Here is a 902,992-nt window from a genome sequence, read left to right as displayed (position 1 = left end):
CGTTGTCGATCGCGAAGTCCGCACACGACCCGGACGACCCGGTCTCGGTGGTCGGCCGGACGGCGCCCGACCTGGTGGCCGACCCGTTCGCGGTCTCGTACGGCACCACCCAGCCGGTCGCGGTGACGGCGAAGCGGGCGCTGAAGAACCTGCGGATGAACTACCGGGTCAACGGTGGCCGCACGGTGAGCGACAAGGTGGCGGAGTGGAAGGGCGGCGAGCGGTACGGCGGTACGCACGACGACTACTACGCCGAGTTCCGCGGGACCGTCCGCAGGACCAGACCGGGTGACTCCGTGGAGGTGTGGTTCAGCGGGGTCAAGCCGGGCAAGGGACCGGTCAGCAGCGAGCACTTCACGTACAAGGTCGCGACGGACATCGGCGGGGACGTGCTGATCCTGTCGGCCGAGGACGTCACCGGTGCCAGCCCGGCCCAGGGCGTGACGAGCTCCAAGTACGCCGCGAGCTACGCCGCCGCGTTGACGGCCGCGGGCCGGACGTCCGACGTGTACGACGTGGACACCAACAACCGGGTCGCACCGCACCACCTCGGCGTGCTGTCGCATTACAAGGCTGTCGTCTGGGAGCACGGCGACGACATCATCACGCGCGACGTCGGCCAGCCGGGCGGTACCGCCGCCGAGCTGGCGCTGGATCTCGAGTTGAGCGTCCGCGACTACCTGAACGAAGGCGGCAAGCTGCTCTACACGGGCAAGTACGCCGGCTTCGCCTCCGGTGCGGACGGCCTGTACTTCTACAACCCGTTCGAGGAGGAGCAGGGCGAGTGCACGGCTCAGCAGTACCCGTGTCTCCCGTTGCTGAACGACTTCCAGCAGTACTGGTTGGGGGCGTACAACTACGTCGACAACAGCGGTACCGATGCGGGCACCGGACAGCCGTACCCGCTGAGTGGCGCAAGCGGTGCGTTCAACGGGTTCAGCGGGACCCTCAACGGTGGCGACTCCGCGAACAACCAGGACCACACGGCGGCGTTCGTCCTCACGTCGAGCCTGCTGCCGCCACGGCAGTTCCCACAGTTCGCCAGCTCGGCCGCGCTCAAGTGGCAGCGCCCTGGTTCGGCACCGTTCGAGCCGGTCACCGGGACGCAGTACGTCTACAGCCAGCGGGCGGACGTCAGCTACAAGCGGCTGACCCGCACGGTGGACCTCACCGGCGGGACCAGCGGCTCGCTGTCGTTCAAGATGTCGTACAACACCGAGGCGGACTGGGACTACGTGTTCGTCGAGGCGCACACCGTTGGCCAGGACGACTGGACGACGCTGCCGGACACGAACGGCCACACGCAGCAGGACACGGGCCAGAGCTGCGCGTCCGGCTGGGTCCAGCTGCACCCACAGCTCGCTCACTACCAGGGGGCGGACTGCTCTCCGACCGGGACGACCGGGGCCTGGAATGCGGCGTCGGGAGCCAGTTCGGGCTGGCAGGACTGGAACATCGACCTCACGCCGTACGCCGGCAAGCAGGTCGAGGTCTCGATCACCTACGCGAGTGACTGGGGGACGCAGGGCCTCGGCACGTTCGTCGACGACACCACGGTGACCATCGACGGCACCGCCAGGGCGCAGACGTCGTTCGAGACCGACCTCGGCGGCTGGGTGGTGTCGGGCGCACCCACCGGTTCGGCGCCGAACCCGAACGACTGGATCCGGACGCCGACCGCCTTCGACGAGGGCGCCGGCGTGACGACGCGGGACACCGTGTTCGTCGGCTTCGGCGCGGAGGGCCTGACCACACAGGCGATGCGCACCGACCTGATCCGCCGCTCGATGAACCACCTGCTCGGCGCACCCCGGCCGTAGCCGATGCCTGGGGGTCCTGGTCGAATACATCCGGCCAGGACCCCCGGCTTTCTACCATCGAGCATGGCAATCGACTTGTTCGCAGGCATCCCGGTCACCGACTTCGCGAAGTCCCTGGCGTGGTACGAACGCCTCCTCGGCACCCCACCGAGCTTCTTCCCGAACGACATCGAAGCGGTCTGGGCGCTGGGCGATCACCGCTACGTCTACATCGTCGAGCTCCCCGACCACGCCGGCCACGCCCGCACCCTCGCCTTCGTCGAAGACCTCGACGCCCGACTGACGGACCTGGCCGACCAGGGCTTCGAACCGGCCCGCGAGGAACAGTTCGAAGGCGGCACCCGCAAAATCACCTACCAAGACCCTGACGGCAACGAATTCGCCTTCGGCGGCGCCCCGTCCTGATCCCCCGATCAGGTCCAGGGATCAGGTCCGGCGGACCACCAGGCCGTCGATCTGCACGCCCTTGCCGCTGGGTGAGCGGACCGTGAACGTGAGCGTCCCGTTGAACACCGCTGCCTGGACCGGCAGCGGCAACACCGCCTGTCGCTGGGTCGACGACGACGCCAGGTTCACCGCGCCGATGTACTTGCCGCCCGCGTACACCGCGACGAGCCCACAAGTCGGGCACTTCGTCGCCACCAGCGAGAACCGCTTGCCCGACACGGTCCTGGTCAGGGAGGCGCCGTAGGTCGAGGTCTGCGTCGCCGTCGCCAGATAGAACGCCGACCAGCTCACCCGGCTCCACCCAGCCGTCGGTGCACCCATCGCGCGGTCGTCCAGCGGCCGCGCGAAGCACCGCTCGGTACTCCACGCACCGACGTTGCCGAGCTTGTCCTTGGCCCGCACAGACACGCAGTACTCGTAGCCCGGGTCCACGGCCAGGTTCACCGAGGTCGCCGTGGTCGCGGTCCAGGGCTGGGCGTACGCGCCGAACCCGCTCAGGTACGACGCCTTGCGGTAGCGCACGTCGTACGAAGCCACCCCGGCACCGTCCGACGCGGAGTACTTGAGCCCAGCCGTGCCCGCTGTCGTCGCGTCGAACGTCGGGGCATCCACTCGCGCCACCGGTCCGGTCGCGTCCGCCGTGAAGGTACGGAAGGCCCTGGTCACGCGCCCGTCGGGTTCGGTCGCGATGACCTCGAGGGACTGCGGTCCGGACAACGTGACTCCAGCAGTCACCGGGGAGGGACACGGGGAGATCGACCTGCCCGTCAGGAGGCAGTTGAAGGTGGTGCCCGGCAGCAGCGCCGAGTGATCGTAGGCGACCGAGATCGTCGGACCGGTCGTGGCTGCCGACGGCTCGATCCGTACGCCGAGTCGCTGCCAGGTCACGTCGTAGGCGGGCTGTCCACCGGTCGGCCACAGCACGACGGGCGGTTCCAGCTTCAGACCGCCGTCGGAGCTGAACGCGATCTTGCTCAGCTGTCCGCGCGTCTCCAGGGCCAGCAGTTGGCCGCCGTCCGGGGACCAGCTGATCGCCTTGATCCCATCGCCGAGGCTCAGACTGACCACCGCGCCCGTCTGCGTCCCGAGGAACGTCACCCCGGTACCGAGGCCCACCGCCACGGTGCGGCCGTCCGGGGAAACGCGGGCCGGCGTCCCCTCGCTCGCGGTCAGGCCGTACGACCGCACGCGGTTCCCGCCGGCCTTCGCGTCGACCTGGGCGAGGACGGGCTGACCGTCGCCCCGATCGTCGAGCACGACAAGCGTCCGGGCATCGGGCATCCAGCTGGGGCTGCTGACGTCACAGGCGATCTCTTCGGGCGTACCACCGGCCGCCGCGACGACGTACACGCACGGCCGGTCCTTGTCGTTGTCGTTCGTTGCCTGGAACGCGATCCGGGCCCCGTCCGGCGACCACGACAGATGCGTGAGGCGGCGCTGACCGTCCGACCACATCTGCACCGGTGCGCCGATTCCGCCCGGCTCCACTCGCCGGGTCCACAGGTCGCCCTCCCCCGAGCCGGTGACATAGGCGAGCGACTTGCCGTCCGGTGAGGCGGTGACCGCAGCGGCCGGGGCGGTCAACTCGTCCGGGATCGCGACAGCCTGACCGTTCACGAGGTCCGCCGAGACCAGGTCGCGGCCGGCCGGATCGCCGCCGCTGAACGCGATCTGCTGGGTCGCACGCCCCGCCTTCTGCCGAGCGCCGGTCGGGCCCTCGCCGACCTGATTGACGACCGACAGGGCGTACTCGATCCCGACGGCCGGTCGAACGTCAGCGACTGTGTAGAAGCCGGTGGTCCGATCGGCGCCGTCCACCCAGTGCGTCTTCTCGACCCCGTCCACGTACTCGTGCAGGAAGTAGCCCTTCACGGTCGTTCCGCCGGAGGTCGGGAGAGCGGCCCAGCGGATCGCGTTGCCGGTGAAGGTCGGGGTCACCGTGAGGCCGTGGGCTCCGGGCAAGGACGCGCCCTGGCCGCTGAAGGACGCGGTGTGCCAGCCTCGCGCGGTCGAGTCGCTGATCACGAGCTTGGCCCGGGTGAACGCGACGAAGTCCGGCGCGAACTCCACCTTGACGGTGCAGGACGCCCCGATCGGCAGGATTGCGGGACAGGCGTTGGACTTGACCGGCCAGGCCCACGACGCCCCGGATTTGACCTCGAACTTCTCCAGCTCCACCGGCGCAGTACCGGTGTTCTTCACCGTGACCGGCAGCGGTCCCGAAGTCTGACCCTTGACGACCGTGCCGGCCTTGGTCTCGAACGGGTCGATCGACAGCGCCTGGTAGGTCTTCGTGCTGCTGACCCTGATGTCGACACTGAATCCGCCTTCGACCCCGGCACAGTTCCAGCCCTTGAACGAGCCGGCCATCGTCTCGATCGCGCGATCCGGGGTGTAGAGGACCTCGTCGACGGTGAACTCCCCGTCGGCCATGCAACTCCGGTCGCCCTGCGTCAGCCGTACCGCCTCGGTCGCCGGGTGCTTGCCCGGGCCCGGGAAGAAGGCCGGCAGGCTCAGCTTGATCGGGCCGGCCGAGAGGGTCCGCGTACCGTCAGCCGGCGCGGACACGGTCACTCCGGTGGCCGTCTCGTTGCGCAACCAGGTCGCCCCGTCACCCGGGTCCGCGTCCATCATCAGCAGGTCCACATCTCCGACGGCCGGAGCCTGCGTGGACCTGGTCGCTGCGACAGCAGTACTGGTGACCGTGTCGTCAGCCACCACGCGGTACTCAGCGGATGCGCCGGGAGTCAGCGTGGTGTCGATCCAGGACGTGGCGGACTCGGCCAGGGCACCGCTGGCGTCCTGCCAGTCAGCGCTGCCGAGCTTGCGTTCCACCTTGTAGGCCGAGGCATTCACCGTGTCCCAGGTGACGCCGACTCCGCTGCGCGTGGGGAACACCTGGGCGGTGGGTGCGGCCACGGTGTCGTCACCGAAAGCGGCGTGGGCGAGGAAGGGGACGGTGACAGCGGCGAGGGCAGCGGCCAGGGCGTAGCGAAGCGCGCGGGTGCGGCGCATCGGTCGAACCTCCAGGGGAGAGGGCGAATCCGGCGCACCCCGAGCGACACCGGCGAAGCGCTCATGAATACCGCGTTCGCGGTTCTCCCGGCAAGCAGATTGCAGCTAGCTGCAACGCGGCCGACTCCGATGGTCAGCCCACGACTGTATTGACCGTCAGTCCCACCAGAAGGACCACGAGTTCAAGCCGCGGATCGCGGCGGCGTACTCGCGCAGGCTGCCCGGGCCCTGGTCGATGTTGTCCGGGCAGAACGCCCAGTGCTCGGCCGCGACGTGGAGGGCGTGCTCCTCTGTCGTCGGCGGCGCCGCGATGCTCAGGTCGAGCGTGTCGAACCCGATCCGGACGACCCGCGCCCCGAACCGCTCCTCCCACGACCGCAGCATCGCCAGCAGCGGAGCCACGTCGGTGGAGTGGTTGACCGGCCCGTCCCACCCGGCCATGGCCGGCAGGTCGGCGCCGCGCTTCACCCTGGCCAGCATCAGCCGCGCGTCCGCGGCCGGCTCCAACTCCCCCACGTACCAGTCGGCGGCCGCCTCGGGCGACGCCATAGCTTCGCCCGGCTCCGCGAGCCCCGGGCAGGTCCTGCCGAACGGCTCCAGCTCCGCGAAGTCGTGGTCCTCCTCCTCGTGCTCCTGAGGAGTCACCCAGTCTGTCCAGAACCCCCGCATCACCGCGGCCGCGTCGTACCGATCGATGTCGGACACGGGCTGCGGCGACAACTCCCCGCTCTGCCAAGGCCGCAACGGATCCTGCGGATGCCCCTCCGCGATCACCGGCCACAACCCGGTCCGCCCGTGATCAGCCAGCAACCGCCGATGCACCCCGACCTCCGCCGGTCCGTCGCTCAACCAGAACAACGGCACCCCCTGCCCGTCCACAACCACACGCCCAGACGGCAGGTACTCCGGCAACTCCACGCCCATCCCTCTCCCAGTCATCACCCACATTCTGCCGACCACCGGAGCACCGGCGATCAGCAGTGCGACTGCAAGCATCCAGCACCGTACAGATTCGTCACCGAGCCCCACTCCAGGGGTCAAACTCGGTGTCCCGGCATGACCGAGATTCGTTGAGCATGGAGAACTTCAACAACCGCCCTCATGCTGACAGGTGTCCTACTGCCCTCGCTTCACGAACGCCTCGATCAGAGATACCGCAAGCCAGTGTCCACCGACCTGCGCCATATGAAGAGCAGAAGCCCCACCGCCGCCAGCAGGTGCCACAAGCGGATCAGCACCCCTCGCAAGCAAATACGCCGTGACATCAACATGCAACGGCTCCCCCGTCTGCGCGTGCCCGTCAAGTTCGACGTCGATCGCGTGCTGGAGCAGCGTCAGACCCCCATCGACCTCCTCCACATCGACTCCACCGTCAATCAATTCACGCAACCACGGCAGATCCTCGCCCTCGACAGCAAGGTGAGCAGGCGTCATTTCAACCCTCCCCGTTCAGGCGTCCTCCAGCCGACGCGACCGAAGCCGCTCACCCTCGGTCCGCGTGAGATCCGACGAACACTGCGCACCCTCGAGTCCCACCAACAATCCGATCCAGACGTGTCATGTCGACTTGGTAAGGCCCAACGTGCCATCTCGTCTACAGGTCGCCTCTCAGCGATCTACCGCACCTGCCGCGCTGCCGCTCGGAGTACCGACTCCGCCCGATCGGCAAGCTCCTCACCGCCGGATGCCACGTAATCGGCGCGATTGACGATCGCCGTCCAATCATCAGACCCTGGAGCTTTGAGCACATTCCTGAACTCGGCAGCCAGCATACGGTCTTCCACCGACGAACCACCCGCGACGATCTCCAGCGCGTGCCGTGCAACTTTTGGATAGTTCAGGATCTCGACAACATCACTCGGGAGTCGGACATCCGAGAATGCGTAGCCCCGGAACTCGACGTCCACGAAGGATGCTCCAGTGAAATCCACCGACGCCAAAGGCGCGGCGATCGTCTCACTTTGCAGCTTCCGCCCATCGAAGAGCACATTTTGCATCCTACCGGAAAAAACGCAGTCTACAATATTAACATTGTGAAACTTCGCCCCCGAAATACGGGTCCCGATGAATCGACAACCCTCCAGCCGACCGGCCGAGAACAATACCCCTCGCAGATCACCGCCAGCAAAATTGATATCTCGCCACGTATTCGATCGCCCGTCATGCCATGTCCCCAATGCGGCATCCCGCAGATCGGCGCCCTCGAATGACGACCCCTCCACCGCGCTGCCCCATAAACGCCAGTCACGACACGACGCACCCTCGAACACGCAGTCTTCGACCGAGGAGTTCATAAATCTCCAACTCGCCAGTCGCGCATAGCTCAGATCCAGGTGCTCCCAGTGCACATCGTCGAGCTGAGTGACCCCACCGAGCATCGACGCCTGAATCGAGGGTGTGGCCTCAATATTGCGCAAGACAGACGGATCCGGCGCCGCAAAACCCCGCAGATCCGCTCGACCGTCGAAGACAGCAAGGTCCGACGGCCGATCACCTCCCCCCAACCAGCCAAACACACGCCCAGCCAGGTCACGCCCACTGGAACTCACCCACCGCTTACGCAGAGCAGCAGCCGTAGTCATTCGGTAAAATAGCCCCTCGACGAATTCAATTTGACCATTCAGGCTCGAAATTCAACGTTCCTAAGCCATTGCCAGAAGGCGTCGGACTCCACGGCGTGGCCATCGATGACCCGGTGCCCATAGGTAGCCACGGCCCAGTCGATGTCCAGGTTGGTGTGGTATTTCGGGTTTTCGTTCCTGAACCCCATGATCACGTCGACCGCGCCGCACCCCTCTCCGACGTCAACGTCTCCACATCGGTATGCGGATTCAAACCGTAGAAACTCGTCTCGGTCGCACCACCGGCCAGCGGGGTCTTCGTCTGCGAGAGCCGCTCACCACCAGGACCGTAGGTGTACGACGCGACCGCCTTCGGCACACCACCCGAATCAGGCTGCTCCTCAGCGATCACCTGATCCGTCAACCCGACATAGCCAAACGTCGTCGTCTTCGGCACACCAGTACCAACCGTCGTCGACTCCGACACCGTCCGATCCAGCGGATCGAACACCGACGACTGCGCCGACTTCAACGCACCCGTCGCCGGGTCATACTTGCGGTGCGACACCGTCCGGTCGAAACCGTCATAGCCAAACCGCTCAACCGTCTTATCACCCGAAGCCACCGTGTCCAACCGACCAAACGGGTCATAGTTGTACACCGCCGGCGACCCCGAACACGGATCCGCCTGCACCAAACCAGCACACAACAACCGATTCCGGTCATACCTCAAAAACGTATTCGCCGACCCCAACTGCTGCCACGTCGTATTACCCGCAGCGTCGTACGAATACGCCTCGAACGCACCCGGATTCGCGCCAGTCTTGGTGATCCACCTCAACCGGCCATCAGCTGTGTAGACGATGTTCTGGGTCTGACTCAGATACGACGACGGCGAATCGGCATTCTGCACCTTCGACACATCCGAGGGACTGCCCCGAGTTCAGTTGACTCGTGGGGTGTGGTGGTTCAGGCCGCGAGTACGACCGGTTGAAGTGTCTCAAACTCGATGGGTGTGAGTTTGCCGAGGCCGCGTTGGCGGCGTCGGCGGTGGTAGGTGGTCTCGATCCAGGACACGATCGCCAGACGCAGTTCGTGTCTGGTGGTCCAGCGTCGTCGGTCCAGAACATTCTTCTGCAGCAGGGCGAAGAATGACTCCATCGCGGCGTTGTCGCCGCAAGCTCCGACGCGGCCCATTGATCCGCGCAGCTGGTAGGCCTTCAAGACCCGGACGAATTTCGTGGACCGGAACTGGCTGCCGCGATCCGAGTGCACGATCAGATTGGCAGTTGGTGCCCGCAAGGCGATCGCGTTCCGCAGCGCTGACACCGCCAGGGACGCCTTCATTCGTGACCCGATCGAGTAACCGACGATCCGGTTGGAGTAGACGTCCTTGATCGCGCAGAGGTAGAGCTTGCCCTCAGCTGTGGCGTGTTCGGTGATGTCGGTCAGCCAGATCAGGTTCGGTCCGGCCGCGCTGAACCCGCGTTTCACCAGGTCGTCGTGCACCGGTGGGCCGGCCTTGCGGGTCAGGCCGCGTTTCTTGGCGTGGATCGACCAGATCCGCTCCTGCGAGCACAACCTGGCGACCCGGTTCTCACCCGCGGCGACTCCGGCGTCGGCGAGCTCGTCGGCGATCAACCGGTACCCGAACGTCGGGTCATCGGCGTGAATGTCGATGGCGACGTTGATCAGGTGCGCATCGTCGAAATCTCTTTGCGTGACAGGATTCTTGCGCCACTTGTAGAAGGCTTGGGTGGTGAAGCCGAGTACCCGGCAGGTCACCGCGACAGGGATCGCGTCGGCGGCGAGGTCAAGGACCAGCGGGTACATCATTTTGGGTTGACGTCGCGGGCGAAGTAGGCCGCGGCGCGCCGCAAGATCTCGTTCTCCTGCTCCAACTGCCGGTTGCGCTTCTTCACCTCGCGCAGCTCAGCCGACTCCTCCCGAGTGGCGCCCGACTGGTGACCGTCCTCGATATCGGCCAGCTTCAGCCAGCGCTGCAGACACGACACGGAAATCCCGAAGTCCTTCGCGACCTGCGCGATCGGCGCCTCACCCTTGCGGGCAACCGCGACCACATCACGACGGAACTCCAACGGAAACGCTTTCGGCACGACAGACATCCTTCCAGCAAGGACCCAAGTCCTCACAGATCAGGAGTCAACCGAACCCGGGGCAGTCCCCGACGTACGCCGACCATCCAGGTCATAGCCCAGAGAATGCGAACTGATCGTGTTCGCCCCCTGCATCTCCACCTGCGAACGCAGCAGACCGTCCTCGATATAGCGATAAGTGACCTTGTTGTGGCACCGGCAAGAAAATCAGCAGATCTTTATCGTTAGAACACCACGTGTGGCAAGAGGTCTGCAGGTTGTTGCGGCGACGCGCCGGTTCAGCGCGCCATCGAGCAGCCTCCGTGTTCAGGCGTCACCACCTTCCGGTGTTGCTGGTCGCGTTGGGCGGAGGGTCAGGCGACGGAGCGGCCGGCCGAGGCGGTGAGGCGGGCGTGGAGGGCGAGCATGCGGTCGATACAGGTGGTCCAGTCGTACTGCTCCGCTCGACGCCGGGCAGCGGCACGGCGGTCCGGGACGTTAGCCAGGGCCAGTACGGCATCCGCCAGGTCGACGGGGTTCGGTGCCGCCCAGCGACCGCAGTACTGATCCACTAGCTCGCGGGCGCCTCCGGTGTCGGCGGTGACGACCGGTGTACCTGCGGACAGTGCTTCGAGGACTGCGAGGCCGAAGGTTTCGCCGGGGCAGACGGAGAGGGCTATGTCGGCTTGGGTGAGGTGGCGGGCCAGCTCTGTTCGGTCGCCGATATAGCCGCGGAAGTAGATGGGGGCGTCGCCGGCGATGGCGACCAGTTCGTCCAGGTGAGGCCCGGAGCCGTACACGTCCATGCGCAGCGGTACTCCCCGTCGGTGCAGCTCGACGGCAGTCGCCACCGCGAGATGCGGGCTCTTCTCGCGGGAGAGGCGGCCCGCGTGGACCAGCTTGAGGACGCCGTCGTCCACCGGTGCACCGAGCGACGGGTGGAACGTGTCCAGGTCGACGCCGAGCGGGATCCGGACCAGCGGCGTCGTGACCTCGTCGAACTCGGCGGCCGCGTACCTCGACGTGACCACGACCGCGTCGTACGTGCGGCTCAGCAGCTTGTACAGCGCGCCGACGCCGGCCGCGACGCCGAGTTGGCGGCCGGTTCGCAGGGAGAGCATCGCGTCCAGGCGTTCGTGGCTGAACAGGACGGAGCCGATGCCGTTGCGCCGGGCCCACCTTGCCACTGGCAACAACGTGGACTTGTCCGAGATCTCCACGGTCGTCGGCCGGAACCGCTCCAGCGCCTCGATCACCCGCCAGGGATCGGTGATCAGCCGGTACCCGCCTCCGACCTTCGGCGCCTTCATCCGGACGATCGTGCCGACTTCGGTGTGGGTGACGCTGTCCCGTTCGCCGGGCGTGATCAGGATGCGTTCGGCACCGGCCTCGCGGTACCCCTGGCCGAGGTGCTCGATCGCGGTCCGCATCCCACCCGACGTGGGACCGACGAAGTTCGCGAGCTGCGCGATCCGAAGTGTCATGCGGCCCGCCGGACCCGCGCGGTACGAGCGGGCGTAGGGCGTACGACGGTCGCCTCGTGCAGCACTTCGGCGTAGTGCCTGTCCACGAGATCGTCGACGACCGCGGGCCAGGTTCTCGTCTGGACGCGTTGGAGGCCACGGGCTGCCATCGAGGCGCGCGCGTCCGGGTTGTCGAGGAGGAAGGAGACCGCGCTCCGCAGCGAACCGGGTTGCCCTGGTTCGAAGAGCAATCCCGTCTCACCCGGCCGGATCAGGTCGAGCGGGCCACCCGCGGCCGGACCGACCGTGGCGACGCCTGAGGCCTGGGCTTCCTGGATGGTCTGGCAGAAGGTCTCGTGTTCGCCGGTGTGCACGAACACGTCCAGCCCGGCGAAGATCGACGCGAGCTCCGCACCCCGGCGCATTCCGAGGAACGTTGCATTGGGCAAGGAGTGTTCCAGGGACGCGCGGTCCGGGCCGTCGCCGATCACGACCACACGGCAGCCGAGATCGCTCAGCTCGGCGAGCCGGCGGACCTTCTTCTCCGCGGCCAGCCGGCCCACGTACCCGACGATCGGCTGCCCGTCCGGCGAGATCTCGTCCCGCCACTGCTGCGAGCGATGTGCGGGATCGAAGAGCTCGAGGTTGACCCCGCGGCCCCAGTGCTGGACCCGCGGGATCCCGGCCTGCATCAGCAACGCCATCGACGCCGACGAAGGCGCCAGCGTGCGATCGACGCGAGAGTGGTTGCGCCGCAGCAACGCCCAGACCGCGCGGTCCGTCTTGGCGAACAGCGGGTACTGCCGGGCGAACCCCGCGATGTCGGTCTGGAAGACGGCGACCGTCGGCAGCCCGAGCCGCCGCGCCGCGCGCAATCCGTACGCGCCCAGGAAGAACGGCGACGCGAGATGCACCAGGTCGGGCTTGAACTCGGTCATGCTCCGCTCGATCGCGGGATCGGGCAGCCCGACCGGAAACTCCTTGTACCCGGGAATCCCGAAGCTCCGGGCGCGAAGCACCCGGACTCCGTGGTAGGTGTCCGGCCCGGCGCCGGCGGCGATGATCAGCAACTCGTGTCCCCGGGCGAGCAGCCGGTCGGCGACGTGGCGAACCGTGTTCGCCACCCCATTGATCTGCGGCAGAAACGACTCAGCGACCATGACGATGCGCACGGTTGGAAGGTTCCCGGCCGACGGTGAACCTTGGGCCACCGTCGCGTGACACCTGCAAGATTCCCTGGCGGCGCCGAGAAGCACGCCAGGAGTCCACCGAGCACCCGCACGGTAACCAGCCAACCACGCCCCGGTGACAAGCCGTCGTCCGAGCCGGAGACCCGCGGCGTGGTTGCATGGGGTGATGCGGACCGTACTGATCGTGGCCGGCGTCGTCGTCGTCGGGCTGGTGGCCCTGGTCTGGTGGGCCTGGCGAGCGGTCGAGAACGACGACCGGAAACTCTTCGTCAGCTGGTGGGCCGGCCGCAACGGCTGGCGCTACTCCCAAGGCACCGACCAGCTCCTGCAGTACTTCCGCGGCACCCCGTTCCACCGAGGCTTCAGCCGCGACGTGCAGGACGTCGTCGCCGGTCAGATCCACGGGCAGCGGGCCCTCACCATCCAGTTCAGCTGGTACGTGAACCCCGACGCCGACCAACGCGAGAGCACCGGCAGCTCCGGCCTGAAGTCGGGCCGCGCGGTCGCAACCGTGATCGAACTACCGGGCCTGGTCCCCCCGGTGACGATCCGCCCCGAGGTCGCCGGCGACGCGCTCCGTGGAGCGGACACGTCACTCGAGAGCGGGCGGTTCAACGCGGTGTTCCGCGTCGAAGGCCCGGACGGACGGTTCAACCATGCCGTGGTGACACCACGTCTGATGGCGCTCCTGCTGGACACCGAGACGGAGTACGGCATCCGCCTGGACGGTCGCACGCTGACGGTGTGGTCCGAGGTGGAGTTCACCAAGGGATCGGAGTTCGGCCGGCTGATCACACACGCGGGCGCGGTGTACGAGCTGCTGGAGCCTTATCTGTTCACGACCGAGTGGGCGGCGGCGGTTCCCGAGCAGCCGCTCAGCGCGATCCCGGACGAGGCGTTGGGGACGTCACCGGTCGGGGCGATCCACCGGTTGGAGCGACGGACGTACCGCGGGCGGGATGTCGAGGCGTTCGAGACGAACCCGAAGCTGTGGGGGCGGGATCAGTCGTGGGTCGTGGTGGTGCGCGTGGTCGTACCCGGTGCGCCTTGGCCGAAGGTGGAGCTCATCCCGAAGGCGACAGCACCTGCGCGAGTGACGAATCCGACGACGCCGGATCGGGTGCTCACGGGGGACGAGCGGTTCGATGCGGAGTTCTTGGTGGCCTCACGGGACAAGGACTTCGTGAAGAAGGCGCTGAACACTGAGGTGATCGAGTGGCTGTTGAGTGACGAGCGCAGCCGGAAGATGCGGGTGATCTGGGACTACGAGGATCTGACGCCTGAGGAGGATGGTGTGCCGGAGGTTGTCAGCCGGTCGATTCTGAACGTGATGACGGTGGGGAGATTCAGCGCGGTGGAGCGGGTGGAGGCTGCGCTGGACTACCTGTTCGATGTGCAGGATCGGCTGCCTGCGGAGTTGCTGCGCGGTGAGGTGCGGGAGGGTTAGGGAGGCAGGGCGCCCTACCCCTCGCTCACCACGGCAGCTCGTGACTGACCAATCCACACCTCACACGTACTCAGCACCGCGACCAAGGAGCGGGTCCAAGCCGTCAGCGTCGGCGCTGCTCACGTCAAATGATCGAAGTCCCCCCGTACCCACGCCGCGTGCCGATCCGCCGACCGCCGAACCACCCCGCGCGCGTCCTCGGGAATCGACGCTCCGAAGTTCCCGTACAACCGGTCGTACGAAAAGACGTCCAGCGCCTTCGCCACCCGATCCACCACGGCACCCGACAGCGGGATGCGGTTCGGGTACGAGCGCATGAAGCTCACCGACGTCCGGTCCGGGTTGGCGAAGATGGTGTCGCCGGCAAGGATCACGCCCTTGCCCTCGGCCCCTTCCGCCCAGTGTGCGACCGCGCTCCCGGGGAAGTGCCCGCCCGGCTGGATCACCGTGATCCCCGGCAACGGCTCCAGCGTCCCCGACCAGGTACGGATCACCGCGTCCTGCCGCGCGACCCACTCGGCGTCCGCCTCCGACACGTACACCGGCACGTCGCCGAGCCGATGACTCCACTCCACCTGTACCCCGTACATGTGCGGGTGGCTCGCGATGATCGCCGCGACACCGCCCAGTTCACCGATCCGGCGTACGGCGGCGTCGTCGAGGTACCCGATCGGGTCCCAGAGCAGGTTGCCCTCACTCGTCGTGACGAGCATCGACTGCTGGCCGATTCCGGCGCCCGGTTCGGACGTCATCCCGACCAGCCCTGGTTCGACGTCCTTGAAGCGGACCTCGTACCCCCGCCCGGCCAGCTCGTCGAGCGTGGTCCAGCGCTGCCCGTCGGCCGGTACCCACTGCCGCTCGTCGGCGCAGATGGCGCACACCTCGACCTTGCCGGAGTGCTCGACGGCACACGTCGCACAGATCCAGAAACTCACCGTGATCCCCTCTCTTGTCCTGCCTCCCAACCTAGGCCCGGACGGCCTGTTCGGCACGGGCCACTTCATCCGGAATCACGGGAGCCACCAAGACGCCCGTCTTCCCACGGAACCAGCGGTTCCGTGACCTGGAACACCCTGGAGAGCGATGTCACACGAGACCGGGCGAGAAAGCGTTCAGCGCAGCGATAACATCAGGAACGGCCTGGTCCCCTTCCAGGCCGAGCCGCGCGCGGCCCCCTCAGCCATGCGGAACACCCAGTCTGGGCGCCCCGGAGTCGCCGCGTTTCCCGGCTCTGGTCTGTCGTCCGATCGGAGGATCGGTTTGCCCAGCAAGCCAGCTGGCACCTTGTACCGCGGCCGCGAGGGTATGTGGTCGTGGGTGGCGCACCGCATCACCGGGGTCGGGATCTTCTTCTTCCTCCTGGTCCACGTGCTCGACACCGCGCTGGTCCGGGTGTCGCCGGAGGCGTACAACGAGGTCATCGGCACCTACAAGAACCCGATCGTCGGCCTGCTCGAGGTCGGCCTGGTCGCCGCCATCCTGTTCCACGCCTTCAACGGCATCCGGCTGATCCTGGTGGACTTCTGGGCCAAGGGCCCGCGGTACCAGCGGCAGCTGATGATCGGTGTCGGTGTCGTCTGGTTCGTGCTGTTCGTGCCCTTCGTCATCCGGCACCTGACCCACGTGTTCGGAGGCTGAGATGACCGACATCGCCCAGCCGCGCTCGGCCGGCCGATCCCGCTCGCTCAAGGGCGGCGGCCGCAACCGGTCCGGCCAGACCAACTTCGAGCTGTACAGCTGGCTGTTCATGCGGCTGTCCGGGCTCGCCCTGGTCGTGCTGGTGCTCGGCCACCTGTTCACCAACCTGATGCTCGGCGGCGGGATCACCGCGCTCGACTTCGGTTTCGTGGCCGGCAAGTGGGCCAACCCGCTCTGGCAGGTCTGGGACCTGCTGATGCTGTGGCTGGCCATGCTGCACGGCACGAACGGGCTGCGCACGATCATCAACGACTACGCCGAGAAGGACCAGACCCGGTTCTGGCTGAAGTCCCTGCTGATCACCGCCTCGATCGTGATCGTCGTGCTCGGCACCCTGGTGATCTTCACCTTCGACCCCTGCCTCGACCCCAACTCCACGCTGTCGGTCTGCAGCAAGTAAGGAACGCCCGTAATGCAACGCCATCAGTACGACGTGGTGATCGTGGGCGCGGGCGGCGCCGGAATGCGCGCCGCGCTGGAGTCCAGCAAGCGCACTCGCACCGCGGTGCTCACCAAGCTGTACCCGACCCGGTCCCACACCGGCGCGGCCCAGGGCGGCATGTGTGCCGCGCTGGCCAACGTCGAGGAGGACAACTGGGAGTGGCACACCTTCGACACGGTCAAGGGTGGCGACTTCCTGGTCGACCAGGACGCGGCCGAGGTGATGTGCCGCGAGGCCGTCGACGCGGTCCTCGACCTGGAGAAGATGGGCCTGCCGTTCAACCGGACCGCCGAGGGCAAGATCGACCAGCGGTTCTTCGGCGGCCACACCCGCAACCACGGTGAGGCCGTGGTCCGCCGGTCCTGCTTCGCCGCGGACCGCACCGGCCACATGATCCTGCAGACGCTGTACCAGCAGTGCATCAAGCAGAACGTCGAGTTCTTCAACGAGTTCTACGTGCTCGACCTGCTGATGGTGGCCGGCAAGGCGACCGGCGTGGTCGCGTACGAGCTGGCCACCGGTGAGCTGCACATCTTCTCGGCGAAGTCGATCGTGTTCGCCTCGGGCGGGTTCGGCAAGGTCTTCCGGACCACGTCGAACGCGCACACCCTGACCGGCGACGGGATGGGCATCGTCTGGCGCAAGGGCCTGCCACTGGAGGACATGGAGTTCTTCCAGTTCCACCCGACCGGCCTGGCCGGACTCGGCGTCCTGCTGTCGGAGGCGGCCCGTGGTGAGGGCGGCATCCTGCGGAACAAGGACAACGAACGGTTCATGGAGCGGTACGCCCCGACCGTGAAGGACCTAGCCCCGCGCGACATGGTGGCCCGCGCGATGGCGAACGAGGTCCGCGAGGGACGTGGCTGCGGCCCCGAGGGCGCGTACGTGATGCTCGACCTGACCCACCTCGAGCCCGCGCACATCGACGCGAAGCTGCCGGACATCACCGAGTTCGCTCGCACCTACCTGGGTGTGGAGCCGTACACCGAGCAGATCCCGGTGTTCCCGACCGCGCACTACGCGATGGGCGGCATCCCGACCAACATCAAGGGCGAGGCGCTGGCCAACAACGACGACGTCATCCCCGGCCTGTACGCCGCGGGCGAGGTCGCTTGCGTGTCCGTGCACGGTGCGAACCGGCTCGGGACGAACTCGCTGCTCGACATCAACGTGTTCGGCCGGCGCGCCGGGATCGCGGCCGCGGAGTACGCGGAGACGGCGGAGTTCGAGGAGCTGCCGGAGCAGCCGGAGGACTTCGTGGTCGACCTGATCGAGGGTCTGCGCACGTCCACCGGCCAGGAGCGGGTGGCCGCGATCCGGTCCGACCTGCAGGCGACGATGGACCTGAACGCGCAGGTGTACCGGACCGAGGGCTCGCTGAAGCAGGCGCAGACCGATCTGGAGGCGCTGAAGAAGCGGTTCGCGGACGTCTCGGTGCAGGACAAGGGCAAGCGGTTCAACACCGACCTGCTCGAGGCGGTCGAGCTGGGCTTCCTGATCGACCTCGCAGAGGTCCTGGTGGAGTCCGCGCTGGCGCGTAAGGAGTCCCGCGGCGGGCACTTCCGCGAGGACTACGACAAACGCGACGACGTGAACTTCATGCGGCACACGATGGCGTACCGCGAGGTCGATGCCGACGGCAACGCCAGCATCCGGCTCGACTACAAACCGGTCGTCCAGACCCGCTACAAGCCGATGGAGCGCAAGTACTGATGGACGTCAAGGTCAAGATCCTCAGGTACAACCCGGAGGTCGTCGACGAGGCCGAGTGGAAGACGTACTCGGTCACGCTGCAGCCGACGGACCGGGTGCTGGACGCGCTGCACAAGGTCAAGTGGGAGCAGGACGGCACGCTCACGTTCCGCCGGTCCTGCGCGCACGGTGTCTGCGGTTCCGACGCGATGCGGATCAACGGCCGCAACCGGCTGGCCTGCAAGACGCTGATCAAGGACCTGAACCCGGACAAGGAGATCACCGTCGAGCCCATCAAGGGCCTGCCGGTGCTCAAGGACCTGGTCGTCGACATGGAGCCGTTCTTCGACGCGTACCGCTCGGTGATGCCGTTCCTGGTCACCAGCGGGCACGAGCCGACCCGGGAGCGGATCCAGTCGCAGGCGGACCGGGACCGGTTCGACGACACCACCAAGTGCATCCTGTGCGCCGCGTGCACCACGTCCTGCCCGGTGTTCTGGTCCGATGGCCAGTACTTCGGCCCGCAGGCGATCGTCGGCGCGCACCGGTTCATCTTCGACAGCCGTGACGAGGGCACCGAGCAGCGGCTGGAGATCCTGAACGACAAGGAGGGTGTCTGGCGCTGCCGGACCACCTTCAACTGCACCGACGCCTGCCCGCGCGGGATCGAGGTCACCAAGGCGATCCAGGAAGTCAAGCGGGCGTTGATCTTCCGCCGCGTCTGATCTTCGCATCACCCCGACAACGTCTCCGGATGCTCACTTCCGGGGGCGTTTTCGGCGTTTTATGACGACTGGGCAACGACTGTTTCGCGCCCGGATCTCAGCTGTTCTGCGAGCGGATTGCGACAGACGTTTGAGACCGTTCTGAAAGCCGGCGCGCTTTTGATGAAGGGGTTCCGCGAGATCAGCTGACAGAAGGAGTGACGATGTTCCGCAAGCGTGTAGCAGCAGCCGTGATGATCAGTGGCCTGGCCGTCGCGACGTTCGGCGCCATCAACCCCGCGTCTGCCTCGGAAAGCGCCCCGGCGGCCGGTTCGGTGCGGATGTGGGAGGACCCGAACTACACGGGCAGCCAGTACGTCGACGCGACGCCGGCCAACTGCCCGGACGGCTGCGACATCGACGGCTGGGACGGCGACAACGAGATTTCGTCCGTCCGCAACGAGACCACGTGCACCGTCCGGCTGTACGCGGACGACAACTTCGGCGGTCGGTCGGTGGACCTGGCCGCGGGCGAGTCCTACAGCAACCTGGAGCTGGTCGGCTTCGACAACGACGCGGAGAGCTTCCAGTTCGTCTGCTGACCGGTACCACCTTGCGCGGCCCCCGGGATCTCCATGATCTCCGGGGGCCGTTCGCGGTCACGGGTGCATGCGGGAGCCCTTGAGGATCTTGTCGACCGCGTTCTTGGGGCCGTGCAGCGCGAAGCCGACGAGGTCGAGCTCGTCCCGCCGGACCGCGCGAACGGCCGCGCGGTTGTCCCGATCGTTGCCAGTGGCAAACAGATCGGCCGTGAAGACGGAGTGCGGGATCTGCCGGCTCAGCGCACGGCCGTGCGCGACGCTCATGAACTCCTTCGACCCCTCGAACACGAGCACCGGCTGCCGGAACATCGGCAGGTACCGGGTCGCGTCGGCGTCCTCGTACGGCTCGCCGACCACCTCAGGCAGGGTCGCCGCGATCCCGCTGACCAGGAACGCGGTGACGTTCAGTCGTTGCCAGGTAGCCAGGTCGTCGCGGAGCAGGACGGCGATCTTGGTGTCGAAGCGCTGGGGCTGGTTCTCGTTGTCCACAGCTCCTGAATCTGCCGTAGCCGGACCGGTCGACGCTTGTACGTTTCAAACGTCTTCAGTGGTTCAGCAGTACGGCGGATTGGAGGTGACGGCGGTGGCGACACGCAGGAACAGGTTGAACAGCCGGTACAGGTCGATCATCGGCGCCTCGACGGTGACGGTGCGATCGTCCTGGCGCTTGACCCCGGGGATCGCGGTCAGGTGGGAGCCGACCGAGGCCGACTGCCAGCGCACGGCGAGCCGGCGGGGCGCGGCCCCATCGGCCCGCGGGCGCTCGGGGAGATTGCGCAGCGCGAGTTGCGCGGTGGCCTCGATCGTCGCGCGGGCATCGGGGACCGGGACGAGCTCCGCGGCGAAGCGGTCCTTGGCGAACTTCACCGGGACCGTCCGGACGGTGGCGTCCCAGTCCGTCATCTCGGCACAGGCCGCGTCGTCGCCGGTGAGCAGCGCCACCGGCACGCCGAGCGAGGAGGCGGCCGCATGAAGCATGCCGATCTCACCGACCGGCTGGTCGTCGAGCCACATGTCCTCGATCTCATGACCCATGTAGCTGTGGCTCAGGACGCCGAGCACCCCGGCGCGGGCGTGGAAGCCGACGCACAGCGCGGCGTCGTACTCCGCGGTGAGCCCCTCGATCATGCCCATCGGCTTCGGCCGGCCCTTGATCAGCACGGCCCGCGAGTCGAGCTGGTCGGGCAGCAGGTTCCGCATCGGACCGTGGGCGTCGTTCACCAGGACGGTGCTGGCGCCCGCGTCGTACGCGCCGCGGATCGCCGCGTTCACGTCCTCGGTCATCATCCCCCGGGAGCGCTCGTAGTCGCGGCCCGGTGGCTGGACGTCCTCGGCGTCGACCAGTCCGGTGATGCCTTCCATGTCCGCGCTGATGTAGACCCGCACGCGATCCCCTTCGCCGTCGGCTTGTGGACAGCAGCGTATGTCCTTGCGGGTGAAGCGTATGGTCGGGAACGTGAAGGCCGGTGCCGAGGTCAGTGCGTGGCGCCCCGCGGTGGACGGGATCGTCGAGGTCCTGCACGCGTACTTCCCCTCGCACGCGTACCCGAGCCACACGCACGATGCCTGGACGGTGCTCCTGGTGGACGAGGGCGTGGTCCGCTACGACCTGGATCATCGCGAGCACGGTCTGGCCCAGACACAGGTCTCCCTCTTACCGCCGAACGTCCCGCACGACGGCCGCTCGGTCCGTCCGGAGGGCTTCCGCAAACGCGTCCTCTACCTGGAGCCGGAGCGGCTGGGGTACGACGTGATCGGCGCGGCCGTGGATCAGCCGGAGCTGGTGGATCCGGTGCTGCGCCGGCGGATTCACCAGTTGCACGGAGTGCTCGCGGACGGCAGGGAGCCGCTCGAGGCGGAGAGCCGGCTGCTGCTGGTGGAGGAACGTCTTCGGCAGCACCTGCTCCGGGCCGTCAGCGCACCACCGGATCGCCGCGATCCGGGCGTGGCCCACAAGCTGCGCGAAGTGCTCGACGCGCACCTGCCGACGGGGATCACGCTCGACGAGGCGTCGCGGTTGGTGCACGCTCATCCGGCGCACCTGGTCCGCGCGTTCAGCCGGGAGTTCGGGATGCCGCCGCATCGGTATCTCACCGGCCGGCGGGTCGATCTGGCCCGGCGGTACCTGCTGGCCGGGCGGCCGGCGACCGAGGTGGCGCAACTGGCCGGGTTCTACGACCAGTCGCACCTGACCCGGCACTTCCGCCGGATGCTCGGCGTCACCCCGAGCCGGTTCGCCCGGGTCTGACCTCAGGCGTTCAGGTCGGCCTTCGGCGCCGGCTCGGAGCCCACGGCGCGGTTGGCCCGGTAGGCCTTGACGCCCCAGCTGCCGAGCACCCCGGCGATGCCCAGGTTGACGACGATCAGCACGGTGTGCGCGACGTAGTACCCGGTCGGCCGGCCCTCGGTGGCGGCCAGGTTCTTGATGAAGGTCGCGTAGGTGACCACGTTCCACACCGCGACGCCGATCAGGACCAGCGCGTGCTTGCGTTCGAGTTTCACCCCTCCAGTCTCGCAAACGCGATCCGGAGCGGGGCGGCCGCGCCTCACTCGGCCGCCCCGAGCGAGGGGCGAGCTCTCTCCGTGAGGACGAGGTTTCTCGATGTCGTCGCGACCGGCAAGAGGTTCGAAGCTACTGACGGGTCACCTCAAGGGTTTCCCTTTGCGCGAGGCCGCGTCCGGAGGGACTCAGCGGGAGGCGAGGTCGGGACCGTTGCGGTCGACCGTGCGGAGGAGCTGGGTGCGGTTGGCCACCCCGAACCGGCGGTACAGGCGGGTGAGCTGCGACTCGACCGCCTTGACGCTGAGGTAGAGGGCTGCGGCGATCTCGCGGTTGGTGGAGCCGTCCCGCACCATCGCGACGATCTGCTGCTCGTTGTCGGTCAGCTCCGACGGCTGCCGGGACCGGCTCGGCACGTCGAGCCGGGCGAGCTCGGTCTCGGCGACCTCCCGCCAGGCGGGGGCGCCGTACGACTCGAACTGCTCGATCGCGTCCAGGAAGGCGGTGCGCGCCACCGACCGGCGACGGGCCTGCCGGGCGACGCGTCCACGGGTGAGCTCGCACCGGGCCAGGTCCAGCGGGTACACCCGATCGCCGGCGCCGTCGAGCGTCTTCTCCAGCAGCTCCAGCGCCGCCGCCGGGTCGCCCTGCTTCGCGATCAGCAGTGCCTCGGCGCGGGCCAGCCCGACCTTGATCACCTCGCGGTCCAAGGTCTCGGCCCGCTCCCGGATCTCGGCGATCAGCGCGGCCGCGTCGTCCAGCCGCCCGGCCGCGACCAGGGCTTCGGCATAGTCCGCGTGCCACGGGATGATCGCCGGGTCGTACGGCATCGCCGCCTCCCCCGAGTCGGCGATCGCGTCGAACGCCTCGACCGCGCGCTGCGGGTCGCCGGTGAGCACACCGACGAGACCGACGCTCGCGAGGGCCGGTCCGGTCCACTCGTCGTTGCCGATGGTGCGGACCGCTTCGAGGGACGCGTCGGCGAGCTCGCGGGCCATGGTCGCCGTGCCACCGGCCCACTCGGCGCGCGAGGCGATGACCATGCCGACCTCGGGCTCGTCGCCAAGATCCTGCATCAGCTGCAGGCACTCGTGCCCGGCCGCGAGCGCGTCCGCGCCATGGCCACTGCGTTCGTAGATCGCTGTCGCGGAGATGAGGATGCCGGCCAGCCAACGGACAGCACCGACCGCGCGGACCTCGTCGACCAGTCCACTGATCCCCGTGATCGCGGCATCGGTCCGGCCACGGAAGAGCTCGCGCATCGCCGCCATCTGCCGGGCGTGGACGACGGTCTTGGTGAGCGGCAGCTCCAGCGCCAGCTCGGCCGCCTGCTCCAGCAGCCGATCCGCCGTCTGGCCACCGCCGACGGCGATCTCGACCGAGTTCGCCGCGCTCAGGGCGTCGACGAGGACCTCGGTGTCGTCGCACTTGCGGGCCAGCTCCTCGGCCGCGCGGGCATCCTCGCGGGCGTCGTCGAGCCGCCGGTCGAAGTACGCGCTGTGGCTCTGCACGACGCGGACCTTGGCCAGCAACTGGTCGTCGCCGAGCGCGGCCTCGAACGCCTCGTCGAGCAGCTCGATCCGCTGGTCGTGCTCGGGCCACGCGGCGTCGACGAGCAGCAGGAGCGCGGGCACCTTCACGTCGGGACGGGTCGCCGCCTGGACCGCGCGACGCGCCATCTCCGCGGACTCCACGAGGTGACCGGCGGCCGCCGCGTCGTCCGCGGCGCGGGTGAGCCGCCGAGCGCGGTCGTCCGGGTGGTCCGAGGGCGTCCGCTCGGCGGCCAGGCGCCAGAGGGTCGCCGCGGCACCCAACGCACCGCGGGCTCCGGCCGTCGCGGCCGCGTCCTCGATGGTGACCGCGAGCTCGGCGTTCGCTTCCTGGGTGGCCAGGGCGCGGTGGGTCGCGTTCTCCACCGGCTCCTCGACCACTGCGGCCAGCTGCGCGTGGGCTTGCCGACGTGCGGCCGACGTCGCCTCCGCGTAGACGAACTCACGCAGCAGTGGATGGCTGAAGCGCAGCCGGTCCGACGACACGTCGATCAGCCCAAGCCCCTCGGCTTCGGCGAGCTCGCGATCGACGGGGCGTCCCAGCGACCGGCACAGCTGACTGGTAGTCGGACGTGGGGACGAGGCGGCGTGCAGGAGAAGCTCGTAGGCCGCCGGGCTCAGAGCGGCCAGCCGGTCACCGAGCAGGGTCTTCAGCCGGCTCGACACCGGGAGCGGATCGTTCGGCGACACACCTTGCGGATGCCGGAGCACGGCCCGTCCCAGCTCCAACGCCATGAACGGGTTGCCCGCGCTGGCCGTGTAGATGCGCCGGGCCGTCCGGACCGGGAGGGGACTGGAGAGCCTGCTCCGCAGCAGGGCGAGGACGTCCGGCTCCGCGAGCGGCGGGACCTCGAGCTGCAGCACGGGCTCGGGACAGGCCTCGGCCATCACGGGGAGATCGCCGTCGGCGACCTGCTCGGTGGCGAGCATGTGGACGCCTTCGTTCAACCGGCGCGCGCAGAACGTCAGTACTTCGAGACTGGACGGGTCGACCCATTGGATGTCGTCCACGACCAGCAGCACCGGACCGGACGCCGCCAGCCGCCGCAGGACGTGCAACACGGCGAGCCGGACAGCCAGCTCGTCCCGCACGGTGTCGGGTGCGCTCGCCTTGAGCAGCGCGACCTCGAGCGGTTGGCGGAGATGGTCCGGCAGTACCTGCCAGGCGAGTTCGAGCTGGTTCGAGAGCAGATCGAGGAGCGTGACGTAGGGCAGACCGGCCTCGCTCTGCGACGGTGCGGCACTCAGCACCCGCCAGCCCGCCCGCGACCGCTCCGCCACGAGGGCGCGGCCGAGCGCGGACTTGCCGATCCCGGTCGGCCCGTAGAGCAGCACACTGCCGCTGGTCTCGAGCTGCGTCCGCGCACGCTCGACCAGCCCGGCGCGCCCGACCAGCTCGTCGTCAGTCATCGATCCACATTCTCCCCGAAGGATTACATTCGCCCGGCATCACAGTCGAGTGCCAATCGACACGGCGAGTGTCACACACGGAAACGTCACCGCCACCCCCTTGTCACCATCCTGTTGACACTCCCAGTTCCCCGATCCGGCGGCGCTTCGGGGCGTAGGGTGCGGCCAGCACCTCCGATTACCTGGTTCAGCCACCCAGAGCCGTCCCCTCGACTCGTTTTGATCCCGGGCGTGTCGTACCTGCGTCGGGTCCACTGACCCGGCTGTGCCCGTGCCGGCTCCCTGGTCGAGGATTTGAGCGGCTCCTGTGAGGAAGGCGCGCAAAGAGCGCCGGCGATCACGGCCGTCCTGTTCGTGGTCACGCTGGCATACTTCTGGTTCTACAGCCGGCATCACTTGGTGGCCTCCGCTCCCGAGGAAGAGTTCGCGGCCATCGAGCCAGCGGAATCGGAGTTGTCGTGAGCCTGCGTTCGGCGTTGTGGTTGCCCTTGTTCGACGAGCTGTCCGACCCGGCGACCGTGGTCCAGCTCGCGGTGGAGGCCGAGGACGCCGGCTGGGACGGGTTCTTCGTGTGGGACCACGTGAACTGGAACCCACCGATCCGCGCGGTCGCCGATCCCTGGGTGGTGCTCTCCGCGGTCGCCGCGAGGACCGAGCGGCTCCGGCTGGGTCCGATGGTCACCCCGCTGCCGCGACGAAGGCCCGTGAAGCTGGCGCGCGAGACGGCGACGCTGGATCAGTTGAGTGGCGGGCGCCTGGTCCTCGGGGTCGGGCTCGGGAGTGACCGGTTCGGGCGGGAGTTCTCGGCGACCGGCGACGAGGTGAACGATCGCGTCCGGGCTCAGCAGCTGGACGAATCGCTGGCGGTGCTGGCGGGAGCCTGGTCCGGCGAGGAAGTGCGGTTCGAGGGTGAGCACTATCGGGTGGACGGGTTGACGTTCGAGCCGACACCGGTACAGCGGCCGCGGGTACCGGTGTGGGTGGCCGGGTTCCCGGGGAAGCGGAAGCCGATGGAGCGAGCCGTGCGCTGGGACGGGTTCTTCCCGGTGAACCTGGACCATGCCGACCAGGTGGCGGAGATCCTCGCGGAGTTGAAGACGTTCGGCGCGGAGGAACCGTTCGACGTCGTGGTGGGGCTGGAGCCGGAGGTGGATCCCCGCCCGTACGAGGAAGCCGGCGCCACCTGGCGGCTGGTGGACTTCGATCCCGAGCACGTGACCGTGGCCGAGGTCCGCGCGGTCCTCCGAGCCGGGCCAGGCGCGTGACCGACGCGGGCCAGGCGCGTGACCGACGCGGCCAGGTGAGCGACGGAGGCGCAGTACTGCCGTGGCACTTCTAGGCCGGTCGATCGCTTTGCAGTTCCCGGGATCGCGCTGAAAATCGGCTGATTCGGCCGCACCGCCCAAGCGGCCCGATTCTGGAGGAGCGCGCCATGCGATCTTTCATCACCCGTCCTCGCGCCCTGGCCGTCCTGCTGGCCGGCACGGCGCTCGTGTTCAGCCCACTCAGTGGCCAGGCGACGGCCAAGGTGCCGGCCGAGCAGCTCGGCAATCCGTGTTTCACGCCGGAGAACGCCACCTCGGCCCGCGGCGGCCAGGAGGCCGACCACCGGGAGCTGAGCGCGGCCGAGCAGAAGGCGATCGACGCGCGGACCGCGGAGATCCTGAAGGCCAAGCAGGCGCGGGGTCTCGCGCCGAAGGCCGGGACGCTCGCCGCGGCGAGTGTGCCGGTCTACATCCACGTGATGCGGAGCAGCTCCGGCGCCGGTGACGTGACGAGCTCGCAGATCACCCAGCAGATCGCCGAGCTGAACCAGAACTTCGCCGGCGGCGAGTCCTCGCAGGCGGCGAACACCGGCTTCTCGTTCTACCTGGCCGGCACCTACCGGTACAACAACAGCACCTGGCACCGGGACGGCCAGAGCACCACGTACCGCGCGCAGACCCGCAAGGGTGGCAAGAACGCGCTGAACATCTGGCTGGTCAACTTCAGCTACCTCGGCATCGCCACGTTCCCGTGGGACTACGCGAGCAACCCGAGCATCGACGGGATCCGGGTGCAGTACAGCTCGTTGCCCGGTGGCTCGTCGACGAACTACAACCTCGGCAAGACGGCCACCCACGAGGCCGGGCACTGGTTCGGGCTCTACCACACGTTCCAGGGCGGGTGTACGAGCACGAACGACTCGGTGTCCGACACGCCCGCGCAGCGCAGTGCGACCAGCGGCTGCCCGACCGGACGGGACTCGTGTTCGCTGCCGGGGCTCGACCCGATCCGCAACTACATGGACTACTCCTACGACTCCTGCTACAACCAGTTCACGCCGGGCCAGAGCACCCGGATCAGCAACATGTGGACCGCGTACCGCGCCTGATCGGGCCCGGCAACGATTGACCGCGAAGCGGATCCCGGCGTGACTCCTGGACCGGATTTTGTCTAGAGTGCCGCCGATGCGTGCGCTTCTAGCGGCCTGCGCCACCACCGCGTTGGTGGTGGCGGGTCCGCTCACCGCGAGCGCCGCCGATCTGGGCCCCCAGAGCCCGGTCGGCGGCGCCCGGCTGACGTCGGCGCCGACGGTGGTCGCGGAGGGCGCGACACCGCCGGCCGTGCAGGCGTCCGCGTTCGTGCTCGCCGACCTGACCACCGGGTCCGTCCTCGCCGCGAAGGCGCCGCACGCCAAGCTGCGCCCGGCCAGTACGCTCAAGACGCTCACCGCGCTCGTCCTGCTGCCCCGGCTGAACAAGAGCGACGTGGTCGTCGGCACCGACAAGGACGCCGGCATCGAGGGCAGCAAGGTCGGCGTGTACCCGGGCCTGCGGTACAGCGTGGACCTGCTCTTCCAGGGCATGTTCCTCGCCTCGGGGAACGACGCGGTGCACGCGCTGGCCGTGCACGACCAGGGCGGTGTCCCGGGGACGATCCAGCGGATGAACAAGCTCGCCGCGGATCTCGGGGCGTCCGACACCCACGTCACGGACCCGACCGGGCTCGACGCGGACGGGCAGCTGTCCAGCGCGTACGACCTGGCGTTGTTCGCCCGAGCGGGACTGGCCCGGCCGGACTTCGCGAAGTACGCGTCGACGAAGTACACGAACTTCCCGCTGGCGCAGACCGGTACCTACCAGGTCGCGAACCAGAACAAGCTGCTGTTCAACTACGACGGCGCGCTCGGCGTGAAGACCGGGTACACGACGCTGGCCCGCAACACGTTCATCGGCGCCGCCCGGCGGGACGGGCACACCCTGGCCGTCACGCTGATGAACTCACCACACGGCATCACCCAGGACGCCACCAACCTGCTCGACTGGGGCTTCAAGAACTACAGCGCGCTCACGCCGGTCGGGACCCTGGTCAAGCCGGCCGCTCCCGTGCCCGCGACGGGGAAGAGCCGCACCACGTCGAAGAAGGCACCGATCGGTTCACCGATCCCCCAGCGCAGCCGGACCGTGCTCGCCTCCGGCCAGGCCGTCCAGGCGATCGTGTTCCGCGTCCCGGTCTGGGCATACGCCGCGCCGCCGATTCTGCTGCTGAGCCTTTTCCTCCGCCGCCCCCGCGCTCTCCGCGTCCACGCCCGCCGCCACCGCACCCGCAACGCCCGCCGCCACTGACAGCACCCGAGGCACAGCTCCGCCCGGCACCAGGTCAGCGCCTAGGTTTCAGCGGCGGAACGAGCGAGCAGCCCTCGCCAACTGCACGGTGATGGCCGTCGCCGTCATCCCGAGCAGCGCACCGGCCGCGACCGCGACCGTATCGGCCTTCTTCGCCGGAATCGGCACCACCTTGAACCGCTTCCCCGGCGGCCCAGGAAGCAGCCCTTCCTCGTCCGGCCCACCCGCCGGCACCGCGGTCGTCCCGACCGCGCCCGTCGGCCGCCGCCGTACGTTCCACGTCCCGACGGCATCCGAATCCGTCTCGAACGGCATCGCGGCGCGAGCGGCCTCCTCGGCCTCGCCCGTGTGCCAGCGATGGTCGAGCGTCGCTTCCTTGGTCCACGCAGCGATCAGCATGATCGCCCGCGTCATCAGGTAGATCCACACCAGCAATGCCAGCGGCAGCGCCAGCGCGCCGTACGCGGCGTTGTTGCCGATCACGTTGGAGACGTAGAAGTTGCCCAGCTTCTGCGCCGCGAAGAACAGCACCCCACCGGCCAGCGCGCCGATCAGCGCGACCTTGCGCGGCAGCACGATCCGCGGCAGCGCGCTGAGCATGTACACGAACAGCACGGCGCCGGACGCGATCCCGATGATCACGCTGACCGAGTCCAGCCCCCAGTTCGCCAGCCAGGTCCCCTCCAGGCCGGTCCAGCCGACGATCTGCTGCGACAGCCCGGTGAGGATCGACGACGCGGCCGTGGCGACCAGCCCGATCAGGCCGAGGCCGACCAGCGCACCGAGATCGGTGAGCTTCAGCTTCAGCGCGTTCCCGGGCTGGTCGTCCAGCTCGTGCATCGACCGGATCGAGGCGCGCAACGAGTCGATCCAGCCGAGACCGGTGAGCAGCAGTGAGACCGCCGAGATGAACCCGATGGTGCCGGCGTTGGCGATCAGGCCGTCGATGTTGATCTTGTCGCCGATGCCGGGCAGGTTCGTCTTCAGCGCTTCCTTGAGCTTGTCGACCGCCGAGTCGGGCAGCAACGCGCCGGTGACGGCCGCCGCCAGCACGATCAGCGGGAACATCGACAGGAAGCCGAAGAACGTGGTCGCGCCGGCCAGCCGGTTACCGCGCCGATTACCGTACCGCTGCCACGCCCGCCACACCTGCGACCGGCTGAACCGCTGCCAGACCGCCTTGCCCCGTTCCACCACGCCCATGGCTCTCCTGTACCCCGAGTGAGGAGAACTAGCCTGCCAGGGGGAAGTCGCGCTGCGGCCGCCACACGCCGTCCGCGCCGTGCTCGTACCGGCTGAACGCGTCCACGTCGAAGGCGCAGTCGTACGACGACAACGTGTCGTACGCGCGATCCAGGGACTCCTTGTTCAGGTCGTGCGCGACGGTCACGTGCGGGTGGTACGGGAACCGCAGCTCCACCTCGAGCGGACCGGAGCGGACCTGGGACTGCAGCACCTCACACGAGGAGATCCCCTCGGCCAGGGTCACGAACACCACCGGGGAGATCGGCCGGAAGGTCGCCGTCCCGCGCAGCCGGATCCGGAACTTCGGGAACCGCGCGGCCACCTGCAGCAGGTGCTCGTCGATCCCGGCCAGGTCCGCGTCGTCCACCTCGGTCGGCGGCAGCAGCGTGACGTGCGTCGGGATCGAGCTGGCCATCGGGTCGCCGAAGTCCGCCCGGTACTTCTGCAGCTCCGAGCCGTAGGGTTCCGCGATCGGGATCGCGACACCGATCGTCGCCATCCAGCCGCCCTACCGGCCGGATCCGGACGGGCCGGGCACGAAGCCGAGCCGGTCGTAGACCCGCTGCAGCACCGGCTCGGTGACCGCGCGGGCCCGCTCGGCGCCGGCGGCCAGGATCGCGTCCAGCTCGGCCTTGTCGTCCAGGTAGCCGAGCGTCTTCTCCCGGAACGGGGTGACGAACTCGACCACCTGCTCGGCCAGGTCCTTCTTGAAGTCGCCGTACCCGCGGCCGGCGTACTCGTCCTCGAGCTCGCTGATCTTGCGGCCGCTGAGCGCGGAGTAGATGGTCAGCAGGTTCGCCACGCCGGCCTTGTTCTCCGGGTCGAAGACGACGTCGCGGCCCGAGTCGGTGACCGCGGAGCGGATCTTCTTCGCGCTCGCCTTCGGCTCGTCGAGCAGGTCGATGATGCCGGCCGGCGAGGACGACGACTTGCTCATCTTCGCGGTGGGGTCCTGCAGGTCCGCGATCTTCGCGGTCTCCTTGACGATGTACGCCTCGGGCAGCCGGAAGGTCTTGCCGAACCGGTGGTTGAACCGCTGGGCCAGGTCGCGGGTCAGCTCCAGGTGCTGGCGCTGGTCCTCCCCGACCGGGACCCGGTCGGCCTGGTAGATCAGGATGTCGGCGGCCTGCAGGATCGGGTACGTGAACAGGCCGACGGTGGCGCGGTCGGCGCCGCCCTTCGCGGACTTGTCCTTGAACTGCGTCATCCGGCTGGCCTCGCCGAACCCGGTGATGCAGCCGAGCACCCAGCTCAGCTGCGCGTGCTCGGGGACGTGCGACTGGACGAACAGCGTGGACCGCTCCGGGTCGATCCCGGCCGCCAGCAGCTGCGCGACCGAGCGGCGGGTCCGCTCCCGCAGCACCTTCGGGTCGTACTCCACCGTGATCGCGTGCAGGTCCACCACGCAGTAGAACGCGTCGTGGTCGTCCTGCAGGGCCACCCACTGCCGCAACGCACCGAGGTAGTTGCCGAAGTGGAAGGAGTCCGCCGTCGGCTGGATCCCGGACAGCACGCGAGGGCGGCGCTGGGATCCGGCTGCGGAGGGGTCAGACGCAGCAACAGACATACCCCCGATTCTGCCAGCGTCCCTGGTCCACCCCACACCGGGGCGGGTCGCTGCGCTCATAGGGCCCGCGCTATGACCTCGGCCACCCCGATCAGGCCGTGGTGGCCGGGTCCCCGTCGACGGCGGCGGCGAGTTTCGGGACCAGCTGCTCGAGCACGATCGGCAGGCTGAGCACCGAGACGAAGCTGGTCGCGCCGTACAGCTCGTCGTCGTAGTTCTCCTCGACGAACACGTCCCGGCCCTGCTTGCGGACGTTCAGGTTCTTGTACAGCGGGTCGTTCTGCAGCTTCGTGGTGCCGCCCTTGGTCGGGAACCAGACCAGCGCCTGCTGGTCGAGCACGGAGATCCGCTCGGCGCTGATGTTGCCGCCGAACTTGTCGCCGATCACCTTGTCCAGCCCGGCCGGCAGGCTGAACCCGAAGTCGGTCAGCAGCCGCGACCGCGGATCCTGGGTGCCGTAGACGAAGTACCCCTCGTACGGCGTCGCCATCAATGCCGGCTTGTCCTTGAACTCGGGGTGGTCGGCGCGGACCTTGGCGAACCGCTGCTCGATCGCCTGCACCAGCTCGTCCGCCTGACCCGCTTTGCCGACCGCCTTGCCGACGGTGCGGGCCGCGTCCTGCCAGGCGACGCCGTAGTCCGGGACGCCGGCCGGCTGGGCGACGGTCGGCGCGATCGCGGTCAGCTTCTTGTAGTCGTCGGCGGTGATCCCGGAGTACAGGCCGATGATCAGGTCGGGCCGCAGCGCCGCGATCTTCTCGAACTGGATGCCGTCCTTGTCGCTCAGCACGGTCGGTACCGGCCCGTCGCCGAGCTTCTCCTTCGCCCACGGGAACAGCGCGCCGGGCTTCTCACCGAACCACTCGGTGGTCCCGACCGGGGTCACGCCGAGCGCGAGCAGCGCGTCCTGCTCGACCAGGCCGACCGAGACGACCCGCTGCGGCGCCGCCTTGATCTCGGCGGTACCGAACTTGTTCTGGATCGAGACCGGGAACGCTCCCGCCTCGGCCGACGGCGCGGTCTGCGCGGCGGTGTCCTCGGACTCACCGGAGCCGCACGCGGTCAGGGCCAGCAGGGGAAGAACCAGCAGCGCGAGCGGCCGCAGCGGGGAGCGCATCAGAACCTCACAGGATTGGTTAGGTTGCCCTAACCTTACCTGTGTCGCTCGTTGCCGCGTCAGTCACGGTGGTACTTGGTGACCGCCTTGTCCTGCTTGAGTTTGTCGGCCGCCGCCTGGACCCCGGCGGCCCACTCGTCCGGGCGGAACGCGCCGGTCAGGTACTGCGCGGTCAGCCGGCCGGCCGTGGTCGCGAACTCGGGGTACCAGCTGTCGAAGTACCAGCGGATCGCCTGGTCGCCGGCGGCGTTCAGCAGGTCCCGGGCCGAGCGCAACGCGGTGCTGATCTCCAGCCCGTCGGCGGCGCCGCGGACCACGGTCAGCTGGTTCGTCTCGCTGGTGACCTGGGCCGCGACCTCCTTGGACAGCATCGCCCGCAGGTACTCGAGCCCGCCGGCCTTGTTCTTCGCCTTCTCCGCGACCAGCAGCGGCGCGGTCGGCGCGATGTGGACCCCCCGCGGCAGCGCGGCCGATCCGTCCAGCGGCGGGAGCCCGATCATGGTCAGCCCGAAGTTCGGCGGGATGACGGCCTTCATCTCGTTCTCCAGCCAGTTCCCGCACGGCAGCAGGCCGGCCTTCGACGTGACCAGCCGGGTCTGCGAGCCGAGGTGGTCCAGCTGCTGGCTGCCCGGCGCGATCAGGCCGCGCTTGGTGAGCTCACCGAACGCGGTGATCGCGCGGATCACGTTCTTGTCCTTCCAGGCCCCGTCCTCGAGGTTGTCGATCCGCTTGACCACGTCGTGGCCGCCGGTCTTCACCGCGAGCGTGAGCACGGACTCCAGCACGTAGTACGGGTGCACTCCCGCGTACGTGAACGGCCCGACGCCCGCGGCCTTCATCTCGGCACCCAGCGCGAGCAACTCGGGCCACGTCCGCGGCACGTCCCAGCCGCGCTTCTGGAAGAGCTGGGCCGAGTACCACAGGCCGTACACGTCGACGACGTAGTTCAGCGAGCGCTGCGTGCCCTCGTACCGGCCGGCGTCGAGCAGGCCGGGCAGCATCGTGTCCTTGACCGGGACGTCCTTGTTCTCCCAGGAGGGCGCGTCCAGCAGCGGGCCGAGGTCGGCGAGGTGGTTGTCCGCGACCAGGCGGCTCACGGTGAGCGCCTTCGCGCCCGTGTTCAGGACGGCGTCCGGCGGGCTCCCCGCGGCGAACCGGGACTGCAACAGATCGCGCAACTGCTTCGTCGGCGTGACGGTGACGACCGCCTTCTCGTACCTGCGCCGGTACTGCGGGGCCGCGAACCCGCCGTACTCCTCGGAGACGACCACCTCGACCGGGGTCTCCCCGGCGACGCCGAACGGGTTCCCCGCGTCCGTGACCGGCCCCTCCTCGCCCGAAGCACAGCCGGCCAGCGCCACACCGGCCAGACCCCCTTGCAGCAAAGCCCGCCGAGTCAGCATGGTCGGCAGACTAGTGCGCCGCGGGGCACTAGTACCTGGTCGGTCCACGGCCGCGTCAGCGTCACGCGGGCAACCGGCCGGTGCGGTTCACCAGGTCGGCCACGACACTCAGCCGCTGGTTGGTGTCCTGGGAGTAGCGCTTCAGCACGGCGAACGCACGGACCGCGTCGAGGCCGTACCGCTCCATCAGCCGGCCGACCGCCTGGCCGACCTCCTTCCGGGCGTCCACGGCCAGCTTGAGCGACTCCTCCTGCCGGGCAGACGCGACCGCGATCGAAGCGTGCAACGCGAGCAACTGGGCGGCCTCCGCCTCGCCTTCGCCGAACCGGTAGGGCTCGGAGGACGCCGGGTTCAGCACGCCGCTGGTGGAGTGTGCCGTGTACAGCCGGAGCGCGAGCACACTGCGGATCCCGGCCTCCGCCGCCGTCGGGGACCACTTGGGCCACCGGGCGTCGCCGACGGTGTCCCTGACCAGGACGTTGTCGCGCCGGCTGATCGCGAGCAGGCTCGGTCCCTCGCCGAGATCGACCTGCAACTGGTCCGCGAGGGTGACCAGCGGGTCCGTCGCGGCGATCGTCTCGGCCCGCTTCCGGTTCATCAGCATCACCGACGCGTGGTCGTAATGCAGCGCCTCGACGGCGAATTGCAGCACGCCCTCCACGGTCGCGAGCACGCCGTCCTGATCGTGCAGGTGCATCGCGAGCTCGCCGAACTGCTCGGAACGGTCAGACATCGATTCTCCAGCCAGTGGGTAGCACAGAACGCCACCAGCGCCGGATTCTGGACGCTTACGGTTCGGCCGAACAGCCTACCCGGGCCCTGCTCCGATCACACCTCGAGCGGCCGCGCCCGCGTTTCGCCCGGGCAGGAAACGACCGACCGCCGTCGTTCCGGCCCGTGGGAGGCGGTACGACGGCGGTCGGGATCAGGGTGGGTCAGTCGGTGCCGAACTCCATCGCGGCCCGGTCGAGCAGGATCTCCTCCTCGGCGGTCTCGCCGCGGGACGCGATCGCCTCGGCGCCGCCTTGGTCCATCGCACCGATCAGGCCGGTCGAGGCGGCCTGGGCCGCGCCGATCAGGGCCGGGTGCGAGCTGCCGACCATGCCGAGGCCCGCGTACTGCTCCAGCTTGGCCCGGGAGTCGGCGATGTCGAGGTTGCGCATGGTCAGCTGGCCGATCCGGTCCAGCGGGCCGAACGCGGAGTCCTCGGTCCGCTCCATCGACAGCTTGTCCGGGTGGTAGCTGAAGGCCGGCCCGGTGGTGTCGAGGATCGAGTAGTCCTCGCCCCGCCGCAGCCGCAACGTCACCTCGCCGGTGACCGCGGTCCCGACCCACCGCTGCAGCGACTCCCGCAGCATCAGCGCCTGCGGGTCCAGCCAGCGGCCCTCGTACATCAGCCGGCCGAGCCGCCGGCCCTCGCTGTGGTACGTCGCGAGCGTGTCCTCGTTGTGGATCGCGTTCACCAGCCGCTCGTACCCCGCGTGCAGCAGCGCCATCCCGGGCGCCTCGTAGATACCCCGGCTCTTGGCCTCGATGATCCGGTTCTCGATCTGGTCCGACATGCCCAGCCCGTGCCGGCCGCCGATCGCGTTGGCCTCCAGCACCAGGTCGACCGCGGAGGCGAACTCCTTGCCGTTGATCGTCACCGGCCGGCCCTGCTCGAACCCGATTGTGACGTCCTCGGCCGGGATCTCCACCGTCGGGTCCCAGAACTTCACGCCCATGATCGGCTCGACGATCTCGAGTCCGGTGTCCAGGTGCTCCAGCGACTTGGCCTCGTGCGTCGCGCCCCAGATGTTCGCGTCGGTCGAGTACGCCTTCTCGGTGCTGTCCCGGTACGGCAGGTCGTGGGTGGCGAGCCACTCCGACATCTCCTTACGGCCGCCGAGCTCGGTGACGAAGTCCGCGTCCAGCCACGGCTTGTAGATCCGCAGCGACGGGTTCGCCAGCAGGCCGTACCGGTAGAACCGCTCGATGTCGTTGCCCTTGAAGGTGGAGCCGTCGCCCCAGATCTGCACGTCGTCCTCGAGCATCGCCCGGACCAGCAGCGTCCCGGTCACGGCCCGCCCGAGCGGCGTGGTGTTGAAGTAGCTGCGGCCGCCGGAGCGGATGTGGAACGCCCCACAGGCCAGCGCGGCCAGGCCCTCCTCCACCAGCGCGGCCCGGCAGTCGACCAGCCGCGCGACCTCCGCCCCGTACGCGGTGGCGCGGGCGGGGACCGAGGCGATGTCGGGCTCGTCGTACTGGCCGATGTCGGCGGTGTAGGTGCAGGGCACCGCACCCTTGTCGCGCATCCACGCCACCGCAACGGAGGTATCGAGACCGCCGGAGAAGGCGATCCCGACGCGTTCACCGACGGGGAGGGACGTAAGCACCTTGGACATGGCAATAATTATGCAGGCCACTGCATGATTATGCAAACCGGGGGCCGCACACAAGAAGTCGGGTCCGCGGACACGTTCTGACGTGTTCACGGACCCGACGAGGTGGTCACCGGCAGGCGAGCGCTACTTCACGCCTCCGGCAGTCACGGAGACCTGCAGCTGACGCTGGAAGATGATGTAGACGACCAGTACCGGCGCCACGGTGATCACTACGGCCGCGAACAAGGCCCCGAAGTCCACCGCATAGCCGGCCTGCGATGCGAACGAGGCCATCCCCTGCGAGAGCACATAGTTCTTCGAGTCGGTGTTCAGCGCGACCGGGAGCAGGAACTGGTTCCACAATCCCAGGAAGTTGAAGATCGCGACCGACGCCATGCCCGGCTTCGCCATCGGCAGCATCACCGAGAAGAACGTCCGCCACTCACCGGCACCGTCGATCTGCGCCGCCTCGTAGATCTCGCCCGGCAGCGCCTTGAAGAAGCTGTGCAGGAAGAAGACCGTGAACGGCAGCGCGAACGCGACGTACGTGATGATCAACCCGGGCAGGGTGTTCAGCAGCGCCAGGTTCTTCAGCACGAAGAACAGCGGCACGATCGCCAGGAAGACCGGGAACGTCAGACCGGCCAGCATCGAGTAGTAGATCAGCCGGTTGCCGGGGAACGTGAACCTGGCCAGCACGTACGCGCACATGGCACCGAGGATCATCACCAGCACCAGGGCGGAGCCGACGACGATCACCGTGTTCAGGAAGTAGCGGCCGATACCGGCCGTGGTCCAGGCGTTGGCGTAGTTCTCGAACCGCAGCGCGCTCGGCAGCGACAGCGGGTTCCCCAGGACCTCCTGCGACGTCTTGAACGAGGACAGCAGCGTCCACACCAGCGGCAGGATCACCAGCAGCGACCACAGGATCAGCGCGATGTGGGCGGTCGTGGCCACGCCCCTGCCCTCCCGGGCCCGCTGGCCGGGCGCGCGGGATCCGGCGACGGCGTCCGATCGGTCGGCGGCGGTGGTTGTCATCGGCGTCCCTTCACTTTCCGCTCACGTCCGCCGGTCAGCGCGTTCACCGTGAACACCAGGAGCGCGAACAGCATCGTCACCGCGGCGAGGATCACGCCCATCGCCGTCGAGTAGCCGAACTGGCCCTTGGTGAAGGCAGTGGTGAACAGCTGCTGAGGCATCACCAGGGTCGAGTTCTGCGGTCCGCCGCCGGGGTTCAGCGCCTGCATGTAGACGAAGGCGTCGAGCGCGGCGATCCCGAGGTAGATGTACGCCGTCTGCACGTTGTCGCGGATCAGCGGCACGGTGATCGACACCGCACTGCGGAACCGGCCGGCGCCGTCGATCCGGGCCGCCTCGAACACCTCGGGCTCGATGCCCCGGATGGCGGCGATGAACAGCACCATGTAGAAGCCGACGAAGCCCCAGATCATCACGAACATCGACGCCGGCATCGCGGTCCGCGCGTCGCCGAGCCAGGCGTAGTTCTCGAACTGCTCGAGCCCGATCTTCGTCAGCAGCGCGTCCAGGATGCCCGAGCCCGGGGTGAACACCTGGGCCCAGATCAGGCCGATCACGATCGCGGGGATCACGTACGGGAAGAACGAGACGATCCGGTAGAAGCCGGAGTTGCGCAGCCCGCGGACGGTCCCGGTGCCAGAGCCGCCGATCGTCACGAGCGTGGCGAGGGTCAGCGCCAGGACGATCGTCACGATCGGGACCACGATCGCGAGCAGGACGTTGTTGCGCACGGCCTTCAGGAAGATGTCGTCGTGGAACAGCCGCACGTAGTTGTCGAAGCCGACGAAGTTCTGCCCCGCGCTGAACCCGGACCAGTCGGTCAGCGAGTAGTACAGCGCCTGCACGAACGGCGAGACCACGAAGACCACGAAGATCACCAACGGCAGGCCGAGGAACACGACCATGAAGCTGGCCCGGTCGAAGGTCAGCGGCCGGCGGCGCCGGGTGACGGACCGCTTGGGTCCGCCTCCCGGCACAGCCTCGTGCGTCGTGGTCACTTGGTGACCGGGATCTTCTTGACGGAGCTGTCGTTGCGCACCTTGTCGGTGATCTGCTGCAGACCCTTCGTCAGGCCGGCCGCGTCCAGCTGGCCGGACAGGAAGGAGTTCCAGACCACCAGGTTGTCGGTGTTCATGCCGTACAGACCGACGAACTGGTAGTCGAAGACGTTGGTGCCGGCGGCGTCCAGCATCTGCGTCTGCGACTGCAGCGCGGTCGAACCGAAGCCGTCGGCGGGAATCAGGCCCTTGACGATCGTCGGCGCGAGCCGGGTCTTGGCGAAGTTGGTCGCCGCCTCCTTGGACAGCATCGCCCGCAGCAGCTCCTTGCCGCCGGCAACGTTCTTGCCCTTGGACGGGACGATGAACGGCTCACCGGCCGCGCTGCGCAGCGCCTCGTACGGCAGCTTCGGGCTGTCGGTGACGGTCGGCTCCGGGACGCCCTTCATGTCGAAGCCGGACTTGGTGGCCTTCTTCATCTCGTTCTCGATCCACGAGCCCGACGGGTAGAGGATCGCCTGCTGGTCGTTGCTCCACTTCGCCTGCGCGGCGGTGAACTGGGTGCCGGCGCCGCCCGGGACGAAGTAGCCGTTCTTGACCATGGTCTCCAGGGCCTTGAAGATGCTCTGGATCTGCGGCTTCGACCAGCAGTTCTCCTCGAGGTTCTCCAGCGCCAGCCGGACCTCGTCGCCACCCTCCTTGATCGCGCCGTCGACGGCCATCGTGTGGTAGTAGGTCGCGGCTTCCTTGCCCCAGACGAACAGGTACTTGCCCTTCGCCTTGGCCTTGGCGCCGAGGTCGAGCAGCCCGTCGTAGGTCTTCGGCACCTCCCAGCCGTTCTCCTTGAACAGGCTCTCGGAGTACCACAGGCCGTACAGCGTGAGCACGTAGTTCAGCGCGACGAACTTGCCGTCGAAGGTGCCGGGGTTCTTGGCGCCCGGGTACAGGGTGTCGGCGATCTTCGTGCCCTCGTAGTTGTTGGCCTCGAAGATGTCGTCCAGCGTCTCCAGCTGGTCCAGGATCGTGCCGAAGCCGATCTGGGCCTTGCCGGAGTTGTCGATCAGGTCCGGCGGGTTGCCGCCGACGAAGCGCGGCTGCAGCTGCTGGGCGATCTCGGTGGACGGAGAGACCTTGACCGTCGAACCCCCGAACTTCTGCTGCACGAGGTTGGCCGCGAACTGCACGTAGTCGTACCCGTAACCGCCGTTGAAGATGACCGCCTCGATGGCCGCCTTCTCCGCCATGCCGAACGGGTTGTCCGCAGACTTCTCGGCGCCACCACTGTCGGAACCGCTGTCGTCGCTGCCGCTGCCGGCGCAGGCGGCCAGCAACGTGCTGCCTCCCGTGGCCATCAGGGTGCCGACCGCCGCGCGCTGCAGGAACAGCCGCCGCGACATGTTGTGGGGAGTGCTCATGGGTCCCGCCTTCCGAGGAATGTGTTTCAGGCAGTACGACGGATCCGGCCGGCGTACTTTGCTTCAAGGGCGTGGTTGTGGTCGTCGCCGCCCGGGATGTTCGCGGACAGGTAGACCGGTGGGGTCTCGCCGGCCTCGGTGAGCCGGCGCAGGACCTCGGCGACCAGCAGCTGCGCGATCAGCGCGGCGGTGATGGACGACACGGCGCAGACCTTCCCCCCGTCGGGGAGGTCGAGCACAGAGTCGCCGTACGGCGCGTGGTTGTCCAGTACCACGTCGGCGAAGTCGATCAGCTTCTTGCCGGACGGGTGCCGTGACTCCACCCCGGCGGTGTGCTGCAGCGACGTGATCGCGATCAGCGGGTGACCCTTCTCCTTGACCACGGCGGCGAACTCGACGATCGAGCCGTTCACGCCCGAGTTGGAGGCGATCACGAACAGGTCGTTCGGCTGGGCCGCGGACAGGTCGTACAACTTGCGCGAGATCGACGGGTCGCGTTCCAGTTCGCCCCCGCGGAGCAGCTCGACCGGCTCGCCGCCGAGCAGGACCAGGTCGCGCAGCGCGATCCGGTTGGTGGCGATCAGCCCGCCGGCGCGGCCGGCGATCTCCATCGCGAGCGCCTCGGAGTGACCGGACCCGAAGGCCTGGATGACGCCGTCGGCGCGCAGCGAGGCCGTCACCAGGTCGGCGGCCTGCTGGATCGGGCCGTCGATCTGCTCGGTGACCGCGGCGAGAATCGGTGTCAGCGTGTGAACATACGATTGCGCGCTCACTCCACCGCTCGTCACCTGACGCGCGTGCGTGCTGCCGTCTGCCGTGCTGGCCATCAGCGGCCCAACCCCTCGTCTAATCTGTTCACCGCGACACACCTGGTGCCGACAAGTGCGCAAGTTTGCGGTTTGCTGGACAGAACTTTTCTCACCTGGCAGCTAAAGTCAAGGCTCATCTCACTCTTCCCTCCAGATCGGGACCGTTGCGTGACCTTGCTTTTCTGTGTTCGTTTCGGCCTCTTTTGAGCAGTTTGGAGCACCGCCTATGTCGCTCGAACGCCCCCTTCCGGAACCAGGGGACACAGTGGTCCTGATGCCAGCCAATGCACTGGTCCTGGGCGGCGACCTCGGCGGCACCTCCACCCGGATCGTGATCGCGGACCACGACGGCAAGGTAGTCGGTCGGGGCGCCGCCGCGGGCGGCAACCCCACCAGTCATCCGGCCAGCGCGGCGGCCAACTTCGGTCAGGCGATTCACCAGGCACTGGCCGGGCTCGGCGACGGCCCGCTCGATCCCACGATGGTGAAGGCGGCGGTGATCGGCGCGGCCGGCGGCTCGGCGCTGTCCAAGCCCGAGGTGCGGGCCCAGTTCGACGCGGCCTGGACCGGGGCCGGTCTGGTCTGCGCACCGGACTTCATCGGTGATCTGGAGGTCGCGTTCGCCTCCGGGACGCCGGCGTCCGACGGCGTCGTCCTGATCGCCGGGACCGGCGCCGCGGCCGGTCTGGTCCGCGACCACCGGCTGATCCGGACCGCGGACGGGCACGGCTGGCTGCTCGGCGACGACGGTTCCGGCTTCTGGCTCGGCCGGGAGGCTTTGCGCAGCCTGTTGCGCGCTCTCGATCTCGGCGAGCCGATCGGCGCACTCGGCGAGGCGGTCGTCGCGGCCGTGCTGCCCGACCGCGATCCGGACGCCGTCGCCCAGCGTGAGGGGTACGACGTGCTGCGTGACGACCTGATTCGCACCGTGAACTCGCGTCCCCCGGTCCTGCTGGCCGAGCTGGCCCGGACCGTGGTCAGCAGCTACGAGCAGGACGACCCGACGGCGCGGGCGCTGGTGAAACGCGCAGCGGACCTGCTCACAGAAACGGTGCGCCGGGTCCGGACAACGTCGGACAACGGCCCGCTGGTGCTGGCCGGAAGTGTCGCCGGGGACTCCTCGCCGGTCGGCCGGTTGCTCCGGCAGAACCTGCGCGACCACTTCCCCGGCGACGTCCTCACCGCCCGCGACGGGGTCGGCGGCGCCACCTGGCTCGCCCTCGGCGCCCTCGACCCCGCCCTGGCGACCCGCGCCAACCACACCCGCCTGGTCAGCTGAGGACCTGCACCACTCGCCAACCAGCCGATCCCGCCGTCACGCAGCGCTTCCACCGCCTGGCGACGACGCGACTCTGCCGGTGCCGCGAGGTTGGTGAGTGGTGGGGATCCGTTAGCAGACGACATTCCGGGAAATGTCGACCGGCCCGAGCCGGGTCCGACGTCCCGGCCGTCAGTACCGGAACGGACCTAAGGTGAGTGACGTGGTGGAAGAGACGGACCTGCGACTGCCCGACGGGCGCACCCTGCACGTGTACGACACGCATCCCGGTGACGACGCCCGGATGCCGGTGTTCTGGCATCACGGCACGCCCAACCTCGGCAGCCCTCCGGAGCCGTTGTTCGAGGTCGGCGACTGGCTCGGACTGCGCTGGATCGGGTTCGACCGGCCCGGGTACGGCGGGTCGACGGTGGCCCCGGGCCGGACGATGACCTCGGTCGCGCGGGACCTGGAGTTCGTCGCCGACTCGCTCGGGATCGGCGACCTCACCGTCGTCGGCCACTCCGGCGGCGGCTCGTACGCGCTCGGGACCGCGGCCACCCTCGGCGACCGGGTCCGCGCCGTCGTCGCGCTGGCCGCGATCGCGCCGTACGCCGTGGACGGGCTGGACTGGTTCGACGGGATGATCCCGTCCGGCGTGGCCACCTTGCGGGCCGCGGCCGCCGGCCGGGAGGTGAAGACCGAGTACGAGGCGTCCGGCGTGGAGTACGACCCGGAGTTCACCCCTGCCGACGTCGCGCTGTTCTCGACCAGTTGGGGCTGGCTCGGCACAGTGGTCGGGCCGGCGCTCGACGCGGGACCGTACGGGCAGATCGACGACGACGTGTCCTATGTCCTGCCGTGGGGCTGCGACCCGGCCGGGATCACGGCGCCCGTCATGCTCCTGCACGGCGCCCAGGACCGCATCATCCCGCCGGGCCATGCCGAGTGGCTCGCCGCCAACCTCGGTACCGCCAAGCTCGCGTTGCACCCTGACGAGGGCCACATCTCCATCCTCAGGCACGCGGAGGACTCGCTCGTCTGGCTGCGCGACCGGGCCGGCCGGGCCTGACCCGGCGCGTCCGGCGTCGTCGATTGGCCGAGGCACGGCCGGGGTACCTAGGGCCGGATGAGGCGATCCGGAGGTACCCCCGATGCTCGTTGCTGAGCGCTACCGGCTGTCCGCGCCGCTGGGCCGCGGAGGGATGGGCGAGGTGCATCGGGCCACCGACGAGGTGCTCGGACGCGAGGTGGCGGTGAAGTTGTTGCTGCCGTCCCGGCTGGACCCGGTGGCGACCGCGCGGTTCCAGCGCGAGGCCCGGGCGGCGGCGATGGTCGCGGACCAGAACGTGGTCGCGGCGTACGACTTCGGCCGGCACGACGACGGCTGGTTCCTGGTGATGGAACTGGTCGAGGGCCGGACGCTCGCGGAAGAGGTACGGCAGAGCGGGCCGCTGCCGTCCGAGCGTGCGATCGCAATCGTCCAGCAGGCCGCGGCCGGACTCGCGACGGCGCACCGGCACGACATCGTCCACCGCGACATCAAGCCGGGCAACCTGCTGCTGACCGCGGACGGCACGGTGAAACTGACCGACTTCGGCATCGCCCGCTTCCTCGAGGACACCACGACCACGCTGACCGCGACCGGCCAGGTCCTGGGGACCAGCTACTACCTGGCTCCCGAGCGGGCCCAGGGTCGTCCGGCCGGGAAGGCGTCCGACATGTACGCGCTCGGCTGCGTGCTCTATCACCTGCTCACCGGGCATCCGCCGTTCCAGGCCGACCAGCCCGCCAGCGTGATGTACCAGCACGTGGCGACTCCCCCGGTCCGGCCGAGCGTCCTGCGACCGGAACTCGGTGGACCGATCGAGGACCTGTTGCTCAGCATGCTGGCCAAGGACCCGGCCGCCCGGCCGACCGCTCACGAGGTCGCGACGGCCGAGTTGCCCGCCGCGGTCGAGGGGCTGCCCGGGCCGGACGACGAACCCACCATGGAATTCCGGCAGCCGCCCTCGATGCGCCGAAGGCTGATCGCGGTCGCCGCCGCGCTGACCGTGGTGGTCGGATCCTCGTCCGCCGTCCTCCTGGACTCGCGAGGAACGCGGGTACCGGAGACCGCGAACTTCGCGCCGCCGACCCAGCCAGCGCCGAAGCCGAGCACGACGATCCCGAAGCCGACGGGGATCTCGAAGCCGAAGCCGAAGCCGACGCCGACCCAGTCCGCTCGGGTCGTCGGGACCACGCAGCGCCGGACCGAGGCCAAGCCCTCGGTGCGGAAGCCGTCGAACCAGGGCAAGTCCGCCCAGCACCCGAGTACGTCGAACGGCAAGGCCAAGGGCAAGCACAAGAACCGCTGAGCCAGGTCCGCGTAGCCGTCCCGGGTCCGTCGCGGCCGACATTCCAAGCAAGGGCTTGACATCAGGCTGGACCGCGGCGCATATTCCAAGCATGTCCTTGGAATCAGACCCGCCCGAGTCCCGGCGGAAACGGCTGCTCGACGATCCGCTCGCCATCCGCGCCCTCGCGCACCCGGTCCGGCTCGACCTGCAGGCCCTGCTCGGCAAGCACGGTCCGCTGACCGCCGCCGACGCGGCGCGCCGGCTCGGGATCAGCCAGGCGCTGGCGTCCCATCACCTGCGGCAGCTGGCGAAGTACGACTTCGTCGAGCCGGCGCCGGGCCGGGACAACCGGGAGCGGCCGTGGCGGCTGGTCTCCACCTCGCAGTCCTGGCGGAGCGCGCACGCGACGCCGGAGGGTGCGGCGGCCGCCGACATCCTCGAGCAACTGATCGCCGAGCGGGCGCTGAACAACCTCGCCGACTGGCAGCAGCGCCGATCGAGCGAGGACGACGTCTGGATGGACAACGCGGGTATCGACCAGACCGGGATCTACCTCACCGGCGAGGAACTGGCCGAGCTGGAGGACCAGATCAGCGGCCTGCTCCGGCGGTACGTCGACGAGCGGCCGATCGACGACAAGTCCACCCGGCCGCCCGGCAGCCGCCGGGTCGACATCGTCCGGATCGTCACCGTCAGCCCCGCCGACGAGGACGACGACCCGGCCGAGGACGAGCAGTGAGGACGTTGTGGGACGTACTGCTGCGGCGGCGCGACTACCGGCTGGTGCTGGGAGCGGGGCTGGTCTCGCTCACCGGGGACTGGATCCTCAAGGTGGGCCTGGCGTTCCACGTGTACACGCTGACCGGCTCGACGCTGGCCTCCGGCGGATTGCTGCTGGCTTCGTTCGGTCCGCTGGTCGTGCTCGGCTCGGTCGCCGGGGTCTTCGCGGACCGCTGGGACCGGCGCCGGACGATGATCGTCACCAACGTCCTGCACGCGGTGGTCCTGCTGCCGCTGCTCGGCGTGCACGACGAGGGCACGCTCTGGCTGATCTACCTGGTCGTGCTGGTCCAGAGTTGCCTGCAGCAGTTCTTCCGGCCGGCCGAGCAGTCGCTCATCCCGGCGTTGGTGGATCCCGGCCAGCTCGTCACCGCGAACGCGTTGAACAGCCAGATCAGCGACGTCGCCCGGCTGGTCGGCGCCGCCCTCGGCGGTGGCCTGGCCGCGCTCGGCGGACTCCCGCTGCTCGCCGCGGCCGACGCGGCCACCTATGTACTGGCGACGGGGTTGCTGCTCGCGGTCCGGCATCGGTCCGAGCGGAAGCCCATCGACCGTACCGGCGGTGTCGCGCGCAAGCTCCGGGCCGACTGGGTCGAGGGACTGCGGATCTGCGTAGCCGGACCGGCGATGCGGCTGGTGTTCGTGTTCGGCCTGGTCACCGGGGTCGGCGAGGGCGCGATGAGTACGTTGTTCGCGCCGTTCGTCAGCACGGAGCTCGGCGGCGACGGTACGCAGTACGGGCTGATCCTGTCGTCGCAGGCGGTCGGCGGGATCGTCGGCGGACTGGTCGCGGCCGCGGTCGGCTCGCGGCTCCGGGCGACCTGGATGTGGGGCGTGGGTGCGGTGCTGTTCGGCCTGGTGGACCTGGTGCTGTTCCTGTCACCGCTGGTCTCGGACAGCCTGGTCCCGGCGTTCGTCTGCATGGTCGTGGTCGGCGTGCCCGGCGCGTTCCTGGTGGCCGGGTCGATGACGGTGATCCAGCGGCTGACCGACGACACCTCCCGCGGCCGCGTGTTCGGCGCGTTGTTCGCGGCGGAAGGCGTTGCCCTGCTGGCCGGGATCTTCGCGTCGGGCGTCCTCGGGGACGTCGTCGGCATCATCCCGGTCCTGGTCTTCCAGGGACTCGGGTTCTTGGTCGGCGGCCTGGTGGTACTGGGCCGGCGCCGGACGCTCGTCGCGGCCGGCGCCGACGACGTCAGTCCGCCGCTGGTTCGTCAGCCGGCCTGACCTGGTGCACCCGGACCCGGGCGACCCGGCGGCCGTCCATCGCGGTGACGGTCAGCCGGTGCTCGCCCACCTCGGCCTCGTCGGCGGTGGCGGGCACCCGGCCGAGCTGGGCGGCGAGGAATCCGCCGACCGTCTCGTACGGCCCGTCCGGCAGCTCGACACCGGTCTCGTCGGCGAAGTCGTCCAGGTTGAGCAGGCCGTCCACCTCGACGTCGCCGCTGCGCAGCCGGGTGGTCTCGCCCGCCTCTTCGTCGTACTCGTCCTTGATGTCGCCGATGAGTTCCTCGACCAGGTCCTCGAGCGTCACGATGCCGGCCGTACCACCGTACTCGTCCAGCACGATCGCCAGATGGGTACTGCGGCGGCGCATCTCGGTCAGCGTCGGCAGCAGCTTGGCGGTGTCGGGCAGCATCAGCACGTCCCGGGCCAGGTCGCCGACCCGGACCGAGCGGGACGCGACCGCGGGGTCGAAGAGGTCCCGGACGTGCACGAAGCCGGCGATGTCGTCGGCCGAGCCGTTCATCACCGGGTACCGCGAGTGCGGCCGCTCGGCGGCGAACTTCACCGCCTTGTACGCCGGCATCTCCGCGTCGACGAAGTCCACCTCGGTCCGCGGCAGCATCAGCTCGCGCAGCTGGCGGCCGCCGGCCTCGAAGACGTCGTCGACGATCCGGCGCTCCTCCTCGCCGAGCGACTCGTGCCCGGAGACCAGATCCCGGAGCTCCTCGTCGGTCATCACCTCGCGGTTCGCCGTCGGGTCGCCGCCGAGCGCGCGGACCACCAGGTCCGTCGACTTCGACAGCAGCCAGATCACCGGCCGGGCGATCGACGCGATCCGGTCCACCAGCGGGGCCAGGCCGAGCGCGAACGTCTCGGCCCGCTGCAGCGCGAGCCGCTTGGCCGCGAGCTCGCCGAGCACGATCGAGACGTACGAGATCAGCACTGTGATCAGGACCAGGGCGACCGTGTCCGCGACGGACGGCGGCAGGCCGAGGTCCTGCAGGTGGGGGGACAGGCCGTCCGCGAGGGTCGCGCCGCCGAACGCGGCGGACAGGAAGCCCATCAGGGTGACGCCGATCTGCACCGCGGACAGGAAGCGGTTCGGGTTGGCGGCGACCTTGGCCACCGTCTCACCGCGCTTGCCGCGCTGGGCGATCGACTTGAGCTGGCTCTCGCGCAGCGACACCAGGGCCATCTCGGCAGCGGCGAAGACGCCACCGATCAGGACGAAGACGAAGATCAGGAGAATGTTGAGCAGGGTGTCGTTCATCGGTGGGGTCTCGGCGCCCTCTCCTGGTCAAGACCCGGCGACCACGTGGGCCCGGGGCGGAGAGGACGCGACGCTAGGGCGACGTCCATCTGTCCAGAGTAGCGGGACCGGGTCTCACGATGCATGTTTGAATATGTTGGATTACGATGATTGCTGGCCGAGTGGGTCACAGCTCGGCCGCGATCCCCCGGAAAGGTCGGACGATGCAAACACCGCGCGGCGCGCGCCGGACGGACACCCAGTTGTCCGACGGCCGGGACCTCTTCTACTACGACCCGGCCGACGCCCCGGCCCGGGTGCCGCTCGAGGACACCCGCGGCCTGCCCGAGCCGAAGCCGCAGGTCGACCTGCGGACCGACCCGCTGACCGGTGACGTCATCACCTACGCCACCCACCGCAACACCCGGACGTACCTGCCGCCGGCGGACCAGTGCCCGCTGTGCGCGACCAAGCCGGGCAACCCGACCGAGATCCCGGACCACGACTACAACGTCGCCGTCTTCGCGAACAGGTTCCCCTCGTTCGCCGGGCCGGGCCGCACCGAGGTGGTCTGCTTCACCAGCGACCACGACAAGTCGTTCACCGACCTCTCCCAGGGCCAGGCCCGGCTCGTCGTCGAGGCCTGGGCGGACCGGACCGCGGAGCTGAGCGCCCGGCCGGACGTCGAGTACGTCTTCGCGTTCGAGAACCGGGGCCGCGAGATCGGCGTGACGCTGAACCACCCGCACGGCCAGATCTACGCGTACCCGTTCGTCCCGCCGCGGATGCGGACCCTGATGGCGCGGGCCCGCGAACACCAGGAAGTTGCCGGGAGCAACCTCTTCGCCGACGTCCTGGCCGCCGAACGCAAGGAGGGCACCCGCGTCGTCGCGGAGAACGGCACCTGGACCGCGTTCGTGCCGGAGGCGGCCCGCTGGCCGGTCGAGGTGCACCTGTACCCGCACCGCCAGGTGGCCGACATCGCCGAGCTCACGACCGAGGAGCGGGACGACTTCGCCGAGTTGTACCTCGACGTGCTGAGCCGGTTCGACGGGCTGTACGGCGACCGGCTGCCGTACATCGCGGCCTGGCACGCCGCGCCGGTGCGGGCGGACCGCGAGCTCGGGTACCTGCACCTGGAGCTGCTGTCCATCCGGCGGGCCGCGGACAAGATCAAGTACCTTGCCGGTTCGGAGTCCGGGATGGGCGCGTTCATCTCCGACACCCGGCCCGAGGATGTTGCCGAGACGCTGCGGAAGGTGGGTTCGTGAGTACGTTCGCCGAGGTGTTCGGAACCGAGCCGGACGGCGCCTGGCGCGCGCCCGGCCGGGTCAACCTGATCGGTGAGCACACCGACTACAACGACGGCCTGGTGCTGCCGATCGCGTTGCCGAACCGGATCGCGGTCAGCGCGTCCGCCCGCGAGGACGGCGTCGTCGCGGTCTCGTCGAACGGCCAGGAGGGCGTCGTCGAGTTCACCCTCGACTCGTTGCAGCCGGGATCCGTCCCGGACTGGGCGGCGTACCCGGCCGGCGCGGCCTGGGTCCTGCGCGAGGCCGGGTACGGGATCGGCGGCGCGAACCTGCTCTTCGACTCTGACCTGCCCTCCGGTGCCGGGCTCTCGTCTTCGGCCGCGTTGCTGTGCGCGAGCGCGGTCGCGTTGCTCGGTCTGCGCGGTATCGAGGTCGACCCGGCCGAGGTGGCCCGGCTGGCCCAGCGCGCGGAGAACCAGTACGTCGGAGCCCCGGTCGGGCTGATGGACCAGATGGCCTCGATGTGCTGCACCGAGGGCCACGCGCTGTACTTCGACATCCGGGCGATGACGACCGACCAGATCCCGTTCGCGCCGGCCGACGACGACCTGACCTTGCTCGTGATCGACGTGAAGGCGCCGCACCGGCACGTCGACGGGGAGTACGCAGCCCGCCGGAGGAGCTGCGAGCAGGCCGCGGCCGCGCTCGGGGTACCCGCGCTCCGGTCGATCGAGCTCGACCAGCTGGACGACGCGCTGGCCCGGCTGGACGACGACGTCGACCGCCGCCGGGTCCGGCACGTGGTGACCGAGATCCGCCGGGTCGAGGACGCCGTCGCGCTGATGCGGGCCGGCCGGCTGCGCGAGGTCGGGCCGCTGTTCACCGCGTCGCACGCGTCGCTGCGGGACGACTTCGAGATCACCGTGCCGGAGCTGGACGTCGCCGTCGACACCGCGCTCGCCGCCGGGGCTCTCGGGGCCCGGATGACCGGTGGCGGGTTCGGCGGCTGCATCATCGCCCTGGTCGAGGCGGCCGCGGCGGAGCAGGTGTTCGCGGCGATCGAGAAGGCGTTCGCCGAGCACGGCTTCCGCGCGCCGACGTCGCTCGCCGCCGACCCCTCGGCCGGAGCCTCGCGGGTGCGGTGACCGACAGCCTTGCCGCCGGCAAGGGTTTGTCCTGAGCAACAGCTGGTGTCCGACTCAGGACTGCAGAGTACGGCCGTTCGTCCGTCGGGGCGGGCGGCCGTCAGGACGCGACGACGAGCTCGCAGCCGGTGTCACGCATCGCCTTGCGGGCCGCGGCCGGCAGCCCGGTGTCGGTGACGACCACGTCCAGGTCGTCCCAGGTGGCGAAGGTGCTCAGGCCGACCGTGCCCCACTTGGTGTGGTCGGCGACCAGGACCACCTCGCGACTGGCCGCGATGAAGGCGCGGTTGGTCTCGGCCTCCATCAGGTTCGGCGTACTGAGGCCGTGCTCGGCGTCGACGCCGTGGGCGCCGAGGAACAGCATGTCCAGGTGCAGCGACTGCAGGGCCGCGGTGGCGATCGGGCCGACCAGCGCGTCGGACGGGGTACGGATCCCGCCGATCAGGACCACCGTGCGGTCGGAGCGGCCGTTGCCGTGGAACACATCGGCGATCCGGGCCGAATTCGTCACCACGGTGAGGTTCTCGACCCGCAACAGCTGCCGGGCCAGCGCGTACGTCGTGGTGCCGGCGCCGATACCGATCGCGCTGTCCGGCCGGACCCGGCGGGCTGCCTCGGCCGCGATCGCCTGCTTGGCGGTGGATTCCTGGGTCAGCTTCGCGTCGAAACCGGGCTCGTGCGCGCTGCGCAGCCCGACCGAGGTCGCGCCGCCGTGCACCTTGTGCAGCAGGCCGCTGGAGTCCAGCGCGTCCAGGTCGCGCCGGATCGTCATGTCCGACACCCCGAACCGCTCGACCAGCTCGGCCACCGTGACCGCGCCCCGGCTGTTGACCTCGGCAACGATGGTGGCCTGCCGCTGGGCAGCCAGCTGACCGCCCCGGCCGCGGGACGCTTCGGCGTTTCCGGCTGCGCTCACACCGACAGCCTAAGGTCTGCGTGCCGCCACCGCAGTCCGTTTGTGTTGGTTTGTGTGCCGCCGGCCGCCGAAAATCACGTTGCCGCCCGCCGCGTCCGCAGCCACGCTGGACAGATGCGATTCCCTGAGGACGTCCCGGTGCTGACCGACGGCGTGATCACCCTGCGGGCGCACACCCCCACCGACATCGACCCGGCGTACGAGGCCTGCCAGGACCCGGAGATGCAGCGCTGGACGACGATCCCGGTGCCGTACGAACGGCAGAACGCCGAGACGTACGTGACCGGCATCATCCCGACCGGTTGGCGGGAGGAGACCACGTACGCCTGGGCGATCGAGTACGAGGGTCGCTACGCCGGCACGGTGGATCTGCGGGACACCGAGGGCGGGACCGGGGAGATCGGGTTCGCGGTGTCGCCCTGGGCGCGCGGGCACGGGGTGATGACGCGGGCGGTCAGGCTGGCCGTGCGGCACGCGTTCGACGTACTCGGCTGGCGGCGGGTCAGCTGGCGCGCGTTCGTCGGCAACTGGGCCTCCCGCCGGGTCGCGTGGAAGGCGGGCTTCCGGCAACTGGTCAAGGTCCGGGACGGCGGGCTCGCCCGCGGGGTCCGGTACGACGAGTGGGTCGCGTCCGTGACGCCCGACGACGAGCTGGAGCCGAAGACGCCCTGGTGGGACGTGCCCGTGCTCGAGGGCGAGAAGGTCCGGTTGCGCCCGCTCCGCCCGGCCGACGCGGAACGGGTCGCCGAGGCCTGCAACGACGAGCGGACCCTGCACTGGCTGGCCGCGATGCCGTCGCCGTACAAGCTGGAGGACGCGCAGGCGTTCATCGAGAACCGGATCGAGGTGCAGGCGTCGGGCGAGTGCGTGTCGTGGGCGATCGCGGACCCGGTGACCGACGAGTTGCTCGGCAACATCAGCGTGTTCGACCTGCAGCACCGGGTCGACAACACGCTGGGCGAGGTCGGCTACTGGGCCCACCCGGACGCCCGCGGCCGCGGCGTGGTGACGGCGGCGGTCGCGCTGGCGATCCGGCACGCGTTCACGCCGATCGACGAGGGCGGCCTCGGACGACGCCGGCTGATCCTGCTGGCGGCCGCCGGCAACACGGCCTCGGAGCACGTTGCCGTGGCCAACGGGTTCACCCGGACCGGGACCGACCGGGCCACCAGCCCGCTCCGCGACGGCAGCTACAGCGACCTGATCCGGTTCGACCTGCTGGTCACCGATCCGGTCCGGACCAGCTCGGCCTGAGGCGGCCGTCGTCCACCCCCTGAGGTACTCCGTCCCGAGGTGTGGACCGGCCCGAACAAGGGTTTGATCACACCGCGAAACCGGGAAACTGCGGCGTGTCGGTGCCGGCCGACACCATTTCCCCTCGCCGGGACGCGTCCGGGCTGCTTGAATCGACGGGTGAAAGATCGTGAGGAACTCGTCCGCCGGTGGCAGACGGGATGGTCTGTTTCGCGCGGCTGGACCAAGGTCGAGGACGACCACGACGGGATACTGACCGTGCGCGCGGGTGAGGACAACCGCGCCATGGAGTACGTCGTGCTCGACGCGGACGACCAGCCCGACCGGGTCGACCGTGCCGCCGAACTGGCTCTGGCGGCCGGCGGCGGCCGCGGCGCCGGCTGGATCACCCTGGCCACCGATGACCGTGAGGCACGCGTCGACCAGCTGGAAGATCTCGGGCTGGAGGTGCAGCGGGAACAGGACTGGCTGATGACGATCCAGCTGTCCGAACAGCCCGCCCTCCAGCTGAACGACCGGTACGCCCTGCACACCGAACTCGAGTCGAGTCCGGCGGTCGCGGGACGGGCGTCCTCCGACCTGATCGTGACCAGGGCCACCCTGCACGGCGGCGTGGTGTCCAGTGGCCGGATGGCCGTCGTCGGTGAGGACGCGGTGGCGGACCGGATCGAGACCGACCCGGCGCACCGGCGGCGCGGGCTGGGCAGCGCGGTGATGGCCTCGCTGGTGGAGACCGCGGCGGCCCAGGGCGCCAAGCGCGGCATCCTGATCGCGTCGATCGACGGCCTGCGGCTGTACCGCAGCCTGGGCTGGAAGGTCATCGCCGACATCGTCATCGCCCGCTCGAACTGACCGGCGGGTACGTCAAGCCTTCGTCAATGCGTGGCCGTGGACGGCGACCAGGGGTCGTCGTCCACGGCCACATCCGCTACGGTCCCTCGGGTGCCGCGCGCGGCGCTACTGGGGATCACGGGGTTCGGCGGACGACCAGGAAGGCTTGCAGAAGTCCATGAACGGCCAGGATCCAGAGCAGCGGTACGACCACCCCGGTCCCAGGGCGAGGCGGGCGAAGCGACGCGGTGTCGCGGGCCCGATCCTGGCGGCACTCGCCGTCCTCGGCCTGCTCGCCGGCGGCGGCTGGTACGTCACCCGCGACGCCAAGGACACCCGGGCCACCGGCCAGGACGAACCACTGACCGAGACCACCGAGGTCAGCTCGCCGCCGGTCATCGAGGACACCCCGAGCCCGACACCGGCGACGACCCCGAGTACGACGCCGTCCGCCACCCCGACGCGGACCCCGTCCCGGACGCCGAGTGCCACGCCAACCCCGAAGCCTTCGCGATCGACCACGGCGCCGAGCCGGGGCGCGACCCGAACCCCCAAGCCGGACCCGTCGACGCCGAAGCCGAGCCACAGCAGTACGCCGAGCACGCGGCCGTCGACGACCAAGCCGGCGCCGCCGAGCACCGGGGCCAAGGAGGCCCAGGTCCTGGAGCTGACCAACGCCGAACGACAGAAGGCCGGCTGTGGTCCGCTGCGGACGAACAGCGCCCTCACCCGCGCGGCCGACCTGCACGCCGCCGACATGGTGATCAACCACTTCTTCGACCACGCGAGCCAGGACGGCCGCAGCCCGTTCGACCGGATGAAGGCGGCCGGGTTCACCGGGGGCGCGATGGCCGAGAACATCGCGGTCGGCTACAGCAGCGCGGCCGCGGTGGTGAAGGGCTGGATGAACAGCGAAGGCCACCGGCGCAACATCCTCAACTGCGACTACACGATGATCGGGATCGGCTACGACCCCGGCCAGGTGAAGTCCGACTGGGGACCGGGCAGCTGGGTGCAGGACTTCGGCGGCTGAGTCCACGATCCGGGCAGTCCCACGGCCGGCGGCGGCCGAATCTTCGGTGAATGTTAAGACGGGTGCGCGACCTGTAACGGTGACCTTGCGCATCCGTTAAGGTCCATGTTCGCAACCAGGGGGGACCTGGCAGACGGACGCGCGGGGAAACAAGGACTTTCCGGCACGATCGAACGAAGAGGACTCGCCCACCGATGACGGACTCGCCAACCCCTGGGCGGCACCGGAGCCGACGCGCCCGCCGGCGCCGCCGCCGGGGTCTGATCGGCCCGCTCGTCAGTTCGCTGTCGGTGCTGCTGGCCATCGGTCCGGTGGTCTGGCTGATGACCGCGCGGGACGGCTCGGCCGTCGCCGAGGACGCACCCACCGAGGTCATGAACGTCTCGGAGGACAGCGCCGGTCCCGGTACCGGCGAGGACTCCAGCGGACCGGCCGTCAGGACCGGCAAGCCGCAGGTCACCGTCACCGCGACCCTGCCGAACGGCACGACCACCACGGTCACCCCGTCCGGTACGCCGGTGCTCGGGCCGGCCGAGGCGACCACGAGTACGCCGGCGACCGGTGGACCGGCGACGGTCACCACCACCCCTGGCAGCCCGGTGAAGACGGTCACCGTCACGCCCGGCCCGCCGCGGGACAACGGCAGCACCAAGCCGCACCCGACCAAGCCGACGAAGCCGAGCAAGCCGACGGCGACGAAGACGGTCACCACCGAGCCGACGCCGGACGACTCCCCCGAGCCGCCGACGACCGGAGGCGGGACCAGCGAGATCGAGCGCGAGGTGCTCGACCTGTCCAACGCGGCCCGGCGCGAGCAGGGCTGCAAGCCGCTGCGGCTGGACGACAGCCTGGTCGAGGCAGCCGGCCGGCACGCCTCCGACATGGTCCGCCGGCACTACCTCGACCACGACAACCCGGACGGCCAGGACCCGGGCGACCGGATCCGGGCGGCCGGCTTCCAGGGGTCGAGCTGGGGTGAGAACATCGCCGCCGGGTACGACACGGCGCGGCGGGTGTTCTCCGCCTGGATGAAGAGCGACGGCCACCGGGCGAACATCCTGAACTGCAAGTTCAACCGGATCGGCATCGGCTACGACCCGGGCCAGGTCAAGTCCGACTGGGGACCGGGCAGTTGGGTGCAGGACTTCGGCCGGGTGAGCTGACCACTGTGGCCCGGGCACCGGGTTCCGCGCAGACGTTGTGGCCGGACGACAAACCACAGCGGGTTGACGACCGGCGACTGCGGGTAGATCCGACCTTGCTATGCCATCGAGCGCTCCTCGCGGCGCACGGTGAGACGAATGAGGCACGTCTTGGGGGCGACCGTGAAGGGAACGAGTAGGTAATGTCACAGCCTGGAGCAGGCGCCCGGCGCCGGCGCAGCAAGAGATCCGCCCCGCAACCGTCCCGGGTGCGGCGGCCGCTGGTCGCGCTGGCGTCCGTCATCCTGGTGATCACGCCGATCTCCTGGATCCTGCTGCACGAACCGCAGTCCGACCAGGCCGACGCCTCGGTCCCGTACGTGACCAGGGACGACGACACGTACATCACCGCGTCCAACGAGCCGGTCGCCAAGACGACGGACCCGCCGGCCAAGAAGACGCCGACCCCGACGCCGACCGCCGGTACGCCGAAGCCGTCCGCGACCCCGACCGCGGGCGAGACGGCCACGCCGACCGCCGACCCAACGGACCGTCCGACCCGGGTCCCGAGCTCGGCGCCGACCGAGGACGAGCCGACCAGCACGCCGTCGGACGCGCCCTCGACCCGGCCGACCGCGGGCCCGCGGCCGACCGAGGACGGCAGCGTCACGCCCACGGTCAAGCCAACCAGCCCCAAGCCGACCGAGCCGCCCGACGACGGCGACATGAACGGCGCCGAGGAGGAGCTGTTCACGCTGATCGACAACGAGCGCCAGTCCCGCGGCTGCGCACCGCTCGATCGCGACACCAGCCTGACCCACGGAGCCCGAGACGACGCCGAGAGCCGGGCGGCAAGTGGCTCGGTGAACTCCACCGGGAGCTCCAGCGCTTCGACAGGCGGCGACAGCATGAGTGCGAAGAGCGCCTTCTCCAAGCTCAAGTCGGAGAACTCCGTAGTGCTCTTCAAGTGCAGCTTCGACGAGCTCGGTGTCGGCCGCGGGGACGACGAGCGCAAGGAAGGCCTCTGCCCGATTCCGCTGCTCTGCACGACCAAGACCCGCGTCGCGTGGGTGGTCGACTTCAGCTGAACCGGGAGTGGTGGCGCGGCTACCAACGGAAGTGACGGACGGCGGCTCGGTGGGATCGGGCCGCCGTTCGTGGTTCCGGGTGCGACGATGGAGGCAGGTTCCATCGACCCGCGGGAGGCCGGATGTACGGGGAGCGCGACGATCTCGAACCGGCCCGGCCCGCGTTGTTCGGGATTCCGCCCGACGCGCTCGCGGACGAGCGGCCGGACCAGCGGCCCGAGGAGGCCCGCCGGATGGGCCTGAGCCGGCACACCGAGGAGGGCGCCGTGCTCGCCTTCGCGTCGTCGCTGGACAGCACCAAACCACGGCACAAGACGATGGCCTGGATCATGCTGGTGATGTTCTCGGCACCCGCGCTCTACTCACTCATCCTGCTGCTCTAGCTGGACCTCAGCTGATGCCGTGGTCCTTCCAGAACGCGGTCAGGTCCTTCGAGGTGGCCGCCTGCGCCGCCGCCTTGAACGCGGCCGGCGTGGAGACCCCGTACCAGTGCGCCTTCGCGTAGTCCTTCAGCATCTTCGCCATCGCCGGGCTGCCGAGGACGCGCTCGAGATCCGCGAGCATGCACGCGCCGTAGGAGTACACGTACGCGCTCCAGCCGGGACCGTGCTGCTTCCAGTACCCCATGTCGTTGCTGATCGCGTGCTCCAGCGGACCGTTCCAGCAGTCCTCCTGCGAGTCACCCCAGTGCAGGTAGGAGGAGTACACCGCGAGCGACTCGTCCAGCCACGGATCGGCGTACTCGTTGTTGCCGACGATCCCGTACCACCACTGGTGCGCCAGTTCGTGGACCACCGGGCCCTCCTCGTCCGGCGGGGCGACCAGCAACACGAACCCGGGGTACTCCATCCCGGAGAACGACTCCCAGTTGTCGTTCAGGACCAGGTCGACCTCACCGTACGGGTACTTCCCGAACCGCCGGCCGAAATCGTCGAGGGCGGCCGCACCCTTGGTCCGCGCGTCGGCGACGGCGGCCGGCTTCACCACGTCGGTCCACCAGGTCCGGACCGTGGTCCCGGCGGGCGTCTTCGTGGTCGACTGCTGGAACGGCCCGGCCGCCCACGCGAAGTCCCGGACCTGCTTGGCCACGCTCACCGTCGACGTACTGCCGTGCCGCGTCGCCACTCCGGTCGCCGGGACGGACAGCCCGGCCGGGTGGTCGAGCCGGACCACGAAGTCGGACGCGAGCGTGTAGTAGCTCTCGCCGATCCCGACGTCGGGCTCCAGGTGCCAGCCGGCCTGATCGCGCACCGCGAGGACCGGCAGGGCGTTCCCGAAGAACCGGTACTTGCCGGAGCGCCCGAAACGCTCGGCCCGGTCCGGTGCCGTCATCGTCACGTCGAAGGCGACCGTCGTCTTCTTGCCCGGGCGCAGCGGCTTCGTCAGCGTCACCTTCACCGCGGTGCAGTTCACCGTCGGAGTGGCCGCCTTCCCGCCGGCGAACCGGCTCACCTCGACCGGCGACGCGCACCCGTCCCAGGCGTTGCCCCACAACCGCAGCCACACCTCGGTCAGCGGGACGTCGGAAGTGTTGGCGAACGTGATCCGCTCCCGGCCGGTCCAGTTCGTGCCGGTCGCGTCGGCGCGCAACCGCACGTCGTACGCCGCGTCGCCGGGCGCGCGCGAAAGGTTGCCAACAGCAACCGCAGACGGCAACGGACCGGCCACGAGACCGGCCAGCACCAGCAGCACCACCAAAGTCCGACGCACGGCGCCTCCCCAGGAGATCGGTGCCGAGGAGCCTAACTCTCGCCTGGTCTATCCACGGGCAACTACCGGGTCGTCGGCGCCGGGTCGGGTCCGTCCGGAAGCCAGGCCAGTACCTCGAACTCGTCGCCGACCGTGATCGTCCCCGGCCGGAGCACGGCGGCCTTCATCCCGAAGGAGACGCCACCGCCGTAGTCGGGCTGGCGCCGGTACCGGGCCAGGGTCCGGGTCGGCTCGGGACCGTTCTTCTCACCAGTCGCCTGGTTCACGGTCGGGACGGCGCAGCGGATCGCGCGAGCCGCGTACCCGAGCTCGAGTCCGCCTGCTCTGGCCCGCAACACCTTGTCCTCGGTGTGCGGTTCGGTCCAGCCGGCGACGACCACGTTGGCCCGGAACCGGTTCATCGGGATCGCGTCGCCGCCGGTCTCGACGATCCGCGCGTTCAGCTCGTCGAGGGACGCGAGCGAGGTGATCAGCAGTGCGTGCGCGTCACCGAACCCGGTCTCGCCCGGGTTCACGCCCCAGCCCGGCCGCTCGTGCTCGGGCGTCACCCGGACCAGGCCCGCCGGTCGCCCGAGCCGCTCGGTGAACCACGCGTCCGCGGCCGGATCCTGGGCGACGCCCGCGCCGAACCACTTGCCGAACAGGCTCACGTCGCGCCGCTTCCCGTCGTACGCGACCGGGATCTCCAGGGAGCCGGAGCCGTCGGACAGCCGCAGCCCGTCGCCGTCGCCGAGCACCTCGGCCCGCAACGGCGCCATCGCGGGGACGACCCGCTGGCTCAGGAACGTGCCGTCCGGCTCGACCAGCATGAACGTCCGGTCGTGCCGCAGCCCGGCCGGACCGACCTCGGTCCGCTCGACGGACACCCCGGCCAGGCCCTTCACCGGGTAAGAGGTCAGCGTGGAGACTCTGGCGGCAGACACCTGGGCAACACTACGGGGGCCGGTGCCGTCGCGGCGTAGCCCGACCGGATAGCTGACGCCGATTTGTTCACTTCCGGAACGTCCCGGACGGCGCGGCCGGCGACGCGAATCCCTCCGCGTCCGTCAACGGCGCCGCCTTGCCCGCGAGCTCGGCCAGCGACAGCACGTCGTACGGCGGTTGCGCACGGCGGCCGGCGTCGGTCAGATCGGGAACCGCCTGCGCCGAAGCGACCACGACCACGTTGCCGAAAGCCTTGCCCCGCAGGACTTTGCGCTCCGCGAGCACCACGCCCTCGCCGAGCACCGCACGCACCGTGGCCGCGACCCGGCGGACGAACCCGAGCCCGGCCGAGCCGTCGATCAGGTTGTGCGCCAGGACGCCGGTGGGCCGCAGCACCCGGGCGCACTCGGCCACGAACTCGGTGGTGACCAGGTTCGCCGGGACGGCCTCACGGACGAACGCGTCGACGATGACCAGGTCGGCCGAGTCCTCGTACACGGCGCCGATCCCGGCCCGGCCGGACGTCCCGCGGACCTTGATCCCGGCCCGCTTCGGCAGTGGGAGCACCTCGCGGACGAACTCGGTCAGGTCCTCGTCCGGTTCCAGCACGATCTGCCGGGACCGGGGCCGGGTGGCCGCGACGTACCGCGGCAGGGTCAGGCCGGCGCCGCCGATGTGCAGCACCGAGATCGGTTGCCGCCGGGGCGCCAGCGCGTCGGCCACGTCGCCGATGCGGCGGACGTACTCGAAGCCGAGCCGGCTGGGATCCGCGAGGTCGACCTGGGACTGCAGCGAACCGTCCACGCGCAGCACGAACGTCCCGTCCGCCTCGGCCTCGACGGTGGCGGTCCCGGATCCGACCTTGCGCTCCACCCGGACATCCTGTCAGCGGCGAGCGGACGCCCCGCGATCGGGCGGTGAGTTGCAGCTTCCTGCAACTCCGCCGGGGCGATGCCGGGTCCAGACCCCAGCAGGGGCTATCGTCACTGTCCGTATCTGCCCTTTCTCGATGGAGGAACTTGCTGAGATGGGTTCGCACCTGAGGTTCCGGCGGGCCGGCGCGGTCGCGACGACAGCGCTGCTGACGTTCGCCCTGGTGGCGTGCGGCTCCGACTCGTCCGGCGGCGGTGACGACCAGAGCGGCTCCGGTGAGCCGTCGTCGACACCGAGCCCGACGCCGACCGGTATGACCGGACCGTGGAAGGCGGACCCGGGCCAGGCCGACCGGGTCCAGGAGAAGCTGACCGCGGCCGGGTACGAGTGCACCAGGTCCACCGATCCGGACCTCGACCTGCGGCTGTGCTCGATCGGCAAGACGATCAAGGTCGACGGCCAGGACCAGGTCTGGGAGGCGGCGATGCGGTTCGCCAGCGACGCCCAGGGCACCGTCATCCTGGCCAACCTCCGCACCGGTGGCTACGGCAAGGACCCGGACGCGCAGGAGAAGATCCTGGCCGCCGCCGTTCTGCCCGAGTCCGACGCGGCGATCTACGCGGCCGAGGGCGACACCCTGGAGTGGGGCAAGCGGATCAAGAACATCGACAAGGGCACCTACCTGGCGATCAAGGGCTGGGCGCCCTCGCAGTTCGCGATCGTCCCGAAGCTCGCGGGGCTGAAGACCACCAAGGAGAAGGCGCTGCCGGGCCTGCAGAAGGCCAAGCTGACCTGCCGGTTCTCCGACTCCAACGAGTGGGGCGGCAAGCGCAAGGGCCTGGAGTGCAACGACCCGACCTTCAAGGTGAAGGACGAGGACGGGTCGATCGCCGGCGCCCGGTCCCAGCTGGTGCTGGTCGACAACGGGAACGGGATCGAGTCCGTCATCATCGACGGCAGCCACGCGAAGGTCCCGGCCGAGAACGCCCGCGGCGTCAAGCAGCTGGTTCCCGCGATGACCTCGGTCGACCCGGCCCTGGCCGAGCTGGGCGCCTGGACCACCAAGAGCCTGAACGGCGCGCCGCACTCGGCGTACGTCGGGCAGTGGCTGGTGACCCTCAACGTCGTACCGCGCGGCGGGCTGGTCGGCTGGCCGTACGTCCGGATGACGGCCATCAACGAGCAGCTGAACTTCGACCTGAACCCCGAGGGCGTGAACTTCGAGGACCTGCCGAGCGAGTCGGTCTCGCCGAGCGACGGCATGTCGCCCGGTGGTGACAGCTCGCCGAGCGAGTCGGAGACGCCGGCCGGCTGACCGGCAGCAGTTCGTCCGTCACGGGGCGGAGCCGACCTGGTCGGCTCCGCCCCGTCGTCGGTGGTGGCACGGATCACCTGCCCCACCGTCGCCACCGGTCAGCCGACTTGCTAGCGTCCGAAGCAAGTCCGTACCGAGAATTCCCAGTGAGAACCCTCTGAGGAGCGTGTCGTGAGCCCTACCCCCGTGAAGGTCGCCGTCACCGGCGCTGCCGGCCAGATCGGCTACAGCCTGCTGTTCCGCATCGCGAGCGGTGCGCTGCTCGGACCGGACACCCCCGTCGAACTGCGGCTGCTGGAGATCACCCCGGCCCTGAAGGCGCTCGAGGGCGTCGTGATGGAGCTCGACGACAGCGCCTTCCCGACGCTGGCCGGCGTCGAGATCGGCGACGACCCGAACGTCATCTTCGACGGTGCGAACGTGGCCCTGCTGGTCGGCGCGCGGCCGCGGACCAAGGGGATGGAGCGCGGTGACCTGCTGGAGGCCAACGGCGCCATCTTCACCGGCCAGGGCAAGGCGCTGAACGACCACGCCGCCGACGACATCCGGATCACCGTCACCGGCAACCCGGCCAACACCAACGCGCTGATCGCGCAGAGCAACGCCCCGGACATCCCGGCCGAGCGGTTCTCCGCGCTGACCCGGCTGGACCACAACCGGGCGCTCGCGCAGCTGGCGAAGAAGACCGGCACGCACGTGACCGACCTGAAGAAGCTCACCATCTGGGGCAACCACTCGGCCACCCAGTACCCGGACATCTTCCACGCCGAGGTGGCCGGCAAGAACGCCGCCGAGATCGTGAACGACCAGGCCTGGCTGGAGAACGACTTCATCCCGACCGTGCAGAAGCGCGGCGCGGCGATCATCGAGGCCCGCGGCGCCTCCTCGGCCGCGTCCGCCGCGGCCGCCACGATCGACCACACCCGGGACTGGCTGCGCGGCTCGGCCGACGGCGACTGGCTGTCGATGGCGGTCGTCTCCGACGGCTCGTACGACGTGCCGGCCGGATTGATCTCGTCGTTCCCGGTGACGACGAAGGACGGCAACTGGGAGATCGTCCAGGGCCTGGAGGTCAACGACTTCTCCCGCGCCCGCATCGACGCCAGCACCAAGGAGCTCGGCGAGGAGCGCGACGCGGTCAAGGCCCTCGGCCTGATCGGCTGACCCACCCCGAACCACCAAGGACCCCTGGGGAGCACCCCGGGGGTCCTTGTCGTTTCCGGGCTCAGCCGTATGTTGCCCGCAGCAACTACCAGCGGTCGGCCGGCGGTCAGTTCGGGACGATGAGGCCGAGCAGGACGATGGCGGCGCCGACGCTGACCAGCAGGACGGTGTCGAAGGTGCGGCCGCGGACGCGGAGGAGGCCGGCCGCGTCGTCCTTGAGGACGGCGCGGAGCAGGGCGGCGAGGAGGACGCCGCCGGCGAAGATCAGGACGCCGTTGCGCCAGTCGGAGAACCAGAGCACGACCAGGCCGACCACGGCGACCGCGCCGGACAGTGCGAGCGGCCACTCGCTGCGCCGCCGCTCAGCCACGGTCGCCATCACCCGGCCGAGCCGGTACCGGCGGCGGCCGCCTCGGCGGCCTCGACGACGTTGGTGAGCAGCATCGCCCGGGTCATCGGGCCGATCCCGCCCGGCATCGGCGCGATCCAGCCGGCCACCTCGCGGGCGGCCGGGTCCACGTCGCCGACGATCTTGCCCTCGGGGCTGCGGCTGGTGCCGACGTCCAGGACGACGGCGCCGGGCTTGACCATGTCGGCGGTGATCAGCCCCGCCGAACCGGCCGCGGCGATCACGATGTCACCGGTCCGCACTACTCCGGCCAGATCCTTCGTCCCGGTGTGGCACTGGGTCACGGTCGCGTTCTCGCTCTTGCGGGTGAACAGCAGCCCCATCGGCCGGCCCGCGGTGACCCCGCGCCCGACCACGACCACGTGCGCGCCGGCGATCGGTACGTCGTAGCGGCGGAGGATCTCGACGCAGCCCTTCGGGGTGCAGGGCAACGGTCCGTCCTGGCCGAGCACCAGCTTGCCGAGGCTGACCGGGTGCAGGCCGTCGGCGTCCTTGGCCGGGTCGATCAGGCCGAGGATCTCGTTGGTGTCGACGTGCTTGGGCAGCGGCAGCTGGACGATGAAGCCGGTGCAGGCCGGGTTCTCGTTCAGCTCGCGGACCTTGGCCGCGATGTCGTCCTGGGTCGCCTCGGCCGGCAGCACGACCTCGATCGAGGCGATGCCCACCGCCGCGCAGTCCCGGTGCTTGCCCGCCACGTACGCCCGGCTGCCCGGGTCGTCGCCGACCAGGATGGTGCCGAGCCCCGGCACGATGCCCTGCTCCGCGAGCGTGGCCACCCGGCCCTTCAGCTCGTCCTTGATCGCCGCCGCGGTCGCCTTGCCGTCCAGAATCTCCGCCGTCACGAGGCACGAGTCTGCCACGCGGGTCCCCGGAGCTGGTGCGGCGGTGGTGAACTGGGCCACAGAACTGACCGATCGGTTGAAGACTGGCCGATCGGTCAGGATGATGGAACCCATGGTGACGACACCGGCCCGGGCGCGGACCCGGCGGGAGATCGAGCAGCAGGCGATGCGGTTGTTCGTCAGCCGCGGCTACAGCGCGACCTCGCTGCAGGACATCGCCTCGGCCGCCGGCTGCTCGAAGGCCACGGTGCTGTACCACTTCAACGGCAAGCCGGCCGTCCTCGCGGCCGTGCTGGAGCCGTCCCACCTCGCGCTGCGGCAGCTGGTCGCCGAGGTCGAACCGCTCTCGGTGGCCGACCGGCAGGAGCAGGCGATCAGCCGGTTCGTCGACCTCGCCGTCGAGTACCGCGGCCTGATCAACGTGCTGCAGGACGTGCTGCCGACGATCGAGGAGATGCCGGAGTTCGCCGAGCTGATCGCGGACGGCCTCCGGCTCACCGAGTTCCTGGCCGGCAGCAACGACCAGCTGGAGCAGGACGTCGCGAAGTTCGCCATCAACGGGTTGCTCGGCGAGTGCCGGCATCCCGGCGAGCGGACCGACGCCGAGCTCCGCGAGCTCTGCGACACCGCCCTGCGCCGGCTGCTCCGGCCACCGACCCGGCACTAGCCACGCCCGCCCGCGACCCCGCGGTACCGACGGCTCGACCGCCCGAACCACTCGAACGGACGCATCCTGATGGCCAATCTCCTGTACCGGCTCGGCCGGTTCTCGTACCAGCGGCGGCGGCTCGTGGCCGCGGTCTGGACCTTCCTGCTCGTCCTGCTCGGCGTCGGCGCGCTGACGCTCGGCGGCCAGACGGCGAACACGTTCTCCATCCCCGGCACCGAGTCGCAGCGCGCGCTCGACGCGCTGGCCAAGGACCTGCCGGCCGCGAGCGGGGCGTCGGCGAGTGTCGTCGTCCAGGCGCCGGAGGGCAAGACGCTGATGGACCCGGCCGTGAAGGCGGCCGTCGGGACCGCGGTTGCCAAGGTCGGCCAGGTACCGGACGTCGTCGCGGCGGTGGATCCCTTCACCAGCAAGGCGATCAGCCCGGACGGGCGGACCGGCCTGATCAGCGTCCAGTTCACCAAGTCGGCCGACGAGCTGCCGAAGGCGACCACCGACGCGTACGACGAGCTGGACGCGCTGAGTACCGGCGACCTGCGCGTGGTTCCCGGCGGCGGTGTGGTCGGAGCTCCGCCGGAGATCGGTAGTACCGAGATCATCGGTGTCGCGATCGCGGCCGTCGTCCTGATCGTCACGTTCGGCTCGCTGGTCGCGGCCGGGATGACCTTGTTCACCGCGTTGATCGGGGTCGCCGCCGGGATGGCCGGGCTGTTCCTGGTCACGTCCGTGGTCGAGGTGTCGTCGACCGCGCCGATCCTGGCGCTGATGCTCGGTCTCGCGGTCGGGATCGACTACGCGCTGTTCATCAGTTCGCGGCACCGATCCCAGCTGGCCGAGGGGATGGACCCGGAGGAGTCGGTCGCCCGGGCCACCGCGACCGCTGGTTCCGCGGTGACGTTCGCCGGGGCGACCGTGGTGATCGCGCTGGCCGGATTGAGCCTGGTCGGTGTCCCGTTCCTCACCGCGATGGGCTTCGCGGCCGCGGCGACCGTACTCACCGCGGTCCTGGTCGCCCTCACGCTGCTGCCGGCCATGCTCGGCTTCGTCGGCAAGCGGGTGCTGCCACGGCGTGCCCGCAAGGCGGCTCCCTCCGGCGAAGGCTTCGGCTTCCGCTGGGCGCGGCTGGTGACCCGGTTCCGCGTCCCGGTCGTTGCCCTGGGCATCATCGGGCTCGGGGTGCTGGCGATCCCGACGCAGGACCTGCGGCTGGCCCTTCCCGACGGCGCCTCGGCCGCTGCCGGGACGAACCAGCGGGTCGCGTACGACCTCGCCTCGGCCGCGTTCGGCCCGGGGTCGAACGGTCCGCTCGTGGTCGTGGTGAAGACCCCGAACGCGCAACAGTCCAACGCCCTGACCGAGCAGGTGCTCGGGACGGCGAAGGGCCTCAAGGATGTCGTCGCGGTCCAGCCCGGCCCCGGGAGCGAGGACGGCTCGACCCGGTTGGTGAGCGTGATCCCGGCCGGCGGTCCCGCGAGCGAGGAGACCTCCGACCTGGTGAAGAACCTGCGGGACGCGGTCCGCCCGATGGAGCAGAACGGCGCGACCATCTCCGTCACCGGGAACACGGCCGTCGGCGTGGACGTGTCGAACAAGCTCAGCGACGCGCTGCCGACGTACCTGATCGTCGTGATCGGGTTGTCGTTCCTGCTGTTGCTGCTGGCGTTCCGGTCGATCCTGGTGCCGTTGAAGGCGACGCTCGGCTTCCTGCTGACCGTCGGGGCGACGTTCGGGATCACGGTCGCGGTGTTCCAGAAGGGCTGGGGTGCCGAGCCGCTCGGCGTGGACTCCCCCGGTCCGCTGGTGAGCTTCCTGCCGATCATCATGCTGGGCGTGCTGTTCGGGCTGGCGATGGACTACGAGGTGTTCATCGTGTCCCGGGTCCGGGAGGAGTTCGTGCACGGGCTCCACGCGAACGACGCGACCGTCCAGGGCGTCGGTCACGGGGCCCGGGTGGTGACGGCCGCCGCGCTGATCATGGCGTCGGTGTTCGGCGGCTTCATCCTGGTGCACGACCCGATCATCAAGACGATCGGCTTCGGCCTGACCATCGGCGTCCTGATCGACGCGTTCGTGGTCCGGATGACGCTGGTACCGGCCGTGCTCAGCCTGCTCGGCGACCGGGCCTGGTGGTTCCCGAAGTGGCTGGACCGGATCACGCCGAACGTCGACATCGAGGGCGAGTCGCTGCGCGTCCGCGAGTCCGGCGAGGATCGCAAGGATCTCGTCGAGGTCTGACCCTCGGTAGCCGGAGGCCCCTCTTCCCGTCGTGGGAATGAGGGGCCTCTTGCCGTGGTTGCGACAGCTAGTTTATTCTTTAACTACCTGCGAGCCGAGGAGAGCACCATGCCAGCCGTGACCGTCAGCGACATCACCGTCCTGCCCCGGGTGCACCAGCCCGACCCCGCGGTCGCCCACGAGCGGGCGGTCCGCTCCGTGACGTCGGCGCCGAGCGGGTACGAGGGTGAGGGCTTCCCGGTTCGCCGCGCGTTCGCGGGCGTCGACCTGCGCGACCTGGACCCGTTCATCCACATGGACCAGATGGGCGAGGTCGAGTACGCGCCGGGCGAACCGAAGGGGACGCCGTGGCACCCGCACCGCGGCTTCGAGACCGTCACGTACATGCTCGACGGGATCATGGAGCACCAGGACTCGACCGGTGGCGGCGGCGTCATCTCCAACGGCGACACCCAGTGGATGACCGCGGGATCCGGGCTGCTGCACATCGAGGCGCCGCCGGAGCACCTGGTCGTCAGCGGCGGCCTCTTCCACGGCGTCCAGCTCTGGGTGAACCTGCCGAAGGCGCAGAAGTGGGCGGCCCCCCGGTACCAGGACATCCGCGGCGGCGACTCGGCCCTGCTGTCCACCGCGGACGGCGGCGCGCTGATCCGCGTCATCGCCGGCTCGGTCGACGGCCACGACGGCCCCGGTTCGACCCACACCCCGATCACCCTGGTCCACGCAACGGTCAGCCCGAGCGCGGAACTGGTCCTCCCGTGGCAGCCGGACTACAACGCACTCGTGTACGTCCTGGCCGGCCAGGGCACCGTCGGCGCGGAGCACCGCCCGATCCGCAAGGGCCAACTGGCCGTCTTCGGCCCGGGCGACACGATCCGCACCGCAGCGGCCGCCACCCAGCCGCAAGCCGAACCGAGCCTCGACGTCCTCGTCCTCGGCGGCCGCCCGATCCGCGAGCCCGTCGCGATGGCCGGCCCGTTCGTGATGAACACCCGCGCCGAAGTCATCCAAGCTTTCGAAGACTTCCAGGCCGGCAAACTGGGCACCATCCCCGCAGTCCACGGCGCCCCCACCGAACTCCGCGAATCCAACTAACTGTTCAAGGCCCAGCCGGCCTACGAGAACCGGCTGGGCCTACTTGTTGGATCCGACGGCCCGGATCATCACGGTCAGAAGAGGCGAAGCCGGAGACGGCTGGCTCTGCCCGATGTCCTCGTACCCCCAGGACCGGTAGAGCGAGTGGACCTTTCCGTCGCCCGCAGCCGAGTTGACCATGAGCGTGACGAACGGCTCGGAGCGGGTACCCAAGAGCGTGTCGTGGATACGCCGCGCAGTACCGGTCTTCCGCCAGGCCGCCCGAACGCCGATCTCCTTCAGCGCCACGGCCGGGCGTTCGGTGTACTTGTCGGCGGGCGCGGGAGTGGTGCGTTCCCAGTACCGATCGCCGTGCTCAATGGTGTTGGCGTACGCGTAACCCACCGGAAAACCATTGGCATAAGCAACAACAGCAACGAATCCCGGCTCCGCCCCATGCCTGTCGAGCCTCTCACCGAAGGCCGTCACTGCGTAGTTCGGCAAATGGAGAAGCTCCGCCCGCACGTCGGCGTACACGTCAACCAGATCTTCGCGAGCAGTCTCAACGGCGGCGAAGGTGCGTACGGTCATCCCTGAATCCTCGCATCTTCTGTGCTCTAGCCCTCGGGGTAGAAGAGGAAGAGTTTGCAGCCTTGTTCTGATTGGGGGATGTGGGACGACCCGGCTGGCGCGTGAAGGAAGGTGCCGGTCGGGTAGTCGCGGGTGCCGTCGTTGAAGGTTCCTTCGATGACGTAGACCTCTTCCGGACCTGGGTCGTGGACGTCGATCCCCTCCCACTTCGAGCCGGGGTCCATCTCGAGGACGTGGGCGTGGGCGCCGTTGTCGCCCTGCCAGAGGGTGCGCAGGCGGATGCCGGGGAACAGGTCGCGGGTCGGCGCGTCCGCTACCGAGCTCCAGGTGTAGGTCGTCATGGGACCAGCTTCGGCTCCGACGACCACTGAACCCAGTGTCTGGAAAGTCATCCTGCGGTACTTTTCTGACATGACCCCGCATCGCGTCGTCGCGCTGGTGAAGCCGCCGCAGTCGACCTTCGAGCTCGGCTGTGCGGCCGCCGTGTTCCGCGGTGAGCGGTACACGTTCTCCGTCTGTACCGAGGCGCCCGGCGAGATCGAGACGGTCAACGGGTTCACGATGCTGGTCCCGCGCGGACTGCGCAGCCTCGATCGCGCCGACACCGTCCTGGTCCCCGGCTGGCTGCCGATCGACGACGAGCCCTCGCCCGCGATCCTCCGCGCACTGCATCGGGCCCACCGACGCGGCGCACGGCTGGTCAGCATCTGCTCCGGCTCGTTCGCCCTCGCCGCGACCGGGCTCCTTGACGGGCGATCCGCGACCACCCACTGGGAGTACAGCGAAGCACTGCAACGCCGGTACCCCGCGGTCCGCGTGGATGCGGACGTGCTCTACATCGACCACGGTGACGTCGCCACCAGCGCTGGTTCGGGAACAGGGATCGACCTGTGCCTGCAACTCGTCCGGGCCGACCACGGCGCCGCGTACGCCGCTCGGGTCGCGAGGCGGATGGTGATGCCGCCGCATCGCGAGGGCGGCCAGGTCCAGTACCGCGCGGAGAAGCCTGTGTCCTCGACGGATTCGCTGTCCCCGTTGCTCGACTGGGCCACCGACAACCTCGCCGAGCCGCTCACCCTCGACGACCTGGCCGCCCGGCTCACCGTCTCCCCGCGGACCCTGACCCGCCGCTTCACCGAACAGCTCGGCACCACCCCCGGCCAGTGGCTCCTCGCCCAACGGGTTGCCCGCGCCCGGGTCCTGCTGGAGTCCACCGATCTCCCCGTCGAAACCATCGCGCACCGCGTCGGCCTCTCCACGGCCACCAACTTCCGCCGCCGCTTCCAGACCGCCGTCCGGACCACGCCCAGCGCATACCGCCGAGCCTTCCGCCAGGCGACCCCGTGACCCCGAGTTCAGGGGTACACATTCCGGAAGCTGTTCGTCCGGAATGTGGAGTAGACCTGATCCATGACCCTTCCAGCCGAGCTTGTCGCGCCCACAACGATCGAGGTCTCCCCGGGACACCGCCTGGCGGTGCGGCGTCGCGGCAACGGCGGCGTACCGCTGGTCCTGCTGCACGGTTTCCCGTGCACGAGCCGGATCTGGTCGCACAACCTCGCCCCGCTCGCCGAAGCGGGATTCGACGTCGTCGCGCCTGATCTGCGCGGCTACGGGGACTCCGACTTCGCGCCGGACGGCTTCTACGACCTCAACGCGTTCGCTTCCGACCTCGTCGGCCTGTTCGACCAGCTCGGATGGGACCGTGCGGTCGTCGCCGGACACGATCTGGGCGCGATGGTCGCCATCGACCTGGCCAATCGCCACCCCGGCCGAGTGGACCGCCTGGTGATCCTGGACGACTCCATGCCCGACCTGGCCGAGGCGTTCGCAGCCGCGGGGATCGCGCCGACCCGGCCCAAGCCTGCCGTCTACGACTATCACCGCCTCCAAGGCCTTCACGCCGACGCCCTGGTCGCCCAACTGGCCACGCCCGAGCAACGGCGGCGCTACATAGGAGAGTTCTACGGCCATCGCCTGTGGTGTCCGCCCGACGCCTTCGACGAGGACGACCTCGCCTTCCTGACCGAGCCGTACGGGGACGCGGCCCGGTTGCGCGCTTCCTTCGCCGACTATGAGGTCGTCATGGGCACCCGGCCCCTGTCGGCTCCGGAGATGCTCGACCGGCCGGTCCAGCAACCGGCCCTGGTCCTGATCGGCACCGACCAGGTCACGATCGGCGACAACGTCGAGCAGCGGTGTGCGGTCGCCTTTCCCGCGGCGGTCGGCCCGTTCTGGGTCAAGGGCGCCGGCCACTTCATGCCGTGGGAGCGACCGGAGATGATCAACCGCGCCATCCGCTCCTTCTGCGGCGACCTGCTGAAGACCTGAGCTGCGGCCCCTGCAGGGCCTGGCGGCGAGCAGGCCGCGTGAAAGCGAAGTGACAGCGACTCTCGATCTGATGGTGTCCTGCGGGCAGCTCGCTCGCAACCGACATGCCGATGAACAAGGAGTCCATGGATATGCGAGCCAGGTCAGCCGTCGTGGTGTTCGCAGCGATCGGAGCCGTCACCGCCGGCGCCCCGGCCGCGGCGAGCGCGTCAGCCGTCGCATCGTCCGAGAGCGTTACTGCGAGCTCGTGCCGCGATCTCAGTGTCGCGGGCACCTTGTACCAGTCCGTGGCTCTCAAACGCTGCGACGACGGATGGTTCGGCAGTCGACGCGGCATCGTGAAAAAGGGAGATCAGGTCTGGCTGGTCAGCGCTGCGGGCTCTATCACGGGCCTCAGGACGGCGAGATGGAACGGCGACTTGCTCACCACTCCCATGGTCGGAATTCGCGGCGGGCCCTGGAAGGCCTGCGCGCGCTTCGCCGGGAAGACGTGGTGCACTGCCCGCGGCTGAGTGCGTTCAAAGCTGGCGCTAGGCGTAGTCGCCCGTGTTGTCGAGGCGGATGTACTCCGCGATCCGCGGGTCGTCGGGATCGGCGCCGTAGGCCTCGGCGAAGTACCGAGCGGCGGGCGGCCCGCCGTACTGGGGATTCAGCGTGCCGGACAGGCTCTTCACCATCAGCGCGACGTCGACGTACGGATCACCGAGCCCGAGCCGGCTGACGTCGAGGAGCCCGCTGAACCGCAGCGTCTCCGGGTCGATGAAGACGTTCGGCGCGGCGTAGTCGCCATGGGTGACGACTGCTTGCTCGCCAGGAAACGGTGAGCCGAAAGGGCAATCGGTCAACGCATGCAGGACTTCGATGCCCTCGGCAATCGCCCGGAGGACGGCGGGCCGATCCGCGGCGGGCCAGGGCTGGGACGCGTCCCGCCCGGCCAGCTCGGTCGTCACCACCCAATCGTTGCCCTTGTCAACGATGCGTGGACACGGGATCGAGGTCTCCCGGAGCCAGGCGAGCCGCTCGGCTTCGAGATCCACACCGCGCCCGGCCTTGTAGTACAGGGTTTCGCCCCGCCGACGGAGCCGCACCACCGAGGCGCCGGACCGGCCGAGCTGGATCGGCTCGGCCTGGTCGGCGCGAAAGCGGTCCAGAAGGTCGTCGGGCGGACCTCCGTCACTCACCAACGTCTGCCGAACCCCACGACTTCACCGTGCGGACCCGTCCCACCCGCCGTCGGCGGCACCTTGATGAGTGCTGGCGGTCCGCATCAGTGGAAGAAGTGCCGGGTCCCGGTGAAGTACATCGTGATACCCGCCTTCTGCGCCGCCTCGATCGCCTGCTCGTCGCGGATCGACCCGCCGGGCTGGACGACAGCCTTCACGCCGGCTTCGATCAGCACCTCGAGCCCGTCGGGGAACGGGAAGAACGCGTCCGACGCCGCCACCGACCCGGCCGCCCGCTCACCCGCACGCGACACCGCGAGCCGGCACGAGTCGACGCGGTTCACCTGACCCATGCCGACGCCGACCGACGCACCCTGCGACGCGAGCAGGATCGCGTTGGACTTCACCGCGCGGCAGGCCTTCCACGCGAACGCCAGATCCGCGAGCACCTCGTCGGACGCCGCGTCGCCGGCCGCCAACTGCCAGGCAGACGGGTCGTCGCCCTCGGCCTGGAAGCGGTCGGTGTGCTGCAGCAACAGGCCGCCGCTGATCGCGCGCAGTTCGATCTTCTCCGCGTCGTCGCGCGGCGGGGCGACGAGCAGGCGGATGTTCTTCTTCGCCTGCAGGATCTCGGCCGCGCCGTCCTCGAACGCCGGGGCGACGAGCACCTCGGTGAAGATCTCCGCGACCTGCTTGGCCATCTCGACCGACACCGGCGCGTTCGTGGCGATCACGCCGCCGTACGCCGAGACCGGGTCGCACTCGTGCGCTCGCCGGTGCGCCTCCGCGATGTCGGCGCCGACCGCGATCCCGCACGGGTTCGCGTGCTTGATGATCGCGACCGCCGGGTCGGCGAAGTCGTACGCCGTCCGCCGGGCCGCGTCCGCGTCGACGTAGTTGTTGTACGACATCTCCTTGCCGTGCAGCTGCTCGGCGGACGCCAGCCCGGCGCGGCCGCTCGTGTACAGCGCGGCCGGCTGGTGCGGGTTCTCGCCGTAGCGGAGGACGGCCTGCTTGTCCCAGGCCGAGCCGACCCAGGCCGGGAAGCCCGAACCCTCACCGCTGTCGGTGAGCACGTTGCCCATCCAGGACGCCACGGCGAGGTCGTACTCCGCGGTGTGCACGAACGCGGCAGCGGCCAGCTTCTGCCGCTCCGCCAGCGAGAAGCCGCCGTCCTCGAGCACGGTGTACAGCTGGTCGTACTGGTCGGCCGACGTCACCACGGCGACGTTCGCGTGGTTCTTCGCCGCGCCGCGGACCATCGACGGGCCGCCGATGTCGATCTGCTCGATGCACTCGTCCACGCCGGCGCCCGAGGCGACCGTCTCGGTGAACGGGTACAGGTTGCTCACCAGCAGGTCGAACGGCTCCACCCGCATCTCGGCGAGCTGCTCGACGTGCTCGGGCTTGCGGACGTCGGCCAGCAGACCCGCGTGCACCATCGGGTGCAGCGTCTTGACCCGGCCGTCGAGGCACTCGGGGAACCCGGTCAGCTCCTCGACCTTGGTCACCGGGACCCCGGTCGCGGCGATCCGGGCCGCGGTGGAACCGGTCGACACCAGCTGGACCCCGGCGGCGTGCAGCGCCTGCGCGAGCTCCTCCAGACCGGTCTTGTCGTAGACGCTGATCAGCGCCCGGCGGATCGGCCTGCGGTCGGTGCTCACTTCGTTCTGACCTTTCGTCCGGTGATGGTCCAGCCGTCGCGGACCAGGCGGCCGACCCAGTCCACCAGCTGGCGGCGCTCGACCTCCTTGATCCGCTCCGACAGGGTGTCTTCGGTGTCGTCGTCCTCGACGGGCACGGTCACCTGGGCGATGATCGGCCCGGTGTCCACCCCGCCGTCGACGAAGAACAGGGTCGCGCCGGTCACCTTGACGCCGTACTCGAGCGCGTCCCGCGGTCCGTGGATGCCGGGGAAGCTCGGCAGCAGCGCGTTGTGGGTGTTGACGTAGCGGTCGCCGAACGCGTGCAGGAAGTCCTCGCCGACCAGCTTGAGAAACCCGGCCGAGACGACCAGGTCGGGCCGGTACTCCGCGACGGACGCGGTCAGGGCGCGATCCCAGACGATCCGCTCGGGATAGTCCTTGACCTTGTGGACGAAGCTCGGCACCCCGGCGGCGGCCGCGCGGTCCAGGCTCGCGATCCCGTCCCGGTCCGCGCCGACGGCGACCACCTGGGCGCCGTACGCCGGGTCCTGGCACGCGTCGAGCAGGGCCTGCAGGTTCGAGCCGGATCCGGACACGAGTACGACGAGTCGCGCGGGATCAGGGCTGGGCGCAACCGGGTCTGTCACGCGCAAACCTTATCGCTCGGGGTCGGTCCCCTCGTCAGCCGGGCGGCGGGCGGCCAGCACCCCGGCGGTGACCGCGGCCCCGATCGCCATCCCGGCGCCGAGCACTCCGGCGGCCGGCAGCGCGGCCGGGATCCCGATCTCGGCCATCCGGCCCGGCCCGGCCGAGCCCCCCGAGACGAGCATCAGCACGAGCAACCCGGCGGCGCCGAGCAACGCGGCCATCCCACCCCGCAGCGCGAACGCGTCCCACCCGAGCGCCTCCGCATCCGGCGCCGCCAGCCCACGTCGGGCCACGACCAGCCCGGCGATCACGCCCGCCAGCAGCGGTACCAGGGCAGTGAGCACCAGCAGGTACGTCGGGGTCGCGCCGTCCTCGGGTACCGCGGCCAGCAGCGGGAGCGCCGGCAGGTTGCCCACGTCCACCCCGGTCGGCGCGATCGTGGTCCCGACCCCGAGCTGGAACCCTGGTCCGGCCAGGAACGCCACCACGTACAGCACCACGTTCGGCAGCAGGACGAGGCAGATCGCGAACAGCACGACCGAGCCGACCACGCCCGCGTCGAGCAGTTCCAGCATCCCGGTCACCCGGGAGAAGTGGATCGCCAGCAGCACCCCGTACAGGACCGAGGCGGCACCGAGGATCGCCAGGATCGCGGCGGCCGCAGCCGGTACGGCGTCCCGCAGGCCGTCCGGGGTCGCGTCGGCGAGGTCCTCGGCGGCCCCGGACTCGACCAGGATCCCGGCGGTGCCGGCGACGATCGCGAGCGAGACGGCCCCGAGGAACGCGGACAGCGGGGACACCTTCACCGCGCCGTCGGAGGTGAGCAGCGCGATGATCAGCGCGCCGAGCCCGTACGCGACCGAGAACACCAGGGCCGCGGTGAGCAGGTCCTTCGTCCGGTCGGCCGCGCTGACCCGCGCGGTGAAGCGGCCGCCCCGGTACAGGCACCAGCCGAGGAAGAGCGTGAGCCCGAGCGGCGCGATCGTGATCGCGCCGCCGCCGAGCGTGGCCCCGGCCTTGTGCGCCACGAGCCAGACGGTGGCGCCGGCGCGGACCGCTCCGGAGGCGCCGCCGAAGGTCGCGGCGAGCCAGCCGACGACCGCGACCGCGGCGCAGGTCAGCAGCCCGGTGAGCAGGCAGGCGCCGGCGCCGACCACGGCGGCGACCAGGACCGGCTTGGTCGGGGCGGAGAGTTCGGAGCCGGGTCCGGGCGCCTGGTGAGATCCGCCGTCACGGGCGCCCGGACGGCTCAGCATGTCGGTCATCTGACTCCCATCGTCGCCCGCTGCCGGGGGACGACTCGTTCTGACACGCCGGATATGGAAGACTTCGGCGCGCTGGCTTGCCGCTGGATCACTCCGGGTCACCGGGTACCGTCGGTTGGAATCAGTCAGGAGGTCAACAGCTAGATATGGCCGGTTCCCACCGAGCGCCCCGCAGCGGCGGGCGTGCAGCGGCCCGCGAGGCACGCCGTCAGCAGTCCCGTCGCCGGAACCAGATCATCGGCGCCGGTGCTGCCGCCCTGCTCGTGCTCGGCGGGGGTGGAGTCGCCGCGGTGAACGCCTTCGGCGGCGGCGAGGCCCAGGAGAGCCCCAAGCCCGGTGCGGCCAAGGGCGGGGAGCAGAAGGACCAGAACCTGCTCGCCGACGCCAAGGTCCTGATCGACGGCACTGCCGCCAAACCGCTGACCACCACCGGCGCGTGGGCGGTCGCCGGGACCGCCGACGGCAGCAGCGCCCCGGACAAGTCGTTCGTCTGCCAGGCCCAGCGGTTCGCCGACCCGGCCGGAGTCCGGACCTGGGTCCGCACGTTCCGGAACGCGAGCACCAAGGACACCGCGGTGCAGTACGTCGAGGTCTCCAACGACCCGAGCGCCGCCGGCAAGGCGTACACCACGATCACCGGCTGGCTGAGCCAGTGCAACACCCCGCAGATCCGGCTGGTGGCCAGCTACGCCACCCAGGGACTCGGCGAGCGCGGCGTGATCGCCGTGTTCGGCACCCCGGCCGGCAAGAGCAACAAATACCGGATGGTCAGCGTGACCACGGCCGGCCAGGCGACGATGGTGCTGGAACACGACAGCGCCGCGGGGACCCCACCGAAGCCGGACGGTGTGCTCGCGACCGCCAGCGCCGGGCTGAAGCGGATCTGCGCCCAGACCGGCGCGGACTGCGGCTCCGGCACGCTGACCGCCAAGCCGAGCCTGCTGCCGACCGGGGAGCCGGCCGGGTTCATGGCCCCGATCGACCTGCCGGTGCTGCCGTCGGTGGACAAGCCGTGGGTCAGCGTGACCAGCGGCCTGCGGGCCGGGACCGGCTGCGAGAAGATCGACCTGAAGAAGTCCAAGCCGACCAAGTCCAAGGCCCAGACCTACGTGGTCCCGGAGGCCGACGTCCCGACCGAGTTCGGTCTGGACACCACGGTGTACCAGTTCGCCAGCCCGGCCACCGCCACGTCGTTCGTCAGCCTGATCCGCAAGAACGTCGACGGCTGCCAGAAGACCACCTCGAACGCGACCGTGAAGACCACCGGCTCGGTCACCCTGAGCACGGTCAAGGGCGAGGCGTGGAAGGCCAGCTACGACACCGGCGGCGGCAAGATCTTCACCTACCGGATCGGGATCGCCGCGACCGGCAGCCGGGCGATCTACGTCGTCTACCCGGTGCTGAAGGAACTCGACATCACCGACACCGCGTTCACCGAGATCCTGAGCCGCGCCGCCGAACGCTCCGCCACCTTCAAGTAGGTCCGGACGTACTACGGGCCCGCGGCTGAGGCGACTGCCTCGGCCACGGGCCCGTGGTACGAGCTGGGCTGACCTACTTGGTCAGGTTCTGCATGATCTCGCGCATCAGGTTGGCGGTCTCGGTCGGCGTCTTGCCGACCTTCACGCCGACGGCCTCGAGGGCCTCCTGCTTCGCGGCCGCGGTGCCGGACGAGCCGGACACGATCGCACCCGCGTGACCCATCGTCTTGCCCTCCGGCGCGGTGAAGCCCGCGACGTAGCCGACGACCGGCTTGGTGACGTTCTCCTTGATGAACGCCGCGGCCCGCTCCTCGGCGTCGCCGCCGATCTCGCCGATCATCACGATCGCGTCGGTGTCCGGGTCGTCCTGGAACGCCTGCAACGCGTCGATGTGGGTGGTGCCGATGATCGGGTCACCACCGATGCCGATCGCGGTGGAGAAGCCGAAGTCCCGCAGCTCGTACATCATCTGGTACGTCAGCGTGCCGGACTTCGAGACCAGGCCGATCCGGCCCTGGCCGGCGATGTCGGCCGGGATGATGCCCGCGTTCGACGCGCCCGGGGTGATGATGCCGGGGCAGTTCGGGCCGATGATCCGGGTCCTGCCGGACGCCTGCGCGGCGGCGAAGAACGCGGCGGTGTCGTGCACCGGCACGCCCTCGGTGATCACCACGACCAGCGGCACCTCGGCGTCGACCGCCTCGAGCACGGCGTCCTTGGTGAACTTCGGCGGCACGAAGATGACCGACACGTTCGCGCCGGTCTCCTTCACCGCGTCCGCGACGGTACCGAAGACCGGTACGGCCTTGCCGTCGAAGTCCTGGCTCTGGCCCGCCTTGCGCGGGTTCACGCCGCCGACGATGTTGGTGCCGGAGGCAAGCATCCGGGTGGTGTGCTTGGTGCCTTCGGAGCCGGTCATGCCCTGGACGATGACCTTGCTGTCCTTGGTCAGGAAGATAGACATGTCAGCTAATCCCTTACTTCGCAGCCAGCTCGGCGGCGCGCTTGGCGGCACCGTCCATCGTGTCGACCCGCTCCAGACCGGCCAGGCCGGCCTCGTCGAGGATCCGGCGGCCCTCCTCGGCGTTGTTGCCGTCCAGCCGGACGACCAGCGGCTTGTCGACCGCCTCGCCGCGGGACGCGAGCAGCTCGAACGCCTGCACGATGCCGTTCGCGACCGCGTCACAGGCGGTGATGCCGCCGAAGACGTTCACGAACACGCTCTTCACCTGCGGGTCGGAGATGATGATCTCCAGGCCGTTCGCCATCACCTCGGCGCTCGCGCCACCACCGATGTCGAGGAAGTTGGCCGGCTTCTGCCCGCCGAACTCCTCACCCGCGTACGCAACGACGTCCAAGGTCGACATGACCAGGCCGGCACCGTTGCCGATGATGCCGACGGTGCCGTCCAGCTTCACGTAGTTCAGGCCCTTGGCCTTGGCCGCGGCCTCCAGCGGGTCCTCCGCCGACGCGTCCGCGAACTCGGCGTGCTCCGGGTGCCGGAAGTCCGCGTTCTCGTCCAGCGTGACCTTGCCGTCGAGCGCCTCGACGTTGCCGTCGGCGAGCTTGACCAGCGGGTTCACCTCGACCAGCGAGGCGTCCTCGGCCAGGAAGACCTCGTACAACTTGGCGATCTCGGTCGCCGCGGCGTCCAGCACGTCGGCCGGGTAGCCCGCCTGTTCGGCGATCTCGCGCGCCTTCGCGGCGTCCACCCCGGTGGCCGGGTCGATCGAGATCTTGGCGACCGCGTCCGGGTTGGTGTGCGCGACCTCCTCGATCTCCATCCCGCCGGCGGCGGAGGCGATGCACAGGTAGTTGCGGTTGGCCCGGTCGATCAGGAAGGAGAAGTAGTACTCCTCGGCGATCGCCGCGGCCGGCACGATGTTGAGCGTCCGGACGATGTGGCCCTTGATGTCCAGACCGAGGATCTCGCGCGCCTTCTCCTCCGCCTCGTCGGGCGAGGAGGCGAGCTTCACGCCGCCGGCCTTGCCCCGGCCGCCGGTCTTCACCTGGGCCTTCACGACGACCTTGCCACCGATCTTCTCGGCGGCCGCCCGGGCCTCTTCCGGCGTGGTGACGACCTCACCGACGGTCGTCCGCACCCCGTGCTTGGCGAAGACGGTCTTCGCCTGGTACTCCATCAGATCCACGACTGTGGTCCCTCTCTGGCCAATTTTGCGGGTTTCCGCGGCAGGCTGCGGTGCGTAGAGAGGCACGGTCGCCGGCGCGTTCCGTCGGCCCGAGACTAGCCACCCCGGTGGCCGCCGCGATACCCGGGGTACGGGCTGAGACGACGGTCACAGGCCGGTTGGCCGGTCGTGACAGGCTGGTACCCATGACGGATGCAGCAACCAGACCAGTGGACGACTGGTGGCGAAGCGCGGTCGTGTACCAGGTGTACCCGCGCTCGTTCGCGGACGCGAACGGCGACGGGGTCGGCGACGTGGACGGGATCCGCGCCCGGCTGCCGTACCTCGCCGACCTCGGTGTCGACGCGATCTGGATCAGCCCCTGGTACCCCTCCCCGCTGCTCGACGGCGGCTACGACGTGTCCGACTATCGGGACATCAACCCGGACTTCGTCACGCTCGCGGACGCGGACGCGCTGATCGAGGAGGCGCACGCGCTCGGGATCCGGGTCCTGATCGACCTGGTGCCGAACCACTGCTCCTGGGAGCACCCGTGGTTCAAGGCCGCCCTGGAAGCGGGCAAGGGGTCGCCGGAACGGGCCCGGTTCTGGTTCCGCGACGGCGAGGACGGGCAGCCGCCGACGAACTGGCCGGCCGCGTTCGGCGGTGGCGCCTGGCAGCAGATCGACGACGGCCAGTGGTACCTGCACCTCTTCGACATCTCCCAGCCGGACTGGAACTGGGACCACCCGGACGTGATCGCCGAGTTCGACGCGATCCTGCGGTTCTGGTTCGACCGCGGCGTCGACGGGTTCCGGATCGACGTGGCCGATTCGATGGCCAAGGACCCGACGCTGCCGGACGTACCCCTCAAGGACGGGCAGCCGACCCGGGAGAAGTACGTCGGCAACCCGTTCTACGACCAGCCCGGGGTGCACACGATCCACCAGCGCTGGCGCGCGATCGCCGACGAGTACGCCGACACCCCGCAGGGTCCGCGGGTCTTCGTCGCCGAGGCGTGGCTGTCCCCGGCTGAGCGGCTGGCCCAGTACGTCCGCGCCGACGAGCTGCACTCGGCGTTCAACTTCGACGTCCTGCGGTGTTCCTGGGACGCCAAGGAACTGCGTGAGGTCATCGACCACACCACCGAGAACCTCTGGGCCGTCGGCGCCCCGGCGACCTGGGTGCTGAGCAACCACGACACGATCCGGCACCGCTCCCGGTACGGCCGGGACCAGCGGGACGCGCTGGAGGGCGCGGGCGTGGTCCCGACGAACCTCGAGCTCGGTCTTCGCCGGGCCCGCGCGGCCGCGCTGCTCGAGCTCGCGCTGCCGGGCGGGGCGTACATCTACCAGGGCGACGAGCTCGGTCTGCCCGAGGTGGAGGACCTGCCCGAGGAGTCCCTGGACGACCCGACCTGGGAGCGCTCCGGCCACACCGTCCGCGGTCGCGACGGCGCCCGCGTCCCGATCCCGTGGGGCGGCGCCGAACCGCCGTACGAGTTCGGGCCGAGCGACCTGCAGCCGTGGCTCCCACAGCCGGACAACTGGGCCGCGCTGACCGCCGAGGCCGAGGCGGGCGACCCGGACAGCCACCTCAACCTGTACAAGGCCGCCCTGCGGATCCGCCGCGAGCACCCGGGGTTGGGCGAGGGCCGGCTGGCCTGGGACGAGGACGCGCCGGCCGGTGTCCTGTCCTTCACCCGCGACCCCGGCTTCCGCTGCGTCGTCAACCTCAGCGAGCACCCGGCCGACCTGCCGCCGCACGCGAACATCCTGTTGGCCAGCGAGCCCCTCGCCGGCGACAAGGTCCCCGTCGACGCCGCGGTCTGGCTGCAGCTCTGACGTCCCGACCAACGAGAAGGGGCTGGAACCGAGTCGGTTCCAGCCCCTTCCGCTGTGTCGGCTACCGGTAACGATCCCGGTCGCGGCGGTCACGCTCGTCGCGCTCCCACCGGTCCCGGTCCTCCCGGTCCCGCCGCTCCTGGTCCTCGCGATCCCGCCGATCCCGGTCGTCCCGGTCCCGGCGGTCCCGCTCGGCCCGATCGCGGCCCCAACTCACTTCACACCACCGGCCGTCAGCCCGGCCACGATGCGCCGCTGGAACAGCAGCACCGCGATCACCAGCGGAATCGTGACGATGACACCCGCCGCCATCTGGCTGCCGAACGGCTGGTCCCGGCCGGACGTCCCGGTGAACTGCGAGATGATCACGTTCGCCGTCTGGCGCTCCTTGATCTGCACCATGCTGAGGGCGATCAGGAACTCGTTCCACGCCGCGATGAAGGTGATGATCGCGGTGGTGAACACACCGGGCGCGGCGAGCGGCAGGATGACCTTCCGGAACGCCTGGGCCGGCGTACAGCCGTCCACCATCGCGGCCTGCTCCAGCTCCCGCGGCATCTGCCGGAAGAACGCCGTCAGCGTCCAGACCGCCAGCGGCAGCGCGAACGAGAGGCTGGGCACGATCATCGCCTGGTACGTGTTGATCCAGCCGATGTCGATGAACAGCTTGAGCAGCGGAACGATCAGCGAGATCCCGGGGAACATCGAGGTCGTGATGATGATCGCGAGCACGAGGTTCTTGAACTTGAAGTCCAGCCGGGCCAGCGTGTAGGCCGCGACCAACCCGATCAGCAGCGTCAGGATGGTCACCGAACCGGCCACCAGCAGGCTGTTCAGCAGGCCCCGGCCGAAGCCGGTGCCGTCCTTGAACACGTCCTTGATGTTGTCCAGCGAGAACGGCCGCGGGATGAACGAGTTGTCGAACTGGTCGGTCGGCCGGCGCAGCGCCGAGACGAGCATCCAGTAGAACGGCGCCAGGCAGTAGATGACGATCAGCGCCACGCCGAGCAGCGGTGCCCACCGCTTGAGCCAGCTGCCCTCCGGCCGGATCTTGGTTGCGGTCGCGGTAGCCATCACGCACCTCCCCCGGACGCCAGACCGGCCTCCGGAACACCGGCGGGAGCCTTACGAACCCGCTTGCCCTTGTTGTTGTTCTTCTTCTTCTGCACCGCGTCGCCCAGTACGTCGGCGCCGAGCAGCTTGACGAACGCGAACGCCACCACCGCGACGTAGATGAACAGGATGGTCGCGTACGCCGCCGCCGGGCCGTACCTGGTGTTGAAGGCCTCGTCGTAGGCCAGCATGGACAGGGTCTCCACCGATTCCTTCCGGGGACCGACCAGGACGAACGGCAGGTCGAAGATCCGCAGCGTGTCGAGCATGCGGAACAGCACCGCCACCAGCAGCGCCGGCTTCACCAGCGGCAGCGTGATGCGGACGAACTGCTGCCAGGCACTGGCGCCGTCCACCTTGGCCGCCTCGTAGACGTCGGCCGGAATGGTCTGCAGGCCCGCGAGTACCAACAGACCGATGAACGGTGCCGTCTTCCAGGTGTCGGCGACGATCACCGACAACACCGATTGCCAACCTTCGGTCGACCACAGGATCTGCCGCCCGATGATGGCGTTCGCCGCGCCGTCGGCCTGGAAGATCCACTTCCACAGCAGGGCCGAGACGACGGTCGGGATGGCCCACGGAACCAGGATGCTGGCCCGCACGATGGCCCGGCCCTTGAACGCCTTGTGCATCACCAACGCCATCGCGACACCCAGGATCGTTTCGAGGATCACGCAGGTGACGGTGAAGAAGGTGGTGTTGTAGAAGGCGTTCCAGAACCGCTCCCCGGTGGGACCGGAGAAGATGTCGGCGTAGTTCTTCAGACCGACGAAAGTCGAACCCTCGTTGACGAAACCGGTCTCGGGGTCGACGCCGCCCGCCTGAAACAGCGACTCCCGCAGGGCCATCACGATGGGGAACAGGACGACGAGACCCAGGACGAGCATCGTCGGCGATAGCAGAATGGCCGCCAGTTTCCCGGTGCCTTCGTCGTGACGCCGCTGCTTACCGGACTTCGGGGCTTTGTTCACCGGTCGATCTGCGACCGGCGCGGATGCACTCACCGCTGCCTCCTTCTTGCCCTGGACCCACCAGGGCAGTCAAACGGCCGGGGTCGGCACGCAGCTGCTTTGCACTGTGCACCGACCCCGGTCCATCTCGATCAGTTGGTGATCAGGCTGCTCAACTTGGTCTGCAAGTCGGTGAGCGCCTGCTTCGGCGGCTTCTTGTTGGTGAGCGCGTCGTAGGCCGCTTCCTGGATGGCAGCGGTGACGTCGCCGTACTTGACCACGGTCGGCCGGGGCTGGGCCTTCTCGATCGACGCCTTCAGCGGAGTGAGGTACGGGAACTGCTTCTGCAGCGCCGCGTCGTCGTAGAGGCTGGCCCAGGTCGGCGCCTGCGACGTCTTCTCGACGTTCGCCCGCTGCCGCTCCTCGCTGGCCATGAACTTGATGAAGTCGGCCGCGGTCGCCTTGTTCTTGGCGAAGGCGCTGATGGCGTAGTTGTGGCCACCGAGGGTGGACACACCGGCGCCGTCCTTGCCCGGCAGCGGCGCGACCGCGAACTTGCCGGCGATCTTCGACGAACCGTCCGTCTTGCCCGCGAGCGCGTACACGTACGGCCAGTTGCGGTGGAAGATCAGGTTGCCTTCCTGGAAGGCACGGCGGCCTTCTTCTTCCTTGTAGGTGATCGCGGCCTTCGGGATCTCACCGGTGGAGAAACCGTTGGTCAGCGTCTCGAGGCCGGCCAGCGCCTCCGGGGTGTCGACGTTCGGCTTGCCGTCCTTGCCGACGACCACACCGCCCGCCGAGTTGACCGCCTCGGAGAAGTTCACCGTCAGGCCTTCGTACTTCTCGAACTGGCCCGCGTAGCAGTTCAGGCTCTTGCCCTCCGGCAGCGCCTTGACCTTCTGGCACGCGGCCTGCATCTCGGCCCAGGTGGTCGGCGCCTGGACGCCGGCCTTGTCCAGCAGATCCTTGCGGTAGTAGAGCAGACCGCCGTCGGAGGTGATCGGGACCGCGTACAGCTTGTCGCGGTACTTCGCCGTCTCGACCGTCGCCGGGATCGCGTTGCCGAGGCTCGGGAACTGGTCCTGCGGAAGCTCCACGACCCAGCGGTTCGCCGCGAACTCGGCCGTCCAGACGACGTCCAGGTTCAGCACGCTGAACGAGTCCTGCTTGTTCTGCGCGTTCTGCACCATCTGCTGACGCTGTGCGTCGGCGGACTCCGGCAGCTCGGAGACCGTGACCTTCTCGTCCGGGTGCTGCGAGTTCCACGCCGCTACCTGGTTCGTCAGGTTCCCGGAGGTGTCCTTGCCGGTGGCAAAGGTGATCGGACCGCGGCCCTCGAGTGCTCCCCCGGCCGAGCCCCCATCGCTACCGCTGTCGCCGCCGTCACCGCCACACGCGGACGCGAACAGCACCATGCTGCCGACAACGGCCGCGGCGGCCGCCCTGCGTGTGTGTGATCGTTCAAACCTCATCGTTTACCTGCCCTCTCCCGATGGGAATCACTTGGTCCTGCGTCGGCCGTTCGCAGCTCCCCACCACGCTGCGAGCCGCCTTGCCCGGACAGTACCGAGATCGGGGGCGATGTGTCCTGAGCCACACACCTGATCGATCCCCTGAACGGACGAACGCATGGCTGTATGCGACCGCGATTCGGTACCCCGCACAACCGGGTCTTTCTTAACGATTCGGTATTACCGATTAGTAACTTCTCTGAAACCCGGTGATCGGTTCAGAACGACTGCGCAACGTCGTCAGCACGCTCCGGAGCGGATCGGACGCTTGACTGACGGGTCAGGAATCACCCGGACGGACGGCGCCGGACGCGCGGGGTCAGGAGGCGGCGGAGGCGTCGCCGACGTTGGTCCGGACCCAGTCGACGATCTCGGCCGTCGGGGCGCCGGGGGTGAAGATGCGGCGGACGCCGAGTTCGGCGAGCGGCTGCAGGTCGGCCTCGGGGATGATCCCGCCACCGAAGACCACGATGTCGTCCGCGTCCTTGCTCTGCAGGAGTTCGCGGACCTTGCGGAACAAGGTCATGTGCGCGCCGGACAGCACCGACAGGCCGATCGCGTCCGCGTCCTCGGCGATGGCGGTCTCGACGATCTGCTCCGGGGTCTGGTGCAGGCCGGTGTAGATGACCTCCATGCCGGCGTCACGCAGCGCGCGGGCGACGATCTTCGCGCCCCGGTCGTGCCCGTCCAGGCCCGGCTTGGCGACGACGATCCGCAGGGTGCTCGTGGCAGGCATGGTGGTGGCCTTTCGATCCTCGGACGCCGCTTTGCGTCCAGAATCGCAGGCTAGCCGAGCGGCACCTCACGGATAAGACACGAGGCCGTGTGTTCCCCGCCACGCGGACAGGGAACCGGTTACCGTGGAAAGAGGTCGGACCACCGGGGGGTCTGAGCCGTGAGGAGGCGCCGATGAGCGCTGAAGCCGTCGAGCCACCCGAGCACGCGCCGAGCGACCTCATGACCGAATCCGCCGATCAGGACACCCGCAGCGGCTTGCGTGAAGCGCTCGACGGACTCAAGTACGGCGCCCGCTCCGCACTGTCCCCGCGAGTCCTGCAGGGCGCGGCCGTCGAGATCGGCTGGCTCACCACACATCTCGCGATGTACCCGCTCGGCCTGGTCCGCGGCGCCGGCGACCGCACCGACCGGCTCAACCTCAGCGGCCTCACCCCGGCCCAGCGCAGCCTGCTGGTCGGCGACGTGCAGGCGGCCGGTACGCCGATCCTGCTGGTGCACGGGATCATCGACAACCACACCGTGTTCGCCCTGATGCGCCGGCACCTGCTCCGGCGCGGATTCACCCGGATCGACACGTTCTCGTACTCGCCGCTGACCCTCGACGTCCGCGCGACCGCCGAGCGGCTCGGGGCGGAGATCGAGGCGCTCTGCGAGGAGTCCGGCTCGGACCGGGTCCACGTCGTCGGCCACAGCCTCGGCGGCCTGATCGCCCGGTACTACGCGCAGCGGCTGGGCGGGGACGAGCGGATCCACACCTGCGTCACGCTGGGTACGCCGCACCAGGGCACGATGGCGGCCAGGTTGCTGCCGTGGCCGCTGGTCAAGCAGGTCCGCCCGGACAGCGAGCTGATGGCCGAGCTGGCCGAGCCGGCGCCCGACTGCCGGACCAGGTTCGTCGCCTTCTACAGCGACGTCGACCAGTTGATCGTGCCGCAGCGAAGGGCCCGGATCCGTCACCCTGACCTCACTGCGCGTAATATCCGGATCCGCGGCGTGGGCCACCTGTCCCTGCCGTTCCACGGCGAGGTCGTACACCAGATCACCGGCGTACTCGCGCACCTCGACGAGCAGGTCGCCTGAGCATGTTCTGACCTGCACCGAAAACTGCCTGACCGGGCAGCTTTCTGCGGTCCTGAGCGGATGCACGTGCAGCGGCTCATGCAAAAGTTTCGTGAAGGAGCGCCCGAAATATGGGTGGCAGGGTTTGTCGCCTCGTGACCCATCCGTTATGGTGCTTGAGCCCGACGGCGGAATAAAACCTTCCGGCGGGCGGACAGTGCCCCTCCCCTGTGACCGAAAGGCCACGTTGTGTCCCAGCACCGTGCCGCGGGCGACCGCGTCACGCCAGGCAACGCTGCGCGCAAGACCGGCGCAGGACGTCACAGTGCCAAGCATCGCGTCGCCCGGCGTAACACCCCAGGTAGTACCCAGATCGTTGGTCTCACCGCTGCCCTCGCGGCCGCGGCGGGAGCTGTCGGCTTCAGCCACAGCTCGCTGGCCTCGCCCACCCAGGCGAACTCAGCGGTCAACGTCGCCGCTCTCACGATGGCGAACAGCGAGCTCTCCGAGGTCACCACGGCCCGGATCGAGCGTCGCCAGCTCGCCACCAGGGACGCGTCCAGGGTCAAGCTCGCCAGTACGGACGCGAACAAGAAGCAGGCGGCCGCCGACCGGATCTCCAAGGCCCGCGCCGCCAAGCTCGACGCGACCCGTGCCCTGACCGCGAAGCGGGCCTCCGCGCTCGCCGCCGCCAAGGCCGCCGCGGAAGCCGCCGCCGAGAAGGCACGCCAGTCCGCCAGCCGCTGCGAGATGATGATCTCCGGCTACCGCATCACCGCCACCTTCGGGCAGGGCGGCTCCCGCTGGGCCGCCAACCACACCGGCACCGACTTCGCCGCCCCGATCGGGACCCCGATCCGCTCGGTGATGAAGGGCGAGGTCGTCTTCGCCGACTGGGCCGGCCCGTACGGCCGTCAGGTGCAGGTGAAGCACGAGGACGGCACCGTCACCTGGTACAACCACATGTCGAAGTTCAGCGTCGACGTCGGTGAGACCGTCTACGCGGGCGACCAGGTCGGCGCGGTCGGCGTCACCGGCAACACCACCGGTCCGCACCTGCACTTCGAGGTCCACCCGGACGGTGGCTCGGCGATCAACCCGCTGCCGTGGCTGCGCAACCACTGCGGCCTCAACCCCTGATCCACCTGAAGCGGTACTCTCCCGGGCGTGCGACCTGCTCCCGGTGAAGTCCTGCATTTCTCCGAAGACCCGACGATCGAGGTCTTCCGGCCCCACGTCGCTCCGACGGCGCTCAAGGCCACGCCGTACGTTTGGGCTGTCGGCCATGACCGCGCCCCGGACTACTGGTTCCCCCGGCAGTGCCCCCGCGCGATGGCGTGGGTGGGCCCCCGGACCTCCCCCGAAGACCGAGCCCGCATCATCGGCAGCGGCTGCGGTACTCGCGTGCACGCCGTCGAGTACGGCTGGCTGACCGCGATGCGCGAGGTCGAGCTGTACGCCTACCGGTTGCCGGCCGAGCCGTTCGCCGAGCACGACGCCGCCGTCGTCGCGACCACCGAGGTCCGGCCGCTGGGACCGCCCGAGCGGGTCGGCGATCTCTTCGACCTGCACGCCGAGGCCGGGATCCAGCTCCGGGTGCTGCCGTCGTTGCACGCGTTCTGGGACGCGGTGATCGCGAGCTCGCTCGAGTTCAGCGGGATCCGGCTGAGGAACGCTTCGCCACGGTGACATGATGGCCCGATGACAGCGGAGACCTACCGCGAGTTGGCCGAGTCCGCCTGGCGCTGGGTGCTCACGCAGGTTCGCTGGGACGACGGTCCGTGGATCCCCGAGTCGATCACGGAGCCTGCGCCCACGGCCGACCGCAACGGCCTGTACGCCGGGGTCGGCGGCCTCGCCCACGTCCTCGCCGAGATCCGGCTGACCCGGCCGTGGACCGCCGAGGAGAAGGAGCTCGCCGACGCGATCACCGCGCAGGTCACGGCCGCGATCCCGGCCGAGCAGGGCGCGACGTTCTTCGACGGACTGGTCAGCTCCCTCGGCGTACTGACCGCCCTGGAAGCTCCTGGTGCGGACGCTGCGGTGTCGCGGCTGGAGGAGCTGGCGACGCCGACCGGGTGGCCGCAGGCGATCGTGGGACCGCCTCGGTACTTGCCGGAGGCGCGGATCAACGACCTGACTCTCGGCACTGCCGGGGTACTGCTCGGGGCACTGTGGGCGCGTCGTCACGGCGTCGAGGCCGCGACCGGGCTTGCGGAGCGCGCTGCCACGGTGTTGCTGGCCGAGGGCGATGACCTGCCGACGGGGACGAACTGGCTCTTCGTCTCGGCTCGCTACCGGACCGACGCGGGCACCCAGATGCCGAACCTCTCGCACGGCGTCGCCGGTATCGCGGCCACGCTCGCCCTGGCCGGTTCCGAACTGGGCCGGCCGGATCTCGTCGAGGCGAGCCGTCGTGGGGCCGAGCACCTGGTGTCGCTGGGGGTGCGGGGCGGGGACGGGTTCGTCGTACCGCGGTACATCCCGAGCGATGTCAACGACGAGGACGAGTTCACGTACACCTGGTGCCATGGGGCCTCCGGGACCTCGCTGCTGTTCCTCGCCCTGGATCACGCGGGGGTCGAGACGATCGCGGGTGAGTCGCCGCTGACCTGGCATCGGCGACTCCTGCACAGCGTGCGGAGCTCGGGTCTGCCGGAGCGGCGGTATCCAGGGTTCTGGGACAACGACGGACGGTGCTGCGGTACTGCCGGAGTCGGTGACATCTTCCTGGATTCATGGGACCGGGCGCGGGATCCGGTGGACCTGGAGTTCACCTTGCGGTTGGCGGACGCGTTGGTCGAGCGGGCGATGCGGGAGGACTCGTACGCGTACTGGCGGTTCGTGGAGCACCGTGCGGACGATCCGCTGTTGCCGCCGGGGATCGGGTGGATGCAGGGCGCCGCTGGGATCGCGGCCTACCTGTTCCGGATCGCGCGGGTGTGTGCGGCTCCTGCTGACGCTGTGTCGCTGCCGCGGATGGAGACGTGGTGGGCGGTCAGCGGCGCCAGACCTCAGCCGTCGTGAGGAAGGCGGACGACCCCGGCCGCTCCGGCGACCCGTCCACGTGGACGAATCCGGGCACCGCGGCCCCGCCGATCGACACCGTCGCCGACCGTACCGGCGCGATCACCAGACTCAGACTGTGGTTGCCCTCGGCAAGCTGAAAGTTGTCCGTCGCAAACAACCGCCGGTCCAGCACGCCGCCCATCTCGATCTGGATGTCGGCCGCCTTCGCACTCAGCCCGTCCGCGAGACTCATCGACACCTGGACCAGATCCCGCTCCACCGCAGGCTCGTGCCACGGCAACCCCTGCACCTCCAGGAAGGAGCGCACGAAGTACCGCTCCAGCCAGGAAGCCAGATCGACGTCCTCGGACACCACCCGGACGATCCCGTCGAACCACAGCACGACGGCCGTACCAGCGCCGCGCACCGACCAGTCGACCATCCAGATCGAGGCGTAAGCGGTGACCTTGCCCTCGGTGTCGAACAACCGCAACCCAGGATTGGCACCCGCCAGGATGATCCGGCGGTTACTGCTGTCTGACGCCTTGGGCATGGGCGGGACCTGTCGTCCGGGGAAGGCCGAGCCCCCAGAGTGACCCAGCAACACCCCTCACCGCAACGTGAACGTGTGAAAACTAACGAAACCGTCTGGAGTGGGAGTGGGGTTGGACGCGGACCTCCACCACTCACCAACCTTCCGCAGTCCGGCGACGCGGACCGGGCCGGCGCCTGGAATGCCGACGGGAACGCGGTTGGGCAGTGCTGGAGATCCGCGCCGGTAGCACGACCGAACTTCCGACGCGGGGCGCTAAGTGGCTGATTGCCACGGTGAGCGGATCAAGCAGCGGCAGCCGCGAGCCGATCCAGCAGCGGTAGCGGCGTCGACTCCAGCAGCGGTAGCCGCGTGTTGGGTGGGCGGGAGCCGTGTGGGGAAGTACACCCGCCACCCCACCGACCACGCCGCCGACTTCATCACCGGGACCTAGGACAGGCCCTGCCCAGCACCCGACAACCTGTTCGCGGTGGCGGCAACCCGTTCCACCCTCGCCGATCGGGTTGCTGGCGGGTGGAACGTCGGCGGGCACGACCAAGTACCTAGATCTTCTCCACCGGTGCGTACCTGAGCAGCAGCCGCTTCACGCCCTCGGACCCGAAGTCGATGTCCGCCTGGGTCTGCTGTCCCTCGCCCCGGGTCACGACAACCGTCCCCATCCCGAAGCTGTCATGCACCACCCGATCCCCAGGGCTGAGACTCAGAATCGGCTTGTCCGAGGCCGTCTTCCGCGGCGGCTCGTACCGACTGGAGATCCCACTGCCGCGAACCCCGGTCCCCGACCACCGCGTGATCGCCGACTCGTCCCGCCGCCAGTCCAGCAACTCCGCCGGAATCTCTTCGAGGAAGCGAGACGGCGGATTGTGCTGAGGTGCGCCGTACGCCGAGCGGACCGCGGCTCGCGAGATCGAGAGACGCTGCCGGGCCCGGGTGATCCCCACGTACGCGAGGCGCCGTTCCTCCTCCAGCTCCTTCAGGTCAGTCAGGGAACGGGAATGCGGGAACACCCCGTCCTCCATGCCGGTCAGGAAGACGACCGGGAACTCCAGGCCCTTCGCGGTGTGGAGCGTCATCAGCGTGACCACGCCGCCGTCCTCGGCCGCGTCGGGGATCTGGTCGGCGTCGGCGACCAGGGAGATGCGTTCGAGGAAGGCTTGCAGGTCGGCCGGTTCGCCGGCGGCGGTGCGTTCCTCGACGAACTCACGGGCGACGGAGACGAACTCGTCCAGGTTCTCCAGGCGGGTCTCGTCCTGGGGATCCGGGGACTTCTGCAGTTCCTCGTAGTACTCGGTGCGGTGCAGGGCGGCGTCCAGGATGTCGTCCGGCGGGGCACCCGAGTCGACCATCGCGATCAGGTCGTCGAGGATGTCGATGAATCCCTGGACCGCGTTGACCGAGCGGCTCGCCATCGCGGGCGCGTCCTGGGCCCGGCGGAGCGCCTGGGCGAAGGAGATCCGGTCCCGGGCGGCGAGGGCCTCGATCGCGGCTTCGGCCCGGTCACCGATGCCGCGTTTGGGGACGTTGAGGATGCGGCGCAGCGAGACGGTGTCCTCGGGATTCACCAGGATGCGCAGGTACGCGAGGGCGTCGCGGACCTCCTTGCGCTCGTAGAACCGGACGCCGCCGACCACCTTGTACGGGTGGCCGGTGCGGATGAACACTTCCTCGAACACCCGGGACTGCGCGTTGGTCCGGTAGAACACCGCGACGTCGGCCGGCTTGACCCCGTCCGAGTCGGTGAGCCGGTCGATCTCGTCCGCGACGTACTGCGCCTCGTCGTGCTCGTTGTCGGCGACGTACACCGCGATCTGCTCGCCCTGGCCCTGGTCGGACCACAGGTTCTTCGCCTTGCGGCCCTCGTTGCGGCTGATCACCGCGTTCGCCGCGGTGAGGATGGTCTGGGTGGAGCGGTAGTTCTGCTCCAGCAGGATCGTCTCGGCGCCGGTGAAGTCCTCCTCGAAGGCGAGGATGTTGCGGATCGTCGCCCCGCGGAACGCGTAGATCGACTGGTCTGAGTCGCCCACCACCATCAGCTCGGCCGGCGGCGCGGTCGGGCCGTTGAACCCGGGCTCGTCCTCGCCGCAGAGCTCGCGGATCAGCGTGTACTGGGCGTGGTTGGTGTCCTGGTACTCGTCGACCATCACGTGGCGGAACCGGCGCCGGTAGTACTCACGGACCTCCGGGAACGCCTGTAGCAGGTTGACCGTGGTCATGAGTAGGTCGTCGAAGTCGAGCGCGTTCGCCTGCGCCAGCCGCTCCTGGTAGATGCGGTAGCACTCCGCGTACGTCTCCTCCAGGTGGTTCGACGTCTGCGCGGCCGCGGTCTCGTGGTCGATCAGCTCGTTCTTCTGGGTGCTGATCCAGTTCAGCACGGCGCGCGGGTTGTACCGCTTGACGTCCAGGTCGAGCTCGCGGCAGACCAGTGTCATCAGCCGGCGCGAGTCGGTGTCGTCGTAGATCGAGAACGTCGAGTTGATCCCGAACCGCTTGATGTCGCGGCGCAGGATCCGCACACACGAGGAGTGGAAGGTCGACACCCACATCAGCTTCGCCCGCGGCCCGACCAGGTCGACGACGCGTTCCCGCATCTCCGCGGCCGCCTTGTTGGTGAACGTGATCGCCAGGATCGACCCGGGATGCGCGTCGCGCGCGGCCAGCAGGTACGCGATCCGGCGCGTCAGCACCCGTGTCTTCCCCGACCCGGCCCCGGCCACCACCAGCAGCGGCTTGCCCGCGTGCACGACAGCGGCCCGCTGCTGCGGGTTCAGTCCCTCGAGCAGCGATTCCGGATCGGCGCGATGGGGCTTGGACTCCTCCAGCGGCACCGGGAGCTCGTCAGGCGAGAACAGCGTAGTCATCACCCAACACCTTAGGCGCTCCCTCCGACACTTACCGAAAATCGGTTCGAACCGCGCGCCCCGCGACCGTCAGTCGCTCCCTGGTCCGGCGCGGAGTCCGGCGTACCACTCCCGCACGCCGGTTGCCAGGCGGTCCGCGAGCTCCGGCTCGGCCGCGGTCAGGTCGACGCTTTCGGACGGGTCCTCGGCGAGGTTCGCCAGGTGGACCTTGGTGTCCAGCTGGCGGTCGAAGTCGAGCCAGGGATTGAGGACCAGCTTCCAGTCGCCCTCGCGGACCGCGAGCTGGTCGGCGTGGGACCAGTACAACGGGCGGCTCGGAGCTTCACTCTCGCCGCGAAGCATCGCGGAGACGTCCTGGCCGTCCACGGTCGAAGCGGCGGGCAGGCCGGCCAGAGCGAGGACGGTCGGGACCACGTCGGACATCTGGGCGGGGCCGTCGCAGACCACGCCGGCCGGGAGCGCGGCCGGGTACGAGATCAGGAACGGCTCCCGGATCCCCCCTTCGAACAGGCTTCCCTTGTGTCCACGGAAGCCGCCGGCCGTCCCGCCGTAGTAGCGGTCCTCGGTGCCGTCGAGCCAGTTGCGGGTCTCGGTGGACGGGCCGTTGTCGCTGGAGAAGACGACGATCGTGTTCTCCCGCTGCCCGGTCCGATCGAGCGCCGCGAGGATCTCGCCGACGCCGTCGTCCATCGCCGCGATCATCGCCGCCATCGTCTGCCGGTCCGGGCTCAGGTGCGCGAACCGCTCCAGGTACTCGGGCGGCGCGTGCATCGGGTAGTGCGGCGCGTTGTAGGGGACGTAGCAGAAGAACGGCCGGTCCTGCTGCTGCTCGATGAACTCGACCGCGCGCTCGGTGATCAGGCTGGTCAGGTACTCACCGTTGTGCCAGACCTCCTCGTCGTCGTCCCAGAGGTCGTGCACCGGATTCGTCCCGCCCGCCTGGCCCCAGTAGAAGATGTGCGAGTAGTAGTCGACACAGCCGGCCAGGATCCCGAAGAACCGGTCGAACCCGTGCGCGCGAGGCCGGTACTCCGGCGCGACCCCGAGGTGCCACTTGCCGAACAACCCGGTCGCGTACCCGTGCTCGCGCAGCATCGAGGCCACCGTGGTCTGCTCCGTCGGCAGCCCGGTGGTACGCCGTGCGCCGCCGAGGATCTGCGTGACCCCGGTGTTCACGGGGTGCCGCCCGGTCAGCAGGGCCGCGCGGGACGGCGAACAGACCGGGGCATTCGAGTACCACGACGTCGCCCGCACCCCGCTCTCCGCTAGGGCGTCGAGATGCGGACTGACCCCGGCCTCACCGCCGTAACAGCCGAGATCGCCGTACCCCAGGTCGTCCGCGTAGACGACCACGATGTTCGGTGCCGTGCTCACTCTTCAGCCCTTTCGTCGGAATCTCACACCCTAGAGGGCGGTCCCGGGTCGTTCGGCTGTGAGCAGACCTGCCACCAGCAGAAACGCTGGGTTCGGCGCTCGGCCGCGGTCAGGGTTGACCGTATGGCTGATGAGAACAAGATGCCCCTGTTCACCGAACAGGCACGGTTGCAGTTGCTGCGACGGCGGGTCGTGGTGCTGGACGGGCAGCTGACCGACGACAACGGGACGCTGCTCGCCACCCAGATCATGACGCTCGCGGCCGAAGACCCCGACACCGACGTGGCGCTGTGGATCCACTCGATCGGCGGCTCCGTTCCGTCCATGCTGGCCATCCGCGACGTGATGCGGCTGGTCCCGTGCGACGTGGCGACCGTCGCGCTCGGGCTCGCCTGCAGCGCCGGCCAGTTCCTGTTGTCCGCGGGCACGCCCGGCAAGCGGTACGCCCTGCCGCACGCCCGGGTCCTGATGCACCAGGGGTCCGCGGGGATCGGCGGGTCCGCGGTCGAGATCGAGATCCAGGCGAACGACCTGCGGCACATCCGCGACACCGTGCTCGGGCTGACCGCGGCCGACACCGGTCAGCCGGTCGAGACCGTGCACGAGGACTCGCGGCACGACCACTGGTACACCGCGCGGGAGGCGCTCGAATACGGGTTCATCGATCATGTCGTGGACTCGTTCGACCAGGTGATGCCGGTCCAGTACCGCGGTCAGGAAGCGGAGGCGACCCGATGAGCAGCTACACGATCCCCAACGTCATCACCCAGCACCCGCGCGGCGAGCGGATCATGGACGTCTACTCGCACCTGTTGTCCGAGCGCATCATCTACCTCGGTACCGCCATCGACGCCGGCGTCGCGAACGCGCTGATCGCGCAGTTGCTGCACCTGGAGGCGGAGGATCCGGAGAAGGAGATCAACCTCTACATCAACTGCGAGGGCGGCGACATGACCGCGATGCTCGCGATCTACGACACCCTGCAGTTCATCCGGTCCCCCATCGCGACGTTCTGCGTGGGCCAGGCGATCGCGGCAGGCGCGGTGTTGCTCGCGGCCGGTGAGCCGGGGCGTCGCGCGATCCTGCCGCACGCCCGGGTGGTCCTGCACCAGCCCGCGGCGCGTAGTCAGGGGACGATCCCGGACCTGATCCTGCAGGCAGACGAGGTGGTCCGGGTTCGGAGTCAGGTGGAGTCGATCTTGTCCGCGCACACCGGGCAGACGATCGAGAAGCTGCGGCACGACACGGACCGCGATCACGTCCTGACGGCGGTGTCGGCGCAGGAGTACGGGCTGGTGGACGAGGTGATCCGGCACCGCTTCACGCCGGAGCTCCTGCGGGCTTCGGCTTCTGCTTGACCTGGTGTCAGTGCGGCCAGCCGCTGCGGACCGGGCGGTCGCTGGCGAGGGTGCCGGCGAAGTCGACCAGGGCGAGGGCGGCCGCGAGGGACAGGGCCACGACCAGGACCGACGGGAGTTCCAGCAGCGCGAAGATCACGACCGACACGACAGCCACGACGAACAAGGCCGCCGACAGCACCAGCCGCAGGTGGTGGCCGGGTTGACGTTCGAAAGGACCAGGGATGGTCATCGTGATCACGCTCGATTCGTACGGCGCCGGCGGTGAGGCAGGCGGGACCTGGGAAGCGGATCTCAGGTACCCGCCTGACCGGGGGTTGAATCGCCGACGTCCGGTATCCGCTCGCCCCATCACCCTTTAAGGTCGCTGCGTGACAGTGCCTGAGGCGAATCCGCGACCGGACCACGAGATCGAGCGCGTCCTGGCCGTGGTCGCGCATCCCGACGACATCGACTTCGGCGGCGCCGGGACGGTCGCGGCCTGGACGAAGGCCGGGATCGAGGTGCACTACTGCATCGTCACGGACGGTCAGGCCGGCGGGTTCGAGCCGGACCGGGACCGCGCCGAGATGCCGGCCGTCCGCCGGGCCGAGCAGACCGAGGCGGCCGGGCACGTCGGCGTCGACCACCTGCATTTCCTCGGCTACGTGGACGGGACCGTCGAGCCGACCCAGGACCTGGTCCGCGACATCGTCCGGGTGATCCGGCAGGTCCGGCCGCAGCGGTTGCTCAGCCAGTCGCCGGACCGGTTCTGGTCCCGCCTGCGGGTCTCGCACCCCGACCACCTGGCCGCTGGTGAGGCGACGGTGCGCGCCTTCTACCCGGCGGCGGGGAACCCGTTCGCCTTCCCCGAGCTGACCGAGGACGCCTGGGACATCGGCGAACTGTGGATGATGGAACACCCCGAACCGAACCACTACGTCGACATCACCGAGACCTTCGACCAGAAGATCGCGGCCGTCCTCTCCCACACGTCCCAGCACCCCGATCCCGAGGCGCTGCCGCGGATGATCGCTGGCTGGACTCAGCAGAACGCCGAGAAGGCGGGGTTCCCGGCTGGCCATCGCGCCGAGCCGTTCACGGTCATCCGGCTCTGATATCGGTTTGCGGAGAGGTGTCGCCTCGGTCAGGCTCCTCACCATGACGATCAGACATTGGGTAGCGGGCAACGGCCCCGCAGTACTGCTGGTACACGCCGGGGTCGCGGACTCGCGCATGTGGGCTCGCCAGGTCGCAGACCTCCAGGTGGACCACCAGGTGATCACCGTCGACCTGCGCGGGTACGGCGAAACGCCGCTCGAGGTGGGCGCGGAGTACTCGGATGCGGGTGATCTGTTGGAGTTGCTCGACTCGCTGGGGCTCGACCAGGTGGCCGTGGTCGGCGCGTCGTACGGGGGTCACGTGGTCCTTCAGGCGGCGAGCCGGAGTCCCGAGCGGTTCAGCCGAGTCGTCCTGCTCGCGCCTCCGGTGGACGGGGTGGAGCCGACCGAGGACATCCGTGCCTTCTGGTCCGCGGAGAACGAACTGTTCGAGACCGGTGATGTGGTGGGCGCGACCGCGTTGAACGTGCGGACCTGGCTCGGCCCGGAAGTCGACGACGAGGCTCGCGAGCTCCTGCGCGTCATGCAGCAACGCGCCTTCGAACTCCAACTGGCCGCAGGCGACGTGGACAACGAGGAGTACCCGGTCGACCCGTCCGTGATCACGATGCCGGTCAAGCTTTTCGTAGGAGCGCACGACTTCCGCTTCTTCGTGGATGGCGCGGCCGCCCTGGCCGAGGCGCTTCCCGACGTCGACCATGTGGTACTCCCCTGGGCCGGCCACCTCCCCACCCTCGAACGCCCCACCGAAGGCGTCACCCTCATCCGCCAAGCCCTCACCATCTGACGGGTTCGCGGTGAGCAACTCGGCGTACCACCCGATCGGCGGCGGCACCGACCTCGCGGAAGCCCTGGAAACGGTCGAGCGGCTCCTGGACTACGCGGGCGGCCGCCAGTACGTCGAGGTCGAACTCGTGGTCCGCACGGACTCGCGAGCCGCCCTGCGCTTCCTCGATCCAGCCGCGCCGGGTATCAGATCTGTGGAACTACACACAACCCGTCCGGCGATCGACGACCTGGCTCCCCACATCCCCAACGACCACCGCCGCACCCCCGACGGCCTCGGCGTAGACGACGGAAACGACGGGATTTGGCTCGCTCTCTCGCCAACAGACACTGCGGCCCTGGCGACTTTGGCCCAACTCCCTGCAGTACCAGCGGAGGTCACCGTCGATGAGGTACCCCTGGCCTCGTTCGACCCAACCGAAATCCCGCAGGTGGGCAGCAAAGAAGCCGCCATGGTCGAGTGGACCCTCGAACGCTGGCCCGCAGTCCCCTCCCTCGACCTGGTCCCAGACGCCAAACACGCCGCCATAGCCCTCTCCATCAACAGCACCGGCCTCTGGAACCTGACCCCCGCACCCCCGCGGTACAACCTCTACATCGTCACCCGAGCCTCCCCAACCCACACCCCCCACGCCACCCTCGCCGCCCAAGCCGTCAACCGCCAGGTAACCGGCCCACCCGAGGGCTACTGAGGCTGACCAAGCAACTGCTGCAACCGCGCCTCGACAGCACCTGAACCCGCCAACCCAGCCTCAGGAAGATCGGCAACTTCCCTGGGACTGGCCGGAATCTCCCTCGGCCGCGCATCGACATCCCCGGAATACATCACCCGAAAGCTCCTCCCTGACAACGCCGAAACCCGCCCGAAGTCCGCCCGGAACCTCGTCGAACCCCCGCCCCGAGAAATACCCGAGAACCAACCCCCGCCGACCAACGCGCGCCGCAATACCAACCCCAAACCCCACCCAAAAGCGGAACCGCGAAGAGCGCACCCTCATCCACGCTCCTGATCGTTCCAGTACCAGTTGAGCTGCTCGCAGGGTACCGGCTCATCTGTCCGCGAACCTCCTGAACAGATCACGGTCGCGCCAAGTGTCGGAGAAAGAATCCCAGATCGCCTCGGACAGTCGGATATGGCTGACGTCACCTCGGGGGCTCGTGAGTCTGTTCCCCACCGCCTCCTGAACCGCCTCCCAACGCAGCACATGCATCAGGAACGAAAGAAGCTCAACAACACCATCCTGGGGAGATTCGAGCAGCGCAATCAAGCGCCCCTCGGCCTGACCTCTCAACCCAGGATTCGCTTGCAGGATTGAGGGCGCACGCTCCAACCCCGGCTCGCGCGCCTCCACACCACAGGTCTCGTGAGCAGTAACCAGAACCTCCCGCACGACCCGCCCAAACTCTGCAACCGGCTCCGTAACTGAACCGTCCTGCCTCGAACCATCCGGAGCAAACCGCCTGACGCCGTTCACCCAACCCCACCATCCTCATCCAGTCGTACGAGATCCCCCTCAGGCCCGCCGTTCGCCAGGATGTCTTCCAGCACCTCACAGATGCTGTCGATTCCGGCCTCTCTCACCAGCAGAAGGTCGGGGCAGTGGAAGTATCTGCCGCTCAAGCACTCTCCGCTGACCTCCCATCGCTTCCAGATGGCCTCCAAGTCAGCCAAGGTGAGAACGGTCGCACTCCATCGCGACCCATCCGCCAGAGTCAGAAACAAATCCAGATTCGACGCCTCGTCCACCTCACCAGGCGCGATCATGAAGACGGCTCTGGCATCACCGATATCTCTCTGGATCAACGGTTCATCACCCATTCAATTATTCAAAAAGCTCAAACTGACAGATCTTGCCGCGCCTTGACATACGAGTTGGCCGGGAGGAGTTCAGACATCTTCCTGAAGAAGGACATCCCAGCCGATTTGATAGCCGTCAGGAAATCTACAGCCGAGACATTCGCCGTCTTCAATTCTTTGCCAACCTCTGCGGCCACCTCGACGCGAGACCCGGTGGCCCGAAAGGACAGCCTGATCGGCTGATCCGGGAAGTACGTCTCCGCGTATCCTGACGACTGCACCTCTTTCACCATCTCTGCGACATAGCACCAGAGCTGGTCAACATAGTCCCACTCGTCGACGCCGATGATCTCCAATCCGTCGAAGGAGAGCCGAACAGCGCCTTCGATGTAGTCAGGATCGGGTGGCGGCGTGCGGCAGTCTTCCACCGGCACGAACCCACCGTCCGCACCCTTCAGGAACGTCTCGATCTCAATCACGTCTTACCCCCTCGATGCCCGCACTCCGACGGCTGGACGACATCCACATACGAGTCCGCACCTACTTACACGATCGGGACAGCCCGCCTGGAGAAAGTCGCGCGCCACGGAAACAGACCAAACGTCCCCCGCCTCTGGTAATTCGACGTCTCCAGGCTCGGCCGCCACGACGTGGACGATTGCACCGGATCCCGCCGCGGCGAATCGACGTGGGCATCTCGCTCGCGATCCCGGATTCTGTCCAGAAGAATCCCTTCAGAAGTTGCTGATCTCTGAAGATCGTTGAAGTCTATGCGTGCCTCAAAGTCCCCGAACTCTTCGATCAATACAGCAGGAACAACTCCAAAGTCCTCGATCGTCAGTCTGCGAATCTGGAGGCTGAACTCCAAGCGTCGCCAGTCGTCGTCCCCTTTGAGGAAAGCGATCTCGATCAGCGCTAAGTCGCGGCGCGACCTCCCCTTGCGAACGTCGTCAACGTACTCATTGTCGAGCTTCTCTTCCCAGGCCTCAAGCCGAGCATCCAATCCGAGCCCTCGGACAGCCCCGGTCTGGAGAACTTCAACACAAAGATCGAGCGCACTCACCCGATTTTCTCCATGTCCATAGCCGAAAATTGATCTCCCCGGCGCGATCGGGACGCATCAGCAGCAGATGGCTCAGGCCAGACAAATCATCGGCAATCGGTTCCGACAACCAACCTTCCCCTGGTCTACTCTTCGATCAGGTAAGCAGTAAGGTGCTCCTTCTCGGCTGGGTAGTTCTCTCGCGCATCAACCAGCGTTCGTATGTTCTCGATCAGACGCTCCGAGCCCATCACCTTCGAGGCGTTCAGCAGCCTGTCGAAGTACGAGGAGCTGATGCACAGGTCGTCCTCGTAGATCCACGAGCAGATCGTGTCGAAGGCGAGCGCGAACTCACCGGCTACAACTAGTTCTCGTACGCTCTCGACGACCTCGGGATCGGTGAGCGGAGAGTCTGCCAACAGACTTTCGATTTCAGTTCTGTAGCGCATCGGCTCCACTCGTCTACCCACCCTTTGCCCTTACGCAAAACATAACGGTCATCATCAACGGGCGCCGCGAGAGCACTCTCCTCCACGATCCCAATTATGCGGTGGAAGGCGGCCACGGCGTACCCGGGATGTCGATCGCGAGGCTCGCGTGATCCGCCGGGCCCTTACCGTGGGCGGATGACGAGGCGGCAACTCGCAATACGTATCGCGCTCGGCGTGGCCCTGGCTGTTGTCGCGATCCTGCTGGGTGGTGTGCTCGGTGAGAACTGGCAGCGCGTACTCACGGCTCTCGGCGGGACGCTCGGCCTCGGCATCCTGGTCGTCGACTCGACCCTCACCCACCGCCGGCAACAGAAGCGCCGGCGCGAACTGACCGAAGAGGCCGAGGTGTACGAGAAGCACCGCCGCGGCCTCTGACGGCTCGCGGACGCAACGCAGCTACCTCACGTGCTTCGGTCCGCCAGGAATGCATCGAGTTGGGCGAGCAGTTCAGCCGAAGCAGCTGCGTCGAACTCATCGACCTTGGGAGAATGTTGCCAACTCTCGTCCAAACGGTGCGAGAGATAGGGCGAAGCCACGACAGCCGACCAGTGGAAGCTGGTCTGCACACCCAGGATGCGCGCGTGCACCCAGTCTCCGAAGCCCTCCAACAGCACGCCTTCCGTGGCGCTGTTGCATCCCTCCACGAAGGCCACATACGTGTTGTATCTCAGGTCAGGCAAGAACATCGTCGGCCTTGCGGCGAGATGCCTGAATAAATCCCTGAAGTCCATCAGCGCTACAACCCTTCTGGGAGTCGTCCGGGAAAGTCAACCGCGGAAGCACCGACTCCCAGCCCAGGTTCGCCCCACTTCCCAGCTGCACCACCAGTCATTCGTGGAAGTCAATCCAACCGCCATCAGCCCCGAACTGATGCCCACGAAGGAAAGCCGCGTACATATCGAACGAGCCATCCAAGCTGAACATCAAGGGCCGAAACCGCAAGTTGTCAATCAGGTCAAGTCTGTCCACGGTGCCCCCTGCTAGCGCTGGCCGACGAACGGGCCGAACCTGGAGGGTGTGTGGTGGTCGCCGTCGTCTTCGTGCCACGCCACCTTTGTTGCTTCACAAGGCCCTCGCCGCCGTTGATCAGGTAGGTGTTGCCCACCTTCCTTCGAGCCGGCGGCACCGCTTCTGCGTACTCTGTGCCGGCTCCGGCAGTCTCGATCTTCAGCGATTCGTAGCTCGGCTCCAAGCGCAGGTACTCGACGGAGACGAACAGGAGGTCGATCCTGCTCGGCCGCGGGCCCGAGTAGTCGACGCTTCTGAAGAGCACCAAGGAATAGCTCGCGGAGTACTGCCAAGTGGAAACCTCGTTCCCATGCTGCAATGAACATCAATCCCTACCTAGAGATTTCAGCTGCTTCAGCGCATTCTCACTCGTCAATCGATTCTCCCCATCCATCCCAGCCCTCCGACGAGGTTGGCCTCCGTGATCGTGGTACTAGATCGCGTCCTTGAGCACGGGCTAGTCGTTGACCGTCGGCTGTTGTGGTTGGTGCGTGCACAAAGAGGCGTCCGGGGCGGGGCAGGTGGGGAACGTGAAACGAGCCCCGGCCACTCGGCCGGGGCTCGTTTGGAGGAAGGGGGTCAGTCGGCGAGGGCGCCCATGGGGTCCCAGGCGGGGAGGACGATGGGGGCTTCTTCCAGGCGGGCTTGGAGGTCTGCGGGGAGGGCGGACTTGCGGACGGCGATTTCGAAGACGTGTTCGCCGTACCAGGAGTCGTTCATGGTCCAGAAGCCGTTGTCGGCCTTCTCGTCGCCCCAGCTGTTCTCGACTCGCCAGCGGCGCGGTTGGCCGTCGACCACGTCGACGCCGGTGAAGAGCATCGCGTGGGTCATCAGGGTTTCGTGGTGGAGCAGGCGCTCGGCCTTGTCCAGGGTGAACTCGGTGTCGTAGACGGCCTCGTAGTCGTACAGCTTCGCGTCCCAGAAGCCGAGGTCCGCGGACATCTGCTTGCCGACGTCGCAGCCGAACCAGACCGGCTCGCCGCCGACGATGGCGTCCTGGGTGAGCTGCTTCATCAGGTCGATCTCGACGTTCAGGTAGACCACCGGCGGGGCGTCGATCACGTTGCCCAGGTAGTCGACGGTGAACGTGCGGCCGGTCGGCGAGGATTCGCGCGGGTCGTGGACCAGGCAGACGTACTCGTCGACCGGGAGGGTGACGTACTCCGCGGCGAACTCGGCCGGCGTGGTCCAGCCGTCGCGGTGGAAGCCCTTGTCGCTGTCCTTCCACTGCCACAGGAACTTCTGCGGCGGGGTACCGAGGTGGATGCTCAGCACGCGGTGGATCGTGGTCAGCAGCTCACCCTTGCGGGCCCGGCGTGCTTCGACGCTGTCCAGGGCGCGCAGGTCACGGGCACCTTGGCGGAGCAGCTTGCGAAGGGTGTCGTTCATCTGCGCGGTCGCCGAGGAGCTCTCGGTCTCCGGCATCGCGGTCTTCGGCACCAGGCCGTGCTTGCGGACCAGCGCGACGAACATGTTCCACTGGCCGCCGTCGCCGATCGGGTCGGACAGCAGGTGCGCGACGGTCCGGTCGTCGACGTCGCGGTCCGCGGTCTCGGTGATCGCCTCGAGGAAGAAGTTGGCCCGCTCGAACTTGTCCCAGAACAGCAGGTAGTTCTGGGAGAACTCGAAGTCCTTCACGCCGAGCTTGTCCGCCGCACCGACCCGGAGCAGGTTGAGGCCGGCGAACAGCCAGCAGCGGCCGCTCTTCTTCTGGTTGGTGACCTTCCAGTCGTCCAGCAGGTTGGACACCGAATGGTCCATCGAGGTGACGACCTGACGGTCGACGGCGATCTTGGCGACCGGGGTCTCCGTGACGGCGTTCTGCATCACCCGGTACTGCGGGTTCGACGCGAACTCCTTCTCGAAGAGCGCGAGCTGTTCGGCAGTGAGATTCCGCTCCATAGGAGTCGACGGTATAACAGTCGCAAAGCGGCTCGCGCCCCTGTCGGGGTGGCGAATGTGTGACCTGTCCCGAACTCGCCACCGGCCGTCTCACCAGCCGGTACGCGGGTCAGCCCCAGAAGACCGCGATGCCCACGTTGAGCACGGTGAGACCGCCGATCGCCATCAGGATCCCTCGGCTCAGAACGCGCTTGCGGTTCACCAGCAGTAGCGCCGTGATCACCAGGACGACCAGGAGCTTCACCCCGATCTTGGTGTTGTCGACGGTGAAGTCGTCGTCCTTGATCCCGGAGGCCAGCCCGACCAGCAGGACGCCGGTGACCAGCTGGGTGAGCGCACCGTGCAGCATGCCCGAGTTCACGGCCGGGGCCTGGCCGCGGACCGCGATCAGGAAGCCGGCGAACAGGGACGCGAACCCGAGCAGGTGCAGGAACGTGAGCACGTTGTGCAGGAAGTCCATGCGCACACCCTATGGGTACGCGCCAACTCCCCAGGTAGTTGCTCCCGGCCCCTACGGGGGTCAGACCAGCCGGCGGTCGGTGGCCCAGCGGGTCAGCTCGTGCCGGTTGGACAGCTGGAGCTTGCGCAGGACCGAGGAGACGTGCGTCTCGACCGTCTTCACCGAGATGAACAGCTCGCGCGCCACCTCCTTGTACGCGTACCCGCGGGCGATCAGCCGGAGCACCTCGCGCTCCCGCTGGGACAGCCGGTCCAGGTCCTCGTCCACCGACGCGATGTCGATCGCGCCGGAGAACGCGTCCAGGACGAACCCGGCCAGCCGCGGCGAGAACACCGCGTCGCCGTCGGCCACCCGGCTGATCGCGTCGACCAGCTCGGTACCGCTGATGTTCTTGGTCACGTACCCGCGGGCGCCGGCCCGGATGACGCCGATCACGTCCTCGGCCGCGTCCGACACCGACAACGCGAGGAACTTCACCTCGGGGTGCCGCTGGTGGACCTGCTTCATCACCTCGGTGCCACCGCCGCCGGGCAGGTGGACGTCGAGCAGTACGACGTCCGGCTCGGTGGTCACGATCGCCTTCACCGCGGTGTCCACGTCGGATCCCTCGCCGACGATCTCCACCGCGGCGCCGATCTCGCTGCGCACGCCGGCCCGGAACATGTCGTGGTCGTCCACCACGACGACTCGCCTCTGCGTCATCTGTCCATCTCCAGTCGCACTTCGGTCCCTGACTCCGGGCTCGACCGCACCGTCGCGCGGCCGCCGTGCCGTTCCATCCTGCCCATCACACTGTGCCGCAGGCCGAGCCGGTCCTCCGGCACGCCGTCGGTGTCGAATCCCTTGCCACGGTCCCGGACGAACATCTCCGCCCGGTCGCCGTCCACCTCGACGAACACGTCGATCTTGTCCGCCCCGGAGTGCTTGGCCGCGTTCACCATCGACTCCCGGGCGGCCCGGACCATCGCCGACAGCGGCTCGGTCAGGTCACAGTCCCCGACCGTCACCACCTCGACCGGTACACCGTGCGAGTCCTCCACCTCGGCCGCGGCCCGCTTCGCCGCGCCGGACAGGGTCTGGTCCGCGTTGTCGTCCTCGTCGTACAACCAGGATCGCAGGTCACGCTCCTGGGACCGGGCCAGCCGGACCACGGCGCGCGGGTCGTTCGCCTGCTTCTGGATCAGCGCCAGCGTCTGCAGGACCGAGTCGTGCAGGTGCGCCGCCATGTCGGCGCGCTCCTGCGAACGGACCCGCTCGGAGCGCTCGGCGTTCAGGTCCCGGGTCAGGCGATGGACCCACGGGCCGGCGATCAGGCCGAGTCCGACGACGGCGAGCAGCAGGCCGATGAGGACGTCGCCGACCATCGACATCCGGTTGTTCTGGACCAGGAACACGGTCACCGCGGTGCCGATCAGGCCGAGCCCGATCAGGACCCGGATGATCGACTTGACGCCACCCTTGCCGAACAGCACGCCGAGCGTCGGTGCCTTGTTCGTCCAGGCGACCTTCTGGCTCTCGTCGGCCTGTCGCCAGATCAGCGCGAGGCCGGTCCCGGCGAACACCAGCGGCCAGAACATCTTCCCGGCGATCCCGAGACCGGCGAACTGAAGGACGAGCAGCAGCCCGACCCCGACCACGACGAGCGCAGTGACCTGGCCGCGGTTCTTCTCCCGGCGGCGGGCCTTGCTCTCGGTCATCGGCGGCGGCTGGTCGGTACGCAGGTTGTTCCGGGTCGCCGCGGCCAGTCCCGGCGCGACCGGCACCGTCGGCGCGGCCAGCGGCATCAGGAACCAGAGCGCGGCGTAGATCAGGACGCCGAACCCGCCGAACACGGTCGCGGCGATGAAGACCAGCCGGACGATGGTGTCGGACACCCCGAGGTGATCGGCGATCCCGCCGGCCACCCCCGCGACCACCCGCCCCTCGGCCCGCCGATAGGCCCGCCGCACCGGCGGCGCCTGCCCCGCCTGCCCGGGCGCACCGTACTGCCCGGGCCCGCTGTAGTGCCCCGGCCCGCCGTACTGACCCGGTCCGTTGTACTGCCCAGGTCCGCTGTACTGACCCGGTCCGCTGGGATGACCAGGCCCGCTGGGCTGCCCAGGTCCGCCGGGGACGTACCCGCCCGGCGCAGCGCCAGGGCGGCCCGGCCCGTGCGGCGGCGCGGGGGGAGCCCCGTGGGACGGGGTTCCGCCCGTGGGCGCGGCTGCGGCTGGGTTCGTCATCCCCACGATCGTCACACGCGGACAGGGCCGACACCAGCAGGCTTGTCCCCGGCCACCACCTCACCGGCGGGTCGGCGCGGTCAGGGTCGGCCCGGGGACAACCCCGATCCGGCGCCCCGCGGCGGCGGTACCGGCGTGGTGCCCCGGGGTCGACAAGGGGGAATCCCCGATGGTTTGTGCCGCGCCGACGGGACACCATCGATGACATGGAGCAGAACCAGCGCGGATTCGATCGCGACCAGTTGCGGGACGTGCAGAGCTGGCGCCGGAGCCGGTCCGACCGGATGGTGGCCGGCGTGTGCGGCGGGATCGGCCGTGCGCTGAACATCGACCCGGTGCTGGTCCGCGTGGTGATGGGCGTGCTCATCGTCAGCGGTCCGGGGCTGCTCTTCTACGCGGCCGCGTGGCTGCTGATGCCGGACGAGGGCAGCGACCGCTCCGCCGCCCAGGGCCTGCTCGGCGACCGGGTCCGCCCGGATCACCCGTGGCTGTGGCCGGGCGTGATCGGCGCCTGCGTGTTCCTGGCGATCGCGCTGATGTCGTCGTTCAACTTCGGCAAGCTGGTCCCCGGCCCGATCATCGTGCTCGGCCTGCTCTGGCTGTTCGTGTTCCGCCGCAAGGGCAAGGGGCCGAACTGGTCCCACGGAGGCCTGCACTGGACCGGCCGGAACGAGCAGCGCCCGCAGGACACCCCGCAGCAATGGACGCCCCCTGCCGCCGGCACGACTCCCACCGCGGCCGCGCAGAGCGCCGCGCCCCGTAGCGGCCCGTCAGCTCCCCTGGCGGGTCCGTCGTCCTCGGCCACACAGCGCCCCCAGGACCGCACCGTCGAACCGGTCCAGCCTGTGTGGACCGAGGACGACCCCCTCGGCCTGTACGTCGACGAGCCGCCCGCCGCACCGCCCACCGCCAAGCCGGCGGCGGCCAAGCCACCGGTCAAGGGGTACCGCGGGGTGAAGCCGGCGATCGTCGCGCTGACCGGACTCGCGCTCGGGATCGCCTGGCTGGCCCAGGCGTCGACAGCGATGATCCTGGCGATCGGCCTGGTCACCCTCGGCGCGGGCATGCTGATCGGCGGGTTCCTCGGCAAGACCCTCGGCCTGCTCCCGCTCGGCATCCTGCTCGCGGTCGGCGTGGCGGTGGCCACCGTCTTCCCGAAGATGCCGCGCGACTTCGAGGACACCAACTTCACCGCGCCCGCGACGCACCGGGTCACCGCGACCAACACGACGTACCAGTTCGACGCGGGCTCGGTGCAGCTCGACCTGACCCAGGCGACGTTCGACCCGGGCGCCAAGATCGCGATCAACGGCGGACTCGGCGAGGTCCGGATCAAACTGCCGGCGAACGTCGACGTCACCGGTACCGTGGCCGCGAACGCCGGTGAGGTGAACGGTTTCGGCCAGCACAAGGGCGGGCACGAGGCGACCATGGCCCTGTCCGACCTGGGCAAGGACGGCAAGCCGGGCCCGTCGGCGGTCGCCATCGACGTGGACATGGACCTCGGCAGCATCACAGTGGAGCGCGGATGAGGAAGACGAAAGCGGACGTCCCTGGCGTCATCGCCGGCACCGTCCTGACCGGCGCGGCCACCATCTGGATCCTCAACGACCAGGGGGTCGTGCAGACCGACGACCTGGGCCTCACCGGCGCGATCCTGCTGGTCGCCGCCGGCATCATCGGCCTCGGCGCCTCCCAACGCGGCTGACGCTCCTATTGGGTTGGACCGTTGTCCGGTCCATCTTCTAGGCTGCGGGCCATGTCCACGCCCGAGGCCGACAGAGCCTAGCCACCGGTCGTTCGGTGGCGTGCGTTTCTGCTCCGAATCACCGGTACCGGTGCTCGTGCCCCACGCCTGATCCGGCGTGTGCGGCTTCCTCCGGCGCGGCTGGGCCCCTCTCTGCGCTCCGCTGTGCCTCGGTGTGTGGAGATTCCTGTGCCTTTCGTGCTTTATCTGCTGGGGCTCGCCGTGTTCGCGCAGGCGACCTCGGAGTTCATGTTGTCCGGGCTCGGACCGGCCATCGCGGCCGACCTCGGCGTCTCGGTCCCGACAGCCGGCTGGCTGACCTCGGGGTTCGCGGTCGGGATGGTGATCGGCGCGCCCGTCCTGGCGTTGCTCGGCGATCGCTGGCCGAGGCGGCGGACCCTGCTCGTCACGTTGTCGGTCTTCCTCGTCGTCCACGTCGTCGGTGCGCTGACCGACAGCTTCGGCGTACTGCTCGCCACGCGGGTGGTGGCGGCGCTGGCCAACGCGGGATTCCTCGCCGTCGGCCTGGCGACCGCGACCAGCCTGGTGGCGGCCGATCTCAAGGGACGCGCCGCGACGATCCTGCTCGGCGGGACCACGCTGGCCTGCGTGGCCGGCGTTCCTGGTGGGGCGTTGCTGGGTCAGTACCTCGGTTGGCGGGCCGCGTTCTGGGCCGTCGCGCTGATCTCGCTGCCCGCCGTGATCGCCATCTTCGTGTCGGTCCCCGGCCGGACCACGGGACCGGCGGCGACCCGGCTGCGGTTCACCCCACGGCTCGGCGTACTGCTCCTGCTCGGTGCCCTGGTCAACGGGGCGACGTTCTGCTCGTTCACGTACCTCGCGCCCGTCTTCACCGACGTCGCCGGCCTGGCCGAGCGCTGGGTACCGTTGCTGCTGGCCCTTTTCGGGCTGGGCGCCTTCGCCGGGGTCCTGCTGGCCGGCCGGTACGCCGACCGCCGTCCACTGGCGTTGCTCGGGCCGGCCGGGATCGCGCTGCTGCTCGGCTGGACCACGTTCGCACTGACCGCCGCGGTACCGGCCACGGTCGCTCTCGTCTTCGTCCAGGGCACCCTGTCGTTCGCCGCCGGGTCGGCACTGATCACGCTCGCCCTGTACGCAGCAGCCGATTCGCCTGTCCTCGCGGGCGGCCTGGCCACGGCATCTCTCAACGTCGGAGCCGCCCTCGGACCCCTGCTCGGCGGCGTCACGATCACCGCCATCGGGTACGACGGACCCCTCTGGGCCAGCGCCGCCCTGGTCGGCGGAGCATTGGTGATCGCGGGGATCGCGATGACCGTTCAGCGCAGCCGGCGCTCGGCGCGGCGGGTGGTGTAGCGGCGCATCTTCTCGTTGAGGCCGCAGATCTCCATCGAGCACCAGCGGCGGCTGTTGTTCTTGGACTGGTCGAGGAACAACCACGGGCAGCCGGCGCAACGCTTGATGCGCCGGCGCTCGTCCCCGGTCAGCAGCTCGTACGCCGCATGCGCCACCGGCCACAACGGCGCGGCCAGCTCGGTGTACTCCCACCCCGGCCGCCCATCCTGGATGCGAGCCTGGCCGATCGCGTCGGTGACGAACGGCCGCAACTGCCGCCAGCCCTCGTCCGGCGGCACCCCGTCAACCAGCGCCCCGAAAGTCAGGTTGATTGCCGTACGCAACGATTCGGCCCGGCGTACGACGGTCGCGGCGCCGCGCCGGTTCGCTTCGGCGGAGCGGAGCAGCTCGCCACCCTCGGTGAGGACGCCGGTCCGTCGGGCCCAGACCAGCAGACCGCGATAGTCGGCCACGTGGTCGTGCCGGAGCGGACCGAGCGGGTCGTCCACCGTGTTCGCGAAGTCGAGCGCGAGGTCACCGGCGACGATCGGCAGCTCGCGGATGCCGTCCGGGAGGGCCGCAGCCTGCACTGTTTCCATCAAAACGCACTTTACCAGTTTGACAGCCCGGCGGCCCGGGCACCTGTTTCCAGCATGAGGCGCTTGACCGGAAACAGCTGGCTGTCGCTCACTGTCGTCTGCGTGGCTCAGTTCGTCGTCGTCCTCGACGCGACGATCGTCACCACCGCGCTGCCCGCGATCGGGCGGGACCTCGGGTTCGCGCCGGCCGCGCTGACCTGGGTGGTGACGGCGTACACGATCGTCCTGGCCGGCCTGCTGATCCTTGGTGGCCGGATCGCCGACCTGGCCGGCTCCCGGCGCTTGTTCCGGATCGGTCTGTTCGTTTTCACCACGGCATCGCTGGGCTGCGCGCTCGCCTGGTCGCCAGGTGCCTTGATCGGCGCCCGGTTGGTCCAGGGAGCCGGGGCTGCCCTGCTCTCCCCCGCTGCGCTCGCCGTCCTCACCGAGCTGATGCCGCCGCAGTCCCGGCGCAAGGCGCTCGGCTGGTGGACGGCGGCCGCCGCGGGTGGTGGCGCCAGCGGCTGGCTGCTCGGCGGCGTCGTCACCGAGCTGGCCGGCTGGCGTTGGGTCTTCGCCGTCAACGTGCCGATCGGCGTCGCCGGCTTGCTGGCCGCGTTCGCGGTGATGCCCGGCCGTGGCGCCGTACTGGCCCGACGCCCGCTTGACGTCCCCGGAGCCGCGGCGGCCACCACCGGCATCGCAGTACTCACGCTGGCTCTGGCCCAGCTGGCCGCAGCGCCGGCGCACTGGTCCGGATGGACCCTCCTGACAGCCTCGCTGATCGCGTTCACCTGGTTCGTCCGGGTCGAACGGCGGGCCGCCCGGCCCCTGATCCCTGGCCGGCTGATTCGTACACCGGGTGTCGTCGTGGGCAACGTGACCGCGGCTGCTCTGACCGGCTCCACCTCGCCCGCGACGATCACGGTCACCCTGTACGTCCAACAGACCCTGCACCTGTCTCCAGCGCGAGCGGCACTGCTCTATCCGGCGTTCAACCTCGCCGTCATCGGCGGATCCCTGCTGTCCGGGCGTGCGGCTGACGCGGTACGGCCGTTGTTGCTCGCCGGCTTCGGCGGGATCGTCGGTGGGATCGTCCTGCTGCTCGCGTTGCCCGCGGACGGCGTACCGGTGGCGCTGCTGCTGTCAGCGTTCGTGGCCATGGGCACCGGACTCGGGGTGGCGTCGGTGGCGTCCACGACCGCCGGGACGGCAGCGGTTCCCGAGGCCGACCGCGGGGTGGCCGCCGGGCTGCTCAACTCGACCGCACAGCTCGGTACCGCGCTCGGCCTGGCCGTCGCGACCCCGCTCGTCGCGTCGACCGCGCCGATGACGGGCTACCGCCTCGGCTTCGCGGTCGCGGGACTGGTCGCGCTGGCCGGGGCCGTCGGCGCCTGCTCCGGGCAGGTCAGGGCTCGGCTAGGCTTGTTGCCCGCTCGGTCAGCGACCGGGCAACCGGAGGGGTCCGAGTGAGCGGGCCCCGTCGTCAACGGGAGTTCCTGATGGTGCGCGGCACCGTGAAGTGGTTCAACGCGGACAAGGGCTACGGCTTCCTGACCGCCGACGGACAGGACGACGTCTTCGTCCACTGGTCCAAGATCGTGTCCGACGGCTACAAGACCCTGGAGGACGGCCAGCAGGTCGAGTTCGAGGTCGTCGACGGTCCGAAGGGCCGCGAGGCCGACGCCGTCCGCGCGCTCTGAGCTTCCCCGGCTCCGGCGGTGACCACACGGGTCGCCGCCGGACCCGGGAGACTTCTTTCCCGATCGGCACGCAGCGTCGGCACCCGGTAACCTGACGGGCACACCTTGGGAGGGGTCTGCCACGTGACCGAGCCGGTACCTGTGATCCGCAAACTCGAGCAGGCGTTGCTGGACGACGACTTCGCCTGGTCGCTGGTGCTGACCGGCGAGGACCAGACCGACAAGCTGGCCACACTGACCGGCGACCTGCGCGGACCGGTCTCCACCACCGGCGACGGCAAGCAGATCACCTCCGGCTTCTCCTACTGGGGGATCGGTCCGACGATCGCCTGGGCCAACGCGACCAACGACCCGTTCTACCTGGTGATGAAGGCCGGGACCGAGTCGTTCCTACGGCACTGGCGCAAGATGCGGCCGCACATCACCAAGGGCGGCTTCCACCTGGTCAGCCTCGGCATCGGGACCGGCGTCAAGGACCGGACGATCCTCGAGGACATGCTCCGCAGCAACCCGGACATGTACTACGTGCCGGTCGACATGAGCTCCGAGATGCTCCGGCTCGGCACGGGCGAGCCGGTCCGCACCGCCCGGTTCCCGCGGTCCCAGATGCTGCCGGTCCAGCTGGACTTCTCCATCGCCGACAACCTCGGCGAGCTCGGCCAGATGCTCGGCCGGCTGGTCGGCGAGGAGCCGCTGCTCTACACCCTGACCGGCAACACGCTGGCCAACTTCGACGACGACGAGGAACTGCTCCAGCTGATCACCGACGTGCTGCGCCCGCAGGACCGGCTGCTGCTGGAGGTGGCGAGCACGACGTCGCTGGACCAGGAGACCGCCGAGGCGGCCGCCGACGAGTACCACCAGACCCGGGCGTTCGCCGAGTTCGTCACCAGCACCCTGCGGTACAACACGGATCTGAAGATCGACAACGAGCGGGTCAAGTTCATCGGCGAGGTCGAGGACGAGGACGCGCTGCTGGTGAAGATCCTCTGGCAGAACGACACCGACGAGGAGATCCGGATGGGGCTGCCGGATCACACCGAGGTGGTGCTGCCGGTCGGCGACACGATCCGCCTGTACACGACCCGGAAGTACTCCTCGCAGCGGCTCGAGCGGCTCACCGGTGCGTGCAAGCTGGTCCCGGTCGAGGTGATCGAGTCCCAGTTCCGGCACACCCGCCGGCCGAGTCCGTTCGGCCTCGAACTGCTGCTGCTCAAGCCGGGCGCGCCCACCGCGGCGAGCGGCGGTTCCCTGGCCGACGACATCTGGTCGCAGTAGCCGGGGTGATCTGGTGACCGAGTCGGACACCGTGGTCCGGGACCGCGCGCTGGGGCGGACCCGCAAACGCGTCCTGGCCCGGTTGCGGGTGGTCGCCACCGCGGTCCGTGACTCCACCGGCAGCGCGACCTGGGCGGCGTACCGGCGGACCGTCGTCGCCACGATCAGCTACGGGTTGCTCGGCCTCGCGTTCGTGCTCGGCGTGATCTGGTTCTTCTGGCCGGAGAACTCCCGCTGGGAACCGGCGGTCAACTCGCTCACCCTGGTCGCCGGGCTCACGGGCATCTTCGTCGAACGCCACACCGCCGAGGCCGAACGCCGTACCGAGGTCCTCCGTGCGGTCGCCGACGAACTCCGGGAGAACGGCCGCCTCCTCGCCGACGAGCGGTTCTCCCCCGATCCGCCGGCCCACCGCCAGGTCTATCCCCGGCTGGTCGTCTCCGCCGTCGACCTCGCCCTGGTCTCCGGCGCCCTCGGCCGGCACCGCGACGCCGAGCTGGTCGGCCTGCTGCACCGCTGGCGGGACACGGTCCACCTGTTCAACCGACGGCTGGACCTGACCGAGATCAGTACCTTCTCCAGCACCATCACCGAGGCCGAGCTGGCCGGGTTCCACCGCGCGCTGAACCGCGAGAACAGCTACTTCACCACCACCCGCAAAATGCTCGACGACCTCCTCGGCCACCTCCCCGCGGAGTACTGAGGCCGCCGTCGGTCAGGGGTGAATGACCGTGACGCCCGCTGGAGTACCGGCCGTCAGCGCGTCCAGGGCGGCCGGGACCTCGTCGAGGGTGATCGTCCGGGTGATCAGCTCGGCCGGGCGCAACGTGCCGTCCGCGACCAGGTCGAGCATCTCCGGGTACGCGTGCGCGGCCATCCCGTGACTCCCGAGCCACTCCAGCTCCTGCCCGATCAGCCGCGACACGTCGAGCTGAACCCCGGACGGCAGCAACCCGACCTGCAGATGCCGCCCGCGCGGCCGCAAGGAGAGCAACGCCTGCTGGACCACGGAATTCGCCCCGAGCGCGTCCATCGTCACGTCCGCCCCGCCGTTGGTCAGGTCCTTGATCGCGGCCACCACGTCGGTACCCGCCTGCACCGTGTCGGTCGCGCCGTACGCCCTGGCCAGCGCGAGCGCCTCCGGATTGGTGTCAACGGCAACAACCCGGGCGCCGAGTGCGGCCGCGATCATGACGGCGGAGAGCCCGACGCCACCACACCCGAAGATCACCACGTTCTCGTCCGCCTGGACCCGGCCGACCTGGCGGATCGCCCGGAAGGACGTGGCGAACCTGCAGCCGAGCCCGGCCGCGGTGTCGAACGACAACCCGTCCGGCAACCGGATCAGGTTCACCTCGGCGAACGGCAACGCGACGTACTCCGCGAAGGAACCCCAGTAGTTGAACCCGGGCTGCAACTGGTCGGGACAGACCTGGTGATTCCCCGCCCGGCACTGCTCGCACGTCCCACAGGCACAGATGAACGGGGTCGTCACCCGCTCGCCGATCTCCCAACCGGTGACACCCTCCCCGACCGCCGCGATCGTCCCCGCCAGCTCATGCCCAGGAACATGCGGCAGCACGATGTCCGAGTCGTGCCCCTGCCACCCATGCCAATCACTCCGGCACAACCCGGTCGCCTCGACCCGCACCAGAACCCCACCAGCCGCAACCCGCGGTACCGCCACCTCCCGAACCGAAGGCAGCACCCCGAACCCCTCAACCACCACAGCACGCATCCCCGCATGGTAAAGCCACCGACCACCACCGCAACCAGCTCGGCAAACTCCCGTCCGAGCCCGCCCCTGACGGCCAACCCGACCACTGGCAAGCTGCGCGAACCCCTGGCAAGCCACCCGAACCCCGGCGAGCCACCCGACCACTGGCGGGCTATCCGACCGGTGGCGGGCTGTCCGACCGGTGGCGGGCTGTCCGACCGCTGGCGGGCTGTGCTGGCGTCTGGCGTGCTGCAACGCGTCAGGCGTGACGTACGGCGCTAGCCGGCGCGAGTCTCACGGACAGCGCGGGGTGCTACTCATGGTCAGGACCGCGGTCGCCCACCCGGGACCGCGGACACCTTGCCGGGACCACGGGCCGGCCAGTCGGGACTGTGGACATGTTGTGGCTTGTCCGCAGTCCCCAGGTCCTGTTCAAGGTGGCCGCGCCGGCTCAGCGCCAGCTTGTGCGGCGGAGGTACGGGGCGGGGCGGGCTGGGTTTGGTCAGCCGCCTGCGACGGCCGGGATGATGGAGACCTGGCCGCCGTCCTTGATGGCGGTCTGCAGGCCTTCGGCGAAGCGGACGTCGTCGTTGTCGACGTAGACGTTGACGAAGCGGCGCAGCTCGCCCGAGTCGTCCAGGACGCGGCCCTTGATGCCGGGGTACGACGTGTCGAGGGACTCCAGCACCTCGCTCAGGGTCGTACCTTCGACGGAGACCTCGGACGCACCCTGGGTGTAGGGGCGCAGGATGGTCGGGACCCGGACGCTGACGCTCACTGCAGACCTGCTTCCACGAAGGCGTCGTACGACGCGGGGATGGTCACCTTGGGGCCGACCCGGTCGGCCACGGCGTCGAGCGTCTTGAGCCCGTCGCCGGAGTTGATGATCACCGTCTCGGCCTCGGGGTCGAGCTGGCCGGTCGCGACCAGCTTCTTCAGCGTCGCGACGGTCACCCCGCCCGCGGTCTCGGTGAAGATGCCCTCGGTCCGGGCCAGCAACTGGATGCCCTCGACAACTTCCTCGTCGGTGACGTCGGCGATCACGCCACCGGTCCGGCGGGCGACGTCGAGGACGTACGGGCCGTCGGCGGGGTTGCCGATCGCCAGCGACTTGGCGATGGTGTCGGGGCGGACCGGCTTGACCACGTCGTGCCCGTCCCGGAACGCCTGCGCCACCGGGGAGCAGCCGGTCGCCTGGGCGCCGTACACCTTGTAGTCGGTCGCGTCGACGAGACCCAGCTTGCCGAGCTCGGTGAAGCCCTTGTCGATCTTGGTCAGCTGGGAGCCGGACGCGACCGGGACGACGATCTGCTGCGGCAGCCGCCAGCCGAGCTGCTCGGCGATCTCGAAGGCGAGCGTCTTGGAGCCCTCGGAGTAGTACGGCCGGACGTTGACGTTGACGAACGCCCAGCCCTCCTCCTCGCCGGCGATCTCGGAGGCGAGCTTGTTCACGTCGTCGTAGTTGCCGTCGACGGCGACCAGCGTGCCGCCGTACACCGCGGTGGTGATGACCTTGGGCCGCTCCAGGTCCTTCGGGATGAAGACGACCGAGCGGATCCCGGCCCGCGCGGCGGCCGCGGCGACGGCGTTGGCCAGGTTGCCGGTGGAGGGGCAGGCGAAGACCTTCATGCCGAGCTCGCGGGTGGCGCTCAGGGCGGAGGCGACGACCCGGTCCTTGAACGAGTGCGTCGGGTTGCCCGAGTCGTCCTTCACCCAGAGCTTCTTCAGCCCGAGCTCGCGGGCCAGGTTGCCGGCGTCGACGAGCCGGGTGTAGCCGGGTTCGGTGTTCGGGAAGCTGGCCACGTCGGTGGGGACGGGCAGCAGCGGCTGGTAGCGCCAGATGTTCTTGGGTCCGGCCTCGATCTGTTCGCGCGTGATCGCCGGGAACTCGTACCCGACCTCGAGCGGACCGAAGCACTCCATACAGGCGTAGAACGGACCGAGCGGCGACTTCGCCCCACAGGCGCGGCAGCTCAGGTGCGTACCGTTGCCGAAGGCACCTTCGCGGATGGTGTGGGTGGACCCGGTGGCGGTCAGGCTCATGTGAGAGGTTCCCTCCCTCATCTTCCCCGGTCGCCGGATCTCGGCGCGGGACGGATTTGGCACCGGTCCCTCGCGAGCGTCTCGGGAGAGACCTCCACGGGGAGGGTTGCCGGGACGTCAACGGGCCGTTTCCCTCAGTCCCTCTGGATGAGCACTGCCGAGGTTACCGAATCGAGTCCAGATCTTGTCCCTCGATCCCAGGATTCGAGACGGCGATCTCAGCCCGCCGCCCGCTCCCGGCCGGCCCGCGAGCCGCCTGGGCGTCAGCCCGCCAGCCGGGCCCGGAAGGTCCGCCGGTACGCCGAGGGCGAGGTCCGCAGCGCCTTGCCGAAGTGGTGCCGGAACGTCACCGGGGTCGCGAACCCGGCCGCCAGCGCGATCTCCTCGACCGGCGCGTCGCCGGTCTCCAGCATCGCCAGCGCCGCCTGGATCCGCTGGGCGATCAGCCACTTGGCCGGGGTCGCCCCGGTCGCCCGGACGAAGTGCCGCAGGTACGTCCGGGGTGACAGCCCGGCCACCTCGGCCAGGTCGGGTACGCCGATCGGCTCGGCCAGGTGGTCCAGGGCCCAGGCGATGCTCCGGGCGACCGGGGCGTCGTCGGGCTTCGGCGGCATCGGGGCCTCGATGTACTGCGCCTGGCCGCCGGTCCGGTACGGCTGGATCACCAGGCGGCGGGCGACCGCGTTCGCGACGGCGGCGCCGAGATCCTGGCGGACCAGGTGCAGCGACAGGTCGAGCCCGGCCGCGCAGCCCGCACTCGTGAACACGCCACCGTCGTCGACGTAGAGCGGCTCGGGGTCCACGTCGATCGCGGGATAGCGGTCCCGCAACTGCTCGGCGTACCGCCAGTGGGTGGTCGCGCGGCGGCCGTCCAGGATCCCGGCCGCGGCGAGCGCGAACGCGCCCGAGCAGATCGACACCATCCGGGCGCCCCGCGCGTGAGCGCTGCGCAGGGCGGCCACCAGTTCGGGCGAGATCTCGGCCTGCGGATCGCGGACGCTCGGCACCACCACCGTGTCGGCCGCGGCGAAGTCGTCCAGCCCGTGCGGCGTACTGAGCGTGGCGCCGCCGATGACGCGGACCGGCTCCGGCGTCTCGGTGCAGACCTTGAGCTCGTACCAGGGCTGGTCGATGTCGGGCCAGGTGAGGCCGAACACCTCGATCACGATGCCGGCCTCGAACGCCGTCATCCCGTCGTAGGCGAGCACGGACACGGTGGATCGGGTCATGTCGAAATCTTAGCGGTAGGCGTCCTTCGCGCCACTTCTGCGCGGCGCGCCAGGCTCGGACGATAGAGGCATGTTCGAAAAACTGAAGGACTTCTTCGCCGGAATCCACGCAGCCTCCGCCATCCGGCACGGCGTCGAACCGCCGATCCGGGCCCGGACGCGCCGACCGCGGAAACGGCCGGTCGACGCACCGAAGCCGGTTCCGTTCAGTGCCCGCGTCGGCGCTCCAGCATCCGCATCAGTGGAGTCGCCGCGACCCCATGCACGACCACGCTCAGTACGACTGTGAAACCGACGGTCGCCCACAACCAGGGCAGGTCCTCCGCGAAATCCTTCCCGGCGTAGGCGAGGTAGAAGATCGAGCCGACACCCCGGATCCCGAAGGCCGCGGTGACCCAGCGCTCCGAGCGGCGCATCGAGGTGCGCTGGAGACTCAGCCAGGCGGTCAGCGGACGGAGTACGAGGATCAGGGTGGCCCCGATCGCGACGCCGGTCAGGTCGAGGGGTTCGAGCAGGCCGCCGGTCACCGCGACGCCGAGCAGCAGGAGGATTCCCCAGGTCAGGATGTGTTCGAGCTGTTCGAGGAAGCCGTGCAGCTCCTCGTGGAAGTCGTGGCTGCGCTCCTCGGCCCGCAACGTCAGGGCGGCCACGAAGACGGCCAGGAAACCGTAGCCGTGCAGGACCTCGGCCAGGCCGTAGACGCCGAGCGTCATCGCGAGGGCCAGAACCGGTTCGCGGGAGTCGGCCAGGCGGAAGCTGGGCAGCGGGGCCGAGAACGCCATCCGGCCCAGCAACCAGCCTGCGCCGGCCCCGATCGCGACCCCGATCACGGTCTTGCCGAGCAGATCCCAGGCGATCCACTCGAGGACCCAGTGACCCAGCGCGCCCTTGGTCGCGGCGAACACGGCCAGGTAGACCAGTGGGAACGCGAGCCCGTCGTTCAGGCCCGCCTCCGAGGTCAGCGCGAACCGGACCTCGTCGTCCTCCTCCGGCTCCACGTCCACACCGGTCGTCGGCCCCTGGACCTGGACGTCGGACGCAAGCACGGGATCGGTCGGAGCGAGTACCCCGGCCACCAGGAGCGCCACCGCCGGCGCCAGCCCGAGCAACCACCCGAGCCCGGCGACGGCCGCGACACAGGCCGGCATCGCGACGAACAACAGCCGCCACGTCACCTTCCAGCGCCGCCACCCGATCGGCCGGTCGATCGCCAGCCCGACACCCATCAGCGCTATCAGGATCGTCAGCTCGGCCAGGTGCTCGGTCAGCCTCGGCTCGGCGATCGGGCTCAGCTGCCCCCGATCCACGAAGAATCCGAGCAGCATCCCGACCCCGAGAAACGCGATCGGCGCCGAGACGGCATACCGCCGCAACAGCCGAGGCAGTACCGCCCCGAGCAACAGGGCGGCCCCGGCGACCAGGTACAGCCCGTCCCCGTCGATCCGCATGATGACAACCCGGTGCCCACTCCCCGTATCCCGACCCCTCCACGCGGAGTGACACCGACCACCCGGACCCGGTCAGCGGAGGCGGTGCGTGGCTCCGGGGGTGTGAGTGGGCAGGGACATGCGTGGGCCGTACCGGGGGTGGCCGATGCCGGCCAGCTCGAGCAGGCGTTGGACGCGGAAACGGTGGCCGCGGTACGGCTCGATCAGCTCGGCGGTGCCCTCGTCGTCGAGCTCCTCGCCGGTCAGCGCGTACGAGACGTTGCGGGACACGTGGTAGTCGGCGAAGGAGAACGCGTCCGCATCGCCGTGTGCGCGCTGACGGACCTCGGCCGCCGTCCACACCCCGACCCCGGGCAGGGACCGCAGCCGGCGCTCGATCTCGGCCGAGTCGGTCAGCTCCAGGGTCCGCTCCAGCGCCTTCGCCCGGGTCGCCGCGGTGATCACGACACGAGACCGCCGTCCTTCGACGCCCGCGCGGAGCCACTGCCACGACGGGATCAGCCGCCACTCCTCGGGCGACGGCGGGACCATCAACTGCCGCCCGTCCGGGGAACCAGGACCAGGCGCCGGCTCGCCGTACTCGCGGAGCAGCAGCCGCCACGCCCGGAACGCCTCCTTGCCGGTGACGACCTGCTCGATCCCGGCCGCGGCCATCGCCTCGAAGACCGCGCGCGTCCGCGGCACCCGGAAATGCGGGAACCGCCGGGCCGCGTCGACCAACGGCTGGTGCTCCGGCAACGGCTCGAACCCGTCCCAGCTGTCCGAGTCACCCAGCAGCTCGGGGACGCCGTCCAGCGCCCACCGCGCTCCCGGGCCCCACGCCTCGGCCTCGACCTCGGCGCCGGCCGCGTACGGCGCGAGGCGGAGCAGCACCGGGCCATCCGGGGTGCGGGTCGCCCGCCAAACCGTGCGGCGTACGGGGTCGACCACGTACGCCGGGTCGCCCGGTCCCTTGCGCAGTCCACCGATCACGGTGTGGGGATCCACGGGGCGCCCGGGCCGCCAGCGCCGTACCACCGAACTCACGACACCCATCCTGACGCACGCCGCCGACAACGTCGGCCGTGCGGGCGGATACTGAGTCATGGACAGGTGGCAGACGGTCAAGCTGGTGCTGAACTTCGTCAACCTGTCCACGCCGGCCGGCTTCCTGGTCGGCGTCCTCGGCCGGGCCCGCTTCAGCCGCGGCCCACGGGGCCTGTACTACGCGACCGGGTACCGGCTCGGCTTCCCGATCGCGAACGCGTTCACCGTCGGGAACGTGGTGCTGACCAAGAACGACCGCGCGTACCTGGATGCCCGGCCGACCCTGGTGAAGCACGAGGAACGGCACTCCTGGCAGTACTTCTGGCTGCTCGGTCTCCCGATGCTCCCGCTGTACGTCGTGGCGGTGGTGTGGTCGTGGTTGCTCACCGGGTGCCCGGCTTCGCGGAATCCGTTCGAGCGGCTCGCGAGCCTGAAGGACGGCAACTACGTGGAGCACCCGATCCAGCCGTTCGGCCAGACCCTGCAGCAGACGTTCAGCCGCCGACCGCGATAGCGTCCGCGAGCGCGGTCAGGACGGTCACGACCCCGGCCGGGTCGTCGACCACGATGTCGGCCGCCTCGGTCAGCTCGGTCGCACCCGACGACCGGGCCGCGACCAGGACGGCGGCCAGCCCGTCACCGCGAAGCTCCGCCAGCGCCCGGAACGCGGCCAGGTCGCCCAGGTCGTCACCCGCGTACAGCACGGACCGCGCCCCGGTGGTCTCGACCAGCCGGCGCATTGCGACCCCCTTGTCGATGCCGGGCGGCCGCAGTTCGAGGACCAGGTTGCCCGGCTCGAGCCGCAATTCCACCGACTCGGCCAGCTCGGTCAACGGCGACCGCAGCGTCTCCAGGGCACCTTCGGGATCCGGGAGCCGCCGGGTGTGGACGGCGAGCGAACTCTCCTTGTCCTCGACGAACGCGTCCGGCAGGCCGGCGGATTCGAGGACGGCGGGCAGTTGCGCGCGGGCCGCCTCGACCCCGGCCGGGACCGGGTCACTCGTCACCGAACCGGTGGCCGCTTCCCAGCGCTCCAGCCCGTAGTGCCCGAGGACGACGAGCTTGCCGAGACCTGGATGACCGGTCACGCCGGACAGCTCGGTGGCGACCAGGGCCGGGCGGCCGGTGACGATCGCGACCTGGTTCACCGAGCGGGCCAGCCGGGCCATCGCGTCCAGGGCGCCGTCGGCCGCGCGCGACATCGCCGGGTCCTCGACCAGCGGGGACAGGGTGCCGTCGAAGTCGGACGAGATCACCGCGCCGGCCGGGTCGCGGACCATCGCCTCCCAGCCCGCCCGTCCGGCCGGGGTGGTCAGCACCGGCGTACTCATCCGGAGTAGTCCGAGGTCAGGATCACGGTCAGCCGGTCCTTCTTCATGTTGGACAGGGCTTCCTTGATCCGGTCGAGCCCGAGGTCCTGGGCCAGCTGCCCGGCCTCGGCCTGCATCCCGGCCGGGTAGTACACCGTGCTGCCGACGATCTTGCCGTGCCAGTTGTCGGCACCGGAGACGGTCCAGCCGGCCTGCCGGGCGCGGTTGCCGACGTCCTCGGCCAGGCCCTTGCGCTTCGTGTTGTTGTACACCTCGACCGCGGGCCGCTGCGACGGCGGCAGCGTCGACTTCTGCGTCGGTACGCCGGTCGGCTCGGTCGTCGCCGGGTCGGTGGGTGCCGAGGTCGGCTCCGTGGCCGGGACCGACGTCGGGGCGCCGGTCGGCTCGGTGCTGGGCTCCGTGGTCGGCGCCGAGGTGGGCGCGTCCGTCGGCGTGCTGGACGGCGTAGTCGCCGGGGGCTGGGTCGGCGCGGGCGTGGACGTCCGGGCCGCCGGTTCGGCCGCGCTGTCGTCACCGCGGGTGCCGAACAGCACGAGCAATCCGCCGACGATGGCGACGACGGCGAGCACGGCGACGAAGGACGAGAGGACCTGGCCCCGTTCGTCCGTCGAACGGTTCATGATCGCGACCTAGACCTCGATGCCGAGGCGGCGGGCTGAGCGGGCGCGCTGACGGGCGGCGCGGAGGCGGCGGAGGCGCTTGACCAGCAGCGGGTCGTGCGCGAGGGCCTCGGGCCGGTCGATCAGGGCGTTCAGCACCTGGTAGTAACGGGTGGCGGACATCTGGAACTGGTCCCGGATCGCCTGTTCCTTGGCGCCGGCGTACTTCCACCAGTGCCGCTCGAAGGCGATGATCGCGGAGTCCCGCTCGGACAACCCGGCCGCGACCGGCTGGGCTGCCTCGTCGGCGGGGCCGGTGGAGCTGGCGTTGGCGCTGTCCATCTGCAGGTGACTCCCCGTGCGGTCGGTGATCGTCCGTCCGCGCTCCACTGTACGGGTTGAACAACAGCGATGTCATTCACCGCGCAGCGATCCCAGGTGTGTCGTCGTGCGACATCTCACGCGGCACCGGACGGCGCGCCGGGTCGGTCCGACTCTGGCAGGATCGAGGCGTGAGCTCACCTCGACAGGGGACCGGTGACGTTCCACCGGTCCCGCGACCCGCCATGGCAACGGTCGAAGAGCTGCAGACCAGGATCGCCGAACTCGATCCGCTGATCAAGGCGGTCTGCACGCCGAATCCCGCTGCGCGGGCCGACGCTGCGCGCCTCGACGCGGAGCGCGGCGACGGTCGCGTCCGGGGTCCGCTGCACGGTGTCCCGGTGCTGGTGAAGGACAACGTGGACACCGCCGACCTGCCGACCACAGCCGGTTCGCTGGCACTCGCGGACCAGCCGCCGCCCCCGGCCGACGCTCCCCTGGTCCGCCGGTTGCGCGAGGCCGGCTGTGTGATCCTCGGCAAGTCCAACCTGTCCGAGTGGGCCAACTTCCGCGGCTCCTCCTCGTCTTCCGGCTGGAGCGCGTACGGCGGGCTCACCCGCAACCCGTACGCCCTGAACCGGTCCGCGGGCGGTTCGTCCAGCGGATCCGGTGCCGCCGTGGCCGCCGGGTTCGCGGATCTCGCGATCGGGACCGAGACGAACGGCTCGATCGTCTGCCCGGCCGCGCTGAACGGGGTCGTCGGGCTCAAACCGACGGTCGGCCTGGTCCCGCAGCAGGGCATCGTGCCCATCTCGCACTCCCAGGACACCGCCGGACCGATGACCCGCACGGTCCGCCAGACAGCCGCGCTGCTCACCGTCCTCACCGGCGGCGGCACGGACTACGCGGAGTACTGTCTCGGTGACGATCTGCACGACATCCGCATCGGCGTACCGCGGGGACCGCTGTGGGGGTACTCAGCGGGCCTCGACCAGGTGACCGAGCAGGCATTGGAGCTGCTGTCGCAGTGCGGCGCGGTCCTGGTGGACCGGTTGTCGCTGCCGACTCCGGGTGGGGACGAGGACCAACTCACCGTGCTCGCGCACGAACTCAAGGTGGACCTCGCCGCGTACCTGGCCACCCGCAAGGAGGGTGCGCCGCGGACGCTCGCGGACGTGATCGCGTTCAACCAGGCGCACGCCGACGAGGAACTGCGGTGGTTCGGCCAGGAGCTGTTCGAACGCGCCGAGGCCACTGACGGCCTGGACTCGCCGCTGTACGTGGCCGCGCGGCTGGCCGGGCTCAAGGCCGGCCGGGAGGGGATCGACAACCTGCTCCGCGAGCACCAGCTCGACGCACTGGTGATGCCCGCGTACTCCCCGGCCTGGTCGATCGACCTGGTCAACGGCGACCACGTCCTCGGCAGCTCGTCCTCGCACGCCGCGCTGGCCGGTTACCCGCTGCTGTCGGTTCCTTCCGGAACGGTGGCCGGACTGCCGGTCGGGATCACGCTCAGTGGCACCGCACGGAGTGACGCGACGCTCATTCGCTTGGCCCACGCCTTCGAAACGGCGAGAATCAAGGCACACGGCCCGTTCCCGACCCCGGAGTTCACACAGTGGGTATAGATCAGGTCCGCTGGGGTGTAGTTGCCACCGGCAACATCTCGACGTCCTTCACCAAGGACCTCGCGCTCCTCGACGACGCCGTGGTGACCGCTGTCGCGTCGCGGTCGCAGGACTCCGCGAACGCCTTCGCCGAGACGTTCGGGATCGAGCACCGGTTCGACGACTACCGGCGGCTGATCGACTCCGGCACCGTGGACGCCCTCTACATCGGGACCCCGCATCCGCAGCACTACGCGATCGCCCGTGCCGCTCTGCAGGCCGGGATCGCGGTGCTCTGCGAGAAGCCGGTGACGCTGACCGCGCGGCAGGCCGAGGACCTGGTCGCGGTCGCCCGGGAGACGAACACGCTGTTCGCCGAGGCGATGTGGATGCGGACGAACCCGGTCGTCCAGGCGATGTTCGCGGACCTGGAGAAGGGCGTGATCGGCGAGCCGATGGAGGCGCTGGCCGACTTCGGCTTCCACAAGCCCGTACTCCCGGCCCGGCTGCTCGACCCGGCCCTCGGCGGCGGCTCGCTGATGGACGGCGGCATCTACCCGATGACGTTCGTGCAGATGGCACTCGGCCGGCCGGACGAGGTCAAGGCGGTCGGCTCGCTGAACGCCGACGGCATCGACCTGAACGTGGCGATGGCCTGGCGGTACGACTCCGGTGCGGTCGCCGCGCTGACCTGCGGCCTGCGCTCGCAGAATCCGTGGACCGCCTCGGTCAGCGGCCCGGACGGCAGCCTGCTGCTCCCGCACCGCTTCCACCACCCGCCGTACTACGTGCGCAGCACCGCGGCGGGCGAGGAGCGGATCGACGTCGAGACGCATGGCCTCGGGTACCACTACGAGGCGGCGGAAGTGATGCGTGCACTGCGGGCCGGGCTGGTGGAGTGTCCCGTCCTCCCGCACGCCGCGACGATCGAGATTCTCGAGTTGCTCGACGAGACCCGTAGACAGATCGGGGTCCGGTACCCCGGCGACGACGAATACCTGGGTGGATAACAGCAGATGCCGAGTGGACGCAGTTCCTTCGTGGTAGTGGCCAACCGATTGCCGGTCGACCGCATCGAGATGCCCGACGGCAGTACTGCGTGGCGGCGCAGCCCCGGCGGACTGGTCACCGCCCTCGCCCCGGTGATGCAGCGCCACCGCGGCGCCTGGATCGGCTGGACCGGCGGCAAGGACGAGAAGGTCGACCCGTTCGACACCGACGGGATGCACCTGGTCCCGGTGACGCTGTCGGCCGAGGACGTCGAGCTGTACTACGAGGGTTTCTCCAACGCGACCCTGTGGCCGCTGTACCACGACGTGATCGTGCCGCCGGAGTTCCACCGGGAGTGGTGGGAGGCGTACGTCGCGGTGAACCGGCGGTTCGCGGAGGCCGCCGCGGACGCCGCCGACGACAACGCGGTGGTCTGGGTGCACGACTACCAGCTGCAGCTGGTGCCGGCGATGCTGCGCCGACTCCGGCCGGACGTTCGGATCGGCTTCTTCCTGCACATCCCGTTCCCGCCGACCGAGCTGTTCGCGCAGATGCCGTGGCGGCGGCAGATCCTGGACGGGCTGATGGGCTCGGACCTGGTCGGCTTCCAGCGTCCCGGCGCCGCCTCGAACTTCGCCCGGCTGGCCCGCAACCGGATGGGCTTGCGCACCCGCGGCGACAGGATCCACCTGCCCGACGACCGGATCGTCCGGGCCAAGGCGTTCCCGATCTCGATCGACGTCGGCGAGCTCGAGCAACTGGCCCGGCAGCCGGAGACCGAGGCGCGGGCGCAGGAGATCCGCGCGGAGGTCGGCAACCCGGCGCACATCCTGCTCGGCGTCGACCGGCTCGACTACACCAAGGGCATCCGGCAACGGATGCGCGCGTTCGGCGAGCTGCTCGACGAGGGCCGGGTCTCGGTCGACGACGCCGTCTTCGTCCAGGTCGCCACCCCGTCCCGGGAACGGGTCGAGCAGTACCGGGTGCTGCGGGACGAGATCGAGCTGCTGGTCGGCCGGATCAACGGCGAGCACGGCCGGATCGGCACGCCCGCGATCAACTACCTGCACACCTCGTACTCGCGGACCGAGATGGCCGCGTTGTTCCGGGCCGCCGACGTCGCCGTGGTGACGCCGCTGCGGGACGGGATGAACCTGGTCGCCAAGGAGTACGTGGCCTGCCGGCACGACGACACCGGCGCGCTGGTGCTGAGCGAGTTCGCCGGCGCGGCGGACGAGTTCCGGCAGGCGTTCCTGGTGAACCCGCACGACATCAACGGGATGAAGGACACCATCGTCGACGCGATGAACACCGACGACCGCCAGCTCGGCCGCCGGATGAAGGCGATGCGCAAGCACCTGGCCGCGCACGACGTGAACGTCTGGGCCGCCTCGTTCCTGCAGGCTCTGCATGCCGACGACTGACGGCCGGGTGCTGGCGCTCGACCTCGGGACGTCGTCGGCACGGGCGTTGGTGCTGTCCGCGGACGACGCCGCCCCGGTCCCGGGAGCGCTGGCGCGGCACAGGATCAGCCCCACGTACGGGGCCGGCGGCTCGGCGACGCTGGACCTGCACGCGTACGTCGAAGGCCTGCTCGGCTGCCTGGACGAGTTGCAGCAGAACGGCCACCTCGTCGACATCACCGCGATCGTGCTGTCCACCCAGTGGCACTCGATCGTTGCCCTCGGCACCAAGGGCGAACCGCTCACGCCGGTGATCACCTGGGCGGACACCCGGTCCGTCGATCCGGTGCTGGGCAAGGACTTCGACGAGCACGCGTACCACGCTCGCACCGGGGCCTGGCTGCACCGGTTGTACTGGCCGCGGCGGATCCCGTGGCTGCGGAAGGAGGTCGCGGCCACCGCGTTCGCCGGGCTGCCCGACCTCGTCCTGGAGCGGCTGACCGGCGAGCGGGTCACCTCGGTCTCGGTGGCCTCCGGCACCGGTTCGCTCGACCTGGCCACCGGCCGGTACGACGAGGAGGCGCTGGCGATCGCGGGCGCTTCGGCCGGTGAGTTGCCCGCGATCGTGCCGACCGGCTGGACGGCCGCGCTCTCCGCGGAGTACGCGCGTCGCTGGCCCGGGCTGGTCGGCGTACCGATCCACCCGCCCACCGGCGACGGCGCGGCGTCGAACGTCGGCACCGGTGGGTACGACGAGACGACCGCGGCGGTCACCGTCGGCACGTCGGCCGCGGTCCGCGTCGTGCATCCGATCGACAACGCGCCCGAGCTGCCGTGGGAGCTGTGGCGGTACCGCGTCGACGACGAGCGGGCCGTGACCGGGATGGCGTTCTCGGCCGCGGGGAACCTGCACGCCTGGCTGACCAGCGTGCTCAAGCTGGACAAGGACCAGCAGGAACCGACCGGGGTCGAGATCGGGTCGTCGCACGTGGTGGCGATCCCGTTCCACGCCGGGACCCGGCCGCCGGCCACGGTCCCGAGCGCGTCCGGTGTCTACTTCGGCCTGTCCTTCGACGACACCGGCGCCGATCTGCTCGCGGCGTCCCTGCAGGGTGCGTCGCTGGAGATCGATCGCGGGCTGCGGATGCTGGACTCGCTCTTCGGCCGCGAGCTCGAGGTGGTCCTGGGCGGCGGCGGGATCGACGCGTCCGCGTGGTGGCGGCGCTGTCTGACCGCGACCTTCGCCCGGCCGACGACGGTCTGCGCCGAGGCCGAGGTGGGCGCCCGGGGCGCCGCCGCGGTCGCGCTCGGCCTCTCCCCCGAGCCGGGTGGCGAGTCGCTCAAACCGGTCCCCGAGGAAGCCGCCCGGGTCGCCGAGCTGCGTCCCAGGTACGAGAAGCTCCGCGCGCTCGCCGTCGAGGCGTCGGCCATCTGAACCCTCTTGTGCTGGTGGTGAGCTCTTCCGTCATGGCGGGTTCGCCGGTAGGAAGGTGACAGGCCAGGGGGGCCTGATGACTGTCGGTGGGGGGGAACCACGGATGCGACTTCTTACTGCCGTCGCTGCGGCGACCGTTCTGCTCGGCTCGATGACCGTTCCGGCGGTCGCTTCGGCCCAACCGCCCGAGCTCCGGGTCAGCCGGACGAGCGGGCTGGCCGGTGGGGACCGGGTCGGGGTGACCGGCCGCGGGTTCGCGCCCGGGTCCGAGGTCCGGATCGTCCAGTGCGACGTCTTCGTCGACCAGGTGGACGGCGACTGCCCGGACCGCGCGGTCACGACGGCCGGGAGTACCGGCCGGATCGCGACCCGGGTGACGCTCGGCGATCCGGTCTTCCGCCGGATGGAGTTCGGCGAACCGGCGACCGTGTACTGCCGGGCCGACGTCTGTCACCTGTTCGTGGTCGGCGACGCCCCGGACGGTAGCCGCCTCGTCCTCGACTCCGGCGCGCTCCGGTTCAAGGGCTCACCGGCGACCATCACCGCGACCCCGTCCACCGGACTCGCCGCATCGCAGTGGGTCGCGGTCCGCGGCACGGCGTACGGGGCGGAGGGCCGGCAGGTGCGGATCGTCCAGCAGGCCTGCTACGAGATCATCCAGGACACCGGCTGCTACGGCGCACTGACGACGGTGACCACCCGGGTCCGCGCCGACGGCCGCTACGCGACGCCGTACCGGGTGCACCGCTTCCTGGCCGACGGGACGGACTGCACCGATCCGGACATGCTCGGTGGCTGCGTTCTGTCGGTCACCGTGCTTGACCGCTCCGGGCAACCGGACGACAGTTTCGGGTACTCCGCGAACGGCGACATGAAGACCCCGCTCGGCTTCCTGTCCGGTCCGTGATCACGGCCACTGACAGTGCTCGGCGCTGGCTGGATGATGTCCGGCATGTGGCGCGAGATGATGAAGTCCAAGGTGCACCGGGCGACGGTCACGCAGGCCGACCTGGACTACGTGGGGTCCTGCACGCTGGACGCGACCCTGATGGCGGCGGCGAACCTGCTGCCCGGCGAGAAGGTGGACATCGTCGACATCACCAACGGCCACCGGCTGTCGACGTACCTGATCGAGGGACCGCGGGACTCCGGCGTGGTCGGGATCAACGGCGCGGCCGCGCACCTGATCCACCCCGGTGACCTGGTCATCCTGATCGCGTACGGGATGTTCGAGGAGGCCGAGGCGAAGGTCTTCGCGCCGAGCGTAGTCTTCGTGGACGAGCGCAATGCGATCACCCGCATCGGCTCGGACCCCGCCGAGGCGCTGCCGGACAGCGGCACGCTGCGCGGGGACGAAGTCCACAGCCCCCGTTGACGAAGCAGAGATGAGGACTGGTCGACGATGACCGAGAGCACCGAACAGGCGCCGAAGACCGCGACGCACGACAACGAGCCGAAGGAGAAGCTGCGCCGGTTCATGAACTCGGGCTGGGCCGACACCGAGCGGCAGGACGTCACGCTCGCCGACGTCGGCACCTGGGCCGCCAAGCGCCGCGACGCGCTCTCCCAGGCGTACCCGGGCGAGCGGCTGGTGATCCCGGCCGGCACCTACAAGGTCCGCTCGAACGACACCGACTACGTGTTCCGCCCGCACACCGACTACACCTGGCTGGTCGGCGACCAGACCTCGGACGCGGTGCTGGTGCTGGAGCCGACCGGCGGCAGCGGCCACGACGCGGTGCTGTACTTCCGCCCGCGCTCGGACCGCAGCGAGGGCGAGGAGTTCTGGCGCGACCGGATGTACGGCGAGCTGTGGGCCGGTCGGCGTCCGTCGCTGACCGAGACGTCGAAGCAGTACGGCATCGAGACCCGGCACGTCGACCAGCTCGCGGACGCGCTGAAGAGTGACGTCCCGACCCGGGTCCGGCGCGGTGAGGACGCCTCGCTCGCGGCCCTGCTGAGCGGCGTGAAGACCGAGGCGGACCGCGACACCGAGTTCGCCGCCACGCTGTCGGAGCTGCGGCTGGTCAAGGACGCGTTCGAGATCGAGCAGCTCCGCGAGGCCTGCGCGATCACGCACCGCGGCTTCTCCGACGTGCTGGCCGAGATGGACCAGGTCCGCCGGTACGGCGAGCGCTGGATCGAGGGCACCTTCTGGCGCCGCGCCCGCGCCGAGGGCAACGAGGTCGGGTACTCCTCGATCGCCGCGGCCGGTTCGCACGCGACCACGCTGCACTGGATCGAGAACGACGGCCCCGTCGTCGACGGCACGATGATGCTGCTCGACATGGGCGTGGAGAACCGCAACCTGTACACCGCGGACATCACCCGCACGCTGCCGGTGAACGGCGAGTTCACGCCGCGGCAGCGCGAGCTCTACCAGCTCGTCCTGGACGCGCAGAACGCCGGCATCGCGGCGCTGAAGCCGGGTGTCCCGTTCGTCTCCGGGCACAAGGCCGCGATCGAGGTCCTGGTCCGCGGCCTGGACGCGATGGAGCTGCTGCCGGTCCCGGCCGACGAGGCGCTCGACCCCGACAGCGGGATCTACCAGCGGTACACCCTGCACGGTGTCAGCCACATGCTCGGCCTGGACGTGCACGACTGCGCCGCCGCCCGGAACGAGTTCTACCGCGGCGACGTGCAGACCGGGTACGTGCTGACCGTCGAGCCCGGCCTGTACTTCCAGGCCGAGGACCTCACCGTGCCCGAGGACCTGCGCGGGATCGGGATCCGGATCGAGGACGACATCCTGATCACCGACGACGGCACCGAGAACCTGTCCGCCGCGATGCCGCGCGAGGTCGACGCGCTGCAGCAGTGGATGGCCTCGCCACCACGCGACTGACCCGCGGCATCTGCTGGGTTAACCCGCTGCGTTGGGGGTTGGCCCCCCGAATTACGAGGGGCCAACCCCCAAGCTCCGGGGTTAACCCAGCAGACGGCGGGACAGGGGGTCACCAGATCCGGACGCGGGCCTCCTGGTCCAGCCACATGGTGTCGTCGGCGGTCACGTCGAACGCCTGGTGGAACGCGTCGATGTTGCGCACCACCGCGTTGCAGCGGAACTCCGGCGGCGAGTGCGGGTCGAGCGCGAGCCGGCGCAGCACCTCGGCCTCGCGGGTCTTCGTGGCCCAGGCGGTCGCCCAGGACAGGAAGAACCGCTGCGGCCCGGTCAGCCCGTCGAGCACCGGCGGCTCGGCCCCGTCCAGGGAGAGCTGGTACGCGGTGTACGCGATCGACAGGCCGCCCAGGTCGCCGATGTTCTCGCCCAGGGTCAGCGCGCCGTTCACCTTGTGTCCGGGCGCCTCGGCCGGTTCGAGCACGTTGTACTGCTCGACCAGCTGGTTCGCGCGCTCCTCGAACGCGGCCCGGTCGGCGTCGGTCCACCAGTCGTTGAGGTTGCCGTCGCCGTCGTACTTCGAGCCCTGGTCGTCGAACCCGTGCCCGATCTCGTGCCCGATCACGGCCCCGATCGCGCCGTAGTTCACCGCGTCGTCCGCGTCCAGGCCGAAGAACGGCGGCTGCAGGATGCCGGCCGGGAAGACGATCTCGTTCATCCGCGGGTTGTAGTACGCGTTCACGGTCTGCGGCGTCATCCGCCACTCGTCCCGGTCGACCGGCTGGCCCAGCTTGTCCAGGTCCCGCGCGGTCTCGACGGCGACCGACCGGCGGACGCTGCCGACCAGGTCACCCGCGACCACGTCGAGCTTGCTGTAGTCGCGCCACTTGTCCGGGTACCCGATCTTCGGCGTGAACCGGCCGAGCTTGTCCAGCGCCCGCTGCCGGGTCTGCGGGCTCATCCAGTCCAGCGCCTCGATCCGCTGCCGGTACGCCTCGACCAGGTTGCCGACCAGCTCGACCATCCGGGCCTTCGCGACCGGCGGGAAGTACTCCGCGACGTACAGCTGGCCGACCGCCTCGCCGAGGGCTCCCTCGACCACGCCGAGTCCGCGCTTCCACCGCTCGCGCAGCTCCGGCGCCCCGGTCAGGGTGCGACCGAAGAAGGCGAAGTTCTCGGCCACGAACGCGCTGCTCAGCAACGGGGCCGCGTTGTGTACGACGCGCCAGCTGAGCCAGTCCTTCCAGTCCGCCACGTCCACCTCGGCCAGCGCCTCGGCGGCCGCGGTGAGGAAGTCCGGCTCGCGGACGACGAGCTGGTCGAACGCCGTCGCCGGGACACCGGCGTTGGTCAGCCACGCCGCCCAGTCCAGGCCGGGGGTGAGCGCCTCGAGCGCGGCCCGGTCCAGCTTGTTGTAGGTCTTCGTGACGTCCCGGTCCTTCACCCGGTCCCAGTGGCTCGCGGCCAGCCGGGTCTCCAGCGCGAGGATCCGCTCGGCGGCTCCGGCCGGGTCGGCGATTCCGGACAGCTCGAGCATCTTGGCGACGTGCTCGACGAACGCGGTCCGGACGTCGGCGAAGGTGTCCTCGCGGTAGTACGACTCGTCCGGCAGGCTCAGGCCGCCCTGGGTGACGTACACGATGTTCTCGTCGGACTTCTTCGCGTCGGCGTCGACCCAGTAGTGGAACACGCCGCCGACGCCGTCCAGTTCGAGCTTGCCGAGCACGGCCGGCAGGTCGCCCGGCGCCGTGATCGTGGCGACCAGGGCGAGCTGGTCCTCGATCGGGCCCGCGCCGAGCCGCTCGATCGTCTCCTCGTCCAGGAAGCTGCGGTAGAGGTCACCGATCTTGCGGGCCTCGCTGCCCTCCGGGTGCTCCTCGCCGGCCGTCTTCTCGACGATCGCGCGGACGTTCTGTTCGGCGGTGTCCCAGAGTGCGTGGAAGGCGCCGTAGATCGCCTTGTCCGCGGGGATCTCGTGCTGCTCCATCCACGGCCCGTTCGCGTACCGGTACAGATCGTCCTGCGGACGTACCGTGGTGGACAGCCCCGCCCTGTCGATACCTGCCGTCATCGATCCCTGCTCCCTGTGGTCCCGGCCATCTCAACGTCTGCCGGTGACAGTACCCGCTGGCTGAACCGTTCTGCTTCCCGAACCGTTCGTCTACGGTTGAAAGCACAACCAGCCGCGACGTCGGCACTTCGGGGGCGTTCGAGCCGACTCGGGCCACACACCAGAGGAGCCCGCTCATGTCCCGCCAGCCGGTCCGACAGCCCGGTCCCACTCTCGCCGCCCGCCACCTGGGCCGGACACTCGCCGTCTCCGTCGGCCTGTCCGCTCTCCTGCTCACCAGCCTCACCACCGCCAGCGCGACCGCCGGCCCTGAAACCGTCACCGGTACCAGGGCTGCCGCAGGTACGCCGGTCAAGCACAGCGCCGACGACGGGTTGTGCGCGCCACGCCAGTTCGGCCGCAACGCCGCCACCGGGACGTCGGGCCGCGCGCCGGCCTTCCCGCAGCAGTTCGCCCTGCCGGCCGGGTTCCAGCCGGAGGGCATCGCGATCGCCGGGACCAAGGGGTACTTCGGGTCGCGGGTGGACGGCGACATCTGGGTCGCCGACCTGCGCACCGGGAACGGCCGGATCCTCAGCGAGGGACCGGGGACGGCGTCGCTCGGGATGAAGGTCGACGGCCAGGGCCGGTTGTTCGTGGCCGGTGCCGCGGGCGGGAACGGCCGGGTGATCGACACCCGGACCGGCAAGGTGCTCGCGAGCTACACCTTCACCACCGCGACCCCGACGTTCGTCAACGACGTGATCCTGACCAAGGACGCGGCCTGGTTCACCGATTCACGGCAGCCCGTGCTCTACAAGGTGCCGCTCGGCCGACACGGCAAGCTGCCGGCCCAGTCCGCGGTCACCTCGGTCCCGCTGTCCGGCGACTACGTGCACGATCCGGTGAACAACAACGGCAACGGCATCTCGCTGACCCCGGACGGCCGGGCGCTGATCATCGTCCAGTCCGCGACCGGCACGCTCTTCCGGGTCGACCCGGGCACCGGCGCGACGAAGGCGACCGACCTCGGCGGCGCGGTGATGACCAATGGCGACGGCCTGCTGCTGTCGAACGACACCCTCTACGTCGTCCAGAACCGGCTGAACAAGATCGCCGTCCTCGACCTCGACCGGCGTGGCACCAGCGGCCGCCTGGTCCGGGAAATCACCAGCCCGCACTTCGACGTCCCGACCACGGCCGCCTTCTTCGGGCAGCGGATCTACCTGCCGAACGCGCGCTTCACCACGCCGCCGACGCCGGAGACCGAGTATTCGGTGACCGCTGTGGGTAGGTAGCGATCCTCCACCACTCACAGTGAGGATGATGGGTGTGGTCCCCCGCGGTGGTCGTCCTGACTCAAGCACTCACTGACTTCGGGTCTTGAATTGGATATGTCGGTCGACCACTGCGGGGGTCACGTGCACTCACCGGACGAGGGGTCTGTGACCTCATAGGAGCCTGTGCCAGCAGGCACCCATCACTGTCTTGTCCGCTCGCCTCGGCTGGTGCGTGCCGCCCTCATCCCTAGCCAGTGGAAGGACGGCAGTACCCACCATGCCACGAGCAGAGGCCCGGTCCCAGGTCGAGATCACCGGTGGTGTCGACACCCACCGAGACACTCACACCGCGGCCGCGATCGATCAGACCGGCCGGATGCTCGGCCATGCCACGTTTCCCACCACCCGGGCCGGCTATGCCGCGCTGCTGGCCTGGCTGCGGTCGTTCGGGCGGCTGGTCCTGGCCGGAGTGGAGGGCACCGGCGCCTACGGGGCCGGTCTGACGACCTATCTGAGCGAGCAAGGCATCACGGTCGTCGAGATCGACCGGCCGAACCGTAAGACCCGCCGCCGGGCCGGGAAATCCGACCCGATCGATGCCGAAGCCGCCGCCCGCGCCGCCCTGGGCAAAGTCCGCACCGGCACCCCCAAAAACCGCGACAGCCAGGTCGAGGCGCTGCGGAACCTGCGGGTCGCCCGCACCAGCGCCGTCGACCAACGCGCCGGCTGCATGCGCCAGATCAAAGCCCTGATCGTGACCGCACCCCATGGTCTGCGCGACCAGCTACGAGGCCTCACCACCGCCCGCCTGATCCACACCTGCCGCAACCTGCGACCCGATACCACCCAGATCGGCGTCCCCGAACAAGCCGTCAAAACCGCGCTGCGTTCACTGGCACGCCGCTACGCCACCGCCCAACAAGAGATCGCCGAGCTCGACACCCTCATCACAGCCCTGATCGAAACGATCAACCCGGCCCTTCTCCAGCTCACCGGAGTCGGCCCCGACATCGCCGGGCAGCTCCTGGTCACCGCCGGCCCCAACCCCGAACGGATCCACTCCGAAGCCGCCTTCGCGATGCTCTGCGGCGCCGCCCCCATCCCCGCATCCTCAGGCCAAACACAACGCCACCGCCTCAACCGCGGCGGCGACCGCCAAGCCAACAAAGCCCTCTACCTCATCGTCATCAACCGACTCCGCTGGGACCCACGCACCCACACCTACCTCGCCAAACGCACCGCCGACGGCCTGTCCAAAAAAGACACCATCCGCTGCCTCAAACGACTCATCGCCCGCGAGATCTACTACACACTCCGCCAAACACAACCCACCACCAACAAGCAACCAGCCACTACTTGACATCCATAGGAGCATCCAACCTGCCCGGCGTGGTCCGGCCGGTCCGGCGCCGAGCGTGCGGTGGACCGGCCGCGGGCGGTTGGTGAGTGGTGCGGGTCCGCCGGTCAGGAGATCGTGCGCAGGTCACCGCGGGCGGCGGCCTTGAGCCGGCTGCCGCAGGACAAGCGGACGGAGTACGCGGCCGGGATCGCCAGCGGTTCGCCGGTCTGCGGGTTGCGGCCCGTCCGCGGCGCACGCATCACCCGCTCGATGCTGAGCAGGCCGGTCAGCGACACCTTGTCGCCCTTGTGCACGGCCTCGGTGACGACGTCGCCCAGCGCGTCGAGCACCTTCTCGGCCTGGTTCCGCGGAATGCCCGCCTTCGACGCCACCCCGGCCACCAGCTCGTTGCGATTCACGGCTCTCCTCCGACTCGGCCCGCCGGCCCGGCACCCCAAACGCCGTTCCGGTCGGACGCCAGCACCTTAACCGAAATGAATGTCGTTAGCGAGAAGAGTTCGCATTCCGGTCGCCGGGGGTGAGTCCGGCCCTACAACCCGTCCCGGTCGTGCCAGTGGCGCTGCCAGCGAGCGTCGATCGCCTGGTCGGCCGGCTGGTAGCGGATGTCGGTGGACAGCCGCATCAGGCCGGCCGGGTCCACGTTGTCGAGCGCGGCGTGCACGATGTGCGCGGTGTGGACCACGACGTCACCCGCGGCGTAGTCGGCGGTCAGCCAGCGGGCGTCGTACGAGTCGGCGAGGCCGGGCAGGTCCGCGGTGATGGACGCTGCCGGTCGCTTCAAGAGTCCGGCGGCCTCGTCGCGGAGAACGCGCTGGTGGCTGTTCTCCAGGTAGGTGAGGCCGCCGCGACTCACCGGGCAGTCGCCGAGCGGGATCCAGGCCGACAGCACCCGGTCGGTCCCTTCGCGCAGGTAGACGAGGTCGTAGTGGGCCTGGGTCGCCGTGCCGATCCCGTTCTCGCCGGGGGCGGTGTGGCGGATGATCTTGCGCCGGTGCAGGAACGTGTCGCCGGCGAAGAACCACGCGAACCAGTCCCGCAACGCCGGCTGGGTACAGAACGCCTCGTACTCCGGCCCCGGCACGACCTCGCTGAACAGCACCCGGCGAAGCTCAGCCCGGTCCACCTCACGCGGCCGGCCCACCTCGTCGGCGAGTCCGGTGGTCGCGAAGTAGTACGCCCGGAACGCGAGCACGTCGGCCGGATCGAGCAACCCGGGCAGGTACAGGTACCCGTCCCGCCGCAGCCTGGCCCGCAACGCGTCACGATCACACCGGACGTCGTCGGGAACCGGGACCAGCGAGCCGAGCCGGTGCGGTGCCCCGTCGAGGCGGTATCCGTTGGAAGTCAGCACCTCTGTATTGCAGCGAACCCGGGCCACTCCCGGAATGGACGCAGTACCGCGACTTCTTGGATTCTTGGCGGATGCCGAGTTGGTCGATCTACCTGACCCCCAACGAGGCCGAGCGCGAACTTGGACTCTTCTGCCTCGGCGTCGGTGAACAGGAGCACGGCCCCGGCCCGGCCCCCGAGCGCGCCCTGGGATGCTACGCCGCGGTCCTGGTCCGCCGGGGACGCGGCCAGCTCCTGCACGGTCCCGACCGGGTACTGCACCCCGTCGACGGTCCCGCGGTACTGCACCTCTTCCCCGGCGTCCTGCACGGGTATCGGCCGGCCACTCGGTGGGACCAGGCCTGGGTCCTCTTCGGCGGACCCGCGACCAAAGCCCTCACGGACCTCGGCCACCTGGATCGGGATCAGCCCGTCCACCGGTCCGCCGATCCGCGCACCGTGGAGAGGGCGTTCGCGCGGTTGCTCCGGCTCGCCCGTACCGGTGGATCCGCGGTGCAACTCGTGGCCGCGTTGTACGAGTTGCTCGGTCAGCAGGCGCCCGCTTCGGACGACGTACTCGACCGGCTCCGGGAACTGGCGACGCGGCCGTTGTCGATCCAGGGGTACGCGGCGGAGCTGGGGCTGAGCGTGGCGGAGTTGCGGGCCGCGGTCCGGAATGCGGCCGGTTCGACGCCGCAGGAGGTGATCCTCACCACGCGGCTCAACGTGGCCAAGGCCTTGCTGGCCGAGACCGATCTCGCGGTGGCGGCCGTCGCGGCGCGGGTCGGGTACGGGGACGCGGCGTATTTCAGCCGGTTGTTCGCCGCCCGGGTCGGGCAGTCGCCACGCTCGTTCCGGCGGGTTGGTTCGATCGCGGCGCCGATTTCGTCCTTTCGGCGGAGGCCGGACGGTACCGCGGTCTGAAAGTCTGGGCGCAAACCCTCCGGTGGGCCGACGCAGCGGACCTGTGGCTTCGCTACGGTCTTGGGCATGAGTCAACCGCAGCCCATCGACCCGCGCTATGTCAGCCGGTCGTCCGCTCGCCCGAAGAAGCGGCGCAACTGGTTCGGCCGGATCATCGGACTGGTCGTCCTGTTGTTCCTGCTCACGCTGGTCTGTGTCCCGCTGTACGCGTGGAGCCGGATCGACAAGGTCGACGCGATGCCGACCGGCGAGCGCCCGGCCGAGACGTCGGGAACGACGTACCTGATGGTCGGGTCGGACAGCCGTGACGGCCTGAGCCCCGAGGACGCGAAGAAGCTCGGCACCGGCGGTCGCGAGGTCGGTCAGCGGACCGACACGATCATGCTGCTGCACAAGCCCGAGTCCGGGCCGGCCGTGCTGGTCAGCATCCCGCGGGACAGCTACCTGCCGATCCCCGGCCACGGCCGGAACAAGGTGAACGCGGCGTACTCGTTCGGCAAGGGCAAGCCGCAGTTGCTGATCCAGACCCTGGAGAACGCGACCGGGCTGCGGATCGACCACTACGTCGAGGTCGGCTTCGGCGGCTTCGCCTCGGTCGTCGACAGCCTCGGCGGCATCGAGATGTGCTTGCCCAAGGCAATGAACGACAAGAAGGCACACATCAACCTGCCGGCCGGCTGTCAGGACCTCGACGGCCCGAAGGCGCTCGGCTACGTCCGGTCCCGCTACGTCGACGCCTCCGGCGACCTCGGCCGGGTCGAGCGGCAGCGCGAGATGATCGGCGCGATCGCGAACAAGGCGGTCTCGCCCGCGACCTTCTTCAACCCGGTCCGGTACTACCGGCTCGGCACCTCGAGCGCGGATGCGCTGACGGTCGACAACGACATGAGCCCGGTCGGCCTGTTCGGCTTCGCGACCGCGATGAAGTCGGTGTCCGGCGGCGACGGCGTCACCCTGACCGTGCCGATCGCGGACGCGAACTACTCCACCAAGAACGGCTCCGCGGTGAAGTGGGACACGGCCAAGGCCAAGGCGCTCTTCGCGGCCCTCAAGCAGGACAAGACCACCGGGCTGAAGAGCAGCTAGACCGTGATCACGCTGGTCCACCTGGTGGTGAGCCTGGGCATGCTCGTCGTCGTGCCGCTCGGGCTCGCCCTGGTGGAGCTTCCCCGCGGTACCGCGCTTCGCCGGTGGTGGCCGGCGATCGCGGTGCCCGGCGTCGTCGCGTTGTGGCTCCCGCGCGGCCCGGTTTCGGTCACCCTGGCCGCGATCTACTTCGCCGGAACCCTCGGCCTCGCGTCGCTCGCGGTGGTGGTACTTCGCGACCGGCTCGGCGCCGACCTCCCGGCCGAAACGGGCCGCAAGAACCCTCGCGGGCCCTCTCTCCGGCGGATCGCCCCGACCGATGTCGCCCTCCTCACCGCCCTCGTCACCCCGTCGATCGCCGCCCTCGCGTTGGTGGCCGAGCGGGCGTCGTACGAGCTGTTCGGGTTCAGCCTGACGGTGCTGTCGCTGACCGTCGCGCACTTCCACTTCGCCGGGTTCGCCGCGGCACTGGTCGCTTGCCTCGTCGCCGGCGCCACGCACGAGCGGTGGACCGACCTCGCCGCGCTCACCGTCCCGGCCGGCACGGTGGTCGTGTTGCTCGGCTTCTTCGTCGGCGACTGGCTCGAGCTGATCGGTGCCGCCGTGCTCACCACCGGGATGTGGCTCGTCGGCTACCAGCTCTGGCGCCGCGCCCGCTCCACGCCGGACCGCGCGACCGCGGTACTCCTCGGGGTCTCCGGGGCCGTCCTGGTCGCGACGATGCTGCTCGCGTTGAGCTGGGCGCTGGGGCACGTGGTGGCGACGCCGTACCTGCCGCTGGAATGGATGGTGGCGACACACGGCGTGGCCAACGCGGTTGGCTTCGCCCTGTGTGGGCTACTGGGATGGCGTCGTCTGGCAGGGAGGGTGAGATGAAGCTGACGGATCTGGAGCAGCTGCGGTTCAGCTACACCGCGGTCGGCTCGACCCGGTACGACGAGACGCCGTCCGGGTACCACCGGATGGAGCACCGGGCCCTGATCGGCCAGGGCGACCAGGTCTTCCGCCGCGCCGGCGAGGCGCTGATGAGCTGGAAGATGCACAGCGCCGCTGGGGTCCGGATCAAGGCCACCGACAGTCCCGCGGTGATCGGTACCAACTCCCTCGGCCGCCTCGGCGCGGGCCCGATCGGCGTACCGGTGCCGTGCCGCGTGGTCTGGACGGTGGACGAACCGGACCGCATCGGCTTCGCGTACGGCACCCTCCCGGGCCACCCCGAGACCGGCGAGGAGTCGTTCGTGGTCAGCCGCGAAGGCGACGACATCTACTTCGCCCTGCGCGCCTACAGCCGCCCGGCCACCTGGTACACCCGCCTCTCGGGTCCCCTCGGCCGAGCCGCCCAGAAGCTCTTCGCGCACCGCTACGCCAAGGCTCTCCAACGCCTCGCGAACTGACCCACACAAAGGCCCCGCAAGCTCATACCTTTGCGGGGCCGCGTCATTTGTACCAGCACCATCACCTCCTGCACATGGCCAACACGCCAACAACTTGGGTCGGCCGGGGACCCGGGTGCGGGGTCGGTGGGGGGACTGGGATGCTTGGGCGGGTGAGCCCGAAGACTTTGACTGACCTGATCGCGCCGGACTGGGCGGAGGCGCTGGCTCCGGTCCAGGAGACCGTGGGGCGGATGGGCGAGTTCCTCCGTGCCGAGATCGCTGCCGGACGCCCCTATCTGCCGGCCGGGGAGAACGTGTTGCGGGCGTTCCAGCGGCCGTTGGCGGACGTGAAGGTGCTCGTGGTCGGGCAGGACCCGTACCCGACACCGGGGCATCCGGTCGGGCTGAGCTTCTCGGTCGCGCCCGACGTCCGGCCGGTACCGCGCAGCCTCGCCAACATCTACCGCGAACTGATGGCCGACGTTGACGTGCCCGCGCCGAGCAACGGCGACCTGACGCCATGGGCGGACCAGGGCGTGCTGATGCTCAACAGGGTGCTCACCGTACAGCCCGGCAAGCCCGCGTCGCATCGGGGCAAGGGCTGGGAAGCCGTGACGGAGCAGGCGATCCACGCCCTGGTGAAGCGCGGTGGACCGCTCGTCGCGATCCTCTGGGGCCGGGACGCGCAGACCCTCAAGCCGATGCTCGGCGACGTCCCGACGGTCGAGAGCGCGCACCCCAGTCCAATGTCGGCCGACCGGGGCTTCTTCGGGTCGCGCCCGTTCAGCCGGGTCAACACACTCCTGGTCGAGCAGGGCGGTACCCCCGTCGACTGGCGCCTTCCCTAGAAGGTCTCGCCCTGGAGCGCCTTGGTCCCCGTCCAGCTGTGCCAGAGCTGGGCGTACCGGCCGCCGGACGCCACCAGGTCGGCATGCGTACCGGACTCGACGACGCGGCCGTGAGCCAGCACCACGATCCGGTCGGCCTGCTCCGCCTGCGTGAGCCGGTGCGCCACCACCAATGTCGTCCGCCCTTCGGTGGCGGCCGCGCTGGCTCGTTCTAGCTCGCGGGCTCCCGCTGATCCCGCTTCCGCCGTGGCCTCGTCCAGGACGGCGACCACCGGGTCCGCGAGCACCAGCCGGGCCAGTGCGACCTGCTGCGCCTGCGCACCCGTCAACTGCTGCCCGTTCTCGCCGACCACTGTGTCCAGCCCGTCCGGCAACGCGCGGACCCACGCGGATGCGCCCACTCGGTCCAGGGCCGCCTCCACTTCGGCCGGTGTCGTGTCCCCCTTCGCGAGGCGTACGTCGTCCACCAACGGCCCGGAGAACACGTGGACCTCCTGGCTGAGCAGGGCCACCTGCTGCCGGGTCCGTTGCTCACCGAGCTCGCGGATGTCCACGCCACCGAGTCGTACGGTCCCGCTGGTCGGGACGAGCACGCCGGCCGCGATCGCCGCGAGCGTGGTCTTCCCCGCGCCACTCGCGCCGACCAGGGCGACCCGCTCTCCCGGAGCCAGCGTCAGCGACACCCCGTCGACCACGCGCGGTCCGTCGTACGCGTGCCCGACCCCGGTCAGCTCCAGCTCCGCGTTCTGCGGCGTACGCCCGGCGGCCGGCTCCTCGGTCTCGGCCAGGTTGACCACTCCGGCCAACCGGGCCAGTCCCGCGGCCGCGGTCTGCACGGCGTCGAACTGCATCAGGAGCGCGCCGATCGGGTTGAACAACCGGTGGAAGTACAACGCGGCCGCGGTGACGGCACCGACGGACACGGCCCCGTCGGCGCGGACCAGGAAGAACCCGGTGACGAGGATCGAGGTCAGGCCGACGAACTCCGCGTGGTTGATCCGCGAGGAGAAGAAGCTGTACAGCCGGAAGACGTTCAGCGACAGGTCCCGCGCAACGGCCGAACGGTCCCCGATCCGCTCGAGCTGCCGGTCCTCCAACCGGTACGCACGGACCGTCGCACTCCCGCGCAGCGACGCGATGATCGCCTCCGACCGATCCCCGAGGGCCAGCCGCTCCTTGCGGTAGAACGGCTCCGAGCGCGGCAGGTACCAGCGCAGCGCCCACACGTACATCGGCAGCGCCAGCAACCCGGCCAGGCCGAGCCGCCAGTCCAGCGCGAACAACCCGGCCGCGGTCAGCACGATCGTCAAGGTCGCCGACAACAGCACCGGCCCGACCTCGGTCAACGCGGACGCCACCGCGGACACGTCGTCCCCGACCCGCGACAGCAGATCCCCGGTACGCACCTTGTCGAGCACGGGCGCCGGCAACTGCAGCACGCGATCGAGCACCTTCTCCCGCAGCCGCGCGAGCACGGTCTCGCCGACGCGGGCCACCAACGTCACCCCGACGGCGGTCAGTACGCCGGACAGGACCGCGGCGCCTCCGATCAGCAGGACGACCCGGACAACGGCCCCACTGTCGGCGCCCGCGGTCACGTCGTCGACGAGGACGCCCAGCGCCCACGGGGCCACCAACCCGGCCGCGCTCGCTCCGGTGATGACAACGGCCGCCACCAGCGACAACCCGGGCAACCTGCGGATCTCCCGCCACAGCACCGACCAGGTGGCCCGGGCATCGGCGATCGGGAGCAATTCGGGCGCGCTCATCGCAGTACCGCCTCGGCGTAGCCGGACTCGTGGTCGGCCAGGTCCGCGTGCAACCCCTCGGCGACCACGGCGCCGTCGGCGATCACGAGGACCCGGTCCATCTTGCCGAGCAACGCGGGGCTGCTCGTCAGGACCAACGTGCCCAGCTCGGGCACCCCGCGGACCTCGGCCAGTCCTTCGGCCAGCAACTCCTCGGTCACCGCGTCAACCGCCGTACTGGGGTCGTGCAGGACGAGCAGGGGTGGTTCGGCGAGCAACGCCCGGGCCAGGCCGAGTCGTTGCCTCTGACCGCCGGACAGGGTGCGGCCGCGATCGGCGAGGACGTGCTCCAGACCCTCCGGGTGCGCCTCGATCACGTCGGTCGCGGCCGCGGCCCGGACCACCTTTTCCAACTGAGCGTCGTCGGTGGACCCGGCCAGCAGGTTCGTTCGCAGGGTGCCTTCGAAGAGGTCGGTGTCGTGCTGCTCGACCAGGACCGACCGGCGGAGCAGGTCGATGTCCAGCTCCTCCACGTCGGTCCCGCCGACCAGGACGCGTCCTTCGTGATCCGGGACGCGCCCGCCGACGATCGCGAGCAGCGCGTCGGCGTCGCGGGGGTCGTAGCAGAGCACGCCGACGAGCTCGCCCCGCCGGACGGTCAGGTCGAGCGTGAGCGACCTGTGGCCGACGCCGACCAGCTCCAGCAGCGGCTTGGCCGGGTCCATCACGGTCGAGGAGCCGACGGGCACCAGGGGCGGCGAGCCGAGGACGGACGCGAGCCGCGCGGCCGACGCGCGAGCCATCGCCGCGACCTGGCTGCAGTACCCGAGGGTGCCGACCGGTTCCGCGACGAACTGCGCCAGTCCGACGACGGTGATGAGCTCGCCGATGGTGATCCGCTCGTTCAGCGCGAACCAGCCGGCCACGCCCGCGACGGCCGCGAGCAACAACCCGCTGGCCGCGGTCGTGACCCCGTCCTGCAGGCCGTTGGTCGACGCGGCCCGCAGTGTGGCTCGCAGGGTGTCCTGGCTGGACCGCCGGTACCGCTCGGCCGCGTTGTGCTGGGCGCCGATCCCCCGCAACGTCCGCAGTCCGCCGACCAGGTCCGTCGCGAGTGCCGTCGTCCCGGCGACCGCCTCCTGCTGGGTCGAGGTCCGTCGGGTCAGCAACGGGGACAGGGCCTGGATCCCCAGCACCAGCAGGGGTACGCCGACCAGGACGCCGAGGCCGAGCGGGACGTCCACCATCAGCAGCGCGATCGACGACACGATCAACGCGGCCGAGGCGGACGCGCCCATCGACAGCGCCCGCATGATCAGCCCGGCCTTCTCGGCGTCGGAGGTCGCGATGGACAGCAGCTCACCGGCGCGCAGTCCGGTCCGGTGGCCGCGCGGATCGAGGACACGGCGGGCGACCTCCAACCGGAGCAGGTGCGTCTCGTGTTCGATCGCGTGCACCACCAGGCGCGCGCCCGTCTTCCACGCGTTCGACAGCACGGCGAACAGCACGACCATCATCAGCACGCACCACAGCAGTGGCTCCCACGCGCCGGTACTGACCGCGCGGTCGACGAAGATGCCGATCGCGACGGGCACGGCGGCCTCGGTCGCCTGGTGCAGCGACAGCACCAGGATGCCCGCGGCGACCCGCCCGCGGTGCCGCCGGACCGAGCGGCGCAGCAACCGGCCGGCGGTGAGTTCTTCCCCCAGCTCGAACGTCACGGACAGGCCTTTCACGGGGCGGACGGGCGGACAAGTTAGCCAAGCCTAACTTCCACCCCGGAGCACCCGTCCGGCGGTTCCGGAACCGATCCGCCCGATCGATTGACAGCACCCGGCCCGCGTCGTACGGTCTCGACGCAATAGGAAACTTTCCTAACAGTTCGTCCGAGCAGCGATCCCGCGGCACGGCGAGCGCGCTCCGGAGCCCGGAGGGAGGCAGGGTTGGTCCATGGCCAGCACACCCGGCACTCCCCGCCTGCTCCGCGCGATGAACGATCGCGCCGCTCTCGAGCTGCTGCTCGCGCACGGCCCGTTGTCGCGGACCACGCTCGGCCACCTCACCGGCCTGTCCAAGCCGACCGCGTCCCAGCTGCTCGCCCGGCTGGAGACGGCCGGCCTGGTCCGGCCGAGCGGCACGAGCGCCGGCCGCCCCGGCCCGAACGCCCAGCTTTACGAGATCAACGGCGGCATCGCGTACGTCGCGGGCCTGGACGTCACGCCGACGCGGATCCGCGCGGCCGTCGCCGACCTGACCGGGCAGGTGGTCGGCCGGTACGAGCTGCCGACGCCGGGCCGCAGCGCCAAGGGCACGGTCGAGCGGGTCGTGAAGGCGATCGAGGGCGCGACCGGCGAGGCCGGGCTGACCAAGGAGCGGCTGCATCGGGTCTCGATCGGGACGCCGGGCGGCTTCGACCCGACCAGCGGCCGGCTGCGGTACGCGACCCACCTGCCCGGCTGGCACGCGCCGCACCTGCTGGAGGAGCTGGCCGGCGCGATCGCGGTCCCGCTCGAGGTCGAGAACGACGTCAACCTCGCCGCGATCGCCGAGCAGCGGGTCGGCCACGCCCAGGACAGCGACAACTTCGTCCTGCTCTGGGGCGAGGAGGGCATCGGCGCCGCGATCGTGATCAACGGCCGCCTGCATCGTGGCGCGACCGGTGGCGCCGGTGAGGTCGCGTTCCTCCCGCTTCCCGGTACTCCCCTGGTGCGCAACGTCGGTCGCAACAACGCCGGCGGCTTCCAGGAGCTCGCCGGCGGTGAACCGGTCCTCGCCCTGGCTCGCGAGCACGGCCTCCGGGCCCGAACTCCGGAAACCGCGATCACCGCGGCCCTGGAGACGCCGGGTGCCGGGGACGAGGTCCTCGCCGAGTTCGCGCATCGGCTGGCGGTCGGTCTGGCCGCGGTCGTCGCGGTCGTCGACCCCGAGCTGATCGTGCTCGCCGGCGGTGTGATCACGGCCGGCGGCGAACGCCTGCGTGGACTGGTCCAGGACGAGCTGGCCGAGCTAGCCGTCCCCCGCCCGCGGTTGCTGCTGACCGCCATCCCCACCGACCCGGTGCTGTCCGGGGCCCTGCAGTCGGCCCTCAGCACCACCCGCGACACGGTCTTCGACACAGCCGGCACGACGAGCGGCGGCAGCACCACCCGCTGACGGGTTGTTGGCTCGCCAACGGGTTGTTGGCGCGGCGGCGGGCTGTTTCTGCGGCGGCGGGTTGTTTGCTCAGTGGCGGGTTGTTGGCGCGGTGGCGGGTTGTTGGCGCGGTGGCGGGTTGTTGGCGCGGTGGCGGGTTGTTTGTTCGATGGCGTGCTGCAACCCGGCATCGGTCCAACAACCCGCCATGGAGCTAGCCCTCGCGGTCCCGGACCTCGCTTCATCCCCCGGTCAGGCTGGAGGTTGTTTGGGGTTGGTTTGCGATGTGATCATGATTACATGAGTACATCGGTGGAAGGTGAGCGGGTGCGGGGCTGGTTGGCGGGGCGGTTGCCGGCCGACTGGTTCGAAGGGGAGCCGGAGGTGACGATCGATCGGGACGAGATCCTGATCGTCGGCACGATCCCGGCACCTCAACTGGAGGGCGACGTCAGCGCGTCGACCCGGTCGGCGGCCGAGGACGGCCGGATCCGGCAGTTCCGGGAGGACACCCGCGAACGCCGCATCGAGATCGCCCAGGAACTGGAACACGGCGCACGGCGGAAGGTCGCCTGGGGAGTCCGCTGCGGCGAGACCCGCACGATCTTCACGTCCCTGTCAGCCCCGGTGATGACAAGACTCCGCCAGCCCGAACGCCAGGTCCTCGACACCCTGGTCGACGCCGGCGTGGCCCGCTCCCGCAGCGACGCCCTCGGCTGGTGCGTCAAACTCGTCGCCCAACACAGCGAAACCTGGCTCGCCGACCTCCGCGAAGCCATGGCCAAAGTCCAAGACGTCCGCCGAGCCGGCCCCGACGCCACCGAGAGCTGAGCAGCGACAGCCTCGGCCTCACAGCGAGCGGAGGACCTCTTCGAAGTCGCGGAGCCGGCCTTCTCCGGTGAAGCGGTGCCGGAGTTCCTCGTCGAGTTCGAGCGCGACCATGCGGAGGGACGGCCGGCTCTGTCGCGGTCCGCGCAGGCCGCGGAGGCCGAGGTCGACCGCCTGCTCCAAATCGCCGCGGCGGGATGCCACGACGGCCAGGGCGACCCGGCTTTCGCCGATGCGCATCGGGCTGAGTTCAGTACCGTCCGGGGCGAGGTTGTCGTTGACGACGACCGAGGCGTACTGCTCGGCCAGGTCGTCGTCGCCCGCCAGCCGGTGGACGTCCATGGCGTAGTAGTCCCACTTCGCCGGATCCACCTTGAAGTGGTTGTCGGGGCGATCCGGGTACGGCAGGCGCTCGAGCAGTTCCCGTCCCGACAGGAGCAACGTCTCGAGCCCGTCCTCACCGAGCCGGGCCCTGGCCTTCGCTTCCTGCGCGATGAGCTGGACGTGCACGCTACTTTCCCGCGCCACGGCTTGCCCCTGCTGGGCTGCGGCGACCACGTTGCGGTACCGACCCTGGGTGAGCGCGAACCAGGCGGACATCTCGTACGCCCAGCCCTGGATCTCCGGATGCCCGGCTTCGGCGCCGAGTTGCTGTGCCGCGGTACGTGTCGATTCCGCGGCCGTCCGCATGCCCAGGTCGTACTCGACGCATCCAGCGAGCAAGGCGAGCCAGCCGCCGGCCACGAGGAGTTCTTGATGGGCACGGAGGCCGGTCGGCTGTCGCAGCAAGCCGCCGATGTGCTGGAGCCAGCCGTGCGCCTCCCGGCGGAGGTCGAGCGCGTCGCGGTACGAGTACTGGCAGCACAGCTCTTCGATGGTTGCCTGCAGAGCCTCCAGGGTTTGTGGAGTGATGTCGCTGGCCTGCATCCTCTGGACCAGCTCGGCCGTCTGCCACGGAGTTCGGTCGAGCCGGCTGACCACGTCACCCCGGGCGGCTGCGATCAGCTCACCGTTGGCCCGCAACGCCTCGTCGCACAGCCGCGCGAGGTCGTCGGTGGGCGTCTTCCGGCCGTTCTCGATGTTCGAGAGGTACCCGCGGCTGTAGTGCGTAGCCCGCGCCAACTCCGCGAGCGACCACTCCCGGTGCTCCCGATACTTCCTGAGCCGCCTCCCAAACCCCACCGAACCAGTGTCACCTACCACTCCGCGTCTGGTACCAAGAGCGTGGAGTCGGGGCCAAGAGACAACCAGGCGGGTGCGGCCCGATCCGGCCGCGCCCGCCTGGTTTGGGGTCCGCCGGTGGTGACCCAGGGCCGGCGGACGTCTATTTTGTTAGCGCTGGCCGCCTTGCCAGTTGCCGTTGTCGCCCTGCCAGGCTCCGTTGGAGCCGGTGCCGTCCCAGTTGCCTTGCTGGGGGGCGCCATGGGTGGCGGGGTACTGCTGGGTCTGGTCGGCCTGGGGCTGGTCGGTCGCGTAGCCGTCCTGGCCGGTCTGGTAGCCGTTGTCCGGCTGGTACGCGGTGCCGTCCTGGCCCTGGTACGCGGTCTGCTCCTGGTAGCCGCCCTGGGCGTACTGCTGCTCCTGGTACTGCTGGGTGGTGCCGTTGGCGTTCGCGGCGGCCATCGACTGGCCGCGTTCGAACAGGGTGCGCAGCGCCTGGCCGGCCATCTCGCGGCCCCCGAGGCCGAAAGCGAGGCCGAGGGCCAGCGCGAAGCCGCCGAGGACGATCAGCAGCGTGTTACCGGTGAGCTGGACCGCGATCCCGAGCTGGGTGAGCGCGGCGAACACGGCGTACACGAGGATCGCGTACCGGCTGACCTTGGCGAGCGTCTCGTTCCCGGTGGCGCCGCGGACGATCGCGGCCAGGAAGTTCGCGAACAGGGCGGCCAGGCAGACGATCACGATCGCGGCGAAGATCCGCGGGATGTAGCCGAGCATGTCGCTCATGAAGTTCGAGATCTCCGGTACGCCGAGCGCGGAGGCGAACATCGTGAAGCTGATCAGGAAGACGAACCAGAACACGATCTTGCCGAGCATCAGCGACGCGGTCAGCCCGGTCCCCGATCTCTGCAGGACGCCGGAGACCCCGGCCCGGTCCATCCACTGGTCGAAGCCGACCTTGCCGAGCAACCTGCCGACCAGGTTGCCGAGCAGCTTGGCGACGAAGTACCCGACGACGAGGAGGACCAGGCCGCCGAGCAGGTTGGGGACGAATCCGAGAAGTTTGCCGAAGGCATCTTCGAACGGCTGGGTGAAGTCGACAGCCAATACGGACATCGGGACTTCCTCTCCGGACTGGCCCGCATCCGATGCCACGCAACCCGCCAGCGCGACCACGGTCACGGGCGGATGCAGTGGTGTCGATCCTCTCGTGCCCGGTGGACGGAACGGCAAACGGGCATCGGGCAACGAAAAGTGTTTGCATAAGGCAATCACCAAAGACCGTGAACACTCCTGACCCGGCGACCGAACCGGTTCAGGGAGCTGAGATGCTGCCCCCATGACCGATGTCGTGATCCGTACCGCCACCCGCGCCGATCTCCCCGGGATCGTCGCGATGATCGCCGACGACCAGCTCGGCGCGGCCCGGGAGAGCCTCGACGACCTGACCCCGTACGAGCGCGCCTTCGCCGAGATCGACGCCGACCCGAACAACCTGCTGGTAGTTGCCGATCGCAACGGTGAGCTGGTGGGGACGTTGCAGCTGACCATCATCCCCGGGCTGTCGCGCCAAGGTTCGTCGCGCGGCCTGATCGAGGCGGTCCGGGTCTCCGCGGCGGCCCGCGGTACCGGGCTCGGGACGACGCTGATCCGCTGGGCCATCGAGGAGTCGCGGTCCCGCGGCTGCAGCCTGGTCCAGTTGACCTCCGACAAGACCCGGACCGAGGCGCACCGCTTCTACGAGCGCCTCGGCTTCGTCAGCTCCCACGAAGGGTTCAAGCTGAAGCTCAGCTGACCTTGGCCGCCGGTGCGGTCCAGGTGTTGCACGACTTCGGATCACCCGAGGCGAAGGCGGCACCGGTCCAGGCCTCGTTGCTCTCCGGCGAGCCGTGGTCGAACGGCGGCTCCTCGTCGCCCTGCTCCTGGAGGATCGAGAAGTAGACCAGCCGCTCGCCGGTCAGGTTGAGAGTTCGCCTGTTCGCACCCTGGAAGACGGCGCCCAAGCAGGTCGCCTGGAGCTCCATCCGGCGGGTGTCCGGCCAGAGCGCCTTGCCCGACAGGCCGTCGGTCCGGCTGTCGAAGAACCCGAGGATTCCGGTGAGGTGCTGGACGTGGTGCCCGTACTCGTGGGCGAGCACGTCCAGGACCTCGATCCGGATGGGGGTCTGGTCCGGGTCTTCGTCGGCGTAGTACTCCCAGTCCAGGTAGATCGCCGAGTTCTCCGAGCAGTAGAAAGCGCTCGCGTCGTCGGCCTGACCGCACGGTGACACGTGGTCAGCCTCGACGATCTGCACGGTGGGTGGGGCGAAATAGTTGCCGGACCGCTCGATCGACGGGCGCCAGGCGCGATTCAGGCACGCCACCAGCACGGTCGAGTACCGGCTGATCGCAGTCTTCGTCGCCAGCCTCTTGGTGGGGAGGGTGCACGACGTCCTGGCCAGGCGTCCGGTCGAGTAGAGCCGGTTCCGGACCAGCGTTTCGTCGACCGAGGTGGACACCGTCGACGCCTTCGAGGACGGAGGCGGCGTGGTCGGGGTCGCCGAGGCAGTTGCGCTGGGCGAGCTGGAGGGGATCGCCTGCGTCGGCTCAGCGTTCGCTCCGCAGCCGGCCAACGTCAAGACAGCGGCGAGGAGCACCAGGAGGCGAGGCATCAGCTGACTTTGGCCGGTGGTGCGGTGAAGGTGTTGCAGGAGGCTGGGTTCTGGCTTGTGAAGGCCGGGCCGGCCCAGAGCCAGTGGTTCTTGCGGCTGCCGTGGTCCCTCTTCTTCTTCGGGTTGTACTCGTCGCCGCTGTGCTTGACCTGGTACTGCCAGAGGTCGAGTTTGCGGCCGGTGAGGCCGAGGGTGGTCTTGTTGGCGCCCAGGAAGACGGCGGCGAGGCAGCCGGCCTGGAGTTCGACGCGGCGGCGTTCCTCCAGCTTGGCGGCCTCGGTGGTGGCCCAGCCTTCCCGGGAGTTGGCCGAGATGAGGATGTTGGTGAGCAGCTGGACATGGTGGGCGTACTCGTGGGCGAGCGTGTCCAGCATGTCCACCCGGGCCCCTTCCCCGTTGATCCGGTAGTTCTTCAGGTCCTGGTCCGCGCGCATCGTGATCGTCTCGTCCTTGCCGCAGTAGAAGGCGAGGTCGGTCTCCCCCGGGCACGCGGTCTGGCCCTTCGCGTACAGCACCAGCTTCGGGGCGCGGAACGGGTACCCGGCTTTGCGGACCAGCGGCGCCCACGTCTTGTTCAGACAGGGCAGCAGCGCCCGGTAGTACCTCAGGATGGCGTCCTCGGAGAGCGGTTTGATCGCCGGTTCGACGCAGCGGACGGACCGGAGCTTGCCGACCGCGTAGAGCTTGTTCTGCTTGACGCGGACCGCATCCGGTACCGGCTTGACCGTGACCGTCACGGTGGGCTGCGGTGGCGCGGGCAACGGCGGCTCGGTCTGCTTCACCGACGGCCGGGCGAGCGGATTCGCCACCGTGTCGTCGTACGAGTCGATCAGCCGGACGCTGCCGTATCCCCCGGCGGCGACGGTGAGCAGGACCAGTACCGACAGGCCCGCGATCAACGGCTTCGAGAACCGCCGCGGCGGCTTCAGGTCGGGCGGTTGGGCGGAGAACTGCGGGGCGCCGCGGGTCGAGGCGGAGTGCCAGCCGACCGACTGGACGCCGCCGCGCTGAGTGGTCCGGGTAAGCGGCGTCGCCGATGCGCCCGGCATCGGCGCGGGCGGCGGCGTACCGAATCCGGTCTGCCCCGGCTCGGTCGGAAGCGGCGCGGCCTTGCGCAGCTTGGGATCCAGCGGTCGCCGGACGGGCTGCGCCTTGCCCAGGGCCAGGGGCTGACGGGTCGCCTGGCGGGGCGTTCCCGTGGTCCCGTCGGTCGACTCACCGGCGCCACCGGGGAGGAAGTGACCCGGACGGGGGGTCGCCGGGTCCGGCGTTGCGGGTGTCGGCTCGTCGGCCATCGCTCGTTCCCCAGTCCTCGTGTCTCAGCCGACCTGGCCGGCCGCTGCGACGAAAGTGTTGCAGGAACCCGGATCCGCCGCGCCGAAGCCTCGGCCCCGCCACAGCTCGACGCTCTTGCGGGACCCGTGGTCGCGCACCTTGTCCTTGCCGTCCTCGTCGCCGTAGTGCTTGCTGCGCCACTGGTACTCCGTGAGCAGCCGGCCGCGGATCGGGAACGTCCGCTGCTCCGCGCCGAGGAACACCGACGACAGACAGCTCGCCTGCAACGAGAGCCGGCGGAGCTGCTCGAGCCGGGCCGCCTCGGTGGGCGCGCTGTCGGCCAGGTTGTCGGACGCGGTGAAGATGCCGGTCAGGTTCTGCACGTGGACGCCGTAGACGTACCCGAGCGCGTCGGCCATGTCGACCCGGGTCAGCGCGTTGTTGCGCTCGTACTGGCCGGCCAGCTCCTGCCACGGCATCGCCACGCTGCCGCCGTCGGCCGGGCAGTACGAGGCGAGCTTCCGCTGCACGCCGCAGGCGGTCTCCTGGCCGTCGTCGAAGATGATCAGCCGTGGTGCCCGGAAATCGGCGCCGGCCTTGCGGACGGCCGGCTCCCACGCCTTGTTCAGGCAGGTCAGCAAGGTCTCGTAGTACGCGCGGACGTTGTCCTTCGAAGTCGGCCGGTACTGCGGCTCCTTGCAACCGACGGACGGCAACCGGCCCACGGCGTACAGCTTGTTCTGCCGGGTGAGCTCGGGATCCGAGACCGACTCGCCGGCCGCGTCGGTAGCCTGCGCGTCGGCGGGTACGTCGGTCGGCCGGAGGGACGGGGTCCCGAGCGGGTTGGCGACGAAGTCGTCGTAGGACGAAAGCAGCTGGGTCCCGAGCGCGACGCCGCCGCCGATCAGGACCAGGACGCCGGCCACGATCGCGGCGATGAGGGCCTTCGAGGTCTTCTTCGGCGCGAACGGCAGCGGATCGGGCGAGTACAGCGCCTTGAACGCGGCCGCGGCCTTGTCACCCGGTGGTGGCGGGCCGAGCCGGGACCCGCTGAGCAGCGGTGGTCCGTCGGGCGCGTTCGCCCCCAGCCGTGGCGTCGGCGCGGTCAGCGGAACCGTGCCAGGCCGCTGTTCGGGCTGCGCCGTCTCGGCCGGCACGGTAGTCGGTTCGGGCGCGTTGCCCGGCAGGAAATGACCGGGCTTCGGAGCCCCATCGGTTGCCATCAGTACTGCTTCTCCCCAGTTCGCGGCCGCACGGCCGGACCCACCCCAAAGAACGAACGCGGCCGCGCCACCCCCAGGCCGAACCGCCGGAGAATGGTACGCCCTCGGTGAGGTCCGGTAGTACTGGATTGCAGCTATCGACATCGGCGCCGGACAGAGCGGAGTACGGGATGAGCGTGCTGGACACCTTCGGACTACGGGATCGGCGAGCCCTCGTCACCGGTGGTAACCGCGGTCTCGGCCGAGCGTTCGCACTCGCGTTGGCCGAAGCGGGCGCCGACGTCGCGATCGCGGGCCGCGACGGCGACCGCAACGCGCAGGTCGCCGACGAGCTGACGGACCGCGGCCGCCGCGGGCTCGCGATCCAGGCGGACATCACCCGGCGGGACGAGGTCACCGCGATGGTTGCCGAGGTCACCGACGCGTTCGGCGGCGTCGACATCCTGGTGAACAACGCCGGACTGGCGATCCACCGACCGGCGCTCGAGGTCCCGGACGACGAGTGGCAGCAGGTGATCGACCTCAACCTGACGGCCCTGTGGAACACCAGTACCGCGGTCGCGCGCGGCATGATCGACGCCGGCGGCGGGGTGATCGTCAACGTGGGCAGCATGTCCGCACAGATCGTCAACCGGCCGCAGTGGCAGGCGTCGTACAACGCCTCCAAGGCCGCCGTCCACCACCTGACCCGCAGCCTGGCCGCAGAATGGGCCCCGCACAACATCCGCGTGAACGCGATCGCCCCGGGCTACGTGAAGACCGACATGGCCCCGGTCGACCGGCCCGAGTTCCGCCGGAACTGGATCCTCGACGCACCCCTCCAGCGCTACGCGACCCCCGAGGAGATCGCCCCCTCGGTCGTCTACCTGGCCAGCCCGGCCTCCGCCTTCATGACCGGCTCCGTCCTCCTCATCGACGGCGGCTACTCGGTGTACTGACCCCGGCCGCGCGTGATTGCCCACGGCAACCTGGACGCCGCTCCGAAAACCGGTTGCAGGCCGGACATCGGGACCGATTGGGTGCTGGGATGGACAGTTTCGCGCGGGCGGAGTACCCGTTGGCTTCGAAGTACGACTCCGAGTGGGTCCTTTCACTCGACATGGGGCCGCATCCGTTGTGGTTGCTGGAGGATCTGGCCCGGGACCTCGATCTGAAGCCGGGGATGCGGGTGCTCGATCTCGGCTCCGGGAAGGGGGCGACGAGTGTCTTCCTGGCCAAGGAGTTCGGCGTCCAGGTGTGGGCCGCGGATCTCTGGGTCGACCCGGGTGAGGCGGCGGCGAACTTCGCCGGGCTGGACATCTGCGCGGTGAAGGCGGAGGCGCACGCGCTGCCGTTCGCGCGCGGGTTCTTCGACGCGATCGTCTGTATCGACGCCTACGAGTACTTCGGCACCGCGGACGGGTACCTCGCGTACCTGACCGCCTTCCTCAAGCCCGGCGGCCAGCTCGGGGTGGCGACGCCGGCGCTTCGGCGGGAGGTCCGCGAGCTCGGCGAGATCCCGGCGCACATCAAGAAGGTCGTCGGCTGGGAGGCGATCGCCTGGCACACCGCGGACTGGTGGCGGTTCCAGTGGGAGATCACCGAGCTGGTCGACGTCACCGCGGCCCGGCTCCAGGAGACCGGCTGGCAGGACTGGTTGCTCTGGGCCCAGGCCACCTCCGCGTCCGGCGACACGCCCGATCCGGTGCTGGCGATGCTGGAGGAGGACCAGGGCGAGTACCTGACGTTCGCCCTGCTCAGCGCCCGCAAACGCGCCGCGTCCTGACCCCGTCGTCCGCCGGGCGAGTGGGGCGGGGTTGGTCCGGCGACGGCGCTGCGGAATGCTGGGGGCATGAGCTGGGCTATCTATGCGATGCGCGGGCCGGGTGGAGTGCGGCGGCTCGAGGAGATTCCCGAGGGCTACGAGCCGCCCTCCCTCGGGACCGCGGCGGACGTGGTCGAGGTGGTCCGCGAGGTGGTACCGACCGTGGACGCGAGCAAGCGGTCCTGGTTGCTGCTGCAGGGTGACGACCACGACTTCGAGATGTCCATCGGCAAGGGCGTCGAGATCCGCGACATCACCTTCTACCTGAACGACGGGCCGCGCTCGATCCCGCTGGTGATGGAGATCAGCCGCCGGCTCGGCGTGACACCGTACGACACCGAGTCCGGCGACTTCCTCACCGAGGAGTCCCGGCCGCCGGTCCCGCCGCCGCTGACTGAGGAAGAGATCAAGGCGAACAAGCCGAAGTGGTGGAAGTTCGGCCGCAAGTAGCCGAGTCGGTCAGGCCGGGCGGGTCGCGGTCAGGACGGCGATCTTGTTGATCCGGTGTTCGGGGTTGCCGAGGGCGTCCTTCCAGTAGTTGCCCTGGGCGTGGTCCTCGGGCGTCGCGCAGGTGGACAGGGTCAGCATCGCGCGGGTCGGCCGGATCCCGGGACGGCCCGGGACGGGTGCGTTCTGCGCGGCGATCTCGGCCGGGCGGCGGAACGAGATCGTCATCGTCCGCACGATCACGTAGTCGTACACCGTGCCGTCCGCGGTGACGAGGACGTGGTCGCCGGTACGGAGTTCCGGAAGACGGCCGAGCGGGCGGCCGTGGGTGGTGCGGTGACCGGTGACGATGAAGTTGCCGATCTCGCCCGGTCCGACGCCACCGCGGGGTCCGCGCGGTGAGGCGAGGACGCCGCGATCCTGGATGACGGTGCCGGGACGGTCGTCGGCGGTGCCGGTGTACGCGACGACGCGCATCCCGGCTCTGCGCAGCTTCGGGATGCTCACCCGGACAGCGGTCGCCGGCCGCCGTACCGAAGGCGTGACCGTCGGCGGCGAGGTCCTCCCGGGCGTCGATGGCGGCGGCGAGGTGGTCGGGCCGGTGGAGGGCGTGCTGGACCGCGTCGGCGGCGGAGTCCCGGCCGATGGTTGGTCCGCGACGTCGGAGCAGCCCACGGTGACGCTCGTGACGACGGCGGTCAGCGCGCACGCGCCGTACCAGCGCCTCAGCATGGATCGCACGCTAGGCCGCGGCGCCGAAAGCGGGGCGAAAGTCTCAGACCGGGGCGTGCTCCTTCAGAATCGCCATGAACTCGCGCATCCAGCCCGGGTGGTCGGGCCACGCGCGCCCGGACACCACGGTCCCGTCGACCACCGCGTCACCGTCGACCCACTCCCCACCGGCGACGTTGATGTCCGTCGCGAGCGCCGGGTACGCCGAGGTCTTCCGCCCGTCGAGCAGGCCGGCCGCGGCCGGGATCAGCGGGCCGTGACAGAGCTGCGCCACCGGTTTCGCCTCGCCGTAGAAGTGCTTCACGATCCGCTGGCAGTCCGGGTCGTTGCGGATGTACTCCGGCGCCCGCCCACCCGGGATCACCAGCGCCACGTAGTCCTCCGGGTCCACGTCCGCGAACGCCACGTCGGCCGGCCAGCTGTGCCCGGGTTTCTCGGTGTACGTGTCGAACCCGTCGACGAAGTCGTGCACCACGAACTGCAGCTTCTTCGCGGTCGGCGCCGCCACGTCGACCTCGTACCCTTCCTCCTGCAGCCGCTGGTACGGGTAGAACACCTCCAGCGTCTCCGCGGCGTCCCCGGTCAGCATCAGTACCTTCGGCATCACGCCCACCCCTTAGGAGTTAGCCCTTTTCGGCCAGCCTCCGCCGCCGTCCGACCCCGGTCAACCCCCTCGTTCCTCGATCAGGAGTGATGCGGGACCGAGTCGGAGGACGCCGTCGGTGAGCGGTTCGGTCCGGATGCCGCCGTGGCCGCGGAGGGCCTTGAACGCACCCTGGGCGACGGCGACGTCCATCCACGCGCAAGGGTTGGCCGGCCGATGCGCCTGGAACCGGACCGGGCCCGCACCGGAGTCCAGCGTGAACGCCTTCCCCGGGACGCGCTCGCCCGATGGCAGCCGGCGCACGGCGAGGGTGTCGACCGGGAAGCCGCGCACCACGACGTTGCGGCGGACGAGGTGCGGATCGGGGACGGCGGCCAGGCCGAGCTGGTCCGCCACGGTCGTGAGGGCGTCGGCGTCGAAGAACGTGACCGCGGCCCGGCGGTGGACGGGCTGGTTGAAGTAGCGGTCACCGACCAGCCCGAGGCCCGCGCGGACCGTCACCTCCTCGACGGCGCCGAGCCGGGGATCGGCCGCCGGACCGTCCTGCGGGCGGCCCTCGTAGGCGTGGACGGGCGACACGACCAGCGCGACGATCTCCACCTCCATCCCCTGGTTGTACCATCGGCGCGCCTCTGCGGACCGGGTTCGCCGGAGGGTGAAAGTGGAAGGTGATGATGAGCGTCGACCAGCTACCCGCCGAGCGGGACGAGTGCAAGCCGTGGTGCAGCCCGAAGCACTACCGGTTCTGCGGCGGGCCCTGCTGCCCTCATCTGCATCCCGAGGACGCGCAAGACAAAGACGCCAGGCGAGACCCGGCCCGCCCCTCTGGCCGCACTCGCACTGGCGTCTGAATCCACCTGAAGTGATGCACCCCGTCAGTGCCCAGGGGTACTCGGTCGCATGCGCCGGCAAGCTTGTGAACTGGATCACGCTCTACGGAACCGCTGGAGTCAGCGGCGGTTGGCGACCTCGAACGCGACCACGGCCGCGGCGACCGCGACGTTGAGCGACTCGACGCCGTTGGACAGCGGGATCCGCAGGTCGGTGTCGGTCCGGACCGAGATGCCGTGCGTCTCGCCGCCGAGCACGAAGACCGAGCGCGGCGCCAGGTCGGTCCGGAACAGCGACTGCCGGGACCGCGCGGACAGCCCGTAGACCTGGTATCCGGCCGAGCGCAGCGCGTCCACCGCGCCCTGGGCGGTCGGCGCGTTCACGATCGGCGCCTGGAACGCGATCCCGGCCGACGCCTTGATCACCAGCGGGCCCACGTGCGGCGTGCCGGCCCGCGGCAGGATCACGCCGTCGAACCCGGCACCGGTCGCGGTCCGCAGGATCATCCCGACGTTGCCGGGGTTCGTCACGCCGTCCAGCAGGAACACCTTGGTCGGCCGTTTGCCGCGAGCGCGGACGAAGTTCTGCAGCGGCGTCATCCGCGGCGCGTCCACGTCGGCGACGACGCCCTGGTCCTGCTTGCCGTTGCCGGCCAGCCACTTCACCCGGGTCGACGAGGCGCGCTCGACCGGCGTCCCGAGCCGCTTGGCCGTGGTCAGGATCTCGTCCAGCGAGTGGCCGCCGGCGTTGTCGGCGACGACCACCTTGGCGACCGACAGGGCCGGGTCGTTGAGCGCCTCGAGCACGGGTTTGCGGCCGTAGATGGTGATCCACTTGTCCCGCGGCGACAGCTCAGCCCGGTCCCCGCCCTCGTTCTTGCGCCGACTCACCGCGCCACCCTACCGCCGCCTCCCACCCACCTGACGCAAGTGATCGACGCGCGCCCGAGACGCCCGGGTACGTCGGGAGCCCGGACACGCACCACTCCACAACTTCTGCGGCCCGGCGACGGCTCACCGCGGGAGCCCGCGACGCGACGGCATAGCCGAGGTTAGTGAGTGCTGGCGGTCCGCCCGCTGAGACCGGGCGGTTTTCTGCCGTCCCGGCCAACCTCCGAGCCGGGAGCAGGCATCTGACTGTGCGTCACCACTCGCCGGGTGACACGACGCTTGGGGGACATGGGTGGGCTGGGACGACATGAGGTTCCACGTACTCGGACCGGTCGAGGTGGTCGCGTCCGGGCGCACCGTCGGTACGACGAGTCGCGGGCGGACCGTCCTCGCGGCCCTGTTGCTGCGCGCGAACGCCGCGGTGTCGCGGCACGAACTGGTGGACGCGGTCTGGGAGGACGAGCTGCCGGCCAACCCGGAGGCGGCCCTGCAGACCACAGTGTCGCGGCTCCGCTCCGCGTTGAACGGAGACCGCGACCTGATCCGTACCGAGCCGAACGGCTACCGGATCTGCGTCGGCGCCGAGCAGCTCGACCTGTTGCGGTTCCGGCAGTCGGTCGAGGAAGCGACCCGCCAGGGGGATCCGGCGACCCGGGTCCGGCAGCTGGTGGACGCGCTGGAGTTGTGGCGAGGCGATCCCCTCGGTGGGCTGCCCGCGTCGGCGCTGGTCCGGGACAACGCGCCCGCGCTGATCGAGGAACGCCTGCACGCGGTCGAGCTGCTGACGGCCGACCAGCTCGAGCTCGGCCGGCACGCGGAGATCATCGCGGAACTCACCTCGCTGGTCCGCCGGTACCCGGGCCGCGAGCGCCTGGTCGCGGCTCTGATGACAGCGCAGTACCGAGCCGGGCACCAGGCCGAGGCGCTCGCACTGTACGAGCAGGTGCGGATCCACCTGGCCGAGGAGTTCGGGGTCGATCCCTGTCCCGAGCTGCGCAGTCTCCACGAGACCCTGCTCCGTGGACCCAACCTCACGAACCTCCCGCTGCCCCCGGCCCTCCAAACGCTGCCCGGACAGACTCCCCTCGGCCAGGCACCACCGGCACGGGCAACATCGACGACCGACGATCTCCGGCCACGTCAGCTGCCGACCGACGTCGCCCGCTTCACCGGACGCGCATCCGCCCTCGCCGCCCTGGACGCGCTGCTCCCGAGCCCGGCCGCGCAGGACACGGGTACCGATGGTCCGCCGATCGTCATCGCGGCCGTCGACGGCACCGCGGGCATCGGCAAGACCGCGTTGGCCGTGCACTGGGCGCACCGCGTGCAGGCGTACTTCCCGGACGGCCAGCTCTACCTGAATCTGCGCGGCCACGGACCAGGTCTCCCGGTCGAGCCGTCGAACGCCGTGGAGACCATGCTGCGCTCCGTCGGTATCTCGGAGCAGCGGATCCCCTCGGACCTGGACGGCCGCTCCGCCTTGCTCCGGACCGTGCTGGCGGGCAAGCGGATGCTCGTCCTGCTCGACAACGCGCAGGACGCTGCCCAGGTCCGGCCGCTCCTTCCTGGGTCCGGCAGCCTCGTCCTGATCACCAGCCGGGTCCAGCTGCACGGGCTCGCGGTCCGCGAAGGCGCGCGCCGCTTGACCCTCGACCAGTTCCCGCGGACCGAGGGGATCGAGCTCCTCACCGGCATCATCGGCCCGCGGGCGCACCACGATCCCGCCGCCGTGGCAGAGCTCGCCGACTGCTGCAACGGCCTTCCGCTCGCCCTGGTGATCGCGGCCGAGCGCGCGACCCGGACACCGAACGCCCCACTCGGCGAACTCGTCGCCGAACTGTCCAGCGAGCGCCACCGGCTCGACGTCCTCGGCTGTGGCGACGACGCGACCGCGGATCTGCGCAGCGTCTTCTCCTGGTCGTACCGTGCCCTCTCCCCCGAACCGGCCGCGCTCCTTCGGCTGCTGGCGATCTTTCCCGGCGCCGATCTCGGCGTCCGCGGGGCGGCGGCGCTGGCCGGGGTACCGCGGGAGGAGGTGCAGCCGTTGCTCGATCAGCTGGTCGGTTCGAGTCAGCTGCACAACCGGCAACCTGGACGGTACGAGCTGCACGACCTGTTGCGGGCGTACGCGGCCGAGTTGGCGGATCAGCACGACTCGGCCCGGGTCCGTGAGACCGCGCTGCGCCGGGTGGTCGAGTGGTACCTGCACACCGCGGTGAACGCGCGGCCCTGGTTGCAGCCGAGCGAATCGCAGATCGCGGTGCCGAGGGCGACCGTCGTACCGCAGGGGTTCCCGGACGCGCGGGCCGCACTCGCCTGGCACGAGGCGGAGAGCCACAACTTCGTCGCGGTCGCGCGGCTGGCGTACGAGCTCGGGTACGACGCGCTGTGCTGGCGGATCGCCTACGCCACCTGGATCGGCCTGCACGTGTCGAACAGCTGGGAGGACCTGCTGACGCTGCACGAGATCGGGTTGTCGGCCGCCGAGCGCTGCGACGACGCGGTCGGCCGAGGACACATGCTGAGCGGACTGGGCAGCGCGAGTCGCGGACTCGGACAACTCGACGCGGCGATCGGCTACCAGCAGGAAGCGCTCCGCGTCTTCAAGGCAGCGGGCGACCTGGACGGCGAGGCCACGGCACTCAACAACCTGTGCGCGGCCTGCCGGGACGCCGGCCGGTACGACGAGTCCCTCATGTACGGGCGGTGCGCACAGGCGATCGACAAGGCGGCCGGCGAGGTCGGCAACACCGCGATCTCCACGTTCCAGATCGCCCGCACCCTGATCGCGGCCGGACGGTACGCCGAGGGCGTCGCTGTCGGCACCGAGGCACTGGAGCTCTTCCGCAAGGTCGCACACCGCCGGGGCGAGGCCCGCGCGCTGCACGAACTCGCGACCGCGTACGCCGGGCTCGGCCGCTACCGGACCGCCACGGAGTCCACACGCGACGCACTGCGCATCCTGGGTGAGCTGGGTGATCGCGCGCATCAGGCGTCGGCGCTGAACCAGCTCGGCGATCTCCTACTCGCGGACGGCCGCTCGGACGAAGCGGAAGCCGCATGGCAGGACGCGCTGACTCTCCTGCAGCTCATCGGCGACCCCACGGCGACCCGGGTCCGTACCAAGCTGCTCCGCGCGGCCGGCTGACTACAGCAGCGCGCCGGTGTCGTCGGAGCCGAAGTCCCAGAGCCCGGTGAGCGTCGGGTCCTGCCGGAGCTTGGCGAGGGCGCGGCTGGTCTGGCTCTTGACCGTGCCCACCGAGCAGCCGAGCGCGTCGGCGGTGGCGGCCTCGGTCAGGTCCTCGAAGTACCGCAGCACGACCATCGCCCGCATCCGGCGCGGCAGCCGGGCCAGCGCCGCGAGCAGGGCCGCACGCCGGTCGCTCGCCTCGTACTCCCCGGTGACCGGCCGCTCCGGCACCACCTCGGCCGTGAACTCGCGCTTGCCGCGTTTCACCCGCCAGCCGGCCCGGAACGTGTTGACCAGCACCCGGCGGACGTACGCGTCCGGGTCGTCGGCCTCGATCCGGTGCCAGGACCGCCAGGCCTTCGCCAGCGTGGTCTGGACCAGGTCCTCGGCCAGCCCGCGGTCCCGGGTGAGCAGGTACGCGGTGCCCAGCAGCTGCCGGTACCTGAGCGTGACGTAGTCGGTGAAGTCGACGGTGACCGTGGCCGGGCGGATCCCGACCCCGGCGAGGTGGGCGACGGTCTGGGCGCTCACAGTTACCTCCTGGAGTGAGCGGTGTGCTCATCCTGAGGATTCCGGCTGCCGCTTTCACCTCGCTGTCACTCGGCTCTCAACCGCGACAGAGCGGTCAGAACAGCCGGCCGACCTGGTCCGCGGCCGGCTCCTCCAGGCCCAGCAGCGCCTGCTTGCGCCGCAGCCCGCCGGCGTACCCGGTGAGCTTGCCGTCCTTCCCGACGACCCTGTGACAGGGCACGACCACGGACAGCGGATTGCGCCCGACCGCCTGGCCGACGCGCTGCGCGAGAGACCGATCACCGAGGCGCTGCGCGATCTCCCCGTACGTGGTGGTCGCGCCGTACGGGATCTCCGCGAGCAGCGCCCAGACCCCGCGCTCGAACTCGTCCCCCACCGCCCGCAGCGGCAAGTCGAACGACTCCCGCCCACCGTCCAGGTACTCCGCCAGTTGCCGCGCCGCCGTGGTCAGGACGGGGTCGGACTCGACCACGACCTCGTCGCCCAGGTGTGCCGGGTCGGGCTTGACCCAGTGGCCCGGGAAGTAGACCCCGGCGAGCGCGTCCCCGGACGCGACCAGGGTGACGTCGCCGAGCAGGGTGGTCGTGACGATCGCGTGCCGGTTCCGCATGGTGCACTCCTCGCATTCGCTGTGCTGTCTCCGGGAGTGGAACGCGCTCCGGGCCCACCGTGTGAGGCCGGCCAGTACCCGTACCGAGGGTCAGGTGCTGAGCTCTTCACAGAGGTCCCAGGCGGCCTGACGGAGCAAGGCCGCGGTGTCGGCGTCCACACCCTTCGCCACCACGTCGAGGCCGACCGGGTCCTCGCCGAGGAGGCTGACGAGGAAGACACACGCCGCGAGGTACGTCCCGGCGGGTGCGGGGTGGCTGTTGTCGGCGTCGTGCAGGAGCGGGTGGTCGTACCTGGCCAGGAACCGCTCCCAGACCATCCCGACCGGGACGACGGTCGCACCGACCTCGGCACCCACACTCGCGTACGCCGTGGTGATCGCCTGCTGGGCTTCGGGGGCGTTCCGGCGGGCCCAGGTCAGGTAGAGCGCCGTCGTCGCGCCGGCCGCCTCGATAGCGGTGTGGAAGTCGCGGACGCTGTCTTGCATCCGGGCCGCGTTCGTGACCGGCAGCGTGCTCTGCTCCTGCAGGACCACGGTGTCGTACTCGCCGTCCGCGATCGCCGCGAGCGCCGTCCCGGCGTTGAGGTGCTGGCGCAGCGACGCGCCGCCCGCGGAGATCAGCCGGTGCTCGATGGTCGTCCCGCGCTGCGCGGCCAACTTGGTCAGGAGTCCGGGCAGGTTGTTCCGCGAGGTGAAGCTGTTGCCGACGAACAGGATCCGCACCGCCCGACCGTACTACGCGAACCCGCCGCGTGACCCGGTCCGGCTACCGGACGTTGACAGGGCATGAACATTCACGGGGACATCACCACCGAGCCGCCCGCTCCGGATCCGGGACTGGCGGCCGCGACCCTGGCCGCCTTCGCCCACCGGCACGAGGTGGTCCACCTGCTGTACGCCGCCCAGAACGAGGCCGACGCGCTGCACCGGATCGCCGACCTGCTCCGGGTCGACCAGACCACCGTCCACCGCATCCTCGACCAGCCCCTGCGCAGCCTGCTCCCCGAGCACCGCGTCACCCTCGACCACCTGGCCGCCCAGCCCGGCTACCCCCAGGCACCTGCCGCGCCGGCCTTGACGCCCGCGGGCCAGCCCGCCGAGCCGGTCGTCCCGCCCGGCCGGCCCGCACACACGTCCACCGGTCAGCCCGTGCTCACGCCCAGTGGTCAGCCCGTGCTCACGCCTGGCGGTCAGCCCGTCGCGGGCCCGCCGGCCGCCGACTGAGATCAGTCCGGCGGGTTGCCCCGGTGGTCGACCTCGGCGACGAAATCCTCGGCCAGCCGCCGGAGCTTGACGTTGCGCTGCTGCGACAGCCGGGTCAGGAACGCGAACGCCCGCTGGTCGGTCAGCTGGTACCGCTCCATCAGGATCCCGATCGCCTGGCCGATCGTCCGCCGGGTGCGCAGCGCCTCCCGCAGGTTGTGGACCTCCAGCGCGTACGAGATCGCCAGCGCCGACTGGTGCCGGAACAGCTCTCCGATCGAGCCGAGATCGGCGAAGGCGCCGAGCGTGCGCGAGTACAGGTTCAGCGCACCCTGGGACTTCGGCGCGTCGAAGAGCCGCAGCCCGGCCTGGGCCTGGATCCCGTCGGCCACCGCGACCGCGGCGTACCGCGGGAACCGGTCGTCGGCGGCCAGATCCGGCGACACCACGTGCACCGTGTCGACGGCGGCCTGGTAGCACGGTCCCTCCTGGAGCTCGTACTGGGCCTTGTCCAGTTCCCACAGCAGGGCGGCGGTCGGACCGGCCGTCTCCAGCCGGCCGTCGGCGTGCTTGACGGTGATGCTGGCATAGTCCACCGAGGGCAGGACCTCGACCGCGGCCGCCGTGATCCGGCTCAGCGTGTGGTCCAGGTCGCCCGGGGTCAGTGACGAGGACAGCCGTTGCGCTGCCGACACCAGTCCCTCGTCGTCCATGGCCGCCGGGTACCCGGATCACGGCCGAGCTAACAGGTCAGCCCTTCACGCCGGTCAGGGTGACGCCTTCGACGAAGTACCGCTGGAGGACGAAGAAGATTCCGATGATCGGCAGGATCACCACCAGCGACGCGGCCATCAGGTACCCCCACTGGGCCGTGTAGGTGCTCTGGAATCCGGCCAGGCCGAGGGCGAGGGTGAACTTGCTGTCCGAGGTCAGGTAGAGCAGTGGGCCGAGGAAGTCGTTCCAGACCCCGATGAAGGTGAAGATCACCACCACCACGACGACCGGTTTCGACAACGGCATGATGACGCCCCAGAACACCTTCCACGGGGTCGCGCCGTCGATGTAGGCCGCCTCGTCCAGCTCGTACGGGATGCTCAGGAAGAACTGCCGGAACAGGAAGATGTTGAACACCCCGCCGCCGGCGCCCGCGAACCAGGCCGGCACGGTGAGCGGGACGAACGTGTCCAGCGCGCCGATCGACCCCCACATCACGAAGGTCGGGATCAGCGTGACGGCGTACGGCAGCATCACGCCGGTGAGCAGCAGCCCGAAGATCAGGTTCCGGCCGCGCCAGCGCAACCGGGAGAAGCTGAACGCCGCCAGCGCGCAGGTGATCACGGTCCCGGTCACGACGATCACCTCGATGATCATCGTGTTCAGGAAGTACCGGGCGAACGGCTGCGCGGTGAGCGCCTCGGCGAAGTTCGACCAGGCGAACGGCCGCGGGATCCACTCCGGCGGGGAGACGAAGATCTGGTTGTCGGTCATCAACGCGCTGCGGACCAGCCAGAGGAACGGCAGCAGCATCAGCAGGCCGCCGGCGGTCAGCACGATCCAGATCACCGACCGGCGGCCCACCTGTCCGAGCCCGACCGGCCGTGGTGCCTGCCGGCGGCGCGGCGCCCTGGTCCGCGGCGGCTCGGGCCCGGCGGACGCCGGGGCGGCCGGGGCTTCCACGGGGTTCATCGAGCGCCTCCGATCTCGTAGTACACCCAGCGGCGGGCGTTGCGGAACAGCAGCACGGTGATGACGAGCACGATCACGAACAACACCCACGCGAGCGCGCTGGCGTACCCGATCTCGCTGTCGGTGAACGCCTTCGTGTACAGGTAGTACAGGTAGAACTGGGTGGCGTTGTTCGGTCCGCCGCGGGTCATCACGTACGCCTGGTTGAACACCTGGAACGTGCCGATCACCCCGGTCACCAGGTTGTAGAAGATCACCGGCGTCAGGAACGGCAACGTCACGTGCCGGAACCGCGCCCACGTCCCGCCGCCGTCGATCGCGACCGCCTCGTACAGGTGCCGTGGTACACCCTGCAGCCCGGCCAGGAAGATCACCATCGCGTTGCCGAAACCCCAGGTGCTCATGATGATCAGCGACGGCACCGCGGTCCGTTCGCCGTAGATCCAGCTCGACGTCGGCAGGCCACCCTGGCGGAGCAGGCTGTTCAGCAGGCCGAAGTCGGGGTTGAAGATCCAGATCCACAGCACCGAGCTGGCCACGGCCGGCACCAGCGTCGGCAGGTAGTACACGGTCCGCCAGAACGACTTGCCGCGGATGCCCTGGTTGACCAGCAGCGCGACCACGAAGCCGATCAGCAACGTCAGCGGCACCACGCCGAGCGTGTAGTACGTGGTCACGTTCAGCGACTTCCAGAACAGCGGGTCGTTCGCCAGCCGGTCGTAGTTGCCGAGGCCGACGAACCGGGCGGGCGCCCCGATCCGCCAGTCGGTCAGGCTGAACACCAGCGAGGCCACCATCGGGCCGATCGTGAAGATCCCGAAGCCGAGGATCGCCGGCGCCGCCAGCAACAACCCCCAGCGCCGCTCGGACTGGGCCAGGTCGGGCGAACGCCGCCACCGCCGACCGGCCGGCGGCCCCGTGGCCACCGCCGGATCCGCGGTCGCCATCAGGTGCCGTCGGTCGGGTAGGCGCCGCGGAGCAGTCCGCCGTTGAGCTTGGCGGCCAGCGGCTTGAGCACCTCGGCCGCGGGCGTCCTGCCCTGCTGGATGACCTCGATCGCCGGCGTCAGCACCTTGTCGATCGCCTCGATGTTGCGCAGCTTCTGGTAGAAGTACGGCGCCGAGTTCTTCATCGTGTAGTCGATCGCCGCGGTCCGGTACTCCGGCGGGTGTGCGTCGTTCTTCGTCCACACGTCGATGTCGGCCTGGTCGGTGTAGTACCGCTTCTCCAGCGGCATCCACAGCCCCGAGGCGAACAGGTCCACCTTGGTCGGGTTGTCGTGGTACAGGTACAGCTCGACCGCTTCCTGCTCGTGCTTGGTGGAGGAGAAGATCGCGGTCGCGCCGCCGAGCGTGATCGTCATCGGCTTCTCGTACTTCGGCAGCACGCCCATCCCGAAGTCCAGGTCGCCCTGGCTCAGGTCGAGCAGCGTCCACTGGCCGTCGATCACCATCGCGACCCGGCGGGTCTTCAGCTGCACCGTGGTACTCGGCGCGTTGTTGCCCAGTTGCGCGGGGGTCGGCGCGACCCGGTGCTCGAACATCAGGTCCGCGAGGTCCTGGAACACCTTGATCGCCTCAGGGGTGTCCAGCATGCTCCTGGTCGCGGCCTCGTCGGTGAAGTTGATCCCGCGGCTCAGCAGCAGCGGCTGCCAGACGGTCGCGCCGAGCCCGGCCGAGGCGCCGTACTGGCGGATCCGCTTCGGGTCGAAACCGTCCTCGTCCGGGTGCTTGCCGTTCTGGTCGACGGTGAGCTTGTACGCGGTCTCGACGAACGTGTCCCAGCTCCACGCCTGCTCCGCCTCGGCCGGTGGCGGGCTCACCCCGGCGTCGGCGAAGGCGGCCTTGCTGTACCAGAGCGACATGATCTCGTTCGCGCTCTGGGTGCCGTAGGTCTTGCCCTTGTCCCACCAGAAGTAGGCGCCGGGCAGCCGGTTCGCCAGGTCCGGGTACTTGTCGAAGTACGGGTAGAGGTTGACCAGCTTGCCCTGCTCGGCCAGCCGGTACCCCATCGGCGACTGCATGTAGCACAGGTCGGGCTGGCGGTTGCTGGCCACCAGCGCGTTCAGCTTGGTGTCGTAGTCGGCCGGGGTGTAGACGGGTTTGACGGTGGTGCCGGACCTCTCCTTCTCGAAGTCCGCGAGCATCTTCGCGATCGCCTTCTGCTCGGCCGTCGAACCCCAGAACATGAACTGGAGTTGCTTGCCCTCGGCATCGGATCCGGAGCTGTCCAGGCCCTTGCCGCCGCAGCCGGCGAGGCCGGCGACGCCACCCAGGGCGGCGAGCTGGAGCAGCCGGCGGCGGCCGATCGGGGTCGGTGCTGACATGGTCCCTCCTCGGTGGTGTGGTTCAGCGGCCGAACTCGGCGACGTCGACGCGCGTCCAGCGCTCGAACGAGGCGATCGTGGCCTGGGCGATCTGCAGGGCGCGCCGGCCCGCGGCCGCGGGGACCGGGGGCGGGTCACCGGCCCGGAGCGCGGTCAGCACCGCCTCGACGTGCCGGTCGAAGGTGCCCTCGAACGACCGGGCCTCGTCGTTGAAGTAGCCCGGCTCCCAGACCCGGGTGGTCTCGTCGCCGGCCCGGGACAGCGTCAGCCGGCGGATCGTGTCGTGCACGGTGGCCCGGCCGGTCGTGCCGTTGACCTCGATCAACTGGCTGTCCGGATACGCGTACGACGAGTCGTAGCTGCCGAGAACGGTGCCGACAGCCCCTGATTCGAAGGACAGCGCGAGCGCGACCGTGCTGTACGCGCCGTAGGTCTTGTCGGTCAGCTGGGCCGCGACGGTCCGGATCGGGCCGCCGAGGTGTTCGAGCATGTCGAAGCCGTGGCACTGGGTCTCGATCAGGTTCGCGTGCGGCGACGGACCACGGTTCGCCTCGCCACCGAACCGCCAGGTCAGGAACACCAGGTCACCGAGCTCACCCGCGTCGATCGCCGCCTTCGCGCGGACCACCGGTTCGGCGTACCGGTGGTTGAAGTTGATCCCGAAGAAGAGGTCCCGTTCGGCGGCCAGTGCGAGCAGTTCGTCCGCCTCGGCCAGGTCGAACACCAGCGGCTTCTCCACCAGCAGGTCGACCCCGGTCTCGATCAGGGCGCGGGTCGGGGCGAAGTGCTCCTCGTTCGGCAGACAGACGGTGACCAGGTCGGGCCCGGTCTCTTTCACCATCGCGGCCAGATCGGTGTATCCCGCGGTGCCGTACTCCGCGGCCCGGCGAGCGGCCGACTCCGGTGTCCGGGCGGCGATCGCGACCAGCTCGCAGTCGGGCCGGCGGGAGAAGATCCGGGCGTGCTGGCGGCCCCAGCCACCGGCGCCGACGACGGCGATGCGCAGCTTGTCGGTCATGCGGCCGGCTCCTGGGTGACGACCACCTTGCCGGTCTCGCCCGCGAAGAACAGCCGGAACGCCTCGTCCACCTCGGTCGCGGGCACGCGGTGGGTGATCACCTGGCCGATGTAGTCCTGGTGGCGCCGCAGCAGGTCGAGGTTCTCCGGCAGCTCGTCGAAGCGGAAGTACTCGCTGCCGACGACCGCACGCTCGGGGGCGATCAGGTCGGCCGACACGTTCAGCGTGATCCCCTCGCCGTGGCCGACGCAGATCAGGCCGCCACGTTTGCTGCTGGCCGCGAGTGCGAGGGTCCGGGCGGCTTCCTTGCCGGACGAGTCGAAGCTCATGTCCGGCGCGGCTCCGGCGATCCCGGCCTGGTCGTCGGCCGCGAACGTGACCGCGCCGAGGTTCTCGGCGAACTTGCGCCGCCAGCCGCTGACGTCGGACAGGTACACCGGGAAGTCGGTGCCGTACCGGACCTTGGCCATCACCAGCAGCCCCAGTCCGATCGGACCGGCGCCGGCCACGAAGATGCTCTCGATGTCGGGCCGGAGCAGCGCCGCCCGGCCGAGTGCGTGCGAGCTGGTGCCCATCACGTCGAGCAGCATCGTGGCCAGGCCGAGGTCCAGGTCGTCGCCGATCGGGAAGAAGTTGGTCTCGTGCACCAGCGCGTACGGGCCGTACCCGCCGTCGGTCGACTGGCCGACGTCGGCGCGCTTGGCGAAACACTGGTTGGTCGCACCGACCAGGCAGCTGCGGCACTCGCCGCAGTAGTCCATCAGGTAGATGACCCCTCGGGTCCCGACCGGCACCGACGAGCCCGGGCCCGCCTCGGCGACGACGCCGGCGGCCTCGTGCCCGGGGACGATCGGGCTGCCGTCGTAGTACTCGTGCCGGTCGGTGCCGCAGATCGCATTCGCGGCGATCCGGATCCGGAGTTCTCCGGGGGCGGGGTCGCGGTAGGTGTGATCGGCCCACTCGATCACGGCGTTGCCGCGGAATCGGGGAACGAGAGCGGAAACGGGCACGCCAGACTCCTTCGCTCAGCAGCGCGGACAGGTCGCCGAAACATCCCGGCAACATGTTTCCTCACTGTAGGGACAGTGGCTGCGATGGTCAACACTCAAACGACCCAGCAGAACGGAAACGAGCCACCGGGCGGGTACAGTTGTTTCCGGAAACGAATCCGGGAGGTCGGTTGAAGGGCGAACGTCGGGCCACGGTCCGCGATGTCGCGGCACGGGCGGGGGTGTCCCCGGGCACCGTGTCGAAGGCGCTGAACGGGACCGGCCAGATCAGCGAGGCGACCCGGGAACGGATCCGCGCGGCGGCCGAGGAGATCGACTTCCGGCCGAACGCGCTGGCCCGGAGTGTGTTCGAGCGGCGCAGCTACACGGTCGGGATGATCACCACGGACAGCTTCGAGCGGTTCAGCGTGCCGGTGATGCTCGGCGCCGAGGACGCGCTCGGCGCCGGCCGGATCTCGGTGTTCCTCTGCGACAGCCGCGGCGACCCGATCCGGGAGCGGCACTACGTCGACGTCCTGCTCGGCCGCCGGGTCGACGGGTTCATCGTCACCGGCCGCAGCTCGAACCGGCGACCGCCGCTCGCGGGCGCCGGCGACGTCCCGGTGGTCTACGCGCTCACGCCGTCCGCGGACGAGGCGGACTGCTCGGTGGTCGTCGACGACACCACCTCGGGCAGCGTCGCGGCCGAGCACCTGCTCCGGATCGGCCGGACCAGGATCGCCCACGTCACCGGACCCGACCACTTCGACGCGACCAAACGCCGGTACGACGGGTTCGCGGCCACGCTCGCCGAAGCCGGGGTCGAGCCGACCGGGAACGCGATGTTCGGCGGCTGGACCGAGGCGTGGGGCCGGCAGGCGACGCATATCCTGCTGCGCGCGCATCCCGAGATCGACGCGATCCACTACGGCAGCGACCTGCTCGCCCGGGGCGGCGCGGACGCCCTGCGCGAGGTCGGCCGCCGGATCCCCGAGGACGTGGCGATCACCGGTACCGACAACTGGGAGCTGATCGCCGAGGGCGCGCGGCCACCGCTGACGTCGGTGGACCTGCGACTCGCCGACGTGGGCCGGGTGGCCGCCCAACGACTGCTCGACGCGATCGAAGGGCGGCCGCACTCGGGGCTCGAGCAGGTTCCCTGCCAGCTCGTGGTCCGCGCGTCCACCGACGAGACGGCTGGCTGACTCAGCCGAGCAGCGGAAGCCACACCTTCATCGGACCCACCTCGCGGTTCGCCCACTGGTAGTACGGCACCGCCCGCACCGGGACCGCGTCACCGAGCGGCGCGGGTTCCTCGGCGTACAGGCCGTCGGGCACCGTCTGCACGGCACCGGTCGCCTCGATCGCGGGCGGCCCGTCCGTCGTCGGCCGCTCGGTCAGCCGTGTGCCCGTGAGGACCAGGTCGTCGACGATCACCCCGTCCGGTTGGTCGACCTGCTCGACCGTGTACAGCAACGGGCCGCGGCAGATCGCCACCGAGCCCCGGATCCCCTCGACCCGGGGATGCCCGTGCACCAACCACGGCGCCATCGGCAGCGACACGACGAGGCGGTCCCCCGGCTGCCAGACCCGGCTCACCTTGGCGTACGACCCCGGTACGCCGGGCACGACGTCGTCCTGGACGGTCACCTCGGCACCGTGCGCCCAGGCCGGAATGCGAACCGCGATCCCCGCTTCCGCCGACGGCGCCTCTGTCACGGTGACCACGACGCGACCGCTCACCGGGTAGTCGGTCGCGATGTCGAGCTTCAGCCACCCGGACTCCAGCTCCACCTCGACCGAGCCCGCGGCGTACTGGTGGAGTTGCACGGCCGAGGTGGTCGAGGTGGCGACGTAGTGCTGGAGCGAGGCGAACGTACGCATCAGGTTGGTCGGGCAGCAGCTGGTCCCGAACCAGGGCTGCCGGCCGTTGCTCGGGGCCCGGTTGTCGGCGTCGTCGGAGTTCGCCCGGACCTGCAAGGCGTTCACGTAGAAGTACTTCGACCGATCGAGCGAAACCCCTGGCAGGACAGCGTTGTAGAGCTGCCACTCCATCAGCTCGGCGTACTGCGCCTTGCCGGTCGCGAGCAGCAACCGCCAACTCCACTGCAGCCCCGCGACGGCCGCGCACGTCTCGCCGTACGCCACGTCGGCGGGCAGCTCGTACGGATTGCCGAAGGCCTCGCCGTCCCACCGGCTGCCGAGTCCGCCGTTGACGTACATCTTGGTGCCGACCATGTTCCGCCACTGCGTCTCGAGCTTGCCGAGCAGGTCGGTGTCGCCCGTCTCGATCGCGACATCGGTCGCACCGGCGGCCAGGTACACGGCCCGGACCGCGTGGCCCTCCGGCGCCGTGGTCTCCCGGACCGGGATCCGGTCGGAGAGGTAGGCCGCGCGATGAGCGTTGCCCGGGGCAAGCAACGACCGGCCGTGCGCGTCCACGAAGTACGAGGCCAGGTCGAGGTACCGGCGCTCGCCCGTCGTCCGGTACAGCTCGACCAGCGCGAGCTCTGCGACCGGGTGCCCGCAGAACCCTTCCCGCCGGCCGGGCCCGAGGCCGAACTCACGGTCGAGGTGGTCGGCGGCCCGGCGGGCGACGTCGAGGAGCTCGGTCCGCCCGGTCGCCCGGTACTGCGCGACGGCGGACTGGATCATCGCGCCCATGTTGAAGATCTCGTGGTCGAAATCGAGCTGCCCGTACCGCTGGTCCCGCTTGCCCAGCTGCACGAACGTCCCGAGGTAACCGTCCTCGGCCTGCGCCGCGGCGATCACCTCGGTGTACGACTTCAGCCACTCGGCGAGCCGGTCGTCCTCGGTCCGCGCGGACTCCCAGGCGACGGCCTCCAGCCACTTGTACGCCTCGCCGTCCTCGTAGTTCGGCCCGTGGTACTCGGCCCCGACGGCGCCGCGCGCGACGTTGCGGTAGTTCTCCCAGGCCTGCTGCTCGTCGAGGTGCTCGGCGCCTTCGGGGATCGACACGGCCGCGTTGCTCGCCTGCACCTCCCCGAGGAAGCTCCCGGCCAGCCGCACCGCCCGCAGCGGGACCGGCCGGAGCACCGTCCCGGCCACCGGCGCGGCCGGCCCTTGCCCGACGGACCCGAGCCCAACAGCTTGCACAGACGACATCAGCACGCTCCTCACGAAGGGGGAAGATCACCGCAGCACCCCAGATCCTGACAAACCCGACCGGCGAAGGCAACATGTTGCCGCGTTTTTCCTGTCGCCGAGTTCTCACAGCTTTCTAACGCGTTCGGAGTCTTGATCGGCCCTGACCGGCGGGCAGAGTTGCCGCATGTCCAGCACTGACGAGCTCGCCGTTCCCGCCTGTGTCGACGGGCCCGGGAAGACGGCCGCCACCCCCTCGGGCCTGACCGGATGGTTGCTGCAGCACCGCGTGCAACCGGTCGGGCCGGAAGCCGACGAGGGGCACGCCACGCCGCAGTCCTGGTGGAAGGTGATGTGCCTGACCGGTGTCGACTACTTCTCGACGCTGTCGTACCTGCCCGGCATCGCGGCCCTCGCGGCCGGCGCCCTGTCCCCGCTGGCCACCCTGCTGATCGTCGCGCTGACGTTGCTCGGCATGCTGCCGATGTACCGGCGGGTGGCCCGGGAGAGCCCGCACGGCCAGGGTTCGATCGCGATGCTGGAGAACCTGCTGCCGTTCTGGCGCGGCAAGCTGTTCGTCCTGGTCCTGCTCGGTTTCGTGGCCACCTCGTGGATCATCACGATCACGCTCTCCTCGGCCGACGCGACCGTGCACCTGCTGGAGAACCCGTACGCCCCGGACGCGCTGCACGGTCACCAGGTGCTCGTCACCGTCGTCCTGCTGCTGGTCCTCGGCGGGGTGTTCCTGCTCGGCTTCAGCGAGGCGGTCGGCGTCGCGATCCCGCTGGTCGGCATCTTCCTGGCCCTGAACGCGGTGGTCGTCGCCGTCGGCCTGTACGACGTGCTGACCGAGCCGGCCGCGTTCTCCACCTGGGTGGACGCGCTGACCGAGGGCGGCGGCGGCTTCGGCGGGATCGTCGGCCCGGCGATCGTCGCGTTCCCGTTGCTCGTCCTCGGGCTGTCCGGGTTCGAGACCGGGGTGAGCATGATGCCGCTGGTCGCCGCCGACGGCGAGACCGCGGAGCGCCGGCTCGCGGACCGGATCCGCAACACCAAGAAGCTGCTCACCGCGGCCGCGCTGATCATGAGCGTCTACCTGCTCGCGACCAGCTTCATCACCACGGTGCTGATCCCCGCGGACGAGTTCGAGCCCGGTGGCGCCGCGAACGGCCGGGCGATGGCGTACCTCGCGCACGAGCACCTCGGCGAGGTGTTCGGCACGGCGTACGACCTGAGCAGCATCCTGATCCTCTGGTTCGCCGGCGCCTCCGCGATGGCCGGGCTGATCAACATCGTGCCGCGGTACCTGCCCGGGTACGGCATGGCGCCGGAGTGGGGCCGCGCGGTCCGGCCGGTGGTGCTCGTCTACACCGGGATCAGCATCGCGATCACGATCGCCTTCGGGGCCGACGTGGACGCGCAGGCCGGGGCGTACGCGACCGGGATCCTGGCGATGATGGTGTCCGGCGCGGTCGCCGTGACGATCTCGGCCGCCCACCGCCGGCAACGCCGCCAGACCCTCGCCTTCACGGTGCTCAGCCTGGTGCTGCTGTACGCGCTGGTGGAGAACATCATCGAGAAGCCGGACGGGATCGCGATCTCCGGGCTGTTCGTCGCCGGCATCGTCGTCGTCTCGCTGGTCTCCCGGGTGGCCCGGACCACCGAGCTGCGGGCCGACCGGATCGAGTTCGACGAGACCGCCCGGCGGTACCTGACCGAGTCGATCGCGACCGACGGCACGCTCAACCTGATCGCGAACCGGCGGCAGGCCGGCGATGCCGCCGAGTACGACGCGAAGGAGGCCGCGGTCCGCGAGACCGACCCGGTGCCCGGCCAGACCGACGTGCTGTTCCTGGAGATCGACGTCGCCGACCCGTCCACGTTCAGCGACGTACTGCGGGTGCACGGGGTCGAGGTGGCCGGTCACCGGATCCTGCGGGTGCAGAGCCCGGCCGCGCCGAACGCGATCGCGGCGATTCTGCTCACCCTCCGCGACACCACCGGGGTCCGGCCGCACTGCCACTTCGAGTGGTCCGAGGGGAACCCGCTGACGCACCTGTTCCGGTACCTGATCCTCGGCCACGGCGACACCGCCCCGGTGGTCCGCGAGATCATCCGCCAGCACGAGCCGGACCCGGCCGCGCGGCCCGCGATCCACGTCGGCTGAACCGCCGGGTGTCCAGGATCGGTCACCGCGGCGGACGACCCCGGCGAACGTGTCGTAGGTTGACTGGCCATGGCTATGTTCGATCTTTCCCTGGAGAAGCTGCGGGAGTACCGGCCGGACGTGACGGTGCCCGCGGACTTCGAGGAGTTCTGGCGGTTGTCGATCGAGAAGGCGCGGACCGAGGACCTGGCCGCGCGCTTCGAGAAGGTGGACAACAAGCTGGCCGTCATCGACACCTACGACGTCACCTACTCGGGGTTCGGCGGGACCCGGGTCAAGGGCTGGCTGCACGTCCCGGCCGGCGCGACCGGTCCGCTGCCGACCGTGGTGCAGTACCACGGGTACTCCGGCGGCCGGGGCTTCCCGCACGCGACCACGCTGTGGGCCCAGGCCGGGTACGCGCACTTCGTGATGGACACCCGCGGGCAGGGGTTCTCCTCCGGTGGCGGCAGCAGCACCCCGGACGACTCGCCGTACGCCGGGCTGAACCACACCCCCGGATTCATGACCGCGGGGATCACCGACCCGGAGACCTACTACTACCGTCGCGTGTACGTCGACGCCGTCCGCGCGCTCGAGGCGGTCCGGACGTCACCGCTGGTCGACCCGGCGAAGATCCTGGTCACCGGCGGCAGCCAGGGCGGCGGCATCTCGATCGCGGCGGCCGGGCTGGCTCCGCTGGCGGGGATCGACCTGGTCGGCTGCGCGCCGGACGTGCCGTTCCTGTGCAATTTCCAGCGTGCGCTGCGGATCACCGACAAGGACCCGTACCACGAGATCACCCGGTTCCTGCAGGGCTTCCGCGAGTTCGTCGAGCCGGCGTACCGGACGCTGGACTACTTCGACGGCGTGAACCTCGGCCGGCTGGCGAAGGTCCCGGCGCTGTTCTCGGTCGCGCTGATGGACCAGACCTGCCCGCCCTCGACCGTGTTCGCGGCGTTCAACTCCTTCGGTACCGCGGCCGGCGCCGAGGTCGCGAAGGACATCAACGTCTACAGCTACAACGGTCACGAAGGCGGCCAGGCGTACCAGCACGACGCGCAGCTGGACTGGTTCGCCGACGTCTTCGCCAAGGCCTGACCCGGCCGGGGCCCCGCCGCTCGCGCCGCGGGGCCCCGGTGGTCAGGTCGTCAGGGTCTCCTCGTTGAAGAGGGCGACCTTCAGCGCACCGGTCTCGGCCGGCCGGGCGAACGTGTCGTACGCGTCCTGCATCTCGGCCAGGCCGAACCGGTGCGTGATCAGCCCGGGCAGCGCCAGCCGGCCGGCCGCGAGCATGCCGAGCAGCCGCGGGGTCGACGAGGTGTCGACGAGTCCGGTGGTGATGGTGACGTCCCGGATCCACAACTTCTCCAGGTGCAGCGTCGCCGGCGCGCCGTGGACACCTACGTTCGCCACCCGGCCGCCCGGCCGGATCACCTCGGTACAGAGCTCGAACGTCTCGGGCACGCCGACCGCCTCGATCGCGACGTCGGCCCCGAGTCCGCCGGTCAGTTCGGCCACCGCCGCGGCCACGGTGTCGCCGGCTCCGAGCGCGACGTCCGCGCCGTGCTCCAGCGCCGCCTTCTGCCGCGACTCGGCCTGCTCGACGACGATCAGCTTCGCCGGGCTGTAGAGCCCGCAGGTCGCCAGCGCCGCCAGCCCGATCGGCCCGGCGCCGACGATGACCACCGTGTCGCCCGGTGTCACCTGGCCCGCGAGCGTCCCGACCTCGTACGCCGTCGGCAGGATGTCGGCGAGCAGCAGGGCGGACTCGGTCTCCACCTCGGCCGGCAGCCGGTGCACGGACCGGTCGGCGAACGGGACCCGGACCTGCTCGGCCTGGGTGCCGTCGATCAGGTGGCCGAGGATCCATCCACCCCCACCCAGGCACTGCCCGTACCGGCCGGCCCGGCAGTACGCACAGCGGCCGCACGCGGTGATGCAGGAGATGAGCACGCGGTCGCCGGGCGTGACGCCGCGAACCGAGTCGCCGACCTCGAGGACCGTGCCGACGGCCTCGTGGCCGAGCACCCGGCCGCGGTCGACGGTCGGGACATCACCCTTCAGGATGTGCAGGTCGGTCCCGCAGATCGTCACCGCGTCGACCCGGACGATCGCGTCCTCGGGATCCTCGATCACCGGATCGGAGACGTCCCGCCAGCTCCGCTGACCGGGCCCGTTGTACACCAGCGCCTTCATCGTCGACCTCCACCGCTCGCAGGACTCTCTCTCTCTCGGTTCGACCCTCTGACGCCCACCACCGGCCGGGCAGAGCAGAAACACACCACCGCGCCGGGACCTTCGTCGCCCCCGCGCGGGCCCTTGAGCCCTGCCCGGCGGCCACCACGCGGACTGGACTGGTGCCACCAGGTAGCGCCCGCGCCGCACAGGTTCCGGCGAGGCGTACCGAGGAGGTGCCATGGCCAGACCAACGCGTCCCCCGCCCCACCGCCCCGGTCGATCGGACGGGCCGTCCACCGGGGAGGCCGGCGGGGGAGGCCGGACCGGCGGCGTCGTGGTCGGGCTCGACGGCTCGGCGGACGGGCTGCTCGCACTCGCGTGGGCCACCGATCTGGCGAGGCGCCGGCACTGGACGGTCCACGGCGTGCACGTGGTCGGCACGGCGGCGGCCGCGGGGTTCGACGACGGTCAAGAGGTCCTCGAGGACGCGGCCGACGAGCTCGCCCGGCTCGGCTGCACGGACGCCGTCCTGGAGCTCCGTACCGGGCAACCGGCCGAGGTACTGCTCGACGTCTCCGCCACCGCCGACGCGCTGGTGATCGGCCGTCGCGGTGCCGGTGGATTCGCCGAGCTGCTGATGGGATCCACGTCGCAGGTCTGCGCCGCGCTCGCCCGGACCTCGCTGGTCGTCGTGCCGGACACCTGGAAGCGCGACGAGGGCGAACTGGGCCTCGTCGTGGTCGGCGTCGACGGCTCCCCGTCCTGCCGGCCCGCCGTCGGGTTCGCCTTCGAGACCGCGGCCGAGCGTGGAGCCGAACTCGTCCTCGTGCACGTCCCCGAGGACGCGCCGGAAACCGATGCCGACGGCACCGAACCGCGCTGGCAAAGGAACGCGCGCGCCCTCGTCACCGCGGCCCTGGACGACTGGCCGGACCGGTACCCGGACGTCGTCTTCCGGACCCATTACCGCCCCGGCCATCCGGTGCAGGTGCTCGCCCGGCACTCGGCGACGGCGGACCTGGTGGTCGTCGGCGGCCTGGGCCGGCCGACGTTCACGCCGCTGCGACTCGGCTCGGTCTCCCGCGGACTGCTGCTGCACAGTCACTGCCCGGTCGCCATCATCCACGCAGAGACCGCCCAAGCACTGATCGCCAAGGGGGTTCGATCATGACCGACTATCCGGTTCGGCTGCAGGCACAGCCGGATCCCGCTGTCAGCCGCTGGTTGTGGCTGGTCAAATGGCTGCTCGCCATCCCGCACTACATCCTGCTGTTCTTCCTCTGGATCGGCTTCTCGGTCCTGACCCTGGTGGCGTTCTTCGCGGTGCTCTTCACCGGCCGCTACCCGCGCGCGCTGTTCGACTTCAACGTCGGCGTCCTGCGCTGGACGTGGCGAGTCGGGTTCTACGCGTACAGCGCTTTGGGCACCGACCGGTATCCCCCGTTCACGCTCGACGACGTGCCCGACTACCCGGCCCGGCTGCAGGTCGAGTACCCGGAGCAGCTGTCGCACGGACTCGTGCTGGTGAAGTGGTTGCTGGCGATCCCGCACCTGCTGGTGATCGCGATCCTGCTCGGTGGCGGGCCGTACCTGACCACGCGGGTCAACGACACGGCCGCGATGATCCAGGGTGGCGGGCTGCTCGGGTTGCTGGTCCTGATCGCGGCGGTCGCGCTGCTCTTCACCACCCGGTATCCGCGGGACCTGTTCAACCTGATCGTCGGCTTCAACCGCTGGGTGTACCGGGTGGCCGGCTACTTCTTCCTGATGACCGACAAGTACCCGCCGTTCCGCCTCGACCAGGGTCCCGGCGACGAACCCGAGACCCCGGAAGCAGAATCCTTGCCGACGGCAACCACTGCGACGACGACGTACCCGGTGACCGCGGCCGCGTCGGAGCCACCCGTCGCCGAGCTGGAACCGCAGCGCCGGAGCTGGACGGCCGGGCGGGTCATCGGCGTGGTCGCCGGATCCTTGTTGCTGCTGCTCGGGATCGGGCTGGTCCCGGCCGGTGGCGTCGCGCTCTGGTACGACCAGACCGCGCGGGACTCGGGTGGGTTCGTCAACACCGACGCGCATCGCTTCAACACGGTCGGTTACGCGATCAGTTCCGAGCCGGGTGCGCTCACCTATGACGGCCCGGACTGGGTGATGGAGCGGGTGATCGGCGACGTCCGGGTCACCGCGACGAACGACAACGCCAAACCGGTGTTCCTCGGGATCGCCTCGACCAGCGACGCGGAGTCGTACCTGACCGGTGTCCAGCACTCCGTCGTGACGCAACTCGACAGCGCCCCGGTCCAGGCGTCGTACCGGATGCGGCTAGGGCTCGCGCCGCGGACGCAACCGGGCAGTGAGACGTTCTGGATCGAGCGGGCCGAGGGTCCCGGCCAGCAGGTGGTCACCTGGCAACCTCGCGCCGGGAACTGGAGTGTCGTGGTGATGAACGCCGACGGCAGCCGGGTCGTCGCGGCCGACCTCACCGTCGGCGCCACCCTGCCGTGGCTGGACGACCTGGCGTTCTGGCTGATCGGTCTCGGGCTGCTGACGCTGCTCGGCGGCGCGCTGCTGATCTCGCTCGCCGTCCGCCGGCCACAACGCAAACCGGAGCCGGTCCCGGTCTCGTAAGCCGGTCCCGGTCTCGTCAGGAAGGGCAACCCGCTGACCACGGCCTTCCGTGGTCAGCGGGTCTGTGGTCAGGAGAGGCTACGGCCGTACCAATCGCGCTCGGGGCTCGCGTCGGCCAGCCGAATCTTCGCGTCGACCGCGAACGCGCCGGACGGGGCGGCGACCAACGGGTTGAGGTCCAGCTCGGCGATCTCCGGCACCGTCTCGACCAACCAGGCCACGCGATGCAGTACGTCCACCACCGCCGCCTCGTCGGCCGCCTCGGCCCCGCGGTACCCAGCGAGCAGCGGTGCGCACCGCAACGAGCGGATCATCTCCGCGGCGTCCAGGTCGGTCAGCGGAAGTCCCCGCCACCGCCGATCGGCCAGCAGGTCGGTGAGGACGCCGCCGCTCCCGGCCATCAGGACCGGGCCGAAGCGCGGGTCCCGGACCATACCGACGACGAGCTCGACCCCGGGCGGCGCGGTCGCCTGGACGACCAGATGCGGGTCACCGATGCTGGTCTCCAGTTCGTGGCACGCGGTCCGCAGCTGGCGCCGGTTCGCCAGGCCGACGCGGACCCCGCCGACGTCGGTCTTGTGCACGATCCCCGGAGCCGCGGTCTTGAGCACCACCGGGTAACCGAGCGCCGACGCGGCGCGGGCGGCCTCGTGTTCCGACTCCGCCGGCAGCGTCCGGATCACGGCGATCCCCGCGGCCTGCAGGAACTGCTCGGCCGCCTTGGGCTCGACCCACCCGGGTTCGAGCCGCTTCGCCACCGCCCGGGCAGCCTCGGCGTCGACCCGGGCGAGTTCCGGTACGACGCCCTGCGGCCGCGCCCGCCATTCGGCGTACCGGACGGTGTGGGCGAGTGCGCGGACGGCGCTCTCCGGGAACGTGAACACAGGCAGCGGGGTGCCGTCCTCGAGGAGGACCTGCGGTGCGGCGTACGGGGCGCCGAGGCAGTTGACCAGCACCGGCAGGTCGGTCTTCGCCGCGGCCACGGAGATCGCGGAGTACGTCTCGCCGATGCTGCCGGCGCGAGTGGCGACGTAACAGACCAGCACCGCGTCGACCTCGCCGCTGTCCAGGACGACCCGCAGCGCGTGTTCGAGCAGTCGCGGTGAGGCGGCGGCGCCCAGGTCCACCGGGTTCTCCGCCGCCACCGCGTCGGTCGCCTCGGTCAGCTCCTGCTGGGTCGCGGCCGTCAGCTTCGGGACGTCGAGGCCGAGCCGCCCGGCAGCGTCGGCCGCGAGGACGCCCGCGCCCCCGGCGTTGCCGATCACGGCCAGCCGCCGTCCGCGCGGCAACGGCCGGCCGGCGAGGACCCGTGCGGTCTCGACCAGTTCCTCGACCGTGTCCATCCGCAGCACCCCGGACTGGGCGAACAGCGCGTCGACGGCCGTCTCCGGAGTCGCCGCGGCGGCGGTGTGGGACGCGCCGGCCCGGCGGCCACCGCTCGACCGGCCACCGGTGACGACCAGGATCGGCTTCGTCCGCCCCACCAGCCGGGCCAGCCGGCCGAACTTGCGCGGGTTCCCGAACGACTCCAGGTACAGCCCGATCACGTCCGTCCGCGGCTCCTGCCACCAGTGCAGCAGCAGGTCGTTGCCGCTGACATCGACCTTGTTGCCGAGCGAGACGAACTCGGAGATCCCCAGCCCGGCCCGGCCGGCGTGGTCCAGCACGGTGATCCCGATCGCGCCGGACTGCGCGCCGATCGCGAGCGAGCCGGGCACCGGGACCAGGTCGGCGAAGGTCGCGTTCAGCCGGACCTCGGGCGCGGTGTTCACCAGGCCGAGGCAGTTCGGCCCGATCACCCGGACCCGGTGCCGCCGGGCCACCTCGCGGACGGTGTCCTGGTCGGCCTCCCCGGACGGACCGAGCTCGGCGTACCCGGAGGTCAGCACGACGGCACCGGGGACGCCCTTCTCCCCGCACTCGGCGAGGACGTCGGGCACCTGCGGGGCCGGGACCGCGATCACCGCCAGATCCACGTCACCGGGCACGTCCACGATCGACGGGTACGCGGTGACACCGGCCACCTCGTCCGCCTGCGGGTTCACCGCGGACAGCGAGCCGCGGAAGCCGCCGTCGGCCAGGTTCACCAGGACCTCGTGCCCGATGTTGCCGGACTTGCGGCCGGCCCCGATCACGGCGACCGCGCGCGGCCAGAGCAACGGGTGCAGCGACCGGTCCCCGGCGACCCGTTCCCGCTCGGCCATCCGGTCCAGGGTCCGGTCCACGTACGCCGTACTCAGCGAGAGCTCGACCACGCCGCTGTCGAGACGCCGGACCAGCTCGAAGCCGGAGTCGGCGAACACCCGGAGCATCGCGGCGTTCTCGGCCAGCGTGTCGGCGACCAGATGGTGGATCCCGTGCTCGCGGGCGACCGCGGCGAGCTGTTCGAGCAACAGGGTGCCGATGCCCTGGCCCTGGACGGCGTCGTCGACCAGGAAAGCCATCTCGGCCTCACCGTCGCGGAGGACCTCGTAGCTGCCGACGGCGACCAGGTCGTCGTCGATCTCCACGACCAGCGCGACGTGGTCCCGGCTGGCCGCCGCCAGGTGCCGGGCGTGCTCGTCGGCGCTGTGCCGGTTCACGCCGAAGAACCGCAGGTAGATGCTGCGGTCGGAGAGCCGGTGGTCGAGCGCGGTCAGGGCGTCCTCGTCCTCGGCCCGGATCGGCCGGATCCGGACCGCGCGCCCGTCCGCGGCCAGCGCGTCCCAGCCGGCCCGGACCTGGGCCGACGCCGGTGTGTCCTCCATGGCGGCTCCTTCCGGTCCTGCTGCCGCGCGGCACCAGGGCCTGTCTGGCATGCCCTAGCTCAGCCGCCGGGGATCGGATCCGACAGAGCACTACGGACCGGTGAGCGCGGACCTTCGGCCCTGCTCAGTGGGGTACCGGCTGCCTACGCTCGGAGGTAGTCCACCGCGAAGGTTCCCGGGGTGCGGCTGGGGGGCGGTGGACAGGGGAGGCGACACGATGAGCACGAACCTGTCCGAGGACGAGGTCGACGTCCTCCTCCAAGCCGCGGTCCTGGCGCCGTCCATGCACAACACCCAGCCGTGGCGGTTCGAGGTGATCGGACCGGTCGTGGACGTCCGGCTGGACGCGGACCGGACCCTGCCGGTCGCGGATCCGGCCGGCCGGCTGGTCCGGATCGGGCTCGGCGCGGCCGCGTTCAACGTCCGCGTCGCCGCCGCGATGCTCGGGTACGAGACGACGCTCGCCCTCGCCCCGGACCCGGCCCGCCCGGACGTGGTCGCCCGGATCTTCCTGGCCGAGCACCAACCGGCCGCGCCGACGCTGGCGCGGTTGTACGGCGAGCTGCCGCGGCGCCGGACGTACCGCGGCCCGATGCTCGACCTGCAGGTCCCGCCTCGCCTGCTCACCGTGCTGGCCGATTCCGTCCAGGCCGAAGGCGCCCAGTTGCAGTGGATCGACCGGGCCCAGCGGTCGTTGCTCGGCGGGATCCTGCACGAGGCGGACGACCTCGAACTGCACAGCGAGGACCACCTGCACGAACGACTCCGCTGGGTCGGCGGTGACCGCGCCGCCGAGGGCATCCCCGAACCGGCGCTCGGCCCGCTCCCGACGCGCGGCGGGACCGTCCGCAACCTGGCCGCCGGCCTCGACACTCCGCACCGCGCCCGGACTGTCTTCGAGGAGCAGCCCGTGGTCGCCGTCCTGTCCACCCGCGGCGAGGACGAGTCCGCCTGGCTCCGGGCCGGTCTGGCCCTCGAACACCTGTTGCTCACGGCAACGTCGTACGACCTGGCCGCGTCCTTCCTGAACCAGGCCCTGGAGTTCCCCGGCACCCGCTTCAAGGTGCACGAACTGATCGGCTGCCGCACCTGGCCGCAAACCATCATCCGCCTCGGCTACCCGGCCCACCCGGGCGACCGCACCCCACGCCGCCCGGTCGCCGCCCAAACCGAGCCCTGGCACAACTGAGGGGTCGCTGTCAGGCCGGCTTGACCGCGCGGGCGAGCAGCGCGGTCCCGGCGGTGACCAGGCTGCCGTCGGTGGTGATCCGCTCGTACAGGTGCCAGAGGTGGTCGCGGTAGCCGTCGACGGTGAAGTCCGGGATCGCCCAGGGGACGGTACGCAGGAAGTAGACGAGCGCGGCCAGGTCGCGGAAATGGGTGCGCTGCAACTGCTCGCGATAGTCCTCGATCTCGAACCCGGCAGCGGCCAGGTGATCGGTGAGCTGCCACGGCGGCCAGGGTGGTCCTTCGGCGCCGGGGAAGTAGTCGGTCACCTCGACCTCGCCGGGTCGGCGGACACCGACCCGTCCCATCTGCGTGAGCACCTGCCCGCCCGGCCGGAGTACGCGGAACACCTCGGCCGAGCTGAACGCCACATGCCGGGCCAGGACCAGGTCGAACGTCTCGTCCGCGAACGGCAACCGCCGGTCGGGGTACTCCGCGTCCGGCCCGCGGGTGTCGAACGTCCCGCCCGCGACGTGAACCACCGGGATCCCGAGCGGCGCCAACCGCCGTGCCGCCACCGGGACGTTCGGCGCGTACGCCTCGGTCGCGACGGTCAGCTCGCGTCCACCGCCGATCTCCGCGAGCACCTCACCGCCCCCGGTCCCGTGATCGAGCACGCGCGCCGCGGCCGGGACCAGCTCCCGCGCCAGCGCCGGGTAGTCCCACCTGAGCTCGTCGACGACCCGCCGTCCGTCGAGGAACGGGAACCGCCAACCCGAGATCGGCTCCGCGCAGGCGGCCCGAAGCTGCTGGTCGAAGTCGTCCTGGGAAAGAGTCATCCGCACCAGGCTCGCGCATCGGCCGTCCCGCCGCCAAAGGATTTTGGCTTGACCCTGACGTAGCGTGAGGCTGAACGCTGGTGGGCATGAACGCATTCGTCAGCCCTGTTCCGTTTCCCGCCTTCGACGCGGTCGCCCCTGAGGTGTACCGCGAGTTCTACGGCATGCCGATCTACGTCACCGTGCCGACGGCCGACCTGGAGCGCTCGGTCGACTTCTGGGTCCGTGGGCTCGGGTTCATCGACCTGTTCACGATTCCTGGCCGGCTCATCCACCTGCGGCGCTGGGCGTTCCAGGACGTCCTCCTCGTCACCGGCGAAGGGGCCGACGTCCCGTCCGCGGTCAGCGTCGCTTTCGCCGCCGTGCTCGGGCAGCTCGACGAGGTCGCCGGGCGCTGCGAGGAGCTCGTCCCGGGATGTACGTCGGGCCCGGTCCAGCAGCCGTGGAACTCCGACGAGCTGACCGTGATCACGCCGGAGAACGCGCGGGTGATCCTGACCGCCGCCCGGCCGCTCGACCCGGACAGCGCGAAGGCGGCGGAACTGCGGGAGCTCGGGATCGACGTCCCGGCGTCGCGCTGAGCGATACTGGCCCGATGACGCGCGGCACCGACGACCTCACCGTCGGCCGGGTGGCCGCGCTCGTCGGGATCAGTGTGCGGACCCTGCACCACTGGGACGTGATCGGCCTGGTCGTCCCGAGCGAGCGCACACCGGCCGGGTACCGGCTGTACGCGGCGGACGACGTCGCCCGGATCCACCGCGTCCTGGTCTACAAGGAGCTCGGTCTCCCACTCGCCGAGATCGCCCGGCTGCTCGACGACCCGGCCGTCGATCCCCGCCGGCACTTGCAACGCCAGCGGTCCGAGCTGGTCGGCCGGATCAGCCGCCTGGAGGACATGGTCGCGGCCGTCGATCGGATGCTTGAGGCAACCACCTCGGGACTGCGGCTGACCCCGGCCGAACAGGTCGAGATCTTCGGTACCGACTGGCAGCCGGAGTGGACCGCCGACGCCGAGGAACGCTGGGGCGACACCGAGGCGTGGGCCCAGTACTCCGCACGCACCGCCGCTCTGACCCCCGCCGACTGGCGCGTCGCCGCCGCGACCACCGAGGAGCTCAACGCCGCCCTGGCCACCGCGAAACGGGCGGGGGTCGACCCCGGTTCGACCGAGGCCAACGCCCTGGCCGAGCGCCACCGCGCCCTGTACTCGCAGTACTTCGACTGCGGTCACGCCCGGCACGTCTGCCTGGCCCGCCGGTTCCTCGAAGACGCCGACTTCGCCACCTACTACGAATCCCTGGAGCCGGGCCTCACCCCCTGGCTGTACGACACCGTCGCCGCAAACGCCTCGCTGCATGGCGTCGACCCGGCCACAGCCAGTTGGGATTAGGCGTTACTCGACCAACTTGCCCTCCGTCGAGATGTCGTCGCGCATCAGCCGGCGGAACTCCTCCGGGATAGCGGGGATCTGCTCCCGTTCGACCGAGCCGGGGCCGGACCAGACCAGGTTCACCTGCAGCGACTCGTCCAGGTCGGGGAAGTCGGAGCGGTTGTGGCAGCCCCGGGTCTCGCGACGTTCGAGGGCCGCGTCCAGCGTCGCCCGGGCCGCCAGCGCGGAGGACTTCAGGTCGAACGCGTGCGCCAGGTCCTGGAACCCGGCGATGTCCGGGTGCACGCCGACCTGCTCCATCCGGCCTTCGAGCTCGGTCAGCTCCTTCACCCCGGCCAGCAGCCCGGCTTCGTCGCGGACCACGCCGGCCCGCGCCGTCATCGTGTCCCGCAGGGCCCGCTGGAGGGCGCGGACGTTCTCCTGGCCGTCGGAGGCGAGCAGCGCGTCCACCTCGCCGCGAGCTTCGGCGACCGCCTCGGCCGATCGGTACTGTGCCTGCCGCTCGACCGAGTACTTCGCCGCCGCCTCGCCGACGATCCGGCCGAAGACGAGCAGCTCGATCAGCGAGTTGCCGCCGAGCCGGTTCGCCCCGTGCAGACCGCTGGACGCCTCGCCGATCGCGTACAGTCCGTCGACGCCGGTGCCGTGGTCCTCGGGCCGGACCCAGACCCCGCCCATCGAGTAGTGCGCCGTCGGCGCGATCTCGATCGGCTGCTGGGTGATGTCGAGCATCTGCAGCTCCAGCAGGGTCTGGTACACCCGGGGCAGCCGCTGCATGATCGTCTGCCGCGGCAGATGCGACACGTCGAGCCAGACCCCACCGTTCGGCGTCCCGCGGCCCGCCATGATCTCCGTGTACGCCGCGAGCGCGACCCGGTCCCGTGTGGACAGCTCCATCCGCTCCGGGTCGTACCGCTCCATGAACCGCTCGCCGAGTGCGTTCCGCAGCTGACCGCCTTCGCCCCGGGCCGCCTCGGACACCAGGGTGCCGGCCGCGTTCTCGGGTTCGATCAACCCGGACGGATGGAACTGGACCAGCTCGGGATCGCGGATCCGCCCACCGGCCAGCACCGCGAGCCGGAACGAGTCACCGGTGTTCTCGTCCCGCCGCGACGACGTCCGCCGCCAGATCCGGGTATGCCCGCCGGCCGCGAGAATCACCGCGTCCGCATGGATGACGTACCGCCGCCCGGTGGTCAGGTCGAACCCGTACGCCCCGAAGACGGTGTTGTCGCGGACCAGCAGCCGGGTGACGTACACGCTGTCCAGGATCGGTACGTCCAGCTGGACCGCCCGGTTCACCAGGGTCCGTTGGATCTCCAGGCCGGTGTAGTCCCCCGCGAACGCGGTCCGCCGGTACGTGTGCGCGCCGAAGAACCGCTGCGAGATCCGCCCGTCCGCCTCCCGCGCGAACGGCATCCCGTACCGCTCCAGGTCCGCGATCCCCCGCGCCGCCCCCTCGGTCACGATCCGCACGATCTCCGGGTTGGCGAGCAGGTAGCTCTCCTGCAACGTGTCGGCCGCGTGCTGTTGCCAGCTGTCCTCCTCGTCCATCGTGGCGAGCGCGGCGTTGATCCCGCCGGCAGCCAGCGCGGTGTGCGCGTCGGACCGAGGACGCTTGCCCAGAGCAATCACATCGACGCCCCGCTCGGCCAGCTCGATGGCGGCCCGCAATCCGGCCCCGCCGGTCCCGATCACCAGCACCGAGGTCGCGATCCGCTGCTCCGAAATCTCCACCACAAGCTCCCGTCTCCAGCCACACCCACAAGGGGCCTTACCAGGCTGACAGATCGGCCTCCTGATTCGTGACAGAAATCCTGCCCTGTAAGGCGTTTCGTGAGCGCACTCACAAGCCGACCACTCCCACGGCACGCCGAGCACGTAAGGTGCGGGTCCGGTAACGTGGCGGAGTCACGGCTTCTCAGACCGCAGGGCACCGGGGTCCATACAGGATTCGTCACCCCGGTGCCCTGCCTGCTGTCCGGCCACTGACGGCTCAGCAGCTTGACCCTCCGGTGACCGGAGGCCGCAACGTGATCACAAGGTCAACCAGCGAAGGGAAACTCCCGTGATCACCAGCATCTTTCCGACCATCTGCGCCGACGACGTCGCGGCGACCTGTGACTTCTACGTCGAGCTGCTCGGCTTCCGGGTCGTCTTCGACAGCGGCTGGTACGCCCAGCTCGAGAGCCCGGACGGACACCGGCCCCAGCTGGGCATCGTCGAACGCGAGCACGAGAGCGTGCCGGAGAGCTTCCGCCGCCGGCCCGCGGGCGTGCTGATCGCGATCGAGGTGGACGACGTGGACGCCGTGCACGAGCGCGCGTCGGCCGCCGGTCACACCGTCGCGCTCGCACTCCGCAGCGAGGACTTCGGCCAGCGCCACTTCATGACGGTCGACCCGAGCGGCACCCTCATCGACGTCATCACGCCCATCCCGCCCTCCCCCGAGTTCGCCGCGGCCTACGCGCACCAGACCTGATGCCGGCCGACTCGGCGGGCATAGGCTTTGACGGCGCCGACGAACCGAGCAAGGAGACCTAGTGAGAGCAGAGCAGATCACCGCCGCCGATGCCGCCCACGGCGAGGGACCGGTCTGGTGGCCGGGCTGGGGTGGACTGCGCTGGGTCGACATGCTCGTGGGCGACCTGCTGCACCTGGACGAGCGGACCGGCGAGGTCGCGCGGCACCACGTCGGCAAGGTCGCCGCGATGATCCGGCCGCGCGCGTCCGGCGGGATGATCCTGGCCGGCGAACACACGATCCAGGTCACCGACGAGCCGGCCGGCCCGGCGACCACGATCGCCACCCCGCTGAGCGATCCCGCGGTGCGGTTCAACGAAGGCGGCTGCGATCCGCACGGGCGGTTCTACGTCGGCTCGATGGCGTACGACGAGTCGCCGGGCCGTGGCGTCCTGCTCCGCGTGGACCAGGACCACCAGGTGGAGACCGTCCTCACCGGGGTCACCATCTCGAACGGCCTGGCCTGGAGTCCCGACGGGAGCCGGGCGTACTACGCGGACTCGACGACGCACCAGATCGACTCGTTCGCCTACGACGAGGACGCCGGGCTGCACGATCGCAAGACGTTCGTCCGGATCCCGGCGGAGCAAGGTGTGCCCGACGGCCTCACCGTCGACGCCGAAGGAGGGATCTGGGCCGCGCTCTGGGAGGGCGGCGCCGTGCATCGGTACTCCCCGGCCGGTGAGCTGGACCAGGTCGTCGAGCTCCCGGCGGCCAAGGTGACCGCTTGCACCTTCGGCGGCGACCAGCTCGACCGGCTGTACATCACCACTTCGCGCCACGGCGAGACCTCACCGGTCCCGTCGGCGGGCGCCGTGTTCGCCGTCGAACCGGGCGTCCGCGGCCTGCCGACCCTGCCGTACGCCGGGTGAGCGCCGCACCGACCCGGGCTCGCACTCTCGCCGCCGTCCTGGCGGTCGTGCTTGCCGTGCTGCCGCTGACCGGATGCGAGTACCTGGAGGCCGGCGCCGATCCGATCGGCGGCACCACGAGCCCGGCGCCTCGGCCGAGCGGTTCGCCGCCGGTGGCCGGGACGGCGAAGCTGATCCGGGCCGAGCTCGGGCAGGCGAAGGTCCGATCCCGGCCCGACGTCGCCGGGTACAAGCGGGACAAGTTCGGGCAGACCTGGACCGACGACCACACCGGCGCCGGGGGACACAACGGGTGCGACACGAGGAACGACATCCTCGCCACCCAGCTGACCGAGGTGCAGTACCGCGAGCGCTCCAAGTGCGTGGTGGTCGCCGGGACGCTCGCCGACCCGTACACCGGTCGCCGGATCGACTTCAGGAAGGCGGCCGCGACGGCGGTCCAGATCGACCACCTGTACCCGCTCGCCCGGGCCTGGGACATGGGCGCGTCCCGCTGGCCGCAGCAACGCCGGGTGGACTTCGCCAACGACCACACGGCGAACCTGCTGGCCGTCGACGGTCCGGCCAACGCGAGCAAGGGCGACAACGGTCCGGGCGAGTGGCTGCCGATCAACCGTGGCTACCGCTGTACCTACGTCCTGCGGTACCTGCAGGTGGCCCGCAAGTACGGCCTCCCGATCACCACCGACGACCGGACGGCCGCACTCGCGATCACGAACACCTGCCCGTGATCAGCCGGCCAGCTCGATCCCGAAGCCGGGGCGGTCGGAGAGGGTGAAGTGCCCGTCGGCCAGCTCGTACCCGTCGCCGTCCGTCCCGAGGGTGTGGCCGGGAACGCCCTCGACCAGCGGGATGTTGCCGAGCCCGGCTGCCAGATGCGCGGCGTACAAGGACTTCAGCGGGAAGCCCCAAGCGTGCGGTGACGCCTCGGTGGACGCCTCGACGAGCTTCGGCATGAGGTGGCGCCACGCGGTGAGGCCGTACCCGGTCACGTCCATCAGCGCGATGTCGAGCAGCCCGTCCTGGGCGAGCCGGAGGATGTACGCGTCGTCCGGGTCGAACTCGCCGTCGGCGATCTTCGGCTGCCAGGACAGCGTGCCGAGGTGCTCACGCAGGAACCGGTAGTCCTCGTACCGCTCGGCGAACACCTCCTCCAGCCAGTACAGCCGGCAGTCGGTCACCGCGGCCAGGTACTCGACCAGGGCGTTCACGGTGAACCCGTCGTTCGGGTCGACCAGGATCTCGGCGTCCGGGTACAGCTCCCGGGTCAGCCGGGTCACCTCGATGTCCCGCTCGAGCCCGGCCTGGGACGGCATCCACCGGTACCCGCGGCCCAGCTTCAGCTTGAAGTCGCGGAACCCGAGCTCGTGGTCCTGGGCCAGGTTCGCCTTGATCGCGGTCAGCCCGGCCGGCGCGTCGGCCGGGTCGAGATCGTCGAGGTAGATCCCGCCGCTGTACGCGCGCACCCGCGGATCACCGGTCGCACCGAGCATCGCGTACACCGGGACACCGAGCACCCGCGCGGCCAGGTCGTGCAGCGGATAGTCGAGGAACACCGCCCCCGGGTCGACCACCCCGACGGCCGGGTCGATCAGCTCGGCCAGGTTCCGCCCGATCAGCGCCGCTGGGTCACCAGGCCCGAGCGGCAACCCCCAGCCGGTGACCCCGCGATCCGTCTCGACCACGTACACGGTCTCGGTCCCACCCCGGCCGTGGTGGCCCCGGAACGAGTTCCGCCCGACCTCGCGGACGTACTCGGCCCCGACCTGGGCTGTGGAAATCCCGCTGACGACGTGCTCCGAGAGAGCCATCGATCTCCTTCGTCCGAGCGACAGTGCTGCCGAGTATGCCCACTCGGGCCGCCCTCACCCGGCCCGATCTCACGACCTGTCGATCGAGTTCGCCCCGAAGTGGCCGGCGAGGAGTTCCAGCGCCTCGGTGACTTCCCGGAGCCGCTCCGGGTCGTCGGTGCCGAGCGCCTCGGCCAGCGCCGGCCCGATGTCGGTCGCCCGGACCTCGGCGACCCGGGCGGACACCTTGTCGGCCTGGCGGACCCGGACCCGGCGGCGGTCGGTGGGGTCCTCGACCGCCCGGACCGAGCCGGCCTCCTTCAACCGGGCGACGGCGGTCGAGACCTGGCTCTGCGGCAGACCCGTGCGACTCGCGATCTCGCCGACCGAACTGTCCGGGTGCGTCGCGATGTCGCTGGCCACGATCAGCACGGTCCGCGCGCTGCCGGCGTACTTGCCGGCGCCGCCCGGTGGTTCCGGCAGGGCCTCCTCGCCGACCTTCATCAGGGTCCGGCCCAGCAGGAAGAGCTCGACTCCGTTCACGCCGGCAGACTACATCTGTTTCGATTCATCGATCTTGATGTATCCAAATCGATGGAATAGTCTGAACCGCATGCCAGAGTCACTCGTAGTCCCCGGAGCGGTCCTGCACTACCAGGTCCGCGGCACCGGCCCGGTCCTGCTGATCGCGCAGAGCGGAGAGGGCGACGCCGACCGCAGTACGGATCTCGTTGCCCAGCTCACCGATGCGTACACCGTGGTGACGTACGACCGCCGCGGCCTCTCCCGAAGCCGGCTCGCGGATCCCGGACGCGGCGTCACCCTGGCGGAGCACACCGATGACGCCCACCGGGTCCTGGCGGCCGTCACCGACGCGCCCGCCCTGATGCTCGGCTGCAGCCTCGGCGCCGTCATCGGCCTGCGGCTGGCCCGTCTGCATCCCGAGCAGCTCAGCACCCTGATCGCCCACGAGCCCATCGCGCCCGGCCTGCTCGCCGAGGGCACCCGGATCCGCCACCGCCAAGAGCTCGCAGATCTTCGCGCTCGCTATCTCCGCGACGGCCTGGCCGCCACCGTGCCCGAGATCGCCCGCACCCTCGGGATCGACCCGACCCATGCCGACGCCGAACCGGATCTCACGCCCCAGCCGATGACCGAGCGCCGGCTCGGCAACTTCGACCACTTCCTCCGGCACGACTTCCCCGCCGTCCTCGCCGACGACTTCGACTACACCGACCTGGCCACCAGCGGGCTTCGCATCGTCCCGGCCGCGGGCCGCAGCACCCCGGCCACCGTCTTCGACCGCCAGTGCGCCGTCGCCCTCGCCGAGCTCGTCGGCCACCCGGTCGTGGAGTTCCCGGGCGGCCACAACGGCAACACCAGCCACCCGAAGGCGTACGCCGAACGCCTCCGCGAGGCCCTCGCCACCTCTCCCTAACCACCCATCCCCGCCACATCCCACACACCCCACCCCACACACCCCACCCCACCCCCGCACCCCACCGCACGCACCCCACCGCACGCACCCCACCGCACCGCACCGCAGCACTTTGTGCGCGAGCCAGCCGTATCCCCCCGGCCCGGGGCGGCCGGTAAGTGCACAACGTGCGCCGCAGGTAGCTGACGCGCGCACAAAGACCTGCCCAGCGGGGCAGGAACGCCGAGGCCGCCCACGGCGAGGCACAGCCAGCCCACACCTCACCACCCACACACCGCCACCATCACCCCCGCCCGCCGCCTCCGCCGCCGCCGCTGTCTCCGCCGCTGCTAGTGCCGCCGCCGCTGTCTCCGCCGCTGCTAGTGCCGCCGCCGCTGTCTCCGCCGCTGCTAGTGCCGCCGCCGAAGGACGCCACGTTGTGCGCGGGCCAGCCGTTTCTCGCAGTCCAGGGTGGCCGGTGAGTGCACAAAGCAGGCCGGGCCTGGCTGACCGGTGCACAAAGCGCGGCCTGGCCGGCATGGCGGGTCAGCGCTTGTGCGCGCATGGGGCGGGGCGCCTGCCGCGGGTACGCGGTACGCGGGTACGCGGGTACGCGGGTACGCGGTACGCGGGTACGCGGGTACGCGGTACGCGGGTACGCGGGTACGCGGGTACGCGGGTACGCGGTACGCGGGTACGCGGTACGCGGGTACGCGGTACGCGGGTACGCGAGTACGCGAGTACGCGAGTACGCGGCACGCTGGCGTGTGGTGTTGCCGGGGGATGGCGTGCGGGTAAGGGTGCGGGTCCTGGGAGGTGGGTCAGGGCTCGTGGTCTTGGTGCGGTGGGGTGCGGATTGTTTGGGCTGACTGATGCGGGGGTTGGTCGTGTGTGGCGGTGCGGGGTGGCGGCTGGACCGTTTCAGTCGGTGGGCTCGATGCGGGCGAGCCAGGTGGTGAGGAGGCGTTCGAGGCGGGCGGCCTCGGCCGGGGTCAGCAGGTCCAGGAGGCGTTGTTCGTTGGCGATGTGGGCCGTGAACGCCTTGTCGATCAGGCGTTTCCCGGCCGGGGTCAGGCGGACCATCCGGCCGCGTCCGTCGGCGTCGCTGCGCCGGCGACGGACCAGGCCGGCCTCCTCCAGCCGATCGACCCGTTTGCTCACGGCCCCTGTCGTCACCATCGTGTGCAGCGCGATCTCGCCCGGCGCCCGCTCGTACGGCGTCCCCGCGCGACGCAACGCGGCCAGGACGTCGAACTCGCCCTCGGACAGCCCGTACTGCGCGTAGACGAGGTTGAGCTCGCCGGTCAGCCGCAGCGCGATCCGGTGCAGCCGGCCGATCACCCCCTGCGGGCGGACGTCGAGGTCGGGCCGCTCGGTCGCCCAGGCCGCCTGGATCCGGCCGACGTGGTCCAGTTCTTCGGTCACCCCGTCACTATAACTTCCATGGAAGATACAATGTCTTCCATGGAAAACAGTTTGCGGTGGGCCGCCGTCACCGCGATCGCCCCGGTGGCCTGGGGCACCAACTACTACGTGACGCACGAGTACCTGCCGGACGGCCACCCGTTGTACGGCGCCGTGATCCGTGCGCTGCCCGCCGGGCTGTTGCTGCTCGCGCTGGCCCGCCGGCGGCCGACCGGCGACTGGTGGTGGAAGGCCACCGTGCTCGGAATCTGCAACGTGGGGGCCTTCTTCGCCCTGATCTACCTGGCGTCCAAGCTGCTCCCGGTCAGCCTGGCCGCCACGATCATGTCGACGTCCCCGCTCGCGATGGGCCTGTTCGCGTGGGCCCTGCTCTCCGAACGCCTCACCCTGCCCGTCGTCGCGGGCGCGATCCTGGGGATCGGCGGGGTCCTCCTGATGCTCGGCACGGCCCACTCGGCGGTGGATCTCCGCGGCGTCGCGGCATCGCTGGCGGCGGTGACGATGTCGTCCTGCGGCTACGCGCTGGCCAAGAAGTGGGGCCGGCCGGGCGACCTCCTCGCGACCACCTCGTGGCAACTGGTCGCGGGCGGCGCCGTCATGATCCCGGTCGCGATCCTCGTCGAAGGCGCGCCCCCGTCCCTCGACCTCCCGGCCGTCGGCGGATTCACGTACGTCGTCCTGGTCGCCACGGCCGGCGCGTACCTCGCCTGGTTCGCCGGACTGCGGTACCTGAACGCGGCGTCCGTCGGGCTCATCGGCCTGCTCAACCCGGTCACCGGCGTCCTGCTCGGGACCACGCTGTCCGGCGATCGGCTGTCGCTCCGGCAACTCCTCGGCATGGCGTTGATCCTCGGCGGGATCCTGCTCAGCCGCCGGGGACCACGCACCCCGGTCCCGGGCCGTACGCAACCGTCGCCGACCCGGATCGGTGCCGGCGATCGGTGTTAGAGATCTGTGAGAAGTCAGGAACTCCGGCGGTTCGGGCGCTACGGTCGCCCGATGCCTTGGGATTCCCTGCTCACGATCGTCGGCCTGGCCATCAGCGTCTGGGGTGTCGTCGCGGCCGTGCGGTACCAGCTGATCCGGGGCTCCGCGCTGATCCTCGGCGGCCTGCTTCTCGGCCTGCTCGGCAGCACCTACCTGGACTGACCGGGGTCGGCCCGCCGACGGATTAGAGTGCGGGTCAGTGGAGGTGGCCGAGTGCGCTACGAGGAGTTCCTGTCCCGGTACAAGGACGCGTACGGCGCGTGGGAGCTGGGCACCGGCGATCCGCGGACCGCGCTGACCGCCCTGGCGGAGCTCGTGCCGCAGATCGACGATCCCGATCGGCAGCAGACCGCGATCTTCCTGCTCGGTGAGTGGGAGGCGGAGCTGTCACCGGAGACGCAGGAGCGGATGTCCCGGGCATCGGCCGTCGTCGCGGACGCGCAGGGAGCGTCCGGCAGTACCGAGGAGCGGATCGAGCAGGCCGAGGCGGCCATGCGGCAGGTCACCGCGATCGCGCAGGAGACCACGGACGAGTCCGAGCAGTACACCCTGCTCGCCCTGAACGAGCCGCTCGCGCTCCTGGTCGACAGCTGGCGAGCCGAACCGTGACCCCGGTGGGGAGGCCACCGAAAACCTTCGAAGAGCTGCTAGCGGTCCAGGCCGACGCGGCCGTCGCCCTCTCCGGCGCCGACCACTCGTGCTGGAACGGCGAGGTCGGAAAGACCAGGAAGCCTGCCGACGACAAGGTCGTCGTCCTCGGCACCGCCACTTGGAAGCACAAGCTCCGCTACGACGACAAGCGCGTGCTCCGGGCGCTCGAGGACATGTACGAGCACAGCGGCGTCCGGCCCAGTGACCAGAAGCTGCTGTGGTATCGCAACGCGTTGAAGTCGGTCCTGCACGAGAACTCGCACCTGCTCGCCCGCCACGGAACGACCTTCCGCGACGCCCGCGAGGCGTACCGGAACCACGCGGTCCACGCACTGGAGGAAGGCGTCGCCGAGGCGTACAGCGTCCGCCACCTGGACGACTACATCGACGAGCTGGGGCTGGAGGAAGTCGCCCCGGGCCTCAAGGACCTGGCCGGCCGGAGCACGTACCCGAAGTACGCTCCGGCCGCCTTGCACCTGGCCGACCAACTCGGGGCGGCGACCGGCCTGGACACCAACGAGGTGCTACGCCGGTTGACCGTCGTGAATCCCGCCGAGAAGTGGCCGGTCGTCGCCGACCTCGTGCTCGAGGCGAACCAGTTGCACGAGGTGGTGCCCTCCGCCGAGCTCCCGGCCGCCAAGGCCCGGATCGTGACGGCCATGCAGAGCCATTTCGCCGGGCTGACCACCCTGAAGGGTGAGCTGGCGGAGGTGCGCGGCAGCTCCGCCGAGGCCGGCCGGCAGGCGTTCGCGGCCGGCCAGGCGGTCGCCGGCGAGATCGGCCGCCGGTTCGCCCCGCCTCAGACCATGTCGAAGGAGATCGCCGCGGCGACCACGGGCATCAGTCCGCTCCGTACCCTCAGACCGCTGCCGCCCGGTTCCACCGCCGATCCCGACCGGAGACCGGTCCACGAATCCCCCCGGATCGCCGGCCCCGAACGCGGCTGAGCTTCAGCCCTGGACGAGTTGCTGGCCGCCGTCGATGTCGAGGGTGGCGCCGGTGATCGCGGTGTTCGTCATCAGGTGGACGGCCAGGGCGGCGATGTCCTCGGGGCCGACGACGCGGCGGATCGGGAGGGTCGTGCGGAGCTGGTCGCGGCGGGCTTCGAGCTGGTCGCCGAGCAGGGTGGCGGACAGCGGGGTGTCGACGAAGCCGGCCGCGATGAGGTTGGCGCGGACCGGGGCGAGCTCCAGGGCGAGGTTGCGGGTCAAGGCGGGCATCGCGGCGGTGAGCGCGCCGATGATCGACAGGCCCTCCGCGACCCGGCGGCCGCCGGTACCGCCCATGAAGAGCAGGGTGCCGCCCGGCCGGACCTTCTTGGTGGCGTGCCGGGCCACCTCGATCGGCAGCAGCAGGTGCGACTCGACGTCCCGGCGGACCTCGGCCGGATCGAGGTCGGCCAGCGGCGCGTAGTACGGGCCGGGGCCGGTGATCAGGACGTGGTCCACCTGGTCGGGCAGGTCGTCGAAGAACCTGTGCAGCGCGGCGAAGTCGAGGGCGTCGAACGCGGCGGTCGTGGCCCCGAGTTCGCGGCCGACCTCCTGCAGGCGGTCCGCGGACCGGGCCGTGACGATCACCTCGGCGCCCTCCGCGCGGGCCAGTCGGGCCGTCTCCAGACCGATGCCCAGACTCCCACCGATCACGACGACCGTCTGTCCGGTCAGCGAAGGCACAGTGGATGCCATTTTCTCCTCCAGTCGGTGCGTCAGTGCGAGCTGGTCACCGGCAGGGCGCACCCGTGGTGCGGAGCCGGCGGGGCGAGGCGCGGGGCGTCGGCGCGTTCGTTCGAGACGAAGAGGCCGGCCACGATCGCCGCGCCGGCGCAGACCGCTCCGAGGACGATCATCGCAGGCCGGTACCCGTCGGTGAGGGACTCGGCCAGGCTGCTGCCCGCACCGACACCGAGGAGAACCGGGACCAGGGCGATCGCGGCCACGGCACCGACCCGGGCCGCCGCGTCGTTCACCGCCGAGGCCTCACCGAGATCGGCGTCGCTCACGGCAGCGAGTACGGCGGCCGTCAGCGGCGTCACGGTCAGACCGAGCCCGGCACCCTGGACGAGGGCCGCCGGCAGGATCGCGGTGAGGTACCCGGACCCTGGTTCGACCTGAGCCAGCAGCACCTGCGCGAGCGCGATCAGCACGATCCCCGCGACCATCAGCCACCGTGGTCCCACCCGGGACACGAGGGAGCCGCTGAACGGCGAGAGGATCAGGAACACCACGGACGCGGGAATGAGCGCCGCCCCGGACTGCGCGGCCGTGTACCCGAGCTTCAGCTGGCACATCACCACGAAGAGGTACCCGGCCGCCGCCAACGCGCCGTACAGCAGCACGGTCACGACGTTGATGGCGTCGAACTGCCGCGAACCGAACAGCGACAACTTCAGCATCGGGGCCCGCTGACGTCGTTCGTACGGCAGCAGTACCACCAACGACACCACCCCGACCACCCCGGCAACGAGGACCCGTGGACTCGACCACCCCGACGCGGCGCCCTCCGACAACGCGTACACCACGCCGCCCAGACCGAGGGCGCCGAGGACCGCGCCGACCACGTCGACCGAGAGCGACCGGCTCGCCTGACTCGGGTCCGGGACGGCCCGCAGGACCACGAAGACGACCAGGATCAACGGGATCGGTACCAGGAACACCCAGTGCCAGGACGCGTGGTCGATGAGCCAGCCACCGGCGTACGGGCCGACGGTGGTCATCAAGGTGGAGAGCCCGGCCCAGATCCCGATCCCGCGCGCCCGGTCGGAGACGCGCAGGGTGCCGTTCAACAGGGCCAGGCTGATCGGGACGACGAGGGCGGCGCCGACACCCTGGACGGCCCGGGCGCCGATCAGCCACTCGATCGAGGGTGCGGTCGCGCAGAGCACCGAGCCGGCGAGCATCACGCCCAGGCCGATCACGAGGATCCGCCGGCGGCCGAACCGATCGGCGAGCGCCCCGGCCAGCAGGAGCAACGCCGCGACCGCCAGCAGGTAACTCGTCAGCGTCCACTGGACCGCGGTGACGCTCGCGCCGAAGTGCGTACCGAGGGCCGGCACCGCGACGTTGACGACGTACGCGTCGTACCAGGCGACGCCGGACGCCAGCACCGTCGCGGCGATCAGTGCGGCGCCGGCCCGGCTGCGCAGCGGGACCAGCGCCTCCGCACGGGCCGGCGATCCGGCGGCGAGCTCGCTCATCGCGATCCGCTCACTGCGGCAGGTCCGCGCCGGACTGCTCCGCCACCAGGTACGCGGCGTACCAGTCGGGCCAGTTCTCGTCGTACTCGCCGCCGGAACGCTTCTCGTGCTCGCCGTGCGCGGCGGCCGCTCGCCGGAGCGCTCCGGCCAGGTCCGACGTCGAGGCGTACCCGGTCACGCCGCTGTCGATCCGGCCCGGCAGCCGCGTGGTCAGCTCCTGCAGCATCCAGCCGTTGCCGTCCGGGTCGTTGAAGGTCACGTACGACGCGTAGCTGCGGCGGTCCGGATCCGGCCCGGGGGCCCGCACGTCGGGGTCGAAGAACGCGTAGCCGCCGGTGCCGTCGTGGTACACCTCGCTCGCGTCGACGCCCTTGTCCACCAGTTCCTGCCGCGCCGCCTCGATGTCGGTGACGGCCAGCACCATGAACTGCGACGACCCCGGCGTGGACGGGGACACCCCGGTCCCGAAGATCACCGAGCACGGCGACCCCGGCGGGGTGAACTGGAGTAGGCGGGCGTCGCCGTTGCGGAAGTCCGCGTCCACCCGCCAGCCGAGCCGGTCGTAGAACTCGGCCGCGCGGTCGACGTCGGACACCGGGATGACGATGACCTCGAGCTTGTAGTCGGACCTGCCCGCTCTCGCGCCGGTGGTGCCGTCAGGCCGGAGTTCGGTACTGCTCATGGCTGCCTCCAAGGGTCGTTGGGCCTGAGCCCGACCCTCGCCCCTGGCCCGGCCGCCTCGCGCCCGTGGTACTCCCTGGTCGATCCCTGGCCAGGGCGGGCGGCCCGGGTCTCAGTCCCCGGCGGAGCGGAGCGCGTCGCGGAGGTCCTTGCGGGAGCTGATCGCGAGCTTGGTGAAGATCTTCCGCAGGTGCCACTCGACCGTCCGCGGGCTGAGGAACAGCCGGGCGCCGACCTCGGGATTCGACAACCCGTCCCGGGCGAGCAACGCGATCTGCTTCTCCTGCGGGGTCAGCTCGTCCCGGGTCGCTCCCGCGGACCGCTTCCGCACGGTCTCACCCGTCGACAACAACTCCCGGCGAGCGCGCTCGGCGAACGCCTCCATTCCGATCGAGGTGAGCATCTCGTGCGCGGTCCGCAGCTGGCCTCGCGCGTCGACGCGGCGACTCTGCCGGCGCAACCACTCCCCGTACAGCAGATGCGCGCGAGCCAGCTCAGGCCCGATCAGCGTCCGCTCCAACCGCTCGATCGCGTCCCGGTACGACTGCTCGGCGACCTTGCCCTCGCCGACCAGGGCCCGTGACCTCGCCTCGACGCCGAGCGCCCAGTCGGTACCGGCGGCGCTCGTTGCCTCCTGCAACCGTTCGAGTCCGGCCGCGGCGACGTGCGGTTTCCCGCTCCGGACAGCGGCCTCCACAAGCTCGGGCAACGCCCACGCGGACAGGAACAGCTCGGGCGTCTCCTGGCTCGCCTGCTCGGCAGCGGTCAGCGCCTCGTCGTACCGGCCGAGGCCGTTGGCCAGGATCGCGGAGACCCACTGTCCGTACTGCACACCGATGCCCTGGCCCCCGGCGGCGGCGTCCTTGGCGGCGGCCGTGATCAACGGGGTCGCCTCGGCCGGACGACCCTTCATCGCGGCCAGCAGCATCGCCGCGTACGGCGCGATCCGGGTCTCGGTGGCGTCGACGACGGCGTGGATCTCGGCGATCGCGGCCTCCGCCTCGGGGAAGTCGCCGCGCCACGCGACCAGGATCGCGTGCGCGGTCAGGTCGATCGGCAGCCGGGCCAGGGCACCCGACCTGCGGGCCAGCCGGAGCTGCCGGACGTTGATCCCGTGCCAGGCGCCGTCGTCCCAGAGCACGTTGGACGGCACCGTGGTCAGCCAGCCCCAGCGGAAGTTGTCCTCGATCGACACGTCCCGCGCGGCGAACGCACCGGTCGCCCGCCGGAGGATCGGCGCGGCCGCGGCCCGCCCCGCCATCACCAGCGTCGCCAGTCCTTCCAGCAACAGGTCGGACGGCCGCGGCGACTCCGCCCGCGGCAGCGCCAGCGCGGCCCGGGACGCTTCCCGCAGACTGCCGGCGGTCGCCAGCCGGCCGGCGAACAGCGCCGCGCCCCAGGCGTCCAGGTACGTCTCCCGGGCGAGGTCGAGGTCGAGGAGTTCCCACTGCTTCGCCGCCTTGAGCAGCAGGGGCGGCGCATCGCTGCCGTGCCCCGACGCGAAGGCGATCTGGCCGCGCAACAGGTTGGTCCGGGCCCGCTGGTACTCGTCGAGCACCCCGACCTCGGCCGTCGCGAGCAGCCCGAGCGCGGAGTCGAACTCCCCGGCCAGCAGACTGACCTGGGCCGCTCCCAGCGCGCGGTCCGCCCGCCGCGCGAAGTCGTCGGTCAGGGCGACCGACCGTTGCAGGAACGCCGCCGCGGCCGCCAGCCCTCCGCGGGCCTGGGCCCGGCCGGAGGACCGCTCGAGGGCGGCCGCGACGTGCTCGTCGGGTCCCGGCGCGGCCGCGGCCAGATGCCACACCCGCCGATCGGGATCCGCCTTCGCGTCGGTCACCTCGGCCAGCGCCAGGTGCGCGGCCCGGCGGTCCTGGGCCGAGGCGGCCCGGTACACGGCCGACCGGACGAGCGGATGGCGGAACGTCACCCGCTCCCCGATCGCCAGCAGGCCTTCGGTCTCGGCGCCGGTCACCGCCTCCGGCCCGACACCCAGCCGTTCGGCCGCCCGCCGGACCAGCAACGGATCACCCACCGACTCCGCCGCCGCGATCAGCAGGAGCAACCGGGTCTGCTCGGGGAGCTCGCCGATCCGGGCCAGGAAGCTCGACTCGATCCGCCGCGGCAGCTCCTGCGTCCCCGGCAGCCCGAATCCGCCGGCCAGCTGCGCCACCGTCAGTCCCCGCGGCAGTTCGAGCAGGGCCAGCGGATTCCCACCGGTCTCGGCCACGATCCGGTCCCGGACCCGCTCGTCCAGGACGAACCGGACCGCCGAATCCAGCAGCGCTCGCGCGTCGCCGATCCGCAGGCCGGTGATCTCCAGCTCCGGGAGCGCGTGCAACTCGGCGGTCGGCCGCCGCGTGCCGAACAGCATCCCGACCGGCTCGACCACCAACCGGCGCGCGACCACTCCGAGGACCTGCGCGGATGCCCGGTCCAGCCATTGCGCGTCGTCCACCACGCAGACGAGCGGCCCGTCCGCGGCCAGCTCGGACAGCAGGCTGAGAACGGCCAGCCCGACCAGGAAGCGATCCGGCGGTCCCCCGTTGCTCAGGCCGAAGACCGTACCCAGGGCGTCTCGTTGCGGATCCGGGAGCCGATCCAGCCGGTCCAGCATCGGTGTACACAGCTGGTGCAGGGCCGAGAACGCCAGCTCCATCTCGGACTCGACGCCGACCGCGTGCAGTACCCGGAGCCCGGTCGCGCCGTGCACGGCGTACTCGAGCAGGGCCGTCTTGCCGACGCCGGCGTCACCGCGCAGCACCAAAGAGCGGCCGGCCCCGGCCCGCACCGCGGCGACCGTCTCGTCGAGGACGGCACACTCGGTCCGCCGTCCGCGCAACCTCCCCGGCCCACCCCAGACGGACGGGTCCCCGCGTGTCTCCACCAGACATCCGCCTCCGACCAAGCGGTGAAAGGATCCGTGCCGGCAGGTCCCCCGCCGAGCAGCAACCTCCCCAGGTTAGGCGTGCCTTCGGCGGCCTGGCTACCACGAGATTCTGCTGTCTCAGCCGGTGACGATCCCCGCGACCAGGTTGATCGTCGCGGCCAGGATGACCGTTCCGAAGACGTACGAGAGCAGACAGTGACGCAGCACCACCGCGCGGATCGCGGTGCTCCCCACGTCCGTGTCCGACACCTGGTAGGTCATCCCGAGGTTGTAGCTGAAGTAGAAGAAGTCCCGGTACGACGGCGGCTCTTCGGTGGTGTTGAAGTCGATCCCGCCGAGCGGGTCGCCGTAGTAGAGGTGCGCGTACCGGGCGGCGTACATCAGGTGCAGCACGGCCCAGTTCAGAAAAACACCGGCCAGGCCGATCGCGGCGGCCGTGTTCCTGGTGCCGGAGCGGTCCAGGATCAGCACGAAGACGATCGCGGTCAGGCTGCCGATCGTGGCCGCGACCACGAAGAGCTCCTCGACGACGGGCCGGAAGTCCTCGCGGCGCGCGTTCCGCCGGGTCGCGTCGGCCGTCATCGGCCAGAGCACGACCACCCCGCTGAGGACGAACAACGCCGCCAGCACCGCGATCCCGGACAGCACGCCGAGCGCGGCGGTCCAACCCAGCCCGACGATCGCCCCGACGATCGCCCCGGCCACGACCGAGATCAGCAGGCGGGCCACCGGGGACGTGGGCATGCCCCGCATCATAGAAGCCGCCGCGCTTCGGGCGGCCGAACTCAGCCCGGCTCGCCGAGCTGCTGGGTGGTGCGCTCGACGACGATGCTGGTCGCGTACCGGGTGGTGCCCGGGGGTTCGACGTCGCTCCAGCCGCCGGTGTACTTGGTCGCGATCGCGCGTTCCAGTTCGAGGCCGGGATCGGCGACCAGCTCGCTGATCCGGCCGCGCAGTTCCAGGTAGTAGGTGGGGCGGTCCGGTTCCACGACCACGACGGAGATGCGCGGGTCCCGGCGCAGGTTGCGCAGCTTCTGCCGGCCGTCGACCAGGCTGATCCGGACCCGCTCGCCGTCGAAGAGGAACCACAACGGCGTCGTCTGCGGCTCACCGCGTTTGCCGATCGTGGACACGAACGCGACCGCCCGGGAGGCGAGCAGGTCGTGGAACACCGGCGGAATCTCCATCTACGTCAACTCCCGTGAGCGAGGCGAGGCAGGACGGCGAGCAGGGCCCGTTTCTCGGCGGCGGTGAGGTCGCCGAGGAACTCCTGCTCCATCGCCCGGACGGCGGCCCGGGCGGCCCGGAACCGGTCCTGTCCGGCGCGGGTCAGACCGACGGTACGGGCCCGCCGGTCCGCCGGATCGGGCGTCCGGATGACGAGACCGTCGGCCTCGAGGGTGTCGAGCAGCGCGATCAGGCGGGTCTTGTCGTAGCCGATCGCCTGGGCCAGCGCCTGCTGGGTCTCGGCCGGCCGCTCGGCGAGCCGGGTGAGCACCGCGTACCCCCACATCGACAGCCCGTGGCCGGTCAGCAGCGGTTTCTCGGCGAGCATCAGCCGGCGGGCGATCAGCCCGAACAGGGCGCCGAGATCCTCGCTCTCCATGGCTGCATCCTAGGGATGGAAATTAGTAAGCAAGTGCGTATGATCTACACATGCCTACTAACTCTTTGCTGCGCGCCGAGACCCGCAGCCTCGCGATCGACGCCCCGCCGGCCACCGTCCTCGACTTCCTCGCCGACCCGCGGAACCTGCCCCGCTGGGCTCCCGGCGTGGCGAAGTCCGTCCGGGTGGACGGCGACGACTGGCTCCTCGACAACGGCGAGACCGAGGTCCGGATCACGCCGCGCACGTCCCTCCGGCACGGCACGGTCGACCTGCTGACCGGCCCGGGCGCCGGGGTCTTCACCCGGGTCCTGCCGAACGGCGACGGCAGCGAGTACCAGTTCACGCTGTTCTTCCCCGCGGACACGCCCGAGGCGGCCGTCGAGGATCAGCTGAAGATCGTCGAGGCGGAGCTCCGGACCGTCCGGGACCTCTGCACCCGGTAGTTCGTCCCGTGGCCGGTCAGCCGCGCCGGCGGATCGTCGCGTGCCATCCCGGCGCGCCGTGCTCGTCGTGAAACCTGGTCCGGATCCGGACCGGCTCGACGACCTCGACGGTCCAGCCGGCCGCGGGATCGAAGGCCGCCCGCAGCTCGTCCTCGCCGACGGGGTGCGGGCCGGTCCCCGGTCCCCGGTCGCTGAAGCAGAACAGCTGCACCACGCCTTCTGGTACGAGAACCTGGGCCAGCCCCGCGACGTACGCCGGTCGCTCCCCGGTGTCGAAGCTGTGGAACAACGCGCTGTCCAGCACCGAGTCGAACCGGCGTCCCAATCGCTGCAGGTGCAACGCGTCCGCGGTCGCGAACTCGGCCTCGATCCCGCGGGCCTTCGCCTTCTCCCGCGCCATCGCGAGTGCCGTCTCGGCCACGTCGACGCCGAGCACCCGCAATCCCGACGCCGCGAGGTGCAGCGCGTTCTCGCCGCTCCCGCAGCCCGCGTCGAGGACGTCCCCGGCGAAGCCGCCCGCGGCCGCGACCTCGACGACCGCCGGCTGCGGCCCGCCGAAGTCCCACGGCGCCGGGCCGTCGGTGTACGACGCGTCCCAGGGCTGACCGGCCATCCGTTCGTGGCTGGTCGGCGGCCGGCCACCGTACGGATCACTTGCCGCCATCGGCCATCACCTTCGCCTCCTCGGCCATCCGGTAGTCGTGGATGGGCCGGTACCGGTCGTACAACATGGTCAGGATGCTGACCAGGAAGACGAAGAACAGCGTGTCGTCCAGGGACAGGTCCTCCCGGCGGCGCCGCAGCACCACATCGGCCAGGAACACCAGCCCGACGTTGGTCGCGAACACGACCCCGAACGAGACCAGCGCCGAGTCCCACCCGTACCCCCGGCGCGCCGACCACAGCCCGATCGCGGAGTTGATCACCACGAAGATCGCGATCCCGGTGAACACCTCGAGCTCGCTCGCCTCGACCCCGGGCAGCAGCTGACCGAAGATCACGCTGATCAACCCGATCAGGAAGATCTTCTCGACCGCGGCCGAGTCGAGCACCTTGCGATGGGCCGCCTGGTACGCCGCCCGCTCGTGCGCCTCGTCGATCCCGGCCGGCAGCGGATCCGCGCGCAGCCGCAACGACCAGTCGGCCGGACGCAACCGCGGCCGCACCACGAAGTACAGGACCGCGGCGAGCCCGAGCAGGCCGGCCAGGACCACCGGGCCGAACCACGGCACGTCGGCGACCGTCTCGGTGAAGTCGAGCTGGGCCACGTGCACCCAGTACTCCTGCGGCAGCTTGATCACGATCCAGATCCCGGCGGCCAGCAGCACCCAGAACTTCAGCGAGTACCGGACCGCGTTCCACCGGGTCCGGATCGCCTCGTACGCGATGAAGTAGTACTCGAAGGTGTTCGGGAAGACGAGCAGCACCCAGCGCAACCCGGTCAGCTCGAACAGCACCACCCCGGCCTGCCGGTAGAAGAACAGGAACCGGTTGACCTCACCGGCCGCCCGGTTGGTCCAGTTCCGCAGCCCGGCCAGGTACGCGATGGACAGGTAGAACACGTCCATCGCCTTGTCGTAGCTCTGGTAGAACGGCGGGTCGTGGCCGAACGCCTGGAAGATCGACTGGTCGGCCGCGTCCAGCACAAGGCACCCGAGGATGGCGGGCAGCGGGAAGCGCGGAATCAGCAGCGGCAGCCCGAACCGGGCCAGGACCACGCCCCAGAAGACGACCTCGACACTCATCTCGGACCCTTCACCGCCTGTCCCTTCAGCTCCGCGAGTACTCCCCGTCGGCCGACGTGACCTCGGCGCGGTGATCCGCTGCCAACGATGAAGCCAGTTCGAGGGTCGCGGTGTCCAGGTCGGCCGGTTCGAGGTCGCTCTGCGCGGCGTACGCGGCGAGGACGCGGCGCTCGACGGCTTCGGCGGTGAGGCCCGGGACCTCGGTCGACACCGACCCGACCGACGCGGCGTCGAACGGCAGGTCCAGGTGGCGATAGACCTCGGTCAGCAAGGGCCGCAGGACCTCGTCACCACCGACCACGACCAACGCGCTGAACAACCAGCCGTTGCGGACGATCCGCTGCCCGGTGCCGACCAGCTTGACGACTCCACGAGCGTTGACGCTGTGCGCACCCGGGCAGTACTCACCGGGGACCGCGCCGACGCGGGCATCGATACCGACGTCCCGCAGCACGTCGGCGTACAGGGTGCCGAACTCCTTGAAGCGTGTCTCCATCCCGTCCGGCGCGAGCTGTTCGTAGTTCACGTGGTCGATCACCAGTGCGTCCGGCGTGTACGCGACCGGGCGCCCGCCGACCGCCCGGACCAGTGACTCGAAGCCGGCCGACCGGGCCGCCTCCACCGCGGCGCCGAACCCGGGCAGCCGCGTGTCCCGGCGACCGAAGACCACGACCGGCGCGGACGGCCGGTAGATCCGCAGCGCCTCACCCACTTCGCCGGCAGCAACGCGCCGCACCAGCGCATGGGCGACGGCCAGCTCCAGCGCCTCGCCCCCACCACCCGATCCGCCGCGATAGACCCGCACACCGGCATCGTGCCACGCCGCGCCCGCACTCGGCGGCAACTGACCGGCACCAGCGATGGACGTCGGGTAGACATCAGATGTTTCGCCTGCCAAAGTGGAGGACGATCCGCTCGGCTCGCCGCGAGAGTCGGAGCTAACATCAGACCTCTGGAGGAAGTAGCTATGAAGTTCGCGCGTCTGGGAGCGGTCGGCCAGGAACAGCCCGTGGTGATCGCCGACGACCGGACCTACGACCTCCGAGGGCTCACCCGCGACCTCGACGGCGAGTTCTGGGCGTCCGGTGGTCCGGCCCGGGTCGCCACCGCGCTCGCGGCCGGGGACCTCCCGCTGCTCGACGGTGCCGACAGCCTCCGGATCGGCGCCCCGATCACCAAGCCCGGCGCGATCGTCTGCATCGGGATGAACTACGCGGCCCACGCGGCCGAGTCCGGTGCCCAGCCGCCCACCGTCCCGGTGCTGTTCTTCAAGGCCCCCAACACGTTGGCCGGTCCGAACGACCCGGTCACGATCCCGCGCAACAGCGTGAAGACGGACTGGGAGGTCGAGCTCGGTGTCGTGATCGGCAAGCGCGCGTCGTACCTCGACTCGCCGGCCGAGAGCCTCGACCACGTGGCCGGCTTCGTGGTCGCCAACGACCTGTCCGAGCGGGAGTTCCAGCTCGAGGTCTCCGGCGGCCAGTGGAGCAAGGGCAAGATCGCCGCCGGGTTCAGCCCCGTCGGCCCGTGGCTGGTCACCCCGGACGAGATCGAGGCCGGCAAGCTCGGGCTGCGCAGCTTCGTCAACGGCGAGCCCCGGCAGGACTCCAGCACCGCCGACCTGATCTTCGACGTCGCGCACATCATCCACCACCTGAGCCAGTACATGGTGCTCGATCCGGGCGACCTGGTGCTGACCGGGACGCCCGAGGGCGTCGCGCTGTCCGGCCGGTTCCCGTACCTCGCGCCGGGTGACGTGGTCGAGCTGGAGATCGACGGCCTCGGCCGCCAGCGGCAGGAGTACGTCGCGTTCGGAGCGGGCCGATGAGCGGCGAGTACGAGGGGCTGGTCGCGCTCGTCACCGGGGGCGCGTCCGGGATCGGCGCGGCCGTCGCCGCCGAGCTCGCGAGTCGCGGTGCCCAGGTCGCCGCCCTGGACCTGGACCCGGCCGGCGTCCCGGACGGCGTGCTCGGGCTGAAGGCCGACGTGACGAACGACGAGAGCGTGCGGCAGGCGGTGGACCAGGTGATCGCGACCTGGGGCCGGCTGGACGTGGTGGTCAACAACGCCGGAATCGGTGCCCAGGGCACCGTTTCCGACAACTCCGACGAGCAGTGGCACCAGGTGTACGACGTGAACGTGGTCGGCGCGGTCCGGGTCAGCCGGGCCGCCCTGCCGCATCTGCGGAAGTCGCCCGCGGCCGCGATCGTCAACGTCGCCTCGGTCGCCGCGACGGCCGGGCTGCCGCAGCGCGCGTTGTACTCGGCCACCAAGGGCGCCCTGCAGTCGCTCACGATGGCGATGGCCGCGGACCACGTCCGGGAAGGCATCCGGGTCAACTGCGTGAACCCGGGAACGGCCGAGACGCCGTGGGTCCAGCGGCTGCTCGACTCCGCCCCCGATCCGCAGGCCGAGCGGGCCGCCTTGGATGCCCGACAGCCGCACGGACGCCTGGTCACGGCGCAGGAGGTCGCGCTCGCGGTCGCGTACCTCGGCGGCCCCAACTCGGGCTCGACCGTCGGCGCCGCCCTCGCGGTCGACGGCGGTATGGCCGGTCTACGGCTCCGCCCGGTCGGCTGACCCCGAGTCCGCGCAACCCGCGATGAACCGTCGGCCGCGCCCTAGACTGCGAGCCCGACCCGGCAGTTCTCGCGCGCAGAGTGGAGTCCCATGGCCCTGACCGACGTGGCCATCGAGCGGATCAAGGCGATGATCCTCGACGGCAGCCTGAAGCCGGGTGACCGGCTGCCGCGCGAGGCCGACCTGGCCGAGCAACTGCGGATCTCGCGCAGTTCGCTGCGCGAGGCGGTCAAGGCGCTGGCGATGATCCGGATCCTCGACGTCCGGCGCGGTGACGGCACCTACGTGACCAGCCTGACGCCGGAGATCCTGCTGGAGACGATGGGCTTCATCATCGACGTCCACCAGGACTCCAGTGTGCTCGACCTGTTCGAGGTCCGGCGCGCGCTCGAACCGATGGCCGCCGAGAAGGCCGCCCGGCTGATGTCCGACGCGGACGCGGCCGGGCTGCTCGCACTGGTCGACTCGATCACCGCCGACGCGCCGGTCGACGAGGTGGTCGCGAACGACCTGGAGTTCCACCACCGGATCGCCGAGGCCTCCGGGAACGCGGTGCTGTGCTCGTTCATCGACGGGGTGGCCGGCCGGACCCACCGGGCCCGGCTCTGGCGTGGCGTGACCCAGCAGGACTCGTTCGACCAGACCCGGCGGGAGCACCGCGCGATCGCGCTGGCCATCGCCGACCGGCAGCCGAGTATCGCGGCCGCCCACTCGCTGTCGCACGTGGCCGGGATCGAGAACTGGATCCGCCGTCACCTCACCGACCTCACGCCCGAATGAACGTCGGCGCCCGCTTCTCGGCGAAGGCGGCTCGCCCCTCGGCCGCGTCCTGGGTCGCGAAACAGACAGTCTGCAGGTCGCGCTCGTAGCGGACCGCCTGCTCCAGCGGCATCGAGGCGGCCGCGGCCAGGTTCGCCTTCGCCGTCTCCACCGCGATCGGTGCCCGGCTCGCGATCGTGGCCGCCACCTCCAGCGCCCGTGGTACCAGGTCGTCCGGTGCGAGGACCTCGCTGACCAGGCCCCACGCGAGGGCCCGTTGTGCGTCGATCGGATCACCGGTCATCAGCATCAGCGCGGCGTTGCTGCTGCCGATCGACCGCTCCAGCAGGGCCGACATGCCACCGCCGCCGATCCAGCCCAGCTTGACCTCCGGCGCGGCCAGCTTCGCCGTCGCCGAGGCGAGCCGGACGTCGCAGATCAACGCGGTCTCCAGTCCGCCGCCCAGCGCGTACCCGTTGATCGCGGCAACGATCGGCTTCCGGAGCAGCTTCAGCGAGTCGCAGTAGTCGGCCCGGTTCCGGAACTCCCACGGGGTCCGGTACTTCGCCAGCTCACCGATGTCCGAGCCCGCGCAGAACGCCCGATCACCCGCACCCGTCAGGACGACCGCGCGGACCTCGTCGTCCTCGTTGCAGCGTTGCGCCAGCTCGACCAGCCGGTCCGACATCGCCTGCGTGACCGCGTTGAGTTTCGCCGGCCGGTTCAGGGTGATGACGGCGACCTGGCCGTCCAGGTCGAACCGCACGTCGTCCGTCATCGTGTACTTCCTTCCGTCGGGCGAATGCCGTTCAGATAAAGGGTGTCCAGCTCGCTCGACCCGGCCGCGATCGACGAACCGCCCGTGACGACCGACCGGACCACCTCGGCGGCCTCGGTCTGGAACGCGATGTACCCGTCGTACCGCGGCCGCACCCACGCCTGCGTCACAGAGCGCAAGGTGTCCCGGTAGAAGCCGCCCACCGGGTCGTTCACCGAGTCGGCGAGCCACGCACTCCGCAACGACGGCTGCCCGGAATGCGCCGGAATGAAGGCCTCCTGCGCATCCCGCGACAGCAACCACCCGAGGTGCTCCACCAACTCCGGCGTCACCTCACAGCGCCGCGTCACCGCGAGCCCGGTCCCACCGAGCGTCGATCCCACTCGGCCACCCGGTACCGAACTCGGCGCGTCGGTGAAACTGACCCGCCGATCGAGCGTCGTGGCCGAGTAGTTCACGTACCCGTAGACCAACGGGCAGTGCGCGACCGAGTCCCCGTGCACCATGTCCTCGAGCAGCCCGATCGGATCGAGCTCGACCGTGTACCGCGGCGCCCGCGCGACCAGGTCGGTCATCAACTCCAGCGCCCGCGTGCCGGTCGCCGCAGCCACGAACCCCTCGGACCCACCCGGCTCCTCGCCCAACGCCACGCAGATCGACGCGAACGTCAACAGCGCATGCGGTCCGGCCACGGAGAGCGCTACCGGTACCCGCTGCGACAGCGCGACGACGTCGGACCAGAGCACCGGCATTTCGCCGGCCAGGTCGACCCTGGTCGCCGCGACCTGCGTGGCCGCGTCCAGCGGGAGCGCCCAGACGTGCCCGTCGAGCGTGTACGACGCGAAGCTCGGGCCGGCCGTCTCGGTCGCCCAGCGCCGCAGGTCCCCGGGATCGAAGACCTCGTCGAGCGGCCGGAGACAGTCGTGGGCCAGCGCCTCGCCGAGATGCGGATGGTCGAGCACGATCACGTCGTACCGGCTCGCCAGGTCCGCGATCGGGGTGGACTCGAACCCGCTGAGCGGATGCGTGTCCCAGTCGATCGTTGCCCCCGGCATCGTCCCGGACGCCGCGACCAGCGCGTCCCGGCCGCGCGGATGGTCCCAGGTGAGACCGCGGTACGCGCCGGTCACGACGCCTGCGCGGATCGATCGGCCGTGGCCCCTTCGAGCCGGGTCTCGGCGACCGCACCCGACCCGAGCAGCTCCGCGATCTCCTCGGGACCGAACCCGGCCTCCGCCAGTACCTCCGCGCTGTGCTCACCGACCAGGGGCGCGCCTCGCTCGATCCGGGCCGGCGTCCGCGCGAACTTGTACGGGAAGCCCGGCGTCTTCACCCGGCCCTCGGTCGGATGGTCGTACTCCACGAAGGTCCCGTTGAAGGCGATCTGCGGATCGTCGACCAGGTCCTGGTAGTCGTACACCGGCCCGGCCCAGATCCCCGCGGCCGACAACTCCGCCAGCCACTCCTCGGTCGGCCGGGTCACCAGCCGGTCGGCGGTCCGCCGGAAGATCTCGTCCCGGTGCGTCCAGCCGTGCACCTCCGAGTCCATCGCCAGGAAGGTGTCCTCGCCGATCACCCGGCCCAGCGTCGGCAGGTCGGGCATCGCCAGCGCGAGGAACCCGTCCGCCGTCCTGAAGGTCCCGTACGGCGAGCGGATGTACACGTGCGCGTGCGGCTCGCTCCCACGCTGCTGCGGAACGCCGCCGGCCGTGAAGACCGACAACTCCTGCATCTGCAGGGTGGTGATCGCGTCCAGCATGTTCACCTGGACGAGCTGTCCCTCGCCGGTACGCTCCCGATGCAGCAGGGCGGCGAGCACGGCCTCGAACGCCGTCGACGCGGTCACCGCGTCCACCAGGTACTGGCCGGCCGGCTGCGGTGGTTCGCCGTGCCGACCGGTCGACAGCATCGCGCCGGATCTTGCCTGCAGCAACAGGTCCTGGCCGGGCAGGTTCCGGTGCGGCCCGTCCTCGCCGTACCCGGACATCGACACGTAGACCAGCGACGGGTTGATCGCCGACAACGTCGCGTAGTCGACGCCGAGCCGCTCGGCCACGCCCGGACGGTAGTTCTGCAGGAAGACGTCGGCGCGTTCGACCAGCCGGAGCAGCACGTCCTTGCCGGCCGCCGACTTGAGGTCGACGGCGAGCGATCGCTTGTTCCGGTTGAGGGAGAGGAACGACACGTTGATCGCGTTGCCCTGGGCCCCACCGGCCGCGGCGTGCCGTTGCCACTCACCGGTGACCGGTTCGACCTTCACCACGTCCGCACCGAGATCACCGAGCCGTTGCGCCGCGAACGGGCCGGCCATCGCGATCGAGCAGTCCAGGACGCGGTACCCGTCGAGGATTCCGGCGGTCTCGGTCATCGGGGATTCTCCTCGGGTTGGCCGCCGGTACGGCGGATCGTGGCCCGGACCGACTCGGTCGCCTCCGGGCCGTCCAGCACTCTGATCGTGGTCCGGTACGTCCGCGACTCACCGTGTTCGAGCCAGGTCATCGACCCGTCCGCCCGGGCCGCGGCGTCCCCGGCGACCGCGTGCGTGGACGGCTCCAGGCCGATCGCGTACTGGCCGCTGCGCAGGTTCTGCCACTCGAAGAACGCCGGCATCGTGGCCGCGTCCCAGGCGACCTCCACTCCGAGCGAACCGTCCGCGCGGATCAGCGCGACCCGCGAACGGCCGGACTCGTCGGCGACCACCTGGTGCTCGAAGACCTGCTCGACGAACCCCGGCTGCGGTCCCGGCAAGGTCCGGTACGAGACGCCCTGCTCGGCCACCGAGTCGCTGCACCAGGTCGTGGCCGTGATCGGCGCGACGAACTCGGTGCCCTCGTCGACCAGCGGCCAGCCGAAGTTCAGGTGGTACAGGAACATGTGCGGGGTCCGCTCGAAGCCGAGGTTGTCCACCACGTCGTGCAGCCGCAGCTCCAGGCCGTCGAAGTCGAGCTCCACGGTCCGGGTCAGTCGCAGGTGCTCGCCGAACGAGGTCGCCTGGATCACCTCGCCGCGGACCCGCAGGACGCACCGGTCGCCGTCCCACACTTCCGTTGCCTCCAGCAACCGAGCGGGGATCGCGGTGAGCCGGCCGTGCAACCCGTGCGTGACGGCCGGCTTCGGCGGGTAGCCGTACCCGGTCGCGTCGACCTCGCCGCCGAACAACGTGTGGTCGAGACCGCCCGACACCAGCAGGCCGTCGAGCGCACGCAACCAGGACAGCCCACCCTCGTCGTTGTGCTCGTGCAGCCCCGGATGCCGGAAGCCGTTGCCCGACCGCCAGCCGACCGGCACACCCCGGTACCGGGCGGCGCCGAGGTCCATCGCCCGGTCGACGAGCACGTCCACCTCGAACCCGGCCGCGCTGCGGAGCTGGACCGCCCGGACCCCGCGTTCCACGCCGTTGCTCAGCTCGATCTGCCGGATGCCGGCCACGCTGTCGGGGTCACCGGTCCGCTCCCGCAGTTCGCGGGCCGTCAGGTCCTGTCCGAAGATCCGCAAGCCACTCACTCCATGATCCAGCCGCCGTCGACGTTGACCGTCTGCCCGGTCACGAACGACGAGTCGGCACCGAGCAGGAACGACACCACCGACGCCACCTCGTCGGCGGCACCACGGCGCTTGATCGCCTGGTGCTCCAGCACGAACGCGGTGTACGCCTCCGGGTTCTCGTGGATCGCCTCGGCCCTGGTCGGGAACGCGCCCGGCGACACCGCGTTCACCCGGAGGCCGTGCGGCCCGAGTTCGCGGGCGAGTGCCCTGGTCAGCGCGACCGCGGCGCCCTTGGTACTCACGTAGCTGGCCAGCCGTTCCCAGCCACCGTGCCAGGTGATCGAGGCGACGTTGACGATCCCGCCCGACCGCCGCGGCACCATCAGCCGGGCCGCCGCCTGCGCCGCGACGAAGGAGGCCCGCTGGTTCACGGCGACCACGTCCTCGTACTCCTCGACCGGGACGTCCAGGAACGGCGTGGCCGGGTAGATCGCGGCGTTGTTCACCAATCCGGCCAGCGCACCGAGCCGGCGCTCGGTCTCCTCGATCGCGCCCGTCAACGCCGCGGTGTCCCGCAGATCGACCGGCAGGACGGCGTACTCCGCGCCCGCTTCCTTCAAGGCGGCCGCGGATGCGTCGAGCTCCTCAACGGGGAGGTCCAGCAGGGCGACGGCGTACCCGTCGGTGGCCAGGCGAAGTGCGGTCGCGCGACCCAGGGCACCGGCGGCACCGGTCACGACGACACTGCGTGGTGCTGTGTCCGTGGACATCGAGTGGTCCTCTCAGTCGAAGGCGGGCTTGCCGACCAGCCGGCGGCCGGCTCGGTCGGGACGGACGTGCGGGCCGGCCTGATGTCCCCAGTCGGCGGCGTCACCGAGGTCGGCGATGGCGGCCTCGTCAAGGGTCAGGCCGAGGCCGGGCGCCGAACCGAGGACCAGGTGCCCGTCGGCGATCACCTGGTCGGCGCTGATCCCGATCGGGTGGCCGAAGTCCTGCAGCTCGATCGACAGATGGTTCGGGACCGAGGCCGCCGCGTGGCCGAGCGGGTTCGCGGAGTACGCGACCGGGCTGACCGGCAGGTCGAACGCGTGCGCCAGCGCCGCGACCCGGAGGAAGTGGGTGATGCCCCAGACGCTCCCGGTCTGCACCACGTCCACCGCGTTCGCCTGGACGAGCGGCCGGAACTGCTCGAGCCCGGTCAGGTTCTCCCCCGTGGCCACGGCTGCCTTGACCGACCGGGTGACGAGGGCGAGGCCGTCGACGTCCCAGCGACGGACCGGCTCCTCGATCCAGGCGAGGTCGTGCCGCTCCTCGATCCGGCCGATGTGCCGGACCGCCTCCTTGCGCGACCAGGACTCGTTCGCGTCCAGCATCAGCGCCGGGACCTGCCCGGTCGCGTCGCGGTACAGGTCGCTGACCAGGTCGAGCCGGCGCAGGTCGGTCCCGACGTCGAGGCCGCCCTTCAGCTTCACCGCGCGCAGGCCGCGGTCCGCGAACCGCTTGTGCAGGGCAACGAGTTCCTCGTCCGGGAGCGGCCCGTCCAGCCCGGACGCGTACGCCGGGACGACGTGGTCGCGGGCACCGAGCGTCCGCCACAACGGTTCGCCGGCCGCCTTCGCCTTCAAGTCCCACAGGGCCAGGTCGAGCGCGCCGATCGTGCCGAAGACGGCACCGCCGTGGCCGCTCTTGAACACCCAGGCGAGCATCCGGTCGTACAGCGCGACCACGGAACGCGGGTCCTGGCCGTCGAGCGCACCGAACAGGCTCTCGACCCCGGCGTGCGAGCCCAGGCCGATCCCCTCCAGGCCGGTGTCGGTCTCGAGCACGACGACCGGGACCGAGGTCTTGCCCGATCCGACCGCCCCGTTCACGTCGCCGATCGGGCGGCCCCAGTCGTGCACGGTGGTGAGCGTGCGGAATCCAGTGATACGCATGTCCGGCGCTATCCCTTCGTCGCCCCGGCGGTGACGCCGTCGGTGATCTGCCGCTGGAAGAACAGGTAGACGAGGATCACGGGGAAGACCGCGACCAGGACGCCGCCCGCGAACAACGGGATGTTGTCGGAGTACTGCCCGCGCAGCGCCGTCACCCCGACCATCAGGGTGCGGTTGCGCTCGGACTGCAGGACGAGCAGGGAGATCAGCACGTCGTTCCAGCAGAACAACGCGTTCAGGATGCCCACCGACAACAACGCCGGCCGGCCGATCGGGACCATGATCCGCCGGTAGATCCCGAGCGTGCTGCTGCCGTCCACCCGGGCCGCCTCGATCACCTCCTGCGGGACGCGGGCGTAGAAGCTCGTCATCAGGAAGATCGTGAACGGCAGGAACTGCCCGGTGTAGGCGAGCACCAGGCCCAGGTGCGTGTCCAGCAACCCGGCCTGCCCGAGCACCCGGAAGAACGGCACCATGATCACCTGGAACGGAATCATCAACGCACCCAGGCAGAGCAGGAACAACGACTTGCGGCCGCGGAAGTTCAGCTGGCTGAACGCGAACCCGGCCATCGACCCGAGCAGCAGCAACAATGCCACCGCACCGGCCGTGACGATCACCGAGTTCAGCGTGTACCGGCCGAGTCCCGAGCTGTTCCACGCCTCGGCGAAGTTGGCGAAGCTCACGTGCTCGGCCGGCGCGAACCGGTCCAGCACGTACTCCCGGCGCGACTTCATCGCCACGTTGAGCGTGAACAGCATCGGGTACACCGTGGCCAGCGCGAGCAGGAGCATCGGTACCGCGATCACCCAGCGGGCGACGCCGCGTTCCCTCATCTCAGGCCTCCTTGGTGGCGCGCTTGATCAGCCGCAGTTGCGCGAACCCGACGAAGAGCATCAGCACGAACAGCACCATCGACGCCGCCGAGGCGAGCGCCGGGCTGTTCATCTGCCCCTGGGTGATCCAGATGTAGAGCTCCGGCAGGTACGTCGCGCCGCCCGGACCGCCCGCGGTCATCACGTAGAGCAGGCCGAACATCCCGGTCAGCAGACCGATCATCGTGGTCACGAAGACGAACTGGATGGTCCGGCTGAGCTCGGGGATCACCACGTGCCGGACGGTCTGGGCCAGGTTCGCGCCGTCGCACCGGGCCGCGTCCAGCAACGACTGGTCCAGCGTCGCGAACCCGGCCAGGAAGATCACCAGCGCCATCCCGAAGGTGGCCCAGATGTGCACCGCGATCACCGAGAAGATCGCCACCTTGCCGTTGCCCAGCCAGTCGACCGGACCCAGTCCGGCCCGGCCGAGCAGCTGGTTCACCGGACCGTCGAAGGACAGCAGGATGTTGAAGATCGCGCCGATGATCACCGGCGACAGCACCACCGGGAAGAAGTACACGCTGCGGTAGAACCGGTGCCCGGGGACCTTGAGGAACAGGAAGGTCGCCAGGATCCCCGGGATCGCGACCGCCACCGGCAGGGCCAGGAACAGCAGGCCGACGTTCTTCAGCGCGATCCCGAACACCCGGTCGTGCAGCAGCGCCCGGTAGTTGTCCAGCCCGACGAACACGCCGTTCCGCTCGCCGTCGCCGGTGAGCGAGTACTGCGCGCCGAGGAACAACGGGATCACCCGCAGCGCGACGATCACCAGCACCGACGGGGCGAGCAGGATCCACGGCGCGAGCTTGTGCTCGGCGATCCGGAACCGCCGGACCGCGGTCGCCCGCCGCGGTGCGGCCACTGCCTGCGAAGTCACTTGTCCGACGCCGCCAGCTGCGTGAGGGCCTGGTCCACCGTGACGTCACCGTTGATCAGCTGCTGCGACAACCGGTGGATCAGGTCCAGCGTCTTGGCCGAGAGCGCGGTGTGCAGCAACGGCTTGCTGTCCGGCAGCCAGGACACGATCGACTTCACCGCCGGCACGGTCGCGTCCGAGGTGTCGATGGTGGTGTCCGCCGCGATCGCGCCGGCGTTGCCGTAGAAGAGCTTGAGCGCGTCCGTGCTCGCCAGGCTCTTGACCAGGTCGACGGCCAGCTCCTGGTTCTTGGTCCACTTCATCACGCCGTACCCGATGCCGCCCTCGGCCGGCAGGTAGGTCTTGGTCGCGTTCGCCGGGTTCAGCACCGGCGGCTGGTACACCCCGAGGTCGGGGCCGAGGAACTCGTCGAAGTCCTTCCAGTGCGCGGTGTCGGAGATCAGCCCGATCACGTTGCCGCCCTTGCCACCGGAGAACATCGTGAACTGGTCCATGAACATCGCGGTCGAGTTGACGCCCTGGTTGTACCAGCCCTCGTCGTTGCTGGACTTCCACAACTGGAAGATCTGCTTGACCTCAGGAGAGGACCAGTCCCGCTTGCCGGCGAGCCAGGCGTCGTACTGCTGCGGGCTGAACACGCCGGGCGCGAAGCCGGACAGGAAGAACTCGATCCCGAGGCCCTCCTTGTTGCCGAGGTTGAAGCAGGCCGTGCCCGCCTTCTTGATCGCGGCGCAGTCGGCCTTCAGCTCGGCCAGCGAGGCCGGCGGCTTCTCCGGGTCCAGGCCGGCCTTCTTGTAGACGCTCTTGTTGTAGTAGAAGGGGAAACCCTGCAGCGTGATCGGGACGGCATACGTCGTGCCCTTGTCCTTGAACGCGTCCCAGCCGGTCAGCCGCTCGCTCAGGTCCTTGGTCTTCTCGTCCAGCGGGATCAGCGACGCGGCCCGCTCGCGCAGCTGGGCGCCGCCGTTGAACATCGCCAGATCCGGTCCCTTGCCGGCCTGGATCGCCGTGCCGAGCAGTGTGTAGTACTGGTCGTACGGCTGGGCGACGAACTCGACCTCGACGCCGGGGTGCTTGCCCTCGAAGTCGGTCTTGGCCTTGTCGTAGTACGCCTTGGTCTTCGCGTCGCCCGAGTGCCAGTCCCAGACGACCAGCTTGCCGGACTCGGCGGCGCCCTGGGATCCCCCGCTCGCCTCCGGTGCGGCGGCACCGCAGGCGCCGGCCGTCACGGCCAGCAGCGGCGCCAGGGCGGCGAGCACCCAGCTACGCCTCGGCTGACGGAACCACCTCGGGGTCTGATCTGACGCGGTCGGCATGACGCCCTCCTGAAGTCGATCGGCGGCTCCACCAGGACAGCCACCGCTTCAGCGATTGTCAGTTGTCTGTTGACTGCTGTCAACGGCTTGTTGTCTGGTGACTCGGTGCGGCAGAATCGAAACCGATCGTTCACAACTCTTCGGGGAGGCCACGGTGGCATCGGGTTCCGAGCAGCCGGCCGTGACGCTGGGTCCGGCCGCGCGCGCCCGCCGGCCCGCCCGGCTGGCCGACCTGGTGGTGGAGTCGATCGTTGACGCGATCCTGTCCGGCGAGCTCCGGCCGGGCTCGGCACTGCCGCCGGAATCCGCGCTGTCGGAGACCTTCCAGGTCAGCCGGATCACGGTGCGTGAGGCCGTCAAGGCGCTGGAGGCGAAGGGCCTGGTCGCGGTCCGGCAGGGCGTCGGCGCCGTGGTCACCGACGACACCAGGTGGAACCTGCTCGACGCGGCCGTGCTCGCCGCCGCGGTGAAGCACGACGCGAACCTGACCATCCTGGACGAGCTGGTCCAGGTCCGGATCGCGCTCGAGTCGAGCCTCGCCGCCGAGGCCGCCGGCCACGCCACCGACGAGGACCTCGCCGAGCTGCAGGCGATCTTCCACCGGCTCGAGGCCGACGTCCGGACCCCGGCGGTCTTCATCGAGACCGACGTCGAGTTCCACGACCGGATCATGGCCGCGTCCGGCAACCGGCTGGCCCGGTCGATCGTCAGCACCGTGCACAGCCAGGCCCGCACCAGCCTGCGCTACCAGGGTCACCCCGGCGTCGAGGACGTTGCCATCAGCAACGAGGAGCACTGGCGGATCCTGGACCGGATCCTGGACCGGGACGCCGCCGGGGCCGCCCAGGCGATGACCGACCACATCCGCTCCGCCTGGGAGCGCCGCCGCCCGCCCGCCCGCTCGGGCGACTGATTCCGCACCACCCCTGAGGCTCGATACATCCGATGTATCGAGCCTCCTTTTCGATGTGCCCGAACTCTTGACCCTCCGTTGCGGCCCGTCTACGTTCAGACGTCATACCTGACAGACAACAGACGACTGAGGAGTCACCCCGATGGGTCGTAGACGAAGTCGCCCCCTCCCCGTCCTCGCCACCTTGCTCGCCGCCGCGCTCGGACTCTCCGTGCTCGGCCTCGACGGCACCGCGTACGCCGCCGGTCCGGTCACCATCGCGGTGTCCCCGACCGGTCAGGCGGCCGGCGCCGACCACGTCGTCCGCACCTTCGAAGCCGCCCAAGGACTCGTCCGGGCCCACTCGGCCCGCCGCGACGTCCGGGTGATCGTGGCCGGCGGCATCCACGAACTCGCCCGGCCGCTGCGTTTCGACGCCCGGGACGGCGGCCGGAACGGACACCGGGTCACCTGGACCAGCGCCCCTGGCGAGCGCGCGGTCCTGTCCGGCGGATCCCGGGTCACCGGCTGGACCCTGGCCGATCCCGCGAAGAACATCTGGGTCGCGAAGGTCCCGGCCGGGACCACGACCCGCCAGCTGTACGCCGACGGCAAGCTCGCCGAGCGCCCGCGGTTGATGCTCGCCCCCGACAAGAAGAACCGCGCCCACCTGTCGTTCAGTCCTCGCGGCCTGACCGTGAACGACCCAGCCCTGGCCGCCAAGTTCGCCGCGCTCCGGGACACGTCCGGCCTGGAGCTGGAGGAACTCGGCTCCTTCACCGACCGGTACTCCCCGGTCAGCTCGATCGAGGGCAACGAGCTGGTGATGACCCAGCCGGCCTGGGAGAACAACAACTTCGGGTACGACACGCTCAAGTCGCCGTACAACCGGGGCGCGCTGTACCTGAACAACGCCTACGAGTTCATCGACAGCCCGAACCAGTGGGCGCTGGACTCGAAGGCGGGCAAGCTCTTCTACAAGCCCGCCGACGGCCGGTCGGCCGGTGACTCCGAGATCCGGTTGCCGCGGCTGGAGTCGCTGATCCAGATCGGCGGCAGCTACGCGGAGCCGGTCCGCGACCTGACCTTCTCCGGGCTGCAGTTCTCCGACACCACCTGGCGCTTCCCGAGCGGACCGCAGGGGTACGCCGACCAGCAGAGCGGCGCGCACATCGTCGGCAAGTACAACCCGCCGGCCGACTACCTGACCAGCTGCCAGGACGGCTGCCCCGAGTTCGAGGCGACCCGGAACGAGTGGCACCAGATCCCGGCCGCGGTCCAGGTCTCGGCGGCCTCGCACATCACCTTCGACGGCAACGTCTTCACCCGGCTCGGCCAGGTCGGCCTCGGTCTCGGCATGGACCCGAACGCCCACGCCTCCGGACCCGGGTACGGCGCCGGCGAGATCGATGTCCAGGGCAACCGCTTTACCGACAGCGCGGCGTCCGCGATCGTGGTCGGTGGGGTCCAGCCGGACGCCCACCACCCGCGCGACCCGCGGATGACGAACCACGACGTCCGGATCGTCGACAACACGATCAGCGGCGTCTCGAAGAACTACCGCGACAACGCCGGCATCCTGGCCACCTACGTGACCCGCGCGACGATCTCGCACAACACCCTCACCGACCTGCCGTACGACGGCATCGACATCGGCTGGGGCTGGGGCATCAACGACCCGGGCGGCAACGAGTACTACCTGAAGGCCGGCCTCTACGAGTACCAGCCGATCTACACCACGCCGACCACGTTCCGGGAGAACGCCGTCAGCCACAACCTCATCCACGACACCAAGCAGGCGATGCACGACGGCGGCAGCATCTACACGCTGTCCTCGAGCCCCGGCACCGTGATCGAGCGCAACTACGTCTACGACAGCCGGGAGACGTTCGGCGCCCTGATCGACCAGGGCACCCGGTACGTCGTGATGCGCGAGAACGTGTTCCTCGGCAGCAGCCGCTGGGTCTACGTCAACGCCGACGACAAGGACCCGGAGACCTTCAACACCAAGGACAACCTGATCACCGGCAACTGGTGGGACGTCGGCCCGGCCCGTAATCCCGAGGGACCGGGCTACAACAACCGGCTGGTCGGCAACACCCAGGTCACCGACGGCGTCTTCCCACCGGAGGCCCAGCGGGTGATGACCGAGGCGGGCGCCCGCCGCTGACCGGATAACCTGGGCCGCCTGGGCTCGGTACGGATCGATGCCTTCGTCCGTCCGTGAGGAGAGCGGCCACCCGGTGAACACTTCCCCCGCCCCGCCGTCGACGGTCCGCCCCGCACCGGTTCTGCCGTACCGGGCGCTGATCTGGCTGGCCGTGGGGACGTTCTCCACCGGGATCGACGGCTACGTGCTGGCCGGCCTGCTGCCCTCGATCGCCACGGATCTCCAGGTGACCGAGGCGCTGGCCGGCCAGCTCGTCTCGGTGTTCGCCCTGACCTCCGCGCTGGCGGCACCACTGCTCGGTACGGTCACCAGCGGGTGGGAACGACGGCGCACGATCACGCTGGCGCTGGCCGTGTTCATCGTCGGGAACCTGCTCGTCGCCGTGGCCCCGACATACGCGGTCGCGCTCGGCGGCCGGGTCGTCGCGGCCCTCGGCGGGAGCCTGCTGACCGCTGCGATCACCGGGTACGTCATCCACCTGGCGCCACCCGAGCATCGCGGCAAGGCGTTGTCGTTCGTGCTCGGTGGATGGATGACCGCGACCGCTCTCGGCGTCCCGGTCGGCCTGGTGCTCGGGCAGTCCAGCTGGCGTTTCCCCTTGATCATGGTCGCCGTGACCGGGACGGTCGCGCTGGCCGGCATCCTGCTCAAGCTGCCGCGGCTGCACCTGCCGGCCGGCTCGCTCGCCGACCGGCTCCGGCCGCTCCGCCAGCCCCGGTTGGTGGCCGGGTTGCTGGTGACCACGGGCATCCTGTGCGCCAGCTACACCTGCTTCACCTATGCGGTGCTCATCCTCGGTCCGACCCACCAGGCCGGCTGGATGATGATCGTCATCATGTTCGGCTACGGCGTGGCCAGCATGCTCGGCAACGCCGTCACCGGGCGGCTCGCGGACCGCTTCACCCCGCTCCGGGTGCTGACCGTGCTCCTCGTCGGCCTGTTCGTCGACGCCACCGTGGGCGCGATCGCGTTCTCGGTCGCCGCGCCCGGCGTGATCGCGGTCCTCGGCCTGGTCTGGTTCTTCGCCGCCGGGATCGGCAACGGCGGCGCCGCGGTCCCGCAACAGGCCCGCCTCGCCGCGATGGCGCCGACCTCGGTGGCGATCGTGATGGCGTTGAACGGCAGCGCGATCTCCTTGGGCTCCGCGCTCGGTGGTGGTCTCGGCGGACTCGCGTTGACCGCCGGCGTCCCACCGCCCGGCCTGCTGTACGTCGCGGCCGCCGTGCTCGCGGTCACCCTCGCCCTGCATGGCCTGGTCGCGAGGTCCGACCAGGCCGTTGCTCAGCGCAACTAGAGCGCCGAGCTGCCGACGTCGGCCAGGCGTTTGGCCCGGTCCAGGTCGACGGCGCCGTCCGCGATCACGACGGCGTACCGGTTGGTCATCGTGGTGTCGCGGCCGAACGTGACCTCTTCGCTGAAGAACGGGGCCGGGCCGAGGCAGCCGAACGGCTGGGACCGGGCGAACCACTGCGGCGGGTGCTGCGCGTTCGACGGCGCGTCCACCATCACGACCGACGACGTGCCCTCGACCTCGTCGTGCTTGCCGGTGAAGGCCATCCACGGCGCGCGCTGTCCTCGCAGCTCCTCCCCGGTCGCGCCGTCCGGACCGAGGACGGTACCGCCCGTGAACGACCGCGGTCCACGCCAGAACAGCCCGCCGTACCCCGCGTCCGGCCGCCCCTCGGTCGTCGGCGAACCGATCACGATGTCCTCGCCGCTGACGTTCCGCATCGACGTCTCGAAGGTCAGCGTCCAGGCGGACTGCTCGGCCGCCAGGCGCGCGGTGAGCTGCCGGCTCTCCTGGACCACCTCGGTGCCGTCCTGGCGGAACCACTCCAGCTCGTGGCCGAAGTGGAACACGCCTTCGACGATCTCGGCCCGGTCGGTCCGGCGGTGCCGCGCCGAGCCGTTGTTGTCGAGCTGGACGTACCCGCGGCCGTTGCGGAAGCTGGGTCCGCCCCAGAAGTTGTCGGCCCCGAAGTGCGGCAACGACCAGGCGATCCCGACATGCCAGTAGTGGTCGTGCGGCCGGTAGATGCTGACCAGCCGGCCACTCGGGGTCCGCAGCGGATGCAAGTACGGCCGCGGCGACTCGTACTGCGCCGCGCCGGACTGGTAGACGTAGGTGAACAGCTCGGTCCCGGCGGCCGCCACGGAGACGCTGCTGGTCCCGTCGTCCTGGTAGGTCAGGTCGCTCATGCGACGGTCTTCCCTTCGTTCCACGGTTCGTTGAATCCGTCCATCCGATCCGCGAACACCCCGCCCTGCTGGATCTCGGCGCGGCCGACCGGTCGCTCGGTGATCGCGGACCGGTAGATCGCGGCGATCAGCTCCATCGTCACGGCCGCCTGCTGCAGCGACACGGGTGGCGTCGTGCCCTCCGATCGCGCCCGCAACCAGGCCGCGTACTGCGATCGGTGGCCGCTGCGACCGCCCTCGACCGGGGTCCAGGTCAGCTCGTCGGCGCCCGGTGCGGCCGTGAAGGTCCAGTCGTCACCGGTGTACCCGTACAGGTGGTCCAGCTCGACGGTCGCGCGTTCGTAGTCGAAGCGGAGGTAGGAGTCCTGGCGAGGCGAGACCAGCGAGTTCGTGATCGTCGCGACCGCGCCGGACTCGAACCGCACGATCGCGCAGGACACGTCCTCGGTCGCGGTCCGGCGAGCCAGCTTCCCGGCGTACGCGGTGACCTCGGACCACGGTCCCCACAGGTCGAGCAGGAGGTCGAACTGGTGGATGCCGTGACCCATCGTGGGTCCGCCGCCTTCGATGTCCCACTTGCCGCGCCAGGGCACGTCGAAGTACGGCTGGTCGCGGCACCAGAGGGTGTTGCAGACGCCCACCAGCGGACGGCCGAGCGAACCGTCGCGGTGCAGTTGCCGGAGTTGCTCGGCGCCCGGTCCGAACCGGTGCTGGAAGATGCAGCTGACCGTGCCCGGTGACCGCTCCTCGACCTCGGCGAGCTCGCGCAACTGACGCAGCGACAACGTCGGCGGCTTCTCGACGACCACGTTCACGCCGGCCTCGAGTGCCTCGATCGCGAGCGGGACGTGGCTGGCCGGTGGCGTACAGACGACGACGGTGTCGATGTCCCCGGGCGCCAGGATCTCGGCCAGCGAGGTCCCGGTCCGCAGTCCTGGCCGACGGTCGGCGAAGGCCTTCGCGCGGTCCGGGTCGAGGTCGGCACAGGCGACCAGGCGGACCTGCTCGGCGAAGGTGGACAGCGCGTCGGCGTGGGCGTTGGCGATCCCGCCGGTCCCGACGATCGCGACGCCGTACGGCGGTCCCGGCGAGGTGGATTCGGTCCGGTCTGCGGTGGGTGACATGCGCGCTCTCCTCCAGCTGAGGGGGTATGCGTTTTCCGGGCCGTTCCACGAAATTAGTGATCGATCACATTCGTGTCAAGAGGCGGCCACGGCCAGTCCCGGCCGTAGAGTCGTGATCGATCACGCACCATTCGCGGGAGCGGTCGGTGCGAGGAGGAGGGGCCTGTGACCGACGAACCGCGCCGGGCGACCATTCACCAGGTGGCGAGGCTGGCCGGTGTCTCGCACCAGACCGTCTCGCGCTACCTGCGCCACGACGCCGGGATGAAGCCGGACACCCGGCAGCGGGTCGACGCCGCGGTCAAGGCGCTCGACTACCGGCCGAACCTGGTGGCCCGGTCGATGCGGACCCGGCGGACGGACCGGCTCGCCGTCGTCCTGCCCTCGCCGCACTGGTTCCCGGTCCGGCTGATGATCGCCGCCTCGGCCACCGCGCACGCGGCCGGGTACCAGCTCGACGTGGTCAGCGCCGAGGGGAGTACCGAGGAGCGGATCGCCGAGCTGGCCGACTCCGGGCAGGTCGACGGCATCCTGTCGCTCGCGCCGGTGGACAGCCCACCGGACACGCGGATCCCGATCCTGGTCAGCGGCACGTACGACCAGGAGATGCACGGCGCCGGCGAACTGGCCGACGGCTCCGCGGTGAGCGAGATCGTCGAGCACCTGGCCGGCCTCGGTCACCGGACCTTCTTCCACCTCGCCGGACCGCCGAACTACACCTCCGCGCGCAACCGCAAACTCGTCTACCTGGAGACGATCGCCCGCCTCGGCCTGCGCTCGTACGGCGTCGCCGACACCAACTGGTCCGCCCAGGCGGGGTACGACGCGATCGCCGCCCTGCCCGCGGACAGCGGCGTCACCGCGATCATCGCCGCGAACGACGGCCTGGCGATGGGCGCGATCCGGGCCACCACCGACCGCGGCCTGCGCGTCCCCGAGGACGTGAGCGTGTTCGGCTGGGACGACGAGGAGCTCGGCCGCTTCGCCACCCCGGCCCTCTCCACCGTCGCCGTCGACCGCGAAGCCCAAGGCCGCGAAGCGATCCTCCACCTGATCGCGACGATCCGCGGCGAACCGGCGCCCGCCAAATCCCCCCGAGACCTCAACCAACTGGTCTTCCGCGAGTCGACAGCACCCCCGCCGGACTGAACTACTGCGGAGTTTCGTTCTTGGAGTCCGCCGGCGGCTGCTCTTCCTGCGGATGCTCCTGCGGCAGCTTCCGCGCGGGCTTGGTCTCGTCGTCCCAGACCTTCTTCGAGCGGGCCAGTTGACGGACCAGGCCGGGCAGCTTGGCGGGGCCGAACAGCAGGACGACGATGGCGAGGACGACGAGCCATTCGCCACCTTCGGGCAGGGCGATCAGACCGGTCACGGGGCACCACTTCCCAACTCTTGCTCTACTTCCAGCGTAGGTCGGCGGTCCACGCTCACGAGGAGCCGGCCGCCGGCTGGTACGCGCAGGCGTCGTCGAGGTTCTGCGGCGTGCCCGGCGTCTCGGAGGTCTTCGGGGGCTTGGAGGTCTGCGGCAGCCTCGGGGTCTTGGTGGTACCAGGCGTCGCGGGACTTGTCGGCGGGGTGATCGGCGGGGTGGTGGACTTCGGCGTGATCGCGGTCCGGACCAGCTTGCGCATCGCCGGGTAGTCCGGCTTCCGGCCGTTGGGGAAGTTCTTGTCCTTGTCCAGGTCGACGTTGGACACCTTCGCGCCCTTCACCTTGAGCCCGAGCTCGACGAACGCGGGCAGGATCTCCTGCGGGATGTCGGTCCGCAGCAACTGCTTGCCGGCCGCGGCGATCTGCTGGTACTTCGTCACCAGCGTGGCCGGGTTGACGCTGTTCACCAGGGCGTGGATCGTGCAGCGCTGCCGCTCCTGCCGGGACGGGTCGCTCAGCCCGTACCGGCCGCGGGCGAACCAGAGCGCGTCCGGCCCGTTCAGCTTCTGGTCCGGACCCGGTTGCAGGTACCGGGACGGCAGCTTGTGCCCGTTCGTCCCGGGCCCGACGCCGTAGTCGCCGCCGACCGGGACCTTGTAGTTGATGTTGACCGTGATCCCGCCGAGCGCGTCGATGATCGACTCGAATCCCTGGAGGTTCACCTGCAGGTAGTAGTCGATGTCCAGGCCGAGTGCCGCCCCGGCCGCCAGCTTCACCACGTCGGCGCCTGGGTTGTCGGTCTGGCCGAGGATGCCGGGATGCGCCTTGGGCACGTTGTCGTACATCGAGTCCAGGTAGTACTCCGGCTGCTCGACGTTGCCCAGCTTCGGATCCCAGTACCCGTCCGGGTACTCGGTGTGCAGCGGCGAGTCGGCCGGGAACGGCATCCGCATCCAGTTCCGGCTCAGCGAGATCAGCGCGGTGTCGCCGGTCCGGGTGTCGATACTCGCGACGATCACGGTGTCGGTCCGGGTCCCGGTCCGGCCGTCGCCGTCGTCGGCCCCGAGCAGCAGCAGGTTCAGCCGGGGCGTCCCGGCCCACGGGTCCTTCTTGTCCACCTTCGGCCGGGTGGCGCTCTTGGAGTTCCCCTCGGAGGCGAACACGCTGCCGACCAGGTCGCGCTGCGCCATCACGGTCTGCGCGGCGACGGTGGTCGGGACCACGATGCCGAAGCACAGCAGCCCGACCACCATCGACCCCGCCAGCCGCCCGGTCATCGACAGGCTGACCGGGCGCAGCAGTTTGTGCGACGCCACGACGACCCAGATCCACCCGGCCGCGAGCAGCACCAACGCGGTGGTCACGACCAGCAACCGGGTGGGCGAGACGGCGAGCGCGACGATCGCGTCCCGCTGGGTCAGCCCGAAGTACGCCCCGGCCGCCAGCAACCCGAGGCTGATCGTCAGCACGACCGCACCGAGCTTCCGCCGGCCACCGATCACCAGCCCGGACCCGGGGACCAGCGCGCTCACCAGCGTGAGCCCGATCGCCCGCGTCGCCGTCCGGGCCCGATGACCCCGCCGCCGGACCCGCCGTCCAGCCGCGGGCGTCGCTCGCCGTCCCGCTGCGCGTCTACTGCGCGACATCTCTCCAGCCCTCGTAGTCCGCCACCTGCCGAACTACCGACGCGCTGCTCCCCTCACCGGTTGACACGGTTGTCTTTGTGCACGCATCAGCCGTTCGAGCGCCCACAACCCGACCGAACTGCGCACAAAGTCGGGTTCAGCGCTTCAGTACGGTCGCCGGGCGGGTTTCGTCCGGCCCGACGCCTGGGTACCGGGCCGGACGCACCGGCTATCGGACTCCCGGGAGGTGTGGATGAGACGGGTGATCGCGGCGCCGTTACTGGCCGCGGTACTGCTGGCTGGTTGTGCCGGCCCGGACCAGCAACTCCAGGACGCCGCCGAACAGGCCGCCGCGAACGGCGCGTCGGAGGTGGGTACCACCAGCCTCGCCGTTCGCCAGTTGCTCGACCACAACCTCTGGCAGCAGCCCGCCGGCCAACTGGTCGAAGACGCCGAGAAGGCGATCGGCAAGGTCGTCACCGGGTTCGACGCCGAGCAACCCGCGTCCGCGGAGTCCCGCCGGACGTACGACGAGGTCAGCCGGGCCCTGGACGACGCGGCGGCCGCGGTCACCGCGACCCGGATCGCGCTCGGCAACGACGACCTGGCCACGGCCGCCCGGCAACTCGGCGTCCTCGATCGGAGCGCCGCCCGGTTACGGGAGCTGGCCGGGTGAAACGCCTCGTCGGGGTCACGCTCGGGATCCTCACCGCGATCGGCGGCTTCGTCGACATCGGTGACCTGGTCACCAACGCGCTGGTCGGCTCCCGGTTCGGGATGCGGCTCGCCTGGGTGGTGGTCGTCGGCGTGATCGGCATCTGCCTGTACGCCGAGATGGCGGGCCGCGTGGTCGCGTTGTCCGGGCGGCCGGTGTTCGACCTGATCCGGGAACGGCTCGGCCGGCGGACCGGGCTGGTCACCCTGATCGCGTCGTTCCTGGTCACCCTGCTGACGTTGATCGCCGAGATCGGCGGCGTCGCGCTCGCGCTCGAACTGGCCAGTGGCGTGCAGTACCTGCTCTGGGTACCGCTCGCCGCGATCGCGGTCTGGCTGGTGATCTGGCGGGTGAAGTTCTCCCGGCTGGAGCAGGTGTTCGGCCTGCTCGGACTGCTGCTGATCGGGTTCGCGGTCGCGCTCTGGCAGCTCGGCCCGGACTGGGGCGACCTGATGCATCAGGCAACCACTCCGCGGCCGACGGGGAACGAGTCCTGGCTGACCTACGCGTACTACGCGATCGCGTTGTTCGGCGCGGCGATGACCCCGTACGAGGTGTTCTTCTTCTCCTCCGGCGGGGTCGAGGAGAAGTGGAACCGGCGGGACCTGGTGACGGCCCGGTCGAACGTGTTCATCGGGTTCCCGCTCGGTGGGCTGCTGTCGCTCGCGATCGCGGGGTGTGCCGCCGTGGTGTACCTGCCGGCCGGGATCGAGGTCGGCACGCTCGGCCAGGTGACGCTGCCGACCGCCATGGCGCTGGGTCAGCTCGGTCTGGCGGTCGTCCTGGTCGGAGTGTTCGCGGCGACCTTCGGGGCCGCGCTGGAGACGGCGCTCTCGTGCGGGTACACGATCGCGCAGTACCGCGGCTGGCAGTGGGGCAAGCTGGTCCGGCCACGGGAGGCGTCGCGGTTCCACCTGGTGATCATCATCTGCCTGGTGCTGGCGATCCTCACCCTGCTGACCGCGGTCGACCCGGTGAAGGTGACCGAGTACTCCGTGGTGTTCGCCGCGATGGCGCTGCCGCTGACGTACCTGCCGATCCTGATCATCGCGAACGACCCGGACTACATGGGCCGGCACACGAACGGGCCGGTGCTCAACTTCTTCGCCCTGATCTACCTCGGCTTGTTGCTGCTGGCATCGATCGCGGCGATTCCGCTGATGATCGTGACGAAAGCGGGGCAATGATGGCCGGACGCGTCCTGCATGCCCAGCTCCACCTGCTGGACCGGCAGCTGGCCGACCAGCGCGACGGCCGGCTGCTCGGCAAGGTGGACGACGTCGAACTCGACCTGGACGCCGAGGTCCCGGTGGTGTCCGCGCTGATCGCCGGCGGGGTCCGGATCCCGGCGAGCCAGGTCATCGAGATCGACACCGCGATCCAGATCCGGCGTGGGGATCTCGACCTGGATCGCCAGGACGACTGGGTCGAGCAGCATGTCATCGACCACATCCCAGGAGCCGGCGATGCGACTGAATGACCTGCTCGGCCACCGGGTCCACGACAGCGCCGGCGAGGACATCGGCGGAGTGGCGGACGTCCGCCTGGTCCAGGACGGTCCCCTGCTGTCGTCGAACCAGAGTGCCCTCCGGGTCGACGGCCTGATCGTGGTGGAACACAAGTCCACCAGGCTCTTCGGCTACGAACGGCACGTCGGCCCGGCGTTGCTCCGGTGGCTCGTCCACCGCCGACTCGGCGCCGTCTGGTACCTGCCGTGGGAGGACGTCGAACGCATCACCGACCACGTCGTCCAAACCCGATCGGGCCGCGAAGACCTCCGCCCGCTCGAGGAACTGGCCCGGTACTGACCGTCAGCGGTCCGTGCAGCGCCGGCGGTAGTAGGCCCAGGTGACGAGGCCGAGCAGCGGACCCCAGAGGACGAGGGGGAGGTACGCGGTCGCCATCAGCAGTTGCCAGCCGCCCTGTGGTTCGAGCGGATCGTGGAACAGGTCGGTATACAGCAGCGGATTGAGGCTCCACAGCAGCACCAACGCGACCGCACCGATCGATGCCGGGACCACCGCCGCCAGCGGCCGTACCCGCCACCCGCCGATGGCCGGGACCCACGACGGCAGCCGTTCACCCCATGGCCGCACGAGGCCCAACGTCAACAACGCAAGGCCTTCCGTGACCAGGCTGAGCGCGACAAGGTACACCCGATCGGCCGCGCTGCTCGCGTTGGCGGCCATCCATTCGGGCTGATACCCCATCGAGAATCCGGCGGCGAGCAGGAGTCTCCAGACGCAGGAGGGCAACGTCGTCAAGGCCGCCAGGTGCGCGGCCCGCACGGCCCAAGGCTGCGGTGCTCGCCCGTCTCGCGTGGGGGATACCGGCTCGACCTGCGCTGCGCTCGTCACACCCAGGACCCTTCCAACCCCGGGCGTACCCCACATCGCCCGGACGAGGGAACGTGCGTCCCCCGTCCGGTGGACGCGGCTACGAGCCGGACGGCGCCTTGCTCAGGTCCACGACGCAGAAGACGTTGTGGTCCGGGTCGGTGAGGACGACGAAGTCCGGTTCCGGCGGGTACTGGTCCCACGCGACCCTGTCCAGAGCGCTGCGGCCGCCGCGACATCGGCGACGCCGACCACTGGGTATCCGAGTCTGATCACCCGTCCACCCTAGGGGTCAGCCCGGCATCGCCTTCGCGGTCTTGTGCAGGCCCTTGCGGAAGCGGTGCGCCGTCTTCTTGCCCTTCTTCGTCGCCTGCTTCTTGGCCCGTTTGACATCACCGGCTGTCGATCCGCGGGGCTTCAGCCCGGCCTGTTTGCGCACCTTGCGTTTCACCTCCTGGCCGCGCGGCAGCATCAGCTGGACGCCGTACGCCCAGAGCCGGAGGCCCAGCGCCATCAGCGGGGCGCCGAGCGGTAGCAGGATCAGCGTCACGCACAACACCAGCGCGACGATCATCACGACGGTCGCCAGCAACCAGACCAGTATCGCGGCCAGTCCTCGGAGCACTCTCATCCCGGATCACGTCCTCGTCATCGGGTTCCTTCGGGGTCAGCGGGGTCCGTCGGCCAGCAACGGGCCGAGCGGACCGAGATCGAGGTTCAGGTCGTCGGGGGTGAGGTCGAAGCGGTCGCGCAAGGTCGTCATCGCCTCGTCCAGCCGGAACAGGGCCAGGCCGAGCTCCTCGACCTGCTCGGGCGCCAGGTCCCCCTCGTCGATCCGCCGCAGCGCCTGCCGTTCCATCAGTTGCCGGATCAGCTCGACGATCGTCAGGACCAGCTTGAACAGCTCGCGTTCGACGGTGTCCTTGTCGGCTTCCACCCTGGGGGCGAACAAGTCAGTCATCGAGTCCCCTCCCGGCCCGGACGGACTGGATCACGGCCCCGAGGCGAACCTCGACCAGGTCGATCCCGGCCAGCGAGATCAGCACGTCGGCCGACACCACGACGCCGTTGCCGAGCAACCGGTCCAGCAGGTCCACCAACGCGATCGGGCCGGCCGCGTCCCGGAGGACAGGCTCGGCCGTCATGGGCTGTCCAGGGTGGAGAAGGAGTACGGCGGCCAGGGTCCGTCGATCTCGAGGCACAACGTCGGGTACCGCGGTTCGAGGTCGGCGACGAAGTGCAGGAACTGCTTCGTCCGGGCTTCCTGGACGAGGAACGCGCCGTTCAGCGTCATCGTCTCGGACCGCCCGGTGAGGCGTCGATCCTGGGACGGCAGCCGCCGGGACGCGTCGGCGGCGGACGAGATCGCCTGGTACAGCCGATCCGCCTGCGAGGTCATCCGCGCGTTGGCTCGCGCGTTCGCGGACAACTGCGCCCGCCGTCGTTCGAGGTACGAGACCCCGGTACCGCGGGCCGCGGTCGCCAAGGACCCCGCCGACGGCGGCGTGCCCGAGACCGTGGCTTCGCCGGTGGTCTCGATCAGGTTCCGTTGATAGGCCTTGATGCTCCACTCACTCCGGCCCTCGATCCGGTCCAGCGCTTCGTCGAGCTCGGTGCGCAGTTCGTCGACGCGTTCCAGGACGCCCTGGTCCGACCGGCAGATCGTGGCCAGCCGGAACGGCGCCAGCGCACTCGTCCCGGCCGCGGCGCGCCGTACCACCTCGTCGTGCCCGCGCGCGGTCGCCTCCAGCCAGCGTAGGTTCTCCAGATTGCGGCGCAGCCCGTCCTCGCCGAACTCGTCCAGGCCGACCGTACTCACCACCGCGACCAGCTCACCGTCGTCGATGGTCCGGACCGGGTGCCCCTGCATCCCGGTCACCGCGTCCAGCAGCCGCCCGTCCAGCGACCGCGCGACGGCGTACAAATAGGTGCCGGTGTCAACCATTACCGTCCTCCAGTTCGTCGACCCGTTCCCGGAGCCGGCGGTTCTCGTCGGCGAGCTGCTGGGCCTCGGTGGACAGCATCGGGTCGCGGGTCCACCAGTCGATGCCCATCTCCATCGCCTTGTCGACCGACACCACCAGCAGCCGGATCTTGACCGTCAGCAGTTCGATGTCGAGCAGGTTCACCCGGATGTCGCCGGCGATGATGATGCCCTTGTCCAGCACGCGTTCGAGCACGTCGGCGAGGTTGTCGGGGCGTGGCCCCGCGGAGGCGTACCGGTCCATCGGTGCGCGCCGTGGTCTCGTCGTCGGTTCGGTCATCGGTGTCCGATCACTCCTGGGTGCGGCCGCGGACGTGCCGGCCGAGTCGCCGGTACCCGGTCATCGCCCCGTCGCCGTCGGTCTCGACCTCGTAGATCGCGAGGATGTCGGTCGTGTCGGGGACCCGGCGCGACTCCACCACCTCGACCTGGACCTTCCAGCCGTCGTCGTCCCGGTCGATCGCCACGACGCTCTCGACCTGGTGCCCGATCAACTCGGACAACTCGGTCGCCGCGGACAGCGCGACCGATCGCAACGACGGCTTCCGGGACCGCGAGGGCTGCCGGTCCTCGTCCGCCGTTCCACGCCGTGACCTGTCCGGTCGTGCGGTGGCCTTCTTCGCCGTATTCCGGCGCCGCTCGGACTGCTGTCCTGTTCTACGGGTAGTTGTCATTGGCAACATATCCTTCGCGCTGTGCCTCGGCGTCCAGCAGCCGGGCGATCAGTACGTCCTCGGCGGCCGTCGCCTCGTCCTCGGTCAGGTCCCCGCTGGCGCGGAGGTTCCCGATCAGCTCCAGCTGGTGCCGGATCCGGGCCGGGTCGTAGAACTCCTGCTCGGCCTGCCGGCGGATCTGGTCGGCGAGCGCCGCCGTGGCCCGGACCGGCGCCAACGGCAACGTCAGCAGGTTGGTCACGAACCCCATCGCCTCAGCCCTCCACCGCGACGAAGTCGTACGCCGCCGACGGCCCGACCAGCTTGACCCTGGCCCGGCCGGCGAGCTCCTTGGCCAACTGCTCGGCCGTCTGCTCGAAGACCGGCCGCTGGTCGTCCCGGACGAGGTACGCGACGTCGATCACCTGGTCCAGCCCGGCCCCGTCGCGCACCCGGGCATCGAGGACCAGCGGCTCGAACACGGCCAGGACGGCGTCGGCATCCTCGTCCTGCTTGGCCTCCAGGGCCCGGGCGACCAGCTCCCCCAGCCGGACGCGATCGTGGTACGCCGCGTGCTCCGGCCGATCGCGGGTCCGGAGTCTGAGTTGCGCGATCTCCGGGTTCTCCGCGACCACCTCGGCCAGCACCCGCGCCTCGTCGTACCGCACCCGGATCGTGTACTGCGCCGACCCCGCCAACTCGCGCAGCATCGGGGCGAACTCGTCCCCGCCCGGCTCGAGGACCTCGGCGAGCAACTGGTCCCGGTCCTCGAGTACCGAACCGAACCGCACCGGGAGGACCGGGCCGGCCGCCGCGGCCGCGTCGAGGACCCGGCCGTGCGCGACCAGGTCGGCCCGCCGGGTCAACGGCCGGGTGGTGCTCACCGGACTCGTGATCGCGGCGACCTCGCCGTGCGGGATCACCTCGACCGCCTCGTCGTCGAGTCCGGTGAGCGTCTTGGGAAGGTCGAGGCCGGCGGCCGCGATCCCGTACAGGTAGCAGCCGGTCCGTCGATCGGTCGTGATCGTCATCCCTCGTCCCTCCGGCGGCGCGCGGCGGCCTTCTTGGCCGGCCGGCGACGTGGCCGTTCCTCGTACTCCGGCTCGTCGTCCTCGTCGTCGTCCTTGTCGCTCTTGTCGTCCGAACTGCCGAGGAGCGCTTCCTTGGCACCGGAGAGCAGGCCCGTGGTCTTACCCCGCGCGCCGCTCTCGGTGACGTCGCTCATCAGCTCGGGCAGGTCCTTGCCGCCCTTCTCGTACAGGTCGAGCCGGTTCGTCGCCTCGGCGAACCGCAAGTAGGTGTCCACACTGGCGACGACGATCCGGGCGTCGATGGTGAGCAGTTCGATGCCGACGAGCGAGACGCGCACGTAGGCGTCGATCACGAGCCCCTTGTCGAGGATGCTGTCGATCACGTCGGCGAGACTGCTCGGAGCGGGCCGCTCGAGATAGCCCCCACCCCGGCGGCGATCGCTGGCCGCAACGGTCATGGTCGTCCTCCCTTCCGGTCGGTTCAGCTCGCGCGTCGGCGCGGCTCGTCGTCCTCTTCGTCCTCGTCCTCGTACTCGTCTTCGTCGTACTCGTCGGCGTCGCCCTCGTCGTCCTCGTCGGGCTCGTCGTCGTAGTCCTCGTCTTCCTCGTCCTCGTACTCGTCGACCGGTTCGTCGTCGTACTCGTCCTCGTCTTCGTCCTGCTCGTCTTCGTCCTGCTCGTCGTACTCGTCCTCGGGCTCTTCATCCTCGGACTCTTCGTCCTCGCCCTCGTCGTCGTACTCGTCCTCGTCGTCGTACTCGTCGGCCGGCTCGTCGTCGTACTCGTCCTCGTCTTCGTCCGGCTCGTCTTCGTCCGGCTCGTCTTCGTCCTGCTCGTCGTACTCGTCCTCGGGCTCTTCGTCCCCGCCCTCGTCCTCGTACTCGTCGCGCTCGTCGTCGTGCTCGTCCGCGTACTCGTCCTCGTCGCGGTCCTCGTCGTCGCGATCCTCCTCGGCGACGGCGTCCTCATGGGTCTTGGAGACCTCGCCGTCGGAGATCTCGCCGCGCCAGCCCTCGACCCGGTCGGGTTCGAGGATCACGTTCGTCATCACGTGCCGGCGGTAGTGCTTCAGCTCGAGCCGGGCACGCCGGCCCTGCGCGCGCCAGATGTTGCCGACCCGTTCGAACAGGCCCTGCGGGTAGTACTCGAGGACGACCAGGATCCGGGTCAGATTCGGGCCGAGCGAGTGGAACGTGACGGCCCCGTCGACGTGCCCCTTCTCGCCCTTCGACCGCCAGACGATCTTCTCGTCGGCCGTCTGCTCGATGATGCTGGCTTCCCAGGTCCGGTGCGACCAGAGGATCTTCGCCTTGAAGTTGACCTTCTCGTCGGACTCCTGCTCGACGTTCTCGACCTTCTTCATGAAGCCGGAGAAGTCCTGGAACTGGGTCCACTGGTTGTACGCGACGTGCACCGGCACCCCGACATCGATCTGCTCGATGATGTTGGTCGACTTGGTCGCCGCCTTCTGGCCACCCGCGCCGCCCGATCCGGCCGAACCGCCGGTGATCGCGTCCTTGACCTTGTCCTTCGCTCCGATGACGCCACCCTTCAACGCACCCAGCACCGGCGAGCCGCCGGTCGCGGCCGCCTTACCGCCCTCGGCCAGTGCCCGCCCGCCGACGCCGCCGTTCGCGGCGAAGTCGACCAGCCGTTCGGTCAGGTCGGAGATCTTGTCGCCGGCCAGCTCGGTGGTCCGTTCGGCGGCTACCGACAGCGCCTCCTGCAGTTCGTCCTTCAACCGGTCGACGGGCAGCTCGTCCAGGACGGACTTCAACCCGCCGCCGTTCGCGGTCCGCTCGGCCATCTCGGTCACCCGCGCTTCCGCGTCGAGGACCCGCCGGACCTCGCCGTCGTCTTCTTGGCAGCGGTCTTCTTGGCGGTCGTCTTCTTCGCCGCGGTCTTCTTCGCCGCCGCCTTCCGCGGCGGCGCGGACTTCTTCGCGGCCGCCTTCTTGGCCGGAGCCTTCTTGGCCGGAGCCTTCTTCGCGGCGGTCTTCTTGGCGGCCGTCTTCCGGGCCCCCGAGCTCGCCGACCCCGTCCCCGAGGTCGTCCGCTCGGTCACCGAACCACCGGACCGGTCCGAGGACGCCTTGGCGGCCGTACGCTTCGCACTCCGCCGTCCGCTGTCGCGCGAGCCGGCGTCGTCGTCACCACCGCGTCGCCGACTCCCACCGGCCCGCCGCCGACGAGCCGAGCTGACCTCGTCCTCGTCGGCCTCACCGCTGGGCTCGCGGTCCTCGTCGTCCCCGCCACGGCGACCGCGGCTGCCACGCTCGTCATCGGCGCGACGGCCGCGGCGACCGCCGCGCTCGTCCTTGTCGTCGCTACGGCTACGGCTACGGCTCCTACCGCCCTCATCGCCGTCGTCGTCCTCGTCGTCGCGGCCGCGGCTCTCGCTGCCCTCGTCATCGCGCCGGCCGCGGCTCCTACCGCCCCGCCGCCGTCGACGTCCGCCGTCGTCCTCGGCGCGGTCGCGCGGAGTGTCGTCCTCGTCCTCGTCGTCCGACTCGTCGGAGCCGGTCAGGCCGCTGCCCAGGTCGAGCATGCGATCGGTCCGGCTGCGGATCCCGTCGCTCACCCGGTTCAGCCGGTTGCTGGCGGCGGCGACCGCCGCCTCCCGGCCGGCGGTGACCAACTTGCCGCGCACCTGGTCGGACAGCTTGGACAGCTCGGGGTTCTGCTCGACCAGGGTCGCGAGCTGTTGCACGATCGCGCGCGGATCCGTCGCGATCCGCTTGCCGGCCAGCAGACTGCCGACCGTGATGGCCAGCCGGAGCTTCTTCGTCCGGCCGAGCAGGTAGCCGCTCGCCACAGCGGCCGCCACCTTCGCGGTGGTATTCGCAGTGGTATTCATGGGAACTCCTCCACAGTGATGGGAGCCACCGGGACAGACGTGTCCCAGGGACTTCGCCCCGTCGGGGTCCGGCGGGTCCGGACGTGATCAGTTGGTCAGCGCCGCGATCCGGCGCAGCATCGCCAGACTCGGATACGGCTCGGACCGGACCTGCCGCAGCAGGACCTGCGCGTAGACCGGAACCTCGTCCGGCCGTAGCAGCGACTCGATCAGATCGAGCGTCGTCGTCGACGGAAAGCGTTCGTCCGCGACCTTCTCCAGCAGGATGTCCACCAGCCGCTCCCGGACGTCGATCTCCGGCTCAGCCATGGCGTGCCCGCGGCCGCGTGGAACCTCGGAATTCCGGTCTAGCGATTCTCACGAGCCCCTCCTCAGGATCATCCCCGTGCCCAACAAGCGATGCCTGCGGGTACCCACGCATTTCCCCCACAAACGACCCTGACTTTCCGCATCCACACCCTGGCTCTGCGTAAGAGGTGAACCGCATCCCCTTGCACACAAGGCGAAACGGCAGGACGGAGCTCGGCGAAAGCCGGAAAACGAAAACTACTCCCGAGTCACCTGAACGATGACCGGCCGGTAGATTCCGGACAATTCCAAAACCCCGACAATCACCCAATAGCGGACACCGCAGTCCGTACCGAGGTTCAGGGCAGGACGTGGTCGGCCGTCTGCTCGGGTGCGATCCGCGGCCTGCCGAGGCGCCGTTTCCTGATCCGTGGACCGAGCGAGCGCGACCGAGTCGGCCACTGGATCACCAGGACCGCGCTCAGGACCACGGCACCGCCGACGGCTTGAACGACGCCGAGGGATTCGCCGACGACGGCGGCTGCGAGGACAACCGTGACGACCGGTTCCAGAGTGGAGAGGATCGACGCGGCCGACGGACCGACGCGGGCCAGGCCGGCGAAGAACGTCAGGATCGCGGCGACCGTACTGACCACGGCGATCGCGGCAAGCCAGAGCCACCCTTCGGCGGCGAACCCCAGCTGCGGACCACCGTGCCGGGTGGATGCGAGGGAGTAGGTGAACGCGGCGCCGGTACAGACCAGAGCGGACAACGCGAGCGGCGGCATACCGACGCCGATGCGATCCCCGGCGAGGATGTAGACCGTGTACGCGACGGCGGCACCGAATCCCATCGCGGCACCCAGTGGATCCAGGCCTCCGGACGCCGCGCCACCGAGGACCAGGGCGGTGCCGACGGACGCGATCACGAGAGCCGCGATCCGGCGGACGGAGGCCCGCTCACGGCCGAGGACGATCGCGCCGATCATCACCAGGACCGGGTAGACGTAGAGGATCAGGGCGAGCAGCGACGCGTCCATCCGCTCCAACGCCCCGAAGAAGAGGCCGGACTGCGTGGCGTACCCGATCCCGCCCATCGCGAGACCGGCCAGGACCGAGCGACGCGGCAGACCCCGCAGTACTCCCCTGGCCCGGGCGATGACGAGCAGCAGCGCGGCCGCGATCGCGAACCGGAACAGCAGCAGATCGCCGAGCACGACCCCCGAGTCGTACGCGAGCTTGCCGAAGATGGCCATGGCGCCGAAACAGACGGCGGAGAGGAGGCAGAGAAGCGGACCCACGGGAAGATGCTGACATCGTCAACTATTCAGGTCTATCTCAGCTTCTTGCACAGAATCGGGTAGCGTTACTGAACAATGCTGGATCTTCGCCGCCTCCGTCTTCTCCGCGAACTCGACGCGCGGGGAACGATGCACGGCGCCGCCCGCGCCCTCGGGTACACGCCGAGCGCGATCTCCCAGCAGCTCGCCGTCCTCGAACGCGAAGCGGGCGCGAAACTGTTCGAGCGCACCGGCCGCAACGTGCAGCTCACCGAGGCGGGGAAGGCCCTGGTCCGGCACACCGCCGTACTCCTCGACGGTCTTGAGGCCGCCGAAGCCGAAGTGGCCGCGATCGCCGCCGGCCGGCCGGCGGGCGTGGTCAGGGTGTCGGCGTTCCAGTCGGCGTTCCTCCGGATCGTCGCCCCCGCGGTCGCCGCCCTCGCCGAGAGCCACCCCGACATCCGGGTCGAAGTCACCGAGACCGAGGTCGAGACCGCAGTACCGGCGCTCCACCTCCGCCGGCTCGACGTGGTGGTGGGTGACGAGTACTCCGGTCAGCCCCGCCCCGTCCACGCCGACCTCGCCCGCGAGACCCTGGTCCGCGAGCAGGTCCGTCTGGTCCTCCCCGAAACGCACCCGCAGGCGGCCAACGACCGTGTCCGCATGACGCAGCTGGCCGACGAACACTGGGCCGCGTGCCAACCAGGAACCGGCCACCACGCGATGCAGGTCCGGGCCTGCCGCGATCTCGGCGCGTTCGAACCGGATCTCCGGTACGCCTCGGACGACTTCCTCATCCTCGTCGAGATGGTCCGGACCGCGGGAGCCTGCGCTCTCCTCCCCGACCTGGTCCTCGGCTACGGAGTACCGGGTGTCGCGATCAGACCCCTGAGTGAAGGCGAACTCGGCCGCGAGGTCTTCCTGCTCACCCGGACCAGCAAAACCCCTGCAATAGAAGCTGTTACGGCCGCTCTCCACGCAGCAGCGCAGAGCTCACCACCGGCATAGGTACTGCGTGGGGCCGAGCACGTCGGCCCCACGCGTGCACCCGCCTACTGCTGGCCGAAGTCCTTGAGCCGGTCGGCCGCGTTGTCGGCGATCCCCTGGCCCTGCTCGGTCAGACCGTCGGTCGCCTGCGTGACCTGCTCGCCGACGCCTTCCACCGGTACGTCGACACCGGTGGCCTGCTCGAAATCGCCCACGGCACCTTCCGCGGCGGCCTGCGCGTTGTCGACGTGGCCCTGCGCCTGGTCGGCGACCTCCTGGCCCTGGTCGGCCACCGCCTGGCCTTGGTCGGCCACGCCTTCGGCGGAACCGCTGAGCTGGTCGGTCACCCCGGAGACGTCGATCCCGGTGGCCTCGGTGACCTTGTCACCGGCGCCCTGCAGCAGCTCGGAAGCCTTGTCCTTCAAACTATCGAAAATGCCCATCGCGAAATCCTTCGGTCGGGGAGGGTCAGGGACGAGCGGAACGTCCCTCCAACCTACCGACCGCGTCCAACTGAGTACACATCGTTCACTCGGCGGTGGCCACCGACGGTTCCTCGACACGCTGCGGATCACCCAGGACGTCGATCGCGAAAATTTTGCCTCGGGCAACGGTAAAGCCCAGCACCGGCAACGCGCGCCCGGGCGTGGCGGCGACGACGACACCGCCCGCGCCGTCGACCAGAGCGGGACGCGCGAACGGCACGAGCCGGGTGACCATGACCACCTGTGCCGCCACCGGCTCGGGACCGTGCACGGCGACGGTCCGCCGGGCCCGGGCCGTCCCGGTGTCGGAACGCAGGACGACGTCGCGATCGAGCACGGCGACCAGTGCGTCGAGATCACCGGCCCGGGCCGCGGCGAAGAACGCGTCGACGATCTCGCGCTGCCGGTGCCGGTCGGGATCCGGCACCGACGCGCCGCTCCGGACGCACCGGCGGGCCCGGCTCGCGAGTTGACGGGCCACGGCCGGGGACCGGTCGATCGTCGCCGCGATCTCGTCGAACGGCAGGCCGAACAGGTCGTGCAGGACGAACGCCGTCCGCTCGGCCGGCGTCAGCGATTCGAGCACCACCAGCAGTCCCAGGCCGACCGCTTCCGCCAGCAGGGCCTGCTGCTCCGAGTCCTCGGCGTGACCGTCCGTCGGTTCCGGGAGGTGTACGGCGAGCGGATCCTCGCCTCGCACGATCCGGGTCCGCAGCAGGCCGAGACAGACCCGGGCCACGGCGGCCGTCATCCAGCCGGTGAGGTTCTGCACGCCGTCCACCGCGGCCCGGTCGAGCCGGAGCCAGGTCTGCCGGACCGCGTCGTCGGCCTCGGGGACGGAGCCGAGCATCCGGTACGCCACCGCCCGCAGGTGGGTCCGCCTCTCCTCGAACCGCTCGGCCAGCCAGTCGTCGTCGTTCGCCATCACCGTCGTCTCCCGTCGCGAGTCACGGAGGTTGACGGCACAGCGCCCCCGAGTGTGACCTGCCGTCACACTCGGGGCCGTCCCGGGCTGACTGACCGACTCAGCCGGCGGCCGGCCCGGTGAGCCGATGCGGGACGAGGCGAACGGCCACGCGGACGTGGTCGGCGGGCAGCGCGAGGTACTCGTCGCCGGCCCCGGGCCCTTCGTAGGTCTCGGCCAACTGAACGGCCAACGCGCGGCCGGCATCCTCGGCCACGGTCGCGGCGCCGCGGATCTCGACGTACTGGTCCGGGTCGTCCTTGGCGATCACCAGCAGACTGGCCCGCGGATCCCGTTGGAGGTTCAGCACCTTCCTGCGCCCGGCCGCGGTCGAAACGAGGACGTCGTCGCCGTCCCGCCCCACCCAGACCACCGAGGTCTGCGGGCTGCCGTCAGGGTTCGTCGTCGCCAGAACGGCGGGGTTGGCTCCGTCGATCAGCTTGCGTGCCGCATCGCTGAGCTCCAGGCGGCTGTTCTCGCGACTTCCCCGGTCGGCTTCGGTCGTCATGCGTCCATCCCTTCAGATCGGTCCACCGATTGTCCACCGTGACCACCAGAGATCGGTCGGCCGGCGTCGGCCGAGTCCTGACCACGAGTGGCTGGAAGCCCTTGACCGGCCCGGTCGCGAAGGGTCACGGCGGCCAGGATCGCGCATCCGGCAAACGCGATCGCGCCGACGCCGGCGACGCTGTCCAAACTGCTGGCGAAGGCTGCTTTCGCGGCGGTCGCCAAGGCCGTACCAGACTGGCCCGGTAGCTCTTCCGCGACCAGCATCGCCGCCGTGACACTTTGCCGTGCCTGAGCAACGATCTCGGCCGGAACGTCCGCCGGCGGTCCAGCCTCGAAGGAACGCCGGTACACGAACGTCCCGAGACTGCCGAGCAGCGCGACTCCCAGTGCGATGCCGCCTTCACCGCTCGTCTCCGACAACGAGGCGGCCGATCCCGCCCGCTCAGGTGGTGCAGCCGCCAGCATCAGGCCGGCAGTCAGCGCCATCGGAAGCCCCATACCGAACGACGTGATCGCGAGCCCGGCTACCACGAAGCCGACACCACCAGTACCGTCGGCACCGGTCACCACCAGCAGTCCGACCGCCGCCAGGATCAACCCGGCCGCGACGGCCTTCGCTGTTCCGGTCCGCTGTGCGATGGCGGGAGACGCGCTGAGGCCGGCCACCATCGCGATGCTCTGCGGAATCAACCAGAGCCCAGCCCGCAGCGGTGACAGACCTTCGACCACCTGCAAGAAGAGTGCTGTCTGCAACGAGATCCCGGCCATCACCACACCACCGGCAAGCATCACCCCGAGCGCGGCGCCGAACTTCGGTCGCCGGAACAGCGTGAGATCCAGCAACGGATCTGCCAACCGCCGCTGCCTCCGGACGAACACGACGCCGAGGCCCGCACCGACGACCAGCGCCATCATCGGCGGGACTGCCCAGCCCGACCGGGCGAGTTCCTTCAGCCCCCAGACGGCCGGCAGGATCGTGCCCAGCGAAAGCACCACACTCAGTGCGTCGATCCGCCCCGCGGACGGGTTCCGGTACTCCGGCAGCAGAATCGGTCCGGTGATCAGCAGCAGCACCATCACAGGCACACCGAGGAGAAACGCGGACCCCCACCAGAAGTGCTCCAGCAGGAATCCGCCGATCACCGGACCCAGCAGCACACCGCCCATGAAGCAGCTGAACCAGATGCCGATCGCCCGGCCCATCTGGACCGGATCCGGAAACATGTTCCGAATCAGGGCCATGGTCGAGGGCATCAGCGTCGCACCAGCGAGCCCGAGCACCGCACGGCTGACGATCAACTGCTCAGGGCTGCTCGAAGAGGCGGCCAGCACCGAGGCCGCGCCGAAGGCCGCGGCCCCGATCAGCAACAGTCTGCGCCGCCCGATCCGATCACCGAGCGTGCCCATCGTGACCAGGAATCCTGCGAGCAGGAAGGAATAGATGTCCAAGATCCACAACTGCTGAGTACTGTCGGCGCCGAGGTCGGCACTCAGACTCGGTAATGCCAAGTACAGGACGCTGACGTCCAGGGACAGCAGCAGCGTGGGCAGAGCCAGCACGGCCAAGCCGACCCAGGCTCGCCCAGTCGCCTTCTCCACATCTTCCGACCCGTTCACGCCGCTGTCTGCGGTGTCGTTCATCTCGTCTCTTCCCTCCGCAGTGGTCTTCACTTCAACCTCTGCGTCGGTCAGTCACGGCCGGGATCGACATCCGGCCGGCGACGAGTTTCGGCCTACTGCGGTGTACTTTCGGCCCGGCGGCGATCGCCCAGGTTGCGGGCCGCGACCAGGACCGGGTCGGTCTCGTCGTCGAAGTCGCCGATGACCTGCTCGAGCATGTCCTCCAGGGCGACCAGGCCGACGATGTGGCCTTCGGCGTCGTGGACGATCGCCAGCTGGCTGCGCTCATCCCGCAGCAGCCGGATCGCGGTCGCCACCGGCTTGTCCGCCGGCAGCCGCACTGCATCGTTCATCAGGTCGGCCGCGGTGACGTCCTGCTCGAAGGAGGACGCCCGGACGGCATCGCGGACGTGCACGATTCCGGCCACGCCGCCGTCGGCGACCACCGCGAGCCGGGACCGGCCGGCCGCTCGGCTCGCCAGCTCGATCTCCCGAGCGGTGGCGGTCGGCGGTACGCCGGCGATATCGGTCGCCGGCGTCATGACCTCGCTGACCGTGGTCTCCTGCACCTTCAACATCGCGGACAGCAGCTCGTGCTCCGCGGCATCGATCGTGCCGTGCTCGCCGGACGACTCGATCAGGATCCGCAGTTCCTCCGGACCGTGAGCCTGGGCGAGTTCGTCCTGCGGGGTCACCTTGGCCAGCCGCAGGCACGCGTTCGCGATCGCGTTCAGCGCGAGCAACGCCGGCCGGAACAGCCGGGTGAACAGGACGAACGGCATCGCGAGCCGCAGCGCGGAAGTCTCCGGGTTGCTGATGGCCCACGACTTCGGAGCCATCTCACCGAGCAGGACGTGGAGCAGACCCACGACGCCGATCGCGATGACCAGCGCGATCACGTGCGACGCCTCGTCCGGTACGCCGACCGCGTGGAACACCGGGTCGAGCAAGTGCTCGATCGCAGGCTCCGCCAGAGCGCCCAGTCCCAACGTGCACAAGGTGATTCCGAGCTGAGCACCCGCCAGCATCAGCGACAGATCGCGGACACCGGACAGGGCGACGCGAGCAGCCCGGCTCCCGTCGGCCGCGGCCTGCTCCAGCCGGTGCTGCTTCGACGCGACCAGCGCGAACTCGGCCGCGACGAAGAATCCGTTCAGGGCCAGCAGAACCAGCGAGATCAGCAACGCCCAGGTCGCACTCATTCGGCCACCTCCAGAACGCTGCCGATGGTGACGATCGCCGGTACGTGCCGCTCGATCGCGACCACCTTCAACGCGACCGGCGGCTGGGGCTGCAGCTGCCCGTCATCGTCCAGTCGTGGTGGCGGCGTCACGACCACCTCGTCACCGATCACCGGGATCCGGCCGAGCTCCTGCATCACCAGCCCGGACAGCGTTTCGTACTCCTCGCTGTCCGGAAGCTCGATCCCCGACGCATCGGCCACCTCGTCCAGGCGCCACCGTGCCGGGACCGACCAGCTGCCGTCCTCGTGCCGTACCGCTGTCGACTCGGGCAGGTCGTCCTCGTCGTGGATCTCGCCGACGAGTTCCTCGGCGATGTCCTCCAGGCTGATGATGCCGGCGAATCCGCCGAACTCGTCCACCACGATCGCCAGCTGGCGCCGGGACTGCCTGAGCTGTTCCAGAACGGCGGGCAGTACGAGCGTCTCGGGGACGAACACCGGGGTGCTCGCAACGGACTCGATCGGCGTCGTCCGCCGATCCGCTGGCGCCACGTCGACCAAGTCGGAGACCGCCACCACACCGACCACGTCATCGACCGACTCACCCAGTACCGGGAAGCGGCTGTGCCCCGAATCGAGCAGCTCGACCACGGCATGGACCGGATCGGTCGCGCTGACCGTGACGACGTCCACGCGGGGCATCATCACCTGGGCCGCGGTGAGATCACGGAAGTCCAGACCACGATCCAGCAGGCGGGAGGTGTCCTCGTCCAGCAGACCCTTCTCGCGCGAAGTCGCGATGATCCGATCGAGGTCCTGCCTGGTCGCTCCCTGGGGCAACTCCTCGACCGGTTCGATACCGACCCGGCGCAGCAGCTTGTTGGAGGTCGCGTCGAAGGCCTTGATGATCGGCCCGGTGACCGTCAGGTACGCCAGGGTCGGCCGCGCCAGCGCCAACGCGAGCGCCTCCGGCTTGGCGATGGCCAGGTTCTTGGGTGCCAGCTCCCCGAACACCATCTGGATGACGGTGGCAACGATCAGCGCGAGCACGACCGCGATCGACAGACTGACCGACTCGGACAACCCGGTCAGCCCCAGCACGTTCGCGAGCCCCTGGCCGAGATACGGCTCGGCGACGTAACCGGCCAGCAAGGCGGTCACGGTGATCCCGAGCTGAGCACCGGACAACATGAAGGAGAGCCGCGAGGTCACCCTCAGTGCGCGGTCGGCGCCAGGCCGGCCGTCATCGGCCAGCGTGCGCAGCCGCCCACGGTCAACCGCGACATAGGCGAACTCCTGAGCCACGAAGAAGGCCGTCGCCGCGGTCAGCACGAGGATCACGACGAGACCGATCAGAATCAACACGCGGCGCACCCCAGCCGCGAAACAGTAGATCGCCGGACAAGATCCGGCCCGATATAGCAGCCGTCAGAGGCAGGCTGAGACATGCGCAAGATCGTACCCAGTCACCTCAAGACACCCTCGACCTGGTGCCCCGCGTGCTCTCTTCCGGCCCCGTCAACCCGCCGGGCGGGATGACCAGATCGTTCCGGAGGCAGGCCGGGACGGCCCTGGCGTCGTGCGCCCGGACGGCGGACAGTTGACGCCATGACAGACCCAGCGACTGATGCCGTCCCACCGCTCTCCAACGAGCCGGACGCGGTGGTGATCGATGACGTCGAGCCGACCACCGTCACGACCGGAATCGTCCGCCGCGGACTGCCGTCGAGCGGCGACGTACTGGCCCGCGTCTTCGACCTGGCACCCGGCGTCACCTGGCCGGAGGTCGACGTCCACGATCGTGACGAACTGATCTACGTCATCTCCGGCGCCCTCCAGGACCACGGCCGCAACTACACCGCCGGCACCTACCTGCACTACCGAGCGGGCAGCAAGCACCAGCCGAGTACGGATGTCGGCGTCCGCATCCTCGTCTTCGGCCCTGCCCACGCCTAGGGCATGAGGCGGAAGTGGCCGTCTTCCTCGTCCAGCTGGACCAGCAGGCTCGTACCGTCCGGCCGGGTCAAGGTCCAGAGGCCAGGCGGCTCCTGATCCCCGGACAGGACCTCAGCGTCGAAAGCAGCAGAGAGCCGGCGGACGAACTGCTCGCGGGTAACGCGCGCCGCGGCGGCTGCGTCGATCCCGACGCTGTAGCCCATGGCAAAGTCCCCGGCCACCGTCCACCAGGTACAGAAGACGGCGAACACCCGATCCGCAGGCATGCCGGCCAACGTCTCCGGCACCGCGTCCTGGTGAGCCAGGAAGAGTTCGTCCTCCCCGACTTCCAAGCACGTCAGCAGGAACGACCGCAGCTCGACCTCAGGAATGAGCCGACTGGAAAGCCCGTCGTAGCCGGTGGCAGCGGTCACCGGCACAGGCTACCGATGCCATCGGACCCAGGTGAGCATTTCTCCTCAGGCATCCAGCCAGAAGAGCCCCGAGCAGCGCGGGCGGCCGCGAGCAGACCGGCCATGGAAACGACGGCACCGGCGGTGACGAGGACCGCCATCGGTACGGCGGTGTGGTCTCCGCCGAGCCCGGCGATGGGTGCGATGGTTCCTGCGGCGACCCATTGAACGAAGCCCTGCAGCGCTGAGCCGGTACCGGGGTGTTCGGGAACTGCGGCGGATGCGAGGGCGCCGCCGTTGGGAATCATGAGGCCTTGGGCTGTCATGAGTACGAAGAAGCTCACGAGCGCGAGGGGCAGCGGTGTGCCGAGCCACAACGCGCCCACCAGGAGAGCGATTCCGGCAGCCAGTGCGGCGATCTGTCCGGTCAGGATGAGCTTGCGAGTGGAGACGCGGCCCGCGAGCCGGGCGGCGATCAGCGCTGCCGCTGTCATGCCGGCGGCGTTGGCGGCGAAGTCGATCGAGTAGGCGATCGGCGAAAGCCCGTTCATGGTCTGCAGGACGAACGCGGACGTGGCGACATAGGCGAACAGCGCCCCCATCGCGGCGCCGGCGACCACCAGGTACCCCACGTACTCCCGGTTGCCCAGAACGGTGCGCCCGGCACCAACGAAGGAACGCAGGCCTCCGGCGTGGCGGTGCTCACGCGGGAGTGTTTCGGGGACCGCGATCAGCGTCGTGACGGTCATCGCAACGCCGAGTACCGCGACGAGCCAGAAGGAGACCCGCCAGCTGGACAGTTGCAGGATGAGCCCGCCCACGAGCGGTCCGACGATCGGGGCGAGGCCGCCGACGCCGGCGATGATGTTCAGCACGCGGACGAGCTGAGCGCCCCTGGCCACGTCGACGACGACCGCTCGGCCGATCACCATCGCCCAACCACCCGCGAAGCCCTGGACGAAACGGGCGACGGTCATCACCTCGATCGTCGGTGCGAGTGCACAGACGATCGAGGCCACGGTCATGATCGCGAGCGCGGCGAGGAGCGGGATCCGCCGGCCGCGCTGATCCGAGACCGGCCCACCGATCAGCTGGCCGAGCGCCATCCCGACGAAGAACGTCGTCAACGTCAACTGGACCTGCGTCGCGGTGGTGGACAGGTCCCCGGCGACCTGCGGGAACGCCGGGACGTACATATCAGTGGCCAGCGGCGCGATCGCGGTCAGGAACACCACGGTCGCGACCAGCCCGACGGTCAACCGCGCCTGTCGACGTGACGTCCGTAAGGGTGGCGCCGCCCAGGAAACGTCCGGGGGCAACGGAGCCTGCTGCATCAATCCTCTTCCCGGGGAGTCAGGACCGAAGCTGCACAGTGACGAAGCCGCCTTCTCGGCGATGCACTGCGCGCTTCTCCTCATCATCGAAACCCTGTCGAGCGGGGTTCACAGCTCGAGTGAAACCCGTGGCTCGCAGCGGAAGAAGTCCCTGTCGATAGGTGTACTGACAGGGCACCCATCGATCAGTGCTGACTGATCCGGGCGGCCGCAGGCACCGCTCCGACTGGGAGAAGTGCCTGCGGCCTCGGTGTCGGAAGGTCAGTTGGCGGGCAGGCGGCGGAGCAGCCGCCGCATGGTGGCGATCTCGCGGTTCTGGTCGGCCTCGACCTTCTTCGCCAAGGCCGTCGCGCCGGCGTTCTTGCCGCCGGTCTGCTCGGCCTTGGCCATGGCGACCGCGCCCAGATGGTGCTTGATCATCATCTCGGTCCACATCCGGTCGAACATGCCGTCCTTCGCGTTGCCGAGATCGGACATCTCGTCGTCGGTCATCATGCCGGGCATCTCCTCGGCGCTGTGACCACCGTGCGATTGGGCCGGCACCGGCTTACCCCAAGCGGTCAGCCAGCCCGACATCGTCTTGATCTCCGGATCCTGAGCAGCCTTGATCGCGCCGGCCAGTTTCTTGACCTCCGGCGTGGTGGCCTTCCGGATCGCCATATCGGCCATCTGAACGGCCTGCTGATGATGCGGGATCATCCGGGACGCGAACGTCACGTCAGCATCGTTGAAGTCACCGGCCTGAGCCGATGCGCTGGTCTGGCTGCTGGACGGCTGACTGTGATCCGTGCCAGGCATCGAGCCACTGTCGTTGCCGCCGCAACCGGCCAAGACCAGCCCGGTGAAGGCGATGAAGGCAGCCGTTTTCCACAGGTTTTGTCGCATGAGTGATTCCTCGTCGTTCGAAGCGTTGTGTGTACGGAGTACGCGGGCAGCGGCGTCCGAGATCGATCGGCCGCCGCCCGGCTCAGGGCAGAGTTCGGCCTAGGTCCGTAGTACGCAGAGCTTCGACAACGACGGTCGACGCCACGGCGGCAAGGCCCCGTCGATGGCGAGGCGAGTCACCGGCAGCGCCATTTCGACCGGGTACGCCGCGACCAGCGACCGCGACACCAGCGCCGCCACCAGGGCGAGGGACAACGCGGCGAGCATCGCCAAACACACCTCGCCCAAGCCGTGGAGGTGCCCGTCTCCGTCCGAGGCAGTCAGCTCGACCCCAACGCCAGCCGAAGGCGGCACATCCGCGACCGCGGGGTTCACCCCAGGTACGGCCGGGTCGCCGTGACTCATCGGCGCCACCGCACCGATGTCAGCGACCGAGCGCCCGGCCATCGACGGGGCGGGCATCTCATGCCCGAGCGCCATCGCGGCGTCGTGGCTGCCCGTCAGGCCGTGCATCGCAAACACACCAGCGAGCACGCACACCACAACCAGGGCCTTGACCGGCCCCTGCCGAATGCGCTCGCGCCAGCGGGTCACCGCACCCACACTAGCCACTCGACAAGCCGCAGGTACTGGTGGGCCAAGAGCGTTGACACCGGTCGGATCACCCGAGCAGATCCCGCAGGACAGGAAGAGGATCGCAGGCGTCGTCGTTGCTCAGGACAACGGCTGCCCGATCGGTCTCCGGGAGCCAGGCCCGGAACGACCGGAAGCCAGAGTTGTCGCCAGGGTGGAAGTACGCCGGCTCGCCACCGATGACGCCGATTCCGACGCCGTACCCGCACGACTCTCCGCCGAGCCAGCCGTCCTCGGTCCGCCAGGTCTCGTCGAGTGGTCCGTGCGCTGTGCACATGACCTCGTACGAGGACGCGCTGAGCAGCCTGCGCTCGGCGTGGATCGCGCGGACGAAGCGCACCTGATCCGCAGCCGTCGACCACAGATCCCCAGCACCCGGGATCGCGGCAAGGTCGAGCCCGCCGATCGGCCGGCCACCGTGGTAACCCTCGGCCGCGAAAGCAGGCGCCACGGCGACCGTCGTATCCGCGAGCCCGAGTGGTTCCAGAATCTCGGAGCTGACGAACTCGGCGTACGGCCGCCCACTCACCGCCTCGACCACATGAGCCAGCAAGACATACCCGGGACTGCTGTACACCCAGCCCGGCTCGCCGAGCGGAGCAGCAACGATCAGTTCCTTCACCGCGCCCGCATCGGGGAGGTCCGACAGGTCAAGCCCCGGAATGGTCTCCCAGTGCCCGATCCGCGAAGTGTGAGACAGGAGTTGGTGAACGGAGACACCGGACTGACCGCCATCGAGATAGGCGACAAGCGGGTCGTCGAGCGCCACCAGCCCACGGTCGACCAGCAGCAACACCGCACAGGCGGTGAACTGCTTACTCCCCGACGCGATCTGAAACGCCATCCGTTCATCCACCGACCCACCAACCCGGCTCGCCAACGCCCCACCCGGGCCTGCCAGAACCGCTACCCCAGAAAACTCATCCACCCGACCGACCCTAGTGCTCCGACGTGGGGCACCAGTACCCGATGCCGGCAGCCCCATCGAGCGTGCCACCAACAGCGACGGATGCCCGCTACCGGTTCGCCGGGCGGTACTTGGTGATGACAACGCCGGTCGTGGTCGGGATCGCCTCGGTCAGCTCGAGTTCTTGTGCTGCTGGTCGAGCGCCTCGGTGTACGGGTTCGGGGGCTGCTTCGGCCAGAAGTCGGCGAGCGCCTGGTACGTTTCCCGGCCGACCAACAGCCCGGCTTCCTGGCCGGCCCGCTCGCCGAGGACCCGGCCCATCGCGTCCGCGCTGTACGGCGCCGCCCACCCGCCGTACGCGAAATCGCCGCGCAGGTCCTCGTCGGCCCGGCCCGGCGCCTGCATCACGCCGTCCAGGCTCAGGTTGCAAATCACCGTGATCATGTCGTTCTCCTCGCTCGTTGGTGTCCAACTGCCCCCTACACGAACGGGATCGACGCAGATCGACAGGCCTCAGAAAAACTCGGACCCAAGCCCGGCTACCGGTGACCCCAGACCTTCCTACGCTCCGTGAACATCCGTACCGCTGCTACGAAGGAGAGCCTGTGCCCCGTCGGGAGATCACCGCTGGTACCGAAGGCCCGGTACAAGCCGACCTGACCATGACCGGTCGCAACGGCACCATCCGGGTCACGGTCGAAGCCGGCCGCCCGGCCGGCCTCGTCGTCGACACCGCCGACGACCTGCCGGTCAGTCCTTCGTTCGCGTCGGTCACCGGAGCGGGCCTGGCCTGGGAGAATGCGGCACCGCAGCCCGACGTCCCGGGACCCCAGGAGCAGCGCGGCCGCCTGGTCGCGCAGATCGACTCCGAGGCGGACCCCCGCGACGGCTCCAAGGTCGACGTAACGGTGAACGTCCCCCCGGGCAGCAGCGTGTTCGTCGCGACCGAGACCGCCGGCGTCGAGATCGGGCACGGCGAGCTCACGAACGTCCACGTGGAGAGCCGGGAGGGTGCGGTCAGGGTCGCCGAGAGCGCCGACGTCTTCGTCCACAGCCAGGGCGAGGTCTGGGTCGGCCGGGCCGCAACCGTCGACATCCGCTCGACCGGCGGACCGGGATCCGGTCCGGTGACCATCGGCGCGGCCGACGCGATCGACGTCCAGGCCAAGGGCAGCGACATCCGGATCGGCACCGCCCACGGGACCGTGGCCGCGCACTCGGCCCAGGGCAGCGTCACCATCGACGCCATCGACCCCACCATCGACAAGTCCGCCAGGAAACCACTCCGGATCGGCGCACCGGCCGGCCGGGTGACTCTTCCCGACGCCGTACCGGCAGGGGTCCGCGTCCGCGTCTCCGACGCCAACGGCGACCGGTCGATCGGCGACGCCCCACGAACCGACTCCGGCCCCGAAGCCGAACGAACAAAGGACTTCTCGGTCCGCAAGCGAGACCTACAGCGCGGCAGCGACACCAACAAACTCGGCATCTGACAGACACGATCGGCGTCGACGCGGAAGCGGAAGTGCTTGGCGCCGAGACAGCTTCACAAGTGGCTCCGGTCAGTTGTCCGTCACTTCGTTCCTGCTCGCTCGCTTGCGTTCGGCGGCCGCGTAGGCCGTGGTGAGCGAGTCCATGAGATGCGGTGTCTCCACGTGGACGGAGTCCTCTCCCAGCAGGTCGAGGGCGTGCGAGCGTTCGAGAACCTGGAACAGCGACGGCGACACGCCGCAGAGGACGAGGTCGATGTCGCGGGCGTGGAGACGGCCGGCGGCCTGTTCGAGTGCTTTGAGGAACGTGGCGGACGGGATTCCTCCGGAGCCACGGAACGACAGCACGACGGCGGCGTCAACCGTCTCACGAGTTTCGGGCCACTCTTCCTCCAAGCGATTGACCTCGGCGAAGAAGCTCGGGCCGTCGTAGTGCAGGACGGTCGTTCGGTGGCTGGCCAGAACTCGCGGTGGCGCTTCGACCAACCACCCGCCGTCGGTCACGGGCGTCAGCAGCAGCAGGCGGCCGCGCCGGGAGGCCGAGACGGCGTACAGCAAGATCGAGAGGCCGGCGCCGATGAAGATCGCCTGCTGCAGCGGCAGCTGGGTGGTGGCCAGGAAGGTCACGACCATCGCGACGCTGGAGAGCGCCGAGGTGCGCAGTACCAGCATGATGTCTCCGAACCGGCCGGTGATCAGCTCGCCGCCGATGACGATCAACAGGCCGCCGATGACCGCCATCGGGATCTCGCCGGCGACCGGTCCGACCGCGAGCACGATCACGGCCAGCCATCCGCCCGCGAAGACGCCCGACCAGCGGGTGCGGGCCCCGGCGCTGGTGCCGACGCCCGTGCGGGAGAGCGAGCCTCCTGTCGGCAGCGCGGAGAAGAGACCGCCCGCGACGTTGGCGAGGCCCTGCGCGCGGAAGTCCGTGGAGGCGTCGGGCCGCGAGCCGTCCGGGTTGGCGACGGCGGCGCCGATCCCGGCCGCCTGGGCGAGCGCGACCAGGGCGATCGCGATCGCGCCGAAGGCCAGATCGGGGACCGCGCCGAAGTCCGGTGCCGAGAACGGCGGCAGCGACCGCGGGATGCCGGCGATGTCGCCGACCAGCTCGACATCGGTGTCGAGGACCGCGGAAGCGACGCTCACGACCACGAGCGCGATCAGGGTGGCGTAGGACTCCAGTCGGTGTACTGCCTTGAACGCGGCCCACACCGCGACGGTCGCGACACTGACCAGCACGGTACTGCTGTCCCAGTCGCCGACGTGGGCGACCGCGTCGACCAGCTTGGCGATCGTGTTGTGCGCGTCGGGGGTGTACGCCGTGGCGTCCTTGATGACACCGGTGACGATCTGCAGCGCGATGCCGGTCGTGAACCCAGTCATCACCGCGGTCGACACGAACGACATCACCGAGCCGAGTCGGAGCAGTCCCATGATCAGCATGACCAGGCCGACGAGGATCGTGAGCGTCGCGAGGGCACCGGCGTCGCCTGGGTCGAGCCCGGCATCGGACAGCACGCTGCGCGACGACAGCGCGATCGCACTGGTCAGCGTCGTCACCATCAGGACCGTGCGCGCGAAGACCGAGCCGACGATCGTGGGGACGACCCCCGACCACAGGCCGAGCGGGGCTGCGAACCCGCCGATGCTGGCGTAGGCCATGCCCTCGGGGATCGAGAACAGCCCGGTGACGAACCCGGAGACCGCGTCCTGCCGGGTGGGTCGGCCCGGTCGAGGGACCAGGGTCACGGCGTCACGATCGCGAAGTCCGGGTCGCCCGGCTCAAGGACGTCGAGCAGCCGGCCGATCGCCGACTCGTCGCCGGTGACTTCGATGCCGGTCTGGGCAAGGGTCCCCGTCGCGAGAGCTGGGAGGGCCTTGCGCGTGGTTGTGACGGTCGTGTCGGCCTCGTCGCGCTGCGGCCGGTGGCTGTAGGTGAGCACACCGTTGGCCAGTCGCACCCGGTAGCGTTCGCCGGAGTCTTGCAGCACGACGTCGATCGTCAACTTCTCGTCCCAAGCCGCCGGGCCGTTGACCTGAATGGCCAAGGCGTCGAAGACCATCGCCGGGGTGAGCTCGGCGAGCAGGTCGGCCGCCGCGGTCGTCGTCGGCGTGCCGAACGCGCCGTCGCGAAGCTCGGTGGCACCAGAGAGGAAGAAGTCGCGCCAGGTGCCGTTCTCCGACCCGTAGCCCAGCTGCTCGTAGGCGTCCGCGAGCACCTCGCGGGCGTCGGCGTGGTCGGGCTGGGCGAAGACCGCATGGTTGGCTACCTCGGCCGCCCAGCGGAAGTCACCGGCCTCATACGCCGTCCGCGCCGCGGCCACGATCGCGTCGATGCCGCCGGCGAGCTCGACGTACCGCGCCGCTCGCTCGGCCGGGACATGCTCGAAGAGGTGGGCCGGGTTGCCGTCGAACCAGCCCAGGTAGCGCTGGTAGATCGCCTTCACGTTGTGGCTCACCGACCCGTAGTAGCCGCGGGTCGACCAGGCGTTCTCGAGAGCCGGCGGTAGCTCGATCCGCTCGGCGATCTCGGGGCCTACGTAGCCCTGGTTCAGCATCCGTATCGTCTGGTCGTGCAGGTAGGCGTACAGATCGCGCTGCAGGCCGAGGAACTCGAGCGCGCGGTCGTTGCCCCAGGTCGGCCAGTGGTGGGACGCGAAGACGACCTCGAGATCCGCACCGAAGAGGTCGATGGTCTCGGTGAGGTACTTCGACCAGCCGTGCGGGTCACGGACGACCGCGCCGCGCAGCGTCAGCAGGTTGTGCAAGTTGTGGGTCGCGTCCTCGGCGGCGCACAGCGCGCGACGGTCGGGGAAGTAGAAGAGCATCTCGGAGGGCGCCTCGGTGTCCGGCGCCATCTGGAAGACGATCCGCACACCGTCCACGGTCTCCTCCTGGCCGGTCGTGGTGACCTCGACCGTCGGCACGATCAGCGAGACCGATCCCGTCGAGGTGGTCTGGCCCAGGCCCGCGCCAACCCCGCCCTGCGGTCCGCGGGCCAGCGCGGCGCCGTACATGTAGCCCGCGCGCCGGCCCATCGCCGTGCCCGCGTACACGTTCTCGGCGATGGCGTGCTCCAGGAAGCCTTCCGGCGCCAGAATCGGGACCCGGCCGGCGTCGACGTCCTCCTGCGTGGTCACGCCTTTCACGCCGCCGAAGTGGTCGATGTGGGAGTGGCTGTAGATGACGCCGGTGACCGATCGATCCCCGCGGTGGCTGCGGTAGAGCGCGAGGGCGGCGGCCGCCGTCTCGACCGAGATCAGCGGGTCGATCACGATGACTCCGGTCTCGCCCTCGACGAAGCTGATGTTCGACAGGTCCATGCCCCGCACCTGGTAGATGCCGGGCACGACCTCGAAAAGCCCGCCGGTCGCGACCAGCTGGGACTGCCGCCACAGACTGGGGTTGACCGTGTCCGGGCACTCGCCCCGCAGGAAGTCGTACGTCGAGTTGTCCCACACCACCCGCCCGTCCTCGGCGTACACCGCGCCGTCGAGCGGGGCGACCCGCCCGCGACCGGCGTCCTCGAAGTCCCTGGTGTCCCGGAACGGGAGTCGAGCGCGGATCTCCGACTGCTGGTCGATGATGGTCGGACTGGCGGGCTTGGGGGAACTGGTCATAGTCCCATTCCTTCACACCCCGCCGGACGCGACATCGGCCGGAACGGGTGATGCCGTGTACTCGTGGTCGGCGTATCAACTCGCATTCCTCGTCCCGCGGGCGGCTTGGCTGCACCGTCGGCAAGAAGCTGTCGCACTGGTCGAACGACAACCGCTGACCGCAGGTCAGTTGCGCCTCGTCGAACTCAACCTCAAGGGCCCGTTCAGAAGGTCAGCGGCCGAGCGAGTCCCAGAAGTCGCACTGGTGCTCCTGGCGCAGATTCACGGGTTCGGTTGCCGCGGCGGTGAAAGACCTCACGACATCGCGGCGGTACGGCGCCCAGTTCGCGGCCGGCCGGCCGGTCGCCGCGAACGCCGACCATTGATCGAGGAGGCGAACGGCGAGCGCCTGCTGGTCCGGCGTAAGCGGCGGGGGCTGCCAGGGGCTGGTGCTCGTGCTGTCGAAGAAGTACGGGATCTCAACGCCGTGATGAGCGCCGTACGGGAACTGTCCGGGCTGGATCGCCCGCGGCTCCGCGAACTCGAACGCGTAGACAGGGGCGCGCCGTGCCATCAGACCGTTGGCCACCAGTTGCGTGCAGGCTCCCACCAAGCGTCCCTCGTCGGTCAGCACCTGCGCCAGCGCAAGACTCGGTGTCGGGTACTTCGCGGCCGGGTACTTCGCCAGTACTCGGGAGGAGTCGCGACCGTAAAGGTCCTGGATGATCTGAAGGTACTGCGCTGCTGTCACCGGTCGCCCCGCGTCATCGAAGCCACTTCCGACGAATGAACGCATCTCGTCCTTCGTTCCGCCCTGCAACACCGGTACCGCGGTGGCCGTACCGAGTCGTTGCGCGGCCGAGAGCTGCAACGGCAGAACGGGCGTGCCGACTGTAGGCAGCCAAGGGCGGTCAGTGGTCCGTCGGTCCAGCTTGTCGTCCTCGGCCAGGCCGGTGAGCTGCTCGAACGGCTTCGCCCGAAGGCAATCGATCGCGGTCCTGGGGTCGGGACACCCCAGCTCGGCCGCGGTGCTGGACGCACGGCGCTCAGCCTTCTTTGCGGGCAGCATGTCGTTCACACAGGGACCGCTCTGCACGATCGCCCGCGCGAACAGCCCACGGGCGGACGGCGAAGCCAATTGCGCGCAGACACTGAACGCACCGCCGGACTCGCCCCACAGAGTGACCCGGTTGGCATCACCACCGAACGCCGCGACGTTGCGCTTGATCCACCGCAACGCTTCCTGCTGGTCCAGAATGCCGAAGTTCCCGGCCGCGCTGTCACGCATCGCTGCGTGCTTGAGAAACCCGAGTGCCCCCAACCGGTAGTTTGCGGTGACCACGATATTGCCACGGGCAACCAGCTCTGACGGGTCGTAGAGCGATCCAACACCTCCTGTGAATCCGCCCCCGTGAAGGAAGAGCAGGACAGGAGCTTTCGACGCCTGCGCGGGCGCCCAGACGTTCAGGGACAGACAGTCCTCCTCCCCCGCCACCATGGGCTGTCCGGAATCCGACCGTCCGAGCTGCGGGCAGATCGAGCCAGGCGTGGTCGCCTCCCGAACACCTGACCACGGCCGCGCCGGACGCGGCGAGCTCCATCGCAACGTACCGATCGGTGGCGCCGCGTACGGAATCCCTTCGAAGACCCGGATCCCCGCGTCTGTGGTCCGGCCGCGAAGATCACCCGCGTCGGTACGGACTTCAGGCGCCGCAGCAGCGGCGGTAGACGACTGCATTGTGCTGACGAGCGTCAAGCCGGTCAGGGCCAGGACCAGAGTCCCAAGTAAGAGTCGTTTCATACTTGGTGATCTTGGCAACGAAGTAGCTGAGCGGGCATCGTCTCATCGCGGTATCCGCAAGTACCTCGCCTGGCGTACGTCGTGCCCCAGGTCAGCTGCCCACCGCGACCATCACCTGATCGTCCCGGGTCAGCGGGGCGGTAGGCCAAGACCGGGCAGGTGAAGCGGGTTGGCCCCTCGGTCGCGCGTCTCCAGGCGCTCTGCCGACCAGGTCTCGCCGACCGGGATCGACTCCGGATCGCGCCATGCCGTGTACACGAGTGCGCTCGGACCCCTGATGCCGTACGCGTGGCGCAACGCCGCGACACACCGCTCGGCGAGAGCGACGAACTCGCTCTCGTCGGCGAGCCAGTCGAGTGGCGAGGTCCAGTTGGGCTGTCCCGGACCGGGTGGGATCCAGCCCGCGGCCCGCAGTACGCGCTCGTCGGCATCGGCGACCACGTCGACCCCTGGAGCCTCCGCGTACAGCAAGTCGGGTGCGCCCGCGAACTGGACGTAGCGGCGCGGGTCCGACGACGCCATGACAATGAGGAAGGCGCGGTCGGAGACGTCCCGGAACGTCGCGGCGAAGGCGGCGGCGAGCTCTTCCCAGCTGGGCGGCAGGACGACTCTGGGACGCACGGGTGCTGTCTGCGTCCAGGGTGCGGGAATCGGCTCCCGGGTCGTGGTGATGCGCAGGTCCGGGTCGTCGACCGTCACCGTGTGCACGTACTCCTGGATCTCGGGCCGCTCGAATCCGAAGGGAATGAATCCGTGGTCGACGGAGCGGCAATCGCGGGTCGACAGCTGGACCAGCCCCTCGGTACCGGGCATGACATTGACGACCAGATCGCGATAAACACCCGTGTGCGTCACCTTGAAGCACTGGACCTCTTCGTCCTGGGCGATCATGCGGATGAAATTGGCGTGCAGTGGCGTGAAGCCCGCTTCGGGCTGATCCGACTGCAGTGCCCAACCGCTCTTGCGGTGCACGAGCTCGTACTCCGCGCCGTCGACCAGCGCGTACCGGCCGCTCCTGCGCAGGCCCGCGGGCTTCAGACCGCGAGCTCGACCCAGCGCTACCGAGGAAGGGGCGACCGCCGTACTGCTCCGGGGCGGGAGGACCTCCTCGAGGTGATCGGCCCACGGCACGGGCCGCGGGCTCCTGGTGCTCTTGACCTGGAGCTCGGGGTCACCGTTGCGGACGAGCTTGCGCCAGTCGGTGCCGCCGCGACGGAGTTCCTGCGGGGCGAACCCTTGCTTGGTCGCCCCACTGTCGGTCGACACCAACTGAAGATCGCCCCCGCCAGGGCGTGGCAGTACCGAGACCGGGAGGCCTCGGTACACGCCCTCGTGCCGGAAACCGAAGCATTCGACGTGGTCGTCGGCCGCGATCATCCGGACGAACACAGCGCCGTCCGCGGTGAAGCCCGCGGCCGGCCGATCCGACCGGAACGCCCATCCGCCGCCATGGAACCGCAACGGGTACAGCACACCATCGAACAGCCCGTGCAGCCCAGGCCCGGGCACCAGGCTCGACGTGTCCTGATCCATACCGCCCCCTTTTCGTCGGCTCGATCGTATCGAGTCACGCGGTCAGCATCAGGGCAACAAAATTCCACCCGCTGAATCGACCCAGGCTGGCCTGGTCGCGCAAGCGGCCGCGATCGCCTGAAAGTGCTCGACCATAAGGGCTGGTGGGCCGGGAGATGCGTCGGGATCGGGGATGGATCTCGACAGTGAATTGAAAGAACCTCTTGTTCTCCTGGAGATCGCCGCCGGACCGGCGACCTGACCTCGAGAGCTAGGAGCGATCTCTTGAAGACTTTTGGACGACTTGTCATCAGCGCCGCAGTGGCACTACTCACCGGATCGGCGCTTACCGCTTCCGCGGAAGCGGTCCCAGCGCCAACCCCGCCGAACTGCGTCGTGATTCTCGACCCGGTGAAGCCCGGGCAGACCGAATCGCGCGTCGTCGAGCGTAAGTGCAGCTCGGATCCACAAGAGCTTGCATCGGCCACGCAGGCGACCACTCTCCTGATGTCGATGTGCATCAACATCAACTACGGCGGGGGCTGTACCAATTGGCGCGGCACCGCGGGAACGTGCGACGCGGCCGGTTACGGAGTCAAAGACATCGGCGCGAAATGGGGCGCTCTCGACGACAACATCTCATCGCTGAAATTGTACGGCGCGTGCAACCAGGCGGGCTTGTACGAGAACACCAACTACAACTTCCGACAGCCCGGCCGCGAACAGTTCTACGGAGGTAACACGCCTTACGTGGGTGCCTACATGAACGACAGGGCAACCTCGGTGGTTGTGTACCACGCCATCTAAGGACCAACGACAAGGGCGCGGCTTCAGCCGACCTTGCGCTGCTACTGGCCAACGCCGCGCGAGAGGTGGCCTGATGAGGTCATCTCTCGCGCGGCTGATCACGAGTTCAGCGAGCTGTACGAGGGATCTACCTGGACGCGGAGAGGGCTTCTCACTTCTGCTCGACGCGATGCTCGAACCGTCGCACCGGCCGCGGCAGCGCCTCAGCTGGGCATCACCAGTTCCACTACTGCGTTTGCGCCGACCTTCGACACTGGGACGTAACCGAGGCGGGAGAGATCATGTGCGCGATAGTCGTCCAACATCGAGCCGACTCACCCGGCATATCCGATCGACGATGTCCCCGGCTCGTCGCTCACGCGCGGCGCATCACGCGCTCACCAAGCGGAGTCGGGCTCCGCGTGCTCCGCTCATGGGCTCATGGCGCAAACAGCCCGGCTGCGGTGATGCGATCTTCGACAGTTGGATTCAGAACACATTCTGAACTATCATGTGCTGCATGACGCCCGACACGGCATCTCGAAACTCCTTCCAGTCGTCTGAGTTGAGTCGCTCGTCGGCCGATGTTTTCGCCGCGGCTTCAGATCATCCTGTCGAGGTGACGCGCCGGGACGGCGAGTCATTGGTCCTCATGTCGGAGAGCGAGAATCGAGCCCGTAACTCGCTACTTGAGCTCGCGGCCCAGCTCATCGCCGTCTCCACCAGCCTCGAGGGAACACTCGGCGAGCGGATGAGTGATCACTTCCCCTGGATGCTCGCCCTCAGTCCGGAAGGCCGTGAGACCTGCGCAACCGACATCCTGGCCGCAGCTAGGGCATCATTCGCCACCGGCCAGGCACACCTCGCGCTCGCCGAGCTGACCTCCTGGCGTGAAACAGCAACTGCACTCGCCGCCGGCCTGGGTCATGCACCCGTGGAATGGCTTGATGAGGATGAGCCGGTGGAGCGTCCCTGACGCATGGCCAAGCAGACAAGAGTCGAACGCCCGACCAAGAACAGCGAGTACGAACTCCGCTTCGCTTCCGTCAACGCACAGAAAGGCTGGCGCGATCTCGCAGCGACACTGCGAGGTCCGCTCGCCGATACCTGGGACTTCCTGACCAGGACTCCGCTGGACGTGACACCGACCAACTACCCGCTGAAGGACGCGCTCGGAATTGTGTGCCGGGCAGGAGTCGACCACCAGCGATGGCAGCACAAGCCGACCGCCAAAGGTACGGCCCGGATCTGGTTCTACGTCGAAGATCACGTGGTGTATCTGGAGCAGGTACACACAAGTCATCCGAACCAGACGAAGTAGGCCGAGGAAGTCCTTGACCGCGGTGCGGACTAGATCGAGCGGGACCGCGGAGTCAAGCATCAACCGAGACGGATCTGTCCATCAACAGGCGAGAGTGCACAAGTTCAGAGAGCCGGTGTCCAGTCTCGGGTGATGGTTGACGTGCGGTGCTCGGTTGATGCTTGACGGTTTTGGTTAGGTTGAGGCGGGTTTGGCGGCCCGCTTCTTACGGATTTCTCCTCTCGATTCGCGGACGACGGTGCGGAGGAGGTCGTTGCCGGACCAGAACTCGAGGATTCGGTCGGTGACATGGACGTCGACGAGTTCGCCGTAGCGGTGTTTGCCGACGGAGACCTGTTGCCAGGCGACGCAGACGACGCCGTTGGAGGCGACGCGCCGGGTGATCCAGTCGGTGCCGGTGCGTCGGTCGGCCAGGGCGGTCAGGTCGAGGGCGGGGCCGGGGTCGGTGGCGCGGGTGGCGAAGCGTTCGGCCGGCGTGCAGCGGCCGATCGATTGGTGTGGCCGGTCGGTGTTGTACTCGTGCACCCAGGCGTCGATCACCGCCTGCGCCTGGGCGATCGAGGCGAAGGTCCGCCCGGCCAGGCATTCGCGGCGCAAGGTGCCGTGGAAGCGTTCGATCTTCCCGGTCGTGGTCGGTGACCGCGGCGCGGTCAGGATGTGTTCGATCCCGTTCTCGCGGCAGATCCGGTCGAACAACACCTCCACCGGACGGCTGTTGTACCTGCCGGTGAAGACCTTGCCGTTGTCGGTCAGGACCTGGGTCGGGATCCCGTGACGGCCCAGCGCGGCCGCGAACACCGCGCAGACCGGGCGGGTCGAGGCCCGTTCCACCAGCCCGGCCGCGACACAGAACCGCGAGTGATCATCGACGCCGGTCACCGCCTTCAGTTCCCGACCGTCGTTGAGCAAGACGCCGCCCATCACGTCGAACTGCCACAGCTCCATCGGCCGGCCCCGCTCCCAGCGCCGATACACCCTGTCCCGGCTACGGCGCCGCCGCCCGGGGGCCACCAGCCCCAGCCGGGCCAACGCCCGGCCCACCGCCGCCCGCGACGGCAGCGGCTCCACCCCGTCGCGCCCCAACCGATACAGCAGCCGATCCGGACCCCAGGCCGGATGTAGCTGCCGCAGTTCGACCAGCCGCACCTCGACCTCGGCGGCCATCTGATGCGGACACGACACCGGGCGGTGCGACCGGTCAGCCAAACCATCCAGACCCTGCTCGGCATACCGGCGCAACCAGTTGTGCAGCGTCTGCCGCGAAACCCCGACCTTCGCCGCCGCCTCGGTCACCGACAACCGGTCCTCGACGACCGCAAGAACTGCCTGATATCGCTGCTCGACCACGCTGAGCTCCCGAAGCATCAGCCCACCCCCTCTGCTCCTCAGCAATCAAGCCGAGAACGAGCAGGGAGTGGGTGTCAAGCATCAACCGAGACGGCGTAAACCATCAGCCGAGACGGTGGAAAGCCTCACCCGAGACGGATCTGTCCATCATCAGGCGAGACTGCACAAGTTCAGAGAGCCGGCGAGGGGACTCGAACCCCTAACCACCGCTTTACAAGTTGGATGCCCTGCTGCTTCTCATCTGTCTGCAGGCGGGATCCTCTGCCAAACGCGGTGTCTCCGCTGCCTGAACTGGCATGAGTCGCCCCGCCTTCATTGACAGAGTCATTGACAGCATCGTTCCAGCTACCGTAGCCAGATGAGCCCTAGCCGTCTGCAGCGCGTCCTCCGCCACCGTTCTAGGCGACGGCTCAGATGCATCACCGGACCCAGGGCCGGCGAATCACCGCTGCCTTAGCCATGAACGGGCACGCTGGTTAGATGGCCAAAGCGGCTCGTTCGATGCGGAGCCGCTCGGCCACGCATCGGGGTAGTCCGGGACCTACGGGGCGCCGCGTAGCTGATCACCGACGAGGAGGCCGCCCTCGCCCAAACATCGACGGTTCGTCGACAAAGCACGTCAAGTAAGATGACAAACGGGGCGAGTCAGAAAGCTTCAGTACTCGCGCTCCGGAAGTGCCCAGAAGCCCACTCGACTCCGGTCGGACACTTCAACAGTGAAGTGTTCAAGGAGCTTCACGACAACTTGCTGGCGAAGGTCGAGCGCGGTGCGCACCCCAACTTCCGTCATCGCTTCAACCATATCGGGCGTGAGGATGGAAACGGACGCAAGCACACGGTCGCCGTGGACTTGCATCTCCGGCGGCTGTGGCTCCAGCGGACTGCCGTTATGTATCGTGACTGCGCCGCTGCAGGCCATCACGGCCACGAACGGATCGGTCGAATCGACTGTGCGGCACAGCTTGGCATCCAGGGGCCCGATACGCACTATCCGAGTGCTAGCTTCGTCGAGCAATGCGTCGACCCCAGCCAGCCGTTCGTAGGCTCGCCAAGAGTTCGTAACGATGACGACCTCTGTTACATCGTGGCGCACAGCCCAATCTTCGAGGATGCCCGGAAGTTGATTGATACTCACAGTGTCAGAAGGTTCGGAATCGCGGACGGCTTCAATGATACTCGCGTCCTCACCGCGGATAAGGCCTCGGACCAAATCTTCAGCTAGGGCCTTCGGATCGGCATCGACATCCATATCAACGAACCACCACTTTGCTTCCAACTGGTTGAAACCGAACTGCGGAGGCCCTGCGGTCGGCCGCTGCTCAATGAGCATCAATTCTCTGATGCCTTGGATCTTCCGTAGGGAATCTTCCACAGCTTCGTGGAACGCAGACACTTTGACTGCATCGAGTTCCGCTCCAGCAAGCCGGTGCGCGCGAACTGCCTCTTTGGCGTCGATCAGCCTCTGCAAGTCGTTACGCAACCTGTCATCACGCACCCGCTCGATCAGCACTGCGACTTGGGGCGGGCTCCCCGCCACGAGGCTGTCGAGAAGCTCCTTCATCGTTTGGGCGAGGCTGCCGTCCTTCTCATCAGGCACAGTGGGGACACGCAGGCTACCTCGACTGAGCCCGATAACGAGTGCCGCCACCCGAACATACGTGTCGATTTGGATGAATCCGGACGACCGCCCCCGGACATAATTGCGTTCAGATTCCCAACTATCCGCGCCGACCTGATAACTGAAATCCGCGCCGAGGGCGAATGCGGTGACATTCCAAAGATCCTTACCGTCCAGGCCCCCGATCAATATGTCGAGCAACTCCCTCTCACCCGCGTCAGGTGCATCGTTCCGACGTGTCAGGAGCATCCACGCGAGCAGCGAGAGCAGCGTTGCGTCCTGCGATTCGGCGAAAGATTTCTGAAAATCATTCTCCGCTCGATTCGGGCGAGCTTCAATCAAGGTCATCACGACGTCACGCGCGCTGTCATAGTGCTGAACTGCGAGGGATCGCCGAAACATGGTCGCGAAGAGGTAGCAGTAAATGATGGCTGCGGCCGAGGCATCGGGGCCATTGAGGCGTGCCGGCATCACGTAGGTGGCCGTCTCGCGCAGTCTCATCAAGAAGTAGTCGCGATCTTCCGCAGACCAACTTCCTGCATCATTGTCCATGTCGGCCCACATCCAGCCAAGAGAACCCGCGACGTTGCGCCCGGCCGGCAGGTGGCGATCATGGAACAGTTGCACCAAGAGATCGAGGAAGAAATTGATCACCCGGGTACGCAGCCGAGCGTGGTCACTGCAGTGGGCGGCTTCTCTGATGCGCTCCAAGGACTGCAAGAGGTCCCCCCATTCACGTCCGTATACACTCGGCCCGCCCATCGCTGCAGGACTAACCTCGATCGAGTCGCTGTGGTAGCGGACGGCCTCCAGGACCAGTGCGCGAATGAGCTGTAGGCCGCCCTCGGTGGCGGCCTCTTCACCTTGGCGCACAGCAGTCGCCAACTGGCTCGTCGCCCGGACCAGTTCTTGCTTGAATAGGGCGTGCCGGCGCTTGAGCGTGGGCGGCCCCCAAAGTCGTCGCTTTAAGCGTCGCTTGGCCCTGTCTCCGCTGATCATGCCTGCTCCAGACGAACTGCGTGCTTGAGGCGCAACTCTGCCCTATTCACGATACGATCGGCGACGGGCTTTTGTCTAAGGACGAAGAGCGGACGACCGACGTCCACCGTCTGGCCGATAGAGGCAAGTATCACCAGAGGTGGGCTAGAAATTCCCGATGAGTGGTTCGCCGATTCGGGCGCAGCGTTGGGGTCTACGCTCTGGGCAACGGCCGACGATGCGGTGAGTTCTATCTGCATTCTCCTGATCGAGGGTATGTGCACATCAGCTAAGCGACCCTGCGATTCGATGTGAAGTATTGGCGTCGCGTCTTCGACCTTCTCGGCCGACCATGTTCTTGGTGCCACCGCGTGAAGCGCCGTGTTCGCTTGAGACATTGCCCGTGAGGCATCCATGCTGGCACGCAGTTGCGCCACCAACGCGCTCCTCTGCGCATTTTCTGTGTAACCCGGTTCCGTCAGGGCACGGATCGCGCGCGCATAAGCGTTCCCAATGAGCAGAATGGTCCACGTGACAATAGTGAGCAGAAGTATAAATACGACGCCAGCGTTATCGAACCACGCGGTCGCGACGCCGAGTTCGATCGCGCCCAGGAGCGAATACGAGAAGGCGAATAAGAAGAAGGTGTGTTGCAGTAGAAATCGGCGCTCGTGGATCGGATTGATCAACGACTCGCGGCCAGCCATATCGATGAGCATGACGAGTCCCGCGAAGGCGATGGCAACAAATCCGGAGTGCACCTGCCACGCGGTTTGCAGGACATCCGAAGGATTCTCGGGAGCCAAATGCGGAAGGAAAGGGCGATCCCACGTGAATCCCACCGCTGCCAACGCGATCACCGGTACATGCAACAGCGCTGCACTGGCAAAGGGGTGCTCGAACAGGAAGGCACGGATTGTGCGTGTTACCGGAACACTGTCCGAATGCAGCCTCTTGTTAGCTCGATCCGCGTCAGCCATCGCCCATCCTCGTGAACTTCGGATCGGCAATCGATCTGTGAAAAGCGACACCTTTTGGGCAACCTTACTCACGTCCACTTCCTCACCATTCCCCTTGTTGCGACTGGCGTCGGGCGGTCTGAATCTTCGCGCATGAGGGCACTCAGGTCCACCCGACACTCGTAATGACGCAAGTCGGGAACTCGTTTGGCACGATTTGGCGGACCGCCCTCACCAATCGAGCGACTTTGGGCTGCGCAGCACACCGAAGAGGCGGGAGCTGCAGGACCCCCGTCTTACGTGCTCGAATGAGCGAGCTTCTGATTACGAGCAGGACCGACAGCGCCGCATCTGCTCTCTACCAGCACTTTCGTTTGCACGGCCGCCGCCACCGGACACCGAATTCACCATCGGTCTCAGCGATTTCGCACCACGACCCGCACCACGCAACTTCGGCTCCACTTGGCCAGGGCAGCGTCGACCTGTGGTCCCAAACCCCAACCGAGCCAGCAGCAGCCGTCCGGAAGTACCGCGGCTAAGTCCGTCGGCGGCGCTGCGCTTGTTTCCTCGTCCACCAGCCGCGACTGATCTCTGGACCGCGGAGCCTCTGGTGTCTCGGCGAACGGCAGGAGCTGGCACGGTTGGAGCTCGAGCTGAAGGTCCTGCACGCGGCCGAAGAGGCGCGCTGGTCCGACTGGTTCAACACCGCCACCCACGTAGCCCACCCGGCCGCCTCACCGGCGGCGGTCAGGCTGCGCCCAGATCATTCGGATCGACGGCGGCGTGACGTGGGCCGCCCAGGCGCCGCAGAGCGGCGTAGCGTCGTACTGCGCCAGCAGATCAGCCAGCCGTTGCAGTGCCGGGACGGTGACCAGTTCGTCATCGTGTTCGCCGTCCAGCTGGTGGCGAACTCGGTCGCAGCGCATCCGGGTGAACGCCTCGCTCACGGCGGCCAGCAGGGTCCGTGCCGTGTCCGGTGAATCGAGCCGCCGCCGTCAGCTCCGTGGCCAGTCGGTGCGCTACTCTGGTGGAGCCTCGAAACACAGAACTCACACACCACACAATCAAAGCAACCTTCGCCGCGCCCTTAAAACTAACGTGATCCGGGCCTCTGAGCGCCCCAGCTGACTAACTGATTTTGCGCGGCTCACTCTTTAACGACATCGCACCAGACAACTTTTGTCGGGGCATCTGTCCACGCGCACGCGCGTCCGGTGACGGTTGTTGATGTCTCCGTTCGGCATGCGCTGTTCCGTGTCGAAAGGGATGTCCAGATGTCGAAGGACTTGCTGGTGGTCGGCCTCGATCTGACCACCGGCCGCGAAGTACACGTCAATGATCAACCGCTGGAGCACTGGCACCGCAAGGCCGCAACCGGTGATCGCAGCCTGGTGTGCCTGTTCTGCTACCAGGGCTGGGATCGGGCCGAGCCCGCGACGGTGCCGGTCGTGGTGAAGGGCCGCATCGGTGGCCGCCGGCGAGCGCACTTTGCTCACCCGCCTCACCAGGCCCCCCGCGGTGGTCACGGCCCCGAAACCAGATGGCACGCGGAGGCCAAACAGCTCATCGCGGCCTGGGCGCGCGGCCTTCTCCAGGTCGAGGACGTGTCGGTGGAACAGTTGCTGGACGGCAACACCCGTCGAAGCGACGTTCAAGTGAGGCTCCGGGACGGCGCCCTGGTGGCGATCGAGCTGCAGCAGCAGACACTCACCGACGCCGCGTGGCTCGCACGCCACCGCGACTACGTCGCCGCCGGCGTGGTCGACGTGTGGCTGTGGCACCCGGCCACCGGCGTACCGCACATCGTCTACAGCCAGGAACTGCCGGGGTGGACGCTCGACCTGACCAGCTCCCGAATCGGGGTCCTGTACGCCGAGGAACCGGGCCAGGGAAGCTGGTGGCCGCCCCGACCCGGCGACGAGATCTCGTCGCTGCTGGCACCCATCAGTGACTTCGAGCTCGGGGCGGCCGGACTCAAGCTGCCCGACGGTCTTCAGGCACGGATCAACGTTCCTGCCCCGGATCCCCAGATCGAACCCGACCCTCCGCCCGACCAGAAACCGGCCCTGGCACCGAACACCCCGCAGACATCCCATCATCTCGCCGGCCAGGCCGCTGCCGCTGAACCGGCGATCAGCGGTCGCGCAGACCAGGCGCTACTCGAAACGCAATCGGTCGACGCCCGTACCGATCAAGCGGCCGCCCGACCACGGCCCATGCTGTTCCCGGCAGGCCGCAGGCCACGCCGATTGGTGTTCACCTTGGTCAGCCCACCGGGCTGGGCACACAGAATCTACCGGCCCGACGCGCTTCCGCCGTTCGCCAATGCGCCCGAGCCAGCCAGATACGTGTGCTGGACCTGTGGACTGATCCTGACCTCCGTGGAGGACCACCACTCCCCCACGGTAAGGAGCATCGGCTGAACCAGGCCGAGACGTTCGACCGGACTGGTCGGTCAGCTGAGCGATGTCACGCATGCTGACCCAGCCGACCGGGGATGAGCAGCAGCCGGTGGCAGCGGTCCCTGCAGTCGCTGCACACGATCGAGTACCACAACCACCTCAGCTGGGAATACACCCGAATCCCGTTCTACCTGGACAGCTGGCACGGTCCCGACGCTCCTCCCCCGGGCGTCGACTGGAACGCAGGACCTGGCTCGACGCTCACCCCCTGCGCGGCCAGGCCCTTTCACGTCCAGGGAGGCCCAAGGGCGTGGCCGTCTCGGCCGTTCCGCAGCGGCCGAGACGCAATGTCAGCCGGCCTAAGCGCGACGCACGTCGGTGTCGCGGATCCAGACGACCTGTCCGTCGTCGAGGCGGATCCGGCCGATCCAGGCGCCGTTCTCGCGGACCCAGGCGTCCAGGACACCGGCGGGCCGCCAGGCCTCGACCCGCACGGGTGGGTCGACGCGGTGGACGGTGTCGGATGAGCGGTAACCGTGGGCGTCGTACTGGAGTTCGAGGTCGGCGGCCTGGTCACAGGCTTCGCGTTCAGTCAGGCCGGATCCGCGCTGTCCGTTGACCGCGGAGTCTCAGATCGACCAGTCGTTGTCCCCGTCACCGGGGCGCATCTTGAACCGTCCCACCATGGATCCCAGTGTTATGTCTCAGGACTTCGGTGACGGTTCTGGATTAGGACATCGGTGACATTGCTGGTGGGCTTGGTGGTGACACTTCGGCCGCGAGGCTCGGGCGGTGTCAGCCAACGAACCCATCGATCCCCGCGTCCGCCTCGCGATCTCGCAATGGCCCGAAGATGCCCCGCGCGGCGCGGTCTCGACCGCGGATCAGCTCACTTCCCGTCTATCCTTCGTCGTGGGGCCATTGCTAGCGCTATGCGGCAAAGTTCGTATGCCCCAGGAAGGCCTGCACAAATGTCCGACAACCTGTGGTCGCCCGACTTCGTCATGCCGGTACCCGAGCACGAACGCACCCCGATCCGAGACGAGGCCAAGGATGAGTTTGTCTATCGCCTCACGGAGGCATTGCGAGAGTTGAAAGACTACGGCTATAGCTCTCAAACTATCGTCGTGCCGACCGTCGGCCGAGTCGACGAATACAAAGCCAACACACAGGACGGTACCGAACTGGCACGGCTCTGGCTGATCAGCCGCGACGGGCACCTCGACCTCTATCTTGCAGGCCAGGGCGTGCCGCGCGAGGAGGATACGCAGCTTTGGAAACAGGTCGTCGAACAAGCACTGACCATGCTAGGCACGACAAAGCTCGTCAACTGGCGAACGGTTCTGACAGAAGTCCCGGCCCGTTGGGCTACCGGACAACAGTTGTCTCGACCCTCCAAGCAAGGCGGAATGAACTTCAGCTTGGCCGCCGGCCGCATCGCAGAAGATCAAACCACCACGCAGTCACGGCTCGGGCTCACAGTTGCTTGGAACTACCGCTCCCCCATTCTCGTCACCGGAAAGACAAGATGCTACAAATGGGGGGAAGACGGCGACTGGAAAACCCTGGAGCGCATGCGCCAGCTAACAGCGCTCCTATCACTTGTTTGGGACAGTCCCTGGACGATTCGCGAAGGTCCACGAGAGTCATACATCAAGTCTGGTGACTTCGCCGGCCCACTCATGGGACATGGCTGGCGTGCCGCCTCGGACGATGCATACGCCTCTGGTGAGCCGATCGAAGTGCCGCCGTGGCTGGCCCGTGGCGAGGAATATCTACGGAGCAAGCCCAGGATCCGGCATGCGCTGTTCATGCATCATGAAGGGCTGAGCATCGAACCTGATCACCCCTCACTGGCATTAGTCTGCTACACCGCGACGGTAGAGACCGTGGCCCAGATCGATAAGAAGCCGGAAAAGTGCGCGCACTGCGGTTCAACCTTAAGCAGTAGACGTCGCTTCGAGGATGCCGTAAAGCTGGTATTGGCAGACGATCAGGCAGCCTCTCTCGCGGCCGCCTATGTCCAGCGGTCCAGGACCGTGCATCAAGGCCGCCTTCATGGCACCGAGCATCGAATGGGCAGCTGGGGCCCGATGAGCCTGTTCCTGGGTGACCCTGCGTTCGACTTCGAGATGGGTACCGTGCGCACTGCAAAGTACGCAAGTCGCTGGCTCATCTTGGAGCAGCTCAGGCCTGTGATCGACGAAGACTCATGGGCCGCGTTGAGCCGAATGAAGTAGTACGGCCGCTCCTCAGCAGCCACAGCATCGCTTCGACCTGCAACAGACCAATGCGCATGGAAGCGGCGAGCTCCTGGCCGACCTGGGAAGACGGTTCGGTCCACCCGAGCGTCGCGCCAGCGGCAGCAGGGGGTGGGCATTCGCAGCAATGCTGTGGAAACTGTCGATGGTGTCTGGGACCGTTGGTGGTATGGAGATCACTGACCGAGTGCGGGTGGATGAACCGTTCGCCAACGTGGGGGTTGGTACGGTCGAGTTCGTGGATGTTTGGCGCCGGGCTGAGGCCGCGTTGCCGCGGCTGGTTATGCGCAGCGATGGCCCTGAGTGGGAGAAGAACTACACCTCCGGAGCGGTCGGCACGTTCCGCTGGCTGACTGGCGCGGAGCAGCTGAGTCTTGCGTCGGACTGGATGCGGATGTGGCCACCGATCGCGGTGCCGGGTGCCGCCTTGGGGACCGCTACGCCTGCGGCGGTCGGGGCTGTGCGGGCCGAGGTCGGGGAGCTGATTCAGCGGTGCCCGGAGGGTTACCGGTCGTCGTCGATGCGGCCGCGGCCGGGTTACCTGGAGGGTGTCCGGGACGTGATCGACTGGGCTGCGGGCAAGGGCCCGGTGCCGAGCGCTGTCGCACCGGTTGAGCACCGCTCGGCCTGAGCCTCCCGGTTGTCGTCGGCCTCAGCGTCGAGGGGAGGAACTGCGGTGTCGCAGTTCGTCCCCTCTTGTGTGTCGGACCAGCGTTCAGAGCCCGCTTCATTGACCCGGAATTCCGGTCCCGCCGCGCGGGAGCCTGCACCGTCCGAGTCAGCGGGCTCACTTCATGGTGCGGGGGTTCTGCAATCCGGCGGTGAGTCCGGACTCGATGGTGCGTTCGGCCTCGCGGCGGCCCAGTCCGATCTTCAGTGCGGCTGACAGCAGTTCGACGTGGATGGTCAAGGGGTCGAGTGCTCCGGTGGCGGCGACCCGGCCGAGGGCGTAGGCGGAGCCGTTGAGGTCGTCGTTGCGGCTCCCGGGCGTTGAGGCCAGGAGCTTGTCGAGCTGGCCGGCGAGTGCTGCCAGACCGTAGGCCGCGCTGGGCCGTCGCCCGGTGCGTGTCACGGTGAGGTCTGCCGGCGGCGGGGTCAGGGCGGTGGTGATCCAGTCGGGCAGGTCGGCGGGCCGCCGGATCACGTCGGCGCGGTAGCGCTGGCCCCGGATCATTGATCCGGCGCCGACGACGTACCCACCGATGCCTCGGGTGTCGATCTTCCATCCGAGCCGGCCGGCGCTGTTGCCCAGGTCGTCGCCGTCGGGGCGCCGGTAGTAGAGGTGCTGTCCGCCGCTCGGGGTGCTCACGGTCCACGTTCTTGGCATCCGTTGCCCGGCCTGTGCGGCGAGCTCGTCGAGTACCTCGCGCCCACTGGTCGCTGTCCCGGCGGACTCGGGAGGGGTTTCGTTGGGTGTCCGTGGGCGGTCGAGGTCGATGACCAGGAGTCCGCTGGGCCCGGCGGCGACGCCGATGTTGTAGGGCGCGTCTTTCCACCACTGGGTGATCTGGTCGGGGTCGGTGGTGGCGGTGTGTGGCCAGTCGTCGACGGCGGGGACCTTGCTGCCGGGTGCGAGCGGGAACACGGCCAGGCCTCGGTTGGCGTGCCAGAGTGCTGCCCGCGCGAGCCGGTCGGGTGCTGCGACTCGAGAACGGTTCCTCGGCTTGGTTGTGCTGGCGGGGTTGGTGGTCATGGCTCGATCTCCGTTCGCGTTGGATGTACGCGCTCGCTCCGGACGCGGCGGGGTGTCGGCGTGGTGTGGGGCCGGACTTCCAGGTAGACGCGGATGCCGAACGCGCCGAGGTTGGGGTAGCGGCGTTCCCCGCCGGCGACGTCGAACTGTTGGCGCAGGTGTTCGACCATCGCGTCGATCTCCTCGGGTTCGCCTGACAGCCTGACCTTGATCGTCACGCCGTCACCCCCTGCCGGTCCTGGCGTGGCCAGGTCTCGGGGTTGGTGTCGCCGTTGAACACCACGCGGAGCGGCGCGCGAAGCAGGAGCCCTTCGAAGTCGGTTCCGCCGTGGATGTCCAGGTCAGGGCAGGGGACGGTCCAAGCGCAGTCGGCGCCGTCTTCGGTCTGGAACACGATCCACGGCGTACCGTCGCGGTCGATCACGACCGGCGCCAGCGCCGACGCTGTGAGTTTGTCCAGCTCGTCGACGGTCGCGAGGACGGTGCCGTTGGGAATCCGCTTGGACATGGTCGATCCTCCTTCGGTGGTGGTCATTGCCGGCTGGCTTCAAGGGCGTTCTTGGCCTGGTCGAGCAGGGCTTTGGCCTGGCTGATCAGCCGTGCTGCTTCGTGGCGTTGGTCGTGGTCGGTCGGTCCATGCGCGGGGTGCCAGTCGGACGCGAGCCAGTCGCGAGCGTCGCTGAGTCCTGCCCGGCCCTGGTTGAGACAGGTGGTCGCTTGTCGGGTGATCTCGGTCCAGGTGGGTTGCGGCATGGCTCAGTTCTCCTTCGGGGTCGTGGGTACGCCGTAGCGGGCGAGTTCGGGGATGCGCAGGTGGGGCCAGTGACCGGCGGCCAGGATCTCTTCGTGCATGCGGTAGTTGCTCCAGTCCGGCAGGAGTCCGCCTGGTAGCGGGGTGGCCTCGCGGGCGTGCTGGAACAGCTGCGACTCGATGCCGGGCTCCCAGCCGTTGGTCTGGTCGGCGCGATTGTCGGCGGGGTTGTTGGGGTCGAGCAGCCGGACAGTGACGCTCAGGTGCGGGGGCAACTGCGAGTGCGGGTCGTTGCGCAGCCGCTCGGCTTCGCTGGTGATCGTGTCGGCGACGGCCGCCCGGTAGGTGGCGAGATCTGCGTCGTAGAGGTCCCAGATCAGATCATCGACGGCTTCGATCTGCTCCAGTTCGTCGATGGTGAGCTGACCGCGCCGGACCATGACCGGCTGTCCGTCCGGTCCGGGCTGTTCCACTGCTTCGTACCTTGCGCCGAACAGTTGACGGCCGATGTGGTCTGCGCTGGCTTCATAGGCTTGGTAGATCCCGAGGTCGTCCAGGGTCTCTTCGGGGTCGATCACGACCTCTACCGGCGCGGTGCGGTGGCTGATCAGGTATTCGTCGTCTTCGCCGACCGTGCTGGCCAGCAGTTCGCGGACGCCGGCGGCTTCCCAGGATCCTGGGCGGCTGGTGATCACGGCGGCGCTGCTGCCCAGGTTCGCGGCGACGGCCGCGATGAGGTGCGTGATGAACTCGCTGCCGTCGCCGGGTCTCTGGTTGTTGTTCATGGCCCGGATCGCGCGGGTCACGGCCTGGACCGCGACGTCGAAGTCGTCCGGTTGGTGGCCGGCCGGTGGTGTGTTGTCGGTCATCGTTTCCCCTTCAGGTGCTGGTGTTCGGGTGGTGGGGAGAGCCGCCGCTGCTACGCCGTGCGGCTCTCCCCGGTGGGTGTTGCTCAGGTGGCGTAGCCGAGCGGGATGACCGCGGCGCCGATCATGTCTCTGGCCGACGGCGGGGTGACGGCGTTGCCGGTCATCTTGATCAGGTCACGCTTGCTGGGCGTCTTGCCTTTGGCGTCGAGGACGTCGAAGCGGTAGTCCGGGGCGAACGCCATCCCGGCGGCGGCTTCCTTCGGCATGAACATGCGGAACAGGCACTCCGAAACCATGGCCTCGGCCTCTTTCAGATCGGCCGGTGAGACCTTCGGGCGTCCGCCGCGCGGCCCGGCCTGGATCAGCGACTGGTGCCCGCTGGTGGTCAGGGTGCGCATGTACTCGGTGACCGGTGTGCTCATCTCGGCGCCGCCGGTGTTGTTGCGGTGCACGAGCGCGTACCGGTCGACGGTGGTCAGCGTTCCGACCGGGTCGACGACCGGCTTGGCGTACCCGGCGTTGCCGTAGTACGGCGAGACCAGCGCGTAGGCGTCCCGGGTGGTCAGGGTCCGCAGGACCTCGTCGGTCGGGCGGGCGTCGTCGTTCCACGAACCCCCGGACGGGGTGACGAGGCCGTGGTGCTGGCCGCTGGCGCAGAACGTCGCCGCTGCCTCCAGCACCGACCGTGCGTCCGACCCGCCGCCCCGGAGTTCGGCGACGAACGGCGTCACCATCGCGGTCTCAGCCCGGGTCGTCTGGGTCCGCATCGGCCACCACATCGGGTCCGCGTCCTTGCCGTCGCGGCCCTCGACCGGTACCGCGAGCCCCTTCGAGGCGGTGGTGTGCAGGGTGCGGAGAACCTCGTCGATTCCCCAGGCCCGGTAGTAGCCGTCCGGGTCGCCGTAGTGCGGGTGGTGCGGGTTCGTGGCGTCGTAGGAGTTCCCGGCGGCCTCCAGGTGGAACGGCCCCCAGTAACGGGCGATCCCGGCCGCGATCCGGGCCCGGGTCCTCGGCTTCAACCGGTCCCCGATCCGCTCCCCCGGCACCGTCCAGTCGATCGCGGCAGCGGCGGGCAGGTAGCCCGGCTCCACGACGGTCCCGCACGCGGCGTGCACGTAGACATAGGACTGCCGGTAGCGGCCCACGGTCTTGCCCCGCTTCCACGCCTGCTGCGACTCCACCATCTGCTCGCACCGGGTGCAGTACGCCTGCGGGCGGAGGATCTGCTCGAAGTCCGGCGCCGGGGTCCCGTCCAGCCAGCACGCGATGTAGATCCGGTCCCGCGACTGCGGCGCCGGCGGCCCGAACGCCTGGGCGTGCATCGAGTTCAGCGACACGACCCGGAACCGGTAGCCCAGCTTCATCAGGTCCTGGCGCCACACGTGCCAGGCCAGCTGGTACTTGGGCTGCGTGGCGATGTCGACCACGTTCTCGATGACCATCACCCGGTAGCGGTGGTACTCGGCGAACTTCAGCACGTCGAACATCAGCAGCCGCGACCGCTGCGCGGCCTCGTCAGACAACGGGTCCTCGAACAGACCCTCCTCGATCGCGGGCAGCTGCTTGCCGTTGGCCTGCGACCACTTCGTGCACTCCGGCGACGCCCACAGCAGGTCCGTGCGCGGGAAGTAGCGGGGGTCTTCTTTGTGCAGGTCGGCCGTCGAGTGGTCGGTGTTGGGGTGGTTCAGGTTGTGCACGGCTACCGCCAGCGCCCAGTGGTTCGCCGCGATCCGCACATCGATCCCGGGGATCTGCACCGCGCCAGAGCTGGATCCACCGGCGCCGCAGAACAGGTCAGTCAAGCTCAAAGTCATGCTCAGCTCCTCTCGTGGTGGCGGGGAGCGCCGTGGGTGCGTGGTCCTTCACCACGGCACTCCCCGAGCCGGTGGGTCAGCGGGTGGTGTCGTCGGGGCAGATGTGGTCGAGAAGCAGGTAGTCGGCGTGGTCCGGGTCGTCGCCGAAGAACTCGGCGCCGCACGAGCAGAGGCTGACGAACTTGCCGTCGATGTAGGGCTGCGCGGCCGGGGTCACGTCGCGGTGCTCGATAGTCGTGGTGCTCATCGCTTGCCGCCGTTGGTGTTGTTGCGGACGGCAACTGCCTGCGGGGTGTGCAGGTGCGGGCAGCAGACCTGGGAGCCGCAGAAGCGGTGGTGCTTCGGGCTGCACCACGCGGTGCAGGTGGTGCGGTGGATGCTGGTCCGGTCGTTGTTCACGGTGGTCATCCCCTTTTCGCTGGTGGGCTTGTGTTGCGGCAGCCCCGTCCTTTGGGGCCTGCCGGCTACTGCCGCCTAGTGGGTCGGGTCAGAGGCTCGGGCCAAGTTGGCTTCGGTCGTTGTCAGCTGGTGGACGCGGTTTGTCCTCCAGGTGAGAACTGCCGGAGCCAACTTGGACTGAGGGGACCCGATCCGCTAGCCGCCCACCAACCCCAGCCAGGCACCGTGCTTCTGCTCGGGCCGCAGGACCGAGAACGCCCCGCCCGGAACGGGCGGGGCGCTCACCACACTCAGTACCGCAGGTCGTCGCTCAGGCCCGGCCCGGTGTCGTCAATGGCGTGGTCTTTTCCCGCATCAGCGGCCCGGTCGTCGGCGTGCCAGCGCGCCAGTTCGTCATCGCGCTCGCGTCGTTGGTCCTGGTCGGCCTCGATCCGCTCGTGGACCTGGTCGACCGAGCGTTGCGCGCGGCTGATCGCGACCGAGCACGCGCTGGTCTCGATTGCCGCCTTGACTTCTTGCCCGTGCGTGTCAGTGCGCCCAGCAGCCTCCGCGCGCTGCCGGGCGCTGTGCCGCTGCTCGCCGGGCTTGTCACAGGGCTTGGCTCGGTAGAGGTTCTTGGTGTTGTCCGCTTCGTAGGCGTCGCTCGGCACGGCTGCGGCGTGGACGTCCTCGGTGGCCGTGGCCTGCTCGCCGAGCTGGCGCGCAGCTGTCTCTGTGCGCTGCTCGCGGATGTTCTCATCGGCGACTTGTTTGGTGCTGCTGCGCTCCCCTGCGCCGACGTCGGCAGCGGGTTCGGCGAGACGCACCCCGTCGGTATCGCTGTCTTCCTCGACGTCTTCGACGGTGGCGTCGTCGGTGATGCGGACGGTGGCGCTTTGTTCGCCGCGGTGGTCGTGGTCCAGCAGCTCGGCGCGCGCACCAGTCGTCGTAGCGGTGAGGCGCTGCAATGCCGCGTCGATCCGCTCGGGCGCGTACGGAGGTTGACCGGATGTGGCGGTGTGGGCGGTGATCCGGGCGTGCAGCTGCGCGATCGGGACGGGCGCGTCGTCGCTCGGTGCTTCCCAGTCGGTCGCGCGTTCGTCGGCCCGCTCGGTCACGATCATGGCGTAGGCGTGCCGCACCGTGTTCTCGACCACGCGATCGTCGAAGCGGTCGGACTCGTCGTTGTGACCGTCGGTTTCGGTCGGCAGCTGCAGGCCACGCCGGTTCAGCTGTGCGGCCAGCCGCGCCTCGACCTGCGCGCGGGATTCGGCGATCGCCACCTGCCGGTCGTCGGCATGCAGCGCCTGCGCTACCGCGCGCCACTCGTCGGCGGCGAACTCGTCGTGGATGCGGTAGATCATCTCGCGGTACTGCGCGGCCCGGGGCAGGTCGCCGGCCGCAACCGCCTGGTCGGCCTGCTGCGATAGGCCGTTGAGGATCGCCTGGTGCCCGAGGTCGGGCGGCGCGAGGCTGATCCACGAGTCGACGTCGTCGAAGTGGTCGATCAGGGCGCTGGTCCTGTTGACTTCGTCGGCTTGGTCGGCGATTCGCAGACCTTTGAACAGTTCGTCCTGGCGGGTCGACAGGTGCGCCTCGTGCTCAGCGGACATGTCGGTGTGGGCGCGCAGCTGGTCGGGCAAGACGATCTGGTCGTCGTCGGGCAGGATCTCGTTCCCCAGGTCTGCGACATGGTCGAGCGCAGTGCGGAACGTTGCCAGGTCGAGGGCCGCGAGGTCGTCGGACTCGACCTGGCTCGGCTGCGCCGCGGCGCGGGTCTCGTATTCGTCCAGCAGGCTGGACACGTCGTCGGCGAAGTCGTTCAACGCGTCGCGCCGCTCGACCTTCCCGTCGGTGCCGGCACGCTCGGCGGCGGCCATCGCCCACGCCTGAACCGCGACGGCGTGATCACGCACCTGCGGGGCCGCGCCTGCCCGTGGCTGGTAGACGGTGGTGTCCAGGATCGGGTGCCGCACCTTGGACGCCCAGTCCATGGACGCGCCGAACACCTGCTCGTGCCGCTCCCACAGTCCGGGGTGGGACGAGGTCAGCATCGGGAGGATGTCGTACGGCAGCTGCATCGCCGTCCCCGGGTGGACCTTGCCGCTGAAGTTGGCGGCGTGCTCGCCCAGCTCACGCAAGAACACCTCCCGGTCCAGCTCCGGGGTCTCCTCGCGGCCATGGCCGCGGTGCTCGGCGGCCCGCAGCTTGTACTGCTCGGCCGTCGAGTTCAGCTGGGCGTCGAAGTCGCGCAGCACGGCGGCACGGTGCCGGTCGCCGCTCTTCTCGGCGCGGCGCAGGTCTGCGTTGATCCAGCTCCGGGCGACAGCGACGTCGTCGGCCGGGTCGTACGCGGCCGGCGCCGGCTGCGGCGGGAAGACCGTGTCGGCGCGGATGGCGTTCTGCGCCAGGTACGAGCGGCCATAGGTCTCCCAATCCTCGATCGCGGTCGTCAGCGACTCAGCGTTCAGTGCGCCTCGGTCGAGGTCTGCCACGATGAAGCCGAGTTCCTCGCCCATCGTGCGCCAGACCCACCGATAGGCCTCGGCGCGTTGCGAGTCGCGTTCGGTGTCGGCCAACCGGTCCAGGGTCTCCAGGCGTGCGCGGGCCTGCGCCAGCGGGGCCGGTTCCCCCGCATCCAGTGGCGTCTGCGTGACTCGATTGACGACCCGGTCCAGCCAGGCAGTGAACTTCACCATGATGTGTGCTCCTTCGAGTGAGTCAGTCGTCCAGGCCGAGCGCGTGCCCGGCCTGCTGGTTGTGGCTGTTGGCCGTGGTGTCGGCGGCTTCGCGTTCGGTGTGCCAGGCCGCCAGGTCGTCCTCGCGCCGCTCGGCGGCGGCCTCGGCGGCTTCGCGTTCGGCGTCGGCGCGCTCGCGCTGCCGCAGCTCGATCAGCGCCCGCTGCGCCCGGCGCACCGCCTCGGCGGTCTCGTCCGCGCTCGGAACTCGTAGCTCGTCGGCTTCGAGGACGCGCGGCTCGCGCTCGGTGACCTTGCGCAGGTCAGCCGGCGCGAGCTCGTGGTCGAGTTCGTGGTCAAAGTCGACCTGGAACTCGTCGTCGTCCTCTGCGGTGTCGTGCACGACCTCGTCGGCCCGGTCGCCCTTGGCGGGGTCCGCAATGACGTCGGGGGCGGCCGGTTCGTCGGCGACGAGTTCTGCGGCGGGGATGAGGTCCGCGTTGTCGGCGGCGGCGTCCAGCTGGTTGTCGAGGATCTCGGCTTCGGCGGACTCGTCGCCGGGCTGCGCCGTGGCGAGGTCGCGTTCGCGGGCCTCGGCGATCTCGGCCAGGTCGTGTTCGTCACGAACAGCCCAGTCGTCGTCCTGGCGCTGAGCGGCCAGCCACTGCGAGGTCGTCGTGCTGGCGTTGTCGTCGGGTTCTTGGACCTTGATTCCGCGGTCTTTGAGTTCGGCCTCCGCGCGGACGGCGGCGCTCTTGGTTGCTGCGGTGTGCACGAGCCACTGGGCGCGGGCGTCGTCGATGATGCTGAGGTCGGTGGCCAGGGCGTCGTGGGCTTGGGCGAGCGCTCGCGCTTCGTTGGCCTGGGTGCGCAGCCGCTCGCGGGTGTCGTGATCGTCGGAGACGTCGGCCTCGGCATCGCGGAGAGCGGCTTGCTGGCGGGCCTTGTCGGCGGCCTGGCGGGTGCCGGCGAGTTCTTCGCCGACGTACGGCGGCGCCCAGGATTGCTCGCGCTGGTAGGCCGCGACTCGGACCCGCAGTTGGCCGACGGTCATCTCGGCCTCGGCGCGCTGGTCCTCGGGCCGGTCGAGTGCGTCCCAGGCCGCTCGCCAGGCGGCGTAGGCCTCGGTCTGTCCGGCGCTGGGTGCGGGCCCGATCGCGCTGGTGTCTGAGGTCCAGCCGACCAGGTCGCGGTATCCGGCGACGGTCGCGGCCTTGCCGATCCAGGCTTCGGCCTCGTCGGCGCCGTCGGGGCAGTGTCCGATCTGCTTCACGAGCCAGGGCGGGGATTGCTCGGCCAGGTCGAAGGCCAGGTCTCGGGCGGCGGTGTCGGCGTCGAGCGCGAGTCGTTCCAGATACGCCGACCACTCGGGGCTGTCGACCGCGGGAAGCCGCTGGCTGTAGGTCGCGCCGACGGGGTCGAGCCGGGTGGTCTTGGTGATCCGGCCTTGGATCACGTTGGACAGCTCGCGGGCGTTGCCCAGGTCGCGGCGGGCGATCGCGTCGCGCAGCACCGCATCGGGGTCGTGTCCGGCCAGCTCGACGCGGCGCAGCAGCGCGGTCAGCGTCGCCGCGCCGGCCTCGGAGGCGAGCTTGGTGCGCTGAGCATCGGTCAGCAGCCCGTCGGCGGCGGCGCTGTCGAGCCACTGCGACGCGCGGGCGGCGGTCGCCATCTCGATCGCGTCGGCCAGCAGTTCGGCAGGGGTCCGGTGCCGGGCGGCTTCGGCGCTGGACTCGGCGCGGGCCGTGGTTGCTGCTTTTTCGCGGCGTTCGTCGACGGTGTCGAAGATGCCGAGCAGGACCGAGCGAGCGGTGCGCTCGTCGGTGAGCGCGGTCTCGCCGGTGTCGAGGTCGGCGGGCACGGCGCGGGTGACCACGTACAGCTTGTTGCTGGCCCGGCCCCGGCTGGCCTGTACGTACAGCGAGTTCAGCGACGTCGTCGAGGTGACCACGCCGTGCGAGGTGTCGACGGTCAGTCCTTGGGCGGCGTGCACCGTCGAGGCGTAGGCGAGCGCGACGTGGGACTCGACGTAGCGGGCCGGCAGCGTCATCGTCTCGCCGGACACCGCCGTGGTGGTGCCGTGCTCGATCGGTGCCACGGTGAGGCCGCCGTCGGGCAGGACGTCGACCACCTTGTAGGTGGCGCGGTTGATCGCGGCGCGTCGGTTGCCGGGCAGCCGCGCCAGCGACCAGTCGTTCTCGCGGGCCTGGATGATGTCGCCGCGGCCGGCGCGGGTGCCTTGCAAACCGAGCCGGACCGTGGCGGTGTCGTCGACCAGGCCGTAGTTGACCAGCCGGGCCCGCAGCTGCGCTGACACGCGCGCGGCCTGGTCGTTGGTGTCGACGAGCAGCAGCGAGTTCAGACCGTTGACCCGGTCGGCCAGCCACGCGTCACCGGCCAGCGTCTCGGCGTGCTCGACGTTGCCGCCGTCCACGATGCGCCCGTGGCGGTGATAGTCGCCCAGCACCGACTTGTCGCCGACCCGCAGCCGCAGCGACGCAGGCCCTTCCCAGGTCGCGGAGAACCGGCGGGTCTCGGTGAGTTCGTGGGTGTGCGCCCGCGAGATCACCAGGTCCATACCGCCACCGGCGCCGACGGCGGCGAGCTGTCGCTGATCGCCGACGAGCAGCAGTTTCGCGCTGTGGCGAGCGCAGTGCTCGTGGATCTCGGCGAGATCCTGGGTGCTGGTCATGCCGGACTCGTCGAGCACGACCAGATCACCGGCCCGCAGCTGCAGCTGCAGCGCCTGCGGTGCCGCGGAACCGGCCATGATGCGGCGCTGGGTGGTGAGCCACTGCGACACGTTCATCGCCGGTACGCCGTCCGCGGTGAGGACCTCGGTCGCGATCTGCGACGAGGCCAGACCGATGACCCGGTGCTCGTCGCCGTGCCACAGCTCGGGGTCGGCCCACGCCCTGGCCAGCGCACCGACGACGCGGGACTTGCCGGTGCCGGCCGGGCCGACCAGCGCCTCGGTCAGCGCGCCAGACGACAGGATCGCGCGCAGCGCCGTGTCCTGGTCGGCGCCGAGCTTCAGCCCGAGCTTGCCGAGCTGCTTGACGAACTCACCGGCGTGCTGGTGCGTCATCACCGGCGCCCCGCGACGGTACCCGGCCCGGGTCAGGGCGCTTTCGGCGTTCAGGTGACCGGCGGTCGCATACAGCGCCCGCCCGGGCGCGTTGTAGGACGACGTGCCGTTGGCCAGCAGCAGCTCCGACGGCAAGACGCTGGAGCCGGGTCGTTCAGCGTCGAGACAGACCGCCCGCGCCAGGCCCTTGTCGGTCAGCCGGTCGAGCAACTCGACCAGCTCGGCGGGATCCCGGTCGCCCAGGTCGTCGGGCAGGGCCATGCTGATCGCGCGCGTCAGGTCACCGGGCCGCCACGCGGCCTGGGTCTCCTGGACCGCGGCGAGGGCCTGCTCGAGGACCGCGTCCTCGTCCCAGCTGGTGTCGGCAGGGGTGTGCTGGTGGTGCTGCAGCACCTCGTTGGCGACCCGGCGCAGGCCGCCGGCGACCTCGGCGCGCAGCTCGCGGTCCCATCGCTCCAGTCGCGCCTCGACCGTCTCGCCTTCCTTCGACTTCGCGCGGCGGGTGGCCAGCGTTGCCCGCTCCTGCAGGTGGTCGAGCTCCAACGCGTTCGGCTCGCGGCCGTACTTGCGGCGGAACTGGTCGACCAGCGCCGCGGTCTTCTTGGTGATCGCCAGGCGCCGGGAGCTGAACAGGTCCATGGCGGCCTGGTCGACCCCGACGATCTCGCGGGCCTCGCCGTCGGGCCGGACCTGGAAGGCCACGCCCAGCGCCTTGGTCAGGTGCTGTTCCATGACGCGCTCGCCGACCGCGCCGGCGGCCGACTGGTACTTGTACATGGCCTTGGAGTCGATCTTCAGCCACTTGCCCGACGGCGCCTGCGCCTTGGCCAGGATCGCGTTGTGGATGTGGATCTGCGGGTCGTGGTTGCGGGAGTCGTGCTGGAAGAACGACGCGACCGTCCAGTCGTGTGCGTCGGCCCACCGGCCCGACGCCCCGCCGTGGTGACCGATCCGGACGTATCCGGCCTTGTCCGACAGGTAGTCCAAAGCGGCGTTGTTCCCGGCCCAGATCGCGTCCTCGACGGCCTTGCGGTGCTCGCCCCAGGTCGCGGCCTCGGTCTCCAGCCGGTGCACCGCCTGCTCCAACCGGTGCACCTCGCGGGCCGGTGCACCGGTCTGGCGGGCCTTGAGCAGTGCACCGCGCGCCGGAGCGAGCGCCCGCTGCGCCTTGACCTCTTGGGCCTCGAAGGCGGTGTGGAGCACCGTCACCGACTTCTGCACCGAGAACGTCGCGTCGTGGAACGACGCGTTCTTCTGCACCGCTCCGGCCGCCTCGGCGCGGATCTCGTCCTGGCGCTCCTTGTCCGCCCACGGCTCCTTGGCCAGAGCAGCCGCGACCAGCTCGGCCTCGGTCTTGTACGCACGCCCGGTGTGGCCGAGTGTGGCGGCCTCGTCCCACTTCATCGGGTCGCCGAACCGCTCGTCGCGCGGATCGATGAACCGCTCGTACAGCGCGGTCATGTCCTGCGCGTCGACCTCACCCGCCAGGCCGAGCGCCTCCGCGCCCCGGCCGTACCAGCGGCCCGGCGGTTCTCCGGCGGCTGTCGCGCCGGTGTAGTAGTTCTCCCGCCCCGCCGCGACGGCGCCGGTCAGGTAGTCGGCGCTGTGGCCCGTCTTGATGCTCATCACGCGGCACCACCGCCCACCCCGCCGCGCGCGGCAGCGGTCGCGCCGGCCGGGCGAAGTCCAACACGACAAACGGAGTGAGGACTCCATCTGATCGTGATGCCATGGTGTGTATCGACGTTCTTGATCCTGTGCTCCTCTGCTGAGGGGGGCTGGATGGTCGATGTTTGGCCTGATCTGTGGATCGGGCTGCGCTGTCCGCTTCGGGTGTTCATCGGGTCCTGCTGCTCTCGTGCTGCTGAGTGTTACTGCTGCTGTTCGGGTGCTGGTTGTTGCTGTTGGCATCGGCTTCGACGTTGTCGTTGCCGTGGTGATCGCGGCTGTTGCCGGTCGTGTTGGTGTCCTTCGCCTCGGTCCAGCCGAGACGGTCGGCGAGCCGCCGCGCCTTGGGGAACCCACAACCCAGAACCCGCGTGATCTCGCGCTGCCCGAGCGGCCGGCCACCGTGGTCGCGCCGAGACACCTCCACCAATGCCGCCAGATCGGCGTCGTCATTGCGCTTGCTCCGCGCCCCTCCCCCGCTACCTGCTCCGCTTCGCGGCGACTCGGCGACGGGTGCACTGATCACCGATGCACCGGTGCGCCGGGCAGCGGCCGGGTGGTGCACCGGGACGGCCGCACTGGCCGTCGTGTCCGGGTGCACCGGAGCAGGCGCACCGGCGCGGACACCGCGGTGCGGTGCAGGTGCACCGGTGCGGGCGGCGAGCGGAGCAGCGGCCGGGGCGCTCTGGCCGGTGCCGGTGCGGGCGGTGTTCTGGTGGAGCAGTGCACCGACGACGTAGCCGACCATGAGCTGCTGCACCATCGTGACTGCCGTCTGCTCTTCGTCGACGACCTCGTCGACCTCGACAGCGCTGGTGTCGGCCGGGTCGATCTGGTCGATCTGGTCGCGGTGTGCGGCGAGCAGGAACAGGACGAGCCACAGCGGGAACCCGGCCCGGGGCGGCGCCTGGTTGTCGGTGACCGGGAGGCCGAGCGCGGCCGAATCGACGACGGCCAGCAGTTCGCCCGCGGTCATCCGGTCGGTGCTCGGCAGCAGCGCGGCGAGCTGGCCGGCGGTCAGCAGACCGTCGCGGATCGTCTGCAGCGCGGCCGAACGGGCGGCGCGAGCGGAGTCCAGCGGCAGCAGCCGGCGGCTGGGGCAGACCGTGGTGAGCCGCGACGACATCCGCACGACCTGCTGAACCAGGGCCCGGGCGGCGATCGGGTCGTCGGTGCCGGTGCGGGCCAGGTGCAGCCACACGCGAGTGGTGATGACCGGGGAGGTGAACCAGGTCAGCGCGGACAGCTTCGCGCGGGCGGGCTGGGCCAGCTTCATCTGCAGCCGCAGCAGATGCGCGAGCATCTCGACCAGCACGGCGTAGGCGATCGGGGCGAGCGCGTGCGCGACGGCGTCGGCGATCCCGGTGGCGGTGTCGACGTTGAGCCACACCGTGCCGCCGATGAACACGTAGGTCGTGACCAGCGCGCCCGGGATCCGCCAGCCCCGGGTCAGCGCCGCGAGCCGCAGGGCGGTGCAGGCGATGATCATGCCGTCGGCCACCAGTGGCACGAGTGGGCTGTTGAACTTCTCCGACACCGCGCTGAAGGACCGGGCGCCGCCGATCGCGGCCACACCGAACGCGGCGACGATCGCCACGACGATGAGGACCCGCCGCTCGGCGCCGGGCCGGGCGGCGACCTGGGCCGCGGCCCGTACCGTGCGGACCGTCAGCCAGACAAGCAGGGCGAGGCCGGCGGCGGCGCCGGTCGCGATCACGGCCAGCTGCACGACCTGGGTCAGGTCTGGCTGGGCGATTTCATCGAAGGGGTTGCTGAGGGCAAGGGTCAGGTGGGTGTTCATCGCTGGCCTCCAGCGGTGTCCGGTACGGCGGACAGCCCCGGTCCGCGGCGTCCGGCCGCGACCTGCTCAGGCGTCGGCGCGGGGCCGTTGTGGTCGCGGTCGGTGGCCCACCAGGCGACGAACGGGTCGGCCTCGTTCATCAGCGGTACTGAGACGGCGGGCAGGCCGGCGGGGTCGCGGTGCGCGAGGACGCTGCAGCCGTCGCCGTAGCCGGTGACGCGCTTGGCGACGCCGGGGCGCTGGCGATCGTGCCAGTCGCCGGCGAGCTTGACCGACGCCTCCTCGCCGTGGAACGCCGTCGTCCAGGCGTCCATCAGCCACAGCAGTTCCTCGACGATCTCGGGGTGCCACAGCCAGCACACCGGCAGCGACTCGCGGCCGTCCTTGTAACGCAGGTAAACCGTCTGCAGCCAGGGCAGCAACTCGGACAGGACCGCCTGGACGGCGGCCTGGTCCTCGGCCAGCACCAGCCACGACCGCACCGCGGGCGTGTCCTCGTCGCCACCGGTAGCGGTGCGCTTGGCGGGGGCCTGGGTGAGGACCTCGCCCAGCTCGGTCACGATCTTCGCGAGCCTGGTCATCTCCTGCGCGGAGGCGGTGTTGCGCAGTCCGGCTCTCATTGCCTGCACGTCGCGGCCCAGGGCCTCGACCGTGCGGGCCAGAGCAGAGACCGCGCGCTGCGCGGCGACGCCGGGGTCTTCGTGGTCGTTGTGCTTCATGCTGCTCCTACCTCCAGCCCCGGCCAGGACGGTTCACCGGCCGGGATCTCGTCGTGGTGACCGCGCTCCTGGGCGCGGTCGGTGTCGTCGGCGTGCCAGCGCGCGAGCTTCTCGTCGCGCTCGACGGCGCGGGCGGTCTCGTCACGGGCTCGCCGCTCGGCGGCGGCCTGCTCGACCGCCGCGGCGGCCTGGGCGACGGCGGCCGACGCCTCGGCCGCCGGATCAGCGTCGGCCGCCGCCCCTTCAGGTCCGTCGTTGTGGTCGGTGGTCCAGTCGTGCAGGGCTCGCCACGTCGCGGCGCCGTTCTGCCCGGGCTGGACACCGTCGGCGTGGCAGTCCCCGCACAGCTGGTCGCTGGTGCGCACGAAGTGTTCGACCGGGCCGCACTCGGCGCAGACCTTCCGCGCCGCCAGCGCCTTCTCGACCGCGGCCAGCTGCGCCTCGGTCGCGGTCCGCTTCGGCTTCGCGTGCGCGTCGACGTACAGCCACGCGAACCGCTGCTGCCGCTTCCACACCAACCGCCCGAACGGCTCCTGCCCGCCTCGGCACAACCCCTTGGCGCGCAGCTGCCGCCGCGTCGACAACCCAGCCGGTGCCTGCCCGAACCCGAACTCCGGAACGCCGTCGCGGACCCGGCCCGGCCAGCGACGGCCGTCCCATAGCTCGATCCACTCCGCGCGGCCGGTCACGACGTGGCCTCGATCCAGCCACCGTCACCGATCGAGGCACGCCGGGCCGGGAACGGAACCACGACCATCAGCAGCCCGGCCAGGACACCGGAGGGTTCGACAACGGCCAGGTCGTAGCCGCCGGCGACGAGTTTCTCGGTATCGCCCCCGTTGTCCATGGCAACGAGCAGTACCGGCTCGCCGTCGCGGTCAAGCCGAACGTCGCGGACCCGTCCGACCAACCGAACCGGCGCCGCGTCGTCGCCGGCTTGGTGGCTGATCGCGACGCGGCTGTTGAGGTGCAGGCCGGCGCAGTCGGCCATGAACATCAGCGCGAAGTCGCGGACCCGGTTCGGAAGTTCCCCGACGTATTCGGGGTCGTGCTGGGCGGCGTGCTCGATCAGGTGCAGGGTGAACAGCGCGTACAGGTTGCTCACCGCGTCCCACGCCATCGCGTCGCGCCCGGCGGCGAGTTGCTGGTGCGCGGCGTGCTCGCGGCTGAGGCTGTACCGCAGCTCGGTCAGCTGGGCGCGCTGGATCGCAATCGTGTTGTCGCGGACCGCGCAGGCGGCGCAGTCGCCCGCGCCGCTGCGGCCTTTGCAGCCTCGGGTGAACCAGGTCATTGGTCCTCCCCCGTCCAGTCGCGGAGTTGGTCGAGCAGGGCGACGAGGTCGGTGCCCTCGACCGCGATGAGGCCGGTGAAGTGGCCGTGTTCGTCGCGGGCCGGCACGGCGTCGATGCCGCGGTTCGCGAGCTCGCGGATCGCCTGGTAGGCGCGCAGCTCGTCCCCGGGTGAGGCGCCCGGAATCAGCCCGGTTTCGGGCTGCGGAGTGCCGTGGTGGATCAACACGTGGCAGGGGCAGGTGCACGGGGCCGTGATCATCGGTGGACCTCCCGGTCCACGGGCCGTTGCTGGCGCGCGGCGAGCGAGGCGCGGGCCTTGCGCATCGCGCCGATCAGCCGGACGCGGGCGAGAAGCTCGCGGGCCGGGTCGTTGGCATCGAGCCAGGCCAGGAACGCGGACGCCCGCCGTACCGCGGGCGCGATCGCCCTCCGCACGGCCGAACTGGTCCGGTCGCTGACGGCCCGGTCGGCGGCGAGGACCTGGGCGCGAACCCAGCCGGCCTGGCCGAGCAGCCAACCCCCGGTCGCGTCGGACACGGCCGCAGCGCGGGTGATGGTCCAGGAGACAGCGGGACGACGGCGGAACCGCGCCAGCCGTACGTCGAGCCGCTTGTAGGCCAGGCGGGCGGTGGTGATCGCGGGCGGCATGCCGTTGGTGATGATCAGCACCTGCCCGGTGCGCAGCTGCCCGACCTGGGCCGGGGTCAGCACCGTCGACTTGCGGGTACTGATCGACTCCGCACCAGTGGAGCGGTCCTTGGTGACGGCCGGCTCGTCGCGCTCGCCGGCCACGGTTGACCAGTACTGCAGGTCTTCTCCGTCGGCCGATCCGCCGAACAGGATCTTGGTCGCGCAGTTCGTCAGCAGCGCACCGGTCGCGGCGTCACCGAACCGCTGCCGCATCTGCGCGCGGGACTGGGCCGCGATGTGCATGGTGATCCCACGCGACCCGAAGTCACCCGACCACTGATCCAGCGGGATCAGGCAGATCAACGCGGCCTCGTCGAGGACCATCGTCAGCGACGGGTCGAGCCGCTCGCGCCGCGACCGGGCCGCGATCGCCTTGGCCTGCCGCGCGATGTGCGCGGTCAGCGCAGTGACCAACGGCGCGGTCTTCTTGTCCTCGGCACCGATCAGGTACACGGTGCCGCCGGCGGCGAGCAACTCGGCCACGTCGAACTGCTGCCCACCCGGGGCCGCCGACCTCGCGGCGGTCTCGACCGACAGCCACGACAGCGCGGGCATGATCGTGGTCGAGATCGAGGACTGCGTGTTGGGGTTGTTGGTGAAGAACTGCTTGGCCTCCTGCATCATCCCCGCGGCCGTCGACCCAGCGGCCTCCAGCTCGTACAGGACCCGGTCGGCTGCGTCCTTAGACGGGTGCGCCACCCACTGCTGAACGTCGTACATCGAGTAGCCGCCCAGCGCCGCGGCGTGCAGCAGCGAGTGCAGGGTCTGCTTGGCGAACCCGTCCCACCGCTCGCCCTGACCATCGGACTTGTTCCGCCCGACACCGTCGACCAAGTCAGCGGCACGATCCATCGCAACCGCGGCGTTCTCACAACCACGCAGCGGGTCAAACCGGACCCACGCGCCACCCAGATCGGTGACGAGCTCGTCAACCTCGGAACCATCGGTGATCACCCCGGACGGGTCGAACACCCACACCGGACCGGCCGCCGCGCGGGCGGTCGCCGTGTCGCGGACAACGTCCTGCTTGGTCGAGGTCGTGATCACCGCACCCGGCGCGTCCAGGACCCAGTTCATCAGCAGCTGCGTCTTGCCCTTACGCGGACCACCGAAGGTGATCGTGTGGTCCTGCACCGACGACCACACCGACACGAAACCGACCCGGCCGACCTTCACCCCCAGGTCGGTCAGCGGCACGAACCGGCGCCGCCACAACGGCTCACCAGCCAGCGACGGCCGCAGCTGCGTCGTCTTCTTCCGCAGCGTCCGCGCCGACGCCGCCCGGTACACATCCACACTCGAGGCGAGACCATCGGTCACCCGGCCGGCGCGACCCAACCGGCGCAGCAGGCCCCGCGAGCTGGACCTCGAGAACACGATCCGCGCCATGGTGCCGAGCACGGCCAGCGCGCCGAGAGTGACCGCGGCCCACCACCAGCCGCTCACCTGAGCATCGACAGGGAGCACCCGCAGCAGCAGACCGGCGTACACCAGCCACGCACCTGCCGAGATCCCGGCCCCGACCGGCTGATTGACCCTGATCAACACCGTCGACACCAGCACCAGCGCCGCGGCCGTGACCAGCCACGACCCGGCGCCGCCGGGCGCACCGATCCTGGTCGCCAGAACTCCGGCGTAGCCAAGCCACAACCAAGTGGCCGCGACCAAACCGCGGCCAACCTGCCAGAACATCAGGCCCACCGAGACCAGCCCGAGCGCACCACCAACGGCGAGCCAGACACCGACCTCGGCCGCGACCGGTGACGGTGCCAGCGCGGTCAGCGCGACTCCCGCGGCCAGGGCAACGGTCATCATCATCGTGAGCTTCGGCAGCACGACTCCATCGCGTGCGCTCGGACGACGCTCCATCACCGACCACCGCCCAGCAACCAAGCGGCCGCAGCCAAGAACCCACCCAACGACACCGCCAGGAACGACACCCGCACCAACCGGTGCTTCGCCCACGCGATCTCCGACAGGACCTTCGCCTGGTGACTCACCGCCTCCCACGGCTGCGCGACCTGAGGCCCCTCGCTGGGGAACGTGAAGAAGTGCCGACCCAGCTCACCGATCGACCGCAGCCGGACAGCACCGAAGTACAGAAACTCCCCCGGCACCAGATCCTTGCCCGGGGCATGCAGACGCGGTACGACGACCAGCATTGCCGCGACGATCGCCACGGCGAGCGCCACCAGCGACAGCCCGAGCAGCACCCTGGCGCCTATCGGAGAGCCGCCCGACTGCGAGACGAGCGCCAGGACGACCGCGGTCAGAGCGCTCTCGACCGGTACCGCGAAACCCGCCTTGTTGTCGGCCCGCTCGATCGCACCAGCAGCCGAGTCATGCATCCACTTCGCCAGGTCCAATTGCTCGCTCATCGCGAACCACCGCCGTAACGCGCCGCCGGCTCAGCCTCGGCGTGATGACCGGGCCGCTCCTGTGTCGATGCCTCCGGCCGCACGCTGCCCCTGTACGAACTCAAGGCGTCGTGCTCGGCGCGAGCCTCGGCGGAGATCACAAACGACGTGACGTCCACAGGACCAAAAGCCGCCTCAGCCACGTACTGGCCCTTGCGCAGCTGAGCCTCAACGTGCAAGGCACCCGCTACGCGATCAACCTCACCGCAGGCCGCTGAGAAGTCATCCTGCCAACCGGCCGGCCAGATCACAGCCCGCACAGCTGGCAGCGCAAACTCCGGGTGGTCGACCACGAACGCGGCCAACTCGAACAAGCCACGGATCAGGGCCGCCCGATCGGCCGGTAGATCCAACATCCCAAACCGCGGCACCCACTCCGTGCCGCTCCGCACGTCATCAGTCATGCTGTAGACCTCTCGAACTCGTACCTGAGTGAAGGGAGAACCGGCCCTGTTCTGGTTGGCGCCTGTGCGGGGCCGGTCTAAATCCATCTCGCTTGTTCTTCGCTCGGGGGCGGGCGGGACACCGCTGCACCAGCGATCACCAGCGGCCCTCACGCGGCGCCACCAGCCGACTGCCGAAGGGTGCTGTTCCACGTGCTCGACCAGTCGCTTGCTTCCACGCACCCGCTGCCAGAGGCCGCGTCCTGAAGCAGCTGCTCGACCGCCCGTGCAGGAATGACATAGCGGCCCTTGCCGTCCCCCCGCTGCATCCGAATGGCGGGGAACGCGTTGTCCCGTACGAGCCTGTAGAGGTGCTCCTGAGAGACGCTGCACAGCGCAGCGGCCTCGGGAATCGTGTAGCTCGGTACGCCGGCGGCACGCTTCCGCAGGGCGCTTTCTAGCGCGAGTTCTCGGCCGCGCTGGCGAAGCCTGCTCGGTCCGCCGGGTCCCTCTCCGAGCGTGGCTGAGTGATCACCCGCACCGGCTGCCTTGTCTGTCATCTGCGACCTCTTCATCCTCAAGTCCGGCTACTTTGCCTGGGCTGTACGAAACATTTAAGCACCCCTTGAATCAGAAATTCAAGGCCCCCTGAAGAGACATCTGTAGAGGCACTAGGATGGTCGCGAAGGAGAGGGAGGCGTCAGTGAAGGAAGTTGAGCGGCTGCGGTCGATCGAAGACCCCATGGAGCAGCTCCAGTACTCCGGGGAGGTCCTCGCCACCCTTCAAGCGATCACAGTCGAGGTGGGCGAGATCCGCCGTGGAGCGGTCGACGCGTTGCGCGGACAAGGGATGACTCTTGCCCAAATCTCGGCTGAAGCCGGAATCTCAATCGCGAGGCTCTCCCAGCTAGGCGCACCGCGTCGGCGACCGGAACGGCTGCTCTTGAGCAGCGGCGATACGGTTCATGTCGTCCTGCCTGTCGAGCAGGCTCCGTACCCCGAAGGACCTCAGCGTCCGGTCGTTCATGAGAGCGACATCGCGTTCCGAAAGGACATCGAGTCCTTAGCCCGCGAGTACGGCCTAGCAACTGAGACTGAGCACTTGCCTGCCGGCGAGTACGTTGACCTGAACCGAGACGGGCTGGTCGTCACCTGCGGGCCCCGGCAGTCTCCGTGGCTAACGCAGATCCTGGCGTCGGACTCGTCTTACGGGTTCGAGCGGGATGACGAGAGCTGGTATCTGCTCGACAAGACTTCGGGCGACAAGCTCCGCTCCCCGCACCACACCGGCGAGAAGGGCGACTTGGCGTATCTCGGAACGCTCCCACGGCCCGATGGCAACGGAACATGGCTGTACTGCGCCGGCATCCATGCCCCAGGTTCCAGAGGCGGGGCCTTGTACCTGGCCGAACACATCGCCGAGCTCTATCGCGAGACCCGCGGTCACCTATGGTCGTGTCTCGTCCGCTGCGACTACGACCCTGACTCGCAGGAGGTCAGCAATGCCGAACTCATCGCGCCCGTACGCCGCCGAGAGCGCCTCCGCCAGCAGCGCTAGGCCTCACCTGACCCAGCGAGTGCTTGTGCTCGGCGCCTCCGGTTTCCTCGGGCAGCATGTCCTCACCAGACTCCGAGAGCGGTCCATCGAATGCGTAGCCATCACTCGCACACCAAAGCAAGGCTTCGATGCTGCGATTGATCTAGCCCGAGCACCACAGGACGTCGTCAATGACCTCATCAGCAGTTTCGCTCCGACGACAGTAATCAACTGCTCGGGAGCAGTACGTGGTTCGACGACGGATCTGATGCTCGGCAATGTGGTTGCCATGCAGACTCTGCTGCTCGCTCTCTTAGGCAGGGCGCCGAGCGCGCGCCTGGTGCAACTCGGCTCGTCAGCCGAGTACGGCGCACCGACGGCCGAGGCACCAATGGACGAGCAATCCCCGACCCAGCCAGGGAGCCCTTACGGCTACACCAAGCTCGCGGCATCTGAACTCGTTCTCCGCGCCCGCAGTCAGGGCCTCGACGCGACCGTTCTGCGGATCTTCAACATCAGCGGTCCGCAGTCGCCGACGAGTACCATGCTGGGCGGCCTCATCGAGCAGCTTAGAACCGCAACAGGACAGCCTAAGATCACACTCGACTCACTCGCCGGCTGGCGCGATTACGTCGACGTCCGAGACGTTGCCGCAGCCGCCTGCTCCGCCGCACTGCTTGATGGGGAAGTGCCTCCCGTCGCCAACATCGGCCGAGGCGAGGCCGTCCAGACCGGCGACTGGGTCAAGCACCTCATCGAGGTCAGCCGCACGGGTGCCCTACTGGAGGAGCGATCCGGCAGTGCCGGTACTCACAAAGCGTCCGCCGGAGCTGTGGCCTGGCAATGCGCCGACATCACAATCGCGAGGAAGCGGTTGGGTTGGATGCCGACGGTCCCACTTACCGACTCGATCCGCGACACCTGGCTAGCAGCGACTGCCGGCTACACCTCTACTTAGTCAAGGGCGCGCCTTCGGCGCGCGGCCCCGGCTGCGGGCGGCGCTGGGGCGCCGTCCTCGCCGGAGCCCAACAGCAGGACGCTTCTCCGTCCACGCGATCCCAACTGCCAATGACCGACGTGCCTGGCGTCTGACCGCCGGTTAGCCCCGTCCCCCTGGCCGCTCGATCGTACGGCCACCACGCCCCGCATCAAGAGCGCCAGAGGCGTCCCTACGGGATCGGCAAGCCGACTTTTGACACGCGCCGCGCTGACCTGGTTTGGCAGCTATCAGGGGGACGGGGCCAGAATGGCGGATCGAACTGGCGGCATGCGGTATGAACCGTAGGGAGCACACGAGTGGTTGTGATGGGTGCAGCATCTGTTCTGGGTGACCTCGCCCCAGCAATTGTAGGTCTGGTGGGCATCATCACGACCTACCTAGCAGGTAGTCGAACCTTGCGAAACGACCGCCTCCAACGTCACCACGACCGGGTTCGAGACGTGCTCATCGATGCTCTCGAAGCGGTCGACACTGACTTTCGCCGCGCCGCGACGAACGCTGGATACTCACCCGGTACCGGGCCGATTGAGCTGGACAACGAGAAGCTCCGTCGGACGATGACCTTGGTTGACCTCTACGCGTCCGACGACGTGCATGAGACGTTTCTCGCGTGCATCAAGACCTCCCACGAGATCGGCTCGTTGGCACAACGGCAGTCGCCTTCTGATCCGATGACCGAGCAGGCAAAGGAGTTGTTCATTCGCTTCCGGGCGCAACGTTTGCGACTGAGGGCCGCCGTGAGAACTGAGTTCGGATTCAAGAGCCGACGCCAGGTCGCGAGAGCGTCCGAGCGTGAGTCCATCATCGACCCGGCCCACGCAATCACCTGACGAGCTTGCTAACAGATTTGCTAACAACACCCCTGGACGGCGGTGGACAGCTCGCGACGGTCGGGTGCGTTTCACGCTCAGCATCGACCAGGACAGGGGCTCGGTAGATCCCGGTCGACACCGGATCAGCAACTTTGAATCTCTCGGAGTCGATCGGCCCGCGAGCGATTAGCGAACGATTACGAGGCGGCATCTGGGGTCAACCGAGGTCAACCGGTGGGCATCGACTCAGGCTCAGCGCCAGGCGTTGAGCGGGCGGTCGACCGATCTTCCAAACTGGCTACGTGAGACTCAGGCCTTGGCTTTGGGCTAGGGCCAGTCCGGTGGGATGTCAGCAAGGAGCTCCGCTGGAAGCTCCCGGCCAGCGCTCTGGTACGCGCGTGCAACCTCCAGGCGCGCCTGGCGCGTTGCCTGCACGGTCTCCAGGAGCGCCGCGAAAGGTTCGTCTGGCCTGAGCGCGCCCCCGACCTCTCGGTCGCCACGCTCAAACAACGCGAGCTCCTTAATGCGCCCTGTCAGTTGAGCGCTGACGTTAGCCCATGCGATCAGCGGATCGAATAGAGCTGCCGGCTCCGGGTCAACTTCACGACCCTCGTCCGCTGCGCGAACCACCACCACCTTGCGCCGCAGCGTCGATGCTGTCGCAGACTCGATCGCCTGACGCAGGCTGTCCACCGTGTGGCGCAACTGCCTCAGCTCATTCGTCAGCTCCGCATCCATCGGACTCCACCTCCACCTCGCTCTGAGTACCGCCGGCGTGGCGGTGGGGCCGGACCAGCGGGTGCTGATCCCAGTCTGACCCCCAACGTGCCCACACCGGTTGCGCCTGCCGACGCCGTGAAGCAAGCCCACGAGTCGAACAACTCGGAGACGGCGCAGGGGTGGGTGTTCGATGCCTCAGGAACTCAGGGCCTAAGTAGGCGCATTGCCGTCGCCAGCTCACGACCCAACGTTAGGCGGTGCCACACTCGCTGGTACTTAAAGTCAGCCTCGTCCGGAAGAGTACTTCGCAGGCCAACGGCGATGGCTGTGATGGTCAACTGAGCGACGACGAACAAGGCAAAACCTGCAGTCAACTGAGCGCCATCACCGCCGGTCGCCTGGTTGTAGAGCGCCAAGACCAAGCCGGTCACCATCGCCACGAAGGCGATTAGATAGACACCGGCAAGGATCTGTCCCTTGCTTCCTTCGGGCCAGTTCATGGCCGCCAGTATGGCTGAGCAGAGGAGGTTGTGCGGCTTGGAAGGGCGTGCCCTCCGCGTGCCCAGGGGATGTGCGCCGACGGGCTCAACCGGTCACTCAGGGGGCGGAACCGGTCGAGCCCACGCCTCTCAATCTGGCGCTTAGGTGAGCGGGAGTGCCACAACCGCCTTTGCAAAGACGTGCTACGCGCGCTGGTGCCTGGCGCCTGGGAGCACGGATGCGCCGGCCGATCTAGCGGCTAGGAGTCTTGGCCTGATGTGCCTGGGGGTGTGGCGCCGGGTCTGACCATCTTGTTGGCCAGGATGCTGGCGGCCTGTCTGTCTGATTGAGCGACCCAAGCGGTGTACACACGCAAGGTTGTTGTGCCTCCGCCGCCGTGCCCCAGGCGGCCGGCGACCGTGCGGATGTCGACGCCGGAGCTGATCAGCTCAGTTGCCGAGTAGTGCCGCAGGGTGTGGAGATGGCTAGCGATATTCAGCCCTGCACACATCTTCGCGTAGCGGTGGCTGATGCCGTCTGGGTTACATGGCCGGCCATGGTCGGGTTCGTACGAGAAAACGAAGGCGGATTCGTTGTACGGGATCCCGAGCTGCTCCAGGAGGCTTTGACAGCGGCGTTGGTGCTGCTGGAGAAGGTCGATGGTGTCTGGATCGACGCTGATCCGTCGCATCTGGTGAGTCTTAGTGTCCTTCTCGCGCGCTTTGCCCCTCCGCTGGGTGAAGCTGCGGCGAATCTCCAGAACGCCCTCGCCTAGGTGAACGTCCTGCCAGCGAAGGGCAAGCAGCTCCCCGCGGCGCGCTCCGGTTACCATCTTGAGCCAGATCAGCATCCCCCAATCCTCGTCCTGGTCCCACGCTGCGGCGACGATCCGCACAGCTTCCTCGGACGTCGGCGGCTTCGGTTGAGGCGCAGTCTGCTTTGGCTTCTTGGCCTCGGTCGCTGGATTGCTGGCTATCCAGTCCCAGCGGGTCGCAGCTGCGAGCGCACCGCTGATGATGAAGTGGACCTTACGCACCGTTGCTGCTGACAACGGCTTGCAAACGTGGTCAGCGCACTCGACTACCTTGCACTGAGCAACGACACAGTCGTGCTCAGCCTGAGACTTCGCGCTTGGACGTCCGGGCCTCCAGCGGTGCTGCACGCTGCGACACTCATGCGGATCAGCGGCGCGGTGCTCGACAAAGGGTTTGCCATTGCACCGGGCGCGGCAGCGCCTGAGCTGGGCATAGAACCGTTCCAGTGCGTGTGCGCCGATCTTCGACACTGGGACGTCACCGAGGGCGGGAGCTATCGTGCGCTCGATCAACGCGCGATAGTCGTCCAGCGTCGACTCACCGGCCTCGTGGACCTCCATCCATGCGTCGAGCGTGTACGCCAGTGTCGCTTTCGTTGCCGCATTCCGTTGGCGATCGACTTTGGCCAGCAGCCGAGATCTGATCTCCGGGATCTTCTTCTCGTCCCGGGTCGACTCGCTTAGGTACGAGTCCTTGCCCGTGACGGGGTCCACCCCGGCGTACACAAGCACCTGATGAGAGCCCCCACGGGTGCGGACGTACCCGCGCTCACGCCCCGCTGAACTGCGTCGTCCGGCCACAGCACGAGGGTACTCATTGACAGATCCATTGACAGACCGACAGTCACCGCGATCACTCTTTGTAGTAACCGCAGGTCAGTGGTGGAGCCGGCGAGGGGACTCGAACCCCTAACCACCGCTTTACAAGAGCGGTGCGCTGCCAGTTGCGCCACGCCGGCTGGGTGCTGCCGGTGGTAAACCGGCTGCGGTTTTGCTGGACCATCGTAGAGGATCTGGGGATGGGTTCGGGTGGTGCGGTCGGGTTGGTCCGGGGGAACCGGGCATTCCGAGTGCTTTTCGTGGCTCGGTCGGTGTCTTTCCTCGGGGACTCGCTGAGTCTGGTGGCGTTGCTGTTGTTCGTCGAGGCGGACACCGGGGCCGCGTTGGCCGTGGCGTTGCTGCTGCTTGCCGGGGACTTCGTGCCGGGGTTGTTCGGGGCTTTGGCGGGGGCTGTCGGGGATCGGCTCGATCTCCGGCGGGTGCTGGTGGTTTGTGATGTCTTGCAAGGGCTGCTGGTGGTGGCGATGGCGGTCGCGTTGCCGCCGTTGCCTGTGTTGCTGGTGCTGGTGGCCGTACGGGGTGTGGTGGCGCAGGTCTTTCAGGCGGGGTCGCGGAGTGCGTTGCCCGCGTTGGTGCGGGACGACGAGCTCGAGGCGGCGAACTCCACGTTGGGGGCCGGGACCAACGGGTTGGAGGCGATCGGGCCGTTGGTGGCGGCCGGGTTGTTCCTGGTGCTCGATGTTCGCGAGATTCTGCTGATCGACGCCGCCACGTTCCTGGTGTCCGCGGTACTCCTCAGCCGGCTCCCCGCGCTCCCGCCCAGGGCCGAACACCGCGAGGGCAGCCTCCTGAGCAACGTGAGGGAGGGGCTCGGGTACATCTGGCGGACGAAGGCCGTGCGGGTGATCGGGCTCGGATTCTTCGCCGTGGTCGCGTTCAGTGGGGTGGACGACGTCGCGATGGTGTTCCTCGCGAAGGAGGAGTTGCGCGCGACCGACTCGGCCGCGGCGACCTTGTACGCCGGGGTGGGGATCGGCCTGATCGTTGGATTCCTGCTGCTGGCCCGGGTCGGTCGGTGGTTCTCGATGCCGGTGTTGATGGTCGTCGGGTTCGCGGTGAGCAGCGCCGGCAACCTGTTCACCGGGCTCGCCTGGGCCGTCTTGGCCGCGCTCGCGTTGCAGACGATCCGCGGGCTCGGGATCGCCGCGATCGACGTCGGAGTCAACACCCACCTGCAACGGGTCGTCCCGGCGGCGATGCTCGGTCGGGTGTTCGGCAACCTGTACGGCGCGATCGGTGTGGCCGCCGGGGTTTCGTACCTGCTCGGCGGCGTCCTCCTCGAACAGACCGACGCCCGCGTCACCTTCGTCGTCGCCGGCGCGGGTGGTTTGCTCGCCGCGGCCGGGACCGGGATCGCGTTGCTCAGAGCGCGGCGATAGACCGGCGCAACGCAGACGCACCCGGTACGGCGACCAGGGCGACAACCGCCAGTACCAGGAACGCGGCCGTCGGGTGGTCCACCAGCAGACCCACCGCGGTCGCGACCAGAAGGCCACCGAGGTTGCCCGCCATCCAGATCAGGCCGGCCCCGGTACCGTCGGCCTCGCCGGTGCGTCGTTCCACCAGCTCCAGCACGATCGGCAGGGCCGGGAGCAGCAGCAACCCGATCGTGGTGATCGCCACGAACCCGACGAGGGCACCTGGTACCAGGGCCAGGGCGACGCAGGCCAGCGAGGTCGCGGTCAGACTCGTGACGAGCAAGGTGGACTCGGCGCGCCGGCGGACGACGAGGACGGGGATCACCGCGCTCCCGGCGACACCCGCGACGACGTTGACCAGCAGGATCGTGCTGGCCGTCTCGCCACTCACGCCCGCTGGTTCGAGGAGAGCCTGCGCGAAGGTGGTGATGGCAACGAACACTCCGAACGGGAAGATCGCGAGCACGCACAATCGGCGGATCAGCGGATCGCCCCAGGTCGCCCGCAACGCCCCGCGATCGGGCCTCGCTCGGTCCAGGCGATGCTCGCCCTCCTTGCGTAGAGCAACGATCATGGCGCCGGCGGCAACCACCGAGAACCCGGCCGACACCGCCAGCACGGTCGGCAGATCGGACCCGGACGAGTACACCGCGGACAGCACGAACGCGATCACCATGCCGGCGAAGATCCCGGCCGTGCCGATCGCGATCCCGGTCGGCCGGTCCTTCTCCGCCAGGTACCTTCCGGTGATCCCGGTGACCGCGTTCAGTACCACTGGCTGGGCGATCGACGCGACGAGCTGACCGACCAGCAACCAGCTGTAGTCGTCACCGATCAGCCGGAGGACGGCGCCGAGAGCGGTCAGGAGTACGCCGACGACGAGGCCGCTGCGGAACCACCGGTCGAGCACCAGCCCGGCGGGGATCGCGAGCACGACGTACACCAGCGGGAACACCTGGGCGAGCCAGCCGATCGCGGTCTCCGAGACCCCGTACCGGGTGGCCGCGACCGTGGTGACGCCGGCGAAGTTGAGCCAGACCAGCTGCGTCGCCGCACCGGCCGCCGCGTACGCCGCGATCGGCACCCACCGGCTCCGCAACCCCACCGACCGAACCACGTCCACGCTCTGCACACCCTCCCGACTCCCGGAACCCCCGAACGAACCTCGCTCAGCATCCCAGCTCACCGCCACCACGGACACCTCCAGAAACAAACCCCGTGGTGAGCAGCGACCCGCGGTTCTATCATCGAAAGGTCCGGCTGGGGGCGGCTGGGTCGGCCGAGGGGAAGCCATGGTGACCGCATTGCTACCGGGTGTGGCGGATTGATGGACGAGCTCGGCCAGTACCAGCGCGCCGTCGCCGGCATGACCGCCGGGACGGACCTCGTCCTCCATACCCTCGCCGCGGCGCCGACCGGGGTGCTGGTGCTGCTGGACCTCGACGCGATGGGCAAGGTCAACCGGCGCTACGGCGACGGGACCGGCGATCGCCTCGTCGCCAAGATCGCCGGCAACGTGCAGAAGGTTGCCCAAGGCCACGGAGGGAACGCGGCCCACCTCGGCGGCGACCAGTTCGTCGCCGTCGTCCCGGACCCGCCCGACGCCGACACGGACGCCGACGCCGTGGTCCGCGACCTGCGCCGCGCGGTCCGTCGGACCAGGATCCTCGTGGTCGCCGTCACCGCCTCGGCGGGCGTGGTCCGGTGGAGGGACAACGGCCATCCCGCCGAGTTGCTGCAGGCCGCCGCCGGCGACCTGCACCACGCAAAATCCCGCACCACTCCACCCACCGCACCGAGAAGGCGGGCCGGAGAGCTGTTACGGCGTGTGAGGATCAGAGCCGGCCGCGTTGTGCGGTGGCGACGCTGATCGCGTTGGCGGCGACGATCGCGCAGATCGCGACCCACTCCACCCAACCGACGCGCTGGTCCAGGATCAGCCACCCGACCACCACCGCCAGCAACGGGTGCACACTCATGAACATCCCGAAGAACCCCGGCCGCACGATCCGCAGCGCGAACAGATCCACCAAGTACGGCACCGCCGACGACAGCACCCCCGCCACCGCCGCGTACGCGAGGTACTGCGCTCCCGGCGTGTGGTGGACCAGGATCCACACCCCCACTGGCAGGTACGCCAGCGCCGAGACCGCGGCGGAAGCAGCGGCACCCTGAGCCGACGGCAGCCGGCGCCCCAATGTCCGGTTGAGCAGGATGTACCCCGCCCAGCAGCACGCGGCCACCAACCCCATGGCGATGCCGAGGTAGTCCGTCGTGGGCTGCGGCCGCATCAGCACCATCACGGCCGCGCCCGCGAACACCGCGCAGAACAGGTCGACCCTGCGACGCAGGGCGGCGAGCGCGACGGTGAGCGGGCCGAGGAACTCCAGGGTGACCGCGAGGCCGAGCCCGATCCGGTCGACGGCGGTGTAGAGGGTGAGGTTCATCGTGGCGTAGATCGCGGCGAGTCCGAGGACGGGGATCCACTCGCGCCGGGTGAACGAGCGCAGCGGCGGGCGGACCGCGGTCATCATCACCACGGCCGCGACCCATTGCCGGATCGCGACCACCCCGGCCGGGCCGAGGGCGGGGAAGCCGAGCGCGCCGACGGCCGCGCCGAACTGGTTCGACGACGCGCTCGCGAGCATCAGGCCGACAGCGCGGAACCGTCCGGTCCGCTCGGCGGCCGGGACGACGACCTCGACGACCTCGACCTCGCCGGCCGGGCCCACGGTGCTGGCACTCATACCGGCAGGATGTGCCTGACGCGGCAATACACATAATGCATCGAACGCGCCATCTATACGCTGGACGCATGGACGTCGAACTCCGGCACCTGCGCTGCCTGGTCGCGATCGTCGAGGCGGGCAGTTTCACCGACGCCGCGATCGATCTCGGCATGTCCCAGGCCGCCGTCTCGCGGACCCTGGCGAGCCTCGAACGGACCCTCGGTGTCCGGCTCCTGCACCGAACCAGCCGCAGTGTCGCGATGACGCCGGCCGGAACCCAGCTGGTCGGCCGGGCGCGTCATCTCCTGGACGAACTGGACGACATCGTCCGCGAAGCCAGGTCCGGCCACTCCCGGTTTCGGCTCGGCCACGCCTGGTCCGCGCTCGGCCGGCACACCACCGCGTTCCAGCGGCAGTGGGCGAAGCTGCATCCCGAGATCGAGCTCGTCCTGGTCCGGACCAACACCCCGAGCGGTGGTCTCGCCGAAGGTGCCTGCGACCTCGCCGTGGTCCGTACCGCGGTCGACGAAAAGCACTTCGCGAGCATGGTCGTCGGGGTGGAACGGCGGCACGTCGTGATCGCCGCCGACGACGCGTGGGCCCGGCGCCGGTCGATCAAGCTCGACGAGGTCCGCGACCGCGTCGTCCTGGTCGACCGGCGGACCGGCACCACCTCCCCCGAACTCTGGCCGACCGGGAGCCAGCCACGGCTCGAGTACACCGCCGACGTGGACGATTGGCTCGCGCTGATCGCGGCCGGCGGCCACGTCGGCATCACCCCCGAGAGCACGGCCACTCAGTACGCCCGGGCCGGCGTCGTGTTCCGTCCGCTGCAGGGCGCACCGCCGGTACCGGTGCGGGTGATCTGGCCGCGGCAGGACCCGCACCCGTCCACGCAGGCGGCGGTCGCCCTGATCACCGAGGTCTACCGCGCCTGATCGGCTCCGCGGCGCGCCTCCTCGAATGGGAGCCGGTCGAAGATGATCTGCACGTGCGTGATCAGGCCGTCGTGCACGGTATGCCGCTCGGCTCCAGGGGCATGCGCGACCAGGGCCGTTTCCGTGTCGTACATGAGCAGCGCCGTGGAGTCGTCCCCGTACGCCGCGCGCAGGCCGGCGCTGCGCAACATCCCCGCGAACGGGCCCATGAACGCGCGGAACGCCTCGGCCCCCTGCAACCGTCCGGCCGGAGCGTCGCAGGTGATGTCCGGCGAGACGTAGGTCATCGCCTTGTCGAAGTCACCGCCCGTCCATGCTTCGAAGTAGGCGAGTGTGGTCCGCAGAGCTTGGTCGGTCATCGGTCTCCCTCTCGAGGTCGGTTTCCTGGTACTGACACGCACGCGAGCGCGATCGGAACGGTCGGTGCCCTTTGCGACCATGAAGACGTGACGATCGTGACCGACGAGCACGCCTTCCGCGGGATGGTGCAGCCGCATCTGCGCGAACTGCACGTCCACTGCTACCGGATGCTCGGCTCGGTCGACGACGCGGACGACCTGCTGCAGGAGACCCTGGTCGCGGCCTGGCGAGGGATCGACGGTTTCGCGGGACGTTCGTCGCTGCGGACCTGGCTGTACCGGATCGCCACCAACCTCTGCCTCAACGCGATCCGCAACGGCAGACGCCGCCCGCCGATCGCGCCCACCCCGCCGTTCGAACCACCCGAACCCACCCGCGCGATGGACACCCCCTGGCTCCAGCCGTACCCCGACGCTCAGGAAGATCCGGCGAGCCACGTCGTATCGCAGGAGACGATGCGGCTCGCGTTCGTCGCCGCGCTCCAGACATTGCCTCCACGCCAGACAGCGGCCCTCCTGCTCGGCGACGTGCTCGGGTACTCCGCGGCCGAGGTCGCCGAGATCCTCGACGTCCGGCCGACCGTGGTGAAGGGGCTGCTCCAACGCGCCCGAGCCTCGATGACGCGCACCCAACCAGGTCCGCGCGCCACGACGGAGTACGACGAGGAGGTGGCGCGGCAGTTCGCGGAGGCGTTCAGCCGTGACGATGTCGATGCCGTGGTCGCGTTGCTGTCGGACGACGCCTGGCTCACGATGCCGCCGGCGACCCACGAGTACCTCGGCCGGGCGGCTGTCGATGGCTTCCTGCGGACCAGCGCACGCTGGCGCGACGGCCGGTACCTGGTCCTCCGCCCGACCACGGCGAACGGCCAACCCGCGTTCGGCTGCTACCTCGCCTCAGGTGACACCGCGGAGGCCACCGGCATCCTGGTCCTGACGATCGAGCAAGGCCAGGTCACCGGCATCACGCGGTTCCTCGCGCCGCACCTCCCCCAGCGGTTCGGGCTCCCGGCCGAGCTCAGCCGATCGCCGCGAGCAGGGTCTTGGTGAAGGCCGGCAGGTCGTCGGGGTTCCGGCTGAAGATCAGGTTGCCGTCGGTGACGACCTCCTGATCGACCCAGGTCGCGCCCGCGTTCCGCAGATCGGTCTGCAGGCTCGGCCACGAGGTGACCGTCTTCCCGCGCAGCACGTCCGCCTCGACCAGGGTCCACGGCGCGTGACAGATCGCCGCCACCGGTTTGCCGGAGCCGACGAAGTCGTGGACGAACGTGACCGACTCCTCGTCCTGCCGCAGCGCATCCGGGTTGGCGACCCCACCCGGCAGGACCAGCGCGTCGAAGTCGTCGACCGACGCGTCGGCGACCGGCCGGTCGACCGGGAACTTCACCGACGGGGTCAGATGGTCGAACGTCTGGACCTCACCGGTCCCGGGGCTCAGCAGCACGGGATCGTGGCCAGCGTCCTTGAGGGCCCGCCACGGTTCGGTCAGCTCGACCCGCTCGATGCCCTCGGCGGCGACCAGGAACGCGATCTTCTTGCGCATGACCAACTCCTCCAGCCGGTTCGATGGCAGTCCTTGTGACCGCCCGTCCGGCCCCGGTACCCCGGTCGGGCGGGTCTACTCGACCTCTTCCACCGAGGCCGCGTGCCGGCGGGCGAGGTCGTGGTAGACGGCCGCGTTGTGGTCGACGAAGAGCTTGGCGGTGCCTTCCAGCGGGACGATCTTCTTCGCCGGGCTGCCCATCGCAACCGACTCCGGCGGGACCTCCGCGCCCGGCGTGACGGTCGCGCCGGCGGCGACCAGGGTCCGGCTGCCGACGACGGCGCCGTCGAGCACGATTGCGCCGTTGCCGATCAGCGCGGACTCGCCGATCGTGCAGTGGTGGACCAGGCAGAGGTGTCCGACGGTGGCGTCCTTGCCGACCTCGCAGACCCCGGTGTTCACGTGGATCACCGAGTTGTCCTGGATGTTCGCCCCTTCCCGGATGATCACCCGGCCGAGGTCGGCGCGGATCACCACGCCGTACCAGACCGAGGCGCCCTTCTCGACGACGACATCACCCACCAACGTGGCGGTCGGCGCGATGAAGGCTTCCGGGTGCACGGTCGGGCGCTTGCCCTCGAACGCGAAGAGCGGCATGGCCGCACTCTAGGCCACTGTCCTGAACTGCCTCACCAGGATCGCGCCGAGCAGGGTGACGCCGGCGGCGAGGGCGTAGAGGACCGGGTACCCGCCGAGGTACTTGACGATCGGGGCCGCGAGCGCCGGGGCGACCACCTGGGGCAGCGAGTTCGCGATGTTGACGACGCCGAGGTCCTTGGCCCGGTCACGCGCGCTCGGCAGGACCTCGGTGAGCAGGGCGAAGTCCACCGACAGGTACACCCCGAACCCGGTCCCGAGGACCACCGCGCCGACGATCGCGCCCGGCCACGTCGGCCACACCGCGAGGATCCCGGCCGCCACCGCCATCACGACGCCGGATCCGGTGACGAACACCTTGCGCCGCCCGACCCGGTCGGACCACGAGCCCGACGTCACCGCGGTCAGGACGACGCACAGGCTGTAGATCGCGGTGAGGACGAGGACGCCGGTGTCCGGGTCGTCGTGGCCGACCGCGTCCTGCAGGTAGAAGAAGAGGTACAACGTGCCCAGCCCGTTGCCGAGGTTGAGCAGGAACCGGGTGAGCCACGCCCAGCCGAAGTCCGGGGACCGCCGGGGGCTGATCCAGAATCCCTTGAGGAACTCGGTCCACCGCATCGGTACGCGCTCGGCCAGCCGTTGATCGCCGCTGCCCAGGAGATAGGGGACCGCCGAGACCAGCAGGAACGCCGCACAGGCCAGGTACCCGGCGCCGATTCCGCCGACGACGGTCGCGAGTCCCACGCCGACCAGAGCACCGAGGGTCTGAGCCAGCGCGACCCAGCCACCGACGAGGCCACGTTGCACCCTGGGAACGCGGTCCGGTACGGCGGCCGTGATCGCGGCCAGCAGCGCGTTGCAGAACAGTTGCACCAGGCACCAACCCGCGAGCATCCAGACCACGGCGTCCGCACCCGCGAGGACGGCGAGACCCAGCGCTCCCCGACGGCGCCCGCGAGCACCCACGGGACCCGGCGGCCGAAGCGCGAAGCAGTCCGGTCCGAGGCGGCGCCGAAGACCGGATTCGCCACCACCGAGACGGCCGCCCCGACCCCGGTGACCACGCCGAAGACGAACTCCTTGTTGCTCGGAGCAACCGCTTCGGACTGTTGCGCGAGCAGCACCTGGATCGGCCCGAGCCAGGCCGCGAAGACGCCGACGTTGGCCAGTACGACGGCCGTCGTCCATCGGCCGCGGACCCGGGTCGTCGGCTCGGCCAGGGCCGGTTGCGCGCTCACCCGGCCTCAGGACCGGCTCTTGGCGATCACGTCCCGGAACCACCCGTACGACGCCTTCGGGGTGCGCCGCTGGGTCGCGTAGTCGACGTGGACGAGCCCGAAGCGCTGCGAGTACCCGGCCGCCCATTCGAGTTGTCCAGCAGCGACCACTGGAAGTACCCGCGGACGTCGATGCCGTCGTCCATCGCCTGCCGCAGCGCCCGCAGGTAGGTGTCCAGGTAGGCGATCCGGCGTTCGTCGTCGATCGGCTGATCGTTGATCGCGCAGCCGTTCTCGGTGATGTAGATCGGCGGCAACCGGTCGCCGTACCGCTGCCGCAGCGTGTGCAGGATCTCGGTGAACGCGGCCGGCACGATCGGCCAGCCGAAGTCGGTCTTCGGGTACCCGGTCAGCTCGCGTGGTTCGAACGGCAGCCCCGGTGGCAACGGCAGTCCGTCGGTCGCGGCGGTGTCCGGGTTCCCGGTCGGGGCGCCCACGCTCGTCGGTGAGTAGTGGTTGAGCCCGAAGAAGTCGAGCGGCGTCGAGATGACCGCGAGGTCGTCCTCGACCGGGCCGGGCATCGCCGCGGCGAGCCCCTCGTTCGGGTACCGGCCGAGCAGGACCGGGTCGGCGAACAACCAGTTGATCAGCGTGTCGTAGAGCTCGGCGGCGGCCACGTCCTCGGCGCTGTCGCTCGCGGGCCAGGTCGGGGCGTGGTTGCTCGCGATCCCGATGTTCGACGCTCCCGCGGCCCGCAGAGCCTGGACGGCCCGGCCGTGGGCGAGCAGCTGGTGATGCGCGACCGGGAGCGCCTCGAACCCGAGCTGCCGGCCGGGAGCGTGCGCGCCGACGGCGTACCCGAGCAGGGTGATCACCATCGGCTCGTTGATCGTGATCCACTGCGGCACCCGGTCGGCGAAGCGCCGGCCGAGCAGCGTCGCGTAGTCCGCGAATCGCTCGGTGATGTCGCGGTCGAGCCAGCCGCCCGCGTCCTCCAACGGCTGCGGGGTGTCCCAGTGGAACAGCGTCGGCGCGGGCCGGATCCCAGCCGCGAGCAGCTCGTCGATCAGCCGGTCGTAGAACGCGAGCCCCTCACCGTTGACCGGACCGCTGCCCTCCGGCTGGATCCGCGACCAGGAGAACGAGAACCGGTACGTGTCGACCCCGAGCTCCCGCAGCAACGCCACGTCCTCGGCGTACCGGTGGTAGTGGTCGCAGGCGATGGCGCCCGTGCTCCCGTCGAGTACGCGACCCGGCTCCGCGGTGAAGGTGTCCCAGCTGGACGGGCCGCGACCGCCTTCGGTCGCGGCCCCCTCGATCTGGTACGCCGAGGTGGAGACACCCCAGTGGAACCCGGGGCCGAACTCAGCTGGCTGACTTACCATCCGCATCGTCCTCGCCGGCCGGGGGCCTGGGGTTGTTGTCCTGCGGCCGGGGCGGCTCCTCCTTGCGGACGATCACCGCGGTCCCGTACGCCGCCACCTCGCTCATCGTGTTCGCGATCTCGTTGCAGTCGAACCGCATCGCCAGGATCGCGTTCGCGCCCATCTGCTGGGCCATCTGGCACATCCGCATCACGGCGACGTGCCGCGACTCGGCCAGCATCTGGGTGTACTCCGGCACCTCGCCACCACCGAGCGAGCGGAAGCTGGCGGTGAAGTTCGAGCCGAAGTCCCGGCTCCGGACCGTCAGCCCGAACACCTCGCCGAACACCTTCTCCGCGGCGAACCCGGGCAGGTCGTTCATCGTCGACACCAGCACCGGGTACGGCGAACCGGCCGGCGCCACGTGCGGCACGTTGGACTGCCGCACCGGCTGGTAGTTGCCGGGCGCGTGACCGTACCCCTGCTGCGGCGGGCCCTGCTGGTACCCCTGCTGCGGCGGCGGGCCCTGCTGGTACCCCTGCTGCGGCGGCGGGGCGTACCCGGGCGGCGGTCCCTGCTGGTATCCGCCCTGCTGCGGCGGGTACGGCGGCTGGTTCGGGTTCGGGGGGAATGGCTGGTTCATGGGGCCATCCTCGCAGGCACCGGCCCCTCATCGCGGGAAGACCTGGAACTCGTGCAGCGAGTACCCGTACGACGTCGCCCGCTGCGTCCCGACCACCCGCACGTACCGCGCCTGGACCGGGGCGAACCGGGCCACCTCCTGACCACCGTCCCCGTTGCTCCGGGCAAACACCTGCTGCCAGTTCACGTTGTCCCGGGACACTTCGACCCGGTACTGCCGCGCGTACGCCGACTCCCACTGCAGCACCGCCCGGCCAATGGTCTTCTCGGCGCCGAGATCCACCTTGAGCCACTGTGGATCGGACCAAGCGCTCGCCCACCGCGTCTTCGGATCCCCGTCCACCGCCTTCGCCGGCGGGTACGAGCCGAGCAGCCCGCTCTCGTAACTGCTCGCCGTCGCCGGCCGGCCCGCGGCGAGGTTGCTCACGTCGTCACCCCGGCGCGCCGGGAACTCGATCACCTGCTGGTACGTCGGCCGGTTCACCCACGCCATCCGGTCCTGGGTGATGCCGCCCATCGGCTGGTGCACGATCTGGTCCGCGCAGAACTGGTCCCCGGCGGCGCAGTCGGCCGTCGCCGGATAGGTGCTCGCCGCGGGCACCTGGAGCGCGGCCGCGAGGGAGTCGGCGAGGACGGTCCGGCACGAGGTGAGCGAACCACCGCCGCAGTACGTGACCGGTTGCGGCGTCGCGACCGGATCGCCGAGGACCTTGCGCAGATCCCGCTGGACGAAGCCCCACCATCCGTTCTGGAAGGCGGACCCCTGGGCGCCGGGCCGTTCGTCGATCTTCTGCGTGTGCACGAGCGCGTCGTACAACTCGGCACCGAGACCGGACCGGAACTGGGCCGGGACGAGCAACGGCCACCACGCGTCGAGAATGCGGATCGCCTCGGCGTGGTCGTACGTCTTGGACGCCTCGTTCGGTGTCCTGCGGTGGCCGCCGGCCTGCTGCCACACAGTGAGCTTGGCGACCGCGTCCGAGAGCGCCGGATCGGTGATCGGTGCACTCTTCAGCACCCGGAGCAGGTAAGGAAGGACCTGGTCGGCGCGCAGGTCGACGGTGGAGGCGTCCTCCATCGCCTCGACCAACCGGCCGCGGGTGAACTTCTGCCCGGCCCCGATCACGGCCTCGATCCGGTCGTCGAGCGGCTGGCTGCGGTACACCGAGTTGTAGCCGAAGTTGCCGTCCGCGGCCGAGAACCCGGGCGCCTGCTTGTTGTTCCAGCTGGTCAGGTAGTCCTGGTTCACCACCTGCGGGTGCTCGTCCGGCGGCGTGTACGTGGCCCGGTTCGTCCCCGGGTCCCAGCCCTGCCACTCGTAACTGCTCCAGGTCGGCAGGTCCGGATCGGCGCCGGTCGCGCGGACCGGGTTGTCGCCGGAGTTGAAGTACGCGATGTCGGTCTTGTCGGTGTAGAACCAGTTGAACGTGTAGCCGATGTTCGACGCCGCGTCCTGGAAGTCCGCGGCCGAGTGGATCGCGTCCGGGTCGTTGAACAGCATGAACCCGAGCGCCGACCCGGCCTCGTTGCCGTACGTGGACCGGTTCCTCGTGAACAGCACCGGCCGCCCGCCGACGGTCCCCCGATGCGTGACGATCCCGTACTTGGTGCGCTGGGCAACCAACGTGTAGGAGCCGGCCGGTTCGGACGAGCCGAGGCTGGCGTACCACGCGTTGTGCCGCTCCAGCTTCTCGATCGGCAGACACTGGTCCCGGAACAGGTAGTGCGTGGACGCCTTGGTCGGCGTACCGCCGCCCGGTTCGCACAACGGCACGGCGTACGTGTCGGTGATGTCCTGACCGGCGGACGTGGCGCTCCACGAGTAGTCGGCGCCGCGACCGATCAACGTGTAGAAGTTCAGCCCGGCGAACGCGACGCCCCGGGAACTGACGCCGGGTCCCTGCAGCTCCTGGCGCAACAGCAACTGCGGCGCGAAGTACGAGGTCTGCGGGCCGTAGACGGCGATCGGGTTGCCGCTCTCGGTGTGGTCGCCGGAGACGAGCAGCGCGTTCGACATCCCCTTCGACCCGAAGCCCTCGGGGAACACGCCCCCGTCGAAGATCCCGCGCAACGCCTCCTTGCCCTGCTTCTTCATCGGCGGCGTGACACTGCTCTTCGGACGTGCGGCCTTCTTACCCGCGGTACCGGTCTGGTCGACCACGGTCGGCTCGGGCGTCACCGACCCGCGATCGGGCAACGCGCGGCCGGCCGGATTCGGACCGGTCGTGCCGTACGGGAAGGTGGCGCCGTTGTGCACGGTGGTGTTGGCCTCCGGGTCGTTCTGCGATCGGAAGGACTCCCAGACCTCGGTGCCCTGGGCAACGCCGTACTTGGCCTGCGCCTCCAGCAACGCCAACGCGGACGCCATCTCACCGCCACCACCGGTCCCGAAGATCCCCGCGACCACGGCCGCCGTGGCGACCACGTCGGTGACCTTCCACGGCTGCGGGGTCGGCAGACCGAGGGCGATGTACTCACCGGGGTACGCGATGCCGACCGTGGCGATGTAGTGGTTCACCCCGTCGACCCAGGCCTGGATGTCCTTCTGCATCTTCAGCCCGTCGGCCCCGTACCGCTCGTCGGCGTCGTCGAACTGCCGCTGCAACTCCGCCTCGGTGTACGGCGCCGTCTGCCAGAACTCCTGCTCGAACGCACGGTTGCCCGCGGCCCCACCCGCGAACGGCGTCAGCTGCCCCCGGCCGAGATGGCGGAACACGTCCATCACGAACAACCGGTCCTGCGCCCCGGCGTACCCGGCACCGAACATCGTCCCCTCGCGGGTCGTCCCGGTGATGTGCGGAATGCCACGCGACTTGTCCCGGACGACGGTGACGTCCGCGCGCGGTTTCACGGTGCTCGCGACGTCGTCGGGACGGACGCCGAAGGAGGAGTCGTCGAAGTACCCGGCGAGCCCTTCGTCGGTGATACCGGCCGAGTTCCACACCAGCCGCTCGTACGGTTTCACGGTGTCGGAGAAATGCGGTGGGCGAACCCCGAATCCCTTGAAAAGAAGGAGATCCGTGAAGGTGGCGTTGCCGTTCTGGCCGGGTGGGACGATGTCCGCGCACTGCCCGACGCAGTAGTCCGGTGGCGGCACGGCTCGTGGTTGCGCGACGGACTGCGATGGAACGGCGAGGCCGGCGGTCAGTACGGCTCCGATGGCGAGCACGGCAACGGTCTTGCGGGACGGGCGGGGCAGCACGGGGTCCTCCCTCACGACTCGGGGCAGAGCGATGACGGCAGGGGAATGCTCGAAAACTGAGAATGACTCACCAGTAGCTTGGGGTCAAGAGCTGCCCGCGTGGCGCGCCGAAAACCGACAACCCGGCCTTTCACATTCCTTCCCCACCGGGACTTCCAGGTCGCGGCAACCGGTTGCGGTCAATCTCTCGCCAATGACGGTGGGTCACCACTAATGTGATCAAAACCATGAGCATCCATGAGCGGCACCGGTTGAGTGTTGTGGTCAACGCGCGAGGGACGTTCACTCCCCTCGGGGTGTCGCGAAGCTCGGCCGGGGTGGCCGCTGCGGTCGCGGAGGCGTTGCCCGAGTTCTTCGTGATGGACGAGCTCGGGGACCGGGCGAGCGAAGCGATCGCGCATGCCACCGGCGCCCAGGCCGGTGCGGTCGTGCACTGCACCGCGGCCGCGATCACGGTGGCCGTGGCGGCCTCGATGGCGGGCACCGAACCCCGCCGGATCGCGATGCTGCCGGACGCCCGGGACATGCACAACCGCGTCGTCCTGCCGGCCGTGCATGTCGTCGACTACGGCCAGTCCAACCTCCAGGCGGTCCGGCTGTCGGGAGCGCAGGTCGTGCTCGCCGGCGACGAAACCCGTTGCACCATTGACGATCTGGACGAGGCGCTCGACGGCCCGGACGTGACGTGCCTGCTGCTGACGTCCTCGCGCCTGACCGACGGCGAGCCGCTCGACCTGACCGCCGCGGTCCGTGCCGCGCACCGCCGCGGAGTACCGGCGATCATCGACGGAGCGGCCCAGCTCCCCCGGACGGCGGACCTGCTCGCCACCGGTGCGGACCTGGTGCTGGTGAGCGGGCAGAAGTACCTCGCGTCGCCGACGGCCGGGCTGATCTGCGGGACGCGGTCGCTGGTCCAGGCGGTCCGGGCCCAGGAACGCGGCATCGGGCGCGGGATGAAGCCGACCAAGGAAGCCGTCATCGGTGTCCTCACCGCCCTCGAGGAGTGGCAGGCGATGGACCGGGCCAAGTGGGAGGCGGACCAGGACGCGAAGGTCAGTTCCTTTGTCCGCAAGGCGAACGAGCTCCCCGGCATCGTCGCCGAGATCCTGCCGGACCCGACCGGGCTGCCGTTGTCGCGTGCCCTGGTCAAGGTGACCCACGCCGAGCGGGTGGCGACCGAGCTGGAGGCGGGCTCGCCGCCGATCTACGTGATCACCGACCGCCAGGCCGACGACGAACTCGTCCTCGAACTGGTCCCGCTGGACCCCGACGAGATCACCCTCATCCTCACCCGCCTGACCGCGATCACCACCCCCACCTAACCCCCTCCCCCTCCCCGCCCCGGCCGCCCCGCCCCGCCCCCGCAGACGCATCTCAGGGGTTAACCCAAGGACTTGCGGGTTGGCCCACCGGATTTCGGTGGGCCAACCCCTGCCTTCGTGGGTTAACCCCTGAGATGGTTGCCGTGTGTCGGCGGGAACTGGCTAATGCTTAGCGCTGGTAGGAGCGGCTGCCGCCGTCGGAACGGTTGTTGTCGCGGCGCTGGCCGTAGCCACCGCGGTCCGACCTGCGCCGGTCGCCGCCCCGGCCCTCGAAGCTGCGACCGCCCGGACGGCCGCTGCCGAACCGCTTGCCGCCCTTGCCGAAGCTCTTCGGCTTAGGGGCCGGAGGCAACGTCACCGGCGTACCGGACGGCTTGCTGCCACCGGTCAGCTCGGTCACCAGGTGGTCGCCCGGACGGGCCCGGACCGGCGAGGCCTCGACCCCGGCGGACTCGGCCAGCCGGATCATCCCGCGCCGCTGGTGCGGCAGGACGAGCGTGACCACGGCACCCTTGCCACCGGCCCGCGCGGTCCGGCCGGCCCGGTGCAGGTAGTCCTTGTGGTCCGCCGCCGGGTCCGCCTGGACGACCAGGCCGACGTCGTCGACGTGGATGCCGCGGGCCGCGACGTCCGTGGCCACGAGCACCGGTACCAACCCGTCCTTGAACTGGTCCAGCGTCCGGTTCCGCGCACCCTGGGTCAGGCCGCCGTGCAACGCGGCCGCCATCACGCCGCGGTCCCGCAACTGGGTGGCGACGCGATCGGCGCCCAGCTTGGTCCGGACGAAGACGATGGTGCGGCCGTCGCGGCTGGCCAGCTCGGCCGTCAGCGACTGCTTGTGCCCCGGCTCGATGACGAGCAGGTGGTGCTCCATCGTGGTGACCGCGGCCTGCGCCGCGTCGGTCGAGTGCACGACCGGGTCCTTCAGGTACGTCTTCACGATGGTGTCGACGTCGTTGTCCAGGGTCGCCGAGAACAGCAGCCGCTGGCCCTCCGCCGGGGTCATGTCGAGCAGCGTGGTGACGGCCGGCATGAAGCCCATGTCGCACATGTGGTCGGCCTCGTCGAGGACGGCCACCTCTACCGCACCGAGGTCGGCCGCGCCCTGCTCGCACAGGTCGATCAGCCGGCCCGGCGTCGCGATCAGCAGGTCGACCCCGCGCCGGAGCGCGTCGATCTGCTTCGGGTACGGCAGGCCGCCGGCGATCAGCTTGATCGACACGTTCATCACGTGCGCGAGCGGCTCGAGCGCGTCGTGCACCTGCATCGCCAGCTCACGCGTCGGCACCAGCACCACGCCCCGCGGCCGGCGCGACTCGGTCCGGCCACCGGCCAGCCGCATCAGCGTCGGCAGGCCGAAGCCCAGCGTCTTCCCGGACCCGGTCTGGCCGCGGCCGAGCACGTCCTTGCCGGCCAGCGCGTCCGGGATGGTGGCGGCCTGGATCGGGAACGGCGAGGTGATGCCGTCCCGGGCCAGCCGCTGCACCAGCCGCGGCGCCAGCCCGAGCTCGGCGAACTTGTTGCCCTCAGCAACTTCGCCGAGGTCGACCGGCTGCTCGTCACGCACCGGCGCCGGACGCTCGTCCCGCCGGTCGTCCCGGTTGAAGCTGCGGCGGTCGTCGCGCTGGTACCCCGGCCGGTCGTCGCGGCCGAAGCTGCGGCGGTCGTCGCGGTTGTAGGTCTTGCGGTCGTCGCGGCCGTTGGAGCCACGGTCGTCGCGCTGGTACGCCGGACGGTCGCTGCGCTGGTACCCACCGCGGTCGTCCCGGTTGAAGCTCCGGCGGTCGTCCCGCTGGTACCCCGGCCGGTCGTCGCGGTTGAAGCTACGACGGTCGTCGCGCTGGTACCCACCGCGGTCGTCCCGGTTGAAGCTACGACGGTCGTCGCGGCCGTTGGAGCCACGGTCGTCGCGCTGGTACGCCGGACGGTCGGTGCGCTGGTACCCACGGTCGTCGCGCTGGTACCCGCGGTCGCCGGAGGAGTTCGCGCGCTCGGCGCGGTAGCCCTTCACCGGGCGGTCGCCGCGCCGGTCGTAGCCGTTGTCGCGGCGGTCGTAGCTCTTGCCGTCCCGGGATCCCCGGTCGGAGTACTGGCTGGGTCCGCCCCGGCGGTCGCCGCGGACGGTGTCGTCGCGCACGTCACCGCGCGCCTGGGGCTCGGCAGCCGCGGCGGCGGCCATCCGCTCGCCGTAGGACTGGGTCTGGAACTTCTTGTGCCGCGGCTTCTTCACCCGGCCGTCGGCCCCGGTGCCGTCGGCCGACTGGTACTGCTCCTGGTCGTGCTGGGACACGCAAACTCTCTCTCAACGTCACGGCCCGATGCCGGATCGGCGCCCACACACGAGCACCGGCCACGAAACATGGCCGGTCGAACGAACAGGGCAGGAGATTGGCATCGACCTGCGGGTGCTATCGCGTTGCACCCATGTCGTCGGGGAACATCAGCCGGATGCTGAAACCGACGGGTCGGAGCGCCTGGGAAAATCTCTGGTGACGCGACTCGCGCACCGACCCGAAAAGTATACCCCGAGCCGGCGCGGCCCTTGACCACGGACGGCCCCCTGCACAAGACCCGGCCGTGTGACCCGTACCACGTCCGCCCGGCCGTCGCGCCGATCTTCAAGCTCGCTTCAGGTCTTGTCCGGCCGTCCTAGGGTGGCGGTATGGCGCAGGAAAACGTTCCCAGCAAGGATCACTGGCTCTCGATCGGGGAGATCGCCGGCCGATCCGGGGTGGCCGCGTCGGCGCTGCGGTTCTACGAGGACCAGGGCCTGATCGCCTCCCGGCGCACGTCGGGGAACCAGCGGCAGTACCAGCGCAGCACGTTGCGGCGGATCGCGTTCGTGCAGGCGGCCCAGCGGGTCGGGCTGGCGCTGGCCGAGATCAAGCAGGCGCTGGACTCGCTGCCGGACGACCGGACCCCGACCCGCGCCGACTGGGCCCGGCTGTCGAAGTCCTGGCGGAGCCGGCTGGACCAGCGGATCACCGAGCTCGAGCGGCTGCGCGACGACCTGGACGGTTGTATCGGCTGCGGCTGCCTGAGCCTGCAGCGGTGCAATCTCTACAACAAGGCGGACCGGCTGGCCGAGCGTGGACCCGGTGCCCGCATCCTGAACGTCGGCATACCCGGCGAGTTATGAGTGTCATAGAACGGCTCGCGCCGAACGCGGGTTAACCCCCGAGTTTCGCGCGATCTGCTGACGCCGCCCGGCCTGGCTTGGCACCATCGGCGATCTGTAGCGCCCAGTAATCCGCTGGTCGCTTTCCGCCACAGATCCGGAGTGAGGCCCTCCATGTCGCATCGCCGTATCCTGAGCTCGCTGGCCGGTCTGGCCGCAGCGGCGCTGGCCGTCCCCGCCTTCGCCGCCACCTCTGCCGCCCAGACCCCGGCGGCCGAGGCCCCCGCCACCTCCACCCCGTCCTCGATCGCCGCGTACACCGGGTCGCCGCAGGACGAGGCCGCCACCAAGGCGTTCTACCAAGCCGTGCTGAAGTCGGCCAAGGCGAAGCAGGCCAAGGCGGCGAAGGCCGGCCAGAAGCTCGACGCCGTCACGGTCACCTACGCCGTCGACGCCCCGACCTTCGCGTCCCAGATCAGCGGCAGCACGTCGATCTGGAACTCCTCGGTCGGCAACGTGACCCTCGTCGAGGGCAGCAACTACGACTTCTACTACACCGAGGGCAACGACCCGCGCGGTTCGTACGCGTCCACCGACGGCCACGGCCGCGGGTACATCTTCCTGGACTACGCGCAGGCCCAGCAGTACGACCCGCTCCGGATCACCGCGCACGAGACCGGTCACGTCCTCGGCCTGCCGGACCACTACACCGGCCCGTGCTCCGAGCTGATGTCCGGCGGCGGCCCCGGCCCGTCCTGCACCAACCCGAACCCGGACGCCAACGAGCGCGCCCGCGTCGACCAGCTCTGGGCGAACGGCTTCACCAAGCGCTGATCCCGAGCTGACCCAAGCCTCCGGCTCGGGACCGCCCGGCAGGGGACGGTTCCGGGCCGGAGTCGGTTCCACCGCACCACTCCCGCCCCTCCGACCGACGGACGTGCCTCCCGCCCCCGGGCACGTCCGTCACCGGGTCAGCGGACCGGGCCGGTCGTGCCGCGGACGACGAGTTCGGGGCGGAAGAGGAACTCCGTGTGCGGGGTCGCGTGGCCGCGGACCTCTTCGAGGAGGGACTGGACCGCGGCCAGGGCCATCGCCTGGACCGGCTGGCGGACCGTGGTCATCGGCGGGTCGGTGAACTCCATCATCGGGGCGTCGTCGTAGCCGACCACGGAGACGTCGGCCGGGACCGACAGGCCGCGCCGGCGGACCGCGCGGATCACGCCGAGCGCCATCATGTCGGAGCCGCAGACGAGCGCGGTCACGCCGGCGTCGAGCAACCGCTGGGCCGCGGCCGCCCCGCCTTCCACGCCGAACATGCTCAGTTCGGTCAGCTCGTCCACGTCCGTGTCGGACAACCCGAGCTGCGCCTTCATGGCGGTCCGGAACCCGGCCAGCTTGCGCTGCACCACGATGAACCGCTCCGGCCCGGAGGCGAACCCGATCCGCCGGTGCCCGAGCGCGACCAGGTGGGACACGGCCAGCTCGGTCGCGGCCGACTCGTCGGAGGAGATGAAGGGCGCCTCCACCCCGGGCAGCCAGCCGTTCACGAACACCACCGGCAGGTTCCGCTCGACCAGGGCCTGGTACCCGGCGTGGTCGGCGCCGGTGTCCGCGTGCAGGCCGGAGACGAAGATGATGCCGGAGACGCCGCGTTCGAGCAGCATCTCGACGTACTCCTCCTCGGTCGCACCGGCCGGGGACTGGGTACACAGCACCGGGGTGAAGCCGCGCTGGGACAGGGCGGACTCGATCACCTGCGCGAACGCGGGAAAGATCGGGTTGATCAGCTCCGGCATCACCAGCCCGATCAGGCCGGCCGAGCGGCGCCGCAACCGGGTCGGCCGCTCGAAGCCGAGCACGTCCAGCGCGGTCAGGACCGCCTGCCGGGTGTCCTCGGCCACCCCTGGTTTGCCGTTCAGCACCCGCGAGACCGTCGCCTCACTGACCCCCGCCTTGGCCGCGATGTCCGCCAGCCGCGCTCTGCTGCTCACGGCGTGCCACCCTACCTACCGGCCCTGATTCTTGCAGCAAGAGATTGCAAGATCTTGCAGACTCAGACCGCTCAGAGCTGTCCACAACGTGAACAGTACGGACACTTCACACGCCGTACACCTTGTCAGGACGAGCGGGGCAGGTCAGGATGTGTGCACCCCCGCCCGGGGGCCTTTACTACGGATCGTCCGGCACGTTCCTGCCGGTGAAGGGATGTAATCGTCATGGCCACTGTGTCTTTCAAGGCGGCGACCCGGGTGTACCCCGGCTCCGAGACCCCCGCCGTCGACAAGCTCAACCTCGAGATCGAGGACGGCGAGTTCATGGTGCTCGTCGGCCCGTCGGGTTGCGGTAAGTCCACCTCGCTCCGGATGCTCGCCGGCCTCGAAGAGGTCAACGAGGGCTCCATCTACATCGGCGACCGCGACGTCACGCACCGTCCGCCGAAGGAGCGGGACATCGCGATGGTGTTCCAGAACTACGCGCTCTACCCGCACATGTCGGTCGCCGACAACATGGGCTTCGCGCTGAAGATGCAGGGTGTCTCCAAGGAGGACCGGGCCAAGCGGGTGCAGGAAGCCGCCAAGCTGCTCGGCCTGGAGGAGTACCTGGACCGCAAGCCGAAGGCGCTGTCCGGTGGTCAGCGTCAGCGGGTCGCCATGGGCCGCGCCATCGTGCGTAACCCGCAGGTCTTCCTGATGGACGAGCCGCTGTCGAACCTCGACGCCAAGCTGCGGGTGCAGACCCGTACGCAGATCGCCGAGCTGCAGCAGCGTCTCGGTGTCACCACCGTCTACGTCACCCACGACCAGGTCGAGGCCATGACGATGGGCGACCGGGTGGCGGTGCTCAAGGACGGTCTGCTCCAGCAGGTCGACACGCCGCTGAACCTGTACGACCACCCGAAGAACAAGTTCGTGGCCGGCTTCATCGGCTCGCCCGCGATGAACCTGCTGACCGCGGACATCGCCGAGGGTGGCGCCAAGGTCGGCGACTACATCATCCCGATCGAGCGCTCGGTGCTGTCGAAGGCCGGCAACGACTCGACCCTGACCGTCGGGGTTCGCCCGGAGGCCTTCAAGGTCGCCGACGAGGGCCTGCCGGTGAAGGTCGCCGTCGTCGAGGAGCTCGGCGCCGACGCGTACCTGTACGGCACCGCGGAGCACAACAACGAGCACCAGCAGATCGTGGCGCGCATCGACGCCCGGATGCCGGTCGAGAAGGGCTCGACGGTCCGCCTGGCCGCCGTCCCGGAGAAGCTGCACCTGTTCTCCACCTCGACCGAGGAGCGTCTGACGGCCTGATCCGCCGCACCGCGTGACGCCGGCCCCGCAGTGGTTCGCCACTGAGGGGCCGGCGTTTTTCGTCGGTACTAGTTGACGTCGCGGCGAGCGAAGACGACGCCGCCCAGCAGGACCAGGACGACGGCGAGCACCCCGAGGTACCAGGCGCCGTGCTCGAACGAGAGCGTCTTCTCGATCGACGTGCAGGTGTACATCCCGTCGGACCCGGTCTGGCAGTTGTCCACCCAGTACCGGGTGTCGTGCTGCACCCAGGCGTCGATGTTCAGCCGCAGCAGCCACGGTTGCGCCTTGGTCAGGAAGCCGCCGAACACGCCCTCCACCAGGACGACGTACCCCATCGCGACCCCGATCGCGGCCGCCGTGTGCCGGAGCAGGACCCCGAGGACGCAGCCCAGCGCACCCGCGACCGCGGCGAGCGCGGCCGACCGTACCGCCGTCGCCAGCAGGTCGTTCCACTGGTCGGCCGAGGTCGCTGTCCCGTTGCCGACCGTCTCCACGATCAGGACCGTGCCACCGATCAGTACCGCGAGGACCGCGACCAGGAACGGCGCCATGCCGGTCACCATCCCGAGCAGCTTGCTGCCGTAGACGCGGGTCCGCCGTGGTTCGAACGTGAGCCAGTTGCCCAACGACCCAGAGCTGAACTCCGCGCCCACGAAGCTCGCCCCGATCAGGAACGCGGCCGCCGCCAGCAGGTACGACGAGCCGTGCAACAGCTCCGGCATCGTCTCGGCGAAGGTGAACCGGGGCCGGCCGAAGTCCGCCGGCTTCGGTTCGGGGAACGAGCAGAACTCCTCGATCGCCGGCTTCGGGTCCGGCGCGTTCGCGTAGTCGGTCTCGCACTGCGCCTTGTTCGCGGCGGCGTTGCTGACCCAGTCCTTGTGCGCCATCTCGAACTGCGCCTGCGCGGTCCGCAGTTCGGCGTCCGACAACGGCCGGGCACTGCGCCAGGTGGCGAACAGGAGCAGCCCGACGATCACCACGACGCCGGCGATTCCGATCAGGGTGAGCCGCCGGGCGTACAGCCGCCGCAGCTCGACCTTGGCCAGCCCGATCATCGGTGACCTCCGAGACCCTCGTCCGCGGTGAGCTGCAGGAACACCGACTCCAGATCGACCCGGACCGGGACCAGCTCGGAGACATACAGCTCGCGCCGCGCCAGCCGCCGGGTCACCTCGGCCGGCTCCTGCGCGCCGTCCACCAGCAGATGGTTGCCCTCGCTCCGTACCTTCAGCCCCGCCTCGGTGAGGATCCGGGCCGCCTCCTGAAGGTTGTCAACGGCAACCTTCACGGTGGTGCCGGTGGAACTGCCGAGGACCTCGGCCACGGTCCCGGACGCGAGCAGCCGACCGTGGCCGATGATCGACACGGTGTCGGCCACCTGTTCCACCTCGGCCAGGATGTGGCTGCTCACCAGCACGGTCCGGCCCTGGGCACCGAGGTCGCGCATGGTCTCGCGGATCTCCCGGATCCCGGCCGGGTCGAGGCCGTTCGTCGGTTCGTCGAAGATCAGCAGGTCGGGCTTCTTGAGCAGCGTCGCCGCGATCGCCAGCCGCTGCTTCATCCCGAGCGAGTAGGTCCGGAACTTGTCCTTGCCGCGCTCCCCCAGTGAGGTCTCGGCCAGCACCTCGCCGACCCGGCCGCGCGGCGCCCCGATCGCGTCGGCGAGCAGCTCGAGGTTCTTCCGCCCGGTGAAGGCCGGGAAGAACTTCGGCGACTCGACGATCGCGCCGACACGGGACACCACCGCCGGCAACCGCCGCGGAACCGGCTCGCCGAACACGGTCATCGTGCCCGCGTCGGCCCGGACCAGGCCGAGCAGCATCCGGATCGACGTGGTCTTGCCCGAGCCGTTCGGCCCGAGGAACCCGTGCACGCCACCGGCCGGTACGTCGAGATCCAGCCCCTCCACCGCGACCACCCGCCGGCCGCGCCGGGTGCGGTACGTCTTCCGCAGCCCGCGCGTACTGATCGCCAGCTCCGTCATGCCACCTCCTCCTGCTCACTGTCCGCTGGAAGACGCTCACCCTGACAGATTTGTTCGCGACCCGCGCGGAGGCGCTCCGGAAATTACCCCCACCCGGTATGGGCGGCGGGCTTGCGCTGGATACCCCAAGGGGGTAACTTCTGGGGTGTCGACATACCCCCATGGGGTAGCACGGAAGAGAGAAGGACCGCCATGACCACCCAGCAGGACCAGCAGCCGGGGCAGGACCGAACCGACGGCACCGCCGGCCACGTGCACGGCTACACGGCCGAGAAGTCCAGCCACCTGAAGCGGCTGCGCCGGATCGAGGGTCAGATCCGGGGCCTGCAGCGGATGGTCGAGGAGGACAAGTACTGCATCGACATCCTGACCCAGGTGTCGGCCGCGACCAAGGCGCTCCAGTCGTTCTCGCTGGAACTGCTGGACGAGCACCTGTCGCACTGCGTCGTCGAGGCCGCCCAGAGGGGCGGCGCGGAGGCCGAGGAGAAGGTCCGCGAGGCCTCCGACGCGATCGCCCGCCTCGTCCGCAGCTGATCCACCCCACGCACACCCTTTCCAGAAGGAGCCCGATATGACCACCACCACGTACTCCGTCAGCGGCATGACCTGCGGGCACTGCACCGCCGCCGTCACCGAGGAGATCAGCAAGCTGAGCGGCGTCCAGCAGGTCAGCATCGACCTGAACGCCGGCGGCACCTCCGCGGTGCACGTGACGAGCGAGTCCGCCCTCGAGGAGTCGGCCGTCCGGGAGGCCGTCGACGAGGCGGGCTACGAACTGGTCGCGTCATGAGCCGGGCTGTCGCACTCCGGCTCGGCGCGTTCGCCGGTGCGCTGGCGCTGGCGTTCGCCGGTGCGTTCGCGATCGGTTCCGCGGTCGACCCGGTCGCGGCAGCCGACCCGGCCCCGAAGGCGGAGAGCACCGGGATGGGCGAGATGGACGGTCCGGGGATGGGTGGCGACGAGCACGCCGACGAGCCCGGTACCGAGCAGGGCCACGGCGAGGGACACGGCGACCCGGCGGCGCAACCGCCCGGGCTCGCGGTGTCCCAGTCCGGGTACACGCTGGTCCCGGTGACCACGTTCTTCCAGCCGAAGAAGCAGGAGACGCTGCGGTTCGCGATCCACGGTCCGGACGGCAAGCCGGTCACGAAGTACACCGCGACCCACGAGAAGAACCTGCACCTGATCGCCGTCCGGCGGGACCTGTCCGGGTTCCACCACGTGCACCCGACGATGGCGGCCGACGGGACGTGGAGCATCCCGTTCACGTTCACCGCCGGTGGGACCTGGCGGTTGTACGCGGACTTCCAGCCCGCCGCCCTCGAGAAGCCGCTGACCCTCGGGACCGACGTGAACGTGTCCGGGCTGTACGTCCCGGTCCCGTTGAACGAACCGGCCGCGGTGAGCACCATCCACGGGTACGTCGTGACCCTGGCCGGGAAGCCGGCCGCCGGCAAGGAGGCCGAGCTGACCTTCACCGTGACCAAGGACGGCAAGCCGGTCACCGACCTGCAGCCGTACCTCGGCGCCTTCGGGCACCTGGTGTCCCTGCGCAGCGGCGACCTCGCCTACCTGCACAACCACCCGGCGCAGACCGCGAAGGCGGGCCAGAAGGGCGGACCGGGGATCTCCTTCGGCACCACCTTCCCGACCGCGGGGACGTACAGCCTGTTCCTGGACTTCCAGCACGCGGGCGCGGTCCACACGGCCGAGTTCACCGTCGAGGTGGACGCCGACGGGACCGAGATCGTCCCGCCGACCGAACTGCCCCGGGCCACCCCGACCCACGCCAGTACGCCCCACGGCCACTCCTGAAAGGAGGCACACACATGACGACCCCGGAATCGGGCCAGTCCGTCGAGCTGATCATCGGTGGCATGACGTGCGCTTCCTGCGCGGCCCGGGTGGAGAAGAAGCTGAACCGGATGGACGGCGTCACCGCCACGGTGAACTACGCCACCGAGAAGGCCAAGGTCACCTACCTCGACGGGATCAGCACCGACGACCTGGTGGCCACCGTCGAGGCGACCGGGTACACCGCGGCGCTGCCCGCCCCGGCTGTTGCTGACAGCAACGAATCGGGCGAGCCGGCCGACGAGCTGAAGCCGTTGCGGGAGCGGCTGATCACCAGCATCGTGCTCGCCGTCCCGGTCATCGCGCTCGGCATGATCCCCGCACTGCAGTTCGACTTCTGGCAGTGGGCCTCGCTGACACTGGCGGCGCCCGTCGTCACCTGGGCGGCCTGGCCGTTCCACAAGGCGGCCTGGACGAACCTGCGGCACGGTGCCGCGACGATGGACACGCTGATCTCGCTCGGCGTGGTCACCTCGTTCGTCTGGTCGGTGTACGCGCTGTTCCTCGGCGGGGCCGGCGAGCCCGGGATGAAGATGCCGTTCACGCTGATCCCGTCCAGGGGCGGCGGCGCCGAGGAGATCTACCTCGAGGTCGCGGCCGGGGTCACCACGTTCATCCTGGCCGGTCGGTACTTCGAGGCGCGGGCGAAGCGTCGCTCCGGGGCGGCCCTGCGCGCCCTGCTCGAACTGGGCGCCAAGGACGTCGCCGTCCTGCGCGGTGGCGTGGAGCAGCGGATCCCGGCCGACCAGCTCGTCGTCGGCGACGAGTTCGTGGTCCGGCCGGGCGAGAAGATCGCCACCGACGGCGTGATCGTCACCGGCAGCAGTGCCGTGGACGCGTCGATGCTGACCGGCGAGTCGGTGCCGGTCGAGGTCGGCGAGGGCGATGCCGTCGTCGGCGCGACCGTGAACGCGGGCGGCCGGCTGGTCGTCCGGGCCACCCGGGTCGGCGCGGACACCCAGCTCGCGCAGATGGCACGGCTGGTCGAGGACGCGCAGAACGGCAAGGCCGCGGTGCAGCGGCTGGCCGACCGGATCTCCGCGGTGTTCGTGCCAATCGTGATCGGGCTGGCGCTGGGCACGCTCGGGTTCTGGCTCGGCAACGGGTCCGCGGCGGAGGTCGCGTTCACGGCGGCCGTCGCGGTACTGATCATCGCCTGCCCGTGCGCCCTCGGCCTGGCCACGCCGACCGCGTTGCTGGTCGGGACCGGACGCGGGGCCCAGCTGGGCATCCTGATCAAGGGTCCCGAGGTGCTCGAGTCCACTCGCCGCGTCGACACCGTCGTGCTGGACAAGACCGGCACGGTGACCACCGGCCGGATGGAGCTCGCCGACGTGCTGCTGGCCGACGGCGAGGAGCGCGCCGAGGTACTGCGGCTGGCTGGCGCCCTGGAGCACTCCAGCGAGCACCCGATCGCGCAGGCCGTCGCCCGGGCCGCCGCCGACGAGACCGGCAAGCTGCTCGAGGTCGAGGACTTCGGCAACGTCGAGGGACTCGGGGTGCAGGGCATCGTCGACGGTCACGCCGTCCTGGTCGGCCGGGTCCGGTTGCTGGAGGAGTGGAGCCAGTACCTGCCCGACGACCTGGCCCACGCCAAGGAGCACGCCGAGGCCGAGGGCAGTACGGCGGTCGCCGTCGGCTGGGACGGCAAGGCGCGGGCAGTGCTCGTCATCGCCGACACCGTGAAGCCGAGCTCGGCCGAGGCGGTCCGGCAACTGAAGGACCTCGGGCTGCGGCCCGTCCTGCTCACCGGCGACAACGAGGCGGTCGCTCGCAAGGTGGCCGCGGAGGTGGGCATCGACGAGGTGATCGCCGAGGTCCTGCCGGCCGACAAGGTGGACGTGGTGAAGCGGCTGCAGAGCGAAGGCCGCGTGGTCGCGATGGTCGGCGACGGCGTGAACGACGCGGCCGCCCTGGCCCAGGCCGACCTCGGCCTGAGCATGGGCACCGGGACCGACGTGGCGATCGAGGCCAGCGACCTGACCCTGGTCCGCGGCGACCTCCGCGCCGCCGCGGACGCGATCCGCCTCTCCCGCCGCACCCTGGCCACGATCAAGGGCAACCTGTTCTGGGCCTTCGCCTACAACGTGGCCGCCCTGCCGATCGCGGCAGCCGGCCTCCTCAACCCCATGCTGGCCGGCGCAGCCATGGCCTTCAGCTCAGTCTTCGTCGTCACCAACAGCCTCCGCCTCCGCCGCTTCCAGCCCCTCACCGGCTCAGGTGTGGCCGTTCGGGCACAGTCGGAGAAGTGACCGAACGACAACATTCCCGATTGTGGCCGTTCGACAACATTTGCTAATGTTGTCGAACGGCCACATCATGAAGGGTGCACATGGAGGTCCATACCGTCCGTGACCTGGGCGCAGCCGTCCGGCAGGCGCGCCGCCGGCGAGGGATGAGCCAGGCGGAGCTCGCGGAACTCGCCGGCGTCTCGCGGGAATGGCTGGTGCGCCTCGAACAGGGCCACCCTCGACTTGAGGCCCAGCTCGTCCTCGACGCACTCGCGGCAGTCGGGCTGACGGTCCTGACGACGAGCACGGAGCAACCGGCCGAGGACACGGTCGAGGCAACCTGGGACGACCTGCTGTCCGGCCTGTCACGGAGAACCGCCAACCACGATCCAGCTCAGGGTGAGGACACCACCACCGGAGAGGATCGAGAAGATGGCTGAGGAACACCTGATCATCTATCTCGACGGCCGCCAGGTGGGAACACTCACGCAGAACGCGCAAGGCCGGTTGGCCTTCGACTACCTCGACGAGTACCGAGCCGAATCCACCGGAGCGCCGCTGTCGCTTTCGATGCCAAAGGCCATCAAGTCGCACCGCCACAAGGCGGTTTCGGCCTTTACCGTCGGGCTGCTCCCGGACAGTGAGGCCGCGCTGCAGCGGCTCGGCCGCAAGTACGGAGTCTCGGCCAACAACCCGTTCGCCCTCCTACGCCAGATCGGCAGAGACGCCGCGGGCGCGGTTCAGGTACTACCGGAGGACCACGCTTGCCCTGACGCCGCCACGCGACAAGGGGACGTCGAATGGCTCGACGCGACGGCGATGGAGCAGACGCTCACCGAGCTGGCCAGAAGCCCGGAGACCTGGGACGCCGGCCGCAACGCCGGGCGCTGGAGTCTCGCCGGCGCCCAGAGCAAGATCGCGCTCTTCCGCTCCGACGAAGGACGCTGGGGCATCCCGCTCGACTCCACGCCGACCACGCACATCCTCAAGCCGTCGATGCCGAACTACCAAGGACACCACCTCAACGAGCATCTCTGCCTCCGAGCGGCCCAGCTGTGCGGACTCGCGGCGGCGAACACCGAACTGCTCGCCGGCGACAACTACGAGGTACTCATCTCCCAGCGGTACGACCGGGTCCAGCAGAACGGCCGCTGGCGGCGGCTTCATCAGGAGGACCTGTGCCAGGCGCTCGCCGTCCAGCCCAGTAAGAAGTACCAGTCCGACGGTGGCCCCGGAGTGAGCGAGATCGGCAAGCTGCTCACGACGAACAGTCCTCGCTCGTCTCGCCCGGACAACACGCGCCGGATGTTCGACGCTCTCGTCTACAACGTCGCGATCGCCGCGACCGACGCGCACGCCAAGAACTTCTCGGTACTCCTCGGCGCTCGTGACATCCGCCTGGCGCCCCTGTACGACATGGCGTCGATCCTCCCCTACGATCGCGAACCCGGTCCGCAGTCCGCGATGAAGATCGGCCGGACCTGGGATCTCGGCCAGGTCACCGACAAGGACTGGGCGATCGTCGGAGCACGCCTCGCCATCCCCGAGGACGAGTCGGTCGCCCGCGCGCGGGACCTCCGCGCACGAGTACCAGAGGTGTTCGCCCAGGCCGCGGAAGAGCCTGCTGTCCCGGCCAGACTACGTCCCAGAGCTCAGTGGATCGCCGAGTTGATCGCCGCCAATATCGACGGCCGCCGCGATCGCTGGGGACGGCTGGATGTTCCTGCCTGGCAAGAACCCTGAGCGAAGCCTCCGGCCTTCGGTCAGTGGAGCCAGGCGGTGGTGTCGGTGGGGACGTGGCCTTGGTCGAGGGGGGCGCTGGTGAGGAGGACTTCCTTGTGGGGTGGGAGGGGGATGGGGTCGGGGGTGAGGTTGACGAGGCAGTGCAGGCCTGAGTCGCGGGTGAAGGCGAGGGTGCCGGGGGTGGAGTTCTGCCAGGTCAGGGTGCCGTCGCCGAGGTGGGTTCGGCGGAGCTGGAGGGCTTCGCGGTAGAGGGTGAACATCGAGTTCTGGTCGGCGCGCTGGGACTCGACGGTGAGGTTCTTCCAGTCGGCGGGTTGCGGGAGCCACGGGGTACCGGCGCCGAAGCCGAACGGGGGTTCCTGGCCGGACCACGGGAGCGGGACCCGGCAGCCGTCGCGGCCGCGGTCGGTACCGCCGGAGCGGGCGAAGATCGGGTCCTGCAACAGGTCGTCGGGGAGGTCCTCCACCTCGGGCAGGCCGAGCTCCTCGCCCTGGTAGACGTACAGACCACCCGGTAACGCCATCGCGAGCAACGCGGCCGCGCGGGCCCGGCGTTCACCGAGGACCGGGTCGGTCGGCATCCCGTGCTTGCGGTCCTGGTGGGAGAACGACGTGTCCGGCCGGCCGTACTTGGTGACCGGGCGGGTGACGTCGTGGTTCGACAGGACCCAGGTCGGCGGGGCGCCGATCGGGACGTGGGTGGTCAGGGTCAGGTCGATCGACGCGCGCAACTCGTCCGCGTCCCACGGCCGGGACAGGAAGTCGAAGTTGAACGCGGTGTGCATCTCGTCCGGGCGCAGGTAGAGCGCGAACCGTTCCTGGTCCGGCATCCACATCTCGCCGACCAGGAAGCGGTCCTGGTACTCGTCGGTGATCGCCCGCCAGCCCCGGTACACCTCGTGCACCTCGTCGTGGTCCGTGTACGACTCCTCGACGCTGGCCAGGTCCTTGAAGAGCACGGCCGCGCTGTCGATCCGGATCCCGTCGACCCCGCGATCCAGCCAGAACCGCAGGATCGCGTGGAACTCGTCGACCACTTCGGGATTGCGCCAGTTGAAGTCGGGCTGTTCCGGCGCGAACAGATGCAGGTACCACTGGCCGTCCTCGACCTGGGTCCAGGCGGGACCGTTGAAGATGGACTGCCAGTCGTTCGGCGGCAGGCCCCCGGCCCGGCCGTCGCGGAAGAGGAAGCGCTCGCGTTCCGGCGATCCGGGCGTGGCCGCCAGCGCCTGGACGAACCAGTCCTGCTGGTCCGACCCGTGGTTCGGCACGATGTCGATGATGGTCCGGATCCCGAGCGCGTGCGCCTCGGTCACGTACGCCTCCGCCTCGGCCAGGGTGCCGAAGCTCGGGTCGATCGCGCGGTAGTCGGCCACGTCGTACCCGCCGTCGGCCATCGGGGACGGGTACCACGGGTTCAGCCAGATCGCGTCGACGCCGAGCTCGGCCAGGTACGGCAGCCGCGCCCGCAGCCCGGCGAGGTCGCCGATCCCGTCCCCGTTGCCGTCGGCGAAGCTGCGCAGGTACACCTGGTAGATCGCGGCGCCGCGCCACCACGCGTCGGTCATGCTGTCTCCTTGGGTAGGGATTCGGGATCAGCCCTTGAGGCTGCCGGCGGTGAGGCCCGCCATGATGCTGCGCTGGAACACGAAGAACACTGCGATCGTCGGCAGGCTGGCGATCACCAGCGACGCGATCAGGACGTTCTGCGGCATCTGCGCGGACAGCGACGCGATGCCGACGCTGATCGACATCTTGTCCGTCTCCGGCAGCACCAGCAGCGGCCAGACGAAGTCCTTCCAGACCGTGACGACGGACAGGATCGACACCACGCCGAGGATCGGCCGGGACACCGGCAGCACGATCGACCAGAGGATCCGGACCGGGGAGGCCCCGTCGATCTCGGCCGCCTCCAGCAGTTCGCGCGGGATCGAGTCGAAGAACCGCTTGAGCAGGAAGACGAAGAACCCGTTCGCTGCCGCCGGCAACCAGATCGCCCACGGCGTGTTCAGCAGGTCGAAGTGGAACAGCGGCACGTCCTTGGCGACCAGGTACGTCGGCAACAGCAGGACCATCGGCGGGATCATCAACGTGGCCAGCATCGCCCCGAGGATCACCTTGCCGAAGAACGGCCGCAGCTTGGACAACGCGTACGCCGCGGTCACGTCCACCGCGAGCGTGAACAGCCACGCGCCCCCGGCGTACAGGGCCGTGTTCCTCAGGAAGACGCCGAGTTGGAGTTGTTCCCACGCGTCCTTGTAGACGCCGAAGTCGTACTCCTTCGGGAAGAAGCTCGGCGGGATCTGGGCCAGCTCGTCCGGCGACTTCAGCGCGCCGGTCACCATCCAGTACAACGGGAACACGAAGGCGAGCGTGAACCCGACGACGACCACGACCAGCACGGTCCAGTAGATCAGCCGACCGTGCACGGTCCGCAGCGAGAGCGGTGAGACCAGGCTGCGCGTGGCCGAGGTCGTCCCCTGGTCGCGCTTCTTCCGGGGACGCCGCGGCGCCGGGGCCGAGGTGGTTGCCTTGAGCACCGGTCGTGGAAGCGTGGTGGTCATGCCTGCCCCTCGTTGTCGCGGGAGACGCGCAGGTAGATCGCGGAGAACACCATCAGCACGATCATCAGCAGCAGCCCGAGCGCGCCACCACCACCGAAGTCGCCGAAGTTGAACGCGTACTGGTACATCAGGTACGCCACCGTCACGGTCGCGTTCTCGGGACCGCCGCCGGTCAGCAGGTACGGCTCGATGAACACCTGCATGGTGGCGACCACCTGAAGCAGCAGCATCACCAGCAGGATCAGTTTGGTCTGCGGGATCGTCACGTGCCAGACCCGCCGGAACAACCCGGCTCCGTCCAGCTCGGCCGACTCGTACAGCTCCCCGGGGATGCTCTGCAACGCGGCCAGGTAGATCAGCGTGCCGGTGCCGAGGTTCATCCAGGTGGACACCAGGACGAGCGAGACCAGCGCGGTACTGGTCGAGTCGAGCCAGCTCAACGGTGGCAGACCGAAGCCGTCGAGCACCTGGTTGAACAGTCCCGCGCCGGGATCGTAGAACCACTTGAACAGCAGCACCGCGACGGCCGGCGGCAGCATCACCGGAAGATAGACGACGAACCGCAGGTACGCCTTGGCATGGCGCAGCTCGTTGAGAACGACGGCGAGCACGAACGGCACGGCGTACCCGACGACGAGGGCGAGACCGCTGAACGCGGCCGTGTTCAGCCAGGCCGAGACGAACGCCGGGTCCGCGAACACGGTCCGGAAGTTGTCGAAGCCGACCCACTTCGCCGGATCGACGAAGTTGTTCTCCTGGAAGCTCAGCACGATCTCGCGGATCATCGGGTACCAGGAGAAGAAGGCGAAACAGATCAGCGCCCCGCACAGGAACCCGTACGCCGTCAGGTTCCTGCCGACCGCGCGGCGCGCCGCTCCCGGGTTGGGGGAGCGGCGCACCGACGGTCTGGCGGTGACTGTGGCCATCAGGTGTTCTTGGCGAGAATTTTGTTCGCCTTGCTCTCGGCGTCGGAGAGCAGTTTGTCGATGTCGGCGTCCTTACGGGTGAGGACCGCGGACATGGCCACGTCGAGGACGGCGTACAGCTCCTGCGCCTTCGGCGGTTCGAGCTTGTTGGTGATCCGGGACTGCGCGGTCACGTACGGGGTGAAGTGCTCTACTGGCACCGTCGCGTACTGCTTGCGCAAAGCAACAATCTCCTGGCCGGGCTTGCTGTCGCCGTACAGGTCCGGGATCGGCAGCCCGACCGGCCGGCCCTGCTCCTTCGATCGCGCGTAGTCGAACTGGCCCTTGCCCGGCGTCAGCTCGTGGAACTCCAGCCAGAGCAGGCCGGCCTTGATCTTCTCCGGGCTCGCCTTCGGGTTGAACATGTACCCGTCGCCGCCGCTCAGCGACGCCTTGCCCTCCGACTCCGGCACCGCGGTGACGCCGTAGTCCTCGAACTTGCCCTGGAAGTCGTTGTTCACCGACTGCACCACGTCCGGCGCGCCGATCATCATGCCGAGCTTGCCCGAGCCCATCATGCGCATCAGGTCCTCCCACTGCAGCAGCTGCTTGCTGCCCATGGAGTTGTCGTTCCAGCGCATCTGCTTGAGGTTCTCCAGCACGGCCTTGCCCTCGGCGCTGTTGAACGCCGCGGTCTTGCCGTCCTCGCTGACCATCGAGCCGCCGCGGGCGTACAGCGAGGCGGCGAAGTGCCAGCCGCCGGTGTTGCCCGCGCTGTACTCCCCGAAGCCGACGTAGCCGGCGCCGAGCCCGGCGATCTTGCGAGCCGCCTCCTGGACCTCGGCCCAGGTCTTCGGCGGGGCGTCCGGGTTCAGCCCGGCCTGGCTGAACAGCTTGCGGTTGTAGACCAGGCCCATGTTGTAGTTGTTGCGCGGCAGGCCGTACGTCTTGTCGCCGTCCTTGAACACGCTCTGGACATCGGGCCGGAGGTCGGCGAGCGCCTTCACGTCACCGACGTGGGCGGAGATGTCGGCGGCCTGCTTCGCCTTGATGATCTTCTGGACGTCGGTGTAGTAGACGTAGAACACGTCCTCCTGGGTGCCGCCGGCCAGCTTCGCCTGGAACGTGTCCGGGTTGATGCAGGGGAAGGCGTCCTTGCTCTCGACGGTGATGTTCGGGTGCAGCTTCTGGAACTCGGCGACGTCGGAATCCCAGCCCGCCCGCTCCTTCGGGTTGCTCTTCGGCGGCTGGCAGCCGACGGTGATCGTCACCTTGCTGTCGGCGCCGCCGGAGCTCTGGGCGGACGGCTCGTCGCTGTCCCCCGACCCGCAGGACGCGGCCACCAGACCAAGCCCTGCCACGAGCAACAGGCTGAGCGCCCTGCGCTGGCTCGTTGTCCTCATCGATCTGCCCTTCTCGGTACGGAGGGCGAGTCCCGCCCCTGACGTGGTTCCGTACGGTAGGCAACACGACCAGATCAGCGCAATACTTCGATCTGAGTTTGCAAGAACGTGACTTTGCCCTGGAACTGCTCGATGAACGCAACAGTGGGAGCGGCCTGGAGGCCACTCCCACTGTGTGTAGCCGCCGATCACCCAGGGCGATCGGCGGGTTTCTTCAGTTATCGGTCGTGGTCGGTTCAGTCCTTGCGGCGCGCGGTGGACGCGCGGACGACGAGCTCGGGCTCGAACAGCAGCTCGTCGGCGGGGACCGCGGCGCGCTCGATCAGCGCGACCAGCAGGTCGACGGCGGCCCGGCCCATCGCGTCGATCGGCTGCCGGACCGTGGTCAGCGGCGGGTCGGTGCAGTTCATCATCGCGGAGTCGTCGTAGCCGATCACCGACACGTCACCAGGCACCGACAGCCCGGCCCGGCGGACCGCGCGGATCGCGCCGAGGGCGAGGATGTCGCTCGCGCAGACGATCCCGGTGACGCCCTGCTTGACCAGTCGGCTGGCCGCCGCGTGCCCGCCCTCGAGCGAGAACATGGTGTGCTCGACCAGGTCGGAGTCCGCCTCCGGAGCGGCCCGGAACGCGTCCAGCTTGCGCCGGGACGGGATGTGGTCGCGCGGCCCGAGGACCAGGCCGATCCGCTGGTGGCCGAGGGCGCGCAGGTGGCCGATCGCCATCTCCGCCGCGACGAAGTCGTCCGACGAGACCTGCGGGAAACCGAGGTGGTCGACTGCCGCGTTGACCAGGACGGTCGGCAGTTTGCGCTCCTGGATCAGCTCGTAGTGGGCGTGCGGCGCGTCGGCCTGTGCGTAGAACCCGCCGGCGAAGACGACCCCGGAGACCTGCTGCTGCAGGAGCAGGTCGACGTAGTCCGCCTCGGAGACACCACCGACCGTCCGGGTGCAGAGCAAGGACGTGAAACCTTGCTGCGCCAGCGCGCCACCGACGACCTCGGCGAAGGCGGGGAAGATCGGATTCTGCAATTCCGGCAACACCAGGCCGACCAGCCGGGCCCGGTCGCCGCGCAGCTGGGTCGGCCGCTCGTACCCGAGCACGTCGAGCGCGGTGAGCACCGCTTCCCGGGTCGCCTCGGAGACCCCGGGCTTGCCGTTCAGTACCCGGCTGACGGTGGCCTCACTGACCCCGACCTTCTTGGCCACCTCTGCAAGTCGACGAGTCATGACGCAAACTCTACGCCCATCGACGCAAGAATTTGCAGCCGCTTGCGTGCACTGTCGTTCCCCCGGTCCTCCTGAGAGACTGGACCCCGTGCCTCGTTTCGTCGCCACCCGCCCCGACACCGGTCTGCTGTCCCTGCCCTGGGACGTTCCCCTCGAGGACTGGCCGGAGGACCAGCTCGTCGCGCTGCCCCGCGGTATCTCGCGGCACGTGGTCCGGTTCGTCCGGGTCAACGGCAGCGTCTACGCGATCAAGGAGGTGCTGGAGCACCTCGCGATGCACGAGTACCGGCTGCTGCGCGACCTGGAGCGGCTCGACTCGCCGTCGGTCGAGCCGGTGGGCGTGATCACCGACCGGTTCGACAAGTCCGGTGAGCCGATCGACTCGATCCTGGTCACCCGGCATCTGCAGTTCTCGCTGCCGTACCGCGCGTTGTTCTCCAGCACGCTGCGGCCGGACACGGTGAACCGGCTGATCGACGCGCTCGTCGCGCTGCTCGTCCGGCTCCACCTGCTCGGCTTCTTCTGGGGCGACTGCTCGCTGTCGAACACGCTGTTCCGGCGTGACGCGGGCGCGTTCGCGGCGTACCTCGTGGACGCCGAGACCGGTGAGCTGCACCAGGACATCTCCGACGGACAACGGGCCCACGACCTGTACACCGCGGAGATCAACCTGTTCGGCGAGTTCCTCGACCTGCAGGAAGGCGGGCTGCTCGACCCTTCCATCGACCCGCAGGAGACGGTCCAGTCGATCAACGACCGGTACGAGGCGCTCTGGGCGGAGCTGACCGCGCCGGAGGAGTTCGCCACCGACGAGATGCACCGGCTGGACTCGCGGATCCGGCGGCTCAACGACCTCGGCTTCGACGTCGCCGAGATCGACATCATCACCGACTGGGACGGCAGCCAGGTCCGGATCCAGCCCAAGGTCGTCGACGCCGGCCACCACAGCCGCCGGCTGCTCCGCCTCACCGGCCTCGACGTCGAGGAGAACCAGGCCCGCCGGCTGCTCAACGACCTGGACGCCTTCGCCGCCGCGACCGACCAGCAGAACGAGGACGAGGAGATCGTCGCCCACGAGTGGCTGACCGACATCTTCGAGCCGGTCGTCCGTACCGTCCCGCGCGACCTGAAGCGCAAACTGGAACCGGCCGAGGTCTACCACGAGGTCCTCGAACACCGCTGGTTCCTCTCCGAACAAGCCGGCCACGAAGTCCCCATCATGGAAGCCACCCGCTCCTACGTCGACAACGTCCTCAGCGCCAAACCCGACGAAAAACTGGCCCTCCCCACCGCCCCGGTAGGCGAGGCCGACTAGGGCATCTCTGCCAGCCGGACCCTGCCGCGGGTGAATCTCCACCGCGGTGCAACGTCCTGCCCTCCTTCGGCGTGGAAGGAGTGGGAGGGCCAATGGCAGAGGATGAGGGGCCGCCGGACTTCGACGCGTGGGTGTCCGCACGCGGGGCGGCGTTGCTGCGGTTCGCGTACCTGATCACGCGCGACCACTCGCGCGCCGAAGAGGCGGTCCAGGACGCGCTGGTCGCGGCGTACCCACGGTGGTCGCGGATCGCGCAGGACCCCGACGCATACGTCCGGCGGTGCATCGTCAACGCGAACATCTCCCGCTGGCGGCGGTTCTTCCGGCGGGAGACCCTCGTCGACGATCCGGCCGTGCTCGGCGCCACGGATCCGGACCACGCCGACGTGCACGCCGAGGCGGATGCCGTCTGGCAACTCTGCGCTGCCCTACCCACCCGGCAACGCGCGGCCGTCGTCCTGCGGTACTACGAAGGCCTGCCGGACAACGACATCGCCGAGATCCTCGGCTGTACCGCGGCCACCGTCCGCTCACAGATCCACCGCGCGCTCGCCTCGCTGCGCACGACGCTCCAGGAGGTGGAGCAACCGTGAACGATCCCACCGAATCCCTGGTCACCCGAAGCCTCGCCGACCACGCCGCCGACGCCCCTGCGGACACGACGCTGCTCGGGGACGTGCACCGCCGACTCCGCCGTCGGCGCTTCGCTCGTACCGCCGGTGCCGTCGTCGTGGCCTGCGCGGCGGTCGCGACGGCCATCACCGGAGTCCACGGATTGACCGAGAGCAGTCCGCCCGAGTCGAACGTCGTGGCGACGCGACCTGGTTGGCACTGGGAGTCGTACGCCAACGTGCAACTCCAGGTGCCGGACAGCTGGAAGGGCCAGGACTACAGCCACTTGTGGAACTGCCCCGAGTCCAAGACGGACGGGCCCATCGTCGGCCGCCCGACGCTGGGTCCCGTGGTGGCGATGGCGTGCGTCCCGAGAGCGGGTGCTGTCCCGGCGGCCGAGGTCGGCGTACCACCTGTCGCGGACCGGGTCTCGCACGTGTTCTTCGACTCCGACGCGCGACCTGGGGCGTACGCGCGGGGCTCTGGGTGGGTCGAGGAGACGCGAGTGATCGGCGGTACGGCGGTCAGCGTCTTCACCGACGACGACGCTCTGCGCCGAACGATCCTTGACTCCGCGCGAGTGATCACCGGGACCGACGTGAACGGCTGCCAACCGACCAGTCGGTTCGCCTCGGATCGGGCCGCGCGACCATCGACGGGGCGTGGACTCGATGCTGTCGGCGACGTGCGGTCGATCGCCGTCTGCGCGTACCTCGCGTCGCCTCTCCAGGGCCGACCACCGTTGCTCGCGAGTGCCACGCTCACCGGTGCCACGGCGTACGAGGTGGGTGCCGCTCTCAAGGCCACGACGACCGGACGCCCACCTGTTCTCACGACAGGCCAAGCCTGTCAGATCGTCGGGCAGGAGGAGATCTTGGTGCTCGTCGTGACGGGCACGGCCGCAGAGGAGCAGGTCGTCGTGCGGTACCAAGGATGCAGCGGCGACGATGGGTTCGACGACGGCACCGACCTGCGTCCTTTGACCAAGCCGGGCCTGAAGCCGTTGCTGGAAGCGGTGGATCGCCCGTCCGTCAGCCCGGCGCACCTCGCGGACCTGCTCCGCTGACCCATCCCGCCACTTCAGCTCCGAACTTGTTCCGCTGACCTCGACCGAGGGAGTTGCCGTCATGCCTCGAAGCCGTTCCGTTGTCACTGTCCTCGCCGTCGTCGCCGCTGTGGCGAGCATCGGCTTCGCCGGCCACAGCATCACCGCCGGACCATCGCCCGCCACACCCGGCGAGCCGTCTCCGGCCGCTGGATCTGAAGGTCCGGCGGCGGCTCCCCCGGGCTGGCGGTGGGAGGTGTACGAGAACGTCCAGGTCCAGGTACCGGCGGCGTGGACCTGGGACCTGTTTGCCGGACTGGCGAAATGCACTCTGAGACCGGAACCTGAACCGGTGGTCAGGCGACCTGGTGGAGCCCTCATCGGCGACCCTGGCGGAGCCTGTCGCGCCGAGCGACCGATACCGATCGACCGTCAGCCGTCGCTCGAGTTCGACGGCGGCTGGCTGCCCGGCAGGTCTCAGTATCCCGCCGGCTGGGTGCGGGAGACCCGGCTGGTCGGTGAGCTGCCGGTGACCGTGTTCGCCCGCGACGCAGCGTTGCGGGAACGGATCCTGTCGTCCGCGGGAGTCGTCGGCGCCGTCGACGGCAACGGCTGCGAGCCGGTGTCCGCCCTCGCGGTCGACAAGGTGGTCCGCCCACCGTCGCAGGGCGGCCTGAAGTCGGTCGGCACGGTCGAGTCGGTCAGCCTCTGCGAGTACTCCACGTCGGTCCGTCCCGACGACCCCTGGCCGCTGACTGCGAGCTCGCTGCTCCGCGGGCAGGCCGCGGCCAAGCTCGTCCGCGACCTCGTCGCCGCGCCGCCCGGTACCGGGCCGACCCTGACGGACCAGCGGGTGTGCGGCCCGGATCCGGGCTTCCCGGTCATCGTCCTCCGCGTGCGAGGCTCGGCGCACAACCAGGACGTGCTGTACCGCTACTCGGGGTGCCGCACCAACGGTACCGACGACGGCTCAGTCCAGCGCCAGTTGACCTCGGCGACCGCGCGGCAGATCTTCCTCGGCGCCCACCAGCTGTACGGCAAGAGCAACGTCCTGTATCAATTACTCATCGGCACACCTCCTCCGGTCGTTTGAGAGGACTCCAGAGGATGAGTCAGTGGGGGAAGCGCGCAGCGGTTCTCGTCGTGGTGTGCGCGGCGGTCGTCGTCGCGGTCGTTGGGGGACGAATGGTGGTTGGTGATGACCGCGCGGCATCGACGGACGAGACCGGCCGGGCAGATAACGGCTGGCGGTGGGAGTCGTACCAGTCGATCGAGGTGCAGGTACCCGCCGACTGGAGCTACGGCGTGACCGGATCGCCGCCCTGCCGCGTCGACAAACCACGGCCGCCGTACGTCGGGCGGCCCGGAGGCGTGCGAGGTGTCGGGTGCAGGGATCCTTATCCACCGCTCGCAGTCAGAGCGTCCTACCTGTGGTTCGGTGCCCGCCGTGGTCCTGCGGCTGTGCAAGGAACTGCGACCGGGGCGCGGATGCCTGGTGTCCGGGCGCCTGACCATGGCTGGGTCGAGGAGACGCGGCTCCTCGACGGGTTGAACGTGACCGTCTTCAGCGATGACGAAGCTCTCCGGCAACGAATCCTGAACTCCGCGCGGCTGATCGACGGCGCCGACGCCAACGGCTGTACGCCGAATCATCCGCTCGCTGATCACCCGCAAGGCGGGCCGACGTCGGCCGAAGGTCTCGCCTCGATCGGTGTTGTCGAGTCGATCGCGGTCTGCAAGTACGCCATCGCGGTCCGGCCGGAGCAACACGAGTACGCCGCCCGCCGGCGGGCGGCGCTGATCGCGAGCTCGACGATGAGTGGCGACCCAGCACAGGCTTTCGTCGCCGCGATCGCCCGCGCTCCCGTTGGCAGCGGGCCGGACAGCCCTGACTGCATCGACGACTACGGCAGCGAAATCATCGTGCTCAAGGTCCGCGGCAGTGAGCGGAACCAGGAGGTCCTGATCCGGTACGACGGCTGCCGCTTCAACGGCATCCACGACGGCGTGACGCTGCGCCACCTGACCGCGGAAGTCCTGCGGCCACTGCTCGTCGGCGTCCACCGTCCTTCCCACTACACCGGACCGGTCGGCGACCTTGTCCTCGGCCCGCGACCGAAGAAGGGTTAGGGCCTGTCTGACAACTCCGCGCAGTAGGCGGGGAATTGTCAGACCTGCCCTAGCGCGGGGGCATGCGGAGGGCGCCGTCGAGGCGGATGACTTCGCCGTTGAGGAGTTGGTTGTCGAGGATGTGGCGGACCAGGGCTGCGTACTCAGAGGGGCGGCCGAGGCGGGACGGGTGCGGGACCTGCTGTTCCAGGACGGTCCGGGTTTCCTCGGGCAGGCCGGCCAGCATCGGGGTTTCCATGGTGCCGGGGGCGATGGTGAGGACCCGGATGCCCTTGTCGGCGAGGTCGCGGGCCGCGGTCAGGGTGAGGCCGACGACGCCGCCCTTGCTGGCCGCGTACGCCGCTTGGCCGATCTGGCCGTCGTAGGCCGCGATGGAGGCCGTCATCACCACGACCCCGCGGTCGCCGTCCTCGGTGGGCGGAAGGGCGATCATCCGTTCGGCGGCGAGGCGGAGGACGTTGAAGGTGCCGATCAGGTTGACCTCGATCACCTGCCGGAAGGTTGCTAGCGGCAACGGACCCTTGCGGCCCACGACCCGGCCCGGGGTCGCGATGCCCGCACAGGTGACCACGACGCGCAGATCGCCCAGCGAGGCGGCGGCGTCCAGGGCCGTGGTGACGGCGGCCTCGTCGGTGACGTCGGTCGGCACGAAGACGACGCGCTCGCCCAGTTCCTCGGCGATGGTCTTGCCCGCCGACGACGGCAGGTCGCAGATCACCACGCCGAGCCCGTCGGCGGCGAGCCGGCGCACGGTCGCCTCGCCGAGTCCGGAACCGCCTCCGGTGACGAGGGCGACGTCGGTCGGGCCAAACTTCATCGAGTACTCCTCAAGTCGGCGGGCGCCGGAATCAGCTCAGGCGCCGGCGGCGCGCAGCAGGTCGCGGCTGATGACGAGCCGCTGGATCTGGTTGGTGCCTTCGAAGATCTGCGTCACCTTGGCCTCGCGCATGAACCGCTCGGCCGGGAAGTCGCGGGTGTAACCGTAACCGCCGAGCACCTGCACCGCGTCGGTGGTCACCTTCATCGCGGCGTCGGTACAGACCAGCTTCGCGACCGCCGCCTGCCGGGTGAACGGCAGCCCCAGATCGCGCCGCCGGGCGGCCTGCAGGTACGTCGCCCGCGCGGACTCGACCGCCGCGTCCATGTCGGCGAGCAGGAACTGCAGCCCCTGGAAGTCCGCGATCGCCCGGCCGAACTGCTGCCGCTCGAGCGCGTACCCCGCGGCGACGTCGAGCGCGGCCTGGGCCAGCCCGGTCGCGCAGGCCGCGATGCCCAACCGGCCCGAGTCGAGCGCGGACAGCGCGATCCGCATCCCGTCGCCCTCGGCGCCGATCAGGTGGTCGGCGCCGACCCGGACCTGGTCGAAGTTCACCAGCGTGGTCGTGGACCCGGTCAGCCCCATCTTCCGCTCCGGCGCGCCGAAGCTCAGCCCCTCGGCCGGCGCCGGGACGTGGAAAGCCGAGATCCCGCGCTTCGGGTCGGCCGACGTCCGGGCGAACGTGGTGTAGAAGTCGGCGTGCGACCCGTGCGTGATCCACGCCTTGGTCCCGGTCAGCACGTACTCGTCGCCGTCGCGGACCGCCTTCGTCGTCATGCCGCTGATGTCGGATCCGGCCTGCGGCTCGGACAGCGCGTACGCCCCGAGCAGCTCGCCGCCGATCATGTGCGGCAGCATCCGCTCCTTCTGCTTGTCGGTACCGAACGTGGCGAGCCCGTAGCTCGTCATCGTGTGCACCGAGAGCCCGACGCCGACCGACATCCAGGCGGCGGCGATCTCCTCGAGCATCTGCAGGTAGACCTCGTACGGCTGGTCCGCGCCGCCGTACTCCTCCGGGTACGGCAGGCCGAGCAGTCCGGCCTTGCCCAGCGTCCGGAACGCGGCGCGCGGGAACGTCTCCGACTCCTCCGCCTGCGCCGCGTACGGCGTCAGCTCGTGCTCGCACAGATCGCGGACCAGGGCCAGCAGATCGGTGGATTCCTCGGTCGGCAGCAAACGGTCGACGGGCATCAGGCCCCCCTTTACAACGGCTCCCCGAAACGATACTCCCGATGATACTGAGGACCATAATTCCGTATCGTTCTATGCTGTCTCGATATGACAACAGTCGTTCCGGGGCGACGTACCCGCAGGCAGTCCGAGCTGCTCGACCGGCTCCTCTCCCTGTTCCTCACCCAGGGCTTCAGCCGGTTCACCCTGGACGACCTGGCCGCCGAGTTGCGCTGCAGCAAGACGACCCTCTACGCGCTCGCGCCGAGCAAGGAGCAGCTCGCCGTCGAGGTGGTGAAGCACTACTTCAAGAATGCCACCGCCGAGGTGGAGGCCGCAGTGGCCCGGCAGACCCGGCACGACCGCCGGATCGCGGCCTACCTGAACGCCGTCGCGGACGCGCTGCGGCCGGCCAGCCGGACGTTCCTGGACGACGTCGCGACGTTCCCGCCGGCCCGGTCGGTGTACGAGCGGAACACCCGGATCGCGGCCGACCGGGTCCGGACACTGATCGAGGAGGGCATCGCCGGCAAGACGTTCCGGCAGGTCGACATCGGGTTCGCGGCCGAGATGATCGCGCACACCATGCAGGCGATCCAGCGCGGCGACATCGCCCGCCGGACCGGGCTCAACGACGCCGAGGCGTACCGCGAGCTGGCCTCCTTCGTGCTGCACTCGCTCCGCAAGGACTGACCGGACGCGCCGGGACGAGACCTGAGGTTGCGGTCACCGGTAACTTTCCCGCATGCAACTGAAGCTGGGCCCGCTGCTGCGGTACGTCGACGAGACCCGGGCGACCGTGTGGGTGGAGACCACGGGGCCGGGTGAGGTCGAGATCCTCGGTCACCGGGCGGCCACGTGGTCCGTGCACGGCCATCACTACGCGCTGGTCCAGATCGACGGACTCCAGCCCGCCACCAGTACGCCGTACGAGGTGCACCTGGACGGCGAGAAGGCGTGGCCGCCCGAGGACTCGGAGTACGGGCCGAGCGTGATCCGGACGCCACGGGCGGACGGGTCGTTCCGGCTGACGTTCGGGTCGTGCCGGCGGTCCGCGCCGTTCGACGAGCAGGGGTTCGCGGACTTCGGCCCGGACGCGCTGGTCGCCTTGGCCGAGCGGATGGCGGCGCAGTCGGAGCAGAGCCCGGACGCGCTGCTGCTGCTCGGGGACCAGGTGTACGCCGACGACCCGTCCGACGCGGTCCTGGCCCAGCTCCGCGCGGCACACGGTGGCCGGCAAGGGTCCGAGGTGGCCGACGAGATCGGGAACTTCGAGGAGTACACCTGGCTCTACGACGACTCCTGGACCCATCCGGCGGTGCGCTGGCTGTTCTCCACGGTCCCGCTGTGCATGTTGCTCGACGACCACGACCTGCGGGACGACTGGAACACCTCGCTGACCTGGCGTCGCTGGGTGACCGCGCAACCGTGGTGGCGGGACCGGGTGGTCGGCGCGTACGCGTCGTACTGGGTCTACCAGCACCTCGGGAACCTCTCCCCCGAACAGCTCGCCGAGGACCCGACGTACAAGGCGATGCTGACGCTGACCGACGACGACGAGCGGACGGCGTACCTGGACGCGTTCGCGTGGGAGGCGGACGAGGACCCGGCGTCGACCCGGTGGAGCTTCTACCGGGACTTCGGGGCGCGGTCGCGCGGAGTACGGCTGGTGGCGGTGGACTCCCGGTGTTCGCGGCACCTGCAACCGGACGAGCGGGCGATGGTCGACGCGCACGAGTGGGAGTGGGTCCGCCGGCACACGGTCGAGGCGACGGAGCCGATCCACCACCTGCTGCTCGCGTCCACGTTGCCGTTCCTGCTCACGCCCGGACTGCACCACCTGGAGGGCTGGGACGAGGCGATCTCGTCCGGCGCCTGGGGCAAGCGCGGTGCGCGGGTCGGTGAGCGGATCCGGCAGGGGATGGACCTGGAGCACTGGGCGTCGTTCCGGAAGTCGTTCGACGACGTCACGGACCTGATGGCCGACCTGGTCCGCGGCGAGGATCCGCCGACGTCGATCCTGATGCTGTCCGGCGACGTGCACTGCAGCTATCTGGCCGAGGCGCGGCTGACCGACGTCGAGCACCCGGGGACCGCGATCCGCCAGTTGACGATGTCCCCGTTCCGGAATCCGATCCCCCGGCACATCCAGCTCGCGAACAAGCTGCTCGGGACCCGCGGAATGACCTATCTGCTGCACAAACTGGCCCGGTCCGCCGGGGTGACCGACGTGGCCGCGGACTGGCGCACGGCGTACGGGCCGTGGTTCGACAACGGGGTGATGACCGTGACGATCTCAGGCGACGCCTGGGAGATCGAGGTGGACCACGCGCAGGTGTCCGAGGGGCGGCAACGGCTGGAGCGGACGCTCATCTACGGGGGATAACCCCTGCCCTATGGTGCCAGGCGGCGGAGGATAACCCTCACTCTATGAGTTTCGCTGAATACTCAGCGATCAACTGGGTATGGGGATCGTCGGTTGAGTCAAGGACGCCGCCGCCCCGTGCGCGTCCTCATCGTGAGGAGGCACAACCATGAGAATCCGTCCCCTCGTGGCCCTGCTGGCTACCGCCGGCCTGGCCACGACCACCGCCCTGCTCTCGACCCAGGCCAGTGCGGCCCCGGGTCCCGCGGCCGTCGCCTCGGCGAGCACGATCACCTCCACGCTGGCCAAGGAGGCGTCGATCCCGGGTACCGCCTGGATGACCGACGAGAAGACCGGCCGGATCATCGTCTCGTACGACGACACGGTGACCGGCGGGAAGTTCGAGGCGCTGAACGCGGTGACCAAGCGGTTCGGCGGCCAGGTCACCCTGGAGAAGCTGCCCGGCGTGCTGAGCAAGCGGATCAGCGGCGGCCAGGCCATCTACGGTGGCGGGTACCGCTGCTCGCTCGGCTTCAACGTCCGCAGCGGCAGCACGTACTACTTCCTGACCGCCGGGCACTGCACCAACCTGTCCAGCACCTGGTACTCGAACTCGTCCCAATCCACCGTGCTCGGCACCCGGTACGGCACCAGCTTCCCGGGCAACGACTACGGCATCGTCCGGTACAGCTCGTCGTTCACGAACCACCCGGGCAACGTGTACCTCTACAACGGCTCGTACCAGGACATCACCTCCGCCGGGAACGCGTACGTCGGCCAGGCCGTCAAGCGCAGCGGTAGCACCACCGGTCTCCGCAGCGGTTCGGTCACCGGCCTGAACGCGACGGTGAACTACGCCGAGGGCACCGTCACCGGCCTGATCCGTACCAACGTCTGCGCCGAAGGCGGCGACTCCGGCGGCGCCCTCTTCGCCGGCAGCGTGGCCCTCGGCCTCACCTCCGGCGGCTCGGGCAACTGCTCCAGCGGCGGCACGACGTTCTTCCAGCCGGTCACCGAGGTTCTGTCCCGCTACGGCGTGAGCGTGTACTGATCCTCTGCAGCACCCGGTCTGCATCACCGCGGTCGCCCCCTGGTCCTGCTCGGGCCGGGGGGCGACTGCTTGTCATCGGGTCCGAGTTATGCCTCTCATAGCTTCGCCAGGTCCGGATGAGGGACCGCCCGGGGCGCTGCGAAGGTTAGCCCTCACTTCACGGAGCCATCCGAGTACCGACAGCGACTGCGGGTAGGTCCCTCCATGGTTTCGTCCAGGACGCGTTCCGCCCCCAACCCACGCGTCCTCTCGTGAGGAGGCAAACCATGAAGATCACCCCTGTCCGCCGTGCCGCGGCCGTACTCGCAGCAGCCGGACTCGCCGCAACCTCTCTGCTCGCCACCCAAGCCTCGGCCACCCCGGCCGAGGGACCCGACCGCTTCGCCACCGCGAAGGCGATCACCAGCACCTTGGCCGAAGACGCCACGATCCCCGGGACCAGCTGGGTCACCGGACCCGACGGCCAGGTCACCGTCTCGTACGACGACACGGTGACCGGCGCGAAGTACGACCGGCTGTCCGCCGTGACGAAGCGGCTCGGCGGTCAGGTCACGGTCCAGAAGATCCCGGGCAAGCTCAGCAAGAAGCTCAGCGGCGGCGACGCCATCTACGGCGGCGGCTACCGCTGCTCGCTCGGCTTCAACGTCACCGACGGCAGCTCGTACTTCTTCCTGACCGCGGGCCACTGCGGGAACGTGGCGGCCGAGTGGTTCGCCGACTCCGGCGAAGGTACGTCGGTCGGCTCGGTGGAGGACTCGAGCTTCCCCGGCAACGACTACGCCCTGGTGAAGTACCCGGCCGGTACCGCCGAGCCGCCCGGCAACGTGAACCTCTACAACGGCTCGTTCCAGGAGATCACCACGGCCGGTGAAGCCAGCGTGGGCCAGGAAGTCCAGCGCAGCGGCAGCACCACCGGCCTGCACGACGGCACCGTCACCGGCGTCAACGCCACCGTCAACTACGCCGAAGGAACCGTCACCGGCCTGATCCAGACCAACGTCTGCGCCGAAGGCGGCGACTCCGGCGGCGCCCTCTTCGCCGGCGAACAAGCCCTCGGCCTCACCTCCGGCGGCAGCGGCAACTGCAGCACAGGGGGAACCACCTTCTTCCAGCCCGTCACCGAAGCCCTGACCACCTACAACGTCGACGTCTACTGACCGACTGAGCAGAGGGCGGGGCTCCGGATCAACCCGGAACCCCGCCCTTCGCTTGGCTCAGGCAGGAGCACCAACCGCGAAGCCCAGGTCACCGGCGGCGGTCGCGAGCTCCTTGTCGTAGGTGACGAACTCGTCGAGCTCGGCCCGGAACGCGTCGGCGCTGGCGAGATGAATGGCGTCGAGCGACCCCAACCGCGGCGTCCGGTACGCCATCGCCCGGGCGAGCACCGTCGACGTCACGTCCACCACGTAGACACCCCGGACCGCCTGGCCGGTGAAGTACGGGACCTGGTGATGGTCGACCCCGGCCCGGAGCAAGGTCCGGCTGATCTCCAGTTTCGCCAGTTCGCTGGTCAGCAACTCGGCCTCGGACGGCAGTGCGGCACGCCAGCCGCGCAACGCGGTCGACTCGGCCTCCGGCTTGATGAACTTCAGCAGCGCGCAGGCGTCGAGGTAGATCACCGGCGACGCTCCGCGTCCCGCTCGGCGAGCAGGACGTCGGAGAGGCTCTCGACACCGGGGGCGAGGTCCAGCTCGAGGTCCGGCATCCCGAACTCCACCGGCGGCGAGACCTCGCCCGAGTCGAGCATCCGCCGCAAGGTCTCGGGCTGATCCCGCTCCGGTACGAGACGGAGAACCGGCCGGCCGCGGTCGGTGACCACGATCGTTTCCCCGGCCCGCACGCGCGCCACCGCCTTCGACGGGTTCTGGTTCAACTCGCGCAGTCCGATGGTCACCATGACTCCAATGTAACTACCGGATGTACCTACAACAACCCTCAGCCGGCTCGGCGGCGGGAGATTTCGTAGAGGGTTACGCCGGTGGCTATGCCGGCGTTGAGGGATTCGGTGGCGGAGGTCATCGGGATGGAGACGATGAGGTCGCAGTTCTCGCGGACCAGGCGGGCCAGGCCCTTGCCTTCGGAGCCGACGACCAGGACCAGGGGGTCGGCGGCGGATTCGAGGGCGGGGAGTTCGACGGCGCCGTCCATGTCCAGGCCGACGACCAGGAGGCCGGCTTCCTTGTAGGACTTGAGGGCGCGGTTGAGGTTGGTGGCGCGGGCGACCGGGATCCGGGCCGCGGCGCCGGCCGAGGTCTTCCACGCCGAGGCCGACATGGACGCGGTCCGGCGCTCGGGGACCAGGACACCGTGGGCGCCGAACGCGGCCGCGGAGCGGGTGATCGCGCCGAGGTTGCGCGGGTCGGTGACGCCGTCGAGGGCGACGATCAACGGCTGCTCGCCCGCGTCGTACGCCCGGGTGAGCAGGTCGTCGGGGTGGGCGTACTCGTACGGCGGGATCTGCACGGCGAGGCCCTGGTGGGAGCCGTTGCTGGTCAGCCGGTCGAGCTCCTGCCGCGGCACCTCGAGCAGGGAGACGCCCAGCTCGGCCGAGAGCAGCAGCGCCTCCCGCAGGCGGGCGTCACGTTCGGTGCCCTCGGCAACGTAGAGGGCGCTGACCGGGACGCCGGCGCGGAGTGCCTCGACGACCGGGTTGCGGCCGTAGACCCACTCGACGGAGCCTTCGGTGTCCTTGCGGGCGGGGCGCCGGCTGGTGGTGCGTTCCTTGGCCTTGGCCTTCGCCTTGGCGCGCTTGTACGCCGGGTGCTTGACCCGGTCCTCCGCCTTGGGGGTCGGGCCCTTGCCCTCCAGCCCGCGGCGGACCCGGCCACCGGATCCGGCGGTCGGGTTGCCGCGGGGCTTCTTGCGGATCGCGCCCTTGCGCTGACTGCTGCCTGGCATCAGTTTCCTTCGGTCGGTTGCGGCGCGGCGACCGTCCAGCGGGGACCCTGCGGGGTGTCCTCCACGACGACGCCGAGCGCCTTCAGCCGGTCACGGATCTCGTCCGAGGCGGCGTAGTCCTTACGTTCCCGGGCGGCCTGGCGCTGCTCCAGCAACGCCTTCACCAGCCCGTCGAGGATCTCGGTGAGCTCCTCGCTGGCACCGGTCCGCGACACCCACGGCTCGGCCAGCGGGTCCAGCCCGAGCACGTCGAGCATCGCCCGGACCGCGGCCAGGCTCTCCCGCAACGCGGGCGAGTCCCCGTCGGCGACCAGCTTGTTGCCGTCGCGGACCGTGTTGTGCAGGACGGCGACCGCGGCCGGCGTCCCCAGGTCGTCGTCCAGCGCCGCGGCGAAGTCGGCCGGCAGCTCGGTGGCCGGGTCGACGCCGCCGGTGACCTCGGTCGCCCGGGAGACGAAGCCCTCGATCCGCTGGAAGCTGGTCGCCGCCTCCTCGAGCGCGGCGAAGGAGAACTCCACCACCGAGCGGTAGTGCGACTGGACCAGGTAGTACCGCAGCTCGATCGGCCGGACCCGGCGGACCACGTTGCGCACGACGGCGCCGTTGCCCATCGACTTCGACATCTTCTCGCCCGCGGTGGTGACCAGCGCGCTGTGCATCCAGAACCGGGCGAACTTCTGCCCGACCGCGGTCGACTGGGCCAGCTCGTTCTCGTGGTGCGGGAACCGCAGGTCCAGCCCGCCGCCGTGGATGTCGAACTCGGACCCGAGGTACTTCCCGGCCATCGCCGAGCACTCCAGGTGCCAGCCCGGACGGCCACGGCCCCACGGCGTCGGCCAGGACGCGGTCCGCGGGGTGCCCTCGGTGTGGCCCTTCCACAGCGCGAAGTCCCGCGGGTCCCGCTTGCCGCGCGGGTCGGCGTCCTCGGCGGCCTCCATGTCGTCGATCTTCTGGTGCGACAGCGATCCGTACGCCGGCCACGACTTCACGTCGAAGTAGACGTCACCCGAGCCGTCCGGCGCGACGTAGGCGTGCCCGCGGTCGATCAGCTGCTGGATCATCTCCAGCATCTCCGGGACGTGCCCGGTGGCGCGCGGCTCGTACGTCGGCGGGCGGCAGCCCAGCACGTCGTAGGCCCAGTGCAGCTCGCGCTCGAACTCGTACGCGTGCGCCCACCACGGGACGCCGCGCTCGGCCGACTTGGCCAGGATCTTGTCGTCGATGTCGGTCACGTTCGCGATCACGGTGACCTCGTACCCGGAGCGCTCGAGCCAGCGCCGCAGGACGTCGAACACGACCTCCTTGTAGATGTGCCCGACGTGCGGGGCACCCTGCACCGTCAGCCCACAGTGGTAGATCCCGACCTGGCCCGGGTGGACCGGCTCGAAATCCCTCACTGCTGCTGTCGCGGTGTCGTACAAGCGAAGTGTCACCGATCAAGGGTAACGGTCTTTCGAGACTGCTCTTGACAATTCTCCCCAGCCAGACGTAGCCCCTTCGCCCGGATACGGTGTGGCTCCAGGAGGGCGACTTGTCGAACCAGCAGCCGTACGGTCCGTACCAGGGACCACCTCAGCAGAACCAGCCGCAGTACGGCCAATCCCCGCAGTACGGGGCGCCGGCCCAACCCCAGTACCAGCAGCAGTACCCGCCGCCCGGGTACCAGCAGCAGTACGGGCCGCCGGGGTACGGGCCGCCGCAGTACTCCGCGCCGCCGCCGGGTCCACCTGGTCCCGGGTTCGGGTGGGGCCGCAGTTCGATCGGCCGCCTCCGAAGAAGAAGGGCAAGGGGTGGGTCATCGTCCCGCTGGCCGGTGTGCTGGTGGTGATCATCGGGCTCTGGGTGGTCGGCGTGATCAACAAGCAGAACCGGATCGACGACTACGCCAAGCCGCAGCCGTCCTGGACCGCCCCCGTCGACGAGCCGACCCAGGAGCCCACACAGGAGCCGACCGGGCAACCGACGGACGAGCCGACCACGTCGACCTCGATCGCGACCACCAGGCCGACCGCGCCGGTGCCGACCTCGAAGTACACCCCGCCGCCGCGGCGGCCCACGGCGTTCGAGGTGGTCAGCCTGAACAGCTTCTACACCAGCGGCGTGCACGCGGGCGTCGGCTGTAAGGAGTCCGGCGCCCGGGCGCGGGACGTCCGCTCGGCGGGCCTCTACTACCTGCAGATCAAGTCCTGTCTGGACCGTGCCTGGGCGCGCCAGCTCAAGGCGGCCGGCAAACCGGTGCGGGCGCCCAAGCTGCTGGTGATGAACGGCCCGACCCAGACCCCGTGTTCCGGGTCCGCGCCGAGCTCCTTCTACTGCCCGGCCAACGAGACCATCTACATGGACGGCCGCGGCGACGTGCAGTTGTACGCGAAGTACCGCAACTTCACCCGCGGCCAGGTGTACCTGCGGATGTCGATGACGGACACGGTCGCGCACGAGTACGGCCATCACCTGCAGGAGCTGACCGGCATCCTGCAGGCGACCTACAAGCTGCGGTACGAGAAGTCCGGCGACGCCCGGCTGGAGGTGAGCCGGCGGCTGGAGCTGCAGGCGAGCTGCTTCGGCAGCGCCTTCCTCAGCGCGAACAAGAACAGCTACCCGTTGCGGGGCGCGAGCAAGACCGAGCTGGACTACCTGCACTCGCACCAGGGCGACCAGCCGGGCCGGATCCGCGACCACGGCAGGCCGTCGAACTACAAGTACTGGACCGCGCGCAGCTGGCCGAACCGGGACGTGCGGTACTGCATCACCTACCGCGCGCCGTCGCATCAGGTGAGCTGAAGAGGAAGATATTCACCAATAATCCGGAATGCCGTGGTTTTTTCTTTCTGACGGCGGGGTAAAACCTTTCCCGAGCGCTCTGTCCGCCCCATTGCCGCTCTTGTGGAGGTCCCCTCGTGAAGCCCCTCGTCACGGGTGCCGTCGTCGTGCTCGGCCTGCTCACGGCCGCCCTCGCCGCGCCCGCATCCGCCCAAACCATCGCCGAGCAGTCCACGGCTGCCCGCCAACCCACCGCCGAAGCACGCGCCCACGGCATCACCAAGTCCGGTGACGCCTTCATGGGCTGGCGGCAGACCAGTACCGCGGTCGCGCCCACGGTGACGGCGCCGGCCGCCACCGTCGAAGGCATCGACGTGTCCAGTCACCAGGGCAACGTGAACTGGGCGTCGCAGTGGAGTGCAGGCAAACGCTTCGCCTACGTGAAAGCGAGCGAAGGCAACTACTACACGAACCCGTACTTCGCCCAGCAGTACAACGGTTCCTACAACGTCGGGATGATCCGCGGCGCGTACCACTTCGCCACCCCGAACGACTCCAGCGGCGCCAACCAGGCGAACTACTTCGTCGACCACGGCGGCGGCTGGTCCCGGGACGGCAAGACGTTGCCCGGCGCCCTCGACATCGAGTACAACCCGTACGGCGCGACCTGCTACGGCAAGACCCAGGCCGCGATGGTGACCTGGATCCGCGACTTCCTGACCACGTACAAAAACCGGACCGGCCGGGACGCGGTGATCTACACCAACCTCGACTGGTGGACCCGCTGCACCGGCAACAGCACCGCCTTCAACAGCACCAACCCGCTCTGGGTGGCCCGGTACGCCTCGGCGCCCGGCACGCTGCCCGGCGGCTGGCCGTTCCACACGATCTGGCAGTACAGCTCGACCCCGATCGACCAGAACCGCTTCAACGGCGACCAGACCCGTCTGGTCGCGCTCGCCAACGGGTAGGCCCGGGGAGAGGAGACGGACCCTCCCGGCCTCGCCCGGGAGGGTCCCTTCGTCCTTGGTTTATTGGGTTGCGCCCGCCCTTAGGCTGCAGGGGTGACGTACTCGCTGCCGATCGAAACCGACCGTCTCACCCTGCGCCGCTACACCGAGACCGACTACGACGACCTGCTCAAGCTGCAGTCGAACGACGACGTGACCAGGTTCCTGCTGTACGACTCGAAGACGCCGGAGCAGGTCCGCGAGTCGCTGGCCGGCCGGCTCGCCGACGTCGCGATGGACGCCGACGGCCAGGCGCTGACGCTGGCCGTGATCCTGCGCGAGACCGGGCAACACGTCGGCGAGGTCACCCTGTTCGTGCACTCCGCGGACCACCGGACCGGCGAGATCGGGTTCGTCTTCCACCCCGACTTCCACGGTCGCGGGTACGCCGCCGAGGCGTCGGTGGAGCTGCTGCGGCTCGGGTTCGAGCAACTCGGCATGCACCGGATCATCGGCCGGCTCGACTACCGCAACACCGGCTCGGCGAACCTGCTGAAGCGGCTCGGGCTGCGCCAGGAGGCCCACTTCGTCCGGAACGAGTTCCTCAAGGGCGAGTGGACCGACGAGCTCGTCTTCGCGATGCTCGGCGCCGAGTGGACCGAGCGCGGTAAGTAACCTTCCGGATCGGGACACGTCGCGGCACGCCTTCACCGCGACATCGTCTGCCGCCGGGTCTACCGTCGGATCCATGACCGCCTTCCGCCCACTCGCGACCCTGGTCAGCGGGGTCGCCGTGCTCAGTCTCGCCACGGTTCCGAGCGAGGCCACCAAGGTGCCGCTGCAGCGCGACATCGCGTACCAGGACTGGACGTCGACCGCGGACTTCCTGGCCGGGGACCACGCCGGTACGACGGTCGCCGACGGCACCCTCACCTTCGGAACCACCGAGGCCACCACCGCGTACGTCGACCCGTTCGGCGACGGCACCGCGAAGACGTACGACCGGACCAGCTGGACCTCCCCCGAGGTCCGCCCCGGCTTCGGCCTGACCGAGCTGGTGGCGTCGTGGAACGCGACCACGCCGCCGGGGACGTGGGTCGAGGTGGCGATGGCCGGCCGGACGGACCAGGGCACGGCGACCAAGTGGTACGTGCTCGGCCGGTGGAGCGGTGGGGACGACACGGCCGCGGGCGACATCCACCGGACCTCGGTGCCGAGTCAGGGTGACGCGAACGGCTCGGTCGCGGTGGACACGTTCGTCGCGGAGACCGGGCGGACCCTGGACCGCTGGCAGTTGAAGGTGACCCTGTACCGCCTCGCCGGGACCACGTCCGCTCCGTCGGTCCGGTCGGTCGGGGCGATGGCGTCGCGGTTGCCGGACCTCAAGAAGATCCCCGCGAGCCCGTCGGGTGGGGCCGAGGGCGTCGTGCTCGACGTCCCGACGTACTCGCAGGAGACGCACATCGGGCACTACCCGCAGTGGGACAACGGCGGCGAGGCCTGGTGTTCGGCGACCTCCTCGGCGATGGTGCTCGACTACTACGGTGCCGGCCCGTCCGACGGCGAGACGGCCTGGGTGGATCCGGCCGACGCGGATCCGCAGGTGGACCACTCGGCCCGGTCGGTGTTCGACTACGCGTACGACGGCGCGGGGAACTGGCCCTTCAACACGGCGTACGCGGGGACGCGTGGGGTGGACGCGTTCGTCACCCGGCTGCGTTCGCTGACGGAGGCGGAGCAGTTCATCAAGGCGGGGATCCCGTTGATCGCGTCGCTGTCGTTCAAGAAGGGCGACCTGCCCGGCGCGGGGTACGGGACCAACGGGCACCTGATGGTCATCGTGGGCTTCGACGAGGCGGGCAACGTGGTCGTCAACGACCCGGCGTCGCACCTGATCGCGAGCAACGACGAGGTGCGCACGACGTACGACCGGAAGGCCTTCGAGAACGCGTGGGTCCCGCACTCGGGCGGCCTGGTGTACGTGGTGCACCCGAAGGACGGCCCGCTCCCGCCGGCCCCCGCGCAGGCGAACTGGTAAAGGGAATACCCGGCCGGTCCGCGGCGTTGATTCCTTGGTGAAGTACTGCATCACCTGTGGCGACGCGCTGCACCCGGAGCGGGCGGAGAAGTACGCCTACTGCACGAAGACCGAGTGCCAGCAGAAGAACCAGAAAGACCTGACCATCGTGTCCGTCGGCGTCAACAAGTCCGCCGACCAGTTCCTGATCCTCGACGAGGAAACCACCGAAGACCTGGCCGGCGGCCGCTACCAGGACCAGCGCCGGAGTACGTACGGCAAGCCGGAGCGATCCACCGGCGAGCCTCGCCCGGAGCCGAAGAAGACGCCGGCCCAACGTCCCGCGCCCACCCGGCGCCGCTGGACCGAGGCCCAGCAGCAACTGGCGGTCCTCTACAACGAGCAAGGCCTGAACCCGGACCAGATCGCCGCCAAACTGGGCCTGACCCGCTACCTGGTCACCCAGATGATCCTCACCGCACCCCAACGCCACCGGAAGGCGTACTAGTGTCCGACTCAGGACACTAGGCGAAGACGGTCAGCGCTCCGGACAGAGCGCTCCGATGCCACCGCCGCCCGCTCGCGTCGGTGAACACCAGGCCGAAGTCGAGCAGCGGCGGATGCTCCGGATCGAGCCACACCGCGTGCCGCCGCGACTGCCCCGCGTCGAGGAACGTCCACCCGACATCGGCGACCACGAGCCGGCGCCGATCCCAAGGGCGCCGGGTCAGACCCCGCACCGACAGCGACCCGACGATCGGGTGGCCGAGCAGATGATCCAGGTGCGTCGCCGGATCGGCCCCGAAGGTGGCCGCCGGCAGGACGGCGTTGATCGGGCTGGAGCTCGCGTTCGTGACGAGGACCGTCAGCAGCCGCCCGCGATTCTCCCGCCGCGTCACCCGCTGCACCGAGACCAGCCGCGCCTGCGCCCGTAAGCGCTCGTCGAGCGACGACTTCTGCTGCCGGATCGCCTGCCGCAGCGCGGTCGCCGCGATGAGAGCGGCAGCAGAAGTACCGATCGCCTCGAAGGACGACGGATCCCAACCCCAACCGGACACCCACCGGACCGTAGCGGCCGACCGGCTCAGTCGGTCGCCTTCGGGTGTCCGGTACCGGCGTGGCGGATCCAGACGGTCCGGCGATCCTCGTCCACGACATACCAGACGCGGCCGCCGCCGGTGACCTCGTACTGCCACTGCTCCAGGCCGTTGACGGTCGACAGAGCCTTGCCCTTCAAGCGGTGGTGCCGATCCGTCTGCGGAAACGGTCGCGGATCTGCCCGCAGCGCTTCCCAGGCCCGCAAGGTGTTGGCCGCGGCCTGCCGACAGAGCTCGTCCCAGCCCTTGGCGGCGTCCGAACTGCCGAACCTCAGTTCCCAGTGACCGGGTTGCGCGGGCGGCGCGACCTGGTCACCTCGTTTCGCCGGGGTCACTCGGCCGGCTGGGCAACGGCGCCGGCATCGTCGATGATGCCCGGCCGAAGAGCCTTCAGCAGGTCAGGATCCGCGTACACCTCGGCGGTGTGGCGCCACTGCGAGATCAGGTGCAAGACCGGCGTCGGCGAATCGATGTCGTGCCCGGCGTCCATCACGTCGATCAACTCCTGCGCGAAGCTCACCTGGTCCTCCGGTTCGAGGAAACGCATCCAGGGAAACACCTGCGGCAGGATGTCGAGCAGGTACTTCGACCGCAGGACCGGGTTGCCCATCACCGCGCGAAGCATCCGCGCGGCGACCTCGACCAGTTCGTCGTCCTGGTCCGCTCGGGCAGCCGTCGTGAGGACGAGGTCGTCCTCCGTACCACGCCGCCGAACCCGCAGCGATCGACTCCGCGCAGACTTCAGCTTGTCCACGGTCTCGTTGGGACGTTGCAGAAGGTCGGAGAAGTTCACGGTGGAGGCATCGGGCATACTTCAAAGGTAGTTCTTAACTCGCGGGAAGACAACGCGAAAGCCTTCGGAGCTCCGCCGTGAGGTGAGCGCCGCGATGGAGGAGCGCGTACACCGGGTCCGCGCCCCTCGCTCGTCAGCGGGCGAAGAGGGCGCCGGTGAGGTTGGTGGTGAGGTTGCGGAGGGAGTCCGGGAGGTACTGGAGGTGCCAGCCGCGGGGGCCGCGGTACCAGTGGAAGCCCTCGTCCTCCTGGTCGTCGGTGTCGGTGGCGACCAGGGCGTCGATCCAGCGCTCGGAGCCGCCCAGGACGACCGCGTACGGGAGGGCTCGCGAGCAGAGCTCGGCGTGCTGGTCGCTGGGGAGTTCGCTGACGTCCATCTCCAGCAGCTCGCCGCGGATGGCCGCGACCTGGCCGAGGACGCGACCGGCGGCCGGGGCCTTCGACGGCATGTAGCGGCCGATGATGATCAGGCCCACGCCGACCGCGGTGATCGCCAGGCCGAGCAGGCCCCAGGTGCTGAACAGGGCCAGCAGGACGGTCCCGACCACGCCGAGCACGGTGACGCCGATGCCGACCGTGGCCCACAGGGACCGGGTCCGGTCCGGGCGCTCGCTGAACCAGCCGCGCTTGACCACACCGTCGTACAGCGCGTCCTGGACGTCGCCCAGGTTCGCGCGGACGCCCTTGCCCAGCTCGGAGACCAGGACGCTGTCGTTGTCGCCGAAGATCGCGCGGATGAGCACGTTCTCGTACCGCTGCAGTTCCTCGGACGGGGCCGTGGCGACGCGCTTGAGCTCCCAGTCGGGCCGCGAGTACTCGGTCTGGTGCTCGAGCTCGGTGATGACCAGGTGGCCGCGGACGGCCAGGTCGAGGATCGTCGCGGTGACGTCGACCGGGTCGATCCGCTCGTCGATCAGGGTGCCGACCTCGCCGGGCCGCAGATCGGCCGGCGGGGTGAAGTCGATCCGGGTGTCCTGGCCGAGGCTGAACAGGGACGCCGGGACGACGCGACGCGGGTCGACCTGGTCACGGCCACGCAGCCGGTACAGCGCGAGCAGGGCCGCACCGCCGAGCAGCAGGACCGCGAGTGCGGTGATCAGCTGGGCCGTGTCGGTCGAGAAGGCGCGCTTGAACGTCTTGCGGTACTCGACGATCGTGTTGGCCGCGATCTCGCCGTCGGGGAAACCGACCGTCATCCGGACCGTGTTGCCCGGCGGCAGACCCTGCTGCCGGAACGTCGGGCCGGCCGTCTCACCGAGCTGCGCCATCGAGCAGGGGTGGTTGCTGTCCAGCGAACCGGCGAAGCAGGAGACGTGCGAGACCTCGGGCGTGCTGTAGACGACGTTCGCGTCCTGGACCGTCAGCGCCAGGCCGGTCAGCGGCGCGAACCGCAACTCGGTCCCGTTCAGCGTCTTCGCGACCGCACCGCGCACGGTGTACGTGAACTCGAGCTGCGCGTCGCCGGTGACGTCCTCGACCGCGATCGAGGTGATGTCGCCGTCGGTGCTCTGCTCGGCCTTCTTCGTCTCACCGCCGGCCTTGACCTGCAGGTCCTCGACCTTCTGCACGTGGTCGACGTCGTCGGGCAGGTGATCGCGGGTGACCACGAACCGGGTGAAGGTCCCGGTCACGTTGCTCAGCTTCCACGATTCGGACACCTTGAGCGCACCGTCACGGTCCACCCGGATCTCGCTGTCGAAGTTGGTGACCACCGGGTCGGCCGCATCCGTCGCCGAGGACTGAGCACCGGTCAGGGCCAGGAAACCGAGGGCGCACAGAGACACCCCGAGCAGACGTAGACGCATCGCCCAATCACACCGTATCGAGAGGGTCAGGAACGGAATCGGCCCACGCCATCGGGCCCCTGGGTACCACCGGGCGGCGGCCACAGGTCGTGCAAAGTCGGACAAGATCGTTGCCAGGGGGCACCTTACCGTTCCTCGTGCCGAGCGCAACGACGCTTCGATCACGGCCACGTCCCGGTCCCCGGCCAGGCCAAGCGTGGCCGGCTCCTGTCCGCAGAGTGGACCGGCAGCGGAGGGGGCCGCCGGACTGAGCCAGCGGTCGGATAGCGTCAGGCGATGCGGGTCGCGCCCCGGACCCGCATGTCCGCTGGCGGGGCAGTGGAGAGTGCGTGTCGGACAACCAGTGGGGACCACCCGGTCAGTACCCGCAGCAACCGCCGCAGGGCCCGTACCAACCGGGCCCCGGACAACCACAGCACCAGAACCAGCACCCGGGCCAGTACGGCGGACCCGGGCCGCAAGGTGGTCAGTGGGGCGCCCCCGGCGGTCACCAGCAAGCTGGTCAGCCCGGCGGTCCGCAGTACGGCGGAGGCGGGAACCGGCCGCCGGGCCAGGTGCCGCCCCCGGGTCCGATGGGTCCGCAGCCGTGGCAGCCGCAGCCGGGCCAGCCCGGGTACAGCCAGTTCGCCCAGCCGATGCAGCAACTGCCGCACGGGCTCGGCTGGGGAGCTCCCCCACCCGGTGGCCCGCACGGTCCGCACGGGCCGCGCGGTCCCAAGAAGAAGAGCAAGGCGCCGCTGATCCTGATCCCGCTGGTCCTCGTCGGCCTGGGCATCCTCGGCGTGACCGTTGCCCAGGGCATCGCCAAGGGCAACGACCCGGAGTACACCGCGCCGACGTACACGCCGACCTCGCGGACCACCAGCAGCCCGACCGAGGACCCGACGAACGAGCCGTCGCCGACCGCGCCGCCGACCACCCGGCCCACCACCACCCGGCCGACGGTGACCAAGCCGACCGCGCCGCGGACCACGAACCCGCCGGTCAAGCGCGGCCCGACCGACTACGAGATGGTCAGCCGGAACAAGGTCTACCGGGTCGGCACGATGGCGTCGGTGGGCTGCAAGGAGTCCCGGGCCCGGCAGTCGAACACGGCCGGCGCCCGCGCCAACTACGTGAACCTGAAGACCTGCCTGGGCAAGTCGTGGCCGCGGCTGATCCAGGCGTCCGGGGCGCAGTTCCGGGCGCCGACGGTGCTCATGTTCACCGGGACGGTCACGTCGCCGTGCGGCTCGATGAACGACACCGGGCCGCCGTTCTACTGCGGCAGCAACGAGACCATCTACATGAACCTGCGCGAGGACATCGGCAACTACAACCGCTACCCGCAGGCGTACCAGAAGGTCTGGGCGCGGATGTGGATGCTGCACCAGTTCGCGCACGAGTACGGCCACCACGTGCAGAACCTGACCGGGATCCTGGACGCCAACCACAACATGCGGTACGAGGCGCCGACCCGGGCCGCGGAGCTCGAGATGACCCGGCGGCTGGAGCTGCAGGCGTCCTGCTTCGCCGACGTCTTCATCGGCGCCAACCGGCGGACGTACCCGATCACCGGGCAGGCGCAGTTCCAGTGGCGCTGGCTGATCGGTCATGTCACCGACAACAACAACGACCACGGCGACGCGAACAACCACGAGTACTGGGCGCTGCGCGGGTACCAGACGCGCAACCCGGGCGCCTGCAACACCTTCACCGCCCCCTCGGCCCGGGTGCGGTAGCGGACGGAACCACCGGCCGGCCGACGGGAGGGCGGCCGGTGGTAGTTGGTGCGGACCTGGACCGGTCCAGTTAGCCTGGTCGTCCGGATCACGCCAGGTGGTGTCCCGGGGGGATGAGGATCAACCGTGTCGAATCAGGACTGGAGCGAGCCGCCAGGAGCGCATCCGCCGCCGGGACCACTGCCCGACGGCTCGCTACCGCTGTACGCGAGCTACCCGCTGCCGGGCACGCCCGGCGGCGGTCCGCCACGTCCGGCGGTCGGCTGGGGACCCGACTTCGGCACGGGTGACGACCATCACTTCCGCCATGGCGGCCCGCCGCGGAAGCGCCGCACCGGGCTCACCGCCGGGCTGCTCGTCCTCGGCTGCGTCGCGGCCGCCGTCGTGATCGCGGCCCTCGCGAGCCGCCAGCACGACGCGCCGATCGTTGCCCCGTCCCCCGGTCAGCCGCCGGCCGGTCAGCCGGTCGCGACCACGCCGGCCCCGTCCGACGACGACACCGTCCCCACCGGAAGCCCGTCCGACACTCCGTCCGGAACCCCGGACGACGCCCGGCCGTCGCAGGACAATGCCGCCATCGTCCAGACCGACGCCTTCTACGCGACCGGGGTCCAGCGCTCGGTCGGCTGTCGCGAACCGCAGGTCGCCTTGACCGCCGCTGCCGCGGTCCAGCGGTACTACGCGAACCTGGTCGGCTGCCTGAACCAGGCCTGGTCGCCGCTGGTCCAGGCCGGGCAGGACACCTTCACCGCACCCAGGGTGAGGTTCTGGGCCGGGACCGTGCAGACGCCCTGCTCGAGCGGATCGCCGGTGTCGTTCTACTGCCCCGCGAGCCGGACGCTGTACCTGAAGTACGACGACGACATCAAGCTGTGGACCCGGTCCGAGGACAGCGCGAACCGGGCCTTCTCCCGGATGTGGGCCACCTACACCGCCGGGCACGAGTTCGGTCATCATGTCCAGCAGCTCACCGGGATCCTGCCGGCCGCCGCCCGGCTGGAGTACGAGGCACCCGACCGGGACAGCCGGCTCGAGCTGAGCCGCCGGATCGAGCTGCAGGCGTCCTGCCTGGGGGCGCTGTTCATGGGGGCGAACAAGCTGTCATATGGCATAACCGGCCAGGACCTGGCGATCTACCGGCGTTACGTCGAGGCCCAGACCGGGGATGAGAACAACCGCGGGGGTCCGCGGGACCACGGCGCGCGGACCAGCCATCAGTACTGGGCCGCGCGTGGCTTCACCACCAGCAACAGCGCCAGCTGCAACACGTTCACGGCTTCGGCCAGCAAGGTCTCGTGAGGAGCATCGATGTCGGACAACTGGAATCCACCCCCGGGGCGGGACCCGTCGGAGCCGGAGGGCGACGAGCCCACCGGTGGCGAGACCACACCGCGCGGGGAGGGCCAGTCGGGCCGTTGGTGGACCGAGTCCGCCGACCGGCCGCAGGAGTACCTGCGCCCCGAACCGCCCGCGCCCGGCGAGGGCTCCCCCGAGAACCAGCCGACCTGGTACCAGCCGGCCCCACCCCCGCCGGAACACCAGTCCGGTAGCCAGGGCCCAGCCGGTACGCCGGGCGCGCCGGGTCAGGGTGGTGCGCCTGGTGAGAGTGCGCCGGGTCGGCAGTCCCAGGGGCAGCCCGGCACGCCGAACCACGGCACCGCCGGTACGCCGGGCCAGGGCACGGGCCAGGGCACGGGCCAGGGCACGGGCCAGGGCACGGGCCAGGGCACCCCAGGTCAGCCGGGCACCCCGGCCGCGCCAGGTGCCGGCCGGCCGGGTTCGTCAGGTGCCCCCGGCAACAACGCTCCCGCCGGCGCCGCCGGCCAGGGCGGATCGACCAACGCGGGTCAGGGTGGCTCCGGCATTGCTGGGGCGGATGGCTCTGGGGTTGCTGGGCAGGGCGGTTCGGCTGGGGCTTCTGAGGGCGAGGCTCCGACGAGCACGTGGAACTTCTCGGTGCCCGGGCAGAGCGGGTCCGACCGTTCGCGCGGTCAGCACTCTGCCCCGCCGCCGGGCAACCAGCGCCAGGACGCGAGCGACAACTCCACCTCCTCCGGTTGGGGACCGGCTGCGGGCTCTGGTGGGAGCGGCTCCTCGCAGAACCCCGGCTGGGGACCGGCAGCAGGGTCGGGCGACAACAACTCGGCCCAGGGCTCCGGCTGGGGTCCGGCCGCGGGCGCGGGCGGCAACAGCTCGACGCAGGGCTCCGGTACCGGTCCGGCAGGCGGTTCGGGTGACAGCGGCTCTGGGCAGGGTTCCGGCTGGGGACCTGCTGCGGGGAGTGCTGCGCAGAATGCCGGCTGGGGTGTTGCCGGTGGCTCTGAGGGTGGTTCTTCGCAGGGCTCGGGTTGGGGTACCGAGGACGGTTCCTCGCAGGGTTCTGGGTGGGGTTCGGGGTCCGGTGGTTCCGGGCAGAACCCGGGCTGGGGGCCTGCTGACGGTTCCGGTGGCGGGGGTTCCTCGCAGGGCTCCGGGTGGGGTCCTGCCGCGGGTGCGGGCGCTGGGGCTGGTGCCACCAGCAACTGGCCGAGCAGCTCGACCGGGCCGATCTCGCCGCAGGCTTCGAGCTCCTGGCCCGCCGGCCCCGGGAACCAAGGACCCGGCCAAGGACCCGGCAACCAGGGCCCAGGCGGTCAGGGCCCCGCGAACCAAGGCCCCGGTAACCAGGGGCCCGGTAACCAGGGGCCGCAGGGTGGGCCGAGCAACCCGTGGTCGGGGGCCGGGCCCACCGGGTTTCCGCCTTACCAGCAGCAGGGTGGTTGGCAGGGCGCCGGCCAGCAGCCTTCCGGGCAGCAGCCGACCTGGCAGTACCCGCCGATCCCGATTCCGAAGCCGCCGGGTGGTGGCCGCCGCCGCAAGCAGCGGAAGGCGCCGAAGGGCCTGCTGATCGGGCTCGTCGTGCTCGCCGTTCTCGTCGTCGGCACCGGGGTGACGTACGCCCTGCGCAACGCCGGCGACGACCCGCAGGTCCCGGTGGCGGTCGAGACGCCGTCGGAGACGCCTTCGGAGACCCCGTCGGAGACGCCGTCGCCGACGCCGACGCCGGTCCCGACGACGACCGCGCCGAAGCCGACCCCGAAGCCGAAGCCCAAGCCGCGCCAGCCCACGGCGTACGAGCTGGTGGCGAAGAACAAGCTGTACTCGGTCGGGGCGTTGCAGCCGACGAAGTGCGTCGAGCCGAACAACCGGCCGATCAACTTCCCGCAGACGAAGGCGTACTACCAGAAGCTGCTGCCGTGCATGAACCGGACCTGGTGGCTGGCGATGAAGAAGGCCGGCCTGCCGTTCCGGGCGCCGGCCCTGATCGTGTACGCGAACCAGGTGAAGACGCCGTGCGGGATCGAGCGTGGCACCCGCGGCTTCTACTGCGGCGCCAACGAGGCGATCTACATGCCGTTCAACGTGGACTACAAGAACTACAAGATCAACCCGATGTACACCCGGGCGTGGATGCTGAACACGTTCGCGCACGAGTACGGTCACCACGTCCAGCAGCTGTCCGGGATCTTCGGCGCCAGCTTCGCCCGGTCCGCGACGATGGCGGACCCGAACCTGCGGCTGCTCGAGTCCCGCCGGCGCGAGCTGCAGGCGTCCTGCCTCGGTTCCGCCTACCTGGGCGCGAACGCGGCGTACATCCCGATGCGTGGCGAGCTGCTGAACAGCTGGAAGTTCGCGGTCGCCAACGCGGGCGACGAGTTCTCCAAGCCGAAGGTCCGCGACCACGGCGCCAAGGCGAACCACAACCTCTGGTCGACCCGCGGGTTCAACTACAAGAACCCGATCTTCTGCAACACCTTCAGCACCCGGCCGCAGTGGACCAGCTAGCCGGCGGCTGACACCGCCGATTGCCACCAGCAACCAAGCCGAACACCGAAGAACCCCGGCCTCCACCTGGAGACCGGGGTTCTTCTGGCTGCGGTACCAGAAGTACTAGAAGAGCCGGCGGGCCGTGGTGAGGTGGCCGCCGAAGGTGGTGACGAAATTGGCCAGCGACTCGCCGATGTCGGACAGGTGCCAGTTCTCCGGACCGGAGTACCAGCCGATGCCGGCGTCGGGGTCGTCGTCGTCATCGGTCGCGGCGATCTCCAGCGCCCATTTCTCGGTCAGGCCGAGGACCGCGGCGTACGGCAGGCAGCGGGAGGCGAATTCGAGCCGGTGGGCCGGCGGCAGGTCGGTCGAGCTCTGGTCGGCCAGGTACTGCTGCAGCCCGGCGACGCGGCCGAGAACCGCGGCGCCGCGGGCGGTGCGGGCCGGGGCGACCTGACCCGCCAGCGACAGCGCGAGACCGGCCAGCATCACTGCGAAGCCGACCAGGCCGAACTTGGTCGCGATCGCGAGCACCACCGTCAGCACGGCACCGGCGCCGAGCAGGACCAGACCCGCGGTGGTCCAGCGGTTCCGGACGGCGTCCGGGCGGTTCGCGAACCAGCCCTGCGTGACCACGTCGGCGTACAGCTGCTCACGGACCAGGGTGAGCCGCGGCCGCAGCGACGCGCCGAGGGACGACACGACGACCGTGTCCCCGTCGGCGAAGACCGCGTCCAGCAGCGCCTTCTCGTACGGCAGCAGCTCGGGGCCGCCCGGGTTCAGCCGCTCCAGCTGCCAGTCGAGCCGGCCGAAGTGGCGTTCGCGGGGCAGCTCGACGATCGTCAGGTAGTTGCGGACGGCAAGGTCCAGCAGGGTCGCGGTGATGTCCACCACGTCGGCGCTCTCGTCCACCACGGTGCCGACCTGACCCGGCCGGATCCCGTCCGGCGCGGCGAACTGCGGCCCGTCCGGCCCGTCCAGGACCGGTCGCTCGGGCGCACCCGGTCCGGACTTCCCCGCGTCCCGGCCCTTGAAGAACCAGAGCGCGGCGGCGGCCAGGACACCGAGGCCCAGCAGCAGCGCGCTCAGGCCGAGCGTCGCACCGTCCACGGTGAAGGCACGGTGCAGCGTCCAGCGGGTCTTGAACTCCGCGTTCGGCTGGACCGTGGCCTGGTCGCTGAGCCCGGTGAGGAAGGTCAGCCGGCCACCCGCCGGGATGCTGTTCTGCTCGATCTGCAGCGCGGCCGACTCGGCCAGCTGCGACGAGGTACACGGCATGCTCGATCCGGTCCGGCCCGCGAAGCAGGTCACCCAGGTCGCGAACGGCACGTTCACGGTCACCGAGGCCTTCGGGATCTCGGTGCCGTAGCCCTGCACGATCGGCCAGCTGACCTCGCGGCCCTCGGTCGAGTCGGCGACGACGTTGTCCACCTCGTAGCTGTAGACCACCTTCGCCTGGCCCGACACCTGGACGCTGACCCGGCGGCCGTCGTCGGTCTCGGCGTTCTCGAACCCGCCGGCCGGCTGACCGTTCACCTTCGCGGACACGTTCCGGACGTCGTACACCCGGTCGTCGTCGGAGTTGGCCCGGACCCGGGTGGTCAGGGTGCGGCTGAACGTGCCGGACCCGGCCGCCACGTCGACGGTCTCGGTGACCTTGAGCACACCGTCGCCGGTCAGCGTCGCCTCGGCGGCGTACCCGGTGATCCGGTCGTCGGCAGCCTGCGCGGGCAACGTGCCGAGGGCAACGAACGGCACCGTCAGGGACACGAACAGGGCGGCCGGCAGGAGGCGGCGCTTCAGTGACATGGGTCGAGAGTAGTCTCGGGGCGGTTCGCTCTGCGAACCGCGCAACCGACATCCGGGGTAGAAGGGGCAACGACCAGTGAGCAACCCGTACGGGTACGGCCGTCCCCAGGACACGCGCCGGCCGGGCCCGCCGCCTGGCGTCCTGCCTCCCCCGCAAGCCGCACCCTGGCAGCAGGGCCCGCCGCAGCAGGCCCCGCGGTACGGGGGGCCTGGCCCACAGCAAGGTCCCGGCCGGCACCCGCAGCAGCAGGGCCAGTACCCGCAGCAAGGGCAGTACCAGGGTCAGTGGGCGCAGCCGTACTACGGCGGGCCGAACCAGTTCAACGGGTTCCAGCCGCCGAAGCGCCGCGGTGGCGCGGCCAAGTACGTCCTGTTCGGGTTCTTCGCGGTCGCGCTGGTCGGGATCACGCTCGCCGTCATCGGTTCGATCCTCAACGGCGGTAGCACCACCGCCGAGCCGGAGCGGTCCGGTCCGTCGATCGTGCCGACGGCGACCACCGACCCGGAGGAGGGCTCGGCCGAGGACTTCCTGCTCAACAACCCGCTCTACACGGCCGGTGCGCTGAACGAGATGAACTGCCCGGCCGAGCAGCTCGGCGACGGCAGCCTGACGGCGCAGAAGCGGTACTACCAGAAACTCTTCGGCTGCCTGAACGACGCCTGGCGGCCACTCTTCGGCAAGCTCGGCATCACCAAGCCGGACCCGGGCCTGGTGGTCTTCGACCAGCCGGTCAGTACCCCGTGCGGCAACTTCCAGCCGCTGTCCGGGCGGGTGCTCGCGTTCTACTGCTACGGCAACCAGGTGATGTACACCGACGTGAAGCAGATGAACAAGGCGTTCGGCCCGAAGGAGGACCTGGCGTACCTGATGACGATCGCGCACGAGTACGGGCACCACATCCAGGGCGTCACCCAGCTCGTCTACGCGCGCGCCGCGTACGTCCAGGATCATCCCGAGGAGAAGCTGGAGAGCTCGCGGCGCAACGAGTTGCAGGCGTCCTGTCTCGCCGGGGTGTTCAGCCGGTCGATCGAGAAGACGTACCCGTTCACGGACCGGATGGACGAGTTCCGCAAGCAGGCCGGCAGTTCCTTCGGCGAGACGGACGAGACGCCGGAGGACGAGCGCACCCACGGCCTGGCCACCAGCCAGGGCTTCTGGATCGTCAACGGCCTGAACATCGGCGAGACCAAGGCCTGCAACACGTTCGCGGCCCCGGCGGACAAGGTCAAGTAACCCAGCACCCGGAACAAGCGTTCGCTTGAAGGCCGTTCACCAGGGTGCGTCGTTGGGCCGAAGGACCGGATCCGTTCAACCAGGGCGCGTATCATCCGCCCGTGACGTTGCGACGGGGGGACTGTGCGCCACCCGCGCGCACGCTGGTCGACATCCTGCAGGAGACGGCGGCCAAGTTCCCGGACGAGCCTGCGCTGGACGACTCTCAGATCGCCCTGACCTACCGTGAGCTGCTCGGCCAGGTGGAGCGGTTCAGCCGGCGCCTGGTCCAGGCCGGTGTCGGCCCCGGGGACCGCGTCGGCGTCCGGATCTCCTCCGGCCAGAACGACCTCTACGTCGCCATCCTCGGCACCCTCCAGGCCGGCGCCGCGTACGTCCCCGTCGACGCCGACGACCCGGACGAGCGGGCCGCCCTGGTCTTCGGCGAGGCGTCGGTCGCGGCCACGGTGACCGACGGACTCGAGATCACCAGCGCCCGCCCCGGCGAGCCCGACGAGGACGGGTACTACGACTTCCCGTACTCCGCGCGGATGGACCCGGCCGGCCCGGTCGGGGACCCGGGGCTCGGCGTCGACAGCGTCGCACCGCGCGACGACGGGCCGACCCCCGAGGACGACGCGTGGATCATCTTCACGTCGGGCTCGACCGGTGTCCCGAAGGGGGTCGCCGTCTCGCACCGGTCGGCGGCCGCGTTCGTCGACGCCGAGGCGCGGATGTTCCTGCAGCAGGAGCCGATCGGGCCGGACGACCGGGTCCTGGCCGGGTTGTCGGTGGCGTTCGACGCGTCGTGTGAGGAGATGTGGCTGGCCTGGCGGTACGGGGCCTGCCTGGTCCCGGCGCCGCGCTCGCTGGTCCGCAGCGGAATGGACCTCGGCCCCTGGTTGGTTGCCCAGGGCATCACCATCGTCTCGACCGTACCGACGCTGGCCGCGCTCTGGCCGGCCGACGCGCTCGACCTGGTCCGGCTGCTGATCTTCGGCGGCGAGGCCTGTCCGCCGGAACTGGCCGAGCGGCTCGCCGTCGACGGGCGCGAGGTCTGGAACACGTACGGCCCGACCGAGGCGACCGTGGTCGCGTGCGGCGCTCGGCTCACCGGCGAAGGACCGGTCCGGATCGGGTTGCCCTTGGACGGCTGGGACCTGGCCGTAGTGGATGCCGAGGGCAACGAAGTCGAGGAGGGCGGCAGCGGCGAGCTGATTATCGGCGGCGTCGGCCTGGCCCGGTACCTGGACCCGGCCAAGGACGCGGAGAAGTTCGCGCCGATGCCGTCGCTCGGCTGGGACCGCGCGTACCGCAGCGGCGACGTGGTCCGGAAGGAGTCGGCCGGCCTGCTGTTCATCGGCCGCGCGGACGAACAGGTCAAGCTCGGCGGCCGGCGGATCGAGCTCGGTGAGGTGGACGCCGCGTTGCAGGCGCTGCCCGGGGTGTCCGGTGCCGCCGCCGCGGTCCGGGCGAGCGCCGCGGGGAACCAGCTGCTCGTCGGGTACGTGGTGCCCGAGGACCCGGAGACGTTCGACCAGAAGGCCGCGACCGCGCGCCTCCGCGAGGAGTTGCCGGCCGCGCTCGTTCCCCTGCTCGCGTTGACGGACACCCTGCCGACCCGGACCTCCGGCAAGGTGGACCGGGCCGCGTTGCCCTGGCCGCTGCCGGGGATGGAGACCGACGGACCGGCGGCCGAGCTGGACGGTACGGCGGGCTGGCTGGCCGAACGCTGGACCAAGGTGCTCGGCGCGACCGTGACCGGCGCGGACAACGACTTCTTCCTGCACGGTGGCGGCAGCCTGGCCGCGGCCCAGCTCGTCTCGGTCCTGCGCGAGCGTTTCCCCGAGGCGACCGTCGCCGACATCTACGAGTACCCGCGGCTCGGCGCGCTCGCCGATCGGCTGGACTCGTTCACCGCCACGGCCGCACCGGTCGAACTGCGCGAGATCCGGCCGACCCCGTTCGGCACCCAGGTCCTGCAGACCGCGCTCACCCTGATCCTGCAGACGGTCGTCGGGGTGCGCTGGCTGGTCTACCTGTTCACGCTGAACAACCTGCTCGCGCTGACCGCCGGGGCGCACCCGTGGATGCGGACCGTGTCCTGGTGGTGGATCCTGGCCGGCTGGTTGATCCTGATCACGCCGGCCGGGCGGATGGGTATCGCCGTGCTCGGCGCCCGGGTCCTGCTCCGCGGGCTGAGACCGGGGACGTACCCCCGCGGCGGCAACGTGCACGTCCGGTTGTGGGCGGCCGAGAACCTCGCCGACGCGGCCGGCGCCGCCAACCTGGCCGGAGCACCCTGGATCGCCTACTACGCCAGGGCGCTGGGCGCGAAGATCGGCCGCGGCGTGGACCTGCACACGCTGCCCCCGGTGACGGGGATGCTCTCGATGGGACGCGGTGCCTCGATCGAGCCCGAGGTCGACCTGTCCGGGTACTGGATCGACGGCGACCAGCTCCACGTCGGCCCGGTCAGCGTCGGCGCCGAGGCGGTGGTCGGCTCCCGCAGTACCCTCCTGCCCGGGACCGAGGTCGGCCGGAACGCGGAGATCGCGGCCGGCTCGGCGGTGTCCGGCAAGGTCCCGTCGAACGAGCGCTGGTCCGGTTCACCGGCGAGCCGGGTCGGCCGCGCCCGGCGGCCCTGGCCCGAGGAACGTCCCGCCCGCGCGCCGTGGTGGGTGCTCGCGTACGGCGCCGCGTCCGCGCTGATGTCGCTCCTTCCGGTGGCCGCCGCGGCCGCAGCGATCCTCGTTCTCGGCCGCTTCGTGCGGAACACGGAGACCCTCGGCGACGCCGCGCTCAAGGCACTCGCCGCGGTGCCGTTGATGACGCTCGTCGGCTTCGTCACGTTGGCCGTCCTCACCCTGATCGGCGTCCGGCTGCTCGGCCTCGGGGTGAAGCCCGGCCACTATCCGGTTCGCAGCCGGACCGGGTGGCAGGTGTGGGCGACGGAGCGGCTGCTCGACTCGGCCCGCACGCTGCTCTTCCCGCTGTACGCGAGCCTGCTGACGCCGTGGTGGCTGCGGGCCCTCGGTGCGCGAGTTGGCCGCGATGTCGAGGCTTCGACGGTTCTGCTGCTGCCGAAGATGACCACGGTCGGCGACGGGGCGTTCCTGGCCGACGACACGATGATCGCGTCGTACGAGCTGGGCGGCGGCTGGTTGCACGTGGCCGGCGCGAAGGTCGGCAAGCGGGCCTTCCTCGGCAACTCGGGGATGACCGCACCGGGTCGCTCGGTGCCCAAGAACGGCCTGGTCGCGGTGCTGTCGGCGGCCCCGAAGAAGTCGAAGGCGGGGACGTCCTGGCTCGGCAGCCCGCCGGTCAAGCTGCGCCGGCAGGCGATCGCGGGTGACCAGAGCCGGACGTTCAACCCGCCGGCCCGGCTCAAGGTCGCCCGCGCGCTGGTCGAGCTGTGCCGGTTCGTGCCGATGATGTGCACGGTCCTGATCGCCGTCGGCGTGCTGTTCGCCCTGCAGGCGCTGGACCTGTGGATCGGTCCGTGGCTGACGCTGCTGCTGTCCGGCGCGGTGATCCTCGCGGCCGGCGCGGTCGCGGGCGGGATGGCGACCGTGGCCAAGTGGGTGATCGTCGGCCGGACCCGCGCGGTCGAGTACCCGTTGTGGAGCTCGTTCGTCTGGCGCAACGAGGTGGTCGACAGCTTCGTCGAACTCGTCGCCGCCCCCTGGTTCGCGAACGCGGCCGCCGGCACGCCGGTCCTCAACCTCTGGCTGCGGACCCTCGGCGCCCGGATCGGCAAGGGGGTCTGGTGCGAGACGTACTGGTTGCCGGAGGCCGACCTGATCACGCTGGGCGACGGTGCCACCGTGAATCGCGGGTGCGTCCTCCAGACCCACCTGTTCCATGACAGGGTGATGTCCATGAGCACCGTCACCTTCGGGTCTGGATCGACCCTCGGGCCGCACGGCATCATCCTGCCGGCCGCCTCGGTGGGACCTGGAGCGACCGTCGGACCCGTCTCCCTGGTGATGCGCGGCGAGAGTGTGCCGGCCGGATCCCGCTGGGCCGGCAACCCGATCGCGCCCTGGCAGGGTTGATGGTCGCCGCTGACCCGGACGGCAGCAGGGCCCAACCAGGGGCGACGACCGCGGGCGACCCGTACGTCCCCACCCACGGCAACGGCGGCTACACCGTCTCCTCGTACGCGCTCGACCTGGACTACCGGGTCAGCAGCAACCGGCTGACCGGCAAGGCCACCATCACCGCGGTCACCACCCAGGCGCTGTCCAGGTTCAGCTTCGACCTGGTCGGGTTGCGGGTCTCCAAGGTGTCCGTGAACGGCCGCCGCGCCCCGAAGTACCTGCACCGCGCCGGCAAGTTGCACGTCACCCCGTCCGGGCCGATCCGGGCGGGCACCGAGTTCGTCGTCGACGTGCAGTACTCCGGGAACCCGGCCCCCGCCGACAGCCCGTGGGGCGAGCTCGGCTGGGAGGAGCTGACCGAAGGCGTGATCGTGGCGAGCCAGCCGAGCGGCGCGGCCACCTGGTTCCCGTGCAACGACCACCCCGCCGACAAGGCCCGGTACCGGATCGCGGTCACCACCGACTCGCCGTACCACGTGGTCGCGAACGGGCGGCTGGTGTCCCGGCGGACCAAGGCGAGCCGGACCAGCTGGGTGTTCGACGAGGCCGAGCCGATGGCGACGTACCTGGCCACCGTGCAGATCGGCCGGTACGACGTGCTCGAGCTGGGCACGTCGCCGGTGTTGCAACGCGCAGCCCTGCCCTCGTCGCAGCTGAAGGACTTCCGCGCCGATTTCGGGCGGCAGCCGGAGATGCTCAAGCTGTTCAGCCGGTTGTTCGGGCCGTACCCGTTCGGCGCGTACACCGTGGTAGTGACCGACGACCCGCTGGAGATTCCGCTGGAGTCGCAGGGGATCTCGGTCTTCGGCAGCAATCACGTCGACGGCCGGCGTGGATCGGAGCGGCTGGTCGCGCACGAGCTGGCACACCAGTGGTTCGGCAACAGCCTGACCGTGTCGAGCTGGCAGGACATCTGGCTGAACGAGGGGTTCGCCTGCTACGCCGAGTGGTTGTGGTCCGAGCACTCCGGCGGACTCTCGGCCGCGCAGCAGGTCACGAAGGCGCACAGCCGGCTGGCCGGACTCCCGCAGGACCTGGTGATCTCCGACCCGGGTCCGGAGCTGATGTTCGACGACCGGCTGTACAAGCGCGGCGCGATCACGTTGCACCAGCTCCGGACGGTCCTGGGCGACGATCCGTTCTTCGAACTGCTGCGCACCTGGACCCGCCGGCACCGGCACGGACTGGTGACGAGCGCGGAGTTCCTCGACCTGGCCTGCGAGTTCGCGGCCGACGCGGACGCGATCCGGGAGCTGTTCGCGGCCTGGCTGGACCAGGCCGCGCTCCCTTCGTTGCCTCGGGCAACTCGCCGTCGCCCCTGGCGCTCCTGAGGTCTCGGAGCTCCGGTACCGGCTGTCGGGCGCGGGGGATCTCGGTACCGGTCAGGCGCGGGCGGTTTGGGTGGCGGCGGCCAGGAAGCGGTCGATCACCAGGGACCGTTCGACCCAGGCCGCGCCGATCCACCACACCGCGGCCTTGCCCCGCAGCGGGACCAGCTTGACCGCGTCGGACGCGATCGATCCCGCACTCGCCGGAACCACGGCCGGCCCGACTCCGGCGGCGACCAGGGCCAGCACCGTCTGCAGATCCGCGGCTTCCTGGAGTACGGCGGGACGCGCGCCGAGTTCGTCGTACAGGCGGCTGATCTGATCCGCCAGACCGGGACCGCGATCGGGCCGGAGCCGGAGCAGCGGGCGGCCGTCGAGCCAGGACGGTATCCGGGTCGGCGGGTCCATGGTGACGGGCAGAGCCAGGGTCAGGCGGTCCCGGCGTAGCCGTAGGTGTTCGAGTCCCGCCGGGACGGGCAACCGGACGAAGCCGACGTGCAACCGGCCCGCGAGCAACTCCTCGCACTGGGTGGCCGAGGACATGTCGTCCAGCGAGACGGCGACCCCCGGGTACCGGCTGCGGAACAGCGCCACCGTCCGCGGCGCGACCTCGATCCCGGACAGACCGAAGCCGACAGCGAGTGACCCTTCCTCGCCGGCCGCGACCGACGACGCCCGCCGCTCGAAGGCCTCCGACCGGGCGAGCAGGTCGAGCGCGTCCGGCAGCAGCGCCTCACCGGCTGTAGTGAGCCGCGCACCCTGCCGGCCCCGGACGAACAAGGTCGCCCCGATCCGCCGTTCGAGCACCTGGATCTGCTTGGTGAGGGCCGGCTGGCTGGTCGACAGCTCACTCGCTGCGACGCCGTAGTTGCCGGTCCGCGCGACCGTGGCGAACGCCCGGAGCAGTCGCAGATCCATAACCACAGGATATGGAAAACCCTGTGGATATCATTGGACGGAATCGCGGTTCCTCGGCTTTCCTGTGGATAAGTCCCTGAGGAGGAGCCCGATGCCGCGAGTCGCCGTGGTCCAGTTCGAGTCCGTTCCGGACCAGCCCGAGGTCAATCTCGGCGTCGTCCGCCGGCTGGCCGCGCAGGCCGTTGCCGACGGCGCCCAGCTGGTCACGTTCCCGGAGATGTGTCTGCTCGGTTACTGGCACCTCCGTCGCCAGAGCGCGGAGCGACTGCACGAACTCGCCGAACCGAGGACCGGACCCAGCGTCACCGCGGTCAGCGCCCTCGCCGCCGACCTCGGAGCCGGAATCGCGGTCGGCTTCCTCGAGGAGGACCAGGGCCTGCTCTACAACGCGTACGCCGTCTGTCTGCCGGACGGAGCCGTGCACGTCCATCGCAAGCTGCACGCGTTCGAACACGAGGCGATTGCCAGTGGTTCGTCGTACACGGTCTTCGACACGCCGTGGGGCCTGCGGCTCGGCGTACTGATCTGCTGGGACAACAACCTGGTCGAGAACGTCCGGGCGACCGCGTTGCTCGGCGCAACGGTCCTGCTCGCGCCGCACCAGACCGGTGGGACGAGTTCGCGCAGCCCCCACGGGATGAAGCCGATCCCGGTAGAGGTCTGGGAGAACCGGGCCGCCGATCCGGAGGCGGTGGAGGCGGCCTTCAACGGTCCGAACGGACGCGGCTGGCTGCTGCGATGGTTACCGTCACGGGCCCACGACAACGGGTTGTTCGTGCTGTTCAGCAACGGGGTCGGCCGCGACGACGACGAGCTCCGCACCGGCAACAGCATGATCCTCGACCCGTACGGCCGGATCCTCGCGGAGACCCCGGTCCCGGCGGAGGCGGTCGTGGTCGCGGACCTGGATCTCGATCTGGTGCCCAAGGCAACGGGACGCCGCTGGCTCCGAGGCCGCCGCCCCGAGCTCTACGGCATTCTCACCACACCGGGCAACGAGGTGGATCCCCGCACCGCCCGCTTCTCGGACGCTCCGGTCGACCGCTGAGCCGGACCTCCACCACTCACAGTGAGGATGATGGGTGTGGTCCCCCGCGGTGGTCGTCCTGACTCAAGCACTCACTGACTTCGGGTCTTGAATTGGATATGTCGGTCGACCACTGCGGGGGTCACGTGCACTCACCGGACGAGGGGTCTGTGACCTCATAGGAGCCTGTGCCAGCAGGCACCCATCACTGTCTTGTCCGCTCGCCTCGGCTGGTGCGTGCCGCCCTCATCCCTAGCCAGTGGAAGGACGGCAGTACCCACCATGCCACGAGCAGAGGCCCGGTCCCAGGTCGAGATCACCGGTGGTGTCGACACCCACCGAGACACTCACACCGCGGCCGCGATCGATCAGACCGGCCGGATGCTCGGCCATGCCACGTTTCCCACCACCCGGGCCGGCTATGCCGCGCTGCTGGCCTGGCTGCGGTCGTTCGGGCGGCTGGTCCTGGCCGGAGTGGAGGGCACCGGCGCCTACGGGGCCGGTCTGACGACCTATCTGAGCGAGCAAGGCATCACGGTCGTCGAGATCGACCGGCCGAACCGTAAGACCCGCCGCCGGGCCGGGAAATCCGACCCGATCGATGCCGAAGCCGCCGCCCGCGCCGCCCTGGGCAAAGTCCGCACCGGCACCCCCAAAAACCGCGACAGCCAGGTCGAGGCGCTGCGGAACCTGCGGGTCGCCCGCACCAGCGCCGTCGACCAACGCGCCGGCTGCATGCGCCAGATCAAAGCCCTGATCGTGACCGCACCCCATGGTCTGCGCGACCAGCTACGAGGCCTCACCACCGCCCGCCTGATCCACACCTGCCGCAACCTGCGACCCGATACCACCCAGATCGGCGTCCCCGAACAAGCCGTCAAAACCGCGCTGCGTTCACTGGCACGCCGCTACGCCACCGCCCAACAAGAGATCGCCGAGCTCGACACCCTCATCACAGCCCTGATCGAAACGATCAACCCGGCCCTTCTCCAGCTCACCGGAGTCGGCCCCGACATCGCCGGGCAGCTCCTGGTCACCGCCGGCCCCAACCCCGAACGGATCCACTCCGAAGCCGCCTTCGCGATGCTCTGCGGCGCCGCCCCCATCCCCGCATCCTCAGGCCAAACACAACGCCACCGCCTCAACCGCGGCGGCGACCGCCAAGCCAACAAAGCCCTCTACCTCATCGTCATCAACCGACTCCGCTGGGACCCACGCACCCACACCTACCTCGCCAAACGCACCGCCGACGGCCTGTCCAAAAAAGACACCATCCGCTGCCTCAAACGACTCATCGCCCGCGAGATCTACTACACACTCCGCCAAACACAACCCACCACCAACAAGCAACCAGCCACTACTTGACATCCATAGGAGCATCCAACCCGCCGGCCGACGCAGATACACGCCGAATTGCGCCGCTGAAGGCGGCTTGGTGAGTGGTGGAAGTCCGCCGTCAGTAGACGAGGGCCGTGGCGATGGCGGCGATGCCCTCGCCGCGGCCGGTGAGCCCCAGGCCGTCGGTGGTGGTGGCGCTGACGGAGACGTCGGCGTCACAGGCCGCGCTCAACGCCTTCTCGGCTTCCTCGCGACGGGCGGCGAATCGCGGCCGGTTGCAGATCACCTGGACGGAGACGTTGCCGATCTCGAAGCCGGCCGCGCGCACCCGGCGAGCCGCCTCGGCCAGCAGCGTCGCCCCGGACGCGCCCGCCCACTCGGGCTCAGCGGTCCCGAAGTTCGACCCGAGGTCACCCAGCTTGGCCGCCGACAGGAGCGCGTCGCAGGCGGCATGCGCGGCGACGTCACCGTCGGAATGCCCGGACGGCCCCGCGGTCTCCTCCGGCCAGAGCAACCCGGCCAGCCACATCGGCCGGCCTTCCTCGACCGGATGCACGTCCACGCCGGTCCCGACCCGAGGTCTCACCGCGCTCCTCTTTCCGCCAGGATCCACTCGGCCAGCAACAGATCCCGCGGCCGCGTCACCTTGAACGCGTCCTCGGATCCTTCGACCGTCCGCACCGCGACACCGAGCCGCTCGCACAGCATCGCGTCGTCCGTCGCGCCCGCTCCTTCGACAGCATGGGCCCGCCGCAGCACCGACGGCTCGAAGCCCTGCGGAGTCTGGACAGCCACCAACGCCGACCGATCCGGCGTATCGACCACCACACCGTCTCCGTCGACCCGCTTGATCGTGTCGGTCACCGGGATCACCGGAACCACGGCAGGCGCCCCGGCCAGGACGGCCGCGACGACACGCTCGATCACGTCGACCGGGACGAACGACCGGGCCGCATCGTGAACGAGAACGCAGTCGATACCCTCGGCCGGGACCAGGTCGAGCGCCGCCCGGACCGAATCCGTCCGCTCGGCACCGCCCGGAACGACGCGCAGCTCCGCCGGCCCGACGTACGGGTCGAGCTGTTTGCGGACGACGTCCTCGGTCCCGGGTGGGACGGCGACGACAAAACACGAGAGGCCGGCGGCGGTCGCTGCCGAGAGTCCACGGACCGCGTGGACGAGCAGCGAGTCGCCACCGACCTCCCGAAAGGCCTTCGGGGCCTCGCCACCGAGCCGAACTCCGAGACCGGCCGCCGGGATGATGGCCGCGGTACTCATCTCGAGCCCGCGCACAGCGGTACGGTCACGCGTTCGCCTCGGTCCTGCTGATCGGACAGGGTCCGGTCGTCAGGAAGCGAGAACCTCGTCGAGGATGGCCTCGGCCTTGTCCTCATTGGTGTGCTCGGCCAGAGCCAGCTCGGAGACGAGGATCTGGCGAGCCTTCGCCAGCATCCGCTTCTCACCGGCGGAGAGACCGCGGTCACGCTCACGGCGCCACAGGTCGCGCACGACCTCCGCCACCTTCATCACGTCACCGGAGTGCAGCTTCTCCAGGTTCGCCTTGTATCGTCGCGACCAGTTGGTCGGCTCCTCCGTGTGCGGTGCACGCAGCACGTCGAAGACGCGCTCCAGGCCAGCCTGATCCACGACGTCACGCACGCCGACGAGATCGAGGTTGCACGCGGGGACCCGGACGACCAGGTCGTTCTGAGCGACGATCCTCAAGACCAGGTAGGTCTTGTCCTCACCTTTGATCTGACGGGTCTCGATGTCCTCGATGACGGCCGCACCGTGATTGGGGTAAACAACCGTCTCGCCGACTGTGAAAGTCATATGTCACGTGCCCCTTTCCGGTACCTATGCTACCACGCGGTCGGTGGTCCGGCCGGGACGTTTGCGCTGGTCAGAGGCCACTTCCCGCCTTGACAAACGCTGTCCGGCGTGCCTCGCGCGCGCGTTCCGATCCCCCCGTCCACCCCGCGAAGGTGGAGCCGCTGTCGAGCCCGCCGGTCGCGGTCGCTACGCTTTGCTGCGCCGGAGGCCGCTGCCTGACGGCAGTCCACTGCTTGTAGGAGAGGGATCCCAGTGCCCATCACGTTGACCCGGCAGGCCGTCCGCCGGACCTTCGCGGCCACGGCCACCGTCACGCTGAGCATCGCGCTGACCGCCTGCGGCGCGAACTTCAACGCGCAGACCGCCCAGCCCTACCAGCCCGCCGAGGGCACCAACGCCGACTCCGGCTCGATCGCCGTCCGCAACCTGCTGGTGATGGCCTCCGAGGACGGCAAGGGGGAACTGCACGGCGCGATCGTCAACAACGGCGCGGACCCGGACACCCTGGTCAGCATCGCCTCCGCCCCCGAGGGCACCGAGCCCGCGGGCGCCACCGAGGACCCGGTCAGCGTCACCTTCGGCAACGTCCGGCCGATGACGCTGGTGCCCGGCCAGATGCTGTCGCTGCCGCCGGCCACCGGCGCCCCGTTCACCGTCACCGGCGGCAAGCCGGGCGACATGGTCGCGGTCACCATCACCTTCGGCAAGGCGGCCCCGATCACCACCGCGATCCCGGTGCTCACCCTCGACCACTACTCCCCCTCGCCGCGCGCGGACGGCGGCGAGGCGCACGGCTGACGCCGGCCGACCCACGACGGACGAAGGGCCCACCCCGCGGCGGGTTCACGTGGTCGTCGCAACACCTCGATTTGAGGAGTTGCGGCGGCCATGTCGTTTTCGGAGGATCTTGAGCGTCACGGTGATGCTTTGGTGCGGATGGTTGATGCGGGGGTCGCGGTAGCGGCGGCGTGTGACGCGCTGGGAATCAAGCGGGGTCGTGGTTACGAGATCTTGCGAGCACGTGGTGGTGGGTCTGGCCGACGAACGGTCATCACCGACGCGGTGCGGGGGCAGGTGATCGCGGTGTTCGGCGAGTCCGCGAGCATCAACCGTGCTGCGATCGCCTGCGGGGTGAGTCATGGCACTGCCCGGCGGATCCTGGTCGCGGCCGGGCTGGTGCCCGCGGTGACGGCTGTGAGGGGCAAAGTGCAGGCGAGGGCGCGGTTCACCGGGTTGATCGAGTCGGGATGGTCGATCACGCGCGCGGCCCGGGAGGTGGGCGTGAACCGGCGCACCGGGCTGGATTGGTGTCGCGGAGTCCGCAAGGTGAACAACACGCGGATCCATCCCGGCGGGCGGGTCGTGGACTCCGGCGCCGCTGCCCGGTATCTGACTTCCATGACCGGACCAGCTGAGGTTGTGATCAGTGACCGTTACCTGTGCCTGGATGAACGGCTGGCGATTGCCGACGGGTTGATCAACAAGCTCACCCTCACCGCGATCGCGGCCGGCATCGGTAAGAACAAGTCCACGGTCTCTCGTGAGGTCCGTGCACACAGCATCGAAGGGCTTTACCTGCCGTACCAGGCCCACCGTGACGCTGCGGCGGCCCGGGCCCGGCCCAAGGCCTCGAAGCTGGTTACCGACGCCGCGCTGCGTGACCGGGTCGAGCTGGGCCTGGAACGGAAGTTGTCACCGGAGCAGATCTCGAACAGGCTCGTCAAAGACTTCCCCGATGACGAGAGCATGCGCGTGAGCCACGAAACGATCTACCAAGCGCTGTACTTCCAGGCCCGCGGCGGCCTCAAACGCGAAGTCCAGACCGCGCTGCGCACCGGCCGGACCCGCCGCCAACCCCAACGACAGCCCGGGCAACGCCGGCACCGGTTCGTCGACGAGATGATCATGATCTCCGAACGGCCGGCCGAGGCCGAGGACCGCGCGGTCCCCGGCCACTGGGAAGGCGACCTGATCATGGGCGAGAACAACCAGTCCGCGATCGCGACCCTGGTCGAACGCGCCACCCGCTACACGATGCTGGTCCACCTGCCCGGCGGCCACGACGCCGAACAGGTCCGTGACGGCCTCATCGCGACGATGCAGACCCTGCCCGAACACCTGCGCGGCTCGCTGACCTGGGACCAGGGCAGCGAGATGGCCCGCCACAAGCAGTTCACCATCGCCACCGACATCGCCGTCTACTTCTGTGACCCACACTCACCCTGGCAGCGCGGCACCAACGAAAACACCAACGGACTGCTCCGCCAGTACTTCCCCAAAGGCACCGACCTGTCCGTCCACGGACCCGCAGACCTCGAACACGTCGCCCAAGAACTCAACGCCCGACCACGCAAAACGCTCGACTGGGACACCCCAGCCGAGCGCTTGCGTGATCTACTCACCACCTAGAAACCAAGGCGGTGTTGCAACGACCCCTTGAAACTGCCCGCAACGCAAGCCGCGGGATGGGCCCTTCGTGCGTGTACGCCGGGCCGTGGCCTTGGCACCGTCGTACGGGGTGATCCGGACCGCGCCGGTGGATCGGTCGCCGGCGTCGCCCGGATCAGCTCTGCGGAATCAGGACGCCGCCTGGGCCGCCTGGGCCGCCTTGGACAGGCCGGGCAGGATCTGGTCGAGCACCCACGGCACGCTGAGGACGCTGACCGCGCTCATCCCGGAGATGACCTGCTGGTCCTCCATCAGGTACGCGCTGCCCTTCTTCACCGAGCCGAGCGCGGAGTACACCGGGTCGGCGTTGAACTTCGCCGCGGTCAGACCGTCGACCAGCACGTCGGCGTCGATCTCGCTCACCTTCTCCTTGCTGATGGTGAGCGCGAACTCCTTCTTGGTGTTCGTGGTCTCCAGCTTGTCCACGCCGGGCGCGTTCTTGAAGCCCATCTCGTTGAGGATCTGCACCCGCGGGTCACCCGGCATGTAGACGTAGTTCTCCGGGCCGAACGAGCCGACCGCGATCGTCTTGTCCTTGAACTCGGGGTGCTCGGAGGCGACCTTCGCGATCCGGTCCTTGATCCCGGTGATCAGCTGGTCCGCCTCGGACGACTTGCCCAGCGCCTTGCCGATCAGCGTGGTCTGGTCCTGCCAGGTGGTCTGCCACGGGGCCCACGGGTACGCGACGGTCGGCGCGATCCCGGACAGCGTCTTGTAGACGGTCTCGTCGAATCCCTCGTACGGCGCCAGGATGACGTCCGGCTTCAGCGCCGCGATCTTCTCGAACGGGTAGCTGTCTCCGGCGTCGAGCAAGGTGGTCCTGGTGGCGTCGAACTTGTCCGCGTCCCACGCGGTGACGCCCTCCTTGGTCGGGCCGTAGGTCACCTTCGGCATCCCGACCGGGGTCTCGCCGAGCGCGTAGACCACGTCCTGCGCGTTCCAGCCGAGCGTGACGATCCGCTCCGGCTTCTTCTCGATCGTGGTCTCGCCGAACACGTTCTTCAGCGTGACCGGGAAGCCGGCGGCCGCGTCGGCCGAGCCGGTGGGCTGCTCGTCGGCGCCACTGCCGCACGCGGCGAGCGTGGTCGCGGCCAGGACGGTGGCGAGCGCGAGAGCGCCGGCGCGAACCGGCCGGAACGCGGCCGCCCGGGGACGGGACCAGGACATGGTGGTTCTCCTTAGCTGGATGCCTCAACTAAGGAGAGCCTAAGCTAACCCCACCGGCCGGTCCCAGCCGGTGGGGTGTGAATCACGCCTCGAACTTGTACCCGAGCCCGCGCACCGTGACCAGGTGGGACGGGCTGGACGGGTCCTTCTCCAGCTTCGAGCGCAGCCGCTTCACGTGCACGTCCAGGGTCTTGGTGTCGCCCACGTAGTCGGCGCCCCAGATCCGGTCGATCAGCTGGCCCCGGGTGAGCACCCGGCCGGTGTTGCGCAGCAGCATCTCGAGCAGCTCGAACTCCTTCAGCGGCAGCCGGATCTCGGTCCCGGCCACGGTCACCACGTGCCGCTCCACGTCCATCCGGACCGGGCCTGCCTCGAGCGTGTCCGGCAGCAGCTCGACGTCCTGGCCACGGCGCAGCACGGCCCGGATCCGGGCCAGCAGTTCGCGCGGGCTGTACGGCTTGGTGACGTAGTCGTCGGCGCCCAGCTCGAGCCCGACCACCTTGTCCACCTCGGTGTCCTTGGCGCTGACGATGATCACCGGGACGTTGCCGCGGCTGCGCAGCGCCCGGCACACCTCGGTCCCGGACAGGCCCGGGAGCATCAGGTCGAGCAGGACGATGTCCGCACCGGCCCGGTCGTACTCGTCCAGCGCGTCCGGACCGGTCTCGGCCACGGCGACCTCGAACCCTTCCTTGCGCAGGACGTACGACAACGCGTCGCTGTAGCTCTCTTCGTCTTCGACGACCAGCACTCGGGTCACGAAGCTGCCTCCTTGGTTCTCTCTGACGGGGTAGGCGTCAGGGTCAGGGCCGGCTCTGCCTGGCTGGCGGAGTCGGTCGGTTGCCCGGTCGCGGGGTCGAGCCGCAGCGGGAGCCGGACGGTGAAGGTGGAGCCTTGGCCCTCGACGCTCCACACCCGCACGTCGCCACCGTGGATCGAGGCGATGTGCTTGACGATGGACAGGCCCAGTCCGGTCCCGCCGGTCTCCCGGCTGCGGGCCCGGTCGACCCGGTAGAAGCGTTCGAAGATGCGTTCCAGGTCGCTGCTCGGGATGCCGACGCCCTGGTCGCTGACGGTGATCTCCACCAGGTCCCCGATCGGGTGGGCGGCGACCGCCACCCGGGTCCCGTCGGGGCTGTAGTTGACGGCGTTCTCGACCAGGTTGCCGATCGCGATGGCCAGCTGGTCCTCGCTGCCCATCACCTCCAGGTCCGGGTCGGTCTTCACCACCAGGTTGATGTCGCGGCCCTCGGCGTCCACCCGGCAGCGGTCCACGGCGGCGTCGATGACCCCGTTGATGTCGACCGGGCCCGGGTTCTCCAGCGGGTCGTCGCCCTGCAGCCGGGACAGCTCGATGATCTCCTTCACCAGCCGGCTCAGCCGGGCCGCCTCGATCTGCATCCGGCTGGAGAACCGCTGCACCGCCTCCGGGTCGTCGGAGGCCTCCGAGACCGCGTCGGCGAGCAGGATCAGCGCCCCGATCGGGGTCTTCAGCTCGTGGCTGACGTTGACGGTGAAGTCGCGCCGGATCGCCTCCAGCCGGCGCTCGCGGGTCCGGTCCTCGACCAGGACCAGGACCAGCTGGCTGCCCAGCGGCGCCACCCGCGCGCTCACGTACTGGGTCGCGCCGAGCCGGCCGCGGACGATCTCCAGGTCCTGCTGGCGGATCTCGCCGTCCCGGCGGACCGCCCGGACCATGGTCAGCAGGTCGTCGACCACCAGCCGCTCACCGCGGACGATGCCGAGCACGTGCGCCGGGGCGCTTGCCTGCAGCACCTGATCCTCGGGGCCCATCACGACCGCCGACGAGCGGAGCACGGACAGCACGGTGGCGACGCCGGTGGGCACGATCGGGTCCGGGGACTCCGGGATCTTCGTCTGGGCCCGCTCGCTGAGCATCATCGCCCCCAGCGAAAGCAGGGCCAGGGCCGCGCCGATGACGCCGCCCAGCACCGCAGCCAGCGTGGGGTCCACGGGATCGATGCTACGCGGGAGAATCACGGGGAAAGACCACATGATCACCGGATGACCGGAACGCGTCCGAACTGTTCATCAGGCGTTCACCACTCGTCGCCAACCGGCAACCTGGGCGGAATACGGTCACCTGTGGGCGGGTACCTGAGCGTGCCCGGGCGCCGGATCCGGCGTTCGGAGAAGGTTTCCGGCCCGCCCGCGGCAGCACTGGACAGCCACAGATCGGACTCAGCATGCGTGACACCTACCACGAGCAGCTCGACGACATCCTCGCCGAGCTCGAGCGGATGACCCGGACCGTCTCCACCGCCGTCCGGCGCTCGACCACCGCCCTGCTCGCGGCCGACATCCGGCAGGCCGAGGAGGTGATCGCCGCCGACATCCAGCTGGACGCGGCCGGCGAGGGAGTCGAGGAGAAGGTCTTCGAACTGATGGCCCGGCAGTCGCCGGTCGCCAACGAGCTGCGGATGCTGGTCGCGGCGCTGCGGATGGTCGCCGACCTGGAGCGGATGGGCGACCTGGCCGCACACGTCTCGAAGATCGCCCGGCTCCGCTACCCGGCGCCGGCCATCCCGGCCGAGCTGCACCCGGTGATCGAGGAGATGGCCTCGGTCGCGGGCCGGATGGTGGACGCCGCCGGCGACGTGATCAAGACCCACGACGTCGAGGCGGCCGCCCGGCTGGAGGTCGTCGACGACGAGATGGACAAGCTGCGGAGCAACCAGTTCCGGCTGATGATGGACGACTCCTGGCCGCACGGCGTCGAGGTGGCCGTCGACATCGCCCTGCTCGGCCGGTACTACGAGCGGATCGCCGACCACGCCGTCTCGATGGCGCGCCGGGTCGTCTACCTGGTCACCGGCGAGCTCCCGGTCGCCGTCGGCGGGACCGCGGCCGGCTCCGGCGCGGGCGCCTCGACCCCGTCGCCGAACGGCAGCAACTGACCCACCGGAGTACTTTCGGGTGGCCGCGGACGGGAGCGGCCACCCGGCGTCTTTCAGGGGCCTTCGGGTTCCGGGATCGGGCGGTCGGTCACCAACGCGGCGAGGACCAACGGGGCGTCCCCGTCGCTGTGACCAACGGTCGCGGCAACCCATCGGTCCGGCCGCGGTTGCCAGACGTGCAGGTCGCCGTACAGGTCCACGCTGAACAAGGCGTCGAAGAGCGGATCGACCGGCTGGTCCATCTGCCAGCGGATCAGGGCGCCGTCGATAGTGATCTTGCGGTACGGGCCCCAGCCGGTCTCCAGCGTCTTGCCGAGGGCCTCCAAGTACCCGGTCGCCGTGTCCGCCGCGTCGGTCCATTCGTTGCCGTAGACACCGGTCAGGCCCTCACCCTCCCAGAGCGGCACGATCCGGAACCCCGGCCCGGTGGTCACGGTCCACTCCCCGGTCACGGGATCGCCGTCGGCCGAGGCCGGACCGTCCGCCGGGACGTCGGCCTCCAGGAGTTCCCGTACCTCCGCGCCCGCCCGCGCCGCGTCGAAGGTCTCTCCCGCTCTCGAACTCACCACGTACCTCCAGGTCTCGGCCGGTCCACTCCACCCAGGATTTCCTGTCCGAGGGTCAGAACCGACGCGTGTCAGCGCCGCGGCGGCGCCGTGTCAGCGCTCTTGCCGAGAGTGGTCGACATGAACACTTCATCGCTGCACCACGAGACCGCCACCACGATCGACCACACCGACCGGCCGGAGCTGCAGAAGGCTGTCCAGGCGTTCGTCGACGCCGGATTCGCCGGGATGCAGCTGCGGGTGAACGACGCCCGGGGCGAGTGGGTCGGCAGCGCCGGTGTCCGGAAGCTGGGCGAGACCGAGCCGCCGTCGACGGACGGGGCGTTCTGGGTGGGCAGCGTCACCAAGACCTTCACCGCGACGCTGGTCCTGCAGCTGGTTGCCGAGGGCAAGGTCGAGCTGGACGGCCCGGTCGCCGGCTATCTGCCCCAGCTCGACCTGGACGACCGGATCACGGTCCGGATGCTGCTGCTGCACACCAGCGGACTCTTCAACTACACAGGCGAGTACTACCCCGACGGGACCGTCGTCGCGGGCATTCCCGCGGTCGGCAAGGACTGGGTGGACCACCGGTTCCTCAGCTACCGGCCGGAGGAACTGGTCCGGCTCGCGCTGGCCAAGCCCGCCCGCTTCGCCCCCGGAACGGACTGGAGCTACTCCAACACCAACTACACCGTGGCGGTCCTGCTGATCGAGAAGGTCACCGGCCTCTCGTACGCCGATGCGCTGGACCAGCGCATCGCACAGCCGCTCGGTCTCACCGGCACCGTCGTCCCCGGCGACCTGACGGACCTGCCCGAGCCGCACGCCCACGGGTACTGCCGCTACCAGGACGGCGAGGAGTGGAAGGTCGCCGACGTCAGCCGCCAGAACCTGTCCCTGCTGGCCGGGGCCGGTGACCTGCTCTCGACCACCCAGGATCTGCACAGGTTCACCTCGGCCCTGAACGGCGGCAAGCTGCTCCCGGCCGAACTGCTGGCCGAGATGCGCACACCGCACGGACCGATCGACTACGGCCTCGGCATCTTCGTCCAGGACCTGGGCCCGGAGTGCGGCGGCCTGATCCTGCACCACAACGGCAGTGCCCCCGGCGGGTACGGCGCGCTGATGTACAGCTCGCCCGACGGCAGCCGGACGCTCACCGCCTCCATCACGATGGGCGACGCCGAGGTCGACCCGGCCCAGGTCTTCCCGGTGGCGCTGGCCGCGCTCCTGACCGAGGTCTTCCGGGTCCGGTAACGGAAAAGACCACGGCCGGCCCGATCCGGCCGGTCCGTGGTCTCGGGGACGGTGGGGTCAGCGGCCCTGGTTCTTGACGGCCTCGATCGCGGCCTGGGCGGCGGCCGGGTCGAGGTACTCGCCGCCCTTGGTGACCGGGTTGAAGTCCTCGTCGAGCTCGTAGTACAGCGGGATGCCGGTCGGGATGTTCAGGCCGACGACGGTCGCCTCGTCGAGCTGGTCGAGGTGCTTGACCAGGGCGCGCAGCGAGTTGCCGTGGGCGGTGACCAGGACGGTCTTGCCGTCCCGCAGGTCCGGCACGATCGCGTCGTACCAGTACGGCAGCATCCGGTCGACGACGTCCTTCAGGCACTCGGTCGACGGCAGCAGCTCGCTCGGCAGCGCCGCGTACCGCGGGTCGCCGGCCTGGTCGAACTCGGAGCCGCGCTCGATCGGCGGCGGCGGGGTGTCGTAGGACCGGCGGAACAGCATGAACTGCTCCTCGCCGAGCTCCTCCAGGGTCTGCTTCTTGTCCTTGCCCTGCAGGGCGCCATAGTGGCGCTCGTTCAGCCGCCAGGACCGGCGGACGTCGATCCACTGCCGGCCGGCCACCTCGAGGGCGATGTTCGCGGTCCGGATGGCCCGGCGCAGGACCGACGTGTGCAGCACGTCCGGGAGCAGGTCGCGGTCGCGCAGCAGCTCGCCACCCCGGTGGGCTTCGTCGACCCCCTGGGCGTTCAGGTCGACGTCGACCCAGCCGGTGAAGAGGTTCTTGGCGTTCCAGTCGCTGTGGCCGTGGCGGAGCAGGATCAGGCGATAGGTCATGGGCCCGAGTTTATCGAGGCTCCAGCCAGCCCTTGAACGCGTCCAGGTTCCGGGTCGACTCACCGCGGGCGATCCGCCACTCGTACTCCTTGCGGATCGAGCTGGCGAAGCCGAGTTCGAGGATGGTGTTGAACGACGAGTCGGCGTACTCGAGGACCGCGCCGAGCAGCCGGTCCACCTCGACCGGGGTGATCGCGTGCAGCGGGACCCGGCCGTCCAGGTGGATGTCGCCGAGGTGGTCGACGGCGAAGGCGACGCCGTACATCTTCAGGTTCCGCTCCAGCAGCCAGCGGTACACGGCCTCGTGGTTCTCGTCCGGCCGGCGGGCCACGAACGCGTGCACGTGCACGGCCTGCGGTCCCACCGTCAGCGTGACCGTGGTCTTCAGCTTGCGCTCACCCGGCAGGTCCGCCGAGAACGCTCCCGGCTCGCCCTCGGCGAAGTCCAGCTCGTTCTCGGTCAGCACCTGGCGGATCACGTCCGCCGCCGACACCCTCATCCGGCCACCTCCGCAGCAAGGTCTGCCGCCATCGTTTCCGCGGCCGTCCGGTACGCGGCCAGCGTTCTCGCCGCGGTCAGCTCCCAGCCGAATCCCCGGGCGTGCTCGACCGCCGCGCCGCCCATCGTCTCGCGGGTGACCGGATCCGTCGCGATCCGGCGCAGCGCGTCGGCGAAGTCGTCCACGCCGTGGCCAGGGACCAGCAGGCCGGTGGTCCCGTGCCTGACCGCGGTCGTCAGCCCGCCGACCGCGGCCGCGACGACCGGCGTACCGCAGGCCTGCGCCTCCAACGCGACCAGGCCGAACGACTCGGAGTACGACGGCACGCAGACCACCGAGGCGGCCCGGTACCAGTCGGCCAGGCCGGCCCGCGGGATCGGTTTGACGAAGCGGGTGACGTCGTCGACACCGAGGGCGCGGGCCAGTTCGGCGTGCGACTCGGGGTGTTCCATGCCGTTGCCGGACGGGCCGCCGATGATCGCCACGACCAGCCGGTCCCGCAACGACGGGTCCTGGTCGAGCATCCGGGCGGCCGCGCGGATCAGCAGGTCCGGCGCCTTCAACGGCTGGATCCGGCCGACGAACGCGAGCACGACCGCGTTCTCCGGTACGCCGACCGCCTGCCGCGCCGCGGCCTGGTCCCCCGGCCGGAACAGGTCCAGGTCGACCCCGGGATTGACCACACCCACCTTCGCCGGTGGCGCACCGTAGAGGTCGATCAGCTCGCGGGCCTCGTCGTCGGTGTTGGCGAGCAGCCGGTCGGCCGCCTCGACCACCTGCTCCTCGCCGAGCAACCGGGCCGGCGGTTCGGGGACGTCGTCCTCGGCCAGGCTGGCGTTCTTGACCTTCGCCATCGTGTGCATCGTGTGCACCAGCGGCACCGCCCAGCGATCCCGGGCCAGCAGGCCGACCTGGCCGGACAGCCAGTAGTGCGAGTGGATCACGTCGTAGTACCCGGGCTCGCGGATCGCCTCGGCGCGCAGGACCGCCCGCGCGAACGTACAGAGCTGGGCCGGGAGTTCGTTCTTCGACAACCCCTCGTACGGCCCGGCCGCCACGTTGCGCACGGTGACGCCCGGGACCAGTTCGACCTTCACCGGCAGCGCCGACGAGGTCGCCCGGGTGAAGATCTCGACCTCGATCCCGAGATCGGCGAGCCGCTGGGACAACTCGACCACGTAGACGTTCATGCCGCCCGCGTCACCGGTGCCGGGCTGGTCCAGCGGAGAGGTGTGCAGGCTGATCATCGCGACCCGCCGAAGAGGACGGTCACCGGAGGGAAGGGCCACGCCGCCAGCCTACGCCGCCGCTCGCCGGGTCCCCCGGCCCGGCGGGTTGTGCCGGGACCGGTGGTCCTGAGACGGGTGGGACCGGGCGCGGCCGGGTTTGGGAGACTCGGGGGTATGACTCGTCCTCTTGCCGTCGTGACCGGAGCCAGCAGTGGGATCGGGGCCGCTTCCGCGCGGCGACTCGCCCGAGAGGGGTACGAGGTCGTCTGTGCCGCTCGGCGGCTGGAGCGGGTCGAGGCGCTGGCCAAGGAGATCGACGGGCGAGCCGTTCGGTGTGACGTGACGTCCGCTGACGACGTGGCGGCGTTGGCGGCCGAGGTCGGTCCGCGGGTCGACGTTCTGGTGAACAACGCGGGTGGGGCGTTCGGGTTCGAGCCGGTGGCCGAGGCGGATCTGGAGGCCTGGCGGCGGATGTACGAGGTGAACGTGATCGGGGTCGCTGCTGTGACGAAGGCGTTGCTGCCCGCGTTGATCGCGGCGTCCGGGGTGATCATCGTGATGGGGTCGACCGCTGGGCAGGTCGCGTACGAGGGCGGCGGTGGGTACGTGGCTGCCAAGCACGCGGCGAAGGCTGTGGTGGACACGTTGCGGCTGGAGCTCTACGACCAGCCGGTGCGGGTGAGTGAGATCGCGCCGGGGATGGTGAAGAGCGAGGGGTTTGCGATCACTCGGTTCTCTGGGGATGAAGGGAAGGCTGAGGCGGTTTACGCGGGGGTGGCGGAGCCGCTGGTTTCCGAGGATATTGCGGAGATCGTGGCTTGGATTGCTTCGTTGCCTTCGCATGTGAACATCGATCGGCTGACGGTGCGGCCTCGGGCCCAGGCTGCTCAGCACAAGGTTCATCGGGTTTGAGGGTTGTTGTTGCTTTTAAGGCTTTGCTCGTAGCCGGTCTACTGGTGGGGATGGGACCGGGAGTGGTTCTTTTGGTTCTGGTAGGTCGTAGGTTTGGTAGAGGCGTCTTCTGATTTCTTCAACCGGGAAGGTTTCCGGGTAGATCGTCAGTTTGACGGTGATGCCTTCTAGGGTTGCTCTTAGCAACATTTCTTCGATGGCGGGGTCTTGGGCGCCTCGGGCTTCGAAGATGGTGCGGATGGTGTCTTCCACTTCGGTGATGCGGTGGGACTTCTCCGCTTCGACCTTGGCGAAGGTCGGGTGGGTGGTGGGGAGCATCATCAGCGAGATGGCCAGGCGCTGGATCGGGAGGGTCGCCGAGGCCGCCATCAGGGCGCCGTCGATGATTCCCGCCAGGCGTTCGTCCGGGGGGCCCTGGATCGTGAGGATGGCGGTGATGCCGTCCAGCCAGCGGTCCAGGAGTTCGGCCGCTATCGCCTGTTTCGAGGTGAAGTAGTAGGCGAGGAGTCCTCTGGAGACTCCCGCTCGCGCCGTGACGTCGGTGATCGACGCGGCTTCGTAGCCCTTCTCGGCGAAGACCTCCAGGGCTGCGGCAAGGATGCGCTCACGGGACTTCTCCCGGAGCTCCTGGTTGGTACTGGCCGACCTCGGCACGTCTCTCTTTCCCGGTCAGAGCCCGGAGGCCGAGCAACCCCCCACCGTGTGCTCGGCGCTCCCGGGCCGGACCCCCCGTTGCAGGCCCCTCCCCAGGTGCCCGTCTATAGACTGGACGTCCAGTCAACAAATGTCAAAGGCTCAACCGCTTCCCGGACCCCGGCCGTCACCGGTTTCGTGGACGCTGCGGGTCGCCGGTAAGATGTGATGGCTGCGCCCTGCGTCGAGTGGCCCTGTCGAGCGACACAGAGATCCCGCCGTAGCCACCGCCTGACAACCTCGATCTTGCTTGGAGCGCTCTCGCATGCCCCTCCGTAACGACCTGCGCAACGTGGCCATCGTGGCCCACGTCGACCACGGGAAGACCACCCTCGTCGACGCGATGCTGTGGCAGTCCGGGGCCTTCGGCGCCCACCAGCACGTGGACGAACGCGCGATGGACTCCGGCGACCTGGAGCGTGAGAAGGGCATCACGATCCTCGCCAAGAACACCGCCGTCCGGCACAAGATGGCCAGCGGCGAGCAGATGACGATCAACATCATCGACACCCCCGGCCACGCCGATTTCGGTGGCGAGGTCGAGCGCGGCCTGTCGATGGTGGACGCGATCGTGCTGCTGGTGGACGCCTCCGAGGGCCCGCTGCCGCAGACCCGGTTCGTGCTCCGCAAGGCGCTGGCCCGCAAGATGCCGGTGATCCTCGTGGTCAACAAGGTCGACCGGCCCGACGCCCGGATCTCCGAGGTCGTCGACGAGACCTACGAGCTGTTCCTCGACCTGCTCGACCACGACGCCGACCAGAGCGCGCTGGACTTCCCGGTCGTGTACGCCTCCGCCCGGGCCGGCCGCGCCTCGCTGAACCAGCCCGCCGACGGCGGCCTGCCGGACTCCGAGGACCTCGAGCCGCTGTTCGAGACGATCCTGGCGAACGTGCCGGCCCCGTCGTACGACGAGGGCGCGCCGCTGCAGGCGCACGTGACCAACCTGGACGCCTCGCCGTTCCTCGGCCGGCTGGCGCTGGTCCGGGTGCACCAGGGCACGCTGAAGAAGGGTTCCCAGGTCGCCTGGTGCAAGCACGACGGCACCATCGAGCGGGTCAAGATCACCGAACTGCTGGTCACCGAGGCGCTCGAGCGGGTCCCCGGCGAGTCGGCCGGACCGGGTGACATCGTCGCGATCGCGGGCATCCCCGAGATCATGATCGGCGACACTCTGGCCGACGCCGAGAACCCGGTCCCGCTGCCGCTGATCACGGTCGACGAGCCGGCCATCTCGATGACGATCGGGACCAACACCTCGCCGCTGGCCGGCCGGGTCAAGGGCACCAAGGTGACCGCGCGCCTGGTCAAGGACCGGCTCGACAAGGAGCTGGTCGGCAACGTGTCGATCAAGGTGCTCCCGACCGAGCGCCCGGACGCGTGGGAGGTGCAGGGCCGTGGTGAGCTGGCGCTGGCGATCCTGGTCGAGCAGATGCGCCGCGAGGGGTACGAGCTGACCGTCGGCAAGCCGCAGGTGGTCACCCGGGAGATCGACGGCAAGCGGCACGAGCCGGTCGAGCGGCTCACCATCGACTGCCCCGAGGAGTACCTCGGCACGATCACCCAGCTGCTCGCGGTCCGCAAGGGCCGGATGGAGCAGATGACGAACCACGGCACCGGCTGGGTCCGGATGGAGTTCCTGGTCCCGGCCCGCGGCCTGATCGGGTTCCGGACCGAGTTCCTCACCGACACCCGTGGTACCGGCATCGCGCACCACGTCTTCGAGGGGTACGAGCCGTGGTTCGGCGAGCTGCGCACCCGGCCGAGCGGCTCGCTGGTCGCCGACCGGACCGGCGCCGCCACCTCGTACGCGATGATCAACCTGCAGGAGCGCGGCACGCTGTTCGTCGAGCCCGCCACCGAGGTGTACGAGGGCATGATCGTCGGCGAGAACTCGCGCTCCGACGACATGGACGTGAACATCACCAAAGAGAAGAAGATGACGAACGTCCGGTCGAACGCGGACGAGTTCGAGAAACTGGTGCCGGCCCGCAAGCTGTCGCTGGAGCAGTCGCTCGAGTTCTGCCGCGAGGACGAGTGTGTCGAGGTCACCCCCGACGCCATCCGGATGCGTAAGGTCGCGCTGACGCAGGTCGAACGCGCGAAGCTCGGCCGCAAGAACAAAGCCTGACATCGACCGGTACGCCGGTGGGTCCGGTCCGTCCGGGGAGAGTTTCCGGATCGTGACCCAACCCGGTGTTGCCCCGCGACGTCTACTCAGTGGAAGCCACTCAGCAGGGGGAAGGACAAAAGAACATGGGGATTCTGCGTAAGCTCGGCGCCACCGCGACCGCGACCGCGTTGCTGGGGGTCGGCCTTGTGGCCGCCAGCACTTCGGCCGGTGCCGCGGCTCCGGTCGTCCAGGCCGTACCGGCCGTGGCGGCAGCGCCGAAGGTTGCGCCCAAGGCGACGGCGCCGCAGCCGAAGGCGACGACGCCGGCGAAGAAGCCGGCCGCGAAGAGCGGGCTGGTACCGGGCAAGCTGCGGCTCGATCGCCGCTGCATGACCGGCCGGATCATCTGCGTGAACAAGAAGACCCGCAAGGTCGCGTTCCTGTACAACGGCAAGCTGCTCGCCACCGGTGACGCCCGGTTCGGCGCGCCGCGGACGCCGACCCGGAACGGCATGTTCAAGATCCAGCGCAAGTCGAAGAACCACGTGTCGTCGATCTACAAGTCGCCGATGCCGTACGCGATGTTCTTCAGCGGTGGGCAGGCGATCCACTACTCGGCCGACTTCCGGGCCCGCGGCTACAACGGCGCGTCGCACGGTTGCGTCAACATGCGCGACAAGAACAAGATCGCGTGGATCTTCGCCCGCGCGAAGGTGGGCGACAAGGTGCTCGTCTACAACGCCTGAGCGATAACAGCAGTGGCCACGGCGGCCGGGGAGATCAGTCCCCGGCCGCTGTCGCGTTCTCGAACGCCTTGAACAGCCGCGGCTCGACCAGACAGAACTGGGCCCGCTCTACCGCGGTCTCCGTCGTACGCAACGTCTGGACGGCCAGGTCGGCCGCCTCCTGCGCGGGCCAGCCGTAGATCCCGGCCGAGACGGCGGGCAGGGTGAGCCGGGTGGCACCGAGCTCGTCGGCGATGCGGAGCGCGTTGCGGTAGCAGGAGATGAGCAATTCGGGATCCTGCTGGCCGGCTCGGTGGTTCGGCCCGACCACGTGGATCACGTACCGGGCGGGGAGGTTGCCCGCGGTCGTCCACCCGGCCTGGCCCGTCGGTACGCCGTCCGGATACCGCTCCACGCACTCGGCCAGGATCGCCGGTCCACCGGCCCGGTGGATCGCCCCGTCCACGCCGCCGCCGCCACGCAGAGCGTGGTGCGCGGCGTTGACGATCGCGTCCGCGGGCACCGTGGTGATGTCGTCGGTGCTGAGCACGATCTCCATGCGGCCATTCTCCCCACCGTTGCGGGGGCGGGTGAGAGAGGTCACGATGTGCTCACGAGAGGTGTACCGGTGGTGGCTCGCCACCTACGCTTACCCGGCACCGCGGAAACCGAACGTTTCCGGCGGTCAACCAAACGACGGGTGCGGGCGTCCCACCAGTGGGGACAGAGTCGATCACGAGGGGTATCCGATGCGCGCGCGAAACTGGGTCCGCAGGCTGGCGGCCGGCCGGCACGTTCTGGCGGCGACCGTCGTCACGGCGGCGATCGCGGGGATCGCGGCGTCCGGGATGAGCGGTGCGGAGACCCCGGCGAGCGCGGCGCCGATCGCGTCGACCGACCTGAAGACGGTCCCGTTCGAGGTCAGCGGCGAACTGCCGATCTACCCGAAGGCGCTGTGGCGCAACGGGTCCAGCGGCGCCGACGTCCGCAAGGTCGAGGCTCGGCTGATCCAGCTGAAGCTCCTGGACAAGCGCTGGCTGGACGACTCGTTCGGGACGATGACCCGGACGGCGGTGAAGAAGTTCCAGACCTCCAAGGGCATCCCGGACCTCGGGTACGTCGACCAGAACACCTGGGACCAGCTGAAGTCGGCCACCCGCGAACCCACCCAGACCGAGCTCTTCCCGCCGGCCCCGGTGGTCAACGGCAAGCGCCTCGACGCACGCTGCGCCACCGGCGTCGCTCTCTGCATCGACAAGACGACCCGCAAGCTGCGGTACGTGGTGGACGGCGCGGTGAAGCTGCAGTTCGACGTCCGCTTCGGCGCCAAGAAGACAGCCACCCGCGAAGGCGCCTTCTCGGTCGGCTGGAAGAGCCGCAACCACGTCTCCAAGCTGTACGACAGCGCGATGCCGTACGCGATGTTCTTCAGCGGCGGCCAAGCGGTCCACTACAGCTCCGACTTCGCCGCCCGAGGCTACGCGGGCGCGTCCCACGGTTGCGTCAACGTCCGCGACCTCGCCAAGATCAAATGGCTCTTCGACCAGGTCAAGGTCGGCGACAAGGTCATCGTCTACCGCTCGTAGCCGCTGGACCGCCGACCACCTGGGACAACAACCGGGGACCTCGGACAGGAAATGGCTTGTTCACGGTCCCCAGTGCCGCGACACGGTCCGGAATCACCGCGCATCACCACAGCTGCGAGCTTGCTCGCGTCAGCAGCCAGGCGCAGACGGTTCGGTCGCGGAAACGACCCCGGCGGGGCGTGGCGGGGCGGACTTTCAAGTACTTCAGTAGAGGTTGCCGGCTTTACAGCGGGCGGGGGCCGCGGCGGCGGCGGATGCCCCAGCCTCCCCGGCCACGGCCGGCGGCTGCTCGGAGGGCGGGCCTCGCGTCGACCAGGTAGACGCCGGCCGCGACGATGCCGAAGAGGCCGACCAGGCTCAGCCAGCTCTGGAAGATGTGGGACAGCGAGAAGGTCGCGAGGATCAGCACCCAGCCGGGCTTGGTCAGCTTGTCGGCGGCGAGGAAGACCGCGCGGGGCCGGATCGCCGCGTCGAGCAGGGCGACCAGCTTCAGGCCGAGCAGCACCCACCAGATGACGTCGAACGGATTGCCGAACCCGGGGAACAGGGTCGGGAACGTGGCGAGTGGGAGCATGCGTACGAGCCTAACCCAGGCAGCGGGTGGCCGACGTCTGCTCAGCGGCAGATCGCGGCCACCCGCGCCGGGAATTCACCTTCGGCAGGCTGGAGGTTACGCTCAGTCGCCGACCTTCTTCGCGGCGGCGGAGGTGGCCTTGGCGGCGGACTTGGCGGTCTTGCGGGCGCTGGTCGCGGTTGCCTTGACGTTGCGGGAGGCGGTCGAGGCGGTCTTCCGGGCGGTGGTCCGGGTCGCCTTGGCCTTGCTCACCGTGGTCTTGGCCTGCTCGGCCAGGTCCTCGGTGGCCTGCTGGCTGCGGATCCGGCCGACGATCTCCTCACCGCGGGTGGCGAGGTCGTCGTAGGTCTCCTCGGCCTGGCCGAGCACGGTGGTCAGCCCGGCCTGGGCGAAGGCCGGCAGCTCGCGCAGCTTGGCGGGCGCGGTGCGGGCGTCGGCGACCAGGGTCTCGAAGCGCTTGGTCAGCCCGGACTGGGCCTTGGTGAGTTCGGCCTGCAGGGTCTTCTGGTCCAGCTGCGCGAACCGGGCGGTGACGTCCTCGCTCACGGCGCGGAACTTCTCCACCGCCAGGTCGCCGGCGCCGGCGATGACGTAGAGCGGGGTGACACGCGTACGGGTAGCCATCAGGCTGCTCCTCAAAAGGGTTTGTCTACTGGGGTGTGCGCTTGCTCGCGCGGGTACTGCTTGCAGGGGTCTGGGGACGCGCGGCACGTTTGGCCGCCGCCGTCTTGCGGACCGCGGACGTACTCGCCGCGGTCTTCCGGGCGGCCGGCTTGCTCGCGGCCGCGCTCTCGTCCGGCGTCGCCACCGGCTTCTCGTCCGGGGCCTCGTCCACCTCGTTCTCGCGGACGAAGGATGCGTAGACGTCCAGCAGGACGCGCTTCTGCCGTTCGTTCAGCGCCGGGTCGAGCAGGATCGCGTCGGCGACGCCGGTCCGCCGGGTCCCGTCCTCGCTCTCGTCCGGATCGAGGATGCCGGCCCGGACGTACAGGGTCTCCGCGGAGATCCGCAGCGCCTTCGCGAGCTGCTGCAGCACGTCGGCCGACGGTTTCCGCAGGCCGCGCTCGATCTGGCTGAGGTACGGGTTGGACACGCCGGCCAGGTCGGACAGCTGCCGGAGCGACAACTGCGCGTGCCGCCGCTGCTCGGCGAGGTACTCCCCCACCGAACCCATCGCGTCCGCCGCACGATCACTCAACCTGGCCATGCGCCCAGTGTGCTAGCAGAGTGCTTGCAATTGCAAGCAGAGTCGGCGTGAGGCTGCTCACCACGCTCGGTGAGCGTTCAACAAGCGGTGTTGCCGGGCGAACGTGGCGGCGTGCGGCTCGACCGCGCCGACCTGGACGCCGCCGCCGAGCAGCGGCAGACGCAGGTGCTTCTCGATCACCTCGTGCTCGTACCCGAGCTTCCGCAGCACCGCGGCGACGACTACGGCCCGTGCTCGGGCGCCGCCGTCCTCGATCTTCACCGCGATCCCACGACCGTCCGGCAGACCGACGGCGTGCACGCTCTCCGCGCCCACCTTGCAGATGAGCCCCGGTACCGCGCGGATCAGCTCGGTCTCGTCGCGCCGGCTCCCGCTGGCGTACTCCGGGTACGCGCGGAACGCGTCCGCGACCCGGCGCTCGAGCGTGCCCTCGGGCGCGGCCGCGAACAGCCCAAACGATCGGGCCAGCCCGGCGAGGCTGATCGCGAGAATCGGCGCGCCACATCCGTCCACGGCGACGTACGACACCTTCTCGCCGGCGGAGTCCTCGACCGCGGTCCGGATCGCCTTCTGCAGCGGGTGATTCGGGGCGCGGTAGTCGTCGTCGCCCCAGACGCCGTCGGGGTTGGTCTCGCCCGCGGGATCGTGGATCGGCCAGCCGTTGGCGACGCAGGTGGCGATCATCGCGGCGTGTTTGCCCGAGCAGTTCATCGTGATCCGCTCCGGCCGGTGGCCCGCGCGGACCCACTCGTCCCGTGCCTGCTCGTCGACCGGGTACTGCTCCGGCGTACGCAGCGCGGACTCGTCCAGCCCGGCGCCGGCCAGGATCCGCCGGACCCCGTCCAGGTGGAACTGCTCACCGGAGTGCGAGGCACCCGCGAGCGCGAGCAGTTCTCCGTCCAGGTCGAGGCCGGAGCGCAGCATGCCGAGGGCCTGCATCGGCTTGTTCGACGAGCGCGGGAACATCGGCTGGTCCACGACGCCCGCCGACCACTCGACGGACCCGTCGGGAGCGGTCACCACGACGTGGCCGCGATGGTGGCTCTCCGCGAAACCGCTGCGGACGACGTCGGCCAGGAGCACAGGTTCGGTCACGGCTGCACTGTACGGCGCAGACGTCAGGAGCAAAAACCCGTGTTGGGCATGATTCGGCTCACAACCGGGCGCGGACGTGCAACCCGACCTCGGGGTCGACGACGAGTTCCTGACTCGCGGTCACCGTCGGCTGGTCCTCGGCCACCACCTCGAGCACGGCGGCCGGGTCCACGTTGCGCTTGACCACGGCGAGCGCGATCGGCCCGTACTCGTGGTGGCGCGCCGCCGATCCGACGAAGCCGACCTGCTTCTCACCGACCCGGACGGCGTACCCGTGGGCCGGCAGGTGGTCGACGGACCCGTCCAGGTGCAACCGGACCAGCCGCCGCGGCGGACGACCCAGGTTGTGGACGCGGGCCACGGTCTCCTGACCCCGGTAGCAGCCCTTGTCCAAGTGGACGCCGACGCCGAGCCAGCCCACCTCGTTCGGGATCGCGCGGTCGTCGGTGTCGAGGCCCAGCCGCGGGGCGCCCGCCTCGATCCGGAGCGCCTCGTACGCCCAAACCCCGGCCGGATGCCCCACCGTCTCCGCGAACCCGGGCAGCTCGGCCCGCGGCAGGAACACCTCGTGCCCGCCCAGCGAGTCCTCACCGCTGCGGGTCAACGGTCCGTCCGCCGGTGCCGGTCCCGGCCGCCAGACGATCGCGTACTCGTCGGTGACGTCGTTGATCTCCACGCGGGACAGGAACACCATCATCCGCAGCCAGTCGATCAGCGCCCCGGCCGCGCCAGGCTCGGTGTGCAGCCAGAACGTCTCGCCGTCGTCCACGCCGTACAGCACGTGCTCGACGTGGCCCGTCGGCGACAGCAGGAGCGCCGTGGTCGACGTCCCTGCCCGCAGGCCCTCGAAGTACTGCGAGGTGAGCGCGTGCAGCCAGGTCAGCCGGTCGGGACCGCTGATCGTGACCACGTCCCGGTGCGACAGGTCGACGAAGCCCTCACCGCGGACCAGGGCGCGTTGCTCCCGCAGATCCGAGCCGTAGTGCGCCGCGACACCAGCGTCAAGGCCGTCCGCCTCGACCGCGCCGGGCAGATCCAGCAAGGGGCTGCGCTTGATTGACATGTCACCAGCGTACGTCGCAGGGCGTACGCCGAACGCCTCCCGTCGTGGGATGTGGACAACACCACGGACCGGGAGAGTGGAGACATCACGATCGAGAGGAGCAGGACCCATGACCAGGCCATTCCGCTTCGGTATCGTCGCCGCCCCCGACGGCGGACCCGACCAGTGGCGCAAGACCGTACTGCGGGCCGCCGAGCTCGGGTACTCCGCGATCCTCATGCCCGACGGGCTCCAGTTGCTCTCGCCGTTCCCCTCGCTCGCGATGGCGGCCTCGATCGCGGACATCCGGGTCGGCACCTTCGTCGCGGCAGCCCCGTTGCGGACGCCGCGGCAGGCGGCCTGGGAGGCGCACTCGCTCACCGTACTGACCGACGGGCGGTTCGAGTTCGGGATCGGGACCGGTCGGCCGGGGACGGACCGGATGGCCGAGGAGCTCGGGCTGCCGTACGGGTCGGGCAAGGAGCGGCGAGACCAGATCCGCGAGACGCTCGACCAGCTGGAGCAACTGGACGGTGACCGGCACACCCCGGTGATGCTGGCCGCCGGCGGACCCAGGTCGCTCGCGCTGGCCGCGGCCCGGGCCGACATCGTGTCGATCGCGAAGAGCGCGCTGACCCCGCGGGACGAGGTGATCGGGCTGGCCGCCGAGCTGCGCGCCCTGGCCGGAGCCCGCGCCGACGACATCGAGCTGGCGCTGAACCTGTTCGCCGCGGGCGAGGGCGACCTGCCGCCGTGGACGAAGCGGGCGACCGGGGCCGATCCGGCAGAGCTGCAGAAGACCGATTCGCTGATGTTGCTGCCGGGAACGCCGCAGCAGATGGCCGACGAGTTGCAGCGCCGGCGGGACTCGTTCGGCGCGTCCTACATCAGCGTCAACGCGAACTACCTGGAGGACCTCGCGCCCGTGGTCGAGCTGCTCGACGGCCGCTGACCTCCGATCCGGCGTGCCGCGGCCTGGCCGAGCAGGCCGCCCGCGGCACAGCCGAACGCCATCGCCCCGAACAGGAACCTTGCCCGTCAGGTCGGGTCGGCCTGACGGGCAGCGGAGAGGGAGGGGCGGGTGGTTCAGTGGGCGGCGGGAGTGTCCACCGGCCGCTCGGACGGAGCCGGGACGTCACCGGCGTGCGAGTCGCCCGCGGCGAAGGCGGCTTCGTCGAACGGATCGTCACCGGCGAACACCTGCCGGGCCTGATCCTTGTCCAGGGCACCTACCCAGTGACCGACCAGCACGGTCGCGACCGCGTTGCCGGCGAAGTTGGTCAGCGCGCGGGCCTCGGACATGAACCGGTCGATGCCGACGATCAGGCCGACGCCGTCGACGAGTTCCGGCCGGTGCGACTGCAGACCACCGGCGAGGGTGGCCAGGCCGGCACCGGTGACCCCGGCGGCGCCCTTCGACGCGACGATCATGAACAGCAGCAGGGAGATCTGCTGGCCGATCGAGAACGGCTGGTTCATCGCCTCCGCGATGAAGAGCGACGCCATCGTCAGGTAGATCGCGGTGCCGTCCAGGTTGAACGAGTACCCGGTCGGGACGGTGATGCCGACGACCTGCTTGCCGACACCGAGGTGTTCCATCTTGCCGATCAGCCGCGGCAGCGCGGTCTCCGACGACGAGGTGGACACGATCAGCAGGAACTCGCGGCCGAGGTACCGCAGCAACTGGAAGATCGACAGCCCGGTGACGACCCGGAGCAGGGTGCCGAGCACGACCACCACGAAGATCAGGCAGGTCAGGTAGAAGGCGAGCATGATCTTGCCGAGGCTGACCAGCGCGTCCCAGCCGGTCGCGCCGACGACCGCGGCGATCGCCCCGAAGGCGCCGATCGGGGCCGCCCACATGATCATCGCCAGCACCTTGAACACCAACCGCTGCAGGTGCCCGATCCCGGTCAGGATCGGCTGGCCCTTGCTGCCCATCGCCTGCAGCGCGAAGCCGATCAGCAGCGCGACGAAGACGGTCTGCAGCACCTCGCCCTCGGTCAGCGCCGACACCACGGTCTTCGGGATGATGCCGAGCAGGAAGTCGGTGGTGCTCTCGTGCGCGCCGGACGCCTGCTGCTGGCCGGTCTCGCGGAGCTTGTCGGTGAGGTTCAGGCCGGACCCCGGCTGGACCAGGTTGCCGACGATCAGGCCGATCGCCAGCGCCACCGTCGACATCACCAGGAAGTAGACGAGGGCCAGGCCGCCGACCTTGCCGACGCTGGCGGCCTGCCGGACCGACCCGATGCCGAGCACCAGGGTGCAGAAGATGACCGGGCTGATCATCATCTTGATCAGGTTGACGAACCCGGTACCGAGCGGCTTCAGCTCGGTCGCGAAGTCCGGGAACAGGAAGCCGACGCCGATACCGAGCGCGACGGCGACGATGACGGCGATGTAGAGGAAGTGGGTCCGGTCGTTGCGGACCGGGGTGGGGCGGGACGTGCTCGGGCTCGACATAGGGGGCTCCTGGATCAGCCGGGCGGTGCTTGCTCGAGTAACTGTGACGTGACGCACAGGACAACGGGGCATTTCGTTCATATCGTTCGCCGTCCGCACCGTCACCCCGGCGCGCGGCGGGGCCCGGCCGGACGCCGCTGAGACCACCTGGCGTACTGGTGTGCACAATGTCGGGATGAAGCGACGGCCGTGGGAGCTGCGCCGTCAGGTGCTCTGGCTGCAGACGGTCACCGTGGTCGTCCTGATCAGCATGGTCTGGATCACGCTGGCCACCCGGGCCCGGGTCCGCGCCGATCGGGACGCGGCCGCCGCCGGCGTGCCCGCGCCGAGCTGGGAAGACCTGCTGCAGAGCGAGCTGCGGACGATGCTCGGGATCGCGAGCCTGATGCTCGGCGTCGCGATCGCCGGCAACGCGCTGGTCGCCTGGCGGGTCCGGCACGCCACCCGCGGAATGGGGACGCAGACGCTCGCGTGGATGCTCGATTTCTACGAGGGTGTCCTGCACGCGGCCCGCGAAGGCCTGCTGCTGATGGACGTCGACGGCCGGGTCCAGCTGGTCAACGACGAGGCCCGGCATCTGCTCGGTCTGCAGGACGTCGTCCCCGACAGCACGATCGAGGAGCTCCACCTGCCGGCCGGACTGGCCGAGCTGCTCCGCGCCGGGCGGACGGCGTACGACGAACTGCACCTGGGTGCGCACGGGGTCGTCGTGGTGAACCAGCAACCGACCCGGTCCGGGCGGATCGTCACGCTGCGGGACCACACCCAGTTGCAGCGGTTGCTCGGCGAGCTGGACGCGGTCCGGAGTTTGGCCGAGTCCCTGCAGGCGCAGAATCATGAGGCGTCGAACCGTCTGCACACGGTGGTCAGCCTGATCGAGATCGGCCGGCCGGAGCGGGCGCGGGAGTTCGCGGTGTCCGAGTTGCAGTTCGCGCAGGCGATGACGGATCGGGTGGTCGGCACGGTGGGTGATCCGGTCCTCGCGTCGTTGCTGCTCGCCAAGCTGGCCCAGGCGCAGGAGCGTGGCGTCCTCCTCACGCTCGAGCTCGGCACCGAGTCGCTGACCACCCGGCTGCCCGCGCAGGACGTGGTCACCGTCGTCGGGAACCTGCTGGACAACGCGATCGAGGCGGCTCGCGGCGGTCCCGCTCCCCGGCGCGTCGAGCTGAAGGCGACCACGACGCCGGACGCGATCGACCTCGCGGTGACGAACACCGGCGCCGAGCTGGGTGCCACCGAACTGGCCAGGATGTTCGACCGCGGTTGGTCGACGAAGGCCGAGCCCGGTCACGGTCTCGGGCTGGTCCTGGTCCGCAGCACGGTCGAGCGCTGGCAGGGGACGTTGATGGTGGACCCGGATTCCGAGCTGGACGAGATCCCGGCGCTGACCGTCCGGGTCCGGCTGCCGCGGGCGGTGAGCGCGAGTGCCTGAAGCGCTGCGGGTCCTCGTGGTCGAGGACGACCCGGTCGCCGCCGAGGCGCACCGCACGTACGTCGACCGGCTCACCGGATTCACCTGTCTCGGGGTCGCGGGGACGGCCGCGCGCGCGTTGCAGGTGCTCAGCCGGGACCAGGTGGACCTGGTGTTGCTGGACATGAACCTGCCGGACGGACACGGGCTCGACGTGGTCCGCCGAATGCGGGCCGTCGGCAACCAAACCGACGTGGTCGCGGTGACGTCGGCGCGTGAGGTGGCCGCGGTCCAGGCGGCCGCGCGGATCGGCGTGGTGCAGTACGTGCTGAAGCCGTTCGCCTTCGAGACCTTGCGGGACCGGCTCACCGCGTACGCCCGGCAGCGGCGCGCCGCGGACACGGGTCAGGTGGTCGCGGATCAGGACGAGGTGGACCGTTTGTTGCACCCAGCAACGGTTTCGTCGGTACCGAAAGGGCTGGCCGGATCCGTCCTGGACCGGGTCGTCCAGCTGCTCGGGAACCACGAGGGCTGGACCGCCGAAGAGGTCGCGGCCGAGCTCGGTACGTCCCGGATCACCGCCCGCCGGTACCTGGAACACCTGGCCGACCAGGGTCAGGCGTTGCGCACGCAGCGGTACGACGGTCGCAGTGGGCGGCCGAAGGTGGAGTACTGCTGGGTCGCTGAGAGCTGACCGGGGAGCTGATTACGCCCGGACGAGGGTCGCCCAGAGGTGCGGCTGCAGCGGTTGACCCTCGGCTGCCATGTCGTACGCCCAGAGCAGCTCGCCCTTGACCAGACCGTACAGCCGGTGGCCGGCGGTGACCTCCTTGGCGGACTCGGTCCGCGCGATCACGTCGGTCCGCAGCTCGATCTTGGCCCCGTCGATCTCGCCGTACCAGATCTCCGCGAACCCGGTCGGGTGCGCCAGCACCAGCTCGACCTTGTTGTCCGGCCGCGGCCGCCAGAACCCGGTCTCGACCGCGAGCGGCCGCTCCTTCGTACCGTCCTCGCCGACCACGAAGGTCTGGCTCACGTAGTGCAGGTACGGCTTGCCGTTGTGGCTGAAGTCGATCTGCTGGCCGAACTCGAACTTCTCGATCGTCGGGTAGTCACCGTGCCCGCGACCCTCCCAGCGGCCGAGCAGCCAGGCCAGCGGCATCAGGTCGGGGTGCAGGTCCTGAGGGATCTCGAACGCCATCGCCGGTCCTCAGTTCGCGGAACGACCGCGGTACAACCGGTAGACGACGAACGCGGAGAACCAGCCCATGAAGACACAGACCAGCACCAGCAGGCTCGTGAAGATGACGTGCAGCACGTCGGTCAGTCTAGGGGATGCCGCCGCCGGGCCCTCAGCTACGGTGGCGTGATGTCCCGCACGCTGGTGATCAAGCTGACCGCAGGCGCCGAAGAACCCGAACGAGCCAACCAGGCGTTCACCGTCGCCGCCTCCGCCGTCGCGGCCGGCGCCGAGGTGTCGCTGTGGCTCACCGGCGAGTCCGTCTGGTTCGCCGTGCCGGGCCGGGCCGAGGAGTTCGACCTCCCGCACGCGGCCCCGCTCGCGGACCTGCTCGCCGGGGTCCTGGCCGGCGGCCGGCTGACGGTCTGTACGCAGTGCGCCAAGCGCCGCGACCTGACCGAGGCCGACCTGCTGCCCGGCGTCCGCATCGCCGGTGCACCTGCCTTCACCGAGGAGATCCTCGCCGGCAACGCCCAGGCGATCGTCTACTGAGAACGCGGAACGGGCCCGGCGATCGCCAGGCCCGTTCACGTCGGTCAGTCGCTGATGCGGTCGCGACCTGTGCCGGTCAGTCGTTCTTGCGTTCGAGGCCGCCTTCGGGGCCGCTCTTGCCTGCGCCGAGGCCTTGCCGCTGGGCACCGGGGGTCTTGCCGGCGTGGCCCGCGGCGACGGCCGGCTGCTCCGATTTCACGGTGGCGCCCGCCGCTGGTGACGTACCGGACTGGGCCGTCGTCTGCAGCTTGGACACCTCTTTCTCGTCCAGGCCGCGGTTGGCGCCCGGCCGGCCGCTGACGCCCTGATCGTTGGCCTTGGCCGCCTGGTGGCTGGCGCGGTCCTCGTCCAGGCGCGTCTCGACGGCATCCGGCGGGCGCCGGCCCTGCTCGTTCTGCTGAACGTTCCGCTGCTCGGCGGCGAACCGCTGGTCGCCCGCTGTCGGCAGCCCCGGCTGCGGACCCGCGTCGCCCAGCTCCTGCTGGTTCTGACGGCCGTCCTGCTCGGTCTGCCGGTCAGCGTTCTCGCCGGTACCGGGCTGGGCCGCACCGTCCGACTCCAGGCCCTGATGGTCGACCTGCCGCGTACGGTCCTCGGCCTCCAGGTCCTGTCCCGGCTGCCGGTCGTCCCCGACTCCCGGCGCTCCGGCACCTTCGGCCTCGACAGTCCGTGGCTCCTGCCCGTCGAGCCCCTGATCCCCGGCCTCGACCTCCTGATCCCGAGCATCAAGCTGCGGATCGGCACCCTCGACCTGCTGATCGCGGTCATCGACCTGCTGATCGCGCGGATCGACTTCCTGGTCACGCGCATCGACCTGCTGGTCGCGCGCATCAACCTGCTGGTCGCGCGCATCAACCTGCTGGTCGCGCGGGTCGACCTCCTGGTCCGGGGTCTCGATCTGGGCACCCGGGTTCGCGACGGGCTGGCCGTCCTGGCCGAGCTGCTGGTCGGCGGCGTCGCCGATAGCCGGCTGAGGCGCCCCGTCGCCTTCCACGGCCGGGCCGTCCTGACCCTGGTCCGCGTTCGCTGTCTGGGCGTCCTCCGCTTGCCGGTCGGCGGCGTCTTCCTCGAGCTCGTCCGCCGCCATCACGGCTCCCGCGCCGGCGGCAGCGCCGGCCACAGCCGGTACGGCGTCCGGCCCGTCCCCGCCGCGCTCGCCCTCGCGCTTCTTCTCCTCGCGCTCGCGATCTTCCGTGGCCCGCTCGTCCCGCCGGACGTCCTGCTCCTCCTGGCGGGTGGTGTCGAGGTTGTCGTCGCGCCCGTTGCGGTCGAGGTCGGTGCGGTTCTGCTCCGCCTCGCGACGGTTGGTCTCTTCGCGACGGTCGTCGATGCCGTTGTTGTTCAGGTCGTTGGGGTCACGCTCGTCGCGATCCTGTGCGTCCCGGCTCTGCTCGTCCCGGTCCGACCGGTCGCCCTCACGGTCGAGGTCCTGGTCGTCGAGGCCACGCTGATCGCCCTCCCGCTCGGCCCGGCCGCTCTCCTCCTGGATCTGGCGCGCCTGGTCCTCGTACACGCGCTGCCGATCCTCGGGCGTGAGCCGATCCACCAGCGCAGCGGCCTCGGGGTCCTGCCTGGCCAGGTCGCGCAGTTCCTCGATCAGCGAGCGCAGTTCCGCCTCGCGGTCGACCTGGTTGCCGTTCTGCCGGTTCGCCCGGCGCTGCTGCCGTCGCCGGATCAGCCGCCCCGCGATCCGGCCGAACACCATGTACAGGTCCCTCAGCAGCTCCTCTTCGACCGCCATCAGGCCACCTCACTCGCATAGACGGAGTACCCGAAGCCCGCGGCCGCGTTCGGCGTGCCGAGGTCGGGCTGGGTCGCGTACAGGTGAATCTCGGCGCCGGGCCGCAGCCAGACCGCCAGGTGCCGGCGCCGGCCCCGCCACTCGTCAGGGATCCGCGGGTCGTCGCCCGGGCCGACGAACACCGGCTCACCCCAGTGTTTGCGGGCCAGCTGCAACTGTCCGGGCCAGTGCTCGTCCAGACCGTCCTCGGCGTCCGGGAGGTCGTTCGGCCCGATCTCGTACGCCGACCAGCCGCTGCGCGGGCTCTCCGGCAGGACCGCGTCGGGCAGGACGAGCATCACGGTCTCGCGGGGTGTGACCAGGCCCCAGGTGTACCGGTTCGGGTCGATGCTGCCGGGGGCCCAGGGTCGCCAGCCGGTCGCGGCGGTGACCCGGGAGACCAGGGAGCGGATCGCGTCCAGGCCGGTCGCCGGTGGTCCCCAGACCCGGCCCCAGTCCCGCACGTCCGCGAGGTCGGCCATAGCGCGCTCGTCGTCGTCCAACGACCGCTGCTGCGTCCTCACCTGTCCCCGCTCCTCTCCGTTCAGCCGTCCCAGCCTAAAGGCGCAAGGTGGCACCCGGCCTGGGACGCACGAGGTCCCGGCCAGGATCCAGCCCGGCAGACCAGCCTCCCACGCGCCCTGAGTCCCCGCGACCCGCCAAACCTGCAAACCGATAACAACCGCGGCGCCCGGGTACTGCTGCTGACGGAGATGGTGAGGTCAGGAGCGCGGCTTGATGCTCAGGTGAGTACGAGCCTCGTCGGGGGACATCGGCGGCCGCTGGGCGAGGGTGGCCAGGGTGGCGGCGCGTTCGACGAGCTCCGCGTTGTGGGTGACCGGGTGGCCCTTCGCCAGCGTCAACGTGTCCTCCATGCCGACCCGGAGGTGGCCGCCCTTGGACAGCGCGGCCAGCGCCACCGGGAGGCTGGTCCGGCCGATCCCGGTCGCGGACCACGAGGTCACGGCGCTCGGCAGACCGTTGACCGCGGCAACCAGGGCGTCCGTCGTCCCGGGCATGCCGCCGGGGACGCCCATCACCAGGTCGCAGTGCACCTTGCCGCCGTACGGCAGGCCGTACTTGTCCAGCAGCCGGTGCAGCGCGGCGACGTGGCCGAGGTCGAACAGCTCGAACTCCGGGACGACCTCGCGCTCCTGGGTGAGCTGGTAGAGCTCGGTGACGAACGGCCACGGGTTCATGAACACGTCGTCGCCGAAGTTGACCGTGCCCATCGTCAGCGAACACGAGTCCGGTGCCGCGTCGAGCACCCGCAGCCGGTGGTCGTACGGATCGGTGACCGCGCCGCCGGTGGAGAGCTGGACGATCAGCCCGGTGTTCTCGCGGACCGCGGTGACCGTGTCGGTCAGCCGGCCGAGGTCGAGCGTCGGCCGGTGCTCGCCGTCGCGGATGTGGATGTGGATCATCGCGGCGCCGGCGGCCTCGCACCGCTTCGCGGTCTCCACCAGCTCGGCGAGCGTGGTGGGCAGCGCCGGAACGTCCGCCTTCGCGGTCTCGGCACCGGTCGGAGCAACAGTGATCAGCGTCGACGTCATGAACGAATCGTGCCAGATCGCCGCCTTGAACGGGAGATTCGCCCGCCAATCGCCCCGAAAGCCGGACGATCTCCTGTTCGGGCGGATCGAGCACCCGAGGCCGGTCCAGCGTGATCCCAGTTGGCAGACTAAGGCGCATGAGAGCAGTCGTACAGCGGGTCAGCCAGGCGTCCGTCACGGTCGACGGCGAGGTGGTCGGGGCGATCGACGAGCCCGGGCTGATGGTCCTGCTCGGGGTCACCCACGAGGACACCGAGGAGAAGGCGAAGGCCCTCGCGGCGAAGATCTGGACCCTGCGCATCCTCCGGGACGAGCGCTCCGCCGCCGACGAGCAGGCGCCGATCCTCGCGGTCAGCCAGTTCACCCTGTACGCCGACACCCGCAAGGGCCGCCGTCCGTCGTGGAGCGCGGCCGCCCCCGGTCCGGTCTCCGAGCCGCTCTACGAGTCCTTCTGCCAGGCGCTCGAGTCGCTCGGCGCCAAGGTCGAACGCGGCCGGTTCGGCGCCGACATGCAGGTCGCCCTCACCAACGACGGCCCGGTCACCCTGATCCTCGAGTCCTGATCCGTTGCCGCTGACAACCAGGCACCCGGCGAGACGTACGTCACAGCCCGGCCGAGTCACATCCGCACGGGTCGTTCTGTCGTAGCTGTGTACCCCTCGATCACACAGCAAAGGATTCGACGATGGACGCACGACTGAACCTCTTCGGCAACCAGACCGCGGCCAAGGTCCTGAAGCACCTGATCGCCGCGAGCCACGCGACGACCGGCGCCGGCGTCCCCGCCGCGACCCTGGAGCTGGTGAGGCTCCGCGCGAGCCAGATCAACGGCTGCGGCTTCTGCACCGACATGCACACCAAGGACGCTCTCGCGGCCGGCGAGACCCAGCTCCGCCTCAACCTGGTCGCGGCCTGGCGCGAGGCCACCGTCTTCACCGAGCCCGAGCGGGCCGCCCTGGAACTGACCGAACAGGGCACCCGCCTCGCCGACGCGGCCGGCGGTGTCCCGGACGACGTCTGGCTCACCGCCACCAAGCACTACACCGAGGACCAGCTCGCCGCCCTGGTCGCGGCGATCGCCGTCATCAACGCCTTCAACCGCGTCAACGTCATCACCCAGCAGCCCGCCGGCGACTACCAGCCGGGCCAGTTCGGCTGAGCCGGCGTTCACCACAGCCGCGCCCATCCTTCGCGCCGCAGCCGCCGGTTTCGCCGGAAGCTTGCTTCGGGCAACGGGAAAGGCCCCCGGGATCCTTGCGGATTCCGGGGGCCTTTGTGGCCCTCTGGGTCGGTGAGGTTCGACTCAGGTGGGGTGGGTGTGTGGCTGGATCAGCCGATCACACCGGCGGCCGAGTGGCCGACGACGACCTTGGTGTTCAGGCTGTAGACGTCGATCACCAGCGCGTTGACGGAGATGTAGCGGCTCTGACGCACGACCTGGTTGAAGGTCAGCTTGGCGATGCCGGGGATCTCCAGCTCGGCGTTCTCACCGGTCTGCACCGGGTAGACCTTGTTGCCGACCTTGATGGAGGCGATGCTCGAGGACGAGTTCAGGCTGACCTTGCCGTCCTTGGTCTTCGACGCCGAAGCGGCGGACTCGATGGCACCGATGGACAGGTTGCCGACCTTCACGCCCGCGACGTGCGAGGTGAAGTTGACGTCGGACTTGTCCGCACCGATCCGGCCGTTCTTGGTGGTGTAGACGCCACCGACGTGCGCGACCTTCGGGATGTTCAGCTCGGCGACCGCAACCCGGACCGTCTTGCCTTCCGTGCCCTGGCAGGTGGCCTGGTAGGAGGTCGGGCTCGAGGTGACCAGCTTGTCGACGCTCGCCTTGGTGCCGTACGCGTCACCCATGACCATCGCGGTGGCCGGCTTGGTGACCTCGGCGCGGGTCTTCAGCACCGCGACGTCGACACCGACCGGGAGATAGCGGTTCTTCACCGTGGCGTGCACGACGACGGCCTGCGCGTACGAGTAGATGCCGGACTCGGTCTTCACGCCGCCGACGCGGTTCAGCACGACGTAGCCGAGGCCCGGAACGGCGACCTTGGTGTTCGGCTTGGCCTTCAGCAGCGACGGAACGACGACGTTGCCGATCTTCACGCCGGCGAAGGTGGTGCTGCCGGTGTAGTGCAGGTTGCCGTTCTTGACCCACGCGGTGGTGGTGGTCTTCGCGCCGGTCAGCGACAGCAGCGAGCCGAGCTTGATGTCGGCGGCGGTCGCGGTGCTGGTCACACCGTTGCCGCGCTCGTCGGCGAAGGCCTTGGTGTCGGTCTTGACCGTGCGCGCGATGGCCTGCTCGTTGACGTTCGCGGTGGCCAGGTCGTTCTCGGCCTTCCGGTTCGCGTCGGTGGTGCAGCTGATCTGGCTGATGACCTGCGGGCCGCTGTTCGCGAGCCCGGTCTGCACGTCGGTCCCGAACGCGTAGCCGCTGTAGCCGTAAACCGGCGCGGCGGACGCCGAACCCGAGGTCAGCGCGATCGTAGAAGCTACGCCGACAACCGCCGCGACACCGACGGCGGCGAGCTTCTTGTATCCGATGCGGGGTCTCATGACCCCTCCTCCCTGAGTGATGCGTGACCCGAACAGCGGGCCAGGACACAGACACAACTCAGTCGGTCGCGGTAGGTAACGAGATTCAGGGACTCCGAGATCAAACCGTTACATTGGCACTTCGGTCGAGAGGAACGCGACCTTGCGGACCCGGTGAGCTTGTGCGATCGAGAACGCCGGCCAGGCTCGACGACACGCCGGATCCGCTTTGTTTCGTTGACGAAGCAGGAGCCTGCGGCAACGAATCGTCCACGAACCGACATCGGCCGGAGACAGACCGAGGGGCCCGAGCGCGCAAGGCTCGGGCCCCTCGGGGCTACTCAGCGTACGGTCAGACGGCGACGGCCACCTCGGCGACCTCGCCGTACTGCGCGACGACCTGGCGGTCGACCACGTCGGCCTTGGGGGCCAGGGTGCGCAGCGTCCAGCTGCCCGGCGCCGCGAAGAACCGGAAGTGCCCGGTCGCGGAGGTGGGGACCTCGGCCGTGAACTCACCGGAGGAGTCCAGGAGCCGCACGTAGGCGCCGCCGACCGGCTCCTCGCCGCGCAGGACCTGGCCCTGGATCACGGCCTCCTTGTCGACGTCGACGCCCTTGAGGTCAAGGCCGCCCTTCTTCGCTCCGCACATGTCATGCCTTCCCGGGCTCGTCGCCGAGGGCCACCGGTACACCGACCAGCGAGCCCCACTCGGTCCACGAACCGTCGTAGTTCTTCACGTTCTCCTGACCGAGGATCTCGTGCAGCACGAACCAGGTGTGCGCCGAGCGCTCACCGATCCGGCAGTACGCGATCGTGTCCTTGCCGAAGTCGACGCCCGCGTCGGCGTACAGCTTCTGCAGTTCGTCGTCACCGCGGAAGGTGCCGTCGTCGTTGGCCGCCTTGCTCCACGGGATGTTCGCCGCGGTCGGGATGTGCCCGGCGCGCTGCGCCTGCTCCTGCGGCAGGTGGGCCGGGGCGAGCAGCCGGCCGGCGTACTCGTCGGGGCTGCGCACGTCGACCAGGTTCTTCACGCCGATGGCCTGGTTGACCTCGTCGCGGAAGGCGCGGATGTTCAGGTCCGGCTCCTGCGCGGTGTACTGGGTCGCCTCGCGCTTGACCACCTCGTCGGTGAGCTCGCGGCTGTCCAGCTCCCAGCGCTTGCGGCCGCCGTCGAGCAGCCGCACGTCACCGTGGCCGTACAGCTTGAAGTACCAGTACGCGTAGGCCGCGAACCAGTTGTTGTTGCCGCCGTAGAGCACGACGGTGTCGTCGTTGCCGACCCCGCGCTCGGACAGCAGGGCCTCGAACTGCTCCTTGTTGACGAAGTCGCGGCGGACCTGGTCCTGGAGGTCGTCCTTCCAGTCCAGCTTGATCGCACCGGCGATGTGGCCGGCGTCGTACGCCGAGACGTCCTCGTCGACCTCGATCAGCACGACACCGTCGTCGGCCTTGTGCTCCTCGACCCAGTCGGCCGAGACGAGAGCGGATTCCCTGCTCATGGTTGCTGCTCCTCAGGTGGTAGTAGCGGTGTGGGGCGTACGAATGCGTTGGATCAGCAGGTAGGCCTCGCAGCCCAGGCACAGCCCGACCGCCGCGTTCACGAACGCGGCGACCAGCGCGAAGCCGGTGGCGACGACACCGAGGATCCCGGCGCCGGTGAGGTAGCCGATCAGGCCGAGCACGGCGAACGCCAGCCCGACCAGCTGGGCGAAGCGCGGCGGCGCCGCGTCCTCCAACTCCTGCGGCGGACCCAACCGGGGCCGGACCAGCCGCTGGAAGATCTGGCCGTACGGCGACGCCTGCACGCCGAGCACGACCGAGATCGCGAACACCACGGCCTGGACCGCCAGTGGCCACGGGTTGTTCAGCACCAGGGTCAGCGCGAGCACGACCGTGGTGACAGCCGCGGCGAACCGGAGTCCGCGCGGATCTACCTGGGGTTTCGTTGCCGTCTCGTCGGACATGGCGACTCCCGGAAGGAGTGGTGATCGAGCGACCCGCCCGGGGCTGCGGGAGGCGGCGTGCTCCGAATCGTGCTCAGCTACCGATTCGGGAGCGCTCGAGACGCCGCCTGGTCAGGGGCGACGACACAGGGACGAGCGCATCCGGCAGTTGTCCACTGCCCTGCGCTTCGTCAGCCACGTCGTGTACGTCACGGCAACGAGACTACGGAAACGACGAACCGACGCCAGCCGTGGTCCCATCTACCGAGACAACTGATCACATCGCGGACGAGCTTGCGTTCTGCGACGATCTGCTGCCTGACCGTGCTCAGCGGCTCTTACTTGGGCCTGGAGCCGTGGCCGGGAGCGCCCGTGGCCGGGTCAGCGGCGGGGCTGGGGGCCGAGGACGACGTTGGTCTTGCCGACCTTGTCATGCAGCGCCTGCTTCTTGTCGTCCCACAGCGGCCAGAGCACGTCGAGCAGGCCGACCATGCTGAACAGGGTGCCGATCCCGGGGATCGCGCCGAGCAGTGACACCCCGGCGTACAGGCCGTACCGCTTGGCCACGGCAAGGCCGGGCGGCGGACCGGGGACCTCGCGCAGCCGGACGCTGATCCCGACTGCCTTCTTGCCGGGTGTCGCCCCGCTGCGGACCAGGAAGAAGTACTCGTAGGCGAAGTTGATCACCAGCGCGATCCCAGCGATCGGGAGGATCCACTGGTACACGTCCCACGGCAGCGTCGTCTCGAACGCGGGCGACTCCCCCGCGACGGCACGGTCGAACACGTCCCGCTGGTAGTCGGTCAGCGCGAGGACGTACTGGTACCAGAACCAGCCGCTGAACGGCAGGCTCACGACCATCACGATGAGCCCGTCGAGGATCCGTGCCCCGACCCGCTTCCACCACCCCGACAGCGGTACCCCGTCGGGCGTACTCGGCACCTGGGGCGCGTACCCGAAGCCGGCCTGGTACGGCGGCATCCCCGGCTGGCCCGCTCCGTACTGGGGTGCGCCGTACTGCTGTGGCGCTCCGTGCTGCGGTGCTCCGTACTGCTGGGGTCCGCCTGGTTGGGGTGCGCCGGGTTGGTGGCCGGGTTGGAAGGCGGGGCCCTGGTACGGGGCGGCGCCCGGGTAGACAAGCGGCGCGGCCGTGGCTCGTTCGGTCACGGGTGGTTCGGTGGGTTCGGCGGGACCGGGTCGCGGCCGCCGGTGCTCGGTCCAGGACGCACCGTCCCAGTACCGCTGCCCCTTGAGGTCGTTCGGGTCGTCGTACCAGCCAGCCGGAAAGTCCACCGGCAAAGCATCACGTATTCCCGTGTCACTACGCCAACCACGACCGCTTCCGGCCGCGTCATCGGACAGAAACTCACCGAGGCTGGTCGGCGAGACGACCCCAATCAGATCGGCGGGGGCAGAGCTTCGGGGTGTGCAGATCGCCCGTCGGATGCGTAGACCGCGTATCGGCAGGAGGGCCGGTACCCCGGTGCCGCCGAGTGAGGTCAGCTGGCCTGACGGTCGACGGCGGTGCCGAGGGCCGCGATCACCTCGGGCTTGCGGGCCTGGCCGCTGGCGCGCGTGACCACGGCGCCGGTGCTGTCCAGGACGAGCACGGTCGGGGTACGCAGGATGTCGAGGCGGCGGACCAGGTCGAGGTGCGACTCGGCGTCGATCTCGACGTGCCGGACGCCGTCCACCATCGACTCCACCTCGGCCAGCACCCGCCGAGTCGCCCGGCAGGGTGCGCAGAACGCGGACGAGAACTGCAGCAGCGTCGCCCGCTCGCCCAACTCCGCACCGATCTCGGCCGAGCTGACGCGATCCTCCACGAGCTCACTCCTCACCACCGGGGCGGCGCGGAACCGTCCGTCGTACCAGGTCTTCAGCACGCTCAGCAGCACCCCGGCAACCACCGCGGCGACGAGCACGACAATTCCTGGACTCACAACGAACCACAGTACGTCGCTGCACTTTCGGAGCACCCGGACCGTTCCACCCCTTGGACGGCACCGCGGAAAGGAGTACCTTCACAACCCCCTCGCCCCAGGGAGTAGTCATGCGTTCACGAATCGCACTCGCTCCGGCCCTCGCCTTCGCCCTCGCCGCTGTCCTCGCCCTGGTCGCCGCACCCGCGCCCCCGGTCCAGGCCGCGCCCGCCGCCACCGCGACGTACAACATCTGGGCCTGGAACGTGGCCGGCTGGAAGATGAACCGCGCCTCCACCACGAACGGCATGGTCAGCGGTGCCGTGGCGTCGATCGGGAATCGCGGCGCCCAGTTCGTCGTCTTCAACGAGCTGTGCTGGCAGCAGTACAAGGCGATCCAGAGCGGACTGCGCAACGCGGGCTGGCCGCAGGACGTGAACAACTTCTCCCGCTGGGAGCCGCAGACCTCGGCGAGCTGCAACGGCGAACCGTACGGCCTCGCGATCTTCAGCAAGGCCCCACTCGGTACCGCGGAGCGCCTGACCCTCGCCCAGGACGAGAGCCAGGAACAGCGCAAGCTTCTCTGCGCACCACTCGCCGCGCAGCCGAAGGTCCGGTTCTGCGGCACCCACATCACACCGTCGAACACAGTGATCAACGGCCGGAAGATCAACGAGACCCAACTCGGCCAGGTCCTCGCCCGGATCGAGAGCCACCACGCCGCCGGCGGCACCACGGTCATCGCCGGCGACTTCAACGCCCAACCGTCGTACGGCCGCCTGAACACCTGGTACGACGCGGCGCTGAGTACGCCCGACAACCCGGACAACACCGGCAACTACCGCGAACTCGACGACACCGACCCCCGCTGCCCCGGCTACGGCGAAGCCACCACCGAGAACAACATCCTCGGAAAATGCGGCCAAGCCTCGAAGATCGACCTCATCTTCATCCGCAAGAACAAGCTCACCCCGGGCTACACAAGCGACGCCCTAGCCATCTCCCAAGCCTGCGACGGCCCCTGCTCCGACCACCGCATCACCACCGGCACAGCCTCCATCACCTACTGAGGGGCATTCCGGGCTGTTGCCTACAACAACAAAGACTCGGGTTGGACGTGAGCGGCCGTCCGCGATGGCCGCTGGGCTGCGACACTTGGGGCGTGGAGGACGGGCTGAGGGTGCGCGCTGGGATCACGATCCCGGAGGCCGAGCTCGTGTGGCGGTTCTCCCGGTCCAGTGGGCCAGGTGGGCAGTCCGTGAACACCACCGACAGCCGGGTCGAACTCAGCTTCGACGTCGCTGCGACCACTGCGCTGAGCGAGACCCTTCGCACACGAGCCCTGGAGCGGCTGGCGTCGCGACTTGTCGACGGCGTCATCACCATCACCGCGTCCGAGCACCGGTCCCAATGGCGCAATCGGGAAGCCGCCCGCGAGCGGCTGGCCGTACTCCTGCGTGAAGCGATCGCGCCTCCGCCTCGTCCGCGCCGACCCACTCGACCCACCAAGGGCTCGGTGCGTCGGAGACTCGACGACAAGAAGCGCCGGGGCGAGACCAAGCGCCTCCGCAACCGCCCCTACGACTGACCGTGCGCTGCGGAATCAGCCGCCGGCGAAGGGCGGAAGGGCGTCCACCTGGGCGCCTTCGTGCAGGGCGGCGGTGAGGTCGACGCGCTCTCCGTCGAGGAGGAACGTGCAGATCCCGAGGACTCTCGCCAGCTCCGGACGGCCGGCGGAGACGGCGTCCACGAGCTCCTTCACCGAGTCCGCCGCAACGCTCGCGGTGGCCTCCCCCGCGGCGGCGCGCGCGGCGGCGAAGTACCTGATGGTGACTTCCGGCATGTGGGAGACGCCTCACTCGTCGACAATGACCTGACGTATTATGTCAGCTTGCTCTTCATTTTCAGTGTGTCTCGGGCCCCCGGCAATGACGCCGCAGGGGCCTGACGTGCATCAGGACCGGATCGCCGACCGCGGTTCCGACAACCAGCACAAGGAGACAGCGTGAGCACGTTGCTGCTGCTGACGAACGCGTTGCAGGCTTCCACCGAGGTACTGCCGTCGCTCGCCCTGCTGCCCCACCAGATCCGGATCCTGCCCTCCGAGGTCGCTGCCCTCGTGGACGCCCCCGACGCGGACGCCGTACTGCTCGACGCGCGCCGCGACCTGGTCACCGTCCGGAGCGTGTCCCGGCTGATCCGGACCACCGGCATCGACGTCCCGCTGATCCTCGTCGTCACCGAAGGCGGCCTCACCGCGGTGAACGCGGACTGGGGCGCCGACGACGTCCTGCTCGACACCGCCGGCCCGGCCGAGATCGAGGCCCGGCTCCGGCTCGTCATCGGCCGGCTGGCCGCCGCGAAGGACGAGGACCCCGACACCTCGCTGATCCGCAGCGGCGACGTGGTGATCGACGAGGCCTCGTACACCGCGAAGCTCAACGGCCGCGCGCTCGACCTCACGTACAAGGAGTTCGAGCTCTTCAAGTTCCTCGCCCAGCACCCGGGCCGCGTCTTCACCCGCGAGCAGCTCCTCCAGGAAGTCTGGGGCTACGACTACTTCGGCGGCACCCGGACGGTCGACGTGCACGTCCGCCGCCTGCGCGCCAAGCTCGGCCCCGAGCACGAATCCCTGATCGGCACGGTCCGCAACGTCGGCTACCGCTTCGTCGTCCCGCCCAGCAAAGAGCGCGAGACCGCCGACACGACCGTTTGACCTTCGCCGGAGCGGGGGATTTCCGGCCTGGACCGGTGACGCGAACGCCTTGGACCGCAGCGTCTCGAGGGTGCTACCTTGCGTATTCGCTTCATTCACGGAAGGTCACCGATGGCACACGCTGCCCAGACTTCGCACCGACGTGGTGGTGCTGCTCACGCCTCGCACCGGAGCGCTCCGTCCGACGGCCCGATCCGTACCCTCACCTGGCTCGGCCTGACCTTCGCGATGATCCTCGGCCTGGTCCTGTCCGGCCGTGACCACGTCGGCGTCCGGGCCGGTGCGCTCACGCTGCTGATCATGCTGATCCCGGTCACCCTCGGCGTGTTCGTCACCGCCTTCCGCCGCGGCTTCGGCTCCGGCGCCGCCGCCTTCCTCACCGCGGCAGCTTTCGCCCTCGTGGCGCTCAAGTTCCTGTTCTGAGCTCTCCAGCGGCCGGAACCCCGCCCCGAAAGCGACGCCCGGGCCACCGAGAAGCAGCCCGGGCGCGCGTCACGCAGTACCCGTCAGGAACCGATGCTGATGCGGTCGGTCGCCACCGGGGTGTACGGGTCGTGGGCGGTCAGGTAGCTGGAGAAGGCGTCGATGTCGAGACCGCCGAAGAACTTGTTCGTGGCCGTGGTGAAGGCCGGGAAGCCGTCACCGCCGTCGGACAGGAAGTTGTTCGTAACGATCCGGTACGTCGTGCCGTCGACCAGCGGCTGGCCCGCGATCTTGATCGAGCCGGCGACCACCTTCGAGCCCGGCGCGGCGGCCGGGTTCCAGGTGTAGGTGATGCCGGCGACCTGGAGGACCTTGTTCGCGGCCTGGTTCGGGCCGGAGAACTGCTGCTCCAGCAACGCCTTCAGCTGCGTCCCGGTCATGTCCATCGAGACCAGGTAGTTGTTGAACGGCTGCACCGTGAACGCGTGCCCGAACGTCACCGCGCCGCTGTCCGAGGCCAGGTCGGCGCGGATGCCGCCCGGGTTCATGAACGCGACCACCGGGGTCTTGCCGTCCGTCACCGTGGACGGGTCGGCGAGCTGCGCGTCGGCGATCAGGTTGCCCAGCGGCGACTCCTGCGAGTCGTCCGGCGTCCGCACCACCGACGGCGTGGTGATGTGGCCGATCACCTTGTTCTGGATCGGGGCGACGAAGGTCTGGTACTTCGTGATCAGCTTGCTGATCGCCGGGTCCTTCGGCACGTCCTGGGTGACGATCCGGTTGTTGGCCAGCGTGTTCAGCCGGTCGACGTCCTTGGTCTTGTTGTCGATGCTCAGCCGCACCTCGGTGACGACCTTGCCGAACGAGGACGCGCTGGTGACCAGGCGCGGCTTGCCGGCCGGGTCGTTGATCGAGCAGTTGTACGCCTGGTGGGTGTGGCCGGAGACGATCGCGTCGATCGCCGGGTCCAGGTTCTTGGCGATCTCGGTGATCGGGCCGGAGATCCCCGGGCAGCTGTTGAAGGCGCGCGGGTCGCTCGGCAGGCCGCCCTCGTGCAGCAGCACCACGATCGACTCGATGCCCTGCTTGCGCAGCTTCGGCACCAGCGCGTTCGCGGTCGCCACCTCGTCGGTGAACGACAGCCCCTCGACGCCGGCCTTGGTGACGATGTTCGGGGTGTCCTCGAGAGTCATCCCGATGAAGGCGATCTTCTGCCCGTTCTTGAACTTCTTCACCGTGTACGGGTCGAGCAGGGTGCGCTGGGTGTTCTCGAAGAACACGTTCGCCGACAGGTAGTCGAACTTGGCGCCCTTGAACTTGGCCTTCGGGTCCGGGCAGGAGTTCTGGTTGTTCTGCCCGTCGCCGTCGTTCAGACAGCCACCGGTCTGCATCCGGAGCAGCTCGTGCCAGCCCTCGTCGAACTCGTGGTTGCCGACCGACGCGGCGTCCAGGCCCATCGCGTTCATCGCCTCGATGGTCGGCTCGTCGTGGAACGCGGCCGACAGCAACGGCGAGGCGCCGATCAGGTCACCCGCGGCGACCGTCACGGACTCCTGCCCCTGCGCCTCCGCGCCCGCACGCAGCTGCCGCAGGTGGGTCGCGAGGTACTCCGCGCCACCGGCCGGCGTGCCGTTGACGTTGCCGCTGGAACTGGTCGCCGGGTTGGGCGCGAGGTTCCCGTGGAAGTCGTTGAGTGCGAGCAGCTGGATCTGGGTGTGCGTCGGCTTGGGTTTCGCCGTCGCCGCCTGGGTCACGGTTCCCCCCGTGGCCAAGCCGAGCGCCACAGCGGCACCGGCGGCCAGCAGGCCAATGGCCCGTGGTCTCCGCAGCCACTTCCTGTCTCGTCCTGTGAAGGCCATGTCTACTCCGTCGTCGGTTCGGTACCGCGGGTGTGCGGTTCCGGCAAGCTATCCGACGCGGCGCGCCCTCTCCAAGGTCTCGACCATGAACTCGACAGGACCTTTTACGGTACTCATGTGACCCTCGAAGCCGTTCCCTCACCGTTGCCCTCGGCCACCGCCGCCGCCGTCACCGAACTCGCCCGCCTGGCCGCACAGAGCGACGGCGTGAACCCGTTGTCCGAGCAAACCCTCCTGCACCTGGACGGCGAACACCACGGTGACCTGCACGTCCTGGCGTACGCGGGCGACCCCGGCACCCTCGAAGTCTCCGGCCTGCAGACCGCCGAGAACCTGATCGGCTACGCGTACCTGGGCCCCGACGGCTCCGCCGAACTCGTGGTCGCACCCCACGCGAGACGGCACGGCACCGGTACCGCGCTCCTCCGTCTCCTCCAGGACCACGGAGGTTCCCGCCTGAAGGTCTGGGCCCATGGCCGCCTCCCCGGCTCCGACGAACTGGCGACCCGCCTCGGCCTCGTAGTGACCCGCGAGCTCTACTTCCTCCGCCGTGAAGCCGCACCCCTCCCCGAACCGACCTGGCCGGACGGCATCGAGGTACGCACGTTCGTCCCGGGCGAGGACGACGCGGCCTGGCTCGCGGTCAACGCCAGCGCCTTCGCCACCCACCCGGAGCAAGGAAGCTGGACCCACTCCGACCTGGCGGACCGCCTCCACCAACCGTGGTTCGACGCGGCCGGCTTCTTCCTCGCCGTCGACGCGAGGACAGGCGATGTGGCCGGCTTCCACTGGACCAAGGTCGAAGAGGGCGTCGGAGAGGTGTACGTGGTCGGTGTCGCCCCGCAGTACCAGGGCACCGGACTGGGCAAGGCCCTCACCCTGAAAGGCCTCCATCACCTGCAAGAAGACCGAGCCCTGGACGCGGTCGTGCTGTATGTGGACGGGACCAACACGGCGGCCCGAGCTCTGTACGAAAAGCTCGGATTCGCAACCGCAAACCTGGACGTCCAGTTCGCCCCGACGCAGGCGTGAGCGCCATCACAACCAAACAACCCCAAGAACCAGCGTCATAAACCGCCCCCACCCCCGTCCCACCAGCAACCAGGAGCCGTCCGAGCCTCTCACCCCCCAGCCGGGCGGCTCCTGGCCCCAGCACTTATCCACAACCCCAACCCACCGCACCCCGTCCCCAGTTACGATCAGTCCCGACTACGGAGGGCTGACAAACGTGACTAACCGCAACCGCCTCAAACTGCTGATGACAGCATCATTGGCCGTGGCAGGCCTGACCGCCTGCACTTCCTCCAGCCCAGAGGCGGGCCGCCCGGATACTGCTGCGCCGTCCACGGCAGCAAGCTCTGCCTCCGCCAGTACCCCGGTGACAAAGTCCCCTGGTAAGCCGCCTGAGCGCCCTGCGGCGGCCCAAGGATTGTCGCTGGCAGCCGCCGAGGCGTTCGTTCGCTACTACAGCGACCTGATGAATTATTCGTCGGACAGCGGCGACGTATCCGCGATGCTGGGCGCCAGCGACGCGGGCTGTGAGGCATGCAAGGCGTACGCCGATTTCGTGAAGAAGTCGAACGCGGCCAATGGTCTGCTGACTGGTGACTACTACGAACACGTCACCGAGGTCTCCGAGCTCGTTCGAGGCGCTAACGGCAGACTCGGGGGCTCGGCTGTAGTCACCATTGGAAAGTACGTGAGCCGCGACAAGCCGTCCGCGAGCCCGTTTACGACCCCAGCAACGACTTACACCCGCGAGGTCGCGCTTTCGGCGCAGGGCGGAAGCTGGGTTATGTACGAGCTGAGGCAAGAGGCGCAATGAGGACGAAGATCTGCCTTTCGGTCCCCGTAGCGCTGGCAATCGGCGCAACGTGCGGCGCTGTCGTCCTCGTATGTGCGATTGTCGCGTCCGCGGTCCCTGCCGCACACGGCGCGGTCTCAGGTTTGCCCGCCGCTGCCGCGACTACGTCCCCCAAGGTTGTTGTCAAGCCGACCAGAGAGGGCGTCGTGGCTGACGCACAGCGTCGGACTGAGAGCCGGTTCAACCGTAAAGGTCAGCAGAACAAGGCGCAGGTGACCAAGACGGCAGCCGCGAAGGAAGCGAAGCCGGAGCGGATGACGCCACGAACTCTGACGAAGTTCACCCCAAGCGGAGATCTCAGACTGAACATCGGGATCTGCGGGCGAGTAGGCCCCGACGGCACAACGCCGGGTCCGACCCGTTGCCAACCGTACGAACCGGACCAGCCGCAGGAGCCAACTCCGACGACAGCGGTCGTCCCGCGTCCGCGGCCTGAAGACGTGACGTGGGAACAGGTTCTAACCGCATCCAAGGCGGTCGCTTTCCCCGGCCTTGGCGTCAAGGTCCAGCCGTCCGGGCGAACGCTCGTGAACTTGGCAACGATCGTCTACACCGATCGGGGCCAGGTCACGATGGCAACAGTCGAACTCCTCGGATTCCCCGTTGTGGTCGAGGCGACGCCGGTCAGCTATACGTGGAGCTTCGGGGATGGGAAGACGCTGACGACCACCACGCCGGGGCGGCCTCATCCAGCCAAGGACATCACCCACAAGTACCTGAAACGGGCGGCCGTCAGCGTGCGGCTGACCACCAACTACGCGGCGCGGTTCAACGTTGCCGGTACTGGGTGGCAGTACGTGGATGGGACCGTACCGATCACGGGTCCCGGTACTCCGCTGCAGGTGCGGGAAGCCGTTCCGGTACTGGTTGAGCCGTCGAACTGAACGGATGACTGACCAAGGTACGACGGGCGCGGTTGTCCGGCGGAGCGTTGCCCAGCTTCTCGCGACCCTCGCAGTCTGTGCCCTGGCCAGCTGCTCGGATGACGAATCGGGTTCCAGCGATTCCCGAGCGGCCGCGTCGACCACGGACACACCCGCTGCGGCGCCGACGGCCGATCCCACGAAAGTTCAGCCGCCCGTGCGGCCAGGTGCAGCTCACGGTCTGTCTCTAGCTGCAGGTACTGCGTTTGTCCGCTATTACACAGACCTCTTGAACTATTCGTCCGAGACCGGTGACACGCGTCCGATGTTGGCCGAGAGCGATCCAGGATGCAGGCGCTGTCGGCTGTACGCGGACTTCGTGGTCAGAACCAACGCACGGAACAACGGCCTGGTCGGCGACTATCGCGAGCGGATCGGTGAGCCCAAGCTGAAGCTAGGCACCACCGGCCGGCTAGGCGGTTCGGTGACCGTCGCCGTCGGCGCCTACTCCAGCAAGGCAACCGGCGATTCCGAGGCTGTTTCGCATCGACCCGAAACCTTCGTGCGTCAGTTCGCACTGTCGCCCGTGGCTGGCCGCTGGATCATGTATGAGATGAAGCTGATTCGCCAATGATTCGTGTTGGCTTGCTCTTCCAGGCACCGGCATTGCGTCGTCTGTCCAGATCGGTACTCCTGACTGCGGCAAAGGCCGTCAGCTTGCTCATGATTGTTTGCATCCCGATGTCCTGTACGAATGCTCCGGCCGACTCCCAGGTTTCTGGTACTCCGTCGGCCGCGGCCGGCTCCTCCCAAGCTGCTGTGACGCCACCGAGTCGGCCGGGAGCAGCCGTAGGACTCGCGATGCCCGCCGCTGAGGCGTTCGTTGGGTATTACGTTCAGTTGCTGAATCACGCTTACGCGACCGGTGACGTGGATCCGCTGCTTGCCGCGAGCGACGAAGGTTGCCTTGGGTGCGCTGGTACTGCCGACTATCTGAAGACGACCAATGGCAGCAACGGTGGTCTCTCGGGGGATTACGTGGACCACCTCGTCGCCGTGGACGGCCTCTTCACAGGCTCGTCCGGTCGAGTTGGTGGGACTGTGAGGATCCGGACGGGCGACTACACCGAGCGGACGGCCCCGACTGCCGCGCCCGTGCGCAGGCGATCATCCACCCAGACCTGGCGGTTTACCCTGTCGGCCGCCAACGGCAACTGGGTGATGTACGAGGTCGAAGTCGAGGAATGACGAACGCCCGACCTCACTCTGGGTTGAGTGCTTGTTTCAGGGCTTGGGCTATGCGGAGTTGGGCTGCTCTGGTTTCGCCGCCCAGGGCGAGGATGTTGGCGAAGCCGTGGAGCATGGCTGGTTCGTTCTGGTGGGTTGTGGGGGTGCCGGCTCTGGTCAGGTGGGTGGCGTAGTCGGCTCCTTCGTCTCGGAGGGGGTCGAAGCCGGCTGTGACGATGTGGGCGGGGGCCAGGTTCTCGCCGGGGCCGTGGATCGGGGAGACGATGGGGTCGGGGCGGAGCTCGGGGTCTGGGGTGTAGTGGTCGCGGTACCAGATGATGTCTTCTTCGGTGAGGAAGAAGCCTTCGGCGAAGAGGTCTCGGGAGGGGCGGCGGGCGGCCAGGTCGACGGCTGGGTAGATGAGGAGCTGGAAGGCCGGGGCCGGGAGGTTGCGGAGTACGCACTGCTGGGCGACCACGGCGGCCAGGTTGCCGCCTGAGCTGTCGCCGCCGACGGCGATCTTGGCGGGGTCGACGGTCAGGTCGGCGGCGTGTTCGGCGGCCCAGGTGAACGCGGCGATGGCGTCTTCGGCGGCTACCGGGGCTTCGGCTTCGGGGGCTCGGCGGTAGTCGACGCTGAGGATGCGGGTCTGCGCCTCGACGGCCAGGTCACGGCAGTACGCGTCGTGCGTCTCCAGGTCGCCGACGACCCAGCCGCCGCCGTGGAAGAAGACCAGCAGGCCGTCGCCCGCATCCCGGGGAACGTAGAGGCGGGCGCCGAGCTGGCCGTCGGCGCCGCGGACGGTCAGGTCGGTGACGCGGTGGACCTCGCGGGGGCGGCCGGCGACCAGCTTGGTCAGGGTGAGCAGGTTGGCGCGGGCGGACTCGACGGACTGCTTCTTGCCGGTTCCGGGCAGCAGGGCCTCGATCCGCATCAGGAGCCGCAGATCGGGGTCGAGGACGTTGCCGTCGATCTGGATCGGGGCCCCGGCGAGGCGGCGGCGGACGGCCGGTGGGAGCGCGGTGATCGGGCGCAGAGCGGTGCCCTGGACCGCGCCCACGGCGTTACCGAGGGTCGACCGCAGCAGCGAATCCAGTCGTCGGTTCACAGGGAGTGACGCTAGCAACAATGGCTGCCTTCGTGCTGACATGCCTGCCGCAACCTACAGTTCACCAAACAATGCGATGCTGGACGACGTGGCTGGAGACTTGTTGGCGTCGCACAACCGGGAATACGACGTCGAGCCCCCGTACGACATCGCGGAGGCCGGCGATCTGCCGATGGACCGGTTCTCGGATCGTGAGCTGAGCTGGCTCGCGTTCAACCAGCGAGTGCTCGAACTGGCCGAGAACGACCGGGTCCCGTTGCTGGAGCGGGCCAAGTTCCTGGCCATCTTCGCGAGCAACCTGGACGAGTTCTACATGGTCCGGATCGCGGGTCTGAAACGGCGGATCGCGGCCGGGGTGGCCGTCCGGTCCGCCAGTGGGCTGCTGCCGCGCGAAGTGCTCGAGCGCAGTCTCAGCCGCAGCCGCGAGCTGATGGACCGGCAGGCCGAGACCTGGCGGAAGGTGGTGCAGCCGGCGCTGGTCGAGGTCGGCATCGACATCCTGCGCTGGGACGAGCTGGAGCAGACCGAGCGGGACGAGATGACCCGGTTCTTCCGGGAACGCGTCTTCCCCGTACTGACACCGCTCGCCGTCGACCCGTCGCATCCGTTCCCGTACATCTCCGGCCTCTCGCTCAACCTGGCCGTGGTGGTCCGCAACCCCGACACCGGCGGCGAGCACTTCGCCCGGGTCAAGGTACCGCCGCTGCTGCCGCGGTTCGTCCAGGTCGCCGAGGGCCGGTTCGTCCCGCTCGAGGACGTCATCGCGACCCACCTGGGCCAGCTGTTCCCGGGCATGGAGGTCACCCAGCACCACACCTTCCGGGTCACCCGCAACGAGGACCTGGAGGTCGAGGAGGACGATGCGGAGAACCTGCTCGCCGCCCTCGAGAAGGAGCTGCTGCGGCGCCGGTTCGGTCCGCCGGTCCGGCTCGAGGTGGAGGAGTCGATCGACCCGCAGGTCCGGGCGCTGCTGCTGTCCGAGCTCGGGGTGACCGAGTCCGAGGTGTTCGAGCTGCCCGGCCCGCTGGACCTGCGCGGCCTGTTCGACATCGCCTCGCTGGACCGGGCCGAGCTGAAGTACCCTGGGTTCGTCCCGTCGACGCACCCGCACCTGGCCGAGGTGGAGACCTCGAACCCGGCCGACATGTTCCACGCGCTCAAGCAGCGCGACGTGCTCGTGCACCACCCGTACGACTCGTTCTCCACGTCGGTGCAGCGGTTCATCGAGCAGGCCGCGGCCGACCCGCACGTGCTGGCGATCAAGCAGACGTTGTACCGGACCAGCGGTGACTCGCCGATCGTGGACGCGCTGATCGACGCGGCCGAGGCGGGCAAGCAGGTCCTGGTCCTGGTCGAGATCCAGGCCCGGTTCGACGAGCAGGCGAACATCAAGTGGGCCCGTCAGCTGGAGCACGCGGGCTGCCACGTGGTGTACGGCGTGATCGGGCTGAAGACGCACTGCAAGTTGTCGATGGTGGTCCGCGACGAGCCGGACGGGCTGCGCCGCTACGTTCACATCGGCACCGGGAACTACCACCCGAAGACGGCCCGGATGTACGAGGACCTCGGCCTGCTGACCAGCGACACCGCGGTCACCGAGGACGTGGCCCACCTGTTCAACCACCTGTCCGGCTTCGCCCGCACCACCGGGTACCGCCGGCTCCTGGTCGCGCCGCAGTCGGTACGCCGGGGTCTGGTCGACCGGATCGAGCGGGAGATCCAGCACCATCTCGCCGGGCGCCCGGCCCGGGTCCGGATCAAGGTGAACAGCCTGGTCGACGAGGCCACCTGCGACGCCCTGTACCGCGCGTCCCAGGCCGGCGTCCAGGTCGATCTGTGGATCCGCGGCATCTGCACGATCCGGCCCGGGGTTCCGGGGATGTCGGACAGCATCCGGGTCCGCAGCATCCTCGGCCGGTTCCTGGAGCACAGCCGCGTCTTCTGGTTCGAGAACGGTGGTGAGCCGGAGGTGTGGATCGGCTCGGCGGACCTGATGCACCGCAACCTGGACCGCCGGGTCGAGGTGCTCGTCCAGCTCCGCGAACCGGACCACGTCGCCGAGCTGCGGGAGCTGTTCGACCTCGGGTTCGACGAGCGCACCGGGTCCTGGTGGCTGCTGCCGGACGACACCTGGGAGGCCAAGCTGACCGGGCCCGACGGCGAACCGCTGCGCGATCTGCAGGAACGGCTGATCGCTACGCGTGGCCGCCGCCGGCAGACGGACCCGATCACCTAAGGTCGGGCTGTAGGGCTGAGGTCAACCGACTCGAACACCCACGAGGTCAACCGACATGAGCAACCCGGCGACCGTGATCGCCGCGGGTGGCGTCGTCTGGCGTGAGCGCCGCGGCACCCGGCAGGTCCTGCTGGTCCACCGCCCCCGGTACGACGACTGGTCCCTGCCGAAGGGCAAGCTGACTCCGCACGAGCACGTCCTGGTGGCCGCCAGACGCGAGATCGAGGAGGAGACCGGGCAGTCGGTCGTCCTCGGCCCGCCGGTCGGCGTCCAGCGGTACGAGGTCCGCAAGAACGGCGGCACCGTGCCGAAGCTGGTGCACTACTGGTCCGCGCAGGTCCTGGACGACGAACGCGGGTTCGAGCCGAACGACGAGGTGGACCAGCTGGAGTGGCTCAGCGTGGACAAGGCGGCCAAACGGCTCAGCTATCCCCGCGACGTCGACATCCTGAACAACCTCGAAGCCGTGATCCCCGTGGTCTCCACGGTCGTACTGCTGCGGCACACGCCGGCGACGAAGCGGAAGGACTGGTCCGGCAAGGACACAGCCCGCCCGTTGACCGACCGGGGCATGGTGGCGGCCGACCAGCTCGTCCCCGTCCTGGAGGCGCTGGGCGTGAACAGGGTGATGAGCAGTGACGCCGAACGGTGCGCCGCCACGGTAGCGCCGTACGCCGCGTTCACCGGCAAGAACATCCACCTGCTCCCGGAGATCTCCGAGCGCGGTTACGAGGCGGACCCGACCGGGCTCACCGGACTGGCCGGGCGGGTGTGGAAGCCGGGGAAGATCACCGTGATCTGCTCGCACCGCCCCGTCCTGCCCGCGGTGGCGCGGGAGCTCGGTCTGCGGGTCGGCAAGTTCTCCCCCGGCGCGTTCCTCGTCGCGCACCGCATCGGCAACGGCCGCCTGGTCCCCGAACGTTTCAGCGGTCCCTGAGTACCTCGGCCGCACGCTGAGCCAGCGCCTCGATCCGCGGGTTCAGCCCGTGGAACTCGGCCACGTGCCGCTCCACGATCTCCTGCTCGATCGCCCGCTCGGACCGGTCCAGCTCCGCGAACAACCCGGTCGAGACACCACACCGTACGAAGGCCAGCGCGAACACCACCTCGGCCTGGCTCGGCCGATAAGCGCGAGCCGGGATCGCCGGCCGTATCTCCACCCCTCCCGGTGATCGTGCAGGCGTCGGTACCGGGTCGTGGTGGCCACGGATGATTCCGTACTGCGAGAGGTCACCGCGCGCGTCGAACGTCCGCCCCGCAGGCAGCGCGTACCCCCGTCCGGCCAAGCACGCCGACAACCTGGTGCCGTAGTCGGTCAGGATCGCCGTCACCCGCTTCGCCCGATCCTGGACGAGCGCGTTGCCGAGCTCGGTGTACCGGTCCCGCAGCGCACCCACCTCGCGCGGATCACCCAACTGCGCCCGCGCCGACTGCTCGCACTGCGATGCCACCTGGTAGAACGCCGAGTCCTTGCGAACCACCTCAGCCTGTACGGCGGACGCGGGCGCACCGAATCCGTACCGGCGCGCCTCCACCTCGGTCCGCGGAGTCACCACCGGCCGCAGCAGCGCGACGGCCACCGCGCCCGGTCCGGTGGCGACGGCTCGCTCTTCGGGATAGCCGGCCGCGGCGAGGCAGTCGGTGAACAACACGAGATCCGCCTTCTCCACCTGCTGGAGATCGGCCCGCCGGAACAGCTCGAACGGTTTCGCCCCGGCCGGCAACGGCGGCAACTCGGCCGTCACCGGAACAGGTTGTCGAGTGCCACAGGCAACCAATCCGAACAGCCCGAGCACGATCACCGCGATTCGGAACACCAGGTCCTCCCAGACCAGTCGAACGACCGCGGGGACCGGCCCCGGCCCGGTCCCCGCGACCTTGCGAGGTGGTCGATCCGGTCAGCAGGCGCTGCGTGTGTGCCGTCCGTTCTCGTCGTTCAGGTCGTACGCGAACGCGGACCAGGTGGTGGAGCGGGCCGGGAACTGCCAGCTGTCGTTCACCCAGTCGCCGGACTCGGTCACGCAGACCGCGCTCACGGTGTCGCGGTTCATGATCGCGCTGGCGTTGTGGTAGAACGGCACACCGTTGTGGAAGTTGCCCTCGGCAGCGTGGTTGGCCGAGCCGTAGTAGAAGTGCCGCTGGCCGCCGGAGCCGTTCGCGTGTTCGGCGAAGCAGATCTCGCCCGAGTTGCAGGCGAGCAGTCCGTCGCCGCGATCGGCGGTCGCGACGGCCGCACCGGCGACGCCCAAGGCCCCCGTCGCGACGATGCCCAGGGTGAGTTTGGTGATTGCGCGCATGGTCCCACTCCCTGTCGTTGTCCTGCGGCCGTCCACGGCCACTGGCAAGAGTCAACCGGAGCTAGGACGCCACGTCCCGTGTCGATCGGACACCTGCGGCCTGTCCGCAAGGACAGTGCACCGGCAGCAACCCTGACCGAACGGCCAGCTGGACCAGGTGCGCGCGATTCCGCGCCTGCAGCTTCGCGAGCAGGTTCGAGACGTGGAACTTCACCACCCGCTCACTGCGGTGCAACCGGGTCGCGATCTCCCGGTCCGTGTTGCCATCAGCAACCAATCGCAACACCGCGTGCTCACTCGGGGTCACGTTGCTCAGAGCAACAGCCACCTCGGCGACCGCCGGCTTCGGTGGTGGCTCGGTCCGGCGCAGGATCTCAGCGGCCAGGGTCGGACTGATCCAGCCACCCGCCGCCCGCCCACTGCGGACCGCCAACAGGCTGTCGCCGATGTCCTCGGCCGTCGACACGATCCCGTCGACGCCGGCCGCGAAGTACCCGCGCACCCTGGCCAGCGACGGAGCCTCCCCCGTGACCAGCGCCACCACCCGCGGCCGCTCTCCAACCGCGGCACCCTCCGCGCAGACGGTCACGAGTTCGCCGATCGAGCCACCCGGCGCCGAGTCGACCAGCACCGAGTCCACCAGCACCAGGTCCGGATGGTCCCGCCTGATCGCCGCCGCCGCGGTCCGGACGCTGTCGGCCGTGCCCGCCACCTCGGTCCGGGCGTGCTCCCCGACCAGCGCCCTGATCCCGGCCCGGACCACCGGGTCCGCCACCACGACCAGCACACCGGCCGGTCCCGTCGGCGCCGTCACGGTCACGCACCCTGTCGGCCTCACGCCACCAGCTCCTCTCGCCGGTCCGGCCGCACCGGCCGGGCGCGCACCGATGAAGCACGGTGTGTCATCGGGCCTCGACATTCTGCGACGGCCCCTGGTCAGGCACAATCGGTTCGACGTTCCTGGAACAGCCGCCGGGGGAGCCGGATGAGGTGAGCGTCTGCGGGTATGTTCCTACGAGGAGGCCGGACGTCCCACCGGGCGCCGGCGGACGGAGAGGTTCGAGGTCGCACCCATGACGACGATGCGAGAGCTGACGCTGATCGGGATCCGGATGGAGTCCCCCAACCGGGCGCCGGTGATGATGCTGCGCGAGACCGACGGCTATCGGTACCTGCCGATCTCGATCGGGTCGGTCGAGGCGACCGCGATCGCGTACGAGGAGCAGGGCCTGCGCCCGTCCCGGCCGCTCACCCACGACCTGATGCGCGACCTGATCGAGGCGTTCGGCGTCCAGATCGAGGCGGTCGAGATCGTCGAGCTGCGGGACGCCGTCTTCTACGCCGAACTGGTGCTCGCCAACGGCGCCCGGGTGTCGGCCCGGCCGAGCGACTCGGTCGCCCTCGCGGTCCGGCTCGGTACCCCGATCCGCTGCACCGAGCAGGTCCTCCGCGAGGCCGGCGTGGCCACGCCGGAGGAGGAGCAGGCCGAGCTCGAGCGGTTCCGGAAGTTCCTCGACGGCGTCGCCCCGGAGGACTTCTCCAGCTGACGGAGAGTAGCCGGGAAGCCCGGCCAAGCGTGACCGATTCCGCCTGAATCTCACGCAGAGTCACGACTCTTAACGCAGTTCACCTGTTGGCCTCCTGGCGGCACGCCAGACGTCGCGATCGCTACCAGAACCGTTCACCGCGCGTTCACCCACGTCGGACCGCCCCGTCACCTCGTCTCCCTACCGTCTGTGGCAGTTCACGAAAGTCTGAATTCCCGCAGAAGGGCAACACTCACGTGTCCGTCAACCGCCTGCTCCGCGTCGGCACCGTCGCCGTGGCCTCCCTCGGCGTCCTCGCTCTGAGCGCCTGTGGCAGTGACCCCGAGCCGTCCGGCTCCTCGAGCCCGTCCGGTTCCAGCTCCTCGACCGGCGCCGACTGCCCCGAGGGCACTCTGAACGCCGAGGGCTCCTCGGCGCAGAAGAACGCCATCGAGGAAGTCATCAGCAAGTACAACGAGAAGTGCGCCGACGTCACGGTGAACTACAACCCGACCGGGTCCGGTGCGGGCATCAAGCAGTTCAACGCCAGCCAGGTCGACTTCGCCGGGTCCGACTCGGCCCTGAAGACCGAGGGCAAGGACGGCGCCGAGTCCGAGGCCGCCGCGGCGGCGAAGCGCTGCCAGGGCAGCCCGGCGGTGAACCTGCCGATGGTGATCGGCCCGGTCGCGGTCGCGTACAACGTCGACGGCCTGGACAAGCTGATCCTGGACGGCCCGACCGCCGCGAAGATCTTCCAGGGCACCGTGAAGACCTGGAACGCGCCGGAGATCGCCAAGCTGAACCCGGGCGTCACCCTGCCGTCCGCGCCGATCACGGTGTTCTTCCGCTCCGACGAGTCCGGCACCACCGAGAACTTCACCAAGTACCTGGCCGCCGCCGGCGGCGGTGCCTGGAAGGGTGAGCCGGCCAAGAAGTGGACCGGCACGGGCGCCGGCAAGGAGAAGTCCGCCGGTGTCGCCGAGGGTGTGAAGAGCACCAAGAACGCGATCACCTACGTGGAGTGGTCCTACGCGGTCGACAACAAGCTGGGCGTCGCGCAGATCGACGCGGGCGCCGGCCCGGTCGAGCTGACCGCCGAGTCCGCGGGCAAGGCGCTGGCCGCGGCCAAGCCGGCCGGTACCGGGTCCGACCTGGCGCTGAAGCTGGACTACGCGACCAAGGCCGCCGGGGCGTACCCGATCATCCTGGTGACCTACGAGATCGCCTGCACCAAGGGCCTGCCGGCCGAGAAGACGGCGCTGGTGAAGAGCTTCCTGACCTACTTCGCCAGCACCGAGGGCCAGGCCTCGCTGACCGAACTGAACTACGCGCCGCTGCCGGAGGAGATCCGGACCAAGGTCGACGCCGCGGTCCAGGCGATCAGCTGACCTCCCCGACACCCCGCAGTACGTCGTGATGCGAGCCCCGGCCAGACCCTCATCGGGAGGCCGGGGCTCGCCTCGTGACCGAGCACGCAGACGACCTCGGCGCTTGGAGCAGCATCGATGAGTACAACAGACGGCACGGCCCCGCCCGACCGGCCGGCCGACGACCCGGCGGACCGGAAGAAGGTGGAGCTCGGCCCGGTCGGCCACCTGGGCGACCGGCTGTTCTCCGGCCTCGCCCACACCTCCGGCGGCCTGGTGGTCGCGATCGTGGCCTTCGTCGGCATCTTCCTGCTGGCATTGGCGATCCCGTCCCTGGCCAAGAACGAGAGCAGTTTCCTCTTCTCCCGGATCTGGGAGCCCGGCGGCAACCCGCCGAAGTTCGGCATCGCGGCGCTGTTCTACACCACCGTGATCAGCTCGATCATCGCAATGGTGATCGCGGTCCCGATCGCGGTCGGCGTCGCCCTCTTCACCACCTACTACGCCCCGAAGCGGCTGGCCGCCCCGGTCTCGCACGCGATCGACCTGCTGGCCGCGGTGCCGTCGATCATCTACGGCCTGTGGGGCATCCTCTTCTTCGCCCCGATCCTGCGGCCGGTGATCAACGGCCTGTCCTCGGCGCTGGGCTGGCTGCCGGTGTTCGAGAAGCCGATCGGCGACAACGTCGGGGTGGTGTTCACCGCCTCGGTGGTGCTGGCGATCATGATCCTGCCGGTGGTCACCGCGATCAGCCGGGAGATCTTCGCGCAGACCCCGGTCACCCACCGCGAGGGCGCCCTGGCGCTCGGCGCGACCCGCTGGGAGATGATCCGGATGGCGGTGCTGCCGTACGGCCGGTCCGGCGTGGTCAGCGCGTCGATGCTCGGCCTCGGCCGCGCGCTCGGTGAGACCGTCGCGGTGCTGATCATCCTGTCGGTCCCGAACGGCAACGACCCGTGGGACCCGTCGATCTTCGCCGGCGGTGAGACGTTCGCCTCGAAGATCGCCAACAACGCGGCCGAGTTCGACTCGCCCGAGAAGACCGGCGCGTACATCGCCGCCGGCCTGGTGCTGTTCGTGGTGACCTTCCTGGTCAACTCGGCGGCCCGGGTGATCGTCGCGCGCAGTACGCCGGGCGGGAAGCGCAACCGCCGGATCCGCCGCATCGGCGACAAGCCGAAGACCGAAGGAGCGACGGTATGAGCAGCACGCTGGCCGCCAACCGGCCCGCCTACGACGGCAAGACGCTCGACCTGACCGGCAAGTCCGGGGCCCGCGCGGTGAAGAACACGCTGGCCACGATCTTCATCGTGCTCGCCTTCGTGATCGCGCTGATCCCGCTGTTGTGGATCCTCTGGACCGTGGTCAGCAAGGGGTACCACCTGCTGCTGGACGCGAACTGGTGGGGCCAGTCGCAGCGCGGGGTGACCGTCCGCCGCGAGGGCGGCGGCGCGTACCACGCGATCATGGGCACGTTGATCATGGCCCTGATCACCGCGGTGATCGCGGTCCCGATCGCGATCCTCGGCGCCATCTACCTGGTCGAGTACGGCAAGGGCACCAAGGCCGCGAAGGCGGTCAGCTTCACCGTGGACATCCTCACCGGTGTCCCGTCGATCGTCGCCGCGCTGTTCGTCTACGCGGTCTGGATCACGGTGTTCGGCTTCAACCGGGTCGGGTTCGCCGTCTCGCTGTCGCTGGTGCTGCTGATGCTGCCGGTCGTGCTGCGGTCCACCGAGGAGATGCTGAAGCTGGTCCCGGACGAGCTCCGGGAGGCGTCGTACGCACTCGGGGTGCCGAAGTGGAAGACGATCCTCAAGGTGGTCGTGCCGACCGCGTTCGGCGGCATCGTCACCGGCGTGATGCTCGGCCTGGCCCGGGTGATGGGTGAGACCGCGCCGCTGCTGATCCTGGTCGGCTACTCCAAGAACATCAACCTGAACCCGTTCGACGGGTTCATGGGCGCGCTGCCGACGATGATCAACCAGGACCGGACCGAGCTGGCGCTGCAGCCGGCCGCGGACCGGGTCTGGGCGGCCGCGCTGACGTTGATCCTGCTGGTCCTGCTGCTCAACCTGCTGGCCCGCGTGATCGCGCGGTTCAGCACCATCAAGTCGAAATAGCGAGAGGTTCCGATCTGATATGGCCAAGCGCATCGAGGTCAGCGGCCTCAACGTCTACTACGGCGACTTCAAGGCCGTCGAGGACGTGTCGATGACGATCGAGCCCCGCTCGGTCACGGCGTTCATCGGCCCGTCCGGCTGCGGCAAGTCCACCTACCTGCGCACCCTCAACCGGATGCACGAGGTGATCCCCGGCGCCCGGGTGGAGGGCAAGGTCGTGCTCGACGACCAGGACCTGTACGCCCCGGGCATCGACCCGGTGGCGGTCCGCCGGGTGGTCGGCATGGTGTTCCAGCGGCCGAACCCGTTCCCGACGATGTCGATCTTCGACAACGTCGCGTCCGGGCTGAAGCTGAACGGCGTCAAGGACCGCAAGAAGCTCACCGAGGTCGTGGAGACCTCGCTCAAGGGCGCGAACCTGTGGAACGAGGTCAAGGACCGGCTGGACAAGCCGGGCGCGGGCCTGTCCGGCGGTCAGCAGCAGCGGCTGTGCATCGCCCGGGCGATCGCGGTCGAGCCCGAGGTGATCCTGATGGACGAGCCGTGCTCGGCGCTGGACCCGATCTCCACGCTGGCGATCGAGGACCTGATCGAGAAGCTGAAGGACCGGTTCACCGTCGTCATCGTCACCCACAACATGCAGCAGGCGGCCCGGGTCTCCGACCAGACCGCCTTCTTCAACCTGGCCGCGACCGGCAAGCCCGGCCGGCTGATCGAGATGGGCCCGACCAAGCAGATCTTCTCCAACCCGGGCGAGAAGGCGACCGAGGACTACATCACCGGCCGGTTCGGCTGAGCCCTCGGAGAAAAGGCGCCATGGGCACCATGGCGCCTTTCGCCTTGTCTAGAAGAGATTTCGCAGGATCCCGTAGACCGCCATCACGCCGAGGAAGGCGAGCGGGACGATGCGCTGCAGCCGGTCACCAGGGCGAGGCCGCGGCAGACGGAACCAGCCGAGCCGCTCGGCCGTCCAGGTGAGCAGCATGTATCCCACCAGCAGCGCCACGATCGGCAGCACCACGAACATCGGCGGGTTGTACCACCAGGCCCGGACGACGTCCCCCTCCAGCAGGGCGGCCGCCATCCGGGTCGTCCCGCAGAACGGGCAGTTCAGCCCGGTGACCGCGTGGAACGGGCACGGCAGCCCGATCCGGCCACCGGACAGACCGTTGACCGCGGCAAGCACCGCGCCGCCGGCCAGCACCCCGGCCAGCCCGAGCACCCGCCGGTCCAGCGGTTCCACGGAGTGGACCAGCTCGGACTTGGCGCCGGGGTCGCCCGTGGCTCTAGGGTGTGCCGGATACATGGATCCACGGTAAACCGTCCGCGGTGACCGTGATCCGGACTCTCCGGAGCGGCTCATGGCCGGTGAGCCCTCGAATCGCTAGCCTGCTATGACTCCTCACCAAGATCAGAAGGGACCGTCGTGAGCACTCCGACGCCACCACCGGGTTACGACCCGCAGGACCCGAACCAGTCGGGCGAGCCGAACCAGACGCCTGACCAGCCGGGCCAGTACGGTCAGCAGCCGGGGCAGTACGGACAGTCTCCGCAGGACGGACAGTCTGGCGGTTACCCGGGCCAGCCCGGCCAGTACGGTCAGCCGGGGCAGCAGTACGGGCAGCAGCCCGACCAGTACGGGCAGCAGCCGGGTTATGGCCAGCAGCCTGACCAGTACGGCCAGCAGCCCGGTTACGGGCAGCAGCCGGGCTACGGCCAGCCGGAGGCGTACCCGGGTCAGCCGGGCGGCGGCCAGTACGGCCAGGCCCCGGGTCAGCCGGGCCAGCCGGGCGGCGCGTACGGCCAGCAGCCGCAGTACGGCGCCAACCCGTACGGCCAGCAGCCCTACGGCGGGTACGGCTACGCGGGGGCCCAGGGCAACCTGGCCACCTGGCCGGTCCGCGTCGGCGCGTTCCTGATCGACGGCATCATCGTCGCGATCCCGAGCTGGATCGGGAACCTGCTGACCGGCGGGGACTCCTCCGGCGGCACGGTGATCGGCCTGGTGTTCAGCCTGATCGCGCTGGGTCTGTGGGTCTACAACCGCGTCATCCAGCAGGGCAAGACCGGTCAGAGCTGGGGCAAGAAGGCGGTCGGCCTGAAGCTGGTCGCCTCCGACACCTCGCAGCCGATCGGCCCGGGCAAGGCGTTCCTTCGCGACATCTGCCACATCCTCGACAGCCTGCCCTGCTACCTGGGCTACCTGTGGCCGCTGTGGGACGAGAAGAAGCAGACCTTCGCGGACAAGATCGTCAGCACCTCCGTCTACAAGGTCTGACTCTCGACGGCGCCGGCCGGGGACCGATGGTCCACTCCGGCGCCGTGCATCGCGATCTCCGGACGCCGTGGCCCCTGTGGGCCACGGCGTTCTTCGTCTGGGCGGGTCCGCCATACTGCTGACGGATCCGGAGCGCCCCGAAAGGAACCCAGTGAGCACCCCACCCCTCAACCCGAACGACCTCCCCCAGGACCGGCCCTCGTACCCGGGCCCGTCTGCCTCGGGCCCGTCGCAGCCCGGCGGACCGTCGATCCCCGGCCAGCAGGCGTATCCAGGTCAGCAGGCGCACCCGGGACAGCCGGGGCAGTTGGCGCACCCCGGTCAGCCCGGTGGGTACGGGTCCGGTGCGGCGCCGGCGTACAACCCCTCCCAGCCGGGCTACAACCCGTACGGCGGGATGGGCGGGTCCGGGTACAACTACGCGCCGCCGGGGACGCTCGCGGGCTGGGGTTCCCGGGTCATCGCCTCGATCCTGGACTCGTTGCTCGCCCTGATCCCGGTGGGGATCGCGCTGCTGGTCGCGCTGACCATCTCGGGCAGCATGGAGCAGATGAGCGACGGCGCGTCGACCGTGCTCTCGGTGGGCTACATCGCCTTCTTCCTGGTGGTGATCTGGAACCGGATCATCCGGCAGGGCAAGACCGGCCAGTCGATCGGCAAGAAGATCGTCGGCCTGAAGATCGTCGGCGCGGATAGCGGCCAGCTGATCGGGATCGGCCGCACCATCGCCCGGGAGCTGTGCGCCGGGTTCTTCAACTACTTCTGCTTCCTCAACTCGCTCTGGCCGTTGTGGGACAAGCAGCAGCAGACCTGGCACGACAAGGTCGCCTCGGACCTCGTCATCAAGCTCTGACCCCAGGCGCACCCCCTCGACCCGGAACGGACCCGGCATGAGCACACCCACACCCCCGGACGACGACCGCCCGCAGGACCGTCCCCAGGACCGCCCGCAGGACCTCCCGCACGAGCCCGGCACCGGCCGACCGGAGGCCGGACAGCCCGAGGAACAGCCTGGGTACGGCCAACCGCCGTCGTACGGCCAACCGGGCTACGGGCAACAGCCCGGGTACGGGCAGCCTGGGTACGGGCAGCACGGGTACGGACAGCCGCCGCTGCCCGGACAGCAGAGCTACGGGCAACAGCCTGGTTACGGCCAGCCCGGGTACGGGCCGCAGGGCTATGGGCAGCCGGGCTACGGGCAGCCGGGCTACGGGCAGCAGGCGTACGGCGTGCAGAACCCGTACGGCGACGGATACGGCTACGGCGCGCTGCAGGCCGAGCTGGCCGGGTGGGGTTCCCGGGTCGGCGCGTCCCTGCTCGACAGCCTGGTGATCGGTGTCCCCGGCCTGGTCACCTACGTGGTCTTCATCACGAACGTGTTCTCCCGCTCCGAGAACCCGTACCCCGACGACGAGCCGCAGGCCTGGGCGGTGCTCGTGTTCCTGCTCGGCATCGTCGCGAGCATCGGCCTGTGGGTGTGGAACCGGGTGATCCGGCAGGGCAGGACCGGCCAGAGCATCGGCAAGTCCGCGCTGAACATCAAGCTGGTCGGCGCCGACACGTACCAGCCGGTGGGCCCGGGCAAGGCGTTGCTGCGCGACATCCTGCGCTCGATCTTCGACCAGGCCTGTCTGCTCAACTCGCTCTGGCCGTTGTGGGACGACCGGCGGCAGACCTGGCACGACAAGGTGATGAACACCTACGTCGTCCGCGCCTGACCCACCTCAGCAACGCCGGCTCAGCGCGACAGCAACAGCCCCGCACACGCGACGGACCACAGCACGCTGGTGAAGGTCCCGATGATGAACCGTTCGGCGACCGCCTGCGGGGTGACCGACGCGGGCTGGTCCGGGCTCCGCAGCTCCGGGTACCGGGCCAGGCCCTTGATCGCCAGCACGATAGCGAGCCCCTCTGGCCAGCCGGCCACCACCGACGCGAAGATCGCGGCCCGCTCGAGGCAGCCGATCAGCGCGCCGCCACGGAGTACCTCACCGGCCTTCTGAGTGGACTGGGCTCGCGTGTTGCCGCGGTCGACCAGGGCCAGTACGGACGTCGTCAGCGGGCCACCACCGGCCACCGCGAGGACAGCGCTGACCAGGAGCAGTACGTTCCACCAGGCCTCGCGCCAGCCGACCACACCGTCGCCCGCCAGCAGCAGGATCGCGTTGGCGAACAGGCAGGCCACCATCACCGAGCCCACGACGATCTCGCGGACAGAGCCGGCCGGGAAGATCCAGCCGAGGAACGCCAGGATCACGCCGACCGCGGCCAGTGACAGGACGAGCGCCGTCATGCAGCCGCACCGGCGTCGAGCAGTTCGGCCGCGAGGACCCGGCCGCGTTGCTCCTCGGCGAACCCGGCCGCCTGTGCCCGCTGGGTGACCGCGGACTGGCTGATCCCCAGCTTCACGCCGATCTCGCGCCGGGTGAGCCCCTCGGCGAGCAGGTCGGCGACCGCCCAGCCGCGCTCACTGCGTCGGCGCAGGACGAAGGCCATCAGCCACAGCACCGTCTCGGCCTGCTCGGCGGCGCGCGCGTTCTCGCCGACGACGTTCACGTGGTGCGGACTCGACTTGGCCCTGGTCACCGCCTCGCGGGCGTTGACGAACGCCGGTCCGCTGCCGGCCCTGGTACTGCGGGGAAGCGGCCAGACGACCTCGCCGAACCCGAGGCCGACGCTCCACTGGTCCGAGCGGAGCAGCTCGACCACGACGTCGATCGCGGCCCGGGACTCGGAGAAGACGCCCTGCACCTCGTCGCCCGCGGTCCGCTCGAACTTCCGCAGCAGTCCGTTCCGGCGGGGCCGCCGGTTCAGCGTGGTCAACAGCTCGGGCACGAGATCACTCGTACTCCGGCTGGCCCGCTGGTCCACCGTGAGCACGTAGACCACCGGCCGCACCTCCCTTCCCAACGCATGATTAAGGCTACAGTCTTATTCACGTAGCGTGAAGGAAAAAACCTGAAGCGGTTCACCCCATCACTCCCCGTGATCGCCCCGCTGGTCGCCGTCGCTCAATTCTCCGCTCAGATCCGCCGCTGCGCGCGCCGACTCACCCCCTCATCTTCACCCCCGGTGAGGGTGCTCCCCCGGACCCCGGCGCGCCGAGCCCGAGGGAGCCCAGGGTCAGTCCGCCATCGGCAGATACAGCTGGGAGTCGTGGGCACGGAACGTGTCGGACATCTCGGCCAGCCCGGTCTCGATCGCCTCCGGCGTGGTCAGGCCGCGCTCCTCGGCGTACTTGCGGATGTCGGCGGTGATCCGCATCGAGCAGAACTTCGGCCCGCACATCGAGCAGAAGTGGGCCGTCTTCGCCGGTTCGGCCGGCAGCGTCTCGTCGTGGTACGACCGGGCCGTGTCCGGGTCCAGCGAGAGGTTGAACTGGTCCTCCCAGCGGAACTCGAACCGCGCCTTCGACAGTGCGTCGTCCCAGTCCTGCGCCCCCGGATGCCCCTTGGCCAGGTCGGCCGCGTGGGCGGCGATCTTGTACGTGATCACGCCGGTCTTCACGTCGTCGCGGTCGGGCAGGCCGAGGTGCTCCTTCGGGGTGACGTAGCAGAGCATCGCCGTGCCCAGCCAGCCGATCTGGGCCGCGCCGATCGCGCTGGTGATGTGGTCGTACGCGGGCGCCACATCAGTTGCCAACGGCCCCAAGGTGTAGAACGGCGCCTCCCCGCAGAGTTCCTCCTCGAGCCGGACGTTCTCGGCGATCTTGTGCATCGGCACGTGGCCGGGTCCCTCGATCATCACCTGGACGTCGTGCGCCCAGGCGATCTTGGTCAACTCACCGAGGGTCCGCAGTTCCGCGAACTGGGCCGCGTCGTTGGCGTCCGCGATACTGCCCGGCCGGAGCCCGTCGCCGAGCGAGAACGTCACGTCGTAGCTGCGCAGGATCTCGCAGAGTTCGGCGAAATGCGTGTACAGGAAGGACTCCTGGTGATGCGCGAGGCACCACGCGGCCATGATCGAACCACCGCGCGACACGATCCCGGTGACCCGGCGGGCGGTCAGCGGTACGTAGCGCAGCAGCACGCCGGCGTGGACGGTCATGTAGTCGACGCCCTGCTCGCACTGCTCGATCACGGTGTCGCGGTAGACCTCCCACGACAGCGCGGCCGGGTCGCCGTTGACCTTCTCCAGCGCCTGGTACAGCGGGACGGTGCCGATCGGGACCGGCGAGTTGCGCAGGATCCACTCCCGCGTCTCGTGGATGTTCTTGCCGGTGGACAGGTCCATCACGGTGTCGGCGCCCCACCGGGTCGCCCAGACGAGTTTCTCCACCTCCTCCTCGACCGACGAGGTGACGGCGGAGTTGCCGATGTTCGCGTTCACCTTCACCAGGAATTTCTTGCCGATGATCATCGGCTCGGACTCCGGGTGCCGGTGGTTCGCCGGGATCACCGCGCGGCCGCGGGCGACCTCGGCGCGGACGAACTCGGGGTCGACGCCTTCCCGGACCGCGACGAACCTCATCTCGTCGGTGATCGTCCCGGCCCGCGCGTGGGCCAGCTGGGTGAGCGGTGCGCGGGTCGCGATCCACTCCTGCCGCAGCTTCGGCAGGCCCGCCTCGACGTCGATCTCGGCCGCCTCGTCGGTGTACGGGCCGGACGTGTCGTACAGGTCGAAGTGCTCGCCGTTGGTGAGGTGCACCCGGCGGGCGGGGACGCCCAGCTCGCCGCGGTGGATCTTCTCGGAGCCCGAGATCGGGCCGGTGGTGACGGCCGGACGGACCTGGGCCGTGGTGGTACCGATGGTTGTCACGATGCTGCTCCCTACGCCGGAATTACCCGGACAGGTTCGGCGGTCGGCGGCGCCGGTTCGCCCAGCCTGCCCGGTCTCCCGGTCCAGGGGTGCGCAGTCCAGCCGCCCTCTCAGCCCACTTCGGTGCGAGCTCCCGCGGTATCAACTCTTACCGCCGTCCACCCTAACCAAAGCCGCGTGCCGGACGCCGCCGGTCCGGCGAGGCGGACCTCCACCACTCACAGTGAGGATGATGGGTGTGGTCCCCCGCGGTGGTCGTCCTGACTCAAGCACTCACTGACTTCGGGTCTTGAATTGGATATGTCGGTCGACCACTGCGGGGGTCACGTGCACTCACCGGACGAGGGGTCTGTGACCTCATAGGAGCCTGTGCCAGCAGGCACCCATCACTGTCTTGTCCGCTCGCCTCGGCTGGTGCGTGCCGCCCTCATCCCTAGCCAGTGGAAGGACGGCAGTACCCACCATGCCACGAGCAGAGGCCCGGTCCCAGGTCGAGATCACCGGTGGTGTCGACACCCACCGAGACACTCACACCGCGGCCGCGATCGATCAGACCGGCCGGATGCTCGGCCATGCCACGTTTCCCACCACCCGGGCCGGCTATGCCGCGCTGCTGGCCTGGCTGCGGTCGTTCGGGCGGCTGGTCCTGGCCGGAGTGGAGGGCACCGGCGCCTACGGGGCCGGTCTGACGACCTATCTGAGCGAGCAAGGCATCACGGTCGTCGAGATCGACCGGCCGAACCGTAAGACCCGCCGCCGGGCCGGGAAATCCGACCCGATCGATGCCGAAGCCGCCGCCCGCGCCGCCCTGGGCAAAGTCCGCACCGGCACCCCCAAAAACCGCGACAGCCAGGTCGAGGCGCTGCGGAACCTGCGGGTCGCCCGCACCAGCGCCGTCGACCAACGCGCCGGCTGCATGCGCCAGATCAAAGCCCTGATCGTGACCGCACCCCATGGTCTGCGCGACCAGCTACGAGGCCTCACCACCGCCCGCCTGATCCACACCTGCCGCAACCTGCGACCCGATACCACCCAGATCGGCGTCCCCGAACAAGCCGTCAAAACCGCGCTGCGTTCACTGGCACGCCGCTACGCCACCGCCCAACAAGAGATCGCCGAGCTCGACACCCTCATCACAGCCCTGATCGAAACGATCAACCCGGCCCTTCTCCAGCTCACCGGAGTCGGCCCCGACATCGCCGGGCAGCTCCTGGTCACCGCCGGCCCCAACCCCGAACGGATCCACTCCGAAGCCGCCTTCGCGATGCTCTGCGGCGCCGCCCCCATCCCCGCATCCTCAGGCCAAACACAACGCCACCGCCTCAACCGCGGCGGCGACCGCCAAGCCAACAAAGCCCTCTACCTCATCGTCATCAACCGACTCCGCTGGGACCCACGCACCCACACCTACCTCGCCAAACGCACCGCCGACGGCCTGTCCAAAAAAGACACCATCCGCTGCCTCAAACGACTCATCGCCCGCGAGATCTACTACACACTCCGCCAAACACAACCCACCACCAACAAGCAACCAGCCACTACTTGACATCCATAGGAGCATCCAACCCGGCGCCGACCCGCCAGGGCGCCCGCGGCCATGCCCGCCGGACCCGGCCGTCGTGGTGGTGGCGGAGGTTGGTGAGTGCTGGGCGTCCGTGCGCTCGGTCACGCCGACGGATCGGCGTGCCGCGCGGCCCGAGCCGGTAACGTCGGGGGATGCGAGACCTCGTCTACCCGCCGGTGATCGCCTTCGCGCGCACCGCGTTCAAGGTGCTGGACCTGCGGTTCCTGATGTCCGGCACCGAGCACGTACCGCGGACCGGCGGCGCGGTGATCGCGCTCAACCACATCAGCTACGTCGACTTCGTGATCGGCGGGTACGGCGCGTACCCGAGCGGCCGCCGGGTCCGGTTCATGGCCAAGGAGGTGCTGTTCCGCAACCGGTTCTCCGGTCCGCTGATGCGCGGCATGCACCACATCGCCGTGGACCGCTCGGCCGGCGCGGCGTCGTACCGGGAGGCGATCCGGTACCTGGGCGAGGGCGAGGTGGTCGGGGTGTTCCCGGAGGCGACGATCTCCCGGTCGTTCGAGCTCAAGGAGTTCAAGTCGGGCACCGTCCGGATGGCCGCCGAGGCGGGCGTACCGGTGATCCCGATGATCCTGTGGGGGACCCAGCGGATGCTCACCAAGGACCACCCGCGCGACTTCTCCCGGCACCGCCCCGTGTCGATCACCGTCGGCGCCCCGATCACGGTGACGCCCGAGGACGACGCCGTGGAGGCGACCGCCCACCTGCGGACCACGATGGCCGGGATGCTCGACCAGACCATCCGCGCGTACCCCGAGCAGCCCGAGGGAGCCTGGTGGCTGCCCGCTTCGTACGGCGGTGGGGCACCGACCCCAGAGGAGGCGGCGCGGCTCGACCAGGAGGAGCTGGACCGCCGCCGCACCCGCCAGACCAAGGGCGGCGCGGACTAGGCCACCACCCAACCGCGGACAAGGGCTTGACCGGGCGGCCGGGCTCGGAGTACCAAAGCGTCTGGCGTCGTAATGGATCTGGGGGGTCCCACTCGACAGGCCGGTGGTTCGGGCAGAACCACCATCTGGTCTGCAGGCGGGGGGAAGGTCCTTGTTCGTTTCAGGGGAAGAGCTGCATCTCTTCGAGCCCGGCACGTTGCGGATCCCACCGCACGTCGCCGAGGAGATCCCGGACGCCGGTGACGTGTTCCTCACCTGGGCGAGCCAGGATCTGCGACCGGAGCAGGCGCGCGAGATCGAGTCCGCGGTGAACGGCCGCCGGTGCCAGAACGGCTGGTTCCCGCTGGAGCGCCTGGACACCGTCGGCCAGCGTGGCTTCTGGCGGGGACCGCTCGGTTTCCTGGCCCGGATGACCGCCGGCGATCCCGAGGTCCTGCGCGGCTGGGCGACCCGTGGCCTGGCCGGGAACGGCGCCGAGACGGAGCGGATCCGCCGGGTCGAGGCGACCGCGAACCACCTGCTGTTCACCCAGGGACACGCGGCCGCGGCGACCTGGGTGATGGCGGTGCGGCCGCAGGCGTTCCTCGACCTGACCGCCCTCGGCGACGACCTGTCCGGTGGCTGGGAGACCTGTCTGGCCACCCTGCGGACGAAGGACGTCGCCAAGGCGGTCCGGCGCTGGAACCGCTGACCGCTACTCGAGGATCAGGTGCGCCAGGCCGTAGCAGGCGGCGGCGACGACCCCGGCGGCCGGGATGGTGAGGACCCAGGCCATCACGATGCCCTTCGCCACCCCCCAGCGGACCGCGGACAGCCGCTTGGTGGCACCCGCGCCCATCACGGCCGAGGTGATCGTGTGGGTGGTCGACACCGGCGCGTGCAGGCCGATCGCCATCACGTACAGCACCGACGCGGCCACCGCCTCGGAGGCGAACCCGCGGGCCGGGTCCAGGTGGATGATCCGGCGGCCGAGCGTCCGCATGATCCGCCAGCCACCCGAGTAGGTGCCGAGCGAGATCGCGGTCGCGGCGGCGATCTTGACCCAGATCGGGATCCCGTCACCCTCGTTGACGTGCCCGGTGCTGAGCAGGGCCAGGAAGATCACGCCCATCGTCTTCTGGGCGTCCTGGAGGCCGTGGCCGAGCGCCATCGCGGCCGCCGACAGCGACTGGGACAGCCGGAAGCCGCGGGTGGTCTTGCCCGGGTTGCTGTGCCGGAAGAGCCACAGGATCCCGGTCATCAGCAGGAACGCACCGAGGAACCCGATCGCCGGTGACAGCACCATCGGGATGACGACCTTGTCGACGATGCCGGACCACAGCACCGTGCTGGCCGAGGCGATCCCGGCGCCGACCAGGCCGCCGATCAGCGCGTGCGACGACGAGCTGGGCAGGCCGAAGTACCAGGTGATCAGGTTCCAGGTGATCGCGCCGACGAGCGCCGACAGCACCACCACCAGGCCGTGCTGTCCCGCCGGGGTCTCGATGATGCCCTTGCCGACCGTCTCGGCCACCTCGGTGCCGAGGAACGCGCCGAGGAAGTTCATCACCGCGGCCATCAGCAGCGCGACCCGCGGCGTCAGCGCACGGGTCGAGACGGAGGTCGCGATCGCGTTGGCCGCATCGTGGAACCCGTTGGTGTAGTCGAAGCTGAGCGCGATCACGATGACCGCGATGACGAGCGCGAGCTCCACGCTCAGCTCTCCTTGACGGCGATCTGCTCGACCGTGTTGGCGACGTGCTCGAAGGCATCGATGGCGGCCTCCAGCAGGTCGACCACGGTCTTCAGCTTCATCACTGTCAGCGCGTCGAACTCTCCGCTGAACAGCTTCGCGACGATCCGGCGGTGCACCGCGTCACCGGTGTTCTCCAGCCGGTTGATCTCGATCCAGTACTCCGCCAGGTCCTTCATCGTCCGCAGCCTCGGCATGGTCTCCGCCGTCAACGTGGCGGCCCGCTGCAGCACCTCGATCTGCTCGGCGATCTCCTCCGGCAGCTTCTCGAGCGCGAACAGGTGGACCGTGTCGACGGCCTCCTCCATGTAGTCCATCACGTCGTCGAGGTCGGAGGCCAGCCGGTAGATGTCCTCGCGGTCGAACGGCGTGACGAAGGTCGAGTTCACCCGGCGGATGATCGAGTGGGTGGTCTCGTCGGCCGCGTGCTCCGCGTCCTTCATCTGGGCCGCGATCTGGTGACTGGCCGACAGGCCCGTCCCCGCGGTGCTGCCGAGCAGTTCGGCGAGGATCCTGGCTCCGTCGACGAGGTGGTTGGCGGACTCGGTGAAAAGGTCGTAGAACGTCGGGTCGTTCGGACGCAGACGTAACGGCACTTCAAGCTCCGGTTGAACGAGGGACAAACCGTGAACATGCTAGGGGCAACGGACCGCTGACATCGCATCCGCAGGGTCAACGTACCGCGAGACGGTGACCACATGGACGCAGCGCGACCGTTCCGTGACCGGCTGGTGTCATCGGGTGAGCACCGCGTAAAGATCGAACACTCCCACCACCAGTACCAGACCGGCCGCGGCCCGCAACACCCTCTCACGGCCCTGGAAGTCCGGCGGATGGCCCTCGCGCGTCCCGGTCCGGAAGACGGCGCCGACCGCCGCCCAGCAGGCCAGCGCGAGCACGATCACCACGATCCCGAGCCCGAGCCGGACGTTCGACGTGTTGTGACCGGACGCCAGCAGCAGAACACCGTTCGCGATCAGCCCGAGCGAGGTCCGGCGCCAGGCCAGCAGGGTGCGCTCGGTCTGCAGCCCCGGATCCCGGGTCATCGCCAGACCGTGAACAGCAGCCCGACCAGGCCGACCACGGCGATGGTTGCTCCGAGCATCAAAGGGAGCCTGGTCAGCGGTAGTGGAGCGCCCTGCCGCATCGCCAGGATGTTCTGCCGCCAGCGGCGGAAAGCGCCTGCCGTGGTGACGATCCCGGCCAGCACCAGCACCACGCCGATGATCCGGCCGGCCCAGTGACCCGGCCCGATGTCGAGGAACTGCACCGCGGACAGGCCGCCGGCATAACAGGCGAGTGATGTCCGCAGGTACGCCAGGTAGGTGCGCTCGTTCGCCAGCGTGAAGCGGTAGTCCGGCTCGTCGTCCGGGGTCGGGGCGGTCATCCGCAGCTCACCAGGCCGCGCCGCTCCTTCAGGGTCAGGACCCGGCGGACGCTGTCCTGCAGCTTGCCCGCGAACGCCTTGTCCCGCTCGGCTTTCGTCACCAGCGCGTCCACCATCGCCGAGGTCAGCGACGCCTTCGCGGTGATCACGACGTCACCGCCTGCCGCGACGAAGCGGGTCGCCCGCTCCCCCGCCGGGACGGACGCCACCTCCGCGGCCGCGCCGACGTCGTCGGTGATCACCACGCCGCCGTACTTCAGGTCGCCGCGGAGCATGCCCTGCACGATCGTCGGCGAGAACACCGCCCGGTTGTCCGGGTCGATCTTCGAGTACGTGACCGTGGACACCATCACCATGTCGCTACCGGCCTGGATCCCGGCCGCGAACGGCGCGAGGTCGTCGTCGTCACGCACGGTGCTGTCGTCCACCACCCCGGAGGAGAAGTCCGTGTTGCCGCGGACCTGACCGAGGCCGGGGAAGTGTTTGACCGAGGTCATCACGCCGGCCGCGTCCATGCCCTTGACGAAGGCGGTGACGTGCTGCGACACCGGGCCGGGCGTACTGCCGTAGCCGCGGTCCAGGGCACCGATCGGGGCGTTGTCGTCACCGAGCGACTTGGGTACGACGTCGGCGACCGGGGCGAGGTCGAGGTTCACGCCGGCCTGCTTGAGCTGGGCTCCCCAGCCACGCGCCTCGCTGGTCAGCTTGGCCGGCGACCAGGTGGCCTGGACGGTGGCGGCCGGGATCCGGTCGAAGCCGGGGCCCTTGAGCCGCTGGATCTTGCCGCCCTCCTGGTCCGCGGCGACGAACGGCTTGATCCCCTCCGTCGTACTGGTCGAGGAGGCGGACGCCATCTCGGTCCGGGTGTGGGACGCGCTGCCGCCAGGCCCCATCAGCAGGAGACCGCCCGGTTTCTGCGCGCGGACGACGGCTCGTTCGGAGGAGGTCATCCCGTTCGAGCTGATGCCGGTCATGATCAGCTGGGCGGCCCGCTCTCGCAGGGAAAGTGCGGCCAGCTTCTGGTCCACGCAGCTCGCCGCCGGCGGCTTGCTAGGTGTGGTGGTCGTACTCGGCGACGTCGACGGGGTCGCGCTGGTCGTGGGGGTCTCGCTGGGCGTGACCGGCACCGTCGACGAGGGGACCGTACTCGGTCCGGCGGTGGGCGAACCGCTGTCACCGCAGCCGGCGAGCAGGAGGACGGCGACTGTGGCGACCGTGGCGCCGGGCAAGATCTTCATCGACGCCATTCTTACCGATCCGGGTCAGCGCTTCTCCCAGCTGGCGCTGTCGTACGTCCCGCCGGAGTGCCGGGCGAGCGTGGCGCAGATGTCGTACAGCTGCTCGACCTGCTCCTCGCTCAACGCGTCGAACACCGAGGACCGGACCGTCTCGACGTGACCGGGCGCGGTCTCCTTCAGCTTCTGCCGGCCCGCGTCGGTCAGGATCGCGACCTGGCCACGCCGGTCCGACTCGATCCCCTCCCGACGGACCCAGCCGACCTGTTCGAGCCGGTTCACCGCATGCGACAGGCGGCTGCGGGAACCGAGCGTGGACACGGCCAGCTCGCTCATCCGGAGCCGGCCGTCGGCCGCGTCGGACAGCCGGACGAGGATCTCGAAGTACGTGTGTGGCATCCCGGCGTCGCGCTGGAGCTGCTGCTCGATCCGGCCGTTCACCACCCGTTGGGCCGCGATGAACGCACGCCAAGCCTGCTGCTCCTGCTCGTTCAGCCATCGCGGTTCCGCCATGGTCGCAGCGTAGTCATGTCGAAGGGGTTGCGCGCGTCTCCGCCACCCCCTGTCGCCGATCGCGAAGGCGGATCATCAACACCGCCACAGCGCACACCGCCATACCGCCCACAGCCAGTAGGCCGATCGTCTCGTGGAAGGCCAGGAACGCCAGCAGCATCGTGGTCGGCGGCACCAGGTAGAGCAGGCTGCTGATCCGCGTCGCACCGGTCAGCCGCAGGTTCACCAGGTACAGCCCCCAACCACCACCCGTCGACAGCACCACGAGCCAGAGCGCGGCCGCGTAGAAGGACTGCTCCGCGGGAACGGTCAGCTGTCCTGTCGCCAGGGTGACGGTCACGAAGAGGACGCCGGACACCATGCACTGCACGCACAACGCGTCCAGCGAACCTATGGACGGCTTCCGCTGTCGCTCAAGACACGTGCCCGCGACCAGACCGAGCAAACCGCCCAACGGCAGGAGGAAGAGCACCAGCGAGGTATGCCCAGCGCCGAGATCGTCGGCGACCACGAGCGCCACTCCGCCAAGACCCAGGGCGAGGCCGATCCACTGGCGCGGGCTGACGCCTTCGCCGAGAAGGGGGCCCGCGACCGTGGCGATCAGGAGCGGTTGCAGCGAGCCGATCAGCGCGGTGAGTCCAGCGGGGATGCCATGGTCGATGCCGAGGAAGATCAGGCCCAGATAGACGAACTGGGTGAGGAACGCCATCCCCGCATGCGTGACCAGGTCTCCCCGGGTGATCCGGGGACGGCGGATCAACAGGATCACGGCCGCCACCGAAGCCGCGATCAAGAAGCGCCACGCGAGCAGGTCGAACGCCGAGGAGTACGACGTCCCCCAGCGTGCGCCGATGAAGCCGGAGCTCCAGAAGACGACGAATCCCGCGCCGGCCAGGACCGGGATCGCGCGGTAGCCGGCGGTCCGCGGTCCGGGCGGAGCCAGGGTCTCGGTGGTCATGACGAGAACGGTAACCACACCGGTCGGTATACTGTCAGTATGGTTGCTCAGCAGGCGAGACCCGGACTGCTGGTCCAACGTGTCGGCGCCGAGCTCCCGGCCAAGCCGCTCACCCCTGCCGGTGAGCGGATCATGGTGGCCGCGTCGGCGTTGTTCTACGACCAGGGCATTCGTGCGGTCGGGGTTGATGCGATCGCGAACGCCGCCGAGGTGACGAAGAAGACGCTGTACGACCGGTTCGGGTCCAAGGACCAGCTCATCGCGGCGTACTTGGAGCGCCGGAACAGGCGGTGGCACGGGTTCCTGGACGAGCAACTGGCGCACCGTGAGCCGTCGACGCCGGAGGAGGTCATCCTGGCGTTGTTCGCGGCTCTGACCGACTGGATGGCCGAGTCGCGCCGTGGCTGCGGTTTCATCAACGCGAGCGTGGAACTGGCGGCCCCGGATCATCCGGCGATGCCCGTCATCGTCGGGCAGAAGCAGTGGATGCGCTCGGAGTTCGCGGCCCAGGCCGAGCAGGCCGGATTCGCCGACGTCGAGGAGCTCGCGGATCGCCTGCTGCTCCTGCACGAGGGCGCGTTGGTGAGCTACCGCGTGGCCGCGATGGAGCACGCCCCCGAGGTGGCGCAGCGGGCTGCCGCGGATCTGCTGGCCGGCTGGCCGCGGAGGTCTTAGCTCCGCTTGGCGACGGTCAGGCCGACGAGGCGGGACACCACCATCGCGACGTACCCGAGGCCGGCGAGCTGTTCGAGCATGACGACGGACCGGCTCCACGAGGTGATCGGCACGATGTCGCTCAACCCGGTGCTCGACAACGTGGTGAAGCTGAGGAACAGCAGCTCCATCCAGGTCCGGTCCGCCGCCGGGTTCACCGCCGCCGTGAAGCTGCCCGGGTCGAGCGCCTGGACGAACACGAAGACGTACGCGAACCCCCAGGCCACCAAGGTGAAAGTGGCGCCGGTCGCGTAGAGCTCGTCCACGCTCACGTCGTGGTCCGACAGCATGTACCGCAACAGGCTGTACGCCGCGTAGAAGTAGAACGCCGCGTGGAAGGCGGCCGAGATCGGCACGATCACCTCGATCGGCCGCAGCGCGTCGACCAGGGACAGCACGACCGCCGGGATACCGAGGCAGACGCTGACCCAGGTGAGACCGGGCGTCGCACGGACCGAGAAGACAGCGAGCACCAGGACGACGATGCCGAGCGTCTCGAACGCGACCCGGCCGCCGCGGGAGCCCTCCATCGCCGGGTACACGAGCACGCCGAGCAGCTGGACGACGAGCAGGATTGCCGACGGATGCCGCCGCGCGCTGCCGAGGAAGGTCATCTGCGGGCCTCTTCGGCTTGTCTCGCTCGCGTGTCCTCGTCGGCGGCGCGCCGGCCGGCCTCGTTCTGCGCCGCGATGTGCGACAGCGACAACCGGGTGTCCGCGGTCGAACGCGACGCCGGGTGGTCGGACATGGTCTCCTCGCAGCTTCGTCGAGACGGATCGGGCGCCCGCAGACTATCGGCCACGTTGTCCACAGCCTCGAAGTTCCCCGAAGAACGGGGGTCGCATCCTCGTACTTTCTGGGTCGAGGAGGTGGAGACCATGACCATCCAGGACACATCCACCGAACGTGCCGACGGCAACCATTTCGTACTCACCCCGCTCACCCGGGCGCAGACCACCCAGCTGGTCCGGCTGTGCACGGACGCGGCGGGCGACCGCGGGCTGCGCGCCCGGTACGACGGGGCCGGCGGTCTCGAGCTGATCCCGGGGCCGTCGCTGTCGGGCCTTCCAGGGCTCGATCCCCCGATCGTGGCCGGGCTGACGAATCTCGCCAGGATCGTGGCCCCCCATCGGCAGCACCGCTGGCCCCAGCTGGTGGCCGACCACTTCGACCGATTGCGCCACCAGCTGGTCGACGGACCACCGTCGCCACCCGCCGATCCCGAGCGCGAGCTGTTGCTGCGGTTGACGCCGCGCGCCGCTCTGCCCGCGGACTGGACCGCCGACCTGCCCGACTTCCTGCCGGGACTCGTCGCGGTGCCCGCGACGGAGGACGACGGCGTGATCACGATGCACCTCGACGCCGCCGACTACGGCATGACCCGGACCGAGGCGCAGGAGGTCGGGCTGGCGAACCTTCGCCGGCTCACCGACGAGGTCGAGTACGTCGAGCACGACGGTGCCCGGGTGGCGGTGCTCAGCGGCTCCACGTTCACCGCTTCACGGGCGCTCGTCCTCGACACGGTGCTGGCCGAATCGCTGCAGGTGCCGGATCCCGAGTACGGCGTGCTGGTGGCCTTGCCGGTGCGCGGACTGTTGCTGGTGCACGTGGTGACCGACCTGTCCGTACTGCCCGCTCTCGCCACGATGCTGGGGATGTCGTTGCGGACCCATGCCGAGCACCCTGGCCCGCTGACGCCGTGGGTCCACCTGGTCACCGGGACCAGCTGGCAGTCGGCGACCACCCAGACGCCCGACTTCCGCGACCTGCGGTCCTCGGCCGCGTTCCACGCCCTCGTCCAGAGCCTGCCGCACTCTCGTCCCGAGCGGCCCGAGTAAGGGAGAGTCGAACCATGCACCCGACAGACCTGCGGAAGCTCTTCGCCGATGCCGCCGGCCACGCAGCGATGTACCGGCAGTCCCTGTCCGAACGCAGGGTCCGGTCGCCCAAACCGTTCAGCGAGGTCGGCGCGGACTTCCGGCGCCCACTCGGCGACGCACCCCGACCGGCGGACGAGGTGGTCGACGAGCTCGTCGCCCTGGCCGAGGGCGGCATCGTCGCCAGTGCCGGACCGCGGTACTTCGGCTTCGTGACCGGCGGCGCCCTCCCGGCCGCGACCGCCGCCGAGATCCTGGCCGCCGGCTGGGACCAGAACGCGATGAGCAGCATCCTCTCCCCGGCCGCCGCTGCCGCCGAGCAGGCCGCCGCGGACTGGTTGAAGGATCTGCTCGGTCTGCCGTCGACGGCGTCCGCCGGGTTCGTCACCGGAGCCCAGGGCGCGAACACGGTCGCCCTGGCGGCGGCACGGAACCACGTCCTCGCCCAAGCCGGCTGGGACGTCGAGACCGACGGCCTGATGGGTGCGCCTCGGGTGCGGATCCTGGCCGGCGACGAACGGCACGCCACCATCGATCGCTCCTTGCGGTTGCTCGGCTTCGGATCCGGGTGCCTCGAGCTGATCCGGACGACGGCCAACGGCGTGATCGACCTCGACGACCTCCGCGGCAGGCTCGCCGGTCAGACAGGACCACTGATCGTCTGTCTCCAGGCGGGCAACGTGAACACGGGTCATTCCGACGCCCTCGGCCCGGCCGCCGAGATCGTGCACGAGTACGACGGCTGGGTGCACGTGGACGGCGCGTTCGGGATGTGGGCCGCTCTGAGTCCGGAGCTGCGGGACCAGGTGGCCGGTCTCGAGCTGGCGGACTCGTGGGGGTGTGACGGGCACAAGTGGCTCAACCTGCCGTACGACAACGGGTTCGTGTTCACGGCGCACCCGGATGCTCATGCGAGTGCGCTGGCCTATACGGCGTCGTACCTGGTGTCCTCGGGCGAACGGGAGCCGGGCGACTACGCGATGGAGTCCTCGCGGCGCGCTCGTGGGCTGGCCGCCTGGGCCGGGCTGCAGGAGCTGGGGCGCGACGGTCTGCGCGAAGTGGTGGACCGGTGCTGCGTGCTGGCTCGGCGGTTCGCGGAGCAGCTTGCGGCCGCGGGCTGCGAGATCGGGAACGACGTGGTGCTCAACCAGGTGCTGGTGTCGTACGGGGACGACGCGGAGACCGATGCGGTGATCGCCGATGTCCAACGAGCGGGTGTCTGCTGGATGGGCGGGACCACCTGGCGCGGCCGGCGGTACATGCGGATCTCGGTGTCCAACCACCTGACCACCGAGCGCGACGTGGACCAGTCGGTGGAGTCGATCCTGGCGGCCCGGAGCATGTTGCCTCAGACAACAACTGGACGACGCCCGGCTGAGCGGGCGCCGTCCAGTGCCGGTCCGGAATGAAGGGCTCAGGCGGCCGGCGGCATCAGGACCGAGTCGATCAGGTAGACCGTCGCGTTGGCGGTCTTCACGCCGCCGCAGATCACCTTGGCGTTGTTCACGGTCAGGTTGTCGCCCGACCCGGCCACGGTGAGCTCCTGCTTCTCGACCGTGGCGTGCTTACCGGCGACCGCCGTCGGCGCCAGCTGACCCGGCACCACGTGGTAGGTCAGGATCTTGGTGAGCATCGCGTCGTCGGTCTTGAGCGTGCCGAGGGTCTTGGCGTCGATCTTGGCGAACGCGGTGTCGACCGGGGCGAAGACGGTGAACTCGGCGCTGTTCAGCGTGCTGACCAGGTTGACCTTCGGGTTCAGCTTGCCCGACACCGCGGACACCAGGGTCTTCAGCAGCGGGTTGCCGGACGCGGCGGTCGCGACCGGGGCGGCGGCCATGCCGTCGATCGAGCCGGCCCCGCTCGGGTTGGCCTTGGCGTAGTCGGCGCAGCCCGGTCCGACCAGGCCGGCGGCGTTGTCCATCGACTCCGATGCGCTCGGGGTCTCCATCGGAGCCGACGACGAGCTGCTGGTGGACGGCGAGGACGAGCCGGACGAGTCGTCGCCGCCGCCACATGCTGCGGTTGCGAAGAGCAACGAAACGGCCGAGGCGGCGAGCGCTACCCGCTTGAGGGTGTGGGACATGGTCTTCTCCTTCGAAGGGTTTCGTACTGCGGTCCTGCAAGGGGCGACGAGGGTCCGGCGATCCGGCCGGGCGCCACCTGGGTTGCGATCAGGAGGAGTCGGCTATTCGACGATCACCACCGTGTTGTGCAGTCCGCTCGACCCGTTCGGCCGTGGCGGCGCACTCTCGTCCGTCTGCACTTCACCCGCACCGTCGGTCGCCCGGACGGTGAGTCTGTGGTTGCCCGACGTCGCGTTCCAGCGGAACGTCCACTGCCGCCAGGTGTCGATGGTGTCCTCGGCCGCCAGCGTCGCTTCCTGCCACGGTCCGTCGTCGACCCGCACCTCGACCTTGGCGACCCCGCGGCGCTGCGCCCACGCGACACCGGCGGCGACCGCGGGACCGGCCTTGATCCGGGCGAACCCCTTGGGCACGTCGATCCGCGACGAGGTCTTGATCGGCGCCTCCGCGGACCAGCCACGCTCGGTCCAGTACGCGGTGAAGTCGGCGAACCGGGTGACCTCGAAGTCCACGATCCACTTGGTCGCGGAGACGAAGCCGAACAGGCCCGGCACCACCATGCGGACCGGGAAGCCGTGGTCGAACGGCAGCGGCTCGCCGTTCATCCCGACCGCGAAGAGGGCGTCCCGGCCGTCGGTGAGCGCCTGCAGCGGCGTACCGATCGTGAGCCCGTCGACGCTGGTCGACTTCACCGCGTCCGCCCCGGCCTGGACACCGGCCTCGCGCAGGATCTCCGCGATCGGTACGCCGATCCAGCGCGCGTTCCCGACGTACGGTCCACCGACCTCGTTGGAGACACAGGTCAGCGTGATGTCGCGTTCGATCAGCCGGCGATCCAGCAGGTCCGCGAAGCTCAGCCGGAGCTCGCGGTCCACCATGCCGTGGATCCGCAACTCCCAGTTCCGCGGATCCACCTTCGGCACGGTCAGCAGCGTGTCCACCCGGTAGAAGGACTTGTTCGGCGTGACGAAGCTGCTCACCCCAGCCACGTCGACCGACGCCCCGGTCGGCACCGCCTTCGCCCGATCCACCGGCACCGGGATCCGGATGGCCCGCCGGGTGGCCTCATCGACTCCGCTAGGCAGGGTTCGCGCGGCAGCCAGGCCGACCGCGCCGGCAGCGCCGAGCGCGAGAGCCGTCCCCAGGAAACGCCGGCGATCAAAGCCCTCCGGCGCCTCCGCGGCACCGAGCACCGCGCGCGGCTTCCCCGCGACGACGATCTCGAAGACCGGCTCCCCGACGTCCGGCTTCTCGGCGGCCTCCGGCTGCTCCGTGGCTTCCGGCTGCTCGGTGGTGGCTTCGGCGGCGGCGACCTTCCGACGCACACCGCCGCCGAAGCGCCTGTGCCCCAGCGCGCGCAGTACCAGCACCATCCCGAAGGTTGCTATCAGCAACGTCACCACGCCGGGCAGGATCCTGAGCGCGAAGTTGCCCGCCAGCGACCGCCCGGTCGCCGCGGCCAGGATCGCCAGCAGCCCGAGCAGGACCGTCATCCCGAGCGCGACCCGCGGCCGCCGAGCGCCCAGGAACCCAGCCACCACAGCGAAAACCGCCACGGCGACCAGCACCCCGGCCACCAGGATCGGCTTGTCCGCGGTGCCGAGATTCTTCACCGCCCAGTCCTTCGCGGGTCCGGGCGCGAGGTCGATCAGCTGCGTCCCGACTCCGACCACCGGCGAGGTACCCCCGGCCAGTGCGGCGGTGAGTTCACCCAACCCGAGGCCGGCCCCGGCGGCCAGGAACCCGCCGAGCGCCGCATAGCCCCGATGAACCGAACTCATGCCGGTGCTTCGGACCACCACCGGACCCGGATAGGTCAAAACCCGAGAAAGTTGCCGCTGTCCCCCAGCCTTCGCTCGAACATCCTTACCGATCAAGGAGATCCGCCTCGTCGACCACCCGCCCGCGCCCGGACAATCGCCTACTACCTGAACAGTCAGGAATTAAGTCGGCAGCCTGAACCCGGAGAGCTAGGGGTGCTGGGGATTCTGCGGGTAGTGGCCGGGCCAGTCGGTGTAGCGGATGCGGGAGATGGAGCGGACCTCGCCGAGGGTGGACCACTCGTCTTTGCCGAGGCGGGCCAGTGGACGGAGGCGGCCGATGAGGGGATGGTTGCCGTCCAGGACCTCGGCGGCGATGGCGATCCGCCGGACCCGGCCGATGACGACGGTGGAGTCACCCAGTTCCAGCGTGGTGTGCAGGGTGCATTCGATCGCGACCGGGGATTCGGCGACGCGCGGGACCGCAACCGTCTGCGAAGGCTCGGTGGTGAGGCCGACGGCTTCGAATTCGGAGATGTCCGGCGGGAAGGTCGTGGCGGTGGCGTTGATCTGTTCGAACAGCGCCTCGGTGGCGAAGTTGACCACGAACTCGCCGGTCGCCTCGACGTTGTTGAGACTGTCCTTCCGCCCGACCGAGGTGAACTGCACCATCGGCGGACGCACACAGGCCACGGTGAAGAACGAGTGCGGCGCGAGGTTCAGCACGCCGTCGGCATCCATCGTCGACACCCAGGCGATCGGCCGCGGAACCACCACCGCGTTCAGCGTCGCGTAGAACTCTCTACTGCTCACGGCATCCGGGTCGAGGTCCACACGCACACCGCCAGTATGCCGCCGCCGGCTCCCCGACCGCCGCAGCCCCGGCCCGAGACCGTCAGCCACATGTGCGGTTCCCGCGGCAGAATTTCGCCCGGGGAAGAGGTTCAGCTACCAGTCAGGGCCGCGTGCAAGGCGAACAGGTCCAGCCGCTTCGGCCGCGTCGACCTCGGCGCCCTGTTGGCGAACGACGATCCGTCCTTCACGAGCCAGCTCCCCGGCCACCTCCCGTGCCGTCTGCATCAAGTCGCGCCACGCCTCGCCGCCGACGACCCGGGCGGCGTCGCTCGGGCAGATGGTCGCGTCGGCGCGACGGTGCCACAACAAGGCGCGCATCGTCGCCGCCAGCCTCGCCCGGCGGCCGTCGGACGTCGGTTCCCACCAGGGCTCGCCCCGTTCGCCCAGCGCGACTTTGGCGTCCTGCACTCGCGGACGAGCCGCGTCAGGATCGCTGCGGACGAGCCGGCGAGCTTCCATCAACTCGTCGACCAGTTCCTGACGCAACGCCGCCGGGACAGCAGGGTCACTGGCCCGCCACCGCCGGCCAGACACGATCACATACCGTCCGTCCGCCGTGGTGGTGGCGTCGTCATCGCTGGTCACGTGAGCCCTGTTCCCCTCAAAGCGATAAGAACCCCTTCAGCAGCGCCCCGGCGACCCGCCGCCACTGTCCGAGGTAGTCCCCGGTCGGTACCGCCTCGACCGGAACGGTCTCCTGCAGCTCACCTGGGTACCGAGTGGCGAGTCGTGACCTCACCTGGCGAAAGGAACACCTCGTGACCACAGTTTCGCGGACGTTCACCGTCCGGGCGGCCCCGGCGTCGTTGTCAGGTGTCCGGTTCCCGCAGCAGACTCGCGCGGGTGGATGAGTTGAGTGGGGTTTACGCGGTGGCCGGGCGTCACGGGGTCGCGGCCGGTGGTGTCCGGGAGTTGGTGGGCGGCGTTGCGAATCGGGTCTACCTGCTCGGCGACGACCTCGTGCTGCGGGTGCCGCGGACTGCCGAGTTTGAGAGCGATCTGCGGAAGGAGGTGCAGGTGATCCCCGGTGCGCGGCTTCTCGGCGTACGGACTCCGGCTGTCGTGGAGTACGACGAGTCCCAGGCGTTGATCGATGCGCCGTACGCGGTGATGGAGCGGGTTCACGGCACCGAGTTGGCGGACGACGCCCGGCCCGTGAACGGTTCCGGCCCGGCCGGTTCCGGAGGAGATGGGTTGTGGGGTGAGCTCGGGGTGCAGTTGGCCCGGGTTCATCGGATGGCACCGTCGGCGGTGGACGGGGTGCCGGACGACGATGGTGGGGATCCTTGGCGGATCGTCGACGAGTTGGCGCAGCGGGGGATTCTCGATCGGGCGGCAGCGGACGAGTTCGGTGGGTGGTTCCGGCGGTTGGCGGGGCGGTTCGACCGGGAGGCGCCGTACGTGCTGCTGCACGGGGATGTCGCGCCGCAGAATCTGCTCGTCGACGAGACCGGCGGATTCGCTGCGCTGATCGACTGGGGCGATGCGTCCTGGGGTCCGCGCGGGATGGAGTTCGCGAAGTTGCGGCTCGAGCAGGTCGCCGCGATCCTGCCGAGCTACCGAGCCGCCGCGGCAGCCGACGACCCAGGACGAGGCCGCCGGCCAGGCCCAGCGACCGAGTCGGCAACTGCCGACCACGAGCCCATCAGGTTTGCGGAAGGCGAGTTGGAGGCGGCGGCTCTGTGGTTCCACCTTTGCTGGGGGCTCGCCGGGCTAGGGCAGGCGGCGCCGCGGCCGGAGTACCGGCACTGGACGGCTCCCCCGGCGGCGCGGTTGCTGGGGGCACTGCGGTTCTTCGCCGGCGCTCCGTCGTCACCTTGGGCCGGGTTGGGATAGATCAAGAAGGTGAGTTGCTGGCACTGATCGACCGGGTTTCTGCCATAAAACAAGGGTTCGCGGACTTGTCCTGTCATGAGGCAGACTGAGGTTCCGTGACTGACTACGTAGCTGCTCAGGAGCGGTACGACGACCAGATGGCCTACCGGCGAACCGGCCGCAGCGGACTGCAGCTGCCGGCGATCTCGCTCGGCCTGTGGCACAACTTCGGCGACGACAAGCCGTTCGCGACCCAGCGGGACATCCTGCGGCGGGCGTTCGACCTCGGTGTCACCCACTTCGACCTGGCGAACAACTACGGCCCGCCGTACGGCTCGGCGGAGACCAACTTCGGCACCCACTTCGCGCGGGACTTCAAGCCGTACCGGGACGAGCTGATCATCTCGACCAAGGCCGGCTACGACATGTGGCCGGGGCCGTACGGGCAGGGTGGCGGGTCTCGCAAGTACCTGCTCGCCTCGCTCGACCAGTCGCTGTCCCGGATGGGGCTGGACTACGTCGACATCTTCTACTCGCACCGGTTCGACCCGGACACGCCGCTGGAGGAGACGATGGGCGCGCTCGACGCCGCCGTCCGGTCCGGCAAGGCGCTGTACGCCGGCATCTCCTCGTACTCCGCGGACCGGACCCGCGAGGCGGCCCGCATCCTGCAGGAGCTCGGCACGCCGCTGCTCATCCACCAGCCGTCGTACTCGATGCTGAACCGGTGGATCGAGGAGGACCTGCTCGACGCCGTCGGTGAGCTCGGGGTCGGCGTGATCGCGTTCTCCCCGCTCGCCCAGGGCATGCTGACCGACCGGTACCTGAACGGTGTGCCGGAGGGTTCGCGGGCGTCGCAGGGCAAGTCGCTGAACCCGGACACCCTGACCGACGAGACGCTGAAGCACGTCCGCGCGCTCGGTGAGATCGCCAAGGAGCGCGGTCAGTCGATCGCGCAGCTGGCGCTGGCGTGGACCCTGCGCGACGACCGGGTCACCAGCGCGCTGATCGGCGCGTCCAGCGTCGCCCAGCTGGAGGACAACCTGGCCGCGGTGAAGAAGCTCGGCTTCAGCACCGAGGAGCTGGACGCCATCGACGCCGACGCGGTCGAGGCGGGCATCAACCTCTGGAAGAAGAGCTCGGACAGCTGATCCCCCGGCCAGGCGCGCGAGCAGATCCCGCGCGCCTGGCCGTACCGGGTCCTCGCTCAGCTCACCTGCTCGGTGAGCGTCGCCTGCTCGGTGAGCGTGGCGGGCATGGGCATCGGCGGCATGCTCCAGCCCTGCGCCAGCGACGACGGGTAGGCGGGCCGGCCACCGGCGAAGTACTCGGTGAACTTCATGATCAACGGGTCCCAGCGGAGCGGGTCGATGTAGTTCTCGTGCTGCTCCATCAGCAGGTCCTCGCGGACCGAGACCTGCTCGACCTTCATCTCCAGCGCGCGCAGGGCCGAGTTCGGTCCGCCGATCGTGTGGATGGCGACGATCCGGCCCTCCAGGCTGATCGGGCACTCCGCCACCGCGTCGACGTCCACCAGGCCACCGGGTTCGCGGGTCAGCCCACCGGCGGCGAACTTGTCCGGCTCGTACCGGTAGCCGCGGCGCCGCTTCGCCTCCGAGAACTCGGTCGCCCCGGTCAGCAGCGCGATCCGGTCCAGCGCCTCGACCATCGCGGGATCGACCAGGTTGAGGATGCACTCCGGCCGCTCGGTCAGGTTGCGCACCGTCTGCGACCCCCGGCTCATCCCGAGCATCGCGCTGCGGTCCAGCCACCAAGCGGACGACATCGGGCCGAGGTTCGTACTGCCGTCGGGGTTGCGGGAGCTGATCAGTACCACCGGGGTACCGAAGTACAGGACCTTGGGTTCCACCACACGCTTCATGCCGATGGAACGCGCCCACGCCGAGATGTGTGAGGCCCGGCCCGCGACTACGGCGCGTGCCGAAGCGGTTGCCTGGGTACCGGGGAGAGGCGCAACCTGGAAGCAACCCCTCTGGAGGTGGTTGCGATGACCGCTTCGACGCTCGAACTGGCGCTCGGCTACGAGCACCAGCGGATCCGGGAACTGGCCGAGCCGGCACATCAGCCGGAGGCCTCCCGGCCGGATCGCCGGCACGAGACCGACTGGTTCTACGCCATCGCCGCGCAACACCTGGCCGCGGCGGAGGACGTCCTGCTGCCGCACGTCCGCCGCTTGCCGGACGGACGGAACCTGGTCGCGACGTACGTCGGCAACGCGAAACAGCTGGAGCGCTCGCTCCGGTTCCTCAAGGCCCGGCAGTACGGCGACAGCCGGGTCCTGCACCTGACCCAGGACGAGGTGTGGCAGGTGATCGACCGGCTGCTCGACGAGCACGAGACGCTCGAGGCGGAGTGCGGCCGGAAACTCGGGGAACAGCTCGACAGCCAGCACGTCAGCGTGCTCACCGAGGAACTGCTCAGCGCCGAGGAGGTCGCGCCGACCCGGGCGCATCCGTTCTCGCCGCACACCGGGATGACCGGCCGGCTCGCGCACAAGATGTGGCGCCTCGCCGACACGGCCTGGGACAGCGCCGAGGGCCGCGTGGTCCCGACGCGGTACCACGTCCACCCCAAACGCGACTCCGCGCTCTCCCACTACCTCCGCGGCACACCGATGCCCAACGGCCCCGAACCGCCGCCCGACCGGACCGGCACCGCGGACTAGACGAAGGCGTCTCCGGCGCCCCGGCGCAGAACGAAGGCCGGGCCCGGAACCGCCGGATGCCTCCGACGGCCGGGCCCGGCCGTCCCTCTCCCACTGCGCCTGGTGGTGGAAGAGGGGTGGTACCCGCCTCCGCTGCGCCTGTTGTGCGGAGGTGGGAGCGGTTCCCGTCTCCGCTGCGCCTAACGGCGGAGATGGGACCCTATCGCCCTCCCCCGCTGCGCCTGGTGTGCGGAGGAGGACGAATCCAGGGGGTTACTTGAGCGAGTCGATCGCCTTCTTCGAGCCGGGGTGCAGCGGCACCGGGTCGGTCTGGGCCGCGGTCTCCAGGGTGATGTCCTTGGCGGCCGCGTTCACCTGGACCAGCGCGTCCTTGTTCTCGTAAATCACCTTGGTCAGCTTCTCGGCCAGCTCGTCGGGCATGTTCTTCCGGACCAGCAGCACGTTCGGGACGATGATGGTCGCCACGTCGGCCGGCTGCTTGTACGCCGCGGCCGGGATCGTGCCCTCCTGGTAGATCGTGCCGTACTTCGACTGCAGCGCGGGCAGCAGGTCGGTGATCGGGATCAGCTTGACGTCCTTGCCCAGGCTCGTGGTCAGGTCGGTGATCCCACCGGTCGGGATACCGCCGGACCAGACCAGCGCGTCGATCGAGCCGCTCTTCATCGCGTCCACCGACTCGGGCAGACCGAGCCGCTGCGCGGTGATGTCGCGGGCCGGGTCGAGGCCGGCCGCGGTGAGCAGCCGGCGCGCGATCACCTCGGTGCCGGAGTTCGGCGAGCCGGTGGAGACCCGCTTGCCCTTCAGGTCGGCGATCTTGGTGATCCCGGCCGAGGCGCGGACCGCGACCTGGGTGTAGTTCGGGTACAGCCGGGTCAGCGCGACCACGTCCTGCGGCTGCTGGAAGCTGTTCTGGCCCTTCACCGCGTCGGTCGCGGTGTCGCCGAGCGAGAACGCCACGTCGTAGTTGCCGGCCACCAGGCCCTGCACGTTCTGCACCGAGGCGCCGGTCTCGCTCGCGGTGGCCCGGTACCCCTCGACCTTGTCGGAGATCACCTTCGCCATCGCGCCACCGAGCTGGTAGTACACGCCGGTGGTGTTGCCGGTGGCGATGGTGAGCCGGCCACCTTCGGTACCGGCACCGCCGGCGTCGGGTTCGCGCTGGCCACCGCAGGCGACCAGGGAGCAGGCGGCGGCGATCGCGACCACAGCGGCGGGGAGGCGACGGGTTCTCATCAGGTGAGGGTTCCTTCCTCTACGGCGGCGGCCTGGCGCTGCCGCCGGACCAGATTGATGACGACGGCAACGACTAGCAAACCGATTCCGGCCGCGATGGTTACGGGCGCGAGGTAAAGCAGCAGCAACGCGGCCGGAACGCAGAGGGCACGCTCGACCCAGCTGGTCCCGATCGCGATCCAGCCACCGGTCACCACGGCCAGCGCGGCGACCGCGAACATCGACACCAGCAACGTCCACAGCATGCCGACCAGGCTTCCCTGACCGAGCAGGTGCGAACCGTTGTCGGTCAGCACGAAAGCGAACGGCACCAGGAACGCGGGCAGCGTGTACTTCCACGCCTGCCACATCGTCGCCATCGTCCGGCCACCGGTGATCGCGGACGTCGCGACGGCGGCCAGCGCGGTCGGCGGCGACACCTCGGACAGCACCGCGTAGTAGAAGATGAACATGTACGCCTCGGGCTGGGTGACCCCGAGTTGTACCAGGGCCGGGGCGATGATCACGGCCGCGATGATGAACGACGCGGTCACCGGCACCGCTAGCCCGAGGATCAGCACCGCGATCGCCGACAGCACCACGGTCAGGATCAGCACCACGGTGGCGTTGTCGGTCAGGCCGTGGCCGGCGTCCACGATGATCTCGGCCAGGTTGAGCCCGAGCCCGGTCTGCGTGGTCACCGCGACGATGACGCCCGCGGTCGCGCAGGTCGCCGCCACCGGCAGCACCGAACGGGTGCCCTGGGCAAGCGCTTTGAACAGCGGCCCCGCGGTCAGCCGATGCTCCTTGTCCAGGAACGACAGCGCGAACTGGATGATCACCGCGTACACGACGGCCTTGAACGGCGGCACGTCCACCGCCATGAACGCGATGATCACGAACAGCGACAGGAAGTGGTAGCTGAACCGCAGCAGCAGCTTGCGGGCCGACTGCGTGGACGTCTCGGCGGACGTCGTCCCGTGCCGCCGGGCGTCCATCTCGATCGCGAGCAGGATGCCCAGGTAGTACAGGATCGTCGGGATCACCGCGTAGCCGAGCACGGTCAGGTACGAGACCTGCAGGAACTCGGCGATGATGAACGCGGCCGCGCCCAGGGTCGGCGGCGACAGGATCGCGCCGATACCCGCGGCGGCGAGCATGCCGCCGGCTGGTTCGGCCGGGTAGCCGGCGCGCCGCAGGATCGGCCACGACACGGTCCCCAGTGACACCGCGGTCGCTGTGCCCGAACCGGACACGCTGCCGAGCAGGAAGCCGGCCAGGGTGACCGTGCGGCCCGGCGCGGTCCGGCTGCGCTTGAAGGCGGCGAACGACAGATCGATGAAGAACTTGCCGGCGCCCGAGTAGTCGAGCACCGCACCGTAGATGGTGAAGAGCACGATGTAACTGGCGGCCACGCTCAGCGGCGTTCCGTAGAACCCGGCCGTGCCCATCGTGAACTGCGCGACGATCGCGTCGAAGTTGAAGCCCTGGTGCGCCAGCGACCACTGGTACGGCAGGTAGCCGCCGTAGTACGCGTAGGCGATGAAGACCAGGCTGACCACCGGCAGGACCCAGCCCGTGGTTCGCCGGCAGGCCTCCAGCAGCAGGACGAGGAGGATCGCGCCGACCAGGACGTCCATCGCCGTCGGCGCCTGCCGTCGCTCGAGGAAGCCGTCGAAGTCGCGCAGCGGGTAGAGACAGACCAGCAACGCGGCGACCGCGAGGACCCAGTCGAAGACGCTCGGGTCGTCGTGCGTCCGGGCCCGCTTGAACGGGTTCAGGAACGCGGGCAGCTTGCCGCCCCGATAGCACAGAAGCGTGATCGGAAGGACGGCTGCGAGAAAGATCACCAAGTAGAACTGGGTGCCGGCCGACAACGGGAAGAAGACCTGCGCGAGGACGCCGACGCTGACCACCGCGCACCAGATCGAGATCGCCTGGTCCAGGGCAGGGCGGAGCCGCCGAGCCGGCTTTTCCTGCTCGTACTCGGCCAGTTCGGATTCGGACGGCGCAGCGGGGCCCGCCCCGGTACCAATACCGACAGTCATGAAGCGGTGTCCTCCTGTGCTCGAAGGCTAGTGTGGGCGACCACGGCCTGGAGTCGCGTGATTACGTCTTTACCAAGATCTGACACAGATGAACGTCTCCTGCCCTACGATCACGGCATGAGCGGCGCGGTCAGGATTCTGTTGGTCGAAGACGATCTCGATATCGCCAACGCTCTGATACCTGCGTTGCGCCGGTACGGGCTGATGGTGACCCACGTACGGACGGCCGCGGACGCGTTGGCCGCCGACCCCGGCGACCTGGTCCTGCTGGACCTCGGGCTGCCGGACGGGGACGGCATCAACGTCTGCCGGCAGATCCGGACGGTGTCGGACGTGCCGGTGATCGCGGTGACGGCGCGCGGTGAGGCCGCCGACCGGGTCCGCGGTCTGCGCAGCGGCGCCGACGACTACGTGGTCAAGCCGTTCGCCATCTCCGAACTACTCGCCCGGATCGACGCGGTACTGCGCCGGACCGGGCTGCTCCAGCCCCGCCCCCGGGTGACGGTCGGCGACCTGACCGTGGACATCGAGGCCCGCACCGTCCAGGTCGCGGACAAGCCCATCAGCCTGACCCGCAAGGAGTTCGACGTGCTAGCTGTGCTGGCCGCACACCACGGCCGGGTGGTACCGCGAGAACAGGTCGCGCTGTACGCCTGGCAGTCCGTCTTCGAGGCATCGTCGCGCACGATGGACGTGCACGTCGCGAGTCTGCGGGCCAAGCTCGGCCGGCCCGAACTCGTCCAGACCATCCGGGGCGTCGGTTATCGCCTGGGTTCGGACTGACCGTTGCGCCGTCGCCTGCTGCAGTCCCTCGTCCCGATGGTCATCATCCTGGCCGTCGTCGCCGCCGTCCCGCTCGCCAACTACATCGCGACCAGCACCTCGCGCACGCTGTTCCTGTCCCGGAGCAACGACGCGGACTGGTTCGCCACGATGGCCGAGTCCCCGCTGCAGTCCGGCGACATCGCCAGCCTGCGCGAGCTCGCCGTCCGGTACCACCAGCTCTACGCGACCCCGGTCTTCGTCGTCGACGTCGACCGCCGGGTGATCGCCACCTCGCGGTCCGGCGTCGACGTGAAGGAGCCCGACCTCAAGGTCGCGCTGGACAGCACCCTGGCCGGCCGGCTGCCCGCCGAGCCGGCCGCGCTGTGGCCGTGGCGCTCCGGTGAGATGGTCGTCGCACGGCCGGTCGTCAACAACGGCCGCGTGCTCGGCGCCGCGGTGCTGCGGGTACCGACCGAGAAGGGCCGCGACCAGGTCGAGCGCGGGCTGCTGCTGCTCGTCGGCGGGCTGCTGATCGCGATCGGCGCCGTCGTCATCGGCATCGTCCGGCCGATCACCCGCTGGGTACTGCGGCCGCTGAACGACCTGGACAACGCGACGCACCAGATCACCCGCGGCGCGCTGGACACCCGGGTGTCCACCGACGGCCGCGCGCCGGAGCTGCGCCGGCTCGGCGACAGCTTCAACTCGATGGCGCTCAGCCTGCACCAGGCGCGGCAGCGTGAGCGGGAGTTCGTCGCCGACGCGTCGCACCAGCTCCGGACCCCGCTGACGTCGGCCCGGATCCACATCGAGGGGCTGTCCCGGCTGTCGCCGACGGCCCGGTTCGCGCTCAGCGACATCGACCGGCTCGGCCGGATCGTCCAGCGGCTCTCCCGGCTCGCCGGCGCGGACCGCCCGGGGATCGAGGCCGAGGGCAGCGAGGCACCGCTCGACCTGGCGCAGGCGGTGAAGGAGCGCCTGGTCGGCTGGAAGGCGGTGTACGCGGCCGACGACCTGGAGCTGATCATCGGCGAGATGGTCCCCGGCGGGGTCGCCCCCGAGCTCGAGGTGGACGACATCCTCGACGTCCTGCTCGACAACGCGGCCAAGTACGGCGCGCCTCCGGTCGAGGTCTCGGTCCTGCGGGACGGGACCGAGGTCGTGATGGCGGTCCGCGACCACGGCCTCGGACTGGGCTCCCGCGATCTGAAGAAGGTGGGCGAGCGCTTCTGGCGCAGCGCCCACCACCGCGAGATGCCCGGTACCGGTCTGGGCCTGGCCATCGTGCGTTCCGAAGCCGCCCGCGTCGGCGGCCGCGTCGTCGCCCGTCCCCCGATCGGCGGCGGCCTGGTCATCGAGGTCCGCGTCCCCCTGATCGACGACTACGAGGACTAGGTCGAGCGTTGCGTCCCGGGTGAGACGCTTCAGGCTGGAGCCCAGTCCCGCCGGAGGAGGCCGTACACCCACGAGTCCGAGACGTCGCCGTTCACGATGCAGTCCTCGCGCAGGGTTCCTTCGTGGACGAAGCCGAGCTTCTCCAGGACGCGGGCGGAGGCCACGTTGCGCGTATCGGCCTCGGCCTGGACCCGGTTCAGGTCCAGGGTGTCGAAGGCCCACCGCAGGACCGCGCGAGCCGTCTCCGTCGCGTACCCATGACCCCACGCCGCCTCGCCGAAGCAGTAGCCCAGCGACGCGCTCCGGAAGTCCGGGTTCCAGCTGGTCAGGCCGCACCAGCCGATGAACGCCCCGTCGGATTCCACGGCCAGCCGCGCCCCGGCACCGTCCTCCTCCAGCTGCCGGCAGGCCTTGATGAACCGCTCGGCGCGCGCGGGCTCGGTCCACGGCGGCGAATCCCAGTACCGCAGTACGTAGGCGTTGCTGTGCAGCGTGAAGAGCGCATCCGCGTCCGCATCGTCGAACGGACGCAGCCGCAGCCGCTCGGTTTGCAGCGTCGGGGTAGGCAGTGACATACCGCTATCTTGCCGCCCAGGCGACGCCCGGTCCCCCGATTAAATGTGGTTGTTCTTGTACCAGCGTTCGGCGGCCTCGTGGAGCGGGATCGGCATGGTGGCGATCGCCGAGCGGGCGTCGAGCGAGCCGGCTTCGGGGTGGATCGCCATCAGGTCGGTCTGGCGGCGGAACATCGTGTTCAGGGTCCACCAGGCCCACGAGTCGGACAGGCCGCGGCGGGCCAGCAGGTAGTTCGGGACGGCGAGCGTGGGGACCGCGGCCGCGAGCTGGTAGATCGACGGCGGGATGGACGACAGCACGTACCCGCCGAAGCGCTTGTTGGCGATCCTCTCCGCCTCCGGGCCGATGTCGACCAGCCGGAACCCGATCGTGGACTGCAGGCCGAGGATCGGGTTGGTCGGCAGGCCGCCGCTCCAGATCAGCGCGTCGATGCCCTTGCGCGGATCCTTCATCCGGTCCTTCAGCGCCTGGACCGCGGTCTCCAGCCCGTAGTACTGCGGCCGCACCTTGACGCCGGCGGTGGCCAGCAGCCGCTCGGCGACCACGCGGGTGCCGGAGTTGCGCGGGCCGATGCTGACGACCTTGTCCTTGAGGCCCTTCAGGTCGAACACGTCCGAGGCGGCCGGGACCACCACGTGTACGTAGTTGTCGTACGTCCGGGCCAGCGCCGTGAACCGCAGGGCGCCGCTCTGGAACGCCGTCCCCGGGGCGCCCTCCCAGGCGTCCAGCGCGGAGTCGGACAGGCTGAAGGCGATGTCGGCGTTGCCGGACGCGAGCAGCTTGAGGTTCTGCACCGAGCCGTCGGTCGGGATCACCGACAGGTCGACACCGGTCACCTCGGTCACCAGCTTGGCCAGGCCGGCGCCGTAGATGTTGTAGACGCCGCCCGCGTTCCCGGTGGCGAACTTGGCCGGTTCTCCCGGGGCGGGCTCGTCGGAGCGGCCACGGGAGCAGCCGGGGGTGATCAGAGCGGTCGCGGCCGCGGCGCCCAGGCCGAGCACGCTGCGTCGATTCAGCAGGCGGGGGCGATCCATGGGGGACAACTTAGAGGGCGAACGGTCCGTGCGGGTAGTTCGGTGGCCAGGACCACTCCGTGGACACCCTGCGAGCACCGCCCGGCGGCGGTGCGTGAGCGCGGACGTGACGTACCCGACCAGTCGCGCGCAGACAGTCTCTGGACGGGTCGGAGTTTGTGTGACAGCGTTGTCAACGCAGCCGGCCGGGAGGGCCGCGGAACACCGTCATCGGAGGATGATTTCGTGCACGACGACCGACAACTGATCGAGGAGCGGCTCAAGCGCGCCCTGCGGGAGCGGATCCGCCCCGCGATCTACGGCGCCTCCGTTCCGCTGGCCATCGAGGTGTGGCACGCGCCGGGTGAGCCGGTGTCCCCCGCCGAGGCGCTCGCGGCGACGTACGAGCCGGCCGAGATCGGCCTGCCCTGGGGCCCCGCCTGGGGTACCGCGTGGTTCAAGTTCAGCGGCCAGGTGCCGGCCGAGTGGGCCGGTCAGGAGATCGAGGCGGTCATCGACCTCGGCTTCAGCGGCGGCCCGGGCTTCTCCGCCGAGGGCCTGGTCCACACCACCAAGGGCGTCCCGCTCAAGGGCCTGCACCCGCGGCAGACGTACGCCCCGCTGTCGATCCTCGGGCCGGACGGCACCGCGGCGTCGCCCGGTGACGAGATCACCTTCTACGTCGAGGGCGCCGCGAACCCGGAGATCCCGCTCGACAACGCGTACGCGAAGGTCGACATCGGCGCCAAGCTCGGCGACACCCCGATCTACCAGCTGACCCGCGCCGACCTGGCCGTGTTCAACGCCGAGGTGTGGGACCTGATCCTCGACCTGGAGGCCCTCGACGGCCTGCAGAAGGAGCTCAGCCCGCAGGAGCCGCGGCGCCGCGAGATCCTCCGCGCCCTCAGCCGCGCCCTGGACGCGCTGGACTACGAGGACGTCGCCGGGACCGCGTCCGACGCGCGCGCCCAGCTCACCGACGTGCTCAGCCGGCCCGCGCACACCAGCGCGCACCAGCTGTCCGCGGTCGGGCACGCGCACATCGACTCCGCCTGGCTGTGGCCGCTGCGGGAGACCCGGCGCAAGGTGGCCCGGACCGTGTCCAACGTCGCCACCCTGGCCGAGGAGTACCCGGAGCTGGTCTTCGCTTTCTCGCAGGCCCAGCAGCACGCCTGGGTGAAGGACAACTACCCCGAGGTGTGGGAGCGGCTGAAGAAGGCCGTTGCCGACGGCACCATCGTCCCGGTCGGCGGGATGTGGGTCGAGTCCGACACCAACCTGCCCGGCAGCGAGGCGCTGGCCCGGCAGTTCGTGCACGGCAAGAAGTTCTTCCTGGACGAGTACGGGATCGACACCCAGGAGGTCTGGCTGCCGGACTCGTTCGGCTACACCGCGGCGCTGCCGCAGCTGGTGAAGCTGTCCGGGTCGAAGTGGTTCCTGACCCAGAAGATCTCCTGGAACAAGGAGAACAAGTTCCCGCACCACACGTTCTGGTGGGAGGGTCTCGACGGCACCCGGGTGTTCACCCACTTCCCGCCGATCGACACCTACAACTCCGACCTGTCCGGCCGCGAGCTCGCGCACGCGCAGCGGAACTTCCAGGAGAACGGCGCCGCGACCCGCTCGCTGGTCCCGTTCGGCTACGGCGACGGCGGCGGCGGCCCCACCCGCGAGTTCGTCGCGACGGCCCGCCGGGTGGCGAACCTGGAGTCCTCGCCACGGGTCACGATCGAGTCCCCGACCGAGTTCTTCAGCGCCGCCGAGGACGAGTACCGCGAGCACGCGCCGGTCTGGTCCGGTGAGCTCTACCTGGAGATCCACCGGGCGACGTACACCTCGCAGGCCAAGACCAAGCAGGGCAACCGGCGCAGCGAGCACCTGCTCCGCGAGGCCGAGCTGTGGTCCGCGGCGGCCGTGGTGGCGGGCAAGCTGGACGCGTACCCGTACGAGGACCTGGACCGGATCTGGAAGGCCGTGCTGCTGAACCAGTTCCACGACATCCTCCCGGGCTCCTCGATCTCGTGGGTGCACCGCGAGGCCGAGGCGACGTACGCCCGGCTGGCCGAGGAGCTCGAGGCGATCATCGCCAAGGCACAGCAGGCGCTGGCCGGCGACGGTTCCGCGCAGATCGTCTTCAACGCGGCCCCGCACGGCCGCAACGGCGTGGCCGGTCTCGGCGCCGGGATCGCGGCCGGTGAGGGTGCCGCGGCGTCGGTCGACGGCAACGTCCTCGACAACGGCCTGGTCCGGGTCACCGTCGACGAGCGCGGCCTGATCACGTCGCTGTACGACGTGGCCGCCGAGCGCGAGGTGATCGCCCCGGGCAGCGCGGGCAACCTGCTCCAGCTGCACGTGGACACCCCGAACCACTGGGACGCCTGGGACGTCGACTCGTTCTACAAGAACAACGTCCGCGACGTCACCGAGGTCGACTCGGTCGAGTTCAGCACCGTCGACGGGATCGCGACCGTCGTGGTCAAGCGGTCCTTCAACCGGTCCACGATCGTCCAGACGCTGCGGCTGCGGCCGGGCGCGAAGCGGGTCGACATCGAGACCACGGTCGACTGGCACGAGTCGGAGAAGTTCCTCAAGGCGGCGTACCCGGTGGACGTACACGCCGACCGGTCCGCCTCGGAGACCCAGTTCGGGCACATCTTCCGGCCGACCCACCAGAACACCTCGTGGGACGCGGCGAAGTTCGAGATCGCGGCGCACCGGTGGGTGCACGTCGGCGAGCCGGGGTACGGCGTGGCCGTGGTCAACGACTCGACCTACGGCCACGACATCAACCGGACCGCCCGCGACGACGGCGGCACCACCACGACGATCCGGACCTCGCTGATCCGGGCGCCGCGGTTCCCCGACCCGTTGACCGACCAGGGCGTGCACACCGTGAACCACGCACTGGTGGTCGGCGCCGGGATCCCCGAGGCGATCGAGGAGGGCTACCGGATCAACCTGCCGGAGCGGGTCGTCACTGGGGCCGAGGGCGCCGAGCCGATCGTTGCCATCAGCAACCCGAACGTCGTGGTCGAGGCGATCAAGCTGGCCGACGACCGGTCCGGGGACGTCGTGGTCCGGCTGTACGAGTCCGCCGGCGGCCGCGCTCGCGCGACCGTCACGCCGGGCTTCGCGGCCGCTGCGGTCACCGAGGTCGACCTGCTCGAGCGGCCGCTGGCCGACCGCGAGCTGACCGATGGCGGGGTCTCGTTCGAGCTCCGTCCGTTCCAGATCCTCACCCTGCGCTTCACCCGCGCCTAGCAACGCCCCCGCCGCCGAGCCCGCCTTCCTGGCCGGCCCGGCGGCGGGTGCACTTTGGTGGGTTGACCCACCGTGTTCAGGGTTGGCCCACGGCATTTTCGTGGGCCAACCCTGCAGTTCAGGGGTTAACCCACCAAACGCCCGCAGGTCACCTCGGCGACGTACGGTGGTGGGGCCGTCTGCTCGGGAGGTGCCGATGACCCCAACGCCCTTGCTGGGTTCGCGCACGCTCGACCGTCGGACGGCACGGACCCTGCCGCCGGGACCACGGTGGCCGACGCTGGTCCAGACCGTGCTGTTCGCGAGTCACCGCAAGACGTTCTTCCCGCGGATGCGAGCGCGGTACGGCGACGTCTTCACGATCCGCCTGGTCCCGTCGAGCCGGGTCGTGGTCGTGCTGAGCCGGCCCGAGCACATGCACGAGGTGTTCCGGACCGCGCCGTCGGTGATGCACGCGGGCGAGGGCAACACGGTGCTGCGGCCGATCATGGGCGACCATTCGCTGCTGCTGATCGACGACGAGGACCATGCCCGGATGCGGCGGCAGCTGATGCCCGCGTTCCTCGGCAACGCGCTGCGCGGGTACGCGGACATGATCGGCGAACTGGCCCGGGCGGACGTGGCGAAGTGGCCGGTCGGGGTGCCGTTCCGGCTGCACGACCGGATGCGCGATCTCACCCTCGAGGTGATCCTCCAGGTGGTCTTCGGCGTGACCGACTCCGACCGGCTGGCCGAGCTGCGCCCGCTGGTCGACAAGGTGGTGTCGGTCTCCCCGGTGATCATGCTCGGCGGCTTCTATCCACGGCTGCTCCGCTTCCCACCGTGGCGCACCTACCTCGACGTGCAACGCCGCGTCGACGAGATCCTGTACGCCGAGATCGCGGCCCGCCGCAAGAACCTTGCCGGACGCAACGACGTACTCAGCCGCCTGCTGGCCGCCGGTACCTGGTCCGACACCGAACTCCGCGACCAGCTGGTCACCCTCCTCCTGGCCGGCCACGAAACCACCGCAACCGGTCTGGCCTGGGCCTTTCACGAACTCGCCCGCCGCCCCGAAGAACTCCGAGCCGCCCAACGCGCCGCCGACGAGGGCGACGACGCAAGACTGGAAGCGATCACCAAGGAGGCTCTCCGGCTCCACCCGGTCGTGTACCAGGTCGGCCGCCGCGTCACCGAGACGGTGGAAATCGCCGGCTACCGCCTCCCCCGCGGGACCACGATCATGCCGGCGATGGGCCTCCTGCACGCCGACAACGCCCACTACCCGGAGCCCACCGAGTTCCGCCCGGACCGCTTCCTGTCCGACAACCCCCCGTCCCCCTCGACCTGGCTCCCTTTCGGCGGAGGAGCCCGCCGCTGCATAGGAGCCGGCTTCTCCCTCCTCGAAGCCACCGAGATCCTCCGAGCCGCCCTTACCCACTACACCCTCCGCCCCACCACCCCAACCCCAGAAAAACCCAAACCCCGCAACGTAACCCTCGTCCCCTCCCAAGGCTGCACAGTCACAGCCACACCCCGCTAACCCGGGAAACTTGCAGCCCGGGGCACAGGCAGTGCATCCCGGCAGCGCGGTGCGGACGGCGTCGCGGGGACAGGCAGTGCGTACGGCCGCGCGGGTACAGGCGGTGCGTCCCGGCAACGCGGTGCGGACGGCGCCTACGGCAGCGCGGGTACAGGCTGCGCCTTCCGGCAACGCTGGTACTAGCGGCCGGGAGCGAACAGCTCGTACAGGCTGCGGGGACCGGCAGCGCGGCCAAGGCTGCCGGGACCGGGAGCGCGGGTGCGGGCGGCGGGGAGTGGTGGTGGTGAGCGGCGGAGCCGACTACTCGGGGCAGCCGGCCGCCGCCTCGCCTCAACTGCTTCCACCCGCCCCGGGCACTCAGCGGTGGGCCGAGTGGGTTGGTGGCGGGTGGAAGCTACCCCAGGCGGCACGTGGAGTCACCGCGAGCGGACGTACCCCGGCGGTCGAGGTGCGCGATTCAGAATCCGAAATCAGTCCTCGAGGTCGCCGACATCACCCAGGTCCACGTCGCGGACGTCCTGCAGGTCGGTTTCGTCTTCGTTGTCCAACTCGAACGGCTCGTCGTCCTCGACCACATGGACCGCTGCTTCTTCCGCGCTCGCCGCCGCGCCGTCGAAGCCGACGTCCTCGGCGATCAGCTCTTCTTCCTCGTCCTCGTGCGCGCCTTCGTCCGGCGCGACCAGCCGGCCGGAGCGTTCGGTCCCGACCTCGGGGCCGCCGACGTTCTCACCGTCCTCGGCGTACGGGTCGACGTCCGGCTCCTCCTGCGCGATCCGCTGGTCCAGCGACTCACCCTGCAACGCCTCGTCCGCGGTGTTGCCGAATCCTTCGCCCGCGGACCACTTCTCCGGCGGCGAGTACCCCTCGTCCAGCAGGTCGTCCACCCCACGGTCGTTCAGGGTGTCCTCCGGCTGCAACTGATCCTCGTCGTCGACGCTGTAGCTGCCGTAGTCCTCGCGGTTGTTCTCGGTCATGGGACCACACTGGCGGTCCGCCCGGGCCGAATCAAGGCAGAGCGTGGCCGGGTCCGCCATCATGGTGGGGTGGACCCGGTCAGGCTGACGCTGGAGCAGTTGCGGGAGTTGCGCGACGACATCGCCCCCGGGGCGGCCCGCCGGTCCAGGGCGTCGGTCCAGCGCCGGGTCGAACGCTGGCAGAACCGAATCTTCTTCATCACCCAGTGCGCGCTCGCCGCCGGTGTCGCCTGGGCACTGGCCCGGTACGTGGTCGGCCACCAGCAGCCGTTCTTCGCGCCGGTCGCCGCGATGGTCTGCCTCGGGTTCAGCTACGGGCAGCGGTTGCGCCGGGTCGCCGAGGTGATGGTCGGGGTCGCGGTCGGGGTGCTCGTCGGCGACCTGTTCGTGAAACTGTTCGGTACCGGCGTGGTCCAGATCGTGGTCGTGATCGCGCTGGCGATGAGCATCGCGGTCCTGCTCGGCGCCGGCAACCTGATGACCACCCAGGCCGGCGTCCAGGCCGCGATCGTGACCACCCTGCTCCCCGATCCGGGCGCCGGGTTCAGCCGCTGGCTGGACGCGGTCCTCGGCGGCGTGGTCGCGCTGGCCGCCGCCACGATCGCCCCGGCCGCCGCGATTCGACGCCCACGGCAACAAGCGGCGGACGTACTGAACGAGCTCTCCGCGATCCTGATCGAGACCGCCGACGGCCTCCGCGCGGCCGACGAGGACGCGGTCACCGACGCCCTCCGCCGCGCCCGCGCCAGCGAGTCGATGCTGGACGACCTCCGCAGCGCCGCCGACGAGGGCGTCGCCGTGGTCCGGCTCTCCCCGTTCCGCCGGCGCCATCGCGGCCGCGTCCACCAGATCGCGAACCTGGTCGTCCCGCTCGACCGCGCGATCCGGAACATCCGCGTCCTGGTCCGCCGCTGCGCCGTCTCGGTCTGGCGCGGCGAGAAGATGCCCACGGAGTTCCCCGACCTGCTCGAACGCCTCGCCGACGGCACCCGCCTGATCGCCGAGTCGCTCTTCGAACCGCACGCCGACGTCGCCGCCCACCGCGTCCTCGGCGAACTCGGCCGCCGCACCGCGGAGCTGCCGATCCCCGGTTCGCTGTCCGCGGTCGTGGTGCTCGGCCAGATCCGCTCCACCATCGTCGACCTGCTCGAACTGACCGGCACCTCGTACGAGGAGGCCCGCACCCTGGTACCGCTGCGGGCCGACGGCCTGGATGAGAACTAGCTCACACCAAGAAATTCTTCCGGATCTTCGTCATAACCACCCACCCGGTGCGTCTCACCGGCATGACGATCCACCGACTGATGGCAGCCCTGGCCGGCGAACAGGGCACCGTGCGCGGCGAGGACGAGCCCGCCGCCACCCCCACCGACGACCGGTACGACGCCGCCGCCGAGCACTAGCTCAAGGCGCGACCGGACGGACGGGTCCGGCGGCGCACCCGAACGGTCTTCCCCACCGAGGTAGACCGCACGGAAGCTCGCGAACCGCAAGAGGCGCCCCAGCGAGGCGCCGCCGAACCCGTCGAGTGCACCGCCACAGCGGTAGCACCAAACCACCCGCCGGCTGTCCTGACGCCGCTTGCGCGAGGCTCAGGCCAGCCGGCCGGGTGGTTTCTTGGTGTTCAGGGCCACTAGAAGTCCACTTCGATCTCGGTGGTGACCGAGTTGGCGATGAAGCATTCTTCGTGGGCGAGGTGGTGGATCTTCGCCAGCACCTCGCGGTCGGGTTCGGGGCCGGCGAAGGTGATCTTGGGGTGGAGCGTGACTTTGGTGATCGCGAGTTTGCCGCGCTCGTTCGGGGTCATCACGCCGACGGCGTGGTCGTCGTAGGTGTCGACCACGATCCGCTTCTTCGCCGCGATCGACAGGAACGTCAGCATGTGGCACGACGACAACGCCGCCACGAAGGCTTCCTCCGGGTCCACCGGCGCCGGCGTCCCCAGGTACTTCGGGTTCGCCGACGCCGGGACGGTCACGCCGCCGTCGAAGCGCCAGTCGTGGTCGCGGCTGTAGGTCTGGTAGGTGAACTCGTGCTCACCGCGGCTCCAGCTGACGTCGACCACGTGCTCCGACATGCGCGCTACCTCTCCGAGACGTTGCCCCTGCACCACGCGGGGGATGCGACAGGGTTGCATCGTACGGCGGCGTCGCCCGGCAGCTTCGCGACGAAGTCACGGTCGTACCGCGCGGCCATCCCGGCGACCGGGAAGTCGGTGGTGACCCACTGGGCGCCGCTCGCCAGCGCGATGCCGACGCGGCTGGTCTCGTTGTTCAGCACGGTGGACATCGGCTCGTCGGAGCGGGTCCGGACCAGGTACCCCTTGCGGACGAGGCGCTGGATCTCGGCCTGGTTGGTACCGCGGGGATCGTTGACCATGGTGACCGCGGCATCGGGCTGGCCCTCGGGGCCGCGGGTGAACACGGCGCGGCCTTCGAGGTTCGGCTTGCCGGCCCGGTAGAGGTCGCGGATCTGGCCCTCGCCGCCGTTGTCGAAGTAGAACATCACCTTGCCGCGCGCCTGCGCCAGCGTCGGCCAGCCCTTGGTCAGCACGGACTGCTCCAGCGTCAGGCCGGGCCGGCGGACGTCGTCGGGCGAGAGCAGCTGCTGCTCGGAGAAGACGGACCGGATCTCGGTGTCGACGCTGTTCAGGTTGGCCAGATCCCACGGCGGGGCCTCGACTCCGCCGGCGGCGACGATCCGCGGGTCGGACTGCTTGAGCTCCAACTGAATGGTCACCGGGGCGTGGTTCGGGTTGGCGTCGGACCAGGCCTTCACCTGACCCAGGCAGAGGACGAAGCTGCGGCAGGTGGTGTTGTAGTCGAAGTCGGCGATGTGCAGGACCTTGATCCCGGGCCGGGCCAGCGCCGGGTCGGTCAGCGGGCCCTGGCCGGTGAGCTTGCGGATCAGCGGGTACGTGTAGAGGCCGCCGTCGGGGTCCGGGAACAGGTCGAGCTCGAGCGCCCGGACGTTCTGGTCCCCGAGTTGCTGCGGGATCGACGCGTGCGAGTACCAGAGGTTGCCCGCGTTCGGGTCCTGCGCCTGCTGCACCTGCTTCTCGGCGGCGCCGAGCTCCCGGTGGTACGAGTTGTGCGCGCCGATCGTCTGGACCTGGTTCAGCCGCGGCCCCGCATCGGTCCGGGCCTCGGTGGCGGGCGCGGCCCGATCGGGCACCCCGGTGGTCAGGGCCGTACCGGCGAGGCCCGCGGCGGCGACCGCGACGGACACGAGTCCGGCGGTCAGTTTGCTGCTGATCCGCATGGTTGGTGTTCCCCTCTTCCGACTGTGGGCGGTGGTAGCGGTGCCGATTCTCGCGCCGCCGAGGTCACCGTGAGGAGGATCCAAGCTGTCATCGAATTGAACGGGTTCGGATGGCAACGTTGTCCCCCCGCGGCGGGCACAATGGCCCTATGGTCTCCACTTCTGCGAGCGAGGAGGCGGGAGCGTACCCGCTGCGCCGGACGCCGACCCAGGACCGGGCGAACCGGCAGGTCGAGCGCATCCTCGACGCGGCCTGCGCCGAGGTGGTCGAGCGCGGGTACGACGCGGCCTCCACCAGCAGCATCGCCAAGCGCGCGGAGATCGCGGTCGGCAGTGTGTACCGCTACTTCCCGGACAAGCGGACCCTGATCCAGGCGATCGAGCGGCGCAACCAGCACCGGTACACCGAGGCCGTCCGGGCCCGGCTGGCGGACGTGCAGGACTGGCGGCAGGCGGTCGAGGTGACGCTGGAAACCTTCCGGGAGATGCACCGGACCGACCCGGGGTTCCGGGCCGTGGTGCTGAGTGGGCTGGGCGATCCGGAGCTGGAGGCGACGCCCGGCGAGTTCGACGACCAGCACGCCGGCGAGTTCGCCGAGTTGCTGAGCCGGCGGTTCGGGGCCGAGGACAGCAAGGATTTCCGGCTCACGGTGACGTTGACGATCACGATGGGCGAGGCGCTCGCGCACCTGGCCGACCGGCTGCCCGACGAGGACGCCGAGCGGGTGCTGTCGCACGGGCTGCCGACCCTGCACCGGTTGCTGGAGCCGTACCTTTCCTGAGGCTCCGTGGGCACAGGGCCGGAAATCAGCAGATCCCCCGCCGGCTGTGGCGAGGGCAGTGCTCGAAGAAAGGGCCTACGGCAGCGGGACCGGTGGTGACGAACTCGGTCCCAGCTGCGGCCAGTGGCTGACCCGCCCCGCGATGCGGGCCTGCCGCGGTGACCGGACGTCGTAACTGACGATCACCCGGTCGTCCAGCGCGTACAGATTCCTGCTTGCTACCGGCAGCCGGCGGTGGACCTCGAACGGTCCCTCACCGCGCCGCGTGTAGTACTCGACGGTGATCTCGACGTACTCCGCCGGGACACCTCCGTCCAGCTGACCACGGACCGGTCCACGAACCCGGACCACGCGTCCCGCGGTCTTCTCCTCCCCGTCACCGCGACGCCGCCTGGCGCCCGCGGTCACGTCAGCCACGATGCATGCCGCGACCAGCAGCACCAGGCCGAACCCACCGAGAACAATGAAGGTCAACATGGCACTCACCCCCGACGCGCCGCCCGCGGGAGGCGCGGTCGTTGTCGGATACAACTTGCGCGGCCCTCGCCGCACAACGGTGAGACGCCAGGACGAGGAGGTCGGTTCCCACGTCCTGACAAAGATTTGGTGACAGGCGTCAGTGCATCCCGAACTCGTACCGCGCGGGGACCGGCCGGTCCGTGCCAAGCTGCTCCTGGGTCTGCCGCCAGTACTCCGCGAGCGGGTTCGCGCCTTCCCGGACGGTGGCCAGGTCGATCCCCTCGTCGAGCAGCTTCTCCGCGTCGGTGGCCTGCCCGGTCACCAGCAGGTACCGGACCCGGGCCAGCCGGATCCGCGGATCGGCGGCCACCTCGGCCGGGAGCCGGTCCAGGATCCGCCCGGCGGTGCCGAGGTCCACGTCGAGCGCCGCGTTCACCGCCTCGATCGCGAGCGGTGCCACCTCGGGAGCCAGTTCCACCGCGCGAACGTAGGCGGCCAGATCGGACGTGGTCGTCGCGAGGTTCCGCAGCGCCCACGGGTTGTCGCCGGACTTCTGCCAGGCGTCGATCGCGCCCGCTTCGTCACCGTGGTACCAGCGGACGACGCCTCGGTGGTACCAGACAAGCCAGTTGTCCTCGGCCCCTTCGAGCAGGTCGTTCCACGCCACCAACGTCCCGTCCGGCGTACCAGCGTCATCCGCGAGTTGCCCGTCGAGCAGCGGCAACCAAGCGCGTTCCCGCTCACCCATGGTCTCCGAGGGAAATGGCGTACCCGACGACACCGACCAGCCGGTCCGCCTGAGCTCCAACGCGCCCCAGCCTGATCCGCGGAACAACGGCTCCCCCGGCTCCGCGTCCGCGATCGTCGCCCACTCGCGTTCACGCTCACCGAGGTCGCCGACCAGGCCGCCCACCGCGGTACCGGCCCCGGCGCGAGCGTCGCCCCACTCGCCGTGCGCGATCGCGGGATCCAGCGACAGCCGGCCGTACGCCTCCAGCCAGGTCCAGCTGGTTGCGCCAGGCAACTTCAGGTGCTCCATCTGGGTCCGGGCCAGGCCGGCCTGGATCTCGCAGTACCCGGGTCCGCTCAGCCCGGGCGACAACCAGTCCTGCCAGTTCCGCCCACCCTGGCCCTCACCCCAGACGAACAACTTCCGCCCGCGCAGCCGCTGCGTCGAGGCCTGCACCAGACCGTTGCCCTCAGCATCGAGCGCCGCGATCCACGGGGCCTCGCCCGGTTCCGGCTCGAAGAAGAAGTCGACCGCCCGGCCGTGCCGCATCGGGTACGTCAGGTCGATCCCGTCGTACTCCGGGACGCCGACCAGCGCCAGCCCACGGTCGTACCCGAACCGCCAGGCCTGGTCCGTTGGAGCCACGACCCGGGTCCCCTCCGACTGCTCGACGGCGATGTTCGACCACCAGTACGCCGGGACCACGTCGGAGGACGGGTTCTGGATCCGCGCGCCGACGTACAGCAGCTCCGAGTCGGCCGGGAGCCAGAAGTCGAGCTGGACGACCAGGTTCCGGGTGCGCTCCCACTCCCAGAGGCGGAGGACCGGGGTGCCGTCGGGTCCGTCGACGCGGGCCGCGTGCATCGGTGAGCAGGTCCCTGTCCAGTGGCCGGTGCTGCCGAGGTTCCACTCGACGCCACCCGCGAACCAGGCGTTCCGCAGGGCGAGGTTCGCCGGCTGGAGGACCGGATTGCGGTAGAGCAGTTCCTGGCCGCTCGCCTTGTGCACGAGCGAGTACAGCCGGCCACCGAGGCTCGGCAGGACGGTCGCCCGGACGTGGTCGTTCTCGAGCACGAGGGACGGCAGCGCCTGGTCCACGAGCTCGCGGTCGTACCCGTCCTGGTCGAGGCACGGGAGCATGCTGCGCAGACCGCCGTACCGGATGTTCTCGGCCAGGTCGGCGGGGAGGGCGTCCAGGTTCTCGACCCGGTGCAGCTCCTGCTGGCTGCGCAGTGGCGGCAGCGGGTTCTCCTCCCCGAGCGAGGCGGCGGGCAGGACCAGATCGTGCGCGGAAAGGGTCGTCACGAGGACAATTCTTGCAACTCTGCGCAGGTCCCGTCCACGGGTGGGGTTGTCCGCTATACATGGACGACCGAGGCGCGCAGAGGGGACTGGCGATGGACGCGGACGTGATCGTTGTCGGAGCGGGGCTGGCCGGGCTGGCCGCGACGGCGGAGCTGGCCGACGCCGGCAAGAAGGTACTGCTGCTCGACCAGGAGCCGGAGACCTCGCTCGGCGGCCAGGCGTACTGGTCCTTCGGCGGGCTGCTGTTCGTCGACTCGCCGGAGCAGCGCCGGATGGGGATCCGGGACTCCCGCGACCTCGCTCTGCAGGACTGGCTCGGCTCGGCCGGGTTCGACCGGCTGGACGACGAGGACAGCTGGTCCCGGCGCTGGGCCGAGGCGTACGTCGACTTCGCCGCCGGGGAGAAGCGCGCGTGGTTGCACGCCCAGGGAGTCCGCTTCTTCCCGGTGGTCGGCTGGGCCGAGCGCGGTGGGTACCTCGCCGACGGCCACGGGAACTCGGTGCCCCGGTTCCACATCACCTGGGGGACCGGGCCGGGGCTGGTCGCACCGTTCGAGCGGCGGGTCCGCGAGGCGGTGGCGAACGGGCTGGTCGAGCTGCGGTTCCGGCATCGGGTCGACGAGCTGACCGTCACCGGCGGCACGGTCGACGGGGTCGCCGGGAAGGTCCTCGAGCCGAGCGACGTGGCCCGTGGGGCCGCGAGTTCGCGCGAGGAGACGGGGGACTTCGCGCTGACGGCGCAGGCCGTCATCGTCACCTCCGGCGGGATCGGCGGGAACCACGACCTGGTCCGCGAGCAGTGGCCGGCCCGGATGGGCAAGCCGCCGGCGAACCTGATCTCCGGCGTCCCCGCGCACGTGGACGGCCGGATGCTGGCGATCACCGAGGCGGCCGGCGGCCGGTACGTGAACCGGGACCGGATGTGGCACTACACCGAGGGCATCCGGAACTGGGACCCGATCTGGCCGTTGCACGGGATCCGGATCCTGCCCGGGCCGTCGTCGCTCTGGTTCGATGCCACCGGCAAGCGTCTCCCGGTGCCGCTGTTCCCGGGCTTCGACACCCTCGGAACGCTCGAACACATCGTCGCGACCGGGTACGACTACAGCTGGTTCGTGCTGACCCAGAAGATCGTGGAGAAGGAGTTCGCGCTGTCCGGGCAGGAGCAGAACCCGGACCTCACCGGCAAGGACGTCAAGGGGGTCCTCGGCCGGGCCCGCGGTGGTGCGACGGCGCCGGTGCAGGCGTTCCTGGACAAGGGCGCCGACTTCGTCGTCCGGGACAACCTCGCCGACCTGGTCCGCGGGATGAACCACGTGGCCGGTGCGGACCTGATCGACGCGGCCGGCCTGGAGCGGCAGATCGTCGCCCGGGACCGCGAGCTCGACAACGCGTTCACCAAGGACCTGCAGGTCACCGCGTTGCGGGGTGCTCGCAACTACCGCGGCGACAAGCTGATCCGGGTCGCGCCGCCGCACCGGATCCTCGATCCGAAGGCGGGACCGCTGATCGCGGTGAAGCTGAACATCCTCACCCGCAAGTCGCTCGGCGGCCTGCAGACCGATCTGGACTCCCGGGTCCTGCGCGCGGACGGCAGCCCGCTGCCCGGGGTGTACGCGGCCGGCGAGGTCGCGGGCTTCGGCGGCGGCGGCGTGCACGGGTACCGCTCGCTGGAAGGCACCTTCCTCGGCGGCTGCCTCTTCTCCGGCCGCACCGCCGGCCGAGCCGCCGCCAAAGCCACCAGCTGACCACCGCTCGCCCGCAGCCTTGCGGGCCTCGGCGGCCCGCGCACACGGTCGCGCCATCGAGCGGGCGTCGGGCGGTGTTGTGCGGGCCTATTCGGTGGGGGTTGGTTGTGTGGTCCGATCCTCTGGGGCGGCGACGAGTCCGGCTCTTAGCCTGGCGCGCAGCCGACCCCGGAGGTTCACCGATGCGCCGTCCGCTCAGCCGTTTCAGCCTCGCCCTCGCCGTCACCGCGCTGCTCACCGGTGCGCTCGTACCCGCCGCCGACGCGCACGGTTGTCCGCGGATTCGAGTACCCGGCGCGCAGTACCAGGAGGTCGCCTGTCTGGCTGACCTGACCACGGCCGGTACCGTCGCCTCCGGGCACACGAATCCGGCCGACTACGCGGGCCTGACGCATGCGGGGCTCCCCCAGCAGAGCGGCGTCCCCGGGATCCAGATCGACGGCTACTTCCCCGACACCTCGACCACGAACACCAATCACGGCTGGAACCACGACTCCCAGTTCGTGCTCCGGCTGCCGGCCCGGTGGAACGGCGGCCTTGTCGTCACCGGTTCGCCCGGCGTGCGCGCGCAGTACGCGAACGACCGGGCGATCTCCGACTACGTGCTCTCCCGCGGGTACGCGTTCGCGGCGACGGACAAGGGGAACACCGGCGCCGAGTTCCATCGGGACGGCGTCCGGCCCGGCGACGCGATCGTGGAGTGGAACCAGCGCACCACCCAGCTCGCCCGGGCCGCCCGCGCGGTCGTTGCCCAGCGCTACGGCCGGGCGCCGCGCGAGGTGGTCGCCGCCGGCCTCTCGAACGGCGGCTACCTGGTCCGCTGGCAACTGGAGAACCACCCCGAGCTGTACACCCGTGGCGTCGACCTGGAGGGCACGCTGTGGAGCGCCGACGGGTCGAACGTGCTGACGTTCCTGCCGCCGGCCATCAGGGGCTACGAGCAACAATCACCCGCGCGGATCGTCGCGGCCGGCTTCGATCCCCGGTCGGACTTCCTCTGGGACTACCACTACGCGGTCTACTGGAAGCTGACCCAGCGCATCTACGCGGCCGAGCTCGACCCGACGTACACCGGCCCCGAGAGCGCGTACGACTACGCGTCCAGGCCGCAAGCCCAGAAGGCGGTCCGCCGGATCGCGTTGACCGGCAGGATCGGCCGCCCGCTGGTCACGATCCACGGCACGTACGACAGCCTGCTGCCGATCACCAAGGACTCCGACGAGTACGCCGCGATGGCGCGCCGGGCGGGCCGCTCCAGCCTGTTGGAGTACCAGCGGGTCGAGGCAGGCAACCACGTCGACGGCCTCGTCGACACCCACCCCGACCAGCTGGTCCCCCTGGTTCCCTTGCTGCAAAGGGAAATCGCGCGTTAGAACACCATGGTCAGGAGGTCGGCGAAGAGTTCCTGTTCGTCGATCTCCAGACCGCGGTTGGTGAACCAGGTCGCCATGTTGTGGCAGTCCCGGAGCAGGAACTCCATCCCCTTCGGGTTGCCGACGACGTCGATCACCTGCGGCAGGTCGATCATCACGATCCGCTCGCCCTGCGCCAGCACGTTGTACGGCGACAGGTCTCCGTGGGCCAACCCCGCCCTGGCCAACTCGCGCATCGCGCCGCGCAACTGCTCGAAGTACGTCCCGAGCAGCGCCTTGTCCGGCCGGACCTGGGCGAGCCGGGGCGCGGCACCGCCCGCACCGTCGTCGATGAACTCCATCAGCAGTTCGGTGCCGTCCACCTGGACCGGGTACGGCACCGGGACGCCCGCCTTCCAAAGCCGGCAGAGCGCATCCCATTCGGCGTACGCCCACTGCCCCGCGGCGACACTGCGGCCGTGCGAGGTCTTCTTCGCCATCGCCCGGCTGTCGCGGCTGTTGCGGGTCCGGCGGCCCTCGACGTACGCCGTGCTGCGGTGGAAGGACCGGTGTTCCTCGGTGCGGTACCGCTTGGCGGCGAGCAGCGAGGACTTGGCCGGGTTGTCGCCGATGGCTTCGACGGCCCGTTCGACCAGGAAGACGTCGGCTTCCTTGCCGGTTTTGAGGACGCCGAGCTCGGTGTCGATCGCGGCCTGTTCCGTCACGACCCAGTCGGGTCGTGGATCCGGGCCGCGAGAACCGCGCTCGACGTCCAGCCAGGTGGTCCAGCGCTGATCCGGTCCGAGCTGCTCCTCGACCTCGTGGAACTTGAAGACGAACGCGTCGGCGGGATCGGGCTGGGAGTCGTCGCCGCTGAGCTCGGCCCAGCGCGCGGCGAGGTCAGCGGATTCGGTGTCGGTACGAAAGACGTCGGAAGACATCGGGAGTGCTCCTGAACGGTGAGGTGGGACTGACGCGGACACGCCGCAGCACAGTGATGGCCATCCGTCAGCCCTCCTTAGGTCCAGGCGGCACTCGTCGCCGCGCAGTTCTCCCAAAGGATGCCCACCCCACCAGGGCACCGCAACCGAATTACCGGAACTGCGATCGCGCGGTCGGCCGGAGCCGGAGTTCCTGCACAGGCGCGACCGAACGGCGGTCCAGTTCGGGGGCGATCCTCTCCCGCCACAGCACCGACTCCGCGAGCGCCCGCCGATGCGCGTCGTACCGAGCGTCGTCGCCGAACACCGCGAACCACGCGAGGACGGTCTCGTCCCGCAACGGCAGGGCGGGGAAGTTGTTCGCCGCCGGCAACGTCTCGAAGACCGCGACCGGAGCGGCCCCCGTCTCGGCCAGGATCGGCACGACCTCGGCCGCGAACCAGCCGGCGAATCCGTCGTCGAGCGAGCCCCGGTGGTACACGGCTCCGACGACCACCGAGCCGGGGACATCGGTCGTACCGATCGGCGGCCGCGGCGCGTCAACGGCCGGATACCCGGGTCCGAGCTCGATCGGCCGGAGCAGCAGGGCGTTGTCGGAGTCGAGCATCGTGGCGTTCGCTTCGCCACCGCGCTCCTTCCAGACCGGGCCGGAGTAGAAGCTGCTCAGCGCCTCACCCCGCGTCGGCAGATCAGGGAATCCGCGGAACCAGACGAACCGGTCCGGGTCGTCGAGATCGCGGAACTGCCCGGCGACGTGCATGCCGTACTGCTCCTGCCCCTCGACGAACGCCTCGTCGAAGACCCGGATCAGGTCGTCCCGACGGCCGGGATGCAGGGTGTACTGGCGCAGGTCGACGACGGCACAGCAGTTCTCTCGCATCTGCCCAGTCAAGCCGGGAAACCTGACACCGCCTGTCAGTGATGGGATCCGGGGCCCGGACGCGACCGGAGGCCGCAGCGATCCGCTGCGGCCTCCGGTTCCGGTCTTACCAGGTCAGGTGAAGATGCTGACGCCGCCGGGCCCCACCAGCAGGCCCACGATGATCAGGACAGCACCCCAGAGCAGCTGTCCACGCACCAGCGACACAATTCCTGCGATGACGAGGATCGCCGCGATGATCCAGAGCACCAGGCCCATGGTCGTTCCCTTCTCGACTGGCCGGGCGGGTACGCCCGACGGCCTCTTTCCCCGTGCGTCGGCGGTGGTTCCGCCGACCCATCCGGTGCCCCGCCGGAGTCGGCGCAAACGCCTTGTGGAGGGACGAAAACAGCCACCGATCGAGCACACAAAGTAAGCGCCGGGGACGCATACCGAGAGCGCCGCGGGGCACCGGGCCCGGCGTACCCACTCCGCGATTCCGATCCTGAGGAGACGACGTGAAGATCGGCTATTTCCTGTCCTCCGAGGAGTACTCGCCGGCGCAGCTGATCGAGCAGGCGCGGCTGGCCGAGGAGGCCGGTTTCGACGCGCTGTGGATCAGCGACCACTACCACCCGTGGAACGACGAACAGGGCGAGAGCGCGTTCGTCTGGTCCACGCTCGGCGCGATCGCCCAGGTCTGTGAACTCCCGGTCACCACCGCTGTCACCTGTCCCACGGTTCGCATCCATCCGGCCGTGATCGCGCAGGCCGCCGCGACCAGCGCGGTACTGCTGAACGGACGCTTCCAGCTCGGGGTGGGGACCGGGGAGGCGCTCAACGAGCACATCTTCGGCGGCCCCTGGCCGACCGTGGACGTCCGCCTGGAAATGCTCGAGGAGGCGGTCGAGATCATGCGCCGGCTCTGGACCGAGGACGGTTTCGTCTCGCACCGCGGCAAGCACTACACCGTCGACACCGCACGGATCTACACCAGGCCGGACACACCGCTGCCCGTCTACATGTCCGGCTTCGGCCCGCAGGCGACCGACGTCGCCGCGCGGATCGCCGACGGGTACATGACGACGTCGCCGGACCGGGACCTGCTGGAGCGGTTTCGCGCGAACGGCGGTGGCGACAAGCCCACCCAGGCAGGCTTCAAGGTCAGCTACGCCCCCACCGAGGCGGAGGGTGTCGAGCAGGCCCATCGCATCTGGGCGAATTCGGGGCTGCCGGGCGAACTGGCCCAGGTCCTGCCGTCACCCCGGCACTTCGAACAGGCCAGCCAGTTGGTGACGAAGGACTCGACCGCCGAGTCGGTCACCTGTGGCCCGAAGGCGGACGCCCACGTCGCGGCGTTCCAGCCGTACGTCGAGGCCGGCTTCGACGAGATCTACGTGGCGAACATCGGCCCGCACTCGGTCGACATGATGAACCTCTACCGCACCGAGGTCCTGCCCGAACTCCGCCGGTCACTGACCTAGCACCTCGGCCGCTGTGCGGAGGTCGGTGACGAAGAGCTCGAAGTCGCGGCGGTACTCGCGGGAGCGGACCACCGAGGACGGGTGAACGGTCGGGATCGCCGGGGTGCCGTCGGGGAGGTCGACGCGTTCGCCACGGTGCTGGGTGACCCGGAAGTCGGGACCGAGCAACGTACGGGCCGCGACGGCGCCGAGGACGACGACGAGTTCGGGCCGGACGATCGCCCGCTCGGCGTCCAACCAGGGGCTGCAGGCAACGATCTGTCCGGTCGACGGGGTCTTGTGGATCCGGCGTTTGCCGCGCGGCTCGAACCGGAAGTGCTTCACCGCGTTCGTCAGGAAGACGTCCTTCCGCTCGATCCCGGCCGCCTCGAGTGCCTTGTCCAGCAGCCGCCCGGCCGGTCCGACGAACACGTGGCCCGCCTTGTCCTCGACGTCACCCGGCTGTTCGCCGACCAGCATCATCCGCGCCCGGACGGGGCCTTCACCGGGGACGACCTGTTCGGCGTCCTCCCAGAGATCGCAACCACGGCAGGTAGGCAGCGCGGTACGGACGGCCCGCATGCCACCGCTTTCCGGGATCCACTCGCGCGCGCCCGCGTACTTGGTCATGCTCCGCCGGTTCCCGCGGGCGAGCGGCCGCACACGCACCGGATTCAAACAGCTGTAACAGCCTGGGGGTTGAATCGCGTGGGCAAGTCTGGTCTGGTGGAAGGCAAGTGGTTCAGCCTTGACGCCACGCCGATCGACACACGACGAGGTCCCTCCCGTGACGATCGCTCCTGTCCCCGCTGCCGATTCCAAGCAGCGCATCGCCGAAACCACCCAGGAACTGCTCGAACAGGCTGACGGCCAGCCCGACCCGCACCACCAGCAACTGCTCGACGAGGTGGTGATCCTCAACGCACCGATCGCCCGGTCGATCGCGTCCCGGTACCGCAGCAAGGGCGTGGACGCCGACGACCTGGAGCAGGTGGCGTACCTCGGCCTGGTCAAGGCCGCGAACGGGTACCGGCTGGACGCGTCGACGGCGTTCCTCGCGTACGCCGTCCCGACCATCCGCGGCGAGCTGAAGCGGTACTTCCGGGACTGCGCCTGGACCGTCCGGCCGCCGCGCCGGGTCCAGGAGATGCAGGGCAGCATCGCGGCCGCCGAGCCCGAGCTGACCCAGAAGCTCGGTCACCTCCCGACCGACTCCGAGACGGCCGAGGCCCTCGGGACCGACGCCGGCGAGATCGCCGAGGCGTCGTCGGTCCGGGCCTGCTTCAGTGCGCTGTCCCTGGACGCCCCGGGGACGGCCGAGACCGGGAGCACGTTGCTCGACACGGTCGCCGACGCCGAGTCGGGGTACGAGCTGGTCGAGAACGTGCACACCCTGGCGCCCGCGGTCGACGGTCTGGGCGACCGGGATCGCCGGATCCTCGAGCTGCGCTTCTGCAACGGCTACACGCAGGAGGAGATCGGCAACGAGCTCGGCGTCAGCCAGATGCAGGTCTCCCGCCTGCTCCGCGGCATCCTCGACCGGCTCCGCGCCGATCTCACCCGCGAGCTGCCGCCGAAGCGGTCCTGACCTCGCTCACGAAGGCCTCCCCCAGCGCCAGTTCCGGACCTCGGGGAGGTCTTCGCCGTACCGGGTGGTGTGCACGCGGTGCCGTACCCGCTGATCGGCGAGCCACTGACGAACGCTGACCGCCTTGGTCCGCAACGCCGGCACCCGGTCGATCACGTCCATCGCCAGGTGGTACCGGTCCAGGTTGTTCAGCACCACCATGTCGAACGGCGTGGTCGTGGTGCCCTCCTCGATGTACCCGCGGACGTGCAGGTTCTCATGGTTGCGCCGGCGGTAGGTCAGCCGGTGGATCAGCCAGGGATACCCGTGGTACGCGAAGATGACCGGCTTGTCGGTCGTGAACAGCGCGTCGAACTCCGGGTCGGGCAGCCCGTGCGGGTGCTCGGTCGAGTCCTGCAACCGCATCAGGTCGACCACGTTGACGACCCGGACCCGCAGGTCAGGAAGGTGCTCGCGGAGCAGGTCGACGGCCGCGAGCGTCTCCAACGTCGGCACGTCCCCCGCACACGCCATCACCACGTCCGGATCGCCCTCGTCGTTGCCGGCGAAGTCCCAGACGCCGATCCCGCGAGCGCAGTGCAACGCGGCCGCTTCCCAGTCCAGCCAGTTCGGCTGCGGTTGCTTGCCGGCGACAACGACATTGACGTAGTTCCGGGTCCGCAGGCAGTGGTCCATCGTGGACAGCAGCGTGTTCGTGTCCGGTGGCAGGTAGACCCGGACCACCTCGGCCTTCTTGTTCACGACGTGATCGATGAAGCCGGGATCCTGGTGCGAGAAGCCGTTGTGGTCCTGCCGCCAGACGTGCGACGTGAGCAGGTAGTTGAGCGACGGGATCGGCCGGCGCCAGTCCAGCCGGTTCACCGTCTTCAGCCACTTGGCGTGCTGGTTGACCATCGAGTCGACAATGTGCACGAACGCCTCGTACGACGAGAAGACCCCGTGCCGCCCGGTCAGCAGGTACCCCTCCAGCCAGCCCTGGCAGGTGTGCTCGCTGAGCATCTCCAGCACCCGGCCGTCGGGATCGAGGTGCAGATCGGTGTCCCGGCGGCCCGCGACCCAGGCCTTGCCGGTCACGTCGTACACCGCGCCCAGCCGGTTCGACTCGGTCTCGTCCGGTCCGACCAGCCGGAGGTTGCGGTGCTTCTCGTTCAGCCGGAACGCGTCCCGCAGGTACTGCCCGAACACCTTCGTCGGCTCACCGTCCTCGGCCCCGGGCGCCTTCACCGGGACGGCGTACTCGGCGGGCTCGGGGAGTTCGAGGTTGCGGGTGAGCAGGCCGCCGTTCGCATGCGGACTCGACCCCATCCGCAAGGACGGACGCGGGGCCAGCGCGAGCAACGACTCCACCGGGGTTCCGTTCTCGTCGAACAGCTCCTCCGGGTGGTAGCTGCGGAGCCAGTCCTCCAACTGCCGCAGGTGGTCCTCGTTCGTCCGGACCCCCGACAACGGCACCTGGTGCGAACGCCACGTGTCCTCGACCGGCTCACCGTCGACGGTGCGCGGCCCGGTCCACCCCTTCGGCGTCCGCAGCACGATCATCGGCCAGGCCGGCCGCGTCACCGGTTCGCCCTCCACCCGGGCCTCGACCTGGATCTCGCGGATCCGGTCCAGGCACTTGTCCACCGCGGCCGCCATCGCCTGATGGACCTCGACCGGATCCGACCCCTCCACCAGGTACGGCTCGTGCCCGACGCCGCGCAGCAACGCGGTCAGCTCGTCGTCACCGATCCGGGCCAGCAGGGCGGGATTGGCGATCTTGTAGCCGTTGAGGTGCAGGATCGGCAGGACGGCGCCGTCCCGCCGGGGATTCAGGAACTTGTTCGAGTGCCACGAGGTCGCCAACGGCCCCGTCTCCGCCTCGCCGTCCCCGACCACACAGGCGACCACGAGATCCGGGTTGTCCGCGGCCGCGCCGTACGCGTGACTGAGCGAGTATCCGAGTTCGCCGCCCTCGTTGATCGATCCGGGGACCTCCGGCGCCACGTGACTCGGGATCCCACCGGGGAACGAGAACTGCTTGAACAGCCGCGCCATCCCCGGCTCGTCCTGGGTGGTGTTCGGGTACGTCGCGGTCCAGCTGCCCTCCAGCCAGGTGTTCGCGACGATCGCCGGACCACCGTGCCCCGGCCCGATCACGGACATCATCGACAGCTCCCGCTGCCGGATCGCCCGGTTCAGGTGCACGTAGACCAGGTTCAGCCCCGGCGTCGTCCCCCAGTGCCCGAGCAACCGCGGCTTGACGTGCTCGGGCCGCAACGGCTCCTTGAGCAGCGGATTCGCGAGCAGGTAGATCTGCCCGACGGAGAGGTAGTTGGCGGCCCGCCAGTACGCGTCGAGCGCCTGCAACTCCTCGTCACTCAGCGGATGCCCGTCGACTCGCTCCACCCTCATCCCCTTCTACGGTTTGAGCAGGACCTTCACGGCGCCGTCCCGCTTCTGCTGGAACAGCTCGTACGCCTCGGGGCCGTCGGACAGCGGGACGTGATGGGTAGCGAAACCGTCGACGCCCAGCACGTCCTCGTCGTCGAGCAGCGGAAGGATCCGGTCCACCCAGCGGTGCACGTTCGCCTGCCCCATCCGCAGCTGGATCTGCTTGTCGAACACGGTCAGCATCGGCAGCGGGTCCGCCATCCCGCCGTACACCCCGGACAACGAGATGGTGCCGCCGCGGCGGACCAGGTCGATCGCGAGGTAGAGCGCCGCCAACTGGTCGACGCCGGCCGTCTCCATCACCTTGCGCTGCAACGCGTTCGGAAGCAACCCCGCCGCCTGCTGCAGGAACCGGGCCCTCGGCGACCCGTGCGCCTCCATCCCGACCGCGTCGATCACCGAGTCGGGCCCCCGCCCGTCGGTGAGATTGCGGACCGCGTCGGCGACGTCGTCGGAGTACTCGACCGTCTCGACCCCGTGATCGCGAGCGCGCTTGAGACGTTCGGGCACGAGGTCGACACCGATCACCCGGTATCCGCGATGCTGCGCGACGCGGGTGGCCATGTCCCCGATCGGGCCGAGTCCGAGGACCGCGACCGACCCGCCGTCCGGGACCCCGGCGTACTCGACCGCCTGCCAGGCCGTCGGCAACACGTCGGACAGGTAGACGAACCGGTCGTCGTCCGGCCCGTGCGGCACCTTGATCGGCCCGTACTGCGCCTGCGGCACGCGCAGGTACTCGGCCTGGCCGCCCGGCACCTGGCCGTAGAGCTTGGTGTAGCCGAACAACGCGGCGCCCATGCCCTGGTCCCGGACCTGGGTGGTCTCGCACTGCGTCTGCAGGTCCTGCTCGCACATGAAGCACGACCCGCAGGCGATCTGGAACGGCACCACGACCCGGTCACCCGGCGCGAGGTTGGTGATCCCGGATCCGACCTCCTCGACGATGCCCATCGGCTCGTGGCCGAGCACGTCACCGGGGTCGAGGAACGGGGCCATCACCTCGTACAGGTGCAGGTCGGACCCACAGACCCCGGTCGAGGTCACCCGGATTACGGCGTCGTTCGGCTCCTCGATCTTCGGATCCGGGACCTCGCCGTACTCGATCCTGCGCTTGCCTTGCCAGGTCAGTGCCTTCATATGCCCTCTCTCAGCGGCCGACCGCGTGCTCGAGCTCGGCCTTGGTCATCTTCGAGCGGCCCTTGACGTTCTTCTGCTTGGCCTCGTTGTAGAGCTGATCCCTGGTCCGGCCCTGCGAACCGCTGTGCGAGCGTTGCCCGCCGCGCTTGCTCGACGACATGTCGTGCGTCGAACTGCGGCTCGTCTGCTTGGCCTCGCCGGAACGGGCCCGCTCCTTGTTCACCGTACGGGCGGCGATCTCCTCAGCCGTGTCCTCGCTGCGGCCGCGGTCCTTCAGGCCGGCCTTGATGTGCTCGTACTGCCGTTCCCTCTTCTTGTTCGACCCTGCGGGCATGATCCGCTCCTTTCGCCCTGACCATCACGCTGGCTGCCCGGTACCCGACGCTTCCCGGAGCAATCAGCTCGGCGGCGGCGGGACCGGGTTCGCGGTCAGCGCCTTCGCGACGGCGACCAGGTTGCTGGCCATCGCGCGGCCGGTCCTGGCCGACCAGTCGTGGCCTTCGCCGGTGTCGTTGTAGCTCGGCCCGGGTCCGGGGCCCTTGTTCCAGTACGTCCAGGCCTGGCCGGGGACCGTGTACCCGATGTCGCCGAGTCCGCCGCTGATCTCGGCGATCACGTGGTGCGCGCCGTCTTCGTTGCCGGTGACAACCACTCCGGCGACCTTGTTGTACGCGACCGGACGTTCGTCGTCGTCGGTCTCGCTGATCATCGCGTCCATCCGCTCCAGCATCCGCTGCGCGATCGAGGACGGCCGGGCCACCCAGGTCGGCGTCGCGACCACCAGGATGTCGCTGTCCAGCAACTGCCGGTGGATCCGCGGCCACTCGTCGCCGTCGCCCTCGTCGCTGGTCACCCCGGGCCGGATGTCCAGGTCGGCCAGCCGGACCCGCTCGACCTCGACGCTCTCCTTCTCCAGCGCCGTGACGACCACGTCGGCCAGCGCGTCCGTGTTCGACCGCTCCGGTGACGGTTTCAGCGTGCAGTTCAGTACCAGCGCGCGCATCCCAACTCCTACCCTGATCGGCCCCCGCTCCGCCCAGCGCCGGTGCCCAGCCGATCCGGTTCCATGCGCCTGCTGTGCGGCTGCTGTTCGCCTTCTATGCGCCCAGCAACCGGTTCACCGACCGCTCCAGGGCCGTCCGGACCTCGACGTCGCCGAGATCGGTACCGACCCGGCGGACCGCGGCGGCGATGGTGCGGCCGCGCCGGTACTGCTTGACCACGCGAGGATCGACGTACGACGCCCGCGCCACCGCCGGGGTGTTGCCGAGGTGATCGGACACCTCCGTGAGCATCTCCTTGACCGCCGCGGTGCCGGCCTTCTTCGTGGCCGGCGGGTCCGCCGCGGCCAGATCGATCGCGGCGTGCACGGTGGCGGCCCAGGTCCGCAGGTCCTTCACCGTGAACTCGTCGCCGACGATCTGCTGGAACCGCTCGTTGATCATCGTCGCGTCGATCTCGTGGTACCCGTCCCGGTCCCGGTAGACGAACAACCGCTGGTGACCGTGCCGCGCCCGCTTGAGCGACCGGACCGCGCCCGCGAGCTGCTCGTCCGCCAGCTCGAGGGCCCGCTCGGCCCCGCCCTTGGCGACGAAACCGAACACCACGGTGTCCCGCCCGGCCCGGACGTCGGTCCGCAGCATCGTCGCGACACCCCGGCTCCCGTACTCGTCCGCGTACTCGTCGTTGCCGGTCCGGATGACGCCGTGATCCAGCATCCGCAGAGCCGTCGCGAGGACCTTGTCCCGGCCGATGCCCTTCGCCACGAGGTCGGCCTCCACCGCCTCCCGGAAGGCGGGCAGCTTGCGGGCCAGCTGCCGGACCCGGTCGTGCTTGTCCGCGTCCTGGGTCGCCCGCCAGTCGTCGTGGTAGAGGTACTGGCGGCGGCCGGCCTCGTCGGTACCGACCGCCTGCAGGTGACCGTTCGGGTACGGGCAGATCCAGACGTCCTGCCAGGCCGGCGGAATCGCCAGGGCCCGGATCCGCTCCAGGACCTCCGGGTCGGTGATCCGGTCACCGTCCGCGTCGCTGTACCCGAATCCCTGCCCGCGCCGGCGCCGGGACAGGCCCGGCCGGTCGGGGTCGCTCCGCCGCAGCCGCATACCGGTCGGTACCCGGTGGGCATGCATGGATCGAGAGGGCCGGGGCACCCGGAGGCCGTACGGAACCGGCACCACGGAGGAGAGAGCGATGGGTATCGGCGACAAGATGAAGAACGCGGCCGAGAGCGCCAAGGGGAAGGTCAAGGAGAAGACCGGCGACTCCACGGACAACCGCGATCTGCAGGCCAAGGGGAAGGCCGAACAGTCGAAGGCCGACCTGAAGCAGGCCGGGCAGAAGGCCAAGGACGCCTTCAAGCACTGACCTCCCCCGCTGGACCGATCCCCACCGACACCATCCGGTCGGTGGGGATCGTTCTGCGCGAACTGCTGAGCCCGCCAGCGTGTTCCTGTAGCTTCTAAGGGTGGACTTCGAGGACGCGGCGGACGAGCTGTACGCGGCACCGGCCGCGGACTTCATTGCCACCCGCAACCAGCTGGCGAAACAGCTGAAGGCCGACGGCGACCAGCTCGGGTCGACCCGGCTGAAGGCACTGCGCAAACCGACGGTGGCCGCCTGGGTGGCGAACCTGCTGGCCCGGCAACGACCGGACGACCTGGACGACCTGCTCGCGCTCGGTGACGAGTTCCGGGAGGCGACCGCCGACCTGGACGGCGACCGGTTGCGCGAGCTGACCCCGCGGCGGCACCAGGTGATCGACGGCCTGGTCCGCGCCGCCACCGAACTGGCCGGCGAGCAGGGGCAGAAGCTCAGCGCCGACGTCGGCCAGAAGCTCCGCGAGACCCTCGACGCCGCGCTGATCGACCCGGCCGCGGGCGACGCGGTCCGCGAGGGCCGGCTCAGCAGCGCCCTGCGGCACGTCGGCTTCGGCGTCGTCGACGAGAGCGGCGAACCGTCCAACGTCACCCCGCTCACCGACGACCGGCGCCGCGCCGCGCAGGAGCGACGCAAGGCCGCGAAGGCCCACGAGGACGAGGAGTCCGCCGCCGCGAAGGCCGAGCGGGAGCAGGCCGAGCGCGAGGAGGAGGAACGCGAGGCCGCGATACGGGCCGAGGCCCAGCAGGAGCTCGAGGACGCGGTGGCCGCGGCCGAGCAGGCCGAGGCGACCGTCGAGGAGCTGGACGCGCAGCTCACCGAGGCACAGGAGGCACTGGAGGAAGCCCGGGAGACGGTCCGCCGGGTGACCGCGGAGCTGGACGAGGCGAGGAAGGCCGCCCGGGACCGGCAGAAGGAGAGCCGGGAGGCCCGCAAGCGTTACAACCGGCTCTGAGCCGGGGACCGGGAGTCCAGCGGAAAGGAGCCGGTGATGGCGAGAGCGATCTGGAACGGGTACATCAACTTCGGCCTGGTGTCCGTGCCGGTCGGGATGTACTCCGCGACCGAGGAGCACGAGGTGGACTTCCACCAGTTCCAGCGCGGCACGTCCGACCGGATCCGGTACAAACGGGTGAACGAGCGCACCGGCCGTGAGGTCGAGTACGACGACATCGTCAAGGGCCACGACGTCGGCGGCGGCGAGTACGTCATCGTCGAACGCGAGGAGTTGGACGAGATCGCGCCCGGCAAGTCCCGGTCGTTGCAGATCGACACGTTCGTGGACCTGGACGAGATCGATCCGATCTACTTCCAGAAGACGTACTACCTGGGTCCCGCGGACCAGGAGAACGCCTCGTCGTACGGGCTGTTGCGGGACGCCCTGGACAAGACGAACCGGGCCGGCATCGCCACGTTCGTGATGCGCGGCAAGGAGTACCTCGCGTCGATCCGGGCCGACGGCAAGGTCCTGGTACTGGAGACGATGTACTTCGCCGACGAGATCCGCGATCCGGCGAAGGAGCTCGGTGATCTCCCGAAGGCGGGGTCGGGCAAGCAGCTGAAGATGGCGGCCGACCTGGTCGAGGCGATGAGCGGGCCGTGGCGGCCGAAGGACTACCGGGACAGCTACACCGACCGGGTGAAGAAGCTGGTCGAGTCCAAGCACAAGGGCGAGGAGATCGTCTCCACCGAGGAGGAACCGGAGGCGACCGCACCGACCGACCTGGTCAGCGCGCTGCGTGCCAGCGTCGAGGCGGCCCGCGCCAGACGCTCGGGCGGCCAGCAGACCGGTGCGAAGAAGACCTCGGCGAAGAAGGCAGCCACCAAGAAGACGGCCGCGAAGAAGTCCACCGCCAAGAAGTCCGCCGCGAAGAAGGCGGGCACGAAGAAGACGGCGACGAAGAAGACGGCGGCCAAGAAGACCGCGAGGAAGTCTGCGGCTAAGAAGAAAGCCGCCTGATCAGTTCGTCCCGGACCACGCCGGCCGCACTCCGCGGACCGGCGTCGGCCCGGATCACGGCGTACAACGTGTTCAGCGGCGGCAGTTCCGGATCCGCGAGCAAGGTGAGCTCGCCCGAACGCAGGGCCGGCTCGCACAGGTACGTCGGCAGCACGCTCATCCCGGCCCCGGCCCGGACCGCGGCGAGCACACCGCGCAGGTCCGGGACGACGAGATCGGCGGTCCGGCTCAGCCTGGTCCCGAACACGCTGCGCCAGTAGCGCCGGATGATCGGCGCCTCCTCCCCGTACGCGACCAGCGGGATCCGGCGCAGCGCCTCGGGGGAACTCACCGGGGCACCAGGCAACCAGCTCGGTACCGCGACCAGAGCGAACGTCTCGTCGTACAAGGGCGTCACCCGCAGCCCGGGCCGGCGCGGCCGGGTCGAGCTGATCACCACGTCCAGGTGGTGCGCGAGCAGTGCGTCGAGCAGATCGTCGGGCAGGCCGAAGCGGGTCCGCAGCTGCAGTCCACCGGCGATCCGATCGGCCAGGACCGGCAGCACCTGGTCGCAGAGGAAGTCGGACGGCCCGCCGAGGTGAACCGTCGCCGCGGCCGGCTCGCCCAGCTCGTCGGTGACCAGGCCCTGCAGAACGTCGATCGGCTCGGCGATCCGGCGGGCCAGTTCGTCGCCGGCGGCGGTCGGATGGACCCCGCGCGCCTGCCGCTCGAACAACGGCCGGCCCAGCGCCGCCTCGAGCGCCTTGAGATGCGCGGTCACGGTCGGCTGGGACAGCCCGAGGCTCTCGGCCGCCGCCGTGACCGACCCGGCCCGATGCACGGCGAGGAAGCTGCGCAACAGGTCGAGAGAAACGCTCATATCAGAAATCCTATGCCTTGCTGCGTTCTTCGCTATTGGTTTCCGATGGGTCCGGCTCGGCATCATGGCGGACATGACACGCGTACTGATTGCCCTCACCAGTCACTCCCAGCTCGGCGACACCGGCCGGACGACCGGGTTCTACGCCGGCGAGGCCGCTGAACCGTGGGCGGTGTTCACCGCCGCCGGTCACCAGGTCGAGCTGGTCTCGGTCGCCGGCGGACGGCCGCCGGTCGACGGGCTGGACGACACCGACGAAACCCAGCGGCGCTTCTTCGCCGAGGCCGACGTGGCCGGCACCCGGACCGCGGCCGAGCTGACCGCCGCCGACTACGACGCGATCTTCTTCGCCGGTGGCCACGGCACGATGTGGGACTTCCCGGGCGCGAAGGACCTGGCCGAGCTGGCCGCCGCGATCTACGAACGCGGTGGCGTGGTCGCGGCCGTCTGCCACGGCCCGTCCGCGCTGGTGGAGCTCACCCTCTCCGACGGCCGGCACCTGGTCGACGGCAAGAACGTCGCCGCCTTCACGAACTCCGAGGAGGCTGCTGTCGGCCTCACCGACGTCGTCCCCTTCCTGCTCGCCGACGCGCTCACCGAACGGGGCGCGATCCATCACCCGGCCCCCGACTTCACCGAGCAGGTGGTCGTGGACGGCCGCCTGGTCACCGGGCAGAACCCGGCCTCCGCGCACCGCGCCGCCACCGAGGTGAGCAGGCTCCTCGGGTAACGGTGGGACGAGGTCCGACGGCACCGGCTGCGGCGATCGGTGGGATCACTCGCCCGGCTCGGGCAGCAGGAACGTGCCCGGGTCGCCCGACGCGCCGGCGCCGATCCAGCGCTGGAAGCCTTCGGGGTTGCGGCGTTCGAACTCGTCCAGGCAGATCCGGCGGACCTCGGCCACGGCCTGCCGGTCGCGCAGATCGGCGCCCTGTTCGAGGGTCTGGGTGGTCTCGCACCAGACGCCGCAGAGTTCCTCGATACTGAGCGGGCACTGCAGGGAGGCGATCAACGCCTCGTCGTCCACCTCGTCCTGCGGCCGGCTCATCAGGATCAGCCTCTCGTCCGCGGACTGCTCGGCCCGGCGCTTCGACCGCGAGCGGCGACGGGACCGTCGCCGCTCCGGGCGATCGCTCGGCAGCACCCGGTCGATCACGACGAACACCACGGCGAAGAGCAGCGCGAGCGAGATCCCCAACGCACCACTGGCCAGCAGCCGGATCAGGCCGGGAACGCAGAGCATGCCGGCCGCGGTCACCAGCGCGACCCCCACGGACGACTGGAACGGGGTGTCGTCGGCGAGGTGCTTGACGATCGCGGCGAGCGGCCACGTCAGCGCGAAGACCACCAAGAGCAACAGGGTCGCCGCGAGCGGGCCGAACAGCAGGACCCCGGCGAGCAGGCCGACCGTGCCGAGCCCGAGCCCGGCCGCCACCGCCGCCCGTCGCACGTTCGGGGAAACCTGCATCGCGAAGCTCACTCGTCGTCGCCGGAGGATCACCCTCGTGGGCCCCCTCGCCGCCCGCCACCGAGCCACCGCCCCAGTCGACTCCCCGGCAGCGTCGACATCGGCAGAACGAACGGCGCGACCCCGAGGTTCCGGCACCCCTCGCCCACCCGCTCCCCGGCCGCGTGGTCAGATGGGGCCGTGCCGAGCATCAGACCGCGAACCCCCGCCGATCTTCCCGCCTGTGTGGCCGCCTTGTACGACGTGCACGAGGGCGCGGGGTACCCGATCAACTGGCCGGCCGATCCCGGCGACTGGCTGACCCCGCTCGGTGCCGTCGGGTGCTGGGTGGTCACCGTCGACGACGAGCCGGCCGGCCACGTCGCGCTCACCGAGACCGGCGATCGCCTGCTGGTCGAGCGGCTGTTCGTCGATCCGTCGCGCACCGGTGGCGGACTCGGGCGGATGCTGCTCGACCACTGCGTCACCGTCGCCGCCGACCGCGGGTCCCGGGCCGAGCTGGAGGTCGCCGACAACTGTCACGCGGCGATCGCGCTGTACGGCCGGGCCGGCTGGACCGAGGCCGGGCGCTCGGCGATCGAGTGGGGCGGTACTCAGGCCTCCGCGCTGATCAGGTTCGTCGCGCCCTCGTCCTGATCGAGCGGGTGCGCGATCTCGTCGGACGGCATCCGGCCGAGCCAGACGACGAAGAGGCAGACGATGACCGGGCCGATCCCGGCGACGGCGAACACCGCGGTCACGCCGAACAACGACCCGGCCGGTCCGGCCAGCGCCATCGACACCGGCATCAGCAGCAGCGAGACGAAGAAGTCCAGGCTGGAGATCCGGCCGCGCAGGTGATCGGGCACCCGGCGCTGCAGCAGCGTCCCCCAGATCACCATCGCCGCCGAGCCGGTCGCCCCGACCACAGCCGCGCCGGCCGCCATCAGCCACAGGTCCTCGGCGATCCCGAGCAGCACGAACGGCGCGGACCCGATGCCCCACATCAGCGTCATCACCGTGAGGTACCGCCGGGGCAGCTTCCGCGACGAGATCAGCAACGCACCGGCCGCCCCGCCGATCCCGAACGCGGCCAGGATCAGCCCGAACTCACGAGCGTCGCCGCCGAGCTGGTCCCGAACCGCGAACGGCAGCAGGACTTCCAGCGGTCCGAGGATGAGCAGCACGAAGATCGTCCCGAACAGCAGGGACGCCAGCAGCCAGCGCGTCTGCCGGACATACGTCCAGCCCTCACGCAGATCGGCGATCATCGAGCGCACCCCGGTCGGCGCGTCGTCGTCGGCCTTCGCGGGTGCGGCGGGCTCGGGCCGTACGTGCATCGCGAGCACGCAGGCGGCCGAGAACAGGTACGTCAACGCGGCCACCAGGATCGCGACCCCGGGTGACAACGCGGCGATCGCGACCCCGCCGAGCGCCGGTCCGGTCGCCTGCTGCGCCAACGGCCGCAGGGTCCCTTCGAGACCGTTGGCCGCGAGCAGCTCGTCGGCGGGCAGCAGCCGCGGGACCAACGCGGTGTACGCCGGGATCAGGAACGCCTCGCCCGCGCCGATGATCACCGCGCCGGCCGCGAGGTGCCAGATCTCCAGCCAGCCGGTCAACGCCAGCGCGGCGACGACCAGCAGGACCGCCCCGCGGACGGTGTCGGCCGCGACGATGACCGTGCGCTGGGACAACCTGTCCGCGGCGATCCCGCCGAACAGGACGCAGACGACCAGGCCGATCGAGTACGCGGTGGTGACGACCGACAGCTGGACCGGGCCGCCGCCGAGCTCGATCACCTGCCAGGCCAGCGCGACCAGCCAGAGTCCGCTGCCGAGCAGGGCCACCGCGAGCCCGATCCACAGCAGCCGGTAGTCCCGGTGCCGCAGCGGCCGGACGGCCTTCCAGCGAACCTTGCTCACGATGCACACCTCAGCGTTGACGGACGAACTCGACCCGGCACACCCTACCCATCGCAACTGTTCACGTGTCAACTGTTTAGTTGTAGACTCCCCGGCATGGCGACCACGAAGCGGATGAGCCGTGACCAGTTCGAGGCGTGGCGGGCGATGTACCGCGCGGACACGCTGCTGTTCACCCACCTGGACAACACGCTGCGCAGTGCCGCCAAGATGACGTACTTCGAGCACGAGGTGCTGCGGGCGATCGACCAGGCCGACGGCCGGATCCGGATGGCCCCGCTGGCGGCGACGCTGATGATCTCCCGCAGCGGCGCGACCCGGCTGGTCGGCAAGCTGGAGGACAAGGACGGCTGGGTCGTCCGGACCACCTCGCCGGAGGACCGGCGGGCCACCTGGGCCGAGCTGACCGACGCCGGCCGGGCGGCGCTGCGCACCGCCGAACCCGTGGTCGATGCTGTGGTGGCGACGTTCTTCGCGGATCATGTTCCGGGTGAGGACCTTCGACGCACCTCCCGGATCCTGGCCGGCCTGGCCGACGCCAACCCGAACGACGACGGCTTCGACTGCGGCTTCTGAGCCCGTCCGGACCGGGCGATGAGCCAGGTCGACGAGCGGTTCGCCGAGCGGGTCCGGCGGCTGACGCCGACCCCGTGCGAGTACCCGGCCGAGCTGCTCCGGCAGCTGTTCGACGCCCAGCTCGGCAGTCGGCACGCGGATCTCGCGGCCCGCCGGCTGCAGTCCCAGGGCCACGGGTACTACACGATCGGCTCGTCCGGCCACGAGGGCAACGTCGCCGTCGCCGCCGCGGTCCAGCCGACGGACCCGGCCCTGCTGCACTACCGATCCGGCGCCTTCTACCTGGCCCGGGCCGCCGCGCACGGCGACAAGAACGGGCTGCGCGACATCCTGCTCGGCGTCGCCGCGGCGACCAGCGAGCCGATCGCGGGCGGCCGGCACAAGGTGTTCGGCCGGCACGACCTGGCCGTCATCCCGCAGACGTCGACGATCGCCTCGCACCTGCCCCGGGCGATGGGGGTGGCGTTCTCGATCGCTCGCGCGGCCAAGCTCGGAGTCCCGTCGCCGTGGCCCGCGGACGCGATCGTGGTGACCAGCTTCGGTGACGCCTCCGCGAACCACTCCACCGCGACCGGCGCGATCAACGCGGCCCTGCACGCCTCGTACCAGGGGTTGCCGATGCCGTTGTTGCTGGTCTGCGAGGACAACGGGATCGGGATCAGCGTGCGGACCCCGGACGGCTGGATCAAGCAGAGCTGGGGACAACGGCCGGGCCTGCGGTACTTCGATGCCGACGGCACCGATCTGGCGGCCGCGCTGGAGCTGGCGACCGAGGCCGCGACGTTCGTCCGGCGGAACCGGCGGCCCGCGTTCCTGCGGCTGCGGACGGTCCGGTTGATGGGTCACGCCGGGTCCGACGTCGAGGCCGCGTACCGTTCGCCGGCCGAGGTGGTCGCGGACGAGGAGCTGGACCCGTTGCTCGGGACCGCGCGATTGCTCCTGGCCGCGGGGTGTACGGCCGACGAGATCGTCGGGCTGTACGAGGACAAGCGGGCCGAGGTCCTGGAGATCGCGCAGGACGTCGCCGGTCTGCCGCAGCTCTCGTCGGCCGAAGAGGTGGCCGCGCCGTTGCGTCTCACCGCTGTCGACGAGACCACGTTGCCCGCTCGGTCCGCGGATCCCGGCGATCCGCTCACGGTGAGCCAGTCGATCAACCGTGCCCTCGCCGACGTGCTCACGGCGTACCCGGAGTCGATGGTGTTCGGCGAGGACGTCGGGCGCAAGGGCGGGGTGTACGGCGTGACGCGCGGGCTGCAGAAGGCGTTCGGGCCGGCCCGGGTGTTCGACACGTTGCTGGACGAGCAGTCGATCCTCGGACTCGGGCTGGGTGCAGGGGTCTCCGGGTTGCTGCCGCTGCCGGAGATCCAGTACCTCGCGTACCTGCACAACGCGGAGGACCAGCTCCGTGGCGAGGCGGCGTCGCTGAAGTTCTTCTCGCAGGGGCAGTACCGCAATCCGATGGTGCTGCGGATCGCCGGCTACGGGTACCAGAAAGGCTTCGGCGGCCACTTCCACAACGACGACGCGATCGGTGTGCTGCGGGACATCCCCGGTCTCGTCATCGCGTCGCCGTCCCGCCCGGACGACGCGGCCGCGATGCTCCACACCTGCGCCGCGGCCGCCCGCTCGGACGGCGCGGTCTGCGTCTACCTCGAACCGATCGCGCTCTACCACCGCCGCGATCTGTACGAGGACGGCGACGACGGCTGGTTCACGCCGTACCCGGCCGAGCACGTACCGATCGGACGCGGGCGCACGTACGGCGACGGGGAGCGGCTGACCCTGGTGACCTTCGGCAACGGCGTCCTGATGAGTCTGCGAGTGGCGGCCCGGCTCGGCGGGGTCCGGGTGCTCGACCTGCGCTGGCTGGCGCCGTTGCCGGTGGACGATCTGTTGCGCGAGGCAACGGCTACCGGACGGGTCCTGGTGGTCGACGAGACCCGGCGCTCCGGCGGGGTGTCCGAGGGCGTCCTGGCCGCGTTGGTGGACGCGGGCTACGCCGGCCGGATGGCGCGGGTGACCAGCGAGGACAGCTTCGTGCCCCTCGGCGCCGCAGCCCACCAGGTACTGCTCGGCGAACACACCATCGAGGCGGCTGCCCGCGCACTGCTCGACAGCTGAGTCAGGTCAGCCGCTGAACAGTCGCTGCCAGAGAGTACGGCGGCGCGGCGCCTCCGGCTCGGGATCCCGCGGCTGGACCGACTGCGGCTCGGGACGATCCCGGCGCCACAGTTCGAGTACCTCGTCCTCGTCGACCGGACCGACCGGGACCACCGCGCCGGTGGAGTCGCGGACCTGGATCCGGATCCGCTCGTTCAGGTCGCGCAGGTAGTCGCGAACCTCGGTCTCGGTCCGTAGCTTGGCGACCGTCTCGCCGATCCGCTGCTTCTCCTTGCGGAGCTGGACCGACAGCGGCAACAGCGCTTCGGTCTCGATCTGCTCGCGCCGGATGAAGTCCTTGACCCACCAGTCCGGATCATGCGGATCCGCCAGCTTCGGCAGCGGCTTCCCGGCACCGGCGAGGTTGTCGAACTCCCCGCGCGCATCGGCCTGCTTGAGCTGCAGCTGGACCCACTCCTGGGTCGTCATCCCGGGCGGCTTGCGCTCGGTCACTGTACGCACCTCCCGTACTCGGGTCGCTGTACGACGCGGAGCCCAGACAGGGCCTGGTCCCGTCATCGACCAGCCAACCATATTGTGAAGGCGTTCACAAGCGTTCTGCTGGGTCCTCCGACTCGGGCAGCGGGATCGGGCGGCGCCAGAACCGGGCGGCCGGATCGACCAGGCCGTGCTTGATCGCGACGTACCGCAGGATCCGCAGCGGGCCCGCGATCAGGACGAAGGCGAGCGGCAGCTCGATCAGGGCCGCGGTCAGCAGTGCCTGCAGGCGGTCGTCCCCGGCCTGGCTGGTCAGCACGTCGAACCACGCGTCGCACACCAGCAGGACACCGGCCGCGAACCCGGTCGGGAACAACAGCTGGCTCCGCCGCCAGCCCGCGATCGCGGTCAGCGCGAGCATCACCACCAGGATGATGTCGAAGCCGACCCAGGTACTGACCCAGTTCCGCGCCACGTACCGGTCCGGCAGCGTGACCGCGAGGTACACCGTCCACGGCACCAGGACCGCGATCGAGAGCAGCAGCAACGCCAGCCGGAAGTGCCGGATCCGCTCGATCGTCCGTCGCGACGGCAGCAACCCGGGTGGTGGCCCCGGGGCCAGCCGCCGGATCAGCTCCCGCCGTTCCTGGGGGCTCATCGCCTCGATCTCTTCGTCGGTCAGCCTGACACCGCTCACACCGGCATGCTCACATGAGAGGCTGAACAACACCGAGTTCCTGGAGCGAGAGGACCCGTCCGTGTCGGCTGCCATCCTGTCCGTGATCGCCGGGGAACGCGTCCCGAACCCGGTCCGCACCACCGACTCCACCAACCCCGCGAACACCGCCGAGGTGGTCGGCGAGATCGGGTCCGCCGGACCGGAGACCTTCGTCGCCGCGGCAGAGGCGGCACGGCACGCGCAGTCCGGCTGGGCAGCGGTCCCGGCTCCGCGGCGCGGCCAGGTGATCGCGAACGTCGGCCGGCTGATGACCGCGAACAAGGACCGCCTCGCCGCCCTGGTCACCCAGGAGATCGGCAAGCCACTCGCGGAGGCGCTCGGCGAGGTCCAGGAGATCATCGACACCTGCGACTTCTTCCTCGGCGAGGGCCGCCGGCTCTACGGCCAGACGGTGCCGTCGGAGATGCCGGACAAGCAGCTGTTCACGTTCCGCCGCCCGGTCGGCACCGTCGCGGTGATCACGGCCGGCAACTTCCCGGTCGCGGTTCCGTCCTGGTACATCGTCCCGGCCCTGCTCTGCGGCAACACGGTGCTGTGGAAGCCCGCGGAGTACTCGGCTGTGGCCTCCGACGCGTTCCACCAGATCTTCACCCGCGCGGGCGTCCCGGCCGGGGTCTTCAACCTCGTGTACGCCGACGGCCCGGACACGTTCGCCGGACTGGAGCAGGCCCTCGCGGCCGGGCTGATCGACAAGGTCGGGTTCACAGGGTCGAGCGAGGTCGGCCGCCGGGTCGGCGAGTTGTGCGGGCGGCACCTGCAGACCCCGTGCCTCGAGCTCGGCGGCAAGAACCCGATGGTGGTCACCGAGGACGCCGACCTCGACCTCGCCGTCGAGGGCGCGCTGTTCTCCGGATTCGGGACCGCGGGGCAGCGGTGTACGTCGCTGGGCACCGTGATCGTGCAGGAGTCGGTGCACGCGGAGTTCGTGGCGAGGTTCGGGGCCGCGGTGGCGTCGGCGGCGATGGGCGACCCGCGCGAGGACGTGCTGTTCGGGCCGTTGCTGGACGAGAAGTTCGCGGCCGGGTTCGAGAAGTCGCTCGGCTGGATCGCGGCCCACCACCGGGTGATCGGCGCCGTCGGCCGGGTCGGCGCGGACAACCCGCGGGCCGGGTTCGTCGGGGATCCGGCCGCCGGGCTCTTCTACCACCCGGTGATCGTCGACGGGGTCCGGTCCGACGACGAGCTGTTCCTCAACGAGACCTTCGGGCCGGTCGTCGGGATCACGACGTACCGCGAGCTCGGCGAAGCGATTGCGCTGGGCAACAAACCCGGGTACGGGCTGTCCAGCTCGATCTACACCACCGATCCGAACAAGGCGTTCCGGTTCGCGCAGGGGATCTCGGCCGGGATGGTGAGTGTGAACAACTCGACCTCGGGCGCCGAGGCGCATCTGCCGTTCGGCGGGAACGGGAAGTCGGGCAACGGCTCGCGGCAGAGCGGCGTGTGGGTGCTGGACCAGTTCACCCGCTGGCAGTCGATGAACTGGGACTACTCGGGCAAGCTGCAGAAGGCGCAGATGGACGTCGAGACGGTCGAGGCCGACCTGGACTTCCTGCTGCCGTCCACCGGATCAGCTGGTCGGGCCTGAATGGCGGCTCGGCTCCCGGCGCGTGCCGAGGTGGTGATCGTCGGCGGCGGGGTGATGGGGACGAGTATCGCGTTCCACCTGGCCGAAGCCGGCGTCGAGGGCGTCGTCCTGCTGGAGCGGGACGCGCTCGGTTCGGGCTCCACCTCGAAGGCGGCCGGTGGTGTCCGGGCCAACTTCTCCGACGAGGTGAACATCGCCCTCGGGACCCGCAGCCTCGCGGCGTTCGCGGACTTCGGCCGCCGGCCCGGCCAGGAGATCGACCTGCACCAGGTCGGGTACCTGTTCCTGTTGTCCACCGCCGAGCAGGTGGCCGGTTTCGAGGAGAGCACGCGGCGGCAGAACGCGGCCGGTGGACCGACCCGGATGATCTCCGTCGACGAGGCGATCGCGCTCGCCCCGCTGGTCTCGGCCGCCGGTCTGGTCGGCGCCTGCTTCTCGCCCGACGCGGGACACTGCTCACCGGAGTCCGTCGTCCTCGGGTACGCCGGGGCCGCCCGCCGCTTGGGCGCAACCTTGGTGACCGGGTGCGAGGTCGTCGGTATCGATGCTGTCGGCAACCAGATCCGTTCGGTCCGGACCAGCCTCGGCGCGATCGGGACCGGGACCGTGATCTGTGCGGCCGGGGCGTGGTCGGCCGGGCTCGGCGAACTGGCCGGGGTGGAGCTGCCGGTGACCCCGTTGCGCCGCCAGATCGTGGTCACGGCCGAGGTCCCGGGGTTGCCCGCGGACCTGCCGATGACGATCGACTCCGACAGCACCTTCTACTTCCACCGGGAGGGACCGGGGCTGCTGATCGGGATGTCGGACCCGCTGGAGCAGCCGGGATTCCACCTGGACCGGACGGACGCCTGGTTGCCGCGGTTGACCGAGGCGATGGAGCGTCGCGCCCCGAGTCTGCTCGACGTCGGCCTGACCAGCGGGTGGGCCGGGTTGTACGAGCTCACGCCGGACCACAACGCGCTGATCGGCGCGGCCGAAGGCGTGGACCGGTTCCTCTACGCGACCGGGTTCTCGGGGCACGGCTTCCTGCAGGGACCGGCCGTCGGCGAGGTGATCCGGGACCTGTACCTCGGGCGGCCACCGGTGGTCGACGTGAGCCCGCTGGATGTCCGCCGCTTCCGGGCCGCGGGTGCGCGCACCGAGTACAACGTGGTCTGAGATGACGCTGCTGCTGACCCGGTCGGACATCCTCGGCCTGCTCGACGTCCGGTCCGTCCTGCGCGTCCTCCGGGCCGGATTCACGGCTACATCGGCTCTTGAGCCACTCCGAGTGCGAACCGATCTCCCTGGCCCCGGTACCGCGACCGCGTTGCTGCCCGGGGTGATTCCGGGGATCCCCGGCTACACCGTGAAGGTGAACGCGAAGTTCCCCGGCGCGACCCCGGCGCTGCGAGGCGTGGTGTGCCTGCACGACGAGAACGACGGATCGTTGCTGGCGCTGCTCGACTCGGCCACGCTCACGGCCTGGCGTACCGGGCTCGCGGCCGCGCTGGCCACCGACGTCCTCGCCCCGGCCGGCGCCCGTACCGTCGGCGTGATCGGGGCCGGGGCGCAGTCGGCGATGGTGGTCCGCGGGTTGACGGCGTTACGGGGCCTGGATCGCCTGGTCGTCCACGATCTCGATCCGTCCCGGGCTCGCGAGTTCCTTGCCACCCAAGGGGTTTCTGGCGCCTCGGCCGATCATCCTGGCGAGGTGGCTGCGCGGGCGGAGATCGTGGTGCTGGCGACGTGGTCGCGGTCGCCGTTGGTGTCCGCGGCCGACGTACGCCCTGGCCGGCACTTCACCACGCTCGGGGCGGACGAGCCGGGGAAGGTGGAGCTCGACGCGGACCTGCTGACCGGCGCGCGGGTCTTCGTCGACGATCCCCGGCTCGTCGTGGAGATGGGTGCCCTGGGCAACGTCGGCCTGGGGGCGGACGTGGTCGCCGGGACGCTCGGCGAGGTCCTCACCGAGGCGGTACCGGGCCGCCGCTCGCCGAGCGAGGTGACCGTGTACGCACCGGTCGGGCTGCCCTGGCAGGACCTCGCCCTCGCCTGGCCGGTCTACCAGGCGGCCGTTGCCACCGGCACGGGCCGGCAGATCGACTTCCTCGCCTGAGTTTCCGCGGCTCAGTCGGGGACGGCGCCGACGGTGAGGTTGATGCCCGTCCCGGTCAGGGCCTTGGCCTGGTCGGAGGCGGCGAACACGGCCACGGTGCCGACGTCGTCCAACGTGGCCGCGCGCTGCAGCAGGGTCTCCCGGACCGCCGCGGCCGTGATGGCCGCGCGGGTCTGCTCGTCGAAGCTGTCCGGGATCGCCTCCGGGATACCGCCGGTCTGCAACGTGAGCACGCGGATGCCGTACTGGCCGAGCTCGACGGAGAAGTTCCGGCGGAGTGCCTCGACCGCGCCGAAGCCGGTCTGGAAACCGCCCAGGTTCGCTGCCGGCGGGCCGTACCCGCCGAAGGTCAGGACGACGCCCGAGCGCTGCTTGATCATCTGCCGCGCCGCCGCCCGGGTGGTGAGGTAGAAGGTCCGCACCGCGGTGTGCACCGGCAGCTCGAAGGTGGCCAGATCCTGCTCGACCAGCGGCGTCCCGAACTGCTGCTGGTGCCCGATCAGGTTGAACGACACGTCGATACTGCCGGCACTCGCCGCGACCTGCTCGGCGTGCTGGTCGACCGACGACTCGTCGAGCGCGTCCACCTCGGCGGTCTCGGCGGTCCCGCCGGCCGCGCGGATCTCGTCGGCGACCTTCTCCAGCCGGGACCGGGTCCGCCCGGCCAGGTGGACGGTGGCCCCGGCGGCGGCGAAGGACCGGGCGACCGCACTGCCGATCGGGCCGGCCGCCCCGTAGACGATGGCGTTCTTCTCACTGAGCAACATGTCAGGCCTCCTCGGCCATTCGGGTGACGAGCGCGTCCAGCTGTTCCATCGACGCCCGGATCCCGCGCTCCATCCCGTCCCGGACATAGAGGTCGCGGTCCTCGACGGTGAAGAAGACGGTGTTCTGGGTCAGCGTGGTGATCCCGTCACGTTCTTCGAAGGTGATCGTGTTCAGGTACACGACCCCTGGCTGCCGGTCGAACTCGTACGTCTGCACGATCCGCTCCGGCGTAGGTGTTCCGTGGTACAGACCGTGGAAGGCGTACCCGCGGCCGTTCGTGTCGTAGTGGGTCCAGCGCCACCTGCCGCCGTGCCGTGGATCGAGCTGGTTCACCGTCAGCGTCAGGTTCGCCGGCCCGAGCCAGCGCGGGACCAGGTCGGGCTCGGTGTACGCGCGGAACAACAGCTCGCGCGGCGCCCGGAACTCGCGGACGATCACGACCTGCGGTACTCCTGGCTCGGCGGTCACGCGGGTCTCGGTCATCGGTCGTCCTCCGGCTCGGTCCGGTCCTGGAGCTCGTCGAGCAGGTCGTCGAGGCGATCGAAGCTCTCGCCCCAGTAGGCGCGGTAGTCCATCAGCCAGCTCACGGCTTCCCGCATCGGTTCGGCCTCGAGGTGACTCAGCCGCGCCGTCGCCCGGCGGGTCCGGGTGATCAGGCCGGCCTGCTCCAGCACCTTCAGATGCTTGGACACGGCCGGCTGCGACATCGCGAACGGCGCCGCCAGCTCACCGACGCTGGCGTCGCCCCGGGTCAGCACCCGCAGGATCTCGCGCCGGGTCGGGTCGGCCAGCGCCCCGAAGACTCCACTCAGACGATCCATCTTTATAACCAATCAGTTTCAGAACCAATAGGTTAAGAATGGGGGCAGAGCTCTCCCGCTGTCAAGACACGAGCGGGAACGTCCGGGTCAGTTGCCGGACGGCGGCGTGGACGGCTCGGAGGTGTTCCGCGGCCAGTTGTCGGGGTTGCACCAGTCCGGATCCCAGCCGCGCTGCCGGCAGTACTCGCGGAGGATGTCCTCACGGGTCGGCGGGCGCCACGTCGGCGTGACCGGCGGACGGGTCGGTGTCGTCGTCGTCCTGGTCGGCTTGGGATCGCGCGACTCGGTACGCTCGGGCACCCGGGTGGTCCGGGTCTTCGTGGGCTTGACCGTCGGCTTCACGGTCGGCGTCCGGGTCGGCGGTGGCGGCGTGGACGGCTTCGGCACGGTCGGGCTCACCTTCGGCGGGGTGACCGTCGGCGTCGGGCTCTTGTCGTCGAGTACGGGCGCGACCTGCAACTGCGGCGGCTTGTCCTCGCCGTCGAACAGCCCGATCGCGGACAGCGCCCAGACGTTGATCGCCAGGAAGAGCGCGATCCCACCGGCCCCGGTCAGGACGGCGCGCCTGGACGTCCCGCCGTACCGGCCGACCGGCCCGCGGACCGTGTTGCCCTTGCCGTCGACCCAGAACCGCCAGCCCGCCGGCGCCGGCGGCCAGTCCGGATCCGGCCGCCAGGTCTTCGGCGGCACCCAGCTGCGACGCGGCGGCGTGGGCCAGTTTGGCGGGACCACGAACCGCTTCACAGATCCTCCTCGCCGACGAAAACCCGACCCAGGCTAGACCAGAACCACCGGGCCCGGCACCCGCGAAACCTCAACAGAATGCCAAGAACACAAGGCACAACGACCGAGCCCCCCGAAAAGCTACTTCCCCCGTCAGCGATCTCGCCGGCAGGTAAGGTAAGGCTCGCCTTGACTTCGTCGCCGAGGAGAGCCCGATGTCCGTCCCGCCCGTCCTCCGTCGTGCTCGATCGTCATGGGTCGCCGTTGTCGCCGTGGTGCTCGCGTTGGCCGCGAGCCTGGTCGCGTGCGGCAGCGACGACGGCCCGGAGACCACGGCTGCCGGCGGGGAAGGGTTCCCGGTGACCGTGGACCACCTGTTCGGCTCGACCACGATCCCGGCGAAGCCGCAGCGGGTGGTGACGATCGGTGGTGGGGACATGGAGGCCGCGATCGCGCTCGGGGTGGAGCTGGTCGCCGGGGCCGACTGGTTCGGGTTCACCGAGACGCGCGGCTGGGTGAAGGACGCGCTCGGCGATCGGCCGGCGCCGAAGTTGATCCAGGCGTACGAACCGAAGTTCGAGGGGATCGCGGCGCTGAAGCCGGACCTGATCCTGTACGTCAACAGCGTCAACGACAAGCAGCAGTACGAGACGTTCGCGGCGATGGCACCGACGATCGCTGCGCCGCCGGGGACGAAGAACGTGTACGGCGTCGCGTGGCAGGACCAGGTCCGGTCGATCGCGAAGGCGACCGGGACGTCGGCCGAGGCGGAGCAGGTGGTGCAGCGGACCGAGGCGCTGATCACCGACACCGCCAAGGCCAACGAGGAGTTCGCCGGGAAGGTGATCACCGCGGGCGTCTACTCGTCGGGCGAGCTGTCCGCCTGGTTGCCGTCGGATCCGCGGATGCGGCTGCTGACCGCGCTCGGGTTCAAGCCGAACCCGCGGATCGCGGCGATGGACAACGGCGACTTCTACGTCAAGCTGCCGGACGAGGACATCGGCAAGCTGGACGCCGACCTGATCTTCCTCGCCGCCGCGGACCAGAACGGCAAGATCGATCCCGGCGTCACCGGCAACAAGTTGTTCGCCGCCCTGCCCGCGGTCAAGGCCGGCCACGTCGCGTACTTCGGCGGTGCCCCGGTGATCAACTCGAACTCGGACAGCGGCCAGTTCTCCAGCGCGTTCTCGATCGGCGGCCCGCTCGGCATCAAGTACGCGCTGACCAAGCTGGTCCCGCAGCTCAAGGACGCGCTGACCCAGAACTGAGCAGGTCCGCCAACCGCCGCAGATCGACCCCGAACGGCCGATCCGCCTCGATCACCGGTACCGCGTCCGCCGTCGCGCCGAGCAACTCCGCCAGCGCGACGGGGACCGGCCGCTTCGCCAGGAAGAACGCCTGGTGGACCGCCAGCAACTCGCAGGCCGTGACTTCGCGGGTCAGCCGGACCGCCTCGGTGAGGACACCGGCCGCCTCCCAGCTGAACGTCTGCACGTCCTCCTGACCGTTGGAGGTCTCCGCCGTACCGATGGACGAGGGCACCGTGAGACGCCGCAGCGAATGCACCGCGGCGACCGCACGCTTGTGCACGGCAACGAGTCCCGCCTGCGGGCCAGGGTCGTACGCCAACTGCGCCGGCAACCCGGTCACCTCGGGATCGAGAAGCCGGTGGAGTCGTGCCGTCGACACCTCGGCCGCATGCGCGAGCGCGGCCACCAGGTGATCGCAATGCGCGGCCAGGTCGATCCCGTGGAACCCGGCCGTGCCGACGAACGCGCCGTCCAGGTACGCGGGTGAGTCGGTGACACCGTCCAGGGCGCGGGTGACCGCCTCGTCCAGCCGTCCGAGTGCTCGACGAACGTGGGCGAGCACCTGTGGTACGACCCGGAACGAGACCGGCGCTTGCAGGGACCGTGGTTGGGATTCGGGGCCGGCGAGCTCGAGGATCCGGGTCTGCTCGGCTTGAAGGAGTTCGTCGCCGCGGCCGGTCGACGGGTGGTACGGATCGCGGTTGGCGCCGATCACGGCGATCGCCCCCGCGGCGATCTCGGCCATCCGGTCGGCCAGCCGTTCGGCGGCACGCACTTGCGAGTACGCCCGGCCGGTCGTGCCGGGAATCCCAGCCAGTAAGGCGATTCCTTCCTTGGGACCGAGCTCGAACGGCGGCAGCAGGCCCTCGGCCGGGACCTCACGACCATCGGCGTCCAGCAATGTGCCGATCCCGGTCAGCGGACCGAAGGCATGCGCGAGCGGGATGATCTCGCCCGCCGACCCGGCGCCCTCGGCCGGGATCGCGGGGACGTACGGACTGTTGATGAGGGCAACCAACTGCCCGCAGAGCGCGGCCGATACTCCGGCATCACCGGTGAGGAACGTCCGCAACCGCGTGACCACGACAGCGCGAGCCTGGTCCGGCGGCAACCACGGTGGACCGCCGACCGCGCGGCCGAGCAGCAGGTTGCGCTGGTGGGTCCGCTGTTCCTCGTCCGAGAGGCGAACCTTGCTCAGCGCCCCCATTCCCGTGGTCACGCCGTAGACCGGATCACCCGAGCTCAGCGCCCGCAGTACCTCGGCTCGTCGTGCTTCCACGCGGGCGAGCAGCTCGGCGGAGAGTTCGATCGGTAGCTGCGCGCCCGGAGTGAGGTCCCGTGGTTCGTCGACGATCATGGCGGCGGCTCAGTGGAACCGGAGCATCGTGCCGACGTCGGCGGCCTCGGCCTTGCGCAGGATCAGGTGCGCCACCGCCACGTCGAGCAAGGACAGCCCGCGATGCCAGAGGAGGTTGCGCTCGGCATCGTCCTCGCGCCCCGGTTTCCGGCCGGCCACGATCTCGCCCAGCTCGGCGTACAGGCTCTGCTCGGACAACCGGCCGGTGTCGACGTGGCGGCGCAGCGACCCGAATCGGCCGGACCGCGCCTCCCGCCAGTCGTCCACGACCACCTTGTCCATCACATCGAGCAGGTCCAGTTCGACCGCGCTGATCGTGCCGTACGGGACGACGAACGCGCCGGGCTTCACGGCCGCGGTCCGCAGCAGCGGCTCCGGCTCGGTCAACCGGCTGGCCTCGACCAGGATGTCCGCGCCGTCGAACACCTCCTCGGCCGTCGCCACCACCCGGACCGGGGTGTCCAGCACGGCCGCGAGCTCGGCGCCGAACGCCTCCCGCGACTCCGGCCGCCGCGACGTCGCCCGGATCTCGTCCAGGTCGAACAGGTCGTCCAGCATTGTCACGTTCCACCAGGCGGTCCCGCGGGAACCGACGTGCCCGAGGACGCGACTGTCCCGGCGCGCCAGGTGTTTCGCGCCGACCGCGGTCATCGCGCCGGTCCGGGCGGCCGTGATCATGGTCGCGTCCAGCACCGCCAGCGGTACGCCGGTGGTCGGGTCGAACAAGGTCGCCATCGCGAGCTCGCTGGGCAGCCCGACCTGGTAGTTCGGGACGAAGTCGCCGACCACCTTCACCCCGCTGACCCCGTGCTCCCCGAGCCGGTCGAGATGGCCACGCAGGACGTTGAAGTGGCCGATCCCGCCGTTGTCCGGGCGCAGGTGGACCCGGGGCTCGAAACTGGTCCGGCCCTCACCGTGCTCGCGGATCGCGTCCTCCACCGCGGCCACCAGCTCGGGCCGGGTCAGTCCGAGCCCGTCGATGTCCGGCCCGGACAGGAAGCGCAACCAGATCCCCTCGGCCATGAACCCTCCGATCGGCGACTTTGGTCTCGACCCAGGGTGTCAGCCACCGACTTCGGTATCCCGGACCGTCTCAGTCGCTGATCGGGCGGTCACGCGCTGCTAGCGTCCTCGGACCGGGGGCGATGGCCAAGGAGGGCTGCGATGAGCACGGGTACGGCGACGGTGATCGGGCGGACGACGACGGACAAGGTGGTGTTGTTCGGCGGGCTGCCGCTGGTCGGCCTGGCGCTCGGGTTCTTCCTGCCCCGGATCGCGGACTGGGCCGTCGACAAGCCGTGGCTGCCGATGCCCGGACCGGTGGAGGTGGTCGCCCGCCTGGAGGGGTGGTGGGTGGTCGTCGTGCTGACCGTGATCGGCCTGGTCGCCGGGGTGTTCCTGGCCGCCGTCGCGCTGGACGACGTGCTCAAGGTGACCGTAACCGACGCCGAGGTCGAGTTCCTGAAGAACGAGAAGACCGGCCGGGTGCCGCGGGATCAGGTCGCGGTGGCGTTCCTGGACGGCAAGGAGATCGTGCTGCAGGACGGGACCTCGCGCGAGCTGGCCCGGGAGAAGCACGACCAGCTGAAGTCCGAGGCGAAGCGGATCCCGGCGGCGTTCCGGGCGCACGGGTACCCGTGGTCCGACGACGGCGACCCGCACGCCGAGAAGTTCCGCCGCTGGGTCGAGGACGATCCGGAGCTCCCGGCCGCGGTCAACGCGGTCCTGCGGGCCCGGAGCAAGTCGTTTGCCGCCGGGGACAAGGGCAAGGCGGACCTGCGTGAGCTCCGCGACGAGATCGGCAAGCTCGGCTACGTCGTCCGCGACCGCGACGAGAAGCAGTACTGGCGCGCTGTCTGACGACGCGCTTCTCTGTTCCGGAGCGCTTCGGCCGGGCCCGGGTCGGCCGCTGGCCGGTCGGGTCGTCAGCCGTCGAGGAGCGTGAGGAGGGCTTCGGCGTACGCCTGCTCGGCGTCGGGTGAGGTGTGCCGACTACCGTCGGTGTTCTGGACGGTGTAGCCGTCCGGGCCGGCCTCGAGCCGGCTGAAGTGGGTACCGAGCAGGGTCCGGAGCTGCTCCTCGCGTGGCAACCAGATCACCTCGCGCTGCTCGATGCTGTCCAGCGCCCACTCGGTCGTCCCGTTGAACCCGATCACCTTGCCACCGGGATAGTCGTGCACCTCGACCGTCATGTCGCTGACGACGAACACGTCGTCGTCCATCCCCCGGTCCGGGACCACGAACCGATCGCCCGCGCCGGGCACCCAGAGCGCGCCGGCCTTCCGTAACCGCTTCGCCTGCTCAACCGTGATCACCCTTCCATCCTCCCCGCCCGGCTCAACCGGTTCACCTCCCCGCGCGTCGTCGCCTCCGGCCACCGCCGCGGACCACCGGACCCGAGCACCGGGAACGACGGCGGCCGGCCCGGCTGGGAGGGGCCCCTCAACCCTGTCCCACGCCAAGCCGGCCGAGCCGGTGGCAGTTCCTCCTCTCTGGTCGATCGGTCACCTGGAAGTCAGCGGGTGAGCGCCTGCCGCAGCTCGTCGGCGCGGCGGGCCACTCGGTCCCGGGTACCGGTGGTGAAGCGGTGCAGCGGCAGGTCGACGACGGCGCCGGCCTGGGCCGGGGAGACGGCGAGCAGGTCGCGGACGCGGCCGACCGCGGCGTCCCGGTCGGAGGCGGCCGCGATCGTGTCCAGCACCTCGGCGCGACGCTCGAAGGCGCGGAGTACGGCGTCGTAGATCTCCAGCTGGGAGAACGCCGACCGGTCCGGTTCCCGCTGCACGGTTCGATCGTCCTCCTTCGCGCCGCTTCGCACCACCTGTCGCCACAGGGCGGGGACGGCGTTGCGGTCGCGGCGCCGGCGCAGCGGCGGCCGGGCGAGCGGCTGGGTCAGTGGGTGGGCCGTGGTCGTATACATAACTGTCTCCCCTGATCAATCGTGCTTGGCGACGGCGTGCGGTTCGCGCGGCGGGCAGGCGCGGCCCGGCGTGGTGAGCGCCTCGAAGTGCCACGGCTCGTTGTCGTAGCGGCGGCACAGGCCGAACCGGTAGCCGTTCTCGTCCAGCCAGGTCATCCCCGCCCGCGGACCGATGTCGACCGCCTTGCCCTGGACGTGCGCGGAGTACTCCGGCGGCAGCACCCAGCGGGACGCCGCCTTGAAGGACCCGTACTTCTCGACCGCCTCGGCGAACAGCTTGGCCTGCTTGGCGGAACTGCGCCGGCCCGACGTGATCGTGATCGTCACACCGTCCTTCCTGGCCGCGCCGATCGCCTTCAGCAACCGGGTCCGCAGCTTCGGCGACATCCCCTCGGTCGAGGACTCGTCGTACGACGGGGTGGTGGCCTGCTTCTTCGGCTTGGGCGTGGCCGGCTGCCGGCTCGGGGTCCGGGTCGGCGTCCGCGACGGCGTCCGGCTGGGCGTACCGGCCGGGGTGCTGGCGTCGACCGGCGGCGGGGTCGTCCCGCCCGGGCCCGAGCCGCTGACCACCGGTTGCTTATCCGCGCCCGAGCCGATACCGGCGAAGTCGGCCAGCTCGGCGTGCCAGACCAGCGCGGACAGCAGCACGGCGACACCCGTCACGGACAGCACCTGGGCCCGCACCGAGAAGGTGCGCCGCGGTGAGTCGTTGGTCATGGGGAACAGCCTTCCAAGTCAGCCGGGTGTGTCGCATCCGTCCCAGGGACCGTCCTCGACGACGTGAGGTGGACCCTGGGTAGGGGGTCGGACGCGTTTCCTCCTCCGAAAGTTGGAGCCGGGCCCGTTCCGGCGGCTGAACCGGTGCTTGCCGATCCTCGTTACGCTGAGCAAGGTGTGGACCTTCTGGCGCCGGTTGCCGACGCTGCAGCAGGATCTGCTGCTCGCGGCGATCATCGGTGCCGGCTGGTACGCCGCGCTCAGCCTGATCAGCTCCAGCGACCTGCGGCCGGCCAACCCCAGCGTCTCGGTCGTGACCGGCGTGTTCCTGGTGATCACGGTCGCCTGCGGCCGGACCCTGCCGCGCAGCACGCTCGTCTTCGTCTCGGTGCTCTACCCGTTCGTGTACGCCGCGGCCGGTACCGGGCTGGCTGAGCAGCTCGGCTTCCGGGTCTTCGGGCAGCCGCGGATCAGCGACGCCGCGCTGCAGTCGGAGATCCACCTCGTCCCGCTGCTGGTGGTCGGGTACATCGCGGCCGCAAGCGGGGTGCGCCGGGTGACCAGCCTGTTCTGGACGATGGGCAGCCTGGCCGGGATGATGGTCGGCCTGCCGGCGGTGGTGGCGATCGTGCTCAGCCAGGTGAGCGGGATCACCAGCGTCCGGTACCGCTCGCTGCCGCGCGACCTGTCCTCGCTGTACACCTACGTGGACGTATCACTGTTCGTGTTCGCGGAGGCGTTGATCGCCGGCATGGTGCTGCTCGGCGCGAACGCGTTGCGGCGCCGCAAGAGCCTGCTGGTCCTGGAGGCCCGCAACGCCGAGCTGATCCGGCTCCGCGCGGTCGAGGCCGAGCGGGTCGCCGCCGCCGAGCGGACCAGGATCGCCCGGGATCTGCACGACGTGGTCTCGCACCACATGAGCGCCGTGGTGATCCGGGCCCAGGCGGCCGACCGGGTCGCCGACCAGAACCCGGCCGCGCTGCGCGAGGCGGTCCGCTGGATCATTGCCAGCGGCAAGGAAGCGCTGACGGCGATGCGGGAGACCGTCCGGGTGCTGAACACGGCGACCTCGGCCGAGCCCGGCGCCGAGACCGCCCCGGTCCCGGACCTGGCCGCGGTGGCCCGGATGGGCGAGCGGCTGAAGGCGGTCGGCGTCGACGTCAGCATGGAGCTGCCGACCCGGAGCCGGGAACTGACCTCCGCGATCGACCTGACCGCGGTCCGGATCATCCAGGAGGCGCTCACCAACGTGATGGTGCACGCGAAGGCGACCGCGGCCGCCGTCAGCTGGCAGAGCGGGCCGCAGGGCGAACTGCTGACGATCGACGACAACGGTGCCGGCGGACCACCGCCGGTGAACGTGCTGGAATCGGCCCGGCGGAGCGAGAGCGGCCGCGGCAACGGGCTGATCGGGATGCGCGAACGAGCCATGGCCTGCGGCGGCACCCTCGCCGTCGCGGCCGGACCCCTGGGTGGATGGAGAGTGCAGGCATGGTTGCCGCCGCAGAAGTGACCGAGCAGATCCGGATCCTGGTCGCCGACGACCAGGGCGTGATCCGGATGGGCCTGGCGATGATCCTCGACCACGAGCCGGACCTGACCACGGTCGCACAGGCCGGTGACGGCGAGGAGGCGCTGCGGCTGATCGAGCAGTACGACCCGGACGTCGTGCTGATGGACATCCGGATGCCGGTGATGGACGGGCTGGTCGCGACCGAGCGGATCACCCAGGCCAACCGCGAGACCGGGCGGCAGCGGCCGGCGGTCCTGGTGCTGACCACGTTCGACGACGAGGCGTACGTGCTGAGCGCGGTCCGTGCGGGCGCGTCCGGGTTCCTGCTGAAGGACACCGACCCGGACCTGCTCGTCTCGGCGGTCCGCGCGGTGTACCGGGGTGACTCGCTGGTCGACCCGGCGTCGACCCGCGTCCTGCTGGAGCGGTGCGTCGAGCTCGAACGCCAGGTCGGCAACCCGGTCACGGGTCAACCGGCGCCGGCTTCGGCCGTCGCGGGCGGTCGCTGGGCCGGGCTGCTGGCGCAACTGAGCGACCGGGAACGCGACGTACTCGTCTGGATGGCGCGTGGTCTGTCGAACCGGGACCTGGCCGCGAAGCTCTTCGTCAGCGAGACGACCGTGAAGACCCACGTGAGCAGCGTGCTGTCGAAGCTCGGCCTGTCCAGCCGGGTCCAGGCCGTCGTGGTCGCCTACGAGGCGGGCGTGGTCCGGCCCGGCGAGGCCGAGGTTCGCTGGGACTCGTGAGCGATCACCGCACGAGGTAGACCACGACGGCCGCGGCGGCGGCGAGGACGACGACAAGCGTCAGCAGCTGGGCCCGGATCGACGCTTGCCGGCGCCGGGGCAGAAAGTCTCCCGTCATACCCACCAGGGTGCCGCCCGGAACCCGGCCGGACATCGGCCGACGGAATGGTCGAGGCGTCAACTTTCGGACGGACTTCGGGTCATCCCCCGGTAGTAGTTGCCGTGGGCACCTGCCCGGCGACGGACGGTCAGCGCCGGACGTCGGAGCCGGGTGGTCAGCGCCGGGTGGTCAGCGCCGGGTGGTCAGCGCCGGGTGGTCAGTGCCGGCCGCGGTGCAGGCGGATCGTCACCACGACAACGTCGACCGCCCCGACCAGGGCCAGCAGCAACGGCGCCACGACGTACCCGGCCGGAACGTTGTGCCGGGCAAGCACCACGGCGATGGCGACGAACATCGCGACCCCGATCAGGGCGAGGACCAGCCGCAGCCGCAACGCGCTCTGCGCCGGCGCCGCACCGTGCTCCTCGAAATAATGCTCGCCCCACGGCATCCCGATCACCTCATCGCTTGCTCCGGTCCTCCGGGTCACCGACCGGGCCGCGGGTCGCGAAGTACTCGGCGGCGACCTTCTTCGGTACGCACATCTGCCAGGCGTCCAGGACCAGCTCGCGCAGTTCCGTGGGGTCGAGGGCGTCCAGGTGGACCTGGATCCAGCGGAACCGCTCGTCGGAGGGCCGCGGGCGGAAGAACTTGTCCGGCTCGGCGGCGATGGCGGCGTCCCGCTCCTCCTTGGGGAACCCGATGCCCATCGACAACTCGTCCGCGGCGACCGCGAGATAGACGATCTGGCCGACCCGGTACTTGATCCGGTCCCGGACCAGCACCTCGTAGCTGCGCGGCAGGCCCTCGGTCGCCGCCCGGATGTCCGCCAGATCGACCATGGTCCGAGCCTAGACGGCAAACCTGCCAGCCGCAGTCAGCGTTCTCGCATCCGGCCGGTCTCCCAGGCCCACGCGGCCAGCTCGACCCGGTTCCGGGCGTCCAGCTTGGTGTGCAGATTGGCCACGTGGGTCTTGGCCGTCCCTGGACTGATCACGAGCTCGGCGGCGATCTCGGCGTTGGTCCGGCCGAGGGCGACCAGGCGGATCACCTCCTCCTCCCGGTCGGTCAGGTGCGCGGTGCGGGTGGTCCGCGGGGTGAGTTCGCGCAGCAGCCGGGTCGTGACGGCCGGGCTGATCATCGCGTCACCGGCGACCGCCGCGCGGACCCCTTCGACCAGCAGGGCCGGTCCGGAGCGCTTGAGCAGGAATCCGCATGCGCCGTTGCGCAGGGCGGCGAAGACGTACTCGTCCAGGTCGAAGGTGGTCACCACCAGGACCGGTACCGGGTCGGCGACCGCCGGTCCGGCGAGCAGCCGGGTCAGCTCCAGACCGTCCAGTTTCGGCATCCGGATGTCGGCCACCACCACGTCCGGGCGGAGTTCCTCAGCCAGGCGGACCGCCTCCTCGCCGTCCGCCGCCTCGCCGACCACCTCGAGGTCCGGCTGGGCGTCGAGGATGATCCGGAACCCGCCGCGCACATCAGCCTGGTCGTCGGCGAGCAACACCCGCACGGTCATGAGGCCGCTCCCAGCGGGAGGGTCGCGGACACCTGCCAGCCACCCGGTACCGGGCCGGCTTCCAGCTCACCGCCGAGCGCCTCGACCAGTTCGGTCAGCCGGACCAGGCCCAGGCCGCCTCCTCGGCGGCTGCTCCGGACAGGGGTGGCATTGGTGGTGTGGTTGGTGACGACAGTGGTCAAGCGGTCCGCGGCCTGGCCGACGGCGACGGTGATCCGTGTCGTGGCCGGAGCGTGCCGGCGGATGTTGGTCAGCGCTTCGGCGACGATCCGATAGGCGGCCGCCCCCACTTCGCGGGGCGGTTCCAGCGGCGGAAGCTCGAGGGTGACGTCACTCGCGTATTGCTCGACCAGGTCCGGGAGATCGGCCAGGCCGTACCGCGCCGGGCCGGGGCTGAGGAGGTGAACTGTTCGGTCCATCGAGGCCAGCGCGCGGAGCCCGGCCGCTTCGATCCGCCGGAGCGCTTCCTGGGCGATCGCAGGGTCCTTGCTCACCTGGCCGGCCTGCGCCTGGGCGACGATGCCGCTCACGTCGTGCGCGACGAAGTCGTGCAGGTCCCTGGCCAGGCCAAGCCGCTGGGCCTGCCTGGCCTCGTGGACCGCCCTGACCCGGCGCCGGTCGAGCAAATGCAGGTACCGTCCAGCGCCCCCGACGGCCGCCGCCAGCCCCGCACACATCAGACACCCGAGCAGGGCACCTCGGCTGCTACTGGGCGGGACTACTTGCAAAGTGATTCGCAACGACGACAAGGCGATCGCTACGGCGAACAACAGTCCTCCGGTACCGGCACCTCGCCGCACCAGCCAGTACAACAGGCCAAGCGAAACGACCAGTTCGGCGAGCCACCACAGGGCCACCCCGTTGTCCGCCGGCCCGCGGTAGATCGCCGTGACGGCTCCGGAAACCACCGCGAGCCCACCCGCGGCCAGGTCGTGCCACCTCTGCCGTCCGGGGGAGACGGAACGGCTGGAAATCTGCTGCTCGGGCGATGCGCCGGCGTGGCCGTTTTCCGTTGACTGGTCGGCATGACTCACCTCAGCATCCTAGGAGCCGGTGTGGCTCTTCTCCTGGCCGCGCCGCTGCCTCCGGTGCAGCCGGCCACCGATCTGCTCCGGGCAGACACCAACCGGGACGGCGTCCTGACCGCTGCCGACGATCAGCGCGCCGGTCGGCCGATCATGCTCGCCAATCTCGACGACGACCAGTCCCGGTGCCCGAAGGCACCGTCTACCGGTCGCTTCTCCGATCAGGCGCTTGCCGTCTGCAACGACGCGGCGGACGACCAGGTGAACGGTGCCCGGGACCTGCGGGACCTCGCGCCGCTCGAGATCCGCCCTGCTCGCGGTACCGGACGTCTTCTCCCCGACCGGCCCGACAAGGCCCGGGTGTTCATCCAACGCGAGGGGCGATTCGTACCGCTCGGCAACGACCCGATCGAGCTCAGCCGGGGAGCACGCCTGGCGGTAGAGGCCCGGGACGTCGTCCGTGACCCTGCGGCCTGGTCCGGCCAGGTGACGCTCACCCTTGCTGTCGACGGCCGCAGGGACCAGCTGACCTTCCAGGTGGCTCCCGTGCTGTTCCAGCACGACCTGATGCCGCTGCGGCGAGCGGTTGTCGCGAACACCTCCCCGCCGGCCGGCCTCGAGAGCGCCCCGCGGCCGACAGGCAACAAGAGTGCCTCACTGCCGGGAGAGGCCGAGTACCGGCGGGATCTGCGCAAGGCGCTGGACGCCGAGGGTCTGCGGCAGCCGTTCGTCGAGTGGCCCGCCGGTGGCGACCAGTGGCTGGGTGACATGTACAAGACGGCCTACATGTCGCTCCCAGGTCCGGGTGGGACCGAACACCGGATGACGGTCAATCTCCGCTCCCCCGCGGTACCGCCGGAGCCGCCCAGCCGTGACCGTCCTCTCCGGGACGCCTCGCGGCCGGTGTTCACACTCCTCCGCGGGCCCGATGTCGCCGGGATCCAGGAGTTCGACCCGGCCCGGATCGATACTCCCGAGGACAACCTGTTCTACGGCTCGGCCAGCTCCACGGGGAACTTCGGCACGATCCCGCCGACCCCGGAGTACCCGCTCGGACGGATCGTCTACGGCGGCGCAGGCAAGTTCCGTCCGGACGACTGGTTCACCCGGATGCTGAAGGCCCAGGGTCACCAGGACCCGTTGATGGTGGACACGACGTGGCTGGGGGTGGGGCACCTGGACGAGTTCCTGCACTTCGTACCGGCCGACAACCGGCAGGGCTGGGTGGCGGTGGTGGCTGATCCGGCCCTGGGCTGGCGTCTCCTGCACACCGTGGCGGGCGACCAGCTTCTCGTCCAAGGCGTCGACCCGGCCAAGACGGATCACCCGGGCCTCACGGTCAAGCAGGCACTCGAGCTTCCGGAGCTGATCGACGGTACCCGGATCGCGACAGCAGGTGTCGCCAGGGCGCTCAAGCAACTAGGGCTCACCGAGCAGCAGATCGTCCGTGTCCCTGCGCTGTTCAAGAAGCTCGAGATCCCCGCGGGATATCCGCGGGACAACCTCACCGTCACGGCCCTCCCAGACGCTGCCAACGGGATCAGCACCGGCACTGGGGCTTACCTGGCCCCTCGGCAGCATGGCCCCCGCAAGAACGGCCGGGACGTCTACGAACACGCCGTCGAGCAGGCGCTCGGACGAGTCGGCGTACGGACTCGGTGGGTCGAGGACTGGGACTACGCGCATCACGTGGGGACCGCGGGCGGCGAGCTGCACTGCGTCACCAATGTCGAACGGGACCTCCGGGGGACCGCCCGCTGGTGGGACTAGGACACTAGTTACGGTTGATGGATGTCCAAGGATGTGGTCAGCGCGGTCGAAGGGGCCGAGGTGGTGTTCCGCCTCGCGGACCCGGAGCACGCGCTGGCCGGGGTTCGGCTCTGGGAGGAACTGGGGCTGACGGCGGACCTGCTGGAGTTCAAACCGGTGGACTACGGCTGGGAGCTCCGGCTGGCCCGGCCGTCGGTGCACCGGATGGAGTACCTGTTCGACATCGCCGGTCAGGGCATGCGCACCGATCCGACCAACCCTCGCGTCGTCGGCGGTGCTTTCGGGGACCACTCCTGGCTCCCGCTCCCCGGCTACGTCGAGCCTGGGTGGATCCAGACCGAGCCCATCGCTTCCACCCTCACTCCACTCCCAGTGGCCGACACCCCCGTCGGTACCGTCGAGACACAGGTCTGGGCGCCCGAGGGCATCGGCCCGAGTTACGAGCTCCCCCTGCTCCTCGCCCACGACGGCCCGGAGTTCGCCTCGTACGCGGGGCTCACCCACTACGCAGGCGCTATGGTCGCCAGCGGCTCCCTTCCGCCGTTCCGGCTTGCTCTGCTCCGCCCGACCACCCGCAACCCGTGGTACGCGGCCAACGCGGACTACGCCACCGCCCTCACCCAGCAGGTGCTGCCGGCGATCCAGAGCCAGTACAAGAGTCGTGTGCCGGTACTGATGGGCGCGAGCCTGGGTGCGCTGGCGGCGTTGTACGCCGAGTGGAACCACCCGGGCACGTTCGCGGGGTTGTTCCTGCAGTCGGGGTCGTTCTTCACGCCGGCGACGGATCCGCAGGAGTCCGGGTTCGAGTTCTACGCCGAGGTGACCGGTTTCGTCGGTAAGGTGCTCGCGGCGGGTGAGCCGCCGAGCCGGCCGCTGGTCGGGATGACGGCCGGGACGCCCGAGGAGAACGTGCACAACAACCGGGTGATGGCGGCCCACCTGACCGAGCTCGGGCTCGACGTCCGGTTCGACGAGACCCCGGACATGCACAACTTCACCGCCTGGCGCGACGTCCTGGATCCCGGTCTGACCGACCTGGTGAACCGGGTCTGGTCCTAGTCTCTCGCGGGTGCTCAGGACACTTGCGGGATTTGCCGCGTTCGGTCTCTTCTGGGGTGCGTGGGGTGCGATCCTGCCCGCGGTCCGGACCGAGGCCCGGGTCGGCGACGGGGAGCTCGGGATCGCGCTGCTGATGGTCGGGCTCGGGGCGCTGGTCTCGATGCGGTTCACCGGGTACCTGATCGACCGGTACGGCGGGATCGTGCTGCCCGTGGTGATGGTGGCGTTCGGGATCTGCGGGGTCCTGCCGGCGCTGGCCGGGTCGGTCGTCGGGCTGGCCGGTGCGCTGTTCCTGCTCGGGATGACGTCGGGCGCGACCGACGTCGCGATCAACGCCACCGGGTCGGCGGCCGAGGCGGCCACCGAGCGTCCGTTGATGAACCTCGCGCACGGGCTGTTCTCCGTCGCGGTCGTCGTCTCCAGCCTCGCCACGGCGGGCCTGCGGGCGACCGGGGCGGGGGCGTTGCCGGTACTGGGTGGCGTTCTCGTGCTGATCGTCCTGGTCGTCGCCTTCGCCTTGGCTCCCGGGTCGGCCGCGATCCGCCCGGTCACTGCCAAGCCGGTCAAGCGTCGGCTGGAGCCGGCGCTGCTGGTCTTCGGCGGCCTGTGCGCGCTCGCGTACGTGGTGGAGAACGCGTGGCAGAGCTGGGGCGCGGTCCACCTGGACACCTCGCTCGGTGCGGCGCCCGCTCTCGCGTCGAGCGCACCGGCCGTGTTCGCCGCCGCGGCCGCGAGCGGGCGGATCGGTGGCAACGCCCTGCTCACCCGGTTCCGTCCGGTTCAGCTGCTCGTTGCCGGAGGCGCCGTCGCGGCCGTCGGGTCGATCGTCGCGGCCACCGCCACCAACGCGTGGGTCGCGCTGGCCGGGATCGGCGTGGCCGGGCTGGGTACGTCCGTCTGCGCGCCGACCATCATCAGCATGGCGGGCGCCTGGGCCGGTCCGGAGCGCCGTGCTGGCGCGATCTCCACGGTGACCACGCTCGCGTACCTCGGCTTCCTGCTCGGCCCGGCCGCTGTCGGAGCCGCGTCGAGCGCCTGGACGTTGCCGGTGGCGCTCGGTGGGGTCGCGGTGCTCGCCGTGCTGGTCGCCGTACTCGGGCCGGTGGCGGGACGCGCGACGACCAGGCAGCCGGTCTGAAGACATGCGAGGGTGAGCGGACGGAGACTGGTGCGGGGTACAACTAGCTTCAAGGGGTGAGGCCGGTGGAGCGGGAGCAGGTCGAACTGGACGCGCCCGGGCTGGACCGCCCCGGCACGCTGATCCGCTACGGGCACTACGGCCGACCGGTGCTGGTGTTCCCGAGCGAACAGGGCCGGGCCTGGGACTACGAGAACAACGGCATGGTCGACGCGGTCTCCGGACTGGTCGAGGCCGGCCGGGTCAAGCTGTACTGCGTCGACTCGTTCGACCACCTGAGCTGGTCCGACCGGGGCATCCCGCTGGAGGACCGGGCCCGCCGGCACGAGCAGTACGAGTCCTGGATCGTCGACCAGGTGGTCCCGGCGATCGGCGCGGACTCGCCCGGCGCGAGCGACATCGTCACCACCGGATGCAGTCTCGGCGCCTTCCACGCGCTGAACTTCGCGCTGAAGCGGGCCGACCTGTTCCCGATCGCGATCTGCCAGTCCGGCAACTACGACTCCGCCAGTTGGCACGCCTGGGGTGACCGCGGCGACGCGACGTACTTCAGCAACCCCGCCGACTACCTGCCGAACCTGGCGGGCGATCACCTCGAGTGGTTGCGCAACCGCGTGTTCCTGCTGCTCGTCGTCGGTCAGGGGGACTGGGAGACGCACCCGACCGGCTCGCTGCCGTCCGCGCGGTCGACTGCCGCGGCGCTGGCGTCGAAGGGCATCCCGCACGAGCTGGACCTGTGGGGCCACGACGTCGCGCACGACTGGCCGTGGTGGCGCAAGCAGATCGCCCACCATCTGCCCCGCTTCTGTTGACTTTGTTGATCTTTCGGGTTCGCTGATTCTGGTTCGTCGATGCTGTTGAGGAGTTGACCGTGGCTGACCGTTCGCACCACCTGATCGGATTGCTGCTCGGGGCCGAGGAGGACTGGCCGCAGGCGTTCGAGGCGCTGCTGCGGCGGGTCGGCCCGGTCAAGGACAAGTACGGGACGACGCACGAGTTCAGCTCGGACCGGTTGACGATCGAGCCGTTCGACCTGACCGACCCGGTCCGTGTCGGGCTGGTGATCGACCGGCTGGCCTACTGGTACTACCACCCGCGTGAATGGCTGAAGAAGGCCGCGCTGATGAACGGTACGTACCTGCTGAACTCGCCGTTCACGTTCCAGTCGATGGAGAAGCACAGCGCGTACTGCGCGATGCTGCGGCTCGGGCTGAAGATCCCGCGGACCGTGCTGGTGCCGTACAAGAACCCCGTCGACAACGTGCGCTGGGCGTACACGGCGGCCAAGTACAACCGCCCGTTCGACCTGGACGCGATCGCCGACGACCTCGGGTACCCGCTGTACATGAAACCGTTCGACGGTGGCGGCTGGCGTGGCGTCTCCCGGATCCGCGACCGCGACGAGCTGCACCGCGCGTACGACGAGTCCGGCGAGATGCTGATGCACCTGCAGGCCACGATCGACTACGACGTCTTCGCCCGCGCGCTGTCGATCGGCGCCGAGACGATGGTGATGGACTTCCGCCCGGACGAGCCGATGCACAACCGGTACGCGGTCTCGCACGACTTCCTCAGCCCGTCCGCCGGCCACCAGGCGGTCGCGATCAGCCGGATCGTGAACGCCTTCTTCGGCTGGGAGTTCAACTCGTGCGAAATGCTGGTCAAGGGCGATTCGGTGCATCCGATCGACTACGCGAACGCGTGCCCGGATGTGGCGATCACCTCGCTGCACTACTACTTCCCGTGGGCGATCAGCGCGTTGGTGAAATGGTCGGTGTTCTCGCTGGTGACGGGGCGCCGGACGAAGGTCGACCTGCACACCGAGCGGTACTTCGCGGTGGCCGACGACGACTCGCTGGACTACGACGCGAAGCTGAACGCGTACCTGGCGCTGGCCGACGAGCACTTCGACACGGCCAAGTACCGCGAGTGGTGCGCGGAGAACCTGGCCGACTTCGACACGCGCTTGGTGGACTGGGCGGCCGGGCCGGACTTCGATCGCCTGCTGCGCGAGACGGTGGAGGCGACGTACCCGGCACATGAGCGGGAGAAGTTCCTCGCGCACTTCCGGGGACTGACGAGGCTGTGGGTCGAGGACCAGTCGCGGTGACTCCCGTCTGAGCTGGTCCTGCCTACACCGTTCGGGTCTGGATGTGTTGCCGACTTTCGATCTGTGGACAACTTGGTGGGGCTGAATCTCCTTGTTTGTAAGGGGATTCTCGATTTCTCGTTGCTGGTTTCGTCGGCTACGGTTTGCTGGCATGAAGGGGATTTGCGAGCGGCCGGTGTGGTCGATGAGCGGCGGCGAGATGCTGGCCGCGCTCGACAGCGTGCACACTCAGCTCGGCCGTCTCCAGACCTACCGGCTCGAGCTCCTGGCCGCCCTGGACCGCAACGGCCACGCCGCCGATCTCGGCGCCCGCGACACCGTCGAACTGATCGCGACCCGCCACCGCCTCGACACCACCGACGTACGCCGTGACCTACGCCTGGCCTGCAACCTCTCCAAGTACGCAGCCGTCCAGGAAGCACTCAACGCTGACCACGTCGGCGACGCTGACCCCGACGACGCTGACCCCAACGACGCTGATGCCGACGGCGGCGCTGATCTCCATGGCAGCGGCGATGCTGACGGCGGCGCTGATTCCACAGGAACTGCTGAGCTCGATGGCAACGCTGAGCTCGATGGCAACGCTGAGCTCCAGGTCGGCGCTGGCCTGCATGGCGGTGCTGACGCTGGGCTCCACGGCGCTGGTGTCTACGGCAGCGCTGGTCTTCATCCGGCGCAGGCCGAGGTGATCGTCTCTGCTCTTGAGAAGGCCCCGTCCACCACGCCGGTCGAGACTCTGCAGGTCGCCGAACGTGAGATGGTCACCGCCGCAGCCGTCCTCCCTCCACGCGACCTCCGCAAACTCGCCAAGCAGGTCCGCGACCGCCTCGACCCCGACGGCCCCGAACCCGCCGAAGACCGCGCCAAAGCCGCCGAGACCTTCTGGCTGAAGCGTCGCGACCACGGCGCCGAGTTCGGCGGCTACCTGGCCGGCGACAACGCCGAACTCCTCCAGACCCTGATCTTCGCCGGCGCCAAACCTCACCTGACTCCCGACGGCCGACGCGACCCCCGCAGCCGTGGCAAGCGCCAGGCCGACGCCCTGGCCGCCATCCTCGCGACCGCCGCGTCCACCGGCAGCGCCGCGCCAAGCCACGGCGACATCAAGCCCCACATCACCGTCACGATCGCCCTGAAGGACCTCATCGCCGGCACGGGCATGGGCCAGCTCGCCCACGGCACCACCTTGTCCGCGGGCACGATCCGCCGCCTCGCCTGCGATGCCGAGGTAATCCCGATCGTCCTGGGAACCAACTCAGAACCCCTCGACATCGGCAAAGAACAACGCTTCGTCAACCGCGCGATCCGGCGTGCCCTCAACGCCCGCGACCGCGGCTGCGTCATCTGCCAAGCCCCACCGGCCATGTGCGAGGCCCACCACCTCATCCACTGGGCCAACGGCGGCAAAACTGCCCTCACCAACCTGGTGCTGCTCTGCAGGACCCACCACCAAGAAATCCACCGCGGCCACTGGACCATCACCCTCACCCAAGGCCGCCCCCAGGTATCCACCCCACCCTGGACCACCCCGCCACGGCCACGGCCCACCCGGAACACCTCACCGGCGACTACCCCACCACCACCAACCCACTCCCCAACAACCCAACCCCCACAAACCCCAGCCCCACAAACCCCAGCCCCACCAACCCCCGCACCACCCACACCACCGCCCACCAGCCACGGAGCTGGCGCGCCCACGCGTAACAGCCCGGCACCTAGCACGTCCACGCGTAGCAACTCCACGCCTGGTACGACGCCCACGCCCAGCAGCCCGGAACCTGGTGCGTCCACGCATAGCAACCCCATGCCTGGTACGCGTGAGCCCAACAGCCCCGCACCTGGCGTAGCCCTGCCCACGACATCCCCACCAGGCAAACCCGCAGCGGCCTCAGCCCCAAGCACGCCCCGCGCGCGAACCGGATGACCAGCCCCCGGTCGACACCCCCTCACCAACCGACCCGCGCCTGGCCTCCCCGCACCCGGCGCCACTTCCCAGGCACGGCCCCGCCCAGCGTCTCCGCACCCGACGCCGCACCACCAGGCACCACCTCACCCGTTCACCCTCGCCAAGCAACCACCCGCGACATCAATCCCCGCGTACCGAGTGACAAGGCCCCGGCTGGCATCCTTCGCCCGCCGGGATCCGCGCCTGACCTACCCGCACCCGGCGCTCCCTCCCAAGCACCGCCCTGTCTCATCTCACAGCGTCGCGCGCACGAGCTCCACGCCTTCGCCTTGCAAATTGTCCAGCCCGGACGGCCTGCCTGTTGCTGCTAGCAACAACTCTGTTGCCGGCCCGCGCACCTCGGCCGGGCCGTCGCCTGCGGTCCACTGCACGTCCGTTGCGATCATCCGCGTTCCACGGAACCTCTTCTTCACGCCGTAGAACGGGCTGTTCCACAAGTGATCAAGGGCCCCCGGCAACAGCTTCAGCGGGATCTCGCGCTCTCGGCCCAGCGGTCGTGCGATGTCCTGGCCGTGGACGAGCACGTCCACCAGCGGGTCCATCGCCCCGGACAGCGGGGACCTCCGGGTCGAACCGGCGGTCTCGCGGTACTGCTCGATCAGCTCCGCCGGCGAGTACTGCGCGGCGCGCTCGCGGCCCTGCTGAGATTCCATTCTGTCGAAGTCGAAGCGAGCCTGAGCCAGGCCCTTCAGCCAATCCTTGACTCCGGTCCTCGTCGAGAGCGTCAGATGAGCGAGCACCTCGTGCACGGTCCAGTCCGTGCACAGCGACCGCACGGCCCACTCGTCCTCACGAAGCCCCTCCAGGAACTTCACCAAGCTCAGCCGCTCGGCTTCGACCTGCGGCCGGATCTCTTCCCATCGGTTGCTCATGGTTCACTCCTCCATCGCTTCGAGGCGACGCTTCAGGTGCACGCGTTCCGGCTCGGTCGCGGCCAGGTCGAGTGCGAGTCGGTAGGCGGCCGCGGCTTCGGGCCGGCGGCCGGCGCGGGCCAGGAGATCCGCGCGGGCGGTGCGGTACGGCGAGTAGTCGCGCAGGCGCGGTTCCGCTTCGAGCTCGTCCAGCAGTACGAGTCCCGCCTCGGCGCCGTCGCGCATCGCCACCGCGACCGCGCGGTTCAGCGCCACCACCGGGGACGGCGAGATCACGAGCAGCACGTCGTACAGCGCGACGATCTGCGGCCAGTCCGTTGTCGCGATGTCGGCCGCTTCGTCGTGCAAGGCCGCGATCGCCGCTTGGACGCCGTAGAACCCGGGCGACTCACCGCTCAGCGCGACGAACACCAGGTCGCGGCCTTCCTCGATCATCGTGCGGTCCCAGAGTCCGCGGTCCTGGTCCTCGAGCAACACCATCGAGCCATCAGCGCCGACCCGTGCGTGGCGGCGGGCGTGGATCAGCAGCATCAGCGCGAGCAGGCCGGCGACCTCGCGTTCGGACGGAAGCAGCCGACGCAGGATCGCGGTGAGCCGGATCGCTTCCTCGGCCAGGTCGAGCCGCTGCAGATCCTCGCCCGAGCTCGCCGCGTAGCCCTCGGTGAAGATCGAGTAGAGCACCTGAAGGACGCCGGGGAGGCGCTCGGGAAGTTCGGCGACGGTCGGGACCCGGAAGGGGATCCGGGCATCCTTGATCTTCACCTTGGCTCGGGTGATGCGCTTGGCCATCGTCGGCACCGGGACCAGGTACGCGCGGGCCACCTCGGGCGTGGTCAGGCCGGCCAGACACCGCAGCATCAGGGCGCCGCGGTCCTCCGCCTGCAACGCGGGATGCGCACAGGTGAAGAACAGTTGGAGCCGATCGTCCGGCACTTCCGCGTCGCCGGTCGGCGCCGCGACAGGCTCGGCCCTGGACAGGTCCACCTGCAGGACCGCGAGCCGGGCCGCGTACGTCTTGTCCCGCCGAAGCCGGTCCACCGCCTTCCGCCGGGCCGTGGTCAGCAACCACGCGCCGGGGCGGGACGGTACGCCGTCCTTCGGCCAGGTCCGCATCGCGGCCTCGATCGCCTCGGACGTGACTTCCTCGGCCAGGTCCAGGTCACCGAAGCGGCGGACCAGCGAGGCGAGCAGCAGGGCGCGTTCCTCCCGGTACACCGCCTCGACGGAATCCCGGACCGACCGGTCGGCCATGTCAGGCCCCGAAGTCCGCGATCGGGCGGATCACCACGTTGCCGCTACCCCACGATCCCGGGCAGCGCGCGGCCCAGTCGATCGCGGCGTCCAGGTCGGGGACGTCGATCACGTAGTACCCACCGAGGACCTCACGGCTCTCCGCGAACGGCCCGTCGGTGACCGTGCGCTCGCCGGACGCGCCGACCTTGACGGTGGTCGCGGTGACCAGGTCGGCGAGCGAGTGCCCGTCGACCATGATGCCGGCGTCGCGGACCTCCTTGTCGAAGGTCATCCAGTCCTGCGGGGTGCACTCGGCCGCCCCACCGTCGGCGCCGATCTCGCCCGCGTTGATCAGCAGCATGTACAGCATGTCCAGCCTCCAAGCTCGGTTCCCGGACGGCTCGATCCGCCGTCTCGATGGTGACGACGAACGGCCCGCCCCCGAAAGGACATCCTCCCCGAAGTTTTTTTCGAACCCGATCCAGCAGGCGTCCGACACCCGATCCGGCAGGGTCAGACGACGGGGATCAGGCAGCGAGGTCACATGGCGGGCGGGGTCAGGAACCGGGGCCGAACGGCAGGGTCAGACACTGGGCCAGACATCATGGTCGGACGGCCGGGTCGGACGGCCGGGTCGGACGGCCGGGTCGGACGGCCGGGTCGGACGGCCGGGTCGGACGGCCGGGTCGGACGGCCGGGTCGGACGGCCGGGTCGGACGGCCGGGTCGGACGGCCGGGTCGGACGGCCGGGTCGGACGGCCGGGTCGGACGGCGAGGTCAGTCGGCGAGGTCAGTCGGCGAGGTCAGTCGGCGAGGTCAGTCGGCGAGGTCAGTCGGCGAGGTCAGTCGGCGAGGTCAGTCGGCGAGGTCAGTCGGCGAGGTCAGTCGGCGAGGTCAGTCGGCGAGGTCAGTCGGCGAGGTCAGTCGGCGAGGTCAGTCGGCGAGGTCAGTCGGCGAGGTCAGTCGGCGAGGTCAGTCGGCGAGGTCAGTCGGCGAGGTCAGTCGGCGAGGTCAGTCGGCGAGGTCAGTCGGCGAGGTCAGTCGGCGAGGTCAGTCGGCGAGAGGCAGATGGTGGGGGGTCAGGTGGCGGGGTCGGACAGCGGGGTCAGGTGGCGGGGGCCAGATGGCGGGGGTCAGATGAGCAGCAGGCCGACCGCGGTGACGACCGCTAGTTGGAGGCCGGTGGAGATGCCGCGGCGGGTTGGGTGGGTGGTGCCGAACCAGGTCAGCTTGGGCCAGATTCGGCCGGACCAGGCGGTGGCCGCGACCAGGAGAGCCAGGCCGATCAGCCAGGGCCAGGTCGGCAAGGACGTCCAGTCGGCGGTACTGCGGGCGAAGAGGAGGAAGAGGGCGCCGATGCTCAGGACCAGGATCAGGTCGGCGCGGTCCCGGAGTTTGCCGGCGCGAAGTTGCCACAGCAGGACGACCGGATAGCCGATCGCGAGGGCCAGCAGGATCACGTCTCTCATACCGGCTCCTCCAGCAGCTTCTCGGCGAAGTCGTCCACGTCGACCGCGACGTCGGACAGCACGACCACGGCGCGCCGACGTTCCAGGTCGAGACCGAGGAACGACCGGTACCCGCCGGTGCCGCCGTTGTGCCAGACCATGTTCCGGCCGGTCCCACCGAGCGGGCTGGTCAGCCAGAACATTCCGATCCGTTCCCCGTCGAACTCCCGCCGCGGCGCCAACGCGTCCACGGACCGCCCGGCGAGCAGCGACTGCGCGAGCTTGCTGAGATCGCGGGTCGACGACACCACCCCACCGGCCGGCGCGTACCCGACCTGGACCCACGGATCCTGCTTGCGACCACCCGAGCTGTACCCCGGTGGCGCCGCGCCCGCCTCGTCGACCGGCGTCCGCGTCTCGGTCAGGCCGAGCGGCTCGAGTACGCGCTCGGACAGCAGCTCCGGGTACGTCTGACCGGCACTGCGGGCGAGCGCTTGACCGAGCAGAGCGCCGCCAAGGTTCGAGTACCGCGGTTCGTCGCCCCTGCCGGAGGAGCGCGCGTGATCGAGGAGCTGGTCCACGTCGTACGGGTACGGGTTCCCGGCCATCAGATTCGCAAAGAATGACCGTGCTGCGGAGAGCGGCTGCCTCGGCGTACTCGGGAGGCCGGCGTGATGCGTCGCCAGGTCCTCCAGGGTCGCGGTCGCCACCTCCGACTCGTGCAGCGGCAGCAGCGAACCGACCTGCTGGTCCAGCTTCACCTCGCCACGGCGGATCGCCTCGGACAGCAGCAGCCCGGTGAAAGCCTTGCTGATCGAGCCGGTCTCGAACGCCGCGTGCTCGTCCGCACCCCGCCCAGCGAACCGCACCGAGTCGCCGTCGACCAGCGCGACCGCGAGTCGGTGGCCGGCGCCTTCGTAGTGGTCGTCGATGTACTGCTGCAGCGCCGCGTCGCCGGTCCGCGGTTCGGCGAGTTCCAGCGAGCGGGGCCGGACGAACCAGCCCCCGATGGCAAGCGCAAGGGCGAGCAGGATCGCGATCGGCTTCATGGCTACCTCTCCAGGGCGACGAGGATCGCGAGCAACGCGACCACCCGGGTCGGGGGAACGGCGAAGACGCCGCGGCTCGGGCTGTGCAGCCAGCCTTCGGCGGTCAGCTGCCGCAGATGGTGGTAGATCTGCCCGCTCGTCCCGAGGCCTTCGACCTCGCTGAGCGCGCTGACCGTATTCCGGTCGTGCAGGATCTCGCGCAGCAACGTCAGCCGCACCGGATTGCCGAGCGCGGCCAGCCCCGAGGCGCGCGCGGACCAATCGGCGTCGAGCACCTCTGTGGTCGGCCGGCCAAATTGCCAGTCCACGTGCCGCCCGTCGGGCAACGTCACGGTGCCCGTGTAGAGCACGGCACCCGGCTCCGGTACTCGCTCCTTCAGCGCTCGGAGCGCGAAGAACACCTCGGGATCGACCCCGTCCGGCAGCACCTGCTCGCCGAGCGGACGTGCGGATTCGAGAGCGGCGACCCGTCGCTCCAGCTCTTCAAGGCGGTTATCCACAGCCTCATCCACACTGTGGATACTACGTAGATACGTAGTTATTGCAAGTCTGAACCGTGTCGAGACCCGGTCTGAAAGATCCGGTGCAGTCGCGAGCAGGTGCCCGGCGCGGTAGCTCAGCGGCTGGGTGGAGGCCCCGAGGCGGTGGTCACCGTGGACTTGCTCCAGCGCGGCGCGGCGCGGGTGCCGTGCCCAGTGCCGTGCCCAGTGCCGTGCAGCACGCGGCGGATCAGCAGGCCGGGCCTAGAGTGATGCGGTGCGCGATGTGGACGTACCGGGCTGGTGGCGGCGGCTGGGGCTGGACGGGTTGGTGGACGTGCACGTCCACTTCCTGCCGGACCAGGTGATGGAGGCCGTCTGGGGGTTCTTCGACCAGGCCGAGCGGCACTACGGCGTCGCCTGGCCGATCACGTACCGGACGCCGGTGGCCGAGCGGTTGCGGACGCTCGGCGAGCTCGGGGTACGGCGATTCCCGGCGCTCGTGTATCCGCACAAGCCCGACATGGCCGCGTGGCTCAACAGCTGGGCCCGCGAGTTCGCCGCGCAGACGCCGCGGTGCGTCATGAGCGGCACGTTCTACCCCGAGCCCGGCGCCGCGGAGTACGTGAAGGAAGCGCTCGAACTCGGGACCCGGATCTTCAAGGTGCATGTCCAGGTCGGGGACTACGACCCGCGGGACGAGGAGCTCGACAGCGTCTGGGGACAACTCGCCGACGCCGAAGTCCCCGTGGTCGTGCACTGCGGATCCGGGCCGATCCCCGGTCGGCACACGGGCCCCGGTCCGTTCGGCGAGGTACTGCGAAACCACCCGCGCCTCACCGCGGTCATCGCGCACCTGGGCATGCCGGAGTACGCCGAGCACCTGGCGCTCGCCGAGACGTACGAGAACGTGCACCTGGACACGACCATGGCGCTGACCCCGTTCACGGAGTCACTGATGCCGTTCGACCGCGACCTCCGGCCCCGGCTGGCTGCGCTCCAGGACCGCGTCGTGCTCGGCTCGGACTTCCCGAACATCCCGTACCAGTACGCCGTCCAGCTGGAGTCGCTCGAACGCCTCGACCTCGGCGACGACTGGCTGCGCGCAGTCTGCTGGGAGAACGGCACCCGCCTACTCGACGGGTAGCCGATCGACCGTCAGCCATTCGACCGAGCAGCCATTCGACCGCCAGCTGCTCGACCGAGCACCCACTCGACGGGCAGCCATTCGACCGGCCAGCTAGTCGTCCGGGCAGCTACTCGACCGGCAGCTGCGACACGAACCAGGCCAGCGTGAGCCCGGTGAGCAGCGCGTCCCGGTCGATCTCCAGGCTGACCAGCTGGGCATTCCACGCAAGCAGCGCCGTGCTCAGCACCAACGCGGAGATCTGCCGCCCCTCGTTGAACGCCGTGAGGTTCTCGTTGAACCAGCGCACCTCGGCCAGCTCGGCGGCGTCCAGCCCGCGCTGCTGCGCACCGGCCTCGGTCACCGCGGTGTACGCCGGGGTCGCAGTCAGCCCGTCCCGGTCGTCGCCGACCTGATAGTCGTCGTACCCGAGCCGGCGCATCAGCTCGTCCCAGCCTGCCGCGGCCCGCTGACTCGGCGAACCGTCGCCCGGCCCGGTCAGTGCGGTCCACGCGATCGACGGGATCACCAGGTGGTTCCCACCGGCGGCCTCGAGCGGTCCGGCGGCATCCAGTACGTCCATCACCCCGCTCGGCCAGGCGTGGGTGAGCAGCGCCGGCCGGGCCGACGGACTCGCCGAGCGCAGATGCAGGAAGTGCACGAACTGGCCGGCGATCTCGGTCGCGTAGTGGTGGTACGCCGCCAGCCGGGCCTCGTGGACGCGCCAGTCGTAGCCGTCGACCCAGTAGTCGATCAGCTCGTCGGCGTAGGCGGCCGGCACGATCCGGTCCAGCCCCGCGGCGATGTAACCGCCGCCGTCCCGGAACGCGCGCAACCGCTCGTACAGCGCCGCGAGCTCGGTCCGCGGCACCCGCAACCGCAACTCACGGACTTCCGCTGTGCGCTCAGTTCCCACCCGTCGACCTCCGCCTCTCCCCGCCTCGCCACCTGTGGACTTCCAGCATGCTGCGTCCCACCAGAACCGCGGCGGGATCATGTCTCTTCTGAAAAGAACGACTGAGCGGCCGAACGGTTGCACGGACCGGTTGGCAGGATCCTGACACGCTGACCGGACAGATCCCGTGACAACGCTGTCGTCTCCCCGTTGCCGGGCCCATTCCAACGTTGTACTGTCGTTCCGACCTGCTTTCTCCACCCCTTCGGGAGCCCCTCGATGCCCAGCACCCAGCCCCGCCCCGAGCACCCCAGACCGCAGTTCACCCGTCCGGACTGGCTGAACCTCAACGGTGAGTGGCAGTTCGAGACCGACCGGTCCGACTCCGGCCTGGAGCGCGGCCTGCGCGATCGTGAGCTGCAGCAGCGCATCGTCGTCCCGTTCGCCCCCGAGACAGAGCTGTCCGGGATCGAGGACGTCGACTACCTCGAAGCCGTCTGGTACCGCACCACCGTCACCGTCCCCGCCGACTGGACCGGCAAGGACGCCGTCCTGCACTTCCAGGCCGTCGACCACGACGCGACCGTCTGGGTGAACGGCACCGAGGTCGTCCGGCACCGCGGCGGCTTCACCCCGTTCAGCGCGAACCTGGCCGGTGTCGCCGGTCCGGGCGAGGAGGCGCTGATCGTGGTCCGCGCCCGCGACCCGCGGTCCGGCAGCCAGGCCCGCGGCAAGCAGAGCCTCAACTACTTCAACGCCGACTGCCACTACACCCGGACCACCGGGATCTGGCAGACCGTCTGGCTCGAGGCCGTCCCCTCGATCCACCTCGGCCGGCCGCGGATCACGCCGGACGTGGCCGGCTCGGTCTTCCACGTCGAGGTCCCGGTCTCGGCGAACAAGCCGGGCTGGAAGGTCCGCGCGGTGCTGTCCGACGCCGACGGCGAGGTGGTCGCCGCCGAGGTGCGCGCCGACCTCGACCTCGCGCCCCGGCTGGTGCTCGCCGTCCCGGCCGACCGGGTCCGGCTCTGGGACACGACCGACCCACACCTGTACGACGTCAAGTTCGAGCTGGTCGACGCCGACGGCGCCGTGGTGGACACCGCGGACAGCTACGCCGGCCTGCGGTCGGTCTCGATCAACGGCAAGGCGATCCTGATCAACGGCAAGCACGTGTTCCAGCGGCTCGTGCTGGACCAGGGCTACTGGCCGGAGAGCCTGATGACGGCGCCGTCCGAGGAGGCGCTGGTCGCGGACATCGAGCTCAGCCTGGCGGCCGGCTTCAACGGCGCCCGGTTGCACCAGAAGGTGTTCGAGGAGCGGTTCCTGTACCACGCGGACCGGCTCGGGTACCTGGTCTGGGGCGAGTTCGGCGACTGGGGTGCGGGCGTCGGTAACACCGGCGGCGACAACCAGCAGCCGACCGCGACGTTCGTGACGCAGTGGCTGGAGGCCGTCGAGCGCGACTACAGCCACCCGTCGATCATCGGCTGGTGCCCGCTGAACGAGACCCACCAGCTGCTGCACGACCGGATCACCCAGCTGGACGACGTCACCCGGGCGATGTTCCTGGCCACCAAGGCGGCGGACACCACCCGGCCGGTCCTGGACGCCTCGGGGTACTCGCACCGGGTCCCGGAGACGGACGTGTGGGACTCGCACAACTACGAGCAGAACCCGGCCGAGTTCGCGAAGCAGATGGCCGGCCTGGTGGACGACCAGCCGTACGGGAACACCGGCGGCCACGAGTCGCGGCCGATCTCCCAGCCGTACAACGGGCAGCCGTACTTCTGCAGCGAGTTCGGCGGGATCTGGTGGAACCCGGAGGCCGCGAACGCCGCCGGCGACGACCGGAAGGAGTCGTGGGGCTACGGCCAGCGGGTCCAGGACGAGGCGGAGTTCTACGACCGCTTCACCGGTCTGGTCGACGCGCTGCTCGACAACCCGCTGATGTTCGGTTACTGCTACACGCAGCTGACCGACGTCTTCCAGGAGGAGAACGGGATCTACCGGTTCGACCGGTCGAACAAGCTCGACGTCCCGCGGATCAAGGCGGTCCAGACCCGCGCCGCGGCGTACGAGAAGGACTGATCAGCTAGTAGTTGCCAGTAGCAACCTCACCGGCGTGCTCGCTCAGAGTGCGCCGGTGAGTTGTTGCAGGCCCAGGCTGCTCGCGGCGACGCAGATCCAGAGCACGGCGCCGAGCAGCAACGGCCGCAGCCCGGCCTTGCGGAGCTCGGAGAGCCGCAGCGACAGGCCGATGCCGACGAGCGCACTGGTGATCAGGAACGTGCCGAGCAGCGACAGGTTCGGCTGCCAGGCCTCCGGGACCAGGCCGGCGCTGCGCAGTCCGGCCGCGGCGAGGAACCCGACCAGGAACAACGGCACCATCTTCCGCCACGGCAACTTGCGACCGGCCAACTCCGCCGAGGTGCCCTGCTGCTGCGGCGATCCGGTCTGCACAGAGGCTTTGGCTTCGCGGCGGGACTTGAGGATGACCAGGCCGAGCACGATCGGTACCAGCATCAGCGAGCGGGTCAGCTTGACCACGAGCGCGTGATCGCCGGCCTGCTGGCTGTACGCGTACCCGGCGGCGACCACCGACGACGTGTCGTTGATCGCGGTCCCGGCCCACAACCCGAACGCCTCCGGGCTCATCCCGAGCAGATGACCGAGCGTCGGGAAGGTCAGCACCGCGACCACGTTGAACGTGAAGATGGTGGCGAGCGCGTACGCCACCGAGGTCCGCTTGGCCCCGATCGCGGCAGTCGCGGCGGCGATCGCCGAACCGCCGCAGATCCCGGTCCCGACCCCGATCAGGATCTGCGTGTCACCGCGCACCCCGAGCCAGCGGCCGAACAACCAGGCGCCGCCGAGCGCGACCGCGAGCGTGCCGAGCATCACCGGCAGCGATCCACCGCCGACCTCGACCACCTGGCGCAACGACAACCCGGTCCCGAGCACCACGATCGACGCCTGCAGGAGGTACTTGGAGGCGAAGTCGTACCCGGGCCGGCTCCACTCGCCGCGCAGGGCGGGAGCCAGCGCACCGGTGGCCACGCCGAGCAGGATCCCGAACACCGGTCCGCCCACCACCGGGATCAGCCGGCCGAGCGGTACCGCGGCCCCCGCGAGCGCGAGCACGACGAGCAGTCCGGGGACGGTGTGGATGAAGTGCGAAGCGGGCGCCGAGGTCTGCCGCGGTGGCCTAGTCTCGACCTGCACCATGGACCCAGATCCCCCTCCTCGCTAAATGTACGCACATTCAAGCTAGGAGATGACCGGACATTTGGCAACCTCGGAAGGATCGGATGAGCGAGCGTCAGCTGGATCGCGGCAGCGACCGGCCGCTGTGGAAGCAGCTGCAGCAGGACCTGGTCCGCCGACTCCGGGCCGGGGAGTTCGCCGACACGTTCCCGGGCGAGCTGGTGCTGGTCGAGGAGTACCGGGTCAGCCGGCACACCGTCCGGCAGGCGCTCGGGCAACTCCGCGCGGACGGGCTGATCGTGGCCGAGCGCGGCCGGCAGCCCCGGGTCGCGACGACGCCGGAGATCCGCCAGCCGATGGGCGCGCTGTACAGCCTGTTCTCGTCGGTCGAGGCGGCCGGGCTGGCCCAGCACAGCGTCGTCCGGGCCCTCGATGTCCGGGCCGACGGGGTGATCGCGAGCCGGCTCGACCTGGAGGCGTCGAGCCCGCTGGTCTACCTGGAGCGGCTGCGGTTCGCCGGCGAGGAACCGCTCGCGCTGGACCGGGTCTGGCTGCCGGCCGCGGACGCCGAAGGGCTGCTGGAATCCGACTTCAGCCACACCAGCCTCTACAACGAACTGGCCGAGCGCACCGGCCTCCGGCTGGACCACGGCCGCGAGGACATCCGCGCGGTCAACCCGACCGCGGCTGAGCGGGCCCTGCTGCGTTGTCCGGCGGAGGCGGCTGCGTTCTCGATCAACCGGCTGGGGCACGCACAAGGGCGCAAGGTGGAGTGGCGGCACACGATCGTGCGAGGCGACCGCTTCGCGCTGGCGGCCGAGTTCTCCGCTCACCAGGGCTACCGGCTCACCCCAGCCACGCCCACCGCCTCGTTCCAGGACTAGAACCCAGCCCACCGCCGTACCGGTCTTCCCCGAAGGGCTGAGCAGCAGGGTTCACGCCGGGCGCGTTGGCCGCTGAAGACGCGCCCGGCGTGAAGCTTTCGGGTCGGCCGGCTTGAAGCCCTCGGCCGGCCGACCTGGGGTCAGAGAGTCAGCGTTTGCAGGTGATCGACGGTCTTGAAGTCGGCGCCGGCCGCGAGCGCTGAGGCGCGGAGCTTGGCCAGGCCGCCCCAGTCGACAGCGGGCTCGTCCAGCGGCTGGTCGAAGTCGTCCCAGTGGGTCGCGACGACCGTCCGGACCGGCTTGAGGGTGGCGAGCAGGCGATCGGTGACGCCGGGCTCACCACCGGGCGCGGCCAGGACGACGTCGACCTCGAGGTCCTTCAGCGAGATCGGGTCGAAGCCGGCCGTGCTGAGGCTGAGGATGCGCAGCCCGCCGATGGTGATGACGTACGCGAGCGTGCCGCCCTCGACCAGGTCCGCGATCGTCCGCGGCTTCGGCGGGACCGCGCCCGGCCGCGTCCCCGGGTACGCGAACTGGTGCCGCGCGCCCCCGCACGAGTGCAGCGACCGGAACACCTCGACCGTGAACCCCGTGAACGGCAGGTACTCCCCGCCGACCACCTGGCTGAGCTGGTCCTCCGGCGCACGCAGGGCCCGCAGCAGGTTGAGGTGGGTCTCGTTGCCGAGCACGGTCGCCTTGGTCCGGCGCGCGATGTACGGCACGTCGGGGAGATGGTCGTAGTGCCCGTGGTGGACGAGAATCGCGTCCGCGGTGGTCACGTACTTGTCGATGATCGCCGGCTTGCTGACGATCCTGGTGGTGTCGTCGGCGCCTTCGGGCGAGTACGTTCCCGTCTTGAAGCGGGTCAGCCACGGATCGGTCAGCACGGTCACCCCGCCCGAGCGGATCTGCCAGGCGTGGTTACCCCACCAGGTGAATTCGACCGGCTCGCGCTGCACAGCACTCCCCTCGGTACCGCGCTGGGTGGCCGCGTCGGCGGCGCTCCGGATGCCGACGGCACCTGCCGCACCGACCGCTGCTGCCGCGGTTCCCCTGAGTACTCCCCTGCGCGTCACCGTCATGCCGTCTCCTTCTCCCGAGTCGCTGGTTCGGGGTGGAGTCAAGCCCGGAAGCTTCGGCGATGTCGAATATGCTCTGACATATGCAGCGATCCGCAGTTCGTATCGGCGCAGGTCAGCGGCTTCATGCTGACTGAGCGGCTGCTGCAGATCTTTGTCGCACTGGCCGACGAGCAGCACTTCGGCGACGCAGCCCGGGTCGTCGGCATCACCCAGCCGCCGCTGTCGCAGGGCCTGCGCCGACTCGAATCGCTGGTCGGCGCGAAGCTGTTCGACCGGGGATCCGGCGGGGTCGAGCTCACCCCGGCCGGTACCGCGCTGCTGCCGTACGCCCGGCGCGCGCTGACGTCGATCGACGAGTTCCACCACGCGGTCTCGGCGCACGATCCGGGTGGACCAGAACTCCGCCTCGGCCTCACCCCCGAAGTACCGGCGGCGGTCGGCGCGGCGGTCGCAGCAGCGTGCGGCGAGGCGGTGAAGGGGAGCCGGGTCACGGTCGTCTCCGCGCCGACCAGCGCGCTACTGCCGCAGGTCGCGGCCGGGCGGTTGGCGTTCGCGGTGGTGCTGCATCCGTCGGTCCTCGAAGGCGTCGACGCCGGACCGGTCACGCTGCTGCCGACCTGGGCACTCACCCCGGCCGGCCTCCACCCGACCGACGGCGAACCACTGCCGCTGCACAAGGTCGGCGCGCTCCCGGTCGCCGTCCGCCCCCGCCCCGAGGCACCCGCGGCCCGCGACCTCTTCCTCGACACGCTCGCCCTGCATCGCCCGACCGGCGGGACCGTGGTGGTGACCGACGACCGCGCCGCCCTCGCGATGACCGCGGCCGGCCAGGCGATCGTGATCACGCCGGACCCCACCCTGCAGGCGCCCGGCGTGACGCGGCACCCGCTGATCGGCGACCCGTTGCCGGTCCGGCTCCGGCTGATCTGGTCCCAGAACCCGGCGCTCCACCTGGCCGCCGCCCTGCCCCAACTCACCAACGCGCTGGCGGCATCAGCCGACGCGCGGGCGGCATCGTGAGTACGCCGTCGCGTCTGCGGGCGCTGTTCGAGGACGCCGGTACCCGTGGTTGGCTGCACGCGATCCGGCTCGGCGGATCCGAGGGCGAGGTCGCTGTGGACGCCGACGCTTTGGTGCCGATGGCATCCGTCTACAAGCTGCCGCTGCTGGTGGCGTTCTGCGAACTGGTCGACCGCGGGGCGCTGGATCCACGGGAACAGGTGACGCTGGAGCCGAGCGATCGAACGGCTGGTCCGACGGGGCTGTCGGTCCTGCTTGATCCGGTGAGCATGTCCCGGCGGGATCTGGCGCTGTCGATGATGACCGTGTCCGACAACGCGGCAGCCGACGCGCTGCTCGACGTGGTCGGGCTGGACCGGCTGGCCGACTTCCTCAGCCGGCATGGTCTTACGGGGACGCGCATCCGCCGCGGTACCGCTGGGAATCTCCGCGACCTGCTGGATCGGACTCGGACCGACGACCCCGACACCGCTTTCGCCGTACTCGCGGACAACGACATGACGGACCCGGCCGGCATCTACGAGGCGGCGAACGCGTCCGCTACGACGGCGCGGGACATGACGAGGTTGCTCGGGTTGATCTGGTCGGGCGAGGTGCTCTCCGCCGAGCAAACCGCGTTCGTGCGGCGGGCGTTGGGGTTGCAGGTGTTTGCGCAGCGGCTCGGGTCCGGGTTCCCGCACGATGCGGTGAGGGTGTTCGGCAAGACGGGGACGTTCGCGGCCTTGCGGCACGAGGTGGGCGTGGTCGAACTGCCCGACGGCTCGGCGTACGCGGTCGCCGTCTTCACGAGGGCCGCCCGAGGCGACCGCAAGCTCCCGCGCGTCGACCAGGCCATCGGAACGGCCGCCCGCCTCGCCGTCGACACCCTGCGCTGAACGACCTGGCGACGGCGCGGACAGGACGCCTCCGGGTCTTGCTGTCCGTCAGGGCTAGTCGTTCACCACGGCGTAGGCCTCGACTTCCGGGACCAGCTCGGGTTTGAAAAGGGCGACTACCTGGACCGCTGTGCTCGCGGGCGGGTTGGCTGTGTCCACGTGCTCGTCGCGAGCCGTGCGGACCGCGGGAAGGATGCCTACGTCGGTGACGAAGAAGTTCAGCTTCACCACGTCGGCGAAGGTCGCTCCGGCCGCGGCCAAGCAGCGGTCGAGGTTGTCGAACACCTGCCGCGCCTGCGCCAGCGGATCGCCGATACCGACCAGCTCGCCGTCCGCGTCCAGGGCGACCTGGCCGGAGATCGCGACCCAGCGGCCGGTACCGGTGACGACCTGGCTGTACCCGTTGCCAGGAGCAACACCGTCGGGCTGGGGCCGGGACAGAGCGGACAAGGCGAACCTCCTGGGATCTCCGTCGGGGCCTTCCGGCTCCGACGATCATCGGCGAGCACTCGAGCTCGACGGGGCGACCGCGCTCGGCTGCCATCCTCCCCCGGACCGCGCCGATCCGGCCAGCCGTTTCGAACCCGACGACCCCAGCCGACCGTCCCGGACCCGGCGACGGACCCTCCCGGCCGGCAGCACCCCTGGGCAGCCGCGGCACGCCTGCCGAGGACGGTTTGACTTCAAGTGAGCTCGAGCTGTTCGAATGGCTCGCATGACTTCGACCGAGTGGTCCACCGAGCTTCTCGACCTCGACGCGTACCTGCGCCGGATCGCGCATCCGCGGGTCGGGCCGTCCGCCGAGAACCTGCGCAGCCTGCACGCCGCCCACGTCCGCGCGATCCCGTTCGAGAACGCCGACGTGATCCTCGGAACCCATCCAGGGGTCGGGCTCGACGCGATTCAGGCGAAGCTGGTCGGGCGGCAGCGGGGTGGGTACTGCTACGAGCACGCGCTGTTGTTCGCGGCGGCGCTGGAGCGACTCGGGTTCGAGGTGGAACGCCGGATGGCCCGGGTGCAGCCGCATCGGTCGGGGCCGCGGACTCACATGGTGTTGCTCGTTCGCGTGGACGGGCAGGAGTTCCAGGCGGACGTCGGGTTCGGCGCGGGGGTGCTGTACCCGATGCCGCTGAAGGACGGCGTCGTCGTCGACCAGGCCGGCTGGGAGCACCAGTTGACGTCTGACGGCGAGCTGTGGACCCTGTCGAAGCGGACCGCCGACGGCTGGGTACCGCTGCACGCGTCGTCCGCCGAGCCGCAGCGGCTGATCGACTACGAGGTCGCGCATCACTACGTCGCGACGCATCCGCATTCGCCGTTCTCCACCAAACTGGTCGTGATGCGCCTGTCCGACGGGGTGAGCCGCCGGCTGGTCGGCGACGAGCTCACCACCGAGTACGCCGACGGGAGAACCGAGAGTCGCCAGGTCAGCCGCAATGAACTCGGTACGGTCCTCGCCGACCTCGACGTGATCCTCACCGACGAGGAACTCGCACAACTGGGGAACCAGCGGTAGGCGTCTCGGTCCGGAAGCTCTCGCCGAGTTGCTCGCCCAGTCCGAAGTAGTGCCGGAAGTTGTAGACCAACGGCGACCACGCGTCCGGATCGACGTACGACGTCCCCGGCACGACGATCCGCTCGTCCGCATGCACCCGAAGCACCCGCGCGTGCACCGTCAAAAAGTTGCCCTCAGCATCAACCTTGACCACCCGCGCCTCGAACTGCAACGGGCACTCCGCAACCCGCGGCGGCGCCACCAACTCAGCCGGTACCGGCGTCAACCCCGCCGCCCCGAACTTGTCCCGCTCGAACCGGAACCGCTCCCGCTTCTCGGCCGGAACCGGTTCACGTCCAGTCAGACTCGCGAGTGCCTCAACCGCCTTCCACGACTCGGGCGACGGGTAGTTGATCACGAGTTCGGGCCGCTCACGCAGGTTGTTCCCCGTCTGCCCTTCCACGCCGAGCCCCAGCACGACCGTGTCACCGAGCGCCCATGCGGACGACATGGGAGCCAGGTTGTAGGTGCCGTCGCCGTTGTCCGTCGTCAACAGCGCGACCGGCGTCCCGACGTACAGGATGGACGGGGTGATCGTCAGGTGGGTCATGCCGACGACGCTAGAAGCGGGACACTTCGGCCGGCCCCGAAGCGACGACGAGGCAGGATGGGACCGTGACCGGGACACGAGAGGGCGAGGAGCTGGCCGGCTGGGCGCGGATGCTGGCCGACAGTACGCGGGCGACTGTGTGCCTGGCGTTGCTCGACGGCCGGGCCTGGACCGCAACCGAGCTCGCACGCCTGGCCGGGGTCTCCCGGCCGACGATCAGCGAGCACCTCAACGTCCTCGTCGCCGGCGGCCTGCTGACCGAGGTACGGCAAGGCCGCCACCGGTACGTCGAACTGGCCGGACCGGACACCGCGGAGCTCCTCGAAGGCCTGGCCGCGCTGGCACCCCGGCGGACCGCGACGGCGAACAGCCTGGCGACCGCGAGCCGGCGGGACGCGTTCGCCCGGGCCCGGACCTGCTACGACCACCTGGCCGGCAAGCTCGGCGTCGCGCTCACCGACGCGATGACGAACCGCGGTCTGCTGGACTGGTCCAGCGGCCTCGCGATCACGCCGAAAGGCCTGCTCTGGTTGGAAGATCTCGGCATCGAGGTGGAGACACGGCACGGCCGGCCCGCGGTCCGCGCCTGCCTCGACGTCACCGAACGACGGCCGCACGTCGCCGGCGCGGTCGGGGCCGCGGTGTGCCGGCACGCGTTGGCGCGGGGCTGGGTACGCCGCATCCCCGGCGGCCGCGCGGTCAAGGTGTACGGATCCGTCGCCGAACTCGGCCTCGCCGACGGCGTCGTCCGGGAGCTGCGGGCGCGAGCCTGAGTTCCACGGTGTGAGATTGGCGACCGGGAAACGCCCGGTGGACAGGCGAGGTTCAGCTTTGTCGCCTAACCTTCGGCCATGACTGAGTTCGAGCCCGACACCGAGTTGGTGTCCCGCCTCCCTCTCCCCAGCCATGTCGTCGTCGAGGTCGACGGCACGTGGCGCCGCGGCTGGCTGATCGGCCGCGAGCACGAGGAGGCAGGCTGGACCGGCTTGGTGCAGTACGAGGGCGACGACGGTGTCGAACGGACCGAGCGGCTGCCTGCCGCCCGGATCGCTCTGCCGGAGTCGGGCCGACCGACGGAGCAGGTGTCGTAAGAGGAAACGACGCGGCAGGGCCCCCGGGGAGATCACTCCCCGGGGGCCCTTTGCTGTCGGTGCGGGCGCCTCGACAAGTAACGAGATCCCGCCCCAGGCCCTTCGGGCGGTTGACCTGGAGCGGGACCCAGCGTTACACCCTCTGTATCGGCCGGGACACGGCCGGTGTTACACGGATCAGGAAGTTTTCCGCCGGGCTCAGGACAGCTTCCGGGTGGCGATCAACCGCGCCGCGACGTCGCGCAGCTTGACGTTGTTGTCCTGCGAGTACCGGCGCAGCACCGCGAACGCCTGCTCGGCGGTCAGGTCGAACCGCTCCATCAGGATCCCCTGCGCCTGGCCGATCAGCTTGCGGGCCTCGATCGCCTGCCACAACGTGGATTCGCTCCGCGCGTTCGCGACGGCGACCGCGGCGTGATCAGCGAACAGCTGCGCGATCGTGTCGTCGGCCTTCGTGAACCGGTCGCGGTCCGGGGCGTACAGGTTCAGCGCGCCGACCGTCGTCGCCGGAGTCCGGAGCCGGACACTGAGGACGCTGTGCAGGCCGACCCCGGTCGTACCGGCGGACCACCTCGGCCAGCGCGGATCGGCCGGGAAGTCACCGCTGACCACGCTCTTCTCGTCCTGGATCGCGCTGAAGCTCGGCCCCTCGCCGGTCTCCAACTGGACCCGGTCAGCCTCCTCGACCCGGGCGTCGGTGGCCGCGGCCGACTCCAGCCGGCCGCCTCGGAGCAGCAGCAACACGCTCGCGTGCTGGGTCCCGATCCGGGCCAGGACGTACTCGAGGAACCGCTCGGCGGTCAGCTCGATGTCGGGCTGTTCGTGCAGGACGAGCGCCATGTGGGCCAGTTCCCGGGCGAACTCGTCGTTCACGCGGCCACTACCAGGGCAGGCGGAGTGGGTGATGTCACCGGCGTGCATCCTCAACGGGTCGGTACTTCGCGGGTGGCATGCTGCGCCACCGGCTGACTTCCCAACCGGAATGAATCGTACCCCCTGCGCGCGGAGGCCGATCAGCAGGCGACCCCGGTGCGTCGGGGCTGAACACCGGGGCCTGGAAGGACCTGCCTCTCGAGCGACTTGCCGTTCCTGACCAACAGGTGCCCGCCGCGGCGTACGTCATGCGTTCGGCCAAATCCGGTGCGTGGCGGGCTCGTACCGGCGGTGGTCCGTCAGGCCGCGGTGCAGCGGCCGTGGTCCGTCAGAAGTGGACGGCGAGCAGGACGCGGCCGCTCTCCGAACCGCGGATGTCGAGCGAGGCGATCTCGCTGCGGTGCAACTTGGTGGTCGCCGCGGGCTTCACCGTCGTCCCCGGCGCCGCCGTCCAGCTGGCGATCAACGTGGACTTGCCGGACTTGTCGGTCACGTACAGGTCGTACCCGCGAGCGCGTTCGCTCGGCGTCGCCAGCTCGTCGTACCGGCAGCTGATCTCGATCGTCGTCCCCCAGCGTTCCTCGACCAGCCGGGCGTCCGCAGTGAGCTTGCTCGCCACGGTCTGCGCGAGCACGACGTAGTCGCCCTGCGGTTCCTCCCTGGCGAGCGGGAACGCCACCACCGCCCCGATCGCGGCAGCGACGGCGGCGACCCCGGTCAGTACCCCGGCCAGCCGGAACCGCCGACGCCGGCGATCCCGCTGGACCGCCCGGACCAACCCGGGCAACAGGTTCGGCGGAGCGGCGTCGAGGGTGGCCAGGGCCCGGTCGTCCGGCAGCAACGCCAGCGTCCCCGGTACCCCGGCCAGCGACGCCACCTCGGCCGAGCACTCGTCGCACGTGCGCAGGTGCTCCTCGTACGTACGCCGGTCGGTCGCCGACAACGCCCCCAGCAGATAGGCCGCGTCCCAGTCCCGGTACGGATCGCTCATTCCTGCGTCACCCCCCTCTCCTGCAGCGCCAGCTTCAGCGCCCGTAGCCCGTAGTGCAACCGCGACTTCACCGTCCCCGGCGGGATGTCCAGCTCCCGCGCGATGTCGGTCACGGTCCGGCGGCCGTAGTACGCGCGGACGATCACCTGCCGATGCTCGTCCGACAACTGCGCCAGCGAATCCGCGACCAGCCAGGCATCCAGTACGGCGTTGGCGTGGTCCGCGCTCGGCCGCTCCGGCAGGTCGTCGCTGGCCACCTCGCGGTGGACCCGCGCACTCCGCCGGTCGTCGATCACCAGGTTGCGCGCGACCGTGAACAACCACGCGCGCGCCCCCGCCTCGTCCTCGGTAAGGATCTGCGGCCGCCGCCAAGCCCTGAGCAGGGTCTCTTGCACGACGTCCTCAGCCAACCGGTCGTCCCCCGTCAGCCGGACCACGAACCGCCACAACGAAGGCGCGTGCACGTCATGCAACTCACGCAACAGCGCCGCCCGGTCGTCGGCCATCGGCACTCCTGCCCTGTCGTGTGCAGCTTTTTCGTCTGATGCGCTGTCGTTGGGTGCGTTGTCGTTGGGGGATCCATGATCCGGCCTCGGCTGGTTCACTCGATCACCGGTACCCGCTTCCGCCTGTCGACCGCCCAGGCACCGTTGCCCAGGACCCCGATCAGCAGGAACGCGAACGCGAACAACGCCGCCTTCTCCCCACCGTTCTCGACCGGCAGCAAACCATCCACCTGATGCACAGTGAAGTACGCGAACGCCATCGACCCCGAACACAGCAACGCGGCCGGCGTGGTCACCAACCCGACCATCACCAACGCCCCACCGACCACCTGGATCACCGAAGCGAACCACCCAGGCCAGACGAAGGCCTCCACCTGCTTGGTCCCCAACAGCCCGAACAACGCAGCAGCCCCATGGCAGGCGAACAAGAACCCGATGACGATCCGGAAGATCCCCAGCACCTCGTCACGCCAACGCTCCAACCGCATAAGTCCTCCTCAGGTGAACGGACGGATTCACACACCCGGCCAACGCCTCACGCCCAGCCGAATGCCCTTCACCCCACCTGAACGGACCAAGCCCCCATCCGGTTCAACCGTCCGCACCCACCCCCTCACCCTCCGAAACCAGCACCCGAGCTGGTCCCCACCCCAACATCCAGTTAGCCCTCAACCCCCAAACCTGCCAAACTATCCCCAGCCAGGGCCTCTAGCTCAACTGGCAGAGCAGCGGACTTTTAATCCGCGGGTTGTGGGTTCGAGTCCCACGGGGCCTACAGTGTGATGTCTCAAGACATAGGCGACAGCCGAAGGGACTGCCCCGAGTTCAGTTGACTCGTGGGGTGTGGTGGTTCAGGCCGCGAGTACGACCGGTTGAAGTGTCTCAAACTCGATGGGTGTGAGTTTGCCGAGGCCGCGTTGGCGGCGTCGGCGGTGGTAGGTGGTCTCGATCCAGGACACGATCGCCAGACGCAGTTCGTGTCTGGTGGTCCAGCGTCGTCGGTCCAGAACATTCTTCTGCAGCAGGGCGAAGAATGACTCCATCGCGGCGTTGTCGCCGCAAGCTCCGACGCGGCCCATTGATCCGCGCAGCTGGTAGGCCTTCAAGACCCGGACGAATTTCGTGGACCGGAACTGGCTGCCGCGATCCGAGTGCACGATCAGATTGGCAGTTGGTGCCCGCAAGGCGATCGCGTTCCGCAGCGCTGACACCGCCAGGGACGCCTTCATTCGTGACCCGATCGAGTAACCGACGATCCGGTTGGAGTAGACGTCCTTGATCGCGCAGAGGTAGAGCTTGCCCTCAGCTGTGGCGTGTTCGGTGATGTCGGTCAGCCAGATCAGGTTCGGTCCGGCCGCGCTGACCCCGCGTTTCACCAGGTCGTCGTGCACCGGTGGGCCGGCCTTGCGGGTCAGGCCGCGTTTCTTGGCGTGGATCGACCAGATCCGCTCCTGCGAGCACAACCTGGCGACCCGGTTCTCACCCGCGGCGACTCCGGCGTCGGCGAGCTCGTCGGCGATCAACCGGTACCCGAACGTCGGGTCATCGGCGTGAATGTCGATGGCGACGTTGATCAGGTGCGCATCGTCGAAATCTCTTTGCGTGACAGGATTCTTGCGCCACTTGTAGAAGGCTTGGGTGGTGAAGCCGAGTACCCGGCAGGTCACCGCGACAGGGATCGCGTCGGCGGCGAGGTCAAGGACCAGCGGGTACATCATTTTGGGTTGACGTCGCGGGCGAAGTAGGCCGCGGCGCGCCGCAAGATCTCGTTCTCCTGCTCCAACTGCCGGTTGCGCTTCTTCACCTCGCGCAGCTCAGCCGACTCCTCCCGAGTGGCGCCCGACTGGTGACCGTCCTCGATATCGGCCAGCTTCAGCCAGCGCTGCAGACACGACACGGAAATCCCGAAGTCCTTCGCGACCTGCGCGATCGGCGCCTCACCCTTGCGGGCAACCGCGACCACATCACGACGGAACTCCAACGGAAACGCTTTCGGCACGACAGACATCCTTCCAGCAAGGACCCAAGTCCTCACAGATCAGGAGTCAACCGAACCCGGGGCAGTCCCGAACCTACGATTCGTGGGTTCGGCTGTTGGTCTGTTTGGGGTGTTTTGGGGTCGGTCCGGGTGGCTTGCCGGTGGGTTGGTAGTCGCGGGTGGGGTCGAGGGTGAGTTCGCGCAGCAGTTCGCCGGTGGCGGCGTCGACGACGCGGATGTCGAGGTCTTGGACGAGCAGGAGGACGTGGGTTCGGGCGTGGGTTCGCCCGATGCCTATGTGGTGGAGCCGGCCGTTCAGGCGCAGGGTGACCACGCCGGTGTGGTCGACCCGGTCGGTGCGGACCCGGTAGTGGACCTCGCCGGTCCGGTCGATGCTCGGGGTTGCTTTCGGCCGGGCGTGATAGGCGGTCGCCGGGGTGGCTCGATGCGGCAGGGACCGGTGCGGCCTGCGCTGGTTGTAGGCCTGGACGAAGGCGTCGAGCAGCACTTGAAGTTCGGCGACGGTGGTGGGCTGGTCGGGTTGGGCGCGCAGCCACTTCTTCAGGGTCTGCTGGAACCGCTCCACTTTCCCGCAGGTGGTCGGGTGGTTCGGGCGGGAGTTCTTCTGGGTGATGTTCAGGCGGCGGAGTTCGGTCTCGAGGCCGTTGCGGCCGCCTTTCCCGCCGGACAGGCGGGTGGTGTAGACCATGCCGTTGTCGGTCAGTGTCGAGGCCGGGATCCCGTACTGCGCAACGGTTTCGCGGAAGCTGCTCAGCACGATCTGGCCGGTGATCCGCGGATGCGCGGTGACTGACAGGGCGTAGCGGGAGTGGTCGTCGAGCCAGCTGATGACCTCCACGTCGGGCCCGGGGGAATCGTCGGGGCGGGTGAGGCGGTAGTGGGTGAAGTCGGACTGCCAGCACTCGTTGGGCTGGTCGGCGGCGAACCGCAGGTACGACGACCTCGGCCGCTTGCCCGGGTCCGGTACGACGGCGCCCGCGCGGGTCAGGATGCGGTGGATCGTGGCCCGCGACAGCGCGGTGGCGTGGTGGTGCTCAAGATGCCAGCCGATCGTGTCCGCGCCCGCATCCAGCCCCTGCTCGGCCAGCTGTTTGCGCAGCGCGAGTACCAGCTCCACCGTCGCCGCCGGCGTGGCCCGCGGCGACGTCTTCGGACGCCGTGACCGCGGCACGAACGCCGCCTCGCCCTCGGCCAGATACCTGGCCTTCAGCTTGTAGACCCAGGCCCGATGCACCCCGTACCTCGCGGCGACCTCGGCCGCGGTCTGACCCTCCACGAACAAGGCGGTGATGACCAACCGAGCCTTCGACATGCCCGAGCATCCAGCCCACCACACCTGTCGCCGATCACCCGAGACACGTGTCGCCTATGACCTGAGACATCTGTCGCCTATGTCCTGAACCACAACACCACGGGGCCTACAAAACCCCTGTGCTGTCTCGCCTGATGATGGACAGATCCGTCTCGGGTGAGGCTTTCGGGACTGTCCGTCTAACGGTGTTTCTGGCCCGACGCGCCGACTGTGGTGGTTGGTGGGAAAGGTGCGGCAATGACCGCGACACTGCCGGATGTGGCAGGTAAGAAGAAGCAGGGTAAGGCGTCGGCCGAGGAGCTTGCTGCGGCTGAGTTGGTGCGGCTGGCGAAGGAGCAAGGGCTGTCGCTGACGGGCCCGGACGGGTTGTTGAAGCAGCTGAACAAGGCGGTGCTGGAGACCGCGTTGAACGAGGAGCTGACCGAGCATCTGGGTCATGAGAAGCACGGCGAGCCGGTGGCGGGCAATGTCCGTAACGGCACCCGGTCCAAGACGGTGCTGACCGAGACGTCCGGCCAGGTCGAGCTGGAGGTGCCGCGGGACCGGGCCGGCACGTTCACTCCGCAGATCGTGAAGAAGCGGCAGCGCCGGTTGAACGGTGTCGACGAGGTGGTGCTGTCGCTGTATGCCAAGGGCTTGACCACGGGTGAGATTTCGGCGCATTTCGCCGAGATTTACGGTGCCTCGGTCAGCCGGGAGACCATCAGCCGGATCACTGACAAGGTGATCGAGGAGATGACCGAGTGGGCGAGTCGGCCGCTGGACGAGGTGTATGCGGCGGTGTTCATCGACGCGATCGTGGTCAAGGTCCGCGACGGGCAGGTCGCGAACCGGCCGTTCTATGCCGCGATCGGTGTCACGCTGGCCGGGGAGCGCGAGATCCTCGGGTTGTGGGCTGGGACTGCGGGCAGCGGTGAGGGCGCGAAGTTCTGGATGGCCGTGCTCACCGATCTGCGCAACCGGGGCCTGCGGGATGTGTTCTTCGTGGTCTGCGACGGGTTGAAGGGGCTGCCGGAGGTGGTGGCGAACGTGTGGCCGCCGGCGATCGTGCAGACCTGCATCATCCACCTGATCCGCAACACCTTCCGGCTCACCTCCCGCAAGTACTGGCCCGAGCTCAAAGGTGACCTGAAGCCGATCTACACCGCCGTCAACGCCACCGCCGCCCGCGCGGCGTTCGACGACCTGACCGAGAAGTGGGGGCAGCGCTACCCGGCGGTGATCCGGCTGTGGGATAACGCCTGGAACGAGTTCATCCCGTTCCTGGACTACGACGTCGAGATCCGCCGGGTGCTGTGCTCCACGAACGCGATCGAGTCCCTGAACGCCCGCTACCGGCGCGCGATCAAGGCCCGCGGCCACTTCCCGACCGAACAGGCCGCGCTGAAGTGTCTCTACCTCGTGACCCGGTCATTGGACCCCACCGGCACCGGCCGGGCACGATGGGCGATGCGGTGGAAACCAGCACTCAACGCGTTCGCGATCACCTTCGGCGACCGATTCCCGGCAGCCGAAACCTACTGATGAACACCGCCGGAAACACCGTTAGCGAGATAGACCCAGGCTTTCCACCGTCTCGGCTGATGGTTTACGCCGTCTCGGTTGATGCTTGACACCCACTCCCTGGTCGTTCTCGGCTTGATTGCTGAGGAGCAGAGGGGGTTGGGCTGATGCTTCGGGAGCTCAGCGTGGTCGCGCAGCGGTATCAGGCAGTTCTTGCGGTCGTCGAGGACCGGTTGTCGGTGACCGAGGCGGCGGCGAAGGTCGGGGTGTCGCGGCAGACGCTGCCCAGCTAGTTGCGCCGGTACGCCGAGCGGGGTCTGGATGGTTTGGCTGACCGGTCACACCGCCCGGTGTCGTGTCCGCATCAGATGGCCGCCGAGGTCGAGGTGCGGCTGGTCGAACTGCGGCAGCTACATCCGGCCTGGGGTCCGGATCGGCTGCTGTATCGGTTGGGGCGCGACGGGGTGGAGCCGCTGCCGTCGCGGGCAGCGGTGGGCCGGGCACTGGCCCGGCTGGGGCTGGTGGCCCCCGGGCGGCGGCGCCGTAGCCGGGACAGGGTGTATCGGCGCTGGGAGCGGGGCCGACCGATGGAACTGTGGCAGTTCGACGTGATGGGCGGCGTCCTGCTCAACGACGGTCGGGAACTGAAGGCGGTGACCGGCGTCGATGATCACTCGCGGTTCTGTGTCGCGGCCGGGCTGGTGGAACGGGCCTCGACCCGCCCGGTCTGCGCGGTGTTCGCGGCCGCGCTGGGCCGTCACGGGATCCCGACCCAGGTCCTGACCGACAACGGCAAGGTCTTCACCGGCAGGTACAACAGCCGTCCGGTGGAGGTGTTGTTCGACCGGATCTGCCGCGAGAACGGGATCGAACACCTCCTGACCGCGCCGCGGTCACCGACCACGACCGGGAAGATCGAACGCTTCCACGGCACCTTGCGCCGCGAATGCCTGGCCGGGCGGACCTTCGCCTCGATCGCCCAGGCGCAGGCGGTGATCGACGCCTGGGTGCACGAGTACAACACCGACCGGCCACACCAATCGATCGGCCGCTGCACGCCGGCCGAACGCTTCGCCACCCGCGCCACCGACCCCAACCCCGCCCTCGACCTGACCGCCCTGGCCGACCGACGCACCGGCACCGACTGGATCACCCGGCGCGTCGCCTCCAACGGCGTCGTCTGCGTCGCCTGGCAACAGGTCTCCGTCGGCAAACACCGCTACGGCGAACTCGTCGACGTCCATGTCACCGACCGAATCCTCGAGTTCTGGTCCGGCAACGACCTCCTCCGCACCGTCGTCCGCGAATCGAGAGGAGAAATCCGTAAGAAGCGGGCCGCCAAACCCGCCTCAACCTAACCAAAACCGTCAAGCATCAACCGAGCACCGCACGTCAACCATCACCCGAGACGGGTCTATCTCGCTAACGGTGTTTCCGGCGGTGTTCATCAGTAGGTTTCGGCTGCCGGGAATCGGTCGCCGAAGGTGATCGCGAACGCGTTGAGTGCTGGTTTCCACCGCATCGCCCATCGTGCCCGGCCGGTGCCGGTGGGGTCCAATGACCGGGTCACGAGGTAGAGACACTTCAGCGCGGCCTGTTCGGTCGGGAAGTGGCCGCGGGCCTTGATCGCGCGCCGGTAGCGGGCGTTCAGGGACTCGATCGCGTTCGTGGAGCACAGCACCCGGCGGATCTCGACGTCGTAGTCCAGGAACGGGATGAACTCGTTCCAGGCGTTATCCCACAGCCGGATCACCGCCGGGTAGCGCTGCCCCCACTTCTCGGTCAGGTCGTCGAACGCCGCGCGGGCGGCGGTGGCGTTGACGGCGGTGTAGATCGGCTTCAGGTCACCTTTGAGCTCGGGCCAGTACTTGCGGGAGGTGAGCCGGAAGGTGTTGCGGATCAGGTGGATGATGCAGGTCTGCACGATCGCCGGCGGCCACACGTTCGCCACCACCTCCGGCAGCCCCTTCAACCCGTCGCAGACCACGAAGAACACATCCCGCAGGCCCCGGTTGCGCAGATCGGTGAGCACGGCCATCCAGAACTTCGCGCCCTCACCGCTGCCCGCAGTCCCAGCCCACAACCCGAGGATCTCGCGCTCCCCGGCCAGCGTGACACCGATCGCGGCATAGAACGGCCGGTTCGCGACCTGCCCGTCGCGGACCTTGACCACGATCGCGTCGATGAACACCGCCGCATACACCTCGTCCAGCGGCCGACTCGCCCACTCGGTCATCTCCTCGATCACCTTGTCAGTGATCCGGCTGATGGTCTCCCGGCTGACCGAGGCACCGTAAATCTCGGCGAAATGCGCCGAAATCTCACCCGTGGTCAAGCCCTTGGCATACAGCGACAGCACCACCTCGTCGACACCGTTCAACCGGCGCTGCCGCTTCTTCACGATCTGCGGAGTGAACGTGCCGGCCCGGTCCCGCGGCACCTCCAGCTCGACCTGGCCGGACGTCTCGGTCAGCACCGTCTTGGACCGGGTGCCGTTACGGACATTGCCCGCCACCGGCTCGCCGTGCTTCTCATGACCCAGATGCTCGGTCAGCTCCTCGTTCAACGCGGTCTCCAGCACCGCCTTGTTCAGCTGCTTCAACAACCCGTCCGGGCCCGTCAGCGACAGCCCTTGCTCCTTCGCCAGCCGCACCAACTCAGCCGCAGCAAGCTCCTCGGCCGACGCCTTACCCTGCTTCTTCTTACCTGCCACATCCGGCAGTGTCGCGGTCATTGCCGCACCTTTCCCACCAACCACCACAGTCGGCGCGTCGGGCCAGAAACACCGTTAGACGGACAGTCCCGACAGGCCTACCATTGTGATGTCTCAAGACATAGGCGACAGCTGAACCTACGATTCGTGGGTACGGCTGTCGGTCTGTTTGGGGTCGGTCCGGGTGGTCTGCCGGTGGGCTGGTAGTCGCGCGTGGGGTCGAGGACGAGCCCACCCGCGACGAGAGCAACCGGGGCGCGTCAGCGCATCGTTGGCGCCCGCTGGGAGGCTCGGCTCCTTGAGGCTCCTGTCGAGCAAGATCTTCGATGAAACATAGTGGTCACGGCCGAGCGACAGTTCGTCGCGGGAGGCTTCGTTGGGGCTCAAGTGGGAGCGGTGACAGGCAGCTGACCATGTCGCTGGCTTGACCCTGTCGTTGGTGTCAGGGTTTTAGGTTGCGGGTATGCCTGCTGATATTCGTGAGTGGAACCGGCGGATTGTGACGGAGTTCCGGTCGGGTGCGGGGTTCGTGCGGTGGAGTACCGAGGAGGATTTGGCGCGAGGGCGCCCGATTCCGCCCTTGTTGGCCGGCTTCGATCCTGACCAGGGCGTGCCGATCATTTTGGTCAGTCATACCGGAGCGGTGAGCGGCCGTCGACGGACTAATCCGCTGATGTATCACGCAGTGGGTAACGCTTTTGCCGTCTTCGCTACCTTTGGCGGGAGCCGTCAGCCTCCGGCCTGGTACCGCAATGTCACGAAGAATTCCGCGGTGACCGTCGAGGTGGGGTCCACGCTGATAGAGGCCACCGCCCGCGTTGCCTTCGGATCCGAACGCGAACTCATCTGGAGTGAACAGGTTCGTCGCATGCCAGCGTTCGCTGACTTCGCGAAGGCGGCGGGCCGGCGTATCCCGGTCGTCGTGCTCGAGCCGGTCGACGGTGCAGTCACGCAATCGCGTGATGGACGGCGTGAACGCGACGCGGGACCAGTTCGTGGTGGGGCAGACTAGCGGCATGGCTTCTTCTGACGATCGTCGCGAAGGGCTCCGGATCGGCGAACTTGCAAGCCGCACAGCGGTGAGCGTCCGCTCGCTGCGGTACTACGAACAGCGTGGGCTGATCGCTGCTGACCGGGAGTCCAACGGCTACCGTCGCTACGCTCTTGAGGTCGTGGACGTGGTCAACAACATCCGTGTCCTGCTCGGCGCCGGGCTCTCCATCGACGACATCAGCCAGTTCGGCGTTTGCATCCGCTCACCCGATCTGGACGAGGCGCCTTGTGCAGCGGCGCTCGCGGTCTACGAACAGCGCCTGATGACTCTGCGGACCAAGATCGAAGCCCTCGAGCAGCTCCGTACCACGCTCGTTGAGCAAACAGAACGTCTCCGCGCGAAGCTGAGTGCCTAGGGCGAGACGGGGTTCCGCGGCGTTGCTGGCCTCCTGCGCGAAGGCTTGGCTGGGGTCGTAGTGTCGGCCGGTGCGAGGCAGTGCCAGAGCTGGCCGAGTTGGTCGAGTTGGCGGTTGAACAGCTGCCGCAGGGCCGAGGAGTGGCGATCGCCCTGCATAGGCCTTGGCGCCGCCGGACGAGCGGTGTGGGTGCTTGGAGGGTGGCAGCAACGGCTGTGGTCCCAATGGTGTGAACTGCGACCGGCTCGGTAGCGAGCCGGTCGACCTCTTCGCGCGCGGCTTCCGGAGATCAGTCTCTGATTTCGTTGTATTGGGTGGAGCATTTGCCGATGGGGTCTGTGGGTGGGCGGTAGTGGCAGACCTGGATTCTGATGCGGTCGATTCCGCCGACGAGGTCTGGGTCGCCGATGTAGAAGTTGAACGAGACTGAGTTGCCTTCCGATCTGCGGACGGTGCCTTCCACCTTGGTGGATCCGGCGAAGGCGTCGAAGTACACGACGGTGGAGGAGTTCAGTCTCCAGTCGTCGGTGACGGCGCCTTGGATTCGGGCGGTCCGGTTGCCCCAGACGATCCCGCCGTAGGACCGGTTGGTACACGGGAAGCCGGCGGACGGGGAGTAGTCGTACGGGAAAGGGGCGCAGACGTCGAAAGTGTCGTTGGTCCATTGGACGCTTGCCGACGCGGTGGACTGGCAGAGTCCTATGACGGCCGCACTTGCGGCGGTCACGGCGATACCTCGTTCGAAGAAGCCCATGGTGCACTCGCTCCCTGCTCGCTCTCTACCTGCGGACGAGGACCGAGTGTGTCCGACCGGCCTGCCTCGCGGCTAGCGAGTTGCAGGAAGTGACATGCCGCCGTCAGCCACGACGTCACCCCGGCACCTGCGGTGAGGTGCCGGGGTGAACGTTACGTCGAGAGTGTCAGGACCAGACGCGGACCCAGTCGACTCGGAGGGCGGTTCCGGGGGTGATTGCTTCGCCTGCGTTCGGGCGGATTGCGTAGTTGAGGATAAGGAACTGCGGATCCGGGCCGTTGAAGCTGTGGGACCACAGCGGCTTGCCGTCGTAGTAGAACGTGACTCCGCTGCTAGTCCACTGGGAGCCGAAGTTGTGGCAGCCGACCAGTGGCGAGGACGAGTAGACGCCGCCGTGGTACTCCGGGTTGCCGTGGTGCAGCGAGGCCTTGGTACCGCCGCCGATGCCTTCGAGGATGTCGATCTCGCCGTGTTCGGGCCACGGCACCGAGGACGGGCCGTTGGTCCACCAGGCCGGGAAGCCGTCGACCCGGCCGTCGCCGTTTCCGTCTGGCAGGCAGACGCGGGCCTCGAACGAGCCGTACCGCTGGTTGAACGACTTCCGGGTGTTCACCAGGCCGGACACGTACTCCTTGGTCGCACCTCGGCAGTACGCCTGGCGCTTCGCGAGCGCCAGGTTGAGGTATCCGCCGGACTGGGAGACCTGGTTGGAGTCGTAGCACTGGAGATTGTTGCTGTTGACACCGTCCGAGATGCCTTCCTTGAACCAGCCGCGCTCCCACTTGTTCGTGTCGACCGTGGCGGCGTTGAACTCGTCCTGGAACGTCAGCCGGTGCGACCCCGACGGGTTCCATGACGGCGCGAGGCCGGTCGCCGGCGGGGTGGTCGGGTTCGAGGTCGTCGGCGAGGCCGTCGGCTTGGGCGACGTGGTCGTCGGCGACGCGGTCGGCTTGGGTGACGTCGTGGTCGGCGACGCGGTCGGCTTCACCGTCGTCGGCGCCGAGGTCGGCGCCGAAGTGGGAGCCGAGGTCGGGGCCGAGGTGGGAGCTGACGTGGGTGCCGAGGTAGGAGCAGACGTGGGCACCAAGGTGGGCGCCGATGTCGGCGCGGGTCCGGTCGCGCCGTCGGGGACGTAGCTGATCTCGAGCTTCGACTGCTTCAGCCCGGACTCGCGCGAACCGAAGACGGTGCCGCCGGCTCCGGACGGCTGGGTCAGGGCCAGGTTCAGTTCACCGGCCTGGGTGATGCCCTGGGAGACGTCGATCCGTACCTGCGCCGACTTGCCGTCGTCGGCCACGGTCGCGAAGGGCGTACCCGGCTTCGGTGCGGTCGAGTACGTGACCGCCTCGGTCCAGCCGCTCGGCGCTTTCGACACCGCGAGCTTCGCCGGGTTGCTGGTGGTCAGCCGGGTCAGGACCAGCGTGGCCTTGCGGTCGTAGCCGTCGGCCGCAGCGGGCACGGAGTACCGGATGAAGCTGGTCGACTCGTTCAGCTTGGCGACGAGCCGGGAGGACCAGCCGTGCTTCTGGGTGGGCGACTTGGTGTGGACGTACGCGTCGGCGGTGGCCGTGAGGCTGACCGGGGCCGGGACGCTGTCGGACGTCAACGCCGCGACGCCGAGTCCGGCCGTGGTGAGGACAAGGGTGGTGCCGGCGAGGATCGGGATCACTGCGCGGCGTCCGGCCTTGGCGGCCGGTTCCTTCAGTTTGTCGGAGGGGACGGCAGCGCGATGTTGTGCGCGCGCACGGGAAAATGCATCCCGCATCGGGACAGTCCTTCCTGCACGCCTGTGAGGTTAGCTGTCGGGCTCGGGCTGGAAGCTGCCCTGTCGCTGGCGCGACTTCGCCCCAAGGACCGCACCGAGGCGCGCGGAAGCGCCACGGGCCGGTCCGGGAACCTTGGGTCCCCCACTTCCGCCCTCGGATGCTGGATGGGAGGGGTCACCGACTCGGAGGGCGGAACTCGGCGTTGCGAGTCGGCGGGTATTCGTCACTCGCCGGCATCCGGTCCCCAGTTCCGTGGCCAGGCGCCGGTGAGCATACGCACACTCGCGACAGGGTCTCAACTCGGTAACGGAGGCTCGAAAAACTACTTCCCGCAACCATCGGGGTAGTCTGATCGACACAGCGTGACGAGCAGCGTGGACCCGGTACCGCTGCAACTGTCACTGTCCGTCGAAGGACACCGGTAATCGGATGGTCCGCGGGCGGGGTTTCGTCACGGTCTGTGCAGAGGGTCCCGCGAAGATACTCCGGCTTTCGGACGGCTGGTTTCACCATGCCGAGACCGCGGTACGGGCGGTCGATCTATGGTGGGCCGATGGCATCGGTCAAGCAGGTTCAGGTGACTTTCGACTGCGCGAAGCCTGAGCGGGTTGCTCGGTTCTGGTGTGAGGTTCTCGGGTACGTCGTGCCGCCGCCACCGGCCGGTTTCGCTTCCTGGGCGGACTTCGATCGCACGCTGCCGGCCGAGGACCAGGGGTCGGCGTTCGCCTGTGTCGATCCGTCGGGGGTGGGTCCGCGGTTGTTCTTCCAGCGGGTCCCCGAGGGCAAGGTCGTGAAGAACCGGGTGCACCTCGATGTGCGAGTCGGCACCGGGCTCGTGGGTGAGGAGCGCCTGGCCGCACTCGAGGCCGAATGCACACGCCTGGTCGCGCTCGGCGCGGGCCGCGTACGGCTGCTGCGGGCCGACGGCGTCAACGAGTCGTGCCTCGTGATGCAGGACATCGAGGGCAACGAGTTCTGCCTCGACTGAGGAGTACTTCCTCCCACCTCGGCTGAGCAAGCACGGGTCGACAGTTCGTCGTTGGCCCGCTATCGTCCGTTATATGAAGAGTTGTTCAGATGTTCAAATGGCCGGACGATGAGCGGCAATCACGGCGGTACCGCGACGGGGCGGTACCGCGGTGTGTTGGCTGCGACGCTCGTGATCGCGCTGGTGATCGCGGCGGTGCAGATCTTCGGGGCTGCCGTGACCGGGAGTCTCGCGTTGCTTGCCGATGCCGGGCACGTGCTGGCCGATTCCGGTGGGGTCGGGCTCGCGTTGGGTGCGACGTTGCTGGCGGCGCGGGCTGCCAGTGGACGGCGGACCTTCGGGTGGGCGCGGGCGGAGATTCTCGCGGCCGCGGTGAACGGGCTGATCCTGATCGGAATGGGCGGGTTCATCGTCGTCCAGGGCATTCGGCACCTGATCGAGCCCGGAGAGGTCGAAGCCGGTGGGATGGCGATCTTCGGGGTGGTCGGACTGGTCGGGAATCTGATCGGGGTCGGGCTGCTCTATCGGGCCCGGACGGCCAGCCTCAATCTGCGCGGGGCGTTCCTCGAGGTCGCTACCGATTCGGCCAGCTCCGTGGGGGTTCTGGTCGGCGCGTTGGTGATCGCGCTGACCGGGTTCACCCGGGTCGACGCGATCGTTTCGCTGCTGATCGGGGTGGTGATCGTGCCGCGCGCGGTGAAGTTGTTGCGTGAGGCCACGAACGTACTGCTCGAGGCGGCGCCGTCGGACGTGGACCTGGACGCGATTCGGGCGCACATCCTGGAAGTCGAGCACGTCCGGGACGTCCACGATCTGCACGTTCACACCGTCACGTCCGGGCTGCCGGTACTGACCGCGCACGTCGTCGTCGAGGCGGGTTGCTTCGGTGACGGGCACGCGCCGCAGCTGCTGGACAGGCTGCAAAGCGCTTTGGCGGGGCAGTTCGACGTCGAGCACTCGACCTTCCAGCTCGAGCCGGTCGGGCACGCCGAGCACGAGTTCGCCGCCCACGCATGACATTCAGTTCCTAGGGAGGACCGCGTCATGGCCGCCGTTACTGCGTTGGTGCTGTACGTCGTGTGGTTCGCCGTCGCGTTCGGGATTCGGTCTGTGGTGCATCGGCGGCGTACTGGGGACGCCGGGTTCCGCGGTCTGTCCGGGCGGCCGGGGTCGGCGGCGTGGTGGGCGGGGGTCTTGTTCGCGGCTGCCATCGTCATCGGGTTGCTGGTACCGATCGCGGCGCTGCTTGGGCTGGAGAGCATCCACGATGGACGGGCACTACAGCTGGCGGGCCTGGGGATCGCCGTTGCGGGGATGGTTGCCACGGTGGTGGCGCAGGCTGCGATGGGGCGGTCCTGGCGGGTTGGGGTCGATGCGGGTGAGCGGACCGAGTTGGTGACGGGTGGGGCGTTCCGGTGGGCTCGGAATCCGGTCTTCAGCGCGATGATCCTGACCGCTGTCGGGCTGACGTTGATGGTTCCCAACGTGCTCGGTTTGGCCGGGCTCACAGGGCTTCTGGTGGCAATCGAGCTGCAGGTCCGCGTGGTCGAGGAGCCGTACCTGCTCAAGGCTCATCCCGAGAGCTATCCCGCGTACGCCGCTCGGACCGGGCGCTTCCTCCCCCGCGTCGGGCGGCTGCGGCGTACTAGCTCGCTCGTTCCCGAGTAACAAACGCTGCGATACATCTCGGTGGGTGGTGGACAGGTACGGGCTATGAGCAACCCAGTGGACGACCGGGAGTCGCGGTTCGTCGCGTTGTACCAGGCGACCTGCGGGGACCTGGTGCGGTTCGTGCAGCGGCGGGCGCCCGAGGCGCAGGTCGAGGATGTCGTGGAGGAGGCGTTCCTGGTCGCTTGGCGGCGGCTGGAGGACGTACCGCGGCAGGCGTCGGACGCGCGGGCGTGGATGTTCGGGATCGTGCGGAAGACGATCCTGAACAACCAGCGCGGTACCCGCCGGCAGCAGGCGCTCGCGGTCCGGCTGGCCGAGGCGACGACCACCTGGTCGCCCGATGACGCGGACCTCGTCGCGCGTCAGGTCGATCTGCGGCGAGCGTGGAAACAGCTGTCCGCCGTTCAGCAGGAAGCTCTGGCCCTTGTGGTGATCGACGACCTGTCGGCACGCCAGGCGGCCGCGGTCCTGGGCGTCACGCCGGTCGTCTTCCGACTCCGGCTGTCCCGGGCCCGCCACGCCCTGCGCGCTCACCTGGGTCATCACGCCGCCCCTGCCGCGACCACGGCTGGCCTGACCGAAAGGCACACCTCATGAAACTCGTGGACGAGTTCGCCGACCTGAAGACCCTCGACCCGGCCGGCACCGACTTCGATCCCGACGGACCCCGGTCCCGGGCGATGCTGGAACGCGTCCTCGCGACCGATCCGGCCCAGGACGTACGCCCGGCGCGGACCCGCCGCCGGCTGGTACGGGTCGCGGTCGCTACCAGCGCGATCGCGATCGCGGCGGTGGCCGTGTTCGTACCGCGGGAAAGCGGCCCGGTACCGAGTGGGGACGAGGCGTATGCGACCTGGACCGCGCAACCGTCCGGTTTGAGCATGAAAGAAAGGGCTGATGCCGTCAAACAGTGCCGCAAGTCGCTGAACGGCATGGGCCAGGACGACAAGCTCAAGCAGGCCGTGACGGCGATGGCCGAGCGCCGAGGTGATTGGGCCTTGGTCGTCCTGACCGGGCCGGACCAGTTCGCCGCGACCTGCATGACGAACGTCAATCCCCGCAACCCCCAGGGCTACGGCACCATCGACGGCCCGGGCCGAGCGCCCGTCGGTCCGCGACAGCTCGCTGCCTCCGCACTGGGTACCAGCGGCGGCGGTAACTACGGGTACCTGACATCCGCCATCGGCCGGGCCGGGACCGACGTCGTGAGGATGACGTACAAGAGCCCCGTCCACGGCCAGGTGAAGGCGACCGTGCAAAACGGGTACTTCGCCTTCTGGGTCCCCGGCAGCGAGTTCGACGGACTGCACCCCGTCCCGGTCCAGGTCACCTACCGCGACGGCACCACGGCCATGGTCGCCCTCAGACTCGGCTCCTGATCGTCGCCGTGGATCCTCCGGGTTAATTTGTCCGGAGTCTTGTCAAAAAAATTCGGGCGTTCCTAGAGTGCCGTCATGGCGAGGCGGATCGGAGTTCACGCGCTGGTGCGGCGGACGCACGAGGAGCGGGTACTGCGGGCCTTGCGCGAGGGCGGCGCGATGAGCCGCGGGGAGATCGCCGAGCTGGTCGGGCTGTCCCGGTCCACGTTGTCGGAGGTCACCGGCCGGTTGCTGCACCGGGGCGCGATCGTGGTCGTCGACACCGACGCGGGCCGCCGGGAAGGGAGCGGGCGGCCGGCCGAGCGGCTGGCGCTCGATCCGGGGTCCGGGCAGTACCTGGGCGTCGATTTCGGTCATCGCCGGGTCCACGTCGTGGTCGCGGACGCCTCGCACGAGATCCTCCTGTCGGGATCCGCGCCGTACGAGGACGACAGCTCCTGGCCGGCGCGGATCACCCAGGCCTTCGCGTTGATCGGCACCCTGAGCACCGAGGCGCGCGTCCACCTCGGTGCCTTGCAGGGCATCGGCCTCGGCGTCCCCGGCCCGTACCCCGCGCCCACCACCACACCAACAACAGCGAGCCCTGGTACCGAGACCGTCGGCCCCGCGTTCGCCGAAAGGTTCGACGCTCCCACGATCGTCGACAACAACACCAGGCTCGCCGCGTTGGCCGAGGCGATCAGCGGGGACGGCGTGGTCGAGGACCTCCTGTACCTGCGGCTCGGGGACGGGGTCGGCGGCGGACTCGTGGTCGGCGGGCGGCTGGTCACCGGGGCCAGCGGCCTGGCCGGCGAATTCGGTCACGTCACCGTCCAACCAGACGGCCGCCCCTGCCGCTGCGGCAAGCTCGGTTGCCTCGAAACCGTCGCCTCCATCCCGGCCGTACTCGCCGCCTGCCGCGCCAACGGAGTACCGCTGGACAACCTCACCGACCTCGGGACCGCTGCCCATCACCCCGCGGTCGACCAGGTACTACGGGACGCCGCGGCCGCCGTCGGCCGGGTGATGGGCCGCGCCGCGTTGGCCCTGAACCCGGCCAGGATCGTGATCGGCGGCGAGATCACCCAGCTCGCCCCAGTACTCGTGAACCGGATCGCCGCCGCTGTCCTCCGCGAGGTGCTTCCCGGAGACGACGCGAGCCCGTCGGTCCAGGCGGCCGAGCTCGCCGACGAGGCCGGCGCGATCGGCGCCCTGGCTGCCCTGTTCCACAACAGCCCCCTGTTGGTGGGCTACCCCGAGGCCGACGTGGCCTCGCTCGACGACCCCGCAGGTCCACGGAAAGGACACCGCCCATGCCCAGCGACGACAACGGTTCGCACGTCGGCCGACGGACAGTACTGACCGGATTCGCCGGAGCGGTCGGCGCGGCCGCGCTCTCGACGAATCAGGCGAGCGCGGCCGTACCCACTGCCGACCGGCGCTATCCGCCACCGTGGCCCGAGCTCGAGCCGTACGGCCTGGCCGACACCCGGATAGACCTGTGGCCCAGGGAGGACAATTCCTTCGTCCTGCCGCTCGAACTACGGCCCCGGGACGAGGAACTCGGCCGCGTGTGGATGCGCGACACGTACGTCAACTGCTTCGTGGTCGACGGCCGGCCGCTGTACGTCGCCACCGGCACCACCCGCGCCGCCGAGCTCAGCGGGCCCGCGCCCTGGAACGACGGCATCTTCGTGTGGATCTCGTCCTCCCTGCGCGGACCGTGGCGGCTGGTCGACACCACCGGGATCCGGCCGGACGCCGAGAAGGGCAAGGTCTGGTCGCCCGAGTTCGCCGGGGAGAACCGGCCCGGGCGGACCGTGGTCGCGCCGTGGCAGGAGTACTGGCACGACGAGCAGTTCGGCAAGCGCTCGGACGTCTGGGCGCCGGAGCTGCACTACTTCCGCGGGACCTGGTACCTGGTCGCGTGCATGGGCGACCACTCCCGCAAGGTGGGCTCGTTCCTGCTGATCAGCGAGGGCGGCGTCGAGGGACCGTACCGGCTGGCCGAGGGCAACCACGACAAGCCGTTCGGGGATCCGGTCCTAGGTGGCCCGGCGTTCATCGAGCCCGGCGCGTACCACCACATCGACGGCAGCCTGTACTCCGAGGGTGACGACGCCTGGCTGGTCCTGCACAACCATGTGTACGCGAAGTTCCGCGACGACCTGGAGGACATCGTCCCGGTCACGAACCTCCCGGCGTTCCAGCAGCGGCCGTACTCCCCCGAGCCCTATCTCGAAGGCGCGTACGTCTTCAAGCACGGCGGCAAGTACTACCTGCTCCACGCCGCCTGGAACCGGACCTCGCCCAACCCGGACGGCACCACCCGGAACGCGTACGACCCCGCCGGGCCCGGCCGGTCCCAGTACACCTACGACGCGATCATCGCGGTCGCGGACCGGATCGAGGGACCGTACTCGGAGCGCTGGACCGCGGGCGTCGGGGCCGGGCACAACAACATCTTCGCCGACGCGAGCGGGAAGCTCTGGGCCACGTTCTTCCGCAATCCGCGGTTCGGCTACTGGGCGGATCCGGCCCGCCGAGACCAGGCCGCGGTACCGGGCGTCGTCCAGCTCGAGTGGACCGGACCGGCGAGCAACCGCATCTACGTCCAGCGCCGCAAACCCGGCCGACCGATCAGCTGAACAACCAGTCGAGCGAGCGCAGGCACTTGGCGGTGTACTGATCGCGCCCGGTCTCCAGCCCGTAGGCGAGGTCCTCGAAGACGGAACAGCGAGCGTAGAAGGTGGCTCGTTCGACGAGCGGAGACGGGCAGGCGGGAGCGGCCGGCCCGAGATCGCGCTGGAGGAGCCCGTAGTCGTACGCGGGGTCGGTCAGCGCCGCGTCGGTCCAGTCGATGACACCGCTCACGACGCCCGATTCGACCAGGACGTGCTCGATCCCGAGGTCGTTGTGCGAGAAGACCAAGGCCTCGGGATCGGCCGGTGGAGCGGCCCCCAGAAACAGGTCGATCCCCGCCCGATACCGGGCGGGGATCTGCTCGCGGACACCTGCGTACCCCTCGGCGGCCTCGTCGAGCCACTCGGCCAACGGCACGACATCGGCCTCGACCAGGTCGGCGAAGAGCTCGATCGGTGCGGAGTGGAGGGCCCGCAGGAACTCGTCCAGCTGCGCGGCGACCGGCGGTACGTCCGAGGCGTCCTGCTCGATCAGCGGGACGCCCGCCAGCGACCGGTACGCCATGGTCGCCGACTCGACGAACAACGGTTCCGGCGTCGGCAACGGCGAGACGCCGGCGACGATCGCCAGCAGGCGCGCCTCGCGTTCGACCGTGGCGGCGTCGCCGTCCTTGGCCGAGCGGACCACGAGGTCGCCGTTCACGAGGGTCGCCGAGTTGTCGAGGCCGGACCCGATCGGCTCGACGGACTCGATCCGGTACCCCGGCATCCGTCGACCGATCAGGTCACGCAGCGCAGTTTCGTCCACGCCTCGATTGTGCTCGACCGTTCCAAGCGCCAGGGACTACTGGCCGTACGCCTTGGCGGTCCAGCCGAGCAGGCCGAGCGAGCCGCCCTTGATGTCGGTGCCGATGCCGTCGTTCTTGGTGGCGTCGAAGTGGACCGAGGCCTTGCCGTCCGCGGCGATCCCGAGCAGCGGGCGCCCGTTCGGGTGCTTCTCACAGAAGCCGGTGCTCAGGCTGGTGAACCCGGACCAGCCGGTCGAGCGCAGCACCTTCGAGGAGATGTGGGTGGGCGTCGCCACGTTGACCCGCCACTCGCGGAGTTCCCCGTTGGACCTGGTCCCGAGCAGCACGTCCGTCTTGGCGCTGCCACTGCCACCGGTCCGCTCGTACACCAGCGTGTTCACCGTGTTCCAGGCGGTGCTGGCCAGCTTGACGCCCGCCGACGGTACGCCGGTGGTCGGGTTCACCGTGTAGCGGTAGAGGGAGCTGCCGGTGACCCGGTAGAGGTACGGGTACCCGTACGCGAGCAGCTTGGTGGAGCCGAAGCCCGACTTCAGCCGGGTCGCGCTGACGTTCGTGACCTTCCAGGCGCCGTTGACCAGCTCACCCGTCCGGCTCACCTTGTAGAGGTAGCCGTCGGTCGGGTGGGCGGCGAACTCGGTGCTGCGGAAGACCGTGTCGTCACCGGATCCCCCGAGCTGCTGCAGGGCCGACGGGACCCAGCCGAGCTTGTCGCCGGCGTACTCCTTGGTCGCGGCCTTGCCGGCCGAGTACTGGTAGGTCAGCCGCTGGCCGTCCGTCCGGTAGGCCGCCGTCGAGACGCTGCAGTCGGTGGGGACGTCGCTGACGGCCGCCGTCGCCGGTCGGGCCAGCACGCTGACACCGGCGACGACCAGCCCGGCCGCGACCACGGTCAGCGCCGTCGCGCCGGCAACGAGGGATCCACGCATGAAGACATTCCTCCGAGATTTGTTGGCAGGGAAACAAAGTTCAGGGCGAGGGTACGTGTTGCCGATGGCAACGGCCTGCCCGTAGCGGGCCCGTACCCCGGGGAATCAGGGGGCGGACTCGGCCGCCCAGAGCCGGTTGCTGGCTTCGATGTCGATGCTGCTCCGTCGCAGTGAGCCGGGTGGCGACCCGGTGCCACCGCTGAACGAACCGACCAGGATCGCGACCAGCAGGAACGGCATCAGCAGGACCCGGACCAGCATCGCCCACGGCGCGCTGGCGCCGAGTCGGCCACCGTCCTTCAGGCGGACGAGCCGGGTCCCGGTCAGCAGGCCACCGAGCGCGCGGCCGTTGCCGTAGAACATCCCGTAGAGCAGCGGAACCACGAGCACCAGCGCGATCACACCCAGTCCCACGACGTCCGAGCCGAGCGGGGACTGGCTGTCCCGCGCGGCCAGGAGGCCGATCCCGACGAACAGGACGACGACGTACACCGCGAAGTCCACCAGCCACGCGAACGCGGTCGTCCAGGACCCCGGACGGACGTAGCGCCGGCCGTTCCTGAGCGGCTCGACCCGCTTGGCGAGATCCGGGCCCAGCACCGCCGCCGGGTCCACATACCTGTTCATGGACGGGACCGTACCGCCCGGTGAGGGGCGCCGGAGTACGGGCGTGGTACGGGCAGCGGGGCGACAATCGGCCTGGCTAAGGTCCTTGCCGGGGGCATCCGACTGGGGCCATCGGTCATCGAGGCGGTCATTCTGTTGCCCGGAGCAAACGTCTCGGTTCGGACCAAGGGTCAGGATCAGCTTTTGTCTACCCCTCCTAGCCGGTAGGTTGTGCCTGTGTCCGGACGGCCGCACCACGACGCTCCGGGCATCTCTTCTGTCCAGGGTTCGTCCGCCCGCTTCGGAGAGTTGCTCCGCTCTTACCGGCGGCAGCGGAATCTCACCCAGCGAGATCTCGCCGACCGGGCCGGCCTGAGCATGGCCGCGATCCGCGACCTGGAGCAGGGCCGGACCAGGAGCCCGAAGCCGGAGTCGATCCAGCTGATCGCGGCCGCCCTGTCCCTGAACCACCACGACACCGCGGCCCTGCAGGACGCCGCTCTGGCACACCGCACCACCACGGTCTCGGTGGCCTCCCCGGCCGGCGCGCTCCGGATCGGGATTCTCGGGCCGCTGGAGATCCGGTACGGCGACACTCCGCTGAACATCAACTCCGGTCCGCAACGCACCCTGCTGGTCCGGCTCGCTCTCGGCGCCGGGACCACGGTGAGCCAGGACGAGCTCGTCGACCTGCTCTGGCCGCGAGGCGCGCCGGACAACGCGGGCAACCTGCTGCAGACCCGGATCGCTCGGCTGCGGCGACTGCTGGAGTCCGGCGGCCCAACCGCCCCCGTGATCACCGGCAGCCGAGCGGGCTACCGGCTGCAGGTGGGATCCGACACGCTCGACCTGCTGACGTTCCGCGAGCTCGCCGCGAAGGCGGCCGACGACGCTCCGGACGCCGCGTTCACCGGTCTCTCGACGGCCGTGGAGCTGTGGCGCGGCGAGACGGACGTGGAGACGCTGGCCGACCACCCGCTCACCATCACGGTCGCGAACGAGTACGCCGCCGCGGTCCAGGCCCTCGCCGCACTGGCCCGCGAGGTGGGTGAGCCGGAGCTGGCGCTGAGTACCCTGCGCGGCCTGACGTCGCGGCACGAGCTCGACGAGCCGTTGCACGCCGAGCTGATCCAGACCCTGGCCGCGGCCGGTCGGCAGGCCGAGGCGCTGGCGGCGTACGACCGGATCCGGGCCGCGCTCGCCGATCAGCTGGGCATCGATCCCGGGGAGCGGCTCCGCGCGGCCCAGGTGGCCGTGCTCCGGCAGCAGAGCGGGGCCCCGGCGCCGCCCGTTCAGCAAGCGGTCGTCCAGCAGGCCCCGACGGCGCCGACGGACTTCATCGGCCGCGTCGACGAGCTGGCGACGATCAGTACCGCGCTCCGGCGGCCGGACGCGCTCTCCTCGCGGACCGTCCTGGTCAACGGCATCGCCGGCGTCGGCAAGACCGCGTTGGCCCTGACCGCGGCCCATCGCCTGCGCGCGGAGTACCCGGACGGGCAGCTCTACGCCGATCTGCGCGGTAGTGACGCGGTGACGCCCGCGCCGCTGCAGGTGCTCGGCCGGTTCCTGCGTGCTCTCGGTGTGCCCAGCCGGCGGATCGGTACCGACGAGACGGAGGCGGCCGCACTGTTCCGCAGCGAGCTCGCCGATCGGCGGATCCTGGTCCTGCTCGACAACGCCCAGGACACGGCCCAGGTCCGGCCGCTGCTCCCGGGAGCGGGCCGCAGCGACGTGATCGTGACCAGCCGGCGCCGCCTGCCGGAGCTGGACGCGGCCGACGTCGTCAACCTCGAACCCTTGCCCCGCGACGACGCGGTCCGGCTGATCACCTCGACCGCCAGGATGCTCGACGCCGGGACCGACGGGGTCGCCGCGCTCGCTGAGGCCTGCGCCCGGCTCCCGCTCGCGCTCCGGATCGCGGGCGCGCGACTGGCCACCCGGCAGGAGTGGACGATCGCCGATCTGGCCCGGCGCCTCGACGACGGCAACCGTCGCCTGTCCGAGCTCAGCCTGGGTGAGTCCAGCGTGCTGAACAGCTTCGAGCTCAGCTACGCCGACCTGGGTCCTGCCGCGCAGCGCGCGTTCCGGCTGTGCAGCCTGCATCCCGGCGACGACTTCAGCGGCGAGAGCACGGGGATCCTGCTCGGCATCCCGACCGCGGAGGCCGACCGCGTCCTCGAGGACCTGCTCGAGGCGAACATGCTGCTGCAGCACACGAAGAACCGCTACCGGTTCCACGACCTGCTCGGCCTGTACGCCCGCCGGCTGCTCGCCCAGGACAGCCAGGCCGACGCGGCGCGGACCCGGCTGTACTCCTGGTACGCCGAGGCGGTGACGGCCGCGGTCGACTGGGCGTACCCGCAGCTCGTCCGGCTCAGCTCCCATCCCGAGCCGGAGCGGTTCTTCACGTCGGAGACGGCGGCCCTCAGCTGGCTGGACGACGAGCTGCGCGCCTTGCTCGCGGTCGTGGAGGACAGTGCGGCCATCGGTGAACGGGAGCTGACCTGGCGGATCGCCGACCAGCTCCGCGGGTACTTCCTGATCCGCCGGGACGCCGACGGCTGGCTGCAGGCGGCCCAGACCGGGACGGCGGCCGCCACGCTCGCCGGTGACGACGTCGCCCGCGTCGCGATGCTGATGAACCGTGGTCAGGCGTTGTGGGCGGCCGGCCGGGACGACGACTCGATGGCGGACTGTCTCACCGGCCACGCCCTCGCGGTCGCCGTCGACTGGCCGCTCGCGGCCGCGTACATGGCCCACCAGGTCGGCTGGCTCCACCTCGAACGCGGCACGCTCGGCGAAGCCGCACTCTGGATGAGCCGCGCCCTCGAATGGACCGCGGCCGACCAGGAGAGCCACGTCCGCGCCGTCGCGCTCAACGGGCTCGGCATGACGCGGCTGTACCAGGGCGAGCTGCGCGACGCGGCCGACCTGCTCGCGGCCGCGCTCCGGATGAACGAGAACGGGCGGGCCACGTCCGCGCTCGCCAACCGGGGCAACCTGGCCAGCGCGCTCCGGCAACTGGGCGAGGTCGACGAGGCTGCGGCGCTGCTCGACGAGGTGCTGGTGGCCTACCAAACAAGGTCGCATCCGCGCGGCGAGCTCTCCACCCTGGACGAGCTGGCCCGGCTGTGGATCCAGCGCGGCGACGGGGCCGTCGCCCTGGAGCTCGCGGTCCGCGCACACGATCTCGCGATCATCGTCCGCGACCGCAAGGCCCAGGCCCAGACCGCGGCGACCGTGGCGCTGGCCCAGCTCGAGTACGGCGACGCGGGTGCGGCGATCGAGTGGAGCGACGCCTGCCTGACGATCGCGCGCGGCGTCTACCCGTACATCGAGGCCGATGCCCTGCTGGTCCAAGCTCGAGCCCTGCACACCACAGGCGACCGCGACTCCGCAGTCGGCGCCGCCACCCAAGCCGAGTCGATCGCAGCCACCTGCGGGTTCGGCCTCCTCCAATCCCAGGCCACGAAGCTCCTGGTGAAGATCAGATCGGGAGCAAGCGATGACTGACCACGGACGATCCCTCCGGACCGTGCTGACCTCTGTCGGCCTGGTTGGCCTTGTCACGCTCGGCCCGACGTCCTGCGGCAACGGCTCCGCAAGTGCTTGCGAGAAGGCGCTGACCACGGCGGCGACTTCGGTGAACGGTGTGGTCCGGGCCGAGTTCACCTGCAAGCGCTCCTTCGGCAATCCGAGCCAGAAGGGCTCGGTGACGACGTCGGGGACCACCCAGCAGGCGGTGACCGCGGTGATGGAGGACGTCCTGCGTGCGTTCGCCCGCTCGGCCGAACTGGACGACGCCTCGGTCGTGTACGTCGACTTCGCCAACGAGCCGGGGACGATCTCGGTCGTCGAAGCATCGGTCGGATTCAACGGCACCCCGTCGATCGGCGATCTCCGCGACCACTACGACATCAGGCCCAACTGACGGCGGTACGGGCGGGGTGCGGGCGGGGTACGGGCAGAGTACGGGCGGTTGGGCAGGGCCGGCGCTTCCTACCCTCGGTGCCATGCCGCCCTGACCGGGCGCGCACCGCCCCAGCAGATCGGATGTGTTCGTCATGCGAAGGAGTCCTGCTCGCCGCTGTATCGTCACGGTGCTGACGGCATTCGTCACCACGGTCGCCGGGTCCGCCGTCGTCGCCACGCCCGCCGCGTCCACCGCCGGCCTGAGCAACCCGAGCGCAACGCTCACCGTCAAGTGTCCAGGAGTCAAGGCGTTCGTCCAGGTCGACTGGCGCGGCGCGAACCAGGTCACCGTCCGCTGGCGCCTCGACGACACCGCAGCGGATCGCAAGTCACCGGTCCTGCGGATCCAGGCGGTCAACGCGAAGGGGTCCACGGCCTCGATGGTGTTCCCCGGCGGCAACCCGCACTACGGGCTCGACGGCGGCAAGGGCAGCCACAAGGTCGGCCTCAAGAGCGGCTGGAACCCGGGCAACCTTGCTGACATCAATCACCTGAAGGTCCTGGTCCGCAACGGCAACACCGAGCAGGGGACGTCGTGCAAGGCGTCCCGGAACATCTTCAACTGGAGCCGGATCGCCTACACCACGGCGGTCAGCAAGAAGGACAAGAAGTACAAGAAGTACAAGCTCGGCGGGGTCGGGCCGGACTACTACGACTGCTCGGGCCTGCTGCTCACGTCGTACAACAAGATCGGGCTGTTCCCCGATTTCGACCTGTCGAAGGTACGGACCGCCGAGCAGATCTACGACTGGGCCCGGACGCACACCTCGCCCGGCAAGGTGTACGCGCAGAAGATCCGGGCCTCGGAGGCGAAGGTCGGCGACCTGTTGTTCTACGAGAAGACCGCACCGAGCTCCCGCGACATCACCCACGTCGCGTTCTGGGCCGGCGACAACACCCTGTACGACGCCCTGAGCCCGCAGGCCGGTATCGGGTTCCACGCCAACAGCGCCTGGTGGACCCAGCGGCTGGTCGCCGTCTACCGCATCCTCGGCGTCTCCACCGACGGCTGAGCCGCGGGACTGCGACGATGAGTCCTGCGACTTCTCCGCGGAGGGGCAGGACCCATGCGCAGACTCGTGGTGTCGATCCACAGTACGGCGAACGACATCGTCACCGGATCCCCGTCCGGCGATGAGACCGAGCTGTCCTGGGCCGGTCCAGGGATCGAGGAGTCACTGGACTCCTTCCACCGATCCCTGGCCGCCGTCGACACCATCCTGCTCGGCCGCGGCACCTACGAGGACCTGGTCCGCAAGTGGCCGGCCGTCACCCCGGCCCCAGGAATCCCCGAACTCGTGCTGACGATCGCGGAAATGGTCAACACCATCCCGAAGATCGTCGTCTCGCGTACTCCCTTGGAAGGCCTCCATTGGGGTCCCTTCGACCGACCGCGCCAACTCACCGGCGCCGATGTCGTGGACCAGCTGAAAGCCCTGAAGGAACGCGACGGCGGCACCATCATCACCTTCGGCAGCCCTCAGCTCGTCCGATCCCTCGTCAACGCGCACCTGGTCGACGAGTTCCGCCTCCTCATCCACCCGGTCCTCGTCCACGAAGGCCACCACCTCTTCGACAACCTCGAAGGCCGAACCGAACTCTCCCTCCTCGACCTGGAAGCCTTCCCCAGCGGCGCGATCCTGGTGACGTACGAGGTCAGCTGAAGTGGGCCTGATCTACGTCACCGGCGCCTCCGGTGCGGGCAAGTCGACGGTCCTAGGTGAGCTGCGGCGCCGCGGCTTTGTTGCCCATGGCACCGATGAGGACGGGTTGGCACGCTGGTACGAGAACAGCACGCACCGAGAGGCGAGCATGCCGGCGGACCCGGACCGACGGGATGACGACTGGTACGCGCACCACACCTATCGTCTCCCGCCGGACACCGTCCGCCGCCTCGCCGCCGAGGTCGGCGACGACATCGGGTTCGTGTGCGGGACGGTCGGGAACGACAACGAGATCTGGGACCTGTTCACGTCCGTGGTCAGCCTCAGCGTCGACGCGACGACGATCCGAAGGCGGCTCGGTGCACGCGGCGACGGCTTCGGCTCGACCGAGGCCGAGGTGCGGAGAATCCTTGCCTGGCACAAGAACGTGGACGCCGACAACGCCCGCTTCGGCGCGGTACTCGTCGACGCCACCGGCCCGGTCAGCGAGGTCGTCGATCGGGTGCTGGCTTCGATCGGAACGGGTTAGTCAGTGCCCCGACACCCGATCACCGGCCGGGTCCGCTCGGTGCGCGAGCCCGGTCAGTGGCCGGGCCCGATCAGGACCTTCCGGCGCTCGTACTCGTGCGCACCGCCCTTGCGGGCCAGCGTCTCGCACGCCTCGCCGATGTCCCGGGCGAGGGTGTCGACGTGCTCGCGGCTCAACGTCTCCTTGACCAGCGCGCGCATGATCGTCACGTCCTGCGCGTTCGGCGGCAGCGTGTACGCGGGCACCATCCAGGCCCGCTCGGCCGACAGCTGCCAGGCGATGTCGAACTCGTCGTACGGGACGTCGCCGGCCAGCTTGAACGCGGTCAACGGCAACTGCTCCTCGTCGCGGCCGATCAGCTCGAACAGGTCGAGCGCGGCCAGCTTGTCGGCCAGCAGTTCGGCGTTCGCCCGCATGTTCCGCATGATGTACGTGTACCCGGCCCGGCCGTACCGGACCAGGTTGTAGTACTGCGCGAGCACCATCGCCGAGCCGGTGGAGAAGTTCAGCGTGAACGTGGCGTCGGTCTTGCCCAGGTAGTTCTCCCGGAACACCAGGTCGTCGGCCAGGTCGGCGGTCTCCCGGAAGATCAGCCAGCCGATCCCGGGGTACACCAGGCCGAACTTGTGCCCGGACACGTTGATCGAGCGGACCTGCTCGAGCCGGAAGTCCCACTCCGAGTGCGGGTACAGGAACGGCCAGACGAACCCGCCACTCGCGGCGTCGACGTGCAGCGGTACGTCGATCCCGCGCTCGCCCTTGAGCCGGACCAGCAGGTCGTTGATCCCGGTGATGTCGTCCTTGTGCCCGGTGAACGTGGTCCCGAGCACCGCGGCCACGCCGATCGTGTTCTCGTCCAGGTGCGGGGCGACGTCATCGGGGCCGATCGTGTACTTGCCAGGCTGCAGCGGCACGATCCGCGGTTCCACGTCGAAGTACCGGCAGAACTTCTCCCAGACCACGTGCACGTCACCGCCGAAGACCAGGTTCGGCGCCGTCGTCGGCCGACCCGCCTTCTCCTGCCGTTTGCGCCAGTTCCACTTCAGCGACAGGGCCCCGAGCATGATCGCCTCGGACGATCCCTGGGTCCGCGCCCCGGTGGTCTCGCCGGGTGCGTGGAAGAGGTCCGCGAGCATCCGGATGCAGCGCTGCTCGATCTCGGCCGTGCGCGGGTACTCGGCGTGGTCGATGAAGTTGCGGTGCAGGTTCTCGGCGATGATGCGCTGCGCCTCCGGCTCCATCCAGGTGGTCACGAACGTTGCCAGGTTGCGGGCCGGATCGCCTTCCAGGGCGAGGTCCTCGCCGACCAGGCGCATCGCGTCGACCGCGCTCATCCCGCCCTCGGGGAACACCCGGCTGGGGACCTCCTGGGTGACGAACCGGTTGCCGAACAACGCGCCGTCGGTCTGCGAATCGGGCAAAGTGGTCATGGCCTCCCCCTCGGATCGTCTCCACCACCATCCGATGGACGCCGGACCGCTGGCTCACCCGGCACGGATGACCCACCCGGGCGCTCCAGGGCGACGGCGATCGCCGGGTACACCAGGACGGACAGCACGGCCGCGCCGGTGAGGGCGGCCGCGTTCTCCGGGAGCATGGTCCCGTTGCGCAGGCCGATCTCGGTCAGCGCCACGATCAACGGCAACGTGGTCGCGGTACAGAACATCAGCTGGACCCGCAGCCTGGTCCGCACGGTCCGGCGGTAGAGGAAGAACACCGGCAGCCCGCGGACCACCAGCAGCAGCACAAGGAAGACGGGCAACCGGGCCGGCGACTCGGTGATCGAGTCCAGGTTCACGCCCATCCCGGCGGAGACGAAGAAGACCGGGATGAAGAACCCGTACCCGACGGCGTCGAGCTTGACCTCGAGCGCGTGCACGTTGCCCGGGGCGTACCGGCGCAGCACCATCCCGGCCAGCATCGCTCCGAGGACGACGTCGAGACCGAAGTCGGCGGCCAGGACGAGGAACCCGAGCAACAGCAGGACGGACCAGCGCAACGTGGTCTGCCCGGTCGTGTCCGCGCCGGCCGCGATGATCCGGGCCACCCGGCGCTCGCGGAGCAGCCGCGGGACGTACGCCAGGGCGAGGGCGAGCAGGCCGATCGCGGCGAGCGAGATCAGCGCCGAGAACCGGTTGTTCACCCCGAGGAAGATCGCGATCGCGAGGATCGGCAGCATCTCGCCGATCGCGCCGTTGGGCAGGAAGTACCGGCCGAGGTCCTGGTCGTGCAGACCGCGTTCGCGCAGGATCGGCAGGACGGTCCCGAGCGCGGTGGTGGTCAGGGCGAGCCCGACCGGGACGTACGCGTGCACGAACCCGACCGCGGCCAGGCCGCCGACGATCACCGCGGCCAGCACGCAGGAGCTGATCCAGGCGATCAACGCGGTCCCGGCCACCCGGGTCCGCAGGATCGCCGGCTGGATCTCGAACCCGGCGAGCAGGAAGACGAACCCGAGCCCGACGTTGGCCAGCAGCTCGATCTCGCTCGGCTTGGCCAGGCCGAACCCGGACGGCCCGATCAGGATCCCGCCGAGGATCAGCAGCACCAACTGCGGGATCCGGCCGCCCGGGATCACCGCGCTCAGCAAAGGAGCCAGCGCGGCGACCAGGACCACCACGAACAACGACTCCAGACCGGCGAGCATGATCCCCTCCGCTGCCCCGTGCGTGCCCGTACGACCGCCTCGATCGTCACCCAGCCGGTCGCCCGCTCGCTCACCCACCACGGATGAGGCCGGTCCCGGCGGCCGCGGTCAAGGTTGAGCCAGGAGCGCGCGGGAGGGAGTACGCGATGGGGTGCCTGTTCGCCTTGTTCGCCGGGGTGTTTCCCCGGCTGGCGCTGCTGATCGTCTGGATCGCCCGGCCGAAGATGGTCGACGCCGCCTTCGACACCTGGATCTGGCCGCTGCTCGGGCTGATCTTCCTGCCGTTCGCCACCCTGATCTACGTGATCCTCTACTGGGCCGGCGGCAACCTGTCCGCCGGCGACTGGGTCTGGGTCGGTTTCGCGGCGCTGCTCGACCTGTTGCACTGGGCCGGCGGCTGGACCCAGCGCCGGCAGGCCCCCGGGTACCGGTCCAGCCCTGCCTGAGCGGCGGACGCGGAGTGGGTCTTCACCCGGTTCGGGTGACTTCTGGCGGCTTTCGTCCAGGGTTGAGGGCGCAGAGCTATAGCGCCCCGGTGCGGACCGTGACAGGCTGGTGGTGCGTACCGGGCTGGGTTTCGAGAAGGAGGCTCGCGGGCCCGGCACGAAGACAACTTGGGGGTGCCATCCCGCGTGAAACCCGGGTTCCGTTCGGCTCGCGCGCTGGCCGAGTTCGCCGCCGATCTGCAGAGATCGAGCGTTTCCGAGGCTGCCGAAACGGCGGTCGCCATTGCCCCACGTCTTCTGATGCCCGGAGCAGCCGGCAGCGTGCTGCTCTGCCACCGTCGCCGGCTGGTTCCGACCGCCGCGAGCGACCCCGAACTCCTCGCCGCCGACAGAGCGCAGGCCGAGTACGACGAAGGACCGTCGGTCGACGTCCTGAAGGGCACCGCGGCGGCGTTCGCCGCCGACCTCCGGACCGCTCCGGCCTGGCCCGTCTGGGCACCGCGGGCGGTGGAGCTCGGCTGGCGCACGATGCTGAGTCTGCGGTTGACCAGCCGCGCCGGCCATCTGCTCGGGGTGTTCACCGTGGCTCACACCGAGCCCGGCGTCCTGGGACCGGCCGTGGCCGAGCACGCGTTGACGCTGGCCACCCATCTGTCGGTCGGACTGGACACCGCGCGGATCCAGGAGAACCTGCGGCTGGCCCAGGACGCCCAGGCCCGGGTCGGTCAGGCGACCGGGATCCTGATGGAGCGGTTCGGTCTCGACGCCGACCAGGCCTTCCGCGTGCTGCGCCGGTACTCGCAGGACACGCACCGGAAACTGCACCTGGTGGCCGAAGAAGTGATCAGCAACGGTGGACTGCCCGCCGCACCGGCCGAGCTCGGCCGGTCCGGGTGGCGAGTCTGACCCGAACGCATGATTCGGGCGAGCCGGTGCCGCAGTGCACGGCGCGACCCACCCGGGTCCCCAACACCACCGGCGTCACGCCGCGAGGGGAAGTGACCCCGTGACCGATCAACCTTCGCCCCGCCTCGGCAGCGTGAAGACGGCCGCGGCCGCGCTGAACCAGCTGCCGTTCGCCGTCGCCGCCCTGGAAGGACCCGACCTGCGCCTGGTCGTGGTCAGTGAGGCGATGCAGCGGCTCTTCACCGTCCGTGAACTGAGCGCCCAGCCGCTGCGCGAACTGATCCCCGAACTGCTCGGCAGCACCCTGCTGGAGCGGATCGAGGAGGTCTACCGGACCCAGCAGGTGTTCTACGGCCGGGGCTGGCGGATCGCGATCCCGCAGCAGGACGGGCAGTTCGACGAGCACTACCTGAATCTCACCTTCGCCCCCTGGTACCACGAGGACGGCCGGCTGCGCGGTGTCATCGTGGCCGCCGACCAGGTGACCGACCTGGTCGAGGCGCGCCGCGGCGCCGAGCGGCGGGCCGAGAACCTGCGGCTGCAGTATCTGCACACCCGCGACATCCTCGGCTCGCTCCAGGGTGCGATGCTGCCGCGCGGGCTGCCGATCCTGCCGGAAGTCGAACTGGCCGCCCGGTACGTGCTCGCCGAGGTCGACGACGCGGCCGGCGGGGACTGGTACGACGCGATCGCGCTGGACGACGGCCGGGTCGCGCTGGTGGTCGGCGACGTCGTCGGCCACGGCATCGACGCCTCGTCGAGGATGGCCCGGCTGGCCACCTTGCTGCAGGCGGCGATCCTCGACGGCCCGGCCGATCCGGCGGAGGCGATCGAGAAGCTGGACCGCTTCGCCTCCCGGGTCCCTGGGGCGGCAGCGACGACCGTCTGCCTGGTGATCCTCGACCCGGCGACCGGCCGGCTGTCCTACTGCACAGCGGGCCATCCGCCACCCCTGGTGGTCCGGGACGGCGCCGATCGCGGCCACTACCTGCCCACCACCCAGGACCCGCCGATCCGCACCGGCGGTGAGTACCACAGCCGGGAGGCCCGACTGGAGCGCGGCGACCTGCTGCTGCTCTACACCGACGGGTTGATCGAACGTCCCGGCCGCGACGTCCTCCAGTCCACGCTCGAGCTCGTGTCCGCCGCGGCCCACGCGGCGGCCGACACCGCGTTCCAGCAGTCCGGCCCCGAGCGGCTCCCGGACCGCGCGACCGGACAGGTCGTCGAACTCCTGACCCGGGTCACCGGCTACAGCGACGACATCACGATCCTGGCGGCCCATCGCGCCGCGCCGGTCGAACCGTTCCACCGGGCCGGCGTCGCCGTTCCGCAGATCGTCCCCGACTGGCGGATGGACCTGGACGCCTGGCTGCGGACCCTCGGGGTCGATCTGACCACCAGCATCGCCATCCAGCACGCGGTGGTCGAGGCGGTCACCAACTCGATCGTGCACGCGTACGCCGACACCGCGCCCGGACCGGTCGCTGTGGACGCGCTGCTGGACCCGACCGGTGTCCTGGAGGCCGTCGTCGCCGATCACGGCCGGTGGGTCGTACCCAGTCCGAGCCGGGCGGAGACCGGCGGCCGCGGGCTGCCGCTGGCTGGTGCCCTGGTCGAGGAACTGCGGATCGACCACGACGCCGAGGGCACCGTGGTGACCATCCGGCATCCGGTCCGCCGCCCGGCCGAGTTCGGCGCCGAGTTCGGCGCCCGGCGGGGCGTCGAGATCACGATCCCGGAGTTCGAGCTCCTGCAGGACGGGCAGCGGGTGGTCGTCTCCGGACCGCTCGACACCGTGACGAGCGCCGAACTGAATCGCGTGCTCCGCCATGTCGCCGGTCACTCCACGCAGCACCTCACCGTGGATCTCGACGGCGTCACCCACCTGGCCAGCTCCGGCGTCCAGGTGTTGTTCGACGCACTCGAACGCTCCCGGCTCGACGGCCAGGGGCTCACGCTGCACGCGAGCCCGGGGACACCGGCACATCACGTCCTCGAGCTCACCCGCCTTCCGTACAGCTGATTCGCTACCAACACCACCGGTTGGGGAAGGACCATGCAGAGTTCCGATCCGGTCACCGGAGCCAGCGCGGGCATCGTGCGGCTGCCGGGACCGACCGGTGCGCTCTGGCTGGTCCGCGCCGAAGGGATGATCGACCAGCCGGACCACCCGGTGATGGCCGTCGCCGGGCAGCCCGCCGAGGGCTGTAGCCAGGTAGTGATCGATCTGTCCGAGGTCCCGGTGATCGCGGCCCGGGGGGTCCGCAGCCTGAGCGCGTGCGCCCGGCGGCTGCGGACGGCCGGACAGTCGCTGATCCTGGTCGGCGCGAACCCGGTGGTCGCCCGGGTCCTCGAGGTCGCCGGCGAGAGCCTGGACGTGGTGTCCTCGATCGACGAACTGCTGGACGACCGTGACCGGCGGGCCGACCTGCCACCGACCGAACGCTGGTACCCGCGGCCGCCGCGGACCCCGGACCGCGCGGCCCGGGAACGCCGCGAGCAGCAGCGGGTCCTCGACCAACTGCGGGCCCAGGCCGAGATCGCCGTCGCGGAGGGGATCCTGCTCGGCCGGTACCCGCAGCTCGTCCCGCAGACCGCGCACCAGCGGCTCCGCCGGACCGCGCGGGAGCACAACGTCCGGCTGGACGACCTGGCCCAGGCCCTGATCGTCGCTCCGGCGCCGGACGACGGGACCGGGGACTGGTTCACCGGTGGGGACCAGCCGCCGGCCCCGGACCTGCCGGTCCTGCGAGCGGCGGGCGTCGATCCACAGATCCGCTCCGAGGTCCTGGGCGCGATCCTGGACGACGCGCTGCGCATCACCGAGGCGACGACGGGCAACGTGCAACTGCTCGAGCACGACACCGGCGAACTCCGGATCGCCGCGCACCGCAACCACCCGGAGGCGTTCCTGGACTTCTTCGGCCGGGTCGGGGTGTCCGGATCGGCGTGCGCCCTGGCCCTGCGGCAGGAGGTCCGGGTGACCGTGATCGACGTGGCCACGGACCCGATCTTCAACGCCGCCTCCCGCGCGGTGATGCTGGAGGCCAACTACCGTGCCTGCCACAGCGTCCCCCTGCACGGCCGGGACATCCTGCACGGGATCGTCTCCACCCACTTCCCGCACCCGGTCCGGCCGCTGCTCAACAACCAGTCCCGCGCCTTCGACGACCTGGCCGACCAGGCCGGGGACTGGCTGCAGTGGAACTACGACAAGGCCCTCGTCGACGCGCTCGAGGACCTGCATCGCCAGGGCACCGCCGACCGGGCATAACGTTGCCTCAGGCAACCTGACCCCGCCGGTGGTACTTTCGTGGTTTCACTGCTGGTACGAGGGGGTTGGTGAGATGACGGAGCTGGACCTGCAGAGCCTGGTCGTGAACCGCGCCGACGGGCGCGACGACGGCGAGGACTGGACCGAGAACTACGAGGAGCTCCCCGGCGGGGCGGGGATCTCGATCATCCTCGAGGCCACCACACAGGCCGGGGTCGGACCGCGGCTGCACATGCACCCGTACGCGGAGACCTTCATCATCCGCCGGGGGTCGGCCACCTTCACCGTCGACGGCACCGAGCTCGTCGGCCGGGCCGGCCAGGTGCTGGTCGTACCGGCCGACACCCCGCACAAGTTCTCCACCGGACCGGACGGCTACGAGGCCGTCCACATCCACGCGAACTCCAGCTTCGAGACCACCTGGCTGGAGTAGTCAGCGCTCCTCGTCGCCGAGCTCGGTGAACAGGGTGAGCTGGATGCCGCCCGGGGTCTCGAGGCGGGCGTTGAGGGAGTTCCACGGCGTCACGGTCGGGGGTGCGACCAGGGTGGCGCCCGCCTCGGTGAGGGTCCGGGTCGTGGTGGCCGAGTCCGGCACCTGGAGCGCCACGCGGTACTGGCCTGCCACCCGGCGGCCGACCTCCACCTCGTCGATGTAGCCGGCGTGCGCCGGATCGGTGATCTCGAGCGTCGCGCGGCCGGCCTCGAGGATCGTGACGTGCCCGCCCGCCGCGGCGTACGAGGCGCGTTCGGGCAGGCCGAGGGTGTCGCGGTAGAAGGCGAGGGCCTCGGCGTAGTCGGGCGCGGTGACGACGAGGCGGAGTTCGAGCACGGGCTCGGGTGTGAGGTGGGTCATAGCTGGATTCTGCCTGCTGCCGGTCGAGATCGGCCTGTCTCGCTCGACGCAGGGGTGACACGAGAGGAGACAGCCATGTCGTTTCAGGCGTACCTGGACAAGATCGAGGAGAAGACCGGCCTCACCCCGCGCGAACTGCTCGCGGTGGCGGCGGACAAGGGCTTCGAGGGGCCGGCGGTGAAGGCCGGCGAGGTCGCGGAGTGGCTGAAGGCGGACTACGACCTCGGCCGCGGGCACGCGATGGCCTTCGTGCACGTGCTCAAGAACGGCCCGAAGATCAGCAGCAAGCACGTCGGCTCCACCGGGGTCCACCGCGACGAGTCGGACACGCTCTGGCTCGACGGCAAGGCCACCAAGCCGGCCGGGTGAGCCGTCGGGGCGTCGCGGACCAGGCATGATGGAGGGTGTGAGCAACGAGCTGACACCCGACCTGGCCGCGACGATCGAGGCGGCGAACGCGAGCCGGGACCGGGCGAACATGCGCCCGACGATCGACTTCTTCACCGACCTGCTCCGGCAGCACCCGGACAACCCGTACGTGCAGTACGAGGTCGGCGGCGCGTACGACACCGCCGGCCTGGAGGAGGACGCGATCCCGTACTACGAGCGCGCGCTGCCCGGCCTCAGCGGGGACACCCGGCGCCGGTGCCTGCTCCAGTACGGGAGCACGTTGCGCAACCTCGGCCGGTACGACGAGTCGCTGGAGGTGTTCACCAAAGCCTGCCAGGAGTACCCCGAGTCGGACGCGCTGCGCGTCTTCAAGGCGCTGACCCTGAACGCGGCCGGCCGCAAGGACAAGGCGCTCGCCACCCTGCTGCTGGTGATCGCCGACCGCGTGGATTCCAAGGACGTCCGCCGCTACGAAGCCGCGATCCGGGGCAACGCCGCCGACCTCGCCGGCCACTGAGCTGCCGTAGTTCCCGATCTCAGCAGGCGCAGGCGACGCCGCGGGGTGCGGTCAGTGGGTCGACCGGGCGTCGGGTGACGCCGTCCGTGGTCTCGACCGGGAGACCCTCGCGGCTCCAGTACTCGAAGCCGCCGAGCATCTCCTTGACCGGGTAACCGAGCTTCGCGAACTCCAGGGCCGCCTTGGTCCCGCCGTTGCAGCCCGGCCCCCAGCAGTACGTGACCACGGCTGTGCCCGCCGGTACGACGGTCGCCGCGCGGGCCGCGATCTCGCGGGTGGGGAGGTGGATCGCCCCGGGCAGGTGGCCCTGGTCCCAGCTCTCCTGGCTGCGGCTGTCGATCAGCACCCAGCCCGTCCGGCCGGCACCGAGGTCGGCGGCCACGTCGGACGGGTCGGTCTCGTACGCCAGCCGCCCGGCGAAGTGGGCGACGGCCGCCTCCGCGTTCGCGGGCGGGACTGCAGGACCGAGGACGTCATCGGGGCTCCTTCATCGTTCGGGAGACCCCAGCATGCGGAGCGGCGACCGGGTCGCGACAGTGGCAGAAACGACTCGCTACCACAAGATTCAGCCGGTCGGCTGGCCGGCCCGCTGGACCAGGACGCGGGCCCGGGCGACCTTGATCGCGCGGGCCAGCGTCTCCACGTCGTACGCGCCGTAGTGGCGTTGCCCGTTGACGAAGAAGGTGGGGGTCCCGGAGACGCCGCTGAGGTCCGCGCTCTCGACGTCGCGGGCGACCCGCCCCGCCGCCGTGTGGTGCTTCACCTCGTCGTGCACGCGGTCCATGTCCAGGCCGAGTTGCTCGCCGTACCGCATCAGGTCCCTCGGCTGCAGCTGGTCCTGGTTCGCCAGCAGCAGGTCGTGCATCTCCCAGAACGAACCCTGGGCCGCGGCGGCCTCCGCGAACTCGGCGGCGATCTGCGCCCGTGGATGCACGTCGGCCAGCGGAAGGTGCCGCCACACGTACCGCAGGTCGTCGTCCTTCAGCAGAGCGCGGACCACGTCCTCCGCGCGACCGCAGTACGGGCACTCGAAGTCGCCGTACTCCACCAGGGTGACCGTCGCGGTCGCCGGGCCGCGGACGTGGTCGTGCTCGGGATCGACCGGCTCGGCCAGGTCGACCAGCCCGTCCGCGTCGCCGAGCAGGGCGGCCGCCTTCTTCGGCGGCGAGAGCAACGCAGCCGCGCGGAACACCAGCCAGGTCAGCACCGACGCGACCACCACGGTCGACAGCAGCCCCAGCTTCGGCTCGACCAGCTCCGGCCCGTCGAACGCCAAAGTTGCTATCAGCAACGACACGGTGAAGCCGATGCCCGCGATCGTGCCGCTGCCGGCCACTCCGGCCCAGCCGACGATCGGCCGGAACCGGCCCCGGGTCAGCCGCGGGATCGCCCAGGACACCCCGATCACCGCGAGCGGCTTGCCGAGCGTGTACCCGAGCAGGATGCCGAGCGTGATCGGTGAGGTGTACGCCTCGCCGAGGAAGTCCAGGTGGATCGGGATCCCGGCGTTGGCGAGCCCGAACAACGGCACGATCAGGTAGCTCGTCCACGGGTGGTAGAAGTGCTGCAGCCGGTCGTTCGGGGACAGCGTTGCGGTCAGCCCGACGGTGGCGGAGCGGGCGAGTTCGGCGGTCGGCTGCTCGCGGAACAACCGGAACAGCCCGGTCGCCTGCTCGAGGTCGTCCCGGCCGGGCGAGTAGGCCGGCGCGGTCAGCCCGATCGCGAGCCCGGCCACCACCGGGTCCACCCCGCTGGTCAGCAACGCGGCCCAGGTCAGGATGCCGAGCGCGAGGTACACGAACGGCCTGCTCACGCCGAACCGCGCGACGGTGAACAGCACCCCGAACGCGAGCACCGCCAGCAGCAGCGGCATCATCCGGATGTCCTCGCTGTAGACGATCGCGATCACCAGCAACGCGATGATGTCGTCCACCACGAACACCGTCAGCAGGAACACCCGCACCCGGTCCGGTACGCCCCGCCCGACCAGCGCGAGCAGCCCGAGCGCGAGCGCCGTGTCGGTGGACATCGCCACGCCCCAGCCGTGCGCGCCGTCGCCGCCGAGAGTGAAGGCGAGGTAGATCAGCACCGGCAGCACCATGCCGGTCACGCCGGCGATCACCGGCAGCACGAACCGGCTGCGTTCGCGCAGGTCACCGAGGTCGAACTCGCGCCGCGCCTCCAGCCCGACGACCAGGAAGAACAACGTCATCAGACCGCTGTTGATCCAGTCCCGCAGGTCCAGACTCAACTCGTCGCCACCGAGGCTCACCGCGAGATCGGTGTGCCAGAAGCTCTCGTACGCCCCGGGCGCGACGTTGGCCCACACCAGCGCCGCCACGATCGCACCGGCCAGCACTCCCGAACTGCCCGCCTCGGTCCGGAGGAAGGCTCGCAACGGCGCAGCGAAGTCCCGGGTCCAAGCGGTCCGCTGGAGGTAGTGCGTCACTTGCACGAGGACAAGGTAACCCGGGGTTCGCCCTCGGCAGTTGTGGGCGGACCAGACCGGTTGCGAACGACTTGACGGCTGCGAAAAACGGCCCACACTGTTGTCTCGGCTCGGCTAACGCTTTGTCTGTCCGAGGCTGCATGATGTGTACATGAACACTCCAGCCAAGGGGTGCCGTGACGATCACCCCTGTCTGGAGCCCCCATGGCTGAGTACGACATTGCTGCGCCGACGACGGCTGACGCCTTCGCCCGGCTGGCGGTCGAGTTGCATGACGCGCCTGGCGTCGAGGAGACGATCGACGCCGTCGTCCAGTTCGCGCTCCAGGCCCTCAACTGCACCTACGCCGGCGTCGCGCTGTACACCCGCGGATCCCGGCCGGAGATCGCCGCGGTCACCGATCCGGTCGTCGGTGACGTCTACAACCTGCAGATCGACAACGAGGACGGCCCGCTGATCACCGCGCTGCGGGAGCGCGACACCGTCCTGATCCGCGACACCACCGCGGACGGCCGCTGGCACGAATGGGCCGCGAAGGTCGCCGCCCTCGGCGTCCGCAGCGTGCTGGACGTCCCGCTCACCACCGGCGCCGGCGCCACCGCGTCGGTCGGCGTCCTCGGCCTGTACAGCCCGGTCGCGGACGCGTTCGGCGAGGACGACGAGGCGGTCGCGCACATCCTGGCGCGGCACGCATCCGTCGCGGTGGCGTCGGCGCGGCACGAGGCGACGATGGCGCAGGCGGTGGACGCGCGCAAGCTGGTCGGCCAGGCGATGGGCATCCTGATGGAGCGCTTCGACGTCGACGGTGACCGTGCGTTCGCGATCCTGAAGCGGTACTCGCAGGACACCAACACCAAACTCCGCGACGTTGCCCAGCAACTGATCGACACCCGCAAGCTGCCGCATTGATTTTTCCCGGCCCGAGTGCGTAGATGGGACGGGTGGGGGCACCGCCCCCGGTGTAACCCGACGCCGGGATGAGTGCGGCCAGTGGCGCGGGCCGGGTCTCGTCCCGGCGCCTCCCTGTCCGGAACCCGGAATCCCTGCTCCTGAAGTCTTTCTCGTCCCCGGCCGCCGCCGGATTCCTGCCGCGTCACGCTCCGAAGTCACCGCCTTCGCACCCCCGCCGACGGGATTGCGTATTCTGCGGGTGCGAAGACAGGGAGGGGGAGGCATCGGTGGCAGGCGCGTGGCAACCCCTGTCCGGCCCCTCGCACCAGGTCGCGCTGGAGATCCTGCTCGACGGCCCGCTGTCCCGGGCGGAACTGGCCAAGCGGGTCCGGCTCTCCCCCGGCAGCCTGACCCGGCTGACCAAACCGATGGTCGAGTCCGGCCTGCTGGTCGAGGTGGACGCCGGGCCGATGGATCCCCGCGTCGGCCGGCCGTCGCAACCGCTGGACATCGTCCCGACCGCGCACCACTTCGTCGGGATCAAGGTCACCGGTGACACCGCCGTCGGCGTCCTGACCACGCTCCGTGCCCAGGTGATCGCGACCGCGGACCGGCCCCTGCCCGGCCACTCGCCGGACGCCGTCGCCGCGACCATCGCCGACCTGGCCCGGTCGCTGACCGAGAACCTGCCGGCCGGTGCGGAGTACGGCGAACTCTCCGGGATCGGGGTGTCGCTGGGCGGCCAGGTGATCGGCAAGAGCGAGGTCCACCGCGGCTCGTTCCTGGACTGGACCGACGTACCGCTCGGCGCGCTGCTGAAGGAGCACACCGACGTCCCGGTGGTGGTCGCGAACGACCTCACCGCGTTGACCGAGGCGACGCACTGGTTCGGCGCCGGCCGCGGGGCCGGCACGTTCTGCCTGCTCACGATCGGCGCGGGCATCGGGTACGGGCTGGTCGTGCACGATCGGGCCGTCGAGTCCGACGACGCCAGCCTCGGCCTGGTCGGGCATCACCCGCTCATCCCCGGCGGACCGGTCTGCTACCGCGGCCACCAGGGCTGCGCGAGCTCCGTCCTGACCACCGACGCGATCGTCACTGCAGCCAGTACCGCGCTGGGCCGCCCGGTCGGGTACGACGAATGCCTGACCCTGGCCGAGAAGGGCGACCCGGCCGCGCGCGAGGTGGTCGACACGGCTGGACACGCCTTGGGCCGCTTGGTCGCCGCGGCCGCGAACTTCTCCCGGCCGGAGCGGGTCGTCATCGGCGGTGAAGGGGTCCGCCTGGTCGAGGTCGCGCACGACGCCCTGCTCGACGGCCTGCACCTGGACCGGCATCCCGAGGCGGCCGATCCGCCGATCGTGCTGCTCGCGCCGGACTTCAGCGAATGGGCGCGGGGGGCGGCGGTGATCGCGATCCAGACGTTCGTGCTCGGCAGTTGACAGCTCGGCTGTTGATTGCTCGCGTAACTGACTAGTCCATGATAGACAGTTACCCATGGACAGCCTGCTGCGTCGCTGGCAACAGGGCTGGGGCCTTTGCCGCGGCCTCGCTTCCGCTACCGACTACGCCAGCACGACCACCGTCAGGGCGTCCGCTGCGGTCGCCCTGGACGTCCACCTCGGCCTACCGGAGCGCGACCGCGAACTCTTCGCCCTCGCCGACGACCGTGACCTCGTCGCCGAGCTGGTCACGGAGGTCGTCGGCAGTTCCGCACCGACCTGGTTGACCGTCACCACCCAGGAGCCCGATGCCGTCGCCGGGTGGCTCGAGGAGGCCGGGCTGCGGTTGTTCGCCGAGCGCAAGCTGCTGATGTCGCGCACCCTCCCGGACCACCCCGGCCAGGCACCTCCCCCGCAGTACGTGCTGGAGTCGTCGAGCGATGGCCCGCTGGAACGGGTGCGGGTCCTGGACCGGTCCGGCGTGGAGGCGGCGCGTGGGATGGCCGCGATCACCGGGGCGGACACCGTCATGCACGACATCCACACCGACCCGGACCACCGCCGCCGCGGCCTCGGCAGCGTCGTGATGAGCGCACTCGCCCACCGAGCCACCGAACGCGGCGCGACGACCGGCCTGCTGATGGCGACGACCGAAGGTGCGTATCTCTACGCCAACCTCGGCTGGTTGCCCGAAGCAACCATGATCACCGCGACGACCCCGCTCCCGGTACCAGCCTAGGCGCGAGCGCGGTACGCGGCGACCTTGGTGCGGTTCTGGCAGGCGGTCGAGCAGAAGCGCTGGGTCCGGTTGCGGGTGGCGTCGAGAAAGAGGTTGTCGCAGCGCGTGGCCTCGCAGCCGCGCAGCCGCTGCTGATCGTCGCTGCCCAGCAACATCGCGACCGCGGTGGCGAACTCGGCCAGCCACCCCGTCGCCGCCGACACACCCGGGCTGACGAAGTGCAGGTGCCACGGCAGGTCCTCGCGCCGCAGCAGCCGCGGTACCGCCCGGGTCTCCTCCAGCAGCGCGTTGATCGCCTCCGCCGCCTCGTCCACCTGGCCGTCGACGATCAACCGCAGGGCGCCGTACAGCGCGCGACCACCGTCCGCGAACGGGTCCAGCTCGATCTCGGGCAACCGGTTCGTCGTCAGCCGCAGCGCCGCCTCGACGACCGCGGTATCACCCGGCGGCCTCGGCTTGCCCGACGCGTACCCGCCGCTGAAGCCGTTGGCCAGCGCCACAGCTGCGTCCAGCGAGGCGATCAGGTGCCCGGTCGCGTCCATCGGTCCAGTATCGCGGGTCGGCACTTCCGGCCCGCTGATCCTGTCGACCCCGGTGAATACTGGATATTGATAGCTGCCGCCTATCGCGTGATAGGCAGGTTTGCTTTGACCCCGGACAGCAGCACCGGGACCGTTGACCTATGACGATGGAAGTCACGGATTCCGCCCCAGTGCCCGCCGCCGGCCGTCCTCAGCGTGTCCGGGAACTCGCCGCCGAGCGCATCAGGCTCCGTGGTCCGTTGCTCCCGATCCTGCACGCGGTCCAGGAGGAGTTCGGCTGGATCAGCCAGACCGACATCCCGGTGATCGCGGACGTGCTGAACCTGTCCGTCGCCGAGGTGCACGGCGTGGTGACGTTCTACCGCGACTTCCGCCGTGACCCCGCCGGCCGAATCACGGTACGGATCTGCCAGGCCGAGGCGTGCCGCTCGGTCGGCGCTGTCGAACTCGGCGAGCACGCGCGGCGCAGTACCGGGGCCGGCTTCGGCGAGACGACGGCCGACGGGCGGCTCACCGTGGACGAGGTGTTCTGCCTCGGCAACTGCGCGCTCGGACCGGCCGTCCAGGTCGGCGACAAGGTCCATGGACGGGTCACTCCGGCCCGGCTCGACGCGATCCTCGGGGAGGCCCGATGACCAGGGTGTTCGTTTCGCGGGACTTGGCGGCGAAGTCGGTCGGCGCGGACGAGGTCGCCGAGCGGATCGCCGCCGCGGCCCGGACCGCAGGCGCCGACGTCGAGGTGGTCCGGACCGGCACCCGCGGCATGCTGTGGCTCGAACCGCTGGTCGAGGTGGAGACGCCGGAAGGCCGCGTCGGGTACGGACCGGTCGCTCCCGAGGAGGTCGACGGGCTCGTCGCGGCCGGCCTGCTCGACGGTGCCGGCCGGTCCGAGGGGGCGTACCTCGGGCCGGTCGAGGAACTGCCGTGGATGAAACGCCAGCAGCGGTTGACGTTCGGCCGGGTCGGCGTGGTCGATCCGCGGTCGGCCACCGAGTACGAGGAGCACGACGGCCTGCAGGGACTGCGACGCGCGCTCACGATGACCCCGGCCGAGGTGGTCGAGGAGGTCGTCGACTCGGGACTCCGCGGCCGTGGTGGGGCCGGCTTCCCGACCGGGATCAAGTGGCGGACCGTGCTCGGGGCGGAGGACGAGCTCAAGTTCGTCTGCTGCAACGCCGACGAGGGCGACTCGGGCACGTTCGCCGACCGGATGCTGATCGAGGGCGACCCGTTCGTGCTGATCGAGGGCATGACGATCGCCGCGTACGCCGTCGGCGCGAGCGAGGGCTACGTGTACCTGCGCTCGGAGTACCCGGACGCGATCGAGGCCCTGACCGCCGCGATCGTGACGGCGCGGGACCGCGGCTGGCTCGGCGAGGACATCCTCGGCTCCGGGCTCAGCTTCGACCTGCAGATCCGGGTCGGCGCGGGCGCGTACATCTGCGGTGAGGAGACCAGCATGCTGGAGAGCCTCGAAGGCAAACGCGGCATGGTCCGGGCGAAGCCGCCGATCCCCGCGCTGGAAGGGCTGTTCGGCAAGCCCACCGTGGTGAACAACGTGTTGTCGCTGGCAACGATCCCGACGATCCTGGCGAACGGTGCGGCGGCGTACGCGGCGTACGGCGTGGGCCGGTCGCTCGGGACCAGCGTGTTCCAGCTGGGCGGGAACGTGGCCCGCGGCGGCATCGTCGAGACCGCGTTCGGGATCACCCTCGGCGAGCTGGTGAACGACTTCGGCGGCGGCAGCGCGTCAGGGCAGCCGGTCCGCGCGGTCCAGGTCGGTGGCCCGCTCGGCGCGTACCTGCCGGTCGAGCAGTTCGACCTGCCGATGGACTACGAGGCGTTCGCGGCGGCCGGCGCGATGGTCGGGCACGGCGGCATCGTGGTGTTCGACGAGAGTGTCGACATGGCCGCGATGGCCCGGTTCGCCTTCCAGTTCTGCGCCGAGGAATCCTGCGGCAAGTGCACCCCGTGCCGGGTCGGCGCGGTCCGCGGCGTCGAGACGATCGACCGGATCACCGCGGGCGTCGACCGCGCCGAGAACCTCGTCCTGCTCGACGACCTGTGCGACCTGATGACCGACGGCTCGCTGTGCGCGATGGGCGGGCTGACCCCGCTCCCGGTCCGCAGCGCCGTCCGCCACTTCGGAAAGGACTTCGGTTCATGACGCTGATCAAGGAACCCGACTTCGGTACACCGGCGCGGCCGGGAGAAGCCACGGTCGCACTGACCGTCGACGGGGTGTCGGTCGCCGTGCCACCAGGGACCTCGGTACTGCGGGCGGCGAAGGAGGCGGGGATCGACATCCCCAAGCTCTGCGCCACCGACAACCTGGAGGCGTTCGGTTCCTGCCGGCTCTGCGTCGTCGAGATCGACGGCGCCCGCGGTACCCCGGCGTCCTGTACGACGCCGGTGGCCGACGGCATGGTGGTGCGGACCCAGAACGAGAAGCTCGGCAAGCTCCGCCGTGGCGTGATGGAGCTCTACATCTCCGACCACCCGCTGGACTGCCTGACCTGCTCGGCCAACGGTGACTGCGAACTGCAGGACATGGCCGGGGTGACCGGGCTGCGCGAGGTCCGGTACGGCTCCGGGGTGGACGCCGGCGCGAACCACCTGGACGCGCCGACCGACTCCTCGAACCCGTACTTCGACTTCGACGCGTCCAAGTGCATCGTCTGCTCCCGCTGCGTCCGCGCCTGCGACGAGGTGCAGGGCACGCTGGCGCTGACGATCGACGGCCGCGGCTTCGACTCCAAGGTCGCGGCCGGCGCCGACGTCCCGTTCCTCGACTCCGACTGCGTGTCCTGCGGCGCGTGCGTCCAGGCCTGCCCGACCGCGACGTTGCAGGAGAAGTCGGTCGTCGAGCTCGGGATGCCGACCCGCTCGGTCGTCACCACCTGCGCGTACTGCGGGGTGGGGTGCTCGTTCAAGGCCGAGTTGCGCGGCGACGAGCTGGTCCGGATGGTGCCGTACAAGGACGGCGGCGCGAACGAGGGCCATTCCTGCGTCAAGGGCCGGTTCGCCTTCGGGTACGCCAGTCACCCGGACCGCGTGCTCGAGCCGATGGTGCGGGACTCGATCGAGGACGAGTGGCGCAAGGTCTCCTGGGACGAGGCGATCGGGTTCACCGCGCGCCGGCTGCGCGAGATCCAGGCCGAGCACGGCCAGGGGTCGATCGGCGCGATCACCTCGTCGCGAACCACGAACGAGGAGGTGTACGCGGTCCAGAAGATGGTCCGCGCCGTCTTCGGCAACAACAACGTCGACACCTGCGCCCGGGTCTGCCACTCGCCCACCGGGTACGGGCTGAAGCAGACGTTCGGCGAGTCGGCCGGGACCCAGGACTTCAAGTCGGTCGAGGAGGCCGACGTGATCCTGGTGATCGGCGCCAACCCGACCGACGGGCACCCGGTCTTCGCGTCCCGGATGAAGAAGCGGCTCCGCCAGGGTGCCAAACTGATCGTGGCCGACCCGCGCCGGATCGACCTGGTCCGGTCGCCGCACATCGAGGCGCAGCACCACCTCCAGCTGGCGCCCGGGACCAACGTCGCGCTGATCAACGCGTTCGCGCACGTCGTGGTCACCGAGGGCCTGGTCGATCGCGAGTTCGTCGCCGACCGGTGTGAGGACTTCGAGGCGTGGGCCGAGTTCATCGCCGGGCCGGAGCACAGCCCGGAGGCGGCGGCCGAGGTCTCCGGGGTACCGGCCGAGGAGATCCGCGCCGCGGCCCGGCTGTACGCGACCGGCGGCAACGCTGCGATCTACTACGGTCTCGGCGTCACCGAGCACAGCCAGGGCTCCACGATGGTGATGGGGATGGCGAACCTGGCGATGGCGACCGGCAACATCGGCCGCCGCGGCGTCGGCGTGAACCCGCTCCGCGGCCAGAACAATGTGCAGGGTTCGTGCGACATGGGCTCCTTCCCGCACGAGCTGCCCGGGTACCGGCACGTCTCCGACGACGGCGTCCGGGACGTGTACGAGAAGCTCTGGGGCACCCCACTGCTGAACGAGCCGGGGCTGCGAATCCCGAACATGTTCGACGCCGCGATCGACGGCTCGTTCCGGGCGCTGTTCGTCCAGGGCGAGGACATCGCGCAGTCCGACCCGAACACCCAGCACGTGTTCGCCGCGCTCGGTGCGCTGGACCTGCTGGTCGTGCAGGACCTGTTCGTCAACGAGACGGCCAAGTTCGCGCACGTACTGCTGCCGGGGACGTCGTTCCTGGAGAAGGACGGCACCTTCACCAACGCCGAGCGCCGGATCAACCGGGTCCGGCCGGTCATGGCGCCGCGGACCGGGAAGCAGGAGTGGGAGATCGTCTGCGAGATCGCCCAGCAGATGGGATACCCGATGCGGTACGAGTCGGCGAGCGAGATCATGGACGAGATCGCGCTCACCACGCCCACCTTCATGGGGGTCTCGTTCGCCAAACTGGACGAGGCGGGCTCGATCCAGTGGCCGTGCAACCTGGAGCACCCGGACGGGACGCCGATCATGCACGAGGACGAGTTCACCCGCGGCAAGGGCAGGTTCATGGAGACCGTGTACGTCCCGACCACCGAGCGGTCGACCCGGAAGTTCCCGTTGATCCTGACGACCGGGCGGATCCTGTCGCAGTACAACGTCGGCGCGCAGACCCGGCGGACCGCGAACGTGGCCTGGCATCCCGAGGACATCCTCGAGCTGCATCCGCACGACGCCGAGGTCCGCGGGATCGAGGACGGGTCCACGGTGGCCCTGTCGAGCCGGGTCGGGCGGACCACGCTGCGGGCGAAGCTGTCCGACCGGATGCCGGTGGGGGTCTGCTACACCACCTTCCACCACCCCGTGACCGGGGCGAACGTGATCACCACCGACAACTCCGACTGGGCCACCAACTGCCCGGAGTACAAGGTGACCGCGGTCCAGGTGGACCTGGTGGTCGAGCCGGTCACGACCGAGCGCGAGACCGTTGCGGTAGGCAAGTGATGGGCGCCGCGACGATGCCGCCGACGGTCCGGCTGGCCAACGAGATCTCCCGGCAGTTCGCCCACAAGGCGCCCGAAGAAGCGGCGACAGCGGTGGCGAACCACCTGAAGGTGGCGTGGGATCCGCGGATGAAGACAGCCCTGCTCGCGTACGTCGACGCGGGTGGCGACGAGCTCGACCCGATCGCCGTTCGCGCGGCCGCCTTGCTGCGGGCCGTCTAGTGCAGCCACCCGACCTCGATCGTCAGCGGCCCTCGCTCCACCAGTCGTCCTTGCCGTGGGATGTCGCTCGTGAGTTGGCGCACGCCGTGGCGACTCCGCTGCGGCCGCGGTCGGTGGTGCTCGCCGAGGCGGACGGTACGACGCTCGCCGTGCCGCTCGTCGCTTCGGCCGCGGTCCCGCCGGTGGATCGTTCGGCGATGGACGGCTATGCGGTGCGCGGGCCGGGTCCGTGGCGGCTGGTCGGGACGATCCGCGCCGGGTCCGGTCTGGCTCCTGAGTTGGAGGACGGCCAGGCGTACAAGATCGTGACCGGTGCGGCGGTTCCCACGGGGACGACCGCGGTCCTGCCCGACGAGGAGGCGATCCGCTCGGAGGACGACGTTGCGGGGTCCGCGATTCCGGGGCGGCACATCCGGCGCGCTGGTGAGGAATGTGCGGCCGGCGAGGTACTGCTTCCTGCGGGCGTCGTGGTCGACCCGTCCGTGCTCGGCCTGGCCGCGACTCTCGGCCTGAATCGACTGACGGTCCTCCCCCGGCCTCGCGTCGCCGCCTTCGTGACGGGCGATGAGCTTGTCCACGCCGGCGCCTCTGGGCCTGGTCGAGTCCGCGACGCGATCGGTCCCATGGTTCCCGGGCTGGTCCACCGAGCGGGCGGCTGTTCATCCCCCGCTGAGGTGCGGCATCTGGAGGACTCCCGGCAGGCTCTGGTGGACGCGCTGGCTTCGGCCGATGCGGAGCTGATCCTGGTCTCGGGGTCGTCCGCCTCGGGGCCCGCCGATCACCTCCGCTCCGCGCTCGCCGAACTGGGTGCGGAGCTGATCGTGGACGGCGTTGCTTGCCGCCCTGGTCACCCGCAGGCGCTGGCCCGTTTCGAGGACGGCCGCCTCGTGCTCGGGTTGCCAGGGAATCCATTGGCTGCACTGACCGCGTTCCTCACCCTGGGAGTCGCGGCACTCCGGCGGCTTCGCGGACTCGGGCTGCCGCCGCTGCCCATCTGTTCGGTGCCAGGTGGTCTGCAGAGTCACCCGCACAGCACGCGGCTCGTACCGGTGCGCGTGACCGCCGAGGGCGCGGTACCGGTCGGGCACGGCGGATCGGCGATGCTCCGTGGAGCCGCGGCTGCGGACGCGTTCGCCGTCGTACCCCCTGGGCCGTCGACCGCAGTAGCCGTCCGCCTGCTTGCCCTTGATCCGGGAGCGGGTCCATGGGTCGGTTGATCGCTCGCAGACCCGTCCTCCGCCTCGGCCCGGACGGTGATCGCAGCCGCCCGGACTCCATCGCCGTCGAGGAGCCGCTGGAACTCCGGGTCAACGGCAAACCCTTGGCCGTCACGATGCGGACGCCCGGCCACGACGTCGAACTCGCGCACGGGTTCCTCCACACCGAAGGCGTGATCGGGTCGCTCGACGACATCCGGGACGCGCGGTACTGCGACTCCCGCGACGACGAGGGCCGCAACACGTACAACGTCCTCGACCTCGGCCTCGCCGACGGCGTCCCGGCGCCCGAGATCGGTGTCGAGCGCAACTTCTACACCACCTCGTCCTGCGGCGTCTGCGGCAAGGCGTCCCTCGACGCGGTCCGCACGAAGACGCGGTACTCCCCGGCGGACGACCCGGTGCGCGTACCGTTCGAACTGCTCGCGACGTTGCCGGACAAGCTGCGCGAACACCAGCAAGTCTTCGACCGCACCGGCGGCCTCCACGCGGCCGGCCTCTTCACCGCCGACGGCGACCTTCTGGTCGTCCGCGAAGACGTCGGCCGCCACAACGCGGTGGACAAGGTCGTCGGCTGGGCCTTGCTGAACCACCGAATCCCGGCCCGGGGTTGTGTCCTCATCGTCTCCGGCCGAACGTCCTTCGAGCTCGCCCAGAAGGCGGTGATGTCCGGCATCCCCGTCCTCGGCGCGGTCTCGGCCCCCTCCTCCCTGGCCGTAGACCTCGCCGCCGAATCGGGCCTCACCCTCACCGGCTTCATCCGCAACGGCTCCCTGAACGTCTACACCCACCCGGAGCGGATCGCGACTCTCGTACGTGGTTGAGCCTGGCATAGATCGACACTGGCAGGCCGGCGGCTGTGATACTCATGCCAGGGAACATACATCAATCTCTGCGTTGCTCAGATCCCTTATCCACAAGGGGATCTGTGGATAGTCGATTTGCTTTCCTGTGGGCTGGTTGATCTATAGTCGATCACATGTTCGATGGCGATGTGGCGGAGTTGGACGCGGCCGGGGTACTGACCTCGGCTGCGGCGCATCGTGCTGAGATCGATCGGCTTGAGGCTCGGTTGTTGGTGCATGCGCAGGTGTTCGCCGATCTGCACAGCGCCGACGGGCTGCCTACTGGTGGCGGGGAGGGAAGGCGGCCCGGGCGAGAGCGTGGCGTGGTCTACGGCGGCGCAGGGTGTCCGGCGATTGCTGAGTTCGCGCCGGCGGAGTTCGGGGCGATGATCGGGACGTCGGCGGGGAGTGCGGCGGCCTTTATCGGGCAGGCGTTGGCGTTGCGGCATCGGTTGCCGCGGATCTGGGCGACGGTGTTGAACGGTGAGGCGACCCCATGGAAGGCGTGCAAGGTCGCGACCGCCTGTCTGGAGTTGTCCGAGGAGGCGGCGGCGATGGTCGATGAGCAGGTCGCGGGTCTGGTCGACACCGTCACCCCGATCCGGTTGGGCAAGATTGTCACGGCTGCCCGCTACCGCGCTGATCAGGATGCTGCCCGGTCTGCTGCTGAGCGGAAGGCGCGTGAGCGTGGTGTGTATGTGGGGCGGGCCGATGATCACGGCACCAAGTCGGTGTGGATCCTGGCCGCGACCGGTGACGTGTTGCGCTTCGACGCCACGATTGATGCCCTGGCGGAGGCGTTGAAGACGCTGGGTGATCCGGATCCTTTGCGGCTGCGGCGGGCGCGGGCGCTGGGCATCCTGGCCGACCCGGCCCACGCCCAAGCCATCCTCACCGCCGGCCGCACCGGCACCCTGCCCACCTCGACACCGTCGGAAGCAGCCCAGCCTTCAGCGACTGAGGTGGCGCGGCCGGGTGACGCGGCGACGGCTGATGTGACGACTGGTGTGGTCGCGTGTGGTCAAGGTGAGCGCGTCGAACCGTGGGACGTCACGCCCAGGGCCGACGCCGACCGCGCCCCCGATGCCGTCGCCGGCGCCGGGCAGGCGGCTACGGGTGTGGAGGCACCGACCCGTCAGATGGTCAACGCCGACCTGGCCCAACTCGACGGCATCACCGGCTCCCGCACCAGCCGCACCACCATCTACGTCCACCTCACCGACCACACCCTGGCCACCGGCCACGGCGTCGCCCGGGTCGAAGGCTGCGGGCCGCTCCTCGCTGCCCAACTCACCGAGCTGATCGGCCACCGCCCCTACTCGGTCCGGCCGGTAATCGACCTGAACGACACCATCAGCGTCGACGCCTACGAAATCCCCCGCCGACTACGCGAACAACTCAAACTCATCCACCCCGTCGAACAGTTCCCCTACGGCACCGCAGAGACCACACTCGCCACCGACCTCGACCACATCCAGCCCTACGACCCCCACGGACCACCCGGGCAGACCGGCACCACCAAACTCATCCCGCTACGGCGCTACAGCCACCGGGTCAAAACCCACGGCCACTGGAACGTCAACCGCACCACCGACGACACCCTGGAATGGACCAGCCCCCACGGCTTCACCTTCCACGTCGACCACACCGGCACCCGTCGGACCGACTCGCATCAGCAACGGACGACTCCGCGCTGGATTCAGCATGCGACCGATCCTGATAATCCTGCGGCCGAGCGTTGAGCCACGGGTTGGGTCGAGCCCTGGCGGTGAGGACGCGGTCCGCCACCGACCCGCGCCTGGGCGATTGGGCTGTAGATGACCACCCTCGTTCGAACGTCGAGGACGGGCCACATCACCCCAACCACCGACCCACGGCAGACCAACCCCGCACCACACCTCGCCCTCACCACGCCCGCCCTGCCTTCACGCCATTGCCAGGCAGGGACGAAGGGAGCCACTGTCCAGGGTGGGAGCCGCCGCCAAGGGGCCGACGAAGGAGTGACCGGAGCAGACCGCGTGGGGTGGCGTACCGACTGCCTCTACTCTGCCGCGGCCGTCCCGGGCTGGACCCATAGGCAGTCCGCGACTCCGCGGTTCAGGTGGTCCTCGTAGATCTCCACCTTGTGGCTGATCACCTTCAGGCATTCGGTCAGCTCGGCCAGTTGGGCCTGGACGTGCTCCTGGTGGCTCCGCAGCAGCGCCAGCCGGTCGGTCTCGTTCCCCGGGCCCTGGCGCACCAGATCCGTGTACTTGCGGATGGTCTCCAGCGGCATCCCCGACGAGCGGAAGCGGACGCACATCTCCAGCCAGTCGACGTCGTCCTCGCTGTACACGCGCCGCCCGTTGGACTCGCGCCGGACCGACTCGGCCAGGATGCCTTCGCGTTCGTAGAAGCGGAGTGCGTGCACGCTCAGGCCGGTACGGTCCGCCACCTGGCCGATGCTCAGTCCCTCACTCATGCCGGTCAGCGTAGCCCCCGACCTGGAGCCGACTCTAGTTCGATTGAATGGACCAACCCCGACCCCAGCGAGAGGCAGCCCCCATGACGGACCGGCGTCCGAACATCGCGATGATCCTCACCGACGACCACGCGGCCCACTCCGTCGGCGCGTACGGATCGGTGGTGAACGAGACTCCGCACCTGGACGCGATCGGCGCTCGCGGCGTCCGGTTCGGCAACTGCTTCGCCACGAACGCGCTCTGCGCACCGAGTCGGGCATCGATCCTCACCGGCACCTACAGCCACGTCAACGGCGTCCGGACCCTCTCGACCCCGATCGACGCGTCGCAGCCCACATTCGTCAGCCAGCTCCGCGCCGCCGGGTACCGGACCGCGATCGTCGGCAAGTGGCATCTGGGCGAGGGGCCCGGGCACGACCCGGAGGGGTTCGACTCCTGGGACGTCCTGATCGACCAGGGTGAGTACCACGATCCGCGCTTCCTCTCCGCCGACGGCCTGCGTACCGAGCCCGGGTACGCGACCGAGGTGATCACCGACCTCGCCCTGCGCTGGCTGGACTCGCTGGACGGCGACGACCCATGGTGCCTGCTCCTCTGGCACAAGGCACCGCATCGACCGTGGGAGCCGGCCCCGGCGTACCAGGGGAAGTACTCCGCGCCGATCCCGGTCCCCGAGACGTTCACCGACGACTACGCGACCCGGTCGGAGTCGACGCGGCGCTCGACGATGCGGGTGGCCGACGACCTCAACGCCACGGACCTGAAGCAGCCGGTACCCCCGGGGCTGTCCGCCGACGAAGAGGCGCGGTGGAAGTACCAGCGGTACATGGAGGACTATCTCGCCTGTGTCGCGTCGGTCGATGACAGCGTAGGCCGGGTGACTGCCTGGCTCGAGGAGCACGGGCAGTACGACGACACCGTCCTGATGTACACCTCGGACCAGGGGTTCTTCCTCGGCGACCACGGCTGGTACGACAAGCGGCTCATGTACGAGGAGTCGCTGCGGATGCCGCTACTGCTGAGCTACCCGCGCGCGGTGGGAGCCGGTCAGGTGCACGACGGCATCGTCACCAACGTGGACTTCGCCCGCTCCCTCCTCACCGCGGCCGGCGTGGAGCCCCATGACCGCATGCAGGGCCGCGACTTCTGGCCCGATCTGACAGGCACCGATCAGGGCACGAACAGCGTCCCACCGGCCGACGGCATGTACTACCGCTACTGGGAGCACGACGACGGCAACCACCACGCCGCCGCGCACTACGGCTACCGCACCGACCGGTACAAGCTCATTTACTTCTACAACGACGGCCTCGGCCTGCCCGGTGCGTCGTCGGTGACGTACCCGCCCGAGTGGGAGCTGTACGACCTGGTGGCCGACCCACAGGAGCTCACCAACGTCGCCGACGACCCGGCGTACACCGCGATCCGCCGCGACCTCGAGGTCCAGATGTGGAAGGCCCAGGCGGCGGTCGGCGACGAACCGCACCCCGGCCAGCCGCTTCCCCAATAACTAAAGGCGTTCCAGCGCTTTGAGGGCGAGCTGGACGTCCTCCGAGGTCGAGTACACGTGGAAGGACACCCGCAGGCCGCCGTTGCGAACGGCCGCCCGGATCCCGGCAGCGGCGAACGCTTCCTCGGCGCCGGGCATCCGCGTACTTACGATCGCGGAATCACCGGCCGGCAGCCCGACCCCAGCCCGGAACTCGTTGGCCAGGGAAACATTGTGCGCGTGGATCGCGGCGATCCCGATCTCCTCCAGCAACTCCAGGGTCGGGGCCGCCGCGACGAACGAGAACCACGCCGGCGACTGGTCGAACCGGCGCGCGTCCGACGCCAGGTCCATCCCGGTCCCGTAGTACGAGCTGTGCCGGTCCTCACCCGCGTACCAGCCGGCCTGCAGCGGACGACAGCGCTCCCGCAGTCGCGGCGAGAGGTACCCGAGGGTGGCGCCGCGGGGCGACATCAGCCACTTGTACGAGTGGGCGACGAGCGCGTCCAGGCCGGTCACGTCGAGCGGCAGCCACCCCGCGGCCTGGCTCGCGTCGACGATCAGCAGCGCGTCGATCCGCTGGCAGGCGGCCACCACGGCCGGCAGGTCCAGCACCGCGCCGGTCGAGGACTGCACCGCGCTCACCGCGACCACGTCGACCCCCGGCCGGATCGCGGCGACCAGGTCGTCGGTCGCTGCGGAGACCACCTCGATACCGCGGTCCTCGTGCACCTTCCACGGGTAGACGTTCGACGTGAACTCGACCTCGTCGACCAGGACCCGGGCCCCGTCCGGCAGCCCGGCCGCGATCGGGGCGAGGGCCGCGGAGACGGTGCCGCCGACGAAGACGTCCTCGGCGGACGCGTTCACCAACCGGGCGAACGACTCGCGCGCCCGGCGGGTGGACGCGTCCCACGGTTCCCAGCTGGTGGCCCCGACCCGCCAGTCCGCCAGCGCCGCCTGCATCGCCTCCCATCCCGGCCGCGGCGGCAGCCCGTACGAGGCGGTGTTCAGCCAGCCCGGCTGCGGTTCCCACAGGTGCGCGTAGTCGGCGACAGACGTCATGCGGCCACCGTACGCGGAGCTTGACCTAGAGCGCGGTCTAGCTCCTAGTCTCCGAGCCACACCACGAAGCAAGGAGCTGTTCGATGCGTTACCGCACTCTCGGTGGGACGGGGATCGAGGTCAGCGTGCACTGCCTCGGCACGATGATGTTCGGCGCCGTCGGCAACCCCGACCACGCCGACGCGATCCGGATCATCCACGCCGCCCTCGACCAGGGCATCAACTTCGTCGACACCGCCGACATGTACTCCGCCGGCGAGAGCGAGGAGATCGTCGGCAAGGCGCTGCAGGGCCGCCGGGACGACGTCGTGCTGGCGACCAAGGTGCACTTCCCGATGGGCGAGGGCCGCAACCGCGGCGGCAACTCGCGGCGCTGGATCGTGCACGAGGTCGAGCAGAGCCTGCGCCGGCTCGGTACCGACTGGATCGACCTGTACCAGGTGCATCGTCCGGACCCGGCCACGGACATCGAGGAGACCCTGTCGGCGCTCACCGACCTGGTCAGCCAGGGCAAGATCCGCGCGTTCGGCTGCTCGACGTTCCCGGCCGAGGAGATCGTCGAGGCGTACCACGTCGCCGAACGCCGCGGATACGGCAAGTTCCGCACCGAACAGCCGCCGTACTCGCTGATCGCGCGCGGGATCGAGCGCTCGCTGCTGCCGACCTGCGCGCGGCTGAACATGGGTGTGCTCACCTGGAGCCCGCTCGCCTCCGGCTTCCTGTCCGGCAAGGTCCGCAAGGGCCGGCCGGTCGACCTCGGCTCCGGCCGGGCCGCGCTCACGCCGTTCCGGTTCGACCCGTCGCTGCCGGCGAACGCGGCCAAGTTCGACGCGCTCGAACAGCTCGTGGAAGTTGCCGAGGGCATCGGTTGTTCGCTGCCCGAGCTGGCGCTGGCGTTCGTCGTCGCGCACCCGGCGGTCACGTCCGTGATCAGCGGCCCGCGCACGATGGACCACCTCGACAGCCTGCTCAAGGGTGCCGAGCTGACCCTGGACGACGCGACGCTCGACCGGATCGACGCGATCGTCCCGCCCGGCACCGACCTGTACCAGGCCGACGGCGCGTGGCAGCCGGTCTCGCTGACCGACCCGGTCGCCCGTCGTCGCCCACTCAGCGACCGCAGCGCCGCCTGACGATCGTTACTTGGCGACAGAGTTCGTGTGCACCTTGCTCACCAGCCGGTGCAGCGTCGAGCGCTCGGCCGGCGACAAGGGCGCCAGCGTGGCCTCCTCGACCTTCCGGACGACGTCGTGCCCGGTCGCGAGCGAGCGCCGGCCCTTCGCGGTGAGGGCGATCCGGTACCGCCGGCGGTCCTCGGCGTCGCGGTCCCGGGTCACCAGTTGCGCGGTCAACAGCTCGTCCATCAACTTCACCACGTCACTCGGATCGAGCCCGAGCGCCTCGGCGACGACGTTCTGCGCGACAGGGCCGCGTTCGTCGAGCTCGGCGAGCGCGGCGTACTCCCACAGGGTCAGCCCCGGTCGGACCGCGAGCCGCTCGGCGATCGCGCGGCGGCCGGCCACGGCGACGCGGTGCAGTACGAACGTGGTGGTCCCCAGCAGCGTCTCCACGGAGGTTATTGTAGGCCAGATCCAATCGTTGGTAGTTACCCACTAATGAGGACTCACCCGATGGACGTGCTCTCTCCCCGCCTGCTGGTCCGCGACTTCGGAACCGCGGTGGAGTTCTACCGCGGCGTCCTGGCCGAGTTGTTCGGCGTCCAGCCGGTCAAGGTGGTGCCCGAGGCGAGTTACGCCAACTGGGACCTGGACGGCCAGGCCGGCCTCGCCGTGTTCAGCCGGGCCGCGATCGCGAGCGCGGTCGGCACCGAGAGCCGGCCGACGACGGCAGCACCGAGCCAGGACACCACGATGCTCGTGTTCAAGGTCGACGACGTGGACGCCGCCACCAAGATCCTCACCCGGTACGGCGCCACCGTCGTCGCGCCGCCGCAGGACCGGCCGCAGTGGGGACCCGGCCTGCGGACCGCCCACCTCCGCGACCCGGAGGGCACCCTGCTCGAACTCCAGACGTACTGATGCAGCCGTCCTGATGCACGCGCACTGACGCAGCCGTACCGATGCGCGTTCACGCTCGGTCATGCCGCGATTGCGCAGTTTTCGATCACCCCGGCCCGGGGCACCGTGACAGGGAGAACGAAATCGAGAAGAAGTGAGAGCGATGGCCCTGCCGCAATCCATCCGGAACGCCGGTGAACCTTGGACCCGCAAGGAACTGGCCCGACTGAAGGAGTTCGCCGCCGACAACATCCCGCCCTCCGTGATCAGCCTGCGGTTAGGTCGTCCGGTCGACTCCGTCCTCACCAAGGCCGGCCAGCTCGGGATCCGGCTCTCCCCGCTCGACAAACCCCCGTACGGCCTGCTCACCTGATCCGGGGTCCGGGCGCGGTTGCACTACCGTGAGCCTCTGGGAGTCCGACGGAGTCCGACGGGGAGGTGGCACGGTGGCAGTGACGATGCGCGACGTCGCGCAGCACGCGGGCGTCTCGCCGAAGACGGTCTCGAACGTGATGAACGGATACCCGTACATCCGTGAGGAGACCCGGCTGCGGGTGCTCGCGTCGATCGACGCCCTCGGGTACCAGCTGAACATCTCGGCCCGGAACCTCAAGTCCGGCCGCACCGGCATCATCGGCCTCGCCGTCCCCGAACTGAGCCTGCCGTACTTCGCGGAGCTGGCCGACGCCGCCATCACGGCCGCCGAGAAGCACGGGCTGACCGTGATGATCGAGCAGACCGGCGCCGTCCGCGAACGCGAGCTCGCCGCCCTCGCGCGTCCACGCGGCCACCTGGTCGACGGCCTGCTGTTCAGCCCGCTCGCCCTCGGCCCCGACGACGCCGAGCACCTGCGGACGTCGACGCCGACCGTCCTGCTCGGCGAGCGCATCTTCCACGGCCCGGTCGACCACGTGATGATCGACAACGTGGCCGGCACCCGGGCCGCGGTCCAGCACCTGCTCGACCTCGGCCGCCGCCGGATCGCCGTCCTCGGCACCCACCCCGGCGAGATCGTCGGCACGGCCGCGATCCGGTACGGGGCGTACGCCGCGACGCTGGCCGAGGTGGGCCTGGAGCCGCTCCCCGAGCTCGCCGCGTACGCCGGGCCGTGGCACCGGTCGACGGGGGCCGAGGCGATGACGGCGCTGCTCGAGTCAGGGCAGAAGTTCGACGCCGTCCTCGGTCTCAACGACACGCTCGCACTCGGCGCGCTCCGGGTGCTGGCCCAGCGCGGCATCCGGGTGCCGGACGACCTCGCGGTCGCCGGGTTCGACGACATCGACGAGGCCCGGTACAGCACGCCCACGCTGACCACGGTCGATCCGGGCCGGGCCCAGATCGCGACCACCGCCGTCGAGCTGCTGGTCGAGCGGATGAACGGTGACGAGTCCGGCCAGCGCGAGATCGTCGCGCAGTACCAGCTGCATGTCCGGGAGTCCACTACCGGTCAGTGACCGGACCAGGCCTTGACGCCTTCGCGGTGCGTCGGCATCATCCTTCTACACCGATGTAGAAGTGCGCACCGGCAGCCTCCACCCACAGGCCGGTGCGGTACTGAAGCCTGCCCGCACCCGTGCTCCACCGCCCCCGGGAGGACACGCGAATGACTGCATCCCACCCCACCCGACGCACCGTGCTGACGGCCGCGCTCGGCCTGGCCGGCGTCGCCACCCTCGGCGGCTGCGGATCGCTGCGCCGGGACGCGCGGATCCGTGAGTGGAACCTGTTCGGCGGCGGCGACGGCGCCCGGCTGCTGCAGATCCACGACAAGTTCGTTGCCGAACACAAGGACATGGCCTTCGAGGCGCACACGCTGGCCTGGGGCCCGCCGTTCTACACCAAGCTGGCGATGTCGGCGGCCGGCGGCCGCGCCCCCGAGGTCGCCACCCTGCACCTGTCCCGGCTGAAGGGTTTCAGCCCGGCCACCATGCTCGACCCGATCCCGCTCGACCTGCTGGCGAAGGCCGGCATCACCGAGCCGGACTTCCTGCCCGCCACCTGGGACCGCTGCAAGATCGACGGACAGCTGTACGCCGTCCCGCTCGACCAGCACCCGTTCGTCCTCTACTACAACACCGACATCTGCGCGAAGGCCGGGCTGCTCGGTCCGGACGGGCGGATCAAGCCGGTCCGTGGCGTGGAGCCGTTCCTCGACATGCTCCGCGCGGTCAAGGAGGTGACCGGCAAGTTCGCCGCGTCGATCGAGACCACCAACCCGTGGCGGATGTGGTGGACCCTCTACGGCCAACTGGAGGGCGGGTTCTTCGACGAGTCCGGCCGGGACCTGGTGATCGACGACGCGAAGGCGCTGGAAGCCCTGGGGCTGATGGCGAAACTCGCCGCCGACGGACTCACCCCGAAGTCGGCCGACTACCCGTCGCTGGTGGCCCAGTTCAGCAACGGTGACGCCGGGCTGAGCTTCAACGGCGAGTGGGAGGTGACGACGTACCAGACCGCGAAGCTGCCGTTCAGCATGGCGCCGTTCCCGGTCGTGTACGACGTGCCGAAGTACGCCGGGGACGCGCACACGTTCGTGCTGCCGCACCAGGCCGTCCGGAACGAGGCCGACACCGCGGCGACGATCGAGTACATCGCCTGGATGCTGAAGAACAGCGCGGAGTGGGCGGCGGGCGGTCACATCCCCGCGTACCAGCCGGTGGTCGCCAGTCCGGAGTACCTGAACCTCAAGCCGCAGGCCGAGTACCGCTCGGTCGCGCCCGACGTGCTGTTCGACCCGGACGCGTGGTTCAGCGGATCCGGCGCGCAGCTGCAGAACGAAGCGGGGGCCGCCTTCGCGGGAGTACTGGCCGGCCGGACGACGCCTCGCCAGGGCCTCGACCAGTTCAAGGCCGCCACCCGGAAGCTGCTCGACACCCCGTCCCCGGTCTGACAGGAGCTGACCCGATGGCCGTGCAGACACCGCCCCGCACCACCTCCAGCCCACCGACCACGACCGCGCCGCAGCGACCGGGACCACCCTGGACCGAGAAATGGGGCGGCCTCTTCTTCGTTGCCCCGTTCGGCGTGCTGTTCGCGTTCTTCCTGCTCTGGCCGACGTTGTCCGGCCTGTGGAACAGCTTCTTCAACACCAGCCTGGCCGGCGTGCAGCAGGAGTTCCTCGGCCTGCGCAACTGGCAGGAGATGTTCGGCGATCCCGCGGTCTGGGCGTCGCTGAGGAACACCCTGGTCTTCACCGCGATGAGTACGCCGCCGCTGGTCGTGATCGCGCTCGTGATGGCGCTGCTCGCGAACCGCCAGGGCCTGCTCGGCTGGTTCCTGCGGTTCGCCTACTTCGCGCCGTTCGTGCTGCCCGCGACCGTGGTCACGCTGATCTGGGTGTGGATCTACCAGCCCGGCTTCGGCCTGGTGAACGGGCTGCTGACGGCCGGCGGGTTCGCCGAGATCGACTGGCTGAACACCGAGAACCGGGCCATGCTCGCGGTCGTGATCACCACGGTCTGGTGGACCGTGGGGTTCAACTTCCTGCTCTACCTGGCCGCGTTGCAGGGCATCCCCGAGCAGGTCTACGAGGCCGCCGCGATCGACGGGGCGAGTGGCCGGCAGCAACTGTTCCGGATCACCCTGCCGCTGCTCAGCCGGACCACCGGGCTGATCGTCGTGCTGCAGCTGGTCGCGTCGCTGAAGATCTTCGACCAGATCTACCTGATGACCGACGGCGGCCCGAACTACGCCACCCGGCCGATCATCCAGTACATCTACGAGAGCGGCTTCACCAGTTACCGGATCGGCTACGCGTCCGCGGTCTCGTACATGTTCTTCCTCGTCATCGTGATCGTGTCGATCGCGCAGTTCAGGCTGTTCGGCGGCCGGAAGGAGGCGGACCGATGAGCTCCGTGACGATCCCGAGGACGAAGCCGAGCGGCCCGGTCGTACCACGGTTCACGTTTCCCCAGGTCGCGCTGGCGGTCGGCGCGGTCCTGCTCGCGCTGGTCTGGCTGGCCCCGTTGCTGTGGGCCGTCGACACCTCGCTCAAACCCGAACCGGAGACCACCCGGACCCCGATCACCTGGTTGCCGGAGGCACCGACCTTCGCGGCGTACCAGAGCGTGGTGGACCAGGGTTCGATCCTGCGCTGGTTCCTGAACAGCACGATCGTGGCCTGCCTGGTGACCGTTCTGACGTTGGGCGTGTCCACGCTCGCGGCGTACGGGTTCTCCCGGACCACGTTCCCCGGCCGGCGCGTCCTGTTCGGCCTGCTGATCGCCGGCATCCTGGTCCCGCCGCAGGTGCTGATCGTGCCGTTGTTCCAGGAGATGTCGAGCCTGCGGCTGGTCGACACGTACTGGGGCATCGTGTTGCCGCAGGTGGTCGCGCCGGTGATGGTGTTCGTGCTGAAGAAGTTTTTCGACGGCGTCTCCCGTGACTACGAGGACGCGGCCCGGGTGGACGGTGCGACCCGGCTGCGGATCGTCTGGAGCGTGATGGTGCCGATGTCGCGGCCGGTGCTCGGCGCGGTCGCCATCTTCACCTTCATCGGGGCCTGGAACAACTTCCTCTGGCCGTTCATCGTGACCACCGACCCGTCGATGATGACGATCCCGGTCGGACTCGCCAACGTGCAGGGCTCGTACGGCCTGCGCTACGCCCAGATCATGGCGTCGGCCGTCCTCGGCGGCCTGCCGCTGCTGATCGTCTTCGCCCTCTTCCAACGCCAGGTCGTCCGCGGTGTCGGCGACGCCGGCATCAAGGGCTGACCCCCTCCACCCCACGACAGGAGCCACCCCCGTGACCTCTGCCTCACTCGTCCTCGATCCCGCCTTCACGATCGCGCCGGTCAACCGCCGGACCTTCGGTACCTTCGTGGAGCACATGGGCCGCTGCGTCTACACCGGGATCTACGAGCCCGGCCACGCGACCGCGGACGAGGACGGATTCCGCAAGGACGTCCTCGAACTGACCCGCGAGCTCGGCGTCTCGCTGGTCCGCTACCCCGGCGGCAACTTCGTCTCCGGGTACCGCTGGGAGGACGGTGTCGGGCCGCGGGAGGGCCGGCCGCGCCGACTGGACCTGGCCTGGCACAGCGTCGAGACGAACCAGTTCGGCCTGGACGAGTTCATCCGCTGGTGCGCCAAGGCCGACGTCGAGCCGATGATGGCGGTCAACCTCGGCACCCGCGGGGTCCAGGAGGCGCTCGACCTGCTGGAGTACGCGAATCACCCGGGCGGGACGGCACTGTCGGACCTGCGCGGGCAGCACGGCGCGACCACACCGTACGGGATCACCTGGTGGTGTCTCGGCAACGAGCTGGACGGGCCGTGGCAGATCGGGCACAAGACGGCCACGGAGTACGGCCGGCTGGCGGCCGAGACGGCGCGGGCGATGCGGATGGTCGAGCCGGACCTGCAACTGGTCGCGTGCGGGTCGTCCAGCTCGCGGATGCCGACCTTCGGGACCTGGGAACGCGAGGTCCTGCGGGAGAGCTACGACTTCGTCGATCACATCTCCTGTCACGCGTACTACGGCAACGACGACGGGGACACGGCCTCGTTCCTCGCGTCCGCCGTGGACATGGACCGCTTCATCGACTCGGTCGTGGCCAGCGCCGACCACGTGGGCGCGGAGCTGAAGAGCCGCAAGCGGATCGACATCTCGTTCGACGAGTGGAACGTCTGGTACGGCGAGCGTTCCCGGCGGACCGACGGCCCCGGCGACCAGTGGGAGGTGGCGCCGCGGCGGATCGAGGACGAGTACAACGTCGCCGATGCCGTTGTCGTCGGCAACTTGCTGATCTCGTTGCTCCGGCACAGCGACCGGGTCGCGGTCGCCTGTCTGGCCCAGCTGGCGAACGTGATCGCGCCGATCATGACCGAGCCCGGCGGCCCGGCCTGGCGGCAGCCGACGTTCCACCCGTTCGCGCTCACCTCCCGGCTCGCGGCCGGTGACGTGCTCCGGGTGGAGACCTCGTCGCCGCTGATCGAGACGGCCAAGTTCGGCGAGGTGCCCGCGGTCGACGCGGTCGCGACGTACGACGAGGGCGGCAAGCTCGCCGTGTTCCTGGTGAACCGCTCGGCCGACACCCCGATCGAGGTCGAGGTGGATCTCACCCGCACCGCGGTGGCCGAGATCCTCGAGGCCCATACCCTCACCGATGCCGACCCGCTCGCCGTCAACTCCGCCACGAACCCGGACCGCGTCACCCCGCGCCCGACCGAAGGCGTCCAGCTCGCCGACGGCCGGCTGAAGCTCACCCTCCCGGCGATCTCCTGGACCGCCCTCGGTTTGGCCTGAGCTCAGGTGAGTCCGATCTCGTCGCGGGACCGGCGGAAGCGGGTGATGGTGACGCCCGGGGCGATCTCGAGGCGGTCGGTCTCCTCGAAGCCGCGGCCCTGGTAGAGCGCGATCGCCGGCGTGTTGGCCGTCCCGGTCGACACGACGGCGACCGGTCTCGGCTGGACGTCGTCGAGGCTGTCGAGGAGGGCCCGTGCGTGCCCCTGCCGGGCGTACGCGGGGTCGACGACGAGGCGGGTGATGTCGACGGTCCGGTCGTCGGGCAGCTCGTACGCGACCGCGGCGACCAGGGCGTCGTCGACGAAGCGGCCCAGCCAGTGTTCGGTCGAGGCCATCAGGGCCGGCAGGTCCTCGCGCAACGGCGGGATGCCGTCGAAGCCGATCAGCTCGGCCTCGACGGCGTACGCGGCGTGCTGGATCGCGAGCAGACGGGGGCCGATCGCGGGGTCGGCCGGGTCGAGGGTACGGATCACCCGGCCAAGCTATCCGGGCTTCGTGTCAGGCCGCGCGCCAATAACCGAGCGCCTTGACCCGGTCCTTCGGGATCCGCAGCTCCTTCAGCACGTACGACGTGAGCGTGCGGGTGGTCGCGGTGTCGCAGGCGATCCACACGAACGCGGAGGCCGGGTCCGCCACCAACGCGGGCAGCGTCGCCTTCACGTCCTCGACCAGTTGCCCGTCGGACCGGTGGACGTGACGGACGTCGTGCCGGTCCGGGTCGAAGCGCATCGGCAGGTCGTGGTCGGAGTCGTGCGAGGTCTCGAACCAGATCGTGGCCGGCAGCTTCGGCGCCACCCCGAGCAGCGAGTTGATCGCCGGCAGCGAGGCCGGGTCGCCGATCACCAGCATCCGCTCCGGCAACGGGTCCGGTACCTCGAACCCGGTGCCCTGCAGGGTCGCCTCGATGGTGTCACCCGGCTCGGCCTTGAGCGACCAGTCCGACGCGCAGCCGTCGTGCAGCGCGAACTCCAGGCTGAACGTCCCCGCCTCGACGTCCGGGTCGACCAGGGTGTACGCGCGCTGGTGCGGCTTGCCCGCGTTGTCGAACCACAGCCGCACCCACATGGTCGGGTGCGTGCCGACCGCCGCGAGCAGCCCGCCGTCGGTGAAGTGCACCCGGCGATAGCGTTCGGTCACCTGTTCGGCGCCGGTCACGGTGAACTCGAAGTCCTTGCCGCGGAACAGCTTGAGGACCACCCCTTCCCAGCCATGCCCCACGAGCGACTCCTTCCGGCGAAAATGGCCATTGCGGCCCGAACAAGCTGACTTGTAAGTTAGCGAAGGCTAACCTAACTGGGAGCGGGATGTGCAGTGAACGCCAAAGTCTTCCGGGATCCCTGGGGTGTCCCGCACCTGCGGGCCGGCGATCCACTCGCACTCGCGTACCTGCAGGGCACCAACGCGGCCGCGGACCGGGCCTGGCAGCTCGAGCTGGAACGCCGGCGGCTGCTAGGGACCAGCGCGGCGTTCCTCGGCGGCGAGGCGGTCGGCTGGGACGTGTTCGCCCGGCAGGCCCGCTTGTCCGACACCGCGCAGCGCTGCTTCGCGGCGCTCGACGACGAGACCCGGGAATGGATCGAGGCGTACGTTGCCGGGGTCAACCACGCGCTCCCCGGCGGGGCGGCGAGGGCGCCCGAGTTCGCGGCGACCGGGCTGATTCTCGAGGAGTGGGAGCCGTGGACGCCGGTCGGGATCTGGCTGGCCGTGCACATCCTCTTCGCCGGCTTCCCGACAAAACTCTGGCGCGACCAGGTCGCCCGGAAGCTCGGGGACGAGGCGATCGACCTGTTCACCTCGGAGGGTCCGCGAACCGCGGGCAGCAACGGCTGGCTGATCCCGGGCGACCGGACCGCGACCGGACAGCCGATCATCGCGGGTGACCCGCATCGGTACATCGAGAGCCCCGGCGTCTACCAGCAGATTCGGCTGGCCTGCCCGGAGTACGACGTGATCGGGCTCGCCGTTCCCGGGATCCCGGGGCTCGCGCACTTCGGTCACACCGGCGGGGTCGCGTGGGCGATCACGAACGCGATGGCCGACTACCAGGACCTGTACCGCGAGCAACTCCGCCGCACCGCCTCCGGCGTGGAAGCCCTGGGGCCGGACGGCTGGGAGCAGGCCAAGGCGCAGACGGAGACGGTGGCCGTCGCGGGGGCCGACGACGTGGCGGTCGAGGTGATCGAGACGGCGCGTGGGCCGGTGATCATCGGTGGGCCCGAAGCGGAGACGGCGATCAGCTTGCGGTACCCGCCACGGGTGACCGGGCGGATCGGGTTCGAGGTGCTGCCGAAGTTGCTGAGGGCAAGCACTGTCGCCGACATCGACGCGGCCGTGGACGCTTGGGTCGAACCGGTGAACGTGGTCCTCGCCGCCGATACCGAAGGCGGCCTCCTGCACCGGACGGCCGGGCTGGTCCCGCGACGCCACGAGGCCAACCGGCTGCGCATCGTTCCGGGCTGGGAGGCGGAGTACGGCTGGCAGGGCTGGTACGAGCAGATGCCGCGGGCAACGGTCGACGACGTCGCCGTGATGGCGAACGCGCGAGAGCTGGCCGGATCGCTCGGGGTCGAGTTCGCCGCGCCGCATCGGTCCCGGCGGATCCGGGAGCTCCTCAGCGAGCGGACGGGCTGGCGCGTCGACGAGATGCCGGTCGTCCACACGGACACCTGGCTCGGATCAGCCGGGCTCCTGCTCGACCTGCTGGAACGGCTGGACGACCTCACCCCGGCGGCCTCCGCATTGCGTGATCGGCTGCTGGCGTGGGACCGGCGGATGGACGCAGGGAGTACCGTCGCCTCGGAGTACGCCGCGGTCCGCAAGGCGCTGGCGCGTCGGATCGCGGATCATCCGGCGCTCGCCGGGTTGGACGACGCGCCGGAGTGTCCGGAGCTGTTCGTGCCGTGGCTCGACACTCTGACCCATGTCACCTTCGGCCTGGAGAACCTGCTCACCACCGAGCTCCTGCGGTCGATCGACCTGGCCGTTCTCGGCCGGGACGCGCTCGAGGACGTCGCTGCGCGGAGACCCCGTGGTCCTTGGGGTGACACGCATCAGCTGACGCCGTTGCACGCGTTGCGCGGTCCCGTGTTCGGGCCCGGCGAGCAGCCGTTCGACCTCAGCGTCTCCGGGGACCACCATTGCGTGATGTCCACGTCCGCCGTTCCCGGTCCCAGCGATGTCTGTATCCGGGGTTCGGCCGCTCGGTACGCGTGGGACCTGGCTCGGCGGGAGGACAGCGCGTGGATCGTGCCGCTCGGGGCGTCGGGGGTGCTGGGCGATCCGCATCACCACGATCAGTTGCCGTTGTGGCAGCGCGGTGAGTTGGCGCCGATCGTGACCGAGTGGGATCAGCTGGTGCAGGAGGACCGGACCTTCGTTCACGAGCTCGCCGGGTTCGGGGTGGTCCGGGTGATCGAGGCGGACCCGGAGCGGGATCTCGACCTGATCCACGGTTGGGTCAGCGCGGAACGCGCGAGCTTCTGGGGAATGGGGCGGTTGTCGCGGGACGAGATCGCGGAGATTTATCGCTTCCTCGATTCGGTGCCGACCCATCACGTGTACGTGGTGCACCTGGACGACGTACCGATCGCGCTGGTGCAGACGTACGACCCGCAGGCGGATCCGGTCGGTGCGGCGTACGCGGTCGAGGCAGGCGATATCGGGCTGCATCTGCTGGTCGCGCCGGGGGCCGCGCGGCCTGGGTTCACGGGGAATCTGCTGCGCGTGTTGGGGATCTTCGTCTTCGGCCACCTCGGGCATCCGCGGCTGGTGGGCGAGCCGGATACCCGGAACGACCGCGCCGTGGACCGTTTGCGGCGGACCGGGTTCACGCTCGGGCCGGAGGTGAAGATCACGCTGCCGGACGGCGGGACGAAGACGGCGCAGCTCGGCTTCCTGACCGCGGAGGCGTTCCGGGGTCAGGGCCGGCCGATGCGGTCCTCGTAGGTCGCCAGGACGACGCGGAGCCGGTCCTGGCGGAAGCGGCCGGGCTGCTGGTCGTACACGTGCCGCCCTTGGCTGGACCAGAAGCGGTCCGGCGGGACGGCCTCGGCGTTGGCGGGGACGAACTTCAGGACCTCGGCAACTGCGGCGGAGGCGAACCGGGCGGCGTCGTCGGCCGTGTCCGGGTCGTCCGTCGGTACGGCCGACATCAGCCGGTCGGCGACGTCGAGCCACTGGCCGGGATCGAGCAGGACGGACGGTTCGGGTCCGCCGAAGTTCGGGGCGCCGCCGGCGTGCTCGCGCTCCGGGAGCTGGAAGAGGTACTCGCGCTCAGCCGAGCAGTCCGCGCAGGTCCCGTCGTACGCGGCGACCAGGGCACCGTCCCACTGCGCGAGCCCGTGCTGCCAGTCGGTCCGGGTCGAACCGCAACCGGCGCACGGAGTCAGGTCCAGGTACAGGTACGCCTCGTCCCTCGTCCGCGCTGCGGGCAGCACCATCGCCGGCTCCTCGAATTCGTCTCTTGCTCGATCATCGTCGAGCAATCCACAGGTCTGCGCGCGGTGTCCTGAACCGGTCGCCGGGGCTCCCCGGGATCAGAGACCGGGCTTGCCGTCGTCGACGTCCTTGGTGGAGCGCTCGAGCTGCTCGATCGCCTGCCGCAACCGCTCCTCGTCCTCGTCGTCACCGACATCGGTCACCCGGCTCCCCCAGGCAGCGATCCCACGAGTCCACGGCGGCTCACCTTCATCAGGCGAGGGCGAACCCGTGCTTTCGACCTCGGGAGCGTGGACGGTCGGGCCGCTGCCCGGTGCCGCCTGTCCGCGCAGCCTGGCTTCGAAGTGGAGGGACTGGTCGAGCTGCCGGTAGTCCGACTCGAACATCGACAGGTACACCGTGCCGCGCGGCGCCTCCGTCAGCTCCACGCTCGCGCGGTCCTGGATCGCGCCGTCGCGCCGCAACCGCTGCCGGACCAGGCGGACGTCGTACTGCACGTCCACCTTGACGGTCACCGTGCGGCCACGCTCGTACCGGCTGGCCTCGCGGCGCAGGCCCTGGACATCGGTGGTCTGGTCGGCGAGCTGGTCCCCGACCGTGACGCCGCCGGTGAGACCGCTGCCGGCCTCGGTGAGGGTGGCGCCGCCGTCGATCGGCAGCAACCGGCCCGAGGTGACCGTGTGCGTCACGGTCTGCTGGCTCCGGTTGTACTCACCGAGTTCGACGTTGTCGCCGGGAGTGCTGACCAGCTCGGCCCCGAGGACCGACGCCCCGACGCGGACCTCGACCGTCCGCGCGGCGTACCCGGGCAAGGGCAGGCGGAGCAGCGCGAAACCGTCGTCCTCGGTGAGCCGGCTGAACGACGCGTTCAGCGTGACCGGCGAGAGCAGGTTGTCCAACTCCGTCCGGTGTGCGCGGACCCCGGCCGGTCCGAGCAGATCCCGCTCGGCCAGCCGCCGGAGCACCGCGTCGGCAAGATGGTTGCCCTCAGCACCTTCGACGAAGAAGATGTCCGGGACCCCGTGCCCGTTCAGCGACCGCACGGGGGAACCGACCGGACCACTCGGGGCGAACGGACCGGCATCCGGCATCGTCCGGCTCGGCACCAGCTGCACGAGCTGCCCGTTGAGCTCCGCGGTCTCCGTGATCCGTGAATCCCCCTTGTCCTCGCGGCGGCCTCGGGACGGCGCTGCAGTGGAGCCGGTGGCGACCTCGATCTCGAAGCGCAGCGAGCGGAGGACCCGGTCCTGGCCGTGTGCGGTCTGCATCCGCTCCAGCCGCATCGCCTGTTCCGTCACCACGACCGTGCCCGAGTTCGACCGATCGGTCCCCATGCTCCCCGTACGCCCTTCCAGCGCGCCCCCGTCGACACCGGCACCGAGCGACCGCCCGGCGCTGGACGTGGTCGAGCGGTCCTCGAACAGGTACCGCTGGACCCGGCTCACCGTGTCCTCGCTCGTCCCCAGCGACACCGCGTCCCCCACGAAAGCGGCCCGGATCCGTACTTCGACCTGCTGGCCCCCGTACCGGCCGGGCTGCGCGATCGGGAAGGTGCGACTGAACCCGTCCGGCGCGAGCATGTCCTCCAACCGGCCCCACCACCGCTTCCCGGCCAGGTCGACGAACAACGCCTCGGTCAGCACCGCATCCGTCTGTGGACCGATGCCCAACCGCTCGGCCAGCAGCACCTGCACCGTGTCGAACAGCGTCGCCTCGTTCCCATCCTGATCGGTGACCGCGGCCCGCTCGATCATGCTCGACCCGAGCGTCACCCGGTACTGCGGTGGCAGCTCGACGGTCCGGGTCGTGTCGATTGCGGCCACATCGGCCAGGACGAGGTCCAGCTGGGCCTCCTTCGTTCTCGGTGTCGGGCGGCCGTGCTGCGGCTGGAGCTTCTCCAGCAACTCCCGCGCACCGTGCTCCCGGGACAATACGGGCACCGGCTGATCCGTGGCCGCCAACCGGGCCCGGTAGTCGCGGATGACGGCGGCCGCGAGCCGGCGATCGAGCGGCAGACTGCCGTGCAGGTACCGGTCGACGACATCGGCCAACTGGACCACCGGCAGGGTCAGTTCGCCGTCCAGGTGCAGCTGGACCACGTCGCGCTCGGGGATCTGGAACACGGTCGTCGCGTCGACCATCACCGGATCCGCGGTGCCGGGCGTGACCGACAAGGCAGCAGTCGCCGCGAACACGTACTGCCGTCCGATCTCGATGACCAGCCGCTCGACCCCCGCACTCGTCTGCACGGCCCGTCCGGCCGCGGTCGAGGTGCCGAAGTCGCCCGACACCTTGCCGGCCGGTCCCTGCAGATTCGCGCCCGCGTTCGCGTTCACCGAGACGCTGGTACTGCGGCCCGAGGTGAGGCCGTGGCTGTTCAACGCGAGGTTCATGTCCGCGCTGTTGCCGTCGGTCAGCCCGAGCAGGACCGCGTCGTTGAGCTGCCCGCTGACGGCGAGGCTGCTGCGCACCGACGCCGGTCCTGCACCGCGGATCACGAGATCTGTCCGGTACGTCGTCTGCATCCACTCGGGGTGCGCCACCAGGTGCCGTGGATCCAGGAGCGCCGCGATGTGGTGGTGAGCGGCCGGCTCGTCGCCGGTGACCTTGCTGAGTTCGGCCGGGAGTACGCCGGTCTCCAGGAAGAGCAACGTGGCCCGGTCGAGCGCGCGGCGACCGAGCGGGCCCGAGTTCACCTGGGTGGGGGTGAGCTCGGTCGACGGCAACAGGCCGGAGTCGAGCAGGATGCGCGCCGTGCCGGGGACAGCGAGCTGGATCGCGGTCTCCGGGGCCGCGTCGAGCTCGGTCACCTCGAGTTGGTGCGGCACCTCGAACACCGCGACCGCGGCCACCGTCTCGACCAGTGTCGCCTGGTTGACCATGCCACCGGTGATCCAGCCGAGGGTCCGGCCGAGCGCCTGCCGCCCGTACGCCAGCCCCGACGTGCCCGACGCCCCGGCCTCACCGTGCTGGGTCAGACCGAGCGGGGACGCCTTCCAGGGCAGGGCTTTGGCCCACCCGGACGTCCGCAGCGCAGTCTGGGAGCCGATGTTCACCGTCTCCATCACCTCGTCGGTGCTGACCCCCGCCGATGACGGCCGGTCGGGCCGGATCCGGATCCGCAGGCTCACCGTCTCGGCCGGCCGATCGACCCCGGGCCGCGACAGCGTGACCACGATGCCGTTCTGGACCGCGATGTCGTACCCACCCTCCAGCCGGGAGGACGACAGCTGGGTCCGCAACTCGGTGAGGTTGAGCACCTGCGCCTGCCGGACCAGCGGATCCGCGCTCATCCGGGTCAGGTCCGGGTCGCCGTTCGCCGTCAGCGGGGGCAGGTACCCGCGGTCGGTGAGCGGCCCGGCCAACTCGGCCATGACCTGGGCGCCGCCGGTGACGTGTTGCGCCTCGCCGGGTCCGATCCCATTGAGCCGGCCGGACGGCGTGACCAGCCAGCGCGGGAGCTCCAGCCGATGCCCAGGGAGTTCCTGGCGTTGCCGGGGATCGCCGCGCAGGACCGGCTCGCCGTTCTCGGTCAGCGGGGTGCCGTCGGCGTCGATCACGAGGGTGCTGCGCGGAATCGGCAACCCATGCCGGTACGCGTCCGTCGTGCGGAGCCGGGTCAGCGCCTCGGTCTCACCCGACACTGTGCCCTGCGCTTCGCCGTCCAGGACGAGCGTCACCTCGTGGTCGAGGACGAGCCGGTACCCCTGGGTCGGCCCGTGGTACCGCTGGATCCCGAGGTGGAACGCGGCGCCACCACCGGTCAGGGATTCGGTCCGGCTGACCGAGCGTCCACCGGTCGCCGTCGGCCCGAGATCGACCTGGCCCTCCCCGAGGCCGTTGAGCGCATCCCCGCCGTACCCGAGCGTGGTGTTGAAGGTGGTGTTGGCGGTGAAGCTCTGCTGGCTCGTGGCGGTGCTGTACCCGAATCGGTACCGCTCCAGCCAGTGCGTCTCGCTCGGTCCGCCGACCAGCTCGACCTGTTCGTACCGCGGGGTGGTCCTGATCTGCAGATGACCGACCGGTCGTCCGCCCGCCTGCAACGGCTGCAGGATCGCGGACTCCGTGCTGTCCGCCAGACGCGACGGCAGGTCCTGGTGGATCGCGAGGCGGATCTGCTCGTGGACCAGGGCGGCGTGGTCGCCGAGCCGGGCCAGCTGGTCCGCGAACGTCGTGGTCACCTGGTCGGTCAGTCGTTGCAGGCCGTCCATCGAGGTGAGCGCGAGGTTCGGCAACCGGCCGGACGGTGACGTGCCGCGGTCGACCGTATCGGTTGCCGTGGGCAAGGTGTACGTGTGCGAGATCCAGCCGCGGAGGTGAGTCGCGTCGCTCTCGGTACCGGTGCTGACCCGGACGTCGGCGAGCTGGACCCGGGGATCGCCGAGTGGTTGCGCGGTGACGTGCCAGCTCGCCTTGGCCGCGAACAACGCGGTGGCACCGTGGTTGTTCTCGATCTGACCCGACTGTCCGTACTGCCCGCCGGTCGTGTTGCGGGACAGGGCACGGCAGACGCCGTACTCGATCTTTGCGCTGAGCACCTGTCCGGCCTGAGCGACCCAGGAGGTGTCGCCGAAGAGCTGGGTGAGGGTCTGCAGCGCGAACGTTCCACTCGTCCCGGCGGTGCCGTTCTGGGTGAGGCCGACCCGGCGCGCCGACTGCGACAGCTGGCCGGTCGTCGCCTCGATCGTCCGGGACGACGGGTCGAGCACCTCGACCAGGTCGGACACGCTGAGCCGGAACCGGAGCTCGACCGGCGTCGCGGTACCGGCCTGGACGGTCGTACCGCCGGGGGTCAGTGCTTGGGCGAACTCTGCTTCGAGTCGCTGTTGCAGGGCGCCCGGAGTAAAGCGCTGGTCGACATGGTTGGCGGCGAGGACCGCGTTGACCTGGTCGGTGAGCGCCTTCAGATGCGGTAGGCGATCGGTCGGCAGGAGGCTGGTGAGTGCGAGCAGCGACGGGGCGACCGCGGCCAGGCTTTGCTCGTACGCCTTGAGTTGGTCGGCGAGGTCTTGGGCAAGGGCGGCCCGCGCATCGGCCGGCTGGTTCGTGCGCAGGAGGTTTTCGTAGCCTTGGGCAAGTTTTTCCGCCTGGTCCAGCGCGGCTTGGTAGGCAGCGGCGAGGTGGCGGTGCCAGGCCGCGGTCTCGGTCTGGACGACGGCTTCCTTGCGGGCGGCGTGTTCGCGGGCGTGCCTGCCGGAATCGGCGCGTCCGGCTGCTTCTTCGGCGGCCTGCTCGGCTGTGGTGCGGGCCTGGTCGGCGGCTTGGGCGCTCTGGTGTTTGGCGGCGACGCGGGTGCGGAGTTCGTCGGCTGCTCGGTGGAGGAGGTCGAGTTGGTCGGCGACCTCGGTGGTGAACTGGTGCTGAGGGTCGGCGGATGCGATCGGGAGGACGTTCGCGTTCCAGGGCAGGGCTGGTGGTTGGTGGCCGGCGGCGGCGATGGTCTGGGCGAGGGTGGCGAGCTCGTTGCGGAGGGCCTGCTCGGTCGCCTCGCTGGTGGCCGCTTCCCAATGGCGGGTGAGGAGGCGGAACTCGTTGAACTGGGCGGTGACGAAGGCGTCCGTGGACGTCTGCGATCGGTGGAAGAGACGGCGGAGGCGGCTGCGCGGGGTACTCAGGTCCTGCAGGGTGTGAGTGAGCTGGTGGACCCAGGCGCGAGTGAGCTGGTCCCGCGTCAGACCTCGGGCGAGGTGGACCACGTGCGGGTCGTTCAACGTGCCTCGGTGGAGCTTGGTGGACGCGACTCGGTTGGCGCGGGGAGTACCGGAGGCGACGCGGAAGATCTGCTGACCGTGCTGGGTGCTGTGGACGAGGATCAGGTCGGGGCCGATGCGGGTCGGCTGTCCGGTGAGGTGGCCGCCGAAGTCGGCTTCGGTCGCTGCGAGTGCGGCGTCGATGGGCTGGTTCGTCGAAGGATGCGGGGTCGTGGTCGTGGTTGTGGTCGCGGCCGCGGGCTGGGTGGAGGTTGGGGTGGTGGCGAGGCGGTTGGCCTGGCGGGTGATGCGGTCGGCGGTCGTGCGGAGCGGGTCGAGGTCCAGGGGGTTCGGGTCGAAGGGTGAGGGCTTCGGGTTCGAGATCTTGGTGAGGGCGCGGTGGCGGCCTACGTAGTTGGGGTCGGGGGTTCTCGTCCCGCCGCGGAGGCGGCTTTCGAAGGTGTCCGGGGTCGTCGGTGGGTTGAGGAACTGGTCGAGCTGCTGGTAGTCCGACTCGTACATCGTCAGGTACGCCGCACCCCGCGGATCGCGCGGCAGGCGGACCGTCTCGCCGGCGCGGACCTCGCCGTCGCGGCGCAGTTGCTGGCGGATCAGCTCGACCTCGTACTGCACGTCCACCTTTACCGTCACGACGCGGCCTTTCTCGAAGCGGCTGCGTTCCCGGCGTACTCCTCGGCTGTCCGTGGTCTGGTCGGTGAGCTGGTCCCCCGCGGTCACGCCGCCGCTCATGCCACTGTCCGCGTGGTCCCCGGTCGTCCCGCCGTCGAGCGGTACCAGGCGGCCGGAGACCACAGTGTGGGTGACGAGGTGCTGGCTCCGGTTCACCTCACCGATCTCGGCCTCGAACGGACCGCCGACCAGCTCGGCCCCCGCCACGGTCGCGCCGACGCGGACCTCCACCGAGCGCGAGGAGTACCCGGGCAGCGGGAGCCGGAGGACGCCGAAGCCGTCGTCGTGGCCCATCCGGCTGAAGGACGCGTTCAGCGTGGCCGTCGAGAACATCCCGGCCAGCTCGGCCCGATGCGCCCGGACCCCGGCCCGGCCGAGCAGGTCGGTCTCGGCCAGCCGGTCCAGCACGGCCTCGGGCAGTTCGTTGCCGACGACACCTTCCACGAAGTACGCGTCGGGCAGGCCACGCGAGTTCAGCGAACCGATCGGCCGGCCGGCCGAGGTGAGGGCCTCCACCGGGACGACCGAGCCGTCCGGCCGCAGTTCGGGGAGCACGCGCAGCGGGATCAGCTGGACGACGTCGCCGGTCAGCTCCTGCGCCGGGATCGGTTCCAGGGGTGACTCGGTGCGGGTCAGGGCCCGGCCGAGGCGGTTGCGCGCCGGCGTACTGGGGGTTTCTGGTACCACCTCGACGGTGAACTTCAGCCCGCGTCGGACCCGGTGCTGGCCGTCGAAGGTGGCCATCCGCTCCAGCCGCGTGGTCTGCTCGCCGATCGCTACGGCGGTGGACCCGGTCCGGTCGGTACCGACCGAGTTCGTCTGGCCCTCCTGCCACGCGCCGTCGGCCCCGGCGCCGAGGGACCGTCCGGTCGTGGAGGTGTGGGTCCGCTCGTCGTAGAGGTACCGCTGCACGATGCTGATGGTCTGGTTGGTGACGCCGAGCGACTCGGCCTCGGGTGTGAACTCCGCCTTGATCCGCAGCTTCACCCGCTGCGCGCCGAACTGCCCCGGCTTCCCGATCGGGTACGCGCGGGTGAATCCGTCCGGTCCCAGCATGTCCTCGAGACGGCCCCACCAGCGCTTCCCGGCCAGGTCGACGGACAGCGCCTCGGCCAGCATCGGGTCACTCTCCGGCGTAGCGCCCAGCTGGTCGGTCAGCATCGCCCGGACCCGGTCGAACAGCGTCACCTCCTCGCCCTGATCGGTCACCGTCGCCTGCTCGATCAGGCTGGACCCGAGGTTGTCCTGGTAGTGCTCGGGGATCCGGACCGTCCGGGTCGCGGCGACGCCGTCGGCCTGATCGAGGACCAGGTCGAGCTGCGCCTCCTTGCTCCTCGGTGTCGGCCGGCCGTGCCGCGGTTGCAACTTCTCCAGCAACGCGCGCGGCGTGTGCGACGCGGAGAGCTCCGGAACCGGCTGGTTCGCGGCTTCGGCGGCGGCGAGCGCGGCCCGGTACTGGCGGACCAGGCCGGCCGCGAGCCGGCGGTCCAGTTCGAGGCTGCCGTTCAGGTACCGCTCGACGGCGTCCGCGACCTGCGGCAACGGCAGGGTGAGCTCGCCCTCGACGTGGAACCGCAGCGCGTCCCGCTCAGCAACCTGGAACACCACGGTCGAGTCCGCCGCGATCGGCCGGCCGTCCGCGGTCACGGTCAGCCCGGCGGTCCCCGCGAACAGGTAGTGCCGGCCCACCTCGATCGTCAGCCGCTCGACCCCGGCGATCGCCTGCTCGGTCCTCGACGTCGACGACGTCGTCCCGTACTCCGCGTTCGCCGTCCCGCCGTTGCTGTCCGCCGTCGCGCCGAAGTTGAGCGAAGCCGATCCACCTGTACTCCGCCCCGCCGACAACCCGTGGCTGCTCAGGGCGAGGTTGATGTCACCGGCAACCGCGTCGGTCATGCCGAGCAGAACCACGTCGCCGATCCGGCCCTCCACGGCCAGCGAACCGCGGCTCGAGATCGGGCCCGCGCCGCGGACGAGCGCGTCGGTCCGGTACGTCGTCCGCGCCCACTCCGGGTGGGCGAGCAGGTGCCGCGGATCCAGCATCGCGGCCAGATGGTGCCGGGCCGTCGGGTCCTGGCCGGCCTTCTCACGGACCAGCCGGGCCGGCTCGCGCGTGTCCAGCGCGACCAGGGTGGCTCGGTCGAGGACCTTGTCGCTGACCGGTCCCTCGGTGACCTGGCCGGGCGTGACCTCGGTCGACGGCAGCAGGTCGGTGTCGACGAGGATGCGCGCTGACGTTCCCGGAGCACCGCGGTGCAGGGTGACGTTCTCGGTCCCGAGTTCGATCACCTCGAGCCGGTGCGGGACCTCGAAGGCGGCGACCGGCGCCCGGCTCTCGACCAGGGTGACCTGGTTGACCGTTCCACCGGTGAACCAGCCCATCACCCGGCCGAGCGCCCGCCGCCCGTACGCGAGACCCGACTTCACCGTCGCACCGCCCGGACCGTCCTGGGTCAGGCCGGCCGGCGAGGCCTTCCAGGGCAGTGACTTGGACCAGCCGGCACTCCGGTTCGCGGTGTCGGAGCCGATGTTCAGCGTCACCATCGCCTCGTCCGTGGTGACGCCGACGGACGACGGCGGTCCCGGACGGATGGCGATCCGGAGGCTCACGGTCTCGGTCGCGCGGCCCGTCGACGGACGCGTGAGGGTGACGTCGATCCCGTTCTGCACGGCGATGTCGTAGCCCGCTTCCAACCGGCTGACGGACAGCTGGGTCCTCAGCTCGGTCAGGTTCAGCAGTTGCGCCTGCCGTTCCAGCGGATCGGTCGTCATCCGGCTCAGGTCGGGCTCGCCGTTCGCGTCCAGCGGGGGCAGGAAACCGCGCTCGGCCAACGGACCGGCCAGCTCCGCCAACGCCTCGGCTCCACCGGTGACCCGCTGGGCCAATCCAGGACCAGCTCCGCCGACCCGGCTCGTACCCGTCGCGAGCCAGCTCGGCAGTTCCAGCCGTCGCCCGGGAACGTGGACCCAGGTCCGCGGGTCGCCACGGAGGACGGGCCGGCCGTTCTCCACGACCCGGTGACCGTTCTCGTCGTGAACGAACGCGTCCTCGGTGACGGGGAGCCCGTGCCGGTACGCGTCGTTGGTGTGCAGCCGGGTCAGACCGACCGTGTCGCCGGTGACGGTGCCCTGGGACTCACCGTCGAGGACCACGTCCACCTCGTGGCCGAAGACCATCCGATAGCCCTGTGTCGGCCCGGTGTACCGCTGGACGCCGACGTGGATGCCGACACCGCCACCACTCAGCGATTCCGACCGGCTGAGGGACCGGCCGCCGCTCACTGTCGGACCGAGGTCGACGCTGGTGTCGCCGAGATCGGTGAGCGCCTCCCCGCCGTACCCGAGGCTGGCGTTGAACGTCGTGCCCGCGGTGAAGCTCTGCTGCGCGCTCGCGTTGCTGAACCCGACCCGGACGCGTTCCTGCCAGTGCGCCGTACTCAGCTGTCCGACCAGCTCGGTCTGCTCGTACCGGACGGTGGTCCTGATCCGGAGATGGCCGACGGGGCGTCCGTCCGCCTGCAACGGCCGCAGGATCGAGCCTTCGGTGCTCGCCGACAACCGGGACGGCAGGTCGTGGTTGATCGCCGACCGGATCTGCTCCCGGAGCAACGCGGCTTCGTCGCCATGCCGGGCGAGCTGGTCGCCGAAGCGCGCGAACACCTTGTCGGTCAGGCTTTGCAGGCCGTCGAGCGACGTGAGCGCGTGGTTCGGCAGCCGCCCGGACGGTGGGGTCCCGTTGTCGACCGTCTCGGTGGACGCGGGCACGGTGTACGCGTGCGACGCCCACGCGCGCAACCTCGGGACGTCCTTGCCGCGGCCGTGGTCGACTCGGACATCGGCGAGGACGTTGCCCGGTTCGCCGACCGGGCGGGCCTGGACCTGCCAGCTCGCGCGGCCCGCGTACAGGAGCGACTCGCCGCGGTTGTCCTCGACGGCACCCTCCTGCCCGTACTGCGCGCCGGTCGCCGTCACCGAGCGGCCGCGGCTCGAACTCTGCTCGCCCTTGACCGTGAGGAACTGGCCGATGGCACCGACCCAGGAGGCGTCCCCGAAGAGCTGCGTCAGCGTGTTCAGCGCGAACGCCCCGCCGGCGCCGAGCTTGCCGTTCTGGGTGATCGAGAGTTTGCGCGACGGCTGCGGCAACATCCCGAGCATCGTCTCCGAGGTCCGGATCGACGGATCGAGGATTTCGACCAGCTCGGACACGCTGAGCCGGAACCGCAGCTCGATCGGCCGCGCGTACCCGACCTGGAGGGTCGCGCCGTCGCCGGTGACCAGGTGGCCGAACTCGGCGTTCAACCGGTGCTGTAACGCGCCCGGGGTGAAGCGATGGTCCACGTTGTTGGCCGCGAGGACGGCGTTCACGCGGTCGGTCAGCGCGGACAGGTGCGGCAGCCAGTCGGTCGGCAGCAGGCTCGACAACGCGATCAGCGGCGGCGCCACGTCGGCGAGGCGCTGCTCGTAGTTGCTGAGCTGGGCCAGGAGATCGGTGGCTGTCGCGGCGCGCTGATCGGCGGACATCGTGCGGGCATCGGCGAGCAGCTGTTGGTAGCCGTCGGCAACTGTTTCGAGCTCGGTCAGCGCGTTCCGGTAGGCGGCCGCGACCTGCTCGTGCCATTGGCGGACCTCGGTCTGCTTGGCCGCGTCCTTGCTCGCTTGATGTGCGCGGGCGTGGCGCCCGGAGTCAGAGGCCTGCAGCGCTTTCGTCGCGGTCTTCTCCGCCTTCCGAGCGGCCTCGGCTGCCTCCGCGGCCTTGCGTTCCTTGGCCTCGATGCGGTTCTGCAGTTCGGCGGCCTGACGCCGGAGGTCCTGCACCTGGTCGATGACATCGGCAACAAGGGCGTCGACGGGGGCCTTCTCCTGGACCGGAGGGGCTTCCCACGGCAACTTCGGCGGCTGGTGACCACGGGCCTCGATCGCCGCGACGAGGCCGCGGAGGTCCTGCTCCAGCATCCGCGCTGTTTCGGCCGTCTGCGCCTCGGCCCATTGTCTTGCGAGCAACCGGAACTCGTTGAACTGCGCGGCCACACAGGCGTTGTCGCTCTGCGCCGCAGGTCGACGGAGGAGCCTCCGCAGCCGACTGCGAGGGGCGCCCCGCTCCTGCAACGCGTGGCTGATCTCGTGGACCAACGCGCGTGTGAGCTGATCCCCAGCAAGTCCCCGCGCGACCCGTACCACGTGCGGCCGATCCATCGTCCCCGCGCGCACCGTGGTCGCCGCCACGCGGCCGCGGGGTACCGATCCGGGCGCGACCTGGAAGTACTGCGGTCCGTGCTGCTCGGTCTGGACAACGAGGACGCCGCTCGCGACCAGGTCGGGCCGGCCGTCGATCAACCCGCCGAAGTCCGACTCCTGCGCGGCCAGCGCGGCCTCGACGGCTTCTCGGACCGAGAGGTCGGCGGCGTCCGTCGATCGGCCGTCCGCGACGAACCGCGTGCCGCGGACCTCCGGCGCGTGCACGGTCCTGCCGCGTCCACCGCCTTCCGCTGGGTTGCCTGCCGGTGGCTGCGTGTTGTCCGGGGTGGTGTGGGTGGTCGGCGATGTAGCCAGGCGGGTGGCTCGGTTGGCGATGCGTTCGGCGGTGCGGCGGGTGATGGTGAGGTCGAGCGGGTTGTCCGGGACGGGGGTGGAGCGCTCGGTCGTCTCCGGCTCGGGGGCGTGGTGGCGGCCGGTCGACTCGGCTGCGTGGTGGCGCCCGGTTGGTTCGGGGCTCAGGTGGGTGGCCAGGCCGGTGATAGTTGTCGGGCCGTGGACCTCGGTGGCGACGGCCGTGGGCAGGGTGGGGTCGGTGAGGCGGAGGGTGAAGCGGTACGGATCGGCCTCGGTGGTCGGGCGGGCCACTCGGTCGATGGTGAGCTCGGCCTGGATACCGTGCTCGACCAGCGAGGCGAGAGATTGCTCGACCTTCCTGAGTTCCTCTTGATCGACGACCGCATCGGCCGGGAAGAGCGAGCGTGCTCCGTTGTAGTTCCACGCCAGCAGGCCTCCGCCGGCGGATTCGGGGCGATGGTGGCGACCGCCCGTCTCGGGCGCGGCCGGCATCACCGGCGGTACCGACTCGAGCGGAATGACGACCTGCCCACCCGCACGGTCCAGACCAGGAAGAACGCTCACCGCCGGCAGCACCAACCCGTTGGGTACTCCGGCCTCGCGCCACAGCCGCGACGCCTCCCCGAGCGCGGCGTCGAACTGCTCCTGGACCACCGCGCGCGAGTCTTCGGTCCCGTGCATCGCGTGGTGGTCCACCGCGTCGGCGGCCCGCTGCAACTCCTCCAGGGCGAACAACCGCTCGGCCAGCAACGGTTTCCCGCTCGGCTCCGCGACCAACCGCCGGATCGCCTGCTCCACGCCGTACCGAACCTGGTCCGTCCGGTCACCGACCACGCGACGGCCCAGCAGCGGATCGACCTTCGCCAGATCCGGGAACACGCGCCGCACTCCGTTGCTATCAGCAATCGCCTCGTACAGTTCGATCGCGAACCGCAGCTTCGCCCGCGCAGCGTCGAGCACCTGCCCGCCGACACCCCGTGCGTCCAGCTGGTCCACCTCGGCCGCGAACCGGTCGATCCGGTCCAGCGCCTCCACCCGATCGACCCGGGCGTCCAGGTCGTACGCCGACTCCGGCCGCCCCGGGGGTACGACGTCCAGCTCTGCCCGGCGTACCGCGGCGCGGACGTGGTCGGTGTAGTGCGGATCCGTCTCGGTCGGTGCGGCGACCACGGTCCCCACGACCGCGCGCGAGGTGATCGCGGCGACCCGCGACGAGAGCTGCTCGACCAGGTAGCGGGTCACGGCCCGCTCCTCCTGCAGGGTGTCGTGGTCGACGGCGTGGCTGGCCTTGTTCCGTTCCAGGGCCGCCTGGTTCTCAAGCTCGGTCCGGCGGAAGAGGTACCGCGCGACCGGCGTACCGATCAGGCCCGCCGCACCACCGGCCACGGTCAGCACGACACCGAGGTCGGGCAGGTCGAAGATCAGGTCCAGCGCGACCGCACTCACCGCCCCACCGAGTGCCGCCGCGGCCACCTGCACCGCGTACGCCGACCAGTGCGCCTGACCGGCGGGCCGCGATCCCTCCGGTGGTTGCGTCCGCGCCGGCAGGCCCCGGTCGGCGGCCCGCGCGGCCAGGTCCGGCTCGGCTCCGGTCCGCGCCTCCAGCTGTTCGGTCAGCCGACGGAACTCGCGCAGCTGCGGCTCGATCAGCTCCGCCAGCGCCTCCGACTGCGCGGCCTGTTGACCCGTTCGCGCCCACTGCTTGCGGGCGTCGTTGGATGCCTCGTCGCGGTTGATGAAGTACTTGTCGCCGAGCGCGCCGGTGACCGCGCCGAACAGACCAGGTCCGATCGCGTTCAGCAGGCTCTCCAGCTGCGGGCTGACCTGCCGGGCGAGCTCGGTCGGATCGAGGTCGATCGTCTGCTGGCCACCGACGAACACGCGGCGCGCCGCGGCCGACACGTTGTCGATCAGCTGGACAGCCAGGGTGACCTTGAACGGCGGCGCGCCAGGGATCTTCGGGTGGACCGGAGTCACGGCGGTCTGCTCGGTCCCGATCGTCGGCTGCTCGTCCGGGTTGACGTCCAGCGCGGCCAGGGCCCGGTCGAGGCGGGTGCGCAGCTCGGCGAGTTCGGTGACGAGCTGGTTGGTGTACAGCTCCGGATCGGACAGCCGGATCCGCTCGGTCGCCTCGACGCGCCGCAACCTGAACTCCAGCTTCTTGACGTCGACGATACGTTCGGCGAGGGACTTGGCCAGCGCCGACGAAGCGATCACGATCGCGGTCGACCACGCCGGTACGCCGACGAGCGAGAGCGCACCGGCCACGGCCGCTGTCGAGAGCGTGGGCGTGGTGTAACGGAGCAGGTAGTTGCGCCATTCCGTTGCTCGTGGCAACTTCACCCAGGGTGGGCGGATCCGCTCGGCGCCGTCCAGGAGGCCCTGCAGACCGGGATGGTCGAAAGAGCGCTGCTCGCGGTCGACGGCGTACGCGGGCTTCTTACCAGGCTGCTTCTTGGCGTCCAGGTACCGCTCGGCGAGCGAGCCGACGACGGAGTTCACGATCGTCGGGATCGCGATCCCCACCCCGACCAGCGGATCGCCGGTGAACACAGCCGCCGCTGCCCCGATCACGACCGCCGACGTGCCCGAACCGAGCACCGCCTTCGCCAGGTACGCGGCCCGGCTGACTCGGTCGTCGCCGACGTCCTGCCACCGGTCGCTCACCCGGTCGAGGACGGCGCGCTCGTCCTGGGTCAGCAGGGTGCGCAGGAGGTCGGCGTTCGGCTGACCGTCGACCACGCCCATCGAGAGGGCGAGTTCGCGGATCTCCTCGCGAACCGCGGCGCGGCGGCCGTGGTCGGTGCTGGGGAGGTTCTCCTCGACGCGTCCGCGCTGACGCAGTTCGGCGCGGTCGGCGGCGTCCGCGGGGCGCTGGATCGCGTCCACATCCGGCGTACTGGCCGGGCGGAAGACCTGGGGGCCGTCGACGTCACCGCGGATGATGGCGGTCGACTCGGCCAGGGTCCGGGCGAGCAACGGCGCGACCTCGTCCTGGGTGAGCCGATCCGACAGTAGAAGGTCGACGGTGGGGACTCCGTCGAGCTGGACGGAGTACTGGAGCTGGACGCCCGGTTCGAGCACACCGACGCGCTTGATCAGGCGGAACTTCTCGTCGTTGGTGGTGCGGACCGTGTAAACACCGTTGCCCTCAGCCCGAATCTCTTGAACGTCGACCGCCAGAGCACCCTCGGTCTCCAACAACCTCCGAGACTCACTACTCACCATCACCCACCCCGGCAGGAACCGCTCCACCCGATACGTCGCGGCAGGCCCTTGCTCGCCGAGCGCAGCTGTTGCGTCGCTCTGCTCGACCGGTGCTGTACTCGCAGCTGCGGACGAGTCGCCGTCCGGCCCCTCCACGGTCGTCCTGCTCGGCTCGGATTGGGGGTTCGTGGGTGCGGCTTCTGTTGGGGCTGCGGTGGTCTCGAGGGCTTGGACTAGTTCGGCGAGGGTGTGGCTGGCGTACGTGGTGGGGTTTTCGGTGGCGGGGCCTACTTCGGCGGTGTAGCGGTAGAGGGGGTCGCCTGGGCCGGGGCGGGGGACTCTGGTGATGGTGAGTTCGACCCAGGAGCCGACGGTGACTCGGGCAGCGAGGGCTTCTTCGAGGGCGGCGTACGCGGTGTACTCGGACGGCGGGAGTTCGGGGAGCAGGGCGCCGAGGCCGGAGTTGCCGAAGAAGCGGGAACCCAGGACACGACCGTCGTACACCGGGCGACTCGCCCGGACCGCGAGGTCGAGGAGGCGCTGGTGGATCTCGGGCGCCGGATCGGCGAGGACGTTCGTCAGCCGGGCGGCGACCTGCTGCCCGACCTGGAGCGCGCCGTACGGGCGGATCACCTGGTTGCCGCCGAACGACCGGGTGAGCTGATCGCCGTCCAGGGTCCGCAGCGGACCACCCACGAGCGACGGATCGGGCGACGTGATCGGGTCCGGCTCCGGCTGCGCGGCGTCGGAGAGCGGGGTCGTCAACGGCGGTACCGGATCCGGCCGGCCCGCGGCCGCACCGTCGGCCGTACCGTCGTCCTTGCCGAACAGGTTCTGCGGCCGCGGTGCGAAGTGGTTGATCTTGTCGGTCGAGTACCGCGCGAACTTCTCGCCCCGCACGTTGGAGAACGAGCGCCCTCCCACCCAGACGGTGTCACCGGTGCTGGAGTGGGTGACGGCGTAGGTGATCGTGACGCTCTCCGGACGGATCGGCCCGGGCGGGAAGATCACCGAGACGTCCACCCGGTACCCGGCGTCGAGCCAGGCCGCGATCTCGTTCTCGACCTTCTTGTACGCGCCGACGTTGAGGTTGCCGACCTGCGGGAAGTAGTTGCCCGGCATCACCTGCTTGAAGAACCGCCAAGCCAGCGCATGCCCACCCTGATCTCCCGGCAACCCTCGATCCCGAGCCTCCCGCCGAGCCCGCGCGTCGTCCCCGTCCCGCCCGGACCCGTCGAAAGCCCGCTCCAACCGCGCCTCCACCATCCGCGGCGTCCCGTTCCCGTCGTACCGCCACCGCGCCTGGTTGGGCCCGAAACTCCGCCAAGAAGACCAAGCAGCCTGGTCGTACCGCTCCTGCCCCACCACCGGCGACTCCGGATCGAACCACCCGAACTCCCCCGCCCCGTCCGGCCCCTCCGGCACGGCTGACGACGGCGGATCAACCGGCGGGTCGACGGGCGGCAGGTCCGTAGAGCGCGGATCGGCCGCAGGAGGAGTACCCACCTCGCCGTTGCTCCCAGGAGCGCCGTCGGTGGTGGTGTCGGTGGTCTCGACGCTGTCCGCGTTCGCGGTGACGCCGGTGTCCGCGGTGGCTTTTTGGGTGAGGGTGGAGGTGCGGGTCTGGGTGGGTAGGGGGGCTCTTGGGGGTTTTGCGGTGGTGGGCTCGGTTGGGGCGGTTGCTGCGGCGGCTACTGCTACTTGGGTGGCCGCTGCTGCTGTCGGGATGCTTCCGTCGTGGGTTGGCTGGTTGCCTTCGGTCTGTTCGGCTTCGGTTTGCTGGACTTCGGATTGCTGCTGGGTGTCGGGCTGCTGACCGGCGGCCTCGGACTGTTGGTTGCTCTCGGGCTGTCCGGTGTCAGGTGCGTGCTCGGTGTTTTCGGTGGACTGGGTTGTGTCTTCGTCGGTGGTTTCGGTGCGGGTGGTGGTCGGCTGGGTGGTGGGAGCCGCGACCTTGGTGGCGGTGGGTGCCTGAGTTGTGGTGGTGGATTGGGACTGGGTGGGTTGGTGCGAGGCGTTCGTGGTGGTGGCTGCGTGGTTGGCGCTGGTTGGGGCGAGGGGTGCTTGGTTCGTGGCTTCGGTGGTGGAGGTTGCGTCATCCTGCTGGTTAATCGCTTCGGTGGTGGAGGTTTCGCCGGTTTCCTGGTTGGTCGCGTCGGTGGTGTGGGACGTGGTTCGACTGGAGTCGGTGGACTGATCGGTCGTCGTCCCCGCGTCGGAATGCGCCTCGGTCGAGGTCTGGTGATCGCTCTGGTTCTGAGTAGATGCCTGGTCCTGCCCGGGCTGTTGCCGGCCGGTCTGGTCCTGCGCAGTTTGATCCTGCGCAAGCTGGTCCTGCTCGACCTGGTCCTGCGTAGCTTGGTGGTGGGTCGACTCGCCCTGCGATGTGTTGCTGTTAGCAAATTTCTGACCCGCCGAAGTCTGGTGGCCGGAGTCGGCCTGATGGCCCCCTGACGAGTGACCGCCCGAGGCACCCGCCTGCCCGGTACCCCCAGCACCAGCCCCACCGGTCCCACCAGCGCTCCCCGTTCCGCCGGCCCCGGTACCACTCGCCTGCTGTTGGCTTCCCGAACCACCCGCGTCGGCCGTACCCGGGCCGACCGGGGTCGGCGGTGTCGGGTTGCCCGGGTCGGTGGAGCCCGAAGGCGTCGGGGTCGGCAACGGGCGGCCGCCCCAGTCGTGGATGCGGTCGGCGGTCCAGTTGCCCATCGCCGAGCCGGTGTGGGTCGAGGCGAAGCGGGAGGCGGCCAGGGTACCGGCCAACGGACCCTGGTTCACGATCGCGGTGCCGAACTGACTCCAGGAGAGTTCGTGGATCTTGCCGTCGGCAATGGCCTGCGCCATGGTTCCGGACACCGGCGAGGTGATGCCGTTGACGACGAACCCGTGCCCCGCTTCGTTCAGGAAGGCGCGCGGACGGCCCCGGTCGCTCAGCCGCAGCGCATCAGCGAGCCGGTTCGCGGGGGCCGAGCCGAGCCGGCCGAGGGGGGAGATTCCGCGGGCGAGCGGAACACCCAGCGCACCGGCACCCGCGCTGGTCCACATCTGCTTCATGTCGAAGGGGCGGTGGTAGCCCTGCCACTGGGTGAGCTTCTGACCCAGCGCGTCGACGGCGAGCTCCTCGGCCGCCTCCTTGCCCAGCTCGCCGAGGCCCTTGCCGACGGCACCGGCTCCACGCAGCAGCGACTGCGGTACCGCGGTCGTGATCGGACGGAGCGCGGAGGCGGCCGCCCGGACGACCGGGCCCAACCGGCTGACCATGCCGGCCAGGATCCGCAGCTGGTACCACGCCGCCCACCCCGCCGGCATCGCCAGCGTGAGACCCCAGAAGAACGCGTTCGCCGCCAGCTCGGCCAGGATGGCGTTCCGGACGTTCGCGACCTCGCCGGCGAACTGGAAACAGAGTTGCGCCAGGTCGCGGTACGCCTGGATCGAGGCCTGCAGATCGTCCAGCGTGTACCCCGCGTTGCGCTGATAGATGCCGCCGGCCACGTCCCGCCAGTACGTTGGCAGTTCCGAGTTCGCCTGCCGTCCCTGGTCCACCGCCCGGGTCAGCGCTTCGCCGAGTTGCTGCCAGGACTCGCCCATCCGGTGGATGACGGCCTCGTCGGCCGGCGGCCAGATGTTCTCGTCCCAGTACGTACGCAGGGCCAACCACAGGTCCGTGGTCGGCTCGGGGACGCTCACTCCAGGGATCGCATCCGCGCGGCGTCCTGCTCGGCCTGCTGGACGTACTCGGCGACGATCCGGGTGCCGCCGTTGCCCAGGTCCTCGAGCAGGCGCTGGACGGTGCGGTTCAGCTGGTCGAGCTGCGGCTCGCTCGCGTTGTAGGCGGCGCGGAAGTTCTTGGACAGCGTGTCGAAGCCGGTGTCGGCCTCCTGCTCGCCGGCGTTGATGCTGCCCTCGGCCGCCGGTACCTCGCGGCCGAACACCGCGCCCGCGTCGTGCAGCCGCCGGGTCAGCGCCCCGGTCTGTTCCGGGTGCATGTCGATGTCCCCGACACCGCCGAAGTTGATCGGTCCCTGGCTCATCGGCGGGCCGCCTTCCGGGTCCTGGTGAGTTCTTCGAGCAGCGGTTCGAACGCCAGCCCGGCCGGTCCGTCGATCCCGTTCGGGAGCAGCGTGGACAGCTGCCGAGCGGCCGAGGTCTGGGCCTCCCGGACGGCCTCGTTGAGCACGTCACGGAGCTGGTCGGCGAGCGCCTCGGCGTCGGGGTTCCGGAAGATCCGTGGGTCCAGGACGAGTTCGCGGACCTCGCCGTACATCCCGACGGTCGCCTCGATCAGCCCGTCGGGCGACTGCGCCGTCCCGGTGGTGTCCTCGTTCATCGAGCGGAGCCGGCGGACCTCGCGCTCGGTCACGTCGAGTTGTCCGAGCAGCGAGAGCGCCTCGCCGGCGGCCGGATCAGTGGGTCCCATGTCGCCTCCTCGATCGCTGGACTGTCGCCACTGTCCCCGGCGGACCGGCGGCGCGGACGGCGCTGACCTCTTCCGGCCACCCGGCCCGCCCGGGTCCGCGGGTCCGGGACCCTCGAAGCCGTGAGATGGCTGGCGAGATGGCGTGTTCCGGTCCTGCTGCTGGCGGCTGCGGCCGTGGCGGTAGGCCCGCTGACCGTTCAGGCCACGGCGGCTCCTCCGCGCGGCGCCTGCAACAACCCCGAGCCGGGACGGCCGGTCGAGCGGTTGCTGCCGTGGGCCCAGGAGATGCTCAAACCGCAACGGGCCTGGCCTTTCAGTACTGGCAGCGGGATCACCGTCGCGGTGGTCGACTCGGGGGTGGACGCGGACCACCCGCAGCTACGGACCCGGGGCAAGGTCCTACCCGGCCGCGACTTCTACCTGGTCGGCTCGCTGCCCGGCAACTACGACTGCGTCTCGCACGGCACCGGGGTCGCCAGCATCATCGCCGCGGACCACGTCGCCGACATCGGCTTCCAGGGCGTCGCACCCGGCGCGCGGATCCTCCCGATCCGGGTCAGCGAACGCGAGACCGGTGACACCGGTCAGGTCGAACCGATCGACCCGCAGATCCTTGCCAAGGGCATCCGGTACGCCGCGGACAGCGGTGCCCGGGTCCTCAACCTCTCGATGTCCGGTGACCAGGACCAGGGGCCGGTACGCGCCGCGATCGCGTACGCCGTGAGCAAGGACGTCGTCGTGGTCGCCGCCGTCGGCAACCGCCAGGGGAACTCGGGCGACGTGCTGCCCTCGTACCCGGCCCAGTACCCCGGGGTCCTCGGCGTCGGCGCGATCAGTACCACGGGTGCGCGGTTGCAGGGGTCCCAGTTCGGTCCGTACGTCGACCTGGTCGCGCCCGGTGGATCCGTGCTCGCGGCGACCCGGCGAACCGGGCACGCGTACTCCGACGGGACCAGCTTCGCGACGCCGTTCGTCGCCGCCACGGCCGCGTTGGTGCGCGCGGCGTACCCGAAGATGAAGGCCGCCGACGTGATCCAGCGGCTCAAGGCGACCACGACTCCCGCGCGAGGCGGTACGGACGGTTCGCAGTACGGCGCGGGCATCGTCGATCCGTACCGGGCGGTGACCGAGGGCATGGTCCTGACGGCTGCCCATCAATTGCCGTCCATGCAGGCACCGCCTCCGGACGAGCACGCCCTCGCGATCGCGGCCCGGTGGCGCACCGCGGGCGACGAGGCGCGCTGGATGACGAGTCTGGCGATCGGCGGAACGCTGCTGATCATCGTGCTGACCGCGTTGCTGGTCGGCGGTCACCGCCGGCGCTGGCGCGCGAGCCGGTCCGCGATCACCCGGAACCATGAGGACGTCCAGACCGAGCTGCCGCCGGAACGGCTCTTCGCCCGCGCGGACTGAGAACCCCGGACTGAGAACCCGCGGACCCACCCCAACGGAACAGCCCCGGCCGGGTCGCCCGGCCGGGGCTGTCGTACGAGGAGATCACAGACTGGCGGCGATCCCCACGCATTTCGAGAGAGTGCCGGCCCCGTCCGCGGCGCACTGGTTGTACGCGCGGCCCTGGGCCGACTGGTGGTCGGCCGCGGCCGAGGTCTGGACGAACTCCTGGTGCGTGGCGGCGACCAGGTCGGCTCCGGCCTGGTCGGTCCAGTCGACGTCGGTGAGGGCCTGCGTGGCCCGCAGCTCGTCCTCGGCGAACATCCGCCGGTCGTTGGAGTTGTTGTTCTGCATCTGACCGGCGTCGGCCATACCGCTGAACCGCTGGAAAAGCTCTGGCATCCGTCCTGCTCCTTCCTGTTCTGGCGACGGCGGGATCTCAGGCGGTCAGCGAACCGAGTCCGCTCATCACCTGGACCTCGCTGCCGATCTGGTGGTCGTACTGCCCGGAGATCTGGTTGACCCCGGCCGACCGGTTGTCGACGCGGGCGTGGTGCGGCCGGACGCCGCTCTGCCAGCCGTCGCCGACGGACGCGGCGGCGGTGTACCCCGGTCCACGCCACGAGGCGTTCAGGTCCATCACCGTGGCCGCGGTGCGGCCGGCGTTGGAGTTCAGGTCCTGTCCGTAGGCCGAGGTGACGTTGGCCTGGTGGGCCATGCTCTCGGTGAAACCCTGGATGAAGTCGCTCATCCACCTGCTCCTTCCCGGTAGTGGTACTTCCTCGCCAAGGTAGGGAGCGCGGCCCGCTCCGCACCGGCCACGACACCTTCCTGCCACCCTCCGTCCGGCCCGGACCGCACGCGTGATGATCGGCCCGTAGGACTCTCGGTGGAGGTTGACGATGGCAACAGTGGTGGTACGCCGTCCCGCGCGGCGACCGGCGCCCGACCTGCCCGGCGGCGAATTGTTGCTGGAGGCACCGCCCGAGGTGCCCGAGCCGGGCGGCCGGCAGTGGGCCCAGATGCTGATGGTGCTGCCGATGGTGGCGATGATGGGCGCGATGATGCTGATGTTCTCCGGCAGCATCGCGAACAGCCTGCGGTACGTGATCTTCGGCCTGTTCGGGCTGGCCATGGTCGGCATGATCGTGGTCGCGATCTTCACCAGGAACAGCGGCGCCGGCAAGGTCGAGATGGGCCAGGCCCGGCGGACGTACCTGCGGCACCTGGCCCAGCAGCGGTTGCGGCTCGGCCGGTCGATCAGCCGGCAGCGCGACACCCTGCACTACCTGCACCCCGAACCCGGTACGTTGTGGTCGCTCGCGGGCAGCTACCGGCTCTGGGAGCGCCGCCAGGACGACGCGGACTTCGGCGTGACCCGGATCGGGATCGGCCGGCAGGGTCCGGCGACCACGATCGTCCCGCCGGACACGCAGCCACTGGAACGGCTGGAGCCCCTTTCCGCGTTGGCGTTGCGCCGGTTCGTCTCGACCTACGCGACGGTGTCGAACCTGCCGCTGGCGATCGCGGTCACCGGGTTCGCGCGGATCTATCTGCCGGGCGACGAAAACCGCTCGCAGGCGCTGGCCCGGGCCATGGTGGCGCAGCTGGCGACCTTGCACGCGCCCGACAACCTGCGGATCGCGGTGTGCGCGAGCGCGGAACGGCGCGAGGACTGGGACTGGGTCAAGTGGCTCCCGCACGCGCTGCACCCCGAACGCAGTGACGCCCTTGGTCCGTTGCGGTTGATCGCGCCGTCGATCACCGCACTGGAAGCGATGCTGGACGACCTGCTGACGAACCGGCCGCGGTTCGACCCCGACACGGCCGGCGCGATCCGCGGTCCGCACCTGGTCGTCGTCCTGGACGGCGGCGACGCCGAAGGTTCGGACCACCTGCTCGCCGGTCCCGGGCTGGAAGGCGTGACCGTCCTCGACCTGACCTTCGCGCCGCCGCGCGCGATCGACCCGAGCGCGATCAGCCTCGACGTCGACCCCGACGGCACCCTGCACGCGGAGACGATGGAGGGCGCCGAGCGGATCGGCGACGCGGACACGCTGGACCTGATCACCGCCGAGGGCCTGGCTCGCCAGCTCGCTCCGCTCCGGCTGACCGCGGGCGCGCAGGGCGAACAGCCACTGAGCGCGGACCTCGGCCTGGCCGACCTGCTCGACCTCGGTGACCCGTACGACTTCGACCCCGAGGACACCTGGGTCCCGCGGCCCAGCCGGGACCGGCTCCGGGTCCGGTTCGGGCTGCGCTCCGACGGCCAGCCGATCGAGATCGACCTGAAGGAGTCGGCGCAGGAGGGCATGGGCCCGCACGGCCTGCTGATCGGCGCCACCGGATCCGGCAAGAGCGAGCTGCTGCGGACCCTGGTCCTCGCGCTCGCGATCACGCACCCGCCCCGGTCGCTCAACTTCGCCCTGGTCGACTTCAAGGGCGGTGCGACCTTCACCCGGCTGGACAAGCTGCCGCACACCAGCGCGGTGATCACCAACCTGGCCGAGGAACTGCACCTGGTCGACCGGATGGCCGACGCGATCAACGGCGAACTGCTCCGCCGCCAGGAGCTCTTACGGGCCGCCGGCAACTTTTCCTCGTTGCGCGACTACGAGAAGGCGCGTGCGGCCGGAGCACCACTGGAAGAGGTTCCGACGCTGCTGGTGATCTGCGACGAGTTCAGCGAGCTGCTGACGGCCCGGCCGGACTTCATCGACATGTTCGTCCAGATCGGCCGGGTCGGGCGGTCGCTCGGCGTCCACCTGTTGCTGGCCAGCCAGCGCCTGGACGAGGGCCGGCTGCGCGGTCTGGAGGCGCACCTGTCGTTCCGGATCGGGCTGCGCACCTTCTCCGACATCGACAGCCGCACCGTCCTCGGCGTCAACGACGCGTTTCTGTTGCCCAGGGCCCCTGGTCACGGGTACCTGCGGGTCGGGACCGAGCAGATGGACCGGTTCCGGTCCGCGTACGTCTCCGGGGTGCACCGCCGCGCGGTCGCCGGGGCGGTACCGATGTCCGGCGAACCGGCCGTCGAGCTGCTCGACTACTCCAGCGGGTACGTCACGCCGGTGGTCGAGGACGAGAGCGAGGAACCGGCCCCCGATCCCGACGGCGCCTTCGACGAGTCGATCGGCGAGACCCTGATGGACGTCCTGGTGGACCGGTTCGAGGGCAAGGGCAGCCCCGCCCACCAGATCTGGCTGCCGCCGCTGGACGAGGCGCCCGCCCTCGGTACGGTGCTGCCGACCGGGCCGGGTGGACCCGCGATCCCGGGTTTCGAGCCCGGCCGGCTGAAGACCGTCGTCGGGATCGTGGACCGGCCGCTCGAGCAACGCCGGGACCCGCTGATCGTCGACCTGTCGGCCGGTGGCGGACACGTCGCGGTGTCGGGTTCGGTGCAGAGCGGCAAGAGCACGACCCTGGTCAGCCTGATCACCAGCCTGGCGCTGACCCACTCGCCGAAGGACGTGCAGTTCTACTGCCTCGACTTCGGGGGTGGCGTCCTGACCGGGGTCCGGAACCTGCCGCACGTCGGCAGCATCGCCGGGCGCCAGGACGGGAACGCGGTCCGCCGCAGCGTGATCGAGGTGCTCGGCATCGTCGCCGAGCGGGAGAAGTCCTTCGCCCAGCTGGGCATCGACAGCATGGAGACGTACCGCGAGCGGCGCCGCCAGGGCGACCTGGCCGACCAGCAGTACGGGGACGTGTTCCTGGTGATCGACGGCTGGTCCACGATCCGCAACGACTTCGAGGACCTGGAACCGCTGCTCGTCGACATCGCCACCCGCGGCCTCGCGTACGGGGTGCACCTGATGGTCAGTGTGGCCCGCTGGTTCGACCTGCGGACCAACGTGCGCGACCTGTGCGGGACCAAGCTGGAACTGCGGATCGGCGATCCGATCGACTCACTGGTCGACCGGCGGGCGGCGGCCCAGGTACCGGAGCGGTCCCCCGGTCGCGGCCTCAACACCGGCCGGCACCACTTCCTGATCGCGGCCCCGCGGTTGCGCGAACCCAATGGCGAGGAGCGGATCTCGGTCGGGCTCGCCGACCTGGTCCGGACCGTGGCCGCGGCCTGGCCCGACGCGAAGGCGCCCGAGGTCCGGCTGTTGCCCGCCGACGTCCCGTACGAGGCCTGCGACGGGGCCAGCTCGAAGGCGGCCGGGCTCGCGATCGGGGTGGCCGAGCGCAGCCTCGAACCGGTCCTGGTGGACCCGGACACGAACCCGACCTTCCTGCTGCTCGGCGATACCGGGTCCGGCAAGACCGGGTTCCTCAAGACGCTGTCCCGGCGGATCGCGGAGACGTACACCCCGGACGAGGCCTGTGTCCTGGTCGTCGACCATCGGCGCAGCCTGCTCGGCTCGGTCGAGGGCGAGCACCTGCTCGGCTACGGCACCGGTCACCAGGTGACCACCAGCCTGATCAACCGGCTCGTGCAGATCCTGGAGGAGCGGCTGCCCGGACCGGACGTGACCCCGCAGCAACTGCGGGACCGCTCCTGGTGGCAAGGACCCGACGTGTTCGTCCTGATCGACGACTACGACATGGTCGCCACCGGTGAAGGACACCCGTTGATGCCGCTGCTGCCGTACATCCCGCAAGCGGCGGACATCGGGTTGCGGATCTACGCGGCCCGGCGGACCGGCGGCGCGATGCGGGGCCTGCTCGAACCGGTGCTGGCCAAGATCCGCGCGGTCGGTTCGCCCGGGTTGCAGTTGTCCGGCAGCCGGGACGAAGGCATCCTGCTCGGCGGCCTGCGGGCCCAGCCGCTGCCACCCGGCCGGGGCTTCCTGGTGAACCGCCAGGGCACCAGCCAGCTGGTCCAGCTGACCCATCCGCCGGCGGACCACGACCGGACCGACTGAGGTCACCACCCGGTGCGGCCACGGCCGCACCCCGTCAGAAGGAGGATCGATGAACGATGTCATCCACAGCGACGACACCGCGAGCTTCGGACACGCCAGGGATGGTTTCGGGCGCATCGTCGGGGACTTCGCCGGCCATGCGGAGATGGCCGGGAACAGCTCCGCCGGGCCGGCGGCCACCGGAATGATGGAGGAGGGCAACACCTTCGTCCAGCAGGAACGCCAGGGCCGGGACCTGCTCGGCCGGTTCCTCGCGGAGACCACGCGCGGTCTCCAGGGGTACCAGAACGCGGTCGGGGCCATCGGCCAGGAGTACGAGAACGTGATCGCGCTGAACGACGCCACCCTGCGCCGGTTGATCCAGCCCGGCGGCGCCCCGGCGGACATGGACCCGATGTTCGCACGGCCCGGGGTGCTGCCCCCGGCCGGACCCACCCCCGGAGGGAACTGATGGCCGGTACCGACTACAACGCGAAGTACGGCGTCACCTCGGCGACGACCCTGGACGCGCTCGAACAGGCGCTCAACCAGCTGGTCGCCGTCGCCGAGTCCGAGCAGGGCCGGGTCGGTCCGCTCGAGACCGCGAAGACCATGTGGACCGAAGGCGGACGGGCCGTGATGACCGCGGTCGAGGGCCTGCCGAGAACGTCCTCCGAGCTGCTCGCGACCTGGCACAGCGAGGCCGACTCCTCGCTGTTCGAGTCGTCCGTCCAGCGGTCCCAGTCGTCGCTGTCCACCGCGCACGGCAACATCGCCGGTGGTGCGGGCCCGAGCCAGAACGGTGGCGTCACCGCGATGCTGCAACCGGTGATCACCAACATCACCCGGACCGGGGCCGAGGCGGGTCAGGTCCGGGAGGCCGCCATGACCCAGATCCGGACCGCCCGGTCGATCGCGAAGAACCTCTCGTCGGAGATCGGCGCGACCCGGTCCGCGACCGAGATCGAGAACGAGTACGTCGACCAGATCCGGCCGACGGTCGCCCAGCTCGGCCGGTCGCTCAACCTGCTCGGCACCATCTACGAGGCGTCCGGCCGGGAGATCCTGGCCGCCGCGCAAGAGCTGAAGTGGGACGGTCCGGGTGAGGCCGGAGCGGCTGCGCCCGGCGGGAACAACGGCCGGTCCGCGGGTCCGGGCAGCACTGGTCCGGGCAGTGCGGGGCCGGGCGCGGGTGGTCCCGGCGGTGCTGCGGGCGGAGGCCCAGGTGGAGCAGCCGGCGGCGCCGGAGGTCCCGGCGCCAGCGAGGATCTGGCCGGTGCCGCCGGCGGTGCCCCGCCGGGTGGTGGTGCTGGTGGAGCTGGAGGCGCGGGTGGCGAGTTGCCCGCGTTGCCGGGCGGTGGGACCGGCCTGGCCGGGAACACCGGGCTGCCGACGCTGCCCAAGCCGCCGACCGGGCTGCCCAACCTGCCGCCGGTGGCGCCGCCGCCCAGCGGACTGCCGGTACCGCCGCCCGGCGGGCCGGCCCTCCCCCCGATCGGCCCGAACGGACTCGGCAACGGGACCACGGGCAAGCTGCCGCCGCTCCCGCCGCTGGGCAAGGGCGGCGTCGGTGGTGGACTCGGCGGTGGTGGCGGCCTCGGTGGTGGTGGCGGCCTGGGCGGTGGTGGCGGGCTCGGCGGTGGTGGCGGCGCCGGTCGCGGGATCGGTGACGTCGGTGCGGGCAAGACCGGCGGCGACCAGCCGATTCCCCGCGCGGGCGACCAGACGTCCGCCCAGGCCAAGCCCACGGTCGGCCGTCCGCCGACCGCACCGACCTCCCTCGGTTCCGCAGCGGGCGGTGCGACCACCGGCGCTCCCGGTGGTACTCCGCCGCCGATGATGCCGCCGGGCGCGATGGGCGCCGGTGCGGGCGGTGGCGGGCGCGGCGCCAAGCCGGGCGCCGGGGCGATCCGCCCGGTCAACCGCAAGCGCAAGTCCCAGGAGGACGAGACGCCCGGCGTCCCGATCGGCCTGCGCGGCAAGGCCGGCCGCTCGCTGCCCGGCGCGTTCCCGATGCTTCCGGCCACCAACCGGCGGCGCAAGGACGAGCGCGAGAAGCCGGCCGAGACCCTCCAGCTCCTCGACGAGGAACTCTGGAAGGTCGAAGAAGCCGAAGCCGCCGAACAGCAGAAGCGCGTCGGCCGCCTCGCCACCTGACCGCCCAGCACGGAAAAAATCCGGCCCGGACATCCACCAGGTGTCCGGGCCGGATTCGTGATCCGTCGGCCGGGGTCAGACCCCGCCGAGCTCGTTGCCTCTGCTGACGTGCGGCGCGGACGCCGTACCGGGCGACGTCTGGGCGGCCGCGACTGGTGCGGTGGTACCGGGCGAGGCGATCCCTCCGGTGGCTTTGTGCAGCATCGCCTCGTTGTGGCGAAGCACCACCGAGTCCCACCCCTGGGAGCGCGCCGAGGCGGCCAACTGCAGCCATCTCGTCTCCGCCGGGGAGGCACCCGCCGCCGTCAGGGCCGCTTCGAACTCCGGAGCGTCGGCGTCGCGTGCCTGCCAGTTGGCGTCGCCGATCGCGAGCAACCGCTTCGCGTCTTCCGGTGAGTCCAGCGCTGTCTCCACGACCTCCGTCACCGCGTCCTCGTACGCCCGCTGCCAGGCCTGGTTGCCGTACACATGCAGGACGGGCCGAGGATCCGCACCGGTCGCCGGTGACGGGACAGCCGGAAGATCACCTCGCGCGAGGGTCGCCGCGATGACAGGGTCGACGTAGCGGCGGGTCACCTCGGGGGGCAAAGCTCGACCGGCGTCCACCGTCTGGGAGAACTCACCGCGGGCAACGAACCCACGGGCCCACCACTGTTCCGGCGGATCCTCCGCGTTGTCTGCCTCGAGGGTGGCGGCGGTCACTCGCCAGTTCATCGGTACGCTGCCGTCCGACAGGTAGCGGCCGACGGCGCTGTCGGCGACGACGAACCGCGTGACGTCCTCGTCCGGCATCCCACTCGCTCGCTCCATCCGGCCATGCTAGTGCCGCGCCAAGGCCAGGTCCGGTGGCTTTGGCGCCGCTACACGGCAGGGCGTACCGCGGCGGTCGGGTCGAGGCTGCTGCCTTGGGGGATGCGGGCGACCAGTTGGGCCGGGATGCGGATCGGCTCGACGTCCTTGTAGCCAAGGGTTTCGAGGAGCTGGGGATCGGCCAAGGGGTACGCGCGGCCGAGGTCGGTGACGACGGCGACCGTGCCGGACCTGGCCTGGTCGGAGGGCATCGCTTCGACGATCGCGGCGGCGCCTGGTTCGACCAGGATGCGGTCGGCGAGAGCGGTACCGAGGGCTCCTCGTTTCGCCGTCGCGGCAGCCGTGTCGCGGGCGGGCATGGCGGCGTCGAAGGTCACCGTCGGTACCGTGTCGCCCGGTGCGTAGGCCGCGCATACCGTACCCATCCCGTTGCGTGGGGCAACGAAATTCGGGCGGGTCCACGGGGCCTGGCCCTCGTCGGCGCGGGTGGGCGGCGGATCGGCGCGGCCCAGCGAGAGCAGGTCCAGCTGGATCGCGGTCGGCGCCTTGCCACCGTACGCCGCGGTGATCGGGCGGTAGGCGCGCTGGATGTCGTACTGCAGCGCGCTGATCGGCCGGAGCCGGTCCTTCGACGCCAGGTAGTGCTGCCGGGCACCGCTCGACGTGGTCACCTCGAACAACTGCCCGATCTTGGTCTGCCGGGTCTCGATCGCGGACGACGGCTTGCCCACGCCGCTGACCGCGATCGGCGCGATCGGCTCGCCGTCCGGGAGCGCGGCGACGAAGGCCGAACCGACCCGGGCCCACGGTTCCGAGCCGAGGGCCAGGCCGACCGTGGTGGTGTCGGACTTCTGGATCCGGTGCCGGTAGCCCTTCCAGAGCAGGTACTGGTCGCCGGTCTCCATCACCTCGACCAGCATTGCGTGGTCCAGCATCGCCTGGTCCCGGGCCGGCCGCGCGCCGACCATCAGGACCGACTCGCTCGCGGCCGCGCCGGCCACGTCCAGGGCCGGTTCGGAGCACAACGTCCAGCCTCCGGTGAGCAGCCGCTTGCGATCCGGCAGGGCGTCGGGCGCGTCCTTGATCCCGATCAACGGCCCCCGCGGTACGTCGGCCAGCGAGCGCCGCGAGACCCGGCGGACGTCGCTGTGTTTGCCCAAGGCAAGCAACGCGGAGGTGTAGTTGGTGACCGGGTGCAGATGCCCGTCGACGAACACGTACCGGGTCCCGGTCTCCTTCTCGACCACGACCACGTCGCCGCCGGCCCAGGCCTTGTTGCCGCCCGGCACGATCAGCCCGTACACCCCGGCCACCACCAGCGCGAGGACCAGGATCACCGCACTGCCGATGGCGGCCGCGATCGGCCGCTTGAACGGTGGCTGCTCCGGATCGGTCTCGCGGGTGACGAGTGCCGAGACCATCCGCTGGACCGAGAACTGGTGGGACTGGAGCTGGTCCTTCCTGGTCGCCATCTCAGCCGCCCCAGCCCCGGACCACGCCGTACAGGCCGAGGACCGCCGCCGCCACCGGGATCAACGCCAGCACGACCACGATCTCCAGCAGTTCGGCGTACCGGCTCAGGTACGGGCTGGGCCGCCGGTTGCTGTAGCGCAGGCCGAAGAAGATCGCGAGGGCCGCGAGCAACAACACCGCCGGGGCGATCACGGCGACCGGGTCGGTGAGCCGCCGGGTCAGCGGTCCGAGGATCAGCCCTGCCGCGCCGATCACCCCCGGGATCAGGAGCAGCAGCCGCTGTTTCACGATCGGGTACAACCTGGTCCGCAGGAACGCCCCGGCGCTCAGCAGGCCCACCAGGATCGTCGCGGATCGGGTCTCGGCCAGGACCAGCAGGATCTGGCAGACGGACAGGACGACCATCAGCCCGAGCAACATCCCCGTCAGCAGACCGTCCGCGCGAACCACAGCTCCGTACACCTGCTTGCGTGGTGGCAGCGGATCATCGCGGACCAGGTCGGCCGTGGTGCGCGGCAGGATCGGCATCGGCAAGCGCCCCAGCCGCAACGCGAGCGAGGCGAACAGCGGCGAGAAGCCCAACAGGGCCGCGCCCAGGATCGCCGCGACGTCGGGGCCGGTCAGGGAGTTGGACGTTCCGATCCAGCCCCCGATCACCCCGAGGACCCCCGTGCTGACCGCGCCGATGAACAGCACCGCGCCGTCCACGACACCGAGATAGCAGCCCGCACCCGCGAGCATCAGCGCGGCGCTGCCGGCCAAGATCTGCGGCGCCCCGAGAGCCGGCCACGGATCCGCACCCGCCAGCAGGAGACCACCACCGGATGCCCCACACAGCAGCGCGAGTCCGCCGGCCATCGCCCCAGCTCCGGAATCGCCGACCACGCGGGCCAGAGCGACGGCCCCCGCGATCAGCAGCAGCGCGGTCACCAGCAACCAGGCCGCCGGTTCCTGCCAGGGGGCGCCGAGCCGCAGGATCGACGCGACGACGACGAGCAACGCGGTCGCGGCGCAGGCGAGACCGGAGATCCTGGTGTGCCAGGGCGACCAGACCGCGCCAAGTCGCCCGGAGCCGGAGGCGACCGCGTCGACCAGGTCGTCGTACTCGAGCTCGGGCCACTCCAGGTGACGCTGGACCAGGTGCAGGATCTCGCCGTCCCGGATCCGGTGCGAACCGAGACTGCGACCCAGGGCCAGTTCGGCCCCGTCCGCGCGGCGCAGGACCCAGCCGCCCCCGGGGGCGCCCTCGTCGGCCAGGTGCTCGCCGGCCTTGGTCAGGACGCCGGGGAGCACCTCGGCGACCGACGACTGCTCTGGCAGCGCGAGATCGAGCCGGCGGTTCGGGGTGGCGATGGTGACGCGAAGCAGACCGGTGATGTTCATGGCGCCCTTCCGTGGATCCACGCTGAGTTGGGCCGGCGAAGGCCCGCTTTCACTGTCCGGGGCCTCTTGGTGGTCGGGAGCAGGCTGGCCGTTAGCGGCCATCGGGTGCTGCCGGGTCCGGACCGGTGCTGGACCCCTTCTGGACCGGTTCGAGATCCGCGCGACAGGTTCCTGCCGTTCCCCGTCCCGGCGGGGTGTACGGCACCTACGCTCGGCTGGACGACGGAGGAGGTGGCCGTGGCGAGCACGGAGCCGCTGTTGGTGCCGATCGGGCACGACGTGGGCGCGCTGTACACCGACGAGGGCGGGCGCCGCCAGCAGGTCCGCGCCGGCCTGGACCTGGTCGAGCTGGCCGACCCGGAGTACGTCGTCTGGTTGCTTGCCCATGGCATCGACGACGCCGATCGGCCGACCCGGTCGTCGGTAACGGCCACGGCCGCCCGGCTGGAGCTGACCGCGGACGACACCGGCGCCATCACCGATCGACTGGTCGCCGACGGCCTGCTCGCCGAGCTGGATCCGGAGGCCGAGTCCGCCGTCGAGTTCGCCCGGGGCCATCAGCTGGTCCCGCTGCTGATGGGACTCGGGCCGGACGCCGGCGAGGGCACGCTGCAGGCGATCGGGCTGTACGGCCGGCCGATCGCGCAGGTCTCCGGCGCGGTGTACGACGTGTGGGCGTGGTCGCATCTGACCCCGCAGCTGTGGGTCGGCTGCCAGGACGCGGCCGAGGTCGCTCGCCGGGTCGGGGTGACCGCGCCGGCGGAGATCGAGGCGCGGGCCGTCCTGACCGGGATCCTGAAGTCGGTCCACGGCCTGCTCTGTGTCCGGGCCGCGTACCTCGACCGGCGGGAGTTCGCCTGATGACCACGACCGTGCACACCGCCACCCTCTTCCCCATCGGCCACTACACGGGTCGGCGGATTGGCGAAGACGGCAACCCCGCCCACACGATCCGGATCGGCTGGCGGCACCACCGGCTGGACGAGGACGCCTTCGGTACCTGGGTGCTCGCCCACGGCGTCCCCGACCGGGGCAAGGCGGCCTGGACCGAGGACGACGTACTCCGTGAAGCCGGGGAGGCGGGGATCCCCGCGGCGGACCACCTTCGGACCTTGAGCGCGGCCGGGTTGGTCGCCTCGGTGGCCGACGATGCCGAGGAGTTCGCCCGGGCGCATCGGATGGGGGTGCTGTTCGTTGGTCTGGGCAACAGCCCGGAGATGCCGGACCAGTTCGCGATCGGGTTGCCCGGGTTGGGTACGGTCGCCGGCGTCGACCCCGACAGCTACGAGCTGTGGCAGTGGGGATCGGTGACGCCGACGCTCTGGCACAGCTGCGAGCTGCGCGCCTCGGTGACGAGCCGGCACGAGCAGACCGTCTCCGCACGGGAGGCGCTGATCGACGTGCTCGGCGACCTGCGGCTGCTGATCGCGAGTGGCTGCGCCTACCTCGACATGGCGACGACCGAATGAACCACCTGGACCGCGTGCGTCGTGAGCCAGGCCGTCGTGATGACTGAGCGGCGACGGCGCTCGCCGCGACCGGACTGCGATCGGATGCGATGATGACGACGATGGCCGAGATCTCGCCCCAGTCCCTGGTCCCGCGTGCCGACGGCCCGGTCGCCGCCCTCTTCCTGATGGCACCGCGCGCCGGCGGCAGGACGGCCGCGCTCAAGGTGTACCCGCGCCCGCTGGACCGGCGGACGTACCACGGCATCGAGGTCGAACAGGCCAAGCTGGCCGAGCTCCGCACCGTCCGGTCGATCCTCACCGTGGACGCGCTGGAGGAGCTCACCGACGGACGCACCGGGCTCCGGACCGAGTTCTGTCCGCAGTCGCTGCGGGAGCTCGTCGCCCGCGGACCGCTGCCGATCCGCGACGTGGTCACGCTCGGCCAGATCCTCGCGTCGGTCCTCGCCGAGGCGCACCCGCTCGGCCTGGTGCACGGCGGCATCACCCCGGCCAACGTGCTCGAACGCCCCGACGGCCAGCCCGTCCTCGGCGACTTCGGCCTGACCCTGCGGCTGCGTTTCCCCCGCGACCTCACCGCCGTCGCGGGATACACCGCTCCCGAGGTCCTCCGCGACGGTGAACTGTCCGAGCAGTCCGACGTGTACGGACTCGGCGCGGTCCTGTACTTCGCGCTCACCGGTCACGCACCGTTCTCCCCACGGACCGGCGAAAACGCGGGCGACGTGGTCCTGCGGGTCCTGCGCGACCCGGTTCCCGATGTCACCGGCCGGGACGTCCCGCGCGACCTGATCGAGCTGCTGCGCCGGATGATGGCGAAGGAGCCCGCCGACCGCCCGGACGCCGCCGAGGTGGTCCGCGTCCTCGAGTACCTGCTGACCGCCGTGGACGCACGCGGCGACGACAAGGAGCACGACTTCGACGACTTCAGCGACGAGGTCGCCGCGGTCCGCACGATGGACCACGGACCGTCGCCCGCGCCCCGGCCGGTGGCCCGAGTCGCGCCGCCCGCTCCTCAGCGGTCACGCCCCAAGATCCCGAAGGAACTGCTGATCGGGGCCGGGGCCGCAGCGTCCGTCCTCGCGGTGCTCGTGGTGATGGTGTGGCCGTCGGCCGGGGACGATCCCGACTCCGGCACGGCCCCGCAGGTCCCGGCCGCCTCGTCCAGCGAACCGGCCCGGCCCGAGCAGACGCCCACGTCCCCGGGGCCGACGGTGACTCCCGCGGTGCAGCTGGTCCTGCAACCCCCGCAGGACAAGGGCACCTCGGTGGTCCTCAAGTGGACCAGCTCGAAGCCGCTGACGTACGCGCTCAACATCGCCCAGCAAGGCGGTTCCGGTGCACAGACGACGTACCGCGGGTCGGGGACGTCGCAGACGGTCCAGGTGGTCCCCGGACTCAAGTACTGCTTCGAGGTCCAGGGAACCGACGGCACCGCGATCTACATCAGCGAGCCGCAACCACTCCGCGGCGCCACCTGCCGACGCCGCTGACCCAGGCCCGCCTCGACGATCGCCAGACCAGGCTCCGCAACTCCAGGGCGGCCTGCACGCGTTCGGTCCAGGGCCGGGTCCGCAGACCGCGCTTGACCTCGCGGACCCCGGACCACGCCCGTGCCGTCAGCTCCGCGTCCGGCGCAGCGCCTGACCACAACGCCAGGTCGACGCACTCGGCCACCGTCGAGAGACCGGCCGCGGCCCGCTGGTCGAGCAACTCGTCGGCCTCGTCGGACAGCTCCCGCACGGTCATCCCCGGGGCCACCGGGACGCCGTACGCGCGGAGCCGGTCGCGGACCTCGGACCACGCACCCACCACGCCCGCCGTCCCCTGCCGACGTCGCCGGATCGTTGCCCTGAGCCACTTTGCCGTCGGGACCCCGAGCAGCCAGAGCAGCAGCAACGCGCTGGAGGCCGCGAACAACCCGGCGACCGGGACGCCGAAGCTCCAGGTCCGCCCGGGCGGATCCGCGGCCGGCGGCGGCTCGACCTCGGGATCCTGGATCTGATCGGCCGGCGGGACCTCGGCGCGGGCCTGCTCGGTGACGTCCTCGGCACTGCCCGGGACCACCGGCTTGCCCGTCTTCGCTCGTCCGGACGGGTCCAGCGGCCACCAGCCGACTCCGTCGACGGCCACCTCGGGCCAGGCCAGGGCGTCGCCGTTGCGGACCGTGTACCAGCCGTCGGAGTCGCGTTCCGGCGGAGCCCGGAAGCCCACCACCAGGCGGGCCGGGATCCCGTTCGCGCGGGCCATCGCTACGTACGCCGCGGCGAACTGCTCGCTGGTCCCCGGCTCGCGGCCGATCAGGAACCGCTGCAACCGTGGCCACGAGTGCCCGGTCGGCAACGGGTCCGTCGCGGCCACGGCGTAGTTCGTGCGCAGGTAGTTCTCCAGCGCGAGCGCGGTCGCGAAGGTCGCCTGCCGGCCGGCCAGCGCGCGCTCGGCCAGCGCGGCCACCTCGTTCGGGATCGCGCCCAGGTCGCCGAGTCCGGCGGCCTCGGGGTCGACACCCGCGCGGAGCAGGAACTTCGCGTCCACCGACGGCTGGAACCAGCTCAGGGTGTACCGGTCGGGCGGCTCCGCGGTCATCAGCGTCCCGCCAACGGGTTCGACCAGCGGCTCGGTGGCGCCCTGGACCGCGGCGGGCAACGCCTGCGAGGGCAACCACGGCCCCTCCAGGTCGGCGAACTCGATCCGCGCCTCGCGCCGGGTGACCGGGACCCGGACCTCGGCCCCCGGATCCAGCTCCGACCCCAATCGCAGGAACGGTTGCCCGATCGTCCAGTTCACCCCGTCGAAGTCCTCGAGCGCGATCAGCCGCCATCGATCGACCGGCACGTCCGCGCGGTACCGGAACACCGGCTTGGCCGCGTTCGCCTTGGTCAGCCGACCGGCCAGGTCATCGAGCGGGCTGGTCTGCGGACCCTGCTGGGCCGACGAACTCTGCACCTTTTGCAGGGTGTACGGCGTCCTTCCCGCCGGATCGGCCGCGCTGACCGCCACCGCACCGACGATCGCGGCCACCACCACCGCGGCGGCTCCCGGGATCAACGCGAGAACGCGGACGCCGCGGCTGCGTGGGTCGGTCCGCGTCGTCGTCCTGCCCGGCCGCTCGGGAGCCACCAACGCGGCCAGCGCGATTCCGTAGCCGAGGGCAACCACCACGGCCGCGATGCCGGCTAGCGCCACGTACGCCTGGCTGACCCCGGCCAGGACGATCGCCGGCAGGAGCGGGACCAGCGCTGGGGTCCGGCCGAGCAGCTCGATCCCCAGCAGGCAGACCAGCAGCACCAGCATCGGGACGAAGACCAGCAGATCGGGATCAGGCCGGGCCGGCCAGGTGGACTCCAGGGTGAGCCGCCAGGCGCCGAGGCCGTGACTCAGTGAGCGCAGTGTGGAAGCGGTCGGCAGGCCGGCCATGGTGGTTGCCCAGAGCACCGTTTCGGTGATGCCCAGCAACCCGGCCACCACCAGCAACAACGGCCGCCACGGCGCGGCAGCCGGTACCGCGCGACACAGCTCGGTGACCGCGAAGGCGATCGCACCGAGTACGAGGATCGGCAGCAGCAAGGACCGTAGACCGAAGACGGGGGCGAAGCACAGACCACCGAGCACCGCCGCCCCGATCACCGCAAGTACGCTGCGCCGTGAGGTCACGAGATCACCCCGCTCCACTGCTGCAACGCCTCCCGCGCGTCGGCCGCGAGCACGACCCGGGCCCCGAGGATCGGCGCGATGCCGTGCACCGGGCCGAGTCCGAGCACGGTCACCGCGTTGTACCGGACGAGCAACGGGGCCAGGTCGTTCGCCGTCCCCCGGGCACCCGTGACGACGACGATCGCGCCACCGCTGGACGGTCCGGTGGTGAGGGCCGGGGGCAACAGTCCGGCCCGGTCGTCCCGCTGCTCGACGAGACACAGCTCGTCCAGGAACTGCCGAGGCGCCGCACCGCTCCCGCCGACGCCGAGATCCAGGCCGGCCGAGGTGAGCAGCCGGCATCGGTGTCCGGAGGTCGCGGCGGTGACGAGCACGGAGGCGGCGACCTCGACCGCCTCCTCGAACAGCTCGTCCGGCAACGGTTCCGACCTGGTGTCCAGCAGCACGGTGAGTCGCGGCTGGTCCGGGTCCACGTAGTCGCGGATCATCAGTTGCCCGGTCCGCGCGGACGCCTTCCAATGCAGGTGCCGGACCTCGTCACCGACGACGTACGGGCGCACGTCCCGCAGATCGGCCGAGCCGCGCAGCGAGTCGTCGGCGGTCCGGCCGATGTGGTGGTGCCGCGGCCGGCCCGCGACCAGGGTCCTGGTCGGGTGCCGTTTCGGGTGCACCCACAAGGTCGCTGTCTCGCCCGTGGCGACCCGGTTGCGGGCCAGACCGAGTGGGTCGTTGCGTTCCAGGACCAGCGGGCCGACCTCGATCCGGCCGCGCCGCACGGTCGGCAGCTCGTACCGGTACGTCGCCTCGGCGGTCGGCGCGAGCCGCCGGATCCGGACCTCGCGCTGCTCCGTCCCGGCGGCGTCGTACGCCATGAACGAGGATTGCCACCGATCCTGCGCGTTGCGGACCCGCAAGGTGGCCAACGCGGACCGGCCGCGCTCGACCCGATCAGGGGACAGCTCCCGCTGCACGCTCACCTGGGGCCGGCGAACCGTCAGCAGCACCGCGGCCACGATCGCGCCGAGCCCGAGTCCGCCGATCGCGCGGAACAACGCCCAGCCGGCCAGCTCGCCGACCACGTACGCGAGGATCGCGCCGGCCAGGACCGCGAATCCCCGTCCGGTCAGCCGCATACCGACCCGGCCCTCCTCATCAGGCCAGTCCGGCGCTCGCTGTCGGCGCGGGGATCTCGTCCAGCACCTCGTCCACGACCGAGGACGGCGGCCGCTGGCTCAGCTCCGCGTCGGGCGTGAGGACGAGGCGGTGAGTGAGGACCGACTGGGCGACCTGCTTGACGTCGTCCGGAGTGGTGAACGCGCGCCCGTCGGTCGCGGCGTACGCCCGGGCCGCGCGGACCAGGGCGATGCTGCCACGCGGACTCGCGCCGTACCGGACGGCGGAGTGCTCCCGAGTCGCCGCGACCAGCTTGACCGCGTACGAGCTGATGGCCGGGTCCACGTGGACCGAGCGGACGGCGGCGATCGCGTTCCGCAGGGCGGCCACGTCGATCACCGGGCTGAGCGACTCGGGCCCGATCCGGCCGGTGTCGCCGAGGACGATCCGGACCTCGGCGTCGTGGTCGGGATAGCCGATCGCGATCCGCATCAGGAAGCGGTCCAGCTGCGCCTCGGGCAACCGGTACGTGCCCTCCATCTCGATCGGGTTCTGGGTCCCGATCACCAGGAACGGGTCCGGCACCGCGCGGGTCACCGAGTCGACCGTGACCCGGCGCTCGGCCATCACCTCGAGCAGCGCGGACTGGGTCTTCGGGGTGCCGCGGTTGATCTCGTCCGCGACCACCACGTTGGCGAAGATGCCGCCGGGGTGGAACTCGAACGACTCCGAGCCCTGGTGGTAGACCATCACGCCGGTGATGTCGCCGGGCAGCAGGTCGGGGGTGAACTGGATCCGGTTCCAGCCCGCGTCGATACTGCGGGCCAGGCAGCGGGCCAGCGTCGTCTTGCCCAGGCCGGGCACGTCCTCGATCAGCAGGTGACCCTCGGCGAACAACGCGGTCAGCACCAGCCGGACCACCTCGGGCTTGCCGTGAATCACCCGCTGCAGGTTGTCCGCGACCAGCCGGTACGCCTCACCGGGCGGGATCGTCGCGCTCACGACGGCCACCGGAACCTGTTCGAGGTGATCTTGTTGCCGTCGGGATCGGTGGCGACCACCCAGACCTGCTGGCCGGGCGCGTCGGTGGCGAACCGGTCGTCGATGGTGATGTTGCCGTCGGCATCAGTTCTCAACGTCGCTCCCGGGTTGGACGGTTGCCACTGCGTGGTGTACGGCTGGAAGTTGTACCGCGTGTTCGGCTGCAGCCCAGTCCCCACGACCTTGATGAACGCACACCCCGGTGGTTCGCAGGCCTCGTCCCCGGATCCGTGGCTCGTCGCCGCGCCGCGCGAAGCGGTCAGCTGCGGCTCGGACGAGCTGCCGCCGGCATCGACGGCGCGGCTGGCCGTCTTGCCCTGGACTTCCTTGCCCGAGGCATCGCGGGTGACGGCCCACACCTCGACCAGGTACGTGTCGCCGTTGCTCAGCCCGGTGAACGTGTGACTGGTCGTCGTCCCGCTCCAGCTCTTGAGTACCGCGGGTCCGCCGATGCGGGCCTGGTACCGCACCAGGGTGCCGCCGTGCGTGTCCGGCCGGCTCCAGGTCACCGTGATCCTCTTGTCGCCGGGGCTGACCCGCAGCACGGGTGCGTCCGCGGCCCCGCCGGTCGGCACGATCCGCGCCGTACTCGCGCCCGGGCCGACGCCGACCCGGTTCGTCGCCTTCACGGTGAACACGTAGCCCGTCCCACCGGTGAGGCCGGTGAGCGTGACACTGCGGGCCGACGCGCTCAGCGTCCTGCTGCCGCCGCTCCAGGTCACCTGGTACTTCGTCACGGAGGCGCCGTTCGCGGCAGCGGCGTCCCAGCTCACGAACGCGGAGTTGGTCCCAGCCTTGCCCGAGACGGAACGCGGCGCGCCTGGACGTCCGGCTCGGACCACCGGCTTGGCCGGCGGACTCGGTTTGTCCGGCGTGGGCCTCGTGGTCGGCTTGGCCGGCTTGCGGGTCGGCGGCCGCTCGGTGGTGTCGTTCCCCGGCTTGTCCGGCGGGTCGGCCTGGGTCGGCCGGTCCTGCGGACGCCGGGGTGGTTCGGGCTTCTTGGTCTTCGGCGGGACCGGCGGTTCCTGGGTCTGCGGCGGCTGCGGCGGCTGGGTCGGCCGGGTCGTCGGGGCGACCTTCGGCCTGTCCGGCTTCGGCGACACCGGCCGGCCGGTGTCGCTGGTGTCGACCGCGGCCACGTCGCCACTGTCGTCGACCAGCATCACCTTCTCGCCGGAACGGTTCGCGACGTACAGCCGGGAGTCGCCGCCCCGGTACAGGCCGGCCTTGTCGTCCGGTCCGACCTTCGCCTTCGCCGACGGCGCCGGGATCGTCTTGGCGGCCCGCTCCTCGCCGTTGCGGTCCAGGGTGAGCAGGGTGCTGCTGGTGTCGTCGATCAGCGCGAGACTGGTCCCGGACGAGGCGATCCGCTCGTACTTGCCCTTGCGCAGCGGTTTGCGGATCGGCTCGGTGTCCGGTTTGCCGTCGGTGAGCTCGGTGGTGCCGACCAGGTGCAGCACGTTGGACCCGCGGTCGACGATCGCGAGCCGGCCACCGACGTCGTTGGCGGCGATCATCGCGTCGGCGCCGAGATCGGCCACCGGCAACGGGATCTGCCGGCCGAGGCCGTCGTCGTCGACCGCGTACATCTCCCGGCCGGTGGTGTCCACGAAGACGACCCGGTCGTTGCCGACGACCACCAACGATCCGCTGTGCCCGACCGGTACCTTCGCCGGGCAGGCGAGCCGCTCGGCCTCCAGCGTCAGCTGGCACAGCTGCCCGTTGTCGGGCCGGTGCACCCACAGCGTGCCCGCGCCGGTGACCACCGGCTGCCCCAGCTCGACGCCGACGTCGGCGACCGCGGGCCGGCCGGAGAAGCGCACGATCCGGCCGTTCTCCCGGTACACCGCGAACGCCGCCGCCCCGGCCTCCAGGCCGACCGGCAGCTCGTCGAGCGGTGCGGGGACGGGATCGCCGACCTCGAGGCTGGACTTGCCGAACTCGTACGTGCGGCCGCGGGCCAGGACATAGCCGTTCTGGTCGTTCTCGACGACCTGGGTGCCCGGACCCGCACCTGGCAACGGGATCTGGGTGTCGACGTTCTTGGTCTCGCCGTTCACGTGCAGGATCCGGCCGAGGGTGCTGTTGTAGATGTAGCGGCCGGGGTTGCTGAACGTCACCCCCGGCGCCGCGTTCCCGGCACCGGCCACCGCGATCCCGGTGACCGCGACGCACCCCGCCACCACCGCTGCCAGCGCGGCCCGGGCGCGGCGGGTCTCGGCAACGCGGCCGCGGCCGTCCTCGGCGGCACGGTCACGCTGCGTGAAGCGTCGGCGCAGCTCGGTGAACGGGTGCACAGCAGGAAGGCTAGGTCAGTCCTGGTCCAGCGGCCATCCAGATCCGGTCCAGCGCGCGTCGCGACCGGAAATCCGTTGCCCGCGAGCGCGAACGTTACTGCTCGGTCGCCACCGGCAGGCTGAACTCGAAGATCGCCCCGCCCTCGTCGCCGTTGTACACCTTGAGATCGCCGCCGTGCGCGAGCGCGACCCAGCGCACGATCGACAGCCCGAGCCCGGACGACCCGGCCGCACTGGTGAACCGCTCGAACAGGTCGTCGCGGACGGTCGGATCCACCCCAGGGCCCTGATCGGCCACGGTGACCCGGCCGTCGGCGACCGTGACGGTGACGACCGCGTGCCCGGACGGCCCGACGCCGTGCCGCAACGCGTTGCTCAACAAGTTGCCGACGGCCCGGGAAATCAGCGTCGGGTCGGCCCGGACCTTCGTCGGCGCGGTGATCACCGTGACCCGCGCAGCGCCGGCCGGGGTGTCCTCGACGACCCCGGCGACCAGCTGGTCGAGCCAGATCAGCTGCGTGGACAGGTGTTCGACGCCGGCCGCGAGCCGGGCCCGGACCAGCAGGCCGTCGATGATGTCGCCCATCCGCCCGGCCAGCCGGACGGTCCGCGGCAACAACTCGGTCCGTTGGGCCGGATCGTTGGCAGCGGTCTCGGCCAGCGCGCGCAGGGCGGCGACCGGGGTCCGGAGGTCGTGCGCGGTCTCGGCGAGCAGCACCTCCTGCTGCTCCAGGGCAGCGGCCGCGGGCCGGATCGCGCGCCCGGACAACCAGTACCCCCCGAGCGCGGCGGCGCCGATCAGAACCGCGCAGCTGATCACCACGGTGACGACGAGATCCCGGTGCCGGTCGCTCTCCGACGAGGTCTCCGCCCAGGCGACCACGGCCCCGGCGTACCGCTGGCTGGAATCCTTGAACGGCAACGCGAGCAACCGCACCGGCGTACCGTCCGGGGCCTCCCGGTCCGCGCGGACCTTGGTGCCGCCGGCAACCGCCTGGCCGGCCAGCTCGTCCTGCAGACTGCGGTCGATCGGCGTACACGGCTTGCGGCTCTGCTGGACCGGGAACGACGGCGCACCACCGGGCAGGACGACGAAGGCTGGGCAGTCGTTGGCCAGCGGGTCGCGCGGGATCTGGTCCAGGCCGAGAGTGCCGTCGTCGGTGATCAGCCGGGCCACCGACTGGGTGACCACCTCGAGCGCGTTGTCGGTCCGGCCGGACGTGCGGTCGGCGTCCAGGACGATCACCAGCGGCGCGAGCACCACCAACGCGAGTGTGTTCATGACCGTGAAGATCGCGGTCAGCCGCCAGCGCAACCGGCGTAACCGCTCGACCGCGGGGCTCCTCATCCGGCCGCCTTGGTCAGCCGGTACCCCTGGCCGCGGATCGCCCGGATCAGCTCCGGCTGCCGCAGCTTGGTCCGCAACCGCCGGATGGTCACGTCGACGACGTTCGACATCGGGTCGGCGGCGGCGTCCCAGCAGTGCTCGATCAGCTCCGACCGGGTCACCGCCTGCTCGGGCCGGACCATCAGGTACTCCAGCACGGAGAACTCCTTCGCGGTCAAGGTCAGCAGCACCCCGGCCCGCCGGACCTCCCGCCGTCCGGTGTCCACCTCGACGTCGTCGTAGCGCAGCACCGGTGGCCGGCCGACCCCGGCGCGCCGGCAGAGGCTGAGCACCCGCGCGGTCAGCTCGGCGACGGCGAACGGCTTGACCAGGTAGTCGTCACCCCCGTGCTCGAAGCCTTGCACCCGATCGGCCAGCGTGTCCCGCGCGGTCAGGAACAGGACAGGAACCGCCCAGCCCTCCTGCCGGCGGTGCCGGACGTACAGGATCGAGTCGCCGTCGGGCAGCATCCGGTCGAAGACCACGCAGTCGTAGGCGTTGACGAACAGCGCCTCGTCGGCCGCCGCGATATCACCGACGCCGTCCACCGCCAGGGCCGCCGACCGCAGCCCGGCGGAGATCCCGATCCGCAGATCCTCGTCGTCCTCTACCACCAGTACGCGCACGCGGGTCCTCGTGTGTCATCGAAATGTCATCGTCGACTTGGATCGTATGTGTCATGAACGGTCACTCGGCGCACACACCGGCCCGGCTGGCGTTCCGGGTCCTCGGTCCGCTCGAGGTCGACGGCCCTGACGGCCGGCCGGTCGACGTCTGCGGCGGCAAGCCGGCCACGATGCTGGCCCTGCTGCTGCTGCACCGGAACGCCTGGGTCAGCACCGACCAGCTGATCGAGGCGGTCTGGGCCGGCTGCGACACACCCGCGTCCGCCCAGCGGAACCTGAAGACCTACGTCTGGCAGTTGCGCCGTGCCCTCCCCGAGGAGCGGATCGAGAGCCGGCCCGGGGCGTACCGGGTGCTGGTCGGCGCCGGCGAGCTGGACGCCGACGACGCGGCCGCGCTGGCCGATCGCGCCGACAAGCTGCTGCGCCGGATCCGGTCCGGGCAGGGTGAACCGACTCCCGCAGCCACGCGCGCGGCCGAGCTGATCGACCGGGCGCTGCGGTTGTGGCGCGGCTGCCCGTACGAAGGGCTGACCGGTGACGCCAGCTCGGCCGTCGAGCGGCTGACCGAGCTGCACCGCTCGTTGCGCGAGGACCTCGCCGAGGCGCAGCTCGTCCTCGGCCGGTCCGCGGAGGCGATCTCGGGGCTGAAGGCGATCACCGAAGAGGACCCGCTGCGCGAACTCGCCTGGACCCGGCTGATGCGAGCGCTGCGCAGTACTGGCCGCCGGCACGAGGCGCTCGCGGCGTACCAGCGGGCGCGCTCGGTCCTGATCCGCGAGCTCGGCATCGAGCCCAGCGCGGAACTGACCGCCCTCCACCAGCAACTCCTCGCCGACGAAACCACCCCGGCGAACCCGGCCGCCCCCGTGCCGGCCGAATCGACCCTGCCTGTCTGGTCCGATCTGCCACCGCGGTTGGCGGGGTTCGTCGGCCGGGAGGCCGAGTTGCGGCTGCTGACCGAGCCGGGTGCCGCGGATCGGGTCCGGGTGGTGACGGTCGACGGGATGCCGGGGATCGGGAAGACGGCGCTGGTGCTGGAGGCGGCCGCGCGGATCGGGGGCGTCGACGCCCTCGTCCACCTGGATCTCCGTACCCATCGGTCCGACTCCCTCACGGCGACCGATGCTCTCGGCGAACTGCTGTCCGCGGTCCGCCCTGACCTGAAGTTGCCATCGACAACCGCCGCTCGCGCCGCCTGCTGGCGCTCGCTCGGACTGCGGGTCGTCCTCGTCCTCGACGACGTCGCCGACGCCGGCCAGGTCCGGGCGCTGCTGCCGAACACGCCCGGCTCCGTCGTCCTCGTCACCAGCCGCGGCCGCCTGTCCGGCCTCGACCGGGACCTCGCCGTGACCCTGGACGCGTTCGACCAGGTCACCGCCCAACGGCTGACCGACTCGGAGCAGATCCTGCACTGGTCGGCCGGTCACCCCGGCGTGCTGCGCCTGCTGACCGAACGGATCCACGGTCTGCCGCCCTGGACCGCGGCCCGGATCACGGCCGGCCTCGACGACCGGACCACGCGGCTGCGCGAGCTCGCCGACGTCCACACGTCCTTCGACCAGACGTACCTGGCCCTGCCCGATCCGGTCCGCAGGCTGTACCGCCTGCTGGCCCTGACCCCTGCGTTCGACGTCCGGCGGGCCGCGCGGCTGGCCGGCGCCGAGCCGACGGAAGTGGAGCCCATGGTCGACGCGCTGCTGAACCTGCACCTGGTCACGGAGCCCGCCCCCGGACGGTTCTCGGTCCACCCCGTGGTCCGCGACCACGCGTACCGCTGGCTGACCACGGTCGAGAGCCCGGCGGACGTCACCGCAGCGGCCGACCGGATCCGGATCCCGGCCGGAACCCGGCTCGAGCTGGTCTCCCCCGACGACCCGAGGGTCGCATGAGGCCCCCGCCGGCGGCGGCCACGGCACCGGCCGAGGCCGAGACCGGGAACCGGACCGCGCCCGCCGTCCCGCGGTCCACGTCCGTCGGTCAGCCGATCGCCCGAGCCGTCGCGATCCCCGAGCACCGGCCCGCCCAGCGGCCGGTTCCCGCGCAGGCCGCGCTCGGCGGCCAGCTCGCGTCCAGGTCATACCTGGTCGAGGAGCCGACCGCGCCGACCCCGAGCCACGACAAACCGACGCTGCCGGAGCGAGCGATCCGGGTCGGCCAGGTCATCGCCTGGCAGGTCGCCGTGGTCCTGATCGGCGCCGCCTCGGCCGGTTCGCGGCTGGTGTTCGTCCTGACCACCCTCGGCGCGCTGACGGTGATCCTGCTGACCGCGCTCCGGGTCCGCGGGCTGTGGCTCTACCGGTGGATCGGGATCTTCCTGCTGTTCCTGTTCCGCCGGCACCGGTTCGAGTTGGGCGGCAGCACCGCGCTCGACCTGGTCGGGGTCTTCCGCGGCCGGACGTCGGTGGACTCGATCGTTGTGCGCGACCACCCGTACGGGCTGCTCAGCCGGCCGGACGTGGTGAACGTGGTGATCCGGGTCGGCGCCGACGCGCAGTACGAGATCCTGCCGCGGCTGGTCGCGGTGACCGAGGCGGCCGACGAGCAACCGGTCGCCGTGTCGGTCCAGCTCGTCCTGCACAGGGGGACCAAGCACGACCGCTCGCCGCGGAGCTGGATCGCGGTCGCCGCCCGGCGGACCCCGGACTTCGCCACCGACGAGCAGCTCGGCCCGATCCTCGCGAACACCGTCCGCCGCCTGGTCCGCAAGCTCGACCGCGACCAGCTCGGGCAGATGCCGCTGGACATCGACGACACCCTCGCCTCGCTGAGCGCGCTGGCCCATGTGAACGCGGGCCGCGGGCAACTCCGGGAACGCTGGGGCAGCTGGGCGGCCGGACCGATCCAGCAGGTCTGCCTACGGATGGCCGGGTACTCCGCGCTGCCGCGGCCCGCCGCGCAGGCTCTGGTCGACGCGCTGCTCGGGACCGCGACCGGCTGTGCCCACACCCTCGCGGTCACCGTCACCGCGGCCGCCGACACCGACCGGACCACCACCGGCCCGGTCCAGCACGACGCTGTACTCCGAGTCGCCGGTGCTCACCCGGCCACGCTCGACGCCGCCGTTTCCGTCCTGACCACGCTGGCTCGCTCGTTCGGAGTGGAGCCGGAACGCCTTGACGGGCGGCACCCCGCCGGGGTCGCCGCCACGCTACCTCTGGGGGTCTCCCTGTCATGACCGTCACGCTGCTGAACCGTCCCGCCGCCTTCCATCAGATCCCCGCCCAGGACGGCATCGCCACCCTGCTCGCCGAGGCCCGCGACGAGGTGGTTGCCATGAGCAACCTCACCCCGGCCGGTCCGGCGTTCGGGCCGCGCGACGTCCGGCCCGGGCTGCGGTACCGCGCGATCTACCCGGACACGGCCCGGACCGCGCCGACGTTGTGCCGGCACCTCGGCGCGATGTCCGTGGCCGGGGTCGCCGTCCGGACGATGCCGCAGGTCCCGCTGAACGCGTTGATCATCGACGGCGCGATCGCGGTCCTGCCGGCGGACTCGTCCAACGGCAGTGTCGCCGTACTGCGCCTGAACAGCGTGGTGGCGACGGCGACCGAGCTGTTCGAGCGGGTCTGGCCGGACGCGGTCCCGCTGTCCGACAGCGACACCCCGGTCGACACCGACCTGACCCAGCGGGACCGGGAGATGCTGCGGTTGCTCGCCCTCGGCGTCACCGACGAGGTGGCGGCCGCCCAGCTCGGCATCTCGGTCCGGACCGTGCGCCGGATGGTCTCGCAGATCATGAGCCGGCTCGGCGCGCGCAGCCGGTTCCAGGCCGGCGTCAAGGCGGCCGACCGCGGCTGGCTGCTGGACCGGGCCAGCTGATGCGGATCCTGACCGTCGCCGCCGACCGTCCCGGCGCCTGTCCGACCATCGGCTCCGCTCTGCTCGAGGCGCCCGACGGAGCCACGGTCGCGATAGCCGCCGGGACGTACGCCGAGACGCTGGAGCTGACGGGTCGCAGAGTGACCCTGCAGGCCGAGGCGGGTGCGACCGTGGTGCTGGACGGTACTGGTGCCGACTGGCCGACGCTGCGCACCGTCGACGGTGAGCTGACCGTCCGCGGCCTGGAGATCCGGGCCGGCGACAACCTGGCCGTCTCGGCGGACCGGACGACGGTGACGCTCGAGCAGTGCACGGTCACCAGCAAGACCCGACCGGCGATCAGCGTGCACGCGAGTACGGCGTTCACGGTGGACCGGTGCACCGTGACCGGCGCGGAGACCGGGATCGTGGTCGAGGGGGCGAGCGGGCGGATCCTCGACACCACGGTGCGCGAGATCTCCGGCGACGGCATCGTCGTTGCCCTGGGCTCCGATCCGCTGGTCCGTGGCTGCACCGTGACGGCTTGCGGCGGCCGCGGCATCTACGTGTACCAGTACAGCCGCCCAGAGATCACCGACACCGAGATCGCGCACACCGGGACCGAGGGCATCGGCGTCGCCCACGGCAGTACGCCGGTCCTGCGCCGGGTCACCGTCCACGACACCCGGGGCTCCGGGATCGCCTTCGCCCCCGGCTGCGGCGGGACCGTCGAGGGCTGCCGGACCGACAACACCGGTCAGCCCGCGATCCTGGTCCCCGACGGCGCCGAGGTCGAGGTGATCGAGCGGGCGAGTGTCCGCCCGGCCGACAAGGGTGGACCGCTGGAGGAGTTCCTGGCCGAGCTGGACGGGATGGTCGGGCTGCCCGGCGTGAAGGCGGAGGTGCGCGCGCTGGTCGACGAGATCCAGGTGAACGAGTGGCGGCGCGCGGCCGGCCTGTCGGTCGGCGCGGTCAGCCATCACCTGATCTTCGCGGGCGCGCCCGGGACCGGGAAGACCACGGTCGCCCGGCTGTACGGGAAGCTGCTGAAGTCCCTCGGCGTGCTGCCGCAGGGGTCGTTCACCGAGGTGTCCCGTCGCGACCTGGTCGGGCAGTACATCGGCCACACCGCGGAGAAGACGGCGACCGTGTTCGAGCAGTCGCTGGGCGGGGTGCTGTTCATCGACGAGGCGTACACGCTGTCCCGGTCGGCCGGCACCGGCGGCGACTTCGGCCAGGAGGCGATCGACGCGCTGGTCAAGCTGATGGAGGACCACCGGGACGAGATCGCCATCATCGTGGCCGGGTACACCGCGGAGATGACCGACTTCCTGGCCGCCAACCCCGGGCTGGGCTCGCGGTTCTCCAAGACGATCGAGTTCGAGAACTACAGCGCCGACGAGCTGCTGCTGATCACCGACCGGATGGTGGCCGGCGGCGACTACCTGCTCGACCCGGCGGCCGCGAACCCGCTGACCGCGTACTTCGACCGGATCGCCCACGGCGCCAACTTCGGCAACGCCCGCGAAGCCCGCCGCCTGGTCGAGGGGATGCGCAAGGCCCAGTCCCAGCGCCTCCGCTCCCTCGGCCGGATGCCCACCACCGACGAGCTCCGCTCTCTCCTGGCCGACGACGTCCTGGTTGCCGCCGGCCCCTGAAATCCAGGTCGTCAGGCGGGATGCGGGCGTTCCACGGCGAGCCGGACGGCGAAGGCGGCCAGCGCCGTTCCGGTCAGGTAGCGGTGAATGCGCAGCCAGGCCGGGCGGCGGCGGAAGAAGGTGCCGAGGGAACCGGCGGTGAAGACGAAGAGCGCGTTCATCGCGATCCCGACGACGATCTGGACCAGGCCGAGCAGGAAGCTCTGCAGGCCGACGTGGCCGCGGCCCGGGTCGACGAACTGGGGCAGCAGCGAGACGTACAGGATGGCGATCTTCGGGTTGAGCAGGCAGGTCAGCAGGCCCATCCCGAACAGCTTGCGGGGCCGGTCCGGGGCGAGCTCGGCCGGCGTGAAGATCGACGAGGCGCCGGGCCGGAACGCCTTCCAGGCCAGCCAGCCGAGGTACCCGGCGCCGGCCAGCTTGAGGGCCAGGTACAGCTCCGGGACCAGCGCGAACACGGCCGCGATCCCGGCCGCGGCCGCGGCCAGGTACACCAGGAAGCCGGCCGCCACCCCGCCGAGCGAGATCAGCCCGGCCCGGCGGCCCTGCGACACCGAGCGCGACACCAGATAGATCATGTTCGGCCCCGGCGTCACCACCAGGCCGAAGGCGATCACGGCGATTCCGGCCGCGGCGGTCCAGCTGATCATGCTTCCTCCTCAGTTCCCCAGAGGAACTGAGAGTAGCCGCCCGCCGCCGTCACCGTGGGCACTTTCCACGGTCCGAGACGGCGCATACCTTCGCATCGGCGGGTACCGGGCTCGTATGCGAACGATGACCTGGAATGTCTGGTGGCGCTTCGGCCCGGCCTGGCGTGACCGCCAGGCCGGGATCCTCACGACCCTGCGTCGGCTCGAGCCGGATCTGGTCGGCCTGCAGGAGTCCTGGCGAACCACCACCAGCTCACAAGCCCGCCAGCTCGGCGACGCTCTGGGCCTGCACTCGGCATATGCCGGTCCGTCGCTGCCGCCGCGGCCTGACCCGGCCGAGTCCCCGGACCAGGAGGGTGTCGAACTCGGGCTCGCCCTGCTCAGCCGCTGGCCGATCCGGTCAGTACGCCGGGTGCTGCTGCCGGCCCGGCATCGGTTCCGGCCGACGACCCTGCTGGCGACCATCGACCATCCGCGGACGCCGTTCCAGGCCGTGGTCACGTGTACCGAGTGGGAGCCTGCCTACGCCGACGACCACCTCGCGCAAACCCAGGCACTCGCGGCGCTGGTGGGCTCGCTCCCGCAGCCCGCAGTGCTGCTCGGCGATCTCAACGCGGCGCCCGACAGTGAAGAGCTGCGGCCCCTCCTTGCTGTCAGTGTGGACACCTGGGCCGAGGGCAGCGGTGAAAAGGATGCCGTCACGCTGAGTTCGCGGCATCCCGAAGCGCCGGTCGAGGCGACGAAGCAGCTCGACCGGCGGATCGACTATGTGCTGACAAGTTCTGGCGGTACCGGCCAGCGTTTCTGGACGGAGGGGGTCTTCCTGGTCGGCGAACCGGTCGGCGGGGTATTCCCGTCGGACCACTTCGCCGTCGTCACCGACCTCGCTCCGTGGTAGGTCAGCTCAGGACCGGTCTGGCCTTGTCGTCCTTGCCGTGCTCACGGCCGGCCGCGCGCCGGTCCGCTTGGTGCTCTACCGTGCGTGGCGCCGGGCAGACCGGGCCGCGGCGGATCGGGCCGCCCCCCAGCCTCCTGCTCTTCCACTGCTTCTCTTCGTAGTCGTAGTAGGTGTCCACGCCTCCGACTGTCACAGTTGTGTCCTCCCGTTTCCCCCGGCTACTGCTCCTGCTGGCTGTTCAACAGTCCGTCACCGGGGTCCCGCTACACAAGCGATTCCACCGGTACCCAACCGACAAACGGACTCTGACGGCCGATTTCGGGACCTTTGTCCAGACTTTCCGGGACCCCGGGCCGGGCCGGAAGGCCTGCTCAGACTGCGAGAACGGCGACGCCGTGACCGCTCAGCGTGACTCCGTCGGCCCCCACTTCGGCGGTCCCGAAGGTCATCACCTCGTACCGCGGGGCGCGGTCGACCGGCACCACCGCGGTCTCGGCGGCCAGGTTCACCACGATCCGCAGGGACCCGCGTTCCACTACGAGCCAGTCGCCGTCCGGGCCGGCCGTGATCCCCACCGAGCCGAGCCGGTCGTCCCGCAGGTCGTCGGTCCGGGCCCGCAACGCCAGCAGGTCGCGGTACCAGGCGAGCAACTCGCGATGCGGGGACTCGCCGTGCTCGGACCAGTCCAGCACCGAACTCCGCCAGGTCTGCGGGTCCTGCGGATCCGGGATCTCCTCCGCGTCCCACCCGTACGCCGCGAACTCACGCCGCCGCCCGGTCCGGACCGCGTCCGCCAGCTCGGGCTCCTCGTGGTCGGTGAAGTACCGCCACGGCGTGGACGCGCCCCACTCCTCGCCCATGAACAGCATCGGCGTGTACGGCGAGGTGATCACCAGCGCGGCCGCGATCGCCTGCTGCCCGGTGGTGAGCGCGGGCCGGTCCCCGAGTGCGCGGTTGCCGACCTGGTCGTGGTTCGAGGTGTAGGCGAGGAACTCGGCGCCGCGGTGCCGTGCCGGATCCACCTTGTGGCCCCAGTCCCGGCCGCGGAAGGTCGAGTACGAGCCGTCGTGCAGGAACACCTGGGTGAGCGTCTTGGCGAACACCCCGGGCGCGGCGAAGTCCTCGTAGTACCCGGCCGTCTCGCCGGTCAGCAGGGTGTGCAGCGCGTGGTGATAGTCGTCGCTCCACTGCGCCGTCATCCCCAGGCCGCCGTCGGCCACCGGCTCGACCATGCGCGGGTCGTTGAGGTCGGACTCGGCCACCAGCCCGAGCGGACGGCCCACCTGGGCGGACAGCTCGGCGGACTCCACCGACAGCTGGGCGAGCAGGTGCCGCGGGCTGTCGTCGGCGAGGGCGTGCACGGCGTCCAGGCGCAGCGCGTCCAGGTGGAACTCGCCGAACCAGCGCAGCGCGTTGTCGCAGATCCAGCGCCGGACCTCGACGGATCCCTCGTCGTCCAGGTTGACCGCGGGTCCCCACGGCGTCGTGTGCTTCGCGGTGAAGTACGGGCCGAAGGAGTCGAGGTAGTTCCCGGACGGGCCGAGGTGGTTGTAGACCACGTCGAGGCAGACGGCCAGACCGAGGGCGTGGCACCGATCCACGAAGCGTTGCAGGGCCAGTGGTCCGCCGTAAGGTTCGTGCACCGCGTACAGGGCGACGCCGTCGTACCCCCAGCCGTGCTGACCCGGGAACGCGGCGACCGGCATCAGCGACACCACCTGGACGCCCAACGCGACCAGGTAGTCGAGGTGCTCCGCGGCCGCGTCCAGCGTCCCCTCCGGGGTGAACGTGCCCAGGTGCAGCTCGTAGAAGACCGAGCCGCGGACGTCCAGGCCGGACCAGCCCGCATCCGTCCAGGTGAACTGCGCGGTGTCGAACACGCGGCTGAACCCGTGCACCCCGTCGGGCTGCCAAGCGCTGCGCGGATCCGGCATCGGGTTGCTGCCGTCGACCGAGAACGCGTAGTCGGTCCCGGGTCCGGCGTCGGGAACCTCGAGCCGCCACCAGCCACCGTCCGCCCGGGACATCTCCCGGGCCTCCTTCTGGGCCTCCTTCTGGGCACCGTCCACGAGTACGAGCGACACGGTGGACGCTGCGGGCGCCCAGACGGTGAAGGTGTGCAAGGGCTAGCTCCTTGTCAGCAACGCCACCGGCAGGTCGGCCAGCAACTCGTCGATCCGAGCCGCTCCACTACCCACCGAGCGGCCGGTCAACACGTCCTGCCAGCTCCCCTCGGGCAGGACGACCGTGGAATCGCCCCAGCCACCCAGCCGGTGCAGGGCCACCGGGAGCCGGGTGGCGACCGTGATCGCGGCCCCACCGCGGGCGAACGCGACCGCGTGGCCGCTGGACGTGGGCAACGGGGTGTAGCTGCCTTGAAAGGCCTCGTGGTGCTGCCGGCGGACCCGCAGCGCGCGGGACGTGACCAGCAGCTTCTCGTCGGACAGCCCGTCCGGATCGGCCCCGTCGTCGAGCCGCTCGAGCCGGGCGACCCGCCGGCGGTAGTCCACCGGGCGCCGGTTGTCCGGGTCGACCAGGGAGAGGTCGACGAACTCGCTGCCCTGGTACACGTCCGGGACGCCCGGCATGGTGAGCTGGATGAGCTTCTGCCCGAGCGTCGCGCCCCGGACGTACGCCGCCTGGCCGGCCGCGAACCGCCGGACCGAGTCGAGCACGTCGGCGTCACCGAGCACCGCCGAGACGAACGCGGCCACGCTCTCCTCGTACTCGGTGTGCGGTGACGTCCAGCTGGTGTGCCGCTTCGCCTCCCGCATCGCCTTCTGCAGATAGGCCTGCAGCCGGTCCTCCGCGATCGGCCCGTCGTCCCACGTCCCGAACAGGGTCTGCCAGACCAGGTACTCCGTTCTCCCGTCGAGCAGCGGACCGCGGTACTCCTCGGTGGCCGAGCGCCAGGAGCGGACCGCCTCGATCCAGGCCGCGGGCTGCTCGGACAGCACGGCGAGCCGGGCCCGGACGTCCTCGGAGCGCTTGGTGTCGTGGGTGGACAGCGTGGTCATCGTGCGCGGCCAGCGGTCGTTCAGCCGGGCCGCGAACGCGTGGAACTCCTCCGGCGAGACGCCGAAGTGCTCCGGGTCGCCGCCGACCTCGTTCAGCGACGAGAGCCGGAACCAGCGGTAGAACGCGGTGTCCTCGACGCCCTTGGCCATCACCGGGCCGCAGGTCTGCTGGAAGCGCACGATCAGTTCGTGCCGGGCCTGTTCGTCGATCCGGCTCGCGGTGCCCGCCTCCCGGCCGAGCAGCAGGTCGCGGACCAGGTCGAGCGTCTCCTGCTGCTCGTCGTCGAGGTCGCGGCGGGCCAGCTCGGCCACGTGTTCGAGCACCTTCACCGCTTCGGCCGGCGGCTGCTCACCGGGCACCACGTACGCGCGGTACCGGTCGAAGTGCACGAGCAGCTCGACCACGACCTCGTGGAACGCGCGCCGGGTGTGGTCGCGGAGCCGGACGTCGTCCTGGCAGATCCGGGCCAGCAGCTCGACCAGCCGGTGCACCTCGGCGTACTGGCCGTGCTCGACCACCTCGCGCTTGGCCTGCTCGACCACAGGCGCGAAGTCCGCGGGCTCCCCGGTCAGCTCCGAGTGGTACGCCGCGAGCGGGGCCGCCCCGGACGGGTCCACGAAGAGACCGCCGACGCGGAGCAGGGCGTCGTACCCGGTGGTGCCGGCGCAGGGCCAGTCGTCGGGGAGTTCCTCGTCTCCTTCGAGGATCTTCTCCACCACGACCCATGCCCCGCCGGTCCGCTCGGCCAGCCGGCGCAGGTAGCCCCGGGGATCGGCGAGGCCGTCCGGGTGGTCGATCCGGAAGCCGTGCAGCTTGCCCTCGTGCAGCAGCTGGAACAGCAGTTCGTGGGTGGCCTCGAAGACCTCCCGCGTCTCCACCCGGACCGCGGCGAGCGTGTCCACGTCGAAGAACCGCCGGTAGTTCAGCTCCTCGTCGGCGACCCGCCAGTGCGCCAGCCGGTACCACTGCTCGGTGACCAGCTCGGCCATCGGCAGGTTCTCGGTCCCGGGGCGGAGCGGGTACTCGTGCTCGTAGTACCGCAGCACCGGTTCGTCGCCGTCGAGGTCGACGGACAGCTCCCCGTCGGCCAGCACCTTGCCGATCCGCTGACCGAGCACGGCCATCAGCAACGGCTGGTTCCCGGCGCCCCAGTCGACGTCGAACCAGTCCGCGTACGGCGAACCGGGGCCGTCCCGCAATACGGACCACAGGGCCGTGTTGAGGCGCTCCGGGGTCGGCACGGCAACGTGGTTCGGCACTACGTCCGCGACCGCGCCCATCCGGTGGTCCGCGAGCCGCGCCGCGAGCCGGTCGAACGCGGCCTGCCCGCCCGCCGGCTCGGACAGGCGGCTGTGGTCGACCACGTCGTACCCGTGGGTCGAACCGGGCGCCGCCTGCAGGATCGGCGACAGGTACGCGTGCGAGACGCCGAGGCTGTGCAGGTACGGCACCACGTCGGCCGCGGCGTCGAACCCGAAGCCCGCGTTGACCTGGAACCGGTACGTCGACTGCGGGCGGTTGGGCGGGGACGGCCGCTGCACCGTCATCCGGCGGCCTGCCGCGGCCGGGTCAGGACCAAGGTGCCGCGGGCCTCCAGCTTGATCGTGCTGCCGGCCGCGTGCGGGTCCTCGGACGCTCCGCCGGTCGCCGTCGTCGTGTCCACGGCCACCGTCCAGGCCTCGCCGTACTCCTTCGGTGGCAGCAGGAACTCCGACGGTTCGTAGTTGCTGTTCATCAGCAGCAGGAACGAGTCGTCCACCACCGGCTCGCCCCGGGGATCCGGCTCGGAGATCGCGTCGCCGTTGAGGAAGACCGCGATCGCGCGGGCCTCGTCGTGCCGCCAGTCGGCGTCCTGCATCTCGGTGCCGTTCGGGGTGAACCAGACCAGGTCGCCGAGGCCGTCGACGCCGGTGTCGCCGTGGAAGAACCGGCGTCGGCGCAGAACCGGGTGCTCGTTGCGCAGCCGGACCAGGGACCGGGTGAAGGTCAGCAGGTCCTGCTGCGGCTCGGTCAGCTCCCAGTCCACCCAGGCGAGCTCGTTGTCCTGGCAGTACACGTTGTTGTTGCCCTGCTGGGAGCGGCCGAGCTCGTCGCCGTGCGCGAGCATCGGGACACCCTGGGAGAGCAGCAGCGTGGTGAGGAAGTTGCGCTGCTGCCGGGCCCGGAGGGTGAGCACGGAGGGGTCGTCGGTGTCCCCCTCGACCCCGCAGTTCCACGAGCGGTTGTGGCTCTCGCCGTCGTTGCCGCCCTCGCCGTTCGCGTCGTTGTGCTTGTCGTTGTACGAGACCAGGTCGCGGAGTGTGAAGCCGTCGTGCGCGGTGACGAAGTTGATGCTCGCCAGCGGCCGGCGGCTGTCGTCCTGGTAGAGGTCGGACGAGCCGGTGAGCCGGGACGCGAAGTCGGCCAGCGTGTACTTCTCACCGCGCCAGAAGTCCCGCACGGTGTCACGGAACTTGCCGTTCCACTCGGTCCACAGCGGCGGGAAGTTGCCGACCTGGTAACCGCCGTCGCCGACGTCCCACGGCTCCGCGATCAGCTTGACCTGGCTGACCACCGGGTCCTGCTGGACCAGGTCGAAGAACGCCGACAGCCGGTCCACCTCGTGGAACTGCCGGGCCAGTGTCGCGGCCAGGTCGAACCGGAACCCGTCCACGTGCATCTCGGTGACCCAGTACCGCAGCGAGTCCATGATCAGCTGCAGGACGTGCGGGTGCCGCATCAGCAGGCTGTTCCCGGTCCCGGTGGTGTCGTAGTAGTGCGACTTGTCCTGGTCGACCAGGCGGTAGTACGCCGCGTTGTCGATGCCCTTGAAGGACAGCGTCGGGCCGAACTCGTTCCCCTCGGCGGTGTGGTTGTAGACGACGTCGAGGATCACCTCGATGTCCGCCTCGTGCAGCGCCTGCACCATCGTCTTGAACTCGGTCACCTGCTGACCGCGGGTGCCGTTCGCCGCGTACGCGTTGTGCGGGGCGAAGAAGCCGATCGTGTTGTAGCCCCAGTAGTTGGACAGGCCTCGCTCCTGCAGGTGCCCGTCCTGCGCGAACTGATGCACCGGCATCAGCTCGATCGCGGTGACGCCGAGCTCCTGCAGGTGCTCGACGATCGCCGGGTGCCCGATCCCGGCGTAGGTGCCGCGGATCTCCTCGGGCAGCCCGGGATGGGTCTTGGTGAGGCCCTTGACGTGCGCCTCGTAGATCACGGTCTCGTGGTACGCATGGCCGGGCGGCCGGTCGTTGCCCCAGTCGAAGAACGGGTTGGTGACGACCGACAACATGGTGTGCCCGCGGTTGTCCATCGTGTTCAGCTCGGCCGGCTTGGCGAACCGGTAGCTGAACAGCGACTCGTCCCCGTCCACCTGCCCGTCGATCGCCTTCGCGTACGGGTCGAGGAGGAGCTTCGACGGGTTGCACCGGTGCCCCTCGGCCGGGTTGTACGGCCCGTGCACGCGGAACCCGTACCGCTGTCCCGGCTGGACGGCCGGCAGGTACGCGTGCCAGACGAAGCCGTCCACCTCGGTCAGCTGGACCAACTGCTCCGACCCGTCGTCCCCGATCAGGGCCAGGTCAACTTGTTCGGCAACCTCCGAGAACACCGCGAAGTTCGTACCGGAGCCGTCGTACGTGGCTCCGAGGGGATAGGGACGACCAGGCCATTTCTGCACCTCATGACAGTAGCCACCCCCACCCCCAACCGAGGAACGGTGGCGTGTTTCGGTACCGGGAATTCACCTGGCCGGTACGCCGGGTGACGATTCGGTCCGGAGCTGGACGGACTGTTGAGTAGGCAGCGATCGCCGGTAGGATCCCGCGCTTGTGAAGACGTCCTCGGAACCGGTGTTCGTCGACTCGTCCGGACGCCGCCGTCACCGGGCGAAAATCGCCGGTGCGGTCGTCGCCGTGCCCGCGCTGGTGTACCTGGTACTGCTCGGCAGCAGCGTCCTGGGCGGGCCGCGCCTGGACACCCCGCTGATCCCGTTGCCCGGCGAACCGCGACCGCAGTCGGAACATCGCCCGAAGGTCCGTCCGACGCCCACCCCGACAGCGACCGAGCCGCGGACCACCCCGACTCGGCCGATCTCGACAGCCAAGACGACGACCGTGACCGACGTGACACAGCCGACTGACGCACCGACGCGTCCGCCGACCGTGGCGCCGACCTCCGCGCCGACAACGGTGCCCACGGCGGGCCCGCCCACTGTCGCGCCGACCAACCCGGCCGCGACCAGGACGCCGTCCCGCGGCCGGCCGGAGACCCCGCCCGGACGCACCAAGTCACCGCAGAAACCGTGAGCTCGCGCCCACCCGCCCGGCGGGCACGACGAGCACCGCTCCGTACGCACTGGGTCGTGCTGAGCATCCTGCTGATCTGCCTGTGCGGCGCCCTGGGCCTGCATGGCTACACCCACCACCTCTTCGGCACCACACCCGACGGTGAGCGGGCGGTCACCGGCGGGCGGACGACCGTACCGGCCCAGATCAGTTCGGGTGGTCCCGTGATCGACGCGGCGCCGGCCGGGGACCGCTCGGTCCGGCCGAAGCCGCGCACGATCGCGCTCACCTTCGACGACGGTCCGGACCCCACCTGGACGCCGCGGATCCTCGACCTGCTCCGCCGGGAGCGGATCCGGGCCACCTTCTTCGTGGTCGGGACCGAGGTCGCCGCCCAGCCTGCCCTGACCCGCCGAATCGTTGCCGAAGGCCACCAAATCGGCGTGCACACCTTCACCCACGCGGACCTCGGTACCGCGGCCGGCTGGCGCCGTTCGCTGGAGTTGCGGCAGACCCAGCTGATCCTGGCCGGTGCGGCCGGAGTGAGTACGCCGCTGCTCCGGCCGCCGTACTCGTCCACGGCCGACGCGCTCACCGACACCGACTGGTCCGCGATCCGGGCCGCCCGCGCGTCCGGGTACCTCACCGTGCTGAGCACGTTGGACAGCGAGGACTGGCGCAAGCCGGGTGTCGACCGGATCGTTGCCAACGCGACCCCCCGAGGGACCGCAGGTCAGGTACTGCTGATGCACGACGCCGGCGGCGACCGGGCGCAGACGCTCGCCGCCCTGGGGAAGCTCATCCCGGCGGCCAAGGCCCGCGGCTTCCGGTTCGCGACGGTCAGCGACGCGGTCGCGCTGCCGGAACCGGTCCAGCCGGCGAGCACCGTCGAGCGCGCGCGGGGCCTGGCGGTCATCGGCGCGCTCCGGGCCAGTGACGCGACGCTGGCGGTGATCACCTGGCTGTTGCTCGCGGCCGGCGCCCTGAGCGTGCTGCGAGCCCTGACCACGGTCGTGGCGGCCCGGCGGCATGCCCGGCAGCGTGACTGGGTGTGGGGCGACGGCCTACCGGTGACCGAGCCGGTGAGCGTGATTGTCCCCGCGTACAACGAACGAGCCGGGATCGAGGCGGCCGTGCGATCGCTGGTCGCCTCGGACCACCCGGTCGAGGTGATAGTCGTCGACGACGGCTCGACCGACGGGACAGCCGATCTGGTGGAGTCGCTGGCCCTGCCGGGGGTGCAGGTGATCCGGCAGGCCAACGCGGGGAAGCCCGCCGCGCTCAACACCGGGCTGCGGGCCGCGTCGTGCGACCTGGTGGTGATGGTCGACGGCGACACGGTGTTCCAGCCGGACACCGTGCGGTGGCTGGTGCAGCCGTTCGCGGATCCGTCGGTCGGCGCGGTGTCGGGGAACGCCAAGGTCGGGAACCGGGGCGGCCTGCTCGGCCGGTGGCAGCACATCGAGTACGTGGTCGGGTTCAACCTGGACCGGCGGCTGTTCGACCTGGCCGAGTGCATGCCGACCGTCCCGGGTGCCATCGGCGGCTTCCGGCGCAGCGCGCTGGAGCGGATCGGCGGACTGAGCGACGTGACCCTGGCCGAGGACACCGACCTGACGATGGCGATGTGCCGCGACGGCTGGCGGGTCGTGTACGAGGAGCGCGCGATCGCCTGGACCGAGGCGCCGGCGTCAGTCGGTGCGCTCTGGCGACAGCGGTACCGGTGGTGCTACGGCACGTTGCAGGCGATGTGGAAGCACCGCGGTGCGTGGGTCCAGCGGGGCCAGTCGGGGAAGCTCGGGCGCCGCGGCCTGACGTACCTGCTGCTGTTCCAGGTCCTGCTGCCGCTGCTGGCCCCGGTGGTCGACGTGTTCGCGATCTACGGCCTGGTGTTCCTCGACCCGTGGCGGATCATCGGTCTGTGGGCCGCGTTCCTGGCCCTGCAGGCCGGGCTCGGGCTGTACGCGTTCCGCCTCGACGGGGAACGACCAGGGCCGTTGTGGAGCCTCCCGCTGCAGCAGTTCGTCTACCGGCAGCTGATGTACCTCGTGGTGATCCAGTCCGTGTTCACCGCTGTCGCCGGCAGCCGGCTGCGGTGGCAGCGGATGGAGCGGTACGGCAGTCTGCGGACCCCGAGCGGACCAGCGGACGACCTGGCCGGCGTCGGCAATTGACGGCCAGGTCGTCCGGCGGGTCCTAGCTCACCGCGACCGACTTGGTGGCGCTGACCGTGGTGGCGTGGTCGGCGTCTGCCAGCCAGACGACGCGGTAGTAGTGGTTGCCGCGCGCCGTCGGCTTGATCGAGAAGCCGTAGTTGCCGGTGCTGTTCAGCTTGCTGGTCGCGACCGTCGGCCAGTTCGGGCCGGTCAGCCGCTGCAGGTAGACCGTCGTGCCCGGGTGCTGCGGCCGCAGGTACCCGTAGAACGTCGTGGTCGCGCCGAGCTTGATCGCCGCCGGGGCCAGGTTGGCGGTGATGGTCGGGCGGACCTCGATGGTGGCGTTGCCGCTCCGGGAGCCGAGGAGGTCGGTCGACCCGTTGTAGCCCCACGCGTACACCGTGGACACGGTCGGCTTCTGCACCGAGCTGGCCTGACCCGTCCCGTCCGAGGTGACCCGGGCGACCTCACGCCAGGTGGAGCTGTTCTTGGCCCGCGCGTACAACGACAGCGGGACGCCGGTGAGCGACGCGCCGTTGTCCTTGCGAGTGGCGCGGGTGTAGAGGGTGACGGCGCCGCCGTACGACACGGACGGCACGCTGGCCGCGATCGTCGAACCGGTACCGACGAGGACCGTGTCCACCCCCGGGCCGATCTTGCCGCTGCTGTCCTTCACCCAGGCGCGGAACGCGTAGCTGGTGGCGTTCGCGAGCCCGGTCGCGGTGAAGGAGCTCCCGGTCCCCGCGTACACCGACGTGCCGACGTTCGGCAGCGGCGGCGGGGTGGTCCCGGTGTTGCGCCGGACGATGACCTGGCCGAGCTGGGTCCCGGTCGGTACGGTCCACCGCAGCGTCGCCGTGGAGTACTGCCCGACCGCGTCGAACCCGGTCACCGGAGCAGGCGGTGCGGTGAGGTTGACGGCGTTGCTGTCGATGTTGATCTTCACGCCGCCGTGCGTTTCGTCGTGGTCCCCCTGGTACTGGTGCACGCGCTGCCGGTTGGTCCAGTACGCGGCCGGGATGTACCTGTCGTCGGTCGTGTTGGTGACCATATTCCAGCGGGCGAACCACAGGTTGTCCGGCCGGGTGTACGCGGTGTCGTTGTAGGCGCTCGACAGGTCGACCCCACCGGACGCGGCACCGACGTACGCCCCGCCGACGTAGCCACGGGTGTTCAGCTCCAGGGTCCAGCCGCTCAGGTACGACAGCACGGCAGCCTTGCAGGAGGCGGTCGAGGTGTACGCCTCGATGTCGCTGTAGATCGCGCTGCGCTGGGCGAACCCGAGTGCCTGTGCGGAGCTGACCGCGTTGGCTGCGGCGGTCCGGCCCTGGGCTCGCGCGGTGGCCGGGTCGGCGGACATCTTCTTCTCCGCCGAGTACGGGCCGCACGGTGCCTGCAGGCCGACGTCGATCAGCAGGAACTGCCAGCCCTTCGCCGCGTTGGTGCTGACCCACGACGGAGTCAGGTTCGGCTGGGCGCAGCCTCGGACGTTGCCGCTGATGTAGATGCCGACCGCCTTGTACCCGGAGTTCGGGTACAGCCAGGCGTCCATCGCCGACTGGCTCGGCGCGGCGCAGGTGTCGAAGGCGAAGCCGCCGAGCAGGCTGCCGGTCGCGACCACGGTCGGGGTCGCGGCGGTGGCCTTCGGCTGGGCCAGGCGGCTGGTCTTGGTGGTGACGCGGCCGGTGTCGAGGACCTGCCGTGCGGCGGTCGCTCCGCCGGGCGCGTAGTACGCGGTGGCCAGGACGCCGGCGTCCTCGATGCCGCGCTGCAGCTCGCCGTCGGTCGAGCGCGGTGCCTTGGTCAGCGGCTCCAGGACGAGGCCCCGGCTGCGGCCGACCAGGTGCGCCGGGCAGTCGGCCTGGGCCGTGCTGGTGCCGAGGTAGACGGCCGGCCGGTCGTACCGGACACATGCCGTCGGGTCCTTCGCCAGGTCGACCACCGGCCAGTCGGCGGGCACGGTCACCTGGTAACCACGGTACGAGACCGTCTGCTCACTCACGGCTTGCGCAGGGAGTACCCCCGTCGCAAGAACCGCTACGGGTAGGGCAACTTTCCACAGCCTCACAAGCAATCTCCTCACAGCTCCGAAGCGGCCGAGCGTGAGTATTTCACCGCCGGCCGCCCCGGCGCTTGAGTATTGCTACTTACTGCAAAGGCCAGGTGCGCAGAAGGATTTCCCTCGACCCGGCCGAAGCGGCCGCCGATCGCTTCCGGCCGGCCGCGAACAGGCGCAAAATCTCGGCACCTGGCCGCCCGCCCTTGCGGCCCGACCCACAGGAGCGCAGGAATGCGACCTCTCATCACCCGTCCCCGTGTGCTGGCCGTTCTGCTCGCCGGGACCGCGCTCGCCTTCAGCCCGCTCGGCGGCCAGGCGACCGCCAAACTGCCCGCGGATCAGCTGACCAACCCGTGCTTCGCCCCGGCCGGCGCCGCCGCCAAGGGCGGTCGCGCCGCCGACCACCGCGACATCAGTGCGGCCGAACAGAAGGCGATCGAGGCCCGGACCGCGCAGCTGCTGCAGGCCAAGGCGGCCCGCGGCATCGGCGTACCGAAGGGCGCACTCGCGGCCGCGAACGTCCCGGTCTACGTGCACGTGATGCGCGACGCGGCCGGCAACGGCGACGTCACCGACACCCAGATCGCGCAGCAGCTCCAGGTGCTGAACAAGACCTTCGGCGGCCAGGAGTCGGCGCAGGCGGCGAACACCGGCTTCACCTTCAGCCTGGCCGGCACCTACCGGTACAACAACAACCAGTGGCACAAGGACAAACAGTCCAGCTCGTACCGCAAGCAGACCCGCAAGGGCGGCGCGAACGCGCTGAACATCTGGCTGGTCGACTTCGGCTACCTCGGCATCGCCACCTTCCCGTGGGACTACGCGAAGAACCCGGGTATCGACGGCATCCGGGTGCAGTACACGTCGTTGCCGGGCGGCTCGGCGACGAACTACAACCTCGGCGAGACCGCGACCCACGAGGCCGGCCACTGGTTCGGGCTCTACCACACCTTCCAGGGCGGCTGTACGACGACGAACGACGAGGTCGCCGACACCCCGGCCCAGAGCAGCCCGACCAACGGCTGCCCGACCGGCCGCGACTCCTGCACGCTGCCGGGCCTGGACCCGATCCACAACTACATGGACTACTCCTACGACTCCTGCTACAACCAGTTCACCCCGAACCAGAGCACCCGCATCAGCACCATGTGGACCGCCTACCGCGCCTGACGAAGTAGCCGGCCCGGCTCACGCCGGGCCGGTTTTCGCTGCCGCTCACCGAATCAGACCAGGACGCGATCCCCCGGCCGGACGATGCGCAACCACCGGCAGTCGTACGGTCCGAGTTCGACCCGCAGCAGCCCGTCCGGAGCGACCTCGAGCGTCCCCGTCCGGAGCAGGTCGGCCGCTCGGACGCCGATGCCGCTCCCCGCGACCGCGAGGGTGACCGAGGCGGGCCGGTCGGAGAAGTTGTGCACCGTGATCACGCTGCCCCCTTCGTGGTCGGACCGATGGGCGAAGACCGACGCGGACTCGTGCTCGAGGATCGTGCAGGTGCCCCAGGACAGTTCAGGCGTTTCGCGGTAGCGCCGGACGAGCAGCTTCATCCAGCTCAGCAGCGAGTCGGAGTCGTGCCGTTGCGCGGCGACGTTGACCCACTCGGGAGAGAACTCCCCCTCGACCACGGGTGCGGCCAGCTGGTCCTTGTCGGCGATCGAGAAGCCGCCGTTCACGTCGTTCGTCCACTGCATGGGTGTCCGGACCGCGTTCCGGCCCTCGGCGGCGAGGTTCTCGCCCATGCCGATCTCCTCGCCGTAGAACAGCACCGGCGTCCCCGGCAGCGAGAACAACAGGCTGTAGACCATTCGCAGCCGGCGCTGGTCGTTCCCCAGCATCGTCGGCAGCCGGCGGCGCAGTCCTCGCCCGTAGAGCTGCATGGTCTCCTCCGGACCGAAGGCCCGGAAGACCTCCGCGCGCTCGGCGTCGGTCAGCTTGTCCAGGGTCAGCTCGTCGTGGTTGCGGACGAACGTCCCCCACTGCGCTTCCTCCGGCGGTGCCGGCCGCTCCCGCAGCGCCTTCACCAGGTCGGCGGGGTCCTTCCGCGCCAGTGCCAGGTACAGCATCTGCATGCCGATGAAGTCGAAGCACATCGTCAGCTCGTCGCCGTCCTCGTCCCCGAAGAACCGCCGGGTCTCCTGGTACGGCAGGTTGACCTCGCCGAGCAGGATCGCGGATCCACTGCGCCGGTTCAGGAACGCGCGCAGGTCGCGCAGGTAGTCGTGCGGATCCGGCAACTCCGCCGCGTCGGCCGCGCCGGCGGTGTCCAGCAGGAACGGCACCGCGTCCACCCGGAATCCCGACAGGCCGAGCCGCAGCCAGAAACCCAGTACGCGCAGGATCTCCTCGCGCACCGCCGGGTTGGTGATGTCCAGGTCCGGCTGGTGCTTGTAGAACCGGTGCAGGTAGTACTGCCCCGCCTGCTCGTCGTACTGCCACAGACTGGTCTCCTGGTCGGGGAACACGACGCCCTGGTCGCCACCCGGCGGCGGTTCGTCCCGCCACACGTACCAGTCCCGGTACGGCGAATCTCGGGACGCGCGTGCACTGCGGAACCACGGGTGCTGGTCCGACGTGTGGTTCACCACCAGGTCCGCGATCACCCGCATCCCGCGGTCCTGCGCCACGGTGATCAGTTCGACCAGGTCACCGTGCGTCCCGAGGCGCGGGTCGACACCGTAGAAGTCGGTGATGTCGTACCCGTCGTCGCGGTCCGGGGTCGGGTAGAAGGGCATCAGCCACAAGAGGTCACGCCCAGTTCGGCGAGGTGGTCGATCCGCTGTGCCAGTCCGCGCAGGTCGCCGCGGCCGTCGCCGTCGGTGTCGAAGAAGGTCTCCACGTCGAGGCAGTAGACAACCGCGTTCTTCCACCACACGTCGGCGGTCTCGGTGAGTCTCACGGGCGGGTCACCTCCAGTCGCGGCAGGACCTTGCTGCCGAACACCTCGACGAACTCGGCCTGCTCCCGGCCGACGTGGTGCAGGTAGATCGCATCGAAGCCGAGCGCGGCGTACTCGTCGAGCCAGGCGGCGTGCTGTCCCGGATCCGCGGAGATCCGGACGGTCCGGTGCATCGCCTCGGGCGGAACGTGCTGTGCGGCCAGGTCGAACGACTCGACCGTGTCGGTGTCCCAGCACATCGGCGGCGCGAACACTTTCGTACGCCACTGGTCGTGGGCGATCCGCACCGCGTCCCGCTCGTCGGCCGCGTAGCTGAGGTGCACCTGCAGGCAGACCTTGCCCCGCCCACCGGCCTCCCGGTACGCCGCGATCATCCGGCGCAGGTGGTCGTGATCGGCGTTGACGGTGATCAGTCCATCGGCCCAGCCGGCACACCATTGCGCGGTCTGTTCGGACACTGCGGCGCCGAGGAGCGCGGGCGGTTCGCCGGGCCGGGTCCAGACCCGTGCGCGATCCACGGTGACCAGGCCGTCGTGGCTCACTTCCTCGCCCCGCAAGAGTTTCCGGATCACCTCGACGGACTCCAGCAGCCGCTCGGTCCGCACCTGCTTGCGCGGCCAGGGGGCGCCGGTGATGTGTTCGTTGCTCGCCTCGCCGGTACCGAGCGCGGCCCAGAACCGGCCGGGGTACATCGCGCCGAGGGTCCCGATCGCCTGCGCCACGATCGCCGGGTGGTACCGCTGACCGGGCGCGTTCACCACCCCGAACGTCAGCCCGGTGGCCTGCAGAGCGGCACCGAGCCAGGACCAGGCGAACCCGGACTCACCCTGCCGTGTACTCCACGGACTGAAGTGGTCCGAACACATCGCCGCGGTGAACCCTGCCTGCTCGGCCAGGACGACCGCCTGCAGCAGGTCGGCGGGCGGGACCTGTTCGTGCGAGGCGTGGAAGCCGTAAACGGTCATGGGTTCTCGTTCCCGCGGCCCCAGGTTCCTACACCCGGGAACCGCTTCGCTCGGGGTGGTCGGAGGTGCGGCGTTCGCTGGATTGGGTACAGCGCACGCGAGCAGTGCCCGCTCGGACCGACGCCGCAGTCACCCGGTCTGTGCGACGGGTGGGCGCGCCGCGGAGGTGGGACTTGGGGATCGCGCTGGCTCTGCTGTCTGCCCTCTCGTTCGGTCTGTCGGACTTCGCCGCGGGGTTGGCGGCCCGGCGCCTGCACAGCGCGGTCGTGGTGTTCGTCGGTCAGCTCTGCGGGGTCACGTTGACCCTCGGGGCGGCGTTCTTCGTCGCCGCGCCCGGGGTTTCCGGGGAGGCGCTGGCCTGGGGCGCGTTGTCGGGGATCGGGACCGGCCTGGGCGCCGCTTTCCTGTTCCAGGCGATGGCGGTCGGCCGGTTCAGCGTGGTGGTCCCGCTCAGCGATGTCGCCGGTGTCGCGATCCCGGTCCTGCTCGGTGTCACGCTGCTCGGCGACCGGATCGGCGTGGCTGCCTGGTGTGGGTTCGCTGCCGCCGTTCCTGCCCTCTGGTTGATGACGAGCAGCGGCGGACCGCGTGGTGGCTCCACCGACGGCGCCCGCTGGGCGCTGCTGTCGGGAGCCGCTTTCGCCTTGCAGTACGTCGCTCTGGCGCGCGCTGACGAAGCCGCCGGTCTCTGGCCGCTCGTCCTGAACCGGATCGTCGCCGTCCTGACGGTCGCACCGCTGGCCGTTCGGCGGGAACGCTTGCGGATGCGGGGCCGGACCGCGGTGCTGGCGCTGGCGTCCGGTGTCCTGGGCACGACGGCGATCGCCGCCTATCTGCTCTCGACCAGGCTGGAGGCGCTGTCGATCAGCGTCGTCCTCACCTCGCTGTACCCCGCGGTCCCGGTGCTGCTCGGCCTCACCTTCCTGCACGAACGACTCACCCGCCGCCAGGTCGCCGGCCTCGCCTGCGCGACGGCGACCGTCCTGCTGATCTCACTCTGAGTACGGGCGACCCCGGCGCTGGTGGTCTCAACGCCGGGGCCTGGGAAGCCCAAGCCCTCGAGAACCCGTCTTCCTTGACCGCTCGGTGCCCCTCGCCCAGCGGCTTCATGCACCCTTGCGGGCGCGTCGGGCCAGCACGTGACTTCCGTCGCAGAGGGGCTTCAGCGCGGACTTTCCACACCGGCAGAGCGCGATCGTTCCACGGTGCGGATCGATCGGATTCCCCTGCTCGTCCAGCAGTTCGAAGTCGCCCCGGACGAGCAGCGGTCCGTCGGGATACGCACGAATCACGGTCTCGGTCATACCCGGCCGGTACCCGCTCGCATGTGTCCGGGTACCGGGGGCGGCGTCGAGGAGCGAGGGAGTCCTGATGTATCTGCCACCACCACGGGGGCCGCTCAGCGAGTGGCTGATCGACCACCTGCACGGTCACCGCACCCCAGCACCACCCGTCGACCGCGGTTGGGACGACGAGGATCTTCAGCTCGCCTTGTGGTGCTGCAACGAACTGCACTACCGCGGTTTCGCCGACGCCCCGCCGGACGCGGAGTGGAACCCGGAGACGATCGCGTTCCGGGCCGAGCTCGAACGCCCCTGGTCCGGCTGGTTGCGCACCACCTGCCGGCCCGAGGTCACCACCGAACCCCCGTCGGTCCAGCTGCGCCGGCTGATCGATGCCGACGACGGGCCGCCGCTGGCGGCGTACCTGCACCGGCACGCGAGTCTGGACCAGTTCCGCGAGTTCGTGCTGAACCGCTCGGTCTACCAGCTCAAGGAGGCCGATCCGCACAGCTACGGCATCCCGCGGCTCGACGGTGCCGCGAAGGCAGCGCTGGTGGAGATCCAGGCCGACGAGTACGGCGGCGGGCGGCCGGAACGGATGCACGCGGAGCTGTTCCGGACCACGATGCGCTGGCTGGATCTCGACGACAGCTACGGGTACTACGTCGCCGACGTACCGGCGGTCACGCTCGCCCTGTCGAACGTGATGTCGCTGTTCGCCCTGCACAGCCGGTGGACCGGCGCCCTGCTCGGCCACCTCGCGGCCCTGGAGATGACGTCGACCGTCCCCAACCGCCGGTACGCCGCGGGCGCTGCGCGACTCGGCGCCGATGCGGACCAGGCGCGGTACTTCACCGAACACGTGGAGGCGGACGCCGTCCACGAGCAGATCGCGGCGCACGACCTGTGCGACACCTTCGCCGCGGATCACCCGGACGCGGTCGCCGACATCCTCTTCGGAGCCCGCAGTTCGCTCCTGCTGGACAGCCTCGTCGCCGAGCATCTGCTCGGCCGGTGGGGCGTCCTGCAGGAACGCCAGGCCGCGGGCTGACCAGTCGCCTCCCGCAACCAAGTGGGTACGGGAGTAAGTTCGACGCATGCTGAAGCGCGTCGCGATTCTTGCCGCCGTTGCCGGGTTGGGTGCCGTGGGCACCGTTGTGGGATCGGCGCAGACCCGGTCGGCGGACGCGATCGTCGGGGGCACGCTGACCAGTACGTCGGAGGCGCCGTGGGCGATCGCGTTGGTCAGTTCGGAGGCACCGGGGCCGAACGGGCGATGGTGCGGCGGCACGCTGGTCAGTCCGACCAAGGTGATCACGGCCGCGCACTGTGTGGTCCGGCCGGCCGCCAGCTACACCGCGGTCCAGGGCCGCGACGACCTGAGCGACGCCGGGACCGGGCAGACCTCGGCGATCAGCCGCGCCTGGGTCCATCCCGGGTACACCACCAAGGAACACCGCAACGACTTCGCCGTCCTCACCCTGGCCCGGCCGTTCACCGGGGTGCCGACGTTGCGGCTCGAGACGGACCCGAAGGCCGATCGCCAGGGTGCCGTCCCGGTCGTCTACGGCTGGGGTGACACGCAGGACACGGGTCCCGGCGACACCCTGCAGAAGCTCGCTGTCCCGGTGCTCGGCGACGCGACCTGCCTGGCCAACAAGGAGTACGTCAGCAACGGGTACACGGCTGTCAACAACATCTGCGCCGGGTACCCCGAGGGCGGATCCGACGCCTGCCAAGGCGATTCGGGTGGTCCGCTGGTCCTCGACAACCGGCTGCTCGGCACCGTCTCCTGGGGCAAGGGCTGCGCGGACCGCGGCTTCCCGGGCGTGTACGCCGAGATCGCCGGCGCCGCACCGACCCTGCAACGGCAGCTGCGTTGAACCTTCCCACCCGTCGCCGACGGATCTAGAGTCGTACCGCCTGGGGGACCGCCAATTGCCAGGGGGAACCATGCGTTGGAGCAAGCCGGTTCAGGTGATCACGGTCGTACTCGCACTCGGTGCGGCGATGGGAGGCGCGCCCGCCGACGCCCGGCCGGCGCCGGAGAACTGCGTCGAGTCGGACGCCGCCGGCCGAGGTGGTCCACGGGAACCCGGTCTGGACCAGGTGCACGAGGACCTTCCCGCGGCCGCCAAGGGCAAGGCGGCCAAGACCTTCCACCAGACCGTGCCCGTCTGGATCCACGTGATCACCGACGGACCGACCGGCGCCCTGACCAGTCCCCAGATCGCGGACCAGATCGCCGTACTGAACAACACCTTCGCCGGGGGTGAGGGCGGTGCGCGGACCGGCTTCTCGTTCCGGCTGGCCGGTGTGACCCGGACCGACAACGCGGCCTGGTTCTACGCCAACCCCGGTGGGACGAACGAGAACTCGATGAAGCGGACCCTGCGCCGGGGCGGACCGGAGACGCTGAACTTCTACTCGACCACGGCCGGCGACTACCTCGGCTGGGCCTACCTGCCCGACATCGTCACCAAGCCGGGCAAGGCCTACCTCGACGGCGTCGTGATCGACTGGGAGTCCATCCCGGGCACCTCGTCCACCTACGCCGGCCGGTACGACCAGGGCGAGACCGCGACGCACGAGGTCGGGCACTGGCTCAACCTCGAGCACACCTTCTACGGCGGCTGCAACGCCAAGGGCGACTTCGTGGCCGACACTCCCGCGGAGAAGGAACCGACCAGCGGCTGCCCGGCCGGCAAGGACACCTGCACGGCGCCAGGGCTCGACCCGATCCACAACTACATGGACTACTCCTACGACAGCTGCTACACGCAGTTCACGCCCGGCCAGGCGCAGCGGATGGCCGACGCGGCACTGCTGTACCGACCGGTCGGCTGAAGTCGTCACTCCGTAACATCCGGCCGGTTTTCGCCGTCGGCAGCACACAAATCCGACACTGCGCGGAAACAGCATGTCATTACCTTCCTGATCAGCAATCTGGCTGCTCAGTGAGGGAGATGGCATGGCCCAGACCAGAAGGCAGTTCCTCCAGCAGGTCGGCATCACCGGTGGAGCGGGGGTGATGTACTCCGCGATGGGCGCGCTCGGTCTGACCGGCGCGGCCGGCACCCCCGCGTACGCCGCGCCGTCGCGGTCCGAGCTCGACGGCCGCGGCCGCAAGCACGTGGTGATCCTCGGCGCCGGCATCGCCGGCCTGACGTCGGCGTACGAGCTCGGCAAGGCCGGGTACAAGGTGACGCTGCTGGAAGCCCGGAAGCGCCCGGGCGGACGGAACTGGACGGTCCGCGGGGGAACGCAGGAGACCGACCTGCACGGCACCACCCAGCGGGCGAGGTTCTCGCCCGGGCAGTACATGAACGCCGGCCCCGGCCGGATTCCGCAGCACCACGTGACGCTCGACTACTGCCGCGAACTCGGCGTCCCGATCGAGCCGTTCGTCAACCAGAACGCGGACGGCTACCTCTATCGCGAAGGCACCACAGCCCTGTCCAACAAGGCGATCCGGCACCGGACCGCCAAGGCCGACGTGTACGGGTACGTGTCCGAGTTGTTGGCCAAGGCAACGGATCAGGGCGCGCTGGACTCGGTGCTGACCGGGACCGACAAGGACGCGCTGATCAGCTTCCTGCGCAGCTTCGGCGCGATCGGCACCAAGGCGGACGGCTACCGGTACACCGGGACCGGCGGGCGGCGCGGGTACGAGGTCGAACCTGGCGCCGGGCTCGAGGGTGGGACCACCGCGACGCCGTACGCGCTGAGCGACGTGCTCGCCAGCGGGGTCGGGAACTACTTCTCGTTCGAGTTCGGCTGGGACCAGGCGATGATGATGTTCCAGCCGGTCGGCGGGATGGACCGGATCCCGTACGCGTTCGAGAAGGCGATCGGGCGGGACAAGTTCGTCTACGGCGCGCAGGTGCTCGGGCTGCGGAACACCACCGAAGGCGTCACGGTCACCTACAGCACCGGATCCCGGCCGCGCGAGGTCAAGGCCGACTTCGCGATCTGCGGACTGCCCCCGCACATCGCGGCGACGATCCCGTCGAACCTGCCGGCCGACATCGTCACCGCCCTCCAGTACGCGCGGCCGACGAACGCGGGCAAGATCGGCATCGAGTACTCGCGGCGCTGGTGGGAGCTGGACCACCGGATCTACGGCGGCATCACCAACAGCAACCTCGACCTGGGCAACACCTGGTACCCGTCGTCGGGGTTCCACGGCGAGCGCGGCACCGTGATCGGGTACTACAACACCGGCGCCAACGCCACCGCGTACGGCGCCCTGGCTCCGGCCGCGCGCCTGGATCGGGCCCTGGCCCAGGGCGCGAAGATCCACGGCGACGTGTATCGCAAGGACGTGGCGGCCTCGTTCTCGGTGGACTGGGCCGGCACCGAGTACTCGCGCGGCGCGTGGGTCGGCTGGCCGTCCCAGACCGACGGCGTCTACGCCAAGCTGCTCGATGCCACCGGCAACATCTACTTCGCCGGCGACCACCTCAGCCACGCCATCGCCTGGCAACACGGCGCGATGGTCTCCGCCCGTGCCACCGTGACCGCCCTCCACCAGAGAGTGACCAGCCGATGAAACGCAAACTCCTCGCCGGACTCGCCGTCGTCGCCGTCTCCTTCACCGCCGGGACCGCGACCGCGGCCGGTTGGTGGGACAAGCCGAAGCCGCCCCGTCCCGGCACCGTCGCCCCTGTTCTCCCGGCGGGCCAGGCGAACCCGATGATCGCCAACGGCGTCGGCATCGGAGCCAACACGGCGTACTACAAGACGTCCGGCCTCGGCCCGAGCGCCCTGAACACCGGCGCCCCGGGCGAGGCGGCGTACATCGACACCGCGGTCTTCCCCGGCGGCACGCTGCCCGCGGGCGTCACGATCACCGAGGCGCAAGGGATCAACGTGCTCCGCCGGATCGGCGAGAACCTGCAGGCGGCCGGGCTGTCCTACGACGACGTCTACACGATGCGCGTCTTCCTGCAGAACCCGGCCGGCGCCGCCACCGCCGACTTCGCCGGCTGGAACCGCGCGTACCGTCAGTACTTCGCGAACACCGACCTGACCACCGGCAAGTTCGTCCCCGTTCCGCTCGGGACCGCGGCCCCCGCGAAACCGTTCGTGGTGAACAAGGCCAGGCCGTCCCGCTTCGCCTTGGAGATCGAGAACCTCCCGGTCAACGGCTGGCTCGTCGAGGTGGAGGTGGACGCCGCGTACCCCACCCGCTGACGCCTCCCGCAGGCCCTGGTCCACCCGGGATCAGGGCCTGCGGCATCGACAGCCACCCCCGCGAGTGCGACGCTGACAGAAGGACCGGGTCGGTGGACCTGGTCCTCGGGGGAGGTTCCGATGAACGATCAACGCGGGGGCGCACCGGTCGGACCGGCCGAACTGGCGAAACGTCCCAAGGTGAAGGCGGACAGCGACCGCGCGGCGACCAGGGCACCGCTACTGGATGTCTCGCTGAAGAACCTGGACGACTTCACCGTCAGCAGCGCGGGCGGGCGGCTCCGGGTGGAGGCGACCGTCGACGCGCGGGGGCTCGACCGGCATCGGCGGTACGACACCATCCCGGTCACGCGGCTGCGCAAGAAGGACCTCGATCCCGAGCTGGGGACGAAGGAGCTGGACGGCCTCGTCCCGGGCGGCGTACCGACGGCGTTCCTGCCACGGCGCGCTCGTCCGACGCATCGGCTGCCACCTGGTCAGGGCAAGGACCTCGACCAGGGCGGCACGATCTTCGGCACCGACGACCGGTACCTGTTCGACGACCTCTCCTTCCCCTGGCGCACGACCGGGAAGGTCCGCACCGTGGGCCATTGGGGATCCGGGGTGACGATCGGTCCGCGGCACGTCCTGACCGCGAGCCACGTGATCAACTGGACCGGCGGCGAGGACGACGGCGTCGCCTGGGTGACCTTCACCCCCGGGTACTTCGACGGCAAGGGCCCGTGGGGCGAGATCGAGGCCACCCGGGTCATCTACTGGATCCAGGCCCCCGGGCAACTCTCCGACGACCAGACCGCCTTCGACTACGTGGTCCTGGTGATGGCGGAACGCATCGGCGAGGTGGTCGGCTACCCGGGGTACCGGACGTACGACAAGGACTGGAACGACAAGGAGCTCTGGCAGTACATCGGCTACCCGGGCGAGCTCTCGAGTGGCGAACGACCCGCGTTCCAGGGCGACGGCGTCGTCTCCTCGGTCGGCCAGGAGCGCACCAGCGGCCAGACCGGCTACGTGCTCGGCCACTTCAACGAGTTCACCCCGGGCCAGTCCGGCGGGATCTCCTGGGGGTGGTGGGGTGACGAGCCCTGGCCCCGGGTCATCGGCGTCGGCAGCACCATCGGCAGTACGGCGGTGCAGACTCCCAGCGGGACCACGACCGGCGACAACGAGTACGGAGGCGGCCCGGCCCTCAGCTCGCTGATCACCTGGGCCCGTACGAACTACCCCTGACAGGGCGGCCCGGTGGGAGACTGGGGGCATGAGCGAACCGGTACGGGTGATCAAGGCCGGCGCGTTGGTGGCAGCGGATCCGACGCCCGGGATGTTCCGGACGCGAGCCTTCGAGCTGCCGCTGCTGTGGGCCGGTCAGGTGGTGACCGAGCCCGGGGCCATCTCCGGCTGGCATCACCACGACCGCAACGAGAGCAGCCTGTACATCGTCTCCGGCGTCCTGCGGCTGGAGTTCGAAGGCAGCGACGAGTACCTCGACGCCGTGGCCGGCGACTTCGTCCACGTGCCGTCGTTCACCATCCACCGCGAGAGCAACCCCAGCTCCAAGCCGTCTCTCGCGATCATCGCGCGCGCCGGCGGCGGCATCCCCACCGTGAACGTAGCTGACCCGAGAAGCACCTCCCGTGACTAAGCTGCACCCTGGTTTCCGCAGACAAGTCTGGGAGGGCAGGATGCACGAACCGGAAGCGGCGCGGCGCGTCCGCCCTCACGTCGCCCGCGCGGTGGCTCTGACCAAGCATGTTCTGCTGGAGTTCGACGGGGTGATGTTCGACGTCGAGACCGCCCTGGGGCCGTGGGGGCGCGAGAACGCGATCGGCGACTTCCTGCGAAGCCGACCGTACTTCCCGCGACCGATCATGCTGGGCGCCTACGGCCCGGAGCACATGCTCGGGTTCATCGCCGAACACAAGCCCGAGTACGCCGCCGAGGCGGAGCAGGCTTTGGAGCATCGCGAACTGGACGCCGCGCTGACCTCGCGACCGGCCGACGGCCTCCGTCAACTGCTCGCCGCTTGCGCGGCCACCGGACGCACCGTCGCGGTCATCAGCGACCTCGCCGAAGACGTGGTCACCACCGTCGTGCGTTCGAACGAGCTCAGCTTGCATGTCAACGCGATCTCGGCCCGGCAGGGGTTCGACCTGGCCGGCTTCCGTTCCGGGCATGCCGCCCACCGCGCGGCGGAGCTTCTCGGCGTACCGATCGAGGCGTGCCTGTTCGTCGGCGGACGGTCGGCCAGGATCTCCTCCGCGCGGGAAGCCGGCGCCGTCGGACTCGGCTGCGAGTGCGGCCGCGAGCCACGCAAGCACCTGGCGAGCCCCGAGATCCCCGTGGTCCCGAACCTCGCGACTCTGACGAAGGCGCTGCTGAGCACTCCTCGCCCCTGACCTCCTCAGCAGCTGACGAATCGAGCGGCGGCGCCGATCGGCTCAACGCTGCCGCTCGACAAGCCACCTAGGGCATGCGTTCGTAGGCCGGGAGGGTGAGGAAGTCGGCGTACTCGTCGGCGATGGCGACTTCCAGGAAGGTCTCGCGGGCTGCTTGGTAGCGGGCCGGGTCGCCGTCGAGCTTGGCGATCTCCTCGTCGGCGAGTTCGGTGACCAGCTCGGTGGTGACGGTCCGGCCGGTGTCCAGGACCACGGCGTTCTGCCGCCACTGCCAGATCTGCGAGCGGGAGATCTCGGCGGTGGCCGCGTCCTCCATCAGGTTGAAGATGCCGACTGCACCCGTCCCTTCCAGCCAGGCGGTGAGGTACTGGACGGCGACGCTGATGTTGTTCCGCAGACCGGCCTCGGTCACCTCGCCCGGGGTCGCGGCGACGTCGAGGAGCTGGTCCGCGGTGACCTGGACGTCCTCGCGGAGCTTGCCGAGCTGGTTGGGCTCGTCACCGAGCACCTCGTCGAAGACGCGCCGGCAGGTGTCGACCATGCCCGGGTGCGCGACCCACGATCCGTCGAACCCGTCCCCGGCCTCGCGGCGCTTGTCGGCCTCCACCTTCGCGAACGCCTGCTCGTTGACGGCCGGGTCCTTGCTCGGGATGAACGCCGCCATCCCGCCGATCGCGTGCGCGCCGCGCTGGTGACACGTCCGGACCAGGAGCTCGGTGTACGCGCGCATGAACGGGACCGTCATGGTGACCGAGTTCCGGTCCGGGAGCTGGAAGTCGGCGCCGCGGGTCCGGTACGTCTTGATCACGCTGAACATGAAGTCCCAGCGGCCCGCGTTCAGTCCGGCCGAGTGCTCGCGCAGTTCGTAGAGGATCTCCTCCATCTCGAACGCGGCCGGGAACGTCTCGATCAGCACGGTGGCCCGGATCGTGCCGCGCGGGATGCCCAGGAAGTCCTGGGCCAGCACGAACGCGTCGTTCCACAGCCGCGCCTCCAGGTGCGACTCCATCTTCGGCAGATAGAAGTACGGCCCCTGGCCGCGATCCAGCTGGCGCTGCCCGGAAGCGACCAGGTACAGGGCGAAGTCGACGAGGGCACCCGAGGTCCGCTCGCCGTCGACCAGGATGTGCTTCTCCGGTAGGTGCCAGCCGCGCGGCCGGACCACGATCGTGGCCAGCTCGTCGTCCGGCTTCAGCGTGTACGCCTTGCCGGCCTCGCTGGTGAAGTCGATCGACCGGGTGATCGCGTCGAGCAGGTTGAGCTGGCCGCCGACGACGTTCTCCCACAGCGGGGTGTTGGCGTCCTCGTGATCGGCCAGCCACACCTTCGCGCCCGAGTTCAGCGCGTTGATCGTCATCTTCCGGTCGGTCGGCCCGGTGATCTCCACCCGCCGGTCGACCAGTCCCGGCGCGGGCGCGGCGACCCGCCAGTCCGGGTCCTCGCGCACCGCCGCCGTCTCGGCCAGGAACCCGAGCGACCCACCGGCCGCGATTTCCTCCACCCGCGCCCGCCGCCGCTCCAGCAACGCGAGCCGGCGCTGGTTCAGCTCCCGGTGCAGCAGCCCGATCAGCTCGAGCGCCCGCTCGGACAGGATCTCGTCGTACCGCTCGTGCAAAGGTCCGGTGACCTCGACTGCCACAGGTTGCTCCCTCTAGTCGATGACCAGTAGTTCGTGATCGGTGATTCGGGTTACCTCGACCGTAATCCAGCCGTCCTCACCGGACACGGCGGCCTCCCTGGGTCATCGCACGAGGTCAACGGCGAACCATGAGACTCTGTGGTCCGGAACGAGCGGAGGAGGGGTGATGGGGGAGCGACCACCCACCAGCCGGGACCTGGCGCGGCTGGCCGGAGTGTCCCAGGCGACGGTCTCCCGGGTCCTCACGAACAACCCCCGGGTCAGCCCGGACACCCGGGCCCGGGTGCTGCAGGTGCTGGCCGAGACGAACTACACCCCGAACGCGCTGGCCCGGGCGATGAAGACCGGCCGGACCGACACCATCGGCGTCTTCATGACCCGGGTGACCAGCCCGTTCCACGCCGCGCTACTGGACGAGATCGGCCGCCGGCTGAGCGAGGCCGGGCTGCACATGATCCTGTGGAACATCGAGCACGACCCGGAGGAGTCGGTCGCCGAGGTGGTCCAGCAGCGCCTGGTCGACGGCTTCATCCTCACCTCGGCCACCTACGACTCCCGGCTGCACGCGGCCGCGGTCGCCTCCGGTACGCCGACCGTCCTGCTGCACCGCGGCATCGACGGGCTCGACTGCGACCAGGTGGTCGGCGACAACTGGCAGGGCGCGTACGACGCCGGCCGGTACCTGGTCGAGGCGGGCCACCGCGACATCGGCCTGGTCACCCTGGCCCACACCGGCAACACCTCCCGCGACCGCGACCTCGGGTTCCGGGCCGCGCTGGACGACGCGGGCGTGAAGATCAAGACCAGCAACGTGGTCACCACCGGCGTCGGCCACGCGGACGGGCACGCGGCGGCGCAGAAGCTGCTGTCCCGGGCGAAACCGCCGACCGCGATCTACACCGTCACCGACCTGCTCGCCTTCGGTCTCCTCGACGGCGCCCGGGCCCGCGGCGTCCAAGTCCCCGACGACGTCTGGCTGATCGGCTTCGACAACACCGACCTCGCGTCATGGGAAGCCTTCGACCTGACCACCGTGGACCAGCCGGTCCACGCCATCGTCGAAGCCGGCCTCACCCTCCTCCGCCAACGAATCGCCGACCCGGCCCGTCCGACCACCACCCAACTCCTCCCCTGCCCCCTCGTCATCAGAGGCTCCACCGCCAACACTCCCGCAAAACCCACTGGCAAGAAGTCGAGAACCCGCACAGACTGAGCGAATGCCCCCGGCCGCCACGACCCCACCATCGACCACTCCGCGGACGTTGCTAGTGAACGCGGACGACTTCGGGATCTACCCGCAGGCGAATCCTGCCGTAGTAGATGCCTTTGACAACGGACTCGTCGCCTCCTGCAGTGTGATGACCCCGAGCCCTGGTGCACCGGATGCCCTGCGGATCCTCGCCGATCGACCTGACGTTGCTTTTGGCATCCATCTCACACTGGTCGCCGATTTCCCCGACCAGCGGTGGAATCCACTCACCGACGGCCGCTCGCTGCTCGACGCCGGCGGACAACTTTTCACCCCGGACGACAAACAGCAACTTCTCGCCCAGGCCACGATCGATGACGTCGAAGCGGAGTTCCGGGCCCAGATCGAGCTCGTCCTCGCCGCCGGTCTCCGACCGACGCACGTCGACTGGCACTGCCTCGCCGACGGCGGTCGCCCGGCCCTCTTCGACCTCACCGTCGAACTCGCCGACGAGTACGGCCTCGCGGTCCGCGCCTGGCTCCCCGACTCCCGCCGCAAACTGGCCGGCCGCGGTCGCCCCACCGTCGACCACGACTTCCTGGACAGCTTCGCCGTCCCCCTCGACGACAAACCGCAGCACCTCGCTCGACGCCTCCGCGAGCTCGAACCGGGCCTCACCGAGTGGGCCGTCCACCCCGCGTTCGACCACCCCGACGACGGCGGCACCGGGGTACGGCAGTCCGACTACGACTTCCTCGTCTCGGCCGAGGCCCGCGAGATCGTCGAGGAAGAAGGCATCACGGTCATCGGCTGGGGCGACCTGCTTCAGGCCTGGGACTGAGCTCGCCAGTCGTCCTCGCGGATCGCGAAGAGGAGTTCGGTGATCCATTCGCCTTTGAAGAAGGCATTGTCGACGAAGCGGCCCTCCAGCGTCATTCCTAGCCGTTGCAGCAGGCCGGCGGAGGCTGCGTTCGCGTCGACGCAGATCCCGCAGATCCGGTGCAGCCCGAGGTCCTCGAAGCCCAGCCGCAGGACCGCCCGCGCCGCCTCGGCCGCGATTCCGCGCCCGTGGTAGTCGGTGTGCAGCGCGAACCCGATCTCGCCCTGCCGGTCGATGTCGCTCACCCACTTGAGCAGTACCTCGCCGATCACCGTCCTGGTCTCGCGCAGCTCGATCGCCAGGACGAGCCACTGCCCAGGCTCGGTCAGCGCGTCCCGGGCCAGCTTCGCCTCCAGCGCGATCCGGGTCTCCTCCCGATCGCGCACCGGCCAGGGCGTGTACCGGACCACCTCCGGCCGGGAGTGGAACGCGAACAGGTCGTCCAGGTCGTCGCGTCGATGCGGCCGCAGATCGAGCCGCTCCGTCCGGATCGGGTACTGCGGCCACAGTCCCCGCCGCTCGGTCCCGTCGCCGTCCACCGCGCGCATCGGTTCACCCCTCCGGTCGTCGGATGCTTCAGTTCGTCACCAAGGGCAGGACATCACGGAGCACGGCAGCGTGGTCGTCGGGGGACCTGAGTCCGAGGCCCATCGTGTTGACGCAGAAGTGGGTCGCACCCAGTTCGCGCCAGGCGTCGACGTACCCGGGCCAGTCCTTCTCCGGGACCTGGGCCAGGGTGAGCCGCGGTTCGATGCCGACGTCGGCGGGATCACGGCCGGCCTCCACGGCGTACGCGCGCAGGCGGTCGACGCTCGCCTTCGCCTTCTCGTCGGGCGGCACCTGCGGCATCCAGCCGTCGCCGATCCGGCCGGTCCGGCGCAGCACCGCGTCGGCGCCACCGCCGAACCAGATCGGGATCTGCCGGCCCGGCATCGGGTTCAGCCCGGCCTCCTCGATCTCGTGGAAGCGGCCCTGGTAGCTGATCACCGGGTCGGCCCAGAGCTTGCGCAACACGTCCACCTGCTCGGTCAGCCTGGCTCCGCGCCGCTCGAACGGGACGCCGAGCGCCTGGTACTCGACGTGGTTCCAGCCGATACCGACCCCGAGCCGGAGCCGGCCGCGGCTGAGTACGTCCACCTCGGCGGCCTGTTTCGCGACCAACGCGGTCTCGCGCTGCGGGAGGACGAGGACGCCGGTGACGAGTTCGAGGTGGTGGGTGATGGCGGCCAGGTACCCGAAGAGCACGAAGACCTCGTGGAACAAGGACTTGTCGGTGTACCCCTGCCAGCGGGGCCGGTTCGCGGGATCGGCGCCGAGCACGTGGTCGTACGCGAGCGCGTGGGTGTACCCGGCGCCCTCCACGGTCTCGACCCAGCCGCGGATCGCCGCCGGGTCACTGCCGATCTCGAGTTGCGGGAAGACGGCACCGATTCTCATCACGTGACTCCTCGGAGTAGGTCGACCAGTCCTTGCACGGCCAGCTCGAACGGCGCGTCGTCACCGGCCGCCCGGGCCAGCACGTACCCACCTTGCAGGACCGCGGCGACGGTGGCCGCGGTCCGGTCCGGGTCGAGCCGGTCCGGGTACTCCCCGTTTCGTTTGCCCTCGGCAATTATCTCGGCGAGCCGGGTCCGCAGCCAGGCGAAGGTGTCGGCGACCGGCGCGCGGAGTACCGGGTCGGCGAGCACGTCCGGGTCGGCGGTGAGGCGGCCGATCCGGCAGCCGCGAAGGACGTCGCGGTCGCGTGCGAGGTAGAGGGTGATCCGCTCGGTCGCGGTCCCGGGTCCGGCGAACTGCTCCTCGGCGGCGGCGCGCAGTTCGGTACCGGAGCGCTCGATCGCGGTCCTCGCCAGCTCGGCCTTGCCGCTGAAGTGGTGGTACATGCTGCCCTGGCCGGCGTCGGCGTCGCGCTGGATCGCCTTCGGGCTGGTGCCCACGTAGCCGCGTTCCCAGAGCAGCCGCTGGGTACTCCGGATCAACCGTTCCGCCGTCTCCACCCGATCGAGTGTACTCAGAGGTACAGCGCCGGGTTTGGCCTCGGTCCGGCCCGGGCCGCTAGTCTCGGACGCCATGAGCACCACCGTCGCCATCGCCGTGATCACCTTCCGGCGACCCGAGCTGCTCGCCGCCCTGCTGGAAAGCCTGCAGGCGCAGGAACTGCCCGGCGACGCGGGGTACTCCGTCCGGATCGTGGTGGTCGACAACGACGCCGAGGGATCGGCCGCGGACGTGATCGCGGCCTCCACCGGGCCGTACCCGATCGAGTCCGCGATCGAGGCGGAGCCGGGGATCCCGTTCGCCCGCGAGACCTCGGTCCAGCTCGCCTGGGACGACGACGCGCTGATCTTCGTCGACGACGACGAGGTGGCGCCGCCGGGCTGGCTCGCGACCCTGCTGGCCGCCTGGGAGCGGACCGGCGCCGACGTGGTGACCGGGCCGGTGAAGGGCACGCTGCCGCCCGGCGCGCCGGCCTGGAACCGGTACAGCGACGTGCACGACTCGACCGGCAAGCACGCGACCGGCGACGTGCTGAACAAGGCGTACACGAACAACACCCTCGTCGCGCAGCGCGTCTACCACGCGGTGACGCCGGCCTTCCATCCCGCGTTCCGCTACACCGGATCGAGCGACCTGCACTTCTTCCTGCGGGTGCACGCGGCCGGGTACAGGATCGTGTGGTGCGAGGAGGCGCTGATCACCGAGGACGTGCCGGCCTCGCGGACCACGCTGCGCTGGCTGTTCCGGCGCGCGTTCCGGTCCGGCAGCGGGGACAGCATCAGCCGGGTCCTGATCCGGCCGGGCGCGGCCAGCTACCTGAAGGCGCTGGCCTATGCTCTGGCGCGGATCGCCTCGGCCTTCGCGTACGGCCTCGGCGGCCTGGTCACCTTCCGGAAGACGTATCTGCTCAAGGCGGTCCGCCGGTTCTTCTCGGGCGTCGGCAGCCTGGCGGGCATAGTAGGGATCAACCATGACGAGTACCGGGAACGGCACGCACGACCAGAGCGTGGCGACGCTGTGCCAGGCGGTCTGGCAGGTGGAGAAGGAGCTGGATCTGCTGAGCTGGCGGATCCAGGGAGCGCACCCGTGGCCGATCATCCGGATGCGCGTCTTCCATGAGCTGACCCGGCGCAGCGGCATCCACGGCGAGCCGCACCCGGTCCGCCGGACCCGGTCCGACAAGGCCCGGCTGGTCGGCAAGCACGTCGCCGGGGTCGCCACCCGCAATCCGTTCCTGGCCACCGGCACGTACGACGCGCTGGTGGTGCCGCATCCGCGGAAACCGGGCGGTGTCGAGATCTACACCGACCGGTTGCGCGCGGAGCTCGGCCCGTCCGCGCTGGTGCTGGACTCCGGGATCAACGGCACCCCGCTGACCGGCAGCCGCAACCTGGACTTCTTCACCTCGGCGGCCGGCGCGATCCGGAGCCGGTCCGTGGACGCCAAGTGCGCGACGGTCGCGGACGCGCTGGAGGCACTGACCGGGGTCAAGGTCCCGATCGGCGCCCTGGTCGCCCGGGAGATCCCGAAGCACGTCCGGCTGCGCACGATCTACCGCGCGCTGCTGCGGCGCCACCGGATCAAGACCGTGTACGCCGTGGTCGCGTACTTCCACCAGCACCTCGTCGGGGCCGCGCGCGACCTGGGTATCCCGGTCGTCGAGCTGCAGCACGGCGCGATCAGCCCGTATCACCTCGGCTACAGCTACCCCGGCCGCCCGGCGGTACCGGACCAGCCGGACGAGCTGTGGTGCTTCGGCTCGTACTGGACGACGGTGGCCGAGCTGCCCGCGGGGATGGCGACGCGCGTGGTCGGCGCGCCGTACCTGCCACCGCCCGGCGCGAAGGACCCGGACCGCGTGGTCTTCCTCTCCCAGGGGACGATCGGGCCGTCGTTGCTGGAGTTCGCCGCCGACTTCGCGGCCGCGCGACCGGAGCTGGACGTGGTGTTCCGGTTGCACCCGAGCGAGCACCCGACCGACTACACCGTCCCCGCCGGGAGCAAGCTGCGGATCTCGGCCGGTCCGTCGGAGTCGACGCTCGATCTGCAGAGCACGGCCGCGTACCAGGTCGGCGTCTCCACGACCGCACTCTTCGAGGGCATGGCGACGGGCTGCCGGACCGCGGTCGCCGAACTGCCGGGCCACGAGTACCTGCAGCCCGTCGTGGATCGTGGGGATGCCCTGCTGGCCGCGGACGGCGCGTCGCTGGCCGCGAGGCTCGACGACGCGCCGGTCTGCGCGGACAGCACCGTGTACTACTCGCCGGACCAGCTCACCTCGGCCCTCAAGGCGTCCGCCCGATGAACCCGAGCAACCGGTCCTGAAGCGGGGCGTCCTCGGCGACGGGGACCTCCGGACCGAACACCTCCTCCCCCGGGCCGAATGCGCCCGGCGTCCGGAACTGCTCGATGAGCTCGGCCGGGAGCGCGGTCGTACTGCGCCACAACCGCTCGACGTCCTCGGGGTTCATCGTCTCGTCCTGCCCGGTGGCGCGGGCGAGGTCCCACCCGTGCAGGACGAGGTCGTCGCTGATCACCTGGTCGATGTTCGCCGCCGCGGTGAGCCGGCCGGCCGGTGTGTCCACCTCCTGGTTCGCGAGCTCGGCGTCGGCGAGCACCGCCTCGACCGCGGCCCGCGCCTGCTCGAAAGCGACCACGGGATCCTCCGCCACCGTGACCGGCCCCAGCGACCGCCCGACCGGCGTCAGCATGAATCCGTGCATCTCCACGATGTGCCCGACCACGTCCCGCGCCGACCACTTCGCACAAGGCGAAGCCCGCTCCCAATCCCCCGGCGCAACCCCAGCGACCTTCGCCCCGAAATCCGCCGCCCGCCGCCGATACCGCTCAGCAATCTCTTCCATGCCCTACCCTCCGAATCAACCACCGGCCTGAAGGTCAGAACATAACCCCGGCCCACTGCCGCCGCCCTGTCGCCAACCCCGACGCCACGACAGCAACCGCACACTGACAGCAGCTCGCGTACTCACCAACTGACCTCATCCGGCCACCGGACAGGACCGGAGCCTGCCAGCGCCTAATCTCCTCAGCATGAGGTGGCGTACTGGGGTCGTGGCTCTCACGGTATTGACAGTGGCCGGGTGCTCCGGCGAGGAGAAGGCCGCCGACCCTCCACCTCCACCGGTGACTACGCCTACCCCGACCCCCCTCCCGACGCCTTCCCTCACACCCCCGTCGAGACCCACGCCCCGGCCAACCGCACCGGCGGGCCCGTTGCGGGTGATCAAGGGCCGCCAGACCACCCCCGGCGCGCGGTTGCCGTTCGGCCGGAAGGCGATCGTCCCGATCCGGTACCGGAACTCGTTCACGAAGACCTTCACCGAAGGCGTGATCGGCGTCGCCCCCGGCCCGATCCAGCGGATCCCGGCGACCCGCCTCGAAGGGAACTACGACGCGCAGAGCCGGGCCCGGTTGAAGGGCAAGACCGCGTACTACTCCCGCATCGTCATCACCAACGAGAGCGGCAACGACCTGACCGGCCTGATCAGCCCCCGCTTCTCCGGCCTGCGCCGCAACGGCCAGAACCCCGACCTGCTCCTGCTCGGCGGCGACCTCAGCAGCTGCCCCGAAGGCGTCTCACCGCCGGACAGCTTCGACCGCAAGGGCGCGACCTGGATCGTCTGCCACTTCGAAGCCTCCGCCGCCTCCCGCCCGGTCCGGGTCATCGCCTACCGCGAACCACCGTACGGCGAAGAGATCCAGACCTCCGGCGAACCGGCCCCGGCCTTCAACCAGTACTACAACCTCGGCCCGATCACCTGGCGCTGACCCCGGTCGGCCCGGTGCTCGATCACCGCCTCACTTGCAGGGAGACCGAACTGTCGGAGGTCGGCTCTACGCTCATCCGCGTGGAGATGGTTGCGCTCGGGCGGAGTGGGTTGTCGGTCAGTCGGCTCGGTCTGGGGCTCGCCTCGCTGGGCGGGATGTTCGCCGCGGTCGGTGAGGACCAGGCGATCGCGACGATCGACCGCGCCTGGGAGCTCGGGATCCGGCTGTTCGACACCGCTCCCGTGTACGGCTACGGGCTGTCCGAGCAACGCGCCGGTCTCGCGCTCCGCGGCCGCCCGCGTCCGGAGTACGTGCTCTGCAGCAAGGTCGGCCGGCTGATCGAACCAGGCGGTCCCGACCTCCAGCCGATCTGGGCCGAGCCGCCCGCCGGAGTCGGCCCGCGCCTCGACTACTCCTACGCCGCGGTGATGCGCTCGTTCGAGGAGAGCCTGGCCCGGATAGGGATCGACCGGATCGACGTGCTGCACATCCACGATCCCGAGCTCGACTTCAGCACCTCGTCCACCGAGGCGGTCCGCGCCCTGGTCGAGCTCCGCGACCGCGGCACGATCCAGGCGCTCTCGCTCGGCGTCAACCACGCCGACGTCGCCGCCCGGTTCCTGCGCGAGACCGGCTCGACCGGGCCGGACTGCATCCTCCTGGCCGGCCGGTACACCCTGCTCGACCAGTCCGCCACCGACGAGCTGCTCCCGCTCTGCCATGACCTCGGCGTCGCGATCCTCGCCGCCGGCGTCTTCCAAGGCGGGGCACTCACCGCGCCGAACGCGTACCCCAAACTCCCACCGCACCACGCTGCCCGCGTCGACGCACTCCGCACCCTCTGCCGCCGGTACGACGTCCCGCTGCTGGCCGCGGCGGTCCAGTTCCCGCTCGCGCATCCGGCGGTACCGGCTGTCGTCGTCGGCGCCCGCACCCCGACCGAGATCACCGAGGTCGCCGGGCTGCTCGGCCACGCGATCCCGCCGGCGTTCTGGTCCGCGCTGGAACGCGCGGACCTCATCCCGCCGATCCCGCCCACCTGAGCCGCCCGATCCGCTACGGTCGGCAGAAGGTGGACGAAAGGGTGGGCCGGATGCGGTACATGCTGCTGCACAGTTCGAACGACAACCTCGAGGCGGGCAACGCGCCCGACCCGGACATGCTCGCGCGGGCCGACAAGGTGCTGGAGGAGATGCGCCAGGCCGGCATCCTGCTCACCGCCGAAGGTCTGATGCCGAGCGCCAGCGGAGCCAGGATCACCTTCCCCGGAGGCGAACCCCGCGTCGTCGACGGCCCGTTCGCCGAAACCAAGGAACTCGTCGCCGGCGTCTCGATCATCCGGGTCGAGTCCAAGGAAGAAGCCGTCCGCTGGGCCCTCCGCTTCGCCGAAGCCGACCCAGGCACCGAAATCACCCTCCTCGAACTAGCCGGCTAACCCCGCGGATGCCGCCCCGCGGGAGCGGCCAGCAGGTGCGGCCCGCGACTGCGGACAAGTACTCGGGACGGCTCGGGTTCTGGTCCGGCGGGCTCGGGTTCTCGGGGGACTCAGGGGTCGAGGTTGGTGGCGGCCCAGTGGGTGAGGTCTTCGTGGCGGATTGCTGCTGCCATCAGGTCGGGGAAGAGGTCGGGGGTACACGCGAAGGCCGGGATGCCCAGGTCGGCGAGGGCGGCGGCGTTGTCGGCGTCGTACGACGGTGCCCCGGAATCCGCCAGCGCCAGCAACGCGACCACCTGGACCCCGGACTCGACCAGCGAGCGGGCTCGGCGGAGCAGCTCCTCGCGGACGCCGCCTTCGTACAGGTCGCTGATCAGGACGAGGACGGTCTCGGCCGGTCGGGCGATCAGGGTCTCGCAGTACGCCAGCGCCCGGTTGATGTCCGTACCGCCGCCGAGTTGCGTACCGAAGAGCACCTCGACCGGGTCCTCCAGCTCCTCGGTCAGGTCGACGACCGCGGTGTCGAACACGACCAGGCTGGTCCGCAACGCGCGCATCGAACCGAGGACGGCGCCGAAGAGGCTCGCGTAGACCACCGATTCGGCCATCGAGCCGGACTGGTCGATCGCCAGCACGACATCGCGTTGGACGCTGTGGTTGCGGCGCGCGTACCCGACCAGGCGGTCCGGGACGATCGTGCCGAGGGTGGGCGAGAAATGCTTCAGGTTCGCGCGGATCGTCCGGTCCCAGTCGATGTCCGCGTGCCGGGGCCGCGCGGTCCGGCCGGCCCGGTCGAGCGCGCCCGTGACGGCGGCCCTGGTCCGTTCGGCGAGCCGTTGCTCGAGCTCGGCGACGACGCGGGCGACCACCTCGCGCGCGGTCTGCTTGGTCTCCTCCGGCATCACCTCGTTCAGCGCGAGCAACGTGCTGACCAGGTGAACGTCGGGCTCGACCGCGCCCAGCAACTCGGGCTCCATCAGCATCCGGGTGATGCCGAGCCGCTCGACCGCGTCCCGTTGCATCACCTGGACGACCGAGCTCGGGAAGTACCCGCGAATGTCGCCGAGCCACCGCGCCACTCGCGGCGCCGAGGAACCCAGGCCGGCGGACCGTTTCGTCCCGGTCTCGCCCGGCTCCGCGTCGTACAACGCGGCCAGCGCGGCGTCGACGGACTTGTCCGCGGCCGACAGCGTCATCCCGCTCTCCGGCTCGGCCTCGCTCCCGAGGACCAACCGCCAGCGGCGCAACCGCTCGTCGTCCATCGCTCACACCCCCAGCAATCGGGCTACGACCGGCAGCACCGACGCGGCCAGCTCGGCGTCGAGGTCGATGTCGTCGGCAACGATCCGCGGACCACCGGTCCCGAGTGCACGGGCCCGGTCACCGATGGACCGGCGTTCCGGTGGGGCGAACGTCCCGAAGGTCCGGCGTAGCAACGGCAGGACCTCGACGAACGCCTCGTCCGGAATCCCGGCCAGCCAGGAATCCACCAACGCCAGCAGCCGTTCGTCGTGCACGAGCAGCAACCCACCACCGGCCAGGAAGCCTTCCACGTACCCCGCGGCGTCGGCGGTCGGCGTGCCCGGGGAGAGCGCCCGCCCGAGCCGCAGCGCGACCTCGCCGGCCTCGACGCGAGAGGTGTCGAGCATCAACCGGGTGAGCCGGCCCGCGATCAACGGCGGCGTGGTGGTCCGGCCACTCAACCCCTCCAGCGTCCGCAACCACTCGTCCCGCACCGTCTCGGTCAACAACGCGGTCGCGTCCTGGACGCCGTCGATCAACTCCAGCACCTTCGCCGCGGCCTCCGGATCGAGACCGTGGACGGTCCGCCCGAGTCCGGCGCAGACCCGCGCCACCATCCGCTCGGCCACGGCCGTCAGCCCACCGGTATCGCTGCCGCGGACATCCCCGTACCGCGCGGAGCGCGCCAACGCGGGCAACGCGGCCATCAGGTGGCCCACGTCGGCGTCCTTCGCGGCCCGGGTGTCCACGCCCGCCAGCAGATCCGGCAGGGCGTCCGCCAGATCGGCCAACAGCGAACGCTCCAAGGCGGAAGTCACCTCGGCCAGCGTCGACGAGTCGGCGGCCGCGGCGAGCATCACCGACGTGGCGGCGCCGAGTACGGTCGTCCCGTGCGCGCCGGCGGCGACCAGGTCGACCTCGAGCCCCGGGTCCCAGCTCAGCGTCCACATCTCCCGGAACGTGCCCTGGCTCCGCCGCTCGTCGGAGGTCGGCTCGCCCCAGTCGATACCGAGGATCCGCAACCGGTGCAGCAGCCGGGACTTCTCCAGGTCGTTCGGCTTCCGCAGGTCGAGGTCGACCACTCGCTCGACCGCGTCCCGCTTCAGCCGCAGACGGCGAGCCTGCGCGGCGAGGTCGGCGGCCACGGGAGCCTGCGGGGTCTCGGACGGCACCGTGCCGAGCAGTTCGCCGACGACGGCCTCGCGGGTGACCAGGTCGAGCAGCACGTCGTTGCCGCCGCACATCACCGACCGGGTCGCCTCGGTGACCTCGCTCAACCCGGCGAGCGGCCGCTCCCGTAACGCGGCCAGGGTGTCGGCCAGCCGGACCGCCTCGATCACGTGCGCGCTGGAGACCGGCAGGTCCTCGGCGCGCAGCACCTGGGCGACCTTGGTCAGCCAGCGCGCGGTGACCTGGTCCGGTGCCGTGAACAGGTGGTGGTACCAGCCCGGTGAGGTGACGCCGGCGCCGTATCCGCTGGACGCGGCGAGCCGGCCGTGGGTCCAGGGCACCCAGGTGCAGGCGACCTTGCGTTTCGGCAGGCCCTTCAGGATCCGGGCGTCGCGTGTTGCCGGGGGCAACGGTGCGGTCAGCGCCGGGACGTGCCAGGCCCCGCAGACCACGGCGATCCGCTCGTACCCCTCCTTCATCGCCTTGCGCAGCACGGTCCGCATGTACGCCTCGCGCTGCGCCTCGCGGCCGACCGGTTCCTCGTCGCGCCGCAACTCGGCCATCGCCTCCGCGATCACCGTGAACGGCTCGGCTCCGTCCCGCCGGTGCTCGATCACGTCGTCCCACCAGCGCTCGGGATCGTCGTACCCACCGGCCGCGGCGAGCGTCGCGAGCGGGTCCATCGCGATCCCGCGCTCGCCTCCACGCGACCCGAACTGGTACGCGGCCGGCAGATCGCAGAACCGCACCGGGATCCCCGCCGCCAGCGCGTACCGGATCGCCTGCCACTCCGGGCTGAACACCGCGAACGGCCAGAACGCGGCCCGGGTCGAGTCGTCCGCCGCGTACGCGAGCAACGCGACCGGCGGCACCATCTCCGGATCCCCGGCCAGCCCGACGATCTTGTCGGCCTCCGGCGGCCCCTCGATCAGGACGAGATCGGGACCCCGCTCGGCCAGGGCGGCAGCGAGCGCCCGCGCCGACCCCGGCCCGTGGTGCCTGATCCCGAACAGGCTCACCGTCATCCGGCGATGTCCCGGCAGGCCCGGTAGAAGTCCGACCAGCCGTCCCGCTCGCGGACCACGGTCTCCAGGTACTCCGACCAGACCACGCGATCGGCCGACGGGTCCTTCACCACCGCGCCGAGGATGCCGCCGGCCACGTCGTACGAGCGGAGCACGCCGTCGCCGAAGTGCGCGGCCAGCGCGAGTCCGCCGGTGACCACGCTGATCGCCTCGGCCGTGGAGAGGGTGCCGGACGGCGACTTCACCGCGGTGCGGCCGTCCTCGGTCCGCCCGGACCGCAGCTCGCGGAACACGGTGACCACGCGCCGGATCTCGTCCAGCGCGGTGTCGTGCTGCGGCAGTTCCAGGGCCGAGCCGAGCTGGGCCACCCGGCGGGACACGATCTCCACCTCGTCGTCCGCCGAGTCGGGCAAGGGCAGGACGACCGTGTTGAACCGGCGCCGCAACGCGCTGGACAACTCGTTCACGCCCTTGTCCCGGTCGTTCGCGGTCGCGATGACGTTGAATCCCTTGTGCGCCTGGATCTCCGTGGCCAGCTCCGGAATCGGCAGCGCCTTCTCCGACAGCACGGTGATCAGCGCGTCCTGGACGTCGGACGGCATCCGGGTCAGCTCCTCGATCCGGGCGATCTTCGCCTCGGCCATCGCCCGCTGCACCGGACTCGGGACCAGGGCCGCCTCGCTCGGGCCCTGGGCGATGAGCTGCGCGTAGTTCCAGCCGTACCGGATCGCCTCCTCGGCCGTCCCGGCGGTGCCCTGGACGAGCAGGGTCGAGTCACCGCTGATCGCGGCCGCGAGGTGCTCGCTGACCCACGTCTTCGCGGTGCCCGGGACGCCGAGCAGGAGCAGCGCGCGATCGGTGGCCAGGGTGGCGACGGCGACCTCGACCAGCCGCCGCGGACCGACGTACTTGGGGCTGATCTCCACGTCCCCGGCCTGCCCGCCGAGCAGGTACGTGACCACGGCGCTCGGGGACAGCCGCCAGGCCGGCGGCCGGGGCCGGTCGTCGGCGGCCGCCAGCGCGGTCAGCTCACCGGCGTACTCGTCCTCGGCGTGCGGGCGCATCACTGCGGTGGTCGTCATGACAGCTCCTCGTACATCTCACGACGGAAATTCAGGGTCTCGATCAGGCGCGAGCGCCAGGTGTCCTCTTCGCCGGGTGGTTCGCGGACGAGCGGATGCGTCAGCACCCCGACCGGTACCGCGCGCGCGGCCGTACTCGCGAGCCGCGCGAAGCTCCGCGCTGTACCGGCCTTGCGCAGCTGGTCGAGCACGAGCACGCCCAGCGGGGCAGGCCACGGCACCGGCAGTCCGCCGACCAGGTCGCCGAGGTCGATCGTCTTGCGCAACTGCTCGATCACGGCGGGCCACTCCTCGTCCGGCAACAGGCGCAGCAGCTCGGCGGTCCGGTTGTCCGTGGACGCGTTGCTGGTGAGCAGGGCGCGGGCCCAGTCCACGTTCCGCTCGCGGACCGCGGCTTCGGCCCAGGCCGTCTGCAGCACCTCGAAGCCGACGCCCTCGACCGGCAGATCCAGCAGTCGTGGTGGGGGTAACGGCGCCGCGGCGATCAGCTGCCGCAACCACCAAGCCCGGCGGCCCAATCCCGGATGCGGTTGCGGGTCGATACCGTCGCGCTCCATCGCCTTGGTGATACGCGGCGGCAACGTGACCGTGAGAAGGCCACGCTCCTCGGTCACGAATGACGCGACCCGCTCCGCCATCCGCTCGCTGTACTGCGAGCCCTCCACCCGCGCCAGCAACTTCGCGGCGGCTCGGCGCACTTCCTTGGAGCGATCGTCGAGCGCGGCCTCCAGGAACTCCTCGTCCGCCTTGCTCAGTTGGGCAGTCAGCTCACTCAGGAACTCGGTCCGCGCCGCGGCCGGCTCGGTCGGCCAGACCTCACGCAACGCGTCGAGCGCGGTCCCGGGATCGCGCTGCCGCAACCGGCGGAACCAGCTGCGCCGCTGCAACGCGTTGCCGTGCGTCCACACCTGCGGATCGTCGTTCACCGCCTGGTGCAGGAACCGCCACTCGGGATTGAGATCCGCCAGCCACCCGGCCCGGCGCCCGGCCGCCTCGACGACCAACCGCCTGTACTCCGAGCGGCCGCGCGCGTAGTCGGCCAACGCGGGGAGGTGCTCGGGTGGGATCCCCCAGCCCTTCTCGGTCGCGATCCGCAGCCACTCCCCGAGCGCCGCGGTCTGGAAGCCGCCCAGCATCGCGGTGAGCCGGCGGATCGCGTTCGGCCGCGGCAACGGACGGTCCTCGCCCTCGGCCACCGGGAGCGGCGCGATTCCCTGCAGGGGAAGGCGTCCCGCGCGATGGTAGAGCGTCGCCAGCGCGGCCGCATCGAGCAGTCCCGGGTCCTCGCCGAGCTGCTCCTGGATCGACGGCGGCAACTCCGCGAACTGCGGCGGCCGTCGCTCGGTCCCGAGCAACGCGGAGCTCACCAGCCCGTCCCAGCCCCTCATGCCACGATCACCGCCCGATCGCTGTCCCAGCACGTCATCGGCCGGAAGCCGGCCCGGTTCCACTCACCGGCGACGGTGACCGGCTCCCCCGCGGACACGGCGAGCAGCTTCCACGGATCCACGAACGGCAGGATCTCCAACGCGTCACCGGACTCGTCGACCAGCGCCCAGCCCTCGCCGTACCGAGCCGGGCGAACGCCTTGAAGGACAAGGGGCCAGCGCTCGTTCCACGGGTCGGCTGCGAGGGATTCGACGTACGCGGCGAGGGCCTGGCGCGCGGTGAGACCGTGCGGCTTCGGCGCCGGCATCCGTGGCGCGGTCTGGTCGAGCAGGGCACGAAGGGGCAGGGCGCCGGGGTAGAAGGACAGCACGGCCGGGACGTACTCCCCGGGCCAGGCGGGGAGCGGCTCCAGTCGGCGGCCGGCGGCGGCGAAGTCGAGAATCAGGGCGAGCCGTCCAGTCGTTGCCCCACGCAACCACAGACGGCGGACGGTGAGCCGCTCGTCCGGTTCGACGACGCGTCCGAGGACCAGCCAGTCGTCCTCCACCTTCTCGCCCTCGGCCCGGACTCGCGCGGTCTCGACGGTCCAGCCGATGCGGGTCTGCACGGTGTCCGCCAACGACGGTGGGAGCTCGGCGAGCCGGTTGTGCGCGGACACGGTCAGGTGGATCAGCGACAGCTCTTCGAGGAGTTCGCCGGGCCAGTCGTGTCCTCGCCCGACCACGCCGGCGGCTCGGCGTACGGCACCGGCCACACCTGGGGCCTGGGCGTCCACCATGCGCGCCGCGAGGCGGCTGAGCTCGCCGTACCCGCGTTGCTCGAAGCCGCTGAGGCCACGGCGTACCTGGTCGTCCAGCCAGCTCTGCAGCTCGGCCATCCCGGCGGACACCCGATCGGCTCGCCGGGACGCGCGCTGCTGCGCCGCGAGGGGATCGGCGACCTCTCCGGGCTTGCGCTCGGCCCGCTCGGCGGCACGCTCGGCCCGGCCGGCGCGCTCGGTCAGCCAGGCGTCCACCCAGTCGGGCTCGCCGGTCGCGGTGAGCTCGCCGGCTGCTCCGAGCAGCATCAGGCCAAGGGCGTGTTTGCAGGGGAACTTGCGGCTCGGGCAGGAGCACCGGAACGCGGGCCCGCTCAGGTCCACCATCGTCTGATACGGCTTCTTGCCGCTGCCCTGGCAGTACCCCCAGAGCGCGTGCTCCGAGCGGCCGGCGTCCGACCACTTGGCGACCCGTGCCTGCGCCTGTCCTGCCTTCGCGGCGGCAGGATCAGGCGCCAGCGCGAGCACCTGCTCCGTATCCCAAGCCCCCACGTCACTCCGCTCTCGCAACTACCCGTAGATCGAGAGCATGCCACCTACCCCCGACAACTCAACCGAAGGCCTCCTGCTCCGACCCGTACGCTCCCGGATACCCGTTCCCACCCCGCTGCGTATCCGCACCAGCCGCCGTCGGCGCGGGCTGGTGAGCGGGGTTCGCGGTGAGGCCGGTGCGGACGGTGGCGAGGAGGTGGTGTTCGACGGCTTGGAGTTCGGTGATGCGGTGGCGGATGGCTTCTTCTTCGGCTCGGGCCGCGGCGAGGAGCTCGTCGGCGTCGGCCTGGGCGACCTCGCGGAGATGGTCGGCGGTGCGCTGGCTGGCGCTCAGCACGCTCAGCTCGTACCGCCGCAGCTCGTCGACCCACTCGCCGTCCTGCGGCTGCGCGGCGAGGACCGGCGCCATCGGATGGTCCGCCGGGACACCGGGCAGGTTCCGTTCGAGGTCCGCGATCTGCTGGTCGACCCGGGTGAACAGATCGGCGACGTCGGTGCGCATCTGCCGGATCACGGTCGCCGCCGCCTCGACCCGCTCGTCCGCCGCCCGCTCCCGCTCCAACGCGGTCCGCTCGGCCGACGTGATCACGTCCAGCGCCACCCGCGCCGACTCCTCGGCCGGATCAGCCGCCGCCGGGACGACGCCCGCGCTGCCGGCGCCGGGTGCCGCGGCCGCCGCGAGATCCACCTCGTCCTCGGCCATCGAGACCGTCCGCCGCAGCGGCACCTCACGAATGAACAGCACCGCGAGCAAGCTGATCACGGCAGCCGCCGCACCGATCAGGAAGATCCGCCCGGTCGCGTCCCCGTACGCGTGCCGCACGATGTCCCCGAGTACCGGCGGCAGCGACCCCACGTCGAGCACGCTCCCGCCGGAGTCACCCTGCATCGCCTGCGCGGCCTGGGCACCGGACGGACCGAGCGCCTGCACGTTCGTCTCGATCAAATCGGTCACCCGGTTCGCGAGGACGGCCCCGAGTACCGAGACGCCGACTGCGCCCCCGAGACTGCGGAAGAACGTGACCGTCGCACTCGCCGCGCCGACCTGGCTGACGTCGACCGTGTTCTGGACCGCGAGCACGAGGTTCTGCATCAGCATGCCCATACCGATCCCCATCGCGAGCATGCCGGCCCCGACCACGGAGTACTCGGTGGTGTGGTCGATCGTGCCGAGCACCCCGAGCCCGGCGATCAGCAGCAGCGCACCGAGGACCAGGTACCGCTTCCACCTGCCGTACCGGGTGATCAGCTGGCCGGCGCCCACCGAGCCGAAGAACGAGCCCAGCATCATCGGCACGCTGAGCAGCCCGGCCTCGGTCGGGCTGTAGCCGCGGGCGATCTGGAAGTACTGGCCCAGGAACACCGCGGCGCCGAACATCGAGATCCCGACCGCGACGCTGGCCACGATCGCCAGCGCCGTGGTGCGTTCCCGGACCACGGCCAGCGGGACCAGCGGCTCCTTCGCCTTCACCTCGACCAGGATCGCCAGCAACGCGAGCACCGCGGTCCCGCCGAGGTACAGCGCGGTCTCCCGCGACTTCCACGGGAAGTGCTCGCCCGCGAACGACACCCAGATCAGCGGCAGGCTGGCCGCGCCCGCGATCAGGACCGCGCCGAGGTAGTCGAGCTTCACCTTGCGCCTGACCAGCGGCAGGTGCAGGTACCGCTGCAGCACGATCAGGCTGATCACGGCGAGCGGGACGCAGACGTAGAAGCACCAACGCCAGCCGAGCCACGCGGTGTCCACGATGACGCCACCCAGCAACGGGCCGCTGACGGTCGCGACCGCGACGACGGCACCCATGTAGCCCGAGTACCGGCCGCGGGCCCGGGGCGGGATCGCCGCCCCGATGATCGCCTGCGCGAGCGCCATCAACCCGCCCATCGCGAGCCCCTGCAGGACCCGGGCGCCGATCAGGAACGGCACCGTCTGCGCCATCCCGGCCAGCGCGGAGCCGACCACGAACAGCACGATCGAGACCTGGACGAGCACCTTCTTGCTCATCAGGTCCGACAACTTGCCCCACACCGGCGTGCTCACCGTCATCGCCAACAGGCTCGCGGTGATCACCCAGGTGTACTGCGTCTGGCTGCCCTCGAGGTCGGCGATGATCGTCGGCAGCGCGTTGCTGACGATGGTCGAGCTGAGCACCGCGGTGAACAACGCGGCCAGCAGGCCGGCCAGGATCTCGAGGATCTCCCGATGGGTCAGCCCGGGATCGGGCGGTGCGGCCGATCCGTTCGCAGGTCCGTTCGCCGCGGCCGGCGCGGGGTCCAGTGGGGTACTGGGGCTGAGCGGTCGTCGTGCGGTGGCGGGCCCGGCGGATGGCGCCGTGAGCTCGCCTGTCTCGGTGACAGACATCGGGGGTGGATCCGTCCTCGCTGCGCGCGTCGTTCGGCCGGGACAGCGCTGGGCTGTCCCGGGGCGGAGTACGGCCGGCAGGTCCTCACCCGAGCCTATTTGGTTGCAGTAGCCAACGATAATCCCGCGCTGTCAGCGACCACACCCCGGGTGGCCACCCGATCACCGGCTGAGACGAACCCTTTTGCCAGGGCTTATCAGGACGTACCATCGCCGAGCTGTTGAGCAATCAACAGCACGGAAGCCCCGGCAGAGCAGTCAGGGCCCTGCCGGGGCCTCCACCGATTCGGTCCGCGCGGGAGGTCCGGCGCGACTCAGTTCACGGCGCCGCGTAGATGCGGGCCCAGTCGACGTCGAAGAAGGCCTTCCGCAGGCCGCCCGCGCCGAAGAAGTTGTCCAGCTGGATGGTCAGGTGCATCGGCCCGGGCGCGCACTGGATGCAGTCCTGGTCGAACCGGAACCACTCCTCGCCGTCGATGAACCCGACCAGCCCGTCCGCGGTCCACTCGAACCCGTAGTTGTGCCACTGGGTCAGGTCGACACCCGCCTTCTCGGCGTGCTCCTGCACCTTCGGCTGGTGGTTCGGGTAGTGCAGGAACGCACCCGCGCCCGAGTCGCCGACGTTCACCTCGAGGAAGTCGTACTCCGCGCCGGCCGGCCATTCGTCGCTCTGCGGCCAGGTGATCAGCACCGGGTGGTACGGATCGCCGCTCGCCCCCGAGTCGGCGGCCATCCGGGCCCGGACCTCCCACCGCCCGTACTTCTGGTCGGTCTTGGACGCGAGGCCCGCGGTGTCGCCGTTCTCGAGCCCGGTCTGCCGCAGGTACTCACCCGTGACCGTGTTCGCGCTCGCGCACCGGCGGCCGTTGCCGGAGTGGCCCGGCCAGCAGTTCGAGCCGGCGCCGCCCTCGTCACCGCCCTCGCCGTACACGCCCCACTTGCTCGCGTCCGGCGCACCGGTGTAGTTGAACTCGTCCGACCCGGGCAACGGCGTACCCCAGTTGTACTTCGTCGCGGCCGTGCCGTCGTCCGCGGTCTGGGCCACTGCGTCGCCGGCCGGTCGCACCACGAACAGCCCAATGGCGGCCAGCGCGAGTGCGGCGACCGCGACCACGGCTCTGATCCTTACGGTTCTCATCCAGTCGATTCCTTCCGCGCGATCCCCCACTGACGGGTTTCACGGTAGGGACGGACAATGACAATTCGATGACTCACCGAAGCCGGGCCCGAGCCCGGGATCCAGAGCCCAGGACCCAGGACCAGGTCAGTCCGGGAGGCGGCGGGTGTCGATCAGGCGCTGGGCGACGTCGCGGAGCTTGAGGTTGTAGTCCTGCGAGTAGCGGCGCAGGACGGTAAAGGCCAAGCCGTCGTCGATGCCGAAGCGTTCCATCAGGATGCCCTGCGCCTGGCCGATCAGCTTGCGCGCGTCGATCGCCTGCCAGAGCGACTCCTCCTGACGGGCGCTGGCGAGGGCGACGGAGGCGTGCCGGGCCAGGATGTGCGCGACCGCGTCGTCGTCGGCGTCGAAGGTGTCCGGCTCGGCGGCGAACAGTTGCAGCACCCCGAGGGTGATGCCGCCGGCGTGCAGCCGGACACAGAGCAGACTGCCCAGTCCGAGCGCGGCTGTCTTGGCCGACCACACCGGCCAACGCTCGTCGGCGGCCGTGTCCGCGATCAGGACGGTGTCCTCGTCCATCGTCTCGCGCGCCGGGCCCGTACCGGTCTCGATCTGCAGGCGGTCGCACTGCTCGACCAGGTCGTCGGTGGCCGCGAGCGTCTCCAGCCGACCGTCGAGCTGGACCAGCAGGACGCCCGCGCTCTTGCAGCTCACCGCCTGCAGGGCGAACTGCAGCACCGCCTCGACCGTCTCGTCGACGCCGCCCTCCTCGTGCAGTTCGACCGCGAGCTGGGCGAAGACGTCGGCAGCCTCCGGACCCTCGTCGTTCACAGCACGATTTTAGGGTCCGGACCGGCGCCATTGCGGAGTTCGCCGGGATGTCAAAGCCGGTCCGCCGGGTCCGACCAGGAGGTGAACCATCCCCTGAGCAGACAGGACCCAGACGATGAACAGCAGCACCCTCCAGCACCTGGTCCAGGACACGATCGACGAGCTGATCGGTTCCGGCGCGGAGAGCGGCCTCCAGGTCGCGGCGTACCACCACGGCGAACTGGTCGTGGACGCGGTCGGCGGCCTGGCCGATACCGGGACCAAGCGCCCGGTCACCTCGGACACGCCCTTCTACAGCGCGTCCACCGGCAAGGGCGTCACGGCGACCCTGGCCCACGTCCTGGCCGACCGGGGCGTGCTCACGTACGACGCGCCGATCGCCGACGTGTGGCCCGAGTTCGGTGTCCGCGGCAAGGACAAGGCGACCCTGCGGCACGTCCTCACCCACTCGGTCGGCCTGCCCGGGGTGCCGAGCACGACGACCGTCGAGGACCTGACCGACTGGGACCGGATGACCGCGCAACTGGCCGCGGCCGAGCCGTGGTGGGAGCCGGGCACGAAGATGGCGTACCACGCGCAGACCTTCGGCTTCCTGATCGGCGAGGTGATCCGCCGCGCCACCGGCAAGCCGCTCGGCCAGGTCCTGGCCGAGGAGGTCACCGGCCCGCTGGGCGTCGCCGACGAGGTGTACTTCGGCGTCCCCGCGACCGAGGTGGACCGGGTCGCCCGGCTCGAGGACGCCGAGGGGATCGAGGAGATGATGGCGATGGTAGGGGCGATGTTCGAGCGGCTGGCCCCGGCCGCGGTCACCCCGAGCGCGGCGTACGCGAACCGGCCCGAGGTGCTGACCGCAGACATCCCGGCCGGTGGGACCGTGACCGCGCGCGGCGTCGCCAAGGTGTACGCCGCGCTGCTGGGCGACGTGGACGGGGTCCGGCTGGTCGGGCCCGAGCGGCTCGCCGAGATCGCCGGCCCGGCCCTGGTCGCGCCTGACGAGGTACTCGGCCACACGGAGACCTGGGCGCTCGGCTACTCGGTCGGGCGGCTCGGTTCGACGCCGGAGGAGACGCCGGACGTGTTCGGGATGCCGGGGATCGGCGGCAGCGTCGCCTGGGCGGACCGGGGTCTCGGCGTCGCGTTCGCGCTGACCCGGACCCGGTTCGACCCGACGCAGTCCGCCAGCGCGGTCCGGATCGGCGAGCTGGTGGCGCGGACGCTGGCCGGGTAAGCCCTTACCTGCAAGGGATCCGGCCGGGGGTCAGGGACGGCGGACCAGGCTCCGGTCGATCCAGACCAGGTGGCCGTGGTGGCTGATCAGGACCTCGTGGCCGCCGGACGAGGCGGTCCGCTCGGACAGCGCCTGACCCGCGATCCAGCGGCCGCCGATGTGGACGTGGACCGCGACAGGGTTGTCGGTGGGGGTGGCAACGGGCATGGCACCTGACTTCTGGACAGGGGCGGAGGTGGATCGGTGACGTCGTGCTGATCTGTGCTGCTGCCGGTCGGGCATGATCGTGTCCTCGAACAGGGACCGCGTCGGTCGACGCGCTCGGCGCCGGCTGACTGCTCAACCGAGAGCAACAGTACAACCGCTGGGTGAACTCTCCCTAGCGATAACCAGGATTGACCACCAACGCCCCACGGACCGTAGGAATCTGGCGACCTGATCCCGCCGGCTTGAGCCGCCGGCGACCGGGTACCGGGGTCCGGTCAACGCAGAGGAGGTCAGTGCGATGAGCACCAACCCGATCCCGCCGGTCCCTCCGACCGGCCCGGGGAGCGATCCAGACGAGAACCCGGACCTGGTCGACCCGGTCGGCACCCCCGACATCAGCGGCCGGCCGGGCGACGACAGCCCGCTGTCCCAGCCGGCACCGAACCCGGACGAGGACCCGAACGAACAACTCCCGCGGGAGTAGGCCGGACCCCTTGGCGACAAGGACATTCCGACAGCTTTGTCAGGGCTTTCCCCACCCGGGGAGAGCCCTGACAACCGTCGTGGGTCAGCTCCAGGCCGGAAGCTGCTGCAGGGCCCAGCCGTTGCCGTCGGGATCCTCGAAGAAGACGAAGCGGCCCCACGGGAAGTCCTGCACGTCGCTCACCTCGACCCCCCGCCCGGCCAGCTCGGCGCGGGCCGCGTCCACGTCGGCGACGACGATCTGCAGGCCGCGGACCGAGCCCGGCTCCGCCTGCGGCAGGCCGGTGCCGAGGGCAATGGAACAGGCCGAGCCGGGCGGCGTCAGCTGAACGAACCGCAACTCGTCGCTGACCTGGTGGTCGTGGTCGGCGTTGAACCCCACCTTGTCGACGTAGAACGCCTTGGCCCGGTCGACGTCCGAGACCGGGACCGAGACCAGTTCGAGCTTCCAGTCCACAGCGCATCCCCTCCTTGAGTCCGCGGAGGCGCGATCGGCCCCCTGCCGCGCAACCTACCGCCCGGCAGGGACCAATCCGGGCCTTGCTTGGTGTCACCCCGGCTGGGTACCGGGTTCGTGACGCGAACATGGGAGGCACCATGACGACGCATCCGGACGCGGCCCGGCAGAACGGCCGCACGAGCGGACAGGACGAGCACATCGGCGCCCTGGTCGCCCAGTTGACCAATGACGTCAGCCGGTTGGTGCGCGACGAGCTGCAACTGGCGAAGTCGGAGCTGAAGGAGAAGGAGGCCGGCGTCGGTGTCGGCCTGTTCGGCGGCGCCGGCACCGTCGCGATCTACGGCCTCGGCGCGTTGATCGCCGCCGGCATCCTCGGTCTCGCCACCGCGGTCCCGGCGTGGCTGTCGGCTCTGATCGTCGCCGTGGTCCTGTTCGCGGTCGCGGGTGTCGCGGCCCTGCTGGGCAAGCGCCACGTCACCCAGGCAACTCCGCCCGTTCCGCAGCGCGCCGTCGAGGGCGTGCACGAGGACCTGGAAGCACTGAAGGGCCACCAGCCGGAAGGGAAGATCACCGCATGACCACCACGAGGCCGACCACCAAGAACGCCCGGACCGCGGCGCGGAACGGCACGCGCCCGGAGCCGATGTCGGAGACCGAGGCGCTCAGGGCCGACCTGGAGCTGACCCGGCAGCACCTCGCCGACACCGTGCAGGAGCTGAGCCGGCAACTCAACGTGCCGCGCCGGATCAAGGAATCCGCGGGCCACGCCGGTCACCGGGTCAAGGAGACCGCGAGCAGTCTGGGCAGCAGAGCCAAGGAGACGGCCGGTTCGATGAGTACGAAGGCGAAGGAAAGCGCCGGCACGATGGGCTCCCGGGCCAAGGAGAACGCCGGCGCGATGGGATCCAGGGCGAAGGAGACGGCGGGCTCGATGAGCGCGCGGGCCAAGGAGACGGCCGGCAACCTCGGTCACCGCGGGAGCGACGAGTCGGAACCGAAGGCGAAGCACCTGCCGTCGGCCAGAAGCCTTCCGGAGCAGGCAAAAGCCCTGCCCGCCAAGGCCAGGGAGCTCCCGGCGATGTCCCGCCGGCATCCGAAGGCGACGGCGGCCGCCGGCGGTGCGGTGGCTCTCGGAGTCGGCGCGGCCGCGTGGATCGTGGGGCACCGCAAGTGAACAACAAGGCCGCCAAGCTCGCGTACCGCCCGTTCGGCCTGGTCTCCGGCATCGTCGGGGGTCTGGTCGCCGGCGCGATCTTCAAGCAGGTCTGGCGCCGGGTCAGCGACGCCGACGACGCCCCGGACGCCCTCCAGGCCGAGTACCGCTGGCGCGAGGTGCTGCTCGCCGCGGCGCTGCAGGGCGCGGTGTACGCGGTGGTCAAGGCCGCCGTGGACCGCGGCGGCGCGAAGGCGTTCGAACGCTGGACCGGCGAATGGCCCGGCAACTGAAGTAGGCCCGACAACGCGAAGGGCGCACCCGGATGACGGGTGCGCCCTTCGTGCGTTCTTGCGCGTTCGACTCGGGCGGCGGTCAGTGACGTACCTCCCATCGCGCATGAAATGGGCGTCGGCGGGCACCGGATGGATGCAAGTACTGGTTGCCCAAGGCCCCGGCGTTGAGCAGACAGCGCCGGGGCTACACCGGTTCAGTCCGGTGGTTCCGGGACCGGCGGTACCTCGGCGGGATCGTCGGTCGGACGACCCGCCGGCGGATCTTCCTCGGGTCCGCGGGTCTCGTCGATCAGATCGTCGACCAGCGGCTCGTCGAGCTCGGCGCCGGTGACGTCCCCGGCCGGATGCTCGGTCATCGGGTCCTCCTTTCGCAGACTCGCCCCGGTACCCGCTGACCTCGAACTCATGCACGTCCGTTCCGGCGGACTCGACGTCCCGCCCACCGGCGAACTACGGTCACCTCCTCGGGTCATCGCAGTGGGTGAAGGAAGTCATGGACGTCGATCTCCGGTTGGTGCGGTATTTCCTGGTGATGGCGGAGGAGTTGAACTTCACCGCCGCCGCCCGCCGCCTGTACGTGTCCCAGCCGGCCCTGAGCAACCAGATCCGGCGGCTGGAGGGCCAGCTCGGCGTCCAGCTCTTCGAGCGGTCGTCCCGTGGTGTGACGCTGACCGCGGCGGGCAGCGCGTTCCGCCCGCACGCACAGGGAGCACTGGCCGCGATCCGGGACGGGATCGCCGAGGCGACGAACGCGGCCGGCAACGACCAGGTGCTCAAGATCGACGTCCTGGAGACCGATCTCGCCACACCCCGTGCGGTCCTGGCCCGCCTGCGCGACCAGTTGCCGTCGCTCCGGCTCGAGGTGAGCAGCCGCGGCAGCCGCGACCAGGAACAGCGACTGCTCAGCGGAGACCTCGACCTCGCGCTCTGTGGCTCCACCGCGCACCTCCCGGCCGGGATACAGCAGCGCGTCATCCGGCGCGAGGCGCTCGCCGTGGCGCTGCCGGCGAACCACCCGCTGGCGACGGCCGAGTCGGTCGCGGTCCGCGAGCTCGCCGGCGAGACCCACTACCTGCCCCGGGACGACTTCGCGCCGGAATGGAACGACTTCGTCCTGACCTGCTTCCGGACGGCCGGGTTCCAGCCGCGTCGGCACCCGGCGAGTACGGACGGGACCAGTTCGGCGATGGAGCTGGTCCGGTCCGGTGAGTGCGTCGCGCTCGGCCTGCTCTCCACCCCCGCCCCCGAAGGCGTCACCGTCCGGCCGCTCGCCACCGGTGTCCCGCCGTACGCGTGGTCGGTCCGGTGGCGTGACACGAACCACACTCCGGCCGCCGCGCTCGCCGTTCTGCGGGACCTCGACGACCGAATCTGAGGTTGTGCCGAACTTGTACAGAAGTTGAAGGCATAACTTCGCACCCGCGGGGTAGGAATACGGTCAGATATTGACCGCGGTCCAGACATGTGCCGCGCCGTGACTCAGAGTCGCGAGGTCAAGCATCATGGTTACCGTACTTGCCAGCACCACCGTCGACGAGCGGCCCGCTCACCCCAAGCACCGCCGCGACGAAGCCACCCGGGATCTGCTCTCCCGGCGGGCCACCAGCCAGGACGAGGAAGTCCGGCAGCGTCTCCTGGACGAGGCCATCGAGCTCAACCTGGGGATCGCCCACAGCATCGCCGGCCGGTTCCGCGGCCGGGGCGTCGAGGCCGACGACCTGGACCAGGTCGCCTACGTCGGACTCATCAAAGCCGCCCGCAGCTACAAACCCGACAGCGGGACGCCGTTCCTCGCGTACGCCGTCCCGACCATCCGCGGCGAGGTGAAACGGTACTTCCGCGACTGCTCGTGGACCGTCCGGATCCCGCGCCGCCTGCAGGAACTGCAAGGGTCCATCGCGTCGGTCCGGCCGCAGCTGGTCCAGGATCTCCAGCGCGACCCGACCCTGGAGGAGCTCGCCGCCGCGGTGAACTGCGAGGTCGCCGAGGTCGAGGCGGCGATCGCGGCCGACGGCTGCTTCTCCGTGCTGTCCCTGGATCGCCCGGTCGACGGGGAGTCGACCGCGAACCTCGCCGACACCATCGCCGACGAGGAGGACACGTCGTTCGAGCGCACCGAGGCGGTCGCCGTGCTCGCCCCGGTTCTCAACGACCTCACCCCACGGGAGCGCAGGATCCTCGAGCTGCGTTTCATCGAGGGGCACACCCAGGCCGACATCGGCGCCGAGATCGGCGTCAGCCAGATGCAGGTCTCCCGGCTGCTGCGCGGCATCCTCGACCGGTTGCGCGCGCAGATCGAACCGCCCACCGCGGCGGCTGCCTGATCCGTTCCGCGGTCGCCGCCCTCCCGCGGCGGCCGCTCCACCCCTCCCCACCGTGGTCCGCCGTAGGCTCGTCCTGCGGCGGACCACGCACGTGAGGAGGCCTTCTTGTCCGACGACGCTCCCCTCTTCGTCGTGCAGCAGCACGACGCGCGCCGGCTGCACTACGACGTGCGGCTGGAGGTGGACGGCGTCCTCAAGTCCTGGGCGGTACCCCGCGGCCCGTCGCTCGATCCGACCGTCAAACGGCTGGCGGTGCCGACCGAAGACCACTCGATCGAGTACGCGGAGTACGAGGGAGTCATTGCCGACAGCAAGTACGGCAGCGGGGCGGTGATCGTCTGGGACGCGGGCGTCTTCACCAACCTCACCGAGGACCACGGCCACCCGGTCGACGCCGCCGAGGCGATCGACCGCGGGCACCTGAAGGTCCGGCTGCAGGGCGTGAAACTGCACGGCACCTGGGCCTTCACCCGGACCGGCCAGGACTGGCTGCTCGTCAAGGTGCGGGACGCCTTCGCCGATCCGCGCCTCGATCTGACCAGCGCCGAGCCGCGGTCGATCCTCAGCGGCCTGACCATCGAGGAGATGGCCGCGACCGCGTCCTGACTACCAGCGATCGAGGTGCAGGACGTCGTCCAGCGGCTGCCGCGCGGCCGGCTTGAAGTCCGTGCCGAGCGTGTACGCGGTCGGGATCAGCACCGACTGCCGGATGTCCGCCGGCAACTCCAGGACCTCGGCGACCTCCCGCTCGTACTGCAGGTGCAGCGTCGTCCACGCCGTACCGAGCCCGCGGGCCCGGGCGGCCAGCATGAAGCTCCACGCCGCCGGCAGGATCGAGCCCCACATCCCCGCCTGGTTCCCGGCCGGCAACGCCTTCGCCCGCAGACAAGGGATCACCAGCACGGGTACGTGACCCATCCGCTCACCCAGGTACGCGACGCTCTTCCCGACCCGCTGCTGCACAGGCGCACGCGACGGGTCGTCGGCGTACAGCTTCCCCGCGGCGCCGGCGGACTCCAGGTACCCCGCGACCGCGCGCCGGTAGTACTCCCCGATCTGTGCCCGCTTCTCCGAATCGGTGACCACCAGCCAGTGCCACGTCTGGCGGTTGCTGCCCGAGGGCGCCTGCAACGCGATCTCGAGACACTCGCGGATCAGCTCGGGCGGCACCGGCCGGTCGAGGTCGAGCCGCTTGCGCACGGTCCTGGTGGTGGTGAGCAGTTCGTCGGGGGTCAGCTCGAGAGTCGTCACCGCTTCACAGTAGGTCAACGGGTTCGCAGGCTATTCGAACGGAGCCGGGTCGCCGGCGCCGACGCGGACGATCTCGGGGACGTCGTCGGAGAAGTCGATCACCGTGGTCGGCTCGGTCCCGGCCTCGCCGTCGATGACCGCGTCGACCTGGTGGTCCAGCTCCTCCTTGATCTCCCAGCCCTGCGTCATCGGCTCCTCGTGACCGGGCAGCAGCAGGGTGCTGGACAGCAGCGGCTCACCGAGCTCGGCGACCAGCGCCTGGGCCACCACGTGGTCCGGGATCCGGACCCCGACCGTCTTCTTCTTCGGGTGCAACAGCCGCCGCGGGACCTCCTTGGTCGCGGGCAGGATGAACGTGTAGCTGCCCGGCGTGGCCGCCTTGATCGAGCGGAACACCGCGTTGCTGATGTGCACGAACTGGCCGAGCTGGGCGAAGTCCTGGCAGACCAGGGTGAAGTGGTGCCGGTCGTCGAGGTGCCGGATCGTCCGGATCCGCTCGATCCCGTCCCGGTTGCCGAGCTGACAGCCGAGCGCGAAACAGGAGTCGGTCGGGTACGCGACCAGGCCGCCGCCGCGGACCAGGTCCACCACCTGGCCGATCGCTCGCTTCTGCGGGTTGTCGGGATGCACGTCGAAATACCTGGCCATGGGCCACGACCTTAGCGGCCCTGCCGGGTGGACCGACGGACGCTACAAGGTGGTGAGGACCGAGCACAGCACCGCGGCGAAGGCCAGCACCCCGACCAGGGTCCAGCGGGCGTGCCGGGCGGCGCGCTCGTCACCGGGTACCTGTGGGGTGGTCATGACCTCATCCTGCGACCCGGCCGGCCGCGGGGGAACAGGGTGAAGCGCACTTCAGGGACAGACCCGGGGCGCGCTCAGTGGTCCACCTGAGCCGGTCGTCCGGTGGGGATTCACGATCCGGGCCGAAGACTTACTCTGAACTCCATGGTCGACGCACAGCCCGAGGACGCCGGTCGGATCAGCTTCGGTACCGCGCGCGCCCGCTGGGTCCTCGCGGCGACCGCCCTCGGGTCCGGGATGGCGTTCCTCGACGGCACCGTGGTCAACGTCGCCCTGCCCGCGATGGGCGAGGACCTGGACGCCGACGTGGCCGGCCTGCAGTGGATCGTGAACGGCTACATGCTGATGCTGGCCTCGCTGATCCTGCTCAGCGGCTCGCTCGGTGACCGGTTCGGCCGGCGCCGGATCTTCGTGATCGGCGTGGTCTGGTTCACCGTGGCGTCGGTGATCTGTGCGGCCGCACCGACCCTCGAGGTGATGATCGCCGGCCGGATCCTGCAAGGGGTCGGCGGTGCGCTGCTCACCCCGGGCAGCCTGGCGATCCTGCAGACCACGTTCGCGCACTCGGACCGGAGCAAGGCGGTCGGCGCGTGGAGCGGGCTCACCTCGGTCGCGGCCGCGGTCGGCCCGTTCGTCGGCGGCTGGCTGGTGGACAGCGGGTCGTGGCGGTGGATCTTCCTGCTGAACGTGCCGATCGCGCTGGCGACCGTCCTGATCACCCTGCGCCACGTCCCGGAGACCCGTGACGAGACGATGGCACCCAAGCTGGACATCACCGGCGCCGTACTCGCGACGGTCGGGCTGGGCGGTCTCACCTACGGGCTGATCAGCGCCGGCGAGAACGGCTTCGGCGACCCGGTGGTGATCGGCGCGCTGCTGATCGGTGTGGCCGCCCTGGTCGTGTTCGTCGAGGTCGAACGCCGTAGCTCGCACCCGATGCTGCCGCCCGGCATCTTCGCGAACCTCCGCTTCACCGGCGCCAACCTGGTCACCGTCGTCGTGTACGGCGGCCTCGGCACCGCGACCTTCCTGCTGGTCGTGTACCTGCAGACGGTCCTCGGGTACGACGCGCTGACGGCGGGCGCGTCCCTGTTGCCGATGACGTTGCTGATGCTCACCTTCTCCGGGTACACCGGCAGCCTCGCGGAGAAGATCGGCCCCCGGATCCCGATGACGGCCGGCCCGCTGCTGATGGGCGGTGGATTCCTGCTGATGATGCGGATCCAGCCCGGATCGTCGTACCTGGGCGCCGTCCTGCCGGCCGTGGTCGTGCTCGGCTTGGGCCTGGTCCTGACCGTGGCCCCGCTGACCGCGACGGTGCTGTCGTCGGTCGAGGACCACCACGCCGGGATCGCGTCCGGCGTGAACAACGCGGTGGCCCGGTCCGCGCAGCTGATGGCGGTCGCGGCGATCCCGCTGGCGGCGGGGATCACCGGTGACGTCTACCGCGATCCGGTTGCCTTTAGCAACAGCTTCGACAAGGCCCTGATGATCTCGGCCGTGCTGACCGTCGCCGGTGCCGTCATCGCCTGGGTGACGCTGGCGAGCGGCCGGCCCCGGCGCGAGGAGCCGGCCGCCGCCCTCGTCGCCGCTCGCCGGCACTGCTCACTCGAAGCGCCGCCGCTCTCGAACTGCCCGGGCGTCACTGCCCCACGGTGAACCGCGGATCGGCCCGGATCGACGACATGTCGACATATCGCATCCGGACGTCGTGGCCGCCCGCAGTCGCTCCCCGGATTATTTGACACACTCGTACTGTACGATCGTATGGTGATCTGGATCCGAGCAACCTTCGGCGCGATCGTCATGGCCCTCGCCCTGGCGGCGGCCGGATGGACGAGAACCCTCACCCACTCCGCCTGGCTCGCCGCGGTCGTCTGCACCGTGATCGCGATCGCCTGCATCCGCCCGGTCCGCAACCGCAGTTTCCTGGCCCTCACCGGCGGCCCGCGTCCGTTCCTCCTGGGCCTCGCCGTCACGGCGGGCTCGGCCGCGATCGTCCTGACCCTCGGCACGCTCGGCGGCTGGCTCACCTGGGGACCGCTCGACGTCCCGCAGGTCCTGCTCTTCCTGGCCACCAACACGATCGTGGCCGTCCTGCTGGAAGCCTTCCCCGAAGAGCTGACCCTCCGAGGCCACACCTACTCGACCCTGCGCGGGACGCACCGTCCGTGGCTCGCGGCGACAGTCACCACAGCCCTCTTCCTCGCCGTGGTCCCGCTCTCCAGCACGATCCAGTGGGCCGTCGGCCGACCCTTCGGCCTGATCGCCGATCGACCGTCCCTAGCACCGGCGGGCGAGGACCCGATCGCCTACGTCGTGCTGCTGACGACCTTCGGCCTCACGCTCGTCACCGCGAGGAACGCCACCAACTCCCTGTGGACAGCAATAGCCACTCACCTCACCTTCCTCACCGTCAACCGCCTCACCTACCAAGGCGAATCCCGCGAAGCCGGCTGGTCGGTCACCCTGGAAACCCCCGACGCCGTGCTGCTCTTCCCCGCCTACCTGTTGCTAGCAGCAACCATCTACCAGCTGATCCGCCGGACCCGGGTCAGGGCCGGCGCCCGGCCGGCTCACCTGAGGGCGAGGTAGTGGCGGCGGGCTTCGGGTGGGAAGTGTTCGACGGCGTAGCGGAGCATGGTGCGGGGCATCCGGGCGGCGTTCTCGTCGAGGAAGGTGCGCAGGTCGTCGGCCGAGACGCGTTTGCCGGCTTCGCGGAGCATCCAGCCGGCGGCCTTGTGGATCAGGTCCTCACGATCCCGCAGGACTTCGCGGGTGAGCGCGTAGATGTCCTCGGTGTCGCCGGCCCGGATGAAGCGGTGGGTGGCGACGAGCGCGATCCGCCGGTCCCAGAGCAGGTCGGAGCGGATCAGCCGGTACAGGTCGTCGCGAGGTTTGCCGGTCAGGTAGCCGCCGACGATCTCGGCCGCGCTGCAGTCGACCAGGTCCCAGTTGTTCACCTTGGTGGTGTTGCGGAGGTAGAGGGCATAGATCTCAGCGAGCTCTTCGGGGTCCGCCGTGCGGGGTTTCGTGGCCCGGTTCGCGCGGTCGGCGAGCAGGCAGAGGACGGCGAGGCGGTGTTCGTGGATCGGGCTCGCGAGGGCCGGCTCCACCGAGGCCAGCGGCAGGCCGGCGCGCAGGTACGGCTTGAGGATGGCTCGGAGCGCGGAGAGTTTGACGCCGATGATCCGGTCGCCCTCGCCGTAGCCGCCGGGTTTGACCTGGAAGTAGCGGGCCAGGATCTCCGCCGTCGCGGGATCGGCCGCGGCGTCGACGGCGGCGAGCAGGTCGTCGACGGTACTCAGCTCAGCAGCCCTCCGGTGGCGCGAAGGCTCTGACCGGTGACCGGAGCGGCCTTGCCGTCGAGGGTCCCCATCACAGCTCCTTCAGCAGTCGGCGCATCGTCGCGATCTCCTTGGCCTGCGTCACGCCCACGTCCCGGGCCAGCTCGCCGACGCGAAGGTCCGCGCCGTTCTCCTGCTGCTTGCCGCTCATCGTGATCGCGCCCTCATGATGCTTGATCATCAGGCTCAGGAACATCGTGTCGAACGTCTTCCCGCGCGCCTGGCCCAACGCCGCGAGCTGGGCCGGCGTCGCCATCCCCGGCATCGCGCTGTGGTCCATGTGCTCGACATGCTCGAGCGACGGCGGGGTCTGGCCGCGCTCGGTGAGCAGCTGCCGCATCGCCTCGATCTCCGGCTTCTGCCCGACCCGGATCCGCTCGGCCAGCGACTTCACCCGCGGAGCGACGGCCGCCGTCCGGGCCCGCTCGGCCATCACCAGCGCCTGACTGTGATGGACCATCATGTCGGCGAGGAAGCTGACGTCGTCGGGGTCCACGGTGGCGGCCGAGCTCGGTATCGTCGCGACCGTCTTGTTGGGTCCACCTGGCGTCCCCGGCACGATCACCGGGACCGTCGACGAGGGCGCCGGCGCAGCCTCGGGGGTCGAACTGCACCCCCACAGACCGGCGAGAAGCAGGGACACGAGCAGCACCTTCGTCACGGGCGGGCCTCACTCCTGGTGTCGAATCGCTTCCACACAGTGTCTATCACGCATACCCTTGGCCCAACCGCTCCCGCAGAAGGGACCAGAGGCATGCGCATCGGCCGCCCCCGCACGCTCGCCAGTCTCGTCACCGTCCTCGCCGCCGTCTTGGCGTACTCCGCCCTGCCGGCGTCGGCCGACGGACCGCCGGACACCGGCGCCGCCAAGAGCGACAACATCACCCACCTCGCCAGCGTCCCGATGACCGGACCGCTGGCCGGCGGGGTGAACACCGACATCGCGTTCTCCGGGCAGAAGGCGTACGTCGGGAACTACTCCGGCTTCGCGATCTACGACATCGCGGACCCGGGCAAGCCGGCCCTGATCAGCCAGGTCTCCTGCCCGGGCAGCCAGAGCGACATCAGCGTGTACGACGGGCTGCTGTTCCTCAGTACGGACTCCTCGCGCAGCGACAACTCGTGCCAGAGTGTCGCGCAGTCGCCGACGATCAAGGAGTCCTGGGAGGGCATCAAGATCTTCGACGTCCGCGATCCGCGGAACCCGCGGTACGTCGCCGCCGTCGAGACCAAGTGCGGTTCGCACACGCACACGCTGGTCCCGGACAAGAGCAAGCGGTCGGTCTACGTCTACAACTCCTCGTACTTCCCGAACGCGACGTACCCCGACTGCCAGCCGCCGAACGACCGGATCGACATCGTCAAGGTGCCGTTGCGCCAGCCGGAGCGGGCGGCCGTGGTCGCGTCGCCGATCCTGTTCCCGGACGGCGGGTTCCCGGGCAGCGAGACCGGCTACGAGACCAGCGGCTGTCACGACATCACCGCGTTCCCGGCGAAGAACATCGCGGCCGCGGCGTGCATGGGCGACGGGGTACTGCTGGACATCTCCCGGCCGGAACAGCCGGAGGTGATCGACCGGGTCCAGGACGCGGCAAACTTCTCCTTCTGGCACGGCGCGACCTTCAACGGCGACGGCAGCAAGGTCGTCTTCATGGACGAACTCGGCGGAGGCGGCGGCGCGGAGTGCACCCCCGAGGTCGGGCCGACCAAGGGCGCCACCGCGATCTTCGACGTCAAGCAGCGCAAGCTGGTGTTCCGCAGCTACTACAAGATCACCCGGCACCAGGCCGCCGACGAGAACTGCGTCTCGCACAACGGCTCGCTGATCCCGGTCCGCGGCCGCGACATCATGGTGCAGGCCTGGTACCAGGGCGGCTTCTCGGTCTGGGACTTCACCGACTCGGTCAACCCCCGCGAGATCGGGTACTTCGACCGGCCGCCGCGCGATCCGGCGTCGTTCGGCGGGTACTGGTCCGTGTACTGGTACAACGGCGCGATCTACGGCACCGAGTCGGTCACCGCGTTCGACGTCTTCCGGATCTCCGACCGCCGGACCGACCCCGCGAACCGGGTGAAGCTGAAGGAGCTCAACGTCCAGACCCAGCCGCGGTTCTGGGGCTGAGCGTGGACCCGCTGATCACGCTCCGGGGTCACAAGCTGTGCAGGCATTGTGACTCCGGAGCAATCCGGCATACGGTTACGCCAGGGCTTCACCCATCCGCCTCAACCGACCGGCGTCCGCGGGCCTGCCCAGGGGGAGAGTCTGCCGTGAGTCAGCCGGAATCCCAGGACGGCGAGATGATCAGAACGACCTTCGACGCGGTCACCGACGAGCTGGCACCCGGGGTGCTGCTCGTCCGGTTGTCCGGTGAAATCGATATCGCCACCACCGAGTACGCCGCCGAGGCGATCCGGACCGCCATCGCGCCACCCGCGCGCCTGGTCCTCATCGACGTGTCCGCGGTGACCTTCTGCAGCTCGGCCGGCCTCGGCAACCTCGTCGAAGCCCGCCAACTGGCGGGCCAACACGAGATCCAACTGGCCCTGGTCGGCGTAGGCCGCCCCGTCGACAGACCCCTGGCGGTGACGGGACTCGGCGAACACTTCCGCATCTACGCCTCCGCCGACGAAGCCCTCCGCACCCTCCACCTCCAATAGCCCGGCGCTCCCACGCCGGGCCACACGGAGGCATCCCCCGCGTCGAACCCCAACGACACGAGCCACCCGGGATACCACCCAGAACCAGCAACCCCGGGCCGCTCGCCTCGACCACCCAGGACCGGCAACCCCGGGCTGCTCGCCCGAGCACCAGGACCAGTAACCGGCTGCTCACCCGACCGTCCAGGACCCGGGCAGGGCTGGTCGCCTCGACCACCCGGCGGCTGCATCCGGGCTGCTCGCCTTGACCACACCGCGAGCTTGCTCGCGTACCCAGCCGGGGAACTGCTGACGGCTGGAGACAGCGATCGAGGGGCGCGGGGTTCTTCATGAACTGTGCCTCGCGAAGACGAAACGATTCTGGAATCGATGCCATAAGTACTTGCCAGCGCCCCCGAAGCGCTGCTTAGGGTGCTGCCTGTGACCCTCCGGACCCAGCGCGTCGGCGCCAACCTGCACGCCGTCGAGGACAGCTGCGTCGTGTACCTGCTGGTCGACCCCACGACCCGCTCGGCGGTCGCCGTCGACGTCGGCTCCGGACGCTGGCTGTCCCACCTCGCCGAGCTCGGCATCGACCGGATCACCGACGTCCTGGTGACGCACCACCACCGCGACCAGGTCGAGGGACTGCCGTTGCTCGCCGCCGCGGGCGCGCGGATCTGGGTGCCGGAGACCGAGCTCGACCTGATCGCGGACGTCGAGCGGATCTGGCAACGCCGAACCGTCGTGAACAACTACGACCTCCGCACCGACCGCTACTCCCTGCTCGAACCGGTCGCCGTCACCGGAGCAATGCGCGACTACAGCACCAGGCAGATCGGCCACCTCGAAGTGACCACCCTGCCGACTCCCGGGCACACAGCCGGCAGCGTGACGTACCTGATCGACGGGCAGGCCTTCGTCGGCGACCTGGTGCACAGTCCTGGCAAGGTGTGGTCCGCCGCTGCGCTGCAGTGGTCGTACGTCGGCCTGGAGGGCGCCGCGCTGACCAGGGCGTCCCTGGTGCAGCTGCTCGACCACGACCCGTCCGTCCTGCTGCCCAGCCACGGTGACCCGATGACAGACCCGGCCGACACGGTTGACCGGACCTGCCGAGCCCTGGGCGACCTGATCGAGGTCCGGCTGGGACAACCGAGCGGGTTGCTGGAGAAGCTGGCCGACCCGTTCGTCGAGATCAGTCCGCATCTGTTGATGAACCGGACCAGCGAGTCCCGCAGCTACGTCCTGCTCAGCGACTCCGGCACGGCGCTGGTGATCGACTACGGGTACGACCTGACCACCGGGATCCCGCAGGGCGGCGAGCGGTACACCGTCCGGCCGTGGCTGCCGAGTGTGCGGGCGCTGCACCGCGACTACGGGATCGACCGGGTCGAGGTGGCGGTCCCCACGCACTACCACGACGACCACGTGGCCGCGTTCAACCTGTTGCGTGACGTCGAGGGGACGGAGGTGTGGGCGAGCAGCCCGGTCGCCGCCGTGCTGGAGGACCCGTCCGCGTACGACCTGCCCTGCCTCTGGTACGAGCCGATCCCGTGCGAGCGGCACATCCCCGACGGGACCAGCGTGCGCTGGCGCGAGTACGAGCTGGAGATGCACGCGTTGCCGGGGCACACGCTGTACGCGTCGGCGGTGGGCTTCACCGTGGACGGCAAGCGGGTACTTGCGACCGGGGACCAGCAGACCGGGACGTATCGGCCAGGGGTGGAGGCCGAGATCCCGAACTTCCAGTACGCGAACCTGTTCCGCCCCGACGACTACGCCGCCTCGGCCGCGCTGTACCGGCGACTCCAGCCGGACCTGATGATCACCGGGCACTGGGATCCGCGCGTCGTCACCGGGGAGTACCTGGACGAGCTGACCCGGATCGGCGACGAGGTAGCGCGGGTCCACCGGGAGCTGCTCCGCCCCGACGATCCGGTGTTCGCCGGGCCGGCCCGGATCACGCCGTACCGGATCGACGCGGTGGACGGGCAACCGTTCGAGGTCACCGTGATCGCGGACGGCTCGGCCGAGCTCGTGGTGCCTGCCGGCTGGGACTGCAAGCAGGTGGCGCCCGACCGGTTCGTGGTGGTGCCGCACGTGGATCGGCCGGTCCGGCGGGCCCGGATCGCGGCCGCGGTCACCCGTGCGGGGAAGTACCTCGGCCAGTCGGCTGAAGCGCTCGTCGATGTCCGCCTCTGAAGGGAACTCCGTGAACATCGGGAACTACAAGGTCGAGGTCAACCCTGCCAAGGCGTATGCGGCGGTGATCGGCCAGGACGGGCAGCGGCTGTTCGCGCTACGGCTGCATGCGTCCCTCGACAGCTTCGCCGGGCCGGACGAGAGCTACGGCGAGATCACCGTCGAGGAGGACCGGCGCCCGGGCGAACTAGTGCTGACGGCAACGGCCCGCAGTACCGTCTGGGACACCCGGGTGACCACCACGCGGTTCCTGCCGGACCGGATCGAGACCACGACCACGGTGACCGGGCAGGGCCGCATCACCGACGCGCACCTGTTCGGCGGCCGCCGAACACCGCGCGGTTTCCTGCCGAGCGGCGCGCGCCTCCAGCAGGCGTACTCGCCGAACCCGGACCACCCGACCCGCGTGATCCGCACTGCGCTCGAGCCGGCCACGATCGGCCCGTGCGGTGAGGGCAGCGAGCCCGGGATCGAGCGCTGGCTGTTCTCACCGGCGCCCTGGTGCTTCGCGGTGACTCCGGACACGACGCAGTGGATCGGGCTGAGCGTGGTGGCGCCGATCGCGGAGCAGACGTTCACCAACTACCACTACCTGCCCGTCACCGGCGGCTTCAGTCTCCGGCTCGACTACGAGGGCCACACCACCGTCGACGGTTCGTTCACGACTCCGCTGCTGGTCGTACACCTGGACGGGACGGACCCGGAGGACGTCCTGGTCCGCCACCGTGCCCTGCTCGACGAGTACGGCGTGGTACCGCAGCGCACCGTGGAGTCGCAGGCGTGGTGGCAGAGGCCGATCTTCTGCGGCTGGGGAGCACAGTGCGCGATCGGTGCTCGCACGGACCAAGCACCGCAACCCCTGGCCACACAGGCGAACTACGACACGTTCCTGCAAACCCTGGCGAAGCAGGGGATCGAGCCGCAGACCGTGGTGATCGACGACAAGTGGCAGGAGCAGTACGCCACCTGCCGACCCGATCCGGAGAAGTGGACGGACCTGCGTGGCTGGATCGCCGAACGGCACGCCGCCGGGCAACGCGTCCTGCTCTGGTGGAAGGCGTGGGACGACGAAGGCGCCCCGATCGAGGCAAGCATCACCGACGCGGCCGGTAACCCGGTCGGCCTCGACCCGGAGTCGCCCGCCTGCGTCGACCTCGTCCGGGAAGCCGTGGAGTACATGCTGTCCCCCGACGGCCTTGACGCCGACGGCTTCAAGATCGACTTCACCGCCCGCACCCCGTCCGGTTCGTCGTTGCGGCACAGTGGTCGTCTGTGGGGCACGGCGCTGCTGCACGAGCACCTGCGGCTCGTGTACGAGACGGCCAAGCGGACCAAGCCGGACGCGCTCGTCGTCACCCACGTACCGAACCCGGCCTTTCTCGACGTGACCGACCTGATCCGCCTGAACGACGTACTCCGGGACGACGACGGCGAACCGGGGTACGTGGCGCAGCACATGCGGTACCGGGCCGGCGTGGTGAAGGCGGTCTGCCCGGAACTCGGCATCGACACCGACGGCTGGATGATGCCGAACCACGCCGAGTGGCGCGAGTACCTGAGGATCCAGCACGAGCTGGGCGTGCCCGCGTTGTACTACGTCGACGGCACCGATACGGACCGCTACGACTTCGGCCCGGACGACTTCGCCGCGATCCGGGAGAGCTGGGAGCGGTTCGGTACCAGGGTACGGACGGAGCGCCTGCCTTAGACTGCGGGCCATGACGCAGCGGGGGCAGGCGCGCAGTGCACGGACCGGGGCTCAACCGGAGCCGCGGTCCGGTGCGGTACGCCGTCCCACGGTGCAGGACGTCGCCCGCGAGGCCGGTGTCTCTCCGTCGACCGTCTCGCGCGCCCTGCACACCCGTGGTTACGCGTCCCCCGACGTACGGAACCGCGTGCGCGCCGCCGCGGCCAAGATCGGGTACGTCGCCGACCACAACGCGAGGAACCTGCGCAGCCGTACCTCCACGTCGATCGGCGTGCTGATCTCCGACCTGCGCAACCCCTTCTACGCCGACCTCGCGGCCGGGATCGAGGAGGAGCTGCGCGCGGCGGAGTACCAGATGGTGCTGGTGAACGACAACGGCGACCCGGCCGAGGAACTGCAGGCGGCCGAGACGCTGCTGGCGATGCGGGTCCCCGGGGTCATCGTCACCCCGGTCACCGCGGCCTGCCCGCGAGTCCTGCAGGACAACGGGGTGCACGTGGTGTGCGCGGACCGCGAGCTCGGCCGGTCCGGCGGTGACGTGGTGCTGAGCGACAACAAGGCCGGCGCCCGCGAACTCACCGAGCACCTGATCGGCCTCGGCCACACCCGGATCGGACTGCTGATCGACGAGACGAAGTGGTCGACGGGGGCGGGCCGGCTGGCCGGGTTCCGGGCCGCGCACGAGGAGTTCGGGCTCGAGGTCGACGAGGACCTGATCGCGTACACGAGCTTCGACGCCGACGCGGCCCGGCGGACCACCGCCAAACTGCTGAACGACCACGACGTCACGGCGATCTTCTCCGCGAACAACGTGCTCGCCCAGGGGGCCCTGGCCGAGCTGAAGGACCGGCGGCTGACGGTGCCCCGGCGGATCAGCCTGGCGGCGTACGACGACGTGCCGTGGATGTCGCTGGTCCAGCCGGCCCTGACCACGGTCGACCAGCACACCGTCGAGCTCGGCCGGACCTGCGCCCGGTTGCTGCTGGCCCGGATCCGCGGCGAGCTGCCGCCGCGCCGCCGCCGGGTCCGGGTCGCACCCCGGCTGATCATCCGCGGCTCCACCGGGCCGGCGCCCCGCTCCTGATCCTCGGCCTGGTTCTGATCGTCGGCCTGGCCCTGGTCCTCGGCCTGGTCCTGGTCCTCGTTCGGTGGCCCTGGCAGCTTCGGCGCGTTCCTCGATCGTTATCCCCAGGTAGGCGGCCCACACCTTGACGCGCGTCCGACCGCGCCCTTACGGTTCCTGAAATCGAATGTGGCATCGATGCCACATTTCGTCGAAGCGCCGGACCGCTCTGGTGGCACGTTCGGTCTCGTCCCCTGTCGAGGTAAGGAGCACGCAATGAAGCACCTCCGCCTTCCCGCGGTGCTGGCGGCCGGCACGCTGGTCCTCACGTCCTGCGCGGGTGTCGGGACCAAGGACGACGTCGGCGGCGGCAGCGGTGACAGCTCCGCCGAGTCGACGCCGTCGGGCGCCCTGAACATCATGGGTTTCAGCGGCGAGGACGAGGTCGCGCAATCCCGGATCGCGGCGTTCAAGACGGCCTACCCCGGGGTCACGGTGAAGAACAACAAGGGCGATTTCGACGCCCAGCAGTTCCTCACCGCGGTCTCCAGCGGCAACGCGCCGGACGTCGCCTACATGGCCCGTAACCTGATCGGCACGTACGCAGCCAAGGGCGCGATCCAGCCGCTGGACGACTGCATCAAGAACAATGGAATCGATACCACCCAGTACCGCGAAGCCGCGCTGAACGAGGTCAAGCTCAGCGACAAGACCTACGGCATCCCGGAGTTCTACACCGTCACGACGAACCTGATCAGCGGAAAGGCGCTCAAGTCCGCGGGCGTTCCGGTCACCGACATCCAGACCGCCGACTGGGACAAGCTCGAGCAGACGGCCAAGAAGCTCTACAAGGCCAAGGGCGGCCGGCCGGCGCGGCTCGGGTTCGACCCGAAGATGCCGGACTTCTTCCCGCTCTGGGCGATGGCCAACGGCGCCGAGCTGGTCAAGCAGGGCGGCGAGCCCAACCTGAACGACCCGAAGGCGGTCGAGGCGCTCACGTACACGCTCACCCTGATCCAGGCTCAGGGTGGCTGGTCGAACTTCAAGACCTTCCGGGACACCTTCGACCTGTTCGGCGAGAAGAACCAGTTCACCGCCGACCAGTTGGCAGCGTTCCCGATCGAGAACTGGTACGTCAACGTGCTGCTGGACAGCCGCAAGAACGGGCTCGAGCTGCAGTCGACGATGTTCACCGACCGGCAGGGTCAGCCGATCAGCACGATCGGCGGATCGGCCTGGGTGGTGCCGAAGGGCGCGAAGAACTTCGACGCCGCCTGCAAGTTCGCCAAGACGATGACCTCGGTGGAGACCTGGAACAAGGCGGCCGAGGCGCGGATGCAGACCGTGGCCAAGGACAAGAGCTTCTTCACCGGCCTGTTCACCGGCAACAAGACCGCCGACGACGAGATCAAGGCCAAGTACCTCAAGCCCACCGGTGACGCCGGGTTCGACCAGGCGATCAACAACTACTACGACGTGCTGGACAAGTCGAAGTCGCTGAACCCGTCGCCGGCCGGCGCCGAGATCGACGCGGCCTGGAAGAACGCGGTCGGCAAGGCCCTGGCCGGGACGGCGACCCCGCAGGCCGCACTGGACCAGGCGCAGACCGAGGCGAAGGCCGCCTTCGACAAGGCCCCGCAGGGCTGATTCGATGACAGCCACCGTCGAACAGGTCACGACGGAGGGGCCGGCCGAGCCCCTCCGCCGTGACCGCCGGCCGAGGCGCAGCCCGCTGGCCCGCCGCGAGGACCGGGCCGGCTGGGCCTTCGTCGCGCCGTGGGTGATCGGGTTCCTGATCTTCACCGCCGGACCGATGATCGCCAGCCTGGTGCTGTCCTTCACCGACTACCAGATGATCCAGGCCCCGCGCGCGGTCGGCCTGGAGAACTACCGCGAGCTGTTCGACGACCCGCGGGTGCTGAAGGCGCTGAGCAACACGTTCGTGTACGCCGCGATGTTCGTCCCGCTCGGCACGATCTTCGCGCTGGTGCTGGCGATGATGCTGCAGCGGGTCGGCCGGGCCGGCGGCTTCTTCCGGACCGCGTTCTACCTGCCCGAGATGACCCCGGGGGTCGCCGCGGCCGCGATGTTCCTGCTGCTGCTGAACGGTCAGCAGGGCCTGGTGAACAAGGTGCTCGGCTGGATCGGCATCAACGGGCCGAACTGGACCGCCGATCCGGCCTGGCTGAAACCGTCGCTGGCGATGGTGAGCCTGTGGACCCTCGGCGGCACCGTCGTGATCTACCTCGCCGCGCTCAACGGCGTGCCGAAGCAACTGTACGAGGCGGCCGAACTGGACGGCGCCGGCCAGTTCACGCAGTTCTTCCGGATCACGGTGCCGATGATCTCCGGGGCGCTGTTCTTCACCGTGATCACGAACACGATCGCAGCGATGCAGATGTTCGACCAGGCCTACACGATGTTCTACGGCCCGCAACAGAAGGCGGCGGCGTCCGAGGAGTCGCTGGTGTACATGGTCTATCTGTTCCAGAACGCGTTCCAGTTCTTCAAGATGGGCTTCGCCTCGGCGATGGCGTGGCTGTTGTTCGTGATCATCCTGCTGATCACCTTCCTGCAGGTCCGGATCGGTAACCGGTACGTCTACTACCACGGGGAGCGCTGATGACGATCTCCCCGCGCAGGTTGCCGTTCCTGCTGTTCCTGACCGCGGCGACGTTCGCGTTCGTGTACCCGCTGGTGTGGCTGGTCAGCGCGTCGCTGAAGCCACGGTCCCAGGTGTTCGACAACCGGCTGATCCCGGCGGTGTTCCAGCCGGAGAACTATGTCCGCGTCTGGGAGGCCGCGCCGGTGATGCGCTGGCTGGTGAACTCGCTGACCGTCGGGTTCATGGCCGCGGCCGCGGTGACGTTGTCCAGTGCGGTGGTCGCGTTCGGGTTCGCGTACTTCCGGTTCCGCGGACGCAACCTGCTGTTCGGCGTGCTGTTGTCGACGATGATGCTGCCCGGCGCGGTGACGATGATCCCGGTCTACCTGATCTGGAACCAGCTCGGCATGATCGACACCCAGATCCCGCTCTGGGCGCAGAACCTGTTCGGTTCGGCGTTCTACGTGTTCCTGCTCCGGCAGTTCTTCCTCGGGATCCCGCGGGAGTTGTTCGAGGCGGCCCGGGTGGACGGCTGCGGGTACTTCGGGATGTTCCGCCGGATCGCGTTCCCGCTGTGCAAACCGGCGCTGGTGATCGTATTCGTCTTCGAGTTCAAGGCGAGCTGGTCGGACCTGATGAAGCCGCTCATCTACCTGCAGACGCCGGACTACTTCACGATGCCGCGCGGGCTGAAGCAGATCATCGACGCGTTCGCGCTGTCGGGCCACTACGAGTGGGAGATCGCGATCGCCGCCAGCGTGATCGCCGTGGTGCCGATGATCGTCCTGTTCGCCTTCGGCCAGCGCTACATCCTCGACGGCGTGGCGACGACCGCGCAGAAGGGCTGATCCGTCCGCCATGCCAGAAGCTCCCGTGCTCGCCCTCGACGTGGGCGGGACCAAGCTCGCCGCCGGCGTGGTCTCCGCCGAGGGCACACTGCTGTCGTCGTTCCGCAGTGCCGAGACACCGCTCGCGGCCGGTCCCGAGGCCGCGATCAGCCGGCTGGTCGATCTCGGTGAGAAGGCCCTCGCCGAGGCCGGCCACCCGGAGATCGCCGCCGTCGGTGTCGGCTGCGGTGGACCGCTCGATCCCCGGACCGGCGTCATCCTCGGTCCCCCTGGCCTGCCCGGCTGGGACGAGGTCCCACTCGGCCGACTGGTCGCCGAGCACTTCGGCCCGCCGACGTACGTGGAGAACGACGCGACCGCAGCCGCGCTCGGGGAGTACCGCTGGGGTGGCTGGAACGTCGAGAACCTGGTCTACCTGACCGTCTCGACCGGCTTCGGCGGTGGCGTGGTTGCTGACGGCAAGCTGTTCCGCGGTGCGGCCGACCAGGGCGGCGAGCTGGGTCATGTCGTCGTCGACTGGCAGGGCCGGCAATGCGGTTGCGGTGCTCGCGGCTGCGCCGAGGCGTACGTGTCCGGTACGTCGATCGCCCGGCGCGCCGCCGAGGCTCTCTTGGATCGGCCGGACTCGTCCCTCGCCGGCGTCGGGACTCTGACCGCCAAGGACGTGTTCGAGCATGCCCGCGGCGGGGATCCGGTCGCCCGCGCGATCTGGGACGAGACGACCGCGATCCTCGGCCGGATGGTCGCCGTGATCGTCAACGTCTGGGAGCCCGACCTGGTGGTCCTCGGCGGCGGCGTCACCCGTGCCGGCGGCCCCTTGCTCGAACCGGTCCGCGAGACCGCGCTCCGGCAGGCGATGCCACCGGCCGCGAAGGCCTGCGACGTCGTCCTGTCCCACCACGGCGACACCGTCGGCGTGCTCGGCGCGGCCGCCATCGCCTACGACCGTCTCGAAGCCGACGACGCGAACGGAGTACGAGCATGAGGACCACGCTGACCGAGGTCGGCAGCCCGGACACCGCACCGAGTGCGGCGGGGCGCCTGCTGGACGGGCAGCTCGACCGGCACGCCGAGGTCGCCGCCGCGATGCGGGACCGGCTCCCGCAGGTCCAGGCGGTGGCGGAGGAGCTGATCCGGCGGCTCGAGGCCGGCGGCGTGGTCTACACATACGGCAACGGCGGTTCCGCGGCGGACGCGCAGCACCTGGTCGGCGAGTTGATCGGCCGCTATCTCCGGGAGCGGCGCCCACTCCCCGCGGTCGCGCTGATCGGCGACGCCGCCGTGGTCAGCTGCATCGCGAACGACTACTCCTACGACGACGTGTTCGCCCGGCAGATCCGCGCTCTGGCCCGTCCCCAGGACATCGTGGTCGGTTTCAGTACGTCGGGCACGTCCCCGACCGTGGTGAACGGGCTGGCCGCGGCCCGGGCGAACGGCGCCTGCTCGGTCGCGTTCACCTCGACCCGCGGCCAGGACCTGGCGGCCGCGGCCGACCTGGCGGTGGTCGTCCCGGCGGAGGAGACTGCCCGGATCCAGGAGATGCATCTGCTCGCCCTCCATCTGATCAGCGAACTGGTGGACCGGTGGGCGTACGAAACCGACGACGAGACCGTGGAGAACGCATGACGCGCCCGGCCCGGGGCCCCTTGCACATGATCGGCAACGCCCACATCGACGCGGTGTGGCTCTGGCAGTGGCAGGAGGGATACCAGGAGGTGCGGGCGACGTTCCGGTCCGCGCTGGACCGGATGGACGAGTACCCGGACTACGTCTTCACCGCCGACTCGGTCGCCTACTTCAGCTGGATCGCCGAACACGATCCGGAGCTGTTCGACCGGATCCACAAGCGCGTCGCCGAGGGCCGGTTCGAGATCGTCGGCGGCTGGTGGGTCGAGCCGGACTGCAACATCCCCGGCGGTGAGGCGTTCGTCCGGCACGCGTTGTACTCGCAGCGCTGGCTGGCCGAGCACCTCGGCGTGATCGCCACGGTCGGTTGCAACGTCGACCCGTTCGGCCACAACGCGTCGCTGCCGCAGCTGCTGAGCAAGGCCCGCCTCGACTCGTACGCGTTCCTCCGGCCGCAGGCGCACGAACGCGAGCTGCCCGGCCAGAAGTTCTGGTGGGAGGCGCCCGACGGTTCCCGGGTCCTCGCGTACCGGATCCCGCACGAGTACTGCTCGCCCGGCGGCGAGATCTCCGGCCACGTGACGAAGGCGCTGCAGCAGTTGCCGGTGACGTCCGAACCGTTGATGGTGTTCTACGGCGTCGGCAATCACGGTGGCGGGCCGACCATCGAGAACATCGAGTCGATCAAGCAACTCGCCGCCCGCGACCTCTACCCGGAGATGTTCCCGTCCACGATGCGCCGCTTCTTCGACGAGGCACGCACGTTCGACGGGATCCCGGTGCACGCGACCGAGCTGCAGCCGCACGCGATCGGCTGCTACGCCGCGCACTCCGAGGTCAAACGGCAGAACAGGCTGGCCGAGCAACTGCTGCTCGCTGCCGAGAAGTGGACCACGATCGCGGCTGTCGTCGGCGGGACCCGGGACGCGACCGCCGAGCTCGGTCACGCCTGGCAGCAGGTGCTGTTCAACCACTTCCACGACATCGCCGCCGGGACCGCGATCGAGCCCGCGTACGACGACGCCCGCGACCAGCTCGGCGAGGCCAAGTCGATCGCGGCCCGGCTGGCGAACCGGTCGATCCAGTCGATCGCCCGGCAGATCGACATCCCCGCCGAGGCGACCATGGTCCCGGTGGCCGTGTTCAACCCGCACGCCTGGCCGGTGACCGCGACCGTCGAGCTCGAACTCGGCTACCCGGCCCCGTTGCGCGGTGCGATCGCGCTGACGGAGGGCCTGGCCGGGCGCGCCCTGGAGATGCAGGAGATCCGCTCGGCGGCCACCGCCAACGGACGACGCCGCGTCGCCTTCACCGCCGAACTGCCCCCACTCGGCTACCAGCTCTACACGATGCGCCCCGGCGACACGTCGTACCACCTGGGGCAGCCGGCGTCGGACGGGTTCGTCCTCGACAACGGGATCGTCCGGGTCGAGGTCGATCCGCGGACGGGCTGGCTGAAGTCGTTGGCGACGGCCGATGGGCCGAACGTCGTTCCGTCCGCGCGTCGGCAAGTCCCGCACGCCCAGGTGATCGACGACGACACCGACACGTGGAGCCACGGCGTCCGCTCGCTGTGGGACACGACCGGCGCCTTCGAGGTGACCCGGGTCCGTCGGCTCGCGGACGGCCCGATCCGGCAGGTGGTGCGGGTGGAGTCCGCGTACGAGCAGTCGCGGTTGATCGAGGAGTACGTGCTGGACGCGGGCGCCGAGGCGGTCGAGGTCCGGGTGACGATCGACTGGCGGGAGCAGCTGAAGACGTTGAAGCTGTGCTTCCCGTTCGCGCTGGACAAGGCCGAGGCGACCCACGAGATCCCGTACGGCCACCTGGTCCGCGAGCAGAATCGCGAGGAGGTCCCGTCCCACGCCTGGGTCGATCTCTCCGGGCCCGAGGGCGGGGTCGCGCTGCTCAACGACGGCAAGTACTCGTTCGCCGTCGACGGCACGAAGTCGGGTCGGCCGGTGCTCGCGATGACGTGCGTCCGGTCGCCCGTGTACGCGTGGCACGATCCGCGCCGGCTGGACGCCGACGGCGTCTACGAGTACCTCGACCAGGGCATCCAGCGCTTCCGGTATCGGCTGCATCCGCATGCGGGCGATTGGCGGGCGGCCGGTGTCGTGCGGAGTGCGGCCGAGCTGAACCAGCCGATCACGCCGCTGATCGAATGCTTCCACCCTGGCCCACTTCCGGAGCAGCAGTCGTACGTCACCGTCGACGGCCCGGGTGCGGAGCAGGTCGTGGTGTCCGTGGTGAAGAAGGGCGAGGAGAACGACGGCTCGGTGGTGGTCCGCGGGTACGAGACGAGCGGCGCCCCGGCCGAGGTGACGGTGTCGCTGCCGTTCCTGGGTCGCTCGATCGAGACGACGTTCGGCGCGAACGAGGTGAAGACGCTGCTCCTCAAACCGTCGACCGACGAACCCGCGACCGAGGTCGACCTGCTGGAGTGGGACCCGCAGCAACCGCCACCCGGCCTGGCCCGCTGACGGCCGGTGCTGGGGAAAGGTGATCCGGTGCAGCTCAGCCTGACCGTCGAGGACGCCGACGGAGCCGTGCTCGACTCCGCCGATTGGGAGTTGTCGGTCGACGTGCAACCGGTCGACGAACTCGAGGAGACCTGCACGGTCCGGGTCCGCTACAACGGTTCGGTGCCGATGGAGGCGCGGATTCGGGCTGAGCTGCCTTTGCCGATCGCGGCTGACGAGGAGCCGTACTGGTTGGTTCCTGGCGTGTTCTACGGGGCCAATCGGGACGAGGAATGCACGCGGCTCTACCCGCGGTACGTGATCGGTCGGTCGGACATCGACGCGCTGGAGTCGGACCACTGGGCGTTTCGGGCCGATCGCGCGGCTACTCCGGTGGTCTTCTCCTGGGGACGAACCGGTGGCTTTGCGCTCGATGTGGCCGCGGATACCTCGCTCGGGCACAGCGGGCTCGGCTTCGGCGCAGGACCCGAGCGGCCCGCGAGTCTTTGGGTCTCGCTGCCTTATCGGGAAGAGCCGTTCAGCTATGTCGGTGAGCCTAGGGGTGTTGAACCGTTGGCGGCGACGTATCGGTGGGAGCCCGGGGAGGCACACGAGATCCGGATCGGTCGATGGACCTTGCCGGCGGATCGGACCAGCTACGTCCCCGTCCTTCGTCGATTGCGGGAACGGCAACGCGCCGCCGTACCGCCGGTCCGGCCGTGGGTCGACGTGACCACGGCGGCCGAGCTTGCGGCGTACGGGTTGTGGCGTTGGCATTACCGGCCCGATCCGGCGGTGCTGATCGAGACCGCGCTGTTCGATCGTGAGCTGGCCGGGGACGTCGGGCAGCACGGCGACCGGCACGCGATGCACGTCGCCTGGGTGAGCGGCATCCCGTACGCGCACGCGCTGCTCCTCCATGGCCGGCGAGCAGGGAACGCGGAGTACGTCGAGGCCGGGATCGCGGTGATCGACCACATCACCTCGAGCCTCACGCCGGTGGGCACGTTCCACGGGACCTGGTACGCCGAGCACGGGTGGAGTCAGTCGTGGACCCCGGTGCGAGGCGGATTGCATGCGCGCACGTTGGCGGAGGCGACGTTGTTCACCGTGCGCGCGCTGGCCGCCGAGGCGGAGCAGCATCCTGGCTGGGAGGCGGCGGCGCGGAGCAACCTCGAGTTCGCGATCGCCGCACAAGAGGCCGAGGGCAACTTCGGCAGCTTGTACCACCGCGATTCGGGTGAGGTCCTGTCCCGTCGAGGCGACGCGGGGCTGACCTGGATCGCAGCGCTGGCGGAGGCGTACGAACTCTTCGGCGACGAGCGGTACCTGGACGCGGCACGACGCGGTGGCGGGTATTACGCGTCGTCGGTGGTGGACGGCACCTTGTGTGGCGCTCCCGAAGACGTCGACCTGGCACCGACCTCGGAGGACGGGTACGCAGCGGTGATCTCGTATGTCGCCCTGCATCGTGTCGATCCGCAGGACCGATGGGTGGAGCTCGCCCGCTGGGCAGCGGAGTGGATGCTCACTTTCGGTACAGCTACGACGTCCGCTTCGACGAGCACACCATCCTCGGCACCTACGGCTTCCGCAGCCGGGGCGCCGACAACGCCAGCCCGTCGAACCAGCACCTCCACAACTACGGCCTGATCTGCACCCCCGAACTCGTCGCCTTGTCGTCGTTGACGGGCGACCCGACCTACGCGGAGTCGGCCGCCGAACACCTGCGTTTCGCCCGGCAGTTCATCGCCCGCCAGGACGGTGACTTCAACGCTCGTCGTGGCATGCTCACCGAGCGGTACTACCAAACGGAGTGCTTCGGCCCTCAGGGCGCGATCCTCACGCTCTCGCACAGTTGGTGCATCGGTCTGCTGCTTCTCACTTGCGAACAGGCCCTGACCCACAAGGACCTGTCCGAAGTCTCCTGGTAGCCCCCGCACCCGAACTCACCCGGCGTTGGCTGCTGTCGCGGTCGCGGCGATGATCGCGGCCTGGGTCCGGGTGATGGCCTTACGAACCGCGGGGCTGATGGCTTGACCAGCGGCGATGTCGGCCATCCGCCCCTTGACGTACTTGCGGTCGCCGGCGGGGAACGCCTTCCGCCACAGCTTGGCTGCGTGGAGCACCCCGACGAGAGCCGCTGTGCGCTCGTCGGGCGTGCCACGCTCGAGGACCGCCGCGCTCAAACGGCGGCGGACCTCGGCCTCCGTGGTCGTCTCTTGGGCCGGGTAGCGATGCATCGGAAGCAAGGGGACGCGCTTCTTCCGCAGCACGCCACGATCGACCAGCGAGGAGACCGTGGTGCCGGGAGCACTGTGGTGGGTGCGACGGAGCACACGGGAGACCTTGAATCGCTCGGCTGTGGACAGTTTGCCGAGCGCCGAGTCCAGGTGAGCCACACCGGTCGGACTGGCGTCGAGAACCGTGACCCGGTCGTCGTCATCGACGGTGATGCGTCGGCTGAGGACGAGGTCGACGACGACGGCGCCGGCCACGGCCCAGTCGAGGCCGAGGCGGAGCTTGCCGGCTCCGGAGTCGTTGTCGAGGGCAATCAGGATGACTTCCTCGGCGACGGTGAGCTCTGACATCTGATGAGGCCCTTCTCGTGAGTGTCGGCGGAGTCGGGTGGGGATCAGCGCAGCCTCGACCAGAAGCGGCAGTGGTCCTGACGGGCCAGGTCGACTGGTCGGATGCCGTCGGCACCCGGCGCGAGCTCCTGGACGTACGGGTGGCCGATCGCCCGAAATCGCGGCCACCTGGGACCGTCCGCGTGGCCGGGATCGCCGGTCGCCGCGAAGCTCGCCCAGTAGTCGATCATCTGCTCCGACAGGCGTTGCTGCTCCGGCGTGAACTTCGGCGTGACCCCCAGCAGGCCGAACAACGACCACAGCTCGGACGCGTGCTGGGCTCCCATCGGCATCTTCGGCGGCAACGGCGAGAGCAGCGGCGGGTTGGGATCGGCGAACTCGTACTGGAACACCGGGACCCATCGAGCCAGGCCACGGGACGTCTCGTACTGGGTGCAGGCCCACTTGCGGTCGGTCGTGATCGCGGCCCAGGTCAGGGCGGCGGAGCCGTACGCCTTCCTCGGGTACTCGGCCTCGATCTTCGCCCGGTTCGGCCCGAACGTCTCGGTCATCACGGCGTCGTAGGTCGCTTCGCTCATCGGCTCGCCCGTGTCGTAGAACGAGGTCGACTGGGTCATTTCGTCGCGAGTGTTCCCGGACAGGACCGGAGTTCGGTGGACCCGGCCGCGCCGCACGGCGGTTCCCGGATCCTCGGGGAGCACCGCGGTGCCGTACGCCGGCTGGATGAACTTGCCCAGCCTCGGCATCAGCGAGTCCACCGGCAACGCCCGCAGGCAGGCGACGACGGCCTGGTCGGGACCGGTACAACCGAGCTCGGTCGCGGCCTGCCGGCCCTGTCGCTCCAAGGCGGGAAGTGGTTCGTAGATGTCGTCGGCCTTCTGGCCCCGGTACTCGAAGTTGGTCAGCCAGCCCGTCTCGCACGAACCGCTCTGCATCACGACCTTGTCGAACAGCCCGGTCGCCGTCGGAGACGTCAGGTGCGCGCAGTTGCTGACCGCGCCGGCGGACTGACCCGCGATGGTGACGTTGCGGGCGTCGCCACCGAACGCTGCGGCGTTCCGCCGGACCCAGGCCATGGCGGCCTGCTGGTCCCGCAGCCCGAACGTGCCCGAACCAGGCAGACCTGGGTGCCCGAAGAAGCCGAAGATCCCGAGCCGGTAGTTGACCGTGACCACGACGACGTCGCCACGGGCCGCCAGGCGCTCGGCGTCGTAGTTGCTTCCGGCCCCCATGTAGAAGCCACCACCGTGCAGCCAGACCACCACCGGCTTCGGCTTCGCCGGATCGGACGCCGGTGTGATGACGTTGAGGTAGAGACAGTCCTCGTTCTTGCTGCCGGCAGGGACCTCGCCCGGATCCTGAGGGCAGGCCGGTCCGGGTCGTGTACCGTCGCGCTGGCCCTGCCAGGGCGCGGCGGGTCTCGGGTCCTGCCAGCGCAACGCACCGACGGGTGGCGCGGCGTACGGGATGCCCTGGAAGGCCCGGGTGTCGTCGGTCACCGACCCGCGCACCGCGCCGCCCTCTGTCCAGACGACCGCGTCGTCCGGGCCGGTCCCAGCCCCGGTGGCCTGGCCGGCGGTGCCGAGCACCCCAACGCTCGCGCCGACCGCTGCGACGAGGGTCAGGGCGATCCCCTTGGTCTTGCGCTTCATCGCTCGACCACCTTCGCCGGTCTGATCAGCGGTGGGCGTACGCCGTATCATGTTCATGCGTACACCGTAACTAGTACATTGCCAGAATGCCAACCAGACAAGGTGAAATCGACGAGAAGGTGTACTAGTTCATTCAGCAATGAACTAGTACACTTGGCGGACAGATCGACGATCGAGAGGTGTCCATGGAGTCCGCAGCACGCAACGACCCGCCTTACGTGCGGATCGTCGCGGAGATCAGTGCGAGCATTCGGTCCGGCGAGCTCCAGCCCGGACAGCGGCTGCCGTCCATCCGTCAGATCGCCGATCGCTGGGGCGTCGCAGTCGCCACCGCGACAAAGGTGGTCGCCACCCTGCGCGAGGACGGGCTGGTCGATTCGAAGGTGGGTTCCGGCACGATCGTCAGCGTGCAGCCGGCACAGCGGCGGACCGGCCCACCGCGCAGGTCGACGCGACCGGCGCGAACGCAGCCCGATCCGGTCGCCCGAGCGTTGAGTCAGCGCCCGATGCTCCAGGCGGGGATCGAGATCGCCGACGCCGAGGGACTCGAGGCCGTGTCGATGCGGCGCATCGCGGCCGATCTTGGCGTCGCACCCATGTCGCTGTACCGCCATGTCGAGAACAAGGACGAGCTTGTCGCGCAGATGGCCGACGAGGTGTTCGGCGAACTGGAGTTGCCCGATCCGGGGCCGGACGGCTGGCGGGCCAAGCTCGAGCTGATCTCCCGCGCGCAGTGGGCTTTGTGCCGGCAGCACATCTGGCTGCCCCGGGTCATCTCGTTCACACGGCCGACGCTGGCACCGAACATGATGGCGCAGACCGAGTGGACCCTGCAGGCCCTCGACGGGCTCGGCCTGTCCATGACGACGCGCATGCAGGAGGCCCTCGCGGTGCAGTCGGTGGTCGTCGCCGCCGCGGTGTCCTTGGCGGACGAGATCGATGCCGAGGTGGAGAGCGGCATCACGCTCACCCGCTGGATGGCTGCCCAGCAGCAACGCGTCGACGCACTGCTCGCGAGCGGGGGGTTCCCACTGCTGGCGCAGGTCCACCAGGAGACCGTCGCCGATCTGGACGGACTGTTCGAGTACAGTCTCGCCCGTCACCTCGACGGCTTCGCGGCCCTGCTCGAGAAGTCCGACTGAGTCAGCGGATCGCCTCAGGCCACGGACGTGCGTGGCGATGAACAATGCCGGTGATCTCCGCGAGACGATCGCGGCACCGGGTCGCCAGGACACGGCCGGGATCCTCGACCTCCAACGCAGGAGTCCACAACGCACGCCCCGCCAACGTCCCGGAAGCCCCACTGGTACAAGCCAGCTCGACCGCTCGCGGGAAGTCGTCCCGGGCCACGCCGTTCGACAGGACCACCCACGGCACCGGCAACGTCTCGGTCAACCGGGCACACGTCTTCACGATCTCGTCGGCAGCGCCAACACCCCGGCTCGGCACCTGCGCCTTGTACAGATCCGGGCGCACCTCACCCAGGACCTCGGCCGCAGCCACGATCGCCGGATCCAGGTCGAAGTCGGCCTCGCCCGCGGTCGGCTGCACCACCGGCTCGAGCACCGACAACAACCCGGCGCCGCGGCATCGCTCGACGAACTCGCCCGCCATCTCCAGCCGACGGCGTTCCGCACCGTCCCGCTTCCAGATCACCAGCAACTTCAACGCGACGACGCCGCGCTCGATCGCCGCAGCCACGTCCACGTCGTCGAGGTACGTGTCCGTCACCGGCCCACCACGCTCCTGGGCGAGCTTGTCCACGGCAAGGATCAACCCTGGCTCCCGAGGCGCGTCGTACCCCTGGTCGATCAGGAAGCCGGACGCCAACGGCGCGAGGTGCTCGGCAACCGCGGCCTTGAACGAGGCCAGCGCCGCCGGATCGTCGGGGCGGCCGTGGTCGGCGAGCATCGTGCGCAGGCTCTCCCGCTGATCCATCGCGACCATCGCGAAGGTGCCGTCGTCGTAGGCGAGCGCGTCGAGCGTGTTGGCCATCGGAATCTCCTCAGGTCGGCCGGTGGGGCTCGGACACCACCTTATGGAATCGATGCCAGGCTTCGCCATTCCACTGGTCCACCAGCTGTGGAAAAACCTTGACCACCTGGGATTCCAGCGGTACCGACGGCTGCCCGGAAACCACCTCGGCCGCCATCAACGCAGCGCCCTCCGCGGCCGTCGCCTCACCGTGGACGACGGCGAAGTCCCGGCCGCCACTCGCCAACGCCTTCCGCCGCATCCACCCGTCGAGCCGCGTCGGCCCACCGAGTGCGACAGTGCTGCGCCACTCGATCCCAAGCAACCGCGTCTGCTCCTCGGCCATCCAGCGCGCGTGATAGCTCAACGCATCCACGAGCGCCCGCATCTCCTCCGCCGGATCAGCCGCTGCCCCACGTACGTCGTACCGCGGGGTCGGGTCCGGAGAAGGCGCTTGCCGTCCATTCGGGTACGGCGCGATCACGTGGTCGCTGGGTGGTCCGACGTGGTCCAGGACCTCGACGAGCCAGCGGTAGTCCCGATCGAAGTACGCGAGCCGCTGCTCGACCAGACCACCCGCGGCACCGTTCCCGGAGATCGCGCAGCCACGCCGTCCATCGGCGTACCAACCAGAGCTGATGCCCTGAAGCCGGAGCACGTCGTCGAGGACGGGAGCGCTGCTCGGCGTGACCACGGCCTCCGACGTACCGAGCGAGTCCGCGACCTCCCCTGGCTCCCGGACGCCGGCCGCCCATGCCCCGACCAGGTGGTCATGGCCGCACAACACCACGGGCGTCCCACTCGGCAGTACGCCGTGAGTGGTGCGCGCCGTGATCGCGAACGGCTCCGCGATGTCGGGCAGCCGATCCAGACCGCCCCACGCGAGCAACTCCTCGTCCCAGGTACGCCGCCGTAGATCGAGGACGCCGTACCGCTGGGCGTGGGTGAGGTGGGTGGCATACGTACCCGTCAGCGCAGCGAGTACGAGGTCCGGTGCACCCGCCCACAGCCTGGTACGCCGGAGAAAGGAGGTCGTGTCGGCCAGCCAGCGCCAGGTGGTCACGGGCAGTTTCGCGCTGAGCCGGAGCCCAGTCCGCGCGAACAGCGCCTGGTGGCCGATGTCCTCGGCGAGGCGCGCGGCCTGGTCGACGCCGGGCTGGTCGCGCCAGGTGATGAGCTTGGTCAGCGGCTCCAGCTCACTCCCGAGCGGCACACCCGTCTCCGCCATGCCGGACAGGCCCACGCCCTCGATCCGCTGCCCGTCACCGACCTCGGCAATCAGGTGGAGCGTCTCCCGCTGCAGCGCGGCCGCGTCCGTCGGTGTGGGCACGGTGCGGATCCGGCCCTCCGGGAGCAGGCAGACCTTCGTGTTCGTCGTCCCGATGTCGATCCCGAGCCATGACACGGTTCGCACCCTACGACCCAATGCGGACCAGTCCACCCGCTGATGCGATAGCGTCCGTTGTCCCCCGAAGAAGGAAAGTCAATGGGCGAGAGCTCCTCCAAGATCATCGTCGTCGTCCCGACCTACAACGAGCGGGACAACCTGCCGGTGCTGGCCGGCCTGCTCGCGGACCTCGACGTCCCCGGGCTGCAGCTGCTCGTCGTCGACGACAACTCCCCCGACGGCACCGGTGACGTGGCCGACGAGCTGGCCAAGGCCGCACCGGAGCGGATCGGCGTGCTGCACCGCACCGAGAAGGACGGACTCGGCCGCGCGTACGTGGCCGGGATCACCCGGGCCCTGTCCGAGGACGCCGACATCGTCATCCAGATGGACGCGGACCTGTCCCACCCGGCCACCGTCGTCCCGACCATGGTCGAGACCCTGCGGACCACCGACGCGGGCGTCGTGATCGGGTCCCGGTACGTCCCGGGTGGGTCGGCCGCCGCGGAATGGGCCTGGCACCGCCGTGCGCTCTCCGCCTGGGCGAACTTCTACGTGAACGCGATCCTGCGGCTGCACGTCAAGGACGCCACGGCCGGCTTCAAGGCCTGGAAGGCGGACACATTGCGCGCGATCGACGTCCCCTCGATCCAGAGCAACGGGTACTCGTTCCAGGTCGAGATGAACTACCGGGCGGTCCGCCGCGGCTTCCGGATCGCCGAGGTCCCGATCCGCTTCGAGGAGCGCACCCATGGCGCCTCCAAGATGAGCCTGAAGGTCCAGCTGGAGTCCGCCCTGATGCCGTGGAAGCTCCTCGTCCGCCGCTGACTCACATCACACCTAGGCCGTGGCAGCGACGACCGCGGCCGTGAAGGCATCCGGGTTGTCGAGCATGACGTTGTGCCCCGACTCCACCGGCACGAGGCGCACACCTGCCTTTGCGAGCGCCTCCTCCCCACCCGGTGCATCGTCCACCGGGTGCAGGAACGTCCGCGGTACGCCGAGCGCGTGCAAGTGGTCCCGCATGCTCGGGCTGGTCCCACGAACCAGGTGGACCGCGGTCCGATAGAGGGCCACCCGCCCACTCAGCCGCATCGTGGCCGCCCAGTGCGCACCGACCCGGTCGAGCGTCTCGGCCCAGCCACGGTCCACGAACTCGGTCTCGGTGTACCCGGCGATCCGCGAACTCCCCACGCCCGTACCCGGAGTCAGCGGGTCCAGGTTCGCGTCGACCAGGACGAGCCGTTTGACCAGGTCCGGGTGACGCACGGCCAGCGTGATCGCCACGGCGCCGCCCATGCTGTGCGCGACCAGATCAGCCCCGCCCGTACCCGCCGTACGGAGCGCTGTGGCGAGGGCGTCCGCGTGGTCCTCCAGCGTGTACCCGAAATCCTCGGGACGATCGCTGATCCCGAAGCCGAGCAGGTCCACCAGCAACCGCCGGCGCCCGGCGAACTCAGGACGGCCGGCCACCGACCCGTAGTACGCGGGTGAGCTCGCTCCGAGACCGTGGACGAACACCAGGGGCGGCCCGTCCCCCGCGAGCTCGACCCACCTGATCCGCGAGCCGTCGGGTAGTACCTCGGCACTCTGCATCTCCGTGATCCCCTCCGATCCGAATACCTCGGCGGCAAGGTATCACGGCAAGGAGATAGGGTCCTGGGCATGCTGGAACTCGCGATCCTGGGATTCCTCCGCGACGAGCCGCTGCACGGGTACGACCTGCGCACGAAGCTGGCGGCGCTCACCGGGCACGTTCGGCCGATCGCGGACGGCACGCTGTACCCGATGATCAAGCGGCTCGAGGCAGCCGGCCTGATCAGCCGAGAGGCTCAGCCTGGCCGGGTGGCGGCACCGCGGCACGTGCTGACGCTCACCGAGGCCGGTACCGCGGACCTGCTGCATCGGCTCCGCGAACCGGCCGAGCCGTTCATCACGGACGAGAACCGGTGGTTCACCCTGCTCGCATTCCTGCGGCATCTCGACGATCCCGCGGCACAGGCAGCGGTACTGCGTCGCCGGCTGACGTTCCTGACCCAACCCGCGAGCTTCTTCTGGGACGGGGACAAGCCGCTCCGCGCCGCGGACTTCGACGACCCCTTCCGGCAGGGGTTGTTCACGATCGCGACCGCGACGAGCCGTACCGAGCTGAAGTGGCTGCGCTCGACCCTGGCCGACCTGGAGGGGTGAACTCAGCCGTACCCGAGTTCGTGCAGGCGGGCGTCGTCGATGCCGAAGTGGTGGGCGATCTCGTGCACGACTGTGATGTTCACCTCGTCGACCACATCCTCCATGGTCTCGCAGATCGCGAGCGTGGGATTGCGGTAGATGGTGATGCGATCGGGGAGTACGCCGCCGTAGTAGTGACCGCGCTCGGTGAGTGGGATGCCCTCGTAGATCCCGAGCAGCTCGGGGTCGCTCGCGGGCGCGTCGTCCTCGACGAAGATCGCCACGTTGTCGATCAACGCGGCCAGCTCAGGCGGTACCTCGTCCAGGGCCTCCGCGACCAGCACCTCGAACTCGGCCCGGCTCATCTCGATCACGCCACCAGCCTAGTGATCCGCCCCACAAGCCCCAGCCATCGCGACCTTCCACCCAATGCGCTCCCGCCTGGTCCTAGGCGGATCCGGTGCTCGGATCGGCGCTCGTCCGGCCGGTTCCGGCGCCGCCGCCGGGAGCGATTTCTGCCTGCCGAGGAACTCGTTTTGGACCCTGGGCCGGAACCCTCTATGCTTACGGCTGTCCCTGGAGCTTCGGCTCCCGCGGGTCCGAGTCCCCATCGTCTAGTGGCCTAGGACGCTGCCCTTTCAAGGCGGTAACGCGGGTTCGAATCCCGTTGGGGATACGGTCGAAAGACCGGTGCAAGACAGGTTCGGAGATGGTGTACCATCGACGAGCATCCTGGCCCAGTGGCGCAGTTGGTTAGCGTGCCGCCCTGTCACGGCGGAGGTCGCGGGTTCGAGTCCCGTCTGGGTCGCCAGGAGAACGGCGGCGGGTGTGAAAACACTCCGCCGCCATCGTTTTCCGAGGTCAGGTAGCTCAGCTGGTAGAGCGTCCGCCTGAAAAGCGGAAGGTCGGCGGTTCGAGACCGCCCCTGACCACACTTCTCCCCCGGCGGATTCTCACTCTGAGATCCTCCGTTTCTCTTGCTGGTCCAGCGACTGATCCAGCAACGTCGACCGCTGGCGACTTGCTACGTGTCAATCGCCGGTGGTGCCGTCGAGGGCTTCTCGGATGATGTCGGCGTGGCCGTTGTGGCGGGCGGTCTCTTGGATCAGGTGGGCGAGGATTGCGCGGAGGTTGACCGGCGCGCCCCAGGGTGTGGTGACGACGTCGTCGAGGGCTCCTGCCGCCACGACCTCGCGCGCTCGGTCGCAGGTGCGCAGGTACGCCTCGACCAGCTCGTCCGCGGTCTCCTCCGGCCTGACCTGGAACTCTGTGTCCGGGTCGAACAGATCTGGCTCGTCGCTTCCCCCGAAGATCTTCAGGAACCAGCCCTGTTCGGTACCGGCCAGGTGTTTCACCAGGCCGAGCAAACTCAGCCCGGATGCGGTCATCGGCCGGCGCAGTTGTTCGTCGTCGAGGCCGTCCAGCTTGTGCAGGAGGGTCGCTCGGTGGAAGTCGAGTTGTTGGGTGAGTGTCTCGCGCTCGTCGGCCACGCGATTCAACTGCTGCCGTTCGCCGGGTGCCGTGAAGCTCATACGTCGCAGACTACGGCGGATCAGGCGTCGAGCCTGCCCGAGCGAAGTCGTCGGAACCACCTGACTGATGCCACACTCGCCTGCACGGCACCGAGCCGCCACGCCGGCCAAGCGAGGTACTTCGATCGTTGACGGCGCCTTACTCACAAGGGAAACGATGACTGACCAGTCGATCTCTCTGCAGCCTGTCGCTCACGTCGTCGGCGGGCGGATTGAGCCCACCGATGACTACTGGGGTGGCACGCGCTCGATCATCCGGATCGACAGCGCTCTCTTCGACAGTGAATCCACCAAAGGTCTCGACGAGTTCTCACACCTTGAGGTCGTCTTCCACTTTCATCTGACCGACAAGACCGATCTGCACCTCGGTGCTCGACGGGCGCGGGACAATCCCGAGTGGCCCGAGGTGGGGACCTTCGGTCATCGGAACATGCGCCGGCTCAACTGGCTGGGCGTATCCCGTTGTCGTCTGCTCGAGGTCGATGGGCTGGATCTACTTGTCGAGGATCTGGACGCCGTTGACGGGACTCCGGTTCTCGACATCAAGCCGTGGTTCGCCGAGTTCGGGGCTCGCGGTGCTGTCCACCAACCGTCGTGGCCGACCGAGATGCTCGGCAACTACTTCGCGCCGCACCACTAGCCGGCTGGGTCGGCCGTGAGCGGGGAGGACGCTGCGGCTTGGCTCGAGCCGAAGTTGATGACCAGTTCGTCATTACTTCTCCGTGCCCTCGTTCTCGTGAGCTCGAACGAGATCCAGGTAGCGAGTCACACAAGCGCGGGCTGTCTCGTGGGTTCCGATGCGTGGGAGTGCGGTGCGCAGACCCTCCACAGTGGGCGTTGTGCCCAGCATGGTTGCCATCGCGGTCGCCTTGTCCGCGTCGCCGCGTGCGATGAACTTCGCGGCCAGCGGGAGCATCGCGAGGGCGAAGGTTTCGGGGTCGGGAGCCGGTCCAGGTACTCCCCTGCCGACGAGGTCGAGGGTGTCGCCCAGATTCAGGCTCCCCATGGTCCCCGAACCAGCGAGAAGCCTTGACCCTGTAGGGATTGGCGCCGCCGACGGCCACTCGTACCAGTCGACCCACAGCGGCAGACCGTTCACGTCGTACATCGCGCCGACGTACCCGCCGCCGGCCGGCCCGTTGTCGGGCAGCTCGATGGTGAGCAACGCGTCGTCCAGTAGGCACCGTCCTTCGACGACCAGGAGGTCCAGATCGCTCCAGGCATCGCCACGTCCCTCACCGTGCGAGCCGATCAGCCAAACGGCTTTCGCCTCCACCGTCGGGATTGTCTCTTCCAACCACCGATCACGGGCCTCGACCAGCGCGGTCAACCTGCTGCGGACCTCCTCCGACGACATGCAACGGGAGGTTAGCTCAGCGTGAGGTACGAGGCCCTCGGCGCTCTACCACCGAGGGCCCCGATGCCAGGCTCAAATCATTCTGTGGACTATTTCTGCTGCGAGTGGTAGTGCGGCTCCGGACAGGAGGAGGATCATGCAGCCGCCGCCTCCCGAGTTCTTGTTCTTGTTCATTTTCTCGACTTCTTCGATACCGCCGCGGTGAAAAGCTTCGCCTGCTTCACGTCCCCAGCAGTACCCGCAGAAATCACCCTCTTTGGAGCGTCCGCATTTCCGGCACGTTTCCATGCATCACCTTCGGCCCTGGGCGTTCTTCACGGAAAGACCAATGATATCGAGCAGAGCCGGGAATGGCGCGTTGGCGGATGTCGCCGCTACGGGCGAGGTGCGGGCAGCGAATTGCGCGTCGAGGTGGTATTTCCCAGCCTCCTCCGGGCGCACACCCGACAGGTCGGGGCTTGACAGAGGCCTGGCACGATCTGAACACCGAACAGCTGCTGGGGTTCTGGCACAGACCGCTGTACTCGATGGCGGACGCGTCCACCGATGACGGTGTCGGCACCTGACCGGCCGAGTTTTCCGGAACACCACGCACAGTGCTGATTAGCTTGCGAACGGTGAACTGTTGAGTGATCACTCACACTTCGTCGGTGTTCGGGCGGTTTCGGCCTTGTGGGCCGAGGGTAGGTTGGCGAAGTCAGACAGTAGGACGGAAGTCAGACGGAAAACTGGAACAGACTCGGGGACTGATCTTGGAGGGCACCCTTGTCAATGCAGTACCCGTCAGTAAAGGCTGCCTGTTATTGGCAGCAGTTGGTGCCCACTGAGAGGCCGCCCGTTCCGTCCGAGGAGCTACCTTTTCGGGACGGATAGCGAATCGCGATGGATGCAAACGCCCTGCAGCACAGCTGGGATCAGGTGACGAGGCACGGAGAACAGGTACCGCTGTACTTCTACTCGCATCTGTTCGTGTCGTACCCCGAGGTGCGGTCGCTGTTCCCGCTGTCGATGTCGAACCAGCGGGACAAGTTCGTCAGCGCGCTCGGCCGGATCGTCAGTCATGCCGGCCAGATCGAGAACGACGCGAGCTTCCTGCAACACCTCGGTCGTGACCACCGCAAGTACGCCGTCGTCGCGGAGCACTACAACGCGGTCGGTGCCTCGCTCTGCGCGACCCTGAAACACTTCCTCGGGCCCGAGTGGGACGAGGATCTCGCCGCGCAATGGACCGCGGCCTACCAGGTGATCGCGCGGATCATGGTCGAGGCGGCGGAGGGCTCTTCGGAGTCCAGCCCGGACTGGTGGGACGCCGAAGTGGTCGCGGTCGAGCGGCGGACCATGGACCTCACCCTGCTGACGGTCCAGCCCCGGCACGGGTTGCAGTTCGTCCCCGGTCAGTCGCTGTCGATGGAGATTCCGCAACGTCCGCGGCTGTGGCGGTACTTCAGCCCGGCCAACGCCCCCCGCCGGGACGGCACGATCGACCTGCATATTCAGCAGATCGACGGTGGCCAGGTGAGCCCGACCGTGGTGCGGTCCCTCAAGGTCGGCGACATGGTGAAGCTGGGGGCTCCGGTCGGCGATCGGCTGACCCGGCGACCGGGTGATGTCCGGGACCTGCTGATGGTCGCCGGCGGGACCGGTCTGGCGCCCCTCCTCGCTGTGCTCGAGCAGATCGACAACGAGTGGCGGCGGACGCAGACGGCGCCGCGGGTCCATCTGCTGCACGGCGTTCGGATGGCGTGGCATCTCTACGACCGTCCCCGGCTCCGGGAACTGGCCCAGACGCGGCCGTGGTTCGACTACACGGAGGTCGTGTCGGACGACCCGTCCTATCCGGGGAAGCGCGGGAAGGTCGGCACGATCGCGGCCCGGCAGGACCTGCACGGCCGGATGGCGATGGTCTGCGGCGGCCCTCAGATGGTCGCGCACACGCTGGAGCGGTTGTCCGCCGCCGGTCTGCCGACCGAGCAGATCCAGTACGAGCACTTCTACTACGCGGCTGCGGACGATCACACCGCCCAGCCGGAACTGACCAGGTCAGGAGACATCCAGTGACGAAGAGCAAGCGCCGCCACGACTCTCCGCGCTACCAGACGCCCGCGTCGATCCGGGAAGAGACGTTCCAGCGGCGGATGCGCGGCCTCGACGCCGACCAGGTGCACGACTACCTCGACCTGCTGGCCGACCAGATGCAGGCCACGGAGAAGATGCTCGACGAAACCCGGGCGGAGAACACCCGGCTCCAGACGGAGGTCCAGCGCGGCCAGGCGGAAGTACAGCGTGGACAGGCGGAGCTGAAGCGCGTGCAGGCAGAGCTGGAGGACTACGAGCAGGCCGGCGACCGCGTGAACGAGCAGATCGTCCAGCTGTTCAGCCAGGCGCAGCTCGTGGCCGAGGAGATGGTCCAGGACGTCAGCCGGGACGCCCGCGAGCGCATCGACCACGCCCGCGCGCACGAACGCCAGATCGTCGCGGAGGCCATGGAGACGGCCGGGCAGCACGTTCGGTCGTACGCGCAGAGCGCCCAGGCACAGATGCAGTCGATCGTGGACTCCTTCGCCACCGAGGTCGACCGGATCGGCGGCGCGTCCCAGGCCGGCCCGTCCCAGGCCGGCGCGTCCTTGGCCGGCGGGTCGGGCGCCCCGGCGCCGAACAGGGAGGGGCTGGACGACTTGGGCAACTGGAAGAAGCCGTTCCCGAACGGGAGTGGCCCGCGGCATTCGGGCTCGGCCTGATCGCATCCGCACTCCTCGGTGACCGGAGGACGACGAACCTGGTGCCCCGCCCGGCTCCAGGCAGGCGCACGACCTGTCGTGGCCTCGGTTCTCGCGGTCGCGATCCAGTCCTCGGGCGAATCCGGGAACCACTCGCCCGAGGAGTGACATGAAGACGCAGCACGAAGAACCGAGGAACCTCTGCCCCGTCGCGACGACGGGTGAGGTGACCAGGTCCAGCCCGGAGCGCACCCTCTGGAGCGCCGACCTCGACAAGGTCCGGGCCGCGGCCGAGGAGTTCCTCGAGCTCTTCCACAACGAGAACCCGCGAGCTGCGCCGATCCGGCCGCGGATCGCCGCCGTGATGCGCGAGATCGACATGACCGGGACGTACTGGCACACCCCGGCGGAGCTGGCCTTCGGCGCGCGCGTCGCCTGGCGCAACAACGCCCGGTGCATCGGGCGGCTGTACTGGAACAGTCTGCAGGTCCGCGATCTGCGGGCGGTCTCCGACGCCGCTGGTGTCGCAGAGCAGTGCTTCGACCATCTGCGCGCGGCTCACAACGGCGGCAAGATCCGGCCGATGATCAGCATCTTCGCCCCCGAGACCTCGATCCGGCCCGCCCCGAGGATCTGGAACGAGCAGCTCATCCGGTACGCCGGGTACGACCAGCCGAGTCACCGCGTCATCGGGGATCCGCGCTACCGGGCCTTCACCGCCGAGGTGATCAAGCGCGGGTGGACGCCACCCGAACACCCCGGCGCCTTCGACGTCCTCCCCCTCGTCGTCGAGACCGTCGACGAGGGACCGCGGATGTTCGACGTCCCCAGCTCAGTGGTCCACGAGGTCCCGCTCGAGCACCCTGAGCTGCCCTGGTTCGCCGAGCTGGGGATGCGCTGGCACGCGGTCCCGGTGATCAGCAACAACCGGCTCGAGATCGGCGGCGTCTCGTACCCGGCGGCCCCGTTCAACGGGTGGTACATGGGGACCGAGATCGGCGCCCGCAACCTGGGCGACAACGACCGGTACGCCCTGGTCCCGCAGGTCGCGGAGCGGATGGGCCTGGACACCTCCGACGAGGCGACGCTGTGGCGGGACCGGGCCCTGGTCGAGATCAACCGGGCCGTTCTGCACTCGTTCCAGGCGAACGAAATCACCATCACCGACCACCACACCGAGTCGCGGAGGTTCCTCGTCCACCTGGAGAAGGAGGAGCGGGCCGGCCGTTCGTGTCCGGCCGACTGGAGCTGGATCGTGCCGCCGATGTCCGGCTCGCAGACCCCGGTCTTCCACCGGTACTACGACGCCGAGGACCTGGTGCCGAACTTCTTCGCCGACGACGAGATCGCGCACCGGGCCCTCCACGGAGCTCCTCCCGCGTTCCGCTGACCCCGGACTCAGGCGTGCCGGGTGGGTCGGTAGATCAGCTCCTGGGTGTGGCCGTCGAGGGTCCGGGACTCGAGCAGTTCGAGGTCGAAGTCCTCGGCACCGGCGAAGATCGGGTCCGCTCCGGTCCGGCCCGAGATCACCGGGAAGATCGTCAGCTGGACCCGGTCGACCAGGCCCGCGGCCAGCAACGACCGGTTCAGGGACAGGCTGCCGTTGGACCGCAGGGGTACGTCGGACTCCTTCTTCAGGCGGGCGACGACGTCGACGGCGTCGTCGCTCTCCAACTTCGCGTTCGACCAGGCGAGAGGACCTTCCAGGCTGCTCGACACCACGGTGGTCGGCAGGCTCATCATCCGCTGGTTCACCGGGTCGTCCACCTTGGCCTCCTCGACGGACGGACCGAGCGCGTCCACGAACTGCCGGAAGGTGTTGCCGCCGAGGACCAGCCGCTGCTTCTCGCTGTACAGGGCGAGGCGGCGGTCGAGGAACTCCGGACCCTGCTTACCCCAGTACCCGCCCCAGTCGCCGTCTTCGGTGTACGAGCCGAAGCCGTCCAGCGTGGCGAAGATGTCGAAGGTGTAGATCGCGGTCACGGTGCTCTCCTTGCCTAGGGTGGGCCTCCTCTTGGCGGCCGCTCACCCCTGCTACGAACACCGCGGCCGCGATCCGACATCGCCTCGCGAACCTCCGAAGAGGGCTAGGCGTACCCGCGTTTGAGCAGGTACTTCGCGCCCGCCTCGAAACCGTCCGGGCTGAGTTGCTCGAAGCCGAACGCGTCGGCCAGGCGGTTGGTCGTGTTGAAGGCCGCGCAGACCGCGAGGGCGTCTTCGACCTGTTCGCTGGTGGCGCCTGTCGCGAGGACCGCCCTGACGTCCTCGGCGGTGACCGTGCCTTCTTGGGTCAGCTTCGCGAGGAGTCGAAGGGTCGCGCGGAGCGGTTCGTCGATCGGGGCCGAGTCCAAGTCGGTCATTACGGCCGTGACGCGTGCGGCGTCCGAAGCGGCCCGCGTGGCGGTGGCGGTGTGGGCTGCTGTGCAAAAGGCGTTGTTGTTCTTCCGGGAGATGTAGGCGGCCATCAGTTCACGGTCGGCGACCGGCCAGGCGGAGGGGCCGCGCATTGCTTCCTGGGTGAAGGCCTTGGCGCGGTCGCCGTAGAAGTCCGGGCGGTAGAAGACGAGGCGCGCGGCGTCCGGGGCCGGGTGACCGGAGAACATCCGGATCATCGTGAAGAGCACTTTGGTACCGCGGGTGTACCCGGTGTTGAGGATCTCAAGACGCATGGGCCGGCCCTTCATCACCGGTGGCTTCGGCCAACGCGGAAAGACCCGCCTCGTAAAGTCGGGCGGACTGGCCGACCGCGGCGCAGACGACGAGTTCGAAGAGCTCATCCTCGGTACCGACCGCGGTTCTCGCCGCGGCAACGTCCGCCGCGGTGATTTCCGCGGGCCGGGCGACGACCTTGCCGATCAGTGCGTCCACGGACGGCGAAATCGGCGTGTTGTCGAAGGCTTGGGCCCGCTGCGCTGTCGACGCTCTGCCCTCGCCATTCAGAATGCGATCGACCAGTTCCTGGAATGCCGCCTGCTTCTTGTCAGGCACGACGCAGACACCTCCTCGGCGCTCGACATGACTCTCTTCAGGTATATGACGATCCGAGGGTCAGCGAAATCGACCGGTCAGTCGTGTTTGCGGCGCTCGGCCTTGGTGCGGGCATTACGCACCAGGACCACGACCACACACAGAATCGCCAACGCGCTGAACATGAACACGTACCACATGCTGTTCCCCTCCCGGTCGGTGTCGATTCTGGGTCGGTCGGGCCGCGCGGACCTCATCCGTTGTGGGTGACAGCCTCCAGGGTTCGCCGGGCTACCCAGAGTTCCTCGGCGGGCCACTGGGAGGCCCAGTCCGCGCTGACGATCTCGTAGTACGGGTGGTCCGGTGCGTCCTGCGGCGCGTAGAGCTCGTGCAGCGCCTCGATGTGGAAGCCGAAGCGCCGCAGAAGCCGGATCCAGTCCCCGTGCGACGGGTGGAACTCGGCCCCACCACCGGGCCAGCGGACGTGGTACGCAGCGCGCTGTCCGCGTTGAAGGCTGCTGGTGGCAACCCCCTCGTCCTCCGGTACGCAGAGCGCGGAAAGCACGGTGTTGGTGAGGAACACGAGCAGTCCACCCGGCCGCAGTACCCGTGCAACCTCGGGCAGCCAGTACTCCGGGTCGCACCACGCTGCGGCACCGTGTTCGCTCAGCACGAGGTCGAAGGAGGCGGAGGCGAGCGGTACGTGTTCGGCGTCCGCTTGTACCAGTGGGAAGGCGGGACCCGTACTCCGTTGCAGAGTGCGGGCCGTGGTCAGCTGCTCCATCGACAGGTCGACGGCCACCACGCGGGCACCCGCCCTCGTCAACCAGGCCGACCAGTACGCCGTACCGCAGGCCAGCTCGAGTACGTCGAGGCCGTCGACCTCACCGAGTACGCCGAGCCGCCGCTCCGGCACCCCGTACAAGCCCCAGCCCATCTCCGGCCGGGACCACAGCGCCGCTGCCGCCGGACCGGTGAACCGCTCGTTGACCAGGGCCCACAGCTCGCGGTTCAGCGCGATCTCCGAAGCGCGCACCACGATGGAAAGGCTAGGCGCTGTCCGCCGTTTCCGATAGACCCTTCCCTAACCAGACATTTCGGACGTCACTAACTAGCGAAGGGGCTGTGATGAGGAGACGAGCACGCTTACTGACAGCACTCCTGGCCGTCGTCGGGTTGCCGCTGGTCGGGATCACCCCAGCGGCACAAGGACAGACCACGGCCGCACCCGAGTTCCGCTATCAGGTCGGCAAGAACGGCAGCAGTGTGATCCGGTCGATCCCGGGCACGCAGGTCACCTTCACGGCGACCACCGGGCAGAAGCGGTACCTGTACACCAAGAACCTGACCGCCGAGCTGCTGACCTCCGGCCTCGGCAGTGGCGACGCCCCGGGGACGACCTTCATCCTGCACTGCACGGGACCGAACATGACGGACGGCCGGCAACGCGGCGTCTACTCGGCCCAGAACATGGCGACGCCCGGGGAGACCCGTACCTCGTTGCAGGCGCGGTGGCTGTTCATCGCACCGGCCAACGGGAGCTTCACCTGTGAGGTTCAGGTGTCCAGCTACGCCCGCAACGACGTGATCGACCGGTTCGGGATCCTGCAGTGGCGCATCCTCGCCGGCGCCGAACTGCTCAGCACGCCGGTGGGTACCGGCGCAGTCACCACGGCCGCCCGCTGGGCACTGCCGAGCCTCCCGGTCGCCGACCAGACCGTGCTGTGGAACGGGACCCTGCGGACCAACGGCTACACCCACGTACTGTCCACCGCGGCCACGCAGGTGACCGTCATCCAGGACGTGAACCTGACCACGTGCCACAAGGCCGACGTGCCCAAGTTCCCGAGATGCGGCGGCGCCCCGGCCTACAACGGCAGCACGATCGAGACCTGGATCGAGGCGCAGCCGCAGAACAGCAACGGCACCGCCTGTGGGTCGCTGCTCAAGAGCTCGGTCACCTCGACGTTCATCTCGGTCGCCCGCCACCACAAGACGGTCAACGGCACCTGGTCGTTCGCCAGGTCGTCGCTCGGTGGCTGCCCGCAGGTCCGGCTGTCACTGCAGATCCGGCACGCCGGCGGGGCCCCGACGATCGTCCACTCGAACTGGGTGAACGGCATCGCGCCGACCCACGGCGTGGTCTACCAGCACTGACGAACCGGCCCGGCCGGCCACCCGGTCGGCCGGGTCTCTCGAACGCACCGACTGCCGAACTGTTCTAGGTTGGTCGGTATGCCCCGCAGCCTTCGCCCAGGTCAGTCCGCCGAGCTCTACACCGTCGACGTCGGCACCGGTGATCGGCGCCTGGTGACCCGTTCCACCGAGCTCCTCTTCGAAGCACCGAACTGGTCCGTCGACGGCAGCCACCTGATCGTCAACGGCGACGGCCGGCTGTTCCGGATCGCCGTCGACGGTGGCGGCGGGTTCGACGAGATCGACCTCGGTGGCGTCCCCCCGATCAACAACGACCACGTCCTCAGCCCGGACGGGACCACGGTCTACGTCTCGGCGGACGACGGCCACCTGTACGCCGTACCGCTGGCCGGTGGTTCGCCGAGGAGGGTCAGCAACGACCACGGCGTCCACCACTACCTGCACGGAATCTCGCCGGACGGGAGCACGCTCGCGTACATCGGATTGGAGGACCGGGACGGTCAGCGGATCGCCAACGTCTGGACGATCCCGGCCGCCGGTGGAGCCGACACGCAGCTCACCGACGACGAGCACGCGGACGACGGCGCGGAGTACGGGCCGGACGGGAAGTGGATCTACTTCAACTCCGAGCGCGCCTCGACCGAACCAGGGCACGCCCAGCTCTTCCGGACCTCGGTCGACGGCCGGACCACGGAGCAGCTCACCTTCGACGAACGGGTCAACTGGTTCCCGCATCCCGCGCCGGACGGCTCCGCGATCGCGTACGTGAGCTTCCCACCCGGGACCCTCGGCCACCCCGCCGACGTGGCCGACGTCCGGATCCGGCTGCTCGACCCGGACGGGCAGTTCCGCGAACTGGCCACCCTGTTCGGCGGCCAGGGCACGATGAACGTCCCGAGCTGGTCCCCGGACGGAAACCACCTCGCCTACGTGGCGTACCCGCTGTAAGTTGCGCGGCATGGTCCGGATCGAACGCCTGCAGGCCGGGCACGCCGACGAGGTACTGCGCTTCGAGCTGGAGAACCGGGCGTACTTCGCGCGCTTCATCTCGGATCGCGGGGACGCGTACTTCGCCGAGTTCGGCCAGCGGCACCAGTGGCTCCTCGACCTGCAGGAGGCCGGGGTCGACCACCTGCACGTCATCCTGGACGGCGACCGCGTCGTCGGCCGGATCAACCTGGTCGAGGTGGACGACGGCTCCGCCGAGCTCGGCTACCGGATCGCGGAGGCGTCGGCCGGGCGCGGCCTGGCCACCTGGGCGGTCCGGGAGATCTGCGACCGCGCGCGGACCGAGTACGGACTCAGCCAGCTCACCGCGATGACCACGACCGGCAACGTGGCCTCGCAGAAGATCCTGGAGCGCACCGGGTTCGTCCGGACCGGCGACGTGGAGATCAACGGGGAGCCCGGCTACGGCTACGTCCGCAGACTCGACACCTGATCCCGTGATGTCATGTCCCCATGGGTGATTTCGCGGACAAGCTCCTGCGGAAGGGGTTCGCCCGGCCGGAGGGACACCTCGGCCGGGTCGGCGGCTGGCTGATGGCGCGCGGCAACGGCCCGACCGAGAAACACGTGGTCGAGCTCGCCGGACTCCAGGCGAAGGAGCACGTGGTCGTCATCGGCCCCGGACCCGGCGTCGGCCTCCGCGCGGCCGCCAAGTACGCCGGGGTGGTGGTCGGCGTGGATCCGTCCGAGACCATGCTCACCGCGGCCGCTCACCGCGGCGCGGACCTGGTCGAGACGGGCAAGGTCCAGCTCGTCCAGGGCGACGCGGCGGACACCCACCAACCCGACAACGCGGTCAGCGTCGTCCTCTCGGTCAACAACGTGCAACTGTGGCCCGATCGGGCGGCCGGATTCGCCGAGATCCACCGCATCCTCAAGCCAGGCGGGCGTTTCGTCGTGTCCGTCCACCACAAGTGGGCACCCTCCGACCTGCAGTCCGCGGCGACCCAGGCCGGCTTCGAGGACCTCGCCACGACGACCTGGGAACCACCGACCCGCAGCGCCGGGACCGCCCTCATCCTCACCGGCCGCAAACCACTGACCTGAAGTCACACCAGCGCCTCGGCGACCAGGTCGGCCAGCGCGATCGCCTCGGCCGGCTCGCCGTACAGCCGGCCCCACAAGGCGCCGCTCACCATCCGCGCCTGCGTCGCCCGCACCGCCAGCACTCGATCTACGCCGGCCGCCTCGCTGAAGATCGCGATCCGTCGCAGGAGTCCACCGCGAACGTCGCCCGCCACCTCCTCCGGCCGGTACCGGACGATGGTGCCCGCATCGTAGGCAGCGCTGCCGGCGAACCCCTTCGGATCGATCACCAGCCACGGCTCGCGCTCGGCGGCCAGGATGTTGCCCAAGTGCAGATCGCCGTGCATCAGCGTGTCCGTCGGATCGGCCGCGAAGGCGCGGATCGTCTCCACCGCCGCCCCGATCACCCTGGCTGGCAACGGATCTCCCGCTTCCTTGCACTGGGCAACTAGTTGCTGTTCCCAGCCAACCGCCGCGCCCGCCAACCGGGGAATCTCCGGTGGCGCGGGAACGGCAAGCCGCCGCGCCAGCTCCCCGGCCACCGCGACCCCATCGCCCGAGGAAGTGCTCCACCAGGTCGGGCAGCTCGTCGATCCAGGCCTGACCGGGAGCACCTTCCCGGGTGACGGTGGCGGTGACCAAGCCGGTGGGAATCATCCGCCCACCCTAGGCCGCCGGACGATCCGTTGCCCCAGGCATCAAGCTGCGGCGGCCGCCTCGGTGAGCTGCTCGGACGTCGGCTGGATCTGCGGCGTGGTCAGGGTGATCAGCACGTTGGCGATCGCGAACAGCCCGGCGATCAGGAGGCCGCGCTGGAACCCCTCGACCAGGGCCTGCTGCTGGGCGTCGCCGTGCGCGAGCGCGTCCGTCGTCCGGGTGATCGACAACGTGGTGACGATAGCCAGACCGAGCGCGCCGCCCACCTGGTACATCGTGGTGACGGCTCCGGACGCGGCCCCGGCCTCGTGGTGCTGGACCTCGGAGACGGCCGCGATCTGGGCCGGGACCCCGACGCCGATGATGCCGAGGCCGAACAGGATTAGCCCGGGCAACAGCTCGGTCGCGTACCCACCGGTGGCGTCCGCCTGGGACAGGAGCAGCAAGCCGGCGACGCTGACCACGGAACCGCCGAGCTGGACCGTCCGGGTGCCGACGCGCTGGACCAGGTTCGACGCGAGCACCGCGCCGAGGATGGCCGCGCCGCCCATCGGCAGGAAGTGCAGCCCGGCATCCAGGGCCGAGTCGCCGCGCACCTGCTGCAGGTAGATCGCGGTGAGGAAGAACATGGACAGGAAGCCGGCCCCGTTCAGCGCGAGGGACACGCTCGACACGCTGAGCGCCCGGGACCGGAACAGCCGCAACGGAACCAGCGGAGCCTTCGACCGCGCCTCCACGGCGACGAACGCGATCAGCAACGCCACGCCCCCGGCCAGGAACCCGACCACCTCGGCGGAGCCCCAGCCCTTCGGCTCGGCCCGGACCACGCCGTACACGACGGCGAGCAGACCCGCGGTCCCGAGGACGGCGCCGGCCGTGTCGAACCTGCGTGGGCCGTCGGCGTTGTGCCGCAGGTCGCGGACGAAGACCGGGATCACGGCGACCAGGGCGAGCACGATCGGGACGTTCACGAAGAAGACCCACTGCCAGCTGAGCGAGTCGACGAGCAGGCCGCCCGCGACCACGCCGAGGGTGCCGCCGAGACCGGCGAGCCCGCCCCAGACGCCCATCGCGATGTTCCGGTCGCGGCCGTGCGCGAACGTCACGGTGAGGATCGCCAGCGCCGCCGGTGACAGCAGGGCGCCGCCGAGACCCTGGACCGCGCGAGCGCCGATCAGGAACCCGGGCGACTCGGCCAGCCCGGCCACCAGCGAGGTGACGCCGAACAGCAGCAGGCCGGCCACGAACACCCGGCGCGGGCCGAGCAGATCGGCCATCCGGCCACCGAGCAGCAGGAACCCGCCGAACAGCAGGGTGTACGCGCTGATCACCCACTGCAGGCTCTCGGCCGAGAAGTTCAGGTCGGCCTGGATGTGGGGCAGCGCCACGTTCACGATCGTCACGTCGAGCACGACGATGAACTGCGCCAGGGCCAGCACCGCCAGGGTGGCCCAGGGACTCCGTCGCATCACGGATACCTCTCAAGTCTACGATGTATGTATACGGCGTATGCGGACACTGTAAACGCTAGGTCTACGGTGTAAACTTGTCAACATGCCCAGCACCCTCAGCAAGGAGCGACGCCTCGACCGGGACCAGCTCGCCGGCACCGCGCTGCGGATCGCCGACACCGAGGGGCTCGACGCGGTCACCATCCGGCGGCTCGCCCAGGCGCACGAAGTCACCCCGATGGCGCTCTACCGGCACTTCGCCGACAAGCGCGAGCTGCTGGCCGGGATCGCCGACCGGCTGCTCGCCGACATCGACCTGCCCGAGCCGAGCGAGCAGCGCTGGGACCAGCAGCTGCAGGCCGTCCTCACCGCCTTCGTCGACGCCCTCCGCCCGCATCCGAACGCCGCGGGCCTCACGCTGACCCGGATCCTGGTCGCCGAGCCGGGCCTGGCGATGGCCGAGCGGACGATGGAGCTGCTGACCGCGGGCGGGTTCGACCCCGACTACGCGGCCGAGGTCGGCCGGCAGTCGCTGTGCGCGCTGATCACCCTGGTCACCACCGAGCCCGGCGCCGGCGAGGACCCGGACCCGGAGCTCCGCGAGCAGGCGATGCGGCTCAAGCGCGCGGCCCTCGGCGCCCTCGACCCGAAGCGCTACCCGCTCATCACCGGCGCGGCCGACACCCTGATCTGCCCGGCCTCCACCGATCGGTACTACGCCCTCGGCATCGACCTGATCGTGGCCGGCATCCGCGGCGTCCGGCCGGGCCAGGACGACAGCCAAGGCGACGGCCAGGGCGAGGACGCATGACCACGATCACGCTCACCTACCTGGAGCAGACCAGCCCGGACGACCTCCGCCCGGCCAAGGAGCCACGCGAGCCGGTCGAGGTCCGCCGGGTCGACGAGGTCGCGCCGGAGTTCTCCCGGTTCCTCTACACCGCGGTCGGCGGCCCGTGGCACTGGACCGGCAAGCTCGGCTGGACCTGGGACCGCTGGACCGAGTGGCTCAGCCGCCCCGGCGCCGAGACCTGGGTCGCGTGGACCGGCGGCGCCCCGGCCGGGTACGTCGCCCTGCACGCCGACGGCACCGAGGTCGAGATCGAGAACTTCGGCCTCCTGCCCGCATTCATCGGCCGCGGCATCGGCGGCCACCTGCTGACCGTCGGCCTGCGGCAGGCGTGGCGGATGCCCGAGCGGCTCGAGTCCCTCGACAAGGTGACCCGCGTCTGGCTGCACACCAACACGCTCGACGGCCCGAACGCGCTGGCGAACTACCAGGCCCGCGGACTCCGGCCGTACAAGACCGAACAGGAGGAGCGCGCCGACGCCGACGGCCCACCACCGGGACCGTGGCCGGGAGCGGATCAGCCGGCGAGCTGACTCCGGAGCTCGCCCAGCTCTTCGGTGACCGATGAGCGGTCGACGTCCAGGGCGTCGATCTCGGTGAGCACCCCCCTCGCCCGGTCGGCCGAGCCGTCGCGGACCAGGAGCTCGGCCAGATAGGTCAGTACTGGCAGCTTCTCCTGGTCGGTCGCGTCCGCGTGCCGACGGAGCCCGGCTTCCAGGACGGCGATCGCGGCGCCGACGTCGCCGTGCGAGTCACCTTGCCGCGCGGCGTTCAGCAGGACCCGCTCGAACCGCGAACCCGTGTCCTGTTCGGCGGCCGTCGACGCGATCCGCAGCCAGTTGCCGGCCGGGTCGACCACCGAGAAGCCACCCGAGGTCCCCTGCTTGCGGCGCGGCCGGGTGATCCGCGGCAGCCCGCTGATCGGCAGCTTCCCGTACTCCGCCCGCAGCCCGGCCGCGAGTTCGTCGTACAGGGCCTGGGTGTCCTCGACCGCCACGATCACGCTGCTGTAGTTCTGCTCGGGATCGAACCCGGGCATCCCGAAGAACTGCAGGTCGAACCCGTCCCCGCGGGTGACGCCGAGACACGGGTTCGGCCGGGCCTGCCGATAAGTCAGCCGGAAACCGAGGGCCAGGTAGAAGGGCAGCACGTCGTCGAGGTCATTGCTGGGCAGGAGCGGAATCATCCGGACGTCCATGCGCACAGCGTACCGTACGCCGTACGGCTCGGCGGTCGGTCGCCATCGCCTCGGGCGGATATCGCATGTCGGACGATCCGGTGACTCCCCGCGAGGACTACGCTCCGAAGCGTCGTCAGACCACACACGCGGAGGTACCCATGGCGGGCAAGTTCGAGCTGTATCAGGACAAGGCGGGCGAGTACCGGTTCCGGTTGAAGGCCGGCAACGGCGAGGTGATCGCGACCAGCAGCGAGAGCTACCAGACCAAGGCGAGCGCCCAGAACGGCATCGAGTCGATCAAGAAGAACGCCGCCGAGGCGGCCGTCGACGACCAGACCGCCTGACAGCCCCGATCGGCAGGGCGTCCGGACCACTCCGGCGCCCTGCCGCTCGCTGTCCCGGGACGGTCAGAGACCGACCTCGTGGATGACCGGGCGGACCTCCACGCCGAGTCCCTCGATCGCGGCGTCCGGGATCATCGCGGCCAGCTCCTGCGCCCGCTCCAGGCTCGCGCAGTCGAGCAGGTAGTAGCCGGCCAGGAACTCCTTCGCCTCCAGGAACGGCCCGTCGGTCACCGCCGGGACGCCGTCGCGCACCTTCACCACCGAGGTCTTCGCCGGCTCGGCCAGCGCGACCGTGCTGTGGAACTCGCCGGACTCCTGGGTCGTCGCCAGGAACTTCTCGTGTCCGCTGAAGATCGCCTGCTGCTCGTCCTCCGTCAGCGCCTCGAGCACGGCCGGGTTGATGTTCAGGACCACCAGGTACTTCATGCTGTCTCCTCGGTTCTCGGCTCCCCCGTCGGGAGCCGCTCACTGATCAGTACGGAGCGGATCCGGCCTTCTTGACATCGCGATGCTACGAACTCTGGCGGCTGTCCGGGGCCTGTGGGACCGTGAAGTCTCGGAAAGCCGGTTGCCGGGGGGAACCGCGAACGCCTTGGGGGGAACCGATGCGTCGTGTCGTCCTGTCCTGTCTCACCCTGATCGGCGCGCTGCTGATCGCGACTCCACCGGCCGCGGCCGCCACGATCACGGTGACCACCACCGCCGACGTGGTCAACGGCGCCGACGGGGTCACGTCGCTCCGGGAGGCGGTCGACGCCGCCAACTCGGCCGGCGACCCGACCACGATCACGCTCGCCGCGGCCGCGACGTACGGGCTCAGCCTGTGCGCCGATGACGACGACAACGCCGGCGGGGACCTGGACAGTACGTCGGACCAGCCGCTGACGATCGAGGGCAACGGGTCGACGATCGACCAGAACTGCGCGGGCGAACGCGTGCTCGACACGACCGACATCAACGGCGCCCTCACTCTGCAGGAGCTGACGCTGACCGGCGGCGACTTCTTCGACGGTGCCGCGCTCAAGCACTCGGGCGACGCGACCCTCACCGACGTCACGGCGACCGGCAACAACGGCGGTACCGGCCGGGTGCTCGCGAGCCCGGACGGTGGGGCCCTGCTGACCTTGACGGACTCGACCATCACCGCGAACACCGGTACCGGGGTCGCGTTGTCGCTCGGCACGGTCCACATCACCGGCTCCACCATCACCAGCAACACCGGACGCGGCGTCGGCCTGGTCGACGGGGCACTCACCGTGTCCGACTCGGTGATCAGCGACAACGGCAGCGACGGGGTCCGCACGACGGGCCAGGGTTCCGGCCTGTTCACGCTGACCGCTACGACCGTGGCCGACAACGGCGGTACCGGCGTGGTCTGCTCGGCCTGCGGGGACCTGACCGTGACGGGTTCGACGATCACCGGGAACCACCCGGTGGGGACCAGTACGGGTGGTGGGATCCAGGTGCTGTTCGACCAGGACGCGCCGGCCGACCAGCCGGTCGTGACCGTGACGGAGTCGACCGTGGCGGGCAACTCCAGGACGGGTGCGGGCGGCGGCATCAGTACCGGCATCATCGAGAACACGGGTGGACCGCCGCCGGCGCAGATCAACGTGGTCCGGTCGACCGTCACTGGGAACACGGCAAGCGGCGCCCCGGACAGCCAGGGCGGCGGGATCTACGCGGCGACCGGCGAGGTACGGGTGGACAACTCGACTGTCACGGGGAACAGCGCGGACGCCGCCGGCGGTGGGGTGTACACGCTCGCGCACGACGTCTTCCTGCGGCACGCGACGATCTCCGGCAACACGGCCGGCGGGGTCGGGCGGAACGTCGCGACCGGGGCCGGGCTGCACACGTTCGGGTCGATCGTTGCCGGCGGCACCGGTTCGAGCGACTGCGGGATCGAGCTGCTGACGACGTCGACCGGGTACAACCTGGACGGCGACGGCAGCTGCTCCCTGACCGGCCCCGGCGACCAGAGCAACGTCGGCAGTCCGCAGCTGGGAGCCCTTACAAACAACGGTGGACCGACCCAGACGATGCTCCCACTGCCCGCCAGTCCGGCGAACGGCGCCGTGCCCGCAGCGGCCTGCACTGTACTAACTACGGACCAGCGGGGAGTCGCCCGACCACAGGGCACGAACTGCGAAGCCGGGTCCGTCGAGGTGGCCGAAGGACCTCCGCCGGTCCCCGCGTGCACGATCACCGGGACCAACAAGGGCGACGTGCTCGTCGGTACGCCGGGGCCGGACGTGCTCTGCGGTCTGAACGGCGAAGACCTGCTGCTCGGACTCGGCGGCAACGACATCCTCCGCGGCGGCAACGGCAAGGACGTACTCATCGGTGGGCCCGAGACCGACGTACTCGACGGCGGGAACGGCAAGGACGTCTGCCTCGGCATCGGGGACACCCAGATCTCCTGCTGACCGGTAGGTTCGGTGCATGCTGACCTTCGACGACGTCCAGGCCGCGGCCCAGCGGATCGAAGGGACCGCCCACCGGACCCCGGTCCTCACCTCGCGGACGCTGAACGCGTTGGCCGGGGCCGAGGTCTTTCTCAAGGCGGAGAACTTCCAGCGGATCGGCGCGTTCAAGTTCCGCGGCGCGTTCAACGCGGTGACCCGACTGACCCCGGACCAGCGGGCGCGCGGCGTCGCGGCGTACTCGTCCGGGAACCACGCCCAGGCCGTCGCGCTGGCCGCCTCGATCACGGGGACGAGCGCGGTGATCCTGATGCCGGCCGACGCGCCGCCGACGAAGGTCGCCGCCACCCGCGGGTACGGGGCCGAGGTGGTGACGTACGACCGGTACACCGAGGACCGGACCGCCCTGGGGACCAAGCTGGCGGAGGATCGCGGGCTCACCCTGATCCCGCCGTACGACCACTACGACGTGATGGCCGGCCAGGGCACGGTCGCGCTCGAACTGATCGAGGAGATCGGTCCGCTCGGCGCGTTGCTGGTGCCGGTCGGAGGCGGCGGGTTGATGGCCGGCTGCGCGACCGCGGCGACCGCCCTGTGCCCGGGGATCCGGATGATCGGGGTCGAGCCGGCCGCCGGCGACGACCACGCCCGCTCCCTGGCCGCCGGCCGGCGGGTCGAGATCGAGGTCCCGCGGACGATCGCGGACGGGCAGGCGATCCCGACGCCGGGCGAGCTCACGTTCGCGGTGAACCGGCGGCTGATGGAGAGCTGCGCGCTGGTCAGCGACGACGAGATCAAGGCGGCGATGCGGTTCGCCTTCGAGCGGCTGAAGATCGTCCTGGAGCCGAGCGGGGCGAGTGCGCTGGCGGCCCTGCTGGCCGGCCGGGTGACCGGTCTGCCGGAGCGCGTCGGAGTGGTGCTGTCAGGCGGGAACGTGGGCCTGGAGCGGTTCGTCGAACTGCTCGACCAAGGGTGACCTGAGCACGCACTGTGCCCGTTGTCACAGACAGCCACGGTCAAATGTGACTGGGGTCACATAGATCGGCTGTGTGGGCGCCTGAGGGCCGCTCAGCCACGCTCAGGACACCTGGTGTTCACCGTGGATCCCTGACGCGTCAGAGAGCCGTTCAGGGCCTTTCCGGACGGTCTCTGCCAATTTGAGGGTTTGCGTCGTGATCGTTCTGTTATACAGTCGTCGGCGGTTCGACAAAGAAACGAACTGCATGTGTGTCAACGCCGAGCCCTGCCAGGGCGCACATGTTCCCCTCGAAACAACAATTGGCAGGGGTGGGGGACCCAGGAGGTTGGGTCTCGACCGTGAGTGGCCGAGACCCTGGGGTGAAGTCCGCGGGAGCGGACCGGGCGAGATTTCCCAGCCCGAACCCGACAGCTAACTCCGCAGGCGTCGGGAGACAACCATGCCCGTCACTGCCCGACGGACTGCGCTGCATGGCGCCGTCAGTCAGATCAGCGAGTCCAGTACCCGGCCCTCTGGCCGGACGTTGGCCAGGCATCGCAAGACCAGCAAGCCCGCCACTCCGCGGGCCGCGGCCGCCGTTCTCACGGTCGGTCTCGCCGTCTCCGGTGGAGCGGCTCTCACCGTCGCCGCGCCGGCCGAGTCCGCGCACGCCGCCGGTACCTCGAAGACCACCTCGGCCGCGTGGGCCCGGGGCAACAAGCCGATCAGCACCAAGCCGCACCTGCGGTACGCCGACGCGGGTTCCGCGGTCCGGTACGTGCAGCGCTCGCTCGACGTACCGGCCGGCGGTTGGTACGGCTCGGCCACCCGCACCGCGGTGGCGAAGTTCCAGCGCAGCGTGGGCCTGCCGCGGACCGGGACCATGACCGTGAACACGTGGCGTTCGCTGTTCTACGCCGCGAACCACGGCCTGCTGCACGGCGGCGCCGGCAAGAGCTCGACCTTCCAGGCCCGGGTTCTCAAGGAGGCCGCGAAGCTGCGGGGCACCCCGTACCGGTACGGCGGCACCACCCCGCGCGGCTTCGACTGCTCCGGCTACACCGGCTACGTGTACAAGAAGGCGGGCAAGAAGCTGCCTCGTACGTCGCGCCAGCAGTACGCCGCCACCAAGCACCTGAGCCGCAAGGCCGCCAAGCCTGGTGACCTGGTGTTCTTCAAGAGCGGTGGCGGCAGCGTGTACCACGTCGGCATCTACGCCGGTGGCAACATGCTGTGGCACGCCTCGAAGCCGGGCCGCCCGGTCGCGAAGGCGAAGATCTGGAGCTCGAACGTGGCCTTCGGCCGCAAGTAACGCTCCGCCGCACCAGATCAGCGAGACGCCCATCCCCCCTGGGTCGCTGATCCTTCGAAACCGGTCGTGCGTCGTCGTCCCCCACCCCTCCGACGGCGCGCGGCCGGTTTCCCTTTTGTCTGCCCCGATCAGCCGTCGAGCAGGCCCGCGTCGTGGGCCAGGATCGCGACCTGGACCCGGTTGGTGGCGTCCAGCTTCACCAGCACCCGGGAGACGTGCGCCTTCACGGTCGCCTCGCTCATGAACAGGTCCCGGCCGATGTCGGCGTTCGACAACCCGCGCGCGACGGCCGCGAGGACCTCGCGTTCGCGGTCGGTGAGCGTCTTGAGCCGACCCCGGGCTTCCCGCTGCCGCTCGGTCCGCGGATCGGCCGCGAAGTGCCCGATCAACCTGCGCGTGACCGCCGGGGACAACATCGCCTCCCCTGCCGCGACCACACGGACCGCCTGGACCAGCTCCCGCGGCGGCGTGTCCTTCAACAGGAAGCCGCTCGCACCCGCCTGCAACGCGCGGAACACGTAGTCGTCCAGGTCGAAGGTGGTCAGCACGACGACCTTCGGCGGATCGGGCAGCGCCTGGACCTCGCGGGTCGCGGCGAGCCCGTCCAGCCGTGGCATCCGGATGTCCATCAACACGACGTCCGGGCGGTGCTCGCGGACCATCGCGGCCGCGTCGGCCCCGTCGTCGGCCTCGGCGACCACCTCGAGATCGTCGGCGGACTCGAGGATCATCTTCAGCCCGGCCCGGACCAGCGCCTCGTCGTCGACGATCAGCAGCCTTGTCATCGTTTCCCTTCGGTTCCGGCCGATTCCTCGGCCTCCTTGCCGTCCGACCACGGCACCCACGCCTCCACCCGCCAGCCGCCTTCCGTGGTCGGCCCGATGGTGAGCCGCCCGCCGGACAGGTCGACGCGCTCGCGCAGACCGACCAGGCCCGCGCCGGCGCCGGGCAGCAGCGAGCCCGCCGCGACCGGGCGGACGTTCGTGACCTGGACGCCGACGCCGTCACCCTCGGCGCCGTGGACCACGACCTCGGTCGACGCGCCGCGGGCGTGCTTGTGGACGTTGGTGAGCGCCTCCTGGACGATCCGGTACACCGTGCGGCCGACCGAGGCGGGCACGTCGTCCGGCAGGTCGACCAGGCTGTGCACACTCACCCCGGCGGCCCGGGAGGCCTCGACGAGGCGGGTCAGGTCGGCGGCGGTCGGTACCGGGGTGAGGTCCGCGCCGTCCGCGCTGAGGTCGGTCCGCAGCACACCGAGCACCTCGCGCAGGTCCTCCATCGCCTGCCGGGCCGTCTCGCGGATCAGTCCGGCCGAGCTCTCCACCTTGTCCGGGCCGACCGCCGGATTCACCTCGAGGCCGCCGGCGTGCAGCGCGATCAGGGAGACCTTGTGGGCGAGGACGTCGTGCATCTCCTGCGCGATCCGGGCCCGCTCACCCAGCTTGGCCTGCTCGGCGCGCAGCTCGCGTTCGGCCTCGGCCCGCTCGGCCCGGTCCCGCAGGGTCACCATCAGGTCCCGCCTGGCCCCGACGTACGCACCGACGGCGACCCACGTACCGATCAGGAACGGCCCGGACGCGATCAGGACGCCGATCTGTGGATTGCTGTTGGTCTCCCAACTGTTCAGCACGTACGCCGCGTACGCCGCGAGGCTGACGGCGGCGAGGACGAGGTCGCGGCGGCGGATCGCGAGGGTGAGCAGAGCCAGGCCCATCGGGACGAAGACGCCGGAGACCAGCGTCGCCACGATGGTGATCAGGGTGACCGTGACCGGGTAGCGCCGGCGCCAGATCAACGCCAGCGAGGCAACGATGCCGGCCGCGAGGACGAACCAGTCCCGCGGCTGCCAGCCCGGATCACCCGACGCGGCCTGGGCGAAGATCGTCAGCAGGCTGAAGGCGACGAAGACGACGTCGCGCAGGCGCGGGCTGTACCGCACCCACCACGCGAACCACCGTCTGATCCGTTGCACCCGGTCAGCGTAGTCGCGCTGTGTACCGGCCCACGTCCATCTTCCGGGTGGGGTCCGGGGGCGTTTCCGGCGACTTTCGTAGGGGGTCGGCGCAGCCCTCCGGGCGATGTGGGTGAGGGGCCCCGGACGGAAGAGTTGCCGTCATGATCACCGTCGAGAACCTGAGCAAGCGCTACGGCAGCACCACGGCTGTCCACGATGTCTCCTTCACCGTCGAGCCCGGCAGCATCACCGGCTTCCTCGGCCCGAACGGCGCCGGCAAGTCGACCACGTTGCGCATGCTGACGGGGCTCACGCCGCCGACGTCCGGCACCGCGACCATCGCCGGCAAGCGGTACACCGACCTGCCGAACCCGGGCCGCGTCGTCGGCGTCATGCTCGACGCGGCCGCGCAGCACCCGGGCCGGACCGGGCGGGAGACCCTGCAGCTCAACGCGAGCCTGCTCGGTGTCCCGAAGAGCCGGGTCGAGGAGATGCTGGCGGCCGTCGGGCTGACCGGAGCCGCCAAGCGCCGCGTCGGGCAGTACTCGCTCGGCATGCGGCAGCGGCTCGGGATCGCGGGCGCCCTGCTCGGCGACCCGGCGGTGCTGATCCTCGACGAGCCCGCGAACGGTATGGACCCGGAGGGGATCCGCTGGATGCGCGGACTGCTGCAGGACTTCGCGGCCCGCGGCGGCACGGTGATCCTGTCCAGCCACCTGCTCGGCGAGGTCCAGGCGACCGTCGACCGGCTGGTCGTCATCGGCGGCGGCCGGATCGTCGCCAACGGCTCCCTGGAGGAGCTGCTGGCCGGCAGCGGCACCCTCGTTCGCGGCCTCGACCCGAGCGGGCTGCACCAGGCCCTGACGGTCGCGGGCCTGCAGCCTGAGCCGCTCGCCTCCGGATCGTTCCGGGTGGACGCCACCGCCGAGCAGGTCGGCCGTGCGGCCGCCGCGCACGGCCAGATCCTGCTCGAACTGCGCGAGAGCGACGGCGCCGGCCTGGAGGAGCTGTTCTTCCAGCTGACCACGCCGGCCGCCGCGGCCGCCTGATCACCACTACTTCTCCTTGGGAGCTCCTGATATGACCGTCACCGAAGCCACTCCTCCGGCCGCGTCCGTGGCCCCCGGCAAGCACCGGGCCGCCGTCGCGACCAGCCTGCCGCCCGCCCGCGGGCAGTCCTTCCTCAAGCTCGTCGGGATCGAGCTGCGCAAGTCCGTCGACACCCGCAGCGGCCGGGTCCTGATCCTGGCGATCCTCGCGCTCGCCGCGGCCGCGCTCACCTGGGAGCTGACCCACCTCGGTTCCGGGCCGGCCAGGTTCGACGGCTTCCTCGCCGCCGCCTCGACCGGGGTGAACCTGATCCTGCCGGTCATCGGCGTGATGGCGATGACCAGCGAGTGGACCCAGCGGAGCGCGCTGACCACGTTCACGCTGTCGCCGCGCCGGGTCCGGGTCCAGCTGGCCAAGTTCGTCTCCGCGATCGTGCTCAGCGCCGTCGTGCTGACCGCGACCACGCTGCTGGCGCTGGCCGCCACGGCCATCGGCGGTGCCACCGGCGGCGACGGCGCGACGTACGCCGGGATCGGTGGCTCGCTCGCCGGGGCGTACCTGACCACCGCGCTCAACGTGGTGATGGGTGCCGCCTTCGGTGCGGTGATCGCGCAGACCGCGGTCGCGATCCTGGTCTTCTTCATCGCCCCGACCGCGTGGTCGCTGGCCGGGCCCGCGCTGTTCAAGGACAACGCCGGCTGGCTGGACGTGTTCGGCGCCTTCGGCCGGATCGCCGAGCGGGATCTGCACGGGATGCTGCCCGAGACGCTCACCGCGGTCGGTGTCTGGATCGTCCTGCCGACCATCGTCGGACTGTGGGCAAGCTCACGCCGAGAGGTGAAGTGAACCGCTGGTAGCGACCGCTTCCAGGCGCGAATGACGGGGTGGACCCGGCCGGTTCGAGGGGACCGGCCGGGTCCGTCCGGCGGTCGCCGGAGCCCCGGAGCGGTCCAGGCAGGGACCCGGTGCGTGTGTCTGTCCCCAGCTCCGGGTAATCTAGAACCACGATTACTGACGACTGATCCGTGGGCGCCATGCTGCGCACCCGGTTGACTTGTGCGAGGGGGTCGACGCTATGGGGCGCGGCCGTGCAAAGGCCAAGCAGACGAAGGTCGCTCGCGACCTGAAGTACCGCACCTGGGACACCGACTTGGACCAGCTCAAGCGTGAGCTGTCCGGCGGAGACCAGGGTGGTACGAGTCCTGCGAACGGCGACTACGACGCTGACGTCGACGACGCCGACGACGACTACCACCCCCGTCGGTAAAGCGACAGCTGGAATGACCGGCCCGATCACCTGAGAGCGATCGGGCGGTCAGCCATGTCACCGACGGACCACCTCACCGAAGGCGCCTGAAGACCGGATCCCCGTCCGGCCAACGTCCTTCACCTGGCCCGGGAGCAGCCCACTGCCGGAGCGCGCTGTTGTCGTACCCACAGGCCGCCGACCCGCGGGCGCTGCTCGAGCACCCCGAAAGCAGCTGTCGCCTGCGGGGTATGAGCGGGGACCCTTGCGGTTGCCTCTTGTAGCCGGCTGGACGCATTGTCGGCGCCGGCGAGGTTCGACCGGCGCCGAGCGGGTTCAGCTCGCGTAGGTGTTGTGGAGTTCGACGCCGTTCGTCTCGGTGGCGGTGCTGACTTCGCCGCAGACCCAGGCGGGGATGTCGCGTTCGGCCAGGACTGCGACGGCCCGGTCGGCGGCGGCTCGGTCGAGGACGGCGACCATGCCGACACCCATGTTCAGGGTCTTCTCCAGCTCCAGTTGCGGAACGTCGCCGAGCTGACCGACCAGCTGGAACACCGGCGCCGGGGTCCAGGTCGAGCGGTCGATACGGACGGCCAGGTCCTCCGGGATCACCCGGGCCAGGTTCGCCGCGAAGCCACCGCCGGTGATGTGGGACATCGCGTGGAGCGGCTTGTCGGTGGTCTCGGCGTCGCCGTTCAGCTGCTGGATCAGCTCGAGGCAGTGCTTGGCGTAGACGCGGGTCGGGGTCAGCAGGGTCTCACCGAGGGTGCCGCCGAGCTCGGGCACGTCGCGGTCGAGGGCCCAGCCGGCCCGGTCGAAGAACACGTGCCGGACCAGGGAGTACCCGTTGGAGTGCAGGCCCGACGACGCCATCGCCAGGACCACGTCACCGGCGCGGACCCGCTCGGCGCCGAGCAGCTCGTCCGCCTCGACGACCCCGGTGGACGCGCCGGCCACGTCGTACTCGTCCGGCGCCAGCAGGCCCGGGTGCTCGGCCGTCTCGCCGCCGACCAGGGCGGTCCCGGCCTCGACGCACGCCTCGGCGATGCCCTTGACGATCTGCGCGATCGTCTCCGGGACCACCTTGCCGGTACAGATGTAGTCGGTCATGAAGAGCGGCTCGGCCCCGCAGACCACCAGGTCGTCCACGACCATGCCGACCAGGTCGAACCCGATCGTGTCGTGCCGGTCCAGCTTCTGCGCGATGGCGACCTTGGTCCCCACCCCGTCGGTGGACGTGGCCAGCAGCGGCCGCCGGTACGCCGTGAGCGCGGTGGCGTCGAACAGACCGGCGAACCCGCCGAGTCCGCCGACCACCTCGGGGCGGGTCGCCTTCGCCACCCATTCCTTCATCAGCTCGACGGCCCGGTCACCGGCCTCGATGTCGACCCCCGCGGCGGCATAGCTGGCGCCCTGGCTCACGTTCTTCTCCTTCATCGGCGACCCGGCCCGGAGTACGCCGTACCCCGGGTGGGCCTGGTTACGGACGGGACAGCGCGTCCGCGGCGCCGGCGCCGCCGGTCACGGAGGCGAGGCCGTCCACGTCGGTGCTGACCGGCAGCTCGAGCAGGTGCTTGCCGAGGCGCTCCGGATCCGGCAGCGCGACCGGGTAGACACCGTCGAAGCAGGCCCGGCAGAGCCGCTCCTTCGGCACCGTGGTGGCCTCGATCAGCCCGTCCAGGCTGATGTACCCGAGCGAGTCGGCGCCGATCGAGCGGCAGATCTCCTCGGTGTTCAGCCCGTTCGCGATCAGCTCGGCCCGGCTGGCGAAGTCGATGCCGTAGAAGCAGGGCCACTTCACCGGCGGGGACGAGATCCGGACGTGGATCTCGGCGGCACCGGACTCGCGCAGCATCCGGATCACGGCCCGCTGGGTGTTGCCGCGGACGATCGAGTCGTCGACCACGACGAGCCGCTTGCCCTCGATCACCTCGCGGAGCGGGTTCAGCTTGAGCCGGATACCGAGCTGGCGGATCGTCTGGCTCGGCTGGATGAAGGTGCGCCCGACATAGGCGTTCTTGACCAGGCCGGATCCGTACGGGATACCGGACTCCTCGGCGTACCCGATCGCGCCGGGGGTGCCGGACTCCGGGGTCGCGATCACCAGGTCGGCCTCGACCGGGTGCTCACGGGCCAGCTGGCGGCCGACCTCGACGCGGGTGGAGTGGATCCGCTGGCCGGAGATCTGGGTGTCCGGGCGGGCCAGGTAGACGAACTCGAACAGGCAGCCCTTCGGGTCCTGCTCGGCGAACCGGGTCGAGCGCAGCCCCTCCTCGTCGATCGCGACGATCTCGCCGGGCTCGACCTCCCGGATGAAGGAGGCGCCGACGATGTCGAGGGCCGCGGTCTCGCTGGCCACCACCCAGCCGCGCTCGAGCCGGCCGAGCACGAGCGGCCGGATGCCCTGCGGGTCCCGGGCGGCGTACAGGGTGGACTCGTCCATGAAGATCAGGCTGTACGCGCCCTTGACCTTCGGCAGGATCTTGGCCGCCGCCTGCTCGATGGTGAGGTCCGGGTAGCCGGCCAGCATCGAGGTGAGGATGTCGGTGTCGGAGGAGGCGCCGTGCTTGGCGTTCGCCTTGGCGTGCTCGACCTCGAGATCCAGCCCGAGATCGAGCTCGTCGCTGCCCTCGAGCGTCGCGGCCAGGTCCCCGGTGTTGGTCAGGTTCCCGTTGTGCGCGAGCGCGATCGAGCCGGTCGCGGTGGACCGGAACGTGGGCTGCGCGTTCGCCCAGACACTGGACCCGGTGGTCGAGTACCGGCAGTGCCCGACGGCGATATGGCCGCGCAGGGACGCCAGGGTCGCCTCGTCGAAGGCCTGGCTGACCAGCCCCATGTCCTTGTAGACCAGGATCTGGCTCCCGTTGCCGACCGCGATCCCGGCCGACTCCTGCCCTCGATGTTGCAGAGCGTAGAGCCCGAAATAGGTGAGTTTGGCGACCTCTTCCCCGGGAGCCCAGACCCCGAAGACGCCACAAGCGTCCTGCGGGCCGAGATCCTGCGGGTCGAGATCGTGAGTGAGCCGACCATCGCCACGAGCCACGCGGCACAGTCTACGGGAGCCCTGTCACCAGCAAACTCCGCAGACCGTTTGCGGGTCGTCGGCCGCCGGCTCGGTGCGGGCAGCGGCAGGGTCGGAAACCAGCGCCGCCAGGATGGCACCGAGGCCGGCACCAACGATCAGAAGTCTCTTGATCACTGTCCGTCCTTTCGAGATAATCCGAAACGTTCTCCTGAACGCGCTAAATCGACGCAGCCTGTATATGGTCGGTTCCCAACGGGCGTTGGAAGGGTCGAGATAGTGCTGGAACCGCTGGGTCTGGATGAAGCGACTTATGCGGTTTATCACGCCCTGCTCCGTGCGCCGGACGCCACGCCCGAGCAGTTGGCCGCGTTGGTGAACCGGCCGCTGGACGAGGTCCACGAACTGCTGGCCGACCTGCGCAAGCTCGACCTGCTGGTCCCGACCTGGACCAATCCGAGCGTCGAGCACGCCGTCCACCCCCGGGTCGGGCTGACCGGCCTGGTCGAGCGGCGGCGCAGCGAGCTGACCCGGATGCTGGGCGAGCTGGCCGAGGCCGAGTCGTCCGCGGAGATCATGGCCGAGCAGTACAACGAGCTGCTGACCGCGCGGACGAGCGGTGACGTCGAGGTCCTGAAGGGCCGGGCGAACGCGTCCCGCCGGGTCGAGGAGCTCGGCGCGAAGGCCCGGGAGAGCTTCTGGGGCCTGATCCCCGGGCACGTGGACGACATCCTGTCCCCGGCCGAGGAGTCGCCGGACCTGCCGCTGCTCGAGCGTGGGATCAAGATGCGGACGATCTATCTGCAGAGCATGACGGTGACCAAGCAGGGCCTGGAGTTCGCCGCCTTCATGCACAAGCACGGCAACGAGGTCCGGGCGACGCCGACGCTGCCGATGCGGCTGCTGCTGATCGACCAGGAGATCGCGATCATGCCGCTCAACCCCGAGCAGGAGAGCGCCGGCGCGGTGATCCACCGCAGCCCGGCCGTGGTCGCGCTCGCGCTCGCCTTGTTCGACTCGTACTGGGCCCGCGCGACCGAGCTGTTCGCGCCCGAGGACCGCGAGGACGGCTCCCCGCTCACCCCGCACGAGGCCGAGGTGCTCCGGCTGCTGGCCGGCGGCGCCAAGGACGAGCAGGTCGCCCGTCTGCTCGGCATCTCCCTGCGCACCGCCCGGCGGATCACCGCGAATCTCTCCGACCGCCTCGACGCGACCAGCCGCTTCGAATTGGGCGTCGCCGCCGCCAAACGCGGCTGGGTCTAATCCGCCACGCCTGACAATTCACCGCTGCGGACATTTCCCGGAATCGCAGGAAATTTCCGCGCGAAGCTATTTTGCACGCCCAGGAAATGTCGCCGGCCGGCCGACCCGGGAGGACCGGATCGCTGTCCACACAGGCGGAGGAGGCCCGGCGCCCCTCAGCGATGCGTCGAATTGGACTGGGCCAGTATTCCGCCGACGTGTGGCTCCGTGGCGAGTTTCTGCCGTCGAGTTGCGGTCTCGGCAGAAATATGTTGCGGCGCCGGACCACCCCGGGACGAAATTGGCGCGGGAAATGGCCGCTCGCCCGGACGGTCCGGCTCAGTTCGGGAAAATTCTTCATGTTCGCGGGAGCGGGATGACCGGGGTGACACCGGCCGGCCAGGTGAGGGTTGGTGGGTCGCCTGGGGTCACGGTGGCCCCAGGCGCGGCGGCTGGGTGGCGGCTGGCGACAGCGACGACGGCTTCGGTTGGGGTGGGGCGGAGGGTCACCGTGGTGTCGCTGAGGGCGGCCAGTTCGGTGGTCGACCACAGGAGGGTGAGGTCGCCGAGGCGGACGTTCAGGGGGAGGATCCGGCCGGTCCGGGCGGGGAGGGCGAGACGGTGGCCGCCGAAGAGGGGGCGGCCGTCGCGGGAGAGAGTGAAGGTCTGGTCGACGGGTCCCACGTTCAGGACGTGCAGGAGGCGCCGGCCCGCGGCGTCGGCGGTCGAGGTGACGACGATGCCGGGTGACGGGGCGTCGTGGGTATGCCGCGGACGTACGTCGAGACGGGCCAGCAGCGTCTTCCAGAACGGGAGATGGGCCGGGTAGTCGCACGCGAGGACCACGGCGCGACCCGATCCGGCCCGTACTTCGACGGCCACCGGGTCCCCGCTCGCCACGTCCCGCACCAACACCTCCGCATCCGGTGACGAGAGGTGCTGCAGTACGCCGACGCGCACCTCCGCCAACGGGGAGGCCCAGGAGCCGGCCAGGACCGAGGGGAAGAAGTGCGGCGACCCCTCGATCACCGAGCCGGCCGTGATCCCGAGGGCGTCGCCGAGAATCGTGCACGGGGAGCCGTCGACGTCGCGCGTCGGCAGCATCCCGGCCAGCAGCAACCGGCCACCGGCGAGGACGAAGTCGGCCAGCCGCTGCTGCACCGAGGCGGCCAACGTCGACGGACTCGCGAGCACCAGCGCCCGCTCCTCGGTCAACGGCGCCTGCAGGTTGACCGCCGGGAACGAGTACCCGCCGAGCAGCAACGCGCGCGCCACCACCTCCCGCGATCCCATCCCGCGGAACCGTTCCAGGTCGCGCACCACCGCACGGCGTACGTCGTCGCCCGGGTGGCAGTACTCGGTCAGGTAGTGATCCGGGACGAACCCGAGGGCGAGGTCGTCGTACTCCTCGTCCATGTCCGCCAGCAACCCGCCGACGGCGCGTACGGCAGACAGCACGTCGGCCAGCACCGGGTACGACGGGTTCAGCTGACCCTCGGGGCCGACCGGGGCCGCGAACCCGTGCCGCTCACCTGTGAACGCGATCCGGTCGTTCCCGTCGCCGACCGGCTCGTCCAGCACCGGGTTGTAGCCCCCGGCAAACAAGTAGTAGTTGAGCACCCTGTTGCCCTGGGCCACGCAGAGCCGGGTCTTCAGGTCCAGCGCGGACGGTGGGACCTGGCGGCTCAGGTCCTCCCCGTAGTCGCCCATACCGGCCTCGAACTCCAGCGACGTCAGCGGCTGGTCCGGACCGTGCACGGCGGCCATGAACGCGTTGCCCACATAGAGATCGGCCACGTTCTCGACCGTCAGGTCACCCAGGTAGTGATCCGATCCCGAGGTCAGCTGCGGCACGTCCGCGTAACTCTCGAAGAGCTGGCTGATCCCGATCGGGTACGTCAGCCCGCGTCCCTCACCGGTCCCGTGCAGGTTGATCAGGAACGGCACCCCGCGCACCCCGTGTGCTTCCGCCTCGGCCCGCAGGAACTCGACGTAGCGCCGGTACCGGTCGCGCTGGAAGACCGACAGCTCGTGATGGAGCGCCAACGACCCCGCCTCGGGCGAACGTACCCCGGCCGCGAACGCCTCGAACTCGACCCCGAGTCGCTTGGCGGCGCCCTCGGTCCCCCATCGATCGCGGGCCCAGGACGCGAAGTCGGCCAGCGCCGCGTCGGTCAGGTCCGGGGTGTTCGTGACCCAGGAGAGCATGCCGATCTCGTTGTCCAGCTGGACCGCGACGACCGGACCACCCGCGGGCGCCGACCGGGAAGCCAGCAACGGCATCACCTCGGCGTACCAGCGGCGCACCTCGTCCAGGTACGCGGGCGCGAGGTAGTCGATGTCCCGGGTCGGCGCCGGGGTGCCGTCCCAGCCGACCGGGTGGACCTCGGGATGCTCGCGGTACACCCGGAACGGGATGCCCTCGTTCTTCAGCTCGGCCATCACGAACGGACCCGGCCGGGCGATCACCGACAGCCCCTTGGCCGCGGCGAGATCCAGGAAGCCGGCCAGGTCCCGGTGCCCCGTGGTCAGGTCGATCGAGCCGTCGGGCAGTTCGTGGACCAGCCACGGCATGTACGTCGCCACGGTGTCGCAGCCGGCCGCCTTCAGCAGGTCGAGCCGGTGGGACCAGTCCGCCGGGTCGAGCCGGAAGTAGTGCACCTCCCCCGACAGCACCAGGACGGGTTCGCCGTCGACCATCCACCTGCGCCTGCTGAGCCGGACGTCGCTCATCGTGACCTCTCCCGGAGCACCCGGGCCTCGGACGAAACGACGACGTGCTCGCCCTTGCCGCGTGTCCGATTCCTCACCTATGGTCGCTGAAACCGGTTACTGCAACGTTACGGCGGGAGGTCGTGGATGGGCAACAAGCGGCTCACGGTGCGCGAGATCGCCGAGATCGCGAACGTGTCGATCGCGACCGTCTCCCGGGTCTCCCGCGGCACCGGCCAGGTCAGTCCCGAGACCCGCGAGCGGGTGCTCAAGGTGATCGAGGAGCACGGTTACCGGCCCAGCCAGATGGGCCGGGCGCTGGCCGAGCAACGGCACGGCTCGGTCGCGATCGTGTTCCCCGGACTGGCCGGACCGTACTTCTCCGAGGTGATCCAGGGCTTCGAGTTCGAGGCGCTGGAGGCCGGGGCGAGTGTGCACATCGTCGGGACTCACGGCCGCGCGGCCGCCGACGAGGACGTGCTCGCGATGTCTGCCCGGGTGGACGGGATCGCTGTCCACGGCGGCACCATCCAGGAGGAGACGCTGCGCCGGCTCGCCGCCGAGGTCCCCGTGGTCGTGCTCGCCGGGCAACCGCTCGAAGGCATTCCCGCGGTCCGCGCGGACAACAGCCGCGTCGCCGAACTGACCAGACACCTGCTGCTCGACCACGGGTACCGCCGGCTCACCTTCGTCGGCAACCCGGACGGCTCACCCGACGTCACCGAACGCTGGGAAGCCTTCAAACAAGGGCATCGTGAGGCCCGGGTCCCGGCCCCGAAGAACCCGGTCCGGATCGGGATGCAGCAGTCCGACGGCGTGATCGCGGCCGGCGAACTGCTCGACGGCCGCCGTCCGCCCGGCGCGATCGTCTGCGCGAACGACGAGACCGCGCTGGGCGTCCTGATCGGCGCGCTCGGCCGGGGCCTGCGGGTCCCGGAGGACGTCGCGATCACCGGGTTCGACGACGTCGCGATGTCGTCGCTGGTCCAGCCCGGGCTGACCACGATCCGGCAGCCCATCCGCGAGCTCGGTGCGGTGACCGCCCGGTTGCTGCTGTCCGGCGTCGGCAATCCCGGCGCGCTGATGAACACCGTGCTCACCACCGAACTCGTACTGCGCGGCAGTTGCGGATGCCGCTGATCCCGTTCCACGTCCCGGCCGGGGAGACCCCCCTCTCCGGTTGAGGACAGCTCCTCCCTGCTGAGGAGACCGCCCGAACGACAGGAGCAAGGCTGATGAAACGCCCCATCATCCTCCGGACGGCGGCCGTCGCCGTCTCGGCCACGCTGGTGCTGGCCGGTTGTACCGGTACCAGTGGCACCAACGGCAGCGGCGGCACCGGTACCGGCGCCGCGAACGGCCTGATCGATTACCTCGACTACGGCGACTTCGGCGGCGGGACCGCGCCGCAGGCCAACTACAACCCGTACCTCGAGGCGACCCGGCTCGGCGCCGTCGACTACGTCTTCGAGAAGCTGATGGTCTACGACAACTTCTCCTGTACGCCGAAGCCGTGGCTGGCCACCGAGTTCAGCTGGACCGACCCGAAGACGCTCACCTTCAAGCTCCGCGACGGGGTGCAGTGGAACGACGGGAAGCCCTTCACCAGCAAGGATGTCGCGTTCACCTTCGACCTGCTGAAGAAGCACCAGCCGCTCGACACCAAGGGCGTCTGGCGGTACCTGACCTCGGTCGAGGCGCCGGACGCGCAGACGGTGACGATCAAGTTCAAGGAGCCGGGCGCGTCGACGTTCACCCTGGTGACGGACGTCTTCGTCGTGCCCGAGCACGTCTGGTCGCAGCAGGCCGACCCGGTCAAGTTCGTGAACGCGCAGAACCCGGTCGGGACCGGGCCGATGAAGGTGAAGAACTTCAACCCGAACCAGCTCACCATCGAGCGCAACCCGGACTACTGGCAGGCCGACAAGGTGAAGGTCCAGGAGATCCGCTTCCACAAGGCGGACTCCGGCGGCGCGGTCGAGCAGCTCAAGCTCAGCCGGGGCGAGTACGACACCAACGCGATGTTCGTGCCGGACATCAAGAAGGCGTTCGTCGACCGCGATCCCGAGCACAACCACTACTGGTACCCGCCGGGCGGCTCGATCAGCGTGTACCTGAACCTGACCAAGGCGCCGTTCGACGACGTGGCGTTCCGCAAGGCGCTGACCACGGCGTTCGACCGGGACCAGATCATCACCAAGGCGCAGCTCGGCTACGTGAAGGCGGCCAGCCAGTCCGGGCTGGTCGTGCCCGGCCAGGAGAAGTGGCTGCCGGCAGGCCTGAAGGACCAGGGCCGGATCTCCTACGATGCGGCCGCGACCGACGCGGCGCTGACCGCGGCCGGGTACAAGAAGGATGCCCAGGGCAAGCGTCTTGGCAAGGACGGGAAGCCGCTGAGCTTCACCTTCAAGGTGCCGGGCAGCTACACCGACTGGGTGTCGGCCGCGCAGATCATCGTGCAGAACCTGAAGGCGCAGGGCTTCGACGTGAACCTGGAGACGCCGAACCCGCCGACCTACGAGAGCGACCGCGCGATCGGCCGGTACGACGTGCTGTTCGGCGTGCACGGCGGCTCCTGCAACATGTTCCGGAACTTCTCCGAGCCGCTCGGCAGCGACCAGAGCGCGGCGATCGGGCAGAAGGCGGCCAGCAACTTCGTCCGCTGGAACGACCCGGGGACCGACAAGTTGCTCGAGGAACTGCGGCTGGCCACCACCGACGAGGCGCAGAAGACCGCGGTCGCCGGACTGACCAAGGTGATGGTGGACCAGGTCCCGATGATCCCGCTCTGGTACGGCGCGAAGTGGTTCCAGTACCAGACCGACAAGGCGACCGGCTGGCCGGACGAGAAGAACCCGTACGCGGCGCCGGGTGACAACGTGCTGGTGCTGACCAACCTCAAGCCGGCCGGCAGCTGAGATGCGGTACTTCCTGCGCCGGGCCGGGTTCTTCCTGGCCACGTTGTGGGCCGCGGTGACGCTGAACTTCCTGATCCCCCGGTTGCAGCCGGGGGATCCGGCCGAGGCGATCGTGTCCCGGTTGAGCGGCCAGAGCCAGGCGATCGACCCGGCCCAGGTCGAGGCGATCCGGCGGATGCTCGGCACCCCGGACGGCAACCTGCTGACCCAGTACGGCGACTACCTGGCCGCCGTCGTCCGCGGTGACTTCGGGATCTCGTACACGTACTTCCCGTACTCGGTCACGCACATGATCGCGGCCGGGCTGCCGTGGACGGTGGTGCTGGTCGGGGTGACGCAGATCCTGTCGTTCGTCATCGGCACCCTGCTCGGCGCGTGGGCGGCGTACCGGCGCAACAGCCGGGTCGACTCGGTGATCACGCTCGGCTCGTCGTTCATCGGGACGCTACCGTTCTTCTGGCTCGCGCTGGTGCTGATCTACGTCTTCGCGATCACGCTGAACTGGTTCCCCAGCGGCGGTGGGTACGGCGGCGGCAGCAACCCCGGCTGGAACTGGCTGTTCTTCTCGGACGCGTTCCAGCACAGCGTGTTACCGGCCTTGTCGCTGCTCATCGTCGGGCCGATCGGCTGGATCATCGGGATGCGCAACAACATGGTCCAGACGCTCGGTGAGGACTACGCCCGGCTGGCCCGCGCGAAGGGGCTGTCCCGGCGCCGGATCGCGCTCACCTACGGCGCCCGGATCGCGGTACTGCCGAACGTCACCGGGTTCGCGATCGCGCTCGGCGGCATCCTCGGCGGCACCGTGCTGGTGGAGGCGATCTTCAACTATCCCGGACTCGGCCGGATGATGCTCGAGGCGGTCGCGAACCGGGACTACCCGTTGATGCAGGCGCTGTTCCTGTTCATCACGGTCGGCGTGCTGATCGCGAACCTGGTCGCCGACCTGCTGTACGGCGTGCTGGATCCGCGGGTCCGGCGGGAGGAGGCCGGATGAGCGCGTCGTTGCCGGTCGAGCCCGCCGGCGGGACCGAACACGCCGAGGTCGCGGCGGTGGAGGCGTCCCGGGCGACCCGGTTGCCCGGCTGGTTCGTCATCCTCTGGCGGAACCGCAAGTGCCGGATCGGCCTGCTGATGCTGCTCGGCTTCGTCGTCGTGGCCGTGCTCGCCCCACTGATCGCGCCGCACGACCCGCGGGAGAACTCGTTCACCCCGTCGATCGGACCAGGCGGCGGCAACTGGCTCGGCACGACGGCGCAGGGCGAGGACGTGTTCAGCCAGCTCGTGTACGGCGCGCGCACGTCGCTCGTGGTCGGGCTCGCGGCCGGCACCCTGTCGACGGTGATCGGGCTGGCCGTCGGGCTCACCGCGGGGTACCTGCGCGGCACGGTCGACGAGGTGCTGTCGTTCTTCATCAACCTGGCACTCGTCGTGCCGGTGCTGCCGCTGATGATCACGCTCGCCGCGTACGCCCCGGTGAAGGGACTCTGGCTGATCATCTTCGTCATCAGCGTCACCGGCTGGGCGTACGGGGCCCGGCTGAAACGCTCGCAGATCATCACGCTGCGGACCCGGGACTACATCACCGCGGCCAAGTTCGCCGGCGACTCGACCGCCCGGATCATCGCCCGGGAGATCCTGCCGAACATGACCTCGCTGGTCGTGGTCGGGTTCATGGGTGCCTGTCTCGGCGCGATCGGCGGTGAGGCCGGGCTGGCGTTCCTCGGTCTCGGTGACCCGACCACGGTGAGCTGGGGCACGATGCTGAACCAGGCGAACACCGGCGGCGCGATGCTGACCGGCCAGTGGGCCTGGCTGATCGCGCCGGGGCTCGCGTTCGCCGGGCTGATGACCGCGCTGACGCTGATCAACTTCGGCGTCGACGCGCTGAGCAACCCGCATCTGAGGGAGGACTGAGATGGCACTGCTCGAGGTGCGCGACCTGTCCGTCACCTACAGCCCGCGCGACAGCGCCGCGGTGCGTGCGGTCGACGGGGTCTCGTTCGACATCGACGAGGGCGAGTTCGTCGGGCTGCTCGGGGAGTCCGGCAGCGGCAAGTCCACTCTCGGCAACGCGGTGCTGCGGCTGCTCGAGAAGCCGGCCGCGATCAGTGGTGGCTCGGTGCTGTTCGACGGGGTCCGGGTCAGCTCGGCGCCTGAGGACGAGGTCAGGCCGTTGCGCTGGGCAAAGATCTCGACGGTGTTCCAGAGCAGCATGAACTCGCTGAACCCGGTGATCACGATCGGCGCCCAGTTCGACGACACGTTCGCGGCGCACGGCCGGACCGGCGACGCGCGCAAGCTGCTCGATCTGGTCGACCTGGATCCCGAGGTGCTGCGGCGCTACCCGCACGAGCTCTCCGGCGGGATGAAGCAGCGGGTCGCGCTCGCGTTGGCGCTCGCGCTCGAACCGCGGTTCGTGCTGCTCGACGAACCGACGACGGGGCTCGATGTCGTTGTCCAGCGCAACATCCTGGACCGGTTGCGGGAACTGCGCGGCGAGCTCGGGTTCGCGGTGCTGTTCATCAGCCACGACCTCGGCACCGTGCTGGAGATGGCCGACCGGGTGATGGTGATGTACGCGGGTGAGCTGGTCGAGAGCCAGTCGGCCGCCGCGATGGCGAACGATCCGCTGCACCCGTACACCCAAGGGTTGCTCGGCTCGTACGCCGATCCGCGGGCCGCCGAGATCTCGGTCGGCTACGTCCCGGGCCGGCCGCCGGACCTGTCCCGCCCGCAGACCGGATGCCGGTTCGCCGCGCGCTGCCCGGTCGCGGTCGAGGCCTGCCGGACGGACCACCCGGCGCTGCTCCCGGCCGGCGACGGTACGGCGCGTTGCCTGCTCGTGGACCAAGCCGGTGGAGCGCCTGTCGACACCACCCGCACGAGCTCGTTCGTCGCAGTACGGGACTCCGCTACGACCGCGGAGCCGGTACTGACGGTGGCAGGCGTGGTGAAGGAGTACCGGTCCCGGGGCTCGGTGAAACGGGCCGTGGACGAGGTCTCGTTCGACCTGGTCCCCGGCCGGGTGACCGCGTTGGTGGGTCAGAGCGGCTCGGGCAAGACGACGCTGGCTCGGCTGGTCACCGGGGTCGAGCGGCCGACCGAAGGCACGGTGACCTTCCACGGCGAGGACCAGGCCGTCGACGTCGGGCGATTGCGGGGGCGGCGGCTCAGCGCGTACCGGCGGCACACGCAGTTGGTGTTCCAGGACCCGTTCGCCGCGTTGAACCCGACCCGCACGATCGCGTACGCGCTGTCGCGGCCGCTGCAGAACCACCTCGGCCTGTCCCGGAGTGAGGCCCGGTCACGCGCCGGCGAGCTGCTGGAGTCGGTGGGGCTGTCGCCGGCCACGCAGTACCTCGACAAGCTGCCGCACCAGCTGTCCGGCGGTCAGCGGCAACGGGTCGTGATCGCCCGCGCCTTGGCCCCCGACCCCTCGGTCCTGGTCGCCGACGAACCGATCTCGATGCTCGACGTGTCGATCCGCGCCGAGATCCTGGAACTGCTCGACACCCTGGTCCGCGACCGCGCGATCGCAATGCTCTACATCACCCACGACTTGCTCAGCGCCCGCCTGCTCGCCGACCAAGTCCTCGTCCTCAACCACGGCCGCGTGGTCGAGAGCGGCCCGACCCTGACCGTCATCCAGCACGCCCAGGACCCGTACACCCAACTCCTCCTGGACGCGATCCCGCTCCCGCCGACCGCGGTCAGACGTTCTTGACCGCGGCCAGGAGTTTGGTGAGGGACTCGCGGGCGTCGCCGAAGAGCAGGGTGGTGCGGGGGTCGTAGAGGAGCTCGTTCTCGATGCCGGCGAAGCCCGGGCGCATGCTGCGCTTGAGGAAGATGACCCGCTGGGCCTCGTCGGCGTTGAGGATCGGCATCCCGTAGATCGGCGCGCTCGGGGTGGTCCGGGCGGCCGGGTTGACCACGTCGTTGGCGCCGACCACCAGGACCACGTCGGTGGACTTGAAGTCGCCGTTGATCTCGTCCATCTCGCGCAGCTGCTCGTACGGGACCTGGGCCTCGGCGAGCAACACGTTCATGTGACCCGGCATCCGGCCGGCCACCGGGTGGATGGCGTAGTCGACCTTGACGCCACGACCCTGCAGCTCCTCGACCAGGTCGCGCAGGGTGTGCTGGGCCTGGGCGACGGCGAGACCGTACCCGGGGACGATGATGACGCGCTGGGCGTACCCGAGCAGGATCGCGACGTCCTCGGAGGTGCCCGCGATCACCGGCCGCTCGGATGCCTCGCCGGCGCCGAGGGTGGAGCCGCCGCGGACCGCGCCGAACAGGATGTTGAAGACCGACCGGCCCATCGCGTCGGCCATCAGCTTGGTCAGCAACGTACCGGCCGCGCCGACCAGGGTGCCGGCCACCAGCAGCAGCGAGTTGTGCAGGACGTACCCGCCCGCGGCGACGGTGAGACCGGTGAACGCGTTCAGCAGCGAGATGACGATCGGGACGTCGGCGCCACCGACCGGCAGCACCAGCATGACGCCGATCGCGAGCCCGACCAGGCAGAGCAGGACGCCGACCCACACCCGCGGGTCCGACACCAGCCAGACCGCCAGCGCGATCCCGCCGAGCAGCCCGGCCACGAACAGCACCGGCAGACCGGGGAACGTCACCGGCCGGGTGGTCATCAGCTCCTGCAGCTTGGCGAAGGTGACGATCGACCCGGAGAACGAGATCGCGCCGACCAGGATGGTGAACGCGGTCGCGATCGCGGACACCGTCTGGTCCGCGGACACCTCGCTGAGCTCCAGCAGCGCCACCAACGCGGCCGCGCCACCGCCGACCCCGTTGAACAGGGCCACCAGCTGCGGCATCTGGGTCATCTGCACCCGGCGGGACCCGACGACGCCGACGACCGTACCGACCAGCAGCGCGATCAGGATCGGGGCCAGGTGATCCGGCTTGTAGGCGACGAACGTGATCACGACCGCGAGGACGGCACCGGCCGCGCCGAGACCGTTGCCGGCCCGCGCGGTCTTCGGCGACGACAGCGCCTTCAACGCGACGATGAAACAGACCGCCGCGACCAGGTAGCCGATCTGGGCCCAGGTGGGGATCACTTGTGCAGCTCCTTCTTGCGCGACCCCGGTCCGCGGAACATCTCCAGCATCCGGTCGGTGACGACGAACCCGCCGACCATGTTCACCGTCGCGAGCACGATGGCGAGCAGGCCGACGATCATCACCCAGGTCGACTCGGCCTGGCCGGTGACGATGATCGCGCCGACCAGGATGACGCCGTGGATCGCGTTCGCGCCGGACATCAGCGGCGTGTGCAGGGTGGCGGAGACCTTGCTGATCACCTCGACCCCGACGAACGCGGCGAGGACGAAGATCGTCAGCAGCGCGATGGACTCGGTCATGCCAGTGGTCCTTCCAGGAGTTCCCGGGTCGGCTCGTGCAGCACCTTGCCGTCGTGCGTGACACAACAGCCGGCCACGATCTCGTCGGCGAAGTCCGGGTCGAACGCGGCGTTGCGGGTCATCAGCGTGATCAGGTTCGCGATGTTCTGGCCGTACAGCCGGCTCGCCGGTCCGGCCAGCTGGCTGGGCACGTTCGAGCCGCCCCAGACCAGGGCGCCGCCGATCGTCAGCTCGGTGCCGGCCACCGAACCCTCCACGTTCCCACCTTGCTCGGAGGCCAGGTCGACCACCACCGAGCCGGGCTTCATCTGCTCGACCATCTCGCGGGTCACCAGCATCGGCGCGGTCCGGCCGGGCACCGCCGCCGTGGTGATCAGGGCATCCGCGGCCGCGACGTACGGGGCCAGCAGGTCACGCTGGAGCTGGGCGCGCTCGGGCGTCATCTCCCGGGCGTACCCACCGGGGCCGTCCAGGGTGCCGAGCTCGAGCTCGATCGGCTGCGCGCCCATCGACGCGATCTCCTCGGCCGCGGCGGTGCGGACGTCGTACGCCTTGACCACGGCCCCGAGGCGCTTCGCGGTCGCGATCGCCTGCAGACCGGCCACGCCGGCGCCGAGGACGAGTACCTGGGCCGGGGGGACCGTACCGGCGGCGGTCATGTTCAGCGGGAAGAATCGCGGCAGCCGCTCGGCCGCGACGATCGCGGCGCGGTACCCGGCGACCAGGGCCTGCGAGGACAGCGCGTCCATCGACTGGGCCCGGGAGATCCGGGGGATCAGCTCCATCGCGAACGCGGTCAGCTTGGCCGACGTCGCGGCCCGGACCACGTCCGGCGGGTTCGTCGGCAGGAACGACATCAGCGCCGTCCCGGCGTGCAGCCGCTGCAGGCGTTCCCGCTCCAACGGCTGCACCGACGCCACCACGGTCGCGGCGTGATCGGCACCCCAGGCCACCTCGGCCCCGGCCTCGCGGTACTGGTCGTCGGAGAACAGCGCACGCTCGCCGGCCGCCGGTTCGACCGCCACCTCGTAGCCGAGCTGGATCAGTTTGGCGACCTGTTCCGGCACCAGTGCCACCCGGCGCTCGGCCGGTCTGGTCTCTCGCACTACTGCGATCTTCACTCGCCGAAACCTATGCCAAACGGTGGGTCGCCGGAAAGCCCGGTCCGGTAATCATGGCCACAACTTGATCACGGTGATCACGCCAGGTTCTGCAGTAGTTGCGCTTCGGCCAGGCAGACCTTCGCGAACTCCTGCAGATGCAGGCCTTCGTCGACCCCGTGGGCCCGGGTGTCCGGGTCCTCGACGCCGGTGACCAGCACCGCCGCGTGCGGAAAAGCCTGCTGGAACTCGGCGATGAACGGGATCGAGCCGCCCATCCCGGTGTCCACCGGCTCCACACCCCACGCCGTCGCGAAGGCGGACCGGGCCGCGTCGTACGCCGCGCCGCGGGCGTTGATCGAGCAGGGCTGGCCGATATCCCCTTCTGTCACGGTGACCTGGGCACCCCACGGGACGTTCTGCTCGAGATGGTTGCACAGGGCCTGCATCGCCTTGGTCGAGTCGTCACCCGGTGCGACCCGGAGGCTGACCTTGGCCTTCGCGACCGGGACCAGCGTGTTGCTGGCGTCCGCGACCCGCGGGGCGTCGATCGCCAGCACGGAGATGGCCGGCCTGGTCCACAACCGGTCCACCAGGGTGCCGGACCCGATCAGCCGCACCGAGTCCAGCACGCTCGACTCCGCGCGGAACCGGTCCTCCGGGTACTCCAGCTCGGCGGCCCGGCTCGCGTGCAGACCGTCGACGGCGACGTCACCGTTGTCGTCGTGCAACGTGGCCAGCAAGCGGCACAAGGTGGTCAGCGCGTCCGGCACCGCGCCACCGAAGAGGCCGGAGTGGACCGCGTGGTCGAGGGTCCGCACCTCCACGTAGCAGTCGACGAGACCCCGCAGCGACACGGTCAACGCCGGCTGGCCGATCGCCCAGTTGCCCGAGTCCGCGATCACGATCGCGTCCGAGGTGAGCTCCTCGGCGTACTCGTCCAGCAACTGCAGCAGGGTCGGCGAGCCGATCTCCTCCTCGCCCTCGACGAACACGGTCACGCCGACCGGCAGATCGTTGCCGAAGGCCCGTACGGCGGCGAGGTGGGCCGCGATCCCGGCCTTGTCGTCGGCGGCACCGCGGGCGTACAGCCGGTCGCCGCGCTCGGTCGGCTCGAACGGCGGCGAGGTCCACTCGTCGAGAGACCCGGTCGGCTGGACGTCGTGGTGCGCGTACAGCAGCACGGTCGGCTTGCCCGCCGGCGCAGGCTTCTTCGCGATCACCGCGGGCGCGCCGTCCCCGGCCCGGACGATCCGGACCGTGAAGCCCTCGGCCTCGAACAACGCGGCGGTCGCCTCGGCGGACCGCTGGACGTCGGCCGCCCGGGCCGGGTCCGCGCTGACCGAGGGAATCCGGATGAGGTCCTCGAGGTCGGCGCGGACGGAGGGCAGAACGCGGTCGATCGCCGCGGCAAGATCGGTCATGCGCCTACCGTACGGCGTCCTCCCGCCCGGTTCATCGGCCGGTCGAGACCGTTGTTGCGGCGTTGTCGCGCTGCTGTTGACGCTCAGTTGGGCCGCCGCGAGCTCTCGCCGGTGAGGATTTTCCGGCTTACCTTGGAATTCCCGAAGGTTACCGCCCCAACCTGAGAGGACCTCCGCCCATGCCCCGACGTCTCCCGCTCGGAATCGCCCTCCTCGCCACCGCGACCGCCCTCACCGCGGTCGCCGCCCCGGTCGTCGCCCCCACCGTCGCGCAGGCCGCGATCAGCTGCGACACCGCGACCACCGGCGGCGCCACCTTCTACGACGGACCGTCCGCCTCGAAGAAGTACGACGCCCGGTTCAGCAACAGCCACGGCATCCCCAACCTGTCGACGCACACGCCGCAGGGCGCCGGGACCTGGTACAACTGGGACGGCGCCGGCCGGAACCTGCTGCTGGTCGCCTCGTACCGGGCCGGCGCGGACTCGCAGATCTACGGGATCGACCCGGCGAACGGCTCGGTCGTCGGCGTCGTCGCGATCGCCGAGTCCCACGTCGGCGGCATCACCACGAGCAAGGGCTGGGCGTTCGTGTCCGGCGCCGGCAGCTCGATCCGCAAGTACCGGCTGACCGAGTTGCGCGACGCGCTGAAGGCCGCCGGGACGCCTTATCTCGCCCAGGTCGGGACCGCGCGGGAGGTGGCCGGCTCCTCGTTCCTGACCAGACTACGGCGACTCGTTGTGGTCCGGCACGTTCAACGCGGACGGCCGCGGCACGATGTACGAGTACAAGATCGCCGACGACGGCACACTCACCACGGTCGCCGGTGCGTGGGAGATCCCGACCAAGACACAGGGCCTGATGGTCACCGCGAACCACTTCGTCTACAGCACGTCGTACGGTCGCGGGAACCGCAGCAACCTGTACGTGGTGAAGCGCGGGCAGAAGGACCTGGACGCGGCCGCGTTGAGCTGCTTCCGGGCACCGAGCATGACCGAGGGCATCACCGAGTACAACGGCACCGCGTACCTGGTCTACGAGTCCGCGTCGCACCTGTACGGAAGTGACCCGGCGACGCTGAACGTGATCCCGCGGCTGCACAAGGCGTCGGTGTCGTCGCTGCTGTCGCTGGTGCCCTAGACGGTGTAGGTCGCCGAATCGGTGACCTCGGCCAGCGTGTCGGGGTCACCGGTCCGGACCTGGATCCGCAGCAGCTGGCTCGCGGAGATCTGGACGAAGCGCTCCCTGATCAGCACGTCGGCGCAGCGGTACTCGAAGGTCACCCCGGCCTTCCCGCCGAACTCGCCGGTCGTCGAACCGGCCGCGGTACAGCCGGACGGCGCCGCACTCGTGGTCGGGAGCGCCTTGGCGGAGACGACGCCGAGGAAGACGCCCGGGACGTTCCGGGTGCTCTGCCACTCATCGGTCCGGGTGCTGACGAGCAACGCTGACTCGTCGGTGGCGACGGCCTTCTGGTTCCAGTCGCGGGGTACGTCGACCGCCAGCCGGCCCGCGATGACCGTCACCGGCCGGCTCATCACGAGCTGGTACCCGCCGTACCCACCGCCCGCGGCGAGCAGGACGGCGAGCACCACGGCGACCAGCCAGGCCCTGGTCCGGCGCGGCTCCTTGGTTCCACCGCCGCCCGCCGGCTCAACGGCTGCCGTCGCCGCATCGGTGTCGCTCGCGGTCCCCGCCGCGCTCTTGGCTTCAGCAGTGCTCGTCCCTGCCGCGCTTGTGGCTCCGGCCGTGTCGGCGCTCGCGGCGACCGTCGGGTGGTCGGCGTTGCCGAGCTGGGTCTGCTGGTCGAGCGCACCCGGGCCGGTCGCCGCCTCGCGATCCGCCGGGACCAGGTCCGCGGGGATCTTGCCGGTCCGGTGCGCCTCGTCCAACGCGGTGAGGAAGGAGGCCAGATCGGGCCAGCGCCGGTCGCGATCCGGTTCGAGGGCCCGCCGGACGACCACGTCGATCGCCTCCGGGATGTCCTCCCGCAGGGTCGTCATCGAAGGCGGCGGAGCGTCGATGCGCATCACGGCGCCCAGGCTGTTCACACCGTGCGGCGCCTGGCCGGTGAACGCGGCGTACGCGACCGCGCCGAGCGAGTACAGGTCGGCGCGGTGGTCCAGCCGGTCCCCCATCACCTGCTCGGGCGCGACGTACGCCGGGGTGCCGCCGGGCATGGTCAGCTGCGACACGGTCTCCAGCGACTTGCCGAGCCCGAGGTCGCCGAGCATCGCCCGGTCACCGGCGGGATCGGTCCGGAACAGCACGTTCGCCGGTTTCACGTCCCGGTGCAGGACCCCGCGCGCATGCAACTGGCGCAGCCCGCTGCCGACCTGGCCGATCACCTTGACGACCTCGCCGATCGCCAGCGGCCCGGCCTTGATCCGATCCGCGAGCGACCCGCCGTCGGCATAGGTGAGGACCAGGTACGGGCGGCCGTCCTCCGCCTCGCCGATGTCGTGCACGCCGACGACGTACGGCGAGTCGACCCGGCGCAGGAACCGCCCCTCGGCCAGGAATCGGCGGCGGACGTCGTCCTCGTCGATCCAGTTGTCCGACAGGATCTTGACCGCGACCTCGGCGTCCAGCTGCTCGTCCCGGGCCAGCCAAACGGTCGCGAAACCCCCGGCACCGACCCGGCGGACCAGGGCGTACCGGCCGATCCGCGCTGGCTGGTCCATCCCCGCATTATGCTCGATCCTTCCTGCGACCGGGTCGCTGCACCGGTCGCCGGGCGAACAAACCGCCCGGTCCCGGCGTCTCACCGGGGTCAGTAGCCCCGGCCGGCACCCGCCGGCCGGCCGTGAGAACCGGGAACGAGCAGAGTGAGATCTCCGAACGCCGCCGTCACCGCGACGCTGGCCGCCGTCGCGGTCCTCGCCGTCGTCGCCGGTGGCGTGGCCGCCGACCGCCGGCGCCCCGTGGACGGACCGGCCGCCGCCGCGGCGCCGCTCCCGGTCCCGTCGACGACCCCGACGACGGTCCCGATGACCCCGAAGCCGACGGCGAAACCGACGGCGCCGACTGACACCGCCAAGGTGAAGCTCGATCTCGCCAAGCTGCCGACCGGGCGGGCACCCCAGCTGCAGTACCGGCTCGGGCGGGTCGTCGCCGGTGGAACCCGTGGCGGCGTCAACTCCTCCGAGCGCGCGATGACGATCCCGGGCCGGAAGGACATCCTGCGGGCCGCCAACCGCGGCGGAAACCTGCTGGCCGTCCTCACCGACGACTCCGGCCGGACCGAGCTCGTCCGGACCGGCATCACCGAAGATCGCCCCGGCACCCCGATCCCCGACGTCGGCAGCCTCGTCCTGTCGCCGGACGAGACGACCGCCGCGTACGCGACCGCCCGGAGCAACCCCGACAACACCCGCGCCAAGGGCAGCACGGTGACCTGGGAGCGGGACACGGTTCGTACCCTGAAGCGGCCGAACGACTGGGGTTCGCACGTCCTGGCCGTCACCGGGGACAAGATCTGGTTCCGCGCGGACACCGACCAGAACGGGACCACCAGCGCCCTGTACGTCTGGGACTCGGCGAGCGGCGACGTCGAGCGGATCAGCGGCGTCCGATCGCCGGTCGGCGTGGATCCCACCGGCGCGCTGGCCGCGGACTTCGTCGCCGGTGCGGCCCAGAACTTCTGTTCCACGGTCACCGAGCTGCCGTCGGGGAGCCGGCGCTGGCTGACCTGCGACTACGCGATCGCCGGTTTCACCCCGGACACGAACACCACCATCGGTACGCCCGACTTCCGCAACGGCGGCGCCGATCCGCTCGTCGTCGCGCTCGATTCCGCTGACGGCAAGGTCCGGCGCGAGTGGACCGGCCCGCAGTTCCGCCAGGCGGTGGCCGAGGACGACGACCACCTGCTGCTGGTCGCCGACAGCGGCGAGGGGACCCGCGGCGCGATCATCCGCTGCACCATCAGTACCGGCGGCTGCGAGCTGGCGACGCCGCTGACCGACCGTCCGAGATCGGACCTACAGCTGTTGGGAGACTGGTCATGAGGCCGACGAACACCCGACTGGCAGCCCTCGTCGCCTCGGCCGCGGTCGCCGCGGTCGCCATCGGGGGCGTGCTCGCGTACCAGCAGGGACCCCGGGCCGACGGCGACGTCGCCGCGCCCCTGGTGGGCCCGTCCACCACCCCGAGCGGTACCCCGTCCAGTACCCCGTCGCGTACGCCGTCGACTACTCCGTCGAGCCCGTCCGTGAAGCCGTCGATGACGCCCAGCGGACCGACGTACACGGGCCCGACCAAGGTCGCGTTGAAGCTCAGCAAGCTGCCGAGCGGCCGGGCTCCGCAGATCCCGTACCTGGTGGGCCGTGAGATCCGCGGCGGCGCGGGGGACCCGGTGAAGATCCCCGGCAACGAGCAGATCCAGCGGATCGCCCGAGTCGGTGGCGCCGCCCTCGCGGTGGTCACCAAGGGCACCGGGACCGAGCTGCTGAAGATCCGGTACGACGGGTACGAGCCGGAGCGGATCCCGGACGTCACCACGATCGTGACCACCGACGACCAGTCGGCCGCGGCGTACGCGGCGTCCAAGCTCAGCTCCGACGGCGAGGTACTCCGCGGCGGCACCCTGTACGCCGAGGTGGCGGACGACGAGACCCGCCGGGACAAGCTGAGCCTGCCGAAGGCGTGGCACGTCGAGGTGATCGCGTACGCGGGTGGCAAGGTCTGGTTCCAGTGGTCGGACGAGAACGGCACCCCGAGCTGGAACCTGTCCAGCTGGGTCCCCGGTACGTCCACCTCGACCCTGGTCAAGACGGTCCCGAACCCGATCGGCGTCAGCCAGGACGGCCTGCTCGCCTCGTCCCGCACGGTGATGGGTGATGCCGGTACCTGCTCCTTCCTCACAGAAGTTGCCACCGGCAAACGCCTGTGGCGCACCTGCGAGTACCAGCCGGTCGCCTTCACCGCCGACCGCCAGACCGCCGTCGGCGCCCCCTCGTACCAGGACGGCTACGCCGACGGCATCTCCGCCGCCCTCGACACCAGGAACGGCAACCTGCTCCGCGAATGGAGCGGCCTCTCCTTCAAACGCACGGTCGTCGAGGACGACCAGCACTTCCTGATCGAAGCCGACGACGGCCCCGAAACCAAGGGAGCCCTCATCCGCTGCGCCCTCCCCACCGGCAAATGCGAACTGGCCACCCCCATCTCCACCACCCAGGTCATGCTCTCCTCCTGACAGCTTTCTGCCGGCGGCCTCAGCGCCGGTAGGCCGGCGCGATGGCCCGGGCCAGGTCGAGGACTTTTGCGGACTTGGTCGTCAACGGGGGGTAACCGGCGGCGTTGACGTACGCGTTCTCGGTGATCTTGTAAGCCAGGAAGCCGTCGTCCTGCTGCCAGCCCTCCTTGCCGACCGCGACTCGGCGAACCCAGGACCTCGAGTCGTCACCGGCGTCCTTCAGGTTCGTGAAACCTAGCCAGGCCTCCGAGGCCGGTCCGCCGCCCTCGGTGGACGCCGCTCGGCGTTGCGAGCCCCACCGACACGTGACGAATCCGTTGACCAACGTGTCCCGCCGAGCTGACGCCTTGGCTTCCAGCAGTCGCTCCGCGGCGGCAGTCCCCCGGTCGCACTCCGGGCGCCGTTGAATCGCCTGCGCGGCCGGGATTCCTCCGGGCAGGCTGTCGATCGTCTGTGCGACGGCCTCGACTGCTTCGAGTTGCCCCTCGCCGCTGACGTTCTGGCGGACTCTCACCAGTCGTCCACCGGTCCGGAACACCAGCCATGGACCGGACGCTGCTGGATTCACCGACCAAGAGTCCTGGCCGACCGCGCCGTCGACCGGTTCGACGACGAAGCGATCCTTCAGCCCGCGTTCTTCGACCTTCCGGAACTCGGCCGCATCCGCGGCCGAAACGGGCAGGACCGTCACCGAGATCTTGTACCGGTTGTTCGGATCGGCAAAGTTCGTCAGCTGGCAGACGTCCGAGAGCGGAAAGGGACCAGGCGGCTGATCCTCGGCCTTCCAGTCGCCGGCAAGCGTCGGCCGTACGCGGTCGCACAGGCTTCCGGCCGGTAGCGGGGCCGGCGTGTTCCTCGCGGATGTCTGATGCGCGGCAGACTCCTCCCGGCCGGCGTCGCAGCCGGACAATGCCATCAGGACAACCACACCGGTGAGGCCGATAATTGCTCGGCGCACAGTCCACACCCCCAGAAAGCACCCCCGCAGACCACCTGTCTGCCGACGGCAGAGTAGATGGTTGTGGGCCACGCCGAAAATGCAGACTGGGCGGTATGCGATCTGTTGCTGTTCTGGCCGATGTTCATGGGGTGCTGCCGGCTTTGGAGGCGGTGTTGGCCGAGCCTGAGGTTCAGGCTGCTGAGACGGTTGTGCTGGCTGGGGATCTTGCCAGTGGGCCGATGCCGGTGGAGACGTTGGACTTGCTGGTGGGGCTTGGGGCGCGGGCTTTGTGGGTTCGGGGGAATGCAGATCGGGAGTTGGTCTCGATGGCTCGCGGCGAACCTGTGGATCCGCCGGATGCCGTGACTCCTTGGGCGGCTTCGCAGTTGCGGGCTGATCAGGTGGAGTTGCTGGCTGGCCTGCCGACTTCGGTGACTGTCGGGGACGTTCTGTTCTGTCATGCGACGCCTCGGGACGACGAGGAGATGGTGCTCGTGGACAGTCCGATCTCGCGGTGGGCGGAGGTGTTCAGCGTCGTACCGACTGACGTGCGGACCGTGGTTTGTGGGCACACGCACATGCCGTTCGCGCGGCAGGTGGATCGGCGGCTCGTGGTGAACGCGGGCAGCGTCGGGATGCCGTACGGGGCGCCTGGTCCGAGCTGGGCCTTGCTCACCGCCGACGGTGTGCAGTTGAGGCGTGCACCGTTCGACGCGGAAGCTGCGGCCGAGCGGATCGTGCGGGAGTCGAAGTACCCGGGTCGCGAGGCGTGGGTCGACGAGTACGTGCGGTCCACCTATTCCGACACCGAGGCACTGGAGGCGTTCAGGCCGCGCGCCGGTGGTTGAGCGGCTACCGTCTTGGCATGTTCGCGCGGCGGCGGAAGCACTTCGGGACTCAGGCCGACAAGGCCACGTACGCGACGCTGCACACCGCGTCGCTCGCTTCCCCGAGCCTGCGGGAGGGGCTGACACCGGCCGCCGCCGGCAAGGCGAGCAAGCACCTGCGTGACCTGCTCGGCACCGCGGCCATCGCGATCTGTGACGGGTCCGGCGTCCTCGCGTGGGACGGAGTCGGCGGTCCGTACGAGTCGAACCACCGCGTCGACGCCAAGGCCATCGCAGCTCAGACCCTGCGCACCGGGCGGACCGCCGTACTCGGTGCGCACGACGTGGCCTGCGGGGACCCACAGTGTCCCATCCGTACCGCGGTGGTCGCGCCGATCGTCACGGAGGACCGCGTGGTCGCCGTCCTGCTCGCGTACAGCCCGCGTTCGTCGGCCGCGCTGGTCCGGGCGACGGAGGAGGTGGCCCGCTGGGTCTCCGGTCAGGTGGAGCTGGCCGAGCTCAACAAGGAGCGCACCCGGGCGATGGAGGCCGAGCTGCGCGCGCTCCGTGCCCAGATCAGTCCGCATTTCATCTACAACGCGCTCGCCGCGATCGCGTCGTTCGTGCGGACCGACCCGGAGCGCGCCCGGGAACTGCTGCTCGAGTTCGCCGACTTCTCCCGGTACGCACTCCGCCGGGGCGGCGAGTTCACCACGTTGGCGGACGAGCTGCGCAACGTGGAGCGGTACCTCGTCCTCGAGCAGGCGCGGTTCGGCGAACGCCTGACCGTCTCCCTGCTGGTCGCGCCCGAGGTGTTGTCGGTGGCGATCCCGTTTCTCGTCGTACAGCCGCTGGTGGAGAACGCTGTACGGCACGGGCTGGAGGGGACGACCGGGTCCGGGCGGATCACGCTGCGGGCGATGGACCGTGGGTCGGAGGCGGAGATCAGCGTGGAGGACGACGGCGCCGGCAGCGATCCCGAGGTGATCCGCGCGGCCCTGTCCGGCGAGTCCAGCAGCGACTCGGTCGGCCTCGGCAACGTGGATGCGCGGCTGCGCCAGGTGTACGGGGACGCGTACGGCCTGGTGGTGGAGACAGCGGTCGACGCGGGGACCAAGGTGAGCTTCCGCGTCCCGAAGTACTCGTCGGGCGTGCACGCGTCGGCCTGAGAACGGCACCGCCCACCCGCCGCGACCGGGTGCCCGTAAGAGGCCAGTGCCCTAACCTGTCGCCCATGGCCGACACCCCTCTCCGCGCCTTGGTCGCCGACGACGAGGAGCCCGCTCTGGCCGAGCTGGTGTACCTGTTGTCCCAGGACCCGCGGATCGGCGAGATCAGAACTGCGTCGAACGGCCCGGACGCGCTCAAGATCCTGCAGGGCGCCGATCTCGACGTGGTGTTCTGCGACATCAAGATGCCCGGGCTCGACGGCATCGACCTGGCCCGGGTGCTGTCCAAGTTCGCCAGCCGCCCACAGATCGTCTTCGTCACCGCGTACGACGAGCACGCGGTGGCCGCGTTCGACCTGGACGCCACCGACTACGTGATGAAACCGGTCCGCGCCGAACGGCTGGCCGAGGCGGTCCGCCGGGTGGTCAGCGCGGGTGGTCCGCAGGTGGTGCAGTCACCGGACGAGACCGACGACGAGGTGATCCCGGTCGAGCTGGCCGGGGTGACCCGGTTCGTCCAGCGGTCCACGGTCCGGTACGTCGAGGCGCAGGGCGACTACGCGCGGTTGCACACGGGCCAGAACTCGCACCTCGTCCGGGTCCCGCTGAGTACGTTGGAGGAGCGCTGGCGGGACGCGGGGTTCACCCGGATCCACCGCAGCACCCTGGTCGCGCTCGCGCACGTGGACGAGATGCGGGTGGACGGCGGCCGGTGCGCGGTCCGGGTCGGGGAGGACTGGCTCCCGGTCAGCCGCCGGCACACCCGCGAACTGCGCGACCTGCTGGTCCGTTCGACGTCGCTGCGGGGCTGACGTGCCCGCGCCCGACGACCCGGCCCCGGTCCCACGGCGCGTCCGCGTCACCAGTCCGCGGACGAGTGCGGCGCAGCGCAGTACGTCGCACACCGGGACCCGGGAGATCGACGAGCAGACCCGGGTCGGCGAGGTCTACATGCACTCGCTGATCCAGTCGCAGCTCCGCCTCACGCTCGCGGTGATCGGCGGTGCCGTGGTCGTCCTCGGCGGACTCCCGTTGCTCTTCTTCCTCGTCCCCGCGACCCGGACACTCGCCGTCGTCGGGGTACCGCTGCCGTGGTTGCTGCTCGGCGTGCTCGTCTACCCGGTCGTTTATGTTGCCGCGCGCATCTATGTCCGGCAGGCCGAGCGGATCGAGACCGAGTTCACCGAGTTCGTGGGGCGGCAGTAGATGTCCTCGGCGATGAGCCTGACCGCGATCGCGCTGGTGATCGTGGCGACCATCGGGATCGGCCTGTTCGGACTCCGGATCTCCCGCACCACCAGCGATTTCTACGTCGCCAGCCGGGCCGTGACGCCGCGCTGGAACGCCTCGGCGATCAGCGGGGAGTACCTGTCCGCCGCGTCCTTCCTCGGAGTCGCGGGCCTGGTCATCGTGAACGGCGCCGACATGCTGTGGTTCTCGGTCGGCTACACCGTCGGGTACCTGATGCTACTGGTCCTGATCGCGGCCCCGCTGCGTCGTTCGGGCGCGTACACGTTGCCGGACTTCGCGGAGACCCGGTTCGAGTCGGCGGTGGTCCGGCGGATCTGCTCGGCCCTGGTCGCCGGGATCGGCACGCTGTACCTGCTCCCGCAGTTGCGCGGCGCCGGGCTCACCGTCCAGACGGTGACGGGTGCTCCCCCGGCGGTCGGGGCGGCCTTGGTCGCGATCATCGTGGTGATCAACGTGGCCGCGGGCGGGATGCGCTCGATCACGTTCGTGCAGGCGTTCCAGTACTGGCTGAAGCTGACCGCGCTGGCGGCGCCGATCTTCGTGATCCTGATCGCCTGGCGGTCGATGGACCACCCGGTCGGCGTGCTCGACTCGTTGCACGGCGCCGGGTCGGAATGGGCCGAACCGCTGTCCCGCGAAGGCGGCCGCGACCACCCGCTGTACGCGACCTATTCGTTGCTGCTGGCCCTTTGTTTCGGAACGATGGGACTGCCGCACGTCCTGGTCCGCTTCTACACGAACCCGGACGGCCGCGCGGCCCGGCGGACGACGGTCGTGGTGCTCGCGTTGCTCGGCGCCTTCTACCTCTTCCCGCCTGTGTACGCCGTGCTCGGGCGGTCGTTCGCGCCCGATCTGCTCACCAGTGCCGCGGACACGGTCGTCCTCGAACTGCCCGGCCGGATCTTCCCCGGGACGGTCGGTGACCTGCTCGGCGCGTTGGTGGCGGCGGGCGCGTTCGCCGCGTTCCTGTCCACGTCGTCGGGTCTCACCGTCGCGATCGCGGGCGTCATCGACCAGGACCTGCTGCGGAACAGACTGCACCGGCTGACCGGCGGCGACTACCTCGCCGTGAACAGCTTCCGGATCGCGGCCGCGCTCGCGATCGCGGTGCCGTACCTGGCCTGGAACCTGACCGGCTCGCTCAGTCTCGCGGACACGGTCGGCCTGGCGTTCGCGGTGGCAGCGTCGACGTTCTGCCCGTTGCTGGTGCTCGGGATCTGGTGGCGCCGGATGTCGACCGTCGGCGCCGCGGCCGGCCTGCTGGTCGGCGGGATCGCCGCGATCACCGCGGTCCTGGTGAACGTCATCGATCCACCCCACGGCGGCTGGGCCGGCGCCCTGATCGGCCAGCCCGCCGCCTGGACGATGCCGCTCGCGTTCCTCACCGTGATCGTGGTCTCCAAGCTCACCCCGCACAAGATCCCGGCCGGCACCGCCCGCAGCATGGTCCGCCTCCACACCCCCGAAGCCGTCGACGTCGATCGAGGGTTCTCCCGTCCGTGAGGGGATGCGGACGCCCACCACTCACCAACGTCCCTGCCCGCCAGCGGTCCACGCCTGACCCGCGCTGGGGATTCGTGGTTCCCGGGGTTTGGTGAGTGCTGGAGGTACCGCTCGTCGTGTGGTTCCTACCGCTCGTCGCACGCGACGCTCCCGCCGGTCGAGGGCTGGGTGCCGCTGAGCGCTCGATGCGTGCCGGTGCTTCTGCCGGTACCGCGGGCGGGACCACAGTACGAGCTGCAACGCCCGCGCGCCGGCCACCGCCCGGCCCGACCACGTCTGGAGGTCCCGCGATGAGCGAAACGCGCCGCGCGGGTGACCCGGAACTGACGACGTACCGAGACGTCCAGCTGTCACCGGACTTCTCCGAGCTGCGTCGCCGGTTCCGGCGCTTCGTGTTCCCGATGACCGGCCTGTTCCTGGTCTGGTACTTCGTCTACGTCCTGCTCGCCGACTACGCCCCCGGGTTCATGTCGCACAAGCTGGTCGGCAACTTCAACGTCGGGTTGCTGCTCGGGCTCGGGCAGTTCGTCTCGACGTTCGCCATCACGATGATCTACGTCCGCTGGGCGGACCGCGAGATCGACCCGGCGGCCGAGCGGATGCGCACGCTGATCGAAGGTGAGGACCAGTGACCGCTCCCCTGCTGTTGCCCCAGGCAACCGACATCGGCAACCCGACCGTCAACATCGCGATCTTCGCGCTGTTCGTGGTGGCCACCCTGGCGATCGTGATCCGGGCCTCGCGCAACAACCGGACCGCGGCCGACTACTACGCCGGCGGCCGCTCGTTCACCGGCCCGCAGAACGGCATCGCGATCGCGGGCGACTACCTGTCCGCCGCGTCGTTCCTCGGGATCGCCGGCGCGATCGCGCTGAACGGGTACGACGGCTTCCTGTACTCGATCGGCTTCCTGGTCGCCTGGCTCGTCGCCCTGCTGCTGGTCGCGGAGTTGCTCCGGAACACCGGCCGCTTCACGATGGCCGACGTGCTGTCGTTCCGGCTGAAGCAGCGCCCGGTCCGGATGGCGGCCGCGATCTCGACGCTGGTGGTCTCCTTCTTCTACCTGCTCGCCCAGATGGCCGGCGCCGGCGGCCTGGTCGCGCTGCTGCTCGGCATCGACGGCCGGGCCGGTCAGAACCTGGTGATCGCGGTCGTCGGCCTGCTGATGATCACGTACGTCCTGGTCGGCGGCATGAAGGGCACCACCTGGGTCCAGATCGTCAAGGCCGTCCTGCTGGTGATCGGCGCCGGCATCATGACGCTGTGGGTGCTGGCCAAGTTCAGCTTCAACCTGTCCGGTCTGCTCGGCGGAGCGGTCGAGAAGAGCCCGGTCGGCGACAAGCTGCTCAACCCCGGCCTGCAGTACGGCATGACCGGGATCAGCAAGCTGGACTTCATCTCGCTGGCGCTCGCCCTGGTCCTCGGAACCGCGGGTCTGCCGCACGTGCTGATGCGCTTCTACACCGTGCCGAACTCCAAGGAAGCCCGCCGCAGCGTCAGCTGGGCGATCTGGATCATCGGCATCTTCTACCTCTTCACCCTGGTCCTCGGCTACGGCGCCGCGGCCCTGGTCGGGCCCGACGTCATCCGCGCCGCCCCCGGCAAGGCGAACTCGGCCGCACCCCTGCTCGCGTACGAGCTCGGCGGTGAACTCCTCCTCGGCGTCATCTCCGCGGTCGCGTTCGCCACCATCCTCGCGGTGGTGGCCGGCCTGACGATCACGGCGAGCGCGTCGTTCGCGCACGACGTGTACGGCCAGGTGATCAAGAAGGGCCAGGTCAGCGGTACCGGCGAGGTCCGGGTCGCCCGGATCACCGTGCTGGTGATCGGCGTGGTCGCGATCGTCGGCGGGATCTTCGCCAACGGCCAGAACGTCGCCTTCCTGGTCGCCCTGGCGTTCGCCGTCGCGGCCAGCGCGAACCTGCCGACCATCCTGTACTCGCTGTTCTGGAAGCGGTTCACCACCCGCGGCGCGCTCTGGAGCATCTACGGCGGCCTGGGGTCCGCGATCATCCTGATCGCCTTCTCCCCGGTCGTCTCCGGCAAGGTCGACAAGAAGACCGGCCAGAGCCTGTCGATGATCACCGACACCTCGATCGACTTCCACTGGTTCCCGCTGGACAACCCCGGCATCGTCTCGATCCCGCTCGCGTTCTTCCTGGGCTGGCTCGGCACGGTCACCAGCAAGGAAGTCATCAACGTCGACAAGTACGCCGAGATGGAGGTCCGCTCCCTGACCGGAGCAGGTGCCGAAAAGGCAGTCCAGCACTGACCGCCGCTCCGGTCCTCCGCTGCACGAGGACCGGACCGGCCCGGCGGGGGTGTCACTGGCGGCACCCCCGCCCCAAGCCCTGTCAGGCGGGTCCAGCAGACCAACCGCGAACCCGCCTGACAGCACCACCCAAGAACGGGCCCAGCCCCTCCATCTGGGCCCGTTCTTGCAGGTCGTTACGGTGCGGAGCACGAGTACGAAGGTGATCGGCGTGGTGGGCAGCTCCGCGGGCGGCGTCGAGCACCTACGGTCCGGCTTGGTCGAGCCGTTGATCGCCGAGGGTTACCAGGTCGCCGTGACGCTTACACCGACCGCGGCCCGCTGGCTGTTCCCGAGGGTGAACGCGGGACATGCTCGACACCCTTCGTGGGAAGGGCATCTCGGGTTGTTGCGGAAGGCGGAGGTGCGGCTGGTGTACGGCGAGGACGTGTGGGCGTTGCGCCAACCACAGGCGGCCGGGATCGCTCGACCGTTGCCTTGGGCGACGATTTTGGGCGAGCTACTGGAGATGGTGGGTTAGGGTTCGGCCGGCTGGGCCGGCATGCGGCTTGGGGGCCCAGCCACGCTGCCCGCTTCCGCACGAACCTGTCCCATTTTTCCAGGTCACCGCGACGAAGGAGCGGCGCGTGCTGGGTAGCTCTCTTGCTTACCGCAACCATCCCGGCAGATCCCCGAGTGCCACCCCACCGGAAGAATCGAGGACCTTGCCCAGGTCCTCCTCGAGCGCCAGCACGCGATCCCGCCCCAGCAACCGGACCCACTCGCGCCGGAGGTCCTCGAAGATCTCCGCCGACCGCCGCAGCGCCTCCCGGCCGCGCGACGTGATCGTCACCTGCACCGCGCGAGCATCGCCCGGGTCAGCGCCGCGCTCCACATATCCAAGCTCAGCAAGCTTTCCAACGGTCTTCGTCGCGGCTTGCTTGGAGACCCCGAGCCGCCGGCCGATCTCCGACATCGTTCCGCCGTCCGGCCCGATCGCCTGCAGCGCGAAGCCGTGCGCCGGGCGCAGGTCGGCGTGACCTTCTTCGGCGAGCCGGCGATGGAGTTCGTCGATCAGCTGCCGGAACGCGCCGGCCAGCAACAGCGGCAACTCGAATCCGAACCGTTCCACCCCGGCATCATCCCGGACCCCTGGACAGATCGACAACCCGGTGTACTATTTCGTCAACCAGGTTGTCGAAATCAGAACCGAAGGAGCAGACCGTGTACCGCGTGACCGAGACCCCGAACGCCGTGATGACCACGTACGCCTCGCCGACCCAGGGCAGTACGGAGCTGAGCCTGTGGAAGGTGGAGATGAAGGGCGGCGCCCAAGGTCCCCTGCACGTGGTCGACAGCGAGCAGATCTGGACCGCGCTCACCGGGACCGCGTCGGTCGAGCTCGGCGACGGGACCCTCCACTTGACCCCCGGCGAAACCGCCGTCTTCCCGGCCGATACGCCCCGCCGTATCACCGCCAACGGCGACTTCACTGCCCTCGTCGCCGGCTACGGCACCGCCACGGTCACGGTCCCCGGCGAGACCACCGGCCGCGGCACACCCCCGTGGATCAGCTAGCCGAGCGGCGGGCGACCACGATCGCCCGCCGCCACGTACCTGTTCAAGCCGCCGCCGATCTGCTCAGTCGGTCGGCGTCAGGTGGACTCGCCGCAGCAGCTGCGCGTTGAGCGCGACCACGATCGTCGAGACCGACATCAGCACCGCGCCGATCGCCGGGCTGAGGGTCAGGCCGGCCCACGCGAAGACGCCGGCCGCCAACGGGATCGCGATGATGTTGTACCCCGCGGCCCAGGCGAGGTTCTGGATCATCTTCCGGTACGACGCCTTCGACAGCCGGATCACGCCGGTCACGCCGCGCGGGTCCGACGACGCGAGCACCACGCCGGCGGACTCGATCGCGACGTCGGTCCCGGCGCCGATCGCGATCCCGACATCGGCCCGGGCCAACGCGGGCGCGTCGTTCACGCCGTCACCGACCATCGCGACGCGCAGACCGCGGGACTGCAGCTCGCTCACCGCCTTGTCCTTGTCGGCCGGCAGCACCTCGGCGAAGACCTCGTCGACTCCTTCACGGAAGCCGAGGTCCTGCGCCACGGCCCGCGCCACCGGTTCGGCGTCGCCGGTGATCATCACCAGTTTGCCGACCCCGATCGCGCGCAACTCCTCGACCGCGGCCCGCGCCTCCGGGCGAACCTCGTCCTCCAACGCGATCGCCCCCAGGACGGTCTCCCCGTCGCGCAGCAGGTACAGCACCGCCGCGCCCCGCTTCGACCACTCCTCGGCCCGATCCGCGAACTCCCCGACCACCGTCACGCCCAGCTCCCGGAGCAAGGCGGGCCCGCCGACCGCGTACGTCGTACCGTCGACCGCCGCCTGGACCCCACGGCCCGTCAGGGACTTGAAGTCGGTCGCGCGAGCTCGTCCGCCTTGGTCGTCGGCGGCCCGGACGATCGCGCGGGCCAACGGGTGTTCGCTGTCGGACTCGACGGCGCCCGCGATCCGCAGGACCTCGTCGCCGCCGGCCACGTCGGTCACGATGTGCTCGCCCTTGGTCAGGGTGCCGGTCTTGTCGAACAGGACGGCCTCGACGGTCCGCATCCGCTCGAGCGCCAGCCGGTCCTTGACCAGGATGCCCGCCTTGGCCGCGACCGCCGTCGACAGCGCGATCACCAGCGGGATCGCCAGGCCGAGGGCGTGCGGGCAGGCGATGACCAGGACGGTGACCGTCCGGACCACGGCCTCGCTCAGGGTGCCGAACAACCACCAGGCCGCGAACGTGATCACGGCCGCCGCGGTCGCGACGTAGAACAGCATCGCGGCGAACCGGTCAGCCAGTACCTGCGCGCGCCCGCTCGACTCCTGCGCCTGCGCGACCAGCCGCTGAATCCCGGCCAAGGCCGTGTCCTCGCCGACCGCGGCCACGCGGACCCGGATCGCCGAGTCCGTCGCCACGGTGCCGGCCACAACGCGGTCACCGACGCCGCGAGCGACCGGCCGGGATTCCCCGGTGATCATCGACTCGTCCAGCTCGGCAGCGCCGTCGACGATCCCGCCATCCGCCGGTACGCGAGCGCCGGAGCGGACGAGGACCACGTCACCGACCCGCAGGTCGCCGATCGACACGGTCTCCACGTCGTCGCCGGTGACACGCTCGGCCTCGTCCGGCAGCAGCGCGGCGAGGGCGGCCAGCGCGCCCTGCGCCTGACCGATCGCCTTCATCTCCTGCCAGTGACCCAGCAGCATGATCGTGACGAGCGCGGCCAGCTCCCACCAGAAGTCCAGGTCGAACCAGCCGACGCTGGTCGCCAGCGACGCGACGTACGCGACGGTGATCGCCATCGAGATCAGCAGCATCATCCCGGGCGCCCGATCGCGCGCCTCCCGGACGCCGCCGACCAGGAACGGCAGGCCGCCGTAGAAGAAGACCACGGTGCCGAGCACCGGCCCGACCCAGTCCATCCCCGGGAAGTCCAGCGAGTAGCCGAACCACTCCATCACCATCTCGCTGGTGATCACGATCGGCAGCGTGAGCAGCAGACTCAGCCAGAACTTCCGCCGGAACATCTCCGGATCGTGGCCCGCGTGCTTGTCGTGCCCAGCGTGCGCCTGATGCCCGGCGTGACCGGCCGGCGCCCCGTGTCCCGAGTGCTCAGCCGGTACCGCGTGCGCCGGCTGCCCGTGAGCCGCGTGCTCGTCCATCGCTCGTCCTCTCCACCACTCATTCAACACCGAGCACTATACCCCCTAGGGGTAATGGGTATCTAGATTGGACCGCAGCAATCACGGACGGAGGAGTGAGTTCGCCGCCTAGGTACCCTGTGACCCGGCTAGGGAGGCTGGATGGCGGAGCACCAGGCGGGGCAGCAGGCGCAGTACGGGTACATCGGGGACAAGGACGCTTATCTGAAGCGGTTGCGCCGGATCGAGGGGCAGGCGCGGGGGTTGCAGCGGATGGTCGAGGGCGAGCAGTACTGCATCGACATCCTGACCCAGATCTCGGCGATGACGAAGGCGCTCGAGTCGGTCGCGCTCGGGCTGCTCGACGACCATCTGGCGCACTGCGTGGTCGACGCGGCCGCGGCCGGTGGGCCCGAGGCGGACCGCAAGCTCAAGGAAGCTTCCGAGGCGATCGCCCGCCTCGTTCGCTCCTGATCAGAGACTGTTCCTGATCAGGAGCCGTTGCTGATCAGGAACAGACAGCCCCGATCAGGGCTTGCCGAAGCCGGGCCAGTGCTCCAGGAACGCGTCCCGGGACCTCTCGCCGCGGCGCTCCTCGGCGGCGTGCAGGCGGCCGTAGCTGAACGCGTTCCCGCCGGCCGCGTGGACCTCGATGGCCAGCTGCCGGAGCAGTTCGCGGGCGACGACGCTGTCCTGGTGGTCGCCGAGGATCTCCTGCACCTCTTCGGCCCGGGCGGCCAGGTCGGTCGCCTGCTGGCCCAGGACGGGCTGGGCCGACTCCGCCGCGTACCGCAGCCGCTTGGACGCCTTGCGGACCTCGTGCAGGTGGTGGTCCTGGTCGACGATCGTGTCGGCGGCCTCGACCAGGCGGACCTCCTTGCGCATCCGCTTCCAGTCGTGGCGGAGGAGATCCGGCAGTTGCTTCTTGGCCTTGGTGTCCGCGTCGGTCACCGGCGGGGACTCGATCAGCTCGTCGAGCGTGTCGAGCAGACGGAAGTACCGCTCGCTCTCCAGCGCCGCCAGCGCACGCACGTGGGCCTGCTTGTAGGTGGTCCGCAGATGGTCGTCGATCGTCCCCGCGACCCGGCCCATCATCAGCTCGGTCGGCTGCTCCGAGACCGCGACCAGGAAGTGCTCGCGCATCACCTCGGCGTCCCGGGCAGCACCGAGCTCGCCGCCGAACCACTTCAGCTCACCGCGGATCCGGTCACCCACCTCGCGGTTGATCACCGGCCGGTACGTCGCCAGGGCGGACCGCAGCCGGCGAGTGGCGACCCGCATCTTGTGGACCGAGTCGGGCAGGTCCCGGCGGACCTCGGGGTCGCGCTGGTGGATCGCGCGCACCTGCGCCCCGGCGTACGCGCGGAACAGGTCGGCCGTCGTCGGTTTGGCCGGCAGCTCCCACTCCTCGGCCTGCGGGACCCGGTCGCCCAGAGCCCGGGCCAGCTTGCTCGGGCCGGACGCGTACCCGGCGCCGGCGGCGAGCAGGATCGGGTCGGCCGCGTCCGCCAGCTCCTGGGTGCCGTTGACGAGCTCGAACTCCCACTCCCGCCAGGTCTCCGGCTCGGCGCCCTCGACGGTCGCGGTGACCGTGTCGTCGGCGAGCTCGGCCAGTACCTCGCCGTCGTCGTCGACCAGTTTGTGCAGGATCCGGCGGGTGTTCAGCGCGACCACCGGGACGAGGTCATGGTCACGGACGTACACGCGGACCGTGCGGACCACCTGGATCGGCACATTGCGGACCGCGCGACCGAGCGGGTGCCGGATCTCCAGACGTTCGCCCTTGGACACCGGCAGCTTGACGTGCCAGCCGTCGTCCTCGCCCCCGGTCCGGCGGCGCAGGGTCACCTTGTTCGCGACCAGGTCGAGCTCGGCGGTGTCGTAGTACACGGCCTCCAGGTCGAGCTCGACCGGTTGCTCGACGCGCGCGACGCCCGGCAGCTCGTGCAGCGCGGGCACGACGACGCTCGGGTCGACGTCGTACTTGGTCTCGATCTCACGCTGCTCGGTCGCGGCCATGTCCCTTGTTTACCAGTCAGGACAAGATCGGTCAGCCGGTCCGGACAGAACCGTGACCATCCTTTGCACGGACCGATCGCGTTCAGCGGAGCCCGATCGCCTTGAAGAACGTGTAGTGGAAGGTGCCACCCGGTTCGGCGGTTCGCTCAAGCGCTCGAACGCCTCGTTCCCATTGGTCCGTCGTCCGCAGACCGGCGGCGATCGCGTCCACCCGGACCGATTCGACCATCGCGATGAACGTCTTCCGGGTGAATCCGTCGACCAGGTCCGGCGTCGTCTCGTCGGCGTAGACGGTGCGCGGCCCGGCCATCACCTCGCGGTACCCGGCCTCGACCAGCAGCGGTTGAACCCGGCGCCCGATCAACGCATCGCCGCCGACCCGGGCCTGGAGCACGTTGAGGCCTTCGATCAGCGCCTGCGCGTCGTCGCTGCGCGGGTGGAAGAACGCGGATCCGTGATCCCCTTCGATCACGGTGATCGAGCCGCCGGGACGGATCAGGCGGGCGAGGTCCCGGAGTACCTGGGCCGGCTCGGCGAGGTGTTCGAGGACGAAGCAGACGAAGAGGTGGTCGAACGACGCGTCCTCGTACGGCAGGTCGGTGAGATCGCCGTGGTGCCACTCGACCCGTGCCTCGGGGGCAACCGCCGCGACCCTCGCCTTCGCGGCGGTCAGCGACTCCTCGGAACGGTCGACGGCGACGAGCTCGATCCCCGGGCTGCGCGTGACCAGTTGCACGGTCTGCGCGCCGACACCGCAGCCGACTTCCAGCACGCGGCTGCCCGACTCGTACTGCGTGCCGCCGTGGAGGAGGTCGGCGAGCGTCTGCGCCTGGTCGGTGAGGCGACGCGTCTCGGCGTCGGTGTATCCGTGCACGTAGTCAGTTCCCATGGCTCCACGATGCGATGACAATGGACCGGTGAACAGTTCCAATCAGGACGACATTGGCAGGTCCATAATGCCGGGAACCGACTTCCTGCAGCTCACGATGGCGGACGCTCCGGCCCGTGGGTTGGCGGACTGGCTCGCGGATCGGCTGCGCGCGGCGATCGCCGACGGACGGCTCCCGCTCGGCAGCCGGCTCCCCGCCAGCCGCGTCCTCGCCGCGGAGCTCCAGGTCTCCCGTGGCGTCGTCACCGAGGCCTACCAACGCCTGGCCGAGGACGGCCACGTCGCCGGACGCGGCCGCGCCGGGACCACGGTCGTCGCCACTCCGATCACGCCGCCGCCCAACGGCAACCAACCGGGCGAACGTCGGCGTGAGCGGCTGACGGTCCCGGCCGAACCAGGGTTCGACATCTTCGACACGATGCGCGCGGTACCGGCGCGGCTCGACCTGACACCGGGCGTCCCCGACCTCGGCGCGTTCCCGCGAGCCGCGTGGCTCCGGGCGGAACGGGCCGTGCTGAACGACCTCACCCCGGCCGCCTTCGGCTACGGACACCCCGCCGGTACGCCGGGCCTGCGCGCGGCCGTGGTCACCTGGCTCGCCCGCAATCGCGGGATCCAGGCGGACCCGGAGGACGTCATCGTGGTCGCCGGTGTCGCCCAGGCGATCAGCCTGGTCGCCCGGGTCCTGCAGCGGGACGGCATCACGGAGATGGCCGTGGAGGATCCCGGGTCGCTGGGATCCCGCCAGCACCTGCAGCACTGGGGTTTGCGGACGCCGCCCATCACCGTCGACGCCGACGGCCTCCGGGTCGACGAACTACGCCGCGTCGGCAGCCCGGCCGTGATGGTCACTCCGGCTCACCAGTTCCCCACCGGCGTCGTACTCGAAGGGGAACGCCGACGCGAGCTGATGCGCTGGGCGAGCGAAGGCGGGGTGATCTTCGAGGACGACTACGACGCCGAGCACCGGTACGACCGGCCGCCGGTCCCGGCGCTCCGGGCGATGCTGACCGACCAGGTCATCTACGCCGGCAGCGTGTCGAAGCTGCTGGCACCCGCCCTGCGCATCGGCTGGGTGCTCGCGCCACCGCGGTACCGGGACGCGCTCGTCGACGCGAAGCGGCTCGCCGACCTCGGCAACGCTGCCTTGCCGCAACTCGTCATCGCGCACCTGATGGAGTCCGGCGACCTCGAACGCCGGCTGCGGTACGCCCGGCGACGGCACCGGACTCGGCGGGACGCGATGATCGGTGCCATCAGCAACCACCTGCCGATGGCCACCGTGCACGGCGCGGCCGCCGGACTGCACCTGACGATCACGATCGACGGTCTCGACGACGTCGCCCTTGCGGCCGACGCGCTCGCCCACGGTGTGAAGACCCAGCCGTTGAGCTGGCACAGCCAGCAGCGGCGTCAGACCGGCCTCGTCCTCGGGTACGCCGCCCGCACGCCGACCGAGATCGCCGAAGCCGTCGCCGTCCTGGGTGACCTGGTCCGCGGCCGGATCCGAGTCACCCGCCGCGGCCGACCCGGTTCGCGCGAGCCAGCAGGAACAGCAGGTACGGCGCGCCGAGGAAGGCCGTGACGATCCCCACCGGCAGCGCGGTCGGGGCGAACAGTTGCCGCGCGATCAGGTCGGACGCGACCACGAGCAACGCCCCGAGCGCGCCCGCGACGGGGAGACTCGGCACGCCTTCGGGGACCAGCCGGCGCGCGAGCTGCGGGGCGACCAGCGCGACGAAACCGATCGGTCCCGCTGCCGCGGTCGCCAGCGCGGCCAGGCCGACCCCGATCGCGATCAGGACCGCCCGTGCGCCCTCGATCCGGACACCCAGCGCGCGGGCGAGGTCGTCGCCGAGTTCGAGCACGCGCAACTGCCGGGCGGCCGCCATCGCCGGCGGGACCAGGACGAGCAGAGCGACGCCGATGATGGTGGCCTGCGGCCATGATCGGCCGGCCAGGCTGCCGGTCAGCCAGAGCAGCGCGTTCTTGGCCGCGTAGATGTCGGCCAGCGTCAGCAGGTACGCGGTGAGCGACCCGATGATCGCGGTGACCCCGATCCCGACCAGGACCAGGCGTTGCCCGGCCACCCCGTTCCGGTACGCGAGCAGGTAGATGCAGGTCGCGGTGAGCAGCGAACCGGCGAGCGCTCCGGCCGGGATCCAAGCGGTACTGCTGCCGAGCACGGTGATCATCAGGACCGCGGCGAGCGCGGCGCCGGCGTTGATCCCGATCAGGTCCGGGCTGACCAGCGGATTCCGGGCCAGCCGCTGGAAGATCGCGCCGGACACCGCGAACGCGACCCCGACGCCGATCCCCACCAGGATCCGGGGCAGCCGGTTGTTCACCACCACGTCGGTCATGATCAGCGAACCGCGGCCCGCCAACGTCTCCAGGACCTGCGCGAGCGGGATCTCGTAGTCCCCGAGTGTCAGCGAGAACGCCGCAAGTCCGAGGGTGAGAGCCCAAGCCAGCAACGCGATCCCCGTTGCGACGGGATCGACGCGGGTGGAGACCCTGCCGACGCGGACGGCCCAGCGCGTACTCACAGCTCGGCCAGCTTCCGGCGACGGACCAGCGCGATGAACAAGGGCGCACCGAACAACGCGGTGACGATGCCGACCTGGAGTTCGGCCGGGCGGACGACGAGCCGGCCGGCCACATCGGCGAGCAGGAGCACCGTCGGCGCGAGGACCACCGACCAGGGCAGGATCCAGCGGTAGTCGGGACCCACGATAGTCCGCGCGACGTGGGGTACCGCGAGACCGACGAAGCCGATCGGGCCCGCCATCGCGGTCGCCGTCCCGGCCAGCAGGACGACCGCCAGGCCGGCCAGGATCCGGACCACGGTGACCCTGGTACCGAGGGCGGTCGCGAGGTCCTCGCCGAGGGCCAGCTGGTTGAGCGAGCGACCGAGGGCCAGCGCGAGAACGATGCCGACGGCAATGAACGGGACCGCCTGGGCGACGATCCCGCCGGTCGCCAGGGTGAGGGACCCGACCACCCAGAAGCGGAACTCGTTCAGCGTGGACAGGTCCAGCAAGGTCGCCGCGGACGTCACCGAGCCGAGCAGCGCCGATAACGCCGCACCGGCCAGCGCCAGCTTGACCGGGGTCGCGCCGCCCCGCCCGACCGACCCGACCAGGTGCACGACGACCGTCGCGACCAGTGCACCGCCCATGGCGAACCAGACGTACCCGGTCAGGCTGTGGATGCCGAGCAGCCCGATCGCCCCGACCACGGCCAGCGCCGCGCCCGCGTTGACGCCGAGCAGGCCGGGATCGGCCAGCGGGTTGCGGGTGACGCCCTGCATCAAGGCGCCGGCCAGACCCAACGCGGCGCCCGCGAGCAACCCGGTCGCGGTGCGCGGGAGGCGGAGGTACCGGATCACGCGGTCGGTGTCCGATCCGGCGAACTCGGCGGCCGCGGCGTACACGTCGCGGGGCCCGAACCACTGCGCCCCGGCCAGGAGCGAGAGGAGTACCGCGGCCAGCAGGACGGTGACCGCCGCGGCCAGTCCCGCCGCGCGCGGACCGCTGTGGTGCAGCAGTCCGCGGCGACGCGACAGCGTCACTTGACGCGATCCGGGTGGATGATCTTCGCGATCAGCTCTGTCGAGTGGGCGCCGCGGACACCGGCCGAGTGGTGTGCGAACAACCACGGCACGACGTGCTTGTTCTGCACGGCCTTGAGGTTCGCGAAGGCGGGATTGGCGAGGAGCTTGTCCACATCGGGCCGGGTCCGGTCCTCGGTCAGCGTCGCGTCGCAGCAGCCGCTGATCAGGACGTAGTCGGGATCGCGCTTGATGAACTCCTCGGCGCTGATCTTCACGTTCCGCTTGGCGGTGAGATCCGCGAACGCGTTCACGCCGCCGGCCTGGCGGATCAGTACCGTGCCGAAGTCGGGACCGCCCGACACGGTCAGCCCACCGCCCTCGAGGCCGGGTCGCACGATCGCCACCGTCGGCCGGTCCGCGCCCTTCACCTTCGCCTCGACGGCGGCGATCCGGCGCTGCTGGTCGGCGATCACCTGCTCCGCCTTGTCCCCCGCGCCGAACAGCTTGCCGAGGTCGCGCAGATCGGCGTACACGTTGTCCATCGACACGCTCGCCGGGTCGATCGCCTCGTCGCCCTTGCCGTCCGCCGTCGGGCAGAGCGGGCTGAAGATCCAGGTCCGGACCCCGAGGTCGGTCAGGCTCTTGCGGCTGCCGAAGCTCCCGTCCGTCCCGGCCGCGCTGAACACGTCGTTGAACCCGGACAGCACGAAGTCGGGGTTGTGGCTGAGCAGTTCCTCGCGACTCGGCAGGTTCTTGTAGTACTTGCGGTCGCGCTGCGCGTCGGCGTACTCCGGGAGCACCTCGGAGTCCAGGAACGCCGTACCGACCAGGCGATCGGACAGGCCGAGCGCGTGCGCCATCTCGATCGCCGGCTGGTACGCCGCGAAAACCCGCTCGGGCGGGCCGTCGACGGACACGTCCAGGCCGCAGTTCCGCACGGTGACGGCATCGGTGCTCGGACCGGCCTCGGCGGCGCCGCCGCAGGCCGTGAGCAGGGACAGGGCGACGGCAGCAGCAACTGCCTTACGTACAACGGCCATGGCGGACCGCTCCTCCAGCACCTCGTGGATGGGTCTGACACGCCGTGGCCGGTCTCCTGGCTGACGGGACACCACATCCACCGCACTGACCTTCCCAGTCCTCACGGACCAGTGGTCTCACCCTTACGAGGCGAACGCGCGGCGGAACTCCCGATCACAGTGGCGAGGGCCGCGCCGGTACTTCACCGGCTTCCCGAACACCACGGCGCGAGTACCGTAACCCAACCTGCGATCAAGTCGCACGAGCAGGTCCCACTTCGAGGGGGTTCAGCGGGTGTAGAGCGGGGACATCGCGAGGGCGAAGGCGACCATGTCGTCGGTCTTCGGCCGGCCGGTCGGAACCAGGTCGACGATCTTGTCGGTCCCCACGCGGATGGTCCCGCGGCCAGTCGCGGTGTCGACGTACCCCTCGTCGCCGAGCGGTACGGGCTGAGAGGTCGGCGCCTTGCGGATCGACGCCATCGCCGCTTGCGCATCCGGCACCCGGCGCACCGTCGAGTACAGGACCGCGTCGGCGTTGATCCACCCGCAGACCGTGTCCCCGGTCGCCGTCTGCCCGTCGCGCCGCGCCATCGCCTCCGCGCCCATCACCTTGGCCGCTGCCGAGGTACCGCGCTCGCAGTCCGGGCGCGTGATCAGCGGGGACGCCTCGGGCAATCCGGGTGCTTGCCGGGCCGCCTCCAGGCCGAGCGCGACGTACTTCGCGGAGGTGGCGGGTGGGCCTTCCACCTTGATCATCCTGGTGCCGAGCAGGAAGACGACGAAGCGGCTGGTCCCGAATCCGCCCTGGCCGACGGAGACGAGCTTGGACGGTTCGCCCCTCGTCGCGTCGTACGCCTTCTTCGCGGCGGCGAGCTCGCCCTTCGTCGCGGTGAGCACGGAGGTACCGACCTTGAGGACCGGGCCAGTCGGGCTGGTGCTGAGCGCGAGCTGGCAGAGGTCGTAGCTGGGCAACCCGATCTCCGCCGGAACCGCCTTCGGCTGAATCGTCACGACGGGCGCTGCGAGTGTGGCCTGGACGAAGGTCTGGTCCATCCGCACGCAAAGGGTGTCGGCGACCTTCGCGGTCGGTGGGGTGCCCGGCGTTTCTGTCGGGGTCGCTGAGGGGGACTCGGTCGGCGTGGTGCTGACGGAGACCAGCGGAGGTACGTCGGGCGCGCTCTCGTTCCCACCGCCACCACACCCAGCCAGCGCGGCGAGGGCGAGCACGGTGGACGAGGCGGCTACGGGACGGATTCGCATGGTGCACCGACTGTACCCAGGTGGCGGGTGGAGCAGAGGAGTACCCAGCACGCGCGGCTCCTCTGTCGCCGTGCTCACCCTGAGAGGCGGTAGTCGCGCCAACCGTCCGCAGCTACGGCGCCGTGCCCTCCCCAACGGCAGCCGTGGACCTCAGTTCCCGCTCGCGCACCGCGTGCTCGTCGGTTCTTGCGTCGTAGCGCCAGAAGTCCTTCAGCCATACCGCCGTCGCCAGCACGCCCGCGACGCACAACACGCCGCCGCTCACGATGGACGTCCGCACGCTCGTCAGGTCCGCCACCAACCCCGATCTCGACTGCCCGCCCAGCGGCCCCAGCGAGTACGACAGCATCTCGATTCCCGCCAGTCGGCCGCGCATCTCGTCCGGGATCGTCTGGTTCCAGATCACCGCGCGGAACAGTCCCGAGATCATGTCCGCTCCACCCGCGACCGCGAAGAAGGCGATCGCGAACCAGATGTTCGGCGCCAGTCCCGCGATCCCGACCGACGCGCCCCAGGTGATCGTCGCGAGCACCACAGCGCGGCCGTGGTGATGGACCCGGCTCGCCCAACCGCTCGTCAGCGTCGCCAGCATCGCGCCGATCGCCTCCGCGCTGTACAGCAACCCCAGGAGCTTCGGTTCCTTCAGCACCTCGGTCGCGAACGCCGGGAAGAGGACGATCGGCATCGCCAGGAACATCCCGACCATGTCCACCGCGTAGGTTCCCAGCAGGTCCCGCCGGCGGAAGGCGTACCGGACTCCGTCGCCGATCGCTCGCAGGCTCGGTGGGGTGCTGTGCTCGTTCGACTTGTACGAGCCGAGACGTACGTACAGCAGCGTCGCGATCGCCAGGCCGGCCAGTTCCACCGCGAACGCCCAGGTCACGCCCGCCGTGCCGACCAGCAACCCGCCGAGCGCCGGACCGGCGAGCTGGCCGACCTGGAGCGTCAGGGAGTTGAGCGTCACGGCCGCCGGCATCTGCTCGTGCCGGACGACCCTCGGGAACAGGGCTTCGCGGCTCGGGCGCTGCAGGGACGAGGCGATCGCGTTCAGGGCGCCGCAGACGTAGATCAGCCAGACACGGGGATCGTCGAGCAGCGTGTTGGCCAGCAGGAGTGCGCAGATGAGCACTTGGGCCGCGCCGGTGCCGATCAGCATCTTGCGGCGGTCCATGTGGTCCGCGAGGGCGCCGCCGTACAGGCCGAAGACGACCAGCGGGGCGATCGTGACCAGGCCCATCGCGCCGACGGCGAAGTTGGAGCCGGTGAGTTGGTACAGCTGGTACGGCAGCGCCACGTAGCCGACCATGCCGCCGAGGAAGAAGACCGAGCCGGCGACCACCAGGATGCGGAAGTCCCGGGATCCACGCCAGGGAGTCAGGTCGACCCGGAGCCTGGCCAGCCGGGAGCGGAAACTGGTTGCCACCGGCCCATGGTGACATGGGCGACTCGCCTCGACGAACCTGTTTTACGTCCGGACCGACGCGCTCTCCCGAGGGTGCCGAGGTCCGCTGGGTCAGGGCGTCAGCAGGGGTAGCAGCGGTCCCAGATCGGTCCGCTCCCCGCTCGCCCGGACCTTGCCGGTCTCGCGGGCACCCGGCCAGTCGATCCGGCCCAGCGCGAGGGCGATCCAGAGCTCGGCCGGGAGTTCGACGACCGCCCCCGGAGTACCGCGGGTGTGCCGTGGTCCCTCGATGCACTGCACCGCGCCGTACGGCGGGACGCGCACCTCGACCGCGTGCCCGGGGGCCTTGGCCACCAGGAGTTTCAGCAGGTGTTTCACCAGCAGTTTCAGGTCGGACCGCTCCGCTTCACCCGCGTCGTACCGGCGCAACGCCTCTTCGAACTCCACGACGGGCCAGCGTACGCCGGGTTTCGTGGTCGGCCCCTTCTTGGTCGATAATCAGGGCTGCGGCCGAGAACGGAAGCGGAGGTCCGGATGCTCACGCCCAGGCACCAGGCGCTGGTGGCGACGCTGGCGGGAATGACCGTCGGCGTGGCCGTTTTCGGCTCGGTGCTCGCGATCAACGCGATGAACTCGGACAGCACGACCGTGGTCACCAGCCCGGGCCCGTCGCCGACGCCGACCGTGTCCGGAGGCCTCGACCCGAACTCGCTCCAGTTCGCCGCACAGACGTTCGGCTCCGAGCGATCGCCGATCAGCGCGGACGTCCCGGTCGGGTGGAAGAGCAGCCAGGGCGGCACCCGCCCGCGGTACCTCGACCCCACCGGCGTCTGGCAGGTGCGCTTCGACGCCCGCGGCAGCAAGCAGCAGCCGGACGAGCTGGCCGCGAACAGGGCCAAGAGCATCGACGAGCGCGATCTCAAGGTGATCAGCAACGAGAACGGCACGCTGGTCTACACCTACGTCGACCAGACCCGCGGTCCCCGGATGGGCCTGTCCCGCTGGCTCCCGAGCGAGGACGGCGAGCGCACACTGATCGAGATCACCGTCGGCGGCCGCCCGCAGGACGAGGCCGCCCTGCGCAGCGTGCTCGAACGAGCCACCGAGACCCTGCAACTCCCCGACCCGAACGGCGACAAGCGGCCCAACTAGCGGGCCCTCAGCACTTCAGGTCGGCGGCGGGTGGGGTGCCCTGGAGGAGGTAGGTCTCGACCGCGCGGTCGACGCAGTCGTTGCCCTCGTTGTACCCGGTGTGCCCGTCGCCGTCCCGGCTGATCAGGACGCCGCTCTCGAGCTGCTTGGCCAGCCCGACGGCCCACTCGTACGGCGTGGCCGGGTCGCGGGTGGTACCGATCACGACGATCGGCTTCGCGCCGGCCGCCTTGATCGGGTGCGGCTTGTCCTCCGGCTTGACCGGCCAGTTCGCGCAGGCCAGCGAGCCCCACAGCAGGTACGACCCGAACCGTGGGGACGCCGCCTTGAACTTCGCCTCGTCCGCCTTCGCCTCCGCGACCGAGGCGATGTCCTGCCGGTCCAGACAGTTGACCGCGTAGATCACCTCGTTGGAGTTGCTGCTGTACCCGTTCGGGGTGCGGTCCGCGTACTCGTCGGCCAGCGCGAGCAGCCGCGCGCCCTTGCCCTCGGACGCCTGCGCGATCGCTTCCTCGAGCCGCGGCCAGAAGTCCTTCTGGTACAGCGGGTAGATCACCCCGAGGACGGCCAGTCCCTGGGTCACCTTGCGATCGCCGCTGCCCTCCAGCGGATTCGCGTCGGTGTCCGCGATGACCTTGTCGACCTTGGCGAGCACCTCCTGCTTCGTACTGCCGAGCTCGCAGGACCGCTGCGCGCACTCCTCGGCGAACGCGTCCAGCGCCGTGTCGAACCCCTTCGCCTGGGCGATGTTGTTCTCCTCGGCCGACTTCGCCGGATCCACGGCACCGTCGAGCACCAGCCGGCCGACGTTCTTCGGGAACAGCTCGGCGTACGTCGCGCCCAGGTACGTGCCGTACGACATGCCGAGGTAGTACAGCTCGGAGTCGCCGACCATGCCGCGGAGTACGTCGATGTCGCGGGCCGCGTCCTTGGTCGAGACGTGCGGCAGGAGCTTGCCGGAGCGCTGCTGACAGCCGTCGGCCAGGGTCTTGGCCTGCTGGTTCAGCTCGGTGATCTCGGCCTCGTCGTCCGGGCTGCCGTCGGCCGCGATGAACTTGTCCAGCTGGGCCGTGTCGAGACAGCGGACCGGGGTCGACTGGCCGACACCGCGCGGGTCCCAGCCGATCACGTCGAACTTGCGCAGCAGCGGCGCCCCTAGCACGAACGCGGCGGCCGCGGCGAACTCGACGCCGGAACCGCCCGGGCCGCCCGGGTTGATGAACAGCGTGCCGACCTTGGCCGACTGGTCGCGCGCGGGGACCTTGCGGACGCTCAGCTCGATCGTGTCACCGGTGGGCTTGCTGTAGTCGAGCGGCACGCTGACGGTGGCGCACTGCTGACCGCGGCCGCAGCGCTCCCAGTTCGGCTGCTGCTGGTAGAACTTCTCCAGCCCTGCCGGGATCGGGCCGGTCGGGCTCTTCGACGGGTTCCCGGCGCCCGGCACGGAGCCGTCGGGCTCGGCGTCCTGCGCCCGCGTCGCCACGCCGCAACTGCTCACCACCACCGCGAGAGCGCTCAGTACCGCCATCAGTGCTGTCGTCCTGCGCGTCATCACCGCGAACTGTCTCCCGTGTCGTCCGGTCCGGAGTCGGTCGTCTCCCGCCCACTCAACCGCCGGCGCCGCCGAGGCTTCCGCCGCCGCACCCCCCGCTCCCCACCCTCTCCAACCGACGGGTCACCAACCCCACCAGCCTGCTCCGCCCCCGCCGGTCCAGCGCCACCCGCGCCCGCAGTGCCGGCGCCCGCGTCGGCAGTACGCGCATCCGCCTGGGGGGTCCGACGGTCGGCGGCCGGGCCGGTCTTGGCTTCGGGGAGTGGGGCGTCAGGGGTGGTGGTGTCGGAGGCTTCGTACTGCTGGCGTGGCGAGCACACGTCGGCGCGGCTGCAGGCGCAGCGGCGGCCGGACGCGGCGAGGCGGACGACGACCGTGTCGCTCGGAACGTTGTGCCCGACGACGACACCGTCCCCCGCGGGCGTCTCGACCGGCGTACCGACCGACGGCGCCTTCGCGTTGAACTCCTGGTACAGCGGGTGCTCGTACTTGAGGCAGCACATCAGCCGCCCGCACGCGCCGGAGATCTTCAGCGGGTTGAGCGGCAGGTCCTGGTCCTTCGCCATCCGGACGCTGACCGGCTCGAAGTCCTTCAGGAAGGTCGCACAGCACAGATCCCGCCCACACGGCCCGATCCCACCCTGCAACCGTGCCTCGTCCCGCGCACCCACCTGACGCAGCTCGATCCGCGCCCGCAGTCCCCGGGCGAGATCGCGGACGAGCTCCCGGAAGTCGACCCGGTGCGGCGCGGAGAAGTACACGATGACCAGCTGGTCGACGTCCGGCCGGCGATCCACGAAGTCGATCCCGACCACCTTCATCGGCAACCCGTGCTGGCGGATCAGCCGCTTCGCCGTCAGCCGCGCATCCGCCCGGCGCTGCCGGTTCTGCTCGTCCCGCTCCAGGTCCGCGGCCGACGCGATCCCCTCGCAGGTCGGCAGCCCACCGATCTCCTCGACCACGTGCTGCGGCGCCCAGACACACTCGGCGACCTCGGGCCCGTCGTCGGTCGGGACCAGCACCTTGTCCCCGACCCGCGGCCGATGCGGGCCGGGGTCCAGGTAGTAGAGCCGCCCGTACCGCTCGAACGACACAGCCATGACCAAACCCACGCGGCCAGACTAGGGCATGTCCGGTAATGCACTGTCTTCCTTGAGTAATGCACTGTCTTCCTTGAGGTGCGCCGTACGGGTCAGCGCTTGGAGCCTTTGACGGTCTGGTCCAGTTGCTCGCTGTCAGGGCCGTAGGCGGCGCAGTACACGCTGCGGTCGCCCCTGCTCCAGGAGGCGAGCCGGGGGTACCAGGTGGCGGTTTCGAGCTCCGAGTCGTCGACGCCGATCCCGACGTACGGCTGGAACTCCCGGTCACACGCCTTCCCGGACTGTTTGCTGACCTCCCGCTCGCCCGGCCAGGTCTGCGCCGGCAGCGTCACGACCGCGTACACCTCGCCGTCGTGCGGCCCGGCGCAGCTCAGCGGCACGACCTCGTCCTCCTCCGCCCCGTCGTCGAAGCACTGCCCGACGATCAGGTCGTCGATGTACAGCGCGTCCGGCGAGGACGAGGACGGTGCGGTCGGCTCGGACGAGGACGGTGCGGTCGGCTCGGACGAGGACGGTGCGGTCGGCTCGGACGAGCTGTAGTAGTCGTCCTCTGTCGACCCCACGACGATCGCCAGCGCGAGCAACCCGCCCCACACGACGCTGAACAGACCGCCGGCCACCATTCCGCCGACCGCCTGCCCGGTCCCGCCCTCCGAGGTCTTCCGCAGTTGCACCAGCGCGACGATTCCCAGCACGACACCCACCGGCGCGGCAGGCGGGAAGAACAGGCCACACAACCCGACGGCCAACGCCGCGATCGCCACCGGATTGGTCCGCCGCACCAGCTGGGCCCCGAACCCGTACCCGGGGTACGGCGGCAGCCCGTGAGGTGGCGGCCCGTACGGCGGCATCCCCTGAGGCGGTGGCCCGTACGGCGGCACCGTAGCCCGAGGCAACGACTGCCCCACCGGTGCAACCCCAGGCGGCGTGGATCCGTAGGGCTGTTGCCACGGCTGTTGCGTGGTCGGTTGCCCCGGTGGTTGCCAGCGGCCCGCAGTCGGGGTGGTGGTGGGTGGGTTTTCCCGACCGTAGGTCGGGAAGGTGCGGGCAGGTGTGTCCTGCGGCCGGTTCGGGTCCGGCACGGGCGGCTGACTCAAGGTTCCCCCTACCTCTGTGAGTCACGCATGGTGCCGGTGAGCTCACGCTCCGGCCGGCCGACCAGGCAAAGGACGTTGCCATCAGCAACGTCGCGATCTTCCAGCACCACGTAGTACATGTCCAGTGACGACTGCTCGAACGGCTTCCCCACGAACGCCTCGAACGCGGTAGCGCACTGCCTGGTCGCAACCGCCTCCCGCTGCTCGGCGCCGAGCCCCGCCAACGTCGCCGGGACCCGCGCGTACGCCTCGCCGGAGTGCGCGGCCTTACAGTCGGCGATCCGCACCATCCGCAGCGTGTCCACCTCGAGGTTCGCGGTGAAGCACTGGTGTACCTCGAGCTCGGTGACCGCCACGGTCCGCCCGATCCCCGCCTGCTTGTCGCCGTAGACGCCGAGCACGGCCGCGACCCCGAGCGCGATCACCCAGCAGGCGCTGATCGCCAGCGCCGCGTGGGCCAGCCCGCGACCCCGAGTCCCCGCCTTGTGGATCCGCGGCAGCGCGATCGCGGCCAGGACGGCGGCGATCGGCGCCAGACCGGGCAGGCTGAACGCGAAGGCCGCGAGGGCGTACCCGTCCAGCCGGCGCCGCGCCGGCGACGGGACGCCGGACAGCCACGACTCGGCGGAGGGCAGCGTCCGCACCGGCTGGACCGGCGTTGGCGGGTGGGTCATGCAGTTCCTTCGAGGCCAAGGACGGCTGTGGTTCAGCCAGCCACCTCATCGGCCCAGCGGCACTCAGCGTTACACCGGTCCGCTCGCCAGACGGGAGTCTCAGCCCTCGAACAGCGCGATCGTCATCGCCTCGAGCGCGAGCAGCGGTGCCACGTTGCCCTCGATCGCCTCCCGGCAGCCCGCCAGCGCTTCGATCCGGCGCAGCGTCTGCTCGGGGGTGGTGCGACCGGCCAACTGCTCGACGTTCTTGTGCAGTTCGGCGTTGATCAGCTCGGTCCCGGCGCCGGTCTGCAGCACGAGCACGTCCCGGTACAACGCCATCATGTCGACCAGTGACCGGTCGAGCACGTCACGTTCCCACCGCTTCGCCCGGGCCTTCTGCTGCTCCTCGAGCTCCTTCACCGCCGCGGCGGCTTCACGGGGTTTGGCGCCCTTCGTCCCGACGCCGAGCGCCTGCTCCAGCTCGGACTTCTCCCGCTCGTCGACCGCGGCCGTACTGGCCTTGGCCTCCTCCTTCGCGGCTTCGACCAACTGCTGCGCCGCGGACAGGCAAGCCCCGAGGTCACGCAGGGCGAACGGCACGTCCAACACCTTGGTACGCCTGTTCCGCACCTGCTCGTCCCGGGCCAGCGCCCGCGCCCGGCCGATGTGACCCTGCGCCGCGCGCGCCGCGAACCCGGCCAGCTGCGGCTCGATCCCGGCCTTGCTCACCAGCATCTCCGCGATCGCGGCGACCGGCGGCGTGCGGAGGACGAGCAGGCGGCAGCGCGAGCGGATCGTCGGGACGACGTCCTCGACGGTCGGTGCGCACAGCACCCAGACCGTCCGCGGGGCAGGCTCCTCGATGCTCTTCAGCAACGCGTCGGCGGCCTGCTCGGTGAGCCGGTCCGCGTCCTCGACCACCATCACCTGCCAGCGGCCCCGGGTCGGGCTCATGGCGGCCCGCCGGATCAGTTCGCGGATCTCGCCGACGCGGATCGACAACAACTCGGTACGGATCAGTGAGACGTCCGGGTGCGCCCCGCTCAGCGCCGTACGGCACTCGGGGCACTCGCCGCAGCCGTCGTTCGCGCACTGCAGCGCGGCGGCGAAGGCGCGGCCCGCGTTCGACCGGCCGGAGCCGGGTGGTCCGGTGATCAACCAGGCGTGCGTCATTCCGGCCGTGGCCGCGCCGCTCTCGCCGCGCAGCCGGGCGGACGCCCCCTCGACCGCGCGCCGCAGTACCGCGACGGCCGGCTCCTGGCCGACCAGGTCGTCCCACACGGTCATCGGGCCCTACCCCACCTTCGGCAGCATCGGCAGCAAGCGGGCCTGGATCTGGGTGGCGATCTCGGCCCGGCCCTGGGTCGCGTCCAGCACCAGGTAGTGCTGTGGCTCGGCGGCCGCCAGCTCCAGGAACGCGGCCCGGACCCGCTCGTGGAAGGCGGCGGACTGCGACTCGATCCGGTCCCGCTCCTCGAACCGGCCGAGCCCGCTCTTCGGCGGCAGGTCGAGCAGGATGGTCAGGTTCGGCCGGAGATCCTCGGTGGCCCAGCGGTTCACCCGCTCCACGTCGGACAGCTCCAGGTCGCGCCCGGACCCCTGGTACGCGAGGGCGGAGTCGACGTACCGATCGGTGATGACGACGGTGCCGGCCTTCAATGCCGGCTTGATCACCGAGTCGACGTGCTCGGCCTTGTCGGCGGCGTAGATCAGCGCCTCGGCCCGGTGCGAGATGTCGCCGGTGGCCGGGTCGAGCACGATCTCCCGCAGCGTCTTGCCGAGGTCGGTGGCGCCTGGCTCACGGGTCAGCAGGACGTGCTGGCCGTGCTCCTCCAGCCACTTCACCAGCAAGGCCGACTGGGTCGACTTGCCCGCGCCCTCACCGCCTTCGAGCGCGATGAACAGTCCCGTGGTCGGGTAGACGCCCGGCGTCTTGCCGAAGCTGCGGCGGACGTCGCGCCAGAACGGTACGCCGGGGCGGTCGTCCATCTGCCGCCAGGCGAGCAGCCCGATCACGCCGGCCAGGACCGCGGCCATCAGCATGGTCAGGGCGGCGCCGTTGTAGCTGACCGTCCGGCCCGCGACCGACCAGGTCTGCCGGCCGATCGCACCGGCGATGAACGGCGCCACCGCCAACGTGAGCGCGAGGACGGTCCGGATCGCCGACTGGACGAACGCGAACGTCCGGCCCCGTACCGCGTCCGGCACCTCGAGCCCGATCAGCGTGTACCCGGAGACCCAGGACGCGCCCGCGCAGAAGCCGAGCACGATCGCGATCATGGTGGCGATCTCGAGTTGCTGGATCAGCGCCAGCCCGGCCAGGCCGATCCCGGAACCGACCAGCCCGGCCGCGAAGAGCCGGCGTCGCGACAGCCCGGAGAACAAGCGGGGCGCGAACCCCATCCCCAGCGCGAGCCCACCGAAGACGGCGCCGAACAGCACGCCGTACCCGGGGTCGCCGGCGTCCAGGTCCTCGACGTACGTGCGGCCGAGGCCGATCACCACCGCGCCGGCCGCGAACGCGCCGGAGATCCCGACGACGAGGCCGCGGACGACCGGGGTCTTGGTCACGTACGACCAGCCCTCGACCATGGTCCGCCACAGCGTCGGGTGCTCCTCGTGCTCGCGCACGGCCCGGCCGATCTCCGCGACCGAGACGATCGCGAGCCCGCTGATCAGGAAGGTGGCCGCGTTCACGTACACGGCCAGGTCGGTGGAGAAGTCGCCGAGGCTACGGGTGACCAGGGTGATCGCGGTGAAGATGACCGCGGCCGGCAGCGCCGACCCGTACGTCGTGATCAGGCTGAGCTGGTTCGCCGCCTCCAGCCGGTGCCGGGGGACCAGGTTCGGCACGCTGGCGTCCTTGGCCGGGCCCCAGACCAGGCTGACGATCTCGATCAGCACGGTGGCCACCAGCAACCAGGTGAGCGTGCCGACCAGCGGGATCGTGACGAAGAACGCGGCCCGGATGACGTCGCCGAGGATCATCGTCCAGCGCCGGTCCAGCCGGTCCGCGACCCAGCCGGCCACCGGACCCATCACCAGCGCGGGCAGCACCCGCAGGAACAGCACGCCGCCGATCGCGAAGTTCGCCGCCTGGTAGTCGTCGCCGGCGAAGTTCCGCGCCATCGCGGTCAGCGCCAGCAGCCCGATCCAGTCGCCGAGGCTGGACAGCCCGAACGCGATCCACAGGCGCCGGAACGCCCGGATCCGCAACACCGCGCGCAGGTCGTGCGCCGGTGCGGGATCAGTCAGCGGGTCGTAGGCCTCCGGCACGACACGAAGCCTAGTCGGGCCTGCCGACACACCCCACGGCGGTCAATGGTCGACCGCTCAACCACTTACCCCCGGCGCGGACGGCCGGCGGGTCGTGGAGCGTTCTTCGACGGCTTCGGCGACCTCGGTGATTATCCGCCCGATGAGCTGGCCGTACTCGTCGTCAGGCAACGCGTCGAGCCGCTCCCGAGCCTGCGCGAGCTGGTCGGCGGCGGCCGCGAAGGACCCGAGACGGCGGAAATTGTCCGCCAGGTTGAGGTGGAGCGACGGGTAGAACGCGGCCACCTGCAGTCCCGCGGTGTGCTGCTGAGCGCGGGCGTCGGTGAGCGAGTCCGCGGCGTCCAGCGCGCGCACGTCCCACACCAGCGCCTCGGCGGGATCCTCGTACAGATCCGCGAGGTAGTGGGCCAGGCTGCATCGGTGCAGCGCGTCGCCGGTCGGGCCCAGCTCGCGCCAGACCGCCAGGAGACGGTCACGCGCAGTCGCGGAATCACCCGCGTGCGCGAGCTGGACGGCTTCGGTGATCTCCTGCATGACGGGATCGGTAGTGGTCTGCATGCCGCCGATCCTGGGGCTTCGAGCAACTCGAGGGTCAAGCCCGTTCCCCGGACAGACGAACACCCCCACGTCGGGACAGCGTGGGGGTGTTCGCGCTCAGGGTCAGGCGGTGAACTTCACCGACAGCGACGCCGGAGCCGTCTTCAGCTTGTACTGCTCCGACAGCGCGGGACCGCAGGAGTTGGAGCCGATGCCGGCCTGGCCGAGGTCCACGGTGACGTACGTCGTGTCACCGGCGACCAGGTCGGGCGTGTGCTTGGCGTTCTCCAGATCCGCGGTCGTCCACTGGCGCACCGTCAGACCGAAGAGGTCCGGCGCAGCCTCGATCCGCAGTGTGCCGGCGGTACCGGTGAGGGCCGCCCAGCGCGTGTCGATGCGGTGCCCGTTCTCCTGCGGACGGACGTACGGCGCCTGCAACTCGGCGACAGACGCTGCGTACTTCCCGACGGCCGCGGCCGCGCGGGTGTCGACGTACGCCTCGTTCGGGCCGGTGCCGAACCACTCCACCTGGTCCACCTTCGGCAGTTCGAAGGTGATGCCGAGGCGAGGCAGCGTCTCGGGGAACTGGCCCTCCGGCTGGATCGAGAGCTGCAGGAACACGCCGGAGTCCACGGCCGTCCAGCGCCAGGTGGAGACGAGGCCCCACTGCAGTGCGGGCGGTGCGGTCCGGGTGACGACCTCCCACGCGCTGTCCTTCACCCCGGCCGAGACGACGCGGTGCTGGACCCGGTGCAGGCCGGCGTCCTTCCAAGCGTTCGCGACACCGGGGATGGCGTCGTTGTCGATCGGTGCGCGCCATACGTCGAGGCGGGCGTTGGTCAGACCGGCGACGGTGATCCCACCGACTCCGGCGACTCCCTCAGCCGGCGTACCGGCGACCTCGGGCCGCGCGTCGGACGGTACGTCGAGGCGGATCTGCCCCCACGCGACACGGTGACCCGCGTTGGCCCAAGCGGTGCCCTCGGTGAGCTCAGCGGTCACGGTCACCCAGGTGTCGGGCTGGTTCGCGTCCTGCTGCTCGGCGATGCCCGGCGGCAACTGCACGGACACCGTCTCGCCCGGCGCGATCGCCGGAACCGGCAACGTCCCACTGCCGACCCGCTCGCCGGCAATCTGCGACTCGAGCCGGAAGGTCAGGTGGCTCGTGTCGAGCACCTCGTACCGGTTGGTGATCGCGATGTTGCCGCTGCCGTCCGCGGTGATCACCAGCGGCTCGATCACCTTGACGTATTCGTCCATGCCGGGCGACGGCGTCCGGTCCGGGAACAGCAGTCCGTCACAGACGAAGTTGCCGTCGTGGATGGTCTCGCCGAAGTCGCCGCCGTACGCGTAGAACTCCTTGCCGTCGACCGTGGTCCGCAGTCCGTGGTCGATCCACTCCCAGATGAACCCGCCCTGGCAGCGCGGGTACTTCTCGAACAGGGCGCGGTAGTCCGACAGCCCGCCCGGCCCGTTGCCCATCGCGTGGCCGTACTCGCACAGGATGAACGGCAGCCCGCGGTACGACGTGGGGTCCTCGCCGATCTTCTCCACGTCCTCCAGCGACGTGTACATCTGCGAGTAGACGTCGACGAACTCGGCGTGCGTGTCGCGCTCGTAGTGCACCGGGCGGGACGGGTCCCGGTCCTTGGCGAAGTCGTACATCGCCTTGAGGTTGTCGCCCATGCCGCACTCGTTGCCGAGCGACCACAGCACGATGCTCGGGTGGTTCTTGTCCCGCTCGACCATGCGGCGCATCCGCTCCACCAGGTCGGCCTGGAACCGCTCGTCCATCACCGGGTTCGGCAGCTTCGGCGGCTGCGGCTCGTACCCGAAACCGTGCGTCTCCAGGTCACACTCGTCCACGACGTACAACCCGTACTCGTCGCAGAGGTCCAGGAAGTGCGGGTGCGGCGGGTAGTGGCTGGTGCGGACCGCGTTGATCCCGGCCCGCTTCATGATCAGGACGTCGTCCAGCATGTCCTGCTCGGTCAGCGCGCGGCCACGGTCCGGGTGGAACTCGTGCCGGTTGACGCCGGCGAACAGCACCCGGTTGCCGTTGACGGTGAACACGCCGTCCACGATCGCGATGGTGCGGAACCCGATCCGTACCCGGACCTCGCCGCCCTCGGTCCGGACCACGCCGTCGTACAGCTTGGGGCTCTCCGCGCTCCACGGCTCGACACTGTCGATCGTGGCTTCCTCGCCGGTCGGGAACTCCAGGCCGAGCTCCGGGACGACCACGGTGCCGGCGACGTCGGACTCCACCTTGAGCGTGCCCGCGCCCCCGTCGTACGAGGCGTGCACGAACACGTCGGTCGGCGCCTGCGGCTTCACCGCGAGCAGGTTGACCTCACGGAAGATCCCGGACAGCCACCACATGTCCTGGTCCTCGACGTAACTGCCCGCCGACCACTGGTGCACCCGCACCGCGATCCGGATCTCCTGGCCCGGAGCAACCAGCTCGGTCAGGTCGAACTCGGTCGGCAACCGGCTGCCCGACGACCAGCCGACCGGATTCCCGTCCACGACCACCGCGAACCGCGAGTCGACGCCCTCGAACCGGAGCACGATCCGCGCCCCGGCCCAGTCCGCCGGCACCGTCACCGAGCGGACGTAGTCCCCGGTCGGGTTGTCGGTCGGCACGAACGGCGGCTCCAGCGGGAACGGATAGACCACATTCGTGTACGCCGGCGCGCCGTACCCGCTCAGCTGCCAGTGGCCCGGGACGGCGATCGTGTCCCAGGAGGAGGTGTCCGGCTCCTTCAGGTCGTCCGGCGCCTCCGCGACACTCGGCGACAACCGGAACCGCCACTCGCCGGACAGCGGGATCCGGCCGGAATCGTCATCCAGCCAGGCCCGCGCCGGCAGCGTCCCAGCCCCGGGGGCGAAGTCTTCGACGTAACTGTGGTCATAGGTCACGGACATCGAGCCTAAGGCTGTTCTGGTCACAAATCCACATCGATGAACAGATATGGACACTCTTTTGGTGGGGGTTGTACGCCGACCCACGCGGCCCCTCCGTCGCCATTCGCATGCTGTGGCAGGCGCAGGGCCTGGCGGTGGGCGTGGTGGGTCTAGCTAGCGCCGCGTTAGTAGCCGCCCTCGCGGTTTTCCCAGCCGTCTTCGACCAGCTGTTGTATCGCCGGGTGTTCGCGGGCGTGCTTCTCGGGCTTCGGGGCGAGGCGGTTCCACGGGATCCGGCTCGTGCGGATGGCTCGCCACAGCACGAGCCACAGGATCGTCCACAGGACCGGGAGAACGAGCTGCCATTCGTCGGCCCAGGCTTCGCCGCCGAGTCTGCTGGCGGTCCAAGCCAGGAGCATGAGGCCGGTGACCGCGGCCGAGGCGATCAGGACGTACTTGACCACCTTGTCGATCTCGTGGCCGATTCGGCAGCGGCGGCAGCGGGGGACGTCGACCCAGGTGGCTTTCCACTCTCGGCGGAGGCCGAGGAACTGGTCCTCGGGGTCGCGGTGGACGCCGGTTCGGGCTTGGTGGCCGGGCGTTGCCTGGTCGCCGCAGAACCAGCAGGCCGATGGGGTCATTCGGTCAGCCTAGTCAGCGAGGGTTCTGCTCCGGGGCGCTTATGATCCGAGGGTGTCGACTCCGGTGCTCGCCACGAAGCTGTTCGCGCCGGCCCGCCGCCGGCAACTGGTCGCGCGCCCCCGGCTGGTCGCGCTGGTCGACGAGACGCTCGATCCGCACCAGCGGCTGACGCTCGTTTCCGCGCCGGCCGGGTTCGGGAAGACCACGCTGCTGGCCGATTGGCTCGCGGGACTCGACCAGCGGCGACCCGAGGCCCGGGTCGGGTGGGTCTCGCTCGACGACGGTGACAACGACCTGACGCGCCTGCTGGCCCATGTGATCGCCGCGCTCGGGTCTGTCGGTCTCGACGTGGCCCCGCAGACTTCGACCGACCTGGCCGCGTTGGTCAACGACGTCACTCGGGCGGTGGAGGACCCTCCCGGGCAGCAATGGGTACTCGTCCTCGACGACTATCACGTCATCGCGGCGGCCGAGGTTCACGAGGCGGTCGGGTTCCTCCTCGACCACCTGCCCGACCAGGTGCACCTGCTGATGACCACCCGCTCCGATCCGCCGCTGCCGCTCGCTCGGCTGCGGACCCGCGGCCAGCTCACCGAGGTACGCGCTGCTGACCTCCGGTTCACTCCGGATGAGGCCGAGCAGTTCTTCACGCGGGCGATGGGCCTGGATCTCACCACCGACGACGTGCACGCGCTCGAACAGCGCACCGAGGGATGGGCGGCTGGCCTCCAACTCGCCGCGCTCTCGCTGCGCGGCCTCCCGCAACGTGGTGAGGTCGCCCGCTTCATCGATGCGTTCACCGGCAGCAACCGGTTCGTCATCGACTACCTCGTCGACGAAGTGCTCGCGCAGCAGACCGACAGCGTCCACGACTTCCTCCTGCGGACCGCGGTCCTCGACAAGCTCACCGGTGCCCTCTGCGACGCCCTCACCGGCCGTACCGATGGCGGACGGACTCTGGCCGCGTTGGAGGGCAGCAACCTCTTCCTCGTACCGCTGGACGACCAGCGGACCTGGTACCGCTATCACCACCTCTTCGCCGACGTACTCCGCGTCCGCCTACTCGCCCAGCACCCCGACCAGCCGCGGCAGCTGCACCGACGCGCCAGCGACTGGTACTCCGCGCACTGCTACGCCGAGGACGCTGTGCGGCACGCGTTCGAGGCGGAGGACTTCGAGCGCGCGGGGTACCTGGTGGAGCAGGCAATCCCCACCGTGCGCCGGAATCGGCAGGACGTCCTCATGCTGACCTGGTTGAGCGCTTTGCCTGACCCCGTCCGGCGGCGCAGTCCGGTGCTCAGCGCGTTCTCCGGGTGGTCGCTGCTGATGACCGGTGATCTCGACGGTGCCGACGCCAGGCTCGACGACGCCGAAGCCGCGCTGGAAGCCGGTGCTCGCGACCAGGCGATCAGGGCAGCGTGGGCGGATACGGAGGACCTGCGTACCGCTCCCGCGACAATCGCGGTCTTCCGTGCAGCACTGGCCCAAGCACGGCGCGACGTCCCCGGCACCGTCCGCCATGCGCGGAGTGCACTCGACCAGGCTGGACCGGACGACCACTTCATCCGCGGTGCAGGGTTCGGGCTCCTCGGTCTGGCTGCGTGGGCGGCTGGTGATGTCCGAGAAGGGCTGTCCACGTTCGGCCAAGCAGTGCGCGCCCTGCATGCCGCGGGGAACCTGGTGGACGAACTGGACACCACCGTCGTCCTCGCCGACATGTGGGTCACCGCCGGTCGACCCAGCCGCGCCCGTCGTCTCCACGAACAAGCACTGCAGTCGGCGACGAGCAACGGCGAGCCGTATCCGCGGGCCACGGCGGATCTGCACGTCGGACTGGCCGAGCTCGACCGCGAACTCGGTGAGCTGGCCGACGCCGAGGACCACCTGGAGACCGCCCGGGTACTCCGTGAGCGCAGCTCTATCACCGAGAACCGGTACCGGTGGTACGTCGTGAGCGCCCAAGTACGCGCTGCCGTTGGGGACTACGCGAGCGCGGTACGGCTGCTAGACGAGGGCGAACCGCTGTACCGACGTGGGTTCTACCCCGAACTCCGTCCGATCGCGGCGACCAGGGCACGGTTCCACATCGTCGATGGTTCCCTGGAAGCGGCGACAGCGTGGGCCGACGACAGAGGGCTCACGGTGGACGACGAGCCCGACTACCTGCACGAGTACGAGCACCTGACGCTCGTACGCCTGCTGCTTGCCTCTGGTCGTCCGGAGCTGTCTTCCGTGCTGACGTTGCTCGAACGGCTTCACACGGCGGCCGTCGACGCAGCACGGGACGGCAGTGTGCTCGAGATCCGGGTACTGCAGGCCCTTGCTCACCACGGCTCCGGTGATCTGCCCGCTGCGCTTGCCGTACTCGGTCGAGCCCTTGCCGAAGCACCGGAGCCGGACAGCTACGTACGGCTGTACCTGGACGAGGGCGAACCGATGCTGGCGTTGCTGCGCGACGCAGCCGCAGTCCGCGAGCCCGACGAATACGGCGAGGTCGCGCGGACGTACGCACGCAAACTCCTCGACCGGGTGGACGCGCCCTCCTCGGTACCGACGCAGCAGCCTCTGGTCGATCCGTTGAGTCAGCGGGAGTTGGAGGTGCTCCGGTTGCTCGACAGTGAGCTGACCGGGCCGGAGATCGCCCGCCGGCTGTACGTCTCGGTCAACACCCTGCGCACGCACACCAAGCGCATCTTCACCAAGCTCGACGTCAATACCCGCACCGCCGCCGTACGCCGTGCCCGCGAGCACGGACTGCTCTGAATCACATCATCTGGTGACGCCCGCTCACCAAGTCGCTGCCTACGTTCCAGGTATTCCCGGGGGAACCGCCTCGGACCGAGCGGAGGAACCAGCCATGACCATCACGCCCACCACACTCAGCCGGGCCGCCGGCCTCGCCGCGGTCGCCGCCGGACTGCTCTTCATCAGCGTGCAGATCAACCACCCGCACATGGTGGTCAGCTCGGTCAGCACGACCGAATGGGTCATCCGGAACTCGATGAAGGTGCTGATGGCCGCCCTCGCCCTCGCCGGCATCACCGGGATGTACCTGCGCCAGGTGCGGCAGACCGGCGTCCTCGGGCTGCTCGGCTATCTCCTGTTCAGCGCCGGCTACCTCGTCATCCTCAGCATCGCCTTCGTCGGCGCGTACGTCCTCCCGACCGTCGCGGAAACCGCCCCCGGCTACGTCAGCGACTTCCTCGCCTTCGCGTCGGAGGGCACCACCCAGGGCGACATCGGCCCGATGCAGACCGCGGTCCAGGTCTCCGGCTTCACCTACCTGGCCGGCGGCCTCGTCTTCGGCATCGCCCTCTACCGTGCCGGCGTACTCGCCCGCTGGGCCGCCTTGCTCCTCGCCTTCGCGTCCGTAGCGACCCTGGCGATGCCGCTGCTGCCGCACATGGCGGACCGCGTGCTCGCGTACCCCAACAGCATCGCCATGATCGGCCTCGGCCTCTCCCTCTGGCGTTCGACGCACATCAGCGCCCCGCAGCCGATCACTTCCCCCGCCGTCACCACAGCGAGCGCCGAATGACCACGTCGGCCAGCGCGCATCGGCCGGGATCGAGCTGGGGAGTACCGGCCGCCCTGGTGCTCCTCAGCATCATCCCGCTCGTCTCCGGAACCCTCCGCCTGATCGAGCTCGCCGGCGGCCCGCAGACCCTCCCGACCAACCCCCGCGTCGACGCATCGCCGATCCCCGTAGTCGTCCACGTCCTCGGCGCAGCGTTCTACGCACTCGGTGGAGCCCTTCAGTTCTCCGCCCGCCTGCGCCGTCGCCACCCCGCGTGGCACCGAAGGGCTGGCCGGGTACTGGTTCCCGCAGGACTGTTCGTTGCGCTCTCCGGCTTGTGGATGACGCTGTTCTACACCGGCGCACCCGGCGGCGACCTCCTCTGGGCAGTCCGGCTCGTGGTCAGCACTGCGACCGCGGCCGACCTCGTCCTCGGCTTCGCGGCCATCCGTCGCCGCGACATCCCCGCCCACCGAGCCTGGATGATCCGGGCGTACGCCCTCGCCCTCGGCGCCGGCACCCAGGTCCTCACCCAGGGGATCGGCGAAGCCGTCCTGGGCACGAGCGAGCTGAGCACCGCCGTCTCCGTCAGCTCAGGCTGGCTCATCAACGCCGCAGTAGCCGAGTGGATCATCCGCCGCCCGAAACCTCGCCGCACCACCCAGACCCGTACAGCAGAGGCAACCCCGCAATGAACCCCCCGGCCCACTACGAACTCACCGTCCAAGGCCACCTCGACGACCACTGGTCGACCTGGTTCGAAGGCCTCACCCTCACCAAAGAACCCGACGGCACCACAACCCTGCGAGGCGAGGTAGCCGACCAAGCCGAACTCCACGGGCTGTTGGGAAAGATCCGCGACCTCGGCGCGACGCTGGTGTCCGTACGGGCCGTTTGAGGTACGCCCGGGGTGATGATCGCGGCTACTCCGGTGCTGCTCGCCTCTGCCTGGCTGAGGCGAGCGCGCCGCCGGGGAGCTAGCTAGCGGACGTCGTCGAGAAGGTCGACCGCCTCGTGCATCCCGTACGTGTCTCGCAGGGTCGTGAGGAAGCCGTCAACCGTGATCGGAGGACGCTGACGGCGCTCGGTCAGACGGACAACCGCCTTCAAAGCCCGTTGTGGCGACACGGCCACGGTGTTCGCAGCGAACTCGCCAGGCAGCTGAATCTCAATTCCGTAAGGGATCTTGGCCGGTGGAAAGTCCTTCAGGTTGACCGTCACGATGGCACCGGCATGCCCCGCGACGGCTGCCGCGACCACGTGTTCGTCATCGGGATCGGGCAGTCCGAAGGTCCCGTCGTGGGGTTGCCAGTTCCGTACCTCGGCATCGTCGAAGTGCGTGCGCATCTGCTCGATGAGGTACGCGGCCCGCCGTTCTGCCTCAGCCCGGGCGAACCCCCGGTCTTCCGCGAGCTTCTCGATCTCATGATGGAAGAGCTCGTCCAGGATCGCGCTGCTCCACAGAGGCCGGTAGAGATTCTCGACGGCGAGACTGAGCAGGAAGTCCCGTTGGCGGCTGGGCCAGAGGACGCAGGTATCGAGAAGCGCAGCGAACACGCCTCGATACTCTCAGAGACCGTCGCGGCGTCGTTGCTCAGCGCGCTGCTTGCGGATCCGCTTGAGTCGGTCGCTCACGGCCGCTGGATCCTGGTCGTCGATCTCGTCGTCCGCAGTGTCCGCGATCGCATCGTACTGCCGCCGCCGGCGGGCTTCGCGGTAGGCCAGCAGATCCTTCAGCAGGATCTTCCGGCGCGTCCCCACCCGCTCGTAGGGAAGGTCGCCGGAGTCGGTCAATCGCACCACCGTGGGCCGGCTGACACCGAGCAGATCCGCAGCCTGTTGGGTCGTCAGCTTCGGCATCGTCGGCGAGATCGTGACTGCCTTGCCCACGCTCAGCGCCGCGACCGCCTGCACCAGCACCTGGTGCAGCGACTCGGGGAGCTCGATCTGGTCATGCTCATCAGCGCCCACCAGGAAGTAGCGAGGCGTCGGGCGCTCGCCCATCTTGTCCTCGTGGGCCTCGAGGAAGCTGGCGACCGTCGCCAACTGCTCTTGCTCGTCGGGCAGATAGGTCTGCGGCTCGAGAAGCTCAGCAGCCATGACGACCTCCAGTGAACGAACGTTACGCAACGACCTTCGAAACGTTCGAATATGGTCGCACAGGTCGCGAGCCCGAACAAGGCCGTCAGAACGCAGCGGCAGCGCATTCACACGGCAGTGGCCGTCTGCCTGCGACGCACAGCTGACAGAACCCTGCAGGCCGCGTAGGCGGGGCACCTCCCCGCCACGCAAGATCAGCCCGCGCAGTCCTTGCAGACTCCCACCAGCGCCACCTGCTCGGGCGCCAACCGGAAGCCCAGGTCCCGCTGCACCCGCTTCCGCGCCGGATCCAGGATGTCCCCCGGCACGTCGACAACGACCCCACACTCCGAGCACCGCAGATGCAGGTGCCGAGCCACCAGATCCCCCGACAGGTGGTACGTCGTCCCCGCCCGCCCGAGGTGCACGTGGGTCACCAGCCCGAACTCGCCAAGAGCATCGAGCGCCCGATAGACCGTCGCGCGGTGGATGCCCGGGCGGAGTTCCTCGGCGCGTTCGCCGATTTGCTCCGCGCTCAGGTGTTCCTCGGTGCCGGCCAGGACCTCGACCACCGCGAGCCGGGCCGGGGTGACCCTTTCACCGAGCTCGCGGAGGCGCTTCGCGGTGACCTCGGTCGGGTCGTTCGCCGTTGTCGCCATAGCTCAGTCTGACCTACCTCAGGACTTCTTCGCGGCGGCCTTCTTGGTCGACTTCTTGGCCGTCGTCTTCTTGGCGGCGGTCTTCTTCGTGGTGGTCTTCTTCGCTGCGGTCTTCTTGGCCGCCGACTTCTTGGCGGTCTTCTTCACCGGACCCCGGGCACGCTTGTCGGCCAGGAGTTCCGCGGCACGCAGCAGCGAGATCGACTCGACCGAGTCGTCCTTGCGCAGGGTCGCGTTGGTCTCCCCGTCGGTGACGTACGGACCGAAGCGGCCCTCCTTCACCACGACCGGCTTGCCCGACTCCGGGTCCTCGCCGAGCTCCTTCAGCGGCGGCGCCGCGGCCCGGCGGCCGCGCTGCTTGGGCTCGCTGTAGATCTTCAGCGCCTCGTCGAGGGTGATGTCGAAGATCTGGTCCTCGGTCTGCAGCGACCGCGAGTCCGAACCCTTCTTCAGGTACGGCCCGTACCGCCCGTTCTGCGCGGTGATCTCCTCGTCGGACTCCGGGTCCTTGCCGACGACCCGCGGCAGCGACAGCAGCTTGAGCGCGTCGTCCAGCGTGACCGTGTCCAGCTCCATCGACTTGAACAGCGAGCCGGTCCGCGGCTTGGCCGACTTCGGCGCGTCGTCCGGCAGCACCTCGGTCACGTACGGACCGAAGCGGCCCGCCTTCGCGACCACCTTGAGCCCGGTGTCCGGGGTGGTCCCGAGCTCGTGCTCGACCCCGGCCGGCTGGCTGAGCAGTTCGCGCGCCTTGTCGACGGTGAGCTCGTCCGGCGGCAGGTCCTCGGGCACGTTCGCGCGGGTCTCGTCCGGACCCTCGACGTACGGGCCGTAGCGGCCGACCCGGACCACGATGCCGCTGTCCGGTGGCCCGACCGGGAACGTGGACATCTCCCGGGCGTCGATGTCGCCGAGGTCGCTGACCATCGACTGCAGACCCTCGAGCTGCTCGTCGCCGAAGTAGAACCGGCCGAGCACGCCCTCGCGTCGCTGGTTGCCGGCCGCGACGTCGTCGAGCACGTCCTCCATGGTCGCGGTGAACGCGTAGTCGACCAGCCGGGTGAAGTGCTCCTCCAGCAGCCGGACGACGGCAAACGCGAGCCAGGCCGGCACCAGCGCGGTGCCCTTCTTGTAGACGTAGCCGCGGGCCTGGATCGTGCCGATGATCGACGCGTACGTCGACGGCCGGCCGATCTCGCGCTCTTCCAGCTCGCGGATCAGCGTGGCCTCGGTGTACCGGGCCGGCGGCTTGGTCTCGTGCCCGGAGGCGAGCACCTCGACCGCGGGGAGCACGTCGCCCTCGGCCACGTCGGGCAGCCGGGTCTCCTGGTCGTCGGTGCTGCTGGACGGGTCGTCCGCGCCCTCGACGTACGCCTTCAGGAAGCCGTGGAAGGTGATCACCCGGCCGGACGAGGTGAACTCGACCTGCTCGCCGGTCGACGCGGTGGCGTCGATCCGGATCGACACGCTGCGCCCTTCGGCGTCCTTCATCTGGGACGCGATCGTGCGCATCCAGATCAGCTCGTACAGCCGGAACTCGGCGCCGCTCAACCCGGTCTGCGCCGGCGTCTGGAACACCTCACCGGCCGGCCGGATCGCCTCGTGCGCCTCCTGCGCGTTCTTCACCTTCGAGGTGTAGACGCGCGGCTTGTCCGGCAGGTACGACGCGCCGTACAACTCGCGGACCTGGGCCCGGGCCGCGGTGATCGCGGTGTCGGACAGCGTGACCGAGTCGGTCCGCATATAGGTGATGTTGCCGTTCTCGTACAGCCGCTGCGCGATCTGCATCGTCTGCGAGGCGGACATGCCGAGCTTGCGGCCGGCCTCCTGCTGCAGCGTCGTGGTCCGGAACGGCGCGTACGGCTTGCGCGTGTACGGCTTGGACTCGATCGACCGGACGCTGAACTGCGAGTCCCGCAACGCGGCGGCGAGCGCGGTCGCGGTCTCCTCGTTCAGGTGGACCGTGTTCGCGCCCTTCAGCTCGCCGGTCGCGGCGAAGTCGCGGCCCTGCGCCACCCGTCGGCCGTCCACCGAGACCAGCCGGGACGGGAACTGCCGGGGCGTCCGGCCCTCACCCGCGTCGAGGGTCGCGTCCAGGTCCCAGTACGACGCGCTGCGGAACGCGATCCGCTCGCGCTCACGGTCGACCACCATCCGGATCGCGACCGACTGCACCCGGCCCGCCGACAGCTTCGGCATGACCTTCTTCCACAGCACCGGCGAGACCTCGTAGCCGTACAGCCGGTCCAGGATCCGCCGGGCCTCCTGGGCGTCGACGAGCGCGTCGTTGATGTCCCGCGCGCTGCCGACCGCGTCCTGGATCGCCTTCGGGGTGATCTCGTGGAAGACCATCCGCTTGACCGGGACCTTCGGCTTCAGCTCGTCGAGCAGGTGCCACGCGATGGCCTCGCCCTCGCGGTCCTCGTCTGTCGCCAGGTAGAGCTCGTCGGCTTCCTTCAGCAGGTCCTTGAGCTTACGGATCTGCTGCTTCTTGTCCGCCGGTACGACGTACAGCGGGTCGAAGTGGTCGTCGATGTTCACGCCGAGCCGTGCCCATGGCAGGCCCTTGTACTTCGCCGGGATCTCGTCGGCCCCCTTCGGCAGGTCCCGGATGTGGCCGAAGCTCGACTCCACCACGTACCCGGACCCCAGGAAACCGGCGATCATCCGCGCCTTCTTCGGCGACTCGACGATCACCAGCCGGCGCCCGGTCGTCGTGGACGTCCCGGACGATGTCTTGGTCCCTGCTGCCCCTGCCACTGCGCTCCTTGCTGTCTACGCCCTCTTCACCCGCACCAACGCCTGCGGCCGGACCGCTGTTCCCCCGACAGCACCGACCTGCCCGAGGACAGAGTACGGCCGACAGCAACGCATTTCTCAACGCACGGTAACCGGTCACGGCGGGTTCAACCGTCATCGGGTGACGGAAAGCACCCGCAAAACCGGGCTGAAGAACCTCTTACCACGCCCGCGCGCCCGGGCGACACACCCGGGCGCGAGGCAACGTCCGCATTTCGAGACCGAGCGGTTCAGCGCGTGAACTCGACCTCCGGGTACCGGGGCGAGCCGTGCCGCAGGATCGGCTGCGGCACCCCCCGGAGGAATTGGCCGAAGTACGCACCGAGGTACGCCCGCTGGGCCCGGACGCCGCCGGCCGGGTCGACCGTCCCGAGCAGTTCGGTCACCTTCTCCGGCGGAACACCGAACTCCTCAGCGATCGCGGGCACCGAGAACTGGTAGTCGGCGAACGAGCCGTGCGTCCCGTTGGGGATGCCGAGGTCTAGCTTCCAGCCGCGCTGGTGCTGCCAGAAACTGGTCCAGGACGGATCGTTCAGCGGCGACCCCGGCTGCGGCTTGTGCGAGTGACCCTGCGCCCCGAAGAGCAGGAACGGCCGGTCCAGCCCCCGTTTCGCGGACTCGCTGAGCTCACCTTCGGGGAACCCGAACTGCATCGTGCCGTCGAAGTTGACGCCCGCGTCGATCCGCCGGTCGACCAGCATCGTCTCGGCCGCCGCGAACCCGCCCGCGCTGTACCCGAACATCCCGGTCCGGCGCAGGTCGAGCGCGCGGTCCAGGCCCTTCGGCAACGGCCGGTGATCCGCGTCCGGGTTCCGGCCGCCGGCCAGCCGATCGAGGCTGTCGAGCAGGAACCGGGTATCCGCGACCCGAACGCCCATCGCCTTCTTCAGCGCGTCCTGCGTCACCGTGACGGGCGCGACCCGGCCGCCCGGGAACTCCACCGGATGCCGCCCGAGCGCGGGCGCCCCGGATCGCGCGTGCGTCGCGGTACCGGCGTAGTCGACCGCTCCGGCCGGAAGACCGAGGAAGGTGGTGAGCTCGTCGGCCAACGGCGCGGCCACCTTCGCCGGGGCGTACGGGGCCGTCGGTCCGATCGGCAGCGCCGGGTACCAGACGCTCGCCATCACCGCCCGCGCCGACCCCGAACCCCACGGGTCCTTCCGGTTCTTGTCGACCAGGTGCAGCTCGGTGGTACCGATCGGGTACGGCCCCGACGGCGCGGGCAACTCCAGCCGGTACGCCGAGGCGGTGGTGGTCGCGGCATCGGCGGGAGAGGCAGCGTGGACGGTTTGGGGACGGCGGCCGACCCTGACCGCTGCGAGATCCGACCCTGATCAGCCGGCGAACCGGACCTCGGGGAAGCGCGTCGATTCCTGCCGCAGCAACGACTGGGGCCGCTTCCGGATCGCCTGGTCGAAGAAGGCCGTCAGGTACGTCCGCTGAACCAGCACGCTGCGGTCCGGATCGACCCGGCCGACGATCCGGTTGACGAGCAACGGCGCCGCCTCGCCCTCGCCGAAGATCGCCCGCATCGCCTGCGGGAAGATCACCTGGTGGTCGGAGAAGGCCTGGTGTTCCGATGCCGGGAGCAACAGATCCCGCTTCCAGCCGCGCTGCGCCTGCCAGAACGCCGGCCACGACGCGTCGTAGAAATCCTTGTCCGGATCGGTCCGCTGATTGGTGTCCGAACCGAACAGCAGGAACGGCCGGTCCAGACCGCGCTTCGCGACCTCGCCGAGCGGCCCCTCGGACAGGTTGTACTGCAGCATCCCGTCCAGGTTGGCGCCGGCCGCGATCCGCCGATCGGCCAGCATCGTCTCGGCCGTCGTGAACCCACCCGCCGAGAAGCCGAACATCCCCACCTTCCGCAGATCCAGCGCCGCCCCCAGCCCGGCCGGCAGGCGCCGCTCGTCGACATCGGGATTCGCGCCGCCCGCGAACTTGGTGAGCTGATCGAGCACGAACCGCGCATCGGCCACCCTCGTCTTCACCGCCCGCTTGTACGCCGACGCGTCCGGCTCGCGCGTGATCCCGGGAACGAACCGCCCATCGGGGAACTCGACCGGGCTCTCGTGGGTGTGGTCCATCGCGACCACCGCGTACCCCTGGCTGGCCAGCTCCTCGACCAGCACCGTGTTCTGGAACCGGCTGTACGGATACCCCGGCGAGAACAGCACCACCGGGAACCGCCCGTACTGCGGGGCCGCCCCGATCCGCGAGTGCGTCATCGTCGCGGCGAAGTCGAACGTGCCGGCCGGCAGGTCGAACGCCTCCGACAACGGCGCGTCCACGAACTCGGCGGTCCGCGGCGGCAGGTACTTCGCGATCGGGCCGTCCGCGCCGACCCGGGCCGGGTACCAGACGCTGACCATCAACTCGCGCTGCCCGCCCGGGGCCGTCGAGTCAGTTCGGGCTGGATCGGCAAGGTGCAGATCCACGACGCCCACCGAGCGCCGGCCGGTCGGCTCCGGCAGGTTGAACGTGAGTGGCTCGATCGCCCTCGCCGCCCCGGAGATCCCGGGTTCGGCCGCGGAGGCGGTCACCGGACCCGACAGAAGAGCACCTGCTGTCAGCGCCGCGACGAGAACACGGCCGACCCGTTGGTTCGTCATGCGCCTCATCGTCACCGGCCAGTCGCACCGTGCGATGGCGACGGCGTACCAACTTCATGACGGCGAGCTAGTGACAACGCCGGAGCCGGTGAGCTATCAATGGCCCACCTTGTTCATAGTTGCGTGAAGTGAGGCACTAGTGAGCATCTTTGCCCGCCTTAAACGTTCAGTCCTCCTGACCGGGACCGCCCTCGCTCTGGTCGGCGGGACCCTGGTCGCCACCACCGGCGGTCCAGCCGCCGCCCAGCCCGCGGCCGTCGCTCAGCCCGTGGCCGGCGCAACCTTGCTGGGCGTCGTGACCGACTTCGCCGCCGACTCGTCGACGTACACACTCACCGCCGGAGCCGCGAAGGTGCGGGTGGTGTTCCTGAAGGACGACGTGTTCCGGCTCTGGCTCGCGCCGGACGGACAGTTCACCGATCCCGCGAACACGCCGCCGACCGACCCATCCGCGCCGGCGTCGAACATCGTCACCAAGACCGACTACGGGACACCGAAGACCTCGTGGAGGGACCGCGGCAGCTACTACTCCCTCCGCACCGGCAAGATCGAGGTCCGCGCGAACAAGTCGCCACTGCGCTTCTCCCTGTACCGGGCGGACGGCCGGCAGGTCTGGTCCGAGACGGCACCGCTGTCCTGGACCGACACGTCGGCGAGCCAGTCACTCAGCCGCGGCGCCTCCGAGCAGTACTTCGGTGGCGGCATGCAGAACGGCCGCTTCTCGCACCGGGATCAGACGATCAAGGTCTCCCGGGACTTCAACTGGGAGGACGGCGGCAACCCGAACGCCTCGCCGTACTACATGAGCACCGCGGGGTACGGCGTCCTGCGCCACACGTTCAGCCCGGGCAGCTACTCGTTCACCGACCCCGTCGTCGCCACCCACGACGAGAAGCGGTTCGACGCGTACTACTTCGTCGGCGACCTGAAGACGTCGCTCGACCGGTACACCGAGCTGACCGGCCGGCCGTTCATGCCACCGATCTACGGGCTCGAGTACGGCGACTCGGACTGCTACAACCGCGGCCACTACGCCAAGGACCCGGACACCAGCAACGACTGGAAGGTCCACCCGGACAAGGTGACCACGCTGGACGCGGTCAAGGTCGCCCAGAAGTTTCGGGACGAGGACATGCCCGGCGGCTGGATGCTGGTCAACGACGACTACGGCTGCGGCTACTCCGACAGCACCGAGTTCGAACAGGTCGACGGTGCCTGGTGGGGCAAGCGGGAGATCCCGCCGCTCAAGCAGACCGGTGACGAGCTTCGCAAGCGCAACATCGAGATGGGCCTGTGGACCCAGTCCTCGCTGGACCGCCAACCGGCCGAGGTGGGCGAGGCCGGCGTGCGCGTACGCAAGTTGGACGTCGCGTGGGTCGGCCCCGGATACCGGTACGCGCTCAGCGCCTGCGACACCGCGCACAGCGGGATCGAGCAGTACAGCAACGCCCGCGGGTTCGCGTGGATGGTCGAAGGCTGGGCCGGCGCGCAACGGTGTGCGGTGCAGTGGACCGGTGACCACAGCGGCTCGCTGGACGCGATCAAGTGGCAGATCCCCGCAATCACCGGCTCCGGCAACTCGGGTATCGCGTACAGCGCCGGCGACGTGGACGGCATCTTCGGCGGCTCCCCGACGAGCTACACGCGGGACCTGCAGTGGAAGGTGTTCAACCCCGCGTTCATGACGATGTCCGGCTGGGCCACCCCGGCGTACAAGCACCCGTGGACCTACGGCGAGCCGTACACCGCGATCAACCGCAAGTACCTCAAGCTGCGCGAACGGCTGCTCCCGTACTTCTACTCGTACGCCGCGGAGGCCCATCGCACCGGGGCGCCGCTGAACCGGTCACTCGTCCTCGAGTACCCGGACGACCCGAAGACCTGGGACGACTCCACCAAGTACGAGTTCCTGGCCGGCAAGGAGTTCCTGGTCGCGCCGATGTGGGGCGCCGACGAGGTGAAGAACGGGATCTACCTGCCGAAGGGCCGCTGGATCGACTACTGGACCGGCAAGGTGTACCAGGGCCCGACCACGGTCAACGGGTACCACGCCCCGCTCGGCACGCTGCCCTTGTTCGTCAAGGCGGGCGCGGTGGTCCCGATGTGGAAGAGCGGCATCAACGCGGCCGCCGAGCAGGGCTTCGGTGACCGGCTCACCGTCGACGTGTACCCCGAGGGCCGCTCGTCGTTCAGCCTGTACGAGGACGACCGGGTCACCCGGGACTACAAGCAGGCGAAATCGGCCACGCAGAAGTTCGAGGTCGAGGCGCCGATCGCCGGTCGTGGTGACATCGCCGTGAAGGTCGGCGCGAGCCGTGGTTCGTACACGGGCAAGCCGGCCACCCGCCCGTACGAGCTGACCGTGCACACCGGGACCACGCCCCGCGAGGTGACCCAGGACGGCCGCAAACTCACCAAGCTGGCCAGCTTGAACGCGTACCTCGCGGCCACGTCCGGCTGGTACTACGAGAACGGCGTGGTGCTGGTGAGGACCACCGCGATCTCTACGTCCCACGACGCCGTGATCCGGCTGGCGGACACCACCTCCGTCGGTGGCGGCAAGGCGGTGCTCGACACGTTCGGCACTCCCGAACTCGGCACGCCGTCGCTGTGGAACGCACCCGGCCAGGCCACCGAGGTCACCGCCGGCTTCCGCAACGGCGGCACGTCGACGATGCGCGACGTGCGGTTGTCGCTCGACCTGCCCGACGGGTGGACCGCGACCGGGACCAGCACGTTCGCGAAGGTCGAGCCGGGCCAGTCGGTCAGCGCCAAGGTGCAGGTGACGCCGGACGCCTCGGTGAAGCCGGCGAGCTTCACCTTGACGTTGAACGCGGCGTACCAGGTCGGGGCGAGTCGCCTCACGAACAGCGCGGTCGCCACGGCACAGTTGCCTTACGCCTCGTTGTCGCAGGCGGCGAACGTCGTCGGGATCAGCGACGCGGCGACCTATGCCCAAGGCAACTTCGACGGGTCGGGCAACAGCTTCAACGGCGAGGCGCTGGCCGCGGCCGGGTACACCCCGGGCGCCGAGGTGACCGTGCAGGGTGCCGAGTTCACCTGGCCGACGGGAGCTCCTGGCACCCCGAACCTGGTGAAGAACCAGTCGGCCCCGATCCTGGTCTCCGGCACCGGTTCGCATCTGGCCCTGCTCGGTGCGGGGGCCGGCCTGAATGCGAAGGGCTCGGTCACGATCATCTACACCGACGGGTCCGAGTCGCAGGCTCCGTTCCAGTTGCCGAACTGGTGCTGCCAGGACCCGGCCACCGGCGGAGCCAAGACAGCGGTGTCCGTGAAGGGCCGCTACACCGCGGCAGGACTGGCGAACACCACGACGGACTACCGGGTCTTCTACACCGCTGTACAACTGGATCCGGGCAAGACGGTGAAGGCGATCAAGCTGCCCGGCGGCGGACTCGGCTTCTTCGCGGCGACGCTCGCGGACAAGCCCTTGCCTCCGGCACCGACCGGGCAGCCGTGGGTGAGTGACCTGGAGTGGATCGACGCGAGCAACGGCTGGGGCCCGGTCGAACGGGACCGCAGCAACGGCGAGGACGGGGCGGCCGACGGAGCACCGATCACGCTCGACGGCACCCAGTACGCGAAGGGCCTCGGGACACACGCGGCGTCCTCGGTGAGTGTGCGGCTGGGCGGCAACTGCTCGGCCTTCACCGCCGAGGTCGGGGTCGACGACGAAGTCGATGACCGAGGCAAGGTCAGCTTCAAGGTGGCGGTCGACGGTGTGGTGAAGTACACATCCGATCTGCTCACCGGAACCTCGCCCACCGTGCCGGTCGCGGTCGACGTGACCGGCGGCCAAACCCTGACGCTGCAGGTGACCGACGCCGGCGACGGCGTCACCAGCGACCACGCGGACTGGGCGGACGCGCGCCTGACCTGCAAGGACGCATGAGGTCTGGTGCTCGGGCCCGCGAGGGTGGGCCCGAGCACCCGTTTGAAGCAACGGATCGCACCTCTCGCGGCACCGAGCGCATCCGACTTTCGGCTGGACTTTCCCTGACCGCGCCCCCGAGATCACCCAGTCCCGACCCAGGGACGTGAACAGGTGAGTTCCGGTGGCATCGCGCCCCTCTGCCGTGACACTCTCTGACTCGGTACGGCCGTGGCCCCCTCCCATGGTGGTGCCAACGCCACCATCGACGTGGTGCCAACACCATCAGTTCTGGTCTCCGATCGGGCTAGTTTCGAATCAGACGAAAGCCGTCGGGGGCATCTGGGTCAGAGAGGGCGCGAGGGGATCATGGTTGCGACATACCTGAAGAAATGGGTCGGCAGCCGGTTACTGAACAGGACCACCCGTAAAGGTGGTCTGGATCTGTCGAAGATGCGGATGTTTCCGCGTCAGGTTTCGATGCCGTTGCGGCGCACCGGCCTGGATCCGGTGCCGGAGCTCGGACAGGTTCGTGAGACCGAGCCGGTGCACAAACTGGCCCACTTGTTCGGGCTCAACGTCTGGGTGGTCAGCGGCCACGCCGAGGCCAAGGCGGTCCTCGCCGACACCACGAACTTCAGCAACGACATCCGGCCGCTGGTCGGCTCGGACCCGAACAAGCCGTCCGAGGGCATCGGCGGCCTCGGTTTCACCGACCCGCCGGACCACACCCGGTTGCGCAAGCTGCTCACTCCGGAGTTCACCAAGCGCCGGCTGGCCCGGCTGGAACCGGCGATCGAGAAGATCGTCAACGACCAGCTGGACCTGATGGAGGCCAAGGGTCCGGTCGTCGACATCGTCGCCGACTTCGCGTTCAACGTGCCGTTCCTGCTGATCGCCGATCTGCTCGGCGTCGAGGAGTCCGACCGGGACCGCTTTCGCGCCCTCGGCCCGGCCCGGTTCGACCTGTCCGGCGGGGGGATCGGGGTGTTCGGCTCGGCCAGCGAGTCCCGCGACTTCCTGTTCGAGATCGTCGGCAAGCAGCGCAAGGAGCCGGGTGACGGCCTGATCGGCTCGATCATCCGCGAACACGGCGACACCATCGACGACATCGAGCTCGGCGGCCTGGCCGACGGCGTCTTCCTCGGCGGCTACGAGACCTCGGCCAGCATGCTCGCGCTCGGCACGCTGGTGCTGCTCCGCGACCCGGAGAACTTCGCCCGGATCCGCACCGAGCCCGGCGCGGTCGACGCGATCGTGGAGGAGCTGCTGCGGTACCTGACCGTCGTCCAGGTCGCGTTCCCGCGGTTCGCCCGGCACGACCAGGAGCTGTTCGGCCAGCAGGTCAAGAAGGGCGACCTGGTCGCTGTGTCCCTGTCCGGCGCCGACCGCGACAAGTCGGTCTTCGGTCTCGACGCCGAGGACTTCTGGCCCCGCCGTGCCCCGGCCGCGCACCTCGCCTTCGGTCACGGCATGCACCGCTGCGTCGGCGCCGAACTCGCCCGGATGGAGCTCCGTGCGGCGTTCACGGCCCTCGCCCACCGCTTCCCGGATCTCTCCCTCGCCGTCGCCGAGGAGCAGCTCCGCTTCCGCGACTTCTCCATCGTCTACGGCGTCGAGTCCCTCCCGGTCCAGCTCAACGCCCCCGCCCAGACCATCCAAGCGGCCGGCTGACCCACCGGTCCCGGCCGGGCCCGACACCCGGCCGGGACTCCTCGCACCCTGCACCTCCACGGCAAGGGACCAGTTCTCTGCCGCCTCAGGGACCCCGCCTCACGCCACGCTCACGCCACGCCTCATTCCACGCCTCATTCCACGCTTTGCGCCATGCCTGGAGCTGCTGGTGGTCGCGCCGTGTGCTGGTCTCGTTCCGCAAGGTCATCGTCAGGATTTTCGCGACCTCGTGACAGCGAGGGATCACGCGACCACAATGGGCGGTCCACGACCCGGACAGCGGGTGGGGGGAACGACCAGGAGGCCGGCTTCACGATGGGCATGGACGGGGGTGCGCTGACCGCCCGGATCGCCGCGGCGATGACGCTCGCGCAGTCGGGTGGCCACGCCGCCGCGGCCGCCGACCTCGAGGCGATCCGCGCCGACCTCGGCCCCGTCCCCAGCTACGAGCTCGCCGCCGCCGAGTACGTCCGCGGGGTCACCGCCCACCACGCCAGCGACGCCGAGGAGGCCCTCGCCGCGGCCGACTCCTGTATCCAGGTCGCCCGCGCGATCGGCGAACCCGGCTGGGAGGCCAACGCCCTCGCCATCCGGATCATCAACCTCGCCCGCAGCGGCCGCGGTGGCGACGCCGTCAACGACATCGTCGCCGCCGAGAACGCGCTCACCCGGACCGACGACCCCGGCCTGATCGCCTGGGCGCACACCGGCCTCGGCTACGCCTACGACGTGCTCCGCCTGTTCGAGCTCTGCATCCCGCGCTACGAGGTCGCGGTCCACCTCGACGCGGACGTGTTCGACCTGGCCGAGTCCCCCGCGATCGACCGGCTCAACCTCGCCGAGACGTACCTGCGCTGGGCCCACGAGCTCGAGCGCCTCGGCGATCCGTCGAACCAGCAGGCGATCCTCGACCGCCTCGCCTCGGCCGCGCACTGGGCCCGGGAGGGCCGGCGGGTGGTGGTCGACGAGGAGGGCCAGGAGTACTGGCGGTTGAGCGCCCAGCTCTGGCTCGCGGCCGCCGTGACCGACGAGAATCCCGCCGCCGCCGTCGCCGAACTGAAGGACTGCCGCGATCGGATCAGCAAGCTGGGTGAGACCGAACGCCTCGCGCTGGCCGGCTCGTACCTGGCCAGGGCGCTCGCGGCCTGCGGCGACGTCGAAGCAGCCCGGGCCGCCGCGGACCGGGCCACCGACGACCTGATCCCGTTGGCCGATCCCTCGACGCAGATGCTGGTCCTGCAGACGCGCACCGAGCTCGCCGCGAACACCGGTGAGCCGGGAGCCGTTGCAGGGTTGGCGTATGCGCGCTCCGTCGCCCGCGGTTGGTGGAAGGAGCGCCGCCGCGCCCTCAACGCGGTGCGGCACGCCCTGGACGCGCAAGATCTGTCCGCGCGGCACGACGCCGAGTGGCACGCCGCGCGGCAGGATCCGCTGACCGGGATCGGGAACCGGCGCTCGCTGGACGAACGCTTGACCGCGGCCCGCGATTCGCAGCGCGCGGTCACGGTGCTCGCGATCGACGTGGACGACCTCAAGGTCGTCAACGACAGCTACGGGCACGCGGCCGGTGACGAACTGTTGCAGGTAGTGGCAAATCTGCTGGTCGAGCAGGCACGAGTCACCGATGCCGTGGTTCGATCGGGAGGAGACGAGTTCTTCGTCGTGCTGGACCAGCCGGACGCCAAGGGTGGGTACCAGCTGGCGGAGCGGATCCGGGCCGCGGTGGCCGGGATCGCGGCGGGGACTCGCAAGCCGTGGCTGACCCGGCTGAGTCTGAGCCTCGGCTACGCGGCCACCGCGGAAGGGGTGCCGGTGGACCAGTTGATCCGGGTCGCCGACACGCGGCTCTATCAGGACAAGCGCCGGGTCCGGTGACCGCGGCGACAGGGGAGGTGCGGTGCGCGAGACCTCGGGGGTGACCGCGCGGACGGCGGCGGCGATGACGCGAGCGCAGTCGGGCAATCCGGCCGGCGCCGCGGAGGACATCCGCCGCCTGTTGATCGAACTCGGGCCGGACCCGTCACCTGAACGCGCGGCCGCCGAGTACGTGCGCGCCGTCGCGGCCCACCACGGCACCGACGCGGACGAGGCCCTCGATGCGGTCGACGGGTGCATCCGGGTCGCGCGGGCGATCGACGAACCCGGCTGGGAGGCGAACGCGCTCGCGCTGCGCATCGTCACGCTGATCCGCACCGGCGAGGGCGGCGACTCCGTGACCGACCTGGTCGCGGCCGAGAACGCCTTGTCCAGAACGCACGACGTCGGCCTGGCCGGCTGGGCGCACACCGGGCTGGGATACGCGTACGACCTGCTCCGGTTGTTCGAGCTGTGCATCCCGCACTTCGAACAGGCGGCCGCGATCGAGGTCAACCCGCTCCGCCTCGCCGAGGCCCCGGTGATCGACCTGCTCAACCTGGCCGAGTCCAATCTGCGCTGGGCCCAGGAGATGGAGCGGCTCGGCGACACGTCGTACGACGAGCGGATCCAGCACCGCAAGGCGGAGGCGCGGCGTTGGTCGGCGGACGCGATCGAGGTGATCATCCGCGACGACCTGATCGGGTACTGGCCGATCGCGGGCCGGATGTGGCTCGCGGCGAGCAACAGTGACCTGGATCCGGCCGAGGCGGCCGTGGTCCTCAAGGACTGCCGGGACCAGCTGACCAAACTCGGTGACCGCGAACTGGCCGCCATCGCCGGCGCGTACCTGGCCCGGTCGTACGCCGCCCTCGGCCGAACGGACGACGCCCTCGAAGCCGCGGACCGGGCCGGCGCCGACCTGCCGCCGACCTCCGATCCGCCGGTAGAGGCGCTGGTCCGGCACACCGCGGTCCGGGTCATCGCGGACTCCGGCGATCCGGGCGCGACCGCCGGTCTGCAGTACGCGCGAGCCATCACCCGCGGGTGGTGGGCCGAACGCCTTCGCGGCCTGTACGCCGTCCGCAGCGCCCTCGCGACCCACGAACTGTCGATCCGGCACGACGCCGAGTGGCGCGCCGCCCGCGAGGACCCGCTCACCGGCGTCGGCAACCGGCGGGCCCTCGACGAACGGATGACCGCGGCCGCCGACTCCGGCCGCTCCGTCGCCGTGATCGCGATCGACGTGGACAATCTCAAGGTGGTCAACGACAGCCACGGCCACGCCAGCGGCGACGAGGTCCTGCGCCGCGTCGCCCAGTTGCTCACCGAACAGTCCCGCGCCGAGGACATCGTGGTCCGCGCCGGCGGCGACGAGTTCGTCGTGGTCCTCGACAACCCGCACGACCGGGGCGCCCGCGAGCTCGTCGACCGCATCCGCCTCGGCGCCGACCGGATCGCCGCGGCCGCCACCGACCCGTGGTTCCGCACTCTCCGCCTCAGCATCGGCCAGGCCAGCAGCACCGATGGAACTCCCATTCCTGACCTCCTCACCGAAGCCGACGCCAAGATGTACACGGACAAACGCCGCCGCCGAACCAGGCACTGACCGGCCAGGCTCAGTAGTCCAGGAAGCCCTCCTCGACGAGTCGCCGGATCTCCGGGAGGTAGTCGGCGCGCAGATCGTCGCGCTCGAGCAGGACCGCCAGCGCGTCCAGGATCTGCCCGACGCTCAGGTCCCCGTCGCACGCACCGACGAAGCCGGCGAGCACCGTGTCGGCCTGCTCGGCCCGCCGCACCCCGCGTTGCCGCCGCAGCACGATCGTCGCCGGATCCTCGGCGCCTGGTGGTCCCGCGGTCTCCTGCACCACGTCCTCGGCCACGGTCAGGTGCACCCCGTCCAGGTCCGCCGGCATCCCCTCCCGCCGCTCGAACCGGCGTAGTACGTGTGGCCCGATCGGCTGCTCGATCTCGTACGGCCACTCCTCCGCATCCGTGCTCCCGGCCACGTTGTGCACGTTGATCCAGCCCATGCCGATCGCCTCGACCTGCTGATCGTCCAGCCAGCGCACCCATTCGTCGTACCGCCGGGTGTACTCGGGCCGCCCGTGCAGCCCCGCGTCGCGCAACCACAGCTCGACGTACTCGGCCGGATCGAGCTGCTCGCGTTGCACCGCCCAGCTCGAACGATCCCCCGTCCACGAAGCGATCCGCTCCCGCCAGTCCTGGCCGCGTACGCAGGTCCAGTTGGCGAGCAGCTGACACCACCCACCCTCGGTCAGGTGGTCGGGGGCACGCCGCACCAGCTGCTCGACCACGGAATCACCGGCGAACCCGGTCTCCCGGTACGTCAGCTTCCCGTCGCTCGGCGGCGCGATCACGTACGGCGGGTTGCTCACGATCAGGTCGAACTGCTCCCCGTCGACCGGCTCGTACAGGCTCCCGCTTCGCACGTCGAGGTCGACCCTGTTCAGCGCGGCGGTCCACCGGGTGAGCTGGAGAGCCCGGTCGTTCACGTCAGTGGCGACCAGGCGATTCGCCCGGTCGGCCAGGTGCAGCGCCTGGATCCCGCAGCCGGTGCCGAGATCGAGTGCACTCTCCACCTTCACCGGCACCGTGAGCTTGACCAGGCTCAGGCTCGCGGGCGCGATGCCCAGCACGTAGTCGGGTCGCATCGGCTCACGCCGTCCGTCGAGCCCCGGCGTCAGATCCGCGACCACCCACCAGTCGCGGTCGTCCTCGGCGTAAGGCCGCACGTCCACCGCGGCACGCACCTCGTCGCCCACCGCCTGAACGATGCCCAAGGCAAGGAGATCGTCCACCGGGACCGCCTTCGACGCCGAGGCCACCGGCACCGGACGCTGCAGCAGGAACAGCCGGATCAACGTGTCGAGCGCGTCGCCGCCCTCGGTCCGCCGCTGCGCGAGCGTGGTCTCGTTGCGCGCGAGCGCGCTGCCGGCCTGGGTCCCCAACCGCTCGGCGACCCCTTCGACCGTGTACCCGGCCGCGTCGAAAGCGCCCCGCAGCCGGTCCACCACGGGGGTCGTCAGCTCTGCCTGTTCCGCCATGTCCACCATCCTCCCAGGTCCGCTGTCAACTCCCGCGAAGTTATCCACAGGTTCGGATTCACCCCGTTGCGGAGGGTCCGATCCTGGCACGATTCCTGACATCAAAGCCTTGCAGATGAAGGGGATTCGCGATGAGGACATGGACGGGACTGACCGTCGCCGCCGGCCTGCTGCTGGTGGCCGGTTGTGGTGCCGACGGCTTGGAGACGGGCGCCGGCACGGTCGAGAAGAAGACCACCGAGGCCTTCCTCGCCACGGCCGAGGGCGACTGGCACCGCCGCGTCGACGCGGAGCCGCACAAGAACCTGAGCACGGACGCGCGCTGCTACCTCGTGACCGGTGCCGATAGCAACAAGTCGCTCGGTACCATGGCCTGCGGCCCGCTCCGCCGCCTCGGGACCGCCGAGGGTCGTGTCTGGGACATCGTGCGGGTCCAGGCGACCGGCAGCGACAAGCCCGGCCTGGAGATCCCTACGAACGAGCCTTGGCAGCGATCACAGGTCCACCCGGAGAGCAGCGCGTTGTGGCGCCCGGACGACAAGAAGGCGCCTGACAACGCCGACACCCTGGCAGCACCACCTCCCCCAGCGGAGACGGCGGGCTTCACCGACATTACCGACAAGCCGGCCACCCTCGAGCTCAGGCCGGCCGACGGCAAGCTCGTCGTCCCGGACGGAACGCTCACCCTGCAAGGGATCGCGACCCCGGCGACGATCGGCAGCGGGACCGAGATCCGCCGCCCGGCGGACGGGGAGAAGTTCGTGGCGGCCGTGTTCGGCACCACGCCGACCCTGGACGGTCTCACCGGCGAGCCCGCGGTCCAAGCCGCGACCACCGCACCGGCCCGGACGAAGTGGACCTTGACCGTCGGCAGCGAGCAGCGACCAGTCACCGTCCTGACCAAAGCGCTCACCGCCACGACATCGGGACAGATGATCATCGCCTCGGTCCCGGAGAACGCGTCGGACGTCCTGCTGACGGCCACCAACGGCGCCCTGACCCAGTCGCTGTCGTTGGTCAGCGGCAAGCGCACCACGACCGCGGCCGCCGCGTACTACCGGACCACGACGACCGCGACCTTGGCGAAGACCTTGACGAACGGTTCTGTCAACCAGGGCAGGGATTTCGAGAGCAAGCTCGACCTGACGTTGAAGAAGGCCGCCCTGACTCCGTGGGATCCGCAGCGCGGCTGGGCACCGGCCGGCAAGGCCTGGGTCCGGGTGTCGCTCGAGTCCGAGCTGGAGTTCACCTGGATCCTCTACACGAACGCCTGGACCAAGCCCTTCGTCACGGCCACCGTGGACGGCGTCGCGGTCGCGCCCTCCGACGCAACGCCGGAGTCGGGCACTGCCACGTTGCTCGTCCCCGAGACCGCGAAGTCGGTGGTCCTCATGGTGACGCCCCGCATGACCTTCGCCAGCAAGACCTTCAGCGAACCCTCACCAAGGAGCGGCACCGCCGTCTACCCGACGCTCACCGCCACCGCGACCTTCCAGTGACCGGCTGCGGTGGAGCAGCGAGGACGGAGGTGTTGTCTAGCCGGCATCGCCCGCACGAGCTGTCGCGTAGAGCACGGTTCCTGACTCCACGAAGGCCTCAGGATCCAGCTCGGCCAGTGCCCGCTCAGCAGCCGCCAGGCAGGCCGTTCGACGATCCGCCGGCAACAGGTTGATCCGGCGGGCCATGGCACCGACCACCTGGGAGTGAGCGAGGAACTCGGCAGCGGTCGGCGCGTGCCGAAAGCGTTCCACGGTGATCTCGACCTGACCGAATCCGGCCGCTTCCAGAGCAGTGCGGAGCTTCGCCGGATCGGAGGTGACGTCGTTCGACGGCATCTGCGGCGACGGATCGTCCGGAGCCCCGTGCTCGTCGATCACCCGCACCCACACGTCGTACGCGGAATGCGGGTCGTGGCCCGACCAGGTCACCGCCGCGAAGGAACCACCGGGAGTCAGGATTCGCCGGATCTCGGCGAGCGCCAACGGGAGATCGGGGACATGGAACAACACGAACGGCATCACCGCGGCGTCCAGGGTCGCCGAGGCGAACGGCAACGCCTGCAGGTCACCGAGCACCCTGTCGTAGCGGGCCGGTGCTCGCCGGAGCATCTCCTCGGTCAGGTCCGAGCCGATCACCTGCGCCTGCGGAGCGAGCCCGGCCAGGTGATCGAGCAACCGGCCCGGACCGCAGCCGAGCTCGGCGACCCGGCGGGCGTCGCGGAGATCCAGCCGGTCGGCGACGGCGCGCGCATGGACGGCGAGGACGTCGGCCCATTTCCCGTCGTAGGCGGTGGCGACCTGTGAATAGTTGGCGCGGATGTCAGCTGTGGTCATCGTGGTGGTGGAGATCCCCGGATTCAGAGGAAGTGGGGCGTCGCGACCCGCAGGACCTCGACGAGCTTCGCCTTGACGGCCCTGCGGTGCGGGACCTGGACGGTCTTCTGGTCGACCCGGACCCCGTGGTCGACCAGGACGTAGACGACGCGCAGGGTGCGCAAGGTGTTCGTGACCTCGGGCGGGAATCCCTCCGGCGTCCGCTGAGCCACGGCACGCGCCGCGGGATCGAGCCACCCGGTCGCGTCCGCCTCGGCGAGGTCGGCGCGGGTCAACGTGGCGGCCAGCGCGAAGCCGAGACGGTCGTCCTCGAGCTCGCGCAGGACGTACTCGGTGGGCGTGAGCAGGCGGCCGATACCGAGGCGCAGCATCTCCATCGGCTCGACCGCGGACGCGAGTCCGAGGGTGCCGAGCAGGTCCGCCCCGTGCGCGACCGCGTGCAGCCAGCCGAGCTTCGGATCGTGGCCGCGGAGATCCTCCTCGTCCACGTACCAGCGCTCGAACGGCGGGACCCAGGCCGGCTCGAACGTGCCCGCCGAGACGATCGCGTCGAGGATCAACGGCGCGAAGGTCCGCGCCTGCACCTCGGGATCGCCGAACCGGGCCACCATCTCGTCGCCGAGCTCGCGCAGCTGACCGGCACCGAGCACGCCGTTGCCGATCCAGGTGGCGAGCGTCGAGTACGCCTGCTGGTCCCGGACCACCGGATCCGGCGACCTCAGCATCGACGACAGCTCCGCCACCAGGTCGGACAGCGGGCGGCCGTCCGGAACGGCGAAGCCTTCGGTACGCACCCGCGCCCAGTCGGTCATGCGCGAAATTTAACGGGTTCCGCCACCGACCCGCCAGCCCCTTCTCACCCACATCGGGCCCACCCCGAACGCCCCGGAACAGGGAACGGCCCGTGGGGCGTCTCTGGAGACGCTCCACGGGCCGATGCGGCCAGGACCCCTCAGCCCGGCCGGGCCTGGGACCGCCGGATCGCTGCACCATCCGGCGGTGGTCTGTCAGGCGTCGCGCTTGCTCGCGGTCGCCAGCGCCAGGGCCATCAGCGCCGCTGCCCAGGCGGCGAAGTACAGCAGGGCCCACCACGGACCGAGGGCGAAGTCGCCACTGCCGGCGAAGCCACCGGCCAGGCCCATGTCCTGCCCCTGGTTCAGGAACGAGCTGGCGTTCGCGAACGGCGACCACTTGGCCATGTCGTCGCCGACCTTCGGGATCAGCGTGAACAGGCTCTCCACCAGCAGCGGCCAGAGGATCAGGATCGCGATCGCACCGGCGCTCTGCCGGATCATGATGCCGACCGCGACCGCGATCACGGCGGAGAGTGCGAAGACGATGCCCTGGCCGGCCAGCAGTCGCCACTCGGCGCCCGTGTTGATCGACAGGTCCGCACCGCTGACGAAGAGGCTGCCGATGAACCACGCGCCGAAGGAGGCGATCAGGCCCACCAGGCCGGCCAGCACCGCGACCACCGCGGTCTTGCCGAGCAGCAGCGCGGCCCGCTGCGGCACTGCCTGGAAGCTGGTCCGGATGGTGCCGAACCGGTACTCCGTGGTGACGGCCAGCGCGGCCATCACCATCATCACCATCTGGCTGAGCTGCGCCCCGCCCTGGGTCATGAAGATCGTCGCCTGCGGCTCGTCGGCGGTGCCCAGGAAGGCCGTCGAGAGCGCCGCGAGACCGATGGTCAGGACCGCGGAGATGACCATGCACCACCACGGCGAGCGGGTGGAGAAGAGCTTGATCCGCTCGACTGCGATGACCGACATGTCAGTTGCTCCCCTTCGGCTCGGTGCCGGGGACGGCACCGGGGTCGATCGCCCCGGCGTTCACGTCGGTCACCGCTGCGATCTCGTCGTGCGCGTGGTACTGGACCGAGTCACCGGTCATCTGCATGAAGGCCTGCTCCAGCGAGCCACGCTGCAGCGTGAGCTCGTGCAGCACGATGCCCTGGGCGGCGGCCACCTCACCGATCTGGTCGGTGGTCAGGTTGCCGTCGACGAACAGGACCTTGTTCTGGGTCTCGTCCTGGCCGAGCCGGGTGACGAGCTGCTGCTCGTGGAGCACGCCCTGGAGCTGGTCGAGCTGCGGGCTGCGGACCTTGATCGTGGTACCGCTGGCGCGGTCGACGAACTCGGTGGTCGAGCTCTGCGCGATCAGCCGGCCGCGGCCGATCACGATCAGTTCCTCGGCGGTCAGCGCCATCTCGGACAGCAGGTGGCTGGAGACCAGCACGGTGCGGCCCTCTTCGGCCAGCTTCTGCATGAACGTCCGGATCCAGACGATGCCCTCCGGGTCGAGACCGTTCACCGGCTCGTCGAAGAGCAGCACCTCCGGGTCGCCGAGCAGGGCGCCCGCGATCCCGAGCCGCTGCGACATACCCAGCGAGTACGCGCCGGCCCGCTTGTTCGCGACGGTGGACAGGCCGACCATCTCGAGCACGGCGTCGACGCGGCTGCTCGGCAGTTTGTTGGAGGCGGCCATCCAGGCCAGGTGCGCCCGGGCCGACCGGTTCGGGTGGACCCATTTCGCGTCCAGCAGCGCGCCGATCTTGGTCAGCGGCTGCCGCAGGTCGCGGTAGTGCTTTCCGTCGATCCGGACGTCGCCGGAGGTCGGGTTGTCGAGTCCCAGCATCATCCGCATCGTGGTCGACTTGCCGGCCCCGTTCGGGCCGAGGAAGCCGGTCACCTTGCCTGGTTTGACCTGGAACGACAGGTTGTCAACGGCAACGGTTGCGCCGTATCGCTTGGTGAGGCCTTGTGCCTCGATCATCGCCGTACTCCTCGTTCGGTAGCGCGCCGGATGTCAGGGGGCGGGCAGTCCACTTCAGTATCAAGGCCGAGCCGGGTCATCACATCGGACCCCGGGCGGATCCGGTGTGTCCACCTCAGGATGGAGTCTGCCGTCCGTCCTTCGCCGGGTGCCATCGGTTACCTCCCTGAGCCTCCCCCGAGCATTCCCCACCAAGGCACCCGGCCGCATCCGACGAAAGTCGACAACCACCCGACCAAAGGGTTGCACCCAACCTGAAGGTCACTCCCACTTGGAAGCAACCGCACCCCGCCGCCACAACCCAACCAACAGACAACCGTTGACGAACCGAGAAACAACAACCGTCCCCGGCCGGGACGAGCAGCCCAGCAGGTGGTGGTTGCTCCGGGCAGCGAATCGGCAATCGCACCGGCCAGGCGCATGCCGGACAGGCGAAAGGCCCGCCGGGGAGGTTCCCGGCGGGCCTTTCGGTAGTACGCCAGCTTGGTGCTGGGTGCTGCTCTGCGCTGGTTATGCGGCGGCGTTGACCTCGGCCGGGGTGTCGGAGATGACCGACTCCCGGCGCTTGGAGACGACCACCGCGGCGGCCAGCACCGCGACGGCGACGACCGCGATGATGATGCGCAGCGTGGTGTTGCTGTCGTTGCCGATCGAGGAGAGACCGACGACGGCCGGGGCGATCAGCACGGAGACCAGGTTCATCACCTTGATCAGCGGGTTGATGGCCGGGCCGGCGGTGTCCTTGAACGGGTCACCGACGGTGTCACCGATGACGGTGGCCTCGTGCGCCGGCGAACCCTTGCCGCCGTGGTTGCCGTCCTCGACCAGCTTCTTGGCGTTGTCCCACGCGCCACCGGCGTTGGCCAGGAAGACCGCCATCAGGGTGCCGGTCGCGATCGCACCGGCCAGGTAGCCGGCCAGCGCCGAGGCGCCGAGGCCGAAGCCGACGGCGATCGGCGCGGTGATCGCGAGCAGACCCGGGGTCGCCAGCTCCCGCAGCGAGTCACGGGTGCAGATGTCGACGACCTTGCCGTACTCCGGCTTGCCGGTGCCCTCCATGATGCCCGGGATGTCCCGGAACTGGCGGCGTACCTCGTAGACGACCGCACCGGCGGCGCGGCCGACGGCGTTGATGGCCAGGCCGGAGAACATGAACACCACGGCGGCACCGACGATCAGGCCGACCAGGGTGCCCGGGTTGAACACCAGCGAGTCCGCCTCGAACTTGGAGTAGTTCTCCGCCAGCGAAGCGCGGATCGCGTCCGTGTACGAACCGAACAACGCGGTCGCCGCGAGCACGGCGGTCGCGATCGCGATGCCCTTGGTGATGGCCTTGGTGGTGTTGCCGACGGCGTCCAGCTCGGTGAGGATCTGGGCCGCTTCGCCGTCCACGTCGCCGGACATCTCGGCGATGCCCTGCGCGTTGTCGGAGACCGGGCCGAAGGTGTCCATCGCGACGATGACGCCGACGGTGGTGAGCAGACCGCAACCGGCCAGCGCGATCGCGAACAGCGCGACCACACCGGTACCGCCGACCAGGAACGCGCCGTACACGGCGGCGGCGATCACCAGGGCGGTGTAGACGGCGGACTCGAAGCCGACCGAGATACCGGACAGGATCACGGTCGCGGCACCGGTCAGCGAGGTCTTGCCGACGTCCTGGACCGGCTTGTCCTCGGTCCCGGTGAAGTAGCCGGTCAGCGCCAGGATGACCGCGGCGAGCACGATGCCGATGATCACCGAGACGGTGGCGATGACCCGCGGGTCGCCGTCGAAGGCCGCGATCGTCTCGGTCGCGCCGGTCAGGTCGCCGAAGCTGCTCGGCAGGTAGACGAAGGCCGCGACGGTACACAGCACCGCTGAGATCAGTGCGGACAGGTAGAACGCACGGTTGATGGTGCGCAGACCGTTCTCACCGGCCCGCGGCCGGGTCAGGTAGACACCGATCACCGCGGTGAGGGCGCCGATGGCCGGCACGATCAGCGGGAAGATCAGGCCCTGCTCGCCGAACGCCGCCTTGCCGAGGATCAGCGAGGCGACCAGCATCACGGCGTACGACTCGAACAGGTCGGCCGCCATTCCGGCGCAGTCACCGACGTTGTCGCCCACGTTGTCGGCGATGGTCGCCGCGTTGCGGGGGTCGTCCTCGGGGATGTTCTGCTCCACCTTGCCGACCAGGTCGGCACCGACGTCGGCAGCCTTGGTAAAGATACCGCCGCCGACCCGCATGAACATCGCGAGCATGGCGGCACCGAAACCGAAGCCCTCGAGCACGGTCGGGGCATCACCCTTGAACAGCAGCACCACCAGGGCGGCACCCAGCAGGCCGAGGCCCACGGTCGCCATTCCCACGGTGCCACCGGTGCGGAACGCGACGCGCATGGCCGGCTCCCGGCCCTCGTCGCGCGCGGCGGCGGCGACCCGGACGTTGGCGCGGGTCGCGAGCCACATGCCCAGGTAGCCGATCAGGGCGGAGAATCCCGCACCGACCAGGAAGAAGACCGACCGGAAGATCTTCAGTACGGTCTCGTTGTCGCCGTCACTGTGCGCAGGCAGCAGGAACAGCAACAGGAACGCGACCACAGCGAAGATCGAGAGCGTCCGGAACTGCCGGTTCAGGAACGCGGAGGCGCCTTCCTGGACCGCGGCGGCGATCGTCTTCATGTTTTCGGTGCCATCGTTCGCGGCAAGCACCTGGCCCCGGAACACCATCGCGATGAGGACCGCGAGCACCGCGATCACTCCGACGACGACGACCAGCGTGGTGTTGCTCGACGAAAGATCCACCGCTTGTGCAGCAAGCAGCGCGGACATCCGTCCTCCTTGTAGGCAACCCCTCAGGGCTTGACGGCCCCCGTCTGCCGCAACCGAAGGGTTGGGGAAATACGACACAGCGCCAGTGGCCTGGCGCGGTGGGTCACTCTAACGGGTATCCGACCAGACCTGACGACAGGGTGGTCTAACGCATACCTCCGATGTCAGGCAAGCCGCTCACCGAGCGTGATCACCGGGACACCTTTTCACTCTGGGTCAGATCGCCGAGGCGACGTCGGGATGGATGTCGAAGACCTTGGTGAGGCCGGTGATCCGGAAGATCTTGAGCAGCCGCTCCTGGGTACAGACCAGGGCCAGCGAACCGTCGTGGGTCCGGACCCGTTTGAGACCGCCGACCAGGACGCCGAGCCCGGTGGAGTCCAGGAACTCCACGCGCTCCAGGTCGACCACCAGGTCGTACTGACCCGCGTCGACCAGCGACACCAGGGTCTCGCGGAGCTTGGGGGCGGTGTAGACGTCGATCTCCCCGCCCACTTCGACGACGGTACGTCCGCCCTCCGGACGTGTCGTCAGCGACAGATCCACTTCGGCCTCCGATCGGCGTGAACTGCTGCATTCAACCATGTACGGACCGTGAAGTAGGACCGTGTGCGAAAACTCTTTCATCCCGGCTCGGGCCGCGTCGACCTACCTGGGCGAAATGATGTGTGCATCGGCATCCGCGTTCGCATTCTGCATCAGGGCGTGCACGCTCGGATCCCGGATCGGCACCTCCCCGGCCCACAATCGCTTGAATTCAAGGCCTCCACACTCCGGTCCGGACCAGAATCTCCGCAAGCCCCGCGGACCGGTCCCGCCCGGCCCTGTTCGCATTTCGGCGAGGTCGGCCGAAATCGGCCACGGTGACTGATGCCGCGCTTGTCCTAGGCGACGACTACTGTCCTTGCCATGAGTAGTGAGGCAGCGACGGTGCTCAAGGGGCTCGCTGCCGGACCAGGGCGAGCCGAGCGGCTGACCCACGTCGAGTCCGTACCGTCGCGCGCGGGCAGGACCGGAGCATGGCCGCGATGGGTTCCCCCCGAGGTCCTCGGGCAGCTCGCGGACGCCGGTGTCGTCACCCCGTGGAGCCATCAGGTCGCCACGGCCGAAGCGGCGTACAGCGGCCACCATGTCGTCGTCGCCACCGGCACCGCGTCGGGCAAATCGCTGGGTTATCTGCTCCCCGCTTTCGCCACGCTGAGTATTGCCCAGGCCGCCTCACCCCATCGCCGGACCGCCTCCGTTCTGTACTTGTCCCCCACCAAGGCGTTGGCGCACGACCAGCTCCGCGCGGTCTCGCAGTACTCCGTGCCCGGGTTGCGCGCGACCACGCTGGACGGCGACTCGGAGCGGACCGAACGCGACTGGGCCCGCGACCACGGCACGTACGTACTGAGCAATCCGGACATGCTGCACCGGTCCGTCCTGCCGAACCACCAGCGCTGGGCCCGGTTCCTGGGCTGCCTGCAGTACGTCGTGGTCGACGAGTGCCACCACTACCGCGGGGTGTTCGGCGCCCATGTCGCCGGCGTTCTGCGGCGCCTTCGCCGGGTGTGCGCGCACTACGGTGCCCATCCGGTGTTCATGTGCGCCTCGGCCACGGTGGCCGATCCCGCGATCTCGGGAGAGCGGCTGACCGGGTTGCCGATGGTCGAGGTGACCGAGGACGGTTCGCCTCGTGGTGGCATCTCCTTCGGCCTGTGGGAGCCACCGCTCTCTTCTCTGACCGGCGAGAACGGCGCACCGGTACGCCGGGCCGCCACGGCCGAGGTGGCCGACCTGTTGACCGATCTGGTGGTGACCGGGGTCCGTACCGTCGCCTTCGTCCGGTCGCGTCGTGGGGCCGAGACGGTGGCGATGACGGCCCGGGACAACCTGGCCGAGGTGGATCCCGCCCTCGCCGACCAGGTCTCGGCGTACCGGGCCGGGTACCTCCCGGAGGAACGGCGGCGGCTCGAGGCGATGCTGCAGAGCGGTGAGCTCACCGGTGTCGCGGCCACGAACGCGCTGGAGCTGGGGATCGACATCGCCGGACTGGATGCCGTACTCCTCGCCGGCTGGCCCGGGACCCGCGCATCGCTGTGGCAGCAAGCCGGTCGCGCCGGTCGTTCGGGTGGCGACGCCCTCGCGCTCCTGGTCGCACGGGACGACCCGCTGGACACGTTCCTCGTGCGGCACCCACAGGCGATCTTCGGGCGGCCCGTCGAGGCGACCGTGTTCAACCCGGAGAATCCGTACGTCCTCGGGCCGCAGCTGTGCGCCGCCGCGCAGGAGGTGCCGCTCACCGCAGCCGACTACGAGGTCTTCGGCGTGACGACCGAGTCGGTGATCGCGCAGCTCGTCCGGCAAGGGCTGCTGCGCGAACGGCCGCACGGCTGGTTCTGGACCAGGCGGGACCGTGCCGTCGACGCGATCGACATCAGGTCGGCCGGCGGCAAGACCGTGCAGATCGTCGAGGACCGGACAGGACGTCTCCTGGGCACCGTGGACGGCGGGGCAGCGCACGCGACCGTGCACACCGGCGCGGTGTACGTCCACGCGGGTGAGTCGTACCTGGTCCGCAACCTCGACCTCGAAGGGCACGCGGCGATCGTCGAACAGGCCTCGCCGGACTACACGACGTTCGCCCGCGACGTCACCGAGATCAGCATCCTGGCCACCGAGGACACCACCGCGTGGGGATCGGCCGAGTTGTCCCGCGGCTGGGTCCAGGTGACGAGCCAGGTGATCTCGTTCCAGCGCAAGCAGCTGGTGACGGGCGACGTCCTGGACGAGCAGCCGCTGGACCTGCCGGAACGCACCCTGCGGACCAAGGCGGTCTGGTGGACCATGCCGGACTCCGCGGTCGCCGAGCTCGGCCTGTCCGACGTACCGGGGGCCGCGCACGCCGCCGAGCACGCGTCGATCGGCCTGCTCCCGTTGTTCGCCACCTGCGACCGCTGGGACATCGGCGGCGTCTCCACCGAACGGCACGCGGACACCGGCCGGCTGACCGTCTTCGTCTACGACGGGCACCCGGGCGGGGCCGGATTCGCCGAACACGGGTACGCGGCGGCACGCGAGTGGTTGACCGCGACCCGTGAGGCGATTGCACACTGTGAGTGCATGGAGGGGTGCCCGTCGTGCGTACAGTCGCCGAAATGTGGGAACGGGAACAATCCACTCGACAAGAGCGGCGCCGTGGCGCTGCTCACCGCATTACTCAGCAGTGAGGCCTGAACGCTCCAGCACCGCGCTGCTGGAAGAGAGGCAGCAACCATGGTCGTTCTCGGAATCGTTCTGATCATTCTCGCCGTGCTGTTCGGTCTGGGCGTCGCGGTCTCGTCCGGCGACTCGACCACGATGTCCGTGTTCGGGGTCGACTTCGGGCTGGTCGTGCCGACCCTGTTCTTCCTCGGCGCGGCCGCCGGGATCGCGCTGACCCTCGGCCTCTGGCTGACGAAGAAGGGCCTCGGCCGCGGGTACCGCCGGCACAAGGAGATGAAGGAGCTCCGCCAGCAGGCCGCCGCCACCCGCACCCCCGACGACACCGAAGCGCCGGCCACCGACGCGGCGACCGACCCGGACACCGCACCCGCCACCGACACCACGCCGGACGACGGACGCCAGGCCGTCGCCGGACGCGAGTCGGCGGGCGAGCTCGGCACCGGCCCGATCGACCCCGACAGCCCCAGCAGCGCGCCCGCGGCCGAAACCGAGGCGGGCCGCGGCACCCCGGGCCGGCACGCCGCCCAGCCCGACCAGGTGGATCCGCCGACCGCGGACCGCCCGGGCGGCGACCACCTGGCCGGCGGCCGGCACACCGTTGCCGACAGCACCGAATCTCGCCAGCCGCACTGACACCAGCGCGACCCTGAACGAGCAGCGGGCACGGACTTCCGTGCCCGCTGCTCGTCCGTTCCGAACAACCTTCACCTTTTCCAGGCAGTCGACCACATCTCGGCACGGTTGCAATGTCTCGGCTCCCGCACGGGCAGAGCACGGTCAGCCCGCGAGCATCGCGCGACCCGATTTCGATGCCTTGCGCAACAACCTCGCGGTGGCAATTAGTTGCCATTGGCATCAAGTGCCGCCGATCGACCGTAACCACGGCGGACCCGGCTGTGCCTTACTTGTTGTGGCGTCAACGTCGCGCTGAGTCACCATCGGCCACCGGACCACCCCGGCCTCCTCACGGGGGATCGACCCGCACCTCGCCCTCCGCGCAAAGGGCGACGGCACGGAACCGGCCGCCGGTACCGCTCCGCGTCACGGGGTCCCGACGACCTGACGCCGCGAGATGGCACGACCTCTGGAGGTTGTCTTGATCATCCGTAGATTGATGCGTCGCACCGGTGTGGCGGTACTCGCCGTCAGCGTCGCCCTGGCGACGGCCCTTCCGGCCCGGGCCGCGGCTCCGGCACCGGATCCGGCCCCGCCGTCGGGCGTGGTCGAGGTGGGCGCGGTGAAGCAGATCGCGAGCAGCGCCGACACCCGCTACTGCCTCACCTTCGTCGCCGCGGAGAAGATCCCGATGGCGGTGATGATGGCCTGCGCTCCGGGGAAGGAGGGCAAGACCCAGGAGTGGATCTACACCGAGAAGGGCCAGCTGCAGGTCGCGATGAGCAAGAGCGTCGGTGGCGCCCTTGCGAAGACGGGTGCCTGCCTGGACACGGGTGCCGACCTCGTCACCCCACCGAAGGACGCACCGGTACTGGTGCTGCCGTGCCGTGACGGCGACGGCCAGAAGTGGAACTACGACGAGAGCGGTGGCTCCTTCGTCAACGCGGCGAGTGGACTGGCACTCAGCTCGCTGCTCGGCCAGGGCAAGGACAAGCAGGCCCAACCGACGGGCAGCTTCGGCGCTGCCGGCACACCGAACCAGGGCTGGAAGGCGCTCCCGCTGCCCGGCCTGGACATCCTGGGTGCGGTCCTGGCACTCGTGAACGCGCTGCTGGCATCCCTGGGCCTGGCCCTGCCGCTGCCGATCGCGAAGGCCGCCTCCAGCCTGCTGGAACTGGTCCGGGGCGAGACCCCGGTCCCGGGTCAGATGTCGGTGTTGCCGAAGCAGATGATGCAGCTGGCCCAGCGCTGATCAGGAGGAACCTCAGCCCCACAGAGGACGGGCGCCCCGACGAGGTCGGGGCGCCCGTTTCCTTTCGGTTCGCCGGATGGGAAACCGCTGGGAGCGGCGGCTGGTCCGGTGCCCGCTGCTTGCGCGTCAGCGGGAGCGGAGTCTTGCCGCGTCCGTCACCACCAGCAGTGCCAGTGGCACCCCAACAGGTCGTCGAGCAGGCAAGAGAGTCCGTGTACCAGTCCCATGTCGTCACCTCCGATCCAGTGAACAGTTCGCCTCGAAGGTACGTCACCGCGTCACGTTCTGTACCTAGCTCGCTACTCTTTGACATGTAACTGCGAGTGAGCTTTAACCAGAGCGCAATGCTTGCCGCGCGCACCGGATTTGACAGCCTGTGGCCGTGGGCAACGAGGGTTCACCGAGCGCATCCGCGGAGCAACCCTGAGTACCGCTGGACGAGTGGGAAGTTGACAACGTTTTCTTACCCTCTACGGAAAAGTCTTCACAAAGTTGGCTCCGAGTGCCAGGGTGATCCGGCACTGGCCGCACCGAGACCCCCGCAAGGAGCTTTACTGATGCGACGTATTTCGCGGTTGACCCCGCCGGCCCTGCTGAGTGCGGCCGCGCTTGTCCTGTTGACCGGCTGTCTCGGCGCGTCGGACGATGCCGGGGACCAGGACGCGAACCGCAACGCCGATGCCACCAAGGTCGAGCTGACGCTCGGCTCGAACTCGGTCAAGGGTGGCAAGAACAGCGCCGGCGCCACCTTCACCCAGGACGTGCTGATCCCGAAATTCGTCGAGGCGCAGAAGGCCAAGGGCGTCGACGTCACGGTGAAGTTCCAGGGTGACGGCTCCGACGACGAGGTCTACAAGCAGAAGCTGTCGCTGGACCTGTCGAACAAGTCCGGGCCGGACCTGATCAACATCGACGGCATCTGGGTCGGCGAGTTCGCCCAGGCCGGGTACATCAAGCCGCTCACCGACACCGTCGGCGACGCCGCCAAGGTGGACGACTGGGACGGCTGGAAGCAGATCCCGGAGTCGGTCCAGCAGCTCGGCGTGTTCGAGGGCAAGCGGTACGGCGTGCCCGGCGGGACCGACGGCCGGGTGCTGTACTTCAACAAGAAGCTGTTCCAGCAGGCCGGGCTGCCGGCCGACTGGCAGCCGAAGTCCTGGGACGAGATCATCCAGGCCGGCCAGCAGCTGAAGAAGCTGTCCGGGGTGACCCCGATCCAGATCAACGCCGGCACCGCGATGGGTGAGGCGACCTCGATGCAGGGCGTGCTGCCGCTCCTGGTGGGCACCGGCGCGACCATCAACACCGACGGCAAGTGGCTGGGCGACTCGCCGCAGGTCCGTCAGGTGCTGGAGTTCTACAAGCAGATCTACTCGACCGGCCTGGGCGACCCGGTGCTGCAGCGCGAGGCCAAGGGACGGGACAAGTCGTTCGCCGAGTTCGCCGCGAACAAGATCGGCATCCTGCTCGAGGGCGACTACTTCTGGCGCAGCGTCGTGGAGCCGAAGGAGGGTGTCGCCAAGATGGCCGACCGCGACGCCGTCGTCGGCTACGCGCAGATCCCGGCCGTGAAGGCCGGCGCCGGCATCAAGGGCCAGGACTTCGTCTCGATGTCGGGTGGTGGCGCGGTCGCGATCAACCCGAACACCAAGTTCCCGCAGCAGGCCTGGGAGCTGCTGCAGTTCATGAACTCCGCCGAGATGGTCGAGGCCGGGCTGAACGGCGCCGCCAAGATCACCCAGCGCTCCGACGTCAACGCCAAGGTGCTGGCGGGCGACCCGATGCTGAACTTCGTCGCCTCCGAGGTGCTGCGGAACACCCAGTACCGCCCGGGCCTGGCCGAGTACCCGAAGGTGTCGGCGGCGCTGCAGCAGGCCACCGCGGACGTGGTCGGCGGCAAGTCGGTCGAGGACGCCGCCAAGGCGTACCAGACCGCGGTGGAGGCGGCGGCCGGCAGCAAGGACAAGGTCAGCAGCAACTGATGGCCACCACGACCGACCCCGCGCCGGTACGCCCGGCGCGGGTCCGCGGTCCGGCGCAGGACGTCGCAGGGCTCGGCATCGGCCGGGCCCTGGGCTTCGTCGCGCCGGCCCTGCTGCTGATCGGTGCCTTCCTGGTCTTCCCCGCGGTGTGGACGATCTACATCGGCATCACCAACTACCGGCTGACGGGGGTCGAGGCGGTCTCGCCGTCGATCGTCGGGCTGTCGAACTACACCAAAGCGCTGAACGACGCGCTGTTCCACAACGCGCTCTGGCTGACTCTGCTGTTCGTTCTCGGGTCGGCGATCATCGGGCAGAACATCCTCGGCTTCGCGCTGGCCTGGACGATGCGCCGCGCCCGCCCCGCGGTTCGCCGGACCGTCGAAGGCCTGGTGCTGCTGGCGTGGATCCTGCCGTCGACCGTGGTGGCGTACCTGTGGGTCGCGTTCTTCGACCGGGACACCGGGACGCTGAACAGCATCCTCGGGGAACAGGGCACCGCGTGGCTGATCGAGTACCCGATGGTCTGCCTGGTCCTGTTCAACACGTGGCGGGGGACGGCGTTCTCGATGATGCTGTACTCGTCCGCGCTGCAGGCGGTGCCGCCGTCCCAGCTGGAGTCGGCCCGGATGGTCGGGGCGTCGGGCTGGCAGACCCTGCGCGACGTGGTGTTCCCGCACATCCGCGGGCACGTGCTGACGAACACGCTGCTGATCTCGCTGTGGACCGCGAACGACTTCTCACCGTTCCTACTCACCAAGGGCGGCCCGAACCACGAGTCCGAGACGGTGCCGGTCTACATCTACAACGTGGCGTTGCAGGGCGGTGAGCTCGGCTACTCGTCCGCGATCTCGTTCCTGCTGCTGATCGCGAACCTGCTGGTCGCACTGCTCTACCTGCGACTGCTGAGGAGGCGTGCATGACGCCCACGTACGTCGTCCGCCGGATCGGGTTCTACGTCCTGATCGCGGCGATCACGTTGTTCTTCGCGGTCCCGATGCTCTGGATCGCGTCGGCGCCGTTCGACGAGTCGCCCGGGCTCGGGGTGAAGTGGCCGGACTGGACGCTCGACAACGTCCGCAAGACGCTGGACCACCCGTACGCGTTGCACTCGATGGTGAACTCGCTGGTCATCTGCGTGACCACCGCGATCGGCGTCACCGCGTTCGCGGCGCTCGCGAGCTACGCGCTGTCCCGGGTCCGCATTCCCGGCCGCGACGCCTTGCTGTACGGGCTGTTGCTGCTGTCGTCGGTGGTCACCGGGACCGCGGCGATGGTGCCGATCTTCGTGATGATGTTCCAGCTCGGGCTGATCGACTCGCGGTTCGGCGTCGCGCTGGTGATGACCGGCGGGTTGTTGCCGGCGGCCATCTTCATCCTGAAGGACTTCGTCGACGCGGTGCCGAAGTCGTACGAGGAGTCGGCGCGCGTGTTCGGCGCGTCCACCGGGCAGATCCTGCGGGACGTGGTGCTGCCGGTCGCACGGCCCGGGCTGGCCACCATCCTGGTCTGGGCGTTCGTGAACTCCTGGGGCAACTTCCTGGTGCCGTTCCTGTTGATCCGGTCGATCGAGTTGCAGCCCGGCGCGGTGCTGTTGCAGACCTTCACCGACGAGGGCGGCAGCGCCAACCTCTCGGTGATCCCGGTCTTCTCGCTGCTGTTCTCGATCCCGGTGGTCGTGCTGTATCTGCTGGTGAACTCGCGGTACGGGTTCCGCTTTCATGGAGGGATCAAGAGCTGATGGCGGGCATCGACATCGAAGGCCTGGCGACCGTCTACCCGAACGGCGTCCGCGCTGTCGACGGGCTGGACCTGCACGTGGCCGACGGCGAGTTCTTCGCCCTGCTCGGTCCGTCCGGGTGCGGCAAGACGACGCTGCTGCGCACGATCGCGGGTCTGGAGAACGCGTCCGAGGGCACCGTCCGGATCGACTCGGCCGACGTCACCCGGACCGAACCGGGCAAGCGTGGCGTCGCGATGGTCTTCCAGGACTACGCGCTGTTCCCGCACATGACCGTCTCCGAGAACATCACCTACCCGCTGAAGGTACGCCGGGTCGCCGCGTCCACCCGGACCGAGACGGCCGAGCGGACCGCGGCGGAGTTGTCGCTGGACGGCCTGCTCGAACGCCGGCCAGGCCAGCTCTCCGGTGGACAGCAGCAGCGCGTCGCATTGGCCCGGGCGATCGCGTCGCAGGGCAAGGTGCTCCTGCTCGACGAGCCGTTGTCCAACCTGGACGCGCGGCTCCGGCTGGAGGCGCGGACGTTCCTCAAGAAGCTGCAGCGCGACCTCGGGATCACCACGGTCTTCGTCACGCACGACCAGGCCGAGGCGCTCGCGCTGGCGGACCGGATCGCGGTGATGCAGTCCGGCAAGCTCCGCCAGCTCGGCAGTCCGCGCGAGGTCTTCGCCCGGCCGTCCAACACGTTCGTCGCGAACTTCATCGGCTCGACCCCGATGAACCTGGTCGACGGCGTCGTGGAGGCGAACGGCTCGGTCTCCCTCGTCGGCGGGTCGTTGCCCGCGGCCACCGGGTCCGTCCCGGAGGGCGCGGAGGTCACGGTCGGCGTGCGGCCCGAGTACCTGACGCTGGCGCCGGCGGGATCCGGGCTGCAGGACGGCGAGTCGATCCGCGGTGAGGTCGTCGTCGCCGAGAACCTCGGTACCTCGTCGTTGGTGTCCGTCGACTGCGACGGCACGCTGATCGGGGTCACGGTGCCGGAGGAGGACGAGCCCGAGCCGGGAGCGCCCGTGGTACTGACGGCGCCGGAGCGGCGGGTGCTGTTGTACGACAAGGAGTCCGGCGAGCTGCTGGCCCGGCAACCCGCCGTCGTCGGCTGATGGCTGTCACAACTCATCGCAGGCGCTGGACTCTCGACGATCGGGCGGAATCGGTCTGGCACTCGTTGCCGGTCGACATTCCGCCGGGTTGTCCCGGGCTGTCGGTGACGTTGACGGTGCCCGACGTCGAGGGCGCAGTCATCGACATCGGGTGCGAGGGTGCCTCAGGCTGGCGCGGGTGGTCCGGCGGGGCGCGGCGTACGTTCGCGATCACGCCGTCGGCGGCGACCCCGGGGTACGTGGCCGGCGACCTTGAGGAGGGCACGTGGTGGGTCGTCCTCGGCCTTCACCGTCTGCCGGTCGAGGGGGTCGAACTGACCGTCGAGGCCGTGACCGGGCCGGTGTCGGTGGTGCCCGGGCTGGACGAGTACGTGGCGGCGACGGCGGCTGTCGGCCTACCGGAGCGGCCGCCTCGTCGGGATCTGCCCGCGGGTGAAGGGCTTCGGTGGGTCGCCGGGGACTTCCACGCTCACTCGTTGCACTCCGACGGTTCGACGCCGATCGCGAACCTCGCGGCACTCGGTGTCGCCGCAGGTCTGGACGTCCTCGCCTGCACGGACCACAACACCGAGGCGCACCACGCGGAACTGCCCGCTGTCGGAAAGCGCTTCGGGATCGGGCTGATCCCCGGTCAAGAGGTCACGACCGAGTCGGGCCACGCGAACGCCTTCGGTGCGATCGGGGCGATCGACTTCCGCCGACCGGCCGCCACCTGGGTCACCGCGGTCGCGGCTCGTGGTGGTCTGCTGTCGATCAACCACCCGCTCGGTGGTGACTGCTCATGGCGTCAACCCCTCGGTACCGCGCATCCGCCGCTGGCCGAGATCTGGCACTCGTCCTGGCTGGATCGGCGCTGGGGTGGCCCCGTCGCTTGGTGGGAAGCCTGGGACCTCACGACGACCACGCCCATCGGCGGCAGCGACTGGCACAACCCTTCCTCGCTCACGCCGCCCGGGATCCCCACCACGTGGATCGCCGTGGACGCTGCCGCGGCCGGTCCCGACGAGTTGGTGGAGGCCGTGTTGGCGGGTCTCGCCGCGGGCCGGACGGCGATCTCGGCCGGTTACGCGGCGCCGGCGCTGCTCCGCAACGACGAGGACTTCGTCGTCCTGGATGCGCCGAACACCGTGCTCATCTCCCCCGACGGGACCAGGCGCCGCGTGTCGACCGCCCAGGAAACCCTCCCCGCCACCCAGTCCGGCGGTCACGTCCTGGTCGACCACACCGGTCAGTTCATAGCCCTGAGCAACTAGTCAGTCGAGGAGCCAGCCGTTGTGCTCGGCGATGGTGACGGCGTCGGCCCTGGTCCGGGCTCCGGTCTTGCCGATGGCGGACCAGAGCCGGTTGCGGACGACCTGCTCGGAGACCTCCAGCTTGCGGGCCATCGTGGCCACCGAACCGCCCTCGCGAGCTGCGCGCAGCGTGGTGGTTTCGCCTTCGTCCAGAGGGGTTTCGGTGTACTGCAAGGTCTCCGCGGCGAGATTGGCGTCCACGACGCGGAGACCGAGGTGAACCCGGCGGACGGCGTCGGCCAGCTCCGGCGCCGGCGTGGTCTTGAGGGTGATGCCCTTGGCGCCCGCGTCCAGCCCGCGACGGAGGTGGCCCGGCCGGCCGAACGTGGTGAGCATGACCACCCGGCACTCCGGCATCTTCGTCCGCAGCTCGGTGGTGACGCGGAGGCTGGCCTGACCCGGGCCGGCGGTGTCCAGGAGGGCGACGTTCGCGCGGTGCGTCTTGGCGGCCGCGACGACGTCGTCACTGCGGCCGAGCTCGGCGACGATCTCCAGGTCTCGCTCGCGCTCCAGACCGGTTCTGAGCACGCCGCGACTGAGGATCTGGTCGTCGACCAGCAGCAGCCGGATGCGGTCGGGCAAACAAGCCTCCGGGGTGACCGTCCGGGCGCCGGGGAGGTGCGTCCGGGTGGGTGGGCAGGACTTCGGTTGACGATGATGCTGCGCCGCGTGTGACGCCGTCCACATCAACGCGGTATCTCTACCAGATTGCGACCAGATCGCGATCCACCACCCCAGTCACACCAGTAACACCAGACTGCGCTAGTGCCCCGCGTCGGCTGGGACTACGGCAGGCGGTCCCACAACCAGCTGGGACCGACCGTCGTGGCACCCAACGCCTCCACCCGAGCCCTCAGACCCCGGTCGGCCGTGACCACCGTGATGGGGCGCGCGGGCTCGTGATCGGCGGCCCGGCGGACCACGTCGACGATCGTGTCGTCACCCGATCCCTCCGCGACTACGACCTCCACGCCATCGGCCTCGCGCTGACCGTCGCCGGTCGCGTGGTCCGCCGGGTCGGGGGCGGCCGCTCGCGCCTGTCCTTCGAGGATGACGGTGACGGGGTGCGGGACGGCGAGGCTCTGGTGGTACTCCGTGAGGCTGGCCAGCAGGCGGCGGGCGGCGCCGGCCCGGTCCCGCCACCAGCCGTTCGGGCGGGATCCGATGACGTTGGCTGCGTCGACCACGACGAGGGCTTGCCGGTCATCGTTCACCCTCCCAGTCTGCGCCCTCGGGGGTCTCGGCCCCGACCGGACCGGCCCGGGACCTCGTGGTCAGGGTGGGCGAACCGATCGCGCCGAGCTCCAAGTCGGTGGCCAGCTCCACCGTGACGGTCTCGCCGTCCAGGACGCAGCTGGTGACGTTTGCGTGGTGAAGCTCGGCGATGCGGTCTGCTGTAGCGCACGGGTCTCCGGTCCGTGCAGATTGGGCTGCGCTGAGGGCCGTGAGGTCAGCGGCGGCCTTGAGACGGTGGGTAGTCAGGGAGACCGTCGCCCAGAGCACGGCAAGCATGGTCGCGCTCAACAGGGCGACCGCCACCCAAAGGACCAGGAGGCTTCCGCTGCCTTGGTCGTCACGTGGTTTCATGGCTGCTCTTCTGTCGCCGGCTCCGCCTGCACTGTGGCTCGGCCCTCGATCGGAACCACCGACGGGAGCGCCGGCCACTCGGTGACGGCGCGGACGACGACGTGGATGTCGTCACCCTCGCGAGTGACCTCGATCTGGGCGCCGGACGGGGCCGCGCGTTCGCCGATGGATGTCGCCGTGGCTGTGGTCTCACCGCGCGCGACCGCCCGGGCGACGTCGCGCGCCGCGTCGGTACAGCGGATGCTGCTGATCACGACGCCGGCGACCCAGCAGCCGGCCATGATCGTTGCCAGCAGCATCGGAAAGAGGATGGCCACCTCGGCCGTGACGGTGCCGGCCTGGGATCTGCGTCCACGTCTCATCCGCTCGTCTCCTTTCGTCCAAGAGGTCCGGGGCGGGCGACGCCGGCCGAGCGCCGTTGCGGGGGCACGGCCGGAGTCGCCCGGTCGGTCAGAACTGGACGCCCTCGATCCCCGCGGACTGCAGAGCCCAGTTGATGATCGCCTTGAGCACCGCCAGCATCGCGTCGGACTTCAGCAGGCCGATCAGGATGCCGCCGAGCCCGCAGGCCGCGACCATCGTGACCCCGTACTCCGCGGTGATGGCGCCTCGCTCGTTCCGCACCCGGCGCCGCGTCGTCGGGACCAGCATCTTGGACATAGTCGAACCTCCCGGTCTGCCGCCCGGCCAGTCCGGAACGGCTCACTGACAAGGTGCCGTCGCGAAAGCCCTTGCAGACAAGGAGATTCGAACCTGGGGACAACTAGGAGGCGGCGCCGGCCAACCGTCGCAGCTGGTCGCCGGTGAGCCCGATCCGCGCGGCCGCGACGTTCTCGGCAAGATGATCCGCCGACCGCGTTCCCGGGATCGGTACGACGACCGGCGATCGGTGCAGCAACCAGGCCAGCGAGATCTGGGTGGGAGTCGCACCGAGCTCGGCCGCGATCTCCGCGAGTACGGGCGACGTCGCGTGACCGCCTTGTGCGATCGGAAGCCAAGCGACGAAGGCGATTCCCTCGGCCGTGCAATAGTCGAGTACGGCCTCGTGCTCGCGATCGGTGAGGTTGTAACGGTTCTGGACGCTGACCACGTCCAGCTGCTGCCGTGCCTCGATCAGTTGAGCGACGCCGACCTCCGACAGGCCGACGTGCCGAACCTTGCCCTCGGCCCGTAACTGGGCCAGCGCGCCGAACTGTTCCGAGGCCGGCACCTTCGGGTCGATGCGATGCAGCTGAAGGAGATCGATCGTGTCCACCTTCAGCCGGCGAAGGCAGAGTTCGGCCGCCTGACGCAGGTACTCCGGCCGGCCGAGCGGGATCCACTCGCCCGCGGACGGCCTCGTGTGGCCGATCTTGGTGGCGATCACCAGGTCGTCGGCGTACGGGTGCAGGGCTTCGGCCAGGAGCTCCTCGTTCGCGCCGAGGCCGTACGCGTCCGCGGTGTCGATGAAGTTGACGCCGAGCTCGACCGCGCGGCGAGCAACGTGGACCGCGTCGGAGCGCTCGTCGTGGGGACGGAATCCGGTCAGCCGCATCGCGCCGAAGCCGAGCCGGTGCACGTCGAGATCGCCGAGCTTCAGCGTCGGTGAATGGTCCATGGTGATCCTCTCGTCGCGGCCGGACGATCGGACCGGCCTGCCACCATCCTCGGAAGACCGCGGGCGGCCTTGAAATGATTCGCCTCCAGCTAAATCATCGGGAGATGCTGACGATCACCTTCACGGTCGAGGACGTCGCCCGGACCCGGCTGGCGATCTCTCCGTTGTGGGAGATCGTCGCGAGCATCCGGCTGCTCAGGACACCCCGGGCCCACCAGTTCCATCGCCGCTGGGCCGAGACGACCCGGGTACGGATCAGCCAGCCGGGGACCGACCTCGGTCTCCTGTTCGACCTGGTGGATCCACACGTCTGGTACTCGGCCGACTTCCTCACCCCGCCGCCGCGAAGCCCGGTGCCGGACCTGACGGCCGAGCTCGCGACGCTGCGAAGGGTGTCCCCCGACCAGGTGCGCGCCGACCTCGACGTACTCGCGTACGCGCGGACGCATCCCGTTGGCTCGTTGAAGGACGCCGCACTACCGAAGCGGCTCAAGCGGGCGAAGGCGGCAGACCTGCCGTCGTCGGCGGTGGCGGAGCTGTACGCCGATCCGGAGGCGGGGGTCGATCGGCTGGCCGGTGAGCTGGCCGCGTACTGGGAGGTGGCGATCGCGCCGCAGTGGGGGCGGATTCGCGCGCTCCTCGAAGGGGATCTGCTGTATCGCGGGCGGCGCCTCGGACAAGCCGGACCGGCCGGGTTGTTCGAGGACCTGGCCGAGGCCGTGCGGTGGCGGGATGGGGCGCTGCACATCCGCCATCGGCGCTTCAACGGAACGCGGGAGCTCGCCGGGGAGGGGCTGCTGTTGACGCCGTCCGCGTTCGTCTGGCCGACGGTGTACTCGAGCACGATTCCGCCTTGGCAGCCGACGGTGACGTATCCCGCTCGAGGGATCGCGACGTTGTGGACGGACACTTCGGTGGACGCACCGGCCGGGTTGGTCGGCGTACTCGGACGGTCGCGGGCGGAGTTGCTCGCGCAGTTGGACGTACCGCGGTCGACGACGGAGCTGGCGGCACGGACCGGGATGTCGGCCGGCGGAGTATCGCAGCAGTTGGGCGTGCTGCGGGACGGTGGGCTGGTGACCGCGCATCGGGTAGGGCGTTTCGTGCTCTATGCGCGGACCAGTGTGGCCGAGTCGCTGCTCGGGGCGCCGGAGTCGTCAGGGGGCTAGGGCGGGGATCGTCGTACTCAGGATGTGCGCGACGGTCGGCACGATGCCGAGCAGGACGAACGCGGGGAGGAAGCAGAGGCCAAGTGGGAGTACGGCACGGGTTTCGACAGTACGAGCCTGGGTTTCCGCGGCCCAGTGGAGCGATCGGCGGGTGTCGTCGGCTTGGTGTTCAAGGGTTTTCGCGAGGGGTGCGCCGGAACGGAGTGCTCGCTGGACCGCGCGGGCGAACGGAGCGCACGGTGGTTCGTCGCTGAGGGCGGACCACGCGTCGGCGGGGTCGGTGCCGAGGGTCAGGCGGTGCTCGACCTCGGCGAGCAGGTCGGCGAGGGGTCCGTCGAGGGCGCGGCTGACGGTACCGAGCGCGGCCTGGGGTGGGCGGCCGGCGCGAAGGCAGGCGGCGAGAAGGTCGACCGCCAGCGGAAGGTCCGCGGTGAGGCGGGCTGCGCGTCGTCGGGTGTCGGCGGACTCCAAACGGCCAAGGGCGCGGGGGATGAGGTAGTACGCGGCTGGTGCGGCGAGGAGGCCGAGGGGAAAGCCGAGAAGCAGGATCGCGCCGAAGGCGGCGGCAAGCGCCACGAGTCGGTGGAGGCGAGGTGGTGGCGCCTTCTGGGTGCCGGGTCGGTTGAAGAAGCTCAGGCGGCCACGCTGGAGCAGCCGCCGCGGCCCCGGACGACCCGGCACCAGCAGCATGACCGCGACAGCCGCAGCAACAGCCGCGCACACCGCCGAGGCGGAGTTCATCATCACCAGCTGGGGTGGAGTGGGCATGAGGGTCCTGTGGTTAGTGCGGCGTGGCTAGGCGGTTGGTCCAGTGGAGACCGGTGATGGCTAGGGCCAGGCCGGTGGCCAAGCAGAGCCAGCCTGGTGGGGTTTCGGTGAGGAAGGTGAGGGGGTTGGCGCCCAGGGCATAGCCGAGGGCTGTACCGAAGAGGGGAAGGACTGCCAGGAGACGGGCGGTGGTGCGGGCGCCGGCCAGGTTGGTGGTGATCTGGTGGCGGACCGCTTCTTCGGCGCGGAGGGTCGCGGCGAGGCGTTCGGTGATGCTGGCGAAGGGGGCTCCTGATTCTTCGGCAACGCGCCAGGCGGCGGCAAGGGAAGTGAGTCCTTCGGCGCCAGGGGTTTCGGCCGACAGGCGGAGTACGCCGGGGACGTCGCCGCCGAGGCGCGCGGCGGTGGCGGCGACCTGGAGGTCGGGACAGATCGTGGCCGCGCCTTCGAGGGCTTCGTGGGGTGGGCGACCCGCCGTGAGGTCCGCGGCCAGCACATCGCAGGCCTCGATCACCTGAGTCCGCCGCTCTGCCGCCAGGGAGAGTCGACGCGCTGCTCGGCGCTGGCCCGCGACGACGAACAGGATGACGCCGAGGGCCAGGCAGGCGACGACGAGCCCCGGACCGAGCGACAACCCCACCGCCACCGCGACCACGGCCAGACCGGCGAGGGGAACCAGGCGTCGGCTGGACGATCGAGCCAACTCGGTCGCGCCCGTCGACGGTCGGCGCTGAGCGGCGGCGGTGAGCCGGTGCAGGCCACGACCTCGGCGAGGAAGGAACCCGAACACCGCGAGCATGGTCATCACCGCTGCGAGCACTGCGTCGTTCATGCGGCACCGGCCAGCAGCTTGGTGAGCCGGGTCGCTCCCTCACTCAGTTGAACGTTGCCGTTGGCCTCGAACAGCACGGCCGGCCGTGTCTCCAGCTCACCCGCGATCGTCCGGCCGACCACGCGGATCTCCTCGACCCGCCGGACACCGTCCCGTCCCCGGGTCAGATGGATCACCGCGTGCAAGGCAGACGACACCTGGCTGTGCAGCGCGGCGCGATCGAGCCCGGCCAACGCCCCGAGCGCTTCGAGCCTGGCTGGTACGTCGGAGGCCGAGTTCGCGTGGACCGTCCCGCAGCCGCCCTCGTGTCCCGTGTTCAGCGCGCTCAGCAGGTCCACCACCTCCGCGCCCCGGACCTCGCCTACGACCAGCCGATCCGGGCGCATCCGCAACGCCTGCCGAACCAGGTCCCGCAGGCTGATCTCGCCGGATCCCTCGACGTTCGCGGGCCGGGCCTCGAGCCGGACCACGTGCGGGTGGGCCGGACACAGCTCGCTCGCGTCCTCGACCACGACCAGACGCTCCGAGGTGTCGACCAGCGACAGCAACGAATTGAGCAAGGTCGTCTTACCCGTCCCGGTCCCCCCGCTGACGAGGAACGCCAGCCGAGCGTCCAGCAGGTCGCGCAACACGGACATGCCCGCCACCGGCAGCGAACCGGCGGCGACCAGGTCCTCCAACCGGAGCACCTTGCGCGACGGGATCCGCAGCGACAAGCACGTCCCCGGCGCGGCCACCGGCGACAGGACCGCGTGGAACCTCGTCCCGTCCGGCAACCGCGCGTCGACGTACGGAGTGGCGTCGTCGAGTCGGCGGCCGGCCGCTGCGGCGAGACGGGTGGCGAGCCGGCGGACCGCGGTCTCGTCGCCGGTGCGGAGGTGGGTCCGTTCGAGTCCGGATCCGCGATCGACGAAGACCTGGTTCGGCCCGTTCACCAGGATGTCGGTGATCCCCGGCTCGGCCAGTAGACGGTCGAGTGGTCCCGCGCCCAGGGATTCGCGCCGGAGCTCCTCGACGACGGCCAGCACCGTGGAATCGCCGAAGACGCCCCCGTCCGCGCGAAGGGCCGCGGCCACCCGGGCCGGTGTCGGCTCCGAACCCTGCGCCGCCAGCGTCCCGCGAACCCGGTCCAGCAACTCCACCGAGACGCTCATGCGGCCAGCAATCCGTACAGACCGAAGGCGTCCAGCACCTCCGACGCGGTCCGGCCGAGCGCACCCCGTGGCCGTGGATCGAACCGGCCCTGGTCCATCAACCCTGGCAGATCCCGGTCGAACCGCAACCGCGCCGCCAACGGCAACGCCAGGTACTCCGCGACGTCGACCGCCGACAGGCCGCCCAACCCCGGCTCCCGGGCCACCACCCGCAGGTCGGTCGCCACCTCGCGCAACGGACCGACCAGCCGGGCCGCGGCCGCACACGAGCGAACGTCCCGCGGTACGACGAGCAGAGTGCACGTGGATCGTACGAAGGCCTCCTCCGCCGCTGGATCGCCACGGCGCGGTAGATCCACGACGACGAGGTCGCTGCTCCGTTGGGCGGCCCCCAGCACGGACCGCATCGCCTCGGGTGGCAACGCGGCCACCTCCGATCGGTCCCACGACAGCACCGCCAACCCGTCGACGACCGGCAACGCGGCCCGCAGTGCGGCAGCACTCACCCGGCCGGCGGCGTTGAGCAGACCCGGCCAACGCAACCCGTCACCCGCTTCGTTGCCCAGGGCAAGGTCTATCCCACCGCCCAGTGGGTCACCGTCGATCAGCATCGTGCGCAATCCACGCCGGCTCCCGGTCACGGCGACGGCAGCCGCCAACGTGGTGGTCCCGGCGCCACCGCAGCCGCCCACGAAAGCGAGGGTCACGGCGGCCCGCACTCCTCCGTCGAGGGTGTCGGCCAGCTTGTCGCCGAGAACGGCCTCCTCCCCCGGTAGGAGGAAGACGCCTTCCGCGCCGATGGTGAGCGCGCGCCGGTAGATGCCGGCGTCGTCGGCATCGGTCCCGGCGACCACGACGCCCGGCCGGCGGACCGGCTGGGTCCGGGCGAACGGTTCGACGAAGTCCTGGCCGACCACCACCAGGGCGGCGGACTGCCAACTTCGGCGCAGGCCGAGCAGATCCCTCTCGATCTGCGGGGTCACCTCGGCGGCGGCCGCGAGGCGGAGGAGGTCATCGAGCAGCAGGTCGTCGGCGGTGGCCAGCAGGACGGGCACGGCCGGCGGCGGTGTGGTGTTGTCCATACCCAGAAGGTGCCGTGATCGGGACGGTCCGCGGCCGGCGATCCGAATCCCTGTGGACAAAGGGATGTCGGCTTTCCGTCAGCAGCGGCAATCCGCCAGGACGAGGCGGAGACCGGCGCGCTCCGAGCCGCTACCGTTCGTTTCGAAGCGTCTTTAAATAAAGCCGCTTCGGCCTGATCACGTACCGCCCACTGATCGGAGCATCATGAAACGCATCTCGATGGCGATCGCCGCCGTCGCCGCAGTCGCGGCGGCGGTGCTCACCGCACCTGCCGCCCAGGCCGCGCCCGTCACCGCGTCCTTCACCAAGGTGTCGGACTGGGGCAGCGGGTTCGAAGGCAAGGTGACCGTTACGAACGGCACCACGAGTTCGCTGAGCACCTGGTCGGTCGCGCTGGACTTCCCGTCCGGCTTCACGATCAGCAGTTCCTGGGACGCCACCAGGAGCAGCAGCGGACAGACCCACACGTTCACTCCACCGAACTGGGCCGGCCCACTCGCCCCGGGAGCCAGCGTCACGTTCGGCTTCAACGGGAACCCCGGCAACTTCCCCGGCCTCGCCGCGTGCCGTCTCAACGGCGGAACCTGCGCGGGCGGTGGCGGCGGAACCGTACCCGGCGCACCAGGCGGTCTCACCGGTACGGCCACGTCGTCCTCGGTGAGCCTCTCCTGGTCCGCGGCGAGCGGCGCGACGTCGTACAACGTGTACCGCAACGGCACGAAGGTGGGCAGCCCGACCGGTACGTCGTACACGGACTCCGGGCTGTCCGCGAACACGCGGTACAGCTACCAGGTCAGCGCGAGCAACAGTGCCGGCGAAGGACCGAAGAGCGCCACCTTCTCCGTCACCACGGCGACCGGTGGAGGGGGCGGCACCGGTACTCGCCGGGCGGCGCCCTACCTCTACATGGGCTGGGGCGACCCGCCGAACCCCGCGACGGTCATGAACGCGACCGGGATCAAGTGGTTCACGATGGCGTTCATCCTCTCGTCGGGCGGCTGCAACCCGGCCTGGGACGGCAGCCGGCCGTTGCAGGGCAGCGCGGACGCCAACGCCATCGCGCAGATCCGCGCGGCCGGCGGCGACATCGTGCCGTCGATCGGCGGCTGGAGCGGCAACAAGCTCGGCCCGAACTGCAGTACGCCCGAAGCCCTGGCCGGGGCGTACCAGCAGGTGATCAACGCCTACAACCTGAAGGCGATCGACGTCGACATCGAGAACAGCGACGAGTTCGAGAGCGAGGTGGTCCAGGACCGGATCCTGACCGCGCTCAAGATCGTCAAGCAGAACAACCCCGGGATCCAGACGATCCTCACCTTCGGCACCTCGACGACCGGCCCGAACTACTGGGGCAACCGGCTGATCGAGCGGTCCGCGGCGCTCGGCGCGAACATCGACGTCTACACGCTGATGCCGTTCGACTTCGGCAGCGCGAACATCTACCAGGACACCGTCAACGCGTCCGAAGGCCTGAAGAACAAGCTGAAGGCGACGTTCGGCTGGACCGACGCCCAGGCGTACGCGCACCAGGGCATCTCCGGTATGAACGGCCTGTCCGACCAGCAGGAGCTGACCACCACCGCGACCTGGCAGAACATCACCACCTGGGCCAAGGGCAAGGGTCTCGGCCGGCTCGCGTTCTGGTCCGTCAACCGCGACCGCGGCTGCGCCGGCGGCGGCGTCGTCTCCAACTGCAGTGGCATCGCCCAACCGGACTGGGAGTTCACCCGCATCACCGCCGGCTTCTGACGGCGACGACGACCCGCGGCAGGTGGGGGAACCCTCCACCTGCCGCGGGGACGGTCAGCCGGCCTCGATGGCCTGGACGATCAGCTCGTTGCGGGCGTCCTGGCCGAGCGGGGCGGTGGTGTGAACGCCGTCGCGGAGATAGCTGGTGAGCCGGGACGGCTTGGCGGCGAGGAACTCGGCCCAGCGGACGATCTTCAGATTCGGGTGCCGCTTCTGCGCGTCGGCCAACTGAAGGTTGATCCACGCGCTGTTGCGCTGGTCCGCCAACTGCACGGCCGCGGTCTGGCTGGTCCGGACGACCTGGGTGTTGACCCAGTACACGGTCCGGCTGGAGCCGACGATGCTCATCGTCCGGTCGACCTGCGCCGCGAACACCGGCGGCGTGAAGATGTCGTTCGACCCCGTCGCCATCAGGATCCGCCGCGGCATCCCGTACGCCGATGCCCACTCTGCCAACGCATCCACAGCCGGCGCCGTGGGCCGCCCGGACCAGTTGTGCACGGCGATGCTGTCACCGGTCCGGCTGAGCAACCGCTGCGCCAGCGAGTACCCGTCCTGCACGGAGATGCTGTCCCCGAACATGTAGAGCCCGTCGTTCGCGAGCACCGGGTTGATCTGCGCGGTCGTGGAGATCGCCTTCGACGACCCCTCCCACGGTCCGAGCGCACCGGAGCCGTACCCGTCCGCGAAAGCAGTCTCGGTCGACACCACCGTCGCCCCGGCCACCACCGCCCCAGCCAGGAACAACTGCCGTCGTGAGGGCTTGTTCATCAGCACACCTTTCAGGAAACGATCAACTTGAGCGCACATGGGTCCTCAGGCAACCTTCGTACTGTGGCCGAAGGAGACGGCGGCGACCAACCCTGTTGCAGCTAGTTGCAGTTACTGACGCAGTGAGCGGACGAAGGTGCGGAAGCGGTCGGCGGCTGGGGAGAGGTTGTTGGTGAGGCGCCAGGTGAGGCCGATGTCTCGGCGGGCCCGGATGCCTTCCAGGGGTACTGGGGTGGCGCCGCTCTCGGTTCCTCGGACCGCGCCGCCGGGGAGGACCGCTACACCCAGGCCGGCTCCGACCAGGCGGTCGATGGTGGTGAGGTCGGTCGACTCGAAGGCCACGGAGGGGGTGAAGCCGGCGGCGCGGCAGAGGTCGTCGGTGACGCGGCGGAAGCCGAAGTCGGGGCGGAGGCCGACGAAGGGTTCTTCGGCGGCTTCGGCGAGGTTGACGCGGTGCCGACCGGCGAGGCGATGACCGGGTGGGACGTAGAGGCAGAGGCGCTGGCGTTGCAGCAGGTGCCAGCCGAACACCGCGGGATCGGGCCGTGGACCGGTGATGGCCAGCTCGGCCTCGCCGGATTCGAGGCTGTGGACGATGTCGTGGGACGGCTGTTCGCGGAGGCCGAAGTTGACGCTCGGCGCCTCGGCGCGGAACGCGGTCAGCAGGTCGGGGACGATGCCGGTCGCCACCGAGTGCAGGAACGCCAGCCGCACCGTACCCGAGTCAGGGTCGAGCAGCGCGTCGATCTGCTGCTGGGCTGTGTCCACGGCGACCGTCGACGCCCGGGCCGCCGCGAGCACGATCCGGCCGTACGGGTTGAGCCGGAGGCCGCGGTGTTCGCGTTCGAAGAGGCGGACCCCGAAGGCGGCCTCGACGCGGCGCAACGAGCGGGACAGGTTCGGCTGGCTCGTCCCGAGCGCGGCCGCCGCCTCGGTCAGGTGTTCGGTCTCGGCCAGCACCACGAACCAGCGCAGATCGCCGACATTCATACCGCAATCGTATCGATGTAGCACATTGGCGACATTTTACGTATGCGACCCGCTCTGGCACCGTCGAAGGCATGCAGACCGCGATCGCCACGCCACCCGGGTACCGGCCGGGGGAAGCGGGGTATCGCCGGCTGTCCGTCGCCCTGTTCGCCGCGGGGCTGGCCACGTTCGCCATGCTCTACAGCACGCAGCCGCTACTACCGGAGCTCGTGACCGCGTTCGACATCTCCCCCAGCCAGAGTGCGTTCAGCGTGTCCTTCGCCACGCTCGGCCTCGGGATCGCGCTGCTGATCGCCGGCCCCGCATCCGAGCGGCTCGGCCGGACCAAGCTGATGCGCTGGTCCGTGGCCGCGGCTGCCGTGATCGCCGTACTGTGCACCGTCGCGCCGACCTGGCACGTACTGCTGGCGCTCCGTGGTGTCCAGGGCATCGCGCTCGCCGGACTCCCGGCCGTGGCAATGGCGTACCTGCGCGAAGAGGTGCACGAGGACAGCCATGCCAGGGCGAGCGGCCTCTACATCGCGGGCACCGCACTCGGCGGGATGACCGGCCGGCTGATCGGCGGTGGCCTCGCCGACCTCGGCGGATGGCGCACGGCCCTCGGTGGCATCGCGGTACTCGGCCTGGTCTGCGCCGCACTCGTCGCGTTCCTCCTGCCGAGCTCCCGCAACTTCTCCCCGAGCCCGACCCGGCGTAATCGCGCAGTACTCACCGACCCCGGTCTGCTGGCCCTCTACGGAATCTCGGCCGCCGCAATGGGCGCCTTCGTCGCCGTGTACAACGCGACCGGGTTCCGCCTCGCCGCGGCGCCGTACGACCTCGGCCCGGGTCCGGCGGGACTCGTGTTCACCGTGTACGTCGTGGGGTCGGCCGCATCGGCGATCGCGGGCCGCCTCGCCGATCGGTACGGGCGGCGCGCTGTCGTACCGATCGGGTGCCTGATCACGATGGGCGGAGTGGCGATCACCCTGGCGTCCCCGCTCCCTCTGGTGGTCGCGGGGCTCGCAGTGATGACGGCAGGGTTCTTCGCGGTGCACGGAGTGGCCAGTGGTTGGGTCGCGGTCCGCGCACACGCAGTCGGCGGCGGTACCGCGCAGGCCGCCAGCCTCTACCTCTTCGCGTACTACCTGGGCTCGTCCGTCTTCGGCGGTCTCGCCGGTACCGCGTGGTCCCACTCGGCGTGGCCCGGTGTCGCCGTCGAGGCCGGGGTGTTGTTCGGCGTCACCCTGGTCCTGGCCCTGGCGCTCCGGCGGGTTCCTAGCCGGAATGCGAAACTGGCCGGGTGACCCGAGCTAGCGAAGCCGCCGACACCCTCGGCCTGGCGTACACCGAGACCCGGCACGGCCGGGTGAACTCGCTCGAGGAGGCCGCGGCCGCCCGCGGGATCGAGCCGGCCAGGCTGATCAAGACGATCGTGGTCCGGCTGTCCGACGACGACTACCGGTTCGTCCTGGTCCCCGGTGACCGGGAGATCGCCTGGCCGAAGCTGCGCACCCTGCTGGGTGTGAAGAGGATGTCGATGCCGGACGCCGACACCGCGTTCCAGGTGACCGGCTACGTCCGCGGCACGATCACGCCGCTCGGCAGTAACCACGCCTGGCCGGTGATCGCCGACGAACGGATCACCGGCACCATCTCCATCGGCGGCGGCGACCACGGCGTCGGCCTGACCGTCGACGCGGAAGCCCTGGTGAAGGCCCTCAAGGCCACTGTTGCGGACGTAACCGACTAGGCCAGGAGGCCCAACCGACCGGCCCGCAGACCCGCCTGGAACCGCGTGGTCGCGTCGAGTGCCTTGAGGATCCGCTGCATCCGCCGCTCGACAGTGCGCTGCGCAACGCCCAACCGACGCGCTATCGCCCGATCGGTAAGCCCAGCAGCCGCCAACGAGAGCAACTGCTGATCCGCCTCGGTCAACGGTCCATCGGTCGGCTCCGTACCCAACGGCGTCCCCTGCTGCCACAACAGCTCGAACAGCCGCAGCAACCCGTCCAAGAGACTGCACGGCCCCAACTCGACGACTACGTCCGGCCCGGTCTGCAGCAACCCCGTCCGCCGATCGACGACCACCAGCACCAGCGGTACCCCGCGCACCATCCGACCCCCGACGGAACCGGCTGCAGCCAGCTCCACCGGATCCACCAACGCGGTCACGTCGTGGATGAACCGGTACATCACCCCGTCGGTACGTCGTGGCCGCACCGGTTGGCCGAGGACCAGCACCTCGTTCCGCGCACTCTGCAGCGCCTGCTGGTACCGCTGAGCGATCGCCTCGGCCCCGCGGATCACCGTGAACGGCCCGGCGTCCCGGCGCGCCCGGAACTCCGCAGTGAGCACCGACGCGCCCAGCCGAGCCTCGACGATCGCGGCCTGCTTCCGTAAGGCCAGGAGTTCCACAGCCGCCTCCGGTACGGCTGGGGTGTACCGAGCGGGGCGGCCCGGCGTACGGGAGGCCAGGCCGTGCGACAGCAGCGACCGGAGGTGACGAGTCACGCGGGGCGTGGCCCAGCCGAGGTCGACGGCGAGGTCGGTCGTGGCGGCTTCCGGGCGGGCCAGCAGCGCCCGGTAGAGCTGCTCGTCCTCCGAGCAGACACCGAGCGCCGCCAGCACCGGCGAGGGGCGGTAGCTGTGCATCAGGGCAGCGAGTGGACGTGCGAGCCGACCTGGTCGGAGAACGCGTTGCCGTTCGTCGCGTCCCAGTTCGTCGACCAGGTCATCGCCCCGCGCAGCGCCGGCCAGGTGGTGCTCGGCTTGAAGCTGCCGCAGTTGGTGCCCCTGGTCAGGCAGTCGAGCGCGTCGTTGACCACGGACGGCGCGACGTACCCACCACCCGCCGCCTGACTCGAGGCCGGTAGTCCGAGACCGACCTGGTCGGGACGCAGGCCGTTCTGCAGCATGATGCAGGCCTGCGCGGTGATGAAGTCGACCGTGCCCTGCGAGTACACCCGGCCGTCGCAGCCGTTCATCGCGCCGGAGTTGTAGTACTGCACGTTGACCACGGTCAGGATGTCCTTGATCGCCAGCGCGAGCTTGAAGTACTCGAACGAAGTGCTCTGCATGTCGATCGTCTGCGGCGCCATCGCGATCACCAGCCCGCTGCCGTACTGGCTGCGCAGCGACTGCAACGCCTGGCCCATGTACTGCGCGTTGACGCCGTTCTCCAGGTCGATGTCGATCCCGTCGAAGCCGTACTCGCGCAGCACCGACAACGCGCTGCTCGCGAAGTTCGCGGCGGCCGTGGCGTTGCCGACCGAGATGGTGCCGTTCTGGCCACCGACCGACAGGATCACCCTCTTGCCGACCGCCTGATTCGCCGCGATGTCGGCCTTGAACTTCGCCGCCGTGTACCCACCGAGCCGGCTCGCCAGCGCCGGGTCCAAGGTGAACGTGATCCCGCCGGGCTCGGCCGGATCCGCGTCGGCGAAGGCGACCGCGATCAGGTCGTAGTTCGCCTGGACGTCGCTGATCCGCTGCACGGTCGCACCGTTGTCGAAGTTCTGCCAGTACCCGGTGAGGATGTGCTTCGGCAGACTCGCGGCCCGCGGGTTCGTCGGACCGCCCACGGTCTGGGTGCAGCGGGCGTTGCCGCCGGCGGTTCCGGTCGAGCAGGACCGGCTGGCCGGCGTGCCGGTCTCGAAGGTCCCGTTGGTGCCGGGATCGGTGGCGGCTGAGCCGATGGCCGGGAGCAGGACCAGGCCGGCGGCGGCGGTGAGCAGGGCGGGGATGATCGCGGCCAGGGGGCGGCGGCTTCGCGGGGTCATGTGACACAAAGTGTGACGACGCGACTACATTGTCAAGACCCTACATAAAGTGGAAGCGCTCTCACACTCAGGAAAAGTGAGGAATGTACACTCTTCTGAGGTTTTCCGGTCGCGCACGCAACCATCGGCGCTCGGGATGCATCTAGCAATCCGGGGGAACCTGTGCCGAGAAAGGCGACGGCCCCCGGCGGGGGGGTGACCGGGGGCCGTCTTCGGCCACGGGCTCGGGGGGAGGAGCCGGGGGCCGATCAGGAGGCGACAGTCTGCCACTGTCAGGAGGATATGTACCCCCCGAGATCCGGACTCACACATCTCAGTTCTGTTGCGGCTGAAATCATGAAGTTCGGCGCCCGGAAACCCCTCTCGAGGCGCCCGAGCCAGTGTCACTGTCACACTGCTCATCAGTCTAACCAGACGAGCAGGCCACACGAAAGCCCGGGGGCCTCGGCGTTTCGTTCCGCGGCCTATGCTCGGCGTCATGGAGCAGTTGGGGAGGGTCCGCGGGGCCGCTTTCTTCGACCTGGACAAGACCGTCATCGCGCGCTCCAGCGCCCTCGCCTTCTCCCGGCCGTTCTACGCCGGCGGCCTGATCAACCGGCGAACCGTGCTGCGCAGCGCATACGCCCAGTTCGTCTATCTGCTCGGTGGCGCGGACCACGACCAGATGGAGCGGATGCGGGAGTACCTGTCCGCGATGTGCGCCGGCTGGGACGTCCGGACGGTCCGCGCGATCGTCGCCGACACCCTGCACCACATCGTCACCCCGATCGTGTACGACGAGGCGGTGACCCTGATCGAGGAGCACCACGCGGCCGGCCGGGACGTGGTGATCGTGTCCTCGTCCGGGAGCGAGGTGGTCGAGCCGATCGGCGCGCTGCTCGGTGCCGACCGGGTGATCGCGACCCGGATGGTGGTTGCCGAAGGCAAGTACACGGGTGAGATCGAGGACTACGTCTACGGTCCACAGAAGGCGATCGCGATCACCGCGCTGGCCGCCGCCGAGGGCTACGACCTGGCCGACTGCTACGCCTATTCGGACTCGATCACCGACGAGCCGATGCTCGCCGCGGTCGGGCATCCGGTCGCGACGAACCCCGACAAAGCCCTGCGCCGGCTGGCCGGGGAGCGCGGCTGGCCGGTCCGCGACTTCAGCGAACCGGTCGCGCTGGCCGAGCGCACCCGGCTCCGCGAGGTCCGCCGGCAGGCCGTCGGCGCGACCGCGGTCGGGGCCGGACTGGCCGCCGTCGGAGTGCTGCTGTACGCCGTCCGCCGGCGGTCCGGCCGGGGCGAAAGCTGAACTCCCGGACAATTTTCTCAGCTTGATGAACGTGCCCCAAGCCCTTCCCAGGAAGGGTTTTCGGGAGTACAAAGGAAGACAACAAAGGGGCCCGCAAGGGTTCCTGTAGAGATTGCACGCTAGCCAGGCACCCACGCGGCGACCAGCCCATCCCAACCGGGCAGCGCGACCCAGGCTCCGGCCTGTGGCGGCAGACGAGGTGCACGCTTGGTAACCGGGACGGCGTGCCCGCGACGGCGTTCTCGTCAGAGAGCGCCGTTCGCATGTGGCGGGCGGGGGCTCATTTCCCTTGCTGGGCAGAGATGTTGAGTGGTGAACGTTCGGCGGCGAGGGCCACCACCTCGCACTCCCGCAGCAACCAGCTCTGCACCCCGGCGACCCCGCCGGTGGCGTAGCCGGTCAGTCCGGGTGCGTACGACGCGGCCAGTTCGAGGTGGCCGGCCTCGGGTACCGTGACCGCGACCTGATCGATGCCTCGGGCAACCAACAGGGCGCGTTCGGCCGCTCTGGCGACGATGCCGTTCGCGGTCGGGAACGGCCGGAGCACGGCCAGCTCCGCGTGCACGATCGCGGCGACGACGAGCCCGGGCGCCTTGGTCGGCCGGGTCAGCGCCTGGGCCAGGCCGCTCAGCCGCTCCCACATCACGTCGGCCGGTGGGGCCGGGGGCAGGCCGGGGATGTCGTCCGGGACCGGCTCGCGAGTGGTCCGCAGGTGGCCCAACTGGTCCGGTCCGCCCAGGTCGGCGGCCGCCAGCTGGTGCAGCCTGGTCCAGACCTGTATCGGCGCGGTGTCCGCCTGCGGGGCGAGGCTCATCAGCTCGCCGGTGATCCGGACCGCGCCCAGCGCCGGCGGATCGCCACCGCCCTGGCGGACCTCCTCCAGGCTCGCCCGGCTGCCGGCCAGGACAGCGGACGCGTGCGCGCCCCGGAGCAGCGCCTCGGCGGTCAGGTCCGCGCCGACCTTGCGGAGGCCGCGGTCGCGCAGCAGCACGTCGACGGCGTCCCGGGCGGCCCGCGCGGCCGACCCGACGCCCTCCAGTCCGGCCAGTGGCTCGAACGCGTCAGCACTCATGGCACAGCACCCTAGGATGGCCTCCCATGGCCCCCAGCACCGACTCCACCGGAGCCCCCCGGTTCAGCATCGTGGTCCCGTGCCGGAACGGGCGGGCCTGGCTGCGGTCGTGCCTGGACTCGCTGCTGAGCCAGTCGTTCGCCGACTTCGAGATCGTCGGCGTGGACGACGCCGGCACCGACGGCAGCGCGCGGATCCTGGCCGAGTACGCCGAGGCCGATCCGCGGGTCAGGGTGATCGGGCTGGCCGAGACCGTCGGCCCCGGCCCAGCCCGGAACGCGGGGCTCCGGGAGTGCCGGGGCGAGTACGTGCTGTTCCTCGACGCCGACGACCTGTACCTGCCCGGTTCGCTGGCGGCGCTGGCCGCGCGGATCGACGCCACCGGGCGGCCCGATCTGGTGCTGTTCGACTACGAGCGGATCTTCTGGGACGGCCGGGTGGTCCGCAACCAGCAGCACGACGCGTTCGCGCGGGACGGTGAGGGCGTCTTCACCGCGGCCGAGCGGCCGGTCTTCCTGACCTTCCTCGAGGTCGTCTGGAACAAGGCGTACCGGCGCGACTTCCTCGCCCTGCACGGCTTCGCCTTCACCTCCGGGTACTACGAGGACGCGCCGTGGACGTACTCGACGATGCTCACCGCCGGGCGGATCGCGACGCTGGACCGGGTGGTCGTGCACCATCGGCAGCACCGGACGGGCGGCAGCCGGTACGCGACGCCGACCCGGCGGCAGTTCGACATCTTCGACCAGTACGACCGGGTGCACGCGTTCATCGCCTCCGACCCGGAGCTGGCCGGGTGGCGGCGGTTCGCCTTCGACCGGTCGCTGGACCACGTACTCGCGGTGCTGGCCAAGCCCGAGCGGCTCGCGCCGGAGGACCGGGCCGAGTTCTTCCACGCGGCGCACGCGTTCGCGAAGCGGTGGAAGCCGAAGGGGTACGCCGCCGACCGGACCAGCCGCGGATTCAAGCGGTGGATGCTGATCCACGACGACTACGCGACTTACTCGACGCTCAAGCTGAGTTCGAAGGTGCTGCACGTCCCGAGTCCGCGCAAGGCGGTCGACCGGCTGCTGCACCGCGGTGACCTCGACCCGAACCTCGCCGTCTTCGCCGCGTACTGGTTTCAGCAGTACGCCTGCAACCCGCGCGCGATCTACGAGAAGGCGGCCGAGCTGGTCCCGCAGTTGCGCGGGGTCTGGGTGATCGACGCGGACCACGTCGCCGCGATCCCCGAGGGGGTCGAGTTTGTGGTCGCCGGCTCGCCCGCGTACGACAAGCTGGTGCGCAAGGCGACGTACTTCGTCAGCAACATGAACCTGCCGAAGGAGCTGGAGAAGCGGGACGGGCAGATCCACCTGCAGACCCAGCACGGGACGCCGCTGAAGACGATGGGCACCGATCTCAGGCACTACCCGGTCGCGGCCAAGGACCTCGACCTGGACGAGCTGATGCGCCAGGTGGACCGGTGGGACTTCAACCTCTCCGCGAACCGGTACTCCTCGGAGATCTGGGAGCGCACCTACCCGTCGTACTTCGAGGAGCTGGAGACCGGGTTCCCGCGCAACGACCGGCTGCTGACCGCGACGGCCGACGACGTCCGGGCGATCCGGGCCGGGTTCGGCTTCGACGACTCGCATCTGGTCGTGCTGTACGCCCCGACCTGGCGGGACGCGAAGGACGCGGTCCGGACCCCGGCCGGGCTGATCGATCTCGGTGGCGACGGCATCCACCTCGACCTGGACCGGTTGGCCGCGGCCGCCGGTGACCACGGCCGGGTCCTGGTCCGGACCCACTACTCGCTCGCGGCCGGCGCGCCCGAGCACCGGTCCGACCGGGTCGTCGACGTCTCCGAGCACCCACGGGTCGACGACCTGATGCTCGCCGCCGACGTGCTGATCTCGGACTACTCGTCGATCACCTTCGACTTCGCGAACCTGGACCGGCCGATCATGCTGCTGGCCGACGACAAGGGGTTCTACGACACCACCCGCGGGACCTACTTCGACATCACCGAGTTCCCGCCCGGGCTGGTCGCGCGATCGCCGGAGGAACTGCTGACCGCGTTGCAGACCGGGCGGTTCGCGGCGGCGGAGGCGGCCAAGCACCGGCAGCTGTTCCGGGAGCGGTTCTGCGACTTCGACGACGGCCGGGCCGCCGAGCGGGTGGTCCGCCGGGTGTTCCTCGGCGAGACCGACCTGCCTCCGGTGGTACCACTCGCCGATCGCCGCCCGGCCCCGTCACCGCACGGGCTGTAGCTCCGCCCCGGCCGCACCGGCGGCGGTCCACGCGGTCACCGGCCGCAGCTCGGCGGCAGCGATCGAGTGCGGTGATTCCGGGAACGGCATGCATAATGGTCCGCATGTCGACAAGCCCGGTGAGCCGCAGCGCCCTGCGCCTGTGCCCCGGCCTGCGACGACGACGCACCGTCTGAACACCCCATCCTCCTGTTCCGGTGCCTCGTTCCTCGAAGGACGTCACGTCATGTCCGTTGTTCCCGTTCTGTCCGCACGGCTGATCTCCGCCGCCGAGGCGGCCTTCGGGCTGCCCACCGTCGACCCCGAACTGCGGGCCGCGACCAAACCCGAGTTCGGCCACTTCCAGACCAACCTCGCGCTCCGGCTGGCGAAGACGCTCGGCCGGCCACCGCGCGAACTCGCGGCCGCGCTCGTCCAGCACCTCCAGGTGGACGACCTCTGTGCTCCGCCCACGATCGCGGGACCGGGTTTCGTCAACCTCACCTTGTTGCCGTCCGCCCTCGCCACGGCCGTCAACGCGCTGCCTGGTCCCCGACCAGGCAACGGTCTTCGGGTGGTGGTCGACTACTCGCAGCCCAACGTGGCCAAGCAGATGCACGTCGGCCACCTCCGGTCGACCGTGATCGGTGATGCCCTGTGCAACGTGCTGCGGTACGCCGGGTACGAGGTGATCCGGCAGAACCATGTCGGTGACTGGGGCACCCAGTTCGGGATGATGGTCGAGCAGTTGCTGGACGAGGGGACGAAGGCCGGAAACCTCGACCTGGAAGAGATGCAGCAGCTGTACCAACGGGCGCGGCGGCATTTCGACGGCGATGCCGGGTTCGCCGGCCAGGCCCGGCGGCGGGTCGTCCTGCTGCAGTCCGGGGACCCGGTGACCGTGGACATCTGGCGGCAGCTGGTCGAGGTCTCGCTGACGGAGTTCGACCGGGTGTACGGCCTGCTCGGGTCACCGTTGACCCGGGCGGACGTGGTCGGTGAGTCCGCGTACAACGACGCGCTGCCAGGGGTCGTGGCGGAGCTGGGGGACGCTGGTCTGCTGACGGAGTCGGGTGGTGCGCAGTGCGCGTTCCTGCCCGGGTTCGTCGGCCGGGACGGGTCGCCGTTGCCGGTGATCGTGCGGAAGTCCGACGGCGGATTCGGGTACAGCGCGACCGACCTGGCCGCGGTCCGGCACCGGGTCGACGACCTGCACGCCGACCGGATCGTGTACGTGGTGGACCATCGGCAGTCGCTGCACTTCCAGCAGATCTTCGCGCTCGCCCGGGCGGCGAACTGGTTGCCTGAGGCAGTTCCCGCCGAGCACGTTGCCTTTGGCACCGTTCTCGCACCGGACGGGAAGCCGTTCCGGACCAGGGACGGCGGCACGGTGTACCTGGTGTCGCTGCTGGACGAGGCGATCGCGCGGGCCGGTGCGTTGCTGGCGGATCGGGACGGGATCGACCGGGACGCGGTGGCGCGGGCGGTCGGGATCGGGGCGATCAAGTACGCCGACCTGTCCAACGACCGGTCGAACGACTATGTCTTCGATCTCGGCCGGATGGTCGCGATGACCGGCAACACCGGACCGTACCTGCAGTACGCGCATGCCCGGCTGACCCGGCTGCTGGCGAAGGCGGGCGAGTTCGACGGTGAGGTCACGGTGCTCACCGAGCCGGCCGAGCAACGGCTGGCGTTGTTGCTGACCGGCTTCGGCGATGCGGTGGACCAGGTCGCCGCGACGCTGCAGCCGCATCGGTTGTGCACGTACCTGTACGACCTGGCGACCGCGTTGTCGGCGTTCTACGAGACGTGTCCGGTGCTGACGAGTGCGGGCGAGGTCCGGACCAGCCGCCTCGCCCTGTGCACGGCGACCCGGAAGGTGCTGCACGAAGGACTCACCTTGCTGGGGATCCAGGCTCCGGACGCCATGTGAGGACGGAGGACGCCGTAATTCGGGTGCCGGTACTTGGGGTGCGGCTCTACCGTCTGTGGGTATGAGCACGAACGAGGGGTGGCCGGCCGGGATCGAGGCGCGGCCGATCGACAAGGCCGACGCGCCCGCGTGGGCGGAGCTGCTGGCGGCCAAGGAGAAGGCCGACTCCGAAGGCGAGAACTACGACGCCGACGACCTGCTCGAGGAGCTCGCGGATCCGAAGCTGGACGCCGCGCGCGACACGATCGGGCTGTGGTCCGGCGGTGAGCTGATCGGGTACGGCGTGGTCCGCGGCCCCGACCTGGTGCTCGACGTCCACCGGGTCCGTACGGAGGGGACCGTCCACCCGCAGTGGCGTCGCCATGGGATCGGCTCAGCGCTGCTGCCCTGGCTGGTCCGCCGGGCGGGCGAATTCCACCGGGAGCGGCAGCCCGGGACCACGGGCGAGATCAACACCGGCGTGATCACCACGAACGCGGGCGCCGAGGCTCTGCTGACCGGGGCCGGGTTCGAGAAGTGCCGGTACTTCTTCGACATGACCAGGCCGTTCGACCAGCCGATCACCGAGCTCCCGGCGCCCGAGGGACTGCGGTTGGTCGGCTTCTCGCCCGAGTACGACGAGCCGTTGCGGCTCGCGCACAACGAGGTGTTCCTGGACCACTGGGGATCGACGCCGAAGGACGCGGAGAGCTGGAAGACCTGGTTCACCGGGTCCCGCGCGTTCCGCGGCAACCTGTCGTACCTGGTCCTCGACGGCGACGAGATCGTGACGTACACGCTGGGCTACGAGTACGTCGCGGACACCGAGGCCACCGGGATCCGCGAGGTCTACGTCGGCCAGGTCGGGACCAAGCGCTCGCACCGAGGCCGGCGACTCGCCGCCGTCGCGCTGTCCCGCGTGATGGCCGAGGCGGAGCGGGCCGGATTCCAGCGCGCGTCCCTCGGGGTCGACGCCGAGAACCCGACCGGCGCACTGGGCCTGTACGAACACCTCGGCTTCACCACGAAGAGCACCTGGGCCACCTACCGCCTCCCGATCACGTGATCGACGATCCCCGGGAAGCCGCTCGGGCGTTGGCGGCGGAGGTGTTCCCGACCGCGCACTGGGTCGTGCTCGGCGGCAGCGTACTGACCAACGCGCGGACCGCGGGCTCCGATCTCGACGTCGTGGTGCTGCTGCCCGACGGGAGTGACGGAGTACCGCGGCGGGAGTCCCGGCGGTTCGCGGGCTGGGCGGTGGAGTTGTTCGTCCACGATGCCGCGAGCCTGGACCACTACCTGGGCAAGGATCTCCCGGGAAGGCGGCCGGCGTTGCACCGGATGGTCGGGCTCGGCGAATCGGTGGCCGGGGACGCGACGGCGTACCAGGCCCGCTGTCGTGAGGTCCTCGCCGCGGGTCCGGATCCGCTCACGACGGACGAGCTCGACACCTTGCGGTACGGGCTGACCGATCTGCTCGACGACCTCGATCATGCGCCGGACGACGAGCGGTCGGTGATCGGTGCCCTGTTGTGGTTGCGCGTTGCCGAGGCGACGTTGTTGATCCGGCGGCACTGGGTGGGGTCCGGGAAGTGGTTGCTGCGTGAGCTCGACGACTGCGACCCGGCGTTCGCCAAGGACTGGCTGGGCCGGCAGGGCGACATGACCGCGGTGGCCGAGTTGGCTCGGCGGGTACTGGCGTCGACCGGTGGGCCGTTGTTCGCCGGTTACCAGCTGGCCGGCGAGCGACCTGACACCTGAGAAGAACGGTCCTGACCGGGATGGCCAGGACCGTTCTTTCGTTCAGATGTGGGAATCCACGATGGCCGGTTCGACCGCGCCCGGTTCGGTGGCGGTTTCCGGCTTGACCGCTTTGCGGCGGTTCCACGGGCGGACGCCGAGGGTGATGACGAGCAGGGTCAGGGCCGCGTACACGGCGGACCCGATGAAGGCCGCGTGGACGCCCTCGGTGAGGATCTGCCGGGTCGCCTCGACCGGGTTCGTCGTACTCGGGGTGGCGTTGCGGCTGGCCGTACCGAAGACGGTGACCAGGATGCCGAGGCCGAGCGCGCCGCCGACCTGCTGCAGGACGTTGAGCAGCCCCGAGGCGGCACCCGCGTCCTCCGGCTTCACCCCGGCCAGCGCGCGGCCGGTGAGCGGGATGAAGATCAGGCCGGCACCGGTCCCGAAGAGGAGCAGCGGGCCGACCACGCCCCCGAGGTAGCTGCTGTCGACGGTCGCGCGGGTCAGCCAGAGCATGCCGAGCAGGACGAAGATCCCGCCCGCGATCATCATCCGGCCGTTGTCGAGCCGGCCGACCAGGCGCGGCACGATCCGGGACGAGGCGAACAGCAGACCGGTCATCGGCAGGAAGGCCAGACCGGCGGCCAGCGGGCTGAACGCGAGCACGCCCTGCAGGTACTGGGTCAGGAAGAAGAACATCCCGAACATCGTCCCGACCATCAGCAGCATGGTCAGGTACGCCGCGACCCGGTCGGTGTCGCGGAACAGCCGCAGCGGCACGATCGGGTGGCTCACCCGGCGCTCGATCAGCACGAACGCGACCAGCAGGACCAGGCCGGCGGCGAACGCCACCAGCACCTCGGTCGAACCCCAGCCCGCCTCGGCGACACGGATGAAGCCGTAGACCAGGGCGGTGATCCCGAGCGTCGAGGTGAGCGCGCCGGCCACGTCGAACCGGCCCTGCTCGGGCGCGGTCTCGCTGAGCACGACGCGGGCCGCGAGCACCAGCGCGATCCCGATCGGGACGTTGATGAACAGGCCCCAGCGCCACGACACCCAGTCGGTCAGCATGCCGCCGACCACCAGGCCGACACTCGCGCCGCCGGACGAGACCAGGCTGTAGAGCCCGAGCGCCTTCATCCGCTCCGGCCCTTCCTTGAAGGTGAGCATCAGCAGCGTGAGCGCCGCCGGTGCGGCGATCGCGCCGCCGATCCCTTGCAGAACCCGGGCGGCGAGCAGCAGTTCGGCGTTCGGGGCGAGACCGCCGAGCAGGGACGCGGCGGTGAAGACGGAGACGCCGGCGACGAAGACGCGGCGGCGGCCGAGCAGGTCGCCGGCCCGCGCGCCGAGCAGCAGCAGACCGCCGAAGGCGAGCGCGTACGCGTTCTGGACCCAGGACAGGTTCGCCGGGCTGAAGTCGAGCGCGTGCTGGATCTTGGGCATCGCGATGTTCACCACGGTGCCGTCGAGGATCACCATCAACTGGGTGATGAGGATGACCGCGAGGACGACGCCCGGCCGTCGTGCGGGCGTGCCGGACCCGGCGCCGGACGGCGCCACGGAGGTGGACGACATATGAGAACTTGCTCCTTACCCCGGAGGGGCTAGAGTGGTGACAGCGGAAAAGTGGAGCGCTCCTCCGGATACGATACGGAGGGTTCCTCCGCTTTTTCAAGCGGTTTTCCGAGGAGGTTTGCGATGAGTTCGTCGGCTGCGCCCGGCCCGGCGGCCCTGCCGGACCTGCGCCCGACCCGAGCCGACGCGAGGCGGAACTACGACCTGCTGGTCACCGCCGCGCGGGAGGCGTTCGCCGAGCACGGCACCGGGACCTCGCTGGAGGAGATCGCGCGCCGGGCCGGCGTCGGCATCGGCACGCTGTACCGCCGCTTCCCGAACCGGACCGCGCTCCTCGAGGCCGTCTACGTGGACGAGATCCAGTCCGTCTGCGACCGCGCGTACGAGTTCCACCAGGAGCTGGACCCGTTCGAGGCGCTGGCCGCGTGGATCCGCAGCTTCGTCACCTACAACGTGTCGAAGAAGAGCCTGGCCTCCGAGCTGACCGCGGCGCTCGGCAAGGACTCCGAATTCTTCGCGGTCTGCAAACTCAACGTCCGGGACGCCGGGGAGCTGCTGCTGGGCCGGGCCAAGGAGGCCGGCGTGGTGCGCGAGGAGTTGGAGCTGGTGGACGTACTGCGGCTGGCCGGCGGCATCACGATGCTGCCGGACCTCGATCCCGACCAGGCGTACCGGCTGCTCGACATCGTCCTGGCCGGGCTCCGTCCGAACCCGGCCGCCTCGGCCTGACCGTCAGCCGCGGTCGGTCTCCAGCAGGTACTCCGCGAGCGCCTGCCGCCAGTCGCGCATCCGGACGCCGGCCGCCTCCAGCGCGGACAGGTCGAGCGCGCTGTTCGACGGCCGCGGCGCGATGTTGGTCTTGCCCGCGCTGTACTCCTCGGAGCTGATCGGGCGGACCTTGCAGCTCGAGTTCTCCAGGATCGCGGCCGCGAAGTCCGCCCACGACACCACGTCGCCGTCGCCGGTCGCGTGGTACGTGCCGGACGGCGCACCGCTGTCCAGCAGGCCGATCAGCGCCGCCGCCAGGTCCACCGTGTACGTCGGCCGCCCGTACTGGTCGCCGACCACGGTGAGCTCGTCCCGGTCGGCGCCGACCCGCAGCATCGTCCGGACGAAGTTCGGCCCGTCGCCGAAGACCCAGCTGGTCCGGACCACGTAGTACGTCGGGGCGAGCCGGGCCGCGAGTTCGCCGGCCGCCTTGGTGATGCCGTAGACGCCCTGCGGGTCGATCCGCTGGTCGACGGCGAGGAATCCGTCCGCGCTGTCGAACACGTAGTCGGTGCTCACGTGGACCAGCGGGATCCCGAGCCGGCGCGCGTGCCAGGCCAGGTTCGCCACGCCGGTCGCGTTCACGTCCCAGGCGGACAGGGTGTGCTCGGCGTCCTCGGCCTTGTCGACCGCGGTCCAGGCGGCGGCGTTGACGATCGCCGTGATCCCGGTCCAGTCGAAGGCGTCCAGCGCGGGCCGCGAGGTGATGTCGAGCTCGGCCGAGGTGACCAGGCGGGCGTCCGGGAGCCGGCCGCCGAGCGCCTTGCCGAGCTGGCCGCCGGCTCCGGTGACGAGGACGGCCATCAGTCGTCCCAGTCCGGCCGGATCGGGTCGACGGCTTCGAGCAGCGGGTGCCCGGCGTCCTTGTCGCTGTAGATGAGCTGCTCCTTCGGGAACGGCCACGGCACGTTCAGCTGCGGGTCGAACAGGTTCACCAGGGTGTACTTCGCGTCCGGTGACCAGTGCGCGTTCACCAGGTAGTTGTAGACCGTGTTCGGCTCCAGCGTGCAGAACGAGTTGCCGCAACCGCGCGGGACGTACAGGCCCTGGTTCGGCGTCAGCTCGAACGTCTCCAGCCGGCCGAAGCTCGGGCCCTCGCGCAGGTCGACGATCGCGGTGAACACCTTGCCGAACGCGGGCGAGATGTACTTGTCCCACGGCTCGGCGTGGATCCCGCGGACGACGCCGGCCTCGGCGTTGTACGAGACGTTGTTCTGCACGATCTCCAGCCGGGGCAGGCCGAGCTTCTCCAGCTTCTCCCGCTGGTAACTCTCCTTGAACCAGCCGCGACCGTCGTCGAACACCTGCAGTTCGACGAGCAGCACACCCGGGATCGTGGTCTCGGTGACGGTCGGTCCGGTCATCATCCTGCCTCGGGGAACTCGTAGACGGCGGCGTATCCGTTGCGGAACCGTTCCTTGGCGAACGGTTCGAGGGTCTTCGCGTGCGGACGGGTGAAGTCGACCATGATCCAGCGCACGCCGAGGTCCCGCAGTTGCTGGGCCTTGGCGGCGTCCGGCTGGGCCACGAACGAGTCGTTCAGCTCCAGGATCTCCGGCTTCCAGTAGTCGACCGTGATCGAGTCGCGGCCGTTCGGTCCGCGCCGGTTCGCCTCGACGGTCGGCGTCCAGGCCTCGACCAGCATCTGCCGCTCGGAGAAAGCGCCGACCACGAAGCGGCGGCTGTCGCACTTCTTCGGCGCGATCGGGGTGGTGCAGTGCCGGTTCGTCATCACCACGTCGTTGACGTCGGAGTGGTCCCGGATCCACCGGGCCGCCTCGATCTGGTCCTTGCCGACCGCCAGGTACGCGGTCGCCTTGACCGGCTTGAGCGGCGGGACCGGCAGCGCCTCGATCTGGGTTCGGGTCACCGAAGTGACCCCGGCGGCCAGGACGGCGACCGTCATCGCGGCGAAGAACGCGGTGAACCGCTGCCGTGGCGTCACGAACCAGGCGATCGCGCCGGCGACCAGCAGCACCGCGAGGCCGACGACGATCATCTTGGTGGCGTGGATCAGGCCGCCGTGGTTCGGCACGATCACCCCGATCGTCCAGATCGGCAGCAGCAGCAGGAACGGGCCGAGCACCAGGCCGATCAGGGTGGCCCGCCACCACCGGCTCTGCAGCTTGTCGACCATGGTGACCAGACCGACCGCGGACCCGATCGCCAGCAGCGGGCCGGCGGTGCGGGCGAAGTAGTACTGGCTCGAGCCCGGGTGGGCGAAGACGGCGACCGCGGCCGCCCCGGCGAATCCGGCGCCGAGCAGCAGCCAGGTGACCGGGTCACGCCGGCCTTCCGAGGTGGTCAGCCGCCAGAGCAACCCGGTCCCGCGGGCCAGGATGCCGAGGACCGCGACGATCGACGAGAACGCCATCGTGGTCGTGGTCAGCTCGCCGACCCGGGTGATCGCGGGGGTCGCCATCGCGGCGTCGTGGAACTGGACGTGCAGACCGGAGTCCGAGCCCTGGAAGACGACCACCAGCGCGAGGATCAACGCGCCCGCGCAGAGCACCCCGTCCAGGATCAGGCCCTTCAACCGGGACCGGTCGAACAGCGCCATCGCGACGAAGGCCATCCCGACCCCGGCCACCACCAGCGGCATCGTCGAGCCCTTGGTGCCGGACGCGGCGAGCGCGAGCAGCGGGATCAGCAGCAGACCGAGCCGGCCCATCTGGTTGCGCCAGCGGAACACCAGCAGGATCACGATCGCGATCAGCAGCGGTACCGACGGGGCCAGGCTCGGCGAGAGCGGCGACATCGGGTAGCCGAGCGTCGACATGCCGAACAGGTTCAGCTCGGAGCCGGCGATGCAGAGCAGGGCGGCGACCGGACCGGTCCACGGCTTGCCGGTGATCCGGACCGCGGCGATGGCGACGACGAGCACGATCGCCAGCGGCATCAGGGCCGGCATGAACCGGAACAGCACCTCGTCCAGGCCGGTGCCCGAGACTGTCGCCACCTGGGCGATCCACGCGTGGCTGAACCAGTGGTACGCCATCGGGGCGTTCTCGACCCAGGGGAAGCTGGTCGGTCCGCGGTGCTGCAGCTGGCCGGACAGCGCCAGGTGCAGGTACGCGTCGATATAAGGGGCCCGGAAACCGCTCGTCCAGGTCAGCGGCTCACGGTGGTAGTACTGGTGCAGATCCTGCACGCCGTACAGCGCGGTCGCTGCCACCGCAGGCATCCACCACAACGGCACCGCCGTGGTCCGCACTCGGCGAATCCGCGCGCGACTGCGCGGGACGGCCAGTAGGAGAACAGCCAACGCCAGCGGAAGCGCGGCGGAAAGCCATTTCTGCTGGGTCAGGCCGGCCACGATCTGGGCGCCGATCGCCAGCATGAAGCCGATGGCGAGGCCCATCATCACGTCCTCGATCCACCAGCCCCGGTTCGGCCGGACGGCCCGCCAGAGCAACACGCCCGGGAACAACTGGGTCACCACCAGTCCCAGCAGCGCCATCACCGCGGCGCTCGCCGGCAGATCCGCCTGCACCGCCGTGCCCAGGAAGAAGGCAGTGGCGGCCAGCAGGACCAACGCGCTGAAACCGGTGGAGAACCACCGGCCGAACCGCCCGTCGGTACTCTTGTCCGGAGGTGCCGTCTTCGCAGCGGACGACATCTCGGCGGTCTGTGACATCAGGCTCCTAACAAACGGGCATTACGCACAGTGCACGGGCCGGGGCGCGGCGGCCGGGTCGGGCAGCAGCATAGCCCCGTCGCGAGGGCAGACCCACGCGGTCAGGGCGCGGATAACCCGGAGCGCTGGTAGGGTGACCCGCTGATGCGCGCACGGCGCACGCTTCCGAGGAGAGCTATCTTGTCCGACGATCCCCTCGCCCAAGCCTCGCAGGACGGCGAGCCGGACGGCACGTACGTGTCGAACTACTTCGAAACACGTCTGGCGCACAACGCGAACCGGACCAAGATCTGGCAGCACCTCTGCAACTACCTGCAGAGATGGGTCCGCACGGACGCCGAGGTCCTCGAGCTCGGCGCCGGCTGGTGCGACTTCTCCAACAACGTGAAGGCCAAGCGCGTCGTCGCGATGGACCTCGACAGCACGGTGGACCGCGCCGCCGCCGCGCACGTCGAGCCGGTGGTCGGTGACTGCACCGACCTGGGCAAGTTCGAGGACGGCACCTTCGACGTGGTGTTCGCCTCCAACCTGCTCGAGCACCTGTACCGGGATGCCTCGGACCGGCTGCTCTCGGAAGCCAAGCGGGTCCTGCGTCCCGGTGGCCGGCTGATCCTGATGCAGCCGAACTTCCGGCTGAACCCGGGCCGGTACTTCGACGACTTCACCCACGTCTCGATCTTCACCGACCAGTCGCTGCAGGACTACCTGGTCGCCGAAGGCTGGAAGATCGACGCGGTGAAGCCGAAGTTCATGCCTTTGACGCTGAAGTCCAAGGGCGGCAACCTGACCTTCGTGGTGCCCTGGTACCTGCGCTCCCCGATCAAGCCGCTGGCCGGGCAGATGCTCGTCGTCGCGTCCCGCTGACAGACTCGCCGGTCAAACCGATAGGTGCAGAAACGTGTTCAACGGTAAAACACTGTCCGTGGTCCTTCCGACCTACAACGAGAAGGACAGCATCGCCGACGTCATCCGCCGGTTCGACAAGCTCGGTGTGGTCGACGACATCCTGGTGATCAACAACAACGCCGCGGAGGGCACCTCGGAGGAGGTCGCCAGTACCAACGCGCGGGAGATCATCGAGACCCGGCAGGGCTACGGCGCCGCGATCCAGCGTGGGCTGCGCGAGGTCGACACCGACCTGGTCTGCGTCTGCGAGCCGGACGGCACGTTCAACCCCGAGGACCTGCTGAAGCTGCTGTCGTTCTCGGCCGAGTGCGACGTCGTGGTGGGGTCCCGGACCGTCTCGAACTTCATCTGGGACGGCGCCAACATGGGCTGGTTCCTGCAGTTCGGCAACTGGGCGGTGGCCAAGTTCCTCGAGGTGCTGTTCAACACCGCCTCGATGAGCGACGTCGGCTGCACCTTCCGGGTGATCACCCGCGAGCACGTCCAGACCATCCTGGACCGCTCCACGCTGCCCGGTTCGGCGTACGGCCTGGAGATGCTGCTGATCTCCGTGGTCACCCGGGCCCGGATGGTGCAGATCCCGGTGAACTACCACGCCCGCGTCGGCGTCTCGTCGGTCACCGGCGACTTCGGCAAGACCGTCACGCTCGGCCTGGAGATGATCCGGCTGGTGCTCAAGACCCGGCTGAAGACGATCGGCCGCCGGCCCCGTCCGGCGCCGGCCCGCGTCGCGGCCTGATCCACTGCTTCGGCGAAGCGGCGTGAGTCCCCCGGACTCACGCCGCTTTGTCATGCTGGGTGAGGACCGATGAGCGAGCAGGTGACCGAGCAGGGCCGCGCCCGGCTGTTGCCGTTGTACGCGGCGGGTTTCGTCACGGCCTTCGGGGCGCACAGTGTGGCGGCCAGCCTCGGCGGCTTCACCGGCGAACAGCACGCCTCGCTGCTCACGCTCGGCCTGATCCTGGCCGTGTACGACGGGGCCGAGGTGCTGCTGAAGCCGGTGTTCGGATCGCTGGCGGACCGGATCGGGCCGCGGCCGGTCCTGCTCGGCGGGCTGATCGCGTTCGCGCTCGCCTCGATCGCGTTCGTCCCGTCGGGTGATCCCGCCTTGGTGTTCCTCGCGCGCCTCGGTCAGGGCGCAGCCGCAGCAGCGTTCTCCCCGGCCGCAGGCGCCCTCGTCGCCCGGCTGACGCCCCGTACCGGACACGGTCGCGCCTTCGGCGGATACGGCGCCTGGAAGGGACTCGGGTACACGCTCGGCCCGGTGATCGGCGGCGTCCTGATCACGCTCGGCGGGTACTCCCTGCTGTTCGCGACGCTCGGCGGTCTGGCTCTCC

General features: G+C 69.9%; 853 protein-coding genes, 5 tRNA genes, 2 pseudogenes and 4 riboswitches (2 of these 864 cut by a window edge). Of the genes and pseudogenes, 404 read left to right on the top strand and 456 right to left on the bottom strand.

Annotation, left to right across the window (positions count from 1 at the left end):
* Together FB561_RS15090 and FB561_RS15085 are read left to right on the top strand one after the other, a co-directional pair.
* Positions 1-1,820 carry the 3' portion of a M14 family metallopeptidase gene (locus tag FB561_RS15090; protein WP_145807166.1) on the top strand. 1,288 nt of this gene lie to the left of the window's left edge, so the window shows 1,820 of its 3,108 coding nt (coding positions 1,289-3,108); its start codon lies off the left edge, out of view; its stop codon occupies positions 1,818-1,820.
* 63 nt (positions 1,821-1,883) lie between these two features.
* A complete protein-coding gene (locus FB561_RS15085) occupies positions 1,884-2,225 on the top strand; it encodes a VOC family protein (protein WP_145807164.1) in 342 nt (113 codons plus the stop codon).
* Positions 2,226-2,246: 21 nt separating this feature from the next.
* Here FB561_RS15085 and FB561_RS15080 read toward each other — a convergent pair whose 3' ends face one another.
* The 8 genes from FB561_RS15080 to FB561_RS15045 all read right to left on the bottom strand — a co-directional run bounded on the left by FB561_RS15080 (position 2,247) and on the right by FB561_RS15045 (position 12,574).
* Positions 2,247-5,282, bottom strand: a complete 3,036-nt coding sequence (locus FB561_RS15080) for a hypothetical protein (protein ID WP_145807163.1) — start codon at positions 5,280-5,282, stop codon at positions 2,247-2,249.
* A gap of 156 nt (positions 5,283-5,438) precedes the next feature.
* Positions 5,439-6,221, bottom strand: a complete 783-nt coding sequence (locus tag FB561_RS15075; RefSeq protein ID WP_202880618.1) for a DUF4253 domain-containing protein — start codon at positions 6,219-6,221, stop codon at positions 5,439-5,441.
* Between the two features lie 177 nt (positions 6,222-6,398).
* Entirely contained in the window at positions 6,399-6,716 is a 318-nt protein-coding gene (locus FB561_RS15070) for an ankyrin repeat domain-containing protein (protein ID WP_145807161.1), read from the bottom strand.
* 182 nt (positions 6,717-6,898) lie between these two features.
* Positions 6,899-7,798, bottom strand: coding sequence for a pentapeptide repeat-containing protein (locus FB561_RS15065; protein ID WP_170284677.1), 900 nt, complete (start codon positions 7,796-7,798; stop codon positions 6,899-6,901).
* A 256-nt stretch (positions 7,799-8,054) separates the two neighbouring features.
* Positions 8,055-8,756, bottom strand: coding sequence for a hypothetical protein (locus tag FB561_RS15060; protein WP_170284676.1), 702 nt, complete (start codon positions 8,754-8,756; stop codon positions 8,055-8,057).
* 56 nt (positions 8,757-8,812) lie between these two features.
* Positions 8,813-9,960, bottom strand: a protein-coding gene (locus tag FB561_RS15055; protein ID WP_145801226.1) for an IS3 family transposase whose coding sequence is annotated in 2 segments (ribosomal slippage) — positions 8,813-9,681 and positions 9,681-9,960 — 1,149 coding nt in all. Because the reading frame shifts where the segments join, the coding sequence is not laid out codon by codon here.
* Between the two features lie 353 nt (positions 9,961-10,313).
* On the bottom strand, positions 10,314-11,423 hold the full coding sequence (locus FB561_RS15050; protein WP_145807156.1) for a glycosyltransferase: 1,110 nt from the start codon (positions 11,421-11,423) through the stop codon (positions 10,314-10,316).
* Positions 11,420-12,574: a glycosyltransferase family 4 protein gene (locus FB561_RS15045; protein WP_202880617.1), complete on the bottom strand. Its 1,155-nt coding sequence runs from the start codon at positions 12,572-12,574 to the stop codon at positions 11,420-11,422. The genes FB561_RS15050 and FB561_RS15045 overlap by 4 nt, the downstream gene beginning before the upstream one ends.
* Before the next feature lie 184 nt (positions 12,575-12,758).
* On the opposite strand from FB561_RS15045, the gene FB561_RS15040 reads away from it, so the two are divergent.
* Complete coding sequence (locus FB561_RS15040) at positions 12,759-14,039, top strand: hypothetical protein (RefSeq protein ID WP_145807154.1); 1,281 nt, start codon at positions 12,759-12,761, stop codon at positions 14,037-14,039.
* 119 nt (positions 14,040-14,158) lie between these two features.
* Here FB561_RS15040 and FB561_RS15035 read toward each other — a convergent pair whose 3' ends face one another.
* The gene (locus tag FB561_RS15035) at positions 14,159-14,974 is read right to left on the bottom strand and encodes an MBL fold metallo-hydrolase (RefSeq protein ID WP_145807152.1); all 816 of its coding nucleotides are present in this window, start codon (positions 14,972-14,974) and stop codon (positions 14,159-14,161) included.
* A 325-nt stretch (positions 14,975-15,299) separates the two neighbouring features.
* On the opposite strand from FB561_RS15035, the gene sdhC reads away from it, so the two are divergent.
* The 5 genes from sdhC to FB561_RS15010 all read left to right on the top strand — a co-directional run bounded on the left by sdhC (position 15,300) and on the right by FB561_RS15010 (position 19,177).
* Positions 15,300-15,677 (top strand): succinate dehydrogenase, cytochrome b556 subunit, encoded by a 378-nt coding sequence (sdhC, locus tag FB561_RS15030; RefSeq protein WP_145807150.1) that lies wholly within the window; start codon positions 15,300-15,302, stop codon positions 15,675-15,677.
* A gap of 1 nt (position 15,678) precedes the next feature.
* Positions 15,679-16,137, top strand: a complete 459-nt coding sequence (locus tag FB561_RS15025; RefSeq protein ID WP_145807149.1) for a succinate dehydrogenase hydrophobic membrane anchor subunit — start codon at positions 15,679-15,681, stop codon at positions 16,135-16,137.
* Between the two features lie 12 nt (positions 16,138-16,149).
* Entirely contained in the window at positions 16,150-17,892 is a 1,743-nt protein-coding gene (gene sdhA, locus FB561_RS15020; protein WP_145807147.1) for a succinate dehydrogenase flavoprotein subunit, read from the top strand.
* Positions 17,892-18,596, top strand: coding sequence for a succinate dehydrogenase iron-sulfur subunit (locus FB561_RS15015; protein ID WP_133785106.1), 705 nt, complete (start codon positions 17,892-17,894; stop codon positions 18,594-18,596). Before sdhA ends, FB561_RS15015 begins: the two co-directional genes overlap by 1 nt.
* Before the next feature lie 203 nt (positions 18,597-18,799).
* Positions 18,800-19,177, top strand: a complete 378-nt coding sequence (locus FB561_RS15010; protein ID WP_145807145.1) for a peptidase inhibitor family I36 protein — start codon at positions 18,800-18,802, stop codon at positions 19,175-19,177.
* A 57-nt stretch (positions 19,178-19,234) separates the two neighbouring features.
* On the opposite strand, the gene FB561_RS15005 is transcribed toward FB561_RS15010, so the two are convergent.
* Positions 19,235-19,666 (bottom strand): DUF2000 domain-containing protein, encoded by a 432-nt coding sequence (locus FB561_RS15005; protein ID WP_145807144.1) that lies wholly within the window; start codon positions 19,664-19,666, stop codon positions 19,235-19,237.
* Between the two features lie 63 nt (positions 19,667-19,729).
* The gene (locus tag FB561_RS15000; protein WP_145807142.1) at positions 19,730-20,563 is read right to left on the bottom strand and encodes a M55 family metallopeptidase; all 834 of its coding nucleotides are present in this window, start codon (positions 20,561-20,563) and stop codon (positions 19,730-19,732) included.
* A gap of 49 nt (positions 20,564-20,612) precedes the next feature.
* Here FB561_RS15000 and FB561_RS14995 point away from each other — a divergent pair, with 49 nt between their 5' ends.
* Positions 20,613-21,425: a helix-turn-helix transcriptional regulator gene (locus tag FB561_RS14995; protein WP_238335171.1), complete on the top strand. Its 813-nt coding sequence runs from the start codon at positions 20,613-20,615 to the stop codon at positions 21,423-21,425.
* Between the two features lie 2 nt (positions 21,426-21,427).
* On the opposite strand, the gene FB561_RS14990 is transcribed toward FB561_RS14995, so the two are convergent.
* Complete coding sequence (locus FB561_RS14990) at positions 21,428-21,679, bottom strand: SCO4848 family membrane protein (protein ID WP_145807140.1); 252 nt, start codon at positions 21,677-21,679, stop codon at positions 21,428-21,430.
* Positions 21,680-21,865: 186 nt separating this feature from the next.
* Positions 21,866-24,637: a helix-turn-helix transcriptional regulator gene (locus FB561_RS14985; protein WP_145807138.1), complete on the bottom strand. Its 2,772-nt coding sequence runs from the start codon at positions 24,635-24,637 to the stop codon at positions 21,866-21,868.
* A gap of 458 nt (positions 24,638-25,095) precedes the next feature.
* Here FB561_RS14985 and FB561_RS14980 point away from each other — a divergent pair, with 458 nt between their 5' ends.
* From FB561_RS14980 to FB561_RS14970, 3 genes are all read left to right on the top strand, one after another.
* The gene (locus FB561_RS14980) at positions 25,096-25,902 is read left to right on the top strand and encodes an LLM class flavin-dependent oxidoreductase (protein ID WP_145807136.1); all 807 of its coding nucleotides are present in this window, start codon (positions 25,096-25,098) and stop codon (positions 25,900-25,902) included.
* Between the two features lie 167 nt (positions 25,903-26,069).
* On the top strand, positions 26,070-27,011 hold the full coding sequence (locus FB561_RS14975) for a zinc metalloprotease (protein WP_145807134.1): 942 nt from the start codon (positions 26,070-26,072) through the stop codon (positions 27,009-27,011).
* A 76-nt stretch (positions 27,012-27,087) separates the two neighbouring features.
* Positions 27,088-28,245 carry a D-alanyl-D-alanine carboxypeptidase family protein gene (locus FB561_RS14970; RefSeq protein ID WP_145807133.1) on the top strand — a complete coding sequence of 386 codons (1,158 nt, stop codon included), beginning with the start codon at positions 27,088-27,090 and terminating at the stop codon, positions 28,243-28,245.
* A 48-nt stretch (positions 28,246-28,293) separates the two neighbouring features.
* Here the strand turns inward: FB561_RS14970 and FB561_RS14965 are convergent, their stop codons facing one another.
* The 11 genes from FB561_RS14965 to FB561_RS14915 all read right to left on the bottom strand — a co-directional run bounded on the left by FB561_RS14965 (position 28,294) and on the right by FB561_RS14915 (position 40,164).
* Positions 28,294-29,448 (bottom strand): YihY/virulence factor BrkB family protein, encoded by a 1,155-nt coding sequence (locus FB561_RS14965; protein WP_145807131.1) that lies wholly within the window; start codon positions 29,446-29,448, stop codon positions 28,294-28,296.
* 28 nt (positions 29,449-29,476) lie between these two features.
* On the bottom strand, positions 29,477-29,989 hold the full coding sequence (locus tag FB561_RS14960) for a 2'-5' RNA ligase family protein (RefSeq protein WP_145807129.1): 513 nt from the start codon (positions 29,987-29,989) through the stop codon (positions 29,477-29,479).
* 9 nt (positions 29,990-29,998) lie between these two features.
* Positions 29,999-31,057 (bottom strand): tryptophan--tRNA ligase, encoded by a 1,059-nt coding sequence (gene trpS, locus FB561_RS14955; RefSeq protein ID WP_145807127.1) that lies wholly within the window; start codon positions 31,055-31,057, stop codon positions 29,999-30,001.
* A gap of 91 nt (positions 31,058-31,148) precedes the next feature.
* A complete protein-coding gene (locus FB561_RS14950) occupies positions 31,149-32,174 on the bottom strand; it encodes an iron-siderophore ABC transporter substrate-binding protein (RefSeq protein ID WP_145807125.1) in 1,026 nt (341 codons plus the stop codon).
* A gap of 59 nt (positions 32,175-32,233) precedes the next feature.
* Positions 32,234-33,577, bottom strand: a complete 1,344-nt coding sequence (gene ngcE / locus FB561_RS14945) for an N-acetylglucosamine/diacetylchitobiose ABC transporter substrate-binding protein (RefSeq protein WP_145807124.1) — start codon at positions 33,575-33,577, stop codon at positions 32,234-32,236.
* A gap of 61 nt (positions 33,578-33,638) precedes the next feature.
* Positions 33,639-34,310, bottom strand: a complete 672-nt coding sequence (locus FB561_RS14940; protein ID WP_145807122.1) for a GAF and ANTAR domain-containing protein — start codon at positions 34,308-34,310, stop codon at positions 33,639-33,641.
* Between the two features lie 202 nt (positions 34,311-34,512).
* Entirely contained in the window at positions 34,513-35,961 is a 1,449-nt protein-coding gene (argG, locus tag FB561_RS14935) for an argininosuccinate synthase (protein WP_145807120.1), read from the bottom strand.
* Between the two features lie 123 nt (positions 35,962-36,084).
* Positions 36,085-36,978, bottom strand: a complete 894-nt coding sequence (locus FB561_RS14930; RefSeq protein WP_145807118.1) for a carbohydrate ABC transporter permease — start codon at positions 36,976-36,978, stop codon at positions 36,085-36,087.
* Entirely contained in the window at positions 36,975-37,976 is a 1,002-nt protein-coding gene (locus FB561_RS14925) for a carbohydrate ABC transporter permease (protein WP_238334824.1), read from the bottom strand. Before FB561_RS14925 ends, FB561_RS14930 begins: the two co-directional genes overlap by 4 nt.
* Complete coding sequence (gene ngcE / locus FB561_RS14920; RefSeq protein WP_145807116.1) at positions 37,973-39,391, bottom strand: N-acetylglucosamine/diacetylchitobiose ABC transporter substrate-binding protein; 1,419 nt, start codon at positions 39,389-39,391, stop codon at positions 37,973-37,975. The genes FB561_RS14925 and ngcE (FB561_RS14920) overlap by 4 nt, the downstream gene beginning before the upstream one ends.
* A gap of 26 nt (positions 39,392-39,417) precedes the next feature.
* Positions 39,418-40,164, bottom strand: a complete 747-nt coding sequence (locus FB561_RS14915) for a sugar isomerase domain-containing protein (protein WP_238334823.1) — start codon at positions 40,162-40,164, stop codon at positions 39,418-39,420.
* Between the two features lie 310 nt (positions 40,165-40,474).
* Here FB561_RS14915 and FB561_RS14910 point away from each other — a divergent pair, with 310 nt between their 5' ends.
* The 5 genes from FB561_RS14910 to FB561_RS14890 all read left to right on the top strand — a co-directional run bounded on the left by FB561_RS14910 (position 40,475) and on the right by FB561_RS14890 (position 45,804).
* Positions 40,475-41,479, top strand: coding sequence for an N-acetylglucosamine kinase (locus tag FB561_RS14910; RefSeq protein WP_238334822.1), 1,005 nt, complete (start codon positions 40,475-40,477; stop codon positions 41,477-41,479).
* A 202-nt stretch (positions 41,480-41,681) separates the two neighbouring features.
* Positions 41,682-42,530 (top strand): alpha/beta fold hydrolase, encoded by an 849-nt coding sequence (locus tag FB561_RS14905; RefSeq protein ID WP_145807110.1) that lies wholly within the window; start codon positions 41,682-41,684, stop codon positions 42,528-42,530.
* An 82-nt stretch (positions 42,531-42,612) separates the two neighbouring features.
* On the top strand, positions 42,613-43,815 hold the full coding sequence (locus FB561_RS14900; RefSeq protein ID WP_145807108.1) for a serine/threonine-protein kinase: 1,203 nt from the start codon (positions 42,613-42,615) through the stop codon (positions 43,813-43,815).
* A gap of 91 nt (positions 43,816-43,906) precedes the next feature.
* The gene (locus FB561_RS14895) at positions 43,907-44,536 is read left to right on the top strand and encodes an ArsR/SmtB family transcription factor (RefSeq protein WP_145807106.1); all 630 of its coding nucleotides are present in this window, start codon (positions 43,907-43,909) and stop codon (positions 44,534-44,536) included.
* The gene (locus FB561_RS14890) at positions 44,533-45,804 is read left to right on the top strand and encodes an MFS transporter (protein ID WP_145807104.1); all 1,272 of its coding nucleotides are present in this window, start codon (positions 44,533-44,535) and stop codon (positions 45,802-45,804) included. Before FB561_RS14895 ends, FB561_RS14890 begins: the two co-directional genes overlap by 4 nt.
* Here the strand turns inward: FB561_RS14890 and FB561_RS14885 are convergent.
* Positions 45,773-47,074, bottom strand: coding sequence for a hemolysin family protein (locus FB561_RS14885; RefSeq protein ID WP_145807102.1), 1,302 nt, complete (start codon positions 47,072-47,074; stop codon positions 45,773-45,775). The genes FB561_RS14890 and FB561_RS14885 overlap by 32 nt on opposite strands.
* Positions 47,075-47,277: 203 nt before the next feature.
* Here FB561_RS14885 and galT point away from each other — a divergent pair, with 203 nt between their 5' ends.
* Both galT and galK read left to right on the top strand, forming a co-directional pair.
* Entirely contained in the window at positions 47,278-48,324 is a 1,047-nt protein-coding gene (gene galT / locus FB561_RS14880; protein WP_145807100.1) for a galactose-1-phosphate uridylyltransferase, read from the top strand.
* On the top strand, positions 48,321-49,451 hold the full coding sequence (gene galK, locus FB561_RS14875; protein WP_145807099.1) for a galactokinase: 1,131 nt from the start codon (positions 48,321-48,323) through the stop codon (positions 49,449-49,451). The genes galT and galK overlap by 4 nt, the downstream gene beginning before the upstream one ends.
* A 100-nt stretch (positions 49,452-49,551) precedes the next feature.
* Here galK and FB561_RS14870 read toward each other — a convergent pair whose 3' ends face one another.
* Complete coding sequence (locus tag FB561_RS14870; protein ID WP_145807097.1) at positions 49,552-50,367, bottom strand: DeoR/GlpR family DNA-binding transcription regulator; 816 nt, start codon at positions 50,365-50,367, stop codon at positions 49,552-49,554.
* Positions 50,368-50,481: 114 nt separating this feature from the next.
* Between FB561_RS14870 and FB561_RS14865 the strand changes: the two genes are divergently transcribed.
* From FB561_RS14865 to FB561_RS14840, 6 genes are all read left to right on the top strand, one after another.
* Complete coding sequence (locus tag FB561_RS14865; protein ID WP_145807095.1) at positions 50,482-51,621, top strand: GNAT family N-acetyltransferase; 1,140 nt, start codon at positions 50,482-50,484, stop codon at positions 51,619-51,621.
* A 159-nt stretch (positions 51,622-51,780) separates the two neighbouring features.
* Entirely contained in the window at positions 51,781-52,473 is a 693-nt protein-coding gene (locus FB561_RS14860; RefSeq protein ID WP_145807093.1) for a GNAT family N-acetyltransferase, read from the top strand.
* A gap of 157 nt (positions 52,474-52,630) precedes the next feature.
* Positions 52,631-53,485, top strand: a complete 855-nt coding sequence (locus FB561_RS14855; RefSeq protein ID WP_145807091.1) for a CAP domain-containing protein — start codon at positions 52,631-52,633, stop codon at positions 53,483-53,485.
* Between the two features lie 194 nt (positions 53,486-53,679).
* Positions 53,680-54,648, top strand: a complete 969-nt coding sequence (locus tag FB561_RS14850; protein ID WP_145807089.1) for a CAP domain-containing protein — start codon at positions 53,680-53,682, stop codon at positions 54,646-54,648.
* Positions 54,649-54,830: 182 nt separating this feature from the next.
* Positions 54,831-55,715 (top strand): hypothetical protein, encoded by an 885-nt coding sequence (locus FB561_RS14845; RefSeq protein ID WP_145807087.1) that lies wholly within the window; start codon positions 54,831-54,833, stop codon positions 55,713-55,715.
* 122 nt (positions 55,716-55,837) lie between these two features.
* Positions 55,838-56,098 carry a hypothetical protein gene (locus FB561_RS14840; RefSeq protein WP_145807085.1) on the top strand — a complete coding sequence of 87 codons (261 nt, stop codon included), beginning with the start codon at positions 55,838-55,840 and terminating at the stop codon, positions 56,096-56,098.
* Positions 56,099-56,105: 7 nt separating this feature from the next.
* Here FB561_RS14840 and FB561_RS14835 read toward each other — a convergent pair whose 3' ends face one another.
* The 3 genes from FB561_RS14835 to FB561_RS14825 form a co-directional block, all read right to left on the bottom strand.
* Positions 56,106-57,425 carry a M1 family metallopeptidase gene (locus FB561_RS14835; protein ID WP_145807083.1) on the bottom strand — a complete coding sequence of 440 codons (1,320 nt, stop codon included), beginning with the start codon at positions 57,423-57,425 and terminating at the stop codon, positions 56,106-56,108.
* A 62-nt stretch (positions 57,426-57,487) separates the two neighbouring features.
* Positions 57,488-58,348: an MOSC domain-containing protein gene (locus tag FB561_RS14830; RefSeq protein WP_145807081.1), complete on the bottom strand. Its 861-nt coding sequence runs from the start codon at positions 58,346-58,348 to the stop codon at positions 57,488-57,490.
* A 67-nt stretch (positions 58,349-58,415) separates the two neighbouring features.
* Complete coding sequence (locus FB561_RS14825; RefSeq protein ID WP_145807079.1) at positions 58,416-59,222, bottom strand: spermidine synthase; 807 nt, start codon at positions 59,220-59,222, stop codon at positions 58,416-58,418.
* Positions 59,223-59,358: 136 nt separating this feature from the next.
* Here FB561_RS14825 and FB561_RS14820 point away from each other — a divergent pair, with 136 nt between their 5' ends.
* Together FB561_RS14820 and FB561_RS14815 are read left to right on the top strand one after the other, a co-directional pair.
* Positions 59,359-60,537 carry a hypothetical protein gene (locus FB561_RS14820; protein ID WP_145807077.1) on the top strand — a complete coding sequence of 393 codons (1,179 nt, stop codon included), beginning with the start codon at positions 59,359-59,361 and terminating at the stop codon, positions 60,535-60,537.
* A 171-nt stretch (positions 60,538-60,708) separates the two neighbouring features.
* Positions 60,709-61,701, top strand: coding sequence for a malate dehydrogenase (locus FB561_RS14815; RefSeq protein ID WP_145807075.1), 993 nt, complete (start codon positions 60,709-60,711; stop codon positions 61,699-61,701).
* A 106-nt stretch (positions 61,702-61,807) separates the two neighbouring features.
* On the opposite strand, the gene FB561_RS14810 is transcribed toward FB561_RS14815, so the two are convergent.
* On the bottom strand, positions 61,808-62,080 hold the full coding sequence (locus FB561_RS14810; protein WP_145807074.1) for a DUF3017 domain-containing protein: 273 nt from the start codon (positions 62,078-62,080) through the stop codon (positions 61,808-61,810).
* On the bottom strand, positions 62,080-62,952 hold the full coding sequence (locus FB561_RS14805) for a bifunctional methylenetetrahydrofolate dehydrogenase/methenyltetrahydrofolate cyclohydrolase (RefSeq protein WP_145807072.1): 873 nt from the start codon (positions 62,950-62,952) through the stop codon (positions 62,080-62,082). Before FB561_RS14805 ends, FB561_RS14810 begins: the two co-directional genes overlap by 1 nt.
* A 112-nt stretch (positions 62,953-63,064) precedes the next feature.
* Between FB561_RS14805 and FB561_RS14800 the strand changes: the two genes are divergently transcribed.
* The 3 genes from FB561_RS14800 (at position 63,065) to FB561_RS14790 (ending at position 66,949) form a co-directional block, all read left to right on the top strand.
* Complete coding sequence (locus FB561_RS14800; RefSeq protein ID WP_238334821.1) at positions 63,065-63,619, top strand: TetR/AcrR family transcriptional regulator; 555 nt, start codon at positions 63,065-63,067, stop codon at positions 63,617-63,619.
* 69 nt (positions 63,620-63,688) lie between these two features.
* A complete protein-coding gene (locus FB561_RS14795; protein ID WP_145807070.1) occupies positions 63,689-65,854 on the top strand; it encodes an MMPL family transporter in 2,166 nt (721 codons plus the stop codon).
* A 108-nt stretch (positions 65,855-65,962) separates the two neighbouring features.
* On the top strand, positions 65,963-66,949 hold the full coding sequence (locus FB561_RS14790) for a pirin family protein (protein WP_145807068.1): 987 nt from the start codon (positions 65,963-65,965) through the stop codon (positions 66,947-66,949).
* Between the two features lie 39 nt (positions 66,950-66,988).
* Here the strand turns inward: FB561_RS14790 and FB561_RS14785 are convergent, their stop codons facing one another.
* Both FB561_RS14785 and FB561_RS14780 read right to left on the bottom strand, forming a co-directional pair.
* Positions 66,989-67,519 (bottom strand): GNAT family N-acetyltransferase, encoded by a 531-nt coding sequence (locus tag FB561_RS14785; protein ID WP_145807066.1) that lies wholly within the window; start codon positions 67,517-67,519, stop codon positions 66,989-66,991.
* 26 nt (positions 67,520-67,545) lie between these two features.
* Entirely contained in the window at positions 67,546-67,860 is a 315-nt protein-coding gene (locus tag FB561_RS14780; protein WP_145807064.1) for a cupin domain-containing protein, read from the bottom strand.
* Between the two features lie 70 nt (positions 67,861-67,930).
* Here FB561_RS14780 and FB561_RS14775 point away from each other — a divergent pair, with 70 nt between their 5' ends.
* Positions 67,931-68,866, top strand: a complete 936-nt coding sequence (locus FB561_RS14775; RefSeq protein WP_145807062.1) for a helix-turn-helix domain-containing protein — start codon at positions 67,931-67,933, stop codon at positions 68,864-68,866.
* A 63-nt stretch (positions 68,867-68,929) separates the two neighbouring features.
* Entirely contained in the window at positions 68,930-69,850 is a 921-nt protein-coding gene (locus FB561_RS14770) for an alpha/beta fold hydrolase (protein ID WP_145807060.1), read from the top strand.
* Positions 69,851-70,380: 530 nt separating this feature from the next.
* On the opposite strand, the gene FB561_RS14765 is transcribed toward FB561_RS14770, so the two are convergent.
* The 4 genes from FB561_RS14765 to FB561_RS14750 all read right to left on the bottom strand — a co-directional run bounded on the left by FB561_RS14765 (position 70,381) and on the right by FB561_RS14750 (position 74,572).
* On the bottom strand, positions 70,381-71,031 hold the full coding sequence (locus FB561_RS14765) for a phosphotransferase (protein ID WP_145807057.1): 651 nt from the start codon (positions 71,029-71,031) through the stop codon (positions 70,381-70,383).
* Positions 71,032-71,117: 86 nt separating this feature from the next.
* Positions 71,118-72,677, bottom strand: a complete 1,560-nt coding sequence (gene purH, locus FB561_RS14760) for a bifunctional phosphoribosylaminoimidazolecarboxamide formyltransferase/IMP cyclohydrolase (protein ID WP_145807055.1) — start codon at positions 72,675-72,677, stop codon at positions 71,118-71,120.
* Positions 72,674-73,306: a phosphoribosylglycinamide formyltransferase gene (gene purN / locus FB561_RS14755; protein WP_145807053.1), complete on the bottom strand. Its 633-nt coding sequence runs from the start codon at positions 73,304-73,306 to the stop codon at positions 72,674-72,676. Before purN ends, purH begins: the two co-directional genes overlap by 4 nt.
* A 9-nt stretch (positions 73,307-73,315) precedes the next feature.
* Complete coding sequence (locus FB561_RS14750) at positions 73,316-74,572, bottom strand: cell division protein PerM (RefSeq protein ID WP_145807051.1); 1,257 nt, start codon at positions 74,570-74,572, stop codon at positions 73,316-73,318.
* Positions 74,573-74,718: 146 nt separating this feature from the next.
* On the opposite strand from FB561_RS14750, the gene FB561_RS14745 reads away from it, so the two are divergent.
* The gene (locus FB561_RS14745; RefSeq protein WP_238334820.1) at positions 74,719-76,053 is read left to right on the top strand and encodes a hypothetical protein; all 1,335 of its coding nucleotides are present in this window, start codon (positions 74,719-74,721) and stop codon (positions 76,051-76,053) included.
* 73 nt (positions 76,054-76,126) lie between these two features.
* Here the strand turns inward: FB561_RS14745 and sucD are convergent, their stop codons facing one another.
* Positions 76,127-77,017: a succinate--CoA ligase subunit alpha gene (gene sucD, locus FB561_RS14740; protein ID WP_145807049.1), complete on the bottom strand. Its 891-nt coding sequence runs from the start codon at positions 77,015-77,017 to the stop codon at positions 76,127-76,129.
* 13 nt (positions 77,018-77,030) lie between these two features.
* Positions 77,031-78,203, bottom strand: a complete 1,173-nt coding sequence (sucC, locus tag FB561_RS14735; protein WP_145807047.1) for an ADP-forming succinate--CoA ligase subunit beta — start codon at positions 78,201-78,203, stop codon at positions 77,031-77,033.
* Positions 78,204-78,388: 185 nt separating this feature from the next.
* On the opposite strand from sucC, the gene FB561_RS14730 reads away from it, so the two are divergent.
* Positions 78,389-80,026 (top strand): glycoside hydrolase family 13 protein, encoded by a 1,638-nt coding sequence (locus FB561_RS14730; protein ID WP_145807045.1) that lies wholly within the window; start codon positions 78,389-78,391, stop codon positions 80,024-80,026.
* Positions 80,027-80,087: 61 nt separating this feature from the next.
* Here the strand turns inward: FB561_RS14730 and FB561_RS37900 are convergent, their stop codons facing one another.
* From FB561_RS37900 to FB561_RS14710, 5 genes are all read right to left on the bottom strand, one after another.
* The gene (locus FB561_RS37900) at positions 80,088-80,243 is read right to left on the bottom strand and encodes a hypothetical protein (RefSeq protein WP_170284675.1); all 156 of its coding nucleotides are present in this window, start codon (positions 80,241-80,243) and stop codon (positions 80,088-80,090) included.
* Positions 80,240-81,100 carry a carbohydrate ABC transporter permease gene (locus FB561_RS14725; protein WP_145807043.1) on the bottom strand — a complete coding sequence of 287 codons (861 nt, stop codon included), beginning with the start codon at positions 81,098-81,100 and terminating at the stop codon, positions 80,240-80,242. Before FB561_RS14725 ends, FB561_RS37900 begins: the two co-directional genes overlap by 4 nt.
* Positions 81,100-82,146: a carbohydrate ABC transporter permease gene (locus tag FB561_RS14720; RefSeq protein ID WP_420371343.1), complete on the bottom strand. Its 1,047-nt coding sequence runs from the start codon at positions 82,144-82,146 to the stop codon at positions 81,100-81,102. Before FB561_RS14720 ends, FB561_RS14725 begins: the two co-directional genes overlap by 1 nt.
* 98 nt (positions 82,147-82,244) lie before the next feature.
* Entirely contained in the window at positions 82,245-83,507 is a 1,263-nt protein-coding gene (locus tag FB561_RS14715; protein WP_238334819.1) for an ABC transporter substrate-binding protein, read from the bottom strand.
* 415 nt (positions 83,508-83,922) lie between these two features.
* Positions 83,923-84,339: a coenzyme B12-dependent isobutyryl CoA mutase small subunit gene (locus FB561_RS14710; protein WP_145807039.1), complete on the bottom strand. Its 417-nt coding sequence runs from the start codon at positions 84,337-84,339 to the stop codon at positions 83,923-83,925.
* A gap of 173 nt (positions 84,340-84,512) precedes the next feature.
* On the opposite strand from FB561_RS14710, the gene FB561_RS14705 reads away from it, so the two are divergent.
* The 4 genes from FB561_RS14705 to FB561_RS14690 all read left to right on the top strand — a co-directional run bounded on the left by FB561_RS14705 (position 84,513) and on the right by FB561_RS14690 (position 88,427).
* Positions 84,513-85,421: an esterase/lipase family protein gene (locus FB561_RS14705; protein ID WP_145807037.1), complete on the top strand. Its 909-nt coding sequence runs from the start codon at positions 84,513-84,515 to the stop codon at positions 85,419-85,421.
* Between the two features lie 228 nt (positions 85,422-85,649).
* Entirely contained in the window at positions 85,650-86,540 is an 891-nt protein-coding gene (locus FB561_RS14700; protein WP_238334818.1) for a M23 family metallopeptidase, read from the top strand.
* 27 nt (positions 86,541-86,567) lie between these two features.
* A complete protein-coding gene (locus FB561_RS14695) occupies positions 86,568-87,089 on the top strand; it encodes a DUF6886 family protein (RefSeq protein ID WP_145807035.1) in 522 nt (173 codons plus the stop codon).
* A gap of 12 nt (positions 87,090-87,101) precedes the next feature.
* The gene (locus FB561_RS14690; RefSeq protein WP_145807033.1) at positions 87,102-88,427 is read left to right on the top strand and encodes a lanthionine synthetase LanC family protein; all 1,326 of its coding nucleotides are present in this window, start codon (positions 87,102-87,104) and stop codon (positions 88,425-88,427) included.
* Here the strand turns inward: FB561_RS14690 and FB561_RS14685 are convergent.
* The 3 genes from FB561_RS14685 to FB561_RS14675 all read right to left on the bottom strand — a co-directional run bounded on the left by FB561_RS14685 (position 88,399) and on the right by FB561_RS14675 (position 93,194).
* The gene (locus tag FB561_RS14685) at positions 88,399-88,962 is read right to left on the bottom strand and encodes a hypothetical protein (RefSeq protein ID WP_145807031.1); all 564 of its coding nucleotides are present in this window, start codon (positions 88,960-88,962) and stop codon (positions 88,399-88,401) included. The two genes, FB561_RS14690 and FB561_RS14685, sit on opposite strands and share 29 nt — an antisense overlap.
* Positions 88,963-89,504: 542 nt before the next feature.
* Positions 89,505-91,820, bottom strand: coding sequence for a DNA helicase PcrA (pcrA, locus tag FB561_RS14680; RefSeq protein ID WP_145807029.1), 2,316 nt, complete (start codon positions 91,818-91,820; stop codon positions 89,505-89,507).
* 69 nt (positions 91,821-91,889) lie between these two features.
* Positions 91,890-93,194 carry a sulfatase-like hydrolase/transferase gene (locus FB561_RS14675; RefSeq protein ID WP_145807027.1) on the bottom strand — a complete coding sequence of 435 codons (1,305 nt, stop codon included), beginning with the start codon at positions 93,192-93,194 and terminating at the stop codon, positions 91,890-91,892.
* Between the two features lie 123 nt (positions 93,195-93,317).
* On the opposite strand from FB561_RS14675, the gene FB561_RS14670 reads away from it, so the two are divergent.
* Together FB561_RS14670 and FB561_RS14665 are read left to right on the top strand one after the other, a co-directional pair.
* The gene (locus FB561_RS14670) at positions 93,318-93,932 is read left to right on the top strand and encodes a ClpP family protease (RefSeq protein ID WP_145807025.1); all 615 of its coding nucleotides are present in this window, start codon (positions 93,318-93,320) and stop codon (positions 93,930-93,932) included.
* Positions 93,929-94,552: a ClpP family protease gene (locus FB561_RS14665; RefSeq protein WP_145807023.1), complete on the top strand. Its 624-nt coding sequence runs from the start codon at positions 93,929-93,931 to the stop codon at positions 94,550-94,552. Before FB561_RS14670 ends, FB561_RS14665 begins: the two co-directional genes overlap by 4 nt.
* A 7-nt stretch (positions 94,553-94,559) precedes the next feature.
* Here the strand turns inward: FB561_RS14665 and FB561_RS14660 are convergent, their stop codons facing one another.
* Complete coding sequence (locus tag FB561_RS14660) at positions 94,560-94,784, bottom strand: hypothetical protein (protein ID WP_145807021.1); 225 nt, start codon at positions 94,782-94,784, stop codon at positions 94,560-94,562.
* 139 nt (positions 94,785-94,923) lie between these two features.
* On the opposite strand from FB561_RS14660, the gene FB561_RS14655 reads away from it, so the two are divergent.
* From FB561_RS14655 to FB561_RS14645, 3 genes are read left to right on the top strand one after another with little or no spacing between them, the layout of a single operon-like run.
* Positions 94,924-95,649 carry a PIG-L deacetylase family protein gene (locus FB561_RS14655; protein ID WP_238334817.1) on the top strand — a complete coding sequence of 242 codons (726 nt, stop codon included), beginning with the start codon at positions 94,924-94,926 and terminating at the stop codon, positions 95,647-95,649.
* 43 nt (positions 95,650-95,692) lie between these two features.
* Positions 95,693-96,439: an alpha/beta fold hydrolase gene (locus FB561_RS14650; protein ID WP_145807019.1), complete on the top strand. Its 747-nt coding sequence runs from the start codon at positions 95,693-95,695 to the stop codon at positions 96,437-96,439.
* Between the two features lie 10 nt (positions 96,440-96,449).
* Positions 96,450-97,130, top strand: coding sequence for a hypothetical protein (locus FB561_RS14645; RefSeq protein ID WP_145807017.1), 681 nt, complete (start codon positions 96,450-96,452; stop codon positions 97,128-97,130).
* 357 nt (positions 97,131-97,487) lie between these two features.
* On the opposite strand, the gene FB561_RS14640 is transcribed toward FB561_RS14645, so the two are convergent.
* The 5 genes from FB561_RS14640 to FB561_RS14620 all read right to left on the bottom strand — a co-directional run bounded on the left by FB561_RS14640 (position 97,488) and on the right by FB561_RS14620 (position 99,727).
* On the bottom strand, positions 97,488-97,913 hold the full coding sequence (locus FB561_RS14640) for a hypothetical protein (RefSeq protein ID WP_145807015.1): 426 nt from the start codon (positions 97,911-97,913) through the stop codon (positions 97,488-97,490).
* Positions 97,910-98,257 carry a hypothetical protein gene (locus FB561_RS14635; protein WP_145807013.1) on the bottom strand — a complete coding sequence of 116 codons (348 nt, stop codon included), beginning with the start codon at positions 98,255-98,257 and terminating at the stop codon, positions 97,910-97,912. The genes FB561_RS14640 and FB561_RS14635 overlap by 4 nt, the downstream gene beginning before the upstream one ends.
* A gap of 17 nt (positions 98,258-98,274) precedes the next feature.
* Positions 98,275-98,715, bottom strand: coding sequence for a hypothetical protein (locus tag FB561_RS14630; protein WP_145807011.1), 441 nt, complete (start codon positions 98,713-98,715; stop codon positions 98,275-98,277).
* Between the two features lie 65 nt (positions 98,716-98,780).
* Positions 98,781-99,299 carry a hypothetical protein gene (locus FB561_RS14625; protein WP_145807009.1) on the bottom strand — a complete coding sequence of 173 codons (519 nt, stop codon included), beginning with the start codon at positions 99,297-99,299 and terminating at the stop codon, positions 98,781-98,783.
* A gap of 125 nt (positions 99,300-99,424) precedes the next feature.
* The gene (locus tag FB561_RS14620; RefSeq protein WP_238335169.1) at positions 99,425-99,727 is read right to left on the bottom strand and encodes a MafI family immunity protein; all 303 of its coding nucleotides are present in this window, start codon (positions 99,725-99,727) and stop codon (positions 99,425-99,427) included.
* A gap of 177 nt (positions 99,728-99,904) precedes the next feature.
* Between FB561_RS14620 and FB561_RS14615 the strand changes: the two genes are divergently transcribed.
* Positions 99,905-100,144 carry a hypothetical protein gene (locus FB561_RS14615; RefSeq protein ID WP_145807005.1) on the top strand — a complete coding sequence of 80 codons (240 nt, stop codon included), beginning with the start codon at positions 99,905-99,907 and terminating at the stop codon, positions 100,142-100,144.
* Between the two features lie 26 nt (positions 100,145-100,170).
* Here FB561_RS14615 and FB561_RS14610 read toward each other — a convergent pair whose 3' ends face one another.
* The 5 genes from FB561_RS14610 to FB561_RS14590 form a co-directional block, all read right to left on the bottom strand.
* Positions 100,171-100,500 (bottom strand): hypothetical protein, encoded by a 330-nt coding sequence (locus tag FB561_RS14610; protein WP_145807003.1) that lies wholly within the window; start codon positions 100,498-100,500, stop codon positions 100,171-100,173.
* 856 nt (positions 100,501-101,356) lie between these two features.
* On the bottom strand, positions 101,357-102,679 hold the full coding sequence (locus tag FB561_RS14605; RefSeq protein WP_145807001.1) for a C1 family peptidase: 1,323 nt from the start codon (positions 102,677-102,679) through the stop codon (positions 101,357-101,359).
* A gap of 109 nt (positions 102,680-102,788) precedes the next feature.
* A complete protein-coding gene (locus FB561_RS14600) occupies positions 102,789-103,139 on the bottom strand; it encodes a hypothetical protein (protein WP_145806999.1) in 351 nt (116 codons plus the stop codon).
* A 60-nt stretch (positions 103,140-103,199) separates the two neighbouring features.
* On the bottom strand, positions 103,200-103,841 hold the full coding sequence (locus FB561_RS14595; RefSeq protein WP_145806997.1) for a response regulator: 642 nt from the start codon (positions 103,839-103,841) through the stop codon (positions 103,200-103,202).
* Positions 103,838-105,088, bottom strand: a complete 1,251-nt coding sequence (locus FB561_RS14590) for an ATP-binding protein (protein ID WP_238334816.1) — start codon at positions 105,086-105,088, stop codon at positions 103,838-103,840. Before FB561_RS14590 ends, FB561_RS14595 begins: the two co-directional genes overlap by 4 nt.
* Positions 105,089-105,567: 479 nt before the next feature.
* Here FB561_RS14590 and FB561_RS14585 point away from each other — a divergent pair, with 479 nt between their 5' ends.
* The 3 genes from FB561_RS14585 to FB561_RS14575 all read left to right on the top strand — a co-directional run bounded on the left by FB561_RS14585 (position 105,568) and on the right by FB561_RS14575 (position 108,443).
* Positions 105,568-106,893 (top strand): PspC domain-containing protein, encoded by a 1,326-nt coding sequence (locus tag FB561_RS14585; protein ID WP_145806993.1) that lies wholly within the window; start codon positions 105,568-105,570, stop codon positions 106,891-106,893.
* A complete protein-coding gene (locus tag FB561_RS14580) occupies positions 106,890-107,069 on the top strand; it encodes a hypothetical protein (protein WP_145806991.1) in 180 nt (59 codons plus the stop codon). Before FB561_RS14585 ends, FB561_RS14580 begins: the two co-directional genes overlap by 4 nt.
* A gap of 228 nt (positions 107,070-107,297) precedes the next feature.
* Positions 107,298-108,443, top strand: coding sequence for a Cmx/CmrA family chloramphenicol efflux MFS transporter (locus FB561_RS14575; RefSeq protein WP_145806989.1), 1,146 nt, complete (start codon positions 107,298-107,300; stop codon positions 108,441-108,443).
* Here FB561_RS14575 and FB561_RS14570 read toward each other — a convergent pair.
* Positions 108,407-109,021 carry a CGNR zinc finger domain-containing protein gene (locus tag FB561_RS14570; protein WP_145806987.1) on the bottom strand — a complete coding sequence of 205 codons (615 nt, stop codon included), beginning with the start codon at positions 109,019-109,021 and terminating at the stop codon, positions 108,407-108,409. The genes FB561_RS14575 and FB561_RS14570 overlap by 37 nt on opposite strands.
* Before the next feature lie 63 nt (positions 109,022-109,084).
* On the opposite strand from FB561_RS14570, the gene FB561_RS14565 reads away from it, so the two are divergent.
* From FB561_RS14565 to FB561_RS14550, 4 genes are all read left to right on the top strand, one after another.
* Complete coding sequence (locus FB561_RS14565; RefSeq protein ID WP_170284674.1) at positions 109,085-110,473, top strand: MFS transporter; 1,389 nt, start codon at positions 109,085-109,087, stop codon at positions 110,471-110,473.
* Between the two features lie 29 nt (positions 110,474-110,502).
* A complete protein-coding gene (locus FB561_RS14560) occupies positions 110,503-110,703 on the top strand; it encodes a cold-shock protein (RefSeq protein ID WP_145813035.1) in 201 nt (66 codons plus the stop codon).
* A gap of 123 nt (positions 110,704-110,826) precedes the next feature.
* On the top strand, positions 110,827-111,981 hold the full coding sequence (locus tag FB561_RS14555) for an L-histidine N(alpha)-methyltransferase (protein WP_145806983.1): 1,155 nt from the start codon (positions 110,827-110,829) through the stop codon (positions 111,979-111,981).
* Between the two features lie 13 nt (positions 111,982-111,994).
* A complete protein-coding gene (locus tag FB561_RS14550; protein ID WP_145806981.1) occupies positions 111,995-112,684 on the top strand; it encodes a hypothetical protein in 690 nt (229 codons plus the stop codon).
* 12 nt (positions 112,685-112,696) lie between these two features.
* Here the strand turns inward: FB561_RS14550 and FB561_RS14545 are convergent, their stop codons facing one another.
* The 6 genes from FB561_RS14545 to FB561_RS14520 all read right to left on the bottom strand — a co-directional run bounded on the left by FB561_RS14545 (position 112,697) and on the right by FB561_RS14520 (position 119,453).
* Positions 112,697-113,719, bottom strand: a complete 1,023-nt coding sequence (locus FB561_RS14545) for a zinc-dependent alcohol dehydrogenase family protein (protein WP_145806979.1) — start codon at positions 113,717-113,719, stop codon at positions 112,697-112,699.
* Between the two features lie 481 nt (positions 113,720-114,200).
* Positions 114,201-114,476 carry a ubiquitin-like small modifier protein 1 gene (locus FB561_RS14540; protein ID WP_145806977.1) on the bottom strand — a complete coding sequence of 92 codons (276 nt, stop codon included), beginning with the start codon at positions 114,474-114,476 and terminating at the stop codon, positions 114,201-114,203.
* The gene (thrC, locus tag FB561_RS14535; RefSeq protein ID WP_145806975.1) at positions 114,473-115,741 is read right to left on the bottom strand and encodes a threonine synthase; all 1,269 of its coding nucleotides are present in this window, start codon (positions 115,739-115,741) and stop codon (positions 114,473-114,475) included. Before thrC ends, FB561_RS14540 begins: the two co-directional genes overlap by 4 nt.
* Positions 115,742-115,755: 14 nt before the next feature.
* A riboswitch (SAM riboswitch) is annotated at positions 115,756-115,895 on the bottom strand.
* 109 nt (positions 115,896-116,004) lie between these two features.
* On the bottom strand, positions 116,005-116,970 hold the full coding sequence (locus FB561_RS14530; protein WP_145806973.1) for a GlxA family transcriptional regulator: 966 nt from the start codon (positions 116,968-116,970) through the stop codon (positions 116,005-116,007).
* A gap of 206 nt (positions 116,971-117,176) precedes the next feature.
* A complete protein-coding gene (locus FB561_RS14525; protein ID WP_145806971.1) occupies positions 117,177-118,418 on the bottom strand; it encodes a cation:proton antiporter in 1,242 nt (413 codons plus the stop codon).
* A 72-nt stretch (positions 118,419-118,490) separates the two neighbouring features.
* Positions 118,491-119,453 (bottom strand): DNA-3-methyladenine glycosylase family protein, encoded by a 963-nt coding sequence (locus FB561_RS14520; protein ID WP_145806969.1) that lies wholly within the window; start codon positions 119,451-119,453, stop codon positions 118,491-118,493.
* Positions 119,454-119,502: 49 nt separating this feature from the next.
* On the opposite strand from FB561_RS14520, the gene FB561_RS14515 reads away from it, so the two are divergent.
* Positions 119,503-119,958: a hypothetical protein gene (locus FB561_RS14515; RefSeq protein ID WP_145806967.1), complete on the top strand. Its 456-nt coding sequence runs from the start codon at positions 119,503-119,505 to the stop codon at positions 119,956-119,958.
* Here FB561_RS14515 and otsB read toward each other — a convergent pair.
* From otsB to FB561_RS14500, 3 genes are read right to left on the bottom strand one after another with little or no spacing between them, the layout of a single operon-like run.
* Complete coding sequence (otsB, locus tag FB561_RS14510; RefSeq protein WP_145806965.1) at positions 119,939-120,775, bottom strand: trehalose-phosphatase; 837 nt, start codon at positions 120,773-120,775, stop codon at positions 119,939-119,941. The two genes, FB561_RS14515 and otsB, sit on opposite strands and share 20 nt — an antisense overlap.
* On the bottom strand, positions 120,772-121,395 hold the full coding sequence (locus tag FB561_RS14505) for a LytR C-terminal domain-containing protein (protein WP_145806964.1): 624 nt from the start codon (positions 121,393-121,395) through the stop codon (positions 120,772-120,774). The genes otsB and FB561_RS14505 overlap by 4 nt, the downstream gene beginning before the upstream one ends.
* A gap of 9 nt (positions 121,396-121,404) precedes the next feature.
* On the bottom strand, positions 121,405-121,716 hold the full coding sequence (locus tag FB561_RS14500; RefSeq protein ID WP_145806962.1) for a DUF3263 domain-containing protein: 312 nt from the start codon (positions 121,714-121,716) through the stop codon (positions 121,405-121,407).
* 224 nt (positions 121,717-121,940) lie between these two features.
* On the opposite strand from FB561_RS14500, the gene FB561_RS14495 reads away from it, so the two are divergent.
* The 7 genes from FB561_RS14495 (at position 121,941) to FB561_RS14465 (ending at position 129,975) form a co-directional block, all read left to right on the top strand.
* On the top strand, positions 121,941-123,323 hold the full coding sequence (locus FB561_RS14495) for an amidase (RefSeq protein ID WP_170284673.1): 1,383 nt from the start codon (positions 121,941-121,943) through the stop codon (positions 123,321-123,323).
* Positions 123,314-124,312: a Gfo/Idh/MocA family protein gene (locus tag FB561_RS14490; protein ID WP_145806958.1), complete on the top strand. Its 999-nt coding sequence runs from the start codon at positions 123,314-123,316 to the stop codon at positions 124,310-124,312. The genes FB561_RS14495 and FB561_RS14490 overlap by 10 nt, the downstream gene beginning before the upstream one ends.
* Before the next feature lie 6 nt (positions 124,313-124,318).
* Positions 124,319-125,716, top strand: a complete 1,398-nt coding sequence (locus FB561_RS14485; RefSeq protein WP_145806956.1) for an alpha,alpha-trehalose-phosphate synthase (UDP-forming) — start codon at positions 124,319-124,321, stop codon at positions 125,714-125,716.
* Positions 125,703-127,130: an FGGY family carbohydrate kinase gene (locus tag FB561_RS14480; protein WP_145806954.1), complete on the top strand. Its 1,428-nt coding sequence runs from the start codon at positions 125,703-125,705 to the stop codon at positions 127,128-127,130. The genes FB561_RS14485 and FB561_RS14480 overlap by 14 nt, the downstream gene beginning before the upstream one ends.
* A 103-nt stretch (positions 127,131-127,233) precedes the next feature.
* Positions 127,234-128,037: a neocarzinostatin apoprotein domain-containing protein gene (locus FB561_RS14475; RefSeq protein ID WP_170284672.1), complete on the top strand. Its 804-nt coding sequence runs from the start codon at positions 127,234-127,236 to the stop codon at positions 128,035-128,037.
* A 45-nt stretch (positions 128,038-128,082) separates the two neighbouring features.
* Positions 128,083-128,505: an aspartate 1-decarboxylase gene (gene panD, locus FB561_RS14470; RefSeq protein ID WP_145806950.1), complete on the top strand. Its 423-nt coding sequence runs from the start codon at positions 128,083-128,085 to the stop codon at positions 128,503-128,505.
* Positions 128,506-128,532: 27 nt separating this feature from the next.
* The gene (locus FB561_RS14465) at positions 128,533-129,975 is read left to right on the top strand and encodes an aminopeptidase P family protein (RefSeq protein ID WP_145806948.1); all 1,443 of its coding nucleotides are present in this window, start codon (positions 128,533-128,535) and stop codon (positions 129,973-129,975) included.
* Positions 129,976-130,084: 109 nt separating this feature from the next.
* Here FB561_RS14465 and FB561_RS14460 read toward each other — a convergent pair whose 3' ends face one another.
* The gene (locus FB561_RS14460; RefSeq protein ID WP_145806946.1) at positions 130,085-132,040 is read right to left on the bottom strand and encodes a M13 family metallopeptidase; all 1,956 of its coding nucleotides are present in this window, start codon (positions 132,038-132,040) and stop codon (positions 130,085-130,087) included.
* Positions 132,041-132,216: 176 nt separating this feature from the next.
* On the opposite strand from FB561_RS14460, the gene FB561_RS14455 reads away from it, so the two are divergent.
* On the top strand, positions 132,217-133,317 hold the full coding sequence (locus FB561_RS14455) for an SMP-30/gluconolactonase/LRE family protein (RefSeq protein ID WP_145806944.1): 1,101 nt from the start codon (positions 132,217-132,219) through the stop codon (positions 133,315-133,317).
* 259 nt (positions 133,318-133,576) lie between these two features.
* Positions 133,577-134,659: an IS110 family RNA-guided transposase gene (locus FB561_RS14450; RefSeq protein WP_145812809.1), complete on the top strand. Its 1,083-nt coding sequence runs from the start codon at positions 133,577-133,579 to the stop codon at positions 134,657-134,659.
* A gap of 104 nt (positions 134,660-134,763) precedes the next feature.
* On the opposite strand, the gene FB561_RS14445 is transcribed toward FB561_RS14450, so the two are convergent.
* On the bottom strand, positions 134,764-135,057 hold the full coding sequence (locus tag FB561_RS14445) for an HU family DNA-binding protein (protein WP_145806942.1): 294 nt from the start codon (positions 135,055-135,057) through the stop codon (positions 134,764-134,766).
* A gap of 131 nt (positions 135,058-135,188) precedes the next feature.
* Complete coding sequence (locus FB561_RS14440) at positions 135,189-136,010, bottom strand: phytanoyl-CoA dioxygenase family protein (RefSeq protein ID WP_145806940.1); 822 nt, start codon at positions 136,008-136,010, stop codon at positions 135,189-135,191.
* Between the two features lie 71 nt (positions 136,011-136,081).
* On the opposite strand from FB561_RS14440, the gene FB561_RS14435 reads away from it, so the two are divergent.
* The 5 genes from FB561_RS14435 (at position 136,082) to FB561_RS14415 (ending at position 140,222) form a co-directional block, all read left to right on the top strand.
* A complete protein-coding gene (locus FB561_RS14435; RefSeq protein WP_145806938.1) occupies positions 136,082-136,912 on the top strand; it encodes a helix-turn-helix domain-containing protein in 831 nt (276 codons plus the stop codon).
* A gap of 66 nt (positions 136,913-136,978) precedes the next feature.
* Positions 136,979-137,998: an LCP family protein gene (locus FB561_RS14430; RefSeq protein WP_145806936.1), complete on the top strand. Its 1,020-nt coding sequence runs from the start codon at positions 136,979-136,981 to the stop codon at positions 137,996-137,998.
* Positions 137,999-138,001: 3 nt separating this feature from the next.
* Positions 138,002-138,874: a YndJ family protein gene (locus tag FB561_RS14425; protein WP_145806934.1), complete on the top strand. Its 873-nt coding sequence runs from the start codon at positions 138,002-138,004 to the stop codon at positions 138,872-138,874.
* On the top strand, positions 138,871-139,392 hold the full coding sequence (locus FB561_RS14420) for a DUF1990 family protein (protein ID WP_145806932.1): 522 nt from the start codon (positions 138,871-138,873) through the stop codon (positions 139,390-139,392). The genes FB561_RS14425 and FB561_RS14420 overlap by 4 nt, the downstream gene beginning before the upstream one ends.
* A 140-nt stretch (positions 139,393-139,532) precedes the next feature.
* The gene (locus FB561_RS14415; RefSeq protein ID WP_145806930.1) at positions 139,533-140,222 is read left to right on the top strand and encodes a uracil-DNA glycosylase; all 690 of its coding nucleotides are present in this window, start codon (positions 139,533-139,535) and stop codon (positions 140,220-140,222) included.
* On the opposite strand, the gene FB561_RS14410 is transcribed toward FB561_RS14415, so the two are convergent.
* Together FB561_RS14410 and FB561_RS14405 are read right to left on the bottom strand one after the other, a co-directional pair.
* A complete protein-coding gene (locus FB561_RS14410) occupies positions 140,219-141,991 on the bottom strand; it encodes an ABC transporter ATP-binding protein (protein WP_145806928.1) in 1,773 nt (590 codons plus the stop codon). The two genes, FB561_RS14415 and FB561_RS14410, sit on opposite strands and share 4 nt — an antisense overlap.
* The gene (locus tag FB561_RS14405) at positions 141,988-143,691 is read right to left on the bottom strand and encodes an ABC transporter transmembrane domain-containing protein (RefSeq protein ID WP_145806926.1); all 1,704 of its coding nucleotides are present in this window, start codon (positions 143,689-143,691) and stop codon (positions 141,988-141,990) included. Before FB561_RS14405 ends, FB561_RS14410 begins: the two co-directional genes overlap by 4 nt.
* A 229-nt stretch (positions 143,692-143,920) precedes the next feature.
* Here FB561_RS14405 and FB561_RS14400 point away from each other — a divergent pair, with 229 nt between their 5' ends.
* A complete protein-coding gene (locus FB561_RS14400; RefSeq protein ID WP_145806924.1) occupies positions 143,921-145,123 on the top strand; it encodes an ROK family transcriptional regulator in 1,203 nt (400 codons plus the stop codon).
* A gap of 279 nt (positions 145,124-145,402) precedes the next feature.
* Positions 145,403-145,933: a hypothetical protein gene (locus FB561_RS14395; RefSeq protein WP_145806922.1), complete on the top strand. Its 531-nt coding sequence runs from the start codon at positions 145,403-145,405 to the stop codon at positions 145,931-145,933.
* Positions 145,934-145,951: 18 nt separating this feature from the next.
* Here FB561_RS14395 and FB561_RS14390 read toward each other — a convergent pair whose 3' ends face one another.
* Positions 145,952-147,112, bottom strand: coding sequence for a helix-turn-helix domain-containing protein (locus tag FB561_RS14390; RefSeq protein WP_145806920.1), 1,161 nt, complete (start codon positions 147,110-147,112; stop codon positions 145,952-145,954).
* A 150-nt stretch (positions 147,113-147,262) separates the two neighbouring features.
* Entirely contained in the window at positions 147,263-148,207 is a 945-nt protein-coding gene (locus FB561_RS14385) for a mechanosensitive ion channel family protein (RefSeq protein WP_145806918.1), read from the bottom strand.
* 223 nt (positions 148,208-148,430) lie between these two features.
* Between FB561_RS14385 and FB561_RS14380 the strand changes: the two genes are divergently transcribed.
* Positions 148,431-148,886, top strand: a complete 456-nt coding sequence (locus FB561_RS14380) for a GNAT family N-acetyltransferase (RefSeq protein WP_145806916.1) — start codon at positions 148,431-148,433, stop codon at positions 148,884-148,886.
* Here the strand turns inward: FB561_RS14380 and FB561_RS14375 are convergent.
* Genes FB561_RS14375 through FB561_RS14365 form a run of 3 tightly spaced genes read right to left on the bottom strand, consistent with a single transcriptional unit; the run spans position 148,879 to position 152,240 of the window.
* The gene (locus tag FB561_RS14375) at positions 148,879-149,742 is read right to left on the bottom strand and encodes a neutral zinc metallopeptidase (RefSeq protein ID WP_145806914.1); all 864 of its coding nucleotides are present in this window, start codon (positions 149,740-149,742) and stop codon (positions 148,879-148,881) included. The two genes, FB561_RS14380 and FB561_RS14375, sit on opposite strands and share 8 nt — an antisense overlap.
* Complete coding sequence (locus FB561_RS14370; RefSeq protein ID WP_145806912.1) at positions 149,742-151,037, bottom strand: neutral zinc metallopeptidase; 1,296 nt, start codon at positions 151,035-151,037, stop codon at positions 149,742-149,744. Before FB561_RS14370 ends, FB561_RS14375 begins: the two co-directional genes overlap by 1 nt.
* 24 nt (positions 151,038-151,061) lie before the next feature.
* Positions 151,062-152,240, bottom strand: a complete 1,179-nt coding sequence (locus FB561_RS14365) for a neutral zinc metallopeptidase (protein ID WP_145806910.1) — start codon at positions 152,238-152,240, stop codon at positions 151,062-151,064.
* A 170-nt stretch (positions 152,241-152,410) separates the two neighbouring features.
* Between FB561_RS14365 and FB561_RS14360 the strand changes: the two genes are divergently transcribed.
* The 3 genes from FB561_RS14360 to FB561_RS14350 all read left to right on the top strand — a co-directional run bounded on the left by FB561_RS14360 (position 152,411) and on the right by FB561_RS14350 (position 154,494).
* Positions 152,411-153,178 carry an SDR family NAD(P)-dependent oxidoreductase gene (locus FB561_RS14360; RefSeq protein WP_145806907.1) on the top strand — a complete coding sequence of 256 codons (768 nt, stop codon included), beginning with the start codon at positions 152,411-152,413 and terminating at the stop codon, positions 153,176-153,178.
* An 89-nt stretch (positions 153,179-153,267) separates the two neighbouring features.
* Positions 153,268-154,005 (top strand): SAM-dependent methyltransferase, encoded by a 738-nt coding sequence (locus FB561_RS14355; protein WP_145806905.1) that lies wholly within the window; start codon positions 153,268-153,270, stop codon positions 154,003-154,005.
* Positions 154,006-154,071: 66 nt separating this feature from the next.
* Positions 154,072-154,494, top strand: coding sequence for a hypothetical protein (locus FB561_RS14350; protein ID WP_145806903.1), 423 nt, complete (start codon positions 154,072-154,074; stop codon positions 154,492-154,494).
* A 9-nt stretch (positions 154,495-154,503) separates the two neighbouring features.
* On the opposite strand, the gene FB561_RS38615 is transcribed toward FB561_RS14350, so the two are convergent.
* The 4 genes from FB561_RS38615 to FB561_RS14330 all read right to left on the bottom strand — a co-directional run bounded on the left by FB561_RS38615 (position 154,504) and on the right by FB561_RS14330 (position 157,548).
* Positions 154,504-155,223, bottom strand: coding sequence for a class E sortase (locus FB561_RS38615; protein WP_238334815.1), 720 nt, complete (start codon positions 155,221-155,223; stop codon positions 154,504-154,506).
* Between the two features lie 43 nt (positions 155,224-155,266).
* Complete coding sequence (locus tag FB561_RS14340; RefSeq protein ID WP_145806901.1) at positions 155,267-155,827, bottom strand: DJ-1/PfpI family protein; 561 nt, start codon at positions 155,825-155,827, stop codon at positions 155,267-155,269.
* 60 nt (positions 155,828-155,887) lie between these two features.
* Positions 155,888-156,433 (bottom strand): molybdenum cofactor biosysynthesis protein, encoded by a 546-nt coding sequence (locus FB561_RS14335; protein WP_145806900.1) that lies wholly within the window; start codon positions 156,431-156,433, stop codon positions 155,888-155,890.
* Positions 156,434-156,777: 344 nt separating this feature from the next.
* Positions 156,778-157,548, bottom strand: a complete 771-nt coding sequence (locus FB561_RS14330) for a TrmH family RNA methyltransferase (protein WP_145806898.1) — start codon at positions 157,546-157,548, stop codon at positions 156,778-156,780.
* A 307-nt stretch (positions 157,549-157,855) separates the two neighbouring features.
* Between FB561_RS14330 and FB561_RS14325 the strand changes: the two genes are divergently transcribed.
* Complete coding sequence (locus tag FB561_RS14325) at positions 157,856-160,696, top strand: AfsR/SARP family transcriptional regulator (RefSeq protein ID WP_145806896.1); 2,841 nt, start codon at positions 157,856-157,858, stop codon at positions 160,694-160,696.
* Here FB561_RS14325 and FB561_RS14320 read toward each other — a convergent pair whose 3' ends face one another.
* The 3 genes from FB561_RS14320 to FB561_RS14310 all read right to left on the bottom strand — a co-directional run bounded on the left by FB561_RS14320 (position 160,697) and on the right by FB561_RS14310 (position 162,602).
* A complete protein-coding gene (locus tag FB561_RS14320) occupies positions 160,697-161,269 on the bottom strand; it encodes a SigE family RNA polymerase sigma factor (RefSeq protein ID WP_238334814.1) in 573 nt (190 codons plus the stop codon). It abuts the gene before it with no gap.
* Between the two features lie 94 nt (positions 161,270-161,363).
* Positions 161,364-161,879: a methylated-DNA--[protein]-cysteine S-methyltransferase gene (locus FB561_RS14315; protein ID WP_145806894.1), complete on the bottom strand. Its 516-nt coding sequence runs from the start codon at positions 161,877-161,879 to the stop codon at positions 161,364-161,366.
* Positions 161,880-161,969: 90 nt separating this feature from the next.
* Entirely contained in the window at positions 161,970-162,602 is a 633-nt protein-coding gene (locus tag FB561_RS14310) for an SGNH/GDSL hydrolase family protein (RefSeq protein WP_145806892.1), read from the bottom strand.
* Between the two features lie 63 nt (positions 162,603-162,665).
* Here FB561_RS14310 and FB561_RS14305 point away from each other — a divergent pair, with 63 nt between their 5' ends.
* Positions 162,666-163,103, top strand: coding sequence for a hypothetical protein (locus FB561_RS14305; protein ID WP_145806890.1), 438 nt, complete (start codon positions 162,666-162,668; stop codon positions 163,101-163,103).
* Between the two features lie 2 nt (positions 163,104-163,105).
* On the opposite strand, the gene FB561_RS14300 is transcribed toward FB561_RS14305, so the two are convergent.
* The 6 genes from FB561_RS14300 to FB561_RS14275 are packed head-to-tail and all read right to left on the bottom strand — an operon-like array spanning position 163,106 to position 169,122.
* The gene (locus FB561_RS14300) at positions 163,106-163,795 is read right to left on the bottom strand and encodes a GAF and ANTAR domain-containing protein (protein WP_145806888.1); all 690 of its coding nucleotides are present in this window, start codon (positions 163,793-163,795) and stop codon (positions 163,106-163,108) included.
* A 37-nt stretch (positions 163,796-163,832) separates the two neighbouring features.
* Positions 163,833-164,768 carry a carbohydrate ABC transporter permease gene (locus tag FB561_RS14295; RefSeq protein WP_145806886.1) on the bottom strand — a complete coding sequence of 312 codons (936 nt, stop codon included), beginning with the start codon at positions 164,766-164,768 and terminating at the stop codon, positions 163,833-163,835.
* A complete protein-coding gene (locus FB561_RS14290; protein ID WP_238334813.1) occupies positions 164,765-165,694 on the bottom strand; it encodes a carbohydrate ABC transporter permease in 930 nt (309 codons plus the stop codon). Before FB561_RS14290 ends, FB561_RS14295 begins: the two co-directional genes overlap by 4 nt.
* Positions 165,695-165,714: 20 nt before the next feature.
* Positions 165,715-167,094, bottom strand: coding sequence for an ABC transporter substrate-binding protein (locus FB561_RS14285; protein WP_145806883.1), 1,380 nt, complete (start codon positions 167,092-167,094; stop codon positions 165,715-165,717).
* A gap of 22 nt (positions 167,095-167,116) precedes the next feature.
* On the bottom strand, positions 167,117-168,112 hold the full coding sequence (locus tag FB561_RS14280) for a Gfo/Idh/MocA family protein (protein WP_145806880.1): 996 nt from the start codon (positions 168,110-168,112) through the stop codon (positions 167,117-167,119).
* Positions 168,109-169,122 (bottom strand): alcohol dehydrogenase catalytic domain-containing protein, encoded by a 1,014-nt coding sequence (locus FB561_RS14275; RefSeq protein ID WP_238334812.1) that lies wholly within the window; start codon positions 169,120-169,122, stop codon positions 168,109-168,111. The genes FB561_RS14280 and FB561_RS14275 overlap by 4 nt, the downstream gene beginning before the upstream one ends.
* Before the next feature lie 170 nt (positions 169,123-169,292).
* Between FB561_RS14275 and FB561_RS14270 the strand changes: the two genes are divergently transcribed.
* Positions 169,293-170,306, top strand: a complete 1,014-nt coding sequence (locus FB561_RS14270; RefSeq protein WP_238334811.1) for a LacI family DNA-binding transcriptional regulator — start codon at positions 169,293-169,295, stop codon at positions 170,304-170,306.
* 1 nt (position 170,307) lies between these two features.
* Here the strand turns inward: FB561_RS14270 and FB561_RS14265 are convergent, their stop codons facing one another.
* Positions 170,308-172,227, bottom strand: coding sequence for a glycoside hydrolase family 127 protein (locus tag FB561_RS14265; protein WP_145806876.1), 1,920 nt, complete (start codon positions 172,225-172,227; stop codon positions 170,308-170,310).
* 166 nt (positions 172,228-172,393) lie between these two features.
* Here FB561_RS14265 and FB561_RS14260 point away from each other — a divergent pair, with 166 nt between their 5' ends.
* Positions 172,394-174,373 carry an APC family permease gene (locus tag FB561_RS14260; RefSeq protein ID WP_145806874.1) on the top strand — a complete coding sequence of 660 codons (1,980 nt, stop codon included), beginning with the start codon at positions 172,394-172,396 and terminating at the stop codon, positions 174,371-174,373.
* 69 nt (positions 174,374-174,442) lie between these two features.
* Positions 174,443-175,453, top strand: a complete 1,011-nt coding sequence (locus FB561_RS14255) for an acetylxylan esterase (RefSeq protein ID WP_145806872.1) — start codon at positions 174,443-174,445, stop codon at positions 175,451-175,453.
* A gap of 42 nt (positions 175,454-175,495) precedes the next feature.
* Here FB561_RS14255 and FB561_RS14250 read toward each other — a convergent pair whose 3' ends face one another.
* Positions 175,496-176,551 carry an alcohol dehydrogenase catalytic domain-containing protein gene (locus FB561_RS14250; RefSeq protein WP_145806870.1) on the bottom strand — a complete coding sequence of 352 codons (1,056 nt, stop codon included), beginning with the start codon at positions 176,549-176,551 and terminating at the stop codon, positions 175,496-175,498.
* Between the two features lie 220 nt (positions 176,552-176,771).
* Between FB561_RS14250 and FB561_RS14245 the strand changes: the two genes are divergently transcribed.
* Positions 176,772-177,704, top strand: a complete 933-nt coding sequence (locus tag FB561_RS14245) for a universal stress protein (RefSeq protein ID WP_145806868.1) — start codon at positions 176,772-176,774, stop codon at positions 177,702-177,704.
* On the top strand, positions 177,701-179,161 hold the full coding sequence (locus tag FB561_RS14240) for a DUF4389 domain-containing protein (protein WP_145806866.1): 1,461 nt from the start codon (positions 177,701-177,703) through the stop codon (positions 179,159-179,161). Before FB561_RS14245 ends, FB561_RS14240 begins: the two co-directional genes overlap by 4 nt.
* 68 nt (positions 179,162-179,229) lie before the next feature.
* On the opposite strand, the gene FB561_RS14235 is transcribed toward FB561_RS14240, so the two are convergent.
* Positions 179,230-181,908 carry a bifunctional acetate--CoA ligase family protein/GNAT family N-acetyltransferase gene (locus FB561_RS14235; protein ID WP_170284671.1) on the bottom strand — a complete coding sequence of 893 codons (2,679 nt, stop codon included), beginning with the start codon at positions 181,906-181,908 and terminating at the stop codon, positions 179,230-179,232.
* Positions 181,909-182,125: 217 nt separating this feature from the next.
* Between FB561_RS14235 and FB561_RS14230 the strand changes: the two genes are divergently transcribed.
* Positions 182,126-183,097 (top strand): Acg family FMN-binding oxidoreductase, encoded by a 972-nt coding sequence (locus FB561_RS14230; RefSeq protein WP_145806862.1) that lies wholly within the window; start codon positions 182,126-182,128, stop codon positions 183,095-183,097.
* A gap of 10 nt (positions 183,098-183,107) precedes the next feature.
* Here the strand turns inward: FB561_RS14230 and FB561_RS14225 are convergent, their stop codons facing one another.
* A complete protein-coding gene (locus tag FB561_RS14225; protein WP_170284670.1) occupies positions 183,108-183,914 on the bottom strand; it encodes a class I SAM-dependent methyltransferase in 807 nt (268 codons plus the stop codon).
* A gap of 86 nt (positions 183,915-184,000) precedes the next feature.
* Between FB561_RS14225 and FB561_RS14220 the strand changes: the two genes are divergently transcribed.
* Positions 184,001-184,495, top strand: a complete 495-nt coding sequence (locus FB561_RS14220; protein WP_145806858.1) for a VOC family protein — start codon at positions 184,001-184,003, stop codon at positions 184,493-184,495.
* 14 nt (positions 184,496-184,509) lie between these two features.
* Positions 184,510-185,307 carry a MerR family transcriptional regulator gene (locus tag FB561_RS14215; protein ID WP_145806856.1) on the top strand — a complete coding sequence of 266 codons (798 nt, stop codon included), beginning with the start codon at positions 184,510-184,512 and terminating at the stop codon, positions 185,305-185,307.
* Positions 185,308-185,310: 3 nt separating this feature from the next.
* On the opposite strand, the gene FB561_RS14210 is transcribed toward FB561_RS14215, so the two are convergent.
* A complete protein-coding gene (locus FB561_RS14210) occupies positions 185,311-187,044 on the bottom strand; it encodes an L-aspartate oxidase (protein WP_145806854.1) in 1,734 nt (577 codons plus the stop codon).
* Between the two features lie 331 nt (positions 187,045-187,375).
* Between FB561_RS14210 and FB561_RS14205 the strand changes: the two genes are divergently transcribed.
* The 3 genes from FB561_RS14205 to FB561_RS14195 all read left to right on the top strand — a co-directional run bounded on the left by FB561_RS14205 (position 187,376) and on the right by FB561_RS14195 (position 189,433).
* Entirely contained in the window at positions 187,376-187,789 is a 414-nt protein-coding gene (locus FB561_RS14205; RefSeq protein ID WP_145806852.1) for a VOC family protein, read from the top strand.
* 61 nt (positions 187,790-187,850) lie between these two features.
* The gene (locus tag FB561_RS14200) at positions 187,851-188,702 is read left to right on the top strand and encodes an SMP-30/gluconolactonase/LRE family protein (protein WP_145806850.1); all 852 of its coding nucleotides are present in this window, start codon (positions 187,851-187,853) and stop codon (positions 188,700-188,702) included.
* Positions 188,699-189,433, top strand: a complete 735-nt coding sequence (locus FB561_RS14195) for an HNH endonuclease family protein (protein WP_238334810.1) — start codon at positions 188,699-188,701, stop codon at positions 189,431-189,433. Before FB561_RS14200 ends, FB561_RS14195 begins: the two co-directional genes overlap by 4 nt.
* Here the strand turns inward: FB561_RS14195 and FB561_RS14190 are convergent, their stop codons facing one another.
* Complete coding sequence (locus tag FB561_RS14190; RefSeq protein ID WP_145806848.1) at positions 189,434-190,513, bottom strand: mandelate racemase/muconate lactonizing enzyme family protein; 1,080 nt, start codon at positions 190,511-190,513, stop codon at positions 189,434-189,436.
* 69 nt (positions 190,514-190,582) lie between these two features.
* Positions 190,583-191,035 carry a MarR family transcriptional regulator gene (locus tag FB561_RS14185; protein WP_145806847.1) on the bottom strand — a complete coding sequence of 151 codons (453 nt, stop codon included), beginning with the start codon at positions 191,033-191,035 and terminating at the stop codon, positions 190,583-190,585.
* A gap of 70 nt (positions 191,036-191,105) precedes the next feature.
* On the opposite strand from FB561_RS14185, the gene FB561_RS14180 reads away from it, so the two are divergent.
* A complete protein-coding gene (locus FB561_RS14180) occupies positions 191,106-191,930 on the top strand; it encodes an alpha/beta fold hydrolase (protein WP_145806845.1) in 825 nt (274 codons plus the stop codon).
* A 900-nt stretch (positions 191,931-192,830) separates the two neighbouring features.
* Here the strand turns inward: FB561_RS14180 and FB561_RS14175 are convergent.
* Positions 192,831-193,334 carry a MarR family winged helix-turn-helix transcriptional regulator gene (locus FB561_RS14175; protein WP_145806843.1) on the bottom strand — a complete coding sequence of 168 codons (504 nt, stop codon included), beginning with the start codon at positions 193,332-193,334 and terminating at the stop codon, positions 192,831-192,833.
* Positions 193,335-193,373: 39 nt separating this feature from the next.
* On the opposite strand from FB561_RS14175, the gene FB561_RS14170 reads away from it, so the two are divergent.
* From FB561_RS14170 to FB561_RS14160, 4 genes are read left to right on the top strand one after another with little or no spacing between them, the layout of a single operon-like run.
* Complete coding sequence (locus tag FB561_RS14170; RefSeq protein ID WP_202880615.1) at positions 193,374-194,282, top strand: DMT family transporter; 909 nt, start codon at positions 193,374-193,376, stop codon at positions 194,280-194,282.
* Positions 194,283-194,333: 51 nt separating this feature from the next.
* Positions 194,334-194,483: a hypothetical protein gene (locus FB561_RS37895; protein WP_170284669.1), complete on the top strand. Its 150-nt coding sequence runs from the start codon at positions 194,334-194,336 to the stop codon at positions 194,481-194,483.
* A gap of 51 nt (positions 194,484-194,534) precedes the next feature.
* Complete coding sequence (locus tag FB561_RS14165; protein ID WP_145806839.1) at positions 194,535-194,930, top strand: hypothetical protein; 396 nt, start codon at positions 194,535-194,537, stop codon at positions 194,928-194,930.
* Between the two features lie 5 nt (positions 194,931-194,935).
* The gene (locus FB561_RS14160) at positions 194,936-195,919 is read left to right on the top strand and encodes a hypothetical protein (protein ID WP_145806837.1); all 984 of its coding nucleotides are present in this window, start codon (positions 194,936-194,938) and stop codon (positions 195,917-195,919) included.
* A 3-nt stretch (positions 195,920-195,922) separates the two neighbouring features.
* Here the strand turns inward: FB561_RS14160 and FB561_RS14155 are convergent, their stop codons facing one another.
* The 7 genes from FB561_RS14155 to FB561_RS14125 all read right to left on the bottom strand — a co-directional run bounded on the left by FB561_RS14155 (position 195,923) and on the right by FB561_RS14125 (position 203,339).
* Positions 195,923-196,657, bottom strand: a complete 735-nt coding sequence (locus FB561_RS14155; protein ID WP_145806835.1) for an SDR family oxidoreductase — start codon at positions 196,655-196,657, stop codon at positions 195,923-195,925.
* A 20-nt stretch (positions 196,658-196,677) separates the two neighbouring features.
* Positions 196,678-198,165: a DHA2 family efflux MFS transporter permease subunit gene (locus FB561_RS14150; protein WP_145806833.1), complete on the bottom strand. Its 1,488-nt coding sequence runs from the start codon at positions 198,163-198,165 to the stop codon at positions 196,678-196,680.
* Between the two features lie 10 nt (positions 198,166-198,175).
* Positions 198,176-198,847, bottom strand: coding sequence for a VOC family protein (locus tag FB561_RS14145; protein ID WP_145806831.1), 672 nt, complete (start codon positions 198,845-198,847; stop codon positions 198,176-198,178).
* Between the two features lie 111 nt (positions 198,848-198,958).
* A complete protein-coding gene (locus FB561_RS14140) occupies positions 198,959-201,730 on the bottom strand; it encodes an ATP-binding protein (protein WP_145806829.1) in 2,772 nt (923 codons plus the stop codon).
* Positions 201,731-201,850: 120 nt separating this feature from the next.
* Positions 201,851-202,477: a DUF1345 domain-containing protein gene (locus tag FB561_RS14135; RefSeq protein ID WP_238334809.1), complete on the bottom strand. Its 627-nt coding sequence runs from the start codon at positions 202,475-202,477 to the stop codon at positions 201,851-201,853.
* A 41-nt stretch (positions 202,478-202,518) separates the two neighbouring features.
* A complete protein-coding gene (locus tag FB561_RS14130; protein WP_145806825.1) occupies positions 202,519-202,920 on the bottom strand; it encodes a PPOX class F420-dependent oxidoreductase in 402 nt (133 codons plus the stop codon).
* A gap of 5 nt (positions 202,921-202,925) precedes the next feature.
* Positions 202,926-203,339, bottom strand: coding sequence for a MarR family winged helix-turn-helix transcriptional regulator (locus FB561_RS14125; RefSeq protein ID WP_145806823.1), 414 nt, complete (start codon positions 203,337-203,339; stop codon positions 202,926-202,928).
* 50 nt (positions 203,340-203,389) lie between these two features.
* Here FB561_RS14125 and FB561_RS14120 point away from each other — a divergent pair, with 50 nt between their 5' ends.
* Positions 203,390-203,785 (top strand): SRPBCC family protein, encoded by a 396-nt coding sequence (locus tag FB561_RS14120; RefSeq protein WP_145806821.1) that lies wholly within the window; start codon positions 203,390-203,392, stop codon positions 203,783-203,785.
* 16 nt (positions 203,786-203,801) lie between these two features.
* On the opposite strand, the gene FB561_RS14115 is transcribed toward FB561_RS14120, so the two are convergent.
* Genes FB561_RS14115 through FB561_RS14105 form a run of 3 tightly spaced genes read right to left on the bottom strand, consistent with a single transcriptional unit; the run spans position 203,802 to position 206,335 of the window.
* Complete coding sequence (locus FB561_RS14115; RefSeq protein WP_202880614.1) at positions 203,802-204,449, bottom strand: class I SAM-dependent methyltransferase; 648 nt, start codon at positions 204,447-204,449, stop codon at positions 203,802-203,804.
* Complete coding sequence (locus FB561_RS14110; RefSeq protein ID WP_145806819.1) at positions 204,436-205,530, bottom strand: hypothetical protein; 1,095 nt, start codon at positions 205,528-205,530, stop codon at positions 204,436-204,438. Before FB561_RS14110 ends, FB561_RS14115 begins: the two co-directional genes overlap by 14 nt.
* A 25-nt stretch (positions 205,531-205,555) precedes the next feature.
* Positions 205,556-206,335, bottom strand: coding sequence for a lipoate--protein ligase family protein (locus FB561_RS14105; RefSeq protein WP_145806817.1), 780 nt, complete (start codon positions 206,333-206,335; stop codon positions 205,556-205,558).
* Positions 206,336-206,497: 162 nt separating this feature from the next.
* On the opposite strand from FB561_RS14105, the gene FB561_RS14100 reads away from it, so the two are divergent.
* From FB561_RS14100 to FB561_RS14090, 3 genes are all read left to right on the top strand, one after another.
* Positions 206,498-207,358 (top strand): fumarylacetoacetate hydrolase family protein, encoded by an 861-nt coding sequence (locus tag FB561_RS14100; protein WP_145806815.1) that lies wholly within the window; start codon positions 206,498-206,500, stop codon positions 207,356-207,358.
* Entirely contained in the window at positions 207,355-208,110 is a 756-nt protein-coding gene (locus tag FB561_RS14095; protein WP_145806813.1) for an SDR family NAD(P)-dependent oxidoreductase, read from the top strand. Before FB561_RS14100 ends, FB561_RS14095 begins: the two co-directional genes overlap by 4 nt.
* A gap of 90 nt (positions 208,111-208,200) precedes the next feature.
* Positions 208,201-208,890 (top strand): FadR/GntR family transcriptional regulator, encoded by a 690-nt coding sequence (locus FB561_RS14090; protein WP_145806811.1) that lies wholly within the window; start codon positions 208,201-208,203, stop codon positions 208,888-208,890.
* On the opposite strand, the gene FB561_RS14085 is transcribed toward FB561_RS14090, so the two are convergent.
* From FB561_RS14085 to FB561_RS14045, 9 genes are read right to left on the bottom strand one after another with little or no spacing between them, the layout of a single operon-like run.
* On the bottom strand, positions 208,877-209,647 hold the full coding sequence (locus FB561_RS14085; RefSeq protein ID WP_145806809.1) for an enoyl-CoA hydratase/isomerase family protein: 771 nt from the start codon (positions 209,645-209,647) through the stop codon (positions 208,877-208,879). The genes FB561_RS14090 and FB561_RS14085 overlap by 14 nt on opposite strands.
* Positions 209,644-210,777, bottom strand: a complete 1,134-nt coding sequence (locus FB561_RS14080; RefSeq protein ID WP_202880613.1) for a hypothetical protein — start codon at positions 210,775-210,777, stop codon at positions 209,644-209,646. The genes FB561_RS14085 and FB561_RS14080 overlap by 4 nt, the downstream gene beginning before the upstream one ends.
* The gene (locus tag FB561_RS14075) at positions 210,774-212,015 is read right to left on the bottom strand and encodes a CaiB/BaiF CoA transferase family protein (RefSeq protein WP_145806805.1); all 1,242 of its coding nucleotides are present in this window, start codon (positions 212,013-212,015) and stop codon (positions 210,774-210,776) included. Before FB561_RS14075 ends, FB561_RS14080 begins: the two co-directional genes overlap by 4 nt.
* On the bottom strand, positions 212,012-213,142 hold the full coding sequence (locus FB561_RS14070) for a DUF4432 family protein (RefSeq protein ID WP_170284668.1): 1,131 nt from the start codon (positions 213,140-213,142) through the stop codon (positions 212,012-212,014). The genes FB561_RS14075 and FB561_RS14070 overlap by 4 nt, the downstream gene beginning before the upstream one ends.
* Positions 213,143-213,147: 5 nt before the next feature.
* On the bottom strand, positions 213,148-213,903 hold the full coding sequence (locus FB561_RS14065; RefSeq protein WP_145806801.1) for an SDR family NAD(P)-dependent oxidoreductase: 756 nt from the start codon (positions 213,901-213,903) through the stop codon (positions 213,148-213,150).
* Between the two features lie 12 nt (positions 213,904-213,915).
* On the bottom strand, positions 213,916-215,067 hold the full coding sequence (locus FB561_RS14060) for a mandelate racemase/muconate lactonizing enzyme family protein (RefSeq protein WP_145806799.1): 1,152 nt from the start codon (positions 215,065-215,067) through the stop codon (positions 213,916-213,918).
* A gap of 8 nt (positions 215,068-215,075) precedes the next feature.
* Positions 215,076-215,903, bottom strand: coding sequence for a carbohydrate ABC transporter permease (locus FB561_RS14055; RefSeq protein WP_145806797.1), 828 nt, complete (start codon positions 215,901-215,903; stop codon positions 215,076-215,078).
* A gap of 1 nt (position 215,904) precedes the next feature.
* Positions 215,905-216,822, bottom strand: coding sequence for a carbohydrate ABC transporter permease (locus FB561_RS14050; protein WP_202880612.1), 918 nt, complete (start codon positions 216,820-216,822; stop codon positions 215,905-215,907).
* Complete coding sequence (locus FB561_RS14045; protein ID WP_145806795.1) at positions 216,819-218,138, bottom strand: ABC transporter substrate-binding protein; 1,320 nt, start codon at positions 218,136-218,138, stop codon at positions 216,819-216,821. Before FB561_RS14045 ends, FB561_RS14050 begins: the two co-directional genes overlap by 4 nt.
* Before the next feature lie 154 nt (positions 218,139-218,292).
* Between FB561_RS14045 and FB561_RS38990 the strand changes: the two genes are divergently transcribed.
* The 3 genes from FB561_RS38990 to FB561_RS14030 all read left to right on the top strand — a co-directional run bounded on the left by FB561_RS38990 (position 218,293) and on the right by FB561_RS14030 (position 222,494).
* Positions 218,293-219,051, top strand: coding sequence for a FadR/GntR family transcriptional regulator (locus tag FB561_RS38990; RefSeq protein WP_202880611.1), 759 nt, complete (start codon positions 218,293-218,295; stop codon positions 219,049-219,051).
* Positions 219,052-219,193: 142 nt separating this feature from the next.
* Positions 219,194-221,200: a right-handed parallel beta-helix repeat-containing protein gene (locus FB561_RS14035; RefSeq protein WP_145806793.1), complete on the top strand. Its 2,007-nt coding sequence runs from the start codon at positions 219,194-219,196 to the stop codon at positions 221,198-221,200.
* 73 nt (positions 221,201-221,273) lie between these two features.
* The gene (locus tag FB561_RS14030; protein ID WP_238334808.1) at positions 221,274-222,494 is read left to right on the top strand and encodes an MFS transporter; all 1,221 of its coding nucleotides are present in this window, start codon (positions 221,274-221,276) and stop codon (positions 222,492-222,494) included.
* Here FB561_RS14030 and FB561_RS14025 read toward each other — a convergent pair.
* Together FB561_RS14025 and FB561_RS14020 are read right to left on the bottom strand one after the other, a co-directional pair.
* Positions 222,491-223,399, bottom strand: coding sequence for a DUF6807 domain-containing protein (locus FB561_RS14025; RefSeq protein ID WP_145806789.1), 909 nt, complete (start codon positions 223,397-223,399; stop codon positions 222,491-222,493). The two genes, FB561_RS14030 and FB561_RS14025, sit on opposite strands and share 4 nt — an antisense overlap.
* The gene (locus tag FB561_RS14020; RefSeq protein WP_145806787.1) at positions 223,396-224,523 is read right to left on the bottom strand and encodes a Gfo/Idh/MocA family protein; all 1,128 of its coding nucleotides are present in this window, start codon (positions 224,521-224,523) and stop codon (positions 223,396-223,398) included. Before FB561_RS14020 ends, FB561_RS14025 begins: the two co-directional genes overlap by 4 nt.
* Positions 224,524-224,688: 165 nt before the next feature.
* Between FB561_RS14020 and FB561_RS14015 the strand changes: the two genes are divergently transcribed.
* A complete protein-coding gene (locus tag FB561_RS14015; RefSeq protein WP_238334807.1) occupies positions 224,689-225,672 on the top strand; it encodes a LacI family DNA-binding transcriptional regulator in 984 nt (327 codons plus the stop codon).
* A 1-nt stretch (position 225,673) separates the two neighbouring features.
* On the opposite strand, the gene FB561_RS14010 is transcribed toward FB561_RS14015, so the two are convergent.
* Both FB561_RS14010 and FB561_RS14005 read right to left on the bottom strand, forming a co-directional pair.
* Entirely contained in the window at positions 225,674-225,895 is a 222-nt protein-coding gene (locus FB561_RS14010) for a twin-arginine translocase TatA/TatE family subunit (RefSeq protein WP_145806785.1), read from the bottom strand.
* A gap of 55 nt (positions 225,896-225,950) precedes the next feature.
* A complete protein-coding gene (locus FB561_RS14005; RefSeq protein WP_145806783.1) occupies positions 225,951-227,540 on the bottom strand; it encodes an LCP family protein in 1,590 nt (529 codons plus the stop codon).
* Positions 227,541-227,772: 232 nt separating this feature from the next.
* Here FB561_RS14005 and FB561_RS14000 point away from each other — a divergent pair, with 232 nt between their 5' ends.
* The 4 genes from FB561_RS14000 to FB561_RS13985 are packed head-to-tail and all read left to right on the top strand — an operon-like array spanning position 227,773 to position 230,042.
* Positions 227,773-228,195 (top strand): hypothetical protein, encoded by a 423-nt coding sequence (locus FB561_RS14000; RefSeq protein WP_145806781.1) that lies wholly within the window; start codon positions 227,773-227,775, stop codon positions 228,193-228,195.
* Entirely contained in the window at positions 228,192-229,421 is a 1,230-nt protein-coding gene (locus tag FB561_RS13995; RefSeq protein ID WP_145806779.1) for an NRAMP family divalent metal transporter, read from the top strand. The genes FB561_RS14000 and FB561_RS13995 overlap by 4 nt, the downstream gene beginning before the upstream one ends.
* Positions 229,418-229,714 (top strand): hypothetical protein, encoded by a 297-nt coding sequence (locus FB561_RS13990; RefSeq protein ID WP_202880610.1) that lies wholly within the window; start codon positions 229,418-229,420, stop codon positions 229,712-229,714. Before FB561_RS13995 ends, FB561_RS13990 begins: the two co-directional genes overlap by 4 nt.
* Positions 229,701-230,042 (top strand): PRC-barrel domain containing protein, encoded by a 342-nt coding sequence (locus FB561_RS13985; protein WP_145806778.1) that lies wholly within the window; start codon positions 229,701-229,703, stop codon positions 230,040-230,042. The genes FB561_RS13990 and FB561_RS13985 overlap by 14 nt, the downstream gene beginning before the upstream one ends.
* Before the next feature lie 3 nt (positions 230,043-230,045).
* Here the strand turns inward: FB561_RS13985 and FB561_RS13980 are convergent, their stop codons facing one another.
* The 14 genes from FB561_RS13980 to FB561_RS13910 all read right to left on the bottom strand — a co-directional run bounded on the left by FB561_RS13980 (position 230,046) and on the right by FB561_RS13910 (position 238,683).
* Positions 230,046-230,522 (bottom strand): hypothetical protein, encoded by a 477-nt coding sequence (locus FB561_RS13980; RefSeq protein WP_145806776.1) that lies wholly within the window; start codon positions 230,520-230,522, stop codon positions 230,046-230,048.
* A 340-nt stretch (positions 230,523-230,862) separates the two neighbouring features.
* Positions 230,863-231,201 (bottom strand): hypothetical protein, encoded by a 339-nt coding sequence (locus tag FB561_RS13970; protein ID WP_145806774.1) that lies wholly within the window; start codon positions 231,199-231,201, stop codon positions 230,863-230,865.
* A 36-nt stretch (positions 231,202-231,237) separates the two neighbouring features.
* Positions 231,238-231,531 carry a gas vesicle protein K gene (locus tag FB561_RS13965; RefSeq protein ID WP_145806772.1) on the bottom strand — a complete coding sequence of 98 codons (294 nt, stop codon included), beginning with the start codon at positions 231,529-231,531 and terminating at the stop codon, positions 231,238-231,240.
* The gene (gvpJ, locus tag FB561_RS13960) at positions 231,524-231,715 is read right to left on the bottom strand and encodes a gas vesicle protein GvpJ (RefSeq protein ID WP_145806770.1); all 192 of its coding nucleotides are present in this window, start codon (positions 231,713-231,715) and stop codon (positions 231,524-231,526) included. Before gvpJ (FB561_RS13960) ends, FB561_RS13965 begins: the two co-directional genes overlap by 8 nt.
* Positions 231,712-232,515 (bottom strand): GvpL/GvpF family gas vesicle protein, encoded by an 804-nt coding sequence (locus tag FB561_RS13955; protein ID WP_145806768.1) that lies wholly within the window; start codon positions 232,513-232,515, stop codon positions 231,712-231,714. The genes gvpJ (FB561_RS13960) and FB561_RS13955 overlap by 4 nt, the downstream gene beginning before the upstream one ends.
* On the bottom strand, positions 232,508-232,834 hold the full coding sequence (gene gvpJ / locus FB561_RS13950) for a gas vesicle protein GvpJ (RefSeq protein WP_202880609.1): 327 nt from the start codon (positions 232,832-232,834) through the stop codon (positions 232,508-232,510). The genes FB561_RS13955 and gvpJ (FB561_RS13950) overlap by 8 nt, the downstream gene beginning before the upstream one ends.
* Before the next feature lie 10 nt (positions 232,835-232,844).
* Positions 232,845-233,228 (bottom strand): gas vesicle protein GvpO, encoded by a 384-nt coding sequence (locus FB561_RS13945; RefSeq protein ID WP_170284667.1) that lies wholly within the window; start codon positions 233,226-233,228, stop codon positions 232,845-232,847.
* Positions 233,212-233,478: a gas vesicle protein GvpG gene (locus FB561_RS13940; protein ID WP_145806764.1), complete on the bottom strand. Its 267-nt coding sequence runs from the start codon at positions 233,476-233,478 to the stop codon at positions 233,212-233,214. Before FB561_RS13940 ends, FB561_RS13945 begins: the two co-directional genes overlap by 17 nt.
* Positions 233,479-233,482: 4 nt before the next feature.
* Positions 233,483-234,238: a GvpL/GvpF family gas vesicle protein gene (locus FB561_RS13935; protein WP_145806759.1), complete on the bottom strand. Its 756-nt coding sequence runs from the start codon at positions 234,236-234,238 to the stop codon at positions 233,483-233,485.
* The gene (gvpJ, locus tag FB561_RS13930) at positions 234,235-234,696 is read right to left on the bottom strand and encodes a gas vesicle protein GvpJ (protein ID WP_145806753.1); all 462 of its coding nucleotides are present in this window, start codon (positions 234,694-234,696) and stop codon (positions 234,235-234,237) included. Before gvpJ (FB561_RS13930) ends, FB561_RS13935 begins: the two co-directional genes overlap by 4 nt.
* A 23-nt stretch (positions 234,697-234,719) precedes the next feature.
* On the bottom strand, positions 234,720-236,045 hold the full coding sequence (locus tag FB561_RS13925) for an SRPBCC family protein (RefSeq protein WP_145813015.1): 1,326 nt from the start codon (positions 236,043-236,045) through the stop codon (positions 234,720-234,722).
* 5 nt (positions 236,046-236,050) lie between these two features.
* A complete protein-coding gene (locus FB561_RS38240; protein ID WP_145806746.1) occupies positions 236,051-237,094 on the bottom strand; it encodes a hypothetical protein in 1,044 nt (347 codons plus the stop codon).
* An 87-nt stretch (positions 237,095-237,181) separates the two neighbouring features.
* Positions 237,182-237,403, bottom strand: coding sequence for a hypothetical protein (locus FB561_RS13915; RefSeq protein ID WP_145806739.1), 222 nt, complete (start codon positions 237,401-237,403; stop codon positions 237,182-237,184).
* A gap of 338 nt (positions 237,404-237,741) precedes the next feature.
* Positions 237,742-238,683, bottom strand: a complete 942-nt coding sequence (locus tag FB561_RS13910; RefSeq protein ID WP_145806733.1) for a DMT family transporter — start codon at positions 238,681-238,683, stop codon at positions 237,742-237,744.
* A gap of 75 nt (positions 238,684-238,758) precedes the next feature.
* Between FB561_RS13910 and FB561_RS13905 the strand changes: the two genes are divergently transcribed.
* Positions 238,759-239,670: a LysR family transcriptional regulator gene (locus FB561_RS13905; protein WP_145806731.1), complete on the top strand. Its 912-nt coding sequence runs from the start codon at positions 238,759-238,761 to the stop codon at positions 239,668-239,670.
* 44 nt (positions 239,671-239,714) lie between these two features.
* Here FB561_RS13905 and FB561_RS13900 read toward each other — a convergent pair whose 3' ends face one another.
* From FB561_RS13900 to FB561_RS13875, 6 genes are all read right to left on the bottom strand, one after another.
* On the bottom strand, positions 239,715-240,092 hold the full coding sequence (locus FB561_RS13900; RefSeq protein ID WP_202880607.1) for a hypothetical protein: 378 nt from the start codon (positions 240,090-240,092) through the stop codon (positions 239,715-239,717).
* An 85-nt stretch (positions 240,093-240,177) separates the two neighbouring features.
* A complete protein-coding gene (locus FB561_RS13895) occupies positions 240,178-241,059 on the bottom strand; it encodes a sigma factor-like helix-turn-helix DNA-binding protein (protein ID WP_145806729.1) in 882 nt (293 codons plus the stop codon).
* Positions 241,060-241,159: 100 nt separating this feature from the next.
* A complete protein-coding gene (locus FB561_RS13890) occupies positions 241,160-241,606 on the bottom strand; it encodes a PPOX class F420-dependent oxidoreductase (protein WP_145806727.1) in 447 nt (148 codons plus the stop codon).
* Complete coding sequence (locus FB561_RS13885) at positions 241,603-243,249, bottom strand: MFS transporter (RefSeq protein ID WP_145806725.1); 1,647 nt, start codon at positions 243,247-243,249, stop codon at positions 241,603-241,605. The genes FB561_RS13890 and FB561_RS13885 overlap by 4 nt, the downstream gene beginning before the upstream one ends.
* Before the next feature lie 92 nt (positions 243,250-243,341).
* Positions 243,342-244,430, bottom strand: coding sequence for a hemolysin family protein (locus tag FB561_RS13880; RefSeq protein WP_145806723.1), 1,089 nt, complete (start codon positions 244,428-244,430; stop codon positions 243,342-243,344).
* The gene (locus tag FB561_RS13875; protein ID WP_145806721.1) at positions 244,427-245,776 is read right to left on the bottom strand and encodes a hemolysin family protein; all 1,350 of its coding nucleotides are present in this window, start codon (positions 245,774-245,776) and stop codon (positions 244,427-244,429) included. Before FB561_RS13875 ends, FB561_RS13880 begins: the two co-directional genes overlap by 4 nt.
* A gap of 243 nt (positions 245,777-246,019) precedes the next feature.
* Here FB561_RS13875 and FB561_RS13870 point away from each other — a divergent pair, with 243 nt between their 5' ends.
* Positions 246,020-246,367, top strand: coding sequence for a cupin domain-containing protein (locus FB561_RS13870; protein ID WP_145806719.1), 348 nt, complete (start codon positions 246,020-246,022; stop codon positions 246,365-246,367).
* On the opposite strand, the gene FB561_RS13865 is transcribed toward FB561_RS13870, so the two are convergent.
* The 6 genes from FB561_RS13865 to FB561_RS38235 all read right to left on the bottom strand — a co-directional run bounded on the left by FB561_RS13865 (position 246,364) and on the right by FB561_RS38235 (position 250,962).
* Positions 246,364-246,780 (bottom strand): hypothetical protein, encoded by a 417-nt coding sequence (locus FB561_RS13865; RefSeq protein ID WP_145806718.1) that lies wholly within the window; start codon positions 246,778-246,780, stop codon positions 246,364-246,366. The genes FB561_RS13870 and FB561_RS13865 overlap by 4 nt on opposite strands.
* Entirely contained in the window at positions 246,777-248,093 is a 1,317-nt protein-coding gene (locus tag FB561_RS13860) for a multidrug effflux MFS transporter (RefSeq protein WP_145806716.1), read from the bottom strand. The genes FB561_RS13865 and FB561_RS13860 overlap by 4 nt, the downstream gene beginning before the upstream one ends.
* Before the next feature lie 261 nt (positions 248,094-248,354).
* Positions 248,355-248,978 (bottom strand): DUF305 domain-containing protein, encoded by a 624-nt coding sequence (locus FB561_RS13855; RefSeq protein ID WP_145806714.1) that lies wholly within the window; start codon positions 248,976-248,978, stop codon positions 248,355-248,357.
* A gap of 99 nt (positions 248,979-249,077) precedes the next feature.
* Positions 249,078-249,572 (bottom strand): DUF6153 family protein, encoded by a 495-nt coding sequence (locus FB561_RS13850; RefSeq protein WP_145806711.1) that lies wholly within the window; start codon positions 249,570-249,572, stop codon positions 249,078-249,080.
* Positions 249,573-249,639: 67 nt separating this feature from the next.
* Positions 249,640-250,596: a serine hydrolase domain-containing protein gene (locus tag FB561_RS13845; RefSeq protein WP_145806709.1), complete on the bottom strand. Its 957-nt coding sequence runs from the start codon at positions 250,594-250,596 to the stop codon at positions 249,640-249,642.
* Positions 250,597-250,689: 93 nt separating this feature from the next.
* Entirely contained in the window at positions 250,690-250,962 is a 273-nt protein-coding gene (locus FB561_RS38235) for a dihydrofolate reductase family protein (protein ID WP_202880606.1), read from the bottom strand.
* A gap of 161 nt (positions 250,963-251,123) precedes the next feature.
* Here FB561_RS38235 and FB561_RS13835 point away from each other — a divergent pair, with 161 nt between their 5' ends.
* Complete coding sequence (locus FB561_RS13835; RefSeq protein ID WP_145806707.1) at positions 251,124-252,011, top strand: DUF4097 family beta strand repeat-containing protein; 888 nt, start codon at positions 251,124-251,126, stop codon at positions 252,009-252,011.
* Between the two features lie 69 nt (positions 252,012-252,080).
* Here FB561_RS13835 and FB561_RS13830 read toward each other — a convergent pair whose 3' ends face one another.
* From FB561_RS13830 to FB561_RS13815, 4 genes are all read right to left on the bottom strand, one after another.
* Positions 252,081-253,760, bottom strand: coding sequence for a SulP family inorganic anion transporter (locus tag FB561_RS13830; RefSeq protein WP_145806705.1), 1,680 nt, complete (start codon positions 253,758-253,760; stop codon positions 252,081-252,083).
* Entirely contained in the window at positions 253,757-255,631 is a 1,875-nt protein-coding gene (locus FB561_RS13825; RefSeq protein ID WP_145806703.1) for an alkyl/aryl-sulfatase, read from the bottom strand. Before FB561_RS13825 ends, FB561_RS13830 begins: the two co-directional genes overlap by 4 nt.
* 211 nt (positions 255,632-255,842) lie before the next feature.
* The gene (locus tag FB561_RS13820; protein ID WP_238335167.1) at positions 255,843-257,348 is read right to left on the bottom strand and encodes a carboxylesterase/lipase family protein; all 1,506 of its coding nucleotides are present in this window, start codon (positions 257,346-257,348) and stop codon (positions 255,843-255,845) included.
* 192 nt (positions 257,349-257,540) lie between these two features.
* A complete protein-coding gene (locus FB561_RS13815) occupies positions 257,541-258,944 on the bottom strand; it encodes a TY-Chap domain-containing protein (protein ID WP_145806699.1) in 1,404 nt (467 codons plus the stop codon).
* Positions 258,945-259,208: 264 nt separating this feature from the next.
* Here FB561_RS13815 and FB561_RS13810 point away from each other — a divergent pair, with 264 nt between their 5' ends.
* The 3 genes from FB561_RS13810 to FB561_RS13800 all read left to right on the top strand — a co-directional run bounded on the left by FB561_RS13810 (position 259,209) and on the right by FB561_RS13800 (position 261,030).
* Complete coding sequence (locus FB561_RS13810; RefSeq protein WP_145806697.1) at positions 259,209-259,730, top strand: hypothetical protein; 522 nt, start codon at positions 259,209-259,211, stop codon at positions 259,728-259,730.
* A gap of 499 nt (positions 259,731-260,229) precedes the next feature.
* Complete coding sequence (locus FB561_RS13805) at positions 260,230-260,685, top strand: prevent-host-death protein (protein WP_145806695.1); 456 nt, start codon at positions 260,230-260,232, stop codon at positions 260,683-260,685.
* 3 nt (positions 260,686-260,688) lie between these two features.
* Positions 260,689-261,030 carry a hypothetical protein gene (locus tag FB561_RS13800; protein ID WP_145806693.1) on the top strand — a complete coding sequence of 114 codons (342 nt, stop codon included), beginning with the start codon at positions 260,689-260,691 and terminating at the stop codon, positions 261,028-261,030.
* 174 nt (positions 261,031-261,204) lie between these two features.
* Here the strand turns inward: FB561_RS13800 and FB561_RS13795 are convergent, their stop codons facing one another.
* From FB561_RS13795 to FB561_RS13785, 3 genes are all read right to left on the bottom strand, one after another.
* Entirely contained in the window at positions 261,205-262,395 is a 1,191-nt protein-coding gene (locus FB561_RS13795; protein WP_145806691.1) for an IS481 family transposase, read from the bottom strand.
* Positions 262,396-263,032: 637 nt separating this feature from the next.
* On the bottom strand, positions 263,033-264,994 hold the full coding sequence (locus tag FB561_RS13790; RefSeq protein ID WP_145806689.1) for a hypothetical protein: 1,962 nt from the start codon (positions 264,992-264,994) through the stop codon (positions 263,033-263,035).
* A complete protein-coding gene (locus FB561_RS13785; protein WP_145806687.1) occupies positions 264,991-265,953 on the bottom strand; it encodes a hypothetical protein in 963 nt (320 codons plus the stop codon). The genes FB561_RS13790 and FB561_RS13785 overlap by 4 nt, the downstream gene beginning before the upstream one ends.
* 620 nt (positions 265,954-266,573) lie before the next feature.
* Here FB561_RS13785 and FB561_RS13780 point away from each other — a divergent pair.
* Both FB561_RS13780 and FB561_RS13775 read left to right on the top strand, forming a co-directional pair.
* On the top strand, positions 266,574-266,912 hold the full coding sequence (locus tag FB561_RS13780) for a hypothetical protein (RefSeq protein WP_145806685.1): 339 nt from the start codon (positions 266,574-266,576) through the stop codon (positions 266,910-266,912).
* A gap of 294 nt (positions 266,913-267,206) precedes the next feature.
* The gene (locus tag FB561_RS13775) at positions 267,207-268,355 is read left to right on the top strand and encodes a competence protein CoiA family protein (protein WP_145806683.1); all 1,149 of its coding nucleotides are present in this window, start codon (positions 267,207-267,209) and stop codon (positions 268,353-268,355) included.
* A 338-nt stretch (positions 268,356-268,693) separates the two neighbouring features.
* Here the strand turns inward: FB561_RS13775 and FB561_RS38985 are convergent, their stop codons facing one another.
* Positions 268,694-268,828: a hypothetical protein gene (locus FB561_RS38985; RefSeq protein ID WP_272952543.1), complete on the bottom strand. Its 135-nt coding sequence runs from the start codon at positions 268,826-268,828 to the stop codon at positions 268,694-268,696.
* A gap of 477 nt (positions 268,829-269,305) precedes the next feature.
* Here FB561_RS38985 and FB561_RS13760 point away from each other — a divergent pair, with 477 nt between their 5' ends.
* Together FB561_RS13760 and FB561_RS13755 are read left to right on the top strand one after the other, a co-directional pair.
* Positions 269,306-270,574 (top strand): hypothetical protein, encoded by a 1,269-nt coding sequence (locus FB561_RS13760; RefSeq protein WP_170284664.1) that lies wholly within the window; start codon positions 269,306-269,308, stop codon positions 270,572-270,574.
* Between the two features lie 190 nt (positions 270,575-270,764).
* Entirely contained in the window at positions 270,765-271,226 is a 462-nt protein-coding gene (locus FB561_RS13755) for a hypothetical protein (protein WP_145806678.1), read from the top strand.
* 156 nt (positions 271,227-271,382) lie between these two features.
* On the opposite strand, the gene FB561_RS13750 is transcribed toward FB561_RS13755, so the two are convergent.
* The 19 genes from FB561_RS13750 to FB561_RS39210 all read right to left on the bottom strand — a co-directional run bounded on the left by FB561_RS13750 (position 271,383) and on the right by FB561_RS39210 (position 291,396).
* Complete coding sequence (locus FB561_RS13750) at positions 271,383-272,288, bottom strand: bifunctional DNA primase/polymerase (protein ID WP_145806676.1); 906 nt, start codon at positions 272,286-272,288, stop codon at positions 271,383-271,385.
* Positions 272,285-272,506, bottom strand: coding sequence for a hypothetical protein (locus FB561_RS13745; RefSeq protein WP_145806674.1), 222 nt, complete (start codon positions 272,504-272,506; stop codon positions 272,285-272,287). Before FB561_RS13745 ends, FB561_RS13750 begins: the two co-directional genes overlap by 4 nt.
* Entirely contained in the window at positions 272,503-272,796 is a 294-nt protein-coding gene (locus FB561_RS13740) for a hypothetical protein (protein ID WP_145806673.1), read from the bottom strand. The genes FB561_RS13745 and FB561_RS13740 overlap by 4 nt, the downstream gene beginning before the upstream one ends.
* 23 nt (positions 272,797-272,819) lie before the next feature.
* Positions 272,820-273,041: a hypothetical protein gene (locus tag FB561_RS13735; RefSeq protein WP_145806671.1), complete on the bottom strand. Its 222-nt coding sequence runs from the start codon at positions 273,039-273,041 to the stop codon at positions 272,820-272,822.
* 3 nt (positions 273,042-273,044) lie between these two features.
* The gene (locus FB561_RS13730; protein WP_145806669.1) at positions 273,045-273,845 is read right to left on the bottom strand and encodes a hypothetical protein; all 801 of its coding nucleotides are present in this window, start codon (positions 273,843-273,845) and stop codon (positions 273,045-273,047) included.
* 146 nt (positions 273,846-273,991) lie between these two features.
* Complete coding sequence (locus FB561_RS13725) at positions 273,992-275,722, bottom strand: DNA cytosine methyltransferase (protein ID WP_145806667.1); 1,731 nt, start codon at positions 275,720-275,722, stop codon at positions 273,992-273,994.
* A 76-nt stretch (positions 275,723-275,798) separates the two neighbouring features.
* Positions 275,799-275,969 carry a hypothetical protein gene (locus FB561_RS37885; RefSeq protein ID WP_170284663.1) on the bottom strand — a complete coding sequence of 57 codons (171 nt, stop codon included), beginning with the start codon at positions 275,967-275,969 and terminating at the stop codon, positions 275,799-275,801.
* Entirely contained in the window at positions 275,966-276,130 is a 165-nt protein-coding gene (locus FB561_RS37880) for a hypothetical protein (RefSeq protein ID WP_170284662.1), read from the bottom strand. Before FB561_RS37880 ends, FB561_RS37885 begins: the two co-directional genes overlap by 4 nt.
* 281 nt (positions 276,131-276,411) lie before the next feature.
* A complete protein-coding gene (locus tag FB561_RS13720; protein ID WP_145806666.1) occupies positions 276,412-278,619 on the bottom strand; it encodes a hypothetical protein in 2,208 nt (735 codons plus the stop codon).
* Positions 278,620-278,821: 202 nt separating this feature from the next.
* Complete coding sequence (gene mobF / locus FB561_RS13715; RefSeq protein ID WP_170284661.1) at positions 278,822-283,492, bottom strand: MobF family relaxase; 4,671 nt, start codon at positions 283,490-283,492, stop codon at positions 278,822-278,824.
* Positions 283,493-283,703: 211 nt separating this feature from the next.
* On the bottom strand, positions 283,704-285,335 hold the full coding sequence (locus tag FB561_RS13710; RefSeq protein WP_145806662.1) for a DUF2637 domain-containing protein: 1,632 nt from the start codon (positions 285,333-285,335) through the stop codon (positions 283,704-283,706).
* Positions 285,332-286,054: a hypothetical protein gene (locus FB561_RS13705; RefSeq protein WP_145806660.1), complete on the bottom strand. Its 723-nt coding sequence runs from the start codon at positions 286,052-286,054 to the stop codon at positions 285,332-285,334. The genes FB561_RS13710 and FB561_RS13705 overlap by 4 nt, the downstream gene beginning before the upstream one ends.
* Complete coding sequence (locus tag FB561_RS38230; RefSeq protein WP_202880605.1) at positions 286,051-286,743, bottom strand: RRQRL motif-containing zinc-binding protein; 693 nt, start codon at positions 286,741-286,743, stop codon at positions 286,051-286,053. The genes FB561_RS13705 and FB561_RS38230 overlap by 4 nt, the downstream gene beginning before the upstream one ends.
* Positions 286,740-287,345 carry a hypothetical protein gene (locus FB561_RS13695; RefSeq protein ID WP_145806658.1) on the bottom strand — a complete coding sequence of 202 codons (606 nt, stop codon included), beginning with the start codon at positions 287,343-287,345 and terminating at the stop codon, positions 286,740-286,742. The genes FB561_RS38230 and FB561_RS13695 overlap by 4 nt, the downstream gene beginning before the upstream one ends.
* Positions 287,342-287,605 carry a hypothetical protein gene (locus FB561_RS13690; protein WP_145806656.1) on the bottom strand — a complete coding sequence of 88 codons (264 nt, stop codon included), beginning with the start codon at positions 287,603-287,605 and terminating at the stop codon, positions 287,342-287,344. The genes FB561_RS13695 and FB561_RS13690 overlap by 4 nt, the downstream gene beginning before the upstream one ends.
* Positions 287,602-289,872 (bottom strand): type IV secretory system conjugative DNA transfer family protein, encoded by a 2,271-nt coding sequence (locus FB561_RS13685; protein ID WP_170284660.1) that lies wholly within the window; start codon positions 289,870-289,872, stop codon positions 287,602-287,604. The genes FB561_RS13690 and FB561_RS13685 overlap by 4 nt, the downstream gene beginning before the upstream one ends.
* 32 nt (positions 289,873-289,904) lie before the next feature.
* Positions 289,905-290,414: a Pycsar system effector family protein gene (locus FB561_RS13680; protein ID WP_145806652.1), complete on the bottom strand. Its 510-nt coding sequence runs from the start codon at positions 290,412-290,414 to the stop codon at positions 289,905-289,907.
* Complete coding sequence (locus FB561_RS13675; RefSeq protein ID WP_145806650.1) at positions 290,411-290,857, bottom strand: hypothetical protein; 447 nt, start codon at positions 290,855-290,857, stop codon at positions 290,411-290,413. The genes FB561_RS13680 and FB561_RS13675 overlap by 4 nt, the downstream gene beginning before the upstream one ends.
* 149 nt (positions 290,858-291,006) lie before the next feature.
* Complete coding sequence (locus tag FB561_RS39210; protein ID WP_170284659.1) at positions 291,007-291,396, bottom strand: helix-turn-helix domain-containing protein; 390 nt, start codon at positions 291,394-291,396, stop codon at positions 291,007-291,009.
* A 116-nt stretch (positions 291,397-291,512) separates the two neighbouring features.
* Here FB561_RS39210 and FB561_RS37875 point away from each other — a divergent pair, with 116 nt between their 5' ends.
* The 3 genes from FB561_RS37875 to FB561_RS13660 all read left to right on the top strand — a co-directional run bounded on the left by FB561_RS37875 (position 291,513) and on the right by FB561_RS13660 (position 294,203).
* Positions 291,513-292,394, top strand: a complete 882-nt coding sequence (locus FB561_RS37875; protein ID WP_170284658.1) for a sigma-70 family RNA polymerase sigma factor — start codon at positions 291,513-291,515, stop codon at positions 292,392-292,394.
* Between the two features lie 25 nt (positions 292,395-292,419).
* Positions 292,420-293,331, top strand: coding sequence for an NAD-dependent epimerase/dehydratase family protein (locus tag FB561_RS13665; RefSeq protein WP_170284657.1), 912 nt, complete (start codon positions 292,420-292,422; stop codon positions 293,329-293,331).
* Between the two features lie 398 nt (positions 293,332-293,729).
* The gene (locus FB561_RS13660; protein ID WP_145806644.1) at positions 293,730-294,203 is read left to right on the top strand and encodes a hypothetical protein; all 474 of its coding nucleotides are present in this window, start codon (positions 293,730-293,732) and stop codon (positions 294,201-294,203) included.
* A gap of 309 nt (positions 294,204-294,512) precedes the next feature.
* Here the strand turns inward: FB561_RS13660 and FB561_RS13655 are convergent, their stop codons facing one another.
* From FB561_RS13655 to FB561_RS13640, 4 genes are all read right to left on the bottom strand, one after another.
* On the bottom strand, positions 294,513-294,923 hold the full coding sequence (locus FB561_RS13655; protein ID WP_145806642.1) for a hypothetical protein: 411 nt from the start codon (positions 294,921-294,923) through the stop codon (positions 294,513-294,515).
* A gap of 185 nt (positions 294,924-295,108) precedes the next feature.
* A complete protein-coding gene (locus FB561_RS13650; protein WP_145806640.1) occupies positions 295,109-295,405 on the bottom strand; it encodes a hypothetical protein in 297 nt (98 codons plus the stop codon).
* Between the two features lie 239 nt (positions 295,406-295,644).
* A complete protein-coding gene (locus FB561_RS13645; protein WP_145806638.1) occupies positions 295,645-296,931 on the bottom strand; it encodes a site-specific integrase in 1,287 nt (428 codons plus the stop codon).
* A 151-nt stretch (positions 296,932-297,082) separates the two neighbouring features.
* Positions 297,083-297,158 (bottom strand) — tRNA-Thr (locus tag FB561_RS13640).
* 60 nt (positions 297,159-297,218) lie between these two features.
* Here FB561_RS13640 and FB561_RS13635 point away from each other — a divergent pair.
* Positions 297,219-298,418, top strand: coding sequence for an MFS transporter (locus tag FB561_RS13635; protein WP_145806635.1), 1,200 nt, complete (start codon positions 297,219-297,221; stop codon positions 298,416-298,418).
* Here the strand turns inward: FB561_RS13635 and FB561_RS13630 are convergent.
* Positions 298,402-299,580 (bottom strand): MFS transporter, encoded by a 1,179-nt coding sequence (locus FB561_RS13630; RefSeq protein ID WP_238334806.1) that lies wholly within the window; start codon positions 299,578-299,580, stop codon positions 298,402-298,404. The genes FB561_RS13635 and FB561_RS13630 overlap by 17 nt on opposite strands.
* Before the next feature lie 204 nt (positions 299,581-299,784).
* Between FB561_RS13630 and FB561_RS13625 the strand changes: the two genes are divergently transcribed.
* Positions 299,785-300,327, top strand: coding sequence for a diguanylate cyclase domain-containing protein (locus FB561_RS13625; RefSeq protein WP_145806630.1), 543 nt, complete (start codon positions 299,785-299,787; stop codon positions 300,325-300,327).
* On the opposite strand, the gene FB561_RS13620 is transcribed toward FB561_RS13625, so the two are convergent.
* Positions 300,293-301,204, bottom strand: coding sequence for an EamA family transporter (locus tag FB561_RS13620; RefSeq protein ID WP_145806628.1), 912 nt, complete (start codon positions 301,202-301,204; stop codon positions 300,293-300,295). The genes FB561_RS13625 and FB561_RS13620 overlap by 35 nt on opposite strands.
* Before the next feature lie 68 nt (positions 301,205-301,272).
* Between FB561_RS13620 and FB561_RS13615 the strand changes: the two genes are divergently transcribed.
* On the top strand, positions 301,273-302,124 hold the full coding sequence (locus FB561_RS13615) for a LysR family transcriptional regulator (protein ID WP_145806625.1): 852 nt from the start codon (positions 301,273-301,275) through the stop codon (positions 302,122-302,124).
* Here the strand turns inward: FB561_RS13615 and FB561_RS13610 are convergent.
* Complete coding sequence (locus FB561_RS13610; protein WP_145806623.1) at positions 302,112-302,483, bottom strand: nuclear transport factor 2 family protein; 372 nt, start codon at positions 302,481-302,483, stop codon at positions 302,112-302,114. The genes FB561_RS13615 and FB561_RS13610 overlap by 13 nt on opposite strands.
* A gap of 87 nt (positions 302,484-302,570) precedes the next feature.
* Between FB561_RS13610 and FB561_RS13605 the strand changes: the two genes are divergently transcribed.
* Positions 302,571-303,533, top strand: a complete 963-nt coding sequence (locus FB561_RS13605) for an RNA polymerase subunit sigma-70 (protein ID WP_238334805.1) — start codon at positions 302,571-302,573, stop codon at positions 303,531-303,533.
* On the opposite strand, the gene FB561_RS13600 is transcribed toward FB561_RS13605, so the two are convergent.
* The 3 genes from FB561_RS13600 to FB561_RS13590 all read right to left on the bottom strand — a co-directional run bounded on the left by FB561_RS13600 (position 303,502) and on the right by FB561_RS13590 (position 305,517).
* Positions 303,502-304,026, bottom strand: a complete 525-nt coding sequence (locus FB561_RS13600) for a type 1 glutamine amidotransferase domain-containing protein (protein WP_145806621.1) — start codon at positions 304,024-304,026, stop codon at positions 303,502-303,504. The genes FB561_RS13605 and FB561_RS13600 overlap by 32 nt on opposite strands.
* A 75-nt stretch (positions 304,027-304,101) precedes the next feature.
* Positions 304,102-304,623, bottom strand: coding sequence for a gamma carbonic anhydrase family protein (locus tag FB561_RS13595; RefSeq protein ID WP_145806619.1), 522 nt, complete (start codon positions 304,621-304,623; stop codon positions 304,102-304,104).
* A gap of 9 nt (positions 304,624-304,632) precedes the next feature.
* Positions 304,633-305,517, bottom strand: a complete 885-nt coding sequence (locus FB561_RS13590) for an MFS transporter (RefSeq protein WP_238334804.1) — start codon at positions 305,515-305,517, stop codon at positions 304,633-304,635.
* Between FB561_RS13590 and FB561_RS38600 the strand changes: the two genes are divergently transcribed.
* Complete coding sequence (locus FB561_RS38600) at positions 305,491-305,943, top strand: hypothetical protein (RefSeq protein WP_238334803.1); 453 nt, start codon at positions 305,491-305,493, stop codon at positions 305,941-305,943. The genes FB561_RS13590 and FB561_RS38600 overlap by 27 nt on opposite strands.
* Here the strand turns inward: FB561_RS38600 and FB561_RS13585 are convergent.
* From FB561_RS13585 to FB561_RS13575, 3 genes and pseudogenes are all read right to left on the bottom strand, one after another.
* Positions 305,868-307,225 (bottom strand): annotated as a pseudogene (locus tag FB561_RS13585) (GH1 family beta-glucosidase). The gene FB561_RS38600 and the pseudogene FB561_RS13585 sit on opposite strands and share 76 nt — an antisense overlap.
* Entirely contained in the window at positions 307,206-307,847 is a 642-nt protein-coding gene (locus FB561_RS13580; RefSeq protein WP_145806617.1) for a YbjQ family protein, read from the bottom strand. The pseudogene FB561_RS13585 and the gene FB561_RS13580 overlap by 20 nt, the downstream one beginning before the upstream one ends.
* Before the next feature lie 27 nt (positions 307,848-307,874).
* Positions 307,875-311,048: a penicillin acylase family protein gene (locus FB561_RS13575; protein ID WP_238334802.1), complete on the bottom strand. Its 3,174-nt coding sequence runs from the start codon at positions 311,046-311,048 to the stop codon at positions 307,875-307,877.
* Positions 311,049-311,275: 227 nt separating this feature from the next.
* Between FB561_RS13575 and FB561_RS13570 the strand changes: the two genes are divergently transcribed.
* A complete protein-coding gene (locus tag FB561_RS13570) occupies positions 311,276-312,370 on the top strand; it encodes an aminotransferase class V-fold PLP-dependent enzyme (RefSeq protein WP_145806615.1) in 1,095 nt (364 codons plus the stop codon).
* Positions 312,371-312,539: 169 nt separating this feature from the next.
* Here the strand turns inward: FB561_RS13570 and FB561_RS13565 are convergent, their stop codons facing one another.
* The gene (locus FB561_RS13565; protein WP_145806613.1) at positions 312,540-314,660 is read right to left on the bottom strand and encodes a DEAD/DEAH box helicase; all 2,121 of its coding nucleotides are present in this window, start codon (positions 314,658-314,660) and stop codon (positions 312,540-312,542) included.
* A 372-nt stretch (positions 314,661-315,032) separates the two neighbouring features.
* Between FB561_RS13565 and soxR the strand changes: the two genes are divergently transcribed.
* Together soxR and snpA are read left to right on the top strand one after the other, a co-directional pair.
* The gene (gene soxR, locus FB561_RS13560; protein ID WP_145806611.1) at positions 315,033-315,509 is read left to right on the top strand and encodes a redox-sensitive transcriptional activator SoxR; all 477 of its coding nucleotides are present in this window, start codon (positions 315,033-315,035) and stop codon (positions 315,507-315,509) included.
* A gap of 153 nt (positions 315,510-315,662) precedes the next feature.
* The gene (snpA, locus tag FB561_RS13555) at positions 315,663-316,322 is read left to right on the top strand and encodes a snapalysin (RefSeq protein WP_145806609.1); all 660 of its coding nucleotides are present in this window, start codon (positions 315,663-315,665) and stop codon (positions 316,320-316,322) included.
* A gap of 137 nt (positions 316,323-316,459) precedes the next feature.
* Here snpA and FB561_RS13550 read toward each other — a convergent pair whose 3' ends face one another.
* Positions 316,460-317,479: a LacI family DNA-binding transcriptional regulator gene (locus FB561_RS13550; protein ID WP_145806607.1), complete on the bottom strand. Its 1,020-nt coding sequence runs from the start codon at positions 317,477-317,479 to the stop codon at positions 316,460-316,462.
* Between the two features lie 225 nt (positions 317,480-317,704).
* On the opposite strand from FB561_RS13550, the gene FB561_RS13545 reads away from it, so the two are divergent.
* Positions 317,705-318,784 carry an ABC transporter ATP-binding protein gene (locus FB561_RS13545; RefSeq protein ID WP_145806605.1) on the top strand — a complete coding sequence of 360 codons (1,080 nt, stop codon included), beginning with the start codon at positions 317,705-317,707 and terminating at the stop codon, positions 318,782-318,784.
* A gap of 68 nt (positions 318,785-318,852) precedes the next feature.
* Here the strand turns inward: FB561_RS13545 and FB561_RS13540 are convergent, their stop codons facing one another.
* Both FB561_RS13540 and FB561_RS13535 read right to left on the bottom strand, forming a co-directional pair.
* Positions 318,853-319,842 (bottom strand): ABC transporter permease subunit, encoded by a 990-nt coding sequence (locus FB561_RS13540; protein WP_145806604.1) that lies wholly within the window; start codon positions 319,840-319,842, stop codon positions 318,853-318,855.
* Positions 319,839-320,771: an ABC transporter ATP-binding protein gene (locus FB561_RS13535; RefSeq protein ID WP_145806601.1), complete on the bottom strand. Its 933-nt coding sequence runs from the start codon at positions 320,769-320,771 to the stop codon at positions 319,839-319,841. The genes FB561_RS13540 and FB561_RS13535 overlap by 4 nt, the downstream gene beginning before the upstream one ends.
* Positions 320,772-320,963: 192 nt before the next feature.
* On the opposite strand from FB561_RS13535, the gene FB561_RS13530 reads away from it, so the two are divergent.
* The 6 genes from FB561_RS13530 (at position 320,964) to FB561_RS13505 (ending at position 326,599) form a co-directional block, all read left to right on the top strand.
* Positions 320,964-321,305: a metal-sensitive transcriptional regulator gene (locus FB561_RS13530; protein WP_238334801.1), complete on the top strand. Its 342-nt coding sequence runs from the start codon at positions 320,964-320,966 to the stop codon at positions 321,303-321,305.
* Positions 321,306-321,342: 37 nt separating this feature from the next.
* Positions 321,343-321,561 (top strand): heavy-metal-associated domain-containing protein, encoded by a 219-nt coding sequence (locus FB561_RS13525; protein WP_145806599.1) that lies wholly within the window; start codon positions 321,343-321,345, stop codon positions 321,559-321,561.
* Entirely contained in the window at positions 321,558-322,586 is a 1,029-nt protein-coding gene (locus FB561_RS13520; RefSeq protein WP_145806597.1) for a hypothetical protein, read from the top strand. The genes FB561_RS13525 and FB561_RS13520 overlap by 4 nt, the downstream gene beginning before the upstream one ends.
* A gap of 14 nt (positions 322,587-322,600) precedes the next feature.
* On the top strand, positions 322,601-324,877 hold the full coding sequence (locus FB561_RS13515) for a heavy metal translocating P-type ATPase (protein ID WP_145806595.1): 2,277 nt from the start codon (positions 322,601-322,603) through the stop codon (positions 324,875-324,877).
* An 80-nt stretch (positions 324,878-324,957) separates the two neighbouring features.
* Complete coding sequence (locus FB561_RS13510) at positions 324,958-325,296, top strand: helix-turn-helix domain-containing protein (protein ID WP_145806593.1); 339 nt, start codon at positions 324,958-324,960, stop codon at positions 325,294-325,296.
* Entirely contained in the window at positions 325,289-326,599 is a 1,311-nt protein-coding gene (locus FB561_RS13505; protein WP_145806591.1) for a type II toxin-antitoxin system HipA family toxin, read from the top strand. The genes FB561_RS13510 and FB561_RS13505 overlap by 8 nt, the downstream gene beginning before the upstream one ends.
* 20 nt (positions 326,600-326,619) lie before the next feature.
* Here FB561_RS13505 and FB561_RS13500 read toward each other — a convergent pair whose 3' ends face one another.
* The 5 genes from FB561_RS13500 to FB561_RS13480 form a co-directional block, all read right to left on the bottom strand.
* The gene (locus tag FB561_RS13500) at positions 326,620-328,167 is read right to left on the bottom strand and encodes a glycoside hydrolase family 13 protein (protein ID WP_145806589.1); all 1,548 of its coding nucleotides are present in this window, start codon (positions 328,165-328,167) and stop codon (positions 326,620-326,622) included.
* Positions 328,168-328,194: 27 nt separating this feature from the next.
* On the bottom strand, positions 328,195-329,163 hold the full coding sequence (locus tag FB561_RS13495; RefSeq protein ID WP_145806587.1) for a carbohydrate ABC transporter permease: 969 nt from the start codon (positions 329,161-329,163) through the stop codon (positions 328,195-328,197).
* Positions 329,160-330,089, bottom strand: coding sequence for a carbohydrate ABC transporter permease (locus FB561_RS13490; RefSeq protein WP_145806585.1), 930 nt, complete (start codon positions 330,087-330,089; stop codon positions 329,160-329,162). Before FB561_RS13490 ends, FB561_RS13495 begins: the two co-directional genes overlap by 4 nt.
* A complete protein-coding gene (locus FB561_RS13485) occupies positions 330,089-331,471 on the bottom strand; it encodes an ABC transporter substrate-binding protein (RefSeq protein WP_145806583.1) in 1,383 nt (460 codons plus the stop codon). The genes FB561_RS13490 and FB561_RS13485 overlap by 1 nt, the downstream gene beginning before the upstream one ends.
* Positions 331,472-331,707: 236 nt before the next feature.
* On the bottom strand, positions 331,708-332,700 hold the full coding sequence (locus tag FB561_RS13480) for a LacI family DNA-binding transcriptional regulator (protein ID WP_145806581.1): 993 nt from the start codon (positions 332,698-332,700) through the stop codon (positions 331,708-331,710).
* Between the two features lie 88 nt (positions 332,701-332,788).
* On the opposite strand from FB561_RS13480, the gene FB561_RS13475 reads away from it, so the two are divergent.
* The 5 genes from FB561_RS13475 (at position 332,789) to FB561_RS13455 (ending at position 337,802) form a co-directional block, all read left to right on the top strand.
* Positions 332,789-334,015 carry a DUF4032 domain-containing protein gene (locus FB561_RS13475; RefSeq protein WP_145806579.1) on the top strand — a complete coding sequence of 409 codons (1,227 nt, stop codon included), beginning with the start codon at positions 332,789-332,791 and terminating at the stop codon, positions 334,013-334,015.
* A 92-nt stretch (positions 334,016-334,107) separates the two neighbouring features.
* Entirely contained in the window at positions 334,108-334,608 is a 501-nt protein-coding gene (locus FB561_RS13470) for a SigE family RNA polymerase sigma factor (RefSeq protein WP_145806577.1), read from the top strand.
* Positions 334,605-335,693, top strand: a complete 1,089-nt coding sequence (locus FB561_RS13465; protein ID WP_145806575.1) for a hypothetical protein — start codon at positions 334,605-334,607, stop codon at positions 335,691-335,693. The genes FB561_RS13470 and FB561_RS13465 overlap by 4 nt, the downstream gene beginning before the upstream one ends.
* Before the next feature lie 331 nt (positions 335,694-336,024).
* The gene (locus tag FB561_RS13460) at positions 336,025-336,765 is read left to right on the top strand and encodes a hypothetical protein (protein ID WP_145806573.1); all 741 of its coding nucleotides are present in this window, start codon (positions 336,025-336,027) and stop codon (positions 336,763-336,765) included.
* Positions 336,766-336,779: 14 nt separating this feature from the next.
* Positions 336,780-337,802: a hypothetical protein gene (locus tag FB561_RS13455; protein WP_145806571.1), complete on the top strand. Its 1,023-nt coding sequence runs from the start codon at positions 336,780-336,782 to the stop codon at positions 337,800-337,802.
* 49 nt (positions 337,803-337,851) lie between these two features.
* Here the strand turns inward: FB561_RS13455 and FB561_RS13450 are convergent, their stop codons facing one another.
* Together FB561_RS13450 and FB561_RS13445 are read right to left on the bottom strand one after the other, a co-directional pair.
* Positions 337,852-338,619, bottom strand: a complete 768-nt coding sequence (locus tag FB561_RS13450; RefSeq protein ID WP_145806569.1) for a 3-hydroxyacyl-CoA dehydrogenase — start codon at positions 338,617-338,619, stop codon at positions 337,852-337,854.
* A gap of 36 nt (positions 338,620-338,655) precedes the next feature.
* Positions 338,656-339,810: an acyl-CoA dehydrogenase family protein gene (locus tag FB561_RS13445; RefSeq protein WP_145806567.1), complete on the bottom strand. Its 1,155-nt coding sequence runs from the start codon at positions 339,808-339,810 to the stop codon at positions 338,656-338,658.
* 87 nt (positions 339,811-339,897) lie between these two features.
* Here FB561_RS13445 and FB561_RS13440 point away from each other — a divergent pair, with 87 nt between their 5' ends.
* From FB561_RS13440 to FB561_RS13425, 4 genes are all read left to right on the top strand, one after another.
* Complete coding sequence (locus FB561_RS13440) at positions 339,898-340,482, top strand: TetR/AcrR family transcriptional regulator (protein WP_145806565.1); 585 nt, start codon at positions 339,898-339,900, stop codon at positions 340,480-340,482.
* A gap of 52 nt (positions 340,483-340,534) precedes the next feature.
* Positions 340,535-342,175 (top strand): DUF7800 domain-containing protein, encoded by a 1,641-nt coding sequence (locus FB561_RS13435; protein WP_145806563.1) that lies wholly within the window; start codon positions 340,535-340,537, stop codon positions 342,173-342,175.
* A gap of 148 nt (positions 342,176-342,323) precedes the next feature.
* Entirely contained in the window at positions 342,324-343,205 is an 882-nt protein-coding gene (locus FB561_RS13430; RefSeq protein WP_145806561.1) for a S1 family peptidase, read from the top strand.
* Between the two features lie 266 nt (positions 343,206-343,471).
* Positions 343,472-344,362 (top strand): S1 family peptidase, encoded by an 891-nt coding sequence (locus FB561_RS13425; protein ID WP_145806559.1) that lies wholly within the window; start codon positions 343,472-343,474, stop codon positions 344,360-344,362.
* Positions 344,363-344,419: 57 nt separating this feature from the next.
* Here FB561_RS13425 and FB561_RS13420 read toward each other — a convergent pair whose 3' ends face one another.
* The 4 genes from FB561_RS13420 to cysS are packed head-to-tail and all read right to left on the bottom strand — an operon-like array spanning position 344,420 to position 347,536.
* On the bottom strand, positions 344,420-344,824 hold the full coding sequence (locus tag FB561_RS13420) for a type II toxin-antitoxin system VapC family toxin (protein WP_145806557.1): 405 nt from the start codon (positions 344,822-344,824) through the stop codon (positions 344,420-344,422).
* Positions 344,821-345,102 (bottom strand): type II toxin-antitoxin system Phd/YefM family antitoxin, encoded by a 282-nt coding sequence (locus FB561_RS13415; protein WP_145806555.1) that lies wholly within the window; start codon positions 345,100-345,102, stop codon positions 344,821-344,823. The genes FB561_RS13420 and FB561_RS13415 overlap by 4 nt, the downstream gene beginning before the upstream one ends.
* A gap of 38 nt (positions 345,103-345,140) precedes the next feature.
* Positions 345,141-346,103, bottom strand: a complete 963-nt coding sequence (gene rlmB, locus FB561_RS13410; protein ID WP_145806553.1) for a 23S rRNA (guanosine(2251)-2'-O)-methyltransferase RlmB — start codon at positions 346,101-346,103, stop codon at positions 345,141-345,143.
* A complete protein-coding gene (cysS, locus tag FB561_RS13405; protein ID WP_145806551.1) occupies positions 346,103-347,536 on the bottom strand; it encodes a cysteine--tRNA ligase in 1,434 nt (477 codons plus the stop codon). The genes rlmB and cysS overlap by 1 nt, the downstream gene beginning before the upstream one ends.
* Positions 347,537-347,846: 310 nt before the next feature.
* Between cysS and FB561_RS13395 the strand changes: the two genes are divergently transcribed.
* The 5 genes from FB561_RS13395 (at position 347,847) to FB561_RS13375 (ending at position 352,338) form a co-directional block, all read left to right on the top strand.
* A complete protein-coding gene (locus FB561_RS13395; RefSeq protein WP_170284654.1) occupies positions 347,847-348,884 on the top strand; it encodes a neutral zinc metallopeptidase in 1,038 nt (345 codons plus the stop codon).
* Positions 348,885-349,000: 116 nt separating this feature from the next.
* On the top strand, positions 349,001-349,834 hold the full coding sequence (locus FB561_RS13390; RefSeq protein WP_145806544.1) for a lysozyme: 834 nt from the start codon (positions 349,001-349,003) through the stop codon (positions 349,832-349,834).
* A gap of 93 nt (positions 349,835-349,927) precedes the next feature.
* Complete coding sequence (locus tag FB561_RS13385) at positions 349,928-350,488, top strand: GNAT family N-acetyltransferase (protein WP_145806542.1); 561 nt, start codon at positions 349,928-349,930, stop codon at positions 350,486-350,488.
* 73 nt (positions 350,489-350,561) lie between these two features.
* Positions 350,562-351,851, top strand: coding sequence for a peptidase C39 family protein (locus FB561_RS13380; protein ID WP_145806540.1), 1,290 nt, complete (start codon positions 350,562-350,564; stop codon positions 351,849-351,851).
* 37 nt (positions 351,852-351,888) lie between these two features.
* On the top strand, positions 351,889-352,338 hold the full coding sequence (locus FB561_RS13375; RefSeq protein ID WP_145806538.1) for a hypothetical protein: 450 nt from the start codon (positions 351,889-351,891) through the stop codon (positions 352,336-352,338).
* Between the two features lie 16 nt (positions 352,339-352,354).
* Here the strand turns inward: FB561_RS13375 and FB561_RS13370 are convergent, their stop codons facing one another.
* From FB561_RS13370 to FB561_RS13355, 4 genes are all read right to left on the bottom strand, one after another.
* Positions 352,355-352,888, bottom strand: coding sequence for a hypothetical protein (locus FB561_RS13370; RefSeq protein WP_145806536.1), 534 nt, complete (start codon positions 352,886-352,888; stop codon positions 352,355-352,357).
* A 26-nt stretch (positions 352,889-352,914) separates the two neighbouring features.
* Positions 352,915-353,262, bottom strand: coding sequence for a type II toxin-antitoxin system RelE family toxin (locus FB561_RS13365; protein ID WP_145806534.1), 348 nt, complete (start codon positions 353,260-353,262; stop codon positions 352,915-352,917).
* Complete coding sequence (locus FB561_RS13360; protein WP_238334800.1) at positions 353,259-353,738, bottom strand: hypothetical protein; 480 nt, start codon at positions 353,736-353,738, stop codon at positions 353,259-353,261. The genes FB561_RS13365 and FB561_RS13360 overlap by 4 nt, the downstream gene beginning before the upstream one ends.
* Before the next feature lie 115 nt (positions 353,739-353,853).
* Positions 353,854-355,524: a DUF2207 family protein gene (locus FB561_RS13355; RefSeq protein ID WP_145806532.1), complete on the bottom strand. Its 1,671-nt coding sequence runs from the start codon at positions 355,522-355,524 to the stop codon at positions 353,854-353,856.
* Positions 355,525-355,853: 329 nt separating this feature from the next.
* On the opposite strand from FB561_RS13355, the gene FB561_RS13350 reads away from it, so the two are divergent.
* The 3 genes from FB561_RS13350 (at position 355,854) to FB561_RS38980 (ending at position 361,070) form a co-directional block, all read left to right on the top strand.
* Positions 355,854-357,245 (top strand): neutral zinc metallopeptidase, encoded by a 1,392-nt coding sequence (locus FB561_RS13350; protein WP_238334799.1) that lies wholly within the window; start codon positions 355,854-355,856, stop codon positions 357,243-357,245.
* A gap of 126 nt (positions 357,246-357,371) precedes the next feature.
* Positions 357,372-358,544 (top strand): neutral zinc metallopeptidase, encoded by a 1,173-nt coding sequence (locus tag FB561_RS13345; RefSeq protein WP_145806529.1) that lies wholly within the window; start codon positions 357,372-357,374, stop codon positions 358,542-358,544.
* Positions 358,545-360,143: 1,599 nt separating this feature from the next.
* Positions 360,144-361,070 carry a neutral zinc metallopeptidase gene (locus FB561_RS38980; protein ID WP_145806527.1) on the top strand — a complete coding sequence of 309 codons (927 nt, stop codon included), beginning with the start codon at positions 360,144-360,146 and terminating at the stop codon, positions 361,068-361,070.
* A gap of 105 nt (positions 361,071-361,175) precedes the next feature.
* Here FB561_RS38980 and FB561_RS13335 read toward each other — a convergent pair whose 3' ends face one another.
* The gene (locus tag FB561_RS13335) at positions 361,176-362,861 is read right to left on the bottom strand and encodes a DUF2207 domain-containing protein (RefSeq protein ID WP_145806525.1); all 1,686 of its coding nucleotides are present in this window, start codon (positions 362,859-362,861) and stop codon (positions 361,176-361,178) included.
* A gap of 76 nt (positions 362,862-362,937) precedes the next feature.
* Between FB561_RS13335 and FB561_RS13330 the strand changes: the two genes are divergently transcribed.
* The 3 genes from FB561_RS13330 to FB561_RS13320 all read left to right on the top strand — a co-directional run bounded on the left by FB561_RS13330 (position 362,938) and on the right by FB561_RS13320 (position 369,508).
* Positions 362,938-364,095, top strand: coding sequence for a neutral zinc metallopeptidase (locus tag FB561_RS13330; RefSeq protein ID WP_145806523.1), 1,158 nt, complete (start codon positions 362,938-362,940; stop codon positions 364,093-364,095).
* A 101-nt stretch (positions 364,096-364,196) separates the two neighbouring features.
* Positions 364,197-368,132: a Pls/PosA family non-ribosomal peptide synthetase gene (locus FB561_RS13325; RefSeq protein ID WP_145806521.1), complete on the top strand. Its 3,936-nt coding sequence runs from the start codon at positions 364,197-364,199 to the stop codon at positions 368,130-368,132.
* A complete protein-coding gene (locus tag FB561_RS13320) occupies positions 368,132-369,508 on the top strand; it encodes a M1 family metallopeptidase (protein ID WP_145806519.1) in 1,377 nt (458 codons plus the stop codon). The genes FB561_RS13325 and FB561_RS13320 overlap by 1 nt, the downstream gene beginning before the upstream one ends.
* Positions 369,509-369,559: 51 nt before the next feature.
* Here the strand turns inward: FB561_RS13320 and FB561_RS13315 are convergent, their stop codons facing one another.
* Complete coding sequence (locus FB561_RS13315) at positions 369,560-370,423, bottom strand: LysR family transcriptional regulator (protein ID WP_145806517.1); 864 nt, start codon at positions 370,421-370,423, stop codon at positions 369,560-369,562.
* Between the two features lie 91 nt (positions 370,424-370,514).
* Here FB561_RS13315 and FB561_RS13310 point away from each other — a divergent pair, with 91 nt between their 5' ends.
* Together FB561_RS13310 and FB561_RS13305 are read left to right on the top strand one after the other, a co-directional pair.
* Entirely contained in the window at positions 370,515-371,471 is a 957-nt protein-coding gene (locus FB561_RS13310) for a nitrilase family protein (RefSeq protein ID WP_145806515.1), read from the top strand.
* A 261-nt stretch (positions 371,472-371,732) separates the two neighbouring features.
* On the top strand, positions 371,733-372,815 hold the full coding sequence (locus FB561_RS13305; protein WP_145812809.1) for an IS110 family RNA-guided transposase: 1,083 nt from the start codon (positions 371,733-371,735) through the stop codon (positions 372,813-372,815).
* Positions 372,816-372,906: 91 nt separating this feature from the next.
* On the opposite strand, the gene ispF is transcribed toward FB561_RS13305, so the two are convergent.
* The 3 genes from ispF to FB561_RS13290 are packed head-to-tail and all read right to left on the bottom strand — an operon-like array spanning position 372,907 to position 374,621.
* Positions 372,907-373,374 carry a 2-C-methyl-D-erythritol 2,4-cyclodiphosphate synthase gene (ispF, locus tag FB561_RS13300; RefSeq protein WP_145806513.1) on the bottom strand — a complete coding sequence of 156 codons (468 nt, stop codon included), beginning with the start codon at positions 373,372-373,374 and terminating at the stop codon, positions 372,907-372,909.
* Positions 373,371-374,081 carry a 2-C-methyl-D-erythritol 4-phosphate cytidylyltransferase gene (gene ispD, locus FB561_RS13295; protein ID WP_238334798.1) on the bottom strand — a complete coding sequence of 237 codons (711 nt, stop codon included), beginning with the start codon at positions 374,079-374,081 and terminating at the stop codon, positions 373,371-373,373. The genes ispF and ispD overlap by 4 nt, the downstream gene beginning before the upstream one ends.
* A gap of 54 nt (positions 374,082-374,135) precedes the next feature.
* On the bottom strand, positions 374,136-374,621 hold the full coding sequence (locus tag FB561_RS13290; protein ID WP_012918679.1) for a CarD family transcriptional regulator: 486 nt from the start codon (positions 374,619-374,621) through the stop codon (positions 374,136-374,138).
* A gap of 252 nt (positions 374,622-374,873) precedes the next feature.
* Here FB561_RS13290 and FB561_RS13285 point away from each other — a divergent pair, with 252 nt between their 5' ends.
* Both FB561_RS13285 and FB561_RS13280 read left to right on the top strand, forming a co-directional pair.
* Positions 374,874-375,419 carry a hypothetical protein gene (locus FB561_RS13285; protein ID WP_145806511.1) on the top strand — a complete coding sequence of 182 codons (546 nt, stop codon included), beginning with the start codon at positions 374,874-374,876 and terminating at the stop codon, positions 375,417-375,419.
* A gap of 438 nt (positions 375,420-375,857) precedes the next feature.
* The gene (locus FB561_RS13280) at positions 375,858-377,030 is read left to right on the top strand and encodes an IS30 family transposase (RefSeq protein ID WP_420371353.1); all 1,173 of its coding nucleotides are present in this window, start codon (positions 375,858-375,860) and stop codon (positions 377,028-377,030) included.
* A 168-nt stretch (positions 377,031-377,198) separates the two neighbouring features.
* Here the strand turns inward: FB561_RS13280 and FB561_RS13275 are convergent, their stop codons facing one another.
* The 3 genes from FB561_RS13275 to FB561_RS13265 all read right to left on the bottom strand — a co-directional run bounded on the left by FB561_RS13275 (position 377,199) and on the right by FB561_RS13265 (position 380,210).
* Positions 377,199-378,236: an iron-siderophore ABC transporter substrate-binding protein gene (locus tag FB561_RS13275; protein ID WP_145806509.1), complete on the bottom strand. Its 1,038-nt coding sequence runs from the start codon at positions 378,234-378,236 to the stop codon at positions 377,199-377,201.
* A gap of 82 nt (positions 378,237-378,318) precedes the next feature.
* The gene (locus FB561_RS13270; RefSeq protein WP_145806507.1) at positions 378,319-378,996 is read right to left on the bottom strand and encodes a response regulator transcription factor; all 678 of its coding nucleotides are present in this window, start codon (positions 378,994-378,996) and stop codon (positions 378,319-378,321) included.
* Complete coding sequence (locus FB561_RS13265) at positions 378,993-380,210, bottom strand: sensor histidine kinase (protein ID WP_145806505.1); 1,218 nt, start codon at positions 380,208-380,210, stop codon at positions 378,993-378,995. The genes FB561_RS13270 and FB561_RS13265 overlap by 4 nt, the downstream gene beginning before the upstream one ends.
* Before the next feature lie 233 nt (positions 380,211-380,443).
* Here FB561_RS13265 and phoU point away from each other — a divergent pair, with 233 nt between their 5' ends.
* A complete protein-coding gene (gene phoU, locus FB561_RS13260) occupies positions 380,444-381,154 on the top strand; it encodes a phosphate signaling complex protein PhoU (protein WP_145806503.1) in 711 nt (236 codons plus the stop codon).
* Between the two features lie 53 nt (positions 381,155-381,207).
* Here the strand turns inward: phoU and FB561_RS13255 are convergent, their stop codons facing one another.
* Positions 381,208-381,720 (bottom strand): hypothetical protein, encoded by a 513-nt coding sequence (locus tag FB561_RS13255; protein ID WP_145806501.1) that lies wholly within the window; start codon positions 381,718-381,720, stop codon positions 381,208-381,210.
* Positions 381,721-381,840: 120 nt separating this feature from the next.
* Here FB561_RS13255 and FB561_RS13250 point away from each other — a divergent pair, with 120 nt between their 5' ends.
* Positions 381,841-382,959 (top strand): serine hydrolase domain-containing protein, encoded by a 1,119-nt coding sequence (locus FB561_RS13250; protein WP_145806499.1) that lies wholly within the window; start codon positions 381,841-381,843, stop codon positions 382,957-382,959.
* A 57-nt stretch (positions 382,960-383,016) separates the two neighbouring features.
* Here FB561_RS13250 and FB561_RS13245 read toward each other — a convergent pair whose 3' ends face one another.
* From FB561_RS13245 to mshA, 3 genes are read right to left on the bottom strand one after another with little or no spacing between them, the layout of a single operon-like run.
* The gene (locus tag FB561_RS13245; RefSeq protein WP_145806497.1) at positions 383,017-383,763 is read right to left on the bottom strand and encodes a phosphoglyceromutase; all 747 of its coding nucleotides are present in this window, start codon (positions 383,761-383,763) and stop codon (positions 383,017-383,019) included.
* A 10-nt stretch (positions 383,764-383,773) separates the two neighbouring features.
* Positions 383,774-384,262 (bottom strand): type III secretion system chaperone family protein, encoded by a 489-nt coding sequence (locus FB561_RS13240; protein ID WP_145806494.1) that lies wholly within the window; start codon positions 384,260-384,262, stop codon positions 383,774-383,776.
* Complete coding sequence (mshA, locus tag FB561_RS13235) at positions 384,259-385,509, bottom strand: D-inositol-3-phosphate glycosyltransferase (protein ID WP_202880844.1); 1,251 nt, start codon at positions 385,507-385,509, stop codon at positions 384,259-384,261. The genes FB561_RS13240 and mshA overlap by 4 nt, the downstream gene beginning before the upstream one ends.
* 156 nt (positions 385,510-385,665) lie before the next feature.
* On the opposite strand from mshA, the gene FB561_RS13230 reads away from it, so the two are divergent.
* Entirely contained in the window at positions 385,666-386,403 is a 738-nt protein-coding gene (locus FB561_RS13230) for an SDR family NAD(P)-dependent oxidoreductase (protein WP_145806490.1), read from the top strand.
* A gap of 15 nt (positions 386,404-386,418) precedes the next feature.
* On the opposite strand, the gene FB561_RS13225 is transcribed toward FB561_RS13230, so the two are convergent.
* A complete protein-coding gene (locus FB561_RS13225) occupies positions 386,419-387,057 on the bottom strand; it encodes a TetR/AcrR family transcriptional regulator (protein WP_145806488.1) in 639 nt (212 codons plus the stop codon).
* A 304-nt stretch (positions 387,058-387,361) separates the two neighbouring features.
* On the opposite strand from FB561_RS13225, the gene typA reads away from it, so the two are divergent.
* Together typA and FB561_RS13215 are read left to right on the top strand one after the other, a co-directional pair.
* Positions 387,362-389,224: a translational GTPase TypA gene (typA, locus tag FB561_RS13220; protein ID WP_145806486.1), complete on the top strand. Its 1,863-nt coding sequence runs from the start codon at positions 387,362-387,364 to the stop codon at positions 389,222-389,224.
* Between the two features lie 125 nt (positions 389,225-389,349).
* The gene (locus FB561_RS13215; protein WP_145806484.1) at positions 389,350-389,952 is read left to right on the top strand and encodes a L,D-transpeptidase; all 603 of its coding nucleotides are present in this window, start codon (positions 389,350-389,352) and stop codon (positions 389,950-389,952) included.
* 34 nt (positions 389,953-389,986) lie between these two features.
* Here the strand turns inward: FB561_RS13215 and FB561_RS13210 are convergent, their stop codons facing one another.
* A complete protein-coding gene (locus FB561_RS13210; RefSeq protein WP_145806482.1) occupies positions 389,987-390,490 on the bottom strand; it encodes an O-acetyl-ADP-ribose deacetylase in 504 nt (167 codons plus the stop codon).
* A 190-nt stretch (positions 390,491-390,680) separates the two neighbouring features.
* Here FB561_RS13210 and FB561_RS13205 point away from each other — a divergent pair, with 190 nt between their 5' ends.
* On the top strand, positions 390,681-391,517 hold the full coding sequence (locus FB561_RS13205; RefSeq protein WP_145806480.1) for a L,D-transpeptidase family protein: 837 nt from the start codon (positions 390,681-390,683) through the stop codon (positions 391,515-391,517).
* A 223-nt stretch (positions 391,518-391,740) separates the two neighbouring features.
* On the opposite strand, the gene FB561_RS13200 is transcribed toward FB561_RS13205, so the two are convergent.
* From FB561_RS13200 to ygfZ, 5 genes are all read right to left on the bottom strand, one after another.
* Positions 391,741-392,091 carry a DUF2516 family protein gene (locus FB561_RS13200; protein WP_145806478.1) on the bottom strand — a complete coding sequence of 117 codons (351 nt, stop codon included), beginning with the start codon at positions 392,089-392,091 and terminating at the stop codon, positions 391,741-391,743.
* 102 nt (positions 392,092-392,193) lie between these two features.
* Positions 392,194-392,715 carry a hypothetical protein gene (locus FB561_RS13195; protein ID WP_145806476.1) on the bottom strand — a complete coding sequence of 174 codons (522 nt, stop codon included), beginning with the start codon at positions 392,713-392,715 and terminating at the stop codon, positions 392,194-392,196.
* Positions 392,716-392,740: 25 nt separating this feature from the next.
* Positions 392,741-393,298, bottom strand: a complete 558-nt coding sequence (locus FB561_RS13190) for a helix-turn-helix domain-containing protein (protein WP_145806474.1) — start codon at positions 393,296-393,298, stop codon at positions 392,741-392,743.
* 57 nt (positions 393,299-393,355) lie between these two features.
* A complete protein-coding gene (locus tag FB561_RS13185) occupies positions 393,356-394,393 on the bottom strand; it encodes an asparaginase (RefSeq protein ID WP_238334797.1) in 1,038 nt (345 codons plus the stop codon).
* Between the two features lie 58 nt (positions 394,394-394,451).
* Positions 394,452-395,456, bottom strand: coding sequence for a CAF17-like 4Fe-4S cluster assembly/insertion protein YgfZ (ygfZ, locus tag FB561_RS13180; RefSeq protein ID WP_145806470.1), 1,005 nt, complete (start codon positions 395,454-395,456; stop codon positions 394,452-394,454).
* Between the two features lie 109 nt (positions 395,457-395,565).
* On the opposite strand from ygfZ, the gene FB561_RS13175 reads away from it, so the two are divergent.
* Positions 395,566-396,387 carry an LLM class flavin-dependent oxidoreductase gene (locus tag FB561_RS13175; protein WP_145806468.1) on the top strand — a complete coding sequence of 274 codons (822 nt, stop codon included), beginning with the start codon at positions 395,566-395,568 and terminating at the stop codon, positions 396,385-396,387.
* A gap of 134 nt (positions 396,388-396,521) precedes the next feature.
* On the opposite strand, the gene FB561_RS13170 is transcribed toward FB561_RS13175, so the two are convergent.
* Positions 396,522-397,898, bottom strand: coding sequence for a cation:dicarboxylate symporter family transporter (locus FB561_RS13170; protein WP_145806466.1), 1,377 nt, complete (start codon positions 397,896-397,898; stop codon positions 396,522-396,524).
* Positions 397,899-398,073: 175 nt separating this feature from the next.
* Between FB561_RS13170 and FB561_RS13165 the strand changes: the two genes are divergently transcribed.
* Entirely contained in the window at positions 398,074-399,330 is a 1,257-nt protein-coding gene (locus FB561_RS13165; RefSeq protein WP_145806464.1) for a sensor histidine kinase, read from the top strand.
* Positions 399,323-400,003, top strand: coding sequence for a response regulator (locus FB561_RS13160; protein WP_145806462.1), 681 nt, complete (start codon positions 399,323-399,325; stop codon positions 400,001-400,003). The genes FB561_RS13165 and FB561_RS13160 overlap by 8 nt, the downstream gene beginning before the upstream one ends.
* A gap of 12 nt (positions 400,004-400,015) precedes the next feature.
* On the opposite strand, the gene FB561_RS13155 is transcribed toward FB561_RS13160, so the two are convergent.
* A complete protein-coding gene (locus FB561_RS13155; protein ID WP_145806460.1) occupies positions 400,016-400,510 on the bottom strand; it encodes a heme-binding beta-barrel domain-containing protein in 495 nt (164 codons plus the stop codon).
* A 168-nt stretch (positions 400,511-400,678) separates the two neighbouring features.
* Here FB561_RS13155 and FB561_RS13150 point away from each other — a divergent pair, with 168 nt between their 5' ends.
* A complete protein-coding gene (locus FB561_RS13150) occupies positions 400,679-401,041 on the top strand; it encodes a DsrE family protein (RefSeq protein ID WP_145806458.1) in 363 nt (120 codons plus the stop codon).
* A gap of 76 nt (positions 401,042-401,117) precedes the next feature.
* On the opposite strand, the gene FB561_RS13145 is transcribed toward FB561_RS13150, so the two are convergent.
* The 3 genes from FB561_RS13145 to FB561_RS13135 all read right to left on the bottom strand — a co-directional run bounded on the left by FB561_RS13145 (position 401,118) and on the right by FB561_RS13135 (position 404,374).
* Positions 401,118-402,782, bottom strand: coding sequence for a midas domain-containing protein (locus FB561_RS13145; protein ID WP_145806456.1), 1,665 nt, complete (start codon positions 402,780-402,782; stop codon positions 401,118-401,120).
* Positions 402,782-403,345, bottom strand: a complete 564-nt coding sequence (locus FB561_RS13140; RefSeq protein WP_238334796.1) for a hypothetical protein — start codon at positions 403,343-403,345, stop codon at positions 402,782-402,784. Before FB561_RS13140 ends, FB561_RS13145 begins: the two co-directional genes overlap by 1 nt.
* A 198-nt stretch (positions 403,346-403,543) precedes the next feature.
* Entirely contained in the window at positions 403,544-404,374 is an 831-nt protein-coding gene (locus tag FB561_RS13135) for a beta-keto acid cleavage family enzyme (protein ID WP_145806454.1), read from the bottom strand.
* A 137-nt stretch (positions 404,375-404,511) separates the two neighbouring features.
* On the opposite strand from FB561_RS13135, the gene dtd reads away from it, so the two are divergent.
* Positions 404,512-404,937, top strand: a complete 426-nt coding sequence (gene dtd / locus FB561_RS13130) for a D-aminoacyl-tRNA deacylase (protein ID WP_145806452.1) — start codon at positions 404,512-404,514, stop codon at positions 404,935-404,937.
* Between the two features lie 122 nt (positions 404,938-405,059).
* Complete coding sequence (locus FB561_RS13125; RefSeq protein WP_145806450.1) at positions 405,060-405,533, top strand: carboxymuconolactone decarboxylase family protein; 474 nt, start codon at positions 405,060-405,062, stop codon at positions 405,531-405,533.
* A 170-nt stretch (positions 405,534-405,703) separates the two neighbouring features.
* Here the strand turns inward: FB561_RS13125 and FB561_RS13120 are convergent, their stop codons facing one another.
* From FB561_RS13120 to FB561_RS13095, 6 genes are all read right to left on the bottom strand, one after another.
* Positions 405,704-406,930, bottom strand: coding sequence for a choice-of-anchor P family protein (locus FB561_RS13120; protein WP_145806448.1), 1,227 nt, complete (start codon positions 406,928-406,930; stop codon positions 405,704-405,706).
* A 331-nt stretch (positions 406,931-407,261) separates the two neighbouring features.
* Entirely contained in the window at positions 407,262-407,558 is a 297-nt protein-coding gene (locus tag FB561_RS13115; protein ID WP_145806446.1) for a DUF1416 domain-containing protein, read from the bottom strand.
* A gap of 1 nt (position 407,559) precedes the next feature.
* A complete protein-coding gene (locus tag FB561_RS13110) occupies positions 407,560-408,408 on the bottom strand; it encodes a sulfurtransferase (RefSeq protein ID WP_145806444.1) in 849 nt (282 codons plus the stop codon).
* A 12-nt stretch (positions 408,409-408,420) separates the two neighbouring features.
* Positions 408,421-408,873, bottom strand: coding sequence for a DUF4395 domain-containing protein (locus tag FB561_RS13105; protein WP_145806442.1), 453 nt, complete (start codon positions 408,871-408,873; stop codon positions 408,421-408,423).
* 360 nt (positions 408,874-409,233) lie between these two features.
* Positions 409,234-410,145, bottom strand: a complete 912-nt coding sequence (locus FB561_RS13100) for an RDD family protein (RefSeq protein ID WP_145806440.1) — start codon at positions 410,143-410,145, stop codon at positions 409,234-409,236.
* A gap of 206 nt (positions 410,146-410,351) precedes the next feature.
* Positions 410,352-410,795 (bottom strand): TlpA family protein disulfide reductase, encoded by a 444-nt coding sequence (locus tag FB561_RS13095; protein ID WP_202880602.1) that lies wholly within the window; start codon positions 410,793-410,795, stop codon positions 410,352-410,354.
* Positions 410,796-410,905: 110 nt separating this feature from the next.
* Between FB561_RS13095 and FB561_RS13090 the strand changes: the two genes are divergently transcribed.
* Positions 410,906-411,844: an endonuclease/exonuclease/phosphatase family protein gene (locus FB561_RS13090; protein WP_145806438.1), complete on the top strand. Its 939-nt coding sequence runs from the start codon at positions 410,906-410,908 to the stop codon at positions 411,842-411,844.
* Between the two features lie 92 nt (positions 411,845-411,936).
* Positions 411,937-412,362 (top strand): alternative ribosome rescue aminoacyl-tRNA hydrolase ArfB, encoded by a 426-nt coding sequence (gene arfB / locus FB561_RS13085; protein ID WP_145806436.1) that lies wholly within the window; start codon positions 411,937-411,939, stop codon positions 412,360-412,362.
* Between the two features lie 15 nt (positions 412,363-412,377).
* Here the strand turns inward: arfB and FB561_RS13080 are convergent, their stop codons facing one another.
* On the bottom strand, positions 412,378-412,617 hold the full coding sequence (locus tag FB561_RS13080; RefSeq protein WP_145806434.1) for a MoaD/ThiS family protein: 240 nt from the start codon (positions 412,615-412,617) through the stop codon (positions 412,378-412,380).
* Between the two features lie 162 nt (positions 412,618-412,779).
* On the opposite strand from FB561_RS13080, the gene FB561_RS13075 reads away from it, so the two are divergent.
* Positions 412,780-413,490: a response regulator transcription factor gene (locus tag FB561_RS13075; protein ID WP_145806432.1), complete on the top strand. Its 711-nt coding sequence runs from the start codon at positions 412,780-412,782 to the stop codon at positions 413,488-413,490.
* A gap of 111 nt (positions 413,491-413,601) precedes the next feature.
* Positions 413,602-413,913: a hypothetical protein gene (locus FB561_RS13070; protein ID WP_145806431.1), complete on the top strand. Its 312-nt coding sequence runs from the start codon at positions 413,602-413,604 to the stop codon at positions 413,911-413,913.
* A gap of 83 nt (positions 413,914-413,996) precedes the next feature.
* On the opposite strand, the gene FB561_RS13065 is transcribed toward FB561_RS13070, so the two are convergent.
* Positions 413,997-415,667, bottom strand: coding sequence for a bifunctional metallophosphatase/5'-nucleotidase (locus FB561_RS13065; protein WP_238334795.1), 1,671 nt, complete (start codon positions 415,665-415,667; stop codon positions 413,997-413,999).
* A gap of 222 nt (positions 415,668-415,889) precedes the next feature.
* On the opposite strand from FB561_RS13065, the gene mshD reads away from it, so the two are divergent.
* The 5 genes from mshD (at position 415,890) to FB561_RS13040 (ending at position 419,747) form a co-directional block, all read left to right on the top strand.
* Positions 415,890-416,804: a mycothiol synthase gene (gene mshD / locus FB561_RS13060; RefSeq protein WP_145806427.1), complete on the top strand. Its 915-nt coding sequence runs from the start codon at positions 415,890-415,892 to the stop codon at positions 416,802-416,804.
* 196 nt (positions 416,805-417,000) lie between these two features.
* Positions 417,001-417,597 carry a DUF6318 family protein gene (locus FB561_RS13055; protein ID WP_145806425.1) on the top strand — a complete coding sequence of 199 codons (597 nt, stop codon included), beginning with the start codon at positions 417,001-417,003 and terminating at the stop codon, positions 417,595-417,597.
* 185 nt (positions 417,598-417,782) lie between these two features.
* The gene (locus FB561_RS13050) at positions 417,783-418,520 is read left to right on the top strand and encodes a PKD domain-containing protein (RefSeq protein WP_145806423.1); all 738 of its coding nucleotides are present in this window, start codon (positions 417,783-417,785) and stop codon (positions 418,518-418,520) included.
* A complete protein-coding gene (locus FB561_RS38590) occupies positions 418,438-419,133 on the top strand; it encodes a DUF6318 family protein (RefSeq protein WP_337692305.1) in 696 nt (231 codons plus the stop codon). The genes FB561_RS13050 and FB561_RS38590 overlap by 83 nt, the downstream gene beginning before the upstream one ends.
* Positions 419,130-419,747: a DUF6318 family protein gene (locus FB561_RS13040; RefSeq protein ID WP_337692304.1), complete on the top strand. Its 618-nt coding sequence runs from the start codon at positions 419,130-419,132 to the stop codon at positions 419,745-419,747. Before FB561_RS38590 ends, FB561_RS13040 begins: the two co-directional genes overlap by 4 nt.
* A gap of 13 nt (positions 419,748-419,760) precedes the next feature.
* On the opposite strand, the gene FB561_RS13035 is transcribed toward FB561_RS13040, so the two are convergent.
* Positions 419,761-420,834 (bottom strand): alpha/beta hydrolase, encoded by a 1,074-nt coding sequence (locus FB561_RS13035; protein ID WP_238334793.1) that lies wholly within the window; start codon positions 420,832-420,834, stop codon positions 419,761-419,763.
* A 76-nt stretch (positions 420,835-420,910) separates the two neighbouring features.
* Here FB561_RS13035 and FB561_RS13030 point away from each other — a divergent pair, with 76 nt between their 5' ends.
* Together FB561_RS13030 and FB561_RS13025 are read left to right on the top strand one after the other, a co-directional pair.
* Complete coding sequence (locus FB561_RS13030; RefSeq protein WP_145806417.1) at positions 420,911-423,070, top strand: RNA degradosome polyphosphate kinase; 2,160 nt, start codon at positions 420,911-420,913, stop codon at positions 423,068-423,070.
* A 55-nt stretch (positions 423,071-423,125) separates the two neighbouring features.
* On the top strand, positions 423,126-424,007 hold the full coding sequence (locus FB561_RS13025; protein ID WP_145806415.1) for an NUDIX hydrolase: 882 nt from the start codon (positions 423,126-423,128) through the stop codon (positions 424,005-424,007).
* On the opposite strand, the gene FB561_RS13020 is transcribed toward FB561_RS13025, so the two are convergent.
* The 3 genes from FB561_RS13020 to FB561_RS13010 form a co-directional block, all read right to left on the bottom strand.
* Positions 423,994-424,815: a hypothetical protein gene (locus FB561_RS13020; RefSeq protein WP_145806413.1), complete on the bottom strand. Its 822-nt coding sequence runs from the start codon at positions 424,813-424,815 to the stop codon at positions 423,994-423,996. The two genes, FB561_RS13025 and FB561_RS13020, sit on opposite strands and share 14 nt — an antisense overlap.
* Positions 424,816-424,968: 153 nt before the next feature.
* Complete coding sequence (locus FB561_RS13015) at positions 424,969-425,367, bottom strand: hypothetical protein (protein WP_145806411.1); 399 nt, start codon at positions 425,365-425,367, stop codon at positions 424,969-424,971.
* Positions 425,368-425,428: 61 nt separating this feature from the next.
* On the bottom strand, positions 425,429-426,205 hold the full coding sequence (locus FB561_RS13010) for a response regulator transcription factor (RefSeq protein WP_145806409.1): 777 nt from the start codon (positions 426,203-426,205) through the stop codon (positions 425,429-425,431).
* Positions 426,206-426,440: 235 nt separating this feature from the next.
* Between FB561_RS13010 and FB561_RS13005 the strand changes: the two genes are divergently transcribed.
* The 5 genes from FB561_RS13005 (at position 426,441) to pstB (ending at position 431,179) form a co-directional block, all read left to right on the top strand.
* Positions 426,441-426,914 (top strand): bifunctional nuclease family protein, encoded by a 474-nt coding sequence (locus FB561_RS13005; protein ID WP_145806407.1) that lies wholly within the window; start codon positions 426,441-426,443, stop codon positions 426,912-426,914.
* A gap of 236 nt (positions 426,915-427,150) precedes the next feature.
* Positions 427,151-428,281: a phosphate ABC transporter substrate-binding protein PstS gene (gene pstS, locus FB561_RS13000; RefSeq protein WP_145806405.1), complete on the top strand. Its 1,131-nt coding sequence runs from the start codon at positions 427,151-427,153 to the stop codon at positions 428,279-428,281.
* A 117-nt stretch (positions 428,282-428,398) separates the two neighbouring features.
* Complete coding sequence (gene pstC / locus FB561_RS12995) at positions 428,399-429,463, top strand: phosphate ABC transporter permease subunit PstC (protein ID WP_145806403.1); 1,065 nt, start codon at positions 428,399-428,401, stop codon at positions 429,461-429,463.
* Positions 429,460-430,383, top strand: coding sequence for a phosphate ABC transporter permease PstA (gene pstA / locus FB561_RS12990; RefSeq protein WP_145806401.1), 924 nt, complete (start codon positions 429,460-429,462; stop codon positions 430,381-430,383). Before pstC ends, pstA begins: the two co-directional genes overlap by 4 nt.
* 19 nt (positions 430,384-430,402) lie before the next feature.
* Positions 430,403-431,179 carry a phosphate ABC transporter ATP-binding protein PstB gene (pstB, locus tag FB561_RS12985; RefSeq protein ID WP_145806399.1) on the top strand — a complete coding sequence of 259 codons (777 nt, stop codon included), beginning with the start codon at positions 430,403-430,405 and terminating at the stop codon, positions 431,177-431,179.
* A 48-nt stretch (positions 431,180-431,227) separates the two neighbouring features.
* Here the strand turns inward: pstB and FB561_RS12980 are convergent, their stop codons facing one another.
* Entirely contained in the window at positions 431,228-431,689 is a 462-nt protein-coding gene (locus tag FB561_RS12980; protein WP_145806397.1) for a DUF2752 domain-containing protein, read from the bottom strand.
* A 120-nt stretch (positions 431,690-431,809) separates the two neighbouring features.
* Between FB561_RS12980 and FB561_RS12975 the strand changes: the two genes are divergently transcribed.
* The 3 genes from FB561_RS12975 (at position 431,810) to FB561_RS12965 (ending at position 434,379) form a co-directional block, all read left to right on the top strand.
* The gene (locus tag FB561_RS12975; protein ID WP_145806395.1) at positions 431,810-432,661 is read left to right on the top strand and encodes an RDD family protein; all 852 of its coding nucleotides are present in this window, start codon (positions 431,810-431,812) and stop codon (positions 432,659-432,661) included.
* 151 nt (positions 432,662-432,812) lie between these two features.
* Entirely contained in the window at positions 432,813-433,514 is a 702-nt protein-coding gene (locus FB561_RS12970; RefSeq protein ID WP_145806393.1) for an RDD family protein, read from the top strand.
* Between the two features lie 37 nt (positions 433,515-433,551).
* The gene (locus FB561_RS12965; protein WP_145806391.1) at positions 433,552-434,379 is read left to right on the top strand and encodes an RDD family protein; all 828 of its coding nucleotides are present in this window, start codon (positions 433,552-433,554) and stop codon (positions 434,377-434,379) included.
* Between the two features lie 20 nt (positions 434,380-434,399).
* Here FB561_RS12965 and FB561_RS12960 read toward each other — a convergent pair whose 3' ends face one another.
* The 3 genes from FB561_RS12960 to thiC form a co-directional block, all read right to left on the bottom strand.
* Positions 434,400-434,954, bottom strand: a complete 555-nt coding sequence (locus FB561_RS12960) for a hypothetical protein (protein ID WP_145806389.1) — start codon at positions 434,952-434,954, stop codon at positions 434,400-434,402.
* Positions 434,951-435,550 (bottom strand): transposase, encoded by a 600-nt coding sequence (locus FB561_RS12955; RefSeq protein ID WP_145806387.1) that lies wholly within the window; start codon positions 435,548-435,550, stop codon positions 434,951-434,953. Before FB561_RS12955 ends, FB561_RS12960 begins: the two co-directional genes overlap by 4 nt.
* 234 nt (positions 435,551-435,784) lie before the next feature.
* On the bottom strand, positions 435,785-437,419 hold the full coding sequence (gene thiC, locus FB561_RS12950; RefSeq protein ID WP_145806385.1) for a phosphomethylpyrimidine synthase ThiC: 1,635 nt from the start codon (positions 437,417-437,419) through the stop codon (positions 435,785-435,787).
* A gap of 463 nt (positions 437,420-437,882) precedes the next feature.
* Between thiC and FB561_RS12945 the strand changes: the two genes are divergently transcribed.
* The 3 genes from FB561_RS12945 (at position 437,883) to FB561_RS12935 (ending at position 440,588) form a co-directional block, all read left to right on the top strand.
* Positions 437,883-438,965 carry an IS110 family RNA-guided transposase gene (locus FB561_RS12945; protein ID WP_145812809.1) on the top strand — a complete coding sequence of 361 codons (1,083 nt, stop codon included), beginning with the start codon at positions 437,883-437,885 and terminating at the stop codon, positions 438,963-438,965.
* A 170-nt stretch (positions 438,966-439,135) separates the two neighbouring features.
* Positions 439,136-439,897: a lysophospholipid acyltransferase family protein gene (locus FB561_RS12940; RefSeq protein WP_145806383.1), complete on the top strand. Its 762-nt coding sequence runs from the start codon at positions 439,136-439,138 to the stop codon at positions 439,895-439,897.
* A 151-nt stretch (positions 439,898-440,048) separates the two neighbouring features.
* Positions 440,049-440,588: a hypothetical protein gene (locus FB561_RS12935; RefSeq protein WP_145806381.1), complete on the top strand. Its 540-nt coding sequence runs from the start codon at positions 440,049-440,051 to the stop codon at positions 440,586-440,588.
* A gap of 3 nt (positions 440,589-440,591) precedes the next feature.
* Here FB561_RS12935 and FB561_RS12930 read toward each other — a convergent pair whose 3' ends face one another.
* The 7 genes from FB561_RS12930 to FB561_RS12900 all read right to left on the bottom strand — a co-directional run bounded on the left by FB561_RS12930 (position 440,592) and on the right by FB561_RS12900 (position 445,722).
* The gene (locus FB561_RS12930) at positions 440,592-441,590 is read right to left on the bottom strand and encodes an inorganic phosphate transporter (protein ID WP_145806379.1); all 999 of its coding nucleotides are present in this window, start codon (positions 441,588-441,590) and stop codon (positions 440,592-440,594) included.
* Between the two features lie 2 nt (positions 441,591-441,592).
* A complete protein-coding gene (locus tag FB561_RS12925) occupies positions 441,593-442,225 on the bottom strand; it encodes a DUF47 domain-containing protein (RefSeq protein WP_145806377.1) in 633 nt (210 codons plus the stop codon).
* A gap of 138 nt (positions 442,226-442,363) precedes the next feature.
* A complete protein-coding gene (locus FB561_RS12920) occupies positions 442,364-442,675 on the bottom strand; it encodes a DUF202 domain-containing protein (RefSeq protein WP_145806376.1) in 312 nt (103 codons plus the stop codon).
* The gene (locus tag FB561_RS12915; protein WP_145806374.1) at positions 442,672-443,016 is read right to left on the bottom strand and encodes a YidH family protein; all 345 of its coding nucleotides are present in this window, start codon (positions 443,014-443,016) and stop codon (positions 442,672-442,674) included. Before FB561_RS12915 ends, FB561_RS12920 begins: the two co-directional genes overlap by 4 nt.
* A complete protein-coding gene (locus tag FB561_RS12910) occupies positions 443,013-444,254 on the bottom strand; it encodes a glycoside hydrolase family 3 N-terminal domain-containing protein (RefSeq protein ID WP_238334792.1) in 1,242 nt (413 codons plus the stop codon). The genes FB561_RS12915 and FB561_RS12910 overlap by 4 nt, the downstream gene beginning before the upstream one ends.
* Positions 444,255-444,278: 24 nt before the next feature.
* The gene (locus tag FB561_RS12905; protein ID WP_145806371.1) at positions 444,279-444,764 is read right to left on the bottom strand and encodes a MarR family winged helix-turn-helix transcriptional regulator; all 486 of its coding nucleotides are present in this window, start codon (positions 444,762-444,764) and stop codon (positions 444,279-444,281) included.
* Positions 444,765-444,777: 13 nt separating this feature from the next.
* Positions 444,778-445,722, bottom strand: coding sequence for a DMT family transporter (locus FB561_RS12900; RefSeq protein ID WP_145806369.1), 945 nt, complete (start codon positions 445,720-445,722; stop codon positions 444,778-444,780).
* A 39-nt stretch (positions 445,723-445,761) separates the two neighbouring features.
* On the opposite strand from FB561_RS12900, the gene FB561_RS12895 reads away from it, so the two are divergent.
* The gene (locus FB561_RS12895) at positions 445,762-446,397 is read left to right on the top strand and encodes a TetR/AcrR family transcriptional regulator (RefSeq protein ID WP_202880601.1); all 636 of its coding nucleotides are present in this window, start codon (positions 445,762-445,764) and stop codon (positions 446,395-446,397) included.
* On the opposite strand, the gene FB561_RS12890 is transcribed toward FB561_RS12895, so the two are convergent.
* Both FB561_RS12890 and FB561_RS37870 read right to left on the bottom strand, forming a co-directional pair.
* Entirely contained in the window at positions 446,394-447,050 is a 657-nt protein-coding gene (locus FB561_RS12890; protein ID WP_145806367.1) for a potassium channel family protein, read from the bottom strand. The two genes, FB561_RS12895 and FB561_RS12890, sit on opposite strands and share 4 nt — an antisense overlap.
* Positions 447,047-447,184 (bottom strand): hypothetical protein, encoded by a 138-nt coding sequence (locus FB561_RS37870; protein WP_170284652.1) that lies wholly within the window; start codon positions 447,182-447,184, stop codon positions 447,047-447,049. Before FB561_RS37870 ends, FB561_RS12890 begins: the two co-directional genes overlap by 4 nt.
* Positions 447,185-447,314: 130 nt before the next feature.
* Between FB561_RS37870 and FB561_RS12885 the strand changes: the two genes are divergently transcribed.
* Both FB561_RS12885 and FB561_RS12880 read left to right on the top strand, forming a co-directional pair.
* On the top strand, positions 447,315-448,274 hold the full coding sequence (locus FB561_RS12885; protein WP_145806365.1) for a DUF1444 domain-containing protein: 960 nt from the start codon (positions 447,315-447,317) through the stop codon (positions 448,272-448,274).
* Positions 448,275-448,288: 14 nt separating this feature from the next.
* Complete coding sequence (locus tag FB561_RS12880; protein ID WP_145806363.1) at positions 448,289-449,722, top strand: pyridoxal phosphate-dependent decarboxylase family protein; 1,434 nt, start codon at positions 448,289-448,291, stop codon at positions 449,720-449,722.
* Between the two features lie 5 nt (positions 449,723-449,727).
* On the opposite strand, the gene FB561_RS12875 is transcribed toward FB561_RS12880, so the two are convergent.
* The 4 genes from FB561_RS12875 to FB561_RS12860 all read right to left on the bottom strand — a co-directional run bounded on the left by FB561_RS12875 (position 449,728) and on the right by FB561_RS12860 (position 453,597).
* Positions 449,728-450,396, bottom strand: a complete 669-nt coding sequence (locus FB561_RS12875; protein ID WP_145806361.1) for a fasciclin domain-containing protein — start codon at positions 450,394-450,396, stop codon at positions 449,728-449,730.
* 102 nt (positions 450,397-450,498) lie between these two features.
* Positions 450,499-452,178: a molybdopterin-dependent oxidoreductase gene (locus FB561_RS12870; RefSeq protein WP_145806358.1), complete on the bottom strand. Its 1,680-nt coding sequence runs from the start codon at positions 452,176-452,178 to the stop codon at positions 450,499-450,501.
* Between the two features lie 189 nt (positions 452,179-452,367).
* Positions 452,368-452,970 carry a flavin reductase family protein gene (locus FB561_RS12865; protein WP_238334791.1) on the bottom strand — a complete coding sequence of 201 codons (603 nt, stop codon included), beginning with the start codon at positions 452,968-452,970 and terminating at the stop codon, positions 452,368-452,370.
* Positions 452,971-453,105: 135 nt separating this feature from the next.
* Positions 453,106-453,597, bottom strand: coding sequence for a DUF3253 domain-containing protein (locus tag FB561_RS12860; RefSeq protein ID WP_145806354.1), 492 nt, complete (start codon positions 453,595-453,597; stop codon positions 453,106-453,108).
* A 258-nt stretch (positions 453,598-453,855) separates the two neighbouring features.
* Here FB561_RS12860 and FB561_RS12855 point away from each other — a divergent pair, with 258 nt between their 5' ends.
* Together FB561_RS12855 and mgrA are read left to right on the top strand one after the other, a co-directional pair.
* Positions 453,856-454,848, top strand: a complete 993-nt coding sequence (locus FB561_RS12855; protein ID WP_170284651.1) for a phosphotransferase family protein — start codon at positions 453,856-453,858, stop codon at positions 454,846-454,848.
* A gap of 95 nt (positions 454,849-454,943) precedes the next feature.
* Positions 454,944-455,978 (top strand): L-glyceraldehyde 3-phosphate reductase, encoded by a 1,035-nt coding sequence (gene mgrA, locus FB561_RS12850; RefSeq protein WP_145806350.1) that lies wholly within the window; start codon positions 454,944-454,946, stop codon positions 455,976-455,978.
* 56 nt (positions 455,979-456,034) lie between these two features.
* Here mgrA and FB561_RS12845 read toward each other — a convergent pair whose 3' ends face one another.
* Positions 456,035-456,697 (bottom strand): flavin reductase family protein, encoded by a 663-nt coding sequence (locus FB561_RS12845; RefSeq protein WP_238334790.1) that lies wholly within the window; start codon positions 456,695-456,697, stop codon positions 456,035-456,037.
* Positions 456,698-456,835: 138 nt separating this feature from the next.
* Between FB561_RS12845 and FB561_RS12840 the strand changes: the two genes are divergently transcribed.
* Positions 456,836-457,513 (top strand): hypothetical protein, encoded by a 678-nt coding sequence (locus tag FB561_RS12840; protein ID WP_145806346.1) that lies wholly within the window; start codon positions 456,836-456,838, stop codon positions 457,511-457,513.
* A 252-nt stretch (positions 457,514-457,765) separates the two neighbouring features.
* On the opposite strand, the gene FB561_RS12835 is transcribed toward FB561_RS12840, so the two are convergent.
* Entirely contained in the window at positions 457,766-458,746 is a 981-nt protein-coding gene (locus FB561_RS12835; protein ID WP_145806344.1) for a TAXI family TRAP transporter solute-binding subunit, read from the bottom strand.
* Positions 458,746-460,773, bottom strand: a complete 2,028-nt coding sequence (locus FB561_RS12830) for a TRAP transporter permease (RefSeq protein WP_145806342.1) — start codon at positions 460,771-460,773, stop codon at positions 458,746-458,748. Before FB561_RS12830 ends, FB561_RS12835 begins: the two co-directional genes overlap by 1 nt.
* Positions 460,774-460,890: 117 nt before the next feature.
* Between FB561_RS12830 and FB561_RS12825 the strand changes: the two genes are divergently transcribed.
* Both FB561_RS12825 and FB561_RS12820 read left to right on the top strand, forming a co-directional pair.
* Positions 460,891-461,556 (top strand): response regulator transcription factor, encoded by a 666-nt coding sequence (locus tag FB561_RS12825; protein ID WP_012918592.1) that lies wholly within the window; start codon positions 460,891-460,893, stop codon positions 461,554-461,556.
* Positions 461,557-461,559: 3 nt separating this feature from the next.
* Complete coding sequence (locus FB561_RS12820; RefSeq protein WP_238334789.1) at positions 461,560-462,933, top strand: sensor histidine kinase; 1,374 nt, start codon at positions 461,560-461,562, stop codon at positions 462,931-462,933.
* A 29-nt stretch (positions 462,934-462,962) separates the two neighbouring features.
* Here the strand turns inward: FB561_RS12820 and FB561_RS12815 are convergent, their stop codons facing one another.
* Together FB561_RS12815 and FB561_RS12810 are read right to left on the bottom strand one after the other, a co-directional pair.
* Positions 462,963-463,508, bottom strand: coding sequence for a GNAT family N-acetyltransferase (locus FB561_RS12815; protein WP_145806340.1), 546 nt, complete (start codon positions 463,506-463,508; stop codon positions 462,963-462,965).
* Positions 463,509-463,547: 39 nt separating this feature from the next.
* On the bottom strand, positions 463,548-464,543 hold the full coding sequence (locus tag FB561_RS12810) for a TAXI family TRAP transporter solute-binding subunit (protein ID WP_145806338.1): 996 nt from the start codon (positions 464,541-464,543) through the stop codon (positions 463,548-463,550).
* Positions 464,544-464,768: 225 nt separating this feature from the next.
* On the opposite strand from FB561_RS12810, the gene FB561_RS12805 reads away from it, so the two are divergent.
* Together FB561_RS12805 and FB561_RS12800 are read left to right on the top strand one after the other, a co-directional pair.
* Complete coding sequence (locus FB561_RS12805; RefSeq protein WP_145806336.1) at positions 464,769-467,783, top strand: alpha-mannosidase; 3,015 nt, start codon at positions 464,769-464,771, stop codon at positions 467,781-467,783.
* A 196-nt stretch (positions 467,784-467,979) separates the two neighbouring features.
* The gene (locus FB561_RS12800) at positions 467,980-469,305 is read left to right on the top strand and encodes a cytochrome P450 (RefSeq protein WP_145806334.1); all 1,326 of its coding nucleotides are present in this window, start codon (positions 467,980-467,982) and stop codon (positions 469,303-469,305) included.
* 470 nt (positions 469,306-469,775) lie between these two features.
* On the opposite strand, the gene FB561_RS12795 is transcribed toward FB561_RS12800, so the two are convergent.
* A complete protein-coding gene (locus FB561_RS12795; RefSeq protein ID WP_145806332.1) occupies positions 469,776-470,279 on the bottom strand; it encodes a DUF5709 domain-containing protein in 504 nt (167 codons plus the stop codon).
* A gap of 69 nt (positions 470,280-470,348) precedes the next feature.
* Here FB561_RS12795 and FB561_RS12790 point away from each other — a divergent pair, with 69 nt between their 5' ends.
* Positions 470,349-471,503 carry an FUSC family protein gene (locus FB561_RS12790; protein ID WP_145806331.1) on the top strand — a complete coding sequence of 385 codons (1,155 nt, stop codon included), beginning with the start codon at positions 470,349-470,351 and terminating at the stop codon, positions 471,501-471,503.
* A 409-nt stretch (positions 471,504-471,912) separates the two neighbouring features.
* Here FB561_RS12790 and FB561_RS12785 read toward each other — a convergent pair whose 3' ends face one another.
* Entirely contained in the window at positions 471,913-472,356 is a 444-nt protein-coding gene (locus tag FB561_RS12785) for an OsmC family protein (protein WP_145806329.1), read from the bottom strand.
* Positions 472,357-472,361: 5 nt separating this feature from the next.
* On the bottom strand, positions 472,362-473,540 hold the full coding sequence (locus FB561_RS12780) for a phosphatidylinositol-specific phospholipase C1-like protein (RefSeq protein ID WP_145806327.1): 1,179 nt from the start codon (positions 473,538-473,540) through the stop codon (positions 472,362-472,364).
* Positions 473,541-473,689: 149 nt separating this feature from the next.
* Between FB561_RS12780 and FB561_RS12775 the strand changes: the two genes are divergently transcribed.
* On the top strand, positions 473,690-474,322 hold the full coding sequence (locus tag FB561_RS12775; protein WP_145806326.1) for a TetR/AcrR family transcriptional regulator: 633 nt from the start codon (positions 473,690-473,692) through the stop codon (positions 474,320-474,322).
* Positions 474,323-474,397: 75 nt separating this feature from the next.
* On the opposite strand, the gene FB561_RS12770 is transcribed toward FB561_RS12775, so the two are convergent.
* On the bottom strand, positions 474,398-474,799 hold the full coding sequence (locus FB561_RS12770) for a hypothetical protein (protein WP_238334788.1): 402 nt from the start codon (positions 474,797-474,799) through the stop codon (positions 474,398-474,400).
* 139 nt (positions 474,800-474,938) lie between these two features.
* Positions 474,939-476,816, bottom strand: coding sequence for a DUF5107 domain-containing protein (locus FB561_RS12765; protein ID WP_145806324.1), 1,878 nt, complete (start codon positions 476,814-476,816; stop codon positions 474,939-474,941).
* A gap of 59 nt (positions 476,817-476,875) precedes the next feature.
* Here FB561_RS12765 and FB561_RS12760 point away from each other — a divergent pair, with 59 nt between their 5' ends.
* Both FB561_RS12760 and FB561_RS12755 read left to right on the top strand, forming a co-directional pair.
* Complete coding sequence (locus FB561_RS12760) at positions 476,876-478,564, top strand: FAD-binding dehydrogenase (protein ID WP_238334787.1); 1,689 nt, start codon at positions 476,876-476,878, stop codon at positions 478,562-478,564.
* Between the two features lie 182 nt (positions 478,565-478,746).
* Complete coding sequence (locus FB561_RS12755; RefSeq protein WP_145806322.1) at positions 478,747-479,937, top strand: 3-hydroxybutyrate oligomer hydrolase family protein; 1,191 nt, start codon at positions 478,747-478,749, stop codon at positions 479,935-479,937.
* Here FB561_RS12755 and FB561_RS12750 read toward each other — a convergent pair.
* From FB561_RS12750 to FB561_RS37865, 3 genes are all read right to left on the bottom strand, one after another.
* Entirely contained in the window at positions 479,934-480,857 is a 924-nt protein-coding gene (locus FB561_RS12750; protein WP_145806320.1) for a serine protein kinase RIO, read from the bottom strand. The two genes, FB561_RS12755 and FB561_RS12750, sit on opposite strands and share 4 nt — an antisense overlap.
* A gap of 151 nt (positions 480,858-481,008) precedes the next feature.
* Positions 481,009-481,737 (bottom strand): NIPSNAP family protein, encoded by a 729-nt coding sequence (locus FB561_RS12745; protein WP_145806319.1) that lies wholly within the window; start codon positions 481,735-481,737, stop codon positions 481,009-481,011.
* A gap of 114 nt (positions 481,738-481,851) precedes the next feature.
* Positions 481,852-481,995, bottom strand: coding sequence for a GPGG-motif small membrane protein (locus FB561_RS37865; RefSeq protein ID WP_170284650.1), 144 nt, complete (start codon positions 481,993-481,995; stop codon positions 481,852-481,854).
* A 239-nt stretch (positions 481,996-482,234) separates the two neighbouring features.
* On the opposite strand from FB561_RS37865, the gene FB561_RS12740 reads away from it, so the two are divergent.
* Positions 482,235-483,200 (top strand): TIGR03557 family F420-dependent LLM class oxidoreductase, encoded by a 966-nt coding sequence (locus FB561_RS12740; protein WP_145806317.1) that lies wholly within the window; start codon positions 482,235-482,237, stop codon positions 483,198-483,200.
* Here the strand turns inward: FB561_RS12740 and FB561_RS12735 are convergent.
* Positions 483,189-483,809, bottom strand: a complete 621-nt coding sequence (locus FB561_RS12735; RefSeq protein WP_145806315.1) for a UdgX family uracil-DNA binding protein — start codon at positions 483,807-483,809, stop codon at positions 483,189-483,191. The two genes, FB561_RS12740 and FB561_RS12735, sit on opposite strands and share 12 nt — an antisense overlap.
* Before the next feature lie 157 nt (positions 483,810-483,966).
* On the opposite strand from FB561_RS12735, the gene FB561_RS12730 reads away from it, so the two are divergent.
* The gene (locus FB561_RS12730) at positions 483,967-484,767 is read left to right on the top strand and encodes a sigma-70 family RNA polymerase sigma factor (protein ID WP_145806313.1); all 801 of its coding nucleotides are present in this window, start codon (positions 483,967-483,969) and stop codon (positions 484,765-484,767) included.
* 6 nt (positions 484,768-484,773) lie between these two features.
* On the opposite strand, the gene FB561_RS12725 is transcribed toward FB561_RS12730, so the two are convergent.
* The 5 genes from FB561_RS12725 to FB561_RS12705 all read right to left on the bottom strand — a co-directional run bounded on the left by FB561_RS12725 (position 484,774) and on the right by FB561_RS12705 (position 490,466).
* On the bottom strand, positions 484,774-487,158 hold the full coding sequence (locus tag FB561_RS12725) for a phosphoketolase family protein (RefSeq protein WP_145806311.1): 2,385 nt from the start codon (positions 487,156-487,158) through the stop codon (positions 484,774-484,776).
* A 6-nt stretch (positions 487,159-487,164) separates the two neighbouring features.
* Positions 487,165-488,337: a zinc-dependent alcohol dehydrogenase gene (locus FB561_RS12720; protein WP_145806309.1), complete on the bottom strand. Its 1,173-nt coding sequence runs from the start codon at positions 488,335-488,337 to the stop codon at positions 487,165-487,167.
* A gap of 10 nt (positions 488,338-488,347) precedes the next feature.
* Positions 488,348-488,671 (bottom strand): plasmid stabilization protein, encoded by a 324-nt coding sequence (locus tag FB561_RS12715; RefSeq protein ID WP_145806307.1) that lies wholly within the window; start codon positions 488,669-488,671, stop codon positions 488,348-488,350.
* Positions 488,672-488,734: 63 nt separating this feature from the next.
* Positions 488,735-489,340, bottom strand: coding sequence for a flavodoxin family protein (locus FB561_RS12710; protein ID WP_145806305.1), 606 nt, complete (start codon positions 489,338-489,340; stop codon positions 488,735-488,737).
* Positions 489,341-489,434: 94 nt separating this feature from the next.
* Positions 489,435-490,466: a DNA topoisomerase IB gene (locus tag FB561_RS12705; protein WP_238334786.1), complete on the bottom strand. Its 1,032-nt coding sequence runs from the start codon at positions 490,464-490,466 to the stop codon at positions 489,435-489,437.
* A gap of 61 nt (positions 490,467-490,527) precedes the next feature.
* Between FB561_RS12705 and FB561_RS12700 the strand changes: the two genes are divergently transcribed.
* The 3 genes from FB561_RS12700 (at position 490,528) to ku (ending at position 492,673) form a co-directional block, all read left to right on the top strand.
* Positions 490,528-490,701, top strand: a complete 174-nt coding sequence (locus FB561_RS12700) for a CsbD family protein (protein ID WP_145806303.1) — start codon at positions 490,528-490,530, stop codon at positions 490,699-490,701.
* Between the two features lie 100 nt (positions 490,702-490,801).
* Entirely contained in the window at positions 490,802-491,668 is an 867-nt protein-coding gene (locus FB561_RS12695; protein ID WP_145806301.1) for a hypothetical protein, read from the top strand.
* Between the two features lie 36 nt (positions 491,669-491,704).
* Positions 491,705-492,673, top strand: a complete 969-nt coding sequence (ku, locus tag FB561_RS12690) for a non-homologous end joining protein Ku (protein ID WP_145806299.1) — start codon at positions 491,705-491,707, stop codon at positions 492,671-492,673.
* On the opposite strand, the gene FB561_RS12685 is transcribed toward ku, so the two are convergent.
* A complete protein-coding gene (locus FB561_RS12685; RefSeq protein ID WP_145806297.1) occupies positions 492,654-493,532 on the bottom strand; it encodes a LysR family transcriptional regulator in 879 nt (292 codons plus the stop codon). The genes ku and FB561_RS12685 overlap by 20 nt on opposite strands.
* A gap of 73 nt (positions 493,533-493,605) precedes the next feature.
* Between FB561_RS12685 and FB561_RS12680 the strand changes: the two genes are divergently transcribed.
* On the top strand, positions 493,606-494,262 hold the full coding sequence (locus FB561_RS12680; protein WP_202880600.1) for a type 1 glutamine amidotransferase domain-containing protein: 657 nt from the start codon (positions 493,606-493,608) through the stop codon (positions 494,260-494,262).
* A gap of 45 nt (positions 494,263-494,307) precedes the next feature.
* Here the strand turns inward: FB561_RS12680 and FB561_RS12675 are convergent, their stop codons facing one another.
* Entirely contained in the window at positions 494,308-495,000 is a 693-nt protein-coding gene (locus FB561_RS12675) for a hypothetical protein (protein ID WP_145806293.1), read from the bottom strand.
* Positions 495,001-495,180: 180 nt separating this feature from the next.
* On the opposite strand from FB561_RS12675, the gene FB561_RS12670 reads away from it, so the two are divergent.
* A complete protein-coding gene (locus FB561_RS12670) occupies positions 495,181-495,636 on the top strand; it encodes a GNAT family N-acetyltransferase (protein WP_145806291.1) in 456 nt (151 codons plus the stop codon).
* On the opposite strand, the gene FB561_RS12665 is transcribed toward FB561_RS12670, so the two are convergent.
* Positions 495,594-496,901 (bottom strand): MFS transporter, encoded by a 1,308-nt coding sequence (locus FB561_RS12665; RefSeq protein WP_145806289.1) that lies wholly within the window; start codon positions 496,899-496,901, stop codon positions 495,594-495,596. The two genes, FB561_RS12670 and FB561_RS12665, sit on opposite strands and share 43 nt — an antisense overlap.
* Before the next feature lie 96 nt (positions 496,902-496,997).
* Here FB561_RS12665 and FB561_RS12660 point away from each other — a divergent pair, with 96 nt between their 5' ends.
* Both FB561_RS12660 and FB561_RS12655 read left to right on the top strand, forming a co-directional pair.
* Positions 496,998-497,477 carry a MarR family winged helix-turn-helix transcriptional regulator gene (locus FB561_RS12660; protein ID WP_145806287.1) on the top strand — a complete coding sequence of 160 codons (480 nt, stop codon included), beginning with the start codon at positions 496,998-497,000 and terminating at the stop codon, positions 497,475-497,477.
* A gap of 18 nt (positions 497,478-497,495) precedes the next feature.
* A complete protein-coding gene (locus FB561_RS12655; protein WP_145806285.1) occupies positions 497,496-499,598 on the top strand; it encodes a thiamine pyrophosphate-dependent enzyme in 2,103 nt (700 codons plus the stop codon).
* 6 nt (positions 499,599-499,604) lie between these two features.
* Here FB561_RS12655 and FB561_RS12650 read toward each other — a convergent pair whose 3' ends face one another.
* Both FB561_RS12650 and FB561_RS12645 read right to left on the bottom strand, forming a co-directional pair.
* Positions 499,605-500,090 (bottom strand): DnaJ family domain-containing protein, encoded by a 486-nt coding sequence (locus tag FB561_RS12650; RefSeq protein WP_145806283.1) that lies wholly within the window; start codon positions 500,088-500,090, stop codon positions 499,605-499,607.
* Positions 500,091-500,184: 94 nt separating this feature from the next.
* On the bottom strand, positions 500,185-500,772 hold the full coding sequence (locus tag FB561_RS12645; RefSeq protein WP_202880599.1) for a hypothetical protein: 588 nt from the start codon (positions 500,770-500,772) through the stop codon (positions 500,185-500,187).
* A 61-nt stretch (positions 500,773-500,833) separates the two neighbouring features.
* On the opposite strand from FB561_RS12645, the gene FB561_RS12640 reads away from it, so the two are divergent.
* From FB561_RS12640 to FB561_RS12630, 3 genes are read left to right on the top strand one after another with little or no spacing between them, the layout of a single operon-like run.
* Positions 500,834-502,402: an aldehyde dehydrogenase family protein gene (locus FB561_RS12640; RefSeq protein WP_145806282.1), complete on the top strand. Its 1,569-nt coding sequence runs from the start codon at positions 500,834-500,836 to the stop codon at positions 502,400-502,402.
* The gene (locus FB561_RS12635; protein WP_145806280.1) at positions 502,403-503,560 is read left to right on the top strand and encodes an NAD(P)/FAD-dependent oxidoreductase; all 1,158 of its coding nucleotides are present in this window, start codon (positions 502,403-502,405) and stop codon (positions 503,558-503,560) included. It begins immediately after the preceding gene.
* Between the two features lies 1 nt (position 503,561).
* Positions 503,562-504,500, top strand: coding sequence for an ornithine cyclodeaminase family protein (locus tag FB561_RS12630; RefSeq protein WP_145806278.1), 939 nt, complete (start codon positions 503,562-503,564; stop codon positions 504,498-504,500).
* 11 nt (positions 504,501-504,511) lie between these two features.
* Here the strand turns inward: FB561_RS12630 and FB561_RS12625 are convergent, their stop codons facing one another.
* The 4 genes from FB561_RS12625 to FB561_RS12610 all read right to left on the bottom strand — a co-directional run bounded on the left by FB561_RS12625 (position 504,512) and on the right by FB561_RS12610 (position 506,833).
* Positions 504,512-505,267 (bottom strand): SDR family NAD(P)-dependent oxidoreductase, encoded by a 756-nt coding sequence (locus FB561_RS12625; protein ID WP_145806276.1) that lies wholly within the window; start codon positions 505,265-505,267, stop codon positions 504,512-504,514.
* Between the two features lies 1 nt (position 505,268).
* A complete protein-coding gene (locus FB561_RS12620) occupies positions 505,269-505,751 on the bottom strand; it encodes an SRPBCC family protein (protein ID WP_145806274.1) in 483 nt (160 codons plus the stop codon).
* On the bottom strand, positions 505,748-506,089 hold the full coding sequence (locus FB561_RS12615; RefSeq protein ID WP_145806272.1) for an ArsR/SmtB family transcription factor: 342 nt from the start codon (positions 506,087-506,089) through the stop codon (positions 505,748-505,750). The genes FB561_RS12620 and FB561_RS12615 overlap by 4 nt, the downstream gene beginning before the upstream one ends.
* Before the next feature lie 87 nt (positions 506,090-506,176).
* A complete protein-coding gene (locus FB561_RS12610; RefSeq protein WP_145806271.1) occupies positions 506,177-506,833 on the bottom strand; it encodes a hypothetical protein in 657 nt (218 codons plus the stop codon).
* A gap of 194 nt (positions 506,834-507,027) precedes the next feature.
* Here FB561_RS12610 and FB561_RS12605 point away from each other — a divergent pair, with 194 nt between their 5' ends.
* Positions 507,028-508,080 carry an iron-siderophore ABC transporter substrate-binding protein gene (locus tag FB561_RS12605; RefSeq protein WP_145806270.1) on the top strand — a complete coding sequence of 351 codons (1,053 nt, stop codon included), beginning with the start codon at positions 507,028-507,030 and terminating at the stop codon, positions 508,078-508,080.
* Here FB561_RS12605 and FB561_RS12600 read toward each other — a convergent pair.
* A complete protein-coding gene (locus FB561_RS12600; protein WP_145806269.1) occupies positions 508,055-509,479 on the bottom strand; it encodes an aromatic amino acid lyase in 1,425 nt (474 codons plus the stop codon). The two genes, FB561_RS12605 and FB561_RS12600, sit on opposite strands and share 26 nt — an antisense overlap.
* A gap of 9 nt (positions 509,480-509,488) precedes the next feature.
* Positions 509,489-510,502, bottom strand: coding sequence for an ornithine cyclodeaminase family protein (locus FB561_RS12595; protein ID WP_145806268.1), 1,014 nt, complete (start codon positions 510,500-510,502; stop codon positions 509,489-509,491).
* Between the two features lie 141 nt (positions 510,503-510,643).
* On the opposite strand from FB561_RS12595, the gene FB561_RS12590 reads away from it, so the two are divergent.
* Complete coding sequence (locus FB561_RS12590; RefSeq protein WP_145806267.1) at positions 510,644-511,339, top strand: YqeB family protein; 696 nt, start codon at positions 510,644-510,646, stop codon at positions 511,337-511,339.
* Positions 511,340-511,404: 65 nt separating this feature from the next.
* Here the strand turns inward: FB561_RS12590 and FB561_RS12585 are convergent, their stop codons facing one another.
* The 3 genes from FB561_RS12585 to FB561_RS12575 form a co-directional block, all read right to left on the bottom strand.
* A complete protein-coding gene (locus FB561_RS12585; RefSeq protein ID WP_145806266.1) occupies positions 511,405-511,794 on the bottom strand; it encodes a pilus assembly protein CpaE in 390 nt (129 codons plus the stop codon).
* 200 nt (positions 511,795-511,994) lie between these two features.
* Complete coding sequence (locus FB561_RS37860) at positions 511,995-512,399, bottom strand: hypothetical protein (RefSeq protein WP_170284649.1); 405 nt, start codon at positions 512,397-512,399, stop codon at positions 511,995-511,997.
* 15 nt (positions 512,400-512,414) lie between these two features.
* Positions 512,415-513,116: a M15 family metallopeptidase gene (locus tag FB561_RS12575; RefSeq protein WP_145806265.1), complete on the bottom strand. Its 702-nt coding sequence runs from the start codon at positions 513,114-513,116 to the stop codon at positions 512,415-512,417.
* 175 nt (positions 513,117-513,291) lie between these two features.
* Here FB561_RS12575 and FB561_RS12570 point away from each other — a divergent pair, with 175 nt between their 5' ends.
* Positions 513,292-514,629, top strand: coding sequence for a sensor histidine kinase (locus FB561_RS12570; RefSeq protein ID WP_238334785.1), 1,338 nt, complete (start codon positions 513,292-513,294; stop codon positions 514,627-514,629).
* Positions 514,626-515,375 carry a response regulator gene (locus tag FB561_RS12565; RefSeq protein WP_170284847.1) on the top strand — a complete coding sequence of 250 codons (750 nt, stop codon included), beginning with the start codon at positions 514,626-514,628 and terminating at the stop codon, positions 515,373-515,375. The genes FB561_RS12570 and FB561_RS12565 overlap by 4 nt, the downstream gene beginning before the upstream one ends.
* Positions 515,376-515,692: 317 nt before the next feature.
* On the opposite strand, the gene FB561_RS12560 is transcribed toward FB561_RS12565, so the two are convergent.
* The 4 genes from FB561_RS12560 to FB561_RS12545 are packed head-to-tail and all read right to left on the bottom strand — an operon-like array spanning position 515,693 to position 517,671.
* A complete protein-coding gene (locus FB561_RS12560; RefSeq protein WP_145806254.1) occupies positions 515,693-515,926 on the bottom strand; it encodes a DUF6343 family protein in 234 nt (77 codons plus the stop codon).
* Positions 515,927-515,936: 10 nt separating this feature from the next.
* On the bottom strand, positions 515,937-516,317 hold the full coding sequence (locus FB561_RS12555) for an MmcQ/YjbR family DNA-binding protein (protein WP_145806252.1): 381 nt from the start codon (positions 516,315-516,317) through the stop codon (positions 515,937-515,939).
* Positions 516,318-516,352: 35 nt separating this feature from the next.
* Positions 516,353-516,994, bottom strand: a complete 642-nt coding sequence (locus tag FB561_RS12550) for a response regulator (protein WP_145806250.1) — start codon at positions 516,992-516,994, stop codon at positions 516,353-516,355.
* Positions 516,991-517,671, bottom strand: coding sequence for a sensor histidine kinase (locus FB561_RS12545; protein ID WP_145806249.1), 681 nt, complete (start codon positions 517,669-517,671; stop codon positions 516,991-516,993). The genes FB561_RS12550 and FB561_RS12545 overlap by 4 nt, the downstream gene beginning before the upstream one ends.
* Before the next feature lie 378 nt (positions 517,672-518,049).
* Here FB561_RS12545 and FB561_RS12540 point away from each other — a divergent pair, with 378 nt between their 5' ends.
* The 6 genes from FB561_RS12540 (at position 518,050) to FB561_RS38225 (ending at position 526,020) form a co-directional block, all read left to right on the top strand.
* The gene (locus FB561_RS12540; protein WP_170284648.1) at positions 518,050-519,789 is read left to right on the top strand and encodes a protein-arginine deiminase family protein; all 1,740 of its coding nucleotides are present in this window, start codon (positions 518,050-518,052) and stop codon (positions 519,787-519,789) included.
* 21 nt (positions 519,790-519,810) lie between these two features.
* Positions 519,811-520,848 carry an alpha/beta hydrolase gene (locus FB561_RS12535; RefSeq protein WP_145806245.1) on the top strand — a complete coding sequence of 346 codons (1,038 nt, stop codon included), beginning with the start codon at positions 519,811-519,813 and terminating at the stop codon, positions 520,846-520,848.
* 10 nt (positions 520,849-520,858) lie between these two features.
* Complete coding sequence (locus FB561_RS12530) at positions 520,859-521,986, top strand: MFS transporter (protein ID WP_145806243.1); 1,128 nt, start codon at positions 520,859-520,861, stop codon at positions 521,984-521,986.
* Between the two features lie 56 nt (positions 521,987-522,042).
* Entirely contained in the window at positions 522,043-522,798 is a 756-nt protein-coding gene (locus FB561_RS12525) for an esterase family protein (protein ID WP_238334784.1), read from the top strand.
* A gap of 59 nt (positions 522,799-522,857) precedes the next feature.
* On the top strand, positions 522,858-524,096 hold the full coding sequence (locus FB561_RS12520; protein WP_145806241.1) for an ATP-grasp domain-containing protein: 1,239 nt from the start codon (positions 522,858-522,860) through the stop codon (positions 524,094-524,096).
* A 151-nt stretch (positions 524,097-524,247) separates the two neighbouring features.
* Positions 524,248-526,020: an HNH endonuclease signature motif containing protein gene (locus FB561_RS38225; protein WP_337692302.1), complete on the top strand. Its 1,773-nt coding sequence runs from the start codon at positions 524,248-524,250 to the stop codon at positions 526,018-526,020.
* Positions 526,021-526,295: 275 nt separating this feature from the next.
* On the opposite strand, the gene FB561_RS12510 is transcribed toward FB561_RS38225, so the two are convergent.
* The 6 genes from FB561_RS12510 to FB561_RS12485 all read right to left on the bottom strand — a co-directional run bounded on the left by FB561_RS12510 (position 526,296) and on the right by FB561_RS12485 (position 531,164).
* Entirely contained in the window at positions 526,296-526,934 is a 639-nt protein-coding gene (locus FB561_RS12510) for a maleylpyruvate isomerase family mycothiol-dependent enzyme (RefSeq protein ID WP_145806240.1), read from the bottom strand.
* Between the two features lie 3 nt (positions 526,935-526,937).
* The gene (locus tag FB561_RS12505) at positions 526,938-528,185 is read right to left on the bottom strand and encodes an RNA polymerase sigma factor (protein ID WP_145806238.1); all 1,248 of its coding nucleotides are present in this window, start codon (positions 528,183-528,185) and stop codon (positions 526,938-526,940) included.
* Position 528,186: 1 nt separating this feature from the next.
* Entirely contained in the window at positions 528,187-528,537 is a 351-nt protein-coding gene (locus tag FB561_RS12500; RefSeq protein ID WP_145806236.1) for a YciI family protein, read from the bottom strand.
* Between the two features lie 763 nt (positions 528,538-529,300).
* Positions 529,301-529,636: a DUF4175 domain-containing protein gene (locus FB561_RS12495; protein ID WP_145806235.1), complete on the bottom strand. Its 336-nt coding sequence runs from the start codon at positions 529,634-529,636 to the stop codon at positions 529,301-529,303.
* Positions 529,633-530,664, bottom strand: a complete 1,032-nt coding sequence (locus FB561_RS12490; protein WP_145806233.1) for a serine hydrolase domain-containing protein — start codon at positions 530,662-530,664, stop codon at positions 529,633-529,635. The genes FB561_RS12495 and FB561_RS12490 overlap by 4 nt, the downstream gene beginning before the upstream one ends.
* A 2-nt stretch (positions 530,665-530,666) precedes the next feature.
* Positions 530,667-531,164 carry a helix-turn-helix domain-containing protein gene (locus FB561_RS12485; protein ID WP_145806231.1) on the bottom strand — a complete coding sequence of 166 codons (498 nt, stop codon included), beginning with the start codon at positions 531,162-531,164 and terminating at the stop codon, positions 530,667-530,669.
* A gap of 256 nt (positions 531,165-531,420) precedes the next feature.
* Here FB561_RS12485 and FB561_RS12480 point away from each other — a divergent pair, with 256 nt between their 5' ends.
* The gene (locus FB561_RS12480; protein WP_145806229.1) at positions 531,421-532,290 is read left to right on the top strand and encodes an amidohydrolase family protein; all 870 of its coding nucleotides are present in this window, start codon (positions 531,421-531,423) and stop codon (positions 532,288-532,290) included.
* A gap of 109 nt (positions 532,291-532,399) precedes the next feature.
* Here FB561_RS12480 and FB561_RS12475 read toward each other — a convergent pair whose 3' ends face one another.
* Positions 532,400-533,185, bottom strand: coding sequence for an epoxide hydrolase N-terminal domain-containing protein (locus FB561_RS12475; protein WP_145806227.1), 786 nt, complete (start codon positions 533,183-533,185; stop codon positions 532,400-532,402).
* Positions 533,186-533,443: 258 nt separating this feature from the next.
* Here FB561_RS12475 and FB561_RS12470 point away from each other — a divergent pair, with 258 nt between their 5' ends.
* Complete coding sequence (locus FB561_RS12470; RefSeq protein WP_145806225.1) at positions 533,444-535,255, top strand: glycoside hydrolase family 2 protein; 1,812 nt, start codon at positions 533,444-533,446, stop codon at positions 535,253-535,255.
* A 42-nt stretch (positions 535,256-535,297) separates the two neighbouring features.
* On the opposite strand, the gene FB561_RS12465 is transcribed toward FB561_RS12470, so the two are convergent.
* A complete protein-coding gene (locus FB561_RS12465) occupies positions 535,298-536,392 on the bottom strand; it encodes a YeiH family protein (RefSeq protein WP_145806223.1) in 1,095 nt (364 codons plus the stop codon).
* 83 nt (positions 536,393-536,475) lie between these two features.
* Between FB561_RS12465 and FB561_RS12460 the strand changes: the two genes are divergently transcribed.
* Positions 536,476-537,255: a GntR family transcriptional regulator gene (locus tag FB561_RS12460; RefSeq protein ID WP_145806222.1), complete on the top strand. Its 780-nt coding sequence runs from the start codon at positions 536,476-536,478 to the stop codon at positions 537,253-537,255.
* 140 nt (positions 537,256-537,395) lie between these two features.
* On the opposite strand, the gene FB561_RS12455 is transcribed toward FB561_RS12460, so the two are convergent.
* A complete protein-coding gene (locus FB561_RS12455) occupies positions 537,396-538,337 on the bottom strand; it encodes an MBL fold metallo-hydrolase (RefSeq protein ID WP_145806220.1) in 942 nt (313 codons plus the stop codon).
* A gap of 123 nt (positions 538,338-538,460) precedes the next feature.
* Between FB561_RS12455 and FB561_RS12450 the strand changes: the two genes are divergently transcribed.
* Both FB561_RS12450 and FB561_RS12445 read left to right on the top strand, forming a co-directional pair.
* Positions 538,461-539,357, top strand: a complete 897-nt coding sequence (locus FB561_RS12450; protein WP_145806218.1) for a LysR family transcriptional regulator — start codon at positions 538,461-538,463, stop codon at positions 539,355-539,357.
* Entirely contained in the window at positions 539,354-540,232 is an 879-nt protein-coding gene (locus FB561_RS12445) for a serine hydrolase (protein ID WP_145806216.1), read from the top strand. The genes FB561_RS12450 and FB561_RS12445 overlap by 4 nt, the downstream gene beginning before the upstream one ends.
* Before the next feature lie 54 nt (positions 540,233-540,286).
* On the opposite strand, the gene FB561_RS12440 is transcribed toward FB561_RS12445, so the two are convergent.
* Entirely contained in the window at positions 540,287-540,682 is a 396-nt protein-coding gene (locus FB561_RS12440; protein WP_145806214.1) for a RidA family protein, read from the bottom strand.
* 265 nt (positions 540,683-540,947) lie between these two features.
* On the opposite strand from FB561_RS12440, the gene FB561_RS12435 reads away from it, so the two are divergent.
* Complete coding sequence (locus FB561_RS12435; RefSeq protein WP_145806212.1) at positions 540,948-541,748, top strand: arylamine N-acetyltransferase family protein; 801 nt, start codon at positions 540,948-540,950, stop codon at positions 541,746-541,748.
* On the opposite strand, the gene FB561_RS12430 is transcribed toward FB561_RS12435, so the two are convergent.
* Positions 541,708-542,337, bottom strand: coding sequence for a flavin reductase family protein (locus FB561_RS12430; RefSeq protein WP_145806210.1), 630 nt, complete (start codon positions 542,335-542,337; stop codon positions 541,708-541,710). The genes FB561_RS12435 and FB561_RS12430 overlap by 41 nt on opposite strands.
* A 65-nt stretch (positions 542,338-542,402) precedes the next feature.
* Here FB561_RS12430 and FB561_RS12425 point away from each other — a divergent pair, with 65 nt between their 5' ends.
* Positions 542,403-543,110, top strand: a complete 708-nt coding sequence (locus tag FB561_RS12425) for an ArsR/SmtB family transcription factor (protein ID WP_238334782.1) — start codon at positions 542,403-542,405, stop codon at positions 543,108-543,110.
* A 78-nt stretch (positions 543,111-543,188) separates the two neighbouring features.
* A complete protein-coding gene (locus tag FB561_RS12420) occupies positions 543,189-543,428 on the top strand; it encodes a hypothetical protein (protein WP_145806208.1) in 240 nt (79 codons plus the stop codon).
* 198 nt (positions 543,429-543,626) lie between these two features.
* Here FB561_RS12420 and FB561_RS12415 read toward each other — a convergent pair whose 3' ends face one another.
* The 4 genes from FB561_RS12415 to FB561_RS12400 all read right to left on the bottom strand — a co-directional run bounded on the left by FB561_RS12415 (position 543,627) and on the right by FB561_RS12400 (position 546,286).
* A complete protein-coding gene (locus FB561_RS12415; RefSeq protein WP_170284647.1) occupies positions 543,627-544,301 on the bottom strand; it encodes a GAF and ANTAR domain-containing protein in 675 nt (224 codons plus the stop codon).
* Between the two features lie 328 nt (positions 544,302-544,629).
* Positions 544,630-545,292, bottom strand: coding sequence for an anti-sigma factor family protein (locus FB561_RS12410; protein ID WP_145806204.1), 663 nt, complete (start codon positions 545,290-545,292; stop codon positions 544,630-544,632).
* Positions 545,289-545,798: a sigma-70 family RNA polymerase sigma factor gene (locus FB561_RS12405; RefSeq protein ID WP_145806202.1), complete on the bottom strand. Its 510-nt coding sequence runs from the start codon at positions 545,796-545,798 to the stop codon at positions 545,289-545,291. The genes FB561_RS12410 and FB561_RS12405 overlap by 4 nt, the downstream gene beginning before the upstream one ends.
* 95 nt (positions 545,799-545,893) lie before the next feature.
* Positions 545,894-546,286 (bottom strand): DoxX family protein, encoded by a 393-nt coding sequence (locus FB561_RS12400; protein WP_145806200.1) that lies wholly within the window; start codon positions 546,284-546,286, stop codon positions 545,894-545,896.
* 214 nt (positions 546,287-546,500) lie between these two features.
* Between FB561_RS12400 and FB561_RS12395 the strand changes: the two genes are divergently transcribed.
* Positions 546,501-546,573 (top strand) — tRNA-Lys (locus FB561_RS12395).
* A 76-nt stretch (positions 546,574-546,649) separates the two neighbouring features.
* On the opposite strand, the gene FB561_RS12390 is transcribed toward FB561_RS12395, so the two are convergent.
* Both FB561_RS12390 and FB561_RS12385 read right to left on the bottom strand, forming a co-directional pair.
* Positions 546,650-547,797, bottom strand: a protein-coding gene (locus FB561_RS12390) for an IS3 family transposase (protein WP_145806198.1) whose coding sequence is annotated in 2 segments (ribosomal slippage) — positions 546,650-547,518 and positions 547,518-547,797 — 1,149 coding nt in all. Because the reading frame shifts where the segments join, the coding sequence is not laid out codon by codon here.
* A 73-nt stretch (positions 547,798-547,870) separates the two neighbouring features.
* On the bottom strand, positions 547,871-549,109 hold the full coding sequence (locus tag FB561_RS12385) for an IS481 family transposase (protein WP_145806196.1): 1,239 nt from the start codon (positions 549,107-549,109) through the stop codon (positions 547,871-547,873).
* A gap of 237 nt (positions 549,110-549,346) precedes the next feature.
* Between FB561_RS12385 and FB561_RS12380 the strand changes: the two genes are divergently transcribed.
* Positions 549,347-550,633: an IS256 family transposase gene (locus FB561_RS12380; protein WP_145806194.1), complete on the top strand. Its 1,287-nt coding sequence runs from the start codon at positions 549,347-549,349 to the stop codon at positions 550,631-550,633.
* 146 nt (positions 550,634-550,779) lie between these two features.
* Positions 550,780-551,970, top strand: a pseudogene (locus FB561_RS12375) (IS481 family transposase).
* Between the two features lie 89 nt (positions 551,971-552,059).
* Here FB561_RS12375 and FB561_RS12370 read toward each other — a convergent pair.
* A complete protein-coding gene (locus FB561_RS12370) occupies positions 552,060-553,346 on the bottom strand; it encodes an IS256 family transposase (protein ID WP_145806194.1) in 1,287 nt (428 codons plus the stop codon).
* Between the two features lie 442 nt (positions 553,347-553,788).
* Between FB561_RS12370 and FB561_RS12365 the strand changes: the two genes are divergently transcribed.
* Together FB561_RS12365 and FB561_RS12360 are read left to right on the top strand one after the other, a co-directional pair.
* Positions 553,789-554,337, top strand: coding sequence for a nitroreductase/quinone reductase family protein (locus FB561_RS12365; protein ID WP_145806192.1), 549 nt, complete (start codon positions 553,789-553,791; stop codon positions 554,335-554,337).
* Positions 554,338-554,341: 4 nt separating this feature from the next.
* Entirely contained in the window at positions 554,342-554,734 is a 393-nt protein-coding gene (locus FB561_RS12360) for a MerR family transcriptional regulator (protein WP_145806190.1), read from the top strand.
* 289 nt (positions 554,735-555,023) lie between these two features.
* Here the strand turns inward: FB561_RS12360 and FB561_RS12355 are convergent, their stop codons facing one another.
* Both FB561_RS12355 and FB561_RS12350 read right to left on the bottom strand, forming a co-directional pair.
* Positions 555,024-555,488 (bottom strand): hypothetical protein, encoded by a 465-nt coding sequence (locus tag FB561_RS12355; RefSeq protein WP_145806188.1) that lies wholly within the window; start codon positions 555,486-555,488, stop codon positions 555,024-555,026.
* A gap of 166 nt (positions 555,489-555,654) precedes the next feature.
* On the bottom strand, positions 555,655-557,253 hold the full coding sequence (locus tag FB561_RS12350) for a glycoside hydrolase family 16 protein (protein ID WP_145806185.1): 1,599 nt from the start codon (positions 557,251-557,253) through the stop codon (positions 555,655-555,657).
* Between the two features lie 5 nt (positions 557,254-557,258).
* Positions 557,259-557,421, bottom strand: a riboswitch (cyclic di-AMP (ydaO/yuaA leader).
* A 386-nt stretch (positions 557,422-557,807) separates the two neighbouring features.
* Between FB561_RS12350 and FB561_RS12345 the strand changes: the two genes are divergently transcribed.
* From FB561_RS12345 to FB561_RS12315, 7 genes are all read left to right on the top strand, one after another.
* On the top strand, positions 557,808-558,242 hold the full coding sequence (locus FB561_RS12345) for a VOC family protein (protein WP_145806184.1): 435 nt from the start codon (positions 557,808-557,810) through the stop codon (positions 558,240-558,242).
* Between the two features lie 153 nt (positions 558,243-558,395).
* Positions 558,396-559,259, top strand: a complete 864-nt coding sequence (locus FB561_RS12340) for a cation diffusion facilitator family transporter (protein WP_238335161.1) — start codon at positions 558,396-558,398, stop codon at positions 559,257-559,259.
* Between the two features lie 27 nt (positions 559,260-559,286).
* On the top strand, positions 559,287-559,910 hold the full coding sequence (locus tag FB561_RS12335; protein WP_145806180.1) for a methyltransferase family protein: 624 nt from the start codon (positions 559,287-559,289) through the stop codon (positions 559,908-559,910).
* A gap of 45 nt (positions 559,911-559,955) precedes the next feature.
* A complete protein-coding gene (locus FB561_RS12330; RefSeq protein WP_145806178.1) occupies positions 559,956-560,510 on the top strand; it encodes an RNA polymerase sigma factor in 555 nt (184 codons plus the stop codon).
* Positions 560,507-561,292 (top strand): hypothetical protein, encoded by a 786-nt coding sequence (locus FB561_RS12325; protein WP_145806176.1) that lies wholly within the window; start codon positions 560,507-560,509, stop codon positions 561,290-561,292. Before FB561_RS12330 ends, FB561_RS12325 begins: the two co-directional genes overlap by 4 nt.
* Positions 561,293-561,367: 75 nt before the next feature.
* On the top strand, positions 561,368-562,633 hold the full coding sequence (locus FB561_RS12320) for an ROK family transcriptional regulator (protein ID WP_145806173.1): 1,266 nt from the start codon (positions 561,368-561,370) through the stop codon (positions 562,631-562,633).
* Positions 562,585-563,919, top strand: coding sequence for a family 43 glycosylhydrolase (locus FB561_RS12315; protein WP_145806171.1), 1,335 nt, complete (start codon positions 562,585-562,587; stop codon positions 563,917-563,919). Before FB561_RS12320 ends, FB561_RS12315 begins: the two co-directional genes overlap by 49 nt.
* On the opposite strand, the gene FB561_RS12310 is transcribed toward FB561_RS12315, so the two are convergent.
* The 3 genes from FB561_RS12310 to FB561_RS12300 all read right to left on the bottom strand — a co-directional run bounded on the left by FB561_RS12310 (position 563,912) and on the right by FB561_RS12300 (position 566,275).
* The gene (locus FB561_RS12310; protein ID WP_202880598.1) at positions 563,912-564,721 is read right to left on the bottom strand and encodes a phosphotransferase family protein; all 810 of its coding nucleotides are present in this window, start codon (positions 564,719-564,721) and stop codon (positions 563,912-563,914) included. The genes FB561_RS12315 and FB561_RS12310 overlap by 8 nt on opposite strands.
* Before the next feature lie 36 nt (positions 564,722-564,757).
* Entirely contained in the window at positions 564,758-565,648 is an 891-nt protein-coding gene (locus FB561_RS12305; protein ID WP_145806169.1) for a hypothetical protein, read from the bottom strand.
* Between the two features lie 105 nt (positions 565,649-565,753).
* On the bottom strand, positions 565,754-566,275 hold the full coding sequence (locus FB561_RS12300) for an RDD family protein (protein ID WP_145806167.1): 522 nt from the start codon (positions 566,273-566,275) through the stop codon (positions 565,754-565,756).
* Between the two features lie 216 nt (positions 566,276-566,491).
* On the opposite strand from FB561_RS12300, the gene FB561_RS12295 reads away from it, so the two are divergent.
* The 5 genes from FB561_RS12295 (at position 566,492) to FB561_RS12275 (ending at position 572,419) form a co-directional block, all read left to right on the top strand.
* Positions 566,492-569,767: a BTAD domain-containing putative transcriptional regulator gene (locus tag FB561_RS12295; RefSeq protein WP_170284646.1), complete on the top strand. Its 3,276-nt coding sequence runs from the start codon at positions 566,492-566,494 to the stop codon at positions 569,765-569,767.
* Positions 569,760-570,185: a hypothetical protein gene (locus FB561_RS12290; RefSeq protein ID WP_145806163.1), complete on the top strand. Its 426-nt coding sequence runs from the start codon at positions 569,760-569,762 to the stop codon at positions 570,183-570,185. The genes FB561_RS12295 and FB561_RS12290 overlap by 8 nt, the downstream gene beginning before the upstream one ends.
* Before the next feature lie 133 nt (positions 570,186-570,318).
* Positions 570,319-571,239: a C40 family peptidase gene (locus tag FB561_RS12285; protein ID WP_145806162.1), complete on the top strand. Its 921-nt coding sequence runs from the start codon at positions 570,319-570,321 to the stop codon at positions 571,237-571,239.
* A gap of 54 nt (positions 571,240-571,293) precedes the next feature.
* Positions 571,294-571,890: a dihydrofolate reductase family protein gene (locus FB561_RS12280; protein WP_145806161.1), complete on the top strand. Its 597-nt coding sequence runs from the start codon at positions 571,294-571,296 to the stop codon at positions 571,888-571,890.
* Between the two features lies 1 nt (position 571,891).
* Positions 571,892-572,419, top strand: a complete 528-nt coding sequence (locus FB561_RS12275) for an AAA family ATPase (RefSeq protein ID WP_145806159.1) — start codon at positions 571,892-571,894, stop codon at positions 572,417-572,419.
* Between the two features lie 53 nt (positions 572,420-572,472).
* On the opposite strand, the gene gad is transcribed toward FB561_RS12275, so the two are convergent.
* Both gad and FB561_RS12265 read right to left on the bottom strand, forming a co-directional pair.
* Positions 572,473-573,849 carry a glutamate decarboxylase gene (gene gad / locus FB561_RS12270; RefSeq protein ID WP_145806157.1) on the bottom strand — a complete coding sequence of 459 codons (1,377 nt, stop codon included), beginning with the start codon at positions 573,847-573,849 and terminating at the stop codon, positions 572,473-572,475.
* Positions 573,846-575,066: a cation:proton antiporter gene (locus FB561_RS12265; RefSeq protein ID WP_145806155.1), complete on the bottom strand. Its 1,221-nt coding sequence runs from the start codon at positions 575,064-575,066 to the stop codon at positions 573,846-573,848. The genes gad and FB561_RS12265 overlap by 4 nt, the downstream gene beginning before the upstream one ends.
* Positions 575,067-575,212: 146 nt before the next feature.
* Between FB561_RS12265 and FB561_RS12260 the strand changes: the two genes are divergently transcribed.
* From FB561_RS12260 to FB561_RS12240, 5 genes are all read left to right on the top strand, one after another.
* Entirely contained in the window at positions 575,213-575,512 is a 300-nt protein-coding gene (locus FB561_RS12260; protein ID WP_145806153.1) for a hypothetical protein, read from the top strand.
* 174 nt (positions 575,513-575,686) lie between these two features.
* Positions 575,687-576,418, top strand: a complete 732-nt coding sequence (locus tag FB561_RS12255) for a GAF and ANTAR domain-containing protein (protein WP_337692300.1) — start codon at positions 575,687-575,689, stop codon at positions 576,416-576,418.
* A gap of 100 nt (positions 576,419-576,518) precedes the next feature.
* The gene (locus tag FB561_RS12250) at positions 576,519-578,444 is read left to right on the top strand and encodes a SpoIIE family protein phosphatase (RefSeq protein ID WP_170284644.1); all 1,926 of its coding nucleotides are present in this window, start codon (positions 576,519-576,521) and stop codon (positions 578,442-578,444) included.
* Positions 578,445-578,477: 33 nt separating this feature from the next.
* On the top strand, positions 578,478-579,695 hold the full coding sequence (locus tag FB561_RS12245) for an STAS domain-containing protein (RefSeq protein ID WP_145806147.1): 1,218 nt from the start codon (positions 578,478-578,480) through the stop codon (positions 579,693-579,695).
* A 73-nt stretch (positions 579,696-579,768) separates the two neighbouring features.
* On the top strand, positions 579,769-580,128 hold the full coding sequence (locus tag FB561_RS12240; RefSeq protein WP_145806146.1) for a cupin domain-containing protein: 360 nt from the start codon (positions 579,769-579,771) through the stop codon (positions 580,126-580,128).
* Here the strand turns inward: FB561_RS12240 and FB561_RS12235 are convergent, their stop codons facing one another.
* Positions 580,129-580,548, bottom strand: a complete 420-nt coding sequence (locus tag FB561_RS12235) for a VOC family protein (protein ID WP_145806144.1) — start codon at positions 580,546-580,548, stop codon at positions 580,129-580,131. It abuts the gene before it with no gap.
* A gap of 75 nt (positions 580,549-580,623) precedes the next feature.
* On the opposite strand from FB561_RS12235, the gene FB561_RS12230 reads away from it, so the two are divergent.
* Positions 580,624-580,917 (top strand): DUF4287 domain-containing protein, encoded by a 294-nt coding sequence (locus FB561_RS12230; RefSeq protein WP_145806142.1) that lies wholly within the window; start codon positions 580,624-580,626, stop codon positions 580,915-580,917.
* A 28-nt stretch (positions 580,918-580,945) separates the two neighbouring features.
* Positions 580,946-581,455 carry a tetratricopeptide repeat protein gene (locus FB561_RS12225; protein ID WP_238335160.1) on the top strand — a complete coding sequence of 170 codons (510 nt, stop codon included), beginning with the start codon at positions 580,946-580,948 and terminating at the stop codon, positions 581,453-581,455.
* Positions 581,456-581,474: 19 nt separating this feature from the next.
* On the opposite strand, the gene FB561_RS12220 is transcribed toward FB561_RS12225, so the two are convergent.
* Both FB561_RS12220 and nhaA read right to left on the bottom strand, forming a co-directional pair.
* Positions 581,475-581,837, bottom strand: a complete 363-nt coding sequence (locus tag FB561_RS12220; protein WP_238334780.1) for a rhodanese-like domain-containing protein — start codon at positions 581,835-581,837, stop codon at positions 581,475-581,477.
* A gap of 183 nt (positions 581,838-582,020) precedes the next feature.
* Positions 582,021-583,904 carry a Na+/H+ antiporter NhaA gene (gene nhaA, locus FB561_RS12215; RefSeq protein WP_202880597.1) on the bottom strand — a complete coding sequence of 628 codons (1,884 nt, stop codon included), beginning with the start codon at positions 583,902-583,904 and terminating at the stop codon, positions 582,021-582,023.
* 204 nt (positions 583,905-584,108) lie between these two features.
* Between nhaA and FB561_RS12210 the strand changes: the two genes are divergently transcribed.
* The 3 genes from FB561_RS12210 to FB561_RS12200 all read left to right on the top strand — a co-directional run bounded on the left by FB561_RS12210 (position 584,109) and on the right by FB561_RS12200 (position 586,976).
* On the top strand, positions 584,109-584,813 hold the full coding sequence (locus FB561_RS12210) for a GAF and ANTAR domain-containing protein (protein WP_145806134.1): 705 nt from the start codon (positions 584,109-584,111) through the stop codon (positions 584,811-584,813).
* Positions 584,814-585,082: 269 nt separating this feature from the next.
* Entirely contained in the window at positions 585,083-586,237 is a 1,155-nt protein-coding gene (locus FB561_RS12205; RefSeq protein WP_145806132.1) for an ROK family transcriptional regulator, read from the top strand.
* 55 nt (positions 586,238-586,292) lie between these two features.
* The gene (locus FB561_RS12200) at positions 586,293-586,976 is read left to right on the top strand and encodes a GNAT family N-acetyltransferase (protein WP_145806130.1); all 684 of its coding nucleotides are present in this window, start codon (positions 586,293-586,295) and stop codon (positions 586,974-586,976) included.
* Here the strand turns inward: FB561_RS12200 and FB561_RS12195 are convergent.
* Entirely contained in the window at positions 586,973-587,518 is a 546-nt protein-coding gene (locus FB561_RS12195) for a CGNR zinc finger domain-containing protein (protein ID WP_145806128.1), read from the bottom strand. The two genes, FB561_RS12200 and FB561_RS12195, sit on opposite strands and share 4 nt — an antisense overlap.
* A 140-nt stretch (positions 587,519-587,658) precedes the next feature.
* Between FB561_RS12195 and FB561_RS12190 the strand changes: the two genes are divergently transcribed.
* The 7 genes from FB561_RS12190 (at position 587,659) to FB561_RS12160 (ending at position 596,517) form a co-directional block, all read left to right on the top strand.
* Positions 587,659-588,153 (top strand): NADH-quinone oxidoreductase subunit NuoE family protein, encoded by a 495-nt coding sequence (locus FB561_RS12190; protein ID WP_238334779.1) that lies wholly within the window; start codon positions 587,659-587,661, stop codon positions 588,151-588,153.
* A complete protein-coding gene (locus FB561_RS12185) occupies positions 588,150-589,685 on the top strand; it encodes a formate dehydrogenase beta subunit (protein ID WP_145806126.1) in 1,536 nt (511 codons plus the stop codon). Before FB561_RS12190 ends, FB561_RS12185 begins: the two co-directional genes overlap by 4 nt.
* Complete coding sequence (fdhF, locus tag FB561_RS12180; RefSeq protein WP_145806124.1) at positions 589,682-592,492, top strand: formate dehydrogenase subunit alpha; 2,811 nt, start codon at positions 589,682-589,684, stop codon at positions 592,490-592,492. Before FB561_RS12185 ends, fdhF begins: the two co-directional genes overlap by 4 nt.
* A complete protein-coding gene (locus tag FB561_RS12175) occupies positions 592,492-592,713 on the top strand; it encodes a formate dehydrogenase subunit delta (RefSeq protein ID WP_145812976.1) in 222 nt (73 codons plus the stop codon). The genes fdhF and FB561_RS12175 overlap by 1 nt, the downstream gene beginning before the upstream one ends.
* Positions 592,608-593,930 carry a molybdopterin molybdotransferase MoeA gene (locus FB561_RS12170; protein ID WP_337692299.1) on the top strand — a complete coding sequence of 441 codons (1,323 nt, stop codon included), beginning with the start codon at positions 592,608-592,610 and terminating at the stop codon, positions 593,928-593,930. Before FB561_RS12175 ends, FB561_RS12170 begins: the two co-directional genes overlap by 106 nt.
* Entirely contained in the window at positions 593,918-594,754 is an 837-nt protein-coding gene (fdhD, locus tag FB561_RS12165) for a formate dehydrogenase accessory sulfurtransferase FdhD (RefSeq protein ID WP_145806121.1), read from the top strand. The genes FB561_RS12170 and fdhD overlap by 13 nt, the downstream gene beginning before the upstream one ends.
* Positions 594,755-594,909: 155 nt before the next feature.
* Positions 594,910-596,517 (top strand): 13E12 repeat family protein, encoded by a 1,608-nt coding sequence (locus FB561_RS12160; RefSeq protein WP_145806119.1) that lies wholly within the window; start codon positions 594,910-594,912, stop codon positions 596,515-596,517.
* A 299-nt stretch (positions 596,518-596,816) separates the two neighbouring features.
* On the opposite strand, the gene FB561_RS12155 is transcribed toward FB561_RS12160, so the two are convergent.
* Positions 596,817-597,236: a MerR family transcriptional regulator gene (locus tag FB561_RS12155; RefSeq protein ID WP_145806117.1), complete on the bottom strand. Its 420-nt coding sequence runs from the start codon at positions 597,234-597,236 to the stop codon at positions 596,817-596,819.
* Between the two features lie 83 nt (positions 597,237-597,319).
* Here FB561_RS12155 and FB561_RS12150 point away from each other — a divergent pair, with 83 nt between their 5' ends.
* Positions 597,320-598,747 carry a sulfatase family protein gene (locus FB561_RS12150; protein ID WP_145806115.1) on the top strand — a complete coding sequence of 476 codons (1,428 nt, stop codon included), beginning with the start codon at positions 597,320-597,322 and terminating at the stop codon, positions 598,745-598,747.
* Here FB561_RS12150 and FB561_RS12145 read toward each other — a convergent pair whose 3' ends face one another.
* A complete protein-coding gene (locus FB561_RS12145) occupies positions 598,748-599,791 on the bottom strand; it encodes an aminotransferase class V-fold PLP-dependent enzyme (RefSeq protein ID WP_145806114.1) in 1,044 nt (347 codons plus the stop codon).
* Positions 599,792-599,874: 83 nt separating this feature from the next.
* Between FB561_RS12145 and FB561_RS12140 the strand changes: the two genes are divergently transcribed.
* Positions 599,875-600,924 (top strand): aldo/keto reductase, encoded by a 1,050-nt coding sequence (locus tag FB561_RS12140; protein ID WP_145806112.1) that lies wholly within the window; start codon positions 599,875-599,877, stop codon positions 600,922-600,924.
* A gap of 6 nt (positions 600,925-600,930) precedes the next feature.
* On the opposite strand, the gene FB561_RS12135 is transcribed toward FB561_RS12140, so the two are convergent.
* Positions 600,931-601,362 carry a MarR family winged helix-turn-helix transcriptional regulator gene (locus FB561_RS12135; RefSeq protein WP_170284642.1) on the bottom strand — a complete coding sequence of 144 codons (432 nt, stop codon included), beginning with the start codon at positions 601,360-601,362 and terminating at the stop codon, positions 600,931-600,933.
* A gap of 60 nt (positions 601,363-601,422) precedes the next feature.
* Between FB561_RS12135 and FB561_RS12130 the strand changes: the two genes are divergently transcribed.
* From FB561_RS12130 to arfA, 7 genes are all read left to right on the top strand, one after another.
* Positions 601,423-601,830, top strand: coding sequence for a VOC family protein (locus tag FB561_RS12130; protein WP_145806107.1), 408 nt, complete (start codon positions 601,423-601,425; stop codon positions 601,828-601,830).
* 142 nt (positions 601,831-601,972) lie between these two features.
* Positions 601,973-602,182: a hypothetical protein gene (locus FB561_RS12125; protein WP_145806105.1), complete on the top strand. Its 210-nt coding sequence runs from the start codon at positions 601,973-601,975 to the stop codon at positions 602,180-602,182.
* A 73-nt stretch (positions 602,183-602,255) separates the two neighbouring features.
* Positions 602,256-603,263, top strand: coding sequence for a LacI family DNA-binding transcriptional regulator (locus tag FB561_RS12120; protein WP_145806103.1), 1,008 nt, complete (start codon positions 602,256-602,258; stop codon positions 603,261-603,263).
* Positions 603,264-603,412: 149 nt separating this feature from the next.
* Positions 603,413-604,699, top strand: a complete 1,287-nt coding sequence (locus FB561_RS12115; protein ID WP_145806101.1) for an extracellular solute-binding protein — start codon at positions 603,413-603,415, stop codon at positions 604,697-604,699.
* A 14-nt stretch (positions 604,700-604,713) separates the two neighbouring features.
* Positions 604,714-605,658, top strand: coding sequence for a carbohydrate ABC transporter permease (locus FB561_RS12110; protein ID WP_145806098.1), 945 nt, complete (start codon positions 604,714-604,716; stop codon positions 605,656-605,658).
* Entirely contained in the window at positions 605,655-606,524 is an 870-nt protein-coding gene (locus tag FB561_RS12105) for a carbohydrate ABC transporter permease (protein WP_145806096.1), read from the top strand. Before FB561_RS12110 ends, FB561_RS12105 begins: the two co-directional genes overlap by 4 nt.
* Before the next feature lie 31 nt (positions 606,525-606,555).
* Positions 606,556-608,058, top strand: a complete 1,503-nt coding sequence (arfA, locus tag FB561_RS12100; RefSeq protein ID WP_145806094.1) for an arabinosylfuranosidase ArfA — start codon at positions 606,556-606,558, stop codon at positions 608,056-608,058.
* A 2-nt stretch (positions 608,059-608,060) separates the two neighbouring features.
* Here the strand turns inward: arfA and FB561_RS12095 are convergent, their stop codons facing one another.
* Together FB561_RS12095 and FB561_RS12090 are read right to left on the bottom strand one after the other, a co-directional pair.
* A complete protein-coding gene (locus tag FB561_RS12095) occupies positions 608,061-608,531 on the bottom strand; it encodes a GNAT family N-acetyltransferase (protein WP_145806092.1) in 471 nt (156 codons plus the stop codon).
* A gap of 25 nt (positions 608,532-608,556) precedes the next feature.
* Positions 608,557-609,276, bottom strand: a complete 720-nt coding sequence (locus FB561_RS12090) for a siderophore-interacting protein (RefSeq protein WP_145806090.1) — start codon at positions 609,274-609,276, stop codon at positions 608,557-608,559.
* A gap of 93 nt (positions 609,277-609,369) precedes the next feature.
* On the opposite strand from FB561_RS12090, the gene FB561_RS12085 reads away from it, so the two are divergent.
* Entirely contained in the window at positions 609,370-612,003 is a 2,634-nt protein-coding gene (locus tag FB561_RS12085; protein ID WP_145806088.1) for a GNAT family N-acetyltransferase, read from the top strand.
* On the opposite strand, the gene FB561_RS12080 is transcribed toward FB561_RS12085, so the two are convergent.
* The 4 genes from FB561_RS12080 to FB561_RS12065 all read right to left on the bottom strand — a co-directional run bounded on the left by FB561_RS12080 (position 611,976) and on the right by FB561_RS12065 (position 632,049).
* Entirely contained in the window at positions 611,976-612,497 is a 522-nt protein-coding gene (locus FB561_RS12080; protein WP_145806086.1) for a hypothetical protein, read from the bottom strand. The two genes, FB561_RS12085 and FB561_RS12080, sit on opposite strands and share 28 nt — an antisense overlap.
* 96 nt (positions 612,498-612,593) lie before the next feature.
* On the bottom strand, positions 612,594-631,319 hold the full coding sequence (locus FB561_RS12075) for a WXG100-like domain-containing protein (protein ID WP_145806084.1): 18,726 nt from the start codon (positions 631,317-631,319) through the stop codon (positions 612,594-612,596).
* Positions 631,316-631,663, bottom strand: coding sequence for a hypothetical protein (locus FB561_RS12070; RefSeq protein WP_145806082.1), 348 nt, complete (start codon positions 631,661-631,663; stop codon positions 631,316-631,318). The genes FB561_RS12075 and FB561_RS12070 overlap by 4 nt, the downstream gene beginning before the upstream one ends.
* Positions 631,660-632,049, bottom strand: a complete 390-nt coding sequence (locus FB561_RS12065) for a YbaB/EbfC family nucleoid-associated protein (protein ID WP_145806080.1) — start codon at positions 632,047-632,049, stop codon at positions 631,660-631,662. The genes FB561_RS12070 and FB561_RS12065 overlap by 4 nt, the downstream gene beginning before the upstream one ends.
* Positions 632,050-632,169: 120 nt before the next feature.
* Between FB561_RS12065 and mycP the strand changes: the two genes are divergently transcribed.
* Positions 632,170-633,462, top strand: a complete 1,293-nt coding sequence (gene mycP / locus FB561_RS12060) for a type VII secretion-associated serine protease mycosin (protein ID WP_238334778.1) — start codon at positions 632,170-632,172, stop codon at positions 633,460-633,462.
* Between the two features lie 84 nt (positions 633,463-633,546).
* Here mycP and FB561_RS12055 read toward each other — a convergent pair whose 3' ends face one another.
* Positions 633,547-633,843, bottom strand: a complete 297-nt coding sequence (locus FB561_RS12055) for a hypothetical protein (RefSeq protein ID WP_145806078.1) — start codon at positions 633,841-633,843, stop codon at positions 633,547-633,549.
* A 37-nt stretch (positions 633,844-633,880) separates the two neighbouring features.
* Complete coding sequence (locus FB561_RS12050) at positions 633,881-634,192, bottom strand: hypothetical protein (protein ID WP_145806076.1); 312 nt, start codon at positions 634,190-634,192, stop codon at positions 633,881-633,883.
* 151 nt (positions 634,193-634,343) lie between these two features.
* Between FB561_RS12050 and eccCa the strand changes: the two genes are divergently transcribed.
* From eccCa to FB561_RS12035, 3 genes are read left to right on the top strand one after another with little or no spacing between them, the layout of a single operon-like run.
* The gene (eccCa, locus tag FB561_RS12045; protein WP_145806074.1) at positions 634,344-638,312 is read left to right on the top strand and encodes a type VII secretion protein EccCa; all 3,969 of its coding nucleotides are present in this window, start codon (positions 634,344-634,346) and stop codon (positions 638,310-638,312) included.
* A gap of 49 nt (positions 638,313-638,361) precedes the next feature.
* Positions 638,362-638,763 (top strand): hypothetical protein, encoded by a 402-nt coding sequence (locus tag FB561_RS12040; RefSeq protein ID WP_145806072.1) that lies wholly within the window; start codon positions 638,362-638,364, stop codon positions 638,761-638,763.
* Positions 638,763-640,448 (top strand): hypothetical protein, encoded by a 1,686-nt coding sequence (locus tag FB561_RS12035; protein WP_145806070.1) that lies wholly within the window; start codon positions 638,763-638,765, stop codon positions 640,446-640,448. Before FB561_RS12040 ends, FB561_RS12035 begins: the two co-directional genes overlap by 1 nt.
* A 75-nt stretch (positions 640,449-640,523) precedes the next feature.
* Here FB561_RS12035 and FB561_RS12030 read toward each other — a convergent pair whose 3' ends face one another.
* From FB561_RS12030 to eccD, 3 genes are read right to left on the bottom strand one after another with little or no spacing between them, the layout of a single operon-like run.
* Positions 640,524-641,258, bottom strand: coding sequence for a hypothetical protein (locus tag FB561_RS12030; RefSeq protein WP_145806068.1), 735 nt, complete (start codon positions 641,256-641,258; stop codon positions 640,524-640,526).
* Positions 641,259-641,308: 50 nt separating this feature from the next.
* Positions 641,309-642,730: a type VII secretion protein EccB gene (gene eccB, locus FB561_RS12025; protein ID WP_145806066.1), complete on the bottom strand. Its 1,422-nt coding sequence runs from the start codon at positions 642,728-642,730 to the stop codon at positions 641,309-641,311.
* A gap of 1 nt (position 642,731) precedes the next feature.
* Complete coding sequence (gene eccD, locus FB561_RS12020; protein ID WP_145806064.1) at positions 642,732-644,114, bottom strand: type VII secretion integral membrane protein EccD; 1,383 nt, start codon at positions 644,112-644,114, stop codon at positions 642,732-642,734.
* Positions 644,115-644,351: 237 nt separating this feature from the next.
* Between eccD and FB561_RS37850 the strand changes: the two genes are divergently transcribed.
* The 3 genes from FB561_RS37850 to FB561_RS12005 all read left to right on the top strand — a co-directional run bounded on the left by FB561_RS37850 (position 644,352) and on the right by FB561_RS12005 (position 647,076).
* Positions 644,352-644,975: a hypothetical protein gene (locus FB561_RS37850; protein WP_170284641.1), complete on the top strand. Its 624-nt coding sequence runs from the start codon at positions 644,352-644,354 to the stop codon at positions 644,973-644,975.
* Complete coding sequence (locus FB561_RS12010) at positions 644,975-645,583, top strand: hypothetical protein (protein ID WP_145806062.1); 609 nt, start codon at positions 644,975-644,977, stop codon at positions 645,581-645,583. Before FB561_RS37850 ends, FB561_RS12010 begins: the two co-directional genes overlap by 1 nt.
* Positions 645,584-645,684: 101 nt before the next feature.
* Positions 645,685-647,076, top strand: a complete 1,392-nt coding sequence (locus FB561_RS12005) for a serine/threonine protein kinase (protein WP_170284640.1) — start codon at positions 645,685-645,687, stop codon at positions 647,074-647,076.
* Here the strand turns inward: FB561_RS12005 and FB561_RS12000 are convergent.
* The 6 genes from FB561_RS12000 to FB561_RS11975 form a co-directional block, all read right to left on the bottom strand.
* Positions 647,030-649,210, bottom strand: coding sequence for a transglutaminase TgpA family protein (locus tag FB561_RS12000; RefSeq protein WP_145806058.1), 2,181 nt, complete (start codon positions 649,208-649,210; stop codon positions 647,030-647,032). The genes FB561_RS12005 and FB561_RS12000 overlap by 47 nt on opposite strands.
* A 23-nt stretch (positions 649,211-649,233) precedes the next feature.
* Positions 649,234-650,370: a DUF58 domain-containing protein gene (locus FB561_RS11995; protein ID WP_145806056.1), complete on the bottom strand. Its 1,137-nt coding sequence runs from the start codon at positions 650,368-650,370 to the stop codon at positions 649,234-649,236.
* 19 nt (positions 650,371-650,389) lie between these two features.
* Positions 650,390-651,352, bottom strand: a complete 963-nt coding sequence (locus tag FB561_RS11990) for an AAA family ATPase (protein WP_145806054.1) — start codon at positions 651,350-651,352, stop codon at positions 650,390-650,392.
* Complete coding sequence (locus tag FB561_RS11985; RefSeq protein WP_145806052.1) at positions 651,349-653,688, bottom strand: fibronectin type III domain-containing protein; 2,340 nt, start codon at positions 653,686-653,688, stop codon at positions 651,349-651,351. Before FB561_RS11985 ends, FB561_RS11990 begins: the two co-directional genes overlap by 4 nt.
* A 94-nt stretch (positions 653,689-653,782) precedes the next feature.
* Positions 653,783-655,036 carry a sensor histidine kinase gene (locus FB561_RS11980; RefSeq protein ID WP_145806050.1) on the bottom strand — a complete coding sequence of 418 codons (1,254 nt, stop codon included), beginning with the start codon at positions 655,034-655,036 and terminating at the stop codon, positions 653,783-653,785.
* Entirely contained in the window at positions 655,033-655,701 is a 669-nt protein-coding gene (locus tag FB561_RS11975) for a response regulator transcription factor (RefSeq protein WP_202880595.1), read from the bottom strand. Before FB561_RS11975 ends, FB561_RS11980 begins: the two co-directional genes overlap by 4 nt.
* 53 nt (positions 655,702-655,754) lie before the next feature.
* Here FB561_RS11975 and FB561_RS11970 point away from each other — a divergent pair, with 53 nt between their 5' ends.
* From FB561_RS11970 to FB561_RS11955, 4 genes are read left to right on the top strand one after another with little or no spacing between them, the layout of a single operon-like run.
* Complete coding sequence (locus tag FB561_RS11970; RefSeq protein ID WP_170284639.1) at positions 655,755-657,590, top strand: AfsR/SARP family transcriptional regulator; 1,836 nt, start codon at positions 655,755-655,757, stop codon at positions 657,588-657,590.
* Complete coding sequence (locus tag FB561_RS11965) at positions 657,587-658,876, top strand: hypothetical protein (RefSeq protein ID WP_145806046.1); 1,290 nt, start codon at positions 657,587-657,589, stop codon at positions 658,874-658,876. Before FB561_RS11970 ends, FB561_RS11965 begins: the two co-directional genes overlap by 4 nt.
* Positions 658,873-659,520, top strand: coding sequence for a helix-turn-helix transcriptional regulator (locus tag FB561_RS11960; protein WP_145806044.1), 648 nt, complete (start codon positions 658,873-658,875; stop codon positions 659,518-659,520). Before FB561_RS11965 ends, FB561_RS11960 begins: the two co-directional genes overlap by 4 nt.
* Positions 659,520-661,157, top strand: coding sequence for a right-handed parallel beta-helix repeat-containing protein (locus FB561_RS11955; protein WP_145806042.1), 1,638 nt, complete (start codon positions 659,520-659,522; stop codon positions 661,155-661,157). Before FB561_RS11960 ends, FB561_RS11955 begins: the two co-directional genes overlap by 1 nt.
* Before the next feature lie 11 nt (positions 661,158-661,168).
* On the opposite strand, the gene FB561_RS11950 is transcribed toward FB561_RS11955, so the two are convergent.
* Entirely contained in the window at positions 661,169-661,807 is a 639-nt protein-coding gene (locus FB561_RS11950; RefSeq protein WP_145806040.1) for a LysE family translocator, read from the bottom strand.
* Between the two features lie 124 nt (positions 661,808-661,931).
* Between FB561_RS11950 and FB561_RS11945 the strand changes: the two genes are divergently transcribed.
* Positions 661,932-662,705 carry an endonuclease/exonuclease/phosphatase family protein gene (locus FB561_RS11945; protein ID WP_170284638.1) on the top strand — a complete coding sequence of 258 codons (774 nt, stop codon included), beginning with the start codon at positions 661,932-661,934 and terminating at the stop codon, positions 662,703-662,705.
* Position 662,706: 1 nt separating this feature from the next.
* Here the strand turns inward: FB561_RS11945 and FB561_RS11940 are convergent, their stop codons facing one another.
* The 4 genes from FB561_RS11940 to glgX form a co-directional block, all read right to left on the bottom strand.
* Complete coding sequence (locus FB561_RS11940) at positions 662,707-662,883, bottom strand: hypothetical protein (RefSeq protein ID WP_238334777.1); 177 nt, start codon at positions 662,881-662,883, stop codon at positions 662,707-662,709.
* 193 nt (positions 662,884-663,076) lie between these two features.
* On the bottom strand, positions 663,077-664,828 hold the full coding sequence (treZ, locus tag FB561_RS11935; RefSeq protein WP_145806034.1) for a malto-oligosyltrehalose trehalohydrolase: 1,752 nt from the start codon (positions 664,826-664,828) through the stop codon (positions 663,077-663,079).
* Positions 664,829-664,831: 3 nt separating this feature from the next.
* On the bottom strand, positions 664,832-667,270 hold the full coding sequence (gene treY, locus FB561_RS11930) for a malto-oligosyltrehalose synthase (protein ID WP_145806032.1): 2,439 nt from the start codon (positions 667,268-667,270) through the stop codon (positions 664,832-664,834).
* Entirely contained in the window at positions 667,267-669,384 is a 2,118-nt protein-coding gene (gene glgX, locus FB561_RS11925; protein WP_145806030.1) for a glycogen debranching protein GlgX, read from the bottom strand. Before glgX ends, treY begins: the two co-directional genes overlap by 4 nt.
* A 151-nt stretch (positions 669,385-669,535) precedes the next feature.
* On the opposite strand from glgX, the gene FB561_RS11920 reads away from it, so the two are divergent.
* Positions 669,536-670,012, top strand: coding sequence for a hypothetical protein (locus FB561_RS11920; protein ID WP_145806028.1), 477 nt, complete (start codon positions 669,536-669,538; stop codon positions 670,010-670,012).
* A gap of 56 nt (positions 670,013-670,068) precedes the next feature.
* Positions 670,069-672,165 (top strand): bifunctional polysaccharide deacetylase/glycosyltransferase family 2 protein, encoded by a 2,097-nt coding sequence (locus tag FB561_RS11915; RefSeq protein ID WP_145806026.1) that lies wholly within the window; start codon positions 670,069-670,071, stop codon positions 672,163-672,165.
* A gap of 22 nt (positions 672,166-672,187) precedes the next feature.
* Here FB561_RS11915 and FB561_RS11910 read toward each other — a convergent pair whose 3' ends face one another.
* Positions 672,188-674,149, bottom strand: coding sequence for a DUF1906 domain-containing protein (locus FB561_RS11910; RefSeq protein ID WP_238334776.1), 1,962 nt, complete (start codon positions 674,147-674,149; stop codon positions 672,188-672,190).
* A gap of 288 nt (positions 674,150-674,437) precedes the next feature.
* Between FB561_RS11910 and FB561_RS11905 the strand changes: the two genes are divergently transcribed.
* Positions 674,438-675,376, top strand: a complete 939-nt coding sequence (locus FB561_RS11905) for a zinc metalloprotease (RefSeq protein ID WP_145806022.1) — start codon at positions 674,438-674,440, stop codon at positions 675,374-675,376.
* Positions 675,377-675,429: 53 nt separating this feature from the next.
* On the opposite strand, the gene FB561_RS11900 is transcribed toward FB561_RS11905, so the two are convergent.
* Genes FB561_RS11900 through FB561_RS11895 form a run of 3 tightly spaced genes read right to left on the bottom strand, consistent with a single transcriptional unit; the run spans position 675,430 to position 678,067 of the window.
* Positions 675,430-676,938, bottom strand: coding sequence for an alpha-amylase family protein (locus FB561_RS11900; protein WP_238334775.1), 1,509 nt, complete (start codon positions 676,936-676,938; stop codon positions 675,430-675,432).
* Entirely contained in the window at positions 676,938-677,102 is a 165-nt protein-coding gene (locus FB561_RS38585; protein WP_238334774.1) for an alpha-amylase family glycosyl hydrolase, read from the bottom strand. The genes FB561_RS11900 and FB561_RS38585 overlap by 1 nt, the downstream gene beginning before the upstream one ends.
* Positions 677,099-678,067, bottom strand: coding sequence for a TIGR03885 family FMN-dependent LLM class oxidoreductase (locus tag FB561_RS11895; protein ID WP_145806020.1), 969 nt, complete (start codon positions 678,065-678,067; stop codon positions 677,099-677,101). Before FB561_RS11895 ends, FB561_RS38585 begins: the two co-directional genes overlap by 4 nt.
* Before the next feature lie 173 nt (positions 678,068-678,240).
* Between FB561_RS11895 and FB561_RS11890 the strand changes: the two genes are divergently transcribed.
* Positions 678,241-679,068 carry a DMT family transporter gene (locus FB561_RS11890; RefSeq protein WP_145806019.1) on the top strand — a complete coding sequence of 276 codons (828 nt, stop codon included), beginning with the start codon at positions 678,241-678,243 and terminating at the stop codon, positions 679,066-679,068.
* 105 nt (positions 679,069-679,173) lie between these two features.
* On the opposite strand, the gene FB561_RS11885 is transcribed toward FB561_RS11890, so the two are convergent.
* Positions 679,174-679,371: a CDGSH iron-sulfur domain-containing protein gene (locus FB561_RS11885; RefSeq protein WP_145806017.1), complete on the bottom strand. Its 198-nt coding sequence runs from the start codon at positions 679,369-679,371 to the stop codon at positions 679,174-679,176.
* A 67-nt stretch (positions 679,372-679,438) separates the two neighbouring features.
* Here FB561_RS11885 and FB561_RS11880 point away from each other — a divergent pair, with 67 nt between their 5' ends.
* From FB561_RS11880 to FB561_RS11845, 8 genes are all read left to right on the top strand, one after another.
* On the top strand, positions 679,439-680,401 hold the full coding sequence (locus FB561_RS11880; protein ID WP_145806015.1) for an iron-containing redox enzyme family protein: 963 nt from the start codon (positions 679,439-679,441) through the stop codon (positions 680,399-680,401).
* A gap of 46 nt (positions 680,402-680,447) precedes the next feature.
* The gene (locus FB561_RS11875; protein WP_145806013.1) at positions 680,448-681,233 is read left to right on the top strand and encodes a S1 family peptidase; all 786 of its coding nucleotides are present in this window, start codon (positions 680,448-680,450) and stop codon (positions 681,231-681,233) included.
* A 70-nt stretch (positions 681,234-681,303) separates the two neighbouring features.
* Entirely contained in the window at positions 681,304-682,197 is an 894-nt protein-coding gene (locus FB561_RS11870; protein WP_145806011.1) for a zinc metalloprotease, read from the top strand.
* Positions 682,198-682,321: 124 nt separating this feature from the next.
* Positions 682,322-683,902, top strand: a complete 1,581-nt coding sequence (locus FB561_RS11865; RefSeq protein WP_145806008.1) for a flavin monoamine oxidase family protein — start codon at positions 682,322-682,324, stop codon at positions 683,900-683,902.
* Positions 683,899-684,546, top strand: a complete 648-nt coding sequence (locus tag FB561_RS11860; RefSeq protein ID WP_145806006.1) for a Rid family hydrolase — start codon at positions 683,899-683,901, stop codon at positions 684,544-684,546. Before FB561_RS11865 ends, FB561_RS11860 begins: the two co-directional genes overlap by 4 nt.
* Positions 684,547-684,666: 120 nt before the next feature.
* Positions 684,667-685,776: a trypsin-like serine peptidase gene (locus tag FB561_RS11855; protein WP_145806004.1), complete on the top strand. Its 1,110-nt coding sequence runs from the start codon at positions 684,667-684,669 to the stop codon at positions 685,774-685,776.
* Positions 685,777-685,804: 28 nt separating this feature from the next.
* Entirely contained in the window at positions 685,805-686,188 is a 384-nt protein-coding gene (locus FB561_RS11850) for a cupin domain-containing protein (RefSeq protein WP_145806002.1), read from the top strand.
* Between the two features lie 40 nt (positions 686,189-686,228).
* The gene (locus FB561_RS11845; protein WP_145806000.1) at positions 686,229-686,942 is read left to right on the top strand and encodes an HAD family hydrolase; all 714 of its coding nucleotides are present in this window, start codon (positions 686,229-686,231) and stop codon (positions 686,940-686,942) included.
* A gap of 67 nt (positions 686,943-687,009) precedes the next feature.
* Here FB561_RS11845 and aceB read toward each other — a convergent pair whose 3' ends face one another.
* Positions 687,010-688,581 carry a malate synthase A gene (gene aceB, locus FB561_RS11840; RefSeq protein WP_145805998.1) on the bottom strand — a complete coding sequence of 524 codons (1,572 nt, stop codon included), beginning with the start codon at positions 688,579-688,581 and terminating at the stop codon, positions 687,010-687,012.
* Positions 688,582-688,747: 166 nt separating this feature from the next.
* On the opposite strand from aceB, the gene FB561_RS11835 reads away from it, so the two are divergent.
* Both FB561_RS11835 and FB561_RS11830 read left to right on the top strand, forming a co-directional pair.
* Complete coding sequence (locus FB561_RS11835) at positions 688,748-689,794, top strand: LacI family DNA-binding transcriptional regulator (protein ID WP_145805996.1); 1,047 nt, start codon at positions 688,748-688,750, stop codon at positions 689,792-689,794.
* A gap of 4 nt (positions 689,795-689,798) precedes the next feature.
* Positions 689,799-690,611, top strand: coding sequence for a carbohydrate deacetylase (locus FB561_RS11830; RefSeq protein WP_145805994.1), 813 nt, complete (start codon positions 689,799-689,801; stop codon positions 690,609-690,611).
* Here the strand turns inward: FB561_RS11830 and FB561_RS11825 are convergent.
* Genes FB561_RS11825 through FB561_RS11815 form a run of 3 tightly spaced genes read right to left on the bottom strand, consistent with a single transcriptional unit; the run spans position 690,596 to position 692,647 of the window.
* A complete protein-coding gene (locus tag FB561_RS11825; RefSeq protein ID WP_145805992.1) occupies positions 690,596-691,198 on the bottom strand; it encodes a GNAT family N-acetyltransferase in 603 nt (200 codons plus the stop codon). The two genes, FB561_RS11830 and FB561_RS11825, sit on opposite strands and share 16 nt — an antisense overlap.
* A gap of 28 nt (positions 691,199-691,226) precedes the next feature.
* Positions 691,227-692,087: an LLM class F420-dependent oxidoreductase gene (locus tag FB561_RS11820; RefSeq protein ID WP_145805990.1), complete on the bottom strand. Its 861-nt coding sequence runs from the start codon at positions 692,085-692,087 to the stop codon at positions 691,227-691,229.
* Positions 692,087-692,647, bottom strand: coding sequence for a TetR/AcrR family transcriptional regulator (locus tag FB561_RS11815; RefSeq protein WP_170284637.1), 561 nt, complete (start codon positions 692,645-692,647; stop codon positions 692,087-692,089). The genes FB561_RS11820 and FB561_RS11815 overlap by 1 nt, the downstream gene beginning before the upstream one ends.
* Positions 692,648-692,720: 73 nt before the next feature.
* Here FB561_RS11815 and FB561_RS11810 point away from each other — a divergent pair, with 73 nt between their 5' ends.
* The gene (locus FB561_RS11810) at positions 692,721-693,767 is read left to right on the top strand and encodes a glycosyltransferase family 2 protein (RefSeq protein WP_145805986.1); all 1,047 of its coding nucleotides are present in this window, start codon (positions 692,721-692,723) and stop codon (positions 693,765-693,767) included.
* A complete protein-coding gene (locus FB561_RS11805; RefSeq protein ID WP_145812971.1) occupies positions 693,751-694,953 on the top strand; it encodes a hypothetical protein in 1,203 nt (400 codons plus the stop codon). Before FB561_RS11810 ends, FB561_RS11805 begins: the two co-directional genes overlap by 17 nt.
* On the opposite strand, the gene FB561_RS11800 is transcribed toward FB561_RS11805, so the two are convergent.
* Positions 694,934-695,512 (bottom strand): TIGR03086 family metal-binding protein, encoded by a 579-nt coding sequence (locus tag FB561_RS11800; RefSeq protein WP_145805984.1) that lies wholly within the window; start codon positions 695,510-695,512, stop codon positions 694,934-694,936. The two genes, FB561_RS11805 and FB561_RS11800, sit on opposite strands and share 20 nt — an antisense overlap.
* A gap of 370 nt (positions 695,513-695,882) precedes the next feature.
* On the opposite strand from FB561_RS11800, the gene FB561_RS11790 reads away from it, so the two are divergent.
* The 3 genes from FB561_RS11790 to FB561_RS11780 all read left to right on the top strand — a co-directional run bounded on the left by FB561_RS11790 (position 695,883) and on the right by FB561_RS11780 (position 697,872).
* A complete protein-coding gene (locus FB561_RS11790) occupies positions 695,883-696,437 on the top strand; it encodes a hypothetical protein (RefSeq protein ID WP_145805980.1) in 555 nt (184 codons plus the stop codon).
* Between the two features lie 86 nt (positions 696,438-696,523).
* Complete coding sequence (locus FB561_RS11785) at positions 696,524-697,480, top strand: aldo/keto reductase (RefSeq protein WP_145812969.1); 957 nt, start codon at positions 696,524-696,526, stop codon at positions 697,478-697,480.
* A 29-nt stretch (positions 697,481-697,509) separates the two neighbouring features.
* Positions 697,510-697,872, top strand: coding sequence for a YciI family protein (locus FB561_RS11780; protein ID WP_238334773.1), 363 nt, complete (start codon positions 697,510-697,512; stop codon positions 697,870-697,872).
* A 110-nt stretch (positions 697,873-697,982) separates the two neighbouring features.
* On the opposite strand, the gene FB561_RS11775 is transcribed toward FB561_RS11780, so the two are convergent.
* The 8 genes from FB561_RS11775 to FB561_RS11740 all read right to left on the bottom strand — a co-directional run bounded on the left by FB561_RS11775 (position 697,983) and on the right by FB561_RS11740 (position 709,399).
* On the bottom strand, positions 697,983-699,134 hold the full coding sequence (locus FB561_RS11775) for a VWA domain-containing protein (protein ID WP_145805978.1): 1,152 nt from the start codon (positions 699,132-699,134) through the stop codon (positions 697,983-697,985).
* A gap of 3 nt (positions 699,135-699,137) precedes the next feature.
* Positions 699,138-701,309, bottom strand: a complete 2,172-nt coding sequence (locus tag FB561_RS11770; RefSeq protein ID WP_145805976.1) for a DUF5682 family protein — start codon at positions 701,307-701,309, stop codon at positions 699,138-699,140.
* A complete protein-coding gene (locus FB561_RS11765) occupies positions 701,306-702,391 on the bottom strand; it encodes an ATP-binding protein (protein ID WP_145805974.1) in 1,086 nt (361 codons plus the stop codon). The genes FB561_RS11770 and FB561_RS11765 overlap by 4 nt, the downstream gene beginning before the upstream one ends.
* Positions 702,388-703,779 (bottom strand): DUF5691 domain-containing protein, encoded by a 1,392-nt coding sequence (locus FB561_RS11760; protein WP_145805972.1) that lies wholly within the window; start codon positions 703,777-703,779, stop codon positions 702,388-702,390. The genes FB561_RS11765 and FB561_RS11760 overlap by 4 nt, the downstream gene beginning before the upstream one ends.
* Positions 703,776-705,089, bottom strand: coding sequence for an SWIM zinc finger family protein (locus FB561_RS11755; protein WP_145805970.1), 1,314 nt, complete (start codon positions 705,087-705,089; stop codon positions 703,776-703,778). The genes FB561_RS11760 and FB561_RS11755 overlap by 4 nt, the downstream gene beginning before the upstream one ends.
* 58 nt (positions 705,090-705,147) lie before the next feature.
* Positions 705,148-707,451 (bottom strand): MDR family MFS transporter, encoded by a 2,304-nt coding sequence (locus tag FB561_RS11750; RefSeq protein WP_238334772.1) that lies wholly within the window; start codon positions 707,449-707,451, stop codon positions 705,148-705,150.
* Positions 707,452-707,770: 319 nt separating this feature from the next.
* The gene (locus FB561_RS11745) at positions 707,771-708,589 is read right to left on the bottom strand and encodes a glycoside hydrolase family 16 protein (RefSeq protein ID WP_145805968.1); all 819 of its coding nucleotides are present in this window, start codon (positions 708,587-708,589) and stop codon (positions 707,771-707,773) included.
* 126 nt (positions 708,590-708,715) lie between these two features.
* A complete protein-coding gene (locus FB561_RS11740) occupies positions 708,716-709,399 on the bottom strand; it encodes a GAF and ANTAR domain-containing protein (RefSeq protein ID WP_145805966.1) in 684 nt (227 codons plus the stop codon).
* A gap of 115 nt (positions 709,400-709,514) precedes the next feature.
* On the opposite strand from FB561_RS11740, the gene FB561_RS11735 reads away from it, so the two are divergent.
* Positions 709,515-710,627, top strand: coding sequence for a serine hydrolase domain-containing protein (locus tag FB561_RS11735; protein ID WP_145805964.1), 1,113 nt, complete (start codon positions 709,515-709,517; stop codon positions 710,625-710,627).
* Positions 710,628-710,657: 30 nt separating this feature from the next.
* Here the strand turns inward: FB561_RS11735 and FB561_RS11730 are convergent, their stop codons facing one another.
* The gene (locus tag FB561_RS11730; RefSeq protein ID WP_238334771.1) at positions 710,658-710,834 is read right to left on the bottom strand and encodes a hypothetical protein; all 177 of its coding nucleotides are present in this window, start codon (positions 710,832-710,834) and stop codon (positions 710,658-710,660) included.
* A 298-nt stretch (positions 710,835-711,132) separates the two neighbouring features.
* Here FB561_RS11730 and FB561_RS11725 point away from each other — a divergent pair, with 298 nt between their 5' ends.
* Positions 711,133-711,318 carry a hypothetical protein gene (locus FB561_RS11725; RefSeq protein WP_145805960.1) on the top strand — a complete coding sequence of 62 codons (186 nt, stop codon included), beginning with the start codon at positions 711,133-711,135 and terminating at the stop codon, positions 711,316-711,318.
* A gap of 84 nt (positions 711,319-711,402) precedes the next feature.
* On the opposite strand, the gene FB561_RS11720 is transcribed toward FB561_RS11725, so the two are convergent.
* Positions 711,403-711,774 carry a glyoxalase superfamily protein gene (locus FB561_RS11720; protein ID WP_145805958.1) on the bottom strand — a complete coding sequence of 124 codons (372 nt, stop codon included), beginning with the start codon at positions 711,772-711,774 and terminating at the stop codon, positions 711,403-711,405.
* A 140-nt stretch (positions 711,775-711,914) separates the two neighbouring features.
* Here FB561_RS11720 and FB561_RS11715 point away from each other — a divergent pair, with 140 nt between their 5' ends.
* The 3 genes from FB561_RS11715 to FB561_RS11705 are packed head-to-tail and all read left to right on the top strand — an operon-like array spanning position 711,915 to position 713,223.
* The gene (locus FB561_RS11715) at positions 711,915-712,355 is read left to right on the top strand and encodes a phage holin family protein (protein ID WP_145805956.1); all 441 of its coding nucleotides are present in this window, start codon (positions 711,915-711,917) and stop codon (positions 712,353-712,355) included.
* A complete protein-coding gene (locus tag FB561_RS11710; RefSeq protein WP_145805954.1) occupies positions 712,352-712,951 on the top strand; it encodes a DUF3618 domain-containing protein in 600 nt (199 codons plus the stop codon). Before FB561_RS11715 ends, FB561_RS11710 begins: the two co-directional genes overlap by 4 nt.
* Complete coding sequence (locus FB561_RS11705) at positions 712,948-713,223, top strand: DUF4235 domain-containing protein (RefSeq protein ID WP_145805952.1); 276 nt, start codon at positions 712,948-712,950, stop codon at positions 713,221-713,223. Before FB561_RS11710 ends, FB561_RS11705 begins: the two co-directional genes overlap by 4 nt.
* A 197-nt stretch (positions 713,224-713,420) precedes the next feature.
* Here the strand turns inward: FB561_RS11705 and FB561_RS37845 are convergent, their stop codons facing one another.
* Positions 713,421-713,582 carry a hypothetical protein gene (locus FB561_RS37845; protein WP_170284636.1) on the bottom strand — a complete coding sequence of 54 codons (162 nt, stop codon included), beginning with the start codon at positions 713,580-713,582 and terminating at the stop codon, positions 713,421-713,423.
* 137 nt (positions 713,583-713,719) lie between these two features.
* Between FB561_RS37845 and FB561_RS11700 the strand changes: the two genes are divergently transcribed.
* From FB561_RS11700 to FB561_RS11690, 3 genes are all read left to right on the top strand, one after another.
* On the top strand, positions 713,720-714,601 hold the full coding sequence (locus tag FB561_RS11700) for a LysR substrate-binding domain-containing protein (RefSeq protein ID WP_145805950.1): 882 nt from the start codon (positions 713,720-713,722) through the stop codon (positions 714,599-714,601).
* 127 nt (positions 714,602-714,728) lie between these two features.
* Positions 714,729-715,550, top strand: a complete 822-nt coding sequence (locus FB561_RS11695; RefSeq protein WP_145805948.1) for a sigma-70 family RNA polymerase sigma factor — start codon at positions 714,729-714,731, stop codon at positions 715,548-715,550.
* A gap of 105 nt (positions 715,551-715,655) precedes the next feature.
* Positions 715,656-716,156 carry a DNA polymerase ligase N-terminal domain-containing protein gene (locus FB561_RS11690; protein ID WP_145805946.1) on the top strand — a complete coding sequence of 167 codons (501 nt, stop codon included), beginning with the start codon at positions 715,656-715,658 and terminating at the stop codon, positions 716,154-716,156.
* Here FB561_RS11690 and FB561_RS11685 read toward each other — a convergent pair whose 3' ends face one another.
* Both FB561_RS11685 and FB561_RS11680 read right to left on the bottom strand, forming a co-directional pair.
* On the bottom strand, positions 716,157-716,801 hold the full coding sequence (locus FB561_RS11685; protein ID WP_202880593.1) for a nitroreductase family protein: 645 nt from the start codon (positions 716,799-716,801) through the stop codon (positions 716,157-716,159).
* Positions 716,802-716,831: 30 nt separating this feature from the next.
* Positions 716,832-717,449, bottom strand: a complete 618-nt coding sequence (locus FB561_RS11680) for an L-threonylcarbamoyladenylate synthase (RefSeq protein WP_145805944.1) — start codon at positions 717,447-717,449, stop codon at positions 716,832-716,834.
* 300 nt (positions 717,450-717,749) lie between these two features.
* Between FB561_RS11680 and FB561_RS11675 the strand changes: the two genes are divergently transcribed.
* A complete protein-coding gene (locus tag FB561_RS11675; RefSeq protein ID WP_145805942.1) occupies positions 717,750-719,264 on the top strand; it encodes an MFS transporter in 1,515 nt (504 codons plus the stop codon).
* A 108-nt stretch (positions 719,265-719,372) separates the two neighbouring features.
* Positions 719,373-720,200: a CPBP family glutamic-type intramembrane protease gene (locus tag FB561_RS11670; RefSeq protein WP_145805940.1), complete on the top strand. Its 828-nt coding sequence runs from the start codon at positions 719,373-719,375 to the stop codon at positions 720,198-720,200.
* Here FB561_RS11670 and FB561_RS11665 read toward each other — a convergent pair.
* Positions 720,182-720,895 carry a DNA alkylation repair protein gene (locus FB561_RS11665; protein WP_272952580.1) on the bottom strand — a complete coding sequence of 238 codons (714 nt, stop codon included), beginning with the start codon at positions 720,893-720,895 and terminating at the stop codon, positions 720,182-720,184. The genes FB561_RS11670 and FB561_RS11665 overlap by 19 nt on opposite strands.
* An 88-nt stretch (positions 720,896-720,983) precedes the next feature.
* Entirely contained in the window at positions 720,984-721,613 is a 630-nt protein-coding gene (locus FB561_RS11660) for a DUF305 domain-containing protein (protein ID WP_145805936.1), read from the bottom strand.
* A gap of 93 nt (positions 721,614-721,706) precedes the next feature.
* On the opposite strand from FB561_RS11660, the gene FB561_RS11655 reads away from it, so the two are divergent.
* The 13 genes from FB561_RS11655 to FB561_RS37840 all read left to right on the top strand — a co-directional run bounded on the left by FB561_RS11655 (position 721,707) and on the right by FB561_RS37840 (position 738,037).
* Positions 721,707-723,074 carry an LVIVD repeat-containing protein gene (locus FB561_RS11655; RefSeq protein WP_145805933.1) on the top strand — a complete coding sequence of 456 codons (1,368 nt, stop codon included), beginning with the start codon at positions 721,707-721,709 and terminating at the stop codon, positions 723,072-723,074.
* 176 nt (positions 723,075-723,250) lie between these two features.
* The gene (locus FB561_RS11650) at positions 723,251-723,610 is read left to right on the top strand and encodes an STAS domain-containing protein (RefSeq protein WP_145805931.1); all 360 of its coding nucleotides are present in this window, start codon (positions 723,251-723,253) and stop codon (positions 723,608-723,610) included.
* Between the two features lie 420 nt (positions 723,611-724,030).
* A complete protein-coding gene (locus tag FB561_RS11645) occupies positions 724,031-725,791 on the top strand; it encodes an MBL fold metallo-hydrolase (protein ID WP_145805929.1) in 1,761 nt (586 codons plus the stop codon).
* A complete protein-coding gene (locus FB561_RS11640; protein WP_145805926.1) occupies positions 725,778-727,499 on the top strand; it encodes an alpha-amylase family protein in 1,722 nt (573 codons plus the stop codon). The genes FB561_RS11645 and FB561_RS11640 overlap by 14 nt, the downstream gene beginning before the upstream one ends.
* 10 nt (positions 727,500-727,509) lie before the next feature.
* A complete protein-coding gene (locus FB561_RS11635) occupies positions 727,510-728,583 on the top strand; it encodes a LacI family DNA-binding transcriptional regulator (protein ID WP_145805924.1) in 1,074 nt (357 codons plus the stop codon).
* 255 nt (positions 728,584-728,838) lie between these two features.
* The gene (locus tag FB561_RS11630) at positions 728,839-730,209 is read left to right on the top strand and encodes a type 2 periplasmic-binding domain-containing protein (protein ID WP_170284634.1); all 1,371 of its coding nucleotides are present in this window, start codon (positions 728,839-728,841) and stop codon (positions 730,207-730,209) included.
* A gap of 4 nt (positions 730,210-730,213) precedes the next feature.
* Positions 730,214-731,185: a carbohydrate ABC transporter permease gene (locus FB561_RS11625; RefSeq protein WP_145805920.1), complete on the top strand. Its 972-nt coding sequence runs from the start codon at positions 730,214-730,216 to the stop codon at positions 731,183-731,185.
* Positions 731,185-732,015, top strand: a complete 831-nt coding sequence (locus FB561_RS11620) for a carbohydrate ABC transporter permease (RefSeq protein ID WP_145805918.1) — start codon at positions 731,185-731,187, stop codon at positions 732,013-732,015. Before FB561_RS11625 ends, FB561_RS11620 begins: the two co-directional genes overlap by 1 nt.
* Before the next feature lie 10 nt (positions 732,016-732,025).
* On the top strand, positions 732,026-733,000 hold the full coding sequence (locus FB561_RS11615) for an ROK family protein (protein WP_145805916.1): 975 nt from the start codon (positions 732,026-732,028) through the stop codon (positions 732,998-733,000).
* Complete coding sequence (locus FB561_RS11610; protein ID WP_145805914.1) at positions 732,997-733,641, top strand: D-sedoheptulose-7-phosphate isomerase; 645 nt, start codon at positions 732,997-732,999, stop codon at positions 733,639-733,641. The genes FB561_RS11615 and FB561_RS11610 overlap by 4 nt, the downstream gene beginning before the upstream one ends.
* Positions 733,638-736,124 (top strand): alpha-mannosidase, encoded by a 2,487-nt coding sequence (locus FB561_RS11605; protein ID WP_145805912.1) that lies wholly within the window; start codon positions 733,638-733,640, stop codon positions 736,122-736,124. The genes FB561_RS11610 and FB561_RS11605 overlap by 4 nt, the downstream gene beginning before the upstream one ends.
* Positions 736,125-736,151: 27 nt before the next feature.
* Positions 736,152-737,756, top strand: coding sequence for a hypothetical protein (locus FB561_RS11600; protein ID WP_145805910.1), 1,605 nt, complete (start codon positions 736,152-736,154; stop codon positions 737,754-737,756).
* Positions 737,757-737,779: 23 nt separating this feature from the next.
* The gene (locus FB561_RS37840; protein WP_170284633.1) at positions 737,780-738,037 is read left to right on the top strand and encodes a hypothetical protein; all 258 of its coding nucleotides are present in this window, start codon (positions 737,780-737,782) and stop codon (positions 738,035-738,037) included.
* 15 nt (positions 738,038-738,052) lie between these two features.
* Here FB561_RS37840 and FB561_RS11595 read toward each other — a convergent pair whose 3' ends face one another.
* Both FB561_RS11595 and FB561_RS11590 read right to left on the bottom strand, forming a co-directional pair.
* On the bottom strand, positions 738,053-738,694 hold the full coding sequence (locus FB561_RS11595; RefSeq protein ID WP_145805908.1) for a GOLPH3/VPS74 family protein: 642 nt from the start codon (positions 738,692-738,694) through the stop codon (positions 738,053-738,055).
* A 44-nt stretch (positions 738,695-738,738) separates the two neighbouring features.
* Positions 738,739-740,346, bottom strand: coding sequence for a carboxylesterase/lipase family protein (locus tag FB561_RS11590; RefSeq protein WP_202880592.1), 1,608 nt, complete (start codon positions 740,344-740,346; stop codon positions 738,739-738,741).
* A 185-nt stretch (positions 740,347-740,531) separates the two neighbouring features.
* Between FB561_RS11590 and FB561_RS11585 the strand changes: the two genes are divergently transcribed.
* A complete protein-coding gene (locus tag FB561_RS11585; RefSeq protein WP_145805906.1) occupies positions 740,532-741,488 on the top strand; it encodes a TetR/AcrR family transcriptional regulator C-terminal domain-containing protein in 957 nt (318 codons plus the stop codon).
* A gap of 1 nt (position 741,489) precedes the next feature.
* On the opposite strand, the gene FB561_RS11580 is transcribed toward FB561_RS11585, so the two are convergent.
* Together FB561_RS11580 and FB561_RS11575 are read right to left on the bottom strand one after the other, a co-directional pair.
* Positions 741,490-742,341 (bottom strand): hypothetical protein, encoded by an 852-nt coding sequence (locus FB561_RS11580; protein WP_170284632.1) that lies wholly within the window; start codon positions 742,339-742,341, stop codon positions 741,490-741,492.
* 10 nt (positions 742,342-742,351) lie between these two features.
* On the bottom strand, positions 742,352-743,725 hold the full coding sequence (locus FB561_RS11575; protein ID WP_145805902.1) for an FGGY-family carbohydrate kinase: 1,374 nt from the start codon (positions 743,723-743,725) through the stop codon (positions 742,352-742,354).
* An 81-nt stretch (positions 743,726-743,806) separates the two neighbouring features.
* On the opposite strand from FB561_RS11575, the gene FB561_RS11570 reads away from it, so the two are divergent.
* The gene (locus FB561_RS11570; RefSeq protein WP_145805900.1) at positions 743,807-744,535 is read left to right on the top strand and encodes a polyprenol monophosphomannose synthase; all 729 of its coding nucleotides are present in this window, start codon (positions 743,807-743,809) and stop codon (positions 744,533-744,535) included.
* Positions 744,536-744,547: 12 nt separating this feature from the next.
* Here FB561_RS11570 and FB561_RS11565 read toward each other — a convergent pair whose 3' ends face one another.
* On the bottom strand, positions 744,548-745,303 hold the full coding sequence (locus FB561_RS11565; protein WP_145805897.1) for an alpha/beta fold hydrolase: 756 nt from the start codon (positions 745,301-745,303) through the stop codon (positions 744,548-744,550).
* Positions 745,304-745,372: 69 nt separating this feature from the next.
* Here FB561_RS11565 and FB561_RS11560 point away from each other — a divergent pair, with 69 nt between their 5' ends.
* The gene (locus FB561_RS11560; protein ID WP_145805895.1) at positions 745,373-745,897 is read left to right on the top strand and encodes a PadR family transcriptional regulator; all 525 of its coding nucleotides are present in this window, start codon (positions 745,373-745,375) and stop codon (positions 745,895-745,897) included.
* A gap of 2 nt (positions 745,898-745,899) precedes the next feature.
* Here the strand turns inward: FB561_RS11560 and FB561_RS11555 are convergent, their stop codons facing one another.
* A complete protein-coding gene (locus FB561_RS11555) occupies positions 745,900-746,250 on the bottom strand; it encodes a metallopeptidase family protein (protein WP_145805893.1) in 351 nt (116 codons plus the stop codon).
* 229 nt (positions 746,251-746,479) lie between these two features.
* Between FB561_RS11555 and FB561_RS11550 the strand changes: the two genes are divergently transcribed.
* From FB561_RS11550 to FB561_RS11540, 3 genes are all read left to right on the top strand, one after another.
* A tRNA-Glu gene (locus tag FB561_RS11550) sits at positions 746,480-746,552 on the top strand.
* Positions 746,553-746,610: 58 nt separating this feature from the next.
* Positions 746,611-746,687: transfer RNA gene (locus tag FB561_RS11545), tRNA-Asp, on the top strand.
* 48 nt (positions 746,688-746,735) lie between these two features.
* Positions 746,736-746,808: transfer RNA gene (locus FB561_RS11540), tRNA-Phe, on the top strand.
* A gap of 99 nt (positions 746,809-746,907) precedes the next feature.
* On the opposite strand, the gene FB561_RS11535 is transcribed toward FB561_RS11540, so the two are convergent.
* Positions 746,908-747,408 carry a DinB family protein gene (locus FB561_RS11535; RefSeq protein ID WP_145805891.1) on the bottom strand — a complete coding sequence of 167 codons (501 nt, stop codon included), beginning with the start codon at positions 747,406-747,408 and terminating at the stop codon, positions 746,908-746,910.
* A gap of 157 nt (positions 747,409-747,565) precedes the next feature.
* Here FB561_RS11535 and FB561_RS11530 point away from each other — a divergent pair, with 157 nt between their 5' ends.
* Entirely contained in the window at positions 747,566-748,048 is a 483-nt protein-coding gene (locus FB561_RS11530; protein ID WP_145805889.1) for an SAM-dependent methyltransferase, read from the top strand.
* A gap of 72 nt (positions 748,049-748,120) precedes the next feature.
* On the opposite strand, the gene FB561_RS11525 is transcribed toward FB561_RS11530, so the two are convergent.
* Complete coding sequence (locus tag FB561_RS11525) at positions 748,121-748,765, bottom strand: nucleotidyltransferase domain-containing protein (RefSeq protein WP_145805886.1); 645 nt, start codon at positions 748,763-748,765, stop codon at positions 748,121-748,123.
* 882 nt (positions 748,766-749,647) lie between these two features.
* Here FB561_RS11525 and FB561_RS11520 point away from each other — a divergent pair.
* From FB561_RS11520 to FB561_RS11510, 3 genes are all read left to right on the top strand, one after another.
* Entirely contained in the window at positions 749,648-750,823 is a 1,176-nt protein-coding gene (locus FB561_RS11520) for a globin domain-containing protein (RefSeq protein ID WP_145805884.1), read from the top strand.
* Positions 750,820-751,503 (top strand): DivIVA domain-containing protein, encoded by a 684-nt coding sequence (locus tag FB561_RS11515; protein WP_145805882.1) that lies wholly within the window; start codon positions 750,820-750,822, stop codon positions 751,501-751,503. Before FB561_RS11520 ends, FB561_RS11515 begins: the two co-directional genes overlap by 4 nt.
* Before the next feature lie 148 nt (positions 751,504-751,651).
* Positions 751,652-752,872: a nitric oxide synthase oxygenase gene (locus FB561_RS11510; RefSeq protein ID WP_145805880.1), complete on the top strand. Its 1,221-nt coding sequence runs from the start codon at positions 751,652-751,654 to the stop codon at positions 752,870-752,872.
* Positions 752,873-752,880: 8 nt separating this feature from the next.
* Here FB561_RS11510 and FB561_RS11505 read toward each other — a convergent pair whose 3' ends face one another.
* From FB561_RS11505 to FB561_RS11490, 4 genes are all read right to left on the bottom strand, one after another.
* Positions 752,881-753,465, bottom strand: a complete 585-nt coding sequence (locus FB561_RS11505) for a dihydrofolate reductase family protein (RefSeq protein ID WP_145805879.1) — start codon at positions 753,463-753,465, stop codon at positions 752,881-752,883.
* 104 nt (positions 753,466-753,569) lie between these two features.
* Entirely contained in the window at positions 753,570-754,166 is a 597-nt protein-coding gene (locus tag FB561_RS11500; protein WP_238335158.1) for a carboxymuconolactone decarboxylase family protein, read from the bottom strand.
* On the bottom strand, positions 754,141-754,470 hold the full coding sequence (locus FB561_RS11495) for a hypothetical protein (RefSeq protein WP_145805877.1): 330 nt from the start codon (positions 754,468-754,470) through the stop codon (positions 754,141-754,143). Before FB561_RS11495 ends, FB561_RS11500 begins: the two co-directional genes overlap by 26 nt.
* Positions 754,471-754,702: 232 nt before the next feature.
* Positions 754,703-755,488 (bottom strand): class I SAM-dependent methyltransferase, encoded by a 786-nt coding sequence (locus FB561_RS11490; protein WP_202880590.1) that lies wholly within the window; start codon positions 755,486-755,488, stop codon positions 754,703-754,705.
* A gap of 89 nt (positions 755,489-755,577) precedes the next feature.
* Between FB561_RS11490 and FB561_RS11485 the strand changes: the two genes are divergently transcribed.
* From FB561_RS11485 to FB561_RS11470, 4 genes are all read left to right on the top strand, one after another.
* The gene (locus FB561_RS11485; protein ID WP_145805874.1) at positions 755,578-756,606 is read left to right on the top strand and encodes a hypothetical protein; all 1,029 of its coding nucleotides are present in this window, start codon (positions 755,578-755,580) and stop codon (positions 756,604-756,606) included.
* Between the two features lie 78 nt (positions 756,607-756,684).
* Positions 756,685-757,554 (top strand): TolB family protein, encoded by an 870-nt coding sequence (locus FB561_RS11480; protein WP_145805872.1) that lies wholly within the window; start codon positions 756,685-756,687, stop codon positions 757,552-757,554.
* Positions 757,555-757,564: 10 nt separating this feature from the next.
* Complete coding sequence (locus tag FB561_RS11475; protein ID WP_145805870.1) at positions 757,565-758,047, top strand: GNAT family N-acetyltransferase; 483 nt, start codon at positions 757,565-757,567, stop codon at positions 758,045-758,047.
* A 20-nt stretch (positions 758,048-758,067) separates the two neighbouring features.
* The gene (locus tag FB561_RS11470) at positions 758,068-758,661 is read left to right on the top strand and encodes a class I SAM-dependent methyltransferase (protein WP_145805868.1); all 594 of its coding nucleotides are present in this window, start codon (positions 758,068-758,070) and stop codon (positions 758,659-758,661) included.
* A gap of 2 nt (positions 758,662-758,663) precedes the next feature.
* On the opposite strand, the gene FB561_RS11465 is transcribed toward FB561_RS11470, so the two are convergent.
* Positions 758,664-759,182, bottom strand: a complete 519-nt coding sequence (locus FB561_RS11465) for an aminoglycoside phosphotransferase family protein (protein ID WP_170284631.1) — start codon at positions 759,180-759,182, stop codon at positions 758,664-758,666.
* A 156-nt stretch (positions 759,183-759,338) separates the two neighbouring features.
* Positions 759,339-760,766 carry an MFS transporter gene (locus FB561_RS11460; protein ID WP_145805865.1) on the bottom strand — a complete coding sequence of 476 codons (1,428 nt, stop codon included), beginning with the start codon at positions 760,764-760,766 and terminating at the stop codon, positions 759,339-759,341.
* Between the two features lie 85 nt (positions 760,767-760,851).
* Between FB561_RS11460 and FB561_RS11455 the strand changes: the two genes are divergently transcribed.
* Positions 760,852-761,559: a TetR/AcrR family transcriptional regulator gene (locus FB561_RS11455; RefSeq protein WP_145805863.1), complete on the top strand. Its 708-nt coding sequence runs from the start codon at positions 760,852-760,854 to the stop codon at positions 761,557-761,559.
* Positions 761,556-762,131 (top strand): GNAT family N-acetyltransferase, encoded by a 576-nt coding sequence (locus FB561_RS11450; protein ID WP_145805861.1) that lies wholly within the window; start codon positions 761,556-761,558, stop codon positions 762,129-762,131. Before FB561_RS11455 ends, FB561_RS11450 begins: the two co-directional genes overlap by 4 nt.
* On the opposite strand, the gene FB561_RS11445 is transcribed toward FB561_RS11450, so the two are convergent.
* Positions 762,116-762,796, bottom strand: coding sequence for a VOC family protein (locus FB561_RS11445; protein ID WP_145805859.1), 681 nt, complete (start codon positions 762,794-762,796; stop codon positions 762,116-762,118). The genes FB561_RS11450 and FB561_RS11445 overlap by 16 nt on opposite strands.
* A 140-nt stretch (positions 762,797-762,936) precedes the next feature.
* Here FB561_RS11445 and FB561_RS11440 point away from each other — a divergent pair, with 140 nt between their 5' ends.
* Complete coding sequence (locus FB561_RS11440) at positions 762,937-763,122, top strand: YegP family protein (RefSeq protein ID WP_145805857.1); 186 nt, start codon at positions 762,937-762,939, stop codon at positions 763,120-763,122.
* A 63-nt stretch (positions 763,123-763,185) separates the two neighbouring features.
* Here the strand turns inward: FB561_RS11440 and FB561_RS11435 are convergent, their stop codons facing one another.
* The gene (locus FB561_RS11435; protein ID WP_145805855.1) at positions 763,186-763,548 is read right to left on the bottom strand and encodes a YciI family protein; all 363 of its coding nucleotides are present in this window, start codon (positions 763,546-763,548) and stop codon (positions 763,186-763,188) included.
* Between the two features lie 179 nt (positions 763,549-763,727).
* Here FB561_RS11435 and FB561_RS11430 point away from each other — a divergent pair, with 179 nt between their 5' ends.
* The 3 genes from FB561_RS11430 to FB561_RS11420 all read left to right on the top strand — a co-directional run bounded on the left by FB561_RS11430 (position 763,728) and on the right by FB561_RS11420 (position 767,818).
* The gene (locus FB561_RS11430) at positions 763,728-765,551 is read left to right on the top strand and encodes a right-handed parallel beta-helix repeat-containing protein (protein WP_145805853.1); all 1,824 of its coding nucleotides are present in this window, start codon (positions 763,728-763,730) and stop codon (positions 765,549-765,551) included.
* Positions 765,552-765,567: 16 nt separating this feature from the next.
* Positions 765,568-766,524, top strand: a complete 957-nt coding sequence (locus FB561_RS11425; protein WP_145805851.1) for a threo-3-hydroxy-L-aspartate ammonia-lyase — start codon at positions 765,568-765,570, stop codon at positions 766,522-766,524.
* Positions 766,525-766,802: 278 nt separating this feature from the next.
* Positions 766,803-766,967: riboswitch (cyclic di-AMP (ydaO/yuaA leader) on the top strand.
* Positions 766,967-767,818 (top strand): C40 family peptidase, encoded by an 852-nt coding sequence (locus FB561_RS11420; RefSeq protein WP_145805849.1) that lies wholly within the window; start codon positions 766,967-766,969, stop codon positions 767,816-767,818. Its footprint overlaps the riboswitch before it by 1 nt.
* A 128-nt stretch (positions 767,819-767,946) precedes the next feature.
* On the opposite strand, the gene FB561_RS11415 is transcribed toward FB561_RS11420, so the two are convergent.
* Both FB561_RS11415 and FB561_RS11410 read right to left on the bottom strand, forming a co-directional pair.
* Positions 767,947-768,603: a response regulator gene (locus FB561_RS11415; RefSeq protein WP_145805847.1), complete on the bottom strand. Its 657-nt coding sequence runs from the start codon at positions 768,601-768,603 to the stop codon at positions 767,947-767,949.
* Positions 768,600-769,793: a sensor histidine kinase gene (locus FB561_RS11410; RefSeq protein WP_145805844.1), complete on the bottom strand. Its 1,194-nt coding sequence runs from the start codon at positions 769,791-769,793 to the stop codon at positions 768,600-768,602. The genes FB561_RS11415 and FB561_RS11410 overlap by 4 nt, the downstream gene beginning before the upstream one ends.
* 143 nt (positions 769,794-769,936) lie before the next feature.
* Between FB561_RS11410 and FB561_RS11405 the strand changes: the two genes are divergently transcribed.
* The 3 genes from FB561_RS11405 (at position 769,937) to FB561_RS11395 (ending at position 772,092) form a co-directional block, all read left to right on the top strand.
* Positions 769,937-770,824, top strand: a complete 888-nt coding sequence (locus FB561_RS11405) for an ABC transporter ATP-binding protein (RefSeq protein ID WP_145805842.1) — start codon at positions 769,937-769,939, stop codon at positions 770,822-770,824.
* 31 nt (positions 770,825-770,855) lie between these two features.
* Entirely contained in the window at positions 770,856-771,671 is an 816-nt protein-coding gene (locus FB561_RS11400; protein ID WP_145805840.1) for an ABC transporter permease, read from the top strand.
* A gap of 229 nt (positions 771,672-771,900) precedes the next feature.
* Positions 771,901-772,092 carry a DUF3073 domain-containing protein gene (locus FB561_RS11395; protein WP_145805838.1) on the top strand — a complete coding sequence of 64 codons (192 nt, stop codon included), beginning with the start codon at positions 771,901-771,903 and terminating at the stop codon, positions 772,090-772,092.
* Positions 772,093-772,407: 315 nt separating this feature from the next.
* On the opposite strand, the gene purM is transcribed toward FB561_RS11395, so the two are convergent.
* The 3 genes from purM to FB561_RS38975 are packed head-to-tail and all read right to left on the bottom strand — an operon-like array spanning position 772,408 to position 775,270.
* Positions 772,408-773,493, bottom strand: a complete 1,086-nt coding sequence (gene purM, locus FB561_RS11390) for a phosphoribosylformylglycinamidine cyclo-ligase (RefSeq protein WP_238334770.1) — start codon at positions 773,491-773,493, stop codon at positions 772,408-772,410.
* Positions 773,494-773,551: 58 nt separating this feature from the next.
* Complete coding sequence (purF, locus tag FB561_RS11385) at positions 773,552-775,114, bottom strand: amidophosphoribosyltransferase (protein WP_145805834.1); 1,563 nt, start codon at positions 775,112-775,114, stop codon at positions 773,552-773,554.
* Positions 775,115-775,138: 24 nt separating this feature from the next.
* Positions 775,139-775,270, bottom strand: a complete 132-nt coding sequence (locus tag FB561_RS38975; protein WP_272952542.1) for a hypothetical protein — start codon at positions 775,268-775,270, stop codon at positions 775,139-775,141.
* A gap of 102 nt (positions 775,271-775,372) precedes the next feature.
* Between FB561_RS38975 and FB561_RS11380 the strand changes: the two genes are divergently transcribed.
* On the top strand, positions 775,373-776,356 hold the full coding sequence (locus FB561_RS11380; RefSeq protein WP_238334769.1) for a helix-turn-helix transcriptional regulator: 984 nt from the start codon (positions 775,373-775,375) through the stop codon (positions 776,354-776,356).
* A 336-nt stretch (positions 776,357-776,692) separates the two neighbouring features.
* Here the strand turns inward: FB561_RS11380 and FB561_RS11375 are convergent, their stop codons facing one another.
* Positions 776,693-779,068 (bottom strand): beta-galactosidase, encoded by a 2,376-nt coding sequence (locus FB561_RS11375; protein ID WP_145805833.1) that lies wholly within the window; start codon positions 779,066-779,068, stop codon positions 776,693-776,695.
* 126 nt (positions 779,069-779,194) lie between these two features.
* On the opposite strand from FB561_RS11375, the gene FB561_RS11370 reads away from it, so the two are divergent.
* The 5 genes from FB561_RS11370 to FB561_RS11350 all read left to right on the top strand — a co-directional run bounded on the left by FB561_RS11370 (position 779,195) and on the right by FB561_RS11350 (position 785,692).
* Entirely contained in the window at positions 779,195-780,187 is a 993-nt protein-coding gene (locus FB561_RS11370; protein WP_145805831.1) for a LacI family DNA-binding transcriptional regulator, read from the top strand.
* A gap of 95 nt (positions 780,188-780,282) precedes the next feature.
* Complete coding sequence (locus FB561_RS11365) at positions 780,283-781,965, top strand: ABC transporter substrate-binding protein (protein ID WP_145805829.1); 1,683 nt, start codon at positions 780,283-780,285, stop codon at positions 781,963-781,965.
* A 1-nt stretch (position 781,966) separates the two neighbouring features.
* Positions 781,967-782,962 (top strand): ABC transporter permease, encoded by a 996-nt coding sequence (locus tag FB561_RS11360; RefSeq protein ID WP_145805827.1) that lies wholly within the window; start codon positions 781,967-781,969, stop codon positions 782,960-782,962.
* A complete protein-coding gene (locus FB561_RS11355; protein ID WP_145805825.1) occupies positions 782,959-783,882 on the top strand; it encodes an ABC transporter permease in 924 nt (307 codons plus the stop codon). Before FB561_RS11360 ends, FB561_RS11355 begins: the two co-directional genes overlap by 4 nt.
* 1 nt (position 783,883) lies before the next feature.
* Complete coding sequence (locus tag FB561_RS11350) at positions 783,884-785,692, top strand: ABC transporter ATP-binding protein (protein WP_145805823.1); 1,809 nt, start codon at positions 783,884-783,886, stop codon at positions 785,690-785,692.
* Here FB561_RS11350 and FB561_RS11345 read toward each other — a convergent pair.
* From FB561_RS11345 to FB561_RS38970, 5 genes are all read right to left on the bottom strand, one after another.
* Positions 785,679-787,049 carry an NAD(P)(+) transhydrogenase (Re/Si-specific) subunit beta gene (locus FB561_RS11345; RefSeq protein WP_145805821.1) on the bottom strand — a complete coding sequence of 457 codons (1,371 nt, stop codon included), beginning with the start codon at positions 787,047-787,049 and terminating at the stop codon, positions 785,679-785,681. The two genes, FB561_RS11350 and FB561_RS11345, sit on opposite strands and share 14 nt — an antisense overlap.
* On the bottom strand, positions 787,046-787,351 hold the full coding sequence (locus tag FB561_RS11340) for an NAD(P) transhydrogenase subunit alpha part 2 (RefSeq protein WP_145805819.1): 306 nt from the start codon (positions 787,349-787,351) through the stop codon (positions 787,046-787,048). Before FB561_RS11340 ends, FB561_RS11345 begins: the two co-directional genes overlap by 4 nt.
* A complete protein-coding gene (locus FB561_RS11335; RefSeq protein ID WP_145805817.1) occupies positions 787,348-788,472 on the bottom strand; it encodes an NAD(P) transhydrogenase subunit alpha in 1,125 nt (374 codons plus the stop codon). Before FB561_RS11335 ends, FB561_RS11340 begins: the two co-directional genes overlap by 4 nt.
* Positions 788,473-788,549: 77 nt before the next feature.
* Positions 788,550-789,875 (bottom strand): dipeptidase, encoded by a 1,326-nt coding sequence (locus FB561_RS11330; RefSeq protein ID WP_145805815.1) that lies wholly within the window; start codon positions 789,873-789,875, stop codon positions 788,550-788,552.
* A 493-nt stretch (positions 789,876-790,368) separates the two neighbouring features.
* Entirely contained in the window at positions 790,369-790,494 is a 126-nt protein-coding gene (locus FB561_RS38970; RefSeq protein ID WP_272952541.1) for a hypothetical protein, read from the bottom strand.
* Between the two features lie 119 nt (positions 790,495-790,613).
* On the opposite strand from FB561_RS38970, the gene FB561_RS38580 reads away from it, so the two are divergent.
* The gene (locus FB561_RS38580; protein WP_238334768.1) at positions 790,614-791,015 is read left to right on the top strand and encodes a hypothetical protein; all 402 of its coding nucleotides are present in this window, start codon (positions 790,614-790,616) and stop codon (positions 791,013-791,015) included.
* On the opposite strand, the gene FB561_RS11320 is transcribed toward FB561_RS38580, so the two are convergent.
* The gene (locus tag FB561_RS11320; protein ID WP_145805813.1) at positions 791,012-792,559 is read right to left on the bottom strand and encodes a serine/threonine-protein kinase; all 1,548 of its coding nucleotides are present in this window, start codon (positions 792,557-792,559) and stop codon (positions 791,012-791,014) included. The genes FB561_RS38580 and FB561_RS11320 overlap by 4 nt on opposite strands.
* 144 nt (positions 792,560-792,703) lie before the next feature.
* Between FB561_RS11320 and FB561_RS11315 the strand changes: the two genes are divergently transcribed.
* Positions 792,704-793,885 carry a hypothetical protein gene (locus tag FB561_RS11315; protein WP_145805811.1) on the top strand — a complete coding sequence of 394 codons (1,182 nt, stop codon included), beginning with the start codon at positions 792,704-792,706 and terminating at the stop codon, positions 793,883-793,885.
* Positions 793,882-795,075: a hypothetical protein gene (locus tag FB561_RS38220; RefSeq protein ID WP_202880948.1), complete on the top strand. Its 1,194-nt coding sequence runs from the start codon at positions 793,882-793,884 to the stop codon at positions 795,073-795,075. The genes FB561_RS11315 and FB561_RS38220 overlap by 4 nt, the downstream gene beginning before the upstream one ends.
* A gap of 19 nt (positions 795,076-795,094) precedes the next feature.
* Here FB561_RS38220 and FB561_RS11305 read toward each other — a convergent pair whose 3' ends face one another.
* Complete coding sequence (locus FB561_RS11305; RefSeq protein WP_145805809.1) at positions 795,095-796,042, bottom strand: hypothetical protein; 948 nt, start codon at positions 796,040-796,042, stop codon at positions 795,095-795,097.
* A gap of 86 nt (positions 796,043-796,128) precedes the next feature.
* Here FB561_RS11305 and FB561_RS11300 point away from each other — a divergent pair, with 86 nt between their 5' ends.
* The 8 genes from FB561_RS11300 (at position 796,129) to FB561_RS11265 (ending at position 803,557) form a co-directional block, all read left to right on the top strand.
* Positions 796,129-796,863, top strand: coding sequence for a metallophosphoesterase family protein (locus FB561_RS11300; RefSeq protein WP_145805807.1), 735 nt, complete (start codon positions 796,129-796,131; stop codon positions 796,861-796,863).
* Positions 796,864-796,880: 17 nt separating this feature from the next.
* A complete protein-coding gene (locus FB561_RS11295) occupies positions 796,881-798,011 on the top strand; it encodes a histidine kinase (protein ID WP_145805805.1) in 1,131 nt (376 codons plus the stop codon).
* Between the two features lie 65 nt (positions 798,012-798,076).
* Positions 798,077-798,823, top strand: coding sequence for a LytR/AlgR family response regulator transcription factor (locus tag FB561_RS11290; protein ID WP_145805803.1), 747 nt, complete (start codon positions 798,077-798,079; stop codon positions 798,821-798,823).
* A gap of 1 nt (position 798,824) precedes the next feature.
* On the top strand, positions 798,825-799,217 hold the full coding sequence (locus tag FB561_RS11285; RefSeq protein ID WP_145805801.1) for a hypothetical protein: 393 nt from the start codon (positions 798,825-798,827) through the stop codon (positions 799,215-799,217).
* A complete protein-coding gene (locus FB561_RS11280; protein WP_145805799.1) occupies positions 799,218-800,765 on the top strand; it encodes a sodium/solute symporter in 1,548 nt (515 codons plus the stop codon). It abuts the gene before it with no gap.
* Between the two features lie 290 nt (positions 800,766-801,055).
* Positions 801,056-801,397 carry a DUF485 domain-containing protein gene (locus tag FB561_RS11275; RefSeq protein ID WP_145805797.1) on the top strand — a complete coding sequence of 114 codons (342 nt, stop codon included), beginning with the start codon at positions 801,056-801,058 and terminating at the stop codon, positions 801,395-801,397.
* Positions 801,394-803,037 (top strand): solute symporter family protein, encoded by a 1,644-nt coding sequence (locus tag FB561_RS11270; RefSeq protein WP_145805795.1) that lies wholly within the window; start codon positions 801,394-801,396, stop codon positions 803,035-803,037. The genes FB561_RS11275 and FB561_RS11270 overlap by 4 nt, the downstream gene beginning before the upstream one ends.
* A gap of 181 nt (positions 803,038-803,218) precedes the next feature.
* Positions 803,219-803,557 carry a hypothetical protein gene (locus FB561_RS11265; RefSeq protein WP_202880589.1) on the top strand — a complete coding sequence of 113 codons (339 nt, stop codon included), beginning with the start codon at positions 803,219-803,221 and terminating at the stop codon, positions 803,555-803,557.
* A gap of 126 nt (positions 803,558-803,683) precedes the next feature.
* Here the strand turns inward: FB561_RS11265 and FB561_RS11260 are convergent, their stop codons facing one another.
* Positions 803,684-804,148 carry a MarR family winged helix-turn-helix transcriptional regulator gene (locus FB561_RS11260; RefSeq protein WP_145805793.1) on the bottom strand — a complete coding sequence of 155 codons (465 nt, stop codon included), beginning with the start codon at positions 804,146-804,148 and terminating at the stop codon, positions 803,684-803,686.
* 92 nt (positions 804,149-804,240) lie between these two features.
* Here FB561_RS11260 and FB561_RS11255 point away from each other — a divergent pair, with 92 nt between their 5' ends.
* On the top strand, positions 804,241-804,594 hold the full coding sequence (locus FB561_RS11255) for a cupin domain-containing protein (RefSeq protein WP_202880588.1): 354 nt from the start codon (positions 804,241-804,243) through the stop codon (positions 804,592-804,594).
* A gap of 63 nt (positions 804,595-804,657) precedes the next feature.
* On the opposite strand, the gene FB561_RS11250 is transcribed toward FB561_RS11255, so the two are convergent.
* Positions 804,658-806,736: a copper-translocating P-type ATPase gene (locus FB561_RS11250; RefSeq protein WP_145805791.1), complete on the bottom strand. Its 2,079-nt coding sequence runs from the start codon at positions 806,734-806,736 to the stop codon at positions 804,658-804,660.
* A 141-nt stretch (positions 806,737-806,877) separates the two neighbouring features.
* Here FB561_RS11250 and FB561_RS11245 point away from each other — a divergent pair, with 141 nt between their 5' ends.
* Entirely contained in the window at positions 806,878-807,189 is a 312-nt protein-coding gene (locus tag FB561_RS11245; RefSeq protein WP_145805789.1) for a metal-sensitive transcriptional regulator, read from the top strand.
* A gap of 54 nt (positions 807,190-807,243) precedes the next feature.
* On the opposite strand, the gene FB561_RS11240 is transcribed toward FB561_RS11245, so the two are convergent.
* Together FB561_RS11240 and FB561_RS11235 are read right to left on the bottom strand one after the other, a co-directional pair.
* A complete protein-coding gene (locus FB561_RS11240) occupies positions 807,244-808,734 on the bottom strand; it encodes a CYTH and CHAD domain-containing protein (protein WP_145805787.1) in 1,491 nt (496 codons plus the stop codon).
* An 82-nt stretch (positions 808,735-808,816) separates the two neighbouring features.
* Entirely contained in the window at positions 808,817-809,623 is an 807-nt protein-coding gene (locus FB561_RS11235; RefSeq protein WP_145805785.1) for a methyltransferase domain-containing protein, read from the bottom strand.
* A gap of 67 nt (positions 809,624-809,690) precedes the next feature.
* On the opposite strand from FB561_RS11235, the gene pdxR reads away from it, so the two are divergent.
* Positions 809,691-811,208, top strand: coding sequence for a MocR-like pyridoxine biosynthesis transcription factor PdxR (pdxR, locus tag FB561_RS11230; RefSeq protein WP_145805783.1), 1,518 nt, complete (start codon positions 809,691-809,693; stop codon positions 811,206-811,208).
* Here pdxR and FB561_RS11225 read toward each other — a convergent pair.
* The 6 genes from FB561_RS11225 to FB561_RS11200 all read right to left on the bottom strand — a co-directional run bounded on the left by FB561_RS11225 (position 811,135) and on the right by FB561_RS11200 (position 817,310).
* On the bottom strand, positions 811,135-812,172 hold the full coding sequence (locus tag FB561_RS11225; RefSeq protein ID WP_145805781.1) for a FecCD family ABC transporter permease: 1,038 nt from the start codon (positions 812,170-812,172) through the stop codon (positions 811,135-811,137). The genes pdxR and FB561_RS11225 overlap by 74 nt on opposite strands.
* A complete protein-coding gene (locus FB561_RS11220; RefSeq protein ID WP_145805779.1) occupies positions 812,169-813,197 on the bottom strand; it encodes a FecCD family ABC transporter permease in 1,029 nt (342 codons plus the stop codon). The genes FB561_RS11225 and FB561_RS11220 overlap by 4 nt, the downstream gene beginning before the upstream one ends.
* Positions 813,194-814,219 (bottom strand): ABC transporter substrate-binding protein, encoded by a 1,026-nt coding sequence (locus FB561_RS11215; RefSeq protein WP_145805777.1) that lies wholly within the window; start codon positions 814,217-814,219, stop codon positions 813,194-813,196. The genes FB561_RS11220 and FB561_RS11215 overlap by 4 nt, the downstream gene beginning before the upstream one ends.
* 29 nt (positions 814,220-814,248) lie before the next feature.
* Positions 814,249-814,439: riboswitch (cobalamin riboswitch) on the bottom strand.
* A 47-nt stretch (positions 814,440-814,486) separates the two neighbouring features.
* Positions 814,487-815,461, bottom strand: coding sequence for a hypothetical protein (locus FB561_RS11210; RefSeq protein ID WP_145805775.1), 975 nt, complete (start codon positions 815,459-815,461; stop codon positions 814,487-814,489).
* A 112-nt stretch (positions 815,462-815,573) separates the two neighbouring features.
* Positions 815,574-816,884: an MFS transporter gene (locus tag FB561_RS11205; protein WP_145805773.1), complete on the bottom strand. Its 1,311-nt coding sequence runs from the start codon at positions 816,882-816,884 to the stop codon at positions 815,574-815,576.
* A gap of 90 nt (positions 816,885-816,974) precedes the next feature.
* Entirely contained in the window at positions 816,975-817,310 is a 336-nt protein-coding gene (locus tag FB561_RS11200; protein WP_145805770.1) for a sterol carrier family protein, read from the bottom strand.
* Positions 817,311-817,397: 87 nt separating this feature from the next.
* Between FB561_RS11200 and FB561_RS11195 the strand changes: the two genes are divergently transcribed.
* Positions 817,398-818,015 carry a hypothetical protein gene (locus FB561_RS11195; RefSeq protein ID WP_145805768.1) on the top strand — a complete coding sequence of 206 codons (618 nt, stop codon included), beginning with the start codon at positions 817,398-817,400 and terminating at the stop codon, positions 818,013-818,015.
* A 7-nt stretch (positions 818,016-818,022) separates the two neighbouring features.
* Here FB561_RS11195 and FB561_RS11190 read toward each other — a convergent pair whose 3' ends face one another.
* The 9 genes from FB561_RS11190 to FB561_RS11150 form a co-directional block, all read right to left on the bottom strand.
* Positions 818,023-819,567, bottom strand: a complete 1,545-nt coding sequence (locus FB561_RS11190; protein WP_238334767.1) for an alpha/beta hydrolase — start codon at positions 819,565-819,567, stop codon at positions 818,023-818,025.
* Positions 819,567-820,667 (bottom strand): PSP1 domain-containing protein, encoded by a 1,101-nt coding sequence (locus tag FB561_RS11185; protein WP_238334766.1) that lies wholly within the window; start codon positions 820,665-820,667, stop codon positions 819,567-819,569. The genes FB561_RS11190 and FB561_RS11185 overlap by 1 nt, the downstream gene beginning before the upstream one ends.
* 92 nt (positions 820,668-820,759) lie before the next feature.
* Positions 820,760-821,518 carry a DUF4190 domain-containing protein gene (locus FB561_RS11180; protein ID WP_145805764.1) on the bottom strand — a complete coding sequence of 253 codons (759 nt, stop codon included), beginning with the start codon at positions 821,516-821,518 and terminating at the stop codon, positions 820,760-820,762.
* Between the two features lie 254 nt (positions 821,519-821,772).
* Positions 821,773-822,438 carry a DUF4190 domain-containing protein gene (locus tag FB561_RS11175; protein WP_145805762.1) on the bottom strand — a complete coding sequence of 222 codons (666 nt, stop codon included), beginning with the start codon at positions 822,436-822,438 and terminating at the stop codon, positions 821,773-821,775.
* 99 nt (positions 822,439-822,537) lie between these two features.
* Entirely contained in the window at positions 822,538-823,707 is a 1,170-nt protein-coding gene (locus tag FB561_RS11170; RefSeq protein ID WP_145805761.1) for a DNA polymerase III subunit delta', read from the bottom strand.
* Between the two features lie 6 nt (positions 823,708-823,713).
* Entirely contained in the window at positions 823,714-825,696 is a 1,983-nt protein-coding gene (tmk, locus tag FB561_RS11165) for a dTMP kinase (protein WP_145805758.1), read from the bottom strand.
* A gap of 57 nt (positions 825,697-825,753) precedes the next feature.
* The gene (locus FB561_RS11160; RefSeq protein WP_145805756.1) at positions 825,754-826,254 is read right to left on the bottom strand and encodes a hypothetical protein; all 501 of its coding nucleotides are present in this window, start codon (positions 826,252-826,254) and stop codon (positions 825,754-825,756) included.
* Positions 826,255-826,356: 102 nt separating this feature from the next.
* Positions 826,357-829,161 (bottom strand): glycoside hydrolase family 2 TIM barrel-domain containing protein, encoded by a 2,805-nt coding sequence (locus FB561_RS11155; RefSeq protein ID WP_145805754.1) that lies wholly within the window; start codon positions 829,159-829,161, stop codon positions 826,357-826,359.
* A gap of 164 nt (positions 829,162-829,325) precedes the next feature.
* Positions 829,326-829,781, bottom strand: a complete 456-nt coding sequence (locus FB561_RS11150) for a hypothetical protein (protein ID WP_145805752.1) — start codon at positions 829,779-829,781, stop codon at positions 829,326-829,328.
* Between the two features lie 52 nt (positions 829,782-829,833).
* On the opposite strand from FB561_RS11150, the gene FB561_RS11145 reads away from it, so the two are divergent.
* The 4 genes from FB561_RS11145 to FB561_RS11130 all read left to right on the top strand — a co-directional run bounded on the left by FB561_RS11145 (position 829,834) and on the right by FB561_RS11130 (position 834,197).
* On the top strand, positions 829,834-832,545 hold the full coding sequence (locus FB561_RS11145; RefSeq protein WP_145805750.1) for a winged helix-turn-helix domain-containing protein: 2,712 nt from the start codon (positions 829,834-829,836) through the stop codon (positions 832,543-832,545).
* 94 nt (positions 832,546-832,639) lie between these two features.
* Positions 832,640-833,320 carry a hypothetical protein gene (locus FB561_RS11140; RefSeq protein WP_145805748.1) on the top strand — a complete coding sequence of 227 codons (681 nt, stop codon included), beginning with the start codon at positions 832,640-832,642 and terminating at the stop codon, positions 833,318-833,320.
* Positions 833,317-833,994, top strand: coding sequence for a DUF2306 domain-containing protein (locus FB561_RS11135; RefSeq protein WP_145805746.1), 678 nt, complete (start codon positions 833,317-833,319; stop codon positions 833,992-833,994). The genes FB561_RS11140 and FB561_RS11135 overlap by 4 nt, the downstream gene beginning before the upstream one ends.
* The gene (locus FB561_RS11130; protein WP_145805744.1) at positions 833,991-834,197 is read left to right on the top strand and encodes a hypothetical protein; all 207 of its coding nucleotides are present in this window, start codon (positions 833,991-833,993) and stop codon (positions 834,195-834,197) included. Before FB561_RS11135 ends, FB561_RS11130 begins: the two co-directional genes overlap by 4 nt.
* Positions 834,198-834,280: 83 nt before the next feature.
* On the opposite strand, the gene FB561_RS11125 is transcribed toward FB561_RS11130, so the two are convergent.
* From FB561_RS11125 to FB561_RS11100, 6 genes are all read right to left on the bottom strand, one after another.
* Positions 834,281-834,856 carry a PIN domain-containing protein gene (locus FB561_RS11125; RefSeq protein ID WP_145805742.1) on the bottom strand — a complete coding sequence of 192 codons (576 nt, stop codon included), beginning with the start codon at positions 834,854-834,856 and terminating at the stop codon, positions 834,281-834,283.
* Positions 834,857-834,868: 12 nt separating this feature from the next.
* A complete protein-coding gene (locus FB561_RS11120) occupies positions 834,869-835,510 on the bottom strand; it encodes a helix-turn-helix domain-containing protein (protein WP_238334765.1) in 642 nt (213 codons plus the stop codon).
* An 83-nt stretch (positions 835,511-835,593) separates the two neighbouring features.
* Positions 835,594-836,037, bottom strand: coding sequence for a Fur family transcriptional regulator (locus tag FB561_RS11115; RefSeq protein ID WP_145805740.1), 444 nt, complete (start codon positions 836,035-836,037; stop codon positions 835,594-835,596).
* Positions 836,038-836,055: 18 nt separating this feature from the next.
* Entirely contained in the window at positions 836,056-838,797 is a 2,742-nt protein-coding gene (gene topA / locus FB561_RS11110; protein WP_145805738.1) for a type I DNA topoisomerase, read from the bottom strand.
* Positions 838,798-839,066: 269 nt separating this feature from the next.
* Positions 839,067-840,062: an alpha/beta hydrolase gene (locus FB561_RS11105; protein ID WP_145805736.1), complete on the bottom strand. Its 996-nt coding sequence runs from the start codon at positions 840,060-840,062 to the stop codon at positions 839,067-839,069.
* A gap of 108 nt (positions 840,063-840,170) precedes the next feature.
* Complete coding sequence (locus FB561_RS11100; protein ID WP_170284630.1) at positions 840,171-841,448, bottom strand: alpha/beta hydrolase family protein; 1,278 nt, start codon at positions 841,446-841,448, stop codon at positions 840,171-840,173.
* A gap of 139 nt (positions 841,449-841,587) precedes the next feature.
* Here FB561_RS11100 and FB561_RS11095 point away from each other — a divergent pair, with 139 nt between their 5' ends.
* The 4 genes from FB561_RS11095 to FB561_RS11080 all read left to right on the top strand — a co-directional run bounded on the left by FB561_RS11095 (position 841,588) and on the right by FB561_RS11080 (position 850,477).
* Positions 841,588-845,361 (top strand): NPCBM/NEW2 domain-containing protein, encoded by a 3,774-nt coding sequence (locus tag FB561_RS11095; RefSeq protein ID WP_145805732.1) that lies wholly within the window; start codon positions 841,588-841,590, stop codon positions 845,359-845,361.
* 348 nt (positions 845,362-845,709) lie between these two features.
* Entirely contained in the window at positions 845,710-847,014 is a 1,305-nt protein-coding gene (locus tag FB561_RS11090; RefSeq protein ID WP_145805730.1) for a cytochrome P450, read from the top strand.
* Between the two features lie 315 nt (positions 847,015-847,329).
* Positions 847,330-848,889: a GGDEF domain-containing protein gene (locus FB561_RS11085; protein ID WP_145805728.1), complete on the top strand. Its 1,560-nt coding sequence runs from the start codon at positions 847,330-847,332 to the stop codon at positions 848,887-848,889.
* A 22-nt stretch (positions 848,890-848,911) separates the two neighbouring features.
* Positions 848,912-850,477 carry a GGDEF domain-containing protein gene (locus FB561_RS11080; protein WP_145805726.1) on the top strand — a complete coding sequence of 522 codons (1,566 nt, stop codon included), beginning with the start codon at positions 848,912-848,914 and terminating at the stop codon, positions 850,475-850,477.
* A 10-nt stretch (positions 850,478-850,487) separates the two neighbouring features.
* On the opposite strand, the gene FB561_RS11075 is transcribed toward FB561_RS11080, so the two are convergent.
* On the bottom strand, positions 850,488-851,936 hold the full coding sequence (locus FB561_RS11075) for a DUF7059 domain-containing protein (RefSeq protein WP_145805724.1): 1,449 nt from the start codon (positions 851,934-851,936) through the stop codon (positions 850,488-850,490).
* Positions 851,937-852,067: 131 nt separating this feature from the next.
* On the opposite strand from FB561_RS11075, the gene FB561_RS11070 reads away from it, so the two are divergent.
* Complete coding sequence (locus FB561_RS11070) at positions 852,068-853,435, top strand: hypothetical protein (RefSeq protein ID WP_145805722.1); 1,368 nt, start codon at positions 852,068-852,070, stop codon at positions 853,433-853,435.
* Between the two features lie 36 nt (positions 853,436-853,471).
* Here the strand turns inward: FB561_RS11070 and FB561_RS11065 are convergent, their stop codons facing one another.
* The 6 genes from FB561_RS11065 to FB561_RS11040 all read right to left on the bottom strand — a co-directional run bounded on the left by FB561_RS11065 (position 853,472) and on the right by FB561_RS11040 (position 860,443).
* Positions 853,472-854,269 carry a class I SAM-dependent methyltransferase gene (locus FB561_RS11065; RefSeq protein ID WP_145805720.1) on the bottom strand — a complete coding sequence of 266 codons (798 nt, stop codon included), beginning with the start codon at positions 854,267-854,269 and terminating at the stop codon, positions 853,472-853,474.
* 23 nt (positions 854,270-854,292) lie between these two features.
* The gene (locus tag FB561_RS11060) at positions 854,293-855,081 is read right to left on the bottom strand and encodes a DUF2785 domain-containing protein (RefSeq protein ID WP_145805718.1); all 789 of its coding nucleotides are present in this window, start codon (positions 855,079-855,081) and stop codon (positions 854,293-854,295) included.
* Between the two features lie 195 nt (positions 855,082-855,276).
* Positions 855,277-856,041: a hypothetical protein gene (locus FB561_RS11055; RefSeq protein WP_145805716.1), complete on the bottom strand. Its 765-nt coding sequence runs from the start codon at positions 856,039-856,041 to the stop codon at positions 855,277-855,279.
* A gap of 1 nt (position 856,042) precedes the next feature.
* Positions 856,043-857,044, bottom strand: a complete 1,002-nt coding sequence (locus FB561_RS11050; protein ID WP_145805714.1) for an ABC transporter ATP-binding protein — start codon at positions 857,042-857,044, stop codon at positions 856,043-856,045.
* Between the two features lie 510 nt (positions 857,045-857,554).
* Positions 857,555-859,858, bottom strand: coding sequence for a sodium-translocating pyrophosphatase (locus FB561_RS11045; RefSeq protein WP_145805712.1), 2,304 nt, complete (start codon positions 859,856-859,858; stop codon positions 857,555-857,557).
* Positions 859,859-860,074: 216 nt separating this feature from the next.
* Positions 860,075-860,443, bottom strand: a complete 369-nt coding sequence (locus tag FB561_RS11040; RefSeq protein WP_272952540.1) for an STAS domain-containing protein — start codon at positions 860,441-860,443, stop codon at positions 860,075-860,077.
* A gap of 324 nt (positions 860,444-860,767) precedes the next feature.
* Between FB561_RS11040 and FB561_RS11035 the strand changes: the two genes are divergently transcribed.
* From FB561_RS11035 to FB561_RS11000, 8 genes are all read left to right on the top strand, one after another.
* Positions 860,768-863,077, top strand: coding sequence for a DEAD/DEAH box helicase (locus FB561_RS11035; RefSeq protein ID WP_238334764.1), 2,310 nt, complete (start codon positions 860,768-860,770; stop codon positions 863,075-863,077).
* A gap of 39 nt (positions 863,078-863,116) precedes the next feature.
* Complete coding sequence (locus FB561_RS11030) at positions 863,117-863,698, top strand: stage II sporulation protein M (RefSeq protein WP_145805707.1); 582 nt, start codon at positions 863,117-863,119, stop codon at positions 863,696-863,698.
* 481 nt (positions 863,699-864,179) lie between these two features.
* Positions 864,180-864,932 (top strand): ricin-type beta-trefoil lectin domain protein, encoded by a 753-nt coding sequence (locus FB561_RS38965; RefSeq protein WP_170284629.1) that lies wholly within the window; start codon positions 864,180-864,182, stop codon positions 864,930-864,932.
* A 557-nt stretch (positions 864,933-865,489) separates the two neighbouring features.
* Positions 865,490-866,914 (top strand): extracellular solute-binding protein, encoded by a 1,425-nt coding sequence (locus FB561_RS11020; protein ID WP_145805703.1) that lies wholly within the window; start codon positions 865,490-865,492, stop codon positions 866,912-866,914.
* Positions 866,914-867,837, top strand: a complete 924-nt coding sequence (locus FB561_RS11015; protein ID WP_145805701.1) for a carbohydrate ABC transporter permease — start codon at positions 866,914-866,916, stop codon at positions 867,835-867,837. Before FB561_RS11020 ends, FB561_RS11015 begins: the two co-directional genes overlap by 1 nt.
* Positions 867,834-868,655 carry a carbohydrate ABC transporter permease gene (locus FB561_RS11010; protein ID WP_145805699.1) on the top strand — a complete coding sequence of 274 codons (822 nt, stop codon included), beginning with the start codon at positions 867,834-867,836 and terminating at the stop codon, positions 868,653-868,655. Before FB561_RS11015 ends, FB561_RS11010 begins: the two co-directional genes overlap by 4 nt.
* Entirely contained in the window at positions 868,655-869,755 is a 1,101-nt protein-coding gene (locus FB561_RS11005; RefSeq protein WP_145805697.1) for an ABC transporter ATP-binding protein, read from the top strand. Before FB561_RS11010 ends, FB561_RS11005 begins: the two co-directional genes overlap by 1 nt.
* Positions 869,755-871,008, top strand: a complete 1,254-nt coding sequence (locus FB561_RS11000) for a CehA/McbA family metallohydrolase (protein WP_145805695.1) — start codon at positions 869,755-869,757, stop codon at positions 871,006-871,008. Before FB561_RS11005 ends, FB561_RS11000 begins: the two co-directional genes overlap by 1 nt.
* Here FB561_RS11000 and FB561_RS10995 read toward each other — a convergent pair whose 3' ends face one another.
* The 6 genes from FB561_RS10995 to FB561_RS10970 form a co-directional block, all read right to left on the bottom strand.
* Positions 871,009-871,629 carry a response regulator transcription factor gene (locus FB561_RS10995; RefSeq protein ID WP_238334763.1) on the bottom strand — a complete coding sequence of 207 codons (621 nt, stop codon included), beginning with the start codon at positions 871,627-871,629 and terminating at the stop codon, positions 871,009-871,011. It lies immediately after the preceding gene.
* 203 nt (positions 871,630-871,832) lie between these two features.
* On the bottom strand, positions 871,833-872,261 hold the full coding sequence (locus tag FB561_RS10990) for an NYN domain-containing protein (protein WP_145805691.1): 429 nt from the start codon (positions 872,259-872,261) through the stop codon (positions 871,833-871,835).
* Positions 872,251-872,634, bottom strand: a complete 384-nt coding sequence (locus tag FB561_RS39205; RefSeq protein WP_145805688.1) for an Rv3654c family TadE-like protein — start codon at positions 872,632-872,634, stop codon at positions 872,251-872,253. The genes FB561_RS10990 and FB561_RS39205 overlap by 11 nt, the downstream gene beginning before the upstream one ends.
* Positions 872,631-872,996 carry a TadE family type IV pilus minor pilin gene (locus tag FB561_RS10980; protein ID WP_145805686.1) on the bottom strand — a complete coding sequence of 122 codons (366 nt, stop codon included), beginning with the start codon at positions 872,994-872,996 and terminating at the stop codon, positions 872,631-872,633. Before FB561_RS10980 ends, FB561_RS39205 begins: the two co-directional genes overlap by 4 nt.
* A gap of 88 nt (positions 872,997-873,084) precedes the next feature.
* Entirely contained in the window at positions 873,085-873,294 is a 210-nt protein-coding gene (locus FB561_RS10975) for a DUF4244 domain-containing protein (protein ID WP_145805684.1), read from the bottom strand.
* 103 nt (positions 873,295-873,397) lie between these two features.
* Complete coding sequence (locus FB561_RS10970) at positions 873,398-874,231, bottom strand: aldo/keto reductase (protein WP_145805682.1); 834 nt, start codon at positions 874,229-874,231, stop codon at positions 873,398-873,400.
* A gap of 104 nt (positions 874,232-874,335) precedes the next feature.
* Here FB561_RS10970 and FB561_RS10965 point away from each other — a divergent pair, with 104 nt between their 5' ends.
* Positions 874,336-875,400, top strand: a complete 1,065-nt coding sequence (locus FB561_RS10965; protein WP_145805680.1) for an ArsR/SmtB family transcription factor — start codon at positions 874,336-874,338, stop codon at positions 875,398-875,400.
* Here the strand turns inward: FB561_RS10965 and FB561_RS10960 are convergent.
* From FB561_RS10960 to ssd, 4 genes are read right to left on the bottom strand one after another with little or no spacing between them, the layout of a single operon-like run.
* The gene (locus FB561_RS10960) at positions 875,389-876,168 is read right to left on the bottom strand and encodes a type II secretion system F family protein (RefSeq protein ID WP_238334762.1); all 780 of its coding nucleotides are present in this window, start codon (positions 876,166-876,168) and stop codon (positions 875,389-875,391) included. The two genes, FB561_RS10965 and FB561_RS10960, sit on opposite strands and share 12 nt — an antisense overlap.
* A 13-nt stretch (positions 876,169-876,181) precedes the next feature.
* Positions 876,182-877,000, bottom strand: coding sequence for a type II secretion system F family protein (locus FB561_RS10955; protein WP_145805678.1), 819 nt, complete (start codon positions 876,998-877,000; stop codon positions 876,182-876,184).
* The gene (locus FB561_RS10950; RefSeq protein ID WP_145805676.1) at positions 876,997-878,154 is read right to left on the bottom strand and encodes a TadA family conjugal transfer-associated ATPase; all 1,158 of its coding nucleotides are present in this window, start codon (positions 878,152-878,154) and stop codon (positions 876,997-876,999) included. Before FB561_RS10950 ends, FB561_RS10955 begins: the two co-directional genes overlap by 4 nt.
* The gene (gene ssd / locus FB561_RS10945; RefSeq protein ID WP_145805674.1) at positions 878,151-879,236 is read right to left on the bottom strand and encodes a septum site-determining protein Ssd; all 1,086 of its coding nucleotides are present in this window, start codon (positions 879,234-879,236) and stop codon (positions 878,151-878,153) included. Before ssd ends, FB561_RS10950 begins: the two co-directional genes overlap by 4 nt.
* A gap of 205 nt (positions 879,237-879,441) precedes the next feature.
* Between ssd and FB561_RS10940 the strand changes: the two genes are divergently transcribed.
* Positions 879,442-880,986 carry a glycoside hydrolase family 18 protein gene (locus FB561_RS10940; RefSeq protein ID WP_145805672.1) on the top strand — a complete coding sequence of 515 codons (1,545 nt, stop codon included), beginning with the start codon at positions 879,442-879,444 and terminating at the stop codon, positions 880,984-880,986.
* A gap of 54 nt (positions 880,987-881,040) precedes the next feature.
* Here the strand turns inward: FB561_RS10940 and FB561_RS10935 are convergent, their stop codons facing one another.
* Entirely contained in the window at positions 881,041-881,757 is a 717-nt protein-coding gene (locus FB561_RS10935) for an SGNH/GDSL hydrolase family protein (protein WP_145805670.1), read from the bottom strand.
* A gap of 111 nt (positions 881,758-881,868) precedes the next feature.
* Complete coding sequence (locus tag FB561_RS10930) at positions 881,869-882,747, bottom strand: LysR family transcriptional regulator (RefSeq protein ID WP_145805668.1); 879 nt, start codon at positions 882,745-882,747, stop codon at positions 881,869-881,871.
* Positions 882,748-882,818: 71 nt separating this feature from the next.
* On the opposite strand from FB561_RS10930, the gene FB561_RS10925 reads away from it, so the two are divergent.
* Positions 882,819-884,033: an MFS transporter gene (locus FB561_RS10925; RefSeq protein WP_145805666.1), complete on the top strand. Its 1,215-nt coding sequence runs from the start codon at positions 882,819-882,821 to the stop codon at positions 884,031-884,033.
* Positions 884,030-884,479: an aminoacyl-tRNA deacylase gene (locus FB561_RS10920; RefSeq protein ID WP_145805664.1), complete on the top strand. Its 450-nt coding sequence runs from the start codon at positions 884,030-884,032 to the stop codon at positions 884,477-884,479. Before FB561_RS10925 ends, FB561_RS10920 begins: the two co-directional genes overlap by 4 nt.
* Here FB561_RS10920 and FB561_RS10915 read toward each other — a convergent pair.
* Both FB561_RS10915 and FB561_RS10910 read right to left on the bottom strand, forming a co-directional pair.
* Positions 884,476-885,381, bottom strand: coding sequence for a helix-turn-helix transcriptional regulator (locus FB561_RS10915; RefSeq protein WP_145805662.1), 906 nt, complete (start codon positions 885,379-885,381; stop codon positions 884,476-884,478). The two genes, FB561_RS10920 and FB561_RS10915, sit on opposite strands and share 4 nt — an antisense overlap.
* Positions 885,381-886,508: a chitinase gene (locus FB561_RS10910; protein WP_145805660.1), complete on the bottom strand. Its 1,128-nt coding sequence runs from the start codon at positions 886,506-886,508 to the stop codon at positions 885,381-885,383. Before FB561_RS10910 ends, FB561_RS10915 begins: the two co-directional genes overlap by 1 nt.
* Before the next feature lie 478 nt (positions 886,509-886,986).
* Here FB561_RS10910 and FB561_RS10905 point away from each other — a divergent pair, with 478 nt between their 5' ends.
* Positions 886,987-887,805, top strand: coding sequence for an HAD family hydrolase (locus FB561_RS10905; RefSeq protein ID WP_238334761.1), 819 nt, complete (start codon positions 886,987-886,989; stop codon positions 887,803-887,805).
* A gap of 280 nt (positions 887,806-888,085) precedes the next feature.
* Here the strand turns inward: FB561_RS10905 and FB561_RS10900 are convergent, their stop codons facing one another.
* A complete protein-coding gene (locus FB561_RS10900) occupies positions 888,086-888,877 on the bottom strand; it encodes a Fic family protein (protein ID WP_145805656.1) in 792 nt (263 codons plus the stop codon).
* A 26-nt stretch (positions 888,878-888,903) separates the two neighbouring features.
* Here FB561_RS10900 and FB561_RS10895 point away from each other — a divergent pair, with 26 nt between their 5' ends.
* The 4 genes from FB561_RS10895 (at position 888,904) to FB561_RS10880 (ending at position 894,787) form a co-directional block, all read left to right on the top strand.
* Positions 888,904-891,132, top strand: coding sequence for a bifunctional glycosyltransferase/CDP-glycerol:glycerophosphate glycerophosphotransferase (locus FB561_RS10895; protein ID WP_145805654.1), 2,229 nt, complete (start codon positions 888,904-888,906; stop codon positions 891,130-891,132).
* Between the two features lie 226 nt (positions 891,133-891,358).
* Complete coding sequence (gene argS, locus FB561_RS10890) at positions 891,359-893,047, top strand: arginine--tRNA ligase (protein ID WP_145805652.1); 1,689 nt, start codon at positions 891,359-891,361, stop codon at positions 893,045-893,047.
* Positions 893,048-893,108: 61 nt separating this feature from the next.
* Positions 893,109-894,092 (top strand): GNAT family N-acetyltransferase, encoded by a 984-nt coding sequence (locus FB561_RS10885; RefSeq protein WP_145805650.1) that lies wholly within the window; start codon positions 893,109-893,111, stop codon positions 894,090-894,092.
* A complete protein-coding gene (locus FB561_RS10880) occupies positions 894,089-894,787 on the top strand; it encodes a nucleotidyltransferase domain-containing protein (protein WP_145805648.1) in 699 nt (232 codons plus the stop codon). The genes FB561_RS10885 and FB561_RS10880 overlap by 4 nt, the downstream gene beginning before the upstream one ends.
* Positions 894,788-894,829: 42 nt before the next feature.
* Here FB561_RS10880 and FB561_RS10875 read toward each other — a convergent pair whose 3' ends face one another.
* Positions 894,830-896,344: an MFS transporter gene (locus tag FB561_RS10875; RefSeq protein ID WP_145805646.1), complete on the bottom strand. Its 1,515-nt coding sequence runs from the start codon at positions 896,342-896,344 to the stop codon at positions 894,830-894,832.
* A gap of 123 nt (positions 896,345-896,467) precedes the next feature.
* Between FB561_RS10875 and FB561_RS10870 the strand changes: the two genes are divergently transcribed.
* A complete protein-coding gene (locus tag FB561_RS10870) occupies positions 896,468-897,073 on the top strand; it encodes a TetR/AcrR family transcriptional regulator (protein ID WP_145805644.1) in 606 nt (201 codons plus the stop codon).
* Between the two features lie 3 nt (positions 897,074-897,076).
* Here FB561_RS10870 and rfbD read toward each other — a convergent pair whose 3' ends face one another.
* From rfbD to FB561_RS10855, 3 genes are read right to left on the bottom strand one after another with little or no spacing between them, the layout of a single operon-like run.
* Complete coding sequence (gene rfbD, locus FB561_RS38570) at positions 897,077-897,916, bottom strand: dTDP-4-dehydrorhamnose reductase (protein ID WP_145805642.1); 840 nt, start codon at positions 897,914-897,916, stop codon at positions 897,077-897,079.
* A complete protein-coding gene (locus tag FB561_RS38565; RefSeq protein ID WP_145805640.1) occupies positions 897,916-898,476 on the bottom strand; it encodes a dTDP-4-dehydrorhamnose 3,5-epimerase family protein in 561 nt (186 codons plus the stop codon). Before FB561_RS38565 ends, rfbD begins: the two co-directional genes overlap by 1 nt.
* Positions 898,476-900,749, bottom strand: coding sequence for a hypothetical protein (locus FB561_RS10855; RefSeq protein WP_145805638.1), 2,274 nt, complete (start codon positions 900,747-900,749; stop codon positions 898,476-898,478). The genes FB561_RS38565 and FB561_RS10855 overlap by 1 nt, the downstream gene beginning before the upstream one ends.
* Before the next feature lie 180 nt (positions 900,750-900,929).
* On the opposite strand from FB561_RS10855, the gene FB561_RS10850 reads away from it, so the two are divergent.
* From FB561_RS10850 to FB561_RS10840, 3 genes are all read left to right on the top strand, one after another.
* Positions 900,930-901,613 (top strand): class I SAM-dependent methyltransferase, encoded by a 684-nt coding sequence (locus FB561_RS10850; protein ID WP_145805636.1) that lies wholly within the window; start codon positions 900,930-900,932, stop codon positions 901,611-901,613.
* A gap of 58 nt (positions 901,614-901,671) precedes the next feature.
* Complete coding sequence (locus FB561_RS10845) at positions 901,672-902,394, top strand: glycosyltransferase family 2 protein (protein WP_238334760.1); 723 nt, start codon at positions 901,672-901,674, stop codon at positions 902,392-902,394.
* Between the two features lie 69 nt (positions 902,395-902,463).
* Positions 902,464-902,992: the 5' portion of an MFS transporter gene (locus FB561_RS10840; protein WP_145805632.1), read on the top strand. It continues 647 nt past the right edge of the window; only the first 529 of its 1,176 coding nucleotides appear in the window; its start codon is at positions 902,464-902,466; its stop codon lies beyond the right edge, outside the window.

The organism is Kribbella amoyensis (genome assembly GCF_007828865.1).
Taxonomy (GTDB): Bacteria; Actinomycetota; Actinomycetes; order Propionibacteriales; family Kribbellaceae; genus Kribbella; species Kribbella amoyensis.
Note: the sequence above shows the minus strand (reverse complement) of the source record. Positions and strands in the feature narration are given on the sequence as shown.

What these genes read in the sequence shown, in the direction of transcription:
- FB561_RS15085 (WP_145807164.1), top strand. Translation starts at nt 1,884, where the DNA reads ATGGCAATCGACTTGTTCGCAGGCATCCCGGTCACCGACTTCGCGAAG.
- FB561_RS15080 (WP_145807163.1), bottom strand. Translation starts at nt 5,282, where the DNA reads ATGCGCCGCACCCGCGCGCTTCGCTACGCCCTGGCCGCTGCCCTCGCC.
- FB561_RS15075 (WP_202880618.1), bottom strand. Translation starts at nt 6,221, where the DNA reads ATGACTGGGAGAGGGATGGGCGTGGAGTTGCCGGAGTACCTGCCGTCT.
- FB561_RS15070 (WP_145807161.1), bottom strand. Translation starts at nt 6,716, where the DNA reads ATGACGCCTGCTCACCTTGCTGTCGAGGGCGAGGATCTGCCGTGGTTG.
- FB561_RS15050 (WP_145807156.1), bottom strand. Translation starts at nt 11,423, where the DNA reads ATGACACTTCGGATCGCGCAGCTCGCGAACTTCGTCGGTCCCACGTCG.
- FB561_RS15040 (WP_145807154.1), top strand. Translation starts at nt 12,759, where the DNA reads ATGCGGACCGTACTGATCGTGGCCGGCGTCGTCGTCGTCGGGCTGGTG.
- FB561_RS15025 (WP_145807149.1), top strand. Translation starts at nt 15,679, where the DNA reads ATGACCGACATCGCCCAGCCGCGCTCGGCCGGCCGATCCCGCTCGCTC.
- sdhA (WP_145807147.1), top strand. Translation starts at nt 16,150, where the DNA reads ATGCAACGCCATCAGTACGACGTGGTGATCGTGGGCGCGGGCGGCGCC.
- FB561_RS15015 (WP_133785106.1), top strand. Translation starts at nt 17,892, where the DNA reads ATGGACGTCAAGGTCAAGATCCTCAGGTACAACCCGGAGGTCGTCGAC.
- FB561_RS15010 (WP_145807145.1), top strand. Translation starts at nt 18,800, where the DNA reads ATGTTCCGCAAGCGTGTAGCAGCAGCCGTGATGATCAGTGGCCTGGCC.
- FB561_RS14985 (WP_145807138.1), bottom strand. Translation starts at nt 24,637, where the DNA reads ATGACTGACGACGAGCTGGTCGGGCGCGCCGGGCTGGTCGAGCGTGCG.
- FB561_RS14975 (WP_145807134.1), top strand. Translation starts at nt 26,070, where the DNA reads ATGCGATCTTTCATCACCCGTCCTCGCGCCCTGGCCGTCCTGCTGGCC.
- FB561_RS14970 (WP_145807133.1), top strand. Translation starts at nt 27,088, where the DNA reads ATGCGTGCGCTTCTAGCGGCCTGCGCCACCACCGCGTTGGTGGTGGCG.
- FB561_RS14965 (WP_145807131.1), bottom strand. Translation starts at nt 29,448, where the DNA reads ATGGGCGTGGTGGAACGGGGCAAGGCGGTCTGGCAGCGGTTCAGCCGG.
- FB561_RS14960 (WP_145807129.1), bottom strand. Translation starts at nt 29,989, where the DNA reads ATGGCGACGATCGGTGTCGCGATCCCGATCGCGGAACCCTACGGCTCG.
- trpS (WP_145807127.1), bottom strand. Translation starts at nt 31,057, where the DNA reads ATGTCTGTTGCTGCGTCTGACCCCTCCGCAGCCGGATCCCAGCGCCGC.
- FB561_RS14950 (WP_145807125.1), bottom strand. Translation starts at nt 32,174, where the DNA reads ATGCGCTCCCCGCTGCGGCCGCTCGCGCTGCTGGTTCTTCCCCTGCTG.
- ngcE (WP_145807124.1), bottom strand. Translation starts at nt 33,577, where the DNA reads ATGCTGACTCGGCGGGCTTTGCTGCAAGGGGGTCTGGCCGGTGTGGCG.
- FB561_RS14940 (WP_145807122.1), bottom strand. Translation starts at nt 34,310, where the DNA reads ATGTCTGACCGTTCCGAGCAGTTCGGCGAGCTCGCGATGCACCTGCAC.
- argG (WP_145807120.1), bottom strand. Translation starts at nt 35,961, where the DNA reads ATGTCCAAGGTGCTTACGTCCCTCCCCGTCGGTGAACGCGTCGGGATC.
- FB561_RS14930 (WP_145807118.1), bottom strand. Translation starts at nt 36,978, where the DNA reads ATGACAACCACCGCCGCCGACCGATCGGACGCCGTCGCCGGATCCCGC.
- ngcE (WP_145807116.1), bottom strand. Translation starts at nt 39,391, where the DNA reads ATGAGCACTCCCCACAACATGTCGCGGCGGCTGTTCCTGCAGCGCGCG.
- FB561_RS14910 (WP_238334822.1), top strand. Translation starts at nt 40,475, where the DNA reads ATGCCAGCCAATGCACTGGTCCTGGGCGGCGACCTCGGCGGCACCTCC.
- FB561_RS14900 (WP_145807108.1), top strand. Translation starts at nt 42,613, where the DNA reads ATGCTCGTTGCTGAGCGCTACCGGCTGTCCGCGCCGCTGGGCCGCGGA.
- FB561_RS14895 (WP_145807106.1), top strand. Translation starts at nt 43,907, where the DNA reads ATGTCCTTGGAATCAGACCCGCCCGAGTCCCGGCGGAAACGGCTGCTC.
- FB561_RS14885 (WP_145807102.1), bottom strand. Translation starts at nt 47,074, where the DNA reads ATGAACGACACCCTGCTCAACATTCTCCTGATCTTCGTCTTCGTCCTG.
- galT (WP_145807100.1), top strand. Translation starts at nt 47,278, where the DNA reads ATGCAAACACCGCGCGGCGCGCGCCGGACGGACACCCAGTTGTCCGAC.
- FB561_RS14865 (WP_145807095.1), top strand. Translation starts at nt 50,482, where the DNA reads ATGCGATTCCCTGAGGACGTCCCGGTGCTGACCGACGGCGTGATCACC.
- FB561_RS14855 (WP_145807091.1), top strand. Translation starts at nt 52,631, where the DNA reads ATGAACGGCCAGGATCCAGAGCAGCGGTACGACCACCCCGGTCCCAGG.
- FB561_RS14850 (WP_145807089.1), top strand. Translation starts at nt 53,680, where the DNA reads ATGACGGACTCGCCAACCCCTGGGCGGCACCGGAGCCGACGCGCCCGC.
- FB561_RS14845 (WP_145807087.1), top strand. Translation starts at nt 54,831, where the DNA reads ATGTCACAGCCTGGAGCAGGCGCCCGGCGCCGGCGCAGCAAGAGATCC.
- FB561_RS14840 (WP_145807085.1), top strand. Translation starts at nt 55,838, where the DNA reads ATGTACGGGGAGCGCGACGATCTCGAACCGGCCCGGCCCGCGTTGTTC.
- FB561_RS14820 (WP_145807077.1), top strand. Translation starts at nt 59,359, where the DNA reads ATGGAGGAACTTGCTGAGATGGGTTCGCACCTGAGGTTCCGGCGGGCC.
- FB561_RS14810 (WP_145807074.1), bottom strand. Translation starts at nt 62,080, where the DNA reads ATGGCGACCGTGGCTGAGCGGCGGCGCAGCGAGTGGCCGCTCGCACTG.
- FB561_RS14800 (WP_238334821.1), top strand. Translation starts at nt 63,065, where the DNA reads ATGGTGACGACACCGGCCCGGGCGCGGACCCGGCGGGAGATCGAGCAG.
- FB561_RS14795 (WP_145807070.1), top strand. Translation starts at nt 63,689, where the DNA reads ATGGCCAATCTCCTGTACCGGCTCGGCCGGTTCTCGTACCAGCGGCGG.
- FB561_RS14790 (WP_145807068.1), top strand. Translation starts at nt 65,963, where the DNA reads ATGCCAGCCGTGACCGTCAGCGACATCACCGTCCTGCCCCGGGTGCAC.
- FB561_RS14785 (WP_145807066.1), bottom strand. Translation starts at nt 67,519, where the DNA reads ATGACCGTACGCACCTTCGCCGCCGTTGAGACTGCTCGCGAAGATCTG.
- FB561_RS14780 (WP_145807064.1), bottom strand. Translation starts at nt 67,860, where the DNA reads ATGACGACCTACACCTGGAGCTCGGTAGCGGACGCGCCGACCCGCGAC.
- FB561_RS14775 (WP_145807062.1), top strand. Translation starts at nt 67,931, where the DNA reads ATGACCCCGCATCGCGTCGTCGCGCTGGTGAAGCCGCCGCAGTCGACC.
- FB561_RS14770 (WP_145807060.1), top strand. Translation starts at nt 68,930, where the DNA reads ATGACCCTTCCAGCCGAGCTTGTCGCGCCCACAACGATCGAGGTCTCC.
- FB561_RS14750 (WP_145807051.1), bottom strand. Translation starts at nt 74,572, where the DNA reads ATGACCGACATGCTGAGCCGTCCGGGCGCCCGTGACGGCGGATCTCAC.
- FB561_RS14745 (WP_238334820.1), top strand. Translation starts at nt 74,719, where the DNA reads ATGGCCGGTTCCCACCGAGCGCCCCGCAGCGGCGGGCGTGCAGCGGCC.
- sucD (WP_145807049.1), bottom strand. Translation starts at nt 77,017, where the DNA reads ATGTCTATCTTCCTGACCAAGGACAGCAAGGTCATCGTCCAGGGCATG.
- FB561_RS14730 (WP_145807045.1), top strand. Translation starts at nt 78,389, where the DNA reads ATGACGGATGCAGCAACCAGACCAGTGGACGACTGGTGGCGAAGCGCG.
- FB561_RS14725 (WP_145807043.1), bottom strand. Translation starts at nt 81,100, where the DNA reads ATGGCTACCGCGACCGCAACCAAGATCCGGCCGGAGGGCAGCTGGCTC.
- FB561_RS14715 (WP_238334819.1), bottom strand. Translation starts at nt 83,507, where the DNA reads ATGGTGCTGTTCGCGTCCGCGTGTGGCGGTGACGGCGGCGACAGCGGT.
- FB561_RS14710 (WP_145807039.1), bottom strand. Translation starts at nt 84,339, where the DNA reads ATGCCTGCCACGAGCACCCTGCGGATCGTCGTCGCCAAGCCGGGCCTG.
- FB561_RS14705 (WP_145807037.1), top strand. Translation starts at nt 84,513, where the DNA reads ATGAGCGCTGAAGCCGTCGAGCCACCCGAGCACGCGCCGAGCGACCTC.
- FB561_RS14690 (WP_145807033.1), top strand. Translation starts at nt 87,102, where the DNA reads ATGACAGCGGAGACCTACCGCGAGTTGGCCGAGTCCGCCTGGCGCTGG.
- FB561_RS14685 (WP_145807031.1), bottom strand. Translation starts at nt 88,962, where the DNA reads ATGCCCAAGGCGTCAGACAGCAGTAACCGCCGGATCATCCTGGCGGGT.
- pcrA (WP_145807029.1), bottom strand. Translation starts at nt 91,820, where the DNA reads ATGACTACGCTGTTCTCGCCTGACGAGCTCCCGGTGCCGCTGGAGGAG.
- FB561_RS14670 (WP_145807025.1), top strand. Translation starts at nt 93,318, where the DNA reads ATGGCTGATGAGAACAAGATGCCCCTGTTCACCGAACAGGCACGGTTG.
- FB561_RS14665 (WP_145807023.1), top strand. Translation starts at nt 93,929, where the DNA reads ATGAGCAGCTACACGATCCCCAACGTCATCACCCAGCACCCGCGCGGC.
- FB561_RS14660 (WP_145807021.1), bottom strand. Translation starts at nt 94,784, where the DNA reads ATGACCATCCCTGGTCCTTTCGAACGTCAACCCGGCCACCACCTGCGG.
- FB561_RS14650 (WP_145807019.1), top strand. Translation starts at nt 95,693, where the DNA reads ATGACGATCAGACATTGGGTAGCGGGCAACGGCCCCGCAGTACTGCTG.
- FB561_RS14635 (WP_145807013.1), bottom strand. Translation starts at nt 98,257, where the DNA reads ATGGGTGATGAACCGTTGATCCAGAGAGATATCGGTGATGCCAGAGCC.
- FB561_RS14620 (WP_238335169.1), bottom strand. Translation starts at nt 99,727, where the DNA reads ATGCGCTACAGAACTGAAATCGAAAGTCTGTTGGCAGACTCTCCGCTC.
- FB561_RS14615 (WP_145807005.1), top strand. Translation starts at nt 99,905, where the DNA reads ATGACGAGGCGGCAACTCGCAATACGTATCGCGCTCGGCGTGGCCCTG.
- FB561_RS14610 (WP_145807003.1), bottom strand. Translation starts at nt 100,500, where the DNA reads ATGGACTTCAGGGATTTATTCAGGCATCTCGCCGCAAGGCCGACGATG.
- FB561_RS14605 (WP_145807001.1), bottom strand. Translation starts at nt 102,679, where the DNA reads ATGGAGCGGAATCTCACTGCCGAACAGCTCGCGCTCTTCGAGAAGGAG.
- FB561_RS14600 (WP_145806999.1), bottom strand. Translation starts at nt 103,139, where the DNA reads ATGGACTTCCTGCACAACGTGCTCACGTTCCTGCACCTGCTCGGGTTC.
- FB561_RS14595 (WP_145806997.1), bottom strand. Translation starts at nt 103,841, where the DNA reads ATGACGCAGAGGCGAGTCGTCGTGGTGGACGACCACGACATGTTCCGG.
- FB561_RS14585 (WP_145806993.1), top strand. Translation starts at nt 105,568, where the DNA reads ATGGAGCAGAACCAGCGCGGATTCGATCGCGACCAGTTGCGGGACGTG.
- FB561_RS14580 (WP_145806991.1), top strand. Translation starts at nt 106,890, where the DNA reads ATGAGGAAGACGAAAGCGGACGTCCCTGGCGTCATCGCCGGCACCGTC.
- FB561_RS14570 (WP_145806987.1), bottom strand. Translation starts at nt 109,021, where the DNA reads ATGGAAACAGTGCAGGCTGCGGCCCTCCCGGACGGCATCCGCGAGCTG.
- FB561_RS14560 (WP_145813035.1), top strand. Translation starts at nt 110,503, where the DNA reads ATGGTGCGCGGCACCGTGAAGTGGTTCAACGCGGACAAGGGCTACGGC.
- FB561_RS14545 (WP_145806979.1), bottom strand. Translation starts at nt 113,719, where the DNA reads ATGCGTGCTGTGGTGGTTGAGGGGTTCGGGGTGCTGCCTTCGGTTCGG.
- thrC (WP_145806975.1), bottom strand. Translation starts at nt 115,741, where the DNA reads ATGAGCCTGACCGCCACCGGGTCCACCCACACCATCCGCGAAGGTGCC.
- FB561_RS14530 (WP_145806973.1), bottom strand. Translation starts at nt 116,970, where the DNA reads ATGACCCGATCCACCGTGTCCGTGCTCGCCTACGACGGGATGACGGCG.
- FB561_RS14525 (WP_145806971.1), bottom strand. Translation starts at nt 118,418, where the DNA reads ATGCGGATCGACGGGGACGGGCTGTACCTGGTCGCCGGGGCCGCCCTG.
- FB561_RS14520 (WP_145806969.1), bottom strand. Translation starts at nt 119,453, where the DNA reads ATGGGTGTCGTGAGTTCGGTGGTACGGCGCTGGCGGCCCGGGCGCCCC.
- FB561_RS14515 (WP_145806967.1), top strand. Translation starts at nt 119,503, where the DNA reads ATGGACAGGTGGCAGACGGTCAAGCTGGTGCTGAACTTCGTCAACCTG.
- otsB (WP_145806965.1), bottom strand. Translation starts at nt 120,775, where the DNA reads ATGAGTACGCCGGTGCTGACCACCCCGGCCGGACGGGCGGGCTGGGAG.
- FB561_RS14505 (WP_145806964.1), bottom strand. Translation starts at nt 121,395, where the DNA reads ATGAACCGTTCGACGGACGAACGGGGCCAGGTCCTCTCGTCCTTCGTC.
- FB561_RS14500 (WP_145806962.1), bottom strand. Translation starts at nt 121,716, where the DNA reads ATGGACAGCGCCAACGCCAGCTCCACCGGCCCCGCCGACGAGGCAGCC.
- FB561_RS14495 (WP_170284673.1), top strand. Translation starts at nt 121,941, where the DNA reads ATGGCAACGGTCGAAGAGCTGCAGACCAGGATCGCCGAACTCGATCCG.
- FB561_RS14485 (WP_145806956.1), top strand. Translation starts at nt 124,319, where the DNA reads ATGCCGAGTGGACGCAGTTCCTTCGTGGTAGTGGCCAACCGATTGCCG.
- FB561_RS14480 (WP_145806954.1), top strand. Translation starts at nt 125,703, where the DNA reads ATGCCGACGACTGACGGCCGGGTGCTGGCGCTCGACCTCGGGACGTCG.
- FB561_RS14475 (WP_170284672.1), top strand. Translation starts at nt 127,234, where the DNA reads ATGCGACTTCTTACTGCCGTCGCTGCGGCGACCGTTCTGCTCGGCTCG.
- panD (WP_145806950.1), top strand. Translation starts at nt 128,083, where the DNA reads ATGTGGCGCGAGATGATGAAGTCCAAGGTGCACCGGGCGACGGTCACG.
- FB561_RS14465 (WP_145806948.1), top strand. Translation starts at nt 128,533, where the DNA reads ATGACCGAGAGCACCGAACAGGCGCCGAAGACCGCGACGCACGACAAC.
- FB561_RS14460 (WP_145806946.1), bottom strand. Translation starts at nt 132,040, where the DNA reads ATGACGGCAGGTATCGACAGGGCGGGGCTGTCCACCACGGTACGTCCG.
- FB561_RS14455 (WP_145806944.1), top strand. Translation starts at nt 132,217, where the DNA reads ATGTCCCGCCAGCCGGTCCGACAGCCCGGTCCCACTCTCGCCGCCCGC.
- FB561_RS14450 (WP_145812809.1), top strand. Translation starts at nt 133,577, where the DNA reads ATGCCACGAGCAGAGGCCCGGTCCCAGGTCGAGATCACCGGTGGTGTC.
- FB561_RS14435 (WP_145806938.1), top strand. Translation starts at nt 136,082, where the DNA reads ATGCCGAGTTGGTCGATCTACCTGACCCCCAACGAGGCCGAGCGCGAA.
- FB561_RS14430 (WP_145806936.1), top strand. Translation starts at nt 136,979, where the DNA reads ATGAGTCAACCGCAGCCCATCGACCCGCGCTATGTCAGCCGGTCGTCC.
- FB561_RS14420 (WP_145806932.1), top strand. Translation starts at nt 138,871, where the DNA reads ATGAAGCTGACGGATCTGGAGCAGCTGCGGTTCAGCTACACCGCGGTC.
- FB561_RS14415 (WP_145806930.1), top strand. Translation starts at nt 139,533, where the DNA reads ATGCTTGGGCGGGTGAGCCCGAAGACTTTGACTGACCTGATCGCGCCG.
- FB561_RS14410 (WP_145806928.1), bottom strand. Translation starts at nt 141,991, where the DNA reads ATGAGCGCGCCCGAATTGCTCCCGATCGCCGATGCCCGGGCCACCTGG.
- FB561_RS14400 (WP_145806924.1), top strand. Translation starts at nt 143,921, where the DNA reads ATGGCCAGCACACCCGGCACTCCCCGCCTGCTCCGCGCGATGAACGAT.
- FB561_RS14395 (WP_145806922.1), top strand. Translation starts at nt 145,403, where the DNA reads ATGAGTACATCGGTGGAAGGTGAGCGGGTGCGGGGCTGGTTGGCGGGG.
- FB561_RS14385 (WP_145806918.1), bottom strand. Translation starts at nt 148,207, where the DNA reads ATGTCCGTATTGGCTGTCGACTTCACCCAGCCGTTCGAAGATGCCTTC.
- FB561_RS14380 (WP_145806916.1), top strand. Translation starts at nt 148,431, where the DNA reads ATGACCGATGTCGTGATCCGTACCGCCACCCGCGCCGATCTCCCCGGG.
- FB561_RS14375 (WP_145806914.1), bottom strand. Translation starts at nt 149,742, where the DNA reads ATGCCTCGCCTCCTGGTGCTCCTCGCCGCTGTCTTGACGTTGGCCGGC.
- FB561_RS14370 (WP_145806912.1), bottom strand. Translation starts at nt 151,037, where the DNA reads ATGGCCGACGAGCCGACACCCGCAACGCCGGACCCGGCGACCCCCCGT.
- FB561_RS14365 (WP_145806910.1), bottom strand. Translation starts at nt 152,240, where the DNA reads ATGGCAACCGATGGGGCTCCGAAGCCCGGTCATTTCCTGCCGGGCAAC.
- FB561_RS14360 (WP_145806907.1), top strand. Translation starts at nt 152,411, where the DNA reads ATGAGCGTGCTGGACACCTTCGGACTACGGGATCGGCGAGCCCTCGTC.
- FB561_RS14355 (WP_145806905.1), top strand. Translation starts at nt 153,268, where the DNA reads ATGGACAGTTTCGCGCGGGCGGAGTACCCGTTGGCTTCGAAGTACGAC.
- FB561_RS14350 (WP_145806903.1), top strand. Translation starts at nt 154,072, where the DNA reads ATGAGCTGGGCTATCTATGCGATGCGCGGGCCGGGTGGAGTGCGGCGG.
- FB561_RS38615 (WP_238334815.1), bottom strand. Translation starts at nt 155,223, where the DNA reads ATGCTGAGGCGCTGGTACGGCGCGTGCGCGCTGACCGCCGTCGTCACG.
- FB561_RS14340 (WP_145806901.1), bottom strand. Translation starts at nt 155,827, where the DNA reads ATGCCGAAGGTACTGATGCTGACCGGGGACGCCGCGGAGACGCTGGAG.
- FB561_RS14335 (WP_145806900.1), bottom strand. Translation starts at nt 156,433, where the DNA reads ATGGAGGTGGAGATCGTCGCGCTGGTCGTGTCGCCCGTCCACGCCTAC.
- FB561_RS14325 (WP_145806896.1), top strand. Translation starts at nt 157,856, where the DNA reads ATGAGGTTCCACGTACTCGGACCGGTCGAGGTGGTCGCGTCCGGGCGC.
- FB561_RS14315 (WP_145806894.1), bottom strand. Translation starts at nt 161,879, where the DNA reads ATGCGGAACCGGCACGCGATCGTCACGACCACCCTGCTCGGCGACGTC.
- FB561_RS14305 (WP_145806890.1), top strand. Translation starts at nt 162,666, where the DNA reads ATGAACATTCACGGGGACATCACCACCGAGCCGCCCGCTCCGGATCCG.
- FB561_RS14300 (WP_145806888.1), bottom strand. Translation starts at nt 163,795, where the DNA reads ATGGACGACGAGGGACTGGTGTCGGCAGCGCAACGGCTGTCCTCGTCA.
- FB561_RS14295 (WP_145806886.1), bottom strand. Translation starts at nt 164,768, where the DNA reads ATGAACCCCGTGGAAGCCCCGGCCGCCCCGGCGTCCGCCGGGCCCGAG.
- FB561_RS14285 (WP_145806883.1), bottom strand. Translation starts at nt 167,094, where the DNA reads ATGTCAGCACCGACCCCGATCGGCCGCCGCCGGCTGCTCCAGCTCGCC.
- FB561_RS14280 (WP_145806880.1), bottom strand. Translation starts at nt 168,112, where the DNA reads ATGACCGACAAGCTGCGCATCGCCGTCGTCGGCGCCGGTGGCTGGGGC.
- FB561_RS14265 (WP_145806876.1), bottom strand. Translation starts at nt 172,227, where the DNA reads ATGTCGTCTGTGCAAGCTGTTGGGCTCGGGTCCGTCGGGCAAGGGCCG.
- FB561_RS14260 (WP_145806874.1), top strand. Translation starts at nt 172,394, where the DNA reads ATGTCCAGCACTGACGAGCTCGCCGTTCCCGCCTGTGTCGACGGGCCC.
- FB561_RS14255 (WP_145806872.1), top strand. Translation starts at nt 174,443, where the DNA reads ATGGCTATGTTCGATCTTTCCCTGGAGAAGCTGCGGGAGTACCGGCCG.
- FB561_RS14250 (WP_145806870.1), bottom strand. Translation starts at nt 176,551, where the DNA reads ATGAAGGCGCTGGTGTACAACGGGCCCGGTCAGCGGAGCTGGCGGGAC.
- FB561_RS14245 (WP_145806868.1), top strand. Translation starts at nt 176,772, where the DNA reads ATGGCCAGACCAACGCGTCCCCCGCCCCACCGCCCCGGTCGATCGGAC.
- FB561_RS14240 (WP_145806866.1), top strand. Translation starts at nt 177,701, where the DNA reads ATGACCGACTATCCGGTTCGGCTGCAGGCACAGCCGGATCCCGCTGTC.
- FB561_RS14235 (WP_170284671.1), bottom strand. Translation starts at nt 181,908, where the DNA reads ATGGAGGACACACCGGCGTCGGCCCAGGTCCGGGCCGGCTGGGACGCG.
- FB561_RS14230 (WP_145806862.1), top strand. Translation starts at nt 182,126, where the DNA reads ATGAGCACGAACCTGTCCGAGGACGAGGTCGACGTCCTCCTCCAAGCC.
- FB561_RS14225 (WP_170284670.1), bottom strand. Translation starts at nt 183,914, where the DNA reads ATGACTCTTTCCCAGGACGACTTCGACCAGCAGCTTCGGGCCGCCTGC.
- FB561_RS14220 (WP_145806858.1), top strand. Translation starts at nt 184,001, where the DNA reads ATGAACGCATTCGTCAGCCCTGTTCCGTTTCCCGCCTTCGACGCGGTC.
- FB561_RS14215 (WP_145806856.1), top strand. Translation starts at nt 184,510, where the DNA reads ATGACGCGCGGCACCGACGACCTCACCGTCGGCCGGGTGGCCGCGCTC.
- FB561_RS14190 (WP_145806848.1), bottom strand. Translation starts at nt 190,513, where the DNA reads ATGGCTCTCTCGGAGCACGTCGTCAGCGGGATTTCCACAGCCCAGGTC.
- FB561_RS14180 (WP_145806845.1), top strand. Translation starts at nt 191,106, where the DNA reads ATGCCAGAGTCACTCGTAGTCCCCGGAGCGGTCCTGCACTACCAGGTC.
- FB561_RS14170 (WP_202880615.1), top strand. Translation starts at nt 193,374, where the DNA reads ATGGAAAACAGTTTGCGGTGGGCCGCCGTCACCGCGATCGCCCCGGTG.
- FB561_RS37895 (WP_170284669.1), top strand. Translation starts at nt 194,334, where the DNA reads ATGCCTTGGGATTCCCTGCTCACGATCGTCGGCCTGGCCATCAGCGTC.
- FB561_RS14155 (WP_145806835.1), bottom strand. Translation starts at nt 196,657, where the DNA reads ATGGCATCCACTGTGCCTTCGCTGACCGGACAGACGGTCGTCGTGATC.
- FB561_RS14150 (WP_145806833.1), bottom strand. Translation starts at nt 198,165, where the DNA reads ATGAGCGAGCTCGCCGCCGGATCGCCGGCCCGTGCGGAGGCGCTGGTC.
- FB561_RS14145 (WP_145806831.1), bottom strand. Translation starts at nt 198,847, where the DNA reads ATGAGCAGTACCGAACTCCGGCCTGACGGCACCACCGGCGCGAGAGCG.
- FB561_RS14135 (WP_238334809.1), bottom strand. Translation starts at nt 202,477, where the DNA reads ATGCCCACGTCCCCGGTGGCCCGCCTGCTGATCTCGGTCGTGGCCGGG.
- FB561_RS14130 (WP_145806825.1), bottom strand. Translation starts at nt 202,920, where the DNA reads ATGGAGATTCCGCCGGTGTTCCACGACCTGCTCGCCTCCCGGGCGGTC.
- FB561_RS14125 (WP_145806823.1), bottom strand. Translation starts at nt 203,339, where the DNA reads ATGGAGAGCGAGGATCTCGGCGCCCTGTTCGGGCTGATCGCCCGCCGG.
- FB561_RS14120 (WP_145806821.1), top strand. Translation starts at nt 203,390, where the DNA reads ATGCCTACTAACTCTTTGCTGCGCGCCGAGACCCGCAGCCTCGCGATC.
- FB561_RS14115 (WP_202880614.1), bottom strand. Translation starts at nt 204,449, where the DNA reads ATGGCGGCAAGTGATCCGTACGGTGGCCGGCCGCCGACCAGCCACGAA.
- FB561_RS14110 (WP_145806819.1), bottom strand. Translation starts at nt 205,530, where the DNA reads ATGAGTGTCGAGGTCGTCTTCTGGGGCGTGGTCCTGGCCCGGTTCGGG.
- FB561_RS14100 (WP_145806815.1), top strand. Translation starts at nt 206,498, where the DNA reads ATGAAGTTCGCGCGTCTGGGAGCGGTCGGCCAGGAACAGCCCGTGGTG.
- FB561_RS14095 (WP_145806813.1), top strand. Translation starts at nt 207,355, where the DNA reads ATGAGCGGCGAGTACGAGGGGCTGGTCGCGCTCGTCACCGGGGGCGCG.
- FB561_RS14090 (WP_145806811.1), top strand. Translation starts at nt 208,201, where the DNA reads ATGGCCCTGACCGACGTGGCCATCGAGCGGATCAAGGCGATGATCCTC.
- FB561_RS14085 (WP_145806809.1), bottom strand. Translation starts at nt 209,647, where the DNA reads ATGACGGACGACGTGCGGTTCGACCTGGACGGCCAGGTCGCCGTCATC.
- FB561_RS14075 (WP_145806805.1), bottom strand. Translation starts at nt 212,015, where the DNA reads ATGACCGAGACCGCCGGAATCCTCGACGGGTACCGCGTCCTGGACTGC.
- FB561_RS14065 (WP_145806801.1), bottom strand. Translation starts at nt 213,903, where the DNA reads ATGTCCACGGACACAGCACCACGCAGTGTCGTCGTGACCGGTGCCGCC.
- FB561_RS14060 (WP_145806799.1), bottom strand. Translation starts at nt 215,067, where the DNA reads ATGCGTATCACTGGATTCCGCACGCTCACCACCGTGCACGACTGGGGC.
- FB561_RS14055 (WP_145806797.1), bottom strand. Translation starts at nt 215,903, where the DNA reads ATGAGGGAACGCGGCGTCGCCCGCTGGGTGATCGCGGTACCGATGCTC.
- FB561_RS14045 (WP_145806795.1), bottom strand. Translation starts at nt 218,138, where the DNA reads ATGCCGACCGCGTCAGATCAGACCCCGAGGTGGTTCCGTCAGCCGAGG.
- FB561_RS14035 (WP_145806793.1), top strand. Translation starts at nt 219,194, where the DNA reads ATGGGTCGTAGACGAAGTCGCCCCCTCCCCGTCCTCGCCACCTTGCTC.
- FB561_RS14025 (WP_145806789.1), bottom strand. Translation starts at nt 223,399, where the DNA reads ATGAGCGACCTGACCTACCAGGACGACGGGACCAGCAGCGTCTCCGTG.
- FB561_RS14020 (WP_145806787.1), bottom strand. Translation starts at nt 224,523, where the DNA reads ATGTCACCCACCGCAGACCGGACCGAATCCACCTCGCCGGGACCGCCG.
- FB561_RS14005 (WP_145806783.1), bottom strand. Translation starts at nt 227,540, where the DNA reads ATGTCGCGCAGTAGACGCGCAGCGGGACGGCGAGCGACGCCCGCGGCT.
- FB561_RS14000 (WP_145806781.1), top strand. Translation starts at nt 227,773, where the DNA reads ATGAGACGGGTGATCGCGGCGCCGTTACTGGCCGCGGTACTGCTGGCT.
- FB561_RS13990 (WP_202880610.1), top strand. Translation starts at nt 229,418, where the DNA reads ATGATGGCCGGACGCGTCCTGCATGCCCAGCTCCACCTGCTGGACCGG.
- FB561_RS13985 (WP_145806778.1), top strand. Translation starts at nt 229,701, where the DNA reads ATGCGACTGAATGACCTGCTCGGCCACCGGGTCCACGACAGCGCCGGC.
- FB561_RS13970 (WP_145806774.1), bottom strand. Translation starts at nt 231,201, where the DNA reads ATGAGAGTGCTCCGAGGACTGGCCGCGATACTGGTCTGGTTGCTGGCG.
- FB561_RS13965 (WP_145806772.1), bottom strand. Translation starts at nt 231,531, where the DNA reads ATGACTGACTTGTTCGCCCCCAGGGTGGAAGCCGACAAGGACACCGTC.
- gvpJ (WP_145806770.1), bottom strand. Translation starts at nt 231,715, where the DNA reads ATGACGGCCGAGCCTGTCCTCCGGGACGCGGCCGGCCCGATCGCGTTG.
- FB561_RS13955 (WP_145806768.1), bottom strand. Translation starts at nt 232,515, where the DNA reads ATGGTTGACACCGGCACCTATTTGTACGCCGTCGCGCGGTCGCTGGAC.
- gvpJ (WP_202880609.1), bottom strand. Translation starts at nt 232,834, where the DNA reads ATGACCGAACCGACGACGAGACCACGGCGCGCACCGATGGACCGGTAC.
- FB561_RS13945 (WP_170284667.1), bottom strand. Translation starts at nt 233,228, where the DNA reads ATGACAACTACCCGTAGAACAGGACAGCAGTCCGAGCGGCGCCGGAAT.
- FB561_RS13940 (WP_145806764.1), bottom strand. Translation starts at nt 233,478, where the DNA reads ATGGGGTTCGTGACCAACCTGCTGACGTTGCCGTTGGCGCCGGTCCGG.
- FB561_RS13935 (WP_145806759.1), bottom strand. Translation starts at nt 234,238, where the DNA reads ATGACGATCACGACCGATCGACGGACCGGCTGCTACCTGTACGGGATC.
- gvpJ (WP_145806753.1), bottom strand. Translation starts at nt 234,696, where the DNA reads ATGACCGTTGCGGCCAGCGATCGCCGCCGGGGTGGGGGCTATCTCGAG.
- FB561_RS13925 (WP_145813015.1), bottom strand. Translation starts at nt 236,045, where the DNA reads ATGGCCGAGCGGACCGCGAACGGCGGCGGGTTGAAGTCCGTCCTGGAC.
- FB561_RS38240 (WP_145806746.1), bottom strand. Translation starts at nt 237,094, where the DNA reads ATGAATACCACTGCGAATACCACCGCGAAGGTGGCGGCCGCTGTGGCG.
- FB561_RS13915 (WP_145806739.1), bottom strand. Translation starts at nt 237,403, where the DNA reads ATGGCTGAGCCGGAGATCGACGTCCGGGAGCGGCTGGTGGACATCCTG.
- FB561_RS13905 (WP_145806731.1), top strand. Translation starts at nt 238,759, where the DNA reads ATGCTGGATCTTCGCCGCCTCCGTCTTCTCCGCGAACTCGACGCGCGG.
- FB561_RS13900 (WP_202880607.1), bottom strand. Translation starts at nt 240,092, where the DNA reads ATGGGCATTTTCGATAGTTTGAAGGACAAGGCTTCCGAGCTGCTGCAG.
- FB561_RS13895 (WP_145806729.1), bottom strand. Translation starts at nt 241,059, where the DNA reads ATGGCGAACGACGACGACTGGCTGGCCGAGCGGTTCGAGGAGAGGCGG.
- FB561_RS13890 (WP_145806727.1), bottom strand. Translation starts at nt 241,606, where the DNA reads ATGACGACCGAAGCCGACCGGGGAAGTCGCGAGAACAGCCGCCTGGAG.
- FB561_RS13885 (WP_145806725.1), bottom strand. Translation starts at nt 243,249, where the DNA reads ATGAACGACACCGCAGACAGCGGCGTGAACGGGTCGGAAGATGTGGAG.
- FB561_RS13880 (WP_145806723.1), bottom strand. Translation starts at nt 244,430, where the DNA reads ATGAGTGCGACCTGGGCGTTGCTGATCTCGCTGGTTCTGCTGGCCCTG.
- FB561_RS13870 (WP_145806719.1), top strand. Translation starts at nt 246,020, where the DNA reads ATGACAGACCCAGCGACTGATGCCGTCCCACCGCTCTCCAACGAGCCG.
- FB561_RS13860 (WP_145806716.1), bottom strand. Translation starts at nt 248,093, where the DNA reads ATGCAGCAGGCTCCGTTGCCCCCGGACGTTTCCTGGGCGGCGCCACCC.
- FB561_RS13855 (WP_145806714.1), bottom strand. Translation starts at nt 248,978, where the DNA reads ATGCGACAAAACCTGTGGAAAACGGCTGCCTTCATCGCCTTCACCGGG.
- FB561_RS13845 (WP_145806709.1), bottom strand. Translation starts at nt 250,596, where the DNA reads ATGGGGCTGCCGGCATCGGGTACTGGTGCCCCACGTCGGAGCACTAGG.
- FB561_RS38235 (WP_202880606.1), bottom strand. Translation starts at nt 250,962, where the DNA reads ATGATCACGGTGATTTGCAACCTGAGCCTGGACGGCGTGATGCAGGCG.
- FB561_RS13825 (WP_145806703.1), bottom strand. Translation starts at nt 255,631, where the DNA reads ATGACCAGTTCCCCCAAGCCCGCCAGTCCGACCATCATCGACCAGCAG.
- FB561_RS13820 (WP_238335167.1), bottom strand. Translation starts at nt 257,348, where the DNA reads ATGCAGTCGTCTACCGCCGCTGCTGCGGCGCCTGAAGTCCGTACCGAC.
- FB561_RS13815 (WP_145806699.1), bottom strand. Translation starts at nt 258,944, where the DNA reads ATGGATCAGGACACGTCGAGCCTGGTGCCCGGGCCTGGGCTGCACGGG.
- FB561_RS13805 (WP_145806695.1), top strand. Translation starts at nt 260,230, where the DNA reads ATGACGCCCGACACGGCATCTCGAAACTCCTTCCAGTCGTCTGAGTTG.
- FB561_RS13800 (WP_145806693.1), top strand. Translation starts at nt 260,689, where the DNA reads ATGGCCAAGCAGACAAGAGTCGAACGCCCGACCAAGAACAGCGAGTAC.
- FB561_RS13795 (WP_145806691.1), bottom strand. Translation starts at nt 262,395, where the DNA reads ATGCTTCGGGAGCTCAGCGTGGTCGAGCAGCGATATCAGGCAGTTCTT.
- FB561_RS13790 (WP_145806689.1), bottom strand. Translation starts at nt 264,994, where the DNA reads ATGATCAGCGGAGACAGGGCCAAGCGACGCTTAAAGCGACGACTTTGG.
- FB561_RS13785 (WP_145806687.1), bottom strand. Translation starts at nt 265,953, where the DNA reads ATGGCTGACGCGGATCGAGCTAACAAGAGGCTGCATTCGGACAGTGTT.
- FB561_RS13775 (WP_145806683.1), top strand. Translation starts at nt 267,207, where the DNA reads ATGTCGAAGGACTTGCTGGTGGTCGGCCTCGATCTGACCACCGGCCGC.
- FB561_RS13760 (WP_170284664.1), top strand. Translation starts at nt 269,306, where the DNA reads ATGTCCGACAACCTGTGGTCGCCCGACTTCGTCATGCCGGTACCCGAG.
- FB561_RS13755 (WP_145806678.1), top strand. Translation starts at nt 270,765, where the DNA reads ATGGAGATCACTGACCGAGTGCGGGTGGATGAACCGTTCGCCAACGTG.
- FB561_RS13750 (WP_145806676.1), bottom strand. Translation starts at nt 272,288, where the DNA reads ATGACCACCAACCCCGCCAGCACAACCAAGCCGAGGAACCGTTCTCGA.
- FB561_RS13740 (WP_145806673.1), bottom strand. Translation starts at nt 272,796, where the DNA reads ATGTCCAAGCGGATTCCCAACGGCACCGTCCTCGCGACCGTCGACGAG.
- FB561_RS13735 (WP_145806671.1), bottom strand. Translation starts at nt 273,041, where the DNA reads ATGCCGCAACCCACCTGGACCGAGATCACCCGACAAGCGACCACCTGT.
- FB561_RS13725 (WP_145806667.1), bottom strand. Translation starts at nt 275,722, where the DNA reads ATGACTTTGAGCTTGACTGACCTGTTCTGCGGCGCCGGTGGATCCAGC.
- FB561_RS37885 (WP_170284663.1), bottom strand. Translation starts at nt 275,969, where the DNA reads ATGAGCACCACGACTATCGAGCACCGCGACGTGACCCCGGCCGCGCAG.
- FB561_RS37880 (WP_170284662.1), bottom strand. Translation starts at nt 276,130, where the DNA reads ATGACCACCGTGAACAACGACCGGACCAGCATCCACCGCACCACCTGC.
- FB561_RS13720 (WP_145806666.1), bottom strand. Translation starts at nt 278,619, where the DNA reads ATGGGCGAGGAACTCGGCTTCATCGTGGCAGACCTCGACCGAGGCGCA.
- mobF (WP_170284661.1), bottom strand. Translation starts at nt 283,492, where the DNA reads ATGAGCATCAAGACGGGCCACAGCGCCGACTACCTGACCGGCGCCGTC.
- FB561_RS13710 (WP_145806662.1), bottom strand. Translation starts at nt 285,335, where the DNA reads ATGAACACCCACCTGACCCTTGCCCTCAGCAACCCCTTCGATGAAATC.
- FB561_RS13705 (WP_145806660.1), bottom strand. Translation starts at nt 286,054, where the DNA reads ATGAAGCACAACGACCACGAAGACCCCGGCGTCGCCGCGCAGCGCGCG.
- FB561_RS13695 (WP_145806658.1), bottom strand. Translation starts at nt 287,345, where the DNA reads ATGACCTGGTTCACCCGAGGCTGCAAAGGCCGCAGCGGCGCGGGCGAC.
- FB561_RS13690 (WP_145806656.1), bottom strand. Translation starts at nt 287,605, where the DNA reads ATGATCACGGCCCCGTGCACCTGCCCCTGCCACGTGTTGATCCACCAC.
- FB561_RS13680 (WP_145806652.1), bottom strand. Translation starts at nt 290,414, where the DNA reads ATGAGCGAGCAATTGGACCTGGCGAAGTGGATGCATGACTCGGCTGCT.
- FB561_RS13675 (WP_145806650.1), bottom strand. Translation starts at nt 290,857, where the DNA reads ATGACTGATGACGTGCGGAGCGGCACGGAGTGGGTGCCGCGGTTTGGG.
- FB561_RS39210 (WP_170284659.1), bottom strand. Translation starts at nt 291,396, where the DNA reads ATGACAGACAAGGCAGCCGGTGCGGGTGATCACTCAGCCACGCTCGGA.
- FB561_RS37875 (WP_170284658.1), top strand. Translation starts at nt 291,513, where the DNA reads ATGGTCGCGAAGGAGAGGGAGGCGTCAGTGAAGGAAGTTGAGCGGCTG.
- FB561_RS13655 (WP_145806642.1), bottom strand. Translation starts at nt 294,923, where the DNA reads ATGGATGCGGAGCTGACGAATGAGCTGAGGCAGTTGCGCCACACGGTG.
- FB561_RS13650 (WP_145806640.1), bottom strand. Translation starts at nt 295,405, where the DNA reads ATGAACTGGCCCGAAGGAAGCAAGGGACAGATCCTTGCCGGTGTCTAT.
- FB561_RS13635 (WP_145806635.1), top strand. Translation starts at nt 297,219, where the DNA reads ATGGGTTCGGGTGGTGCGGTCGGGTTGGTCCGGGGGAACCGGGCATTC.
- FB561_RS13625 (WP_145806630.1), top strand. Translation starts at nt 299,785, where the DNA reads ATGGACGAGCTCGGCCAGTACCAGCGCGCCGTCGCCGGCATGACCGCC.
- FB561_RS13620 (WP_145806628.1), bottom strand. Translation starts at nt 301,204, where the DNA reads ATGAGTGCCAGCACCGTGGGCCCGGCCGGCGAGGTCGAGGTCGTCGAG.
- FB561_RS13615 (WP_145806625.1), top strand. Translation starts at nt 301,273, where the DNA reads ATGGACGTCGAACTCCGGCACCTGCGCTGCCTGGTCGCGATCGTCGAG.
- FB561_RS13610 (WP_145806623.1), bottom strand. Translation starts at nt 302,483, where the DNA reads ATGACCGACCAAGCTCTGCGGACCACACTCGCCTACTTCGAAGCATGG.
- FB561_RS13600 (WP_145806621.1), bottom strand. Translation starts at nt 304,026, where the DNA reads ATGCGCAAGAAGATCGCGTTCCTGGTCGCCGCCGAGGGCATCGAGCGG.
- FB561_RS13595 (WP_145806619.1), bottom strand. Translation starts at nt 304,623, where the DNA reads ATGCCGCTCTTCGCGTTCGAGGGCAAGCGCCCGACCGTGCACCCGGAA.
- FB561_RS13590 (WP_238334804.1), bottom strand. Translation starts at nt 305,517, where the DNA reads ATGCTCGCGGGTTGGTGCCTGGTGCAACTGTTCTGCAACGCGCTGCTG.
- FB561_RS13580 (WP_145806617.1), bottom strand. Translation starts at nt 307,847, where the DNA reads ATGAACCAGCCATTCCCCCCGAACCCGAACCAGCCGCCGTACCCGCCG.
- FB561_RS13570 (WP_145806615.1), top strand. Translation starts at nt 311,276, where the DNA reads ATGAGCATCCATGAGCGGCACCGGTTGAGTGTTGTGGTCAACGCGCGA.
- soxR (WP_145806611.1), top strand. Translation starts at nt 315,033, where the DNA reads ATGGCGCAGGAAAACGTTCCCAGCAAGGATCACTGGCTCTCGATCGGG.
- snpA (WP_145806609.1), top strand. Translation starts at nt 315,663, where the DNA reads ATGTCGCATCGCCGTATCCTGAGCTCGCTGGCCGGTCTGGCCGCAGCG.
- FB561_RS13545 (WP_145806605.1), top strand. Translation starts at nt 317,705, where the DNA reads ATGGCCACTGTGTCTTTCAAGGCGGCGACCCGGGTGTACCCCGGCTCC.
- FB561_RS13540 (WP_145806604.1), bottom strand. Translation starts at nt 319,842, where the DNA reads ATGATCGGGCTGGCCAAGGTCGAGCTGCGGCGGCTGTACGCCCGGCGG.
- FB561_RS13535 (WP_145806601.1), bottom strand. Translation starts at nt 320,771, where the DNA reads ATGACGGAGCTGGCGATCAGTACGCGCGGGCTGCGGAAGACGTACCGC.
- FB561_RS13530 (WP_238334801.1), top strand. Translation starts at nt 320,964, where the DNA reads ATGACCACCCAGCAGGACCAGCAGCCGGGGCAGGACCGAACCGACGGC.
- FB561_RS13525 (WP_145806599.1), top strand. Translation starts at nt 321,343, where the DNA reads ATGACCACCACCACGTACTCCGTCAGCGGCATGACCTGCGGGCACTGC.
- FB561_RS13520 (WP_145806597.1), top strand. Translation starts at nt 321,558, where the DNA reads ATGAGCCGGGCTGTCGCACTCCGGCTCGGCGCGTTCGCCGGTGCGCTG.
- FB561_RS13515 (WP_145806595.1), top strand. Translation starts at nt 322,601, where the DNA reads ATGACGACCCCGGAATCGGGCCAGTCCGTCGAGCTGATCATCGGTGGC.
- FB561_RS13510 (WP_145806593.1), top strand. Translation starts at nt 324,958, where the DNA reads ATGGAGGTCCATACCGTCCGTGACCTGGGCGCAGCCGTCCGGCAGGCG.
- FB561_RS13505 (WP_145806591.1), top strand. Translation starts at nt 325,289, where the DNA reads ATGGCTGAGGAACACCTGATCATCTATCTCGACGGCCGCCAGGTGGGA.
- FB561_RS13500 (WP_145806589.1), bottom strand. Translation starts at nt 328,167, where the DNA reads ATGACCGACGCGTGGTGGCGCGGCGCCGCGATCTACCAGGTGTACCTG.
- FB561_RS13495 (WP_145806587.1), bottom strand. Translation starts at nt 329,163, where the DNA reads ATGACCACCACGCTTCCACGACCGGTGCTCAAGGCAACCACCTCGGCC.
- FB561_RS13490 (WP_145806585.1), bottom strand. Translation starts at nt 330,089, where the DNA reads ATGGCCACAGTCACCGCCAGACCGTCGGTGCGCCGCTCCCCCAACCCG.
- FB561_RS13485 (WP_145806583.1), bottom strand. Translation starts at nt 331,471, where the DNA reads ATGAGGACAACGAGCCAGCGCAGGGCGCTCAGCCTGTTGCTCGTGGCA.
- FB561_RS13480 (WP_145806581.1), bottom strand. Translation starts at nt 332,700, where the DNA reads ATGACTCGTCGACTTGCAGAGGTGGCCAAGAAGGTCGGGGTCAGTGAG.
- FB561_RS13470 (WP_145806577.1), top strand. Translation starts at nt 334,108, where the DNA reads ATGGCAGAGGATGAGGGGCCGCCGGACTTCGACGCGTGGGTGTCCGCA.
- FB561_RS13455 (WP_145806571.1), top strand. Translation starts at nt 336,780, where the DNA reads ATGAGTCAGTGGGGGAAGCGCGCAGCGGTTCTCGTCGTGGTGTGCGCG.
- FB561_RS13450 (WP_145806569.1), bottom strand. Translation starts at nt 338,619, where the DNA reads ATGAAGTTTGGCCCGACCGACGTCGCCCTCGTCACCGGAGGCGGTTCC.
- FB561_RS13445 (WP_145806567.1), bottom strand. Translation starts at nt 339,810, where the DNA reads ATGCCCGTCGACCGTTTGCTGCCGACCGAGGAATCCACCGATCTGCTG.
- FB561_RS13440 (WP_145806565.1), top strand. Translation starts at nt 339,898, where the DNA reads ATGACAACAGTCGTTCCGGGGCGACGTACCCGCAGGCAGTCCGAGCTG.
- FB561_RS13435 (WP_145806563.1), top strand. Translation starts at nt 340,535, where the DNA reads ATGCAACTGAAGCTGGGCCCGCTGCTGCGGTACGTCGACGAGACCCGG.
- FB561_RS13430 (WP_145806561.1), top strand. Translation starts at nt 342,324, where the DNA reads ATGAGAATCCGTCCCCTCGTGGCCCTGCTGGCTACCGCCGGCCTGGCC.
- FB561_RS13425 (WP_145806559.1), top strand. Translation starts at nt 343,472, where the DNA reads ATGAAGATCACCCCTGTCCGCCGTGCCGCGGCCGTACTCGCAGCAGCC.
- FB561_RS13415 (WP_145806555.1), bottom strand. Translation starts at nt 345,102, where the DNA reads ATGGTGACCATCGGACTGCGCGAGTTGAACCAGAACCCGTCGAAGGCG.
- rlmB (WP_145806553.1), bottom strand. Translation starts at nt 346,103, where the DNA reads ATGCCAGGCAGCAGTCAGCGCAAGGGCGCGATCCGCAAGAAGCCCCGC.
- FB561_RS13380 (WP_145806540.1), top strand. Translation starts at nt 350,562, where the DNA reads ATGACCGCCTTCCGCCCACTCGCGACCCTGGTCAGCGGGGTCGCCGTG.
- FB561_RS13360 (WP_238334800.1), bottom strand. Translation starts at nt 353,738, where the DNA reads ATGCCCGATGCCTCCACCGTGAACTTCTCCGACCTTCTGCAACGTCCC.
- FB561_RS13355 (WP_145806532.1), bottom strand. Translation starts at nt 355,524, where the DNA reads ATGCGTCTACGTCTGCTCGGGGTGTCTCTGTGCGCCCTCGGTTTCCTG.
- FB561_RS13335 (WP_145806525.1), bottom strand. Translation starts at nt 362,861, where the DNA reads ATGTCACTGAAGCGCCGCCTCCTGCCGGCCGCCCTGTTCGTGTCCCTG.
- FB561_RS13320 (WP_145806519.1), top strand. Translation starts at nt 368,132, where the DNA reads ATGGTCGCCGCTGACCCGGACGGCAGCAGGGCCCAACCAGGGGCGACG.
- FB561_RS13315 (WP_145806517.1), bottom strand. Translation starts at nt 370,423, where the DNA reads ATGGATCTGCGACTGCTCCGGGCGTTCGCCACGGTCGCGCGGACCGGC.
- FB561_RS13310 (WP_145806515.1), top strand. Translation starts at nt 370,515, where the DNA reads ATGCCGCGAGTCGCCGTGGTCCAGTTCGAGTCCGTTCCGGACCAGCCC.
- FB561_RS13305 (WP_145812809.1), top strand. Translation starts at nt 371,733, where the DNA reads ATGCCACGAGCAGAGGCCCGGTCCCAGGTCGAGATCACCGGTGGTGTC.
- FB561_RS13290 (WP_012918679.1), bottom strand. Translation starts at nt 374,621, where the DNA reads ATGACTTTCACAGTCGGCGAGACGGTTGTTTACCCCAATCACGGTGCG.
- FB561_RS13275 (WP_145806509.1), bottom strand. Translation starts at nt 378,236, where the DNA reads ATGTCCTGGTCCCGTCCCCGGGCGGCCGCGTTCCGGCCGGTTCGCGCC.
- phoU (WP_145806503.1), top strand. Translation starts at nt 380,444, where the DNA reads ATGCGTGACACCTACCACGAGCAGCTCGACGACATCCTCGCCGAGCTC.
- FB561_RS13250 (WP_145806499.1), top strand. Translation starts at nt 381,841, where the DNA reads ATGAACACTTCATCGCTGCACCACGAGACCGCCACCACGATCGACCAC.
- FB561_RS13245 (WP_145806497.1), bottom strand. Translation starts at nt 383,763, where the DNA reads ATGACCTATCGCCTGATCCTGCTCCGCCACGGCCACAGCGACTGGAAC.
- FB561_RS13240 (WP_145806494.1), bottom strand. Translation starts at nt 384,262, where the DNA reads ATGAGGGTGTCGGCGGCGGACGTGATCCGCCAGGTGCTGACCGAGAAC.
- mshA (WP_202880844.1), bottom strand. Translation starts at nt 385,509, where the DNA reads ATGATCAGCCTGCACACCTCTCCGCTGGACCAGCCCGGCACCGGTGAC.
- FB561_RS13230 (WP_145806490.1), top strand. Translation starts at nt 385,666, where the DNA reads ATGACTCGTCCTCTTGCCGTCGTGACCGGAGCCAGCAGTGGGATCGGG.
- typA (WP_145806486.1), top strand. Translation starts at nt 387,362, where the DNA reads ATGCCCCTCCGTAACGACCTGCGCAACGTGGCCATCGTGGCCCACGTC.
- FB561_RS13215 (WP_145806484.1), top strand. Translation starts at nt 389,350, where the DNA reads ATGGGGATTCTGCGTAAGCTCGGCGCCACCGCGACCGCGACCGCGTTG.
- FB561_RS13210 (WP_145806482.1), bottom strand. Translation starts at nt 390,490, where the DNA reads ATGGAGATCGTGCTCAGCACCGACGACATCACCACGGTGCCCGCGGAC.
- FB561_RS13205 (WP_145806480.1), top strand. Translation starts at nt 390,681, where the DNA reads ATGCGCGCGCGAAACTGGGTCCGCAGGCTGGCGGCCGGCCGGCACGTT.
- FB561_RS13200 (WP_145806478.1), bottom strand. Translation starts at nt 392,091, where the DNA reads ATGCTCCCACTCGCCACGTTCCCGACCCTGTTCCCCGGGTTCGGCAAT.
- FB561_RS13195 (WP_145806476.1), bottom strand. Translation starts at nt 392,715, where the DNA reads ATGGCTACCCGTACGCGTGTCACCCCGCTCTACGTCATCGCCGGCGCC.
- FB561_RS13190 (WP_145806474.1), bottom strand. Translation starts at nt 393,298, where the DNA reads ATGGCCAGGTTGAGTGATCGTGCGGCGGACGCGATGGGTTCGGTGGGG.
- ygfZ (WP_145806470.1), bottom strand. Translation starts at nt 395,456, where the DNA reads ATGTCAATCAAGCGCAGCCCCTTGCTGGATCTGCCCGGCGCGGTCGAG.
- FB561_RS13175 (WP_145806468.1), top strand. Translation starts at nt 395,566, where the DNA reads ATGACCAGGCCATTCCGCTTCGGTATCGTCGCCGCCCCCGACGGCGGA.
- FB561_RS13170 (WP_145806466.1), bottom strand. Translation starts at nt 397,898, where the DNA reads ATGTCGAGCCCGAGCACGTCCCGCCCCACCCCGGTCCGCAACGACCGG.
- FB561_RS13165 (WP_145806464.1), top strand. Translation starts at nt 398,074, where the DNA reads ATGAAGCGACGGCCGTGGGAGCTGCGCCGTCAGGTGCTCTGGCTGCAG.
- FB561_RS13155 (WP_145806460.1), bottom strand. Translation starts at nt 400,510, where the DNA reads ATGGCGTTCGAGATCCCTCAGGACCTGCACCCCGACCTGATGCCGCTG.
- FB561_RS13150 (WP_145806458.1), top strand. Translation starts at nt 400,679, where the DNA reads ATGTCCCGCACGCTGGTGATCAAGCTGACCGCAGGCGCCGAAGAACCC.
- FB561_RS13145 (WP_145806456.1), bottom strand. Translation starts at nt 402,782, where the DNA reads ATGGCGGTCGAAGAGGAGCTGCTGAGGGACCTGTACATGGTGTTCGGC.
- FB561_RS13135 (WP_145806454.1), bottom strand. Translation starts at nt 404,374, where the DNA reads ATGACGTCGACGCTGATCACTGTTGCTCCGACCGGTGCCGAGACCGCG.
- dtd (WP_145806452.1), top strand. Translation starts at nt 404,512, where the DNA reads ATGAGAGCAGTCGTACAGCGGGTCAGCCAGGCGTCCGTCACGGTCGAC.
- FB561_RS13125 (WP_145806450.1), top strand. Translation starts at nt 405,060, where the DNA reads ATGGACGCACGACTGAACCTCTTCGGCAACCAGACCGCGGCCAAGGTC.
- FB561_RS13120 (WP_145806448.1), bottom strand. Translation starts at nt 406,930, where the DNA reads ATGAGACCCCGCATCGGATACAAGAAGCTCGCCGCCGTCGGTGTCGCG.
- FB561_RS13115 (WP_145806446.1), bottom strand. Translation starts at nt 407,558, where the DNA reads ATGTGCGGAGCGAAGAAGGGCGGCCTTGACCTCAAGGGCGTCGACGTC.
- FB561_RS13110 (WP_145806444.1), bottom strand. Translation starts at nt 408,408, where the DNA reads ATGAGCAGGGAATCCGCTCTCGTCTCGGCCGACTGGGTCGAGGAGCAC.
- FB561_RS13105 (WP_145806442.1), bottom strand. Translation starts at nt 408,873, where the DNA reads ATGTCCGACGAGACGGCAACGAAACCCCAGGTAGATCCGCGCGGACTC.
- FB561_RS13090 (WP_145806438.1), top strand. Translation starts at nt 410,906, where the DNA reads ATGCGTTCACGAATCGCACTCGCTCCGGCCCTCGCCTTCGCCCTCGCC.
- FB561_RS13080 (WP_145806434.1), bottom strand. Translation starts at nt 412,617, where the DNA reads ATGCCGGAAGTCACCATCAGGTACTTCGCCGCCGCGCGCGCCGCCGCG.
- FB561_RS13070 (WP_145806431.1), top strand. Translation starts at nt 413,602, where the DNA reads ATGGCACACGCTGCCCAGACTTCGCACCGACGTGGTGGTGCTGCTCAC.
- FB561_RS38590 (WP_337692305.1), top strand. Translation starts at nt 418,438, where the DNA reads ATGGGACCGTACCGATCACGGGTCCCGGTACTCCGCTGCAGGTGCGGG.
- FB561_RS13040 (WP_337692304.1), top strand. Translation starts at nt 419,130, where the DNA reads ATGATTCGTGTTGGCTTGCTCTTCCAGGCACCGGCATTGCGTCGTCTG.
- FB561_RS13030 (WP_145806417.1), top strand. Translation starts at nt 420,911, where the DNA reads ATGCTGGACGACGTGGCTGGAGACTTGTTGGCGTCGCACAACCGGGAA.
- FB561_RS13025 (WP_145806415.1), top strand. Translation starts at nt 423,126, where the DNA reads ATGAGCAACCCGGCGACCGTGATCGCCGCGGGTGGCGTCGTCTGGCGT.
- FB561_RS13015 (WP_145806411.1), bottom strand. Translation starts at nt 425,367, where the DNA reads ATGCGCGCAATCACCAAACTCACCCTGGGCATCGTCGCGACGGGGGCC.
- FB561_RS13005 (WP_145806407.1), top strand. Translation starts at nt 426,441, where the DNA reads ATGACGACGATGCGAGAGCTGACGCTGATCGGGATCCGGATGGAGTCC.
- pstC (WP_145806403.1), top strand. Translation starts at nt 428,399, where the DNA reads ATGAGTACAACAGACGGCACGGCCCCGCCCGACCGGCCGGCCGACGAC.
- pstA (WP_145806401.1), top strand. Translation starts at nt 429,460, where the DNA reads ATGAGCAGCACGCTGGCCGCCAACCGGCCCGCCTACGACGGCAAGACG.
- pstB (WP_145806399.1), top strand. Translation starts at nt 430,403, where the DNA reads ATGGCCAAGCGCATCGAGGTCAGCGGCCTCAACGTCTACTACGGCGAC.
- FB561_RS12980 (WP_145806397.1), bottom strand. Translation starts at nt 431,689, where the DNA reads ATGTATCCGGCACACCCTAGAGCCACGGGCGACCCCGGCGCCAAGTCC.
- FB561_RS12965 (WP_145806391.1), top strand. Translation starts at nt 433,552, where the DNA reads ATGAGCACACCCACACCCCCGGACGACGACCGCCCGCAGGACCGTCCC.
- FB561_RS12960 (WP_145806389.1), bottom strand. Translation starts at nt 434,954, where the DNA reads ATGACGGCGCTCGTCCTGTCACTGGCCGCGGTCGGCGTGATCCTGGCG.
- FB561_RS12945 (WP_145812809.1), top strand. Translation starts at nt 437,883, where the DNA reads ATGCCACGAGCAGAGGCCCGGTCCCAGGTCGAGATCACCGGTGGTGTC.
- FB561_RS12940 (WP_145806383.1), top strand. Translation starts at nt 439,136, where the DNA reads ATGCGAGACCTCGTCTACCCGCCGGTGATCGCCTTCGCGCGCACCGCG.
- FB561_RS12920 (WP_145806376.1), bottom strand. Translation starts at nt 442,675, where the DNA reads ATGACCCGGGATCCGGGGCTGCAGACCGAGCGCACCCTGCTGGCCTGG.
- FB561_RS12915 (WP_145806374.1), bottom strand. Translation starts at nt 443,016, where the DNA reads ATGACCGCCCCGACCCCGGACGACGAGCCGGACTACCGCTTCACGCTG.
- FB561_RS12910 (WP_238334792.1), bottom strand. Translation starts at nt 444,254, where the DNA reads ATGAAGATCTTGCCCGGCGCCACGGTCGCCACAGTCGCCGTCCTCCTG.
- FB561_RS12905 (WP_145806371.1), bottom strand. Translation starts at nt 444,764, where the DNA reads ATGGCGGAACCGCGATGGCTGAACGAGCAGGAGCAGCAGGCTTGGCGT.
- FB561_RS12900 (WP_145806369.1), bottom strand. Translation starts at nt 445,722, where the DNA reads ATGACCACCGAGACCCTGGCTCCGCCCGGACCGCGGACCGCCGGCTAC.
- FB561_RS12895 (WP_202880601.1), top strand. Translation starts at nt 445,762, where the DNA reads ATGGTTGCTCAGCAGGCGAGACCCGGACTGCTGGTCCAACGTGTCGGC.
- FB561_RS12890 (WP_145806367.1), bottom strand. Translation starts at nt 447,050, where the DNA reads ATGACCTTCCTCGGCAGCGCGCGGCGGCATCCGTCGGCAATCCTGCTC.
- FB561_RS37870 (WP_170284652.1), bottom strand. Translation starts at nt 447,184, where the DNA reads ATGTCCGACCACCCGGCGTCGCGTTCGACCGCGGACACCCGGTTGTCG.
- FB561_RS12885 (WP_145806365.1), top strand. Translation starts at nt 447,315, where the DNA reads ATGACCATCCAGGACACATCCACCGAACGTGCCGACGGCAACCATTTC.
- FB561_RS12880 (WP_145806363.1), top strand. Translation starts at nt 448,289, where the DNA reads ATGCACCCGACAGACCTGCGGAAGCTCTTCGCCGATGCCGCCGGCCAC.
- FB561_RS12875 (WP_145806361.1), bottom strand. Translation starts at nt 450,396, where the DNA reads ATGTCCCACACCCTCAAGCGGGTAGCGCTCGCCGCCTCGGCCGTTTCG.
- FB561_RS12870 (WP_145806358.1), bottom strand. Translation starts at nt 452,178, where the DNA reads ATGAGTTCGGTTCATCGGGGCTATGCGGCGCTCGGCGGGTTCCTGGCC.
- FB561_RS12840 (WP_145806346.1), top strand. Translation starts at nt 456,836, where the DNA reads ATGACCGCTTCGACGCTCGAACTGGCGCTCGGCTACGAGCACCAGCGG.
- FB561_RS12835 (WP_145806344.1), bottom strand. Translation starts at nt 458,746, where the DNA reads ATGAGAACCCGTCGCCTCCCCGCCGCTGTGGTCGCGATCGCCGCCGCC.
- FB561_RS12830 (WP_145806342.1), bottom strand. Translation starts at nt 460,773, where the DNA reads ATGACTGTCGGTATTGGTACCGGGGCGGGCCCCGCTGCGCCGTCCGAA.
- FB561_RS12825 (WP_012918592.1), top strand. Translation starts at nt 460,891, where the DNA reads ATGAGCGGCGCGGTCAGGATTCTGTTGGTCGAAGACGATCTCGATATC.
- FB561_RS12815 (WP_145806340.1), bottom strand. Translation starts at nt 463,508, where the DNA reads ATGTCACTGCCTACCCCGACGCTGCAAACCGAGCGGCTGCGGCTGCGT.
- FB561_RS12810 (WP_145806338.1), bottom strand. Translation starts at nt 464,543, where the DNA reads ATGGATCGCCCCCGCCTGCTGAATCGACGCAGCGTGCTCGGCCTGGGC.
- FB561_RS12800 (WP_145806334.1), top strand. Translation starts at nt 467,980, where the DNA reads ATGACCCCAACGCCCTTGCTGGGTTCGCGCACGCTCGACCGTCGGACG.
- FB561_RS12795 (WP_145806332.1), bottom strand. Translation starts at nt 470,279, where the DNA reads ATGACCGAGAACAACCGCGAGGACTACGGCAGCTACAGCGTCGACGAC.
- FB561_RS12785 (WP_145806329.1), bottom strand. Translation starts at nt 472,356, where the DNA reads ATGTCGGAGCACGTGGTCGACGTCAGCTGGAGCCGCGGTGAGCACGAG.
- FB561_RS12780 (WP_145806327.1), bottom strand. Translation starts at nt 473,540, where the DNA reads ATGCGGATCAGCAGCAAACTGACCGCCGGACTCGTGTCCGTCGCGGTC.
- FB561_RS12775 (WP_145806326.1), top strand. Translation starts at nt 473,690, where the DNA reads ATGGTCTCCACTTCTGCGAGCGAGGAGGCGGGAGCGTACCCGCTGCGC.
- FB561_RS12770 (WP_238334788.1), bottom strand. Translation starts at nt 474,799, where the DNA reads ATGTTGACCTTCATTGTTCTCGGTGGGTTCGGCCTGGTGCTGCTGGTC.
- FB561_RS12760 (WP_238334787.1), top strand. Translation starts at nt 476,876, where the DNA reads ATGGACGACCGAGGCGCGCAGAGGGGACTGGCGATGGACGCGGACGTG.
- FB561_RS12755 (WP_145806322.1), top strand. Translation starts at nt 478,747, where the DNA reads ATGCGCCGTCCGCTCAGCCGTTTCAGCCTCGCCCTCGCCGTCACCGCG.
- FB561_RS12750 (WP_145806320.1), bottom strand. Translation starts at nt 480,857, where the DNA reads ATGTCTTCCGACGTCTTTCGTACCGACACCGAATCCGCTGACCTCGCC.
- FB561_RS12745 (WP_145806319.1), bottom strand. Translation starts at nt 481,737, where the DNA reads ATGCGAGAGAACTGCTGTGCCGTCGTCGACCTGCGCCAGTACACCCTG.
- FB561_RS37865 (WP_170284650.1), bottom strand. Translation starts at nt 481,995, where the DNA reads ATGGGCCTGGTGCTCTGGATCATCGCGGCGATCCTCGTCATCGCAGGA.
- FB561_RS12735 (WP_145806315.1), bottom strand. Translation starts at nt 483,809, where the DNA reads ATGACCAAGTACGCGGGCGCGCGCGAGTGGATCCCGGAAAGCGGTGGC.
- FB561_RS12725 (WP_145806311.1), bottom strand. Translation starts at nt 487,158, where the DNA reads ATGAGGGTGGAGCGAGTCGACGGGCATCCGCTGAGTGACGAGGAGTTG.
- FB561_RS12720 (WP_145806309.1), bottom strand. Translation starts at nt 488,337, where the DNA reads ATGAAGGCACTGACCTGGCAAGGCAAGCGCAGGATCGAGTACGGCGAG.
- FB561_RS12715 (WP_145806307.1), bottom strand. Translation starts at nt 488,671, where the DNA reads ATGCCCGCAGGGTCGAACAAGAAGAGGGAACGGCAGTACGAGCACATC.
- FB561_RS12710 (WP_145806305.1), bottom strand. Translation starts at nt 489,340, where the DNA reads ATGCGCGCGCTGGTACTGAACTGCACGCTGAAACCGTCACCGGAGCGG.
- FB561_RS12705 (WP_238334786.1), bottom strand. Translation starts at nt 490,466, where the DNA reads ATGCATGCCCACCGGGTACCGACCGGTATGCGGCTGCGGCGGAGCGAC.
- FB561_RS12700 (WP_145806303.1), top strand. Translation starts at nt 490,528, where the DNA reads ATGGGTATCGGCGACAAGATGAAGAACGCGGCCGAGAGCGCCAAGGGG.
- ku (WP_145806299.1), top strand. Translation starts at nt 491,705, where the DNA reads ATGGCGAGAGCGATCTGGAACGGGTACATCAACTTCGGCCTGGTGTCC.
- FB561_RS12685 (WP_145806297.1), bottom strand. Translation starts at nt 493,532, where the DNA reads ATGAGCGTTTCTCTCGACCTGTTGCGCAGCTTCCTCGCCGTGCATCGG.
- FB561_RS12680 (WP_202880600.1), top strand. Translation starts at nt 493,606, where the DNA reads ATGACACGCGTACTGATTGCCCTCACCAGTCACTCCCAGCTCGGCGAC.
- FB561_RS12675 (WP_145806293.1), bottom strand. Translation starts at nt 495,000, where the DNA reads ATGCAGGTTTCCCCGAACGTGCGACGGGCGGCGGTGGCGGCCGGGCTC.
- FB561_RS12660 (WP_145806287.1), top strand. Translation starts at nt 496,998, where the DNA reads ATGGCGACCACGAAGCGGATGAGCCGTGACCAGTTCGAGGCGTGGCGG.
- FB561_RS12655 (WP_145806285.1), top strand. Translation starts at nt 497,496, where the DNA reads ATGAGCCAGGTCGACGAGCGGTTCGCCGAGCGGGTCCGGCGGCTGACG.
- FB561_RS12635 (WP_145806280.1), top strand. Translation starts at nt 502,403, where the DNA reads ATGGCGGCTCGGCTCCCGGCGCGTGCCGAGGTGGTGATCGTCGGCGGC.
- FB561_RS12630 (WP_145806278.1), top strand. Translation starts at nt 503,562, where the DNA reads ATGACGCTGCTGCTGACCCGGTCGGACATCCTCGGCCTGCTCGACGTC.
- FB561_RS12625 (WP_145806276.1), bottom strand. Translation starts at nt 505,267, where the DNA reads ATGTTGCTCAGTGAGAAGAACGCCATCGTCTACGGGGCGGCCGGCCCG.
- FB561_RS12620 (WP_145806274.1), bottom strand. Translation starts at nt 505,751, where the DNA reads ATGACCGAGACCCGCGTGACCGCCGAGCCAGGAGTACCGCAGGTCGTG.
- FB561_RS12615 (WP_145806272.1), bottom strand. Translation starts at nt 506,089, where the DNA reads ATGGATCGTCTGAGTGGAGTCTTCGGGGCGCTGGCCGACCCGACCCGG.
- FB561_RS12605 (WP_145806270.1), top strand. Translation starts at nt 507,028, where the DNA reads ATGTCCGTCCCGCCCGTCCTCCGTCGTGCTCGATCGTCATGGGTCGCC.
- FB561_RS12600 (WP_145806269.1), bottom strand. Translation starts at nt 509,479, where the DNA reads ATGATCGTCGACGAACCACGGGACCTCACTCCGGGCGCGCAGCTACCG.
- FB561_RS12595 (WP_145806268.1), bottom strand. Translation starts at nt 510,502, where the DNA reads ATGGCCGAGGGGATCTGGTTGCGCTTCCTGTCCGGGCCGGACATCGAC.
- FB561_RS12590 (WP_145806267.1), top strand. Translation starts at nt 510,644, where the DNA reads ATGAGCACGGGTACGGCGACGGTGATCGGGCGGACGACGACGGACAAG.
- FB561_RS37860 (WP_170284649.1), bottom strand. Translation starts at nt 512,399, where the DNA reads ATGTATACGACCACGGCCCACCCACTGACCCAGCCGCTCGCCCGGCCG.
- FB561_RS12575 (WP_145806265.1), bottom strand. Translation starts at nt 513,116, where the DNA reads ATGACCAACGACTCACCGCGGCGCACCTTCTCGGTGCGGGCCCAGGTG.
- FB561_RS12560 (WP_145806254.1), bottom strand. Translation starts at nt 515,926, where the DNA reads ATGCCGTGGGGCGAGCATTATTTCGAGGAGCACGGTGCGGCGCCGGCG.
- FB561_RS12555 (WP_145806252.1), bottom strand. Translation starts at nt 516,317, where the DNA reads ATGGTCGATCTGGCGGACATCCGGGCGGCGACCGAGGGCCTGCCGCGC.
- FB561_RS12550 (WP_145806250.1), bottom strand. Translation starts at nt 516,994, where the DNA reads ATGACCGTGCGGGTGTTGCTCGCCGACGACCAGGCTGATGTGCGCGGC.
- FB561_RS12545 (WP_145806249.1), bottom strand. Translation starts at nt 517,671, where the DNA reads ATGTGTGCGGGGCTGGCGGCGGCCGTCGGGGGCGCTGGACGGTACCTG.
- FB561_RS12535 (WP_145806245.1), top strand. Translation starts at nt 519,811, where the DNA reads ATGTCCAAGGATGTGGTCAGCGCGGTCGAAGGGGCCGAGGTGGTGTTC.
- FB561_RS38225 (WP_337692302.1), top strand. Translation starts at nt 524,248, where the DNA reads ATGAAGGGGATTTGCGAGCGGCCGGTGTGGTCGATGAGCGGCGGCGAG.
- FB561_RS12510 (WP_145806240.1), bottom strand. Translation starts at nt 526,934, where the DNA reads ATGAGCAACCGATGGGAAGAGATCCGGCCGCAGGTCGAAGCCGAGCGG.
- FB561_RS12505 (WP_145806238.1), bottom strand. Translation starts at nt 528,185, where the DNA reads ATGGCCGACCGGTCGGTCCGGGATTCCGTCGAGGCGGTGTACCGGGAG.
- FB561_RS12500 (WP_145806236.1), bottom strand. Translation starts at nt 528,537, where the DNA reads ATGCTGTACATGCTGCTGATCAACGCGGGCGAGATCGGCGCCGACGGT.
- FB561_RS12495 (WP_145806235.1), bottom strand. Translation starts at nt 529,636, where the DNA reads ATGAGAGACGTGATCCTGCTGGCCCTCGCGATCGGCTATCCGGTCGTC.
- FB561_RS12490 (WP_145806233.1), bottom strand. Translation starts at nt 530,664, where the DNA reads ATGAAGCCGATCGCGATCCTGCTCGCCCTTGCGCTTGCCATCGGGGGC.
- FB561_RS12470 (WP_145806225.1), top strand. Translation starts at nt 533,444, where the DNA reads ATGCCCAGCACCCAGCCCCGCCCCGAGCACCCCAGACCGCAGTTCACC.
- FB561_RS12465 (WP_145806223.1), bottom strand. Translation starts at nt 536,392, where the DNA reads ATGGTGCAGGTCGAGACTAGGCCACCGCGGCAGACCTCGGCGCCCGCT.
- FB561_RS12460 (WP_145806222.1), top strand. Translation starts at nt 536,476, where the DNA reads ATGAGCGAGCGTCAGCTGGATCGCGGCAGCGACCGGCCGCTGTGGAAG.
- FB561_RS12455 (WP_145806220.1), bottom strand. Translation starts at nt 538,337, where the DNA reads ATGACGGTGACGCGCAGGGGAGTACTCAGGGGAACCGCGGCAGCAGCG.
- FB561_RS12450 (WP_145806218.1), top strand. Translation starts at nt 538,461, where the DNA reads ATGCTGACTGAGCGGCTGCTGCAGATCTTTGTCGCACTGGCCGACGAG.
- FB561_RS12435 (WP_145806212.1), top strand. Translation starts at nt 540,948, where the DNA reads ATGACTTCGACCGAGTGGTCCACCGAGCTTCTCGACCTCGACGCGTAC.
- FB561_RS12430 (WP_145806210.1), bottom strand. Translation starts at nt 542,337, where the DNA reads ATGACCCACCTGACGATCACCCCGTCCATCCTGTACGTCGGGACGCCG.
- FB561_RS12420 (WP_145806208.1), top strand. Translation starts at nt 543,189, where the DNA reads ATGACTGAGTTCGAGCCCGACACCGAGTTGGTGTCCCGCCTCCCTCTC.
- FB561_RS12410 (WP_145806204.1), bottom strand. Translation starts at nt 545,292, where the DNA reads ATGAGCGATCCGTACCGGGACTGGGACGCGGCCTATCTGCTGGGGGCG.
- FB561_RS12405 (WP_145806202.1), bottom strand. Translation starts at nt 545,798, where the DNA reads ATGGCCGACGACCGGGCGGCGCTGTTGCGTGAGTTGCATGACGTGCAC.
- FB561_RS12400 (WP_145806200.1), bottom strand. Translation starts at nt 546,286, where the DNA reads ATGCGGTTGGAGCGTTGGCGTGACGAGGTGCTGGGGATCTTCCGGATC.
- FB561_RS12385 (WP_145806196.1), bottom strand. Translation starts at nt 549,109, where the DNA reads ATGTCGAAGGCTCGGTTGGTCATCACCGCCTTGTTCGTGGAGGGTCAG.
- FB561_RS12380 (WP_145806194.1), top strand. Translation starts at nt 549,347, where the DNA reads ATGACCGCGACACTGCCGGATGTGGCAGGTAAGAAGAAGCAGGGTAAG.
- FB561_RS12370 (WP_145806194.1), bottom strand. Translation starts at nt 553,346, where the DNA reads ATGACCGCGACACTGCCGGATGTGGCAGGTAAGAAGAAGCAGGGTAAG.
- FB561_RS12365 (WP_145806192.1), top strand. Translation starts at nt 553,789, where the DNA reads ATGCCTGCTGATATTCGTGAGTGGAACCGGCGGATTGTGACGGAGTTC.
- FB561_RS12360 (WP_145806190.1), top strand. Translation starts at nt 554,342, where the DNA reads ATGGCTTCTTCTGACGATCGTCGCGAAGGGCTCCGGATCGGCGAACTT.
- FB561_RS12355 (WP_145806188.1), bottom strand. Translation starts at nt 555,488, where the DNA reads ATGGGCTTCTTCGAACGAGGTATCGCCGTGACCGCCGCAAGTGCGGCC.
- FB561_RS12350 (WP_145806185.1), bottom strand. Translation starts at nt 557,253, where the DNA reads ATGCGGGATGCATTTTCCCGTGCGCGCGCACAACATCGCGCTGCCGTC.
- FB561_RS12345 (WP_145806184.1), top strand. Translation starts at nt 557,808, where the DNA reads ATGGCATCGGTCAAGCAGGTTCAGGTGACTTTCGACTGCGCGAAGCCT.
- FB561_RS12335 (WP_145806180.1), top strand. Translation starts at nt 559,287, where the DNA reads ATGGCCGCCGTTACTGCGTTGGTGCTGTACGTCGTGTGGTTCGCCGTC.
- FB561_RS12330 (WP_145806178.1), top strand. Translation starts at nt 559,956, where the DNA reads ATGAGCAACCCAGTGGACGACCGGGAGTCGCGGTTCGTCGCGTTGTAC.
- FB561_RS12325 (WP_145806176.1), top strand. Translation starts at nt 560,507, where the DNA reads ATGAAACTCGTGGACGAGTTCGCCGACCTGAAGACCCTCGACCCGGCC.
- FB561_RS12320 (WP_145806173.1), top strand. Translation starts at nt 561,368, where the DNA reads ATGGCGAGGCGGATCGGAGTTCACGCGCTGGTGCGGCGGACGCACGAG.
- FB561_RS12315 (WP_145806171.1), top strand. Translation starts at nt 562,585, where the DNA reads ATGCCCAGCGACGACAACGGTTCGCACGTCGGCCGACGGACAGTACTG.
- FB561_RS12305 (WP_145806169.1), bottom strand. Translation starts at nt 565,648, where the DNA reads ATGCGTGGATCCCTCGTTGCCGGCGCGACGGCGCTGACCGTGGTCGCG.
- FB561_RS12300 (WP_145806167.1), bottom strand. Translation starts at nt 566,275, where the DNA reads ATGAACAGGTATGTGGACCCGGCGGCGGTGCTGGGCCCGGATCTCGCC.
- FB561_RS12290 (WP_145806163.1), top strand. Translation starts at nt 569,760, where the DNA reads ATGACTGACCACGGACGATCCCTCCGGACCGTGCTGACCTCTGTCGGC.
- FB561_RS12285 (WP_145806162.1), top strand. Translation starts at nt 570,319, where the DNA reads ATGCGAAGGAGTCCTGCTCGCCGCTGTATCGTCACGGTGCTGACGGCA.
- FB561_RS12280 (WP_145806161.1), top strand. Translation starts at nt 571,294, where the DNA reads ATGCGCAGACTCGTGGTGTCGATCCACAGTACGGCGAACGACATCGTC.
- gad (WP_145806157.1), bottom strand. Translation starts at nt 573,849, where the DNA reads ATGACCACTTTGCCCGATTCGCAGACCGACGGCGCGTTGTTCGGCAAC.
- FB561_RS12265 (WP_145806155.1), bottom strand. Translation starts at nt 575,066, where the DNA reads ATGCTCGCCGGTCTGGAGTCGTTGTTCGTGGTGGTCCTGGTCGCCGCG.
- FB561_RS12260 (WP_145806153.1), top strand. Translation starts at nt 575,213, where the DNA reads ATGGGGTGCCTGTTCGCCTTGTTCGCCGGGGTGTTTCCCCGGCTGGCG.
- FB561_RS12245 (WP_145806147.1), top strand. Translation starts at nt 578,478, where the DNA reads ATGCAGAGTTCCGATCCGGTCACCGGAGCCAGCGCGGGCATCGTGCGG.
- FB561_RS12240 (WP_145806146.1), top strand. Translation starts at nt 579,769, where the DNA reads ATGACGGAGCTGGACCTGCAGAGCCTGGTCGTGAACCGCGCCGACGGG.
- FB561_RS12235 (WP_145806144.1), bottom strand. Translation starts at nt 580,548, where the DNA reads ATGACCCACCTCACACCCGAGCCCGTGCTCGAACTCCGCCTCGTCGTC.
- FB561_RS12230 (WP_145806142.1), top strand. Translation starts at nt 580,624, where the DNA reads ATGTCGTTTCAGGCGTACCTGGACAAGATCGAGGAGAAGACCGGCCTC.
- FB561_RS12225 (WP_238335160.1), top strand. Translation starts at nt 580,946, where the DNA reads ATGGAGGGTGTGAGCAACGAGCTGACACCCGACCTGGCCGCGACGATC.
- FB561_RS12210 (WP_145806134.1), top strand. Translation starts at nt 584,109, where the DNA reads ATGGCTGAGTACGACATTGCTGCGCCGACGACGGCTGACGCCTTCGCC.
- FB561_RS12200 (WP_145806130.1), top strand. Translation starts at nt 586,293, where the DNA reads ATGGACAGCCTGCTGCGTCGCTGGCAACAGGGCTGGGGCCTTTGCCGC.
- FB561_RS12195 (WP_145806128.1), bottom strand. Translation starts at nt 587,518, where the DNA reads ATGGACGCGACCGGGCACCTGATCGCCTCGCTGGACGCAGCTGTGGCG.
- FB561_RS12190 (WP_238334779.1), top strand. Translation starts at nt 587,659, where the DNA reads ATGACGATGGAAGTCACGGATTCCGCCCCAGTGCCCGCCGCCGGCCGT.
- FB561_RS12185 (WP_145806126.1), top strand. Translation starts at nt 588,150, where the DNA reads ATGACCAGGGTGTTCGTTTCGCGGGACTTGGCGGCGAAGTCGGTCGGC.
- fdhF (WP_145806124.1), top strand. Translation starts at nt 589,682, where the DNA reads ATGACGCTGATCAAGGAACCCGACTTCGGTACACCGGCGCGGCCGGGA.
- FB561_RS12175 (WP_145812976.1), top strand. Translation starts at nt 592,492, where the DNA reads ATGGGCGCCGCGACGATGCCGCCGACGGTCCGGCTGGCCAACGAGATC.
- fdhD (WP_145806121.1), top strand. Translation starts at nt 593,918, where the DNA reads ATGGGTCGGTTGATCGCTCGCAGACCCGTCCTCCGCCTCGGCCCGGAC.
- FB561_RS12160 (WP_145806119.1), top strand. Translation starts at nt 594,910, where the DNA reads ATGTTCGATGGCGATGTGGCGGAGTTGGACGCGGCCGGGGTACTGACC.
- FB561_RS12155 (WP_145806117.1), bottom strand. Translation starts at nt 597,236, where the DNA reads ATGAGTGAGGGACTGAGCATCGGCCAGGTGGCGGACCGTACCGGCCTG.
- FB561_RS12150 (WP_145806115.1), top strand. Translation starts at nt 597,320, where the DNA reads ATGACGGACCGGCGTCCGAACATCGCGATGATCCTCACCGACGACCAC.
- FB561_RS12145 (WP_145806114.1), bottom strand. Translation starts at nt 599,791, where the DNA reads ATGACGTCTGTCGCCGACTACGCGCACCTGTGGGAACCGCAGCCGGGC.
- FB561_RS12140 (WP_145806112.1), top strand. Translation starts at nt 599,875, where the DNA reads ATGCGTTACCGCACTCTCGGTGGGACGGGGATCGAGGTCAGCGTGCAC.
- FB561_RS12130 (WP_145806107.1), top strand. Translation starts at nt 601,423, where the DNA reads ATGGACGTGCTCTCTCCCCGCCTGCTGGTCCGCGACTTCGGAACCGCG.
- FB561_RS12125 (WP_145806105.1), top strand. Translation starts at nt 601,973, where the DNA reads ATGGCCCTGCCGCAATCCATCCGGAACGCCGGTGAACCTTGGACCCGC.
- FB561_RS12115 (WP_145806101.1), top strand. Translation starts at nt 603,413, where the DNA reads ATGACTGCATCCCACCCCACCCGACGCACCGTGCTGACGGCCGCGCTC.
- FB561_RS12110 (WP_145806098.1), top strand. Translation starts at nt 604,714, where the DNA reads ATGGCCGTGCAGACACCGCCCCGCACCACCTCCAGCCCACCGACCACG.
- FB561_RS12105 (WP_145806096.1), top strand. Translation starts at nt 605,655, where the DNA reads ATGAGCTCCGTGACGATCCCGAGGACGAAGCCGAGCGGCCCGGTCGTA.
- FB561_RS12080 (WP_145806086.1), bottom strand. Translation starts at nt 612,497, where the DNA reads ATGGTGCTGCCCGCAGCGCGGACGAGGGACGAGGCGTACCTGTACCTG.
- FB561_RS12070 (WP_145806082.1), bottom strand. Translation starts at nt 631,663, where the DNA reads ATGAGCCAGGGACCGATCAACTTCGGCGGTGTCGGGGACATCGACATG.
- FB561_RS12065 (WP_145806080.1), bottom strand. Translation starts at nt 632,049, where the DNA reads ATGGGACCCACTGATCCGGCCGCCGGCGAGGCGCTCTCGCTGCTCGGA.
- FB561_RS12055 (WP_145806078.1), bottom strand. Translation starts at nt 633,843, where the DNA reads ATGCCAGAGCTTTTCCAGCGGTTCAGCGGTATGGCCGACGCCGGTCAG.
- FB561_RS12050 (WP_145806076.1), bottom strand. Translation starts at nt 634,192, where the DNA reads ATGAGCGACTTCATCCAGGGTTTCACCGAGAGCATGGCCCACCAGGCC.
- eccCa (WP_145806074.1), top strand. Translation starts at nt 634,344, where the DNA reads ATGGCAACAGTGGTGGTACGCCGTCCCGCGCGGCGACCGGCGCCCGAC.
- FB561_RS12040 (WP_145806072.1), top strand. Translation starts at nt 638,362, where the DNA reads ATGAACGATGTCATCCACAGCGACGACACCGCGAGCTTCGGACACGCC.
- FB561_RS12035 (WP_145806070.1), top strand. Translation starts at nt 638,763, where the DNA reads ATGGCCGGTACCGACTACAACGCGAAGTACGGCGTCACCTCGGCGACG.
- FB561_RS12030 (WP_145806068.1), bottom strand. Translation starts at nt 641,258, where the DNA reads ATGGAGCGAGCGAGTGGGATGCCGGACGAGGACGTCACGCGGTTCGTC.
- eccB (WP_145806066.1), bottom strand. Translation starts at nt 642,730, where the DNA reads ATGGCGACCAGGAAGGACCAGCTCCAGTCCCACCAGTTCTCGGTCCAG.
- eccD (WP_145806064.1), bottom strand. Translation starts at nt 644,114, where the DNA reads ATGAACATCACCGGTCTGCTTCGCGTCACCATCGCCACCCCGAACCGC.
- FB561_RS12010 (WP_145806062.1), top strand. Translation starts at nt 644,975, where the DNA reads ATGACCACGACCGTGCACACCGCCACCCTCTTCCCCATCGGCCACTAC.
- FB561_RS12005 (WP_170284640.1), top strand. Translation starts at nt 645,685, where the DNA reads ATGGCCGAGATCTCGCCCCAGTCCCTGGTCCCGCGTGCCGACGGCCCG.
- FB561_RS11995 (WP_145806056.1), bottom strand. Translation starts at nt 650,370, where the DNA reads ATGCGGCTGACCGGACGGGGATTCGCGGTCCTGGCCGGCGCGATCCTC.
- FB561_RS11980 (WP_145806050.1), bottom strand. Translation starts at nt 655,036, where the DNA reads ATGAGGAGCCCCGCGGTCGAGCGGTTACGCCGGTTGCGCTGGCGGCTG.
- FB561_RS11970 (WP_170284639.1), top strand. Translation starts at nt 655,755, where the DNA reads ATGAACGGTCACTCGGCGCACACACCGGCCCGGCTGGCGTTCCGGGTC.
- FB561_RS11965 (WP_145806046.1), top strand. Translation starts at nt 657,587, where the DNA reads ATGAGGCCCCCGCCGGCGGCGGCCACGGCACCGGCCGAGGCCGAGACC.
- FB561_RS11960 (WP_145806044.1), top strand. Translation starts at nt 658,873, where the DNA reads ATGACCGTCACGCTGCTGAACCGTCCCGCCGCCTTCCATCAGATCCCC.
- FB561_RS11955 (WP_145806042.1), top strand. Translation starts at nt 659,520, where the DNA reads ATGCGGATCCTGACCGTCGCCGCCGACCGTCCCGGCGCCTGTCCGACC.
- FB561_RS11950 (WP_145806040.1), bottom strand. Translation starts at nt 661,807, where the DNA reads ATGATCAGCTGGACCGCCGCGGCCGGAATCGCCGTGATCGCCTTCGGC.
- FB561_RS11945 (WP_170284638.1), top strand. Translation starts at nt 661,932, where the DNA reads ATGACCTGGAATGTCTGGTGGCGCTTCGGCCCGGCCTGGCGTGACCGC.
- treY (WP_145806032.1), bottom strand. Translation starts at nt 667,270, where the DNA reads ATGACGGTGCAGCGGCCGTCCCCGCCCAACCGCCCGCAGTCGACGTAC.
- FB561_RS11905 (WP_145806022.1), top strand. Translation starts at nt 674,438, where the DNA reads ATGCGACCTCTCATCACCCGTCCCCGTGTGCTGGCCGTTCTGCTCGCC.
- FB561_RS11900 (WP_238334775.1), bottom strand. Translation starts at nt 676,938, where the DNA reads ATGCCCTTCTACCCGACCCCGGACCGCGACGACGGGTACGACATCACC.
- FB561_RS11895 (WP_145806020.1), bottom strand. Translation starts at nt 678,067, where the DNA reads ATGACCGTTTACGGCTTCCACGCCTCGCACGAACAGGTCCCGCCCGCC.
- FB561_RS11885 (WP_145806017.1), bottom strand. Translation starts at nt 679,371, where the DNA reads ATGACCGAGACCGTGATTCGTGCGTATCCCGACGGACCGCTGCTCGTC.
- FB561_RS11880 (WP_145806015.1), top strand. Translation starts at nt 679,439, where the DNA reads ATGTATCTGCCACCACCACGGGGGCCGCTCAGCGAGTGGCTGATCGAC.
- FB561_RS11875 (WP_145806013.1), top strand. Translation starts at nt 680,448, where the DNA reads ATGCTGAAGCGCGTCGCGATTCTTGCCGCCGTTGCCGGGTTGGGTGCC.
- FB561_RS11870 (WP_145806011.1), top strand. Translation starts at nt 681,304, where the DNA reads ATGCGTTGGAGCAAGCCGGTTCAGGTGATCACGGTCGTACTCGCACTC.
- FB561_RS11865 (WP_145806008.1), top strand. Translation starts at nt 682,322, where the DNA reads ATGGCCCAGACCAGAAGGCAGTTCCTCCAGCAGGTCGGCATCACCGGT.
- FB561_RS11860 (WP_145806006.1), top strand. Translation starts at nt 683,899, where the DNA reads ATGAAACGCAAACTCCTCGCCGGACTCGCCGTCGTCGCCGTCTCCTTC.
- FB561_RS11855 (WP_145806004.1), top strand. Translation starts at nt 684,667, where the DNA reads ATGAACGATCAACGCGGGGGCGCACCGGTCGGACCGGCCGAACTGGCG.
- FB561_RS11850 (WP_145806002.1), top strand. Translation starts at nt 685,805, where the DNA reads ATGAGCGAACCGGTACGGGTGATCAAGGCCGGCGCGTTGGTGGCAGCG.
- FB561_RS11845 (WP_145806000.1), top strand. Translation starts at nt 686,229, where the DNA reads ATGCACGAACCGGAAGCGGCGCGGCGCGTCCGCCCTCACGTCGCCCGC.
- FB561_RS11835 (WP_145805996.1), top strand. Translation starts at nt 688,748, where the DNA reads ATGGGGGAGCGACCACCCACCAGCCGGGACCTGGCGCGGCTGGCCGGA.
- FB561_RS11830 (WP_145805994.1), top strand. Translation starts at nt 689,799, where the DNA reads ATGCCCCCGGCCGCCACGACCCCACCATCGACCACTCCGCGGACGTTG.
- FB561_RS11825 (WP_145805992.1), bottom strand. Translation starts at nt 691,198, where the DNA reads ATGCGCGCGGTGGACGGCGACGGGACCGAGCGGCGGGGACTGTGGCCG.
- FB561_RS11820 (WP_145805990.1), bottom strand. Translation starts at nt 692,087, where the DNA reads ATGAGAATCGGTGCCGTCTTCCCGCAACTCGAGATCGGCAGTGACCCG.
- FB561_RS11810 (WP_145805986.1), top strand. Translation starts at nt 692,721, where the DNA reads ATGAGCACCACCGTCGCCATCGCCGTGATCACCTTCCGGCGACCCGAG.
- FB561_RS11805 (WP_145812971.1), top strand. Translation starts at nt 693,751, where the DNA reads ATGCGCGTCTTCCATGAGCTGACCCGGCGCAGCGGCATCCACGGCGAG.
- FB561_RS11800 (WP_145805984.1), bottom strand. Translation starts at nt 695,512, where the DNA reads ATGGAAGAGATTGCTGAGCGGTATCGGCGGCGGGCGGCGGATTTCGGG.
- FB561_RS11785 (WP_145812969.1), top strand. Translation starts at nt 696,524, where the DNA reads ATGGTTGCGCTCGGGCGGAGTGGGTTGTCGGTCAGTCGGCTCGGTCTG.
- FB561_RS11775 (WP_145805978.1), bottom strand. Translation starts at nt 699,134, where the DNA reads ATGGACGACGAGCGGTTGCGCCGCTGGCGGTTGGTCCTCGGGAGCGAG.
- FB561_RS11770 (WP_145805976.1), bottom strand. Translation starts at nt 701,309, where the DNA reads ATGACGGTGAGCCTGTTCGGGATCAGGCACCACGGGCCGGGGTCGGCG.
- FB561_RS11765 (WP_145805974.1), bottom strand. Translation starts at nt 702,391, where the DNA reads ATGACGACCACCGCAGTGATGCGCCCGCACGCCGAGGACGAGTACGCC.
- FB561_RS11760 (WP_145805972.1), bottom strand. Translation starts at nt 703,779, where the DNA reads ATGAGGGGCTGGGACGGGCTGGTGAGCTCCGCGTTGCTCGGGACCGAG.
- FB561_RS11750 (WP_238334772.1), bottom strand. Translation starts at nt 707,451, where the DNA reads ATGTCTGTCACCGAGACAGGCGAGCTCACGGCGCCATCCGCCGGGCCC.
- FB561_RS11745 (WP_145805968.1), bottom strand. Translation starts at nt 708,589, where the DNA reads ATGAGAACCGTAAGGATCAGAGCCGTGGTCGCGGTCGCCGCACTCGCG.
- FB561_RS11735 (WP_145805964.1), top strand. Translation starts at nt 709,515, where the DNA reads ATGAACAGCAGCACCCTCCAGCACCTGGTCCAGGACACGATCGACGAG.
- FB561_RS11730 (WP_238334771.1), bottom strand. Translation starts at nt 710,834, where the DNA reads ATGCCCGTTGCCACCCCCACCGACAACCCTGTCGCGGTCCACGTCCAC.
- FB561_RS11725 (WP_145805960.1), top strand. Translation starts at nt 711,133, where the DNA reads ATGAGCACCAACCCGATCCCGCCGGTCCCTCCGACCGGCCCGGGGAGC.
- FB561_RS11715 (WP_145805956.1), top strand. Translation starts at nt 711,915, where the DNA reads ATGACGACGCATCCGGACGCGGCCCGGCAGAACGGCCGCACGAGCGGA.
- FB561_RS11710 (WP_145805954.1), top strand. Translation starts at nt 712,352, where the DNA reads ATGACCACCACGAGGCCGACCACCAAGAACGCCCGGACCGCGGCGCGG.
- FB561_RS37845 (WP_170284636.1), bottom strand. Translation starts at nt 713,582, where the DNA reads ATGACCGAGCATCCGGCCGGGGACGTCACCGGCGCCGAGCTCGACGAG.
- FB561_RS11700 (WP_145805950.1), top strand. Translation starts at nt 713,720, where the DNA reads ATGGACGTCGATCTCCGGTTGGTGCGGTATTTCCTGGTGATGGCGGAG.
- FB561_RS11695 (WP_145805948.1), top strand. Translation starts at nt 714,729, where the DNA reads ATGGTTACCGTACTTGCCAGCACCACCGTCGACGAGCGGCCCGCTCAC.
- FB561_RS11680 (WP_145805944.1), bottom strand. Translation starts at nt 717,449, where the DNA reads ATGGCCAGGTATTTCGACGTGCATCCCGACAACCCGCAGAAGCGAGCG.
- FB561_RS11675 (WP_145805942.1), top strand. Translation starts at nt 717,750, where the DNA reads ATGGTCGACGCACAGCCCGAGGACGCCGGTCGGATCAGCTTCGGTACC.
- FB561_RS11670 (WP_145805940.1), top strand. Translation starts at nt 719,373, where the DNA reads ATGGTGATCTGGATCCGAGCAACCTTCGGCGCGATCGTCATGGCCCTC.
- FB561_RS11655 (WP_145805933.1), top strand. Translation starts at nt 721,707, where the DNA reads ATGCGCATCGGCCGCCCCCGCACGCTCGCCAGTCTCGTCACCGTCCTC.
- FB561_RS11650 (WP_145805931.1), top strand. Translation starts at nt 723,251, where the DNA reads ATGATCAGAACGACCTTCGACGCGGTCACCGACGAGCTGGCACCCGGG.
- FB561_RS11640 (WP_145805926.1), top strand. Translation starts at nt 725,778, where the DNA reads ATGTCCGCCTCTGAAGGGAACTCCGTGAACATCGGGAACTACAAGGTC.
- FB561_RS11635 (WP_145805924.1), top strand. Translation starts at nt 727,510, where the DNA reads ATGACGCAGCGGGGGCAGGCGCGCAGTGCACGGACCGGGGCTCAACCG.
- FB561_RS11630 (WP_170284634.1), top strand. Translation starts at nt 728,839, where the DNA reads ATGAAGCACCTCCGCCTTCCCGCGGTGCTGGCGGCCGGCACGCTGGTC.
- FB561_RS11625 (WP_145805920.1), top strand. Translation starts at nt 730,214, where the DNA reads ATGACAGCCACCGTCGAACAGGTCACGACGGAGGGGCCGGCCGAGCCC.
- FB561_RS11620 (WP_145805918.1), top strand. Translation starts at nt 731,185, where the DNA reads ATGACGATCTCCCCGCGCAGGTTGCCGTTCCTGCTGTTCCTGACCGCG.
- FB561_RS11615 (WP_145805916.1), top strand. Translation starts at nt 732,026, where the DNA reads ATGCCAGAAGCTCCCGTGCTCGCCCTCGACGTGGGCGGGACCAAGCTC.
- FB561_RS11610 (WP_145805914.1), top strand. Translation starts at nt 732,997, where the DNA reads ATGAGGACCACGCTGACCGAGGTCGGCAGCCCGGACACCGCACCGAGT.
- FB561_RS11605 (WP_145805912.1), top strand. Translation starts at nt 733,638, where the DNA reads ATGACGCGCCCGGCCCGGGGCCCCTTGCACATGATCGGCAACGCCCAC.
- FB561_RS11595 (WP_145805908.1), bottom strand. Translation starts at nt 738,694, where the DNA reads ATGTCAGAGCTCACCGTCGCCGAGGAAGTCATCCTGATTGCCCTCGAC.
- FB561_RS11590 (WP_202880592.1), bottom strand. Translation starts at nt 740,346, where the DNA reads ATGAAGCGCAAGACCAAGGGGATCGCCCTGACCCTCGTCGCAGCGGTC.
- FB561_RS11585 (WP_145805906.1), top strand. Translation starts at nt 740,532, where the DNA reads ATGGAGTCCGCAGCACGCAACGACCCGCCTTACGTGCGGATCGTCGCG.
- FB561_RS11580 (WP_170284632.1), bottom strand. Translation starts at nt 742,341, where the DNA reads ATGGCCAACACGCTCGACGCGCTCGCCTACGACGACGGCACCTTCGCG.
- FB561_RS11570 (WP_145805900.1), top strand. Translation starts at nt 743,807, where the DNA reads ATGGGCGAGAGCTCCTCCAAGATCATCGTCGTCGTCCCGACCTACAAC.
- FB561_RS11565 (WP_145805897.1), bottom strand. Translation starts at nt 745,303, where the DNA reads ATGCAGAGTGCCGAGGTACTACCCGACGGCTCGCGGATCAGGTGGGTC.
- FB561_RS11560 (WP_145805895.1), top strand. Translation starts at nt 745,373, where the DNA reads ATGCTGGAACTCGCGATCCTGGGATTCCTCCGCGACGAGCCGCTGCAC.
- FB561_RS11535 (WP_145805891.1), bottom strand. Translation starts at nt 747,408, where the DNA reads ATGAGCTTCACGGCACCCGGCGAACGGCAGCAGTTGAATCGCGTGGCC.
- FB561_RS11530 (WP_145805889.1), top strand. Translation starts at nt 747,566, where the DNA reads ATGACTGACCAGTCGATCTCTCTGCAGCCTGTCGCTCACGTCGTCGGC.
- FB561_RS11525 (WP_145805886.1), bottom strand. Translation starts at nt 748,765, where the DNA reads ATGTCGTCGGAGGAGGTCCGCAGCAGGTTGACCGCGCTGGTCGAGGCC.
- FB561_RS11520 (WP_145805884.1), top strand. Translation starts at nt 749,648, where the DNA reads ATGGATGCAAACGCCCTGCAGCACAGCTGGGATCAGGTGACGAGGCAC.
- FB561_RS11510 (WP_145805880.1), top strand. Translation starts at nt 751,652, where the DNA reads ATGAAGACGCAGCACGAAGAACCGAGGAACCTCTGCCCCGTCGCGACG.
- FB561_RS11500 (WP_238335158.1), bottom strand. Translation starts at nt 754,166, where the DNA reads ATGAAGGGCCGGCCCATGCGTCTTGAGATCCTCAACACCGGGTACACC.
- FB561_RS11485 (WP_145805874.1), top strand. Translation starts at nt 755,578, where the DNA reads ATGAGGAGACGAGCACGCTTACTGACAGCACTCCTGGCCGTCGTCGGG.
- FB561_RS11480 (WP_145805872.1), top strand. Translation starts at nt 756,685, where the DNA reads ATGCCCCGCAGCCTTCGCCCAGGTCAGTCCGCCGAGCTCTACACCGTC.
- FB561_RS11475 (WP_145805870.1), top strand. Translation starts at nt 757,565, where the DNA reads ATGGTCCGGATCGAACGCCTGCAGGCCGGGCACGCCGACGAGGTACTG.
- FB561_RS11470 (WP_145805868.1), top strand. Translation starts at nt 758,068, where the DNA reads ATGGGTGATTTCGCGGACAAGCTCCTGCGGAAGGGGTTCGCCCGGCCG.
- FB561_RS11460 (WP_145805865.1), bottom strand. Translation starts at nt 760,766, where the DNA reads ATGCGACGGAGTCCCTGGGCCACCCTGGCGGTGCTGGCCCTGGCGCAG.
- FB561_RS11455 (WP_145805863.1), top strand. Translation starts at nt 760,852, where the DNA reads ATGCCCAGCACCCTCAGCAAGGAGCGACGCCTCGACCGGGACCAGCTC.
- FB561_RS11450 (WP_145805861.1), top strand. Translation starts at nt 761,556, where the DNA reads ATGACCACGATCACGCTCACCTACCTGGAGCAGACCAGCCCGGACGAC.
- FB561_RS11445 (WP_145805859.1), bottom strand. Translation starts at nt 762,796, where the DNA reads ATGGACGTCCGGATGATTCCGCTCCTGCCCAGCAATGACCTCGACGAC.
- FB561_RS11440 (WP_145805857.1), top strand. Translation starts at nt 762,937, where the DNA reads ATGGCGGGCAAGTTCGAGCTGTATCAGGACAAGGCGGGCGAGTACCGG.
- FB561_RS11435 (WP_145805855.1), bottom strand. Translation starts at nt 763,548, where the DNA reads ATGAAGTACCTGGTGGTCCTGAACATCAACCCGGCCGTGCTCGAGGCG.
- FB561_RS11430 (WP_145805853.1), top strand. Translation starts at nt 763,728, where the DNA reads ATGCGTCGTGTCGTCCTGTCCTGTCTCACCCTGATCGGCGCGCTGCTG.
- FB561_RS11425 (WP_145805851.1), top strand. Translation starts at nt 765,568, where the DNA reads ATGCTGACCTTCGACGACGTCCAGGCCGCGGCCCAGCGGATCGAAGGG.
- FB561_RS11420 (WP_145805849.1), top strand. Translation starts at nt 766,967, where the DNA reads ATGCCCGTCACTGCCCGACGGACTGCGCTGCATGGCGCCGTCAGTCAG.
- FB561_RS11415 (WP_145805847.1), bottom strand. Translation starts at nt 768,603, where the DNA reads ATGACAAGGCTGCTGATCGTCGACGACGAGGCGCTGGTCCGGGCCGGG.
- FB561_RS11405 (WP_145805842.1), top strand. Translation starts at nt 769,937, where the DNA reads ATGATCACCGTCGAGAACCTGAGCAAGCGCTACGGCAGCACCACGGCT.
- FB561_RS11400 (WP_145805840.1), top strand. Translation starts at nt 770,856, where the DNA reads ATGACCGTCACCGAAGCCACTCCTCCGGCCGCGTCCGTGGCCCCCGGC.
- FB561_RS11395 (WP_145805838.1), top strand. Translation starts at nt 771,901, where the DNA reads ATGGGGCGCGGCCGTGCAAAGGCCAAGCAGACGAAGGTCGCTCGCGAC.
- FB561_RS11375 (WP_145805833.1), bottom strand. Translation starts at nt 779,068, where the DNA reads ATGAGCGACGTCCGGCTCAGCAGGCGCAGGTGGATGGTCGACGGCGAA.
- FB561_RS11370 (WP_145805831.1), top strand. Translation starts at nt 779,195, where the DNA reads ATGGGCAACAAGCGGCTCACGGTGCGCGAGATCGCCGAGATCGCGAAC.
- FB561_RS11365 (WP_145805829.1), top strand. Translation starts at nt 780,283, where the DNA reads ATGAAACGCCCCATCATCCTCCGGACGGCGGCCGTCGCCGTCTCGGCC.
- FB561_RS11360 (WP_145805827.1), top strand. Translation starts at nt 781,967, where the DNA reads ATGCGGTACTTCCTGCGCCGGGCCGGGTTCTTCCTGGCCACGTTGTGG.
- FB561_RS11355 (WP_145805825.1), top strand. Translation starts at nt 782,959, where the DNA reads ATGAGCGCGTCGTTGCCGGTCGAGCCCGCCGGCGGGACCGAACACGCC.
- FB561_RS11350 (WP_145805823.1), top strand. Translation starts at nt 783,884, where the DNA reads ATGGCACTGCTCGAGGTGCGCGACCTGTCCGTCACCTACAGCCCGCGC.
- FB561_RS11340 (WP_145805819.1), bottom strand. Translation starts at nt 787,351, where the DNA reads ATGACCGAGTCCATCGCGCTGCTGACGATCTTCGTCCTCGCCGCGTTC.
- FB561_RS11330 (WP_145805815.1), bottom strand. Translation starts at nt 789,875, where the DNA reads ATGACCGATCTTGCCGCGGCGATCGACCGCGTTCTGCCCTCCGTCCGC.
- FB561_RS11320 (WP_145805813.1), bottom strand. Translation starts at nt 792,559, where the DNA reads ATGGACCAGCCAGCGCGGATCGGCCGGTACGCCCTGGTCCGCCGGGTC.
- FB561_RS38220 (WP_202880948.1), top strand. Translation starts at nt 793,882, where the DNA reads ATGAGGCCGACGAACACCCGACTGGCAGCCCTCGTCGCCTCGGCCGCG.
- FB561_RS11300 (WP_145805807.1), top strand. Translation starts at nt 796,129, where the DNA reads ATGCGATCTGTTGCTGTTCTGGCCGATGTTCATGGGGTGCTGCCGGCT.
- FB561_RS11295 (WP_145805805.1), top strand. Translation starts at nt 796,881, where the DNA reads ATGTTCGCGCGGCGGCGGAAGCACTTCGGGACTCAGGCCGACAAGGCC.
- FB561_RS11290 (WP_145805803.1), top strand. Translation starts at nt 798,077, where the DNA reads ATGGCCGACACCCCTCTCCGCGCCTTGGTCGCCGACGACGAGGAGCCC.
- FB561_RS11280 (WP_145805799.1), top strand. Translation starts at nt 799,218, where the DNA reads ATGTCCTCGGCGATGAGCCTGACCGCGATCGCGCTGGTGATCGTGGCG.
- FB561_RS11275 (WP_145805797.1), top strand. Translation starts at nt 801,056, where the DNA reads ATGAGCGAAACGCGCCGCGCGGGTGACCCGGAACTGACGACGTACCGA.
- FB561_RS11250 (WP_145805791.1), bottom strand. Translation starts at nt 806,736, where the DNA reads ATGGACGAGCACGCGGCTCACGGGCAGCCGGCGCACGCGGTACCGGCT.
- FB561_RS11245 (WP_145805789.1), top strand. Translation starts at nt 806,878, where the DNA reads ATGGCGGAGCACCAGGCGGGGCAGCAGGCGCAGTACGGGTACATCGGG.
- FB561_RS11240 (WP_145805787.1), bottom strand. Translation starts at nt 808,734, where the DNA reads ATGGCCGCGACCGAGCAGCGTGAGATCGAGACCAAGTACGACGTCGAC.
- FB561_RS11235 (WP_145805785.1), bottom strand. Translation starts at nt 809,623, where the DNA reads ATGGGAACTGACTACGTGCACGGATACACCGACGCCGAGACGCGTCGC.
- pdxR (WP_145805783.1), top strand. Translation starts at nt 809,691, where the DNA reads ATGCCGGGAACCGACTTCCTGCAGCTCACGATGGCGGACGCTCCGGCC.
- FB561_RS11215 (WP_145805777.1), bottom strand. Translation starts at nt 814,219, where the DNA reads ATGGCCGTTGTACGTAAGGCAGTTGCTGCTGCCGTCGCCCTGTCCCTG.
- FB561_RS11210 (WP_145805775.1), bottom strand. Translation starts at nt 815,461, where the DNA reads ATGCGAATCCGTCCCGTAGCCGCCTCGTCCACCGTGCTCGCCCTCGCC.
- FB561_RS11195 (WP_145805768.1), top strand. Translation starts at nt 817,398, where the DNA reads ATGCTCACGCCCAGGCACCAGGCGCTGGTGGCGACGCTGGCGGGAATG.
- FB561_RS11190 (WP_238334767.1), bottom strand. Translation starts at nt 819,567, where the DNA reads ATGACGCGCAGGACGACAGCACTGATGGCGGTACTGAGCGCTCTCGCG.
- FB561_RS11185 (WP_238334766.1), bottom strand. Translation starts at nt 820,667, where the DNA reads ATGGCTGTGTCGTTCGAGCGGTACGGGCGGCTCTACTACCTGGACCCC.
- FB561_RS11180 (WP_145805764.1), bottom strand. Translation starts at nt 821,518, where the DNA reads ATGCCGCCGTACGGGCCGCCACCTCACGGGCTGCCGCCGTACCCCGGG.
- FB561_RS11175 (WP_145805762.1), bottom strand. Translation starts at nt 822,438, where the DNA reads ATGACCCACCCGCCAACGCCGGTCCAGCCGGTGCGGACGCTGCCCTCC.
- FB561_RS11170 (WP_145805761.1), bottom strand. Translation starts at nt 823,707, where the DNA reads ATGACCGTGTGGGACGACCTGGTCGGCCAGGAGCCGGCCGTCGCGGTA.
- FB561_RS11160 (WP_145805756.1), bottom strand. Translation starts at nt 826,254, where the DNA reads ATGCAGACCACTACCGATCCCGTCATGCAGGAGATCACCGAAGCCGTC.
- FB561_RS11155 (WP_145805754.1), bottom strand. Translation starts at nt 829,161, where the DNA reads ATGTCCGTGACCTATGACCACAGTTACGTCGAAGACTTCGCCCCCGGG.
- FB561_RS11150 (WP_145805752.1), bottom strand. Translation starts at nt 829,781, where the DNA reads ATGACCCCATCGGCCTGCTGGTTCTGCGGCGACCAGGCAACGCCCGGC.
- FB561_RS11140 (WP_145805748.1), top strand. Translation starts at nt 832,640, where the DNA reads ATGACCATCACGCCCACCACACTCAGCCGGGCCGCCGGCCTCGCCGCG.
- FB561_RS11135 (WP_145805746.1), top strand. Translation starts at nt 833,317, where the DNA reads ATGACCACGTCGGCCAGCGCGCATCGGCCGGGATCGAGCTGGGGAGTA.
- FB561_RS11130 (WP_145805744.1), top strand. Translation starts at nt 833,991, where the DNA reads ATGAACCCCCCGGCCCACTACGAACTCACCGTCCAAGGCCACCTCGAC.
- FB561_RS11115 (WP_145805740.1), bottom strand. Translation starts at nt 836,037, where the DNA reads ATGGCGACAACGGCGAACGACCCGACCGAGGTCACCGCGAAGCGCCTC.
- FB561_RS11100 (WP_170284630.1), bottom strand. Translation starts at nt 841,448, where the DNA reads ATGACGAACCAACGGGTCGGCCGTGTTCTCGTCGCGGCGCTGACAGCA.
- FB561_RS11090 (WP_145805730.1), top strand. Translation starts at nt 845,710, where the DNA reads ATGGTTGCGACATACCTGAAGAAATGGGTCGGCAGCCGGTTACTGAAC.
- FB561_RS11085 (WP_145805728.1), top strand. Translation starts at nt 847,330, where the DNA reads ATGGGCATGGACGGGGGTGCGCTGACCGCCCGGATCGCCGCGGCGATG.
- FB561_RS11075 (WP_145805724.1), bottom strand. Translation starts at nt 851,936, where the DNA reads ATGGCGGAACAGGCAGAGCTGACGACCCCCGTGGTGGACCGGCTGCGG.
- FB561_RS11070 (WP_145805722.1), top strand. Translation starts at nt 852,068, where the DNA reads ATGAGGACATGGACGGGACTGACCGTCGCCGCCGGCCTGCTGCTGGTG.
- FB561_RS11065 (WP_145805720.1), bottom strand. Translation starts at nt 854,269, where the DNA reads ATGACCACAGCTGACATCCGCGCCAACTATTCACAGGTCGCCACCGCC.
- FB561_RS11060 (WP_145805718.1), bottom strand. Translation starts at nt 855,081, where the DNA reads ATGACCGACTGGGCGCGGGTGCGTACCGAAGGCTTCGCCGTTCCGGAC.
- FB561_RS11055 (WP_145805716.1), bottom strand. Translation starts at nt 856,041, where the DNA reads ATGTCGGTCATCGCAGTCGAGCGGATCAAGCTCTTCTCCACCCGCTCG.
- FB561_RS11050 (WP_145805714.1), bottom strand. Translation starts at nt 857,044, where the DNA reads ATGATCGAGGCACAAGGCCTCACCAAGCGATACGGCGCAACCGTTGCC.
- FB561_RS11045 (WP_145805712.1), bottom strand. Translation starts at nt 859,858, where the DNA reads ATGTCCGCGCTGCTTGCTGCACAAGCGGTGGATCTTTCGTCGAGCAAC.
- FB561_RS11040 (WP_272952540.1), bottom strand. Translation starts at nt 860,443, where the DNA reads ATGGTTGAATGCAGCAGTTCACGCCGATCGGAGGCCGAAGTGGATCTG.
- FB561_RS11035 (WP_238334764.1), top strand. Translation starts at nt 860,768, where the DNA reads ATGAGTAGTGAGGCAGCGACGGTGCTCAAGGGGCTCGCTGCCGGACCA.
- FB561_RS11030 (WP_145805707.1), top strand. Translation starts at nt 863,117, where the DNA reads ATGGTCGTTCTCGGAATCGTTCTGATCATTCTCGCCGTGCTGTTCGGT.
- FB561_RS38965 (WP_170284629.1), top strand. Translation starts at nt 864,180, where the DNA reads ATGCGTCGCACCGGTGTGGCGGTACTCGCCGTCAGCGTCGCCCTGGCG.
- FB561_RS11020 (WP_145805703.1), top strand. Translation starts at nt 865,490, where the DNA reads ATGCGACGTATTTCGCGGTTGACCCCGCCGGCCCTGCTGAGTGCGGCC.
- FB561_RS11015 (WP_145805701.1), top strand. Translation starts at nt 866,914, where the DNA reads ATGGCCACCACGACCGACCCCGCGCCGGTACGCCCGGCGCGGGTCCGC.
- FB561_RS11010 (WP_145805699.1), top strand. Translation starts at nt 867,834, where the DNA reads ATGACGCCCACGTACGTCGTCCGCCGGATCGGGTTCTACGTCCTGATC.
- FB561_RS11005 (WP_145805697.1), top strand. Translation starts at nt 868,655, where the DNA reads ATGGCGGGCATCGACATCGAAGGCCTGGCGACCGTCTACCCGAACGGC.
- FB561_RS11000 (WP_145805695.1), top strand. Translation starts at nt 869,755, where the DNA reads ATGGCTGTCACAACTCATCGCAGGCGCTGGACTCTCGACGATCGGGCG.
- FB561_RS39205 (WP_145805688.1), bottom strand. Translation starts at nt 872,634, where the DNA reads ATGAAACCACGTGACGACCAAGGCAGCGGAAGCCTCCTGGTCCTTTGG.
- FB561_RS10980 (WP_145805686.1), bottom strand. Translation starts at nt 872,996, where the DNA reads ATGAGACGTGGACGCAGATCCCAGGCCGGCACCGTCACGGCCGAGGTG.
- FB561_RS10975 (WP_145805684.1), bottom strand. Translation starts at nt 873,294, where the DNA reads ATGTCCAAGATGCTGGTCCCGACGACGCGGCGCCGGGTGCGGAACGAG.
- FB561_RS10970 (WP_145805682.1), bottom strand. Translation starts at nt 874,231, where the DNA reads ATGGACCATTCACCGACGCTGAAGCTCGGCGATCTCGACGTGCACCGG.
- FB561_RS10965 (WP_145805680.1), top strand. Translation starts at nt 874,336, where the DNA reads ATGCTGACGATCACCTTCACGGTCGAGGACGTCGCCCGGACCCGGCTG.
- FB561_RS10960 (WP_238334762.1), bottom strand. Translation starts at nt 876,168, where the DNA reads ATGCCCACTCCACCCCAGCTGGTGATGATGAACTCCGCCTCGGCGGTG.
- FB561_RS10955 (WP_145805678.1), bottom strand. Translation starts at nt 877,000, where the DNA reads ATGAACGACGCAGTGCTCGCAGCGGTGATGACCATGCTCGCGGTGTTC.
- FB561_RS10950 (WP_145805676.1), bottom strand. Translation starts at nt 878,154, where the DNA reads ATGAGCGTCTCGGTGGAGTTGCTGGACCGGGTTCGCGGGACGCTGGCG.
- ssd (WP_145805674.1), bottom strand. Translation starts at nt 879,236, where the DNA reads ATGGACAACACCACACCGCCGCCGGCCGTGCCCGTCCTGCTGGCCACC.
- FB561_RS10940 (WP_145805672.1), top strand. Translation starts at nt 879,442, where the DNA reads ATGAAACGCATCTCGATGGCGATCGCCGCCGTCGCCGCAGTCGCGGCG.
- FB561_RS10935 (WP_145805670.1), bottom strand. Translation starts at nt 881,757, where the DNA reads ATGAACAAGCCCTCACGACGGCAGTTGTTCCTGGCTGGGGCGGTGGTG.
- FB561_RS10930 (WP_145805668.1), bottom strand. Translation starts at nt 882,747, where the DNA reads ATGAATGTCGGCGATCTGCGCTGGTTCGTGGTGCTGGCCGAGACCGAA.
- FB561_RS10925 (WP_145805666.1), top strand. Translation starts at nt 882,819, where the DNA reads ATGCAGACCGCGATCGCCACGCCACCCGGGTACCGGCCGGGGGAAGCG.
- FB561_RS10915 (WP_145805662.1), bottom strand. Translation starts at nt 885,381, where the DNA reads ATGCACAGCTACCGCCCCTCGCCGGTGCTGGCGGCGCTCGGTGTCTGC.
- FB561_RS10910 (WP_145805660.1), bottom strand. Translation starts at nt 886,508, where the DNA reads ATGACCCCGCGAAGCCGCCGCCCCCTGGCCGCGATCATCCCCGCCCTG.
- FB561_RS10905 (WP_238334761.1), top strand. Translation starts at nt 886,987, where the DNA reads ATGGAGCAGTTGGGGAGGGTCCGCGGGGCCGCTTTCTTCGACCTGGAC.
- FB561_RS10900 (WP_145805656.1), bottom strand. Translation starts at nt 888,877, where the DNA reads ATGAGTGCTGACGCGTTCGAGCCACTGGCCGGACTGGAGGGCGTCGGG.
- FB561_RS10895 (WP_145805654.1), top strand. Translation starts at nt 888,904, where the DNA reads ATGGCCCCCAGCACCGACTCCACCGGAGCCCCCCGGTTCAGCATCGTG.
- argS (WP_145805652.1), top strand. Translation starts at nt 891,359, where the DNA reads ATGTCCGTTGTTCCCGTTCTGTCCGCACGGCTGATCTCCGCCGCCGAG.
- FB561_RS10885 (WP_145805650.1), top strand. Translation starts at nt 893,109, where the DNA reads ATGAGCACGAACGAGGGGTGGCCGGCCGGGATCGAGGCGCGGCCGATC.
- FB561_RS10875 (WP_145805646.1), bottom strand. Translation starts at nt 896,344, where the DNA reads ATGTCGTCCACCTCCGTGGCGCCGTCCGGCGCCGGGTCCGGCACGCCC.
- FB561_RS10870 (WP_145805644.1), top strand. Translation starts at nt 896,468, where the DNA reads ATGAGTTCGTCGGCTGCGCCCGGCCCGGCGGCCCTGCCGGACCTGCGC.
- rfbD (WP_145805642.1), bottom strand. Translation starts at nt 897,916, where the DNA reads ATGGCCGTCCTCGTCACCGGAGCCGGCGGCCAGCTCGGCAAGGCGCTC.
- FB561_RS38565 (WP_145805640.1), bottom strand. Translation starts at nt 898,476, where the DNA reads ATGACCGGACCGACCGTCACCGAGACCACGATCCCGGGTGTGCTGCTC.
- FB561_RS10855 (WP_145805638.1), bottom strand. Translation starts at nt 900,749, where the DNA reads ATGTCACAGACCGCCGAGATGTCGTCCGCTGCGAAGACGGCACCTCCG.